This window comes from Citrobacter sp. CK181 (genome assembly GCF_030333595.1).
Taxonomy (GTDB): domain Bacteria; phylum Pseudomonadota; class Gammaproteobacteria; order Enterobacterales; family Enterobacteriaceae; genus Citrobacter_B; species Citrobacter_B koseri.
Genome location: NZ_JAOWFN010000011.1, coordinates 115,344 through 1,038,089, shown reverse-complemented (window position 1 = coordinate 1,038,089; position 922,746 = coordinate 115,344). Strand labels below are relative to the sequence as shown.

The 922,746-nt window shown below is 53.3% G+C and carries 828 protein-coding genes, 12 tRNA genes, 12 pseudogenes, 4 riboswitches and 2 other annotated features (2 of these 858 running past the window's edge); of the genes and pseudogenes, 383 read left to right on the top strand and 469 right to left on the bottom strand.

Features of this window, described 5'->3' with window-relative positions; translation table 11 throughout:
• The 3 genes in view from fdnI (OGW17_RS08965) to fdnG (OGW17_RS08955) are tightly spaced (at most 13 nt apart) and all read right to left on the bottom strand, a layout consistent with a single transcriptional unit that may run on beyond the window.
• A protein-coding gene (fdnI, locus tag OGW17_RS08965) for a formate dehydrogenase-N subunit gamma (RefSeq protein ID WP_012132388.1) crosses the window boundary here: on the bottom strand, positions 1-39 show its 5' end (the start). 618 nt of this gene lie to the left of the window's left edge; the window shows 39 of its 657 coding nt (coding positions 1-39); the start codon lies at positions 37-39; its stop codon lies off the left edge, out of view.
• Entirely contained in the window at positions 32-916 is an 885-nt protein-coding gene (fdxH, locus tag OGW17_RS08960; protein ID WP_012132387.1) for a formate dehydrogenase subunit beta, read from the bottom strand. Before fdxH (OGW17_RS08960) ends, fdnI (OGW17_RS08965) begins: the two co-directional genes overlap by 8 nt.
• A gap of 13 nt (positions 917-929) precedes the next feature.
• A complete protein-coding gene (gene fdnG, locus OGW17_RS08955) occupies positions 930-3,977 on the bottom strand; it encodes a formate dehydrogenase-N subunit alpha (RefSeq protein ID WP_077956900.1) in 3,048 nt (1,015 codons plus the stop codon).
• Between the two features lie 234 nt (positions 3,978-4,211).
• Between fdnG (OGW17_RS08955) and yddG the strand changes: the two genes are divergently transcribed.
• The 3 genes from yddG to OGW17_RS08940 all read left to right on the top strand — a co-directional run bounded on the left by yddG (position 4,212) and on the right by OGW17_RS08940 (position 7,283).
• Positions 4,212-5,093, top strand: coding sequence for an aromatic amino acid efflux DMT transporter YddG (gene yddG, locus OGW17_RS08950; protein WP_012132385.1), 882 nt, complete (start codon positions 4,212-4,214; stop codon positions 5,091-5,093).
• Between the two features lie 568 nt (positions 5,094-5,661).
• Positions 5,662-6,762 (top strand): porin OmpC, encoded by a 1,101-nt coding sequence (gene ompC / locus OGW17_RS08945; protein ID WP_047463657.1) that lies wholly within the window; start codon positions 5,662-5,664, stop codon positions 6,760-6,762.
• Between the two features lie 80 nt (positions 6,763-6,842).
• Positions 6,843-7,283, top strand: a complete 441-nt coding sequence (locus tag OGW17_RS08940; RefSeq protein ID WP_024130326.1) for a GFA family protein — start codon at positions 6,843-6,845, stop codon at positions 7,281-7,283.
• Position 7,284: 1 nt separating this feature from the next.
• Here OGW17_RS08940 and OGW17_RS08935 read toward each other — a convergent pair whose 3' ends face one another.
• The gene (locus OGW17_RS08935) at positions 7,285-8,772 is read right to left on the bottom strand and encodes an MFS transporter (RefSeq protein WP_012132380.1); all 1,488 of its coding nucleotides are present in this window, start codon (positions 8,770-8,772) and stop codon (positions 7,285-7,287) included.
• Positions 8,773-8,890: 118 nt separating this feature from the next.
• Between OGW17_RS08935 and OGW17_RS08930 the strand changes: the two genes are divergently transcribed.
• The 6 genes from OGW17_RS08930 (at position 8,891) to narI (OGW17_RS08905) (ending at position 17,857) form a co-directional block, all read left to right on the top strand.
• Complete coding sequence (locus OGW17_RS08930) at positions 8,891-9,469, top strand: TetR family transcriptional regulator (protein ID WP_012132379.1); 579 nt, start codon at positions 8,891-8,893, stop codon at positions 9,467-9,469.
• A 215-nt stretch (positions 9,470-9,684) separates the two neighbouring features.
• Positions 9,685-11,079: a NarK family nitrate/nitrite MFS transporter gene (locus OGW17_RS08925; protein WP_071258331.1), complete on the top strand. Its 1,395-nt coding sequence runs from the start codon at positions 9,685-9,687 to the stop codon at positions 11,077-11,079.
• Positions 11,080-11,203: 124 nt separating this feature from the next.
• Positions 11,204-14,944 carry a nitrate reductase subunit alpha gene (locus OGW17_RS08920; RefSeq protein WP_071258333.1) on the top strand — a complete coding sequence of 1,247 codons (3,741 nt, stop codon included), beginning with the start codon at positions 11,204-11,206 and terminating at the stop codon, positions 14,942-14,944.
• Positions 14,941-16,485 (top strand): nitrate reductase subunit beta, encoded by a 1,545-nt coding sequence (narH, locus tag OGW17_RS08915; protein WP_012132376.1) that lies wholly within the window; start codon positions 14,941-14,943, stop codon positions 16,483-16,485. The genes OGW17_RS08920 and narH (OGW17_RS08915) overlap by 4 nt, the downstream gene beginning before the upstream one ends.
• A complete protein-coding gene (narW, locus tag OGW17_RS08910; protein ID WP_071258334.1) occupies positions 16,485-17,180 on the top strand; it encodes a nitrate reductase molybdenum cofactor assembly chaperone in 696 nt (231 codons plus the stop codon). The genes narH (OGW17_RS08915) and narW overlap by 1 nt, the downstream gene beginning before the upstream one ends.
• Complete coding sequence (narI, locus tag OGW17_RS08905; protein WP_012132374.1) at positions 17,177-17,857, top strand: respiratory nitrate reductase subunit gamma; 681 nt, start codon at positions 17,177-17,179, stop codon at positions 17,855-17,857. Before narW ends, narI (OGW17_RS08905) begins: the two co-directional genes overlap by 4 nt.
• Positions 17,858-17,951: 94 nt before the next feature.
• Here the strand turns inward: narI (OGW17_RS08905) and nhoA are convergent, their stop codons facing one another.
• Positions 17,952-18,797 carry an N-hydroxyarylamine O-acetyltransferase gene (nhoA, locus tag OGW17_RS08900; protein WP_047463652.1) on the bottom strand — a complete coding sequence of 282 codons (846 nt, stop codon included), beginning with the start codon at positions 18,795-18,797 and terminating at the stop codon, positions 17,952-17,954.
• A gap of 234 nt (positions 18,798-19,031) precedes the next feature.
• Here nhoA and OGW17_RS08895 point away from each other — a divergent pair, with 234 nt between their 5' ends.
• Both OGW17_RS08895 and OGW17_RS08890 read left to right on the top strand, forming a co-directional pair.
• Entirely contained in the window at positions 19,032-19,601 is a 570-nt protein-coding gene (locus tag OGW17_RS08895) for a flavin reductase family protein (RefSeq protein WP_024130325.1), read from the top strand.
• 107 nt (positions 19,602-19,708) lie between these two features.
• Positions 19,709-20,758: a GGDEF domain-containing protein gene (locus OGW17_RS08890; RefSeq protein ID WP_071259022.1), complete on the top strand. Its 1,050-nt coding sequence runs from the start codon at positions 19,709-19,711 to the stop codon at positions 20,756-20,758.
• A gap of 5 nt (positions 20,759-20,763) precedes the next feature.
• Here OGW17_RS08890 and pptA read toward each other — a convergent pair whose 3' ends face one another.
• Together pptA and OGW17_RS08880 are read right to left on the bottom strand one after the other, a co-directional pair.
• Positions 20,764-20,991 (bottom strand): tautomerase PptA, encoded by a 228-nt coding sequence (gene pptA / locus OGW17_RS08885; RefSeq protein WP_049009881.1) that lies wholly within the window; start codon positions 20,989-20,991, stop codon positions 20,764-20,766.
• Between the two features lie 108 nt (positions 20,992-21,099).
• Complete coding sequence (locus OGW17_RS08880) at positions 21,100-21,717, bottom strand: glutathione S-transferase family protein (RefSeq protein ID WP_071258335.1); 618 nt, start codon at positions 21,715-21,717, stop codon at positions 21,100-21,102.
• A gap of 296 nt (positions 21,718-22,013) precedes the next feature.
• On the opposite strand from OGW17_RS08880, the gene ansP reads away from it, so the two are divergent.
• On the top strand, positions 22,014-23,513 hold the full coding sequence (gene ansP, locus OGW17_RS08875) for an L-asparagine permease (RefSeq protein ID WP_024130324.1): 1,500 nt from the start codon (positions 22,014-22,016) through the stop codon (positions 23,511-23,513).
• A 106-nt stretch (positions 23,514-23,619) separates the two neighbouring features.
• On the opposite strand, the gene yncE is transcribed toward ansP, so the two are convergent.
• A complete protein-coding gene (yncE, locus tag OGW17_RS08870; protein ID WP_071258337.1) occupies positions 23,620-24,681 on the bottom strand; it encodes a 7-bladed beta-propeller protein YncE in 1,062 nt (353 codons plus the stop codon).
• Between the two features lie 265 nt (positions 24,682-24,946).
• Here yncE and pqqU point away from each other — a divergent pair, with 265 nt between their 5' ends.
• Entirely contained in the window at positions 24,947-27,070 is a 2,124-nt protein-coding gene (pqqU, locus tag OGW17_RS08865; RefSeq protein ID WP_071258339.1) for a TonB-dependent receptor PqqU, read from the top strand.
• A 76-nt stretch (positions 27,071-27,146) separates the two neighbouring features.
• On the opposite strand, the gene curA is transcribed toward pqqU, so the two are convergent.
• Together curA and OGW17_RS08855 are read right to left on the bottom strand one after the other, a co-directional pair.
• The gene (curA, locus tag OGW17_RS08860; RefSeq protein WP_049008493.1) at positions 27,147-28,184 is read right to left on the bottom strand and encodes an NADPH-dependent curcumin/dihydrocurcumin reductase; all 1,038 of its coding nucleotides are present in this window, start codon (positions 28,182-28,184) and stop codon (positions 27,147-27,149) included.
• A gap of 48 nt (positions 28,185-28,232) precedes the next feature.
• On the bottom strand, positions 28,233-28,808 hold the full coding sequence (locus OGW17_RS08855) for a helix-turn-helix domain-containing protein (RefSeq protein ID WP_012132365.1): 576 nt from the start codon (positions 28,806-28,808) through the stop codon (positions 28,233-28,235).
• 37 nt (positions 28,809-28,845) lie between these two features.
• Here OGW17_RS08855 and OGW17_RS08850 point away from each other — a divergent pair, with 37 nt between their 5' ends.
• Both OGW17_RS08850 and OGW17_RS08845 read left to right on the top strand, forming a co-directional pair.
• Positions 28,846-29,364, top strand: coding sequence for a GNAT family N-acetyltransferase (locus OGW17_RS08850; protein WP_071258341.1), 519 nt, complete (start codon positions 28,846-28,848; stop codon positions 29,362-29,364).
• On the top strand, positions 29,361-29,810 hold the full coding sequence (locus OGW17_RS08845) for a DMT family transporter (protein WP_071258342.1): 450 nt from the start codon (positions 29,361-29,363) through the stop codon (positions 29,808-29,810). Before OGW17_RS08850 ends, OGW17_RS08845 begins: the two co-directional genes overlap by 4 nt.
• Positions 29,811-29,893: 83 nt before the next feature.
• On the opposite strand, the gene OGW17_RS08840 is transcribed toward OGW17_RS08845, so the two are convergent.
• Both OGW17_RS08840 and OGW17_RS08835 read right to left on the bottom strand, forming a co-directional pair.
• Entirely contained in the window at positions 29,894-30,127 is a 234-nt protein-coding gene (locus tag OGW17_RS08840; RefSeq protein WP_012132361.1) for a YdcY family protein, read from the bottom strand.
• Positions 30,128-30,144: 17 nt separating this feature from the next.
• Positions 30,145-31,743: an ABC transporter substrate-binding protein gene (locus OGW17_RS08835; RefSeq protein WP_024130321.1), complete on the bottom strand. Its 1,599-nt coding sequence runs from the start codon at positions 31,741-31,743 to the stop codon at positions 30,145-30,147.
• Between the two features lie 282 nt (positions 31,744-32,025).
• Here OGW17_RS08835 and OGW17_RS08830 point away from each other — a divergent pair, with 282 nt between their 5' ends.
• From OGW17_RS08830 to OGW17_RS08820, 3 genes are read left to right on the top strand one after another with little or no spacing between them, the layout of a single operon-like run.
• Positions 32,026-33,357: an SrfA family protein gene (locus OGW17_RS08830; RefSeq protein WP_071258343.1), complete on the top strand. Its 1,332-nt coding sequence runs from the start codon at positions 32,026-32,028 to the stop codon at positions 33,355-33,357.
• 4 nt (positions 33,358-33,361) lie between these two features.
• A complete protein-coding gene (locus OGW17_RS08825; RefSeq protein ID WP_071258344.1) occupies positions 33,362-36,343 on the top strand; it encodes a virulence factor SrfB in 2,982 nt (993 codons plus the stop codon).
• A complete protein-coding gene (locus OGW17_RS08820) occupies positions 36,340-38,502 on the top strand; it encodes a virulence factor SrfC family protein (protein WP_071258345.1) in 2,163 nt (720 codons plus the stop codon). Before OGW17_RS08825 ends, OGW17_RS08820 begins: the two co-directional genes overlap by 4 nt.
• 65 nt (positions 38,503-38,567) lie before the next feature.
• Here OGW17_RS08820 and OGW17_RS08815 read toward each other — a convergent pair whose 3' ends face one another.
• The gene (locus tag OGW17_RS08815; RefSeq protein WP_047464087.1) at positions 38,568-38,741 is read right to left on the bottom strand and encodes a GhoT/OrtT family toxin; all 174 of its coding nucleotides are present in this window, start codon (positions 38,739-38,741) and stop codon (positions 38,568-38,570) included.
• Between the two features lie 191 nt (positions 38,742-38,932).
• Here OGW17_RS08815 and yncL point away from each other — a divergent pair, with 191 nt between their 5' ends.
• Positions 38,933-39,028: a stress response membrane protein YncL gene (gene yncL / locus OGW17_RS08810; RefSeq protein ID WP_071818853.1), complete on the top strand. Its 96-nt coding sequence runs from the start codon at positions 38,933-38,935 to the stop codon at positions 39,026-39,028.
• A gap of 98 nt (positions 39,029-39,126) precedes the next feature.
• Here the strand turns inward: yncL and patD are convergent, their stop codons facing one another.
• The 6 genes from patD to OGW17_RS08780 form a co-directional block, all read right to left on the bottom strand.
• Positions 39,127-40,551, bottom strand: a complete 1,425-nt coding sequence (gene patD, locus OGW17_RS08805) for an aminobutyraldehyde dehydrogenase (protein ID WP_060816081.1) — start codon at positions 40,549-40,551, stop codon at positions 39,127-39,129.
• 319 nt (positions 40,552-40,870) lie between these two features.
• The gene (locus OGW17_RS08800; protein WP_047463638.1) at positions 40,871-42,280 is read right to left on the bottom strand and encodes an aminotransferase-like domain-containing protein; all 1,410 of its coding nucleotides are present in this window, start codon (positions 42,278-42,280) and stop codon (positions 40,871-40,873) included.
• A 50-nt stretch (positions 42,281-42,330) separates the two neighbouring features.
• Positions 42,331-42,747, bottom strand: coding sequence for a type II toxin-antitoxin system HicB family antitoxin (locus OGW17_RS08795; protein WP_125337124.1), 417 nt, complete (start codon positions 42,745-42,747; stop codon positions 42,331-42,333).
• A gap of 46 nt (positions 42,748-42,793) precedes the next feature.
• Positions 42,794-42,970, bottom strand: coding sequence for a type II toxin-antitoxin system HicA family toxin (locus tag OGW17_RS08790; protein ID WP_071818852.1), 177 nt, complete (start codon positions 42,968-42,970; stop codon positions 42,794-42,796).
• A gap of 221 nt (positions 42,971-43,191) precedes the next feature.
• Positions 43,192-45,153 carry a peptidase U32 family protein gene (locus tag OGW17_RS08785; protein WP_114647633.1) on the bottom strand — a complete coding sequence of 654 codons (1,962 nt, stop codon included), beginning with the start codon at positions 45,151-45,153 and terminating at the stop codon, positions 43,192-43,194.
• Positions 45,154-45,231: 78 nt separating this feature from the next.
• Positions 45,232-45,768 carry a helix-turn-helix domain-containing protein gene (locus OGW17_RS08780; protein ID WP_071258347.1) on the bottom strand — a complete coding sequence of 179 codons (537 nt, stop codon included), beginning with the start codon at positions 45,766-45,768 and terminating at the stop codon, positions 45,232-45,234.
• A gap of 92 nt (positions 45,769-45,860) precedes the next feature.
• On the opposite strand from OGW17_RS08780, the gene OGW17_RS08775 reads away from it, so the two are divergent.
• On the top strand, positions 45,861-47,027 hold the full coding sequence (locus OGW17_RS08775; protein ID WP_071258348.1) for a benzoate/H(+) symporter BenE family transporter: 1,167 nt from the start codon (positions 45,861-45,863) through the stop codon (positions 47,025-47,027).
• Here OGW17_RS08775 and OGW17_RS08770 read toward each other — a convergent pair.
• A complete protein-coding gene (locus tag OGW17_RS08770) occupies positions 47,004-47,879 on the bottom strand; it encodes an AraC family transcriptional regulator (RefSeq protein WP_012132344.1) in 876 nt (291 codons plus the stop codon). The genes OGW17_RS08775 and OGW17_RS08770 overlap by 24 nt on opposite strands.
• Before the next feature lie 193 nt (positions 47,880-48,072).
• On the opposite strand from OGW17_RS08770, the gene OGW17_RS08765 reads away from it, so the two are divergent.
• Positions 48,073-48,981, top strand: coding sequence for a DMT family transporter (locus OGW17_RS08765; protein WP_012132343.1), 909 nt, complete (start codon positions 48,073-48,075; stop codon positions 48,979-48,981).
• Between the two features lie 32 nt (positions 48,982-49,013).
• Here the strand turns inward: OGW17_RS08765 and OGW17_RS08760 are convergent, their stop codons facing one another.
• The 3 genes and pseudogenes from OGW17_RS08760 to tehA all read right to left on the bottom strand — a co-directional run bounded on the left by OGW17_RS08760 (position 49,014) and on the right by tehA (position 51,363).
• Positions 49,014-49,682 (bottom strand): DUF3313 domain-containing protein, encoded by a 669-nt coding sequence (locus tag OGW17_RS08760; protein WP_047463635.1) that lies wholly within the window; start codon positions 49,680-49,682, stop codon positions 49,014-49,016.
• A 151-nt stretch (positions 49,683-49,833) separates the two neighbouring features.
• Complete coding sequence (gene tehB / locus OGW17_RS08755) at positions 49,834-50,430, bottom strand: tellurite resistance methyltransferase TehB (RefSeq protein WP_012132341.1); 597 nt, start codon at positions 50,428-50,430, stop codon at positions 49,834-49,836.
• Positions 50,430-51,363: pseudogene (tehA, locus tag OGW17_RS08750) on the bottom strand (dicarboxylate transporter/tellurite-resistance protein TehA). Before tehA ends, tehB begins: the two are co-directional and overlap by 1 nt.
• Positions 51,364-51,475: 112 nt before the next feature.
• Here tehA and ydcK point away from each other — a divergent pair.
• Positions 51,476-52,456 carry a YdcK family protein gene (ydcK, locus tag OGW17_RS08745; protein ID WP_071258349.1) on the top strand — a complete coding sequence of 327 codons (981 nt, stop codon included), beginning with the start codon at positions 51,476-51,478 and terminating at the stop codon, positions 52,454-52,456.
• Here the strand turns inward: ydcK and rimL are convergent.
• From rimL to OGW17_RS08715, 6 genes are all read right to left on the bottom strand, one after another.
• On the bottom strand, positions 52,448-52,993 hold the full coding sequence (gene rimL, locus OGW17_RS08740; RefSeq protein WP_012132338.1) for a 50S ribosomal protein L7/L12-serine acetyltransferase: 546 nt from the start codon (positions 52,991-52,993) through the stop codon (positions 52,448-52,450). The genes ydcK and rimL overlap by 9 nt on opposite strands.
• A gap of 141 nt (positions 52,994-53,134) precedes the next feature.
• A complete protein-coding gene (locus OGW17_RS08735; RefSeq protein ID WP_012132337.1) occupies positions 53,135-53,359 on the bottom strand; it encodes an HP1242/YdcH family protein in 225 nt (74 codons plus the stop codon).
• A gap of 178 nt (positions 53,360-53,537) precedes the next feature.
• Complete coding sequence (locus OGW17_RS08730; RefSeq protein WP_286452164.1) at positions 53,538-55,193, bottom strand: glucan biosynthesis protein D; 1,656 nt, start codon at positions 55,191-55,193, stop codon at positions 53,538-53,540.
• Between the two features lie 243 nt (positions 55,194-55,436).
• On the bottom strand, positions 55,437-56,945 hold the full coding sequence (locus OGW17_RS08725) for a carboxylesterase/lipase family protein (protein WP_071258350.1): 1,509 nt from the start codon (positions 56,943-56,945) through the stop codon (positions 55,437-55,439).
• Between the two features lie 41 nt (positions 56,946-56,986).
• The gene (gene hglS, locus OGW17_RS08720) at positions 56,987-58,330 is read right to left on the bottom strand and encodes a 2-oxoadipate dioxygenase/decarboxylase HglS (RefSeq protein ID WP_071258351.1); all 1,344 of its coding nucleotides are present in this window, start codon (positions 58,328-58,330) and stop codon (positions 56,987-56,989) included.
• 81 nt (positions 58,331-58,411) lie between these two features.
• A complete protein-coding gene (locus tag OGW17_RS08715; RefSeq protein WP_071258352.1) occupies positions 58,412-59,314 on the bottom strand; it encodes a DHHA2 domain-containing protein in 903 nt (300 codons plus the stop codon).
• Positions 59,315-59,389: 75 nt separating this feature from the next.
• A riboswitch (Fluoride riboswitch) is annotated at positions 59,390-59,462 on the bottom strand.
• Positions 59,463-59,692: 230 nt separating this feature from the next.
• Here OGW17_RS08715 and OGW17_RS08710 point away from each other — a divergent pair.
• A complete protein-coding gene (locus OGW17_RS08710; RefSeq protein ID WP_012132331.1) occupies positions 59,693-60,616 on the top strand; it encodes a LysR substrate-binding domain-containing protein in 924 nt (307 codons plus the stop codon).
• A gap of 62 nt (positions 60,617-60,678) precedes the next feature.
• Here the strand turns inward: OGW17_RS08710 and OGW17_RS08705 are convergent, their stop codons facing one another.
• The 4 genes from OGW17_RS08705 to cybB form a co-directional block, all read right to left on the bottom strand.
• Positions 60,679-62,367, bottom strand: a complete 1,689-nt coding sequence (locus OGW17_RS08705) for a methyl-accepting chemotaxis protein (protein ID WP_071258353.1) — start codon at positions 62,365-62,367, stop codon at positions 60,679-60,681.
• A 169-nt stretch (positions 62,368-62,536) separates the two neighbouring features.
• Complete coding sequence (locus OGW17_RS08700) at positions 62,537-63,655, bottom strand: S-(hydroxymethyl)glutathione dehydrogenase/class III alcohol dehydrogenase (RefSeq protein WP_012132329.1); 1,119 nt, start codon at positions 63,653-63,655, stop codon at positions 62,537-62,539.
• Between the two features lie 32 nt (positions 63,656-63,687).
• Positions 63,688-63,963, bottom strand: coding sequence for a metal/formaldehyde-sensitive transcriptional repressor (locus OGW17_RS08695; protein WP_012132328.1), 276 nt, complete (start codon positions 63,961-63,963; stop codon positions 63,688-63,690).
• 203 nt (positions 63,964-64,166) lie between these two features.
• Positions 64,167-64,697 (bottom strand): cytochrome b561, encoded by a 531-nt coding sequence (cybB, locus tag OGW17_RS08690; protein WP_012132327.1) that lies wholly within the window; start codon positions 64,695-64,697, stop codon positions 64,167-64,169.
• Between the two features lie 190 nt (positions 64,698-64,887).
• Between cybB and gap the strand changes: the two genes are divergently transcribed.
• Positions 64,888-65,889: a type I glyceraldehyde-3-phosphate dehydrogenase gene (gene gap / locus OGW17_RS08685; RefSeq protein WP_047463617.1), complete on the top strand. Its 1,002-nt coding sequence runs from the start codon at positions 64,888-64,890 to the stop codon at positions 65,887-65,889.
• A 132-nt stretch (positions 65,890-66,021) separates the two neighbouring features.
• On the top strand, positions 66,022-66,948 hold the full coding sequence (locus tag OGW17_RS08680; protein WP_071258354.1) for an alpha/beta hydrolase: 927 nt from the start codon (positions 66,022-66,024) through the stop codon (positions 66,946-66,948).
• 39 nt (positions 66,949-66,987) lie between these two features.
• On the opposite strand, the gene aldA is transcribed toward OGW17_RS08680, so the two are convergent.
• Entirely contained in the window at positions 66,988-68,427 is a 1,440-nt protein-coding gene (gene aldA, locus OGW17_RS08675) for an aldehyde dehydrogenase (RefSeq protein ID WP_047463614.1), read from the bottom strand.
• 204 nt (positions 68,428-68,631) lie between these two features.
• On the bottom strand, positions 68,632-69,432 hold the full coding sequence (locus tag OGW17_RS08670; protein WP_071258355.1) for a YdcF family protein: 801 nt from the start codon (positions 69,430-69,432) through the stop codon (positions 68,632-68,634).
• 270 nt (positions 69,433-69,702) lie between these two features.
• Here OGW17_RS08670 and OGW17_RS08665 point away from each other — a divergent pair, with 270 nt between their 5' ends.
• The 3 genes from OGW17_RS08665 to OGW17_RS08655 are packed head-to-tail and all read left to right on the top strand — an operon-like array spanning position 69,703 to position 73,852.
• Positions 69,703-71,355: an MFS transporter gene (locus tag OGW17_RS08665; protein WP_049011895.1), complete on the top strand. Its 1,653-nt coding sequence runs from the start codon at positions 69,703-69,705 to the stop codon at positions 71,353-71,355.
• Between the two features lie 41 nt (positions 71,356-71,396).
• Positions 71,397-72,479: an HlyD family secretion protein gene (locus OGW17_RS08660; protein WP_047463610.1), complete on the top strand. Its 1,083-nt coding sequence runs from the start codon at positions 71,397-71,399 to the stop codon at positions 72,477-72,479.
• Positions 72,476-73,852 carry an efflux transporter outer membrane subunit gene (locus OGW17_RS08655; protein WP_071258356.1) on the top strand — a complete coding sequence of 459 codons (1,377 nt, stop codon included), beginning with the start codon at positions 72,476-72,478 and terminating at the stop codon, positions 73,850-73,852. The genes OGW17_RS08660 and OGW17_RS08655 overlap by 4 nt, the downstream gene beginning before the upstream one ends.
• A 2-nt stretch (positions 73,853-73,854) precedes the next feature.
• Here OGW17_RS08655 and OGW17_RS08650 read toward each other — a convergent pair whose 3' ends face one another.
• Complete coding sequence (locus OGW17_RS08650) at positions 73,855-74,490, bottom strand: LysE family translocator (RefSeq protein WP_071259026.1); 636 nt, start codon at positions 74,488-74,490, stop codon at positions 73,855-73,857.
• 128 nt (positions 74,491-74,618) lie between these two features.
• Between OGW17_RS08650 and OGW17_RS08645 the strand changes: the two genes are divergently transcribed.
• Positions 74,619-75,509, top strand: coding sequence for a LysR family transcriptional regulator (locus OGW17_RS08645; RefSeq protein WP_071258357.1), 891 nt, complete (start codon positions 74,619-74,621; stop codon positions 75,507-75,509).
• An 8-nt stretch (positions 75,510-75,517) separates the two neighbouring features.
• On the opposite strand, the gene hrpA is transcribed toward OGW17_RS08645, so the two are convergent.
• Entirely contained in the window at positions 75,518-79,420 is a 3,903-nt protein-coding gene (gene hrpA / locus OGW17_RS08640; protein WP_047463604.1) for an ATP-dependent RNA helicase HrpA, read from the bottom strand.
• A gap of 201 nt (positions 79,421-79,621) precedes the next feature.
• On the opposite strand from hrpA, the gene azoR reads away from it, so the two are divergent.
• On the top strand, positions 79,622-80,227 hold the full coding sequence (azoR, locus tag OGW17_RS08635; protein ID WP_012132314.1) for an FMN-dependent NADH-azoreductase: 606 nt from the start codon (positions 79,622-79,624) through the stop codon (positions 80,225-80,227).
• A gap of 72 nt (positions 80,228-80,299) precedes the next feature.
• On the opposite strand, the gene OGW17_RS08630 is transcribed toward azoR, so the two are convergent.
• From OGW17_RS08630 to OGW17_RS08595, 8 genes are all read right to left on the bottom strand, one after another.
• Entirely contained in the window at positions 80,300-81,169 is an 870-nt protein-coding gene (locus OGW17_RS08630; protein ID WP_047463600.1) for an aldo/keto reductase family oxidoreductase, read from the bottom strand.
• A gap of 106 nt (positions 81,170-81,275) precedes the next feature.
• The gene (locus tag OGW17_RS08625) at positions 81,276-81,599 is read right to left on the bottom strand and encodes a YdbL family probable chaperone protein (RefSeq protein ID WP_071258358.1); all 324 of its coding nucleotides are present in this window, start codon (positions 81,597-81,599) and stop codon (positions 81,276-81,278) included.
• A 7-nt stretch (positions 81,600-81,606) separates the two neighbouring features.
• Positions 81,607-81,789, bottom strand: a complete 183-nt coding sequence (locus tag OGW17_RS08620) for a YnbE family lipoprotein (RefSeq protein WP_012132311.1) — start codon at positions 81,787-81,789, stop codon at positions 81,607-81,609.
• A complete protein-coding gene (locus OGW17_RS08615; RefSeq protein WP_071258359.1) occupies positions 81,786-84,425 on the bottom strand; it encodes a YdbH family protein in 2,640 nt (879 codons plus the stop codon). Before OGW17_RS08615 ends, OGW17_RS08620 begins: the two co-directional genes overlap by 4 nt.
• A 344-nt stretch (positions 84,426-84,769) precedes the next feature.
• Entirely contained in the window at positions 84,770-85,213 is a 444-nt protein-coding gene (locus OGW17_RS08610; RefSeq protein WP_049011902.1) for a DUF417 family protein, read from the bottom strand.
• Between the two features lie 47 nt (positions 85,214-85,260).
• A complete protein-coding gene (locus OGW17_RS08605; protein ID WP_071258360.1) occupies positions 85,261-85,722 on the bottom strand; it encodes a helix-turn-helix transcriptional regulator in 462 nt (153 codons plus the stop codon).
• Positions 85,723-85,770: 48 nt separating this feature from the next.
• On the bottom strand, positions 85,771-86,793 hold the full coding sequence (locus OGW17_RS08600; protein WP_114647400.1) for a YadA-like family protein: 1,023 nt from the start codon (positions 86,791-86,793) through the stop codon (positions 85,771-85,773).
• 34 nt (positions 86,794-86,827) lie between these two features.
• Positions 86,828-87,463: a hypothetical protein gene (locus tag OGW17_RS08595; protein WP_123907487.1), complete on the bottom strand. Its 636-nt coding sequence runs from the start codon at positions 87,461-87,463 to the stop codon at positions 86,828-86,830.
• A gap of 788 nt (positions 87,464-88,251) precedes the next feature.
• On the opposite strand from OGW17_RS08595, the gene ldhA reads away from it, so the two are divergent.
• Together ldhA and hslJ are read left to right on the top strand one after the other, a co-directional pair.
• The gene (gene ldhA, locus OGW17_RS08590) at positions 88,252-89,241 is read left to right on the top strand and encodes a D-lactate dehydrogenase (protein WP_071258362.1); all 990 of its coding nucleotides are present in this window, start codon (positions 88,252-88,254) and stop codon (positions 89,239-89,241) included.
• Positions 89,242-89,354: 113 nt separating this feature from the next.
• The gene (gene hslJ, locus OGW17_RS08585) at positions 89,355-89,777 is read left to right on the top strand and encodes a heat shock protein HslJ (RefSeq protein ID WP_012132303.1); all 423 of its coding nucleotides are present in this window, start codon (positions 89,355-89,357) and stop codon (positions 89,775-89,777) included.
• Here hslJ and OGW17_RS08580 read toward each other — a convergent pair.
• Positions 89,774-90,040, bottom strand: a complete 267-nt coding sequence (locus OGW17_RS08580) for a putative hemolysin (RefSeq protein ID WP_012132302.1) — start codon at positions 90,038-90,040, stop codon at positions 89,774-89,776. The genes hslJ and OGW17_RS08580 overlap by 4 nt on opposite strands.
• Positions 90,041-90,315: 275 nt before the next feature.
• Between OGW17_RS08580 and nifJ the strand changes: the two genes are divergently transcribed.
• From nifJ to ttcA, 5 genes are all read left to right on the top strand, one after another.
• On the top strand, positions 90,316-93,840 hold the full coding sequence (gene nifJ / locus OGW17_RS08575; protein ID WP_071258363.1) for a pyruvate:ferredoxin (flavodoxin) oxidoreductase: 3,525 nt from the start codon (positions 90,316-90,318) through the stop codon (positions 93,838-93,840).
• Positions 93,841-94,204: 364 nt separating this feature from the next.
• Entirely contained in the window at positions 94,205-95,329 is a 1,125-nt protein-coding gene (gene ompC / locus OGW17_RS08570; protein ID WP_071258364.1) for a porin OmpC, read from the top strand.
• A 140-nt stretch (positions 95,330-95,469) separates the two neighbouring features.
• Positions 95,470-95,688: a KTSC domain-containing protein gene (locus tag OGW17_RS08565; RefSeq protein ID WP_012132297.1), complete on the top strand. Its 219-nt coding sequence runs from the start codon at positions 95,470-95,472 to the stop codon at positions 95,686-95,688.
• A gap of 75 nt (positions 95,689-95,763) precedes the next feature.
• The gene (gene uspF, locus OGW17_RS08560; protein WP_012132296.1) at positions 95,764-96,198 is read left to right on the top strand and encodes a universal stress protein UspF; all 435 of its coding nucleotides are present in this window, start codon (positions 95,764-95,766) and stop codon (positions 96,196-96,198) included.
• Between the two features lie 218 nt (positions 96,199-96,416).
• Positions 96,417-97,352 carry a tRNA 2-thiocytidine(32) synthetase TtcA gene (gene ttcA / locus OGW17_RS08555; RefSeq protein WP_071258365.1) on the top strand — a complete coding sequence of 312 codons (936 nt, stop codon included), beginning with the start codon at positions 96,417-96,419 and terminating at the stop codon, positions 97,350-97,352.
• 81 nt (positions 97,353-97,433) lie between these two features.
• Here the strand turns inward: ttcA and dbpA are convergent, their stop codons facing one another.
• The 3 genes from dbpA to zntB form a co-directional block, all read right to left on the bottom strand.
• Complete coding sequence (dbpA, locus tag OGW17_RS08550) at positions 97,434-98,807, bottom strand: ATP-dependent RNA helicase DbpA (protein ID WP_071258366.1); 1,374 nt, start codon at positions 98,805-98,807, stop codon at positions 97,434-97,436.
• A 29-nt stretch (positions 98,808-98,836) separates the two neighbouring features.
• Positions 98,837-99,019: a proline-rich small protein YnaL gene (gene ynaL, locus OGW17_RS08545; protein ID WP_072025335.1), complete on the bottom strand. Its 183-nt coding sequence runs from the start codon at positions 99,017-99,019 to the stop codon at positions 98,837-98,839.
• A gap of 275 nt (positions 99,020-99,294) precedes the next feature.
• Complete coding sequence (gene zntB / locus OGW17_RS08540; RefSeq protein ID WP_049011948.1) at positions 99,295-100,278, bottom strand: zinc transporter ZntB; 984 nt, start codon at positions 100,276-100,278, stop codon at positions 99,295-99,297.
• 537 nt (positions 100,279-100,815) lie between these two features.
• Between zntB and OGW17_RS08535 the strand changes: the two genes are divergently transcribed.
• Entirely contained in the window at positions 100,816-102,048 is a 1,233-nt protein-coding gene (locus OGW17_RS08535; protein ID WP_012132290.1) for a sensor domain-containing diguanylate cyclase, read from the top strand.
• Between the two features lie 40 nt (positions 102,049-102,088).
• Here OGW17_RS08535 and smrA read toward each other — a convergent pair whose 3' ends face one another.
• On the bottom strand, positions 102,089-102,652 hold the full coding sequence (smrA, locus tag OGW17_RS08530) for a DNA endonuclease SmrA (protein WP_012132289.1): 564 nt from the start codon (positions 102,650-102,652) through the stop codon (positions 102,089-102,091).
• Between the two features lie 521 nt (positions 102,653-103,173).
• Here smrA and ogt point away from each other — a divergent pair.
• The 5 genes from ogt (at position 103,174) to uspE (ending at position 107,278) form a co-directional block, all read left to right on the top strand.
• Positions 103,174-103,689, top strand: coding sequence for a methylated-DNA--[protein]-cysteine S-methyltransferase (gene ogt, locus OGW17_RS08525; RefSeq protein ID WP_012132287.1), 516 nt, complete (start codon positions 103,174-103,176; stop codon positions 103,687-103,689).
• A 194-nt stretch (positions 103,690-103,883) separates the two neighbouring features.
• Positions 103,884-104,636, top strand: a complete 753-nt coding sequence (gene fnr / locus OGW17_RS08520; protein ID WP_003020397.1) for a fumarate/nitrate reduction transcriptional regulator Fnr — start codon at positions 103,884-103,886, stop codon at positions 104,634-104,636.
• A 325-nt stretch (positions 104,637-104,961) separates the two neighbouring features.
• Positions 104,962-105,666 carry a class I SAM-dependent methyltransferase gene (locus OGW17_RS08515; protein WP_225622033.1) on the top strand — a complete coding sequence of 235 codons (705 nt, stop codon included), beginning with the start codon at positions 104,962-104,964 and terminating at the stop codon, positions 105,664-105,666.
• A gap of 198 nt (positions 105,667-105,864) precedes the next feature.
• Complete coding sequence (gene ydfZ / locus OGW17_RS08510; protein ID WP_024130312.1) at positions 105,865-106,068, top strand: putative selenium delivery protein YdfZ; 204 nt, start codon at positions 105,865-105,867, stop codon at positions 106,066-106,068.
• 259 nt (positions 106,069-106,327) lie between these two features.
• On the top strand, positions 106,328-107,278 hold the full coding sequence (uspE, locus tag OGW17_RS08505) for a universal stress protein UspE (protein ID WP_012132283.1): 951 nt from the start codon (positions 106,328-106,330) through the stop codon (positions 107,276-107,278).
• Between the two features lie 56 nt (positions 107,279-107,334).
• Here the strand turns inward: uspE and OGW17_RS08500 are convergent, their stop codons facing one another.
• Positions 107,335-107,595: a DUF2534 family protein gene (locus OGW17_RS08500; protein WP_012132282.1), complete on the bottom strand. Its 261-nt coding sequence runs from the start codon at positions 107,593-107,595 to the stop codon at positions 107,335-107,337.
• A gap of 236 nt (positions 107,596-107,831) precedes the next feature.
• Between OGW17_RS08500 and OGW17_RS08495 the strand changes: the two genes are divergently transcribed.
• Positions 107,832-108,863, top strand: a complete 1,032-nt coding sequence (locus OGW17_RS08495) for a mechanosensitive ion channel family protein (protein WP_012132281.1) — start codon at positions 107,832-107,834, stop codon at positions 108,861-108,863.
• Positions 108,864-108,905: 42 nt separating this feature from the next.
• Here the strand turns inward: OGW17_RS08495 and OGW17_RS08490 are convergent, their stop codons facing one another.
• Positions 108,906-110,525, bottom strand: coding sequence for a peptide ABC transporter substrate-binding protein (locus OGW17_RS08490; protein WP_012132280.1), 1,620 nt, complete (start codon positions 110,523-110,525; stop codon positions 108,906-108,908).
• A 228-nt stretch (positions 110,526-110,753) separates the two neighbouring features.
• Here OGW17_RS08490 and mpaA point away from each other — a divergent pair, with 228 nt between their 5' ends.
• On the top strand, positions 110,754-111,482 hold the full coding sequence (gene mpaA, locus OGW17_RS08485) for a murein tripeptide amidase MpaA (protein WP_012132279.1): 729 nt from the start codon (positions 110,754-110,756) through the stop codon (positions 111,480-111,482).
• Here mpaA and ycjG read toward each other — a convergent pair.
• The gene (gene ycjG / locus OGW17_RS08480) at positions 111,457-112,422 is read right to left on the bottom strand and encodes an L-Ala-D/L-Glu epimerase (protein WP_012132278.1); all 966 of its coding nucleotides are present in this window, start codon (positions 112,420-112,422) and stop codon (positions 111,457-111,459) included. The genes mpaA and ycjG overlap by 26 nt on opposite strands.
• A 135-nt stretch (positions 112,423-112,557) precedes the next feature.
• On the opposite strand from ycjG, the gene tpx reads away from it, so the two are divergent.
• Positions 112,558-113,064: a thiol peroxidase gene (gene tpx / locus OGW17_RS08475; protein ID WP_012132276.1), complete on the top strand. Its 507-nt coding sequence runs from the start codon at positions 112,558-112,560 to the stop codon at positions 113,062-113,064.
• Between the two features lie 51 nt (positions 113,065-113,115).
• On the opposite strand, the gene OGW17_RS08470 is transcribed toward tpx, so the two are convergent.
• The 7 genes from OGW17_RS08470 to OGW17_RS08440 all read right to left on the bottom strand — a co-directional run bounded on the left by OGW17_RS08470 (position 113,116) and on the right by OGW17_RS08440 (position 122,208).
• Positions 113,116-113,991: an AraC family transcriptional regulator gene (locus OGW17_RS08470; RefSeq protein WP_012132275.1), complete on the bottom strand. Its 876-nt coding sequence runs from the start codon at positions 113,989-113,991 to the stop codon at positions 113,116-113,118.
• A gap of 98 nt (positions 113,992-114,089) precedes the next feature.
• A complete protein-coding gene (locus OGW17_RS08465) occupies positions 114,090-114,806 on the bottom strand; it encodes an oligogalacturonate-specific porin KdgM family protein (protein WP_225622030.1) in 717 nt (238 codons plus the stop codon).
• Positions 114,807-114,874: 68 nt separating this feature from the next.
• Positions 114,875-116,602 (bottom strand): hypothetical protein, encoded by a 1,728-nt coding sequence (locus tag OGW17_RS08460; protein ID WP_071258369.1) that lies wholly within the window; start codon positions 116,600-116,602, stop codon positions 114,875-114,877.
• Positions 116,595-117,854, bottom strand: coding sequence for an oligosaccharide MFS transporter (locus OGW17_RS08455; protein ID WP_071258370.1), 1,260 nt, complete (start codon positions 117,852-117,854; stop codon positions 116,595-116,597). Before OGW17_RS08455 ends, OGW17_RS08460 begins: the two co-directional genes overlap by 8 nt.
• Before the next feature lie 208 nt (positions 117,855-118,062).
• A complete protein-coding gene (tyrR, locus tag OGW17_RS08450; RefSeq protein WP_071258372.1) occupies positions 118,063-119,604 on the bottom strand; it encodes a transcriptional regulator TyrR in 1,542 nt (513 codons plus the stop codon).
• A 148-nt stretch (positions 119,605-119,752) separates the two neighbouring features.
• Complete coding sequence (locus tag OGW17_RS08445; protein ID WP_071258373.1) at positions 119,753-120,814, bottom strand: YcjF family protein; 1,062 nt, start codon at positions 120,812-120,814, stop codon at positions 119,753-119,755.
• Positions 120,811-122,208, bottom strand: a complete 1,398-nt coding sequence (locus OGW17_RS08440; protein WP_058669435.1) for a YcjX family GTP-binding protein — start codon at positions 122,206-122,208, stop codon at positions 120,811-120,813. The genes OGW17_RS08445 and OGW17_RS08440 overlap by 4 nt, the downstream gene beginning before the upstream one ends.
• Positions 122,209-122,363: 155 nt before the next feature.
• Between OGW17_RS08440 and OGW17_RS08435 the strand changes: the two genes are divergently transcribed.
• Positions 122,364-123,374: a LacI family DNA-binding transcriptional regulator gene (locus OGW17_RS08435; protein WP_071258375.1), complete on the top strand. Its 1,011-nt coding sequence runs from the start codon at positions 122,364-122,366 to the stop codon at positions 123,372-123,374.
• Positions 123,375-123,405: 31 nt separating this feature from the next.
• Here OGW17_RS08435 and OGW17_RS08430 read toward each other — a convergent pair whose 3' ends face one another.
• The 15 genes from OGW17_RS08430 to pspA all read right to left on the bottom strand — a co-directional run bounded on the left by OGW17_RS08430 (position 123,406) and on the right by pspA (position 137,816).
• On the bottom strand, positions 123,406-124,311 hold the full coding sequence (locus OGW17_RS08430; protein WP_071258376.1) for an OmpG family monomeric porin: 906 nt from the start codon (positions 124,309-124,311) through the stop codon (positions 123,406-123,408).
• 71 nt (positions 124,312-124,382) lie between these two features.
• The gene (locus OGW17_RS08425; protein WP_071258377.1) at positions 124,383-125,465 is read right to left on the bottom strand and encodes an ABC transporter ATP-binding protein; all 1,083 of its coding nucleotides are present in this window, start codon (positions 125,463-125,465) and stop codon (positions 124,383-124,385) included.
• Between the two features lie 10 nt (positions 125,466-125,475).
• Complete coding sequence (pgmB, locus tag OGW17_RS08420; protein ID WP_071258378.1) at positions 125,476-126,138, bottom strand: beta-phosphoglucomutase; 663 nt, start codon at positions 126,136-126,138, stop codon at positions 125,476-125,478.
• Entirely contained in the window at positions 126,135-128,405 is a 2,271-nt protein-coding gene (locus tag OGW17_RS08415; RefSeq protein WP_139267359.1) for a glycoside hydrolase family 65 protein, read from the bottom strand. Before OGW17_RS08415 ends, pgmB begins: the two co-directional genes overlap by 4 nt.
• Entirely contained in the window at positions 128,402-129,457 is a 1,056-nt protein-coding gene (ycjS, locus tag OGW17_RS08410; protein ID WP_071258379.1) for a D-glucoside 3-dehydrogenase, read from the bottom strand. Before ycjS ends, OGW17_RS08415 begins: the two co-directional genes overlap by 4 nt.
• Positions 129,458-129,467: 10 nt before the next feature.
• Positions 129,468-130,256, bottom strand: coding sequence for a 3-dehydro-D-guloside 4-epimerase (ycjR, locus tag OGW17_RS08405; RefSeq protein WP_071258381.1), 789 nt, complete (start codon positions 130,254-130,256; stop codon positions 129,468-129,470).
• 19 nt (positions 130,257-130,275) lie between these two features.
• Complete coding sequence (gene ycjQ / locus OGW17_RS08400; RefSeq protein WP_071258382.1) at positions 130,276-131,328, bottom strand: D-guloside 3-dehydrogenase; 1,053 nt, start codon at positions 131,326-131,328, stop codon at positions 130,276-130,278.
• A gap of 28 nt (positions 131,329-131,356) precedes the next feature.
• Entirely contained in the window at positions 131,357-132,199 is an 843-nt protein-coding gene (locus OGW17_RS08395) for a carbohydrate ABC transporter permease (protein WP_071258384.1), read from the bottom strand.
• Entirely contained in the window at positions 132,186-133,067 is an 882-nt protein-coding gene (locus OGW17_RS08390) for a carbohydrate ABC transporter permease (protein WP_071258385.1), read from the bottom strand. Before OGW17_RS08390 ends, OGW17_RS08395 begins: the two co-directional genes overlap by 14 nt.
• Positions 133,068-133,088: 21 nt before the next feature.
• Positions 133,089-134,381: an ABC transporter substrate-binding protein gene (locus OGW17_RS08385; protein ID WP_071258387.1), complete on the bottom strand. Its 1,293-nt coding sequence runs from the start codon at positions 134,379-134,381 to the stop codon at positions 133,089-133,091.
• 13 nt (positions 134,382-134,394) lie between these two features.
• The gene (locus OGW17_RS08380; protein WP_081353183.1) at positions 134,395-136,104 is read right to left on the bottom strand and encodes a sugar phosphorylase; all 1,710 of its coding nucleotides are present in this window, start codon (positions 136,102-136,104) and stop codon (positions 134,395-134,397) included.
• A 164-nt stretch (positions 136,105-136,268) separates the two neighbouring features.
• Positions 136,269-136,499, bottom strand: coding sequence for a phage shock protein PspD (gene pspD, locus OGW17_RS08375; protein ID WP_071258391.1), 231 nt, complete (start codon positions 136,497-136,499; stop codon positions 136,269-136,271).
• A gap of 10 nt (positions 136,500-136,509) precedes the next feature.
• Positions 136,510-136,869 (bottom strand): envelope stress response membrane protein PspC, encoded by a 360-nt coding sequence (pspC, locus tag OGW17_RS08370; RefSeq protein ID WP_012132267.1) that lies wholly within the window; start codon positions 136,867-136,869, stop codon positions 136,510-136,512.
• Entirely contained in the window at positions 136,869-137,093 is a 225-nt protein-coding gene (gene pspB, locus OGW17_RS08365) for an envelope stress response membrane protein PspB (protein ID WP_012132266.1), read from the bottom strand. The genes pspC and pspB overlap by 1 nt, the downstream gene beginning before the upstream one ends.
• 54 nt (positions 137,094-137,147) lie before the next feature.
• The gene (gene pspA, locus OGW17_RS08360; RefSeq protein WP_071258393.1) at positions 137,148-137,816 is read right to left on the bottom strand and encodes a phage shock protein PspA; all 669 of its coding nucleotides are present in this window, start codon (positions 137,814-137,816) and stop codon (positions 137,148-137,150) included.
• 172 nt (positions 137,817-137,988) lie between these two features.
• Here pspA and pspF point away from each other — a divergent pair, with 172 nt between their 5' ends.
• Both pspF and OGW17_RS08350 read left to right on the top strand, forming a co-directional pair.
• Complete coding sequence (gene pspF, locus OGW17_RS08355) at positions 137,989-138,963, top strand: phage shock protein operon transcriptional activator (protein WP_012132264.1); 975 nt, start codon at positions 137,989-137,991, stop codon at positions 138,961-138,963.
• A 178-nt stretch (positions 138,964-139,141) separates the two neighbouring features.
• Entirely contained in the window at positions 139,142-139,642 is a 501-nt protein-coding gene (locus OGW17_RS08350) for a DUF3828 domain-containing protein (protein WP_081353184.1), read from the top strand.
• A 447-nt stretch (positions 139,643-140,089) separates the two neighbouring features.
• On the opposite strand, the gene OGW17_RS08345 is transcribed toward OGW17_RS08350, so the two are convergent.
• Positions 140,090-140,323 (bottom strand): hypothetical protein, encoded by a 234-nt coding sequence (locus tag OGW17_RS08345; RefSeq protein WP_369701094.1) that lies wholly within the window; start codon positions 140,321-140,323, stop codon positions 140,090-140,092.
• Between the two features lie 85 nt (positions 140,324-140,408).
• Complete coding sequence (locus tag OGW17_RS08340; RefSeq protein ID WP_081353206.1) at positions 140,409-140,636, bottom strand: DNA polymerase V; 228 nt, start codon at positions 140,634-140,636, stop codon at positions 140,409-140,411.
• A 118-nt stretch (positions 140,637-140,754) separates the two neighbouring features.
• Between OGW17_RS08340 and OGW17_RS08335 the strand changes: the two genes are divergently transcribed.
• The 9 genes and pseudogenes from OGW17_RS08335 to OGW17_RS08295 all read left to right on the top strand — a co-directional run bounded on the left by OGW17_RS08335 (position 140,755) and on the right by OGW17_RS08295 (position 148,837).
• Positions 140,755-141,237, top strand: a complete 483-nt coding sequence (locus OGW17_RS08335; protein WP_071258395.1) for an Hcp family type VI secretion system effector — start codon at positions 140,755-140,757, stop codon at positions 141,235-141,237.
• The gene (locus OGW17_RS08330; RefSeq protein ID WP_071258396.1) at positions 141,234-141,716 is read left to right on the top strand and encodes a DUF2778 domain-containing protein; all 483 of its coding nucleotides are present in this window, start codon (positions 141,234-141,236) and stop codon (positions 141,714-141,716) included. The genes OGW17_RS08335 and OGW17_RS08330 overlap by 4 nt, the downstream gene beginning before the upstream one ends.
• A gap of 466 nt (positions 141,717-142,182) precedes the next feature.
• Positions 142,183-142,563: pseudogene (locus tag OGW17_RS08325) on the top strand (tyrosine-type recombinase/integrase); the annotation flags it as partial.
• 72 nt (positions 142,564-142,635) lie between these two features.
• Positions 142,636-144,279: an ABC transporter substrate-binding protein SapA gene (gene sapA / locus OGW17_RS08320; protein ID WP_012132260.1), complete on the top strand. Its 1,644-nt coding sequence runs from the start codon at positions 142,636-142,638 to the stop codon at positions 144,277-144,279.
• Positions 144,276-145,241 (top strand): peptide ABC transporter permease SapB, encoded by a 966-nt coding sequence (gene sapB, locus OGW17_RS08315; RefSeq protein ID WP_047463560.1) that lies wholly within the window; start codon positions 144,276-144,278, stop codon positions 145,239-145,241. Before sapA ends, sapB begins: the two co-directional genes overlap by 4 nt.
• A complete protein-coding gene (sapC, locus tag OGW17_RS08310; protein WP_012132258.1) occupies positions 145,228-146,118 on the top strand; it encodes a peptide ABC transporter permease SapC in 891 nt (296 codons plus the stop codon). The genes sapB and sapC overlap by 14 nt, the downstream gene beginning before the upstream one ends.
• A complete protein-coding gene (gene sapD / locus OGW17_RS08305) occupies positions 146,118-147,110 on the top strand; it encodes a peptide ABC transporter ATP-binding protein SapD (protein ID WP_012132257.1) in 993 nt (330 codons plus the stop codon). Before sapC ends, sapD begins: the two co-directional genes overlap by 1 nt.
• Before the next feature lies 1 nt (position 147,111).
• Entirely contained in the window at positions 147,112-147,918 is an 807-nt protein-coding gene (gene sapF / locus OGW17_RS08300) for a peptide ABC transporter ATP-binding protein SapF (protein ID WP_012132256.1), read from the top strand.
• A gap of 85 nt (positions 147,919-148,003) precedes the next feature.
• Positions 148,004-148,837, top strand: coding sequence for an SdiA-regulated domain-containing protein (locus tag OGW17_RS08295; protein ID WP_071258399.1), 834 nt, complete (start codon positions 148,004-148,006; stop codon positions 148,835-148,837).
• A gap of 109 nt (positions 148,838-148,946) precedes the next feature.
• On the opposite strand, the gene OGW17_RS08290 is transcribed toward OGW17_RS08295, so the two are convergent.
• Positions 148,947-149,022, bottom strand: a tRNA-Thr gene (locus tag OGW17_RS08290).
• A 477-nt stretch (positions 149,023-149,499) separates the two neighbouring features.
• Between OGW17_RS08290 and fabI the strand changes: the two genes are divergently transcribed.
• The 7 genes from fabI (at position 149,500) to osmB (ending at position 157,657) form a co-directional block, all read left to right on the top strand.
• On the top strand, positions 149,500-150,288 hold the full coding sequence (gene fabI / locus OGW17_RS08285) for an enoyl-ACP reductase FabI (protein WP_024130306.1): 789 nt from the start codon (positions 149,500-149,502) through the stop codon (positions 150,286-150,288).
• A gap of 243 nt (positions 150,289-150,531) precedes the next feature.
• The gene (locus tag OGW17_RS08280) at positions 150,532-151,689 is read left to right on the top strand and encodes a carboxymuconolactone decarboxylase family protein (RefSeq protein WP_071258401.1); all 1,158 of its coding nucleotides are present in this window, start codon (positions 150,532-150,534) and stop codon (positions 151,687-151,689) included.
• A gap of 88 nt (positions 151,690-151,777) precedes the next feature.
• Positions 151,778-153,712: an exoribonuclease II gene (locus OGW17_RS08275; RefSeq protein WP_071258404.1), complete on the top strand. Its 1,935-nt coding sequence runs from the start codon at positions 151,778-151,780 to the stop codon at positions 153,710-153,712.
• 248 nt (positions 153,713-153,960) lie between these two features.
• Positions 153,961-155,952 carry a cyclic di-GMP phosphodiesterase gene (gene pdeR / locus OGW17_RS08270; RefSeq protein ID WP_047463555.1) on the top strand — a complete coding sequence of 664 codons (1,992 nt, stop codon included), beginning with the start codon at positions 153,961-153,963 and terminating at the stop codon, positions 155,950-155,952.
• 183 nt (positions 155,953-156,135) lie between these two features.
• The gene (locus tag OGW17_RS08265; protein WP_024130304.1) at positions 156,136-156,318 is read left to right on the top strand and encodes a YciZ family protein; all 183 of its coding nucleotides are present in this window, start codon (positions 156,136-156,138) and stop codon (positions 156,316-156,318) included.
• A gap of 88 nt (positions 156,319-156,406) precedes the next feature.
• The gene (gene yciT / locus OGW17_RS08260) at positions 156,407-157,159 is read left to right on the top strand and encodes a DNA-binding transcriptional regulator YciT (RefSeq protein ID WP_024130303.1); all 753 of its coding nucleotides are present in this window, start codon (positions 156,407-156,409) and stop codon (positions 157,157-157,159) included.
• A 279-nt stretch (positions 157,160-157,438) separates the two neighbouring features.
• Positions 157,439-157,657, top strand: coding sequence for an osmotically-inducible lipoprotein OsmB (gene osmB, locus OGW17_RS08255; RefSeq protein ID WP_012132246.1), 219 nt, complete (start codon positions 157,439-157,441; stop codon positions 157,655-157,657).
• Between the two features lie 112 nt (positions 157,658-157,769).
• On the opposite strand, the gene yciH is transcribed toward osmB, so the two are convergent.
• The 5 genes from yciH to pgpB form a co-directional block, all read right to left on the bottom strand.
• Positions 157,770-158,096: a stress response translation initiation inhibitor YciH gene (yciH, locus tag OGW17_RS08250; RefSeq protein ID WP_012132245.1), complete on the bottom strand. Its 327-nt coding sequence runs from the start codon at positions 158,094-158,096 to the stop codon at positions 157,770-157,772.
• Positions 158,096-158,833, bottom strand: coding sequence for an orotidine-5'-phosphate decarboxylase (pyrF, locus tag OGW17_RS08245; RefSeq protein ID WP_080975466.1), 738 nt, complete (start codon positions 158,831-158,833; stop codon positions 158,096-158,098). Before pyrF ends, yciH begins: the two co-directional genes overlap by 1 nt.
• Before the next feature lie 189 nt (positions 158,834-159,022).
• Complete coding sequence (gene lapB, locus OGW17_RS08240; protein WP_012132243.1) at positions 159,023-160,192, bottom strand: lipopolysaccharide assembly protein LapB; 1,170 nt, start codon at positions 160,190-160,192, stop codon at positions 159,023-159,025.
• Positions 160,193-160,198: 6 nt separating this feature from the next.
• Complete coding sequence (gene lapA / locus OGW17_RS08235) at positions 160,199-160,507, bottom strand: lipopolysaccharide assembly protein LapA (RefSeq protein WP_047463550.1); 309 nt, start codon at positions 160,505-160,507, stop codon at positions 160,199-160,201.
• Positions 160,508-160,657: 150 nt separating this feature from the next.
• Positions 160,658-161,422, bottom strand: a complete 765-nt coding sequence (pgpB, locus tag OGW17_RS08230; protein ID WP_049011910.1) for a phosphatidylglycerophosphatase B — start codon at positions 161,420-161,422, stop codon at positions 160,658-160,660.
• 187 nt (positions 161,423-161,609) lie between these two features.
• Between pgpB and ribA the strand changes: the two genes are divergently transcribed.
• Positions 161,610-162,200: a GTP cyclohydrolase II gene (ribA, locus tag OGW17_RS08225; protein WP_012132238.1), complete on the top strand. Its 591-nt coding sequence runs from the start codon at positions 161,610-161,612 to the stop codon at positions 162,198-162,200.
• Between the two features lie 54 nt (positions 162,201-162,254).
• Here ribA and acnA read toward each other — a convergent pair whose 3' ends face one another.
• The 6 genes from acnA to topA form a co-directional block, all read right to left on the bottom strand.
• Positions 162,255-164,930, bottom strand: coding sequence for an aconitate hydratase AcnA (gene acnA, locus OGW17_RS08220; protein WP_047463548.1), 2,676 nt, complete (start codon positions 164,928-164,930; stop codon positions 162,255-162,257).
• A 185-nt stretch (positions 164,931-165,115) separates the two neighbouring features.
• Positions 165,116-165,211: a small membrane protein YmiC gene (gene ymiC / locus OGW17_RS08215; RefSeq protein ID WP_223849120.1), complete on the bottom strand. Its 96-nt coding sequence runs from the start codon at positions 165,209-165,211 to the stop codon at positions 165,116-165,118.
• A 131-nt stretch (positions 165,212-165,342) separates the two neighbouring features.
• The gene (locus OGW17_RS08210; protein WP_096753854.1) at positions 165,343-165,513 is read right to left on the bottom strand and encodes a YciX family protein; all 171 of its coding nucleotides are present in this window, start codon (positions 165,511-165,513) and stop codon (positions 165,343-165,345) included.
• A gap of 3 nt (positions 165,514-165,516) precedes the next feature.
• On the bottom strand, positions 165,517-165,678 hold the full coding sequence (locus tag OGW17_RS08205) for a YmiA family putative membrane protein (protein ID WP_012132233.1): 162 nt from the start codon (positions 165,676-165,678) through the stop codon (positions 165,517-165,519).
• Positions 165,679-165,981: 303 nt separating this feature from the next.
• Positions 165,982-166,956, bottom strand: a complete 975-nt coding sequence (cysB, locus tag OGW17_RS08200) for an HTH-type transcriptional regulator CysB (RefSeq protein ID WP_012132231.1) — start codon at positions 166,954-166,956, stop codon at positions 165,982-165,984.
• A gap of 211 nt (positions 166,957-167,167) precedes the next feature.
• Positions 167,168-169,765 carry a type I DNA topoisomerase gene (topA, locus tag OGW17_RS08195; protein ID WP_071258408.1) on the bottom strand — a complete coding sequence of 866 codons (2,598 nt, stop codon included), beginning with the start codon at positions 169,763-169,765 and terminating at the stop codon, positions 167,168-167,170.
• Between the two features lie 400 nt (positions 169,766-170,165).
• Here topA and OGW17_RS08190 point away from each other — a divergent pair, with 400 nt between their 5' ends.
• Positions 170,166-170,417, top strand: a complete 252-nt coding sequence (locus OGW17_RS08190; protein WP_071258410.1) for a YciN family protein — start codon at positions 170,166-170,168, stop codon at positions 170,415-170,417.
• A gap of 176 nt (positions 170,418-170,593) precedes the next feature.
• Here the strand turns inward: OGW17_RS08190 and sohB are convergent, their stop codons facing one another.
• Entirely contained in the window at positions 170,594-171,640 is a 1,047-nt protein-coding gene (gene sohB / locus OGW17_RS08185) for a protease SohB (protein WP_024130302.1), read from the bottom strand.
• 237 nt (positions 171,641-171,877) lie between these two features.
• On the opposite strand from sohB, the gene OGW17_RS08180 reads away from it, so the two are divergent.
• Together OGW17_RS08180 and cobO are read left to right on the top strand one after the other, a co-directional pair.
• The gene (locus OGW17_RS08180) at positions 171,878-172,639 is read left to right on the top strand and encodes a YciK family oxidoreductase (RefSeq protein ID WP_058669226.1); all 762 of its coding nucleotides are present in this window, start codon (positions 171,878-171,880) and stop codon (positions 172,637-172,639) included.
• Complete coding sequence (gene cobO / locus OGW17_RS08175; RefSeq protein WP_058669227.1) at positions 172,636-173,226, top strand: cob(I)yrinic acid a,c-diamide adenosyltransferase; 591 nt, start codon at positions 172,636-172,638, stop codon at positions 173,224-173,226. Before OGW17_RS08180 ends, cobO begins: the two co-directional genes overlap by 4 nt.
• Positions 173,227-173,317: 91 nt before the next feature.
• Here the strand turns inward: cobO and rluB are convergent, their stop codons facing one another.
• The 3 genes and pseudogenes from rluB to rnm form a co-directional block, all read right to left on the bottom strand.
• Positions 173,318-174,193, bottom strand: a complete 876-nt coding sequence (rluB, locus tag OGW17_RS08170; protein WP_012132223.1) for a 23S rRNA pseudouridine(2605) synthase RluB — start codon at positions 174,191-174,193, stop codon at positions 173,318-173,320.
• A gap of 100 nt (positions 174,194-174,293) precedes the next feature.
• Positions 174,294-174,914 carry an L-threonylcarbamoyladenylate synthase gene (locus OGW17_RS08165; protein ID WP_012132222.1) on the bottom strand — a complete coding sequence of 207 codons (621 nt, stop codon included), beginning with the start codon at positions 174,912-174,914 and terminating at the stop codon, positions 174,294-174,296.
• Positions 174,911-175,791, bottom strand: a pseudogene (gene rnm, locus OGW17_RS08160) (RNase RNM). Before rnm ends, OGW17_RS08165 begins: the two are co-directional and overlap by 4 nt.
• Positions 175,792-175,926: 135 nt before the next feature.
• Here rnm and trpL point away from each other — a divergent pair.
• From trpL to trpA, 6 genes are all read left to right on the top strand, one after another.
• Complete coding sequence (gene trpL / locus OGW17_RS08155) at positions 175,927-175,971, top strand: trp operon leader peptide (protein WP_012905981.1); 45 nt, start codon at positions 175,927-175,929, stop codon at positions 175,969-175,971.
• Positions 175,948-176,042 (top strand) — a sequence feature (Trp leader region). Its footprint overlaps the gene before it by 24 nt.
• A 23-nt stretch (positions 176,043-176,065) precedes the next feature.
• Entirely contained in the window at positions 176,066-177,628 is a 1,563-nt protein-coding gene (locus OGW17_RS08150; protein WP_071258413.1) for an anthranilate synthase component 1, read from the top strand.
• Positions 177,628-179,223 carry a bifunctional anthranilate synthase glutamate amidotransferase component TrpG/anthranilate phosphoribosyltransferase TrpD gene (gene trpD / locus OGW17_RS08145; protein ID WP_012132219.1) on the top strand — a complete coding sequence of 532 codons (1,596 nt, stop codon included), beginning with the start codon at positions 177,628-177,630 and terminating at the stop codon, positions 179,221-179,223. Before OGW17_RS08150 ends, trpD begins: the two co-directional genes overlap by 1 nt.
• Before the next feature lie 3 nt (positions 179,224-179,226).
• Positions 179,227-180,585 (top strand): bifunctional indole-3-glycerol-phosphate synthase TrpC/phosphoribosylanthranilate isomerase TrpF, encoded by a 1,359-nt coding sequence (gene trpCF, locus OGW17_RS08140; protein WP_071259036.1) that lies wholly within the window; start codon positions 179,227-179,229, stop codon positions 180,583-180,585.
• A 10-nt stretch (positions 180,586-180,595) separates the two neighbouring features.
• Positions 180,596-181,789 (top strand): tryptophan synthase subunit beta, encoded by a 1,194-nt coding sequence (gene trpB, locus OGW17_RS08135; protein WP_012132217.1) that lies wholly within the window; start codon positions 180,596-180,598, stop codon positions 181,787-181,789.
• Positions 181,789-182,595 carry a tryptophan synthase subunit alpha gene (gene trpA, locus OGW17_RS08130; protein ID WP_049009727.1) on the top strand — a complete coding sequence of 269 codons (807 nt, stop codon included), beginning with the start codon at positions 181,789-181,791 and terminating at the stop codon, positions 182,593-182,595. Before trpB ends, trpA begins: the two co-directional genes overlap by 1 nt.
• 51 nt (positions 182,596-182,646) lie before the next feature.
• On the opposite strand, the gene OGW17_RS08125 is transcribed toward trpA, so the two are convergent.
• The 3 genes from OGW17_RS08125 to ompW all read right to left on the bottom strand — a co-directional run bounded on the left by OGW17_RS08125 (position 182,647) and on the right by ompW (position 185,230).
• Positions 182,647-184,116: a GGDEF domain-containing protein gene (locus OGW17_RS08125; protein WP_071258417.1), complete on the bottom strand. Its 1,470-nt coding sequence runs from the start codon at positions 184,114-184,116 to the stop codon at positions 182,647-182,649.
• 74 nt (positions 184,117-184,190) lie between these two features.
• A complete protein-coding gene (locus OGW17_RS08120; protein ID WP_071258420.1) occupies positions 184,191-184,466 on the bottom strand; it encodes a hypothetical protein in 276 nt (91 codons plus the stop codon).
• A 125-nt stretch (positions 184,467-184,591) separates the two neighbouring features.
• A complete protein-coding gene (gene ompW / locus OGW17_RS08115; RefSeq protein WP_047463524.1) occupies positions 184,592-185,230 on the bottom strand; it encodes an outer membrane protein OmpW in 639 nt (212 codons plus the stop codon).
• Positions 185,231-185,480: 250 nt separating this feature from the next.
• Here ompW and OGW17_RS08110 point away from each other — a divergent pair.
• The 4 genes and pseudogenes from OGW17_RS08110 to yciA all read left to right on the top strand — a co-directional run.
• A pseudogene (locus OGW17_RS08110) lies at positions 185,481-185,570 on the top strand (YkgJ family cysteine cluster protein); the annotation flags it as partial.
• Positions 185,571-185,595: 25 nt separating this feature from the next.
• Entirely contained in the window at positions 185,596-186,339 is a 744-nt protein-coding gene (locus OGW17_RS08105; RefSeq protein ID WP_071258422.1) for a YciC family protein, read from the top strand.
• Between the two features lie 55 nt (positions 186,340-186,394).
• A complete protein-coding gene (locus OGW17_RS08100; protein ID WP_012132211.1) occupies positions 186,395-186,934 on the top strand; it encodes a septation protein A in 540 nt (179 codons plus the stop codon).
• Positions 186,935-187,064: 130 nt separating this feature from the next.
• Complete coding sequence (yciA, locus tag OGW17_RS08095) at positions 187,065-187,466, top strand: acyl-CoA thioester hydrolase YciA (protein ID WP_012132210.1); 402 nt, start codon at positions 187,065-187,067, stop codon at positions 187,464-187,466.
• Positions 187,467-187,523: 57 nt separating this feature from the next.
• On the opposite strand, the gene tonB is transcribed toward yciA, so the two are convergent.
• Positions 187,524-188,234 carry a TonB system transport protein TonB gene (tonB, locus tag OGW17_RS08090; protein ID WP_071259038.1) on the bottom strand — a complete coding sequence of 237 codons (711 nt, stop codon included), beginning with the start codon at positions 188,232-188,234 and terminating at the stop codon, positions 187,524-187,526.
• 224 nt (positions 188,235-188,458) lie between these two features.
• Here tonB and OGW17_RS08085 point away from each other — a divergent pair, with 224 nt between their 5' ends.
• Entirely contained in the window at positions 188,459-188,755 is a 297-nt protein-coding gene (locus OGW17_RS08085; protein ID WP_012132208.1) for a YciI family protein, read from the top strand.
• Between the two features lie 50 nt (positions 188,756-188,805).
• Here the strand turns inward: OGW17_RS08085 and OGW17_RS08080 are convergent, their stop codons facing one another.
• Positions 188,806-188,979 carry a YciY family protein gene (locus tag OGW17_RS08080; protein WP_012132207.1) on the bottom strand — a complete coding sequence of 58 codons (174 nt, stop codon included), beginning with the start codon at positions 188,977-188,979 and terminating at the stop codon, positions 188,806-188,808.
• 142 nt (positions 188,980-189,121) lie between these two features.
• On the opposite strand from OGW17_RS08080, the gene cls reads away from it, so the two are divergent.
• Entirely contained in the window at positions 189,122-190,582 is a 1,461-nt protein-coding gene (cls, locus tag OGW17_RS08075) for a cardiolipin synthase (protein WP_012132206.1), read from the top strand.
• A gap of 34 nt (positions 190,583-190,616) precedes the next feature.
• On the top strand, positions 190,617-190,946 hold the full coding sequence (locus tag OGW17_RS08070; RefSeq protein ID WP_012132205.1) for an HI1450 family dsDNA-mimic protein: 330 nt from the start codon (positions 190,617-190,619) through the stop codon (positions 190,944-190,946).
• A 63-nt stretch (positions 190,947-191,009) separates the two neighbouring features.
• Here OGW17_RS08070 and oppF read toward each other — a convergent pair whose 3' ends face one another.
• From oppF to OGW17_RS08040, 6 genes are all read right to left on the bottom strand, one after another.
• Positions 191,010-192,014 (bottom strand): murein tripeptide/oligopeptide ABC transporter ATP-binding protein OppF, encoded by a 1,005-nt coding sequence (gene oppF / locus OGW17_RS08065; protein ID WP_012132204.1) that lies wholly within the window; start codon positions 192,012-192,014, stop codon positions 191,010-191,012.
• Positions 192,011-193,024, bottom strand: a complete 1,014-nt coding sequence (gene oppD / locus OGW17_RS08060; protein ID WP_012132203.1) for a murein tripeptide/oligopeptide ABC transporter ATP-binding protein OppD — start codon at positions 193,022-193,024, stop codon at positions 192,011-192,013. The genes oppF and oppD overlap by 4 nt, the downstream gene beginning before the upstream one ends.
• 11 nt (positions 193,025-193,035) lie before the next feature.
• Positions 193,036-193,944: an oligopeptide ABC transporter permease OppC gene (gene oppC, locus OGW17_RS08055; RefSeq protein ID WP_049009147.1), complete on the bottom strand. Its 909-nt coding sequence runs from the start codon at positions 193,942-193,944 to the stop codon at positions 193,036-193,038.
• Positions 193,945-193,958: 14 nt separating this feature from the next.
• Positions 193,959-194,879, bottom strand: coding sequence for an oligopeptide ABC transporter permease OppB (gene oppB / locus OGW17_RS08050; protein WP_012132201.1), 921 nt, complete (start codon positions 194,877-194,879; stop codon positions 193,959-193,961).
• 123 nt (positions 194,880-195,002) lie between these two features.
• Positions 195,003-196,634, bottom strand: a complete 1,632-nt coding sequence (gene oppA, locus OGW17_RS08045; protein ID WP_012132200.1) for an oligopeptide ABC transporter substrate-binding protein OppA — start codon at positions 196,632-196,634, stop codon at positions 195,003-195,005.
• Positions 196,635-197,405: 771 nt separating this feature from the next.
• Positions 197,406-198,053 (bottom strand): YchE family NAAT transporter, encoded by a 648-nt coding sequence (locus OGW17_RS08040; RefSeq protein WP_024130298.1) that lies wholly within the window; start codon positions 198,051-198,053, stop codon positions 197,406-197,408.
• Between the two features lie 477 nt (positions 198,054-198,530).
• Between OGW17_RS08040 and adhE the strand changes: the two genes are divergently transcribed.
• Positions 198,531-201,206, top strand: a complete 2,676-nt coding sequence (adhE, locus tag OGW17_RS08035; RefSeq protein ID WP_047463440.1) for a bifunctional acetaldehyde-CoA/alcohol dehydrogenase — start codon at positions 198,531-198,533, stop codon at positions 201,204-201,206.
• Between the two features lie 164 nt (positions 201,207-201,370).
• Here adhE and tdk read toward each other — a convergent pair whose 3' ends face one another.
• Entirely contained in the window at positions 201,371-201,988 is a 618-nt protein-coding gene (tdk, locus tag OGW17_RS08030) for a thymidine kinase (RefSeq protein ID WP_058669235.1), read from the bottom strand.
• Positions 201,989-202,529: 541 nt separating this feature from the next.
• Here tdk and hns point away from each other — a divergent pair.
• Positions 202,530-202,943: a histone-like nucleoid-structuring protein H-NS gene (hns, locus tag OGW17_RS08025; protein ID WP_012132196.1), complete on the top strand. Its 414-nt coding sequence runs from the start codon at positions 202,530-202,532 to the stop codon at positions 202,941-202,943.
• 128 nt (positions 202,944-203,071) lie between these two features.
• Here the strand turns inward: hns and galU are convergent, their stop codons facing one another.
• The 3 genes from galU to rssA all read right to left on the bottom strand — a co-directional run bounded on the left by galU (position 203,072) and on the right by rssA (position 206,191).
• Positions 203,072-203,980, bottom strand: a complete 909-nt coding sequence (gene galU, locus OGW17_RS08020; RefSeq protein ID WP_012132194.1) for a UTP--glucose-1-phosphate uridylyltransferase GalU — start codon at positions 203,978-203,980, stop codon at positions 203,072-203,074.
• A 201-nt stretch (positions 203,981-204,181) separates the two neighbouring features.
• Entirely contained in the window at positions 204,182-205,195 is a 1,014-nt protein-coding gene (gene rssB / locus OGW17_RS08015) for a two-component system response regulator RssB (RefSeq protein ID WP_012132193.1), read from the bottom strand.
• A 90-nt stretch (positions 205,196-205,285) separates the two neighbouring features.
• Entirely contained in the window at positions 205,286-206,191 is a 906-nt protein-coding gene (gene rssA, locus OGW17_RS08010) for a patatin-like phospholipase RssA (protein WP_012132192.1), read from the bottom strand.
• A gap of 111 nt (positions 206,192-206,302) precedes the next feature.
• On the opposite strand from rssA, the gene OGW17_RS08005 reads away from it, so the two are divergent.
• The 4 genes from OGW17_RS08005 to OGW17_RS07990 all read left to right on the top strand — a co-directional run bounded on the left by OGW17_RS08005 (position 206,303) and on the right by OGW17_RS07990 (position 208,017).
• Positions 206,303-206,758 (top strand): YchJ family protein, encoded by a 456-nt coding sequence (locus OGW17_RS08005; protein WP_047464045.1) that lies wholly within the window; start codon positions 206,303-206,305, stop codon positions 206,756-206,758.
• 52 nt (positions 206,759-206,810) lie between these two features.
• The gene (purU, locus tag OGW17_RS08000; protein WP_012132190.1) at positions 206,811-207,653 is read left to right on the top strand and encodes a formyltetrahydrofolate deformylase; all 843 of its coding nucleotides are present in this window, start codon (positions 206,811-206,813) and stop codon (positions 207,651-207,653) included.
• Between the two features lie 158 nt (positions 207,654-207,811).
• A tRNA-Tyr gene (locus tag OGW17_RS07995) sits at positions 207,812-207,896 on the top strand.
• Positions 207,897-207,932: 36 nt separating this feature from the next.
• A tRNA-Tyr gene (locus OGW17_RS07990) sits at positions 207,933-208,017 on the top strand.
• A 412-nt stretch (positions 208,018-208,429) separates the two neighbouring features.
• Here the strand turns inward: OGW17_RS07990 and narI (OGW17_RS07985) are convergent.
• The 5 genes from narI (OGW17_RS07985) to OGW17_RS07965 form a co-directional block, all read right to left on the bottom strand.
• Positions 208,430-209,107, bottom strand: coding sequence for a respiratory nitrate reductase subunit gamma (gene narI, locus OGW17_RS07985; protein ID WP_012132187.1), 678 nt, complete (start codon positions 209,105-209,107; stop codon positions 208,430-208,432).
• Positions 209,107-209,817, bottom strand: coding sequence for a nitrate reductase molybdenum cofactor assembly chaperone (gene narJ / locus OGW17_RS07980; RefSeq protein ID WP_012132186.1), 711 nt, complete (start codon positions 209,815-209,817; stop codon positions 209,107-209,109). The genes narI (OGW17_RS07985) and narJ overlap by 1 nt, the downstream gene beginning before the upstream one ends.
• Positions 209,814-211,349 carry a nitrate reductase subunit beta gene (gene narH / locus OGW17_RS07975; RefSeq protein ID WP_012132185.1) on the bottom strand — a complete coding sequence of 512 codons (1,536 nt, stop codon included), beginning with the start codon at positions 211,347-211,349 and terminating at the stop codon, positions 209,814-209,816. The genes narJ and narH (OGW17_RS07975) overlap by 4 nt, the downstream gene beginning before the upstream one ends.
• A complete protein-coding gene (locus tag OGW17_RS07970) occupies positions 211,346-215,089 on the bottom strand; it encodes a nitrate reductase subunit alpha (protein WP_012132184.1) in 3,744 nt (1,247 codons plus the stop codon). Before OGW17_RS07970 ends, narH (OGW17_RS07975) begins: the two co-directional genes overlap by 4 nt.
• Positions 215,090-215,482: 393 nt before the next feature.
• The gene (locus OGW17_RS07965; protein ID WP_024130296.1) at positions 215,483-216,874 is read right to left on the bottom strand and encodes a NarK family nitrate/nitrite MFS transporter; all 1,392 of its coding nucleotides are present in this window, start codon (positions 216,872-216,874) and stop codon (positions 215,483-215,485) included.
• Between the two features lie 359 nt (positions 216,875-217,233).
• On the opposite strand from OGW17_RS07965, the gene narX reads away from it, so the two are divergent.
• Positions 217,234-219,030 (top strand): nitrate/nitrite two-component system sensor histidine kinase NarX, encoded by a 1,797-nt coding sequence (gene narX, locus OGW17_RS07960; RefSeq protein ID WP_049010662.1) that lies wholly within the window; start codon positions 217,234-217,236, stop codon positions 219,028-219,030.
• Positions 219,023-219,673 carry a two-component system response regulator NarL gene (gene narL / locus OGW17_RS07955; protein WP_012132179.1) on the top strand — a complete coding sequence of 217 codons (651 nt, stop codon included), beginning with the start codon at positions 219,023-219,025 and terminating at the stop codon, positions 219,671-219,673. Before narX ends, narL begins: the two co-directional genes overlap by 8 nt.
• On the opposite strand, the gene OGW17_RS07950 is transcribed toward narL, so the two are convergent.
• The 7 genes from OGW17_RS07950 to nasR all read right to left on the bottom strand — a co-directional run bounded on the left by OGW17_RS07950 (position 219,674) and on the right by nasR (position 232,238).
• A complete protein-coding gene (locus tag OGW17_RS07950; protein ID WP_071258425.1) occupies positions 219,674-221,080 on the bottom strand; it encodes a YchO/YchP family invasin in 1,407 nt (468 codons plus the stop codon).
• Positions 221,081-221,174: 94 nt separating this feature from the next.
• Positions 221,175-223,787, bottom strand: coding sequence for a nitrate reductase (locus OGW17_RS07945; protein WP_286452162.1), 2,613 nt, complete (start codon positions 223,785-223,787; stop codon positions 221,175-221,177).
• Positions 223,784-227,851, bottom strand: coding sequence for a nitrite reductase large subunit NirB (nirB, locus tag OGW17_RS07940; protein ID WP_081353187.1), 4,068 nt, complete (start codon positions 227,849-227,851; stop codon positions 223,784-223,786). Before nirB ends, OGW17_RS07945 begins: the two co-directional genes overlap by 4 nt.
• 9 nt (positions 227,852-227,860) lie before the next feature.
• Entirely contained in the window at positions 227,861-228,649 is a 789-nt protein-coding gene (locus tag OGW17_RS07935; RefSeq protein ID WP_012132175.1) for an ABC transporter ATP-binding protein, read from the bottom strand.
• Between the two features lie 10 nt (positions 228,650-228,659).
• On the bottom strand, positions 228,660-229,541 hold the full coding sequence (gene ntrB, locus OGW17_RS07930; protein WP_071258431.1) for a nitrate ABC transporter permease: 882 nt from the start codon (positions 229,539-229,541) through the stop codon (positions 228,660-228,662).
• A 1-nt stretch (position 229,542) separates the two neighbouring features.
• The gene (locus OGW17_RS07925) at positions 229,543-230,802 is read right to left on the bottom strand and encodes a CmpA/NrtA family ABC transporter substrate-binding protein (protein WP_071258433.1); all 1,260 of its coding nucleotides are present in this window, start codon (positions 230,800-230,802) and stop codon (positions 229,543-229,545) included.
• 239 nt (positions 230,803-231,041) lie between these two features.
• Positions 231,042-232,238: a nitrate regulatory protein NasR gene (gene nasR, locus OGW17_RS07920; protein ID WP_081353188.1), complete on the bottom strand. Its 1,197-nt coding sequence runs from the start codon at positions 232,236-232,238 to the stop codon at positions 231,042-231,044.
• Between the two features lie 74 nt (positions 232,239-232,312).
• On the opposite strand from nasR, the gene OGW17_RS07915 reads away from it, so the two are divergent.
• The 3 genes from OGW17_RS07915 to OGW17_RS07905 all read left to right on the top strand — a co-directional run bounded on the left by OGW17_RS07915 (position 232,313) and on the right by OGW17_RS07905 (position 235,067).
• Entirely contained in the window at positions 232,313-232,666 is a 354-nt protein-coding gene (locus OGW17_RS07915) for a DsrE/DsrF/TusD sulfur relay family protein (protein ID WP_049010651.1), read from the top strand.
• Positions 232,667-232,826: 160 nt separating this feature from the next.
• Positions 232,827-234,611 (top strand): methyl-accepting chemotaxis protein, encoded by a 1,785-nt coding sequence (locus OGW17_RS07910; protein ID WP_071258436.1) that lies wholly within the window; start codon positions 232,827-232,829, stop codon positions 234,609-234,611.
• 210 nt (positions 234,612-234,821) lie between these two features.
• Positions 234,822-235,067 carry a DUF1883 domain-containing protein gene (locus OGW17_RS07905; protein WP_012132167.1) on the top strand — a complete coding sequence of 82 codons (246 nt, stop codon included), beginning with the start codon at positions 234,822-234,824 and terminating at the stop codon, positions 235,065-235,067.
• Positions 235,068-235,097: 30 nt separating this feature from the next.
• Here OGW17_RS07905 and OGW17_RS07900 read toward each other — a convergent pair whose 3' ends face one another.
• Together OGW17_RS07900 and chaB are read right to left on the bottom strand one after the other, a co-directional pair.
• Positions 235,098-235,793: a gamma-glutamylcyclotransferase gene (locus OGW17_RS07900; RefSeq protein WP_058669238.1), complete on the bottom strand. Its 696-nt coding sequence runs from the start codon at positions 235,791-235,793 to the stop codon at positions 235,098-235,100.
• A 168-nt stretch (positions 235,794-235,961) separates the two neighbouring features.
• Positions 235,962-236,192 carry a putative cation transport regulator ChaB gene (gene chaB, locus OGW17_RS07895; protein WP_012132165.1) on the bottom strand — a complete coding sequence of 77 codons (231 nt, stop codon included), beginning with the start codon at positions 236,190-236,192 and terminating at the stop codon, positions 235,962-235,964.
• Between the two features lie 271 nt (positions 236,193-236,463).
• Here chaB and chaA point away from each other — a divergent pair, with 271 nt between their 5' ends.
• Positions 236,464-237,564 carry a sodium-potassium/proton antiporter ChaA gene (gene chaA / locus OGW17_RS07890; protein WP_012132163.1) on the top strand — a complete coding sequence of 367 codons (1,101 nt, stop codon included), beginning with the start codon at positions 236,464-236,466 and terminating at the stop codon, positions 237,562-237,564.
• Between the two features lie 105 nt (positions 237,565-237,669).
• On the opposite strand, the gene kdsA is transcribed toward chaA, so the two are convergent.
• From kdsA to hemA, 6 genes are read right to left on the bottom strand one after another with little or no spacing between them, the layout of a single operon-like run.
• Entirely contained in the window at positions 237,670-238,524 is an 855-nt protein-coding gene (kdsA, locus tag OGW17_RS07885; RefSeq protein WP_012132162.1) for a 3-deoxy-8-phosphooctulonate synthase, read from the bottom strand.
• Positions 238,525-238,559: 35 nt separating this feature from the next.
• Positions 238,560-239,369, bottom strand: a complete 810-nt coding sequence (sirB1, locus tag OGW17_RS07880; RefSeq protein ID WP_012132161.1) for an invasion regulator SirB1 — start codon at positions 239,367-239,369, stop codon at positions 238,560-238,562.
• Positions 239,370-239,372: 3 nt separating this feature from the next.
• Positions 239,373-239,765 carry an invasion regulator SirB2 gene (gene sirB2 / locus OGW17_RS07875; protein WP_071258439.1) on the bottom strand — a complete coding sequence of 131 codons (393 nt, stop codon included), beginning with the start codon at positions 239,763-239,765 and terminating at the stop codon, positions 239,373-239,375.
• A complete protein-coding gene (gene prmC, locus OGW17_RS07870) occupies positions 239,762-240,595 on the bottom strand; it encodes a peptide chain release factor N(5)-glutamine methyltransferase (protein WP_071258441.1) in 834 nt (277 codons plus the stop codon). Before prmC ends, sirB2 begins: the two co-directional genes overlap by 4 nt.
• Positions 240,595-241,677 carry a peptide chain release factor 1 gene (gene prfA, locus OGW17_RS07865; protein ID WP_012132158.1) on the bottom strand — a complete coding sequence of 361 codons (1,083 nt, stop codon included), beginning with the start codon at positions 241,675-241,677 and terminating at the stop codon, positions 240,595-240,597. Before prfA ends, prmC begins: the two co-directional genes overlap by 1 nt.
• 40 nt (positions 241,678-241,717) lie before the next feature.
• Positions 241,718-242,974, bottom strand: a complete 1,257-nt coding sequence (gene hemA / locus OGW17_RS07860) for a glutamyl-tRNA reductase (RefSeq protein ID WP_047463424.1) — start codon at positions 242,972-242,974, stop codon at positions 241,718-241,720.
• A gap of 262 nt (positions 242,975-243,236) precedes the next feature.
• Between hemA and lolB the strand changes: the two genes are divergently transcribed.
• The 12 genes from lolB (at position 243,237) to OGW17_RS07800 (ending at position 254,949) form a co-directional block, all read left to right on the top strand.
• Positions 243,237-243,860 carry a lipoprotein insertase outer membrane protein LolB gene (lolB, locus tag OGW17_RS07855; protein ID WP_058669240.1) on the top strand — a complete coding sequence of 208 codons (624 nt, stop codon included), beginning with the start codon at positions 243,237-243,239 and terminating at the stop codon, positions 243,858-243,860.
• Complete coding sequence (gene ispE, locus OGW17_RS07850; RefSeq protein WP_071258442.1) at positions 243,857-244,708, top strand: 4-(cytidine 5'-diphospho)-2-C-methyl-D-erythritol kinase; 852 nt, start codon at positions 243,857-243,859, stop codon at positions 244,706-244,708. The genes lolB and ispE overlap by 4 nt, the downstream gene beginning before the upstream one ends.
• A gap of 150 nt (positions 244,709-244,858) precedes the next feature.
• Positions 244,859-245,806, top strand: a complete 948-nt coding sequence (prs, locus tag OGW17_RS07845) for a ribose-phosphate diphosphokinase (protein ID WP_001518537.1) — start codon at positions 244,859-244,861, stop codon at positions 245,804-245,806.
• Between the two features lie 124 nt (positions 245,807-245,930).
• Entirely contained in the window at positions 245,931-247,610 is a 1,680-nt protein-coding gene (dauA, locus tag OGW17_RS07840) for a C4-dicarboxylic acid transporter DauA (protein ID WP_081353189.1), read from the top strand.
• 113 nt (positions 247,611-247,723) lie between these two features.
• Positions 247,724-248,284, top strand: a complete 561-nt coding sequence (locus tag OGW17_RS07835) for a GNAT family N-acetyltransferase (RefSeq protein ID WP_071258448.1) — start codon at positions 247,724-247,726, stop codon at positions 248,282-248,284.
• Between the two features lie 200 nt (positions 248,285-248,484).
• Positions 248,485-248,710: riboswitch (cobalamin riboswitch) on the top strand.
• Positions 248,711-248,909: 199 nt separating this feature from the next.
• Positions 248,910-249,959 carry an ABC transporter substrate-binding protein gene (locus OGW17_RS07830; RefSeq protein ID WP_024130290.1) on the top strand — a complete coding sequence of 350 codons (1,050 nt, stop codon included), beginning with the start codon at positions 248,910-248,912 and terminating at the stop codon, positions 249,957-249,959.
• Between the two features lie 66 nt (positions 249,960-250,025).
• Complete coding sequence (locus OGW17_RS07825; RefSeq protein WP_024130289.1) at positions 250,026-251,090, top strand: FecCD family ABC transporter permease; 1,065 nt, start codon at positions 250,026-250,028, stop codon at positions 251,088-251,090.
• Positions 251,087-251,908 carry an ABC transporter ATP-binding protein gene (locus tag OGW17_RS07820; RefSeq protein ID WP_071258450.1) on the top strand — a complete coding sequence of 274 codons (822 nt, stop codon included), beginning with the start codon at positions 251,087-251,089 and terminating at the stop codon, positions 251,906-251,908. The genes OGW17_RS07825 and OGW17_RS07820 overlap by 4 nt, the downstream gene beginning before the upstream one ends.
• 18 nt (positions 251,909-251,926) lie before the next feature.
• Positions 251,927-252,367, top strand: a complete 441-nt coding sequence (locus OGW17_RS07815) for a pseudoazurin (protein WP_049010130.1) — start codon at positions 251,927-251,929, stop codon at positions 252,365-252,367.
• Positions 252,368-252,399: 32 nt separating this feature from the next.
• Positions 252,400-252,951: a ubiquinol-cytochrome c reductase iron-sulfur subunit gene (petA, locus tag OGW17_RS07810; protein WP_071258452.1), complete on the top strand. Its 552-nt coding sequence runs from the start codon at positions 252,400-252,402 to the stop codon at positions 252,949-252,951.
• A 1-nt stretch (position 252,952) separates the two neighbouring features.
• Positions 252,953-254,125 carry a cytochrome b gene (locus OGW17_RS07805; protein ID WP_071258455.1) on the top strand — a complete coding sequence of 391 codons (1,173 nt, stop codon included), beginning with the start codon at positions 252,953-252,955 and terminating at the stop codon, positions 254,123-254,125.
• A gap of 5 nt (positions 254,126-254,130) precedes the next feature.
• Positions 254,131-254,949: a cytochrome c1 gene (locus OGW17_RS07800; RefSeq protein ID WP_071258458.1), complete on the top strand. Its 819-nt coding sequence runs from the start codon at positions 254,131-254,133 to the stop codon at positions 254,947-254,949.
• A gap of 51 nt (positions 254,950-255,000) precedes the next feature.
• On the opposite strand, the gene ychH is transcribed toward OGW17_RS07800, so the two are convergent.
• Positions 255,001-255,279 (bottom strand): stress-induced protein YchH, encoded by a 279-nt coding sequence (gene ychH / locus OGW17_RS07795; RefSeq protein ID WP_012132144.1) that lies wholly within the window; start codon positions 255,277-255,279, stop codon positions 255,001-255,003.
• A 275-nt stretch (positions 255,280-255,554) separates the two neighbouring features.
• Between ychH and pth the strand changes: the two genes are divergently transcribed.
• Together pth and ychF are read left to right on the top strand one after the other, a co-directional pair.
• On the top strand, positions 255,555-256,139 hold the full coding sequence (gene pth / locus OGW17_RS07790) for an aminoacyl-tRNA hydrolase (protein WP_071258463.1): 585 nt from the start codon (positions 255,555-255,557) through the stop codon (positions 256,137-256,139).
• Positions 256,140-256,255: 116 nt separating this feature from the next.
• The gene (ychF, locus tag OGW17_RS07785; protein ID WP_012132142.1) at positions 256,256-257,347 is read left to right on the top strand and encodes a redox-regulated ATPase YchF; all 1,092 of its coding nucleotides are present in this window, start codon (positions 256,256-256,258) and stop codon (positions 257,345-257,347) included.
• A gap of 260 nt (positions 257,348-257,607) precedes the next feature.
• Here the strand turns inward: ychF and OGW17_RS07780 are convergent, their stop codons facing one another.
• On the bottom strand, positions 257,608-258,588 hold the full coding sequence (locus tag OGW17_RS07780) for a Shedu immune nuclease family protein (protein ID WP_071258465.1): 981 nt from the start codon (positions 258,586-258,588) through the stop codon (positions 257,608-257,610).
• 357 nt (positions 258,589-258,945) lie between these two features.
• Between OGW17_RS07780 and OGW17_RS07775 the strand changes: the two genes are divergently transcribed.
• Positions 258,946-259,863: a hypothetical protein gene (locus tag OGW17_RS07775; RefSeq protein WP_071258468.1), complete on the top strand. Its 918-nt coding sequence runs from the start codon at positions 258,946-258,948 to the stop codon at positions 259,861-259,863.
• Between the two features lie 298 nt (positions 259,864-260,161).
• Here OGW17_RS07775 and ybtS read toward each other — a convergent pair whose 3' ends face one another.
• Genes ybtS through ybtP form a run of 4 tightly spaced genes read right to left on the bottom strand, consistent with a single transcriptional unit; the run spans position 260,162 to position 266,280 of the window.
• Complete coding sequence (gene ybtS / locus OGW17_RS07770) at positions 260,162-261,478, bottom strand: yersiniabactin biosynthesis salicylate synthase Irp9/YbtS (protein ID WP_071258471.1); 1,317 nt, start codon at positions 261,476-261,478, stop codon at positions 260,162-260,164.
• Between the two features lie 27 nt (positions 261,479-261,505).
• The gene (gene ybtX / locus OGW17_RS07765) at positions 261,506-262,786 is read right to left on the bottom strand and encodes a yersiniabactin-associated zinc MFS transporter YbtX (RefSeq protein ID WP_071258473.1); all 1,281 of its coding nucleotides are present in this window, start codon (positions 262,784-262,786) and stop codon (positions 261,506-261,508) included.
• Positions 262,779-264,581, bottom strand: coding sequence for a yersiniabactin ABC transporter ATP-binding/permease protein YbtQ (ybtQ, locus tag OGW17_RS07760; protein ID WP_071258476.1), 1,803 nt, complete (start codon positions 264,579-264,581; stop codon positions 262,779-262,781). The genes ybtX and ybtQ overlap by 8 nt, the downstream gene beginning before the upstream one ends.
• Positions 264,568-266,280 (bottom strand): yersiniabactin ABC transporter ATP-binding/permease protein YbtP, encoded by a 1,713-nt coding sequence (gene ybtP, locus OGW17_RS07755; protein WP_071258479.1) that lies wholly within the window; start codon positions 266,278-266,280, stop codon positions 264,568-264,570. The genes ybtQ and ybtP overlap by 14 nt, the downstream gene beginning before the upstream one ends.
• 256 nt (positions 266,281-266,536) lie before the next feature.
• Between ybtP and ybtA the strand changes: the two are divergent.
• From ybtA to OGW17_RS07710, 9 genes and pseudogenes are all read left to right on the top strand, one after another.
• Positions 266,537-267,482, top strand: a pseudogene (gene ybtA / locus OGW17_RS07750) (yersiniabactin transcriptional regulator YbtA).
• A 190-nt stretch (positions 267,483-267,672) separates the two neighbouring features.
• Positions 267,673-273,780 (top strand): yersiniabactin non-ribosomal peptide synthetase HMWP2, encoded by a 6,108-nt coding sequence (gene irp2, locus OGW17_RS07745; protein WP_114647393.1) that lies wholly within the window; start codon positions 267,673-267,675, stop codon positions 273,778-273,780.
• Between the two features lie 87 nt (positions 273,781-273,867).
• Positions 273,868-283,367, top strand: a pseudogene (gene irp1 / locus OGW17_RS07740) (yersiniabactin polyketide synthase HMWP1).
• Positions 283,364-284,464, top strand: coding sequence for a yersiniabactin biosynthesis oxidoreductase YbtU (gene ybtU / locus OGW17_RS07735; protein ID WP_071258486.1), 1,101 nt, complete (start codon positions 283,364-283,366; stop codon positions 284,462-284,464). The pseudogene irp1 and the gene ybtU overlap by 4 nt, the downstream one beginning before the upstream one ends.
• Positions 284,461-285,264, top strand: a complete 804-nt coding sequence (ybtT, locus tag OGW17_RS07730) for a yersiniabactin biosynthesis thioesterase YbtT (RefSeq protein WP_071258489.1) — start codon at positions 284,461-284,463, stop codon at positions 285,262-285,264. Before ybtU ends, ybtT begins: the two co-directional genes overlap by 4 nt.
• Positions 285,265-285,267: 3 nt before the next feature.
• The gene (ybtE, locus tag OGW17_RS07725; protein WP_071258492.1) at positions 285,268-286,845 is read left to right on the top strand and encodes a yersiniabactin biosynthesis salycil-AMP ligase YbtE; all 1,578 of its coding nucleotides are present in this window, start codon (positions 285,268-285,270) and stop codon (positions 286,843-286,845) included.
• A gap of 130 nt (positions 286,846-286,975) precedes the next feature.
• Entirely contained in the window at positions 286,976-288,997 is a 2,022-nt protein-coding gene (gene fyuA / locus OGW17_RS07720; RefSeq protein ID WP_071258495.1) for a siderophore yersiniabactin receptor FyuA, read from the top strand.
• Between the two features lie 398 nt (positions 288,998-289,395).
• On the top strand, positions 289,396-290,511 hold the full coding sequence (locus OGW17_RS07715; protein WP_049008982.1) for a zinc-binding dehydrogenase: 1,116 nt from the start codon (positions 289,396-289,398) through the stop codon (positions 290,509-290,511).
• A gap of 65 nt (positions 290,512-290,576) precedes the next feature.
• Positions 290,577-291,590 carry a zinc-dependent alcohol dehydrogenase family protein gene (locus OGW17_RS07710; RefSeq protein WP_071258497.1) on the top strand — a complete coding sequence of 338 codons (1,014 nt, stop codon included), beginning with the start codon at positions 290,577-290,579 and terminating at the stop codon, positions 291,588-291,590.
• Positions 291,591-291,714: 124 nt separating this feature from the next.
• Here OGW17_RS07710 and OGW17_RS07705 read toward each other — a convergent pair whose 3' ends face one another.
• The 4 genes from OGW17_RS07705 to OGW17_RS07690 form a co-directional block, all read right to left on the bottom strand.
• Complete coding sequence (locus OGW17_RS07705; protein WP_071258501.1) at positions 291,715-293,091, bottom strand: aldehyde dehydrogenase family protein; 1,377 nt, start codon at positions 293,089-293,091, stop codon at positions 291,715-291,717.
• Between the two features lie 137 nt (positions 293,092-293,228).
• A complete protein-coding gene (locus OGW17_RS07700; protein ID WP_071258503.1) occupies positions 293,229-293,639 on the bottom strand; it encodes a GFA family protein in 411 nt (136 codons plus the stop codon).
• Between the two features lie 98 nt (positions 293,640-293,737).
• Positions 293,738-294,772 carry a LacI family DNA-binding transcriptional regulator gene (locus OGW17_RS07695; RefSeq protein ID WP_200025654.1) on the bottom strand — a complete coding sequence of 345 codons (1,035 nt, stop codon included), beginning with the start codon at positions 294,770-294,772 and terminating at the stop codon, positions 293,738-293,740.
• A 231-nt stretch (positions 294,773-295,003) separates the two neighbouring features.
• Positions 295,004-295,795, bottom strand: a complete 792-nt coding sequence (locus OGW17_RS07690; RefSeq protein WP_012132129.1) for a PhzF family phenazine biosynthesis protein — start codon at positions 295,793-295,795, stop codon at positions 295,004-295,006.
• Positions 295,796-296,044: 249 nt separating this feature from the next.
• On the opposite strand from OGW17_RS07690, the gene OGW17_RS07685 reads away from it, so the two are divergent.
• On the top strand, positions 296,045-296,998 hold the full coding sequence (locus OGW17_RS07685) for an NAD-dependent epimerase/dehydratase family protein (RefSeq protein ID WP_071258505.1): 954 nt from the start codon (positions 296,045-296,047) through the stop codon (positions 296,996-296,998).
• Between the two features lie 56 nt (positions 296,999-297,054).
• Entirely contained in the window at positions 297,055-298,032 is a 978-nt protein-coding gene (locus tag OGW17_RS07680) for an NAD(P)H-quinone oxidoreductase (RefSeq protein ID WP_071258508.1), read from the top strand.
• 40 nt (positions 298,033-298,072) lie between these two features.
• Here the strand turns inward: OGW17_RS07680 and OGW17_RS07675 are convergent, their stop codons facing one another.
• Positions 298,073-299,152 (bottom strand): saccharopine dehydrogenase family protein, encoded by a 1,080-nt coding sequence (locus OGW17_RS07675; protein WP_071258511.1) that lies wholly within the window; start codon positions 299,150-299,152, stop codon positions 298,073-298,075.
• A 325-nt stretch (positions 299,153-299,477) separates the two neighbouring features.
• Between OGW17_RS07675 and OGW17_RS07670 the strand changes: the two genes are divergently transcribed.
• A complete protein-coding gene (locus OGW17_RS07670) occupies positions 299,478-300,395 on the top strand; it encodes a bestrophin family protein (RefSeq protein ID WP_024130281.1) in 918 nt (305 codons plus the stop codon).
• Positions 300,396-300,407: 12 nt separating this feature from the next.
• Here OGW17_RS07670 and moaA read toward each other — a convergent pair whose 3' ends face one another.
• The 4 genes from moaA to OGW17_RS07650 form a co-directional block, all read right to left on the bottom strand.
• Entirely contained in the window at positions 300,408-301,394 is a 987-nt protein-coding gene (gene moaA, locus OGW17_RS07665) for a GTP 3',8-cyclase MoaA (RefSeq protein ID WP_071258514.1), read from the bottom strand.
• Positions 301,395-301,467: 73 nt separating this feature from the next.
• Entirely contained in the window at positions 301,468-301,641 is a 174-nt protein-coding gene (locus OGW17_RS07660; RefSeq protein ID WP_072271878.1) for a DUF2474 domain-containing protein, read from the bottom strand.
• Positions 301,641-302,651, bottom strand: a complete 1,011-nt coding sequence (gene cydB / locus OGW17_RS07655; RefSeq protein ID WP_047463333.1) for a cytochrome d ubiquinol oxidase subunit II — start codon at positions 302,649-302,651, stop codon at positions 301,641-301,643. Before cydB ends, OGW17_RS07660 begins: the two co-directional genes overlap by 1 nt.
• 1 nt (position 302,652) lies before the next feature.
• A complete protein-coding gene (locus OGW17_RS07650) occupies positions 302,653-304,059 on the bottom strand; it encodes a cytochrome ubiquinol oxidase subunit I (RefSeq protein WP_047463330.1) in 1,407 nt (468 codons plus the stop codon).
• Between the two features lie 561 nt (positions 304,060-304,620).
• Between OGW17_RS07650 and OGW17_RS07645 the strand changes: the two genes are divergently transcribed.
• Together OGW17_RS07645 and OGW17_RS07640 are read left to right on the top strand one after the other, a co-directional pair.
• Positions 304,621-306,909 carry an FdhF/YdeP family oxidoreductase gene (locus OGW17_RS07645; RefSeq protein WP_012132117.1) on the top strand — a complete coding sequence of 763 codons (2,289 nt, stop codon included), beginning with the start codon at positions 304,621-304,623 and terminating at the stop codon, positions 306,907-306,909.
• Positions 306,910-307,110: 201 nt separating this feature from the next.
• The gene (locus OGW17_RS07640; protein ID WP_024130280.1) at positions 307,111-308,013 is read left to right on the top strand and encodes a LysR family transcriptional regulator; all 903 of its coding nucleotides are present in this window, start codon (positions 307,111-307,113) and stop codon (positions 308,011-308,013) included.
• A 31-nt stretch (positions 308,014-308,044) separates the two neighbouring features.
• Here OGW17_RS07640 and OGW17_RS07635 read toward each other — a convergent pair whose 3' ends face one another.
• Genes OGW17_RS07635 through OGW17_RS07610 form a run of 6 tightly spaced genes read right to left on the bottom strand, consistent with a single transcriptional unit; the run spans position 308,045 to position 313,987 of the window.
• Positions 308,045-308,698, bottom strand: a complete 654-nt coding sequence (locus OGW17_RS07635) for a helix-turn-helix transcriptional regulator (RefSeq protein WP_071258517.1) — start codon at positions 308,696-308,698, stop codon at positions 308,045-308,047.
• A 23-nt stretch (positions 308,699-308,721) separates the two neighbouring features.
• Complete coding sequence (locus OGW17_RS07630; protein WP_071258520.1) at positions 308,722-309,240, bottom strand: fimbrial protein; 519 nt, start codon at positions 309,238-309,240, stop codon at positions 308,722-308,724.
• A gap of 14 nt (positions 309,241-309,254) precedes the next feature.
• A complete protein-coding gene (locus OGW17_RS07625; protein ID WP_071258523.1) occupies positions 309,255-310,187 on the bottom strand; it encodes a fimbrial protein in 933 nt (310 codons plus the stop codon).
• A 29-nt stretch (positions 310,188-310,216) separates the two neighbouring features.
• Positions 310,217-312,703: a fimbria/pilus outer membrane usher protein gene (locus OGW17_RS07620; protein WP_071258526.1), complete on the bottom strand. Its 2,487-nt coding sequence runs from the start codon at positions 312,701-312,703 to the stop codon at positions 310,217-310,219.
• Positions 312,704-312,728: 25 nt separating this feature from the next.
• Positions 312,729-313,406, bottom strand: a complete 678-nt coding sequence (locus tag OGW17_RS07615; protein ID WP_071258529.1) for a fimbrial biogenesis chaperone — start codon at positions 313,404-313,406, stop codon at positions 312,729-312,731.
• Positions 313,407-313,456: 50 nt separating this feature from the next.
• Positions 313,457-313,987 (bottom strand): fimbrial protein, encoded by a 531-nt coding sequence (locus tag OGW17_RS07610; RefSeq protein ID WP_024130278.1) that lies wholly within the window; start codon positions 313,985-313,987, stop codon positions 313,457-313,459.
• Positions 313,988-314,364: 377 nt separating this feature from the next.
• On the opposite strand from OGW17_RS07610, the gene OGW17_RS07605 reads away from it, so the two are divergent.
• The 12 genes from OGW17_RS07605 (at position 314,365) to OGW17_RS07550 (ending at position 327,682) form a co-directional block, all read left to right on the top strand.
• Positions 314,365-315,027, top strand: coding sequence for a winged helix-turn-helix transcriptional regulator (locus OGW17_RS07605; protein WP_024130277.1), 663 nt, complete (start codon positions 314,365-314,367; stop codon positions 315,025-315,027).
• A 72-nt stretch (positions 315,028-315,099) separates the two neighbouring features.
• On the top strand, positions 315,100-315,732 hold the full coding sequence (locus OGW17_RS07600) for a winged helix-turn-helix transcriptional regulator (RefSeq protein WP_071258535.1): 633 nt from the start codon (positions 315,100-315,102) through the stop codon (positions 315,730-315,732).
• Between the two features lie 242 nt (positions 315,733-315,974).
• The gene (gene dhaK / locus OGW17_RS07595) at positions 315,975-317,045 is read left to right on the top strand and encodes a dihydroxyacetone kinase subunit DhaK (RefSeq protein ID WP_071258537.1); all 1,071 of its coding nucleotides are present in this window, start codon (positions 315,975-315,977) and stop codon (positions 317,043-317,045) included.
• Positions 317,046-317,056: 11 nt separating this feature from the next.
• A complete protein-coding gene (dhaL, locus tag OGW17_RS07590; protein WP_012132103.1) occupies positions 317,057-317,689 on the top strand; it encodes a dihydroxyacetone kinase subunit DhaL in 633 nt (210 codons plus the stop codon).
• Between the two features lie 10 nt (positions 317,690-317,699).
• On the top strand, positions 317,700-319,133 hold the full coding sequence (gene dhaM / locus OGW17_RS07585; RefSeq protein WP_071258540.1) for a dihydroxyacetone kinase phosphoryl donor subunit DhaM: 1,434 nt from the start codon (positions 317,700-317,702) through the stop codon (positions 319,131-319,133).
• 199 nt (positions 319,134-319,332) lie between these two features.
• Positions 319,333-321,045: an alpha,alpha-trehalase gene (locus tag OGW17_RS07580; protein WP_071258542.1), complete on the top strand. Its 1,713-nt coding sequence runs from the start codon at positions 319,333-319,335 to the stop codon at positions 321,043-321,045.
• A 203-nt stretch (positions 321,046-321,248) separates the two neighbouring features.
• Positions 321,249-322,271 carry an ABC transporter substrate-binding protein gene (locus OGW17_RS07575; protein ID WP_071258544.1) on the top strand — a complete coding sequence of 341 codons (1,023 nt, stop codon included), beginning with the start codon at positions 321,249-321,251 and terminating at the stop codon, positions 322,269-322,271.
• A 26-nt stretch (positions 322,272-322,297) separates the two neighbouring features.
• Positions 322,298-323,257, top strand: a complete 960-nt coding sequence (locus OGW17_RS07570; protein ID WP_370906253.1) for a FecCD family ABC transporter permease — start codon at positions 322,298-322,300, stop codon at positions 323,255-323,257.
• Positions 323,254-324,012 (top strand): ABC transporter ATP-binding protein, encoded by a 759-nt coding sequence (locus OGW17_RS07565; protein WP_071258548.1) that lies wholly within the window; start codon positions 323,254-323,256, stop codon positions 324,010-324,012. The genes OGW17_RS07570 and OGW17_RS07565 overlap by 4 nt, the downstream gene beginning before the upstream one ends.
• A gap of 9 nt (positions 324,013-324,021) precedes the next feature.
• On the top strand, positions 324,022-324,834 hold the full coding sequence (locus OGW17_RS07560) for a class I SAM-dependent methyltransferase (protein WP_012132097.1): 813 nt from the start codon (positions 324,022-324,024) through the stop codon (positions 324,832-324,834).
• Positions 324,831-325,688: a ModD protein gene (gene modD, locus OGW17_RS07555; protein WP_071258553.1), complete on the top strand. Its 858-nt coding sequence runs from the start codon at positions 324,831-324,833 to the stop codon at positions 325,686-325,688. The genes OGW17_RS07560 and modD overlap by 4 nt, the downstream gene beginning before the upstream one ends.
• 23 nt (positions 325,689-325,711) lie before the next feature.
• Positions 325,712-327,682, top strand: a complete 1,971-nt coding sequence (locus OGW17_RS07550) for a TonB-dependent receptor plug domain-containing protein (RefSeq protein ID WP_286452158.1) — start codon at positions 325,712-325,714, stop codon at positions 327,680-327,682.
• 55 nt (positions 327,683-327,737) lie between these two features.
• Here the strand turns inward: OGW17_RS07550 and OGW17_RS07545 are convergent, their stop codons facing one another.
• Positions 327,738-329,852 (bottom strand): TonB-dependent siderophore receptor, encoded by a 2,115-nt coding sequence (locus OGW17_RS07545; protein WP_012132094.1) that lies wholly within the window; start codon positions 329,850-329,852, stop codon positions 327,738-327,740.
• 276 nt (positions 329,853-330,128) lie between these two features.
• Positions 330,129-330,383, bottom strand: coding sequence for a GlsB/YeaQ/YmgE family stress response membrane protein (locus OGW17_RS07540; RefSeq protein ID WP_012132092.1), 255 nt, complete (start codon positions 330,381-330,383; stop codon positions 330,129-330,131).
• Positions 330,384-330,586: 203 nt separating this feature from the next.
• Between OGW17_RS07540 and ycgR the strand changes: the two genes are divergently transcribed.
• The gene (ycgR, locus tag OGW17_RS07535; RefSeq protein ID WP_047463290.1) at positions 330,587-331,321 is read left to right on the top strand and encodes a flagellar brake protein YcgR; all 735 of its coding nucleotides are present in this window, start codon (positions 330,587-330,589) and stop codon (positions 331,319-331,321) included.
• A gap of 12 nt (positions 331,322-331,333) precedes the next feature.
• Here the strand turns inward: ycgR and emtA are convergent, their stop codons facing one another.
• Positions 331,334-331,945: a membrane-bound lytic murein transglycosylase EmtA gene (gene emtA / locus OGW17_RS07530; protein WP_012132090.1), complete on the bottom strand. Its 612-nt coding sequence runs from the start codon at positions 331,943-331,945 to the stop codon at positions 331,334-331,336.
• 100 nt (positions 331,946-332,045) lie between these two features.
• Here emtA and ldcA point away from each other — a divergent pair, with 100 nt between their 5' ends.
• Both ldcA and OGW17_RS07520 read left to right on the top strand, forming a co-directional pair.
• The gene (ldcA, locus tag OGW17_RS07525) at positions 332,046-332,960 is read left to right on the top strand and encodes a muramoyltetrapeptide carboxypeptidase (RefSeq protein ID WP_071258556.1); all 915 of its coding nucleotides are present in this window, start codon (positions 332,046-332,048) and stop codon (positions 332,958-332,960) included.
• Positions 332,961-333,056: 96 nt separating this feature from the next.
• Positions 333,057-334,790 carry a potassium/proton antiporter gene (locus OGW17_RS07520; RefSeq protein WP_047463283.1) on the top strand — a complete coding sequence of 578 codons (1,734 nt, stop codon included), beginning with the start codon at positions 333,057-333,059 and terminating at the stop codon, positions 334,788-334,790.
• 106 nt (positions 334,791-334,896) lie between these two features.
• On the opposite strand, the gene dadX is transcribed toward OGW17_RS07520, so the two are convergent.
• Entirely contained in the window at positions 334,897-335,967 is a 1,071-nt protein-coding gene (gene dadX / locus OGW17_RS07515; RefSeq protein ID WP_071258557.1) for a catabolic alanine racemase DadX, read from the bottom strand.
• A 12-nt stretch (positions 335,968-335,979) separates the two neighbouring features.
• Positions 335,980-337,278, bottom strand: a complete 1,299-nt coding sequence (locus OGW17_RS07510; RefSeq protein ID WP_012132085.1) for a D-amino acid dehydrogenase — start codon at positions 337,276-337,278, stop codon at positions 335,980-335,982.
• Positions 337,279-337,600: 322 nt separating this feature from the next.
• Between OGW17_RS07510 and OGW17_RS07505 the strand changes: the two genes are divergently transcribed.
• On the top strand, positions 337,601-339,133 hold the full coding sequence (locus tag OGW17_RS07505) for a SpoVR family protein (protein WP_286452156.1): 1,533 nt from the start codon (positions 337,601-337,603) through the stop codon (positions 339,131-339,133).
• A gap of 147 nt (positions 339,134-339,280) precedes the next feature.
• Here the strand turns inward: OGW17_RS07505 and fadR are convergent, their stop codons facing one another.
• Positions 339,281-340,000, bottom strand: coding sequence for a fatty acid metabolism transcriptional regulator FadR (fadR, locus tag OGW17_RS07500; RefSeq protein WP_071258559.1), 720 nt, complete (start codon positions 339,998-340,000; stop codon positions 339,281-339,283).
• Positions 340,001-340,222: 222 nt separating this feature from the next.
• Between fadR and nhaB the strand changes: the two genes are divergently transcribed.
• The 3 genes from nhaB (at position 340,223) to OGW17_RS07485 (ending at position 342,890) form a co-directional block, all read left to right on the top strand.
• Positions 340,223-341,767, top strand: coding sequence for a Na(+)/H(+) antiporter NhaB (nhaB, locus tag OGW17_RS07495; RefSeq protein WP_047463270.1), 1,545 nt, complete (start codon positions 340,223-340,225; stop codon positions 341,765-341,767).
• A gap of 141 nt (positions 341,768-341,908) precedes the next feature.
• Positions 341,909-342,439: a disulfide bond formation protein DsbB gene (dsbB, locus tag OGW17_RS07490; protein WP_024130271.1), complete on the top strand. Its 531-nt coding sequence runs from the start codon at positions 341,909-341,911 to the stop codon at positions 342,437-342,439.
• Positions 342,440-342,548: 109 nt separating this feature from the next.
• The gene (locus OGW17_RS07485) at positions 342,549-342,890 is read left to right on the top strand and encodes a TehB family protein (protein WP_071258561.1); all 342 of its coding nucleotides are present in this window, start codon (positions 342,549-342,551) and stop codon (positions 342,888-342,890) included.
• A 26-nt stretch (positions 342,891-342,916) separates the two neighbouring features.
• Here OGW17_RS07485 and ycgN read toward each other — a convergent pair whose 3' ends face one another.
• The 3 genes from ycgN to OGW17_RS07470 all read right to left on the bottom strand — a co-directional run bounded on the left by ycgN (position 342,917) and on the right by OGW17_RS07470 (position 344,479).
• Positions 342,917-343,363: a cysteine cluster protein YcgN gene (gene ycgN / locus OGW17_RS07480; protein WP_047464034.1), complete on the bottom strand. Its 447-nt coding sequence runs from the start codon at positions 343,361-343,363 to the stop codon at positions 342,917-342,919.
• Between the two features lie 92 nt (positions 343,364-343,455).
• Positions 343,456-344,115, bottom strand: a complete 660-nt coding sequence (locus OGW17_RS07475; RefSeq protein ID WP_049008376.1) for a fumarylacetoacetate hydrolase family protein — start codon at positions 344,113-344,115, stop codon at positions 343,456-343,458.
• A gap of 70 nt (positions 344,116-344,185) precedes the next feature.
• Positions 344,186-344,479, bottom strand: coding sequence for a YcgL domain-containing protein (locus OGW17_RS07470; RefSeq protein ID WP_024130270.1), 294 nt, complete (start codon positions 344,477-344,479; stop codon positions 344,186-344,188).
• Positions 344,480-344,604: 125 nt separating this feature from the next.
• Here OGW17_RS07470 and minC point away from each other — a divergent pair, with 125 nt between their 5' ends.
• From minC to minE, 3 genes are read left to right on the top strand one after another with little or no spacing between them, the layout of a single operon-like run.
• Positions 344,605-345,312, top strand: a complete 708-nt coding sequence (minC, locus tag OGW17_RS07465) for a septum site-determining protein MinC (protein WP_060816061.1) — start codon at positions 344,605-344,607, stop codon at positions 345,310-345,312.
• Between the two features lie 23 nt (positions 345,313-345,335).
• Positions 345,336-346,148, top strand: a complete 813-nt coding sequence (gene minD, locus OGW17_RS07460) for a septum site-determining protein MinD (protein WP_047463261.1) — start codon at positions 345,336-345,338, stop codon at positions 346,146-346,148.
• 3 nt (positions 346,149-346,151) lie between these two features.
• Positions 346,152-346,418: a cell division topological specificity factor MinE gene (minE, locus tag OGW17_RS07455; RefSeq protein WP_003859937.1), complete on the top strand. Its 267-nt coding sequence runs from the start codon at positions 346,152-346,154 to the stop codon at positions 346,416-346,418.
• An 88-nt stretch (positions 346,419-346,506) separates the two neighbouring features.
• On the opposite strand, the gene OGW17_RS07450 is transcribed toward minE, so the two are convergent.
• Positions 346,507-347,424: a LysR substrate-binding domain-containing protein gene (locus OGW17_RS07450; RefSeq protein ID WP_071258563.1), complete on the bottom strand. Its 918-nt coding sequence runs from the start codon at positions 347,422-347,424 to the stop codon at positions 346,507-346,509.
• A 103-nt stretch (positions 347,425-347,527) separates the two neighbouring features.
• Here OGW17_RS07450 and OGW17_RS07445 point away from each other — a divergent pair, with 103 nt between their 5' ends.
• Complete coding sequence (locus OGW17_RS07445; RefSeq protein ID WP_012132071.1) at positions 347,528-348,610, top strand: tartrate dehydrogenase; 1,083 nt, start codon at positions 347,528-347,530, stop codon at positions 348,608-348,610.
• A 34-nt stretch (positions 348,611-348,644) separates the two neighbouring features.
• Here OGW17_RS07445 and rnd read toward each other — a convergent pair whose 3' ends face one another.
• The 5 genes from rnd to yoaA form a co-directional block, all read right to left on the bottom strand.
• Positions 348,645-349,772 carry a ribonuclease D gene (rnd, locus tag OGW17_RS07440; RefSeq protein ID WP_077956910.1) on the bottom strand — a complete coding sequence of 376 codons (1,128 nt, stop codon included), beginning with the start codon at positions 349,770-349,772 and terminating at the stop codon, positions 348,645-348,647.
• Between the two features lie 69 nt (positions 349,773-349,841).
• Positions 349,842-351,527 carry a long-chain-fatty-acid--CoA ligase FadD gene (gene fadD / locus OGW17_RS07435; protein ID WP_080750364.1) on the bottom strand — a complete coding sequence of 562 codons (1,686 nt, stop codon included), beginning with the start codon at positions 351,525-351,527 and terminating at the stop codon, positions 349,842-349,844.
• Between the two features lie 204 nt (positions 351,528-351,731).
• Positions 351,732-352,313 carry a Slp family lipoprotein gene (locus tag OGW17_RS07430; RefSeq protein WP_047463245.1) on the bottom strand — a complete coding sequence of 194 codons (582 nt, stop codon included), beginning with the start codon at positions 352,311-352,313 and terminating at the stop codon, positions 351,732-351,734.
• A gap of 99 nt (positions 352,314-352,412) precedes the next feature.
• Positions 352,413-353,108, bottom strand: coding sequence for a tRNA (adenosine(37)-N6)-threonylcarbamoyltransferase complex dimerization subunit type 1 TsaB (gene tsaB, locus OGW17_RS07425; RefSeq protein ID WP_047463242.1), 696 nt, complete (start codon positions 353,106-353,108; stop codon positions 352,413-352,415).
• A gap of 57 nt (positions 353,109-353,165) precedes the next feature.
• Positions 353,166-355,076: a DNA repair helicase YoaA gene (gene yoaA / locus OGW17_RS07420; protein WP_071258564.1), complete on the bottom strand. Its 1,911-nt coding sequence runs from the start codon at positions 355,074-355,076 to the stop codon at positions 353,166-353,168.
• Between the two features lie 129 nt (positions 355,077-355,205).
• Between yoaA and OGW17_RS07415 the strand changes: the two genes are divergently transcribed.
• Positions 355,206-355,550, top strand: a complete 345-nt coding sequence (locus tag OGW17_RS07415; RefSeq protein WP_012132064.1) for a RidA family protein — start codon at positions 355,206-355,208, stop codon at positions 355,548-355,550.
• Positions 355,551-355,557: 7 nt separating this feature from the next.
• Here OGW17_RS07415 and OGW17_RS07410 read toward each other — a convergent pair whose 3' ends face one another.
• Positions 355,558-355,737: a YoaH family protein gene (locus OGW17_RS07410; protein ID WP_012132063.1), complete on the bottom strand. Its 180-nt coding sequence runs from the start codon at positions 355,735-355,737 to the stop codon at positions 355,558-355,560.
• Between the two features lie 72 nt (positions 355,738-355,809).
• Here OGW17_RS07410 and pabB point away from each other — a divergent pair, with 72 nt between their 5' ends.
• From pabB to pdeD, 4 genes are all read left to right on the top strand, one after another.
• Positions 355,810-357,171: an aminodeoxychorismate synthase component 1 gene (gene pabB / locus OGW17_RS07405; protein WP_071258567.1), complete on the top strand. Its 1,362-nt coding sequence runs from the start codon at positions 355,810-355,812 to the stop codon at positions 357,169-357,171.
• Between the two features lie 3 nt (positions 357,172-357,174).
• Positions 357,175-357,753: a CoA pyrophosphatase gene (locus OGW17_RS07400; protein WP_047463238.1), complete on the top strand. Its 579-nt coding sequence runs from the start codon at positions 357,175-357,177 to the stop codon at positions 357,751-357,753.
• Positions 357,754-357,937: 184 nt separating this feature from the next.
• A complete protein-coding gene (gene sdaA / locus OGW17_RS07395) occupies positions 357,938-359,302 on the top strand; it encodes an L-serine ammonia-lyase (RefSeq protein WP_024130267.1) in 1,365 nt (454 codons plus the stop codon).
• Between the two features lie 139 nt (positions 359,303-359,441).
• Positions 359,442-361,040 carry a cyclic di-3',5'-guanosine monophosphate phosphodiesterase PdeD gene (gene pdeD, locus OGW17_RS07390; protein ID WP_071258569.1) on the top strand — a complete coding sequence of 533 codons (1,599 nt, stop codon included), beginning with the start codon at positions 359,442-359,444 and terminating at the stop codon, positions 361,038-361,040.
• Between the two features lie 26 nt (positions 361,041-361,066).
• On the opposite strand, the gene yoaE is transcribed toward pdeD, so the two are convergent.
• Positions 361,067-362,626: a CNNM family cation transport protein YoaE gene (yoaE, locus tag OGW17_RS07385; protein WP_047463233.1), complete on the bottom strand. Its 1,560-nt coding sequence runs from the start codon at positions 362,624-362,626 to the stop codon at positions 361,067-361,069.
• A complete protein-coding gene (locus tag OGW17_RS21645) occupies positions 362,614-362,754 on the bottom strand; it encodes a protein YoaL (RefSeq protein ID WP_371320444.1) in 141 nt (46 codons plus the stop codon). Before OGW17_RS21645 ends, yoaE begins: the two co-directional genes overlap by 13 nt.
• Positions 362,755-363,069: 315 nt before the next feature.
• On the opposite strand from OGW17_RS21645, the gene manX reads away from it, so the two are divergent.
• The 5 genes from manX to mntP all read left to right on the top strand — a co-directional run bounded on the left by manX (position 363,070) and on the right by mntP (position 367,260).
• Complete coding sequence (manX, locus tag OGW17_RS07380) at positions 363,070-364,035, top strand: PTS mannose transporter subunit IIAB (RefSeq protein ID WP_047463231.1); 966 nt, start codon at positions 363,070-363,072, stop codon at positions 364,033-364,035.
• A 58-nt stretch (positions 364,036-364,093) separates the two neighbouring features.
• The gene (gene manY / locus OGW17_RS07375) at positions 364,094-364,894 is read left to right on the top strand and encodes a PTS mannose transporter subunit IIC (protein WP_012132054.1); all 801 of its coding nucleotides are present in this window, start codon (positions 364,094-364,096) and stop codon (positions 364,892-364,894) included.
• Between the two features lie 12 nt (positions 364,895-364,906).
• Positions 364,907-365,758 carry a PTS mannose transporter subunit IID gene (gene manZ / locus OGW17_RS07370; RefSeq protein ID WP_012132053.1) on the top strand — a complete coding sequence of 284 codons (852 nt, stop codon included), beginning with the start codon at positions 364,907-364,909 and terminating at the stop codon, positions 365,756-365,758.
• 55 nt (positions 365,759-365,813) lie between these two features.
• Positions 365,814-366,272 carry a DUF986 family protein gene (locus tag OGW17_RS07365; RefSeq protein ID WP_012132052.1) on the top strand — a complete coding sequence of 153 codons (459 nt, stop codon included), beginning with the start codon at positions 365,814-365,816 and terminating at the stop codon, positions 366,270-366,272.
• A 421-nt stretch (positions 366,273-366,693) separates the two neighbouring features.
• On the top strand, positions 366,694-367,260 hold the full coding sequence (mntP, locus tag OGW17_RS07360; protein WP_012132050.1) for a manganese efflux pump MntP: 567 nt from the start codon (positions 366,694-366,696) through the stop codon (positions 367,258-367,260).
• Here the strand turns inward: mntP and rlmA are convergent.
• From rlmA to mgrB, 6 genes are all read right to left on the bottom strand, one after another.
• Positions 367,257-368,066, bottom strand: coding sequence for a 23S rRNA (guanine(745)-N(1))-methyltransferase (gene rlmA / locus OGW17_RS07355; protein WP_071258572.1), 810 nt, complete (start codon positions 368,064-368,066; stop codon positions 367,257-367,259). The two genes, mntP and rlmA, sit on opposite strands and share 4 nt — an antisense overlap.
• Before the next feature lie 63 nt (positions 368,067-368,129).
• Positions 368,130-369,875, bottom strand: a complete 1,746-nt coding sequence (gene ftsI2, locus OGW17_RS07350) for a peptidoglycan DD-transpeptidase FtsI2/PBP3(PARA) (RefSeq protein ID WP_071258574.1) — start codon at positions 369,873-369,875, stop codon at positions 368,130-368,132.
• A gap of 219 nt (positions 369,876-370,094) precedes the next feature.
• Complete coding sequence (gene cspE / locus OGW17_RS07345) at positions 370,095-370,304, bottom strand: transcription antiterminator/RNA stability regulator CspE (RefSeq protein WP_001062678.1); 210 nt, start codon at positions 370,302-370,304, stop codon at positions 370,095-370,097.
• Positions 370,305-370,316: 12 nt separating this feature from the next.
• Positions 370,317-370,460, bottom strand: a complete 144-nt coding sequence (locus OGW17_RS07340; RefSeq protein ID WP_001537930.1) for a DUF2627 domain-containing protein — start codon at positions 370,458-370,460, stop codon at positions 370,317-370,319.
• 663 nt (positions 370,461-371,123) lie between these two features.
• The gene (locus tag OGW17_RS07335; protein WP_012132046.1) at positions 371,124-371,411 is read right to left on the bottom strand and encodes a YebO family protein; all 288 of its coding nucleotides are present in this window, start codon (positions 371,409-371,411) and stop codon (positions 371,124-371,126) included.
• A 74-nt stretch (positions 371,412-371,485) separates the two neighbouring features.
• Positions 371,486-371,629, bottom strand: coding sequence for a PhoP/PhoQ regulatory lipoprotein MgrB (mgrB, locus tag OGW17_RS07330; protein WP_024130265.1), 144 nt, complete (start codon positions 371,627-371,629; stop codon positions 371,486-371,488).
• 158 nt (positions 371,630-371,787) lie between these two features.
• Here mgrB and OGW17_RS07325 point away from each other — a divergent pair, with 158 nt between their 5' ends.
• Entirely contained in the window at positions 371,788-372,027 is a 240-nt protein-coding gene (locus tag OGW17_RS07325; RefSeq protein ID WP_024130264.1) for a YobH family protein, read from the top strand.
• Positions 372,028-372,197: 170 nt separating this feature from the next.
• On the opposite strand, the gene kdgR is transcribed toward OGW17_RS07325, so the two are convergent.
• Positions 372,198-372,989 carry a DNA-binding transcriptional regulator KdgR gene (kdgR, locus tag OGW17_RS07320; RefSeq protein WP_012132042.1) on the bottom strand — a complete coding sequence of 264 codons (792 nt, stop codon included), beginning with the start codon at positions 372,987-372,989 and terminating at the stop codon, positions 372,198-372,200.
• Positions 372,990-373,166: 177 nt separating this feature from the next.
• Between kdgR and OGW17_RS07315 the strand changes: the two genes are divergently transcribed.
• A complete protein-coding gene (locus OGW17_RS07315; RefSeq protein ID WP_047463223.1) occupies positions 373,167-374,540 on the top strand; it encodes an MFS transporter in 1,374 nt (457 codons plus the stop codon).
• A gap of 51 nt (positions 374,541-374,591) precedes the next feature.
• Here the strand turns inward: OGW17_RS07315 and htpX are convergent, their stop codons facing one another.
• The 4 genes from htpX to msrC form a co-directional block, all read right to left on the bottom strand.
• Complete coding sequence (gene htpX, locus OGW17_RS07310; RefSeq protein WP_012132039.1) at positions 374,592-375,473, bottom strand: protease HtpX; 882 nt, start codon at positions 375,471-375,473, stop codon at positions 374,592-374,594.
• Positions 375,474-375,664: 191 nt separating this feature from the next.
• Complete coding sequence (gene prc / locus OGW17_RS07305; protein ID WP_012132038.1) at positions 375,665-377,713, bottom strand: carboxy terminal-processing peptidase; 2,049 nt, start codon at positions 377,711-377,713, stop codon at positions 375,665-375,667.
• Positions 377,714-377,732: 19 nt separating this feature from the next.
• Positions 377,733-378,419 carry an RNA chaperone ProQ gene (gene proQ, locus OGW17_RS07300; protein WP_012132037.1) on the bottom strand — a complete coding sequence of 229 codons (687 nt, stop codon included), beginning with the start codon at positions 378,417-378,419 and terminating at the stop codon, positions 377,733-377,735.
• Positions 378,420-378,516: 97 nt separating this feature from the next.
• The gene (msrC, locus tag OGW17_RS07295; RefSeq protein WP_012132036.1) at positions 378,517-379,014 is read right to left on the bottom strand and encodes a free L-methionine (R)-S-oxide reductase MsrC; all 498 of its coding nucleotides are present in this window, start codon (positions 379,012-379,014) and stop codon (positions 378,517-378,519) included.
• 129 nt (positions 379,015-379,143) lie between these two features.
• Between msrC and yebS the strand changes: the two genes are divergently transcribed.
• The 5 genes from yebS (at position 379,144) to OGW17_RS07270 (ending at position 385,192) form a co-directional block, all read left to right on the top strand.
• A complete protein-coding gene (gene yebS, locus OGW17_RS07290; protein WP_071258576.1) occupies positions 379,144-380,427 on the top strand; it encodes a membrane integrity lipid transport subunit YebS in 1,284 nt (427 codons plus the stop codon).
• On the top strand, positions 380,396-383,029 hold the full coding sequence (locus tag OGW17_RS07285; RefSeq protein ID WP_071258578.1) for a PqiB family protein: 2,634 nt from the start codon (positions 380,396-380,398) through the stop codon (positions 383,027-383,029). The genes yebS and OGW17_RS07285 overlap by 32 nt, the downstream gene beginning before the upstream one ends.
• A 76-nt stretch (positions 383,030-383,105) precedes the next feature.
• Entirely contained in the window at positions 383,106-384,545 is a 1,440-nt protein-coding gene (gene rsmF, locus OGW17_RS07280; protein ID WP_071258580.1) for a 16S rRNA (cytosine(1407)-C(5))-methyltransferase RsmF, read from the top strand.
• Between the two features lie 116 nt (positions 384,546-384,661).
• On the top strand, positions 384,662-384,898 hold the full coding sequence (locus tag OGW17_RS07275) for a YebV family protein (protein WP_024130262.1): 237 nt from the start codon (positions 384,662-384,664) through the stop codon (positions 384,896-384,898).
• Positions 384,899-385,000: 102 nt separating this feature from the next.
• Positions 385,001-385,192, top strand: a complete 192-nt coding sequence (locus OGW17_RS07270) for a YdfD/YebW family protein (protein ID WP_012132031.1) — start codon at positions 385,001-385,003, stop codon at positions 385,190-385,192.
• On the opposite strand, the gene pphA is transcribed toward OGW17_RS07270, so the two are convergent.
• Entirely contained in the window at positions 385,193-385,855 is a 663-nt protein-coding gene (gene pphA, locus OGW17_RS07265; RefSeq protein WP_071258581.1) for a protein-serine/threonine phosphatase, read from the bottom strand.
• 247 nt (positions 385,856-386,102) lie between these two features.
• On the opposite strand from pphA, the gene OGW17_RS07260 reads away from it, so the two are divergent.
• Both OGW17_RS07260 and OGW17_RS07255 read left to right on the top strand, forming a co-directional pair.
• The gene (locus OGW17_RS07260; protein WP_071259049.1) at positions 386,103-388,190 is read left to right on the top strand and encodes a TonB-dependent receptor; all 2,088 of its coding nucleotides are present in this window, start codon (positions 386,103-386,105) and stop codon (positions 388,188-388,190) included.
• 369 nt (positions 388,191-388,559) lie between these two features.
• Positions 388,560-388,751, top strand: a complete 192-nt coding sequence (locus OGW17_RS07255) for a YlcI/YnfO family protein (protein WP_012132027.1) — start codon at positions 388,560-388,562, stop codon at positions 388,749-388,751.
• Between the two features lie 666 nt (positions 388,752-389,417).
• Here the strand turns inward: OGW17_RS07255 and OGW17_RS07250 are convergent.
• The 3 genes from OGW17_RS07250 to yobA are packed head-to-tail and all read right to left on the bottom strand — an operon-like array spanning position 389,418 to position 391,022.
• Entirely contained in the window at positions 389,418-389,756 is a 339-nt protein-coding gene (locus tag OGW17_RS07250; protein ID WP_012132024.1) for a YebY family protein, read from the bottom strand.
• 16 nt (positions 389,757-389,772) lie between these two features.
• Positions 389,773-390,648: a copper homeostasis membrane protein CopD gene (gene copD, locus OGW17_RS07245; RefSeq protein WP_081353198.1), complete on the bottom strand. Its 876-nt coding sequence runs from the start codon at positions 390,646-390,648 to the stop codon at positions 389,773-389,775.
• On the bottom strand, positions 390,648-391,022 hold the full coding sequence (gene yobA, locus OGW17_RS07240; RefSeq protein WP_012132022.1) for a CopC domain-containing protein YobA: 375 nt from the start codon (positions 391,020-391,022) through the stop codon (positions 390,648-390,650). Before yobA ends, copD begins: the two co-directional genes overlap by 1 nt.
• A gap of 140 nt (positions 391,023-391,162) precedes the next feature.
• Between yobA and OGW17_RS07235 the strand changes: the two genes are divergently transcribed.
• The 3 genes from OGW17_RS07235 to exoX all read left to right on the top strand — a co-directional run bounded on the left by OGW17_RS07235 (position 391,163) and on the right by exoX (position 392,841).
• Positions 391,163-391,393 (top strand): DNA polymerase III subunit theta, encoded by a 231-nt coding sequence (locus OGW17_RS07235; protein ID WP_024130259.1) that lies wholly within the window; start codon positions 391,163-391,165, stop codon positions 391,391-391,393.
• Between the two features lie 105 nt (positions 391,394-391,498).
• The gene (locus OGW17_RS07230; RefSeq protein WP_024130258.1) at positions 391,499-392,155 is read left to right on the top strand and encodes a carbon-nitrogen hydrolase family protein; all 657 of its coding nucleotides are present in this window, start codon (positions 391,499-391,501) and stop codon (positions 392,153-392,155) included.
• 23 nt (positions 392,156-392,178) lie between these two features.
• Positions 392,179-392,841, top strand: a complete 663-nt coding sequence (gene exoX, locus OGW17_RS07225) for an exodeoxyribonuclease X (protein ID WP_012132019.1) — start codon at positions 392,179-392,181, stop codon at positions 392,839-392,841.
• On the opposite strand, the gene ptrB is transcribed toward exoX, so the two are convergent.
• The 4 genes from ptrB to yebG form a co-directional block, all read right to left on the bottom strand.
• Positions 392,816-394,894 (bottom strand): oligopeptidase B, encoded by a 2,079-nt coding sequence (ptrB, locus tag OGW17_RS07220; RefSeq protein WP_071258709.1) that lies wholly within the window; start codon positions 394,892-394,894, stop codon positions 392,816-392,818. The two genes, exoX and ptrB, sit on opposite strands and share 26 nt — an antisense overlap.
• Before the next feature lie 86 nt (positions 394,895-394,980).
• The gene (locus OGW17_RS07215; RefSeq protein WP_071258711.1) at positions 394,981-395,640 is read right to left on the bottom strand and encodes a tellurite resistance TerB family protein; all 660 of its coding nucleotides are present in this window, start codon (positions 395,638-395,640) and stop codon (positions 394,981-394,983) included.
• A 93-nt stretch (positions 395,641-395,733) separates the two neighbouring features.
• Entirely contained in the window at positions 395,734-396,090 is a 357-nt protein-coding gene (gene yebF, locus OGW17_RS07210) for a protein YebF (RefSeq protein ID WP_047463192.1), read from the bottom strand.
• Positions 396,091-396,211: 121 nt separating this feature from the next.
• On the bottom strand, positions 396,212-396,502 hold the full coding sequence (gene yebG / locus OGW17_RS07205) for a DNA damage-inducible protein YebG (RefSeq protein WP_012132015.1): 291 nt from the start codon (positions 396,500-396,502) through the stop codon (positions 396,212-396,214).
• Positions 396,503-396,634: 132 nt separating this feature from the next.
• On the opposite strand from yebG, the gene purT reads away from it, so the two are divergent.
• On the top strand, positions 396,635-397,813 hold the full coding sequence (purT, locus tag OGW17_RS07200; protein WP_071258714.1) for a formate-dependent phosphoribosylglycinamide formyltransferase: 1,179 nt from the start codon (positions 396,635-396,637) through the stop codon (positions 397,811-397,813).
• A gap of 88 nt (positions 397,814-397,901) precedes the next feature.
• On the opposite strand, the gene kdgA is transcribed toward purT, so the two are convergent.
• The 3 genes from kdgA to zwf all read right to left on the bottom strand — a co-directional run bounded on the left by kdgA (position 397,902) and on the right by zwf (position 402,101).
• Positions 397,902-398,543, bottom strand: a complete 642-nt coding sequence (kdgA, locus tag OGW17_RS07195; RefSeq protein ID WP_012132013.1) for a bifunctional 4-hydroxy-2-oxoglutarate aldolase/2-dehydro-3-deoxy-phosphogluconate aldolase — start codon at positions 398,541-398,543, stop codon at positions 397,902-397,904.
• 37 nt (positions 398,544-398,580) lie between these two features.
• Positions 398,581-400,392: a phosphogluconate dehydratase gene (gene edd, locus OGW17_RS07190; RefSeq protein WP_049008840.1), complete on the bottom strand. Its 1,812-nt coding sequence runs from the start codon at positions 400,390-400,392 to the stop codon at positions 398,581-398,583.
• A gap of 233 nt (positions 400,393-400,625) precedes the next feature.
• Positions 400,626-402,101 carry a glucose-6-phosphate dehydrogenase gene (gene zwf, locus OGW17_RS07185; protein WP_012132010.1) on the bottom strand — a complete coding sequence of 492 codons (1,476 nt, stop codon included), beginning with the start codon at positions 402,099-402,101 and terminating at the stop codon, positions 400,626-400,628.
• Between the two features lie 357 nt (positions 402,102-402,458).
• Here zwf and hexR point away from each other — a divergent pair, with 357 nt between their 5' ends.
• Both hexR and pyk read left to right on the top strand, forming a co-directional pair.
• The gene (gene hexR, locus OGW17_RS07180) at positions 402,459-403,328 is read left to right on the top strand and encodes a DNA-binding transcriptional regulator HexR (RefSeq protein WP_012132008.1); all 870 of its coding nucleotides are present in this window, start codon (positions 402,459-402,461) and stop codon (positions 403,326-403,328) included.
• A 123-nt stretch (positions 403,329-403,451) separates the two neighbouring features.
• Positions 403,452-404,894 carry a pyruvate kinase gene (gene pyk, locus OGW17_RS07175; protein ID WP_012132007.1) on the top strand — a complete coding sequence of 481 codons (1,443 nt, stop codon included), beginning with the start codon at positions 403,452-403,454 and terminating at the stop codon, positions 404,892-404,894.
• Positions 404,895-404,978: 84 nt separating this feature from the next.
• On the opposite strand, the gene lpxM is transcribed toward pyk, so the two are convergent.
• From lpxM to znuA, 3 genes are all read right to left on the bottom strand, one after another.
• Positions 404,979-405,950 carry a lauroyl-Kdo(2)-lipid IV(A) myristoyltransferase gene (gene lpxM / locus OGW17_RS07170; protein ID WP_071259066.1) on the bottom strand — a complete coding sequence of 324 codons (972 nt, stop codon included), beginning with the start codon at positions 405,948-405,950 and terminating at the stop codon, positions 404,979-404,981.
• A gap of 119 nt (positions 405,951-406,069) precedes the next feature.
• Positions 406,070-407,389: a murein DD-endopeptidase MepM gene (gene mepM / locus OGW17_RS07165; RefSeq protein WP_049008838.1), complete on the bottom strand. Its 1,320-nt coding sequence runs from the start codon at positions 407,387-407,389 to the stop codon at positions 406,070-406,072.
• 15 nt (positions 407,390-407,404) lie between these two features.
• A complete protein-coding gene (gene znuA, locus OGW17_RS07160) occupies positions 407,405-408,349 on the bottom strand; it encodes a zinc ABC transporter substrate-binding protein ZnuA (RefSeq protein ID WP_047463184.1) in 945 nt (314 codons plus the stop codon).
• 78 nt (positions 408,350-408,427) lie between these two features.
• Here znuA and znuC point away from each other — a divergent pair, with 78 nt between their 5' ends.
• Positions 408,428-409,183: a zinc ABC transporter ATP-binding protein ZnuC gene (gene znuC, locus OGW17_RS07155; RefSeq protein ID WP_012132002.1), complete on the top strand. Its 756-nt coding sequence runs from the start codon at positions 408,428-408,430 to the stop codon at positions 409,181-409,183.
• Positions 409,180-409,965, top strand: coding sequence for a zinc ABC transporter permease subunit ZnuB (gene znuB, locus OGW17_RS07150; protein WP_012132001.1), 786 nt, complete (start codon positions 409,180-409,182; stop codon positions 409,963-409,965). Before znuC ends, znuB begins: the two co-directional genes overlap by 4 nt.
• Positions 409,966-410,058: 93 nt before the next feature.
• Here the strand turns inward: znuB and ruvB are convergent, their stop codons facing one another.
• The 6 genes from ruvB to aspS all read right to left on the bottom strand — a co-directional run bounded on the left by ruvB (position 410,059) and on the right by aspS (position 415,315).
• A complete protein-coding gene (ruvB, locus tag OGW17_RS07145; RefSeq protein WP_012131998.1) occupies positions 410,059-411,069 on the bottom strand; it encodes a Holliday junction branch migration DNA helicase RuvB in 1,011 nt (336 codons plus the stop codon).
• Positions 411,070-411,077: 8 nt separating this feature from the next.
• Entirely contained in the window at positions 411,078-411,689 is a 612-nt protein-coding gene (ruvA, locus tag OGW17_RS07140; protein ID WP_012131997.1) for a Holliday junction branch migration protein RuvA, read from the bottom strand.
• An 80-nt stretch (positions 411,690-411,769) separates the two neighbouring features.
• The gene (gene ruvC, locus OGW17_RS07135) at positions 411,770-412,291 is read right to left on the bottom strand and encodes a crossover junction endodeoxyribonuclease RuvC (protein WP_012131995.1); all 522 of its coding nucleotides are present in this window, start codon (positions 412,289-412,291) and stop codon (positions 411,770-411,772) included.
• Between the two features lie 37 nt (positions 412,292-412,328).
• Complete coding sequence (locus OGW17_RS07130; protein ID WP_012131994.1) at positions 412,329-413,069, bottom strand: YebC/PmpR family DNA-binding transcriptional regulator; 741 nt, start codon at positions 413,067-413,069, stop codon at positions 412,329-412,331.
• Positions 413,070-413,097: 28 nt separating this feature from the next.
• The gene (gene nudB, locus OGW17_RS07125; RefSeq protein WP_012131993.1) at positions 413,098-413,541 is read right to left on the bottom strand and encodes a dihydroneopterin triphosphate diphosphatase; all 444 of its coding nucleotides are present in this window, start codon (positions 413,539-413,541) and stop codon (positions 413,098-413,100) included.
• A gap of 1 nt (position 413,542) precedes the next feature.
• Entirely contained in the window at positions 413,543-415,315 is a 1,773-nt protein-coding gene (aspS, locus tag OGW17_RS07120; RefSeq protein WP_012131992.1) for an aspartate--tRNA ligase, read from the bottom strand.
• A gap of 265 nt (positions 415,316-415,580) precedes the next feature.
• Here aspS and OGW17_RS07115 point away from each other — a divergent pair, with 265 nt between their 5' ends.
• From OGW17_RS07115 to cmoB, 5 genes are read left to right on the top strand one after another with little or no spacing between them, the layout of a single operon-like run.
• Entirely contained in the window at positions 415,581-416,147 is a 567-nt protein-coding gene (locus OGW17_RS07115) for a hydrolase (RefSeq protein WP_071258717.1), read from the top strand.
• Positions 416,144-416,962, top strand: a complete 819-nt coding sequence (locus tag OGW17_RS07110) for a DUF72 domain-containing protein (RefSeq protein WP_071258720.1) — start codon at positions 416,144-416,146, stop codon at positions 416,960-416,962. The genes OGW17_RS07115 and OGW17_RS07110 overlap by 4 nt, the downstream gene beginning before the upstream one ends.
• 51 nt (positions 416,963-417,013) lie before the next feature.
• Positions 417,014-417,409: an MAPEG family protein gene (locus tag OGW17_RS07105; protein WP_012131989.1), complete on the top strand. Its 396-nt coding sequence runs from the start codon at positions 417,014-417,016 to the stop codon at positions 417,407-417,409.
• Positions 417,410-417,449: 40 nt separating this feature from the next.
• Positions 417,450-418,193: a carboxy-S-adenosyl-L-methionine synthase CmoA gene (cmoA, locus tag OGW17_RS07100; protein WP_049010371.1), complete on the top strand. Its 744-nt coding sequence runs from the start codon at positions 417,450-417,452 to the stop codon at positions 418,191-418,193.
• Entirely contained in the window at positions 418,190-419,158 is a 969-nt protein-coding gene (gene cmoB / locus OGW17_RS07095) for a tRNA 5-methoxyuridine(34)/uridine 5-oxyacetic acid(34) synthase CmoB (protein WP_071258723.1), read from the top strand. Before cmoA ends, cmoB begins: the two co-directional genes overlap by 4 nt.
• A gap of 223 nt (positions 419,159-419,381) precedes the next feature.
• Here cmoB and cutC read toward each other — a convergent pair whose 3' ends face one another.
• Positions 419,382-420,128, bottom strand: a complete 747-nt coding sequence (gene cutC, locus OGW17_RS07090; RefSeq protein ID WP_012131985.1) for a copper homeostasis protein CutC — start codon at positions 420,126-420,128, stop codon at positions 419,382-419,384.
• Positions 420,129-420,161: 33 nt separating this feature from the next.
• The gene (locus OGW17_RS07085) at positions 420,162-420,731 is read right to left on the bottom strand and encodes a VOC family protein (RefSeq protein ID WP_071258724.1); all 570 of its coding nucleotides are present in this window, start codon (positions 420,729-420,731) and stop codon (positions 420,162-420,164) included.
• Between the two features lie 238 nt (positions 420,732-420,969).
• On the opposite strand from OGW17_RS07085, the gene argS reads away from it, so the two are divergent.
• Both argS and mrdA2 read left to right on the top strand, forming a co-directional pair.
• The gene (gene argS / locus OGW17_RS07080; protein ID WP_047463162.1) at positions 420,970-422,703 is read left to right on the top strand and encodes an arginine--tRNA ligase; all 1,734 of its coding nucleotides are present in this window, start codon (positions 420,970-420,972) and stop codon (positions 422,701-422,703) included.
• 285 nt (positions 422,704-422,988) lie between these two features.
• Positions 422,989-424,830, top strand: a complete 1,842-nt coding sequence (gene mrdA2, locus OGW17_RS07075) for a peptidoglycan DD-transpeptidase MrdA2 (RefSeq protein ID WP_071258726.1) — start codon at positions 422,989-422,991, stop codon at positions 424,828-424,830.
• A gap of 145 nt (positions 424,831-424,975) precedes the next feature.
• On the opposite strand, the gene bglB is transcribed toward mrdA2, so the two are convergent.
• From bglB to flhB, 5 genes are all read right to left on the bottom strand, one after another.
• On the bottom strand, positions 424,976-426,115 hold the full coding sequence (bglB, locus tag OGW17_RS07070) for a beta-galactosidase BglB (protein ID WP_047463157.1): 1,140 nt from the start codon (positions 426,113-426,115) through the stop codon (positions 424,976-424,978).
• 4 nt (positions 426,116-426,119) lie between these two features.
• On the bottom strand, positions 426,120-427,703 hold the full coding sequence (locus tag OGW17_RS07065) for an MFS transporter (RefSeq protein ID WP_071258727.1): 1,584 nt from the start codon (positions 427,701-427,703) through the stop codon (positions 426,120-426,122).
• Between the two features lie 261 nt (positions 427,704-427,964).
• Positions 427,965-428,357: a flagellar protein FlhE gene (gene flhE, locus OGW17_RS07060; RefSeq protein ID WP_071258730.1), complete on the bottom strand. Its 393-nt coding sequence runs from the start codon at positions 428,355-428,357 to the stop codon at positions 427,965-427,967.
• Positions 428,357-430,435, bottom strand: coding sequence for a flagellar biosynthesis protein FlhA (gene flhA / locus OGW17_RS07055; protein ID WP_071258732.1), 2,079 nt, complete (start codon positions 430,433-430,435; stop codon positions 428,357-428,359). The genes flhE and flhA overlap by 1 nt, the downstream gene beginning before the upstream one ends.
• Entirely contained in the window at positions 430,428-431,579 is a 1,152-nt protein-coding gene (flhB, locus tag OGW17_RS07050; RefSeq protein ID WP_012131975.1) for a flagellar biosynthesis protein FlhB, read from the bottom strand. Before flhB ends, flhA begins: the two co-directional genes overlap by 8 nt.
• A 509-nt stretch (positions 431,580-432,088) precedes the next feature.
• Here flhB and OGW17_RS07045 point away from each other — a divergent pair.
• The 4 genes from OGW17_RS07045 to OGW17_RS07030 all read left to right on the top strand — a co-directional run bounded on the left by OGW17_RS07045 (position 432,089) and on the right by OGW17_RS07030 (position 437,205).
• Entirely contained in the window at positions 432,089-432,664 is a 576-nt protein-coding gene (locus OGW17_RS07045) for a fimbrial protein (RefSeq protein ID WP_071258735.1), read from the top strand.
• A 149-nt stretch (positions 432,665-432,813) separates the two neighbouring features.
• On the top strand, positions 432,814-433,506 hold the full coding sequence (locus OGW17_RS07040; protein ID WP_047463149.1) for a fimbrial biogenesis chaperone: 693 nt from the start codon (positions 432,814-432,816) through the stop codon (positions 433,504-433,506).
• A gap of 8 nt (positions 433,507-433,514) precedes the next feature.
• Positions 433,515-436,058: a fimbria/pilus outer membrane usher protein gene (locus tag OGW17_RS07035; protein WP_071258737.1), complete on the top strand. Its 2,544-nt coding sequence runs from the start codon at positions 433,515-433,517 to the stop codon at positions 436,056-436,058.
• A complete protein-coding gene (locus tag OGW17_RS07030; protein WP_071258739.1) occupies positions 436,048-437,205 on the top strand; it encodes a fimbrial protein in 1,158 nt (385 codons plus the stop codon). The genes OGW17_RS07035 and OGW17_RS07030 overlap by 11 nt, the downstream gene beginning before the upstream one ends.
• A gap of 44 nt (positions 437,206-437,249) precedes the next feature.
• On the opposite strand, the gene cheZ is transcribed toward OGW17_RS07030, so the two are convergent.
• From cheZ to tar, 6 genes are read right to left on the bottom strand one after another with little or no spacing between them, the layout of a single operon-like run.
• On the bottom strand, positions 437,250-437,894 hold the full coding sequence (gene cheZ / locus OGW17_RS07025) for a protein phosphatase CheZ (RefSeq protein WP_012131968.1): 645 nt from the start codon (positions 437,892-437,894) through the stop codon (positions 437,250-437,252).
• Between the two features lie 10 nt (positions 437,895-437,904).
• A complete protein-coding gene (gene cheY, locus OGW17_RS07020) occupies positions 437,905-438,294 on the bottom strand; it encodes a chemotaxis response regulator CheY (RefSeq protein ID WP_012131967.1) in 390 nt (129 codons plus the stop codon).
• Positions 438,295-438,310: 16 nt separating this feature from the next.
• The gene (gene cheB, locus OGW17_RS07015; protein WP_012131966.1) at positions 438,311-439,360 is read right to left on the bottom strand and encodes a protein-glutamate methylesterase/protein glutamine deamidase; all 1,050 of its coding nucleotides are present in this window, start codon (positions 439,358-439,360) and stop codon (positions 438,311-438,313) included.
• Entirely contained in the window at positions 439,357-440,223 is an 867-nt protein-coding gene (gene cheR / locus OGW17_RS07010) for a protein-glutamate O-methyltransferase CheR (RefSeq protein ID WP_047463139.1), read from the bottom strand. Before cheR ends, cheB begins: the two co-directional genes overlap by 4 nt.
• Before the next feature lie 19 nt (positions 440,224-440,242).
• On the bottom strand, positions 440,243-441,844 hold the full coding sequence (tap, locus tag OGW17_RS07005; RefSeq protein WP_060815994.1) for a methyl-accepting chemotaxis protein IV: 1,602 nt from the start codon (positions 441,842-441,844) through the stop codon (positions 440,243-440,245).
• Positions 441,845-441,886: 42 nt separating this feature from the next.
• A complete protein-coding gene (gene tar, locus OGW17_RS07000) occupies positions 441,887-443,545 on the bottom strand; it encodes a methyl-accepting chemotaxis protein II (protein WP_071258741.1) in 1,659 nt (552 codons plus the stop codon).
• A gap of 404 nt (positions 443,546-443,949) precedes the next feature.
• Between tar and OGW17_RS06995 the strand changes: the two genes are divergently transcribed.
• Positions 443,950-445,218: a dicarboxylate/amino acid:cation symporter gene (locus OGW17_RS06995; RefSeq protein ID WP_047463133.1), complete on the top strand. Its 1,269-nt coding sequence runs from the start codon at positions 443,950-443,952 to the stop codon at positions 445,216-445,218.
• A 105-nt stretch (positions 445,219-445,323) separates the two neighbouring features.
• Here the strand turns inward: OGW17_RS06995 and cheW are convergent, their stop codons facing one another.
• From cheW to flhD, 6 genes are all read right to left on the bottom strand, one after another.
• On the bottom strand, positions 445,324-445,827 hold the full coding sequence (gene cheW / locus OGW17_RS06990; protein ID WP_024130249.1) for a chemotaxis protein CheW: 504 nt from the start codon (positions 445,825-445,827) through the stop codon (positions 445,324-445,326).
• Between the two features lie 21 nt (positions 445,828-445,848).
• A complete protein-coding gene (cheA, locus tag OGW17_RS06985; protein WP_047463131.1) occupies positions 445,849-447,882 on the bottom strand; it encodes a chemotaxis protein CheA in 2,034 nt (677 codons plus the stop codon).
• A 4-nt stretch (positions 447,883-447,886) separates the two neighbouring features.
• On the bottom strand, positions 447,887-448,813 hold the full coding sequence (gene motB / locus OGW17_RS06980) for a flagellar motor protein MotB (protein ID WP_012131957.1): 927 nt from the start codon (positions 448,811-448,813) through the stop codon (positions 447,887-447,889).
• Positions 448,810-449,700 carry a flagellar motor stator protein MotA gene (gene motA / locus OGW17_RS06975; protein WP_024130247.1) on the bottom strand — a complete coding sequence of 297 codons (891 nt, stop codon included), beginning with the start codon at positions 449,698-449,700 and terminating at the stop codon, positions 448,810-448,812. The genes motB and motA overlap by 4 nt, the downstream gene beginning before the upstream one ends.
• Before the next feature lie 129 nt (positions 449,701-449,829).
• Positions 449,830-450,408 (bottom strand): flagellar transcriptional regulator FlhC, encoded by a 579-nt coding sequence (flhC, locus tag OGW17_RS06970; protein WP_024130246.1) that lies wholly within the window; start codon positions 450,406-450,408, stop codon positions 449,830-449,832.
• 2 nt (positions 450,409-450,410) lie between these two features.
• Complete coding sequence (flhD, locus tag OGW17_RS06965; RefSeq protein ID WP_024130245.1) at positions 450,411-450,761, bottom strand: flagellar transcriptional regulator FlhD; 351 nt, start codon at positions 450,759-450,761, stop codon at positions 450,411-450,413.
• A 793-nt stretch (positions 450,762-451,554) separates the two neighbouring features.
• On the opposite strand from flhD, the gene uspC reads away from it, so the two are divergent.
• Positions 451,555-451,983: a universal stress protein UspC gene (uspC, locus tag OGW17_RS06960; RefSeq protein ID WP_012131952.1), complete on the top strand. Its 429-nt coding sequence runs from the start codon at positions 451,555-451,557 to the stop codon at positions 451,981-451,983.
• A gap of 6 nt (positions 451,984-451,989) precedes the next feature.
• On the opposite strand, the gene otsA is transcribed toward uspC, so the two are convergent.
• From otsA to OGW17_RS06930, 6 genes are all read right to left on the bottom strand, one after another.
• Positions 451,990-453,411, bottom strand: coding sequence for an alpha,alpha-trehalose-phosphate synthase (otsA, locus tag OGW17_RS06955; protein WP_024130244.1), 1,422 nt, complete (start codon positions 453,409-453,411; stop codon positions 451,990-451,992).
• On the bottom strand, positions 453,386-454,189 hold the full coding sequence (gene otsB, locus OGW17_RS06950; protein WP_047464023.1) for a trehalose-phosphatase: 804 nt from the start codon (positions 454,187-454,189) through the stop codon (positions 453,386-453,388). Before otsB ends, otsA begins: the two co-directional genes overlap by 26 nt.
• A 165-nt stretch (positions 454,190-454,354) precedes the next feature.
• On the bottom strand, positions 454,355-455,341 hold the full coding sequence (araH, locus tag OGW17_RS06945) for an arabinose ABC transporter permease AraH (protein WP_024130242.1): 987 nt from the start codon (positions 455,339-455,341) through the stop codon (positions 454,355-454,357).
• Positions 455,342-455,356: 15 nt separating this feature from the next.
• A complete protein-coding gene (araG, locus tag OGW17_RS06940; RefSeq protein WP_071258743.1) occupies positions 455,357-456,871 on the bottom strand; it encodes an arabinose ABC transporter ATP-binding protein AraG in 1,515 nt (504 codons plus the stop codon).
• A 114-nt stretch (positions 456,872-456,985) separates the two neighbouring features.
• Positions 456,986-457,975: an arabinose ABC transporter substrate-binding protein AraF gene (araF, locus tag OGW17_RS06935; protein WP_012131947.1), complete on the bottom strand. Its 990-nt coding sequence runs from the start codon at positions 457,973-457,975 to the stop codon at positions 456,986-456,988.
• A gap of 318 nt (positions 457,976-458,293) precedes the next feature.
• On the bottom strand, positions 458,294-458,851 hold the full coding sequence (locus OGW17_RS06930; RefSeq protein ID WP_012131946.1) for a DJ-1/PfpI family protein: 558 nt from the start codon (positions 458,849-458,851) through the stop codon (positions 458,294-458,296).
• A 486-nt stretch (positions 458,852-459,337) separates the two neighbouring features.
• On the opposite strand from OGW17_RS06930, the gene OGW17_RS06925 reads away from it, so the two are divergent.
• A complete protein-coding gene (locus tag OGW17_RS06925) occupies positions 459,338-459,841 on the top strand; it encodes a non-heme ferritin-like protein (protein ID WP_012131943.1) in 504 nt (167 codons plus the stop codon).
• Positions 459,842-459,903: 62 nt separating this feature from the next.
• Here OGW17_RS06925 and yecJ read toward each other — a convergent pair whose 3' ends face one another.
• Both yecJ and OGW17_RS06915 read right to left on the bottom strand, forming a co-directional pair.
• Positions 459,904-460,155 (bottom strand): DUF2766 family protein YecJ, encoded by a 252-nt coding sequence (gene yecJ / locus OGW17_RS06920; protein ID WP_012131942.1) that lies wholly within the window; start codon positions 460,153-460,155, stop codon positions 459,904-459,906.
• Positions 460,156-460,266: 111 nt separating this feature from the next.
• On the bottom strand, positions 460,267-460,905 hold the full coding sequence (locus tag OGW17_RS06915; protein WP_049010098.1) for an RpiB/LacA/LacB family sugar-phosphate isomerase: 639 nt from the start codon (positions 460,903-460,905) through the stop codon (positions 460,267-460,269).
• A 259-nt stretch (positions 460,906-461,164) separates the two neighbouring features.
• Here OGW17_RS06915 and OGW17_RS06910 point away from each other — a divergent pair, with 259 nt between their 5' ends.
• Positions 461,165-461,500, top strand: a complete 336-nt coding sequence (locus OGW17_RS06910) for a YecR-like family lipoprotein (protein WP_047464021.1) — start codon at positions 461,165-461,167, stop codon at positions 461,498-461,500.
• Between the two features lie 194 nt (positions 461,501-461,694).
• Complete coding sequence (gene ftnA, locus OGW17_RS06905; RefSeq protein ID WP_012131939.1) at positions 461,695-462,192, top strand: non-heme ferritin; 498 nt, start codon at positions 461,695-461,697, stop codon at positions 462,190-462,192.
• A gap of 33 nt (positions 462,193-462,225) precedes the next feature.
• On the opposite strand, the gene OGW17_RS06900 is transcribed toward ftnA, so the two are convergent.
• Positions 462,226-462,465 carry a YecH family metal-binding protein gene (locus OGW17_RS06900; protein ID WP_286452152.1) on the bottom strand — a complete coding sequence of 80 codons (240 nt, stop codon included), beginning with the start codon at positions 462,463-462,465 and terminating at the stop codon, positions 462,226-462,228.
• Positions 462,466-462,693: 228 nt separating this feature from the next.
• On the opposite strand from OGW17_RS06900, the gene tyrP reads away from it, so the two are divergent.
• Complete coding sequence (gene tyrP / locus OGW17_RS06895; RefSeq protein WP_024130240.1) at positions 462,694-463,905, top strand: tyrosine transporter TyrP; 1,212 nt, start codon at positions 462,694-462,696, stop codon at positions 463,903-463,905.
• 31 nt (positions 463,906-463,936) lie between these two features.
• Here tyrP and OGW17_RS06890 read toward each other — a convergent pair whose 3' ends face one another.
• The 7 genes from OGW17_RS06890 to uvrY form a co-directional block, all read right to left on the bottom strand.
• Positions 463,937-464,602 (bottom strand): YecA/YgfB family protein, encoded by a 666-nt coding sequence (locus tag OGW17_RS06890; RefSeq protein ID WP_049009361.1) that lies wholly within the window; start codon positions 464,600-464,602, stop codon positions 463,937-463,939.
• Between the two features lie 184 nt (positions 464,603-464,786).
• Positions 464,787-464,873 (bottom strand) — tRNA-Leu (locus OGW17_RS06885).
• 12 nt (positions 464,874-464,885) lie between these two features.
• Positions 464,886-464,959: transfer RNA gene (locus OGW17_RS06880), tRNA-Cys, on the bottom strand.
• A gap of 52 nt (positions 464,960-465,011) precedes the next feature.
• Positions 465,012-465,087: transfer RNA gene (locus tag OGW17_RS06875), tRNA-Gly, on the bottom strand.
• Between the two features lie 151 nt (positions 465,088-465,238).
• A complete protein-coding gene (gene pgsA / locus OGW17_RS06870) occupies positions 465,239-465,787 on the bottom strand; it encodes a CDP-diacylglycerol--glycerol-3-phosphate 3-phosphatidyltransferase (RefSeq protein WP_012131934.1) in 549 nt (182 codons plus the stop codon).
• 56 nt (positions 465,788-465,843) lie between these two features.
• On the bottom strand, positions 465,844-467,676 hold the full coding sequence (gene uvrC / locus OGW17_RS06865; RefSeq protein WP_049011661.1) for an excinuclease ABC subunit UvrC: 1,833 nt from the start codon (positions 467,674-467,676) through the stop codon (positions 465,844-465,846).
• Complete coding sequence (gene uvrY / locus OGW17_RS06860) at positions 467,676-468,329, bottom strand: UvrY/SirA/GacA family response regulator transcription factor (RefSeq protein ID WP_012131932.1); 654 nt, start codon at positions 468,327-468,329, stop codon at positions 467,676-467,678. The genes uvrC and uvrY overlap by 1 nt, the downstream gene beginning before the upstream one ends.
• A 396-nt stretch (positions 468,330-468,725) precedes the next feature.
• Between uvrY and OGW17_RS21640 the strand changes: the two genes are divergently transcribed.
• Both OGW17_RS21640 and OGW17_RS06850 read left to right on the top strand, forming a co-directional pair.
• Entirely contained in the window at positions 468,726-468,773 is a 48-nt protein-coding gene (locus OGW17_RS21640) for a hypothetical protein (protein WP_418222342.1), read from the top strand.
• A 19-nt stretch (positions 468,774-468,792) separates the two neighbouring features.
• Positions 468,793-469,017: a DUF2594 family protein gene (locus tag OGW17_RS06850; RefSeq protein WP_012131931.1), complete on the top strand. Its 225-nt coding sequence runs from the start codon at positions 468,793-468,795 to the stop codon at positions 469,015-469,017.
• A 66-nt stretch (positions 469,018-469,083) separates the two neighbouring features.
• On the opposite strand, the gene sdiA is transcribed toward OGW17_RS06850, so the two are convergent.
• The 15 genes and pseudogenes from sdiA to OGW17_RS06780 form a co-directional block, all read right to left on the bottom strand.
• On the bottom strand, positions 469,084-469,806 hold the full coding sequence (gene sdiA, locus OGW17_RS06845) for a quorum-sensing transcriptional regulator SdiA (protein WP_012131930.1): 723 nt from the start codon (positions 469,804-469,806) through the stop codon (positions 469,084-469,086).
• A 233-nt stretch (positions 469,807-470,039) separates the two neighbouring features.
• On the bottom strand, positions 470,040-470,792 hold the full coding sequence (gene tcyN / locus OGW17_RS06840) for an L-cystine ABC transporter ATP-binding protein TcyN (RefSeq protein WP_047463102.1): 753 nt from the start codon (positions 470,790-470,792) through the stop codon (positions 470,040-470,042).
• Positions 470,789-471,457: a cystine ABC transporter permease gene (gene tcyL / locus OGW17_RS06835; RefSeq protein ID WP_012131928.1), complete on the bottom strand. Its 669-nt coding sequence runs from the start codon at positions 471,455-471,457 to the stop codon at positions 470,789-470,791. The genes tcyN and tcyL overlap by 4 nt, the downstream gene beginning before the upstream one ends.
• A 21-nt stretch (positions 471,458-471,478) precedes the next feature.
• Positions 471,479-472,465, bottom strand: a complete 987-nt coding sequence (gene dcyD / locus OGW17_RS06830) for a D-cysteine desulfhydrase (protein ID WP_024130239.1) — start codon at positions 472,463-472,465, stop codon at positions 471,479-471,481.
• A gap of 107 nt (positions 472,466-472,572) precedes the next feature.
• Positions 472,573-473,373 (bottom strand): cystine ABC transporter substrate-binding protein, encoded by an 801-nt coding sequence (gene tcyJ, locus OGW17_RS06825; RefSeq protein ID WP_071258756.1) that lies wholly within the window; start codon positions 473,371-473,373, stop codon positions 472,573-472,575.
• 87 nt (positions 473,374-473,460) lie between these two features.
• Complete coding sequence (gene fliZ / locus OGW17_RS06820; protein WP_012131925.1) at positions 473,461-474,012, bottom strand: flagella biosynthesis regulatory protein FliZ; 552 nt, start codon at positions 474,010-474,012, stop codon at positions 473,461-473,463.
• Positions 474,013-474,072: 60 nt separating this feature from the next.
• Positions 474,073-474,792 carry an RNA polymerase sigma factor FliA gene (gene fliA / locus OGW17_RS06815; protein WP_024130237.1) on the bottom strand — a complete coding sequence of 240 codons (720 nt, stop codon included), beginning with the start codon at positions 474,790-474,792 and terminating at the stop codon, positions 474,073-474,075.
• 146 nt (positions 474,793-474,938) lie between these two features.
• A complete protein-coding gene (locus OGW17_RS06810; RefSeq protein WP_052194516.1) occupies positions 474,939-476,111 on the bottom strand; it encodes a DegT/DnrJ/EryC1/StrS family aminotransferase in 1,173 nt (390 codons plus the stop codon).
• 44 nt (positions 476,112-476,155) lie between these two features.
• Complete coding sequence (locus OGW17_RS06805) at positions 476,156-476,845, bottom strand: WbqC family protein (protein ID WP_071258758.1); 690 nt, start codon at positions 476,843-476,845, stop codon at positions 476,156-476,158.
• Positions 476,842-477,909 carry an FkbM family methyltransferase gene (locus tag OGW17_RS06800; RefSeq protein ID WP_081353199.1) on the bottom strand — a complete coding sequence of 356 codons (1,068 nt, stop codon included), beginning with the start codon at positions 477,907-477,909 and terminating at the stop codon, positions 476,842-476,844. Before OGW17_RS06800 ends, OGW17_RS06805 begins: the two co-directional genes overlap by 4 nt.
• Positions 477,910-477,920: 11 nt before the next feature.
• Complete coding sequence (locus OGW17_RS06795) at positions 477,921-479,201, bottom strand: ATP-grasp domain-containing protein (protein WP_047463093.1); 1,281 nt, start codon at positions 479,199-479,201, stop codon at positions 477,921-477,923.
• The gene (locus OGW17_RS06790; protein ID WP_139267363.1) at positions 479,188-480,198 is read right to left on the bottom strand and encodes a hypothetical protein; all 1,011 of its coding nucleotides are present in this window, start codon (positions 480,196-480,198) and stop codon (positions 479,188-479,190) included. Before OGW17_RS06790 ends, OGW17_RS06795 begins: the two co-directional genes overlap by 14 nt.
• Positions 480,199-480,264: 66 nt before the next feature.
• Complete coding sequence (locus OGW17_RS06785; RefSeq protein WP_139267364.1) at positions 480,265-483,087, bottom strand: O-linked N-acetylglucosamine transferase family protein; 2,823 nt, start codon at positions 483,085-483,087, stop codon at positions 480,265-480,267.
• Between the two features lie 129 nt (positions 483,088-483,216).
• A pseudogene (locus OGW17_RS21595) lies at positions 483,217-483,507 on the bottom strand (class I SAM-dependent methyltransferase); the annotation flags it as partial.
• 291 nt (positions 483,508-483,798) lie between these two features.
• Positions 483,799-484,671: a flagellin N-terminal helical domain-containing protein gene (locus OGW17_RS06780; protein ID WP_071258764.1), complete on the bottom strand. Its 873-nt coding sequence runs from the start codon at positions 484,669-484,671 to the stop codon at positions 483,799-483,801.
• Between the two features lie 337 nt (positions 484,672-485,008).
• Between OGW17_RS06780 and fliD the strand changes: the two genes are divergently transcribed.
• The 4 genes from fliD (at position 485,009) to amyA (ending at position 488,773) form a co-directional block, all read left to right on the top strand.
• On the top strand, positions 485,009-486,436 hold the full coding sequence (gene fliD / locus OGW17_RS06775) for a flagellar filament capping protein FliD (protein ID WP_012131916.1): 1,428 nt from the start codon (positions 485,009-485,011) through the stop codon (positions 486,434-486,436).
• Between the two features lie 9 nt (positions 486,437-486,445).
• Complete coding sequence (gene fliS, locus OGW17_RS06770; protein ID WP_012131915.1) at positions 486,446-486,856, top strand: flagellar export chaperone FliS; 411 nt, start codon at positions 486,446-486,448, stop codon at positions 486,854-486,856.
• Positions 486,856-487,218 carry a flagella biosynthesis regulatory protein FliT gene (gene fliT, locus OGW17_RS06765; RefSeq protein ID WP_012131914.1) on the top strand — a complete coding sequence of 121 codons (363 nt, stop codon included), beginning with the start codon at positions 486,856-486,858 and terminating at the stop codon, positions 487,216-487,218. The genes fliS and fliT overlap by 1 nt, the downstream gene beginning before the upstream one ends.
• Before the next feature lie 67 nt (positions 487,219-487,285).
• A complete protein-coding gene (gene amyA, locus OGW17_RS06760; protein ID WP_071258768.1) occupies positions 487,286-488,773 on the top strand; it encodes an alpha-amylase in 1,488 nt (495 codons plus the stop codon).
• Positions 488,774-488,854: 81 nt separating this feature from the next.
• On the opposite strand, the gene yedD is transcribed toward amyA, so the two are convergent.
• The gene (gene yedD / locus OGW17_RS06755) at positions 488,855-489,268 is read right to left on the bottom strand and encodes a lipoprotein YedD (RefSeq protein ID WP_047463076.1); all 414 of its coding nucleotides are present in this window, start codon (positions 489,266-489,268) and stop codon (positions 488,855-488,857) included.
• Between the two features lie 186 nt (positions 489,269-489,454).
• Here yedD and yedE point away from each other — a divergent pair, with 186 nt between their 5' ends.
• Entirely contained in the window at positions 489,455-490,660 is a 1,206-nt protein-coding gene (yedE, locus tag OGW17_RS06750) for a selenium metabolism membrane protein YedE/FdhT (RefSeq protein ID WP_047462916.1), read from the top strand.
• On the top strand, positions 490,657-490,890 hold the full coding sequence (gene yedF / locus OGW17_RS06745; RefSeq protein ID WP_000790504.1) for a sulfurtransferase-like selenium metabolism protein YedF: 234 nt from the start codon (positions 490,657-490,659) through the stop codon (positions 490,888-490,890). The genes yedE and yedF overlap by 4 nt, the downstream gene beginning before the upstream one ends.
• Before the next feature lie 63 nt (positions 490,891-490,953).
• On the opposite strand, the gene fliE is transcribed toward yedF, so the two are convergent.
• Positions 490,954-491,268: a flagellar hook-basal body complex protein FliE gene (fliE, locus tag OGW17_RS06740; RefSeq protein WP_012131910.1), complete on the bottom strand. Its 315-nt coding sequence runs from the start codon at positions 491,266-491,268 to the stop codon at positions 490,954-490,956.
• Positions 491,269-491,484: 216 nt separating this feature from the next.
• Between fliE and fliF the strand changes: the two genes are divergently transcribed.
• From fliF to rcsA, 14 genes are all read left to right on the top strand, one after another.
• Positions 491,485-493,161, top strand: coding sequence for a flagellar basal-body MS-ring/collar protein FliF (gene fliF, locus OGW17_RS06735; RefSeq protein ID WP_058669296.1), 1,677 nt, complete (start codon positions 491,485-491,487; stop codon positions 493,159-493,161).
• Positions 493,151-494,149, top strand: coding sequence for a flagellar motor switch protein FliG (fliG, locus tag OGW17_RS06730; protein ID WP_012131907.1), 999 nt, complete (start codon positions 493,151-493,153; stop codon positions 494,147-494,149). Before fliF ends, fliG begins: the two co-directional genes overlap by 11 nt.
• Positions 494,142-494,846 (top strand): flagellar assembly protein FliH, encoded by a 705-nt coding sequence (fliH, locus tag OGW17_RS06725; RefSeq protein WP_071258771.1) that lies wholly within the window; start codon positions 494,142-494,144, stop codon positions 494,844-494,846. The genes fliG and fliH overlap by 8 nt, the downstream gene beginning before the upstream one ends.
• Complete coding sequence (gene fliI, locus OGW17_RS06720; RefSeq protein WP_012131905.1) at positions 494,846-496,216, top strand: flagellar protein export ATPase FliI; 1,371 nt, start codon at positions 494,846-494,848, stop codon at positions 496,214-496,216. Before fliH ends, fliI begins: the two co-directional genes overlap by 1 nt.
• A gap of 21 nt (positions 496,217-496,237) precedes the next feature.
• Complete coding sequence (gene fliJ, locus OGW17_RS06715; RefSeq protein WP_012131904.1) at positions 496,238-496,681, top strand: flagellar export protein FliJ; 444 nt, start codon at positions 496,238-496,240, stop codon at positions 496,679-496,681.
• Positions 496,678-497,892, top strand: coding sequence for a flagellar hook length control protein FliK (gene fliK / locus OGW17_RS06710; RefSeq protein ID WP_114647341.1), 1,215 nt, complete (start codon positions 496,678-496,680; stop codon positions 497,890-497,892). The genes fliJ and fliK overlap by 4 nt, the downstream gene beginning before the upstream one ends.
• A 104-nt stretch (positions 497,893-497,996) precedes the next feature.
• Positions 497,997-498,464 carry a flagellar basal body-associated protein FliL gene (fliL, locus tag OGW17_RS06705; RefSeq protein ID WP_012131902.1) on the top strand — a complete coding sequence of 156 codons (468 nt, stop codon included), beginning with the start codon at positions 497,997-497,999 and terminating at the stop codon, positions 498,462-498,464.
• A 4-nt stretch (positions 498,465-498,468) separates the two neighbouring features.
• On the top strand, positions 498,469-499,473 hold the full coding sequence (gene fliM, locus OGW17_RS06700) for a flagellar motor switch protein FliM (RefSeq protein WP_012131901.1): 1,005 nt from the start codon (positions 498,469-498,471) through the stop codon (positions 499,471-499,473).
• Positions 499,470-499,883 (top strand): flagellar motor switch protein FliN, encoded by a 414-nt coding sequence (fliN, locus tag OGW17_RS06695; RefSeq protein WP_012131900.1) that lies wholly within the window; start codon positions 499,470-499,472, stop codon positions 499,881-499,883. The genes fliM and fliN overlap by 4 nt, the downstream gene beginning before the upstream one ends.
• Before the next feature lie 2 nt (positions 499,884-499,885).
• Positions 499,886-500,260, top strand: coding sequence for a flagellar biosynthetic protein FliO (gene fliO / locus OGW17_RS06690; RefSeq protein WP_071258777.1), 375 nt, complete (start codon positions 499,886-499,888; stop codon positions 500,258-500,260).
• Entirely contained in the window at positions 500,260-500,997 is a 738-nt protein-coding gene (fliP, locus tag OGW17_RS06685) for a flagellar type III secretion system pore protein FliP (protein WP_012131898.1), read from the top strand. The genes fliO and fliP overlap by 1 nt, the downstream gene beginning before the upstream one ends.
• A gap of 9 nt (positions 500,998-501,006) precedes the next feature.
• Entirely contained in the window at positions 501,007-501,276 is a 270-nt protein-coding gene (fliQ, locus tag OGW17_RS06680) for a flagellar biosynthesis protein FliQ (protein WP_012131897.1), read from the top strand.
• A 6-nt stretch (positions 501,277-501,282) separates the two neighbouring features.
• Positions 501,283-502,077: a flagellar biosynthetic protein FliR gene (gene fliR, locus OGW17_RS06675; RefSeq protein WP_012131896.1), complete on the top strand. Its 795-nt coding sequence runs from the start codon at positions 501,283-501,285 to the stop codon at positions 502,075-502,077.
• A 280-nt stretch (positions 502,078-502,357) separates the two neighbouring features.
• Positions 502,358-502,981, top strand: a complete 624-nt coding sequence (gene rcsA / locus OGW17_RS06670; protein WP_047462896.1) for a transcriptional regulator RcsA — start codon at positions 502,358-502,360, stop codon at positions 502,979-502,981.
• A 55-nt stretch (positions 502,982-503,036) separates the two neighbouring features.
• On the opposite strand, the gene dsrB is transcribed toward rcsA, so the two are convergent.
• The gene (gene dsrB / locus OGW17_RS06665) at positions 503,037-503,225 is read right to left on the bottom strand and encodes a protein DsrB (protein WP_012131894.1); all 189 of its coding nucleotides are present in this window, start codon (positions 503,223-503,225) and stop codon (positions 503,037-503,039) included.
• Between the two features lie 130 nt (positions 503,226-503,355).
• On the opposite strand from dsrB, the gene yodD reads away from it, so the two are divergent.
• On the top strand, positions 503,356-503,583 hold the full coding sequence (gene yodD, locus OGW17_RS06660) for a YodD family peroxide/acid resistance protein (protein WP_024130232.1): 228 nt from the start codon (positions 503,356-503,358) through the stop codon (positions 503,581-503,583).
• A 170-nt stretch (positions 503,584-503,753) separates the two neighbouring features.
• Here yodD and dgcQ read toward each other — a convergent pair whose 3' ends face one another.
• The 3 genes from dgcQ to OGW17_RS06645 form a co-directional block, all read right to left on the bottom strand.
• Entirely contained in the window at positions 503,754-505,469 is a 1,716-nt protein-coding gene (gene dgcQ / locus OGW17_RS06655; protein WP_071258780.1) for a cellulose biosynthesis regulator diguanylate cyclase DgcQ, read from the bottom strand.
• A gap of 98 nt (positions 505,470-505,567) precedes the next feature.
• Positions 505,568-505,750, bottom strand: a complete 183-nt coding sequence (locus tag OGW17_RS06650; RefSeq protein WP_286452146.1) for a YodC family protein — start codon at positions 505,748-505,750, stop codon at positions 505,568-505,570.
• A gap of 78 nt (positions 505,751-505,828) precedes the next feature.
• Complete coding sequence (locus tag OGW17_RS06645; protein WP_071259069.1) at positions 505,829-506,740, bottom strand: DUF808 domain-containing protein; 912 nt, start codon at positions 506,738-506,740, stop codon at positions 505,829-505,831.
• Positions 506,741-506,917: 177 nt separating this feature from the next.
• Between OGW17_RS06645 and yedA the strand changes: the two genes are divergently transcribed.
• Complete coding sequence (yedA, locus tag OGW17_RS06640) at positions 506,918-507,838, top strand: drug/metabolite exporter YedA (protein WP_071258783.1); 921 nt, start codon at positions 506,918-506,920, stop codon at positions 507,836-507,838.
• Here yedA and OGW17_RS06635 read toward each other — a convergent pair.
• The 3 genes from OGW17_RS06635 to OGW17_RS06625 all read right to left on the bottom strand — a co-directional run bounded on the left by OGW17_RS06635 (position 507,827) and on the right by OGW17_RS06625 (position 510,479).
• Positions 507,827-508,297: a very short patch repair endonuclease gene (locus OGW17_RS06635; protein WP_071258786.1), complete on the bottom strand. Its 471-nt coding sequence runs from the start codon at positions 508,295-508,297 to the stop codon at positions 507,827-507,829. The genes yedA and OGW17_RS06635 overlap by 12 nt on opposite strands.
• On the bottom strand, positions 508,278-509,711 hold the full coding sequence (locus OGW17_RS06630; protein WP_071258789.1) for a DNA cytosine methyltransferase: 1,434 nt from the start codon (positions 509,709-509,711) through the stop codon (positions 508,278-508,280). Before OGW17_RS06630 ends, OGW17_RS06635 begins: the two co-directional genes overlap by 20 nt.
• Positions 509,712-509,783: 72 nt before the next feature.
• Positions 509,784-510,479: a phosphohydrolase gene (locus OGW17_RS06625; protein ID WP_071258791.1), complete on the bottom strand. Its 696-nt coding sequence runs from the start codon at positions 510,477-510,479 to the stop codon at positions 509,784-509,786.
• A 408-nt stretch (positions 510,480-510,887) separates the two neighbouring features.
• Here OGW17_RS06625 and ompC (OGW17_RS06620) point away from each other — a divergent pair, with 408 nt between their 5' ends.
• The gene (gene ompC / locus OGW17_RS06620; protein ID WP_071258794.1) at positions 510,888-512,069 is read left to right on the top strand and encodes a porin OmpC; all 1,182 of its coding nucleotides are present in this window, start codon (positions 510,888-510,890) and stop codon (positions 512,067-512,069) included.
• Between the two features lie 64 nt (positions 512,070-512,133).
• On the opposite strand, the gene OGW17_RS06615 is transcribed toward ompC (OGW17_RS06620), so the two are convergent.
• Both OGW17_RS06615 and OGW17_RS06610 read right to left on the bottom strand, forming a co-directional pair.
• Entirely contained in the window at positions 512,134-513,030 is an 897-nt protein-coding gene (locus tag OGW17_RS06615; protein ID WP_071258796.1) for a siderophore-interacting protein, read from the bottom strand.
• A 15-nt stretch (positions 513,031-513,045) separates the two neighbouring features.
• Positions 513,046-514,257, bottom strand: coding sequence for an MFS transporter (locus tag OGW17_RS06610; RefSeq protein ID WP_049011638.1), 1,212 nt, complete (start codon positions 514,255-514,257; stop codon positions 513,046-513,048).
• Positions 514,258-514,389: 132 nt separating this feature from the next.
• Here OGW17_RS06610 and iucA point away from each other — a divergent pair, with 132 nt between their 5' ends.
• From iucA to mrkJ, 8 genes are all read left to right on the top strand, one after another.
• Positions 514,390-516,114 (top strand): aerobactin synthase IucA, encoded by a 1,725-nt coding sequence (gene iucA, locus OGW17_RS06605; protein ID WP_047462875.1) that lies wholly within the window; start codon positions 514,390-514,392, stop codon positions 516,112-516,114.
• Positions 516,115-517,062, top strand: coding sequence for a N(6)-hydroxylysine O-acetyltransferase IucB (iucB, locus tag OGW17_RS06600; protein ID WP_071258798.1), 948 nt, complete (start codon positions 516,115-516,117; stop codon positions 517,060-517,062).
• On the top strand, positions 517,062-518,795 hold the full coding sequence (gene iucC / locus OGW17_RS06595) for an NIS family aerobactin synthetase IucC (RefSeq protein ID WP_071258801.1): 1,734 nt from the start codon (positions 517,062-517,064) through the stop codon (positions 518,793-518,795). The genes iucB and iucC overlap by 1 nt, the downstream gene beginning before the upstream one ends.
• A 3-nt stretch (positions 518,796-518,798) precedes the next feature.
• Positions 518,799-520,133: an NADPH-dependent L-lysine N(6)-monooxygenase gene (gene iucD / locus OGW17_RS06590; protein ID WP_071258804.1), complete on the top strand. Its 1,335-nt coding sequence runs from the start codon at positions 518,799-518,801 to the stop codon at positions 520,131-520,133.
• 25 nt (positions 520,134-520,158) lie between these two features.
• On the top strand, positions 520,159-522,360 hold the full coding sequence (iutA, locus tag OGW17_RS06585; RefSeq protein WP_012131873.1) for a ferric aerobactin receptor IutA: 2,202 nt from the start codon (positions 520,159-520,161) through the stop codon (positions 522,358-522,360).
• 176 nt (positions 522,361-522,536) lie between these two features.
• A complete protein-coding gene (locus OGW17_RS06580; RefSeq protein WP_071258807.1) occupies positions 522,537-523,250 on the top strand; it encodes a flagellar brake protein in 714 nt (237 codons plus the stop codon).
• A gap of 15 nt (positions 523,251-523,265) precedes the next feature.
• Complete coding sequence (locus OGW17_RS06575; protein WP_024130227.1) at positions 523,266-523,850, top strand: helix-turn-helix domain-containing protein; 585 nt, start codon at positions 523,266-523,268, stop codon at positions 523,848-523,850.
• A 142-nt stretch (positions 523,851-523,992) separates the two neighbouring features.
• A complete protein-coding gene (mrkJ, locus tag OGW17_RS06570; protein WP_058669307.1) occupies positions 523,993-524,709 on the top strand; it encodes a cyclic-di-GMP phosphodiesterase MrkJ in 717 nt (238 codons plus the stop codon).
• 59 nt (positions 524,710-524,768) lie between these two features.
• Here mrkJ and OGW17_RS06565 read toward each other — a convergent pair whose 3' ends face one another.
• From OGW17_RS06565 to OGW17_RS06540, 6 genes are all read right to left on the bottom strand, one after another.
• Positions 524,769-525,419, bottom strand: coding sequence for a fimbrial protein (locus tag OGW17_RS06565; protein ID WP_071258810.1), 651 nt, complete (start codon positions 525,417-525,419; stop codon positions 524,769-524,771).
• Positions 525,420-525,433: 14 nt separating this feature from the next.
• Entirely contained in the window at positions 525,434-526,429 is a 996-nt protein-coding gene (locus tag OGW17_RS06560) for a fimbrial protein (protein WP_286452145.1), read from the bottom strand.
• Positions 526,420-528,906, bottom strand: a complete 2,487-nt coding sequence (locus OGW17_RS06555; protein WP_071258813.1) for a fimbria/pilus outer membrane usher protein — start codon at positions 528,904-528,906, stop codon at positions 526,420-526,422. Before OGW17_RS06555 ends, OGW17_RS06560 begins: the two co-directional genes overlap by 10 nt.
• A gap of 11 nt (positions 528,907-528,917) precedes the next feature.
• Positions 528,918-529,619: a fimbrial biogenesis chaperone gene (locus tag OGW17_RS06550; RefSeq protein WP_012131866.1), complete on the bottom strand. Its 702-nt coding sequence runs from the start codon at positions 529,617-529,619 to the stop codon at positions 528,918-528,920.
• 95 nt (positions 529,620-529,714) lie between these two features.
• A complete protein-coding gene (locus OGW17_RS06545; RefSeq protein ID WP_071258816.1) occupies positions 529,715-530,323 on the bottom strand; it encodes a fimbrial protein in 609 nt (202 codons plus the stop codon).
• A 609-nt stretch (positions 530,324-530,932) separates the two neighbouring features.
• Positions 530,933-531,022: transfer RNA gene (locus tag OGW17_RS06540), tRNA-Ser, on the bottom strand.
• Between the two features lie 93 nt (positions 531,023-531,115).
• On the opposite strand from OGW17_RS06540, the gene mtfA reads away from it, so the two are divergent.
• A complete protein-coding gene (mtfA, locus tag OGW17_RS06535) occupies positions 531,116-531,913 on the top strand; it encodes a DgsA anti-repressor MtfA (RefSeq protein ID WP_012131863.1) in 798 nt (265 codons plus the stop codon).
• A gap of 100 nt (positions 531,914-532,013) precedes the next feature.
• Positions 532,014-532,089 (top strand) — tRNA-Asn (locus OGW17_RS06530).
• A 37-nt stretch (positions 532,090-532,126) separates the two neighbouring features.
• Here the strand turns inward: OGW17_RS06530 and cbl are convergent.
• Both cbl and nac read right to left on the bottom strand, forming a co-directional pair.
• Positions 532,127-533,077 (bottom strand): HTH-type transcriptional regulator Cbl, encoded by a 951-nt coding sequence (gene cbl / locus OGW17_RS06525; protein ID WP_024130225.1) that lies wholly within the window; start codon positions 533,075-533,077, stop codon positions 532,127-532,129.
• Positions 533,078-533,178: 101 nt separating this feature from the next.
• A complete protein-coding gene (gene nac, locus OGW17_RS06520) occupies positions 533,179-534,096 on the bottom strand; it encodes a nitrogen assimilation transcriptional regulator NAC (protein ID WP_047462844.1) in 918 nt (305 codons plus the stop codon).
• Positions 534,097-534,423: 327 nt separating this feature from the next.
• On the opposite strand from nac, the gene OGW17_RS06515 reads away from it, so the two are divergent.
• A tRNA-Asn gene (locus OGW17_RS06515) sits at positions 534,424-534,499 on the top strand.
• A gap of 98 nt (positions 534,500-534,597) precedes the next feature.
• On the opposite strand, the gene OGW17_RS06510 is transcribed toward OGW17_RS06515, so the two are convergent.
• From OGW17_RS06510 to OGW17_RS06500, 3 genes are read right to left on the bottom strand one after another with little or no spacing between them, the layout of a single operon-like run.
• Entirely contained in the window at positions 534,598-535,608 is a 1,011-nt protein-coding gene (locus tag OGW17_RS06510) for a FecCD family ABC transporter permease (RefSeq protein ID WP_071258819.1), read from the bottom strand.
• Positions 535,605-536,561, bottom strand: a complete 957-nt coding sequence (locus OGW17_RS06505; protein WP_024130219.1) for an ABC transporter substrate-binding protein — start codon at positions 536,559-536,561, stop codon at positions 535,605-535,607. Before OGW17_RS06505 ends, OGW17_RS06510 begins: the two co-directional genes overlap by 4 nt.
• Before the next feature lie 19 nt (positions 536,562-536,580).
• Complete coding sequence (locus tag OGW17_RS06500) at positions 536,581-537,414, bottom strand: ABC transporter ATP-binding protein (protein WP_225622020.1); 834 nt, start codon at positions 537,412-537,414, stop codon at positions 536,581-536,583.
• Between the two features lie 229 nt (positions 537,415-537,643).
• Here OGW17_RS06500 and shiA point away from each other — a divergent pair, with 229 nt between their 5' ends.
• The 3 genes from shiA (at position 537,644) to OGW17_RS06485 (ending at position 542,326) form a co-directional block, all read left to right on the top strand.
• On the top strand, positions 537,644-538,960 hold the full coding sequence (gene shiA, locus OGW17_RS06495; RefSeq protein ID WP_012131820.1) for a shikimate transporter: 1,317 nt from the start codon (positions 537,644-537,646) through the stop codon (positions 538,958-538,960).
• A 117-nt stretch (positions 538,961-539,077) separates the two neighbouring features.
• Positions 539,078-540,532: an AMP nucleosidase gene (locus tag OGW17_RS06490; RefSeq protein WP_071258825.1), complete on the top strand. Its 1,455-nt coding sequence runs from the start codon at positions 539,078-539,080 to the stop codon at positions 540,530-540,532.
• A gap of 15 nt (positions 540,533-540,547) precedes the next feature.
• On the top strand, positions 540,548-542,326 hold the full coding sequence (locus OGW17_RS06485) for an aminopeptidase P family protein (protein WP_071258828.1): 1,779 nt from the start codon (positions 540,548-540,550) through the stop codon (positions 542,324-542,326).
• 212 nt (positions 542,327-542,538) lie between these two features.
• On the opposite strand, the gene OGW17_RS06480 is transcribed toward OGW17_RS06485, so the two are convergent.
• The 7 genes from OGW17_RS06480 to OGW17_RS06450 form a co-directional block, all read right to left on the bottom strand.
• Entirely contained in the window at positions 542,539-542,937 is a 399-nt protein-coding gene (locus OGW17_RS06480) for a P-loop nucleotide/nucleoside kinase family protein (protein ID WP_306685497.1), read from the bottom strand.
• 569 nt (positions 542,938-543,506) lie between these two features.
• Positions 543,507-544,157 (bottom strand): formate dehydrogenase-N subunit gamma, encoded by a 651-nt coding sequence (gene fdnI, locus OGW17_RS06475; protein WP_058669333.1) that lies wholly within the window; start codon positions 544,155-544,157, stop codon positions 543,507-543,509.
• Positions 544,150-545,031 carry a formate dehydrogenase subunit beta gene (gene fdxH / locus OGW17_RS06470; RefSeq protein ID WP_047462820.1) on the bottom strand — a complete coding sequence of 294 codons (882 nt, stop codon included), beginning with the start codon at positions 545,029-545,031 and terminating at the stop codon, positions 544,150-544,152. The genes fdnI (OGW17_RS06475) and fdxH (OGW17_RS06470) overlap by 8 nt, the downstream gene beginning before the upstream one ends.
• 11 nt (positions 545,032-545,042) lie before the next feature.
• Complete coding sequence (gene fdnG / locus OGW17_RS06465; RefSeq protein WP_072025323.1) at positions 545,043-548,093, bottom strand: formate dehydrogenase-N subunit alpha; 3,051 nt, start codon at positions 548,091-548,093, stop codon at positions 545,043-545,045.
• A gap of 455 nt (positions 548,094-548,548) precedes the next feature.
• Complete coding sequence (locus OGW17_RS06460) at positions 548,549-549,244, bottom strand: alpha/beta fold hydrolase (protein ID WP_071258831.1); 696 nt, start codon at positions 549,242-549,244, stop codon at positions 548,549-548,551.
• A 41-nt stretch (positions 549,245-549,285) separates the two neighbouring features.
• Positions 549,286-549,594 carry an AzlD family protein gene (locus tag OGW17_RS06455; RefSeq protein ID WP_047462811.1) on the bottom strand — a complete coding sequence of 103 codons (309 nt, stop codon included), beginning with the start codon at positions 549,592-549,594 and terminating at the stop codon, positions 549,286-549,288.
• On the bottom strand, positions 549,591-550,298 hold the full coding sequence (locus OGW17_RS06450; RefSeq protein ID WP_047462808.1) for an AzlC family ABC transporter permease: 708 nt from the start codon (positions 550,296-550,298) through the stop codon (positions 549,591-549,593). Before OGW17_RS06450 ends, OGW17_RS06455 begins: the two co-directional genes overlap by 4 nt.
• A gap of 144 nt (positions 550,299-550,442) precedes the next feature.
• Here OGW17_RS06450 and OGW17_RS06445 point away from each other — a divergent pair, with 144 nt between their 5' ends.
• Positions 550,443-551,294, top strand: coding sequence for a LysR family transcriptional regulator (locus tag OGW17_RS06445; RefSeq protein WP_225622019.1), 852 nt, complete (start codon positions 550,443-550,445; stop codon positions 551,292-551,294).
• A gap of 155 nt (positions 551,295-551,449) precedes the next feature.
• On the opposite strand, the gene OGW17_RS06440 is transcribed toward OGW17_RS06445, so the two are convergent.
• Both OGW17_RS06440 and OGW17_RS06435 read right to left on the bottom strand, forming a co-directional pair.
• Positions 551,450-552,229, bottom strand: a complete 780-nt coding sequence (locus tag OGW17_RS06440; protein WP_058669334.1) for an SDR family oxidoreductase — start codon at positions 552,227-552,229, stop codon at positions 551,450-551,452.
• Positions 552,229-552,555 carry a nuclear transport factor 2 family protein gene (locus OGW17_RS06435; protein ID WP_047462801.1) on the bottom strand — a complete coding sequence of 109 codons (327 nt, stop codon included), beginning with the start codon at positions 552,553-552,555 and terminating at the stop codon, positions 552,229-552,231. Before OGW17_RS06435 ends, OGW17_RS06440 begins: the two co-directional genes overlap by 1 nt.
• A 90-nt stretch (positions 552,556-552,645) precedes the next feature.
• Between OGW17_RS06435 and OGW17_RS06430 the strand changes: the two genes are divergently transcribed.
• From OGW17_RS06430 to OGW17_RS06420, 3 genes are all read left to right on the top strand, one after another.
• On the top strand, positions 552,646-552,972 hold the full coding sequence (locus OGW17_RS06430; protein WP_012131813.1) for a winged helix-turn-helix transcriptional regulator: 327 nt from the start codon (positions 552,646-552,648) through the stop codon (positions 552,970-552,972).
• A 327-nt stretch (positions 552,973-553,299) separates the two neighbouring features.
• Positions 553,300-553,773: a cold-shock protein gene (locus OGW17_RS06425; RefSeq protein ID WP_012131811.1), complete on the top strand. Its 474-nt coding sequence runs from the start codon at positions 553,300-553,302 to the stop codon at positions 553,771-553,773.
• A 127-nt stretch (positions 553,774-553,900) separates the two neighbouring features.
• Positions 553,901-554,440 carry a DUF2058 domain-containing protein gene (locus OGW17_RS06420; protein WP_012131810.1) on the top strand — a complete coding sequence of 180 codons (540 nt, stop codon included), beginning with the start codon at positions 553,901-553,903 and terminating at the stop codon, positions 554,438-554,440.
• A 101-nt stretch (positions 554,441-554,541) separates the two neighbouring features.
• On the opposite strand, the gene OGW17_RS06415 is transcribed toward OGW17_RS06420, so the two are convergent.
• From OGW17_RS06415 to OGW17_RS21590, 3 genes are all read right to left on the bottom strand, one after another.
• A tRNA-Asn gene (locus OGW17_RS06415) sits at positions 554,542-554,617 on the bottom strand.
• An 87-nt stretch (positions 554,618-554,704) separates the two neighbouring features.
• Positions 554,705-556,204 carry an EmmdR/YeeO family multidrug/toxin efflux MATE transporter gene (locus OGW17_RS06410; RefSeq protein WP_060816098.1) on the bottom strand — a complete coding sequence of 500 codons (1,500 nt, stop codon included), beginning with the start codon at positions 556,202-556,204 and terminating at the stop codon, positions 554,705-554,707.
• A gap of 1 nt (position 556,205) precedes the next feature.
• Positions 556,206-556,358, bottom strand: coding sequence for a DUF5951 family protein (locus OGW17_RS21590; protein ID WP_153258860.1), 153 nt, complete (start codon positions 556,356-556,358; stop codon positions 556,206-556,208).
• 6 nt (positions 556,359-556,364) lie between these two features.
• Between OGW17_RS21590 and OGW17_RS06405 the strand changes: the two genes are divergently transcribed.
• Positions 556,365-556,440, top strand: a tRNA-Asn gene (locus OGW17_RS06405).
• Between the two features lie 161 nt (positions 556,441-556,601).
• Positions 556,602-557,870 carry a tyrosine-type recombinase/integrase gene (locus OGW17_RS06400; RefSeq protein WP_112217369.1) on the top strand — a complete coding sequence of 423 codons (1,269 nt, stop codon included), beginning with the start codon at positions 556,602-556,604 and terminating at the stop codon, positions 557,868-557,870.
• A gap of 149 nt (positions 557,871-558,019) precedes the next feature.
• On the opposite strand, the gene OGW17_RS06395 is transcribed toward OGW17_RS06400, so the two are convergent.
• Together OGW17_RS06395 and OGW17_RS06390 are read right to left on the bottom strand one after the other, a co-directional pair.
• A complete protein-coding gene (locus OGW17_RS06395) occupies positions 558,020-558,742 on the bottom strand; it encodes a sulfite exporter TauE/SafE family protein (RefSeq protein ID WP_097734725.1) in 723 nt (240 codons plus the stop codon).
• An 11-nt stretch (positions 558,743-558,753) separates the two neighbouring features.
• On the bottom strand, positions 558,754-559,650 hold the full coding sequence (locus OGW17_RS06390; RefSeq protein WP_057630161.1) for an oxidoreductase: 897 nt from the start codon (positions 559,648-559,650) through the stop codon (positions 558,754-558,756).
• 76 nt (positions 559,651-559,726) lie between these two features.
• Between OGW17_RS06390 and OGW17_RS06385 the strand changes: the two genes are divergently transcribed.
• From OGW17_RS06385 to OGW17_RS06375, 3 genes are all read left to right on the top strand, one after another.
• Complete coding sequence (locus OGW17_RS06385) at positions 559,727-560,611, top strand: MurR/RpiR family transcriptional regulator (RefSeq protein WP_049133234.1); 885 nt, start codon at positions 559,727-559,729, stop codon at positions 560,609-560,611.
• The gene (locus OGW17_RS06380) at positions 560,611-561,468 is read left to right on the top strand and encodes a DMT family transporter (RefSeq protein WP_286452144.1); all 858 of its coding nucleotides are present in this window, start codon (positions 560,611-560,613) and stop codon (positions 561,466-561,468) included. The genes OGW17_RS06385 and OGW17_RS06380 overlap by 1 nt, the downstream gene beginning before the upstream one ends.
• 464 nt (positions 561,469-561,932) lie before the next feature.
• Positions 561,933-564,707, top strand: a complete 2,775-nt coding sequence (locus tag OGW17_RS06375) for an ATP-binding protein (protein WP_112217367.1) — start codon at positions 561,933-561,935, stop codon at positions 564,705-564,707.
• Here OGW17_RS06375 and OGW17_RS06370 read toward each other — a convergent pair.
• On the bottom strand, positions 564,684-565,871 hold the full coding sequence (locus tag OGW17_RS06370; RefSeq protein ID WP_112217366.1) for an MFS transporter: 1,188 nt from the start codon (positions 565,869-565,871) through the stop codon (positions 564,684-564,686). The two genes, OGW17_RS06375 and OGW17_RS06370, sit on opposite strands and share 24 nt — an antisense overlap.
• 172 nt (positions 565,872-566,043) lie before the next feature.
• On the opposite strand from OGW17_RS06370, the gene OGW17_RS06365 reads away from it, so the two are divergent.
• Both OGW17_RS06365 and OGW17_RS06360 read left to right on the top strand, forming a co-directional pair.
• A complete protein-coding gene (locus tag OGW17_RS06365; RefSeq protein ID WP_057630164.1) occupies positions 566,044-566,850 on the top strand; it encodes an SDR family NAD(P)-dependent oxidoreductase in 807 nt (268 codons plus the stop codon).
• A 233-nt stretch (positions 566,851-567,083) separates the two neighbouring features.
• Positions 567,084-568,002: pseudogene (locus tag OGW17_RS06360) on the top strand (hypothetical protein).
• A gap of 531 nt (positions 568,003-568,533) precedes the next feature.
• Here the strand turns inward: OGW17_RS06360 and OGW17_RS06355 are convergent.
• The 4 genes from OGW17_RS06355 to OGW17_RS06340 all read right to left on the bottom strand — a co-directional run bounded on the left by OGW17_RS06355 (position 568,534) and on the right by OGW17_RS06340 (position 572,146).
• Positions 568,534-568,932 (bottom strand): helix-turn-helix domain-containing protein, encoded by a 399-nt coding sequence (locus tag OGW17_RS06355; protein ID WP_112216915.1) that lies wholly within the window; start codon positions 568,930-568,932, stop codon positions 568,534-568,536.
• Positions 568,933-569,044: 112 nt separating this feature from the next.
• Positions 569,045-569,908 (bottom strand): efflux RND transporter periplasmic adaptor subunit, encoded by an 864-nt coding sequence (locus tag OGW17_RS06350; RefSeq protein WP_061553925.1) that lies wholly within the window; start codon positions 569,906-569,908, stop codon positions 569,045-569,047.
• Positions 569,905-570,120 (bottom strand): DUF1656 domain-containing protein, encoded by a 216-nt coding sequence (locus OGW17_RS06345; protein ID WP_048822680.1) that lies wholly within the window; start codon positions 570,118-570,120, stop codon positions 569,905-569,907. Before OGW17_RS06345 ends, OGW17_RS06350 begins: the two co-directional genes overlap by 4 nt.
• Positions 570,110-572,146 (bottom strand): FUSC family protein, encoded by a 2,037-nt coding sequence (locus OGW17_RS06340; RefSeq protein ID WP_097734730.1) that lies wholly within the window; start codon positions 572,144-572,146, stop codon positions 570,110-570,112. The genes OGW17_RS06345 and OGW17_RS06340 overlap by 11 nt, the downstream gene beginning before the upstream one ends.
• Positions 572,147-572,222: 76 nt before the next feature.
• On the opposite strand from OGW17_RS06340, the gene OGW17_RS06335 reads away from it, so the two are divergent.
• The 19 genes from OGW17_RS06335 (at position 572,223) to mobC (ending at position 588,958) form a co-directional block, all read left to right on the top strand.
• A complete protein-coding gene (locus OGW17_RS06335) occupies positions 572,223-573,029 on the top strand; it encodes an AraC family transcriptional regulator (protein WP_048211281.1) in 807 nt (268 codons plus the stop codon).
• 599 nt (positions 573,030-573,628) lie between these two features.
• Positions 573,629-573,814: an AlpA family transcriptional regulator gene (locus OGW17_RS06330; RefSeq protein WP_032936812.1), complete on the top strand. Its 186-nt coding sequence runs from the start codon at positions 573,629-573,631 to the stop codon at positions 573,812-573,814.
• 61 nt (positions 573,815-573,875) lie between these two features.
• Positions 573,876-574,463, top strand: coding sequence for a DUF2857 domain-containing protein (locus OGW17_RS06325; protein WP_112216916.1), 588 nt, complete (start codon positions 573,876-573,878; stop codon positions 574,461-574,463).
• Complete coding sequence (locus OGW17_RS06320) at positions 574,453-574,662, top strand: TraR/DksA family transcriptional regulator (RefSeq protein ID WP_112216917.1); 210 nt, start codon at positions 574,453-574,455, stop codon at positions 574,660-574,662. Before OGW17_RS06325 ends, OGW17_RS06320 begins: the two co-directional genes overlap by 11 nt.
• Positions 574,663-575,056: 394 nt before the next feature.
• Positions 575,057-575,278 carry a hypothetical protein gene (locus OGW17_RS06315; protein WP_061553920.1) on the top strand — a complete coding sequence of 74 codons (222 nt, stop codon included), beginning with the start codon at positions 575,057-575,059 and terminating at the stop codon, positions 575,276-575,278.
• 72 nt (positions 575,279-575,350) lie between these two features.
• Positions 575,351-575,989 (top strand): lytic transglycosylase domain-containing protein, encoded by a 639-nt coding sequence (locus OGW17_RS06310; protein ID WP_061553919.1) that lies wholly within the window; start codon positions 575,351-575,353, stop codon positions 575,987-575,989.
• Positions 575,986-576,264 carry a TrbC/VirB2 family protein gene (locus tag OGW17_RS06305; protein WP_112216919.1) on the top strand — a complete coding sequence of 93 codons (279 nt, stop codon included), beginning with the start codon at positions 575,986-575,988 and terminating at the stop codon, positions 576,262-576,264. Before OGW17_RS06310 ends, OGW17_RS06305 begins: the two co-directional genes overlap by 4 nt.
• 11 nt (positions 576,265-576,275) lie before the next feature.
• Complete coding sequence (locus OGW17_RS06300; RefSeq protein WP_112216920.1) at positions 576,276-579,023, top strand: VirB4 family type IV secretion/conjugal transfer ATPase; 2,748 nt, start codon at positions 576,276-576,278, stop codon at positions 579,021-579,023.
• Between the two features lie 22 nt (positions 579,024-579,045).
• Positions 579,046-579,774, top strand: coding sequence for a TrbJ/VirB5 family protein (locus OGW17_RS06295; protein ID WP_112216921.1), 729 nt, complete (start codon positions 579,046-579,048; stop codon positions 579,772-579,774).
• Between the two features lie 11 nt (positions 579,775-579,785).
• Positions 579,786-580,061: an EexN family lipoprotein gene (locus OGW17_RS06290; protein WP_061553916.1), complete on the top strand. Its 276-nt coding sequence runs from the start codon at positions 579,786-579,788 to the stop codon at positions 580,059-580,061.
• Positions 580,062-580,132: 71 nt separating this feature from the next.
• A complete protein-coding gene (locus OGW17_RS06285; protein WP_112216922.1) occupies positions 580,133-581,164 on the top strand; it encodes a TrbL/VirB6 family protein in 1,032 nt (343 codons plus the stop codon).
• Positions 581,165-581,253: 89 nt separating this feature from the next.
• The gene (locus OGW17_RS06280) at positions 581,254-581,394 is read left to right on the top strand and encodes a hypothetical protein (RefSeq protein WP_164913536.1); all 141 of its coding nucleotides are present in this window, start codon (positions 581,254-581,256) and stop codon (positions 581,392-581,394) included.
• Complete coding sequence (locus tag OGW17_RS06275; RefSeq protein WP_061553913.1) at positions 581,387-582,070, top strand: VirB8 family type IV secretion system protein; 684 nt, start codon at positions 581,387-581,389, stop codon at positions 582,068-582,070. The genes OGW17_RS06280 and OGW17_RS06275 overlap by 8 nt, the downstream gene beginning before the upstream one ends.
• Positions 582,070-582,957, top strand: coding sequence for a P-type conjugative transfer protein VirB9 (virB9, locus tag OGW17_RS06270; protein WP_286452167.1), 888 nt, complete (start codon positions 582,070-582,072; stop codon positions 582,955-582,957). The genes OGW17_RS06275 and virB9 overlap by 1 nt, the downstream gene beginning before the upstream one ends.
• A complete protein-coding gene (virB10, locus tag OGW17_RS06265; protein WP_112216924.1) occupies positions 582,954-584,270 on the top strand; it encodes a VirB10/TraB/TrbI family type IV secretion system protein in 1,317 nt (438 codons plus the stop codon). The genes virB9 and virB10 overlap by 4 nt, the downstream gene beginning before the upstream one ends.
• The gene (gene virB11 / locus OGW17_RS06260) at positions 584,260-585,279 is read left to right on the top strand and encodes a P-type DNA transfer ATPase VirB11 (protein ID WP_112216925.1); all 1,020 of its coding nucleotides are present in this window, start codon (positions 584,260-584,262) and stop codon (positions 585,277-585,279) included. The genes virB10 and virB11 overlap by 11 nt, the downstream gene beginning before the upstream one ends.
• Before the next feature lie 60 nt (positions 585,280-585,339).
• Complete coding sequence (locus OGW17_RS06255) at positions 585,340-585,642, top strand: TrbM/KikA/MpfK family conjugal transfer protein (RefSeq protein ID WP_080895592.1); 303 nt, start codon at positions 585,340-585,342, stop codon at positions 585,640-585,642.
• A 700-nt stretch (positions 585,643-586,342) separates the two neighbouring features.
• Positions 586,343-588,202: a type IV secretory system conjugative DNA transfer family protein gene (locus OGW17_RS06250; protein WP_048284482.1), complete on the top strand. Its 1,860-nt coding sequence runs from the start codon at positions 586,343-586,345 to the stop codon at positions 588,200-588,202.
• Between the two features lie 9 nt (positions 588,203-588,211).
• On the top strand, positions 588,212-588,958 hold the full coding sequence (mobC, locus tag OGW17_RS06245) for a MobC family replication-relaxation protein (RefSeq protein ID WP_048284481.1): 747 nt from the start codon (positions 588,212-588,214) through the stop codon (positions 588,956-588,958).
• Between the two features lie 194 nt (positions 588,959-589,152).
• Here mobC and OGW17_RS06240 read toward each other — a convergent pair whose 3' ends face one another.
• The gene (locus OGW17_RS06240; RefSeq protein WP_048284480.1) at positions 589,153-590,100 is read right to left on the bottom strand and encodes an ArdC family protein; all 948 of its coding nucleotides are present in this window, start codon (positions 590,098-590,100) and stop codon (positions 589,153-589,155) included.
• A 950-nt stretch (positions 590,101-591,050) separates the two neighbouring features.
• Between OGW17_RS06240 and OGW17_RS06235 the strand changes: the two genes are divergently transcribed.
• From OGW17_RS06235 to OGW17_RS06210, 6 genes are all read left to right on the top strand, one after another.
• Positions 591,051-592,097, top strand: a complete 1,047-nt coding sequence (locus OGW17_RS06235) for a thymidylate synthase (protein WP_196522960.1) — start codon at positions 591,051-591,053, stop codon at positions 592,095-592,097.
• Positions 592,094-592,651, top strand: coding sequence for a P-loop NTPase family protein (locus OGW17_RS06230; RefSeq protein WP_048284479.1), 558 nt, complete (start codon positions 592,094-592,096; stop codon positions 592,649-592,651). Before OGW17_RS06235 ends, OGW17_RS06230 begins: the two co-directional genes overlap by 4 nt.
• Positions 592,641-593,672 (top strand): nucleotide kinase domain-containing protein, encoded by a 1,032-nt coding sequence (locus tag OGW17_RS06225; protein WP_063945090.1) that lies wholly within the window; start codon positions 592,641-592,643, stop codon positions 593,670-593,672. The genes OGW17_RS06230 and OGW17_RS06225 overlap by 11 nt, the downstream gene beginning before the upstream one ends.
• Before the next feature lie 21 nt (positions 593,673-593,693).
• Positions 593,694-594,185 carry a TIR domain-containing protein gene (locus tag OGW17_RS06220; RefSeq protein WP_002911710.1) on the top strand — a complete coding sequence of 164 codons (492 nt, stop codon included), beginning with the start codon at positions 593,694-593,696 and terminating at the stop codon, positions 594,183-594,185.
• The gene (locus OGW17_RS06215; protein ID WP_023143489.1) at positions 594,179-594,841 is read left to right on the top strand and encodes an Nmad2 family putative nucleotide modification protein; all 663 of its coding nucleotides are present in this window, start codon (positions 594,179-594,181) and stop codon (positions 594,839-594,841) included. Before OGW17_RS06220 ends, OGW17_RS06215 begins: the two co-directional genes overlap by 7 nt.
• Positions 594,842-595,183: 342 nt before the next feature.
• Positions 595,184-596,971 carry an ATP-binding protein gene (locus OGW17_RS06210; protein ID WP_080895598.1) on the top strand — a complete coding sequence of 596 codons (1,788 nt, stop codon included), beginning with the start codon at positions 595,184-595,186 and terminating at the stop codon, positions 596,969-596,971.
• Between the two features lie 244 nt (positions 596,972-597,215).
• Here OGW17_RS06210 and OGW17_RS06205 read toward each other — a convergent pair whose 3' ends face one another.
• From OGW17_RS06205 to OGW17_RS06185, 5 genes are read right to left on the bottom strand one after another with little or no spacing between them, the layout of a single operon-like run.
• Entirely contained in the window at positions 597,216-598,034 is an 819-nt protein-coding gene (locus tag OGW17_RS06205; protein ID WP_023143487.1) for a hypothetical protein, read from the bottom strand.
• Positions 598,031-599,224, bottom strand: coding sequence for a toll/interleukin-1 receptor domain-containing protein (locus OGW17_RS06200; RefSeq protein ID WP_088402940.1), 1,194 nt, complete (start codon positions 599,222-599,224; stop codon positions 598,031-598,033). The genes OGW17_RS06205 and OGW17_RS06200 overlap by 4 nt, the downstream gene beginning before the upstream one ends.
• A gap of 1 nt (position 599,225) precedes the next feature.
• Positions 599,226-599,738, bottom strand: a complete 513-nt coding sequence (locus OGW17_RS06195; protein WP_148841991.1) for a TIR domain-containing protein — start codon at positions 599,736-599,738, stop codon at positions 599,226-599,228.
• A 41-nt stretch (positions 599,739-599,779) separates the two neighbouring features.
• Positions 599,780-600,391: a TIR domain-containing protein gene (locus tag OGW17_RS06190; protein ID WP_063945093.1), complete on the bottom strand. Its 612-nt coding sequence runs from the start codon at positions 600,389-600,391 to the stop codon at positions 599,780-599,782.
• A complete protein-coding gene (locus tag OGW17_RS06185; protein ID WP_048284209.1) occupies positions 600,391-601,119 on the bottom strand; it encodes a hypothetical protein in 729 nt (242 codons plus the stop codon). The genes OGW17_RS06190 and OGW17_RS06185 overlap by 1 nt, the downstream gene beginning before the upstream one ends.
• A gap of 704 nt (positions 601,120-601,823) precedes the next feature.
• Between OGW17_RS06185 and OGW17_RS06180 the strand changes: the two genes are divergently transcribed.
• Genes OGW17_RS06180 through OGW17_RS06165 form a run of 4 tightly spaced genes read left to right on the top strand, consistent with a single transcriptional unit; the run spans position 601,824 to position 606,613 of the window.
• On the top strand, positions 601,824-603,911 hold the full coding sequence (locus OGW17_RS06180) for a TonB-dependent siderophore receptor (RefSeq protein ID WP_071258834.1): 2,088 nt from the start codon (positions 601,824-601,826) through the stop codon (positions 603,909-603,911).
• A complete protein-coding gene (locus tag OGW17_RS06175; RefSeq protein WP_071258837.1) occupies positions 603,911-604,924 on the top strand; it encodes an ABC transporter substrate-binding protein in 1,014 nt (337 codons plus the stop codon). The genes OGW17_RS06180 and OGW17_RS06175 overlap by 1 nt, the downstream gene beginning before the upstream one ends.
• Positions 604,854-605,603, top strand: a complete 750-nt coding sequence (locus OGW17_RS06170; protein WP_071258840.1) for a class I SAM-dependent methyltransferase — start codon at positions 604,854-604,856, stop codon at positions 605,601-605,603. Before OGW17_RS06175 ends, OGW17_RS06170 begins: the two co-directional genes overlap by 71 nt.
• A gap of 32 nt (positions 605,604-605,635) precedes the next feature.
• Positions 605,636-606,613: a FecCD family ABC transporter permease gene (locus OGW17_RS06165; protein WP_172958466.1), complete on the top strand. Its 978-nt coding sequence runs from the start codon at positions 605,636-605,638 to the stop codon at positions 606,611-606,613.
• An 87-nt stretch (positions 606,614-606,700) separates the two neighbouring features.
• Here OGW17_RS06165 and OGW17_RS06160 read toward each other — a convergent pair whose 3' ends face one another.
• Positions 606,701-607,264: a flavin reductase family protein gene (locus tag OGW17_RS06160; RefSeq protein ID WP_071258844.1), complete on the bottom strand. Its 564-nt coding sequence runs from the start codon at positions 607,262-607,264 to the stop codon at positions 606,701-606,703.
• Between the two features lie 243 nt (positions 607,265-607,507).
• Between OGW17_RS06160 and OGW17_RS06155 the strand changes: the two genes are divergently transcribed.
• The 4 genes from OGW17_RS06155 (at position 607,508) to OGW17_RS06140 (ending at position 610,231) form a co-directional block, all read left to right on the top strand.
• Complete coding sequence (locus tag OGW17_RS06155) at positions 607,508-608,632, top strand: YbdK family carboxylate-amine ligase (protein WP_071258848.1); 1,125 nt, start codon at positions 607,508-607,510, stop codon at positions 608,630-608,632.
• A gap of 337 nt (positions 608,633-608,969) precedes the next feature.
• A complete protein-coding gene (locus OGW17_RS06150; protein WP_024130212.1) occupies positions 608,970-609,338 on the top strand; it encodes an NlpC/P60 family protein in 369 nt (122 codons plus the stop codon).
• A complete protein-coding gene (locus OGW17_RS06145) occupies positions 609,338-609,841 on the top strand; it encodes a YqhG/Tai3 family protein (protein ID WP_071258850.1) in 504 nt (167 codons plus the stop codon). The genes OGW17_RS06150 and OGW17_RS06145 overlap by 1 nt, the downstream gene beginning before the upstream one ends.
• Before the next feature lie 117 nt (positions 609,842-609,958).
• On the top strand, positions 609,959-610,231 hold the full coding sequence (locus tag OGW17_RS06140; RefSeq protein ID WP_047462780.1) for a hypothetical protein: 273 nt from the start codon (positions 609,959-609,961) through the stop codon (positions 610,229-610,231).
• An 87-nt stretch (positions 610,232-610,318) separates the two neighbouring features.
• Here OGW17_RS06140 and dctP read toward each other — a convergent pair whose 3' ends face one another.
• Both dctP and OGW17_RS06130 read right to left on the bottom strand, forming a co-directional pair.
• Positions 610,319-611,374: a TRAP transporter substrate-binding protein DctP gene (dctP, locus tag OGW17_RS06135; RefSeq protein WP_181821202.1), complete on the bottom strand. Its 1,056-nt coding sequence runs from the start codon at positions 611,372-611,374 to the stop codon at positions 610,319-610,321.
• Between the two features lie 48 nt (positions 611,375-611,422).
• Complete coding sequence (locus OGW17_RS06130) at positions 611,423-612,013, bottom strand: nuclear transport factor 2 family protein (RefSeq protein ID WP_012131798.1); 591 nt, start codon at positions 612,011-612,013, stop codon at positions 611,423-611,425.
• A 110-nt stretch (positions 612,014-612,123) separates the two neighbouring features.
• Here OGW17_RS06130 and OGW17_RS06125 point away from each other — a divergent pair, with 110 nt between their 5' ends.
• Positions 612,124-613,026 (top strand): LysR substrate-binding domain-containing protein, encoded by a 903-nt coding sequence (locus OGW17_RS06125; RefSeq protein ID WP_071258852.1) that lies wholly within the window; start codon positions 612,124-612,126, stop codon positions 613,024-613,026.
• Here the strand turns inward: OGW17_RS06125 and ldtA are convergent.
• The 23 genes from ldtA to pduF form a co-directional block, all read right to left on the bottom strand.
• A complete protein-coding gene (gene ldtA, locus OGW17_RS06120; RefSeq protein WP_071259071.1) occupies positions 613,001-613,930 on the bottom strand; it encodes a L,D-transpeptidase in 930 nt (309 codons plus the stop codon). The genes OGW17_RS06125 and ldtA overlap by 26 nt on opposite strands.
• 112 nt (positions 613,931-614,042) lie before the next feature.
• A complete protein-coding gene (cobT, locus tag OGW17_RS06115; RefSeq protein WP_071258854.1) occupies positions 614,043-615,101 on the bottom strand; it encodes a nicotinate-nucleotide--dimethylbenzimidazole phosphoribosyltransferase in 1,059 nt (352 codons plus the stop codon).
• A 25-nt stretch (positions 615,102-615,126) separates the two neighbouring features.
• The gene (gene cobS / locus OGW17_RS06110; protein WP_058669344.1) at positions 615,127-615,870 is read right to left on the bottom strand and encodes an adenosylcobinamide-GDP ribazoletransferase; all 744 of its coding nucleotides are present in this window, start codon (positions 615,868-615,870) and stop codon (positions 615,127-615,129) included.
• A complete protein-coding gene (gene cobU / locus OGW17_RS06105) occupies positions 615,867-616,412 on the bottom strand; it encodes a bifunctional adenosylcobinamide kinase/adenosylcobinamide-phosphate guanylyltransferase (RefSeq protein WP_071258857.1) in 546 nt (181 codons plus the stop codon). The genes cobS and cobU overlap by 4 nt, the downstream gene beginning before the upstream one ends.
• On the bottom strand, positions 616,409-617,929 hold the full coding sequence (locus tag OGW17_RS06100; RefSeq protein WP_071258860.1) for a cobyric acid synthase: 1,521 nt from the start codon (positions 617,927-617,929) through the stop codon (positions 616,409-616,411). Before OGW17_RS06100 ends, cobU begins: the two co-directional genes overlap by 4 nt.
• Complete coding sequence (locus tag OGW17_RS06095; protein ID WP_012131791.1) at positions 617,926-618,741, bottom strand: energy-coupling factor ABC transporter ATP-binding protein; 816 nt, start codon at positions 618,739-618,741, stop codon at positions 617,926-617,928. Before OGW17_RS06095 ends, OGW17_RS06100 begins: the two co-directional genes overlap by 4 nt.
• 8 nt (positions 618,742-618,749) lie before the next feature.
• A complete protein-coding gene (locus OGW17_RS06090; protein ID WP_071258863.1) occupies positions 618,750-619,427 on the bottom strand; it encodes an energy-coupling factor ABC transporter transmembrane protein in 678 nt (225 codons plus the stop codon).
• Complete coding sequence (locus OGW17_RS06085; protein ID WP_012131789.1) at positions 619,414-619,695, bottom strand: energy-coupling factor ABC transporter substrate-binding protein; 282 nt, start codon at positions 619,693-619,695, stop codon at positions 619,414-619,416. Before OGW17_RS06085 ends, OGW17_RS06090 begins: the two co-directional genes overlap by 14 nt.
• A gap of 1 nt (position 619,696) precedes the next feature.
• Entirely contained in the window at positions 619,697-620,434 is a 738-nt protein-coding gene (cbiM, locus tag OGW17_RS06080) for a cobalt ECF transporter S component CbiM (protein ID WP_012131788.1), read from the bottom strand.
• Positions 620,431-621,144 carry a cobalt-factor II C(20)-methyltransferase gene (locus tag OGW17_RS06075; RefSeq protein ID WP_012131787.1) on the bottom strand — a complete coding sequence of 238 codons (714 nt, stop codon included), beginning with the start codon at positions 621,142-621,144 and terminating at the stop codon, positions 620,431-620,433. Before OGW17_RS06075 ends, cbiM begins: the two co-directional genes overlap by 4 nt.
• Complete coding sequence (gene cbiK / locus OGW17_RS06070; protein WP_012131786.1) at positions 621,141-621,935, bottom strand: sirohydrochlorin cobaltochelatase; 795 nt, start codon at positions 621,933-621,935, stop codon at positions 621,141-621,143. The genes OGW17_RS06075 and cbiK overlap by 4 nt, the downstream gene beginning before the upstream one ends.
• 10 nt (positions 621,936-621,945) lie before the next feature.
• Positions 621,946-622,731: a cobalt-precorrin-6A reductase gene (locus OGW17_RS06065; RefSeq protein WP_012131785.1), complete on the bottom strand. Its 786-nt coding sequence runs from the start codon at positions 622,729-622,731 to the stop codon at positions 621,946-621,948.
• Positions 622,728-623,453 (bottom strand): precorrin-3B C(17)-methyltransferase, encoded by a 726-nt coding sequence (locus tag OGW17_RS06060; RefSeq protein WP_012131784.1) that lies wholly within the window; start codon positions 623,451-623,453, stop codon positions 622,728-622,730. The genes OGW17_RS06065 and OGW17_RS06060 overlap by 4 nt, the downstream gene beginning before the upstream one ends.
• On the bottom strand, positions 623,453-624,508 hold the full coding sequence (gene cbiG, locus OGW17_RS06055; protein WP_049011682.1) for a cobalt-precorrin 5A hydrolase: 1,056 nt from the start codon (positions 624,506-624,508) through the stop codon (positions 623,453-623,455). The genes OGW17_RS06060 and cbiG overlap by 1 nt, the downstream gene beginning before the upstream one ends.
• Positions 624,489-625,262 (bottom strand): cobalt-precorrin-4 methyltransferase, encoded by a 774-nt coding sequence (locus tag OGW17_RS06050; RefSeq protein ID WP_012131782.1) that lies wholly within the window; start codon positions 625,260-625,262, stop codon positions 624,489-624,491. The genes cbiG and OGW17_RS06050 overlap by 20 nt, the downstream gene beginning before the upstream one ends.
• The gene (locus OGW17_RS06045) at positions 625,255-625,824 is read right to left on the bottom strand and encodes a decarboxylating cobalt-precorrin-6B (C(15))-methyltransferase (protein WP_047462740.1); all 570 of its coding nucleotides are present in this window, start codon (positions 625,822-625,824) and stop codon (positions 625,255-625,257) included. The genes OGW17_RS06050 and OGW17_RS06045 overlap by 8 nt, the downstream gene beginning before the upstream one ends.
• Positions 625,814-626,419 (bottom strand): cobalt-precorrin-7 (C(5))-methyltransferase, encoded by a 606-nt coding sequence (locus OGW17_RS06040; protein ID WP_047462737.1) that lies wholly within the window; start codon positions 626,417-626,419, stop codon positions 625,814-625,816. The genes OGW17_RS06045 and OGW17_RS06040 overlap by 11 nt, the downstream gene beginning before the upstream one ends.
• Positions 626,413-627,552, bottom strand: coding sequence for a cobalt-precorrin-5B (C(1))-methyltransferase CbiD (gene cbiD, locus OGW17_RS06035; protein WP_012131779.1), 1,140 nt, complete (start codon positions 627,550-627,552; stop codon positions 626,413-626,415). Before cbiD ends, OGW17_RS06040 begins: the two co-directional genes overlap by 7 nt.
• Positions 627,549-628,181, bottom strand: a complete 633-nt coding sequence (locus tag OGW17_RS06030) for a cobalt-precorrin-8 methylmutase (RefSeq protein WP_012131778.1) — start codon at positions 628,179-628,181, stop codon at positions 627,549-627,551. Before OGW17_RS06030 ends, cbiD begins: the two co-directional genes overlap by 4 nt.
• Before the next feature lie 12 nt (positions 628,182-628,193).
• Positions 628,194-629,153, bottom strand: a complete 960-nt coding sequence (gene cbiB, locus OGW17_RS06025) for an adenosylcobinamide-phosphate synthase CbiB (protein ID WP_071258865.1) — start codon at positions 629,151-629,153, stop codon at positions 628,194-628,196.
• Positions 629,150-630,529, bottom strand: coding sequence for a cobyrinic acid a,c-diamide synthase CobB (locus OGW17_RS06020; RefSeq protein ID WP_071258867.1), 1,380 nt, complete (start codon positions 630,527-630,529; stop codon positions 629,150-629,152). The genes cbiB and OGW17_RS06020 overlap by 4 nt, the downstream gene beginning before the upstream one ends.
• A gap of 99 nt (positions 630,530-630,628) precedes the next feature.
• A riboswitch (cobalamin riboswitch) is annotated at positions 630,629-630,802 on the bottom strand.
• Between the two features lie 298 nt (positions 630,803-631,100).
• A complete protein-coding gene (pocR, locus tag OGW17_RS06015) occupies positions 631,101-632,012 on the bottom strand; it encodes a transcriptional regulator PocR (protein ID WP_012131773.1) in 912 nt (303 codons plus the stop codon).
• A gap of 205 nt (positions 632,013-632,217) precedes the next feature.
• Positions 632,218-633,027, bottom strand: coding sequence for a propanediol diffusion facilitator PduF (pduF, locus tag OGW17_RS06010; RefSeq protein WP_012131772.1), 810 nt, complete (start codon positions 633,025-633,027; stop codon positions 632,218-632,220).
• A gap of 523 nt (positions 633,028-633,550) precedes the next feature.
• Between pduF and pduA the strand changes: the two genes are divergently transcribed.
• The 21 genes from pduA to OGW17_RS05905 all read left to right on the top strand — a co-directional run bounded on the left by pduA (position 633,551) and on the right by OGW17_RS05905 (position 650,325).
• Positions 633,551-633,835, top strand: coding sequence for a propanediol utilization microcompartment protein PduA (pduA, locus tag OGW17_RS06005; RefSeq protein WP_001183618.1), 285 nt, complete (start codon positions 633,551-633,553; stop codon positions 633,833-633,835).
• Complete coding sequence (gene pduB / locus OGW17_RS06000) at positions 633,832-634,644, top strand: propanediol utilization microcompartment protein PduB (protein WP_012131771.1); 813 nt, start codon at positions 633,832-633,834, stop codon at positions 634,642-634,644. Before pduA ends, pduB begins: the two co-directional genes overlap by 4 nt.
• Positions 634,645-634,662: 18 nt before the next feature.
• Positions 634,663-636,327, top strand: coding sequence for a propanediol dehydratase large subunit PduC (gene pduC, locus OGW17_RS05995; RefSeq protein ID WP_047462720.1), 1,665 nt, complete (start codon positions 634,663-634,665; stop codon positions 636,325-636,327).
• A 10-nt stretch (positions 636,328-636,337) separates the two neighbouring features.
• Positions 636,338-637,012, top strand: coding sequence for a propanediol dehydratase medium subunit PduD (gene pduD, locus OGW17_RS05990; protein WP_047462718.1), 675 nt, complete (start codon positions 636,338-636,340; stop codon positions 637,010-637,012).
• A 14-nt stretch (positions 637,013-637,026) separates the two neighbouring features.
• Positions 637,027-637,545 (top strand): propanediol dehydratase small subunit PduE, encoded by a 519-nt coding sequence (gene pduE / locus OGW17_RS05985; protein ID WP_012131768.1) that lies wholly within the window; start codon positions 637,027-637,029, stop codon positions 637,543-637,545.
• Positions 637,546-637,560: 15 nt separating this feature from the next.
• On the top strand, positions 637,561-639,393 hold the full coding sequence (locus OGW17_RS05980; RefSeq protein ID WP_071258869.1) for a diol dehydratase reactivase subunit alpha: 1,833 nt from the start codon (positions 637,561-637,563) through the stop codon (positions 639,391-639,393).
• Positions 639,383-639,733: a glycerol dehydratase reactivase beta/small subunit family protein gene (locus OGW17_RS05975; RefSeq protein WP_058669354.1), complete on the top strand. Its 351-nt coding sequence runs from the start codon at positions 639,383-639,385 to the stop codon at positions 639,731-639,733. Before OGW17_RS05980 ends, OGW17_RS05975 begins: the two co-directional genes overlap by 11 nt.
• Positions 639,734-639,752: 19 nt before the next feature.
• Positions 639,753-640,028 (top strand): propanediol utilization microcompartment protein PduJ, encoded by a 276-nt coding sequence (pduJ, locus tag OGW17_RS05970; protein WP_004853788.1) that lies wholly within the window; start codon positions 639,753-639,755, stop codon positions 640,026-640,028.
• 24 nt (positions 640,029-640,052) lie between these two features.
• Positions 640,053-640,517, top strand: coding sequence for a BMC domain-containing protein (locus OGW17_RS05965; protein WP_047462701.1), 465 nt, complete (start codon positions 640,053-640,055; stop codon positions 640,515-640,517).
• Positions 640,518-640,528: 11 nt separating this feature from the next.
• The gene (locus OGW17_RS05960; protein ID WP_012131764.1) at positions 640,529-641,161 is read left to right on the top strand and encodes a phosphate propanoyltransferase; all 633 of its coding nucleotides are present in this window, start codon (positions 640,529-640,531) and stop codon (positions 641,159-641,161) included.
• On the top strand, positions 641,158-641,649 hold the full coding sequence (gene pduM, locus OGW17_RS05955) for a microcompartment protein PduM (RefSeq protein ID WP_012131763.1): 492 nt from the start codon (positions 641,158-641,160) through the stop codon (positions 641,647-641,649). The genes OGW17_RS05960 and pduM overlap by 4 nt, the downstream gene beginning before the upstream one ends.
• Positions 641,650-641,652: 3 nt before the next feature.
• On the top strand, positions 641,653-641,928 hold the full coding sequence (locus tag OGW17_RS05950) for a EutN/CcmL family microcompartment protein (RefSeq protein WP_071258870.1): 276 nt from the start codon (positions 641,653-641,655) through the stop codon (positions 641,926-641,928).
• 10 nt (positions 641,929-641,938) lie between these two features.
• On the top strand, positions 641,939-642,946 hold the full coding sequence (gene pduO, locus OGW17_RS05945) for a two-domain cob(I)yrinic acid a,c-diamide adenosyltransferase PduO (protein ID WP_071258872.1): 1,008 nt from the start codon (positions 641,939-641,941) through the stop codon (positions 642,944-642,946).
• Complete coding sequence (pduP, locus tag OGW17_RS05940; RefSeq protein WP_012131760.1) at positions 642,943-644,328, top strand: CoA-acylating propionaldehyde dehydrogenase PduP; 1,386 nt, start codon at positions 642,943-642,945, stop codon at positions 644,326-644,328. The genes pduO and pduP overlap by 4 nt, the downstream gene beginning before the upstream one ends.
• Positions 644,329-644,338: 10 nt before the next feature.
• Positions 644,339-645,451, top strand: coding sequence for a 1-propanol dehydrogenase PduQ (locus OGW17_RS05935; protein ID WP_012131759.1), 1,113 nt, complete (start codon positions 644,339-644,341; stop codon positions 645,449-645,451).
• Positions 645,448-646,803, top strand: a complete 1,356-nt coding sequence (locus OGW17_RS05930; RefSeq protein WP_071258874.1) for a 4Fe-4S dicluster domain-containing protein — start codon at positions 645,448-645,450, stop codon at positions 646,801-646,803. The genes OGW17_RS05935 and OGW17_RS05930 overlap by 4 nt, the downstream gene beginning before the upstream one ends.
• A gap of 2 nt (positions 646,804-646,805) precedes the next feature.
• Complete coding sequence (gene pduT / locus OGW17_RS05925) at positions 646,806-647,360, top strand: propanediol utilization microcompartment protein PduT (RefSeq protein WP_012131757.1); 555 nt, start codon at positions 646,806-646,808, stop codon at positions 647,358-647,360.
• Entirely contained in the window at positions 647,360-647,710 is a 351-nt protein-coding gene (pduU, locus tag OGW17_RS05920; protein ID WP_024130207.1) for a propanediol utilization microcompartment protein PduU, read from the top strand. The genes pduT and pduU overlap by 1 nt, the downstream gene beginning before the upstream one ends.
• A gap of 4 nt (positions 647,711-647,714) precedes the next feature.
• Positions 647,715-648,167, top strand: a complete 453-nt coding sequence (gene pduV / locus OGW17_RS05915) for a EutP/PduV family microcompartment system protein (protein ID WP_012131755.1) — start codon at positions 647,715-647,717, stop codon at positions 648,165-648,167.
• Positions 648,152-649,366, top strand: coding sequence for an acetate/propionate family kinase (locus OGW17_RS05910; RefSeq protein WP_071258876.1), 1,215 nt, complete (start codon positions 648,152-648,154; stop codon positions 649,364-649,366). The genes pduV and OGW17_RS05910 overlap by 16 nt, the downstream gene beginning before the upstream one ends.
• 92 nt (positions 649,367-649,458) lie before the next feature.
• Positions 649,459-650,325, top strand: a complete 867-nt coding sequence (locus OGW17_RS05905; RefSeq protein WP_071258878.1) for a GHMP family kinase ATP-binding protein — start codon at positions 649,459-649,461, stop codon at positions 650,323-650,325.
• A gap of 33 nt (positions 650,326-650,358) precedes the next feature.
• Here the strand turns inward: OGW17_RS05905 and OGW17_RS05900 are convergent, their stop codons facing one another.
• From OGW17_RS05900 to dacD, 4 genes are all read right to left on the bottom strand, one after another.
• Positions 650,359-650,694, bottom strand: a complete 336-nt coding sequence (locus tag OGW17_RS05900; RefSeq protein ID WP_024130204.1) for a DUF496 family protein — start codon at positions 650,692-650,694, stop codon at positions 650,359-650,361.
• A 172-nt stretch (positions 650,695-650,866) separates the two neighbouring features.
• Positions 650,867-651,925: an FUSC family protein gene (locus OGW17_RS05895; protein WP_012131751.1), complete on the bottom strand. Its 1,059-nt coding sequence runs from the start codon at positions 651,923-651,925 to the stop codon at positions 650,867-650,869.
• 143 nt (positions 651,926-652,068) lie between these two features.
• On the bottom strand, positions 652,069-652,536 hold the full coding sequence (gene sbmC, locus OGW17_RS05890) for a DNA gyrase inhibitor SbmC (protein ID WP_071258880.1): 468 nt from the start codon (positions 652,534-652,536) through the stop codon (positions 652,069-652,071).
• A 248-nt stretch (positions 652,537-652,784) separates the two neighbouring features.
• Positions 652,785-653,957, bottom strand: coding sequence for a serine-type D-Ala-D-Ala carboxypeptidase DacD (dacD, locus tag OGW17_RS05885; RefSeq protein WP_081353208.1), 1,173 nt, complete (start codon positions 653,955-653,957; stop codon positions 652,785-652,787).
• Positions 653,958-654,181: 224 nt separating this feature from the next.
• Here dacD and sbcB point away from each other — a divergent pair, with 224 nt between their 5' ends.
• Entirely contained in the window at positions 654,182-655,606 is a 1,425-nt protein-coding gene (gene sbcB, locus OGW17_RS05880) for an exodeoxyribonuclease I (protein ID WP_071258884.1), read from the top strand.
• A gap of 263 nt (positions 655,607-655,869) precedes the next feature.
• Here the strand turns inward: sbcB and OGW17_RS05875 are convergent, their stop codons facing one another.
• From OGW17_RS05875 to OGW17_RS05860, 4 genes and pseudogenes are all read right to left on the bottom strand, one after another.
• Complete coding sequence (locus tag OGW17_RS05875) at positions 655,870-657,231, bottom strand: APC family permease (RefSeq protein ID WP_024130202.1); 1,362 nt, start codon at positions 657,229-657,231, stop codon at positions 655,870-655,872.
• A complete protein-coding gene (gene yoeI, locus OGW17_RS05870) occupies positions 657,221-657,283 on the bottom strand; it encodes a membrane protein YoeI (RefSeq protein ID WP_099433339.1) in 63 nt (20 codons plus the stop codon). The genes OGW17_RS05875 and yoeI overlap by 11 nt, the downstream gene beginning before the upstream one ends.
• 161 nt (positions 657,284-657,444) lie before the next feature.
• Positions 657,445-658,429, bottom strand: a pseudogene (locus OGW17_RS05865) (LysR family transcriptional regulator).
• 41 nt (positions 658,430-658,470) lie between these two features.
• Entirely contained in the window at positions 658,471-659,295 is an 825-nt protein-coding gene (locus OGW17_RS05860) for an SDR family oxidoreductase (RefSeq protein ID WP_049009132.1), read from the bottom strand.
• Positions 659,296-659,470: 175 nt separating this feature from the next.
• Here OGW17_RS05860 and hisL point away from each other — a divergent pair, with 175 nt between their 5' ends.
• The 9 genes from hisL (at position 659,471) to hisIE (ending at position 666,706) form a co-directional block, all read left to right on the top strand.
• Positions 659,471-659,521 carry a his operon leader peptide gene (gene hisL / locus OGW17_RS05855; RefSeq protein WP_001364200.1) on the top strand — a complete coding sequence of 17 codons (51 nt, stop codon included), beginning with the start codon at positions 659,471-659,473 and terminating at the stop codon, positions 659,519-659,521.
• Positions 659,497-659,621 (top strand) — a sequence feature (His leader region). (Overlaps the previous gene by 25 nt.)
• Before the next feature lie 45 nt (positions 659,622-659,666).
• Entirely contained in the window at positions 659,667-660,566 is a 900-nt protein-coding gene (hisG, locus tag OGW17_RS05850; protein ID WP_024130200.1) for an ATP phosphoribosyltransferase, read from the top strand.
• A 5-nt stretch (positions 660,567-660,571) separates the two neighbouring features.
• Positions 660,572-661,876 carry a histidinol dehydrogenase gene (gene hisD / locus OGW17_RS05845; protein ID WP_071258890.1) on the top strand — a complete coding sequence of 435 codons (1,305 nt, stop codon included), beginning with the start codon at positions 660,572-660,574 and terminating at the stop codon, positions 661,874-661,876.
• The gene (hisC, locus tag OGW17_RS05840; protein WP_071258892.1) at positions 661,873-662,952 is read left to right on the top strand and encodes a histidinol-phosphate transaminase; all 1,080 of its coding nucleotides are present in this window, start codon (positions 661,873-661,875) and stop codon (positions 662,950-662,952) included. The genes hisD and hisC overlap by 4 nt, the downstream gene beginning before the upstream one ends.
• Positions 662,949-664,016, top strand: a complete 1,068-nt coding sequence (gene hisB / locus OGW17_RS05835) for a bifunctional histidinol-phosphatase/imidazoleglycerol-phosphate dehydratase HisB (RefSeq protein WP_047462654.1) — start codon at positions 662,949-662,951, stop codon at positions 664,014-664,016. The genes hisC and hisB overlap by 4 nt, the downstream gene beginning before the upstream one ends.
• On the top strand, positions 664,016-664,606 hold the full coding sequence (gene hisH / locus OGW17_RS05830; RefSeq protein ID WP_071258894.1) for an imidazole glycerol phosphate synthase subunit HisH: 591 nt from the start codon (positions 664,016-664,018) through the stop codon (positions 664,604-664,606). The genes hisB and hisH overlap by 1 nt, the downstream gene beginning before the upstream one ends.
• Complete coding sequence (gene hisA, locus OGW17_RS05825) at positions 664,606-665,343, top strand: 1-(5-phosphoribosyl)-5-[(5-phosphoribosylamino)methylideneamino]imidazole-4-carboxamide isomerase (protein WP_012131736.1); 738 nt, start codon at positions 664,606-664,608, stop codon at positions 665,341-665,343. Before hisH ends, hisA begins: the two co-directional genes overlap by 1 nt.
• On the top strand, positions 665,325-666,101 hold the full coding sequence (gene hisF, locus OGW17_RS05820; protein ID WP_012131735.1) for an imidazole glycerol phosphate synthase subunit HisF: 777 nt from the start codon (positions 665,325-665,327) through the stop codon (positions 666,099-666,101). The genes hisA and hisF overlap by 19 nt, the downstream gene beginning before the upstream one ends.
• A complete protein-coding gene (gene hisIE, locus OGW17_RS05815; RefSeq protein WP_047462646.1) occupies positions 666,095-666,706 on the top strand; it encodes a bifunctional phosphoribosyl-AMP cyclohydrolase/phosphoribosyl-ATP diphosphatase HisIE in 612 nt (203 codons plus the stop codon). The genes hisF and hisIE overlap by 7 nt, the downstream gene beginning before the upstream one ends.
• A 79-nt stretch (positions 666,707-666,785) precedes the next feature.
• On the opposite strand, the gene wzzB is transcribed toward hisIE, so the two are convergent.
• From wzzB to OGW17_RS05650, 33 genes and pseudogenes are all read right to left on the bottom strand, one after another.
• Positions 666,786-667,769 carry an LPS O-antigen chain length determinant protein WzzB gene (wzzB, locus tag OGW17_RS05810; protein ID WP_047462644.1) on the bottom strand — a complete coding sequence of 328 codons (984 nt, stop codon included), beginning with the start codon at positions 667,767-667,769 and terminating at the stop codon, positions 666,786-666,788.
• A 146-nt stretch (positions 667,770-667,915) separates the two neighbouring features.
• Entirely contained in the window at positions 667,916-669,082 is a 1,167-nt protein-coding gene (gene ugd, locus OGW17_RS05805) for a UDP-glucose 6-dehydrogenase (RefSeq protein ID WP_049009125.1), read from the bottom strand.
• A gap of 236 nt (positions 669,083-669,318) precedes the next feature.
• Positions 669,319-670,725 (bottom strand): NADP-dependent phosphogluconate dehydrogenase, encoded by a 1,407-nt coding sequence (gene gnd / locus OGW17_RS05800; protein WP_012131731.1) that lies wholly within the window; start codon positions 670,723-670,725, stop codon positions 669,319-669,321.
• 149 nt (positions 670,726-670,874) lie between these two features.
• Entirely contained in the window at positions 670,875-672,311 is a 1,437-nt protein-coding gene (locus OGW17_RS05795; RefSeq protein WP_012131730.1) for an undecaprenyl-phosphate galactose phosphotransferase, read from the bottom strand.
• Between the two features lie 14 nt (positions 672,312-672,325).
• Positions 672,326-673,471, bottom strand: coding sequence for a UDP-galactopyranose mutase (glf, locus tag OGW17_RS05790; RefSeq protein WP_071258896.1), 1,146 nt, complete (start codon positions 673,469-673,471; stop codon positions 672,326-672,328).
• Positions 673,468-674,217, bottom strand: coding sequence for a DUF4422 domain-containing protein (locus tag OGW17_RS05785; RefSeq protein ID WP_239663464.1), 750 nt, complete (start codon positions 674,215-674,217; stop codon positions 673,468-673,470). The genes glf and OGW17_RS05785 overlap by 4 nt, the downstream gene beginning before the upstream one ends.
• Before the next feature lie 162 nt (positions 674,218-674,379).
• Entirely contained in the window at positions 674,380-675,438 is a 1,059-nt protein-coding gene (locus OGW17_RS05780; RefSeq protein WP_049009119.1) for an NAD-dependent epimerase/dehydratase family protein, read from the bottom strand.
• The gene (locus tag OGW17_RS05775; protein ID WP_065422780.1) at positions 675,435-676,160 is read right to left on the bottom strand and encodes an IspD/TarI family cytidylyltransferase; all 726 of its coding nucleotides are present in this window, start codon (positions 676,158-676,160) and stop codon (positions 675,435-675,437) included. Before OGW17_RS05775 ends, OGW17_RS05780 begins: the two co-directional genes overlap by 4 nt.
• Before the next feature lie 8 nt (positions 676,161-676,168).
• The gene (locus tag OGW17_RS05770; protein ID WP_071258898.1) at positions 676,169-677,620 is read right to left on the bottom strand and encodes a flippase; all 1,452 of its coding nucleotides are present in this window, start codon (positions 677,618-677,620) and stop codon (positions 676,169-676,171) included.
• A 4-nt stretch (positions 677,621-677,624) separates the two neighbouring features.
• Complete coding sequence (locus tag OGW17_RS05765; protein ID WP_139267365.1) at positions 677,625-678,455, bottom strand: hypothetical protein; 831 nt, start codon at positions 678,453-678,455, stop codon at positions 677,625-677,627.
• Between the two features lie 335 nt (positions 678,456-678,790).
• Positions 678,791-679,846, bottom strand: coding sequence for a glycosyltransferase family 2 protein (locus OGW17_RS05760; protein ID WP_071258899.1), 1,056 nt, complete (start codon positions 679,844-679,846; stop codon positions 678,791-678,793).
• A complete protein-coding gene (locus OGW17_RS05755) occupies positions 679,847-680,905 on the bottom strand; it encodes a CDP-glycerol glycerophosphotransferase family protein (protein ID WP_225622031.1) in 1,059 nt (352 codons plus the stop codon).
• Between the two features lie 566 nt (positions 680,906-681,471).
• Positions 681,472-682,365, bottom strand: a complete 894-nt coding sequence (galF, locus tag OGW17_RS05750) for a UTP--glucose-1-phosphate uridylyltransferase GalF (RefSeq protein WP_012131721.1) — start codon at positions 682,363-682,365, stop codon at positions 681,472-681,474.
• A 165-nt stretch (positions 682,366-682,530) separates the two neighbouring features.
• Positions 682,531-683,934: a colanic acid biosynthesis protein WcaM gene (wcaM, locus tag OGW17_RS05745; RefSeq protein ID WP_071258903.1), complete on the bottom strand. Its 1,404-nt coding sequence runs from the start codon at positions 683,932-683,934 to the stop codon at positions 682,531-682,533.
• Between the two features lie 11 nt (positions 683,935-683,945).
• Positions 683,946-685,166: a colanic acid biosynthesis glycosyltransferase WcaL gene (gene wcaL / locus OGW17_RS05740; protein ID WP_047462621.1), complete on the bottom strand. Its 1,221-nt coding sequence runs from the start codon at positions 685,164-685,166 to the stop codon at positions 683,946-683,948.
• Positions 685,163-686,443: a colanic acid biosynthesis pyruvyl transferase WcaK gene (gene wcaK, locus OGW17_RS05735; protein WP_012131717.1), complete on the bottom strand. Its 1,281-nt coding sequence runs from the start codon at positions 686,441-686,443 to the stop codon at positions 685,163-685,165. Before wcaK ends, wcaL begins: the two co-directional genes overlap by 4 nt.
• A gap of 109 nt (positions 686,444-686,552) precedes the next feature.
• Positions 686,553-688,031 (bottom strand): colanic acid undecaprenyl disphosphate flippase WzxC, encoded by a 1,479-nt coding sequence (gene wzxC / locus OGW17_RS05730; protein ID WP_047462615.1) that lies wholly within the window; start codon positions 688,029-688,031, stop codon positions 686,553-686,555.
• A gap of 9 nt (positions 688,032-688,040) precedes the next feature.
• Positions 688,041-689,435 carry an undecaprenyl-phosphate glucose phosphotransferase gene (gene wcaJ / locus OGW17_RS05725; RefSeq protein ID WP_047462612.1) on the bottom strand — a complete coding sequence of 465 codons (1,395 nt, stop codon included), beginning with the start codon at positions 689,433-689,435 and terminating at the stop codon, positions 688,041-688,043.
• 54 nt (positions 689,436-689,489) lie between these two features.
• On the bottom strand, positions 689,490-690,860 hold the full coding sequence (gene cpsG, locus OGW17_RS05720; RefSeq protein ID WP_071258905.1) for a colanic acid biosynthesis phosphomannomutase CpsG: 1,371 nt from the start codon (positions 690,858-690,860) through the stop codon (positions 689,490-689,492).
• Positions 690,861-691,008: 148 nt separating this feature from the next.
• Complete coding sequence (gene cpsB / locus OGW17_RS05715; RefSeq protein ID WP_012131712.1) at positions 691,009-692,445, bottom strand: mannose-1-phosphate guanyltransferase; 1,437 nt, start codon at positions 692,443-692,445, stop codon at positions 691,009-691,011.
• Between the two features lie 3 nt (positions 692,446-692,448).
• Positions 692,449-693,672 (bottom strand): colanic acid biosynthesis fucosyltransferase WcaI, encoded by a 1,224-nt coding sequence (wcaI, locus tag OGW17_RS05710; protein WP_071259074.1) that lies wholly within the window; start codon positions 693,670-693,672, stop codon positions 692,449-692,451.
• 86 nt (positions 693,673-693,758) lie between these two features.
• Positions 693,759-694,232, bottom strand: a pseudogene (locus OGW17_RS05705) (GDP-mannose mannosyl hydrolase); the annotation flags it as partial.
• Between the two features lie 2 nt (positions 694,233-694,234).
• Entirely contained in the window at positions 694,235-695,200 is a 966-nt protein-coding gene (gene fcl / locus OGW17_RS05700; RefSeq protein WP_071258909.1) for a GDP-L-fucose synthase, read from the bottom strand.
• A gap of 2 nt (positions 695,201-695,202) precedes the next feature.
• Complete coding sequence (gmd, locus tag OGW17_RS05695; protein ID WP_012131708.1) at positions 695,203-696,324, bottom strand: GDP-mannose 4,6-dehydratase; 1,122 nt, start codon at positions 696,322-696,324, stop codon at positions 695,203-695,205.
• A gap of 23 nt (positions 696,325-696,347) precedes the next feature.
• The gene (wcaF, locus tag OGW17_RS05690) at positions 696,348-696,902 is read right to left on the bottom strand and encodes a colanic acid biosynthesis acetyltransferase WcaF (RefSeq protein ID WP_047462599.1); all 555 of its coding nucleotides are present in this window, start codon (positions 696,900-696,902) and stop codon (positions 696,348-696,350) included.
• A 15-nt stretch (positions 696,903-696,917) separates the two neighbouring features.
• Positions 696,918-697,664, bottom strand: coding sequence for a colanic acid biosynthesis glycosyltransferase WcaE (gene wcaE / locus OGW17_RS05685; RefSeq protein WP_071258911.1), 747 nt, complete (start codon positions 697,662-697,664; stop codon positions 696,918-696,920).
• 12 nt (positions 697,665-697,676) lie between these two features.
• The gene (gene wcaD / locus OGW17_RS05680; protein ID WP_012131705.1) at positions 697,677-698,897 is read right to left on the bottom strand and encodes a colanic acid polymerase WcaD; all 1,221 of its coding nucleotides are present in this window, start codon (positions 698,895-698,897) and stop codon (positions 697,677-697,679) included.
• Positions 698,872-700,089: a colanic acid biosynthesis glycosyltransferase WcaC gene (gene wcaC, locus OGW17_RS05675; RefSeq protein WP_047462595.1), complete on the bottom strand. Its 1,218-nt coding sequence runs from the start codon at positions 700,087-700,089 to the stop codon at positions 698,872-698,874. The genes wcaD and wcaC overlap by 26 nt, the downstream gene beginning before the upstream one ends.
• A complete protein-coding gene (wcaB, locus tag OGW17_RS05670; RefSeq protein ID WP_049011279.1) occupies positions 700,086-700,574 on the bottom strand; it encodes a colanic acid biosynthesis acetyltransferase WcaB in 489 nt (162 codons plus the stop codon). The genes wcaC and wcaB overlap by 4 nt, the downstream gene beginning before the upstream one ends.
• A 2-nt stretch (positions 700,575-700,576) precedes the next feature.
• The gene (gene wcaA / locus OGW17_RS05665; RefSeq protein ID WP_024130193.1) at positions 700,577-701,419 is read right to left on the bottom strand and encodes a colanic acid biosynthesis glycosyltransferase WcaA; all 843 of its coding nucleotides are present in this window, start codon (positions 701,417-701,419) and stop codon (positions 700,577-700,579) included.
• A gap of 114 nt (positions 701,420-701,533) precedes the next feature.
• Positions 701,534-703,696 carry a tyrosine-protein kinase Wzc gene (gene wzc, locus OGW17_RS05660; protein ID WP_071258913.1) on the bottom strand — a complete coding sequence of 721 codons (2,163 nt, stop codon included), beginning with the start codon at positions 703,694-703,696 and terminating at the stop codon, positions 701,534-701,536.
• Between the two features lie 2 nt (positions 703,697-703,698).
• Entirely contained in the window at positions 703,699-704,142 is a 444-nt protein-coding gene (wzb, locus tag OGW17_RS05655; RefSeq protein WP_012131700.1) for a low molecular weight protein-tyrosine-phosphatase Wzb, read from the bottom strand.
• 5 nt (positions 704,143-704,147) lie between these two features.
• A complete protein-coding gene (locus tag OGW17_RS05650; RefSeq protein ID WP_012131699.1) occupies positions 704,148-705,287 on the bottom strand; it encodes a polysaccharide export protein in 1,140 nt (379 codons plus the stop codon).
• A 691-nt stretch (positions 705,288-705,978) separates the two neighbouring features.
• Between OGW17_RS05650 and OGW17_RS05645 the strand changes: the two genes are divergently transcribed.
• Positions 705,979-707,562: a TerC family protein gene (locus tag OGW17_RS05645; RefSeq protein ID WP_058669389.1), complete on the top strand. Its 1,584-nt coding sequence runs from the start codon at positions 705,979-705,981 to the stop codon at positions 707,560-707,562.
• 171 nt (positions 707,563-707,733) lie between these two features.
• On the opposite strand, the gene asmA is transcribed toward OGW17_RS05645, so the two are convergent.
• From asmA to udk, 3 genes are all read right to left on the bottom strand, one after another.
• Positions 707,734-709,587 carry an outer membrane assembly protein AsmA gene (asmA, locus tag OGW17_RS05640; protein ID WP_114647336.1) on the bottom strand — a complete coding sequence of 618 codons (1,854 nt, stop codon included), beginning with the start codon at positions 709,585-709,587 and terminating at the stop codon, positions 707,734-707,736.
• 21 nt (positions 709,588-709,608) lie between these two features.
• Positions 709,609-710,190 (bottom strand): dCTP deaminase, encoded by a 582-nt coding sequence (gene dcd / locus OGW17_RS05635; RefSeq protein WP_012131692.1) that lies wholly within the window; start codon positions 710,188-710,190, stop codon positions 709,609-709,611.
• Between the two features lie 91 nt (positions 710,191-710,281).
• Positions 710,282-710,923, bottom strand: a complete 642-nt coding sequence (gene udk / locus OGW17_RS05630) for a uridine kinase (protein ID WP_024130192.1) — start codon at positions 710,921-710,923, stop codon at positions 710,282-710,284.
• A gap of 327 nt (positions 710,924-711,250) precedes the next feature.
• On the opposite strand from udk, the gene OGW17_RS05625 reads away from it, so the two are divergent.
• Positions 711,251-714,580 carry a diguanylate cyclase gene (locus tag OGW17_RS05625; protein ID WP_071258918.1) on the top strand — a complete coding sequence of 1,110 codons (3,330 nt, stop codon included), beginning with the start codon at positions 711,251-711,253 and terminating at the stop codon, positions 714,578-714,580.
• Here OGW17_RS05625 and alkA read toward each other — a convergent pair.
• Positions 714,548-715,417: a DNA-3-methyladenine glycosylase 2 gene (gene alkA / locus OGW17_RS05620; RefSeq protein ID WP_114647335.1), complete on the bottom strand. Its 870-nt coding sequence runs from the start codon at positions 715,415-715,417 to the stop codon at positions 714,548-714,550. The two genes, OGW17_RS05625 and alkA, sit on opposite strands and share 33 nt — an antisense overlap.
• A 135-nt stretch (positions 715,418-715,552) precedes the next feature.
• Between alkA and yegD the strand changes: the two genes are divergently transcribed.
• The gene (yegD, locus tag OGW17_RS05615) at positions 715,553-716,905 is read left to right on the top strand and encodes a molecular chaperone (protein ID WP_071258923.1); all 1,353 of its coding nucleotides are present in this window, start codon (positions 715,553-715,555) and stop codon (positions 716,903-716,905) included.
• A 99-nt stretch (positions 716,906-717,004) separates the two neighbouring features.
• Here the strand turns inward: yegD and OGW17_RS05610 are convergent, their stop codons facing one another.
• Entirely contained in the window at positions 717,005-717,064 is a 60-nt protein-coding gene (locus OGW17_RS05610) for a type I toxin-antitoxin system Ibs family toxin (protein WP_114647626.1), read from the bottom strand.
• A 280-nt stretch (positions 717,065-717,344) separates the two neighbouring features.
• Here OGW17_RS05610 and OGW17_RS05605 point away from each other — a divergent pair, with 280 nt between their 5' ends.
• The 10 genes from OGW17_RS05605 to yegS all read left to right on the top strand — a co-directional run bounded on the left by OGW17_RS05605 (position 717,345) and on the right by yegS (position 732,082).
• A complete protein-coding gene (locus tag OGW17_RS05605; protein WP_071258926.1) occupies positions 717,345-718,592 on the top strand; it encodes an MdtA/MuxA family multidrug efflux RND transporter periplasmic adaptor subunit in 1,248 nt (415 codons plus the stop codon).
• Positions 718,592-721,714 carry a multidrug efflux RND transporter permease subunit MdtB gene (gene mdtB / locus OGW17_RS05600; protein WP_071258928.1) on the top strand — a complete coding sequence of 1,041 codons (3,123 nt, stop codon included), beginning with the start codon at positions 718,592-718,594 and terminating at the stop codon, positions 721,712-721,714. Before OGW17_RS05605 ends, mdtB begins: the two co-directional genes overlap by 1 nt.
• Positions 721,715-724,801: a multidrug efflux RND transporter permease subunit MdtC gene (gene mdtC, locus OGW17_RS05595; protein WP_286452143.1), complete on the top strand. Its 3,087-nt coding sequence runs from the start codon at positions 721,715-721,717 to the stop codon at positions 724,799-724,801. It abuts the gene before it with no gap.
• Entirely contained in the window at positions 724,798-726,213 is a 1,416-nt protein-coding gene (locus OGW17_RS05590; RefSeq protein WP_012131681.1) for an MFS transporter, read from the top strand. Before mdtC ends, OGW17_RS05590 begins: the two co-directional genes overlap by 4 nt.
• Positions 726,210-727,613: an envelope stress sensor histidine kinase BaeS gene (gene baeS, locus OGW17_RS05585; protein WP_047462573.1), complete on the top strand. Its 1,404-nt coding sequence runs from the start codon at positions 726,210-726,212 to the stop codon at positions 727,611-727,613. The genes OGW17_RS05590 and baeS overlap by 4 nt, the downstream gene beginning before the upstream one ends.
• Positions 727,610-728,332, top strand: a complete 723-nt coding sequence (gene baeR, locus OGW17_RS05580; RefSeq protein WP_012131679.1) for an envelope stress response regulator BaeR — start codon at positions 727,610-727,612, stop codon at positions 728,330-728,332. The genes baeS and baeR overlap by 4 nt, the downstream gene beginning before the upstream one ends.
• 209 nt (positions 728,333-728,541) lie before the next feature.
• The gene (trhP, locus tag OGW17_RS05575) at positions 728,542-729,903 is read left to right on the top strand and encodes a prephenate-dependent tRNA uridine(34) hydroxylase TrhP (RefSeq protein WP_012131678.1); all 1,362 of its coding nucleotides are present in this window, start codon (positions 728,542-728,544) and stop codon (positions 729,901-729,903) included.
• A 399-nt stretch (positions 729,904-730,302) separates the two neighbouring features.
• A complete protein-coding gene (locus OGW17_RS05570) occupies positions 730,303-730,566 on the top strand; it encodes a type II toxin-antitoxin system RelE family toxin (protein WP_012131677.1) in 264 nt (87 codons plus the stop codon).
• Positions 730,567-730,661: 95 nt separating this feature from the next.
• A complete protein-coding gene (locus OGW17_RS05565; RefSeq protein ID WP_012131676.1) occupies positions 730,662-731,036 on the top strand; it encodes a helix-turn-helix domain-containing protein in 375 nt (124 codons plus the stop codon).
• 146 nt (positions 731,037-731,182) lie between these two features.
• A complete protein-coding gene (yegS, locus tag OGW17_RS05560) occupies positions 731,183-732,082 on the top strand; it encodes a lipid kinase YegS (protein ID WP_012131675.1) in 900 nt (299 codons plus the stop codon).
• Between the two features lie 78 nt (positions 732,083-732,160).
• Here yegS and OGW17_RS05555 read toward each other — a convergent pair whose 3' ends face one another.
• The 4 genes from OGW17_RS05555 to dalD all read right to left on the bottom strand — a co-directional run bounded on the left by OGW17_RS05555 (position 732,161) and on the right by dalD (position 737,057).
• Positions 732,161-732,823, bottom strand: coding sequence for an HAD family hydrolase (locus tag OGW17_RS05555; RefSeq protein WP_048902422.1), 663 nt, complete (start codon positions 732,821-732,823; stop codon positions 732,161-732,163).
• Between the two features lie 48 nt (positions 732,824-732,871).
• Positions 732,872-734,149, bottom strand: a complete 1,278-nt coding sequence (locus OGW17_RS05550; RefSeq protein WP_012131672.1) for an RbtT/DalT/CsbX family MFS transporter — start codon at positions 734,147-734,149, stop codon at positions 732,872-732,874.
• 67 nt (positions 734,150-734,216) lie between these two features.
• Positions 734,217-735,680: a xylulokinase gene (gene xylB / locus OGW17_RS05545; RefSeq protein WP_071258934.1), complete on the bottom strand. Its 1,464-nt coding sequence runs from the start codon at positions 735,678-735,680 to the stop codon at positions 734,217-734,219.
• A 9-nt stretch (positions 735,681-735,689) separates the two neighbouring features.
• Entirely contained in the window at positions 735,690-737,057 is a 1,368-nt protein-coding gene (dalD, locus tag OGW17_RS05540) for a D-arabinitol 4-dehydrogenase (protein ID WP_047462567.1), read from the bottom strand.
• A gap of 209 nt (positions 737,058-737,266) precedes the next feature.
• Between dalD and OGW17_RS05535 the strand changes: the two genes are divergently transcribed.
• Positions 737,267-738,208 (top strand): sugar-binding transcriptional regulator, encoded by a 942-nt coding sequence (locus tag OGW17_RS05535; RefSeq protein ID WP_012131669.1) that lies wholly within the window; start codon positions 737,267-737,269, stop codon positions 738,206-738,208.
• Here the strand turns inward: OGW17_RS05535 and OGW17_RS05530 are convergent.
• Positions 738,205-739,236: a LacI family DNA-binding transcriptional regulator gene (locus tag OGW17_RS05530; protein WP_071258936.1), complete on the bottom strand. Its 1,032-nt coding sequence runs from the start codon at positions 739,234-739,236 to the stop codon at positions 738,205-738,207. The two genes, OGW17_RS05535 and OGW17_RS05530, sit on opposite strands and share 4 nt — an antisense overlap.
• 164 nt (positions 739,237-739,400) lie before the next feature.
• On the opposite strand from OGW17_RS05530, the gene OGW17_RS05525 reads away from it, so the two are divergent.
• A complete protein-coding gene (locus OGW17_RS05525) occupies positions 739,401-740,150 on the top strand; it encodes an SDR family oxidoreductase (RefSeq protein ID WP_024130189.1) in 750 nt (249 codons plus the stop codon).
• 11 nt (positions 740,151-740,161) lie between these two features.
• Positions 740,162-741,769: an FGGY family pentulose kinase gene (locus OGW17_RS05520; RefSeq protein ID WP_071258938.1), complete on the top strand. Its 1,608-nt coding sequence runs from the start codon at positions 740,162-740,164 to the stop codon at positions 741,767-741,769.
• Positions 741,770-741,830: 61 nt separating this feature from the next.
• Here OGW17_RS05520 and fbaB read toward each other — a convergent pair whose 3' ends face one another.
• On the bottom strand, positions 741,831-742,883 hold the full coding sequence (gene fbaB, locus OGW17_RS05515; RefSeq protein WP_012131665.1) for a class I fructose-bisphosphate aldolase: 1,053 nt from the start codon (positions 742,881-742,883) through the stop codon (positions 741,831-741,833).
• Positions 742,884-743,135: 252 nt separating this feature from the next.
• Here fbaB and OGW17_RS05510 point away from each other — a divergent pair, with 252 nt between their 5' ends.
• The 3 genes from OGW17_RS05510 to OGW17_RS05500 are packed head-to-tail and all read left to right on the top strand — an operon-like array spanning position 743,136 to position 746,376.
• Entirely contained in the window at positions 743,136-744,413 is a 1,278-nt protein-coding gene (locus tag OGW17_RS05510) for a nucleoside permease (RefSeq protein ID WP_047462559.1), read from the top strand.
• Positions 744,410-745,414 carry an ADP-ribosylglycohydrolase family protein gene (locus tag OGW17_RS05505; RefSeq protein ID WP_071258940.1) on the top strand — a complete coding sequence of 335 codons (1,005 nt, stop codon included), beginning with the start codon at positions 744,410-744,412 and terminating at the stop codon, positions 745,412-745,414. The genes OGW17_RS05510 and OGW17_RS05505 overlap by 4 nt, the downstream gene beginning before the upstream one ends.
• A complete protein-coding gene (locus OGW17_RS05500) occupies positions 745,411-746,376 on the top strand; it encodes a PfkB family carbohydrate kinase (protein ID WP_071258943.1) in 966 nt (321 codons plus the stop codon). The genes OGW17_RS05505 and OGW17_RS05500 overlap by 4 nt, the downstream gene beginning before the upstream one ends.
• On the opposite strand, the gene OGW17_RS05495 is transcribed toward OGW17_RS05500, so the two are convergent.
• The 3 genes from OGW17_RS05495 to thiM are packed head-to-tail and all read right to left on the bottom strand — an operon-like array spanning position 746,350 to position 748,726.
• Positions 746,350-747,096, bottom strand: a complete 747-nt coding sequence (locus OGW17_RS05495; RefSeq protein ID WP_071258946.1) for a GntR family transcriptional regulator — start codon at positions 747,094-747,096, stop codon at positions 746,350-746,352. The two genes, OGW17_RS05500 and OGW17_RS05495, sit on opposite strands and share 27 nt — an antisense overlap.
• A gap of 44 nt (positions 747,097-747,140) precedes the next feature.
• Entirely contained in the window at positions 747,141-747,941 is an 801-nt protein-coding gene (gene thiD, locus OGW17_RS05490; RefSeq protein ID WP_047462552.1) for a bifunctional hydroxymethylpyrimidine kinase/phosphomethylpyrimidine kinase, read from the bottom strand.
• On the bottom strand, positions 747,938-748,726 hold the full coding sequence (thiM, locus tag OGW17_RS05485; protein WP_071258948.1) for a hydroxyethylthiazole kinase: 789 nt from the start codon (positions 748,724-748,726) through the stop codon (positions 747,938-747,940). Before thiM ends, thiD begins: the two co-directional genes overlap by 4 nt.
• 31 nt (positions 748,727-748,757) lie before the next feature.
• Positions 748,758-748,855, bottom strand: a riboswitch (TPP riboswitch).
• Between the two features lie 281 nt (positions 748,856-749,136).
• Here thiM and rcnB point away from each other — a divergent pair.
• Entirely contained in the window at positions 749,137-749,457 is a 321-nt protein-coding gene (rcnB, locus tag OGW17_RS05480) for a Ni(II)/Co(II) efflux transporter accessory subunit RcnB (RefSeq protein ID WP_024130186.1), read from the top strand.
• 73 nt (positions 749,458-749,530) lie between these two features.
• Here rcnB and OGW17_RS05475 read toward each other — a convergent pair whose 3' ends face one another.
• The 6 genes from OGW17_RS05475 to apbC form a co-directional block, all read right to left on the bottom strand.
• Positions 749,531-750,511 (bottom strand): fimbrial protein, encoded by a 981-nt coding sequence (locus OGW17_RS05475; RefSeq protein WP_012131656.1) that lies wholly within the window; start codon positions 750,509-750,511, stop codon positions 749,531-749,533.
• A 12-nt stretch (positions 750,512-750,523) separates the two neighbouring features.
• Positions 750,524-753,010, bottom strand: coding sequence for a fimbrial biogenesis outer membrane usher protein (locus OGW17_RS05470; RefSeq protein WP_071258949.1), 2,487 nt, complete (start codon positions 753,008-753,010; stop codon positions 750,524-750,526).
• A 14-nt stretch (positions 753,011-753,024) separates the two neighbouring features.
• Positions 753,025-753,705, bottom strand: coding sequence for a fimbrial assembly chaperone (locus tag OGW17_RS05465; protein ID WP_012131654.1), 681 nt, complete (start codon positions 753,703-753,705; stop codon positions 753,025-753,027).
• Between the two features lie 64 nt (positions 753,706-753,769).
• On the bottom strand, positions 753,770-754,303 hold the full coding sequence (yehD, locus tag OGW17_RS05460) for a fimbrial protein YehD (protein WP_049011723.1): 534 nt from the start codon (positions 754,301-754,303) through the stop codon (positions 753,770-753,772).
• 278 nt (positions 754,304-754,581) lie between these two features.
• The gene (locus tag OGW17_RS05455) at positions 754,582-754,863 is read right to left on the bottom strand and encodes a DUF2574 family protein (RefSeq protein ID WP_049011722.1); all 282 of its coding nucleotides are present in this window, start codon (positions 754,861-754,863) and stop codon (positions 754,582-754,584) included.
• A 274-nt stretch (positions 754,864-755,137) separates the two neighbouring features.
• Positions 755,138-756,247 carry an iron-sulfur cluster carrier protein ApbC gene (apbC, locus tag OGW17_RS05450; protein WP_012131650.1) on the bottom strand — a complete coding sequence of 370 codons (1,110 nt, stop codon included), beginning with the start codon at positions 756,245-756,247 and terminating at the stop codon, positions 755,138-755,140.
• A 165-nt stretch (positions 756,248-756,412) separates the two neighbouring features.
• Between apbC and metG the strand changes: the two genes are divergently transcribed.
• Positions 756,413-758,446 carry a methionine--tRNA ligase gene (metG, locus tag OGW17_RS05445; RefSeq protein ID WP_071258951.1) on the top strand — a complete coding sequence of 678 codons (2,034 nt, stop codon included), beginning with the start codon at positions 756,413-756,415 and terminating at the stop codon, positions 758,444-758,446.
• A gap of 141 nt (positions 758,447-758,587) precedes the next feature.
• Here the strand turns inward: metG and OGW17_RS05440 are convergent, their stop codons facing one another.
• Genes OGW17_RS05440 through OGW17_RS05430 form a run of 3 tightly spaced genes read right to left on the bottom strand, consistent with a single transcriptional unit; the run spans position 758,588 to position 761,506 of the window.
• On the bottom strand, positions 758,588-759,058 hold the full coding sequence (locus tag OGW17_RS05440) for a YehS family protein (protein WP_012131648.1): 471 nt from the start codon (positions 759,056-759,058) through the stop codon (positions 758,588-758,590).
• Between the two features lie 46 nt (positions 759,059-759,104).
• The gene (gene btsR / locus OGW17_RS05435; protein ID WP_012131647.1) at positions 759,105-759,824 is read right to left on the bottom strand and encodes a two-component system response regulator BtsR; all 720 of its coding nucleotides are present in this window, start codon (positions 759,822-759,824) and stop codon (positions 759,105-759,107) included.
• Entirely contained in the window at positions 759,821-761,506 is a 1,686-nt protein-coding gene (locus tag OGW17_RS05430; RefSeq protein ID WP_012131646.1) for a sensor histidine kinase, read from the bottom strand. Before OGW17_RS05430 ends, btsR begins: the two co-directional genes overlap by 4 nt.
• A gap of 222 nt (positions 761,507-761,728) precedes the next feature.
• Between OGW17_RS05430 and mlrA the strand changes: the two genes are divergently transcribed.
• Together mlrA and OGW17_RS05420 are read left to right on the top strand one after the other, a co-directional pair.
• Entirely contained in the window at positions 761,729-762,460 is a 732-nt protein-coding gene (gene mlrA / locus OGW17_RS05425) for an HTH-type transcriptional regulator MlrA (protein WP_012131645.1), read from the top strand.
• A 109-nt stretch (positions 762,461-762,569) separates the two neighbouring features.
• The gene (locus tag OGW17_RS05420) at positions 762,570-762,677 is read left to right on the top strand and encodes a protein YohO (RefSeq protein ID WP_047462533.1); all 108 of its coding nucleotides are present in this window, start codon (positions 762,570-762,572) and stop codon (positions 762,675-762,677) included.
• Here OGW17_RS05420 and OGW17_RS05415 read toward each other — a convergent pair.
• From OGW17_RS05415 to bglX, 5 genes are all read right to left on the bottom strand, one after another.
• A complete protein-coding gene (locus tag OGW17_RS05415) occupies positions 762,658-763,389 on the bottom strand; it encodes an ABC transporter permease (protein ID WP_071258954.1) in 732 nt (243 codons plus the stop codon). The genes OGW17_RS05420 and OGW17_RS05415 overlap by 20 nt on opposite strands.
• Positions 763,373-764,320: an ABC transporter ATP-binding protein gene (locus tag OGW17_RS05410; protein ID WP_024130184.1), complete on the bottom strand. Its 948-nt coding sequence runs from the start codon at positions 764,318-764,320 to the stop codon at positions 763,373-763,375. Before OGW17_RS05410 ends, OGW17_RS05415 begins: the two co-directional genes overlap by 17 nt.
• Positions 764,313-765,470 (bottom strand): ABC transporter permease, encoded by a 1,158-nt coding sequence (locus tag OGW17_RS05405; protein WP_048902379.1) that lies wholly within the window; start codon positions 765,468-765,470, stop codon positions 764,313-764,315. Before OGW17_RS05405 ends, OGW17_RS05410 begins: the two co-directional genes overlap by 8 nt.
• A gap of 24 nt (positions 765,471-765,494) precedes the next feature.
• A complete protein-coding gene (osmF, locus tag OGW17_RS05400; RefSeq protein ID WP_071258956.1) occupies positions 765,495-766,412 on the bottom strand; it encodes a glycine betaine ABC transporter substrate-binding protein OsmF in 918 nt (305 codons plus the stop codon).
• Between the two features lie 201 nt (positions 766,413-766,613).
• A complete protein-coding gene (gene bglX / locus OGW17_RS05395; protein WP_071258958.1) occupies positions 766,614-768,911 on the bottom strand; it encodes a beta-glucosidase BglX in 2,298 nt (765 codons plus the stop codon).
• Positions 768,912-769,162: 251 nt separating this feature from the next.
• Here bglX and dld point away from each other — a divergent pair, with 251 nt between their 5' ends.
• On the top strand, positions 769,163-770,893 hold the full coding sequence (gene dld / locus OGW17_RS05390) for a D-lactate dehydrogenase (protein WP_071258961.1): 1,731 nt from the start codon (positions 769,163-769,165) through the stop codon (positions 770,891-770,893).
• A 111-nt stretch (positions 770,894-771,004) separates the two neighbouring features.
• On the opposite strand, the gene pbpG is transcribed toward dld, so the two are convergent.
• Both pbpG and OGW17_RS05380 read right to left on the bottom strand, forming a co-directional pair.
• Positions 771,005-771,940, bottom strand: coding sequence for a D-alanyl-D-alanine endopeptidase (pbpG, locus tag OGW17_RS05385; protein WP_012131638.1), 936 nt, complete (start codon positions 771,938-771,940; stop codon positions 771,005-771,007).
• Between the two features lie 230 nt (positions 771,941-772,170).
• Complete coding sequence (locus tag OGW17_RS05380; RefSeq protein ID WP_012131637.1) at positions 772,171-772,758, bottom strand: Yip1 family protein; 588 nt, start codon at positions 772,756-772,758, stop codon at positions 772,171-772,173.
• Positions 772,759-772,921: 163 nt separating this feature from the next.
• Here OGW17_RS05380 and OGW17_RS05375 point away from each other — a divergent pair, with 163 nt between their 5' ends.
• Complete coding sequence (locus OGW17_RS05375; RefSeq protein ID WP_049011492.1) at positions 772,922-773,491, top strand: DedA family protein; 570 nt, start codon at positions 772,922-772,924, stop codon at positions 773,489-773,491.
• A gap of 48 nt (positions 773,492-773,539) precedes the next feature.
• Here OGW17_RS05375 and mdtQ read toward each other — a convergent pair whose 3' ends face one another.
• The 7 genes from mdtQ to mhbT all read right to left on the bottom strand — a co-directional run bounded on the left by mdtQ (position 773,540) and on the right by mhbT (position 781,262).
• On the bottom strand, positions 773,540-774,976 hold the full coding sequence (mdtQ, locus tag OGW17_RS05370; protein WP_071258964.1) for a multidrug resistance outer membrane protein MdtQ: 1,437 nt from the start codon (positions 774,974-774,976) through the stop codon (positions 773,540-773,542).
• Positions 774,977-775,271: 295 nt separating this feature from the next.
• On the bottom strand, positions 775,272-776,210 hold the full coding sequence (dusC, locus tag OGW17_RS05365) for a tRNA dihydrouridine(16) synthase DusC (protein WP_071258967.1): 939 nt from the start codon (positions 776,208-776,210) through the stop codon (positions 775,272-775,274).
• 66 nt (positions 776,211-776,276) lie between these two features.
• Positions 776,277-777,470: a 3-hydroxybenzoate 6-monooxygenase gene (locus OGW17_RS05360; RefSeq protein WP_071258970.1), complete on the bottom strand. Its 1,194-nt coding sequence runs from the start codon at positions 777,468-777,470 to the stop codon at positions 776,277-776,279.
• Between the two features lie 14 nt (positions 777,471-777,484).
• Positions 777,485-778,129: a maleylacetoacetate isomerase gene (maiA, locus tag OGW17_RS05355; RefSeq protein WP_071258973.1), complete on the bottom strand. Its 645-nt coding sequence runs from the start codon at positions 778,127-778,129 to the stop codon at positions 777,485-777,487.
• An 8-nt stretch (positions 778,130-778,137) separates the two neighbouring features.
• On the bottom strand, positions 778,138-778,839 hold the full coding sequence (locus OGW17_RS05350; protein ID WP_071258975.1) for a fumarylacetoacetate hydrolase family protein: 702 nt from the start codon (positions 778,837-778,839) through the stop codon (positions 778,138-778,140).
• A 15-nt stretch (positions 778,840-778,854) separates the two neighbouring features.
• Entirely contained in the window at positions 778,855-779,892 is a 1,038-nt protein-coding gene (gtdA, locus tag OGW17_RS05345) for a gentisate 1,2-dioxygenase (RefSeq protein WP_071258977.1), read from the bottom strand.
• Positions 779,893-779,903: 11 nt separating this feature from the next.
• A complete protein-coding gene (gene mhbT / locus OGW17_RS05340; protein WP_047462511.1) occupies positions 779,904-781,262 on the bottom strand; it encodes a 3-hydroxybenzoate transporter MhbT in 1,359 nt (452 codons plus the stop codon).
• A 126-nt stretch (positions 781,263-781,388) separates the two neighbouring features.
• On the opposite strand from mhbT, the gene OGW17_RS05335 reads away from it, so the two are divergent.
• The 6 genes from OGW17_RS05335 (at position 781,389) to OGW17_RS05310 (ending at position 785,659) form a co-directional block, all read left to right on the top strand.
• Positions 781,389-782,297: a LysR substrate-binding domain-containing protein gene (locus OGW17_RS05335; RefSeq protein ID WP_024130178.1), complete on the top strand. Its 909-nt coding sequence runs from the start codon at positions 781,389-781,391 to the stop codon at positions 782,295-782,297.
• 129 nt (positions 782,298-782,426) lie between these two features.
• Positions 782,427-782,825 carry a CidA/LrgA family protein gene (locus OGW17_RS05330; RefSeq protein ID WP_012131626.1) on the top strand — a complete coding sequence of 133 codons (399 nt, stop codon included), beginning with the start codon at positions 782,427-782,429 and terminating at the stop codon, positions 782,823-782,825.
• Positions 782,822-783,517: a CidB/LrgB family autolysis modulator gene (locus tag OGW17_RS05325; protein ID WP_071258980.1), complete on the top strand. Its 696-nt coding sequence runs from the start codon at positions 782,822-782,824 to the stop codon at positions 783,515-783,517. Before OGW17_RS05330 ends, OGW17_RS05325 begins: the two co-directional genes overlap by 4 nt.
• A 129-nt stretch (positions 783,518-783,646) precedes the next feature.
• Positions 783,647-784,531, top strand: coding sequence for a cytidine deaminase (gene cdd, locus OGW17_RS05320; protein WP_071258982.1), 885 nt, complete (start codon positions 783,647-783,649; stop codon positions 784,529-784,531).
• A gap of 166 nt (positions 784,532-784,697) precedes the next feature.
• Positions 784,698-785,417: an outer membrane permeability protein SanA gene (gene sanA / locus OGW17_RS05315; protein WP_012131623.1), complete on the top strand. Its 720-nt coding sequence runs from the start codon at positions 784,698-784,700 to the stop codon at positions 785,415-785,417.
• Positions 785,418-785,419: 2 nt separating this feature from the next.
• Positions 785,420-785,659, top strand: a complete 240-nt coding sequence (locus tag OGW17_RS05310) for a DUF2542 family protein (RefSeq protein ID WP_071258985.1) — start codon at positions 785,420-785,422, stop codon at positions 785,657-785,659.
• Between the two features lie 59 nt (positions 785,660-785,718).
• On the opposite strand, the gene mglC is transcribed toward OGW17_RS05310, so the two are convergent.
• The 6 genes from mglC to folE all read right to left on the bottom strand — a co-directional run bounded on the left by mglC (position 785,719) and on the right by folE (position 792,655).
• A complete protein-coding gene (gene mglC / locus OGW17_RS05305) occupies positions 785,719-786,729 on the bottom strand; it encodes a galactose/methyl galactoside ABC transporter permease MglC (protein ID WP_012131621.1) in 1,011 nt (336 codons plus the stop codon).
• Between the two features lie 15 nt (positions 786,730-786,744).
• A complete protein-coding gene (gene mglA / locus OGW17_RS05300) occupies positions 786,745-788,265 on the bottom strand; it encodes a galactose/methyl galactoside ABC transporter ATP-binding protein MglA (RefSeq protein WP_047462502.1) in 1,521 nt (506 codons plus the stop codon).
• Positions 788,266-788,343: 78 nt separating this feature from the next.
• Entirely contained in the window at positions 788,344-789,342 is a 999-nt protein-coding gene (mglB, locus tag OGW17_RS05295) for a galactose/glucose ABC transporter substrate-binding protein MglB (protein ID WP_012131619.1), read from the bottom strand.
• 279 nt (positions 789,343-789,621) lie between these two features.
• Entirely contained in the window at positions 789,622-790,662 is a 1,041-nt protein-coding gene (gene galS, locus OGW17_RS05290) for an HTH-type transcriptional regulator GalS (protein WP_012131618.1), read from the bottom strand.
• A gap of 152 nt (positions 790,663-790,814) precedes the next feature.
• Positions 790,815-791,972 carry a DUF418 domain-containing protein YeiB gene (yeiB, locus tag OGW17_RS05285; RefSeq protein WP_047462500.1) on the bottom strand — a complete coding sequence of 386 codons (1,158 nt, stop codon included), beginning with the start codon at positions 791,970-791,972 and terminating at the stop codon, positions 790,815-790,817.
• A 14-nt stretch (positions 791,973-791,986) separates the two neighbouring features.
• On the bottom strand, positions 791,987-792,655 hold the full coding sequence (gene folE / locus OGW17_RS05280) for a GTP cyclohydrolase I FolE (protein WP_012131616.1): 669 nt from the start codon (positions 792,653-792,655) through the stop codon (positions 791,987-791,989).
• 337 nt (positions 792,656-792,992) lie between these two features.
• Between folE and fghA the strand changes: the two genes are divergently transcribed.
• Complete coding sequence (gene fghA / locus OGW17_RS05275; protein WP_047462493.1) at positions 792,993-793,829, top strand: S-formylglutathione hydrolase; 837 nt, start codon at positions 792,993-792,995, stop codon at positions 793,827-793,829.
• On the opposite strand, the gene OGW17_RS05270 is transcribed toward fghA, so the two are convergent.
• The gene (locus tag OGW17_RS05270; protein ID WP_024130176.1) at positions 793,830-794,207 is read right to left on the bottom strand and encodes a helix-turn-helix transcriptional regulator; all 378 of its coding nucleotides are present in this window, start codon (positions 794,205-794,207) and stop codon (positions 793,830-793,832) included. It abuts the gene before it with no gap.
• Between the two features lie 4 nt (positions 794,208-794,211).
• The gene (locus tag OGW17_RS05265) at positions 794,212-795,579 is read right to left on the bottom strand and encodes an L-serine ammonia-lyase (RefSeq protein ID WP_072025320.1); all 1,368 of its coding nucleotides are present in this window, start codon (positions 795,577-795,579) and stop codon (positions 794,212-794,214) included.
• A 216-nt stretch (positions 795,580-795,795) separates the two neighbouring features.
• On the opposite strand from OGW17_RS05265, the gene serB reads away from it, so the two are divergent.
• The 3 genes from serB to OGW17_RS05250 all read left to right on the top strand — a co-directional run bounded on the left by serB (position 795,796) and on the right by OGW17_RS05250 (position 800,336).
• On the top strand, positions 795,796-796,683 hold the full coding sequence (gene serB, locus OGW17_RS05260) for a phosphoserine phosphatase SerB (RefSeq protein WP_071258987.1): 888 nt from the start codon (positions 795,796-795,798) through the stop codon (positions 796,681-796,683).
• Between the two features lie 32 nt (positions 796,684-796,715).
• Positions 796,716-798,038, top strand: a complete 1,323-nt coding sequence (locus OGW17_RS05255; RefSeq protein WP_012131609.1) for an MFS transporter — start codon at positions 796,716-796,718, stop codon at positions 798,036-798,038.
• 312 nt (positions 798,039-798,350) lie between these two features.
• Positions 798,351-800,336, top strand: coding sequence for a ligand-gated channel protein (locus OGW17_RS05250; RefSeq protein ID WP_024130173.1), 1,986 nt, complete (start codon positions 798,351-798,353; stop codon positions 800,334-800,336).
• Between the two features lie 124 nt (positions 800,337-800,460).
• Here OGW17_RS05250 and lysP read toward each other — a convergent pair whose 3' ends face one another.
• Both lysP and yieE read right to left on the bottom strand, forming a co-directional pair.
• Positions 800,461-801,930 carry a lysine-specific permease gene (gene lysP, locus OGW17_RS05245; RefSeq protein ID WP_012131607.1) on the bottom strand — a complete coding sequence of 490 codons (1,470 nt, stop codon included), beginning with the start codon at positions 801,928-801,930 and terminating at the stop codon, positions 800,461-800,463.
• Positions 801,931-802,264: 334 nt separating this feature from the next.
• Positions 802,265-803,128 (bottom strand): DNA-binding transcriptional regulator YeiE, encoded by an 864-nt coding sequence (gene yieE, locus OGW17_RS05240; protein ID WP_012131605.1) that lies wholly within the window; start codon positions 803,126-803,128, stop codon positions 802,265-802,267.
• A 119-nt stretch (positions 803,129-803,247) separates the two neighbouring features.
• Between yieE and OGW17_RS05235 the strand changes: the two genes are divergently transcribed.
• The 3 genes from OGW17_RS05235 to OGW17_RS05225 all read left to right on the top strand — a co-directional run bounded on the left by OGW17_RS05235 (position 803,248) and on the right by OGW17_RS05225 (position 806,367).
• Positions 803,248-804,297 carry a YeiH family protein gene (locus OGW17_RS05235; protein ID WP_071258990.1) on the top strand — a complete coding sequence of 350 codons (1,050 nt, stop codon included), beginning with the start codon at positions 803,248-803,250 and terminating at the stop codon, positions 804,295-804,297.
• Positions 804,298-804,412: 115 nt separating this feature from the next.
• Positions 804,413-805,270, top strand: a complete 858-nt coding sequence (gene nfo / locus OGW17_RS05230; RefSeq protein ID WP_071258993.1) for a deoxyribonuclease IV — start codon at positions 804,413-804,415, stop codon at positions 805,268-805,270.
• Between the two features lie 2 nt (positions 805,271-805,272).
• Positions 805,273-806,367 (top strand): sugar kinase, encoded by a 1,095-nt coding sequence (locus OGW17_RS05225; protein WP_047463977.1) that lies wholly within the window; start codon positions 805,273-805,275, stop codon positions 806,365-806,367.
• Between the two features lie 92 nt (positions 806,368-806,459).
• Here OGW17_RS05225 and OGW17_RS05220 read toward each other — a convergent pair whose 3' ends face one another.
• From OGW17_RS05220 to fruB, 6 genes are all read right to left on the bottom strand, one after another.
• Positions 806,460-807,710: a NupC/NupG family nucleoside CNT transporter gene (locus tag OGW17_RS05220; protein WP_047462480.1), complete on the bottom strand. Its 1,251-nt coding sequence runs from the start codon at positions 807,708-807,710 to the stop codon at positions 806,460-806,462.
• Between the two features lie 85 nt (positions 807,711-807,795).
• Positions 807,796-808,731 carry a pseudouridine-5'-phosphate glycosidase gene (locus OGW17_RS05215; protein WP_012131595.1) on the bottom strand — a complete coding sequence of 312 codons (936 nt, stop codon included), beginning with the start codon at positions 808,729-808,731 and terminating at the stop codon, positions 807,796-807,798.
• Positions 808,719-809,660, bottom strand: coding sequence for a pseudouridine kinase (locus OGW17_RS05210; RefSeq protein WP_012131594.1), 942 nt, complete (start codon positions 809,658-809,660; stop codon positions 808,719-808,721). The genes OGW17_RS05215 and OGW17_RS05210 overlap by 13 nt, the downstream gene beginning before the upstream one ends.
• Positions 809,661-810,017: 357 nt before the next feature.
• Entirely contained in the window at positions 810,018-811,709 is a 1,692-nt protein-coding gene (gene fruA, locus OGW17_RS05205) for a PTS fructose transporter subunit IIBC (protein ID WP_012131593.1), read from the bottom strand.
• A gap of 16 nt (positions 811,710-811,725) precedes the next feature.
• Positions 811,726-812,664, bottom strand: a complete 939-nt coding sequence (gene fruK / locus OGW17_RS05200; RefSeq protein WP_012131592.1) for a 1-phosphofructokinase — start codon at positions 812,662-812,664, stop codon at positions 811,726-811,728.
• Positions 812,664-813,794, bottom strand: coding sequence for a fused PTS fructose transporter subunit IIA/HPr protein (gene fruB, locus OGW17_RS05195; protein WP_024130171.1), 1,131 nt, complete (start codon positions 813,792-813,794; stop codon positions 812,664-812,666). The genes fruK and fruB overlap by 1 nt, the downstream gene beginning before the upstream one ends.
• A gap of 369 nt (positions 813,795-814,163) precedes the next feature.
• Here fruB and setB point away from each other — a divergent pair, with 369 nt between their 5' ends.
• Positions 814,164-815,345 (top strand): sugar efflux transporter SetB, encoded by a 1,182-nt coding sequence (setB, locus tag OGW17_RS05190; RefSeq protein WP_047462472.1) that lies wholly within the window; start codon positions 814,164-814,166, stop codon positions 815,343-815,345.
• Here setB and OGW17_RS05185 read toward each other — a convergent pair.
• Positions 815,342-815,595 (bottom strand): annotated as a pseudogene (locus OGW17_RS05185) (YkgJ family cysteine cluster protein). The gene setB and the pseudogene OGW17_RS05185 sit on opposite strands and share 4 nt — an antisense overlap.
• Before the next feature lie 152 nt (positions 815,596-815,747).
• On the opposite strand from OGW17_RS05185, the gene yeiP reads away from it, so the two are divergent.
• A complete protein-coding gene (gene yeiP, locus OGW17_RS05180; protein ID WP_012131588.1) occupies positions 815,748-816,320 on the top strand; it encodes an elongation factor P-like protein YeiP in 573 nt (190 codons plus the stop codon).
• 67 nt (positions 816,321-816,387) lie between these two features.
• Here yeiP and uxuA read toward each other — a convergent pair whose 3' ends face one another.
• Positions 816,388-817,578 carry a mannonate dehydratase gene (uxuA, locus tag OGW17_RS05175; protein WP_012131587.1) on the bottom strand — a complete coding sequence of 397 codons (1,191 nt, stop codon included), beginning with the start codon at positions 817,576-817,578 and terminating at the stop codon, positions 816,388-816,390.
• Positions 817,579-817,782: 204 nt separating this feature from the next.
• Here uxuA and OGW17_RS05170 point away from each other — a divergent pair, with 204 nt between their 5' ends.
• From OGW17_RS05170 to yejF, 9 genes are all read left to right on the top strand, one after another.
• Positions 817,783-819,249, top strand: coding sequence for a mannitol dehydrogenase family protein (locus OGW17_RS05170; RefSeq protein WP_071258995.1), 1,467 nt, complete (start codon positions 817,783-817,785; stop codon positions 819,247-819,249).
• A gap of 119 nt (positions 819,250-819,368) precedes the next feature.
• Positions 819,369-820,355 carry a CobW family GTP-binding protein gene (locus OGW17_RS05165; protein WP_049009461.1) on the top strand — a complete coding sequence of 329 codons (987 nt, stop codon included), beginning with the start codon at positions 819,369-819,371 and terminating at the stop codon, positions 820,353-820,355.
• A 28-nt stretch (positions 820,356-820,383) separates the two neighbouring features.
• Positions 820,384-821,103, top strand: a complete 720-nt coding sequence (locus OGW17_RS05160; protein ID WP_047462461.1) for a phosphatase PAP2 family protein — start codon at positions 820,384-820,386, stop codon at positions 821,101-821,103.
• Between the two features lie 413 nt (positions 821,104-821,516).
• Positions 821,517-822,086: a bifunctional murein DD-endopeptidase/murein LD-carboxypeptidase gene (mepS, locus tag OGW17_RS05155; RefSeq protein WP_012131581.1), complete on the top strand. Its 570-nt coding sequence runs from the start codon at positions 821,517-821,519 to the stop codon at positions 822,084-822,086.
• 188 nt (positions 822,087-822,274) lie between these two features.
• The gene (locus OGW17_RS05150) at positions 822,275-823,831 is read left to right on the top strand and encodes a cyclic di-GMP phosphodiesterase (RefSeq protein WP_012131580.1); all 1,557 of its coding nucleotides are present in this window, start codon (positions 822,275-822,277) and stop codon (positions 823,829-823,831) included.
• A 109-nt stretch (positions 823,832-823,940) separates the two neighbouring features.
• The gene (locus OGW17_RS05145) at positions 823,941-825,755 is read left to right on the top strand and encodes an extracellular solute-binding protein (RefSeq protein ID WP_071258998.1); all 1,815 of its coding nucleotides are present in this window, start codon (positions 823,941-823,943) and stop codon (positions 825,753-825,755) included.
• Complete coding sequence (locus OGW17_RS05140) at positions 825,756-826,850, top strand: microcin C ABC transporter permease YejB (protein WP_071259001.1); 1,095 nt, start codon at positions 825,756-825,758, stop codon at positions 826,848-826,850. It abuts the gene before it with no gap.
• Positions 826,850-827,875: an ABC transporter permease gene (locus OGW17_RS05135; protein ID WP_071259003.1), complete on the top strand. Its 1,026-nt coding sequence runs from the start codon at positions 826,850-826,852 to the stop codon at positions 827,873-827,875. Before OGW17_RS05140 ends, OGW17_RS05135 begins: the two co-directional genes overlap by 1 nt.
• Before the next feature lies 1 nt (position 827,876).
• A complete protein-coding gene (yejF, locus tag OGW17_RS05130; RefSeq protein ID WP_071259005.1) occupies positions 827,877-829,466 on the top strand; it encodes a microcin C ABC transporter ATP-binding protein YejF in 1,590 nt (529 codons plus the stop codon).
• 3 nt (positions 829,467-829,469) lie between these two features.
• On the opposite strand, the gene OGW17_RS05125 is transcribed toward yejF, so the two are convergent.
• The 3 genes from OGW17_RS05125 to rsuA all read right to left on the bottom strand — a co-directional run bounded on the left by OGW17_RS05125 (position 829,470) and on the right by rsuA (position 832,088).
• On the bottom strand, positions 829,470-829,814 hold the full coding sequence (locus OGW17_RS05125) for a YejG family protein (RefSeq protein WP_024130169.1): 345 nt from the start codon (positions 829,812-829,814) through the stop codon (positions 829,470-829,472).
• A gap of 335 nt (positions 829,815-830,149) precedes the next feature.
• The gene (locus tag OGW17_RS05120) at positions 830,150-831,340 is read right to left on the bottom strand and encodes a Bcr/CflA family multidrug efflux MFS transporter (RefSeq protein WP_024130168.1); all 1,191 of its coding nucleotides are present in this window, start codon (positions 831,338-831,340) and stop codon (positions 830,150-830,152) included.
• A 49-nt stretch (positions 831,341-831,389) separates the two neighbouring features.
• On the bottom strand, positions 831,390-832,088 hold the full coding sequence (gene rsuA, locus OGW17_RS05115; protein WP_286452142.1) for a 16S rRNA pseudouridine(516) synthase RsuA: 699 nt from the start codon (positions 832,086-832,088) through the stop codon (positions 831,390-831,392).
• Positions 832,089-832,238: 150 nt separating this feature from the next.
• On the opposite strand from rsuA, the gene radD reads away from it, so the two are divergent.
• Both radD and rplY read left to right on the top strand, forming a co-directional pair.
• Positions 832,239-833,999, top strand: coding sequence for a DNA repair helicase RadD (gene radD / locus OGW17_RS05110; protein ID WP_071259007.1), 1,761 nt, complete (start codon positions 832,239-832,241; stop codon positions 833,997-833,999).
• Positions 834,000-834,123: 124 nt separating this feature from the next.
• Complete coding sequence (rplY, locus tag OGW17_RS05105; RefSeq protein WP_012131568.1) at positions 834,124-834,408, top strand: 50S ribosomal protein L25; 285 nt, start codon at positions 834,124-834,126, stop codon at positions 834,406-834,408.
• Between the two features lie 130 nt (positions 834,409-834,538).
• Here rplY and yejK read toward each other — a convergent pair whose 3' ends face one another.
• Positions 834,539-835,546, bottom strand: a complete 1,008-nt coding sequence (yejK, locus tag OGW17_RS05100) for a nucleoid-associated protein YejK (protein ID WP_012131566.1) — start codon at positions 835,544-835,546, stop codon at positions 834,539-834,541.
• Positions 835,547-835,680: 134 nt separating this feature from the next.
• Between yejK and OGW17_RS05095 the strand changes: the two genes are divergently transcribed.
• The 7 genes and pseudogenes from OGW17_RS05095 to narP all read left to right on the top strand — a co-directional run bounded on the left by OGW17_RS05095 (position 835,681) and on the right by narP (position 842,576).
• Positions 835,681-835,908 carry a YejL family protein gene (locus OGW17_RS05095; RefSeq protein WP_012131565.1) on the top strand — a complete coding sequence of 76 codons (228 nt, stop codon included), beginning with the start codon at positions 835,681-835,683 and terminating at the stop codon, positions 835,906-835,908.
• Positions 835,909-835,927: 19 nt separating this feature from the next.
• A complete protein-coding gene (gene yejM, locus OGW17_RS05090) occupies positions 835,928-837,688 on the top strand; it encodes an LPS biosynthesis-modulating metalloenzyme YejM (protein ID WP_071259009.1) in 1,761 nt (586 codons plus the stop codon).
• 73 nt (positions 837,689-837,761) lie between these two features.
• Positions 837,762-837,838 (top strand) — tRNA-Pro (locus tag OGW17_RS05085).
• 249 nt (positions 837,839-838,087) lie between these two features.
• Positions 838,088-838,730, top strand: a pseudogene (locus OGW17_RS05080) (site-specific integrase); the annotation flags it as partial.
• Positions 838,731-838,787: 57 nt separating this feature from the next.
• Positions 838,788-840,521, top strand: a complete 1,734-nt coding sequence (locus OGW17_RS05075) for an AAA family ATPase (protein WP_114647334.1) — start codon at positions 838,788-838,790, stop codon at positions 840,519-840,521.
• A gap of 79 nt (positions 840,522-840,600) precedes the next feature.
• On the top strand, positions 840,601-841,482 hold the full coding sequence (locus OGW17_RS05070; RefSeq protein WP_114647333.1) for a DNA adenine methylase: 882 nt from the start codon (positions 840,601-840,603) through the stop codon (positions 841,480-841,482).
• A 446-nt stretch (positions 841,483-841,928) separates the two neighbouring features.
• Complete coding sequence (gene narP / locus OGW17_RS05065) at positions 841,929-842,576, top strand: nitrate/nitrite response regulator protein NarP (protein WP_012131563.1); 648 nt, start codon at positions 841,929-841,931, stop codon at positions 842,574-842,576.
• 78 nt (positions 842,577-842,654) lie between these two features.
• Here the strand turns inward: narP and OGW17_RS05060 are convergent, their stop codons facing one another.
• The 15 genes from OGW17_RS05060 to napF all read right to left on the bottom strand — a co-directional run bounded on the left by OGW17_RS05060 (position 842,655) and on the right by napF (position 854,891).
• Positions 842,655-843,704, bottom strand: coding sequence for a cytochrome c-type biogenesis protein CcmH (locus OGW17_RS05060; RefSeq protein WP_047462441.1), 1,050 nt, complete (start codon positions 843,702-843,704; stop codon positions 842,655-842,657).
• Positions 843,701-844,258 carry a thiol:disulfide interchange protein DsbE gene (dsbE, locus tag OGW17_RS05055; protein WP_012131561.1) on the bottom strand — a complete coding sequence of 186 codons (558 nt, stop codon included), beginning with the start codon at positions 844,256-844,258 and terminating at the stop codon, positions 843,701-843,703. Before dsbE ends, OGW17_RS05060 begins: the two co-directional genes overlap by 4 nt.
• Complete coding sequence (locus tag OGW17_RS05050) at positions 844,255-846,198, bottom strand: heme lyase CcmF/NrfE family subunit (RefSeq protein ID WP_071260268.1); 1,944 nt, start codon at positions 846,196-846,198, stop codon at positions 844,255-844,257. The genes dsbE and OGW17_RS05050 overlap by 4 nt, the downstream gene beginning before the upstream one ends.
• The gene (ccmE, locus tag OGW17_RS05045; protein WP_012131559.1) at positions 846,195-846,674 is read right to left on the bottom strand and encodes a cytochrome c maturation protein CcmE; all 480 of its coding nucleotides are present in this window, start codon (positions 846,672-846,674) and stop codon (positions 846,195-846,197) included. The genes OGW17_RS05050 and ccmE overlap by 4 nt, the downstream gene beginning before the upstream one ends.
• On the bottom strand, positions 846,671-846,883 hold the full coding sequence (ccmD, locus tag OGW17_RS05040) for a heme exporter protein CcmD (RefSeq protein ID WP_012131557.1): 213 nt from the start codon (positions 846,881-846,883) through the stop codon (positions 846,671-846,673). The genes ccmE and ccmD overlap by 4 nt, the downstream gene beginning before the upstream one ends.
• A complete protein-coding gene (locus tag OGW17_RS05035) occupies positions 846,880-847,617 on the bottom strand; it encodes a heme ABC transporter permease (protein ID WP_012131556.1) in 738 nt (245 codons plus the stop codon). Before OGW17_RS05035 ends, ccmD begins: the two co-directional genes overlap by 4 nt.
• 144 nt (positions 847,618-847,761) lie before the next feature.
• Positions 847,762-848,421, bottom strand: a complete 660-nt coding sequence (ccmB, locus tag OGW17_RS05030) for a heme exporter protein CcmB (protein WP_012131555.1) — start codon at positions 848,419-848,421, stop codon at positions 847,762-847,764.
• Positions 848,418-849,044: a cytochrome c biogenesis heme-transporting ATPase CcmA gene (gene ccmA / locus OGW17_RS05025; protein ID WP_101724221.1), complete on the bottom strand. Its 627-nt coding sequence runs from the start codon at positions 849,042-849,044 to the stop codon at positions 848,418-848,420. The genes ccmB and ccmA overlap by 4 nt, the downstream gene beginning before the upstream one ends.
• A 6-nt stretch (positions 849,045-849,050) precedes the next feature.
• The gene (gene napC / locus OGW17_RS05020) at positions 849,051-849,653 is read right to left on the bottom strand and encodes a cytochrome c-type protein NapC (protein ID WP_012131552.1); all 603 of its coding nucleotides are present in this window, start codon (positions 849,651-849,653) and stop codon (positions 849,051-849,053) included.
• Between the two features lie 9 nt (positions 849,654-849,662).
• Positions 849,663-850,112 (bottom strand): nitrate reductase cytochrome c-type subunit, encoded by a 450-nt coding sequence (gene napB, locus OGW17_RS05015; protein WP_047462429.1) that lies wholly within the window; start codon positions 850,110-850,112, stop codon positions 849,663-849,665.
• Positions 850,109-850,972, bottom strand: coding sequence for a quinol dehydrogenase ferredoxin subunit NapH (gene napH, locus OGW17_RS05010; RefSeq protein ID WP_047462425.1), 864 nt, complete (start codon positions 850,970-850,972; stop codon positions 850,109-850,111). The genes napB and napH overlap by 4 nt, the downstream gene beginning before the upstream one ends.
• Positions 850,959-851,654: a ferredoxin-type protein NapG gene (gene napG, locus OGW17_RS05005; RefSeq protein ID WP_058667724.1), complete on the bottom strand. Its 696-nt coding sequence runs from the start codon at positions 851,652-851,654 to the stop codon at positions 850,959-850,961. Before napG ends, napH begins: the two co-directional genes overlap by 14 nt.
• 6 nt (positions 851,655-851,660) lie before the next feature.
• Positions 851,661-854,147 (bottom strand): nitrate reductase catalytic subunit NapA, encoded by a 2,487-nt coding sequence (gene napA, locus OGW17_RS05000; RefSeq protein WP_012131548.1) that lies wholly within the window; start codon positions 854,145-854,147, stop codon positions 851,661-851,663.
• Entirely contained in the window at positions 854,144-854,410 is a 267-nt protein-coding gene (gene napD, locus OGW17_RS04995; protein ID WP_012131547.1) for a chaperone NapD, read from the bottom strand. The genes napA and napD overlap by 4 nt, the downstream gene beginning before the upstream one ends.
• Entirely contained in the window at positions 854,397-854,891 is a 495-nt protein-coding gene (napF, locus tag OGW17_RS04990; RefSeq protein ID WP_024130164.1) for a ferredoxin-type protein NapF, read from the bottom strand. Before napF ends, napD begins: the two co-directional genes overlap by 14 nt.
• A 77-nt stretch (positions 854,892-854,968) precedes the next feature.
• Here napF and yojO point away from each other — a divergent pair, with 77 nt between their 5' ends.
• Together yojO and eco are read left to right on the top strand one after the other, a co-directional pair.
• The gene (gene yojO, locus OGW17_RS21635) at positions 854,969-855,136 is read left to right on the top strand and encodes a protein YojO (protein WP_487490358.1); all 168 of its coding nucleotides are present in this window, start codon (positions 854,969-854,971) and stop codon (positions 855,134-855,136) included.
• 165 nt (positions 855,137-855,301) lie between these two features.
• Complete coding sequence (gene eco, locus OGW17_RS04985; protein ID WP_024130163.1) at positions 855,302-855,799, top strand: serine protease inhibitor ecotin; 498 nt, start codon at positions 855,302-855,304, stop codon at positions 855,797-855,799.
• 101 nt (positions 855,800-855,900) lie between these two features.
• Here the strand turns inward: eco and mqo are convergent, their stop codons facing one another.
• The 7 genes from mqo to OGW17_RS04950 form a co-directional block, all read right to left on the bottom strand.
• On the bottom strand, positions 855,901-857,562 hold the full coding sequence (mqo, locus tag OGW17_RS04980) for a malate dehydrogenase (quinone) (RefSeq protein ID WP_071260265.1): 1,662 nt from the start codon (positions 857,560-857,562) through the stop codon (positions 855,901-855,903).
• Positions 857,563-857,805: 243 nt separating this feature from the next.
• On the bottom strand, positions 857,806-859,242 hold the full coding sequence (gene mgtE / locus OGW17_RS04975; RefSeq protein ID WP_047462415.1) for a magnesium transporter: 1,437 nt from the start codon (positions 859,240-859,242) through the stop codon (positions 857,806-857,808).
• Between the two features lie 179 nt (positions 859,243-859,421).
• The gene (locus OGW17_RS04970; protein WP_071260262.1) at positions 859,422-861,065 is read right to left on the bottom strand and encodes a multidrug ABC transporter permease/ATP-binding protein; all 1,644 of its coding nucleotides are present in this window, start codon (positions 861,063-861,065) and stop codon (positions 859,422-859,424) included.
• Between the two features lie 75 nt (positions 861,066-861,140).
• Positions 861,141-861,791, bottom strand: coding sequence for a DNA oxidative demethylase AlkB (alkB, locus tag OGW17_RS04965; protein WP_071260259.1), 651 nt, complete (start codon positions 861,789-861,791; stop codon positions 861,141-861,143).
• Positions 861,791-862,855, bottom strand: a complete 1,065-nt coding sequence (gene ada, locus OGW17_RS04960) for a bifunctional DNA-binding transcriptional regulator/O6-methylguanine-DNA methyltransferase Ada (RefSeq protein ID WP_024130161.1) — start codon at positions 862,853-862,855, stop codon at positions 861,791-861,793. Before ada ends, alkB begins: the two co-directional genes overlap by 1 nt.
• Before the next feature lie 79 nt (positions 862,856-862,934).
• Entirely contained in the window at positions 862,935-863,990 is a 1,056-nt protein-coding gene (gene apbE, locus OGW17_RS04955; RefSeq protein WP_071260256.1) for an FAD:protein FMN transferase ApbE, read from the bottom strand.
• Between the two features lie 115 nt (positions 863,991-864,105).
• The gene (locus OGW17_RS04950) at positions 864,106-865,233 is read right to left on the bottom strand and encodes a porin OmpC (RefSeq protein ID WP_012131537.1); all 1,128 of its coding nucleotides are present in this window, start codon (positions 865,231-865,233) and stop codon (positions 864,106-864,108) included.
• A gap of 740 nt (positions 865,234-865,973) precedes the next feature.
• Here OGW17_RS04950 and rcsD point away from each other — a divergent pair.
• Together rcsD and rcsB are read left to right on the top strand one after the other, a co-directional pair.
• Complete coding sequence (gene rcsD / locus OGW17_RS04945; protein ID WP_071260253.1) at positions 865,974-868,643, top strand: phosphotransferase RcsD; 2,670 nt, start codon at positions 865,974-865,976, stop codon at positions 868,641-868,643.
• Between the two features lie 16 nt (positions 868,644-868,659).
• Positions 868,660-869,310: a response regulator transcription factor RcsB gene (gene rcsB, locus OGW17_RS04940; RefSeq protein ID WP_001061917.1), complete on the top strand. Its 651-nt coding sequence runs from the start codon at positions 868,660-868,662 to the stop codon at positions 869,308-869,310.
• Between the two features lie 93 nt (positions 869,311-869,403).
• Here the strand turns inward: rcsB and rcsC are convergent, their stop codons facing one another.
• A complete protein-coding gene (gene rcsC / locus OGW17_RS04935) occupies positions 869,404-872,250 on the bottom strand; it encodes a two-component system sensor histidine kinase RcsC (protein ID WP_047462396.1) in 2,847 nt (948 codons plus the stop codon).
• Positions 872,251-872,418: 168 nt separating this feature from the next.
• Between rcsC and atoS the strand changes: the two genes are divergently transcribed.
• From atoS to OGW17_RS04905, 6 genes are all read left to right on the top strand, one after another.
• A complete protein-coding gene (gene atoS / locus OGW17_RS04930) occupies positions 872,419-874,245 on the top strand; it encodes a two-component system sensor histidine kinase AtoS (RefSeq protein WP_071260250.1) in 1,827 nt (608 codons plus the stop codon).
• Complete coding sequence (gene atoC / locus OGW17_RS04925) at positions 874,242-875,627, top strand: acetoacetate metabolism transcriptional regulator AtoC (protein WP_012131530.1); 1,386 nt, start codon at positions 874,242-874,244, stop codon at positions 875,625-875,627. The genes atoS and atoC overlap by 4 nt, the downstream gene beginning before the upstream one ends.
• 197 nt (positions 875,628-875,824) lie before the next feature.
• The gene (gene atoD / locus OGW17_RS04920; protein WP_024130160.1) at positions 875,825-876,487 is read left to right on the top strand and encodes an acetate CoA-transferase subunit alpha; all 663 of its coding nucleotides are present in this window, start codon (positions 875,825-875,827) and stop codon (positions 876,485-876,487) included.
• On the top strand, positions 876,487-877,137 hold the full coding sequence (locus OGW17_RS04915) for a 3-oxoacid CoA-transferase subunit B (RefSeq protein ID WP_012131528.1): 651 nt from the start codon (positions 876,487-876,489) through the stop codon (positions 877,135-877,137). Before atoD ends, OGW17_RS04915 begins: the two co-directional genes overlap by 1 nt.
• Entirely contained in the window at positions 877,134-878,456 is a 1,323-nt protein-coding gene (locus OGW17_RS04910; protein WP_012131527.1) for a TIGR00366 family protein, read from the top strand. The genes OGW17_RS04915 and OGW17_RS04910 overlap by 4 nt, the downstream gene beginning before the upstream one ends.
• A gap of 30 nt (positions 878,457-878,486) precedes the next feature.
• On the top strand, positions 878,487-879,671 hold the full coding sequence (locus OGW17_RS04905; protein ID WP_012131525.1) for an acetyl-CoA C-acetyltransferase: 1,185 nt from the start codon (positions 878,487-878,489) through the stop codon (positions 879,669-879,671).
• Between the two features lie 108 nt (positions 879,672-879,779).
• Here OGW17_RS04905 and gyrA read toward each other — a convergent pair whose 3' ends face one another.
• The gene (gene gyrA, locus OGW17_RS04900; RefSeq protein ID WP_071260247.1) at positions 879,780-882,416 is read right to left on the bottom strand and encodes a DNA topoisomerase (ATP-hydrolyzing) subunit A; all 2,637 of its coding nucleotides are present in this window, start codon (positions 882,414-882,416) and stop codon (positions 879,780-879,782) included.
• 159 nt (positions 882,417-882,575) lie between these two features.
• On the opposite strand from gyrA, the gene ubiG reads away from it, so the two are divergent.
• From ubiG to yfaE, 4 genes are all read left to right on the top strand, one after another.
• Positions 882,576-883,304, top strand: coding sequence for a bifunctional 2-polyprenyl-6-hydroxyphenol methylase/3-demethylubiquinol 3-O-methyltransferase UbiG (gene ubiG, locus OGW17_RS04895; RefSeq protein WP_286452141.1), 729 nt, complete (start codon positions 882,576-882,578; stop codon positions 883,302-883,304).
• A 440-nt stretch (positions 883,305-883,744) separates the two neighbouring features.
• Positions 883,745-886,030, top strand: a complete 2,286-nt coding sequence (gene nrdA, locus OGW17_RS04890) for a class 1a ribonucleoside-diphosphate reductase subunit alpha (RefSeq protein ID WP_058667741.1) — start codon at positions 883,745-883,747, stop codon at positions 886,028-886,030.
• A gap of 102 nt (positions 886,031-886,132) precedes the next feature.
• Positions 886,133-887,263, top strand: a complete 1,131-nt coding sequence (gene nrdB, locus OGW17_RS04885) for a class Ia ribonucleoside-diphosphate reductase subunit beta (protein WP_012131521.1) — start codon at positions 886,133-886,135, stop codon at positions 887,261-887,263.
• Positions 887,263-887,517 carry a class I ribonucleotide reductase maintenance protein YfaE gene (gene yfaE, locus OGW17_RS04880; protein ID WP_071260244.1) on the top strand — a complete coding sequence of 85 codons (255 nt, stop codon included), beginning with the start codon at positions 887,263-887,265 and terminating at the stop codon, positions 887,515-887,517. Before nrdB ends, yfaE begins: the two co-directional genes overlap by 1 nt.
• A gap of 71 nt (positions 887,518-887,588) precedes the next feature.
• Here the strand turns inward: yfaE and glpQ are convergent, their stop codons facing one another.
• Both glpQ and glpT read right to left on the bottom strand, forming a co-directional pair.
• Positions 887,589-888,659, bottom strand: a complete 1,071-nt coding sequence (gene glpQ, locus OGW17_RS04875; protein ID WP_012131519.1) for a glycerophosphodiester phosphodiesterase — start codon at positions 888,657-888,659, stop codon at positions 887,589-887,591.
• Positions 888,660-888,663: 4 nt separating this feature from the next.
• Complete coding sequence (gene glpT, locus OGW17_RS04870) at positions 888,664-890,022, bottom strand: glycerol-3-phosphate transporter (RefSeq protein WP_047462375.1); 1,359 nt, start codon at positions 890,020-890,022, stop codon at positions 888,664-888,666.
• Positions 890,023-890,295: 273 nt separating this feature from the next.
• Between glpT and glpA the strand changes: the two genes are divergently transcribed.
• Genes glpA through glpC form a run of 3 tightly spaced genes read left to right on the top strand, consistent with a single transcriptional unit; the run spans position 890,296 to position 894,360 of the window.
• Complete coding sequence (glpA, locus tag OGW17_RS04865; RefSeq protein ID WP_071260241.1) at positions 890,296-891,924, top strand: anaerobic glycerol-3-phosphate dehydrogenase subunit A; 1,629 nt, start codon at positions 890,296-890,298, stop codon at positions 891,922-891,924.
• On the top strand, positions 891,914-893,173 hold the full coding sequence (glpB, locus tag OGW17_RS04860; protein ID WP_071260238.1) for a glycerol-3-phosphate dehydrogenase subunit GlpB: 1,260 nt from the start codon (positions 891,914-891,916) through the stop codon (positions 893,171-893,173). Before glpA ends, glpB begins: the two co-directional genes overlap by 11 nt.
• The gene (gene glpC / locus OGW17_RS04855; protein WP_058667751.1) at positions 893,170-894,360 is read left to right on the top strand and encodes an anaerobic glycerol-3-phosphate dehydrogenase subunit GlpC; all 1,191 of its coding nucleotides are present in this window, start codon (positions 893,170-893,172) and stop codon (positions 894,358-894,360) included. The genes glpB and glpC overlap by 4 nt, the downstream gene beginning before the upstream one ends.
• 62 nt (positions 894,361-894,422) lie before the next feature.
• Here the strand turns inward: glpC and OGW17_RS04850 are convergent, their stop codons facing one another.
• Together OGW17_RS04850 and OGW17_RS04845 are read right to left on the bottom strand one after the other, a co-directional pair.
• Complete coding sequence (locus tag OGW17_RS04850; RefSeq protein ID WP_012131514.1) at positions 894,423-895,619, bottom strand: nicotinamide mononucleotide deamidase-related protein YfaY; 1,197 nt, start codon at positions 895,617-895,619, stop codon at positions 894,423-894,425.
• Between the two features lie 136 nt (positions 895,620-895,755).
• Positions 895,756-896,298 carry a YfaZ family protein gene (locus OGW17_RS04845; protein ID WP_012131513.1) on the bottom strand — a complete coding sequence of 181 codons (543 nt, stop codon included), beginning with the start codon at positions 896,296-896,298 and terminating at the stop codon, positions 895,756-895,758.
• 272 nt (positions 896,299-896,570) lie between these two features.
• Here OGW17_RS04845 and OGW17_RS04840 point away from each other — a divergent pair, with 272 nt between their 5' ends.
• Complete coding sequence (locus OGW17_RS04840; RefSeq protein WP_071260236.1) at positions 896,571-898,019, top strand: catalase; 1,449 nt, start codon at positions 896,571-896,573, stop codon at positions 898,017-898,019.
• Between the two features lie 38 nt (positions 898,020-898,057).
• Here the strand turns inward: OGW17_RS04840 and menE are convergent, their stop codons facing one another.
• The 8 genes from menE to OGW17_RS04800 all read right to left on the bottom strand — a co-directional run bounded on the left by menE (position 898,058) and on the right by OGW17_RS04800 (position 906,072).
• On the bottom strand, positions 898,058-899,473 hold the full coding sequence (menE, locus tag OGW17_RS04835; protein WP_071260234.1) for an o-succinylbenzoate--CoA ligase: 1,416 nt from the start codon (positions 899,471-899,473) through the stop codon (positions 898,058-898,060).
• Entirely contained in the window at positions 899,470-900,432 is a 963-nt protein-coding gene (gene menC, locus OGW17_RS04830) for an o-succinylbenzoate synthase (protein ID WP_012131510.1), read from the bottom strand. Before menC ends, menE begins: the two co-directional genes overlap by 4 nt.
• A complete protein-coding gene (gene menB, locus OGW17_RS04825) occupies positions 900,432-901,289 on the bottom strand; it encodes a 1,4-dihydroxy-2-naphthoyl-CoA synthase (protein WP_012131509.1) in 858 nt (285 codons plus the stop codon). The genes menC and menB overlap by 1 nt, the downstream gene beginning before the upstream one ends.
• A 14-nt stretch (positions 901,290-901,303) precedes the next feature.
• Positions 901,304-902,062: a 2-succinyl-6-hydroxy-2,4-cyclohexadiene-1-carboxylate synthase gene (gene menH / locus OGW17_RS04820; RefSeq protein ID WP_047462359.1), complete on the bottom strand. Its 759-nt coding sequence runs from the start codon at positions 902,060-902,062 to the stop codon at positions 901,304-901,306.
• A complete protein-coding gene (gene menD / locus OGW17_RS04815) occupies positions 902,059-903,729 on the bottom strand; it encodes a 2-succinyl-5-enolpyruvyl-6-hydroxy-3-cyclohexene-1-carboxylic-acid synthase (protein WP_071260232.1) in 1,671 nt (556 codons plus the stop codon). The genes menH and menD overlap by 4 nt, the downstream gene beginning before the upstream one ends.
• A 128-nt stretch (positions 903,730-903,857) precedes the next feature.
• Positions 903,858-905,156 carry an isochorismate synthase MenF gene (menF, locus tag OGW17_RS04810; RefSeq protein ID WP_071260229.1) on the bottom strand — a complete coding sequence of 433 codons (1,299 nt, stop codon included), beginning with the start codon at positions 905,154-905,156 and terminating at the stop codon, positions 903,858-903,860.
• Between the two features lie 95 nt (positions 905,157-905,251).
• A complete protein-coding gene (elaB, locus tag OGW17_RS04805) occupies positions 905,252-905,557 on the bottom strand; it encodes a stress response protein ElaB (RefSeq protein WP_012131505.1) in 306 nt (101 codons plus the stop codon).
• A 53-nt stretch (positions 905,558-905,610) separates the two neighbouring features.
• Complete coding sequence (locus tag OGW17_RS04800) at positions 905,611-906,072, bottom strand: GNAT family N-acetyltransferase (RefSeq protein ID WP_047462350.1); 462 nt, start codon at positions 906,070-906,072, stop codon at positions 905,611-905,613.
• A gap of 65 nt (positions 906,073-906,137) precedes the next feature.
• Between OGW17_RS04800 and rbn the strand changes: the two genes are divergently transcribed.
• Entirely contained in the window at positions 906,138-907,055 is a 918-nt protein-coding gene (rbn, locus tag OGW17_RS04795; RefSeq protein ID WP_071260227.1) for a ribonuclease BN, read from the top strand.
• Between the two features lie 64 nt (positions 907,056-907,119).
• Complete coding sequence (locus OGW17_RS04790) at positions 907,120-908,124, top strand: chemotaxis protein (protein WP_012131502.1); 1,005 nt, start codon at positions 907,120-907,122, stop codon at positions 908,122-908,124.
• A 62-nt stretch (positions 908,125-908,186) separates the two neighbouring features.
• On the opposite strand, the gene nuoN is transcribed toward OGW17_RS04790, so the two are convergent.
• The 12 genes from nuoN to nuoB form a co-directional block, all read right to left on the bottom strand.
• Complete coding sequence (nuoN, locus tag OGW17_RS04785; protein WP_012131501.1) at positions 908,187-909,644, bottom strand: NADH-quinone oxidoreductase subunit NuoN; 1,458 nt, start codon at positions 909,642-909,644, stop codon at positions 908,187-908,189.
• 6 nt (positions 909,645-909,650) lie between these two features.
• Positions 909,651-911,180, bottom strand: a complete 1,530-nt coding sequence (nuoM, locus tag OGW17_RS04780; protein WP_012131500.1) for an NADH-quinone oxidoreductase subunit M — start codon at positions 911,178-911,180, stop codon at positions 909,651-909,653.
• A gap of 184 nt (positions 911,181-911,364) precedes the next feature.
• Positions 911,365-913,206 (bottom strand): NADH-quinone oxidoreductase subunit L, encoded by a 1,842-nt coding sequence (gene nuoL / locus OGW17_RS04775; protein WP_012131499.1) that lies wholly within the window; start codon positions 913,204-913,206, stop codon positions 911,365-911,367.
• Complete coding sequence (gene nuoK, locus OGW17_RS04770) at positions 913,203-913,505, bottom strand: NADH-quinone oxidoreductase subunit NuoK (RefSeq protein ID WP_000612644.1); 303 nt, start codon at positions 913,503-913,505, stop codon at positions 913,203-913,205. Before nuoK ends, nuoL begins: the two co-directional genes overlap by 4 nt.
• Complete coding sequence (nuoJ, locus tag OGW17_RS04765) at positions 913,502-914,056, bottom strand: NADH-quinone oxidoreductase subunit J (protein WP_012131498.1); 555 nt, start codon at positions 914,054-914,056, stop codon at positions 913,502-913,504. Before nuoJ ends, nuoK begins: the two co-directional genes overlap by 4 nt.
• An 11-nt stretch (positions 914,057-914,067) precedes the next feature.
• Positions 914,068-914,610 carry an NADH-quinone oxidoreductase subunit NuoI gene (gene nuoI / locus OGW17_RS04760; protein WP_012131497.1) on the bottom strand — a complete coding sequence of 181 codons (543 nt, stop codon included), beginning with the start codon at positions 914,608-914,610 and terminating at the stop codon, positions 914,068-914,070.
• A gap of 14 nt (positions 914,611-914,624) precedes the next feature.
• Positions 914,625-915,602 (bottom strand): NADH-quinone oxidoreductase subunit NuoH, encoded by a 978-nt coding sequence (nuoH, locus tag OGW17_RS04755; RefSeq protein WP_012131496.1) that lies wholly within the window; start codon positions 915,600-915,602, stop codon positions 914,625-914,627.
• Positions 915,599-918,325 carry an NADH-quinone oxidoreductase subunit NuoG gene (gene nuoG, locus OGW17_RS04750; protein ID WP_047463972.1) on the bottom strand — a complete coding sequence of 909 codons (2,727 nt, stop codon included), beginning with the start codon at positions 918,323-918,325 and terminating at the stop codon, positions 915,599-915,601. Before nuoG ends, nuoH begins: the two co-directional genes overlap by 4 nt.
• An 81-nt stretch (positions 918,326-918,406) precedes the next feature.
• Positions 918,407-919,744, bottom strand: coding sequence for an NADH-quinone oxidoreductase subunit NuoF (gene nuoF / locus OGW17_RS04745; RefSeq protein ID WP_012131494.1), 1,338 nt, complete (start codon positions 919,742-919,744; stop codon positions 918,407-918,409).
• Complete coding sequence (gene nuoE / locus OGW17_RS04740; RefSeq protein ID WP_012131493.1) at positions 919,741-920,241, bottom strand: NADH-quinone oxidoreductase subunit NuoE; 501 nt, start codon at positions 920,239-920,241, stop codon at positions 919,741-919,743. The genes nuoF and nuoE overlap by 4 nt, the downstream gene beginning before the upstream one ends.
• Positions 920,242-920,243: 2 nt before the next feature.
• On the bottom strand, positions 920,244-922,046 hold the full coding sequence (nuoC, locus tag OGW17_RS04735; RefSeq protein WP_012131492.1) for an NADH-quinone oxidoreductase subunit C/D: 1,803 nt from the start codon (positions 922,044-922,046) through the stop codon (positions 920,244-920,246).
• Positions 922,047-922,131: 85 nt separating this feature from the next.
• Positions 922,132-922,746, bottom strand: the 3' portion of a protein-coding gene (gene nuoB / locus OGW17_RS04730) for an NADH-quinone oxidoreductase subunit NuoB (RefSeq protein ID WP_012131491.1). It continues 60 nt past the right edge of the window; the window shows 615 of its 675 coding nt (coding positions 61-675); its start codon lies off the right edge, out of view; the stop codon is at positions 922,132-922,134.

The window sequence follows — 922,746 nt, the reverse complement described above, 5'->3', positions numbered from 1 at the left end:
GATAAATTTCGTGCGCACAATCATTTTCGACTTACTCATGATGGTCCTCCTCTTCATCGTCCACTTCCTTGTTCGGGCCAATACCAATGTAGTGATAGATAAGCCCGGCGAAGGTGGCGATAAACCCGGCGGCAGCCAGAGGTTTCAGCGCCCCTTTCCACAAGTTGATAGAGGTATCGATCTGTGGATCTTTCGGTAAGCCGTGATACAGCTCCGGCTGGTTCGCGTGATGCAGAACGTACATGACGTGCGTACCGCCCACACCTTGTGGGTTGTAAACACCGGCATGTTCGAAACCGCGCGCTTTGAGTTTCTCCACGCGCTGCTCCCCCATCTCCAGCATCTCTTTCTTGGTGCCGAAATGGATTGCCCCGGTTGGGCAAGTTTTCACGCAAGCCGGTTCCTGACCGATACTGACGCGATCCACACACAGCGTACATTTATAGACGCGGTTGTCCTCTTTATTGAGGCGCGGAACATTAAATGGACACCCGGCGATGCAGTAGCCGCAGCCAATACAATGTTCGGACTGGAAATCAACAATCCCGTTAGCGTACTGGATGATCGCGCCGGCAGACGGGCATGCCTTCAGGCAGCCCGGATCTTCACAGTGCATACAGCCGTCTTTACGAATCAGCCATTCCAGCTTGCCGTTCTGTTCGGTTTCGCTAAAACGCATCACCGTCCAGGATTTCGCGCTAAGATCGGCCGGGTTGTCATACACCCCGACGCAATGACCCACCTCGTCACGAATGTCATTCCACTCGGAACAAGCCACCTGGCAGGCTTTACAGCCTACGCAGGAGGAGACGTCGATCAGTTTTGCGACTTCCGCTTTATAATCACGCGCCTGGGGAGGCGGCGTGATCGGGTTTGTTGCAGACCGTTTGATGATGTCCTGCGTTTCCAAAGACATATGTTCGCCTCCCTTACGCCTTCTCGATGTTAACTAAAAACGCTTTATATTCCGGCGTTTGCGAGTTGGAATCACCGACATTTGGCGTCAGGGTGTTCGCGATATAGCCTTTCCGCGCAACCCCTTCAAAGCCCCAGTGCAGCGGAATACCCACGGTTTCAACCTGCTGACCATTGACGTTCAGCGTTTGCAGACGTCGGGTCACCACGGCAACCGCCCGGATGAATCCACGTTTGCTGCTGACTTTCACTGCGTCGCCGTTGGCAATCCCTTTCGAGGCCGCCAGGTTTTCGCTGATTTCCACAAACTGCTCTGGCTGAGCAATCGCATTCAGCAATGCGTGCTTGGTCCAGGTGTGGAAATGTTCGGTCAGACGATAGGTTGTACCGACATACGGGAACTGATCTTTCTTGCCCATACGCCGCGCATCTTCTTCGTACAGACGAACGACCGGGCTGGAGATCACGTTCGGGTGCAGCGGGTTGGTACCCAGCGGCGTTTCCATCGGCTCGTAGTGTTCCGGGAACGGCCCTTCCGCCAGCTTATCGATGGCGAACAGACGTCCCAGCCCTTCCGGCTGCATGATAAACGGCCCGGTTGCGCTACCCGGTGCGGCGGTGTTGAAGTCCGGGATATCGTTCCCCGTCCACTTCGACCCGTTCCACTGAATCAGCATCCGTTTCGGGTCCCACGGTTTACCCTGCGGATCTGCCGAGGCGCGGTTATACAGTACGCGGCGGTTCAGCGGCCATGCCCATGCCCAACCCAACGTATTGCCGAGACCTGACGGGTCGGCGTTGTCACGGTTAGCCATCTGGTTGCCCTGCTCGGTCCAGCTGCCGGTATAAATCCAGCAGGAGGACGACGTCGTTCCGTCATCGCGTAACTGGGCAAAACTGCTCAGCAACTGGCCTTTCTTCGCCAGCAGGACGCCGTTGGCGTCATAGAGATCTTCCAGCGCGTAGCCGTTGTTCTCTTTCGCAATCTCTTCAGACTCAGGATGATCCGGCTGTTTGTAGTCCCAGCTCATCTTCAGCAGCGGTTCAACGCCTTTACCCCCTTCGCTGCGATACATCTCGCGCAGACGGTGGTAAATACCGGCCAGAATTTGGCCGTCGTTGCGGGCTTCGCCCGGCGCATCCTGACCTTTCCAGTGCCACTGCAACCAGCGGCCAGAGTTGGCGATAGAGCCATCTTCTTCGGCAAAACAGGTTGACGGCAGACGGAATACTTCAGTCTGGATCGACGCCGGATCGACGTCGTTAGACTCGCCGTGGTTCTGCCAGAACGTGGAGGTTTCCGTCACCAGCGGGTCAATGACCACCATGTACTTCAGCTTGCTCAGCGACTGCACCACTTTGTTTTTGTCCGGGAAGGACGCAACCGGGTTAAAGCCCTGACAGATGTAGCCGGTCACTTTACCGCTATCCATCATGTTGAAGTATTTAATGACGTCGTAGGCCTGATCCCACTTCGGCAGCCATTCAAAGCCCCAGTCATTCTCTTTCTGCGCCGCATCGCCGTAGAACGATTTCATCAGACTGACGAAGAACTTCGGATAGTTGCCCCAGTAGTTCACCTGGTCAGCCAGCGTGGCTTTCGGCGTGTTTGCGCTCAGATAGGTTTGCAGATCCGCCTGCTTCTCAGACGGCAGAGTCAGATAACCGCTCAGGCTGGTGGAAAGCAGACCTAAATCCGTTAACCCCTGGATGTTAGAGTGGCCGCGTAAGGCGTTGACGCCACCGCCTGCCATCCCCATGTTGCCGAGCAGCAACTGGATCATCGCCATCGTACGGATGTTCTGCGCGCCAACGGTATGTTGCGTCCAGCCCAGCGCGTACAGGAAGGTAGTAGTACGATCGGCGGCGCTGGTGGAGGCCAGCACCTCACACACTTTCAGGAAATCGGCTTTTGGCGTACCGCAGATGTTTTCGACAACATCTGGCGTATAGCGGGAAACGTGTTGTTTCAGCAGATTCCATACGCAGCGCGGATGGCTCAGCGTCTCATCACGTTTTGCATAGCCGTTTTCGTCGAACTGATAGTTCCAGGATGACTTGTCATACTGGCGTTTTTTGGCGTCATAGCCGCTAAACAGACCATCATCGAAAGCAAAATCGTCCCGCACCAGCAGGCTGGCGTTGGTGTAATGCTTAACGTATTCGGCATTGATTTTATTGTTTTCAATCAGATACAGCAGTACGCCGGACAGGAAGGTAATGTCCGTACCGGAACGAATAGGCGCGTAAATATCCGCGACCGAGGCTGTACGTGTAAAACGTGGATCGACGACAATCAGCGTGGCGTCGTTGTTGTTTTTCGCTTCTATCGCCCAGCGGAATCCCACCGGATGTGCTTCAGCGGCGTTACCGCCCATCACCATAACGACGTTGGCGTTTTTGATATCAACCCAGTGGTTGGTCATCGCACCGCGACCAAATGTTGGAGCAAGACTTGCTACCGTTGGTCCGTGTCAGACGCGTGCCTGGTTGTCTACTGCCAGCATGCCGAGGGAACGCGCGAATTTCTGCGTCAACATGCCTGTTTCGTTACTGGCGGCGGAGGCGCAAAGCATCCCCGTGGAAAGCCAGCGGTTTACCGTTACGCCCTGTTCGTTCTTTTCAATAAAGTTGGCGTCACGGTCGGCTTTCATCAGCTTTGCGATGCGGGTGAACGCGTCATCCCAGCTAATGCGTTGCCATTTATCTGAACCGGGCGCGCGATACTCCGGGTAACGCAAGCGGTTTTCACTGTGTACATAGTCCAGCAAACCTGCGCCCTTCGGACACAATGCGCCACGGCTGACCGGATGATCCGGGTCCCCTTCGATGTGATAAATTGCTTCTTTTGCGTTTTTTGCTCCATCGCCCAGGCTATACATTAATAGCCCGCAACCTACGGAACAGTATGTGCAGGTGTTTCGGATCTCTTTAGCGCGTAACAGCTTATAATTTCGCGCTTGAGCCAGTGCCATTTTGGGTGCAAAACCCAGAGCAGCGACTGTTGTTCCCGCCATACCGCCCGCGCAGATTTTAAAAAATTGTCTGCGGCTGACGTCCATTGCTTTCCTCTTTTTTCCAGGGATGTAACTTCGCGAGGAAACTAACAGCAATATCCATAACTTTTTTGCGTCAAATCAATAACGAATCGGTTCCGCTACTAAATAGTTCTTTTTGTCGAGTTTATATACCACCAAAGGAGTATCAGAAAGACAATGAATTAGCGCGGGAAGGTGTAAAAGTGCTATAAATTTCAGCGATATTTTTTTGACCAGGAATGGGGATAAACGGAGAGAATGACGACACAAAAAGCAACGTTAATTGGACTTATTGCCATCGTACTCTGGAGCACGATGGTCGGGCTTATTCGTGGGGTAAGTGAAGGACTTGGGCCTGTTGGCGGCGCCGCCGCTATTTATTCGCTAAGCGGATTATTGCTCATCTTTACCGTTGGGTTCCCCAATATTCGTCGTTTTCCTGTTCGTTATTTAATCGCTGGCAGCGTACTGTTTGTCAGTTATGAAATATGTCTGGCGCTCTCGCTGGGATATGCAGCAACGCGTCACCAGGCGATTGAAGTCGGCATGGTCAACTATTTATGGCCCAGCCTGACGATTCTTTTTGCTATTTTGTTCAATGGACAAAAAACAACCTGGCTGGTTGTTCCTGGATTAATTGTCGCGTTAACCGGCGTCTGTTGGGTTTTAGGAGGTGAACATGGACTCCATGCTGATGAAATTATCAGCAATATTGCAACCAGCCCATTAAGCTATTTTCTCGCTTTTCTCGGCGCATTTATCTGGGCAACCTACTGTACCGTCACTAACAAATATGCCAGAGGGTTTAATGGCATTACGATATTTGTCCTCCTCACTGCTGCAAGTTTATGGGTACATTATTTTCTGACGCCGCAGCCGGAGATGATTTTTAGCACGCCTGTCGTTATCAAACTGTTTTCTGCTGCCCTGACGTTAGGATTTGCTTATGCAGCATGGAACGTGGGTATTTTGCATGGCAACGTCACGATTATGGCTGTGGGGTCCTATTTTACCCCGGTGCTGTCATCTGCGCTGGCCGCTGTCCTGTTAAGCGCGCCGCTGTCATTTTCATTCTGGCAAGGTGCGGTTATGGTGTGTGCGGGTTCCCTGCTTTGTTGGTTAGCGACGCGTCGCGCCTGAAGTCAGTGGTTGGGGCGGATTATCTTTCGAGTTCTGTGGCTGCCCCGACTCTCTTCCTGCTGTATTAATTTCGGTTAAATGAATATTGCGATCGGCGTTATTTCTTCGAAAATTCTTATTTGCTTTTTTTCTGGCTTCTTGCCATATAGTTATTTAAATGAAAATTTGTTGTTGCTGATGAATGGCGAACGGAGTGTATAATACTTCATCACTTGTTTTGTTTTTGTTAAAATTATGATATTCAATTGATAAAATAAAGCATTTTATGTTCATTTGTAACTGTATTTTCGTATATAGTCAGCAAGCGTGACTAGAGACAATAAAACCATCACCCGCAAAACAATTCCTTTTGAAAATATATTATCTCAGGATATACCCATCTAAAATTAATACCATGAGATCTATTATGTAGATCTGGATCACACAACTTCAAATAATTTGTAATCTTATGAAACTTATTATTGAATTAGTACCACGACGTCTATTAAAAATAGTCTGCCATTGACAAGCGGCCTCGTTTAGAAATGGTTTAGGAAACACGCTAAGAAAATTATAAGGATTAATTAAAATGAAACTTAAATTAGTTGCAGTGGCAGTGACTACCCTGTTGGCAGCAGGTGCGGTAAACGCAGCTGAGGTATATAACAAAGACGGCAACAAACTGGACCTGTACGGTAAAGTAACCGCTCTTCATTATTTCTCTGACGACAAGGGTGATGATGGCGATAAAACTTATGCGCGTCTGGGCTTCAAAGGCGAAACTCAGATCAATGACCAACTGACCGGTTTCGGCCAGTGGGAATATGAATTCAAAGGCAACAACGACGAGTCCAACGGCACCAAAGGCAACAAAACGCGTCTGGCGTTCGCTGGTCTGAAATTTGATCAGTTCGGTTCTCTGGACTACGGCCGTAACTACGGCGTCGTTTACGACATCGGCGCATGGACTGACGTTCTGCCTGAGTTCGGTGGCGATACCTGGACCCAGAGCGATGTGTTCATGACTGGCCGTACTACCGGCGTTGCAACCTACCGTAACACCGACTTCTTCGGTCTGGTTGAAGGTCTGAACTTCGCTGCTCAGTATCAGGGTAAAAACGAACGTAGTAACAGCGATAAAATCTACGGCGCTGACATCACTAAAGCGAATGGCGACGGTTTCGGTATCTCCTCTACCTATGAGTTCGACGGTTTCGGCGTGGGTGCATCTTATGCAAAATCTGACCGTACTGACGCGCAGGTGAATTCTGCTGCGAACGAACTGAACGCAGGCGGTAAAAACGCAGAGGTTTGGGCTGCTGGTCTGAAATACGATGCGAACAACATCTACCTGGCGACCACCTACTCTGAAACCCGCAATATGACTGCTTACGGCAGCGATCACATTGCGAACAAAGCGCAGAACTTCGAAGCTGTTGCTCAGTACCAGTTCGACTTCGGTCTGCGTCCGTCCATCGCTTACCTGAAATCCAAAGGTAAAGACATCGGTAGCTGGGGCGACCAGGATCTGGTTGAGTACATCGATGTGGGCGCGACCTACTACTTCAACAAAAACATGTCTACCTACGTTGATTACAAAATCAACCTGGTTGACGACAGCCGCTTCACCGAAGCAGCTGGCGTTAGCACTGACAACATCGTTGCTGTTGGTCTGACCTACCAGTTCTAATCTTTCTTGATTTGAACATAAGCCAGCCCATGATGGGCTGGCTTTTCTCCAGATGTTGATCCGGTCATAAGGAGTATGCCGTGCAAACGTTCACAGGACGTTGCCTCTGTGGGCAGAGTCATTTTACCGTTGACGTTGAAATGCTCGATGTTTATGCCTGTCACTGCACGCTGTGTCAAAAATGGTCTGGTGGTATTGCGATGTACCTGGAAGCCTGCGGTCGTCCGCTTATGGCTCCCCATTCACCAGAGCCCTCTCACTTCTCTTCTTCTTTGCGTGGCGAACGCTACTTCTGTTCAGGTTGTGGGTGTCCGCTGTGGTTCCGGCTGACGGAAAGCGACCGCTATTTTATGCCCTGGACGCTGTTGGAATTAACCGAAGATGAACGGCGTCGTCTGATCCTGGCAGCCGAAATCTATACCGAAACGCAACCTGCGTTCTGGCGGTTGACGGGGCAATACGCTCGCCTGAGCGGTAAAGAGATCGAAGCGATGGATTACCCCTGTCAATTAGCACATTAGGTTAGCCGCGTTTTACTTTTGCCAGACTAAACCACATCCCTACCGCTAACAGAATTAACATGCTTCCGGCACTGCTCAGCGCCACGCTGTGCGACCAGGTAAACGCCTGTCTGGCGGCGTCCAGTATCGCCTCACCGAGTGAAGGCGAGAGCGTATCCGCCAGCTGCACCGCTTCTCCCATTGACGACGATGCGCGTTCGATTTCCTCTGCGTTCAGGCCGGAAGGAAGCAGGATAGATGCGGAAAAGCTGCGGCTTAACAACAAGCCAAAGATTGCAATGCCAAGCCCGGCGCCCAGTTCATAGGCCATGGTTTCTATCGCCCCGGCCGCCGCCGCTTTTTCTGCGGGCGCAGCGGCCATAATGGCGGCGGTAGAGGCGAGCAACGCGCTGGCGGCGCTAAAACCCAGCAGCGCCATCAGGCACCAGGCCTGCCATTGCTGCGTGCTGAAATCCGTCATTGCCAGGCCATAAAAGCTCAGCGCGCTTAGCGCCATGCCGCCAGTCGCCACTGTTCGCAATCCCAGTCGTGAAACCAGCATCCCGGCAAGGGGGCCGCTGAATCCACTTGCGAGCATCACCGGCAGCATAAACAGCCCTGCTTCATACGGCGTTAAGCCATGAACAAACTGAAGCTCCTGCGCCATCAGTAACTCGAAGCCGACCAGCGTGATCATCGCCGTCATCGCCATCACAACGCCGCTCAGAATGATGCGATGCGTAAACAGACGCATATCGATCATCGGGCGCGCTGCCGCGAGCTGCGTGCGGATAAACATGCCCAACAACAGCGCGCCGATCATCAGCGTCAGGGCGATAACGCCGCTGGCCAGTTGCCCTTTCAGCGCGGTTTTCGCGCTGTATACCAGCAGCAGGATGGCGATAATCAGCATGACCGCATGGCTAAAGTTCAATGGCTGATCGCGGCGACCGGACTGGCGAGGCACAAAGCGCGCCGTTAACGCCATCACCACCAGAACAATGGGCACATTGATCAGGAAGACCGATCCCCAGTAAAAGTGCTCCAGTAACATACCGCCGACCAGCGGGCCGAACGCGGCGCCGCCCGACCCTACGGCCGCCCAGACGCCAAGCGCCATATTACGGTGACGGGCCTCAGAAAACGTAGCGCGGATACCGGCCAGCGTCGCCGGAACAATCATCGCCGCGCCGATAGCCAGAATCGCACGGGTAGCGATCAGCCAACTGGCGCTGTGGGCGAACGCTGCCGCCAGCGACGCAAGACCGAATAAGCCTCCCCCCAGCAACAGCAGGCGTTTAAAGCCGATTCGATCGCCCAGCGCGCCCATCGGCAATACCATCCCTGCCATCACCAGAGAATAAATATCAATGATCCACAACAGCTCGTTGCCACTGGCGCCCAACGTCATGCTCAGCGTGGGTGCGGCAACGTGCAGCACCGTTGCATCAATCGCAACAGGGATGTAGACCAGTACAATAATCATTAACGTTAACCACTGACGAAACATAAAACGTCCTTTGAAAGCAAAAACTGAACACGTGTTCAACTCTCGCGATCCTACGGAAAGTTGAACGCATGTCCAGCTTTTTGTTACACTGCGCCAACTGCGAAAATGGGAGAAAGCCATGAGTTATCTGAATCGGGATGAGCGCCGTGAAGTGATCCTGCAAGCGGCAATGCGCGTCGCGCTGGAAGAGGGATTGAGCGGCATGACGGTAAGGCGAATCGCGCAGGAAGCCGGCGTCGCGACCGGGCAACTCCACCACCATTTCAGCAGTTCGGGCGAGCTTAAATCTCAGGTATTCGTTCGTCTGATTCGCACCTTGCTGGATGCCAGCCTGGTGCCCGAGCACTGCACCTGGCGCATGCGGCTGCACGCCATGCTGGGGAGTGACGATGGTGGATTAGAGCCCTACATTAAACTCTGGCGGGAAGCGCAGATCCTGGCGGATAACGACCCGGAAATTAAAAGCGCCTACCTGCTGACCATGCAAATGTGGCATGAAGAAACGACCGCCATCATTGAAGGCGGTCAGGAGGCAGGAGAATTTTCATTGGCCTCAGCCGCCGCTGATGTCGCCTGGCGATTAATCGCATTAGCCTGCGGGCTGGACGGCATGTACGCCCTCGGTATGTCTGAAATGACCGATCCTGCCTACCAGCAGCATCTGGACCGCATGATTACACTGGAGTTATTTCGCTGATGTTATACGCCAGTTAACAATGCATCTTTTGTGTTTACATTTGGTAACACTTAAGCAACTTATTAACCGCCCTTCACTCCTCGTGGTCTCGCTTTTTTATCTATCCTTTCAATCAATATTCTTAAAAGTCTTCAATAAATTCTAAAAAGGGCCCGCGCGCCCTTCCTGGACTTATTTCTTTTTTTTCATGAACGACGTGTGCGTGTGAGGGCAATATGGCGCTACAAAATGAGAAAAATAATCGTTATCTTTTGAGTGACTGGAGGCCAGAACAACCCGCTTTCTGGGAAAACAAAGGTAAACACATTGCCCGAAGAAATCTTTGGATATCAGTGGCTTGTTTATTGCTCGCATTCTGCGTCTGGATGTTATTTAGCGCCGTCGCCGTTAATTTGAATAAAATTGGTTTTAATTTCACCACTGACCAGCTCTTTTTATTAACCGCTTTACCTTCGCTGTCCGGGGCTATATTACGCGTGCCCTACTCCTTTATGGTACCTATATTTGGCGGGCGTCGCTGGACGATTTTTAGCACAATTATTCTGATTATTCCCTGTATCTGGCTCGGTTTTGCGGTGCAAAATACATCCACCCCTTTTGGAGTATTTATTATCATTGCACTGCTGTGCGGTTTTGCTGGCGCTAACTTTGCCTCCAGTATGGGCAACATCAGCTTTTTCTTCCCGAAAGCAAAGCAAGGTAGCGCCCTCGGCGTGAACGGCGGTTTAGGCAACCTTGGCGTCAGCGTGATGCAACTTGTCGCCCCGCTGGTGATTTTCCTGCCCATGTTCACTTTTCTGGGCGTACAGGGCGTGCCGCAGCCCGATGGCTCGCTGCTTTCGCTGACGAACGCCGCGTGGATCTGGGTGCCGTTATTGCTTATCGCGACCCTCGCAGCCTGGACCGGGATGAATGATATCGCCAGCTCGAAAGCCTCTGTCGCTTCTCAACTGCCGGTGCTGAAACGCTTTCACCTTTGGCTGCTCAGCCTGCTCTATCTCGCCACCTTCGGTTCTTTTATCGGTTTCTCCGCAGGATTCGCCATGCTGGCGAAAACCCAGTTTCCCGACGTCAATATTCTGCAACTGGCCTTCTTTGGCCCGTTTATCGGCGCGCTTGCGCGTTCTGCGGGCGGCGTTATTTCTGACAAGTTCGGCGGCGTTCGCGTCACGCTGATTAACTTCGTTTTCATGGCGCTGTTTACCGCCCTGCTGTTTCTGACATTACCGGGCTCCGGCTCAGGAAGTTTTATCGCCTTCTATCTGGTGTTTATGGGGCTTTTCCTGACCGCGGGCCTGGGAAGCGGCTCGACCTTCCAGATGATTGCGGTCATTTTCCGCCAGATCACGATCTACAGGGTGAAACTGCGCGGCGGCTCAGATGCGCAGGCCCAGCGTGAAGCCGTGACCGATACGGCCGCCGCCCTCGGTTTTATCTCTGCGATTGGCGCAGTCGGCGGTTTCTTTATCCCTAAAGCTTTTGGTTCTTCTCTGGCGTTGACCGGCTCGCCGGTTGGCGCAATGAAAATCTTTCTGGTGTTTTACATCGTTTGCGTACTGGTGACCTGGCTGGTTTATGGTCGCCGTAAACCGGCAGCAACAAAAAAATAAAACATATTCATCACAGGTTCGGACGTAGGCCGGATAAGACGCCGGGCGTCGCCATCAGGCAATCGCGCAGCGCCTTATCCGGCCTACAAGACCGCCTGACACATTATGGAGCAGGAGAAATGTCATGAGTAAACTGTTGGATCGCTTTCGCTATTTTAAGCAAAAAGGCGACACTTTTGCGGACGGTCACGGTCAGGTGATGCACACCAACCGGGACTGGGAGGACAGTTATCGTCAGCGCTGGCAGTTCGATAAAATCGTGCGCTCCACGCATGGCGTGAACTGCACCGGCTCCTGTAGCTGGAAAATCTACGTTAAAAATGGTCTGGTGACCTGGGAAACGCAGCAGACGGACTACCCCCGAACCCGCCCGGATCTGCCTAATCATGAACCGCGCGGCTGCCCACGCGGCGCCAGCTATTCCTGGTATCTCTATAGCGCTAACCGCCTGAAGTATCCGCTGGTGCGTAAACGCCTGATTGAACTGTGGCGTGACGCCCTTTCCCGCCAGCCTGATCCGGTATTGGCGTGGGAGTCGATCATGAACGATCCGCAAAAGTGCCAAAGCTACAAGCAGGTACGCGGACGCGGTGGGTTTATTCGTTCTAACTGGAAAGAACTTAATCAACTGATCGCGGCGGCCAACGTCTGGACCGTCAAAAATTATGGCCCTGACCGTGTCGCCGGGTTCTCGCCGATTCCGGCGATGTCGATGGTCTCCTACGCCGCCGGAACCCGCTATCTTTCATTGCTCGGCGGAACCTGCCTGAGTTTCTATGACTGGTACTGCGATCTGCCGCCCGCATCGCCGATGACGTGGGGCGAGCAAACCGATGTCCCGGAATCCGCAGACTGGTACAACTCCAGCTATATCATCGCCTGGGGCTCTAACGTGCCGCAAACGCGCACGCCGGACGCGCACTTCTTCACAGAAGTGCGTTACAAAGGCACCAAGACAATTGCCATTACGCCGGACTACTCAGAAGTCGCCAAGCTGTGCGACCAGTGGCTGGCGCCGAAGCAAGGTACTGACAGCGCGCTGGCGATGGCAATGGGCCACGTCATCCTCAAAGAGTTTCATCTCGATAACCCCAGCGACTATTTCCTGAATTACTGTCGCCGCTATACCGACATGCCGATGCTGGTCATGCTTGAAGCGCGCGAAGACGGCAGCTATGTGCCGGGTCGCATGATGCGGGCGTCCGATCTGGTCGACGGGCTGGGTGAAACCAATAACCCGGAATGGAAAACCGTCGCTTATAACCGCGCGGGTGAACTGGTGGTGCCGAACGGCTCTATCGGCTTTCGCTGGGGCGAGAAAGGCAAGTGGAATCTTGAGCCGCTGGCGGCAGGCAACGAAACGGAACTGACCCTCTCCTTGCTGGGCCAGCATGATGATGTCGCTGGCGTGGCGTTCCCTTACTTTGGCGGTAATGAGAATCCGCATTTTCGCAGCGTGAAGCAAGAACCGGTTCTGGTGCGCCAGTTGCCGGTGAAGCGTCTTACCCTGGCCGATGGCAGCCTCTGCCCGGTCGTCAGCGTCTACGACCTGGTACTGGCGAATTATGGCCTGGATCGTGGTCTGGATGACGATCACAGCGCCAAAGATTACGCGGAAATTAAGGCCTACACTCCCGCCTGGGGCGAACAGATTACCGGCGTACCGCGTCGTCACATCGAAACGATCGCCAGGGAATTTGCCGATACCGCGCATAAAACGCATGGCCGTTCCATGATCATCCTCGGTGCCGGTGTGAACCACTGGTATCACATGGATATGAACTATCGCGGGATGATTAACATCCTCGTATTCTGCGGCTGCGTGGGGCAAAGCGGCGGCGGCTGGGCGCACTACGTGGGGCAGGAAAAGTTACGCCCACAAACCGGCTGGCTGCCGCTGGCGTTTGCGCTGGACTGGAACCGCCCGCCGCGTCAGATGAACAGCACGTCGTTTTTCTATAATCACGCCAGCCAGTGGCGTTATGAAAAACTGACCGCGCAGGAACTGCTGTCGCCGCTGGCTGATTCCTCACGCTTTACCGGCCATTTAATTGATTTCAACGTGCGAGCTGAACGTATGGGCTGGCTGCCCTCCGCGCCTCAGCTCAACCTCAACCCGCTCACGCTGAAAAGCAAAGCGGAACAGGCCGGATTATCCCCTGCTGATTACACCGTACAGGCGCTGAAGTCGGGAGATATTCGTTTTGCCTGCGAGCAGCCGGACAGCGGTAAAAACCACCCGCGCAACCTCTTCGTCTGGCGCTCGAATTTGCTGGGTTCATCCGGCAAGGGGCATGAATACATGCTCAAATACCTGCTGGGCACTGAAAGCGGCATTCAGGGAGAGGCGCTGGGGTCCAGTGACGGCGTCAAACCGGAAGATGTGGAGTGGCAAACGGCCGCCATTGAAGGCAAGCTCGACCTGCTGGTGACGCTGGATTTCCGCATGTCCAGCACCTGCCTGTTCTCGGATATTGTGCTGCCGACCGCCACCTGGTATGAAAAAGACGACATGAATACCTCGGATATGCATCCGTTTATTCATCCGCTGTCTGCTGCCGTTGACCCGGCGTGGGAATCGAAAAGCGACTGGGAAATCTACAAAGGGATCGCCAAAGTGTTCTCCGACGTCTGCGTGGGGCATCTTAGCAAAGAAACCGATGTGGTGCTGCAACCGCTACAGCATGACTCCCCGGCAGAGCTGGCGCAGCCGTTTGATATTCTCGACTGGCGCAAAGGCGAATGCGATCTGATCCCCGGTAAAACCGCGCCGAACATCGCGGTGGTGGAACGCGACTATCCGGCGACGTATGAGCGGTTCACCTCCCTCGGCCCGTTGATGGATACGCTGGGCAACGGCGGGAAAGGCATTTCCTGGAATACGGAAAACGAAGTCGATTTCCTCGGTAAACTCAATTACACCAAACGCGAAGGCCCGGCGAAAGGTCGCCCGCTGATTGACACCGCGCTGGACGCCTCTGAGGTCATCCTTGCGCTGGCGCCGGAAACCAACGGTCAGGTGGCAGTCAAAGCCTGGGAGGCGCTGGGCGCGATTACCGGGCGCGATCATACTCATCTGGCGCTGAACAAAGAAGACGAGAAAATCCGCTTCCGGGATATTCAGGCCCAGCCGCGCAAAATTATCTCCAGCCCGACCTGGTCCGGTCTTGAAAGCGAGCATGTCTCTTACAATGCCGGGTACACCAACGTTCATGAGCTGATCCCGTGGCGCACGCTGTCCGGTCGTCAGCAGCTCTATCAGGATCACGCCTGGATGCGCGCCTTCGGGGAAAGTCTGGTGGCCTACCGTCCGCCGATTGACACCCGTAGCGTCAGCGAAATGCGCGAAATCCCGCCGAACGGTTTCCCGGAAAAAGCGCTGAACTTCCTCACGCCGCACCAGAAATGGGGCATTCACTCCACCTATAGCGAAAACCTGCTCATGCTGACGCTGTCGCGCGGCGGGCCGATTGTCTGGATCAGTGAAACTGATGCCCGTGAGCTGGGCATTGAGGATAACGACTGGATCGAGGCCTTCAACGCCAACGGCGCCCTCACCGCGCGTGCGGTGGTCAGCCAGCGCGTGCCGCCGGGTATGACCATGATGTACCACGCTCAGGAACGCATCATGAATATCCCGGGTTCTGAAGTCACAGGGATGCGCGGCGGGATTCACAACTCCGTTACGCGCGTCTGCCCGAAACCGACCCATATGATCGGCGGCTATGCGCAACTGGCCTACAGCTTTAACTACTACGGTACGGTCGGATCGAACCGCGACGAGTTCATCATGATTAGAAAAATGAAAAATATTAACTGGCTGGATGATGAAGGTCGGGATCAGGTACAGGAGGCGAAAAAATGAAAATACGCTCACAGGTAGGCATGGTTCTCAACCTTGATAAGTGCATCGGCTGCCACACCTGCTCCGTCACCTGTAAAAACGTCTGGACCGGGCGTGAAGGTATGGAGTACGCGTGGTTTAACAACGTTGAGACAAAACCCGGTATCGGCTATCCGAAAAACTGGGAAGATCAGGAGGAGTGGCAAGGCGGCTGGGTTCGCGATGTCAACGGCAAGATAAGACCGCGCCTGGGCGGCAAGATGGGCGTTATCACCAAAATCTTCGCCAACCCGGTGATCCCGCAAATCGATGATTACTACGAACCGTTTACCTACGATTATCAGCATCTGCACAGCGCGCCGGAGAGCAAAAACCAGCCCACCGCCCGCCCGCGTTCGCTGATTGACGGCAAAAGGATGGACAAAATTGTCTGGGGGCCAAACTGGGAAGAATTGCTCGGCGGCGAATTTTCAAAACGTGCCCGCGATCGTAACTTCGAGAAGATGCAAAAGGAGATGTACGGCCAGTTCGAAAACACCTTCATGATGTATCTGCCGCGTCTGTGCGAGCACTGCCTGAACCCGAGCTGTGTGGCGACCTGCCCGAGCGGCGCGATTTATAAGCGTGAAGAAGATGGCATTGTGCTGATCGACCAGGACAAATGTCGCGGCTGGCGTCTGTGCATCAGCGGTTGTCCGTACAAAAAAATCTACTTCAACTGGAAAAGCGGCAAATCAGAAAAATGTATTTTCTGTTATCCGCGTATCGAATCCGGTCAGCCGACCGTCTGCTCGGAAACCTGTGTTGGCCGTATTCGCTATCTCGGCGTGTTGTTGTATGACGCGGACCGCATTGAAGAAGCGGCCAGCACCGAACACGAAACCGATCTCTATGAGCGCCAGTGCGACGTGTTCCTTGACCCGAACGATCCGGCGGTGATTGAAGAAGCGCTAAAACAGGGTATTCCGCAAAACGTGATTGAGGCCGCTCAGCGTTCCCCGGTCTACAAAATGGCGATGGACTGGAAGCTGGCGCTGCCGTTACACCCGGAATACCGCACCCTGCCGATGGTCTGGTACGTGCCGCCGCTGTCGCCAATTCAGTCTTATGCCGATGCTGGCGGCCTGCCGCAAACCGAAGGTGTGCTTCCGGCGATCGAAAGCCTGCGTATTCCGGTGCAGTACCTTGCCAATATGCTGAGCGCAGGCGATACCGGCCCGGTGCTGCGCGCCCTGAAACGGATGATGGCGATGCGCCACTATATGCGTTCGCAGACGGTGGAAGGCGTTACGGACACCCGCGCTATTGAGGAAGTCGGCTTAAGTGTGGAACAGGTGGAAGAGATGTATCGCTACCTGGCGATCGCCAACTACGAAGACCGTTTCGTGATCCCAACCAGCCACCGTGAAATGGCGCGTGACGCCTTTCCTGAGCGTAACGGCTGCGGCTTCACCTTCGGCGATGGCTGCCACGGTTCCGACACCAAATTTAACCTGTTTAACAGCAGCCGCATTGACGCCATCAACATCACCGAAGTACGCGATAAGGCGGAGGGCGAATAATGCAGATCCTCAAGATTATTGGCTTGCTGATGGAGTACCCGGATGAGCTGTTGTGGGAGTGCCGTGACGACGCCATTACGCTTATTCGCCATGACGCGCCAATGCTCACCGACTTCACCACTGAGCTGTTAAACGCCCCGCTGCTGGATAAGCAGGCGCAGTGGTGCGAGATCTTTGATCGTGGGCGCGCGACGTCGCTGTTGCTGTTTGAACACGTTCATGCGGAATCGCGCGATCGGGGCCAGGCGATGGTCGATCTGCTGGCCCAGTATGAAAAGGTGGGACTGCAACTCGACTGCCGCGAGTTACCCGACCATCTGCCGCTCTATCTGGAGTATTTGAGCGTGCTGCCGGAAGCAGAAGCGCGGGAGGGATTGCAGAACATCGCGCCGATCCTCGCGCTGCTGGGCGGGCGTTTAAAACAACGGGAAACGCCGTGGTATCAGCTGTTTGACGCCCTGCTGTCGCTGGCGGGTAGCCCACTTTCCAGTGACAGTGTCACACAGCAGATCGGCGGCGAGGCGCGTGACGATACCCGTCAGGCGCTGGATGCCGTCTGGGAAGAGGAACAGGTGAAGTTTATCGAAGATAACGCCACCGCCTGTGACAGTTCTCCGTTACAACACTATCAACGACGCTTTAGCCAGGACGTGGCGCCACAGTATGTCGACGTCAGCGCGGGAGGCCCGAAATGATACAGTACCTGAACGTCTTTTTTTACGACATCTACCCCTACCTCTGCGGCACGGTGTTTATTCTCGGCAGTTGGTTGCGCTATGACTACGGACAGTACACCTGGCGCGCCTCGTCCAGCCAGATGCTGGACAAACGCGGCATGGTGCTATGGTCAAACCTGTTCCATATCGGCATCCTGGGGATCTTCTTCGGCCATCTGTTCGGTATGCTAACGCCCCACTGGATGTACGCCTGGTTCCTGCCCATTGCGGTGAAACAGCAAATGGCGATGATTCTTGGCGGGGTCTGTGGTGTGCTGACGCTGGTCGGCGGCGCAGGTCTGCTGATTCGGCGTCTGTTTAATCAGCGCGTGCGCGCCAGCTCATCCACGGCGGATATTTTGATCCTCTGTATCCTGCTGATCCAGTGCATCCTCGGGCTGACGACAATACCGTTCTCCGCGCAACACCCGGACGGAAGCGAGATGCTGAAACTGGTCGGTTGGGCGCAGGCGGTTGTGACGTTCCAGGGCGGCGCTTCGGCGCATCTGGACGGCGTGGCGCCAATTTTCCGCGCGCATCTGGTGTTGGGAATGACCATCTTCCTGATTTTCCCGTTCACGCGTCTGGTGCATGTCTGGAGCGCGCCGTTTGAGTATTTCACTCGCCGCTACCAGATTGTCCGCTCACGTCGCTGACCTGACCCCATGCCCGGTGGCGCGACGCTTACCGGGCCTACAAAATACTCCCTGTAGGCCGGATCAGGCGTAAGCCGCCATCCGGCGCAAAACGTTATTTCCCTGCCTCCGGGTGGGTATCAAACGCCGCCATGACGGCCGCTAATTCCGCCTCGGTAAACCCGTGCTTCGCATCATCGACTCCCAGCCCAAACTGCTCCTGCAATAGCGCGTAAAGCGACGCCACATCCGGCACATTACGCTGTTCTATCGCATGGCCTTCCTGATAATGGGTGAAATGGAAATTGGTCAACGTCAGCTTACCGCCATCCGGTAAATGGCGGCACATCAGCAGGTGATGGCGAAAATGCGACTGCGGCCAGTGCGCTGACCAGAAGTTGCCCATCACGTAATCGCTCTGCTGCTGAACCCCCAGATCGAAGCAATACATCGACTGCCAGTGATCGTGATGGCGGAACTGCAAAATCCAGTTATTCCCCTCTTGTCGCAAACGGTATTTGCCATGCGGCGTCTGTTGTTCACATTCTGCCTGCAAACGGATGGGCGCGGTCAATGTCTGCCCGCCAAATCCGACGTCTGCAATCCACGGCTCGCCTTGCAGTTCGACCAGTAACAGCCGGTGCGTACGTGGCGGCAAGCTGGTCGGGTTTGTTAGTACGACACGCCCCAGCAGGCTGCGCACGGTAAAGCCTGTCTCCCGTAAAGCACGTTCAAACAGCCCATTTTGTTCGAAGCAATAGCCGCCGCGACGGGCGGTCAGCAATTTTTCTTCCAGCGACAAATCGTCGAGCTGAATTTCGCGCGGCAGTAAGACATCCAGATTTTCAAACGGAATGGTGCTGTTATGCTGCAAATGCAGCGCTCGTAAAGTGTCAAGATTAGCTTCGGCAGCGCCCGACCAATTTATGCGGGCAAAATAGGCGGTCAAAAAAGACGTCATAAGGCATTCCTGTCTGTAGGGGTTCACGCAAAAAAGCTGATTCTACGCTGATGGCGGCAATCTGTTACCCTGCCGCCTGACGTAATATGTCACGGATGCGGTTCTCAACCTGGAGTATGATTGATTTTTGGCGGTATTACGTACAATAACGTGCGTTGCACATGTATCTTTTAGCCACTATTTTCAATAGTGTCGTTACGATAAGACGATAATCCCCCTGAACGAGGCATACCTATGAGTCGTTTTCGTCCTGTAGAGCTACATCATGCCAGCCGTCTGTTAAATCACGGCCCGACGGTTCTGATCACCAGCCGGGACGATCGCACGGAGCGGCGGAATGTTATGGCGGCGGCGTGGTCTATGCCCGTCGAGTTTGAGCCTCCCCGTCTTGCCATTGTGCTGGATAAAACCACCTGGTCGCGCGAGCTTATAGAACGCAGCGGTATGTTTGGCATCGTGATTCCCGGCGTAGCGGCAACGAACTGGACGTATGCGGTAGGCAGCGTCTCTGGCCGCGAAGAAGATAAATTCAACTGCTATGGCATCCCGGTGATAAAAGGCCCGGTGCTCGGTTTACCCATGATCGAAGAGAAATGCCTTGCCTGGATGGAATGCCGACTGCTGCCCGCAACGTCGGCACAGGAAAAATATGACACGCTTTTTGGCGAAGTGGTTTCGGCGGCGGCGGATGAACGTGTTTTTATTGAAGGCCGCTGGCAGTTTGATGACGATAAACTGAATACCCTGCATCATTTAGGTGCGGGAACCTTCGTTACCTCGGGCAAAAAAATTACCGCGGGCTGAAGGCGAAATGCCCCCCGGCGTCCCCGTTTATCATCCACTTTTCAGATAACGCTATGGCTCAGGATAACAGAAAAGCGAAACATACCATCTGGACCACTCGCGAGGATATGGTGAGACGAGGAATGGCTCTCAGCCTGCCGTGGTTTGCTTTTGTGAATATCAGTTTTGCGCTGATGATCTTTTTTCGTGACGCGTTATTCCACGATACCCACGCGCGCTATCTGGCAGAGATGCGTATTGTCCGCACTATTGATGACGCCGTTATCGGCATTATGCTGGTCTGTGCCCTGCTGTTGATTACCTCCCGGCGGCAATCCTGGCTGACGCAGGGATTATTAATCACCCTTAGCCTGTTCTGGTCCTGGTGCAGTTATTATTTCATCAGCCACTGGCAATTAACGTTCGCCTATCCTCTCTGTGCGGTGTTATTACTCAGCGCCGTGATCGCACTTTATTTTCATACGCCGAGCGTACTCGCTTTTCTGCTCCCGCTATGGCTGACCGTCCCCGTCGCCAGCGTTGTTTTGAATCAGAAAGTGAATATTCATTTCGCGGTGATCTGGGGCATTTTCTCGCTTATTTTGCTGGGCGGCCGTTTTATGCTGATTCGCTGGTTTGATGAAGCCTGGCGACAAAATCAACACAACAACCTGCTTATTTCGCGCCTGGATAACCTTGCGCATCGCGACCCGCTCACCGGTACGGCAAACCGGCGCGCAATGGAAAAACTGCTGCATAGCGCAACGGCACAGCAAAATGCGTTTGCGCTGATCATGCTCGATGTCGATTTTTTTAAACGCTATAACGACGCCTACGGGCACCCGGCCGGTGATGCCTGCCTGAGTCAGGTCGCGGATATACTCGCTCAGTCGGTGCGCAGCCCGGAAGATGTGGTCGCCCGCTATGGCGGCGAAGAGTTCGCTGTTATTTTGTTTGACGCGACGTTGCAAGATGCAGAGCGCGTGGCGGCGAGAATACAAAAAGCGCTGGAAGCGGCGGCGATCCCCCACCCGGCGTCAACGGTAAGTGACACTGTCACGGTAAGTCAGGGTATCGCCTGCTCAGAGAAAGGAAAAACCGCTGAACAGACGATCGCGGATGCCGATGCCGCGCTGTACCGGGCCAAAGAGGCCGGACGGAATCGTTGGGCGCGCTGACAGCGTTACATGCTGTAGCCAGGTTTTTTAATCAGCGAGTCCATCTGCGGGGCTATTTCCGCGTCCCAGACGGTTTTCCAGGCATCCGGCTGAACCTGACTGAGCGCAATGCTTACCGAACTGTCTTTACTTTGCAGATGGCGAATAATGACGTCGGTAATCTCCGCAGCCAGGGCGGCCTTCTCTTCGTCATTCAGTTCGCGAGGAAAACACTTAATATCAATGTGCGGCATAGCAGGTTCCTGTTCTTTTATTGTCTGAGTGAATATCACGTTATCACAGGAACGGTGAACGGTGTGTCCGTTAATGCGGGCCAACGGCCATCATCGGCGCCGCCCGTGCTAAATGATGTCGTTATTTTTCAGCACCGTCTGGAGCGGTGGATGCTGGCAGACCGCATCGGCAATCGCGCTAATGTTCGGGGCGTTGTCCTGAAACCAGTCATGGCCCGGCCCCCAGGTGCGCATCACGCACAGATAACAGTCCAGTAGCGTTAGCTGCCTGCCAAAGGCGTAGGGTTCCGCTATCAGCCGACCGTTGAGCCACATATACAGCGCCTTACGGTATTCAAGGCAGCTTTTCTTCAACTGCTCCGGGGCATTTTGCACCCAGCGTTCAGGGTAATCAGCATACGTGAATGTGGGATAAACGTTCGCTACCAGCCAGATTAACAAACGCTGAAACTGCTGACGCTCGGCGTGTCCGACCGGCGGCGCGAGATCGGGACGGCGATCGAGGATCATCAGCGCAATGGCGGCGCTCTCCGTCATGATTTCTCCGTTTTCCAGCGCCAGCGTTGGAATCTGGCACAGCGGGTTGAGCTTCTGGAGCAGATCCCGCTGCGGCCCCTCGGCATCAAACCCCTTCACATCGATAAATTGATACGGAATCTCCGCCAGAGTCAGCATGACTTCGCTAATTGCCGAGCCCCAGCCGGGTACGCCATAAACTTTGATCATGCGGCCTCCACAACGTGTAAAACGCTAAGTGTAGTTGATTCACCGTGCTACTGGCTGAATCGTGACCACAGCGCGGCTGAGCTGACCACACGTAAAAGCACGACGTCTTAACGCTGCGTTTCCGGGTATGTTTTGCGTCGTTTAACAATTGCAGGTAGGATGCTCCGCCGATGGTTTTATCCCTACCACAGAATGATGGGAAAAACCGTTTCAGCGTTAGCCAGGCAATCGTTTGGTTAGCAAAAGGTGCGGCACAAAAAGTATCTCTTCTGTCCGACAGGTCAACAGGTAACACAATGAAAACACACAATACAAACGCGCTTGAACAACATGCCGCGAAACGACGCTGGTTGAACGCCCATGAAGAGGGTTATCACAAGGCGATGGGCAACCGACAGGTACAAATGATTGCCATTGGCGGCGCAATTGGCACCGGATTGTTTTTAGGGGCTGGCGCACGACTGCAAATGGCTGGCCCTGCCCTGGCGCTGGTTTATCTGGTATGCGGTATTTTCTCATTCTTTATTCTTCGCGCGCTCGGCGAGCTGGTTTTGCATCGCCCTTCCAGCGGCAGCTTCGTCTCCTACGCCCGTGAATTTTTAGGCGAGAAAGCGGCATACGTCGCAGGCTGGATGTACTTCATCAACTGGGCGATGACCGGGATCGTCGATATCACCGCAGTGGCGCTGTATATGCACTACTGGGGCGCATTCGGTGACGTTCCGCAATGGGTGTTTGCCCTGGGCGCGCTGGCGATCGTGGGCACAATGAACATGATTGGCGTGAAGTGGTTCGCCGAGATGGAGTTCTGGTTCGCGCTGGTAAAAGTGCTGGCGATTGTCCTGTTTCTGGTTGTCGGCACAATCTTTTTAGGAAGCGGCAAACCGCTGGATGGCAACACAACAGGCTTCCATCTGATCACCGATAACGGCGGGTTCTTCCCGCATGGCCTGTTGCCTGCTCTGGTGCTGGTTCAGGGCGTTGTCTTCGCCTTCGCGTCGATTGAGCTTGTTGGTACGGCGGCCGGAGAGTGCAAAGATCCGCAAACGATGGTGCCAAAAGCGATCAACAGCGTGATCTGGCGTATTGGCCTGTTCTATGTTGGTTCCGTTGTCCTGCTGGTGTTGCTGCTGCCGTGGAACGCGTATCAGGCCGGTCAGAGCCCCTTCGTGACCTTCTTCTCAAAACTGGGCGTGCCTTACATCGGCAGCATTATGAACATTGTGGTGTTGACGGCGGCCCTCTCCAGTCTGAATTCAGGCCTGTACTGCACCGGCCGTATTTTACGTTCGATGTCGATGGGCGGTTCCGCGCCGAAATTTATGGCGAAAATGAGCCGTCAGCAGGTGCCGTACGCCGGTATTCTGGCGACGCTGGGCGTGTATGTCATCGGGGTGTTGCTCAACTATCTGGTGCCTTCTCAGGTTTTCGAAATTGTCCTTAACTTCGCATCGCTGGGTATTATCGCCTCCTGGGGCTTCATCGTGGTGTGCCAGATGCGTTTGCGTAAGGCGATTAAAGAAGGCAAAGCGGCAGACGTCAGCTTTAAGTTACCGGGCGCGCCGTTTACTTCCTGGCTCACCCTGCTGTTCCTGCTGAGCGTTCTGGTGCTGATGGCGTTTGATTACCCTAACGGCACCTATACCATCGCTTCACTTCCGCTGATTGCCATTCTGCTGGTCGCTGGCTGGTTTGGCGTGCGCAACCGCGTGGCAGAAATTCACCGCACCGCGCCGGTTGTGCCGCAGGAAGAGAGTAAGCAGGACATGGTATTACGAGAAGAGACGGCGAGTTAACACTGGCAGCCCGGTGGCGTGACGTTTATCGGGATGTTGTTACGCGGTAAAAAGGAGGGGCTTGCCCCTCCTTTTTTTACTTAATGCTTACAGCGTTATTTAACCGTTACAGCGCGATGCGGATAACATCATCTGGCTGAGTGGCTTCCTGCTCACGGGTTGATTTCTGCTTCACGCTCACGAACAGCGTTTGCCCGTCCGCAGACAGCGCCAGGCTATTCGGGAATGTCGGCGTGTCGTAAGTTTTCACGACCTTATAGCTTTTCGCGTCAATCACGCTCACTTTACCGGCCTGGCGGTGCGTTACATAGGCTTCGTTGCGGGTCGGGTTGAACAGCACGGCCAGTGATTCCGGCGCGGCTACTTTTGCCAGCACATTGCCATTACGGGTATCCACCACCAGAACTTCAGCCGCTTTGGAGTCGGTGATAAAAGCGCGATGGCCCGCGGTGTCGAGGCTCAGGTTGATAAAGAAGTGCTCTTTCCCGTCATCCAGCAATGTCTTGCGGCTCAGGATCTTGTTGTCCGCAGTATCGATGGTGATGAACTCGCCGTTTGCGTTAGTGGTGTAAAGACGCTTCGCTTGACTGTCAATGGCCAGACCCGTGCTCATTTTACCGGTATTCTGGATGGTCGTTTTCAGGGCGATTTTTTCACCGTCAACCACCCAAATCACGCTCTCTTTACCAATGCCGCTGATATATACGGTGTTGGTCGCATCATCGCTGACCAGTTCGCGTGGTTGCAGCGGACGGACATCTTCGGAACGCTTGCGCTCATCCAGCACCAGACGCCCTTTTACATCACCTGTTTTGGCATCGATTGCCGTCAGCGCGCTGTTTACGGTGTTACCAAACCACAGCGTTTGCGTCGCGTTGTTGATGGTCGCGCCAAACGGTTTGAGATCGTTATGGATGGCCTGCGTCACCTCAAGGGTAACCGGGTCGAGGCGATAAACTACCCCACCTTTGTCCGTTTTGCGGCTTTGCGAAGTAGCCAGCCACAGCGCATTTTCCTGCTGGCTATAGGCCATTTCATAAGCGCCCTTGCCGACGGCTTTACGCAGCATTTCTTCTGCCGCCTGCGTGCTAAATGAAGACGCGACCAGCAGTGAACCTAACAGTAAAGAACCACGCAGGCGCGGCGAAAACAGATGACGTAAATGCATGACGACTCCCTTTGATAAACACGTTTGTAGCTGCTTCACATGGCTTCGGCGAGTGAATCCGTGTCCCACTCGCTGTACGTAGATGCGAATAGTAATCATTATTTAGTGCAAAGTGGAGCGTTTCTTTGCAGGCAGTCTACAATTTCTTTAATTTTTTCATGTTCCATTAACGCATCGTGCTATTAAATTTTTCATATATTTACAAAGTAATTAAAGTATTCATTAAATTTCATTTGGCACGTTTACTCGTGATTGGTTTTTTTTCATGAAGATCATTACCGCTCGTCAGGCCGCATTTCCCGCCCTTCTATTCCCTTTCGTTTTCTCGCCGGTGAGCCTGGCGGCCACGGCTGAAGATGAACAAACGATGATTGTTAGCGCGACGCCGCAAACGGTGTCTGAACTGGACACGCCCGCCGCCGTCACCGTGGTTGAAGGGGAAGATATGCGACTGGCGACGCCGCGTATTAATCTGTCTGAATCCTTAAACGGCGTGCCCGGTTTGCAGGTACAAAACCGTCAGAACTATGCGCAGGATTTACAGTTGTCAATTCGCGGCTTTGGCTCCCGTTCTGCATACGGCATTCGCGGTATTCGTCTGTATGTTGACGGCATCCCGGCCACCATGCCGGACGGACAAGGGCAGACGTCCAATATCGATCTGAGCAGCGTCCAGAATGTGGAAGTGCTGCGCGGCCCCTTCTCCGCGCTGTACGGCAACTCTTCCGGCGGCGTGATGAACGTGACGACGGAAACCGGACGCCAGCCGCCGACGATTGAAGCCAGCAGCTATTACGGCAGTTTCGGGAGCTGGCGCTATGGCATGAAAGCCACGGGGGCGATGGGTGACGGAACGCAGGCGGGGGACGTGGATTACACCGTCTCCACGACCCGATTCACCACCCACGGTTTTCGCGATCGCAGCAGCGCGCAAAAGAATCTGGCTAACGCAAAACTGGGGGTGCGTCTGGACGATGCCAGTAAGTTAAGCCTGATTTTCAATAGCGTAGACATTCACGCGAACGACCCCGGCGGCCTGACCGAATCCGAATGGAAAGCCAACCCGCAGCAGTCGCCGCGTGCCGAACAGTTCAACACGCGAAAAACCATCAAGCAGACTCAGGCAGGCCTGCGCTATGAGCGGCAGCTCAGCGAACACGACGATCTGAGCGTGATGATGTATGCCGGTGAACGTGAAACCACACAATACCAGTCCATACCGATGGCGCCGCAGCGGGATAACCCCGCGCATGCAGGTGGCGTAATCGTGCTTCAGCGTCATTATCAGGGTATCGACACCCGCTGGACGCACCGGGGCGAGCTGGGCGTACCTGTGACGTTCACCACCGGCCTGAACTATGAAAATATGAGCGAAAATCGCAAGGGTTACGAGAACTACCGCCTGAATAACGGCGTGCCGCAGTTTGGCGTGAAAGGCGATTTGCGTCGTAATGAGCGCAACCTGATGTGGAACGCCGATCCCTACCTGCAAACGCAGTGGCAACTGACCGAAAAACTTTCGCTTGATGCCGGCGTGCGGTACAGCTCAGTCTGGTTTGACTCTAACGATCATTACGTTACGCCTGGAAACAGAAATGACAGCGGCGAGGCCAGCTACCATCAATGGCTCCCTGCCGGGGCGCTCAAGTATGCGTTCACCGATGCGTGGAACGTTTATCTGGCCGCAGGGCGCGGTTTTGAAACGCCGACCATCAATGAACTCTCCTATCGCCCGGACGGACAAAGCGGCCTGAACTTCGGCCTGAAACCCGCCACCAATGACACGGTGGAAATTGGCAGTAAAACGCGTATTGGCGATGGTTTACTGACGGCGGCGCTCTTCCAGACGGATACGGATGATGAAATTGTCGTCGCCACCAGCGGCGGCGGGCGCACCACATATAAAAACGCCGGTAAAACCCGCCGCCAGGGTGCGGAATTATCGTGGGATCAGCGTTTCGCCGGTAACTGGCGGGTAAACGCCTCCTGGACCTGGCTGGATGCGACCTACCGCAGCAACGTCTGCAAAAGTGGCGATTGCAACGGTAACCGCATGCCGGGCATTGCGCGTAATATGGGGTTCGCCTCGCTGGGATATGTACCGGATGAAGGCTGGTATGCCGGCACCGATGCCCGCTATATGGGGGACATTATGGCAGACGATCACAACACGGCAAAAGCGCCCTCGTATACCGTGGTTGGTCTGAACACCGGGTATAAGTTTAACTACAGCAACTTAACGGTCGATGTGTTTGGCCGGGTCGATAACCTGTTTGATAAAGAGTATGTCGGTTCGGTGATCGTCAACGAATCAAACGGACGCTATTACGAACCGGCGCCGGGGAGAAACTACGGCGTTGGCGTCAATCTGGCATGGCGTTTTGAGTAAGCACCAGAGCTAAAAAAGCTAAAAAAAATAGCGGGGAATCGCCCCGCTATTTTTTAATGTCATGCAGCGTCAATTCTCAGGCATCATCCGCCAGGCGAATCACGACCTTGCCGAAGTTCTTCCCGGTCAGCAGACCGATAAACGCCCCCGGCGCTTTTTCCAGTCCGTCGGTGATCTGTTCGCGGTAGTGGATCTTCCCTTCTTTGACCCAGCGCCCCATCTCCTGCTGAAACTCATGAATCCGGTGCCCGTAGTCCTGACCAATAATAAACCCTTGCAGGCGGATGCGTTTTTTTAACAGCGTCGCCATTAATAGTGGCAGCCGGTCAGGTCCATCGGGGAGTTTTGTGGCGTTATACCCGCTCACCAGACCACACAACGGGATACGTGCCGAAGTATTCAACAGCGGCAGAACCGCATCAAACACTTTGCCGCCGACATTTTCATAATACACATCAATTCCCTGCGGGCAGGCTTTCGCCAGTTGTTCCGCAAAATCCGCCGCGTGGTGATCGAGGCATATGTCAAAACCGAGAATCTCGGTCGCGTAGCGGCATTTTTCTGCGCCGCCTGCGACACCCACCACATGACAGCCCTTCAGTTTGCCTATTTGCCCGACGGTTGCGCCGACCGGCCCGGTGGCGGCCGCAACGACCAGCGTTTCCCCTGCTTTGGGCTGGCCGATATCCAGCAGTCCCATATAGGCGGTAAAGCCCGGCATCCCCAGCACGCCCAGCGCCCATGACGGATGCTCAGGGTTGTCACCGAGTTTCACCAGCCCTTTCCCGTCGGAAATATCATAATCTTGCCAGCCGCTGTAACTTAATACCCATTCTCCCGGACGGTAATCAGGGTGACTGGACTCCACGACCCGGCTGACCGTTCCGCCAACCATCACGCCGTCGATCTCCACCGGCGGTGAGTAGGACGGTTCGTCGCTCATTCTTCCGCGCATGTAGGGATCGAGGGACAGGAAAATTGTACGTAACAGCACTTGCCCTTCACCGGGCGTCGCCACGTCGTCCTCTTCCATGCGGAAGTTGCTCTCAACCGGCGCGCCATGCGGACGCGAAGCCAGAACCCAACGACGATTACGGTATGCTTGTTGGCCCATGATGTTCTCCTCTGCTTGTGGCATGAACCCCTCAATAGTAGCCGAACATTAATTACCCGCGTGGTTTAAGCGCACAACCAGGTAAACGCATGTTTCCTGCGTCTCATTGATAAAACGGCAGTCGTTTGGCGGCCCCAGCTCCAGGCAGTCGCCCGCTTTCATCTCATGGCGAACCCCGCCTTCGACAAAGACCAGTTCTCCCTGCTGTAGCCAGATAAGTTGTCTTGCCAGCGCGTAGGATGCCGCAGGCATCGGTACGTCACTCCCTGCCGGAAGCGAGATTTGTACGAGATCGATGGGCAGGTCGCTGCGCGGTGAGACGTGGCGGCGCAGGTAGTGCGTCTGCGGGTCGTGCCAGACGGGTTGATCGGCAAAACGCAGCAGCTTGCCCTCCTGCATTTCTGCACGCGCGATCAGCGTTGACATGCTGATGCCAAACGCCCCGGAAAGCCGCCCCAGCAGCGTGGCCGTCGGGCTGCTCTCTCCGCGTTCGATTTTGTGGATCATGGCGCGCGATACGCCTGCCCGCTCGGCAAGCTCCGTCAGCGACCAGCCCCGCGATTCACGCTCAATGCGAATTCTTGCACTGATCCGTTGATTTATGCTGTCTTCGATAGTATTCATATCGTAATACTATAGTGAACAACAACTGAGGTTCAACATGTCTATTCGATTTGCTGGCAAAGAAGACTGCGCCGCCATCGCCGAAATCTACAATCACGCGGTATTGCACACGGCGGCAATCTGGAACGATCAAACGGTCGATGTGGATAACCGCATCGCATGGTTTGATGCGCGTCAGCTATCAGGCTATCCGGTTCTGGTCAGTGAAGAGAATGGCGTCGTCACCGGGTACGCCTCCTTTGGCGACTGGCGTAACTTTGACGGTTTCCGCCATACGGTTGAACATTCCGTATATGTCCACCCGGATCATCAGGGGAAAGGCCTCGGACGGGCGCTTCTCAGCCGTCTGATCGAGGAAGCGCGCGCATGCGGCAAGCATGTGATGGTCGCCGGAATCGAGTCGCAAAACCAGGCATCGCTGCATCTGCACGAAACGCTGGGGTTCAGCATTACCGCCCAAATGCCGCAGGTTGGCACCAAATTCGGCCGCTGGCTGGATCTGACGTTTATGCAGCTTCAGCTTGACGATCGCCGCGACCCGGATGCGCGCGGATGAACCAGACGCTGACCCTCGCCTTTCTGATTGCCGCCGGTATTGGGCTGGTTGTGCAAAACACGCTTATGGTGCGCATTACACAGAACTCATCAACGATTCTCATCGCCATGCTGCTGAATTCGCTGGTCGGGATTGTCCTGTTTGTCAGCATTTTGTGGTTTAAACAAGGCACGGCGGGGTTTAGCGAGCTGGCTTCCAGCGTGCGCTGGTGGACGTTGATTCCCGGCTTGCTCGGATCGTTTTTTGTTTTCGCCAGTATTAGCGGGTATCAGTACGTTGGCGCAGCGACGACTATCGCGGTTCTGGTTGCCAGCCAGCTTATTGGCGGCCTGGTATTGGACATTTTGAGAAGTCATGGCGTGCCGTTACGTGCGCTGGCAGGCCCGGTTTGCGGCGCGGTGTTGTTGGTGATCGGCGCGTGGCTGGTCGCCAGACGCCAGTTCTAACTGCCGCTTCGCCGGATGGCGGCGTCGCGGCGTAAACGCTTTATCCCGGCCTGTACATCCCTCACAGGCCGTGCTTATCAACGTCAGAGAATGCTACCGCCTTTGGTAAGCTGTTCGCGACGCGCTTCCATATCTTCCTTGTACTGACGACCGTGATGCGCAATCGCCGTCCGTAGCCGCTGTTGCTGGGTGTAACGATCTTCCCGGCTCAGTTCGGCATCATCGCTCAGCGCGATCAGCAGTTCGTTCATATGGGTAATGACGCTCTCTTCGATAGCGGCATCTACGCGCGCAGTGACCTCTTCCAGGTGCGACATAAACTCTCCTTAAACCATCAATTCAATTTAGCTTTTGAAAAATCACTGCCCATCAGGCTTACGCTGTATCCGGTTACGTTGCTGCGTGTGGCGTAGAACGTTTTGCCATTTGCTAGCGCGATCCACGGCGCTTGCTGATAGAAAATATCCTGCGCCTGCTGGTAGAGCTGCGCACGTTCTTCCGGCTTGCTCACCCGTTTCGCTTTCTGGACGAGATCATCATACCCTTTATCGCACCAGCGCGCGGCATTTGAGCCGGTTTTTATGCTATTGCAGCCCAGCAGCACATCGGCAAAGTTATCTGGATCGCCATTGTCAGACATCCAGCCGAACAGCGCGGTATCGTGCTCGCCTTTACGCATCCCGGACAGATACTCTCCCCATTCGTAAGAGACGATTTTCGCCGTCACGCCGACTTTTGCCCAGTCGCTCTGGATCATTTCCGCAATGCGCCGGGAATTGGGGTTATAAGGGCGTTGCACCGGCATCGACCAGAGCGTTGCCTCAAACCCCTTCTCCAGCCCCGCCTGCTTCAGCAAATCTTTGGCTTTTTGCGGATCGTAGTCGTAATCCTTCAGGTTGTTATTAAAGCCCATCATATTTGGCGGGATGGGCGATTTCGCCACCGTACCGGAACCGAGGAACACCGCGTTGATAATGGCTTTTTTATCAGTGGCGTAATTTAACGCCTGGCGCACCAGTACGTTATCAAACGGTTTTTTCTCGGTATTAAAGGCCAGATAGCCGACGTTCAGCGCATCGACCGAATGCAGCGTTAACGCATTATTCTTTTTAATCTCGTCAAACTGTACGGGGGATGGCGCCGGAATAATCTGGCACTCGTTGGTTTGCAGTTTTGCCAGGCGCGTCTGGGCGTTAGGCGTAATCGAGAAAATAAGATGTCTGGTCGGCACTTCGCCATCCCAGTAGTTCGGGTTTGCCAGGTAGCGAATCTGTGAATCCTGCTTGTAGTGTTGCAGTACGTAAGGGCCAGTGCCGACAGGCCAGTTATCGACGTTTTCCGGTGTGCCTTTTTTCAGCATCGCATCGGCATACTCTGCGGAGAGAATGGAGGCGAAATCCATTCCCCAGTCAGCGAGGAATGCCGCATTGGGTTCGTTCAGCACAAACTGGACGTGATAATCGTCGACCTTTTTCACCTCTTTAATCAACTTATCGAGGCCGACATCATTGAAGTATTCGTAGCTGCCCTGCGACACATTATGGTACGGATGATCCGCATCCTTCTGGCGCAGCACCGAGAAAATAACGTCATCGGCATTAAAATCGCGCGTCGGTTTAAAGAATTTATTGCTGTTGAATTTCACGCCCTGACGCAGCGTAAACGTGTATGTTTTCCCGTCCGGGGAAATCGTCCAGTCGGTCGCCAGCGACGGCACCGGCGTATTTTTTACCGGATCGAAATTGATCAGTCGGTTGTACAGCACCTGCGAACTGGCCACGAATGACGGGCCGGAACTGGCGATTTGCGGGTTAAACGATTCGGGTGAGGCTTCAGAACAGTAGATGATGGTATCGGTATTGGCCGCAAATGCCGCCCCTGCCGGTAAAAGTGCGCTGAGCGCCAGCGCGAGCAACGTTTTCCCTGTAGACATCGTTATAAGCCTTTTCATTTGATTATAAAGAGAGTCATATGAGCATAGCTTACAAAAGCTGACAAATAACGAATCACTCTCAGGTTATTCCGTTCTGGTATTTTTCGCTAATGAATGCGTCCTGCGGCGTGAAATAATTTCCCTTAAGTCTTTTTGAAAACGTCAAGATTTTTCCCCCGGCGCTATGCCATGAAAATTAGCCCCTTTTTGCCTCTCTTCCGCCGTTTGCTTGTCTTTGTAATCCGTAAAGTAGATGCGTGAAGAAGTCTAAGGGACAACAACGTGGCAAAAACTCTCTTACGTAGCGGCAATCTGGACGACTATCAGGCCGTGGGCGGCGGCGGTCAGGCCGTATTTGATTCCGCATTGCAAATTCGTGAAACGCTTCGTCTGCGTAAACAGCAGGCAATGGTGGATTGTCTGGCGATCCCGCAAATTAATGACAGCGGCGATCGCGTCGACTGGTATTCCCCGGTCGAGGGAAAAGCCATCGCATGGAAGGTCGCGGAGGAAGAAGCTCGATTTCGGGCGCTGCGCTACCTGAGCAGCACGCTGGAAAACGCGGCGGCGCTGAGCCGCAAAAGTCTGCAATCCGGGAAAACTTCGTTGCAGCTGTTCGGTTCCCTGCTGGAAAAAGCGGTTCAGTTCCCTGGGGAAAACCACGTTTTTCTGGTTGATGGCAAACCGGTCATCACCTTCTGGGGGTTTGTGAATCTTAATGAAAACACCCGTGAGGACGTACTTGACTGCCTGCGCGCCATTGATGTTCCGCCCGTCCTGCCGCCTGCCGCTGAACCCGAGCAGGAGGTGGAAGATGAGCCGTTGCCAGAGGTGACGTTTGCCCGTTCCGATGAGCCCTTACTGACGCCGGTGATGATTGAACGCCCCCAGGAACCCGAACCTGAACCGGTCGCCCCTGTTGTTGTCAGCGAACCGCAGGCGCCTTCGCCATCTCCGACCGCTCCCGTGAAGCCCTCTTCACGTCTGCCGCTATGGAGCCTGCCGGTTGCCGCCGTGATTGTCGCTGCCGTTGCGGCGCCGCTGTTGTGGAAACCGTCTGCCCCCGTCGCCGAAGCCACGACGGTCAGTACGCCGGTTGTCGCCGCGAAAGTAGACAGTAAACCGTTGCCGAAGATGATTGCCCAACTGCCGCTGCATCAGGCGGAAGTGGTTCCGCCGGTGAAAAAAGCGAAGCCCGCAGATGAACCGGTAGTGATCGCCGCCATCCCCAAAGATGCGCTGGTGATGGATGCCGGTCAGATGAAAGCGGGAGTCACGCGCTTTTTGAATGGAAACTGGCGCGTACTGATTGACGTTAAAGATCCGGTCAGCGGAAAAGCGCCTTCTCTGCGTTACCAGATCCAGAACAACAAAGGCACCGCCCGGGTGGTACACGGCGACAACATCGTCTGCCGGGCGGACATTTTCTCCGGCCTGCATCAGACCGGAGAGCTGATGATCAAGAGCCGTGGTCACGCACGTTGCACCGATGGTTCGCGCTACCCGATGCCGGAAATCACCTGTAAAGCCAGCACGAATGACGTTGCGGCTTGCTCAGCGCGTTATGACGCCCATGCGGAAGTCCCGTTGACGATCAAAAAGATAGGTACCTGATTTTATGTTGGTGAATCTGTGTGATTACAAACAGAGCGTAACGCTCATCGCAAACAGCGGCGTACAATTCCTCGACTTCGGCCTGACGCCGCAGGAGTCTGCCCATCTTGGTCGTTTCGTGCGTAAAACGGCGAACGGCCCCCTGCTCCGGCTCGACTTTGATCTGACCAACGGGCGCTATACGGTACCGGGGCGCACGGGGGGGCAACCTGAAGTGGTCAAACCGGAAAGCACCCAGATGTTGCACTATTCGCTGGATGTGCTGGATGGCGTCTGGTTGCCGCTCCCTTTCCTGCGCTTTAACCCTCCCCGTACGTTTGTGGAAGGCCCCGACAACTGGGCGCGCGTACAGGTGCGTAAGCTGCCTGAACCCGACAGCGCGGGCCATACGCACCGCATTACCGTGGCGCTGGACAGCCAGTTGAGCGAGAACGCGCCGGCGGCGCTGGCGCCTAACGAAAACGACCTGCTCAATGGCACGCGGTTCGCGCTGGCCTGGCGCGATGATGAAATTGCCGATTTTCTTGACCAGACGTGGATTGACGGCTGGCTGCGCGAATCCTTCCTTCACCACGTCACCCAGGAGGAGAACCGCTCCGAGCAGGAGATTCAGCAGGCTCTGCGTAACTTTGAGTACCAGGCGCACTGGTTGAATCTGATGACGTTACTGGGGGAACAGCTTTCCGTACCAGAAGTGAAGCTGGTCACCCACACGCTCAGCACGCCTGCGATTCCGGTGGATCTGATTCTGGACGTCGGCAATACCCATACCTGCGGCGTATTGATTGAAGATCACGGCGACGCCAATGACGGTTTGCGCCAGACGGCGGAATTACAGGTACGCTCCTTAAGTGAGCCGCAATGTCTTAACGATCCGCTGTTCACCAGCCGACTGGAGTTCTCCGAAGCGCGTTTCGGCAAACAGCATTTTTCGGTTGAAAGCGGCCGCGACGACGCCTTTATCTGGCCATCGATTGTGCGCGTGGGCGACGAAGCCCGCAAACTGGCTATGCAGCGTCTGGGAACGGAAGGCAGCAGCGGGATCTCCAGCCCGCGTCGTTATTTGTGGGACGAAACCCCGGTTTTACAGGACTGGCGCTTCAGCCAGATGAACAGCAAAACGCAGCGAGAACCGCTCGCCACCGCCTTCCCGCTGATGAATCTGATGAATGACGACGGACAACCGTTATTCAGCCTGCCGCCTGATGACCGGTTGCCGGTCTTTTCGCCGCAGTACAGCCGCAGTACGCTGATGACGCACATGCTGTGCGAAATTCTGTCGCAGGCGCTGGGGCAAATGAACAGCGTGGCGACGCGGTTACGCCTCGGTTTTCCGGCGTCGCCGCGTCAGTTGCGCACGCTGATTCTGACCCTGCCATCGGCAATGCCGAAACAGGAACGCGAAATTTTCCGCCAGCGTATGTTCGAAGCCATCGCACTGGTATGGAAAGCGATGGGCTGGCATCCGCAGGATGAGGATTTTTCCTCCCGTAAACAGCAGGAAAAGAGCGTTGTTCCGGTGCCGGACATTCAGATGGAATGGGACGAAGCCAGCTGCGGACAGCTGGTATGGCTGTATAACGAAGCGATTTCCCATTACGCCGGGCGCACGGAGACGTTCTTCAACGCCCTGGCTCGCCCGGACCGTTTACCGGAACCGGGCGAAACCAAAGGTCGGGCGCTACGCGTGGCGTCTATCGACATTGGCGGCGGCACGACGGATATGGCGGTCGTCCACTACCAGCTTGATGACGGCGTCGGCGCGAACGTCAAGATCACCCCGCACTTACTGTTCCGTGAAGGGTTTAAAGTCGCGGGCGATGACATGCTGCTGGACGTCATCCAGAAATGCATATTGCCTGCGCTGCAAACCCGCTTGCAGCAGGCCGGCGTGACGGACGCCGCCGCCCTGCTGGCAACGCTGTTTGGAGATTCAGGCCGCATTGATACGCAGGCGATTTTGCGTCAACAAACGGCGCTACAGCTGTTTATGCCGCTGGGGCACGCCGTACTGGCCGCCTGGGAACAGAGCGACGTTAACGATCCGCTGGCGGGTCTACACGCGACCTTTGGCGAACTGCTGACTCAACGCCCTACGCGCAACGTGATGAATTACATCCAGCAGGCGATCGACCATGCGCTGCCTTCAGGCTCACCGGCGTTCGATCTGCTGAGCGTGCCGTTGCAGGTGCAGTTCAGTCACTTACAGGAGGCATTACTGGCCGGTCAGTTTACCCTGACCTCGCCGCTGCATGCCGTTTGCGAAGCGATTTCTCATTACCGCTGCGACATTCTGCTGGTGACGGGCAGACCAACCTGCCTGCCCGGCGTGCAGGCGCTGATCCGCCATTTACAGCCGGTTCCCGTTAACCGCATCGTCTGGATGGACAAGTATCGCGTCCATGAATGGTATCCCTTCAGCCAACAGGGGCGGATTGGCAACCCGAAATCAACCGCCGCCGTGGGGGCGATGCTGTGCAGCCTGGCGCTGGATTTACGGCTGCCGCGCTTTAACTTTAAAGCCGCCGATATCGGCGCCTATTCCACCGTACGCTATCTCGGCGTTCTGGATAACACGGTCAATACCTTGCGCGATGAAAACGTCTGGTATCAGGAGATCGACCTCGATAAACCCGGCGCGAAGCTGGATACCCGTCTGCACTTCCCGCTTCGCGGCAATGTGACGCTCGGTTTCCGCCAACTGGCGAACAGCCGCTGGCCCGCGACCCCACTCTATACCCTGAGCATTAACTCAGCAGAGCTGGCGAAAACCATCGCCGGCGATGGCGTTCTCAATGTCCGGCTGCAACTGCGCGGCGGGAACAAAGAGACGGGGCCGGAATCGTTTGTGCTGAGTGACGCCTGGCTACAGGATGGAACGCCCGTCGCCGCGAATGCCCTGACCTTAAAACTGAATACCCTGGCCGACCGTCGTCATAGCGGCAGCCACTACTGGATCGACAGCGGGAGCGTGTACCTGAAATGAGCAAGACGTTAAACACCACACAGGCCGCCATTGCGTGGGTTAACCATACACGTCAGCACGCAGTACGCCTGGATGATGAAGCAGACGCCCTGCTGGCGCAGCTCACACTCGCCGCCGCCGGTGAATCGGCGCTGAACGCCGCGCAACAGGCAAGAGGCAGCATCGGTCTGTATGGCCATTCACAATCCTCAAAAGCGCATCTGCTTGGCGCGCTGTGCGGTAACGGTGAGGGAAAACTGAACATCGCCACACCGGATCGCTGCTTTGACTATTTTACCCATATCAACCCAGGACATGCGCCAGCCAATATGGCGATCCGTTTTACGCAGGATGAAAGCGCGGCGGTTGATAGCGAATGGCCGCTACGTCTGCGGCTCATCAGTGAAGCTGAACTGGTACAACTGTTTATCGCCTGGGCCAGCGCCTCGCCCGATAACCGGCAGGTCGAAAAATCCATTATTGAGACACGGTTAGAAAAGTGGCAGGCGCTGCGTCAGCGTCAGCCGGTTCAGGGCGTGACCGCAGAGGACGTCGCCGCCATTGCCCGTTTCTGGCGCGCCTGCGTTCCTGTCGGGCAACAGCAAATCGACGATGCGCTCTGGCATCAGTTCGTCTCCCTGCTGCCCTCAGTGGATCTGACGACCCGCGCCAGCGCCTGGGCATTACTCTGGGGCGAACAGCCTGAGTTAACGCAACAGTGGCTAACGCTGGCGCGTACGCTGCAACAGACCGGCCATGCGCAAGAGTTAGCGGCGCCGTTGAGTCTGCTGGTCGATCATTTTGGCCTTCCGGCAGAAAGTTTTCTGACCCAGGGCGCGTTATCCGGCAACGACGCGCAGAGCGACGTCGTTGTACATCCTGTCGAGCACCATCAGTTACTCAATGCGGTGAGCCTCTCTCTGGATTCACTGGCTTTGCTGACGCGTGAACTGGTGCTTAGCGTTGAAAACACGGCGCTGGATAATGTCGATCTGCTGGATATTCCGCTGGCGCCGGATGCGCACCCGCATCCACTCTGGCGGGCAAAACTCCGCTGGATGCTGGAACATTATCGCCAACATTTGCAGCCCGATGTGCTGGTCATTTGCAATGCCACCTCCGCCCGGTCGCAGACGCCCGCTGCCGCCCGCACGCTGCTGGGCTGGGTGAACGATACACAACCGCTGCGCGACGCCGCGCTACCGGGCGTGGTCTGGGCCATTACGCCGCAGGATGCGCGTTTCACAACGCAGCAGAATCTTGATGAAGCCGTGCAGCAGTTAATGGGGAAACCCGGCCTTCACTGGGGCACCCTTCAGGCGCTGGATAAACACAGCTTGCAGCGTCTGGTGGAATGGCTGTCACAGGCGACGTCGCCGTTACAGCGCCAGGCGCGGCTGGCCTCCCTGTGTGAGCAGCATCAACAACGGCTTCATGACCTGCTGTTGAGCCATATCACCCCGGAAGACAGCGGCAGTAAGGCGACGGAATCCGTTATTCGCCAGCTTCAGGGGCAGGCCGCCCGGCATGGCGAGTTGCTCGACGGGCTTCTGCCGCCGATACACCATTTTGAGTCGCTTTTGCGTATCCAGCAGCCGCGCGAGGAGCAGGTCAGCGGCCTGTTTAATGAAGCGATCGATCTGTTTGCGGATGAGCCAGACGCTCCCCGCCCGGCAGAAAACAAAGAAACAGGGTATCTGGCCCACAAAATGTGGATTAACCATGTGCGCCAGTGGAGCCGAAATGAGAGCAACGCCCGTCGTTTAGGTCTGGAGTCGCATACGCTCAGGCTGGTCGTGGATATTCTGATTACCGCCAGCTATCGGCTTAATGTGCCTCAGCAGTTACAGCAGATTATGCAGCGTGAAGAGGTTTGCGGCGCGCAGCTGCATGCCGGGATCGGTAACTTTATCGCCTGGCTTGGCTACGAAAATGTGGCAGAGGACGCCAGACCCGCCAGCCGGTTCCAGAAAGGATCGGCGATCTTCAGCGCGCCTCGCCTGCAACCGATGGCCCGGCTCACCCAACTGGATGAACAGCCGGTACATGCCGCCAGTCGCTATGTGTATGACTGGCTGGTCGCGCTCTATACCCGGGCAAATGAAAATAAGGGGTATCAGCATCCGCAGGATGTGTCCGACGCCGACAAAAAACGGCTGATGGCGCTGCTCAATGCCTGATGGCGCTATGCAACATCGTAAGCCGGATAAGGCGCTCGCGCCGCCATCCGGCCATCTTCATCTCATCAAAACAACGAAAATAACAATGCGACGGGCAGACTCATCGGCCAGGTTGCGCCAACGAGAACGGCGCTCAGAAAGCGGATACGTTTTTTATCGTGGGAAAGAAACCAGGTAATCAGGCAGGCAATCGCCGCCATCACTGCGTAAAAAACCAACATTTTTTGGTAGAGCGACATTTCGGGCATCCGAACCAGAGGGGAAAAACGCGCGCAATATGCTCTTTTTTTTGACGTACATCAAGTTTTATCCGTACTATTCAGCAAAACGCTGAAATAGCGGCACCATTCACCATGTTCATATTTTGTCTTATTGCGGATTGCCTGAACCCGTACTATACACAAAGGGGTCATAACGAAAGGTGGCAAAAATGAATGTTTCCAGTAAAACCGTGGTGCTGATAAATGTCTTTGCTGCTATTGGACTTTTTGGCCTTATCTCATTGAGATTCGGCTGGTTTGCCTGATGTACTGAGTGCTTGCTGCGCATACTGGCAGAGAGCGTTCCTTCTCTCTGCCATCGATTTACGATCTTCCCATGCCGCGCCGGAACGGTAAATTATCCTTAATGTTTAACCATTATGTGGCGGATAACCGTATAGTCTTCCAGCCCATAAAGTGACATATCCTTGCCGTAGCCCGAGCGTTTTTGCCCACCGTGCGGCATCTCGCTCACCAGCATGAAATGCGTATTAACCCAGGTGCAGCCATATTGCAATCGCGCGCTCAGGCGATGCGCCCGCCCTACATCTTTCGTCCAGACGGATGATGCCAGCCCGTACTGAGTATCATTTGCCCACGCCAGCACCTGCTCTTCATCATCAAACACTGTCATGCTGACAACCGGGCCGAACACTTCTCGCTGCACGATGGCGTCCTCCTGTTTTGCGCCGGCCAGCAGCGTTGGCGCAAAATAGTATCCTGCGCCGTCCAGTTTCTGGCCGCCGGTCACCACGTTGATATGTCCGAGCGCTTTCGCCTCTTCCACCGCTTTTGTCACTCGCTCAAGGTGCGCCTGCGAGCTGAGCGGCCCAAGCTCAGTCGATTCGTCGTTTGGCGAGCCGGTTTTCAGGCTGGCGACCGCCGCGCCGAGTTTCTCAACCAGCGCGTCATAGATCCCTTTTTGCGCATAGATACGACAGGCCGCCGTACAATCCTGCCCGGCATTGTAGAAACCGAACGTTCGCACACCTTCGACAACGGCATCCAGATCGGCATCATCAAAGACAATCACCGGAGCCTTACCGCCTAATTCCATGTGCGTGCGCTTAATGGAGGGCGCGGTATGTTGAATAATGTGCTCGCCCGTCGCAATCGAGCCGGTCAGGGAGACCATCCGTACTTTTTCATGCCCGGTGAGCGGATCGCCGACCGTCTTGCCCCGCCCGAACAGCACGTTAAGCACGCCTGGCGGGAAAATATCCTTCGCAAACTCCGCCAGCTTCAATGCCGTCAGCGGCGTGATTTCAGACGGTTTTATCACCACACAGTTACCCGCCGCCAGCGCTGGCGCTAGTTTCCAGGCCGCCATCATCAGCGGATAGTTCCACGGCGCGATCGAGGCGACGACCCCAACCGGATCGCGGCGGATCATCGAGGTATGCCCTTCCAGATACTCCCCCGCCGCCAGGCCGTTCAGACAGCGTGCGGCGCCGGCAAAGAAGCGAAATACATCGACAATCGCCGGGATCTCATCATTGAGCGCGCAATGCAGCGGCTTCCCGCAGTTTTGCGACTCCAGTTCGGCGAATGTCTGCGCATTTTCCTCAATCACGTCCGCCAGCGCTAGCAGCAGCTCCGCTCTGGTTTTTGGCGTGGTTTGCCCCCATTCCGCGAATGCCCGGTCTGCGGCGCGAACGGCGGCATCTACCTGTGCGGGCGACGCCTCTGCAATCTCCAGAATCACCTCGCCCGTCGCCGGGTTGTAGACGGGCTGTTTTTCACCTTCACCGCTGACCAGCTCGCCGTTAATCAGTAATTGATGTGGCATACATCTTACTCCTGTCGCAAAATATTGAGCGGCAGCCTTGCCGTAAATATATGTCCTTTCCTAAAAATAGTCGGCGCGTCTGCCGCGCACCTGTTGGGATAAGGAAATTTAATCAGGTTGTGAGCTGACACGCATTACGCCGCTCCACGCGGCGCGCATGTTCCATCTTTCGGAGTATAGACAAGGAGTTAGGCTGAGGATGGAAAAGACGGGGGGTATTGATATTTCCTATGGCGAGTCAGCGATAAATAACGTTCTGCCCTGATAATCGATACGCTTTCTCTATTTTGGCTAAAACCAAAAGATGGCAACGCGTATTTTATTTCAGCATATCGCGAATAAGTTTTCCCAGTTGAGATACCGCCTGCTCCTCTCTTTCTCCCCACCCCCATGCGGTATTAAACCGGAAAAAATGCGACCAGGTATCAGAGGTCGAAAACATTTTACCGGGGGCGATACTGATCTGATGCGCCAGAGCCTGCGCACTGAGTTCCCCGGCATCAAGAGATTCAGGCAGTTCCAGCCAGAGAAAATAGCCGCTGTCATTGTGGTGAATCTTCACCTCAGCGGGCAGATGGCGCAGCAGCGTTTGCCAGGCCTGCTGTTTTCGCTCCGCCAACTGGCGGCGCAGACGACGCAAATGCGCGTCATAGCGGCGTGTCGAAAGGTAATCGACCAGAGCAAGCTGCATCGGTGAACTGGTGGATAGCGTACTCATCAGCTGTAGCCGCTGAATTTGTCTGGCGTACTTTCCCGCTGCAACCCAACCAATACGAAAACCGGGAACCAGACATTTCGAGAATGACGAGCAATGCAATATTTTGTCGCGGCGATCCCAGGCTTTGGCAGGCAGCGGTTTGTCGCGGCCAAAATAGAGCTCGCTGTACACGTCATCCTCAATCAGCACGACGTTGTACTGATCCAGTAACGCGACCAGCCGCGCTTTTTTCTCCGGGCTAAGGGTGAAGCCGAGCGGGTTTTGGCTATTGGTCATCAGCCAGCACGCCTTCACCGGATACTCCTGTAATGCCTGTTCCAGCGCCGCTAAATCGATCCCCTCTTTTACATCCGTGGCGACAGAAAGCGCTTTCAGGCGGAGTCGCTCCAGCGCCTGTAACGCGCCATAAAAGCAGGGATTCTCCACAATAACCCAGTCGCCCGGTTCGGTAACCGCCTGAAGGCTGAGGTTCAGGGCTTCCAGCGCCCCGGCGGTAATGACGATTTCATCAGGAGAGACGGTAATTCCCTGCTGCGCATAGCGTCGGGCGATGGCATGGCGCAGCTCGCTGTTCCCCGGCGGCAGGTTCTCAATCACGCTCATGGCCGTGGCGGTTTTACTGACCTGCGCCAGGGAACGGTTAAGCTGCTGCAACGGAAACAGACGTGGGTCTGGAAAGGCAGAGGCGAACGGCATCACCGACGCATCCCGGCTGGCCTGCAACATTTCGAAAATATAAGTATTAATATCAACGGCTTCATCGCGCATTACCTGCACGGGCGGCATCGCAGGCTGACGCACCGGGCGCGCCGCCACGTAATAACCCGACTGCGGACGCGCAATAATGCGCCCCTGGCTTTCCAGCAACTGATACGCATGTCCTACGGTCATAAAACTCATGCCGCTGCTGACCACCTGCTCACGCAAGGAGGGTAATCGATCGCCAGGCTGCCACACGCCGGAGGCGATTTGATCGCAAATTTGTTCCGCCAGTCGCTGATATTTCTTCATCGTTTTTTTATTTCACACAATATGTAAGCCTGCTGGAACAACCGGAAAAGCTAAAGCATAGTCAGCGATAACTCTTTACCCAATGCTCTGGCCGCAATCTGTACAGCATCGATTTTCGTTGCGTGTTTCAAGTCGAATAGTCGGGTAATTTCCTGCTTGGGTCTGCCAATGCGCCTCGCCAGCTCCTGCTGCGTGATTTTTGATTCAAGGAACGCATTCAACAAAAGGACTTTAGACGCAATGCTTAGAGGAATCTCCACATAATCATCAGCTTCATCAACCATTGAAGGTAAAGGAATTGGCTGGTTATCTTCAAAATAAAATTCAAAGGCGGTGACTAATGCGCCCTGCGCGGCTTCGAGAGACTCATGGCGGGTGTCACCTTGTGTTAACGCCTCTGGAATGTCCGGGAACGACACAACATAACCCCCTTCTTCTGCGGGAATGAGATTGACGGGATAACGCATAGTTTCTGGTAACGCTCTCATGTGATCAACCTTATATATCTGATGATTAATTCAAACCAAGCTGCTTTAGTATTGCTTTACGCAGGGTGTCTTTAATTTCATCACCAGGATGTCTGGGCATGACGCTTCGTTTGTCGTGATATCTCAACTTCAAATGATTCGTTCCATTTGTTACATCGACTCCCTGAGATTCAAGCCAGCGTCTGAACTCGCTCTGCTTCACCGCGCCTCCCTGCCATGTATTATAACCATAAGGTAAACATTTTTGTTTACCTTTTCTCTTTTTTTGAATGTTATACACCCCGAAATGGCTTTTGGCTGATTAACACTCAAAAACCGGAAAGCCGGTTCCAGTTTTGCGGGAAGGTTAACTATGGTGAGAGGGGTTTTAAGGTACATCAGGCGTGGCCGGGTGACGCTCAGCGTTCCCGGCCAGCCGCTGACTTAGTTTTTACGTTTTGGCAGCGTTTTCATCAGATCTTCCGGGCTTACGGAGGCGACAACGCTGCCGGGCAACGGCATTTTCAGAATATGATTTTTGATCTTGCCGATAACGTGCATTTCGCACGGACGGCAATCAAACTTCAGCGTCAATACTTCGTCGCCGTGTACCAGTTGCATCGGCGTTGCTTTCCAGCTTTTGATATTCCCTTTCGCCTGTTTCGGGCACAGGTTAAAGGCAAAGCGCAAACAATGTTTGGTGATCATCACCGGCACATCGCCCTTCTCCTGGTGCGCCTCATACGCCGCGTCGATCAACTGGACGCCGTAGCGATGATAAAACGCGCGCGCTTTGTGATTGTAGACGTTAGCCAGGAAGCTCAAATGCGTTTCCGGGTAGACCGGGGCTGGTTGCGCCACCGGCTTACGGCTGCCGCGTTGATAGTTCGCCAGACGCGCCGCATCCAGCATTTCTGCCGCTTCGCGACGGAACTGGTTGAGTAAACTGTTCGGCACGAACAGTGCGCCGGGGAGATTCACCTCGACATTACGCGCGTAGTACATCGTCTGTCCCAGCTTCGCCACGCCTTCTTTCAGGTTGTTCAACGCTTTTTCGGCGTTGTTCGCCTCGTCAAACTGACCCTCCAGCGTATGGGTGACGCTCACGCCCTCTTCGCTGGTCAGCGTCAGAATTAGCTGTTCCTGCCAGCCGCCTAACGCGATATCCACCGCCACCCGGCGTTCGCTGGAGGTTTTGGTTAACGCCTGCTGCCAGTTGTGGTCGAGATTACGGTTCAGCGGATGGTGCGGGCGCACTTTATGCAGGTCGGGCGGCATTTCATTCGGCCAGACGCGATAACGGTTCTGCCCCGTCTTTTCCACCGTATTGGCGCGAAATCCCACCACTTCACGTTTGATCAGCACATTCAGGCCATCGCCGTTGGATAACGGTTCCGTCACCTCAACGTCCAGGTGATCTTTTGCCACTTTGACGACTTCGCCTACCGGCAAACCGATAAATTTTGGCGAATCGAACGCGCCGATATCCCCTTTACGGGCGTTAACAAAATAGTCGGTACTGCCGCGATGGAAGGTTTTATCCGTAGAAGGAATAAAAAAGTGCTCAGTACGACCGGCGGAAGCCCGCGCCAGGTCGCCACGCTCCTCGATAATCGCATCCAGCATCTGGCGATAGTGCGCCGTGATGTTCTTCACATAGCTCATGTCTTTGTAGCGTCCTTCAATTTTGAAGGAACGCACGCCGGCATCGATCAACGCGCCCAGATTGGCCGTCTGGTCATTATCTTTCATCGACAACAGGTGTTTTTCGTACGAGACCACCCGCCCCTGATCGTCTTTTAAGGTGTACGGCAGGCGACAGGCCTGGGAACAGTCGCCACGGTTAGCGCTGCGACCGGTCTGCGCATGAGAGATATAGCACTGCCCGGAATAAGCCACGCACAGCGCGCCGTGGATGAAAAACTCAATGGTGGCGTCGGTGGCCTGATGAATCGCCTGGATCTGGCTCAGACTCAGTTCGCGCGCCAGCACAATCTGGGTGAAACCGACGTCGGCAAGGAATTTCGCCTTCTCAACGCTGCGGATATCACACTGCGTACTGGCATGCAGTTCAATGGGAGGAATGTCCAGTTCCAGGATGCCCATATCCTGCACAATCAGCGCATCGACGCCGGTCTGGTACAGATCGGTAATCAGCCGTTGCGCGGGCTCAAGCTCATCATCATGCAGAATGGTGTTTAACGTCACAAAGATCTTCGCGCCATAGCGATGCGCAAAAGGCACCAGTTCCGCGATATCTTTCAGGCTGTTACTGGCATTATGCCGCGCGCCGAAGCCCGGCCCGCCGATGTAAACAGCATCGGCGCCATGTAAGATCGCTTCACGAGCAATGGCGGTATCGCGTGCCGGACTTAACAGTTCAAGGTGATGAGGTTGCTGGCGCATACGGTTAATATCATCCAATAACAGCAAAATGGCGGCTATTGTAGTCAGAAGCGCGACGTTTCGGAATACTTTTCCCGTCTAACTATGTGGGTAATGGATCAAGGAGTGAAAGTGAACCGTCTGGTCACTGCTATTGCGATACGCATGGGTGGCATCGCCCGTAAAACGCACGCCTTCGCCGGATTTGAGCGTGCGCCATTCCCCGGCAATACACATATCCAGCGTTCCCTGAATCACCACCACATGTTCGATGACGCCTGCCTCATGCGGCGTCGATTCGCTAAGCGCGCCCGGGGCCATCAATATTGAAAAATGGTCAAAACAGAGCTGCGGGTCCCACGGAAACAGCGGCGTGATCACCATTGCCTGCTGCTGCGGGTCGAAGGTCGGGAGATCCTCCGCTTCCGGCGGGGAGATAAACGTTGAAAACGGGACATTCAATCCGGTGGCAATCTTCCATAATGTCGATACCGTCGGGCTGGATTCGTTGCGCTCTATCTGGCCGAGCATTGCTTTTGAAACCCCTGTCGCTTCCGCCAGACGCGACAGACTCCATTCTCGCTGTTGGCGTAGCGCCTTCAGCGTCGTCGCCAGATAATGGGTCAGGTTGTCCATTTTTCTCCTCCGGTAAAGCCGCAGTCTATCACTTGTGCGCTATAGCGCACAATGCTACAGTTTGTGACCGTTATAACGTACAAGGGGCAATCATGCGGTCATTTTCACTTCCTCTGCCAACCGTGTTGTCTGGTTTTGTTGCGGTCCTGGTCGGCTATGCAAGCTCAGCGGCAATCATCTGGCAAGCCGCGATTGCCGCCGGCGCATCAACCGGACAAATTGCCGGATGGATGACGGCGCTTGGCATCGCGATGGGCGTCAGTACGCTGGCGTTAACCCTATGGTATCGTGCTCCGGTGCTGACGGCATGGTCAACGCCCGGCGCCGCGTTACTGGTTACCGGCTTGCAGGGTCTCACGCTTGCGGAGGCCATCGGCGTATTTATTGTCGCGAATGCGTTAATCGTTCTGTGCGGCGTAACCGGGTTGTTTGCCCGCTTAATGCAGGTGATTCCGCATTCTCTTGCCGCCGCGATGCTGGCCGGTATTTTATTGCGTTTTGGTTTGCAGGCGTTCGGTCATCTGGATGGCGAGCTGTTTCTGTGCGGCAGTATGCTGCTGGCGTGGTTAGCGCTGAAAGTGCTGGCGCCGCGCTATGCGGTTATCGCCGCAATGGTTGTCGGTATTCTGGTTACGGGCATGAAAGGTGACATTGTCACGCATGGCATAACCCTCTCCCCGGTGCTACCGGCGTTTATCGCGCCCCATTTTTCGCTTGCTCATAGCCTCGGCGTCGCCATTCCACTGTTTCTGGTGACAATGGCGTCACAAAACGCGCCCGGTATCGCCACGATGAAAGCCTCCGGTTACTCCCTTCCGGTTTCGCCGCTGATCGTATTTACAGGGCTGCTGGCGCTGGTTTTATCTCCCTTTGGCGTCTACTCCATATGCATTGCCGCTATTACCGCCGCCATTTGCCAGAGTCCCGAAGCGCACCCGGACGCCAGGCGTCGCTGGCTGGCTGCGGCTGTCGCAGGCGGATTCTATCTGCTGGCGGGATTGTTCGGCGGTTCCGTTACCGCTCTGATGGCCGCCCTGCCCGTAAGCTGGATTCAGATGCTGGCCGGGCTGGCGCTGCTGGGAACAATCAGCGGTAGTCTGTACCAGGCATTGCTTAATGAAACGGAGCGTGATGCCGCTATCGTGACCTTTCTCGTCACTGCAAGCGGGTTGACGCTGCTGGGCATTGGCTCTGCGTTTTGGGGACTGGTAGTCGGAGGCGTCTGCTACGGGGTGCTATCGTTTGCTCGCCGCGCGTAACTGCGACGGCGTCTTACCGGTCACCTGCTTAAAGCGATTGCTGAAATGGCTCGCCGAACTGAATCCGCAGGCCATCGCGATCTCTGACAGCGAACGGGTTGAATGACAGACCCATTGCTGCGCCAGCGCCATACGCCGCTGCATCACGTACTGGTGTGGCGCCATGTTCATCGACTGGCGAAACATTCTGGCGAAATGAAATTCGCTCAATGCCGCCTCGCGCGCCAGGTCGCTTAGCGTCAGCGGCTCAGCAAGATGCGCTTCAATGTACGCCAGCACATTGCGCAGCGTGGCGGGCGCCAATCCGCCAGTAACCGTCGGGAGACGCCACTGCACGTTACTGTAATGCTGCACCAGATGCGTCAACAGCAGTGACGAGGCGGCGCTGAGCGTCATATGATTCGCCGGTTGCTGCCAGTCATTTCCCAGCAGGAACTGGCGATAAACCGCCGTTATTCCCGGATCGTTACCAAAGGTGCGCTCATCCAGGGTAAAGCTGTACGGGCTTTTATCCCAGACCTTTTCCCCAACATCCCGCAGATGGGCATCTGTACAGTAGAGATGGACAAACGACAGGTCGTCGCGAATATCCCAGACGGACTCACTCTCTTTTGGCATCAGACAGAAGCGATCCGGCCCCCCGCCATTCTTCCAGCCGCCCGGCGTTTTGTGGTAGCTCTCGTAGCCGTCAGCGACATACAGGCTGAGAGTATGGTGATCGCAATATTGCGTAATGTTGTCACGTTTATTTGACCATGCCGCCAGCTGGACACCCGAATGCAACGCAACCGAGTCATGCAGCACGGCATTATGTTTGCGTAAATTTTCAAAGGCATCATAAGACTGAGACATACCATCACATCACAAAGCAGTAATAAGTAGAATCTCAGTCTATAACAGCCACGATCCGTTTCCAGCCCTCACCGCTCAGACAGCGGCAAAAAAGCGCAAGATTTTGCAAGTCATCCGCAAACCGGTGCAAGCGCGCGCATTTTTTACATGTCACATTCCTTCTTCGGATAATAAAGATAAAGAAGAGAGTGTTATGAACGCATTATTATACTGTCTGGTGGTTGTCATTTGGGGAACCACCTGGATTGCGATTTATTTGCAACAAGGCCCGGTATCGGCGCCCGTGTCCATTTTCTGGCGGTTTGCCGTCGCCAGCGCGTTAATGATGCTCATCCTGCTGGCGAGCGGGAAATTACGTAAATTATCCGGGCGCGACCATCTGTTTTGCCTGTTACAGGGCGGATGCGTCTTCTGCTTTAATTTCTGGTGTTTTTATAGCGCCGCCGCCTGGATCAACACGGGGCTGGAGTCCGTCATTTTCTCAATGGCCGTGCTGTTCAATGCGGTTAACAGCTTTGTGTTCTTCGGACATAAACCGCCGCTACGCTTTTATTACGCTGCCGGTCTGGGATTAACAGGCATTATCACGTTGTTCTGGCAGGATCTGGCCAACAGCGGCTGGAACCACTCGTTGTTACTGGGGATTGGTTTGAGCGCGCTGGGAACGTTTGGCTTCTCTTTGGGCAATATGATCAGCATGCGCCATCAGAGAAAAGGTCTGGAAGTCATGACCACCAACAGCTGGGCGATGCTGTACGGCACGCTGCTGATCGCCGCCATTGCCTGTATACGCGGCGATAACTTCACGCCGCAATGGACGTTGAGCTACCTCGGCGCCCTGCTGTATCTGGCAATATTCGGTTCCGTTATCGCGTTTGGCGCGTATTTTACTCTGGTGGGACGCATCGGCCCTGGCAACGCGGCCTACAGTACGCTGCTGTTTCCTCTGGTGGCGCTGACAATATCCACACTCTATGAAGGTTACGTCTGGCAAATGAATGCCGTTGTTGGATTAGTGCTGATTCTGGTTGGCAATCTGGTGATGTTCACGCGTCCAGAGGCGTTAATGAGTAAGTTAATTTACCGTCGCCGGGCGGCATAAAAAAACGCGCCATCCAAAGATGGCGCGTGAACTTATTTTTTACCGACATCAAACATGGTGGCATCAGTCGCCATGTCATCAATCACTTCTTTCAACGTTTCAAACGCCATCGGCGTATTTTCGTTGCTCAGGTCTTTACCCTCGCCCTGACGAACCACTTTCACCACCGGTTTATTGGTGGCGGCATCAATCAGCTCGCCTTCAAAGTAAAGATGCGTATCCATTGTGCGATGGCCTGTCGCCATCTGCGTACCCGCAACCACCAGGGCGACCGGCACCACTTCATAGAATTGCAACCCCTCTTTGCTGGTATCAACGCCGGTTATCGCGCCGCGGAAAATCAGGCTACGCGGCCCAGGGGTCGTCACCAGAGGTTTACGTTTCTCAATGGCCGTTTTCAGTTGGGTATCGGTATAGCTTCGTAATTTATCCAGAACCTGCTGCCCGACCTGCGTCGTGGGTTTTGGCACCGGATAGTAGGTTATCGGGTTCCAGACGATGCTGTCATATTTAGACTCATCAAAGCTGGAGTCAACCCAACGGAGCACCGGTTTTCCCGTTGCGGAGGTTGTTTCTTTCAGCCCTGAATAATCTTTTAAGAACCCAGAATATTTATCCGGCTGAGTGATTTTTGACGCACAGCCAGATAAAGCCAATAAGCCAGAAAGCACTGCAACTTTAAATAAAGTATGAGTACGCATGGAAACTATCCCTTTTGTTTTTGCAGATATGCAATTGGAATAGTAGCAAAAGGAAACTAATCTGGATGGACTATAAATGGTATCGCCAGCACAAATTCAACACGGCGAGTTGCAGGCCGTATCAGGCCTGCAACGCTATCGTAAAATTGCGTTATGCGCTTTTACGCGCCAGCAGCGTCGCAAAACGCAGTTTGATGCGGTTGCCGTTGGCGTCCGTGCGGTGAAGTTCACCCACATCCTCGTTGTATTTCAGCAATTCCCAGCCTTCGTAGTAACGGCGCAGTTCCCCTTCTTTAAACGCAAACGGGAAACCCACGGTGCAGGGGAAATCTTCCGTATCCATTGCCGCCACAATCAGGTTATGCCCGCCCGGTTTGGTGCAGCGCTGCATATTGGCAATCAGCCCCGGAATGGTTTTCGCTTCCAGGAACATCATCACGACCGTTGAGAGAATAAAATCGTAGTCGCCTTCGAAGCTTAACGCGTTAAGGTCAACTACCTTTGCTTGCAGGTTTTCCAGCCCTTCCGCCGCTTTGATGCGCTCAACGTTGGCGATGCTCATCGGATTCTTATCCCAGGCGGTAACGTCATAGCCGTTCGCTGCCAGATAGAGGCTATTACGGCCATTTCCGCAGCCCAGATCCAACGTTTTACCCGGCGCGACCACCTTTGCCGCCTCAACGACGTCGGAGTGCGTGCGGGTTAAATCGTATTTTTCAGTAAAGTAATTTTCGTCACGAAGGGTCATTAGTTATCCTCAGATTTCAGTAATGCGGCGCGTTCTGTGCGCACGAGAAGTTTCCCCTGCATCAGCAGCGCAAACGTGCGTACGAGCAATAACGCTATGATAAAATTGGTAAAAATAAACAACGGAATCGCCAGCGTATGAAAAAATCCCGACGCGCTGGCGTGCCCTAAATGCAGCCCTGTCGTCGCCAGCGCTGAAACGCCGAACGAGAAGCTCCAGAAAGAGGCATTACAGCATTTTTGCCAGCGTATCGCCTTCTCCGCCGTTGACGCTCAGCCAGGCGCTACAGGCCACTAACGCCGGAGCCAACTGAATGCCCAGCGATGTGCGCAGTACCGCCGGTAATTCACCGGAACTGCGCAAACGTTGCAAAATAACGGGTTCCAGACTCAGCCACGAGAATACGCCAGCTCCTAAAAAGACCAGCCCGGCGTCGTTGTAACCCAACGCGCCGCAGGCCATCGCGCTAATAAAATTGTTCGCTACCGTCGGCAGATACAGCCCCGGCGTTGTCGCCTCTTCAGGATGCGAACCGCGCCAGAGTCCCGCCGTTTGCCATGCGGCATAAGCCAGTTGCACCACGACGCCAATGCTGAACAATCCCACGGCTAACCCACGACACCAGGGGACAAAACCAATCGCCACCAGCATCGTGGTCGCAGGAAAAAGGCTGACAAAACTGCTCTTTACCGGATGCCGTACCTCCGCCAGTACGCTCTGTGGAAAACGCAGCAGACGGTTAAGAAAGGCAAGCGTCAGCAAGCTCCAGATGATCATTGCCAGGATCACCAGGCCATCGCCAATCCAGTGACTGACGGGCCAGATATGGCTGGCATAGCGCCACGCGAAGCCCATGCCAATGGTGCCCAGTACCATCCCAAAATAGCCAGCCGGAAGATTGAGCACCCGGTCGCTCTGCTTGTTCTTACTCATTTTGTTTAATTTATAAAGTATATTTTAAATGCATTTTATGGAATTTCGCCCTGTTTAGCCAGTGCTGAAAAATTTGCTACGGTTATCTTAAGCGAGCAAAGGGAAATTCCCCATGAGCAAATATCACCTGAGTGAAGAATCGCGTGCCTTTAGTTATCAGGATAACGGCCACAAGAAAAGCGTCCTGCTACGCCAGATCATTGCCCTTACCGACTTTAACGACGTCAAAGCCGGAACCGCTGGCGGCTGGGTAGACGACGAAAGCGTGCTGGCGCAAGAAGGACACTGCTGGATTTACGACGAGAATGCCCTCGCATTCGCCGGGGCGATGATTTCTGGCAACGCCCGCATCACCCAGGCCTGCATCATCAGAGATCGCGTGCAAATCGGTGATAACGTCTGGATTGATCTGGCCGAGGTCAGTCACGGCGCCCGGATAAGCAACAACGTCACCGTGCAGAATTCGGTCGTTCGCGGTGAATGTCATCTGTCTGGCGACGCTCGTATTCTGCACCATTCGGAGATTATCGCCGCAAAAGGCCTAACCCAGGAAAGCGACCTGACGCTGCAAATCTACGATCGCGCCACCGTCAGCAGCTCGCGCATTGTCCATCAGGCGCAAATCTACGGCGATGCGATAGTCACCCAGGCGTTTATTGAACACCGCGCGGAAGTGTTTGATTTCGCGATCGTTGAAGGAAATGAAGAGAATAACGTCTGGCTTTGCGACTGTGCCAAAGTGTACGGTCACGCCCGCGTTATTGCGGGAACGGAGGAAGATGCCATCCCTACGCTGCGTTACAGTGCTCAGGTGGCGGAGCACGCGACGGTTGAAGGTAACTGCGTATTGAAACATCACGTTCTGGTCGGTGGTCATGCCGAACTACGCGGCGGCCCTGTCCTGCTTGACGATCATATCCTGATCGAAGGCCATGCCCGCATTCTGGGGGACGTGCTGATTGAGCATCATGTGGAAATCACCGATCGGGCGACGATCGAAACCTTTGATGGCGACAGCATCCATCTGCGTGGCCCAAAAGTGATTAACGGTGAACAGCATATTACACGAACACCGTTGGCAGGGTTACTCTGAGGCGTTCTCGATAATGCGGGCGTACAGGTTAACGTCGTGATACTCCCCGTTGAGAAACTCCGCTTGTTTCAGGCATCCTTCCAGTTCAAAACCATTGCGGCGCGCCACCTGGTTGCTCGCCTGGTTCGCAACACGACATTTAATCACAAAGCGTCGAAGCTCGCCGCGCCCGGCATAATGGCCGATAAACGCCTGAAGCGCGCGCGACATAATACCCTGCCGCTGGTGAGATTCATCCAGCCAGTAACCGATATAGGCGGTTTTATTCAACGGCTCTATCAGATTAAACGAGATGACGCCCACCACCTCCTCTTCCTGAAAGATAAGGAACATTTTGGCGTAGCCGCGCTGGTGCAACATCATATTACCCTGCACATTTTTGCGCGTATCGTCTTCGCTGGCGACAAACTGCGGCCAGTTTAGCGATGCCTGTAGCCAGTCTTTGTTTTTAAGCACCAGTTGATGTAACGGCGTAACATGGCACTCTTCCACCGCTCGCAGTTCCAGTGTTTCGCTGATCGTGATGACTTCAGCCATTTCTCCATCCTTTACGGTGACAACAGCAGGATTTATTAGCTTATCACAGACTTGCCCGTATACCTGAAAACAGGAAGGGCTTCCTTGTCTGTCAGGAAGCCCTTTTAAGCAGGACAAAGACTGCGCAGTGCCTACAACGAATCAGCTCTCATTCAAACTTTCTTTCTGCAATATTCTGAGCAGATCCTCCTTCAGATGGAGTTTCTCTTTTTTCAGACGAACAATATCCAAACTGTATCCCCTGCCGTCAGAACCTTCCAGCCGGGCAATCTCATGATCAAGGGTGTTGTGTTTTTCGAACAAGGAAAGAAAGCGAGGATTCTCGGTTTTCAGTCGTGAAATCAGATCTCTGTATTCTGGAAACATACGCACTCCCTGTTAGTGGCTGTAAAACGTGTACTGAAGTACACACCGTCAGCTTACGCATTTGACATAAGGAATAATGCGAACGGGATCGAGTTTAAATAATGAGCAGAAAATGCGCCGGGAATCGTCGGGAGAAAAGAGCCGCCAGCAGTGTAGCGGCTCGGGGCAGCAGAGCGGATTAACGCATCACGCGGTCATCAACGTAGCGACGCTTATCCGGCGCCGGCGGGAAATACTGATACAGCCAGGTTTCGCTAATGGCGTCCCCCTGGCAGCGCAGGAACATACGCATAACCACCGGGTCGGTCGAATCTGACGTCGGATACCAGTCAAACTGGATGCGATAACCATCGAACGGTTCGACGTAGAGGATCTCAATCTGTTTCGCTTCGCCGTTAGACAGCGTAATGACAGGCTCGATCCCCTTCGGCGCAGCGGCTTTCAGGTCGCCGCCGACAAAATCAATGGCAAAGCGGCGCGCCCATTTTTCCGGGTAGTGTTCACCCGGCGCCCACCCTTCGGGGAAACCGCCCATACCGGTACGGGTCGCCATCACGCGCGCCAACGGCGAGCGAACCGGCGGTTGCGCGCTCCAGTAAAGACGGTATTTGAATGCCAGATCATCGCCCGCTTTGATCGCTTTTTCCGGCTGCCAGAAGCACACCACGTTATCGAGCGTTTCACCGGTCGTCGGGATTTCCATCAGGCCGATAGACCCTTTCCCCCATTTGTTACGCGGCTCCACCCACAGGCTTGGGCGTTTGTTATACCAGCCCATGATGTCCTGATAGTGGGAAAAGTCACGGTCAAGTTGCAGCAGGCCGAACCCTTTCGGGTTATTGTCGAGATAGGCGTTGAACTGCAATTTCTGCGGGTTATTCAGCGGACGGCAGATCCATTCGCCATTGCCCAGCCACATGGCCAGGCGGTCAGAGTCGTGAATTTGCGGATGAATAGTGTCGCACATCCGGCGTTCATTGTTGCCGCAGCTGAACATGCTGGTCATTGGCGCGATACCCAACTGCTTGATGTCTTTACGCGCATAAATGTGGTTTTCCACATCCATGATCACCTGACTCTCTTCGCAGTGGATCACAAATTTATAGGCGCCAGTGACGCTTGGGCTGTCCAGCAGCGCGTACACGGTAAACGTGGTGTCGCCCGGTTTCGCCGTCTCAAACCAGAATGCGGTGAAGTCCGGGAACTCTTCTTTGCTGTCGGTATAGGTGTCTATCGCCAGGCCTCGCGCGGACAGCCCGTACTGATAAGTGTCATCCACCGCGCGGAAGTAGCTTGCCCCCAGGAAGGAGACGATGTCGCGACGCGCCAGTTCAGGCGCTTTAAAGGCGCGAAAGCCCGCGAAGCCAAGGTCGGTTTGCCCTTCCAGTTGACGGGTATCGACACCGGCATCGTTGTATTTGAACAGTTCCGGGCGGAAATGAATTTCGCGCGCTTGATGCGTGCTGGCATCAAGCGAGAACATACGCACGCGACGACGAAAGCCCATTCCTACGTGGAAAAATTGCACATCCAGCTTGCGGCCTTCGATGTTGTTCCACAGAGAGTGCGCCGCATCGTACTGAATGCTGTTGTAGGCCTGCGGCGTCAGATTCGCCAGCGTATTAGGTAACGCCCGGGGTTCGCCGCCCCACGGCTTTTGCGCTAAATCGTTCGCCATTGATTGCAGAACGGAAAAGTCAAAACGGACGGTTTGACCATCTGCAATATCAGACTCTGCCGCGAAAGCGGCGCGGGAAAAGAGTGAAGCAATACCGCTCGTACCGCACACGGCGGCCATTGCCATTGAACCTTTAATAAATCGTCTACGATCCATACCTGAAAGTGAGTCCTTCTGGTCGTGTGAATGGTCCCGCGCTGGTCTCTATCAGCGGCAAGAAGTACAACGTTTCTGACCGCTCACTCTAGACAAAATTCATTAATAATCCAATTGTTGGCTGTCGATAATCTGTACAAAAGCCAAAATATTTTATGTCGATAAGAACAGACTGAATACCGTGTAAATACAGATGGCGCGCTTTCAGGTTATGAAAAGCGCAACCTGCCGAACATCTCGCCATTATTCCAGACTGACGTGATGTTTCATCACCCGTTTGAACAGCGCCATCCGCGCACCCATAAAGCGGTTCTCTACTTTAAAACCGGCAAATTTATTCAGTCCGATGCGTAACAAGCGATCCCGCCCCTGAACGCTGGCGGGCCAGCGCACCGGACCATGTAGAACATCGCAGGTCCGGCTGGCGTGACGGGCGAAATTAACCCAGTAATCGGCGATATGCCGGGCAAACGCCAGATCGTTGTCATTCACGTAATTGCGTGCGGGTTCCGCCAGCGTCAGCGTATCAAAGACATACGGCACTTCATTTCCGTGCCAGGCGCCGTTGGCGTAGGTTGTGTGTTCAGTTTCCGCGACATAGTCAAACCAGTATCGCCAGCACGGTTCACCCACCCGCTGCTGCGCCTGCATCACCACATAGCCCAACGTGGTGAACGCCATATCGCGGCAGACCTGACGCCCCAGTTCTTCATCGCCTTTCACGCCGGGATAGAACAGCCTGATCAGCCCTAACCCCAGTCGGCGTTCGCGCCGCAATTTCGCGATCTGCCCGGCGAGATCAACGCCAAACACTGCCATCACGCTCGCTTCGTCGCTGTTGGAGCCAACCAGAACCGGCATTGGGTGCTGCTTTCCGGCAAAGAAGGTCTCCATCATCGGCTGTGGCAATACCGCATCGCCGGAAATCGGCGTCGGCGCGATTTTCAACGGTGCGCCCAGCGGCCAGAATGCCTCCGCCGGTAGCGCCCGCAATTGTTCAGCAGTAGCGTTCGGCAAATTAAAATGCGCCGCCAGTTCGATGCCCTTTTGCAGCGCGACCTCGCGCGGCGTATCCGGTAACGTATAACCACTCTGAATAATAGCTTTATGGAACAGGCCCTTTGCCCGTGGGGACGCCATCAGCGACAGAACGCTACGCGCGCCAGCGGACTCGCCGAACAGCGTCACATTCTGCGCATCGCCGCCGAAAGCGGCAATATTGTCCTGCACCCAGCGTAGCGCCGCGATCTGATCGAGCAAGGCGAAGTTATGCACGCATTCGCCGTCCTCGCCATCAAGGGCCGGATGAGCAAAAAATCCCAGGTGACCAAGACGATAATTGAGCGTGACTACCACGACATCGCGCTTCGCCAGCGCACAACCGTCGTAAGGCGGTAATCCTCCCGCGCCGATGGTGTAGCCGCCGCCATGCAGCCAGACCATCACCGGCAACGGCTGCGGGCGCATCGCGGGCGCCCAGATGTTCAGATACAGGCAATCCTCGGAAAAACGCCCTGGATCGCCCCCACCAAGCTCGCGACAATATTCAATATCCTGCCAGCTGGCGCATGAAAATGTATTCGCAGGGCGTTCGCCCTGCCAGGGTGCGGCAGGCTGTGGCGCCCGCCAGCGGAGCTGACCCGTAGGCGGTGCGGCATACGGTATACCGCGCCAGATGTGGATATCGTTTTGCACGACACCCATGACATTTCCCTGTTGCGTTTCGACAAGCGGGATGGAGGGATTCAACATGACGCATTCCTTTTCCTTCACATCCCGACAGCATACCGCGATCAGAGCAGTCCGCAACGCCGTTTACTGCGTTCTTCCGCCGCCTGATAAAGCGCAAACTCATCATATACCGGGCACCCCAACGCCTGCTCAAAGGCGTCGCGGCTGGCATTGCCGTGGCTGCGCGCCTGGGTTTCGTTACCCAGGTTAGACTGGAATATTCCGGCCGCGCTTACTGGCAGAAAATCTTCATAGGTAATGGGTTGTGCCACCACCCAACCGCGTTCAATCAGCGGCTGTGGGTCGTCGCCCGGATGAATAGACTGGCGGTGCGATTCACCAGCAGGCGTTAACCGGTAGCGAAACCAGGCGAGCCCCTGCTGGCGCAGTAAAAATTCGCTGTCCGGGAAAGCGTTAAAGACCGCCTGCAAATGCAGCTGATGCGTAAGATTATCTTTGCCCGTCCCCGCCTTATGCAGTAACGCATCGTACAACCGCCGTCCTTCAGGCGTCAGCGCCACGCCGCGCTGTTCAATCTCACCAAAACGTGCCGTATGGCTGCCCTCCGTTTCACCGGCAAACAGCACCGACTCTTCCAGCGCCTTGAAACTGGTCTGGCGTAACAGAATCGGCACCTCACGGCGCGGCGGCCCTTCAATCAGGATCTTGGGTTCGATACCGCATTCCGGCATCATCAACTGCACTTTGTCGATATCCAGCGTGCGCGGCGTCAGGTGGTTAATGTGGCACCCGGGAAAACACACCACGTCAGCAATCAGACGGTGTTCATTATGTAATGCCTGGTACGTTTCCCTGTCCACCGTGGCGTGCCGGTGCCAGCGGAAAGTCTCCAGCGCCTCCTGCACAAACTCCCGCGCCTGCGCCCCGGTAAAATTGCCCTGCGCATCAAAGACGTCCAGAAGTTCGCGACAGCGCGGCGTAAAGATATCGCGCTTCGCCAGAATATCCGCCGCGCGTTGGCGCAGCGTCGCGTTCTCAATTAACTCCAGCCGTAATAGCGAGGTGAAGACGCGAAACGGGTTGCGGGAAAGCGACGCATCGTCAATGGGGCGAAAGGCGGTGGAATGAACGGGAACGCCCGCCTGAGAAAGGTCGTAATAACTGACGGGATACATCCCCATAATCGCAAACATTCGGCGCAAGGTGGAAAGCTCCTGCGCCGTACCCACCCGAATCGCACCATGCCGTTCAACGTTCAGCCGCGCCAGCTCATCCGCGTTGGCCAGCTTTTCATGCAGCGTGGGATTATTTTCCAGTACCGTCAGATTCACATCAGCGACAAGTTCCAGCAATGTACCGTACTGTGGAACTTCCTGCTGGTACATTGCTGACATTGCCTGCGAAAAGTGTTCCCGAATCTCATCAGCCGCGATGGTGTTCGCCATAATGTCATGCCTCCAGTGAATATTACCTGGAGTGTAGAAAACGCCGTTCACTCTGGTGGGAAGAATTTACAAAGTGTGATCTCACCTGTGCGGATTCAGGTGATGTTCCAGCCAGGGGAGCATCTGTTTCTTACGGCTCAGCATCCCTTCCACCTCGCAGGGGTGCGGGACATCCGGCTGGGCATCTCCGGCAAACCAGAGGCGGGAATAACCGAGATTGATATCCGTGAGCATCAGAACAACCAGCGCCGCATCTGCCCCGGCGGCATAGCGCGCCATTTCCTCACGCAGGTCGTCCATCATCGCATCAACCTGTTCCAGCGCATACAGCTCAAGCTGCGCCACGCAAACCCGCTGCCCGTGGACAGTAAAGGTTTTCATGTCCTTCTGAAGAAGCTGGCTGGCGCTCATCCCTTCCACGCTGGTTTTCGCGTACAGAAGATCGCGGCTAAAGCGTTCAAGAGACAAACCGGCGAGCTGGCTGAGCGATTCCACCGCAAGGCGGTCATCCGGGGTCGTTGTCGGCGAACGAAGCGTGACGGTGTCACTCAGGACGGCGCCCAGTAATAACGTCGCTTCTGCGGGTGAAAGCTGTTTTCGAATGGCATCCGTCATCAGTTGCCACAGTAATGTCGCGCTACTGCCAACAGGTTTTACCCACACTTCCGGCGGCAGTCGGGTGATCAACCCGCCTAAGCGGTGATGGTCAATAATGCCAACAACGTTACTCTGCGCTAAAGAATCCGGCCCCTGGGCTGGTTCGGTAAAATCAACCAGCCAGACGTCCCGATCGGTGAGCGGAACGCTTAATCGTTCAGGAATGGGCAACCCCGCTTGCGCAAAAATAAACTGCGTCTCACGGTTGGCTTCCCCCGTGCGGAACGCCACTGCCTCCTGCCCGCGCAACGTCAGCCAGCGCGCCGTCATCATGGCCGTACAGATAGCATCGCTATCAGGATTGAGGTGACCAATTACATATATCATTGTTGTTTCCTGTTGGAAAAAGCATGAGGAACCGGAAGAGTATTGACCAGCCCGACACGCTCCTGGTGATAAAGAGTCATATCAGGCGTCATCAGCCTACTGAAACGAGGCGGTTGGAATAAGGTGGAACGCCATCACCCTGCACAGGATTGTGAACCCGCTTGATGTCTCTTTCAAGTATGAACTCACGTTATGACCTGTCGCTTTCTGCGCCACGCATTGTCATTATTCTCACATCACTGTGAATCGTACAAAACATAAGCAAAACAAACTTCTTGTAAAAGAAATGAGTTAGATGTTAATAATATTTTGCTATCAGGTTATCAAAAACCAATAACTTTACTTGTCACCGGCACCGCTCTGTTTTTAACATCGCTTATGGAAAAAAATAGCTTGTTTAGTCAGCGCATCCGTTTGCGCCATCTTCATACTTTTGTAGCTGTCGCCCAACAAGGAACACTGGGGCGCGCGGCTGAAACCCTTAACCTGAGTCAACCTGCACTCTCTAAAACGCTTAACGAGCTGGAGCAACTGACCGGAACCCGCCTTTTTGAGCGCGGTCGCCTCGGCGCGCAGTTAACGTTGCCCGGCGAACAGTTCCTCACCCATGCGGTAAAAGTGCTTGATGCGCTTAATACCGCGGGCCAGGCGTTGAATCGCAAAGAAAGCCTCAATAATGATGTGGTGCGCATTGGCGCATTGCCCACCGCCGCGTTGGGTATCCTTCCGGCCGTTATTGGTCAGTTCCATAAGCAGCAAAAAGAGACGACGTTACAGGTCGCCACCATGAATAACCCGATGCTGCTCGCTGGCTTAAAAACGGGGGAAATCGACCTCGGTATTGGCCGGATGTCCGACCCGGAATTGATGAGCGGTCTGAATTACGAGCTGCTGTTTCTGGAGTCGCTGAAGCTGGTTGTGCGCCCTAATCACCCGCTGTTACAGGAAACCGTCACCTTAAGCCGTGTGATGGAATGGCCGGTGGTCGTATCGCCCAAAGGCACCGCTCCCCGGCAGAATGCGGAAGGTCTGCTACAAAGTCAGGGCTGCAAAATGCCCGTTGGCTGCATCGAAACGCTGTCGGCCTCGCTGTCTCGCCAGCTTACCGTTGATTATGACTACGTCTGGTTTGTCCCTTCAGGCGCGGTGAAAGAAGATCTGCGCCAGGCTACGCTGGTATCACTGCCGATTCCCACCCTGGGCGCTGGCGAACCGATTGGCATCCTCACCCGCGTGGACACGCCGCTTTCTCCCGGCGCGCAGGCGCTGATCGCCGCTATCCGTAAATCCATGCCGCACTGAATGCGCCCTCAAATAAATGCCGGATAAGACGCGTTAGCGTCGTTACCCGGCAATATTAAGGCTTAAAACGTTTCCCAGTTATCACCACTGGTTGTTACCGGCTGCGGTGATGAACTGGCGACGACGTTCACAGACGGCGCGCGTTTAATCGCACTTCCCCCCTGCAAACGAAACGCCCCGACCGCTTCGGTTAAGCGAGCAGCCTGTTCTTCCAGAGATGCGGCGGCGGCAGAGGCCTCTTCGACCAGCGAGGCGTTTTGCTGCGTGACCTTATCCATCTCGGAAATCGCCTGGCTCACCTGCACAATCCCACGGCTCTGCTCATCAGAGGCTGCGGCGATCTCCAGCATAATGTCCGTTACGCGTCGCACGGCATCGACAATATCATTCATGGTGTTGCCTGCTGCGACGACTTCCCCGGAGCCCTGGTCAATCAGTCTGACCGATTCGCTGATCAGCCCTTCAATTTCCTTCGCCGCCTGCGCACTGCGGCTTGCCAGCGTGCGCACTTCACTGGCGACTACGGCGAAGCCACGCCCTTGTTCACCCGCTCGCGCCGCTTCGACCGCCGCGTTAAGCGCCAGGATATTGGTCTGGAAAGCGATGCTGTTGATGACGGCGGTGATCTCGGAAATTTTCTTCGAGCTATTGGAGATATTGCCCATTGTTTTCACGACGCCAGACACCATCTGACCGCCGTGACTGGCTTTGCCGGAGGCGTCTTCCGCCAGTTTGCTGGCATGGTGCGCGTTGTCCGCATTTTGTTTCACCGTGGCCGTGAGCTCTTCCATGCTGGCTGCGGTCTGTTCAATTGCTGCGGCCTGCTCTTCCGTACGCGATGACAAATCGGTATTGCCGGCGGAAATCTCACTGGTGCCGCGATAAATCTCTTCCGCCCCCTGACGTACCGTTCCCACCGTTTGCCCCAGAGAGGACTGCATCTTCTGGAGATGGCGGCTTAAGCGACCGATTTCGCTGCGTCCGGTTGGGTCATCCGGCATGGTGAGATCGCCTGCGGCAATCTGTTCAATACGCTGTGCAGCACGTTGCAGAGGGTTGATTACCGTCCGGCGGAGCGCAATAAACGTCAGTAGCGTAAGCACCAGCGCCAGCGCGAACGCCCCAATCATGAACATCAATCCCAGTTGGCTGCGCTGATGCGCCTGGTCGCTAAGCTGATTCGCGCGCGCCGTGCGTAGCTCAATCGCCTTGAGCAATACGGTGTTATACGCGGTATCGAGCGGTCTGGCCTGTTCATTTTCATGGTTGATAATCGCCTCGAACATGCCGTTTCTGGCGTATTTCAACATAGGTTGCAGGCCATCGATATAGGCTTTGAAACGGGTATTCAGCTCCGCATCCAGCGCTTCGTCCGCCGGTGTTTTTACCGCCCGCGCCATAAAGACGTTAAAGCCTTCCTGTGACTGCTTAATCCGCTTCTCCGCCTCAGCGATATTGGCTTTCATGTCGTCCATTTCAGCAATGCGGCTCGCCGCGCCTGCATGGATCATATTGATACGCGCGGTACGCAGATGGTTAGAACTGTTGGATAAGCCCATCCGCACCTGAATTTCGTCCGTCACATCCCGCTGGTCACGATCTGCCTGTAGCAGAAAGTACCCCGCCAGCCCGGAACTAAGTGCGAACAGAAGAAGGATGCCACCGAGAATGGAGGAAAACAGCGGAACCAGCCGAATATGATGCAGAAAACCCAGCTTATGCGGTGCTTGCATCGTTGATGTGTTGTCCATGACCGTCGACTCTCTTGTAGGTTATTGCGTATAAAACACGCCCGTTAGATAGTCATCGGCATTCCAGGAAGTTTGCTTACGGTGAAAATCGGAATGTTTGTCACATTTTCACAACATTTATTCCTGAAAATTCAGGAAAGTGCCAGCGGCAGACCCGCTGGCATGTGAATCAGTTATCACCGAAATGGATAACGGTGCGAATGGACTTGCCCTGATGCATTAAATCAAAGGCATCGTTGATTTGATCAAGCGGCAAGCGATGGGTAATGAACGGGTCCAGACGAATTTTCCCCGCCATCGCCTCTTCCACCATGCCTGGCAGTTGACTGCGTCCTTTCACACCGCCAAAAGCGGAACCGCGCCAGACGCGCCCGGTAACAAGCTGGAACGGACGGGTTTTAATTTCCTGGCCTGCGCCAGCCACGCCGATGATGATGCTCTCACCCCAGCCTTTGTGGCAGCATTCCAGCGCTGCGCGCATCACATTGACGTTACCGATACATTCAAAACTGAAATCGACGCCGCCATCGGTCAGCTCAACAATCACATCCTGGATGGGTTTGTCATAGTCATTCGGATTAATGAAATCGGTCGCGCCCATTTCTTCCGCCAGTTTGAATTTCTCCGGGTTGGTGTCAACCGCCAGAATACGCCCGGCTTTCGCCTGCACCGCTCCCTGAATCACCGCCAGGCCGATACCGCCCAGGCCAAAGACCGCAACGCTATCCCCTTCTTTTACTTTTGCCGTGTTGTGTACCGCGCCAATCCCTGTGGTGACGCCGCACCCCAGCAGACAGACTTTATCCAGCGGCGCCTGCGGATTGACCTTCGCCAGGGAAATTTCAGCACAAACGGTATATTCACTGAATGTGCTGGTGCCCATGTAGTGATAGACAGGTTCGCCGTTGTAAGAAAAACGGGTGGTGCCATCCGGCATCAGCCCTTTACCCTGCGTGGCGCGCACCGCCTGACACAGGTTGGTTTTGCCGGATTTACAGAACTTACACTCGCCGCATTCTGCGGTGTACAGCGGAATAACATGATCGCCAGGCTTCAGACTGGTGACGCCTTCGCCAACGTCAACCACCACGCCACCGCCTTCGTGACCCAGCACCGCCGGGAACACGCCTTCCGGGTCGTCGCCGGAGAGCGTAAACGCATCCGTATGGCAAACGCCGGTATGGGTAATTTTGACCAGCACTTCGCCTTTTTGCGGCGGCGCGACGTCAATTTCAACAATCTTTAACGGCTGGCCGGGGCCAAATGCAACTGCTGCACGTGATTTCATTTGTCTCTTCCCATTATTGTGAGGTGATCTGTTTATTTTAGATAAGCGCGCAGAAGGTGGCCGATTTCAGCCATGCGCACGGCGCGTTGATCCGGCGTGGTGTCGCCGCTGACCAGTTCATCTTTCAGGTGAATCTCAACCATCTCTCCCATCAGCCCGTTAGATGCGCCGCGAACGGCGGCAATCTGTTGCAGGATCGCCAGGCAAGGTTCTCCTGACTCCAGCGCCCGTTCCAGCGCGTCAACCTGCCCGCGGATACGGCGAACCCGAGTGAGAATACGTTTTTTATCTTCAGGTGAATGCGGCATACGCCCTCCATACTATAGGGGGGTATACTATCAGATTTGTTATATGACTGTAAAACCAACAGTAGCATCTCGCTATTTGTATGACAAATAGCTATACTGCCCGCTTCCGATGTAGACCCGTTTCCTTCACCTGCGTCACGGGTCTGGTTACACGCAGGTGTTTTCTAAAAGAAACCCCGCATTACGCGGGGTGGTGAGAAGAGTCAGGAACGTTTGCGCGGCATCATGCGCAACAGCGTATTGTCTTTCCAGACGTAGTGATGCATCAGCGCCGCGGCGGCATGCAAACCAATGACAAAATACCCCAGTTTCGCCAGCGTAATATGCCAGGTTTTCAGCATATCCACCACCTCAAAATTAGCGTCTGACGCATGCGGCATCACCAGGCCGAACGCAACCCAGGGATTGCCCCGGTTATACATCATCACCAGGCCAATAATCGGCAAGACAATAAACAGCAGATAGATCACCAGATGCCCAAGATGCGCCATTCCGGTCACCATCGGCTTTGGTTTTGGCACAATGGGCGGCGCCGGGTATTTCAGTCTGACCAGCAGGCGCGTCACCATCAACACCAGGATGGTCATCCCGCACGAGACATGAACCATATTGATCCACGGACGATAGCTACGGGGCGCAAATCCCCTCAACTCCATCGCACAGTAGGTCACAATAACCAGTAAAAAGACCAGCCAGTGGATGCCAATTTGCAGGCTTGTGTACTTATTGCTCATAACACGTCCTGAGTAAAAAAATAAAGCGTCAACATAGCGAGCTTTTGTTAAAAATTCATTAACTTTTGTTCACCCAATTTCAACCAGTTACGCTTAGCCGCAAAATCTGTTATTGCCCTGGACGCCTGACTGGACTATGCCTGGTAGGGAAAAAATGTGTCGTATCGTTGCATCCTGACAGGAGAAAACCATGAGTAAAATTGGCATTAACGGCTTTGGTCGTATCGGTCGTCTGGTGTTACGTCGTCTGCTGGAAGTGAAAAGCGACATTGATGTCGTCGCCATCAATGACCTGACCTCCCCTAAAATCCTCGCGTATCTGTTGAAATATGACTCAAACTACGGCGTATTCCCCTGGAGTGTGGATTTCACCGAAGACGCGCTGATTGTGGACGGCAAGAAAATTGCGGTTTACGCAGAAAAAGAGGCTAAAAATATTCCGTGGAAAACCACCGGCGCCGGGATCATTGTCGAGTGCACCGGCTTCTATACCTCAGCCGAGAAGTCCAAAGCGCACCTCGACGCTGGCGCTAAAAAAGTGCTGATTTCCGCCCCGGCTGGCGATATGAAAACCATTGTCTTCAACGTGAATGACGACACGCTGGATGCCAGCGACCAGATTGTTTCTGTCGCATCCTGCACCACTAACTGCCTGGCGCCGATGGCGAAAGCGCTGAATGACAACTTTGGCATTCAGGTTGGCACCATGACCACAATTCACGCCTACACCGGAACCCAGTCGCTGGTTGACGGGCCGCGCGGGAAGGATCTGCGCGCTTCGCGGGCGGCGGCGGAAAACATCATCCCCCACACCACCGGCGCGGCGAAGGCCATTGGTCTGGTGATTCCTGAACTGAGCGGAAAACTTAAAGGCCATGCTCAGCGCGTTCCAGTGAAAACCGGCTCTGTAACCGAACTGGTCTCGATTCTGGAGAAAAAAGTCACTGCGGAAGAGATCAACGCGGCGCTGAAGAAAGCGACAACCCATAATCCGTCGTTTGGCTATACCGATGAAGAGATCGTCTCTTCCGATATTATCGGCTCACATTTCGGTTCGGTGTTCGATGCCACACAAACTGAAATCAGCACAGTGGGCGATCTGCAACTGGTGAAAACCGTCGCCTGGTACGATAACGAGTACGGTTTTGTGACCCAACTTATTCGCACGTTGGATAAATTCGCCAAACTCTGACCTTCTGGCGGAGGCATTGTTCCTCCGCCGTTTTCACCATTTATCTGGTCATTCAAGACGATGTGAATCCCTTCCGATTTTCAATGGATTAACTGTGTTATAGATAACGTTTATCACTGAGTGAGCACAGTCATGGACGTATTCAGCCGCGAAACCTTAGAAGAAATGATGGCGCAAGCCGTCTCCCGCTCAGCCACATTTACCCTCTGGCCTGATGGCGAAGCCCCCGGAGCGAAAAACAGCGATGCTGTTTTTACGCCAGAACCGCGGCATACCGGTACATCCATCTTCGATCGCGCCGTCACGGGCGTCCGATCTCCTGAAATCACCGTTTACGCGCCAGATAAACCCAACGGCGTGGGGCTTCTCGTGACGCCAGGCGGTTCCTACCGGCGCGTCGTGCTGGATAAAGAAGGCAGCGCGCTGGCGCCCTTTTTTAATGCGCGTGGTTATACCCTGTTCGTGATGACCTACCGGATGCCCGGAGATGACCATGATGAGGGGGCAAACGCGCCGCTGGCGGATGTGCAGCGCGCGATGCGCTATCTTCGCGCCAATGCGCAAGCGTGGAAGATCGACCCGGAACGCATCGGGGTGCTGGGTTTTTCTGCCGGTGCGCATGTCGCCGCCAGTCTGGGGACGCGTTTTGCTGAACCCGTCTATTCCCCTATAGATAGCCTGGATGAAATCAACGCCCGCCCTGCTTTTATGGCGCTGGTCTATCCGGTCATCACCATGCGTGACGACATTCATCATCCCGGCTCACGCCTTGAGCTGATGGGTGCGGAACCTGACGATGAACAGATTCGCCACTACTCGCTTGAGGAACGCGTGGATGCCGCTACGCCGCCCACATTTCTGCTGCATGCCATCGACGATCCGGCGGTAAAGGTGGAAAACAGCCTGGTATTTTTTAACGCGCTGCGCCGTTCTGGCGTAGCGGTGGAAATGCATTTGTTTGAGCGAGGAAAACACGGGTTTGGCATTCGTGATACGCAGGGATTGCCGGTCGCGGTCTGGCCGGAACTGATGATGAACTGGATTGCGACCAAAGTGTGACCGCCATTAACAGGCCGGGGAAAACCCCGGCCTGCTACATCAGGACTGCAAATAGACCACCTGCGTTTGCAGATACTCGTTCAGACCGTGTTTGCCATCCGCCCCGCCAATACCTGACTTGCGCCAGCCAGCATGGAATCCCTGCATCGCCTCAAAGTTTTCGCGATTGATGTAGGTCTCGCCGAATTTCAGCCCGCCGATCGCCTTCATCGCAACATTCAGGTTTTGCGTATATACAGACGATGTCAGACCGTAATCGCTGTCGTTCGCCATCTCCAGCGCCTCTTCCAGCGTATCAAACGCCACAACCGGCAGCACGGGGCCAAATGTCTCCTCATGCATGATGGTCATCTCCTGGCGAACGTCCAGCAGTAGCGTCGGTGGATAATAATAACCTTTGCCCTCCACGGCCTTGCCGCCCAACGCCACGCGAGCGCCCTCCTGTACGGCGCGCGCCACTTTCTGCTCTACCCGCTCCAGCGCGGCAGCGTTAATCAGCGGCCCCATTGCGATGTCATCACGCTGTGCCGGATCGCCAAACTGAACCGCTTTCATCGCCTCGCCCAGACGATTCACAAAGCGATCGTAAATCCCTTTTTGCACATAAACGCGCTCAGCACAGTTACAGACCTGCCCGGTGTTGATCACTCTGGAATCCACAATCGCTTTCACGGCCAGCTCAAGATCCGCATCGTCCATCACGATTGCCGGGGCTTTCCCGCCCAGTTCCAGGCAAACTTTAGTGATGTTTTTCGCTGCCGCCGCCATAATTTTCTCGCCGGCGACCACGCTGCCGGTCATGCTCACCATCGCGACTTTCGGGTTCCCCGCCAGCTCCTGCCCAACCGTTTCACCGCGTCCCAGCACCAGGTTGAATACGCCTTTCGGTAAGCCGATGTCATGCACGATCTGCGCGAAAGCAATGGCATTGTTTGGCGTAAATTCGCTGGGTTTAATGACGATGGTATTCCCGGTCAACAACGCCGGAGCGAGCTTCCGGGCAATCAAAAAGAACGGAAAGTTCCACGGCAGAATCCCGGTGGTGACGCCCAGCGCGCGTTTAAAGACCAGAATATTTTCTCCGGGGCGGTCGCTTTGCAGGATCTCGCCTTCATAACGGCGCGCCCACTCGGCCATATATTCGATGTAGTCGGCGGTGAACGCGACTTCCACCTGCGCCAGCTGCTGGATTTTTCCGCCTTCCGCGACAATCAGCGCGCTGATCTCTTCTGCCCGCTCACGAATCCCTGCCGCGATCTTTCTCAGCCATCCCGCGCGTTCAATCGCAGGCAGCGCCTCCCATTCCGGCTGAGCGCGCGCAGCGGCGTCAATGGCCTGACGCGCCTCTTGCGCGCCGCCATCAGGAATACGGGAGAGCAGTTCTTCGGTGGCAGGATTCACCACATCAATCCATGCGTCTCCCTGCCAGCTAACAAATTGACCATTGATATACATCGGGTGTTGTACGGGTGCGGACATGCGCTGCTCCTGTAATTGAATTGTTCCTAACAAGTAAAATCATTGTTAAGTAATAACAATCACATGTTCTCAGGGTCGTCTGCGGTGCTGGTTTTGTGATGTGCGTCATAAAAGCAGCCAGGAAGGTTCTGTCAGAGGGGCGATATCGGGGAGTGAGTTTGCCCGTTTGAGCGTAAATTTCCGCAAACGGGCAAGAAAGTAACATTAACGCAACGAACGACTGTTCATGGTCTCAATCAGGTCAGCGTCATTTTGCAGCGTCTGCCACGCCGCCTCAACGTCAGCGGGAATATCAACGTGCACAATAAAGTCGCGGCCACGCGGCCCGTAGCCGGTTTCATCATCCCGTAAGCGCGGAAGCTCTCCCGCAATCAGGGAGAGATAGCGATCCACGGACCACAACCCCTTCTGTTCTCCGGCAAAATCCACGCCGTCATCGTGCTGGCACAGCGTCGGGACAATACCCGGATAGCTCAACCAGCGGGGCGAATCGGGATCGTCGCAGGTGACGCGGCGGAACGTCGCCATCGTCCGGCGTTGCATTGTCGGGTCCTGTACGATAATGGCGGTGTTAATGGGCGCCGATACCTGACTAATCAGGGCGCAGCTAAACTGCGCGTTCTCACCGCAGTTTGTTGACTTGTCTTCTGGCCAAATTTTCTCCGTCGGGATCTGCCAGAACTGATGAGCGATATCCGCGAGGATTTTGGCTTCCGTACGCCCGGTGGTGCGTATGGTGTTGTAGCGCGGGTGCCCGGCGATGGCGGCATAGAGAAACGTGGTGGAATGGCCGATGCCGCCGCTGATCAACAGCGGGATCTGCTGCGCTTTCGCTATGTTACAGGCGGCGTCTATCGCCGGGATGACGGCATTCCCCGCCAGCACAACGCAGTCAGCCTGATACGGCGCGTCACCAGAGAAGTCATTTTGGGCCAGCCAATGCCCTAGTGTGTTCGCTGCTTCCAGCGTTGCACTGGATAATGCCGGAAACGGTCTCATTCTCATGGTTCTTCCTCCTGTGTTCCTTGCAGAGTACCGGAGTGGCTTCTGGTGAGTACCAGATCACTCCGAAAGACGATCCGCTGATTATCCTGTGGTGCGAGGGTGAGATAAAGCGTTGATGTCAAACAACGTTCAATGAGCGAAAATCCCGGCTTAACGGCAATGAATATTTGATTTACCGGGCGTTTTCATATTCACTTGAATTATGGTTTACGTCAGACGTAGAATCATTAGCCCGCTAACCATTAAAATAATACAAAGGTATACGACGTTATGCGCCTGCCCCAACGCGATCCTTATGCTCCTCGCGAGTGGCAGCCTCACGAAAAGCCCGCGCTGTTAGGCTCACCTTCGACTCCCATTCACAGCACGCCGAAACGCATCGCCTACGGCGTGGTCGGCCTGCTGGTGTGTCTGACCGGCGCACTCGGGAACGCGGTCGTGACCGCGAATCTGCAAAATTTACAGGGCACCTTTGCCGCCTGGTCGACAGAGATCGCCTGGCTGCCTGCCGTCTATGTCATGACCAATGTCTCAATTAACCTGCTGCTGGTGAAATTTCGCCAGCAGTTTGGTCTGCGGGCATTTACCGAAGGTTTTCTGGTGCTGTATGTGCTGGTCACCTTCTTTCACCTCTTCGTCAACGATCTGAGTTCCGCGCTAATGGTACGCGCGGCGCACGGTATGGTCGCCGCCGCGCTCAGTTCGCTGGGTATTTATTATCAGATACAGGCCTGGCCTGCGAAACACCGTCTGAAAGCGTTAACGATCGGTATTACCGGGTCGTCGCTGGCCATTCCCCTCGCCCGGTTGTTCTCTACCGAACTGCTGCAACTGGATGAGTGGCGCGGCCTGTACTTCTTTGAGCTGGGACTGGCGCTGGTTTCGCTGGGCTGCGTCATCGCCTTAAAACTGCCTCCCGGCGACAGACGTAAGGTTTTTGAAAAGAAAGACTTTATTACTTTTATTCTGCTCGCGCCCGGCATGGCGCTGGTCTGTGCCGTGCTGTCGCTGGGGCGACTGGACTGGTGGTTCGAAGCGCCCTGGATTGGCTGGTCTCTGGCGCTGGCGACGGTACTCATCATCAGCGCAATTGTGTTCGAGCATAACCGCAGCAATCCGCTGTTGAATACGCGCTGGCTCTCCAGCGGCAGTATTCTCCGCCTGGGGCTGATTATGCTGCTGATCCGCATTGTGCTGGCGGAGCAAAACACCGGCGTAATTGGCTGGCTGCAATACGCTGGCTTACAGAATGAGCAAATGACGCATCTGGCCTGGTCAATTTTCGCTGGCATTGTGTGCGGCATCATCACCAGTTGCCTGACGATTAAACCGACACGGCTGGCCTGGCCCGTGATTACGTCGCTGGCATTGATGATCGTCGCCTCGCTGCTCGACAGCCACTCCACAAACCTGACGCGCCCCGACCAGTTAATGGTCAGCCAATTCTTACTCGGCTTTGGCAGCGCGTTCTTCCTTGCCCCGGCAATGCTGGCGGGTATCGGCGGCGTCATCGCCGATCCGCGCAATCTGGTCAGTTTTTCCGTCTTATTTGGGATGAGTCAGAACATCGGCGGTCTGCTGGGCTCCGCCATTCTCGGCACGTTCCAGACCTGGCGTGAAAAATATCACTCCAGCCTGCTGGCCGATCAGCTCACCACGCTAAATCCGCTGGTGAATGAGCGTCTACAGATGTACAGCCAGATGTACAAAAGCCTGATTGGCGACAGCGCATTGCTGAACACCCAGGCGATCGCCCAGCTACAAACCGTTACGTCGCTTGAGGCAAATATCCTCGCCTATAACGATACTTATTTACTGACGGCCAGCATTGCCGCCGCTACGCTAATCTGGATTTTATGGCGCTTGCTGCGACTGCGTATTACCGCCCGGATGGCGCTGAAAAAAGCCACCGGAACCAAGTAACAAATGAAAATTATGTTTATCGCTTTACCTCAGGAGCCGCTATGAGTCAGCAGGATGCCGCCAAAGAGCAGGCAAATACCCGAAACAATCTCCGTGTGGTGTCAATTTTTGCCGCTGCCGCCATTGGCCTCGTCGGGGTTCTGGTGATCCTCTACGCCTGGCAATTACCGCCGTTTACCCGCCATACGCAATTTACGGATAACGCCTATGTGCGTGGACAAACCACCTTTATTAGCCCGCAGGTGAATGGATATATCACGCAGGTGAATGTGCAGGACTTTGTGCAGGTGAAAAAAGGCGAACTGCTGATGCAGATCGACGACCGTATTTATCGCCAGCGTGTCCATCAGGCCGAAGCACAGCTGGCCATGAAAATCGCCGCGTTAAATAACAACCTGCAACAGCGTAAAAGCGCCGAAGCCGTGATTGCGCGCAATGAAGCGGTACTGAAGAACGCCAAAGCGCAAAGTCTGAAAACCCAGGCAGATTTGAAACGCGTGAAAGATCTCACCGCCGACGGTTCACTGTCGATTCGTGAACGCGATGCGGCGCTGGCCAGCGCGGCGCAAGGCAGCGCGGATATCGACCAGGCGAAAGCCACGCTGGAGATGTCACGACAGGATTTACAAACGGTGATCGTCAACCGGGGAGCGCTGGAAGCCGACGTTGAAAATGCCCGCGCAGCGTTAGAGCTGGCGCAGATCGATCTGCAAAATACCCGCATTGTCGCGCCGCGCGATGGCCAGCTTGGGCAGATTGCCGTCCGCCTCGGCGCGTATGTCACCGCCGGAACGCACCTCACCACGCTGGTGCCGCCGCAGCACTGGGTTATCGCCAATATTAAAGAGACGCAACTGGCGGAGCTGCGCGTGGGTCAGCCGGTACGGTTTACCGTCGATGCGCTGAATGATCGGGCTTATGAAGGCCGGGTGGAGAGCATTTCTCCGGCAACCGGCGTGGAGTTCAGCGCCATTACGCCGGATAACGCGACCGGCAACTTTGTCAAAATCGCCCAGCGCATTCCGGTTCGGGTGGAGGTGCTGGGTAAACCGGAGGAGATTGCGCGATTGCGTCCGGGCATGTCGGTGCAGGTACATATCGATACCCGGGAGGCGAAACAATGACGCGCCGTCCCGTTGCCGCTTTGCTGTTCGCCCTGCTGCTCAGTGGCTGTCAGTCGGTTGATGTGGCACCCGCAAAACCGTCTTTGCAAATCCCCGCCGCCTGGCGAACCGCCACCGGCCCCGCCAGCGCAACAGAACAGGTATGGTGGAGAAATTTTCACGACAGTCATCTGAATCGTTATGTCGATCAGGCGCTGCAAAATAACAGTGACGTGCTGATTGCCCGCGAACGGGTAAATGAATACCAGGCCAGGGTCTATGCCGCCGAAGGCAGCCTGTTCCCCTCGCTGGATGCGGGCGTTAGCGGAGCGCGGGCGCGAACGCAGTCTGCGGCAACCGGACTTCCGATCTACAGTACGTTGTATAAGGGCAGCCTGACGGCAAGCTACGATGTCGATATCTGGGGCGTTAATCGCAGCACCGCCAGTGCGGCGCAGGCCTCGCTGGCGGCGCAAAAAGCGGCGGCGGCCGCCGCCGATCTGACCGTTGCCTCGTCCGTTGCGTCCGGTTATGTCACGCTGCTGGCGCTGGATGAGCAGCTCAACGTGACAAAATCGACGCTGAAATCGCGTGAAGAAGCCTGGAATCTGGCAAAACGGCAATATGAAACAGGCTACAGCTCGCGCCTGGAATTGATGCAGTCGGATTCTGAGCTTCGCTCGACGCGCGCGCAAATTCCCCTGCTTGAGCACCAGATCGCACAACAGGAAAACGCGCTGAGTCTTCTGCTGGGCAGCAACCCGACGCGGCTGGCCCGTAGCGACCGTTTTGATGCGCTGACGCCCTTAACGTTGCCGTCACAGTTGCCCTCTTCGTTGCTCAACCGCCGTCCTGATGTTGTGCAGGCCGAGAGACAGCTTATTGCGACCGATGCGACGCTTGCCGCCTCTCGCGCCAGCCTGCTGCCGTCGATCAACCTGACGGCGACCGGATCGGTGCAGGATCGTGCTCTCCCCGGTCTGCTTGACGACCCGCTCCGCTTATGGAGTATCGGCGGCAGCATTCTCGCCCCTCTGCTTAACCGTCAGGCATTGAATGCGCAGGTCGATATTTCCCAGTCCCAGCGTAATCAGGCGCTGTACAGTTATGAAAAAACCGTGCGTAACGCTTTCAGAGAGGTAAACGATAGCCTCGACGCCATCACCCGCTATCAGGAACAGCTCAGTGAATTACAGGCGCAGCAGGATGTGGCGCAGGAAACATTGCGCATCGCCCAGAATCGCTATCGCAATGGCTATTCGTCTTATCTGGATGTACTGGACGCCCAGCGCACGCTGTTCTCAGTGCAAACCAATGTGGTGCAGGTGAAAAACAATCTGCTGCTGGCACAGATTGATCTCTACAAAGCGCTGGGCGGCGGCTGGTCAGTCTGACGTCATCCGTACGGCAAGTGGTGAATGATTTCGCGGACGTTATAGACCATGCCAGACAGCGATACCACCAGTAAAAACAGCGATGACGCCAGCCCAATACGCCTGCTGTGATGCGGTGACAACCATTTATTGATGAGCAGGATGTACAGCGATAAAACAGCAAAATCAAAAATGATCCACACCACCGTCAGCGTCATAATGCTGGCGGCGAAGTTCTGCGTCACCGCAATAAACTGAGGGAAGAAAGCGACAAAGAAAAGGATGTCTTTCGGATTTGAAATGCCGGTAATAAATCCCCGGATCACCCCGCCGTCGCCCGCAGCGACCGTGTTTTCTTGCGCATTTGCCTGCGGATTCCCCGCCCGCAGGCTGATTAACGCGCCGTAGCCGATATACAACGACCCTGCGATCCCCAGCAAAGACAGAAACAAACCGGAGATCGACACCACCCCGGCCAGCATCAGCGCCGCCAGGATAATCAGCACCAGAGAGGCGCTGTTCGTTCCGATCACCGTCGCAAAGGCTTTACGCGCACCGTGCCGGGCCGCCGTTCCGGTTACCAGCGCAACCACCGGGCCGGGCGTGACCAGCAACAGTAAAACCGATAAACTATACGCACTCAGCAATGTCAGATTAATCAACGCCTTTTCTCCTTCATAACGCACACAGGCCCGGAAACTCCCGGCATTATTCAGCGAGCGATGACATTTGAAAAACGAATAAAACTGCTATTTAATGTGAGTAAAACTCACAATAGCGTATCGCCATGACTCTGCCGCCACTGTATGCCCTGCGCGCTTTTGAAGCCGCCGCCCGCCTCGGATCATTCAGCAAAGCCGCTGACGCGCTGAACGTCACTCCGGGCGCGATCAGCAGACACATCCGTACCCTGGAGACAAGATTTGACTGCCCGCTGTTTCACCGCAACGGCCCGCAGGTTGAGGTAACGGAAGCGGGACGCGCGCTGGCGGAGCAGCTGGCCGCAGGCTTTCGGACGCTGGAAAACGCCTGCTCCGCGTTTCGCAACCAGCAGCACGGTCTGCGCTTAAAGGCGCCCTCAACCCTGACAATGGGCTGGTTGCTGGACGTGCTGAACAGCGTACATCAGCACGTGGAGCTTTCCAGCGTCTGGATGGACACCGATACGGTGAATTTCAATCGCGAACCCTTTCACTGCGCCATCCTGTTAGGCAACGGTCATTTTGGTTCCGGCACGCAAAGCAGGCTGCTTTTTAAAGAGTGGCTGATCCCAATATGCGCCCCTGCGCTGCTTGAACAGGTACGAGAAAACATTGCCGACTGCGAGCTTATTCACCCTTCGCCAGACCGGCGCGACTGGACGCGATGGCTGGCACGCAGCGGTAAATTTAACGGGCTGAATACCCGCCGGGGAAAAGTGTTCGACACGCTGGAACAGGGAAATCAGGCGGCGATAAGAGGGCATGGCGTCTCCGTGGGCGATCTGCTGCTCAGTCTGGAGGCGGTAAAAAGCGGTCTGCTCGCCCTTCCGTTCAATGAAGCGGTGGCAACCGGAGAAGGCTACTATCTGGTCTGGCCGCAAGATACGGCATTCGAAAAAGACATTGCGCGGCTTTATGACAGGCTAAAGCGCGCCGCCCCGCAGGAGATACCCGAAGGTATCTCCTGCCTGAGCTGAGCATGGAGCTACAGGCTGATTTGCTCCATCGCCTGTAAAATGCGTTTATCGGAGATCGGGTACGGCGTGCCGAGCTGTTGTGCAAAGTAGCTGACGCGCAGCTCCTCAATCATCCAGCGGATTTCTTTGACGTCGTCGTCATCACGGCGGGCTGGCGGCAGCTTGTTAATCCACTGCTGCCAGGCCTGCTGCACGCTTTCGATTTTCAGCATCTGCGCCCTGTCACGGTGCGGATCGACCGCCAGTTTCTCCAGCCGTTTTTCAATCGCCTGCAAATAGCGCAGCGTATCGCCGAGGCGCTTAAAGCCGTTGCCAGTGACAAAACCGCGATACACCAGCCCGCCCATTTGCGCTTTGATATCAGACAGCCCCAGCGCCATCGTCATATCCACGCGTCCTTTCAGACGTTTGTTGATCGTGAACACGGCGGTCAGGATCTGCTCGACCTGCTTCGCGATATCGACAACGGTGTCGTTCAGCTCAGCGCGCACCTTCTCATGCAGCGCGGCAAAAGCCTCTTCCGTCCATACCGGGCCGCCATTGGCGTCGATCAGCTTGTCCACGCCGCAGGAGATGCAGTCGTCAATCAACTCCAGCACTTTGCCATACGGGTTAAAGTACAGACCGAGCTTGGCTTTGTTCGGCAGTTTTTCGTGCAGATACTTAATCGGCGACGGAATATTCAGCAGCAGCAAGCGGCGTAAACCGCACCACATTGCCTGTTGCTGCTCCAGCGGATTGTCGAACAGCCTGATGGCGACGCTATCACGCTCATCGACCAGCGCAGGCCACGCCTTCACTTTGTAATTGCCGCGTTTCTGCTCATAGCTTTCCGGCAGCTGACCGAAACTCCAGATGTGCAGCCCACTCTGCTCGATGCCGTCATCAGCCACCGCCGAGAGCGTCTCCTGGACTTTCCCTTTCAGCGCCTCTTTCAGCCCCTGCAAAGCGCGCCCTTCCTGCAACTTCTTGTTTTTGTCATCCACCACGCGGAAGGTGATCTTCAGATGATCGGGCACCTGATCCCAGTGCCAGTCTTCGCGATCTACCGTCACGCCGGTCATCCGCCGCAATTCACGCTCCAGCGCATCCAGCAACGGTAGCTCCAGCGGCGTTACGCGACCTAAAAACGCTTCGGCATAGTTCGGCGCCGGAACAAAGTTCCGTCGTACCGGTTTCGGCAGCGATTTAATCAGCGCAATCACCAGCTCACGGCGCAGACCTGGAATTTGCCATTCAAACCCGGACTCTTCCACCTGGTTTAACAACGGAAGCGGGATATGGACGGTGACGCCGTCAGCGTCGGCGCCCGGTTCAAACTGATAGCTCAGCCGCAGCTTAAGATTTCCCTGGTGCCAGAAGTTCGGGTAATCCAGCTTGCTGATTTTTTCCGCGCCCTCTTTGATGAGCATACTCTTTTCAAAGTTGAGCAGATCCGGCGTTTCACGGCTGACTTTTTTCCACCAGTTGTCGAAGTGGCGCGCGGAGATCACGTCATGACTGATGCGCTGGTCGTAGAACTCAAACAGCGTCTCATCATCGACCAGAATGTCGCGACGGCGCGATTTGTGCTCCAGCTCTTCCACTTCCGCACGCAGCTTCAGGTTGTCGCGGAAGAAGGCGTGGCGCGTCTGCCAGTCGCCCTCTACCAGCGCATGACGAATAAACAACTCGCGACACAGCGCCGGATCGATCTGGCTGTAATTCACCTTCCGCGCGGCCACTATCGGCAGACCGTACACGGTCACTTTCTCCGTCGCCATCACCGCGCCCTGCGCCCGTTCCCAGTGCGGTTCGCTGTAAGAACGCTTAATCAGATGCTGGGCAACCGGTTCCACCCACTCGGGATCGATGCGCGCCGCAATGCGCCCCCACAGGCGGCTGGTTTCCACCAGTTCTGCGACCATCGCCCACTTCGGCGGCTTCTTGAACAAACCGGAACCTGGGAAGATGGAGAAACGGGCGTTGCGCGCGCCGGTATACTCCTGCTTGTCGGCATCTTTCATCCCGATATGCGACAGCAGCCCGGTCAGCAGCGCGATATGCACTTCACGGTATTGCGCCGGTTCGCTGTTTACCGGAATACCCAGCTCTTTCACCACCTGGCGCAATTGGGTGTAGATATCCTGCCATTCGCGCACGCGCAGATAGTTCAGGTAATCAGTGCGACACAAGCGGCGGAACTGGTTCGACGACAGCGCTTTCTGCTGCTCGCCGAGGTAATTCCACAGATTCACAAAGGCGAGGAAGTCAGACTCTTTATCGTGGAAACGACGGTGCTTCTCATCGGACGCCTGCTGTTTATCCATCGGGCGCTCACGCGGGTCCTGAATAGACAGCGCGGAGGTGATGATCATCGCCTCACGCACGCAGCCGTGTTTCTGCGCTTCCAGCACCATCCGCGCCAGACGCGGGTCTACCGGCAGCTGCGACAACTGGCGTCCTGAAGGCGTCAGTTTATAAGCCGTTTGCTGCTCATCGGTCGTAATCGCCCCAAGCTCTTCCAGCAGACGCACGCCGTCCTGAATGTTGCGTTTATCCGGCGCTTCAACAAACGGGAATGCGGCGATATCGCCCAGCCCCAGCGCCGTCATTTGCAAAATAACCGAAGCCAGGTTGGTACGCAGAATCTCCGGGTCGGTAAATTCCGGGCGCGACAGGAAGTCATCTTCCGAATACAGACGGATGCAGATCCCTTCCGACACACGTCCACAGCGGCCTTTACGCTGGTTAGCGGAAGCCTGTGAAACCGGTTCAATCGGCAGCCGCTGCACTTTGGTACGGTAGCTGTAGCGACTGATGCGCGCAGTGCCGGGATCGATAACGTACTTAATGCCCGGTACGGTCAGCGAGGTTTCCGCCACGTTAGTCGCCAGCACGATGCGACGTCCGCTGTGCGACTGGAACACGCGGTTCTGCTCGCTGTTAGAGAGGCGTGCATACAGCGGCAATACTTCGGTATGGCGCAAATTGAGTTTATTGAGCGCATCGGCGGTATCACGGATTTCGCGTTCGCCGCTCATAAAGATCAGGATATCGCCGGGACTTTCACGCCCCAGTTCATCCACCGCGTCAAAAATCGCCTGAAGCTGATCGCGCTCGGTATCGTCCGCTTCTTCGACAATCGGACGATAGCGCACTTCAACCGGGTACGTTCTGCCGGAAACTTCAATGATCGGCGCATTGTTAAAATGACGCGAGAAGCGCTCCGGGTCGATGGTCGCGGAGGTGATGATGATTTTCAGATCCGGGCGACGCGGCAACAGCTCTTTCAGGTAGCCAAGCAGAAAATCGATATTCAGGCTGCGCTCGTGCGCTTCATCAATGATGATGGTGTCGTACTGCATCAGCAGCCTGTCCTGCTGGATTTCCGCCAGCAGGATACCGTCCGTCATCAGCTTAACCATCGTGTTGTCGCTGACGTGATCGCTGAAACGGACTTTATAACCGATGCAGCCGCCCGGTTCCGTTTGCAACTCTTCGGCAATACGGTTGGCAACGGTACGCGCCGCCAGACGACGCGGCTGCGTATGGCCGATCAGCCCTTTAATACCGCGCCCCAGCTCCATACAAATTTTCGGCAGCTGCGTGGTTTTACCCGAGCCGGTCTCCCCCGCCACAATCACCACCTGGTGGTCGCGAACGGCCTCCAGGATGGCCTGTTTTTTCTGGCTGACAGGCAGATTTTCTGGATACGTTATTTCCGGTCTGGCGGCTTCGCGCAGCACAATTTTACCTGCTGCCTGTTCAATCTCTTTCGCCATCTCCAGGAGAATGGCCTGTTGTGCATCAGGTTTTTTAACCTTCTTCACGCCATGCAGGCGGCGGGCAAAGCGCTGCCTGTCACGCAGCATCAGCGTATCCAGCTGTTGCTGAAGTGCGGCGAAGGTGATTTTCTGTTGTTCTGTCATAGCATTAGAGGGCAGTGCTCTGCCGGGTAAAATCTCTTTTTAATGATTGGTATAGAGTACCACATCGGCGCTTTTCGTGTGTTGTTCAATAATTTCGAACATAGGATTCGATATATTGCGCTATCTCTGCGACAGGATTGTGAATAGAGTGTCAACAAGCAACGGGGCTCACCCCATTCAAACACATAAAAGGAAACACCCATGAGCAAAGTATTAGTTCTTAAATCCAGTATTCTGGCAGGGTACTCTCAGTCTGGTCAGTTGTCTGATTATTTTGTTGAACAGTGGCGCGAAAAGCATCCTGCGGATGCGATCACCGTGCGCGACCTGGCCGCGAATCCTGTTCCGGTACTGGATGGCGAACTGGTGGGTGCCCTGCGCCCGAGCGACGCTCCGCTGACTCCGCGTCAACAGGACGCGCTGGCGTTGTCCGACGAGCTGATCGCGGAACTGCAAGCGCACGATGTGATCGTCATTGCGGCGCCGATGTACAACTTCAACATCCCGACTCAGTTGAAAAACTATTTTGACCTGGTTGCCCGCGCGGGCGTCACCTTCCGTTACACTGAGAAAGGGCCGGAAGGTCTGGTGACCGGTAAACGTGCGGTGATTCTCTCCAGCCGTGGCGGTATCCACAAAGATACGCCGACAGACCTGATCGCGCCGTACCTGAAAGTCTTCCTGGGCTTTATTGGTATCACCGACGTGAACTTCGTGTTTGCTGAAGGGATTGCTTACGGCCCGGAAGTCGCGGCCAAAGCGCAGTCTGATGCCAAAGCGGCGATTGACAGCGTTGTTGCTGCATAAGATTTTTCATCGCTAATTTGCCTCATCCGGCCTGCAAGGGGTGTCATCCTCCCGCAGGCCGGATAACCTCCATCAGGCATTCATGCCATTCAGCACCGCAAGAACCTCATCCGAAAGTTGCAAATCCCCTGCCGCCATATTTTCACGCAAATGCGTCACTGACGACGTTCCCGGAATTAACAGGATATTGGCTGAACGTTGCAGCAACCATGCCAGCGCTACCTGCATTGGCGTCGCATTCAGGCTGGCGGCAACGTCGGAGAGCGTTGATGACTGCAACGGCGTAAACCCGCCCAGCGGGAAGAACGGCACATAAGCGATACCCTCGCCCGCCAGCGCGTCAATAAGTGCGTCATCCTGGCGATGGGCAATGTTGTACTCATTTTGCACACAAACAATTTCGGCAATCTTCCTCGCCTCAGCCACCTGGTTCGCGGTGACATTGCTCAGACCGATATGCTTCACCAGCCCCTGCTGCTGAAGTTCAGCCAGCACGCTAAAACTCTCTTCGATAGATCCTTCATGCGGGCCATGACCGTCGCCGAACATAACGCGCAGGTTGACCACATCCAGCACATCAAGTCCGAGATTACGCAGATTATCGTGAACCGCCTGCTTCAGTTCCGCAGGCGAGAAAGCGGGCAACCACGACGCATCTTCCCCGCGACGGGCGCCAATTTTGGTAACGATCGCCAGATCGTCAGGATACGGATGCAGCGCTTCTCGAATGATTTGGTTCGTAACATGCGGGCCGTAAAAATCGCTGGTATCAATGTGATTCACACCCAGCGAAATCGCCTCCCGAAGCACCGTCAGCGCGACGTGACGATCTCTCGGCGGGCCAAATACACCAGGTCCTGCCAGTTGCATGGCCCCATACCCCAGCCGTTTTACCTGCCGGGAACCGAGAGAAAACGTCGCTGAATTACCGTGACTTGCCATAACTGCCCCTCTTGCTGAATATCGCTTCGGAGCAGACAGTATAGAAACTTACCCTGCAAATTATCGCGCTTTATCATACAAAACAGAAAATACGCACTGTTGCCAGTTACTTTTTCAGCCACTTACCGTTAATGCCCTGCACATACTCACCCGGCTTTGCCCAGTCGACCAGCTTTTGTCCGGCCATTTTCGCCACCTCATCCACCGGAATCTGATGGCTTTTCGCCAGCTGTTGATAACTGGCGCGACGCTCTTTATTAATCTCGCTGACGAGCGAGCGCGTTTCTGGATCGGTTGCCAGCGCCACCAGATAACCATTAAGCGTTTCCCCCACTCGCCCTTGCGTTCTTGCTTCACTCAGGGTCAACGCGATGGCGTTGCAGCTCAATAAACTCAGGATAAGAACGGTCGCTCTAAGCTGTTTTTTCATCATGACCTCAGAACAAATCACTGCGTGACTTCAATAAACTTTCCACGTCCTTATCAACCTTGATATGAATTTCATGCTCAATTTTGACGTTCATATTGATGGTGATCGGTTCCTTCGGCGCTGCAACTTCAATACGCGGCGTACAGCCAGCCAGTAAGAAGAGCGCCAGCATGGCAATCATCGTTTTCATTGTTGTTCCTCACATTCCTTGCCTTCCGGGCAACGGGTTTCCGGCAACGCGGTGTTTTGTTCAAGCCATGCCTGTAAGTTGTCGCCAAAACGCAAACTGCGCCAGAGCGTAAAGACATTTTCTTCATGGGTATAGTTCAGGTTAACCGTGCCGACTTTACCGTCCACATGGCTTTTACCCGTGACCGTCGCCTGCATGGTCAGCACGCCCAGATTGTCCAGATTAATCTTCGTCCACGAACGGGCAATCTCCATATAGCGTAACCAGTTGATTGCCGCGCCCGCCGCCATATTGTCTTTGACGACCGCATCGGCGGTATCTTTATCGATACGCAGCGTCATCGGGCCTGGATTGGTTAACCAGCCGTCTTTAATGATCCATTTTTCATTGCTCAGCCACAGCGGAAGCGCGCCGCTAACCGGGCCGGACATCGCAAATTGTTTGGGATTCACCGCGCTGATCAGTTCGCTGGAAGAGACATTTTGCACCCGCAGCAGTGCCGGATCGTGCTGCGGCATACGTAGCTGTTTCATGATGATTTTGCCGCCCAGCACATCCACGCTCACGTCACTCAGCAATAAAGGATTCTCTTCGCTCCACGGATAGCTTCCCTGGAGATCGGCCGTGATATTTTTCGCGGTGACCTGGTTTACCACCTCTGCGATGCGTAATGACACCGGCCCGCGCGTCCCCAGTTGCCAGGCGCCCTGACTGAAACGGAACGGCAACACAAAATCGACGCCGTTGATTTGGTTGTCCGGCATCCAGGCGCTACCGCCTTTCAGTACGCCGTGTCCACCCGCTTCAAACCCCTGCTCCTCTGCGGCGGAAAAAGCCACCTGCGCGTACAGTTCGCCTGCGCGCAAATTCATTTTCCAGTCAGGAGGCAGCAAGGGCTGGAAGACCGTAACCGACTGTTTTGGCCACCAGGCCTGCCCGCGTAAACGAATGCCGTCCCAGCGCCCATTTACCCGTACTGGCCCAATCGCCCCGGCGTGCAGGTCGCCTTTGAACTGGAATACCGTTGGGTCCGTTCCTTCAACGCTGAATTTGAGCGTTGACGGCGGTAAGACACTGCCGCCGGTGAACACGGTATTGCCCGCATCCAGCGATAACGCGCCGCTGAAGGTCGGGTTCCCGGCATCACGAACCCACACGATCGGTTTATCCAGCACCAGGCGCGGAGACGCCACCGTCATCGTGCCGTATTGCAGTTGATCGAACCCGGTGGACAGGTCGGTAAGCGTGATGGTGTTATCGTGCCATTCTCCTTTCCCGGCGACATCCCAACCGGCGTTCATCGGGGTGAAGCTGCCCTCGCCCCAGTAACGCCACTGCCAGCGCCCCGCATCGGGAAGAAAATCATTCGCCAGCCCATCAAGATGCAGGACAAAGTCGCCCATCTTATTTTCGTGCGCGCGTAAAATTGCCTGTAATCGGCCATCAACTCCGCGTTGGGTAACTTTTACGCCAGCCAGCGGCCAGCGAATTTCGTCAATATCCAGAGAGTCGATCACCCGGCCACGAGAACGCAACAGCGCGCCGGGTTCAAAGGTCAGTTGTGGATCGGCCAGACTGCCGGTGAGCTGTGTCGGCAGTACCGCATAAAAAATCAGATCGCCCTGTTTCGCTTCACCGGTTAAACGCAAGGGCATGTCGCTGTTATCCATACTCAGCTTGCCTGGCCCAATCGTCAGCACCGCATTGCCTTTACCCGCATCGCCTTGCGTCAGAACATTCAACCGACCACTTATCACCGCATTTTCAAGACCTGCCTGCCAGTTATCAATGTTGATCCCCAGACGTCCGCTCAGCGGAAAGCCCTGATACGGCCAGTTCCAGCGTCCATCGCTGATGGCAAGTTGCTGGCGAGTAACCTGCCAGGGGAGATCGAGCAGCGGCTCCGGGTTACCGCGCGCCATGACGATCAGCTGTCCGGCGTTGTCCCGCCACTCCAGTTCCGCATCCACCAGCGACGGTTCCTGCGGCAGGCTCAGCGTTGCGACGGCGTGTCCGTTCACCGGCAGCCCGTCCGGCACCAGAGGCAGCGTAAATTCTCCTTCCAGTTTTACAGGGGGCTGATTTTCGAAGGCGCTCACCTCCAGTTGGCTGACGGTGAAGTTTTGCCCGTGCAGCCGCCCCTGAAAGTTGACCTTCTCGCCCTGATAACGAATCTGTTGGAGGGCTGGCGTCAGCGAAAGCGACAATTTCCCCTGCCATTCCTGCCAGGGAGAAAGAATAAGCCTGTCGATATTAACCCAGGTATCAGGCAGCATAGACTGCCATTCTGCGAGCGTGCGCGGCGCTGCGGGCGATGGTTCAGATTCAGGGAGTTTTGCCAGACAGGCGGAGTCCAGTTCAAGCGTACCGATATTCAGCTGCCAGCGGCTGGGATGGGTGAGTTCCGCGCCGCTCATGCGTGCTAACGGGCAGTCCTTCACCAGATAACGCAGCTCCGGGATATGCAGGCCGTGGCGCGTAAGTTTCGGGCTTTCATCCAGCGCGATACGCGTACCAACCGGTAACCAGATGCCCGCCAGCGTAGGAAGCCACAGGCCAAGCGTCATGAGCAGCGTTAACGGTATAAGGATCAATAATAAAAGTAGCGCGAGAACGGCTTTGTATTTACCCTTCATGGGTAGTTAATATCCTGATTTAGCAAAAATTAAGCCGGTAAGGCTCGTATTGTGGCATGTTTGGGCGCTCAGTTGAAGGCATCGCCCTCACTAAGGATAGATGTTCTGCCGCGACCCAACAATTTTGAGGCCGTCTTAGAAATGATAAAGTTGATGATATAACAGAGCGTTAGTATCCGATCCTTCTGCCATCTCACCATGATGGCGCACATCCGCAGTCAGGCAAACATTTTGTACTGAATTAACTCAGTCTCCTGATTTATTACGGAAAACAGAGGCGCAGAGGACTGACCATTTGCAGATCCTCTGCCAGGGTTCACATTCCTGCCATTCTGTAGCAGCGTTTATACCCGGTATGTTCCATTCCTGAATGCCAGATACCGGGTAAGGTCATATTTCAGCAAAACTGCGCCAGCGCCAATCAAGAGAACATCCTTGATAATGAAGCTGTCAATTTTCCCCAGTTGTGGCAGCAGGCTCAGAGTCGTTACTCCTGTAGTGATAACAATGAGATCGCCTAGTATGCCAACACCAGGTCGGGCGAAGCCAATGATCAACGCAAGAAATGTAATGGTTTCCATAACGCCAAGGAAATAACTTCCCCCGTGGACACCAAAAATCAAATACAGAATATTGAGCCATGTTGATGAAATCAGAGGCTCCAGGGCCATAACTTCAAAATCAAACCATTTATAAGTACCAAACAACATAAATACACCGATAACACTCAGGCGAAGAATGACGATATCGTAATCTGAGCGAATAAATCGATTAATGAAATTCTTCATTCATATTCTCCGGGAAGATAATAATGAGATGCCAGCCAGATTTTATCTCAGATGAGAAATATCAGTTCAAAAAAAGCATTCTGATCAATGCCGTTACTTTTAAATGGCAGGTGCATTCCATTTTTTAAACCGATTTTTTTCTTGATATTGTAAATATGTGAATATACTGTTTTCTTACTTCGACCTCTCACCCTGGCGATTTGCTCTACACTAAAGTGTTTATAGTATAAAAGGAAAGCGATAATTCTTTCATTATGTGTTAATGATTTACCTTGGTCATTCAAACAAGATCCATGCTTCATATTGCAAGGCTCTGACTTGCAGGCAAGGTAAAAATCATACCCGTAGAAAAGTATGCTCATGAGTCCGGCGAACTCATTATCACAGATAATAAAATACGTTTCTCTTTCGCTGTTAAAATGTTCAACGCCAAGTGCCTCACACGAGTTGAATAATACTTCAGCGCCTTGCTGAAAATAAAAATCATGCGTCGCGATGATAATTTTCATTATTGCTCCATGAGCAGGGAGTAAAATACCCCCTGCTGTAAGCTTTAATCAGAACTCCAGACTAATACCCGTGTTCCATGAAACGGAATCTCCACCGGCCGCAACTGCCATTTTACCTGCAACATTGTCTGTAAAGCGGTAGCCGATCCCAACGGCTACTGCCTGCTTATCTGAATATCCTCCCAATGCCGCAGTAGCATTAAATTTACCCACGTTATAAGGCTGGAATAAACCTGCAAGCGCCGCATTCTGAGCTGCACTTTCACGAATTTCTTTGCGGTTGTTAGATATCTGTTTTTGCAGACCATTCATTCTGTCTGTCGCCATTTTTTGCCAGGATTCATGAAGATCTAAACGGCGACTATTCTTACTGACCGCAGACTGGTTAGCATTGATTTTTCCAGATAAATATTTGCTGGTCTGAGAAAACTCGCCACGAACAGTTTCCGTATTGCTGTCTATACGCGCGTAAGCATCCTTTTTGACACTGCCGATTTCGCCGCGCAGGGAATCACCCTGCTGCTTAAGCTCGCCACGCACGGCTTTTGCATTACTGTCGGCCCGTGCGTAGGCATCCCTTTTGGCGCTGCCGATTTCACCACGCAGGGAATCGCCCTGCTGCTTAAGCTCGCCACGCACGGCTTTTGCATTACTGTCGGCCCGTGCGTAGGCATCCCTTTTGGCGCTGCCGATTTCACCGCGCAGAACATCCTTTTGTTCATCCAGTTCTTTATTAACCTTCCCAACGCTTACGGTCACGTCCTGTTTCACCGTATTTATTGCGTCCCGCTGTGAAGCCAGCGAGCGATTTTGAGCATTAATTTGTTCATTAATATAATTTTTCGTCGTATTTGCAGCATCATTTACACGCCCATTTACATATCTAACCACCTCGTTTCGATAATTCTCCCCTTTTTGAGAAAGAGATCGGGCTAATTCGATCAGTTCATTATTTAGTTCTCCCCTGGTAATTGTTTTGTTGGGATCGATCTGCTCTTCTGCCCAACTGATATTGCTTAGAGCACCAAACAAAACCACACCTAACATAGAGGCCATAACATTCTTATGCATGTAAACACCCTTAAATTAAAATTAGGAACAATTTTTATCTATTGCAGAAATAAACAGACTCAACCAGAGAACAACAATCTGGAATTCGCCATCTTTTGCGTAGGAAGTTTTCAATCAACCAGACTTGCCTGATTCCAACTTTTAAATTAATTGCTATCATCTCTCGACTGAAGCCAGAAAGTATTAGTGCAAGAACACTTTTAGACAGCTTCGATAACCTCCCGGAAGAAAGTCGCGCATGTGTTATTTCATTAAGTAAAGGTACTGTATCCGTAAGATATGCTGTATCCTGAACAGATTCTTTCCTTAGTAAAACAGGAGGAAGAAAATAAATTACACGCTGTATTGTTTTATCGTGGTGTTTTACACCGCTTCTCCCTTCAATAGTGAAGTAGTTAAAAAACTCAGCAATGGTCTCATCCACAGGCAAAAAATAGCCATGCTTAAATATCAATGCTGCGCACGGGTAACATTCCCGAACATGCAGCCAGAAACTCAAAAATAAAGACGGCCGCCCATATATTACGACAGTAGCTGAAGGATACCTGTGAAGCTGCTCCAGTAGACTACATGTAGAGCAGGCATTTTCAGTTATTGAAATTGGTTTATTCAATAAGGTTATCTTGCTTACTGTTCCAGGCTTATTCATCGACAGATTCATCGCGTACATTTTTATTCCATTAAAAAGTCGCTACGATACTGCGCGCAGTCATAATAACACCTCCAACTTAACTTAGCCGGATAAGACAGGATTTAACATGCTGTGTTGTTAATAGTATGTATTAAGTTACGGCAATATCACCCCTCCACTCTTGTTTGTATTAAACGTGTTAATAAAAATCACGAGGATTCAAGTTAAAATAACAAAACTAATTTCTTGGTTAAATTATGCTTATTTGGAATCCTTTGACAATCCCTTGATAAACGGGATAACAGGAGCATATCAACGCCTGTTTAAATAAGTGCAAAAAATAAAAGGGAAATTACTGCTGGTCACACCAGACAGGACAATTGGTGAAATTTACAGAAATGTGATAAATATCACAGCAAATGAAAAAGTTCATGAAATTCATCATGGAATGGAGCGATGGGCGGAGCAATTATCAATTTTTGTCAATCAATTGAAGCGATAGGTGATTTCGTATGAAAGTGAGGGTTTGCAGGTTATGTCTGTCGGTTGTTCGACGTTACGAACGTCTGTCAGACTGATTCGCTACAGAAAGAATACGTCAGTCTGTGGAAGCGTAACTGACCCACTGATAAGGCGTGGGTTCAGAATGACCGAAAGGGAAATATGTGTTAAAGAAAGTTGTTTAATTTTAGTATGATAGGTGCCTTAAGAAGAGATGTTCTAAAATTATTCATTATGTCATGGTCACGCCTATCAATTATTTTTTAAATTTTGTAAGATAATTTTAATTGATTCAATGTTATTCCACCATCGCTGGAGAAAGTCTTATGAAACTCGCAGTTTACAGTACAAAGCAGTACGACAAGAAGTACCTGCAACATGTTAACGAGTCCTTTGGTTTTGAACTTGAATTTTTTGACTTTCTGCTGACTGAAAAAACGGCAAAAACCGCCAACGGTTGCGAGGCGGTATGCATCTTCGTTAACGACGACGGCAGCCGCCCGGTTCTGGAAGAGCTGAAAAAGCACGGCGTAAAATACATTGCGCTGCGTTGCGCTGGCTTCAATAACGTCGATCTGGACGCCGCAAAAGAGCTGGGTCTGCAAGTCGTGCGCGTCCCGGCCTATTCTCCTGAAGCCGTCGCCGAACATGCGATTGGTATGATGATGACGCTGAACCGTCGCATTCATCGCGCTTATCAACGTACCCGTGATGCAAACTTTTCACTGGAAGGTCTGACCGGTTTTACCATGCACGGTAAAACGGCTGGCGTGATCGGGACGGGCAAGATCGGCGTCGCCGCACTGCGTATTCTGAAAGGTTTTGGTATGCGACTGCTGGCGTTTGATCCTTACCCAAGCGCCGCCGCGCTGGAGCTTGGCGTGGAGTATGTCGATCTGCCGACGCTGTTTGCGGAATCTGATGTCATTTCTCTGCATTGCCCGCTGACAGCTGAAAACTACCATTTGCTTAATCATGCCGCGTTCGATCAGATGAAAAACGGGGTGATGGTGATCAACACCAGTCGTGGGGCGTTGATTGATTCGCAGGCGGCAATTGAAGCGCTGAAAAACCAGAAGATTGGCTCACTGGGGATGGATGTCTATGAAAACGAACGCGATCTGTTCTTTGAGGACAAGTCCAACGATGTGATTCAGGATGACGTATTCCGTCGTCTGTCTGCCTGCCATAACGTGCTATTCACCGGGCACCAGGCTTTCCTGACCGCGGAAGCGTTGACCAGCATCTCGGAAACCACTCTGCAAAATCTGGAACAGCTCTCAAAAGGTGAAACCTGCCCGAACGTCCTGTTCTGACCCTTCTGCTCCCCTGCGTTCAGGGGAGCACTTTCAGATAATCCCCGATGATATACCAGGCTATATCATTACAATTATGAATGATTTCCCGTCAGCAAATGTAGAGAGTTTTAATGAAGAAGATCGTCGCACTGGTTGCACTCAGCATGCTTATGGCAGGCTGCGTCAGCAATGGAAAAGTCTCCGTTAACCGTGATCAGCTACAGCATCACCGTTTTGTTCTGGAGAGTGTAAACGGGAAACCAGTCGCTGCGGGAAAGAACGCCCCGGAGTTAAGCTTCGGTGAAAAAATGACGGTTTCCGGCCGCATGTGCAACCGCTTCAGTGGCCAGGGCAAGCTGTCTGATGGCGAGCTGAAAGTCAAAGACATGGCGATGACGCGTATGATGTGCGCCGACCCGCAGTTAAATGAACTGGATCACACCATTAGCGCGATGCTCAAACAAGGCGCGCAGGTCGACTTAACGGCTAACCAGTTGACGCTGGCGACCGCAGAACAAACGCTGATGTTCCGACTGGCTGATTTAGTGCATTAATAGCTGCCGCAGCTCCCAGCGGCGAGCGACTGTTCACTACAGCGTTTGCCGTTGGGTAATGCGCACATGCCGATCGCCGATCCGTCAAGCTGACGGGCAACAGAGAGCGACCCGCCAATCATGGCGCAGTTGGCTTCCCCGGAACTGGACATTGCCGCCTTTAACCCCGGCGCAACATGCGCTGCCGTCGCCTGCTGAACAGGCTCATTACTACAGGCCGACAATAATAACGCGGCACACCCCACTAAAAACGCTGCGCGCATCTCTCTCCCCTCTGAACGTTAGCCAAAACGACACCGCCATAAATAATAGGCAGGCTACCCTGCGTCGTCGAGAGGCAAACTGCCCATTTATGCGGTTCATTGACATTTTTTAGCAATTTTTTTGCCCTCTCTTTGATCAAATCATTCATTCCCTCTATTCCAGGGACACAAAAGCGAAAATGGTAGAGATCGGGGTTTGCTAAAATAGAGAGATAACTATCAGGGCCCGCCGATGTTTCGCGAGTCCCTCTTTTTGTGCAATGTAAGGGTGTCATATGATCACTATTGACGGTAATGGCGCGGTTGCTTCGGTCGCATTCCGTACCAGCGAAGTTATCGCCATCTACCCAATTACGCCCAGTTCGACAATGGCTGAGCAGGCGGATGCCTGGGCCGGAAACGGGCTTAAGAACGTCTGGGGCGATACCCCTCGCGTCGTAGAAATGCAGTCGGAAGGCGGCGCCATCGCCACCGTTCACGGGGCATTACAGACCGGCGCGCTCTCGACCTCATTTACCTCATCTCAGGGCCTGCTGCTGATGATCCCAACGTTGTACAAACTGGCGGGACAGCTCACGCCGTTTGTACTTCACGTCGCCGCACGCACCATTGCTACTCATGCCTTGTCTATTTTTGGCGATCACTCTGATGTGATGGCGGTTCGCCAGACCGGCTGCGCCATACTGAGCGCCGGTAGCGTTCAGGAAGCGCAGGATTTCGCGCTCATTTCGCAGATTGCCACGCTGAAAAGCCGCGTGCCATTTATTCATTTCTTTGATGGTTTCCGTACCTCGCATGAAATCAATAAAATTGTGCCGCTGGCAGATGACACCATTCTGAAACTGATGCCGCAGGCTGAAATTGACGCGCACCGCTCCCGCGCGCTCAATCCTGAACATCCGGTGATTCGCGGCACGTCTGCCAACCCGGATACCTACTTCCAGTCCCGTGAAGCCACGAACCCGTGGTACAACGCGGTTTATGACCACGTTGAACAGGCAATGAATGATTTCGCCGGGGCCACCGGTCGCCAGTACAAGCCGTTTGAATACTATGGCTATCCGCAGGCGGAACGCGTCATTATTCTGATGGGTTCCGCAATCGGCACCTGTGAGGAAGTGGTGGACGAGCTGCTGGCGCGCGGCGAAAAAGTGGGCGTACTGAAAGTCCGTCTGTTCCGTCCGTTCTCAGCAAAACATTTATTACAGGCGCTGCCGGAAACCGTACGTACCGTCGCCGTACTGGATCGCACCAAAGAGCCTGGCGCACAGGCCGAACCGCTGTATCTGGATGTGATGACCGCGCTGGCGGAGGCATTCAACAGCGGCGAGAGAGAAACCTTACCGCGGGTGATCGGCGGGCGCTATGGTCTCTCCTCAAAAGAGTTTGGCCCCGATTGCGTGCTGGCTGTTTTCAACGAACTGGCGAGCGCCAGACCCAAATCCCGCTTCACGGTTGGCATCTATGATGATGTCACTAATCTGTCTCTGCCCCTGCCGGAAAACACCCTGCCCGGTACAGCGAAGCTGGAAGCGCTATTTTACGGTCTGGGCAGCGACGGCAGCGTTTCTGCAACCAAAAACAACATCAAGATTATTGGTAACTCCACGCCGTGGTATGCACAGGGTTACTTCGTCTATGACTCGAAGAAAGCTGGCGGGCTGACGGTCTCTCACCTGCGCGTCAGCGAGCAGCCGATTCGTTCCGCTTACCTGGTGGCGCAGGCTGATTTTGTCGGCTGCCACCAGTTGCAGTTTATTGATAAGTATCAGATGGTGGAACGTCTGAAACCAGGCGGTATTTTCCTGCTCAATACGCCGTACAACGCAGATGAAGTCTGGGCACGTCTGCCGCAGGAAGTTCAGGCGGTGCTGAACCAGAAAAAAGCGCGGTTCTTTGTGATTAACGCGGCTAAAATCGCCCGCGAATGCGGGCTGGCGGCACGTATTAATACCGTGATGCAGATGGCCTTCTTCCACCTGACGCAGATTCTGCCTGGCGATAGCGCGCTGGCGGAATTACAGGGGGCGATAGCGAAAAGCTACAGCAGTAAAGGCCAGGAGCTGGTTGAGCGTAACTGGCAGGCGCTGGCGCTGGCGCGCGAATCGGTAACAGAAGTTCCGTTGCAGGCGGTGGACCCGCACAGCGCAAATCGTCCTCCGGTGGTGTCTGACGCAGCGCCCGATTTCGTTAAAACGGTTACAGCCGCCATGCTCGCCGGGCTTGGTGACGCCCTGCCCGTTTCAGCGTTGCCGCCAGACGGCACCTGGCCGATGGGGACGACCCGTTGGGAAAAACGCAACATCGCCGAAGAGATCCCTATCTGGAAAGAAGAGCTGTGTACCCAGTGTAACCACTGTGTCGCCGCCTGCCCGCATTCGGCGATCCGCGCTAAAGTGGTTTCGCCGGAAGCAATGGAGAACGCCCCGGCCAGTCTGCACTCGCTGGATGTGAAATCACGCGATATGCGTGGTCAGAAATACGTGTTGCAGGTAGCGCCGGAAGACTGCACGGGTTGTAACCTGTGTGTTGAAGTTTGCCCGGCGAAAGACCGCCAGAACCCTGAAATCAAGGCCATCAATATGATGTCCCGCCTTGAACATGTCGAAGAAGAAAAAGTGAATTATGACTTCTTCCTCAATCTGCCGGAAATCGACAAGAGCAAGCTGGAGCGTATTGATATTCGCACCTCTCAGCTGATCACGCCGCTGTTCGAATACTCCGGCGCCTGCTCCGGTTGTGGTGAAACGCCGTATATCAAGCTGCTGACTCAGCTGTATGGCGACCGCATGTTAATTGCCAACGCGACCGGCTGTTCTTCTATTTATGGCGGTAACCTGCCTTCAACGCCTTACACCACCGATGCCAACGGTCGCGGCCCCGCATGGGCGAACTCGCTGTTTGAAGATAACGCCGAATTCGGTCTGGGCTTCCGCCTGACGGTTGATCAACATCGCGTGCGCGTCATGCGCCTGCTGGAACAGTTCGCCGATCGCATCCCAACGGATTTAAACGACGCATTGCACGCCGACGCGACGCCGGAAGTTCGTCGTGAACAGGTCGCCGCATTACGCCAGCATCTGAAAGATGTCGACGGCGCGCATGAACTGTTAACCGATGCCGATGCGCTGATTGAGAAATCAATCTGGCTGATTGGCGGTGACGGCTGGGCCTACGATATTGGCTTTGGCGGTCTGGATCATGTGCTGAGCCTGACCGAGAACGTCAATATTCTGGTTCTGGACACGCAGTGTTATTCCAATACCGGCGGGCAGGCGTCGAAGGCGACGCCGCTTGGCGCGGTCACGAAGTTTGGCGAACACGGCAAGCGCAAAGCGCGTAAGGATCTGGGTGTAAGCATGATGATGTACGGTCATGTGTATGTCGCGCAGATCTCGCTGGGCGCGCAGTTAAACCAGACGGTGAAAGCAATCCAGGAAGCGGAAGCGTATCCGGGGCCATCGCTGATCATTGCGTACAGTCCATGTGAAGAACACGGCTACGACCTGGCGCTGAGCCACGATCAGATGCGTCAGTTAACGGCTACCGGCTTCTGGCCACTGTACCGCTTTGACCCGCGTCGCGCCGATGAGGGTAAACTGCCGCTGGCGCTAGATTCCCGTCCACCGTCAGACGCGCTGGCAGAGACGCTGCTCAACGAGCAACGCTTCCGCCGCCTGAATGCACAGCAGCCAGACGTTGCTGAACAGCTCTGGAAGGATGCGACGGCGGATCTGCAAAAACGCTATGACTTCCTTGCTCAACTGGCAGGCAAAGCGGAAAAGAGCGGTGCTGAATAATACGGCTGTTTGAGTATTCGTCAGAACGAAAAAAAGCCCGAACCAAGGTTCGGGCTTGTCAATTCATTCGCTGGAAGATCAGTACTTATCGCAATGGCCCAACGAAAAAAGCAAAATGTGACAATAAAGGCATATAACCCGCGCAGAATATCGCAACAAAATTAAATTGTATAATTTTTATTTTATATGTTTTATTAAAAAACATTCATGTCAATTATCATCATTTCTGTAGAATTATTTAATTAAGATTTTACTTAAGACGTAACAATTCATATTTATCTCTTTACGGAACTTCTCCTTTAGCATGATTTCACTTCCCTTATGGGGAGTCACAGGTAAATAAAAAAACTAAAGGGTTATTTCAATGAAAAGAAAAGTACTGGCTCTCGTAATCCCTGCCCTGTTAGCAGCAGGCGCGGCCCACGCCGCTGAAGTTTATAATAAAGACGGCAATAAATTAGATCTCTATGGCAAAGTAGACGGTCTGCATTATTTCTCTGATGACGCAAATTCTGACGGCGATCAAACATACATGCGTATGGGTTTCAAAGGTGAAACTCAGGTTAACGATATGATCACGGGTTACGGCCAGTGGGAATATCAGGTTCAGGCTAACGGTACCGAAGGTGATAAAGGTGACTCCTGGACTCGTCTGGCATTCGCAGGTATTAAAGTCGGTGACTATGGTTCATTCGACTACGGCCGTAACTACGGCGTACTGTACGACGTGGAAGGCTGGACCGATATGCTGCCAGAATTCGGCGGCGACTCTTATACCAAAGCAGACAACTTCATGACCGGTCGTGCTAACGGCGTAGCAACCTACCGTAATACCGACTTCTTCGGTCTGGTGGATGGTCTGAGCTTTGCGCTGCAATATCAGGGGGCGAATGAAAACCAGGTTACCAACGAGCAGGAAGGTACGGGCAACGGCGGTGACCGTAACGTGAAAAACTCCAACGGCGACGGCTTCGGTATCTCTTCAACTTACGATCTGGGTATGGGCGTCAGCTTCGGTGCGGCATATACCACTTCCGACCGAACGAATCAGCAAGCAAATCACTCCACTGCTGGCGGTGATAAAGCAGATGCGTGGACTGCTGGCCTGAAATATGACGCTAACAACATCTATCTGGCGACCATGTATTCTGAAACCCGTAATATGACTCCTTACGGTGGCTCAAACGGCAGTGATAACACCATTGCCAACAAAACCCAGAACTTTGAAGTTACAGCGCAGTACCAGTTCGACTTCGGTCTGCGTCCTGCCGTATCTTTCCTGATGTCTAAAGGTAAGGATCTGGCCGGCGGTGAAGATAAAGACCTGGTTAAATATGCTGACGTAGGCGCGACCTACTACTTCAACAAAAACTTCTCCACTTATGTTGATTACAAAATCAACCTGCTGGATGAAGATGACAGCTTCTACACTCGCAACGATATGTCTACCGACGACGTCGTTGCTCTGGGTATGGTTTACCAGTTCTAAGTCCGTCAGCCCGCTGGCAACAGCGGGCTTTTCTCATAACAACAGTGTTTTATCTATACTAAAACAATATATTTGTTGCGCTAAAACTCTCCATTGATAGATGATATATTGCATAAAATCTGCTGTAGAGGACGCCGGCAATGAACCATCATCCCGTTAAATCATCCCGTATTGCATCCGTCGGCTATGACGAAACCTCCAGCACGCTGGAAATTCGTTTTCATCGAACCGGTACTCTGCAATATCTCGGCGTCCCGTCGCGTATTTTTCGTGATTTTCTTGTCGTAGTTTCTAAAGGCCGCTTTTATGACGGCGTGATCAAAGGGAAATTTCCAGAGCAGAAACCAAACTCACGCTAAAATGTGACTCCTGTCATTGTACATAAAGTGCCATTAAGGGTTAAACTTTAATCGGATACTTAAACAGGAGGTTTTATGAGCAGAACGATTCTTGTGCCCATCGATATTTCAGATTCAGAATTAACTCAACGCGTTATCACCCATGTTGAAGCCGAGGCAAAAATAGATGACGCAGAGGTCCATTTCCTGACCGTTATTCCGTCACTGCCCTATTACGCCTCTTTAGGCCTGGCCTACTCAGCAGAGTTACCGGCTATGGACGATCTGAAAGCCGAAGCAAAATCTCAACTGGAAGAGATTATCAAGAAGTTCAGTATTCCTGCCGACAGAGTACAGATTCATATCGCGGAAGGTTCTCCGAAAGATAAAATTCTGGAAATGGCTAAAAAATTACCGGCAGACATGGTGATTATTGCTTCTCACCGCCCGGACATCACCACGTATCTGCTGGGCTCCAACGCCGCAGCGGTCGTACGCCATGCCGAATGTTCCGTCCTGGTGGTTCGCTAAACGCATCAGCCCGCACGCCGTTGCGGGCTTTTCATATCCACTTTTCAACCCTGCACGCTTACCTGCAACCTGAGGTATAACGGGTATAAATGTGCTGACATTCTTCTCGCCAATCCGTACCATACACGCCACAGTTTTTATATCAGATTTCTTTTGCCGGTCTTTCCGGCGTGATGCATACTTTTCTGATGCCACACAATGAATTGAGCCTCTATTAAATGTCGCAAAATCAATATATTAGCAAGAAAGAACAGTACAACCTGAACAAATTACAAAAACGTCTGCGTCGTAACGTGGGCGAAGCGATTGCTGACTTCAATATGATCGAAGAAGGCGATCGCATCATGGTGTGCCTTTCCGGCGGGAAAGACAGCTATACCATGCTGGAAATTCTGCGTAATTTGCAGCAAAGCGCGCCCGTCAACTTTTCACTGGTCGCCGTTAACCTTGACCAGAAGCAACCGGGTTTTCCCGAACACATTCTGCCGGAATATCTTGAGAACCTGGGCGTAGAGTATAAGATCGTTGAAGAAAACACCTATGGGATCGTTAAAGAGAAAATTCCTGAAGGCAAAACGACCTGCTCTCTGTGCTCCCGACTGCGCCGCGGTATTCTCTACCGCACCGCAACAGAACTGGGTGCAACCAAAATTGCGTTAGGCCACCACCGCGACGATATCCTGCAAACGTTATTCCTGAACATGTTCTACGGCGGGAAAATGAAAGGGATGCCGCCGAAGCTGATGAGCGATGACGGCAAACACATCGTTATCCGCCCGCTGGCCTACTGCCGCGAGAAAGATATTGAGCGTTTTTCAGAAGCCAAAGCGTTCCCGATCATTCCGTGCAACCTGTGCGGGTCGCAGCCAAACCTGCAACGCCAGGTCATCGCCGACATGCTGCGCGACTGGGATAAACGTTATCCAGGGCGTATTGAAACCATGTTCAGCGCGATGCAGAACGTGGTGCCTTCTCATCTGAGCGACATTAATCTTTTTGATTTCAAAGGCATTAATCATGATTCCGACGTAGTAGACGGTGGTGATTTAGCCTTTGACCGCGAAGAGATCCCTCTGCAACCCGCAGGCTGGCAGCCAGAGGAAGACGATAATCAGCTGGATGAACTGCGTCTGAACGTCGTGGAAGTGAAGTAATTTCTGACTCAGCCGGATGGCGACGTAAACGTCTTATCCGGCCTACGATGCGCATAAGCACCTGTAGGCCGGAGCGGGCATTTATTTCAATAAACGAACCCGACAGTTCTTCCCTTTTATCTTTCCGTTCTGCAATTGCTTCCAGGCTTTCTGCGCCACAGGCTGACGAACCGCCACATAGACATGGGCCGGATGTACGGTAATTTTGCCAATATCAGCGCTATCCAGACCAATATCTCCCGTTAATGCTCCCAGCACGTCGCCCGGGCGCATTTTTGCCTTTTTACCGCCATCAATACACAGCGTCACCATTTCAGCTTCCAGCGGTGCAACCGGAACGTTGCCCGGCGGCGTCAGCCAGTTCAGTTTAAGCTGCAACATTTCAGACAGGATATTGGCGCGCTGCGCCTCTTCCGGCGCGCAAAAACTGATCGCCAGACCGCTGTTGCCTGCACGGGCGGTACGACCAATACGGTGTACGTGAACTTCCGGGTCCCACGCCAGCTCGAAGTTTACGACCAGCTCCAGCGACTTGATATCCAGCCCACGCGCGGCGACGTCCGTCGCTACCAGTACGCGTGCGCTACCGTTAGCAAAACGAACCAGCGTCTGGTCACGATCGCGCTGCTCAAGGTCGCCATGCAGCGATAATGCGCTCTGCCCGACAGAATTGAGCGCATCACAAACTGACTGACAATCTTTTTTGGTATTACAGAAAACAACGCATGACGCAGGCTGATGCTGGCTCAGCAGCTTTTGCAGCAGCGGGATTTTCCCCTGCGAAGATGTTTCAAAAAACTGCTGCTCGATAGATGGCAGCGCATCCACCGAATCAATTTCAATCGTCAGTGGATTTTGCTGAACCCGACCGCTGATCGCCGCGATGGCCTCAGGCCAGGTGGCGGAAAACAGCAGAGTCTGACGGCGTGACGGCGCAAAGCGAATCACCTCGTCAATAGCGTCGCTAAAGCCCATATCCAGCATCCTGTCGGCTTCATCCATCACCAGCGTTTGCAGGGCATCCAGAGAAACGGTGCCTTTTTGCAGATGGTCAAGCAGGCGACCCGGCGTCGCGACAATAATGTGCGGCGCATGCTGGAGAGAGTCTCGCTGCGCGCCGAAAGGTTGCCCGCCGCACAACGTCAGGATTTTGGTATTAGGCAGAAAACGCGCCAGACGACGCAGCTCCCCTGCCACCTGATCGGCCAGTTCGCGCGTAGGACAAAGCACCAGCGACTGGGTCTGGAACAGACTGGCATCAATATGCTGTAAAAGCCCGAGACCAAATGCAGCCGTTTTTCCGCTGCCGGTTTTTGCCTGCACGCGCACATCTTTTCCGGCCAGGATCGCCGGTAACGCAGCGGCCTGGACAGGCGTCATCTCAAGATAACCCAACTCGTTAAGATTCTCGAGTTGGGCGGCAGGCAGGACATTCAGAGTAGAAAAAGCGGTCACAATTTAATCTCGCGGTAAAAGACACACAGTCAGCAGGCGCGTATCCTCGCAGATCTCCGCTCTTGATGCGACAATTTAATCGGTTCTTCATCCGGCGGCGGATCTGGCATAGGTTGTGGGCGCGGGATAGGATCGGGAATCGGCACCGGATCGGTTGGTACGGAATCCGACTGGCGTGTTTGCATTTGCAATAACGTGAACAGGCTGGTCATATTACCCTCCGGTCATACAGATTGACTCTTTTAGGGTAGACGCTGATATCCCGCAGGCAAAAAAAAGCCGACTAATCTAAGTCGGCGTCGTACGAATCAATTGTGCTATGCAGTAATTCAAAAAAGGAAGTAAGACAATATGGAGCGCAACGCCCATCGCTTGACGTTGCATTCACCTGCGAGAGAGATATTGCCCCGAATGGGTAGATTGTTTATTGACTTCGCTCAAATTATGCGGCGTTTTTCTGCTCAAAGGACGATGAAAAGCGTTGTTGTTACAACCATTTACTACGATGCAACCATAAGGTAACACCACCAATCAGGACAACTAACAGAATACAGAACATAGAAAATCCAAAATGCCATGCGCCGCCCGGAATTCCCCCGAGATTCACGCCGAACAATCCGGTTAAAAATGTGCTGGGCAGAAAGACCATCGCCATCAGCGACATCGTATAGGTTCTGCGCGCTAAGGACTCCTGCATGACTTGCGCGATTTCATCGGCCATCACGCCCGTGCGCGCAATACACGCGTCGATCTCATCCAGCCCCCTTCCCAGACGATCCGCGATATCCTGCATTCGACGACGCTGATCATCATTCATCCAGGCCAGACGCTCGCTTGCCAGTCGCGCATAAACATCACGCTGAGGCGCCATGTATCGACGCATCACAATCAGTTGCTTACGCAGTAACGCCAGGAATCCACGCGGCGGGATCTGCTGATCGAGCAGATTGTCTTCCAGGTCGATAATTTTATCGTGTAATTGCTCGATAAATTCGCTGGCGTGATCCGTCAGGGCGTCACACACGTCGACCAGCCAGCCGCCGCAATCGGACGGGCCAGTCCCTTCCTGCAAGTCGCTAACCACCTCATCAAGCGCCAGAACTTTTCGCTGTCGCGTTGAGACGATAAAACGTTCATCCATATATACACGCATCGCCACTAGCTGATCAGGGCGTTCATCGGTACTGCCGTTGATGCAGCGTAAGGTGATCAGCGTGCCATCCCCCATCCGACTGACGCGTGGGCGAGAACTCTCGCCAGCCAGCGCATCGCGTACAGAATTCGGTAACAAAGGCGTCGACGCCAGCCACTGCGCGCTGTCAGGGTGGGTGTAATTGAGATGCAACCAGCAGGGATGCTGGCTGTCGATAATATCGTCATTTTCAAGCGGTTTAATGCCGCCGCGACCATCCAGTAGCCAGGCAAAAACGGCATCCGGCACATTGACTTCCGATCCCTTGATGGCTTCCACAACGCCTCCACATTCATTCAACGCTTTTTCGTTAGTCTAGCCTTCGGCGTATGTTAAGCAATACCTCATTATCCCATTGCGCTGAAATGATTCAGAAAAGTACGATATGGCAGGAAAGGCGCCGGCATCACCGGCGCAAATGTGTTGTACGAGACAATATGGGGTGTTCAACGGATGATAATTTACTTAATCGAAATTTATGAATTTTAGTCTGTAGATCGATAACCTTGCGTTGCATCATCAGCTTTAATATGTCGTACGGGAAAGGGTTAACCTCTTTCAGAATGATTAGCCTGAGTAATGTTTATATAAGTCGCCATCAACCTTTCTTCCTTTTTACTCGTTCACACTTATATCGACCATTGAAAAAAAACTTATCATTCGTGGATTTGTCCTGGTTCCCTGCTAGATTTATCTGCACGTCTATTGTTGTCTCCCGATTTGTGAAAAAACGCTCCATATCACTGTAAGCTGTTAATAAAAAAGCCATTCACCAATAAACCGGCAACACAGCATGTGAAGATAACGGGATTATCGATGATTGCTCACGAACTCAATGCTCTGGATTTATTAAGTTTTCCTGTCTGGATTGTTTTACCACACACAGAAGAGTTAGTTTTCGCTAATACCGCCGCACGCGAACTGACACAGGAACAGACTTTCAGCCGTCTCAGAAAGGGGATATTTTCAACTTATGCGCAAAATGAACTGCGCATGTACGTTGCTGATTTACACCACCATCACGATATTGTTGAAATTCTGACGGTCTGTCGTGATGGTAAAGAAATCGCCTTAACCTGCCGCCTCTCGGTTAAAACCCTGTCGACGCAGGGAGACGTTATTATTTTTGAAGGCATAGAGACACCTACGGCGCAAGGTCTCAAGGCCAGTCGTTCGGCAAACTATCAGCGTAAAAAACAAGGGTTTTACGCCCGTTTTTTCCTGACGAACTCCGCGCCGATGCTGTTGATAGACCCTTCGCGGGACGGTCTGATCGTCGATGCCAATCTGGCCGCACTCAATTTCTATGGCTACAGCCATGAAGCGATGTGCCAGAAGCATACATGGGAAATCAACGTATTAGGTCGCCAGATCTTACCCGTTATGCATGAGATTGCCCGTCTGCCCGGCGGTCATAAGCCCTTAAACTTCGTCCATAAACTCTCTGACGGCACCACCCGGCACGTACAAACCTATGCGGGCCCCCTTGAGATATACGGCGATAAGCTCATGTTATGCATCATTCATGACATTACCGAGCAAAAACGGCTGGAGCAGGAGCTGGAACGCGCTGCCCTGCATGATGCGCTGACTGGCTTACTGAACCGCAGGCAATTTTATCTTCTTACTGAGCAAAACCATACGCCCCATCTGTCGATGACAATGGATTACAGCCTGCTGCTAATCGATACCGATCGCTTCAAAAGCATTAACGATTTGTACGGTCATTTGAAAGGCGATGAAGTGCTGTGCGCTCTGGCGCGAACGCTGGAAGCCCGCGCACGTAAAGGCGACCTGGTCTTTCGCTGGGGCGGTGAAGAATTTGTCTTGCTGCTGCCGCGAACCTCGCTGGAAGTTGCACTTAATCTTGCAGAATCAATACGCGCCGCCGTGGCGAAAGTCTGTATTCCTGGCCTGCCCCGTTTTACCGTCAGCATCGGCGTCGCACGGCACGAATCGAATGAAAGTATTGATGAATTATTTAAGCGGGTGGACGATGCCCTGTACAAAGCCAAAAACGACGGCAGAAATCGGGTGCTGGCGGCGTAATAAACGTCACAGGCTGCCCGTAAGTAGCCTGTGAACACCCTTAACGGCTGCGTTTCGCGTGACGCTCCCAGTTTTCCTGCTTTGCCTGCGCCGTTTTACGCAACGCAACATAACACGCTCCGCTGCCGCCATGATGAGGCAGCGCCGTACAGTAAGCCTGAACGTCGTCAAATTCCGTCAGCCAACGCGCCACATAACTGCGCACAATATTGGCATGCGCGTTATCTTCCCGCCCTTTGCCATGAATGATCAGCACGTTGCGTAAACCATCCTGACGCGCCTGGCAGATGAAGCTAAACAGCATCTTGCGACATTCCTCAACCGGCTGACGAAGCAAATTGAGACTCGCCTGCTGGCTGTATTTTCCCGAACGCAGTTTGTCGAGCACGCCCTGCTGCAACCCTTCCCGGCGAAATTCCAGCGGTTCGCCCAAAGGAAGAATATCCAGAAACCCGGTGGTAAGAAAATTATCGAGCTGGAGCGTATCGATACGCTGCGGCGCCCGTGAATTGCGTGTGGGCTGCCAGTGTACATCAGCGCAACGTTTCAACGGTTGGACATCCTCCATGGCGTCAAGAAACAGCGTTTTGTCGTCAAGGTTCATGATTCCTCCTCCAGCGCGTTAAGACAGGCACTATCATAACCGCGCGCTATTATACCGACAACGGTTTACAGTTATTTCCAATAAACGACACTGGCTCAATTATCTGGCTATGCGCATCTCACTATTTCATCCCCGGTAAAGCCACGTTTTATCCTGCGTTAACCGACAATTTCAGCGGGGCTTTTGTAAAATCAATTATGCCCTGAAAGTGGAATATCTCTTTTATAGCCGTTATAACTTTATTACCCGCTGAGGGAAAACCAGGCCGGGAAAAGGTTAAGGAAGCACTGCTGTGTAGATTTTAGGGGCTGGCGGATGTCGACAGTCCCTGTTTTTTATTCTCCTGCCGTGCTTCATTTTTTCAGCATCTTTATTTGTTCGCTTTTTCAACAAACAATGACGCTAAACGTATTATGCCCGCTTATCTTTTTAGGGGTATGGTTGCGGATATTGGTCGCATGGTATCTTGTTGAACTGCTGATAAGTCCGGGAATTATCCCGCCTGCAATGAGAGATAACGGATGCTGAGATTACTTGAAGACAATATAGCGACCCCGCTGGGGCCGTTATGGGTGATTTGCGATGAGCAATTCCGCCTGCGCGCCGTCGAATGGGAGCAACACAGCGACCGTATGGAACAGCTACTGGACATACATTATCGTTCAGAGGGATACGAGCGCATCGCCGCCAAAAATCCGGGTGGCCTGAGCGATAAGCTCACCGCGTATTTTGAGGGAAATCTCAGCATCATTGATACGCTGGAGACCGCCACTGGGGGAACGCCTTTTCAGCGGGAAGTGTGGCAGGCGCTGCGCACCATCCCCTGCGGTCAGGTTATGCATTATGGTCAACTTGCCGAAAAATTAGGCCGTCCGGGAGCCGCTCGCGCCGTAGGCGCCGCTAACGGATCTAACCCGGTCAGTATCGTTGTACCCTGCCATCGCGTAATCGGGCGCAACGGGACAATGACGGGATATGCTGGCGGCGTGCAAAGAAAAGAGTGGTTATTACGCCATGAAGGGTATCTGCTGCTGTAGAAACCAGGCATTTTGTGCCTTACCCGTCACACTTTGATGCAAAGTAACCACTTATAAAGCATGGATTTTCAAAGGGATATAAATATTTCTCCTGCTTATGCCTGAATTATCCTCTATTGGGGGTAGCTCAGGCTTACGTGCTCACCAAAAAGATGTTAAAATTGACAAATATCAATTACGGCTTGAGCAGACCTATGATCCCGGAAAAGCGAATTATACGGCGCATTCAGTCTGGCGGTTGTGCTATCCATTGCCAGGATTGCAGTATCAGCCAGCTTTGCATCCCGTTCACACTTAACGAACATGAGCTTGATCAGCTTGATAATATCATCGAGCGTAAAAAGCCTATTCAGAAAGGGCAAACGCTGTTTAAAGCAGGTGATGAACTGAAATCGCTCTATGCTATCCGCTCCGGTACGATTAAAAGCTACACCATTACCGAGCAGGGCGACGAGCAAATCACTGGTTTTCATTTAGCAGGCGACCTGGTCGGCTTTGACGCGATTGGCAGCGGGCACCACCCGAGCTTTGCCCAGGCGCTGGAAACCTCAATGGTATGTGAAATCCCGTTTGAGACTCTGGACGATCTCTCCGGTAAGATGCCTAACCTACGTCAACAGATGATGCGTCTGATGAGCGGCGAGATCAAAGGCGATCAGGATATGATCCTGTTGCTGTCGAAGAAAAATGCGGAAGAACGTCTGGCTGCCTTTATCTACAATCTGTCCCGTCGTTTTGCCCAGCGCGGTTTCTCTCCGCGTGAATTCCGCCTGACGATGACCCGTGGCGATATCGGTAACTACCTTGGCTTAACGGTCGAAACGATCAGCCGTCTGCTGGGTCGTTTCCAGAAAAGCGGCATGCTGGCGGTGAAAGGTAAATACATCACCATCGAAAACAGCGATGCGCTCGCAGTGCTTGCTGGTCATACTCGCAACGTTGCTTAATCTTTCCGCAAGTAAGTCAGTTATCCTTCTGTTAAATCATTAAATTTTCCTGATTTATTGGTTTGACAGAAGGAATCACACCACGTCAATAAGCTAAAGAAATCTCAAATACGTAGCCATTACTCCAGTTGGACACCACTGGCATGGTTTACGCCCCGCCTGGCCGTTTTCGGATTAACCACATTGATTCATCATGCCGGAAAAGTACAATCCGCAGCGGCTGGCAACCGTTCTATATTCGCACTATCGAACGATCGCCAGCTGGCCGCAGTTGCGTTCTTGCATACGACGCAACTGCGGCAACTCTAACCCCTTGTCATTTATAATGATTATTGATTTAATTCCCCCCGAAAACTATAAACAGGTGGAATTAATGAATAGAAACACAGATAACGGATCTAAAGTTTACACCCCCCTCACACTAAAACTTTATGACTGGTGGGTCTTAAGGGTATCAAATCGGCTTGCATGGGGGTGCCCCACTAAGGAATACCTTCTTCCACACTTCCTCCGACATTTAGGGAAAAAACATCTGGATATTGGTGTAGGAACCGGATATTACCTCACTCACGCTCCTGAAAGCCGTTTAATATCGCTAATGGATTTGAACGAAGCAAGCTTGAGCACAGCATCAACAAGGGCTGGAGAAACGAAAATTCAGAGCAAAATTACCCATGATGTTTTCGAGCCTTACCCAAAAACCTTGCATAATCAATTTGACTCCATCTCCATGTTTTACCTTCTTCACTGCCTGCCTGGAGATATGTCTGCAAAAGGATGTGTAATACAGAATGCCGCGCAGGCTTTAACCGACAATGGCACTCTTTACGGCGCTACCATTCTTGGTGATGGCGTTAAGCACAATATTTTCGGTCAAAAACTGATGCGCATTTACAACCGGAAAGGCATTTTCTCAAATACCGGAGATTCAGAGGCGGGCTTAACGCAAATACTGTCCGAGTACTTCGAGGATGTTAAAACTACGGTTAAAGGTACTGTAGTTATGTTTTCAGCTTCAGGAAAAAAATAACAGTCAGCCGCACCAGGGTCCTGCATCGTGCGTAAACCCCGTCGTCAGCGGTTTAGTGAGTATAGAAAAAGTGTGACCTTGATCAAAAACAAAAAAAGATTATGGCAAAGGTGTATTTATATTACGTTCGCTTCTGGACTGCGGCCCGGATTGTTAAGCGGATTTTTTGATACCCAGATATTAAGAGGAGAAATAACCATGATCACTTATGATCGTAACCATAATCCTATTACTAATGGCAGTCGGGTTATGATTAATGGGACGGGCAGAACGGGTAAAATCGTTGCCATACATTCTAACGGGTTAACTCCAGCCCAGTTACGCCGCAACAAAACCGTCGAAGTGGAAGGCTGTGAAGGCCAGTTCGAACCCGTTGAACTGATCCGTCTTGGTTCCCACTAACGATAAGAATGCCGCTATGGCGGCATTCATGAATCAAACAGATTTAATTACAGACTCTACTAAGCCGCTATTTACCCCAGGTATGCCCCGGAAGTCTGATTTTACTGATAGAAATTGTTTACATTCAATACACTGCCCTATAGAACAGCAAATTTTCCTGATTTATTGATCTGGCAGAAGGTTCCCCCCTGTTTCATTCAACATATATGGGTTACTCTTTTAATTACAAACTGCGGTGACAGTTGTAAGGAGACCCTGTATGGCTATGTATCAAAATATGCTGGTGGTCATCGACCCAAACCAGGACGATCAACCCGCATTACGACGCGCTGTTTATTTGCATCAACGGATTGGTGGCAAAATTAAAGCCTTTTTGCCGATCTATGATTTTTCCTATGAAATGACCACCCTGCTCTCGCCTGATGAGCGTACCGCGATGCGTCAGGGCGTCATCAGCCAGCGAACAGCCTGGATACGCGAACAAGCGAAATACTACATCGAAGCAGGTGTTCCCGTTGAGATAAAAGTGGTCTGGCACAACCGTCCCTTTGAAGCCATTATCCAGGAAGTGATCAGCGACGATCACGATCTGGTGCTCAAAATGGCGCACCAGCATGACCGCCTGGAAGCGGTAATCTTTACGCCGACTGACTGGCATTTGTTGCGTAAATGCCCAAGCCCGGTATGGATGGTCAAGGACCAACCGTGGCCTGAAGGCGGTAAAGCGCTGGTGGCCGTGAACCTGGCGAGCGAAGAACCTTATCACAATGCGCTGAATGAAAAGCTGGTCAAAGAAACGCTGCAACTTGCAGAACAGGTGAACCATACCGAAGTCCATCTGGTTGGCGCCTACCCCGTGACGCCCATCAATATCGCAATCGAACTGCCTGAATTTGATCCGAGCGTTTACAACGACGCGATTCGCGGTCAGCATTTGCTGGCGATGAAGGCGCTACGTCAGAAATTCAGCATTGATGAGAAAGTGACGCATGTTGAAAAAGGGTTGCCTGAAGAGGTTATCCCGGATTTAGCCGAGCATCTACAGGCGGGTATCGTTGTACTGGGTACGGTTGGTCGTACCGGGATATCTGCGGCCTTCCTGGGCAATACGGCGGAACAGGTTATCGACCATTTGCGCTGCGATCTGCTCGTCATTAAACCCGATCAGTATCAGACACCGGTCGAACTGGACGACGAAGAAGACGATTAAGCCTATTTTCGTGCCGGGTAGCGCTTATGCCTACCCGGCGAAGCCGCTCACTCACGTTACTGTTTGTCCTCACCACCGAGGAAATAGATCCCCAGCGGAATGGCCAGCAGAATAGTGAAAACCAGACTGTAGACGCAAATCATTGATGACTGGATGAAATACATCGAGGTTGTCCACTCGGACAACGGAATATCATACTGTTCGATCACGCCGCCGATAGTCGCCCGCGTAACCACTGATGCCGCAATAATAAACACCGCCAGCAGGCCCAACAGAAATTTCTTCCCCTTTGCTGTCTTCAGCTTTGTCATGATCATGGTATCGTCCTTTTGCAGATGAAAGCCCTGTTACTTGCGCGTAACAATACCATGACAATCCCCCGTTGTCTGCCACACAAGTCGTGACATAATATTCACATCGCGCGTCCCTGTCTGAAAATGCGCTACGTCTTATTCTTTTTGATCAATGACCAGCGCATTCGAAGCGGATAAAATATCTGCACCTCAGAATCTTTTAGCGTTATATCAACCATACGGGGTAGTGACAGACCAAAATGATTGCAGAATTTTTTTTCAAAAACGCGTTTAATCTGGCAATAATTTTTGGCAGTGGCGCCGCCTTACTTCTGATGAGTATTGTGTTTCGTCGTGGCGAGAAAAGAAGAAAAGGATTTATATTTCATGCCGTGCAGTTCTTCGTTTATGCCCTTATCATCGGCACGCTGGGCAGTATCGCCAATAATGTTATTGAAAACTACGATCTGAAATTCATCTCTCCAAATGCCGTCGATTTTATCTGCACATCTCTGATTGCGCTGATTCTGACAATAAAACTGTTTTTACTCATCAACCGCTTTGAAAAATCACAGATCGGTAAAGGCAGAGACGTCACCAGTGCGAAGATCCTGTCTCGCATTATAAAGATCACTATTATTATCGCCATCGTTTTACTCTATGGCGAACACTTCGGCATGAGTCTGTCCGGGTTGCTGACTTTTGGCGGCATTGGCGGCATCGCTGTTGGGATGGCGGGCAAGGACATTCTGAGCAACTTTTTCTCGGGGATTATGCTCTATTTTGATCGCCCCTTTAGCATTGGCGACTGGGTTCGTTCCCCGGACAGAAATATTGAAGGTACCGTGACTGAAATCGGCTGGCGAATGACCAAAATTAACACCTTCGACCACCGCCCTTTATATGTGCCGAATTCTATTTTCTCCGCCATTAGCGTGGAGAATCCCGGCAGGATGACCAACCGACGTATTAAAACGGTGATCGGGTTACGGTATCAGGATGCCAGTAAAACAGGCGTTATTGTTGATGCGGTCAGAACGATGCTGCAAAACCACCCTGATATCGATCAGCACCAGACACTGCTGGTCTATTTCAATGAATTCGGCGAATCATCGCTGAATATCATGGTCTATTGCTTTAGCAAAACCACCGAATGGGAAGCCTGGCTTGCGGTTCAGCAGGATGTTTACCTGAAGATTATCGACATTGTTCAGGCGAACGGCGCAGATTTTGCGTTCCCAAGCCAGACGCTTTATCTGGATAACGCCGCGTCACCGCAATCCGCAAATTAAAAAAGACGCGGTATTCCGCGTCTTTTCGCTCACTGCCGCATATTATTTGTCGTGCTTCACAATATACATTGTCCGGCTATACGCCACGTCTTCCGGGTTATTAATGGGATAACCTTTCAGCCACGGTTTGATCAAACGTCCGTTGGTATACTGGTAAATCGGCGCAATCGGCGCCTGTTCCATCAGGATTTTCTCTGCCGCATTATAGTCCGCATTGCGCGCCTTCGCCGTATTTTCTACTGTCGCCTGCGTCATGATTTTATCGTAGGCCGGGTTATTGAAGCGCGAGATATTGCCCGTATGGGTCGAGGTTAACAATGACAGGAAAGTAGACGGTTCATTGTAGTCCCCCACCCAGGAGGCGCGGATAACATCAAAATTACCGGTGTTGCGGCTGTCGATATAGGTTTTCCATTCCTGGTTTTGCAGCTTCACCTCTACGCCCAGATTCTTTTTCCACATCGAGGCGACCGCAATCGCGATTTTCTGATGATTTTCAGACGTGTTATATAACAGCGTCAATTTGAGCGGTTTCTGCGGGCCATAGCCAGCCGCAAGCAATAACGTTTTCGCCTGAGCATTGAGTTCTTCCTGGCTCATTTGTTCAAATGGCGAAGGATCGGGAGTAAAGCCTGCCGTCACGTCCGGGGTGAAACGCCAGGCCGGTTTCTCCCCGGTTCCTAACACTTTTTCCGCCATGATGCGGCGATCAATCGTCATGCTCAGCGCCAGACGAACGCGGGAATCCGCCGTCGGGCCTTTTTGGGTGTTAAACGCATAATAATAGGTGCCCAACTGCGGCGGTGTGTAAACCTGCCCCGGTATATCCTTCAGCAACTTCTGATACAGATTTTTCGGGAAAGATTCGGTGATATCGATATCGCCAGCCAGATAACGTTTAGTCGCTGACGACTCCTGATTAATCGGCAGGAAAGTCACTTTTTGCAGCACCGTCTTCGCATTGTCCCAGTAGTGGGTATTGGGCACCACCACCAGTTTTTCGTTGACCACGCGATCATTCAACACATAGGCGCCATTGCCGATCAGGTTTCCGGGCTTCGTCCAGTCTTTACCGCTTTCTACATTGGCTTTCTGTACCGGGTAAAAAGCAAAGTTGGCAGTCAGGTTAACAAACCACGGCAGCGGTTTATCCAGCTGTATTTTTAGCGTGCGGGCGTCCACGGCGCTAACCCCAAGCGTATCCGGCGACGCTTTACCATCAATAATCGCCTGGGCGTTATTAATGCCAGCAAGGGCGGCAAACCAGGCAAACGGTGACAGGGTTTTCGGATCAACCAGACGTTGCCAGCTGTAGACAAAATCCTGCGCGGTCACCGGAGTGCCATCCGACCACTTTGCGTTATTGCGCAGGGTAAACGTCCAGATCCGGTTATCATTGGTCTTCCAGCGCGTAGCGACGCCAGGAATGATTTCCCCTTTCTCGTTCTGATTCACCAGACCTTCAAACAAATCGCGAATGACCTGAATCTCCGGCAACCCAACCGCTTTTGCCGGATCTAACGACGCCGGTTCATCTTTAATATGGCGGACCAGTTCTTGCTTCTCTGCCAGTACCGTTCCGCCGGGAACATCCGCAGCGTGTGTCAGGGAGACGCTGCTAATCAACAGCGCACAACAGGTAACTGAAACAGAGTGCTTCATAAGATGCCCTTAAATGATGAAGTTAGATGACTGCGTAATTATTTGTTTCGCATGAAGGAAATGCAAACGTCTTCCTACAGAAAGTTGATATTAACCCGATATACGCATCCGCTTCCAGGAAGCCAGATGGAGGATATTGCATAGCGCGCGCAACGCGTGAAAACGATTTGATTATCTGGGCAATTTGCACAACACTGCGAGTAATAACAACAGCATTCAGAGACACTTATGACCGTTACCCGTCCTCGTGCCGAGCGCGGCGCATTTCCGCCAGGAACCGAACATTATGGGCGTTCATTGCTGGGAGCGCCGTTGATCTGGTTTCCGGCTCCGGCGGCCGATCGCGAAAGCGGCCTGATTCTGGCCGGAACGCACGGCGATGAGAACGCGTCGGTGGTGACGCTCTCGTGTGCGCTGCGTACGCTGAATCCTTCACTCCGCCGTCATCATGTGGTGCTGGCGGTGAACCCGGACGGTTGCCAGCTTGGTCTGCGCGCCAATGCCAATGGCGTCGATTTGAACCGTAATTTTCCGGCGGCGAACTGGAAAGCGGGTGAGACGGTTTATCGCTGGAACAGCAGCGCCGAGGAGCGCGATGTGGTGCTGCTTACCGGCGAACATCCGGGATCTGAACCCGAAACCCAGGCGCTGTGTCAACTGATACACCGGGTGCATCCTGCCTGGGTGGTCTCCTTTCACGATCCTCTTGCCTGTATTGAAGATCCCAGACATAGCGAGTTAGGCGAATGGCTGGCCCGGGCATTTGAGCTGCCGCTGGTCTCCAGCGTAGGTTACGAAACGCCCGGTTCGTTTGGAAGCTGGTGCGCCGACCTCAATCTGCACTGTATTACCGCAGAGTTCCCGCCGATCTCATCCGATGAGGCCAGCGAAAAGTATCTGATGGCGATGTCTACTCTGCTGCGCTGGCACCCTAAAGATGAAGTTGCCCGGTCGTAAACCGTAAAGCGGGCTCGACATCCACCGCCAGCCAGGTGGGGCCATCGAGGTCAGCAAAACGCACCTGTGGGGCCAGCGGCAACGCTGCGCTAATGGCCCTGGAGGTACACAGCATGCATCCCAGCATCAGCCCAAAACCCTGTTCTCTGGCTTCGGCGGCCAGCGCCAGCGCTTCCGTCAGACCACCGGTTTTATCCAGTTTGATATTGACCATATCGTAGCGCCCCTGTAACGCCTTCAGGCTACTGCGGGTATGGCAACTTTCATCCGCGCAAATAGGGAGCGGATGAACAAAATTTTCCAGCGCGGCGTCATCCTGCGCAGGTAACGGTTGTTCCAGCATCGCGACGCCTAAATCCGCCAGCAGCTGGCATCGCGCCGCCAGCCCCTCTGTACGCCAGGACTCGTTTGCATCCACAATTAGCGTCGCATCAGGCACGACTGAGCGAATCGCGACCATTCGTTCGCTGATCAGGCGATCGTCCAGCTTAATTTTGAGCAGTTTCGCCCCTTTTTCCCACAGTGCCGCCGCGCTGGCCGCCATCTGTTCAGGCGTACCGATCACGACAGTCTGTGCTGTTGTCAGCGTAGCGGGCAATTCAACGGCCACAAACTCCGCCAGCGTTTGCTGCTGCTGGCGAGCGCTCAGATCCCACAGCGCGCAATCGACCGCATTTCTGGCCGCACCGGCGGGCAGCAATTTTTGTAGTGCTTCGCGGGTCAGCCCCTGTTCCAGTTGCGGCGCGATACTCATGATCTGCGCCAGCACCGAGGCATCGCTTTCGCCATAACGTGGATAAGGCGTACATTCCCCTACGCCTTTTACGCCCTCTTCCTCCAGTTCCACGACCACAACATGCGCTTCGGTACGACTTCCCCGGGCAATCACAAAGGGCGTGTGCAGCGGCCAGGCCTCCTCATACACCTTAACAGATCTCATTGGTTCTCCTTTTCTCGCCGTTTTTCTCGTTGCAGATGCGTGGCGGTGGATTAAACACAAATAGCGTTTGCCGTGTTAACTGCTGATGGCATAAACTAGCCACGACGTTAACTATATGTAAACAGGAAGATAACCATGTCACAAACCGTTCATTTCCAGGGCAATCCAGTCGCCGTCGCCAACACCATTCCTCAAGCTGGTAGCAAAGCACAGGCTTTTACCCTCGTGGCAAAAGATCTGTCTGACGTCACACTGGCTCAGTTTGCAGGCAAGCGCAAGGTGCTGAATATTTTCCCAAGTATTGATACCGGCGTTTGTGCGGCATCGGTACGTAAGTTTAACCAACTGGCGACAGAAATCGACAACACCGTCGTACTGTGCGTTTCTGCGGATCTGCCGTTCGCCCAGTCTCGTTTCTGCGGCGCGGAAGGTCTGAGCAACGTCATTACCCTTTCCACTCTGCGTAATCCTGACTTCCTGAAAGACTACGGCGTTGAAATCACTGAAGGCCCGCTGAAAGGTCTGGCGGCGCGTGCCGTGGTGGTCATTGATGAAAACGACAACGTCATTTTCAGCCAGCTGGTGAACGAAATCACCAACGAACCTGACTATGCTGCTGCGCTGGACGTGCTGAAAGCGTAATGATTCATTCTTGTCCAGCTCAATTATGAGCTGGACAAGTTACCGTTGTCATTATCTCCTTAAACTGTAGGATCTGCGGTACTGAAGCGGTGTTTTTCCCATCAATCGTCTGAAGCTGGTTATGAACCAGGCATATTCTGCAAATCCCGATTCTAAACCCACCTCTCTGACCGTAAGAGAAGTATGCACCAGCAATTCGCATGCATGGCGAATCCTTCGCATAACCACATATTCCTGAATGGTTCCTCCGGTCTCCTTGCGAAAACGCCTGGAAGCATGCCCTTCCGAACAACCAGATACCGTAGCCAATATCTCCAGTGAACAATTCTCCTTAAAATGATCCTCAATCCAGCGGATAATTGATGCAGAGAATGTATTTATCCCCGAAAGCGAAGCCTGTTGCTGATCATGTTCAGGCAAAAGACCGATAAGTTGCAGAAGTAAAAAAGCACTATCATTAATTGTTAGTACATTTTTTGAACTCAGCTGTTCAAAACGAAAGAATAGCGCTTCAATAAAGTTTTGTATTTCTGAAACATCAAAGATCCTCACCTCTTCACCATAACTGCTAAGTTGGCGAAATTGTATCTGCTGACGCGGAAAATCACGAAAAAATGGCAGCAACATTGCGCTACTGAAATGTAAGGTTGTACGATGATATTGATTGTGTAAATCATGCTCCACATAAATTTTATGAACGCGGCCTGGCGGAAAAACAAATAACCGACCAGGCTTAACGGTGTACTGCTTATGTTCCACAACGGCGATCCCTACACCTTGCGTTACAAACAGAATTTCCGCACATTCATGGAAGTGATAATAATCGGCAGATATAGTTTTCATCCTGTTAAAAGCGATCGCCGACTCACCAATTTCAAGCACTTCCAATAGTGTCGCTAATTTTCCAGAACCGCACTGACTATTCATATAATTCCTGTTTTAAAAATTAAACTTTAGCCATTTCGGTGAAAATTTATCGTATTATTTAAATAAAATCCTTCACTTTTGCAATTTCTTGCTTTTATTTATAAATTAAAGGTAACCCCCACACGAATACGCGAGTCAGGTTTACCCTTCTCGCCTTTATAGTTACTTTGCTCGTCAAGATAATCATATTCGAAATAAGGGCTAAAATATTCATTCCACCGATACTTTATAGTGAATGCATTTTCTGTCGCCCAACGTTTCCCGTTATTATATTCCAGATCTGGATCTTGATGCATATATGCCGTTCCCTGCCACATAAAATTCCAGTCCTGGTTTATTTTATAACCGAGAAACAAATCTATACGGTGCTCATTGTCGTGAATAGTATCACCAGTATTATCGACGACATCATAATTATGATGATCAAGACGATAGCGGATACCACTTGAAAAGCGTTCAGATATTTTGTAATTCAGTCGAATATAAGGACGTAACTGCGTACCACTATTACTCCAATGAATAACACCACCAGGTACCAGAGCGAAACGGTCATTAATATGCCAGGTATAGTTAGTCTCCATCTCATTATAAGAGGAAGTCATATCATCTAATGAAGGTGAACCATTATTGCTATCGGTTTCCATACTGGCCCACCAACCACTGCTCCAGCTATTGCTGACTTTAAATCGGGACTCATAACTGTGGTTTTCTATATTATACCCACCACGCACATCAAACTGAACTGCATGTACAAAAGGCGTAAAAGATAAAAAAATAACCGCACCTGTGAACAGGAATTTTTTTGACATAGACATAAAAAGCACTCCGGCTAATAATCTAATATAGATAATTATCATCCACGATATTATTGTGGTGTTAATTTTTAGCAATAACGTATTTGCCAACTGACAGTCACATTTTTAGCACCAGAAACATTTCTCCTTCCTGTAATCTGTTGTCCTAATGCGCCATAAGGGCTACACAATGCTGTTCTTTCCACACAATAGTCTTCAAATCCATTTAATTCGAGAGATTGAATACCATTACTTTCATAATCTATATGTAAACTATCTGCCGAATGTATCATACGCATTTTTTCTGGAAAGACGGCACATTGTAGTTCGAGATACATCTCGCTATGTTTTAAAAAAGAAAATGTATCCACTCTGGTCAAAGTCGAGGATTCAATAAAATAACGGGTACGACACTGACAAGAGTAATCCTTTTTCGGTTCTGATAGCAGAACCCCATTTTCCATTACTACGTTAAGTGCGGAATAATTAATCTCAATTTCCCAACCATTCTTCGTCTTCTGGTAACCACAGTCACCAAACCACACTAATGGTCGCAGTATACAGCCACGAGAGTCCACTAATCCAGGCACCCAAAGCGGCGCATGTCCCTGAGCTACGCCAGTAATCAGTCCGGTAGAAAAGGGAACCGGGAAATAGGGAGATGTGGCAAAATAATGTTTATCACCGTTAATTAATGGTAAAACAAATAACCGCTTGCCGTCATACCAATGGAATAGACCTCTGGTATATTTGTCATTGCAAAATGGCGTAAATTTAAGCGTTTGTTCTGGTAACATTAAAGGCGTTGCATCAAAGGAGGCATCAGCCCAGGCTCGCTGCACACAAAGATGCTGACAAGACAAACTGATATTTTCACCAACCAGTCTATGCTCAGCCCGATACGCGTCTGTTTGTCTCCCATAAAACCACAGATTCACACTCTGTTCATTTGAGTCATACCAAAAGTTTAAAAAACGTTCGCTACAGGCAAGCGTAAATCTGCTAGCCGCCGCGCATTCTTGTCGATCCAACAAACCAAGTCGCATACTGATAGTCAGAATTTCATTAAATGCACTATCACCATACGCGCCAATTGATCTTCCCCACAGGAACCCGACACCCTCATCATTCAACATTGCCAGTATCAGTGTCGACACTTGTCGCAATGCGTCTTTGAGACAGTCGCATATCTCTAACCCAGTATCAATATGCCGTTGGCAAATTTCCGCAATCAGCAATATGCTATAACGGTCAAAGCGCCCTTTTCCCTCAGTTTCATCCACACATCCATGTTGCGAATGGGTACGATAATGTTCGACAAGTTGCTGGAGGATTTTTTGTGATGCAAATTGCGTCTCCCAACCAAGTAAAAAGCGCAATCGGGCGATGCTAAATGCGACACCATAATAATTAGTTGGAAAAGGTGGGTTTAATTTCCACGATTCCTCATCCACCAGTTCTTGCCAGCGAAGTTTTTCAGTAAGCCTTTGCAATTGCTGATCGCTAAAAATAGTATTCAGCAACCCCAAACAGTGCAGTTTCCACAGCGCCTGCAAGAAGTAATATTTCCCCCAGTTTTCACTGGGTGCTTTAACCAGCTCATGCCATACTCCAGACCACTGGTCAGCGCGTGCCGGGAAACGCTCAATCAGAAAACTCAGGGCCAAAGCAAACTTACCGCTAGCGTAGGGATCATCATCCAGCGTCAGTACAACACCAAAACTTTGCTCTTTGTTAATCGTTCTGTTCACGACACTATCCAGCACGTCGTATAATTTATCAATGATATTTTCTCTAAGCATATTACGCTCAAGCATGCGCATTCTCCGCAATGACTGGTTCTGTTCGTTTGTTATTTTGAAGAAGAAATGCGGATATAATAGTGAAAAACAATACTGTACATCCCATCATAAAATATGTATGTGAAAAACCTAATCGCTCATACAAGTAACCACTCAACGGCGACAAGATAACTGTTCCGATATAGTTAACGCTTTGATAGCCTAATAAATACATTGAACCATTTACTTTTTTATCAAAGTTAATTTCCAGATATTTGAAAATTGAAACCAGCAGGAATGACATTTCTATCCCCCACGACAATTTGATAATTCCAATTGTTATTGCACTTGTAACCAAACCAGAACCAATAAATCTAGCGGCCACAACAAAGCCTGTAATCAGCAAGCCGGTTTTTGGCCCCAGACGGTTGACAATGCCAGGTGCAATCATCATGAACAGAAACTCTACTCCCAGACTGGCAGCACCAAGATAACCAAACATTTGATGCCCGATTTCTTTACTGGCATAAAATGTGATAAAGAAACGTGGATATTGTTGTTCTGCGACAAAAATAATCCACACAACACCACAAACATATAAAACAAACGTCCAGAAATTGCGTGTGCTAAATAATGCTATAATATCGTATATTGTCGCTTTATCTTTAGCAATGATGCGATTTTTTACCTCTTCATTGACTTCGATCTTCATCGTAAAAACAATAATAAGAATTATCAGCGCACCTGCGGAACTTAACCCAAAATTGATCATTGGGTTAATATTAAAAATATAGCCTGTACTTGCGGCAGAGAATACAGAACCAATTGCGCCCCACATGCGGATTTGACCAAACTCAAGATCAAACAAACGGCCGAAGCGATCAAGGTATGATTCTGCGGCTGCACACCCTGCGTAGTATCCCATACTTAAAAATATACCGCCCAACGCAATACCAGCATACAACGCAGACTGCAATAGTGGTTTGTATATATAAAAGAAAAAGGGGAAAACGGTTATCGAAATAAGCGAGATAAAGAATAACAGATCTTTCCTTAACCCTAGCCGATCGATAAGAAACCCATATACAGGTTTGATTAGTACCGCACAAAAGCCGTTTGCGGCAAAAACAATACCAATCGCAACACCATCAAGGCCTATCTTTTCTGATAGCCAAAAAGAATAAGTATCAAGTGTCGCTTTCCATGAGAAGAAGTAGACCAGGATAAAGAGACTGAGCGTAATATAAATTTTACGCCTGTTCTTTTCAGCACTATCACTTTTATTCATACACCCTCCTGTTTTGAGAGGGTTACATTATTCGCAAGATATGTAGCAAAATTGAATTAAGATCACAAAAAAAACATCGCACATGAAATGGTGTTTTAAAAAATAGGAAAAAAGCGTAAAAACTTAAGAATTATGATGCAAATTTATTTATTCTGATATAAAAAAACACCCAACAGCAATAACTGTCGGGTGTTCTTCTATTCATTAATTACTCTTCGCTTTTCTTCTGATTCAAACCGTATTCACGTAACTTATTGGCAATCGCGGTATGTGAGACGCCCAGGCGTTTCGCCAGTTTACGCGTGCTCGGATAATTGCGATAAAGCTGCGTCAACACGGAACGTTCAAAACGACTGGTGATATCATCCAGCGAGCCTTCCATCGCATCTTCACCAACGGCAACGGTCGTGGCGTCGTAATCCGGCAACAAGATATCCTGCGGACGTAGTTCGTACCCTTCAAGCTGCGTCAGCGCCCGGTAGATGGCGTTTTTAAGCTGGCGCACATTGCCCGGCCAGCCATAACGGGTTAATACGGTGCTGAGATCGGCAGAGAGTTTCGGACGCGGCACGCCCTGCTCATCGGCAAAACGCGCCACGAAAAGTTCAGTGAGCGGCATGATATCCTGCGGGCAATCACGCAGCGGCGGCAGATTGAGCGTCAGCACATTCAGACGGTAGTAGAGATCCTCGCGGAACAGCCCTTTTTGCACCAGTTCCACCAGATTCTTCTGCGTGGCGCAGATCACCCGGACATCAACGTGAACCTCATGATCCTCGCCAACGCGACGGAAGGTGCCGTCGTTAAGAAAACGCAGCAATTTGGTCTGCATGCGTGGCGACATCTCACCAATCTCATCCAGCAGCACCGAACCCCCGTTAGCCTGTTCAAAGAAGCCTTTTTTACCTTCCGGCGCATGACCAAACAGTTCGCTTTCAACCGCATCTTCAGGAATGGAGGCGCAGTTCAATGCCAGATACGGTTTTGCCGCACGCGGGCTTGCCAGGTGACAGGCATGGGCGAAGAGATCTTTACCGGTTCCGGTATCGCCGGTAATCAGCAGTGGCGCGCTCAGCGTAGCCAGCTTGCGAGCCTGCTCTACGACATGCTTCATTTTCGCGCTGACGGCGATAATCTGGCTAAACGCGCTCAAATCCTGAGTCGTCAAATTCTGCAACTGACGCCCCATTCGGATGGTAGAACGTAACATAACGACAGCGCCCGTGAGCATGTACTCGTCATTTTCCCCTTGCAAATGAACCGGGGTAATCTCCATCAGGAAGTTCTGCCCATTGATCACCACATGCTCGTTGTGAGAGACCTGTGGGTTGCTCTCCAGCCAACGCTGGAAGTTGAAGCCGTTGATCAACTGCGCGGCAGTGTGATTGCGCATACGCTCCTGATTTTGTGCAAAAAGCTGACAGCTCGCGGGGTTCGCCATCTCTATTTTACTTTTCATATCCAGAGAGAGGACGGGTTCCGGCAACGCTTCGAGCAGTGCGCTCAGCGCCAGATGCTCGCGTTCAGACGGCATCCACGGCACCGTACGGACATCGGTCACGCCGGAAATGCGGCGGATCTCCGCCATCAGGCTGCTGAAGTTGGTGAACTCCAGTTCAGCAAAATTAAGGTAAATTCGCCCGATGGGGTCAATCTCAATACCGCGTAAATCAATGCTACGAAGCACCAGCAAATCGAGTAACTCGCGGGTCAGACCAAGACGGTCTTCACAAAAGACTTCCAGACGCATGGGAACTTTCACCTAAAACAATGAGCTATTAGATAGATGATAAGCCAGTATTCGATTAGCAGGAAGGATTCTGTCAACAATTATTGACAGCATGACGGAAAATTGGGCGCCGGGCCGTAAAGTTATACGGTCAGCGCCCTTCCAGCGATCAGTTTTCGCGCGGGGTTTTGCTTTTCTGCAAGGTCTCTTTGACCTGAACGATAAGCTGGCGACGAAAATCCCCCAGACGCGGCTTATCATCGTCGATCCACGGTAAGGGACGACACAGTTCCATCGCTTTAATGCCCAGACGAGCGGTTAACAGCCCGGCACCAATACCCTGCGCCGCACGGGCAGACAAACGCGCCGCCAGATCCTGCGACATCCAGTCCATCCCGACTTCACGCACCAGCTCGCTGGCGCCCGCAAACGCAATATTGAGCAACACCAGACGAAACAGGCGCAGGCGGCTGTAATACCCCAGTTCAATGCCATACAGCGTCGCAATGCGATTGATCAGCCGCAAATTTCGCCAGGCGATAAATGCCATATCCACCAATGCCAGCGGGCTGACGGCGATCATTAACGTGGATTCGGCGGCCGAACGACTGATTTCACGTCGCGCCTGGGCATCCAGCACCGGTTGCACCAGTTGAGCGTATAAGCTGACCACTTCCCGATCGTTTTGCGTTTCGTGAATCGAAGCATACCAGCGCTGCAACGCCGGGTGAGACTGATCGATACCGGCCTGCTGCGCCAGCTTTTCGCAAAACGCACGGCCCTTTCCCGTACCGTGGCTGTGCAACAGGTCGCGCGCTTCATCCCGTTCATGCGCCCGCTGGCGTAATCGCCATAACCGACGCCATTCTGTCGCGACCGAGCCAACGCCTGCGCCAATGATCAACGCCCCGGCGGCACAACCGCCCAGCGCCCCCCAGTCCTGGGTTTGCCATGCGTTCATAGTCCATTGTACACCCTGGCCCACAACGCTGACGCCAAACAACGCCAGTCCCCCCATCACCATCTTGCGCCACAAACTGCGTTTCGGGCGCAGCGCGGCATCAATGACCGCTTCCGCCTGCCCCTCGTCTTCCAGAGGTTCATCCACCTGCGCGGGGGCAAAGGTCTGCGCCTGCGTCTCGCTGAAGGTCTGTTGCGTTTTAAGCGTCTGGTTTTGCTCCACCTCCAGTGGACCTGCGAAATCGATACGCGGTTTTAACGGTTCGCTCATCGCAATTTGTCTCCTATTAAAAATTCCAGCGCGGCATCCAGACGAATGTGCGGCAATGGTTTATCCACATCCATCACCTGCGGGCGAAACGCTTCAAACTGGAAACCCTGACTGTCCCAGAACGCTTGTCCCGGCAGGCGTGCGGGCACTTCGCCGGGATACACCGTTAACGGTGTTCCGTCGCTTAAACGGTTACCGCGTAAAGCCGGGATCTTTTCACCATTCACATCGATCAATCCACTGGTCGTCGCCTGTACGGACGCCAGTCCCAGACAATCCATGCTGATGCCTTCAAACGCCGCGTTTTGCCAGGCATCCTGAATCAGTTGCTGGAGCAAAGAGACCATATTGGCATGTTGATCGACAGTCACATGGTCTGCCTTGGTCGCCGCAAACAGCAGTTTATCAATCACCGGGGAAAAGAGTCGGCGAAATAGCGTTCGCTGACCATAGTGGAAACTCTGCATCAATTGCGTCAGCGCCAGACGCATATCGTTGAACGCCTGCGGCCCGCTGTTCAACGGTTGCAGGCAATCCACCAGTACAATCTGGCGATCAAACCGCAGGAAATGGTTTTTATAGAACCCTTTCACCACTTTTTCACAGTAGTAATTAAAGCGTTCACGCAACATTCCGGCGTTGGTGTGTTTATCCGCCTGCGCCAGTATCGATTCGCCATGCGCATCCACATCCGGCCACGGGAAAAACTGCAACGCAGGTGCGCCCGCCATATCGCCCGGCAGCACAAAGCGGCCAGGCTGAATAAAGTGCAGCCCCTGCTGTTTACATTGGTGCAGATACGCCGTCCAGGCCGCGGCGATCTCCGCCAGGCGATTTTCATCAGCAGGCGCCAGCGGGTCCAGCCCCTGGCATAGCTGACGCCATTTGGCCGACCATTCGCCCCGCTGCCCTTGCAGTAAGCCGGTCATTTGCCGGGACCAGCTCAGGTAATCCTGCGCCAGCATCGGCAAGTCGAGCAGCCATTCGCCGGGATAATCGACAATCTCCAGGTATAACGTTGAGGTGTCTTTAAAATGGCGCAGCAAAGAATCATTGGATTTGTAGCGTAACGCGAGACGGATTTCGCTCACGCCGCGCGTTGGCGTCGGCCAGGCAGGCGGCTGGCCATAAAGCTGGGCCAGCCCTTCATCGTAGGTAAAACGTGGAATACCAAAATCACGTTGTGGAACGCGTTTCACGCCCAGCAAACGCTCCTCACGCACCGCGCTTAGCAGCGGCAGTCGCGATCCGGCATGGATGTTGAGCAGTTGGTTAACCATCGCAGTAATAAACGCGGTTTTCCCACTGCGGCTAAGTCCGGTAACGGCCAGACGTAAATGCCTGTCTACACCGCGATTAACCAGCGAGTTAAGTTCGTTTTTGAGTCGCTTCATCGCCATCCTGTTGTGCCTGAAGACCAGAAAAAAATTATAACCTATGCGTATTGATGTGGGGGCAGGCTGTTGATAATCAACCGCCTTGTGTTGTCATCCGCCAGTTAACTCCATAAGATGTGCGTCATTAACTCTCGAACGGAGTTCCCCCGACTATGTCCCCTACTATTTATGATATCGCGCGCGTCGCCGGAGTATCAAAATCCACGGTATCGCGCGTGCTGAATAAACAAACCAATATCTCCCCGGAAGCACGGGAGAAAGTATTACGCGCCATTGATGAACTGCAATACCAACCGAATAAACTGGCGCGCGCCCTGACCTCTTCCGGGTTTGACGCCATTATGGTTATTTCTACTCGTTCAGCAAAAACAACGGCCGGTAATCCTTTTTTCTCTGAAGTTCTGCATGCGATTACGGCAAAGGCCGAAGAGGAAGGTTTTGATGTCATATTACAGACCTCCCGCAGTACGGAAGATGACTTGCAAAAATGCGAAAGCAAAATTAAGCAGAAAATGATCAAAGGCATTATTATGCTGAGTTCCCCGGCGGATGAGTTCTTCTTTGCGCGTCTGAATAAGTATGATGTTCCTGTTGTCGTCATTGGCAAAGTGGAAGGCGAATACGCTCATGTTTACTCTGTCGATACGGATAATTTCCAGGACAGTATTCAACTCACAAATGCATTAATTGACAGTGGTCATCAGCATATTGCCTGTCTGCATGCGCCACTTGATTTCCATGTTTCCATCGACCGTGTTAATGGTTATAAAGCCAGTCTGGAAGTCCATAAAATCCAGTGCCGTGATGAATGGATCGTTGATGGTGGATACACGCATGAAAGCGCGCTACTGGCCGCCAGAAAACTGTTAAGCCAGACCCCATTGCCAAATGCCGTTTTCGCAACAGACAGCTTAAAGTTAATGAGTTTATACCGGGTGGCGGCAGAGAAAAATATCGCGATTCCACAACAACTCGCCGTTGTCGGTTACAGTAATGAACTGCTCTCGTTTATGCTGACTCCCGCCCCAGGCGGCATTGACGTTCCCACGCAGGAATTAGGCGAGCAAAGTTGTAATCTGTTATTTAACCTGATTGCCGGCAAGAAAGGCCTGCAAAATATTATCGTAAAAACGCAAATATCATTAGCCGGCTCCCTCGCTTAAAAACTGGGGCATGAATATGCCCCAGTACATTTTAGAACGCGTAGTTGATGCCGATCCCCGCATAATGGAATTTGTCACTCTCACCTTCGTCGTGATCTTCCCACTCAAAGGCATATTCCAGCGACATTGATAACCCATTCTGGAAATCATACGCATAAAGCAAACCGAGACGGTTAAAGTCGTGACCTTCACGCTCAGGATCATCCTGCCAGTCCCAGTTGGACCAGCGATCCAGACCGATACGGGTATAAGGCGTGAGGGTGGTATTGCCTAATGCTATCGGTAAATAGGCACGGATTTCCTGTGTGGAGAATTCACCGTTATCACGGTTTTCGGCAAGATTGAAGCCACGTTCCAGGTAATAATTCACCGTCAGACCAACCGTTTCATTAAAAGTGTAATTCAGGCCGGTTTCACTTTCGACACGACTGTCTGAGTAGCCGGTGATACTCAGGTCATTGACGAATTGATACATCGCCAGCCAGCCGCTGAAACGTAAATCGTCGGTCAGTTTCACATCCCAGTCCGGCTGTACTTTCCAGCGTTGCATATTGGCGGTGTCTTTACCCGCTTCATTTACGTAATGGTAGCCATAGTTACGAAAACCGCCGGTTAAACCGAAATTAACATCATCGCTTTCGAGGAATTGATAACGAACTTCCAGTTCCGGGCGATCAAACCATGTACCGCGTTTACCGGCACTATAATCGAAAGGTCCTTCCTGATAATACGCCAGTGAAATTTTCCACGGACCGGTTGCCGCATTAAAATAGATGGACGGTTCACCCAGCCCATCCATATCTTCACCATAGCCTTCGACGTTTTCTATTTCATACATAGCACCGATATTAAAATGCCAGTCATTGTTTTCAGCGGCCTGCGCGCAAGCCATTCCTGCGCATATGACCAGCGCAGTAGAGTACAGTAAGGTTTTCATTTTTATTCCTTGTTAAAATACTGACAAAAAATGCACCTGCTACCGGGGGATAATTCCCCCGGAGTAATTATTTATTGAATAGCCAGTTCGGTTTCAGCATCAAAGAAATGGCATTTCGCCATATCAAAATGTATGGTGATATTTTCTCCCGCAGAATAATCGTTAATCGCCCCGGCACGGACGACCAACTCGTGCCCCCCAACGGTGGTATAAAGCATAAATTCCGCACCGGTTAATTCAGCCACGCTAATACGCGCCGTTATGCTATTACCATCCTGTTTTTCAGGATGGATATCCTCCGGGCGAATCCCCATTACCACCGCTTTATGCTCGTGGCCTTGTTTTATTAACGCGTTCAGCTTGTCATCCGGGATTGTTAATTTCAGCGTTTCGGTAACGAATTTATCGCCATCAATTGCACCACGAATAAAGTTCATTGCAGGAGAACCAATAAATCCTGCGACAAACATATTGGCCGGATGGTTATATACCATCTTAGGCGCACCGACCTGCTGAACAATGCCATCTTTCATAATGACGATTCGCGTTGCCATCGTCATGGCTTCAGTCTGATCGTGCGTAACGTAAATCATGGTGGTATTCAGCTTCTGGTGCAGCTTACTGATCTCTGCGCGCATCTGGACACGTAATTTTGCATCCAGGTTAGACAACGGTTCATCCATCAGGAACACACCCGCTTCACGAACGATGGCGCGCCCAAGCGCAACACGCTGACGCTGTCCGCCGGAAAGCGCGCCCGGTTTGCGTTTCAGGTAATCCCGCAATCCAAGAATTTGCGCCGCCCAGTTCACGCGTTCATCAATAATGCCCGGGTCCATCTTTTGCATTTTCAGCCCAAACGCCATGTTGTCGTAAACGGTCATGTGCGGATATAAGGCGTAATTCTGAAAGACCATGGCAATATTGCGCGCTTTTGCCGGTACATCATTCATCCGCTTACCGTCGATCAATAATTCACCGGCGCTGATCTCTTCCAGCCCCGCAATCATGCGTAGCGTGGTGGATTTGCCGCAGCCCGACGGACCGACAAAAACGATGAACTCTTTATCCTCAATCTCCAGGTTAAAGTCTTTAACCACATGCACCTGGTTATCGTATATTTTTTGGATATGTTGCAACGAAAGCTGTGCCATATTGATTCCTTTACTTTGCGTTTAGCCAGAAAGCCGATAAGCACGGCCACGTCAGAAATTCCGTTGAAGGAAGATGTAACTCCGCGCCGGTTAACCCCGGACCGATACCGACAGAATGCATACCGCAGGCATTGATGGCATCAATACCCGCCTGTGCATCTTCAATACCGATGCACGCATCAGGCCTCACCCCAAGACCGTTGCAGGCGGCAAGAAAAATCTCAGGATCCGGTTTCGAGCGGGATATGTGCGCTGCGTCTGCACAAAAATCAAAAAAGTCAGCAATCTCCAGCGCCTGTAAGATTGCAGGGGCATTGAGAGAGACGGATGCCAGCCCTACCGGAATCTGTAATTCATGCAGCGAGGTCAATAACGCCCGAATACCGGGCAGGACAGAGTCGGTCGTTAACTGGCGCAGAGCGTGAACGTACAGAGCATTTTTACGCGCAGCTAGCTGCAAACATTCAGCATCGGTAAACACCCCTTCTTTACCGCCATGCTGCAAAATGCGACACAACGATTCATTACGGCTAATGCCTTTCAAACGTTCATTGAACGCCTCATCAATCACGATCCCCGTCTCATCGGCTATCTGTTTCCACGCCAGAAAATGCAGGTGCGCGGTATCAGTAATCACGCCGTCTAAATCAAAAATGATGGCCTGAGGTTTCATTTCCCCTCCCTGGTAGCGGTCCCATTAACAGGTAAAATAACGTTACTGCATTTGAATGACCGCTCACCGTCGACAGTAACCTTGCGGTTGCAAATCCACACATCGACGGGGCCGATACTGGTGATGCTGATGTTATCTGCATCCATGGTGATAAACAGTTCTCTGCCCTGCCACTGCAACGGAAAAGCGAGGCGTTTCCACTGCGCCGGGAGCACCGGATGCAGATGCAGTTCGCCATGACGCACACTTAACCCTGCAAATCCTTGTATCGCGCCCAGCCAGATAGCCCCTGTCGCTGCGGCATGAATACCGTCATCGCAACTGTGCGGATCGTCGCCAAGATCGATTTGCCCCCCATCGCGCCAGAACTGATACCCCATTGCTGGATCTTTACAGCGCGCAGCCACGATACCGTGGATCGCTTTACTCAGAGAGGAGTCATGAATCGTGCGCGCCTCATAAAAGCGCAGGTTCGCCAGGCATGTCTGCGGCGTAAACAGCTCCGGCAGCATATACATCAGCATTACCACGTCCGCCTGCTTGAGAATTTGCATCTCATTAACTTCAGCGCGTGAATAATCAAGCAGGATCGTCTGCTTGCCCGCATTGGCTTTATATTTCGCTAAATCGATAACCGGTTTGCTGAGAAACGCATCATCCTGCGGCAAAATGCCATCCTGCTGAATGTCAGGCCGCCAAAGTTTCTGCAAAAAGTATTCCGCACGATAAATAAACGTGTCGTCAGCACAACCCTGCGCACGCGCAAAACGCAGCGCCTGCTCCACGTTGTACCAGGCCATGTAGTTGGTGAAGGCATTGTTATTAACGTGCTCGGTGTACTCATCCGGGCCAATAACGTCATGAATCTCCAGACGTCCGTTCACGTCAACCGCACGACTTATCCAGAATTTGGCGGTTTCCAGCAGCAGCGCCATACCTTCACGCGCCATAAAACTCATGTCGCCTGTGGCTTGCCAGTAGCCGATAACAGCCCAGGCAATATCGGCGACAAGATGGTGTTCCGCTAATGCCGACGCCACTTTTTGCCGCAGGCCAGTACGGATGTTGATCGCCGCAAACTCCGGCGTCTCTTCCTCACCGCTACGCGCGCTTTCCCATGGAAACAACGCGCCTTGCCAGCCGTTACGTCTCGCTTTCTCACGCGCACCGGGCAGATTATGCCAACGGTAACGTAACAGGCCTCTGGCAGTGTCTGGCTCGGTAAACAGATGAAACGGCAGCAGGAAAACCTCGGTATCCCAGAATACGTGGCCCTTGTAACCTTCTCCGGTTAATCCTTTTGCCGCGATGCTGCTGCGCTCATCATGAACCGGCGTCATGATGCGTAAGTGATAGAGCGCGAAATCCAACGCGCGCTGATCGCCAGGCGCCACGCTGCTGACCTGAACACGGCGACGCTGCCACCAGCGATGCCAGTTAGCGGCGTTTTCTGCTCTTAGCGCGTCGTACCCCTGCTCAGCACAGGCTTCCAGTTGACGAAGGGCCTGACTCCCCCTGGTTTCAGGCGAGGTATTCCGTTCAGATGTCCACTCAATCCAGACCAATTTCTCCAGCGTGATACGCTGGCCCGCTTTTACACACAAACTGTTGTGCTGTATCAGGCGGCGATCTTTTGCCGTAAAGCAACGTTGCACATCGCCTTTCACGCGACAGAAAGCGGAAATGGAAATATCGTTGCGGCCATCCTGAGTCGTATAGACCCCCTGCAAAAGGTGCTGTCCGAACACTCTGACCTGTGTTTCGTCCAGATGCTGACGGCCATGGTTAGTTATCGTCGCGTCAATGCCGGTCGAGAGAGAAAGCGTGGCGTCGGCGTCCAACGGCGTAATAGTCATTTCCATCGCAAACAGCGGTAACTTTTCTGCGGATGCAAAACGGCGGCTTTCGATCGCAAAGCGCATGCCGCCAGGCGAGCGCCATATCAGCGAACGGCGCAACTCTCCGGTGGCAAAATCCACATCGCGCCGCCAGCTTTCAATTGTGCCGCTCAGCAGGGAGAAAATATCGCCATTCAGCGTTATCTCTACGCCAACCACATCGGGGAGATTGACCAGTTCATTAATCTCTCCCTTGCCAGCCTGATGATAGAGACCCGCCAGAAACATGCCGCGAGTCTGTACTGTATACGCTTCTTCGTGGCTTGCGCGGATCCCCATATAACCATTACCTGACGCCATAAGTGAGGCATATTTATTCAGGCTGTGCAGGCAAAAAAACGGGTCTGTTAACATTACAGGCTTCATCATAATTCCACGCAGGTTCCTGTTTCAGCAGAGTGATACAACGCAGCCACAAGTTGTTGAATGACAAAACCTTGTTCTGCATCGGCGATCGTCACCGGCTCCCCTTTCACATGATTGACAAAAGCATCCATACTCCGAAAATGGCGGTGATCATCCGCAACGTCACGCTGAAACAGGACCGCCAGCTCCCCCTCCTGGTCAGTGTAAACCTGTGCCGGGAAAAGCGTTGCTCCGGCCTTATCACCGCAAAAATTCACGTTCATGACCGACTGCTCTGGAATGTTGAGCGCAAAGGAGGTTTCCAGCCGCAAGATGCCGCCATTGTGAAATTCGATTGTGCCGAACAGCGCATCTTCAACGGTGTACGTTGCCGGGTCCCATTCACCAAACTGCCCGCTGTTTTTGCAGGTGCCGATTTTTTGAAAGCTGTGCGCGCAAACCCGTTTAACCGCCGGGAACCCTAAGACATACATTGCCGCATCCAGCATATGCACGCCGATATCGATCAACGGCCCCCCGCCCTGCAAGGCTTTGCTGGTGAATACACCCCAGCCGGGCACTCCGCAGCGGCGCAAGGCTCTGGCATTGGTGACATAGATTTCACCCAGCACGCCAGCCACAACCTGTTCACGCAACAATTGCGTGTCCAGCGCAAAGCGATGATGAAAATCGTAGGCCAACACCTTTCCCATTCGTCGCGCGGTTTTGCACATCTCCAGCGCCTGTTCTGGCGTCATGGCGGGAGGCTTCTCGCACATCACATGACAACCGGCTTCCAGGGCCAGCATGGTGTGTTCGTAATGAAAACGATTTGGCGAACAGACGCTGACGATATCCGGCTGAGCGTCGCGCAGCATCTTCTCTGGGTCATCCCAGACCTGTGCATTACCGTATTTATCTGCCAACGCTTGCGCCTGGGACAGGCGGCTGTCACAGACAGCCACCAGTTCCAGATCCTCGCGGGTACAGTAGTACGAAGCATGAACTTTATCCGCCACCTGCCCGGCGCCAATGATGGCGACACGCAACGGCGCGCTTGTCATTGCACTTTTCACGGGAACCCTCTTAGCAGGTACGCAACCAGGCCAATGACTGACGGTAGGCTTCCGGCAGATTATCTGCGCGTACCCGCCCTTCATACACCACATACCCCTGATAATTGTCCTGCCGCAACTGATCAAACAGCGCGCCGAAATTCAGGGTGCCGGTTCCCGGCTGATAGCGGTGGTTGTCGGCAATATGCACATGGCCGAGCAGATCCCGGTTGTCATGCAGCGCCTTCGCCATATCGTCTTCTTCGATGTTCATGTGATAAAAATCACCGATAATCTCTACATGTTTGAGATCGTTTTCGACGATATAGCGACGAGCGTCGGCAAGCGTATTGATCATGTGATCCTGGTAGCGGTTAAGCGGTTCCAGGTACACCACCGTTCCAGTGCGCTCAGCCACGTTGTCAAGGAAACGCAGCGAGTCGCTCACCGCTTTGCGATCGCCTTCCAGACTGCGCGGCGAGGCCATTGGCGGCAAACGGAAGGTAAACATTCCCCACGCGGCCGGCACGATAATGCCTTTGCCGCCCACTTCCGCCAGCGCTTCAAGAATGCGTTCAATTTGTTTCAGGCCATTCAGACGGCGCTCTTCAATAAAATCGCCAATCCAGCCGTCATAACCACCGCAGGCTGTGGTAACAGGCAGACCCGTTTCTTTAATCGCCGCTTTGACGTCATCAAGGTTATTGACCAGCAATTTGCCGTCGATCTCAAATCCGTCAAACCCCATCTCTTTGATATAGCGAAATTTATCCAGAATATTTTCTGGAAAGAAAGCCTGATTCTGAGTTCCAATTTTCATAGTATTCATTCCCTTAGAATTAAAACGTCACGCCCATTTTGATGCTCTTTTCCGGGTGCTTGTCGACAAACTCCATATAGCTTTCCGGGCTGTTGGCAAACGTTACGATGGGGTCGATAATCTCTTCGCAATCGAGATAACCATTCATCAGCAATTCCCAGCAGGTTTCTTCAATACGCTTACGGTTCCAGCGCGGGTAATCAGGGTTCGGCTCACTACAGGCACGAGCGAAAACGATTTTGGCGTTATTGAAGTGCGCTTCACGCCCGAGATTGAATCCCGCCGCAAACGGTTTAGCGAAAGCCACATAGGAGATAGTGCCGCCGTAGGCCAGCCCGCGCAGCGCCGACTGTAACGCGTCAGCATAACCACAGGTTTCGATGATCACATCAGCGCCCTGTTTCCCGGTCAGTTTTTTAATTTCCATACCGACATCCGTGCCGACCGGGTTCAGGCAATAATCCGCGCCATGACGACGCGCAATATCGCAGCGGTGAGCGATCGGGTCTACGCCGATAACCACTGACGCTCCCGCTTTTTTCGCCAGTTGCACCGCAATCTGACCAATCGCGCCCAGCCCGACAATCACGACAAAGTCACCCACGCGCACATTCGCGTCACGCACGCCGCTCATCGCGAATTGTGCCGGGTCATAGCAGACTGCGTTTTTCCAGGAACACCCTTCCGGCATTTTGCGCAGCTTATAGTTATTAACGGCGTTGATGATGACCGTCTCAGAAAGCGGACCATAACCACATACGCGATCGCCCACGGCATAGTCCGTCACGTCACTGCCGCATTCGATAATGTCGCCCACCACCATGTTACCGAGCTGGAACTTACCGAATTCGATACCGCGCGGCGCGCCTTCCGGGCGCGGCATAAACATCTGCCATTGCGCATCAAAATCTTCATCAATGAACGGGCTGGCAGCGCGGAAATCAACCACCTCAGTACCATGCTTCGGCGCGCCAAACAGAACGCGGATTTTCACTTCGTTGGCTAAAATCGCGCGATCTTCATACTCCACAAGCGCCGCAACGCGCGGTTCGGTGGCAACTAACTTTTTCATTTACAACTCCTTAATTAAACTGGCCGCCTTAGCCCTTCACGCCACCAGCGGTCAAACCACTCTTAATAAAACGTTCGGAAAGCGCATACATAATGACGACAGGTAATGCCGTTACCAGCGACGCCGCCATCATGCGTCCCCAGATATAATCCGGCGTGCTAAACAGCGTATTCAGCCCTACCGGAAGGGTGAAATTGCTGGCGCTGGAGAGGAAAATCGACGCAAACAGATAGTCATTCCAGGCCACCATAAAGCAGTAGACAAACACCGAGACCAGGCCAGACATCGCCAGCGGAACGGTAATGCGAAAAATAATTTGCAGACGGTTCAAGCCATCCATCATGGCGGCCTCTTCAATCTCATCCGGGATGGTGTCGAAGTAGCTTTTCAGCATGAACACCGCAGTCGGCAGCGTCTGAGTGACCATCGTGATAATGAGCGCCATTTCGGTGTCATAAATGCCTAACGCAGTGATGATTTTGAACAACGGCACCACCAGCAAAATGCCGGAGAACATGTACACGGTGTAAAAGCTGGCATTAATGGTCATGCGACCTTTAAAGCGCAGACGTGACAGCGCGTACGCGCCAAGCGTGCCCAAAAATACGGCCACAACGGATGACACTACCGACACCACCATGCTGTTGCGGAAATAATCGACAAACGGGAAAATCAGCGGATTAAAAATGTCGATATAGTGTTCCAGCGTCCAGTGCTGCGGGAAAAGGGTCGGATGCAGTGAAATCGCCTCTTTCGCGCTTTTAAACGAGGTCATCAGCATCACAAAGAAAGGAAACAGCGTGATGAGAAGAAAGACGATCAGGCCACAGTAAAAGCCGACACGCTCAAGTTTGCGTTTATTTGTTGCCATTGAGATTCACCCGTTTTCTGGTCAGCAAGATGACGGCAAAAATAATGATGAAGAGCACCACGGAAATGGCGGCTGCTTTACCTAAGTCATTAAATGCAAATGCTGTTTTGTAGAGATACACCCCGAGAATATCGACCTTCGTCGTCAACAGATAAACATCGGCGAACATGTAGAACATCCAGATGGTGCGTAAGGTCACGACCGTCGCCAGCACCGGCATGATGGCGGGCAGCGTTACGATGCGAAATCGCTGCCAGGCATTCGCGCCATCCATTTCGGCTGCTTCATACAGCGATTTATCGATAGTCTGTAAGATCGCCAGGAATGAAATGAACGCATACGGGAAGTAACGCCAGATCGCAAACAACACCACCAGCGCGAAACTACTGCCCGGATTGTCGAACCACAGCGGCGCATGATCGTAGAGATGCAGCAGATCCACGCCGAGGTAGTTCACAATGCCGTAGCCGTTGTTGAACATGTACTTCCAGGCGAACACCAGCGAGATGGACGGCGTCACATAAGAGAGGATCACCAGCGAACGTGCCGTTTTACGCAGGCGAAACTCCCGGTTAAAGAACATCGCGACGCCCAGCCCCAGTGCGGTACTACCGGCCACAACCAGCGCGGTATACCAGATCGTCATCCACAGCGCGTGCCAGAACCCAGGATCGGAGAGAATGTTAATGTAGTTGCTAAACCCCACGAACGTTGAGGCAATTCGCGGATTAAGCGGCAAACGCAAAAAACTGATTTCGATATTCGATATCATCGGCCATGCCACCAGACCGCCCAGCAGTAATAAACTGGGCGTCAGCAGCAACATCGCGAATGGCATATCGGAACGACCGGAAAAAAGCCTGGTCATAACTGCTTTCCTCTTTCCGCATTAGCGCTGTTCAACAAGGGTATCCAGCTTTTTCTGGCTTTCCTTAAGGGCCGAAGACAGGCTGGCGTTACCCACCGTCACGTTATGCACCAGCGAACTCACCACGCCAGAGCCCGTCACGTCGCCCATACGGGTAAAGTTCTTGTCGCCCACCGCGCCAAACACCTGGATATTAGGCAGTTTTGCAATCAACTGATAAGGCAGATCGCCAAGCGCGTTGATCACATCGTTTTCCTTCCACACGGGCGTGTTCACCACGGCTTTGTTGACCGGCAGTGCCGCTCCCGGAGACATCATCACCCAGTCCGCAATGTTGTCCGCCTGCTCCATAAAGGTGACAAATTTCTCGGCCGCCTCCGTCTCTTCCGCTTTCTGTCCGCTGGTGATGGTCAGCGAAGTCAACATGCCATAGACGGCAGAGGTTTTTTCCGTCGGAACGACAAACCCCACGTTCTGCGGTTCGCCTTCTTTAATGACGGCCGGGAGGATATAGGTGGAATAAATCGCCATTGGTGCAGTCCCGTTCATGAAAGCGTCTTTCACTTCCATGATGTCGTTAGAACCCGGCATCGTATTTGCCGCCAGCGCACGATAATATTCCAGCGCCTGCGCCATCTCTGGCGTATCAAGGGTTATTTTTCCTTGTGCATCAAAGACGTTGGCCTGATTTGACAACGCAAACTGCGAGAAAGACTGTTCAGTCAGCACGCTCTCCGCCGTCGGTAGCGCAATACCGTATTTCTTACTGGCGGGATCGTTGAGTTTTTGCGCGACGGTCAGCAATTGCTGCCAGTTTTTTGGCTCTTCCAGCCCGGCTTTCGCCAGAACATCTTTGCGATACCAGATACCGCCAATCCAGGCACTTACCGGAACGCCGGTCCACGCCGCGCTATCTTCAGTACGCACAATGCGCAGCACACCGTCATAAAACGCGCTTTCACCCACGTTCTGAATAACATCCGCAACAGCATCACGGTCGATCAGTTGCTCTTTATCCATCACTTTGGCGTAATCATGGCTGGTCTCAATAACCTCCGGCAGCGAGCCGCTGCGCGCCAGCGTGATCACTTTGGTGTTATAGGCATCTTCCTCAACAGGAACCTGTTTCACGGTGATTCCAGGATTTTCTTTTTCAAAACGCGTAATCAGTTTTGTAATAACGGCCTGACGCTCCTGTTCCACCGACGAATGCATAAATTCAATGGAGACATGAGATTGTTTGTCATCTTTGCACCCTGAAATCAGGGCGCAGGAAACCAGTGCTGATAACAGCACAACGTTAGATTTAAGCATTAGATGTTCCTTATTATTTTTTAATCCACATAACCTGCCATGGGTGCAGCATTAATGTTTCCCCGGTGATATAAGTTTCACTAATTAAGTCATAACCACCCGAGCAACAAATATTCATAGTTTGAATTTGATCGCTCACATTAAACAATGCAGTAATGGCTTCGCCATCTTTTGTTGTACGCGTCACTCGCATAACTTCTGATGTGAGACTCTCTATTTCAAAAGCGCTGTTCGGATGAAAGGCATTATTATGACGACGTATAATAATAAGCTTTGATAATGTCTGAAAGACGTTATGTCTTAGCGTGTCGTCATCGTTTAAAGCCGCTTCAATTGTTGCCAGATCATATTTTTTACGATTAATAGCGCGGTTATACCCCAGTTGTTCCACACCATCATAGTCATTACGAGAGCCCAGAATACTTTGAATATATACCGCAGGTACGCCAGGGAAACTCAATAATATGGCATGCGCTAAAATAAACCGGGCGAGTCTCTCATCATCACTACTGTCGCGCTTGCTGAGCGCATCCATATAAGTAACATTGATTTCGTAAGGGCTTCGACTCCCGTCCGGGTTGTTTTTCCAGTTGACTAACGCCCCTTCCTGTTGCAACGCTTCAACTAATTGCAGTATTTCCTCTTCCGGCAAAATACCGCGTAATGGATTCAGGCCTATTCCGTCATGGGAAGCCAAAAAGTTAAACCAGGTCGTTTTCGAGGATGGCAGCGACAGCGTTTTCGCCCAGTCGCACAACGCACGCGTATCCTGGCGTTGCACGGCATGCAATACCAGCGGCGGAAGAGAAAACTGGTAGACCATGTGCGCTTCATCATAGCCATTACCCAGATAGGAAATGTTATCCTGATGCGGAACGTTGGTCTCAGTAATGATGACGGTCCCCGGTGCCACCTCATCAGCAATAGCCCGGAACAGCTTGATTAACTGGTGCGTTTTTTCCAGGTGAATACACGTTGTACCCGGTGCTTTCCACATAAACCCGACGGCGTCCAGACGAATATAGTCCGCCCCTTGTTCGAGGTAGGTCAGTAAAACATCAACCATCGCCAGCAGCACGTCAGGGCAAGCATAATTCAGGTCAATCTGATCATCACTGAATGTCGTCCATAAATAACGGACGGTGCCATCGTGCAATGTAAAAGGCGTCAGTAACGGTAATGCGCGCGGACGCGTCACTGCACTCAGGTCTGTCGAAGGGTCCATTTCAATAAAGAAATGCTCATAGCCCGGCTTTTGCTGTAAATAGTTTTTAAACCATTCACTTTTGGCAGACATATGATTGCAGACAAAATCAAACATTAATTGACTTGTTTGATTCAGTTCACCGATATCTTTCCACTCCCCTGTTTCCTGCGCCACCTGGTGATAATCAATGACCGAAAATCCATCATCAGATGACCATGGATAAAAAGGTAACAGATGGACATGAGAAAAACTCGCGCTTAGCCGTTTACGGAAGAACTGATTAAATGCGGGAAGCGGTTTTGACGTCTCACAGTGAAATTGGTCGGCATAGGTAATAAGCACAACATCACTTTCATCCCAATGCAACTTACGCTGTTTTTTAATTAATGAACGTGATTTTTCAATACGCCTTTCCAGTACGTCGTAGTGGCGTTGCGAAAATGTTTCCCCATAGACTTCAAGCAGGTATTTCTGGATTTTTTGGCTCACTTTTGTTTTCCGTGGTAGCGGTCCCATGAAAGAAGAGACTACTCCGTGAAAAATAAGCTTTCAATCAGGCGAGCGGGTTTAGAGGGGGGGTAAAAAAGAATTTTGGCAGCCCAAAAATCGTATTTGTGAGCTGCCGCAAATTACCGAGGAATATGTAATCGAAGTGTTACTCTGCGTACACAGAATCGTAGTCAGGGATGATTTCCGGTATAACGCCGGGATAATTTAGCCGCTGCCCGGCTCAGTAAAGGCTCAAGCGCCAACGCCAGCAACATCTTCAGCGGGCGCCGGGCCACGGATTTCACCGCCCACCCCGCTACGCCTGCGGGACCGTAGCGTAACGCGGTCAGGAGAACCAGCTTCCCTGCAAGTTTAAAGCCCGGCTTCACCTTTTGCCCGGCGCGTTGCCAGCGAGTATTCATCTCTGTCCTCTTACAATTGACGGAAGCGGCTGCGTAACGTGAAGGTATCAGAGGTCACATAGCGCTCCATTTCGCGTAAACGTTTTTCGCCTGCGGCCAGTTCACGATCCACCGCATCTAACAGTTCACCGCTGGAAGGCTGTTGCTCGCCCGTTGCCATGCTGTCCGGCATCGGGTCCAGTACAAAAGAGAGAATGATATAAGCCACCAGGGTGAAAAATGCCAGACCAAAGAAGATCGACAACACCACCAGGATACGCACCAGTTTCACCGGTACATCAAGGTACTGCGCGATACCGGCACACACCCCTCGCACCATCCCCTGCTGCGGCATGCGCCATAATTTCTTGTTCAGGTTAATTCCTCCCATTAGCGATCCCTCCAGTTCGGATGTTCGGCGTCAAGAATGGCTTCCAGCGCCTGAATACGCTCGCGCATGCGTTGCGCTTCGTCGGTTAGCTGCATTAAACGTTGCTGTTCGCTTTGCGACAGTTCGCCCCGACCGGAACGGTTGCTGTAATGCAGCCATAACCAAATCGGTAACACGAACAGCACGAAAATGGTTAACGGTATGGCCAGAAATAACGCGCTCATGAGTGCTCCTTACAGGTGATGAGCGGCGGCGCGTTCGGGCGCCGCCAGGTATTATTATTGGTTATCTTGCTTCATTTTGGCTTTCAACTGCGCCAGTTGTTCGCTGATTTCATCATCTGCTTTCAGATCGGCAAACTGCTGATCCAGGGTTCTCTGCTTGCCAAAGCTTTGGCTTTCCGCTTCCGCCTCCATCTGATCGATACGGCGTTCAAACGATTCAAAACGCGCCATAGCCTCATCCAGTTTGCCGCTGTCCAGTTGACGGCGGACATCACGGGAAGAGCTTGCCGCCTGGTGGCGCAACGTCAATGCCTGCTGACGGGCACGAGTTTCACTGAGTTTATTTTCCAGCTCACCAATCTCTTTTTTCATCCGCACCAGCGTGTCGTCAACCAGTACCGCTTCCTGATCGAGCGTGGCGATCAAATCCGTCAGTTTTTGTTTCTCAATCAGCGCGGCGCGCGCCAGATCCTCTTTGTCTTTACGCAGCGCCAGCTCGGCTTTCTCCTGCCACTCCGCCTGCTGCGCGGCGGCCTGCTCAATGCGACGGGATAACTGTTTCTTTTCTGCCAGCGCGCGCGCGGAATTAGAACGGACTTCCACCAGCGTATCTTCCATTTCCTGAATCATCAGGCGCACCAGCTTTTGCGGATCTTCCGCTTTTTCCAGCAGCGCATTAATGTTGGCGTTCACGATGTCGGCAAAACGAGAAAAAATACCCATAATTCAATCCTCACACGGTATGTTCTGATATCGGGCTATGCCCTGCTACAGGGTTAATACAATCTGCGTGCCAACTTTTTAATCTATTGATTATTAAAACAATGTACGATTTTACCTCACGAGAGAAATAGGCTAAAGTGGTGAATAACACTAACAAGTGGTGAATCTCATCATGGCAGAATACAAAGATAACCTTCTCGGCGAAGCCAACAGCTTTCTTGAAGTGCTGGAGCAGGTTTCCCATCTGGCGCCGCTGGATAAACCCGTGCTTATCATTGGCGAACGCGGAACAGGGAAAGAGCTGATCGCCAACCGGCTGCATTTTCTCTCAACGCGCTGGCAAGGGCCGTTCATCTCCCTTAACTGCGCCGCGCTCAATGAAAACCTGCTCGACTCCGAGTTATTTGGTCATGAGGCAGGCGCATTTACCGGCGCGCAAAAACGTCATCCCGGGCGCTTTGAACGCGCCGATGGCGGTACGCTCTTTTTGGATGAGCTGGCGACCGCTCCCATGCTGGTTCAGGAAAAACTGCTGCGGGTGATCGAATACGGCGAGCTGGAGCGCGTCGGCGGCAGCCAGCCGTTGCAGGTTAATGTGCGTCTGGTCTGCGCGACAAATGCCGATTTGCCGCAAATGGTGAGCGAAGGGACATTTCGCGCCGATCTGCTGGACCGGCTCGCTTTCGACGTCGTGCAGCTTCCCCCTTTACGCCAGCGTCAAAGCGACATCATGTTAATGGCCGAACACTTTGCCATTCAGATGTGCCGTGAGATTCATCTGCCCCTCTTCCCGGGTTTTACCGCGCGGGCGAGAGAAACCCTGCTTCAGTACCGCTGGCCGGGAAATATTCGTGAACTGAAAAACGTGGTTGAGCGTTCGGTTTATCGGCATGGCAGCAGCGATTATCCGTTAGATGAAATTATCATCGACCCATTTAAGCGTGACATTCCCGAACCGACGCCGCCGGAAACGCCCGTTTCTGCGCCATCATTGCCGCTGGATTTACGCGAATTTCAGCAACAGCAGGAGAAAGACTTTCTGCAAATCAGCCTGCAACAGGCGAAATTTAATCAAAAACGGGCAGCAGAATTGCTGGGTCTGACCTACCACCAGTTGCGCGCATTGCTCAAAAAACATCAGATTTAGCGCTCATGCCCGGGACAGTTGTTATCATTCTGTGGGGGTAATATGTTAAGTGAATTAATGAGGTTTTCTTTATAATTAATTTCGATATTGGTTAATAACATAATAAAAATAATTACAAAGGTGATTGAATTTCCAGCGTAATGTTATACCCAACGATTTTGCATACAAGGGAAATGCCATGAATTGGGATAAACACGCAACCGTAGAATACGCACGCAGACACGCTATGATGGGTGCGAGCCTGGCTGGCTTGTTAATCAGCTCTTCTGCTTTTGCGGCGTTGTCTCCCGGCGGACCCGAAGCTACAGCTTTAACATTTAATCGCTGGTACATATCCCAGTTAATACAGGAGAAAAATCCACTGGCTGATTATGAGGGACTCCAACCCTACGTTACAGCAAACACCATTGCTGCGTTAAAGACCTCAAATACAGCAGACCCAGGCTCCGAAGATGTACCCGATTCTGATATGTTCATCAAAGCCCAGGATTTTGACGATGACTGGCAGCAAATAGAGATCGTCTCATCAGACTTAGATCCCGTATGTACACAGGTCTATGTCTCTTTCGGCGCTGAACAGAAACACACAGTAATAGACTGCATGGTGAAAGAAAACGGTACCTGGAAAGTACAATCTGTCGCAGGCCAGAAAATATTGCGAAACGTAAGCCTGAAGTAATCATGTATCAAAGCCCGTAACTTAACTGAACGGGCATTTCCTTTGGTGTTTATTCAACCAGTATGACGATTCCTTCATCGCAATTGTGTACATTTACGCCAGTTGTCCGCAGTCATTTTTACCTGGCGGGCCGAAGTGCGATACACTTTGCTGATCGAATCTAAAAACCTTAAAAATTATTTGCGCATTTTAAATCTCTCTTGCGAATCAATAATTTATAAAATAAACAATTAGTTAGAACAATCACCATTAAGACAATGTGAGTCATTACTGGTCATTTTACTGCCCCAAAACCTGTCCCCAAGCAATTTTCGCCCCCAAATTTGCCCCCAAAAATCCCACTTTGCGTAGCTCCTTCCAGTTTCGAAACACCCAGTTTTACCGGCTCCTGATCTTGCTTCATGATGTTCGTGTTTAAAATCATAAAGTTTCGGTGCGCACCGCTTTTTAGACAGGGATATCATCTTCAGTTGCACGGTTAATGAAAAACGTTACACGTCCCAACACCTCAACTTCAGCCAGAGCAGTACCTTCGATCGCTTCGCCATCGTCTGTGATAAGCACCTCCCCCATAAGCTTTGCAAACTGAGTGTTTCCATCGAATAGGATCAGCAGCACGTCACCTGGTGTCTTTCTGGTTGCAGGCTCAATGACAGCAAACCCGACGTCAGTTTCAAGCACTCTGCTTTCCGCCCCTATATTGCATAGAACTGCAGGTGAGAGCGCGCACTCAACGTAATCGGTAGCTGGTGAAGGGAAACCCATCTCATAGCCCTCCGTTCGGATTGAAAAGCTGGAAAGTACGATCTTTGCCTTCGTGGTCAGTAACATCCTTGAACGTCGTCACATACGTTTCTATCCAGGTGTTGGCCTGTCCCAGAGACCAGTTCCAGTTCACTTTTCCCAGCTCGCTCAAGAATGCCTGAGTAGTGACAGTTCTGCGTCCATTCGGTTCAATGCGGATAATTGAAAAAATCAATATTGCAAACCTCATCAATAACCAACTGAAATATATAGATTTTGCATAACACATTTTGCCTAATAATCTTAATAATTAGGGGATTATTAACGTTTCTAGCATATGAACCGTTAATAAAAAAAGGAGTTTTGAAATGGCAATCCCGGCATATCTTTGGCTGAAAGATGATGGCGGCGCAGATATCAAAAGCGCTGTTGATGTACAAGATCGCGAAGGAAGTATTGAGGTTTTGGGGTTCGGTCATGGACTACATCTGCCGACCGATAATATGACAGGGAAGATCACCGGCACACGCGTACATAGCGCTCTTGTATTTGAAAAGGAGTTCGACAGCTCAAGCCCATATCTGTACAAAGCAGTGGCAAAGGGTCAGACATTGAAAAGTGCGAAGTTCAAATGGTACCGCATTAATGACGCCGGGCAGGAGGTGGAATACATCAACATGCTGCTAGAGAACGTCAAAGTCGTCTCGATTTGCCCGATGATGCACGACGTGAAGACCCCTGCCACCGAGAAGCATAACCATCTCGAAAGCGTTGCGCTACGATACGAGAAAATCACCTGGAAGCACTGCGACGGCAACATCATCTTTTCTGATGAATGGAAAGACAGATGATCCGCTGCACGTTTCATCTCAATAGCGGACAGCTGTCGACGCTGAGCTGCCCTGGCGTGGGATTCTTTCCGGCTTACTCTGGAAACGCGGGTGAGAACAGAAACAATCCGGGCAAAACCGGCGTTCCGGAGAAGGGGCCGCTTCCACCCGGCAAATACTATATTGTCGCCAGACCGGGTAGCGGCGCGGTGCATTTCATCAAAAACGTGGCATATTCGGTAGCGTCTGGCTCGAATTATTTCAACTGGTTCGCGTTATATCGTGAAGACTCGAATATTGATGATTATACGTTCGTCGAGGAAGTAAAGAGAGGGAATTTCAGACTGCATCCCGCGGGATACAAAGGAGTAAGCAACGGCTGTATAACGTTCGTCAGCACTACTCATTACAACATATTGAGAGAAGCCATTTTAAGACAGCCGACATTTAGAATAAACGGGACGCACCTCGTCGCGTTCGGCACGGTGCAGGTGTACTGATGAATACTTTGAAATTTACAGTGTTATGGCATATTTATTTATTATCGTATGCTTGCATTTTTATTGCATTTTTTGCGGTAGTACCAGAGCAACAATTGTTCACATGGCTGTCAAATAAATATGGGTTTATTGATATTGAGAAGTGGGATATTTACTATTCATTATTCACTCTATTGACTACAGCCTTGCTGAATAGTTTATTCATTATCATAACCTTTCGACTTGTTAGAAAAAACAGTCGAGCGAATAACAACTATTAATACACATAGGGGAGGATTCCCTCCCCCTGTTCATCTTTAAGTTTTTGCCGCATTAATTATTACGTCAATGCCAGCCAGTTCAGCCCCGTTTTTACCTGAGCCGAAATTCGTCACAGTATTGTACTGGCTATACGACGGTAGAGCAGCATCTTTATCCGCAGCGGCTTTTCTGACTGCAGCTGTTGCAGCGTACTCTGCTGCTTTGGCTTACCGGGCATATGGAAAAGACAGATATCGTTTTCAATCATAGAGAGCATGGACACACTGAACAACAAAGCCTCAGATTCGTGTTTGTTCCAGGAAAACAGTCAAAGGATGGGAGCACTTATTTTTCGCGGGGTTCCATCGCAAGCAGTTGGAAACGATCCGGCATCAGGAGGTGCCCACCCTATCAGTCGCGCCATACTTACGCCTGCTGGCTATTGTCCACCGGGGCTAACCCTTCGTTTATTGCGAGTCAGATGGGCCATGAAAATGCTAAGATGGTTTATGAGGTATATTCGAAGTGGATAGCTGGTATGAACGCTGATCAGGTTGCAATGTTAAACGCCCGATTACCATCACTACTGCCCCCATTATGCCCCTAAACACAAACGGCAATGGCAAATGTCATTAAATATTAGTAAGATAGCATCTTTATACATAATCCCTTAAAAATTATGCGCCTGGTTTTATCGTCTCTGATCGTGATGGCTGGACTCCTGAGTGGTCAGGCTGCGGCTGCGCCTGAACCGACTACGCATGCTGATATTCGCGACAGCGGCTTTGTCTATTGTGTCAGTGGGCAGGTCAACACCTTCAATCCACAAAAAGCGAGCAGTGGCCTGATCGTTGATACGCTTGCCGCCCAGCTGTATGACAGACTGCTGGATGTGGACCCTTATACTTATCGTCTGGTGCCGGAACTGGCAGAAAGCTGGGAAGTGCTGGACAACGGCGCGACCTACCGTTTCCACCTGCGTCGCAACGTCTCTTTCCAGAAGACCGCCTGGTTCACCCCTACCCGCAAGCTGAACGCGGATGACGTGGTGTTTACCTTCGAGCGCATTTTTGATCGCAAACATCCCTGGCATAACGTTAACGGCGGCAGCTTTCCCTATTTCGACAGTTTACAGTTTGCCGATAACGTACAGAGCGTGCGTAAGCTGGACAACAATATTGTCGAATTTCGCCTGACCCAACCAGACGCCTCCTTCTTATGGCATCTGGCGACGCACTATGCGTCGGTCATGTCAGCGGAATATGCGGCGCAGCTGACAAAGCAGGATCACCCGGAACTGATTGACCGCCAGCCGGTCGGCACCGGCCCGTTCCAGCTCTCGGAATATCGCGCCGGACAATATATTCGTCTGCAACGTCATGAGGGATTCTGGCGTGGTAAACCGCTGATGCCGCAGGTGGTGGTTGACTTAGGCTCCGGCGGCACAGGCCGTTTATCGAAATTGCTCACCGGCGAATGCGATGTGCTGGCCTGGCCCGCTGCCAGTCAGCTCACGATTCTGCGCGACGATCCGCGCCTGCGTTTGACGCTGCGCCCCGGTATGAACATCGCCTACCTGGCCTTTAATACCGATAAGCCGCCGCTGAATAATCCCGCCGTACGCCATGCGCTGGCGTTGTCGATCAACAACCAGCGGTTGATGCAGTCGATCTACTACGGTACAGCGGAAACCGCCGCCTCTATTTTGCCGCGCGCCTCGTGGGCCTATGACAACGAGGCTAAAATTACAGAATACAATCCGGCTAAATCCCGCGAGCAGTTGAAAGCGCTGGGGCTGGAAAACTTAACGCTACAGCTGTGGGTGCCGACCAGTTCCCAGGCCTGGAACCCCAGCCCGCTGAAAACCGCCGAGCTGATCCAGGCGGATATGGCGCAGGTCGGCGTAAAAGTGGTGATTGTTCCGGTAGAAGGTCGTTTCCAGGAGGCACGGTTGATGGACATGAACCATGATCTGACGTTGTCCGGTTGGGCAACCGACAGTAACGATCCAGATAGTTTCTTCAGGCCGTTGCTGAGCTGCGCCGCCATTAACTCACAAACCAACTTTGCACACTGGTGCCATCCTGAGTTTGACGGCATTCTGCGAAAAGCGCTCTCGTCCCAGCAGCTTGCGGCGCGTATTGACGCGTATGATGAAGCGCAAAATATTCTGGCAAAAGAGCTGCCGATACTGCCGCTCGCCTCCTCGCTGCGTTTACAGGCTTATCGCTATGATATTAAAGGGCTGGTTTTAAGTCCCTTTGGTAACGCCTCGTTTGCAGGTGTTTCGCGGGAAAAAGAAGATGAGGTGAAAAAACCATGATTATTTTCACCCTGCGTCGGTTTCTGCTGCTGTTGGTCACACTGTTCTTTCTGACCTTTATCGGCTTTAGCCTGAGTTATTTCACGCCCCATGCGCCATTACAGGGCGCATCGTTGTGGAACGCCTGGGTTTTCTGGTTTAACAGCCTGATCCACTGGGATTTTGGCGTTTCCAGCATTAACGGCCAGCTGATCTCCGAACAGCTCAAAGAGGTTTTTCCCGCCACGATGGAGCTGTGCATTCTCGCTTTCGGCTTTGCCCTGATGGTCGGAATCCCGGTGGGGATGCTGGCAGGCGTAACGCGGAATAAATGGCCAGACCGTTTCATCAGCGCCCTCGCCTTAGTGGGATTTTCGATTCCGGTCTTCTGGCTGGCGCTGCTGTTGACGCTGTTTTTCTCGCTCACGCTCGGCTGGCTGCCGGTATCAGGTCGTTTTGATCTGCTTTACGAAGTGAAGCCGGTCACCGGTTTCGCCATTATTGATGCCTGGATTTCCGACTCGCCCTGGCGCGATGAGATGGTGATGAGCGCAGTGCGCCATATGGTATTGCCGGTGCTGACGCTGGCCGTCGCCCCCACCACGGAAGTGATTCGTCTGATGCGCATCAGCACTATTGAAGTGTATGACCAGAATTACGTGAAGGCAGCGGCGACGCGCGGTCTGTCACGGCTGACGATTCTGCGTCGGCATGTGCTGCACAACGCGCTGCCGCCGGTGATCCCGCGTCTCGGCTTGCAGTTTTCCACCATGCTGACGCTGGCGATGATCACCGAGATGGTCTTTAGCTGGCCGGGGCTGGGACGCTGGTTGATCAACGCTATCCGCCAGCAGGACTACGCCGCTATTTCCGCAGGCGTAATGGTGGTTGGTTCGCTAGTGATTATCGTCAACGTGATCTCTGATATTTTGGGTGCTATGGCTAACCCTCTGAAACATAAGGAATGGTATGCCTTACGATAGTGTGTACAGCGAAAAGCGCCCACCGGGAACGCTGCGCACTGCCTGGCGCAAATTTTATGGCGACGCTTCTGCGATGGTCGGTCTTTACGGCTGCGCAGGTCTGGTGGTGCTGTGTATTTTTGGCAGCTGGTTTGCTCCCTACGGCATCGATCAGCAGTTCCTCGGCTACCAGTTGTTGCCGCCGTCCTGGTCGCGCTATGGCGAAGTCTCGTTTTTTCTGGGCACGGACGATCTGGGGCGTGACGTTTTAAGTCGCCTGCTGAGCGGCGCGGCGCCCACCGTCGGCGGCGCGTTTATCGTCACGCTGGCGGCAACGCTGTGCGGCCTGATTCTGGGCGTTGTCGCCGGGGCTACGCACGGCTTACGCTCCGCCGTACTCAACCATATTCTGGACACCCTGCTCTCTATTCCGTCGTTGCTGTTGGCGATTATCGTTGTTGCCTTTGCCGGGCCGCATCTGAGTCACGCAATGTTTGCCGTCTGGCTCGCACTGCTGCCGCGTATGGTGCGCTCGGTCTACAGCATGGTGCATGACGAGCTGGAAAAAGAGTATGTGATCGCCGCACGCCTCGATGGCGCCACCACGCTCAATATTCTCTGGTTTGCCATTCTGCCCAATATTACCGCCGGTCTGATTACCGAAATCACCCGCGCGTTGTCGATGGCGATCCTCGATATCGCCGCGCTCGGTTTTCTCGACCTCGGCGCGCAACTCCCCTCTCCTGAATGGGGCGCCATGCTCGGCGACGCGCTGGAGCTGATATATGTCGCGCCGTGGACGGTGATGTTACCTGGCGCGGCAATTATGATCAGCGTTCTGCTGGTGAACCTGCTCGGCGACGGCATCCGGCGCGCGATTATCGCGGGGGTGGAATAATGCCGTTACTGGATATCCGCAACCTGACCATTGAATTTAAAACCGGCGAAGACTGGGTTAAAGCCGTAGATCGGGTCAGCATGACGTTAAATGAAGGGGAAATTCGTGGACTGGTCGGCGAATCCGGCTCCGGGAAAAGCCTGATTGCGAAAGCCATTTGCGGTGTGGCGAAAGACAACTGGCGCGTCACCGCCGACCGTATGCGCTTTGACGATATCGACCTGCTGCGTCTTTCCGCGCGCGAGCGCCGCAAACTGGTCGGCCATAACGTGTCGATGATCTTTCAGGAACCGCAGTCGTGCCTTGATCCTTCGGAGCGCATTGGCCGTCAACTGATGCAGAATATTCCCGCCTGGACCTATAAAGGTCGCTGGTGGCAGCGTATTGGCTGGCGAAAACGCCGTGCCATTGAACTGTTGCACCGGGTCGGCATTAAAGATCACAAAGACGCGATGCGCAGTTTTCCGTATGAGCTGACGGATGGCGAATGTCAGAAAGTCATGATCGCCATTGCGCTCGCCAATCAGCCGCGCTTGCTGATTGCCGACGAACCGACCAACGCGATGGAACCCACCACCCAGGCGCAGATTTTCCGCCTGCTGACGCGCCTGAACCAGAACAGCAATACCACTATTTTGCTGATCAGTCATGACCTGCAAATGCTCAGCCAGTGGGCAGACAAAATTAACGTTCTGTATTGCGGGCAGACGGTTGAAACTGCGCCCAGTAAGGATCTGGTGGCTACGCCTCACCACCCTTATACTCAGGCGCTCATCCGCGCGATACCGGATTTTGGCAGCGCCATGCCGCATAAAAGCCGCCTGAATACCATGCCAGGGGCAATCCCGCTGCTGGAACAATTACCGATAGGTTGTCGTCTGGGGCCGCGTTGCCCGTATGCTCAACGAGAATGCATTGAAACCCCGCGTCTGACCGGGGCGAAGAATCATCTCTACGCCTGTCATTTTCCGCTGAATATGGAGAAAGAGTGACATGGTGGAAACCCTGCTCGAAGTGCGTAACCTGAGTAAAACCTTCCGCTACCGTACAGGATGGTTCCGGCGTCAGACCGTCGAGGCGGTAAAGCCGCTCAGCTTCACCTTACGCGAACGCCAGACGCTCGCCATTATTGGTGAGAATGGCTCCGGCAAATCCACGCTGGCGAAAATGCTGGCAGGAATGATCGCGCCGACCAGCGGCGAACTGCTGATTGACGATCATCCGCTGAAATACGGCGACTACTCGTTTCGCAGCCAGCGCATCCGCATGATTTTTCAGGACCCGTCAACGTCACTCAATCCGCGACAGCGCATCTCGCAGATTCTGGATTTCCCGCTGCGGTTGAACACCGATCTGGAACCGGAGCAGCGACGTAAGCAGATTATTGAAACCATGCGGATGGTCGGCCTTCTCCCTGACCACGTCAGCTATTATCCGCACATGCTGGCGCCAGGGCAGAAACAGCGTCTGGGATTAGCCCGCGCCCTGATTTTACGCCCGAAGGTGATCATCGCCGACGAAGCGCTGGCTTCGCTCGATATGTCGATGCGCTCGCAGCTCATCAACCTGATGCTGGAACTCCAGGAAAAACAGGGGATTTCGTATATCTACGTCACTCAGCATCTGGGGATGATGAAACACATCAGCGATCAGGTGCTGGTCATGCACCAGGGCGAAGTGGTCGAACGCGGCAGCACTGCTGATGTTCTCGCCTCTCCGTTACATGAACTCACCCGCCGTTTGATCGCAGGACACTTCGGCGAAGCCCTCACCGCCGACGCCTGGCGAAAAGATCGCTAGCCTGAAGGAGCGTTATGATGTTGTTGTCTGAATCAATTAGCGGCCATTTGGTCATCCACCACGCGCCTCGAATGCAGGAGCGCCCATGAGAAAATATTCCTGGCTGATCCTGTGTCTGGCGCTGGCTGTGCTACTGGCGTCCGCTTTCGCATTCACTCGCGCTGACAACCAGACTGAACCGGCATTCGGCTACACTCTGGACTTCAAAAAATCGTTGTCCGGGATCGACAATTTATCCTCCCTGAGCTACGTGCCTGAAGAAGATGTTTTTGTCGCCACCCTCAACAGACCCGCCACCATCCTCAAACTGTCTAAAAATGGAGAAATACTCGCCAGAAAAAGCATCGCAGATCGGATTAAAGATGCTGAATCAATCGAATACGCGGGTAACGGGACATACTTACTGGTCGATGAAGCAGACTCCGCGATGTATGTTTACCAGCTCAGCCAGGATCTGGACATCAGGTCAGTGAGAAAAATAGAAACAGACCTGTTTGAGAACGCGCGCAACCGGGGAATCGAAGGCATTGCCTGGATGGCCGGACGAAATGAACTCTATTTCGCCAAAGAACGTAAACCGGTCATGCTGTACCGAACCCAAAGCGACGGCGGCCTTACTCATTTTTCTGAGATCGTCCCACTGGATGATCTGATTAAAAATCTGGACGTAGACGATATCTCCGCCCTTCACATCCACGGTGAACATCTGCTGATCTTATCTGATGAGTCACGCAGCCTGACAGAGATAGACCTGAACGGCAATGTGCTGCGCCGGATGTCATTAACGCAAGGCGAAAATGGTCTTGAGGAACATATCCCGCAACCTGAAGGCGTGTCGATGGATAAGGCCGGCAACATTTATATTATGAGTGAGCCGAACCTGTTTTATCGATTTGAAAAGGTCTCGACTGGCAGGTAAACCGTAAGTTCAGACTCTTCTTTCCCGTTGAAACGCGGTTTTGACGGGAGAGAAGAAATGGCGATACGCGGGCTTCTGTGAAGTCAGAAAACACTGGAAACGTTTGAGATGGTGCCGACTACCGGAATCGAACTGGTGACCTACTGATTACAAGTCAGTTGCTCTACCTACTGAGCTAAGTCGGCCTGGGCCGCCATCGAGGCCTCGAACCCCGTTCCCTACAACACCCACAACAAATGTCGTTCGCTCTTCCAGATGAGCTAATGGCGGTTTGACGGTTCTTGTGAGTTATCACGCACTTACGCGTCATAACGAACCGGCTGCGGATAATACATAAGTAGAATTAGTCATGCAACCATTATGATTCGTCCAAATGTATTTATCCCTTATATTCGCAGCGCGTCACCCGCTCGTGCTGGTTGGATGAGGCGAACCTGATAGCGGGTGATATACTGGACGGATGCAGGAAAATATCGAAAGTAAACAGGCTCGCCCTGCGCCGCCCCGGAGCTAAGTCACGGGAAATGACGGAAAAATATCGTGACACAAAGGGCTGTGAGTGGGATATAATTTCGAGCTAATTTCGAATAACTTTGAAATGTTGCTTTTAATTTATTGATATTAAAAGCAAAAAATAAGTAATGACTATAAGGATTAAAGCTATGGGTTTTCTTTCCGGTAAGCGCATTCTGGTAACGGGTGTTGCCAGCAAATTGTCCATCGCCTACGGTATCGCTCAGGCGATGCGCCGCGAAGGAGCTGAACTGGCGTTCACCTACCAGAACGACAAACTGAAAGGCCGCGTGGAAGAGTTTGCCGCTCAACTGGATTCCAGCATCGTGTTGCAGTGTGATGTGGCTGAAGATGCCAGCATCGACGCTATGTTTGCCGAGCTGGGTAAAGTCTGGCCGAAATTCGACGGTTTCGTTCACTCTATCGGCTTCGCGCCTGGCGATCAGCTGGATGGCGACTATGTGAATGCCGTTACCCGTGAAGGCTTTAAAATCGCGCACGACATCAGCTCTTACAGCTTTGTGGCGATGGCAAAAGCTTGCCGTACCATGCTGAATCCGGGTTCCGCCCTGCTGACCCTGTCTTATCTGGGTGCTGAGCGCGCAATCCCGAACTACAACGTCATGGGTCTGGCAAAAGCGTCTCTGGAAGCAAACGTGCGTTACATGGCTAACGCGATGGGCCCGGAAGGCGTTCGTGTTAACGCAATCTCCGCAGGTCCGATCCGTACTCTGGCCGCGTCCGGCATCAAAGATTTCCGTAAAATGCTGTCGCATTGCGAAGCGGTTACGCCGATTCGCCGCACCGTTACCATTGAAGATGTGGGCAACTCTGCCGCCTTCCTGTGCTCCGATCTGTCTGCCGGTATCTCCGGTGAAGTCGTTCACGTCGACGGCGGTTTCAGCATCGCAGCCATGAACGAACTGGAACTGAAATAATCGTTTCACTTCCCGCAATGGGCGGCGCAGCGTCGCCCATTATTCCCTTCTCTGATGACGCCTTTCACCCCCTTCCATTCTTCGCGCGCTGTCGCATCGCGGTATATATCATTCTGATATTTATTATCACCTAACAATCTTTTATCCCCTCTCTTGCTTACGCCAGGATAATGCAGCGAAAACGATCCGGCGTGATTCGACGACGACGTGTCCGGGTCGCCACTTTTAGACCAAGGAACGCCCATGGAACAACGCCGAATTGAAGGCAAAAGCCACTGGTATCATGAAACCCAGTCCAGCACTTATCCGCAAGAGGTTCTCCCGCTGGTGCCGGAAGCCGCGAACGTCGAGGACAGTTTTCTGCTGGATTTAGCGATCGCCGAAGACGTGCTTTTACCCTTTCAGTCCTGGTTGCACCCTGCCCGTCAACTTGCTCAACGCCTCTTTCCCGAGCGCGTCACACAGAATCGTCTCCACACGTTCAGCGCCTATGAACGGATGAGTACCGCATTGACCGTTGCCCAGGTCTATGGCGTACAGCGGCTCTGTAACCATTACGCCGCGCGACTGACCCCGCTTCCCGGCCCGGACTCCTCCCGGGAGAGTAACCACCGACTGGCGCAAATCACGCAATACGCGCGTCAACTGGCCAGTTCCCCTGCGGTCATTAATGCCCGCGACCGCCAGCATCTTGACGATGTGGGTCTGACGACCTGCGACATCATTCTGATAAACCAGATTATTGGTTTTGTGGGTTTTCAGGCGCGCGTCGTGGCGATATTTCAGGCTTATCATGGACACCCCGTTCGCTGGGTGCCGGGTCTGGATATACAGCAATTCGCCGATGCGCCGCTTTTCCAGGAAAAGGACGCGCAATGGCACCCGGCTCAGGAAGGCGTGGAAATACGTTACGCCAGCGCCGAACAGCTGGAGTGCCTGTCCCACCATCAGCCGGTTGCAGAACTGCTGACGCTCGCGCCAGTCCTGGTTCACGAACCCGCCCTGCTTTCTTTACTTGGCACACTGCTCACCAGCGCCCTGCGTACGGATGCGCCACCGGCGTCGCTCCCACTCGCCACGCTGCTCACGTCGCGCATCAATGGCAGCGTCGCCTGTTTTAATGAACAGTCACGCCACGCGAGCGAATGGGCAGAGACCATTTCGGTGTTCCGCCGGGGTGAACGGGAGATACAGCACTGGGAAAGCCAACATCCGGTTGAGCGTCCTGTCACGCAAGCGATACAATGGCTGACCAGGGCGCCCGATCGTTTTAGCGCTGCGCAATTCACGCCGTTACTCGAACAAGGGGCGTCACTGGAACAGGCCGTCAATTTGCTGGGCTGGTGCGGATTGTGCGGTTGGTTGAACCGTTTAAAAATCGCGTTGGGCGAAACACATTAACCGCGCCTTTACTGAAAGAGCGCTTGCTGCGCCAGGCAGAATCGCGTAAAACTGTCAGCCGCTCTTTTGGCCACGAAAATAGACAATTATGTTTCAGGACAACCCGCTGCTAGCGCAGCTTAAACAGCAACTACATTCCCAGACGCCGCGTGCTGAAGGGGTGGTAAAAGCCACGGAAAAAGGCTTTGGCTTCCTGGAAGTCGATGCACAAAAAAGTTATTTCATCCCGCCGCCGCAGATGAAAAAAGTCATGCATGGCGACCGTATTGTCGCGGTGATCCATACGGAAAAAGAACGCGAGTCCGCCGAGCCAGAAGAACTGATCGAGCCGTTCCTGACCCGCTTCGTGGGCAAAATCCAGGGTAAAAACGATCGTCTGTCCATCGTACCGGATCATCCGTTGCTGAAAGACGCTATCCCATGCCGTGCCGCCCGTGGCGTGGAACACGAATTTAAAGAGGGTGACTGGGCCGTTGCTGAAATGCGCCGTCATCCGCTGAAAGGCGACCGCTCTTTCTACGCCGAGTTAACCCAGTTCATCACCTTCGCCGACGACCACTTCGTACCGTGGTGGGTCACGCTGGCTCGCCATAATCTCGAAAAAGAAGCGCCGAACGGCGCGGCGACAGAAATGCTTGATGAAGGTCTGGTACGCCAGGATCTGACCGCGCTGGATTTTGTCACTATCGACAGCGCCAGCACCGAAGACATGGATGACGCCCTTTATGCGCAAGAGTTGGGCGAAGGTAAGCTGCAACTGACGGTTGCGATTGCTGACCCGACCGCGTGGATTGCGGAAGGCAGCAAGCTGGATAACATCGCAAAAATCCGGGCGTTTACCAACTATCTGCCGGGCTTCAACATCCCGATGTTGCCGCGCGAACTGTCTGACGACCTCTGTTCCCTGCGCGCGCAGGAAGTTCGCCCGGCACTGGCCTGCCGCATGACCATTGCCGCCGACGGCACTATTGAAGATGACATCACCTTCTTTGCGGCCACGATCGAATCGAAAGCCAAACTGGCCTACGACAATGTCTCCGACTGGCTGGAAAATACCGGCAGCTGGCAGCCTGAGAGTGACGCTATCGCCCAACAGATCCGCCTGCTCCAGCGCATTTGCCTGAGCCGTGGCGAATGGCGTCACAACCATGCGCTGGTGTTCAAAGATCGCCCGGACTATCGCTTTATTCTTGGAGAGAAAGGCGAAGTGCTGGATATCGTCGCGGAACCTCGCCGCATTGCGAACCGCATAGTGGAAGAGTCCATGATCGCGGCGAACATTTGCGCCGCCCGCGTGCTGCGCGACAAACTGGGCTTTGGTATTTACAACGTTCATATGGGCTTTGACCCGGCCAACGCCGACGCGCTGGCAGCGTTGTTGAAAACGCATGGCCTGCACGTTGACGCAGGAGACGTATTAACCCTGGAAGGCTTCTGCAAACTGCGCCGCGAGCTGGATGCCCAACCGTCCGGTTTCCTGGACAGCCGTATTCGTCGCTTCCAGTCATTCGCAGAGATCAGCACCGAACCGGGCCCTCACTTCGGACTGGGTCTGGAAGCGTATGCGACCTGGACCTCTCCGATTCGTAAATACGGCGACATGATTAACCACCGCCTGCTGAAGGCCGTCATCAAAGGCGAAACCATCGCGCGTCCGCAGGAAGAGACAACGCAGCAGATGGCTGAACGCCGCCGCCTGAACCGTATGGCGGAACGTGACGTCGGAGACTGGTTATATGCGCGTTTCCTGAATGATAAAGCCGGTACAGAAACACGCTTTGCGGCGGAAATCGTTGATATCAGCCGCGGCGGGATGCGCGTTCGCCTGGTCGATAATGGCGCAATGGCCTTTATCCCGGCGCCGTTCCTGCATGCCGTACGTGACGAGCTGGTTTGCAGCCAGGAAAGCGGCACCGTGCAGATCAAAGGTGAAACGGTATACAAAGTGACGGATGTGATCGATGTAACGATCGCGGAAGTTCGCATGGAAACCCGTAGCATTATCGCCCGGCCTGTCGCCTGACGTTTTTGATGTAGCGGCCTTTCTTTAACCGGAAAGGCCGTTTTTTTTCTGCCCGCCCCACCCACCGCACGCTACACTTCACTCATCCGTTCAGAATTATTTTTATCCGCTCGCTATGCTTTTTTCTGAATCTGGATTACATATAAATACATAAGTAAAACAATATGTTCAGCCATAATTACCTCGTACGAATCATGGCTAACCTTTCTCCTGAGGCTGTATGCGCTTTAAACGGGATGGTAAGCATCATGAAAGACGTTCTGGAGCCTGTTTCATTGTTTAGCGATTTGGGAACCCATAGCCCTTACTGGCGTTTATCGGATGACTGCGACACCCTGCGTTTATCCGCGACTGAGGCTGCCGACGCTGACCAGACCGTTGCGTTATCTTCCGAGCAGGCTGACCGCATCCGGGAGATGACCGTCATCACGTCAAGCCTGTTACTCACCCTTCCCGGTGAACATAATGCCGTTCCCGTGCAACTTGTCGGACGAAAAATCAACAAGCGCGAATGGGCAGGAAACGTATCGGTCTGGCATGATGCGCCCTCAGATACGCAGGAGGCCGTTCTGGGACTCTCCTTTGCCGAGCAGGTGGTATCAGAGGCCAACTCAGCGATCGTGATCCTTGACAGCCGCGGGAATATCCAGCGTTTTAACCGTCTTTGCGAAGAATACACCGGGTTAAAAGAACATGACGTCATTGGGCAAAGCGTCTTCAAATTATTTATGAGCCGGCGCGAAGCCGCGGCCTCCAGGCGCAACATCAGCGGTTTTTTCCGCAACGGCAACTCTTATGAGATCGAACGCTGGGTAAAGACCCGCAAAGGCCAGCGCCTGTTTCTGTTTCGGAATAAATTTGTCCATAGCGGCAGCGGTAAGAACGAAATCTTTTTAATCTGTTCAGGTACCGACATTACCGAGGAGCGGCGTACGCAGGAGCGTTTACGCGTACTGGCGAATACGGACACAATCACCGGGCTGCCTAACCGGAATGCCATTCATGAGCTGATTAACGATGCCATTGAAAACGCGGGCGACAATCAGGTCGGTATCGTCTATCTGGACCTGGACAACTTCAAAAGGGTGAACGATGCCTACGGGCATATGTTTGGAGACCAGCTGTTACAGGCCGTCTCGCTGGCGATCCTGAGTTGCCTTGAGGAGAATCAACTGCTGGCCCGCCTCGGCGGCGATGAGTTTATCGTTCTCGCCACGCAGACTTCGCAAGGGTCGCTGGAGGCTATGGCATCGCGAATTCTCACACGCTTACGTCAACCCTTTCGCATTGGCCTTATCGAGGTGTATACCGGCTGTTCTATCGGTATCGCCCTTGCGCCACAGCACGGGCATGACAGTGAAAGCGTGATTCGTAATGCGGATACCGCAATGTACACCGCGAAAGAAGGCGGACGTGGACAGTTTTGCGTTTTCTCTCCCGAGATGAACCAGCGCGTCTTTGAGTATCTTTGGCTGGATACCAATCTGCGCAAAGCGCTGGAAAACGATCAGCTCCTGATCCACTACCAGCCGAAGATGACCTGGCGCGGCGAAGTCCGCAGCCTCGAAGCGCTGGTGCGCTGGCAATCACCGGAACGTGGGTTAATTCCCCCGCTGGAGTTTATCTCCTACGCCGAAGAGTCTGGGCTGATTGTCCCGCTGGGGCGATGGGTGATGATGGATGTTGTACGGCAGGTCGCCAAATGGCGCAGCAAAGGCATCAACCTGCGCGTCGCGGTGAATGTATCCGCCCGCCAGCTCGCGGATCAAACTATTTTTACCGACCTGAAGCAGGTGCTTCATGAACTGAACTTCGAATATTGCCCGATTGATGTCGAACTGACAGAAAGCTGTTTGATTGAAAACGAAGAACTGGCGCTGACCGTCATCCAGCAATTCAGCCAGCTTGGCGCGCAGATACATCTGGACGATTTTGGCACCGGCTACTCGTCGCTTTCTCAGCTTGCCCGCTTCCCCATTGATGCGGTCAAGCTGGATCAGACGTTTGTCAGAGACATTCATAAGCGGTCGGTTTCGCAATCGTTAGTACGCGCGATCGTCGCCGTAGCGCAGGCGTTAAATCTACAGGTGATTGCGGAAGGCGTCGAAAGCGCAAAAGAAGATGCGTTTTTAACCAAGAATGGCGTCAACGAGCGCCAGGGGTTCCTGTTTGCCAAACCCATGCCCGCCGCCGCTTTTGAACGCTGGTATAAACGTTATCTGAATAAAAAGATGCGCTGAGATGGGCAAAAAACAGGCGTTCGGGACAGGGTAAGAGACCTCTGGTAACAAACTTATCTGCATGTAATAACAGAATATATAATATTACCCAATGGTTTTGGCGAATCCTGTTTTTCCCCTTCTCTTTTGGCATTATTTTCTGCATCATGAAATTCATACATTTTTGACGTAAGGATGATAACCATGTCTGATATCGACGCCCAACGTGTTGCCGAACGCATTGATACCGTGCTGGATATCCTTGTTGCTGGCGATTACCACTCTGCCATCCACAACCTTGAAATTCTTAAAGCGGAGTTGTTAAGTCAGGTGAAAGAAGATACCGACGCCTCCTCGACGAAACCCCGGGCTCCGTGGGAGATCTAAGTGACGCGAGCTTTTCGTGGCACCTGACTCAGGAAACGCAGCATCCCTTATACTCCCCGGTACTGATACCGTTATAAAAATTAAAATTATGAATTCCCGACAACAATCAATTTTGCAAATGGTCATTGATAAAGGCCAGATGAGCGTGGCTGAGCTGGCGAAAATCACTGGCGTCTCTGAAGTCACGATCCGACAGGATCTTAACACCCTGGAAAAACAGAGCTATCTGCGCCGTGCGCATGGTTTTGCCGTCTCGCTGGACAGCGATGATGTCGAAACGCGCATGATGACCAATTACACGCTCAAACGCGAACTGGCTGAATTTGCCGCGTCACTGGTCAGCCCCGGCGAATCGGTGTTTATTGAAAACGGCAGCAGCAATGCCCTGCTGGCCAGAACGTTAGCGGAACAAAAGGATGTCACCATTATTACGGTGAGTAGCTATATCGCTCACTTGCTCAAAGAGACGCCGTGCGAAGTGATCCTCCTTGGCGGAATCTACCAGAAAAAAAGTGAAAGTATGGTCGGGCCATTGACCCGCCAGTTTATCCAGCAGGTTCACTTCAGTAAGGCCTTCATCGGTATTGATGGCTGGCAGCCGGATACCGGTTTTACCGGACGGGACATGATGCGATCGGATGTGGTTAATGCCGTACTGGAAAAAGGCTCTGAAGCCATTGTTCTGACGGACAGCTCTAAATTCGGCGCAGTACATCCTTATACGCTGGGGCCGTTAACACGTTTTAGCCGCGTGATCACCGATTCCAGAATAAGTGCGGACCATCAAATGCAACTGGAACGCACCGGGCTGACGGTGAACATCATCGAACCTCGTGCCTGAGCGCATTGCAGATGATTTGCCGGATGGCAAATCATCTCTCCCCTCTGAGATTTTTCCGACAATCTAATTAAGACTATTTACCTGTTATTAACAGGGTAAAGTCGTAAAATTTATATTAGCGATATAACAGGAAGTGACTATCACCTGCGTGATTTTAAGCTGTTACCCCTGCGCAACAAGGTTTTGCGGACAGTCTCTTTAATGGCTTTAATGAACATCATTTTAGCTATAATTAAAGAGAACTTACTTCCGTGAATCAATTATTCAGGAGAAAGTATTATGTTTATGACGAGCAAAAAAATGACCGCCGCTGTTCTGGCAATTACCCTGGCGATGTCTCTGAGCGCTTGCTCTAATTGGTCTAAACGTGACCGTAACACTGCGATCGGTGCAGGGGCTGGGGCGTTGGGCGGTGCCATTTTAACTGACGGTAGCACGCTGGGTACGCTTGGCGGGGCTGCGGTAGGTGGTGTTATCGGCCATCAGGTAGGTAAATAATCTACGGTCGACCGGCTCGAAATAATAATACGGTAATTCTTTACAGGTCTTTACTCTAAATATACACAGTGAAATTTAAAGCCACGATAAATAACTATCGTGGCTTTTTTCATTAGCCGCCAGCCAGTTTAACTTTCATTCCTTTGGCTTCCAGTAATGATTTAATCAGATCGCGCTTATCGCCCTGAATTTCAATTATTCCCTCTTTAACCGCCCCACCGCAGCCGCATTTTTTCTTCAGTTCTGCGGCCAGTTTGGTCAGTTCAGCATCATCCATATCAATGCCGGTAACGAGGCACACCCCCTTACCTTTCCGCCCGCTGGTCTGGCGCTGAATACGGACGATACCATCACCCTTTGGGCGTTCAACTGCCGCTTTCGGTTCGTCAATCCGGCCCGTTTCCGTGGAATAGACCAGACGGCTGTCAGAATTGTTCATCAGGCTCCCCGTTTCAGTGATGCATTAATGGACTTCAGGGTTTGCGCAGGGTCAGCAGACTGCGTAACCGGTCGTCCTATAACCATATAGTCCACGCCCGCCGCCAGCGCCTGTTCCGGCGTCATGATACGGCGCTGATCGCCAGCGTCAGATCCCTGAGGACGAATACCCGGCGTTACCAGCTTAAACTCTGTGCCAAATTCCTGCTTAAAGCGCACCGCTTCCTGCGCCGAGCAGACCACGCCATCCAGCCCGCAATTTTGCGTCAGGCGCGCCAGACGTTCCGCATGCTCAGCCGGTGACAACGTCACGCCAAGATCCGCCAGATCGCTGGCCTCCATGCTGGTCAGTACCGTCACCGCAATCAGCAATGGCGCATCCTTACCCAGCGGCAGTAAGGCTTCGCGCGCTGCGGTCATCATTCGCACCCCACCCGACGCATGGACGTTAACCATCCATACGCCCAGATCTGCCGCCGCCGCAACGGCATGTGCCGTGGTATTTGGAATATCATGAAATTTCAGGTCAAGAAAGATATCGAAGCCGCGCTGCTGCAAATCACGAACTAACTGCGGGCCGAACAGCGTGAACATCTCTTTGCCGACTTTCAGGCGGCAATCACGCGGGTCGATTCTGTCGACGAAAGCCAGCGCGTTATCACGATTATTGTAATCCAGAGCAACAACGACAGGAGAATCGGTAACAGCGCGGGAAGAAGATGAAGCAGTAAACGTCATGACCAGACCTTCTTGATGATGGGCACCGGGTGCGGCGCGAAATGGGTAAACGGCGTGCATTCTACCTGCGCAAGGGCAAAATGAACAGGCGCGATTATACCCCTGCGAGGCGATATTGCCCGGATGCCAGTGTGAGGGACAGGTAAAAACTAACAGGATGTTGTAACTAAAGCACAGGTTTTTTTTAAACTACTGCCCGTCAAGACCGCGAATAGGTTTAATCGTCGACCACGCCCGGCAGGAAGGACAATGCCAGTACATGGTATAGGCGGTAAACCCGCACTTCTGGCAGCGATAACGCGGCTTGCTGCGCACCTGCTCACCGACCATATCACGCAGCACCATCAGGCTCTCTTTCGCGCGCCCTTCTTCTGCCTCATTGAGGTGATAATCCATCAGCTTATGAAACACCCGCATGGTCGGATGGCGCTGTAACTGGCGAGTGATATAGACCTGCGCAGTGTCGTGCCCTTCCCGCGCTTCCAGAATATCGGCAAGCATCAACTCAGCGGCGGCGCCGGTGTTTTCTTCCACGGCCCGACGTAAGAACTCCGCCCATTCATCATTTTTACCAAGCTGCTGATAGCACGTCTGCAACATCTCCAGCGTTTCACTGACCAGCTCTTTATCCTGGGAGATAACCCGCTGTAAGCTCTCCACCGCTTTGGCGTATTCCCCCTTTGCCATAAACACACGGCCCATCATGATAGAAACACGGGCGCTGTTTTTGTCTGCGGCGGCGCCTTTTTTCAGCAACGTCATGGCGCGATCCATATCATCGCAGCCCATCTGTTGCAGCGCCAGTTCACAATAGAAATGTGCGATCTCAATGCGCTGTTTGTCTTTGCCGAGCTTCACCAGCCGCTCAGCCACATCAATCGCTTTCTGCCAGTCGCTGGTCGCCTGATAAATTTGCAACAGCTGTTGCAACGCCCCTACGCGGAAATCCGTTTCATCCGTGAGCTGGTTGAACATATCTTCCGCCCGGTCATACAACCCGGCCGCCATGTAATCACGCCCCAGTTGCTGCACAGCCAGCAGACGCTGCTCATAAGTCAGCGACGCGCTTTCCATTAAGGTCTGGTGGATGCGGATGGCGCGGTCTACTTCACCGCGAGAGCGAAACAGGTTTCCAAGAGTGAGATGAGCCTCAACGGTGCCGGTATCCTCTTTCAGCATGTCGAGGAACAGATCCACCGCTTTATCCTGTTGGTTACTCAGGAGGAAGTTAACCCCCGCCACATAGTCGCGAGAAAGACGGTTAGCTTCGTCCTGTTTTGTTTGTTGCGCACTTCTGCGACCCATATACCAGCCATAGGCTGCCGCTACAGGCAAAAGCAGAAACAACAACTCCAGCATAAATGATTATTCCTTCACAACCGACGAATCGGCAGATACCGCAACGTCGGTCGCAGGCGAAAGCTGGTTTTCCAGTCGTTTGATTTTACGTTCGGCACGCACCAGGGAGACGCGAACACGCAGCCAGAACAGGCCGCAAATTAGCCAACCAATAGCAAAGCCTGCGGCAAATAAAACGGCAAGCAACGTAGAAATACGGTACTCCCCTTGAGCCAGCAGGTAATTAAACGTTACCTGTTGATCGTTCTGCGCACCCAATGTCACCGAAATAACAAAAATCGCCAACACCAGTAAGAAAATGAGTAAATATTTCACATTACTTCCCGTTATGTGGTTTGAGCGAATAAATCGTGTTCAACTTACCGCATTCAGCCCTTTAAATTACCATTTTCGCGACGCGCGCGAAACGGAAAAGCGTTCTGTCCACTCATGATTTAAGGGCAAATTACGGAAAATCAACCACCGTCAACGTTCTTGCTCCCGCTGCGCTATCTCGCGAGCCTCTTCAACGGGTGGCGTAAGCGGTCCGCAAATGCGCTGAGCAAGCCAGGTCGCCAGCGTCACCAGAAGCCAGGATATCAACGTCGCGACAACTAAATCGCGCGGCCAATGCATACCCAACAACAGGCGGCTGCCCATAACACTTGTTGCCCAGACTAACAAAATCGCAATCGTAAGGGTACGCCTGCGCGGCCATAATAGTCCTACCGCCAACAACGCCCAGCTTGCGGCAAACAGGGTATGCCCGGAAGGAAACGCGAATCCGGTCTCTTTTTGCCAGTGTTGACGCAGAAAAGCCGGAATATCCTGCTGCCCGGACAGTTGTTCTTTGACTAAGTGCCCACGTTCTTTACGTTTTAAAGTGTAGAACTCATCAACGGGAATATGGTGCGTTTTTTCCAGCCAAATAACAAAAGGTCGGGGTTCCTGCACCCGCTCCTTCACCAGCGATTTTACCCCCTGCCCCAGCAGGATCGCACCGGCCAGAATAGCAAAAAGCATCATTGCGGCTTTCAGGCGAAATCTCAGGCACCAAAGAAACCAGGCGCACAGAAGCACATGCGTAATAATTCCCCACGGCTGCGTCACCGTTTCTGTCACCCAGTATAAGGATTTTAACCACCAGACCGAGTGTCCGGGTTGCCAGCTCCAGCCTGAAATCCATACGCTAACCGGCATCACAAGCAACAGAGCAGCGCCTACGGTTGTGCGCTTCGCAATCGAAAGCATGACCTCTCCTTTCGTCGATAAGTGCCACAATCATAACTGAAAACCTGGCGTGCCGGAAAATTGACAAATTTGTGCCATTCCAAAAGCGATCGCACGGCAGCGATTAGGTGAAGTCCGCCGCCTTATGGCAAAATAGAAACATACAGAAGCCAATTGGCGATGACACCAGCATTATCTGGAGAAATACATGCAGCTTAAACGAGTGGCAGAAGCCAAACTGCCAACCCCATGGGGCGATTTCCTGATGGTGGGATTTGAAGAACTGGCAACCGGACACGACCACGTCGCGCTGGTTTATGGCGATATCTCTGGTCAAACCCCTGTCCTGGCTCGCGTCCATTCAGAATGTCTGACCGGCGACGCATTGTTTAGTCTGCGCTGCGATTGTGGTTTTCAGTTAGAGGCGGCGCTGACGCATATCGCGGAAGAAGGTCGCGGTATTCTGCTCTACCACCGTCAGGAAGGACGTAATATTGGCCTGCTCAATAAGATTCGCGCCTACGCGTTGCAGGATCAGGGTTACGATACCGTGGAAGCCAACCATCAGCTGGGTTTTGCCGCCGATGAGCGTGATTTCACCCTGTGTGCCGATATGTTTAAACTGCTGGGCGTCGATGAAGTCCGTCTGCTGACCAATAACCCGAAGAAAGTCGAAATTCTGACGGAAGCAGGTATCAATATTGTTGAGCGCGTACCGCTGATTGTTGGCCGTAACCCAAATAACGAACACTATCTGGATACCAAAGCCGCTAAGATGGGGCATTTATTGGGTAAATAAATTTTTGCTATTAAAGGCCTGATGAGCACCGCGCCATCAGGCCTTTTTTATGTCTTAATGCAACATATTACGAATCACATAATGCAGAATGCCGTCATTCTGGTAGTAGGTTAATTCAGTTGCGGTATCAATACGGCACCGGCACGAAATCACCTCTGTGCTGCCATCCACTTTGGTTAACGTCACCGGAATGGCGGCGCCAGGCTTCAGGTTTTGCAAACTGGCAATATCAATTGTCTCCTCACCGGTTAACCCGAGCGTTTTACGCGTAACGCCCTGCGGGAATTCCAGCGGTAGAATCCCCATACCAATCAGGTTTGAACGGTGAATACGTTCAAACGACTCGGCAATCACGACGCGAATACCCAGCAAACGCGGGCCTTTGGCCGCCCAGTCACGGCTGGAACCGGAACCGTACTCTTTACCAGCAATCACCGCCAGCGGCGTTTTCTCCTGCTGATACAGCATCGCTGCATCATAGATGGAGATCACCTCCGTCCCCGGCAAATGTCGGGTCATTCCCCCTTCAACGCCGGGAACCATTTCGTTGCGGATACGAATATTCGCGAACGTACCGCGCATCATCACTTCATGGTTTCCACGGCGCGAACCGTAGGAGTTGAAGTCCCGACGCTCAACGCCATGATTCTGCAAATAGCGCCCTGCCGGGCTGTCCGCCTTTATGCTGCCCGCCGGAGAGATATGGTCAGTGGTGACGGAATCACCCAGCATGGCCAGAATACGGGCACCATGAATATCCTCCACCGGATCGGGTTGAACCTGCATTTCGTCAAAGAACGGCGACAAGCGGATATAGGTGGAGTCATCCTGCCAGCCATAGGTGTCTGAGCGATCAACATTGATCGCTTTCCATTCCGGCGTCCCTTCAAAAACCTCGGCATACTCTTTGTGGAACATTTCTGACGACACCAGCTCAACGGCGCGGGCGATCTCCTGCGCGGAAGGCCAGATATCCTTCAGATAAACCGGGTCGCCTTTGCGATCGTGGCCCAGCGGCTCTTTCGCCAGGTTAATATTCATATTGCCCGCCAGCGCATAGGCGACAACCAGCGGCGGTGACGCCAGCCAGTTGGTTTTCACCAGCGGATGGATTCGGCCTTCAAAGTTACGGTTGCCGGAAAGTACCGCGCCTACCGTCAAGTCGCCCTTTTTGATTGCCGTTTCGATAGGCTCCGGCAGTGGGCCGGAGTTACCAATACAGGTGGTGCACCCATACCCCACCAGATTAAAGCCAAGTTCATCAAGATAAGGCGTGAGTTTCGCCTGCGCCAGGTAATCCGAGACCACTTTCGATCCCGGCGCCAGCGAAGCTTTCACCCACGGCTGCCGTTTCAGCCCCAGCGTTACCGCTTTTTTCGCCAGCAACCCGGCGGCCATCAGCACGCTGGGATTTGAAGTATTGGTACAGGAGGTGATAGCCGCAATCACGACAGCGCCGTCCGGGAGCTGGTATTGATGGCCGTTCATAACATAATCGATTGGCTGCCGGTCTTTTTGCGCGGTGTTCAGTTCCAGCTCCGTGCTCGCGGCGAAGGCTTTCGGCACATCCGCCAGCGCAACCCGATCCTGCGGGCGCTTCGGCCCGGCAAGGCTCGCCTCGACATCCCCCATATCCAGTTCCAGCGAACTGGTGAAAACAGGTTCATCGCCAGGGTTTCGCCACATCCCCTGCGCTTTGGCATAGGTTTCGACCAGCTCAACCTGCTCCTCGCTACGGCCGCTTAAACGCATATATTCGAGGGTGATGCCGTCAATCGGGAAGAAGCCGCAGGTCGCGCCATATTCCGGCGACATGTTTGCTATCGTCGCGCGATCGGCCAGTGGCAAGGAGTCCAGACCGTCGCCGTAGAATTCAACGAATTTACCAACGACGCCGTGTTTACGCAGCATCTGGGTCACGGTCAGCACCAGGTCGGTCGCGGTGATACCTTCACGCAGCTTACCGGTCAACTTGAAGCCAACAACATCGGGAATGAGCATTGAGACCGGCTGGCCCAGCATCGCGGCTTCCGCTTCAATCCCCCCGACGCCCCATCCCAGCACGCCAAGGCCGTTGATCATCGTGGTGTGGGAGTCGGTACCGACCAGCGTGTCCGGGTATGCGACCCACTCTCCCGCCTGCAATTCGCTCCAGACGGCCTTACCAAGGTATTCCAGGTTCACCTGGTGGCAGATCCCGGTTCCTGGCGGCACCACGCTGAAGCGACTAAAAGCCTGTTGCCCCCATTTCAGGAACACATAGCGCTCGTGGTTGCGTTCCATTTCCAGACGCACGTTCTCTTCAAAAGCGTCATCATCGCCAAAGCGATCGACCGTTACCGAGTGGTCAATAACAAGGTCTACCGGGGATAGTGGATTCACTTTCGCAGTATCCCCGCCGAGGCGTTTGACCGCTTCGCGCATGGCGGCCAGATCCACCACCGCCGGGACACCGGTAAAATCCTGCATTAATACACGGGCGGGTCGATAGGCAATTTCGCGGTCGGCATGGGCTTTTTTCAGCCACCCGGCTAACGCCTGAATATCTTCTTCGGTAACAGAGTCACCGTCCTGCCAGCGCAGCAGGTTTTCAAGCAGAACTTTTAGCGACTTGGGCAAGCGGGTAATATCGCCCAGTTTTTTGGCAGCCAGGGGCAGACTGTAGTAATGATAGGTTTTGTCTTTGGCCTGCAACGTGTCCTTACTGGCTTCTCGTAGGGTTGACGACATAGCTCCTCCTTAATAACAGGGTTGGATACCCTGACTCTCCTCAGGGTTAGTATTAAAGATAACACAAACAGAATGTAACGTTTTGATAACAACCCAAATTGATAAAAGAGGAGAAACCTTACGGACGGGAATCGGCATGCGCAGGCCCGATGACGTTGCGCCATCGGGCATTTACCGGCATACGATCAGAAAGAGACAATCCAGATAAGTTGAGCCCAGAACAAGAGCGATACTGAGAACGCCCCAATCCATGACCAATATTTAAGATTCACAGTTTGCATAGGCTACACCGACATTTGTTTAATACTTTATGCTGAGATTTACTCAGCGCTTATTGCTGTGGTGTATAAGGAAATACAGTACGGGATGTTAATGACCTGTACTGGAAATGATGATTAAAAAAAATCGCCAATTATTGTTTCTGTTGCTCATCTTCAGCGAATGAATCAATAAATGCCTGTTGCTGTTGTGTGAGTTTCCAGGATTCTGGAATATTCGTCACACATTCGCTCCGCGCTTCCTTCACGCTATCACGAGGCTGACGTGCTGGCGTTGAGGGTTGCTGATGTTCCTGCGAAACCATGACTTACCCCCACACTTGCCAGATAACCAGCGCAATCACAACCCAGAACAGCGCAGAGCCGAGGAATACCGCCAGCCATGCTTTGCGTTTAAGCTCGGGGTCCCTGCGGGGTTCCTGGTTTCCAGAAGGCATTGCTAACCTCATACAATCGGCATCACTTATCATTTCAGCACCAAACAATCGGTACAATTAATCATCAGATGAGACAAATCCTAAAGAAACTTTAGTCAAAAATCCAGTGAATTTACGAATCGTTTCCCATGAATAAATCAATCTTTTGACCGGAAATAAATATTTGAAAGGCGGAATTTGCGAGGCGGGTAATTCGAAACTACTTTACTGGCGCTTTTCCATGAATACGATGCAGGTAATATGATCGCAGAAAAAGCGAAAACCATAATCCATAAATTTAGTGGTTATTCAGGTATCTCCTCGTGTCTGGAGATACCTGAAAACTCACGCGCGTGATTACTTTTCCGGTAATTTAATATCGTTAAACATGGCTTCAATTTCTTCGTTAGAACGCAAGGCCACGGCGGTATCCACAACATCGCGCGTCAGATGCGGCGCAAAGCGTTGAATAAAGTCGTACATATAGCTGCGTAAAAACGTGCTGCGGCGAAAACCAATTTTCGTGGTGCTATGGCTGAAAATATCATGCGCATCGACACGCACCAGGTCCGGGTCGGAAATTGGATCGACGGCCATGCTGGCAATCACCCCAACCCCCAGGCCAAGCCGGACGTATGTTTTTATCACGTCCGCATCGGTTGCCGTAAAGACAATACGCGGCGTCAGCCCGGCGCGATTAAACGCGGTATCCAGCTCGGAGCGCCCGGTAAAGCCAAAGGTGTAGGTCACCAGCGGATACTGTGCCAGTTCCTCAATCGTCACCGATGATTTAGCGGCCAGCGGGTGCTCTGGCGTGACGACGATAGAGCGATTCCAGTGGTAGCATGGCAGCATCACCAGATCGTCATACAGGTGCAGCGCTTCAGTGGCGATAGCGAAGTCGGCATTCCCTTTCGAAACCGCTTCCGCGATTTGCGTGGGCGACCCCTGATGCATATGCAATGAAACGCGAGGATAGCGCTCAATAAAGCCCTTGATCACATTTGGCAGCGCATAGCGCGCCTGAGTGTGCGTGGTGGCAATATACAGAGAACCTTTATCCGGCCAGGTGTGTTCGCCCGCCACGGACTTGATGGCATCGACTTTGGACAACACTTCGCGCGCAATGCGAATAATTTCCTGCCCCGCTGGCGTCACCTGCGTCAGGTGTTTACCGCTACGCGCAAAAATCTGGATGCCAAGCTCATCTTCCAGCATACGAACTTGCTTACTGATACCCGGCTGGGAGGTGTAAAGCCCTTCGGCGGTGGAAGAGACATTAAGGTTGTGATTAACCACCTCAACAATGTAGCGAAGCTGCTGTAATTTCATGTTAAACCATCCAGATTAGCGCCGTCATGTCATCGTTTGATAAGCAGCACGTCACGCGCTGCTAATACGATTTAATAATAAAAAAGCCGTTAACTATAACCACTATATCATTTATATCAGAGCTGTATAGATGCGAAGAAAAAATAATAAGCCCGGAATAAAAAAGGGCCGCTTGCGCGACCCTCTTAAGTGAAATTCAGCCAGGTGACTGTTATTTCTTACCTTCTACCCACTTGCCATCAACGAAGAATGCGGACCATCCCGTCGCTTTCCCGTCTTTTTCAGCGGCAACATACTGCTGTTTCGTCTTACGGCTAAAACGCACCAGCGTCTTATTGCCTTCCGGGTCCTGCTGCGGCGCATCGGCCAGATAACGCAGTTTTTCCGGCAGACGGTCGCGGAAGCGGTACAACTCTTCCACTAACGGCGCACGCGTTTCACGCGATTTCGGGAAGGTATTCGCCGCGAGGAAGATCCCTGCGGCGCCGTCACGCAGCACGAAATACGCGTCCGATTTCTCGCACGGCAGTTCCGGCAACGGCACCGGATCTTCTTTCGGCGGCGCGACTTCACCGTTACGCAGAATCTTACGGGTATTTTTACATTCGTCGTTAGTACAGGCCATGTACTTACCAAAACGCCCCATTTTCAGGTGCATTTCAGAGCCACATTTTTCGCACTCAACGATCGGGCCGTCATAACCTTTAATGCGGAACTCGCCCTCTTCGATTTCGTAACCGTCGCAGGTCGGGTTATTACCGCAGACATGCAGCTTGCGTTTCGGATCGATCAGGTAGCTGTCCATTGCGGTGCCGCACTTCTGGCAACGACGTTTTGCACGCAAGGCGTTGGTTTCCGCATCATCGCCTTCCAGTACGTTCAGCACTTCATTTTCCGGCACCAGGTTGATGGTGGTTTTGCAGCGCTCTTTCGGCGGTAGCGCATAGCCGGAACATCCCAGGAACACGCCGGTGCTGGCGGTGCGAATCCCCATCTTGCGCCCGCATGTCGGGCAGTCAATGCTGGTCAGCACCATCTGGTTAGGACGCATGCCGCCCTCTTCAGGATCTTTCTCCGCTTTATCAAGCTGCTGAGTAAAATCGCTGAAGAAGTTATCCAGCACGTTTTTCCACTCGGCTTCGTGGCTGGCCACCTTGTCGAGGCTGTCTTCCATCTGGGCGGTGAAATCGTAGTTCATCAGCTCGCGGAAGTTTTCTTCCAGTCTATCGGTGACAATCTCACCCATTTTTTCAGCATAGAAGCGACGGTTTTCCACGCGGACATAACCGCGATCCTGAATGGTCGAGATGATCGACGCATAGGTGGATGGACGACCAATACCGCGTTTTTCCAGCTCTTTAACCAGCGATGCTTCACTGAAGCGCGCCGGTGGTTTGGTGAAGTGCTGCGCCGGGGTCAGTTCAACCAGCGTCAACACATCGCCTTTATTCACCGCAGGCAACGTCCGGTCTTCATCGCCTTTACGCAGCGCAGGCATGACTTTCGTCCAGCCGTCAAAACGCAGAATGCGGCCACGCGCTTTCAGGCGGAAATCACCCGCACCGACCGTCAGCGTGGTGGAATCGTACTGGGCTGGCGTCATCTGACAGGCGACAAACTGACGCCAGATCAGCTGATACAGTTTCTGCGCGTCCGCTTCCATATCCTTCAGCGCTTCGGCCATCACCGCGACATCAGAAGGACGGATCGCTTCGTGCGCTTCCTGTGAATTTTCTTTGCTGGCGTACTGGTTCGGGCTCTCCGGCAGGTATTTCTTGCCGAAGCTATCGCTGATATAACCGCGAACCATGTTTACCGCATCCTGGCTCAGGTTGGTGGAGTCAGTACGCATGTAGGTGATGTAGCCTGCTTCGTACAAGCGCTGCGCCATCATCATGGTTTTTTTCACGCCAAAGCCCAGACGCGTGCTCGCCGCCTGTTGCAGCGTCGATGTGATAAACGGCGCGCCAGGCTTGCTGCTGGTCGGTTTATCTTCACGCTCCAGTACGCTGTAACGCGCTTTTTCCAGCAGGCTGACCGCCGCCAGCGTTTGCTCGCGGTTAACCGGACGGAACGGTTTATCATTCTGGTGCGTAACGTCGAGCGGCAAGGCATCGCCAGAAGGCGTTGTCGTGCTGGCGTTCACTTCCCAGAACTCTTCCGGTACGAACGCTTTGATGTCACGTTCGCGTTCAACAACCAGACGCACGGCAACGGACTGTACGCGGCCTGCCGACAGGCCTCGCGCAATTTTTTTCCACAGCAATGGCGACACCATATAGCCCACAACGCGGTCCATAAAGCGGCGCGCCTGCTGCGCGTTAACACGGTCGATATTCAGTTCGCCTGGCTTATCAAACGCCTGGCGAATCGCGTTTTTGGTTATTTCGTTAAACACCACGCGGCTATAGCGCGTGTCATCACCCCCGATCACTTCCCGCAGGTGCCAGGCAATGGCTTCCCCTTCGCGGTCAAGGTCGGTTGCGAGATAGATGTGGTCGGCTTTTTCAGCCAATTGTTTCAGTTCAGAGACGACCTTCTCTTTACCGGGCAGCACTTCATACTGCGCATCCCAGTTATGCCAAGGGTCAACCCCCATTCGGTTGACGAGAGCGCCACGTTCATCCTTTTTGGGCTTTTTAGCCGTTTTGGTGGAGGTAGAGTCGGCGCTCTTTTTAGCTGCTGAGCCACTGGTCGGCAAATCACGGATATGACCGACGCTGGACTTAACCACGTAATCATTACCCAGATACTTGTTGATCGTTTTGGCTTTTGCCGGGGACTCAACGATGACAAGAGCTTTACCCATATTCACCTTTACCTAAATTGATTCTTCCTGGAATGCGTCGCACGTTGATTCACCTTCCACTGGCGACGAGACACCGATATGGTCTCTGTGTCGGCGGATATCAACCCCTTGTACTGACTCGGTGCGCGAAACGTGATCCTCAGGTGACTGAGTTAACAGGCTTTTTAGCACACAAGCGCTATAGCACGACGGAATTTTGGTCGAATGTCAAGCAAATCTGTTGCCAGATTGACGAAAGCGTCACACTGTACCTGATAAAATTCGTTACGCAACTTTATTAGCATGCAAAAACAAATCTCGCCAGTAACAGCACCTTTACAAGACCTTCGTGTTTATCAGGGAATATTTGCCCATAAGCAGCGCCCGGCGTAGACTAATGTCCTTGTTTAAGGAGTAAATAATGCATAAAGACACCCAACCTATCGATCGTGAAACACTGCTGATTGAAGCCAACAAAATCATTCGTGAGCATGAGGACACGCTGGCGGGGATTGTCGCCACCGGTGTGGCGCAGCGAAACGGCGTGCTGGTCTTCAGCGGCGATTACTTTTTAGACGAGCAAGGTTTACCGACGCCAAAAAGCACCGCCGTGTTTAATATGTTTAAACATCTGGCACATGTGCTTTCTGAGAAGTATCACCTGATCGATTAACGCAGGAAAGGTTTTGCCGGATGGCGGCTGCGCCTTATCCGGCCTACAAAACAATCCGCAAGCCCGGTAAGCGTTAGCGCCACCGGGCTGTTTGCCGGATGGCGGCTGCGCCTTATCCGGCCTACAAAACAGTCCGCAAGCCCGGTAAGCGTTAGCGCCACCGGGCAATGACAATTTTACATCAGCGGTTTTTGTCCGCGCTGCCACCAGCGTAGCAACAAACGATCGGCGCTTTCTGCGGCGCTGCCCGTAAACCGATCCATCAATTTCTTGCGCTGCATAAAGCGAACGTTGAACACCTCATAACCGTCCATCAAGCGGAGAATGACGTCATCACTGGTGTTGATTTCGTCCACCAGACCTTTCTCCAGCGCCTGTTGGCCATACCAGTGCTCGCCTGTGGCCACCTGTTCGATATCCAGCACAGGGCGCATCTGCTGCACAAAATGCTTAAACAGGTGATGGGTTTCATTCAGATCTTCACGGAATTTCTGGCGCCCTTCCTCCGTGTTTTCGCCAAGCAGCGTCAGCGTGCGCTTATACTGGCCCGCCGTGTGCAGCTCAATATCGATATCCTTCCCTTTCAAAAAGCGATTAAAGTTAGGGATTTGCGCCACAACGCCAATAGAGCCAACAATCGCAAACGGCGCCGAAACAATTTTGTCGGCCACACAGGCCATCATGTAACCGCCGCTGGCGGCGACTTTGTCCACCGTTACCGTCAACGGGATCTGCTTATCGCGCAGACGCTGCAATTGCGAAGCCGCCAGGCCATAGCCATGCACAACGCCGCCGGGGCTTTCCAGACGCACGACCACCTGATCCTGCGGTTTAAACGCCGCTAACACCGCCGTCACCTCCTCACGCAGCGCGCTGACTTCGTGGGCATCCATACTGCCTTTAAAATCCAGCACCCAGGCACGAGGTTTCCCCGTCGCGGCATTTTCCCCCTGCTTTGCTTTCGCTTTCGCCGCTTTTGCCTCCAGCTTCAGCTTCTTTTTCTGCGCTTTATGCCAGAGTTTTTGTTGATGACCGTCCATCAGCGCCGTCGCCAGATCGTCCTTCATCTCTTTATATTGCTCGCTGAGATTCGTTACCCGCAGTTCCCCACGCTGGCGTTTACGCTGGGCAGCATTCACGATCAGCATCACAATGACGGCGATTGCCACCACGACAGTGACGATTTTTGCCAAAAACAACCCATATTCAGACAACAATTCCACGAGTCCCACCTTGGTTAAACAACGCTATTTTGGCTCAGTGTACAACAGGCGTGTTAGCCCGTCTCGTTTGATCCTGCGTTGCGGTTACTGGGTGAAAAGTATGACAAAGTGTTCATTTTTCGGCGTTATCGCCGTTGACTGATTGAAATGACGCGGGCTTTCAGGCATAAAGCCGAAAAGTTAAAGAGAAGATAAGACAACTGGCAGGGTGACCCAACGCGTCGCCGAGGAGTAGCCGTGCATTACCAACCTAAACAAGATCTACTGCAAAATCGCATTATTCTGATCACTGGCGCCAGTGATGGCATTGGTCGCGAAGCCGCGCTCACCTACGCGCGCTACGGCGCAAACGTTATTTTGCTGGGTCGAAATGAAGAAAAACTGCGTCAGGTCGCACAGACTGTCGCCGAAGATACAGGCGCATTGCCACAGTGGTTTACGCTGGATCTACTGACCTGCACCGCTGAAGAGTGCCACCAGTTAGGCCAGCGGATTGCGGCGCACTATCCACGACTGGATGGCGTTCTGCATAACGCCGGGTTACTGGGCGATATCTGCCCAATGAGCGAACAAAATCCGCACGTCTGGCAGGATGTTATGCAGGTTAACGTCAATGCGACATTCATGCTGACTCAGGCGCTGCTTCCTTTATTACTTAAATCCGACGCCGGTTCGCTGGTCTTTACCTCATCAAGCGTCGGTCGTCAGGGACGCGCCAACTGGGGCGCTTACGCCACCTCTAAATTCGCCACCGAAGGCATGATGCAGGTACTGGCGGACGAATACCAGAACCACCCCTTACGTGTAAATTGCATCAACCCAGGCGGCACGCGCACAAGTATGCGCGCCAGCGCCTTCCCTACGGAAGATCCGCAGAAGTTAAAAACGCCCGCCGATATCATGCCCCTCTATTTGTGGCTGATGGGCGACGACAGCCGCCGTAAAACCGGTATGACTTTTGATGCCCAGCCGGGCCGTAAACCAGGAATCGCCCAATGACTGAAGAACGCTATCAACAACGCCAACAGCGTGTGAAAGACCGGGTCGACGCCCGCGTTGCGGCGGCGCAGGACGAACGCGGCATCATCATCGTGTTTACCGGCAACGGTAAAGGCAAAACCACGGCGGCATTCGGCACCGCAACGCGTGCCGTCGGCCACGGTAAAAAAGTGGGCGTAGTGCAGTTCATTAAAGGCACATGGCCTAACGGCGAGCGCAATCTGCTGGAGTCCCACGGCGTGGAGTTTCAGGTGATGGCGACCGGGTTCACCTGGGAAACGCAAAATCGCGAAACCGACACCGCAGCCTGTATGGCTGTCTGGGAACATGGCAAACGTATGCTGGCGGACCCAACGTTGGATATGGTCGTGCTGGATGAACTGACCTACATGGTGGCGTATGACTATCTGCCGCTTGAAGAGGTCATCAATGCCTTAAATGCCCGTCCGCAGAATCAGACGGTGATTATTACCGGTCGCGGTTGTCATCGCGATATTCTGGAACTGGCCGACACGGTCAGCGAGCTGCGTCCGGTCAAACATGCTTTTGAAGCGGGCGTGAAGGCCCAGATGGGAATTGATTATTAGGAAACGGTGCCGGATGACGGCGTAAACGCTTTATCCGGCCTACAGGCAAAACGTAGGCCCGGTAAGCGTAAGCGCCACCGGGCATTCAGCATCAACCGTTGTTGTTACGACCGCCTGAACGACGACCGCCGCCAACCTGGCTGTGACGCTTCACCGCACGGCGAATCTGGTTCGCCTTCATACGACGTCGGTCTTTCTCCACGGCCACTTTGGAGGTGGTTTCCGGCGCCAGCTGCACCAGTTCACGCAGATAGTTGGTCTGCGCCAGGTCCAGTTCGGTCCAGCCACCGCGCGGCAGCCCTTTCGGCAATGGAATATCGCCATAGCGCACGCGGATCAGTCGGCTAACCTGCACGCCAACCGCTTCCCACAGACGACGTACCTCACGGTTACGCCCTTCGGTCAGCGTGACGTTGTACCACTGGTTAATGCCCTCACCACCGCTGAATTTGATGGTCTTAAACGCCGCCGGGCCATCTTCCAGTTGAACGCCACGACTCAGGTCACGCAGCTTGGCGTCATCAACCTGACCAAATACGCGCACGGCGTATTCACGCTCAACTTCACGACTCGGGTGCATCAGACGGTTCGCCAGTTCGCCATCCGTCGTGAACAACAGCAAACCGCAGGTATTCACATCCAGACGACCTACGGCAATCCAGCGCGCGCCGCGCAGTTTCGGTAAGCGATCAAAAACGGTAGGACGACCTTCCGGGTCGTTACGGGTGCACAGCTCACCTTCTGGTTTGTAATAGGCCAGAACGCGACAAATTTGTTCCGCAGACTCTTTCACCGAGATCAGATGACCGTCGATACGGATTTTCAGACCCGGCGTGATTTCAACGCGATCGCCAAGCGTGGCGATTTTGCCGTCAACGCTTACACGGCCTGCTTCAATAATGGATTCAATTTCACGGCGAGAACCGTGGCCAGCGCGAGCCAGCACTTTTTGTAACTTTTCGCTCATAGAGCTTCCTTCAGGTGTCGCCTTCACAGGCGTCGAACAGGAGAATCAACGGCGCTTTACAGCGCCATTTTAAGGCCGCGTAGTATACAGAGTTGCGCCCTTATAAGAAAGGTTTAACGTCACCAACGCCTTCGCGCAAGACAACCGGGGAATCATCGGTTAAATCAATCACCGTGGTCGGTTGCTGGCCGAGGTAACCGCCGTGAATGATCAAATCGACCTGTTTTTCCAGGCGGTCTTTGATCTCTTCCGGGTCAGACTCGGTAAATTCGCTGCCGGGCAGCATCAGCGAGGTGGAGAGCATCGGTTCGCCCAGCGCTTCCAGCAGTGCCAGCGCGATCGGGTTCGACGGCACGCGCAGACCGATTGTTTTCCGTTTTTCCTGTAACAGGCGGCGCGGCACGTCTTTCGTTCCCTTCAGGATAAAAGTGTAGTTGCCCGGCGTATTGTTTTTAATTAAGCGAAAAGCAACGTTATCGACAAACGAATAGGTCGATAACTCAGACAGATCCCGACACATCAGCGTGAAGTTATGCCCGTCCGGCAGGTGGCGAATGCGACAGATGCGCTCCATCGCCCCTTTATCTTCGATTTTACAACCCAGCGCATAGCCGGAATCGGTTGGATAAACAATCACCCCGCCTTTACGCACAATTTCAACCGCCTGATTGATCAGCCGTTGTTGCGGGTTTTCAGGATGAATATAAAAAAACTGGCTCATACTTCCCTCACTGTGGTGTTTGTGGCTCTTCCCACAGCTGCCATACGCCTTCGACGCCTGCTGGCAGCCAGAGCTTGCGACCCAGTTCAATCCACGGGCACGGCTGATGAAAATCAGAGCCTTGTGATGCCCATAAATGGTGCTGGCGCGCATAGGTCGCCAGTTGGGTTCGCTCATTGGGCGACTGCTGGCATTGCGCCACTTCCATCGCATCACCGCGATGCAGCGCAAAATACGCAATCAACCTTTTCAGCCACTTAGCGCTAAGGTCGTAGCGGCCCGGATGGGCCAATACTGCCTTACCGCCAGAATGATGAATCACATCAATAGCTTGTTCTATTGTACACCACTGTGGCGGAACGTATCCGGTTTTCCCACGCGCAAGGTATTTTTTAAAAACATCGGCAATGCTCCCGGCTTTGCCGCACTCCACCAGAAAACGGGCGAAATGCCCGCGCGTCACGGCCCCACCGTCGGCAAGCCGCAAAGCGCCTTCCCACGCCCCTGGAATATGCGCTTTCTCCAGACGCTCGGCAATCAGACGCGCACGCTGCTGACGACGTTCGGTTTGCTCCGCCAGGAACGCGCACATCGCCGGATGCGCAATGTCGATATTCAGACCCACAATATGGATCTCATGATTTTCCCAGACAGTTGAAATTTCCACGCCAGGAATCAGGTTCAGGGCAAGCCCGGAACGTGAAATTTCTTCTCTTGCCGCCGGAATAGCGGCTGTGGTGTCATGATCGGTGATCGCCAGTGTGCCGACTCGCATCTCTACCGCACGATGTACTAACGCTTCTGGCGTTAACCGACCATCGGACGCCGTTGTATGACTGTGCAGGTCGTAAATCACTGCGTAATTCGTGTCGCTCAAGGCGGCTCCCGTCTTAATAAATGTTCTTTCACAAACATCATAACGGTTCCGGCAAATATACTGAAATCAGGTGTTGACTTTATTTCATCGAACTAGTTAACTAGTACGCAAGTTCACATGAAGAAGGTATCTGAGATGAAAGCAACATTCGTACTGCACGGTTGGTGGCGCACTTCCTGATTTCGGGCAGTGTATGACGTCTGCAATAAGCAACCAGATACCCGGCCCGCCAGATGAGCGGGCTTTTTTTTGAACAGAATGAATGAGAATAACGATGCAAATACAAAAACCAACACTCGAATTGCTTTCCTGCAATGCCGCCTACCGTGAGAACCCGACGGCGTTGTTCCATCAGGTTTGTGGCGACCGCCCGGCAACGCTGTTGCTGGAATCTGCTGATATCGACAGTAAAAATGATCTGAAAAGCCTGCTGTTGGTCGATAGCGCGCTGCGCATTACCGCTTTGGGTGACACTGTCACTATCGAAGCGTTAACGGATAACGGTGCATCCCTGCTCCCGCTGCTGGATGCCGCGCTGCCCGCAGGCGTTGAAAATACAGCGCTGCCCGGCAACCGGAAGCTGCGCTTTCCCGCAGTAAGTCCGCTGTTAGATGAGGATGCGCGTCTGTGTTCGCTGTCGGTATTTGACGCATTCCGTCTGTTGCAGAACCTGGTGAATGTGCCTGCTGAAGAGCGCGAAGCCATGTTTTTCGGCGGTTTGTTTGCCTATGACCTGGTGGCGGGATTTGAAGCGTTACCGCAACTGGAAGCCGGTAATCGCTGCCCGGATTACTGCTTCTATCTGGCGGAAACGCTGATGGTGATTGACCATCAGAAGAAAAGCACCCGTATTCAGGCAAGCCTCTTTACCGATAATGAAGCGGAAAAACAGCGTCTGACGGCGCGCCTCGCGCAGCTGACGCAGCAATTAACCGAACCCGCGCCGCCGTTGCCCGTTACGCCAGTGCCGCAAATGCGCTGCGAATGCAGCCAGAGCGACGAAGAGTTTGGCGCCGTTGTGCGTACCATGCAGAAAGCGATTCGCGCAGGAGAGATTTTCCAGGTGGTGCCTTCCCGCCGCTTCTCATTACCCTGCCCGTCACCGCTGGCGGCCTATTACGTACTGAAAAAGAGCAACCCAAGTCCATACATGTTCTTTATGCAGGATAACGATTTCACCCTGTTTGGCGCCTCCCCGGAAAGCTCGCTGAAGTACGACGCGACCAGTCGCCAGATTGAAATCTACCCCATCGCCGGCACACGCCCGCGCGGTCGCCGTGCCGACGGCTCGCTGGATCGCGATCTCGACAGCCGCATTGAGCTGGAGATGCGCACCGACCATAAAGAGCTGTCTGAACACCTGATGCTGGTCGATCTGGCGCGTAATGATCTGGCGCGCATTTGTACTCCCGGCAGCCGCTACGTTGCCGACCTGACGAAAGTCGATCGTTATTCGTTCGTTATGCACCTGGTGTCCCGCGTGGTGGGTGAATTACGCAGCGATCTGGATGTGCTGCATGCTTACCGCGCCTGTATGAATATGGGCACGCTGAGCGGCGCGCCAAAAGTTCGCGCCATGCAGCTTATCGCCGGTGCCGAAGGACGTCGTCGCGGCAGTTATGGCGGTGCGGTGGGCTATTTCACCGCGCATGGCGATCTCGATACCTGCATTGTGATTCGCTCTGCTCTGGTGGAAGACGGCATCGCCACCGTGCAGGCCGGTGCCGGAATCGTGCTGGATTCTGTTCCGCAGTCTGAAGCCGACGAAACCCGTAATAAAGCGCGCGCGGTTCTGCGTGCTATTGCCACCGCGCACCATGCACAGGAGATTTTCTAATGGCTGACATTCTGCTGCTCGATAACATCGACTCTTTTACTTACAACCTGGCAGATCAGCTACGGGCCAACGGCCACAATGTGGTGATTTACCGTAACCATATCCCGGCGCAGACCTTAATCGACCGTCTTGCGACGATGAAAAACCCGGTGCTGATGCTTTCTCCTGGACCAGGCGTCCCCAGCGAAGCCGGTTGTATGCCGGAGTTGTTGACCCGTCTGCGCGGCAAGTTGCCCATTATCGGCATCTGCCTCGGACACCAGGCGATTGTTGAAGCCTACGGTGGTTACGTCGGTCAGGCGGGCGAGATTCTCCACGGCAAAGCGTCGAGCATTGAACATGACGGACAGGCGATGTTTGCCGGCCTTGTGAACCCGCTGCCGGTCGCTCGTTATCACTCTCTGGTGGGCAGCAACGTGCCTGCGGGGCTGACGATTAACGCCCATTTTAACGGCATGGTGATGGCGGTACGTCACGACACGGATCGCGTCTGCGGTTTTCAGTTCCACCCGGAGTCCATTCTTACTACGCAAGGTGCGCTGTTGCTGGAACAAACGCTGGCCTGGGCGCAACAAAAACTGGAGCCGACCAATACGCTGCAACCGATTCTGGAAAAATTGTACCAGGCGCAAACCATGACCCAGCAGGAAAGCCACCAGCTTTTCTCTGCCGTGGTCCGTGGCGAACTGAAGCCAGAACAACTGGCGGCGGCGCTGGTCAGTATGAAAGTGCGTGGCGAACATCCGAACGAAATCGCTGGCGCCGCTACCGCGCTGCTGGAAAATGCCGCGCCGTTCCCGCGCCCGGACTATCTGTTTGCCGATATTGTCGGCACCGGCGGTGATGGCAGCAACAGCATCAATATCTCCACCGCCAGCGCCTTTGTGGCGGCGGCCTGCGGGCTGAAGGTGGCCAAACATGGCAACCGCAGCGTCTCCAGTAAATCCGGTTCGTCCGATCTGCTGGCGGCATTCGGTATCAATCTGGATATGAACGCCGATAAATCGCGTCAGGCGCTGGACGACCTGGGCGTCTGCTTCCTGTTCGCACCGAAATACCATACCGGTTTCCGTCATGCGATGCCGGTTCGCCAGCAGCTTAAAACCCGCACCTTGTTCAATGTGCTGGGGCCGCTGATCAACCCGGCTCACCCGCCGCTGGCGCTGATTGGCGTCTACAGCCCGGAGCTGGTGCTGCCCATTGCCGAAACCCTGCGGGTACTGGGTTATCAGCGTGCGGCGGTGGTTCACAGCGGCGGTATGGATGAAGTGTCGTTGCATGCGCCAACCATTGTGGCTGAACTGCACGATGGCGAAATCAAGAGCTACCAGCTCACGGCGGAAGACTTCGGCCTCACCCCGTATCACCAGGAACAGCTGGCAGGCGGCACGCCGGAAGAAAACCGTGACATTCTCACCCGCTTGTTACAAGGTAAAGGTGAAGCCGCTCACGAGGCCGCTGTCGCTGCGAATGTCGCCATGTTAATGCGCCTGCATGGTAAGGAAGATTTAAAGGCCAATGCGCAAACTGTGATTGATGTACTGCGCAGTGGCGCAGCTTATGACCGGGTTACCGCACTGGCGGCAAGAGGGTAAATGATGCAAACCGTTTTAGCGAAAATCGTCGCGGATAAGGCGATCTGGGTAGAAGCCCGTAAACAACAACAACCGTTAGCCAGTTTCCAGAATGAGGTTCAGCCAAGTGCCCGCCATTTCTATGATGCGCTGCAAGGCACGCGTACCGCATTTATTCTGGAGTGTAAAAAAGCGTCCCCCTCCAAAGGGGTGATTCGTGATGACTTCGACCCCGCGCAGATTGCCGGTGTTTATAAACATTACGCGTCGGCGATTTCCGTTCTGACCGATGAGAAATATTTCCAGGGGAGTTTTGACTTTCTCACTGTTGTCAGCCGTATCGCGCCGCAGCCGATTCTGTGTAAGGACTTCATCATCGATCCTTACCAAATCTATCTGGCGCGTTACTACCAGGCCGATGCCTGTCTGCTGATGCTCTCCGTACTGGATGACGAGCAATATCGCCAGCTTTCCGCCGTCGCCCACAGTCTGAAAATGGGCGTGCTGACGGAAGTCAGTAACGAAGAAGAACTGGAGCGCGCCATCGCACTGGGTGCGAAAGTCGTCGGCATTAATAACCGCGACCTGCGCGATCTGTCGATTGACCTTAACCGTACCCGTCAGCTTGCGCCAAAACTGGGGCACGGCGTGACCGTGATCAGCGAGTCCGGGATTAATACCTATGCACAGGTGCGCGAGCTAAGCCACTTCGCTAACGGTTTCCTGATCGGTTCTGCATTGATGTCCCATGCCGATCTGCACGCCGCCGTGCGTCGCGTGTTGCTTGGCGAGAACAAAGTCTGCGGCCTGACGCGCGCTCAGGATGCAAAAGCCGCTTACGAAGCAGGCGCCATTTATGGCGGACTGATTTTTGTTCCCTCGTCGCCTCGCGTCGTAAATCTCGACCAGGCGCGCGAGGTGATAGCCGCAGCCCCCCTGCAATATGTCGGCGTATTCCGCAATACCGCTATCACCGAGGTATGTGAAAAAGCGACCACCTTGTCGCTCAAGGCCGTGCAACTGCATGGCAGTGAAGACCAGGCTTATGTCGATGCTCTGCGCGCCGCATTACCGGAACAGGTACAAATCTGGAAAGCGCTTAGCGTGGGCGACGCACTGCCAGCTCGTGATTACCAGCACGTTGATAAGTACGTTCTCGATAACGGTCAGGGCGGCAGCGGCCAACGTTTTGACTGGTCGTTATTGAACGGTGAAACGCTGGACAACGTATTGCTGGCGGGCGGATTAGGCGCAGACAACTGCGTGGAAGCGGCAAAAACCGGCTGTGCCGGTCTCGATTTTAATTCTGGTGTAGAGTCACAGCCGGGCATCAAAGATGCACACCTTCTGGCCTCGGTCTTTCAGACACTGCGCGCATATTAAGGAAGAAAACATGACAACATTACTCAATCCCTACTTTGGTGAATTTGGCGGCATGTATGTCCCGCAGATTCTGATGCCTGCCCTGCGCCAGCTGGAAGAAGCGTTCGTCAGTGCGCAGAAAGATCCGCAGTTTCAGGCCCAGTTTGCCGATCTGCTGAAGAACTATGCAGGCCGTCCAACCGCGCTGACCAAATGCCAGAATATCACCGCCGGCACCAAAACCACGCTGTATCTGAAGCGTGAAGATTTACTGCACGGTGGCGCGCACAAAACAAACCAGGTACTGGGGCAGGCGCTGCTGGCGAAACGCATGGGTAAAACAGAGATTATCGCCGAAACGGGCGCAGGTCAGCATGGCGTGGCTTCCGCGCTCGCCAGCGCCCTGCTCGGTCTGAAATGCCGTATCTATATGGGCGCAAAAGACGTCGAGCGTCAGTCGCCAAACGTCTTTCGTATGCGACTGATGGGCGCGGAAGTGATCCCTGTACACAGCGGCTCCGCCACCCTGAAAGACGCCTGCAACGAAGCGCTTCGCGACTGGTCCGGCAGCTATGAATCCGCGCACTATATGCTCGGAACTGCGGCAGGCCCGCACCCGTTCCCGACCATCGTCCGTGAATTTCAGCGCATGATCGGGGAAGAGACGAAAGCGCAAATCCTCGAAAAAGAAGGTCGTCTACCGGATGCCGTGATTGCCTGCGTGGGCGGCGGCTCCAACGCAATCGGCATGTTTGCGGACTTCATCAACGAAACCAGCGTGGGTTTGATTGGCGTCGAACCTGGCGGCCACGGGATTGAAACAGGCGAGCACGGCGCGCCGCTGAAGCATGGCCGCGTGGGCATCTATTTCGGTATGAAAGCGCCGATGATGCAAACCGAAGAAGGGCAAATTGAAGAGTCCTACTCCATTTCCGCCGGGCTGGATTTCCCGTCCGTTGGGCCGCAGCACGCGTATCTGAACAGTATTGGTCGCGCCGATTACGTGTCGATCACCGATGACGAAGCGCTGGAAGCCTTTAAAACGCTCTGTCTGCATGAAGGGATTATTCCGGCGCTGGAGTCGTCCCACGCCCTGGCTCACGCCCTGAAAATGATGCGTGAAAATCCAGAAAAAGAACAATTGCTGGTCGTTAACCTTTCCGGTCGCGGCGACAAAGACATTTTCACCGTACACGATATTCTGAAAGCGCGAGGGGAAATCTGATGGAACGCTATGAAAACCTGTTTGCTCAGCTGAAGGATCGCAAGGAAGGCGCATTTGTCCCCTTCGTGACCCTGGGCGATCCTTCCGTTGAACAGTCACTGAACATTATTGATACGCTGATTGAAGCTGGCGCCGATGCCCTTGAACTCGGCATTCCGTTCTCCGATCCGCTGGCAGACGGGCCGACCATCCAGGAAGCCACGCTGCGCGCGTTTGCCGCAGGCGTAACGCCTACGCAATGCTTTGAGATGCTGGCGCTGATTCGTCAGAAACACCCGACGATTCCGATTGGTCTGCTGATGTACGCCAACCTGGTGTTCAGCAAAGGGATCGACGAATTTTACGCGCAGTGCGAGAAAGTCGGTGTGGATTCCGTACTGGTGGCGGATGTGCCTGTTGAGGAGTCTGCGCCCTTCCGTCAGGCGGCATTACGCTACAACGTGGCGCCGATTTTCATCTGCCCACCCAATGCCGATGACGATCTGTTGCGCCAGATAGCCTCTTATGGCCGCGGCTATACCTATCTGCTTTCGCGGGCAGGCGTGACGGGCGCAGAAAACCGCGCCGCATTACCACTGCATCATCTGGTGGAAAAACTGAAAGAGTATAACGCCGCGCCCCCGTTGCAGGGCTTTGGCATCTCTTCCCCGGAACAGGTTACAGGTGCCATTGAAGCCGGCGCCGCCGGGGCGATTTCCGGGTCAGCAATCGTTAAGCTCATTGAGAAAAACGTCGCAAACCCCGGGCAGATGCTGACCGAGCTGAAAGCGTTTGTCACGGCAATGAAAGCCGCGACCCGCGCATAATATTGCTCAGGCAACAGGCCCGATAATGCCATGATTATCGGGCCAATCCCGTCATTCTCTCATCTGCTTCATTCTGTACATTTCGTTATCCGCATCCTGAATAGCCGTATCCAGATCGCGGGTTACTTCTGCGACGCCCCATGACACCGACAGCGGTACAACATGACCATCAACCATAAATGCATAATCATTTATCTGGCCGGTTATCCGCTCCGCGATGGCTATCGCGTCACCGATCTGCGCGCGGTAAAGCAAAATAACGAACTCATCGCCGCCGGTACGAATCACCAGGTCATGACTGGTGCGGGTGTTAGAGAGCATTCTGTTGGCAATGATTTGCAACGCCCGGTCTCCCGCCACATGCCCCCAGGTGTCGTTGATGGCTTTAAACTTATTACAATCCAGCAGCACCACGCAGCTGCGCGTTAAGTCCCTGCGCTTCACAATATCAAGGATCTTGCGGTTAAAGCAGCCCGTCAGCGAGTCGATATACACCTTCAGATCGCTCGCGTTCAGCCAGAATTTTAAGCCGAGGAAGATCAGGATAAAGAAGAATGGCGCCAGCAGAATCGCAATCCCGGCCTGCGTGTCGTATCTGACGAACCGATGCAGAGAGAGCGAGGAATGGAACGCATATTTTGCAGACATTGCGCGGATGGACTCCCCGGCGACAGGCTGGCAATCACCGCTCAGGCAGAGACTTTCCTGCGTGGGCGTATGCACCAGAGCCACATTAAGGCCGGGTGGAATATGATGTTCAAAGGCCTCCGTCAGCGCCTCCTGTAGCTCAGGTTTAGAATGGTCATACACCAGATACGCAACGATATGATCGGAGATCTCTTTTCCAGAAAGATCGTAAATATAACTGACTACGCTGTACGCTTTTTCATTCGTGATTTTGTCCGTATAAAAGTCCGTTGAACTGAGCGACTTGGATTTGACATTCTTTTGCAGCAGACGCGTATAAAAGCCCACGGGCGGTAAGAAAAAGTCGGTGATATCGCCCGCCATTTTAGAGTCGCTAAAATAGAAGGGTTTTGCATCTGCTGGCGTGAACCAATAAAAATAGCTGGCATCTTTGGCGATAATGTAGCGATGCGCGGCATAATCCCCCGGATTAAGGGTGTTCATCCGATCCCGAATAAACTCCGCCGCCGCAAACATACATAAAGCGTTAATATTGGGCTGACGGGAAACAATAGTGCCCGTTGCGGAATGGATCCGCGCCCGGTCGGCATTGATTCCCCATGAATCCGAATCCCTGGGGGAAAACCTTGAGAGGTTGCCGCACTGCCCGGCATTTTTGATCTGGTGGTAGCGAACCCCTGTCGCATCGGCGATGAGTTCGTTATCGTTGAAAATATCCATCATCCGCGTTTGCAGACGACTCATCCCTTCATTCACAACGGCCTGTCGTTGTTCGTAAATAATAAAGAGATACAGTGAAGTAAAAAGTAAAGTGATAAGCGCTGACATCAACAACGCCTGGCTATTTCTTAGGCTGTCCTGAACAATCTTCACTGAGGCACCTTAAGCCTGAATCGCGGGGCCGAATACGTTAGTAGATTTTGCTGATACAGTACAGTTTTCAGTGATTAATCATCTCCTTCAATCGGGTATCCCGCCCTGCGAATAGCCTCACGGCAGTCACTGACGCCAGCGGCGTACCCGGCTTCAATCTCACAAACCGGACTCGAACTGCAATAAGGTAAACGGACGGGCGTAGCAATATTCTCTTCCAGCGAATCAATCTTATGCATTGCATCCAGCAGCATACGCAGCGCCTGTAAAGTGAACTCAGCCTCTTCATCTCTGACTATCGATTCCAGGGTCGCGATTTTTTGTTGCAGAAGGGCTTGAGTTACTATCATCGTCAATGCTCTCAAAACAGGCTTGTTTCAAAGATAGCATCTCAGGGAGAGGTATGATGTTGAAATCAGCAGAATATAAAAAGCGGGCTGTAAGACAGCCCGCTTTTTAGATGGGTCATATAAACTCAGAAACGATAACCGGCAGAGAACATAAATACCCACGGGTCGAGGCGGACGCTGTCATGCTGCTGGGCACCACCGAGTTTATAGCTTGCGGTAGTATCGATATCCATATACCAGACCGACATGTTAATTAACCAGTCTCGGTTAATCAGGTAATCCATACCCACCTGCCCGGCCATTCCCCAGGAATCCTTCAGACTCAGATCGGACAATCCTGTCTCTTTACCATTGTTGTTGAAACCTTCGTCAAAGAAGGTGGTGTAGTTTACACCTGCGCCAATATAAGGACGCAGTTTGCTACTGGCGTCGCCAAAGTACCACTGCGCCATTAATGTCGGCGGCAGGTGACGCACGGTAGCGATATCACCGGTATCCCCTGTCCCAATTTTATGGCGGAACGGCGTCGCCGCCAGCAGTTCAATACCAATGTTGTCGGTTGCCATATAAGTAAAAGTCAAACCGAGTTGCGTATTGTTACTGACGTCAAAACCGTTCAGATGCCCCAGCGTTCCGCCTGCCCCTTCCGTCGGTCTCACGGTCGCCGAGCCCGCACGGATAAAAAACTCACCGCTCTCATGCGCAAGCGCACTACCAGAGAGAAGAGTACTTACTGCCAGGGCTGCCACTGTTAACTTTTTCATATCCGCTCCATCGTTATGGTTATAAATGCGTCACGAATATACCTACAATGGAGTAATAAGTGATCCAATACAGATCACATTAGGCCCTGTAATTTAACCTTTATTGATCCAGATTAATTTAGAACTTGCATCTAAAATCCTGGTTAAAGCCGTTTGAATCAAATTTTCCGAATTTTAGTGATAAATGGCCTTTTTCAACCAGGCGGATGGATTGTAAAAGAGAGGACGGCTGGCGCTTTCGCAGCCCAAATTACCCGCGCTTTACAAAGATATGCTTTTCCATACACCCCGTGATGCTGCCACTGTAGAGTTATCCAGGGTACAATTGCCCGCAAATTAACACCTGCAAAACTCAAGGAGAGTGCATGTCTATCACGGCGAAGTCCGTTTACCGTGACACGGGGAACTTTTTCCGTAATCAATTTGTAACCATCTTGCTGGTTTCGTTGCTGTGCGCATTTATTACGGTGGTTTTAGGTCATGCCTTTTCCCCCAGCGATGCCCAAATCGCGCAACTCAGTGAAGGGGAGCATCTGACCGGTAGCGTTGGCCTGTTCGATCTGGTGCAGAACATGACGCCGGAACAGCAGCAAATATTATTACGGGCTTCAGCGGCATCAACATTTTCAGGACTCATTGGCAATGCGATCCTGGCAGGGGGCGTTTTGCTGATGATCCAGCTGATTTCCGCCGGTCATCGGGTCAGCGCATTACGTGCTATCGGTGCCAGCGCGCCGGTTTTACCTAAATTGTTTGTCCTGATTTTTCTGACTACCCTGTTAGTGCAAATCGGTATTATGCTGATTGTCGTACCGGGGATTTTGATGGCGATTCTGCTGGCGCTTGCGCCGGTGATGCTGGTTCAGGACAAGATGGGCGTATTTGCCGCCATGCGCAACAGTATGCGTCTGGCGTGGTCTAATATGCGACTGGTCGCTCCGGCGGTGATCGGCTGGTTACTGGCGAAAACGCTCTTGCTGCTGTTTGCCCCCAGCTTTGCAGCGCTGACGCCGAATGTTGGCGCAGTGTTGGCGAATACGCTGAGCAATTTGATTTCCGCCATATTGCTCATCTATTTGTTCCGCCTGTATATGTTGATTCGCCAATAACCCTGAACGTGTTAAGGGCCGGTTTGCCCAAAACTTTTGATTACGGAATCGAAGAATGAAGCAGTTTCTTGATTTTTTACCGCTGGTTGTCTTTTTTGCTTTTTATAAGCTGTACGACATCTATGCGGCGACCTCCGCCCTGATTGTCGCGACAGCCATTGTGTTGATCTACAGTTGGGTTCGCTATCGCAAGGTCGAAAAGATGGCGTTGATCACTTTCGTTCTGGTTGCCGTGTTCGGCGGCCTGACCATTTTCTTCCACAACGATGAGTTTATTAAGTGGAAGGTGACGGTGATTTACGGCCTGTTTGCCGGTGCGCTGCTGATAAGCCAGTGGGTCATGAAAAAGCCGCTGATTCAACGCATGTTAGGGAAAGAACTGACGTTGCCGCAGCCGGTCTGGTCTAAGCTGAACCTGGCATGGGCCGTATTTTTCATCCTCTGCGGGCTCGCCAATATCTACATCGCGTTTTGGCTGCCGCAAAACATCTGGGTCAACTTCAAAGTGTTCGGTTTAACCGCGCTGACGCTGATTTTTACCCTTCTGAGCGGGGTCTACATTTACCGCCATCTGCCGCAGGAAGATAAATCCTGAGTTCTGTTTGCCAGACCGTCTGGTCTGGCATCCCCTTCACGCCAGCCTGACGCGCGTTTCCCCTCTGTTCTCCCTGCGCAAATCATAGTAGCATTCGCGCCTGAAATCTTTCTTCACAGTCGGTTCTACAATGACAACAACAAATAACGCTCCTCAGGGCGAACTGGTTTTACGCACGCTGGCCATGCCCGCCGATACCAATGCTAACGGCGATATTTTTGGCGGCTGGCTCATGTCACAAATGGATATTGGCGGCGCGATTCAGGCTAAAGAAATTGCTCATGGTCGCGTAGTGACCGTGCGCGTTGAGGGAATGAGTTTTCTGCGCCCTGTCGCCGTAGGCGACGTCGTATGCTGTTATGCCCGCTGCGTTAAACGCGGCACAACGTCTGTCAGCATTAATATTGAAGTGTGGGTGAAAAAGGTGGCGTCAGAGCCAATCGGCCAGCGTTATAAAGCAACCGAGGCGCTGTTCATCTATGTGGCGGTAGACAGTGACGGTAAACCTCGCCCGCTGCCGGTTCAGGCATGAATTACCGGATAAGGCGGTGCGCCGCCTTATCCGCTCTACGATTTAAGGGGATCGCGATTACTCGATCTGCGTGGTGCCGTTCAGACGGAAGATGATATTAACCACTAAGCCCGACCCCGGTTTCCCTGCTTCATAGCGCCATCTGCGCATCGCGTTTTTCACTTCACGCTCAAACATGTTCGCCGGCTGAGCGGAAAGCACCTGAACATTCTCCACTCGCCCGTCTGAAGTGACGTCGAATTTCACTTTCACGCGGCCTTCAATACGCAACGCTTGCGCTCGTGCCGGATACTGCGGCTGGTTGCGGCTCAACGCGCGAGGCCCCGCAGGAACACTGACGGCCGGTTTGCTGGTTGCCGCTGCGGTATTCGTTGTCGGACGCGACGGCGCCGTATTTTCAAACGGTGCGGCCGGGCGCGGTTCAGCAGGCTTAACATCACGTTTAGGCTGCTCCTGAACCTTTTTCACCGGTTTAGGTTTTGGCTTCGGCTTAGGTTTCGGCTTCTCAATCACCACCGGCGCCTCTTTTGGCGGCTCAGGAACAGGTTCCGGCTCAGGTTCGACGACGGGTTCCGGCGGCGGCTGAACCGCCTGTGGTGGCTCAAGATCGGCAGGCGCGACCATTGTGATTGAGATCGGCTGCGCGGGCGCAGGCAGTTCAATAACCTGATGTACCGAGGTATACAGCAGACCCGCCACTACAGCACCATGAATGCCAACGGAAAGTAACGTCGGCCAGGGAAAGCGACGAGGTAAATCAAGGGTCATTGAAGTCATAATCGTTTCAGTTAAAAAACCAGGCCTCGATTTTAAATGCAAATAGCAATCATATTCAATAAGACATCACGGTAAGCCGCATTTAAAACGCAATATTACCGCAAAAAGTCCCTGTGTTATGCACGGTCTTAACAAAGTCGTTATCTTTGCGTTGCAGTTGAAAGACCTTTCCAATAACGTAATTAACGACTTTTACCGATTAAGGAGCTCTACCCGTGCTGTATGTCATTTACGCTCAGGATATCGCCGATTCTCTTGAAAAACGTCTTTCCGTCCGCCCTGCCCATCTGGCGCGCCTGCAACTGCTCCATGATGAGGGCCGACTGTTGACCGCAGGCCCTATGCCAGCCGTCGACAGCAACGATCCCGGTGCAGCCGGGTTTACCGGCTCAACCGTGATTGCACAATTCGAATCGCTGGAAGAAGCGCAGTCCTGGGCAGACGCAGACCCGTATGTGGCTGCGGGCGTGTATGCGCAAGTCTCTGTAAAACCGTATAAAAAAGTCTTTTAAATCAGGCGGGGTTTGCATTCATGGGCACCGAATACGGTGCCCTGGTTGTATCAGATGCTGTGAATCGCAAACAATAACGTGTTACGTTGATGATTGAGAATGCATTTTCTGATTGAGTGGATACGCATATTACGACGCGATTGTCCTTCAAGCCAACGCGCTTTACGGCGGCTAGCCTGACGTTGCATGCGCCAGCGTCCCACTTCCGTTCTACTACGCTTCATGTTAACTACTCTTACAGTGCCAGAGCAGGCATTATACCCTCTCGTCAGGAGCAGACCAGCGCTTTTCCGGTGTTTTTATTTGCCAGATGAAGCCTGATGCGTAAACTCTTAACAATACGCTTTCAAAAGGATTTTTAAATTTATGACAACCTTCTACACAGTGGTGAGTTGGCTGGTCATTCTGGGGTACTGGATACTTATTGCCGGTGTGACGTTACGTATTTTAATGAAACGACGCGCCGTTCCCTCCGCGATGGCCTGGCTCTTAATCATCTATATTCTGCCGCTGGTAGGGATTATTGCTTATTTATCATTCGGCGAGCTGCATTTAGGGAAACGCCGCGCCGAACGCGCCAGAGCGATGTGGCCGTCCACCGCGAAGTGGTTGAACGACCTCAAAGCCTGTAAACACATTTTCGCCGAAGAAAACAGCAGCGTCGCTTCGTCGCTGTTTAAGCTGTGTGAGCGACGCCAGGGAATCGCTGGCGTTAAAGGCAATCAGCTGCAACTGCTGACCGACTCTGACGATGTGATGCAGGCGCTTATCCGCGACATTCAACTGGCGCGCCATAACATTGAGATGGTGTTCTACATCTGGCAGCCCGGCGGCATGGCGGATCAGGTTGCAGAGTCGCTGATGGCGGCGGCGCGACGCGGCATTCATTGCCGTCTGATGCTGGACTCCGCCGGGAGCGTGGCCTTTTTCCGCAGCCCGTGGGCGGCCATGATGCGTAACGCCGGAATTGAAGTGGTTGAGGCGCTGAAGGTCAATCTGATGCGTGTCTTTCTGCGCCGTATGGATTTGCGCCAGCACCGCAAGATGGTGATGATTGATAACTACATCGCCTATACCGGCAGCATGAATATGGTCGATCCGCGTTTCTTCAAACAGGACGCCGGCGTGGGACAATGGGTTGATCTGATGGCAAGAATGGAAGGCCCGGTAGCGACCGCGATGGGGATTGTCTACTCCTGCGACTGGGAAATCGAAACGGGTAAACGCATCCTGCCGCCGCCTCCAGACGTCAATATCATGCCGTTTGAGCAGGCCAGCGGACACACCATTCATACTATCGCCTCAGGGCCCGGCTTCCCGGAAGATCTGATTCACCAGGCGCTGCTGACGGCAGCCTATTCCGCTCGTGAATATCTGATCATGACAACGCCCTATTTCGTCCCCAGCGACGATTTACTGCACGCGATCTGCACGGCGGCGCAGCGCGGCGTGGATGTCAGCATCATCCTGCCGCGTAAAAATGACTCCATGCTGGTCGGCTGGGCCAGCCGCGCCTTTTTCACTGAACTGCTGGCCGCCGGAGTCAAAATCTATCAGTTTGAAGGTGGATTGTTGCACACCAAGAGCGTGCTGGTGGATGGCGAGCTGAGTCTGGTTGGCACCGTGAACCTGGATATGCGCAGCCTGTGGTTAAATTTTGAAATCACGCTGGTGATTGACGACGCCGGATTCGGCGGAGATCTGGCTGCGGTTCAGGATGATTATATTTCACGTTCTCGCCTGCTTGATGCCCGCCTGTGGGTAAAACGGCCATTATGGCAGCGGATTACTGAGCGACTGTTTTACTTCTTCAGTCCGTTGCTGTAAAACGTGCCCAAGAGACGGTAAACGGGTAGTCATTATGGAAATGGATCTGAACAATCGCCTGACTGAAGACGAAACGCTTGAGCAGGCTTATGATATTTTTCTCGAACTGGCGGCGGATAATCTCGATCCGGCAGATATTATTCTGTTCAATTTACAGTTCGAAGAGCGCGGCGGCGCGGAGTTATTCGATCCGTCAGAAGACTGGCAGGAACACGTTGATTTTGACCTCAACCCTGACTTTTTTGCCGAAGTCGTGATTGGCCTGGCGGATAGCGAAGACGGCGAAATTAACGATATTTTTGCCCGCGTGCTGTTATGCCGCGAAAAAGATCACAAACTTTGCCATATCCTTTGGCGTGAATAAGAAAGACGTCGAGCGATCGGGCTGATGCCAAAAAAAGGGCTGACATCATGTCAGCCCTTAAATTTATAGCGGGTCCACCTTCAGGCAGGAAACCGCATGCCTGAAACTGCCCTCCAGCACCGGTCGGGTTTTCGCACACTCCGGCCCGGCAATCGGGCAACGCGTGCGGAAAACACACCCCGACGGCGGATTGATGGGTGACGGTAATTCCCCTTCCAGCAACTGAATCGTCTTGTTCTTTTCCAGATCCGGGTCGGGAATCGGCACGGCGGACATCAGCGCTTTGGTATAAGGGTGCAGCGGATTATGATACACCTCATCGTAGGTTCCCAATTCCACCGCATGACCCAGGTACATCACCAGCACACGATCGGAAATATGCTTCACCACCGCCAGATCGTGAGCGATGAAGATCAGCGATAACCCCATTTCACGCTGTAGCTGTTGCAGCAGATTCACCACCTGCGCCTGAATCGACACGTCCAGCGCCGAAACCGGCTCATCGCAAATAATCAGCTTTGGCTCCAGGATCAGAGCACGCGCGATACCAATACGCTGGCACTGGCCGCCGGAAAACTCATGCGGGTAACGGTTAATCAGATTCGGCAGCAGCCCCACCTTCATCATCATCGCTTTCACCCGATCGCGCACTTCCTGGCGCGGCAATTTTGGATGATAGGTGCGTAATGGTTCAGCGATGATTTCTCCAATGGTCATGCGTGGGTTCAATGACGCCAGCGGGTCCTGGAAAATCATCTGAATATCGCTGCGTACGTCCCGCCATTCATCAGGTTTCATCCCCAGCAGATCTTTCCCTAACCACGCCACGCGGCCATCGGTCGCTTTCACCAGACCAATAATCGCCCGCGCAAAGGTCGATTTACCGCAGCCGGATTCCCCAACCACCCCCAGCGTTTCACCTTCATACAATCGCAGCGTAACGCCATCGACCGCTTTCAGGGTTTTCGCCGGCTGCCAGAACCACTGTTTGCCATCTTTGATATCGAAATGCACTTTAAGATCGGCAATTTCGAGGAGCACTTTTCTCTCCTGGGTCACAGCATTCATACCAGCTCCTCCACCGGTTTAAAGCAGGCGCGCAAACGCCCCGGACTGAACTCCTCCAGGGGTGGAGTTGAACTGCAAATCTCCATCGCATACGGGCAACGCGGCTGGAATGGACACCCTTTAGGCAAGCGCAGCAAGTTCGGCGGGTTGCCCGGAATGGTCAGCATCGTTTCCCCTTCGGCATCCAGACGCGGAACCGCATTGAGCAAACCGATGGAATACGGATGAACAGGCTGGTAAAAGACGTCGCGCGCCTTGCCGTATTCCATCGTACGCCCGGCGTACATCACCAGCACCTTATCGCAAATACCGGCCACGACGCCAAGGTCGTGCGTAATCATGATAATCGCCGTGTTAAATTCGCGTTTCAGTTCATTAAGCAACGTCATGATCTGCGCCTGAACGGTCACGTCCAGCGCGGTTGTCGGTTCATCCGCAATCAGTAATTTCGGCCGACACAGCAGCGCCATCGCAATCATCACACGCTGGCGCATCCCGCCGGAAAACTCATGCGGATACATCTTCATCCGTTTCCGCGCTTCCGGCATTTTCACCGCGTCCAGCATTCTGACAGACTCTTCAAACGCTTCGGCCTTGCTCATACCTTTATGCAGCATCAGCACTTCCATTAACTGCTCGCCAACCCGCATATACGGGTTAAGAGAGGTCATTGGGTCCTGAAAAATCATTGAGATTTGTTCAGCGCGTAGCCTGTTGAGTTCACGCTCCGGCAGGTTGAGAATTTCGCGGCCGTTAAACGTCGCAGAACCACCAATGCGGCCATTCGCCGCCAGCAGCCCCATCAACGCAAACGCCGTTTGCGATTTGCCTGAACCTGACTCGCCGACAATGCCTAAGGTCTCCCCGGCACGCAGCGTAAAGTTCAGGTCGTTTACGGCCGTCACATCGCCGTCGGGTGTACTAAACGTCACGCGAAGATCTTTCACGTCCAGCAGTGCGTTAGCCCGTTGTTGCGCGAGTGGCGCGGTTGAGGTTTCAATTACGCTCATGGCTGCACTCCTTAACGATCTTTCGGGTCGAGGGCGTCACGCAGGCCATCGCCGATAAAGTTAAAACAGAATAAGGTCACAACGAGAAAACACGCCGGGAACAGCAGCAACCAGGGTGAGACCTCCATAGAGTTCGCACCATCGCTCAACAATGCGCCCCAACTGCTCAGCGGCTCCTGCGTCCCTAAACCCAGAAAGCTGAGGAAGGATTCAAACAGGATCATGCTCGGCACCAGCAGCGATGCATAAACCACCACCACGCCCAGCACGTTCGGCACAATATGACGCACAACAATGCTGACCGTTGAGACCCCGCCAACCTGCGCCGCTTCGATAAACTCTTTGCGCTTCAGGCTTAACGTCTGCCCGCGAACGATACGCGCCATATCCAGCCAGGAGACCATCCCGATCGCCACAAAAATCAGCAGGATGTTTTGGCCGAAGAAGGTCACCAGCAAAATGACGAAGAACATAAACGGAAAGGAGTTGAGGATTTCCAGCAGACGCATCATTACGGAGTCAATTTTGCCGCCAAGATAGCCGGACAGCGACCCGTACAGCGTACCGACAACCACCGCCACCAACGCGGCAGCAATGCCGACCATCAGCGAGATTCGCCCGCCTATCGCCACACGAACCAGCAGATCGCGACCGGAGGAGTCCGTACCAAAATAGTGGCCCGACTCCATATCCGGCGCGCTGGACATCATGCCCCAGTCGGTATCGAAATAGGTGAACTGCGACAGCATCGGCGCCAGTGTGACAAACAGCGCGATAATGACCAGAACGATAAGGCTGGCCACCGCCGCGCGGTTATGCATAAAACGACGGCGAGCATCCTGCCACAGGCTGCGCCCTTCAACCTCCAGCTTCTCACTGAAATTCTCCAGCGTCTCGCTGTTTTTCTTACTTAACATCATAGCGAGCTCCAGTATCAGTAACGAATTTTCGGGTCGATAACGGCGTACAGCACATCGACAATCGCATTAAACAGAATGGTGAGCGTACCGACGAGAATGGTCAGACTCAGCACCAGCGAATAGTCGCGGTTCAGCGCCCCGTTCACGAAAAGTTGCCCGATACCCGGCAAACCATAAATCGTCTCGATAACCATTGAACCCGTAATGATACCGACAAAGGCCGGGCCCATATAAGACAGTACGGGTAACAACGCCGGTTTTAAGGCATGACGGAAGATAATCCGGCGCATCGGCAAACCTTTTGCGCGCGCGGTACGGATAAAATTGGAGTGCAACACTTCAATCATGGAGCCACGGGTAATACGGGCGATACTGGCGATATAGGCGAGCGACAGCGCGACCATCGGCAGAATCATAAATTTCAGCGCCCCGCCATTCCAGCCGCCGCCGGGCAGCCATTTTAAGGTGATGGCAAATATCATGACTAATAAGGGGGCGACCACGAAACTGGGAATCACGACCCCGGTCATTGCCACCCCCATCACCGTATAATCCCAGCGCGTATTTTGTTTCAGCGCCGCAATCACGCCCGCGCTCACGCCAATAATAACGGCAAGGAAAAAGGCGGCTGCGCCCAGCTTCGCCGAAACCGGGAAACTCGATGCCACCAGATCGTTGACCGTATAGTCCTTATATTTAAACGAAGGCCCAAAATCGCCATGCGCCAGTTGTTTCAGATAGCTGAAGTACTGCGTCATGATGGGATCATTAAGATGGTATTTCGCTTCGATATTCGCCAGCACTTCCGGCGGTAATGCGCGCTCTCCGGTGAAAGGGCTTCCCGGTGCGAGACGCATCATAAAGAACGAAATCGTAATAAGTATAAAAAGCGTCGGAATCGCTTCCAGACAGCGACGTAAAATAAATTTTAACATTGCCCGTACCTTCTGGCGTGTGCCTTTACATCTCGTCATTCAGACGCACTGAAAGAGAGATGTTTATAGTGCGATGAAAATAAGACACTGTGGGGCAAAACACATTTGCCCCACGCTTTGCCATTAATGCTTGATAATATACAAGTTCTTAACGTAGATATTATCCATCGGGTCTTTACCGGTATAGCCGCCTACCCACGGTTTCACCAGACGCGCGTTCACATAGTAATAGAGCGGCACAATCGCAGAATCTTTATCAAGCTGCTGTTCCGCTTTGGCATACAACTCGGTGCGTTGCGCTTCGTCGGTCACTTTCAGCGTGTCGGCAATCAGCTTGTCAAACTCCGGGCTCTTATAGTGAGCGGTGTTGTTTGAGCTGTCGGACAACATGGTGTTCAGGAAGGACGTCGGTTCATTGTAGTCTGCACACCAGCCCGCACGCGCGACATCAAACGTCCCCTGATGACGGGTATCAAGGAAGGTTTTCCACTCCTGGTTTTCCAGCTTCACGTTGGCGCCCAGGTTTTTCTTCCAGATTGATGCGACCGCGATCGCCAGTTTTTTATGCAGATCGGAGGTGTTGTACAGCAGGTCAAACGTTAACGGCTTATCGGCGGTATAACCGGCTTCCGCCAGCAGTTTTTTCGCTTCTTCGTTACGTTTTTCCTGTGACCATGTGAACCACTCAGGCTCAACCAGTTTCGCGCCATCGGTATACGGAGGGGTGTAGCTGTAGGCTGGCAAATCGCCCTGGTTCTTCACTTTATTAACGATAATGTCGCGATCCATCGCCAGTTTCAGCGCGGTGCGAACGCGCACGTCGTTAAACGGCGCTTTCTGGTTATTAATTTCGTAATAGTAAGTGCACAGATACGGGTCAACGCGCACTTCATTTGGGATCTCTTTTTTCAGCTTCTGGAATAACTCAATCGGCATGTTGTTATAGGTCATGTCGATTTCACCGCTGCGATAGCGGTTCACATCCGTCACTTCAGAAGAGATTGGCAGATAAGTCACCTGGTTGATAACCGTTTTATCGTTATCCCAGTACTGGGTATTACGTTCCAGAACAATCCGCTCGTTGACGACCCAGTTTTTGAGTTTATACGCGCCGTTGGTCACGATATTCGCAGGTTGGGTCCATTTCTCGCCAAATTTTTCCACAGCCGCTTTAGGAACCGGAGAAACGGACGGGTGAACCAACAGTTTGTAGAAATAAGGCACCGGTTCGCTCAGCGTCACTTCGAACGTATTATCGTCGATGGCTTTTACGCCGAGATCGGTCGCCGGTTTTTTGCCCGCAATAATGTCATCGATATTCGCGATGTGCCCGTATTGCAAATAGCTGGCATACGGTGATGCGGTATTCGGATTCGCCAGGCGCTGCCAGCTATATACAAAATCGTGCGCGGTAACAGGCGTGCCGTCTGACCATTTTGCGTTTTTACGCAGATGGAATGTCCAGACTTTAAAATCTTTATTTTCCCACTTTTCAGCGACGCCCGGTGACGGGTGGCCTTCAACGTCGCTGATCAGTAAACCTTCAAACAGGTCGCGGCTGACGTTTGACTCCGGGACACCCTCAATTTTATGTGGGTCGAGAGACTGAACTTCAGAACCATTATTGCGAACCAGCGTCTGCTTGTCAGACAGCTGAACACCCGCCGGGACATCTGCGGCCATTGCGACATTCCCGCCGATTAGCGCAGTTAAAATCCCCGCCGCCAGCAAACTTTTTTTTGTGATGTTGGACATTGTGTTTGTACTCCACTCATTATAATTACTGGTTTTCTTAACCAGCCTGTTTAATCCCGTTAGGGTCCTGTACAGCACGGGAGATTTTGCTGCTGCCAGGTCGTTTACTGCTTTGCTATCACCGACTTTATTTATTCTGACGATTCGTACGATCGCCTTACGTCGATTCCGTATCCGCCTCCCCTGTCAGAGACGGACATTTATTCTGTCTGGTGCAAGAAGCTTATTGAAAATAATTCTCATCACCGCAAAATCTTCTGCAAAATATCTGGCCGGAAAGTACCAAATGCGTTTCTTAACCGCCAATACATTTTACAGATTTGTTAACTAATTCTCTTTTACGGAAAAATTTTTGACCAGAAAGACATCTCCAAAAGAGACGTTTAGGAAAAATTATTTGCCCAGTCAATATGTTAACTACTCACCCACAGTCTGACCTCGTTCTGTTGCTGCTGCCAGGCCAAAATGCACATAAATTTAACAATTGGTTATTATTTAGCACATTCATCTGAGAGAGCGTTGAAATAACTAATAACATTTCGATAATCCTTCATCAAGCCCCAGAGTATGATGTTAAGAAAATAACAGGCGACATAACGGCAGGTGTGAGTGTTATTAGAATAATTTATAATAGAATCAATAACAAAGAGGCATAAACATTATCAGTATCTTTTATTATTTCAACGCTGAATTTCAACTTTAGTGAGAAGATTTACTGATAATGGAAAAGAAACGGAGCCTGAAGCGGCTCCGTTTTATCGGTCAGGATCGTTAATTCAGTAAACCGGGGAAAATCGCTTTAATCCCCGTAACAATGAATTCAATGCCCAATGCCATCAGCAACAAGCCCATAATACGCGTAATGACGTTGATGCCCGTTTGCCCCAATAAACGCACCAGCCAGGGCGCCATGCGGAACACCCCCCAACAACAAAACGCAAACAGAGCGATGGCCACAGAGAAGCCGATTAAATGCATGATTGTGTGGTAACGCGTTCCCCACACAATCGTCGAACTAATGGCCCCTGGCCCTGCCATTAATGGTAAGGCCAGCGGAACCACGCCAATACTTTCGCGAATGGCGGTCTCTGATTTTTCCTGTTTGTTTTGCTTATCTTCACCCAGCTTCCCGCTGATCATCGACATCGCGATCGTCACTACCAGAATCCCACCGGCAATTCTGAACGAATCGATCGAAATGCCGAAGAGTTGCAAAATGCCATCTCCGAGAAAGAGCGAAATCCACAAAATGATGGCTACCGACAGGTTTGCCGTGAGATTTGTTTTGTTGCGCGCCGCTGCCGTCTGGTAGCTGGTCATGCTGATAAAGACGGGGATAATCCCCACCGGGTTTACCAGCGCAAATAACCCTATGAAAAACTTGGAATAAACAGGAAAATCAAAAAGCGTTTGGGTCACGGTTAGCTCCGAAACGTTAGCCGGATAAATGATGTCGATAAAAATGGTGAAAAACGCGCTGAAGATACGCCTTTTGTCAGCATATTTCACCTCCTGACTGCTTGAAATTACGACTATTTCTCGGTGTTATAAATATGTGTAGATTATGCTAACTTCACCTCTATTCATCACCACTATTTATTAACACTTGGCGGAAATGGCTCAAATGGGCTGCTGAAAGGTGTCAGCTTTGCTTAAATTTGATCTGGATCACGCAATTACTACTCAGAAGTGAGTAACCTTGCTTACGCCACCTGGAGGTAACGCGTTAGAGTTAGATAACGCTATCGCTTAAGCTCTTTTAGTAAATCAGAGCGAAATGGACGTTAAGTAACCGTTTGATTTTCAGACTGTTATACAAACTTTCGTCAATCTGTCTATACTCTCGTATCGAGCAGATGATTTACTAAAAAAGTTTAACATTATCAGGAGAGCATTATGGCTGTTACTAATGTCGCTGAACTTAACGCACTCGTAGAGCGTGTGAAAAAAGCCCAGCGTGAATATGCCAGTTTCACTCAAGAACAGGTTGACAAAATCTTCCGCGCCGCCGCTCTGGCTGCCGCAGATGCTCGAATTCCCCTCGCTAAGATGGCCGTTGCCGAATCCGGCATGGGTATCATCGAAGATAAAGTGATTAAAAACCACTTCGCCTCCGAATACATCTATAACGCCTATAAAGATGAAAAAACCTGTGGTGTGCTGTCTGAAGACGACACCTTCGGGACTATCACCATTGCTGAACCGATTGGTATCATCTGCGGTATCGTACCGACCACTAACCCGACGTCTACTGCGATCTTTAAATCTCTGATTAGCCTGAAGACGCGTAACGCAATCATCTTCTCTCCGCATCCGCGCGCCAAAGATGCAACGAACAAAGCGGCTGACATCGTTTTGCAGGCGGCTATCGCTGCGGGCGCGCCGAAAGACCTGATTGGCTGGATCGATCAACCTTCCGTTGAACTGTCTAACGCGCTGATGCACCACCCTGATATCAACCTGATCCTGGCGACAGGCGGTCCGGGCATGGTTAAAGCTGCATACAGCTCTGGTAAACCGGCTATCGGCGTTGGTGCAGGTAACACGCCGGTTGTTATCGACGAAACAGCAGATATCAAACGTGCGGTGGCTTCCGTACTGATGTCCAAAACTTTCGATAACGGCGTAATCTGTGCATCTGAACAGTCCGTTGTTGTTGTTGACTCCGTTTATGACGCAGTTCGCGAACGTTTCGCCAGCCACGGCGGATACCTGCTGCAAGGCAAAGAGCTGAAAGCCGTTCAGGACGTTATCCTGAAAAATGGCGCGCTGAACGCGGCTATCGTTGGTCAACCGGCATATAAAATTGCTGAACTGGCAGGCTTCACCGTACCAGAAACCACTAAGATTCTGATCGGCGAAGTAACGGCTGTTGATGATAGCGAACCGTTCGCTCACGAAAAACTGTCTCCGACGCTGGCAATGTATCGCGCTAAAGACTTCGAAGACGCTGTTGATAAAGCAGAAAAACTGGTTGCAATGGGCGGTATCGGTCATACCTCCTGCCTGTACACCGACCAGGACAACCAGCCAGAACGCGTTGCTTACTTCGGTCAGATGATGAAAACCGCGCGTATCCTGATTAACACCCCGGCTTCTCAGGGTGGTATCGGCGACCTGTATAACTTCAAACTCGCACCTTCCCTGACTCTGGGTTGTGGTTCCTGGGGTGGTAACTCCATCTCTGAAAACGTTGGTCCGAAACACCTGATCAACAAGAAAACCGTTGCTAAGCGAGCTGAAAACATGTTGTGGCACAAACTTCCGAAATCTATCTACTTCCGCCGTGGCTCTCTGCCAATCGCGCTGGATGAAGTGATTACTGATGGCCACAAACGTGCGCTCATCGTGACCGACCGTTTCCTGTTCAACAATGGCTATGCTGACCAGATCACCTCCGTGCTGAAAGCGGCTGGCGTTGAAACTGAAGTCTTCTTTGAAGTTGAAGCTGACCCGACGCTGACTATCGTTCGTAAAGGCGCAGAGCTGGCGAACTCCTTCAAACCAGACGTGATTATCGCGCTGGGCGGCGGCTCCCCGATGGATGCGGCGAAAATCATGTGGGTCATGTACGAACATCCTGAAACTCACTTCGAAGAACTGGCGCTGCGCTTTATGGACATCCGTAAGCGTATCTACAAGTTCCCGAAAATGGGCGTGAAAGCGAAAATGGTCGCAATCACTACCACTTCCGGTACCGGTTCTGAAGTAACGCCGTTTGCTGTTGTGACCGACGATGCGACCGGTCAGAAATATCCGCTGGCAGACTATGCGCTGACGCCGGATATGGCGATTGTCGATGCGAACCTGGTTATGGACATGCCGAAGTCTCTGTGTGCATTCGGTGGTCTGGATGCGGTCACTCACGCTCTGGAAGCCTACGTTTCCGTACTGGCATCTGAGTTCTCTGACGGTCAGGCTTTGCAAGCACTGAAACTGCTGAAAGAAAACCTGCCAGCGTCCTACCACGAAGGGTCTAAAAACCCGGTAGCGCGTGAACGCGTTCACAGTGCAGCGACTATCGCCGGTATCGCGTTTGCGAACGCCTTCCTGGGTGTGTGCCACTCTATGGCGCATAAACTGGGTTCTCAGTTCCACATTCCGCACGGTCTGGCAAACGCCCTGCTGATTTGTAACGTTATCCGTTACAACGCGAACGACAACCCGACCAAGCAGACTGCGTTCAGCCAGTATGACCGTCCGCAGGCTCGCCGTCGCTATGCAGAAATCGCCGACCATCTGGGTCTGAGCGCACCGGGCGACCGTACTGCCGCTAAGATCGAGAAACTGCTGGCATGGCTGGAAAGCGTGAAAGCGGAACTAGGTATTCCTAAGTCTATCCGTGAAGCTGGCGTGCAGGAAGCTGACTTCCTGGCTCATGTAGACAAGCTGTCTGAAGATGCATTCGATGACCAGTGCACCGGCGCTAACCCGCGTTACCCGCTGATCTCCGAGCTGAAACAGATTCTGCTGGATACCTACTACGGCCGTGAATTCACTGAAGGTGAAGTTGCTGCGAAGAAAGAAGCTGCCGCACCGAAAGCTGACAAGAAAGCGAAGAAATCTGCTTAATTCGTTAGCCCAGGCGACATTCTGAAAAAGCCCCCGTCTTCGGGGGCTTTTTTTTGCCTGATGGCGGCGCAAGCGCCTTATCAGGCCTACAGGTTCTGCGTAATGTTGTAGGGGTCGCCGGATGGCGGCACAAGTGCCTTATCCGGCCTACAGAACGCGTGCAATCACGCGTGGCGGTGTTTCTCCTGAATCGACGTCAGGGAGCCTTCGGCAAGGGCTTCTTTGTAATGCTTGCGGCATACGGAGACATAACGCTCGTTCCCACCAATCACAACCTGCTCCCCTTCATTATAAGGTCTGCCAGCCTGATCAAGACGCAATACCATGCTTGCCTTACGGCCACAAAAACAGATTGTCTTTAATTCGACGAGTTTATCTGACCACGCGAGTAAGTATTGGCTGCCGCCAAATAACTCGCCACGAAAATCAGTACGCAACCCGTAACACAACACCGGAATATCCAGTTGGTCAACAACCTCAGATAATTCGTACACCTGCTGGCGAGTCAAAAACTGACACTCATCAACCAGAACGCAATGTATTGTCTGTTGCGCATTCTCGGCGCGAATCTCTTCAAACAACGATGAATTTTGGTTAAACAATTTTGCTGGCGAGGAGAGACCGATACGCGAACTGACTTTACCGGCGCCGAAGCGGTCATCAATTTCCGCTGTATATACAACGGTACGCATCCCGCGTTCCTGATAATTGTATGAAGATTGCAGCAATGCAGTCGACTTACCCGCATTCATTGCCGAATAGTAGAAATATAGCTGTGCCATTGGCAGCAGGCCCTCACCTGGCTGAAATAAAGATTGGGCGGGATTGTATCATAATTTACCGGCATGTCGGGGGCGCCTCGTCACGCCTCCAGTATAAAGAATTGAGCAAACATCGTTCGGTTATACACATTCCTTCACAAATTGTGCCTAAGATATTCATCAATGCTGCTTATCATCTCATCGCATAACCGGGCGCTCATACTTATTGTTACGCTTCCTCATAAATGTGGCAACGTATTAGGACTTTCCCGTAAGGGAAACTAATACAAAAGGTTGAAATTACTGCAATGACAGCCTATTCCACCCTGATAAAATGTGACTAAAATCCTGGAATTTTAACGTTATGCCAGGAGTAACCTCGTTGCCAATAAGCTCTTTTTTGTGCGGTTCTTCAAGAAAAATTTAAGATGGGATAATTAATATCTGTACTTAATAAAGAGCAATTTTGAATTCCTTACATTCCAGGCTATTGCACATCTGAATTTATCGCTCTATTATTAGCTCAACAAACCACCCCCAATATAAGTTTGAGATTACTACAATGAGCGAAGCACTTAAAATTCTGAACAACATCCGTACTCTTCGTGCACAGGCAAGAGAATGTACCCTGGAAACGCTTGAAGAAATGCTGGAAAAATTAGAAGTTGTTGTTAACGAGCGTCGCGAAGAAGAAAGCGCCGCAGCAGCTGAAGTTGAAGAGCGTACCCGTAAACTGCAACAATATCGTGAAATGCTGATTGCCGACGGTATTGATCCGAACGAACTGCTGAATAGCATGGCTGCCGTTAAATCTGGCACTAAAGCTAAACGCGCTGCTCGTCCGGCTAAATATAGCTACGTTGATGAAAACGGTGAAACGAAAACCTGGACTGGCCAGGGTCGTACACCGGCAGTGATCAAAAAAGCGATGGAAGAACAAGGTAAACAACTGGACGATTTCCTGATCAAGGGATAATTCGGAATATGTTTGCTTAAAATCCCGCCAGTGGCGGGATTTTTTTTGCCCTTCCCCCATACCTCGTCTGTTCAGGGCAAAAAAAAACGGCGCTGTTAAACAGCGCCGCGCCTTTCAGATTATACCGCTTACTTCTTAATACCCAGCTCGTCTTCAAGCCATGCTTTAAATTCAGCGCCCAGAGAATTATGACGGATGCCATATTCAACGAACGCCTGCATGTAACCTAATTTATTACCGCAGTCGTGGCTTTTGCCCTTCATATGGTAGGCTTCGACCGTTTCTTTTTCGATCAGCATATCAATCGCGTCGGTCAGCTGAATTTCGTCGCCCGCTCCCGGAGGGGTTTTCGCCAGCAGAGGCCAGATGTCCGCGCTCAGGACATAACGGCCAACTACCGCGAGATTAGACGGCGCGACATCCGCTTTCGGCTTCTCTACAACGCCAACCATCGGCACGCTTTCGCCCGGTGCCAGCGCCGCGCCTTTGCAATCAACAACGCCGTACGCGGTAACATCTTCAACAGGCTCAACCATAATCTGGCTACAGCCGGTTTCGTCAAAACGACGAATCATTTCAGCAAGGTTATCCTGAGACAGATCGGATTCGTATTCATCCAGAATAACGTCCGGCAGAATCACCGCGACGGGCTCATTACCAACAACAGGATGCGCGCACAATACGGCATGACCCAGGCCTTTCGCCAGCCCCTGACGCACCTGCATAATCGTTACGTGCGGAGGGCAAATAGATTGCACCTCTTCCAGCAGCTGACGCTTAACACGTTTTTCCAGCATAGCTTCCAGCTCGAAGCTGGTATCGAAATGGTTTTCGATCGAGTTTTTGGAAGAGTGCGTCACCAGCACAATTTCAGTGATGCCCGCAGCAATACATTCATTCACGACATACTGAATTAATGGCTTATCAACCAGCGGCAGCATCTCTTTCGGGATCGCTTTCGTCGCCGGTAACATCCTGGTTCCTAATCCCGCGACCGGGATAACGGCTTTTTTGACTTTCGAATTTAGGGCAGCCATTTAAAAATCTCCTGGACTGTTCATGTATTGAACGTGTTCATCAATCTGTATCGCATCCGAGTATATCAGCACTGGTACAAGCCTCAGTTCCGAAAAGGACGCGTGTTAGTATAATTAAGACAAATACGTATAATCTGGCGCTGATAGTAGCACCCACAGAGAAAGGCGGGTAAATCAATTTCACTTTGCCTTTTCATTTGCTCATTCCGCAGACAACATAAGACGCAAACGCCCGCCCGCGCCCCAAATTTGGCACTGCCATGACTCGCAGCGTTGGCTTAATTGGTTCAGGTAGGTATTGCCCAATGTGCCCAGCGGAACGCCATTACTGATCTGTACCTGGTGAGAACCGGTATTTAACGTCGCATTCAGGCCTGCTGAAACCAGTATCAAATTTTTAAGACCGCTGTGGTAATAACCCACTAATAGCGGAAACTGTCCCGGCAAATTCGCCTGCCGAAGCAGATGATTGACCTGTTTCAATAACGCCCCCAGTTCCGGCAAACGCTGATTCTGATGAGCGAGCTGTTCCTGCAATAAGCCATTAAATAGCGCCCGCAGTAATAACGCGGCCAGTACGCCATTATCCCCTGCCCGCGTCACGTCGAGGCAATAAAAAGCGAGATCGTTATCAGACAGCGGCGCAATATCCAGCACCAGGCCGGGTTTGTCTGCCGCAACAAGTTGGCGGTAATTGATTCGGCAATGCGAGATAACCTGCTGAACCGGAGGTTGCAACTCCTGCAACAGCTTTGCTGCCGCCACCGGGTTATCAACCATCGCATCCCAGTCCCGAAACAGGCGTTCTTCTTCTTCAACCCGAGAGTTAAACATATTGGGATAGAGGCAGGCGAAGACGGTTTCCCGCAGACGATTGAGATCTTTCACTGGCTTTAGCAGGACGTCCTCAACGCCCAGTCGCAGCGCTTTGGCGATATCTGCCATATTTTCTGTCGCCGAGATAACCAGAATGGGGGTCTGATCGCCCCGATTACGTAAATGCTCTACCAGTTTGAGACCGTTCATCCTTGGCATCGCAAGATCGCAGATCATCAGATCAGGCGTAAAACTTCCCAGTAACTCCAGGGCGTCAAGACCATCGCCCGCCAGTGCCGTTGTCGCTCCCAAAGAGGAAAACCACGAATCCAGAAGCGAGCGAAATACAGGCTCGTCCTCCACAATAAGAATCTGTTTTCCGACCAATGGCTGCGTCATGTTTTCTCCCCTGACTGGCTTTAGTAAATAGTGGCATGCTATTGCCGCTCGCGCCTGTCAGAATTTGCTTAAGTGTGTATAAAAGGTGCGTTAAACGTCGGTACGCACCAAAGGCAAAAGTTCGTCCATCTTTTTCTCTACCGCCAGTTGTCCCGCAGCAATAGCGGCACTGGCACGGTGGAAGTCCAACGTGGATATTTGCGGACAGAACGGTTGAATCAGAATATCCGGCGGGTCGCCTGCCATTCGGTTGCGTTTAAGGCGGTTTTCCAGCACCTGAATGGACGTTGTCATAATCTCCATCGCCGTTGGCGCGGTGACCGCACGGCGTGAAGTCATGCTGCTGAGGCGCTCTTTCAAACGCGCATGCCAGGAGAGCGAATCATCACTCTCGTCGTTATCATTGCTGACATTCAAAGACAGAAGATCTTGCTGCATGAGGTGCGCATCGTGCTGAAGATCGACCGCAATAACAATATCGGCGCCCATCGCACGCGTCAGAGAGACAGGAACAGGGTTAACGACGGCGCCATCCACCAGCCAGTAGCCGTTATGCGCCACCGGAGACATCAGGCCAGGCATACTGCAAGACGCGCGAACCGCAAGGTGCAGGTCGCCTTCGGTAAACCACAATTCTCGCCCTGTACTCAGGTTGGTCGCCACCGTACCAAAACGTCGGGTGCATTGTTCAAAATCCAGTACCGGCATAACGTTCCGGTACTGATTGAAGACGCGCTCGCCGCGCAGCAACCCTCCTCTGCGCCAGGAGAGATCCATCAGGCGCAGGACATCCCAGTAACTGAATGAGCACACCCACTGTTCAAGCGCGGGCAGTTTATTGCAGGCGTATGCGGCGCCAACCAGCGAACCAATTGAACATCCCGCCACGATATCGATATCAATGCCCATGTGTTTCAGGGCTTTGATGACACCAATATGCGACCATCCTCTTGCGGCGCCGGAACCTAGCGCCAGCCCTATTTTAATTTTTCTCATCGTACGTAAAAACTTCCCCTGGCTTCCAGACGTAGCAACATCGTCACCACTCGGTTAACATAGCGCTACCCTGGCGTTTGTACGCCGTTTTTTTTATCCAGGGAGATGATTGTGTCTCAGCTTTGTCCCTGCGGTAGCGCTGTCGAGTATAGCCTATGTTGCGGCCCTATTGTGTCCGGTGAGCGAGTTGCACCCGATCCGTCACATCTCATGCGTTCTCGCTACTGCGCTTTTGTGATGAAAGACGCAAATTACCTGATTAGAACCTGGCACCCCGCCTGTGGTGCAACCGCCTTTCGGGACGATATTGTCGCGGGGTTCGCCCATACTGAGTGGCTTGGGTTGACCATTTTTGAAGAGAGCGGGTCAGACGCGGAAAACACAGGGTATGTCAGTTTTGTGGCCCGTTTTATCGAACAGGGAATACCCGGCGCGATTATTGAACGTTCGCGTTTCTTAAAAGAAAACGGTCAGTGGTACTATATTGACGGTACGCGCCCCCAGTTTGGTCGAAACGATCCCTGCCCCTGCGGGTCCGGCAAAAAATTTAAAAAGTGCTGCGGCTAAAACGCCTGACAGTGCTGATACAGCAAACACATTAAACAGGATTTACCCGGTAATGCATTCACTACAACGAAAAGTTCTGCGCACTATCTGCCCCGATCAGAAGGGCCTCATCGCGCGTATTACAAATATCTGCTACAAGCACGAACTCAATATCGTGCAAAACAACGAATTTGTTGACCACCGGACCGGGCGCTTCTTTATGCGCACAGAGCTGGAAGGCATTTTTAATGATGTCACGCTGCTTGCCGATCTCGACAGCGCATTACCGGAAGGTTCGGTACGCGAGTTAAATCCTGCCGGGCGTCGCCGCATCGTCATTCTGGTCACCAAAGAAGCGCATTGTCTGGGCGACCTGTTAATGAAAGCCAACTATGGCGGGCTCGACGTTGAGATTGCCGCCGTAATCGGCAACCACGAAACCCTGCGACCTCTGGTTGAACGTTTTGATATTCCTTTCGAGCTGGTCAGCCACGAAGGGTTAACGCGCGACGAGCACGATAAACAGATGGCGGACGCCATTGATGCGCACCAGCCTGATTATGTCGTGCTGGCTAAGTATATGCGCGTCCTGACGCCGGAATTCGTTTCCCGCTTCCCGAATAAGATTATCAATATTCACCATTCGTTCCTGCCGGCTTTTATTGGCGCACGTCCTTACCATCAGGCTTATGAGCGTGGCGTGAAAATTATCGGCGCTACCGCGCACTACGTTAACGATAATCTGGACGAAGGCCCGATCATTATGCAAGACGTAATTCATGTCGATCACACCTATACGGCTGAGGATATGATGCGTGCAGGGCGTGATGTTGAAAAGAATGTGTTAAGCCGCGCATTGTATAAGGTGCTGGCCCAGCGTGTGTTTGTTTACGGGAATCGCACCATCATTCTGTAATCGTCAACGATATGAATTGATTAGCTTTACTCCGTTACGGATGAAAAGTACGCAAACAGTTCATTTTAAGCAAAGGAATGCTTTACAGCGGCGTGTCATTTGATATGATGCGCCCCGCTTCCCAACAGGAAGCAGGCCAGTACAAAGCATTACCCCGTGGTGGGGTTCCCGAGCGGCCAAAGGGAGCAGACTGTAAATCTGCCGTCATCGACTTCGAAGGTTCGAATCCTTCCCCCACCACCATCTCTTCGCAAGACCTCTACAATTTGAATTACCCTTGGTGGGGTTCCCGAGTGGCCAAAGGGAGCAGACTGTAAATCTGCCGTCATCGACTTCGAAGGTTCGAATCCTTCCCCCACCACCATTATTTATCTGTTGCACCCCAGCCAAATTAAATTCCTGTGCTCCATATTTTGCCCGGTGGCACTCCGTTTACCGGGCCTACATGATTACATAACCACATCTTATGTCCGATCGTAGGCCGGATAAGGCGCAGCCGCCATCCGGCAGACAGGCATAAAAAAACCTGCCGAAGCAGGGTTTAGCTACGCGCCGATTCATCCTTCCCCCACCACCATTACTTATCTGTTGCACACCAGCCAAATTAAATTCCTGTGCTCTATGTTTTGCCCGGTGGCACTCCGTTTACCGGGCCTACATGATCACATAACCACATGTTATGTCCGATCGTAGGCCGGATAAGGCGCAGCCGCCATCCGGCAGACAGGCATAAAAAAACCCTGCCGAAGCAGGGTTTAGCCGCACGCAAAGCCGTATCAGCGACGGGCGCGCACGACCTGGTATTTACGCGTCAGGTACTCGACCGGCGCGCTCCAGATGTGAACCAGGCGCGAGAACGGGAACAGCAGGAACAACGTCATCCCCAGCACCAGGTGCAGGCGGAAAATGAACGCTACGCCCTCTAAATGCTCAGACGCGCCGCCGTGGAACGTCACCACAGATTGCGCCCATCCCACCAGTTTCATCATTTCGCTACCGTCCATGTGTTGCGCAGAGAACGGAATAGTCAGCAGTCCCAGCGCGCACTGAATCACCAGCAGAGAAAGGATCAAAATATCCGCTCCCGTGGTCGTTGCACGCACGCGTGGGCTGAACAGACGGCGTTTGAGCAGCAGTACGCCACCAACCAGCGTCATCACGCCACAGGCGCCGCCTGCAATCATCGCCATTTTCTGCTTCACTTCAATCGGCAGGAACGCTTCGTACATCCAGTGCGGCGTCAGCATTCCCAGGAAGTGACCCGCGAAGATCCCCAGAATACCGAAGTGGAACAGGTTCGAAGCCAGGTTCATCCCTTTGCGATCCAGCATCTGGCTGGAAGCCGCACGCCAGGTGTACTGACCGTAGTCATAGCGCAGCCAGCTGCCAATCAGGAACACTGACCCGGCAATGTACGGGTAGATATCAAAGAAGAACATATTCAGGAAGTGCATTATTGCTGTCCTCCGGTGGTGATATTCAAATATTGCGGAGCGACAGCCCCGGCAAAACGACGCTGGTGAGCGGAAATCTCCGACTCGCCGCAACCCTGCTCAGCAAAGAATTTCACCTGTTCTTCTTCCCAGACGGCATCCAGTGCTTGCGGGGTATCGTCACGGACTTCATCCGCAATTTTCTCTGCCACTTTGTCGCTGTCGATAACGGTATTAGCCAGCTTCAGCAGCAGATCGAACAGCACCGCATAGCGACTTTCCCGCTGTTGCAGACGTGCGCCCAGCAACGCCAGAATCGGCGCGATGTCCTGCAAGCCGCCAAGCGCGTCGTTTTTCGGCAACTGCGCCAGATACTCCAGATACAGCGGCAGATGGTCAGGCAACTCACGACTGTCGAGTTGCAGGCCGTGCTGCTCGTACTGCGCCATCAAATCGACCATTGCCTGGCCGCGATCGCGGGATTCACCATGAACATGCTCAAACAGCAACAGCGACGTGGCGCGACCGCGATCAAACAGTTCGCTGTAGCTTGCCTGTACATCCAGCATCTCCTGCGCAGTGAGATCGCGCAGGAAAACCGCCAGACTCTGAGCATCTTCTTTATCCAGGTTTTCGGATGACGCGAGTGCATCGAAAAGTTCCTGTTGATGCTGCCATAAGGCAGCATCCGGGTACTCGAGCAGACGCGAAACAATGACGAGTTCAATCATTGGTGCGGCTCCGTTTTGCTGCTCACATCGATGGCATCAATGCGGCGGCTGTTGAACAGGTTGAATTTGGTATCTGAACCGTGGCAACCATCGCCGAACGTAAAGCCGCAACCGCTTTTCTCCGGGAACGCCTCACGCGCCAGCTCACGATGGCTGCTCGGGATAACGAAACGGTCTTCATAGTTCGCAATTGCCAGGTAACGGTACATTTCCTGCGCCTGCGCTTCGCTCAGCCCCACTTCTTCCAGCGCGCGGGTATCCAGTTTACCGTCAACGGTTTCCGCACGTTTGTAGTGACGCATCGCCAGCATACGTTTCAGCGCCAGCAGTACCGGCTGGGTATCGCCTGCGGTCAGCAGGTTCGCCAGGTACTGAACCGGGATACGCAGGCTTTCCACGTCCGGCAGGATGCCGTTGCTGCCCAGTTCACCTGCGTCCGCCGCAGACTGAATCGGTGACAGCGGCGGCACGTACCAGACCATCGGCAGCGTACGGTATTCCGGGTGCAGCGGCAGCGCCAGCTTCCAGTCCATCGCCATTTTGTAAACCGGGGACTGCTGCGCCGCATCGATAACGCTCTGCGGAACGCCGTCTTTCAGCGCTTGTTCAATGACCGCCGGATCGTTCGGATCGAGGAACACATCCAGTTGGCGCTGATACAGATCTTTCTCGTTCTCCGTGCTGGCTGCGCTTTCAATCGCATCGGCGTCATACAGCAGCACGCCAAGGTAACGGATACGACCCACGCAGGTTTCGGAACATACGGTCGGTTGACCCGCTTCAATACGCGGATAGCAGAAAATACACTTCTCGGACTTCCCGCTCTTCCAGTTGAAGTAGATCTTCTTGTACGGACAACCGGTGATGCACATACGCCAGCCGCGGCATTTGTCCTGATCAATCAGGACGATGCCGTCCTCTTCACGCTTGTAGATGGCGCCGCTCGGGCAGGTCGCCACGCACGCCGGGTTGAGGCAGTGCTCGCACAGACGCGGCAGATACATCATGAAGGTGTTTTCGAACTGGCCGTACATCGCCTTCTGCATGTTTTCGAAGTTCTGGTCTTTGGCGCGTTTTTCAAATTCGCCGCCCAGAATTTCTTCCCAGTTCGGACCGCTGGTGATTTTGTTCATCCGCTGACCGGTGATCAGCGAGCGCGGGCGCGCAATCGGCTGATGCTTGCTTTCCGGCGCGGTATGCAGGTTCTGGTAGTCGTAATCAAACGGCTCGTAGTAATCATCAATGCCCGGCAGATGCGGGTTAGCAAAGATTTTACCCAGCAGCATCGCGCGGTTGCCCATGCGAGGTTGCAGTTTGCCGTTAATTTTACGGACCCAGCCGCCTTTCCATTTTTCCTGATTTTCCCAGTCGTTCGGGAAACCGACGCCTGGCTTACTTTCCACGTTATTGAACCAGGCGTATTCCATACCTTCACGGCTGGTCCAGACGTTTTTACAGGTCACTGAACAGGTGTGGCAGCCGATGCATTTATCGAGATTCAGCACCATGCCGACTTGTGAACGAATTTTCATTTTACGCTCTCCTGTACCTGGTCATTGCCTTCGCCATCCAACCAGTTAATGTTCTTCATCTTACGCACCACAACAAACTCATCGCGGTTTGAACCGACCGTACCGTAGTAGTTAAAGCCGTAGGCCAGCTGCGCATAGCCGCCGATCATGTGGGTCGGCTTCGGCGTGATACGGGTTACAGAGTTGTGAATACCGCCGCGCTGCTGGGTAATTTCTGAACCCGGCAGGTTAACGATACGTTCCTGCGCGTGGTACATCATGGTCATCCCGGCCGGAACACGCTGGCTTACCACCGCGCGTGCCGTCAGCGCACCGTTGCTGTTAAAGACCTCGATCCAGTCGTTATCTTCAATACCCAGATCTTTGGCATCGGTTTCGCTCATCCAGACAATCGGCCCACCGCGCGACAGCGTCAGCATCAGCAGGTTGTCGCTGTAGGTGGAGTGGATACCCCACTTCTGGTGCGGCGTCAGGAAGTTGAGCGCTTTTTCCGGGTTGCCGTTAGATTTCTCACCCATCACCGCTTTCACTGAACGCGTGTCGATTGGCGGACGGTAAACCAGCAGGCTTTCGCCAAAGTCACGCATCCACTGATGATCCTGATACAGGGACTGGCGGCCAGACAGCGTACGCCACGGAATCAACTCGTGAACGTTGGTATAACCGGCGTTGTAAGAGACGTGTTCATCTTCCAGGCCAGACCAGGTCGGGCTGGAGATAATCTTACGCGGCTGCGCCTGAATATCGCGGAAGCGAATTTTCTCTTCTTCTTTATTGGTCGCCAGATGCGTATGGTCGCGACCGGTGAACTCACTCAGCGCCGCCCACGCTTTCACCGCTACGTGGCCGTTAGTTTCCGGCGCCAGCGTGAGGATCATCTCGGCGGCATCAATCGCGGTATTCAGCATCGGCTGGCCTTTTGCCGGGCCTTCAGCTTTGGTGTAATTGAGCTTGCGCAGCAAATCCATTTCGCTCTGAGTGTTCCAGGCGATGCCTTTGCCACCGTTGCCGATTTTCTCCATCAGCGGGCCGATAGAGGTAAAGCGCTCATACGTCGCCGGGTAGTCGCGTTCCACCGGAATGATGTGCGGCGCGGTTTTACCTGGGATCAGGTCGCATTCGCCTTTTTTCCAGTCTTTCACGTCCAGCGGCTGCGCCAGTTCGGCAGCGGAGTCGTGCTGAATAGGCAGCGTCACCACATCGGTTTCTTTGCCAAGGTGTCCCACGCAGACTTCAGAGAATTTCTTCGCGATGCCTTTATAGATTTCCCAGTCGCTTTTCGATTCCCAGGCCGGGTCAACGGCGGCAGACAACGGGTGAATAAACGGATGCATATCCGAGGTATTCATGTCGTCTTTTTCATACCAGGTGGCGGTCGGCAGCACGATGTCGGAGTACAGGCAGGTGCTCGACAGACGGAAGTCCAGCGTCACCACCAGGTCCAGTTTGCCGTCAAGACCGTTATCCTGCCATTCCACTTCTTCCGGCTTCACGCCGCCCTGCATACCCAGATCTTTGCCCTGAATACCGTTTTCCGTACCCAGCAGGTACTTCAGCATGTACTCATGCCCTTTACCGGATGAACCCAGCAGGTTCGAGCGCCAGATAAACAGGTTACGCGGGTGGTTTTTCCCGTTTTCCGGCTGCTCCGCCGCAAAACGAATCGAGCCTTCTTTCAGCGATTTCACGGTGTAATCCACCGCCGTCATCCCGGCTTTTTCCGCTTCACGCGCGATGTACAGCGGGTTGGTGCCCAACTGCGGCGCAGACGGCAGCCAGCCCATGCGTTCAGCACGCACGTTGAAGTCGATCAGATGACCGCTGTAGCGGGATTTATCCGCCATCGGCGACAGCAGTTCCTGCGCGGTAACCGTCTCGTAGCGCCACTGGCTGGAGTGGTTATAGAAATAGGAGGTGCTGTTCATGTGACGCGCCGGACGCTGCCAGTCAAGAGCAAACGCCAGCGGCTGCCAGCCGGTCTGCGGACGCAGTTTTTCCTGGCCGACATAGTGCGCCCAGCCGCCGCCGCTCTGACCGATACAGCCGCAGAACACCAGCATGTTGATAAGCCCACGATAGTTCATATCGAGGTGATACCAGTGGTTCAGGCCAGCGCCGACGATGATCATTGAACGACCATGCGTCTTATCGGCGTTATCCGCAAATTCACGAGCGATACGAGTGATTTGCGCACGCGGTACGCCGGTTATCTGCTCTGCCCACGCCGGAGTATAGGCTTTAATGTCGTCGTAGCTGGTTGCGCAGTTTTCGTCGTTCAGACCGCGTTCCAGGCCATAGTTCGCCATCGTCAGATCGTAAACGGTAGTCACCAGCGCGGTGGTTCCGTCCGCCAGTTGCAGGCGTTTCACCGGCAGCTTGTGCAACAGAACGTTTTGCAACTCGACTTTGTTGAAGTGTTCAGTGCCTTCACCGCCAAAGTACGGGAAGCCCACTTCTGCGATATCGTCCTGGCTACCCAGCAGGCTGAGTTGCAGTTCGGTTTCCTCGCCTGACGTACCGTCACGCTGTTCGAGGTTCCATTTGCCTTTCTCGCCCCAGCGGAAGCCAATAGAACCGTTCGGCGCAACCATATCGCCTCGGGTGTTGATGGCAACGGTTTTCCATTCCGGGTTGTTTTCCTGACCCAGCGCGTCAATAAGATCGGCGGCGCGCAGCATACGGCCAGCGGCATAGTAACCATCGCGTTCTTCAAGCATCACCAACATCGGCATGTCGGTATAGCGACGGACGTAATCGGTGAAATACTGGCTCGGGTTATCAAGGTGGAATTCACGCAGCATGACGTGGCCCATCGCCAGCGCCATTGCGGCGTCAGTCCCCTGCTTCGGCGCCAGCCACAGGTCGCACAGCTTGGCGATTTCAGCGTAGTCAGGCGTAACGGCAACTGTTTTGGTGCCTTTGTAACGCACTTCAGTAAAGAAGTGGGCATCCGGGGTACGGGTCTGCGGAACGTTAGAGCCCCAGGCGATGATGTAGCTGGAGTTGTACCAGTCAGCGGATTCCGGTACGTCCGTCTGCTCGCCCCAGGTCTGCGGAGACGCAGGCGGCAGGTCGCAGTACCAGTCGTAGAAGCTCAGGCAAGTCCCGCCGATCAGAGACAGGTAACGAGCACCGGATGCGTAAGAGACCATCGACATTGCCGGAATCGGCGAGAAGCCCGCCACGCGATCGGGACCGTAATTTTTAATGGTATAAACGTTGGATGCCGCAATCAGTTCGTTCACTTCCTGCCAGGAAGAACGAACGAAGCCACCACGACCACGCGCTTGTTTGAAGCTTTTTGCTTTATCGGCGTCTTCGATGATGGAAGCCCAGGCTTCTACCGGATCGCTGTGCAGTTTTTTCGCATCACGCCACATTTTCATCAGGCGCTTACGCATCAGCGGATATTTCAGGCGGTTTGCGCTGTAGAGATACCAGGAGTAGCTCGCACCGCGCGGGCAGCCGCGAGGTTCATGGTTCGGCATATCCGGGCGGGTGCGCGGGTAGTCTGTCTGCTGGGTTTCCCAGGTGACCAGACCGTTTTTCACATAAATTTTCCAGCTGCAAGAGCCGGTACAGTTTACCCCGTGGGTTGAACGCACGACTTTGTCATGCTGCCAACGTTGGCGGTATCCATCCTCCCAGTCCCGGTTTGTTTCGAGAAGCTGGCCGTGCCCATCGGCAAAGGTTTCGCCCTTCTGTTTGAAGTAGCGAAACCGGTCCAGGAATTTACTCATCGGGTTTCTCCTGTTTGGAGCCTGACGGCTCTCTGATAAATCGACATTGCTGGATTGGCTGTGAAGGTAACGCTCTGAAAGGGCGTCAGAATTGATAACGATCAAGGCAGACGGGGATGAAAATCGAGGGTGTTTTTTGACATACCCCTTAAGGAGGATGATTTTTATTCATTCAACATACTGATTAATATGAATATTTTTAAATTCATCCATTATGTAAATGTTAAATTCTTTATAAGTGGGTATTAAGGGGTATGCCCCCTGCAAGGCATAAATGAACGCCGTTCTGACAAACCGGCGCTGTTTATTTATAAATAAGTATGTTGTAACTAAAAACAGGCAAAAAAAAGCGCGGTCTAACGCCGCGCAATGGATAATCAAACAATTACTTTTTTATTTTTTAGAATGACGTCCGTATACCGCCCAGGTGATGACTACGCAGGCAATATAGAAAATCAGGAACACTTTCATCGCATCGACCGGTGAGCCGGTTAATGCCAGAGATGTCCCGAATGCTTTCGGAATAAAGAAACCGCCGATTGCGCCAATCGCAGAGATAAAGCCCAATGCGGCTGCGGTATCGGTCGCGGCTTCACGCAGCGCTTTCTCTTCAGAACCCCCTTCCGCTTTAACCCTGTCCATCGTCAGCTTGCGGAAAATAACGGAGATCATCTGGAAAGTAGACCCACTGCCCAGCCCGGCAGTCAGGAACAGCGCCAGGAAGACAACGAAGAAGGCGATAAAGCTGCCGCCCTGGCCGTTAGAAGGCAAGGTCAGGAACAGTAAGGCGCTGAAAATCGCCATCAGCACAAAGTTAACCAGCGTCACCCGCGTTCCGCCCAGACGGTCGGAAATTGCCCCGCCCGCAGAACGGGCCAGCGCGCCGATTAACGGGCCGAAGAAGGCATAATGCAGGATCTGTACTTCCGGGAACTGCGTTTTGGACAGCATCGCAAACCCGGCGGAGAAGCCGATGAATGAACCGAACGTCGCCAGATACAGCAGGCTCATCATCCACAGGTGCCCACGTTTAAGTACCGGCAACTGATCTTTCAGCGAAGCCTTCGAGGTCGCCAGCTCATTCATACCGAACCAGGCGGCCAGGGTGAAAATGGCCAGGAACGGCACCCAAATCCAGGCGGCGTTCGCCAGATACAGCTGCGAACCGTCCGGCTGTTCCACACCGTGACTGCCAAATACGGCAAAGACAGACAACGAGACCACCAGCGGCGCGACCAGTTGCATAACGCTCACGCCCATGTTGCCTAAACCGCCGTTCAGACCCAGCGCGCCGCCCTGTTTCTGTTTTGGAAAGAAGAAGCTGATGTTAGCCATGCTGGAGGCAAAGTTCGCGCCGGCAAAACCGCACAGCAGAGAAATCAGAATAAAGGTGCTAAACGGCGTGGAGGTGTCCTGCACGGCAAAACCTAACCATACGCAAGGAATGACCAGAATCCCGGTGCTGAACGCCGTCCAGCGGCGGCCGCCAAACAGAGGAACCATAAAGGAGTACGGCACACGCAGTAATGCGCCAGAAACAGACGGCAAGGCGGTCAGCATGAACAGCTGATCGGTGGTGAAGTTAAAACCGACCTTCGGTAAATTCACCGCGACGGCGCTGAATAACATCCATACACAAAACGCCAGCAGCAAACAGGGGACGGAAATCCACAGGTTGCGGCTGGCAACACGATGACCACGCTGTTCCCAGAAAGCGGGATCTTCCGGCCGCCATTCTGTGATTACAGCTCCAGATGCCCTTTCGGGGGCAGATGAGTGACTCATAGACACCTCTGTTACTCGATTCGATGTCTGCCACATTAGGGTTTACAGCCGGGGGTAAGTTGATATAAATCAAAGGAAAAGCCGTCATTATTCGCGGCTAAAAATTATCATGCCCCTTAGTGAGTAGGCTTTGTCGACAAAAAAGATGTGGTTTTTCACGGTGCTGTATAACCCTACCCCCCGGCTTCGCGATCCCCTCCCACCACCAGCAATTAAGAGGTAACTCGTTATAGGTATGGGTATACTCCAGGGTATGGCTGAGAATAACGTCACTGTCGAAACGCCCCTCGGTGAGCATCCCGGCAGAATCGTCATTCATTAAGGTTTCCTGAGCAGGAAGCCTGAAGGAAGAAGTCTACATGTTTAAACGTTGTCTCTCTCCACTCACGCTGGTCAACCAACTGGCGCTTATTGTTCTCCTGTCCACCGCTATCGGTGTGGCGGGCATGGCTATCTCTGGCTGGCTGGTTCAGGGCGTACAAGGCAGCGCCCATGCGATCAACAAGGCCGGTTCGCTGCGTATGCAGAGCTATCGTCTGCTGGCAGCAGTGCCGCTGAGCGCCCACGACCAAAAACTGCTGGATGAGATGAAACAGACGGCGTTCAGCCCTGAACTGACCCGCGCTGCGGAACGCGACGGGCAACAAGAGCAGCTTCGCGCACTACAGGACTACTGGCATACGGAACTGGCGCCAGGGCTGCAACGCGCGCAGGACAGAAACGCCGTTGCCGGCGATGTTATGCGTTTTGTCACCGGTCTGGATCGGTTAGTCACCGCCTTTGATCACACGACCGAGCTGCGCATTGAGCGCGTGGTGATGGTGCATCGATTAATGGCCATCTTTATGGCGCTGCTGTTCGTCTTTACGATCATCTGGCTACGGGCGCGCCTGCTGCAACCGTGGAAACAACTGCTTTCGATGGCGCGAGCCGTCAGCCAGCGCGACTTCACCCAGCGGGCGCATATCAGCGGGCGCAATGAGATGGCGATGTTAGGCTCAGCGCTCAACAACATGTCGGAAGAGCTGGCCGAAAGTTACGCCGTACTGGAACAACGCGTGCAGGAAAAGACGGCCGGGCTGGAGCATAAAAACCAGATCCTCTCATTCCTGTGGCAGGCCAACCGCCGCCTGCATTCCCAGGTGCCGCTGTGCGAGCGCCTCTCCCCGGTGCTGAACGGCCTGCAAAACCTGACGCTGCTGCACGATATTGAACTGCGGGTTTATGACCTGGAAGATGAAGATAATCATCAGGAGTTCACCTGCCAGTCCGACAGCAGTTGTGATGACAAAGGGTGCCACCTCTGCCCGCGCGGCGCGCTGCCCGCGATCAACGGCGGCACCACGCTGAAATGGCGACTTACCGATGCCCATACGCAATACGGCATTCTGCTGGCGACGCTGCCGCACGGGCGCCATCTGAGTCACGATCAGCAGCAGATGATTGATACGCTGGTCGAGCAATTGACCGCTACGCTGGCGCTGGACAGAAATCAGGAACGCCAGCAACAGTTGATTGTGATGGAAGAGCGTGCCACCATTGCCCGCGAACTTCATGATTCTATTGCACAATCGCTCTCCTGCATGAAGATGCAGGTCAGCTGTCTGCAAATGCAGGGCGCGACGTTGCCGGAAAGCAGCCGCGAGTTGCTCAGCCAGATCCGCAACGAACTGAATACCTCCTGGGTACAGCTACGTGAACTGTTGACCACCTTCCGGTTACAGTTGACCGAACCCGGCCTGCGGCCTGCGCTGGAGGCGAGCTGTCAGGAATATAGCGCCCGATTTGGTTTTACGGTGAAGCTGGATTATCAGCTCCCGCCGCGACGGGTGCCGTCGCATCAGGCTATCCACCTGTTGCAAATTGCCCGCGAAGCGTTAAGTAACGCCCTCAAGCATTCCCATGCCGATGAGGTGGCCGTCGCCGTGGTGCAAAATGGCAATCAGGTCAAACTGACAGTAAAAGACAACGGCTGCGGCGTACCAGAAAACGCCGAGCGCAGTAACCATTATGGCATGATTATTATGCGTGACCGCGCGCAGAGCCTGCGTGGCGATTGTCGTGTACGCCGTCGTGAGACGGGCGGTACGGAAGTTGCTGTCACCTTTATTCCCGAAACAAACTTCACAGAAGTCCAAGGAGATACCCATGAGTAATCAGGAACCGGCTACCATCCTGCTGATCGACGATCATCCGATGTTACGGACCGGTGTTAAACAGCTTGTCAGCATGGCGCCCGATATTAGCGTGATCGGCGAAGCCAGTAATGGCGAGCAGGGTATTGAGCTGGCAGAGTCTCTTGATCCCGATCTGATCCTGCTGGATCTGAACATGCCGGGCATGAACGGTCTGGAAACCCTGGATAAGCTGCGTGAGAAATCACTGTCAGGCCGTATCGTGGTATTCAGCGTGTCCAATCATGAAGAAGACGTGGTGACGGCGCTGAAGCGCGGCGCAGACGGCTATCTGTTAAAAGATATGGAGCCGGAAGATCTGCTGAAAGCCTTACAGCAAGCGGCCGCTGGCGAAATGGTGCTGAGCGAAGCGTTAACGCCGGTTCTGGCCGCCAGCCTGCGGGCAAACCGCGCGACCTCTGACCGCGACGTGACCCAACTGACGCCGCGCGAACGCGATATCCTGAAGCTGATCGCCCAGGGACTGCCGAATAAAATGATCGCCCGCCGCCTAGATATCACCGAGAGTACGGTCAAAGTGCATGTGAAACATATGCTGAAGAAGATGAAGCTGAAGTCACGCGTCGAAGCGGCGGTATGGGTGCATCAGGAACGCATCTTCTGATTACTCCTCCGGGAGCAGCTTCCAGCGCGGATCGTTATCGGGCATCGCCATAAACGGTTCAGTCAGTGATAGCGTGATCTCATTGGAGGAGACACGCTGGCCCTGCTCATCTTCAACAACGACCGACAGCCGCCAGCGATTTGTCGCCCCTTCGCTGCTGTCCCAGGCCGGCATGATAATGGTCCAGCCCTCTGCGCTGTCCGCCTTCGCTCCTGCCGTCAGACTCAGCGCCTGCGTATCGCCCTGCCACGTCACATGACGAACGCCATGCCGACTGCGAATCTGCACCTTCAGCGGCACCGTCTCGCCAGACTGGAGATCCCACGGCGGCGTCGCCAGAAAAACAGTGAGCGTTTTACGCTGACGGTACTCCATCGTCGGGAGATTATTGCGCTGCGGGTTGTCATAGCGACTGCCGCGCAACGACTGACTCTCCGCCACCTCGCTGGCCGACAGCTGTTTGTTCAACGGCACGCCAAAACGGTAGTTCAGGTTCAACCCCAGATTATTCTGGCTCACCCCGCTCTCGCCCTGTTTATGTTGCGCCGTTACCGTCACCAGCGGCACCGGCGTGTAATTAAGCCCTAGTTTTACCGCTACCGGATTATGGTATCCCGTGCCTGAGTCAAACAGATCCACCCGTTCGCCGAAATACTGTTCCACGCTGACGCTGGTGTTGAGGTGTTGGTAAAACGGCATGCGCATCTGCGCGGTAACATCGTAGCCGCGCGCCATACGCTGCTCTAAGGCGGTGGTCTGTTCATGCCAGGAAGCGAAAGGCTGGTAGTAATTGGCGGATAATCGCAGGTATTCGCCCCACGCTTCCGCGCCAAATCCCGCCCGTTGCAGATTTTCATCCAGCAGGTTGTCATAAAAAGTGTTGTACCCTAACAGCCAGCCGTCGCGCGCCCAGCGTTGGCCGATGCCGACATTACTGACCAGGCCATCGTCCTGCTGAGTCAGCCCGAGTTGACTCCAGGTCAGATACCGCGTGTTGTCCTGCCAGGGAATAAACCAGCCCCCACGACTGCCGGTAAAGCTCCCTTCGTTATCAATCCTGAGATCGACACTCGCATTCCCCCAGGGCGAAAGCCAGGACTCCAGTTGATGATTCACCTGTTCACTCACGGCGTCCCGCACCTGGCCAAACGCAAACTGACGCGCCTGCTCGCCGGTATCCAGCCCATTGTCGGTCATGCTCGCTTCGCCAAAGGCTTTCACCATCTCAGCAAACTGTTTTTCACCTTCGTGTGACTCAGGCGTCATGCCCAAATCAGGTAAACCATCCTGGTTGTTATCGAAGGGATTTTCCGCCTGTTGAATAAACGAGGATTGCGCGCTGGCAGTACCGCCTGCCAGCAGCAAGAGTATGCAAAGGGAAAGAGGGCGATAAACAATACGGCTCAAATTGTCAGCTGCTTTTACATTAAACGAATGAAATCTCACACTTAACTAAAACCATAACGTTTCCATCCGCGTTTTGCAGCCCTTTATCGCATTTTCAGGAGAATCCCAGGCTTCCGGCGGATGCCGTTTGCGCCAGCAGCGCTTTCAGCTCCGGTACGCATGAGCCGCAGTTGGTGCCGCAGCGTAATGTTTTGCCCAGCGCCTGAACGGAGTCGCACCCTTGTGCGATAGCCTGCTGAATAGCACACTCCCCCACGCTAAAGCAGCTACAGATAATGCGTCCCTGGTCGGGCATCCCGCCGCCCGGTTTGCCACTCAACAGGCCATGCCGTTCAGGGGCGTTTTCCGGCGGATGGCGGAACGCGGCAATCACCGCCGCATCGTCTGTTTCGGGTTTTATCGCATCTGACCAGAACCCCAGCATTAATTGTCCCGCCTGCCAGGCCAGAATATTCAGCCCCTGCGACGTCTGCGCGGTCTGCAATTGCCAGCGCTGTTCGCGGCACATCGCCAACAACCAGTCGCGATCGTCACGATCGCTTGCGAGAGTGAAACGCGCCACGCCTTCCGCCGCTTTACGCCACCAGTGAACAAAAGGAGGAAAGGTTATCTCTTCGCGGATGAACAGCTCCCCCTGCCAGCGCGGCTGCCACGGCGTGATGCGCACCGCCGTTTGTTTACTCTCCGGCTGCCCTGATTGAGGATCGCAGACGGGCGCGACCAGCGCATTCACCCTTCCCTGCCGGGCAAAGCGATTACTCCAGTGCATCGGCGTAAACGCCGTCCCTTCCCGCAAGCCGGCCTGAATCACCACTCTGGCGACCATTACCCCGCGTGAGGAGCTGATACGGCCAAATGCGCCATCCACCAGGTGAAAACGGGCGGCATCAGACGGTGAAACCTCAACAATCGGTTCGCTAATGTGCTGCATAAGCCGAACCACCGTTCCGGTTCGGGTCATGGTGTGCCACTGATCGCGCAGGCGACCGCTGTTTAAAATAAGCGGATAGAGCGCGTCACAGCGCGTTCTCATGCCCTCCGGTTCAACGGGCACCAGCCGCAGACGCTTATTGCGATGCCAGCCGCGAGCCAGGTCCAGCGCTCCGTGGTGACGGCTGACCGGCCAGCGGACAGGCGCCATTTCATCCCACGCCGCGCGGCTCAGATCCGCCAGCGCGCCAATATCAAACGCGCGGGCGCCGTCATTCTCAAACCCCGACAGCGCAGCGTGTTCCCGAAAGACATCCCACGCATCCTGCCAGGCGAATGCCTCGCCAAAGCCGAGTTGTTTTGCCATCTGCGCGACAATCCACCAGTCTGCTCTGGCCTCGCCGGGGGCGGTTAAAAATGCGCGCTGACGCGAGATGCGCCGTTCAGAGTTGGTGACGGTGCCGTTTTTCTCCCCCCAGGCCAGCGCCGGAAACCGGATATGCGCCAGTCGACTGGTATCGGTATCGGCCACCACCTCCGAGACAATGACCAACGGGCAGGCAGACAGCGCCTGACAGACGGCATGAGTGTCCGGCAGCGATACCGCCGGATTCGTGCCCATGATCCACACCGCCTTCACCTCGCCGCGTGCGATAGCGTCGAACAGATCCACCGCCATCAACCCCGGCGTCTGCGCCAGCCGCTCCGTGCCCCAGAAACGGGCAACCCGCGACAGATCCTGCGGCTCAAAATTCATGTGCGCCGCCAGCTGTGTCGCCAGCCCGCCGACTTCACGCCCTCCCATCGCATTTGGCTGTCCGGTCAGCGAAAAGGGCCCACAGCCTTCCCGCCCGTATTTACCGCTGGCAAGGTGTACGTTAATGATCGCGTTACATTTATCACTGCCGCTGGCGGACTGGTTAATCCCCATCGTGTAAAGGGTGATTGCGCGCGGCGCGATCAGAAAACCATCATAAAACCGGCGGATTTCCGCGGGTTCCAGACCACAAAATTGCGCGACTCGCTCAACAGGCCAGCGGCTGGCGCGGGCAAACGCCGCCTGCGCATCATCAAAATCGACGTCATGTTCGCCGCTTGTCGCGATGGCGTGCAGCAGCCCGACAAACAGCCCGCCATCGCTGCCGGGCGTCAGGGCAAGGTGCATATCCGCAATATCACAGGTGGCGGTGCGCCGGGGATCAATCACCACCACTTTCATGGACGGGTTCTCTTTTCGCACCTGCACCAGGCGCTGATAGAGCACCGGATGCGTCCACGCCGCGTTCGAGCCGACCAGAATCACCAGATCGCTGCGCTCTATATCTTCGTAGCTGCATGGCACCACATCCGCGCCAAACGCGCGTTTGTAGCCCGTAACGGCTGACGACATGCACAGGCGCGAATTGGTATCGATATTGGCCGCACCGATGAATCCCTTCATCAGCTTATTCGCCGCATAGTAGTCTTCCGTCAGCAGTTGTCCCGAGGCGTAGAAAGCCACCGACGTTGGGCCATATTGCGCGATGATGCTGCGCAGGCGCTCGCCCGCCGTGTTCAGCGCCTGCTGCCAGCTTACCGTTTCACCGTTAACCTGCGGGTGTAATAACCGTCCGGTCAGTCCGGTGGTTTCCCCCAGCGCGGCGCCTTTCACACACAGTCGCCCAAAATTGGCCGGGTGATCGGGATCGCCCTGAACCGTGACGCCCTGTTCGCTGACGCGGGCGATCACCCCACAGCCGACGCCGCAGTAAGGGCACGTTGTCCGGGTTTCATTCATGACGCCTCCGCACGTAGCAGTAGCGCCTGATTCCCTACCCATACCTTGCCCGCTTCGACTTTCACCGGCCAGGCGCGCACAACGGGCTCACCGCTGTCATACTGCCGACCATCGCGCAGGCGAATACGCTGTTTGTAGAGCGGTGAAATGACAACGGGCTCACCGCCGGCATCCCCCAGAATTCCCCGGGAAAGCACGTTTGCGTCGCTGCCGGGTTCATGGTTATCAAGGGCGTAAATCGTCTGACCAAAGCGAAACAGCGCAATTTGCAGGTTGCCCAGACGGGCGCCAATGCCCGCCTGTTCGGGGATCTCCTCCAGTTGACAAACCTCCTGCCAGGGTTTTTTCGGCAGGATGGTTCTCGCTGGCGCCGCCGGTTTCGCCAGCTGCGGTTGCCCACGTAGCATCTGGCGCGCTACGGCTTCATCCGGTTCGTCGCCGTTCACGCTGGCGCGGAACAGCGCCAGACGCTGCGGATCATTCAGCGTGGTTTGCCATTCACACTGGTATGTTTCCACGATTCGCGCCATCTCCTGTTCAAGCTCGTCGCCGATACCCAGGCTGTCGTGTATAACCACCTCGCGCAGATAGTCGATGCCCCCTTCAAGATTATCCATCCAGGTGCTGGTGCGTTGCAGGCGATCGGCGGTACGGATATAGAACATCAGGAAGCGATCCACGAATTTAATCAGCGTGGCGTCATCCAGATCGCTGGCGAACAGATCCGCATGACGCGGCTTCATACCGCCGTTTCCGCAGACATACAGGTTCCAGCCCTTATCGGTGGCGATCACGCCAACGTCTTTCCCCTGCGCTTCGGCACACTCGCGGGTACAGCCGGAGACCGCCATTTTGATTTTGTGCGGGGCGCGCAGTCCCTTGTAGCGGTTCTCCAGCGTGACGGCCAGACCGGTTGAATCCTGAACGCCATAGCGACACCAGGTTGATCCGACGCAGGATTTCACCGTGCGCAACGACTTCCCGTAGGCGTGCCCGGTTTCAAAACCGGCGGCAACCAGATCGCGCCAGATATCCGGCAGTTGTTCGAGGCGCGCGCCAAACAAGTCGATACGCTGCCCGCCGGTAATTTTGCTGTAGAGCTGATAACGTTTGGCGATTTCGCCTATGGCAATCAGCCCATCCGGCGTCACCTCGCCTGCCGCCATGCGCGGTACAACGGAATACGAACCGTCTTTCTGGATATTGGCAAAATAACGATCGTTGGTGTCCTGCAACGGCAGATGCGCAGGTTTTAGCAGATACTCATTCCAGCAGGAGGCCAGCACCGAGCCCACCAGCGGTTTGCAAATCTCACAACCATGCCCGCGACCATAGCGGCTAATCAGTTGCTCAAAGGTGTGGATGCGGTTCACCCGCACCAGGTGGTAAATCTCCTGCCGCGAGTACGCAAAGTGTTCGCAGATATCCTTTTTAACCTCCACGCCCTGTGCCGCCAGCTGGAACTCCATCACCTGTTTCACCAGCGCGCTGCACCCACCGCAGCCGGTTGCCGCTTTGGTGCACTGCTTGATTGCGCCCATCTCCGTTGCGCCCGCGCTGACCGCCTGGCAAATGTCCGCCTTGCTGACGTTATGACAAGAGCATATTTGCGCGCTGTCCGGTAATGCCGCAACGCCCAACGCTTTCGGCGCGCTGCCCGCCAAAGCAGGTAAAATCAGCGATTCCGGCTGTCCGGGCAGCGCCATACCGTTAAGCATCATTTGCAATAACGTGGCGTAATCCGCCGCATCACCCACCAGCACGCCGCCCAGCAGCGTCTTGCCGTCCGCGCTGACCACAATTTTTTTGTAGATTTGCTCCGGGCCATGCGTCCACTGATAGCTTTGCGCGCCTGGCGTGCGCCCCTGCGCATCGCCGAACGAGGCCACATCCACCCCCAGTAATTTGAGTTTGGTGCTCATATCCGCCCCGCTGAACGCCGCATCTTCACCGGCCAACTGCGCTGCCGCCACGCGCGCCATCTGGTAGCCCGGCGCAACCAGCCCGAACACCCTGCCGTCCCAGAGCGCACATTCACCGATGGCAAAAACATCCGCGTCAGAGGTCAGACAGTGGTTATCAATACACACCCCGCCGCGTTCTCCGATACGAAGTCCGGCGCCGCGCGCCAGCGCATCCTGCGGGCGAATACCGGCAGAAAACACCACCATATCCGTCTCCAGACGCTCACTATCCGTAAACACCAACTGTAACCCTTGCGGGGTAGAGACAATTTCCGCAGTGGATTTCGAGGTATGCACGCTCACGCCCAGCGCCTCGATTTTTTCGCGCAGCATCGCCGCGCCAGCGTTATCAAGCTGAACCGCCATTAACGATGGCGCGAACTCGACAACATGCGTCTCCAGCCCTAATTGCCGCAAGGCGTTCGCCGCCTCCAGCCCCAACAGCCCGCCGCCAATCACCACCCCACGGCGAGAGTGTTTTGCCTTCGCGGCAATCGCATCCAGATCGTCCAGCGTGCGATAGACGAAACACGCCGCCGAATCACCGCCTTTCACCGGCGGAACAAAGGGATATGATCCGGTTGCCAGCACCAGTTTATCCCAGTGCGTTTCATGTCCGCTGGCGGTGCGAATAACGCGGGCATCCCGATCGATCGCCGTGACGCATTGCGACAACCGCAGCTCAATACCGTGGCGGGCAAAAAAATCGCCTTCCACCAGCGAGAGCGATTCTGCGCTGCGCCCGGCGAAATACTCCGACAGATGAACGCGGTCATAGGCGGCATAACGCTCTTCGCCAAAGACCACAATCTGATAGTCAAGATGCAGATTGCGGCTAACGCATTGCTCAAGAAAATGGTGGCCAACCATACCGTGTCCAACAACAGCCAACGTGGGTTTTGTCATAGTCACCTGTCCTGCAGCCGCAGGCTGCGTATCAAATCTGTCGAATAACCAGTCAGGATTCGCCGACGCAGCCTGCGCCAGCAAATCAGTCAACGGCGCGGCGCTGCGGCAATCGCCCATCAGCAGCACCCCCTGTAACCGTCCATTGCGGATCAGCAGACGACGGTAATGGCCGCTCAGCGGGTCAAATGTGCGCAGCAGGTCATCACCTGCCGTAGCGTTTACCTCCCCGGCGCTGAACAGATCGATGCCCGTCACCTTCAAACGCGTACCGCTGTCCTGCCAGTGAAAATCAGCGCCGGGGATTCCCGCCAGGCGGGCCGCCAGCACCTCCGCGTGCGCCAGACAGGGCGCGACCAGCCCCCAGGTCTGGCCGTCGATTTCACAGCACTCGCCTATCGCGCTGATCCCTGCCACCGCCGTGCGCAGTTGCCCGTCCACCACAATTCCACGCTGACAGGACACCCCGCTTGCCAGCGCCAGCGCCGTATTGGGTTTTACGCCAGTGGCAATCACCACGCGCGTTGCAGACAGCACGCAACCGTTCGTCAACGTGACGTCATCAGGCGTAATCCTGTCGATACCGGACGACAGCACGCAGTCAATCCCGCGTGCGGCAAGGTGTTCCGCCAGCAGTTCCCCGGCCTGCTCATCAAGCTGTTGCTCCATGAACCGATTGCCGCGATGAATTAACGTGACATTGTCACCTTTTAGTCGCAGTGCGGCAGCCGCCTCGACACCAAGCACACCGCCGCCCAGCACGGCAACCGGCCCGCAGCCATGCAGGATGCTGTCCACATCGTTAATCGTGCGAAAAGCATGCACATGGGGTAAATCAGCGCCGGGGATCGGCGGAATAAACGGAACCGAGCCGGTGGCAAACACCAGCGCATCCCACGCCAGCGTTCGACCGGTGGTGGTGGCGGTACGCGCTATCGCGTCAACGGCGATGACGGCTTCCCCCGTCAGCACCGTGACGCCGTGGCGCTGATACCACTCAGGCGGATGCAGCAGCGTCTGCGCAAAGCGCTTTTCGCCGCCCAGTACGGGCGAAAGCTGAATGCGGTTATACGCATGCTGCGGTTCTTCCCCCACAACGGTTATCGTGAAGGCCTGCGGCGCCTGCGCCAACAGCGCCTCCACCAGACGGGTGGCGGCCATCCCATTGCCGATAATGACCAGTCGCTGCGTCATACCGCCTCCCTACGCCGCCTTCGGCTGCTTTTCGTAGAGGAAGTGAAGAATCTGCTGGCGCAGCTGGTGGTATCGGCTGTCGTCAGCCAGCTGCACGCGATTACGCGGGCGAGGAAGCGTGACGGGCAAAATGTCGCCTACCGTCGCCGCCGGGCCGTTGGTCATCATCAGCACGCGATCGGAGAGCAGCACCGCTTCATCCACATCGTGGGTAATCAGCACAATGGTGGTATTGAGCGACTGCTGGATTTGCATCACCGTGTCCTGCAAATGCGCGCGCGTCAGGGCGTCCAGCGCGCCAAACGGTTCATCCATCAGCAGCACTTTGGGTTTCATCGCCAGCGCCCGGGCGATGCCGACGCGCTGCTTCATCCCCCCGGACACTTCTCCCGGATGCTTGTGCATGGCGTGCCCCATTTGCACCCGTTCAAGATTGTGTTCAATCCATTCCCGACGCTCTGTTTTCCCCATCGTGCGGCGAAAGACCCGATCAACCGCCAGCGCAACGTTATCGAAGCAGGTCAGCCACGGCAGCAGCGAGTGATTCTGAAAGACCACCGCCCTTTCCGGCCCCGGCCCGGCGATTTCCCGGTTGTCGCAAATAAGCCCCCCGTCGGTAGGGAGCGTAATTCCGGCAATCAGATTCAACAGCGTCGATTTCCCGCAGCCGGAATGCCCAATAAGGCTGACGGTTTCACCTTCATGAATGTCGAAAGAGACGTTTTGCAACGCCAGAAATTCGCCGCTGGCGGTAGAAAAACGCTGACTGACGGCCTGTACCTGAATTAACGGTTTCATGGTGTTCCCCTTATTTTTCCTGCCAGCTAAAACGACGCGCCACCAGCATTAAACCCTGCTCCAGCAGCAGGCCAACCACGCCGATGATGACGATAGCGATGAGAATGTTTTCCACATTGAGGTTGTTCCACTCGTTCCAGATCCAAAAGCCAATGCCAAGGCCGCCGGTGAGCATTTCCGCCGCCACAATCACCAGCCAGGCGATGCCGATAGACAGGCGCACGCCGGTCAGCACCGCAGGCAGAACCGCCGGAAAGAGAATACGGCGCATCACCGTCCATTCCGGGAGTTGCAGGACCCGGGCAACGTTAAGGTAATCCTGTGGGATGCGGCGCACGCCTTCGGCGGTGTTGATCACCATCGGCCAGATAGAGCAGATAAAAATAGTCCAGCTTGATGCCGGTTCCGCTTTCTGAAACAGCAGCAAGCCAATTGGCAACCAGGCCAGCGGGCTGACCGGTCGCAGCAGCGCGATCAGCGGGGTAAACATGCGTGAGAAAAAGGTGAACCGGCCGATCAGGAAGCCAAGCGGAATCCCCACCAGCGCCGCCAGCCCAAAACCAATCGCCACACGCTGTAGCGACGCCAGCACATTCCAGCCAATCCCCATATCATTAGGCCCACCGTTATAAAACGGGTCGGCAAACAGCGTCAGCGCGGAATCAAGGGTGCTGAGCGGCGTCGGGAAGCCTTTGCTGTTAATGGCCGCCAGTTGCCAGCCCACCACCAGCAGCGCCAGCCCCAGCAATGCGGGAACGGTTCGCTGCGCCAGCGTTCGCATCAGATGCGACAGCGGCGGATTACGCCTGCGCACCGTAACGGGCGGCAGCGTAATCACTTCACCGGCGGCGGGTTCAGGAATGCGTCTTTGCGCGTTTTGTACTATTTTCATGTCAGGCCCCTTGATGATGGAGAGTGAAACTGTTGGCGTAACGTTCGGGGTCCCGCCCGGTCCATACGGAACCATCCATGAGGGTGCTGGTGCGTAACAGCTGAGAAGGCGGCGTGATGCCGCCTACCGCTGCGGCGGCGTCCCGCCAGATGTCCGTGCGGTTAATCCGGGCGGCGATGGCGTTATAATCCGGCGCGTCCTTGAGCAGCCCCCAGCGACGAAACTGCGTCAGGAACCACATCCCGTCGGAATGCCACGGAAAACTCACTTCCGCATCGTGATAAAAACGAATGGCGTGCGCGTCCTGCCAGCGATGCCCTGCGCCGTTGTCGTACTCGCCCAACATACGTCCTGTCAGGTACTGCTCTTTGGTGTTAAGCCAGGCGCGACGGGCCAATATTTGTGCGGTTTCGCGTCGGTTTTCCACTGAGGCGTCGATCCAGCGCGCCGCCTCCAGTACCGCGCTGACCAGCGCTCTGGCGGTGTTTGGATGCTGTTCGACCCAGTCACGGCGCGTTCCCAGGATTTTTTCCGGGTGATCGGGCCAGATGGCCTGCGAGGTCGTGGCGGTAAAACCAATGCGATCATTAATCGCGCGGGCATTCCACGGCTCACCGACGCAAAAGCCCACCATGTTGCCAATACGCATGTTCATCACCATTTGCGGCGGCGGCACGACGACCATTCGGACATCAGAGAACGGGTTAATCCCCGCGCTGGCCAGCCAGTAATAGAGCCACATCGCATGCGTTCCTGTCGGAAAGGTATGCGCAAAGGTGTAAGTGCCGGGCGCTTGTCCGGCGATCATGTTTTTCAATCCGCCAGCGTCGGTAATGCCTTTCTCCTGGAGCGCCGTCGACAGCGTGATTGCCTGCCCGTTCTGATTTAGCGTCATCAGGTTCGCCATCGGCTGCGGCTTACTGGCGATACCAAGCTCAAGACCATAGAGCAGGCCATACAGCACATGCGCCGCGTCCAGTTCGCCGGAAACGAGTTTGTCGCGCACCGCCGCCCAACTGGCCTCTTTGGTCGGCACGAGGGTAATGCCGTATTTCTTATCAAACCCTTTCAACGCGGCGATGATCAGCGGAGCGCAGTCGGTGAGCGGAATAAAGCCGACTCTGACAATTTCAAGTTCGGGTTTGTCCGACCCTGCCGCCCACACGGACTGCATCAAACCGGGCACCAGCAGCGCCCCGCCCATCGCGGCCCCTGCCTGCAATAATCGACGTCGCGTCAATGAAACAGACCTGTCACCCATACATGCTCCCCATTGCAAAAAAAAGCGCCCGGCAATGCCGAAGCATTGCAGGACGCCTTTATCCCAAACGCGCGCAAACCGTCGTTGGTTTGCCGCTAAACTGTTTTCAGAACTCTTTTACCATTTCAGTCCTGCAATTCAGATGCCAACATCAACATGCCCCTATTCCGCCGCTTTTCAGGCGGTACGCGAACGCGCTTGCACCCGAATCTGGCACACGATGCCCAGCCATTGTGCAGCTACCCTTTGGTTGTCACCTGCCAGAGCGATTTCACCGTGAGCAGCGCACGCGCGATGTCCACCATCCGCTGGTTCTTATCCATCGCCATTTTGCGCAGCGACTGCCAGGCCTGCTCTTCAGACAGATTCTGGTGATGCATCAGCACATATTTGGCCTTATCAATAACCTTTCGCTCCTCCAGCGCATCCTGTAGTGACGCCAGTTGCCCGCTAAGCTGCTCCAGCTCCCGCGCCTGTTGCCGCACAACCAGCAGCAACTGCTTATCCCGGCGCAATGAGAACGTATCGTCGGTGGCATCATCCAGCCAGCTGGCGAGCGGCAACGTTGTCTCATCCTGCGCCAGACGGCGCTCCACCGCAGACATTAACTCGGCGATCAGCATCTCCTCGATGCTGCGCAGTTGCTCCAGCCGTTGCGTCTGGAGCGTGAACCAGCGTAAAGCGCTTTCGCCCTTATCGGGCGCAGGCTGGCGCGTACAGGCCAGGCGGCGCCACTGTTCGATAGCGGCTTCCGCTTCGCACTGCTGGCGAAATGCGTGAACCACCGCCGGAGACGCCAGCGATATAAAGGTGTCAAAGCAGAGCTGCTGTCCGTCAATGCGATCCACCAGTTCCTGTCGCATCTCGTGGCTGAACGCCCCTTGCGTGAACCCTATCGCCCCCAGCGCCCGCTCTTGCCCCACCAGCTCCTTACCCTGCATAAAGCTGTACAGCGCGACCATCCCTCCGGCGATGTGGGGATGGTCGATGTTGTCGTTAAGCTGCGGCACAATGCTTAGCAGGTGGCGCAGCGTGCGGCTGTACTGATCCATCGCCTGTGGCGCATCGCTATGCCGTCCACTGACCGCTTCGCGCAGCTGCGGCAACTGCTCCAGACACCAGACAGCCCCGGCGATGCGATGACAGAGCGCGCTGTTCGCCATCGGCCTCATCTCCTGCAACAGGGACTGCAACCGGGCGTGTTCTTCGTCCACCAGCGCGCGGCTGGCGCGTATCTCCGGCCCATAAAGTTGCCCTGCGGAACACAACCAGATGTTGGATGCGCCGCGTTCGCACTGTAGCATATGCACCAGATGGCTAATCCGGGACACCAGCTTCCCTGACTGCGCCAGTTGGCGAAGCTGCGTATTCTCAAGCTGGCGCGCATAATGAAACCATTGGGTGGCGCCGGGGCGGCTTTCCATATTCGTCATCATCGTTGCTCTCCCGGGTAACAGGTCTACCCGTAACTACAAGCAATATCCATGCCCCCCTGACAACAGGAGTCAAAATGCAAAAGATAGTGATCGTCGCAAACGGTGCGGCATACGGTAGCGAAGCGTTATTTAACAGCCTGCGTCTGGCCATTGCGCTACGTGAACAGGCCGGCGACCTCGACCTGCGTTTATTTTTAATGTCGGATGCCGTCACCGCAGGATTACGCGGACAGAAGCCTGCGGAAGGTTACAATATCCAGCAAATGCTGGAGATCCTGACCGCGCAGAACGTCCCGGTGAAACTGTGTAAAACCTGTACCGACGGGCGGGGAATCACCACATTGCCGCTCATTGACGGCGTGGAAGTCGGTACGCTGGTCGAACTGGCCCAGTGGACGCTGGCGGCGGATAAAGTTCTGACCTTCTGATCCCTGGCGCGGGAATTGCCCCTGGTTTCCGCGCACCTTCATTAGCGCTTAACGCGCGTTTAGCCCTGCTGATACTATTTTCTTATGGACGCGGTTGCAGCCTCAAGATTCGCCGCCCGGTAGCCGATAGGATTTCCAATACCACACTGAAGGAAATACTATGTTCAGCTCAATTCGCGCCCGTATTATTGCGGCGACAACGGGATGTCTGGTTGTCGCCCTCCTCCTTAACACGCTGATTAACCTTCAGGTAACGCGTCTCGATAACCAACAAGCGCAGCAGGATACGCTCACCAGTACCAGCGCCAGCCACAGTCTGGCGATTGCCGACTGGGTTAGCAGCAAAATGAATATGATTTCCTCGTTGCAGCAGGCGGCGCTAACCGACGATCCGGTGCCGGTATTTCGTCAAATGGCGCTGGGCGGCGGCTTTACGAATATCTATGTCGGGTATGCCAGCAAAACAGCAAAATTTTCCGATCCGGCAGGCATACCGCCAGATTTCGATCCGACGTCACGTCCCTGGTATCAACAGGTTGTCAGCGCTGACGCCGCCGTCGTTACGGCCCCCTATGTTGATGCCGGAACCGGTAAGCTGGTGGTAACGTTCGCCGTTCCGGTGAAAGAGAACGGCGAACTGAAAGCGGTAGTCGCCGGTGATGTCGCGATGGACGCCGTCGTGGCGAATGTACACGGTATTCGACCGACGCCCGCCAGCAGCGGTATGTTGCTCGACCAAAACGGAACGCTCATCGCCGCCAACGATCCGGCGCTGACGATGAAACCTTTCGCGCAGGTCGTCAGCGGCGTGGATTTCAATCAGGTAAAAAGCGGACACCCTGTTCAGGCGCTGATCGGCGAGAGCAGTAAAACGCTGCTGGCGACGCCGGTGCAAGGAACCCACTGGTGGCTGGTCGTGGCGTTAGACGAAAAAGAGGCGACCTCCGGCATGCTGGCACTGCTGAAGGCGTCCACCCTGTCTCTGCTGCTGTTGGTTCTCGCGGGCGGCGCAGTGATGCACCTTCTGGTGGCTCGCCTGATGAAGCGTCTGTCCACGATCCGCGACGCGATGCATGCCATTGCCAACGGGACGAACGATTTGTCTCAGCGTTTGCCGGACAGCGGCACGGACGAAGTCGCGCAAATCGCCAGGGCGTTTAACGGTTTTAGCGATAAGCTGTCCGTGGTGATGGTACAGCTACGCGATGCCAGCGCCTCGGTGAAAATGGCCGCGCAGGAGATTGCCGCCGGTAACCGCGACCTTTCAGGCCGTACCGAGCAGGCCGCCTCCAGCCTGCGTGAAACCGCCAGCGCCGTTGAGCAAATCACCGCATCGGTCGCCCAGTCCACGGAATCTGCCGCCGAAGCCAACGATCAGGCGCAAAAAGCCTCACAGGCCGCCACGCGCGGCGGCGACGTGGTCTCGCAGGCAATCACGACAATGCAATCTATTGAAGGGGCATCGGCGAAAATCGGCGATATCACCAGCGTGATCGACGGCATTGCGTTCCAGACCAATATTCTGGCGCTGAATGCTTCGGTCGAAGCCGCCCGGGCGGGAGAGCAAGGCCGCGGGTTTGCCGTTGTCGCGGGTGAAGTGCGCAACCTTGCCAGCCGCAGCGCGCAGGCGGCAAAAGAGATTAAATCGTTGATCGACTCCACAACCACCAGCGTCGCGACAGGTTCACGTTATGTTCATCTGGCCGGAGAAAGTATGCAGGAGATCCTGTCCAGCATCGGCCATGTCTCCGGCATCATGCATGAAATCAGCATCGCCACCAGTGAGCAGATGAAAGGCATTCAGGAAATAAATCACTCCGTGAACCACCTTGATCGCATGGTGCAACAGAACGCTGAACTGGTGGTGCAGTCTGCCGCCGCCGCAGGCGCCTTGCAGAGCCAGGCAGGCGAGCTGGCTGAAACTGCCGGGCATTTCCGAATTTAATCTTATAAGGGCGTGTTTTTGTCGAAAGTTACCACGCCCTTTCAATGATTTTCAGGCATTTTGTCATTTTTGTTTAATGGTTATGCCATTTTTTGATCAAAATCAGCATCCGTGAGCTCACCCTTTGGTGTTATGCAATGAGTGAAATGTGAACAACATCACGCAGCACTTCCGCAAGGGAGTACGTTGTTTTCAAGAACGGGGTGAAAAATGGCATTAGTGAAAGCAAGTTTGAAATTGTTTGGTGGGGATACGGTGATAGTGCGTTGTTCTGAACGCTGCCACATCCATTTAATGAGTGAGAAAAAACACGTCAAAGACACGCAGACCGATATTTTAAGCGTGCAGAACCGTGATAATGCCTGGCTGACCGTACCGTACACCGGTGTCTGGAACGTGCTGATCGACAGCCACAGCCAGTCACTGGAACACTCCATCAGTTATATCGCAGCCTGATGTTTTTGCCCCTGGATTCAGGGGCAACGCTCAGGCAAATCCGGGGTTGAACCCCCTTTCCGGCTGATTCTCGCCTAACAAGCCTCTGACTTTCGCCACCAGATCGTTCAGGCAATCGTCCCGCATCCCCAGTCTGGCAAGCTCCTGTTCCAGCGAGAACAGATATTGCGCGTTGGTGCCCAACGGCCCACTGGCGGCAGCGATCAGCGGCGCGATAATCTGAGCGCGAGTATCCGACTCATACAGCGGGTGCCGCGGGTCCATAATAAACACCAGCGCATTGACCGTCCGGCCATCATCCAGCGCCAGCTGGCACCAGGTGGGAAGATAACAGCCAGTAATCATTTCCCGCTTCCACAGCAGCGTCAGCTCCTGCTCCAGCGCGTTCTCCGGCAGTTTATAAGCCACGCCAGTCGTTCGCCCGCCCTCTTTCAGCGCCAGCATCCGTCCGGGCTGGCACACCGTTCCACGCCCTGCCGTCAGACGCAGACAAAACGCCCGGTGCCAGCCGACCAGCGTACCGGTACAGGACTCGTCAAATTCTAACGCCGGATTCCACATCAACGATCCATAACCGAAGATCCACACCGGTCCATCATCGGGCCTGCAAGCAAGCGTCGCCGCCAGTGAAGCGGCCCGTTGTTCTGCTGACCAAAGTAGTGATTCTTCAATAGCGCCAAACGCCGTTTTACAATCGGCATTCAGTAAAAAATCACGCGTTAACACCTTACACCTCCGCCACTGCAAACTTCCCTGCAACACTTTTTTGACGCCTTCCGGGCATTTTAACTGCTCATTTTGAAACCACTAACAGGACAATATGCAATTCAACCGCCGCTTGCAAGGCAACAGACGCTCAACGCGCATCATTTGCCTGGTCTGGCACGAAGACGATCAGCGCTTTTTATGCCACTTATCATCGTCCCCTTTTTGGTAATCATTTTTGACGGCAGCCCAGGCAACCTTATGCGCGGTCTCCTCCCGGCTGGCGTCGTCACGTCTGTCCGCTTTATCTTTATATTGTTCCCAGGCGCTATTAAACGCCTCTTTATAGATATCCTGCGCGTGCGCAGGCAGCACATTCTGAACGCTTTCCGGCAAATCGCTTTTCGTTTTATAAGGCATTGCTGACTCCTCTTTTTGCTGTAAACCTTTAGTGTGGTCAACAATGTTTTGTCTCGCCAGTCGGGTGCTATTTTACTTTTTATTTGTCACTAACCCACTGTTATTCATATGCTCTCTAAACAAGACGTACTTTTTCATTCACTCTGCGGGGAAAAATAGCCCATGCCGTAAAATTACGTAAAAACACAATGATGAAGCCGCGATTTCTGTTATTTTTTACAATCTTTAATACATTTATAATTAAAAACACCTGCGGAGATGGAGAATCATAATGACACACGCACATGAGGCGGTGAAAACCCGCCACAAGGAGACCTCGCTTATTTTCCCGGTTCTGGCACTGGTGGTGCTGTTCTTATGGGGAAGCAGTCAGTCACTACCAGTGGTCATCGGTATTAATATACTTGCCCTTATTGGTATTTTAAGCAGCGCTTTCAGCGTTGTCCGCCATGCGGATGTATTAGCGCACCGACTCGGCGAACCCTACGGTTCCCTTATCTTAAGTCTTTCTGTCGTTATTCTGGAAGTGAGTTTAATTTCCGCATTGATGGCCACCGGCGACGCCGCGCCAACGCTGATGCGCGATACGCTCTATTCAATCATCATGATTGTAACTGGCGGACTGGTCGGTTTTTCTCTGCTGCTTGGCGGTCGTAAATTCGCCACACAATATATGAACCTGTTTGGCATTAAACAGTATTTAATTGCCCTGTTTCCGCTGGCGATTATCGTACTGGTCTTCCCTATGGCGCTGCCAGGGGCTAATTTTACTACGGCTCAGGCGCTGTTAGTGGCGCTTATTTCCGCCGCGATGTACGGCGTTTTCCTGCTGATTCAGACGAAAACGCACCAGAGTTTATTCGTTTACGAGCATGAAGATGAAAGTGATGACGATGACCCGCACCACGGCAAACCGTCCGCGCACAGCAACATCTGGCACGCTGTATGGCTGATCGTACATCTGATTGCCGTTATCGCCGTGACGAAAATGAACGCCAATCCGCTGGAGACGCTGTTAACCGAACTGAATGCGCCAGTGGCATTTACCGGTTTCCTCGTGGCCTTGCTGATCCTCTCCCCTGAAGGGCTGGGCGCGCTGAAAGCGGTGTTGAATAACCAGGTACAGCGAGCCATGAACCTGTTCTTTGGTTCGGTACTGGCAACCATCTCCCTGACCGTACCGGTGGTGACGCTGATTGCATGGGCTACCGGAAATGACCTGCTCTTCGGTTTGGGCGCCCCGGAGATGGTGGTAATGGTGGCCTCACTGGTGCTGTGCCACATTTCCTTCTCGACCGGGCGAACCAATGTGTTGAACGGCGCGGCGCATCTGGCTCTGTTTATCGCTTACCTGATGACCATTTTTGCCTGACGGACAAAAAAGCCCGGTAGCGTTTACGCTTTCCGGGCTTACGAAACCGCGTTTATTGTAGGCCGGATACGGCGTCAGACGCCCTCCGGCACACATCATTCCCGCTTAGTGTTCGGTATCCAGCTCGCCGAAGCTTTTCACCAGATCGTCAATCGCTTTAATTTGCTTCAGGAACGGTTCCAGCTTCGCTAACGGCAGCGCGGACGGACCGTCACATTTCGCATGCTCCGGGTCCGGGTGCGCTTCAATGAACAGACCGGCCAGGCCTACCGCCATACCGGCGCGCGCCAGTTCGGTAACCTGCGCGCGACGACCGCCAGACGCGGCGCCAAACGGGTCGCGGCACTGCAACGCATGGGTGACGTCGAAAATAACAGGCGAGTTACCGGAAACTTTCTTCATCACGCTAAAGCCCAGCATATCAACAACCAGGTTGTCGTAGCCGAAGTTCGCACCGCGATCGCACAGGATCACTTTATCGTTGCCGCCTTCGTGGAATTTGTCCACGATATTGCCCATCTGACCAGGGCTGACGAACTGCGGTTTTTTCACGTTAATGACCGCGCCGGTTTTTGCCATCGCTTCCACCAGGTCGGTCTGGCGAGCGAGGAACGCCGGAAGCTGAATGACATCCACCACGTCGGCGACAGGCTGCGCCTGACTGGCTTCATGAACGTCGGTGATCACTTTCACGCCAAACGTTTGTTTCAGTTCCTGGAAAATCTTCATCCCTTCTTCCAGACCCGGGCCACGGTAAGAGTGAATAGAGGAACGGTTGGCTTTATCAAAAGAGGCTTTGAACACATAAGGAATACCCAGCTTCTGGGTCACGGTTACGTAGTGTTCACAGATACGCATCGCCAGATCGCGTGATTCCAGCACGTTCATACCGCCAAACAGCACAAACGGCAGGTCATTTGCCACGTTGATGTCGCCAATGCTAACCACTTTTTGTTTCATAGGATCGCCTTAACCATGGGTAAAATGTCGATTAATTAATGCAAAACAATTTGCTTGTGCGCAATGGTATTAATCTGCGCACGAATCATTTCGCTGATCGGGTCTTCTGGACACTGTTCAACAAAATAACTTAAATCCGTCAACGCAACATGTTCACACTCCAGTTGCGCATAAATCAGCCCCCGGTCGCGGATCTCGTAAGGGTCTTCCGGGTTAAATTGCAGTAACGCTTCGCTGGCGCGCAACGCCAGTTCCATTTGCCGCTCTTCCATCAAGGAAGATTTCAGCGTATCCAGCAATTTGCGAATGACCTCAGCGTTATCCGCCTCATCCAGATCTTCGTTAAACAGCTCAGCGACCGGGCTAATATTGCCCTTCAGCCAGACTTCCAGCGTATGCTCATCGAGCGTTTCGCCGTTAAATGGGTTGATCAGCCACATTTCCCCCTCCAGCGATTCAATACGCAGAATCAACTGGGTCGGGAAAATGACCGGCACCAATGGGAGACCCAGCCGGTGAGCCAGCCACAATAAGATTGCGCCTAACGATACCGCGCTCCCCTGGCGGTTTTTCAGAACCTGATCGAGCCACAATGCATCAGAAAGACGGTAGACGCCGTGGGTATCTCTGAACCCCCACTCGCCATAAAAAAGTGCCAGCAATTTTTCCAGTTGCTCATCCTGAGACAGGAGCTGGCTAATTTCTTCATGGGCCAGACTGGCCAGACGTTCCAGTTCGTCATAGACCGCTTGCGTCGGAAAATCCAGGCGGATCGATTCCGATGCCAGGATCATCCCATCGCACAGTGGCGCTTTATTAAATTCGAAATCAGCTAACGACCTCATGACTTACCCCAGTAACGGTATTTTTGTGGTGGCGAGTTTAATGATGATGTACAGCACCACCAGCGCCAGCGGGAAGGCGATAACGCGCGCCTGCTGACTGCGCGCCTGACGATAATCAAGCGCAATAAAACCCAAAACGATGTAGATGATAACGCCAAACAACTTCTCAGTCAGCCATGTCCCCTGTACGGTGAATGGCAGGATGTGCGTTTTTATGATCAACCCCGCTCCGCTAAGCAGCAAAACGGTGTCAATAATCGGCGGGACAACCCGCGTCCAGCGTGCGGATGCCAGCGCATGGCGGGTATAGCGCCACCAGAAACGCAGCACGAACAGGCTAACGGAAAGCGTAACGCTGGTCAGATGGACGCCCAGCAGCAGCGTAAATGTATTCATGGCGCGATCCGCCCAAGCGTGATTCGTTCGTTGTCGCCATAATCACGGCAGGTCTCAACCTGAACGTACCCCGCCTGCGTCAACGCGGTTCTGACCGCCGCCCCTTGCTGCCAGCCGTGCTCCAGCAACAGATACCCCCCCGGCGCCAGCGCATGGCGCGCCTGCGCGATAATGTGCGTGATATCCGCCATGCCGCTATCGTCTGCGACCAGCGCCGACAGCGGTTCAAAACGCACATCGCCCTGCGCGAGATGGGGATCATGCGCATCAATATACGGAGGGTTGCTGACGATCATGTCAAATTGCTGCCCCGGCAACGCCGCGAACCAGTCGCTTTGCAATATGCGAACATTGTGAATCGCCAGATGTTGCGCATTACGGCCAGCCAGCGCCACGGCGTCTGGCATACGGTCTACCGCCGTGACTTCGCAGTCCGGTCGCTCTGTCGCCAGCGCCAGCGCAATCGCGCCGGTTCCGGTGCCGAGGTCGAGAATCCGACACGGCGAATCAGGCAGACGCGCCAGCGCCTGCTCGACCAGACATTCGGTGTCCGGGCGCGGGATCAGCGTGGCGGGCGAGACAAACAGCGGCAGTGACCAGAACTCGCGCATGCCAGTCAGGTGTGCAACCGGTTCGCCGCGCTGACGACGCGCCAGCAACTGCGCCAGTTGCTCACGCTGCGTGTCGGTCAGCGTCGTTTCGCCAAATGCCAGAATAAAGGTGCGCGCCTTACCGGTAACGTGACCCAGCAAAATCTCGGCATCACGTCGGGGGCTTTCACTCTCCTGTAAGCGGCTTATCGCCTCGCGCAACCAGTGCTGGTAATCCATTATTCCTGCTCGGACAACGCCGCCAGTTGGTCGGCCTGATGTTCCTGAACAATCGGCTCAATGAGCATGTCCAGTTTCCCCTCCATCGCCTCATCCAGACGGTAGAGGGTCAGGTTAATACGATGATCCGTCACGCGACCCTGCGGGAAGTTATAGGTACGGTTGCGATCGCTGCGGTCACCGCTGCCTAACAGGTTACGCCGGGTTGAGGCTTCAGCCTGCTGACGCTTCGCCGTTTCTGCGGCGTGGATGCGCGCGCCCAGCACCGACAGCGCCTTCGCTTTGTTTTTATGCTGTGAACGTTCGTCCTGGCACTCCACCACGATACCGGTCGGCAAGTGCGTAATACGAATTGCGGAGTCGGTGGTGTTAACGTGCTGACCGCCCGCGCCCGAAGAGCGGAAGGTGTCGATACGTAAATCAGCCGGGTTAATATCCGGCAGTTCGGCCTCCGGCAGTTCCGGCATAACGGCGACGGTACAGGCGGACGTGTGGATACGCCCCTGCGATTCGGTCGCCGGGACGCGCTGAACGCGATGGCCGCCGGACTCAAACTTGAGTCGCCCGTAAACGCCATCGCCGCTGATTTTGGCGATGATCTCTTTATAGCCGCCATGCTCGCCTTCACTGGCGCTCATGATCTCTACCCGCCAGCGACGCGCTTCCGCGTAACGGCTATACATGCGGAACAGATCGCCTGCGAACAGCGCGGCTTCATCGCCGCCCGTTCCGGCGCGCACTTCGAGGAAAGCGTTACGTTCGTCATCGGGATCTTTTGGCAGCAGCAGAACCTGCAACTGTTGCTCCAGTTGTTCACCTTTTTCTTTGGCTTCGCGCAGTTCATCCTGCGCCATCTCGCGCATTTCAGGATCGTCGAGCATCATCTGTGCCGTTTCGATATCATCCTGAACCTGTTGCCAGTCCGTAAAACAGCGAGAAACATCGCTTAATTGCGCATACTCACGCGACAGCGCGCGAAAGCGTTCCTGGTCTGCGATGGTTCCCGCATCACCCAACAGCGCCTGAACTTCTTCATGGCGTTCGTGCAGGGCTTCCAGTTTGGCAACGATAGAAGGCTTCATAGGCGTAAATGCACCCTGTAAAAAATAGATTGGTGTGCTGCTACTCCAGCCCGAGGCTGTCGCGCAGAATATTCAGGCGTTCGTCATCCCCGTCACGGGCAGCCTGTTGAAGAGATTTAGTTGGCGCATGGATCAGGCGGTTGGTCAGTTTCCATGCCAGATCCTGCAAAATGGCTTGCGCGTCGCCGCCCTGTTCAAGGGCTGCCAACGCTTTAACTGTCAGTTCATCGCGTATGTGCTCTGATTGACTACGGTATTCGCGGATGGTCTCGCTGGCGCTTTGCGAGCGCAGCCAGGCCATAAATTCGCTGGCTTCCTGCGCGACAATCGTTTCGGCTTCCACTGCCGCCGCTTTACGCTGCGCCAGGTTATGCGAAATGATGCTTTGCAGGTCATCAACGCTGTACAGATAGGCATTCGCCAGTTTCCCGACTTCCGGCTCCACGTCGCGCGGCACGGCAATGTCCACCAACAGCATCGGCTGGTTACGGCGGCTTTTTAATGCGCGCTCCACCATCCCTTTGCCGATAATCGGCAGCGGACTTGCGGTTGAGCTGATAATAATATCGGCTTCCCGCAGACGTTCGTCGATGTCGCTCAACGAAATAACCTCGGCTCCCACTTCATCTGCCAGCACTTGCGCGCGTTCGCGGGTGCGGTTGGCGATGATCATTTTCTGTACTTTATGTTCACGCAGATGGCGCGCGACCAGTTCAATGGTTTCACCCGCCCCGACCAGCAACACCGTCACCGTGGAGAGGGATTCGAAAATTTGACGCGCCAGCGTACAGGCGGCAAAAGCAACGGACACGGCGCTGGCGCCGATGTCTGTTTCGGTGCGTACGCGTTTGGCGACGGAAAACGATTTCTGGAACATGCGTTCCAGCGCGCTGGCATGCAGATGGCCTTTTTGCGAATCCGCAAACGCTTTTTTCACCTGACCGAGAATTTGCGGTTCGCCCAGCACCAGCGAGTCCAGCCCGCTGGCGACGCGCATCAGGTGGCTGACGGCGTCGTTGTCCTGGTGCCAGTAGAGGCTATTGCGCAGGTCGTCTTCATTGAGATTATGGTAATCACATAACCAACGAATCAGCGCCTCTTGCAGGTTATCCTGTTCTTCAACGCTGAGATACAGCTCCGTACGGTTGCACGTCGACAACACCACGCCGCCCTGCACCATCGGCTGCGCAAGCAGGCTGTCCAACGCCTGATCGAGCGTATCTGGCGAAAACGTTACGCGTTCTCGCAGCGATACAGGTGCCGTTTTATGGTTAATACCGAGCGCTAAAAGGGTCATGTGTGCGGGAATAGTACCAGCGTTGATAAGGTTAGACTGGGTGCATCATACAGGATGCTCGTGGTCAATAAAAGAGACAGCCTCCTTTTGGAGTAATAGCTTACTGTTTAAATTAAGATAACGTGAACGTAGACGATGTACCCGGTCAGCGCTAGCATTAAGGGTTATAACTGCAACCAACCGACGGGTTCAGTTTGTCGGCCTGATAAGCATAGCGCCATCAGGCAATTATCGCACCGTATTACAAGGATTCGTCATCACTATGACCCTGCCTGATTTTCGCCTGATCCGCCTGCTCCCGCTGGCTAGCCTGGTCCTCACCGCCTGTACGATCAATGCGCCGAAAGGTCCTGGCAAAAGTCCCGACTCCCCTCAGTGGCGTCAGCATCAGCAGGATGTGCGCAAGTTGAATCAGTATCAGACGCGTGGCGCGTTTGCTTATATCTCCGACGATCAGAAAGTGTATGCCCGCTTCTTCTGGCAGCAAACCGGTCAGGATCGCTACCGTCTGCTGTTGACCAATCCGCTGGGCAGCACCGAACTGGAGCTGAACGCCCAGCCGGGCAATGTGCAACTGGTCGACAACAAAGGGCAGCGTTACACCGCTGACGACGCCGAAGAGATGATCGGCAAGCTGACCGGAATGCCCATTCCGCTTAACAGCTTACGCCAGTGGATTCTCGGTCTGCCGGGCGACGCCACCGATTACACCCTCGACGACCAGTACCGCCTGAGCGAAGTGAACTACCGCCAGGACGGTAAAAACTGGAAAGTGGTATACAGCGGATACGACAGTAAAACGCAGCCCGCCATGCCGGCAAATATGGAACTCTCTGACGGCAGTCAGCGCATCAAACTGAAGATGGATAACTGGATTGTAAAATGATGACCCACTGGCCATCTCCGGCAAAACTGAATCTGTTTTTATACATCACCGGACAGCGTGCGGACGGTTATCACACATTGCAAACGCTGTTCCAGTTTCTTGATTACGGCGACACGATCGGCATTACGCCGCGCGGCGACGGCGAAATTCATCTTTTGACGCCTGTCGAGGGCGTCGAAAATGACGACAATCTGATCGTCCGCGCGGCGCGGTTGCTGATGAAGACAGCGTCTGCCCACGGGCGTTTGCCCGCAGGCAGCGGCGCGGATATCAGCATCGAGAAACGTTTGCCCATGGGCGGCGGTCTGGGTGGAGGCTCGTCCAATGCGGCGACCGTTCTGGTGGCGCTGAATCATCTCTGGCACTGCGGATTATCGGTCGATGAACTGGCGGAAACAGGCTTAACGCTGGGCGCGGACGTCCCGGTGTTTGTCCGTGGACATGCGGCCTTCGCCGAGGGCGTGGGTGAAATCCTGACGCCGGTAGACCCGCCGGAGAAGTGGTATCTGGTTGCCCACCCAGGGGTAAGCATCCCCACGCCGGTTATTTTCAAGGACCCCGAATTACCGCGCAACACGCCAAAAAGGTCAATAGAAACGTTATTAAAATGTGAATTCGGCAATGATTGCGAGGTTATCGCAAGAAAACGTTTTCGCGAGGTTGATGCGGCGCTTTCCTGGCTGTTAGAATACGCGCCGTCGCGCCTGACTGGTACAGGGGCCTGTGTCTTTGCTGAATTCGATACAGAATCCGCTGCTCGTCAGGTGCTTAAGCAAGCCCCGGAATGGCTCAATGCGTTTGTGGCGAAGGGTGTCAACCTCTCTCCATTGCAAAAAGCCATGCTTTAAGCCGGGCAAGCTGAGTTTCGGTGACAACGTCACCCTGTTCCAGACGTTGCATCGCGCTCTTTAATACACCGCCTGGATAGGATATTGCCTGGCCCGCACAGTTTTCGGCAGATTCTATCCACCAATGGACGCATGCCTGAGGTTCTTCTCGTGCCTGATATGAAGCTTTTTGCTGGTAACGCCACCCCGGAACTAGCACAACGTATTGCCAACCGCCTGTACACTTCTCTCGGCGACGCCGCTGTAGGTCGCTTTAGCGACGGCGAAGTCAGCGTACAAATTAACGAAAATGTACGCGGTGGTGATATTTTCATCATCCAGTCCACTTGTGCCCCTACTAACGACAACCTGATGGAATTGGTTGTTATGGTCGATGCGCTGCGCCGTGCTTCCGCAGGCCGTATCACCGCCGTTATCCCTTACTTTGGCTATGCGCGTCAGGACCGTCGTGTACGTTCCGCTCGTGTACCGATTACCGCAAAAGTCGTCGCTGACTTCCTGTCCAGCGTTGGCGTTGACCGCGTTCTCACCGTTGACCTGCATGCTGAACAGATCCAGGGCTTCTTTGACGTTCCGGTTGATAACGTATTCGGTAGCCCAATTCTGTTAGAAGATATGCTGCAACTGAACCTGGATAACCCGATTGTGGTTTCTCCAGATATCGGTGGCGTTGTGCGTGCCCGCGCTATCGCTAAGCTGCTGAACGATACCGATATGGCGATCATCGACAAACGTCGTCCGCGCGCTAACGTTTCTCAGGTGATGCACATCATCGGTGACGTTGCCGGTCGTGACTGCGTACTGGTTGATGATATGATCGATACCGGTGGTACGCTGTGCAAAGCAGCAGAAGCACTGAAAGAACGTGGTGCCAAACGCGTATTCGCCTACGCGACTCACCCGATTTTCTCAGGCAATGCGGCAAACAACCTGCGCAATTCTGTGATTGATGAAGTCGTTGTCTGTGACACCATTCCACTGACCGATGAAATTAAAGCACTGCCGAACGTGCGCACGTTGACACTGTCGGGTATGCTGGCCGAAGCGATTCGTCGTATCAGCAACGAAGAATCCATTTCAGCTATGTTCGAACACTAATCGAACCCGGCTAAAAAACCCGCTGCGGCGGGTTTTTTTGTCTGTAACTCTTATTTGTATGACCAATGCCTCCTTCACCTGCCATTTAGTTGACAGATGATGCGCTCATGGATGAAACATTATTGTGAACAGAATATTTTCCTCACATGTGATGCCTTTCCGCGCCCTCATCGACGCTTGCTGGAAAGAAAAATATACCACCTCACGGTTCACCCGTGATGTGATTGCCGGGGTAACCGTCGGGATCATCGCTATCCCGCTGGCGATGGCGCTGGCAATTGGCAGTGGTGTTGCACCGCAGTACGGTCTTTATACGTCCGCTGTGGCGGGAATTGTTATTGCCTTAACCGGCGGGTCGCGCTTCAGCGTCTCCGGCCCGACCGCCGCATTTGTCGTTATTCTCTACCCGGTATCGCAACAATTCGGGCTGGCAGGTCTGCTGGTCGCCACCCTCATGTCCGGGGTGTTCCTGATCCTCTTCGGCCTCGCGCGTTTTGGCCGCCTGATCGAATACATTCCCGTATCGGTCACGTTAGGTTTTACATCAGGGATCGGCATCACCATCGGGACAATGCAGATTAAAGATTTTCTCGGTCTGCAAATGGCCCATGTGCCGGAGCATTACCTACAAAAAGTCGGGGCGCTGGTTATGGCGTTGCCGACCATTAATCCGGGCGATGCCGCTATTGGCGTGGTGACGCTCGGTATGCTGATTTTCTGGCCGCGTCTGGGGATTCGTCTGCCGGGCCATCTTCCGGCGCTGCTGGCGGGCTGCGCCGTTATGGCCGTGGTTAATCTGCTGGGTGGTCATGTGGCGACGATTGGTTCACAGTTCCACTATGTGCTGGCCGATGGTTCGCAGGGCAACGGCATTCCTCAGTTGTTGCCGCAGCTGGTATTGCCGTGGAATCTCCCGGATTCAGATTTCACGCTAAGCTGGGATTCATTGCGGGCGTTATTGCCAGCCGCTTTCTCGATGGCGATGCTGGGGGCGATTGAATCCCTGCTGTGCGCGGTCGTGCTCGACGGCATGACGGGCACCAAACACAAAGCAAACAGCGAACTGATCGGCCAGGGGCTGGGGAATATCGTAGCGCCGTTCTTTGGCGGGATCACCGCGACGGCAGCGATCGCCCGTTCTGCGGCAAACGTGCGCGCAGGCGCGACCTCGCCCATTTCCGCCGTTATCCACGCAATTCTGGTCATCCTCGCCCTCCTCGCGCTGGCTCCCCTGTTGTCATGGCTGCCGCTTTCCGCCATGGCCGCGCTGCTGCTGATGGTTGCGTGGAACATGAGTGAAGCCCATAAGGTGGTCGATTTACTGCGACATGCGCCCAAAGACGACATCATCGTGATGATGATGTGTATGTCGCTGACGGTGCTCTTCGATATGGTGATTGCGATCAGCGTCGGGATTGTCCTGGCTTCCCTGCTGTTTATGCGCCGTATTGCCCGTATGACGCGCCTCGCGGCGGTAAACATCACGGTTCCCGATGATGTGCTGGTATTACGCGTTATCGGGCCGCTCTTTTTCGCCGCCGCGGAAGGGTTATTTACCGACCTCGAATCACGCATTGAGGGTAAACGCATTGTGGTGCTGAAGTGGGACGCCGTTCCGGTACTGGATGCCGGTGGTCTGGACGCCTTCCAGCGCTTTGTGAAGCGTTTGCCGGAAGGTTGTGAACTGCGCGTCAGTAACGTGGAATTCCAGCCGCTGCGTACCATGGCCCGCGCCGGTATCAAACCCATTCCGGGTCGTCTGGCATTCTTCCCGAACAAAGATGCCGCGCTGGCGGATATCTAATCCCGACTGCCGGTCTGTATCTCAACAGACCGGCAAGTTTTCTTATTGAAAACTGGTTTTCTGCGTCTGGCTTGTTATTATCGTTTTCCTGATATTTGTTAGCGATAACCGATATGAAACCAACCTCTCCGTTTGTTTTTCGTGAAATAACGCGGGACGATATTCCTGCCGTACAGTCCTTTATTATTCGGCATCTTAATCTTTATTTTAATGCCGGCAGAGCATTACCCACTGCGAGTGACGACGTATTCGACCTCCGGGGAAATTATCTTGAGCGGGAAAGAAACCAATTGTTCGGCGTCTGGAATGAACAACAGCAGATAATTGGAACGCTGGCGATATGTCAGTACGATGACAGAATAGAGATGTTGCACGGTCGTTATAATTTACCGGAGACAGCTGAGATTTGTCGCTGCTATGTCGATCAGCATTATCGCAGGCAAGGTATTGGCAGCCAACTGGTCTCGCTGGCTGAACAATTTTGCGAGCAGCAACACTATAAAATATTATATTTGCACACCCATCATTTTTTACCCGGCGGGTATCAATTCTGGCGGCGAAATCTGTTTAACGTCTTCATGGATGTGGGCGACGAGTGGCAGATCGTGCATATGGAAAAACCGTGTAAATATATTGTTACCAGCGACAATATTGATAACATTCACTGTTTATAATAACGCCTTCTTTCTCATCGCGATTAATTGATCAACGTCAATCAATTCTCATTTGCCTTTCCGTTATTACTTGCGGTTGCAATAATCACCACTCCAACAAAAACACAACTATTTGAATTTAAATTAATTAATATAAAAATCGCCATAAAGTATGATGTTTTTGCTCTTTTTTCATACGGTTGACGAGGTTATTGATTGCCGATACAGTCGCCAGTGACAGTATTCATAACACAGCCGTTGTTTTGAAAGGAATATGGTGCGGATTATTTTAATCTCATTCCATAGCTGCCCCCGCAACTGTAGGCGGATACCGAATATCTGCGTGTGGTTATTGTAACCACCGGTCACTGTAAAGATTTGCTTTATGGGAAGACCGATATTCTGATTACCGCGAGCCAGGAGACCTGCTGTCAGGGTTGTACACATTGAGTGGACGGGATGGTCCATGGGATGATTTATTTGGCATAAATACCATTATGAATTGATGAGCCTATTCCTGCTGAGATTTTGCATTCTCATAATTTCATCATTCAATGTCATCTATCGTCATGTACCTGTCCCGATATATGGAACCAAATAAACCATGACCAGACGTTCAGATTCTGGCATGTACAGGACGATAACAATGTACGCAGACTTTACTTTACCTCATAAAAAATACCTTCTGGCTGTGGCTGGCGCAGCGTTATTATTCACATCAGGATTGACTCATGCAGCAAAAACAGTCTATCCGTTGACGATTAAAAACTGCGGCCGTGATATTACCTTCAATAAAGCCCCGGAACGCGTTGCCACGGTCGGGCAAAACAGCACTGAAATTCTTTATTCCCTGGGACTGGCCGAGCGCGTTGTCGGCACATCGCTGTGGTTCGGCCCCGTCCCGGATGCTTACAAAGCGGCAAATGAAAAAGTGGCCGTGATTGCGCAGAACATCCCCAGCTTTGAAGGCATTATTGCCAAAAAACCGGATTTGGTCGCCAGTCAGTTTGAATGGCAAATTGGGCCTGCCGGAACCGTCGCCTCTTACGAGCAGTTTAGCGAGTTGAACGTGCCGGTATATACCGCGCCTGCGGACTGCGCTAAAGACAACGAAGACGGTGGCGACGGTGTACGTAAAGGCATGTTTGATATTGCTATGGTTTATCAGGAAGTCTCCGATCTGGCGAAAATTTTTGACGTGCAGGACAAAGGCGATGAATTGATCGCCAGTCTGAAGGCCCGTGAAGCTGCCGCCAAAGACAAAATTGCCGGAATGGATAAAAACGTCTCCGCCGTATTCTGGTTTTCCAGCGCCGATCTGCAACTGGACCCCTATGTGGCCGGGAAATTTGGCCCTGCCGCATGGATCGCCCAGACGCTGGGGGTGAAAAATGTGATTGATTCTGCTGAAGAGTGGCCAACCGTTGGCTGGGAAACCATCGCGAAAGCCAGCCCGTCCGTCATTGTTCTCGGTGAAATGAGCCGTCGTCGTTTCCCGGCAGATGACTGGCAGGTCAAACTGGAATATCTCAAGTCCGACCCCGTGACTAAACTCATCCCCGCCGTGAAGGAGAACCATCTGCCAGTGGTGGATGTGCAAACAATGAACGCCGGCATCAGAACGATAGATGGCGTCGAAAAACTCGCAGATGCGTTGGTTGAATACGGTCTGGCGCATCCGAAAACGGCTCAATAATCTTTATGTCGCGCTATGTCTTACCGGGCATAGCGCGCCTCTGGTATTCAGGATTGCAGGTAGATGATGAGCGAAACTCGCAGGACGCGTCGCGCTGTCGGCCAGTTAACGATAAGAATCGGGGGACACGCCCTTTGGGTCAGCGTGTTAATGTGCTGCGTTCTACTGGCGGGGATCTCCATTGGCGAGACGTTTATCCCCTGGCAGCATGTCATCCATACGCTTTCTAACCAGTTCTTTGATACGCGCTATGCCGTTGATGCGCTGGATGCGGGCATTATCTGGAACTATCGCCTGACGCGGGCGTTGGTTTCTGCCTGTTGTGGCGCATGTCTGGCGGTTTCCGGCGTCGTATTGCAGTCATTGCTACGAAACGCGCTGGCAGAGCCTTATCTACTGGGGATCTCTGCCGGCGCCTCGACCGGCGCTGTTCTGATCGCCTTAACAGGGCTTGGCGCTGGGATCGTCAGCATGTCGCTTGGGGCTTTTATTGGGGCGTTAACGGCTTTTCTTTTCGTGGCGTTACTGGCGATCGCCGCCGGGGGGAGACAGGGAAGCGCCACCACGCAAATCATCCTGGCCGGGATCGCCAGTTCACAGTTATTTAATGCCCTCACCTCGCTAATCATCACTCGCTCAGCGAATGCGGAACAGGCCCGTGGGATTATGTTCTGGCTGCTGGGCAATCTGAGCGGCGTTCGCTGGCCAGATGTCGTTTTGGCCGTCCCTACCGCGCTGGTCGGTGTGGCGTTATGTTTTTGTTACGCCCGTCATCTGGATGCGTTTTCGTTTGGCGCAGAGTCCGCAGCGTCACTTGGCATCCCGGTAAAACGCACGCGCGGAGTCCTGATTGCCGCCGTTACCGGGATGACGGCAATTATGGTCTCCATTGTCGGGGCGATTGGTTTTGTTGGCCTGGTGATCCCTCATGCCGCCCGCCTGCTGGTGGGTAATCAACACCATCGATTGCTGCCGGTCAGCGCCATGATCGGCGCCATTTTTCTCATTATCGCCGACGTAATCTCCAGGACATTACTTCCCGGGCAGGTGTTACCCATCGGGGTGATTACGGCGCTTGTAGGCGCACCTGCGTTTTCCATCATTTTGATCAGAGGAAACCAGACAAAATGACGGTAAATTCTGCTCTCACCGCTCCACGCTATCCTTCTGCAACAGTCCGAAGCCTGGTGCAGGCGCAGCAACTGCACTGGGAAGTAAAAGGCAAAGCCATCGTCAGCGACGTCTCTTTTCACGTCGCGCCCGGTGAGTTTGTCGGCATTATCGGCCCCAATGGCTCAGGCAAAACATCACTGATCTCATTGCTTGCCGGTTTACTGAAACCCTCATCAGGCAGCGTAACGCTGGAGAATAAAAATATCCGCCATTACTCGCGCCGCCATTTAGCGCAAAAAGTGGCGCTGGTGGAACAACAAGCGGAAACCAGTGAACGTCTCACCGCATTGCAGGCTGTCTCTCTGGGGCGCACCCCGTGGTTGAGTCTGCTCTCGCCCTGGTCTAAAAAAGATGACGATATTGTCCAGACCATGCTGGAGAAGGTAGATCTACAGCGCGTACAAAATCGCTGCTGGAATACCTTTTCTGGCGGGGAAAAACAGCGTCTGCATATCGCCCGGGCCCTGGCGCAGCAACCGAAAGTGCTGCTGATGGATGAACCCACGAACCATCTCGACATTCAACATCAGATAGGTCTGCTTAATCTGGTGAAACGCCAGAAGCTTACCGTCATTGCGGCTCTGCACGACCTGAACCATGCCGCCATGTTCTGCGACCGCATTCTCGTAATGAAAGCGGGTCAACTGGCGATGCAGGGCAGCCCTGCAACCATTTTTACGCCTGAAAACCTCAGCCAGTGGTTTGGCATTAATGCCATCGTTGAGCAGGCGCCGGATGGATTGAGCTGCTTCATCCGCTACCAACGACCGGAATAAACACCTAAGGGAGAACCCATGAAATTGATTAAGCAAAGCCTGAGCATGTTATGTCTGTTAGCGCTGACCACCACGGCTTTCGCTCAGACCCACGAAGTGCTGATGAAAAACAGAGGCGCGGGCGGCCCGATGGTATATGAACCTGATTATCTGGCGATTCAGCCAGGCGACACCGTGAAGTTTATTCGCAAGCATAAGAGCCATAACGCTGCGTCAATCGCAGAGCTTTCGCCAGCAGGCTACCCCGGATTTATCGGCAAGATTGATGAGGAAATTGAGGTCAAGTACGACAAACCTGGATTTTACGGTATTAAATGCACCCCGCATTACGCGCAAGGGATGGTGATGCTCATTAAAGTGGGTGATGCAACCCTGCCTGACAGCTATCGAACCTTTAAGGCGCCGGGGATCGCGGATAAGCGTTTCCAGGACATTTATACACGCATTGAGAAACAGTAATCCAGATACGCGAAAATGGTGAGGGGCGCACGGTGGCGGATAAAAAACAGAGCAATGAAGACGTTCAGGTACAGCGGCGAGAATGCCTGTGTAAACTCACAAAATTTGTCGGGGCTGCGGGTGTCACCGCCGCCGTCTGGCCGCTCATCACCGCACTGGGGCCGGATGATAAAACCGTAGCGGAAAACGAACCTGTCGATGTCTCTCTCGCCGGGGTTGCCGTCGGCCAGACGGTGAAAAGAGTCTGGCAGGGAAAGCTTATCCTTATTCATCACCGTACCCCGGAGGAAATTCGCTCAGCGCAGCAGGCGGATGTCCATCGTTTTATCGATCCGCAGGCTGACGGCGAACGTATCAAGACAGAGTATCCGCAGTGGCTGGTCATTCAAGGTTACTGCCCCCACGCAGGCTGTGTGCCCAATGCCAAACCCGGTGGGCAAGGCTGGGTATGCCCTTGTCATGGCTCGGAGTTTGACACTTCAGGGCGCGTCACGCGGGGGCCCGCTACGGCGAACCTCGCAATCCCCGATTACGCGTTTCATCCTGATGGCCTGACTGTGCGTATTGGCGCGAAGGAAGTCTGAAATGGCGGCAGAACATCTATCCGTACCCCGACGAGAACGAGTGTGGCGTATTCCCTTCCCTCGTACGGTCGCAGGCGTCTGGGTTTTTGCCGTCGGGATCATTCTGCTGGTGATGCTCGGAGTACAAATCCTTTCTGGTCTCGTTCTGGCGATGTTTTATGTACCCACGGAAGGGCTGGCTTTTGATTCAATCATTCATATTATGCGATCCGTGAGACACGGCGAACTGGTGCGCAACGCGCATTCTATTGGCGCATCGCTATTTTTCTTCGCCTGTTACCTGCACATCTTCCGCGCCATGTATTACAACGTGTACCGAAAGCCTTATCTCAAAATGTGGATGATAAGCGTGACGTTATACGTGTTACTGATGATCACCGCATTTCTGGGATATAGCCTGATTTGGGGGCAAAAAAGCTACTGGGCCGCCACCGTTATTACCGGATTCACTCGTGCGATCCCGTGGGTGGGAGATACGTTGTATTCGTTTTTAGTCGGCGGGTATGCTCCAGGAACACCCACATTAGGCCGGTTTTATGTGCTTCATTTTATTATCCCCTTCGTCATTGTCGGGGGAACGATATGGCATATCCGCACCGTGCAGTCCGCATTTGCGCAGGCAATGAAAAAGACATTTACGCAGAGCGAGTCCCGGAAACTGTTTTTCGATTATAAAATCACCGACAGTGATGCCATCAAGCTCACTCTTTTCATGATGCTGTTCGCCTGGTTTTTATTCTTTGCCCCGCACTATCTCAGCAGCGCCGATAATTTTATCCCGGCAGATCCCACCGTAACGCCCGCTGTCGTGGCGCCTGAGTGGTATTTTTTGCCGTTCTTTTCCATTTTGCGCTGCTTCCCAAACGAACTTCTCGGGATAGTCGCCATGTGTGCTTCAGTGCTGATTTTTTATTTTCTCCCCTGGCTCGACACTTCACGCGCCCGCTTTCGCAATTACAGCAAGCTCGTTAAATGTGGTTTTTGGCTCTGGGTTGCTAATGCATTCTTTTTAGGATGGCTGGGTTCAAAAGCGCTGGTCGGCCCCGACCTGCCTGACGGTTTCAGTAATGAAGAGGGCTGGATACGCTCGGCATCGCAACTTTCAACGCTGGTTTACTTCGGATGGTTTGTCATCGTACTGCCCTGCCGACGTTTTCTGGAAAAGCAGGATTAACCGCCATGAAGGGATTAGTAAGATATAGCGTTTTATGGCTGTGCATTCTGGGCGCCAGCGCTGTCTGTGCGCAAGAGACGCCACCTCGCCAGGCGTGGAGTTTTAGCGGCATAACGGGCCACTATGATAAAGAACAACTGCGGCGCGGTTTACAGGTCTACGAAGAGAAATGCCGCGCCTGCCACGGGATGGTTCATCTTAATTTTCGCACCCTGACAAAGCCAGGTGGGCCCGAACTCTCGCTCACAGAGGCAAAGCGTCTTGCCAGCGGCTACGTCTTTCCCGACATTCAGGATGATGGTCAAACCGGCGAGCGGGAAGGCAATCTCAATGATACGTTTGTCTCACCCTACCTTAACGATCAGGAAGCAAGATATCTCAATAATGGCGCCCTTCCCGTCGATTTAACCTATATCGTTCGCGCCAGAACGTACGACCGGGGGTTCCCGCAATTTCTGTTCGATGCCTTCTTGCCCTATACCGATCAGGGGGCGGATTACGTCTATGCCTTGTTGACCGGTTATCTGCCTGACGACCCAGAAATGAAGGCAAACCGATACGCTCCCGGCGGCATAATTAACATGCCGAAGCCGTTGTCTGATGGGGAGATCACCTGGTCAGAAAAGGACGATATACCAGAAACCGAAGAGCAGTACGCGCGGGACGTTACGGCTTTTCTGGCATGGGCTGCCGATCCGGTGCTTGAACAGCGAAAACATCAGGGCCATTACGTAATGAGTTATCTGGTCATTATGCTGGCATTGCTGCTGATTTTGCGCCGATTAAAGAGACGCTCGTCAGAAAAAACGAGTGAGAATGGTTAAGACAATAACCAGTCAGTCCAACGCTGACTGGTCTTAAACCGACGCGATACCTTAGCTGTGACGGCGATTGTCGTTACGGCGGCAACGTTTGTCGTAGTGGCGAACCCACCAGTAACGATCGCTCACCTGTTCATGCCCACCTACGCGGGCGCCTGCCAGCCAGAGAATGGCACCGACAAAGATGCTCAGCACCGCACCATGTGCAAAAAATTGTGGCAGGTTAAACTGCGGTAACTGGTTTAAAATAGAATAACCAACACCAACCACCATGACCACTAACCCCAACCCCATGAGCACGTTACCGAGTAACGAAGCGTTTTTGCGTTTCATATGTCACCTCCGGAACTTTTGGGTTGTTTCAGGGAATACCCCTAATCCTTATGTGTAAAGTATAGACAACACTGTGCTTTATGAGTGCGTGGGCGATCACAATTACAACCTGTTATTCAACAAAACTTTACAAATAACCCTCTGAACAGCTTGACTTTCCAATAGTTCAAACAGGCAATTATTCAGCTTCCGGCGCAATCCACGCTGTTTTTTGTCAAGCGCGGCCGCAGACAGTAAACTACGCGCCAGTTATAGACACACTCAGGACAAAAAACGTGACGATTAAATTGATTGTCGGCCTGGCGAACCCCGGCGCAGAATACGCGGCGACACGCCACAATGCGGGCGCATGGTACGTCGATTTACTGGCAGAGCGACTACGCGCGCCTCTGCGTGAAGAGCCGAAATTCTTCGGTTACACCTCCAGAGTGCCCCTCGAAGGGGAAGATGTTCGCCTGCTGGTACCGACCACGTTTATGAATCTGAGCGGTAAAGCCGTCGGCGCGATGGCCAGTTTTTACCGCATCATGCCCGATGAGATTCTGGTTGCCCACGACGAACTGGATCTCCCCCCTGGCGTCGCGAAATTTAAGTTAGGCGGCGGACACGGTGGTCATAATGGCCTGAAAGACATCATCAACAAACTGGGTAATAACCCTAACTTTCATCGCTTACGTGTCGGAATTGGTCATCCGGGCGATAAAAATAAAGTTGTCGGTTTTGTTCTGGGTAAACCGCCGGTGTCGGAACAAAAGTTAATTGACGACGCCATTGACGAAGCGGCGCGTTGTACTGAAGTCTGGTTCAAAGAAGGGTTAACCAAAGCGACGAACCGATTACATGCCTTTAAAGCACAATAAGCAGTGATGTGCGGCATTTTTGCCGCGCGCTGTGTATAATAGGCAAAGTTGTTTACTTTTCTACAATCTGTTTTCTGCAACAGGTTGATTATCAAGATATTAAGGTGATTTAAATCATGGGATTCAAATGCGGTATCGTTGGTTTGCCCAACGTCGGGAAATCCACCCTGTTCAACGCCCTGACTAAAGCCGGTATTGAAGCGGCAAACTTCCCGTTCTGCACCATCGAGCCAAATACCGGTGTAGTGCCGATGCCCGATCCGCGTCTGGACAAACTGGCTGAGATTGTCAAGCCGCAGCGCATTCTCCCTACCACTATGGAGTTCGTCGACATTGCCGGTCTGGTAAAAGGCGCGTCGAAAGGCGAAGGCCTGGGTAACCAGTTCCTGACAAACATCCGTGAAACCGAAGCGATTGGTCACGTAGTACGCTGCTTTGAAAACGACAACATCATCCACGTTGCGGGGAAAGTAAACCCGGCGGAAGATATTGACGTTATCAACACCGAGCTGGCGCTGTCCGACCTTGATACCTGTGAACGCGCCATTCACCGCGTGCAGAAGAAAGCCAAAGGCGGCGATAAAGACGCGAAAGCTGAGCTGGCCGCGCTGGAAAAATGCCTGCCGCACCTGGAAAACGCCGGCATGCTGCGCTCACTGGATCTGACAGACGAAGATAAAGCGGCGATCCGCTATCTGAGCTTCCTGACGCTGAAGCCGACCATGTATATCGCTAACGTCAACGAAGATGGCTTCGAAAATAACCCGTACCTGGATCAGGTTCGCGCCATTGCCGATGCAGAAGGCTCTGTCGTGGTTCCGGTTTGTGCCGCTATCGAGGCCGACATCGCAGAACTCGACGATGCTGACCGTGACGAGTTTATGGCTGAGCTGGGTATTGAAGAACCGGGTCTCAACCGCGTAATTCGTGCGGGCTACAAGCTGCTGAATCTGCAAACTTATTTTACCGCTGGCGTGAAAGAAGTACGCGCGTGGACGATTCCTGTCGGCGCAACCGCACCGCAGGCTGCGGGTAAAATTCACACTGATTTTGAGAAAGGCTTTATTCGTGCGCAGACCATCGCTTTCGACGACTTCATCACGTACAAAGGTGAACAAGGCGCGAAAGAAGCCGGTAAGATGCGTGCGGAAGGCAAAGACTACATCGTTAAAGACGGCGATGTGATGAACTTCTTGTTCAACGTCTAATTGTTGTCTTATGAGGTTTCAATAAACCTCGTAAAGGCCACAAAAAGCCATAAAATCCACGCAATTGCGTGGATTTTTTATTTATAGCGTATCCGTTGATATCATGGAAGTGCGGTCGGAACTGAGTATAGCGGTGGTTATAATCTGAATAGCCACCCATTTTGTAGACGCCTTAAGTGGTTGTAGTTATAAATTATCCTTTGTATGAGGCTTCTTGTCCGCAATGACAGGCGGAAGTCGGCTAAAAACGATATTACATGTTATTTAATCATATCCAGAATGTCTTGAGCTTTTTGAAATAGCTCGTCATAAGTGACAATCTCAACGTTTGTCATACTATTTCTGAATAGCTCAAATGATTTGTATTGACTATTATTTTTAAGCTCTGACTCAAGTGTGCCAATAACAATTAAGCATTTAGGATTGAATGCCGAAAATGAATCACCTCCGTTACCTTCACTTAGCTTGAAATATTCCTTCATTAATTGGTCTTTATAATTTAACACCTGAACAAACGCCCCAGATAGTTCTTCGCTAATTGAATAGGCATTAGTTCTATATCTTTTCCCCAGTAGTATCGTCTTTGGGGTCTTTATTTCGACCAATACTATATTTCCAGTCAGCCTGCTTGCGTAGATAAAATCGACAAGATTACCACCCGAATTGTTTATCGATTTTCCACCAACATAGCATTTACTGCCTAACTGAAACATACTTTGTGGAAATATCTGTGATAATACAGCAGGACATTTTTGTAGAAGCGTTTGCCAGAATTCCTCGGATGCATTTTCACGATTTACTTTCCAGACACCTATTGCTTCCTCTAAAGAGATTTCGACCTGCTCATCCAGCTTGACCTCTGCTACACACTTAGAGGCAGACACTATTTCTGATATTTTATTTAAATGTTCTTTCCTGGCCTTTCTTAGCCACTCAGCCGAATATATTTCCGGCTGCCTGTCAATAATCGCATGATGATTCGGGCACAACAGAAGATAGTTTTCTGTTTGAAGTAGTTGGTCTGCATTTGTAGAAGGGTTGTATCTTGGCCCGTGAGAGTGAATGGCTTCAATCGAAGCTATTTCCCCAATAAATGATGAGTCCTGAAGCATGAGGTTTTGATCACAACCTGGAAACGAGCATCGATAGCCGCTCAATATAGCTACCTGCCGCTTCACGCTAGCGGAGAGATAACGTCTTACCTTTCTCTCAAAGGTTACTTTTTCCGCCTCAAATTCCATTAGCACAACCTCAACTTTCGCAGTGTATTTTATTTATCCTGACGCGCATCTTGCAGATGCGTACAGCATATTCGAGTATCTTTACCTGCATCATACGATTTTGTCAGTAGATTTCCACTCACCGTTTTTGAGTGAAGATTCTCCGCAATGAGCGACAACATCTGGTCGCCAGCTGCGCTCAGCCGCTGTCGACTCATCATTGCCCTTTGCACTAAACATAAATCTGCCCGAAATGGGTGTTCATGAACGGAAGCTTTACTCATCATTGACCAATAGGAAAAAGTTGATCAACCAAGTAACACAGGTAAGATATATCTAATCCGAATCATTAAGAAGCACTATGCAAGTGAGGGTCCTATGGGGATTCCAGGAAATTATTACCTTAAGGGTTATATAGATGACTCCAGGCCAGGCCACATCGAGACGCTCTTTCAGGCAACATTCTCTGGCACAGAAGAAGTCGTTGCATCCTGCCCTCTTTTACCCGAAGAAGTTTTTCTCTTGGTCGAACGGCTTTACTGGACCTCGATTGATGGCGACACGATTTATAAAAACGATGACAGCGGTACTAAATTAATTCTAAAATATCCTTTTTCACGATTTTGGGATGTTATTACAAATAACTTTGCTATAGCACAATATTCTGAACATTACGGGCTTTCTTTTCAGCTAAATTTGAGAGAGAAACTCAATCTCGATAACCTGCAATTCCCTCATTTCATCCGCATCACACTGCCGGGAAACTCGATTGGTGACGAATTTAACAAAATAAAAACACGCCCTCATCATGCTGGTATTGATCATTTCGAATGCCGCTCAGATATAATTTCTCATGCTACATATGTAGAAGGAATGTTGTACAAAATAATAATTAATAGTGGACTGTCAGTAACCGGGTCCATTGATGAAATGACATTTAATGAGAAAATAGTATTTTGCAGAAAGAACAAGCTACTTAAAATGAAACTTATTAATATAGTCTGGCTTTTGAAAAATTTAAGAAATGAGGCAGCCCATCAATTTTCCTTTGAAATTGATGATTCTTCAGAAAGTCATCTGGAAATAAAACCCGTCAGCGAAAAACTGTTAGTCGGGATAAAAGAGTTTGTTAAAACCTGCGAGAAGCGATATGGTTTGACAGCAGCTAAGATACATCGCTTTGATAATAGCTTTCGAATGCTTGCGGGAGAGCTAAATGAAGCAGCTAACCTTACCCAGGTCATTACTCTGGGAAAGCAGTTCCCGGTCGAACTATCTAGTTATTTTTACGGATAATGGAAACTACAAATTATCAACGCTAACAGAGAATTCAGAACCGAGTATGAGTCAATCTAAGATATCCGGCCATCCCCGTTGATAATGGTTAGCGAACTCCCTTCAATGTTGGCATGGTTAAATATTCGCTCAAGGGAATTGTGGTTTTTAGGGATCTGAGCTTTTGACCCATAACGTATCTTCGTGAAAGAGACACCTTTCACGAATAACAAAAATCCACGCAAAAGCGTGGATTTTTTTCATAACGCTGCACTTCACATTAATAACCAGCCGCTGACTAACGGGCAATCTCACCCGACTACCCCTGCTCTGCCGCTATTAAATAGGGCGCAATGCTCGCTAATTTCTCCCGGGTTTCTGTCAGTTCGCGTTCCGGCGTAGATTGCGCGATGATTCCCGCCCCCGCCTGTATCCAGCAGCGCTGGCTGTCCTGAAATACGGAACGCAGAACTAGCGCCGCATCAAAGCGCGTATCGTCCAGCAGCAGGATTGCGCCGGAATAAAGCTCTCGCGGCGTCTTCTCAATTTGCATAATCGCGTTCAGAGCAGCATTTTTAGGGATACCTGAGGCGGTAATCGACGGAAACAGCACGGTAAACGCATCCCAGGCATCCTTGTTTTCCGCAAGCTGACCGCTCACGCCAGACCCCAGATGCTGAACGCTGCCGCGCTGGCGAACCGACATTAAATCTTCAACCACCACGCTGCCCGGCTGGCAAACGGCCTCCAGTTCAGCAATAGCTTCTTTGACCGAAAGGATATGCTCAAGCACCTCTTTACTGTCGTGCAGCAGTTCTGCCTCTTTCGCCTTATTATGCTCCGGGTTTCCCATGCGATCGCGGGTGCCCGCAAGCGGTTCAGTGACCACTTTATTGCCCGTCACTGACATCACCAGTTCCGGGCTAAAGCCCAGCGCTTCGCGTCCTTCCTGACGGAACATAAACGACCGCACAGGTGTATTTGCCTGCCGCCCGTATAACAGCGTGGCGGGCATATCAATCCGCGATGGCAGGGGAATGGCGCGCGAGACAATCACTTTGACATACTCGCCACGGCGGATCTCCGCAACGGCGCGCGCAACCTGTTGTTTATACGCCTCGCCATTGAGGGCGGTATCCACCGCCAGTGGTGCGTTCTGCGTCGTTGTACTGGCCTCTTTTACCCACTCGCACAAACGTCGGCACCCGTCGGCGGAGTCCGCATAAACGGTGACATTTCCCTTTTCAAAAATAAGTTCTTCACGGGGAACGGTTAACGTCAGCAGCGGCCACTCCCCGGCGTTAAAGGCAATCCCCCGCGCATGCGCCGCAAAGTTGAACCCAACCTGTCCATAAACCCGACGTCCTTTCACCTGAGGATGTGCCATAAAACGACGCGCGCAGTCGGCAATGGAATCCACCGCCCATTTTTGCTCCCCGGCATCATCAATAAATGTCGCCTGCGTTCCATCGGCATTAATGTGCAACCGTGCCTGGCACCCTTTGCCTAAATACCAACAGGGTTGACGCTCATAGACATAACACTCTTCTTCTGCGAACTGGCGTAAAACGCCAGAAATCGTCGGCAGCCATTGTTCCTCTGGTAACGCCAGGTGTAAAAATTCACTGATTTTCATCCCTTACCTCTCTGTGTTATTCCCGGATCAATCAATTGCGCTTGTCATCAGTTCTCTTGCCGAATGCAGCCGGATATAAGCAACCCACGCCGCCAGCAACGTGAATGCCCCGGCAAACAGGAAGCAGGCCGCATAGCCAAAATGTTGAGCAACAACGCCGCCGATAACGCCTGCCAGAATGGCGATTGCCGCGTCAGTACATTGAAAGAGGGTGAAGTCGACACCGGCCTGCAAAGGCGATGAAAGCGACATCAGCGTGGCGTAAAGACAGACCAGCGCGCAGGCCAGCGAAATGGACTGGACAATGACCAGACACTGGAGAATCGGCAGCAGCAGATGACCCGGCGCCATCATGAGCGTCATCACCACCGCCAGCAGCGCGATCCCCTGGACGCCATAAGCCGTCAACAGCGCTCTGCCGGGTGAGGTGTATTTCATCAGCAATCCGCCGGCCAGCGTTCCTGCTATGCCCGCTGCAATATTGCCGCCGCTGAACAGCGCGCCCAACGCGGACATGCTTAACCCATGATCCAACAACAGCGGCGCCAGAAGAGGCAGCACAAACCGCATGCCTGAATTCAGCATCAATACCAGCAGTAAGCCCAGGCGCGCCTGTTTCCTCCGTAGCGCATAACCTAACGCCGGAACATGCGGGATAGTCGCTGTTCGCGTCGGCTCCGTAATGCGCCACAGCGGGAGTGACAGCGCCATAATCAGCACCGCCATCATCAGCATGGCGACAGGCCAGCCGGATGCTGCCGACAGCATCAGGAACACCCCGCCACCGCACATCATTCCCAGATAGCTGCCGCCAACCTGCACGCTGTTTCCCCAGCCGTAACCCGCGCGGGTCAGTTGATCGACGCAAAAGCCGTCGCTGGCGATATCAATGGTGGAGGCGACCGTGCCTGCCACCATAAACAGAACAAATAACGCGACGATTTGCGTATCGGGAAATCCCCCTTCTCGCCCAAACGAGCCAATCGCTGCGGCAATCATCAGGATCGCCGCTAGCGCGACCTGACCACGCAGGATTAACATGCGGGAACGGCGTTCCTGGCTACCGGGCGGAAGCCGCCAGCGTTCGATCCACGGCGCCCAAATAAACTTCAGCGCCCAGGGCAGCATGAATAGGGTTGTCGCACCGGCAAGCGCCAGCGAACCGCCAGCAGCGCGCACCAGCGCGGGTAAGGACTGCATAGACAGCGCCGATACCAGGCTCTGCGTCACATAGACGCCGGCAATAGCAAAAATCACCCGCCCGGTCGTCAACGTCAGCGGTTTCACATTCGACTGAACATCACTCATGCACCCACTCTCCAGACGCGGAAACCCCGTCGTCGCGCCACACGCGCGCGGCCATTTGCGCCTGCCACAGCGCCTGATAACGTCCATGATGAGAGAGCAATTGCGCATGAGTACCCTGCTCAACCACCTGTCCCTCTTCCATCACCAGGATGTTTCCGGCCCCGGCGATGGTGGATAAACGGTGGGCGATGATAATCACCGTCCGGTTGTGGACCAGGTTATCGATCGCTTTTTGCACCGCCAGCTCGCTTTCAATATCCAGCGCGGCGGTCGGTTCATCGAGAATGACGACCGGCGCGTTTTTCAATAACGCTCTGGCAATGGAAATCCGCTGGCGCTCGCCGCCCGATAGCTGGCCGCCCATCTCCCCCATTGGCGTCAGCCAGCCTTGCGGAAGACGGGAAATAAACTCAAGGCACTGCGCCGCGCGGGCTGCCTCTTCCACCTCCTGTCGCGTCGCCTGTGGGCGCGCGATACGGATATTCGCCAGCAGCGTGTCATCAAACAGCCAGACATCCTGGAAAACAACAGAAATCAGGCTATTGAGCTGTTCCGGCGTCAGGCGGCGAATATCGACGCCGCCAATAGAAATCTGCCCTTGCTGCGGATCGGCATAGCGCATTAGCAGTTTAGTGACCGTGGTTTTGCCTGCGCCGGAGGCGCCCACCAGCGCGCTCATACTGGCCGCCGGGAACGTCAAAGAAACATGATTAAGCGCGTGGCCGTCGCCTTCTTCGTAGCAATAGCTGACGTTGTCAAAGCGGATATCGTAACGTTCCGGCATCTCGCTTTGCTCTGCGACGGGAAGCGGTGCTATCGCCATAAACTGCTCAATCCGTTGCAGGGCGCTGGCGATCAGTTCCACAACCGAGGTGTAGCTGATAAACATCGCCATCGGTTCTGCGAAGCGCATAATCATCGCGACGGCGGCAATCAGAAAGGCGAGGTTCAGAGTGCCCGTCACCACCCAGACGATCCCGGATAACACCACCACCTGTAGGCCCAACTCCACGACGCTGGCGATCAGCATCGTCGCGCCAGCGCCCTGACGGTGAGTGCGGGTCTGTAAGTTTTCCAGCGCATTGAAATGCGCCAGCAGCGCCCGGCTTTTATCGGCATCGCTGCCGCAGGTGCGCAATACCATCATCCCCTGAGCAAATTCAACGATATCGCCGCTCAGCCGCTGGTGCGCTTCCCCCAACGTCTGCATTTGTCGCCGCATCGCCGAGCGGCGCCAGTAATAAAACGGCACCAGCAGAGGGAAGATCAGCAACATCACCAGCCCCAGCCGCCAGTCTATCCACAATGTCGCCAGCGACGCCGTCAGCGGCGTGACAATGGTGAGCAGCAAAATATTGGCTATCGCAATAACATAATTGAGGTTTTCATCCACGCTGCCCAGCAGCAAGGCGTTCATTTCACCCGCCCTGCCGCGCTGGAGCTTCTCCAGCGGCACGCGGCGTAACTGCTCGCCAAGTCGCAGGCGCAACTCATGGGTGGCCTGCGCCAGATGACCACGGTATTCAAAGCCCAGGCCATACCAGCGTAGCACCAGCGTCACAATTGCGGCGACGCTGAAGGCCATAGCCCAGTTAAGAAGTTGCGGCGCGTCTCCCCGTAACAGCGCATCAATGATCGGATAAAGACAGGCAAAGGCGATCCCCTGCATGAATGCCGCCAGCAACAGCGCCAGCATACTGCGTCGCAGCATCCTGGCCTGACTGCCAACGCTGGAGATAAGCTGGCGCCAGATGACGCGCCAGGCCAGGTTATCCGCAGGATTATTGTCTTTCATTTTCCACCACCTCTTCCTGTGTTCCACCCGGCACCCAATGCTGCGCCTGCTGATAGTGTTGCCAGAGCCGTTGATACAGGCCGCCCTGCGCCAACAGTTGCGTATGGTTCCCCATTTCCCTGAGCTGTCCGTCGGAAAACAGCAATATCACATCGGCCTGAGTCACCATTGAAAGACGATGCGCGACCATGATGACCGTCCGGCCGCGCATGGCCGCCGCGAGCGCCTTGATAAGCGCCGCTTCGTTTTCCGGGTCAGCAAACGCCGTCGCCTCATCGAGCACCAGGATGGGGCGATCCTGCAAAAGCGCCCGGGCGATAGTGATGCGCTGCCGCTGGCCGCCGGAGAGAAATACCCCGCGTTCCCCGACTCGCGTGTTGTAACCTTCTGGCAGCGCGCTAATAAAATCATGGGCCTGCGCCACTCTGGCCGCCGCTATTACCGCCTCCAGCGGCGTATCCGGCGCGCCCAGACGAATGTTATTGGCTATCGTGTCGGCAAAAAGGAAGTTGTCCTGAAACACAAACGAAAGTTGCTTCATCAGGGTGTCCGTCTGCATATCGCGCAGATCCACGCCGCCAATACGGATATGGCCTTTGTCCGGGTCGGCGTAACGCAGCAGCAAGCGCGCTACGGTGCTTTTTCCGGCGCCGCTTGGCCCGACCAGCGCCACAATTTGCCCGGCAGGCACATGAAAGCTCACCTCCTGCAACGCGGCGCCAGTACGCGCTTGCGGATAATGAAAGCTCACCTGCTCAAAGGTAATGCTCGCCTCTTTCGGCTGCTGGTCAGACAGCGGCAGCGATAACTCCGGCATCGCGAGAACCTGATAAATACGCTGAATGCTTAAACGCGTTTGCGCGACCAGGTTATTGAGCATCATCATTGGCATTACGGCTTCGGCCATTCCGCTGCCCAGCAGTAAAACGGCCACCCACGCGATAAAATCGAGACTGCCATAGTGCAACAGGCCGTATCCCGACCAGATCAGAACAAACAGGGTCGGGAGAGGATTCAGAATCGAGAAGGAAAAACGCGCTGAAAAACCGGCTTTGCGATACCAGGTTTTGAGCACATCGACCCACTCTTCAAGGGCGCGTTGATAGCGCAAAAAACTGGTGCTGCCGCTATCAAACGTTCTCACCACGGGCATGGCCTGCACGAACTCAATAACCGCCGCGCTAACCTGCTCGCGCGCCTTATGATAACGCTGAGCCATATCTTCCGAACGCTGGCGGGCGAGCACGAGAACAACCGATCCAAACGCCAGTACCCCCAGCGTCGCGATTGCCAGCCGCCAGTCCAGCCAGAACAAGATAACGATTGTCGCCAGCGGCATAATGATCGCGCGGGCATAGAGCGGCGTGCTGTCGGCCACAAAAATATGTAACGACTTCACGTCATCCAGCATCACTTTCGCCACTGACCCGCTGCCCATTTGCTGTAACACGCCAGGCGGAAGCTGCAATGCTTTACGGGCTAACCTGCTGCGCAGAATGTTCTCCAGATGAAAAGCCGCGTAATGAGAGGTGTTGAACGCCTGCAAGCGCAGAACAAAAGTTAAGATCACGCAGCCGATCACGCCGCCCAGCGGCCAGGCCGGAATAGCGTCAGGCGTCGCGCGAATGTCGCGCAGGCTCCACGCCAGAAAAAGGAGCGCCCCCAGGCTGGTTAATGCCGCCAGCCCCGCCAGCGCCATAGCTAAAATAACCTTCCTGCGAACCGGTGTAATCACCTGCCAGAGAGGAAATCGGGACAGCGATTCAGTATTGGATGATTGAGATGACATGGGAGTAACTGAATTTCCTGATGAATTTTTACGGACGCCAAAAACGACAATTCAGGGTGGCGTTCTGAGAATTAATGTGAATAATAACCATTATCAATAACTCATCTACCCCATTCGGTTCTATTTATACCCGCATTGGTCTAAGCCACAGGGAGATAACCAGGTCATGACGGAGTCACCGCAAACGCAATCTGAAATCTCTATTCACCAGTTGGTGGTCGGGAAACCTGCAAACGATGGCAATATTCCTGCTCAGTGTGAACTGCTGCGCTGTTCGTTGCAGGAAGGTATGGATATTTTGCTCTGGAGGGGCCATTTTGCGCGGCCTGAGACGTTGCAGCTACACGACGATCTGGGCAGGATTAACTTCTCGTGCATCCTGGAAGGCACATCGCGCTTTGCGATTCAGGGACTCCGGCGCCCTTGCGCGCAATCGCCATTACATTACCCATACGCCAGACTGCCGTGGCAGCGCCTCCTATTGTGGCCGATTCGAGAGCATTACCCTCTCCTTCAGCCCTGAAACCCTCGCGCTGTGGGTGCCAGATATTAGCGCGGTCATTAAGAATAAGATCGACTCCCACTGCTGTTGCCAGCAGCAGCGTTGTAATGCTGAAACCCACTTAACGGCTCAGGCCTTGCGTCACGCGCTGATGCGCATGCACGGCGGCTTCAGCCATGAACAAAAGCCGTCGACGCTATGGTTGCAGGGGCAAAGTCTGGTCATGCTCAGTCTGGTGCTGGATGAACATCGCGAAGACGCCAGTTGCCTCTCCTGCCACTTCAACCCGATGGAACGTCAGAAACTGCTGCGGGCGAAGGATCTGCTGCTGGCTGATCTGACGCAAGCGCCGGGCGTCGCGGAGCTGGCCAGAGAGTCCGGTCTGAGCGTTCTCAAAATTAAGCGAGGCTTCCGCGTTCTGTTCAACAACAGCGTCTATGGCCTGTTTCAGGCTGAACGAATGCAGGAAGCCAGAAGACGCCTGGCCAACGGCAATACTTCCGTCATGACGGTGGCGGCCGATCTGGGCTATGCCAACGCCAGCCATTTCTCTGCCGCCTTCCAGAAACAGTTTGGCGTAACCCCTTCGACCTTTAAACGCGTGATGTAACCGGGGTCGCGCCCCCCTAAATTCCTCCCTGACAGAGGCCCGGATACCCCATCCGGGCCTCTGTTCTTTCCGCCTGTTACCAACCCGAAACGGGCATAAATAAACCCGTTTCGGGTAGCACTCAATTGTTAATAATTACTATTCTCATATGAGCAATGCTTTTCGGTAAGACGTGCCATCAGGAGGAAGAATGATTTCTGGCGCACCATCTCAGGATTCGCTGTTACCGGACAACCGCCACGCGGCTGATTACCAACAATTACGCGAGCGGCTTATACAGGAACTGAATTTAACGCCGCAGCAGTTACATGACGAAAGCAACCTGATCCAGGCCGGCCTGGATTCAATAAGATTGATGAGATGGTTACACTGGTTTCGTAAAAATGGCTACCGCCTTACCCTTCGCGAGCTGTATGCCGCCCCCACGCTGGCGGCATGGAACCAGTTAATGCTCAGCCGGTCGCCGGAGAACGCGGAAGAAGAAACGCCGCCCGACGAATCATCCTGGCCGAACATGACCGAAAGTACCCCCTTCCCATTGACGCCGGTACAGCACGCCTACCTGACGGGCCGCATGCCGGGGCAGACGCTTGGCGGCGTGGGTTGCCACCTGTATCAGGAGTTTGAAGGCCATTGTCTGACGGCGTCACAACTGGAGCAGGCCATCACGACCTTGCTGCAACGCCACCCAATGCTGCATATCGCCTTTCGCCCCGACGGGCAGCAGGTCTGGCTACCGCAACCTTACTGGAACGGCGTCACCGTTCATGATTTACGCCATAACGACGCTGAAAGCCGCCAGGCCTATCTGGACGCACTGCGCCAGCGCCTGAGCCACCGTCTTTTACGCGTGGAGATCGGCGAAACGTTTGATTTTCAGCTGACGCTCTTGCCGGACAATCGCCACCGCCTCCATGTCAATATTGACCTGCTGATTATGGATGCCTCCAGCTTTACGCTTTTCTTCGATGAGCTTAACGCCCTGCTGGCCGGAGAATCGCTGTCGGCTATCGACACCCGCTATGATTTCCGCTCGTATTTGCTGCACCAGCAGAAGATCAATCAACCACTGAGAGACGACGCGCGCGCTTACTGGCTGGCGAAAGCATCGACGCTTCCCCCCGCGCCCGTCTTGCCGCTGGCCTGCGAACCCGCCACGCTGCGTGAAGTCCGTAATACCCGGCGCCGCATGATTGTCCCGGCAACACGCTGGCACGCCTTTAGCAACCGGGCCGGCGAGTATGGCGTGACGCCGACAATGGCGCTGGCGACCTGTTTTTCTGCCGTGCTGGCTCGCTGGGGCGGCCTGACGCGTCTGCTGCTTAACATCACCTTATTCGACCGCCAGCCGCTGCACCCGGCGGTTGGCGCAATGCTTGCCGACTTCACCAATATTCTTCTGCTGGATACCGCCTGCGATGGCGATACCGTCAGCAACCTGGCACGTAAAAACCAGCTCACGTTTACGGAGGACTGGGAGCATCGCCACTGGTCCGGCGTCGAGCTACTCCGTGAACTCAAACGCCAGCAGCGCTACCCCCACGGCGCCCCGGTGGTATTTACCAGCAATCTGGGCCATTCCCTCTACAGCAGCCGCGCAGAATCGCCGTTGGGCGAGCCGGAATGGGGCATCTCGCAAACGCCGCAGGTCTGGATAGATCATCTGGCGTTCGAGCATCACGGCGAGGTCTGGCTGCAATGGGACAGCAACGACGCGCTGTTCCCTCCGGCGTTAGTCGAAACATTGTTCGACGCCTACTGCCAGTTGATTAACCAACTCTGCGATGACGAAAGCGCCTGGCAAAAGCCGTTCGCAGATATGATGCCCGCCAGCCAGCGCGCGATACGCGAACGGGTCAACGCCACCGGCGCCCCCATTCCCGAAGGTTTGCTGCATGAAGGCATTTTCCGTATCGCTCTGCAACAGCCGCAGGCGCTGGCGGTAACGGACATGCGTTATCAGTGGAATTATCATGAGCTGACAGACTATGCCCGCCGTTGCGCAGGCAGGTTAATCGAGTGCGGGGTTCAGCCCGGCGATAATGTGGCTATCACGATGTCGAAAGGCGCAGGACAACTTGTTGCAGTTCTGGCCGTCCTGCTGACCGGGGCGGTTTACGTTCCGGTTTCGCTGGACCAGCCTGCCGCACGGCGCGAGAAAATCTACGCTGACGCCAGCGTCCGGCTGGTGCTCATTTGCCAGCACGACGCCAGTGCCTGGTCAGACGATATTCCCGTCCTTGCCTGGCAGCAGGCCATTGAGGCGGAGCCAATCGCCAACCCGGTGGTACGCGACCCCACGCAGCCGGCCTACATTATCTACACCTCCGGCTCTACCGGCACGCCGAAAGGGGTAGTCATTTCTCACCGGGGAGCGCTCAACACCTGTTGCGATATCAATACCCGCTATCAGGTTGGCCCGCATGACAGGGTGCTGGCCCTCTCCGCCCTGCATTTTGATTTATCGGTTTACGACATTTTTGGCGTACTGCGTGCGGGCGGCGCGCTGGTGATGGTGATGGAAAATCAACGGCGCGATCCTCACGCATGGTGTGAGCTGATCCAGCGCCATCAGGTCACGCTCTGGAACAGCGTCCCGGCGCTGTTCGATATGCTGCTGACCTGGTGTGAAGGTTTCGCCGACGCCACGCCGGAAAACCTGCGCGCAGTGATGCTTTCCGGCGACTGGATCGGGCTTGACCTCCCCGCCCGTTATCGGGCCTTCCGTCCACAAGGACAATTTATCGCGATGGGCGGCGCCACCGAGGCGTCTATCTGGTCTAACGCCTGCGAAATTCACGACGTCCCCGCCCACTGGCGCTCCATCCCTTACGGTTTTCCGCTAACCAACCAACGCTACCGGGTGGTGGATGAACAGGGCCGGGACTGCCCTGACTGGGTGCCGGGTGAATTATGGATTGGCGGCATTGGGGTCGCGGAAGGCTATTTCAACGATCCCCTGCGTAGCGAGCAGCAATTTTTGACGCTCCCGGACGAGCGCTGGTATCGCACCGGCGATCTCGGCTGCTACTGGCCAGATGGCACAATCGAGTTCCTCGGTCGTCGCGACAAGCAGGTCAAAGTCGGAGGATATCGCATCGAGCTGGGCGAAATCGAAAGCGCGCTCAGCCAGTTGGCGGGGGTGAAACAAGCAACCGTTCTGGCGATCGGCGAAAAAGAAAAAACGCTGGCGGCATACGTGGTTCCTCAGGGCGAGGCTTTTTGCGTTACCGATCATCGGGACCCGGCACTGCCGCAGGTGTGGCACACGCTTGCGGGAACGTTGCCCTGTTGCGCCATCTCGCCAGAGATCTCCGCAGAACAGGTAGCCGATTTCCTTCAGCATCGCCTGTTAAAACTGAAGCCGGGTCACACCGCTGGCGCCGATCCTCTCCCCCTGATGAACTCACTCGCTATCCAGCCGCGCTGGCAGGCCGTGGTGGAACGCTGGTTAGCATTTCTGGTGACGCAACGGCGACTGAAGCCCGCTGCTGAAGGTTATCAGGTCTGCGCTGGTGAAGAACGCGAGGATGAACACCCGCACTTCAGCGGACATGACTTAACCTTATCGCAAATTCTTCGCGGCGCCCGTAACGAACTGTCGTTACTGAACGACGCGCAGTGGTCGCCGGAAAGCCTGGCCTTCAACCATCCGGCCAGCGCCCCGTATATTCAGGAACTGGCGACAATTTGCCAACAGCTTGCACAGCGCTTACAGCGCCCGGTACGCCTGCTTGAGGTGGGAACCCGCACTGGCCGCGCCGCAGAATCGCTGTTAGCACAGCTCAACGCCGGACAGATTGAGTATGTCGGGCTTGAGCAGAGCCAGGAGATGCTGCTGAGCGCCCGGCAGAGGCTCGCCCTCTGGCCTGGCGCCCGTCTGTCCCCCTGGAATGCAGACACGCTGGCGGCGCACGCTCACTCGGCGGACATTATCTGGCTTAATAACGCCCTGCATCGTCTGCTGCCGGAAGATCCCGGGCTCCTTGCGACATTACAACAGCTTGCCGTTCCCGGCGCGCTGCTCTACGTGATGGAGTTTCGCCAGTTAACGCCGTCCGCCTTGCTCAGCACGCTTCTGTTAACCGATGGGCAGCCGGAGGCCTTGCTGCATAACAGTGCCGACTGGGCGGCATTATTTAGCGCAGCCGCCTTCAACTGTCAGCATGGCGATGAGGTCGCGGGGTTACAACGCTTCCTCGTACAATGCCCTGACAGGCAGGTGCGCCGCGATCCCCGTCAACTTCAGGCCGCCCTCGCCGGGCGCCTGCCGGGGTGGATGGTGCCGCAACGGATCGTCTTCCTCGACGCCTTACCGCTGACGGCTAACGGGAAGATTGACTATCAGGCGCTGAAGCGTCGTCATACCCCTGAAGCGGAAAACCCGGCCGAAGCGGATTTACCGCAGGGCGACATTGAAAAACAGGTTGCCGCCCTCTGGCAGCAACTCTTATCGACTGGCAATGTCACCAGAGAAACCGACTTCTTCCAGCAAGGCGGCGATAGCCTGCTGGCGACCCGTCTGACCGGGCAACTTCATCAGGCAGGTTATGAAGCGCAATTAAGCGACCTGTTTAATCATCCCCGGCTGGCGGATTTTGCCGCCACGCTGCGGAAAACCGACGTCCCGGTTGAACAACCATTCGTCCACTCCCCTGAAGATCGCTACCAGCCCTTTGCGCTTACCGACGTGCAGCAGGCTTACCTGGTGGGGCGTCAGCCAGGCTTTGCCCTGGGCGGCGTCGGCTCACATTTCTTTGTTGAATTTGAAATTACCGATCTGGATCTCACCCGGCTGGAGACGGTCTGGAACCGATTAATCGCCCGCCACGATATGCTGCGCGCCATCGTGCGTGATGGACAGCAACAGGTGCTCGAACAGACGCCCCCCTGGGTGATACCCGCACACACCCTCCATACGCCTGAAGAGGCATTGCGGGTACGCGAAAAACTGGCGCATCAGGTACTCAACCCCGAAGTGTGGCCGGTATTCGATCTCCAGGTCGGATACGTGGACGGGATGCCCGCCCGCCTGTGGCTGTGTCTGGATAACCTGTTGCTTGACGGTCTGAGCATGCAGATCCTGCTGGCGGAGCTGGAGCACGGATACCGCTACCCGCAACAGTTGCTTCCGCCGCTGCCCGTCACTTTCAGGGATTATCTGCAACAACCCTCGCTACAGTCGCCCAATCCAGATTCTCTGGCATGGTGGCAGGCGCAGCTTGATGATATTCCTCCGGCGCCTGCGTTGCCGTTGCGCTGCTTGCCTCAGGAGGTTGAAACACCGCGCTTCGCCCGCCTGAACGGCGCGCTGGACAGCACGCGCTGGCATCGGCTGAAAAAACGGGCGGCTGACGCCCATCTCACCCCGTCGGCCGTGCTGTTGTCGGTGTGGTCAACGGTTCTCTCTGCATGGAGTGCGCAGCCTGAGTTCACGCTTAACCTTACGCTTTTCGACAGGCGACCGCTGCACCCGCAAATCAACCAGATTCTGGGCGATTTCACCTCGCTGATGTTGCTGAGCTGGCATCCCGGCGAAAGCTGGCTGCACAGCGCACAGTCACTACAGCAGCGGCTGAGCCAGAACCTCAACCACCGCGATGTGTCAGCTATCCGCGTGATGCGTCAACTGGCGCAACGGCAAAACGTGCCTGCCGTTCCGATGCCCGTCGTCTTTACCAGCGCGCTGGGCTTTGAGCAGGATAACTTCCTCGCCCGGCGTAATCTGCTCAAACCGGTCTGGGGCATCTCCCAGACGCCGCAGGTCTGGCTCGATCACCAGGTTTATGAATCCGAAGGCGAACTGCGCTTTAACTGGGATTTTGTCGCCGCGCTGTTTCCTGCCGGGCAGGTGGAGCGCCAGTTTGAACAGTATTGCGCATTGCTAAACCGAATGGCCGAGGATGAAAGCGGCTGGCAACTGCCGCTCGCCGCGCTGGTGCCTCCCGTTAAACACGCAGGGCAATGCGCAGAGCGCTCACCGCGCGTATGCCCTGAGCACTCTCAGCCACACATTGCAGCGGACGAGAGCACCGTCAGCCTGATTTGCGACGCCTTCCGCGAGGTGGTTGGCGAGTCTGTCACACCCGCAGAAAACTTCTTTGAGGCGGGCGCAACGTCGCTGAATCTGGTGCAACTGCACGTTTTGTTACAACGTCACGAATTTTCCACCCTGACGTTGCTTGACCTCTTCACCCACCCTTCTCCTGCCGCCCTGGCCGATTATCTGGCCGGCGTCGCCACGGTGGAGAGAACAAAACGTCCTCGCCCTGTTCGCCGTCGTCAGCGGCGGATATAGCGCGAAGCAAACTGATTTTCCCCGGAACGCCATCGCGAACGCATGGCGTTCCATTGACTTTGTGAATCTTAGGAAACGGGACCGATTATGGATAACTTGCGCTTCTCTTCTGCGCCGACAGCAGATTCCATTGATGCATCGATCGCTCAACACTACCCGGGCTGCGAACCTGTCGCGGTTATCGGCTACGCCTGCCATTTTCCTGAATCGCCGGATGGCGAAACGTTCTGGCAAAACCTGCTGGAAGGTCGTGAATGCAGCCGACGCTTTACGCGCGAAGAGCTTCTGGCCGTCGGTCTGGATGCCGCCATCATTGACGATCCTCATTATGTCAATATCGGTACGGTGTTAGACAACGCCGACTGCTTCGACGCCACCCTGTTTGGCTATTCGCGACAGGAAGCGGAGTCGATGGACCCGCAGCAGCGCCTGTTTTTGCAGGCGGTCTGGCATGCGCTGGAACATGCCGGTTATGCCCCCGGCGCCGTCCCCCATAAGACCGGCGTTTTCGCCTCTTCCCGGATGAGTACCTACCCCGGTCGCGAAGCATTGAACGTGACAGAAGTCGCGCAGGTAAAAGGTCTGCAATCTCTGATGGGCAATGATAAAGACTATATTGCCACCCGCGCCGCGTACAAACTCAACCTGCACGGCCCGGCGTTATCGGTGCAGACCGCCTGCTCCAGCTCGCTGGTTGCCGTGCATCTGGCCTGTGAAAGCCTGCGCGCAGGCGAATCCGATATGGCGGTTGCCGGCGGCGTGGCGCTCTCTTTCCCTCAGCAGGCGGGCTACCGCTACCAGCCCGGAATGATTTTCTCTCCTGACGGTCACTGTCGTCCCTTTGACGCCTCGGCTGAGGGCACCTGGGCCGGTAACGGTCTCGGCTGCGTGGTACTGCGTCGCCTGAGAGACGCGCTGCTATCAGGCGATCCGATTATCTCGGTGATCCTCTCCAGCGCGGTCAACAACGACGGCAACAGAAAGGTCGGCTATACCGCCCCTTCCGTCGCAGGGCAACAGGCAGTCATCGAAGAGGCGTTAATGCTGGCGGCCATCGACGACAGGCAGGTAGGTTACATTGAAACCCACGGCACCGGCACACCGCTGGGCGACGCGATTGAAATTGAAGCGTTACGCAACGTCTATGCGCCTCGCCCGCAGGATCAGCGCTGTGCACTCGGTTCCGTGAAAAGTAATATGGGGCATCTGGATACCGCAGCGGGCATTGCCGGACTGCTGAAAACCGTTCTGGCAGTCAGCCGCGGGCAAATTCCACCCTTACTGAATTTTCACACCCCCAACCCGGCGCTGAAACTTGAAGAGAGTCCCTTTACCATACCGGTGTCGGCGCAGGCGTGGCAGGACGAAATGCGCTATGCGGGCGTCTCCTCCTTTGGTATTGGCGGCACCAACTGCCATATGATCGTCGCCTCGCTGCCCGACGCGCTCAACGCGCGCCTCCCCAATACGGATGGCGGCAGAAAAAGTACCGCGCTGCTGCTCAGCGCCGCCAGCGACAGCGCGTTGCGGCGGCTGGCGACGGATTATGCCGGGGCGCTGAGGGAGAATGCGGATGCCAGCTCTCTGGCCTTCACAGCCCTGCACGCGCGCCGTCTCGATCTTCCCTTCCGCCTGGCGGCGCCATTAAACCGTGAAACCGCCGCTGCGCTCAGCGCCTGGGCCGGTGAGAAATCGGGGGCGCTGGTTTACAGCGGCCACGGCGCCAGCGGCAAGCAGGTGTGGCTGTTTACCGGCCAGGGCTCGCACTGGCGCACTATGGGTCAAACGATGTACCAGCACTCAACGGCGTTTGCCGACACGCTGGATCGCTGTTTTTCCGCCTGTAGCGAAATGCTCACGCCGTCACTGCGCGAAGCGATGTTTAACCCCGACTCGGCGCAGCTGGACAATATGGCCTGGGCGCAACCGGCGATTGTCGCGTTTGAAATCGCGATGGCGGCGCACTGGCGCACTGGCGCGCTGAAGGACTGAAGCCAGACTTCGCCATTGGGCATTCCGTCGGTGAATTTGCCGCTGCCGTTGTCTGCGGACACTATACGATTGAACAGGTCATGCCACTGGTTTGTCGGCGCGGCGCGCTAATGCAGCAGTGCGCAAGCGGCGCGATGGTGGCGGTATTTGCAGACGAAGACACGCTGATGCCGCTGGCTCGCCAGTTTGAGCTGGATCTCGCCGCCAACAACGGTACGCAACATACGGTATTTTCCGGGCCGGAAGCCCGTCTCGCGGTATTTTGCGCCACGCTCTCGCAGCATGACATTAACTATCGTCGCCTGAGCGTAACCGGTGCGGCGCACTCCGCTTTACTGGAGCCGATACTCGATCGGTTCCAGGACGCCTGCGCGGGACTGCACGCGGAGCCGGGGCAAATACCGATTATTTCCACGCTCACCGCCGACGTCATTGATGAGTCAACGCTCAACCAGGCGGATTACTGGCGCCGACACATGCGCCAGCCGGTGCGTTTTATCCAGAGTATTCAGGTGGCGCATCAGCTCGGCGCCCGCGTTTTTCTGGAGATGGGGCCCGATGCCCAGTTGGTTGCTTGCGGGCAGCGCGAATACCGCGATAACGCATACTGGATAGCCAGCGCCCGGCGTAACAAAGAGGCGAGCGATGTCCTCAATCAGGCCCTGCTCCAGCTTTACGCTGCCGGCGTCGCCCTACCGTGGGCCGACCTGCTGGCGGGCGATGGACAACGTATCGCTGCGCCATGTTATCCGTTTGATACTGAGCGTTACTGGAAAGAGCGCGTCTCCCCGGCCTGCGAGCCTGCCGACGCAGCGCTGTCTGCCGGGCTGGAGGTGGCGAGTCGCGCCGCGACAGCGCTCGATCTCCCTCGCCTGGAAGCGCTTAAACAGTGCGCCACGCGACTGCACGCCATCTACGTCGATCAACTGGTACAACGCTGTACCGGCGATGCCATTGAGAACGGCGTGGACGCCATGACCATCATGCGCCGTGGACGTCTGCTGCCCCGCTACCAGCAGCTACTCCAGCGCCTGCTGAATAACTGCGTGGTCGACGGCGATTACCGCTGCACCGACGGGCGATACGTCCGCGCCCGCCCCATTGAACATCAACAGCGGGAATCACTGCTGACGGAACTTGCCGGTTATTGTGAAGGTTTTCAGGCTATTCCCGACACCATCGCCCGTGCCGGCGATCGGTTATATGACATGATGAGCGGCGCGGAAGAACCGGTGGCGATTATCTTCCCGCAAAGCGCCTCCGACGGCGTGGAAGTGCTGTATCAGGAATTCAGCTTTGGCCGCTATTTCAACCAAATCGCCGCCGGGGTATTACGCGGCATTGTCCAGACGCGTCAGCCCCGCCAGCCGTTGCGTATTCTTGAAGTTGGCGGCGGAACCGGCGGCACCACCGCGTGGCTGCTGCCGGAACTTAACGGCGTTCCGGCACTGGAGTACCATTTCACCGATATCTCGGCGCTGTTCACCCGCCGCGCCCAGCAGAAATTCGCCGACTATGATTTTGTGAAGTATAGCGAGCTGGATCTCGAAAAAGAGGCGCAGTCTCAGGGTTTCCAGGCACAGTCTTACGATCTCATTGTGGCGGCGAACGTGATTCACGCCACCCGCCATATTGGCCGCACGCTCGATAATCTGCGCCCCCTGCTCAAGCCGGGCGGGCGCCTGCTGATGCGCGAAATCACCCAGCCAATGCGTCTGTTTGACTTCGTTTTCGGCCCGCTGGTTCTTCCACTACAGGATCTCGACGCCCGCGAAGGCGAGTTATTCCTCACCACCGCTCAGTGGCAGCAACAGTGCCACCACGCTGGATTCAGCAAAGTGGCGTGGCTACCGCAGGATGGCAGCCCGACCGCCGGGATGAGCGAACATATCATTCTCGCCACGCTGCCCGGTCAGGCGGTTAGCGCCGTAACATTCACCGCGCCATCAGAACCCGTGTTGGGGCAGGCGCTGACGGATAACGGTGATTATCTCGCCGACTGGTCTGATTGCGCAGGTCAGCCCGAACGGTTTAACGCCCGCTGGCAGGAGGCCTGGCGTCTGCTCTCACAGCGTCATGGCGACGCTCTCCCTGTGGAACCGCCCCTCGTCATCGCCCCGGAGTGGCTGGGGGAGGTTCGCTTAAGCTGGCAAAACGAAGCCTTTTCCCGCGGTCAGATGCACGTTGAAGCCCGTCATCCTGATGGCGAGTGGCTGCCGCTATCGCCCGCCGCGCCTCTTCCTGCGCCGCAGACGCATTATCAATGGCGCTGGACGCCCCTCAACGTCGCCAGCATTGACCATCCGCTTACCTTTAGCTTCAGCGCCGGTACGCTTGCGCGCAGCGACGAGCTGGCGCAATACGGCATCATTCACGATCCGCACGCCTCTTCGCGACTGATGATTGTTGAGGAGAGCGAGGATACGCTGGCCTTAGCGGAGAAAGTGATGGCTGCGCTCACCGCCAGCGCAACCGGATTGATTGTGGTCACCCGCCGCGCGTGGCGAGTCGAGGAAAATGAGGCACTCTCTGCGTCCCATCACGCGCTATGGGCCTTGCTTCGCGTCGCGGCCAACGAACAGCCGGAACGGTTGATTGCCGCCATCGATCTCGCCGAAAACACCCCGTGGGAAACGCTGCATCAAGGGTTGAGCGCAGTCTCACTATCACAGCGCTGGCTCGCAGCGCGGGGTAACACCCTCTGGCTCCCTTCACTGGCGCCCAATACGGGATGCGCCGCCGAATTACCGGCAAACGTGTTTACCGGCGATAACCGCTGGCATCTGGTGACCGGAGCGTTTGGCGGATTAGGCCGCCTTGCCGTGAACTGGCTCAGAGAAAAAGGGGCGCGACGCATCGCCCTGCTGGCGCCGCGCGTGGATGAGTCATGGCTACGCGACGTGGAGGGCGGGCAGACGCGCGTCTGCCGTTGTGATGTGGGCGATGCCGGGCAACTGGCCACGGTTCTTGACGATCTGGCGGCCAACGGCGGCATTGCCGGAGCGATTCATGCCGCTGGCGTATTGGCTGACGCGCCCTTGCAGGAGCTTGATGACCACCAGCTGGCTGCTGTTTTCGCGGTAAAAGCGCAGGCGGCAAGCCAGCTGTTGCAAACCCTGCGCAACCACGACGGACGCTATCTTATTCTCTACTCTTCCGCTGCCGCCACCCTCGGCGCGCCGGGTCAGAGCGCCCATGCGCTGGCCTGCGGCTATCTGGACGGGCTGGCCCAGCAGTTTTCCACCCTTGATGCGCCGAAAACGCTCTCTGTCGCCTGGGGCGCATGGGGAGAAAGCGGTCGGGCGGCCACGCCGGAAATGCTGGCGACGCTCGCCAGCCGTGGTATGGGCGCGTTAAGCGATGCCGAAGGCTGCTGGCACCTGGAACAGGCGGTGATGCGCGGCGCCCCGTGGCGACTGGCGATGCGCGTTTTTACCGACAAAATGCCCCCGTTACAACAGGCTCTGTTTAACATCAGCGCCACAGAAAAAGCCGCAACGCCTGTCATTCCTCCTGCTGATGACAACGCCTTTAACGGCAGCCTGAGCGATGAAACAGCGGTGATGGCATGGCTGAAAAAGCGGATTGCGGTTCAGCTAAGGCTGAGCGATCCGGCGTCACTGCGCCCAAACCAGGATCTGTTGCAACTCGGCATGGACTCGCTGCTCTTCCTTGAACTCAGTAGCGATATTCAGCACTACCTGGGCGTACGCATCAATGCGGAACGGGCGTGGCAGGATCTGTCTCCTCATGGACTCACGCAGCTTATCTGTTCTAAGCCAGAGACGACGCCTGCCGCTTCGCAGCCGGAAGTGTTGCAGCACGACGCCGACGAGCGTTATGCGCCCTTCCCTTTGACGCCCATTCAGCACGCCTACTGGCTGGGGCGAACCCACCTCATTGGCTATGGCGGCGTCGCCTGTCACGTCCTGTTTGAGTGGGATAAACGCCACGATGAGTTCGATCTCGCCATACTGGAGAACGCATGGAACCAGCTTATCGCACGCCACGATATGTTGCGCATGGTGGTTGATGCCGACGGGCAGCAGCGAGTCCTGGCGACAACGCCGGAGTATCACATCCAGCGTGACGATCTGCGCGCGCTTTCCCCGGAAGAACAGCGTATAGCGTTGGAAAAACGGCGGCATGAACTGAGCTATCGCGTTTTGCCTGCCGACCAGTGGCCTCTCTTTGAGCTGGTGGTCAGCGAAATCGACGATTGCCATTACCGCCTGCACATGAACCTCGACCTTTTGCAGTTCGATGTGCAGAGTTTTAAAGTCATGATGGACGATCTGGCGCAGGTATGGCGCGGCGAAACGCTGGCGCCGCTCGCTATTACCTTCCGTGATTATGTGATGGCTGAACAGGCGCGCCGACAGACATCGGCATGGCACGATGCCTGGGATTACTGGCAGGAAAAACTGCCGCAGTTGCCCTTAGCGCCAGAGCTGCCGGTGGTTGAGACACCCCCGGAAACGCCACACTTCACCACCTTCAAATCGACGATCGGCAAGACGGAATGGCAGACCGTGAAACAGCGCTGGCAGCAGCAAGGCGTCACACCGTCTGCCGCGCTGCTCACGCTGTTTGCCGCCACCCTTGAGCGCTGGAGCCGCACCACGGCATTTACGCTGAACCTGACGTTCTTCAATCGCCAGCCGATCCATCCGCAAATCAACCAGTTGATTGGTGATTTTACCTCCGTCACGCTGGTTGATTTTAACTTCTCAACGCCGGTGACGTTGCAAGAGCAGATGCAACAGACCCAACAGCGCCTCTGGCAAAACATGGCGCACAGTGAAATGAACGGTGTTGAGGTGATCCGTGAGCTGGGCCGCCTGCGCGGGTCACAACGTCAACCGCTGATGCCGGTGGTGTTTACCAGTATGCTGGGGATGACGCTGGAAGGCATGACTATCGATCAGGCGATGAGCCATCTGTTCGGCGAACCCTGCTATGTGTTCACGCAAACGCCGCAGGTCTGGCTGGATCATCAGGTCATGGAGAGCGACGGCGAGTTGATGTTTAGCTGGTACTGCATGGACAACGTGCTGGAACCCGGCGCTGCCGAGACGATGTTTAATGACTATTGCGCCATCCTGCAAGCCGTCATCGCCGCCCCTGAAAGCCTGAAGACTCTCGCCAGCGGCATCGCCGGGCACATTCCCCGCCGACGCTGGCCGCTGAACGCGCAGGCGGACTACGACCTGCGGGATATTGAGCAGGCGACGCTCGAATACCCCGGCATCCGGCAGGCCAGAGCGGAAATGACCGAACAGGGCGCGTTGACGCTGGATATCGTAATGGCCGACGATCCGTCGCCATCAGCGGCGACGCCTGATGAGCACGAACTTACCCAACTGGCGCTGCCGTTGCCTGAGCAGGCGCAGCTTGATGAGCTGGAGGCGACCTGGCGCTGGCTGGAGGCGCGTGCGCTACAGGGGATCGCGGCTACGCTAAATCGTCACGGCCTGTTTACCACGCCGGAGATCGCCCATCGCTTTAGCGCAATAGTACAGGCGCTGTCCGCGCAAGCGTCTCACCAGCGTCTGCTGCGCCAGTGGCTACAGTGTCTGACGGAAAGAGCGTGGTTAATCCGCGAGGGTGAAAGCTGGCGCTGCCGCGTTCCGCTCAGCGAGATTCCTGAGCCTCAGGAAGCGTGCCCGCAAAGCCAATGGAGCCAGGCGCTGGCGCAGTATCTGGAAACCTGCATCGCCCGGCACGACGCCCTCTTCTCCGGGCAGTGTTCTCCGCTGGAATTGCTGTTCAACGAGCAGCATCGCGTGACTGACGCGCTGTATCGCGACAACCCCGCCAGCGCCTGTCTGAATCGCTATACCGCGCAGATTGCCGCCTTGTGCGGCGCAGAACGGATTCTGGAGGTTGGCGCCGGAACCGCAGCCACTACCGCGCCGGTGCTGAAGGCCACGCGGAATACGCGGCAGTCGTACCACTTCACGGACGTCTCCGCACAGTTCCTCAATGACGCCAGAGCCCGTTTCCATGATGAATCGCGGGTGTCTTATGCCTTGTTCGACATCAACCAGCCGCTGGATTTCACCGCCCACCCGGAGGCGGGTTACGACCTGATCGTTGCCGTCAATGTGCTCCACGACGCCAGCCATGTCGTCCAGACGTTGCGCAGATTAAAACTGTTGCTGAAAGCCGGCGGACGTTTGCTGATCGTTGAAGCGACGGAGCGAAACAGCGTATTCCAGCTGGCGAGCGTGGGATTTATTGAGGGATTAAGCGGATACCGCGATTTCCGCCGCCGGGATGAGAAACCGATGCTCACCCGCTCCGCATGGCAGGAGGTTCTCGTTCAGGCCGGGTTTGCAAACGAGCTGGCGTGGCCCGCGCAGGAATCGTCGCCGCTGCGCCAGCATCTGCTGGTGGCGCGTTCGCCTGGCGTAAATCGCCCGGATAAAGAAGCCGTGAGCCGCTATTTACAGCAGCGCTTTGGCACCGGTCTGCCCGTTTTACAGATCCGGCAAAGAGAAGCGTTATTTACGCCGCTGCATGCCCCGTCTGATGCGTTGATTGAGCCAGCCAACCCCACGCCAGTTGCCGGGGGGAATCCGGCGCTGGAAAAACAGGTGGCTGAACTCTGGCAATCGCTGCTGTCTCGCCCCGTGGCAAGGCATCACGACTTTTTCGAACTGGGCGGCGACAGCCTGATGGCGACAAGGATGGTCGCGCAGCTAAACCGGAGAGGGATTGCCAGGGCTAACCTTCAGGATCTGTTCAGCCATTCGACGCTGAGCGACTTCTGCGCCCATCTACAGGCGGCGACGTCAGGAGAGGACAACCCGATACCCCTTTGCCAGGGCGACGGCGACGAAACCCTGTTCGTCTTCCACGCTTCGGACGGCGATATCAGCGCCTGGCTGCCGCTCGCCAGCGCGCTGAACAGGCGCGTTTTCGGCCTGCAAGCAAAATCGCCGCAGCGCTTCACCACGCTTGACCAGATGATCGATGAGTATGTCGGGTGCATCCGTCGCCAGCAGCCTCACGGCCCTTATGTACTGGCGGGTTGGTCGTATGGCGCGTTTCTCGCGGCGGGCGCCGCACAGCGCCTGTACGCCAAAGGCGAGCAGGTTCGGATGGTGTTAATCGATCCCGTGTGCCGACAGGATTTCTGTTGCGAAAACCGGGCGGCCCTGCTGCGCCTGTTAGCCGAAGGACAAACGCCTCTGGCGCTGCCCGAACATTTCGACCAGCAGACGCCCGACAGCCAGCTTGCCGACTTTATCGGCCTCGCTAAAACGGCCAGTATGGTGTCGCAAAACCTGACGCTGCAAGCGGCAGAAACGTGGCTCGACAACATCGCGCATCTGCTGCGTTTACTGACTGAGCATACGCCGGGCGAAAGCGTTCCGGTCCCCTGTCTCATGGTGTATGCCGCCGGGAGACCCGCGCGCTGGACGCCAGCAGAAACCGAGTGGCAGGGCTGGATAAACAACGCCGACGACACTGTGATTGAAGCCAGCCACTGGCAAATCATGATGGAAGCCCCCCACGTTCAGGCTTGTGCGCAACACATTACGCGCTGGCTTTGCGCAACCTCAACGCAACCGGAGAACACGTTATGATGCCGTCCGCCTCCCCAAAACAACGCGTACTGATTGTGGGCGCCAAATTTGGCGAAATGTACCTGAATGCCTTTATGCAGCCCCCGGAGGGGCTGGAACTGGTTGGCCTGCTGGCACAGGGAAGCGCCCGCTCAAGAGAGCTGGCCCATGCGTTTGGCATTCCGCTGTATACCTCGCCGGAACAGATAACCAGGATGCCGGATATCGCCTGTATTGTCGTGCGTTCGACCGTCGCCGGAGGAACCGGTACGCAGCTTGCCAGACACTTTCTGGCGCGCGGCGTACACGTCATTCAGGAGCATCCCCTCCACCCGGATGACATCAGTTCCTTACAAACGCTGGCGCAGGAACAGGGCTGCTGCTATTGGGTAAACACGTTTTATCCGCATACGCGCGCGGGACGCGCATGGCTTCGCGATGCGCAGCAGCTGCGTCGCTGCCTGGCTAAGACGCCGCCGGTGGTTCACGCCACCACCAGCCGACAGTTGCTCTACTCCACGCTGGATTTGTTGTTGCTGGCTCTGGGCGTTGATGCCGCCGCCGTGGAGTGCGACGTGGTTGGCAGCTTTAGCGATTTTCACTGTCTGAGACTCTTCTGGCCGGAGGGAGAAGCCTGTCTGCTGCTTCAGCGCTATCTCGATCCTGACGATCCAGATATGCATAGTCTTATCATGCACCGCCTGCTGCTGGGCTGGCCGGAAGGTCATCTTTCGCTGGAGGCGAGCTACGGCCCCGTCATCTGGTCATCCAGCCTGTTTGTCGCAGACCATCAGGAGAACGTCCACAGTCTCTACCGCAGACCGGAGATCCTGCGCGATCCGCCGGGTCTGACGCGCAGCGTGGCGCCCCTGAGCTGGCGTGACTGCTGCGAAACCGTCGGGCCGGAGGGCGTCAGCTGGTTGCTACACCAGTTGCGCAGCCATCTGGCGGGCGAACATCCACCAGCGGCCTGTCAAAGCGTACATCAGATCGCGTTATCACGTTTATGGCAGCTGATTTTACGTAAGACCGGCAATGCGGAGATCAGACGCCTGACGCCGCCACACCACGACCGGTTAGCCGGTTTCTACAACGATGATGATAAGGAGGCGCTGTGACGCAATCTGCAATGTGCATCCCGCTATGGCCCGCCCGGAACGGCAATACTGCACATCTGGTCATGTGCCCTTTCGCTGGCGGCAGCAGTAGCGCGTTTCGCCACTGGCAAGCTGAGCAACTGGCTGATTGCGCGCTTTCTCTGGTGACCTGGCCGGGGCGCGATCGCCTTCGCCATCTGGAACCGCTCAGAAGCATTACACAACTGGCGGCACTGCTGGCGAACGAACTGGAAGCGTCCGTATCGCCTGACACGCCGCTTTTACTCGTCGGGCACAGCATGGGAGCGCAGGTGGCGTTTGAAACCTGCCGACTTCTGGAGCAACGGAGGCATGCGCCGCAAGGACTGATTATTTCCGGGTGCCATGCCCCGCATCTGCATTCTGAACGCCAGCTCAGCCATCGCGATGATGCCGACTTTATCGCTGAACTGATAGACATTGGCGGATGTTCTCCTGAACTGCGAGAAAACCAGGAATTAATGTCGCTGTTTCTTCCTCTTCTGCGCGCTGATTTTTACGCCACCGAGAGCTATCACTACGACTCGCCCGACGTCTGTCCGCCGCTGCGCACGCCTGCGCTGTTATTGTGCGGCAGCCACGATCGCGAAGCCTCCTGGCAGCAGGTCGATGCCTGGCGTCAGTGGCTGAGCCACGTTACAGGCCCGGTGGTGATTGACGGCGATCATTTCTATCCCATTCAACAAGCCCGGTCCTTTTTTACGCAGATTGTCCGCCATTTTCCCCACGCATTTTCTGCAATGACCGCGTTGCAAAAACAGCCCAGTACTTCAGAAAGGTGACGCATGAATTCTTCCTTTGAATCTCTGATTGAACAGTATCCCTTACCCATTGCCGAACAGTTGCGCCACTGGGCGGCCCGTTATGCCTCGCGAATTGCCGTCGTTGATGCAAAGGGGTCGTTAACCTACAGCGCGCTTGATGCACGGGTCGACGAACTTGCCGCTGGTCTGTCATCACTGGGTTTGCGTTCGGGGGAACATGTGATTGTGCAGCTTCCCAACGACAACACGTTTGTTACCCTGCTGTTCGCCTTGTTAAGACTGGGCGTTATCCCCGTGCTGGCGATGCCCTCCCAACGGGCGCTGGATATCGACGCGCTGATTGAGCTGGCGCAACCCGTCGCTTACGTTATTCACGGGGAAAACCACGCAGAGCTGGCCCGACAGATGGCGCACAAACACGCCTGCTTGCGTCATGTCCTGGTCGCAGGAGAGACCGTGAGCGACGATTTTACGCCGCTCTTCTCCCTTCACGGTGAGCGACAGGCGTGGCCGCAGCCTGATGTCTCCGCCACCGCGTTGCTGCTGCTCTCAGGCGGCACAACCGGCACGCCCAAACTCATCCCGCGCCGACATGCCGACTATAGCTATAACTTCAGCGCTTCTGCTGAACTGTGCGGCATCAGCCAACAGAGCGTGTATCTCGCCGTCCTCCCGGTGGCGCATAACTTTCCGCTGGCCTGCCCCGGCATTCTGGGAACGCTTGCCTGCGGCGGAAAAGTGGTGCTGACCGACAGCGCCAGCTGTGATGAGGTGATGCCTTTAATCGCGCAGGAAGGCGTGACTCACGTCGCCCTGGTTCCGGCGCTGGCGCAATTATGGGTGCAGGCCAGGGAGTGGGAAGACAGCGACCTTTCGTCGCTGCGCGTCATTCAGGCAGGCGGCGCCCGGCTCGACCCGACGCTTGCTGAGCAGGTTATCGCCACCTTTGACTGTACCCTGCAACAGGTCTTCGGTATGGCGGAAGGCCTGCTCTGTTTTACCCGGCTGGACGATCCGCATACCACCATTCTCCACAGCCAGGGGCGCCCGTTATCCCCTCTGGATGAAATCCGCATCGTTGATCAAGACGAGAACGACGTCGCGCCAGGCGAAACCGGGCAATTGTTAACGCGCGGCCCTTATACCATTTCGGGCTATTACCGCGCCCCTGCCCACAACGCGCAGGCCTTTACTGCACAAGGGTTTTACCGCACAGGCGACAATGTCAGGCTGGATGAGGCGGGGAACCTGCACGTTGAGGGGCGCATAAAAGAGCAGATCAACCGCGCCGGAGAAAAAATAGCCGCGGCTGAAGTGGAATCGGCACTGCTGCGTTTAGCGGAAGTGCAAGATTGCGCGGTGGTCGCCGCGCCGGACACGCTGCTTGGCGAGCGGATTTGCGCGTTTATCATCGCGCAGCAGGTGCCAACTGGCTATCAACAGTTGCGTCAACAACTGACCCGTATGGGACTCAGCGCGTGGAAAATTCCTGACCAAATCGAGTATCTGGACCACTGGCCGCTCACCGCCGTCGGCAAGATAGACAAAAAACGCCTGACGGCTCTCGCCGTCGACCGTTATCGCCATTCAGCCCAATAAGCGCAAACCGACCCGAAACAGGTTGAAATAAAACCGTTTCGGGTAGCACCACTATTAGAAATAGTTATCATTTTCAATTCACCATTGTCGGTATTTTTGGCGTTTCGCCGTCTTACAGGGACTCACAACAATGAAAATGACACGGCTTTATCCTCTGGCCTTGGGGGGATTATTGCTCCCCGCCATTGCTAATGCCCAGACTTCACAGCAAGACGAAAGCACGCTGGTGGTTACCGCCAGTAAACAATCTTCCCGCTCGGCATCAGCCAACAACGTCTCGTCTACTGTTGTCAGCGCGCCGGAATTAAGCGACGCCGGCGTCACCGCCAGCGACAAACTCCCCAGAGTGTTGCCCGGGCTCAATATTGAAAATAGCGGCAACATGCTTTTTTCGACGATCTCGCTACGCGGCGTCTCTTCGGCGCAGGACTTCTATAACCCCGCCGTCACCCTGTATGTCGATGGCGTCCCTCAGCTTTCCACCAACACCATCCAGGCGCTTACCGATGTGCAAAGCGTGGAGTTGCTGCGAGGCCCACAGGGAACGTTATATGGCAAAAGCGCTCAGGGCGGGATCATCAACATCGTCACCCAGCAGCCGGACAGCACGCCGCGCGGCTATATTGAAGGCGGTGTCAGCAGCCGCGACAGTTATCGAAGTAAGTTCAACCTGAGCGGCCCCATTCAGGATGGCCTGCTGTACGGCAGCGTCACCCTGTTACGTCAGGTTGATGACGGCGACATGATTAACCCCGCGACGGGAAGCGATGATTTAGGCGGCACCCGCGCCAGCATAGGGAATGTGAAACTGCGTCTGGCGCCGGACGACCAGCCCTGGGAAATGGGCTTTGCCGCCTCACGCGAATGTACCCGCGCCACCCAGGACGCCTATGTGGGATGGAATGATATTAAGGGCCGTAAGCTCTCACTTAGCGATGGTTCACCAGACCCGTACATGCGGCGCTGCACTGACAGCCAGACCCTGAGTGGGAAATACACCACCGATGACTGGGTTTTCAACCTGATCAGCGCCTGGCAGCAGCAGCATTATTCGCGCACCTTCCCTTCCGGTTCGTTAATCGTCAATATGCCTCAGCGCTGGAATCAGGATGTGCAGGAGCTGCGCGCCGCAACCCTGGGCGATGCGCGTACCGTTGATATGGTGTTTGGGCTGTACCGGCAGAACACCCGCGAGAAGTTAAATTCAGCCTACGACATGCCGACAATGCCTTATTTAAGCAGTACCGGCTATACCACCGCTGAAACGCTGGCCGCATACAGTGACCTGACCTGGCATTTAACCGATCGTTTTGATATCGGCGGCGGCGTGCGCTTCTCGCATGATAAATCCAGTACACAATATCACGGCAGCATGCTCGGCAACCCGTTTGGCGACCAGGGTAAGAGCAATGACGATCAGGTGCTCGGACAGCTATCCGCAGGCTATATGCTGACCGACGACTGGAGAGTGTATACCCGTGTAGCCCAGGGATATAAACCTTCCGGGTACAACATCGTGCCTACTGCGGGTCTTGATGCCAAACCGTTCGTCGCCGAGAAATCCATCAACTATGAACTTGGCACCCGCTACGAAACCGCTGACGTCACGCTGCAAGCCGCGACGTTTTATACCCACACCAAAGACATGCAGCTCTACTCTGGCCCGGTCGGGATGCAGACATTAAGCAATGCGGGTAAAGCCGACGCCACCGGCGTTGAGCTTGAAGCGAAATGGCGGTTTGCGCCAGGCTGGTCATGGGATATCAATGGCAACGTGATCCGTTCCGAATTCACCAATGACAGTGAGTTGTATCACGGCAACCGGGTGCCGTTCGTACCACGTTATGGCGCGGGAAGCAGCGTGAACGGCGTGATTGATACGCGCTATGGCGCACTGATGCCCCGACTGGCGGTTAATCTGGTCGGACCGCATTATTTCGATGGCGACAACCAGTTGCGGCAAGGCACCTATGCCACCCTGGACAGCAGCCTGGGCTGGCAGGCGACTGAACGGATGAACATTTCCGTCTATGTCGATAACCTGTTCGACCGTCGTTACCGTACCTATGGCTACATGAACGGCAGCAGCGCCGTCGCGCAGGTCAATATGGGTCGCACCGTCGGTATCAATACGCGAATTGATTTCTTCTGATCCTTTAAATAAACAGGGATGCCGTGACGGCATCCCTGACGCGCTTATCCCGCCCAGGTTATCAATTGCCACATCCCCCCTGCCTCTTTGTCTATGATGTACGTTTAAGAGGATGCTATGGGTGTACAGAAATCTTCGCCTGAAAAGGTAGTATTGGAAGGTGTTATCCCTGGAACATCCCGTCTATCGCCCCCTCATTTGCGATGCAAATAACAATTGATCTTTACCCATTCAAGCTAAACCTGATTACTCAGTAAAACCAGGCAATGTCTTTTCCTTGTTTCGAAAACGATTTCCTTAAATGTGCGCTTATGGTGACTAAAAACTACACTTGTACTTAAATTTAAGTGTACACTCTTTACGAAAACGTTTTCGATAAATAACAGCAGGAGATGAGTATGAGCTGGAGTGGACGTGCAATACGCTCGACGATTGATAAAAGCGGTGAACTTGTGCTGTCTCTGGAGCAGGTCGAACTGACCGAACCGGGCGACGATGAGGTGATCGTCAGGATCGAGGCGACCCCGGTTAACCCCAGCGACAGCGGCATGCTGTTAGGCCCGGCGGATCTATCTGATATTCGGGAATTCGACAGCCGTGTCACGATGACTGTCCCATCAGAACGTCTGGCGGCTATCGCTGGCCGCCTGGGACAACCCATGCCTGTTGGAAACGAAGGCGCGGGTACCGTCGTGGCCGCAGGGAAAAATGCACAAGCCTTTATCGGTAAACGTGTCGGGATGTCCGGTGGTGGTATGTACGCCGATTACCGCAGGACAGATATGCACAATCTGATTGTGCTGCCCGAGGGCGTGGAAGCAGCCGATGGCGCCTCTATTTTTATTAATCCACTCACCGCACTCGGTTTTGTGGAGACGGCACTTCGGGAAGGCCATAAAGCGCTTGTTCATACCGCAGCGGCATCGAATCTTGGTCAGATGCTACAGCGCATCTGTCTGGCCGATGGTATTCCGTTAATCAATATCGTGCGCTCCACTGAGCAGGAAAAGATCCTGCGCGAACTGGGTGCGACTTATGTGCTCAACAGCAAAGAGCCTGATTTTGCTGCCCGGTTGACCGATGCGATTGAAGAGACCGGCGCGACCGTTGCTTTTGATGCCATCGGCGGCGGCAAACTGGGTATTGAAATTATAAATGCTATGGAGCGCGCTGCCGCCCGCAAAACCGCAGCCTATAGCCGCTACGGTTCCACTCTCTTTAAGCAGCTGTATATCTATGGCGGGCTGGACAGTGCCCCGACAGTCCTCGATCGTGGCGGGCTCGGCTATGCCTGGAGCATATCGGGATGGCTGCTGTTTAACTATCTCAACACGGTTTCCCCGGCGGTTCTTCAGCGACTGCGCCAGCGGATCGTCGATGAACTGACGACCACCTTCGCCAGCCACTACACGCGGACCATCGGCCTGGCCGATCTGCTTGATCCTGATGTCTTACGCGCGCTTGAACGCAAAGCGACGGGCGAAAAATTCCTGATTGATCCGCGAGTGGGCTGAATGCCCACCTGCGAAGAACCCACTTTAACCAGAATAAGCCTTCTCATGAGGCATGGAGAATCCGCATGACAAATTTAGTGAAAATTATCCGGTTCCACGAAAAAGGAAGCGCAGATGTTTTACGTATCGATGAGCTCACTCTACCGGAACCAGGTCCGGGTGAAGTTCGCCTGCGGGTAAAAGCCATTGGGCTGAACCGCGCCGAGGTGATGTTCCGCGAAGGGCAATATTTCCTGGAACCTACTCTACCATCAAACATTGGTTATGAAGCCTCTGGGATTGTCGAGGCGGTTGGCTCGGGCGTGGATACCGGGCTTATCGGGAAAATCCGCTCCACAGTTCCCGCTTTCCCACTTAATCAATACGGCGTGTATGGCGAAGTCGCTATCGTGCCCGCCGAGGCGCTCGCCGCGTATCCTGAGCGCTTATCATTCGAGGAAGGAACAAGTATCTGGATGCAGTACATCACAACCTACGGGGCGCTGGTGCATAACGGCCATGTCACCAAGGGCGATTACGTCGTGCTGACAGCAGCAACCAGCTCCATTGGGATCGCGGCAATTCAGATTGTTAAAGCAGAAGGTGGGATTGTCATCGCGACCACGCGCGGCGCCGACAAACGGGATGAACTGCTTGCTGCCGGGGCGGATCACGTTATCGTGACTAGCGAAGAAGACGTTGCAACCCGAATTATGGAAATCACCCAAGGCGCTGGCGCGCGGATCATTTTTGATAGCGTAGCTGGTTCCGGTCTGGCCGAACTGGCGCGCGCGACGGCCAAAGATGGCCTGATCATGATTTACGGTAACCTTGCGCCGGAACCGACACCGTTCCCGATTTATGAATCCTGGGGTCAGGGAGCGCAGGGTAAACCATTCAAAATGATGGGCTATACCATGTTCTCAATTACCGGCGACCCGGTCGCGCTCAAAAACGCGGAACGCTACATTTTCGAGAAGCTGGAGAGCGGGCAGCTGAAACCGCGCATCGACCGCACCTTCCCGCTTTCCGAAATCGCCAATGCACACCGCTATATGGAAAAAGGTCAGCAAATCGGGAAAATTGTTGTCGTGATTTGAGGTTGAGCCTTCGTAAAAGGAGGTTGCGAATCAGCTTATCTGCACTTCGCTGATTTGGGCGCGCTGATTCCCAAATTATTTCCATAGACAAATAAAGCCACCTGTATCTCAGGTGGCTTTATTATTATTCGATTTCCGTTACCCGGATTAATTTTCGGTTCAGGAATTCCCCCATCCCGATTTCCGATAACTCGCGCCCGAAGCCGGAGTTTTTCACACCGCCAAACGGCAGGCCCGGAGAGTCAGCAAAACAGGAGTTGATGTAAACCATCCCGGAGTCAATATGCGACGCAATGCGCTGCGCGTTTTTCGTATCAGCATCAAAGACGTAACCGCCCAGGCCGTAAGGCGTCGCGTTTGCCAGACGAATCGCCTCTTCTTCGCTGTCGACAACATAAAAAGAGAGTACCGGTCCAAAGGCTTCCTGAGTATAGAGTGGGTTAGCCTCAGTAATATCCGTAATAATGGTCGGTTCAAGATAGAAACCCGGACGGTCGACTCTGTTGCCACCAAAAACAATGTTTGCCCCTGCCGCTTTCGCCTCTTCAATCTGTTTCAGCAACCCCTGCAACGCACGTTCGCTTACCAGCGGGCCGAGCAGCGTCGACGCATCCTCAGGATCGCCAACGTTGATTGCCGCAAACTTCTCTTTGAGCGCCTCCAGCATGCGTTCGCCACGCTCACGGCCAATCACAATGACGCGCTTAATATTGACGCAACCCTGCCCCGAGTTCCAGGTACGCCCCATCACAACCTGCTCTACAGCATGATCCAGCGGCGCGCCAGGCATAATAATCGCCGGATCGCTACCGCCCAGCTCAAGAATGACCTTCTTCAGATTTCTCCCGGCACGTTCGCCAACGGACGTTCCCGCCCGCTCGCTGCCCGTCAGCGCGACCCCGCGCACCCGGAAGTCGTCAATCAGGCTGGCAATCTGATCGATACTGCAAAACAGGTTGGTGTACGCCCCTTCCGGCGCGCCCGCTTCCTCAAACAACCGTGCGAACGCCAGTGCACACTGCGGGACGTTTTCCGCGTGTTTGAGCATAACGACATTACCGGCGATGAGCTGCGGCGCCGCCACGCGCACCAGCTGGTAATAAGGGAAGTTCCAGGGTTCGATCGCCAGGATAACCCCGATAGATTCGGAGAGTAACGTCGCACCTGGCTCGCCTGGAATAGCCTGTGCCGCGAGCAGACGCTCACCGTTGGTGGCATAGTAGTCGAGAATATCCGCGACTAAATCAATTTCCATATAGCCAAAGCGCGTCACTTTCCCCATTTCAAGCGTCGGGTAGGTCACATACTCATCGCGTTTCTCACGCAGGATTTTTGCCGCCTTGCCGACAATCGCAGCACGCTCAGCCACAGACCGTAAACGCCAGTCGTCGCGATAAAGCGTGTCGGCTTTTTCCAGAGCGGAAAAGACCTCAGCATCGGTCTGCAACGGGAAAGTTTTGAGTAATTCACCTGTTGCCGGGTTAATACTTTGAAAGCTCATAAAAGGCTCCTGATGATAAATGCATAAGAGAAAATATAGGGGAACGGCGAGCCTGGGCAAACCGCATCATTTTCCCCTGTTCGTTTTATATTTAACGAAAACGTTTTCGTAAAGAATTAAAAATAAAGTCATCGTGTTCAGGCAACAGGGGCCTGAACGAACCGTACACAACCCGCGATCGGCGCGTGCCATTTAACAGCATACCGGGTATAAATTTCGGCCTGCGGGGAAAACTCTCCAGGGTTATCGAGCGTGCCGGCCTTAATCAGTAACATGCCGGGCATATTTGTCGCTTCGGTTACCACTGGCGAGCCGCATTCCCGGCAGAAGTGGCGGTGTGACGGCAGTCCGCTGTCGCCTGTATCGGTAAAGCATGCCGTTACTCCCTGCTGTTCATAATCACTTTTTTCCACCAGAAGGTTAACCGAGAATGCACTTCCGCTCGCTTTCTGACAATGGGTACAATGACAAACCACCACCGAGCGGGGCGGTGTTTTCATTCTGTAGCGGACGGCACCACACAGGCATCCTCCTTCCACCAACGTCATGTTCTTTCTCCTTTGTTAATTTTATCGAAAACGTTTTCGATAATTAAGTAGACAATACCCTGACCGCGTGTGGCCGTCAAGGCAGGGAAATTGGCAGGTTATGCTTTCTGGAAAAATTCACTACCGTGTGAGGAGCGCAGGATCAGCTCGGGCGACCACACCTCCTGTAGTGTTTCGACCGGTTTACCGTTCATGTGCGCCAGAAGCAGCTGGACCATTCGCTGGCCCGCTTCCTGGGTTGGCGCGGAAAAGGTGGTTAACGGCGGATTCAGGTAAGGTCCGAGCGGGTGGTTGTCGCAGCCAATAATTGCCACATCGGTACCGGGGCGCTTTCCGGTTTCCACAATGGCCTGCATCGCGCCGCTGGCAATCAAATCGTGGCCGCACATGATCGCCGTTGGCGGATTTTTCATCGCCAGCAGCTTTCTGGCACCCGCTAATCCGCCTGTATCGGACAGCTCCCCGTCAACAATCAGAGCAGGATCAAAAGACAGATTTGCGGCATCCAGCGCCGCCATGTAGCCTGCCCGCAAGTGGTGGCTGAGCATGAGGTAGTCTGGAGTATTGAGAAGCCCGATGCGGCGGTGCCCCAGGCCGATAAAGCGCGCGGTGCCGTTGCGCCCGGCAACAGTGCGGTCAATATCAACGAACGGGAAAGGATTGCCCGTTTCACTTCGTCCGAGAGTGGCAAATGGCACGCTGCGATCCTGCAAAAACTGGATTCTGGCATCCTCTTTACGCGTTCTGCCAAACATCACCGCATCAACACGCTGTTGTTCAACCAGGCGTCTGAAGCTGTCTATCTCCGATTCAATGCTTCTTCCGGTGACAATAACCAACTGATAAGGCGTTTTTTCCAGTTCCTGGTCGATTCCGGCCATTAGATCGAGAAAAAAAGGTTGTGCAAAGTGGGCCTGAGGATACGAAAGCACAAACCCGATGGTTTCCGACGTTCCGCTGCGCAAACGCCGCCCCGCCGGATCGGGCGAGAAGCCCAGTTCAGACGCGGCGGCAAGCACGCGTTGCTTCGTGGCTTTACTCACATCCTCCCGGCCATTCAGCGCCTTGGATACCGTAGAGACGGACAACCCGAGGTGCTGTGCCAGTTTTACGATATTGATCCTTTGCTTCATCCCATGCCACCAGAATTGATTGATTTATCGAAAACGATTTCGATTAAATATAACAGATTGGCTTTTTTAAAACTATCAGGATGCCCTGTCCCCACATCATTAGTGCCGTGCGGACATTAGCAATGTCCCCTCCTGGCACAACGCAGTCAGTCTAAAGCGCCGTCAGGTCTGCCATAATCGTACAGCAGACCTTATACCTGAAAGCCCATTCCGAACCGCATTCTGGACGTTCTAGCGCAACAGTACCTTACCCAGCAGATAAGTTGTTGCCTGTCCGCCGATGTGGACTCGATCCCCCACTCGCTGGCAGCGTAAATCCCCGCCACGTTCGGCGCCCTGGTGCGCCAGCATTTGTGTTTTTTTCAGTTTTTCAGCCCAGTACGGAATTAGCATGCTATGTGCTGAACCTGTAACAGGGTCTTCCGCCACGGCTTCTCCCGGGCAAAAGAAACGGCTGACAAAATCGTATTTCTCTTCGCCGGGTGCGGTTATGCAAACCATTTTCCCCAGAGGGAGCATGGCATTAATGTTCGGGCGTAGCGCTTCTACCTGCCGTTGATTATCCAGCACGACCATGTAATCACGCGCCACGCGCACTTCTTTGTATTCTGTGATGCCCAACGTTTCCAGCAATAAGGATGGCGGCACGACGGGCTCGGTTTCCCAGGCAGGAAAATCAAGCGTCAACCACTCGCCGCTGCGTGCTACTGTCAATGGGCCAACAAACCGGGTATCAAAATGGATAGTCGCGCCCGGGTAATCAAGATGTTCAAAGATGACGTGCGCGGCAGCAAGTGTGGCATGCCCACACAGATTTATTTCCCCCTGAGTGGTAAACCAGCGCAACTCAAAGCCGTTTTCATTTGGGACAAAAAAAGCCGTTTCTGACTGGTTATGCTGTTTAGACATTTTCAATAATGTCTCATCGGGCAACCACTCGGTGAGCGGACACACGGCTGCGGCATTGCCGCCAAAAGTAGCCGTGCTAAAGGCATCAACCATGTAAAAATCAATTTGTTGCATAGCGCAAACCTCGAATCATTCTTTGAGCCCCCCCACTCTACCATGCCTCGACAACGCGCAATCTCGTATTTTTCATCGTTTGATGTTCGGCTTCGGCGCCATTCCGTTGCTGGCGCTGTATCCCAATACCAGACGACATTTAAACAATGTCGCAACACCCCATTGACCTTCAAGTGAACTTTAAACTTATACTTTGAAAAAGGCCAATGGGCCGGGACACCCGTCTGAAATTGTCGAAGAGGAAGTGAGATGCAAACGATTCTGGGGGCAAGCGGACAGATTGCCCGGGAACTTGCTCGCGAGTTAACGCATTCTTACAGTGCTGAACTGAGGCTTGTAAGCCGTAATCCACAGAAGGTAAATGACAGCGATAGCCTTATGCCCGCTGATTTACTGGATGCCCGTCAGACACTGGAAGCGGTTAAAGGAAGCCGCATTGTCTATTTTGCGGCGGGTCTGCCGCCGGATGCCGACCTCTGGGAACAGCAGTTTCCGGTAATGCTGCAAAACGCGCTGAACGCGTGTCGGACAGTGGGGGCAAGTTTTGTTTATTTTGACAATACTTATATGTACCCACAGGACAGCAGATTGCAGACCGAGGAAACGCTGTTCCTGCCGTCAGGGCGCAAAGGGCGGGTTCGGGCCCTGATGGCAAACAAAGTGCTGGAGGAGATGCGCCGGGGCGACATCCCTGTGCTTATCGGGCGCGCGCCCGAGTTTTATGGGCCGGGGAAAACCCAGAGTTTTACCAATGCCTTAATTTTAGACAGACTTAAAGCAGGGAAAAAGCCACGCGTGCCATTACGTGACGACACGTTACGTACGCTCATATGGACTCCCGATGCCAGTCGGGCTTTAGCGCGCCTTGGCAACACCCCTGATGCCTTCGGTCAGACGTGGCACCTGCCCTGTTGCGATGAACGGCTCACCTATGCGCAGTTTGTTTCTCTGGCCTGTAACGTGTTCGGGAAAGAAACGTCATGGTCTGTCCTGAGCAAATTCGCCTTGTTCGCCGCCGGTATCTTTTCCAAAGGCCCACGGGAACTCCGGGAGCTCCTGCCCCGCTATCAACATGATAACCTGTTTGATTCATCAAAATTTAAGCGGCGATTCCCGGACTTTCAGATAACAACGTACCGTCAGGGACTGGAAACCCTTTACCGTGAATGGAAAGCGCCACTCACCGTAAAGAAAGACAAATAAACAACCACGCAGGTAGTATCGCTAATCAACCCCTGACATTAAACAGGTAGAATCAGATGAAACTCATTGAGATAACAGAAGCTGGCGGCCCTGAAGTTCTGAAGGTAAGCCAGGGAAAAATGCCGGAATGTGGCGAGAACGATGTCCTGATCTCAGTTAAAGCGGCCGGCGTAAATCGCCCGGATATTATGCAGAGAGAGGGAAAATATCCCATGCCAGAGGGTGTTACGCCGGTTCCCGGGCTGGAAGTCGCGGGTATCGTACACGCAATCGGGAAAAACGTTGCTCACTTTTCAGTTGGCGATCGCGTCTGTGCGCTCACCAATGGCGGGGGATATGCAGAATTTTGCGCCGTTCCGGCAGGTCAGGTATTGCCTGTCCCACAAAATTTAAGTTTTACAGAAGCAGCAGCGCTCCCGGAAACATTCTTTACGGTATGGGCCAATCTTTTTTCGTTAGGAAAAGTGAAAAAAGAGGATGTTGTTTTGATCCACGGTGGCGCAAGCGGCATAGGGACGACCGCGCTGACGTTGTGTAATGCCATGAATATTAAAGCGTTCAGCACCGTCGGAAGTGACGATAAAATTCCGTTCCTGCAACAATATGGGGAAATCATTAACTACAGAACCCATGATTTTGAAGAAGAAATCCTCAGTAGAACCGACGGAAAAGGCGTTGATGTTATTCTTGATATTGTCGGCGCCGCTTATTTTAACAAGAACCTTCGCCTTCTTAAAAAGGACGGTCGGCTCGTACTGATTGGATTTATGGGGGGCAGGATGGTTAAGGAATTCGATATCCAGGAACTGATCCTTAAAAGAGCGGTGGTAACCGGTTCAACGATGAGGAGCCGGGACGCCGCTGAAAAGGAAGAAATCGCCCAACAGCTCATACAAAAAGTATGGCCTTTAATCGAAGCCGGAAAGTGTAAACCCGTCATTCACCAGACAGTTAAATTTGAGGATGTCCGTCAGGCACATACGTTACTGGATGCCGGAACTCATATCGGTAAAGTTATCCTTACCCTTGAATAAGCGCAAAGGGCGGGAGCATCCCCTGTCCCGCCCTGAGCAATTATACAATCCTCAGCGGGCCAGCCCCTGGTAACCGGGTTATCAGATTTGCGCCCATTAACGTTGCCGGCGTGTAGGCCCCTCCTGCAATCCGGTTCATCATCAGGTGCTCAACCACCGCTAACGCCCCCATAATGGTCAGGGTATAACCATTCGGTGTACGGATACGGGCAGTTTTTTTGTCGCCACGGGCGTTGATGGCCTCTCCCCACACAAAAGAGGGCGTCTGTTCACGTTTCATTTCTCCGGGACCTTTCACCGTTCGGGATATATAAGCCTTGAGGAGCTTCTGCACCCATGCCAGTCGCAGCAATGGTCTGATGTAGTTTGCTCTCCGGGCCTGGGAAATCATGCGCGTCGAACCCGGCACAAAGACCTGAATGTCTGGAATACCTGTCGTGTAATACGCCGTGGACACGTCCCCCCAGGGGATTGTCATCGCGTCCTTCTCGCCATCGCCGAAGTCAATACGGCGAACTTCATAAGCAAGCGGCACGGTAATGATCTTCCCTCCTCGCCGAATTTTTCCGCCCTGCGCCAGCCCCTCGATCGCCGTTTTCGCCGTACCCGGAGAAAAAACAGAGCGTGAATCGAATCCCAGGTTAAGGCGGATCGCATCCGGCAGGGCCTCCTTCAGGGCGGCCGCCACGCAGTCCGTAGGAATAACGTCAAACCCGACGCCGGGGCACAATACAACACCGGCATCCCGGGCACGGGTATTCAGCAGTTGTGCCGCTTCGAACACGCCTATCTCCCCTGTAATATCAAGATAATGGGTTCGGGTTTGCAGGCAGGCCTCCATCAAAGGCGCCGCAGTAGCGGAGAACGGCCCCGCACAATTTAATACCAGAGCACACCCTTCGAGCTGTCTGAGCAGTTCAGCCGGGTTATCAAGGGCGAAGGCGTGAGCCTCAAGCCCGAGATTGCAAGCCAGAGAGTCTATCGTTTCTTGCCTACGCCCCGCCAGAACTGGCCTGAATCCTCGCCGTACGGCCTCACGGGCAATCATTTCTCCGGTATAACCGTTCGCGCCATAGATCATCCAGCGCGGAAATTCTGGATGGGAATGTTGCTCATTCATTGCATTGACCCCTTTAATAAATAAATTGCCCGGCTTACGTCACAGCATAACCTTAAAGTTAACTTCAAGGTCAATATACCCGTCATACTTCACGTTGCATGTACATTGGTTGCGCCGTAACGGTGACAGTTCAAATCTGAGCCAGGAGGTATAACGTAATGATTAAATTCACCAGCGAATGATAAAGCCAATACCATTACTTTTATTCCGCCTTATTTTTATTCGTCATTGATTGTCAGACGGCAAAATAACGATTAAAATAGTTTCTATCGCATTCACCCTTCGTTGAATCCTTCTCATTACATCTTCAGAGAAATCGTCAGTCATGATTATCAGACCAGAGCAACATTGGTTTTTTCGATTATTTGATTGGCATGGCTCGGTATTGTCAAAAATAACATTTCGGTTATTTTTAAACCTTGTCATGTCAGCTATCGCAATTATCATTTATCAATGGTATGAGCAACTGGGCATCCACTTAACCGTTGCCCCTTTTAGCCTGCTGGGGATCGCAATCGCTATCTTTCTTGGCTTTCGCAACAGCGCCAGCTACAGCCGTTTCGTTGAGGCACGGGGACTGTGGGGAACCTTACTGATTGCCGAGCGTTCCATCATCCGTCAGTTAAAAAATTTGTTGCCGAATGACGTTGAGCTACATAAAAGAATTTCAGGTTATCTGATTGCCCTTTGCTGGAGCCTGAAACATGAATTACGTAAAACCGACGCCGGATATGATATGTACCGAATTCTGCCCCGACATATTCTTACCCAGGTCATGTTCAGCCCGATGAAAACCAACCGGATATTATTATTGATCGGCGATGAAATGGCAGCATTGCGTGAACAAGGCAAGCTGAGCGATATTACATTTGGCCTCATCGATAATAAAATAGATGAAATCGCCCACGTTATTGGCGGCTGTGAACGAATTGCAAATACTCCGGTGCCGTTTGCTTATACATTAATACTCCAGCGAACCGTTTATCTTTTTTGTACCCTTCTTCCTTTTGCGCTGGTTGGCGACCTGCATTACATGACGCCATTCGTGTCCGTTTTTATTTCCTATACCTTTTTATCCTGGGATTCCCTGGCGGAAGAACTTGAAGATCCCTTTGGCACATCGGCTAACGATTTACCGCTTAACGCGATTTGCAACACCATTGAGCGCAATCTGAAAGAGATGACCGGGCAACAGCCCCTGCCGGAGCCGCATCAGCCCGATCGCTACTTCAATCTGACCTGAGTCCATTGCCCGCTATCCACCAATGTACGACAGGTTTTGCGTAATGCCGGTGTTCCCCTGATGTAAAAAATGCGTCTGTTTTTTATGCGTCAGCGCATCGGCAATACGCATCTTAAGGGCATCCTGCTGCGTATCGTCTTGCAGCACGTCTCGTAAATCGACCCCGCCATCACCAAAAAGACATAAATGCAGTTTGCCGATGGAAGAGACGCGCAGCCGGTTGCAACTGGCGCAGAACGTTTTTTCATAGGGCATGATCAGGCCGATTTCGCCTGCAAATTCCGGGTGGCAAAAGACCTGTGCCGGGCCATCACTGCGCTGGCGAATCTGGCGCACCCAGCCGCGTCGCAGCAGTTCATCACGCAGCACCACGCCCGAAATATGATGGCGTTGAAACAGCTCGCTGCCCTCACCCGTTTCCATCAGTTCGATAAAGCGCAACTGAATGCGGCGAGGCTTAATCCAGGCCAGAAACGTGTCCAGTTGATGATAATTCACATCGCGCATCAGAACCGTATTCACTTTGACCTTTTCAAAACCGGCGGCAAACGCCGCATCAATACCGTTCATCACTTCCTGAAATTTATCCTGCCCGGTGATGGCATAAAACTGGCGAGCGTCCAGACTGTCCACGCTGACGTTGATGGCGGTTAATCCGGCCTCACGCCAGCGTGCGACATCACGCGCCAGGCGATAGCCATTGGTCGTTATCGCAATCTGGCGAATCGCCGCATTTTCACGCACCGCCGCGATAATATCGATAAAGTCGCGGCGCAAGGAGGGTTCCCCGCCGGTAAGACGGACTTTTTCCGTACCCAGCGCGGAGAACGCGCGGGTGACGCGGCGAACTTCATCCACCGACAAGAATGACTTGTTACTCACGCCGCCGGGTTTGTACCCGTCCGGCAGACAGTAGGTACAACGAAAATTGCACACATCGGTAACGGACAGACGTAAATAGGTGAATTTACGCTGCCATGAGTCCATAAGCGGTTGCATAGATAACCTCGGGAGACAACGAACAGGCAGGCCACATCACGCTGATGTGGCCTGAGAAAGGAAGTAAGACGTGTTAGTGGGTTTTCATCCCCGCCGCCAGCATCAGCAGCTTAAACCCGGATGCGACGACGGCCAGCGCCATAACGCTTGCCGCCCAGATGATGACCATCCAGCCCACCCTTTTCCACCAGGCGCGTGGGGCGGTATCCGCAGGTTTAGCGTGCTCTGTGTCTGATAGTGAAGCCATTAATGATACCCCTCATCAGGATTAATTTTTCCGCGAAAGACGTAGTAACTCCAGCAGGTGTACATCAGAATCACCGGGATAATCAGTAGCCCGCCCACCAACATAAAGCCCTGGCTTTGCGGCGGTGACGCGGCCTGCCAGATAGAGATCGACGGCGGAATGATATTGGGCCAGATGCTGATGCCCAGCCCGCTGAATCCCAGGAAAATCAGTCCAAGGGTCAGCATAAACGGCCCATAGCTCGCTTTGCGGTTATAGGCGGAACGCACAATTCCCCAGCAGCAAACCAGCACTAACAGCGGGACAGGCGCAAACCAGATGATCTCTGGCAGGCTGAACCAGCGTTGAGCAATCGCCGGATGCGTCAACGGCGTCCACAGGCTGATAATGACGATGATCGCCAGCAGCAGCAGCGTCAGGATAATCGCCTTCTCCGACATGCTTCGGTGCAGCGGGCCTTCCGTTTTCATGATAAGCCAGGTGCAGCCCAGTAACGCATAGGCCACCACCAGCCCCACGCCGCAGAACAGCGGGAAAGGCGCCAGCCAGTCCATCGTCGAGCCGCTGAACGCCCGTCCGGTTACCTGCAAGCCGTTAACCAGCGTTCCCACGGCGACGCCCTGGCTGAAGGTTGCCAGCACAGAACCGCCGATAAAGGCTTTATCCCAAAGCGGACGGTGTTCCGGCGTCGCTTTAAAGCGAAATTCAAACGCCACACCCCGGAAAATCAGCCCCAGCAGCATGGCGGTTAGCGGCACGCTGAGCGCATCGACAATCACCGCATAAGCCAACGGAAACGCGCCATATAACGCCGCGCCGCCCAGCACCATCCAGGTTTCATTACCATCCCAGACGGGGGCCACGGTATTCATCATCATGTCGCGCTCTTTCTCGTTCTTATTGAACGGAAAAAGAATGCCGATCCCCAGATCAAAGCCGTCCATCACGATGTACATCAACGTTGCGAAAACAATGATGACGAACCAGATTATTGACAGGTCGATGCCCATTTTATTCTCCCCTGCGTGTGTTCATGGGTTCGCTCACCGCCGATAACGGACGCGCTGGCGTACCCCCCTGAGCGATATCATGCGCATGTTCGCGCACTGGCCCCTTTTTGATCAGCCGCACCAGGTAGAGGTAGCCCACCCCAAAGACGGACGAATAGACGAGGATGAACGCCAGCAGGCTGACGGACATGTGCATGTCGCCGTGTGCGGAAACAGCATCACGCGTGCGCTGCAAACCGTAGACCACCCACGGCTGGCGGCCAATCTCGGTGGTAAACCAGCCCGCCAGAATAGCGATTAACCCCGATGGCCCCATGCAGAATACGAACCACAGGAAAGGACGACACTGATACAACCGGCCACGCCAGCGCAGCCACGCGCTCGCCACGCCGGTCAGGATCATCAGCATCCCCAGCCCCGCCATTATCCTGAACGACCAGAAAATGATGGTTGAGTTCGGGCGATCCTCTTTCGGGAACGACTTCAGCGCGGGCACTTGTTTGTCGAGGCTGTGCGTCAGAATCAGGCTTCCCAGATAAGGGATTTCAAGGCTGTACTTCGTTTTTTCCGCGTCCATATCCGGTACGCCAAACAGAACCAACGGCGTGGCTTCGCCTGGCGGGTTTTCCCAGTGCCCTTCAATCGCCGCAATTTTCGCCGGCTGATGTTCCAGCGTATTGAGACCGTGCGCATCGCCAATCACCGCCTGAACCGGTGCGACAAACAGCGCCATCCACAACGCCATCGAAAACATCTTTCTGATCGCGGGCGTGTCGTTTCCTTTCAGCAAATGCCAGGCCGCCGACGCGCCGACGAAGAACGCGCTCGCCAGAAACGCCGCCGTGGACATATGCAATAAACGGTACGGGAACGACGGGTTAAAGACGATGGCCATCCAGTCCACCGGCACGACAACGCCATTCTCAATCGCGTAACCCTGCGGCGTTTGCATCCAGCTATTGGAAGAGAGGATCCAGAACGTTGAAAACAAGGTTCCCAGCGCAACCATACAGGTCGCGAAGAAATGCAGCCCCGGCCCGACGCGCTTCCAGCCGAACAGCATCACGCCCAGAAAGCCCGCCTCAAGGAAGAATGCCGTCAGAACTTCATACGTCAGCAACGGACCGGTGATACTTCCGGCAAATTGTGAAAAGCCGCTCCAGTTAGTCCCGAACTGGTAAGCCATGACCAGGCCTGAGACCACCCCCATCCCAAAATTGACGGCAAAGATCTTTGACCAAAAATGATAAAGGTCGCGATACGTTTCATTTTTGGTTTTGAGCCATAGCCCTTCAAGGACGGCGAGAAAACTTGCCAGGCCAATTGTTATTGCGGGAAAAAGAATGTGAAAAGATACGGTAAAGGCAAATTGTATCCTCGCAAGGTGAAAAGCATCTATTCCAAACATAATTCCCCCCACGGAGTCGACATTGACTGATTTATTTTGTACAACGCTTTCATTTCCAGCCTTTTTCTTTGATTAATAGCGATTTTCTGAATATTTCAGAGCAGGTGAATCTAATAATTTTCGGCGTGTTTAATTAGTCTCAAACAATTATTCAAAAAGTTCAAATAGGTTAAATTTAATAAGTGATAGATAACATTTATTATGATAATGATAAAATCCTGTTATAATTTCTTTAAATCGACAGCATAGACGCCGCATAATCCGGGCAAACCCCGCGAATTAACTGGGTTCCACCATCTGTTATATAAAATTTTATATAACGAATAATAAAAGATGTTGCTGTTATCTCCCGTGTAGAGACAACTGTTTGTATTTATTAACCATCACCATTACCCATTTTTTAAATAAGGTTAATGGCTTTTCAAATGGATATTTGTCCGGCTGGCTTTTATTTATATAACGCGCAGCCGCTAAACGTAATTGTTAAATACACTGGAATAACCCTACCTGTTATGTAGCTATTTCAGGATGCCAATGTGACCAGAATAGTCAGGAGTTCATATGAATAAGAAAAGACGTTCAGTTCCCGGAGTCAGACACTATGACGGTCCTGCTGGCGGCTGGGGCGCGTTAAAAGCAACGGCCATTGCCGTCCGAACACAAATGGACGCGCTTGAAGCCCCCGTTACCCTGTTGCGCACAAACCAGCCAGACGGCTTTGACTGCCCGGGATGCGCATGGCCGGATAAAGAACATAAATCAACGTTTCAGTTTTGCGAAAACGGTGCGAAGGCCGTCACGTGGGAAGCGACAAGCAAGCGCGTCACACCAGCGTTTCTGGCCAAAAATACCGTCAGCGCGCTGCTGAAGAAAACAGATTTCGAACTTGAAGGGTATGGTCGCCTGACTCATCCGCTGGCCTATCACAAAGAAAGCGACACATTTCGCCCTGTCGAATGGGAACAGGCCTTTGCCCGCATCGGCGAAGTGCTTCGCGGCCTCTCCCCTGAACAGGTGGAATTTTACACGTCCGGTCGCGCCTCCAACGAAGCGGCATATCTGTTCCAGCTTTTTGCGCGCGAATACGGCAGCAACAATTTTCCCGACTGTTCCAATATGTGCCACGAAGCCACCAGCGTAGGCCTGCCGCGCTCAATTGGCATCGGTAAAGGAACCGTATCGCTGGATGATTTTGAAAAGACGGAACTGGTGATCGCCATCGGCCATAACCCAGGGACAAACCATCCCCGTATGATGGGGACGCTGCACGAGCTTGCGCGCCGCGACGTGCCGATTATCGTCTTTAACCCGCTGCGAGAAAGAGCGCTGGAACGCTTTGCCGACCCGCAGAGCATCATCGAAATGGCGACCTACAGTTCAACCGACATCGCCTCAACCTATTTCCAGGTCAGAGCTGGCGGCGATGCCGCCGCGCTGAAAGGCATTGCCAAACATGTGTTGCAGCTGGAAGCCGAGCGTGGCGATGTTCTGGATCGCGAGTTTATCGCCGCCCATACGCTGGGCTTTGACGATTTTGCCGCAGATATTGCCGCAACCTCCTGGGAATCCATTGAGCGCGAATCAGGTTTAAACCGTGAGCAACTGGAAAAAGTCGCGGAAGCCTACGCCAGGTCCAACGCCACCATCATCACCTACGGCATGGGCATTACCCAGCATAACAAAGGGACGGCGAACGTGCGTCTGATTGCCGACCTGCTGTTAATGCGCGGCAATATTGGCAAACCCGGCGCAGGTATTTGCCCGCTTCGCGGACACTCCAACGTTCAGGGGAACCGCACCGTCGGCATTACCGAGAAACCGGCGCCAGAATTCCTCGAACGGTTGAGCGACGTTTTCGGGTTTGTTCCCCCGTCGAAACACGGACACGACGCCGTACAGGCGACGCAGGCCATGATCGACGGGCGCGCCAGGGCGCTGATCTGCCTGGGCGGTAACTTTGCCGTGGCAATGCCCGATCACGAACAGGGGTTCCCGGCAATGCACGGGCTGGACTTGAGCGTCCACATCGGCACCAAATTGAACCGAACGCATCTGCTGGTCGGGAAAGAGACGTTCATCTTCCCCTGCCTCGGACGCACCGAACTGGATATTCAGCGCACCGGCAGACAATCCATCACGGTAGAAGATTCTATGTCGATGGTGCATGCCTCCTCCGGCAAACTGAAACCGGCGTCGCCGTTATTGCGTTCGGAACCAGCCATTATTGCCGGAATGGCGAAAGCCACGCTGACAAACAGCAAAATCGGCTGGATGGAGCTGGTTGCTGATTACGATCTCATCCGCGAACTGATTGAACAAACCATTCCCGGTTTCGACAATTACAACGATCGTATCCGGGTGCCTGGCGGTTTCCGTATGCCGCTGCCGCCGACCGAACGCGTCTGGCCGACATCGACGGGCAAAGCCATGTTCTCCGTATTCCACGGCGTTAACGAGAACGTGACCGGCGAAGGTGAAAATACGCTGCGTCTGATTACCCTGCGAAGTCACGATCAGTACAACACCACCATTTACGCGATGGACGATCGTTATCGCGGCGTATTTGGCCGTCGTGACATTATCTTTATGAACGAAGGCGATATGGAGCAGTTAGGGCTTGAACATGGCGATCGCGTCGATATCCGAACGGCCCTGCCTGACAGCGATCTCTGCCTGGAAGATATCACCGTCGTGGCCTACAGCATTGCGGCAGGTTCTGTCGGCGCCTATTATCCTGAGGCCAATGTTCTGGTTCCGCTCAATTATATTGATAAAGAGAGCGGTACGCCTTCTTATAAATCCGTACCGGTAAATATCACCTTGCGTTCAAAAGAAATTCGCGCGCTGTAAAATTCGCCCCTTATTCATGGCGTTCTGCTGAATAAGGGGATTTATTTTTCAGCCACTGACGCGCAGAAACGGTATTGTTACGCCGCAATTCGGTTACAAAATTTATACATTCATGCAATAATGTGAACCCATGTCGTAGCGCAAACGGCTGCCGGAGCCTCTTCTTTGCCCCCAACAGACCGTCTGCCGAAGAGATGAATGATGGACATAAAACAACTCAAATATTTAATCGCGCTGGATCAGACCCGTCACTTTGGTAAGGCCGCATCGCAGTGTAATATCACGCAACCCACCCTCTCCATGCGCATTCGCAATCTGGAGGAGGAACTTGGTCTGGTGCTTATCGTTCGCGGGCAACGCTTTGAAGGCTTTACCCCGGAAGGCGAACGTATTCTGGCATGGGCAAAATCCCTGCTGGCCGCGCACGATGGCTTACAGGCCGAGGCCGCGCTCTGCAAAGGACAGGTTGTCGGCGTGCTCCGTCTGGGTATGGTGCCGCTCGCCAGCGTCGATCCTATGCTGTTTATTCGCGAATTAACCCCCAAATACCCGGAACTGCAATTTAGTCTCTATTCCATGACCTCGGAGCAAATTGCCGAAGGCGTAAACAGCAACCAGCTGGAGCTGGGAATATGTTATCTGAATAACATTGATGTCAGTCCGTTTGATGTTATCCCGTTAGCGAAAACCCGGATGGGTCTGCTGCACGACACGCGCCATTTTAAAATAGAAAATGAGAGCCTCTCCTGGAACGATCTCATTAATTTCCCGCTGGGTTTTCTGACCAAAGGTATGCATTACAGAGAGCACATGGATATGAGTTTTAAATCAGCCGGAATCTCGCCTAAGCATATTTTCGAAAGCGATTCGACATTCCAGATTATTCAGGCCGTGCAGCGTGGCATATGTTGCGCCATTATGCCGCTCAATAATGGGCTGGAGAATTTAAACAGTAATTTCCATATTACGCCGGTCGTCAATTCCAACATTGAAGCCCCTGTCGGCCTGATCATGCGTAAGCAAGCGCCGGTTTCTTCGCTCGCGCTGCGCTGCTTTACGGACGCGCGCGACATCTACGCCGCCCACAACCCACAGCATTCGTAATACCCGCAATCCGCGCCTTTGCGTGGATTGCTTACACAAGCCATCCATCGTCATCATTGCAGGATTCGCACATGCCGTTTCTGTGCCGGTTTTTTTCCTTTACCGCATTTAAAAACAGTAATAACTCACGATCGGTTCTTAAGCGGAATTTCGTCATTAACGCGTTTCGATGCGCCAGCACCGTTTTCTGACCGATCGCCATTTTGTAAGCAATCTGCTTTGACGTCATCCCCGCATAAAGAAAGGCAGCGAGCTGGTTTTGTTGCCCGGTAAGCGTCTTATGCGGGCAATGTCCGCAGTGGTGTACGGCATGGGGCGTTTTTGCCTGCTGTAAAGAAAACCAATGCTGCTTAATCACTTTACTGATCTTACTGACGCTTGCATTGAGCGGAATAAACACGATGTTTTCTATACAGGAGGGAATTTCTCCTCGCGCGGGAATATGTTTTTTATCCACCAGGCCAATCATCAGGCGTGGCGCACGAAATCGCATTTCAGCATGACAAATATACTGTTCACCGGGGTGCAGCATCAGAATTAAGATATCGGCACAGGCGGCGTTTGCGTGGTCATAGTCGTTAAAGGTGAGCGTGGTCCGATTCAGGTTCGGTGGAAATATTTCGCACAGTAACGCGCGCAATCCGTATTGATAAAAACGATCCTGACATCTGATGACAATATTCATGTATACGCGGCTCCGGGTAATAATTACTGATAGCTCAATGAAACCGTCACAACCGAATCAATGGTTCCCGGTGAGACCTGCCCTTGTTCACTGTAGAGCCGGGCGCGTAAATTCCAGGTGTAACGCTGTGCGACAATTTCACTGGTCAGAACCTGACCGTCGCCCAGCGGTCGGCCGTCCGCCGCCTGCAACTGTATCGCGACAGGGGTAGCGGTTCCCAGATTGCGATACATATCATCGCGATGCATGTCATCAGCGTTGCCGTTAAACTGAATCATCACGCCGGTTGTGCCTTCCGGGCAATGTTCAATGCTGAAATCAAAACTGACCCACGGCGTCGTTGACCCTGCGGTATACATTGATGAGGCCGATACCGGACTCCCCGCCGTTAAATCAACGGTTTTAGTGATGCTGTCGCTGCTCACCTGACACGGCGCGGCTTTCACATTCCCTTTGATATTTAATGCGATCGGATCGCCCTGACCCCATACCTGACCAGTAAGCAGCATCAGGGTCAGCAGCCAGCGTTTTCTTCCAGGCATACTTTTTCCTTGGATTATTGGTAGGTAATATTCAACGTGGCGGTGGCATTCGCGCTGCCCGGCTTCACCTGGCTTTTGGTCTGGTAATAACGCGCCACCAGCGGAAATGTCTCCTGCCCGCCTGCGGATTTTTTCAATACGATGCGGTTATTCAGTTGCAGCGGCACATCGTTATAAACTATCTGGACTCCCACGCCGCCTGCCGTTTCGGGGCTACCCTGCCCGGTCAGCGCCAGAACGCTGGTGTCAGCCGGCGCGTCAGGGTTTTGCGTTCCCGCCAGTTCAACATTGATATTCGCCCCCGGATCGCAGTTCAGCCCCAGATTTTGCGTATCGCTGTGCGACAGCACGGCTCCGGGCTGGCCGGTGAACTCGGCGGCATTAATATCACCGAGCTGAAAATTAAGAATCTGGCTGGAAAACGAACATGCGAGCGCCGTCACCTGGGTATCGGCGCCCATTGAAATCTGCATAAAAGAATGATCCGGCGTACCAAACCATCCCTGTGCAACCACTCCCGGCGTCAAATATCCCGATTGGATCGTTGCTGTTTTAATCAGCATCACGTCATAGTTACCGAGGTTATAGATATAGCTGGCGCCATTTGACGGCAGCACAAAATCCCCTGCGGGAATGGATAGCCTGATTCCCACCCCCTTCAGATTGGTGTTGTAAACATGATTTATCGGCGAAGGCGTCGCTGACAGGTAATTGATCGCATAAGCACCGTTGCAATAGACGGCACCGCCAGGCGCCGTGACCAACAATTTGGCATACCCGGAGACCCTGGCGCGGGCGATTTCTGCCCCTACCGGCGCATCTCGCTGCACGACAACATTCCCCATTGAGACGGTATTAAATAATGTCGTATTCACGGTACAGTCATCGGCAACGCTGAACCCTGAAAAAAGCATCAGTAAACTGAATAAGAGATAAGTTCGTTTCATTGTCAGATTCTCACGCGAGGTCAGCCCACTTAGCGGCAAAGAGAGCCGGTCACGCTAACGCCGCTGTAGTTCTCGGCTGCGGTTAATGAATAATTTGCCGTGCAGCGCTGCTCGCCGTCACGTCCCCAGACCACATTCAGCGTCCCTTCCGGCGGCATGCCGCTTAAATAAACCTGCCCCTCGTCACCGACAATAAATTGTTGTTCTTGCGCGCCTTTTAATGTCACCATCGCCCCAAACGGCACCGTCGAACCGTGGGGCCTGGTCAACGTCAACAGCACGCGCAGCCCAACATTAGCGACATAGTCCGCCCTCACGACCGCGCCACGGGTTGGCACAACGGTTTTGTTGGTGAGCGCCAGTTCAACATCGTCCGCAACGGATGCCGTATCCAGGCCGATATCATTTTTGCGATACGGTGAAACATTGGCGGAAACGGTGTAGCCACGAAAATCAGTTCGTACGCCGCTCTGGTTTTTAATCCCGACCCCCGATGCGCCAGGCGCGCCAATCAGCACGTTGGTTTCCCCCAGAGGCTGAGAGAACGTTACGCCATCGGCATATGCCAGCACGCCCCCCGCGAGAGCGTAATTCACGCGCTGCGAGTGGCGATCGTAACGATAACCCCCGCTAACATCGGCGTAAGTACCCTTATAATCCGCGCTCAGACTACCGGTATACCCCACGTCATCCGTGCCGTAACCTTGCTGAATATTCCAGTTCAGCGCGTTGCCAGCCAGCGCCGTTCCACTCAGCCCTGTGCTATGAGTCGCGCCCTTCCCGCTGCTGGCATTCATGCCATAACTAGCCCAGGTATTGCTCATAAAGCGATCCAACGGAATGCTGACATTCAGCGCCAGCTGTTGGTCTTTATCATAACGATCGCCGCTGCCGTTTTTACTCAGCGTCCAGGCGACGCTATAGCTCACGCCGTTCCAGGCATTGTGATACCCCACGCTCCACGATTGCATCGGTTTTCCGGTATGCCAGTAGTCCTCCTGTACCGCGCTTAACGCCAACGATCCGCCGCCTGCGCCCAGGGACTGGTTGACGTTGGCTTCCATACGGTTACGTCGTTTCGTTATCTGCCCGGAACTACCGCCATACGTATCGAAAGCGTCCTGCATACCGTAGTAACCGCGCGTTGAATATCGGTAACCCGCAATCGAAAAGTTTGTTCCTGTCGCGATGCTATTTTTGCTATAGCGCACACGCCAGGATTGCCCCTGAGTCTTGCTGCCATCAGCGGGTTGCGCCCATGACTGGATTACGTCAGCAGAAAGCGCGCCAATCGTTCCCAGATTTTTACCGACGCCGGACGCTATCGCCCGATAGTTACGGGAAGTCTGGACGCCGCCATAAAGCGTGAAACCGCCCGGCAAACCATAAATCGCGGTTCCCTGGCCGAAATCGGTTTGTTCCACACGACTGTCGCTGGAGCGATAGCGCCCGCCGGTTAACGCATATTTGAACCGGCCTTCACGCTGTAACACCGGTAATGATGCGAACGGGACGGTGAAGTGCTGCTCACTGCCATCCGCCTCTTTAACCGTGACCTCCAGATCGCCGGCGCCTCCCGTGGGGAACATGTCGGTAATGTCAAACGCGCCAGGGGCCACGTAACTTTGGTAGATTTGGTAGCCATTTTGCCGGATGACGATCTGCGCATTGGTGCGGGCAATACCGCGCACCACGGGCGCATACCCCTTCAGCGAATCGGGCAGCATGTCGTCATCTGACGCAAGCTGGCCGCCACGAAACGGTATACTGTCAAAAACATCCGCAGGAGAGGCGCTGTCTCCCAGCACCAGTTGCGCTTTCAGCGGGACGATATTGCGCTGGACATAGGTATAAATCGAATCCCAGTCCTCATCGCCCTGGCCGCCGCGCCGCCAGGTGGTGTAATTGCGCAAACGCCACGGGCCGATATTTATTCCGGGGCGCAAATTAGCGTACTGACTATTACTGTTATCACCGCTCAGACTGTAGTTAAGCATCGCGGCGGTAATGCCCTCATCCCAGAGTTCCGGCGCGACATCCCCCCGCGCCCTGGCAGATAACGCCGCCTGCGGAATACTTAACAACAGCTTTTGCGTCGAAAACTGGAACTCACTTGAAGCCTGTGGAATAGCGGACAAATCGGCGCAATCCCCTTTGCCCTGCACACCCGGATACTGCGCGATGTTAACGCCATAGCGTTGCAACATTTCCCCCGACAGGCAGGGCTCAAGCGCATCCTCACCAGAAGGCGTTGGTGTTTTATTGAATGCGATATCCTGCGTGTCCAGAAACTGCCCGTTGAGGATAATATCGACATGGTAAGTGCCCTGTGCCTGCCCCCCCATTTCAAAACCAGAAAGATCGATATTCTCGCTACCGGATGATATATGCTCCAGTAGCGCCGGATTAAAGTAATCCCGACCCAGAACCTCATTCAGCACGCTGAATATTCCCAGGGAGATAAACAATACAAGCCTGGCCGGATACGGATTAATTATATATTTGGCTATCATCATTAACGTAATTCCGACCCGTCGCTACTTAAACAGAACCGCTGTACTCCTCGCTGATTCCACCGTAATCATTAATAATCCTGAATTTCACGCTTCCGCCATTTCCGCCCGAAGGCAGTGCAAAACGGGCGGTACTCCCCGGCGCCACAAACGTTACATTGTCAACTTTCTTACCGGATACGGTAATTTCATTGAAATTAACGTAATAAGGCGTGGGGTTATTTACCTGAATAAACGCCCCGCTCCGGCTCCAGCTTAACTTTCCGAGCTGCGCTTCAGGCGTTGACTTGCTCAGCAACGCAGGCCGATAAATCAGTTTTATTCGTGTTTTAACCGCAATCTGTAACGTATTATCTTTACGTTGGGCCGACGGTATCGATTTAATATTCAGCCAAAACAGGGACTCTTTATCCTCAGGCAGATTTCCTGCCCGAATAATACGCATTACGTTTTGCTGCCCGTTATCAAGCCGGTAAAGCGGCGGTGTAATAATAAAAGGAGCTTTGCCCTTACCGTCATTTTGCGTTTCGATCCACGACTGAATTAAATACGGAATATTATCGGGATTACTGACGCTTAATGACGCTTCTTTTTTACCGCCATCGTAAATAACCCGTGTTCCGCCAATGGAAACGCCAGCATTCACACTGGAAACGCCGGTAACAAACAGCGCCAACGCGGTGGCGCAAACACGTAATACTTTCATGGTAAACCTCTGAGAGGGCCGGTTATCGGCCCCCCAACAACATATGCTCGTCAGTTATAGTTAACGGTGAAGTTTGCTACGGCGTTCACGACGCCCGGCACAACAGGCACGCTGGTAGCGACATAGGCGGCGTAGAAATCCAGTTGGTTGTCAACCATATCTAACAGTGAATAGGAATAGCCATTGATCTGATTAAGGCCTAAAGGCGCTCTGTCTGCCGTCATCAGTCGAATGGCCACCCCACTTGCCGAACCAGGATCGGCGGAAAGCGCCAACAGATCGGTATTACCCGAATGATTAACGCCATCAAATTTCACCCGCGCGGACGTGACGGAAGAGGGGCAGTTAATCAGACGCAAGGTAAATTTGGTCGTTGACGCTTCATCCCCTGCGTTGGTAAACGCTGTTTTATAGACACTTCCCATATCAACGGTCATCGTATTATTGGCGCCAATATCTACGGTACAGGCGGTATCAAGAACCTGACCCACAAATTTGACCGTGCCGTCATACGCTATCGCATGTGATATTGACAAAATGGCCGCAGCGGAAAGCGCCATCGCTATCATATTTTTTTTCATCATCGCTATCCTTAACACCTGTTTATTTATCGCGTTACGACATAATGTCCATACATTTTCTGCTCTGGAAATGGGCTGCCGGGAAACGCTTATTTTTGGCTATCATCGTAAAGACAAGGAGATAAATAACATGCGATTTCCCCTTCATCATTCCGGGCCGCATCACGTTAGCGGTTTGAATCCTGAATCAAGGCGCGATGTCAATTAAGTTCTCCTTAATTTAAATTTTCATATAAATGCACATATTTGCTCAAGTGATTTTTTGGTGTAATTTTACACCTTGTTCTGGATTCACTTATTTTTAGTCTGTCACCATAATTATTAGCTCAAGCAAGACGTTACGCTATTACAGAGACTATTATATGGGAGGACGGATCATGCCTGAAACCAAAATAGCTATTGAATCAAGTATGTATAAGGCTCTGCCTCTGAAGCCAATTGAACATGTAGAAAAACTGATTGCGCACCTGAAGCCACACGCAAACACACGAGAAACAAAATGCAGACAAATTATTAACAACGAAAATAATAGACCACATCAATGTTATTTATTGCTGAAGGGAACCATCGGGGTTTTCAGAGCTCGGGACGGCTTCATGCTTAACTCAGAAGTCGCCCCCTTTATTTTTGGCCTCAGCAATCAACTGGTTGATGCTGAATATTTGCTGATGCGCAGTGAGGAGTGCTCTGAGATCGCCTTTATTCCGCTGGAGAAAGTTAACGACGTTATAGCAAATGAGAATCTTTGGGAAAGTCTGGCGAAGGTGCTTATCTACACCGCCGGTCGGGTGTACGACCACTGTACGCGCATTTCAGCGCCGACATCCTATGATATTATTCGCGCTCAGCTGTATGAATTAATGCGTGAGTCTAATGAATTCAGACAAAATATAACTGCCGCAAATTATATTCAGTCAAGAACATTCCTGTCGCGCAGCAGCGTGATGAAGATACTGGCCGATTTAAAAAAAGGCGGCTACATCGTGACCGATCGCGGTGTTCTGAAGCAAATTCAGCAGAATATTCCCCTGAAATACTAGCTATGTTCAACACGCATTAACGCAGAGCCACTAAAATAGAATGACAACGACAGTGACCGGATAACACCTACCATGCCCCTGGATTCTTCCTTTAATCAACTGAAGCAGCCTTCGCCCTACGCAATTGCGCTGCTCAACGCACTCACGTCAGAACAGGATTTCAAACGGTATCCTCGCGGAAGTCGCTTTGTCTTCGTCCAGGGGGGCGAGCACCAGTGCCTGTTTTTCCGCACGGGCGTCGTAAGCATTGAGAACATCGAAAATAGTCTGTTGCTGGGGATAGCTTCTGCCCCGGTCTCCCTGGGGTTCACCAGCGCCCTGTCGGATAAACTGCTGATTCGCACGCTCGAAGAGTGCGAAGCGGCGACAATTCCCCTCGATGACGTGATGGAAACCATTGAGCGCAAGCACCTGTGGGAGATCATGGCAAAGCATATGATCATCGTCACCAATAAATTGTTTATCCAGAATGAAATGGCGACAGCGCCGACCGCTTACGACCTGTTGTGCTACCAGTTGCAGGCGCTAAGCCAGGAGCCGGAAAGCATCCGTTCTCAGATGGCGGCCTACCAGTATATTCTTGAACGTACCCGCCTTTCGCGCAGCAGCGTGATGAAGATGCTGTCAGCGCTGAAAAAAGGCGGCTATATCGAACTGGAACAGGGCAAATTAATCGCAATTAATCACCTCCCTTCTCGTTTCTAACCCCCCGTTTTTTACGCTTAAAGCGGCGGCATTCGTTGGTCGGGATCGCAATTCTGACGATTACCTCGCCTTTACGTTCCATAATGAAACGTGATTAAGCATAAATGTTCCGTTGATGAAACATGTTATGGCCGAATTTTCTTTTCCGCTCACTGTTGCACAATAAGGTTATCGGCAGTGAGTGGTAGCCGTGTCATGGTACACAACCGATACCCCTACAGCAGAAGATGCGGAGCAAAATAATGAAAAAGCTGATTAACCGTGTAGAAGAGGTGCTGAACGAACAACTCGCTGGTCTGGCAAAAGCGTACCCGACGCTGACGCTGCATCAGGACCCGGTCTACGTTACCCGGTCAGATGCGCCAGTGACAGGAAAAGTGGCGCTGCTTTCCGGTGGCGGCAGCGGGCATGAACCCATGCACTGCGGCTATATTGGGCCAGGCATGCTCTCCGGCGCCTGCCCGGGCGAAATTTTTACCTCGCCGACGCCAGACAAAATGTTTGAGTGCGCCATGCACATTGACGGCGGCGAAGGCGTCTTACTGATCATTAAGAATTACACCGGCGACATCCTGAATTTTGAAACCGCCACGGAGCTGCTGCACGACAGCGGCGTAAAAGTCACCACCGTTGTGGTAGATGATGATGTGGCGGTCAAAGACAGCCTTTATACCGCCGGTCGTCGCGGCGTCGCCAATACGGTATTAATTGAAAAACTGGTGGGCGCGGCCGCAGAACGCGGTGACACGCTGGAAGCCTGCGCGGAGCTTGGCCGTAAGCTGAATAATCAGGGGCATTCAATCGGCATCGCGCTCAATGCCTGTACCGTGCCTGCGGCGGGCAAACCGTCCTTCACATTGCAGGATAACGAAATGGAGTTTGGCGTGGGAATTCACGGCGAACCCGGCATTGACCGTCGCCCCTTCTCTTCTCTCGATCAAACTGTCGATGAAATGTTTGACACGCTGCTGGAAAACGGCGCATACAGCCGCACGCTGCGTCACTGGGATCATCATCAGGGAAGCTGGCAAGAAGATAAGCAGAGCAAACAGCCGTTGCAGCGTGGAGATCGCGTCATTGCGCTGGTCAACAACCTCGGCGCCACGCCGCTGTCTGAACTGTTCGGCATCTATAACCGGCTTGAAAGCCGCTGTCAGGAAACCGGCATTACCATTGAACGCAACCTGATCGGCTCTTACTGCACCTCTCTGGATATGACTGGCTTTTCCATCACCCTGTTAAAAGTGGATGATGAAACGCTCGCGCTCTGGGATGCGCCGGTTCACACGCCTGCGCTCAACTGGGGCAAATAAGGAGATTATGTATGTCACTCAACAGAACACACATTGTTAACTGGCTCTATCGCTGCGGTGAGATTTTCACCAAAGAGAGTGATTATCTGACGGGTCTGGACAGAGAGATTGGCGACGCCGACCACGGGCTGAATATGCATCGCGGCTTCAGTAAAGTCGTCGAAAAATTACCCGCGATTGCGGATAAAGACATCGGCTTCATTCTGAAGAACACGGGGATGGTGCTGCTCTCCAGCGTCGGCGGCGCCAGCGGCCCGCTGTTCGGCACGTTCTTCATTCGCGCCGCCCAGGTGACACAGGCGCACCAGAGCCTGACGCTCGACGAGCTGTACCAGATGATGCGGGAAGGCGCGGAAGGCGTGACCAGCCGAGGTAAAGCGGAGCCTGGCGATAAAACCATGTGTGACGTCTGGGGGCCAGTTGTGGAGTCGCTGCGCCAGTCATGCGAACAGCACCTGTCGGTACAGGCGGCGCTGGATGCCGCCAGCGCCCAGGCCGAAGCGGCGGCGCAGAGCACCATCACCATGCAGGCCCGCAAAGGGCGCGCCAGCTATCTTGGCGAGCGCAGCATCGGCCATCAGGACCCGGGCGCAACCTCCGTGATGTTCATGATGCAAATGCTGGCGGCAGCGGCAAAAGAGTAAGGATAACGCGATGGTAAACCTGGTCATTGTTTCGCACAGCGCCCTGTTGGGTGAAGGCGTCGGGCAGTTAGCCCGGCAGATGTTAATCGGCGATGGTTGTAAACTCGCGATTGCAGCCGGTATCGACGACCCACAAAATCCGATTGGCACCGATCCGCTCAAGGTGATGGAAGCCATCGAATCCGTGGCTGATGCGGACCATATCCTGGTCATGATGGATATGGGCAGCGCATTATTGAGCGCCGAAACCGCCCTGGATTTGCTCGACCCGGCGATTGCGGCGAAAGTCCGCTTATGCGCGGCGCCGCTGGTAGAAGGCACGCTGGCGGCGACGGTCAGCGCGGCAATGGGCGCCGGTATTGATAAAGTCATCAATGACGCCATGAGCGCGCTGGATGCCAAGCGTGAACAACTGGGTTTACCGTCACCCACTCAAACCGGGGGCGTCGCCACAAAACCAGCATTTCAGGATAACGACGCCCACTCCATTTCTGTTGTGGTGAAAAATCCAAACGGGCTGCATGTTCGTCCGGCATCGCGCCTGGTCTCCACGTTGTCGGGGTTTCGGGCCGACATGCTACTGGAGAAAAATGGCAAATGCGTGACGCCGGACAGCCTGAATCAGATAGCGTTATTACAGGTGCGCTGCAACGATACTCTGCGCCTGATCGCCAAAGGAGAACAGGCCGACGAGGCGCTGGCGGCGTTCAAACAGCTGGCGGCGGAAAACTTTGGCGAGTCCGTGGAGGAGACGCCTGCCAGCAGCACGGAGCGTCAGCTCCCCGCGCAGGTCTCCGGCGTGGTGTTCTGCTATTCCCCCGCTGCACCGGACGTCGCAAATCCGACGACCGTCAATTTGCCGGAAGAGCAGCAGCGCCTGCAAACGGCGATTCGTCAGACGCTGGACGATCTCAACGCGCTGACCACGCTGGCGGAAGAGAAATACTCCGCCGACCTGGCGGCGATTTTTTCCGGGCATCACACGCTGCTGGATGACCCCGAGCTGTACGAGATGGCATGTGAAGTGATGCGTGATAAACCGTGTCGGGCGGAAACGGCGTGGCGCAGCGTGCTGGACGATCTCCGCGATCAGTACCGACAGCTCGACGACGCCTATTTGCAGGCCCGCTATATCGATATCGACGATATTCTCCATCGGACGCTGAGGCACCTGAGCGGAATAAACGCGCGCTTGCCGGTATTCACGCGCCCGACTATCGTGGCGGCGGAAAATATCTTCCCGTCCACCGTGTTGCAGTTCGACCCACAGACGGTTAAAGGGATCTGCCTGAGCGCAGGCAGCAATGAATCACATTCGGCAATCATCGCCCGTGAAATGGGGATCGGCTGGCTTTGTCAGCAAGGGGAAGCGGTATATGCCCTGAGCACCGGCGAGTCGATTACGCTGGATCTCGCGGCACAGCGCATTCTCTTTTCTGACTGACCTCTCTCCCATCGCGCGTCCTCTTCTGAGGGCGCGCTGTCGCATCACCGCGCTCATCCCCACGCTTCAACCGGCGATAACGGGAAATGTTTACCAGTTCCCAAAATAGCGGTTCGATCACGCGCACATGACAATCCTGGACTAAGGTTTTGTCATGGTTCATGCCGCTGACTGCGGCACGCCGTTAAGGAGAATATTGATGATAACACCTGCGCTTCGCCATTCCGGCACGCTCTCTTTCGCCATAAAACTGACCGTTGCAAGCACCCTGCTGACATTCGCGTCGCTCTCGGCGCATGCTGAGGAACAGCCGGCCAGTCCTCCGCAGCCCCCGGATATTCTGCTGGGGCCGCTGTTTAATGACGTGCAGAGCGCCAAACTGTTCCCCGATCAGAAAACGTTCGCCGATGCCGTGCCTAACAGCGATCCGCTGATGATCCTCGCGGATTACCGGATGCAACGAAACCAGTCAGGCTTCGATTTGCGTCACTTTGTTGATGTGAACTTTACGCTGCCCAAAGATGGGGAAAAATACGTTCCGCCGGAAGGACAGTCGCTGCGTGAACATATTGACGGTCTGTGGCCCGTGTTGACCCGCACAACGGAGAGCGCCGGAAAATGGGATTCGTTATTGCCGCTGCCGGAACCGTACGTGGTGCCTGGCGGACGTTTCCGGGAAGTCTATTATTGGGATAGCTATTTCACCATGCTGGGACTTGCCGAAAGCGATCACTGGGATAAGGTCGCCGATATGGTGGCGAATTTCGGCTATGAACTGGACTCCTGGGGGCATATCCCCAACGGCAACCGTACCTATTATCTGAGCCGCTCGCAGCCGCCTTTCTTCGCATTTATGGTGGAATTGCTGGCGCAGCATGAGGGCGACGACGCCCTGAAAAAATACCTGCCGCAGTTGCAAAAAGAGTATGCCTACTGGATGGAGGGCGTGGAGAATCTCCAGCCCGGCGAGCAGAATAAGCGCGTGGTGAAACTGGATGACGGCACCGTCCTGAACCGCTACTGGGATGACCGGGACACGCCGCGACCGGAATCGTGGATGGAAGATATCACCACCGCGAAAAGCAACCCGAACCGCCCGGCAACCGAGATTTATCGCGACCTGCGATCTGCCGCCGCATCGGGCTGGGATTTCAGCTCGCGCTGGATGGACGACCCGAATCAGCTAAGCACCATTCGCACCACCAGCATCGTCCCTGTCGATCTCAACGCCCTGCTGTATAAACTGGAGAAAATGCTGGCGCGCGCCAGCAAAGCGGCAGGCGATGACGCCAACGCGAACCAGTATGAAGCGCTCGCCAGCGCCCGTCAGAAAGGCATTGAAACGCACCTGTGGAACAATCAGGAAGGCTGGTATGCCGACTACGATCTGAAGAGCAAAAAGGTGCGTAACCAACTGACGGCGGCCACGCTGTTCCCGCTGTATGTCAACGCGGCGGCGAAAGATCGCGCCAGCAAAGTGGCTGCCGCGACCCAGGCGCACCTGTTGCAGCCTGGTGGACTGTCCACCACCTCGGTGAAAAGCGGGCAGCAATGGGACGCCCCCAATGGCTGGGCGCCGTTACAGTGGGTGGCGACCGAAGGGTTGCAAAATTACGGGCAGGACAACGTCGCGATGGATGTCACCTGGCGCTTCCTCACTAACGTTCAGCATACCTACGACCGCGAACAAAAACTGGTTGAGAAATATGACGTCAGCAGTACGGGAACCGGCGGCGGCGGTGGAGAATACCCTCTTCAGGATGGTTTCGGCTGGACCAACGGCGTGACGTTAAAAATGCTCGACCTGATCTGTCCAAAAGAGAAACCGTGCGACAGCGTACCGGCAACTCGCCCCGCAGCGCCAGGCGCTTCCCAGCCTGCGCCGCAAAAACAGGTTGAAACCACGCCGTAATGTAACCCGACCATCATGCTGACAAAAATCCGCGCGCCGTCGCGGATTTTTCTTCCTGGCAATGCCGCGCGTTCAGCTCTGCCCCTCCTAGCTCTTAAGGGTTACTCCCCCTTTTCATCGGTGAGAATTTGATACTGAACAAGTTTTTTAACGTTATATATGTAAACATATAGCGATTTTTTAACCATTTCAGGATGAAAACAATGCCGCTCACAAGACGGAGATTCGCTCAGGCAATGGCCTCTGCGCTGCTGTTTCGCCACCTCCCTGGCATTGCGCAGACACCGCTGACGTTTGCTATTGGCCGCCCGCCGGAAGGCAATATTATTCGCCGCGTGGTGAGCGCCGGTGCGCCCGCCGATGTGTTACTGCTGGCCGTCGCGCCGGAAAAGCTGGTGGGTTTCTCCTCTTTTGATTTCTCGCGCCAGGCGGCGATTCCCTTCCCCGAGTCCATTCAGACGTTGCCCAAACTGGGCAGGCTGGCGGGGCGCGCCAGCACGTTGTCTCTGGAAGGACTGCTGGCCCTGCATCCCGATCTGGTAGTGGATTGCGGCAACGCCGATGAAACCTGGCTCTCGCAGGCGCGCCAGGTCAGCGCTCAGACCCGGATTCCGTGGTTGCTGATTAACGGTGAACTGCGGCAAACGCCGGAACAACTGCAAGCCGCAGGACAAGCGCTGGGAATGGAGGCGCGTACTGCCGCTCAGGCGGCGCTGGCTCAGCGCTTCATTGCGCAAGCGCTCGCGTTTTCCCGCACGCCTGCTGCCGGTATTCGTTTTTATGCGGCGCGGGGCGCCCGAGGTCTGGAGACGGGATTACAGGGATCGCTGCATACGGAAGCGGCAGAGTTACTGGGATTACACAACGTAGCGCGAATCCCCGGACGAAGCGGACTGGCCCAGGTATCTATGGAAAACTTACTCACCTGGCAGCCCGACATCATTCTGGTACAGGATGCCGCCACAGCGCACTACCTGCGTCATGACCCCGTCTGGCAAGGCGTTAAGGCGGTTGCGGACAAGCGCATTCTTTTCCTGAGCGGCCTGCCATTTGGCTGGCTGGATGCGCCGCCGGGCATTAACCGTTTACTCGGGCTGCGCCGGTTGCATGCCTGGCTGGACCCGAACGTTAATCAACATTTTAAAGACGATATGGTGCGTTATGCGCGCCTGTTCTGGCATACGTCGCTGACTGACGAACAGTATCAACAGTGGGCGATCATCTGATGAGAACGACCACCCTTTCTGTCCTGATGCTGGGGATTGCCCTTCTCTGTATTGCCTTTGCCAGTGTATCGGGCGCTTATCACCTCGATGCCCGGCAGGTGCTGGCGATGATCTTCAGCCATGACACGGTGCCGACACAGGATCAAATCGTGTTCTGGCAGATCCGCCTCCCCCGCATTCTCGCCGCGCTGCTGCTGGGCGCTGCGCTGGCGGGCGCGGGCACGACGTATCAGGGGATGTTTCGCAATCCGCTGGTCTCCCCGGATATTCTCGGCGTTGCCGCCGGAGCGGGTTTAGGCGCATGTACGGCGATTTTACTGGGCCTGCCGATTTTGTTTATCCAGCTCTACGCGTTCGGCGGCGGTCTGCTGGTGGTTGCTGGCGTCTGGCTGATTACCCGCCGGGTGACGCGTCACGACCCCGTATTAACCCTTGTGCTGGTGGGTATCGCGCTCGGTACGCTGTGCGGAGCGGGAATTTCCCTGATAAAAACGCTGGCCGATCCCTATACCCAGTTGCCTTCCATCACCTTCTGGTTACTCGGCGGGCTCTCTACCATCACGCTGCATGATCTTTGCTTCTCGGCACCGCTGATTCTGTTCGGCGCCATCCCTTTGCTGCTACTGCGCTGGCGTATGAATTTACTGACGCTTTCAGATGATGAAGCCCGTTCCCTGGGCATCAACGTTACCCGCCTTCGGCTCGCGCTGATTGTCTGCGCGACGCTCATCACCGCCAGCACGGTGGCGATTGCCGGGATTATCGGCTGGATAGGCTTAGTCGTGCCGCATATCGGCAGGTTGCTCACCGGCAATAACCACCAGCAGTTGCTTCCTGTCTCAATGGGCGCTGGCGCCATTTTACTGCTGCTGACCGACACGCTCGCGCGCGCAATCAGCAGTACGGAGATTCCACTCGGTATCCTCACCGCATTTATCGGCGCCCCTTTCTTTTTGCTGCTTCTGCTGCGCGGAGGACGCCAATGACACGACTGACAGTTCGCCACGCCAACCTGGGATACGCCCGACGCCCGGTTTTGCGCGACGTCTCTTTTACCGTACCGGCGGGAGAAATTTGCTGTTTACTCGGCGCAAACGGCAGCGGCAAGACCACGCTGATGCGCACCATTCTTGGCGTTCTCCCCTTGATCAGCGGCGACATCCTGCTTGATGGCGTGGCGGTGCAGCGTTTTTCAGACCGGGAGCGCGCCAGCGCCATTGCCTGGGTGCCACAGGCGCACGACGGCGCATTCGCCTTCACCGCTCTGGATATGGTGATGATGGGGCTGACGCCGAAAATGGCGGCATTCGCCGTTCCCGGCGCCAGGGAGCGAGAAATTGCCCACCAGCAGCTCGCTGCGCTTGAAATCGTCCATCTGGCGCACCGACGCTGGAACACCCTGAGCGGCGGAGAGCGTCAACTGGTGCTGATCGCCCGCGCCCTGGCGCAACGCCCTCGCCTGCTACTGCTGGATGAACCCGCCTCCAGCCTCGACTTTGGCCACCAGATCCGCCTGCTCGACACGCTGGTGACACTGAAAAAAACGGGGATGGCGCTACTGATGTCAACCCATCATCCGCTCCATGCCAGGGCGATAGCCGACAGCGTCGTGCGCGTGGAGTCCGACGGTCAGGTATCGCAAGGCGCGCCAGAGCGCCAGCTCGCTGCCGACAATCTGGCCGCGCTTTATCGGGTCTCGCCCACACAAATCCACCGCCATCTTTTTGGCGATCAGCAATAAGGGACAGCCATGCTCATTGATGACATTGATTTTGCAGACCTCTACCGCCAGCAGCTATTGCAGGCGAAACGAACGGAAAAAACGCCCGACCATTGGGATAAACGGGCAGAGAAAATGGCAGAAAACTGCGCGTCGCCGACGGACACCTACCTGCAACAGCTGATGGAAAAAATGGATTTGCAGGGCGTGAACTCGCTGTTTGATATGGGCTGCGGCCCGGGCACCGTCTCGCTGGCGTTGGCGGGCAAAATACCGCATATCTGCGGCGTGGATTACAGCCCCGGAATGCTGCGCGTTGCCGCCCGTCGTGCGACAGAGCAACGGGCAACCCATGTTCACTGGGTGCAACGCGCCTGGGAAGAGGACTGGAGCGATCTTCCGCGCTGCGATATCGCCGTGGCCTCCCGCTCAACGCTCGTTGCGGATATGCGCCAGGCGATGACAAAACTCAACAACCAGGCGCGGCTGCGCGTCTATACCACGCACCTGGTCAGTTCCTCTTTTGTTTCCCCCACTATCCAGCGCGCGTTGGGTCGCGAGGTTATCGAGCTGCCTAACTATATTTATGCTCTCAATGTCCTGTACCAGATGGGGATCTGCGCCCATGTCGATTTTATCCGTGGGCAGAACTGCCAGCAGGACAACAGCACCTGGGAACGCTTTGCTGAGAACGTTCGCTGGAGCATGGGCGACATCAGCGATGAAGAGCGTGAGCGTCTGTACCGCTGGTATCAACAGCAGGATGCCAGCGCCCTTGCCCCGGCCAGCCGGGACTGGGCGCTGATCTGGTGGGACAGCATTCCACAAAAGGCGCTGAAATGATCTACTTCTCACACGCACAAACGGACGCATTGCTGCTGGAGGATATTCAGGGAGGCGACCTGACCACGCGCGCTCTGGGCATCGGCAATCTGCCAGGCCGCATGACCTTCCGCCATCGCCAGGGCGGCTGCGTGAGCGGCATTGCCGTGGCCAGACAAATGTTGCAGTCGCTGGGGCTGACCGTCCTGGAGCAGATGAACGACGGCGAGCGCGCCGCAGCCGGTCAACAATTGATCAGCGTCAGCGGGAATGCGGCGGCGCTGCACCAGGGCTGGAAGGCCGTACAAAACGTACTGGAGTGGAGTTGCGGCGTTTCACACTATCTCGACAGCATGCTTCACATCCTGCATAGCCGTTACCCCGACGGGCAAATAGCCTGCACGCGTAAAGCCATTCCCGGCACCCGGCTGTTAGCCGCACAGGCGGTGCTCGCCGCAGGCGGAATCATTCACCGCGCCGGGTGCGCGGAAACCGTGCTGCTGTTTGCAAATCACCGCCGCTTTCTCGCCCCCGGTAACAACTGGGCCGGGGCCATTTCGCAGTTGCGCCGTCATGCCCCGGAAAAAAAGATCGTCGTCGAAGCAGACACCCCAGAGGAAGCCCTTGAAGCGCTCCGCGCTGGCCCCGACGTTTTGCAACTCGACAAATTTACCCCACATCAGGCGGCGGAGGTGGCCCGGACGGCGCCTTCACTGGCTCCCCATTGCACGCTGGCGCTGACTGGCGGCATCAACCTCGCCACTCTGGCGAGTTATCTCGACTGTGGTATCAGGCTCTTTATTACATCCGCACCGTACTACGCACCACCGATGGATATCAACGTCATCCTGAACCCGGACGAAAGTGACATATAACATTGATAAATGGAATAAAAACAATGAAATTCACTCAGAGTTGTCTTTACACGGCATTATCGGTAGCTTTTGCGCATAATGCGTTTGCTGGGCAAGAAAGCGACACCATGACCGTCTGGTCGAGCCCCGCCTCTGCGGCGACCACCACGGTGCTTGGTCAACAAACCATGCAGGATCTGGATAAGCAGAATGTGGCGCAGGCATTAAGCGTCATCCCTGGCGTGGCGTTGCAAAAATCAGGCAACCGCAACGAACAGCAGGTCAAAGTTCGCGGTTATGACAGCCGCCAGGTTCCGATCTTTTTCGACGGCGTGCCGGTTTACATCCCTTACGACGGCAACCTCGACTTAGGGCGCTTCCTCACCTCGGACATTGCCTCCGTTGAGGTGTCCAAAGGCTACTCATCGCTGTTGCAAGGCCCTAACCAGATGGGCGGCGCGATCAACATCACCACCAAAAAACCGACAAAACCTCTCGAAGGGAGCATCGGTTATCGCCAGGGATGGAGCCGGAGCAAAGATAACGCCCACGATATGCACGCCTCGTTTGGCGCCAGTAATGAGCTGGGTTATCTGCAAGTCAGCGGTAGCCAGTTGAAGCAGGATTTCCTGGGTCTGCCGCACGGGGTGGACAACGCCATTGCAGGCAGCAACGGGAAGATGATCAACTCGTCGGCAGATGATAAACGGGGCATTGTTAAGTTGGGCTTCACGCCGCGCGAAAATGACGAGTACACCCTGACCTATATCAACCAGGACGGTGAAAAAGACAACCCGCCATACGCAGGCACCAGCAGCCAGAAGTCGCGCTACTGGCAGTGGCCGCAATACGATAAAGAGAGTTATTACTATCAGGGCACCACGCATCTGGGCGATCGCTTCACGCTGAAAAGCCGGCTTTATCGCGACACCTTTGAAAACACGCTGATGATGTACAACTCCCTTGCCGACCTGAAAAACAAGAAAGGCAGCTATAGCCACTATTCCGATTACAGCGATGGCGCAGGGTTACAACTCGCTGCCGAAATGCGTGAAAACGATCTGCTCTCATTCGCCGTTAACTGGAAAGATGACGTCCACCGTGAAAAAGGCGCGCCGCATGCGGCATACGATCGCTATGAAGATCGCACCTGGTCGTTAGCCAGCGAATACCAGTGGGCCGCCGCCGATAATGTGGATGTCGTGGCCGGTATTAGCTATGACTGGCGTGACAGTCTGGAAGGGATGAAACACGAAAAAGACGGCAGCGTAACCCACTACGACGACAACAACCAGTCGGCGTTTAACTGGCAGGTCATGACCAAATACCACTTCGCAAACGAGGACACGCTGGCGCTCTCTTACTCTGACCGGACGCGTTTCCCGACGCTCAAAGAACGGTATACCACGTCGAAACCGGCGTATAACCAGGTGGCTATCGTCAACCCGCAGTTAAAACCCGAACGCGCCCGCAGCGTGGATCTGACCTGGAACGGTTCGCTGACCCGCGACTGGGGATTCGAGGTCAGCGTGTACTATAACCGCGTGACCGACGCAATCCTGTCGCACAACATTGATGCCGATACGATCCAGAACCGCAATAGCGGCCGGGTGGATTACACCGGTCTGGATGCCGGAATCAAAGGCAATGTGTCTGAAATGCTGGATGTCGGGCTGAGCTACGGGCTGATCCACGCGGACGTCAAGCGTGATGAAATCGGTGAAATCACCGATTTGCCAACGCAGACGCTCACCGCATGGATGACGCTCAAACCGTGGGAACCGCTGAGTGTTACGCTGTCAGAAGAGGCGCGTTCCTCCAGCTACAGCAATTCAGACGGTTCACAGAAAGCGGGCGGATTTGCCATTACCCATATCCGCGCGGATTATGCGGTGGGCTACGGTTTTAGCGTCAATGCGTCCGTGAACAACCTGTTCGATACGAAGTATGCCTACAGCGAAGGGTTTATCGAGGAAGGCCGTAATTTCTGGGCCGGGGTGGAATATAAGTTCTGATTGTTCCACCGAATGAAAACGAACCCGGCCTGCGCAATTGCAGGCCGGGTTGCTATCAGAAGCTGTAGCTGGCGCCAACCTGAACGGTGCGGTCGCGACCAATCCAGCAGTTGTTGTCGTCGTAACAGCTAAACGTCTCTTTGTTGGTAATATTCTGCGCGCTGGCCTTCAGCGTCACCCCGCTCAACGATGGGATCGCCTCTCCCAGACGGTAAGAGACGGCCATATCATACTGCGTCGTGCCGCCGAGTTTGCCTTTGTCGTTAGCTGGCGAGATCTCCATCGGCCCGGTATAACGGACGCCCGCGCCAACGTTCAGCCCGCGCAGCGGCGTATTATCAAAGGTGTAATCGCCCCACAGGTTAAACGCGTTTTCCGGCACCTGAGTCGGACGTTTGCCTTCATACGTTTCATCTTCCGTGTTGATCGCATGGGTATAGGCATAGTTGGCGATCAGCGTGACGTTATCCGCCGGACGGCTGACAATCGACAGTTCGGCCCCTTTTGACTCAATCTCGCCGGTCTGACGGTAATCCCAGGTCGGTGTGGCGGAAAGCACATTTTTCTGGCGGATATTAAACACCGATGCGGTAAAGGTGGTCGCGTATTCCGCCAGCAGGTATTTCACCCCGCCCTCAACCTGCTTGCTGGTGGTCGGCTTCACCTCTTTCGAGGTCAGTGTCCCTTGCGGCGAGATCGGCTTAAAGCCTTCGGAATAGCTGATAAATGGAGAGATCCCATTTTCAAACGCGTATAACGCACCGAAACGTTTGGTGACGCGATCCTGTGAAATCCAGGTTTTATCGCCGTTTTGCAGATAGTCGGTCGTGGCGGAACGATAGTCATCGTAACGCACGCTCGCCAGCAGGTTCAGGCCGCCAAACGCAATCTGATCCTGAAGATAATAACCATTCTGCTGATAAGAGAGACGGTTATTCTGCGCAGTACTCAGCCCTAAATCGTCGGTATGAATCTGACGATAGTTCGGGTGGCGCATGTCGATCCCCGGCGTGCTGCTGGCATAGCGGTAGAAGTAATGGCTGTCGAGCTTCTGGTAATCGAAGCCTGCCAGCAGATGGTGCTGCCAGTCGCCTGACACTACCGTTTTCGTAACCTGGTTGTCGATATTAAAACTTTTCAGGTCTTCATCGGTCGTGTAGGCAAACCGGTTCAACTCCCAGACCGGATTCCCCGTATTTCCGGTGGAGTAGACGCTACGCTGGTGGGTATCCACATCAAAGTAGCGCGCTTTCTGATTGAAGCCCCAGCCGCTGTCAAACTGGTGTTCAAAGCTGTAACCCAGCATCCATTGACGCTGCTTAAAGCCGCTCCACTCATCTCCGGCAAAATCACGACGCCCCGCATACTCTGAGCGCAGATAAGAAATGGGCAGCGGGTTGGAAGGCGACAGCGACGGTGTATTCTGCGCCAGCGCATCAATCGTCAGACGCGTTTTGTTGTCCGGTTGCCAGGTAACGGACGGGGCAACCAGATAGTTTTCATAGCGGGAGGTATGCGGTTGATCATCCCCTTCCGTCGCTTTGCCGAGTAAACGGTAGTTCCAGTCGCTGTCGCTGATTTGCCCGGTTGAATCCAGATAACCCTCTTTCAGATTACGGGTGCCGGTGTTGAAGCCCACTTCCGTTTTCTGTTCCGCCTGCGGTTTTTTACTCTGGATGTTTACCAGTCCACCCGGCGAGCCATTGCCGTACAGCACCGAGGCCGGGCCTTTCAGAATATCCACGCTTTCAATCAGCAGCGGATCAATACGCGCTTTGGTATTCCCGGTCACGTTGTACGGCAGTTGCAGGCCGTTGTAATACTCCTGATCCACCGTAAAACCGCGAATCTTATATTCACTCATATAGGAGGTATTACCGCGAACTTCCGTTGACACGCCCGGCGCGTAGCGCAGAATTTCATTCACCGAGTTGGCGTGGCGTTGCTCAATCTCCTGCCTGTCGATGGTGTTGATCACCTGCGGCGTTTTGCTTTCCGGCACGGCGGATTTGGTGGCGCTGTTGGTCCAGGCCGGAAGAAGGCTCTCCTGCCCGGCGGCGGTGACCACAATGGTCGACTCTTTTGCCTCTTCAGCATAAGACGGGACAGTCAGGGCTAAGGTGATACATCCAGAGAGCGCGCGTAATGTGAAACGATGAGTTGTTTTCATGAGCAAATTATTATATGTGAAATGGAATGACAATTATTCTCATTTTTATTCACAAATCAAGCCAGCTTTCGCCGTTAATCCGGCCAGGCGTTGCTCAGGAATACAGATTGTTCTGACGTCTGTTGAATCCCCGTAAACGTGCCGGGAAGACGCCTCCCCTGACACGTTCACGACTGATAATGCGCCAGAGCGATAATGGGCATCAAGTGAACGGAAAACACGCCAGGGTAGCATGTCGCCGATTTACGCCCTCATCCCCACATCCGCTCTGTTCATTTAATTGCGCCGCAGAAGGCGAAAAACACCGAGCACAACAATCGCCCCGACGACGGCCACCAGGAAACTGTGAAGATTGAACCCGCTGATGCTGCCGCCGATACCAAACATGGTTGCCAGCCAGCCGCCGACAACCGCACCAACGATACCGAGAATACAGGTCAGTATAAAACCACCGCCATCGCGACCCGGCATAATCAGCTTAGCGATAACACCTGCAATCAGACCAAAAATAATCCAGGCAATAATTCCCATATTCAGGCCCTCTTTCCAGTGAAAGCATGCGCAAGACGTTCTTGCGCCAGTCCCTTAAGTATAGGCAAATCAACCGGCCATGCTTTTCATCCTGCGACGTTATGCGCTGGCGTTGATAAAAATTTCACCCATTTGTCTTAAGTTCCGTCATGCCATGCCGATAACCAAACGATAATCTGTCAGGCATCCAGGAGTCATTACGCGTGAGTCACTACAGTGAGCAGTTCCTGAAGCAAAACCCGTTGGCGGTATTAGGCGTACTCAAAGATTTAAACAAGAGCCAGGTGCCGCTACGCATCTCCTGGGCCGGGGGGCAGTTCATCAGTAAGATTCTGGACGTTAACGCGGAAAAACTGGTGATGGATTTCGGCAGCCAGGACTATGAAAACATCGCCGTTCAGCGCGCCAGACAGATAACCATTACCGCAGAAACGCAGGGCGCGAAAGTGGAGTTCACGCTGGATCAGCTCACCCGTGGCGAATACCAGCAGCTTCCGGCATTTATTACCGCGCTGCCGCCCGAGCTGTGGTTCGTTCAGCGCCGGGAGTATTTCCGTATTTCCGCGCCTTTACATCCCCCCTATTACTGCCAGGCGAAAATGCCGGACGACAACACGCTACGTTTTCGCTTGTTCGATCTCTCGCTGGGCGGCATGGGCGCATTGCTGGAAGCGACAAAACCCGCCGGATTAACCGAAGGCATGCGCTTTTCGCAAATTGAGCTGAACATGGGGCAATGGGGCGTTTTCCACTTTGACGCCCAGCTTATTTCCATCAGCGAACGCAGAGTGATTGACGGGAAAAATGAGACGATTACCACTCCCCGCCTGAGCTTTCGTTTTCTCAACGTCAGCCCGGCGGTGGAGCGGGAATTACAGCGGATTATTTTCTCTCTTGAACGGGAAGCGCGGGAAAAATCCAATAAGGTGCGTGAATAACCCCCGTGCGGGTTACATCGCATCCAGCGCTTGCTGGAGTTTCCAGATATAACGCGGCGCCTGTGGCGCAGGATGATTTTTGGCAACGTGCTCGAAAAACTCATCCGCGCTCAGATCGTTGATTTTCTCAATCGCTTTTTTGCGATCGGAAGAGAACGTGCGCAGCAGCGCGCCCGCGCCATTGGCATAAGAGACCACCAGCGCGTACTGCATCACCTGCGGATCGTTAATACCGGCCAGCGACCCGTGTTCCAGAATACTCAGGTACGCCGTCCCCATCGAAATATTCCGCTCCGGGTTTTTCAGTTCGCTGGTCGACGGTTCGCCGCTCCAGCCCATATGACGATAAACATCACGCCCGGACGTCGAGGCCTTCAGTTGCATTAACCCAACCGCCCCGGATTTACTGACCACCGTCGGATTACCGCCCGATTCAATCGCGATGATCGCGGTAATCAGACGCGGGCTGACGCCCCAGGCTTCCCCGGCTTTTTCACTTATCGGCATCCACTGCATTGCCCGTTTAACCGGGACTTCGGCGTTCCAGGGCGGATTCTTGTAATCCTGCTTTGAACTACAGCCCGCCAGCAATACAACCAAAAAAGCAAACCATCTCAATTTCACGTCATCTATCCTTATAGCCGGAATTCGCCGCTGCGAGTGACAACGACATGCTCAATCGGCATGATATACATTTGGTTTTAGATGTCAGCAAGGAATTGCCATGTCCCTGTTTCACTTAATCGCCCCATCGGGTTACTGCATCAATCAGCAAGCGGCTTTACGCGGCGTACAACGGCTTATCGAATCCGGCCACCAGGTGGATAACGCCGCCGTCATTGGCCGCCGTGACCAGCGTTTTGCCGGTTCAGACGCCGAGCGTCTGGCGGATGTTAACGGCCTCGCCCGCCTGACGACGCCCGATACCATTGTGATGCCGGTTCGCGGCGGTTACGGCGCCAGTCGTCTGCTGGAGAGCATTGACTGGCAGGCGCTCATCACACGGCAACAGGCGAACCCGCTGCTGATCTGCGGCCACAGCGATTTTACGGTGATTCAGTCCGCTCTGCTGGCGCTGGGCAAGGTGATAACGTTTAGCGGCCCCATGCTGGCGGCGAATTTCGGCGCGGAGGAGATGAACACCTTCACCGAGCGCCATTTCTGGCGGGCCTTGTGCAACGCGCAGTTCACGGTGGAGTGGCAAGGTAACGGCCCGACATGTGAGACGGGAGGCACGCTGTGGGGCGGCAATCTGGCCATGCTGGTCTCCCTTATCGGCACCCCGTGGATGCCCGCCATTGAAAATGGCGTACTGGTGCTGGAGGATATTAACGAGCATCCTTTCCGCGTTGAGCGAATGCTTCTGCAACTGTATCACGCGGGGATTCTGGCCCGGCAGAACGCGCTGATATTGGGCAGTTTCAGCGGTAGCGCGCCGAATGATTACGATGCCGGTTACGATCTTGACGCGGTTTACGCGTTTCTGCGTTCCCGTCTCTCCATCCCCGTCGTGACCGGTCTGGATTTTGGTCATGAGCAACGCACCGTTACGCTGCCGCTCGGCGCTCACGCGGTGCTAAAGAATGGCGAAAATGGCAGCCAACTCACACTCTCCGGCCATCCTGTCCTCAAATCATAAAAAAAGCCGTCGCCTGGGCTAAGTAAAACGCTGTTTCTGTCGTTATTATGTTAGGGTTTATTATTAGAAACAGCGTAATTCAGGAGTAACATAACGTTGGATGCCGCAGCCATTATTAGTCTTTTCATTTTGGGTTCAGTCCTCGTAACCTGTAGTATCTTATTAAGTTCATTCTCATCTCGTCTTGGCATCCCTATTCTGGTTATCTTTCTCGCGATTGGCATGCTCGCGGGTGTTGATGGCGTTGGCGGTATCCCGTTTGATAATTATCCTTTCGCGTACATGGTGAGTAACCTCGCGCTGGCAATTATTCTGCTGGATGGCGGGATGCGTACCCAGGCCAGCTCCTTTCGCGTCGCCCTGGGCCCGGCGCTCTCGCTCGCGACGGTAGGGGTACTGATTACCTCCGGTCTCACCGGCATGATGGCCGCCTGGCTCTTTCATTTGAATCTCATCGAAGGGTTGCTGATTGGCGCCATTGTCGGTTCAACGGATGCGGCTGCCGTTTTTTCTCTGCTGGGCGGTAAAGGGCTTAACGAACGCGTCGGTTCGACGCTGGAAATCGAATCCGGGAGTAACGACCCGATGGCGGTTTTCCTGACCATCACGCTGATAGAGATGATTCAGAAACATGAGACCGGCCTGAGCTGGCTTTTCGTGCTCGATATCATCCAGCAGTTTGGACTGGGGATCATGCTGGGGTTAGGCGGCGGATATCTGCTTCAGCAAATGATTAACCGGATTGCCTTGCCCACCGGGTTATATCCGCTGCTGGCGCTGAGCGGGGGAATTCTCGTTTTCGCCGTAACCACCGCGCTGGAAGGCAGCGGCATTCTGGCCGTTTACCTGTGTGGATTCCTGCTGGGCAACCGCCCTATCCGCAACCGGTTTGGCATCCTGCAAAACTTTGACGGCCTGGCCTGGCTGGCGCAAATCGCCATGTTCCTCGTACTCGGACTGCTCGTTACGCCATCCGATCTGCTGCCTATCGCCGTTCCGGCGCTGGTGCTGTCGGTCTGGATGATTCTGGTGGCTCGCCCACTCTCCGTTTTCGCGGGCCTGCTGCCGTTTCGGGGCTTTAATCTGCGTGAGCGGATCTTCATCAGTTGGGTGGGGCTGCGTGGCGCCGTACCCATTATCCTGGCGGTTTTCCCGATGATGGCCGGGCTGGAGAATGCCCGACTGTTTTTTAATGTCGCATTCTTTGTGGTGCTGATATCGCTGCTGTTCCAGGGAACGTCCCTGACCTGGGCGGCCAAAAAAGCCAAAGTGGTGGTGCCTCCCGTCGGCTGGCCGGTTTCGCGTATCGGGCTGGATATTCACCCGGAAAACCCCTGGGAGCAGTTTGTCTACCAGTTGAGTGAAGATAAGTGGTGCGTCGGCGCCGCGCTGCGCGATCTGCACATGCCGCAGGAGACCCGCATCGCCGCCCTGTTTCGCGACAACGTGCTGTTCCATCCGACCGGAAGCACCCGTTTACGCGAAGGCGACGTTCTGTGCGTTATTGGACGTGAGCGCGACCTTCCGGCGCTGGGCAAACTGTTCAGCCAGTCGCCGCCGGTCGCGCTGGATCAGCGCTTTTTCGGCGATTTTATTCTCGAAGCCAATGCGAAGTTTGCTGACGTCGCCCTGATTTACGGTCTGGATGAAGGAACGGAATATCGCGATAAACAGCAGACGCTGGGGGAAATCGTACAGCAGTTGCTGGGTGCCGCGCCGGTTGTGGGCGACCAGGTGGAGTTTGCCGGCATGATCTGGACGGTCGCAGAGAAAGAAGACAACGCCGTGCGTAAGGTCGGGGTTCGCGTCGCGGGGGATGAAATGGAATAATGGAAACGCTGCCGGATGGCGGCGTTGACACGCCTTATCCGGCCTACACTCTGTCTTCTGTAGGCCGGATAAGTACTGGCGCCATCCTACGGCACCACAAAAAAAGTTACGCCGTCACAACCGGAACACGCGGCGCCAGCGCGCACATCAGTTCATACCCCACCGTTCCCGCCGCAGAGGCGACATCATCAATCTTGATCTCTTTCCCCCACAGTTCCACAGACGTACCGATACCCGCCTGCGGGCACGGCGTCAGGTCCACCGCCAGCATATCCATCGACACGGTGCCAACCGTTCCGGTACACACACCGTCCACCAGCACTGGCGTGCCGTTTGGCGCATGACGGGGATAACCATCCGCGTAGCCCGCCGCCACAATCCCGATGCGCTGCTCCTGGGTCGCGGTATAGCGTCCGCCATACCCGACCCGATCGCCCGCTTTCAGCGTCTGTACGCCAATAATCTGGCTGCTCAGGGTCATAACCGGTTTCAGCCCGGTATTGGCGATATCCCGCCACTGCCCTGACGGCGATGCGCCATACAGAATAATTCCGGGGCGCACCCAGTCAAAATGGGCTTCAGGATGCCACAGCGTAGCCGCTGAATTCGACAGCGAGCGACGGCATTCAAGCCCTTCCGTCGCATGGGCGATTTTCGTCATCGCCTGGTCGATCCCTTCCGGGTGCTCAGCATCGGCAAAGTGCGACATTAACGTCATTTCGCCCACATTCGGCAGCGCCCGCAGTTGCTGCCAGACGGTCTGTACCCGCTCGGGTAAAAAACCCAGCCGGTTCATGCCGCTATTCACTTTGAGATAAACATCCAGCGGCGCGTTCAGGCGCGCGTTTTGCAACACTTTGAGCTGCCAGTTGCTGTGTATGCAGGTCGTCAGACGGTATGTGTCATATATGGCCAGCTCGTCGGCATGGAAGAACCCTTCCAGCATTAAGATCGGCCCTTTCCATCCCCGCTCTCGCAGCGTAATCGCCTCTTCGAGATTGAGCATGGCAAAGCCGTCGGTCGCCCCCAACGCCGTCCAGATACGCTCGATACCATGTCCGTAGGCATTGGCTTTCACCACCGACCAGACGCGAGCGTCCGGGGCGGCCTGGCGCACAATGCCAAGATTTTGTTTCATCGCCTGCAGGTCAAGGCTGGCCAGTATAGGGCGGGTCATCTCGCTTCCTTATTAGTTATGCGCGCCATGAAGATGCCGGGGTCGTGACGGCGTAAAGCCAGGGCTGTACCGCGCGACGCTCAGGTCGTCATAAGGAATAGCAGGTGTACGACCTGAAAGAATATCGCTCAGTAATTGCCCTGAACCGCAGGCCATTGTCCAGCCCAGCGTCCCATGCCCGGTATTCAGCCACAGGTTTTTGAAGCGCGTCCGTCCGATCACCGGCGTACCATCCGGGGTCATTGGCCGCAGCCCGGTCCAGAACGTGGCTTGTTCCACATGCCCTCCGCGCGGGAAGAGATCGCGTACGACCATCTCCAGCGTTTCACGACGCGGTTGTAATAATTCAGTGTTAAAGCCGACAATTTCCGCCATTCCCCCCACGCGAATACGCTTATCAAAACGGGTAATGGCAATTTTGTAGGTTTCATCAAGGATAGTCGAAACTGGCGCGCCATCGTCCTGTGCGACCGGAATCGTCAGCGAATAACCTTTAAGCGGATAGACCGGAATATCGACGATCCCTTTGAGCATCGCCGTCGAGTAAGAGCCAAACGCCATCACGTAAGCATCGGCTTTGATGATGTCATCCCCGCACTTCACGCCGTAAATTTGTTCACCTTCGTACAGCAGTTTTTCCACCGGCGTGTTGAAGCGAAACGTCACGCCCGCCTGTTCCGCCATCTGCGCCAGGCGCTGAGTGAACAGCTGGCAATCTCCGGTTTCATCATTGGGCAAACGCAGGCCGCCGGTCAGTTTGTGCGCCACTTCCGCCAGCGCAGGTTCAACCTCCGCCAGACGGCTGGATTCCAGTAGCTGATACGGTACGCCAGCATCTTCCAGAACGGCGATATCGCGGGTGGCGTTCTCATACTGTTGCGCGGTACGGAATAACTGCAATGTTCCGCCCTGACGCCCTTCATACTGAATGCCGGTTGAGGCACGCAGCGCTTTCAGGCAATCACGGCTGTACTCCGCCAGACGCACCATGCGCCCTTTGTTCTCCATGTAATGGCGGGTGTCGCAGTTACGCAACATTTGCCACATCCACTTCAACTGAAACTGCGTCCCGTCCAGGCGAACAGCCAGCGGCGCATGGCGCTGGAACATCCACTTGATGGCCTTCAGCGGCACACCCGGCGCCGCCCACGGCGCGGCATAGCCCGGAGAAATTTGTCCGGCGTTCGCCGCGCTGGTTTCCAGCGCCGGGCCAGGTTCACGATCGATGACGGTGACGTCATGCCCAGCCTGACACAGATACCAGGCGCTGGTTACGCCAACGACGCCACTTCCCAGTATGACAACTCGCATAGCCACTCCGTTAACAGTAAAAGAACAATCTTCTAATTACATCTTGATAACTCAGTTGAAAATATTATTCAACATATGGCTTTTTTATGGTGACGTACCTCACATCTGCCTCTGTTGTCAGGGATCTCTCTGCTTTGGCATCTCCTGCTGCGCGTCATTTTTATCCAGCATAAAATATCGCAGCCATGCCAGTTTCTGGCGTGCCGGCGCTGCGAAATCGCAAAGAAAAATTTTCTTCATCAGCACGTTTTTTAACACGGTGTTCTATGCTTGAAATGAGGTGCTCCAGACAGAGAGTGCCGCCAACAATGAGGGTGCGCGAATGGCTACGATTGATTCCATGAACAAGGACAGCACACGTTTGAGCGATGGACCCGACTGGACGTTTGATCTGCTGGATGTCTATCTGGCGGAGATTGACCGCGTCGCGAAACTCTACAAACTGGATACCTATCCGCACCAAATCGATGTGATCACCTCTGAGCAGATGATGGATGCCTATTCCAGCGTCGGGATGCCGATCAACTATCCTCACTGGTCGTTTGGCAAAAAATTCATTGAAACCGAGCGCCTGTATAAGCATGGTCAGCAAGGGCTGGCCTATGAAATCGTCATTAACTCCAACCCGTGTATCGCTTATCTGATGGAAGAGAACACCATTACTATGCAGGCGCTGGTGATGGCGCACGCGTGCTATGGGCATAACTCTTTCTTCAAGAATAACTACCTGTTCCGCAGCTGGACTGATGCCAGTTCGATTGTCGATTACCTGATCTTTGCCCGTAATTACATTACCGAATGCGAAGAACGCTATGGCGTGGACGAAGTTGAAAAGCTGCTGGATTCCTGCCATGCGCTGATGAACTATGGCGTCGATCGCTACAAACGCCCGCAAAAAATTTCGTTGCAGGAGGAGAAAGCCCGGCAGAAAAGTCGCGAAGAGTATCTGCAAAGCCAGGTGAATATGCTGTGGCGTACTCTGCCGAAGAAAGAGGAAGAGAAAGCCGTCGCCGAAACGCGGCGTTACCCGTCTGAACCGCAGGAAAACCTGCTCTACTTTATGGAAAAGAACGCGCCGTTGCTGGAGTCATGGCAGCGCGAGATCCTGCGCATCGTGCGCAAGGTCAGCCAGTATTTCTATCCGCAAAAACAGACGCAGGTGATGAACGAAGGCTGGGCGACGTTCTGGCACTACACCATCCTGAATCATCTTTACGATGAAGGTAAAGTGACCGAGCGCTTTATGCTGGAGTTTTTACACAGCCACACCAATGTGGTGTTCCAGCCGCCGTACAACAGCCCGTGGTATAGCGGAATTAACCCTTATGCGCTTGGCTTCGCGATGTTCCAGGACATCAAACGCATTTGCCAGTCGCCAACGGAAGAAGATAAATACTGGTTCCCGGATATCGCCGGTTCAGACTGGCTGGAAACCCTGCATTTCGCGATGCGTGATTTTAAAGACGAGAGCTTTATCAGCCAGTTCCTGTCACCGAAAGTGATGCGTGATTTCCGTTTCTTTACCGTGCTGGACGACGACCGGCACAACTATCTGGAAATTTCAGCCATTCACAATGAGGAAGGTTATCGCGAGATCCGCAATCGGCTTTCGTCGCAGTACAACCTGAGCAATCTGGAGCCGAATATTCAGATCTGGAATGTGGATTTACGCGGCGATCGCTCTTTGACGCTACGCTATATTCCTCACAACCGCGCACCGCTGGACAAGGGACGTAAAGAGGTGCTGAAACATGTGCATCGCCTGTGGGGGTTTGATGTCATGCTGGAGCAGCAGAATGAGGATGGCAGCGTTGAGCTGCTGGAGCGGTGCCCGCCGAGAATGAACAGCCTGTAGTTTAATTGCCGGATGGCGGTGTAAACACCTTATCCGGCCTACAAACAGCACATCACCGTAGGCCGGATAAGCGAAGCGCCATCCGGCACAAACAAACAGCACATCACCGTAGGCCGGATAAGCGGAGCGCCATCCGGCGTATAACGATTAGCGGCCCTGAATGGCCAAATCGCCTGGCAAATTCTTCTGCATACGATGCCAAATCTCACCGCTGTCATGACCGTAACGGCGTACCGTTTCGTACACCTGGTCATGCGCGCCCTGTTCGCAAAGCGATGACAGCTTATGGTAGAAACCGAGCGCCAGGCTCCGGGCTTCCGGGTTGGCAAAATAGTGACGGCCAATGCGGGTATACAGCCCTTTCATCCCGTTCAGGATCAGACCGTAAATCGGATTACCGGAGGCAAACGCCAGACCGCGGAAAATGTTGTAATCCAGCTCCGCGAACGCATCGGCGTGGTCGGCCACTTCATTCGCCGTCGCCAGCACTTCCTGCGCCTTATCAGGATGCTGACGAAACGCGGTGCGGATAAAAATCGTGGAGATATTGGTTCGCACCGACAGCAGATTATCAATCAGTTGCGGCACGCTTTCATGATCAAGACGCGCGAGCGTTTCAAGAATATTCAGCCCGGACGTTTCCCAGAAATTGTTCACCTTTGTCGGTTTGCCGTGTTGAATCGTCAACCAGCCGTCTCGCGCCAGGCGCTGCAATACTTCGCGTAACGTGGTGCGCGTCACTCCGATAAGTTCGGAGAGTTCACGTTCGGCAGGCAAAATAGTGCCAGGTGGGAAGCGGTTATTCCAGATACTTTCAATGATGTACTCTTCCGCGAAACCCGCCGGGCTCTGCGCCTTAATGACCATAGTGAGATTTCCATTACACAGCAAAACATAGTTACACTCATCATACCAGACGGGTTTCATGGCTGATAGCGGACAGGATGAAGAAAAAGGGGATCAAGGCTTCATTTTCTGGATAACGCCGCGCCATCACGTTAAGGACTTGCCTGCTTTTACCCTGGCCGCTAAGCTTTGCGCCTAAACATAAAAACATGATTCTCACATTTACAGGTAAGGGAAACTGCCATGGAGCTCTCCTGGGGTCGCGCATTCTGGCGCAACTTTCTGGGCCAGTCGCCTGACTGGTATAAACTTGCATTAATCGCTTTTTTAATTGCTAATCCACTGATTTTCTTCATCAATCCGTTTGTAGCGGGCTGGCTGCTGGTCGCTGAATTTATTTTCACGCTGGCGATGGCGCTGAAGTGCTATCCCCTGCTGCCAGGCGGATTACTGGCGATTGAAGCGGTCATCATTGGGATGACCAGCGCAGCGCATGTGCGCGAAGAGGTTGCCGCCAACCTCGAAGTGCTGCTGCTGCTGATGTTCATGGTCGCAGGCATCTACTTTATGAAGCAGTTGCTGCTGTTCATTTTTACCCGCCTGCTGCTTAGCATTCGTTCCAAGATGCTGCTGTCGCTCGCATTTTGTATGGCTGCCGCCTTCCTGTCCGCTTTCCTTGATGCCCTGACCGTTGTCGCGGTGGTCATCAGCGTCGCGGTCGGCTTTTATGGCATTTATCATCGCATCGCCTCTGCGCGCGGCGAAGAGAACGATCTCCAGGATGACGATCACCTCGACCAGAACAGTAAAGCGGTGCTGGAGCAGTTTCGCGGTTTCTTGCGCAGCCTGATGATGCATGCGGGCGTAGGCACCGCGCTGGGCGGCGTCATGACGATGGTTGGCGAACCGCAGAACCTGATTATCGCCAAAGCGGCGGGCTGGCATTTCGGCGATTTCTTCCTGCGCATGTCGCCGGTGACGGTTCCGGTGCTAATTTGCGGGCTGTTCACCTGCGTGCTGGTCGAGAAACTGCGCTGGTTTGGCTATGGTGAAACGCTGCCGGAGAAAGTGCGTCATATTTTGCAGGAGTTCGACGATCAAAGCCGTCAACGTCGTACACGCCAGGACAAACTCAATCTGTTTGTGCAGGCGATTATCGGCGTCTGGCTGGTGACGGCGCTGGCGCTGCATCTGGCGGAAGTGGGCTTGATTGGCCTGTCGGTCATTATTCTGGCCACGTCACTCACCGGCGTCACCGATGAACACGCGATTGGCAAAGCATTTACTGAGTCCTTGCCGTTTACCGCGCTGTTGACGGTTTTCTTCTCCATCGTGGCGGTCATTATCGATCAGCATCTTTTCGCCCCGATCATCCAGTTCGTTTTACAGGCTTCCGAACATGCGCAGTTAACGCTGTTCTACCTCTTCAATGGCCTGCTGTCGTCCATTTCCGATAACGTGTTCGTCGGGACGATTTACATCAATGAGGCCAAAGCGGCTATGGAAAGCGGCGCAATCAGCATGAAACAGTACGAACTGCTGGCGGTAGCGATCAACACCGGCACCAATTTGCCGTCCGTGGCGACGCCAAACGGCCAGGCGGCATTTTTGTTCCTGCTCACCTCTGCGCTGGCGCCGCTGATTCGTCTCTCTTATGGCCGTATGGTCTGGATGGCGTTGCCATACACGCTGGTGCTCACCCTCGTTGGTTTACTCTGCGTCGAGTTTACCCTCACCCCCATCACGGAGTGGATGACGCAATCTGGCTGGTTAGCTACATTCTCATAACATCAAACCGGGCAAATCACTGCCCGGTTTGACTTTTTGCATGATAATTATCCGATTATACTTTATTTCATTTCCCACTACTGGCGCATAAATTGAATTGGTTTACACTGCGGTGTCTACGCATGTTGCAGGGAAATAATTATGTTGCGATTTTTAAACCAGTGCTCACGGGGTCGGGGCGCGTGGTTACTGATGGCGTTAACTGCCTTTGCGCTCGAAATGGTAGCGCTGTGGTTCCAGCACGTCATGCTGCTCAAACCTTGCGTGCTATGTATTTACGAACGTAGCGCGTTATTCGGTGTGATGGGCGCGGGTCTGGTTGGCGCTGTCGCCCCTAAAACGCCGCTGCGTTATGTGGCGATAGCGATCTGGATTTACAGCGCCTGGCGCGGGTTGCAGTTGGCTTATGAACACACGATGATCCAGCTTCATCCTTCGCCGTTCATGACCTGTGATTTTGCTGCGCGCTTCCCGACGTGGCTGCCGCTGGATAAATGGCTGCCGCAGGTCTTCCTGGCTTCCGGCGACTGCGCCGAGCGTCAGTGGTCGTTTTTAACCCTGGAGATGCCGCAGTGGCTGTTGGGGATTTTTGCGGCATATCTGGCGATCGCGATCCTGGTGTTGATTGCTCAACCGTTTAAGCCGAAAAGACGCGATCTCTTTAGTCGATAACAGAACGCTCCTTCGGGAGCGTTTTTTTTCGCCTGACGGCGTTGCTTCCGGGCATCTATAAGATGTATATTAAATACATCTTATAGATGCCCCCACAAGGAGACGCTTTATGTCCCATTTACACATCCCGGCAAACTGGAAAATTAAACGTTCCACTCCCTTCTTCACCAAAGAGAATGTGCCAGCCGCACTGCTCTCCCACCATAACACCGCTGCGGGTGTCTTTGGGCAACTCTGCGTGATGGAAGGCACAGTCACTTACTACGGTTTCGCTAACGAAGACGCCAAAGAACCTGAACTCAAAGTGGTCATTAACGCCGGTCAGTTTGCGACCAGCCCGCCGCAATACTGGCACCGCATCGAATTAAGCGACGATGCGCAATTCAATATCAATTTCTGGGTTGAAGACGACAACCACGGCGATGAAATGTATCAGGCGAAAAAAGCGTAATTAACGCTTGCTGAACAATGGGCGGTTCAGTCCGCCCATGAAGGTTTGTTTAAGATGTGATCCTGCCAGTCCCGCACTTCAGATTCTTTCACCGCAATATGGCGCACAGAAATACGCTCGCCGTGCATCGCCGCTTTCGACCCGGTCAACAACGGATGCCAGCCCGGCAGCCCCTTTCCTTCCGCTAACAAGCGATAGGCGCAGGTCATCGGCAACCATTCAAAGGTAGGCAGATTATCGCGGGTGAGTTTAATGCAGTCTGGCTCGTACTCGAACCGACGTTCATAGTTACGACACTGGCAGGTTTTGATATTCAACTGGCGACACGCCACGTTGGTGAAATAGATTTCGTCGGTGTCTTCATCCATCAGTTTGTGCAGGCAACACTGGCCGCATCCATCACACAACGACTCCCACTCGGCATCGGTCATGTCATCCAGGGTTTTACTTTGCCAGAAAGGTATGTCGCTCATCAGGGTATCCGCCATTGCTGTAAAGCTGCACCTTATAACCAGTCTGGCACGCTGATGCAAGTTTTGCCGCCCGAAAAGGCGGCAAGCAGAGATTACAGGACGCGCGTCGTCAGCGTTTGACCGTTAAAACTGACTTCCAGCTCGTCGCCGCTTTGCAACGGACCGACGCCTTCCGGTGTGCCGGTCAGGATCACGTCTCCCGCTTTGAGCGTGAAGAAACGGCTCATGTAGGCGACGAGCGGCACGATGTGGTGGATCATCTCCGCCGTCGAGCCTTGCTGACGAATTTCGCCGTTCACTTTCAACCCGAGCGCGGTATTTTGCGGATCGCCATGAAACTCCGAAACCGGAATAAAACCTGACAGCGGGCAGGAATTATCAAACCCTTTTGCTTTTTCCCAGGGCTGACCGGCTTTTTTCATTTTGCCCTGAATATCCCGCAGCGTCAGATCGAGCGCCACGCCATAACCGGCAATCGCCTTGCGGACATGGTCTTCCGTCGCCTGGCGCAGAGTCGAGCCAATCAATATCGCCAGTTCGACTTCATGGTGAACGGCGCCCATGTCCGTCGGAATCGCCAGCGGCTGGCGCAGATCGCACAGCGCCGTTTCCGGTTTAATAAAAAGAACGGGTTCATCCGGCGTTGCGCTACCCATCTCCTTAATATGCTTTGCGTAGTTACTGCCTACACAAACCACTTTACTTACCGGGTAATCAAGCAGAGCACCTTGCCAGTTGTGATGTTGATACATTATTTTCCCCTAACGTAATCGTGGATTTCAGGAACTGCATCGGCAGGGCATTCGCGTTGCCGGATACAGTTTAACTTTTAGCGTCTGGTTTATTTTCGCCCGGCGCAGAAAGATGTTGTTTGAGTAAATCTTCCGGCGGTGGCGGCAGTTGTAAATAATACCCCTGGTCGGTTAACGCTTGTTTTACTTTCTCCAGGTCGGCATTCACTAATTTCTTACGCCCATCCAACGGCAGAATCATTGCCAGCGTTGGCTGCCCGAATCCCTTCATCAGATCTTCAGGAACCCGTGAGAAATCGTCTTTTTTTTCGACGTATAAATAGGTCTGGTCGCGTTTGCTACTTCGATAGATCACACAAAACATACTTTTACTCTGAATTAACGGGATGGTGACTTGCCTCAATATAATACTGACTATAACATGCCTTCTAGTCTTCGGAATATCGCCCCGCATTGGGGATGATAAATAGCAAATTGAGTAAGGCCAGGATGTCAAACACGCCAATCGAGCTTAAAGGCAGTAGCTTCACCTTATCAGTGGTTCATTTGCACGAAGCTGAACCCAAGGTTATTCGTCAGGCGTTGGAAGACAAAATCGCTCAGGCACCTGCTTTTTTAAAACATGCTCCCGTGGTCATTAACGTCAGCGGCCTTGAAAGTCCAGTAAACTGGCCTGCGCTGCAAGAGGTGGTGACGTCTACCGGTCTGCGTATTATCGGCGTTAGCGGCTGCAAAGACGCGTCGCTAAAAGCGGAAATTGACGAGATGGGTCTTCCTTTACTGACTGAAGGTAAAGAGAAAGTCGCTCGTTCCGCCCCGGTCGAAGCCCCGGCACCGAGCGCGCCGCCGCAAAATGTTACCCCCATCACAAAAACGCGATTAATTGACGTACCGGTTCGTTCCGGTCAGCGCATTTATGCTCCACAATGTGATCTAATTGTTACAAGTCACGTCAGCGCTGGCGCAGAGTTAATCGCAGACGGTAATATCCACGTTTATGGCATGATGCGGGGTCGCGCGCTGGCAGGCGCCAGCGGCGATCGGGAAGCGCAAATTTTTTGTACCCATCTGACGGCAGAACTGGTGTCTATCGCAGGTGTTTATTGGCTGAGTGATAAAATCCCGGCAGAATTTTATGGCAAAGCGGCGCGTCTGCGGTTAGCAGATAACGCTTTGGCAGTTCAACCGTTGAATTGATCCCTTTTTAACAAGGAATTTCTATGGCACGCATTATTGTAGTTACTTCGGGTAAAGGGGGCGTTGGCAAGACCACCTCCAGCGCGGCCATCGCTACTGGTTTGGCCCAGAAGGGAAAGAAAACTGTCGTTATCGATTTCGATATCGGTCTGCGTAACCTCGACCTGATCATGGGATGTGAGCGTCGTGTCGTTTACGATTTCGTGAACGTGATTCAGGGCGATGCGACGCTAAACCAGGCGTTAATCAAAGATAAGCGCACTGAGAATCTCTTTATTCTTCCGGCATCGCAAACCCGCGATAAAGACGCGCTGACCCGTGAGGGCGTAGCAAAAGTTCTCGATGACCTGAAGACAATGGATTTCGACTTTATCGTCTGCGACTCTCCGGCGGGCATTGAAACCGGCGCGCTGATGGCGCTCTATTTTGCCGATGAAGCGATTATCACCACGAACCCGGAAGTCTCCTCAGTACGTGACTCTGACCGTATTCTGGGCATTCTGGCGTCAAAATCCCGTCGTGCTGAAAACGGCGAAGACCCGATTAAAGAGCATCTGCTGCTGACGCGTTACAACCCAGGCCGCGTTAACAGAGGCGATATGCTCAGTATGGAAGACGTGCTGGAAATCCTGCGCATCAAACTCGTGGGGGTTATCCCGGAAGATCAGTCAGTCCTGCGCGCATCCAACCAGGGAGAGCCGGTTATTCTCGACATCACTGCTGATGCGGGTAAAGCCTATGCAGATACCGTAGAACGTCTGTTGGGAGAAGAACGTCCTTTCCGCTTCATTGAAGAAGAGAAGAAAGGTTTCCTCAAACGCCTGTTCGGAGGATAAGTTATGGCATTACTGGATTTTTTTCTCTCGCGGAAAAAGAGTACAGCCAACATCGCTAAAGAGCGACTGCAAATCATTGTTGCGGAGCGCCGTCGCAGCGACGCCGAGCCGCATTATTTACCGCAGTTGAGAAAAGATATTCTCGAAGTCATCTGCAAGTATGTGCAAATTGATCCAGAAATGGTCACCGTACAGCTTGAGCAAAAAGACGGCGATATTTCAATTCTCGAGCTTAACGTGACATTACCGGAAGCCGAAGAGTCCAGATAATCTCTTTTCGGATAACGCAACGCGATAAAAAGGCAGAGTATTCTGCCTTTTATTTGCTGCTGTGCCATAAACAATAACGCGGCGGTGCTTATTCCAGGCTGAACTTCGGGTAACGCTCCTGAAAATAGCGGCGCAGAAATTCAACCGTAATGCGAATTTTTGCCGACGAGGAAAGACGGGAAGCGGAGACCGCCCAGATATTAGCAGGTTGATAATATTCCGGCAGAACCTGCACCAGGTGGCCGCTGGCAATGTTATCGCAGACATCCCACCACGACCGCAACGCAATGCCCTGCCCGTCCAGACACCATTGATGCACAATCTCACCGTGGTTGGAGGACAGTGACCCTGTCACTTTAATCGAATATTCCCGTTCTTTTGTGCGTAACTGCCAGATTCCAAAGGGATGGTCACGCTCTTTAATCACCAGACACGGAAAGGCTGCCAGATCGCTGAGCTGCTTCGGCGTGCCGTGCTGCGCCAGAAACGCCGGTGATGCGCATAAAATGCGGTAATTGGTTCCAAGCTTATGCGCGATTAAATTAGAGGCAATCTCATCACCAATACGAATATCAAGATCGACCCCTTCATTCACCAGATCTACCAGCCGGTCCTCAACGTCAAACCGCAACTCCAGCTGTGGATACTGCTTCGCCAGTACCGACAGCGCGGGCGCAACAATCCGCCGACCGAAGCCAAAACTGCTGATAATACGCAGCATACCTTGTGGGACTTGCCGCACGTCAGACAGCTCATCCATCATCTGATCCACATCCTGCAAAATGCGCTGCGCCCATTCGTAAATACGCTCGCCCTCTTCCGTGATCGTCACCCGCCGGGTCGTTCGGTGGAGCAGCACCACGTTCAGCGTCTGCTCCAGCAACGCCACCCGTTTGCTGATAAACGCCGGCGAAACGCCCAGTTCCTCCGCAACCGCGCTAAAACCCGCACGCCGGGCAACCCGCATAAAGACGCGTAAATCATTCAGGAGAGGCAGATTATTCATGATTTGTGTTTTATGTTTCACCAGTTGGAAGGATTAACTCTCAATCAGTCAATTATAGGATAAGGGGTAAGTCAATTTTGACTGCTGATAAGTGAGAGCTGGTATGAAGAAAACCTGTCGTATTGCCGCTATTCCCGGAGACGGTATTGGTAAAGAAGTCCTGCCTGAAGGTATTCGCGTATTGCAGACCGCCGCTGAACGCTGGGATCTCTCGCTCAGCTTTGAGCCGATTGAGTGGGCCAGCTGCGAATATTATGCACATCACGGTACGATGATGCCTGACGACTGGCATGCGCAGCTAAAATCGTTTGATGCGATCTATTTCGGCGCCGTCGGCTGGCCGGATACCGTCCCGGACCATGTTTCATTGTGGGGATCGCTGCTGAAATTCCGCCGCGAATTTGACCAGTACGTTAACCTGCGTCCGGTACGTCTGTTTCCCGGCGTTCCCTGCCCGCTGGCCGGAAAAAAAGCGGGAGATATTGATTTCTACGTCGTGCGCGAGAACACCGAAGGGGAATACTCCTCGCTGGGCGGGCGCGTCAATGCCGGAACCGAGCACGAAGTGGTGATTCAGGAGTCGGTATTTACCCGGCGCGGAGTGGATCGCATTCTGCGCTACGCCTTTGAGCTGGCGCAAAGCCGACCGCGCAAAACGCTGACGTCCGCCACCAAATCCAACGGCCTGGCCATCAGTATGCCTTTCTGGGATGAACGCGTTGAAGCCATGGCGCAGCACTACCCGGAGATTCGTTGGGATAAGCAGCATATCGACATTCTGTGCGCCCGCTTTGTCATGCAGCCGGAGCGCTTTGACGTGGTTGTCGCCTCAAATCTGTTTGGCGATATTCTGTCCGATCTTGGCCCGGCCTGTACCGGCACCATCGGCATTGCGCCTTCCGCAAACCTGAACCCGGAACGCACATTCCCGTCGCTGTTTGAACCGGTACACGGCTCTGCGCCGGATATATACGGCAAGAATATCGCCAACCCTGTTGCCACCATCTGGGCGGGCGCCATGATGCTGGATTTCCTCGGCAATGGCGATACGCGCTACCGGGAGGCACATGACGGTATTCTCGCGGCCATTGAACAGGTTATCGCTAACGGCCCGAAAACACCGGATCTGAAAGGCGCCGCCTCCACCCGGCAGATGGCGGAGGCTATCTGTCAGGCGCTGCGCTAATGACGGAGCGGCCGGATAGCGGCCATCATCCGTATTACAGCGGATATTCCTGCAACAGATTCCGCAGTTTTTCCGCCATCAGTTCCGCACGCCAGCCGGAGATGAGTTCCGGCTGCGTGGCCTGCGGTTTTAACTTCCAGTGCCAGTTAAGCAACTGGTTGATTTGCCGACGCGACGCCAGCAATTCCGCACTGACGTTGTGCGTCGCGCTAACGTCTGCCACCAGCGCTTTGATGGCTTTAAACGCCTTGCGATAGCCAGGCATATCCATCAGGTTCAGCAAGGGTTCCGGCAGCGTCTCTTCCGGCAGCGCCTGCGCCTTCTCCACTAACGCGATCAGCGTCTTACCGTGAAAACGAATTTCGCTGCCAGAAAGCCCCAGGCTGTCCAGTTCGCCCAGGCTCCCCGGCATATAGCGCGCCACCGCCCACAGGTGCTCTTCGCGCACCACAAAGTTGACCGCCAGATCGCGCTCACGCGCCTTGCGCAGCCGCCAGTCAGCCAGCAGTTGCAGGCAGGCCAGTTGACGGGTACGCAACTGCCACGCATTGGTGATGTCACGCCAGGCCTCTTCCGGCGCCAGAATTTCCTGACGACGCTGCTGCATCAGACGGCACTCATCCAGCGCCGCAGGCAGCCAGCCGGATGCTTCGGTTTCGACCATCAGTTTTTTGGTGATCGGTAACAAATACCAGACGTCCGCTGCCGCATACTCGCACTGACGTTCGGTTAACGGTCTTGCCAGCCAGTCGGTACGGGACTCGCTTTTATCCAGCGCGACGCCCGTAAACTCCTCCACCATCGCGGCAAAACCCCAGGACAAGGGGCGGCCGCAAAATGCGGCAAGGATCTGCGTGTCGATCAGTGGTTGCGGCAGCTCTCCGAAGGTGTTGAGAAAAACCTCCAGATCTTCGCTGCCCGCATGCAAAAATTTGGTTATCGCGGTATCACGCAACACGGCGCGCAGAGGCGACCAGTCGGTAATGCCGTGAGGATCAATCAGGGCGACATGCTCGCCATCAAACAGCTGGATAAGCCCAAGTTGCGGGTAATAGGTGCGCGTACGGACAAACTCCGTATCAAGAGCAATCGCCGGAAATGCCCGAACCGCTTCACATAACGTCGCCAGCGCGTCGTCCGTAGTGATCATTTGGTAATTCAAATCATATTCTCTTTAGTTTGCGCCAAAAAAAACGCCGGCTTAACCGGCGTCTGGCGACTTGCTTAAAGCTCAGGCTTTATTGTCTACTTTGCCACGCGCTTCGTCACGTAATTCTCGTCGTAAAATTTTTCCGACGTTCGATTTAGGCAGTTCGTCGCGAAACTCCACCAGCTTCGGCACTTTATACCCCGTCAACTGGCGACGGCAGAAGGTAATCAATGCCTCGTCGGTCAACGCCGGGTCTTTCTTCACGACAAAGATTTTCACGCTTTCACCGCTGCTGCCCGAAGGTACGCCGACTGCCGCCACTTCCTGAACGCCAGGATGCTGCATCACCACGTCTTCAATTTCATTAGGATAGACGTTAAAGCCGGAAACCAGAATCATATCTTTTTTGCGATCGACGATGCGCAGGAACCCTTCGTCATCAATCACCGCGATATCCCCCGTGTAAAGCCAGCCGTCTTTGACGATTTCATCCGTCGCGTCCGGGCGCTGCCAGTATCCCAGCATCACCTGCGGCCCCTTCACGCACAGCTCGCCAGGCTCGCCTGTCGGCACCTCATTGCCCTCGTCATCCACCAGTTTTACATCGGTAGAGGGAACGGGCAGCCCGATACTGCCGCTGTGATAATCGATATCATGCGGGTTCACGCTGACCAACGGCGCGCACTCGGTCAGACCGTAGCCTTCAAGCAAATATTGTCCGGTCAGTTTCACCCAACGTTCTGCAACCGCATGCTGTACCGGCATACCGCCGCCAGCAGAAAGGTGCAGCGTAGAGAAGTCCAGTTGCTGGAATTCTTTGTTGTTCAGCAAGGCGTTAAACAGGGTGTTAACGCCGGTCATCGCGGTAAACGGATATTTCGCCAGCTCTTTCACCATGCCTGGAATGTCGCGCGGGTTAGTGATGAGCAGGTTTTGCCCGCCCAATTCAATAAACAGCAGGCAGTTCATGGTCAACGCGAAAATGTGATACAGCGGCAGCGCCGTCACCACCAGCTCTTTCCCCTCATGCAGCAACGGCCCGTAGGTGCCTTTTACCTGCTCCAGGTTTGCCAGCATGTTGCGGTGCGTCAGCATCGCGCCTTTCGCTACGCCGGTTGTACCGCCCGTGTATTGCAGGAACGCCAGATCTTCGGTGACCAGCTCAGGCTTCACGTACTGCATCCGATAACCTGCGTGTAGCGCGCGGCGAAAAGAGATCGCGTCCGGCAGGTGATATTTCGGCACCAGACGCTTAATGTATTTCACGACAAAGTTAACCAGCGTACCTTTCGCGGTAGAAAGCTGGTCGCCCATGCGCGTCAGAATTACGTGCTGTACGGACGTTTTATCGACCACTTTTTCCAGCGTGTGGGCAAAGTTAGAGACGATCACGATAGCCGCCGCCCCGCTGTCATTGAGCTGATGCTCAAGCTCACGCGGCGTATACAGCGGGTTGACATTCACGACGATCATCCCGGCGCGCAAAATACCAAACAGCGCGACCGGGTATTGCAGCAGATTCGGCATCATTAGCGCGACGCGGTCGCCTTTTTTGAGGCCCAGTCCTTCCTGCAAATAGGCCGCGAATGCCCGGCTGCGCTCTTCCAGTTTGCGGAAGGTCATCACCTCCCCCATATTGACGAACGCAGGCTGGTCGGCGTAACGCACGACGGCATGTTCAAATAATTCAACCAGGGATTGATAACGGTCAGGATTGATCTCCGCCGGGACATCAGCGGGATATCGGTTAAGCCAAACCTTCTTCAAAGCATCACCTCTAAAATGAGTGTTCGTCGTCATCGCAACCCCAGTTAATAAACAAGTCGTTAACATAATATTAACTCAGCGTACCAGTTTATTAATCACTCAACGAAAAGGTTGCGAAGCGCGTCACTATTTATTTTTCTTATGTCCGTATTAATGCAGAAACAGCGGACCAGCCGCTGTCTCTTTTATTGATAAAACAAGGGGTTATTCAGTTACGATCGTTTGAACCTGTGCGGGGCCTGGGTTATACCATCCCCAACCGCCATAGCCGTACGGCCAGCCTCGTCCACCGTAGAACCAGGGATCGATCGGCTGCGGCGGCATGACGATCTGCTGAGTAAGGTGCCAGCGTTTATAGCCCGTTGCCTGCATCAGCATAAACTTATACGGCGTACTGCCGACCTTACCGTCCACCGTGCCGGTAATCGGCCCGACGACCGTCACCAGTTGCCCACGGAAGTCTACCGGGTCAAGGAAGCCGTTCACGTCGGCATAAATCCGCCCTCGCGAAGCCTCACCGAGGATCGGACGCGCGCCGTTATCAAGCGGCACGCTGGCGATTTCCAGCCGCGTTTTTCCCTGCTGGTTTTGCACATCCACTACTTTACCGCCAAAACGCGCTTCCTGGCCGACGTACAGCTGCGGCGCATTCATAACCCGCACCAGATCCTGCTGCGGCGTGGGACTGGAACCTTTGATGGCATCCGGGACGGTAACGCAGCCACTCAGCGTTAACGCGACCACTCCCGCCAGAATTCCTTTCATTACCTGTTGTTGAACCGCCATAGTGCGACTCCTTTTTTCTCAGCACATATTCTCGTCATACTTCAAACTACCTGTGTGTAACAGCTACGTTCAAATTATTCAGGGTGATAATACTGAGATTCATTCTTTGCCCGGAAGTTTCTTCCACGCGACGTTGTTACGTAAATAAACCGGTTCGGCCTGTTCAACCGCGACGGTTTTCCCCGCTGCCAGCATCTGACTGGCGAGAGGCAGCATATCCTCCGCCGCCGGAAGCAAAACGTCGCCATCGCGCAAAGCCAGACCGCTGTCTTTACCCAGATCAGGCCATGCAGGCCAGCCTGTGCCAACAGTAGCCCACTCCCCGGAAAGCTGCTTCAACCGTTCGCTAACCAGCCCGGGATTTAACACAGCCTCGGTCTCTTCCCCGTGCCAGACGCCATTTTCATCACGCTGGTATTCCGCCCAGTAGACTTCGCCCATACGTGCGTCAATCGCCGCCAGCACGCGCGTCGCGCCGCTTTTACGCCAGGCGCCCTGCGCCATTGTCGCCAGCGTTGAAACGCCAGTCATCGGCAGGTTCGCGCCCAGCGCCAGCCCCTGCGCAATGCCAATGCCAATGCGCACGCCGGTAAAACTGCCGGGGCCGCGACCAAACGCCAGCGCGTCGATATCGGTAAGCGTAATGCTGTTGGCGGCCAGGATATCCTGCACCATCGGCAAAATACGTTGGGTATGTTCTCGTGGGCAAAGCTCAAAATGAGCGTTGATATTACCGTCATTCCACAGGGCAACGGAACACGCTTCTGTGGCGGTATCGATAGCCAGAATTCGCATGGGTCTTCGTGCTTAAATCAATAAAATGGCGCGCATCTTACCATACTCCGTAACAAATTACTCGGCCGTTGGTATGGCGAGAAATCTGACGGCGCGGGCGATGTCCCGGGTGCGCGGCGTGGGCGGCAGGCTCGCCAGGAAGGTGGCGCCATACGGTCGCATCACCAGCCGGTTATCACAAATCACCAACACCCCACGATCGTCAGAATCGCGAATCAGACGCCCCACCCCCTGTTTCAGCGTGATGACCGCGTCGGGTAGCTGCACTTCATCAAACGGATCGCCGCCGCGCAGACGACAATCCTCCATCCGCGCTTTCAGCAAGGGATCGTCAGGAGAGGTAAAAGGTAATTTATCGATAATCACCAGCGACAGCGTATCGCCGCGCACATCCACCCCTTCCCAGAAGCTGCTGGTTGCGACCAGTAGCGCATTACCGGCGCTGACGAACTGTTGCAGCAGTTGACCTTTGCTGGTTTCGCCCTGCAACAGGACGGGCAGCGTCATGGTGGCGCGGAACTGTTCCGCCAGATCGCGCATCATGGCATGCGACGTACACAGCATAAAGCAGCGGCCATTGTTGGCTTCGATGATCGGTCTTAACATTGCCGCCAGCTGTCGGGCAGAGCCCGGCTGGTTGGTCTGCGGCAGGTTACGCGGCACGCACAACAGCGCCTGGCGGGTATAGTCGAACGGACTGGGCAACAGCATCGATTCGGCCTGTTCAATGCCCAGCCGCGACGTAAAATGATGGAGATCGTCGTTCACCGACAACGTGGCAGAGGTAAAAATCCAGCTGCCGGGTTTCTGCGCCATCACCTCTTTGAATTTATCCGCGACCGTAAGCGGAGTGAGCGCCAGCGTGAAATGGCGTGACGTGCATTCGTACCAGTAGCTGTACCCTGGCTGGTTGATCTCTTTTAAGCGCTTCAGGCGCGCACGATACAAGGTCGCACGCTCGAAAGCGGCATCCAGCAATGCGGAACGCCCCAGAGACAGTTTTGCCACGTCGTAGCAAAGCTCAAGCGTATCGTCGAGCAGCAATAGCGCGCGCTGTACCCGTGGGTCGGCCAGCAGCTCACGTAAATTTCCGCGATAGCCCGGCTCGCCCAGTTGCAGGCGAAAATCCTGCGCGCTCTGCGCCAGTCGGTCGGCGCATTTCTGCAACTGCTGGGTGTCTTTCAATTCCGTGCGGTAGGCGATGGTAAAATCTTTCGCCAGGTCGAGGAGCTGTCGGCTGGAGAGCGACTGGCCGAAATACTGGCTGGCGATATCAGGAAGCTGGTGGGCCTCATCGAAGATCATCACCTCCGCCTCCGGGATCAGTTCGCCAAACCCACTCTCTTTGACCACCATATCCGCGAGGAAAAGATGGTGGTTGACGATAACCACATCAGCGTCCATCGCCTTTTTACGCGCTTTAACCACAAAACAGTCTTTATACAGCGGGCAGTCGCTGCCCAGACAGTTGTCATTGGTGCTGGTGACCAGCGGCCACGCCTGCGAGTCTTCCGCTACGCTGACGCAGGTACTGATGTCGCCGTCTTCGGTCTGATTCGACCACGACCGCAGCAAAATCACATCGCTTAAAATTTGTACCGGCAAATCGCCGCCCGCCAGCGCTTGCTGTTCGAGACGTTCCAGACAAAGATAGTTAGAGCGCCCTTTCAACAGCGCCAGTTTACCGGTGAATTTGAGGGCGTTTGAGACGGTGGGAAGATCGCGACTGTAGAGCTGATCCTGCAACGCTTTCGATCCCGTCGAGATGATCACTTTTTTTCCGGCGCGTAACGCCGGCGCGAGGTAGGCATAGGTTTTGCCTGTTCCCGTCCCGGCTTCGACAACAAGCGGTTGTGATTTTTCAATAGCATGCGTGACGGCAACGGCCATCTGCCGCTGTGGTTCGCGCGGTTTAAATCCCGGTATCGCTTTAGCCAACTGACCGTCTGCTGCAAAATCGTCCGTCACACTACCCCCTGTTGATTTGAACAGGGATTATGTCAGGACGCCGTCGCTTACGCCAGTTGAAGAGGTGACGGCAACGCAACATTATGGCAGTCTTGCCGCGTCGAACGGAAAGTTAACGAGGAATGATTTATGACTATCATACGTATTGATGCCGAAGATCGTTGGTCTGATGTAGTAATCCATAACAACACGCTTTATTACACCGGTGTGCCGGAAAACCTCGACGCCGATGCGTTTGAACAGACCGCCAACACGCTGGCGCAAATTGATGCGGCGCTGGAAAAACAGGGCACCCGTAAGTCACGTATTCTTGATGCCACTATTTTCCTGGCCGATAAAAGCGATTTTGCCGCCATGAATAAAGCCTGGGACGCGTGGGTCGTTGCCGGTCACGCGCCAGTACGTTGCACGGTGCAGGCCGGGCTGATGAACCCGAAATACAGAGTTGAGATCAAGATTATCGCCGCAGTGTAATGCGACGTTATTCGTCCTCATCCTCAAAACGCGCCACGATCCGCTCGCCGGTATGGGTGGCGCGCAGTTCATCCGCCACCTGCGCGATTGCCTGTCCGCTGCTCATTCCTTGCGACATCAGTTCCTGAATGCGCTCTACCGCTTTTTGTTGCTGCTCGTGGCTGAGTGAAGGTAAACCTGCAAACATTGTTAACTCCTGCTAAATTGTCTGCGCTAATTATTTCATGCTACCCGGCACATAGCCAGTAGACCAGGACCGATGAAGACATTATCACCCGCTGTTATTATTTTACCGTGGCGCCCGGACGCCGCCGAGTACTATTTTGCCCCGCTGAGCCATCAGCCCTGGGCCATGCTGCTGCATTCCGGCCATGCTGAACATCCGCATAATCGTTTTGATATTCTGGTGGCCGACCCTGTGGCAACGCTGTCGACACACGGCGAAGAGACCCGCGTGCGCGATAAGCATGGCACGACCACGACCGCCGACGATCCCATGACCGTGTTGCAGGCGGCGCTGGCGTCTGCGGGCATCCAGCCGCCATATGACCCCAATCTGCCGTTTCAGGGCGGCGCGCTGGGGCTGTTAGGTTACGACCTTGGCCGCCGTTTTGAATCCCTGCCCACGCTCGCACAGCGCGATATCACCCTGCCGGATATGGCGATCGGCATTTACGACTGGGCCTTAATCGTCGATCATCGCAGACAGACCGTCTCTCTGCTGAGCCATACCGATGTTCACGCTCGCCTTGAGTGGCTGGCACGCCAGCAGGCACCGGTGCGAAAGCCCTTCGCGTTGACCTCCGCATGGCAATCAAACATGACCCGCGCGCAGTACGGTGAAAAATTCCGCCAGGTGCAGGACTGGCTGCACAGCGGCGACTGTTATCAGGTTAACCTCGCCCAGCGTTTTCAGGCTGACTATCAGGGAGATGAATGGCTGGCCTTCGTGCGGCTTAATCACGCTAACCGCGCCCCGTTCAGCGCGTTTTTGCGCCTGGAGGACGGTGCGATTCTGAGCCTTTCTCCCGAGCGTTTTATTCAGTCCGAAGAGGGTCACATTCAGACTCGCCCAATCAAAGGCACCCTTCCCCGTCTGGACGACCCGCAGGCGGATCGCCAGCAGGCGCTAACGCTCGCGATGTCGGCAAAAGACCGCGCAGAAAACCTGATGATTGTCGATTTGATGCGTAACGACGTCGGCCGCGTTGCCGTTCCGGGGTCGGTCAAGGTTCCCGAGCTGTTTGTGGTTGAACCCTTCCCGGCGGTACATCATCTTGTCAGTACCATTACCGCCCGTTTGCCCGATAATTTACATGCCACCGATCTGCTGCGCGCCGCTTTTCCTGGCGGTTCGATTACCGGCGCGCCAAAAGTCCGGGCGATGGAGATCATTGACGCGCTGGAGCCGCACAGACGCAACGCCTGGTGCGGCAGCATCGGCTACCTGAGTTTTTGCGGCAACATGGACACCAGCATCACGATCCGCACGCTTACCGCTGTAGACGGGCATCTCTATTGCTCTGCGGGCGGCGGCATCGTAGCGGACAGCCAGGAGGACGCGGAATATCAGGAGACGTTTGATAAAGTGAATCGAATTTTGCAGCAACTGGAGAACTGAGTCGTGGAAAACAGCAGCCTGACCCTTGATGATTTTTTATCACGCTTTCAACTTTTGCGCCCGCAGGTGAATGGTGAGACGTTAAACCATCGTCAGGCTGCCGTGCTGATCCCGGTGGTTCGCCGCGCCCGGCCGGGTCTATTGCTGACTCAGCGTTCAGCACGCCTGCGCAAACACGCCGGTCAGGTCGCGTTCCCCGGCGGCGCCGTTGACAGCAGCGATGCGTCGCTGATTGCCGCTGCGCTGCGTGAAGCGCAAGAAGAGGTGGCAATCCCGCCGGAATCCGTCGAAGTGATTGGCGTGCTGCCGCCCGTAGACAGCGTCACGGGTTTTCAGGTTACGCCGGTGGTCGGCATTATTCCCCCGAATCTGCATTATCACGCCAGCGAAGATGAGGTGGCCTCTGTCTTTGAGATGCCGCTTTCAGAAGCTCTGCGTCTGGGGCGTTATCATCCGCTGGATATTTACCGACGCGGCGATTCACATCGCGTGTGGCTTTCGTGGTATGAGCATTATTTCGTCTGGGGAATGACCGCCGGAATAATTCGTGAGCTGGCGCTGCAAATTGGCGTGAGACCCTGACTATACTTATCTTTACACGCGCAGAACACAACTTGAGATTCCCGTCCCAACATTAGTAAATACGTGGTTATCCATTAGTTTAATTCATGTGAATAGTTAAGCCGATCGCCGCGTTCCCTCTTACACTATGCGCAGTTATTACATCGTAACCGGGAAGCCCGGTCACCCTGTCAGGAGTATTATCGTGATTAGTCTATTCGACATGTTTAAGGTGGGGATTGGTCCCTCATCCTCCCATACTGTAGGGCCTATGAAGGCGGGTAAACAGTTCGTCGATGACCTGGTCGAAAAAGGATTACTGGATAGCGTTACCCGTGTCGCCGTCGACGTGTATGGTTCACTGTCGCTCACGGGTAAAGGTCACCACACCGATATCGCCATTATTATGGGTCTGGCGGGTAACGAACCTGCCACCGTGGATATTGACAGCATCCCTGGTTTTATTCGCGACGTTGAAGCGCGCGGTCGCCTGTTACTGGCGCAGGGCCAGCACGAAGTGGATTTTCCCCAGGATAACGGGATGCGTTTTCACAATGGCAACCTGCCATTGCATGAAAATGGAATGCAGATCCACGCGTACAATGGCGAAACCGTCATTTATAGCAAAACGTATTATTCCATCGGCGGCGGCTTTATTGTCGATGAAGAGCATTTTGGTCAGGACGCCGCCAATGAGGTCAGCGTCCCTTATCCGTTTAAATCGGCGACCGAAATGCTGGAATATTGCAACAGCACCGGTCTGTCGCTCTCCGGGATGGTGATGCAGAACGAACTGGCGCTGCACAGCAAAAAGGAAATCGAAGAGTATTTCGCCAACGTCTGGCAGACCATGCAGGCGTGTATCGATCGCGGGATGAATACCGAAGGGGTTCTGCCGGGGCCGCTGCGCGTTCCACGTCGTGCTTCCGCACTGCGTCGCATGCTGGTTTCCAGCGACAAACTGTCCAGCGATCCGATGAACGTCATTGACTGGGTCAACATGTTTGCGCTGGCGGTGAACGAAGAAAACGCCGCGGGCGGGCGTGTCGTTACGGCGCCGACCAACGGCGCTTGCGGGATCGTGCCTGCGGTGCTGGCTTACTATGACCACTTCATTGAACCCGTCAGCCCGGATATCTACACCCGTTACTTCCTGGCCGCTGGCGCTATCGGCGCGCTGTACAAAATGAACGCCTCGATTTCCGGCGCCGAAGTCGGCTGCCAGGGAGAAGTCGGCGTCGCCTGCTCAATGGCGGCGGCAGGACTGGCAGAGCTGCTTGGGGCCAGCCCGGAGCAGGTGTGCGTCGCCGCTGAAATCGGCATGGAGCACAACCTGGGGCTGACCTGTGACCCGGTTGCCGGTCAGGTTCAGGTGCCGTGTATCGAGCGTAACGCGATTGCTTCGGTAAAAGCGATCAACGCAGCGCGTATGGCAATGCGCCGTACCAGCGCCCCGCGCGTCTCGCTGGATAAAGTCATTGAGACCATGTACGAAACCGGCAAGGACATGAACGCGAAGTACCGCGAAACATCACGCGGCGGACTGGCGATTAAAGTCCAGTGTGATTAACAAAACATAGCCTGCCACTTCGCCCATCTCCCACTGATGGGCGAATTTTTCTCATCAATCTCGTCTGCGGTAAATTTCCCCACTACACTTGCTGTGTTGCAATTGGCTTTTGTGACCAACGGCTTATCAGGCGGCCCGCATGCAAACAGCACAACGGATCATTAAAAATTATCGCCGCAATCGTTTCATCGTCTGCACGGTCTGTGCGCTGATCACGCTTATCCTCACATTGAGTATCCGATTTATTTCGGAGCGAAATATAAATCAGCACCGCACCGAAACGTTCGCCGCTCACGCCGTAGAGACGCTGGATGAAGTGCTCCGCCCTCTACAGGCCGGGCGCGATCTCCTGCTGCCCCTGGTAGGACAACCCTGCCCGACCGCGCATTTTCCCCTGCGTAAACAGGTCGCCAGACTGCAAACCGTGCGTTCCATTGGTCTGGTTCAGAACGGTATTCTCTACTGCTCCAGTATCTTTGGCTCACGCGACGTGCCGATTCACCAGCTACAACCCGATCTGCCCGCGCCGAACAACCTGTTGCTGCTGTCTACCGATCAGTCCCTGCTCAAAGACAGCCCGATTCTGATTCAGTGGTATCCGTCATCGCCTGATGGCAAAAACGGGCTCTTTGAGATCGTCAATATTGATCTTCTGGCGATGATGCTGCTTGAACCGCAACAGCCGCAGATCGCCAGCGCAAGCCTGACGGTCGGCAACCGCCACTTGCTCTATGGTCAGGGGGTGGTGGAGGCGCTACCCGCCCTGAACGGTGAAAAACGTTATCAGCGCGCATCCCAGCACTTCCCCTTCACCATCAGCGTGACGGGGCCCGGCGCTGGCGAGCTGGCGCTACGCCACCTGCCGACGCAGCTGCCGCTGGCGGTGATGCTGAGTTTACTGGTGGGATACCTTGCCTGGCTGGCAACGGCCAGCAGAATGAGTTTTTCATGGGAGATCAATCTCGCCCTTGCCGCCCGTGAATTTGAACTGTTTTGCCAGCCGCTGTTAAATGCCCGTACGCAGCAATGCGTGGGGGTTGAGATCCTGCTGCGCTGGAATAACCCGCGACAGGGATGGATTTCTCCCGATGTTTTTATCCCTATCGCTGAAGAACACAACCTGATCGCCCCCCTTACCCGCTATGTCATTGCGGAAACCATTCGGCAGCGGCATTTCTTCCCGATGAACAGCCAGTTCCATATCGGCATCAACGTTGCGGCCAGCCATTTTCGTCATGGCATGCTATTAAAAGATCTCAATCATTACTGGTTCAGCGCCCATCCTGTTCAGCAACTTGTGCTTGAGCTGACGGAACGGGACGCCTTACTGGACGTCGATTATCGGCTGATGCGTGAACTCCACCGTAAAGGGGTGAAGCTCGCCATTGATGACTTTGGCACCGGCAACAGCTCGCTGTCATGGCTGGAGAAATTGCGCCCGGACGTGCTGAAGATCGACAAATCATTTACCGCGGCGATCGGTACTGATGCGGTGAACTCCACGGTGACCGATATCATCATCGCGCTGGGGCAAAGGCTGAATATTGAACTGGTGGCGGAAGGCGTTGAAACGCGAGAGCAGGCGCAATATTTGCGGGGACACGGCGTTCAGGCGTTGCAGGGATTTCTGTTCGCAAGGCCTATGCCGCTTCACGATTTTCCTCAGTGGCTGGCGGGTAGCGCACCGCCGCCCGCCCGGCATAACGGACACATGACGCCCGTTATGCCGTTTCGTTAGATCCCGGTTTTACCGGGGAACGGCGCTTATTCGTCTTCGTGGTGAGCAGGTTGTTCTTTAACAATACGAACCAAATCAACACGGTAGTCGTTCGCTTCGACAATCGTGATATGAAGCGGCGCAACGTCGATAACATCGCCCACCTGCGGGATATGACCGTTTACGGCGATAACCAATCCAGCGACGGTGGCGATGTCTTCCTCGTCGTTCACCAGGTTATCGACATCCAGCGCCTGTTGCAGGGCATGCAGATCCGTCCCCCCCTTCACCAGCCAGCCGCCCGCTTCGGTAATGATCTCAGGCGTTTCGTCGGCATCCGGGAACTCACCGGCAATCGCTTCCAGCACGTCCAGCGGCGTAACCAGCCCCTGCACGACGCCAAACTCGTTGGTGACGATAACGAAGCTGCCGCGAGCGCGACGCAGGACGCCCAGCAGATTAATCGGGTCCAGCGTTTCCGGGACGACAATCGCTGGTGATTCCGAAGCAATCGCGGCCACATCCACGCCCTCTTCCAGCGCCACCAGCAGTTCTTTCGCGCGAACAATACCGATGATCTCATCCAGTTCGCCGCGACACACCGGGAACAGGCTGTGCGGAGAAGAGAGTAACTGTTCGCGGATTTCATCCACGCTCAGGTCAGCATCCACCCAGCTGATTTCACCGCGAGGCGTCATGATGCCGCGCAGCGAACGGGACGCCAGGGTCAGCACGCCGTTGATCATATAACGCTCTTCTTCAGCAAACGCGCCTTCAGGTACAGGCACCGTCGCCGGGCTGTCAGACTCGTGCTGCGCGCTCGCCTGACGTTTACCGCCCATCAGTCGCAGGATGGCGTCTGCGGTGCGTGCACGCAGCGGTAACGTTGACTGATGGCGAATAAAGTTACGACGCGCAATCTGGTTGAACAATTCGATGACGATTGAGAAACCGATAGCAGCGTACAGATACCCTTTCGGAATATGGAAGCCAAAACCTTCCGCCACCAGGCTCAGACCGATCATCAACAGGAAGCTCAGACAGAGCACTACAACCGTCGGATGCTGGTTGACGAAACGGGTAAGCGGCTTAGACGCCAGCAGCATCACCGCCATCGCAATCACCACGGCAGCCATCATCACCGGCAGATGGTTAACCATACCCACGGCGGTAATTACCGCGTCAAGGGAGAAGACGGCATCAAGGATAACGATCTGCGTTACCACGACCCAGAAACTCGCATAGCCTTTGCCGTGCCCCGAGTCATGCTCGCGGTTTTCCAGGCGCTCATGCAGCTCCGTCGTGGCCTTAAACAGGAGAAAGAGACCCCCGATGAGCATGATCAGATCGCGCCCTGAGAAGGTGAGATCCCAGACGGTAAAGAGTGGTTTCGTTAAGGTCACCATCCACGAAATGATGGACAGCAGGACCAGGCGCATCACCAGCGCCAGCGACAAACCGATAAGACGCGCCTTATCACGCTGCTTCGGCGGCAGCTTGTCAGCCAGAATCGCGATAAAGACCAGGTTATCAATACCCAGAACAATTTCGAGGATAACAAGCGTGAGCAAACCCGCCCAGATTGAGGGGTCCATTAAGAATTCCATGACAAGCTCCTGCTTAAGGAATAGCGAACAGGCGAGAAAGCAATATGCGAATTAAGGTTGCGGCCAAAAGAGCCAGACAGACAGGCCTGATACGGCCTCAAAGTGAAATGACGTCGGTGACGATCCATACGGCGGGCTACTGCCCTATACTCCTTACTAATTAAACGGAAGCTAAACATAACAGAGACAATGTCTTTTTGGCAAAGATTTACCTTCCTTTGCAATGAGATGTTACAGGGATATTTTACACTACGAAATTTCTCTGATGTGAAAGCTAAATTGCGGATCTTCATCACATAAAATATTTTTTTCGCTATCTAAAATAATTCCCGGAAATAACTGTTTTTTCATTATAACCCTTATCTGAATCGATTCGAGTGCGGACGGCGATTCAAAATACATCTGTCACGTTGATGTGTTAACGATAATAAAGGAGGTAGCAAGTGACCATTGCTATTGTTATAGGCACACATGGTTGGGCTGCAGAGCAGTTACTTAAAACAGCAGAAATGCTGTTAGGCGAGCAGGAAAACGTCGGCTGGATCGATTTCGTTCCAGGCGAAAATGCCGAAACGCTGATTGAAAAGTACAACGCTCAGTTGGCAAAACTCGATACCAGCAAAGGCGTGCTGTTTCTCGTTGATACATGGGGAGGCAGTCCATTTAATGCTGCCAGCCGTATTGTCGTCGACAAAGAGCACTATGAAGTCATTGCTGGCGTCAATATTCCGATGCTGGTGGAAACGTTCATGGCCCGCGATGACAATCCGAGCTTTGACGAATTAGTCGCTCTGGCGGTAGAAACCGGTCGTGAAGGCGTGAAAGCGCTGAAAGCGAAACCGGTTGAAAAAGCCGCTCCGGCGCCGGTTGCTGCGCCAAAAGCGGCGGCGCCCGCTAAACCAATGGGACCCAACGATTACATGGTAATCGGTCTCGCCCGTATCGATGACCGTTTGATTCACGGCCAGGTCGCCACCCGCTGGACCAAAGAGACCAACGTCACCCGCATCATCGTCGTGAGTGATGAAGTAGCGGCGGACACCGTACGTAAAACGCTGTTAACACAGGTGGCACCTCCGGGCGTAACGGCGCATGTGGTAGACGTTGCCAAGATGATTCGTGTCTACAACAACCCGAAATACGCAGGCGAACGTGTGATGCTGCTGTTCACCAACCCTACCGATGTGGAACGTATCGTTGAAGGCGGCGTGAAAGTGACTTCCGTAAACATTGGCGGTATGGCTTTCCGTCAGGGTAAAACGCAGGTTAATAACGCCGTTTCCGTCGACGAGACCGATATCGACGCCTTTAAAAAGCTCAACGAACGCGGTATCGAGCTTGAGGTTCGTAAAGTTTCCACCGATCAGAAACTGAAAATGATGGATTTGATTGCCAAAGTGGCGAAATAACCACCCGGCATTTAATTAGCATTCACACTTAAGTCTGTATAGCAATAGGAGAAGTACAATGGAGATTACCACTCTTCAGATTGTGCTGGTGTTCATCGTCGCATGTATCGCGGGTATGGAGTCGGTACTTGATGAATTTCAGTTCCACCGTCCATTGGTGGCCTGTACGCTAATCGGTGCCGTTCTTGGGGACATGAAAACCGGTATTATCATCGGTGGTACCCTGGAAATGATCGCGCTTGGCTGGATGAACATCGGTGCTGCCGTTGCGCCTGATGCCGCGCTGGCTTCCATTATTTCAACCGTGCTGGTTATCGCCGGTCATCAAGGCATTGGCGCAGGTATCGCGCTGGCGATTCCACTGGCGGCCGCAGGTCAGGTGCTGACCATCATCGTACGTACCATCACCGTGGCATTCCAGCACGCGGCGGATAAAGCGGCCGATAGCGGCAACCTGACGGCGCTGTCCTGGATCCACGTATCCTCCCTGTTCCTACAGGCAATGCGTATCGCGATTCCGGCGGTTATCGTGGCGATTTCTGTCGGCACCAGTGAAGTTCAGGGCATGCTGAATGCGATCCCGGAAGTCGTGACCAGTGGTCTGAACATCGCCGGCGGCATGATCGTGGTTGTCGGTTACGCAATGGTCATCAACATGATGCGCGCGGGCTATCTGATGCCGTTCTTCTACCTCGGCTTCGTCACTGCGGCATTCACTAACTTCAACCTGGTTGCTCTGGGCGTAATTGGCGCGGTAATGGCCATCCTCTACATCCAACTGAGCCCGAAATATAACCGCGTAGCCGGTGCGCCAGCTCAGGCTGCTGGTAACAACGATCTCGATAACGAACTGGACTAACAGGTGAACGAAATGGTTGATATGACTAAAACTACCACTGAGAAAAAACTCACTCCGAGTGATATTCGTGGCGTGTTCATCCGTTCTAACCTGTTCCAGGGGTCATGGAACTTCGAACGTATGCAGGCGCTGGGCTTCTGCTTCTCCATGGTGCCGGCGATCAAACGCCTGTACCCGGAAAACAACGACGCGCGTAAACAGGCGATCAGACGTCACCTGGAGTTCTTCAACACCCATCCTTACGTTGCCGCTCCGGTACTGGGCGTTACGCTGGCGATGGAAGAACAGCGCGCCAACGGCGCGGAGATCGACGATGGTGCCATCAACGGTATCAAAGTCGGTCTGATGGGGCCGCTGGCAGGCGTGGGCGACCCGATCTTCTGGGGTACTGTTCGTCCGGTATTCGCCGCGCTGGGCGCGGGTATCGCGATGAGCGGCAGCCTGCTGGGGCCGTTGCTGTTCTTTATTCTGTTTAACCTGGTGCGTCTGGCGACCCGTTACTACGGCGTGGCTTACGGCTACCGTAAAGGCGTCGATATCGTTAAGGATATGGGCGGCGGCTTCCTGCAAAAACTGACTGAGGGGGCGTCAATCCTCGGCCTGTTTGTCATGGGAGCGCTGGTTAACAAGTGGACGCACGTCAATATTCCGCTGGTGGTATCACGCATCACTGACCAGACGGGTAAAGAAAACGTCACCACCGTGCAGACCATTCTCGATCAGTTGATGCCGGGTCTGGTTCCGCTGCTGCTGACCTTCGCCTGTATGTGGCTGTTGCGTAAGAAAGTAAACCCGCTGTGGATCATCGTTGGCTTCTTCGTCATCGGTATCGCCGGTTACGCTTGCGGCCTGCTGGGTCTGTAATTCTGTTGTACACTACCGGGGCCCTTTGGCCCCGGTTTTTTTATCTGGAGGATTAATGACTGTCACGGACCTGGTGCTGGTTCTTTTTATTGTCGCGTTACTGGCTTACGCCATTTACGATCAGTTCATCATGCCCCGCCGTAACGGCCCCACTCTGCTTGCAGTGCCTCTGCTGCGTCGTGGTCGTGTTGATAGCGTTATCTTCGTCGGCCTGGTCGCCATTCTTATCTACAACAACGTTACCAGTCACGGCGCGCAAATTACCACATGGTTATTATGTGCACTGGCGCTGATGGGGTTTTATATTTTTTGGGTTCGCGCCCCCAGGATCATCTTCAAACAGAAAGGTTTTTTCTTCGCCAATGTCTGGATAGAATATAACCGTATTAAAGAGATGAATTTATCGGAAGATGGCGTACTGGTGATGCAATTAGAACAACGGCGCCTGCTTATTCGCGTACGAAATATCGACGATCTGGAAAGAATATATAAGCTTCTTGTTTCATCTCAATGAGTTACAGATATAGCCTGAACTATGTTTTAAGTATATTCGCGATCAAAAAAACATAGCTAAGGCTATATTCATCCCGCCTGATTTGTTATTTATTTTAACGTTTTATTGATAATTAAATCTAAATGAAAATCGTTTTCAATTAGAAGTCAAATAATATTTCTCCATTGTTGTTTTATATTCTCAAAATATGTTAATGTTGCGCCGTCATTTGGGGAGTAGCCGATTTCCAGACTCAGGAAATGTACGTGTCAACATACTCGTTGAAAAACGTGGCGCGTACGGACTGATATCACTCTATTTTCAGTCAGGCGAGACCATATGCACATCAACTGCTATGCATAGCTTATGAACGCCATGTTCAGGTATGCATGTTCGCTGGGGGCAGTGATGTGTTTTATGGAACCCCGGTCAGGACGCTGTTATGAATATCACCGCAACTGTTCTTCTCGCTTTCGGCATGTCAATGGATGCTTTCGCGGCATCGATTGGTAAAGGCGCCACGCTACACAAACCTAAATTCTCCGAAGCCCTGCGCACCGGCCTTATTTTCGGCGCGGTTGAAACGCTCACCCCGCTGATCGGCTGGGGGCTGGGTATGCTGGCCAGTAAATTCGTACTGGAATGGAATCACTGGGTTGCGTTCATCCTGCTGGTGTTTCTGGGGATTCGTATGATTATCGAAGGCGTTCGTGGCGGTAATGACGAAGATGACGAGCCGTTACGCCGCCACAGTTTTTGGCTGCTGGTCACTACCGCTATCGCCACCAGCCTGGATGCAATGGCCGTTGGCGTCGGTCTGGCGTTCTTGCAGGTGAACATTATTGCGACCGCGCTGGCTATCGGCTGTGCCACGTTAATCATGTCCACGCTGGGCATCATGGTGGGGCGCTTTATCGGCCCGCTGCTCGGCAAACGGGCGGAAATTCTTGGCGGGGCTGTACTTATCGGTATCGGCGCCCAGATCCTCTGGACACACTTCCACGGTTAACACTCACGTTGCCAGATGTGAAGGCTGAAATCCGTCTGGCAATCAAACTGCTGGCAAGCCGCCAGCCGCTCCCATACGTCAGGTTTTGCACGCCAGGCGAAAGGCGTCATCTGGAGCAACGCAACGGCCTCATTACCGCGCAACCGCATCTCATACCCTAACGCCATGCTTTGCTGCAACGTAAACCCTTCAAGCTGCTCAGTATGCGGGGCATGTAAGCGCACTTCATCATATATCAGCCCTTTTAGCGCCATCAGATGGCGCGGCCCCGGCGTAGCGGTGATTACCCAACCACCCGGTTTTACCACTCGCGCTAACTCTTCAGCCTTACAGGGGGCATAAATCCTGACAATCGCATCCATAGAGGCGTCGGCGAAAGGCAGACGATGGCTTGACGCCACACAAAACGTCACCTGCGGATAACGTTTCGCCGCCGCTTTAATGGCGACTTTCGCGACATCCAGACCAAATGTGGTGCCTGACGCCAGCGTTTCGGCGAAGGCATGTGTGTAATACCCTTCACCGCAGCCGATATCCAGAATCGACGTTGCATTTTCGTCCAGCCGTTCAGCAAGTATCCTGACGATGGTATCGCGCAACGGCTGATAATGCCCGGCATCAAGGAATGCCCGACGCGCCTGCATCATTTCGGCGCTGTCGCCCGGGTCCCGTGACCGTTTATGCTGCACGGGCAACAGGTTGACGTATCCCTCTTTCGCCACATCAAACTGATGCCGTTGTGGGCAGATAAAACTGTTTTTCACCTGCGCAAGTGGCTGATGACAAAGGGGACAAGAAAACGACATGACAACTCCGGCCGGTAATTTTAGGGCGCAAGTGTAACGCGAATTGCGCCCCGGGAAAATAACTTACAGCGAGGGGGACGACAGGCGGTTGCCGTGCATCACTAACAGGTGGTCGGAGTCGGCGGGCATACCGTCCGGTTTAACGTTTTCCAGGCGCAGAACATCGCCCATAATCTGGCTGAACACCGGCGCCGACACCGCGCCGCCATAGTAAGATCCGTTTTGCGGATTGTTAATCACAACCACCAGCGCAAACTGCGGATCGCTGGCCGGAGCCACGCCCGCCGTATAGGCCACGTATTTATCGACATACTTACCGTCATCGCCGATTTTCTTCGCCGTACCGGTTTTTACCGCCACGCGATAATCTCTGACTGCGGCTTTGGTTCCTCCCCCGCCGGGGAGCGCGACGCTCTCCATCATATGCTCAACCTGATGCACCAGTTCGGCGGGCATCACACGCGTCCCCACAACGGGCGGATCAATACGCGTAATGGAAAGCGGCCGGTAGATACCAAAACTGCCGATGGTGGCATATACGTGCGCCAGCTGGAGCGGCGTCACCATCAGACCATACCCGAAGGCAAACGTCGCCCGATCCAGATCGCTCCAGTAACGACGCTGCGGCAGTAAGCCGCTGCTCTCCCCGGTGAGTCCCAGTCCCGTAGACTGCCCAAAGCCAAAGCCTTTATACGTATCCAGCAGTCGTTGAACCGGCATAGCGAGCGAGAGACGCGACACGCCGGTATCACTCGATTTTTGCAGGATTCCGGTCAAACTCAGCTCCGGGTAATACCCCACGTCACGAATCCGGTGGCCGTCAAGATTGAACGGATGCGTATCAATCACGCTGTCGGGCTGGACAATGCCCTGCTGAAGCGCCGTCATGATCACCAGCGGCTTGACCGTGGAACCCGGTTCAAAGGTATCGCTGATGGCACGGTTGCGAAAATCATCCAGCACGGCGCCTTCCCGGTTATTCGGATTAAAGTCCGGGAAGCTTGCCATCGACAGAATTTCCCCCGTCGCGATGTTGACCAGTACCGCCGCGCCAGACTCCGCTTTGTTCCAGGTGACGGCGTTATCCAGCGCATCCTCCGTCACAGTCTGTAGACGCTCATCAATACTGAGCTGAAGCTCATGCGCCGGCACAGGATTTGTTTCGGTTATGTTCTCGATGACATGACCAAATTTATCTTTGCGAACAAGGCGGGAGCCGGGTTTCCCCGTCAGTTGGGTATTAAAACTTTTCTCAACCCCCTCAATCCCCTGCCCGTCAATGTTGGTAAAGCCAATCAGGTTGGCTGCCACATGCCCTGCCGGATAAAAACGCCGGGACTCTTCACGCAGGTTAATGCCAGGAAGATTGAGCTTATCGATCCATTCGGCCTGCTGCGGCGAAATCTGGCGCGCCAGATAGATAAACCGCCCGGCAGGATTGCTGTTTACCCGCTCAACCAGCGTAGCCAGTGAAAGATGCAGCGTCTGCGCCAGCGCCTGCCAGCGTTGGTTATACCCCACGCCGCCTTTACTGACGATCGTCTTCGGGTCGGCCCAGACCGCATTGACCGGCACGCTAACGGCTAACGGACGCCCTTCTCTGTCGGTAATCATGCCGCGTGGCGACGCCGTGGTGACCTCACGTAACGAACGCCTGTCCTCTTGTTTAACCAGATTTGTGGGCGTGATGATCTGTAACCACGCCACGCGTCCCAGCAATAACCCCATGCTCAGCAAAATCGCCACGCACAGCAGAGCAAAACGGATAGGAGCAAAATTACGTACGGTGCCGTCGCTTTTCTTTTTCACCTGGTCTCCAGCAAGGTCGTTTTTCAGGTGATTGATTTAACGGGAATTGACGAGGGAAAGCGGGAAAAACAATGCTACGAACATCGCGGCTTTGCAACAAAGCGCTAACAGGAGTGTATTCAGAAATATTTTGAAGGAACCTGAATTAAAAAGCCCCGCACTGGCGAGGCTTTATATCTGAGGTTGATGCGCCTTGGCGCTTCAAATCAGTGGTGTCGATCAGATAGCTGTTACGTTAACAGCAGCCGGACCTTTCTGGCCGTCCTGAATTTCGAACTCAACGTTCTGGCCTTCAGCCAGGGTTTTGAAGCCGTTACCCTGGATAGCGGAGAAGTGTACGAACACATCTTTGCTGCCATCAGCCGGAGTAATGAAGCCAAAACCTTTAGACTCGTTGAACCACTTAACTTGACCTTTAATCTTTGCCATTTGCAAAATTCCTTAGAGTGTTTTCTTCGCCCGCAGGCATAACATAGATAAAACTGAGACATTACTGCTTGAGGCACTAATATAAGGTTCGGCAGAGAAGCGGTATTCAACGTCAACGTGTTTACTCAGGACTTCTTTACTGAAAATGCCACACATAAACAGAACTGTACCTCGTTTAACCCAAAACGTGTTATCACATACAACGTTAATTATGGCAAGCCATTTTTAAACGTGTCTCGATCAGTCGCACAAATCCAGAGAGATATCAAAGATCAACTGCACAGTTATGCGGCACAGTTCCCGACGATATATTCTCGCTTCTCCAGGCGCCTTTCGACAGGCTTACGCCCGTACAGCGGCTTTTCTACCATAGCTCAATAACTTCGGTTGTTCCAGGTCATGCGTTGATCTTATCGATACGGTAAACAGATATCACTTTTTATGCTTTGTAATGCATAAATTGTCACAACGCAAAAAAACCAATATTGTTTAAAAATGCGAAGTATTCGACCATTTTTCATCCGTTTCACTGATAGCCAATACGTGCTTTGGTTGTGCACCAAAATAATGAAAGAATGATGACAATGCACAAAAAAAGTGAGAGAAACGTTTCGCTATTAATAAAAACGATCGCTATCACAAAAGCGACATAATCACATTATTAGCGTATGGATAAATATATTTAAGGAGAGATTAAGTTAAAGCATTAAATGATCAATGAAATAACAGACCTGGTATACACAGGGTTACATTAATGAAAACAGGATGGGCCTGCCTGAAGGAATGGCTGGCAGACGCGCATCCTGTCTCTGCTTGTCGTTACCGTTCAGCGACCAGACGGATGATATCGTCATCCTCTTCCTGAGGTTTCGCTTCAGACTCGGCCTCAGCGACTTTTTCAGGCTCGTTAGCTTCGCACAGACGGCGTAGCAAGGCATTTTGCCGCTTTTGCTGATCCAGCAGCGCTTCAAGCAGCTCAATCTGCTCATTTGTTCTTGAACTTGCCCGGTTCACAAAAAACCACAGGACCAGCCCGACAATCAGAACCACCACCGATACAATCAAAGACGTAAAAGTCAGTACGCCAGAATTCAGAACTTCGTTCATGTTACCACCTCAATGTAGACGCCGTATTTTACCACTGCTACACGGGAAGGTAATCAACTGTTGTAAAAATGCTATCACCAGGGGATAAATTTATTGATGGCACAAATTCCGTTGAAAAATTGTACATCCTGATCGCACATTATGTTGAACACCTGCGCCCACAGCAGCAGACATACCAACGCAACAATAATCAGGATTACCCACCGAAACTTTTTCACTCCGCTCTCCGCATCCACATCTTATGCCATCAAATTACCACGCGTTATCTAAACCGGAACTAACTGGAGCGACATTATATACTTTTAGGAATGATACACTTGTTTCAGTGGGCGTTCAGGCTACCCTTAATCTAACCAAAAAAAGAAAAGAGGTAGTAATGCGTTTGATCATTCGCGCGATTGTTTTGATTGCTCTGGTATGGATTGGTTTATTGCTCAGTGGCTATGGGGTTCTGATTGGCAGCAAGGAGAACGCCGCCGGTCTGGGTCTGCAATGTCAATATCTGACCGCTCGCGGCACCAGTACAGCGCAATATGTCCATACTGACAGCGGCATCATTGGTCTGTCAGACTGTCCTGTATTCAGAAAAAGCGCCGTGGTGGTCGATAACGGCTAATCTGGCATCACATCCATTCATCTGCATAAATATCAGGCATAACGTGGTTATGCCTTTTTAATGCGTTTTTTAGCGGGAGAAACCACTCTCCCGCCCCTTTTCAGGGCAATAAAAAAGCCAGCAGGTATCTTCTACCGGCTGGCTTCTGAACGGCTCAGGGCGCACTCACCTCAGAATGGATAGTCGTTGTAACCCATCTGCTCAGAGATTTTACGCGCAGCCGTGTGCAGCATAGCGACATACTCATGCAGACGTTCTTCGGAGAAACGCAGCGTCGGGAACGAAATGCTCAGACCGGCGATCACCACGCCAAAACGGTCGAACACCGGCACGCCAATGCAGCGCAGACCTTCTTCCTGCTCTTCGTTATCTTCGCCGTACCCCTGCTCGCGCACCTGATCCAGCATCGGCAGTAACGCCTCGGTGCTGGTAATCGTGCGCGCGGTGCTACGCTTGTACTCCACGCCATCCAGTATCTGTTTGACTTCATCACGGTCGCGCCATGCCAGCAGCACTTTACCAATTGCGGTGCTGTACAGCGGGTTACGGCGGCCAATGCGGGAATACATGCGCAAATTGTACATGGAGTCGATTTTATGAATGTAGACAATGCTGTCTTCATCCAGCGCACCGAGGTGAATTGTCTCTTTGGTCAGACGGGAAATTTCACGCATCTGAATATCAGCGCTACGGATCAGATCAACGTTTTGCAGCGCACGGGCGCCCAGCTCAAACAATTTCAGGGTCAGCGAATATTTTTCAGATTCACCTTCCTGCGCGACATAACCCAGCGTTTTCATCGTTTGTAAAAAGCGATAAACGGTGCTTTTTGACATCATGACACGTTGCGACAGCTCGGTGATCCCTATTTCGCGCTCTTCACCCAGCGCTTGCAGAATGCCAAAAACCTTCAGCACAGAAGAAACAGAATCAGGTTGTTTATCCAGATCTGCGATAGCCATTTATCACCTCATTGCGAGTGTTTTATAAAAATCAGAACCGGTTTTTATTATAATTTCACGTCATGGCGGTCGCAATCCATCTTTGCTTACTTAGTTACAAATCTGCGACATAACCCCGCGATATCAATGCTAAAATCATTACTCTGATCATAATCCCCCGAAAGACATTGACTCTCTATGGACAAAATCCAGGCCGATGGCCTGCCATTACCCCAGCGTTACGGCGCCATTTTAACCATCATTATTGGTATCTCGATGGCCGTGCTGGATGGCGCAATCGCGAATGTCGCGCTCCCTACCATTGCAACCGATCTCCAGGCGTCCGCCGCCCGATCGATCTGGGTTGTTAACGCCTACCAAATCGCGATCGTGGTTTCTCTCTTATCGCTCTCATTTCTGGGAGACATGTTCGGCTATCGACGCATCTATAAATACGGCCTGGTCATTTTCCTGTTTTCGTCACTGTTCTGCGCGCTGTCGGACTCCCTGGAAATGCTGACGCTTGCGCGCGTCGCGCAGGGGTTTGGCGGCGCCGCGCTGATGAGCGTGAACACGGCGCTGATCCGACTTATCTATCCGCAACGCCACCTTGGGCGCGGAATGGGCATCAACTCCTTCATCGTCGCGGTGTCATCGGCTGCGGGGCCGACCATTGCGGCAGCAATCCTGTCGATAGCGTCATGGAAATGGCTGTTCCTGATTAACGTTCCGTTAGGCATTATCGCATTGCTGTTGGCTATGCGTTTCTTACCCCCAAACAGCGCTCGTAGCGCCAAACCGCGCTTCGACTTGCCCAGCGCAGTGATGAACGCCTTAACCTTCGGCTTGCTGATCACCGCTCTCAGCGGATTCGCACAGGGGCAACCTTTAACGCTGATTGGCGCAGAACTGGCGGTTATGCTTGTCGTCGGTTTCTTCTTCATTCGCCGCCAGCTCTCACTCCCGGTGCCTTTGTTACCGATTGACTTACTGCGTATTCCGCTCTTTTCTCTGTCGATCTGCACCAGTATTTGCTCTTTCTGCGCGCAGATGCTGGCGATGGTTTCCCTTCCCTTCTATCTGCAAACGGTACTGGGGCGTAGCGAAGTCGAGACCGGGTTATTGCTGACGCCCTGGCCGCTGGCGACAATGGTGATGGCGCCGCTGGCGGGCTACTTAATTGAACGGGTTCATGCCGGGCTGCTGGGCGCGTCAGGACTGATAATTATGGCCACAGGACTTTTTGCGCTGATGCTGCTGCCAGCCTCGCCGTCAGATATCAGTATCATCTGGCCGATGATCCTTTGCGGAGCCGGTTTTGGCTTATTCCAGTCGCCCAATAACCACACGATTATCACCTCTGCGCCACGCGATCGCAGCGGAGGGGCCAGCGGGATGCTGGGCACGGCGCGTCTTCTGGGCCAGAGTACCGGCGCGGCGCTGGTTGCGCTCATGTTGAATCAGTTTGCGGACAACGGTACGCATATTTCCCTGATGACGGCGGGCATCCTGGCGACCGTAGCCGCCATTATCAGCGGTTTGCGCATCACTCAACCCCGCTCCGTGGCGTAAAAAAAAAGCGCATCATCTGATGCGCTTTTTTAGAATGCCAGGCATACCGCCTTACTTCAGGTACTCGCCGCTACGCAGCGCTTCAATACGCTTATCCAGCGGCGGGTGAGTCATGAACAACTCGCTCAGTGACTTCGACTTGCCGTTGATGCAGAACGCCATCATGCTGTTGGCTTCCTGCGGCTCATAGCTGGTTTTCAGGCGCTGCAACGCGGCAATCATCTTTTCACGGCCGACAAGCTTCGCAGAACCGGCGTCCGCATGGAATTCACGGTGACGTGAGAACCACATGGTGATAATGCTTGCCAGTATTCCGAACACCAGTTCAAGAACCATCGCCACCGCGAAATAGATCATTGGGTTGCCGTTGCTGCTTTCACCCTCATCACGGTTTCCACCAAGGAAGCCCGCGGCGATCTGCGCGATAATACGCGAGATGAAGATCACAAAGGTGTTCACAACCCCCTGAATCAGCGTCATGGTGACCATATCGCCGTTAGCGATGTGGCTGATCTCATGCGCGATAACGGCTTCGGCTTCATCCGGGCTCATGTTTTGCAGCAAGCCGGTGCTCACCGCAACCAGCGACGCATCACGGCGCGCGCCGGTCGCAAACGCGTTGATATCCGGCGCATGATAGATAGCCACCTGCGGCATAGCGATTCCGGCCTGACGCGCCTGCGTCGCCACCGTGTTCATCAGCCAGCGTTCTCTTTCATTACGCGGTTGCTCAATGACTTCCCCACCCACGGACTTTAACGCCATCCATTTGGACATCAGCAGCGAAATGAAGGAACCACCAAAACCAAACAGCAGCGCCATAATCAGCAAGCCTTGTACGCTGCTTGACTGTATCCCTGTCAGGCTCAGCACCAGCCCGAAAACGACCATCACGGCCAGGTTCGTCAGCAGGAAGAGCGCGATTCGCATCATAATTTTCTTTTAACCTCAACTTAACAAAACGCACTATGCGATACCCACATCGTATGGGTCTTGTGGCTATTTTCAAGCATCTGCGGGCGGTAAGTCACCAGAAAGACACAACTTTACATTTTGTTGCATAAGACTGACGGCTTAATGCGCTTGTTAAAAAAACAGGCACAATTTCTTGTGCCTGCTTGACGCTATTTGCTGGTTGCGGGTTGCTCCGCGGGCTTCTCTTTCTCAAGATGCGCCAGATCCAGCGCTATCCGTACCGTTTCATCCAGATACGGATCCGGCTCTTTATAATCCTTCGGCAGATCGTCCAGTTTCTTCAGAAGCGGCTTGCCTTCACGTTTAAACCGATCGTTGATACGCGCCAGACGCAGGGCATCGTCTTCGTTATTCTCTTTTTCGCGCTGGGCGAAATTGAGAGAAGCGATATTACGCTTATCTTTCATCGCGTTAAAACGGGCAATGTCCTTCAGGATGTACTGGAACTCAGGATCGTTCGCGATGCGCGCGTTATGCTCTTTCAGCAGTTCCGGGCCAAACGGCGTTAAATCATCTGACTTCACGTACGTTGCCGCATCAATGCTGTCCCACGGCAAGGCGTTGTCTTCAAACTTCTCGCCGGTTTCCGTCTCTTCATTCCCCGTCGGCATGACGATATCCGGCGTGACGCCTTTACGCTGCGTGCTGCCGCCGTTAACACGGTAGAATTTCTGAATGGTGTACTGCACGGAGCCCAGCGCAGGCCATTCAGGACGCAGCATCTGATCATAAATACGGTTCAGAGAGCGGTACTGCTGTACGGTGCCTTTACCGAAAGTCGGTTCACCGACAATCAATGCGCGCCCGTAATCCTGCATCGCCGCGGCAAAAATCTCCGACGCGGATGCGCTGAAGCGATCGACCAGTACCACCAGCGGGCCTTTGTAATACACCACGCCATCGGTATCGGCGTCTTCACGCACTTTACCGTTGTTGTCACGAACCTGAACAACCGGGCCAGACGGGATAAACAGACCGGACAGCGAAACCGCTTCGGTCAGCGCGCCGCCGCCGTTGGTGCGCAGATCGATAACAATGCTGCTCACGTTCTGTTTTTCCAGTTTCTGTAGCTGGACTTTGACGTCATCCGTCAGCCCCACATAGAACCCCGGAATATCCAGCACGCCGACTTTCTCTTTACCGACCGTTTTCACCGTCATTTTAACGGCGCGGTCTTCAAGACGAATGCGTTCGCGCGTCAGCGTAATGGTTCGTGTTTTCGTGCCCTTACCGGCAGGCAGAATTTCAAGACGAACTTTGCTGCCTTTCGGCCCTTTGATCAGCGCCACCACGTCATCAAGACGCCAGCCGATCACATCAACCATTCCTTTCCCCGTCTGGCCTACGCCTACAATGCGATCGCCTACGCTTATCGCCTTGCTTTTTGCCGCCGGGCCGCCGGCAACCATCGAGTTGATGACCGTGTAGTCATCGTCCATTTGCAGAACCGCGCCGATACCTTCCAGAGACAGGCTCATTTCAGTATTGAACTGTTCGGTATTTCGCGGAGAAAGGTAGTTGGTATGCGGGTCGATTTCGCGCGCAAATGCGGTCATCGCCAGTGAGAACACGTCTTCACTGTTGGTTTGCGCCAGACGGCGAATCGCAGATTTGTAACGACGCGTCAGCGTTTCGCGAATTTCTTTATCGTTCTTGCCCGTCAGCTTCAGGCTAAGTTCGTCGAATTTCACCTTGCCATCCCACAACGCGTTCAGCTCAGCCTCATTCTTCGGCCAGGGCGCTTTGCTGCGGTCAAGGTTAAACGTGTCGTTACCGGTGAAATCCATCGGGCGTTCCAGCACGCTTAACGCGTACTGATAACGTTCGAAACGGCGTTTTTGCGCCAGGTTATAGAGGTCATAGAAGACATCCAGTTTTCCTGTACGCAGCTCATCGCCGAGGACAGTTTTGCTTTTCGCAAACTGCTCCACATCACTCGCCAGCAGCACATTGTGGCTGTAGTCGAGCAGATTAAGATAGCGATCGAAAATCTTTGCCGAAAACGCCTGATCCAGGTTGAACTGACGATAGTGGGAACGTGTAAAGCGCGAAGTCACGCGCTCACTCACGGTCGCATGCTGCGTTTCTTCCTTCAGAACGGGAATTTGATCGGCGCGCGTAATGTCATCGACGGCGAAGGACTGGCCTGCTATTGCAAGCAAGCCAGCTAACGCGGTAAGCCTAAAAAAAGTGTTCATGCCAGGCCTGGCCTCCGTTTCAGAACACCAGGTGTTCTGCGCGTACAATCAAAGACATACCCGAATTCAGCTGCACACGGACGCCATCTTTGGTGACTTCTAATACGGTGGCATCCATCGCATTGTTGCCTGCTTTCACCTTCAGTGACTGCCCTACCGTCAGCGCTGAAATATCAGACACCGGGGTATGCTGTTCTTCGCGTGGTGCGCGTGGTGCTTTAGCCGCCGGTTTTTCAGCGCGAGGAGTACGCGGAGTCGTCTCTTTACGACGTGGCGCAGGACGCGGTTTACGCTCACGGCGCGGAGCGTCTTCTTTTTCGCCTGCCGCAGCGGCAGCTTCGCGTTTTTTCGCCTGCTGTTCCGCACGTTGCGCCTGGACGCGTGCTTTCGCTTCTTCAAGCTGCTTACGCGCATGTTCAACGTGCTGCTCATCCAGCTCACCGCAAGGGTTGCCGTCGAGATCGACACGCGTTGCGCCCGGCTTAACGCCGTACAGGTAACGCCAGCTTGAAGTATAAAGACGTAAAGCGGAACGAAGTTGTGTCTTGCTGAGGTTCATTTCGCCCTCAACACGCTCTACCAGATCCTGAAAAATGCCAATTTTCAGCGGGCGCGCTTCGCCTTCCGCACTAAAACACTGTGGAAAACGTTCGGCCAGAAACGCGATAACTTCTTTACTGCTATTCAACTTAGGTTGATTTTCCATGAAATTTCCTGATTACAACGGACGTAGCCAACAAGCCGCAGGCATGAACAGGCGTCATTATAATGACGCCATCAGTAATTGCTACGTTATCCGTTGATTATCCTGCAACGGTCGCAAAGAATTTTTTGTAATCCGTCGTTGCAAGCACGGTTTCAAGCCGCGCGACAAGCTCACGCAGGCCTTGCTCATCCTCTTCGGTAAAGCGGCCAAATACCGTGCTATCAATGTCCAGCACGCCGATTATCTGATTGTCTACCGTCAGAGGCAGCACAATTTCAGCATTGCTGGCGCTATCGCAGGCGATGTGTCCATCAAACGCATGAACGTCCTCAATGCGCTGCACCTGGTTCTGCGCGACCGCCGTACCACAGACGCCGCGTCCAACCGGGATCCGCACACAGGCGAGTTTCCCCTGGAACGGCCCCAGCACCAGCGTGTCGTTTTCCAGCAGATAGAACCCCGCCCAGTTGACGCCCGAAAGGCGCTCAAACAGCAGCGCGCTGGTATTTGCCAGGGTAGCGAGAAAACTGGTTTCACCTGCCATTACTGCCTGAAAGTCGCGGTTAAGATCCGCGTATAGCTCTGTTTTGCTCATTATATAGTCACTTAGTTGTCTTACTCTAAAACTACAGCCTATTAAAATAAGCATTAAATGCGTTAATGCTCAAGATCATTCCCGTCATGAGTTAAGATTACATTAATCTAACACTTTGATTCACGATACATGGCCCTGAACACCCCGCGACTCACGCCAACAAAGAGAATAACGGTCTGGTCTATCAGTGAAGCGTTGCCCCGCGCCCATTATCAGCGCTGTCCCCAATGCGACATGCTGTTTAGCCTGCCGAAAATGCAATCGCACCAGAGCGCATATTGCCCGCGTTGCCAGGCCAAAATTCGCGATGGACGCGACTGGTCGCTGACGCGTCTGGCGGCGCTGGCCGTTACGATGCTGCTGCTGATGCCCTTTGCCTGGGGCGAACCGCTATTGCGTATCTGGCTGTTAGGGGTGCGTATCGACGCCAACGTGATGCAGGGCATCTGGCAGATGACCAGGCAAGGCGATCCGCTTACGGCCGCCATGGTGCTCTTTTGCGTGGCGGGCGCGCCGTTAATTCTGGTCACCGCCATCGCTTATCTATGGTTCGGTAATATTCTCGGCATGAATCTGCGTCCGGTATTGCTGATGCTGGAGAGGCTCAAAGAGTGGGTGATGCTCGACATTTATCTGGTCGGCATTGGGGTCGCCTCGATCAAAGTGCAGGATTACGCCTTCCTGCAACCCGGCCTGGGGCTTTACGCCTTTGTGGCGCTGGTGATCCTCAGTATTCTGACGCTGTCGCATCTCAATGTGGAGCAACTCTGGGAGCGCTTTTACCCACAACGCCCCGCCCGACGCCCGGACGAAAAACTTCGCGTCTGTCTCGGATGCCACTTCACCGGTTATCCTGACTCACAGGGACGTTGCCCCCGTTGCCATATCCCGCTGCGCCTGCGCAGAAATCAGAGCATACAGAAATGCTGGGCGGCGCTGCTGGCCTCTGTCGTCCTGCTGCTGCCCGCAAACCTGATGCCGATATCCATTATTTATGTGAATGGCGGGCGTCAGGAGGACACCATTTTATCGGGCATTATGTCGCTGGCGAACAGCAATATCGCCGTGGCGGCCGTGGTCTTTATCGCCAGTATTCTGGTGCCATTTACCAAAGTTATTGTGATGTTTACACTGCTGCTCAGCATCCATTTCAAATGTGAGCAAGGGCTGCGTACGCGCATCCTGCTGCTGCGGATGGTGACCTGGATCGGCCGTTGGTCCATGCTGGATCTCTTTGTTATTTCGTTAACGATGTCGCTGATTAATCGCGATCAGATACTCGCTTTTACTATGGGACCGGCTGCGTTTTATTTCGGCGCAGCGGTAATATTGACTATTCTTGCAGTGGAATGGCTGGATAGCCGCTTACTTTGGGATGCACATGAGTCAGGAAACGCCTGCTTCGCCGACTGAAGCGCAGATAAAAACAAAACGTCGTATTTCCCCTTTCTGGCTGCTGCCGTTTATCGCATTGATGATCGCAGGCTGGCTGATTTGGGGAAGTTATGAAGATCGCGGCAACACCGTGACGATCGACTTTATGTCGGCGGATGGCATTGTTCCGGGGCGGACGCCTGTGCGCTACCAGGGCGTTGAAGTGGGTACGGTGCAGGACATCAGCCTGAGTAAAGACCTGCGCAAGATAGAAGTGCGCGTCAGTATTAAGTCAAACATGAAAGATGCCTTGCGCGAGGAGACCCAGTTCTGGCTGGTGACGCCAAAAGCGTCGCTGGCGGGCGTTTCGGGTCTGGATGCGCTGGTCGGCGGGAACTATATCGGCATGATGCCCGGCAAAGGAGCCGAGAAAGATCACTTTGTCGCGCTTGATACCCAGCCGAAATACCGTCTGGACAACGGCGACCTGATGATCCATCTTCACGCGCCTGACCTCGGCTCTCTTAACAGCGGGTCGCTGGTCTATTTCCGCAAAATTCCGGTGGGTCGGGTATATGACTATGCCATCAATCCCAACAAACAGGGCGTCACCATTGACGTACTGATTGAGCGTCGCTTCACCAGCCTGGTGAAAAAAGGCAGCCGTTTCTGGAATGTCTCCGGCGTCAATGCGGATGTCAGCCTTAGCGGCGCGAAGGTGAAGCTGGAGAGTCTGGCGGCGCTGGTAAATGGCGCAATCGCGTTTGACTCGCCCGACGATTCGCAACCTGCAACCGCAGATGACGCATTTGGCCTCTACGAAGATTTAGCCCATAGCCAGCGCGGCGTCATCGTCAAACTTGAACTTCCCAGCGGCGACGGCCTGAAAGCCGACTCCACGCCGCTGATGTATCAGGGGCTTGAAGTGGGCGAGCTCACCAAATTAACGCTCAACCCCGGCGGGAAAGTCACGGGCGAAATGACGGTTGACCCCAGCGTGGTAACACTCCTGCGTGATAAGACGCGTATTGAGCTGCGCAGTCCAAAGCTGTCGCTGAGCGATGCCAGTATCAGTTCGCTTTTGACCGGCAAAACGTTTGAACTGGTGCCAGGCGAAGGCGAACCGCGCAGTGAATTCGTCGTGGTGCCTGGCGAAGAAGCCCTGCTCCATGAACCAAATGCGCTGACGTTAACCCTGACCGCCCCGGAAAGCTACGGTATCGACGCCGGTCAACCGCTGGTTCTGCATGGCGTGCAGGTGGGCCAGGTCATTGAACGTAAGTTATCCAGTAAAGGCGTTGCGTTCACGGTGGCTATCGATCCGCAACATCGCGCCCTGATTCAGGGTGACAGCAAATTTGTGGTCAACAGTCGCGTGGATATCAAAGTCGGTCTCGACGGCGTGGAGTTTCTCGGCGCCAGCGCCAGCGAGTGGGTGAGCGGCGGCATTCGTATTTTGCCCGGCACAAAAGGCGAAATGAAATCCACCTACCCGCTGTACGCCAATCTGGAAAAGGCCGTGGAAAACAGCCTCAGCGACCTCCCCACGACCACGGTGAGCCTCACTGCTGAAACGCTCCCGGATGTACAAACGGGGTCAGTGGTGCTGTACCGTAAGTTTGAGGTAGGTGAAGTGATCACCGTGCGCCCACGCGCTAACGCCTTTGATATCGATCTGCATATCAAACCGGAATACCGCAACCTGTTAACCAGCAACAGCGTATTCTGGGCGGAAGGCGGGGCGAAGGTACAGCTTAACGGCAGCGGCCTGACCGTGCAGGCCTCTCCCCTGTCGCGTGCGCTGAAAGGCGCTATCAGTTTCGATAACCTGAGCGGCGCAAGCGCCAGCCAGCGTAAAGGCGACAAACGAATACTCTACGCCTCGGAAACCGCCGCCCGCGCGGTGGGTGGGCAAATCACCCTGCACGCCTTTGACGCCGGTAAACTCGCGGCGGGTATGCCGATTCGTTATCTCGGCATCGACATCGGCCAGATCCAGACGCTGGAGCTGATTACCGCGCGCAATGAGGTTCAGGCGAAAGCGGTGCTCTACCCGGAGTATGTCCAGACCTTTGCCCGAAGCGGTACGCGTTTCTCGGTGATCACGCCGCAAATCTCCGCCGCGGGCGTGGAGCATCTCGATACGATTTTGCAGCCCTACATTAACGTGGAGCCCGGACGCGGCAATCCGCGTCGTGATTTCGAATTGCAGGAAGCAACCATTTCCGACTCGCGCTATCTCGATGGTCTGAGCATCGTCGTGGAAGCTCCTGAGGCAGGTTCGCTGAACATCGGCACGCCAGTGCTGTTCAGAGGTATCGAAGTGGGCACGGTAACGGGCATGACGCTGGGTTCGCTGTCTGATCGCGTGATGATTGCCATGCGCATCAGCCAGCGTTATCAGCATCTGGTGCGTAATAACTCCGTCTTCTGGCTGGCCTCCGGCTACAGTCTGGACTTTGGCCTGACCGGCGGCGTAGTGAAAACCGGCACCTTCAATCAATTCATTCGCGGCGGCATCGCGTTTGCAACCCCGCCAGGGACGCCGCTGGCGCCGAAGGCGCAGGCGGGTAAACACTTCCTGCTGCTGGAAAGCGAACCGAAAGAGTGGCGCGAATGGGGCACCGCCCTGCCACGTTAACTCCCCCGCTCCGGCGTGCTCGCGCCGGAGCATTTATGCTACACTGCGCGCCTGTTTTATTGCCGGTGGTACCCAAGTGGCTCAACACGCTGTTTATTTCCCTGATGCCTTTCTGACGCAAATGCGCAAAGCAATGCCTTCGACACTCTCTTTTGACGATTTCCTCGCCGCCTGCCAGCGCCCGTTACGTCGCAGCATTCGCGTGAATACGCTAAAAATTTCTGTGACCGACTTTCTTGCCCTGACGGCGCCCTATGGCTGGTCGCTGACGTCTGTTCCCTGGTGCGAGGAAGGTTTCTGGATCGAACGCGATGATGAAGAATCGTTGCCGCTGGGCAGCACCGCCGAACATCTGAGCGGCCTGTTTTATATTCAGGAAGCCAGCTCAATGTTGCCGGTCGCCGCGCTGTTTGCTGAAGGGAATACGCCGGAACGCATTATGGATGTTGCTGCCGCACCGGGTTCGAAAACCACCCAGATTGCCGCGCGGATGAATAATCAGGGCGCCATTCTGGCGAATGAATTCTCCGCCAGCCGGGTCAAAGTGCTGCACGCCAACATCAGCCGCTGTGGGATCAGTAATGTTGCCCTGACCCATTTTGATGGCCGCGTCTTCGGCGCCGCGCTCCCGGAGACATTCGACGCTATCTTGCTGGACGCGCCCTGTTCAGGTGAAGGCGTGGTGCGCAAAGATCCCGACGCGCTTAAAAACTGGTCTGTCGAAAGCAACCTGGATATTGCCGCCACACAGCGGGAACTAATCGACAGCGCATTTCACGCGCTGCGCCCTGGCGGTACGCTGGTCTACTCCACCTGCACGCTAAATCGCGAGGAGAATGAGTCCGTCTGCTTGTGGCTGAAAGAGACCTACCCGGAAGCGGTTGAATTTTTGCCTTTAGGCGATCTGTTCCCGGGGGCGGAGCGCGCGCTGACGGCAGAGGGCTTCTTACACGTTTTCCCGCAGATTTACGACTGCGAAGGTTTCTTTGTCGCCCGTTTGCGTAAAACCGCAGCCATTCCCCCGCTTCCCGCGCCTGGCTATAAGGTCGGCAAGTTTCCGTTCGCGCCGATGAAGGGGCGTGAAGCGACGCAAATCACTCAGGCGGCTAACGCTTGTGGACTTCAGTGGGGAGAAAACCTGCACCTCTGGCAGCGAGATAAAGAGGTGTGGTTATTCCCGGCAGAGATTGAAGCGCTGATCGGAAAAGTCCGCTTTTCCCGCCTGGGCATAAAACTGGCGGAAAGCCATAATAAAGGTTATCGCTGGCAGCATGAAGCGGTGATCGCCCTCGCCGATCCACATCATGCCAACGCATTCGAGCTGTCTCATCAGGAGGCGGAAGAGTGGTATCGGGGGCGGGATGTCTACCCGCAAACTGCGCCGTCTGCCGATGATGTGCTGGTCACGTTCCAGCATCAGCCCATTGGTCTGGCGAAACGGATTGGTTCCCGGTTGAAGAACAGTTACCCACGCGAACTGGTTCGCGATGGCAAACTCTTTACCGGCAACGACTGAAAGCGGTCAAAAATAGCGCACTTTTTTACTGGCGCTTTTGCTGAAGTTGGCTACGCTGAAATTTGGGCGATCAAACTGGTCGTACCACAATCAGCGAACTAACGGAGAGCACGATGATGAAAACCAGTGTGCGCATTGGCGCTTTTGAAATCGACGATGCCGAGTTACATGGCGAATCGCCGGGGGACCGAACGTTAAGCATTCCCTGTAAATCCGACCCAGATTTATGTATGCAACTGGATGCCTGGGATGATGAAACCAGCATTCCCGCCATTTTAAACGGAGAGCACTCTGTTCTATTCCGCACCCGTTACGATCGTAAGTCCGATGCCTGGGTCATGCGTCTTGCCTGACTCAAAAAGAACCCGTCGCCAGACGGGTTATTTATTTCGCCCTTTCCCCCTTGCGACAACCTCTCCTACACTATCGATACGGCAGGACAATTTGAGGATGGAATGTTCGCACTGGTACTTTTTGTTTGCTACCTGGACGGCGGCTGTGAGGACATTGTGGTGGATATCTACAATACTGAGCAGCAGTGCCTGTATTCGATGGACGACCAGCGGATTCGTCACGGCGGCTGTTTTCCGGTCGAAGACTTTATTGACGGCTTCTGGCTACCCGCTCGCCAGTACAGTGATTTTTAATTACTGAAGTTGAACCAACGTTAGTTCCCCGCCAAATACCGCGCCGGTATCAATATAGTGCAAATTATCGATATCAACGCGATGACGCAGCGGCGTATGACCAAACCAGAAGTGATCGGCCCCGGCAATGCCGTTTCCATGACCCGCATGCCGCTCGCTCAACCGGGAACGACGCCATAGCACCTGGTGTAAATCCACCTCTTTTTGCCAGGCATAGACCTGATGCGGATAATCAGCATGCGCCACAACATGCATGCCGTTCTGGCAGTGCAATTCCAGAATCCAGGGTAAACGCTGACAGTCGTCGAGCGCTTTTCTTGCCAGGCGCTGCTGGTTTGCCGACAATGCGGCATACCAGTCGCCGCCGTTCATAAACCATAACGACAACTGCGAAGCGGCCAGCGCGTCTAACGCCATCTGCTCGTGATTCCCTCTGACGGCGACCACCCACCGTTTGTGCAGAAGTTCCAGACACCGCAAGCTGTCAGGCCCACGGTCGATCACATCCCCCACCGACACCAGCAGATCCTGCCACGGATCAAACCGACACTGTCGTAGTTTCTCCATCAACTGCGAAAAACAGCCGTGGAGGTCGCCGACAATCCAGACATGCCGCCACTGACTCCCCTCAATTTTCTGATAGACGTTTTCCGGCTGTTTCATTGGTTCACCATCAGTAAAAATGAACCTGACATACTTAACCATAGCAGGAAATCTTCAGTCGCAGGCCGCCTCTCCAGAGACCATTAATCATTTTTATAGCAATAATTTAACCTGCAATAATTCTTGTTGATTTCAATAAAATCATATAAATGCCAATTTATGTAAAAGTGTAATGATAATTATTTTTATTATCATTTTCATGCATTATCTTATTGACTTTGCTTTTTTTAACAAAGGAAGTTCGATAATGCGTATTAAACCTCTCGCTTCACTTGTCTTATCTTGTCTGGGCGCCACAAGTTTTAATGTTTTTGCAGAAGATGTCATGGTCGTCACCGCATCGGGATACGAGAAAAAGATCACCAATGCGGCAGCCAGTGTTTCTGTTATTTCACAACAAGAATTACAGACCAATAAATATAATGATCTTGGCGATGCTCTCAGGGCCGTTGAGGGAGTGGACGTTGAAAGCAGTACCGGAAAAACAGGGGGGCTTGAAATAAGTATTCGTGGGATGCCTGCCAGTTATACCCTTATTCTTATTGACGGTATTCGTCAGAATGGAACATCGGATGTAACACCGAATGGCTTTTCTGCAATGAATACCAGTTTTATGCCTCCACTTTCAGCCATTGAACGTATAGAGGTTATACGCGGGCCCATGTCTACACTTTATGGGTCAGACGCCATTGGCGGCGTGGTGAATATTATTACCAAAAAAAGCACCGATAAGTGGAGCACGGCCATTAATACGGGAGTGAACCTACAGGAAAGTAATAAATGGGGAAACAGCACAACCGCAAATTTCTGGTCAAGCGGTCCCCTGGTGCCTGGCTCGCTGGATATGCAGGTTCGTGGAAGCACAACCCAGCGACAAGGCTCCAGCATTACATCACTGAGCGACACCGCAGAAACACGCGTTCCTTATCCCACTGAGTCGCAAAACTACAACATCGGCGCGAGATTTGACTGGAAAGCCAGCGCAAACAATACGCTATGGATGGATCTCGACACATCCCGACAGCGTTATGATAACAGCGACGGTCAGCTTGGTAGCCTCACGGGCGGATATGATAAAACGCTCCGCTATGAGCGCAATAAAGTGACGTTAGGACATGACACCGCCTTAACGTTTGGTACATGGAAATCGTCTCTTAACTGGAATGAGACAGAAAATAAAGGACGGCAGCTGGTTTCCTCCGCTCTGACGCCCGATCAAGCCTGGAGAGCGGGTGACGATCGTGAACTGAAAAATACCAATGTTATTCTCAACTCGGTGCTTCTCACGCCGCTGGGAGAATCACATTTACTGACGGTGGGTGGCGAATACTGGGACGCACGAATGAAAGATGGCGTCGTTCTGGCAAGTTCAGGTGAAAAGTTCCATCAAAAAAGCTGGGCGACTTACCTTGAAGATGAGTGGCATATCCTGGATTCTCTGGCGTTTACCGTAGGGAGTCGCTATGAACATAACGACGTATTCGGCGGTCATTTCAGTCCTCGTGGCTATCTGGTCTGGGATATGACAGATGAATGGACGCTCAAAGGGGGAATCACAACCGGTTATAAAGCGCCTTCTCTTAGCCAGTTACATAACGGCATCAGCGGCGTTTCTGGTCAGGGAACAATCAATACCGTCGGTAATCCAGATTTAAAACCTGAAGAAAGCACCAGTTATGAAACCGGACTTTATTACGATAATAGCAATGGGTTCAATGCCAATATAACCGGATTCTACACTGAATATCGCAATAAAATTGTTTCTTATTCGATTGATGACAATACCAGTAGCTATACCAATAGCGGAAAAGCGCGTACCGATGGTGTCGAATTTGCAACATCGTTCCCGCTCTGGTTGGATAATTTGAGTCTGTCGCTCAACTATACCTATACTCAGAGCAAACAGAAAGATGGAGATAATAAAGGCGCACCACTCAGCTATACACCAAAACATATGGCAAATGCCCGCGTTAACTGGCAGGCGACAGATGATTTAAATGCCTGGCTAAGCGCCCGCTATCGCGGTAAAGCGCCCCGCTTTACTCAGACCTATGACAATCTCAGTGCGGTACAGCAGAAAGTGTATGATGACAAAGGCGCAAATCTAAAAGCATGGACAGTGCTGGATATGGGGTTATCTTATAAACTGACTAAAGATTTAACCCTGAATACCGCCGTCAATAACGTACTGGATAAAGACTTTAGTGACGTCAAATTATATCAATCTGGCCGTTCCAGCACTTATGCCGGTGATTATTTCCAGACAGCGCAGTCAACGACCGGATACGTTATTCCAGGTCGCAACTACTGGATGTCTTTAAACTATCAGTTCTAATAATACAGCAAGCGTCCATACACTCCGTATGCGGCGCTTGCTTATCTTTTTGTGAGTATAAACAGCCAAAAAACACACGAATATTAATTAATAAATATCTACCCTCACAATATGAATTACCCAATAAAATCAATCTGATTATCGTTATCGCACATCTTGAAAAGATTCAAGACATTAAAAAATAGAGAATAGTCACTGAACAACCCCACTCTTCAATGTGGTATCGCTAAGGCATTCTTTGTTGCGACGCAATTCACAACCAGGAAACCTCGCCGTCATCACCGTTGATTTCATTGATGTAAATCAATTCCCTTCATGCGTAGTTACGCGAAAGTAACAGTGATGTGAATTAGTTGCGAGAAGCACCTTATGTCGATAAAAAACTTTACAGGCAAAACAGTGATAAAAAACATCCGTTTTTCATACAGTTTGCTGAAACAAATAGAGCAAGTGATGGCGAAGGAAAAAACCAGCAATTTTTCTGCATGGGTAAAAGAAGCATGTCGTGAAAAAGCCCTGAATTCCAGTACGCCCAAAGACGTAAATAGAAACAAAAATTAACTCTTTATAGCTACGACCAAAATGAAAAGATGCTTATTTATTAGTAAATACACCTTTATCCTGATATCTATTGGGAATGTTATCTATTTCATTTTGAATTATCACGCATTAGACGCGGTGTTGATCATACTGTTTTATGTCGCTCTGATTTTTACCCCCGTCATCCTTATCCTGCGCGCCTTCTGTGCACAGCATGAGTAACTCATCGAGCATGATTCATAAACGTTCATCCATGTAAACCTGGCTTCACACGGCACTCTGACGCACAAAAATTAACATACCAATCAAAAAACCCTGGACGCACTCGGTACAGAGTATGTTATGGTTTGGACAGGATATGGAAAATTCGAGTAACTTTCGTGTGGTTTCGGGTTAGTATCTGAAAACACACTTCAAAACAAACAGATAAAAAGAGACCGAATACGATTCCTGTATTCGGTCCAGGGAAATGGCTCTTGGGAGAGAGCCGTGCGCTAAAAGTTGGCATTAATGCAGGCTAAGTCGCCTTGCCCTTTAAGAATAGATGACGACGCCAGGTTTTCCAGTCCACGACGAAAGTGGCCGGTAAAAAACGACCGTTGTCAGCCGCAGCAACGAAAAAACCGCAAGTTCCTCTGCATGAGGCTTGCGGTTTTTTATTGGAAATCAGAAAGATACTTCTGGTAATTAGCAGAGCTTTTCCGCGCGTTCAATAAACGGCGCCAGGCTCATTTTTTCACCCGGTTTTGCCGGATCGTCAATCTGAATGACGGTGATAGCCTGCGCGTTGGTTTTGCCGCTTGCAACTTGCTGCTCTGCAACATCGTTCAGCGGGTATTGCACCAGCGTGCTCGGGTTGATGACATACAGGGCATGGCCCGGTCGGCAGGTCAGCATCACCTCTTCGCGGTTAAACGCCCACTTGTCTTTACCCACTTCAAAGCGGCTCACGGTGATAACCTGAGGCGCCGCCAGCGCAGCACCTGAACTTGCCAACAACAGCAGAGAGAGAATCATTTTTTTCATAAGTTTTGCCAGTCCATCAGAAGGGTTCCAGGGTTGCGAACAGGCTGACAATCGCCAGCACAACGGCTCCAATTCCCCATTCAATCTGAGTCATCCAGATAAACCAGAGATTCGCGCGGCGATTTTCCTGCCGCATACGTGGTACGAGAACATACCGGTTCGTTAGCGCAATTGCCACCATTAGCAGGACAAGGACACATTTTAACAAAAGAAACTGCCCGTACGCGGTATGCCAGGGGGCGGAAAACCCCGTAATAAAAAGCACATTTGCGATGCCGGTACACAATACGCCCGCGACAAACAGATGACCATAGCGGGAGAAACGCATCATTGTTTCGATGGCCTGTTGTCGCCAGCGACCTTGCGCCATGCGCATACAGTAGATAACCGGCAGCAGGCCACCAAACCAGGCCGCAGCGCACACCAGATGAGTCGCATGGTTAATCTGCTGTACCGCGCCCACCACGCCATCATTCAGCGTGGCGTGGCCAACGCCTGCCAGCAACATAAACTGGGCAATCATCAGGATGAGCAGCAGACGCGGTAAATTTCTCGGTATAACCAGCGTCATGACCAACGTGACAAGCGCGAGAATAATCTGCCACAGCCATACGCCGCCAAATTGAGTCTGTAAAACCGCGCCCCATATCGAAACCGAGATTACGTCCTGCCAGCCCGCCCCCATTAGTCCACCCTGGATCGCCAGCATCAGCGTCGCGCTGACAAAGCTCCATACGGCAGCGTGCTGTTGCAGGCGCAGAAAGCGGCGCGTCATCAGGCGACGAACAGAAACCGGCGCCAGCCACGCGCCATATAACGCGCAGCCAAACACCAGCATCATGGCGCTAAAATGGATAAAGCGAAGCGCTACCCAGGTAAACGTCAGCATGATTACTTCACGCTAAAGGTGTATTGCCCTTTTGTCTTATGACCGTCAACCGACACCACATGCCAGTTAACCGTATAGGTTCCGGGATTAAGCGTCTGATCCAGAGGAATAATGAGCTGTTTCGCATCCTGCTCATTGCGCTTCGCAGGCCGCGTTTTGATGCTTTCCTGCTTTGGCCCGGTCAGCGTCGCCCCGCTGAAGCCAGGCTCGATGCCTTCGGAGAAATTCAGCGTCAATGCCTGCGGCGCGGCAGTCACCTCAGCGTCAGCCGCCGGGTATTGATGCGTCAGATGCGCATGTGCCCAGGCCGCAGGCGCCGCCAGCGTTGAGGCGAGGAAAAGGAGAGCATAGCGCAAAGAAGGTGCAGTAGAAGCCATATCAATTATTCCTTTTTGTTATGTCTGATTTACAGAGAATAACCTTCTATAATGGTCGAGTCGAGAATCATCATTTCCGGCTTGCCATTGAGGCGCACTCTTAGTAACTTTTGCGCGCCATTGATGATAAGGAGAAGCGTATGCAAACGAACCTGGCTCAACTTGAACAAGCTGACATGGATAAGATCAACGTTGACCTGGCCGCAGCCGGTGTGGCGTTTAAAGAGCGTTACAATATGCCCGTCGTGGCAGAAGTCGTTGAGCGTGAACAGCCAGAACACCTGCGCGAATGGTTTCGTGAACGTCTGATTGCCCACCGTCTGGCGTCGGTTTCCCTGTCACGCTTACCTTACGAACCGAAAGTTAAATAAACTTATATAGCGTTACACTTCCTTACACATGAGTTGCTACAGTATAAGTACATTCTTAAACTAAGATTTAAGGATGATTGTAGACACTATGAAAAGGAAATCATTATGTCACACTGGAAAATCGCGGCGGCGCAGTATGAACCACCTCGCGCCACGCTGGCAGAACATGTCGCGCACCATCTGCAATTTGTTGAGATTGCTGCCAGCCAGCAATGCGAACTCCTGGTATTCCCTTCCCTGTCGTTAACCGGATGCAACGATACGGCGCAGGCGCTCCCTGTCCCGCCCGATGAGTCCTTATTACAGCCGCTTGCTTATGCGGCATCCGCGTACCGCATGACGATTATCGCCGGGCTGCCGGTTGAGCATAACGGCCAGTTAGTCAGAGGCATTGCCATTTTCGCCCCCTGGGTGACATCGCCGCTGATCTTTCATCAAAGCCACGGCGCCTGCGTGGCCCGCCACCGGAAAACGATAAGCGTGATGGATGAGCAGCCGGAAGGCATTGATATCGATCCCGCCTTTTCGTTATTCACCACCAGCCAGTGCGTCAGCGAACATGATTTATTTACCTCCACCTCCCGGCTGCAACGGTTTTCGCATCGCTTTGCCATTGCCGTGTTGATGGCAAACGCCGGAGGCAGCAGCGCGCTATGGGATGAAAGCGGCCAGCTCATTGTCCGCGCGGACAGCGGTTCTCTGTTGTTAACAGGTCAGCATACGACACGGGGTTGGCAAGGCGATATCATTCCATTACGCTAGGTGTTTTCGGTCGGGAGCACCCCATGTTGCGAGTTATAGATACGGAAACCTGCGGACTACAGGGCGGGATTGTTGAGATTGCCTCTGTCGATGTGGTGGCGGGGAGAATTGTCAATCCAATGAGCCATCTGGTTCGTCCTGACCGCCCCATCAGCCCGCAGGCGATGGCGATTCACCGTATCAGTGAATCGATGGTTGCCGATAAACCCTGGATCGAAGATATCATTCCGCTCTATCACGGAAGCGAATGGTATGTCGCGCATAACGCCAGTTTCGACCGGCGTGTGCTGCCAGAGATGCCGGGAGAGTGGATTTGTACCATGAAGCTGTCCCGCCGGTTATGGCCGGGGATCAAATACAGCAACATGGCGCTCTACAAATCCCGTAAGCTAAGCGTGCAAACACCGCCCGGCCTTCATCATCACCGCGCATTGTATGACTGCTATATCACGGCGGCATTGCTGATCGATATTATGAACACGTCAGGCTGGACGGCGGAACAAATGGTCGACATTACCGGACGCCCGGCTCTGTTAACGACATTTACGTTTGGCAAATATCGCGGCAAAGCCGTTTCTGAAGTCGCCGAGCGCGATCCGGGCTATCTGCGCTGGTTATTTAATAACCTTGACAACATGAGCCCGGAGCTGCGTTTAACGCTTAAACACTATCTGAGCGACGCCTGAGCGCCTGCCCTGGCAACGTGCCCTGAGCGAGGCCAATCAGAAAAGCGAATTCCAGCGCCACTCCCTCATACGCTTTAAAACGCCCGGACTTCCCGCCATGCCCGGAATCCATATCCGTACACAGCAACAGCAGGTGGTCATCCGTTTTCAGTTCGCGCAGTTTAGCGACCCATTTGGCGGGTTCCCAGTATTGCACCTGCGAATCATGTAACCCGGTGGTAACCAGAAGATGCGGATAGTCCTGCGCGGTAACGTTGTCGTACGGACTGTAGCTTTTCATATACGCGTAGTATTCCGCATCCTGCGGATTTCCCCACTCTTCGAACTCTCCCGTGGTTAAAGGGATAGATTCATCAAGCATTGTCGTCAGGACGTCAACAAACGGCACCTGCGCGATGACGCCATGAAAAAGTTCAGGACGTTCGTTAATCGCGACGCCCATCAACATGCCGCCCGCGCTGCCGCCCATGCCATAGCAAAATGAAGGCGAGCCGTAGCCCAGTTTCAGCAACGCGTCGCAGGCATCAAGATAGTCATTAAACGTATTTTTCTTTTTCAGAAACTTACCGTCTTCATACCACTGATGACCTAACTCACCGCCGCCGCGAACATGCACGATGGCGTAAACAAATCCGCGATCCAGCAAACTTAACCGACTGCTGCTGAAATCGGCATCCATGCTGGCGCCATAGGAACCGTAGCCGTAGACAAGCAGCGGATTTTGCCCCTTACGGAAGTGTTTTCGATGGTAAACCAGCGAAACCGGAACCTCTACGCCATCCCGGGCGACAATCCACAGGTGCTCGCTCTGATAATTCGCAGCGTCAAATCCCGGCACATCCGTTTGTTTGAGCACGCGCCGCTCGCCGGTATCCATGTCCAGCTCAAACAAGGTGTCCGGCGTCGTCATCGATGAATAACCATAACGTAAGCGGGACGTTTCCGGTTCAGGGTTATAGGCAAGCCAGGTGACGTAGGCCGGATCGTCGAACGCAATCCCCGTTACTTCACGCGTTTTACGGTTAATCTGCCGCAGGCTGGTCAAACCACGCTGGCGTTCTTCCACCACCAGCCAGTCGGTAAAAAGGGTAAACCCTTCCAGCATGATGCTCTCGCGCGGCGCAATCAGCTCTTCCCAGGCATTTTCATCACGTACCCGGCTACGATACAGACCAAAGTTTTTTCCGTGGCGATTGGAACGCAGATAAAACTTATGCTGGTAATGATCGAGACTGTATTCATGATCTTTACGCCGTGGTAAAAACGAGAAGGGTTCCGCATCGGCCAGTTCAGCATCCAGCAACAGCACTTCACTGGTGGTCGCACTGGCGAGATGGATCACCACATAATGCTGAGAGGTGGTTTTGTGCAAACTGACGTAAAAAGCGTCGTCCTTTTCTTCATAGACCAGTTGATCCTGCGTGGCCGGCGTGCCCACGGTATGACGCCATACCTGGTAAGGCAGCAACGTGGTGCCGTGTTTACGCACGTAGTAAAGCGTCAGCGAATCATTCGCCCAGACAAACTCTGGCGCCACGTTATCCAGCAGTTCCGGGTACCAGTTACCGCTTTCAAGATTACGAAAACGCAGCCCATACTGACGACGGGAAAGATAATCTTCCGCCAGCGCCATGATGGTGTTGTCCGGCGTAATGGCCATTCCACCGAGGGTATAAAACTCGCTGTGGGCCGCTCGCTGATTCGCATCCAGCAATAAATCCCACGCATCCGACTCTTCACTTCGCGCCGGCTGGCGTTGGTAAATAGCATATTCACACCCTGGCTCATAAATCTGCCGGTAGCGATAACCATTTTTAACGTAAGGTGCGGAAACATCTCTGGGCGGAATGCGATCGATAATCTCTTTCAGCACGCGATCCTGTAACGCCTGCTGTGACGCCATGACCTGATGTCCATAGGCGTTTTCCTGATGCAGATAGTCAAGGACATCAGGCTGCGAGCGGGAGTCGTCTCGCAGCCAATAATAGTTATCGACACGGGTGTCGCCATGCAGCGTCATGGTGTGCGGAATACGGGTGGCTTTTGGTAGCATGTCTTTGTTCTTTTGTCTTTAAACACCCTATAAGGGTGGCAAAAGTCACGCACGATGCAAGCGAAACATGCTACGCAGGGGTTACGTTAGCCTGGCTGAGCCTGCTTTTGCTGTTGCAGATCCTGCTCGATGCCGTCCCGCACATCCTGAGGAATTTTCAGCGCATCGCCCAACGCATTCAGATAACTGCGCTCCATAAAATGGTCGATATCAATGGCGGCACAGCTCAGGAAGTAGATTTCCAGCGCCTCTTCCTCATTACGGATGCCTTGCGCCAGACGCTGCGGCTCGAGCGGCTGTTCAATCGCCCGTTCGATAAGCACACGTCCCTGCTCCTCCACCCCGGCTTCACGCAACTGGCGTTCGATGGCTGCACGCTCCTGGCTATCGATATGCCCGTCGCTTTTCGCCGCAAACACCAGGGCGAGGATCAACCGCTCGGTTCGTTGGTCCAGCGGCGAACTCTGCGCGCCGAATTGCGGCTCATCCTGATGCGCAGCACGTACCCTCTCTTTGTATTTGTTCCATAAGACGGTGCCTGCCACCGCGCCGCCGCCAACCAACAGGGCGCTGGTGCCATATTTAGTCAGTAACTTACGGGAAGATTTATTGGCGACCAGTAAACCGGCCAGACCGCCTAACGCGCCGGGAACCAGCAGTTTACTCAGCCCTTGTTCGCCTGAAGAAGATGCAGAGGCTCCGTTTTGCCCGAGAAGAGATTGTAATTGGTTTAGCCAGTTAGCCATTTTACCCCTCAAATACAAACGATGAATCGTCAAAGCGTACTTGAGGGGATGTCAGGAAGTGTCTAATTCAGCAAAAGATGCGCAAATTTGCCATTAGCGGGGCTGGTATTCCGCGGTTCCGGCTTTGCAATCAACCTTTACCAGATAATGAAGATCGGCACTTTTCCCGCGAACAGTCAGAGGAACCGTCCAGTTACCCTCTTTGCCGGTAATATCCTGAGTGTTGACCCACACTACCGGATTCGCCTGTCCGACCTTTTTTTGGTCATCAGCCCAACGTACGATACGGTTTTGCTGATAATCGCGCTTCACGCTGGCAGCGATCCCATCAGCGTTCAGCCCTTCACAGGTCGGGAATTTCACCGATTTGCTGGCCGTATCGGCAGCGAAGACCGATACGCTGGCGGACAACAACAGCAGGCTCAACAGCGCTCCTCTTTTTTTATTCATACTTTTTCTCCTTATATCTCCTTCGTCTTTCAGGCTGCATGTTTGCAACGCGAAATCCACGGGCATAGCACAATGATTCAGGAAAAAGCATGGTACAAAACGTCAGGAGCGCAAGTCAGACTCAGGCCGCTTGCGTGTCATCCTCCGTCGTCGCATCGCTTTTAACCACCTGCGGCGACGGCAATTTGCCGGTTTTCAGGATCGTGCTCAATACGTCTTTTTGTTCAGCCAGCCACAGAGAAAGCGCTTCGCGCTGTTCGTCTTCCATCGCTACCGGAGACTGCTCAAGCCATGTGTCGAGCAGGTCTGCCGTATCAAGCATTTTGTCATACGCATCGGCGTCCTTTTTGCTGGTAAACGACATTTTTTCCTCACCTTCCCGAATGACCACGTATTTAACTTCAACCGCCATTTTTGCAGCCTCTCAATTACCTGTAATTATGTACAGTATATTACTTTTCAGTAATGAAATCAACCTGGCAATAAAGACAGACGCAAACGTTTTCGTATATACTGCGCCCAGTTAAATCAGGGGATATATTTTATGACGTTATTAGGCACCGCGCTGCGTCCGGCGGCTACGCGCGTAATGTTATTGGGTTCAGGCGAACTGGGAAAAGAAGTGGCGATCGAATGCCAACGCCTGGGTGTGGAAGTTATCGCTGTGGATCGTTACCCGGATGCGCCTGCGATGCACGTCGCCCACCGCTCACACGTCATCAATATGCTGGATGGCGAAGCGCTGCGCCGCGTGGTTGAACGCGAAAAGCCGCATTTCATTGTGCCGGAAATTGAAGCTATCGCGACGGACATGCTGGTAGAACTGGAGCAGGAAGGACTGAATGTGGTGCCTTGCGCCCGGGCGACGCAACTGACGATGAACCGTGAAGGCATCCGTCGTCTGGCGGCAGAAGAGCTGGCGTTGCCGACCTCTTCTTTCCGTTTTGCCGACAGCGAAGAACGCTTTCGCGAGGCGGTGGCGGAGATCGGTTTTCCCTGCATCGTGAAGCCGGTGATGAGTTCTTCCGGTAAAGGACAGAGTTTCATCCGCAGCGCCGACCAACTGTCGCAGGCATGGGAATATGCCCAACAGGGCGGCCGCGCTGGCGCAGGGCGCGTAATTGTCGAAGGCGTGGTTAAATTCGATTTTGAAATCACTCTGCTGACCGTCAGCGCCATAGATGGCGTCCATTTTTGCGCCCCTGTCGGCCATCGTCAGGAAGACGGCGATTATCGTGAATCCTGGCAACCGCAGCAGATGAGCGATCTGGCGCTGGCGCGCGCGCAGGAGATCGCCCGCAAGGTTGTTCTGGCGTTAGGCGGCTATGGGTTATTTGGCGTCGAGCTTTTTGTCTGCGGCGATGAGGTGGTCTTTAGCGAAGTCTCCCCGCGACCGCATGATACCGGCATGGTGACGTTGATTTCGCAAGATCTGTCAGAGTTTGCCCTGCACGTTCGCGCTTTCCTCGGCCTGCCCGTGGGCGAAATTCGTCAGTATGGCCCTGCCGCGTCCGCCGTTATTTTACCGACGCTCACCAGCCAGAATGTAACGTTTGATAATGTACAAGCGGCCGTCGGAGCGGGTTTACAGGTGCGGTTCTTCGGCAAGCCGGACATCGACGGAACCCGCCGGTTAGGCGTCGCGCTGGCGACAGCGGAACGCGTCGAAGAGGCCGTTGAGCGTGCAAAATACGCGGCGGCACAGGTGAAAGTCGCGGGGTAAAAAAAGGCCGGATGGCGCTGCGCTTATCCGGCCTACAACCCTATAAAACGTAGGCCCGGTAAGCGTCGGCGCCACCGGGCATTTGAGCTTACTGTTTCGCGCCTTCTACCGCTTCGCGAGCCAGTTTCGTGATGCGATCGTAGTCCCCCGCTTCCAGCGCGTCAGCCGGAACCAGCCAGGAACCCCCGATACACAGAACGCTTTTCAGCGCCAGGTAGTCACGGTAGTTCGCCGGAGAGATACCGCCAGTCGGGCAGAAGCGTACCTGAGAGAACGGACCTGCGATCGCCTGCAACGCTTTGGTGCCGCCGTTAGCTTCCGCCGGGAAGAATTTGAACTCTTTCAGTCCATAGTCCATACCTAGCATCAGTTCGGAAACAGTGCTGATACCTGGAATCAGCGGAATGGTGCCTTCAGTCGCCGCTTTCAGCAGAGGCTCCGTCAGGCCCGGGCTGATAGCAAACTGCGCGCCCGCTTCCGTCACTTCCGCCAGCTGTTGCGCGTTCAGAACCGTACCCGCACCGATGATCGCTTCCGGCACTTCTTTCGCGATAGCGCGGATGGCATCCATCGCACACGCGGTACGTAAAGTCACTTCCAGAACGCGCACACCGCCTGCAACCAGCGCTTTTGCCATCGGCACCGCGTGTTCCAGTTTGTTCACCACGATCACCGGTACAACCGGGCCTGTGGTCAGGATTGCTTCTGCACTTGTTTTCCAGTTTTTCATCAGAGTTTTCTCTCGCCTGAGTACAAAATTTGTCGTCTTAAAACGTCATACAGGTTGCGCCCTGCTCGGCGCCGGACAGTTTTTCACGCAACGCGCTGAACATCTCACGGCCTGTACCGATGCGCGATGCGCTCAGGTCAGGAATGTGAGGCTGGCGAGCGGCAAGTTCCGCATCATCAACCAGCAGCGTCAGTTCGCCTGTCTGTCCATTCACACGAATAATGTCGCCATCGCGTACTTTCGCCAGTAGCCCGCCATCATAGGCTTCCGGGGTTACATGGATTGCTGAAGGCACTTTACCTGAAGCACCGGAAAGCCGTCCATCGGTAACTAACGCAATTTTGAAACAACGGTCCAATAATACACCAAGTGGCGGCATGAGTTTATGTAATTCTGGCATTCCGTTCGCTTTTGGTCCCTGATGGCGCACAACCACCACGCAATCGCGGTCAAGCAGACCCGCTTCAAAAGCCGGTAAAACATCATGCTGACTTTCAAAAACAACCGCTGGCGCTTCAATAATTTGATTTTCAACCGGCACCGCAGACGTTTTCATGACCGCGCGGCCAAGGTTGCCGCTCAGCACTTTCGTTCCGCCGTGGTGGGAGAACGGCTTATCAAAGGTGGCAATCACATTGCTGTCCAGGGATTTCGCCACCCCTTCGCGCCAGTCCAGTTCGCCGTTGTTCAGCCACGGTTCGAAGGTATAGCGAGACAGACCAAAACCCGCCACGGTATTCACATCTTCATGCAGCAGTCCCGCATTCAGCAGTTCACGCATCAGTGCTGGTACGCCGCCTGCCGCCTGGAAGTGGTTAATATCTGCCGGGCCATTCGGATACAGACGCGCCATCAACGGTACGATTTCCGACAGATCGGAGAAATCATCCCAGTTAATCAGGATACCTGCCGCCCGCGCCATCGCGACGAGGTGCATGGTGTGGTTGGTTGAACCGCCGGTTGCCAGCAGCGCCACAATGCCGTTCACGACCACTTTTTCATCAATCATCTTACCGATCGGCATCCATTCGTTGCCGTTACCGGTCAGGCGCGTCACCTGGCGCGCGGCGGCAGCGGTCAGCGCTTCACGCAACGGCGCGTCCGGGTGAACAAAGGATGAGCCGGGCAACTGCATCCCCATGAACTCCACCACCATCTGGTTGGTGTTGGCGGTGCCGTAGAACGTACAGGTGCCTGGCGCGTGGTAAGAGGCCGCCTCAGATTCCAGCAGCGCCATGCGATCGACCTTCCCTTCCGCATATAACTGGCGGATACGCACTTTTTCTTTATTAGGCAGACCGCTTGCCATCGGGCCGGAAGGCACGAAAACAGACGGCAGGTGGCCAAATGACAGCGCCGCCATCGCCAGACCGGGGACGATTTTGTCACACACGCCAAGGAACAGCGCGCCATCAAACATATTATGAGACAGCCCCACCGCCGCCGACATTGCGATCACTTCGCGGCTCAGCAGAGAAAGCTCCATACCGTCCTGCCCCTGCGTCACGCCATCACACATCGCAGGAACGCCGCCGGCGACCTGGCCTACCGCATTCGCAGAATGCAGCGCTTTGCGGATGATCTCGGGATAGTGCTCATACGGCTGATGAGCGGAAAGCATGTCGTTGTAAGAGGTGATGATCCCGATATTGTTACGCAACATGCTCTTCAGTGACGCTTTGTCGTCAGGCTGGCAGGCGGCAAAGCCGTGCGCCAGGTTACCGCATGCCAGCTGCGAGCGATGAACAGTGGATGTTCTCGCTTGTTCAATACGGGCGAGGTAGGCAGAACGTGTCTCACGCGAGCGTTCGACAATGCGTTTTGTTACGCGTAACAAATCTGGATTCATAAAGGCTCCTGAAATTTATTTGTCTATGCTGCCGATTAACAAAGAGTTTCAGTAAGGTTAAATATTACTGAATCGCTTGTTATATGGCGCACTGGGGCAAAATCACTTCCGGCAGTGTAATAAAAAAAGCCCCGCGGGTGAATCCACGCGAGGCTTAAAAGTGCAAAAATTGTTCTACAATCTGTGTTAGATCATGTTACCGGTAAAATAACACCTATGGGCTAGATGGAATTTTACTCAAACTCATTCCAGGAACGGCCATCACGGGTGATCATCGCCACCGAAGCGACCGGCCCCCAGGTCCCTGCCTGATACGGTTTTGGCGCATCATTATCCATTTCCCAGGCTTCAGTGATGGAGTCCACCCACTTCCAGGCTTCTTCAACTTCATCACGACGCACGAACAGCGCCTGAATACCGCGCATGGTTTCCAGCAACAGACGCTCGTAAGCATCCGCCAGATGCGTTTGATTGAAGGTTTCGGAGTAGCTCAAATCCAGCTTGGTGATCTGCAAATTGTGCTTGTGGTCCAGACCCGGCACTTTGTTAAGCACCTGGATGTCCACACCTTCATCAGGTTGCAGACGGATGGTCAGCTTGTTCTGCGGCAGATCCTGCCAGGATTCTTTGAACAGGTTCAGCTCAGGCGTCTTGAAGTAGACAACAACCTCAGAGCATTTGGTCGGCAGACGTTTACCGGTGCGCAGGTAGAACGGTACGCCCGCCCAGCGCCAGTTGTCGATGTCCACGCGAATCGCCACAAAGGTCTCTGTGTTGCTGCTCTTGTTCGCTCCCTCTTCTTCGAGGTAGCCCGGCACTTTTTTGCCCTGAGCAAAACCGGTGGTGTATTGCCCGCGAACCGTTTTCTCGCGCACGTTCGAGCGATCGATACGGCGCAGCGACTTCAGCACTTTCACTTTCTCATCGCGAATGCTGTCGGCCGTCAGATCGGACGGCGGCGACATCGCAATCATGCACAGAATTTGCAGCAGGTGGTTCTGGATCATGTCGCGCATCTGGCCCGCCTGGTCGAAGTAGCCCCAGCGACCTTCAATGCCCACCTCTTCCGCTACGGTAATTTCCACATGATCAATCGTGCGGTTGTCCCAGTTATTCACGAACAGCGAGTTGGCAAAACGCAGCGCCAGCAGGTTAAGAACGGTCTCTTTACCCAGATAGTGGTCGATACGATAAACCTGGCACTCTTCAAAGTACTCGCCTACCTGATCGTTGATTTCACGCGAGGTCGCCAGCGAGGTACCCAGCGGTTTTTCCATTACCACGCGAGCCGGTTTAGCGTTCAGCTTCGCTTCACCCAGACCTTTACAGATGGCGCCAAAGGTGCTCGGCGGCATCGCAAAATAGTTAATGGTGGTGCGCGATTTTTGATCCAGCATGGCTCCCAGTCGACCGAACGCCTCAGTGTCGTTAACGTCCAGATTGCAAAAATCCAGACGGCCGCTCAGGGTATCCCACAAGCCTTCATCAATCTTTTCTTTCATGAAGGTTTCGAGCGCTTCGCGAACCACTTTGGTATAGGCATCTTTGTCCCAGTCCGCGCGACCCACCCCGATAATACGGGTATCCGGGTTAATCTGACCGGCTTTCTCCAGTTGATACAGGGAAGGCAGCAATTTTCGGCGCGCCAGGTCGCCTTTCGCGCCGAAAATGACCAGGTCACATGCCTGGGCTGTTTGCGTTACCGCCATGTCATTCTCCTCAGTTAAATATCCCGGTGCTTTTGCCAGGGTATAGTTGTAATTTTATTACAATGCACTGTACTGCTTTTACGTGAATCCCGAAACTGTAAACGCTTATCCACCCGTGCGATTCGGGCGATCTTCGGTTTTCCCGCGGTAAATAGCCGTAAAACAGATAAAAAAATTGTCGTTTTCGTACATGTAACAGACAGCTAAAATCAGACACCGATCATGTAATGAAAAAAAACAACAACTATTCTATCCATTTTGCCCCCTTCCCGGATGCTCAGGGGTAATATCTAACAAAATCGCATCTCGATTTCTCACATCATTGAAATCGTTATTAACTGTGAGCTTTTCTACATCATGAATATGCTAGAAAAAATCCAGTCTCAACTGGAACATTTGAGCAAGTCAGAACGTAAAGTAGCCGATGTTATCGTTGCCTCCCCCGACCGCGCGATTCATTCAAGTATTGCTACGCTGGCCCAGGAAGCGAACGTCAGTGAGCCTACCGTGAACCGTTTTTGCCGCAGCATGGATACGCGCGGCTTCCCTGATTTTAAACTGCATCTGGCACAAAGTCTGGCGAATGGTACCCCTTATGTTAATCGCAATGTGGATGAAGATGACAGCGTTGAGTCCTATACGGGGAAAATCTTCGAGTCTGCGATGGCCAGTCTGGACCACGTTCGCCAGTCGCTGGATAAATCTGCGATAAACCGTGCCGTCGATTTGCTCACCCAGGCGAAGAAAATCGCCTTTTTTGGCCTGGGTTCCTCTGCGGCCGTGGCGCACGACGCCATGAACAAGTTTTTTCGCTTCAACGTGCCGGTGATCTACTCCGACGACATTGTCCTGCAACGTATGAGTTGTATGAATTGTAGCGATGATGACGTGGTCGTGCTCATTTCCCACACCGGCCGAACCAAAAGTCTGGTGGAACTGGCGCAGCTGGCGCGCGAAAACGATGCGATGGTGATTGCGCTAACCTCTGCCGGAACGCCGCTGGCACGAGAAGCAACGCTGGCAATTACCCTTGATGTGCCGGAAGATACTGACATTTATATGCCCATGATCTCTCGACTTGCTCAACTGACCGTGATAGATGTGCTGGCAACAGGATTTACTTTGCGTCGTGGGGCAAAATTCAGAGATAACTTGAAGCGTGTCAAGGAAGCGCTCAAGGAATCGCGTTTTGATAAAGAATTACTCATCAAGAGTAATGACAGCTAAAAGCAATAACAATGTTCTATCCTTTTCGTCATTCGGATACGTTCATTTTTAACCGTTAAGGTCTCAGAACGACCGGATCAATGTTCACGCAACACCAAGTTGTTTCAGTCAACGGAGTATTACATGTCCAGAAGGCTTCGCAGAACCAAAATCGTTACCACGTTAGGCCCGGCAACTGACCGCGATAACAACCTTGAAAAGATTATCGCTGCTGGCGCGAACGTCGTACGTATGAACTTCTCTCACGGCACGCCGGAAGATCACAAAGTGCGCGCGGATAAAGTTCGTGAGATTGCCGCCAAACTGGGGCGTCATGTGGCGATTCTGGGTGACCTCCAGGGGCCAAAAATTCGTGTATCCACCTTTAAAGAAGGCAAAGTTTTCCTCAATATCGGCGATAAATTCCTTCTTGATGCCAACCTGGGCAAAGGCGAAGGCGACAAAGATAAAGTCGGTATTGATTATAAAGGCCTGCCTGCTGACGTCGTGCCTGGCGACATCCTGCTGCTTGATGATGGTCGCGTACAGCTAAAAGTGCTGGAAGTTCAGGGCATGAAAGTCTTCACCGAAGTGACCGTCGGCGGCCCGCTCTCTAACAATAAAGGGATCAACAAGCTGGGCGGCGGTCTCTCCGCCGAAGCGCTGACCGAGAAAGATAAAGCGGATATCGTTACCGCAGCGCAGATTGGCGTGGATTATCTGGCTGTCTCCTTCCCGCGCTGCGGCGAAGATCTGAATTATGCACGTCGCCTGGCGCGCGATGCAGGTTGCGACGCCAAAATCGTCGCGAAAGTAGAACGCGCGGAAGCCGTCTGCGACCAGAACGCAATGGACGACATTATTCTTGCATCAGACGTGGTGATGGTTGCGCGTGGCGACCTCGGCGTTGAGATTGGCGATCCTGAACTGGTCGGGATTCAAAAAGCGCTGATTCGCCGCGCTCGTCAGTTGAATCGTGCGGTGATTACCGCCACGCAGATGATGGAATCGATGATCACCAACCCAATGCCGACCCGCGCGGAAGTGATGGACGTGGCGAACGCCGTGCTGGACGGCACCGACGCCGTCATGCTGTCGGCGGAAACGGCGGCAGGACAATACCCGGCAGAAACCGTTGCGGCGATGGCGCGCGTTTGCCTGGGCGCAGAAAAGATCCCGAGCATCAATGTCTCTAAACACCGTCTGGATGTCCAGTTCGACAACGTTGAAGAAGCGATCGCAATGTCCGCCATGTATGCGGCAAACCACCTGAAAGGGGTAACGGCGATTATCTCCATGACCGAATCCGGTCGTACGGCGCTGATGACTTCGCGTATCAGTTCCGGCCTGCCGATTTTCGCCATGTCCCGCCATGAACGCACGCTGAACCTGACTTCTCTTTACCGTGGCGTTACGCCGGTTCACTTTGACAGCGCGGCAGACGGCGTTGTCGCGGCAAGCGAAGCGGTTAACCTGCTGCGCGATAAAGGCTATCTGGTTTCGGGCGATCTGGTTATCGTGACCCAGGGCGACGTGATGAGCACCATCGGCTCCACCAATACCACGCGTATCCTGACCGTCGAGTAATCGTTGGTGATAAGCCTGATGGCGCTTCGCTTATCAGGCTTACAGGCCGGGTAACAAAAAAGCCTCTCTGACGAGAGGCTTTTTTTATTTGATGGGATACCACTCTTTGCGCTTATACGGCTGAATTTCACCCGGTTTGCGGGTTTTGAGCAGTTTCAGAATCCAGGTATATTGCTCAGGATGCGGTCTGACAAAAATCTCCACCTCTTCATTCATCCGTCTGGCGATAGTGTGGTCATCCGCAGTCAGAAGATCGTCCATCGGCGGTCGCACCAGGATGGTCAGACGGTGCGTTTTACCATCATAAACCGGGAAAAGCGGCACCACGCGAGCACGACACACCTTCATTAACCGGCCAATGGCTGGCAGCGTCGCTTTGTAGGTTGCGAAGAAATCAACGAACTCACTGTGTTCCGGGCCATGATCCTGATCCGGCAGATAGTATCCCCAGTAGCCCTGACGGACAGACTGGATAAACGGCTTGATGCCATCATTGCGCGCATGCAGACGACCACCAAAACGACGACGGACCGTGTTCCAGACATAGTCAAATACCGGGTTGCCCTGGTTATGGAACATCGCCGCCATTTTCTGCCCCTGGGACGCCATCAGCATCGCGGGAATATCCACGCCCCACCCGTGCGGCACCAGAAAGATCACCTTTTCATTATTCCGCCGCAGCTCATCAATGATCTCCAGCCCCTGCCAGTCGACGCGCTTTTGCAGTTTTTCAGGCCCACGAATCGCCAGTTCGGCCATCATGGTCATCGCCTGTGGCGCGGTCGCAAACATTCCGTCGACAATAGCTTCACGCTCTGCTTCGCTGTACTCAGGAAAACACAGAGATAAGTTGATCAGCGCGCGACGCCGGGCGCTTTTCCCCAAACGTCCGGCAAAACGTCCCAGCTTCGCCAGTAAAGGATCGCGAAACGACGCGGGCGTTAATGCAATACCCGCCATTGCGGCTACGCCCAGCCAGGCACCCCAATAGCGTGGATGACGAAAAGATTTCTCAAACTCAGGGATGTACTCAATGTTATTTTTTTTCGTTTCCATGCTTTTCCAGTGTTTGATGCCACGAAAAGTAAATCTGTTGATAGTGTAGCGGCGCGCTGTGCGCCACACAAAATAAAAAAGCCGGTACGCATCGCGTACCGGCTCCATAAGCATATTTATTAATCGAAGCGCAACTGCGGCAGGACTTCTTTGACCTGCGCCAGATAAGCACGGCGGTCAGAACCTGTCAGCCCTTCGGTACGCGGCAGTTTTGCCGTCAGCGGGTTAACAGCCTGCTGGTTAATCCAGACTTCATAGTGCAGATGCGGCCCGGTAGAACGCCCGGTATTGCCTGACAGCGCGATACGATCGCCACGTTTCACTTTTTGCCCAGGTTTCACCAGCAGCTTACGCAGGTGCATATAACGCGTGGTGTAAGTACGGCCGTGACGGATAGCGACATAATAACCTGCCGCGCCGCTGCGTTTCGCTACCACGACCTCACCGTCACCGACCGACAGCACGGGCGTACCTTGCGGCATCGCAAAATCGACGCCTTTATGCGGCGCAACGCGACCGGTCACCGGGTTCAGACGACGCGGATTAAAGTTTGACGAAATGCGGAACTGCTTCGCCGTCGGGAAGCGCAGGAATCCTTTCGCAAGCCCTGTGCCGTTTCGGTCATAGAACTTACCGTCTTCCGCGCGAATCGCGTAATAATCTTTTCCATCTGAACGCAGACGCACGCCCAGAAGCTGGCTCTGTTCACGCTTGCCATCCAGCATTTCACGCGACATCAACACAGAGAACTCATCGCCTTTTTTCAGCTTACGGAAGTCCATCTGCCACTGCATCGCTTTAATGACGGCGCTGACTTCTGCGCTGGTCAAACCGGCGTCTTTCGCACTGGCGACAAAGCTCCCGCCAACCGCGCCTTTCATCAGGCTATTGACCCAGTCGCCCTGCTGCATTTCGCTGCTCATTTTGAAACCCGTTCCGCTACGATCGTAGGTACGCGTTTCGCGGCGTGAAACTTCCCAGGTCAGGCGTTGCAAATCGCCGTCCGGCGTCAACGTCCAGGAGATCTGCTGGCCGATTTTCAGATTACGGAGTTCCTTATCCGCAGCGGCCAGTCGGCTGATATCGCCCATATCAATGCCATACTGATTCAAAATGCTGCTCAGCGTATCGCCGGTGGAGACAACATATTCATGCACACCCACTTCGCCAGACGTTTTGTCGTCCAGCTCATCCTGTGGGATCGCTTCATCTTCCTGCGCCGCCTGATCAATCGGTTCGCTGGCTTCAGGCAGCAGCGAACGAATTTCACTCTTTTCCAGTTCGATGGTTTTGACGATGGGCGCAGAGTCAGGGTGGTAAACGTAAGGCCGCCATACCGCGACGGCCAGTGTCAGAACAGTAAGCGACCCCAGCATAACGCGGTGGGGTCGGGGCAGATTATTAAATGCCAGGGCGACAGAGCGGGCTATCTGTTGCACGTATTCACTTCCTCATTAATCTCCTTTCAGGCAGCTAGCATACTGGTTGGCTAATTGATTCAGAAACGCTGAATAGCTTGTTTTACCCAGTTTAATGTTCGTTCCGAGGGGATCCAACGTTCCCATTCGAACGGATGTCCCTCTCGCAACGGCTTCAACGACCGCTGGCCTGAACTGTGGCTCAGCAAAAACGCAGGTTGCTTTTTGCTCAACCAACTGTGTTCTTATTTCATGTAAACGCTGCGCACCAGGTTGAATCTCAGGGTTCACGGTAAAGTGACCAAGCGGAGTTAGCCCATAATGTTTTTCGTAGTAGCCGTAGGCGTCATGAAAAACGAAGTACCCTTTCCCCTTGAGCGGTGCGAGCTCGTTACCTACCTGCTTATCGGTTGCAGCTAATTGTGCCTCAAAATCCTTCAGGTTGGCGTCAAGTTTGGCTCGACTTTGCGGCATAAGTTCCACTAATTTTTCATGGATTGCAACCGCTGAAGCCCGCGCTATCTCTGGGGAAAGCCAAAGATGCATGTTGTAATCACCATGATGGTGATGTGCGTCACCTTTTTCACCGTGCGCATGCCCGTGATCGTGATCGTCATCGTCGTCGTCAGCGCCTTTCATGAGTAGCGGTTTCACGTCGGCGAGCTGCGCAATCGTTACCTGTTTTCCGTCAGGAATGTTCTTTACTGACTTTTCCATGAACGCTTCCATCTCAGGGCCGATCCAGACAACTAAGTCCGCGCCCTGTAAGCGTTTTACGTCAGACGGACGCAGTGAATAATCATGCTCAGACGCCCCATCCGGCAATAAAACCTGGGTGTCCGTGACGCCATCGGCAATGGCGGAAGCGATGAAACCTAAGGGCTTGAGAGAGGCGACAACGGCGGCATTTGCGGCTTGTGTTGCACCACCCCATAGCGCAGCGGATAATGCTGCGAAAAGAAGCGTATTTTTATGTAACATAATGCGACTAATCATCGTAATGAATGTGAGAAATGTGATATTATAACATTCTATGACTTCTGCAAGCCTAAAATTGACATGACGACTTTGGTTTCACTGGAAAATGTTTCGGTCTCTTTCGGTCAACGCCGCGTCCTTTCTGACGTGTCGCTTGAACTCAGACCAGGAAAAATTTTGACGCTTCTCGGCCCAAACGGCGCCGGGAAGTCTACGCTGGTACGCGTAGTATTAGGGCTGGTAGCGCCTGATGAAGGGTTGATCAAGCGCAACGGGCAGCTGCGTATTGGCTACGTCCCGCAAAAACTGTATCTCGACACCACGCTGCCGCTGACGGTAAGCCGCTTTTTACGCTTACGCCCCGGTACGCAAAAAACCGACATTCTTCCGGCCCTGAAACGCGTTCAGGCCGGACACCTCATTGACGCCCCCATGCAAAAGCTGTCCGGCGGTGAAACCCAGCGCGTTTTGTTAGCCCGCGCGCTGCTGAATCAACCACAGCTGCTGGTGCTGGATGAGCCGACTCAGGGCGTGGATGTCAATGGTCAGGTCGCCCTGTACGATCTCATTGACCAGCTGCGGCGCGAGCTGGATTGCGCGGTGCTGATGGTCTCGCACGACCTGCACCTGGTGATGGCGAAAACGGATGAAGTGCTGTGTCTGAATCACCATATCTGTTGCTCCGGCACCCCTGAAATCGTTTCCATGCATCCTGAATTCATCTCTATGTTCGGGCCACGCGGCGCAGAACAGTTGGGGATTTACCGTCATCATCATAATCATCGCCACGATTTACAAGGTCGTATCGTACTGCGCCGGGGAAATGGTCACTCATGATTGAACTGTTATTACCTGGCTGGTTAGCCGGGATCATGCTGGCCTGCGCCGCTGGCCCGCTGGGCTCGTTCGTGGTCTGGCGTCGAATGTCCTATTTTGGCGATACGCTGGCGCACGCCTCGCTGCTGGGGGTCGCTTTTGGGTTGCTGCTGGACATCAACCCGTTCTATGCGGTGATTGCCGTTACGCTGATGCTGGCAGCCGGTCTGGTGTGGCTGGAGAAACGCCCTCACCTCGCTATCGACACGCTTCTCGGCATTATGGCGCACAGTGCCCTGTCGTTAGGTCTTGTGGTCGTCAGCCTGATGTCCAACATTCGCGTGGACTTGATGGCTTATCTGTTTGGCGACCTGCTGGCCGTGACGCCGGAAGACCTGATTTTCATCGCCATCGGCGTGGTTATCGTGCTGGCGATCCTCTTCTGGCAGTGGCGTAATCTGCTGTCGATGACCATTAGCCCGGATCTGGCTTTTGTCGATGGCGTGAAGTTACAGCGCGTTAAGCTCCTGCTGATGCTGGTCACCGCATTGACTATCGGCGTGGCGATGAAGTTCGTTGGCGCGTTGATCATCACCTCATTGCTGATTATTCCTGCCGCCACGGCGCGTCGCTTTGCCCGCACCCCGGAGCAGATGGCGGGTGTCGCAGTAGGAATGGGTATGATAGCGGTTACAGGCGGTCTGACATTTTCTGCGTTTTACGACACACCGGCAGGCCCGTCAGTGGTGCTGTGTGCCGCGCTGCTGTTTATCTTCAGCATGATGAAAAAGCAGGCGAGCTAAGCGTGTGTTTCCCGGTGGCGCTCCGCTTACCGGGCCCACGTTCACAGGCAGGCCGGATAAGGCGCAGCCGCCATCCGGCCTAACTCACATAAGTTAAGGCATTTCCGGCGGCGTTATTCCAAAATGATTCCACGCCCGCACCGTCGCCATTCGCCCGCGCGGGGTTCGTTGCAAAAAGCCCTGCTGAATCAAATACGGTTCCAGTACGTCCTCAATCGTTTCACGCTCTTCACCAATGGCTGCGGCCAGGTTATCGAGACCGACGGGGCCGCCAAAGAATTTATCAATTACGGCCAGCAGCAGCTTGCGGTCCATATAGTCAAACCCTTCCGCATCGACATTCAGCATATCCAGCGCCTGAGCGGCGATATCCGCAGAGATGGCGCCGTTATGTTTCACTTCGGCAAAATCACGTACGCGACGCAACAGGCGGTTGGCGATACGCGGCGTACCGCGAGCGCGGCGGGCAACCTCCAGCGCACCTTCATCGCTCATTTCCAGCCCCATAAACCGCGCGCTGCGCCCGACGATGTGTTGCAGGTCAGGCACCTGATAAAACTCCAGCCGCTGAACAATACCGAAACGGTCACGCAGCGGCGACGTCAATGACCCGGCTCGCGTGGTGGCGCCAATCAGCGTAAAAGGCGGCAGATCGATTTTTATCGAACGCGCAGCAGGCCCTTCGCCAATCATGATGTCCAGCTGATAATCTTCCATCGCCGGATACAACACCTCTTCCACCACCGGTGATAAACGGTGGATCTCATCGATAAACAGCACATCATGAGGTTCAAGGTTGGTCAGCATCGCCGCCAGATCGCCCGCCTTTTCCAGCACCGGGCCAGACGTGGTGCGCAGGTTCACGCCCATTTCATTGGCGACAATGTTAGCCAGCGTCGTTTTCCCCAGCCCCGGCGGGCCAAAGATCAGCAGGTGATCGAGCGCGTCGCCGCGCAGCTTTGCCGCCTGGATAAAGATCTCCATTTGCGAACGCACCTGAGGCTGACCAATGTACTCTTCCAGCAACTTCGGGCGAATGGCGCGATCGGCAACCTCTTCCACCTGGGTTCCACCTGCTGAAATCAGGCGATCTGCTTCTATCATCCTTTACCTCATAACGCGGCGCGGAGTGCTTCGCGAATCAATGTTTCACTGCTGGCGTCAGGGCGGGCAATTTTGCTCACCATGCGGCTGGCTTCCTGTGGTTTATAGCCCAGCGCCACCAGCGCAGCAACCGCTTCTTGCTCCGCATCATCCGTTGCCGGACTTGCCGGAGAGGTCAGCACCAGGTCGGCGGCCGGCGTAAAGAGGTCACCGTGCAGGCCTTTGAAGCGATCTTTCATTTCAACGATCAGGCGTTCTGCGGTTTTTTTACCAATACCCGGCAGTTTCACCAACGCGGCGGGCTCCTCGCGCTCAACGGCATTCACAAACTGCTGAGCAGACATCCCGGAGAGGATCGCCAGCGCGAGTTTCGGCCCGACGCCGTTCGTTTTGATCAGTTCTTTAAACAGGGTTCGCTCCTGTTTATTGTTAAACCCGTACAGCAATTGCGCATCTTCACGCACCACAAAATGGGTGAATACGGTCGCTTCTTTTCCAGATTCCGGGAGCTCATAAAAACAGGTCATCGGCATATGGACTTCATAGCCTACGCCGCCCACCTCAAGTAATACCAGCGGGGGTTGTTTTTCCAGAATAATGCCTCTGAGTCTGCCTATCACATTGCGCTCCTGCGTTGGGGCCGAAAAAGTAAAGTGGTATCATAAAAAAAGGCTGGATAGATATCCAGCCTCATTTGTCATTATCGTAGCCGCCCACGCGCCAGATTGAGCCGCGAGTCACTCATTTGCATCGCGTTCTGGCTAACGTGGCAGTGGGTGATGGCGATAGCCAGCGCATCCGCCGCATCCGCCTGGGGATTTGCCGGGAGTTTCAGCAACGTGCGCACCATGTGCTGTACCTGGCTTTTCTCGGCGCTGCCGATCCCGACAACGGTTTGCTTCACCTGACGGGCGGCATACTCAAACACCGGAAGATCCTGGTTTACCGCCGCGACAATCGCCACGCCGCGCGCCTGACCCAGCTTAAGCGCGGAGTCCGCGTTCTTCGCCATAAACACCTGTTCAATCGCGAAATAGTCCGGCTGGAACTGGGTGATGATTTCCGTCACGCCCGCATAAATCAGCTTCAGACGAGACGGTAAATCATCCACTTTCGTGCGGATACATCCGCTGCCCAGGTAAGTCAGTTGCCTGCCCACCTGACGAATCACGCCATAACCCGTGACGCGTGAACCCGGGTCGATACCGAGAATAATAGACATCACGCGCCTCCGATTAGAACGGAATTAAACCACGTCATTATAACGTAGCCGCAACCTCATCAGAGATCTCACCGTTATGGTAAACTTCCTGCACGTCGTCGCAGTCTTCCAGCATATCGATCAGACGCATCAGTTTCGGCGCGGTTTCCGCATCCATATCCGCTTTGGTGGACGGGATCATGGACACTTCAGCGTTGTCCGCTTTCAGACCCGCAGCTTCCAGCGCGTCGCGCACTTTGCCCATCTCTTCCCATGCGGTGTAGACGTCAATCGCACCGTCATCAAAGGTCACAACGTCTTCCGCACCGGCTTCCAGCGCAGCTTCCATGATGGTGTCTTCGTCACCCTGTTCGAAGGAGATCACCCCTTTTTTGCTGAACAGGTAAGCCACTGAACCGTCAGTACCCAGGTTGCCGCCGCATTTGCTGAAAGCGTGACGCACTTCCGCAACGGTACGGTTACGGTTGTCAGACAGGCACTCAACCATCACAGCCGTGCCGCCAGGACCGTAACCTTCATAGATGATGGTTTCCATGTTCGCATCATCATCGCCGCCGACGCCGCGCGCAATCGCACGATTCAGCGTATCGCGGGTCATGTTGTTCGACAGCGCTTTATCGACTGCCGCACGCAGACGCGGGTTAGCGTCCGGGTCGCCGCCGCCCAGTTTGGCCGCCGTCACCAGCTCACGAATGATTTTGGTGAAAATTTTACCGCGTTTAGCATCCTGCGCTGCTTTACGGTGTCTGGTGTTGGCCCATTTACTATGACCTGCCATAAATAATATCTCCAAAAAGCGCGCCTTCTCAGGCGACGTTAATTACAAACTCTTCAATCGCCTGCCGGTTACTCCACGACTTGGTTAACTGCGCGGCTTCGTCCGCATTAACCCAACGATAGGTCAGATGTTCGGTGAACACGATCTCTCGTTCAGAGGGAAGAGCCAGGCAAAACCAGGATTCAGTATTACGCTCAATTCCCGGCGCGTAGCGATGACGTAAATGTGAAAAAATCTCAAATTCCACCGTGCGCTGACAGTCAATTAAGGTCAGTTGCTCTGCTGCAACATCTATTGTGACCTCTTCCTTTACTTCGCGCATAGCGGCTTGCGACGCGGTTTCGCCCTCTTCCAGACTGCCGGTAACCGACTGCCAGAAATCAGGATCGTCGCGTCGCTGTAACATCAGCACTCTCCCGGTGTCCTTTGCATAAATCACGACTAACACCGAGACAGGCTGTTTGTATGCCATATCAGTTATTCTCGGCCTTCTTAACGACATCAATACCCAGCTCAGCCAGCGCTGCCGGGTTCGCGAAACTTGGCGCTTCGGTCATCAAACAGGCAGCGGCAGTCGTTTTCGGGAAGGCGATAACGTCACGGATATTGTCGGTGCCGGTCAGCAGCATAGTCAGACGGTCCAGACCAAACGCCAGACCCGCATGCGGCGGCGTACCGTATTTCAGCGCATCCAGCAGGAAGCCGAATTTCTCGCGCTGTTCCTGTTCATTAATGCCCAGAATACCAAACACGGTCTGCTGCATGTCGCCACTGTGGATACGCACGGAACCACCACCAACTTCATAACCGTTGATCACCATATCGTAGGCGTTAGCAACCGCGTTTTCCGGCGCGGCTTTCAGCTCGGCGGCGGTCAGGTCTTTCGGTGAGGTGAACGGATGGTGCATCGCCGTCAGGCCGCCTTCGCCGTCATCTTCAAACATCGGGAAGTCGATAACCCACAGCGGCGCCCATTTGGCTTCGTCGGTCAGGTTCAGATCTTTACCCACTTTCAGACGCAGCGCGCCCAGCGCATCGGCAACCACTTTCTTGTTGTCGGCGCCGAAGAAAATCATATCGCCGTCTTGCGCAGCGGTACGATCCAGAATCGCTTCCACGATTTCCGCGTTAAGGAACTTCGCCACCGGGCTGTTGATGCCTTCCAGACCTTTCGCACGTTCGGTGACTTTAATATAAGCCAGCCCTTTCGCGCCGTAGATCTTAATGAAATTGCCGTAGTCGTCGATCTGCTTACGGCTTAAGCTTGCGCCACCCGGCACGCGCAGGGCCGCTACGCGACCTTTCGGATCGTTAGCCGGGCCGGCAAAGACGGCGAACTCTACAGATTTCAGCAGGTCGGCAACGTCCACCAGCTCCATCGGGTTACGCAGGTCCGGTTTATCGGAACCGTAACGGCGTTCGGCTTCGGCGAAGGTCATGATCGGGAAGTCGCCCAGATCCACGCCTTTCACTTCCTGCCACAGATGGCGTACCAGCGCTTCCATCACTTCACGCACCTGCGGCGCAGTCATAAAGGAGGTCTCGACGTCGATCTGGGTAAATTCAGGCTGACGGTCAGCACGTAAATCTTCATCACGGAAGCATTTTACGATCTGATAGTAGCGGTCAAAACCGGACATCATCAGCAGCTGTTTGAACAACTGCGGAGACTGCGGCAGCGCGTAGAATTTACCTTTATGGACGCGCGAAGGCACCAGGTAGTCACGCGCGCCTTCCGGCGTCGCTTTGGTCAACATCGGGGTTTCGATGTCGAGGAAGCCGTGGTCGTCCATAAAACGACGCACCAGGCTGGTGATTTTGGCACGGGTTTTCAGGCGTTGAGCCATTTCCGGGCGACGCAGATCCAGATAACGGTATTTCAGACGCGCTTCTTCGGTATTGACGTGATTAGAGTCAAGCGGTAGAGAATCTGCACGGTTGATGATCGTCAAATCGGACGCCAGCACTTCGATTTCGCCCGTCGCCATGTCGGCGTTGACGTTTTTCTCGTCACGCGCACGCACGGTGCCGGTCACCTGGATACAGAACTCATTACGCAGTTCAGAAGCCAGCTTTAACGCATCCGCACGATCCGGATCAAAGAAGACCTGTACGATACCTTCGCGGTCGCGCATATCGATAAAGATCAGGCTACCAAGATCACGACGACGGTTGACCCAACCACACAGAGTCACCTGCTGCCCCACGTGGGACAGACGTAGCTGTCCGCAATATTCTGTACGCATGAGATATCCCTTAACTTAGCCGCTGGCGGATTGTTGCCTGCTTTACAGGCGACGTTGTCGCAGCTTTAGCTGAATGTCACAACTGAATGAAAAAAGGCGGCTATTATACTGGAAATTCTGCCGCACGATAAGTCCGATACTGACTGTACGCGTGTTTGCTACGCGGTTATTGCGTATTCTCACAAAAATTAACAATATTTGTCGTCACTTTCCTTCGGGAACGCGCTTAAGGTGTAGCGGAATCATCTATTTTACAGGAGTCATCATGCTGGAACTGAACGCCGCAACCACTGCCCTGGTCGTTATTGATTTACAGGAAGGGATCTTACCTTTCGCTGGCGGCCCCCATGCGGCAAGCGATGTTGTCGCCCGCGCAGCGAAACTGGCCGCAAAATGTCGGGCAAACGGCTCGCCGGTGGTGATGGTTCGCGTCGGCTGGTCCGACGATTATGCCGACGCGTTAAAGCAACCCGTCGATGCCCGGGCGCCAGCCAACGCGCTGCCGGAAAACTGGTGGCGTTACCCGGCGGCGCTCGGTAAAAGCGACAGTGACCTGGAAGTCACCAAGCGTCAATGGGGCGCGTTCTATGGCACCGATCTTGAGTTACAATTACGCCGCCGGGGAGTCGACACCATCGTGCTGTGCGGCATCTCCACCAATATCGGCGTAGAATCCACCGCGCGTAACGCCTGGGAGCTGGGTTTTGGTCTGGTGATCGCCGAAGATGCCTGTAGCGCCGCCAGCACGGAACAGCATCAAAGCAGCATGACACATATTTTTCCGCGTATCGCCAGAGTGCGCAGCGTGGAGGAGATCCTTAACGCGTTATGATCTACATCGGATTACCGCAATGGTCGCATCCTAAATGGGTGCGTCTGGGTATCACCAGTCTTGAAGAATATGCCCGCCACTTTAACTGTGTGGAGGGCAACACCACCCTGTATGCGCTGCCGAAAGCAGAAATTGTCGAACGCTGGCATGCGCAAACAACGGACGATTTTCGCTTCTGCTTTAAGTTCCCCGCAACGATTTCGCATCAGGCCGCGCTGCGTAACTGCGACGATCTTGTGCAGGAATTTTTTACCCGCATGTCGCCGCTGGAGGCAAGAATTGGTCAGTACTGGCTGCAACTCCCCGCGACGTTTTCACCGCGCGACCTCCCTGCGCTCTGGCGCTTTCTTGACGCGTTGCCAAAGGCATTCACCTATGGCGTCGAAGTGCGCCATCCCGTGTTTTTCGCCAAAGGAGAGGAAGAACAACAGCTCAATCGAGGCCTGGTTGAACGCGGGGTGAATCGGGTGATCCTCGACAGCCGCCCGGTGCACGCCGCGCATCCTCATAACCAGGCCATTCGCGAAGCGCAACGCAAAAAACCTAAAGTGCCGGTCCATGCCATCGTGACCGCAAAGCATCCGTTGATCAGGTTCATCGGCAGCGACAATATGGTGCAAAATCAGACATTTTTTGCCGACTGGCTGGCGAAACTCCCGCTGTGGGAAACGACCTCTACGCCGTATCTGTTTCTACACACGCCAGATATCGCGCAGGCTCCCGAGTTAGTGAATACATTATGGGGAGATTTACGCGCGGCCTTGCCCGGCATTGGAACCGCACCGTCTATTCCACAGCAATCTTCTCTTTTCTGAAATTGCCACCTATCATAGACAGTGCCATCAGGCATTTTAAAGGGAGTTTGTATGGTAAGCGCGCTATATACCGTATTAGGTGCGTTGTTGTTGATGAAGTTCTCTTTTGATGTTGTCCGACTAAGGATGCTGTATCGCGTTGCCTACGGTGACGGCGGTTTTAGCGAACTGCAAAGCGCCATCCGCATTCACGGTAATGCGGTGGAATATATTCCTATCGCTGTCGCGCTGCTGCTGTTTATGGAAATGAACGGCGCCGAAACATGGATGGTGCATATCTGCGGGATTATTTTAATCGCTGGTCGGCTGATGCATTATTACGGTTTCCACCACCGTCTGTTTCGCTGGCGGCGTTCCGGGATGAGTGCGACCTGGTGCGCCTTGTTGCTGATGGTGCTGGCGAATCTTTGGTATATGCCCTGGGAGTTGGTTTTCTCCTTGCATTAGCGCACAATACGCCACTTTATTTTTCCCGGATTTTTACGTTATGTCTCACCGCGACACGCTTTTTTCTGCGCCTATCGCCAGTCTGGGCGACTGGACCTTTGATGAACGGGTAGCTGAAGTCTTCCCGGATATGATCCAGCGCTCTGTTCCCGGCTACTCCAATATCATCTCCATGATTGGCATGCTGGCCGAACGCTTCGTACAACCCAATACGCAGGTCTACGATTTAGGCTGTTCACTGGGCGCTGCGACGCTCTCGGTGCGTCGTAATATTCATCATGCCAACTGTAAAATCATCGCCGTCGACAACTCCCCGGCGATGATTGAACGCTGCCGCCGTCATATCGACGCTTACAAAGCCCCGACCCCGGTTGAGATTGTGGAAGGCGATATTCGCGACATCAGCATCGAGAACGCCTCAATGGTGGTGCTGAATTTTACCCTGCAATTCCTTGAGCCGCTTGAGCGCCAGGCCTTGCTGGATAAGATTTATCAGGGTCTGAATCCGGGCGGCGCGCTGGTGCTGTCGGAAAAGTTCAGCTTTGAAGACACAACGGTTGGCGAATTGCTGTTCAATATGCACCATGACTTTAAACGCGCCAACGGCTACAGCGAACTGGAGATCAGCCAGAAGCGCAGTATGCTGGAAAACGTCATGCTGACCGACTCGGTTGAAACCCACAAAGCGCGTCTGCATCAGGCCGGTTTCGAGCATAGCGAACTGTGGTTCCAGTGCTTCAACTTTGGTTCGCTGGTGGCGCTGAAGTCCGGGGTGCCCGCATGATCGAGTTCGGTAACTTTTATCAGCTGATTGCCAAAAGCCCGCTTTCTCACTGGCTGGAAACCCTGCCTGCGCAAATCGCGACCTGGCAGCGCGATCAGCATGGTCTGTTTAAGCAGTGGTCGAACGCGGTGGAGTTCCTGCCGGAATTAACGCCGTACCGTCTGGATTTATTGCACAGCGTCACTGCCGAAAGCGAAACGCCGTTGAGCGAAGGCCAGCTTAAGCGTATCGACACCCTGCTGCGAAACCTGATGCCGTGGCGTAAAGGCCCGTTCTCTCTGTATGGCGTCAATATTGATACCGAATGGCGTTCCGACTGGAAATGGGATCGCGTTTTGCCGCACCTGTCCGATCTGACCGGCCGCACCATTCTGGATGTCGGCTGCGGCAGCGGATATCACATGTGGCGCATGATTGGCGCGGGCGCGCATCTTGCCGTGGGAATCGACCCGACGCAGTTGTTCCTGTGTCAGTTTGAAGCGGTACGAAAATTGTTGGGCAACGACCAGCGCGCGCATCTGTTGCCGCTGGGCATCGAGCAGCTTCCGGCGCTGAATGCGTTTGATACCGTCTTTTCAATGGGCGTGCTTTACCACCGTCGTTCTCCGCTGGAACATCTCTGGCAGTTGAAAGATCAACTGGTGAAAGACGGCGAACTGGTGCTGGAAACCCTGGTGGTGGAAGGCGATGAAAACACCGTGCTGGTGCCAGGTGACCGCTATGCACAGATGCGCAACGTCTACTTTATCCCTTCCGCGCTGGCGCTAAAAAACTGGCTGGAGAAATGTGGTTTTGTCGATGTGCGGATTGCCGATGTCTGCGTGACCTCCACCGAGGAGCAGCGTCGCACCGGGTGGATGGTCACCGAGTCGCTGGCTGATTTCCTCGATCCGAATGACCACAGTAAAACCGTCGAAGGTTACCCTGCCCCACTGCGCGCGGTGCTGATTGCGCGCAAGCCGTAGTCTTTTTGCCAGAAAGCATATTTTCTCCAAAATAGTTCAAGTTGCAGCAAGGCGGCAACGCAGTAAGTCCCCGGGAGCGTAGATAACTACGTGACCGGGGCGAGCGAGGCAGCCAACGCCGCTGCGGCTTGAAATATGAAGGAGAAAAAAAGGCCCCTGTTGAAATGGCAGGGGCCTGGTACGAGCAAGCATCATATTGGGCGACATGATGCAACGGTAAAAATCAATTGGCCTGATGGCGCACAATGACTCCTTTCATTTCAGCAACCGCCGCCCCGTCTACCGCATAGCGCGAATACTCGTCCGCTTGTGCGTCAGTTGACATGGACAATCCATGATTGCGATAACGCATTGGTGAGGCTTGCCACGCTCCAGCGGAGCTGTGCACTTCCTGCACCCCGGCATCAAGGAAACGTTGCAGATTCTCTGAACGTACCCCTGCTCCGGCCATAATGATTGGAGCATCGCCCTGCGCAATAAGTTCCATAATTATTGGCAAACCGTGCACCGCATCTGATTTTTGCCCTGAAGTGAGCACTCTGGCGACACCCAAATCCGCGAGATTCTTCAGTGCATTGAATGGATTAGCGCACATATCAAACGCGCGATGAAAAGTGACGGCCAGCGGCCCGGCGGCGGCCATTATTTTCTCCATTCGCGCGAGATCCACATTGCCATCGACATCCAGCACGCCAGTAACCAGACCGGGAAATCCCAGTTCTCTGACAGTACGCACATCCTCAAGCATTGCGGCAAATTCACCATCGGTATAACAGAAGTCGCCGCCGCGAGGACGAATAATGGGATGCACCGCAATCGCAACATGCTGGCGAACCGTGCGCAGCACACCCAACGACGGCGTCAGTCCCCCCTCTTTCGGCGCCGCGCACAATTCAATGCGATCCGCGCCATTTTGCTGCGCGGTGAGCGCACATTCCATGCTGTAACAACAGATCTCCAGTAACGCCATGTTCACTCCTTTTTAGCGTTTTCGCGCGTCACGTCAGTCGGCTGACTGTTCGCTTGCCACAATGGCCTCAATTGACCAGGGATGAAATTTAATGGTCACCTTGCCGTCGGTCACGGCCAGCGTCGGGTTCGGCAGACGCTCGCGCGCCCCTTTCGGCGAACTGGTTTTCACGACAATGCCCGGCTGGCTCAGCCCCTCGTCGGACAACAGCGCCAGCGCCCGCGCGTTCAGGCTCTCCGGCTCACCCGGGAGGACAATTTCGATATGCTCCCAGCCTTCATGCGGGTAGCGTTTTTCACCCGGCCACGGCAATTCAACAATCGAAAACCGCCAGTGTTCGACGCAAACAGGCTCATGTAATTTGAACAGGCAGATCGGCCTGCCGTTGATGATATTTTCCGACAGCAGCGCGCCGCACTGTTCAAATCCGCGACGCCAGCGCTCAGCGGTCGCATTCTGGTGGCAGCGCAAAGAAATGTGATCGGCTTCAAGCGGTGCGAAATCCAGACCGAGGCGAGTGGAAAGTTCTCTGAACGCCAGAGTGAATCGCGGTAAATCTGCGGAAATATCATGCAGTTCGTCAATAGTCTGCCAGTTCGCCATAATCAAAACTCTTATCGGTGTACAAAGTCGCTAATTTACTCTGTTGTGCATCGCCAACCAACCGCTGATTTCTTTGAATATAAAATGAATGCTTATGCATAATTTTATTGCGCATATTTCCAGCGATACGGCGCGCGCGCAATGCTGACGCCAACGGGCATTTGCAGTATACTCCCGCCCTAAATTCTTAAACTGGCGCGGACTCAGTTAATCCGCGTCTTACACGTAAGGTATTCCGGTGAATATTCAGGCTCTTCTCTCAGAAAAAGTTAGTCAGGCCATGATTGTTGCAGGCGCGCCTGCAAATTGCGAACCGCAGGTTCGTCAGTCAGCAAAAGTACAGTTCGGCGACTATCAGGCCAACGGCATGATGGCAGTTGCTAAAAAACTGGGTATGGCGCCGCGACAACTTGCAGAGCAGGTGCTGACTCATCTGGATCTCAACGGCATCGCCAGCAAGGTTGAAATCGCAGGTCCTGGCTTTATCAATATTTTCCTCGACCCGGCATTTCTTGCTGAACATGTTCAACAGGCGCTGGCTTCTGAGCGTCTGGGCGTGGCTAAGCCTGCGAAACAGACTGTGGTTATCGACTACTCCGCGCCTAACGTCGCGAAAGAGATGCATGTCGGCCACCTGCGCTCCACCATCATCGGCGATGCCGCCGTGCGCACGCTGGAGTTCCTCGGCCATCACGTAATCCGCGCTAACCACGTCGGCGACTGGGGAACACAGTTCGGTATGCTTATCGCCTGGCTGGAAAAACAGCAGCAGGAAAACGCAGGTGAAATGGCGCTGGCCGACCTCGAAGGTTTCTACCGTGATGCGAAAAAACATTACGATGAAGACGAAGCGTTCGCCGAGCGCGCGCGTAACTACGTGGTGAAACTACAGGGCGGCGACCCGTACTTCCTCGACATGTGGCGCAAGCTGGTCGACATCACCATGACGCAGAACCAGATCACCTACAATCGCCTGAACGTTACGTTAACCCGTGACGATGTGATGGGTGAAAGCCTGTATAACCCGATGCTGCCTGGCATCGTCGCCGACCTGAAAGCTCAGGGTCTGGCGGTTGAAAGCGAAGGCGCAACCGTTGTTTTCCTTGATGAATATAAAAACAAGGAAGGCGAACCGATGGGCGTGATCATTCAGAAGAAAGATGGCGGCTATCTCTACACCACCACCGACATCGCCTGCGCGAAATACCGCTATGAAACGCTGCATGCGGATCGCGTGCTGTACTACATCGATTCCCGCCAGCATCAGCACCTGATGCAGGCATGGACCATCGTACGCAAAGCCGGTTACGTGCCGGATTCCGTGCCGCTGGAACACCATATGTTCGGCATGATGCTCGGTAAAGACGGCAAGCCGTTCAAAACCCGCGCGGGCGGTACGGTGAAGCTGGCCGATCTGCTGGATGAAGCGCTGGAACGCGCACGCCGTCTGGTGGCTGAGAAGAACCCGGATATGCCTGCCGACGAGCTGGAAAAACTGGCCAACGCGGTTGGTATTGGCGCGGTGAAATATGCGGATCTCTCCAAAAACCGCACTACTGACTACATCTTCGACTGGGACAACATGCTGGCGTTCGAAGGCAACACCGCGCCATATATGCAGTATGCCTATACCCGCGTGCTGTCCGTGTTCCGTAAAGCGGAGATTGACGAGAGCGCCCTGTCCAGCGCGCCGGTCGTTATCCGTGAAGATCGCGAAGCCCAGTTGGCTGCCCGCCTGTTGCAGTTTGAAGAAACGCTGACTGTGGTCGCGCGTGAAGGTACGCCGCATGTGATGTGCGCCTACCTGTATGATGTTGCCGGTTTGTTCTCTGGCTTCTACGAGCACTGCCCGATCCTCAGCGCGGAAAACGAAGAGGTTCGTAACAGCCGTCTGAAACTGGCGCAACTGACCGCGAAAACGCTGAAACTGGGTCTGGATACACTGGGTATTGAGACCGTAGAACGGATGTAATCACATCGAGTGATGTGAAAACCCGCGCTATGTCGCGGGTTTTTTATTTTCCCGAATGACCGCCCTCGTAGGCCTGATAAGCGAAGCGCCATCAGGCGGTAAGGCGCACCTTGCCGGATGGCGGCGTAAACGCCTTATCCAGCCTACGAGAAACGGCTACGTTAACTGTAATTTGTAACGACTCACAAAGAATGACACATTTCCGTAGAGAGATGGAACATCTTTTGTCTGTCATGCCGGTGACGCCTCCGTATTATTAGGCGGCGAATTTATCGGGTGTGGACAATGACGTTTAAAGATTTTGCTGCGGAAGAAAAACTCTTTCTGAGACGCGTGATAGTGGCCTTTGGCCTGGTGGTTGTCTGCTTTGGCGTCCTGATTGTCAATCTCTACGATTTACAAATCCGTCAGCATCAGTATTACACGACCCGCTCAAACGAAAATGACATCAAAATGCTGCCCGTCGCCCCGACGCGCGGCATCATCTACGATCGCAACGGTATTCCGCTGGTGCGCAATATCACCTGGTATGATATTTCCGTCACCCCATACAAAATTGCCGACATGGACGCGCTGTTACGTCAGCTTACCCCTCTCGTGGATCTCACGCCTGATGATATTGCGGCCTTTCACCATGCGTTGAAATCAGGCAGCCGCTATCGCCCGGTGGTATTGAAAAACGCGCTGTCGGACGTCGAAATTGCCCGCTTTTCCGTTAACCAGTTCCATTTCAACGGCGTGACGATCAACAGTTATGAAGACCGTCAGTACCCCTACGGCGCGGAGCTGGCGCATGTGCTCGGTTACGTGTCGAAGATTAACGACAGCGACCTGAAAGCGCTGGATGAAAAAGGTCTGGCTGAGAACTATGCCGCCGATCACAACATCGGTAAGCAGGGCATTGAACGCTATTACGAAAATGATCTGCACGGCAAAACGGGCTACCGGGAGGTCGAAGTAGATAACCACGGACGCATCGTGCGCCTGTTAAAAAATGTCCCGCCCATTGCCGGCAAAGACATCCACCTGACGCTGGATTTACATCTACAGGAATATATAGAAAGCCTGCTTGCCGGTCAGCGCGCGGCAGTGCTGGTCGAAGATCCCCACGACGGTTCAGTGCTGGCGATGGTCTCCACGCCCAGCTATGACCCAAACCCGTTTGTGAAGGGCATCAGCCATCAGGATTACGACAGGTTACTGCATGATAAAGATCTGCCGTTGATTAACCGCGTCACCCAGGGGCTGTACCCGCCCGCCTCCACGGTGAAACCTTATATCGCGATGTCTGCGCTGTTAAACGGCGTTATCACGCCGCAAACCACCTTCTTCGGCGCGCCGACCTGGACGCTCCCCGGCACGCAACGCCATTACCGCGACTGGAAAAAAACCGGCCACGGTATGCTGGATGTCACCAAAGCGATTGAAGAATCCGCCGACACCTTTTTCTATCAGGTCGCCTGGATGATGGGGATCGATCGCATTAACACCATGCTCGGTCAATTTGGTTACGGTAAGCCCACCGGTATCGATCTGGATGAAGAATATAACGGCCTGCTGCCCAGCCGCGAGTGGAAAGAGAGAGTACATAAAAAAGCCTGGTATCAGGGGGATACGATTTCAGTCGGTATCGGCCAGGGGTACTGGATTGCCACGCCGATCCAGATGGTGAAAGCGATGGTAGCGCTGATCAACAACGGGAAAGTGATCGCCCCTCACCTGCTTCAGAGTGAAGTGTCCGGCAAGACCGTCATGCCCTGGCAGGCGCCTCAGACGGAAACGCAGATTGCCGATGCCGCCTCGCCTTATTGGGGGCTGGTGCGACAGGCGATGTTTGGTATGGCGAATGCGCCGAACGGCACCGGTTATAAATTCTTCCACACCGCGCCCTACGGTATTGCGGCCAAAAGCGGCACTTCGCAAGTGTTCAGTCTGAAAGAAAACCAGACCTATAATGCGAAAATGATCCCCATCCGTCTGCGCGACCATGTGTTTTACACCGCTTTCGCGCCGTATAAAAATCCGAAGGTCGCGGTGGCGTTGATTCTGGAAAACGGCGGCAGCGACGGCGTGACCGCCGCGCCGGTGATGCGGCAAATCATGGATCACCTTTTTGCGCCGCCATAACAGCACATGCCGGATGGCGGCGTAAACGCCTTATCCGGCCTACGGTGAATATACAACATGCCGGATGGCGGCGTAACGCCTTATCCGGCCTACAAACTGCGTCGAACCGTAGGCCCGATAAGCGCAGCGCCATCGGGCGTCCCTCTCAAAAATACTTACGCAAATACTCCGTCAGACACAGTATCGCCATCGCCTGCCCGTACGGCATCGATGTCAGTGGAATGTCGCGATAGAAATCCAGATCGTGCCCCATTCCCGTACCAAAGGACGTTTGCAGCAGCTCACCTTCCGGCGAAATGTGTTTCACGATACCGCGAATCGCGCTTTCAGCCGTCTGCGCATATTCCGCCCCAACATAGCGTTTACGCACCGCTTTCAGAATGCCGTAGGCGAAACCCGCCGTTGCCGAGGCCTCCAGATAGGAATCAGGATCGTCCAGCAGGGTATGCCATAGCCCACTCTCATCCTGACAATTTGCCAGCGCGGCGATCTGCGCATTCAGAACCTGAATCAGATAGCGGCGAACCGCGTTCTTCTCCGGCAAATCGACCAGTTCCAGGAAATCTGGAATCACGATGGTAAGCCAACTGTTACCCCGCGCCCAGCGAGCCCTGGCAAAGTTATGATGTCCATCATAGCTCCAGCCGTGGAACCACAGACCGGTCTCTTTATCCATCAGATTCTGTACGTGCAGCAGGAACTGATAAATCGCCTCTTCCACATACTCCGGGCGGTTGAGCAGTTTGCCAATCTTCGCCAGCGGCATCACCGTCATCATCAGCGTGTCATCCCACATCTGCTGATGGTTTTCTTCCGCCAGCGTCATGTGCTGCATACCGCCATGATCGGTGCGCGGCATCTCATTCATCGCCCACTCCGCCCAGGACTCAAGCCAGGGCAGATACGCCGGGTTACGCGTCTCTTCATAGCGATACGCCAGCGTCAAAAACGGCGCCATCGTGTTAACGTTTTTGGTGGTCGCGCCTTCGGCGAAACGCTCGGCAAACCAGTTATCGATAATGTCGCGCATTTTCTCATCACCGGTCTGTTGATAATACTGATGCATACCGTACAGACCGACGCCATGCGTCCACTCCCATCCTGCCCAGCCTTTGGTATCAATCACCCGACCATCGTCCAGGCGCAGCAGAAATTGTCCGCTCTCATCCCTGATATTGACCAGATTGTTCGTCACCGTCTGAATCAAGGCTTGCAGCGCTTCCCGGGAGATAAATCGCTCCGGCTGACGTAATAATGGGCTGTGTTTGACGGGCCAAACTTTCATATCCTTAACCTCTGTTCAATGTCGAATTCAGCGCAGCGCCCTGTTGAAGCGAAGGCGCCGCAGGTTTATTACGGTTCAGATAACCAATATTGTTGTTACCCCACAGTGATTCATACGGCATACCGGAGAGCATCTCGACGGTCGCACGCGCCTGCGGCGTGATGGCTTCCGGCATCACCCGGCCCGACTCACGCATTTTGGCGGTCTCTTCACGCAGGGTGCCGTGCGTTTGCAAATTCAGTTTGAAACGCAAAGAAACCAGGAAACCAAAGGCCAGCACGGACAGCGTGCCGCAGCTCAGAATCAGCAGAATGGTATGACTGACCGCTTCAGGCTGTATGCTCTGCCCTGATACAAAACCAGACATCTGCATCACAATCCCGACCAGCATGACGGCCCCGGCCTGAGAGGCTTTACGGGTCAGCGTCATGATGCCCGCGAAGATCCCTTCCCGCCGTTGACCGGTAATCACCTCATCAACATCGGCAATATAGGTGTAGGTATTCCACGGCACATAGTTGATCCCGCCGCGACCAAGCCCCGCCAGCGCTGAGATCAGCAGCAGCAGCGAATAAACATCGCTTAAGCCCGCATAATAAAGAACGGCATAAGAGAGAGAACTCAGACCAAAGAGCACCACGACCATCCGGTATGACGGCGCAGGCCCGAAGCGAATGCACAGCGGGATCATGGCAATCACCGCAATGAACTGGAAGATAGCCATCGTACCGAGCAGATTCGACGCCAGTGAGGCTTCCTGCATCAGGACAAAAACAACATACCAGGTAAAGACGGCGTTAAAGACGTCCTGTGCGATATATCCCCCAAGATACATCCCCAGATGCTGGCGGAAAATCTTGATGCGCAGCGTCGAGCTCAGCTCAACAAACAAACGGCTCATACTCTGGCTGAACGTCAGGCTTTTCTTCTCTTCTTCCGCACGCAGCGCTGCCTCCGTCCACTCTTCGCGCGGGCGCTCCCAGGTAAAGAACCACACAAAAGTCAGCATCAGCGCGCACAGCACCGAGAACACCAGGCTGGCATAGAAAAAAGAAACGGGGTTGTCTTTACCAAAGGCAGTCAGCAGGATACCCGGCAGGAACGAGGCCAGAATCGCAGACATCTGCGCCATTGAGATACGCGCCCCGGAGAACCGGGTCTTCTGTTTGAAGTCATCGGTCATTTCCGGCACCAGCGTCTCGTAAGGGACAAGAATCATGGTGTAGACAATGTCGAACAGCAGATAAGTCAGCAGGTAGTACCAGAATCCCATATCGCCAACCCACATGAGCGAGTAGCTAAAGACGCATGGAATACCAAGCAGAATAAAGAATTTACGACGGCCAAAGCATCTGCCGAACCAGGTCGAACCGAAGTTATCGGTCAGAAAGCCCATCAGCGGGCTGACGACCGCATCCAGAACCCTCGCGGCAGCGAAAATGAATGTCGCCTCAATCGGCGTAAGGCCACAGAAGGTCGTGTAGAAATAGAGTAACCATGCGGCGGTTAATGCAGTGGTTCCTGCGCCCAGAAAATCGCCCGAACCATAGGCTAAATAATTCGCCAATCCAATTTTACGTGTTTTCATGCCGTTAACCCTGCAAATTGTTGGGAGCCCCCCGGCATATTGGCTTCGCCAAAGGGAGTTTTTACACGGCCACAGTAAAAGCTAACAGGAAGTGAAACCTTTTCATTTTTGCCACGCCATCAGACGAGATGGCAAAAATACAAAGAGTCTGGCAACGCGCGTCACCGATTTATAAAACAGCGTTTCTATTGAATCAAAAGATGGGGTCAAAATTGTGAGACAGCCAGCACGTTGTCTGCTGGCTGCTGTTGGCGCGGGGAGTTAATGATAGTTTACAATCACCTGATTACGCTGCACTTTTAATGCGGGAATCAGTCGCCCGCCGCCCGGCACCTCCCACACGAAGCGCAACGGTTCAGCGGCAGGCACATTCGCGAACCCGTGGGTGGTTCCGCTCTGTCCGTCCAGCTCCACGCAACGGGACTGTGAACACAAACGCACCCGAAGCCCCGCCGGCGTCGGGCCATTCAGTTCATAGCGCCAGGCGACCAGCGTCATTAAACCGGACACCGGCTGGCCTGACGACAATGGAGCAGACGACGCCGACACCCCACGATGGTTCAGGGTAATGCCGATACTGCTGGCCTGCCATGCCCCTTCTCCGGCGGCCTGTACCGCCAGCGGAAATAACAATAAACCGAGTAACTTACGCATTATTTCCCTCCAATTGTCGCCGTCATACGGATGTTGCGATTATCAGAAAGCTCCATGTTCGACAACACCACCAGCTGCGGCAAACTCCGGCGTAAAAAGCGCGACAGCAGCGGGCGTAGCGCGTGGTTCACCAGCAGAACCGGCGGCGCGCCCAGCATTTCCTGACGGGACAGCGCCTCCTGAGTTTGCGCCAGCAAGCGATCGGCCAGCCCCGGTTCAAGGCCGCCACCGCCCTGTAACGCCTGCAACAGCAGGCGCTCCAGCGGAGTATCCAGCCCAATCACCTGCACTTCGTCATTGCCCGGGAACCACTGCTGCGTAATCGCCCTGCCCAGCGCCACACGCACCACGGCGGTTAATTCATGCGGATCGCTTTGCAGCGGCGCATGTTCCGCCAGCGTTTCCAGAATCGTGCGCATATCACGGATCGGCACTTTTTCATCCAGCAGGTTCTGCAACACTTTATGCAGGGTCGTGAGCGTTACAACGCCAGGCACCAAATCTTCCGTCAGCTTTGGCATCTCTTGTGATACGCGATCCAGCAGTTGCTGCGCTTCCTGGCGACCAAACAACTCTGCGGCAAACTGACCAATCAAGTGGTTAAGATGCGTCGCCACGACGGTACTGGCTTCCACCACGGTGAAGCCCTGAATCTGCGCCTGCTCTTTCAGCGCGCTTTCGATCCAGATGGCGTCCAGGCCAAAAGCGGGATCGACAGTCTGTTCGCCCGGCAGCGTTCCCGCCGCCGTGCCAGGGTTAATCGCCAGCCAGCGCCCCGGATAGGCGTCGCCGCTGCCAATTTCTACCCCTTTCATCAGAATGCGATAGCGCGCTGGCTGTAAGTCCATATTGTCGCGAATGTGTACCACCGGCGGCAGGAAGCCCATATCCTGGGCAAACTTTTTACGAATACTGCGGATTCGCCCGAGCAGTTCGCCGTCCTGCTGGAAATCCACCATCGGGATCAGGCGGTAGCCCACCTCCATGCCCAGCGAATCTTCAAGCTGTACATCGTTCCAGGTGGCTTCAACCACCGAATTATTTTCCGGCATCTTGACGGCCTGCGGCTCTGCCGGTGGTTTTTGTTCACGCCCGCGCAGCCACCAGGCAAGACCCAATAGCGCCGCCGTAAACATCAGGAACACCAGGTTTGGCATCCCCGGCACCAGACCAAGCAGGCCGAGAACCGATGCGCTGAGCAGCATCACGCTCGGGTTGCTGAACAGCTGCCCCACCATCTGTTCGCCCACATCCTGGTCGGTGCTTACGCGGGTGACGATAACGCCCGCCGCCGTAGAGATCACCAGCGCCGGAATTTGCGCCACCAGGCCGTCGCCGATCGTCAGCAGGGTGTAACTTTCCGCCGCGTGCCCCATGTCCATCCCGTGTTGCAGAACCCCCACCAGCAGGCCGCCCACGATGTTAATGACCATGATTAAGATACCGGCGATGGCATCCCCGCGCACAAACTTACTCGCACCGTCCATTGACCCGTAGAAATCCGCTTCCTGCGTCACTTCAGCACGACGTTTTTTCGCTTCATCTTCGCCAATCAGACCAGCGTTCAGGTCGGCGTCGATCGCCATCTGTTTACCGGGCATCCCGTCCAGCACGAAACGCGCGCCCACTTCCGCGATACGCCCGGCGCCCTTGGTGATAACCATAAAGTTGATGATGACGAGAATGACGAACACCACGATACCGATCGCAAAGTTGCCGCCGACCAGGAAGTGACCAAACGCCTCGACCACTTTCCCTGCCGCCGCTGCGCCGGTATGCCCATCCATCAGGATGATACGGGTTGACGCCACGTTCAGCGCCAGGCGCAACAGCGTGGTGAAAAGCAATATTGTCGGGAATGCGGCAAATTCCAGCGTGCGCTGGGTGAACATCGCCACCAACAGCACCATGATCGACAGCGCGATATTAAAGGTGAACAGCAGGTCGAGGATGAAGGCGGGCAGCGGCAGCACCATCATCGACAAAATCAGCAGGATGAGGATCGGCCCGGCAAGAATTTGCCATTGCGTGGATTTCAGGTTGCTGGGCAGGCGCAGCATCGCGACCAGATTAGCCATCAGTATTCTTCTCGTTCATAAAATCCAGTGCTTCAGGCACAGGAAGATTTTCAGGTTGTGGAGGACGTTGTCCACCGGCAAGACGCCAGCGTTTGAGCTGCCATACCCATGCCAGCACTTCTGCCACTGCGGCATAGAGCTGGCCGGGGATTTGCTGACCAATTTCAGCATGCCGATACAAGGCGCGCGCCAGCGGGGGCGCTTCTAAGGTCGGCACCCGATGTTCCGCGCCAATTTCGCGAATGCGCAGCGCCACCAGTCCCGCGCCTTTGGCGACCACTTTTGGCGCACTCATTTTGTTTTCGTCGTACTGCAACGCAACCGAGTAGTGCGTCGGGTTAGTCACGATGACATCCGCTTTAGGCACATCTTCCATCATGCGACGCTGCGCAGCCGCACGCTGCATCTGGCGAATTTTCCCTTTGATGTGCGGATCGCCTTCACTCTCTTTAAATTCATCGCGAATATCTTTACGCGACATCCGCAGTTTCTTCAGGTGGCTGAAGATCTGGAAGACGACGTCAAACGCCACCATCGGAATCACGCCCAGTACAACCAGAAGCGCGCACAGCCCGACTAAATCAAGCGCGTTGCCCATCGCCGTAACCGGAGATTCCGCCATCAGGCGCATCATCTCCGGCCAGTGATGCCAGAGATAAAATCCCGCCACGCTTCCCACCAGCGTCGATTTCAGGATTGCTTTCAGCAGTTCCGCGCCGGTCTGGGCGGAGAACATGCGTTTAATCCCCGATAGCGGATTCAGTTTTGAAAATTTGGGTTGCAGTGATTTACCGCTGAAAATCAGGCCGCCGAGCATGACCGGCGAGATCAGCGCGACCAGCACAACGCCGGTGATGAGCGGCAGCAACGCAATCATCGCCTCTTTAATCAGCAAAATAATCTGCCCGAGGATCAAATTGGGGTCGTTCACCATGCTGTGATCGAAACGCAGCCCAGCCGACAACATCCCCGCCAGGCGACGCGCCAGCGATTCACCGCCGATCCAGATAATGCAAACGCCCACCAGCAAAATCAGCAGTGAGGTCAACTCCTTCGATCGGGGGACTTGCCCTTCCTCCCGCGCTTTTTCAAGTCGGTGGGGTGTGGGGGCTTCTGTTTTGTCGTCGTCGCTCTCTTCTGCCACTGCATACGCCTGCTGCCATTACGTTGCATCGATCATGCCAGAACACGCCGCAGTCAATAGGCGGAATAGCCCCCATAACGCCCTCTTTTTGTCTTGTTTGTCAGCAAGCGGATTTTCTCTGCCGGTCAGGCGTCTTATTTTCGGAATAAGGGAAGTGGGTTCACATTTCATTGACATAAAATACAATGAGCATTTATATAAACCTGTATTACGGAGGTTAATTTCGCCTTCTGACATCAAGATTAAAAAGCCTTTAAAATATATTACCTGGTTTTCATTTCTTCAATTTATCTTTTCACCAGAGAAAAAATACTTTATTACAATATTTATGCACAGAAAGCAGGCGATACTGACGGTATAATAGCCTTCATTGATTCACAGAATATATTTTAAATTCACACATATAGATATAATTTAATATTGACCCCGTTTTCTATTTGCAATAAATTCACCCCATCTGAAACTGAACAATTTCATATCATGGATATCACCATTAAGGAACTATAGCTATGAACGCAAGAGGACATATTATATCAGGCGCGCTACTGGCACTGGCATCAACGGGACCCTTCGCCGCCGAAATGAATGCCGGTACGATTCACTTTACAGGACAAATTATTGAACCCAGTTGTGAGATTCAGGGCGATGATGGAACGAACAGCACCGTGCCATTAGGTACTTACCCCACCTCGCTTTTTTCCACTCCAGGAACTGAATCAACGCTTGCCCCCTTTTCCATTGTATTAGTGGATTGCCCACTTAAAAGCGATGGTCTGCCCGCCGTTCAGTTAACGTTTAACGGGACAACCGCCCTGACAGGTTCTTCGACATTACTGGATGTCAGTAAAATCACTACCGCCGGAGATACGGCGGCAACAGGGGTCGGTATTGCCGTTAGCCCGGAAAATAAAGACACGCAACTCATTACAATGGATGGTGGAGAAGGACAGGTGTTTATCGAATTACCCACTCTGACGGGCGACTCTGTTCAGGCGAATTTCAATGCCCGTTATAAATCATTCGCGCAAACCGTCACTGCGGGCCCGGCCGATGCGGACATGACCGTAAATATACTTTATCGTTAATAACCTGACTTTACTCATTGATAAAATCCATAGCATCTTCTGGCATTAACAGATTTATTTCAGGAAGGCGAATCTGATAATAGTCCGAAAATGGACCCGGACTATTATCTCCCCCGCTTTTATATGTCCACTTAATATAAGTTAAGGTTATGCGTACTGTATCTCAGGTTTTATTATGCCTCCCTGTAATATTAACATCATTTAGCCATGCCGCTGGAATTCAGGTTGGCCGCACGCGCATTATTTATGACGCAGGGAAAAAAGAGGTCGCCCTTCCGCTGGTCAATAAAGAGAAGGAACTGCCGTGGCTGATCCAGTCATGGTCCGATACCGGCGACGGTAAAACGCGTGGGCCTTTTATTGTCACGCCGCCACTGTTCCGTCTTGACCCGCAGAAAGAACAAAGCCTGCGTATTGCCTGGAATGGAACTGCGCTTCCCACAGACCGGGAATCCCTGTTCTACATGAATGTGCGCACAATTCCCGGTACGGCCAAAGAAGACGATGATAAAAACGTGTTGCGTCTGATTTACAAAACGCGTCTGAAATTGTTCTGGCGTCCGAAGGGCTTGCAAGGTACGCCCACCGAGACCTGCAAGAACCTGCATTTTGTTCGTCGCGGCGAAATGTTAACGGTGGTCAATGAAGGCGCGTTTCACAGCATCTTTGACAGTCTGCTGCTCGGCAACACCAGACTTGAGAAAGCCGATATGGTCACTCCCAGGTCCAGCGTGCAAATCCCGGTGCCGAAAAGCGCCTCGGGAAACACCGTTAGCTGGCGTTGTATTACGGATTACGGCAACGCCTCTGACAAATATACCGTCACTCTGGCTCAGGATTAAACCACCTTATGGCTTTTGGCCCACCTCTTTTACGTCAGCGACTCACCCCGCTGGTGCGTTGCCTTGGCGGTATGTTGCTGGTCTCTTCCTGTGTCGCGAACGCGCGCGAGTATCGCTTTTCGCCTTCTGCGCTGGAGGGGAATATGCTGACGCAGCAGGATATCGATCTTTCCTTATTTTCTAAATCCAGTGCGCAATTGCCCGGCGTCTACGCTTCCCGGGTCATGATTAACGATGTGCGCCTGGATGATGCGGATATCACCTACCTCGGCACGCCTGGCGGCGAACTGACGCCGCAGCTCACGCCGGATATGCTAAGAAAATGGGGCGTGGCGGTCGATAAATATCCTGAATTAGCCGCACTCAATGCGGCGAAGCCACTGCCTGAACCGTTGAGCGCGTATATCCCACAGGCGCTGGCAACGCTCGATTTCTCCGTTATGGCGCTGCGCCTTAGCATCCCGCAGGCCGCCATTGCCGGCACGGGTAAAGGCTATATTGATCCGTCACGCTGGGATGACGGCGTCCCCGTCGCCTTTGTCGACTACGCCTTTTCCGGTTCACAAAACCAGGACGACACGCAAAACAACACCACTAACCAGTACCTGAATATGCGCAGCGGCACCAATATCGGCGGCTGGCGGCTGCGCAATTACGCCACCTGGAGCGACACTGACGGCAGCCATCACTGGGAAACCATCAACACCTATTTGCAGCACGATATTGACGCCCTGAAAGCGCAGTTTACCGGGGGAGAAAGCAACACCCGGGGCGACGTTTTTGACAGTCTGCAATACCGTGGCGTCAATATCGCCTCTGATGAAGAGATGCTGCCTTACAGCCAGCGCGGTTACGCGCCGGTGATTCGCGGCATCGCCAACTCCAACGCCGAAGTGTCGGTACGTCAGAACGGTTATCTCATCTATCAGCAAAACGTCGCGCCCGGCGCATTTGAAATTAACGACCTTTATTCCACGACCAACAGCGGCGATCTGGAAGTCACGGTAAAAGAGGCCGATGGCACAGAGCGCCACTTTACCCAGCCTTATTCCAGCGTCGCCGTGATGCAGCGTCCTGGGCATATGAAATATGAAGTTACTGCGGGTCGCTATCGCGCAGACAGCGGGAGCGAACAAAATGAACCGGACTTCGTGCAGGGCAGCCTCATTTATGGCCTGAACAATAGCGTCACGCTGTTCGGCGGCGTGACCGCCGCGCAGGATTATCAGGCGATGAACAGCGGAGCTGGCCTCTCCCTTGGCATCGTCGGGTCGCTTTCCGCCGATGTGACGCTGGCGAAAACCCGGCTTGATGATGACACTCAGCACACCGGCCAGTCTTATCGCCTGCTCTACTCCGGGAAAATTGATACCACGGAGACAAACTTTACGCTGGCCAGCTACCGCTACTCTACCCGTGGTTATTACAGTTTCGCCGACGCGAATCAAAAGTACGACGATCATGAAGATGATCTGCTGTTTCGCTTTAACAAACGCAACCGGATTCAGGCCAGCATAAGCCAGAACGTGTCCGGCGCCAGCCTTTACCTGAACGGTTATCAGCAGGATTACTGGGGCACCGCCTACAAAGAGCGCAGTATTTCGGCGGGCCTGAATACCACGATTAAAAATATCAGCGTCCACCTTGCTTATACCTACAGCAAAAGCAACGGCGAAGAGAGCGACCAGATGATCGCCTTCGGCTTCAGCGTGCCGTTAAGTCAGTGGCTACCGGGAGCCTGGAGCAGCTACAACATCAGCAATAACAAGCATGGCTACACCCAGCAAAATATCGGGTTAAACGGTACGCTGCTGGACGATGAACGCCTGAATTACGCCTTCCAGCAGAGCCATTCCAACCATGACGGCGCAGACACCAGCAGCGTATACGGTAGCTATCGCTCACAATATGCCAACCTCAATGCGGGTTACTACACCTCCTCTGACGATACGCAGCGCTTGAGTTACGGCGTCAGCGGCGCGATTGTCGCCCATCCACACGGTGTCACGCTGGCTCAGCCTTTAGGCAGTCAGTTTGCTATCGTCAACGCCAACGGCGCATCGGGCGTACGCTTCCAAAACCAGCGCGGCATTCAGACTGACTGGCAGGGCAACGCCATCATCCCGTCATTAAGCCCCTATCAGGAAAACCGGATTCGCGTCGACACCAGCAGCCTGCCGGAGGACGTTGATACCAGTGAAACCGCCGTGACGGTGATTCCTTCGCGCAATGCCGCCGTTTCCGCCGCTTTTGATGCGCATGTCGGTTATCGCACGCTCATAAAATTAACCCGCCCGAATGGCATGACGGTGCCTTTTGGCGCGATGGCGACGGTCGACGCCCTCGCCATCAGCGGCATCGTGGATGATACGGGCACGCTCTACCTGGCCGGGATCGCCGACGACGTTCAGTTAAGCGTCAAATGGGGAAATTCACAGGATCAACAATGCACAGCCCACATCACGCTGAATAGCGAACACCACGCGGTCAGCCCGACCGGCATCCATTACCTCAGCGCGACTTGTCAGCAGGAACCGCAAAATGTTAAGTAAAATGGGAAAATACGCACGTCTTTCATTGTCCGCAGCAGGTCTTTGCCTGATGGCGTCCGCAACAGCCCAGGCCGCGACCATTCTGCGTGACTGCTTTACCGCGCCACAGTATTACAGCGTCACGTTCAGCAACGAAATCAACGCAAACGACAACACGGCCAACAATATTGTTAAATTTGATGAGCATATTGTCGGGAACGGCGTTGAAATGGCGGCAAACTGCACATGCCCTGGCAATCTGTTTGAATCAACGGCAATAATGGAATTGACGCTGGCCGGAAGCCCGCTTAATGCCGGTATCGCCGGGTACGGTTATCTGACTGAAAACATAGATATTGATGTTGCAGGTTATAGCGATGCCGTTAATTCTCTGGACGGTACCGGCCTGATTCAGATCAGCATTAACCAGTATCCGACGCCGGTGTCGTCGATGGGGAAAGTGATCGAGTCAATGAAACCCACCGAAGGTTCCGCCAGCGTCTGTAGCGACAGCACCCATCCTGGCGCGCCCGCCCCCGCGAAGCGAACGTTCAGATGGAATGTTATCGCCGCCACGTTTTATATCAAAAAGCCCATTCTCGGTATCGAAGTCATTCCCCCAACGATACTCGTGCAAAACTACGCCTGTCTCTATTTTGACTCAGGAAGCTGCGACGCTGGCAGCGCACAGCACGTATCAAATATCTGGCTGAGTGGCTCACTCTCTGCCCCGCTGAGCTGTACGATTAATGCCGGAAGCACCATTGAGGTTGATCTGGGGAAAATTGTGAGTAAACAGTTTGTCACCAGGGGTCAGCCTCCCGAAGGCTACGCCCTGAAAAACGTTGATATCTCTTACCACTGCGACGGCAACGCCGTGGGAAATACCGACAGAATCAAGCTAACGCTCAGCGCCGACCAGGGGGTTGTAGACAGCAGCGATCCCCTGATAGCCAAAATGCTCGGCAGAGACGACCTGGGAGTGAGAATCTTTAGTGAGGACAACCAAAATGTTGCGCTGGACGGCACCTTTGAATTTCCGGTGACGATGGATGAGCAAGGTAACGGCGCGGTACACATCAAAGCCGCACCGGTGAGCACGACCAGCGCAACGCCAGCGCCCGGCGAATTTGAGGGCAATGTGACGGTAAAAATGGATCTGCGCTAAACGTTCCTCAGGTTGTCTGCACAACCTGAGGATACCTTACCGCATCAGAACCCGAGGCTATCCAGCAGGTCATCCACCTGATCCTGGCTGGCGACAACGCCGGCTTTGGTGGTGTCGACCTGTGGGCCATTGAGCAGGCTTTCATTCTCGCGTTTCGGACGTGAATTTTGCTCAGGGATGTTTTCCAGCAATACCATCAGCAGCTGACGCTCAATCTCCTGGATCACATCCATCATGCGCTTGATAACCTGACCGGTGAGATCCTGGAAATCCTGCGCCATCATGATGTCCAGCAGTTGCGCATTGGTGAAGCTGGTATGCCCCGGCACATCACCGAGGAATTTACGCGTATCCGTAACCAGTTCGCGGGCGTCGGCGAGTTCAATCGGGTTTTCGAACCACTCATCCCAGCGTTTGGTCAGCGCTTTGGCGCCCTTCTCCATTTCATCCTGGTGTGGCTGAGAGGCTTCAACGCTGTTCAGCGCACGTTCCGCCGCCTGCGCCGTCATCTGTACAACATAGTCCAGACGATCGCGCGCGTCAGGAATCGCTTCCGCCGCTTCTGCTATCGCCTGATCCAGCCCCAGTTCACGCAGGCTGTCACGCAGCATTCGGGTCAGACTGCCGATGCGCGCAATGATGTCCCCTGCTGAATGCTCATCAACAGGTTTAATTTGTGGTTGCATCATACTCAGACCCTCACATGCCCAGTTTCTCAAAGATTTTGTTGAGTTTCTCTTCCAGCGTCGCCGCAGTGAACGGTTTCACCACATAGCCGCTGGCGCCCGCCTGCGCAGCCGCGATAATGTTCTCTTTCTTCGCTTCTGCGGTCACCATCAGCACCGGCAATGACGCCATTGCGCCATCAGCGCGAATCGTTTTCAGCAGTTCCAGACCGTCCATGTTGGGCATGTTCCAGTCAGAAATTACGAAGTCAAAGCCGCTTGCCTGCAATTTGTTCAGTGCGTCAACGCCATCTTCGGCCTCTTCGACGTTATTGAAACCCAGCTCTTTTAGCAGGTTGCGCACGATGCGACGCATGGTGGAAAAGTCATCCACAACCAGAAATCTGAGCTCTTTGTCCGCCATAAAAAAATACTCCTCGTTAAATACGTATTGCCTGTCCGGCACTGATTTTCGCCAGCATCTGCTGGCTTACCTGGCTAAGATCGACCACTTCGCTCACGCCACCCATATTGATGGCCTCGCGCGGCATGCCGAACACCACACAACTTGCTTCGTTTTGCGCGATAGTCCAGGCGCCAGCCTGGTGCATCGCTAACATTCCGGCCGCGCCATCGTTGCCCATGCCGGTAAGGATGACCCCTACCGCATTGCGCCCCGCATGTTTCGCGACCGAATGAAACAGCACATCCACTGACGGGCGATGGCGGTTAACCGGCGGCCCGTCATGAATTTTGATTTGATAGTTCGCCCCGCTGCGCGTCAGCTCCATATGCTTGTCGCCGGGGGCGATGTAGGCATGGCCTGGCAGCACGCGTTCGCCGTCTTCCGCCTCTTTCACGCTAATCTGGCAGAGCTTATTTAACCGCTCGGCAAACGAACGGGTAAAACCGGGCGGCATATGCTGGGTGATGATCACCGCCGGACTGGAAAGCGGCAGCGGTTGCAGCACATGACGTATGGCTTCGGTTCCCCCCGTCGAGGCGCCAATCGCGATCAGTTTTTCAGAACTGAGCAGCGGCCCCGCTTTTAGCGTCACAGGCGCAGCCATCGGCTTATGCGCCGCCAGGCGAGCGCGTGACGCGGTGCGGACTTTCTCTGCGATCATCTCGCTGTACGCCAGCATCCCCTCGCGAATGCCCAACTGAGGCTTGGTGACAAAATCAATCGCCCCCAGTTCCAGCGCGCGCAGTGTCACCTCTGAACCTTTCCCGGTCAGAGAGGAGACCATAACCACCGGCATCGGACGCAGGCGCATCAGTTTCTCAAGAAAATCGAGACCGTCCATGCGCGGCATTTCCACATCCAGCGTCAGCACATCGGGGTTATATTTTTTGATTAAATCCCTGGCAACCAGCGGATCGGGCGCCGTCGCCACCATTTCCATATCGCTATGGCTGTTAATAATTTCGGTCATGATTTGGCGCATCAGCGCTGAATCGTCAACCGACAACACCCTGATTTTACTCATGCTTTGTCCTTACTTAGCGCATACACCGTCTGTCCGCGCAGGCTAAAGTCGCGCACGAGGTTGCTAAAGTTTTCTGAGTGACCCGCAAACAGCAGTCCGTCAGGCTTAAGGAGTGGAACAAAACGACGCAGAATGTCCTGCTGCGTTGTTTTATCAAAATAGATCATGACGTTACGGCAAAATATCGCGTCGAATGGCCCGGGAACGTTGTACTGTTTATCCAGCAGGTTGAGGGTGGAAAACTCAACGTAATTAGCCAGTTCCTGTCGCACGCGCACCAGCCCTTCATGCGGGCCTGTACCGCGCATGAAATAACGCTGCAACTGTTGTGGCGACAGCGTTTTCAACTCGTCCTGACGGTAAATCCCGCTTCTCGCCTTTTCCAGCACTTCGGTGTCGATATCGCTGGCGAAAACTTTCCAGCGCCCCGGCGCCATCCCTAAGGCATCCGCCAGCGTAATGGCGATGCTGTAGGGTTCCTCTCCGGTAGAGGCCGCCGCGCTCCACACACGGTATTCCCCGTTGCGGCGACGCGCGTGATCCGCCAGTACCGGGAAGTGATGCGCTTCACGGAAGAAGGCCGTCAGGTTAGTGGTCAATGAGTTAATAAAAGCCTGCCACTCAGCGCTGTTCTGGTTGGCTTCCAGCATGCTGAGATAACGGCCGAAATCATCCAGCCCCAGCGTTCTCAGGCGACGGACCAGGCGGTTGTAAACCATATCCCGCTTGTGGTCCGCCAGCACGATTCCCGCGCGCTGGTAGATTAATTGACATATCCGACGAAAATGCGCGTCAGACAGCGCGAGGCGCTGTGTCATCTGTAACAATAATGACGTTTGCCCGGTGGGCAGCGATGATGTCATAGCGCCTTCTCAATCACATTCAGGATACAACGGGTACCGCTTGCGGCGGCGCCGACTCTTGTTGTGTTACGACTTGCTCTTCAAGCTTAAATACCGCGACACGGGCAGAGAGATGGTCTGCCTGGTTCGCTAACTGATCGGTGGCGGCGGCGGCTTCTTCGACAAGCGCGGCGTTTTGTTGCGTCACCTGATCCATCTGGCTGACGGCTTGCGCCACCTGCTCAATTCCTCTGCGCTGTTCATCGGAGGCCGAGGCGATTTCGCCCATGATGTCGTTCACCTGGGTTACCGAGCTGACGATCTCCGTCATGGTATTCGCGGCGGTGTCCACCAGTTGCGATCCCTGATGCACACGGTTTACGGACTCCTCAATCAACCCTTTAATCTCTTTGGCCGCCTGCGCGCTGCGGCTCGCCAGGTTACGCACTTCGCCTGCGACAACGGCAAAACCGCGCCCCTGCTCACCGGCCCGCGCCGCTTCGACCGCCGCATTCAGCGCCAGAATATTGGTCTGAAACGCAATGCTGTCGATAACCCCGATGATGTCGCCAATTTTCTGCGAACTGGCGGCAATATCCTGCATTGTGCTGGCCATACGCGAAGCCTGGTCGCCGCCTTTTTTCGCGGTATCCGCCGCGCTTTTCGCCAGACCGGAGGCCTGACGGGCGTTATCGGCGTTCTGCCCGACCGTTGCCGTTAGCTGCTCCATACTGGCTGCGGTTTGCGCCAGCGACGCCGCCTGCTGTTCGGTACGCGACGACAGATCGTTATTGCCCATCGCGATTTCCGAAATGCCGGTATGCATCGCTAAACTGCCCTGCCGCACGTCGCTGACCGTTTCGCGCAGCGCCTGCTGCATGGCCTTCAGGCTGGCGAAAATAGCGGAAATCTCGTTGCGCCCATACACGGCGATCGGCCGCGCCAGGTTTCCGTCCGCAATGCTGTCAAAATGGCTGCCGATAATCGCCAACGGCTGAACAATCATTTTGCGTGACCAGAACAGCGCCCCGGTGGTTAACAACGCGGCGACGATCACCATCGTGATAAAAATGATCGCCGAGCGGTGATAATTGTCTTTTCCCTGTTCGCTGGCCGTCTCCAGAACATGGTTGATATTCTGCTGCCAGGTAGTGACGTTGGCGTCAAAGGCGTCCTGCGATGCCTGTACCGGCGCGGTCAGAAAATCCGACAGCTGGTTGCTTTCAAGCCAGGTGGCCTGATGCTCCAGATCGCTATACCACTGCGTATAACTTTTTTCCGTGGCGGCCTGTAACGCTTTCCCCTCTTCCGTACTCGCCTCTGTCGCCATAAAACCTTTAAACACAACGCCGGACTGCGCCAGGCTTTCCCGGGCGGTGGTCATCAGCTGTTTGATATCCTCGGGTGGATAGCTCAGCGCGGTTAACGTTCCGGCTTTATTCAGCGCGGTACTGGCCTGTAATAAAACGGCGCGTGTTTGCGCCAATGCTGCGCGTTGCTGATTACTCTGCTCGACCTGGTTCAGACTCTGAAAACCATCGCGAAATGCCCAAAATGACAAGCCATTACTGCCAATCTGCAAAACACCGCAGAGGATCAAGATTAAAAACAGCGTGGTCGAGATTCGAATACGATTAAACATCAACGCTCCCATTAGGCGGCAAAGGCCACGATTAAAAGACGATCAAAATGTTTCCCAGTGAGTATCTTGTTCAGTTGCAAGCTGGCGCGGTTGCGCTGTACTCGGCGCCGCTGCGGTTGTATTCAGGTCTGTTTTTACGGTTAATGGACGAGATGCCAGACGAAACGCGGATACCGCCATCGTTAAACGGCTGGCCTGCTCTTCAAGCGCGGCCGCTGCGGCCGCCGACTCCTGCACCAGCGAGGCGTTCTGCTGCGTGACGCGATCCATCTCAGAGACGGCCAGCGCCACCTGATCGATTCCGCGGCTTTGCTCATCGGAAGCCGACGCGATTTCACCCATGATGTCCGTCACGCGGGTCACGGCGTTGACAATGTCTCTCATCGTTTCACCGGCGCTTTCCACCAGCACGGAGCCGGTATCCACCCGCGAAACGGAATCTTCAATGAGCGCTTTGATCTCTTTCGCCGCCTGTGCGCTGCGGCTTGCCAGGTTACGCACTTCCCCTGCCACCACCGCAAACCCGCGCCCTTGCTCCCCGGCGCGCGCGGCTTCAACCGCAGCGTTCAGCGCCAGAATATTGGTCTGGAATGCAATGCCGTCGATAACGCTGATGATGTCGGCGATCTTCTTCGAGCTGTCGGCAATTTCATGCATGGTGTTGACCACGCCATCCACCACTTTCCCGCCGTGTTGCGCGGTGTCGGAGGCGCTTTGCGCCAGGTGCGACGCCTGACGGGCGTTGTCGGCGTTCTGTTTCACCGTCGCGGTGAGCTGTTCCATGCTGGCAGCCGTCTCTTCCAGCGCCGATGCCTGCTGCTCGGTACGGGAGGAGAGATCGGTGTTGCCCGTAGCGATTTCGCTAGTGCCGGAATAGATGGCGTCAGACCCTTCACGTACCTGAGTCACCGTCTCAATCAGCGAACGCTGCATATGATCAACGGTTCCCGCCAGTTCACCGATCTCATTGCGCCCGGAGACGGTCAGCGTATTGGTCAGGTTGCCGCTGGCGATGTCACGAATATGGGCAATCACTCGCGCCAGCGGATTCAGCAAGGTATGACGAATGCCGTACCACACCACAACCAGAATCAGCACCAGGACAACGGCCAGAATACCCAATTGCCACTGGGCAAAATGGTAGTCACGCGCGCTCTCATCAAACGCCTTGCTGTACAGTTTTTCGCTCACGCCAGCGTATTTGCCCAGCGCTTCGCCAAGTGCGTTCTGCATCCCCTGGGTTGGCTGCGCGAAGTAGGCATCCATGTTGCCGTTTTCGAGGAACTGAACCAGTTCCGCCAGCGCCGCATGGTATTGCTGGTATTTTTCATCCACATTGCCGCTGGCTTCCGCCATCTCCGGCAGCGGATTGATATTTTTGAAGTTGGCATAATGCGTTGCCGCCTGCTCCAGCGTGCTTTTGGCGTTTTTTAGCAGGTCGTTTTTCGCGCTGCTCTGCTGATTAGAGGCATCCATCATCATGCGGGCCGAAGAACGGCTCAGGTTAATACGCGTTTGCAGCATGAGATCCCATGTCGAGGTCAGTTCGCTCTGCTGCTGGCGTAAATCATTTGAAATAACAAAACTCTGCTGGTTCTGCTGTAATGACGAAAACAACAGACCACCGGAAACAAGCTGTAGCAGTGCGAAAACCCCCAGCACCATCATCAGCATTGTGACAACGCGGATACGGTTAAACATAAGGCACCTTCCTGAAAACGAGTTATCAACGTTATCGGCACCAGAGAAGAGAACTTTACATTTGCGAAAAGGAAATAGAAGCAGGAAGCGCCGATCGGCGGATCGCGGCTGGCGGTTTTGGGGCGGCAACCAGACATTGACAGAAAAACATCATTATTATCATTATATTAACATTCATCACCTTCCTGGACAGTTTGCATTTTGCCGACAAAAACGATGCTTATGTGACTCCGATCACATAAGCACAGCCGTCAGAACACAACAAAATGAATAAATAATAAAAAATAGTTGTATCCCCCTGCGCTTTAATTCAATTTATATGATGAATATTTCAGTGCGACTCAATAAATAAAACAAAAGCGTTACTGACAACAACATGTTAAATCCAGCCAGAGGGCTTTTCAGTGGCAAGTGCAAACAAACTCACGTTATTTATCGTGATCTTCATGCTGGCAGGCATCCTGTCAGGCGCGGTGATTCACTCTTACGCGTCACAGGAGGCGATCGCCGCCTGGTCCGATAACATCACGCTCCTCACCGATATTTTCTTACGGCTCATTAAAATGGTGATTGCCCCGCTGGTCTTCAGCACGCTGACCGTGGGCATCATGCGTCTGGGCGAAACCGCCACTATCGGCCGCGTTGGCGGTAAAGCGATGGTCTGGTTTATCAGTTCTTCCGTGTTGTCCATTCTGGTGGGGCTGTTTATCGTGACGATTGAGCATCCGGGCAGCGGTCTGAATCTGGCAATTCCGGCAGAATCGGTCGACACCGGGCTTGCGGTGGGCGGTATGAGCTTAAAAGGATTCCTGTCGCACACCATTCCGACCAGCATTGCCGGGGCGATGGCCAATAATGAAATTTTGCAGATCGTCGTGTTTTCCATGTTCTTCGGTATTGGCGGCGCGTCGCTTGGCGAGAAATTCAACGCGCCGCTGGTCGCCGCCCTGGATGTGGTTTCACATATTATGCTGAAGGTAACCGGCTACGTGATGTACGTTGCGCCGCTGGCCATTTTTGCCGCGATCTCCTCGGTGATCGCCACCCAGGGGCTGGGGATTCTGCTTAACTACGCGTCGTTTATCGGCGGCTACTATGTGGCGATTCTGCTGACCTGCCTGGTGCTGTTGGCCGTGGGCTATATGGTGCTGAAAAAAGAGGTGTTCCGTTTAGTCAGCATGTTGAAAGATCCGGTGCTGGTCGCCTTTACTACCAGCAGCTCTGAAGCCGCTTACCCGAAAACGCTGGAACAACTGACGAAGTTTGGCTGCTCACGCAACATCGTGTCGTTTGTGCTGCCTATTGGTTACTCTTTTAACCTCGTCGGCTCAATGGTGTACTGCTCTTTCGCGTCGATGTTTATCGCGCAGGCTTATAATATTCATCTCTCTTTTGCGGAAATTACGGTGCTGATGCTGACGCTGATGCTGGCGTCAAAAGGAATTGCAGGCGTGCCGCGTTCTGCGCTGGTGGTGCTGGCCGCCACGATTCCGAGCTTCAATATTCCGGTGGCGGGCATTTTGTTGCTGATGGGGATTGACCATTTTCTTGATATGGGACGTTCCGCCATTAACGTGTTAGGAAACGGGATTGCCACCGCGATGCTGGCGCAGAATGAAGGTTTGCTGGAAGAGGACGCGGAAGAACGCGTTCCGCAGCAGTTAGTGGGGTAATGTATTTGCCGGATGGCGCTCGCTTATCCGGCCTACACATGACTCATCGCCGTATGTAGGCCGGATAAGGTGTTTACACCGCCATCCGGCACAGGCAGTCAACGGTTATGCAACGTGGGAAGCGGCGATATCAAGCAGCGCCATCTCATCGCTGTTCAGCAGTTTCTCAATGTTCACCAGGATCAACATACGTTCGCCAAGCGCGCCCAGACCGGTCAGATATTCCGTAGACAGGGTAACGGCAAACTCCGGCGCCGGGCGAATTTGCTCCGCCGTCAGCGACAGCACGTCAGACACGCCGTCCACCACAATCCCTACCACGCGTTGTCCCAGATTCAACACGATGACCACCGTGTTATCGTTATACTCAACGTCGCCCTGGCAGAACTTCACGCGCAGATCGACAATCGGCACAATCACGCCGCGCAGGTTCGTCACCCCTTTAATAAAAGAAGGCGTGTTGGCGATGCGCGTGACCTGATCGTAGCCACGGATCTCCTGCACTTTCAGGATGTCGATACCGTACTCTTCATCTCCCAGTGTAAATACCAGGAATTCCTGACCTGACGGCTCGCCGGCCAGTTTGGTTACATTACTCATACCGGTCATATAATTACCTTTCTCACTCAATCAGGCGGCTGTGATCGCCATACGTTGTTCACGGTTTAAACCCTGCAATGCGGAGACATCAACGATCAGCGCCACGCTGCCGTCGCCCAGAATCGTCGCCGCAGAAATGCCAGGCACCTTGCGATAGTTGCTTTCCAGGTTTTTCACTACCACCTGGTGCTGTCCAATAAGCTGATCAACCAGCAGTGCGTAACGGCGACCGCCGCTTTGCAGGATCACCACAATGCCCTGCGTGGCTTCAGTTTTGGCACCAACGACATCAAAGACCTTCCACAGTTCCACCAGCGGCAGATACTCGCCGCGCACTTCCAGTACGCGCTCGCCTCCGGCCAGCGGGTGCAGATCGTCTTCACGCGGTTGCAGCGATTCCATTACCGCATTCAGCGGCAGAATGAACACTTCGCCCGCCACGCGGACGGACATCCCGTCCAGAATAGCCAGCGTCAGCGGCAGCAGAATGCGAATGGTGGTGCCCGTCCCCTGCTTCGACTGGATTTCAACGTGGCCGCCCATCTCCTGGATGTTACGTTTCACCACGTCCATGCCCACGCCGCGACCGGAAACATCCGTCACCTGCTCGGCGGTGGAGAAGCCCGGTGCAAAAATCAACATGCCCACTTCTTCATCGGTCATGTTTTCGTTGACCGCCATCCCCTGAGAGACAGCTTTCGCCAGAATGCGCTCGCGGTTCAGCCCCGCACCGTCATCGGTCACTTCAATGCAGATATTGCCGCCCTGGTGTTCAGCGGAGAGGATCAGATTACCGATCGCATTCTTCCCGGCTTCAAGGCGTGTTTCCGGCATCTCGATACCGTGATCGAGGCTATTGCGCACCAGGTGGGTTAATGGGTCGATAATGCGTTCAATCAGACTTTTATCCAGTTCCGTCGAGCTGCCGACGAGGGTCAGTTCAACCTGTTTGCCCAGTTTCCCCGCCAGGTCGCGCACCAGACGCGGGAAGCGGCTGAAGACGTACTCCATCGGCATCATACGAATCGACATCACCGACTCTTGCAGATCGCGGGCGTTACGTTGTAACTGACCCATGCTGGTGATGAGATCGCCATGATTAACCGGGTCCAGTTCATTAGAACGCTGGGCCAGCATTGACTGAGTAATCACCAGTTCGCCGACCAGGTTGATCAACTGGTCTACTTTCTCAACCGCCACGCGAATACTGGTTGACTCTCGCTCACGGGCCGGCTTTTCACGCTCGGCGCGCCCGGACTGCGGTTCGCTGGCGGCGGCTTTGGCAACAGGTACCACTGCGGTCGGTTGCGGCGTAGTTGCCACGGCAACAGGCTCTTCGACCTGCGCGACCGGGGCTGAGGAGACCGTCTCAAAGGCTATCTGATCGGCTTCAATCACAAAGCAGAGCACCGCAATGATGTCATCTTCCGCAATCGTGCCGTCGAGGGTCGCGGACAGCGAATCCTCGCCTTTCACCACATCCGTTAAGGTGGCCAGGTTGCCCAACTCTTCTTCAAGCAGATCGACTTCATTGGCTTTCAGGCGCGAAAGAACCACGCGCAGTTTGCTCTCTTCCGCGCTGTTTTCCTGTGCGACTGCCTCTTCCTGTATCGCCGTACCGTCGACGACGCTCAGTTTGGCAGCGTTAACCACCGCCGGAGCGGTTTCCCCTTTCGCCTCGAGCGCTAACTGACGTAACGCGTTGCAGATATATTCGAAGCTTGCGGCATCCGGCTCTTCCGAGCTTTTATAGGCGTCGAGCTGTTCCTGCATAATATCTTTCGTTTCCAAAAACAGGTTGATAATGTCGGTATTGAGCTGCATCTCACCGCGCCGGGCTTCATCCAGCAGGTTTTCCATCAAGTGGGTTGTTTCCTGCAAAACGGTAAAGCCGAAAGTACCTGCGCCGCCTTTAATGGAGTGCGCCGCACGAAAAATGGCATTCAGTTGCTCAGAGTCCGGGGCTTCAGGCGCCAAATCAAGCAGGTGCTGCTCCATGTCAGCCAACAGCTCGTCAGCTTCATCAAAAAATGTCTGATAAAAATCGCTAATATCCATGCTCACGCTATCACCTCGGATTGGCTGGTGGCGATGTGGGAACGCTTACCGGCGGGAGTGCCGCTGGCTGTTGTAAGACACTTACCGGCTCATTCTGGCTTTCAGCGTTTTCATGCAAAATGGCCTCTTCTGCCTGCTTGTTCAACACCAGCAGACTTATACGGCGGTTGATGGCGTCATCAGGACCGCGATCGCTCAGACGCATCGTGGCGGCCATGCCTACCACCCGTAATACTTTTCCATCATCCAGACCGCCAACCACCAGTTCGCGACGCGAAGCATTGGCGCGGTCGGCCGACAATTCCCAGTTGCTGTATCCCCGTTCGCCGCTGGCGTACGGGAAATCATCCGTATGACCGGAAAGGCTGATGCGGTTAGGAATACCGTTCAACACCGGCGCAATACCACGCAGAATGTCACGCATGTAAGGTTCAACCTCCGCGCTGCCCGTCTTAAACATCGGGCGATTCTGGCTGTCGATAATCTGAATGCGCAGCCCTTCCTGAACCAGGTCAATCTTCAGGTGCGGCCGCAATGCGCGCAGTTTGGGATCGGACTCAATCAGCTGATCCAGGTCGCCGCGCAATTTGCTCAGACGGCTCTGCTCCATACGCTTTTTCAGTTCATCAATATTGGGTTGCTTGTTCACTTCACCCTGCTGCTGGGTGTAGTCCTCGCCGCCGCCGGGGATCGGACTTTCACTGTTCGCGATGCGATGTCCGCCCGTTATCGCTGTTGCCAGTGGCGTACGGAAATATTCGGCAATTTGAATCAATTCTTTAGGACTGGAGATAGAAATCAGCCACATGACGAGGAAAAAAGCCATCATCGCCGTCATAAAGTCGGCATAAGCAATTTTCCAGGAGCCATGCGCCCCGCCGTGACCCTTATGTTTCCGCCGTTTTACGACGATAATTGGATGGGGCTGATTCTTCATGCTTCCTCGGTCGTCGTCTGCTGCTGGTTCGGGTTTCTCACTGCGCGTACGTGCTCTTCCAGTTCAATGAACGAAGGACGTTCGCTGGAATACAATGTTTTACGACCAAATTCGACGGCGATCGGCGGCGCATAACCGTTCAGGTTAGAAAGCAGTGTGATTTTTACGCACTGCATCATTTTGGTGGTTTCAGCGCTCTTTTGACGCAGCACGCTGGCGAGTGGCGAGATAAACCCATAGGCCAATAAAATCCCGAGGAATGTCCCCACCATCGCATGGGCGATCAGCGCCCCCAGTTCAGCCGCCGGACGATCGGCGGAAGCCAGCGCATGGACAACCCCCATGACCGCCGCAACGATACCAAATGCCGGTAATGAATCGCCCATCAGCGCCAGGCTGTTGGCAGGAACTTCCGCCTCGCTTTCGTGGGTTTCAATTTCCTCATCCATCAGCGCCTCAATTTCAAAGGTATTCATGTTGCCGCTGATGATCAGGCGCAGATAATCGACGATAAAATCAAGCATGACCGCGTCGGCCAGAATACGCGGATAGCTGGCAAAAATTTCACTCTCTTTCGGGTTTTCAATGTCACGTTCCAGCGAGAACATCCCCTGCTGACGCGATTTGGCCATCAGGCGATAGAGCAACGCCAGCAAATCCATGTACATCGCTTTTGTGTATTTCGAACGACGAAACAGTAACGGGAGCGCCTTTAACGTCCCTTTGATCGCTTTGCCGTTGTTACCGACAATGAATGCCCCGATCCCCGCACCACCGATGATGACGAATTCAGCCGGTTGATAGAGTGCTCCAAGGTGTCCGCCGGTCATCATGTAACCACCGAAAACTGTACCGAGAACTACCAGGTAACCTAATAAGATAAGCACGACATCATCCTTCCGCTGTTGACTAAAACAGGATGTACAGTCGGGCGAATAACACGTCGGCAAGGCAAAAAAAAAGCAGCGGTAATTAATCACTTACCGCTGCTGGAGTGTTTGTCCACACCGTATCGGTTAAACAGCCTGTTCGATCTGTTCATCCAGCAGTTGTGGAATAATATCGGCAGCATTTTGGGAAAGTTTACGTCTTTTTACTGCGCGGGACGGCGGCTGGCACAAACTACAGGCAAAACTCCCCGCAGGCTGATGCGCATGGGTAATAAAATTCCCGCCACAGCAATTACAGGTCGATAATTCAAGCAGCCCGCTTTCCACGAAACGCACCAGCGTCCATGCGCGTGTTAACGCCAACAATGGCCCGTCTTCCGCCTGCGGGCACTGTTCCAGATACAGACGGTACGCTTTAATGACCGCATCCACGCCGCTGCACAGACCGGTTTTGAGTAAGAACTGCCAGGCGTTGCAAAACATGGAGGCATGAATATTTTGCTCCCATGTCATAAACCAGTCCGTTGAAAAAGGAAGCATACCTTTTGGCGGAGGACTGCCGCGTAACTCTTTGTATAATTTGATGAGGCGACCACGACTTAACTGCGTTTCGCTTTCCAGCATTTGCAAACGGGCGCCCAAAGAGATCAATTCCATCGCTAACTGGATATCGCGAGCTTCCTGAACAATGCTTTTTTCACTCATCATCAAGCCCTTTTCTTACGCGCCGCATCATCGGCCTGATTCACATCGTGTAACAGGCGTGTTGAAAGCATGATACCGGTATGAATTTGCTGAAGATCGTCAACGCGAGAATCCTGGGTCAGCTGGGTAACTGTCTGGTGGTTGTCAAAACGGAAATGACATACCAACTGGTTTGTTTCGGCCAGTTTAACCATTTGTGGAAGAGTCAGAGTACCCAACGTGTTCGCCATCTCTTCACTGATACCAAGGCGGAACATCGCGGATGCTTTGTCCTGAACGATCAGACGCTGTGCAAGGAGTAAATATGACAGATTGATGTCATAAATGTGTTTCAGCAACTCGGATGTATGCATTGTTCCCATCCAGAATAACCAACTTTATTTTTATGCGGTGTAACCGCACCCCGTGATGTCGCCGGGAATCCCCGGTAAAAAAAGCAAAAAGGTCAAATGCATAGCCACGCCCAGGCACCGATGCATACAGTAAAACCCCCCTTAATGGGGTGTCAGGTTTTTACACGTTTACATGATTTATTACAAAATGCCTAAGATTTTTCCTAATTCGACGCAACTCTACTCGTCAGCACGAACACATACAACGGAGCCGGGCTGCGAATTTGAGAAATATGTGATCCAGATCACATAAATCATCCAAATACTTAACATAAATCCATCAGTTGAACTTTTATTTTGATTATTTTTTAGCCTTTCGTTCAGTTTTTCTATTCCAGATACACGAATATGTGCGTAAATAATCACTCATGCGTTATGTTTAGCACCGTTAAAATAACATCTGAAAATATCCCCCTTCCTGAATATTCCTGTCGGGGACGTAAAATAATTTAATCGTTTCTAAACAACCACTTAAATATTAAGCAGGGTTAACCAATAGACGGTATCTATGATGCATAACAAGTTAATTTTTGTTACATCGTAATTAACATTTTGTTTTCATAATTGGTCGATTTAAGTTAAAGCGCGTAATAACGTTTACAATGTGCGTTATGCCACTATTCCATTTATAAGAATAATTAATGAATTATTATGATAACCTTCACACTATCGTCACAGGAAAACATTGCAGAATTCGACTAAACAGAGTAAAGCTGAAGAAGAAACCTCATATTCTTGCAATAAGGAGCGAGTTATGAGCTATACGCATATTCTTGTCGCCGTCGCCGTTACCCCCGAAAGTCAGCAGCTGTTAGCGAAAGCTGTCTCCATTGCTCGTCCCGTCAATGCCCGCATTAGCCTGATTACCCTCGCCTCTGATCCCGAGCTGTATAATCAATTCGCCGCCCCCATGCTGGAAGATTTGCGGGAGGTGATGCATGAAGAGACGCAGGATTTTCTCGACAAACTGAGTGCGAAGGCAGACTACCCGATTGAACAAACATTCATTACTTACGGGGAGTTAAGCGCGCATATTCTGGATGTGTGTCGTAAGCAGCAGGTGGATTTGGTCATTTGCGGGAATCATAATCACAGCTTCTTTTCGCGAGCGTCCTGCTCAGCGAAAAGTGTCGTTAGCGCCAGTGAAGTTGATGTATTGCTGGTCCCGCTTGCCGGTGATTAGCGGGCGTCAGGCAAGCTTTGGGAAGGTGGCGACCTTATTGCGATGCAGCGTTTCAGCGCTACGTGGCGCGACATCCTTTAGGTCGCGAATAAACCGTTGCTGCCAGTGATTAATATCATTTTTAATAATCGTCTCAAGCATTTCCGCGTGGCGTGAAATGCGTTCGGCAAGCGGCATGGTCAACGCGCGGTGGAGCGCCACGGCCACATCGTCCCGATCATAAGGGTTAACAATGAGCGCGGACGTCAACTCATTTGCCGCACCGGCAAACTGCGACAAAACGAGAACGCCGGGATTTGCCGGGTCCTGCGCGGCGACAAACTCTTTCGCGACCAGATTCATGCCATCCCGCAGCGGGGTCACTAACCCGACATCCGAGTAGCGGAACACCTTCATCAGCAACTTGCGATCAAAGTGCTGGTTAAGATAGTAGAGCGGCGTCCAGCCAAGCTGTCCATATTTACCGTTGATACGCCCTGCTTCCGTCTCCAGTTGGTGACGGATATCCTGATAAGCCTGCACTTCACCGCGCGAGGTCGGCGCTATCTGCGTGTAGCGAATTTTCCCGTGGTGCTGGGGGTATTTCTCCAGCAGCGCTTCATACGCCTGGAAACGCTCCGGTAATCCTTTGGAGTAATCCAGACGCTCAACGGAAAAAATGTTTTGCACATTTTTCAGCTCCGCTTTTAGCTGCGCCAGTTTCGGCGGTAACGGCCCGGAAGCCTGTTGTGCGATCTCGTCAGGTTCAATGCCAATAGGATAGACCTCAGTGCGGAAGGATTTCCCCCATGCCGAATGGCTCTTACTGCCGCGCGTGGTTACTCTGGTCTGGCTTGACAGACTGTCCAGAAACGCCAGGCGGTCGTTTTCCGTCTGGAATCCCAGTAAGTCAAAATCACACAGTTGTTCCAGTAGCGTATCGTGCGGCGGCAAGGCATTGAAAATTTCCGGCGTCGGGAAAGGGATATGCAAGAAAAAGCCGATGCGATTATTCACGCCCCGCTTGCGCAATTCACTGGCAAACGGCAATAAATGATAGTCATGAACCCAGATAATATCGTCATCTTTCAGTAAGGGCAGCAGCTTATCCGCCAGCAGCGCATTCACCCGTGAATACCCTTCCCACGCGGGGCGCTGGAACTGCACCAGATCGAGTCGATAATGGAAGGCAGGCCATAAGACCGCATTCGAAAACTGGCAATAATATTCCTCGTAGTCCTGCTCGCTCAGATTAAAAGACGCCCAGGTCATATTGCCTCGTGTGACCTTTTTTAACGGCTTATCCTCGTTGCCCGTCTCGCCACTCCAGCCGAACCACAATCCGCCCGCCGCTTTCAACGCGCCCAGTACGCCAACTGCCAGGCCACCCGCGCCGCCTTTATTATCCGGGGGAGCAATTCGATTAGATACTACGACTAAACGACCCATAGCCATCTCTCCTGTCATTCATTAATTTTTTTTCTTGTTGTGGATTGTTAATTTCTTCCAGCCAGCGCCAGACCTCAGGAACGCCTGCCAGACGTCCTGTTGCCCGGGTCGCCCCGGCACCCACTTTGACTGAAATCCCTCCCAAATTATTGACGACGTCAAAGCCCGCCTCATCCGTCAAGTCATCGCCCACAAAGACAGGGATACGCCCTGCAAATGGCGCTTCTTGCATAAACGCGGCAATGGCCTCCCCTTTGTTCGCGCCTTTCGGTTTAATTTCCACCACGCATTTACCCGGCTGAAGCGCAAGCTGCGGCCATTTCTGCGTAATGTGCTGCGCCAGCGCCAGCAACGTCGCCTCATGCTGCGGCGCCTGCCGGTAATGCAGCGCAAAGGCCATGCCCTTCGCTTCCAGTTCCGCCCCTGGAAGATTTCCCAGCGCGGCGTGCAGCCGCGCGCTGACATCGCGTGCTATCGCCTGCGGAAGGCGCACGATATGGGTATTACCATTGATGTCACGGCGTTCCGCCCCATGCACCCCGGCGAGGGGAAAGCAAAAGGGGGCTGAGAGCGCATCAAGCTCAGCCATTGAGCGCCCTGAAATCAATGCCAGCGCCCCTGCGTTATGCGTCGAGAGGCGGTGTAACAGCTGGAGAATATTGTGCGGCACCACCACCTGATCCGGGTGTGGTTTAATCTCCGCCAGCGTCCCATCAAGATCGAAAAAATAAGCATAGTTTGCGGACAGTTCGGGGGATACGGTTAACGGTTCTGCCACCCTGTTCTCCTCCTTAATCATCGTTTTTGAGGCGCACGGATCGGCCCCATTAGCCATGTAAGTATAGACAGTGTGACGCTGCTCGCCATTTAGAAAGACAATAGCCAGCCGGGGTAGCGGCTGGCTATCGGGAGGAGCTAAACTGAATAGTTACGGTTTATTTCATTAAACGGTGCGCTTCGCCTTTTGTTTGTAACGGTCGAAGATTACCGCTGCCAGCAGGATTAAGCCGCGCACGACGTACTGTGCAAAGGGGGAAATGTTCAGCAGGTTCATGGCGTTTTCCACCGTCCCCAGGATCAACACCCCCGCGACCACATATGAGATTTTTCCGATGCCGCCCTTGAGGGAGACACCGCCTAATACGCAGGCTGAAATCACAATCAGTTCATAACCAATGGAGGTCATTGGCTGGCCGCTGGTCATGCGCGACGCCAGGATAATCCCCGCCGCCGCCGACACCAGCCCGGAGAGAACGAAGATAATGATCTTCGTGCGTACTACCGGCACCCCGGCCAGACGCGCCGCTTCTTCATTCCCGCCAATCGCCAGCGTATTGCGGCCAAACGTGGTTTTATTCAGCAATAAACCAAAGATAACCAGGCACCCTACCGTTAACCAGATCGGCGCAGGCAGCCCAAACCAGTTGGCATACCCGAGGGTGAAGAAGCGCTCATCTTCAATCCCTACCGCTTTACCGTCAGAGATGATATAGGCCAGACCACGGACAATCTGCATCGTGGCGAGCGTGGTAATCAGGGCGTTGATCTTTAAACGCGCGATAACAAAACCGTTCACCAGTCCACAGAGTATGCCCAGCAGCAGCCCGGCCGCCACGCCAATCCACAGGCTTTCGGTCATATTGATGACCACGGCGGTGGTGACGCCGGCACAGGCAATCACCGAGGCGACGGAGAGGTCAAAATCGCCGGACGCCAGACAAAACAGCATCCCGCACGCCACCATACCCGACATCGAAATCGCCAGCCCCAGCCCCTTCATGTTGATGAATGTGGCAAAGTTAGGCACAAAGATCGCACACGCCAGGAACAGGACGGCGAACACCACCAGCATGCCGTATTGATCCCAGATACGCCCGAAGCTAAACGGCGACTTAGGTGCGCCAGAACCGGATGTAGTTACAGAAGACATCTTACTCTCCTTTACTCAGGCGACAGCCTGGCTGACTTTAGGCATAGCAAGGCTCAGGGCCTGCCGTTCATCCGCCTGTTCATGAAGTAATTCACCGGCGATCTCACCTTCACGCATCACCACAATACGGTCGGCAACACCAAGAACTTCCGGCAGATCGCTGGAGGCAAACAGCACGGCCACACCGCGCGCCGCCAGCGCGTAAATAACGTTGTAGATCTCGTGTTTTGCGCCGACATCGATACCGCGCGTCGGCTCATCAAGCAAAATGACCTTCATCTCTTCCGATAACCAGCGTCCCAGAATCGCCTTCTGTTGATTCCCCCCGGAGAGATTCATAATGAGTTGCTCAGCACCTGGCGTTTTTATATTGAGGGAGCGAATATGGTGTTCGGCATTGCTCTCTTCCCAACCGTTATTGATCAGGCACCCGCCCAGCACATGCTTACGCCGGGCGCTGATGTTGATATTGTCGCGAACCGAATGCACAGGAATGATCCCCTCCGCTTTGCGATCTTCCGGGCACAGCATCATGCCTGCCGCAATCGCGTGCGCCGGTTTGCGGATATCAATGGGCTGCTCATCAATGAACACCTGTCCTTCGGTGATGCGCGTTCCGCCGAACAGCCCTTTCATTAATTCACTGCGCCCGGCGCCAACCAGACCAAACAGGCCGACAATTTCGCCGCTGCGTACGGATAAGCTGACAGGCGCGCGAACGCCCGGCGCTTTCACCTCTTGCAGCCGCAGCCGCTCTGCGCCACAGGCGCGAGGCTGCCAGCCGTAGATATCGCCGAGATCGCGCCCAACCATCGCCTGAACCAGCGCGTCATGGTTAACCTGCTGCATATCGGTAAACGTTTTAACGTAGCGGCCATCTTTAAACACGGTAATGGCATCGCTCAGTGCAAAGATCTCTTCCATACGGTGCGACACATACAGAATGACGCGCCCTTCTTTGCGCAGTTCGCGAATTACCCGGAACAGGTTCTCGATCTCCCTGGCGGAGAGCGAGCTGGTCGGTTCATCGAAAGCGATAATTTTGGCGTTACGCGCTAACGCTTTCGCAATCTCCACCATTTGCCACTGGCCAATCGAGAGGTATTTCAGCGGGGTATCCGGGGAGATATCCATCCCCAGATGTTGTAACTGAAGGCCGGCTTCGTAGTTGAGCAGCGTCCGGTTAACAATCCCCCCCTTATGCGGGAGCTGGCCGAGATAGATATTCTCCGCAACGGTCATTTCCGGCACGAGGTGCAGTTCCTGGTAAATAATGGCGACACCGGCATTCAGTGCAGCCGTGGTGTCGGCAAAGGTCATCTCTTGCCCACGGATCGCCAGCGATCCCGTGGTTGGCGCATAGTTGCCGCTGAGAATTTTTAAGAGTGTGGACTTCCCGGCGCCATTTTCGCCCATCAGCGCATGCACCTGACCGGCATAACAGTCAAAACTGATATCCGTCAGCGCCTTAACGCCAGGGAACGTTTTCCCGATGCCGCGAAATGAGAGATATGGGGTGGGCTGTTGCATAACGTCTCCGTGAGTCAGGATTTTGCCGGATGACGGCGTTGCCTTATCCGGCCTACTGAATACGCAATTCGCAGGCCGGATAAGCCGTTTTCGCGTCGCCATCCGGCATTTGTGTTACTTGCCGCCTAAACCTTTTTTCGCCAGTTCTTCTTTGAAGTTGTCACGGGTGATCAGCACCACGTCGGTCACTTCAGTGAATTTTGGCGGTTCCGCATCTTTGGTTACCCAGTTGTAGAGCATTTCACTGGATTTATAGCCGTGTACGTCCGGGCTGGGCAGCAACGAGCCGTAGAATCCTGTCGCCTGCGCTTTTGACAGTTCGCTGATCGCATCCACACCGTTAATGCCGATGCCGATAACGTCCGCCGCCTTAAAGCCCTGACCTTCGGTGGCGCGCACGCCGCCCAGCACGGTGTTGTCATTCATGCCGACAATCAGCCAGTGTTTCACTTCAGGGTGTTGAACCAGCATAGAGTTAGCGGCATCGAATGCGCCGGGAATATCATTGGATTTCGTTGGAACCTGATAGATCTGTTTTTCCGGGAAGCCCGCAGCTTTCAGCGCTTCCATCGAGCCGGACGTGCGGCGACGCGCGGTATCCAGTTCATTAGCGGTAATCGCCATCACCGCCGTTTCCTTCACATCCCAGCCGCGGTTTTGCATCTCCTTATACAGCTCCTGCCCCTGGCGCTCGCCAATTTTCGTGGCCGCCATCATCACCAGCGGTACGGTGTCCATTGGCTTACCTTTCGCGTTGACGAACTGATCATCCACAGCGATTACCTTCATGTCATACCCACGCGCTTTTGCAACGATCGCTGAACCCAGTTTCGGGTCCGGGGTACAAATAACGAAGCCTTTTGCCCCACTCGCCGCCAGGCTGTCGATGGCGTTCAGGGTTTTCTCACCGTCCGGCACCGCAATTTTAATGACCTCAAAACCCAGATCTTTCCCGGCTTTATCGGCAAATTTCCATTCTGTCTGGAACCAGGGTTCCTCCGGTTGTTTCACCAGAAAACCGAGCTTCATGGTTTCCGCGATAGCGGATTGTGACATAACGGCAGCCAGACCGATGGCTGCCAGCGCTTTAGTAAATTTGTGCATGGTTAACTCCAGCTTTAGCGTTCTTTTATGTAGGGTAAAATCGAACGATTTTTTGTAATTTAGCCGTAAAACAAGGTATTACCTTAAAAGCCAAGGATTGATACCCGTGCTGGTGTTAGTTGTAGCGGGAAATTGATTCTCCATAGGAGAGCGGCATCACACCGCAGAATTACAGTAATTGCGTACATAAATTCAGCGGAAAATGACATAAAAAAAGAAGGTTTTGTCAGACAAATAAAAAAGGGGTAGCAGATTAGTCCATAACATCAGCCAGCAAATCCTTGTCCCCGAATGCAGGCGCATCCGGGGAAATATGCTTTACCAGGCATAGTAAATATGATCGGCATGATCGCGAACAGAAGCGTCATCCCCTGACAGACGAGCAGCCAGCATCAGCGCAAAATCAAAAATATGCCCTAACCCTTTGCCGCTCAAGAGATTGCCATCTTCCACGACCGGCGCATCAACATATTCACCGTCAGTCACATTTTCCCATAGGTCGCCAGAGCAAACGTAACGGCGCCCTTTCAGCAGACCATTGCCCCCCAGCACCCGCGCTGCGGCGGAGCAGACCGGACAGATCAATTTACCCGCAGCGTCATGGCGGGAAACGAAGTCGATCACCTGCGCGCTGGCGGCCAGATTAGCGCTCCCCTGCGGGCCGCCGGGCAAGACGATGGCGTCATACAACGTGTCCAGACGCCCGGCGAGGGTGTTGTCCGCAACCATTGGAATATCGTGATAACTCACTACCGCGCGAGATTCCGCGCAGGCCAGCGTTTCAACATCAATATTCAGGCGACGCAGAATATCAATAGTGACCACGGCTTCTGCTTCTTCGAATCCTGGCGCCAGCAGGACAGCGACCTTTTTCATTTACGACTCCTCGCTTTACTCGTGTTAATCACACCGAAATGACAAATTGTTCATTCGGTTATATTTAAAAAATGGGCAAAAATGATCTGACGCAAAAAACGTTGTCGATAATTTTGGCCAGAACTGTTTCGCCCGCTAATTATTCGATCCTAACACGCCGGTGTATTTTCTTTTGTGATATGAAACATCATTTCAAAAATAAATATCAAATTAAAATCACGTAAAATCAATCATATATATCAACACTCGTTATATTCTTACATTCGCCGTCAGCGATATACCTTCAGCAAACTGTAAAAAAATATAAACATTGGGATTTAAGGATTTTCTTATAGCCGTACTGGCGCTATGCTTATTTTCGATCGGCAACGGAATCAGCTTTTTGATCACATAAAGGACCGGCAGAACGGATTTATTCTGCTAACAGTATTCATTGCGCATACATGAGTAACGCGCATCACCCTTTCTGGAAATAAGGATATTGATATGGCGACAGCTGGAATGGTTCATAAGCTCAACACCCAAATGAACCTTGAGTTTTACGCATCTAACCTCTACCTCCACCTGAGCGACTGGTGTTTTGACCACAGTCTGACCGGTACGGCGACTTTTCTTCGTACCCAGGCGCAGGGAAACGTGACCCAGATGATGCGCATGTTCAATTTTATGAAGAACGCAGGCGCCAACCCCATCGTGAGAGCCATTGATGTTCCCGGCGAAGAGTTAACCTGTCTTGAAGAGTTATTTCAAAAAACGCTGGATGAGTATCAGCAACGCGCCAGCACGCTCTCACGCTTAACCGACGAAGCCAAAGCAATGAATGACGCGCCAACGCTCAACTTTCTCCACGACCTGGAAAAAGATCAGCAGCAGGATGGCGTTCTGTTACAGACGATTCTCGATGAAGTTCGCAGCGCAAAACGCGCGGGATTGTGTATGGTGCAAACGGACAAACACTTACTCAACGTCGTCAACTATCAACACCACTAACCGCCATATTGCCACGACGTTACGCCTCCCGTACCGGGAGGCTGTTACGCAGTCGCTTTACTTTAGTGCGCTTCGTCCTGCGGCGTGAATTTCAGCTCAATCAACGCAATCGCCTTTTGAATGGCCCGCATAGTAACCGGGTCCGCAGCGGCAGGGTGGCTGGTAAAATCGATGTTTTTCAACTGGCTGGACATCTTCTCCCGAACTTCAACCGGGGCAATAACGTCAATAACATCCAGAATCTGTTTGATAACTAACTGGCAGGCAACAACGTCAGAGACCAGTTCCTGATCGGCGTTCAGTGGTTGGGACATAGTAAGCTCCTTATAGAAAGGCCGCCATAGTACCCATTCAGGAGAAGAAACGGTAGCAAAGCAAACGCGGTAAGCCGGATAAACGCCGCGTTATCCGGCTGGCATGACACATTAACCGAGAATGTCGCGAACGAACGCTTCGATCTCTTTATCCTGGCAATTGTCAAAGAAACACTGCTGGAAACGTGGGCCGGAGACCGCCGTTTTCACCAGTTCAGGATCGATGGCGCGCAGCGTATCCAGATAGTTTTCTTTCACCACCGCCGCTTTCACCTGGTTCAGAATGCCCGCGTTACGTACCTGCGGTTCTTTACGTTCTGGTGGATACCCTTCCCCGTTACGGCCGGTGAATGCTTTTTCAAAGATGAAACGCACATTCAACTCCGCACCCCAGCCAAAGCCTTTTGCGAATGGCAGAGAAAGCGCATTACCGTTGTTAATCTGCGCAAACAGGAACGCATCCGCCGGGTCGATGCAGTAGCCGCACACCACGCCCGGATGAATATTCAGCGACATCAGCGCGCCCTGCCCGGTGCCGCAACCCGTCACAACAAAATCCACCGCTTTGGCGTTAAGCAGAATGCTGGCCATAATACCAAGGTGGATATAAGTCAGATGATGGTCGTTTTCATCGCTCATTCCGACGTTGAAAACAGGGAATCCCTTTTCATCCGCTACCGCTTTAAGCTCGCGATGAATGATGGCATTTTTACCTGCCTGGCTGTTTTCCATCATCAGTGCAATTTTCATTCTGTCTTCTCCTGAATGCGTCGCGGGAAATCCCGCCGTGAGTCGTTGACGTATACGTCACATTACTATCTCGCAAACATACTTTCAAATTTAGTGAAAAATGGTTTTAAAAAATTAAGATGTGCTCACACTTTTCCCGTATCGCACAAAGAGCCGGTGTCGTTGGGATTAATCATGGGCAATTCTTAAGCTATTCAGGCCATTGAATGTCTACTGTTCAAGATAGGATGTGCTGTCACCGGATTCTCAGAGCGATATTATGAAAACCTTTATCCTTGGCCTCTCACTCATAGCCCTGACGGGATGTACCCTCACCAAGCAAGCGCAGGTCAGTGAAACCAACCCGACAAGCGGGATTGTCCGCCTCAGTTATAACCAGGCGATGATGCAAACGGCGCGCGCGGATGACTATGTTGCGCACGGTACGGCGACACGCGAATGTCAGCAGATGGGATACGCCAACGCCATCGCATTCGGTCAGCCAGTGTCAACCTGTAGCGTTTATGCCGGTTCGCTGTGCATGAACACCAGAATCACGCTGTCTTATCAGTGTCAGGGCGTAGCCATCCAGCCAATATCCGCTGGCGGGTATTAATATCTTTAGCCAGCATGACGCTGCTGGCTTTAATTATTCTCATTGTATATTTTTATATTTAATAGCGTTAATGCGTTTTATTCCCATTCGCATTTTTAATAATTAAATTTATTATTTTACCTTTTGCAAATAATTAAATAACAAATTATAGTGACGCCACATCAACGTATAATGATTCTTTGTGGAGCGGAACCATGCTGAAAACAGAAATGATCGACAAACTGAATGAGCAAATGAACCTTGAATTATATTCTTCTCTGCTCTACCAACAGATGAGCGCATGGTGCAGCTACCATAGCTTTGAAGGGGCGGCAGCGTTCCTGCGTCGTCACGCGCAGGAAGAGATGACGCATATGCAGCGCCTGTTCGATTATCTGACCGATACCGGTAGCTTACCGTGCATCAATACGATCTCTTCGCCTGCTGCCGAATATGCTTCACTGGATGAACTGTTCCGCGCCACCTACGAACACGAACAATTAATTACGCAGAAAATTAATGAACTGGCGCATGCCGCGATGACCAACCAGGATTATCCGACATTCAACTTCCTGCAATGGTATGTCGCTGAACAGCATGAAGAAGAGAAGTTATTTAAATCTATTATTGATAAATTAACGCTGGCAGGGAAAAGCGGTGAAGGTCTGTACTTCATCGATAAAGAACTGTCTACGCTTGATACCCAAAACTAAAATTAAACGGTGAGTCCCCCTCACCGTTTAGGCTCAATGACGGCAGATCTTGCTTTCGTGCGTAGAGAAGCGGTCATCCTTCGCAATAAACTTACCCTTCGCCGCCAGAAACGCCACCAGCTCCGCCGCCGTCATATCAGCAGCCGAACAGGTATGAAAACGCGCCTGTTCACCAAAACGCGCCGTAATCGCCGCTTCCAGGCTGGCATTCGAATACTGCTCGCCTGACTCAATCATCATATTCAGCACTTCGTGGCCGTGAATAGAATCCATACATCCTCCTCAATAAAGCCTGTAGCCTACCGGGAGCCGGTGAATACCGCTTTGCGCTAACGCAGGTTTACATGCACAGCCGATGCAATCGTGGTGGCGCATGCCTTCATGCCAATTTTCGTAAACAATGGTATACACATGTTGTAACGGTCATTTGACGAAAATAATGTTATGCCTTACCCTGCGCCGCAGATATAACCGTTGATTATCTCTGGGACAGAGGAAAGCGTGAAAAATAGAACTCTGGGTAGTGTTTTTATCGTGGCGGGCACCACTATCGGCGCCGGTATGCTGGCGATGCCGTTGGCCGCCGCTGGCGTTGGTTTCAGCGTCACACTGGCGTTATTGATTGGGTTATGGGCATTGATGTGCTACACCGCGCTGTTGCTCCTGGAAGTATATCAACACGTTCCGGCAGATACCGGGTTAGGAACGTTGGCAAAACGCTACCTCGGACGTTATGGGCAATGGATCACCGGCTTTAGCATGATGTTTCTGATGTATGCGCTCACAGCGGCCTATATCAGCGGGGCTGGCGAACTGCTGGCCTCAAGCATCAGCGACTGGACGGGTGCCGATATGTCTCCGGCGATGGGCGTTTTGCTGTTCACCGTGGTTGCCGGTGGCGTCGTGTGCGTCGGAACCTCGCTGGTCGATCTGTTCAACCGCTTTCTCTTCAGCGCCAAAATTATTTTCCTGATCGCCATGCTGGCGCTGCTGATGCCGCATATTCATAAAGTGAATCTGCTTACGCTGCCGCTGCAACAGGGTCTGGCGTTATCAGCAATTCCGGTCATTTTTACGTCGTTCGGTTTTCACGGCAGCGTACCCAGCATCGTCAGCTATATGAACGGTAATATTCGCAAACTGCGATGGGTGTTTATCACCGGTAGCGCAATCCCGCTGGTGGCATACATTTTCTGGCAGCTTGCCACGCTCGGCAGTATCAACTCCTCTACCTTTATGGGCTTGCTGGCCGATCATGCCGGGTTAAATGGCCTGTTGCAGGCCTTGCGTGAGGTGGTTGCCTCGCCGCACGTTGAACTGGCGGTGCATCTGTTTGCCGACCTGGCGCTGGCGACATCGTTTTTGGGTGTGGCGCTGGGATTGTTTGATTATCTGGCAGACCTGTTCCAGCGACGTAACACCGTTGCCGGGCGTCTGCAAACCGGCGCGATTACCTTCCTGCCGCCACTGGCGTTCGCACTCTTTTACCCACGCGGCTTTGTGATGGCGCTGGGGTACGCTGGCGTCGCGCTGGCGGTGCTGGCGTTGCTGATCCCTTCCCTGCTCGCGTGGCAAAGCAGGAAGCATAATCCGCAGGCAACGTATCGCGTCGCGGGCGGCGTTCCGGCATTAGCCCTCGTCTTTACCTGTGGGATAGTGGTGATCGGCGTACAGTTCTGTATCGCCGCCGGGCTACTGCCTGAAGTGGGATAAAACAAAAGGGGCCTAAGCCCCTTTTTTGTGTTTAGTGCAGACAGCACTGTTTATATTTTTTACCGCTGCCGCAGGGGCAAGGATCGTTGCGCCCTACCTTTACTTCCGCTCTTACCGGCACCTGCACCGGCGTTTCCTGCGGGTGCGCCATCCAGTACGCGTGTAAATCCAGGGCCGCCAGACGAATCGCGTTAACGCTCTCCTCAAACGCTTCTGGTGACATTTTTTCAACCACGGCGAAGTTCTCTTCCGTACCGTGCAGCGCAATGGCTTTCAGCGCGGGTTGTAGCGTATCCGGTAAGGTGGACCAGTCAGAGAGCGCGACCCCGCGCATATAGCCAAAGCACCACTCTTCCACGATGGTCAGCTCATGACCTTCGACTTCACGCAGACCGAACAGCGGTTCAAACTGTTCCGGGAACTCATTAAGCCTGTCTGCCGTATCCGCCATATGCTGAAACGCCAGTTCCATAAAACGCGTCATCTCCTTTTCAGAGGACCAGCGCGGAACATACTGCGCCCCACCCCATACCGCGACCAGCCATTGCTCTGGCTCAATCTCATAAGGCGAACTGAGTACAGCCGTCAGTAAACCATCCAACTCTGACACATCCAGAATCGCGTGATCGGTATTGTACTTTGTCAGTACATCATCCAGCCATTCCAGCTCGCTTTCGTTTAACGGTCCTGTTTTCATAACGCTTTTCCTCAGTGAAATACTCTCGCCCGCGATTATCTTACATGGCTGGCGAAGTAAGGGATACTTATTGGGGAAGGAATGGCAGACAAGATCATCAGCGAACAGATGACAGACACAAAAAAACCACCCGGAGGTGGTTTTACGACACTGCTTATTGCTTTGATTATTCTTGTCTTTCCCATGGTACCCGGAGTGGGACTTGAACCCACACAGCGCGAACGCCGAGGGATTTTAAATCCCTTGTGTCTACCGATTCCACCATCCGGGCTCGGGAAGAAAGTGGAGGCGCGTTCCGGAGTCGAACCGGACTAGACGGATTTGCAATCCGCTACATAACCGCTTTGCTAACGCGCCATATTCTTCAGGCTTTTCAGCCAGACACCCGCTATTGCCGATGTCTTTAAACTGGAGCGGGAAACGAGACTCGAACTCGCGACCCCGACCTTGGCAAGGTCGTGCTCTACCAACTGAGCTATTCCCGCATCATCAAGTAACTTTGTTAATCACTTGATTTTGTTATCGTCTGGCAACCTGCGCCGCCGTTCGATGCGTTGCATTCTACTTACCTGACGCAACGAGTCAACGATATTTTTCGCCACCCACGATCGTTTGCTGAAATTTGCGGCGAAACGATCACTGATCAAGCAAATCCCCGCGTGCAGCGCTCAAATACTGGAACATAGACCACAGCGTCAGCACGGCAGCAACGAAGAAAAGCGCGATCCCGGCATATTCCACCCAAATGTTTGGACGCCACAGCAGCCACGCCAGCGCCGCCATTTGCGAGGTGGTTTTCACTTTGCCGATCCAGGAGACCGCCACGCTGCTGCGTTTGCCCAGCTCGGCCATCCATTCACGCAGCGCGGAAATAATAATTTCACGCGCAATCATGGTCGCGGCAGGCAGCGTCACCCACCAGCTGTGATAATGCTCCGTCACCAGCACCATGGCGATCGCCACCAGCACCTTATCCGCCACCGGATCAAGGAACGCGCCAAAACGCGTACTCTGGTTCCAGCGACGCGCCAGAAAACCGTCGAACCAGTCGGTCACGGCGGCGATACAGAAGATTAGCGCGGTAACGAAGGGAGCCCATGTAAATGGCAGATAAAACACCAATACAAAGAATGGGATCAGAATGACGCGAAACAGCGTGAGCAACGTAGGGATATTAAATTGCATAGTGACGGGTAACTATCTGTTGTCAGAGAAATTACCCCTATGTTGCTACAGAGACCTCAATGTTTCAACGAGTAGAAGATCTTTTCTGCCAGACCTTGCGAAATACCCGGCACTTTTGCAATTTCCTCAACACTCGCGTTACGTAGTCCTTGCAAACCGCCCATATATTTCAACAGCATTTGTCGACGTTTTGGCCCGACGCCTTCGATAGTTTCCAGCGTGCTGGTGTTTTTCACCTTCGCCCGTTTTTTGCGGTGCCCGCTGATGGCGTGATCGTGCGATTCATCGCGGATATGCTGAATAACGTGCAGCGCAGGCGAATCCGGCGGCAGGCTAAAGCCCTCCCCTTCGGGTTCAAAGAACAACGTCTCCAGACCGGCTTTACGATCGGCGCCTTTAGCAACGCCCAACAATAAAGGATGATTTTTATCCCACGGCACATCCAGTTCAGCAAAAACGGTCTTCGCCTGACCAAGCTGGCCTTTACCGCCATCAATCAGAATAACGTCAGGAATCTTACTTTCTTCAATCGCCTTGCCATAGCGTCGGCGCAGAACCTGATTCATCGCCGCATAATCATCGCCCGGCGTAATTCCGGTAATGTTGTAGCGACGATACTCCGCACGTAGCGGCCCGTTAGCGTCAAAAACCACGCAGGAGGCCACCGTCTGTTCTCCCATCGTGTGGCTGATGTCAAAACACTCCATCCGCTTCACCGCAGGCAGCTTCAGCACGCTTGCCAGCGCGGTCAGACGCTGTGTGATCGTCGATTGCTGCGACAGTTTGCTGATCAGCGCCGTCGCGGCATTGGTTCGCGCCAGCTTCAGGTAACGAGCGCGATCGCCGCGCGGTTTGGTCTGCACATTAATGCGCCGCCCGGCCAGTTCGGACAAGGAGTCCGCCAGCAGCGTTTTATCGCTCAGGTTGAAATCCAGCAGGATCTCTCCTGGCAGCGTGCGCATCTGGCTGCCTTGCAGATAGAACTGGCCGACGAACGTTTCCACCACTTCACCCAGTTCCGTCCCGTTCGGCACTTTCGGGAAATAGCTACGGCTGCCCAGCACCTTGCCCTGGCGGATAAAAAGCACATGCACGCAGGCCATACCCGCATCGAACGCCACGCCGATAACGTCCAGATCGTCGCCGGTATTGGAGACAAACTGTTTCTCAGTAACGCGGCGCACAGCCTGAATTTGGTCGCGTATGCGCGCGGCCTCTTCAAATTCCAGATTCTGGCTGGCTTTTTCCATTCGGGCGATCAATTGGGTCAGAACCTGATCGTCTTTCCCGGATAAAAACAGCCGAACGTACTCCACCTGCTGCGCATACTCATCTTCACTCACCAGTCCTTCTACGCACGGCCCGAGGCAGCGGCCAATCTGATATTGCAGACAAGGACGCGAGCGGTTGCGGTAGACGCTGTTTTCGCACTGACGAATGGGAAAGACTTTTTGCAGCAGGGCCAGGGTTTCACGCACGGCATACCCGTTCGGGAACGGGCCAAAGTATTCACCTTTGGCATGTTTCGCCCCGCGATGCATTGCCAGGCGTGGATGGGTGTCACCGCTGAGAAAGATGAAAGGATAGGATTTATCATCGCGCAATAACACGTTATAGCGCGGTTGATACAATTTGATGTAGTTGTGTTCGAGCAATAGCGCTTCGGTCTCGGTATGCGTCACCGTGACATCAATTTGCTGAATTTGCGCAACCAATGCTTCGGTTTTTCGCGAAGCAAGGTTGCTGCGGAAATAGCTGGAAAGCCGTTTTTTCAGGTCTTTCGCTTTACCGACATAAATAACCGTACCACCGGCATCATACATACGATAAACGCCGGGTTGGCTGGTCACGGTTTTTAAAAATGCTTTCGCATCAAACAGAACACTCACTAGCTTGTTAACGTCTCCGCATTACACAGGCCGTGGCGAATTGCCAGGTGAGTCAACTCAACATCACCATGAATGTTTAGTTTACTGAACATTCTGTAGCGATAGCTGTTCACCGTTTTAGGACTGAGATTCAGTTGTTCCGAGATCTCATTAACCTTCTGGCCCCTGGTGATCATCAGCATAATCTGCAACTCGCGTTCAGACAAACTGGCAAAAGGCGTTTCTGTTTTCTCAGGCTCAATCTGGCTCAGCGCCATCTGTTGAGCGATATCTGAAGCAATATAACGCTGCCCGGAAAAAACCGAACGAATCGCGCTGACCACTTCCTGAGGCGCAGCGCCTTTACTCAGATACCCTGCGGCTCCGGCCTGCATGACTTTCGCCGGTAACGGGTTTTCCGTATGGATCGTCAGCATGATCACTTTAATATCAGCGCTTGAGCGGGCAATTTTGCGCGTCGCCTCAAGACCGCCGATTCCGGGCATGTTCATGTCCATCAGCACAACGTCGACGGCGTTCGCGCGGCACCACTTTACGGCGTCCTCGCCACAACAGGCTTCACCGACAACCTTTATGCCCTTTATATCTTCCAGAATGCGTCGTATCCCTGCGCGCACCAGTTCGTGGTCATCAACAAGAAGAACGTTGATCAAAGGAATATCTCCAGAATAGGGATAACGCTACTGATAGTTAATCGACCCTATATTAGCGGGTTTTATCTCAACTTTGAAACGTAAAAAACGTGGGGCATTCGATTTTGCTCTCGTTTTTGGAAATTAGATTGTACGCTTCGTGGAAACTCCCACAGCTAACGGCCTTTTTTTACCCTCTATTTCTGCATAATAGTTTCAGAATAGTGACAAAAAATTCACTCACTTCCGTCGAAATGCTAAATAGGCAAGCAAGTTTGTAACAATAATTAACGCGTGAAATACGCGAGGTAAACAAAAAAATGAGGAAAATATATGCCTCGCAAGGCATTGTTTATTTTAATGACGCTGGTTTGATTTGCGATCAAAAAACAACCACTGCTATTTTTGGCGCAGCTTATGGTATACTCCGCCGCCTTAACATTTGCCATCGCACTTTTTCACTGAAACATAACGAGGAAAATAAATGAGTACGCCTGATTTTTCCACTGCCGAGAATAATCAAGAACTGGCCAATGAAGTCACCTGCCTGAAAGCCATGTTGACCCTGATGCTACAGGCAATGGGGCAAGCCGACGCAGGGCGCGTGATTCTTAAGATGGAAAAACAGATCGCGCAGATTGAAGATGAAACGCAGGCCGCGGTATTTTCCAGCACTGTTAAGCAAATTAAACAAGCTTACCGCCAGTAACAGGAAACCGGCTGAGAGGGAAACTTTCAGCCGGTTTTGCGTCTGGCACGCAGAACATTCGTTTTTTCAGATAAGGCCCGTCGCGGCCGCATAGCAGGCAATCTGCGTTTTATTCGGCGCGTTAAACTTTTTCTGCATGTTTTTCTGATGAAAGTTAACGGTGTTCTCTGAGATGGACAGAATCATCGCGATCTCTGATGACGTCTTTCCTTCCGCCGTCCACTTCAGGATCTCTTTCTCTCGCTTACTGAAGCGCATTTCTGGCGTCATCACCATTTCATCCTCCAGCCGCGTCAGCGCCGACAGGCTCTCACGCACCAGCAGTTGCAACCGGAGTTCAATTTCATCATGTGCAAACGGCGCATGGCGGGCGCTCGCCCGGGAGACAGAGAGGAAGCCCAGCGCCCGATTCGGCAGCATCAGGCATTGCGTCGCCCCCCGGCGTAGACCATGAGCGCGCGCCGCGTCCCATAGCGACTGCGCTTCGCTAAATAAGGCATCATTCCATGCCAGATGCCCCTGGCGGAAATTTTCCGGCTTTAATACCGGATCAATAGAGAAATAGTTTTCAGACTGATAATGCGCCACCCACGCTTGCGGGTACGTGGTGTGAACGGAGATTTTTGGCCGCGTAAACGGGACGGGATGGCGAACACACAGCGCATAATAATCATATTCAAGCTGCTGTGTCTGATGTTGTAATTCAGTGTAGACATCTTCTGCCGTCGCCATTTCCTGAAAGCGTACCAGCATACTCCGTCGCCAGGTGAAGAAATCATTTTCCTGCATACTAAACGGTAACACCCCTGAGATTGATAATCATTATAATGTTTAAAACAAGCTAACACATAAATGAAGTTTATATGTAGAAAATATCGGTCAGATGGCGAATTACTTGAGGTGTGTTTCACCCGGCGGGAGAACACAAAGGGATTACGGCTATAATCAGGCGGGTATTATTGATATTTATTTAAATACACTCGCCCAAAACGGGATTATTTCAGGCGAGTGCGCGAAAACACTTATTGCATCAGGAACTTCTCAAGAAACTGACGCGTGCGTGGTTGCTGAGGATTGGCAAATAACGGTTTGGCCGCGCCCTGCTCCACAATGCGCCCCTGATCCATAAATATCACCCGGTCAGCCACGTCGCGCGCAAAGCTCATTTCATGCGTCACGATAACCATCGTGCGCTTTTCCTGCGCCAGCTGGCGTATCGTACTGAGCACCTCCCCCACCAGCTCAGGGTCGAGCGCGGAAGTCGGTTCATCAAACAAAATCACCTCCGGGCGCATCGCCAGCGCGCGGGCAATCGCCACACGCTGCTGCTGCCCACCGGACAGGCGACGCGGATAGCTGGTCTCTTTCCCGGCCAGTCCTACCTTCGCCAGCAGTTCCCGCGCTAATGCCGTTGCTTCGGCTTTGGGCTCGCCTTTCACAATCACCGGCCCTTCAATGATGTTCTCCAGTACGGTACGGTGCGGAAACAGATTAAAGTTCTGGAATACGAACCCCACATGCTGACGCAACTGCCGAATTAGCCCTTTTTGCTTGCTTAACGAGCTTGCGGTATCAATGGTAATGTCGCCCACTTTGATGGTGCCCGCCTCAGGCTGCTCCAGCAAATTAATGCTGCGCAGCAGCGTTGTTTTACCGGAACCGCTGGGGCCGATAATCGCCACCACCTCACCAGGTTTCACCTCCAGGTCGATGCCGTGCAACACCGTCTGACCGTGGAACTTTTTCACCAGGTTTTTAACTTCAATCGCACTCATTTTGGATCTCTCTCCTGGCGGTTAAGCTGCTCTTCAAAATAGTTTTGCAGCGCGGAAAGTACCGTCGCCATCACCCAGTAGATCAGCGATGCCGCCAGATACATGGTGAAGACTTCCAGCGTACGCGAGGTAATCAGTTGCGCCTGACGGAACAGTTCCGGCACCTGAATCGTCGCGGCCAGGGAGGTATCTTTCACCAGGCTGATGAAACTGTTGCTCAGCGGCGGCAACGCCACGCGGGCGGCCTGCGGCAAAATCGCGCGACGCAGCGTTTGCCACGGCGTCATACCGATACTTGCCGCGGCTTCCCACTGACCTTTGTCGATAGAAGAGATCGCCGCACGCAGCGTTTCCGAAGTGTAGGCTGCGGTATTCAGCGACAGGCCAATCATCGCCGCCGGGATCGGGTCCAGCTCAATGCCAAACTGCGGCAGGCCGTAGTAGATCATAAAAAGCTGGGCAATCAACGGCGTACCGCGAAAAATGGAGATATAAAAACGCGCCAGCCAGCGGACAGGCAGCAGGGGCGACATGCGCATCAGCGCGAGAATGAAGCCCAGCAGCAGGCCGAAAAACATCCCGCCAATACTCAGCTGTAGCGTAAACACCGCACCTTTAAGCAGATACGGCAGCGAGTCAATCACCAGTTGGATACTTTCTTGCATGAGTGTTTTTCTACCCGGAAGTTACACGTGAGGATGGTAGGCAAACAGCGCTGGCGCCCCACCGGTATGAATAAAGAGAATCGGGCCTTCATCTTTGAAGCGCTTCTGGCTGATGCCATCGATCAGGCCCGCCATCGCTTTCCCCGTATAGACCGGGTCAAGCAGAATGCCTTCCAGGCGCGCCAGCAGCTTCACGGCCTCCATCCCCTCTTCATTCGGCGTTCCGTATCCCGGCGCGAAATAGTCGTCCCACAGCAGGATGTCCGCCGAGGCGGTCAGTTCCAGCTCTTTAGCAATCGCTTGTTGCAGCGTAACCACTTTGGGCTTCTGATCGATAACCTTGCGCGACACGGTCACGCCGATCAACTCAACATCTGGCATCAGTTGTTCCAGACCTACCGCCAGCCCGGCGTGCGTACCGGCGCTTCCCGACGCCACCACCACGGAGGACAGCTGTACCGCACCCTCGCACTGTTGGGCGATTTCCAGCGCGCTTTCCACGTATCCCATTGCGCCTAATGGGCTGGAGCCGCCGACCGGAATCACATACGGCCTGAACCCCTGCGCCTCAATACGGGTCGCCAGTTCCTGTAACTGGGCGTCAGGATCGGTCAGCGCGTCGCACATCTCAATTTGCGTGTTAAAAAGATCCAGCAGCAGACGATTGCCGTTGGTCAGGTAGTTTTCCGCCGTCGTACCGATAGGATTTTCCAGTAACGCAACGCAGTGTAATCCCAGTTTTGCCGCTACCGCCGCCGTCTGGCGAACGTGGTTCGACTGGATGGCGCCCGCCGTAATCAGCGTATCCGCGCCTTCACGCAGCGCATCGGCAGCCAGAAATTCAAGCTTGCGCAGTTTATTCCCGCCCATCGCCATCGGCGTTACGTCATCGCGTTTAATGAAAATGTCGCGACCCAGATAATCAGATAAACGCGGCAGGTATTCGAGTGGCGTTGGCGCGCCAATAAATTCCAGGCGTGGGAACCGCGTTAAATTATGCAGTGGCATAAAGCCTCCGGTATTCATTGTTGTGATGTTCTTTTTATTATGCACGTTCAAACGGATGAAATAAAAAAGGCGCCGTATTAAAGCGCCTTTTTTTGCAATTATGACGATTATTTAGTCACATCTGCGCCAAACCATTTCTCAGACAGCGCTTTCAGCGTGCCGTCTTTCTGCATATCGGCAATGGCGCCATCTACCGCTTTCAGCAGATCTTCATTGCCTTTACGCAGCGCCACACCGGCTTCCTGACGGGAGAACGCTTCGCCGGTAACGGCCAGCGTGTCTTTGGTTTTCTTCACCAGATCCAATGCGGCCAGGCGATCCACCAGAATAGCGTCAATACGGCCTACGCGCAGATCCTGGTATTTCGTCGGATCGTCATCATAGGTGCGAATGTCTACACCCTGTACGTTCTGGCGCAACCACTCTTCGTAGTTTGTTCCCAGACCAACGCCGACTTTCTTACCTTTCAGGTCAGCCGCCGTTTTGATGCTGCCTTCATTGCCTTTTTTCACCAGCGCCTGAATACCAGAAATGGTATAAGGTGTTGAGAAGTCGTATTTTTTCTTACGTTCGTCGGAGATGGTGACCTGGTTGATAACCACATCAATACGTTTGGAATCCAGCGACGCCAGCATACCGTCCCATTTGGTCGGTTTCAGCGAGGCTTTTACGCCGAGGTGTTTCGCCAGTTCTTCTGCGAACTCCACTTCAAACCCGGTCAGTTTGCCGTCATCACCCTGGAAACTGAACGGCGGGTAAGTCCCTTCCAGGCCTACCAGCAGCGTGCCGCGCTCTTTTACTTTGTTTAACAGACCTTCATCTGCATAACTCTTCACGCTCATCCCGGCGACAAGTGCAACTGCCATCACACCCATCAGAGCCTGACGTCCCAGAAGTGCTAATTTCATAGTTACCCCGAATGTTGTCATTAATGACCGTAGTGTAGAGGGTTTGCTGCTAATCACAAACACGACTCCGCTACATGTTATTCATTTTTAATATATATCAGAAGTAGCCATCCGGGATGATTTCTGCATCTGTCCGGCATGCGTATGCGTTTTATACTGTTCGTACTTACGCAGCGCGATCCGATAGTTATTGGTGCTGGTTTCGGGTAACCACGGGGCCAGGTTTTCATCAAGAAAACCTTCCTGTAGCAGGTCGTGAGAGATGTTCTGTTCGGTGAGATGGTTGCCCAAGCGACGCAGGCGCACGACATATTCACGCACGGTGCCGTGGCTCATTTCGGTTTGCTCAAACAAGAATTGTTTAAAACCGATGATGTCAAAGAAGTCACTCTGCTCTTTGCAGTGCAGATCGCCGCAGAAACGGCACAGCGCCGACCACTCCTTCTGCTCCTCCTGCCATTGTGCGTCGTCCATCAGCGTATCCAGGCGGGAAATCGCGATTTTATTGACAATCTGCCCCCGGCGAACCAACGTGATCCTGTCGAGCAATTTATGGCAATGAGCGCAATGCGTCTGGCTGTGTTTAAAGTCTTTGAGGTAGCGGCTTAGTGGCCGTCTTTTAGATTGCTGCACCGTCATGAGAACTCCTGGTAGTCAATACGTTGTGCGGCACTATTAAGGGGCGACGACGATCGCCCTTTATAACTTACCCAGCTTGGTGCGTAGACGTTTGATGGCCTGGCTGTGCAACTGGCTTACCCGTGACTCGCCGACTTCCAGCACCGCGCCAATCTCCTTCAGATTGAGCTCTTCCTGGTAATACAGCGTCAACACCAGCTGTTCGCGTTCTGGCAACGATTCAATCGCATCCATCACACGCTGGCGTAAATTGCTCTCAAGGAGCTGTTGTAACGGGTTTTCCTGCTGGTGTTCTTCCGTCACCAGCTCAATGCTATCGCCATGCTCTTCCCGCCACTCGTCATAAGAGAAGAGTTGGCTGTTATTGGTATCAAGCAACATCTGACGATACTCTTCCACAGGAATCGCCAGCCGCTCCGCCACCTCAGTTTCCGTCGCGTTGCGCCCTAATTCCTGCTCCAGTTGCCCCATCGCCTGCGCCACTTCGCGAGCATTGCGCCGGACGCTACGCGGCACCCAGTCACGGCTGCGTAGTTCATCCAGCATCGCTCCACGAATACGCTGCACTGCGTAAGTGGTAAATGCCGTTCCTTGCAGAGCGTCATATCGGTCAACTGCATTCAATAACCCGATACCGCCCGCTTGTAGCAGATCGTCCAGTTCCACGCTCGCCGGCAAACGCACCTGCAGGCGCAATGCTTCGTGACGCACCAGCGGTACATAACGCTGCCACAGCGAGTGTTTATCCATTACACCTTCAGCGGTATACAGTGAATTCACGATAAACAGCCCTGCGTTAGTTGAGTTATCGGCATGATTATCCGATTCTGCAGGGGTTTTAATCGGGTGAATAGTGGGTGAAATGAGGGGTTATTTGGGGGTTACCGTTATTTATAACCCCCAATTCCCCTCAGGGGATCTAAAAATCAGGCAACGCGCTCGGCAAAAATCTCATCAGTTTTCAACGCTGATGAGTCACTACTCACATTTTCGCTCACTCCTTTTAACAATGAAGCAATTTCTACCTGTACCTCTTTCTCAAGGCCAGGATAGAGAGGCAAACAAAGGACTTCATCTGCACGTAATTGCGCAATTTTAAGTTTATCTTGTCTGGCGCTCTCCAGAGCACGATACATTGGGAAGCTACTAATTAATGGGTAGAAATAACGGCGGGGCATAATATTGTGGGACTTTAATAAATCATAGACCCCATCTCGCGAAACAGGAAACGCATCCGAAACCATAATTGGGCAATAAGCATGATTCCATGCAATATTATCCGGCGGGATCAGCAGTGAGATACCAGGAATATCGGCCAGGAGTGTTTTATAGTTATCAAACAGCGCCGCGCGCTCAGCTAATGCTTTATCGATATGGCGAAGTTGCAATAAACCAAACGCTGACTGAACTTCATTCATTTTGCCATTTATGCCAGGCGCCACAACGGTGGTTTCCCCGGCAAAACCAAAGTTTTTCAAATAATCAATGCGTTGTTTCGTTTTTTTATCATGGCAGATAATCGCTCCGCCTTCTATCGTATTGAATACTTTCGTGGCATGGAAACTCAAGACAGATAAGTCGCCTTCGCGCAAAATGGTTGTCCCTTCCCGCTTAACACCAAAAGCGTGCGCTGCATCGTAAATCACTTTCAGACCATAAATATCAGCAATCTGCTGAATATGCGCTGTGTCACAGGGGATGCCATAACAATGGACAGGCAAAATAGCGGTAGTTTGCGGTGTGATTGCCTCTTCAATTTTCCGTGGGTCCATATTACAGGTGACAGGGTCAATATCGACAAAAACCGGTTTTAAGCCATTCCACAGTAGCGAATGCGACGTTGCCACAAAGGAATACGGCGTGGTAATCACTTCACCTGTGATGCGTAACGCCTGAAATGCAGTTAGCAACGCCAGCGTACCGTTTGCAAACAGACACAAATGTTCAACGCCGAGATATTCCGCCAGCGCCTCTTCAAGTTGCTGGTGAAATGGACCTGCATTGGTTAATTGTTTGTTTTGCCATATTTCTTCCAGATAAGGAATAAACTCATCAAGAGGTGGCAATAAAGGACTGGTAACAAAAATGTTCTTATCCATAATTTCTCCGCCCGCACCGATAAACGAAAGCGCATCGCACCGCATTAAATTAACTGATACTGCCCCAATAACACTTTCACCTCAGAGGGGGAGCAGTTCATTAGCACATCAATAATTGACAATCCGGCATGGAATTTACCCCCACCCTGAGGGTAATGAACATCATCCATTTTAATAAATGACAGTTTCATCCCCTGAGCGACAAATTCATCAGAATGATAAAGATGCTGCCCACCAGGACTATTGATATAATGGTCTCCACCGAGAGTTCGGCAAATGTTCATCACCCTCCCGCTTGCAGTTTTATCACATGAATAATTCAAATCACTAGCCATGTGAAGTGACACTTCAATGCCAAGCCAGGCAAATATTTCTTTAAACGCATACTGGCAAAGCGTGGGAATCTGGCGCTGCTCGGCGGTCAACACCTTCTCAACAATACTAAAAACTGGTTCAAAATATGGCCTTTTATGATAAGCCTGATGAACTGTTTTCAGCACCTTAGCAACATTAACGTCAAAGCTTAACGTATTTATTTTTTTGAAAGATGAAGCGCCCGGCACAGCAACGGTAAAGCGCTGAGGAGAGTTCCCCATCAAAATGGTATTACGATTAATGTAGCCCTGACGGATATAATTTACGTCATCATAAATTACAAACTGATCGACCGCATTAATCAGTTGAAAATATCCCAGGTAAGGGAATAGATAGGGCTGCATAATGCCGATTTTCATTGTGCACCTTTTCTGGGGACAAAATAGTAAACGGTTTCCAGTAGCCCTTCCGTATAGTGACGCAGGTAGATGTCGTAGTCCTCACGATAACCCAATACCTGCTCAGGCAAGGTTCTGAAATCATCAGGTTTGTGATAGCAACAGACGGCAAGCAGTGGATGCTGTTGACGAATAATCCGTTTTGCTCCCTCCAGAGCCTGTGACTCAAAACCTTCGATATCCATTTTGATGAACGTCACTCGCCCTTTTAACACATCGTCAAGGGCCACCATTTCAACATCGATCCCCCCGTCTTCGCTCGCATGCGAAGTCGACCCCGAGGAAGAAAAACTCAGCTTCTGCTGGCTGTGCGAGACGCCACAGGGATAAACATAAACATTTTCCCTGCCCTGCATCGCCTGTTGAATACTCTGCGCCTGGCGCGGTTCTGGTTCAAAGATACATACTGTGTTATAGCTGGGAAATCGACGCATAAACTCAACGGAAGTGGCGCCGTCAAAACTACCGCAATCAATAAAATGTTCGGCATATTCGCCAATAAAGGGCAGATCGAAGTACTGATCGTTCAGGCAAATATTATACTGCGCAAGAAACTGTAGCTTGTTGGTAAGCCTGAAGTTGATGATATCGTCAAAAGTGCGCTTTGAAATATCATCCGCAAGGAGCGCACGGATACGCTCATAGGCTTCACGGTTCTCGGCGTAGTCGCGCACAAATTCGGGTTGATGATACCAGGTCGGCTTGCTTAACAGGTGGCTGAAATAGCGATAAAAGCTGAAGTAATCGATCTGTTTATGTCCCGCTGCCGACAGCGTTCGCCATGCCGATACCGGGCGACCATCCATAATCGAAGAAACAATCAACGCGTCCGAAGGAACCTGACTTAGAGAGATAATCGGAAACCCGTCAATCTGAGTTTGCGTTGTTTTATTATCAATGATGCCCTCAACGTTAAATACCTTAGCCATTTCAATGCCATAACTCGTCAGCCCAAAGATATAACGAGGTGAGGCTTTCTCGATAAACGCATGGCAAAAATCGGCAGTTTGCTCGTCAGTCAACATAACAGGCTCTCTTAGCGCAAATAAAACTCAACGGCATCAACATCCAGAACGAGCACATCTTTCAGCGTTCGGACATCCATCCGCTCAGGAAAATAGTTATCAATAAACAAACTGTTTGGCTGTATATATTCTGACTTTCGCTCTCCAGAAGTCAGATGGATGACCTCATCGAAAAGGTTCAACGCAACCCCTGCGCACATAAGTGTTTCTTCAGGTTTCTGCGCATGGCGAGTGATCAGCGTAATGGCTTTTCCCTGCGCCCGACTCTGGTATAAAAACGCCATGACGGCAGGTACCGCAAAACCATCGATAATGAGGGTGTCGTCAAGATCGACATAGATTCGCTGATAGTTGAGTTCACTTCGCGTTCGGGACACAATGGCCCGATCAACGATACCGACACTCATTTCCGGGAGAGCGACAACATCGCGTCCCATAAAGTCATGGATAGCCATAAGCGGTAAATTCACCCCTCTGGCACGCTGAAAAACCATTGCGCCAGCAATCCTGCAGGCCACCTCCAGCAGTTTCCATTTCCCTGTTCTGTCGCGTTTTAGCTGTACAAACCAAGGGCCACGAAGCGCCAGTCGCGCATTTATCGTTTCGACAATGTCGGTTATTTCATCGTCAAGAACGACCTCTCGTGAACGCATGCTGATACCCGCCCGAACACGTTCACGGGTACGAGGCCCAGCCCAAATCAAACGGCGGTTTCGGTCAGTGAAACAGTCGACGGTGATCTCCTCTCCCGGCAGATATTCCACCACGATCGCCTGCGCGACGGATTCAATCGCCTGTTCCAGAGACAGGCGGTTATTTACTCGCTGTACACCATTTCCCCCCTGTCCACAGTCTGGTTTTACGATCGCCGGCCAGTCGTCAATTGTTGCAAGATCGCAGTATCGATGAGGGACCCAGTGGCAATCGTCAAATAGGGCATAGGTAGCGCTTTTATAACGTAGCGTCTCCGTTACCTGACGATCGCCATTAACCAAAAAGTAGTGCTGCCGGGGTTCATTAAGTTGTGCAAGTTTTAACGCGACAGAATCATGCGTAGCGAAAACGACATCAATCTGCTTCTCTTTCACCAGTCGCAGAAATTGCGCGTCGAAGTCGTCAGCATGAATATTGGGCATATCACCGGCATAATCGGGAAAACGAAACTCCCCGTGATCGCTTACGCTCGATGCCCCCAGCAGCAGACCAATATGGACGGAATAGCGCAGCGCGCTATAAATCTCACCCGCATTCTCTGCACCGCAAGGGAAAATAAGGACATTAATTTTTTTCATCAGAACCTTCCCCGGTATATGAGAGATACGCAATCACAAAATCTGCAAGAGATTGCATTTCATCCAGCCCATAACGATGGTCCACAGGCAACGGTAGGATGTGTCTGATGTAACGGTATTCAATCGAATCGACACTCACTCTTTGCAAGGCATCAAGCCAGTAAACAGGAATAAAAATTCGGCGCTGACGAAGCGCTTCGCGCAGATTTTCATTTTCAGTCAGTAGTGGGTAGCAAAGCGGGCCGCATTCTGGCCTGGCAGGTAAATTTAGCGCATTGATACAGGCAAGACGCTGATACAGGTACTGGTAATTTTCAAGGCGTCGCTGCTCACAGGCTTGATAATCGATCCCGGCTAATAAACGATGAGTCAGCATAGACATGCCTTCCCCCGGTAGTTCCTCCAGCGTTTGCTCTGCCTGTCGGTAGGCGGTGTAGCCAGCCTCTGCGCCCTGCGCCAGGCGAATAAAAAGATGCTCAGTGCGCTGAAGAGAAGCTGATTCCTCTGTCGGAGGGATATCCACCTGTATTGCACCAGCCAGCATCCCGCCATCGGGAACGCCGAAAAATTTCCTGGGTGAGTAGATCGTTGCCAGACCGGGTTGCGGCGCGGAGAAAAAGGACTGAGAGTGATCCCAGACGATCTGCTGTGGATTAAACCGTTCCATGAGCGACTGAGCCAGGTTATCGACGAGGCCAAAATAGTTAACCGCAAGCACCCAGTCACCGTTTTCTGGCTGAAGATCGTCCGCAGGAGCAAACGCGGCGTCCAGAGAATAAAAACGTACGGGAATGCCTAACGTTTCGGCAGGCGATAGCATTGCATTGCAGATCCAGCGCGGCATCCAGAGTGCTGAAGGTTGCCCTTTTTTCAATAGAGCATAAAAGGCCGCACGCGCAGAACTGAAACACTGTGCATCAGAATACAACGTCTGGCTTATTAACGCCGTTTCGAGGGGGAAATATCCACCTATAGCATCAGTCAATGTGTTATTCACTCTCTTCCCCCACCAGCCCTACATAACCTCTTCGCCGTAAATGCCTCACTCACACCAGTTCGCCCATTATGTATCGCTATTAATCACCACTGGCGCAGGCGGCAACCCCTGACAATAACGCTGCCAGATAATCTCCAGCGCCCGCTCGAAATAAATGGCTTCTCGCACCTGAGATACACTCTTCTCTTTCAGGCGAGAGCGCAGCGACTGGCGCAACTCAGCCAACGCATGGGTTTGTTCAGACAACAAAACCGCCTTAGCGATGTACTGTTCTTTGTCAACGGCCACAAAATCCTGCAGCCCACAAAAATTCAGCCCGGCGCTGCACTGCCTGGAAGCGATGGTGTCCCCGGCAATAGTTAATGTAGGAACACCCATCCAGATCGCATGCCAGGTCGTCGTTCCCCCGGTATAAGGAAAGGTATCCAGCAAAACATCAATGTCGTTATGTAATGCCAGATACTCATGCAGCGACATCTTTTGCCTGAATAGCAACCGTTCCTCATTAATGCCCTGCTCCTTAAACAACATTCTGAAATGGTTAACCATATTGCTGTCAGACATATAGCCGATAAGCAAACGCGCATCAGGTATGCTGTGCAAGATCTTGCTCCAGACGCGAACAACCTCATCATTGATTTTTTTCGGGCGGTTAAAGCTGGCAAAAGTGATAAAGCCATTTTTCAGCGCAGGCAATGGGCCAACATCAGGGCTCTCTTTATTCGGATGGAACTGCTGAACCGCTGGAAGATAAATTAATTTTTCAACAAAGGCAGGATCCAGAACGCCCGGTTCCGCAAAACGACTATCAATAAGGTAATAATCTACCGTCGCCATCCCCGTGGTTCCGGGATAACCGATCCAGGAAAGTTGGACAGGTGCTGGTTTTAACGCAAAAGCCGGCAAACGGTTATAACCAGTGTGCCCGGAGAGATCGACAAGGATATCAATTCCATCCCTTTTAACCTGCTCAGCAAATTCGAGGTGGCTTAGATGTGTGACTTTTGACCATACGCAGGCACTTTCCATCAGTCGCTCGGTCACCTCATCCTGTAGTGGGGAGTTCTGGTAACCGTATATTTCAAAGCGATCGCGATCCAGAGAATACCAGACCGGCGCGAGGAAATTCGTCACCGGGTGGCGGCCAAAATCTCCAGAAACAAATCCGATACGTAAGCGAGATTTCTCTTCGCGCGTATGAGTAATAGTAAACGGCTGTTTACTCGCCCAACGCTCAGCGGCCTGGCCAAACTGCTTATGTTCTTCCAGCAGCTCCTGCGCTGTAAGCTCTGTGCTGTGCGTCAGCCCAAACAGCAAGCTGGTGAAGGCATTAAAATTACCCGGATCCAGCTCGACTACGCGGCGTAAATAAGGGATCGCCTCGCTCATTTTTGACTGATCACCAAGGATCGTTCCCAGATTCTCAATAATGCCCGCAGAACGCGGTTCTATCTCTATTGCTTTACGCAAACACATTTCCGCCAGCGTATATTCCATCATTTCACGGTAAAGAGAACTGAGAAGATCCCATGCCGCAGCATACCCAGGTTCGGCGCGCAAGATCGCCCGTGCCAGACGCCCTGCTTGCCAACGCCAGTTTTTACGATAAAAAATAGCGGAGAGCTCATAAAAAATACGCCAGCTACTCGACTGCAACGAGAGCAACGACATACTGGCTTTCAGCCCGGCGTCATAATCGGAAGTACGCAAATAGAAATTCGCCAGAAGATAGTGCACATGGACATTATCTGGTCTCTGTGCAACCAACCGTTCAATGCTCGCACGCGCCTGCTGGAATCTGCCTTCCTGCATTAACTTTTCTAGCTGTCGATGAAAAGCCTCTTCCACCGGGGCCAGAGCCGGCATGGATGTCTTTTTCTTGCCCGGCGTTGCCCTGGCGGAAGGTAAAAATCCGCCGTTGGCCTCCGTACCGGAATAAAGAATCAGCGAGAAAACAAGGGGCCAGGTTTCTTCAGCCGGAAAATGGCCGATAAGCTGCTGCAAAAAAGCCCGCCAGGCTTTGGGAGCAGCCGCCACCATCCCCTTCTTAACCAGACTAAACAAGATTTGCGCATTCTGCGCCGTTACCACCGGCGTCGGAGCAGACATCGCCGACAATTCTTCGTCATTCAGTTCTACAGTTTCATGCCAGCGGTTAATGGCATATTTACCTCTTGTCGCCGCCACCCACTGTGCCGGCGCAGCCTGGCAGGTATCGTAAACGCTCTTATCCAGAGAGAAATGTAAGTCAGGCAACCCTTTCAAAAAAAGAGCCGACAGTGACTGGCTGATATCCTCCCGCCATGCTTTATCCTCTAAGTCGGGCTGACGAACGTTATAAACGAGCTGTTCGAAAGTGAGGCTTGCGGGCCAGCCGTCGCCGAGAACATCAAGGAGAGCCAGCGTAGCGATATCATCCGTAGAGACAGGCGTTTCGCTATTTGCGGTTAACGTGTTGAGAATCCTTCCTTGCAGAGACTGACGGCGAAAACTTCCTGCCCAACGCAGATCTTTCAGTTTCGTCAGGTCCGGCAACACAGACACCGTTTGCGCATTGTCGCTATGGGTCAACAGGCTAAAACGCGTGCCGCGATTCACTGCGAAATCAAGATACTGTTGGATCAGAATTTTGTTATTGAGTGGACTGAGCACATTGTGTAGATGTTGGATCTTTTCATCATAATGCGCCGCAAGCTCTGTCCATGGTAGTAAGTCGCCGACATAAGCCAGGCCAAAAGTCTCGATCACACCCGCAAATTCAAGCAAGTAACGGTACTCGTTTGGTGTTTGCAGAAGGCTATGGCTAATCAGCAAATCTGATAATGTATCGCTACTTTTTAAAAATGCAGCCTCCCCGGTGACGCCGTTTAGCTTTAACCAGCTTAACATTGCCCGGGAACTGGCGATTTGCGTTTCGATATCATTCGCCAGACTGCTATGAATTTGTACCGCGTCGCGAATAATCTCGTTTATTTTTGCACCAGGATGGCATTCCCATTCAATGGCAATACAACCCTGAGGGCTTAAATGCTGTTGGCAAAACGCAAGGAGTTGGTCGCGAATATCATTACTCAACCAACTAAAGCTGCCATGAATAATAATATAATCATATTCACCGATATCCTGGCTGAGTAAGTCATCAAGAGAAAGTGAAAAAAGTGCCAGGTTATCCGGCGCACTGCCCAGTAGAGCCTGTTGCGAAGAAAGAGAGTTTTCGCTCTCAAGCTCCACGCCGACAAAGCGCGAGTTGGGATACATCAGCGCCTGCGAATACAGTGTATAACCTTCCCCTGCGCCCAGTTCAAGCACTCTGGCGGTATCAAGGACAGGCGTTGTCACGCCATACAAATGGTTAACAGCCCTGATATGGCCCGGGGTGGAATAGCAAATGCTGTAGCTCTTATCTGACTCTGTAGGCAATCCCAAAATTAATGCTCCCGCCGGTAATCTCTTTACAGTAATGACCAGATTTACAGTACAGGAGTGGGATATTTTTAATGGCGTAAGAAGAGACTTAATTTTTGCTTTATTCGTGGTATCTGCGCGGGAATAAAAAAACCAGTCCGAAGACTGGTTTTATAAAGAGGCTGGTCCGTGCGATTAACGCAGCAGGGACAGAACAGTCTGCGGAACCTGGTTTGCCTGAGACAGTACAGAAGTACCAGCCTGCTGCAGGATCTGCGCGCGGCTCATATTGGAAACTTCAGTTGCGTAGTCAGCATCCTGAATACGAGACTGTGCAGCAGACAGGTTGGTTACGGTGTTGTTCAGGTTAGAGATGGTGGATTCGAAACGGTTCTGAATCGCACCCAGGTCAGAACGCTGAGTATCAACAGCTTTCAGTGCAGTATCGATAGAGGACAGCACGTCAGTAGCCAGAACGTCGAAACCTTTGGTGGTAACGCTACGCGTTTCACCTGAAGCCAGACCCGTAGTAACACCAGAAGTACCGGTTGAATCAAATTTGTTCCAACCGCTGTTGCCATTAATGGTGATGTCGATTTTCTGGGTGTCGTTAGCGCCAACCTGGATAGAGATAGTTGTAGCAGAGCTAGTACCTGCCAGGATTTTGATGCCGTTGAACTGGCTCTGGCTGGCAACACGGTTGATTTCGTCCAGACGCTGGTTAACTTCAGACTGAATGGAGTCGATGTCAGAACCAGAGTTGGTGCCGTTCTGAGCCTGAACAGCCAGCTCACGGATACGCTGCAGGTTGTTGTTGATTTCGTTCAGAGAACCTTCAGCAGTCTGAGCAATGGAGATACCGTCGTTAGCGTTACGCGCAGCCTGAGTCAGGCCTTTGATGTTAGAAGTGAAACGGTTAGAAATCGCCTGACCAGCAGCATCGTCTTTAGCGCTGTTGATGCGCAGACCAGAGGACAGACGCTCGATAGCCGTGCCCAGAGCAGACTGAGATTTGTTCAGGTTGTTCTGAGTGGTCAGTGACATCAGGTTAGTATTGATAACTGCCATAATTTAATTCCTTCAAAAATGGGTTCTAAGTTCGGTGCCGAACACTCACGGCGTCTCTCACCGTCAACAAGGGTATCGGCGCAACTTCACAGTACTTTAGAAATAAACGACAAAAACTTTTAACTAATTATTTTTAAAGGTAATTAAATGCAGTTTTCTCATTTTTTAGAATCAAGAACACGATTGTTTTGTATAAAAATAAAACAAAAACAATCCCTCTATATGCCCTTCTCACCCCGCCCTTTTCTGCCGATTATTTTTTTACGGTCAATGTAAACTTTCACCAAAAGTTGCCGATACAGAGAGCTGTACACCCAAGACTTTAAGGAAAAAAGACATGCCTACTATTAGTAACCTGGGGGTTGGCTCTAATCTGGATCTGACGACGCTCTACAACCAATTGGAAGCTGCTGAAAAAACAAAATTAACATCAATTACAACTCAGCAGACAAACTATAACGCCCAGTTGAGCGCGTACGGTAAGTTACAAAGCGCATTAACCAATCTGCAGACTGCCACTGCGGCATTGGGTAAAACAACAACCTGGAACTCGACAACCGTTAGCAGCACTAACACGGCATTCACTGCCACAACAACCAGTGAAGCTACTGCCGGAAGCTACACAGTCAACGTGAGTCAGGTTGCCAAAGCACAGGTATTGATGTCCGGCAAGATTGACAGCAACACAACAAAACTGGGCGAAACAACGACGAACGGTACGCGCACAATTACGATTACGCAGCCGGGAACCAAAGATCCTTTAGAAATTACATTGTCGGATTCCGACACCAGCCTGAACGGTATTGCGAAAGCCATTAATAATTCCAATGGTAACGTCTCCGCCACGGTAATGAAGGCTTCTGACGGCGACTATCGTCTGATGCTGACATCAAAAACGACGGGTACGGACTCAGACATGACCGTAACGGTAACCGGTGACGACACGCTCCAGCAGGTTATCGGTCACGATGCTTCAACAAATGCGCTAACCGAGCAGACCGCATCGCAGAACGCAAAACTGACAGTGAACGGCGTCGAACTTGAACGTTCAAGTAATATCATTTCTGATGCGTTGCCAGGCGTCACGTTGACGTTGAAGAATAAAAGCACCGCCGATGAAACGCTGGAATTAACCCGTGCAACAGAAGAGAACAGCAAAGCAATAAATGACTGGGTAACAGCCTATAATGCGCTACAGTCAACCATCGCCAGCGTGACGAAGTACGTCAAAGTTGAGCAGGGCAAAGACCAGTCAGCAACTAACGGTGCGTTAATGGGCGACACCAACGTGCGTTCCATTCAATCGCAATTACGCAGTCTGCTGACGGATGTACAAGGCGGCGCTTACGCCATTATATCTCAACTGGGTATTACTCAGGATCCGGTGACCGGCGCCGACGGTTCGACAGGTAACCTGAAAATAGACAGCACTAAGCTGACGAAAGCATTAACTGATAACCCACAGGCGGTTCAGGAATACTTTATCGGCGATGGCAAAACGACAGGTTTTGCTACAGAAATGAACAATATGTTGACCAAAATGCTGGATACCTCCGTCGATCAATCTGGGGTTATTAAAAACGCGCAGGATGGCATCAACAAAACGCTCAAGACATTAGAACAGCGCTATGACGCGATGGAAGCCTCCATAGAAGCAACCATGGCGCGCTACAAAGCGCAATTCACCTCACTGGATAAGTTGATCAGTCAGATGAACAATACTGCAAACTACCTGACACAGCAGTTTAGCTCATCCAGCAGTTAAGGAACTGATATGTATAGTAAAAGTGGTGTTCTTTCCTACCAAAAAGTCGGGGTGGAAAGTGCGGTAATGAGTGCCGACCCACACCAACTGATTGTTATGCTTTTTGACGGAGCACTAAGCGCTCTCGTCAGGGCACGACTATTCCTGGAGCAGGGAGAACTGTTATCGAAAGGTGAAGCGCTGTCAAAAGCGATCAATATTATTGATAACGGCCTCAAGGCGGGACTCAACATGGACGTTGAAGGAGACCTTTCCCGCAATCTGGCATCACTTTACGATTACATGATACGTCGTTTGTTACTGGCCAACTTACATAACGACGTCGAAGCTATCATTGAAGTAGAGGGATTGCTAACCAATATCGCTGATGCCTGGAAACAGATTGGCTCACCGGTTTCACCCGTTCAGGATACCCTTTGATGACTAACTTCATCCCGTCACTTACCGACTGGCATGCCCTGCATGCCCTTAGTATCACAATGTTGGATCTCGCTCATTCAGGGAAATGGGATGAACTGATTGAGCAGGAGATGAATTATGTGCAGCTGGTAGAAGGTATTGCACGTAACCCCATCTCTCCCGGCAATACATTTCTGATAAACCAGGCAAAAGAGATCCTGAATGCCGTACTCCGTAACGAGGCTGAGTTAAAAACGCTGTTGCAGCACCGTATGGAAGAGCTACGTCAGCTTATAGACCAGACCGGAAAACAGCAGTCCGTCTCCACGACATACGGGAACCTGGCGGGAAATATTCTGTTCCCCAGTAACCTGAATCAATAATTTTTCCCAATCTGCAATTCTCATCCATACTCCAGAAGTTGGCCTGACGACTTCTGGAGCACGGAAGATGAAAAACCCCACGCTATTGCAGTACTTCCACTGGTATTACCCTGACGGCGGCAAGCTCTGGCCAGAACTGGCTGAGCGCGCTGGCGGCCTCAATGATATCGGCATTAATATGGTCTGGTTACCGCCCGCCTATAAAGGCGCGTCCGGCGGGTATTCCGTAGGTTATGACTCGTATGACCTGTTTGATCTGGGTGAGTTTGATCAGAAAGGATCTGTCGCCACGAAATATGGCGACAAAGCGCAGCTGCTGGCCGCCATTGGGGCACTAAAGCAAAATGACATTGCGGTTTTACTCGACGTGGTCGTCAACCACAAAATGGGCGCGGATGAAAAAGAGGCCATTCGCGTACAGCGGGTCAATGAAGATGATCGCACGCAAATCGATGACGAGATCATCGAATGTGAAGGCTGGACGCGTTACACCTTCCCTGCCCGCGCCGGTCAATATTCGCAGTTTATCTGGGATTTCAAATGCTTCAGCGGTATTGATCACATCGAAAACCCGGACGAAGACGGCATCTTTAAGATCGTCAACGACTACACTGGCGACGGCTGGAACGACCAGGTCGATGATGAGATGGGTAATTTCGACTATCTGATGGGCGAAAACATCGACTTTCGCAACCATGCGGTCACCGAGGAGATCAAATACTGGGCGCGTTGGGTAATGGCGCAAACCCATTGCGACGGCTTCCGCCTGGATGCGGTCAAACACATTCCGGCCTGGTTTTATAAAGAGTGGATAGAACACGTCCAGGAGGTTGCGCCAAAGCCGCTGTTCATTGTGGCGGAGTACTGGTCTCATGAAGTGGACAAGCTACAAGCCTATATCGATCAGGTGGATGGAAAAACCATGCTGTTCGACGCGCCGCTACAGATGAACTTCCACGAAGCCTCTCGTCGGGGGCGTGATTACGATATGAGCCAGATTTTCACCGACACGCTGGTGGAAGCCGATCCTTTCCATGCCGTAACGCTCGTGGCAAATCACGATACCCAACCGTTACAGGCGCTTGAAGCGCCCGTTGAAGCCTGGTTTAAGCCGCTGGCCTATGCGTTGATCCTATTGCGGGAGAACGGCGTACCGTCAGTGTTTTACCCTGATCTCTACGGCGCACATTACGAAGATACGGGTGGCGACGGCGAAACCTACACCATTGATATGCCCGTTATCGAACAGCTCGATCAACTGATTCTCGCGCGCCAGCGTTTTGCCCACGGTATCCAGACGCTCTTTTTCGACCACCCCAACTGCGTTGCCTTTAGCCGTAGCGGTACAGACGACGATCCTGGCTGCGTGGTCGTACTTTCCAACGGCGATGACGGCGAGAAGACCATTACGCTAGGTGAAAATTACGCCAACAAGACCTGGCGTGATTTTTTAGGCAATCGGGAAGAGCGCGTAACCACCGATGAACAGGGTGAGGCCACGTTTACCTGCAACGGTGGCTGCGTCAGCGTATGGGTCATTGAAGATGCACTGTAAGTACAGGAGAGAACACCGGCCGGGTAAGCGTTAGCGCCACCCGGCAACAATATAATTACCGCCAGCGTTTACCGAAAATGTTTACGGTAACTGACTCGCGAGCGGATGTTTCGATAAATAATCGGCGCATTCGGTCGTGGGTCGATCCACGCGTTGCAGCGTCATACCATCATATTCCAGCGTGTTCCCTTCACGCTCAATCTCATAGAGTTCGCGCTTCACCGTAACGTTGGTTAAATCACCGGAAAGCAGCGTCAGTTTACCCGGCAGGGCAATCACCCGCTGCCACTGACGGCAATCCAGGGTATCACCCTCTTTGGTCACCACCAGACTGGCTATCGCCTCGGGGCTCACCAGTTTGCGCTGAGGACCTTTTGACTGCCAGTATCCTTCCAGACCGGCTGGCGCTGGCGTCTTCACCACATCGTTATAGTTCTGTACCTCTGCACACCCGGTAAGGACCAGAAATGCGCCAACGATCGCTATTTTTTTCATCATTCATCCTGCATGCGAAGAAAACAGGATTGTGGCATTAAAGCCCTGATGTCGCCAGCCTTTCAGGGCCAACAAGTAATATTGATCCAGTCGATATTACTTCTTATTAGTAGTAGGCAAAAAATCTGATCGGTGTACTATCCGCTCTTCTTTTATTTTCCTTCTGAGTTCAGAGGCTAAGAAAGCATGTCATGGCAACAATTCAAACAAGCCTGGTTAGTTAAATTCTGGGCGCCTGTCCCTGCGGTCATCGCAGCAGGTATTCTCTCCACTTATTATTTCGGTATCACCGGTACGTTCTGGGCTGTTACGGGCGAATTCACCCGCTGGGGTGGACAAATCCTCCAGCTGTTTGGCGTTCATGCTGAAGAGTGGGGTTACTACAAGCTGATCCATCTGGAAGGCTCCCCTCTTACCCGCATCGACGGGATGATGATCCTCGGCATGTTCGGCGGCTGTTTTGCGGCGGCACTGTGGGCCAACAACGTTAAATTACGTATGCCGCGCAGCCGTATCCGCATTATGCAGGCGATTATCGGCGGGATGATTGCCGGTTTTGGCGCGCGCATGGCGATGGGTTGCAATCTGGCGGCCTTCTTCACCGGTATTCCGCAGTTTTCTCTTCATGCCTGGTTCTTTGCGCTGGCAACCGCCATCGGCTCCTGGTTCGGCGCGCGCTTCACGCTACTGCCCATATTCCGTATCCCGGTCAAAATGCAGAAAGTCTCCGCTGCCTCGCCGCTGACGCAGAAGCCGGATCAGGCGCGCCGCCGTTTTCGTCTGGGGATGCTGGTCTTTATCGGCATGATCGGCTGGGCGCTGCTGACGGCGATGAACCAGCCAAAACTGGGGCTGGCCATGCTGTTCGGCGTGGGCTTTGGTCTGCTGATTGAACGTGCGCAAATTTGTTTCACCTCGGCCTTCCGTGACTTGTGGATCACCGGTCGCACCCATATGGCGAAAGCCATCATCTTCGGGATGGCGGTGAGCGCTATCGGAATTTTCAGCTACGTGCAGTTAGGCGTGGAAGCGAAGATTATGTGGGCTGGCCCGAACGCCGTTATCGGCGGTCTGCTGTTTGGTTTTGGCATCGTGCTGGCGGGCGGGTGTGAAACCGGCTGGATGTACCGCGCCGTGGAAGGTCAGGTGCACTACTGGTGGGTGGGCCTCGGCAACGTTATCGGCTCCACTATTCTGGCATATTACTGGGATGATTTTGCCCCGGCGCTGGCAACCCGTTGGGACAAAGTGAATCTGCTCGACACCTTCGGCCCGCTGGGCGGCCTGCTGGTCACTTATCTGCTGTTGTTTGCCGCGCTGATGCTGATAATCGGCTGGGAAAAACGTTTCTTCCGTCGCACCGGGTTAACCCCTGCTAAGGAATCCGCATGAAAAATATCGTTCCTGATTACCGTCTTGATATGGTTGGTGAGCCCTGCCCTTACCCGGCCGTCGCCACGCTGGAAGCGATGCCGCAGTTAAAAAAGGGAGAAATTCTGGAAGTGGTGAGCGACTGCCCGCAATCCATCAATAATATTCCGCTGGATGCGCGCAATCACGGCTATACGGTGCTGGATATTCAGCAGGATGGCCCAACGATTCGCTATCTGATTCAGAAGTAATCATTTGCCGGATGACGGCGCAAGCGCCTTATCCGGCCTGTATGATGCATTCAGCAGGTCTGGCTACACCTGCATCGACATCACTTCCTGGTACGCCGACATCAGTTTGTTGCGTACCTGAATACCCATCTGCATTGAGACAGACGCTTTTTGCATATCGGTCATCACATCATTAAGCGCAATGCCTGGCTCACCCAGAGTAAATTTTTCTGCCTGTACGCGCGCGGTGGTTTGCGTATCACTGATGCGATTCAGTGCCGCATGCAGTTGACCGGCAAAACTTACGGTTGGTTGCGGCAGCGCGTCTTGCGCCCGTGCGGACATCGCCGTTGCCTGTAGCTGGCTGATGACCCCTTCAATCCCCTGTATTGCTGACATGCTAATCCCCTGGATGATTTTTTACACAGCAGAGATTACCAGTTTGTCAATAAGATAAAGGCGCTAAATAGCGATAAAAAACCTCGGTTTTTGGCGCATAGAAAAATTCGAAACCGCAAATAATGAGACCGTCAATTTTTCGAGTTTGCTGACCCGGGAGTGAGTCTTGTTCCACTTTGCAAAAAACGCCGTCCACGATCAGTCACGAGGTGCGAGATGAGTGCGACTGCATCGACTGCAACCCAACCTAAACCTCTCGAGTGGCTTAATCGCCTGCGCGCGAATCCCAGAATTCCTCTGATTGTGGCGGGATCAGCCGCCGTTGCCATCATCGTTGCTATGGTTTTGTGGGCGAAAGCGCCAGATTATCGCACGCTGTTCAGCAACCTTTCCGATCAGGATGGCGGGGCCATTGTCACGCAGCTGACCCAGATGAACATCCCTTACCGCTTCACCGAAGGAAGCGGTGCGATTGAAGTGCCTGCCGATAAAGTGCATGAGCTTCGCTTGCGCCTGGCGCAACAGGGATTGCCAAAAGGCGGCGCTGTCGGCTTCGAGCTGTTAGACCAGGAAAAATTCGGCATCAGCCAGTTCAGCGAGCAGGTCAATTATCAGCGCGCGCTGGAAGGCGAACTGGCCCGCACTATCGAAACCCTGGGGCCGGTAAAACGCGCCCGTGTCCACCTGGCGATGCCGAAACCTTCTCTGTTCGTGCGCGAGCAGAAATCCCCTTCCGCTTCCGTGACGGTCAATCTTGAACCAGGCCGCGCGCTGGATGAAGGGCAAATCAGCGCGGTGGTGCATCTGGTATCCAGCGCCGTTGCAGGTCTGCCGCCAGGTAACGTCACGCTGGTCGATCAGGGCGGTCATCTGTTGACTCAGTCCAATACCAGCAGCCGCGATCTGAACGACGCGCAGTTGAAATACGCCAGCGATGTGGAAGGACGCATTCAGCGCCGTATCGAATCGATTCTTTCGCCAATCGTCGGCAACGGCAACGTCCATGCTCAGGTTACTGCGCAGCTGGATTTTGCCAACAAAGAGCAAACGGAAGAGCAATACCGTCCGAACGGCGACGCATCGCAGGCCGTGCTGCGCTCACGCCAGCTTAATGAAAGCGAGCAAATCGGCTCCGGCTATCCGGGCGGCGTACCGGGTGCGCTGTCGAATCAGCCTGCGCCGGCGAATGCTGCGCCGATCAGCACACCGCCTGCTAATCAGCAAAACGCGCAGAACACGCAGACGACCAACAATGCGAACAGCAATGTGCCGCGCAATACGCAGCGCAACGAAACCAGTAACTACGAAGTGGATCGCACCATTCGCCACACCAAACTGAACGTGGGCGATGTGCAGCGACTCTCCGTGGCGGTCGTGGTGAACTACCGCGCCCTGCCGGACGGCAAACCGCTGCCGTTAACCACGGAACAGATGAAGCAGATCGAAGATCTGACCCGCGAAGCAATGGGCTTCTCCGACAAACGCGGCGATACCCTTAACGTGGTGAACTCACCGTTTACCGCAACGGACGACCTGGGCGGCGAGCTGCCATTCTGGAAACAGCAAGCCTTTATTGAGCAGTTGATCTCCGCAGGTCGCTGGCTCCTGGTTCTGCTGGTTGCCTGGATTCTGTGGCGCAAAGCGGTTCGACCGCAGCTTGCTCGCCGCGCTGAAGAGACGAAAGCCGCGCAGGAACAGGCGCAGGTTCGTCAGGAAACCGAAGAAGCGGTAGAAGTTCGCCTCAGCAAAGACGAACAGACCCAGCAGCGCCGGGCGAACCAGCGTCTGGGTGCAGAAGTGATGAGCCAGCGTATTCGCGAAATGTCAGATAACGATCCGCGCGTCGTGGCGCTGGTCATTCGCCAGTGGATGAATAACGATCATGAGCAATAAACTTACCGGCACCGATAAAAGCGTCATCCTGCTGATGACCATTGGCGAAGACCGTGCGGCAGAGGTGTTTAAGCACCTCTCCACGCGCGAAGTGCAAACCCTGAGTTCGGCAATGGCGAACGTGCGCCAGATTTCCAACAAACAGCTGACCGATGTGCTGGCGGAATTTGAGCAAGAAGCCGAACAGTTTGCCGCACTCAACATCAACGCCAACGAATACCTGCGTTCCGTGCTGGTTAAAGCGCTGGGTGAAGAGCGTGCCGCCAGTCTGCTGGAAGATATCCTCGAAACGCGGGATACCGCCAGCGGCATTGAAACGCTCAACTTTATGGAGCCGCAAAGCGCCGCCGACCTTATCCGCGACGAACACCCGCAGATTATCGCCACCATCCTGGTGCATCTCAAACGCGGCCAGGCCGCCGATATTCTGGCGCTGTTCGACGAACGTCTGCGCCACGATGTCATGCTGCGTATCGCGACCTTCGGCGGCGTACAGCCAGCCGCACTGGCGGAACTGACCGAAGTGTTGAATGGTCTGCTCGACGGTCAGAACCTCAAGCGCAGCAAAATGGGCGGCGTGAGAACCGCGGCAGAAATCATCAACCTGATGAAAACCCAGCAGGAAGAGGCGGTTATCAGCGCCGTACGCGAATTCGACGGCGAGCTGGCGCAGAAAATTATCGACGAAATGTTCCTGTTCGAAAATCTGGTGGAAGTCGACGATCGCAGCATCCAGCGTCTGTTGCAGGAAGTGGATTCCGAGTCGTTGCTGATCGCCCTGAAAGGCGCCGAGCCGCCGCTACGCGAGAAATTCCTGCGCAACATGTCGCAGCGTGCTGCCGATATTCTGCGCGACGACCTCGCCAACCGTGGCCCGGTACGTCTGTCTCAGGTGGAGAACGAACAGAAAGCCATTCTGCTTATTGTGCGTCGTCTGGCGGAAACCGGCGAAATGGTAATCGGCAGCGGCGAGGATACCTATGTCTAACGAATTGCCGTGGCAGATCTGGACACCGGACGATCTCGTCCCTCCCCTGGCCGAGTTTGTGCCAATGGAGCACCGCGACGAACCGATAGCCATCGATGACGAACCGGAGCTGAGTGCCGAACAGCAGCTTGAGCAGCAACTGGCGCAGCTGAAAATGCAGGCGCACGAGCAAGGGTATAACGCGGGCCTCGCCGAAGGCCGCCAGAAAGGCCACGAACAGGGCTATCAGGAAGGATTAGCGCAAGGGCTGGAGCAAGGCCAGACGCAGGCGCGCGCTCAACAGGCGCCGCTGAATGCCCGAATGCAGCAACTGGTCAGCGAGTTTCAGAATACGCTGGACGCGCTGGACAGCGTGATTGCCTCGCGCCTGATGCAAATGGCGCTGGAAGCCGCTCGCCAGGTGATCGGCCAGACGCCAGCGGTGGACAACTCCGCACTCATTAAACAGATCCAGCAATTGTTGCAACAGGAACCGCTGTTCAGCGGGAAACCGCAATTACGCGTTCACCCGGATGATTTACAGCGCGTCGAAGAGATGCTCGGGGCCACGCTCAGCCTGCACGGCTGGCGTTTGCGCGGCGATCCCACGCTGCATCATGGCGGCTGTAAAGTGTCCGCCGATGAAGGCGATCTGGACGCCAGCGTCGCCACGCGTTGGCAAGAACTCTGCCGCCTGGCGGCTCCCGGAGTCGTCTGATGACTACGCGCCTGACCCGCTGGCTGAATACGCTGGATAACTTCGAAGCCAAAATGGCGCAGCTCCCGGCGGTACGTCGCTACGGGCGGCTGACCCGCGCCACCGGTCTGGTGCTGGAAGCCACCGGCTTGCAGCTGCCGCTCGGCGCGACCTGCGTCATTGAGCGGCAGGACGGGACGGAAACACGCGAAGTGGAAAGCGAAGTCGTCGGCTTTAATGGCCAGCGTCTGTTTTTAATGCCGCTGGAAGAGGTCGAAGGCATTCTTCCCGGCGCACGCGTTTACGCAAAAAATATTGCCGGGGAAGGTCTGCAAAGCGGAAAACAGCTGCCGCTCGGCCCTGCCCTGCTGGGGCGCGTGCTGGACGGCGGCGGCAAGCCGCTGGATGGTCTTCCCGCGCCAGACACCACGGAAACCGGCGCGTTAATCACTCAGCCATTCAACCCCTTGCAGCGAACGCCCATTGAGCATGTGCTGGATACCGGCGTCCGCCCCATCAACGCGCTGCTTACCGTCGGACGCGGACAGCGTATGGGGCTGTTTGCCGGTTCCGGCGTAGGTAAAAGCGTTCTGCTCGGCATGATGGCACGCTATACCCGCGCGGACGTTATCGTCGTCGGGCTGATTGGCGAACGTGGCCGCGAAGTTAAAGATTTTATCGAAAACATTCTGGGCGCTGACGGGCGCGCGCGTTCGGTGGTGATTGCCGCGCCTGCGGATGTCTCGCCACTGCTGCGAATGCAGGGAGCGGCCTATGCCACGCGTATTGCCGAGGATTTCCGCGATCGCGGGCAGCACGTACTGCTGATCATGGACTCCCTGACCCGCTACGCGATGGCGCAGCGTGAGATTGCGCTGGCGATCGGCGAACCGCCTGCAACCAAAGGGTATCCGCCTTCGGTCTTCGCAAAATTACCTGCGCTGGTGGAACGTGCGGGGAACGGCATTCACGGCGGCGGCTCCATCACCGCGTTTTACACGGTATTGACCGAAGGCGACGATCAGCAGGACCCGATCGCCGACTCGGCGCGTGCGATCCTGGATGGACACATTGTGTTATCCCGCCGTCTGGCCGAAGCCGGTCACTACCCGGCCATTGATATTGAAGCGTCGATCAGCCGTGCGATGACGTCGCTGATCACCGAGCAACACTATGCACGCGTACGGAATTTCAAACAGTTGCTGTCCAGTTTCCAGCGTAACCGCGATTTGGTGAGCGTCGGCGCGTATGCCAAAGGCAGCGATCCCATGCTGGATAAAGCCATCGCGCTGTGGCCGCAACTGGAGGCGTTTTTGCAACAAGGTATTTTCGAACGAGCCGACTGGGAAGATTCTCTCCAGGCGCTGGAACTGATTTTCCCGACGGTGTGATGAAGCAGGAGGGCATAGGTCATGGCACAACATGGTGCGCTGGCAACATTAAAAGATCTGGCCGAGAAAGAAGTGGATGATGCCGCTCTCTTATTAGGGGAAATGCGACGCGGATTCCAGCAGGCGGAAGAACAACTGAAAATGCTGATCGATTATCAGCATGAGTATCGCAACAATCTCAATGCCGATATGGGCCAGGGGATTGCCAGCAACCGCTGGATTAACTATCAGCAATTTATTCAGACGCTGGAGAAGGCCATTGAGCAGCATCGCCAGCAGCTGACGCAGTGGACACAAAAAGTGGACGTGGCGCTGAACAGCTGGCGTGAAAAGAAACAACGGCTTCAGGCCTGGCAGACCTTACAGGACAGACAAAGTGCGGCAGCGTTATTGGCTGAAAACCGCCTGGACCAGAAAAAAATGGATGAATTTGCTCAGCGTGCTGCAATGAGGAAAACCGAATGATCACCTTGCCCCAACTGATCACGACCGACACAGACGTAACGACAGGCCTTCAGGCCGGTAAAACAGCCGATTCAGCCCAGGATTTTCTGGCGCTGTTAGCCGGTGCTTTGGGCGCAGGCGACGCGCAGGGTAAAGATGCCCCGCTTTCGCTTGCCGATCTCCAGGCGGCAGGCGGCAAACTGCAAAAAGGATTGCTGCAAAAAAATGCCGATACGCCGCAGACGACAGCGCTGGCCGATCTTCTGGCGCGCCAGGATCTGCTGACGGATGACGCCACAGCAGACCTGACCGAGGCACAGCAGTTGCTGTCCACGCTGACGCCTTCGCTGAAAAGCAACGCCCTGAACGCGTTAAGTAAGACTGCCCGGCAGGACGACAACGCACCGGCGCTGAGCGATGAAGACCTCGCGAATCTGAGCGCGCTCTTCGCCATGTTACCGGGCCAGCCGGCGCTGACGCCAACCACGCGAACCGCGTCGGCTGAAGGCGCACTCTCCGCCCCGGCATCGCTGCGTGGCGATACGCGCGCCGCTACGCAGGATGCGGTCGCCGGGCTGACGACGGGCGAGCTGAAAAAAGGGAAAGTGGATGCCGCGCCTGACGTCACCGCAAACTCAGCAAGCAACCAGCCGGTAACGCCGCTGGTCGCCGCCGCTGCCGCTAAAGCCGACATGGAAAGCACGCCTTCTCCGGTCACGACCATTGGCGCCATGACCACGCCTGGCGGTATGACGACGCAGACGCAACCCGCGCCTGTCGCAGCCGCCCCGGTGCTCAGCGCGCCGCTGGGCAGCCATGAGTGGCAGCAGTCATTAAGCCAGCATGTGACGCTGTTTACCCGCCAGGGGCAGCAGAGCGCGGAACTGCGTCTGCACCCGGAGGAACTGGGGCAGATTCAAATCTCCCTCAAAATGGATGATAACCAGGCGCAACTGCAAATGGTGTCAGCGCATAGCCACGTTCGCGCCGCGCTGGAAGCCGCGTTACCCGTACTGCGTACCCAACTGGCGGAAAACGGCATCCAGCTGGGACAAAGCAGTATCAGCAGTGAAAGTTTCGCCGGACAGCAGCAGTCGTCATCCCAGCAGCAGCACGCTTCCCGCGCGCAGGGACAAGAGGCTTTTGCCGCCGAAGATGACATCGCACTGACGACGCCGGGCTCGCTCCAGGCTGCCGCTCGCGGCGATGGCGCGGTGGATATCTTCGCCTAACGCCAGAGGTAGCATGATTATCCGCGTCTTTTCCACGCTTTGCCGTGGACAGGACACGGGATAATCAGCCAATAAGCTGTACCGAAACAGGAAGCCCGTATCTGATGACTGACTCCGCGATTAACAGAAAGAGCAAACGCTCAATTTGGATCCCTTTGCTGGTGTTGATTACTCTTGCCGCCTGCGCAACCGCTGGCTATAGCTACTGGCGGATGCAGGAGCACCCGACCGCCAGCGCTACCGCGGCCCCGCCACCGCCGCCAGCGCCCGTATTTTTCGCGCTGGATACGTTTACCGTCAATCTGGGCGATGCCGATCGCGTGCTGTATATCGGGATTACGCTGCGCCTGAAGGACGAAGTGACGCGCGCGCGTCTGAGCGAATATCTGCCAGAAGTGCGCAGCCGTCTGTTGCTGCTGTTTTCGCGTCAGGATGCCACTGCGCTTTCGACGGAAGCCGGGAAGCAGACGCTGATCGCGGCAATCAAAGAAACGCTCTCTACTCCGCTCGTTGCTGGACAACCGAAACAGGAAGTCACCGACGTTCTTTATACAGCTTTCATTCTGCGGTAAAGACATGGGCGATAGTATTCTTTCTCAGGCTGAAATCGATGCGCTGCTCAACGGCGACAGCGAGGCCAAAGACGAACCCACCCCTGGCGGCGTGGGCGACAATGATATTCGTCCTTATGATCCCAATACACAGCGTCGCGTGGTGCGCGAGCGCCTACAGGCGCTGGAGATCATTAACGAACGTTTCGCGCGTCAATTCCGTATGGGGCTGTTTAACCTGCTGCGTCGCAGCCCGGATATTACCGTGGGCGCGATCCGCATTCAGCCATATCACGAATTTGCGCGTAATTTACCCGTACCGACCAACCTGAACCTGATCCATCTGAAGCCGCTGCGCGGTACGGGTCTGGTGGTGTTCTCGCCGAGTCTGGTGTTTATCGCCGTGGATAACCTGTTTGGCGGCGACGGGCGTTTTCCGACCAAAGTGGAAGGTCGTGAGTTTACGCATACCGAACAGCGCGTTATCAACCGCATGCTGAAGCTGGCGCTTGAAAGCTACAGCGACGCGTGGAAAGCGATCAACCCGCTGGAAGTGGAGTACGTTCGCTCTGAGATGCAGGTGAAATTCACCAATATCACCACCTCTCCGAACGACATTGTGGTGAACACACCGTTCCACGTCGAAATTGGCAACCTGACAGGCGAGTTCAACATCTGCCTGCCTTTCAGCATGATTGAGCCGCTGCGGGAGCTGTTGGTGAACCCGCCGCTGGAAAACTCGCGTCATGAAGATCAGAACTGGCGCGACAATCTGGTGCGTCAGGTTCAGCATTCAGAGCTGGAGCTGGTGGCGAACTTTGCGGACATCCCGCTGCGCCTTTCCCAGATATTAAAGCTGAAACCCGGCGACGTGCTGCCGATTGAAAAACCCGACCGCATTATTGCTCATGTGGACGGCGTACCTGTACTGACCAGCCAGTATGGCACCGTGAACGGTCAGTATGCGTTGCGCGTAGAGCATTTGATCAACCCGATTTTGAATTCGCTGAATGAGGAACAGCCCAAATGAGTGACATGAATAATCCGTCCGATGAGAATACCGGCGCATTGGACGATCTGTGGGCTGACGCGTTAAACGAGCAAAAAACAACGACCAGCAAAAGCGCGGCCGATGCCGTCTTCCAGCAGTTGGGCGGCGGCGACGTCAGTGGAAACCTACAGGATATCGATTTAATCATGGATATTCCGGTCAAGCTGACCGTGGAGCTGGGTCGCACGCGCATGACCATCAAAGAGCTGCTGCGCCTGACGCAGGGTTCGGTGGTCGCACTGGACGGACTGGCAGGCGAGCCGTTGGATATTCTGATTAACGGCTACCTGATTGCCCAGGGTGAAGTCGTGGTGGTCGCCGATAAATACGGCGTGCGCATCACGGATATCATCACGCCGTCTGAACGTATGCGTCGTCTGAGCCGTTAAGCATGAAAACCCAGGCTACCGTTTCACAGCCCTCTGCCGTATCAGGCTCGCCGTTAGTTCAGGTGAGCGGCGCGCTGTTTGGGATCATCGTGTTGATTCTGGTCGCAGCCTGGGTCATTAAACGCCTGGGGTTTGCGCCCAAAGGCGCCGGTACGCGAGGGTTGAAAGTGTCAGCCAGCACCTCGCTGGGCCAGCGTGAGCGCGTGGTCATTGTCGATGTTGAAGACGCTCGGCTGGTACTGGGCGTCACGGCCACGCAAGTCAATGTGTTGCATACCCTCCCCCCTGCGCCTGTCGTTGCAGAAGAAAAACCGGCCGCCCCTGCGGATTTCCAGGCCATGATGAAGAGTTTGTTGAAGCGTTCCGGGAGATCCTGATGCGCCGTTTGTTATCCCTCACGCTGATGGCTTTGTGGTTTATCAGCCCTGCCGCGTTCGCACAATTACCCGGACTGGTCAGCCAACCGCTACCCGGCGGCGGGCAAAGCTGGTCCCTGCCGGTACAGACGCTGGTCTTTATTACGTCACTGACGTTCCTGCCCGCCATTTTGCTGATGATGACCAGCTTTACCCGCATCATTATCGTCTTCGGCTTGCTGCGAAACGCGCTGGGAACGCCCTCTGCGCCGCCAAACCAGGTGCTTCTCGGACTGGCGCTGTTCTTGACGTTTTTTATTATGTCGCCGGTTATCGACAAAATTTACGTGGATGCCTGGCAGCCTTTCAGCGAAGAAAAGATTTCCATGCAGGAAGCGCTGGAAAAAGGCGCTCAGCCGCTACGGGAGTTTATGCTGCGGCAAACCCGTGAGGCTGACCTGGGCCTGTTCGCGCGTCTGGCAAACAGCGGTCCGCTACAGGGGCCGGAAGCCGTGCCGATGCGAATTTTGCTCCCGGCCTACGTCACCAGCGAGTTAAAAACCGCTTTTCAGATCGGTTTTACGATTTTCATCCCCTTCCTGATTATCGATCTGGTTATCGCCAGCGTGTTGATGGCGCTCGGGATGATGATGGTGCCGCCGGCCACCATTGCGCTGCCGTTTAAGCTTATGCTTTTTGTCCTGGTCGACGGCTGGCAGTTGCTCGTTGGCTCTCTTGCCCAAAGTTTTTACAGTTAGAGGCGCGAAATGACACCCGAATCGGTCATGATGATAGGCACGGAGGCAATGAAGGTCGCGCTTGCGCTTGCCGCGCCTCTGCTGCTGGTTGCGCTGTTTACCGGCCTTATCATCAGTATTTTACAGGCCGCCACCCAGATCAACGAAATGACGCTGTCATTTATCCCGAAAATTGTGGCGGTATTTACGGCGATTATTGTGGCGGGCCCCTGGATGCTTAACCTGCTGCTGGATTACGTGCGTACGCTGTTCAGTAACTTGCCGTATATCATCGGATAAGACGCGATGTTGCAGGTCACAAGCGATCAATGGTTATACTGGCTTAACCTCTACTTCTGGCCGCTGTTACGTGTACTGGCGCTGATCTCTACCGCGCCGATCCTCAGTGAACGCACGGTTCCCAAACGGGTAAAGCTGGGGCTGGGGTTTATGATCACTCTCATTATCGCCCCTTCACTCCCGGCGAATAATGTGCCTGTTTTTTCCACCGAAGCCTTATGGCTCGCCATGCAGCAAATCATGATCGGCATTGCGCTAGGGTTTACCATGCAGTTTGCCTTTGCTGCGGTGCGTACGGCGGGGGAATTCATCGGTCTGCAAATGGGTCTCTCTTTCGCCACGTTTGTTGATCCGGGCAGCCGCCTCAATATGCCGGTACTCGCCAGAATCCTCGACATGCTCGCCATGCTGCTGTTTCTTACGTTTAACGGTCATCTGTGGCTGATCTCGCTGCTGGTAGACACCTTCCATACGCTGCCTATCGGCGGTGACCCGGTCAACAGCAATGCGTTTCTGGCGCTCGCCCGGGCAGGCGGACTGATCTTCCTCAACGGACTCATGTTAGCCTTGCCGGTCATTACGTTACTGCTCACACTCAACCTGTCGCTCGGGCTATTAAACCGTATGGCTCCGCAGTTATCCGTATTTGTTATTGGCTTCCCGCTAACCTTATCCGTCGGCATTTTGTTAATAACCGCGCTCATGCCATTAATTGCCCCTTTCTGTGAACACTTATTCGGTGAAATTTTCAATTTGCTTGCTGATATCGTTAGCGAAATGCCGACAACCAATAACCCATAATTTTTATCCTGTCTTACTAAGGATTTTCCTAAATTTAAAATCTAAAAACATCTACCAGGATATATCTGCTGCGCTTTATTTGTTTTTACCTTACTCACATAACATAACATTTACTTTACTTTGAGAAGATTCCTGGCAAATTATACGTAACTTTACGGGATAGTAAGTTCGCCTGAAAACAGCGAAAGCGTCATCTTAGGTCACTATTATTGTTCCGTTGGGTTGTGATGAGATATTCAGGTAAGGGGAATTATCGTTACGCATTGAGTGAGGGTATGCCATGTCAACGATTATTATGGATTTATGCAGTTACACCCGGCTAGGTTTGACCGGGTATCTGGTAAGCAGAGGGGTGAAAAAAAGGGAAATCAACGACATTGAGACCGTTGACGAACTCGCCATCGCTTGTGACTCACAGCAGCCTTCTGTGGTGTTTATTAATGAGGACTGTTTCATCCATGATCCATCTAACAGTCAGCAAATAAAGCAGATCATTAATCAGCATCCCAACACGTTATTTATTGTTTTTATGGCAATTGCTAATGTGCATTTTGATGAATACTTATTAGTAAGAAAAAACTTATTGATTAGTTCAAAATCAATTAAGCCCGATTCTCTGGATGATATTCTTGGCGATATTCTGAAAAAAGAGACGGATATTGTAGGAGTAGTAAATTTACCTACGTTATCTTTAAGCCGTACTGAATCCAGTATGTTGCGAATGTGGATGGATGGACAGGGAACAATACAGATTTCAGATCAAATGAATATCAAGGCAAAGACGGTGTCATCCCACAAAGGGAATATTAAACGGAAGATAAAAACGCATAATAAACAGGTTATCTATCATGTCGTGCGGCTGACGGATAACGTGACAAACGGAATTTTTGTTAACATGCGATGAGGCCCCCTGACTGGTGGATATTCCACCAGTCAGGGTAAAAGCGACGAAAATCACATTACTCTGTTTTTTCCACAAAGATCCCATCCTGATGGCCTGACTCATTGAAGAACCAGATACCGAGCGGGTAGTCTTCCAGCGAAACCAGGTACATCGTACCTTCACTAAACTCTTCAACCGCCAATACCACGCCTGGCCGACGAGGGCCGCCGTCTGTTTTGACTGTTACCCGATCATTCACCTTCATCAATTATCCTCCTGTGGCTTTGTGCCAGTGTAGAACAAATTCCTTTTTCTGGCAGCGTCTGCCGCGCGTGATTGCTGGTTTTCTCAACGGTCTATACTTACAGATGCCACGGTTAAATGAGGTACTGAAGATGAAAACCGCGAAAGAGTACAGCGAAACGGCCAAGCGCGAAGTCAGCGTTGATGTTGACGCCCTGCTCGCGGCGATCAATGAAATCAGCGAGAGCGAAATTCATCGCAGCGCTGATGATCCTGAGAAAGTCAGTGTGGATGGCCGCGATTATCATACATGGCATGAATTAGCGGATGCGTTTGAACTCGATATTCATGATTTTAGCGTCACGGAAATCAATCGCTGATCTGGGGTGAAAAAAATCCCGGCTCGCAGAGCCGGGATCAAACTTGCTTATGCAAGAAGCACTTGAAAATTCGTTACACCAGAAAATCTGATGTGCGTTTTACCTTATCTGCAATTTTTTTGTATGACAAGCAAATATTTCTCGCAGAAATGATTAATACAGCTAATGGTTCAGCGTGTATCAGGCGACGGCGCGGGATGGTCGTCACGGACACAAACCTGATTGCGCCCGGCCTGTTTTGCCAGATACAACCGGCGATCCGCCAGCGACTGCAACTGTTCAAAATCGTAGTCTCCGTTCTCCTGCGCCCCGCTTACGCCCAGCGATGCACTAATGCGCAGAGTCGTGCCTTTTGCGATCAGGATTTCTTTGTCGTTCACGCGCTGGCGTATCCGCTCTGCGATCTGTGCTGCCTGCACCAGCGTCGTCCCCGGTAAGACAATACAGAACTCTTCGCCGCCTACGCGCCCGGCAAGGTCATGCGAACGTATTGTGCCGCTAATAAGCCCGGCGGCATGGGAGAGCACCCGGTCTCCCGCCTGATGGCCGAAACGGTCATTGACGCTCTTAAAGTGATCCAAATCGATCTGAATAACGGAAAACGGCTGTCGCTGCGCGTGGCAGCGCTGTATCAGTACGCGCGCCCTCTCAAACAATGCGCCACGGTTATACAGCCGCGTCAAAGGATCGTGCCAGGCCTGCCATTGCAGGGAACTTTGCAGCACAAACATATTGCTGACCATCTTGCGGATAACAACCCATGAGATGAGCAACATCATCGTGAAAAGCGCCCACAGGAGACCAAGCGCAATACTGATACTGCCAAAAGCCCCCTGCACGCCTTCTCTCAGGGTATGAACACGCAAAAGCACGCCATCGAAATGATCCAGCCTTTCCCAACTGATATAGCGGCTGCCCATACGGATACCGCCATGCGTATCATGTTCGATGTCATTCGCGAGCAACGCCAGTTCAAGGTCATCAAAGGTATTAACCTGACGCTTTTCCGGCGTTGAGGTCGCCAGTAGCCTGAGCTGATAGTCGTAGAGCTGGTACTCCCCTTCGGAATCTTTTTCGACCGCATCCTCCAGGAAACGCTTCATGGATGACACCGGAATATCCATTGCCAGCACGCCATACCAGTGTCTTTCGTTATCCAGCGACAGGCTCACGGTGACTTTTTGTTGCACTTCGCCGCCCGGCACCGGCGAGCTAAACCAGCGCACGCCGCGCGCTGAATTTTGTCGTTGGGATTGCCCGCTGAACCAGGGTTGGATCACATACTGGTAATAGCGGGACATAATATCGCCGCCATTGGTTGTGGGTTCAGTTGAGACATAAAAGCCTGAACGCGAAACATACATTGTCCGCTGCGCCAGCATGGTAGAAGAATGCGCCAGCCGTAACAAATACCCCAGTTCCAGCGCGGCGCTTAACTCGTTTGCCAGCGCATCGTTATCCCGCGTGAGAAGCGTTGTACGGTTAACAAACGCGTCAGAGACGCCGTTAAGCGGTAACGTTCGCCGTCTGTCGAGCTCCAGTTGCCAGAAACTTTTGCCGCGCAGTTGCGCAAATTGCGCCACCGCATCGTGCAGGTCGGCAAAATCGAGCGGCGTGACCAGCGCTTCGTACATACCGTTGCGCAGAAACAAGAGTTTATCCACGCTGAATTGCAGCTGTCTGTCCAGCACATTAGCAACGTTTTCCAGATGGTTACGTTGACTGGCCCGGTATGCCGACTCCAGCACGACCACTTCACGCCAGGTCAGCAATGTTGAACAAATCATCACAACCAGAAAACAGATATTTACGACATGGCCTGGCCCAAAGCGTCGTGCTAACGTTCTCAGCCAGCTCCAGTTTCCTGGCGTTGTTTCATGCGGCACCTGACGGCTCCCTACTTTTATTCCTGGACTATGTGTCGCGACTCAACGGCTATTTTCTGGGGTAACAAAACGCCCGGCATTAACCGGGCGTTCCTTTATCAGACATCTTCCCGCAACCGCCTGCCATCACCGGGCATAAGTTCATTCTCGTGGAATGCTTCCCGTTTGACGCCAAAACCGTCATACCAACGGCACTCCACCATGCCGCTGGAATAACCGGTTACGGTCATGCGTGGACCACCTTCTTTTGCGATAACTTCCTCACTGACAAAAAAGACCATACCTGCCTCCTGTATCCAGTGAAACTTTTTCACCTTAGACGACGATGGGCTTTTTTGCATAATCCGGCGAGGCATAAATTAGTGCGAACCACCGCGAACGTTGGCAACAGTTTTTACCAGCCCTACCACCACGCTGCCGATGATGAAACCGAGCACCAGATTAATCAACATGGGAAGCGTGAGCGCAATAAGACCATTCTGCTGCTGAGCAAAATGTTCGATCGCGTGGTGTAATGGCGCGATGCCGTGCACCACGATCCCGCCCCCCACCAGGAACATCGCGAGTGTGCCGACAATGGACAGCGCCTTCATAAGCCAGGGCGCCGTAACCAGTAGCCCTTTGCCCACCGCCTGAGCCAGTACGCTGCGTTTTTCCGCCAGCCAGTACCCCATATCGTCCAGTTTTACGATGAGTCCCACCAGACCATAAACGCCAATCGTCACCACCAGCGCGATACCGGACAACACCAGAACCTGATTGAGCAACGGCGCATCCGCGACAATTCCCAGCGTAATCGCGACGATCTCCGCAGAAAGGATAAAGTCGGTGCGCACAGCCCCTTTCACTTTCTCCTTCTCAAACGTGAGAGGATCTTGTGCGGCGATCGCGGCCAGACGCTGCTGACGCGCCTCCGGGCTCTCTTTGTGCTTTCGGGCCTCAAGCGTGTGTAAAACTTTCTCTACGCCTTCAAAACAGAGAAAAGCGCCTCCAATCATCAACAACGGTGTAATCGCCCACGGGATAAAAGCGCTGATCAGCAGCGCCAGAGGCACCAGGATGACCTTGTTGATCAACGACCCTTTCGCCACGCTCCAGACGACCGGCAGTTCGCGGTTCGCCCGCACGCCCGTCACTTGCTGCGCGTTTAGCGACAGGTCATCACCCAATACGCCTGCCGTTTTTTTCGCGGCCAGTTTTCCCATCATCGAGATATCATCCAACAGCGTGGCGATATCATCGAGCAACGTCAGCAAACTACTTCCTGCCAAAATAAATCCCTCAATATTTTTCTTTTGAAGAGGTAAGTATGAAGTAAAAAACGTAATGCCGAAACGGGTAGCAATCGTCAACAAAAATTTAACAAAAGAGTGCAATTATAACGCTCGCCAGCGCGATAGTTTTGACGTTTACTATGTTGCACCTTTTTATTTCCGCCGTGAGGGATTATGCGTTTCAGGCAGTTACTACCACTTTTTAGCGCGCTCTTCGCGCTGTATATCATTTGGGGTTCCACGTACTTCGTTATTCGTATTGGCGTTGAGAGTTGGCCGCCGCTGATGATGGCGGGCGTCCGTTTTCTGTCTGCGGGGATTTTGTTAACAACATTCTTACTTCTTCGCGGGCATAAACTGCCCCCTTTGCGTCAATTACTCAATGCCGCGCTGATTGGCATTCTGCTGCTGGCGGTGGGGAACGGTCTGGTTACCGTAGCGGAACATCAGGATGTACCGTCCGGCATCGCCGCCGTGGTGGTCGCGACGGTCCCACTCTTCACGCTGTGCTTCAGCCATTTCTTTGGCATTAAAACGCGAAAACTGGAGTGGACAGGCATCGCCATCGGCCTGGCGGGGATCATCATGCTCAATAGCGGCGGAAATTTGAGCGGCAACCCCTGGGGCGCGCTGTTGATCCTGATTGGCTCGATGAGCTGGGCATTCGGCTCCGTGTTCGGCGCCCGCATCGCGTTGCCGACAGGCATGATGGCCGGAGCGATTGAAATGCTGGCTGCCGGTGTTGTGCTAATGTTCGCTTCCTTTATCGCCGGGGAAAAGCTGACGACGATGCCGACGCTCTCCGGCTTCATGGCGGTAGGTTATCTGGCGCTATTCGGTTCCATTATCGCCATTAACGCCTATATGTATTTGATCCGTAATGTCAGCCCGGCGCTGGCGACCAGTTACGCTTACGTCAACCCGGTAGTGGCGGTGTTACTGGGAACAGGTCTGGGGGGAGAAAGCCTTTCTTCCGTCGAGTGGCTGGCATTAGGGGTAATTGTTTTCGCTGTCGTCCTGGTGACGCTCGGGAAATATTTGTTTCCCGCCAGACCCACGACCGCAGTGAGCGAATCGGAGAAATCACTCCAGTAAATGAATACCCTGCGTGTCGATCTGCGCGGTGGGGCCACCGCCGCAGATCCACTCCTCAAGCCGTTCCGCCAGTGCGGCGTCGCTGAGTTTCAACCGGCCACGCAAAGCACACTCCCAGACAATCAGCACACGCCAGCCAAGCTCGCGAAGCCTCAGCATGTCTCGCCGATCGCGCTCCACATTTTTACCGATTTTGTTTAGCCAGAACTCGGTACGCGTGGCGGGAACTTTGAACAGGTAGCAGTCATGATGATGCCAGAAACAGCCGTGCGTGAAGATAACGCAGCGATACTCATCCACGACAAAATCCGGGCGTCCGGGCAACGTGGCGTCCTGCACATGAAACGCCATCCCCTGCTCCTGCAACAGACCGGCAAGGCGTTTTTCTATCGCCGTATCGCGCGTGGCTATCGCCCGCATATTCTTGCTGCGCGTCGCCTTATCGTGTACGTCCGCCATGCTGGCTCTCTTTCTGGCGCAATGTAACGGCCTGTTTAATTCTCGACTCCAGCAGTTTTGCTACTGCGGCAAATGCCGGAACCACGACGGAGTTACCAAACTGACGGTAGGCCTGGGTGTCTGAAACGGGAATGCGGAACTGATATCCCTGCGGCGATTCAAATCCCATTAACCGCGCGCACTCTCTGGGCGTTAACCGGCGTGGACGGTGCTGCTGATTCACCGGATCGTCGAAATTCGCCTCTCCTGCGGCCATATCCCAGCCACGGTCAATCAGTATCTCCGCGCCATCTTTATAGTAACGCGCCGACAATGTGCGCGTTACGCTGCCGGGATTCGCAGGATAGACCATCCCATAGCCAAAACCGTTACCCCGGGCCTGATGCTTTTTCGCGTAGCGGTACAAATACTTCCACAATACCGGCGTCAGCACATATTTCGCTTCAACCGCCGGTTCAAGCAGTTCCGCCAGCGTGATGCGCTGCTGCGGATAGCGTGTGGCAATATCCCGCAGCGTAAAATCGGTTTTCAGATTAAGATCGCGGCGGAACCCCACCAGCACAATCCTCTCCCGATGCTGGGGTAAAAAATGGCGGCCATCAATAATTTTCGGGTCGTCCGGCCCATTATCCGCAGCATCAGCGACGTCATACCCCAGTTCGTCAAGCGTTTGCATAATGATGCGAAACGTTTTTCCCTGGTCGTGGCTTTTCAGGTTTTTGACGTTTTCGAGCACAAAAATCGCCGGGCGTCGGGCGTCAATAACCCGCACGACATCGAAAAAGAGCGTCCCCTGCGTATCGCAGGCGAAACCATGCGCCCGCCCCATCGCGTTTTTCTTTGATACCCCTGCCAGAGAGAATGGCTGGCAGGGAAAACCAGCCAGTAGAACATCGTGCTCCGGTATGTGCTGGCGAATATGCTCCGCCGCTTCGCTATCGCTCACGCCGTCGCGGTGGCTCAGCGTAATATCGCGAATATCTTCATTGAAATGATGCCGTTGCGGATCGCAGTAATAATTGGCTTTATAGGTGCGTACCGCGTGTTTATTCCATTCGCTGGTAAACACGCACTGCCCGCCTATCGCTTCAAAGCCACGGCGAATTCCGCCGATCCCGGCGAAGAGATCGACAAAACGAAAGGCATAATGCGGATGGTGTGCCGGAGGCGTTGGCAACAATGTCCTGAGGTGCGTATATTCGCTCTCGCTCAGACGATGCCACGCCGTTGCGTTCGCCACGACGCGTTTAAAAATAGCCGGGCTCCAGTGGTTCTCCCCAACGCCATTCAGATGCGCCACCAGCGTTTTCACATCATAGATTTCCAGCAGTTTGCCCAGCAACGCCTGTACGGCAGCCCCGGCATTGTCCGTCATCAGATCCTGGAAACCTGTTACTGAAAGATTTTCCTGCATACATTTAACCGGCGAAATTGATATTCGACAGGTTAACACAAAATGAACGCGTTTACGTTTTGGGTATGGTCACTACTTATCGCGGCTAAAAGCCTGAATTACCGTCTGATCCAACGTGTCGTACTCCCCTCTTAGCTCCGCGCTTAGCTTCGCCATCCAGGTCACCAGGAAGTCGGCATTATGCTCTGCCAGCAGCTTTCCCCGCACGGTTTGCATGGTTTGCGGCAAGGTCAGAAGTTTTGTCTGAAAATGGTCGAGGGCGAATTGCTTATCGTTAAGCGGGCGACGTTGCGCGAAGGGATCTTCAGCATCAAATAGCGAAACGCCCAGCCCGCCGGAAACGGCAAACACGCGCGCCAGACCGATTGCGCCCAGTGCTTCAAGCCGGTCGGCATCCTGCACAATCTTCGCCTCGCTGGTCATTGGCGCAATGTGGGCGCTAAAACTGTGCGCCTCAATCGCATGACTGACTGCCGCTAATTTCGCTTCAGGATACGCAGGGAAATCGTTCATTAATATGCGACGTGCCGCGTCAGCGGCCAGCACGGATGAACGATGGCGATCGGGATGATTTTTCGGCAGGCTGACGATATCGTGGAAATAACACGCGGTCAGCACAACAAGCCAGTCAACATCCTCATCCGTCGACAGCTTTTGTGCCGTTCCCCAGACGCGACGAAAATGAAAAATGTCATGGGCGCTATCCTGCTCGTGGTGATTTTTGCCCAACCACGCTTCGAACTGCGATTGCCAGTAGTGTAAATCCACGCTGCCTCCTCTGAATCAGAAAGCAACATTAGCAATATTCCGCCTTGTCTTCACGCTCAATGATTACGGGAGGAGGTATCAGACAGGTTGACGAAGGCAATAAATGGAATAAAAAGAAAATCCGAACGACGTTAAAATAGCGTTAATTACGATAAAGCATTCACAAAATAAATTCCAAAAACGTAAATCATAATTTATTAAAAGAAGAACATAACACAGTTAAATATAAAGCAATAAATACATATTAAATTATTTATAATCGCACCCAAAGAAACAATTAGAAATATTTTAAATACATTTGTTACATGTAATATTTAAAAAAGAATGAACTTCCTAGAATAGTATTCAACAGTGATCTTCAGGATTCGATCACTTATTCATATCAATTATTATTATAGGGAATACATAATGAAAAGAAAAGTTCTGGCGATGCTTGTCCCTGCTCTATTAATTGCAGGCGCTGCAAATGCGGCTGAAGTGTATAATAAAGACGGCAATAAACTGGACCTGTACGGTAAAGTTGATGGCCTGCGTTATTTCTCTGACGATGCAGGCAGCGACGGCGACATGTCCTATGCCCGTCTGGGTTTTAAAGGCGAAACGCAAATTGCCGAGCAGTTAACCGGTTACGGTCAGTGGGAATACAACATTCAGGCCAACGGTACTGAAGGTGATAAAGGTGACGCCTGGACTCGTCTCGGCTTCGCTGGTTTAGGTTTTGGTCAAAACGGTACTTTCGATTACGGTCGTAACTACGGCGTGGTTTACGACGTAGAAGCCTGGACCGATATGCTGCCAGAATTCGGCGGCGATACTTACACTCAGACTGACGTTTATATGTTAGGCCGTACTAACGGCGTAGCAACCTACCGTAATAACGGCTTCTTTGGTCTGGTTGATGGTCTGAACTTTGCGCTCCAGTATCAGGGTAATAATGAAGGCACCGGTTTTGGTCAGGAAGGTTCCGGCAACAGTACTAATCGCAAGCTGGCTAAAGAAAACGGCGACGGCTTCGGTATGTCCACCTCCTACGACTTCGACTTCGGTTTAAGCCTGGGTGCGGCATACGCCAATTCCGATCGTACCGATGCTCAGGTTGCTCGTGGTTACGGTGACGGCATGAACCAGCGTAATAACTATGCTGGTGGCGATAAAGCTGAAGCCTGGACCGTTGGTGCAAAATACGACGCCTACAATGTTTATCTCGCCGCCATGTACGCTGAAACCCGTAATATGACTTACTATGGCAATGGCGACAGCGAACTTAATGGCGGTATCGCCAACAAAACGCAGAACTTTGAAGTTGTTGCACAGTATCAGTTTGACTTCGGTCTGCGCCCGTCTATTGCCTACCTGCAATCTAAAGGCAAAGACTTAGGTGGTCAGGAAGTAAGACACGGCAACTGGCGTTACACCGATAAAGATCTGGTGAAATATGTTGATGTGGGTATGACCTATTACTTCAACAAAAATATGTCCACCTATGTTGATTATAAAATCAACCTGCTGGATGAAGACGATAGCTTCTACGCAGACAACGGTATCGCAACCGATGATATCGTAGCCGTCGGTCTGGTTTACCAGTTCTAATATTCATTAGATACTGCACTAAGCCCGCATAATGGAATAATTTCATGATGCGGGCTTTTTATTATCACGCGCGCCCTTTAGACCAATATGCCATAAAGTTAATCGCTTTGTGCTCGACGCCACGCTCGCCAATTAAATGGCGGCGCAGCAGTTTGACGACGGTGGACTCTGCGGCCACCCACCCATAAAACGCCGTGCTGCTGGTCGTGGCCTTATCCCAGAGAAGCTCCCCTTCGGCTTCTTCTTTCACCGTATCCACCGTATCGGGATGGCGACTTTCGGGTACTCTGGCATGCGTTTTTACGGCCTGAATCAGGCATTCACCGTGCTTCGCCGCTGCGGGGTTACGCGGCAACCAAAAAATGTCGGCGAACTTAAACTCGCTTAAATTCGCGCAGTCGCCCTGTTCAGGAACTTCAAAGAACGCCTGAACCTGTGGCGGATTGGTCTGTCTCGCCAGCATCTCAAGGATACCGCGCGCGGCGGGGAGCGCCGTCTCATCAGCAATGATTAACGCATTCCGCAGTCCCTGGGGAGGCGTCCATTCATAGCCGCCGCTGTCTTCAGCATACGCCGCGTCAGGCGCCACCATCTGAATGGCGTCGCCGGGTCTGGCGTTAATCGCCCATGCCGAAGCCGGTCCCTCTGTACCATGATTGATAAATTCCACGGTGACCTCCTGGCGAGCAGGATCGACATGTCGCAGCGTATAGGTGCGGATAACCGGGCGCTTCTCTTTTGGCATCCCCAGTACAAGCTGATACCAGTGCCCTTCGGCAGGCAACGACGGCGGCGTACCGTCTTCAGACGGAAACAACATCTTAATGCGCTGATCCGGCGAGTCGCATTTCATCTGCGCCACCTCCTGCCCACTGAAAACCAGGCTCAGCAGCGAAGGGGAAACCTCCGTCTTACGCGCCAGTTGAACGTTGAACAGGCGGTAGCCCTGAACTCCAGCCATAACTTTTCCTTACGCTTAAATCGCGGAATGACGTGAACGGTAGCGGCTGCGCCAGATAAAGCCAGACACCACGGTAAATAACACAGCGACGAAAAAAGCCGCCACAATCAGCGCCGCTGCGGCGCCGGTTTTCGACACCAGCGGCACCAGCAATGCGCAAAGCCCATAGCCAAGCGTGTGGCTGGTCGCGATCCAGCCCGCGCCCGCGCCGTCTGTCAGCTTATCATTCAGTAAAAGCTGATAAGCGGGTGTTGCCAGAGCAGCCCCAAACGACAGCACCGCACAGCCGAGGTAAAACAACCATAGCTGTTCGGCGAGCATTATCGCCAGGCCACAAATCATCAGCGCTCCGGCACTCAAAAGCAGCGCCATCGGCGTCAGGCGCTGCGGGCGGAGCACCCCGAACTGTGCGATAAGCGCAGCAACTGCGGCCAGCCCCAACAACCACGCCACCTGGTGGCTAATGGCGGCGGTATCCGTGGCGAACTGGCGAGTAAGGGCGGGCGAAAGACCAAGCTGCATCATGCTCACCGCCGCAGCTAATAACAGCGCGCAAAGCAGATAAGGCAGGCAATCCAGCCTCAGGCTGGCGCTCTTACGCTCCGCTGCGGGCTGCGGTGGCGTGCCAGGCAACCGCAGCAGCATCACCAGCGCCAGCAATGGCGTTGCCATCAGCAGCCCCATCGGCGCCAGAGGGTGAATTACCAGCATCGCCGCCGCGCACAACGGCCCGAATAGTCTGCCGCAGCTCAAGCCGGAGCTAATGGTTGCCAGAGCGACCATGCGATTCCCTTCCCCCGCTCTCTGCAATGCCCAGACCTGACAGGCTGGCACCATCGCCGACACGGTAAGTCCGTAGGCGATCCGCGCGATGATTAATATTCCCAGCCCCACCGCTGTTGTTACGGCGCCGGTCGCCATCAGCATGCTTCCCAGCCCAAGCAGAGTAAAGCTTGCGCCGTATCCCCCCAGTGCCCACAGCACCACAGGCTTACTGCCCACACGAGCAATTTGCTTTCCCCACCACGGGGAAGACGGCAGGAACAGCATTGAGCCAAGCATCAGCAAAGCCGCCCAAATCGACAGGCTCAGGTTTGTCTGAATCACCAGTACAGGGATCGCGACCAGCAGGCCGTTTTGCCCGACACCGAGTAACCCCGCACTGAACGCAAGCGGCCAGCAGGACAATGGTTTTTGCGGCGTTTCCGCGCTCTCAAGAGACGTCACGATGTTGCAATTCCATGTATTAATTGTGTTTATTTGTAAAATTAATTTTACCGATTCTAACAATTGTTATTGATAATGAGAAACCTTATCGGCAAAATTCGCATTATCATAACGAGTGGGATCTGTTTGATTATGACTTTGCCAACTAAAACGTCAGCCCTGGATGTGGCTGCGCAGTGCTTCCTGAATTCCCTGGTTCGTGAAACCAAAGACTGGCGGCTGACGGAATACCAGCCAACCGAATTGATCATCCCGCTGGGCGAACAGCAGGCGCTCCATTTCAGAGTGGCTTATTTCTCCCCCACCCAGCATCACCGCTTTGAATTTCCGGCGCGTCTGGTCACGGCCTCCGGCAGTCACCCCGTCGATTTCGCCACCCTCTCCCGGCTTATTGTTGATAAGCTCCAGCACCAACTCTTGCTGCCCGCGACCAGTTGCGAAACCTTCCACCAGCGCGTGATGGAAAGCCACGCCCATACGCAGCAGGCGATTGATGCCCGCCATGACTGGGCAGCCCTGCGTGAAAAAGCGTTGAACTTTGGCGAGGCGGAGCAGGCTCTGCTGGTCGGGCACGCCTTCCACCCGGCGCCTAAGTCTCATGAACCGTTTAACCAGCAGGAGGCCGAACGCTACCTGCCGGACTTCGCGCCCCACTTCCCGCTGCGGTGGTTTGCGGTGGACAAAACGCAGATCGCCGGTGAAAGCCTGCATCTCAACCTGCAACAGCGGTTGACGCGATTTGCCGCAGAGAATGCGCCGCAGTTACTCAATGAATTAAGCGACAATCAATGGCTATTCCCGCTGCACCCGTGGCAGGGGGAGTATCTGTTGCAGCAGGAGTGGTGCCAGGAGCTTGTCGCTAAAGGGCTGATTAAAGATTTAGGCGAAGCCGGCGCGCCGTGGCTACCGACCACCTCTTCCCGCTCGCTCTACTGCGCCACCAGCCGCGACATGATCAAATTCTCCCTGAGCGTGCGCCTGACCAACTCCGTCCGTACCCTGTCAGTGAAAGAAGTGAAGCGTGGAATGCGCCTGGCACGCCTGGCGCAAACCGACGACTGGCAGACGCTACAGGCTCGCTTCCCGACTTTCCGGGTGATGCAGGAAGACGGCTGGGCCGGGCTGCGCGATCTCCACGGCAACATCATGCAGGAAAGCCTGTTTGCCCTGCGTGAAAACCTGCTGGTGGATCAGCCGCAAAGCCAGACTAACGTACTGGTCTCCCTGACTCAGGCCGCGCCGGATGGCGGTGATTCGCTGCTGGTTGCGGCGGTAAAACGCCTGAGCGATCGCCTCGGCATCACTGCGCAACAGGCCGCCCACGCATGGGTCGATGCTTACTGTCAGCAGGTGCTGAAGCCGCTGTTTACGGCTGAAGCGGATTACGGCCTGGTGCTGCTGGCGCATCAGCAAAATATTCTGGTTCAGATGCTTGGGGATCTGCCGGTCGGGCTTATCTACCGTGACTGCCAGGGCAGCGCGTTTATGCCTCACGCGGCAGGCTGGCTCGACACCATTGGCGAAGCGCAGGCGGAAAACGTCTTCACCCGTGAGCAGTTACTGCGCTACTTCCCTTATTACCTGCTGGTTAACTCCACTTTTGCCGTGACCGCCGCGCTGGGCGCCGCCGGGCTGGACAGTGAAGCGAATCTGATGGCTCGCGTACGAACGTTGCTGGCTGAAGTGCGTGATCAGGTGACTCATAAAACCTGTCTCAACTACGTGCTGGAAAATCCGTACTGGAACGTAAAAGGTAACTTTTTCTGTTATCTGAACGACCACAACGAGAACACCATCGTCGATCCCTCGGTGATCTACTTCGATTTCGCCAACCCGCTGCTGGCTCAGGAGGGCTAAATGTCTAAGGCAAATATCGTTCACAGCGGATATGGACTGCGCTGTGAAAAACTCGACAAGCCTCTGAATCTTAGCTGGGGGCTGGACAATAGCGCGGTGCTGCGCTGGCCGGGGCCGCTGCCGACAGGGTGGCTGCGCGACGCGCTGGATCAGATATTTATCGCCGCACCGCAACTTTCAGCGGTGGTTCTCCCCTGGGCCGAATGGCGTGAGGAGCCACAGGCGCTGACGCTTTTCGGGCAGGTAAAAAGCGACATCATCCATCGCGCCGCCTTCTGGCAGTTACCGCTATGGCTGAGTTCTCCGGCAAACCGGGCCTCCGGCGAAATGGTTTTTGATGCAGAGCGTGAGATTTATTTCCCGCAGCGCCCGCCCCGTCCGCAGGGCGAGGTTTATCGCCGTTACGATCCACGCGTTCGCAAGACGCTGAGTTTCCGCGTTGCCGATCCCGTTCTTGATGCAGAACGTTTCACCCGCTGGATGAACGATCCGCGCGTTGAGTATTTCTGGGAGCAAAGCGGCTCGCTGGAGGTACAGACCGCCTATCTGGAGCGCCAGCTCACCGGTAAACATGCGTTCCCGCTGATCGGCTGCTTCGACGATCGGCCGTTTAGCTATTTCGAAATCTACTGGGCGGCGGAAGACCGCATTGGCCGCCACTATTCATGGCAACCCTTTGACCGTGGCCTGCATCTGCTGGTTGGTGAACAGCAATGGCGCGGAGCCCACTACGTGCAAAGCTGGCTGCGCGGGCTGACGCATTACCTGCTGCTGGATGAGTCCCGCACGCAGCGCACCGTACTTGAGCCACGCGCCGATAACCAGCGCCTGTTCCGCCACCTTGAGCCTGCGGGATACCGGACAATTAAAGAGTTCGACTTCCCACACAAGCGCTCGCGCATGGTGATGGCGGATCGCCATCACTTCTTCACGGAGGTCGGTCTGTAATGAATCACAAGGATTGGGATTTTGTTAACCGCCAGCTGGTGGCAAAAATGCTGGCCGAGCTGGAGTATGAGCAGGTTTTCCACGCGGAATCTCAGGGCGATGGCCGCTACTGCATTAACCTGCCGGGTGCGCAATGGCGCTTCAGCGCTGAACGCGGCATCTGGGGCTGGCTGTGGATTGATGCTCAAACGCTGCGCTGTGCGGACGAGCCCGTTCTGGCGCAAACGCTACTGATGCAGCTAAAGCCGGTGCTGTCGATGAGCGATGCCACCGTTGCTGAGCATATGCAGGATTTGTATGCCACGCTGCTGGGCGACCTGCAACTGCTGAAGGCTCGTCGCGGGCTGAGCGCCAGTGACCTGATTGATCTTGATGCCGACCGCCTGCAATGCCTGCTAAGCGGCCATCCTAAATTCGCTTTTAATAAAGGACGTCGGGGCTGGGGCAAAGAGGCGCTGGAGCGATATGCGCCAGAGTACGCCAACACCTTCAGACTGCACTGGCTGGCGGTAAAACGTGAGCATATGGTCTGGCGCTGCGACAGCGAGCTGGATATTCAGCAGTTGTTGACGGCCGCGATGGACCCGCAGGAGTTTGCCCGCTTCAATCAGGTCTGGCAGGAAAACGGGCTGGATAACGACTGGCTGCCACTGCCGGTACATCCGTGGCAGTGGCAGCAAAAAATCGCCCTCGACTTCATCGCCGATCTTGCCGAAGGCAGGATGGTTTCGCTCGGCGAGTTTGGCGACTTGTGGCTCGCGCAGCAGTCGCTGCGCACCCTGACCAACGCCAGTCGCCAGGGCGGGCTGGATATCAAGCTGCCGCTAACCATCTACAACACCTCCTGCTATCGGGGGATTCCGGGCAAATACATCGCTGCCGGGCCGCTGGCCTCACGCTGGCTGCAACAGGTTTTTGCGACCGACGCCACGCTTAAGCAAAGCGGCGCGGTGATCCTCGGTGAACCGGCGGCGGGCTATGTGTCCCATGAAGGCTATGCCGCGCTTGCCCAGGCACCCTACCGCTACCAGGAGATGCTCGGCGTTATCTGGCGTGAGAATCCGTGTCGCTGGCTGAAGCCGGACGAAAGTCCGATTCTGATGGCGACACTGATGGAGTGCGATGAAAACAATCAGCCGCTGATAGGCGCATATATCGACCGCTCCGGGCTGGACGCTGAAACCTGGCTTACGCAGCTGTTCCGGGTGGTAGTGGTTCCGCTGTATCACCTGCTTTGCCGCTACGGCGTTGCGCTTATCGCCCACGGACAAAATATAACGCTTGCCATGAAAGAGGGCGTACCGCAGCGCGTGCTGTTGAAAGATTTCCAGGGCGATATGCGGCTGGTGAAAGATGCGTTCCCGGAGATGGACTCCCTGCCTCAGGAGGTGCGTGACGTCACCGCTCGCCTGAGCGCCGACTACTTAATTCATGATTTGCAGACCGGCCACTTCGTGACGGTTCTGCGCTTTGTTTCGCCGCTGATGGCTCGCCTTGGCGTACCGGAGAGGCGTTTTTATCAACTGCTGGCAGCAGTGTTGAGTGATTACATGCAGGAACATCCACAAATGTCAGCGCGCTTTGCGCTTTTCTCACTCTTCAAGCCACAAATTATTCGCGTAGTGCTGAACCCGGTAAAACTGACCTGGCCCGACCAGGATGGCGGCAGCCGCATGTTGCCGAATTACCTTGAGGATCTGCAAAACCCGCTGTGGCTGGCAACCAGGGACTGAATCATGACAAACACTGTAGATTTTATTGGCGTAGGCATCGGCCCGTTCAACCTGAGCATCGCGGCGCTGTCTCATCAGGCCGAAGGATTAAGCAGCCGCTTCTTTGACGGCCGCCCGCATTTTGCCTGGCATCCCGGCATGCTGGTGCCGGACTGCCATATGCAGACCATGTTCCTGAAAGATCTGGTTAGCGCTGTGGCTCCCACAAGCCCGTACAGCTTTGTTAACTATCTGGTGAAGCGCAAAAAATTCTACCGCTTCCTGACCACCGAACTGCGTACCGTGTCCCGCGATGAGTTTTCCGACTACCTGCGCTGGGCCGCCGAAGGGATGAACAATCTGCATTTCAATCATACCGTTGAGAGTATTGATTTCGACGAGAGACGCCAGCGGTTTGTGGTGCAGACCAGCCAGGGCGAAAGCGTTGCCCGCAATATCTGCCTTGGCATTGGCAAGCAACCGCACCTGCCGCCTTGCGTAAAAACGGCGACGCAAACCTGCTTCCACGCCAGTGAAATGAGCCTGCGCCAGCCAGACCTCGGCGGCAAGCGAGTCACCGTGGTTGGCGGCGGGCAAAGCGGCGCCGACCTGTTCCTCAATGCGCTGCGCGGAGAATGGGGCGACGTTGCAGAGATCAGTTGGGTCTCGCGCCGCAATAACTTTAACGCGCTGGATGAGGCGGCGTTCGCCAACGAATACTTCACGCCTGAGTACGTTTCAGGCTTCGTCGGTCTGAATGAAAGCGCGCGCCAGAAGATGCTCGACGAGCAGAAAATGACCTCCGACGGCATCACGGCCGACTCGCTACTGACCATTTATCGCGAGTTGTATCACCGCTTCGAGGTACTGAGGCAACCGCGTAACGCCCGTCTGCTGCCAAGCCGCTCGGTCACCGGGCTGGAAAGTCGCGGCCAGAGCTGGCAACTGCTGCTGGAGCATCATCTGGATAACGGCTATGACACTCTGGAAAGCGACGTGGTGATTTTCGCCACCGGCTACCGTCCCGCGCTGCCGCAGATACTTTCACCGCTGATGTCGCGAATCGCCATGCGCGATGAGTGCAATTTCAAAGTACGCGACGACTTCACCCTGGAGTGGAACGGCCCGAAAGAGAACAACATCTTCGCGGTCAACGCCAGTATGCAAACCCACGGCATCGCCGAACCACAGCTCAGCCTGATGGCCTGGCGCTCCGCCCGTATTCTTAATCGCGCGCTGGGGCGTGATTTATTCGATCTCAGTATGCCGCCCGCCCTGGTTCAATGGCGCAGCGGCAGCCGGGAAAAACCGCAGCCGGAGGCTGCTTCTTTAACTCGCTACACAGCATCTTTGGGCTGATTTTTTCCGCCCGTGTGAAGGAATAATGATGATAAGCAAAAAGTATACGCTTTGGGCTCTCAACCCACTGCTTCTCGCCATGATGGCGCCAGCAGTCGCTCAACAAACCGATGATGAAACGCTCGTGGTGTCTGCCAACCGCAGCAATCGCACCGTAGCGGAGATGGCGCAAACCACCTGGGTTATCGAAAACGCCGAACTGGAACAGCAGATTCAGGGCGGCAAAGAGCTGAAAGACGCTCTGGCTCAGCTGATCCCTGGCCTTGACGTCAGCAGCCAGAGCCGCACCAACTACGGTATGAACGTGCGTGGCCGCCCGCTGGTCGTGCTGGTTGACGGCGTGCGTCTCAACTCTTCACGCACCGACAGCCGACAGCTGGACTCTATCGATCCTTTCAATATCGACCATATTGAAGTGATCTCCGGCGCGACGGCCCTGTACGGCGGCGGCAGTACCGGTGGTCTGATCAACATCGTGACCAAAAAAGGCCAGCCGGAAACCCAGATGGAGTTTGAGGCTGGCACCAAAAGCGGCTTTAACAGCAGTAAAGATCACGATGAGCGCATTGCCAGCGCCATCTCCGGCGGCAATGACCATATCTCCGGGCGTGTTTCAGTGGCGTACCAGAAGTTTGGCGGCTGGTTTGACGGTAACGGCGATGCCACCCTGCTCGATAACACCCAGACCGGCCTACAGTATTCCGATCGCCTGGACATCATGGGCACCGGTACGCTGAACATTGATGAAACCCAGCAGCTTCAGCTGATCACGCAGTACTATAAAAGCCAGGGCGACGACGATTACGGGCTGAATCTTGGGAAAGATTTCTCCGCCATTAGCGGGGCCAGCACGCCATACGTCAGTAAGGGGCTGAATTCCGACCGTATTCCCGGCACCGAGCGTCATCTGATTAGCCTACAGTACTCCAACAGCGATTTCTTTGGTCAGGAGCTGGTCGGCCAGGTTTACTACCGCGATGAGTCGCTGCTGTTCTACCCGTTCCCGACCGTAAATGCGAACAAACAGGCGACGGCTTTCTCCTCGTCACAGCAGGACACCGACCAGTACGGCATGAAACTGACCCTGAACAGCAAACCGCTGGACGGCTGGCAAATCACCTACGGGCTGGATGCCGACCACGAGCGCTTTACCTCCAACCAGATGTTCTTCGATCTGGCCCAGGCAAGCGCTTCCGGGGGGCTGAACAACCAGAAGATTTACACCACCGGGCGCTATCCGTCGTATGACATCACCAACCTGGCGGCCTTCCTGCAATCAAGCTATGACATCAATGATATCTTTACCCTCAGCGGCGGCGTACGCTATCAGTACACTGAGAACAAGATTGATGATTTCATCGGCTACGCGCAACAACAGCAGATTGCCGCCGGGAAGGCGACATCCGCCGACGCCATTCCAGGCGGCTCGGTCGATTACGACAACTTCCTGTTCAACGCCGGTCTGCTGATGCACATCACCGAACGCCAGCAGGCATGGCTCAACTTCTCCCAGGGCGTGGAGCTGCCGGACCCGGGTAAATACTACGGTCGCGGCACCTATGGCGCAGCGGTGAACGGTCACCTTCCTCTGACCAACAGCGTGAACGTCGGCGACAGCAAGCTGGAAGGCGTGAAGGTCGATTCTTATGAGCTGGGCTGGCGCTTTACCGGCGACAACCTGCGCACCCAAATCGCGGCCTACTACTCGATTTCCGATAAGAGCGTGGTGGCGAATAAAGATCTGACCATCAGCGTAGTGGACGACAAACGCCGCATTTACGGCGTGGAAGGCGCGGTGGACTACCTGATTCCAGATACCGACTGGAGTACCGGTGCGAACTTCAACGTGCTGAAAACCGAATCGAAAGTGAACGGTAGCTGGCAGAAATATGACGTGAAGGTGGCAAGCCCATCGAAAGCGACAGCCTACATTGGCTGGGCGCCGGACCCGTGGAGCCTGCGCGTACAGAGCACCACTTCCTTCGATGTGAGCGATGCAGAAGGCTACAGCATTGATGGCTATACCACCGTCGATTTGCTCGGCAGCTATCAGCTTCCGGTGGGTAAACTCAGCTTCAGCGTTGAGAACCTCTTCGACCGTGACTACACCACCGTCTGGGGGCAGCGCGCGCCGCTGTACTACAGCCCAGGTTACGGCCCCGCTTCCCTGTATGACTACAAAGGACGCGGCCGCACCTTTGGTCTGAACTACTCAGTTCTGTTCTAAACCGCCCTCCTTGCCCGGCACATGCCGGGCAAATTCACCGAATGTCAATACGCAATCAATAGCATTGAACTATTTTTGAAAATTCAACAATAGGCCGCATCCTTTTATTTTTAATAAACAGGCGATCGCAACATGGGATAATAATCTGAAAGGACATTGTATTTTAGAGAGATGGTATGTCAGAAGGAGTTTCGAAAAAATCCAGATATGAAATTATTGCTATCCTGAGAGAAGAATTCAGGGTTAAGTCTAAACTGGATTTTAGTTTTAACGATCTGAGCTGGCAATCAGATTTACGAAAAGTTGACAGTTCATCTTTTTATATCGATCTCCCTCCCTCTTTTCAGCCTTCGTTATCTGAAAACGACGATGTCTGTTTTCAGATCCACAGTAAACTTGGCAGGATTGAGTTTGCCACCGCACAGATAAATACTGAGCACAATAGCCCGGATAACGTTTTCCGCTTTGCCATTCCTGAGAGCATAAACATACTGCAACGGCGATCGTCCCCCCGACTTAAGACAAGAGAGAGTTATCAATTCTGTTGTTCTGGTCGTTATAAAAATGGCGTTACTTTTAAACATACGTTAAATGATGTCTCTGACGGCGGGTGTTCTTTCATATCCACCCAATCTCAACTTAAATTTATGCGTAAAGATAATGTGTTAGAAAATGTTGAGATGAGCTTTGGTGAATATGGCAGCGTAATGACTAACTTAAAAATCATCAGCGTAACAGAACTCCATAGCGAAAAATCGTATGAAGAAGCAGATTCCCGCATCTCTTGTATGTTTCAGCATAAAAGTGACGATTATAAACATTACATAGAGAATGTTATCGTCAAGTTAATTATTGACAATAAAATTAAAAATAAGATTTTTTTAGTTTAACGGACTGGGAAAACATTGAGTAATTTATTATTTTACACTGATGATAATCTCATTGGGCAATCAATCCTGCATTACATGGTGGACAATGAGATAAATATTACCACTCTGGGCTATCAGGAGATCGCCGGGAGAACCTGTGCCCCTCAGTCGGGTACGATTATTATCAATGTCATTCATAAGGATATCTCTGCGGCCAGAACGGTCGCCTTACTCAATAGATTACGAATGTATCTCACGCACTGCACGCTGCTCGTTCTGATTGTAAAAAGCGACCTCGCCAGCTTATGCCGTGAACTTCTCGATCTTGAAAATGTATTGATTCTGACGGAAAACGCGTCTTGCTCCGATCTCTCGGCCATCTTCAAACATCCTTTAACGGCCCGCGAATATCAGCGCTTATACACCCGGCGAAAACTCACTACCAGGGAGCAGCAGGTGCTGGCGCTAATGATTGCCAACCATAACAATAAACAAATAGCAGAGCTTCTCAATATTGACTATAAAACAGCCCACACTCACAGAGCGAGTATTATGAGAAAGTTAGGCATGAATAACTCGCAAGTGATGAACAAAAGAATCGTCAATATGTTTCGATGCTAAACATATTAAATGTGCAGATGACCAATCAAAAACCGATAATTAATTGTTAACCAGCCCCCTGTCAATCATTTTCACCGACAAAAATATCACTTATATTAATACCACCTCCTCCCACCGTTGACCTGATTTCTGACGAGATATAATGGACGCACTTATGTTTTTCAATCATAATTTGTCACGTAGCGATATATCCGTTCGATATGTCTTCCAAAAAATGTTTTCACCTCTCGGGGCGCTTGTCGCCGTTGAGTGCCTGAGCCGCTTTGACCATATCCCTGTTTCTCCAGAAGAGTTATTTCGTTATGCCAATGCGGACTTACGGGAAAGTATCTTTATGGAACAACTGGCGTTAATAGAAAAACATAAAGCGTGGTTTATAAAAAACAATGTTTCTGCCACGATTAACGTTGACGACCATATACTTAGCGTCCTGCTACGGCCAGAAGTGAAAGCGAAAGTCAAAGCACTGGGCTGCGTTCACTTTGAAATCACGGAAAACTCTAACGAACTGTTGAATAACTCTCTCGCCGCCTGGTGTGATTCCCACAGCACCCCACTCTGGCTCGATGACTTTGGCGCTGGCTACGCGGGAATTAACGCGATTCGCGGCTATCATTTTGATTATGTCAAAATCGACAGAAACTTCTTCTGGCATTTAATGCAAAAAGAGTCTGGTCGGCCATTGATGGATGCGCTGGTCACTTTCCTTTCCCGTAACCAACATAATGTGATTATTGAAGGCGTCGAAAGCGAAGCGCATAAGAAATGGTTGCAGGGTATGGAGTGGTTTGCCATTCAGGGGCATTACTGGAAAGAAGTCAGTATTGAACAACTGGTCAAAGAAGAGATTACTGTTTAAAAAAGAGAAAAAAATGCCGGAAGACTCCGGCATCAAAACCAACCTTCACACGCAAGAAATCAGTTATACACTAACTCCCAGGTTGCCCAACTGGTCAACGGGCCACTGGTCGCTTTCTCCGGCGCTGGCGTAACGTAACCGATGTAATAAGTAAACACACCGCCGCTTACCGCTTTTTCCACCAAAGGCACCCGGTTTTGCTGCGGGTCAGCCGGAACAATTTTATTGCTTTTATCCAGCGTATTATTGTCGTTGGTCGACAGCGCCAGAAAAATATGGCTGGCCCCATCCGCTCGTGTATTCGCCAGATAACCGGCATTTTCGTTGCCGACGGTATTGACCGTGAATCCATCAATCCAGCGCACACTTACCGTGCTGATCTCATCGTTATTCGCAGCGCCACCATCATGACGTAACTGACAGTTCGACAATTCCAGGGTGAAGGATTGCGGTTTCATAAATGCGCCCGCGCCACGGGCATGTACTTCCGCCAGGCTTACCGGAGCCAGCCAGACGCTACCGCTGCCCGCATTGTTGCCCCCGTTGAGCGCCACGCTACAGGAGATATCCGTTACTCGCCCTGCGAAGTCCACCCGTCCGCGATCGTAATTGGTTTCAAATCCCCACGCTGAAGAGGCGACAAGCATTCCGCTCATCAGGGTCAACTGAGTGAGTCGTCTGATATTTTTATACTGTGCTGAATCACGCATACCCACCTCCCGAATTAATCGTACGTCAGGTTAAAGATCATGTGCGACTCCACCTCACCGGTACTTGTGGTCGATGCGTATTGATAGAAGCGTGCACGATAAGGCAATGTAATGTAACGGGTTTCCTGGGTCTGCAAGGTGCCGATATTATATTTCTTGCTAAATTCCAGCGGGGTGCCATCTTTCAGTACCTGGACGCCAATCCCTTTCGCCGCAGCGTTTCCGCTTTTTTCGTTGATGAGCACGCCCTGAGCGGCAGTGGTGCTTGTCGCCAGGTTGCCGGAAAATGTCGTATGGATATTGGCGAAACCGGATTCACTTACGCCGCCGCTGCACTGCAACTGGATATTAAAATCTTTGCCTCCCGCCGTGGTGCCAACGCCATTCAGATCGCTGCGCTTAATCGTACCGATATCAACGTTCATATTCTTACCGCTTAACACGGTACAGGAGGGCGAGACGACGGTGATGGCATTGGCGCTGAGGAACGTTTCAAGGATCGGGTTACTGCCGTTTTCCCAGTCATAAGAGGTATATTTCCCCGCCGCCAGGGTGCCACTGCCGGTCACGTTCGCAGTTTTAATCACTTCCAGCGTAAAGCGGGAGCCTTCCAGTGAATAATTGGTCTGCCTGTTGACATAGGAGGAGTAGACATCCGGGTAGACAATATTGACCGTTGCGCCACCGCGACTAAAACGCAAGCCGATGCCGTCTACGTTTGTCGAATAAATTTTATTCCCCAGGTCGGTGGCTCCGGGCACGACAATTTTCGCCGCAAAACGGTTAGTACCGGCTGAACAGCTATAGTTTGCTCCACCCGACGCCGACATTGTCCAGTCACGGGACACAATCACTGAGCCCACCGGCAGATCCGGCGGAACAACCACTCGCCCGATGGCCATGTCTAATGTCACCGTCGGCTGTGAAAGGCGCGAGCAGAAAGCCCATGCCGACGTTGTCCCCAGCGCCATTAATCCAATAAAAAGCGTCAGTCTTTTACTCAGCGACATAGCGTTTCCTTTGTTTTTGCCTGACTCAGATCCACCGTACATTGCCCGCCATTCCACTTAACCGTGGCCTTTGACGCGCTGGCGTCGCTGATAAACATCATGCTGCCCTGCCCCACAACACCGATCTCTTTTCCGCTCGGGTCAAAAATCGTGGCGGCAAACGGCAACGGCAGGCCATTCGCCTGGCGCGCCTGCACCGTGATGTTGTTTTGCACTGTGGTATTGAAGGCAACTTTGACTACGCTCCCCTCCCACGGCACAACCTGCGCCACGGTACGATCGAAAGCGATATCGTCATTACTGCCTTTCGGGTCAATTTCCACGGCGTTAATCCGGTAAGGCCGCAGATACGGCAGAATGGCGTAGCCGTTGCTGTCAATGCGGGTCCCCGGCGAACCTGGCAACATGGCGCCTGCGGCATCTTTCGCTTCGATCAGCGCCATCGTGGTGCCGCTTTCCGGCGAGAACACCACGCCATGCTGATGGGCAATCAGCGTCCCGCTGGCGCCAACGCCGCTCTGACGATACCCTTCGCCCTGGCTATAACTGCCGTTCAGCGTAGTCCACGGGGTACGATAGCTGCCGTTCAGCGCCACATCGTGCTGGCCTCCAGTCGCGGTGGTGGTCGATACGCCGTAGTTGAGGTTGTTTTCACTGCCCAGCGAGCCGTTGACGCCAATCTGCGAACTGGCGAAGTGCGAGTTGTTGAACGAGGTATTTGACGTCAGATTCGCGGTGCGATTCTCGCCGAACCACAGCGGGTAGCTAAAGTTGAGCGAAACGCGATCGTCGCGACGATGACCGGAGCTGTCCGGCGTATAGACGCGCTGAGCGCTGACCGACCATGAGAGGCGACCGAACATATTGTTATAGCTGAGCTGATACTGCTTCTCCGTGCCTGAACGGTTCCAGTAATCCGAAACCCGACCGCTTAAGTAGAAACCGCCCCAGCCGTCCGGCAGGTTCTGGTTTACGGTAAAGGTCATGCTGTTTTTCTGTCGCCACACGGTGTAGTTGCTGTTGTGGTTCTTTTCCTGATCGACGGCGTACAGCGCGTCGTTCAGGTTGTAGTAGCCTTTGGTGGAGTAACGATACGCCGCCAGGACAATACTGGTCTGCGTTTCGGTGAACATACGGTTAAAGGTGGCGCGGTAGCTCTGACCATGCTCGTCAAGGGTATCGCTCTTCAACCGCGAATGGGTGACATCGAATGACAAGGCGCCGACGCCGGTGTTCATCCCGGTCCCCAGCAGGAATGCCTGATAGTCATCAAAACCGGTCACGCCAGCATAGCCGGTGAACAGGTTATTTAAGCCCTGTTGCCAGGTCGCCTGGTAGAGCATCGGTTTATTGCGCAGCGAACTATCATCAACCTTACCGGCAGAGAGCGCATAGCGGGTCATCCCCGGACGCAGTAATTGCGCTACCGAGGCATAAGGCACGCTGAACACCTGTACCGAGCCATCGGCTTCTTTTACTGAAACCTCAAGGTCGCTGCCATAGCCGGAGGGGTAAACATCCTGTAACGTAAACGGTCCCGGCGGCACGGTGGTCTGATAGATAATATTGTTGCCCTGACGTACCGTCACCAGCGCGTTACTTTGCGCCACGCCGCGAATTTCCGGGGCGTAGGAACGCATACCGTCCGGGAACATATTGTCATCGGTCGCCAGATTTACCCCTCGCAGGCCGATGGTGTCGAAAAACTCACCGTTGGTAAAAATCTGCCCACCGCTGACAATCGAGTTAATTTGCGGAATCGGACGTTGCAGGTAGGTCTGGTTGCTGTTCCAGTGCGCCTTCCCCTGCTGTTGTTGCCAGTTCAGGTTACCAATGTGTTTGAGCAGCCAGCCGTCCCAGGAAAGACCCGCGTTAACGCCAAGATAGGCGCTGCTGTTATCTGACCCGTTGGCCGATGACGTGTGGCTGTTCCAGGCGTTCGCCATCCAGCCTAAATTCAGCGCCGCAACGCCTTTATCCCAGAACTCCGGGCTGACAAAATTCTTAAAGCGCTGATCTTCGTAGATTTGCGGTACGGAAATATCCAGCCTCAGAGAGGACTGGATCAGGTTGTCGCTGACATTTTCTTCGTTACGCCACTCTTGCAGTCGTCCGCAATAGCCCTCTTTCGCGCTAAGCTGTGGGTTAAATTTTTCTGGCGAGATACCGTATTGCATCAGCATCGCTTTGGTGTAGCAGACGCCCATTTTGCCGTCTTTTCCACGGGTGATATTCAGGTCGTAGCGGCCTTTCCACTCACCATTGGTATACACATCAAGTGAGTAAACGCCCTCAGAGATAGCGCTCGTGGAAAAGCGCGACAGATCGACCTTTTCGCGACTGCCAACAATAAAGCCATCGTTAAACTGATAAACCGTTCCTGGGTTTTCCTGGCCGCTTGAAAATGGCGGAAAGCAGTACAGTGCAATCGCAATTGCCGTACTTAATCTTTCCGGGCGGATTGACCTCTGCTTCATGATCGTTTCCCTTATTTAACGGCAACTTTCACTGCGACATCTGCGCCATAGTCATTAATGTTGTTAACAGTCAGGGTCTCGCCTTTGTTCACTGTCGAGGAAAGCGCGATAGTCTGACTGGACTGTGGGGCAAACATCACCGTTTTGCTGTTCAGCGCTTTGCCGCCGTCACGAGAGATACGGCTTACGGTGATATAAAAAGGCGTGGGATTGTTGACGGACAGGCTGCTGCCGTTGGCGGAAAGCACCAACTTTTCCGCCGCCGCATCACGGTTGCCTAATCCATTCGGACGATAGATAAACTTAAAGCGAGAACGAATCGCCAGTTGCAGAATATTCTGCCCTTCATTTTTCTGGTTAGCCTCTACCGGCGGAATTTCCAGAAGGTTCAGCCACCACAATGTCTCTTTATCTTTAGCGAGCCCTGCATTGCTGCCGAGCTTAATACGCAGAGTCTGACCGCTTTTAGCGTCAACGCGGGAAATAGGTGGTGTAATAATAAATGGCGTAGTAATCGTATCCGGCGTTGCATCGGCATTACCGTTATCCAGCCAGGCTTGTGCCAGTGCCGGACGATCTGCGGTATTAGAGAGCTGCACCGTTATTTCTTTTTCATTTCCTGGATAAATAAAGCGGGTGCCATTAACAATAATGTTATTAGCATTAGCCGCAAAACTAAAAATGAAACAGAAAAAAAGGGCAATAAGCTTCATGCTGACCTCTGAATAAAAAATAAGCGGCAGCAGCGGCCGCTTTATTATTGTTTTATACCGCCCCGGCGCGAGGCGGTTTTATCTCTCAGCCGATATTACTGGTAGGTAATTTCGTAAGTCGCATAGCTATTGACCACACCGGTTGTCACGCTGTCAGGCGTACTGGTGGCATAACCAACATAGTAAGTGAAACGCGCGCCATCCTGAACGGCAGTCGCGTCGCCAGTCGCTTTCGGTTGAGCGGTATCACCAGGGATGATTTTATTGGTCAGCGCGGTGGCATTATCGGTAGACAGAACCAGCTGGATATCCTTCGCGCCAGCCGCTTCCGTATTGGCCAGGTAGCCCTGTTGTTTGCCGGAAGCGCCCGCCAGCAGGTTGCCGCCGGTCCAGTTCACACCCAGTTTGCTCACTTCATCTTGTTTCGTACCATCAGCCGCCTGGCAGTTAGAAACATCGATGGTGAAAGATTTTGGTTTCAGATAGGTATCCGCAGCCGCAGCTTTAACTTCCGTTAACGTTACCGGAGACAGATAAACATTAGCATCGCTGCCCTGGCCGTTTACGGAAACAGTACAAGATACGTCGGTAACTTTACCGAAGAAATTAACCTGACCGCCGCCGACATTAGTATCAGCAGCATTTGCCGCAGCCATGCCAAAAAATGCAGTCGCGATTGCAGCAGAGAGAAGAACCTTTTTCATTGCCATTTCCTTGTCAGAGTGAATTAAGTATCAATGAGCAAACAGTGAGTTCACACAAAAATCAGAAGCGATATGCGATTCTTACTTGTGCGACTGTTAATAGAAACTTCGACTGACCGGAAGCTGCTATATTTAAGGTATCAAAAACGAACTCGATAAAAACTCGTTGATGCTGTCGGCGTCAAAGAATGCTATTTCGGAGTCAAATATACATTTTTTCATATCTTGATTGAGGCCGTTTAACAGGATTACACCTATTAATCCTCACCTGAAAAATAGAAAAATCCACTCAATGGCATATTGCTATCTTAAAACTTCTACAATTTCTCTCTGTACTGCCTGTCAGTGCTTCACCAATATTGCCAAATAAGATCACCGGTTAAATTCGCGGCGAACCCGGCAAAGAGAAGCCGTAATTCTCCGGTCATAAAACGGAAAGCCAGAGGTTTGTTGCCGATCGCAAAGCGTAAGTGTTCCCCGACGCTGAATCGTCCTGTTCTGGAAAAATCGGAGGAGGATGATGGCGAGAAGCATACCCGGTGAATATACCAACACTATACCAAGTGTGACGGGGGTCGTTGAAAGGGAGTGAACTAAGTGCTTGAATAGTGGCGGAGAGAGGGGGATTTGAACCCCCGGTAGAGTTGCCCCTACTCCGGTTTTCGAGACCGGTCCGTTCAGCCGCTCCGGCATCTCTCCGTTCTGGTGGTTGCCATGATGCCAGGTAATTTGGCATTTTAACAGACCCTGTTCCTGCAATTTTGTTCAAGTGACGAGTTTGCGAGCAAAACGATGATTAAGTGGCCCTGGAAAGTACACGAAACAGACCAGAATGCGGCCTTGCCGTGGGATGACGCCCTGGCAATTCCCCTTCTGGTCAACCTGACCGCGCAAGAGCAAGCCAGATTAATTGCGCTGGCCGAGCGTTTTTTACAGCAAAAAAGGTTGGTCGCTCTTCAGGGATTTGAACTGGATGCGTTGAAAAGCGCGCGTATTGCGCTGCTTTTTTGTCTCCCGGTGCTGGAGCTGGGCATCGAATGGCTCGATGGCTTCCATGAAGTGCTAATCTACCCTGTGCCTTTTGTTGTGGATGATGAATGGGAAGATGATATTGGTCTGGTGCATAACCAGCGCGTTGTCCAGTCCGGGCAAAGCTGGCAGCAAGGCCCAATAATTCTGAACTGGCTTGATATCCAGGACTCCTTCGATGCGTCCGGCTTCAATCTGATTATCCATGAAGTGGCGCATAAACTTGATATGCGCAATGGCGACCGGGCCAGCGGCATCCCGTTGATTCCTCTGCGCGAAGTGGCCAGTTGGGAGCACGATCTCCACGCGGCCATGAACAATATTCAGGATGAAATTGATCTTGTGGGCGAAACCGCATCCAGCATTGATGCTTACGCAGCAACCGACCCTGCTGAATGCTTTGCGGTTCTGTCAGAATACTTCTTCAGCGCCCCGGAACTGTTCGCCCCGCGTTTCCCGGCATTGTGGCAACGTTTTTGTCAGTTTTATCGCCAGGACCCCTTACTGCGACTGCGTGATAACCCAGAAGAGGACAATATACCGACATCACACGTCCATTAAATCGCGGTTTTGAAGATTAATTAACCAATTGAAATGACGTGCGAATTTTACTGTTGACACGTTACAGAGCGGTCAGTATTATTCGCCTCGTTCACACGATTCCTCTGTAGTTCAGTCGGTAGAACGGCGGACTGTTAATCCGTATGTCACTGGTTCGAGTCCAGTCAGAGGAGCCAAATTTAAAGAAGCCCGCTTTTTAGCGGGCTTCTTGCTTTATATCTGATAATCAATGACCGCCTCATCCGACTCCATCACCTGCCGCTTAATATCTTCGACAGACAGCCCCGCATTACACAACTCAATAAACCGCCAGACGTAGTTGCGCTGTAACTGTCCGCGCTTCAGCCCCAGCCAGACGGTATTGGCATCAAATAAATGTCGGGTATCAAGACGCGTCAGCGCCCCCTCTTCCTGCTCGCCGCTGGATTGCTCGGCGACCAATCCAATCCCCAGCCCCAGAGCAACGTACGTTTTGATCACATCAGAATCCTGAGCGCTCAGGACAATATCCGGCAACAACCCTTTGCGGGAGAAGGCTTCATCAATACGGGAGCGCCCTGTAATGCCCTGGCGATAAGTGATTAGCGGCCAGTGCGCGATCGCTTCCAGCGTCAGTGGCGAGGTCTGCACCAGGGGATGATCGCGAGGTACTAATAAACTGTGGTGCCAGCGAAACCAGGGAAAGGCCACCAGCAACGGATCATTACTCAGACGCTCACTGGCAATGCCGATATCCGCGCCACCGTTTTGCAACAGCCCCTCTATCTCCTGCGGCGTGCCCTGAATAAGCTCCAGTCGGACTTCCGGGAAAATCTCGCGAAAGGCTTTGATCACTTCCGGCAAGCTATATCGCGCCTGGGTGTGCGTCGTGGCAATGGTCAGTACGCCAGATGTATCATTGGTGAACAGGTCGGCCAGTCTGCGAACATTGCTGGCCTCATTCAGAATGCGCTCGGCGATGACCAGCAGCGCCTTACCCGGTTCTGTCATCCCGAGCAGGCGCTTGCCGCGCCGGATAAAAATTTCAATACCGAGCTCATCTTCAAGCTCGCGAATATGCCGACTCACTCCCGACTGAGAGGTATAAAGCATATTGGCGACTTCAGTCAGGTTGTAATCCTGACGGGCCGCCTCGCGGATGATTTTAAGTTGCTGGAAATTCACGCTTCGCTCCGAAGACATCAGACATGACGCTATTGTTAAAGTCTGAAGCCCGGCATAACAAATAATAAAAACCTGCATCTTATACCGCGATGGAATAACGCTTAGCTCACCAGCAGAAGCTCACGGTTTTCCAGCATAGGGCGGCTCACCAGCGACATCAGGATCTCTTTCACTGCCTGTGCCTGCGGCGTCAGACTCCCCCTCGCCGACATATTCAGCGACAGCGGTAAACTCATCGACGGCGTGGTGATACGCGCCATCCAGCCATTTGCCGCGCCGCTTAACGATCGGGCTGCCGACTCCGGTAACACCGTCACCCCCATCCCACTGGCGATAGCCGCTGTTAATGTCGCGATGGATTCGATTTCACCAATCACTTTTGCGGTCAATCGGCGTAAGGAAAAGGCTTCATCCACACGCGAACGAACGGCGCTATAGTCGCGAGGAAGGAAAAGGTTCATCTCCGCAACCGCCGTTAAATCCACGCTCGGCCCAGGGCAATCCCGGGTTCCCACCAGAAAAAGATCTTCTTTCAGCAGCGGCTGGCTGGTAATACCGGCCACCGGAGAACGCTCGTAAAGAACCGCCATATCAAGTTGGCCGCTGAGTAATTTATCATTCAGCACCACCCCGCTGTTTTCATGCAGGTAGACCAACACCTCTGGCAATTCCGCCCGCACGGCCTGTAGCAGCGGCATCGTCACCGACGAGGCAGCCGTTCCCGGCGCCAAACCAATAGACACCTGCCCCCTCAGCGTTTGCCCGACGTTATTAACCGCCAGCTGTGCCTGTTCACACTGACGCAAAATCGTTCGCGCATGGGTATACAGGATTTTTCCTGCTTCAGTCGGCGTCACGCCGCGCTTTGTCCGAATCAACAATTGCTGATCCAGTTCCCCTTCCAGCGTAGCGACCTGCTGGCTGAGTGCGGGTTGCGCAATGTGTAATACTTCCGCGGCCTGCGTCAGGCTACCGATGTCGACGATTTTCACAAAGTATTTCAGTCGTCTGAAGTTCATTTTGCCTCCTGTCAGGAATACCAGTCATGATACTGGCTGTCATGTTATGAAGGATTGTGCAAAAGGCTTGCCAGTTTCTGGCCGACGCTGATTTTTATGCTAACCTGCTGTCAAATAAGAGAATGTGATTACAAGACAACGTTTTTAACGTTAACAACAGTTTCCGATCTGCCCCATAAGAGGTACGTTTGCACCAGAATGGCGCAAAATAGCGGCCGAATGAAAGATCATCGCTTTGTTGATTTTGTCAGCAAACGAACGCGCAATCGCATTTCACCCTTTGACAATGATCGTGGGCGTCGTTAATATGCGCCCCGTTCACACGATTCCTCTGTAGTTCAGTCGGTAGAACGGCGGACTGTTAATCCGTATGTCACTGGTTCGAGTCCAGTCAGAGGAGCCAAATTTAGAAAAGCCCGCTTTTTAGCGGGCTTTTTGCTTTTCTGTACTCCGAACAACCACAATCAGGTATACGTTCCAGCCGCTTACCGTTTCTGGCCGTCATATTGACGACGTTCTGGCGAGCAATACAATAATAAACAAACCGCCAATACCCGCCGTAATAATGCCGACAGGCAGTTCCTGCGAAGTCAGCAACGTTCGGCTGACAATATCGCCGCCGCACAACAGCACAGCCCCCCAGACACCACAAAGAGGCAGTAAAAGCAGATGTTTAACGCCAGAAAAGTACCGACACAGATGTGGCACCATCAGCCCAACAAAGCCGATCACTCCTGTCAGTGCCACTAAGAAAGAGGTCGCCAGCGCGCAGCACAGGAAAATTTCCATCCGCAGGCGGCTGACGTTAATCCCCAGCGATAACGCCGTCTGCTCACCAGCCAGCATGCCATCCAGCGCACGCCATCGCAGCAGAATAAAAGCGCTCAGTAATATCAGGCTCAGTAAGGCGAAAGGCAGATTGCCCCAACTGGCTAATCCCAGGCCGCCCAGTGACCAGAACAGCACGGAACTGGCGGCACGTTGATCGCCAGAAAAAATGAAATAGCTGGTTAACGCGCCAAACAGAAAGGAGATAGCAAGCCCACTGATAATTAACTGCTCAGCCCCGCGTTGCTTTTTGAAGTGGAACAGTAACATCACCGCCATAGCGGAGCAGATCCCACCAACAAATGCCGATACGGGGAGCGTCAGCGTGCCAAGCTGATTGCCGAATCGGGTAATGACCAGCACCGCGCCCGCCGATGCGCCCGATGACAGCCCAAATAAAAATGGATCGGCAAGATCATTACGTGTGGTGGTCTGCAACAACGCGCCCACTATCGCCAGCCCTGCCCCTGTAAGTACAGAGAGGAGCGTCCTCGGCACGCGTAAGTCAATCACAATTCTGCTGACCATATCCGATACCGGCACATCTGCAATCCCCATCGCTCCCAGCACCTGCAACAGCGATAACGAAACAGCGCCTTTGGCAATACTGAGTAACATTAATCCTGCCAGTACCACCACCGCGCTCCACATCGCCCAGTGGTAACGGTACGAAGTAAAACTCATTGTGCAGCCGTCTGATACATGGCCCGAGCCAGTTTTTCTACTGCTTTGACATTCGCAGGGCCTGGCGTCAGTTCAGCATATTGCAGCTTCAGATAACGTTGGTGTTTCACCGCTGGCGTGAGTTTCATCAACGGGTGATTTTCCAGGAAGTGACGAAGCTCATCAGCCCCACTTCCCGTTTGATAATCCAGCAGAATGATAAAGTCCGGCTCAGTGGCAGCCACACTTTCCCAGGAAGTTGTGCCCCAACTGATATCCAGCGCCTCCATCGCATTTTTACCACCAGCCGCTTCAATAATGGCGTCAGGCATCGCGTATTTCCCGCTGGTAAAAGGTTTATCCTCTCCCGAATCATAAACAAACACGCTTAATGGTCGGGTTCCTTTCGGCGGTTTGGGCAGCGCCTCCAGCGTCTTTTTCCAGCGATTAACCAGCGCCCGAGCGTCATCTTGCTTACCAAAAATCTTCCCCAGCGTCAGTACGTCATTATAAAGTAGATCCATACTGGCTTTACGCTTATGCGCGGCAGTAAAGACGCAACTTTCGCTCAGAACAAAAGTCTTGATGCCATATTTATTGAGTGAAGAAGGCGTCACTTCACCCCCTACTTTCATGCCATAATTCCAGCCTGCGAAAAAGAAATCTGGATTAACCGCCAGCAATGTTTCCAGAGAGGGATATTTTGGTGCCAGTTCAGGGATCGACCCCATTGCTTTTTTAAATTCCGGCGTCATTTTGTACCACCCGCTGATACCGGTCAGACCGACGATACGATCCTGTAAATTCAGAGCGAACGCCATTTCAGACATATTAAGGTCATTAATAATCGCTCGCTTTGGCGGTTCCGTGAACGTCACGGGTGTTCCACAACTCTCTATGGTGACAGGAAAATCCGCAGCCTCTACTGCCGATACCGACAAAATAGCAACCATGCCTGCAAGCAATTTTTTCATCACAATCCTCAGATATTTATTATGCATAGCCAGGAACTTCAAAAATACGTAACGCTTTCCCCGTATCAGGGTGTGGTACGGTAAAGCAGGTCAACCCAAAAACGGGATAAAGGTTTTCAGACACCAGCACACGCTCCGGTGTGTCGCAGAGCACCATTCTTCCCTGCGACAGAAGAAGAACGCGGTCAGCAAAAGATTCAATCAGCGACAGATCGTGCAATACCGCCACCACCGTTATCCCCTTGTTTTTCACCAACGAAAGCAGTTCCACCCGACCGGAGGGATCCAGATGGTTGGTTGGCTCATCAAGCAGCACCAGGCTCGGCATCTGAGCTAACACCCGCGCCAGCGCCGCCCGCTGCCTTTCTCCGCCAGAAAGCGCAGACAGCGACCGCTTTCGCAACGCCAGTAATCCCGTCTCTTTAATGGCCTTCGTCACGATGGCATCATGCCTGTCGCGTAGTGCATCCCGGGCGTGCGGGATACGCCCCAGCGCCACATAATCCTCAAGAGCCAGCCTCAGATCGGGCGTATCATTTTGCGCCAGAACGGCGATCTGCTTTGCCCGCTGCTGCCGCGACAGCGCCGAAACAGACCGGCCCAGTAGTTGAATATCGCCCTTCTGAAGGGGGAGTTCCTGACTTATTGCCCTCAGTAAAGACGTTTTACCGCTGCCGTTAGGCCCAATAACAGCCAGGCATTTCCCTTCCTCAACCTCAAAGCGAATTGCACAAAGCAGTTCTCCGCCTCCGGGTCGCTGTAGCGACGCAATATTGACGCTTAGAGCACTCGCCGGGTTATCACTGGATGCGACGAATTGCACAATACTTAACCTCTTCCATGATCGAACCATTAATTGGATATGTTATATCATAACAATTAACGTTAACAACCCTGAGATACAAGGCGATTTCAACCGGGGCTCCGTACTATTTTTCATCTTGTCTGCGCGTGACGGATAAAATCATTTTCTCTTTCCGTCTGTCGCGGTAGTCTCATAAAGGCCGTTAATATGTCGGCAGCAATATGAGTAATCATTTCTCCATACTAATAACTAAAAAAACAGCACAGACAGGATAACTATGGATTCCACCCTCACCTCCACGCGTCCCCAGGATGAGACGCCTTCGCTTAATCGCGCGCGCCGCGCCGCATTAGGAAGCTTCGCTGGCGCAGTCGTCGACTGGTACGATTTTCTGCTCTATGGCATCACCGCTGCCCTGGTGTTTAATCGTGAATTCTTCCCGCAAATCAGCCCGGCGATGGGCACACTCGCGGCGTTTGCCACCTTCGGCGTTGGCTTTCTGTTTCGCCCGCTGGGGGGTGTGATCTTCGGCCACTTCGGCGATCGTCTGGGCCGCAAGCGTATGCTGATGCTGACCGTATGGATGATGGGTATCGCTACCGCACTGATTGGCATCCTCCCTTCTTTCGCCACTATAGGCTGGTGGGCGCCGGTACTACTGGTGATATTACGGGCTGTCCAGGGTTTTGCCGTCGGTGGCGAATGGGGTGGCGCGGCATTGCTGTCGGTTGAAAGCGCGCCGGAGAACAAAAAAGCGTTTTACAGCAGCGGCGTTCAGGTGGGTTATGGCGTAGGGCTGCTGCTCTCGACCGGTCTGGTCTCGCTGATCAGCACGCTGACGACCGATGAACAGTTTCTGAGTTGGGGCTGGCGCATCCCATTCTTGTTTAGCATTATTCTGGTGCTTGGCGCCTTATGGGTGCGCAATGGCATGGAAGAGTCCGCCGAATTTGAACAGCAAAAACAGGAAACACCACCGGCGAAAAAACGCTTGCCGGTCATGGAGGCGTTGAGCCGTCACCCTGGCGCATTTCTGAAAATCATCGGCCTGCGCCTGTGCGAGCTGCTGACGATGTATATCGTCACCGCGTTCGCCCTGAACTACTCCACCCAAAATCTGGGGCTTCCGCGTGAGCTTTTTCTGAATATCGGTCTGCTGGTGGGGGGACTAAGCTGCCTGACGATCCCCTGCTTTGCCTGGCTTGCGGACCGCTTCGGTCGTCGGCGTGTCTATATTACAGGTGCCTTAATCGGTACGCTCAGCGCATTCCCGTTTTTTATGGCGCTTGAAGCCCAGTCAATCTTCTGGATTGTGTTCTTCTCCATCATGCTGGCCAATATTGCTCATGATATGGTGGTCTGCGTACAGCAGCCGATGTTTACCGGCATGTTCGGTGCAGGTTATCGCTACAGCGGTGCCGGAGTCGGTTACCAGGTCGCCAGCGTCGTGGGCGGCGGGTTCACTCCCTTTATCGCCGCCGCACTGGTCACCTTCTCCGATGGGAACTGGCACAGCGTTGCCATTTACCTGCTGGCAGGCTGCCTGATCTCTGCCGTTACGGCGCTGTTGATGAAAAATAAACCACACGTCTAATCCCTGTACGGGGGCCGTCTGGCCTCCGTCTGTTCTTACGCAACGTCTGACTTTTGTTTCACATTCCTGTGACATACTATCGGGAGAGCAGTACACCTGTGGAACAAGGAGACAGACATGAATAATAAGGGTGCCGGCCTGACCCCGTCTCAGGCGCTGGATAAACTGGACGAACTCTACGAGCAAGCGGTTCAGGCTCTGCGTAACGCAATTGGTAAGTATGTTGAAAACGGGGAGCTTCCAGACATTACAGCCCGAAATAATGGCCTTTTTGTTTACCCATCGCTTTCCGTCTCCTGGAGCGGCAATGCGACGAATCCCCCCAAGACCCGCGCCTATGGCCGCTTTACCCATGCTGGCTGCTACACCACAACCATCACCCGTCCTGCGCTGTTTCGCCCTTACCTTGAAGAGCAATTAACGCTGCTGTATCAGGATTATGACGCGCATATTGCGGTTGAACCGTCCCATCATGAAATTCCGTATCCTTATGTCATTGACGGTTCCGAGCTGTCGCTTGACCGCTCCATGAGCGCCGGATTGACGCGCTTTTTCCCCACCACTGAACTGGCGCAGATTGGCGACGAGACCGCAGACGGTTTGTTCCACCCCGGTGAGTTTTATCCGCTCTCTCACTTCGACGCGCGCCGTGTCGATTTCTCGCTGGCGCGACTGCGTCACTACACGGGGACGCCAGTTGAACATTTTCAGCCCTTTGTTCTGTTTACCAACTACACCCGCTATGTAGACGAATTTGTGCGCTGGGGATGCAGCCAGATTCTGGACCCGGACAGTCCCTATATCGCACTTTCCTGTGCTGGCGGGATCTGGATCACCGCAGAAACCGAGGCTCCCGAAGAAGCCATCTCCGATCTGGCGTGGAAAAAACACCAGATGCCAGCCTGGCACCTGATTACGGCTGACGGCCAGGGGATTACGCTGGTGAATATTGGCGTCGGGCCGTCAAACGCCAAGACTATTTGCGATCATCTGGCGGTACTGCGCCCGGACGTCTGGCTGATGATTGGTCACTGCGGCGGCCTGCGTGAAAGCCAGGCGATTGGCGACTATGTGCTGGCGCACGCCTACTTACGTGACGATCATGTGCTCGATGCCGTACTGCCGCCCGATATTCCCATCCCCAGCATCGCAGAAGTTCAGCGCGCACTGTATGACGCCACAAAAATGGTGAGCGGTATGCCTGGCGAAGAGGTTAAGCAGCGGCTGCGTACCGGTACGGTCGTCACCACCGATGATCGTAACTGGGAGTTACGCTACTCCGCCTCCGCATTGCGTTTCAACCTGAGCCGCGCCGTCGCCATTGATATGGAAAGCGCCACAATTGCCGCCCAGGGCTATCGCTTCCGTGTACCTTACGGCACGCTATTGTGCGTTTCCGACAAACCGTTGCACGGTGAGATTAAACTTCCCGGCCAGGCTAACCGTTTTTATGAAGGTGCGATTTCGGAGCACCTGCAAATCGGCATTCGCGCCATTGATCTGTTACGCGCAGAAGGCGATCGCCTGCACTCACGTAAACTGCGCACATTCAACGAACCGCCGTTCCGTTAAGGCATGAAGGTGTCTATGAGCAACCCAACTCCCCTTTCCGCCCTGCGTAATCTCCTGATTGCACAGGGGCTGGATGGCATGATCGTTCCTCGCGCCGATGCTCATCAAAGCGAGGACTGCACGCCACACGATAATAAACTGGCCTGGTTAACGGGCTTTAGCGGTTCTGCCGGACTGGCGTTAGTGCTTCGCGACCGCGCATTGCTGTTTGTGGATGGCCGCTACCAGGTTCAGGCCCGCGCCGAAGTCGATCGTAATGATTTTGAAATTCATCACCTGCATAACGAGCCGCTTGCGGAGTATTTGCAGGAACAGGTTGCCTCCGGCGCACGTATTGCCTTCGAACCTCTGCTGATGGTCAACAGCCAGTTTGAGACACTCTCAGCCACCCACTGCGAACTGGTGGCGTTAGACAGCGATCCGTTCGACGTTGTATGGCAAAACCGCCCCGCCGCCCCCTGCGGCATCATCCGGGAAATGCCCGTTGAAATCAGCGGTGAACGCAGCACGCAGAAACGCGCGCGCATTCTCGACGAACTGGCAAAACAGCAGGCGGATTACCTGCCGATCACCCTGCCGGATAATATCGCCTGGATGCTGAACGTGCGCGGCAGCGACCTCAACATGGTGCCTGTTCCTTTCTCGTTTGCGTTATTGCACCGCACGGGCGAACTGGAATGGTTTGTTGATGAAAAGAAAACTCAGCAGTTACCTGCAAGTTTGCTCAGCACGCTGACCATTTCCCCGCCGGGTGAGTTCCTTGCACGCTGTCAGCAACGCGCGGCCGGAAAGCGTTTCCTGGTTGATAAAGATTTCGCCCCGGTCGCCCTGCGCTTCGCTATTGAGCAGCATGGCGGTGACGTCATCTGGTCAGCAGATCCGATTACGCTGATGAAAGCGCACAAGAACGAAACCGAGCTGGCAGGATACCGCGAATGCCATGAGCAGGACGGCGCCGCCTGGGTTAATTTCCTCGCCTGGCTGGCGCACGAAGTGCCGCTGCGTGAAGCCGCAGGCAATCCAATAACGGAGCTGGAAGCCCAGGAAAAACAGCGGGCTTATCGCCAGCAACAACCGGGATTTCTTGAGCAGAGCTTTAACACCATTTCTGCATCGGCAGGCAATGCCGCCATGTGCCACTATCATTCAAGCGAGAAAACAAACGCGCCAGTCACAACCCAGGAGATGTACCTGAACGATTCGGGCGGTCAATATCAGAATGGTACGACAGACACGACCCGTACCCTCGCATTTGGGCCGCAGGAGCCGCAGCGTCGGTTACACTACACCGCTGTGTTGAAGGGCTTTTTGTCGCTGATTACCCTGCAATTCCCCAGCGGAACTCAGGGACACCAGCTTGACGCCTTTACCCGCCGGGCGCTTTGGGATCTTGGTCTGGATTACGATCACGGTGCGGGACACGGCGTAGGCCATCAGCTATTGATTCATGAGCAGCCACACCGTATCGCCAAAAAAGTGAACCCCTGGCCGCTGGTGGCGGGCAACATCATTACGATAGAGCCGGGCTATTACCTCGCCGGACAATACGGTATCCGCATTGAAAATCAGGTCGAAATTATCGAAAGCCGTCCTGGTTTCTGCAAATTCTCCACACTGACGCAGGTGCCGATCGACTTAAGTCTCGTGGAATTGCATCTGCTTAGCGAGGCAGAAAAACTGTGGATTGATGAGTACCATCAGCAGGTAAGAGAAACATTATCCCCTCGCGTAGAAAGCAACGCCCGCCCGTGGCTGTTCGCCGCTACCGCTCCCATACGGGTGCGCGCAAATTAACCCTGTATGCTGAAAACCAAAAGCCCGCTAAAAGTGGGCTTTTTGGGTAGAGGGTCGGGTTTGTGCCAGGAGCGGACATTGCTAAGTTCCCGCTGGAGTATTTCTCAAGACCGAGTCATGGGAAAGAACATCGATGATCCTCGAAACACATTCATCACTGGATAATCTGCTCGAGTCTAGAATGAGGTGTTCTCTGTTCCATGGTTCATAAGTCAAATCAGTGACATCTTTCCAGGCAGGGTTAACCCCTCTACTTCAGACACTCTGGTTTCTACTCGTTTACGATGTTCTATCTTATCGGAGCATATAATCTCAATTTCTAAAAAGCCGGTTCTTGCAGATAAAGCGATTTCTCGATAGGCATCACGGATTAACGCCAGTAGGTTGACTGAGTCAGTGATTACTGTTGCTCCTAATAGCAGATTCTCCCTGGCGAGTGAGTAAGCAACAAAATAACCGGCAGGGCCCATTTCACGGTCACCTTCTTCGGCTTTGAGTATGGCTTGCTCAATCGTGTCAATTCGCAAGTAAAATGCGCTTAACTGCTTTGCCAAAGCCTGAGCGATCGTGCTCTTCCCGCTGCCAGGCAAGCCACTGAAGATGATTAGCATAACGTGTCCTTTAAATGATGAAACCCTGCAGTATTAAAACACAGCAGGCCTTAGATTGTGGGGTTTCGCATCGCAGCGATATGACAAGTGAAGAGTATTACTGCTCATGTTAATACCAGGCGCATCCGCTCCTCGCTCTTAGCTGACATGATTGATCGGGAAAATCTTCCGCACATATCTCCCGACTGTAACTATAAAGCACAGGTTTAAGCTCAGAAAATTTTGGTTTATTAAGTATGGATAAATGCGTAACTTGTTGATTTATACTAAGTGTAATATTGCGGATACACCAGCACGGAAAGTTAACGTGTTGACAATAAATTCGGTATCGAAAACCGTGTTAGGTACAACTCTACCGAGGTTCAAATTCCTATCTCTCCGCTATTATTCAAGAAGTTACCCTTCCTGTTGATAGTGACACATACCGTTGAGAAAAAATGGGAAAAACCAGTGAGAAAAAATAGCGCCAGAGTAATGACTGACGCTACAGTGTTAATCACATTTTTATGTTCAGGGTTGAGCTTATTTTTACCTTTCTGTCGTATACGAGAACCTGAGATTCATGGATGTTATTTGGTCTTTTCTTGTACTTCTTTTTCAGCAGCTTCAACATCACGATACCAGCGAGGATGATGTTTCTTAGCCCACCGTCGACTGACTTTTCCTTCGATCATGCCGGTGATGGAGCCTTTCACCCAGAACGCCATATACATATGAATCAAAATAGCGTGGATCAGCACGATAGCCGCAGTTGCGTGAATCAATAAACTCCAGCGAACGACGACGATTGGAAAATAATGGGTAAAGTAAGGTCGCCAGATAATGACACCCGTCACCAGTAGTACAAAGATCAGGCTCATGATGCTCCAGAACATCATTTTCTGTCCGGCATTATATTTCCCGACATCCGCGACTTTATGTTCATTTCCTTTCAGTACCTCGACAATACCTTTAATCCATGGAATATCTTGTTTATCAGGGATATTGTGATGGACAAAACGGACGAACATAAACATCAGTACGACGAAGATCAGCACGCCAAAGAAGGGATGCAATATCCTTCCCATCTGCGGTGTACCAAAGGTTTCGGTCAACCATTGCAGAGTAGGGAAGAACAGAGCGATACCAGAAAGCGCTACCAGAAAGAAACTGATTACTACTGTCCAGTGACAGGCACGATCAATGAACTTCGTTCTCAGGATCATTTTGCTTTTACTCATGAGCGTTTTCCTCATCATCTGTCTCTTTGTTGGGCCCAATCCCTACATAGTGGTAAATCAGCCCAGCAAAGGTAGCGATAAATCCAGCAGCGGAAAGCGGTTTGAGGATCCCTTTCCATAGATTCACCGGGGTAGCAATATGCGGATCGTTCGGTAAGTTATGGTAAAGTTCCGGCTGATCGGCATGGTGCAAGACATACATCACATGAGTACCGCCCACACCTTGCGGGTTGTACACACCCGCGTTGGTGTATCCGCGTTTTTTTAGTTGTGTTGCACGGGTTTCCGCTACGTTCAGCATCTCTTTCTTGGTGCCAAACTGGATGGCACCTGTCGGGCAGGTTTTCACACAGGCTGGTTCCTGGCCGACGCTGATCCTGTCCACACAGAGCGTGCATTTATAGACACGATTATCTTCAGGGTTCAGCCGTGGGACATTAAACGGGCAACCGGCAATACAGTAACCACAACCGATACAGTGCTCAGACTGGAAATCGACGATACCGTTGGCGTACTGGATGATTGCTCCTGCAGACGGACATGCTTTAAGACAGCCAGGATCCGCGCAGTGCATGCAGCCATCTTTGCGGATCAACCATTCCAGCTTCTCATTCTGGGTGGTTTCGCTAAAACGCATCACAGTCCAGGATTTGGCACTGAGATCTGTAGGGTTGTCATATACACCGTTGCAATATCCGACGTCATCGCGGATGTCGTTCCATTCGGAGCAGGCTACCTGACAGCCTTTGCAGCCAATACAGGTCGTGACATCAATGAGTTTTGCCACTTCGGCACGAAAATCCCGTGCATGCGGCGGTGGAGTAATATTGTTGGTTGCAGAGCGTTTAATAATATCTTGTGATTGCATAGCCATTAGATCCTCCCTTACGCTCGCTCAATGTTAACCAGGAATGCTTTGTATTCTGGTGTTTGTGAGTTGGCGTCGCCGACGGATGGCGTCAGCGTGTTAGCGAGGAACCCTTTGCGTGTAGCCCCTTCAAATCCCCAGTGGCATGGGATCCCAATTGTATCCACCTGCCTGCCGTCAATTGTCAGCGTTTGCAGGCGTTTGGTTACAACGGCTTTCGCTTTGATAAAACCACGTTTGGACATGACCTTCACTGTGTCGCCTGCCGTAATCCCCTTCTTGCTCGCCAGCGCTTCGCCAATTTCGACGAACTGATCAGGTTGGGCGATGGCGTTCAGAAGAGCATGTTTAGTCCAGTGACGGAATAGCTCGGTAATCGAGTAAGTGGTCGCGACGTATGGGAAAATGTCAGATTTGCCCATATTAGCGATATCTCCAGGGTAGATGCGCGCAACCGGACTGGAAACAACATCCGGATGAAGCGGGTTGGTACCAATAGGTGATTCAATGGGTTCGTAATGTTCCGGGAATGGCCCGTCGTTCATTTTGTCGAGAGAAAACAGACGTGCGACACCTTCCGGATTCATGATAAAGGGCCCAACGTTACTGCCCGGAGCGGCCTGACTGTAGTCCGCCACATCCATTCCGGTCCATTTATTACCGTCCCAGTGTAGAAGGGCCCGTTTGACATCCCATGGCTTGCCGGCAGGGTCAGCTGAGGCGCGGTTGTAGAGAATTCGGCGATTTGCCGGCCAGGACCATGCCCAACCTGGCGTACAGCCCAGACCATACGGATCGCTGTTATCGCGATTGGCCATTTGGTTACCTTGCTCGGTCCAGCTTCCACAGTAGACCCAACAGAAGCTGCTGGTCGAGCCATCATCACGAAGCTGAGCAAAGCTGCTCAATTGTTGACCTTTCTTCGCGATCAATTGCCCTTTATCATCGTAGAGGTCTGCCAGCGCTATTCCGTTGGCTTCGCGGGCAATTTCTTCCGGATGTGGGTCATACGGGTCTTTATAGTTCCAGTTAATGCTCATAAGAGGTTCTGGATTCGCACCGCCTTCCTGTTGGTATAGCTCACGCAGACGCATAAACAGACGGCCGAGAATTTTGCCATCATGCAACGCCTCACCCGGCGGTTCGGCCGCTGCCCAATGCCACTGTAACCATCGTCCAGAGTTAGCAATTGAACCGTTCTCTTCTGCAAAACAGGATGACGGCAGGCGGAACACTTCTGTCTGGATATCTTCCGGTTTAACCTCGTTCATTTCGCCGTGGTGCTGCCAGAAGTTAGATGATTCGGTAACCAGTGGATCGATAACCACCATATACTTCAGCTTCGAAAGTGCGCGGGACGATTTGTTTTTATCGGGAAATGCAGCCAGTGGATTGAAACCCTGAACGATGTAGCCGTTTATTTTGCCTTCCAGCATCAGCTCGGCCTGAGTCATCACGTCATAAAGACGATCCCATTTAGGCAGCCAGTCATAACCCCAGCTATTTTCCGCAGTTGCATGATCACCCCAGAAGCTTTTCATCATGCTGACAAAGAACTTCGGCGTATTCTGCCAGTAGTTCACTTCATTTACGCCCAACGCAGGTGGGGTAATTTGCGAGATATAGGTCTGATAGTCCGGCTGTTTTTCGGAAGGCAGCGGCATATACCCGGGGAGGTTGGTCGACAGCAGGCCAAGGTCAGTATAGCCCTGAATGTTTGAGTGGCCACGCAGGGCGTTTACGCCACCGCCAGCCATACCAATATTGCCCAACAGCAGTTGCAGCATTCCGGCCGCACGAATGATCTGCGCCCCGGCAGAATGGTGTGTCCAGCCCAACGCGTACAGAATAGTCGCGGTGCGGTCAGGTACGCTGGTGCTGGCGAGAATGTCGCAAATACGATTGAAGTCCTCCACCGATGTTCCGCACAGGCGACTCACCATTTCCGGGGTGTAACGATCGACATGAGTTTTGAGTAAATTCCAGACACAGCGGGGATGACTCAGCGTTTCATCACGCAGGGCATTTTCCTGCTCATCAAGCTGATAGAACCAACTCGATTTATCATATTGCCGTTTTTTAGGGTCATAGCCGCTGAATAATCCGTCATTGAACTGATAGTCTTCGCGGATCAGTAGAGCAGCATTGGTGTAATGGAGTACGTATTCGTACTGTACGCGCTTGTGTTTCAGCAGATACCGAATGACACCCAGCAGGAACGCGGTATCCGAACCCGCACGGATCGGTGCATAGAGATCGGCAACAGCGGCGCTACGGTTAAAACGTGGGTCGACCACCACAACGGTGGCGTCATTTTTGGTCTGTGCTTCAACCACCCATTTAAAACCAACCGGGTGAGCTTCAGCCGCGTTGCCGCCCATAATCAGCACCACGTTGGCGTTTTTAATATCCACCCAGTTGTTGGTCATTGCGCCACGACCAAACGTTGGTGCCAGCGCAGAAACGGTTGGACCATGGCACAGACGAGCCTGGCAGTCGATGGCGACCATCCCCAGGCTACGGGTAAATTTGTCGTCGAGGATACCGGTTTCATTGCTGGCTGCCGAAGAACACAGCATGCCTGTGGTCGTCCAGCGATTGACGGTCACACCCTGCGCGTTTTTCTCGATGAAATTAGCATCGCGATCATCCTTCATTAACCGCGCGATACGGTTGATGGCATCATCCCAACTGATACGTTCCCATTTATCAGAACCAGGGGCGCGATATTCGGGATACTGCAGGCGTGTTTCACTGTGAATATAATCCAACACGCCAGCACCTTTCGGACACAAAGAACCGCGGCTGACCGGATGATCAGGATCACCTTCAATGTGGTAGATGCTTTCTTTGACGTTTTTAGCTGTATCGCCAAGACTGTACATCAGCATGCCGCAACCTACTGAGCAATAAGTACAGTTATTACGAGTCTCTTTTGCTTTTAAGAGTTTGTACTGACGTGTTTCCGCATGAACGGAAAAAGATGATAAGAATCCGAGAGATGCAACAGTTGTTCCTGCCATACCACCCGCGCAGATTCGAAAGAACTGCCTCCGGCTGAGCTCCATTTTTTCTCCAGCTTAAACTTAAGACATGAAAAAGTTCAGTTATTGTAAGGTTAAATCGAATGATAAACCATTAACTTTTAGTGGTTATTGACATGATGAAATATTGTTTTTTTGATCTCGAGGGGGATTGCCAGGTAAAGAGTTGAACTGATATCTGATGATGGAGAAGCGCTAGAAGGGTTGGCGCTGGATGGTGTCGAACTATTGGGCATCGTGACATACTTCATCAACCGTAGGAGTAATGATAATTGCCCGGTGATCTGACATCGATTCGCGTCGGGATAATACCCCCGGTTTTACCGCAACAATACCTCGCATAAAAAACCAGCATAACAGGCTGGTTCTTAAGGGGAATTTTGGTCGGCACGAGAAGATTTGAACCTCCGCCTCCTGGCACCCTATAATGGAGCTGAAGGCTGCTATGTGCCAATAGCGGACCTTACCCACTGCAGTATTTACCTGACTGAGATCCATTCAGTAATGGTTAACGCCAACGCCTCAGGCTGTTCGAACGGAATCATATGACCGCAATCCTTGATGGTTCTCAACGATGCATCAGGTATGGCATCGACCAGCTCCTCTGCTTCCTGCATGGAACGGATGGCGTCATCTTCACTGGCAATAACCAGTGTGGGACAACCTATCGTTGCTGAAGGAATACCTTGTCGGGTTAAGGTCGATTGCGTAATGAAGGCTTCAAATCCGAGACAACGTCCCATTTGCTGGATAGTTGAAATCATATCCCGATCTGATGCGTTTAGGGGGTGCAGTGACCGGGCAATAGCATGGCTGCTCAGCCCCTTAAACGTTGCGGGTGACAATGACTGCACGCTTTGCCACTTTGATTCCGCCTCTAATGGCGTATCTTCCCGTAACGAACTGGCAATCAGTACCAGGGACTCCACACGATCCGAAAAATCTGCAGCAAACTGCCGGGCAATGTACCCTCCCAGTGAAAAACCTATCAACGTAAATTTGTCTGGCAGACAGGTACTCATATGCTGCGCGATATCATGGAGGGTTAGTCCTCCGGTTACGGAAGCATGATGAACAATACAGTTTGCTGGCAGGTATGTTTCAAATTCACGCCAGAGCATTTCATTCAGCATATACCCGGGAATTAAAACGATCGTTCGTGGCGTTAGACTCATAGCACTTGCTTAAATGTATCGGAGGATTAGCTCAGAACGGTTTAAAAATATCTGACCAGGGCTGAAACGACAATCCCAAGGGTGATAGCAATTAAAGGTCTTTTAAAAACCAGCATCACGACGGCCGTGGTCAATAATGCCATCTGAGCGCCTTTGTCGCCTGTGAGGGCAACGGGGGCTAAAATCGCCACGAGAACGGAGCCTGACATCCCCTGAATAAAGGCTTTTATTCGGTTATTAAAAGGCACAAAAGACATAATCCAGACACCACCCCATCGGGTAACGAGGGTGACCAACGCCATAACAAAAATAATAATAAGAGGTCCTGTGCCTACCGTCTCAATACTCATTTTTTCTCTCTCATGATAATTCCAGTAATACCTCCGGCGAGGGCTCCAGCGATCACATGACTATTTTCTGGTAACCATTTATACGCTATCAGCGAGGCACTGGCCGCTGCGGCCCAGATAATCCACATCCTCAGGTTTCTTTCCCCTTCGAACACCATAGAAAGGAGAAAACACCCCATGACCATATCAAGACCAGCGCTTTTGGGATCCTGGATAACGCTCCCGAAATACAGTCCTGCCAGGGTTCCTGCTCCCCAAAAAAGCCATAACGCAAGACCGCCACCAAAGAGTAATCCCAGCCCCGCGCTTCCCCTGCTGAATGCCTGTATGGACATGGCCCAGTTAGCATCGGAAACGACCATCATGATCCCGTAGCGTTTAGCGGGTGTTAACGCGCGCAACCACGGGTATAAAGTGGCCCCCATTAACAGATGCCTGGCATTAATGGCAAAAACGGTGGCGATAAGGGTTAATACAGGAACCTGATCGGTCCAAAGCTCTAAGGTGGCGAATTGAGCATAACCGGCAAAAACCAGCAAACTCATCATTGTCGCCGACGTCGGGTCCACTCCTTTCTGCGATGCGGCCAGGCCAAAGGCTGCACCAAAAATAGCGACAAACAGTGAAACCGGGATAAGCTGCCGAAAACCATCCCATATCAGCGAATGATTAAGTTGAGACAAATCGGGCTGGTGATGCGTCATCCGGGACCTCATGAACTTCATAACAGTGAAAGCAAACAGGGGCCACTATGACAGTGTTGTGGAATCGATAAAAACGCATAATAATTGATGTTAATATTTGATTACCGAATGCAAGGCTCAAAGGTGCATTATCAAGACCTCCAGATGGACTGGCTTAAATGTTTTGTCGCGGTAGTGGATGCGGGATCGCTTTCGGCTGCGGCACCTGAAGTCCATCGCTCACAATCTGCGGTCAGCATGCAACTTAAAAAGCTGGAATCTGCATTAGGGTGTCAGCTATTACTTCGCGGTCCTCGTCAACATCAACTCACGTCTGAAGGTCAAAAACTGCTGGGATATGCCCGAAGGATACTCGACCTTCATGCTGAAACGCAGGCCGCATTTCACGGTAAGGAGTTAACAGGGCGTATTCGTCTGGGGGTCCCTGATGACTATGCAGCAAAATACCTTACCCCTGCGCTGAAGAGATTTGCCCCTAACTTTGGGTCAGTCGAGATCGAACTGAGCTGTGAGCAATCAACGTCTTTAATTCCCCGCGTTGAGGTCGGCGATCTCGATTTGGCACTGGTTTCCCGGGAACATCCCAACCAGGGCGCGTTACTGTTTTATGAACCGATGGTGTGGGTGGGTTCTCCACAGTTTGAGGTCTGGCGGCGCGATCCATTACCCATTGCGGTTTATGAAAGTACAAGCCTTGCTAAACGTAGTGCTATCAACGCATTAGCACTGCAGGGGCGGAGATATAAGGTGGTGTATAACAGCTCCAGCCTGTCAGGGCAGATTACCGCAGTGGAAAGTGGACTGGCTGTTGCGGTGCTGACCCAGTGCAGCGTGCCGCCTCATCTGCAAATTCTTGGCAGTGAACATCTTTTGGGGCCTCTTGAACCCATGGAAGTCTCATTGTTCAGAAGCCGTACTTCCCAGGGTTCTCCTGCAGTGGATAGTTTGTACGATTTGCTCCTCAGGACATTACGGGTCAGAAAAGTTGAAAGTTGAGACGATTTTTAGGTGCCTCAACGTCCGCTCATCGCTCATAGCAGACTGTTCACTTACGTCAGACTGTTTTGCGTCAAAACGGACGCTACGATTAACCATTTTCTGCCTCTGGCGATCTTAATCGGCTCATAATTCGAGCCGATTAAGATACATGATTACACCGTCGGGATGGTGCCGCCATCTATCACATATTCGGTGCCGGTGATGGTGGCAGCATGAGATGACGCGAGGAAAGCAATGAGCTTCGCCACCTCAATGGGCTTTGACGGACGACCAAGAGGAATACCCCCGAGTGCATTCATGATGATTTGCTTACCGCCTTCGTAATCCGTTCCCGCCTGCTTCGCCAGTCGCTCTGCCATCGCTACCGAAGCTTCGGTTTCGATCCAGCCGGGCGCAACACGAACCACACGGACCCCCTTCGGGGATACCTCTTTCGACAGGCTCTTGCTGTACGCCGACAGCGCAGCTTTTGCCGCCGCATAACCGGTGGTCGATTCCGGTAACGGCAGTTCACGCTGGATAGAGGTGACGTGAATGATAACCCCGCTGCCCTGCGCCAGCATCCCTGGCAGCAGCGCACGATCTAAGCGTACCGCTGGCAGCAGATTAAGGTTGAGTTCCTGCTGCCACTCCGTTTCGCCCAGTGCTGCAAAACCACCTCCAGGTGAGGTAGAACCGCCCGCAACATGGATGATGGCGTCGACACCGCCCAGATGCTTCTGAACGGCTTCAGCTACTGAAGCACACCCGTTGACCGTGGTCAGGTCCGCCGCCACGAAGGCGTCGGCGATACATTCTGTGGGCGTATGACGCGCGGTGGTTAACACCCTGGCACCCAGTTGCTTTAATAATCCAACGACCGCTTTGCCGACGCCTTTGGTGCCGGCAGTAACCAGTATGCGTTTGTCCTGAAAATCAAGATCTAACGACATCAGATAATCTCCAGTGTGTTGATCTTGCCGCCGACCAGGCCGAAAGCATGCTTAAGCACTATCGGGCTGCCGGGAAAATTACCGACGACGTTTGAGGTGACTGTCACCCGGTGGCCTTCGGTGAGGAACTGAACCGGCTCAACGCTGTAGTCAAACGCGGCCTGTGCGGCACGTTGCCATGCCTCGATCGCTGCGTGTCCCTTATGCGTTTTACCTTCGTCTGTCACGACAGCATCGGCAGTAAAACAGTGCTTAACGTTGGCAATATCTGCTCCGTTGCTGATCGCGAAATAGTCAGAAATAGCGTGCGGTAGGGCTAATGACATGGCGCTTTACTCCCGTTGTTTACAGTACAGGAATTTTCAACATAGACTGTGAAATTGACAAGTACGCACGAAAAAGTGAGCAACTGAATTATGAGTAAGTTATACACTCCAGAATCTGCCGCAAGCGGCGTGGAGCATGTGCTGCGACTGCTGGAAGGTCGCTGGAAATTAATTATTCTTTTTCATCTGTTCGATGGAAAAGTACAGCGCTATTCCGATTTTGAAAAACTGATCCCGGGTATTTCACAGAAGATGCTGGCTCAGCAACTGCGACAACTGGAAGCCGACGGCATCGTATCACGCACGGTGTACCCTCAGGTGCCGCCGAAAGTGGAATATCGCCTGACCGAGTGGGGGCAAGAACTGTGCCCGGCCCTTGATGCAATGCTGAAATGGGCGGAAAAACGCGAGGATTAGTTGTCACCGGGGCCTTTTTGTCGTGAGCGAAAATTACTGATATCTGGTTTTCGCTCGTAGCAGCCCCTGGGGCACAATACACTGTTATTGTGTCCCCAGAGACAATGTTGACGTAGTTCTTGCGACACGTTCCATATGATTGAAGTAAGACTATGGAGAAGTTAAAGTGACAGTGAGTTGATAACCTCCCCTCCCCCAACGGCCCCCTGGTCTGATGGACATTTATCACCCAAACTTAAGCCAAAGACATGGTCTGCGTGGGCATTGTGCTTTACACTGCGCGCTGTAAAAACTGAGTAGATAAACGATTAACCAGGCGGTAAGGCGATGAACGGAACAATCACAACGTGGTTTAAAGATAAAGGTTTTGGATTTATCAAAGATGAAAACGGTGATAACCGCTATTTTCATGTGATTAAGGTTGCCAACCCTGAGCTGATTAAGAAAGACGCGGCGGTGACTTTTGAACCCACCACCAATAACAAAGGCTTGTCCGCTTATGCTGTGAAAGTCATCCCGGAAAGCAAATACATCTATATCGCGGGCGAGCGCCTGAAGCTCACGTCGATCAAGTCTTATCTGGTTTACAGCGAAGAAGTGCCAGCCGATACCCGAATTGATAAAGAAAACGCGGTGCTGTCTGTGGGCGTGCTGATGAGTAGTATCAGACCCAAATCAGCCGCAAAGCCCGGTGAAATGCGCTCGCTGAGAAAACTGGCAATCACCACCTTCCAGGGAACGACGTTAATCTTCTCGGAAGATGAGATAGACATAGAGGCCACGGTGAAACTGCTCAAGTAATTCATCTGAATCCCGTGCCGGAATACTGCGCCATTCATAAACAGAATTCCGGCTCGCGTGCGCCAGGTACAGACGCAAAAATTACGGGTATAATCACATACATTATTCAACGGTTTCAGAAACGAAGATGACAAAACTCACCTTACAAGAGCAGATGCTAAAAGCGGGATTAGTAACCAGTAAAAAAATGGCCAAAGTCCAGAGAACGGCTAAAAAATCACGAGTTCAGGCGCGTGAAGCAAGAGAGGCTGTGGAAGAAAATAAAAAAGCGCAACTTGAGCGTGATAAACAGCTAAGCGAGCAACAAAAACAAGCGGCTTTATCTAAAGAATATAAAGCGCAGGTGAAGCAACTTATTGAAATGAATAGAATCAGCATTTCAAAAGGCGATATTGGTTTTAACTTCACAGATAATAACTTAATTAAAAAAATAGATGTGGATAAGGCGACGCAAGCCCAGTTGATTAATGGCCGCCTCGCCATTGCGCGTTTGGTTGTTGATAACGGTGGGGAATGTGAATACGCGATTATCCCCGCAAGCGTAGCCGATAAAATTGCACAGCGAGATGCTAACAGTATCGTCTTAAATAGTGCGCTTAGTCAGGAAGAGCAGGACGAAGAAGATCCGTATGCTGATTTTAAAGTGCCTGATGATTTGATGTGGTAATCAACGTTTGTCGATCAGCGTCCGGCGTGCCGGGCACTGAAAGAACTGAATGCCGATGACGGAAAGCAAAAAGCCCGCTAAAAAGCGGGCTTTTCTAAATTTGGCTCCTCTGACTGGACTCGAACCAGTGACATACGGATTAACAGTCCGCCGTTCTACCGACTGAACTACAGAGGAATCGTGTGAACGGGGCGCATATTAACGACGCCAACGAGCATTGTCAAAGCCTGAATGCACAAACACGTTCGTTTGCCGAAATATTCTTCATTTCGTTGGAGATTCAGGCTGAACGGGCGATTTTATGCGCTCTTCACGCTCAGGACGCGGGTATTTCCATAGCCAACGACCACTGACCATACGCCAGTAAAACAGTGCGGCGCGCACCGCCCAGTCAAAGAACATCCCCAGCCAGACCCCGACAACGCCCCAGCCAAGCACAATCCCCAGCGTATAACCCGCAACCACACGGCAGCCCCACATCCCCAGCATCGAAACCCACATTGCAAAACGTGCGTCCCGCGCCCCTTTAAACCCTGAAGGCAACACCCAGGACGCAGACCAAATCGGCATAAACGCCGCGTTCAGCCAAATCAGAACCACGACAACATCTTTTACATCCTGATCGTGGGTATAAAACGAGGCCATCAGTCCCGCAAACGGCGCGCTTAACCATGCAATCGCGGTCAGTCCAATGGTAGATAGCCAGAACACATGACGAAGCTGAATCTCTGCCTGGGAAATCTGACCATTCCCCAGTCGTCGGCCAGTGATGATTGTCGATGCAGAACCCAGCGCGTTTCCGGGCAGGTTGATCAGCGCGGCAATTGAAAAAGCGATGAAGTTACCGGCAATAACGCTGGTCCCCATCCCCGCCACGAACATCTGCGTTAACAATTTTCCACCGTTGAACAAAACAGATTCGATACTCGCAGGGATACCAATCCCCATCACTTCCCAGATAATGGTAAAGTTCAGCGGCTTAAAATAGCTCTTCAACGTAATACGCAATGCCGGGTTAAAACCAATCATCAACACCCAGATAATGGCGACGGCTCCGATATAGCGAGAGATGGTCAGCCCGAGTCCTGCCCCGACAAAACCCAACCCCTGCCAGGAAAAAACGCCATAAATCAGGACGCTGCTGATCATGATGTTAAGAATATTCATACCGCCATTGATCAACAGCGGAATTTTGGTATTTCCGGCTCCACGCAATGCGCCGCTGCCAATCAGGGCGATGGCCGCAGCGGGATAGCTGATCACTGTCAGTTCCAGGTATGTCAGCGCCAGAGCCTTCACCTCGGAAGACGCCTCCCCGGCCACGACATCAATAATCTGTTCGCCAAAATAGTGAATAACCGCCGCCAGCACGATGGCAAAAAGCGTCATGATCACCAGTGACTGTCTCGCGGCGGCCCTGGCGCGACGACGATCGCGTTTTCCCAGGCTAAACGCCACAACCACGGTTGTCCCCAGATCGATAGCAGCAAAAAACGCCATAATGACCATGTTGAAGCTATCGGCAAGCCCTACCCCGGCCATCGCCTCTTTACCCAACCAACTGACCAGAAAGGTGCTCAGCACCCCCATTAGCAGTACGCAGGTATTTTCCAGAAAGATAGGCACGGCAAGCGGGGTGATTTCACGCCAGAAAAGAACCTTATAACTCTTACGTTTGGCATACCAGGGCGTACGAGAGACGGCCTGGCGTAAGGCTGCGGAGACGTTCAAAGTGGACCTTAATGAAGAAAGTTGAAACCTCATTTCAAATAATGAGGGAGAATCCAAAAAGCTGCAAAGTTTTTTCCCTGTAAAATGTCTGCAATTGCAACAAACTGTTGAGAGAAGCAGCAATTGAACCGTCACCAGGGAAATGAGGTTTGACAAAAGATTTTTCGCCGCTAAGATAAGCCTCCACAACGATTCCTCTGTAGTTCAGTCGGTAGAACGGCGGACTGTTAATCCGTATGTCACTGGTTCGAGTCCAGTCAGAGGAGCCAAATTCTTGTTTTCATGCCGCTTTGTGAATCCCTATATGATTTAGATTCAATCAGTTAGCGTGAAAAGTCTTCCCGATGCATTTTCAGTTTTCCCTCTGCATCGGGAGAATTTGGTGGTCAGATTTGGGGTCAAGTTGGTTCGATGACGGAGTGACCCCCAAATGTCTCTTAACGACTCAAAAATCCGCAACTTAAAACCATCCGCAAAACCCTTCAAAGTTTCCGATTCTCACGGTCTGTACCTTTTAGTTAATCCAGGCGGTTCACGTCTCTGGTATCTAAAATATCGTATAAACGGCAAAGAATCCCGCATTGCACTGGGTGCCTATCCTGCCGTCTCCCTGTCTGATGCCCGCCAGCAGCGCGAAGGTATCCGTAAGATGCTGGCGCTGAACATCAACCCGGCACAGCAGAGGGCTGCTGAACGCAGAGCCTGCACACCAGAGAAGGTGTTTAAAACAGTGGCGCTGGCATGGCATAAAAACAATAAAAAGTGGTCGCAGAACACCGCTGGCCGTCTACTTGCCAGCATGAACAACCATATCTTTCCTGTAATTGGTCATCTGTCCGTCACGGAGCTTAAACCCCATCATTTCATTGACCTGCTGAAAGGCATTGAGGAAAAGGGCCTGCTGGAAGTCGCGTCCCGCACGCGGCAGCACCTCAGTAACATCATGCGCCATGCGGTCCATCAGGGATTTATCGACACCAACCCGGCAGCAAATCTTGATGGCGTGACGGCTCCCCCCATGAGACACCACTATCCCGCCCTGCCGCTGGAGCGGCTGCCTGAACTGATTGAACACATTGAAGCATATCATCAGGGCCGTGAACTGACCCGGCTTGCTGTCCTGCTGACGCTGCATCTGTTCATTCGCTCCAGTGAGCTGCGCTTTGCACGCTGGTCAGAAATTGATTTCATAAACAGAATTTGGACGATACCCGCCACACGCGAAGCCATTGTGGGTGTGCGTTATTCAGGGCGCGGTGCCAAAATGCGCACTGCTCATATCGTGCCCCTCTCACAGCAGGCTATAGCTATTCTGAAACGGATTAAGGAAATATCCGGGGCTTACGAACTGGTCTTCCCCGGCGACCATAACCCGTACAGGCCGATGTGCGAAAACGCGGTTAATAAAGCACTGCGCCTTATGGGATTCGACACGAAACAGGACATCTGCGGACATGGCTTTCGGGCAATGGCATGCAGTGCCCTGATGGAGTCTGGCTTATGGTCGCAGGATGCAGTGGAACGCCAGATGAGTCACCAGGAGCGCAACACCGTGCGTCTGGCTTACATTCATAAGGCTGAGCATCTGGAAGCCCGCAAGGCGATGATGCAGTGGTGGTCAGATTATATCGATACATGCCGGGTCGCATACGTACCACCTTTTAACACAGGGCGGAATAAAAACAACGAAGCTGCATGAACAATAACAAAAAGCTGTACCAGCATACCCTGGTACGGCTTTATTCATTTCTGATGGCTTGCCAACCCCTCCACCCCGACCCGTCGCTGCCTGTAGAAAGCTGTTACACAATAACAACACGCTTGCGCCGTCAGCCCTGGCGTGCCATTTCATTTGAGAGCAAGGATCATCCCTACTGCCCCAGCGACGAGAACGGCATCAATGAGAAGCTCGAACGTATGCGTCTGGAGTTTCTGGACGAGACGTTTCGCAATCATCGAACCGACGAACAATGCGATGCCGATGGCAAGTCCATATGTGAGGACAGGCTGCGCGAGTGCGCCCGATATACCGAACGTAGCTAGCTTGCCAGCGTAGAGCAGGATTGCGCTTGCCGCCTCTGATCCCAAAAATACGCCTCCACTCATTCCGTACCCGGTAAATACCGGCACGCTGAGCGGCCCGGTGGACAGCACGAATCCTGTCAGAAACCCGACAATCGCCCCGGCAAAACTCATGTGCCAGAGATTCAAGTGGAGGTTCGATCGTCTGATGAGACGGCGCAGCGGGATCATCGCAAGGAAGAAAGCTGCCAGGAATACCTCCACTGTGCCAGGAGAAATCGTAAGTAACGTGTGCGCCCCGAGAACAGCCGCAGGAACTCCCGCCAACGAATAGGCAAACACCGGTCGCCAACGAATCTCATGCCACCAGACAATCACCCGTCCGATGTTGCCGAAAAGGGAGGCGATCGCCATAACAGGCACAGCAATCCGTGGCCCGTACGTGGCGACGAGGACGGGCAGCATGATTAACGACGAGCCAGTGCCGACGACACCGCTGAGTACTCCGGCACCGAGAGCGACGAAGAAGAGAAGTAAGAGTGCAATCATCGGCTTTAGGATCAACCAGGGCCATCGCTCGCAGCCGCAAGAAGCGGCACCAGGATGTCGCTGATCGGCGTTGGAATGCTGTGAACCCGGCCGCGACGCGCAATGACGCCGTTGCGGATATCCCATTCAAGCGGTCGGCCAGCTTCTCGATCCGTGAGGATGGAGGTGCTCATGTCTGCAGGAGCCGCCCGGAACTTATCGAGGATCTCCTGCGGCACTTCGTCTCCGAGTTCAGCGCCCTCTGCACGTGCCACGGCCAGGCATTCCTGCAGATAAGCCAGCGTAAGCCTGGCGATATCAGCACGGCCAAACATGCCTGAGCGGCGGTGCGTGAGTGCCATGAGTCCAGCCACCGCATTCTGCATCAGCTTGCGCCAGGCCAGGGAGCTGAAATTCGCGGCCAGATCTACGGAGCACCACGTGCCTTGCAGCGCTGCGGCCACTACACGGGAAGCTGGTGCGTCTGGCACGCTGAGGCGCGCCTCACCACGCAAGCGTACCGAGCCATCGGACTGCGCTTGCGCAGGGAACCACACGACAGCGGGAACGCTCTGTCCGGGCAGAGAGTACGTAGCGAGCCTGTCCAACTGTTCGACCCCGTTCTGGAGCACGCATACAACCGTCTCCGGGCCAGTCAACGCCCTGAGCCATTCTGCTGCCGCGTCGATTTGTGTGGACTTGACTGCCAGAAAGATAAGATCAACCGTGCGAGTGATTTGTGCCGGATTCGTCTGTACCGGACCGGGTACGGTGATAAAGCGGTCGCCATCTTGCAAGGTCAGGTGATCGCGGGGAGTACGTCCACACAGCAATGGTGTGCGGTCGACTTCGTGTAACGCCGCCGCGACTGTTGTGCCGATGGCACCTGGACCTAAAACAGCAACAACTGTATTGATTTCAGTGTTCATGAATGCGGACTCCTTGCAACAGAATCTAATTACGTGGTGGTTGTGCCCTTCCCAAAGGACATGTAATATATTACATATGAATAAAGAAATTGGTAATAGAATTTCAGAAGGTGAGCAGCGGTTACAGCAATGGCTTGGCAGCATTCACGCCCGAAGCGGCGACCTCGCTGCAAGTGAGGCTAAAGTTGTCGACCTCCTGCTTGTCGATCCTTTATTTGTCGGTACAAGCACGGCAGCACAGGTTGCCACCCGTGCTGGTGTATCACCGCCGACAGTAATACGCGCTGCACGAGCGATCGGGTTCACCGGGTTCACTGAACTTAAGATAGAGATTGCCCGGGCTCGTGGCACTGCCCAATTCTTTGCCCCGCCTGAAGTTCTTACAGCGGATGCGACGCTGGCATCAGTGCTGGAAACATCAATTCGTGCTGGTGTAGACGCACTGACTGCGCTCAGCGGTGCTATCGAAATCTCCGCCCTTGATGAGGCGGTCGATTTAATCCAGAGCGCACGCCAGGTATTTGCATTTGGTGCTGGTCCCTCTGCGACGGTTGCCGCTGATGCGGTCTTTCGTTTGCGGACGGCGGGTGTGATAACCGTCAGTATCCAGGATTATTTATCAGCGATGATTGCTGCTCGTCTACTCGGTCCAGGCGACGTCATCATCGTCGTCAGTTCAACAGGGCGCACATCATCCACACTCTCCATCGCTGATGCAGCATCCTCGGCAGGAGCATCGCTTATTGCAATAACTAACCAGTACGATACCCCACTGGCGACACTCGCCAACGTTTCGCTCGTTGTTGGCGGAATGCCACTCCCGGCACAGATGGCCGCTGCCGGGAGTCGACTGGCCCAGCTCGTCGTTATTGATACGCTGGTCGCTGCTCTCACTCTGCGGGATAAAGAACAAAGTCGCCGGGCTGAACGGGCGGGTATTGATTTGCCCGATATGTCCTGATGCAGTTCAGCACGGTAGCAATGATTCTTACTGCTGCGATAGCCCATGCAGTATGGAATATAGCCTCAAAATACAAGAGGGAAGACACTCTTGTGTTCGTCTGGGCGTACAGCTGTGCCTCAGCATTGCTGTGGGTCCCGTTCAGCCTCATTCTGATAGTTGAGGGACAACAGGAGCTCGACTGGAGACTCGCTGTCGGCGCAGTTATCTCGTCTGCACTTCATATCGCTTATTCTCTAATCTTGCAGGCTGGCTACGAGCGCGCCGAACTGGGTGTTGTTTATCCGATTGCCCGAGGAAGTGGACCAGTTCTGACGATACTGTTTGCAACCCTTCTCATGGGAGAACGGCTTTCACCAGGCGCTTTACTCGGCGCCTTTATCGTTATCGCTGGTATTTTCGTTGTCACCGGCAATCCGTTCAGGAGCGGAAGCCGGCCGCTACAGGGAATGCTTTGGGGGACAGCGACAGGCACCGCCATCGCTGGCTATACACTCTGGGACGGTTATTCGGTAATCTCTCTGCACCTGGATCCAGTGAGCTACTACGCCAGCACACTCCTGCTACAGAGTCTGATTCTTACCCCTGGTGCGATGCGGCGACGAAATCGCATTCCAACTGCTGTACGTGTGGATATCATCCCAATCCTTATCATTGCTGTATGCTCTCCCCTTGCCTACATCCTTGTACTGACAGCCATGCAGAGCATGCCACTGGCACTCGTCGCTCCTCTCAGGGAAACATCCATTATTGTCGGCTCTCTTCTTTCGTACTGGCTGTTTCGTGAAAATCATCTGGCACGCCGGATTGCTGGTGCAGTGGTGGTGGTGACCGGCATCGCAATAATTAGCCTTTGATCGCTTCGTTGGATGCCAATCGTCGTCTCATTGTCAGCGTGGATCGTTCGTCGATATACTCTGTTTATGGTACAGGTATCAAGTCCGCTTCCTCTGTCTGTGGCTGTTAGCGCCATTGAGATAAGACTGTATAAACCGCCATCAGTTCTGGTATTGGCATCCCGTACCACCATTATTTAAATGTTCGGACACACGCTGTTATTTGAAGGTTAATCCCTAGTCGAATGATTATCCATGTGAGTGCTTTTCCAGCCATGCCTGATGGGATATGGCTGGCATAGATAGTTCAGTTTTCATCACCAGTTTGATCGCAAAGCTATGCCACATAGCACTATTGGCTTTATAATCATTAACGGTAAAAGTGGTATTGAATAGTGATACTCCGGTGCAACACATTCAACATGTAGCCTGATTCTGATAACCGCTTTCGTTAGAAATGGCTTACTCCATAGCGAGAGTTCGTGATGCTCAAAACAGAAGATCTCAACACTATGATATCAATTGATGAGATTCACTTTGCTGACTGGCAAATCTGGCCACAGCTAAGGATTCTGTTACATCGGGGTAAGCCAGTAAGAATTTCTGCCAGAGCTTTTGATGTTCTGGTTGTTCTGGTGAGTGCCAGAGGTAAAGCGGTAAATAAAGAATCTTTACTTACGCAAGTGTGGGGAAATGAAATCGTCGAAGAAAATAATCTTCAGGCACAAATTTCAGCTATACGCCGCATACTGGGACATGACCGCCATCTACTGGTTACTGAATTTGGTTGTGGTTATCGCTTTAATATCAACAATTCGCCAACTGAACCGCTCTCTAAATCAAAAATACCTGAGCCCGCTATTACCCCTTTTCTAGCGTCGATTCTGGGGCGTGATAAAGCTGTGCAGGAATTATGCGCCTTATTGGATCAATACCGTCTGGTGACGATTACAGGCTCAGGGGGCGTGGGTAAGACTCGTCTGGCATGGGAAGTCGTCAGTCTTACACACACGCATTTTCCTGATGGAATATGTGTGGCTGAACTGGCTCATATCACCGAAGCATCCAGCTTGCTATCCGTTATTTCACAAGCGCTCCATCTTCCATTAGCTGCCATTCATAATGATGCCGATTTACGGCAACAGCTTGCACGGCGTCGATGTTTACTGCTGATTGATAACTGTGAACATGTAATTAATGAACTTGAACCAGTGATTACGTTGCTCCTGCACCTGGCTCCCCATATCAAACTGTTGTTGACCAGCCAGGTAGCGTTGCAGGTTGCCGGCGAGCAACAATATCTACTACCACCATTACAAGTTCCTGAGAGCGAAGAGGCTGATACCCACGAGTTACTAACTTTTTCCAGTGTCCGCCTCTTTATCGAACGCGGGCAGGCCAATCGACATAATTACCATCCATCAGCCAGCGAACTGTCTTTGATTGGCGAGTTATGCCGTCATCTTGACGGTCTGCCGCTGGCGATTGAACTTGCGGCCTCCCGTCTGCCAGTCATGAGTGTCAAAGAGATCTATAGCCGACTGGAAGACCGTTTCCAGCTATTGAGCAATACGCACAGATCTCTGGAGCCCAGACATCAGAAAATACTGACCGCGCTGGAGTGGACTTATCAGTTGCTCAACACACGTGAACAACGATTATTTTGCTCTCTGGGGATCTATACCGATATGTTCAGTGTGAAATCAGTAAGCGACCTTCTGCTGATTAAAGACAAGCATCGCTGGCAGGTTGTTGACGATCTGCAAAGATTGCTGTCTTTATCCCTGATTCAGGTCAGTACTCAGGTACCAGAGACCCGTTTCCGCCTGCTGGAAACCATGCGCCAGTTCGCATGCGATAAACTCAGGCAACAGGGTGAATATACTGTTCTTGAGGCCCGTTTTGCCGACTATTATAAAGTTCTGGTAAAAGAGGCACAAGATGATTGGTTTATGCTGCCAACAGGACAATGGCGTGAACGTTATAGCCATATACTTAATGATTTGCGGAGTGTATTACAGCAAACGTTGATTGAGGGAGCTGATCCCTCTAAAGGGCTTGAGATCTTACAAGCTATGACCCCTTTTTGGATTGAATATTCACTATACGATGAATGTCAGCGCCATATATATCCTCTGCTTTATGAAAATACTTCGCAGGTAGTATTAACGCTACGCCAGAGAATGAATCTCAGCGCTGTAGCAGGTAAGGCGTCAACCTGGGCAAAAGGCCCTACGCCTGAAACACATTCAGCCTGGAAAACCGCGCTGACAATTGCAGAAAAGCTCGACGACAAAGAAATACGTTTACAGGCACATTACGGATTATGGTTGTATTATCTGCGTACTGGCGAGTTGGATAAAGCGCTTGAGCATGCGCAATCTATGTGCGAGCTAGCACGGTCCATTACCGACGAGGAGGCGATGGCAACCGGGCTGCGTATTCTCGGTGTATCCCTGCATTTTTTGGGCCGTCATGATGTCGGGCGTGATTATCTCCAACAATCTCTTGATTGGTATGAACATGGTGAATTAAGCCACTCTTTCCGTTTTGGTCTTGATCAAGAGAGCGCCGGTCAGGCCTTTCTGTCTCGTTTACTCTGGTTACAGGGTGAGTATAAGGCCGCGAAACAGATGGCATGGCGCGGTGTTAAAAAAGCCGCTCGTTTGCAGCATGTCTGTTCTCTTTGCTGTGCACTGGCTGAAGGCGCTTGTATGACAGCAGCACTGGATCGTAATCCGCGTTGGGTTATAAAGGCCGCAAACTGGCTTATTCATCTGGCAAAAAGGCATGATTTATATTTCTGGAAGACATACGGCGAGCTGTTTCTTGTTTGGGCTAAACAGTTCAGTCATACCGATGTTAGTCAAACCACACTATTTAGCTCGTTGCGGGCGATGGGATTAGACTGGCAATATTCCCCCTTGTTGTCAGAAATTGATACCGGGGTATCACTGAGAGCCACCCGCCAGGATCATGAAAACTGGTGCACGCCTGAGCTGATGCGTCTTTCTGCCACTCAATTACCTCCTCAGAAGCAACGCCTGCTGTTGGAGCAGGCCCTGGACAAAGCGCGCCAGCAACAGGCTTATGGCTGGGCCCTCCGTATTGCTTATTCATTGGCGACATTGCAGGCTGAAGCCGGGGAAAAATGGGCTGCTAAACAATTGATACAGGACGCTTTAAATGATGTTGATGACTCAGACAATGCGACGGATGTAAGAAGTGCTATTGCGTTATGTGCCCGAATAGGGGCCTGAATATTTACGTCTTACGGCTATCAACATCCCCATGATCACGAGTCCGCCCCCTGCTGAAGAAATCAGCGCCCAGCTATGAGTTGTCTCCCATAACCAGGTGGCAGTCAGTGAGCCACATGCTCCGCCAATAAACATAACGCACATAAATAATGTATTAAGACGGTTTCTGGCATCCGGACGCAAAGAATAAATCGTGTGCTGATTAGCTATCAGTACACATTGCTCACCCGCATCCAGTAGTAGAATGCCCACCACCATACCCACAATACTGTTCCATCTCCAAAAAACAGTCCAGGCTAGCAGCATGAGTATCACACCAAAAACAACCATTCGGAATGGTCCCTGACGATCGCTGAAACTTCCCGCCAGAGGCGCACACAGAATACCGATTAACCCCAAAGCAGCCAGGGTGCCGGTTATCCCTGCACCGTAATCGTAGCTATGAGCTAACCAGAAAGGGAGCACGGTCCACAGCACGCTGAAGGAGGCAAACAGCATTGCTTGTGTAAGAGTTGCACCACGCACCTGCGGCTCGCTTTTCCACAGCTGTCCTAATGAACGTAATACCGCCAGATAGTTAAACTTTGGCGTTGGCAACGACTGAGCAGGCAAAATGCGCAAGATGAAAAATATAGCCAGCAATGTCATGATCGCGCCGGACAAAAAGACACCGCGCCAGCCGAAATACTGACCAATAAGGCCTCCGATAGCCCGGCCAGCAAGGATACCTGCCAGGACACCGCTCATCACCGTACCCACGGTTTTACCTCGTGCAGAAGTTCTGGAGAGCGAGGCGGCAAGCGGCACTATCTGTTGGGCTACTGTTGCAGCCATCCCGGTAAGGAAGGAGAAGAACACCAACACTGTCGCCGTTGGCGATAACATCATGCCGATCAGTGCCAGGAAAAGCACCTGCGCTTGACGCAGGATAAGCCGCTGACGTTCAATATAATCGCCCAGTGGGATCAGAAAGAATAAGCCCACCGCATAACCTAACTGGGTGCCCATGGGGATCAAAGAAACAGCCCCCCATTCATTGGGAAAGGATCCGGCAATTAAATTCAGGACAGATTGATTAAAATAAATATTAGCTACAACAATACAGCAAATAATCGCCAGCATAAGAATCCTGGCAGAAGAAAGCTCATGATTGTCCGTTCGCATTGACCACTCCTGGCTCTAAACTCAATATCGTCTGGAGTATAAGCAGACGGAAATCCCAACTCTTTGACCGCTTTTTTCAGACGTCTGAATTCTGATGCACAAGCTCCTGAAAAAGAGATTTGTTACTAATACTGCTCATGTTATTAACTGTGCTTAACTTGAGGAGCAGCAAATGGATTTAAAACTGACTGGAAAAGTGGCTCTGGTAACCGGAGCCCGAACCGGAATTGGTTTCAGCATTTGTGAAGAACTGGCCATGAATGGTGTGCATTTAGTCATGGTGGCCAGACGAGAACCTGAGCTGATTCTGGCTGCGAAAAAAATTTCAGAGAAATACGGTGTTTCGGTGCTGCCTGTTGCCGGGGATGTGACTGATCCCAAACTACCTTCTTTAGTGGTTGAACAAGCGGAAAAGGTTTTTCAGCGTATTGATTTACTGGTTAACAATGCCGGAAGAGCCCATGCGGGCACACTGTTAACCACTTCGGAAGAAGACTGGCAGATAATGACTGAGACCAAATTATCCGCCATGCGACGTTTTTGTAAGGTAATCATCCCCGGGATGCAGAGACGAAACTGGGGGCGTATTGTCAATATCTCATCCATTGGCGGTATCTACCCTAATCCGCAACTTACCGTCTCACACGCACTGAGCGCCGCTATCAACAACCTGACCCGTAGTTTAGCACTTAGCGTGGCTCCGGATGGCATTCTGGTCAATGCGATCGGAGTGGGTGCTGTCGCGACGGATAACTGGGCGCAGAACATGCTACCGAATGTTCGCAATCGTCGTCCTGAACTGGTTGACAGAACAGACGAAGAGGTAATGGCATTACTGGGTAAAGAGAAAACGCCTGTGGGCCGCTTTGGACTTCCTGAAGATATTGCTGCAATTGCTGCGTTCCTACTTTCTGGGAGGAATCAGTTTGTTACTGGACAGACAATTGAAGCATCAGGCGGAGCAGACAGATTTATGTAATGTCTTCCATTCAACTTAAATAATGTTTGAGGATTGAATTAGTTTAACCTGATATTTGTTCTTCTTTTCAATCACTGCGAAATATGAGGCCGGACATGGGGGACTGAAACGCTAAGAGGCCCCCGCGTTAATATAATCCAAATATTATAACGCAATAGATCCCGCACCATGAAATTTATTTCACTGGAAAATTCATGGTTTTTTTTAAAAAATAGAAATAGAGGCAAACCACTATGTCAAAAAAACAAACACTATCAAATACAAACTATAGTTCGCCTGACTGGCTGACTATCCGTGAAGCAGTCGAAGTGATAAATAAAAAAGGACTGAAAATTAAAAAAAAGTGACATTTACAGGCATGCATTACATGGCAGCATTCATCTCTCTATTTACTTTCAGTCGCCAATTACATTACGAAAAATACAGATGTCGGGCTACAAAGTAAGGTTCAGACCATCTGATATGTCATCAATAAATCGTTTATGCCTTCTTGACAAAAAAGCGTTTATTGAAGGACATAATTTTATTGTTAGCACTACTGGCAAATATATCATTCCCACAGAGAGAGTTATTGACACTCTATTGATTGGATATGAATATGTTCTAGTACAAAAATTACTTGCCCAATCTCTTAAAATACCATTACCTGTAACAGGAGCTATTGATTTTAATCATGGCATAACAGTTAGCTTACAAGGAGAACCATTTCAACTATTCGATAAAATGACATGGGAAGAAAGAATAATACAAAAAATTATGCAACTCCCTAAAAACATCTCACCAGATGTACATGAAGAGATATTCTCAAAGAAGATAAATAACTACCTGAGGAAAGAGTATTTCCCGGCTCATATTTTACCTCGGGATGCCTGGTTTGTTATTCGACATGCTGAACTTGATAAAGTCATTGACATCATAACCAATAGCAGAGTGCCCCCATTATCTGCAACGCGAATATCAACACCACTATCTCGTTTTTTCTGGCTGGCCTGTAAAAACAATGAAGTCATCCGTCCATTAATTAGTAAACCGTACAAACTACTATCTATTTTCGAACAATGGGCATCTGACGAAGGCATTACCGACAGACTCAGTGGTGATACGTTAAAAACTGCACTCGTACGCGGTTCCCCCACATCAATGTCGGATTGACGCAAGTGAATTTTACCAAACCCAAATGTCCGTATTAAGGGCTCTAAAATCAGTAATACGGACATAATTAGTTTTTTTGACTCTTTTTTCCTTGTCACCTCAAGGGATATTATATTTCTGCATTACGGGTATAAATACATATCATCAATTACCAAGCATTAGAAATGTAAAAACAAAACAGTACTTAAATGCTCACAACCCCACACATACATAAAAGCCACTCCTTATTCAAGGAGGATTTAGCCGACCTGCATAGGTTCGATCGAATCCAAAATGCGCAAAATAGATTAACCTTAATTTATCCAGCCATTAAATACACACATGGGTTCGTAATTATATTCCAATTAATGCATCCAAAATTTACTCACCAATACATTACACATGCAAAAAAACGAAAACATACATTGCACAGAAAGACTTAGATTCATTTACAATGAAATAAATGAGTGATTTCATTTCGTTCAACAAATCTATAACTGAGGTACTAAGGCCATGATTATTAGATGAACCCGTCCATAACCCAGATAATTACTAAAGATTTAAAAACTCATCCTTATGATACGAGTAATCACCTTGCTCCCTAGAAGACTTACTTTTAATATTTACGGCATTTTTTCTACACCGGTGCGGTGGAACATTATACCTTTTCCGAAATGCCCTGGTTAATGATTGCTGAGAGTCAAAGCCAAATCGCATCGCGATGTTTATCAAAGGTTCATTTGTTGTGATAACAGCCTCTAAAATAAGACATAATTTTTTCTCTCTGATAAAACCCCCCAGGCTCTGCCCTGTTTCAGAAAAAAACAGTCTCTGCAAATGCCATTTTGAATATCCGGACCTGATAGCCACATCATCAATTTTTAGTGGCATCTCTATATTTTTGTTTATCCAGATAATTAAGTCATTTACAAAATCCTTTCTGTTTTTCATAACCGAAACCTTAGAATTACTCTACCAGAAATAAATTTTCATCAGGCATATAGATCAAGAGCTGACAATCCCTAAGTTCTGCATAAATCCTCAATAGAAACCATACTTTTTATTATGGTGTGATGGATATACTCGCAGACAATCCAGCCACCAATTCAACTCCCTCCGGCAATCTGTCAATATGAATCCGAACCGGGATACGCTGCGCGAGCCGCACCCAGCTAAAGGTTGGCTCGACATTAGGCAGGCCAAGCCCCCCGGTCTCGTCATTGTTATCATCTATTCCGCGTCCGATACTCTCAACATGACCCGTGATCACTGGCTTAAATCCCATCAGCGTAATGTGTGCAGTATTTCCCGTGCGGATATGTTGCAACTTAGTCTCTTCAAAATAGCCAACCACCCAAAAACTATTGGCATCAATGATGGAAACTTTAGTTTCTCCCGCTGTGGCATAGTCACCAGGGCGAAGCCGCAAATGTGTGACATAGCCCGTAACCGGAGACCGAACAATAGCATGCGATAAGTTAAGCTCTGCAAGGTCCAGCGCAGCCAGTGCACCGTGGTAATTAGCCGCAGCGACGCTGGCTGCGCTGGCTGTTTGTTGTAAATCCTCGCTGGAAATCACCCCTTTAATCTGAGAGCGTCGCCTCGCCGCATCCTGGCGCATCAGCATTTCATGACGTTTCGCCTCAACATCTGCCTGTGCGCTGTCCACTGCCAACCTCAACCAGTGCGGGTCGATGGAATAGAGCACATCGCCCCGATTAACCCACTGATTATCGCGGACGGACACATTCAGCAACGGTCCGGAGACATTCGGCGCAATCTGTACCACATCCGCACGAACCCGACCATCGCGGGTCCAGGGGGTTTGCGCATAATGTTTCCAGAGAATAAAAGCCAAAAGCGTAGCCACCGCCACAGCGCTGAACGTCAGCACGTAGCGGCCCAGTAGAGAAAGTAACGATTTCATTTAAAAAATCCCAGTTCGGTCAGCCCCTGCAACAGCAGGTAAAAAGTAATAATGAAGACGGAAAAATCGATCATCGGTCTAAAGGGCAAGCGGCGGTAACCCTTGCTGAAAGAGAAAAGATGTACGAGAAATAGTGTACAGGTCAGTGCAACGAGGGCAATTACCAGCAGACCGGGTACAAAAACGCCCTCAATATTGAAATCATTGATCATTAGCAGGCTCCATTTTCTGAACGCTTAATGCGCAGTAAAGATCAACCAGTTGATCAACATAATGCCGCGATAGTTCATCTGTTACGCTCAAGCTGCGCTCAGTCAGACTGGCGATCCGTTGAAGTAAGGTGTCAATATCTGTCGAGTGTGTAAGAAGAGTGAGCACTTCTTTTATTTCTTTGTTCGCATGCGCATCACATCGGCGTAATCGCATAACACACAGCCCTATACGCATGGCGTACAACAAATGATGTGCCCGTTCCGGTGACTGTCCACTGCGCTGCAATCGCGGCAGTATCAACGCTGCCCGATCGATCATAAGGTTGGTCCAGAGGGTTTCGTCTGTATTCAGCTTACCTTCCACGCTGCGGTTAATATCTCGCTGGCATAATTGAAGCAGCCGTTTTATCGCCGAATCAGCCTGCACAGTTTGCAGTAGGCTCATGCCGAGCACTGCAAAACCAGTAGCAGAAAATAGTGCGATAGAGGTATTCACCGCCACGGCAAAATCCCCGCTGTAGTGGGCACCCAGCTCGCACAAAATAGGCAGCGTCAGTGTGATCCCCATAGCCATAAACGTGGTAGGCGGTCTGGCCTGGAGCGATCCGGCCAGCAGATATACCGGAGCTAAAACCGTTACCAGCACGATAAAATCACTGACTTGTGGTAGTAGAACGAAGCTGTAGATCAGGCTTATCACAACGCCCCAGAAGGAGCCGATAATGTACTTAACAATATGCGGGGCAGGCGTATCGAAGCTGCCAAACAATGTGCAACAAACGCCAAGGATAGAAACCGCCGTACCACCATCAGGCCATGCCGAGAAAATCCACACCAGACAGCCGCTCATAATGATGGCGAAAGCGCCCAGTGCGGTGCGGGCAGCAGTAAGAGGATCGCGGTGGAATACATATCCTTTCACGGTATTCTTTTCCGAGTGCGCAGGCGTCTGTTTCGCGTGATGAATGGCATCCGAAAGACGATAGCACTGCTGCACAAGGACAATGGCCTCTAACAGGTAGCGCATAAAACTTACACGCAGCGCTTCTTCAAACGTCAGCTCATACACTGAATAGCGCTGTAGTAATTTTTCACTCCTTTTTTTGAGCGCTTCACCCTCGCTTTTGAATTTTCCTTCATCTTTGCAGGCCAGCCAGACCTCAACATCACCCAGCAGAATTTGCACATCTACAGGTATCGTCGCTATCAGAGCTAAACGGTCGCGTAACTCACAGTTAACAATGACTAATCGCGCAAGCCGATCATGAAGCCTTTTTCTCGCTTGCCGGACCGGTACAGAGTACGCAAAATCATAAGGGATATGATGGCTGATACCCTGCAGGAACTGTAATGCCAGTGCCATATGCAGCGGCCCGGAAACAGCGTCGGGTTTGCCTGCTAAAGTATCTGCGACACGCTGTCGCGCCGAGAGCAGCGTCTGCGACAATTTACTGTTGAACTGGCCCGTTATGCGCGCGGGCAATACATAGCGATGAATAAGTGCCGCGCAGAAGATACCGATCATGATTTCCTGTACCCGAACAATAGCGATGTTAAAAATCGCACCAGGATCGGATACCGCAGGGAAGCCAATCAGACTCGCAGTGTAACCAGCTAGGACAAAACCATAGGCGCGGGGCGTGCGTTCCAGCAAGGATAAATAGAGGCAGAAGGTGATCCACCCCGTCAGTATCACACTGAAAAATAAAGGCATATTCACAAAAGCAGGTACAATTAATACCGTTATGCCCGCTCCGACTACCGTTCCCACCAGACGATACAGACTTCTGCTCAGCGACGCTCCGACGGAGGTTTGGGAAACAATATACACGGTGATAATTGCCCAGGAAGGCCGCTCCAGGCCAATTGACAGTGCAATGTAGTATGCGAGCATCGCTGCGGCAAAACTCTTCGCGGAATAGAGCAGAGCGTTCGCATCATTCAGTAGTGAAGGAGAAGCCATACCGCGAAGACGTTGGCATATCGTGTGTAAAAAATGAAAGTAACTCGCGTTAATTTTTTTCATGCCGGAAATTATTACCGGCTTGCATATCCACTTAAATACTCTATTCTGTCAAAAAATACCTAAATGTTGCCAATCTATGTTACCCCCACTCGCCAATACGCTATTTGATCCGGATGCCACCCCCTGCCCCGCAGTCGCGCGTCATTTGGATTTTGTCGATTACGCAGCCGAAGTGCCTGTGCATACGCACCGCAAAGGGCAATTGATTATTGCCCTCTATGGGGCGGTCATTTGTCGCGCCGAAAATGATATCTGGATCGTGCCGCCTGATTGTGCCGTCTGGATCCCTGGGGGAGTGCCGCACAGCGCCAAAGCTACCTGGAATGCGCATCTCAACTATCTTTTTATCGAGCCTGGAGCTGTCGCGCTGCCGGAGCGATGCTGTACTCTGGCAATTTCCAGTCTGATTAAAGAACTTGTTGCCCGTTTAACCCGCGAGGGCGTCGAATATCCACCGGAAAGCCATCCCGCCAGACTGACCAGAGTAACACTCGATGAATTAGCCACCATGCCTCAGCAGAAACTGAGCCTCCCTGTGTCGTCGCATCCTAAAATCCGCGCCATGGCCGATGCTCTGGTCAGTCAACCTGATGACCGAAGCACATTCAAAGCATGGGCAAAAAGACTGGCGCTTAGCGAGCGTTCTCTCGCGCGTTTAATGCTGCGCGAAACCGGGTTGACGTTCGGACGCTGGCGTCAGCAACTGCAACTGATAATTGCTCTCCGGGAACTGGCTAGCGGCGTTTCGGTTCAGAATGTTGCAGCTAATCTGGGGTATGAATCGGTTAATGCGTTTATCACCATGTTCAAAAAAACCATGGGCAGTACACCCGCACACTATTTTGCCGAACGGAAAACAAGCGCACACTTAACCGATATTTAGCGACATCAGGTTTTCCAAGAAACCAGAGGTGAGTCATAGAGCTGCCATATCCGTCTCCCTGTGCGGGGGATCACACTACAGAATCTTTATCGCATGGAACCTCCAGCCAGGACTATATTGCCTCAGCCGCCTTAACGATAACAAGAATCAAAGGACGGTATTATATCTGTTGGATCGGTCTATACATGATCGGGAAGCACAATCAATTCAGCATTGTGTTAAGTAAGTAGTTGAGCATATATGTTTCGACCACACAGAATACTTCTATGGCGATGCTTCATAGCGCATTACCGCCAGAGTGGTAACGCCCCCCTGACTGAAATTCACAATGAATGTATTTAACAGCATCTTTTTATTGTCCTCATTATCACGCTAAGCCATGACACCATTGCAGCAGCGAAACGCTGAAAACTACACAGCAGCACAACTATCCTTCTCCACATCCTTATACAACTAATAACGTATTATTTATTCACTAAAAAACCGTACTAAGGATCTTCCCATCAGTAATAAGGTGCTATCGGCTTTTCCTAAGCTTACTGCTGTGTTCTTTTATTTTCTCTGGACATGCACCAGTCATTCCACAATAGGAGAATACAATGACATCACATCAGTTATTACGTTTAAAACAGGTCGAAGAAAAAACCGGTTTGAAACGCTCTCAAATTTACTTGTATATGAAAAATGGTTCGTTCCCACGTTCAATAAAAATTGGCCCAGCCAGTGTGGCCTGGCTCGAATCGGAAATTGATGAATGGATCAACCTTAAGTTAGCCGGACGTTAGATCAGTTAAAAATGTCCGTTTATTTGCTCAACTTTTCCATATAGATTGAGGAGATAACAGAATGATTCCATTAATTAATTACACCATCTTAACTGATGCATTGCACGCTCTGAAAGAAGGCAATATTCGTCACTGTGAATCCCTCGGATTTACTTTCGACGAAATGAATGCTCTTAATCAGTTATCACTCGATGAGCTGTTTACGGTCAGCCGGGCGGCAGCTCCCTTTGTTTCGGTCAGTGTCCGCCATGATGTTCTGCATCATTTACTGGCGCAGGCCCGCCAGGAATACCACCATCAACAGGAGATTAACCGTGCTATCCGCCTGGGTGGCTCTATCTCGTTGCTCAACCACTATTTTGGCCTGACATCAAATGAAGTCTGCCTTCGCCGACGGTTGCTGGGTGTAAGCGTGCCGTATGGCCGAACGCCTGAACCGGATGAAGAGACGGATGCGGCTATCTGGCTGCAATGGCAGAAGTGCCGGGTGGAAAACCTTGAATCCCCCAACGCGCTGATAGCCATGATGCTGGTAACTGAAGTCCTACTACCAAGATTCCAGGGGCTGTCACTCACCATGGTATGGAGGCGTATCACGCTTTGTCAAAAGGGAGTTGCCGCTGACAGGAGGACGTCACATGCCGGATGAGATCGACCGCGATCAGGAATTTAATGAACAGCGACTGGATGAGATGATTGAACAGAGTCGTTTCAAACCAGGGCCAGCGCCATCATTATTCCACTGTCGTTTATGTGGTAAACCCATTCCAGAAAAGCGACGGCAAGCACTGCAGGGTGTAACCACCTGTACGGAATGTCAGGAAAAACTTGAACGCCTCAACCGCTGACAGGGTAACAAAGACGTGTGGAGATATTATATCCCTGCACGTCTTTATTATTCCCGGTGAATATTAATACAGCTCTGGCGTGTTTTTCCTTCCCCATTTTTCTCGCTGCATCTTAAATGCTCCGTTTATTTTTCTCTCTTCTTTTTGTTTTGAGTTTCTCATTCATATCCCGCGCCAGATATCCGAATCTGAAAGCGCCATTACCGCATGGTTGCCCTGATGGACGTTAATTCGCCCAGGCCGGGTATTGCTCTTTAACAGAATGGTTCGGGCTGTCACGTAACCAGAATTCAGGGTGCCGCTGAATGTTCTCGCTGACCCGTTAAAACCGGAATGCAGAACAGGGATGTGATTGGTTTATTTCATTTACTGTTTTTTGAACAAAGGAAATTCCATGAGAAAACCCGTTTATCACGTATTTGTCACCCAGGAAAGTCAGCCCGATGCACAGGGTGAAAAAAACACGTACTGGACAAAGGTTGGCGTGGCCTTCGCGCATAACGGCAAGCCCGGTCTGAATATCGTGCTGATACCCGGTATTGCGGTTTCCGGCAGGCTGGTGCTGCTCGAACCGAGAGAAGAAAGTGACATTTCGCAGGATGCCGCTGCCGCTTAATCCATTTTCTCTTCTTCTCCACCGGCGGCGTACTTTTCTATAAGCCGCCTGTCTCTCTGTTACGAGGCCAGCATGCTTTCCACCACTGCCTTTCTGGCACTGGCGGTGCAGTGCGCCGCCAGTATTCCCTCGTCCACATCGCTTGATGTCGCACGGGTCGAATCTGGTTTTCATCCTTACGCCATTGCTGAAATCCTGCCAGACAGCCGGGGCGTGATTTCACATTTCCCCACGAGCCTGCCGGAGGCGATCCGCCTCACCAGACAGCTGGCGACACAGGAGCGACGCTATTCGGTCGGCCTGATGCAAATCACCAGCACCAATTTCCGCCATTACGGCGTCACGGCCAGCGACCTGCTTAACCCTTGCATCAATCTGTCGGTATTTGAGCGCATTCTCGCCGACTGTTACCGGCGCGGTGGCACCCTGAAACGCGCACTCAGTTGTTACTACTCCGGCAACTTTGAAACCGGCCAGCGACCGGAATCCGCCTTTAACCAGACCAGCTACGTGCAGCGCATCGGCTATGCCGTGCCGTCCACGCGGGAAGACCGGCAGAGCGTCCCTGACCGGAACGAGCCGACGCCGGTTCATTATCCCGCCATTGTGCTGCGCGGCGAGCCTGCCGCTGCACCAGTTCTGACTGGTCTGCACTATCCCGACGCCGTCATTCGCGGCGCGGTTCCCGTTATCCCTGATGAGGAGAAATGATCATGCGTAAACGCCGTTACACCGCTGTTGCTTCCGTCCTGCTGTCTGCCCCGGCGCTGGCGGCCGACAGTGGTTTTAACAAGGCCAGTGAGACACTGAGCAATACTTCGACCGGCCTGCTGGGACTGGCCGCCGTCACCATCACGCTGGCGACCATGTGGGTGGGCTACAAGGTGCTGTTCGACGGCAAAAGCCTGCACGACATGCGTAACGTCATCATCGGCGCGATCCTGATTGTCGGCGCATCCGGCTTCGGTGCCTACTGGGCGTCATAAGAGAGGCAACGATGGCTACGCTGAATAAAGCACTTACGCGGCCTGCCGCCATTATGGGTATTCCTCTGGTGCCGTTCGTTCTCGTCAGCGGGGCCATCGTCCTGCTGGCGGTCTATGTCAGCTATTACCTGGCGCTTCTGCTGATCCCGGCCTGGGCGGAAATGAAAAATAAAACCCGAAAGGACATTCATTATTTCAGTCTGCTCTGGCTGGCGTTTAAAACCCGTGGACGAATTTTCACCAATATCCATTTTGGCGCGAATGCCCTTCTGGCGAATCAGTACGATAATATTGATGTCTCGGAGTTTATTCAGAAAATGAAATTAAACGAGCGTATTACGCTGGATAAATATATTCCGTATTCCTCCCATATGCACCCTTACGTCATCAGAAACCGTCACCGTGATTTTGTTGCCACCTGGGAGCTGGGCGGTACCGTCTTTGAATGTGAAGACGAACATCACCTGACCCTGATGGCTACGCACCTGAATAACGTTATTCGTTCGTATGAGGGTCTGCCGGTAACATTCTATATTCACCGGCTCCGTGAAAAATACCATGATGCTTTTGAAGCCTGTTCGGGTATTCCCTTTTCCGATGAGGTAACACGTCGGTATTACGAGTCGGTAAAAGAAAAACCGTTCTGGCGGCACCGGCTGTTTTTCACCGTCTGCTACGCGCCGTTCTCTCAGATTGAGAAGAAAACCATGAAAGCGCAGTCGCACGGTAAAGACCAGGCAGCACTGGATGACGCACTCAAAATCATGCTGGAATACCGTGAAGCACTGGAATCCTCATTATCCCGTTATACGGCAACGCCGCTGGGGATATATGAAGAAAACGGGCGGGTGTATTCCTCGCAACTGGCGTTCTTCCACCGCCTGATCACCGGACAGTGGCAGAAAGTGGCCGTAACGCGCTCGCCGTTTTATGAAACATTAAGCACGCCGGACGTGTTTTTCACCACCGACACCGGTGAATGCCAGACGGTCAGCGGTTCCCGCTTCTTCCGCAGCATGGAGATTAAGGATTATTCCCCGGAAACCCATACCGGTATGCTGGACGCACTGTTGTACGCCGAAAGCGAGTATGTTCTGACGCAGTCCTTTACCTGTATGGCACGGGATGAGGCGCAGAATCATATCCGGCTGGCGGAAAAACGGCTTAACTCCACGGACGACGACGCGACTTCCCAGCGCGAAGAGCTGATTGTCCTGCGCGACCTGCTCCAGTCCGGACATGTGTCGTGCGGTAAATTCCACTTTTCCCTGCTGATCTCCTCAGACAGTGCCGGACAGGTGGTGAAGGACACCAACGTTCTGGCCCAGCCCTTCGCCGATCTGGGTATTATGACGACGCTCTCCACCCTGTCACTGCCCGCCGCATATCTGGCACAACTGCCGGGCGTCTATACGCTGCGTCCCCGACTGGTGGCCGTCAGCAGCCAGAATTTTGCCGATATGGCCTGCCTGCATAACTTCCATCCTCACAAACGCAGCGGTAATCCGTGGGGGGAAGCCATCGCCCTCCTTACATCTCCCGGCGGTGGCGGATATTACCTCAACCTGCATGACAGCCAGGCCGGGCGGGATGACACCGGAGAGAAAACGCCGGGGAATACGGCGATTATCGGGAAAACCGGCTCCGGTAAAACCCTGCTGATGACCGTCATGCAGCAACTGATGCAGAAGTACCGTAACCCGGCGACGTTTGCGCCTTCTGCCACCCTCAAACGGCTGACCACGGTGTATTTCGATAAGGACCGGGCGGCGGAGATGGCGATCCGCCAGGCGGGCGGGCGTTATTTCCGTATCCGTACCGGCGAGCCCACCGGCTTCAACCCGTTTGCGCTGGAGCCAACCCGCCGGAACATCAGTTTTATCAAACGGCTTGTACGGATGCTGTGCCGCCGCAACGGTAAGCCGCTCGATCCGCGCGATGAGGAGCGGATCAGTGCCGCCATTGACACCATCATGCTGGACTATCCGCCGGAGTACCGCCGGTTCGGGATCACCCGGCTACTGGAAGTGCTGCCGGAGCCGCCGACCACAGACGCCCGCACCAACGGGCTGCGTATTCGCCTGAAACAGTGGGCGCAGGGGGGCGAGTTCGGCTGGGTGTTTGATAACGAGGCCGATACATTCACCATCAGCGATGTCGATAACTTTGGTATCGACGGCACCGAATTTCTGGATGATGACGATATTCGCGGCCCCATCACCTTTTACCTGCTGTACCGTGTGACCAGTCTTCTGGACGGTCGCCGCCTGGTGATGTTTATGGATGAGTTCTGGCGCTGGCTGGCCGATGTCGAATTTTCCCGCTTCTCGCTCAATATGCTGAAAGTCATCCGCAAGCTGAACGGTATCTTCGTTCCGGCAACACAGTCACCGGATGAAATCGTCAAACACCCCATCGCCCCGGCGATTATTGAGCAGTGCGGTACCCAGATTTTCCTCGCTAATCCGAAAGCCAGCCATGCGGATTACGTAGAGAAAATGAAAGTGCCGGACAGCGTTTATGACACGGTCAGGAACCTGGATCCGGGCGAGCATTATATGGTCATCCTGAAAACCCCGTTGCGGGCCGGGGAAACCCGCCCGTTTGTGGCGATGGCGAAAATGGATCTGTCCGGGCTGGGTAAATTCACCCGGCTTCTCAGCGGCAGTGAGGACAACCTGAAAATATTCGATGCCATTTATCAGGACGGTATGCGACCTGATGAATGGAAAGATACGTTTCTTGACCGGGCAATCTGAAAGCCAACCGGAGGTAATATCAATGCGTTACCGGGATCACCTTCTGGCATTATTGTTATTTTTCTCAGCACAGGCGTTCAGCGCCGGAATACCGGTTTTCGACGCCGTGCAGAATACCGTATCCATTAACCAGTGGATGCAGAAACTACAGCAATGGGAAGATACGGTTACCCATTATAAAAGTGAACTTGATGCATATAAGAAACAACTGGCTACCGCAACCGGCGTACGGGATATTCAGGGTTTTCTCAGTGATGCCCGAAGCCTGAAAACCGATATTGATAATCTCCGTAAGAGCGGTATTTCACTGGATGATCTGCTGACCACGCAGAACAGTTCATATTCTTCTGAACTGCAAAACCTTTACAGTAAATACAAATCGTTCAGCGTATGCAGCCCGGAACAGGAAGGAATAAAATCTCAGTCTCTGGCCGACAGTTGCAAACAGATGATCCTCAATCAGGCAATGGCGATTGAGAATACCACTGACATTGAAAACAGGATCAACAGCACACTCAGCGATATATCAGACTTATCTGACCGTATATCGAATGCGCAGGACTCGAAAGAGTCTCAGGATCTGGCTAACGCCATCGCGGCGAAAAGCGTACAGTTAAATGCGCTGACGAATCAGTGGGAGATGTCTGTCAGACAGGCTGAACAGCGAACGACATTGCTGGAACAGCAAAGACAGAAAGCCTTTGAACAGCAGCAGCTGACGGCACCTGTTGCTGACCTTAATAATTTATAAGGAGGTTATCCGTGCTCAGATCCTTATTCACCTTATGCACACTCTCAGGCGTTATCGTGCTCTCCGGCTGCAAGGAAACCAAATCCGAAGCCTGGTATAAACAGCATCCTGACGAAACTTATGCGGTTTATACGCAATGCCTGAAGGATGGCGAGGCAAGCGATAACTGCGAATTTGCCCACCGGGCAGCACTTATGTTTGCACAGGAAGGCCAGCCCGGGGTTAAGGAGAAATTTGAGGCGATATTTCAGCAGGAAGCTGAAAAACGAAATGCTGTGACACAGTAATTTTTCCTCCAGCAAAACAGGGAATTCTCCCTGTTTTTTATTTCCTTTCTTTATATATCAGGTGAGGCACCATGTCCGGTGGTATTTTTGTTGGTATGGACAAAAACATCATGGATGGACTGAATGCCGTACTGGAAGGCCAGTCTTCCACTTACGGCACAATGATCAGCGTCATCATTGTCAGCTCTTTTACCTTATTTATACTCTATCGCGGTTATCAGACGCTGGCTGGCAAACTCCGGACCCCGGTTGAAGATGTCGTCTGGGATGTGGGGCGAATGCTGCTTATCACCACCTTTGTGTTAAACCTTGATGGCTGGCTGGATATGGCGGTAGCGGCAATCCAGGGACTCAAAGACGGTATCAGCGGCGATGATAACATCTGGGCGCTGCTCGATACCGTCTGGGAAAAGGCACAGGCGCTGGGGCAAAAGTTATTTAATATGGACACCTCAACTTACGTCAAACTGAATGGCGGCCTTGCCGAGGTGCTGGTATGGGGCGGCGCGATTGTCCTGCTGATGGCCGCCACTTTTGCCAACCTGCTCGCCGAAATCACCATCCTGTTAATGACGACCACCGCGCCGCTCTTTATTTTCTGCCTGCTGTACGGTTTTCTTAAACCGATGTTTGATAACTGGCTGAAAACGATTTTCGCGGCAATACTGACGATCATGTTTTCCGCCTTATCCATCCGTATCGCCATTAATTACCTGAATAAAATACTGGATACCGCAGCAAAAACATCCGCAGAAACCAATATGGTGACGCTGGCGGCGCAGTGCCTGCTGGCCGGGACAGCGGCGGGTGTGGTGGTCTGGTTCTCCGCAAAACTCGCCAGCGCACTCAGCGGAGCCGCCGTACAAGCGGTACTGCAGGGCGCAGCCATGAGTGGCCTGGGCGGACTGGCGAACAAATCCGCCGATCTCGCCGGACCCGGTATAAAAGGCGGTGCCCGGATGGCCGCCAGAGGTGGCATGGCCGCCGCCACGGTGGCTGGCAGGCTCATCAGCGCAGGCGCGGGTAAAACCGTGAACGCCTGGCAGAAACGCGCCTCCGCCATCGAAAGCATGAAACGCCTGAACCGGCAGCGTCACCGTTAATCCTTCCGACCGTTAATTTCCTTTCCCCGTCACGCCGTGGCCTGCGCCACCGGTGCGGCATTCCTGCATCCCTGTAATAAGGAGTTTCCATGAAATTCAGAATCTTCCTTCTGATGCTGTGCGTGCTCACGGGCTGCGCACGGCATCAGGGCGACCTTCCGCCGGTATCCGGCGAACCCGAGCCGGTAAATTCCCCCGCAATCATTCAGGAGCTGACTCACCATGTCTGATATTCAGAACATTGTTAATGTTTCCCGCTCTTTTGAATCCATCCTGCTGGAAAAGGAGGAGCGTTCCCGAAAAACCGCCTGGCGGATGGCTGCTGCCGGGCTGATGCTGGCCGCAATGGCGATTGCGGCCATTATTATTCTGCTGCCGCTGAAAACCACCGACATTGAGTTATGGTCGGTGGATAAACAGACCGGGCGTTATGAATATATGACCCGCGTGAAGGAGCGGGATATTTCTTCTGAAAAGGCACTGGCGCACTCACTGGCAGCACACTATGTCAGACTCCGCGAGGGATACAATTATTTCTTCCTTCAGCGTGATTATGACGACGTACAGTTATTTAACAGCGACAGCGTGAACCGGGACTATCTGGACTGGTTTAACGGCGACCAGGCACCGGACGTAATTTTTAACAAGGCGGAATATGTCGTTTATATCGATATTATTTCCAATGTGCATGCGCCCGCCACCGGGCCGGATAATCTGGCGACCCTGAGAATTAAACGCACGATCCGCCGCATTGCCGATAATTCCGTGAAAACGGATGTCTGGAATATCCGTCTCACTTACCGCTATGTGCCACACCAGCAACTGACCGACAGCCAGCGTGAAGTGAATCCGCTGGGCTTCATCGTCACCAGCTACCAGCGCGATAAAGAGCTGAGGGGGGAATGATGCTGAAACACATTCTGCTCCTCACGGGGTTACTGGCGTCATGCGTGGCATGGAGCGCGGCGACACCACGCGGCAGCACGTATGACAGCCGGATGCAGAACGTCACGTACAACAGCCAGAATGCCACGGTCGTCCGTACCCGCCCCGGCTACGTCACCATGCTGGCGTTTGACGATGGTGAAACCGTTATCGATGCGCAGGCGGGTTTTCCCAGAGGCTGGACCGTGACGAAAAGCGACAACCGGGTGGGCGTCAGCCCGAACCCGATTACCCAGCCGGTCACGGACGCCAGCGGCAACAACATCAGTCAGGTGTTTCTGCCGACAGAGAAAGACTGGAAAACCAACCTGTTCGTGGTGACTTCGAAGCGCGATTACAGCCTGGAACTGAACGTGCTGGACCGCGACTCACCCGCTCAGGCCTTTGTTATCCGCTACCACTATCCTGATGAGCAGCGGAATAAATCCGCTGCCGCCAGCGCCACCCGCCAGCAACGACAGCAGGAAGCACTGGACCGGCAGCGGATAGCGGCAGCATTCCGGCAACCGGCCTCGCTGCGGAACTGGCGTTACAGCAAACGAGTGGCCGCCGGTTCCGCCGCCATCGCCCCGGACTTTACCTGGGATGACGGTCGTTTTGCGTATATCGGTTTTTCCCCCACGAAAACCCTGCCTTCCGTTTTCCGGGTGGTTAATGGTCAGGAGCAGGCGGTCACGCCGCAGACAGTTCAACAGGGCAACTACACCGTGATGGTGGTTCCGGCATCGCCGCAACTGGTACTGCGTTACGGCACCTCGGTGGTGGGCGTGGAAAACGCCGGATCCGGGCGTATCCCGGTAACCCGCAGTGACACCGTTTCACCGTCCGTTACGCTGGAGGCAAAATGACTGACAGACCTTTCCCGGACGAACCGGAAAAAACCACCGCAGAGCGGGAAGCGGAAGCCCGTGAACGCGCCCGTTCGGCAATGGCGACGCAGACGCCGGAGCAAAAAACACCGCCCGGCCAGCCGGAAGTGACCCGTTTCCGTAAGGCGTCCGGTCACCGCACGCTGATCGTCAGCCTGCTGAGTCTGGCGCTGGTGATCGCCCTCGCATCCGGCGGCGATCGTCTTCTCAGCGCCCTGAAAAGGGGCGATGAGAAGGAAGCCGACACCGCACCGCCGCCCTCCACCGGGGCGACGCAGCATGAGCGTAAAAATCTGGGCATGGACAGTAACCCGTTTGGCCTGTTCGGACAGCGCAAACAGCAAGGCACAGACCCGGCCAGTCAGACCGTCACCAGCGCACCCGCCCTGCCAGCAGAACCGCCCGCCCTGAACAAAGCGGCAGCACTGGCAGACGGGCTGAACAGCGGCAGTACAACGGCTGGCGGCAATGCCCGCGCGTCCCGTAGCGAACCGCGCAACCGCGCGGGAATGTCGGAGAGCCCGCCAGTCTCCACGGCGTACACGTCCTGTCGGTCGGTACTGGTCAGAGGGGCGGATGGCCGCCTGCGCTGCCCGGATCCCGCCGCACCGGAAACCGCGCAGGATACGGTTGACAGCGACAATCCGGGCGTCGCCCGTGTCACCGGCGTCAGACGGCTGGGCCTCGATCCTGATCTCTATATCCCGGTGGATCGTTATATTCCCTGTTCGATGATGCGGCGCTTTGTGTCCGATGTCGGCGGCCATATCTCCTGCCTGATTGGGGAGGATGTCTGGAGCGCCAGCAACCATGTGAAGCTGATCCCGGCGGGAACGGTCGCCCGTGGCGTCTACCGCACCGGGGCACTGCAACACGGGCGCAGCCGGATGTTTGTGCTGTGGACGGAGCTGCGCACGCCGGAGCCCGGCAGCCTGCAAATTCCGCTCACCGATACGCAGGCCACCGGCCCGCTCGGCGAGGCGGGGATTGCGGGCTGGATCGACAGCCATTTCTGGGAGCGTTTCGGCAACGCCCTGATGCTGAGTACCGTGCAGGACGTGGCGGCAGCGGCGTCAGAGGCCGCACCGGGGAAAGACCGCAATACCGACTACACCGAAAACACCCGCGCCGCCACGGCGGAAATGGCGAAAACGACGCTGGAAAACAGCATCAGTATCCCGCCCACGATGTACCTGAACCAGGGTGATGTGATCGGCATCATGACCGGCACGGATATTGATTTTTCCTCTGTTTATCAACTGCGACTGAAAAAGAAATGGTATGAACACTGAAAACCTGTCACTGGAGTTTATGAAAAACCGGTTGTTTGGTGATTTCCTCGCGCAGGAGGGCCTGACGGAAATTGCCATTAACCGGCCGGGTGAACTGCATACGAAAATCCGGGGGAAATGGCAAAAACATGACTCCCCGGTCACGCTGCGTCAGTGCCATGCCTTTGCCAGAGCACTGGCTTCCTGGCATGAGGATAATATTGACGACACGTCGCCGATCCTTTCTGCAACATCAGGAGCCGGCGAGCGTATTCAGGTGATTATTCCCCCGGCCAGCGAACGTCATACGGTGTCCGTTACGCTGCGCAAACCATCGTTTGAGCAGAAAACGCATCAGTCATGGATTGATGCGGGATTTTACCAGCGGGTGAGCGGTCAGGAGAAAACGGAAAGTCATGATGAGGCACTGATACGGTTATACCACAGCGGGGACATTCCCCGCTTTATGGAAAAGGCGGTGGAATACGGAAAAACGATTTTTATTGTGGGGGAAACCGGCTCCGGCAAAACCACCTATATGAAAACGCTGCTGCATTATATTCCGCTGCATCTCCGGTTAATAACGATTGAGGATAACCCCGAAATCCGCTTTTATCACCACGGCAATTATGTTCATCTTTTTTACCCTGCGGATGCCGGGGATAACGCCATTGTCACACCTGGCAGACTGATACGCGCCAGCTACCGGATGAACCCTGACCGGATATTACTGGCGGAAATTCGCGGACGGGAAGCATGGGATGCGCTGAAAATTGTCGGTTCCGGGCATGAGGGTTTAATCACCTCCCTGCATGCGGGCAGCCCGGCGGAATGTATTGACGGGATTATTGACCGCTGCTATGAAAACCCCGACTGCCGGAATATTCCTTATGATGTGCTGTTACGTAAGGTGCTTAAAAGCATTGATGTCATCGTCAGTATTGATATACACGGCGATGTTCGCCGGATGCATAATGTTTACTTTAAACCAATTCATTTAAATAGCATGAAAGAGGTATTCAGAAAATAACTCTGGCAAACAACATAACCAAAGATATGTAACCTTTCATTAATCATAACGGTGGCTGAAATGAAGAAAGTCATACTGTCTGTATTATTGTTCTGCGTTATGGCGTCATGTTCAACAACTGTAATGGCTGCTGATACCTGCGAAGTGGTGTTATGTATGTACGGTAAAGCAACCGGAAATGGCGGCGGCAGTGAATGCCATTCGGCTGAACGGGCATTCTTTAATATCGTAAAGAAGAACAGGCATGGTTTTCTGCCTGACCATACGGCTGATGCCAGAAAATCGTTTTTACTTGAATGTGATTCGGCAGCCCCTGCGGCTATCAGTCAGATCATCAGTAAATATGGCCGCGTTCGTGGTTAACACTGGCGAGACGGGCACAGAGCATGACGGTTTTCAGGTTTTTACGGCTTCTGTTTTTCGCGGATTAAGGAGCGAAGAAACAGGGGCCGTAAAAATGAGGCAGCGGACAGAATTATTTTCGCGGGTTAAGGAGCGAAAATAATTCAGGCACCGCGCCTCACCTGCAAACAGCCGCGCCCACGCGGATTTTGCAGGCCGGGGGGAGCCGGATAAATTTCGCCGCCCCGGCGAGCGAAAAGCTGTCGCCCACGACAGCGGTTTATCCGGGGGGCACAGCCCCGCACACCGTCGCCGCTAAGTCTCCGGCCCAAAGCCGGTAGCGTGGCGCGACCACCCTCTTTAAAGGCCAGCTTCCCTTTTATTCCCGCTGCGAGGAACGAGCAAAGGGAAGAAAAAGGCGAAAGCGACCGTCTTAAAGGGGGTGGTCGCGCGTAGCGGGCGACGGTGTGCCGCCGTTGACTCTGGGGGGTTTTGACGCGGCGTTCAGCCACGACATTACCCCCATGCGACAGGCAATAAGGGCGTCCAGCCCGCATATACTGGCGCACGCCGTTTCGTGCAGGGAAACATGCTTTCCTGCATATGGCCGCGCAGCGGCCACCTTCTTTGCCCCATACGCTCGCCCCGCCTTTTCGCCCGACACCGTGGGGCGAATTGATGGGGCGATGAGTTGGGGCGAGTCGCTGACGAAGGAGGCACCATGATGTTAAATAAACTTGCCGCTTCACTGTCGCCGATAGTGAACGGGATGCTGGCACTGCTCGCTTTTATGCAACAGCAACAACTGATGCTGGCGTTATTCGCGGGGCTGACGATGCCGTTTTTTGCATCAATGAAAAGCGATGAACGGCAGAAAGCTCCATTATGGAAAAGGCTGATTATCGCTTTTTCTCTGGTGTGTTTTCTCTCAGGCACAATGGCTCCGATAGTTATCGGATCCTTCCAGTGGCTGTATAAGACCAGACTCACCAGTGATAATACGGTACTGGCCTGGTCAGTACGGATTGCTTTCACTGTAACCGGTATTATTTTTCATATTCTGCTGCGCAGGGTATTAACACCTGAATTAGACAAAATAAAGAAACGTCTTGTTAAAAAGACCACCCTTGAACGGGAATTGCGCACTGATGTCCGCACCGTAAAATCCCTGCTGCCGGAAACTCTGCATTATAACCCGCTGGATTATATCGACCTGAATAAAGGCATTTTTACTGGCATGGGTAATGAAAATGACCCCATGTATCTCCCGTTAAAAGACTGGCAGAGACAACACGCGGATATTATCGGCACCACCGGAGCCGGTAAAGGGGTTGCCGCTGGCATATTGCTTTATCAAAGCATTCTGGCCGGTGAAGGTGTGTTTGTTATGGACCCAAAGAATGATGAATGGGCACCCCACCTTTACCGCAAAGCCTGCGAGGATGCAGGCAAGCCTTTTGCTTTGATTGACCTGCGGAAACAGCAATACCAGTTAAACCTGATTGAAGATATCACGCCAGATGAACTGGAAGAATTGTTTGTTGCCGGTTTCAGCCTGGCGGAAAAAGGACAGGAATCGGACTTCTATCGTATTGATGACCGAAAAGCCGCACGTATGGCCGCGCAATTTGTCAATGATAACCCATCGGCAACTCTCCGTGATGTTTATAACGGTGACTACGTTCAGGGCATTGCCGAAAAAATCAAAGCATTTTTCGGTAAGATTGAAGAGCTGGCATTATTAAATGCCATTAATTCACCGACAGGCTTTTCACTTAAACAAATGTTTGATGAAGGCGGCTGTTGTTATGTTATCGGCTCCATGAGAAACAGCAAAATTATTACAGCCCAGCGCATGTTACTGGTTCGCCTGTACCAGTTAGCAGAAGGGCGCGACCGTGTAACAGACGTACCCCGCCCCATTGCTATTTATCTTTCCGAACTTAAATATCATTTATCCAGGCCAGCACTGGAGGGATTAGGCGCAGCACGGGATAAAGGCGTGCATATTATCATGGACCACCAGTCCATTGCCGATTTAAAAGACTGCCCGGCAGATTTGAAAGGTGACGCCGTTGTCGGTGCGGTCGTTGAAAATGCTAAATTCAAACTGGTTTACCGGGTTATGGACCCGGATACAGCTGACTGGGTAGCGAGAATGTCAGGCACGATTCTGGTGGATGATGAACTCCGTAAAGCGAAAACGGATAATATGCTGACGGAAACCATCGACAGTGAGCGCACAATCCGCCAGGCCGAACGTTTCTTTATTGACAGCAATATGATCCTGAACCTGCCCGATTTTGTCAGCTTTATCTTTACGACAAAAACGCTACCTTCTGCTTCACTGATCTCGCCGATAAAGGTCAGAAAGCGTCAGCTAAAAATCTTTTCAGTTTCCCCTGATATTGCCGCAGCGGCAGCCCCGGTGAAAATCGTGCTGGATTTTGGCGAGGATGATAAACCCGCCATGCCGGATGTGATGACAACGCACCCGGCTCTTTTCTTCGACGAAAGCGAAGTAAAACCGGTAAAGCCGAAACCTGATGATGAAGAACACCTGCCCCCGCTTGATTTTTAAGGAGCGCTTATGCTGATTTCATCCTTTCACGAGCGCCAGACGCGTAACAACGAAAAAATAAAACAACTGCTGAACTTCCTGAAAGAAGAAACCTACAGTGATTTTAAAACGCTGATGCTGTTATTTGGTTTCCGGGATCATAAGTCGCTTTATTCGCTACTGGCAAAAACAGAGCGAATGGGGTTAATACAGAAGCATGTGCTTGAATCACGAACAATGAAAATTTCATTATGGGGGATCACCAGTGACGGGCTGGCGGTGGTGTTAACCCCGGATGATAAAATCTTTCCTGCGCGGTTCGAACCATCAAAAATGACCGGCTGGACGCTGGAGCACCATCTTGATAATCAGGCCGCCAGACTTATTCTGGAGAAGAAAGGCGCTTCGGGATGGATTAACGGCGACCGGGCCACCTTTATCAGCCAGTATCAGGTGAAACATCGCCCGGACGGGTTATTAACCCTGCCTGACGGAAACGTTATTGCCATTGAAACCGAGCGCCGCCTGAAAACCCGATCCCGTTACCAGTTTATTATCGCCAGCCACCTGCTGGCCCGTACACGCAAGCACTGGATTTATGTTTTTTATGTCATGCCTGACCCACAGAAAAAACGGGCACTTGAACTACTGTTTGACAGCATCAAACATGTCATCATCAACCATCAGCACATCCCGCTGGAAGAACGTCACCGCCGGGTGTTTCGCATTTATACCCTTGATGAACTGAAACGCCTGTCACTAGGCAGCTATACGTAAGCTTTTACTCAGGCCATCGAGATGGCCTCACCGGCCTGGCGGCGATACCGCCAGGTCGAAATAATTTTTATTCCACTGCGAGGCGCAGACTGTTCGGTACTCGCTGTGCTGCGTTCCGCCTCAGTCTGCGCCTTGCAGCGTTACCGGTTAAAAACCATGTAACCGCATTCCCTTGAGGTTGCCTGATCCCGGTCTCAGAGTTTATCCATCAGGTAACGATGTGCTTTAGAGGCTGCGCTGGCCGCTTTGAAAATATAACGCTTGTCGTTTTTCAACGCTTTCAGCCAGGAAGCAATGTAGCTTTCATGTTGTACCTCTCCCTCAATGCCAAGATCAGCCATCAGAAAGGCACTTCCCAGCTCCGCGACAAGTTCTTCCTCTGCATAATCCGCACTGCCAAACTTCCCTTTCATTTCACGGCTCAAACGTTTTTTGCCCCCACTCCAGTGGACAAGCTCATGCAGACCGGTAGCATAGAAGTTAGCCGCATCAGCGAATAGATGGCGCTCCGGTAACCAGACTTCATCAGTTGATGGGCTGAAAAAGGCGTTTTGTCCTTTCTCAATGATGTTTGCGCCACTCTTCCTGAACAGGTTTTCAGCCTCGGGCAACGAGTCAAAGGTTGCTTCCGGGCTGACCGTTTCAGTTGTCAGGGGCAGGCCGTCGATTTGCTGAACGTTGAACACGGTGAAAGTTTTCAGCATCGGGATTTGTTCAACTTCTCCCTCGTCGTTTTCCTTCTCCAGCGTGGTGTAGAAAATAGCTGTTGTGCCATGCTCACCCTTGCGAACCTGTCCACCTGCTACCTGTGCCTGTTTGTAGGTCATCCAGCGTGAATCGCTGAAACCCTGCTTAGATGCGCTGCACCACAGCAACATGATGTTCATGCCACTATAAGCCGCACCAGTAGCGTAATTGGAAGGCAAACCAGACATGCCATCTACACGCTGCCACGGGCAGGACCACGGTTTTACTCCGGCTTCCAGCGCTGCAATGATGTTGTCAGTAACAGTCTGGTAAATGTCGGTTCTGGTTTTAGAAAATTTCGTTTTTGAGGAGCCTGACGGGTCCAGCGGGGATACGCTGGTCGCCGCTGCGGTGTTAGGGGCGCTTGTCCGGGTGGTATGCAGGGAAATCGTCATCGTTTTTTCTCCGTCAGTGTGTGATTTTCGTCTTCGTATCGCCTGACGGTTCGCTTTCCCGACATCGTTCTGTCCTGCAAGGGCGCAGCATGCGTGCTATTTACCCTTGCGGGACGGGTTGTGTTGGGAAACGATTAACAGGAAGCCGATAGAGGAACGAAAAGCGCACAGGAAAAAAACTGCCCCTGCATAGCCGGGCGTAGCGCCCCTTACTTCGCAGTGGCGAAAAGTAGATTGGTGGTGTTGAGTCTGGGGCCTGCACTGACAGGGACTTCATGTAGGTGTTAGCATGCTTTCCTGCCGGCCGAGACGATCCTGCTAACCGGGGGCGGTTTGTTCTTGAATAGTCTCGTTCCGGCATCAATTACTGCCTGTTCCGGGCTGTCTCTGTATTGAACGCTGAGTACAGTCAGTAATCTACCACCACTCTAATCCGGCGGGACAGATTTCTTAAGCAACCCACAACGTTGTAACTGGGGCACCCGGGAGTAGCGAGAGGCCACAGCTTGCTACGCAGCGGTGACTATGGTTTTGGAGCATCGTCAGTTGTGCTTCTGGTACATATAAGAGACAGTCTTACTCGCTAGCGACTCGCGCCACCTCCACTTAAGTAATAAGTCTAAAGTTTCGTAATTATCTTATTGCCAGATTGACCAAATCCATAACATGAGTAACATTTGTAAATGTTCATACAAACGCAGTGCCTATGCAACTGAGGGCGGTAGCGTGGGTCGAGCTCTCACTTGCTAAGTGGGAAGCCAATTGGCTATCACGTTCGAGCCTGTTCTTAGAGGCAAGAGATTGAAACGTGCTATCCGGTTAGTCCATATCATAGCTGGACCAAATTCTGGATTAGGCCCAATAAACTATATCAACTAGAAAGATGTTTTTTATAGCATGAGGTTTTGTTTATGCACGTCATTTACGGAGAAACTATTAACGATGTAATAATGAAACTCCTAGAAAAAGTGCTTAATGAAGGAGTTCGTATTTCGACAAGGAATGGGGATGCTATAACTATTTATGATGTTAGTATGATCTTACGAAACCCTAGATCAAGGCATTTAAGTTTAGCGGGTCGAAAAAATAATATATTTTCCACATTTGCTGAAGCTATATGGGTTTTTGCTGGCGACAACAGAATTAAACCATATCTAAATTTTTTTTTACCAAGAGCGCCTAAATACTCAGATGATGGTGTCATTTGGCGAGCAGCTTATGGGGAAAGACTATACGCTCACGGGCAACTTGAAAATGTCGTGCAACAATTCAAAAAAGAAGGAATATTTACAAGAAGAGCAGTCATTAGCTTATACATGCCTGACAGAGATACGAATGAAAGCCTCATAAAAGTATACAACATAGAACATAGTGTCGATATTCCTTGTAATAACTTAATTCATTTCTTTATCACTCCTGACAAAAATTTAAACATTAAAATAGTTCAAAGAAGCGGCGATCTAATATTTGGAGTGAGCAATATAAATCTTTTCGAGTTTAGTTTACTTCAAGAGATAGTACTTTCAATATTACAGAGGGAAGTTGATAGCGAGATTAAACTGGGATACTTACATCAGTCAGTAACAAATCTTCATATATATGATGATAGAGTAGGACAAGCCAATGAAATATACGAAAGAAAAGAAGAACAAATGACAGATTTGATAAACGATGATGAAATATCATTCCCTCCATCGTTACAAAATATAAAATCATTATTCTGTGATATAGTTTCATTCCTTGAAAGAATAATAACAGAAAATGAACATAAAATAGACACAATAGATATGGAAACCGAAAATCTAAAAAAAATATTTATTAAACACTTTGTAGAAACTGAAAGGAATTTACTTTGGGGATATGCAGAAGCAGCTCTATCATATATTTTCCAGGAAAGATTCAACCAACCAATAGTGTTAAAAACTAAGTTAAGCAATGATTTCAATCTAAGCGTAACTTCTAATTATTTTAATAATTCTAATAAGGACCGTCTATGAAAATTGCATTCATGGGCATATCGGGTAGTGGAAAAGACTTTCTTGCCAATTATCTGATATCCAACTATGGATTTATTAGATTATCATTTAGCGATCAACTCAAAAAATTGGCCAATTATATTTATCCTTGGATGGAAAAGGATTACCCCCCTGAAAATAAAATGTTACCACTCAATATAACCTTACCTACCGGCGACTTTATCAGCCATTCACCAAGAGATATATGGCTGAGCTTAGACAGCCTAAGGAAAATTGAAGAAAAAATATTTATTAGAATGCTATCAGAAGAGTTGAAAATTTTAGAAAAAAATGGAGGGATGAATAAAAATATAATAATTACTGACATAAGATCAAATGAAGAATTCGCATGGTGTAAGAACAATCAGTTCACTATAGTACATATAGAACGGGAAAATAACAATTATAAAAAATACGAAATCGACAAGTATGTCACTGAGAATAAAACAAAATCAGAATATCATTTTGACAACAATGTGAACGGAATTGATAGTTTTAAACATTTCTTCGAAAAGGTATTATTAAGTGAACAGTAAAAACGATCAACTTTTTTGTAATGTCAGAGAAATGAAAATTAAAACCGCTAAACCTATCTTGAATGAAGCTGTTATCAGGGAATGGTTTTATCATCAACGAGAGAGGACATCCATATATTACAAGAAAGAGATACTTAACCTTCCGCCATATTGGACAGACGACAAAATATTGAGAAACTATAAATTTGTAAATACTAAAAGAACATGGGACAAAGAAACCAAATGGTTATTGAAAAATATAACAAACAACAATAAATTAACTTATGAAAATAAAATACTCAATTCATTTTTGTTTAGAGTAATAAATAAAAGCGATACATTAAATGAACTTGATGCGCCCTTTGATTTCACAAAAATGACTATTCGCGACATCAATGAAAAGATCAGAGAAAAGACAATAAATATATCATTAAAAAAACCAGGCTACGTATTTTTTAGTGCAGCCTATATTTTAGGAGGTCCGAAGTTTAACTTCGGAAAATACTTAAAAAATATAGAAGGAATACCGGAAAATGATATGGTAATTAGAATGATAAAATTTGTTTATTATAACCAAGATAAAATCGTTAATGGTGTAAAATCATCAGGAAATCAGTTCGAAGTTTTTGAACATTTAAAATCATTCTCAGGGATTGGGGATTTTCTAGCATATCAAATTTTCATAGATCTGACATACATACCCAACTTTCCGTTTACAGAATTGAACTTTGTTATTTCAGGTCCTGGTTGTGAAAGAGGAATTAATTGGATTTTTTCTAATAGAGATGGAATGAATAGCGAAGAGTGTTTATTCTGGTTCACTATAAACCAAAATAATATCGCTGAAAAGTATAGTGAAAATTGGAACATGGATGAAATATTCCATTTCCTGCCTAAAGAAGAAAGAGTTTACACTTTAATGGACATGGAAAATAGTGGTGCATGCGAGATAGATAAAAGATGCCGAACTAAATTTAACAATAAAAGGCCTAAACAAAAATATCATTATCAAAGCAATAATATAGAATTATTTTATAATTAGCAAATTACAAAGGATTTAAAAATGGTTAAAGAAATTAAGAAAAATGTTTTTGTTAGCCATCATCATAAAGACGACGCGAGTGTTGATGGAGTTTCTCGTTTAGCTGCAGCAAAAGGTTATCATTTACGCAATAGTTCTATTAGAATGAAACCTGAAAACCAGCGACGAGTTGAGGAAAAAAAACTTAGTGACCGAACGATTGCACGTTTACTTAGAATGAAAATGAGGTGGGCTAGTCAAGTTATAGTTGTTATCGGGAAAGAGACACATACTAGACCTTGGGTAAACTGGGAAATTCAAGTAGCTCATCAACTTGGAAAACCAATCATAGGTGTATATGAAAATGGGTTAAAAGGCGATGTAAAACTACCAGAGAATCTCGAAAAGTATGCAACCTCTATAGTGGCCTGGAGAAGTGATGCCATTATCAACGCACTAGAAGGTAAAACTTCCTTTGAAAAACCTGATGGTACGGATCGTGATAAAGTTCAAGGTGGAAATGTCGTATGCTAATTGATCCCAACTCACACCTTTATGTATATGCAATAACGAGAGACTTTGGTTTTGCACCTAATCCATTTCATGGAAGTTGTACCTTGGCAACATGCAAACCTGGAATTAGAAAGTCGGCTAAAGTGGGTGATTGGATACTCGGAGTTGGTGGAGCCAATTTAAAATCAGCTAAAAAAAAATGTATCCTATTAATGAAAGTTTCAGAAAAAATTAGTTTCAATGGTTATTGGGAGGATACTAGGTTCTCTCTCAAAAAGCCTGCTAGAAATGGTAGTCATGTACAAATTCTGGGCGATAATATCTACCATCAAAATGAAAACAATGAATGGATACAAGAAGATTCTCATCATAGCAATGCTGATGGTTCATTTAACATGACAAATCTTGAACGAGATACTAGCTCCAATAACGTGTTGATTTCAGATCATTTTTATTATTTCGGTAATAAAGCGATTGAAGTAGACTTAGACTCAATTGAATATCACAGAATTAGAAACTATAAAAAAATCCCTTTAAATTCGACTATACCAGCCATTGATCTTATAAAAAAAATAGAATTTGATTTTCGTAGTGATAAAAACTCAGTTATATCTGACCCATGTAATTTTTCTGATTTCTATAAACGTGTAGATCAGGGAACTGGAGAACTTTACTAATAAATACATTTATTATTTTCTGCATATTGTTTAGAGCAGGTGTGAAATGATTCTGGTAGACTGTCGTAATTTTCCCTTATCTCTCGAACTTGCTAATTTGAAGGAATATCAGGTCTAGAATGAGCAAAACGTTACAATTTTTCCGCGTGTTTCCTAAAGTATCTATTGTCCAATGCGTAGTTATCCGTTTTGTTAAAGAGAAAAATCGTCTTACCCAAGACTTCGATTGAACTAATTTTATAAATTGTTCTTGTTACTTAGAATACAACAAAATCAAATGTTTTTTCGAATACGTAAGTTTTAAAAAAAATAAAATTTTAATTTTTAAAAATGGAGATTTTTATGAAACTTGAAAAACTAATCTTAAAGAACTTTCGTGGCTATCATGGAGAACATAGCATTGACATTAACTCACTAACTGCATTAGTTGGTCGTAATGATGTTGGTAAAACAACTATCTTAGACGCACTTGGTGTCTTCTTTGAACATAAACTATGTAAATATGATGCTACCGATAAATGTGTCGATAGCGTGGAAAATGAAGACGTGTCAATTGGATGTATCTTTTCAGGAGCTGATATACCTATAGTTTTGGATGCCACATCTATAACTAACCTTAAAGAAGAATATTTATTAAATAGTAATGGAAAGCTAGAAATATATAGAGTATTTGCAAAAGGTAAGGGATCTGGCAGCGTTCAAGCTAAATGTATGGCTCCCTCAGCAAAAGGCGCGAAATCTTTACTTGCTAAAAAAAATGATGAACTTAAAGGAATTGCCGAATCTATTGGTGTTGATGGAGCTGATAAAAGGTCCAATGTTAGTTTAAGACAAGAAATTTACAGGAAAATTGGAGATTTAAAGCTTAAAGAAATCTTCGTTAAATTAAATGCTGAGGAGGGCAAGGTTATTTGTGAAAAAATATATGACAAACTCCCTCACTTTGCATTATTCCGCGCAGACAGGCCGAGTACCGATGAAGAATCAGAAGTACAGGATCCTATGAAGTCAGCGGTTCAAACAGCATTGCAGAAGATTGACATTCAACTTGAATCCATTAAAGAAAGCGTAAAAGAACATGCAGTTGAAGTGGCTGAAAACACAATTAAACATTTACATGATATATCTCCTAATCTTGCTGCCGGGTTAATCCCAAAGTTTAAAGTGGAACCTAAGTGGGAAAATATTTTCAAGCTAACATTGGAAGATGATAGAGGAATCGCTATCAATAAACGTGGTAGTGGTGTTAGACGTTTAGTCCTGATTAGTTTTTTTAAAGCGGAAGCAGAAAGATTGCAAAAAGAATTCCCAGATAAAGGAGTTATTTATGCAATTGAAGAACCTGAAACATCTCAACACCCATCTAATCAAAGACTTCTTATTGATGCATTTCAAGAATTAGCAAATGCTGATAAATGCCAAGTATTGATTACCACCCACGTCCCTGCACTTGTGGAAAAGATACCTACAGAATCTCTACGCCATATAACCCGAACACTCGATGATGGTTTAGAGGTTAAAAATGGTAATGATGATGTGCTAAAGAACATAGCGAATGATCTTGGCGTATACCCTGATAGTAGGGCATCTGTTCTTGTATGCGTTGAAGGCCCTAATGATATAAACTTTTTAAAGAATATCGGTAAAATTTATCTCGACCAAGGTGTTCCAAATGTTCCTGATATGATAAATGATCCGCGTATAGTTTTCATTCCAATGGGGGGACATACTCTTAAAGATTGGGTTAATAATAATTACTTAAAAATTCTAAATAAACCTGAGATTCACATCTATGATAGAGATGTTGCCATCCCTCCTCAGTATGAAAAAGAATGTAAGTCAGTAAATGCTAGAAATGATGGTTCCATAGCATTCATGACTGAAAAAAGGGAAATGGAAAATTATTTACATCCTGATGCTATTCAGGCGGTGTTTGGTGTAAAAATAACCATAGATGATACGACAGATGTATCAACAGAGGTATCTGCTTTAACACGTTATAATGAAAGTAAAGCGAAGAAGAAGATAAATAAATTTGCTACAGCAAAAATGAGTTATCAAATGCTCACTGCAAGTGATGCAAAAGGCGAGACATTAACTTGGTTTAATGCTATATATGCGAAATTATAACATTTTGGAGCCGCAAGCACGGCTCTTTCTTCATATTATATATGATTGCTCTGTATATCGTCATCGTCTCACAACGTTTTCCTTGCACTTCGGCTCTGCTGCTACTTATACAAATTAAAAGGCTACTATGTGTACGGGCTTTTGCACAGACCGACATATCAGATTAGGTTTAGCTCAGTACCGCAAGAGTGCCAAAGCAAGTCTAAGCTAATACATATAATGGTAATGGATTTTAAGTATTTTTTCAGCAACGTTTTACCAATCGGAAAAGTCCTCTCAAAATCATGGCGATAGCTTGGTCCACATGCGGAGTCTGTGCTAGCACAGTATTTTCTTCCTCAGTGAGTCCGTTATTAAGATCCTGGAAAGAGAAACCAGAAAATTCTTCCCGACCTCTCCAGTTACGTTTCTGCATTCCGTCAGATGCCACAATATTCAGAGACTCGGTGATATCTTTTGCACATCCACCAAAGCCCCCCATAATGAAAAGGGGTTGTTTAGCGCGAAGTGATAATATAGCCTCTTCTGCTATACCAGGCATTGCCCCCTTATACTTATCTACCTGCCCGCCAAGAATAATACGGGCATGTGTGTCTTGTAACATAGCATGTCGCATTGCTGTCAAACCTTTTTCCCAATCTTCATCAGAAGGAATAGTTGCTATGTAATGGGCTCGTTCTGCCATTGGCAACGACTCGCCATCCCGATTGAATAAAACAAGCCTTGCCATTCCTTTCAGGTCCGCACTGAGCCTTTCCAAGTCACTGGAATCTTTTTGCATATGCACCGGCCATGCCAGATAGTTCAATATACTGGAACGTTCATCCCCCTCATCCGCATCTCTTCTATGGCGTGCTACTAACTCAAATAACAGTTCAGTAAAACCGTTAGCACGTAAATCTCCTCCATAAACAATCCGGGCTCCCAAGGCTAATAAATGACGCGCAATTTCTGTCATCGCGTCATATAAATGCTGTTGACTTAACCCCAATACAGGCATATCTGGGCTATCTGATGTAGATATTGCAATAACATGCTGACTAAGCATTTCACGATAAGTCATGATGTTCCCTCTGCCAGCCATTCGGTAAAACTTCTAAGCCTGATACCGGGTTTAACTTCTTCAAATAAGCGCTCCTCTTCCGAACTTAAGGGTGGGTCGGGATATACAATTGTAGGCTGCCCGATACCGTGGAACTTTAAGCCAGCAAGTGAGATTAACTCCGGCGCACGCGGAACAAACTGCACTGCACTTTGTTCGGTATTAACCAATTGTATACGACAGCGCCACAGAAAATCTTTCAGAACCTCATCAAGCAGTCGTGCAATAATGATATTAATTCGTTCAGCCTGCTGTGGATCCATTCTCACTATGGGGACATTTCCCATATAAGGAAATCCCCTTTCATCCAATTCGCTAATACAGTTGGCAACAACTAAAGGTACACTATTACGTTTAGCTTCTATAATCTCTCGGCGACACCATTCACGCGAAGAATAAGAGTCGGTATGTATAGCAACAACTGCGCTTTGCGCCAGCTGTTTCAATAGCACCTGATGAAACCGAAGCCCGGCAGGGATATCATGGACATCAAAGAATGAACTTAACCCATGTCCACTATGTAATTGCTCACGTATCAAATGAGCAATCCGCTCTCCATCTTTATCATGTTTAGAATGGCTAAGGAATATCTGAACTTTCTTGAGATAATTAAGCAACTCATCTTCATCTTTTTCTGGTTGTTTCAGATGTTCCAGGTAATGGCGCAGCATCCTGCAAAATTCGTATGTAAGCTCACTAATCAATCGTATATGAAGGTTTGCAGTATCGTTGCTCCCATCCTGTATCCATTGGTCCCAGCGTAATGCCTGCTCTTCCAGTCCCAGATTTAATCCTTCTCCATCAATAGCAATGGGGAAAAGATGTGTACCTAGTCCAGCTATTTCCGACTGCGTGGATAGCTCCCGAAGGTAAGTCCCCCATTCAGGATCATTTGCCATACATGATTCTGCAAGTATGAGGACTGCGGTGGTCTCTGATTCTGAAAAATTGATCGGCAGCGGCTTCCCCGTTTTAGGTAGAGGCTCAGAACGAAAAATAACACTTAAACCGGTTCCTCCAGCAACATTCTGATAGAGTTCCCGACGAAAGTGTCCACGCAATATTTCGGCCAGTCCAGCACCACCGGCGAAATCCGGGTGCCAAATGATATAAACAACCAGAAATGGTTTTGCCAAATTCGTCTCAAGCATATTATGCATTCCTTAAGCGGCGTTCACGAGTGTTTCTTATCAGAGTATTACTACGACAATTGGCTTGTTCGATATATTCCCTACACGATGAAATGCTAGCTGTAAAATCAGCCCAACTTACCCACAGCGCATATCCAGAATCAATATTATCACTGAGTCGAGCGGGCACAGTCACTTGTCCATAAGAATTTGATAACAATGTTGGCAACTGGACACCAATAAGTCCATGTTGTTTATCAAGCGTCGATTTAATGTCCCAGTCAATATATTTTCTTCCCCATGATTCATTACCGACCAATACAATGGAACATGAAGTCCCTGCGATATAATAGTCACGAATACGTCGCATGACATAGTCAATATCGTCACTGTCAACTCGACGATCAAGAGAATTATCCGTTACAGCCTCATATTCATCATGAAATTTTCTTGAGAATTCATCATAGTAATATTGGTCACCATCATGGTGGTAGTTTAAAAAAACTTTTCTTTTAATTATTTTGGTATTATACATATCTGTTACCTTAACTTTATCTTGGCGTAAAAATCATCTCATCACCATAGTAAATTAGTTCTTATAGCAGGAACATCAGCGGGATTTTTCTTTGCTGCAGGTTCCATAATATTTCTTTTATCAAATGCCTGGTTAATATAAAATTCACTATTCCCTATAAAATCTGAATACTTAACCAGGGAGCAATAAACATCCATATCATCATAGTGGGGGACGAGTTTTGAAAAACTATGATTTTTTTTAATTAACCAAGGGAGATAATGTTCATAACCCCAATCAATGGTTCTAATTCCAATCCCGCAATTGCAAGAGGTATCACTACACACACCCGAGCTAAACACGCTCGAATATATTTCATCTCGAATTACCCCGATTAATCCAGCAGGATTCTCCCCCCATAAAGATGCTTGAATTTCTGAGTTAACAAAAGGTCTGCTGGCAGTTTCTGTACCTATGAGTACTACTGTTACGGTAGAGTCACCAAGATAGTCCTCCCGAATTTTCCGCATAATGTAATCTTCACTGACATTAGTGCTGATATCCCCGTCACTGACGGACTTGTCAATAAATGACGCACCAGCAAATGCTTCAATGATTCCGTTCTTCAAATCCTGTTCGTTTGCATGATGATAACTCAGAAAAGTTTTATGCATTACTCATCCCACTTAGCAATATCGATGTTAAATACAACACTAACTTCCTCACAGAAGAATTTATTAATGCATTCAAAATCAGCCATCAACTGGCTGAAATGATAATAATGAGTCTGGATTACTCCAATCGGTGTTAAATGATAAATCAAAGAAACATTTTCACCGTTAGAATCTTTATCCCTCGTCAATACAATATCGTTTGTTGAGATGTACTTATGCCAACGCCTGTAATTATTCTGATGTTTGGTAAGCAGTTGATTCAGTTTTTTTAGCATTTTATTAGATATACCATACAACTCCATATCTCTTTTCCGCTTAACATCCAGTACTCTTATTTCAACACGAATAAAGTTATAGATATCATATAAAGAGTTAAAAACCTCTTCAAATGAATCAAAATGTGGATCAATTTTGAACACACTTCTTTTAGTATCAAGGAAATTGCGAACAGATCTTTTATATAGCAAGTCAGAACTATCAAATAAAACATTTAACCCACCGAAAGTTAATTTTTCTAACTTTAATGAGTATTTTTTCTCTAAAATACCGAAAAACAAAAATATAGTAATCAATGATAATATTAGAATTGAAAGGAGCGCTTTTACAAAATCAAAATTTGATATGATATTTTTGATAAACCACCATTGTGAGGCCGGTAAAAAAGAGAAGTACCCCATCAAAATAATTACCATCAAAATAATTCCGAATAGTAACAATCCCCTAACCATAAGCGAATCCTTATGAAACAATTTCAATCAAGTTGCATTTTTATCAACAGACATTGAAAATTTTATTCATAATTATCAATGAATTATAACCCAATAACGCAACTATTTGTTTATGCTCAGTGACCACTATACCCTGATTCGGATTTCTCCGAAATCCTTAAGGATACTAGTTTCACTTCTCTCAGCCAGACTAAAAATTTAGATATATCTGGTGAACTGCATTGGGGTTTTCTCTAGACAAAGCAGTGGATATCTTCATCAACCAGCTGTCTGTTGCGATCGTAGCAGATCACTAAAACATAATGCTCAGGCAGAGTACCGATTGTATCCTCATCCACCCCAATGGGCATTGCTTCTTCTTACAAGCGCATACATTTCTTAGAGGGGGTCATAATGGTGGTCTTGACAGAAAGAGTATTCAGGTTTAGCTTATTTATTAGCCAGTTACTGGCAAAGGCGATCCCAGTCAGAGGAGCCAGATTTTAGTCTCGAGATATCTCAGTGAGTCTTGAGGCGTTTTAAAAGCAGTAGTTAAATTGAACCGGTTGTCCTGATAAGGATTGCCGGTTTTTTTGACGCCTGTCGTTTTTGGACACCCCCACAGACCTCTCCAGCCCCCTTCCCACTTGTTCTCATTTGTCTACTTTTTTTCTTTATGAGATGTGTTATGTTATAACATATCCATTATAATGTAATGCCAACCTATGAAACTTAAGCCTTCTTTGATAGCTCTCGCAGTAGCAGTAAATACTTCGCCTCTGGCCTATGCAGCAGATGAAACCATCGTCGTCACCGGCAGTGACGTCCCCGACTATTCTGCCGAATCCGACTCGGCACGTCTTTCATCCGGTTCAGCCTCACGTCTCGGTCTGACCGATAAGCAAACGCCACGCCATACTGAAACCATCAGCGCCAGAACCATTACGGCTAAGGGCAAACGCACGCTCACCGAAGTCGTTGAGACCGCCCCGGGCATGTCCGGCACCAGCTCACCTACGCTCTCAAACAGCGTTTCACTGCGCGGCTTCTCCGGCGTTTCCTGGCTGCTAAACGGCGTGGCTGTACCCGGTAGCACCATTCAAATCGCCGACCCGGTTCATTATGAAAACGTGGACATCCTGTATGGCACAGGCTCCGTTTTAAATGGTCTGAGTTCTGCCGGTGGCAGCGTCAACCTGATATCACGTAAAGCAACCTTTGGTCGACAGCCAGTAGAAGCTGACTATAGCTGGTCAAGCTATAACAGCCATCGCGCCCACATCGGCGCGGGCGGTACGCTTGTTGAGGGTATAGCTGCTGGCCGCGTGGATGTAAGCGCATCAAATACCGGCACTCAGGTTGATAAAGATCGCAGTCGCCCGAAGCGCATCAGCGCACAGCTCCTGCTGACGCCGACCGATAACACACAGGTCACTTTTGACATCGATCGTAGCTTAACGGATATGCGCAATCCCTATTTCGGGACGCCTGTCATCAACGGCAACGTTGATCGCGACTTGCGCCATGTAAACTACAACAACATTCAGGATGCGCATATCCGCAGCCAGGCAACCTCATTCCAGTCAACCCAGTCCTGGTATGCAACGCCTGATGTAACCTTTGATAACCAGTTCTATTATTACAAAGGATTCCGCGAATGGCAGAACGTTGAACGCTATTACCCGTCAAACAAAGCGGGCTATGTTACCCGTGATTCTTATGGCGATCTTGCTCATGATGACAAGCTGACGGGCAACCGTACTATGGTCACCTGGGATCACCCGATTGCATCATTCGCCAACCGCGTGACTGCGGGTGTCGATTTTTCAAAACGCGAATTCCAGTACTATTCTAACGGCTTCCCGGGCGGCGAAGATGTTCTGTTGACCAACCCCGCCTCCAATGACTTTCGCACCGGTGCGGGTGGCAAGATGCGCTCACCTGTTCGTCACATCACTCAGAACCAGTATGCCTTGCTGCTGGAAGACAATCTGAATATCACTGATGCTGTCGCCCTGTTAAGCCAGTTGCGCTATACCAACCTGGACATGCACTGGAATTACCAGCAGGACAATAAAACCATCAATCATAGCTATAGCTTTATGAGCGTTGGTATTGGGCCGAGCTGGGCCATTAACGAAAACTGGACGGTATATGCCAACTATTCCACAGGTAAAGAGCCCGGCAGCGATATCTTCTTTATCAGCCCTGAACAAACGTCCCTGCCACTTACAGAAGTTCAGCAATATGAAGCCGGTGTAAAAGGGACATTCGACCACGGTGAAATGAAGCTGGCCGTTTACGATCTCCAGAAAAAAAATCTTTATCAGCAATCGGCTGTCCAGGCCGGTGTATGGAATGCGGTTGGCAAGCAGACTTCGCGCGGCATTGAGTTCAGCGGATTGATTAAACCGCTGGATAGCGTCACGCTGGCGGGTAATGTGGCTTATACCCATGCGCGCTTTGACAATTTCAAACAAGGTACGCAGGACCTTTCCGGCAATCAGCCGCGCTATATCCCGGAGTGGACGGTTAACCTTTCTGGCCGTTATATGCCGATTAGCAAACTGGGGCTGGGCGCGCAGGTCCACTATGTTGGCAGTAGCTATAACGATGATGCCAACAAAAACAAAATGGGCGATTACACGACTGTCGACCTGAACGCCGATTATGAAGTGATTAAGGACGTTACCGTAGGCACCCGCGTGCGTAACCTGACGGATCGCTTCTACACCTGGCAGCGTACTTATACAGGGCAGGAAATGATTGCGCCAGGTCGAACTTACGAAGCCTATGTCAACATGCGCTTCTGATGAAACGCCTGGCCTCCCTCGCGTTGCTGGCAACCTTCGCCAGCTTTGCGCATCCCGTTACGTTGCAGAATTGCGGAAGATCCTGGACGTTTGAGCACGTACCACAGCGGACAATCGTCTATATGCCGACCGCAATGGAAAACATGCTCGCATTACATCTGGGAGATTCCGTGATCAGTGCTGTCGGTTATCGGCCAGATGAAGATACCGCGCCCTCCCCCTGGTATAAACCGCTAAAAGCACGTCTCGACAGTTCGCCCTGGTCGGGAGAGGCCTTGCTGAGTTCCCGACCAGATTTTATCTATTCCGGCAGCTATTACTGGTTTAACAGCCCGGAGACCGCCGGTCGTGAAAGGATGGCTGAATGGGGAATTGGAAGCTGGCTCATTGAAGGGATGTGCAATGGCCTGCAAAGTGGCCCTCCTGCGCCTGTAACCTTCGACAGCATCTACGACGAGTTGCGTAATATTGCGCGCATATATGGCGTGGAGCCGCGCGCAGAAGCGCTTATCAATGAACTGAAGCAACAGGTCGCTGCTGACAGCCGCATAAAACTGCCACGCAGAACGCTTATGTGGTGGTATTCCGGTACGGCAACACCTTATGTGGCGGGCGGTTATGGCGCTTCTGAGCTGTTAACCAAAACCATCGGCAGTAAAAACATTTTTGATAACAGTGCTGAACTGTGGCCCGCCATGAGCTGGGAGGTCATTGCCGAACGGGACCCTGACTACCTGATCCTGGGCGATCTGCAAAGGGGGGGAGATGGCGACAGCGCCCGAAGCAAAATCGATTTTCTTGAACGTAATCCCCTCACCGCAGGCATGAAGGCGGTTAAAGCAAAACGTTACATCATTTTACCTGGCTATGACATGGACGCATCTGCGCGTTCAGTTCTGGCCCTTCACCGACTAGTCACACAAATACACGCTAAGGAACAACATGACCTTTCCAGCCCGCGAATTACTGAAAAACTGGGACGAACAACAAAGCGCCTACATCGCTCACCGTGAAGAACGCTATAACGCCGCGCTGGATGTTCTGGCAATGCTATATGGCGAAGAATTCCATGTGGTGGATCTGGCCTGTGGTCCAGGCTCATTCAGCATGCGTCTTCTGAATCGCTTTCCGGCGATAAGAGTAACGGCTATTGACCTCGACCCGCTTCTGCTTACGCTGGCCAAAGAAGCCTTATCTGAATACAGTGACCGTATTCAGTTCTTCAGCGGCGATATTGCAACAGCGGATTGCTTTGCCGCTATTACCGACAAACCGCAGGCCGTTGTTTCCAGCACGGCCATCCACTGGCTGCTGCCGGAACAGCAGGTCGCGCTTTATCGCAACATCTTTAACCTGCTGGATGAACATGGCTTATTCATGAACGCCGATCATCAGCGATTTGATAGTTGCAATCCATGCCAGAAACGGATTGCCCAGCTTCATGACGAAGATACGCAGAAAAAAGCCTGGACAGCGGGAGTGCAGGACTGGGATAGCTGGTTTGCATCGGCCACCCGTCATCATGAGCTGGCTGATTTGATGGACGCGCGCACCGCTATCTTTAAAGACCGCCCGACACCGCTGCCCACCACGGTCGAATTCCAGCTCGCCGCCCTGCGCCAGGCGGGTTTTAGCGAAACGGGTACTCTCTGGCAATTCCTGGATGATTATGTGATCGCTGGCTGGAAATAATCATGCTGCGTTCTCCTGCTTTTCGCCTTTCCATGCTGTTTCCGGCCCTGATGCTGGCGTTTTGCATTGCCATTATGTATGGCCCGGTGACTTTTTCCATGAAGGACGTGGCAAATGCCATACTGGCAGGCTACTGGCATAGCGATACAGCGGGAACGCTTCATCAGCGGATCGTATGGTCTCTGCGTATGCCGCGCACCCTGCTTGCTGCACTGGCGGGCGCCGCATTAGCGCTGGCCGGAACGGTGCTCCAGTCGTTGACACGCAATCCTCTTGCCGACCCCTGGGTGTTGGGGATCTCATCCGGCGCAGGGTTTGGCGCGGTACTGGTCATTGCGCTTGGTCTCAGTGCGGGCTGGGCCGCTGTACCTGCCGGAGCGTTCTGCGGCGCGATGCTGGCTTTCGCACTGGTGCTTTTCATGGCGCGGAAATCGCTATCCGGCCAGTCCAGCCGTTTTATCCTGACCGGCGTCGCCGTGACACAGCTTCTCTCCGCCGCCACATCATTAACCACGCTCTGGAAAACGGATGCAGACACCACGCGAGGGGTGATGTTCTGGCTGCTGGGAAGCTTTGCACAGGCATCCTGGCTTCAGGTACTGCTTTGCGCACTGGTGCTGTTGCCGATATTTCTGCTCTGCTGGTGGCGGGCAATAGAGCTGGATGTGCTCACGTTCGGCAATGTGACGGCGGCGTCGCTTGGTGTGGACGTTGGCGCAATCAGGCTCGCCCTGTATTGTTTATTGACCTTATTGACTGCGGTCATTGTGGCATGTTGCGGAGCAATAGGTTTTATTGGGCTGACCGTGCCTCATATCGCCCGTATATTCATTGGTCATCGCCATCGTTCTCTGCTGCCGGCATCCATGCTGTGCGGCGCGACTTTTACCGTTCTGGCTGATACGCTTGCCCGAACGCTGTTTGCGCCCCGTGAATTACCCGTCGGCATCCTGACGGCGATGCTCGGGGTTCCGGTATTTCTGTTCCTGATTTCACGGACTTCCCGATAAAATACTGACGAAGGCGATCCCTGGCAGAAAGCCCGCTTTTTAGCGGGCTTTCTGCCATTTATCCGTGACGAGCGCCACCGCAAACGCTCAGATAAGCATTTCCGGCCTGAACAGCGCGCTCAGATTCATTGTCTTGCCCGACACAATAAACTCCCCCTTCCCTGTATAGTGAATCGTCTCAGGGTGTTCCGGTGATGTGGCCACATGCGCCTTCACGACCTCGAAAATGAAAAAATTGTAGCGTTCCACCAGCACATCATCATACAAACAGCACTCAAAATTCGCATAACATTGCTGGATCAGCGGGGCATCAACCTCATCGGCTTCCTGTGCCGTAAGATTAAATTCGGCAAACTTATCGATGTCAGCGCCAGACGTGTTGCCGATTCGCACGACCGTCTCGGCCAAATCCGTCAGCGGAACGTTGATCACGCATTCCCGGCTATGACGGATCATCTCAAAACTGTGGTTGCCGCCCGAAATCATCAGCCCGACCAGCGAGGGAGAAAATTCCAGAACGGTATGCCAGCCCAGCGTCATGATATTGGTCTTTCCGTTCCATTTGGATGACACCAACACAACCGGGCCCGGTTCTAAATACCGGCGAACCTGACTGACCGGATAATCAACTTTAGTGATAGCTAAGCTCATAAGATGACTCCTGTTAAAGTGTTCCACAAAAACAGGCCACACTGCTGCGGCAATACCTGAGCAGTCCTCGCACTACAGCATACTCTCTCTCGTCATATCGCAAAAAATTAACCATACTAATAAAATGGTTTTATGACCGTAATCAGGGTTCCGCGATTCACCTCTGGCAGGCATGACCGTCTGACCTACACTTTTAACAATAGAATTTCAGGCCAACCACAACAACTCAGTGCAGAGGACATTATGGTATCTCTACCTTTTACCCGCTCACTGCGGTTTACGACGGGCACCGAGCTGGAACTCCAGTTAATCGACAGAAACGATACCAGGCTGGTGGATAAAGCGGATATCGTGCTGGCCGATATGGCGCACACTCAGCAAATAAAGCATGAGCTAACCAAGTCAATGATTGAACTGAACAGCTCAGTACACTCTTCGGTGTTTAAACTGCATGAAGAATTATCTTTATTAGCCTGTAACGTCAGGGAAGTCGCCAGAAAACACGGCTGCGATGTTACCGGCGGCGGCCGCCATTTAGATGGCGACTGGCGAGAACAGGTGATTAGCGATTTACAACGTCATCAAAATCTGGCCGTACGCTATGGCTACATCACCAAAATGGCCTGCGTATTTGGGCAGCATATTCATATTGGCGTTCAGGATGGCGATGACGCCATTTATCTGTGTCATGCGCTTATTCCCTACCTGCCCCATTTAGTTGCACTCAGCGCCTCTTCGCCGTGGCTGGATGGCGTGGATACCTCTTTTTCAAGTTCCCGCTTTACCGGGCAGAACGCCTTTCTGAACAGTGAACTGATTGAAAACATCTATAACTGGGACGAGTTCGTCGTATTTTATAACGAGATGATCGATGTCGGGATCATTAAAAGTATCAAAGATATTTACTGGTACGTCAGGCCACAGCCTGCTCTGGGCACAATTGAAATCAGAATATGCGATATGCCGCTGACAATATTTCATGCCGCAATGCTCACAGGCTATAGCAAAATACTGGCTCAGTATCTGTTAGCCAACCGGACGAATATCGTCAAAAAACATCATGCTATTGAAAAATACAATATCTTTAACGCCCGGCGCGATGGCTTACAGGCCAGCTACGTCAACACGTTAACCAGGCAGCGTCAGTCGCTGGCGAGTCAGATATTGCAGACCGTAGAGAACCTGTCATTACGCACCCACAGTGATGAGGACAAGTACGTTCTGCAATATATTGCCCGGTATGTCAAAAAGGGCATCAATGATTCAGACAGAATACGCAGTATGATTAAACGCGCGGTGGACTTGAATACCGTCATGGAACGTATGCGAAAAATGCTGTTATCAGCGCCAAAGAATTATAAAAAATGATGCACGTCAGGGCCGAAAATGGTTATTCGGCCCTTTTATCAGGCAACTGTAGTAATACGTTCCCGATCGTTACGTTTTGCCTTCTCGCTTAAGGGGTCGGAGACATCATCTCGTCCAGAATGCTACTGACCTGTTTCCCGCTCATATTCCGATACCCGCATTCTTTTATTTTCGGAATTCGTTTAGGCAATCCCTTCGCTATTGATTCCGCCTGCTCTCAGCGTCAAGCGCACTTGCCTCGCTTATCACGTTACGCTTTCTGTGGCACTAAATGATTAACCCTCCTAACTAATTGGGTATCTATTAGCAATTTCTCTAACTGAAATGGATGATAATCATGGGATGGGACACAAGAAGCGCCGGAAACTGGGCAAAACATCACGCCGAACCGGGGCCAACGAATAACTGTGCATCGTATGTGCGCAAGGCCATAAAGGCAGGGGGCGTGACCGTAACAAACACGCAAAACGCCAAAGATTACGGCCCAATGCTGGAGTCTGCGGGGTTTAGAAAAATATCTTCAACGCAATCCCCCAGAGCTGGCGACGTGGTAGTGATTCAGCCTTACGCGGGAGGACACGCCGCCGGTCACATGGCTATTTACGACGGCCAGGATTGGTATTCAGACTTTAAACAGCGGGATTTTTGGGGCGGTCCTGGATACCGTTCGTCAAAGCCAGCGCATCAAATGTACAGGAAGGATTGATGAAAGCCCTTTATGTTGTTCTCATGATATTTGCAATTACCGCGTGCAGCTCAGGACGCGATAACGCAGAACGGCGTGTTTCAGATTTCTACACTTACTATCTAAACGTGTTTGCAAATAGTGAAGAGAAAATAAAGCCTGCGCCTGAAAAGATGGATGAATATATTTCGAAGGATACGCTAGCCCAACTAAATACTATCTCTCATATTTATGAGCAGGAGATTATCGACACCGATTACTATACATATGCGCAAGATTATTCAGCAGATTGGATCCCCTTATTGAAAGTTGGAAAAGCTAAAAACTGTTTTGGTGGTGAATACGTCGATGTTTGGTTGGGTCGACAAAACAATCAGACGTATCAAATTGGAGTCTACCTAAAAAGAGAGGGCGGCAAGTGGAAAATATACAGAGTGAAGAATGTTACCGCCGGTTATGAGCATTACATATTTGACGCGCACGCCATTGAGAAAGCGAAGCAACATGCTGCAACCACCAATTAAATAGGGAGATTATGACGGCCGCTAAATTAATCCCAATTCGCGGCCGACCTTAACAGTCATTATGCTTTTCTTTCGCCCTCCGGTGGATTCAACAACGTCAGCGCTACGGAATGTTTTATGATTCAGCCGTCGTTTAAGGATATAAGAGCCCACTCCCGCCAGCGTCAGTCGCTGGCGAGTCAGATATTGCAGACCGTAGAGAACCTGTCATTACGCACCCACAGTGATGAGGATAAGTACGTTCTGCAATATATTGCCCGGTATGTCAAAAAGGGCATCAATGATTCAGACAGAATACGCAGTATGATTAAACGCGCGGTGGACTTGAATACCGTCATGGAACGTATGCGAAAAATGCTGCTATCAACACCAAAGAATTATAAAAAATGATGCACGCCAGGGCCGAAAATGGCTATTCGGCCCTTTTATCAGGCAATTGTCGCAATACGCTCCCGACCGTTACGTTTGCCTTCTCGCTTAAGGGGCCGGAGACATCATCTCGTCCAGAATGCTACTGACCTGTTTCATCACCCTTCCCGCCTCGGTAAGCCCGTTCTTTTCCTGTTCCTTCACCCACTCAGACTGAATCTCCTGGTATCGGGTGGCGGCTTTCCATTGCGCAACGTCTTCAGAGTGCAGGACCCTGACCGTCGCACCGCTTTTTTCCAGATCGGCGACTTGTGTGGTGAAACTTTTATCCATTACGGAACCCAGGGATTGATAAGCAACGTCAGCGGCCCGTTGAATCGCCGCCCGATCGTCGCGGGAAAGGTTATCCCAGGTATTTTTATTCATCACCAGCAGGTAAACATGCCCAAGCCAGAGATCCCGCGAAACCAGCACATCAGGCGCGAATCGCTGAGCATTTAACGCATAGCCGCTATCCACATTCAACATTAATCCGTCGAGACTTCCGCTTTGTAAGGCCTTGTAGGTTTCATCTCCCCAGGGCATGGTCACAGCTTTAGCGCCGACATTTTTCAGAAACCCCTGGTGCCAGAAACTGGCGGAGCGCCACGTTCCCCCCTTAAGTCCTTCAGGATTACTCAGCGCGGTAGTGCTAAAAAAAGCCAGCGGATAGCCGGTCGCAATGAAAACATTCACCACATTTTCTTTCTTGAGTTCTGCCGAAAAATCCGGGATATCCGCATAAACGCGGCGAAAGAAAGCAACCTGCTTTTCCCCGGCAGGGCCGACGGGGAAGCTTTTAAAGATTTGCTGCAATGGTAATGCCTTAGCCGCATATTCAGGTACAACAACGGCCATATCCGCTTTGTCCCCCTTTCCCGCCAGAGCCAGAGCCGTATAACCATCACTTAGCTCACCTCCCCAGTGCGCCTCTACCTTCAGGCGACCACGCGACTCTTTTTCGATTGCGGGGAAAAATACGTCATTGATAAAACGAGTGCGCATTCCACCCAGCGGTTCATGGTCGCTGTAGATTAGGGTTTGCGCAGCCGAAGCTGCACCGGGAAACATTAGCATCGCAAACAGAACGGCGATGCATTTTCGTCCTGGTATAGTGGTGAGCATTTCTCTTATCCTTTTGAGAATCATGATGATCGCAGTCGCTGATGAAGCTTAAACAACGGGTTCAGACAGCCAGCGCTGCCCTTCGGTTTTCATCTGCTGTTCGAGCGCACTACCGCGCGTTGCGAATACACGCGTGACCGGAAATCCGCTTTTTTCCAGCAGGTATGCCAGCGCGGCGTATTCTCGCGGGTATTTTGCTACCGCGCTTTGATCAATATCGACCACGCCCAGCGGGAAGGTAAAACTCCCCATGTCATAAATGCTCTGGCGTCTGAAGAGCTTCCACACGCCATCGCGTTTTTCTGCCATATCGTAAAAGCGATTATGGGTCACCATCCCCAGATTCAGCTTCACATTCTCGCCGATGATCATGGCATTGGTTTCTACAATGGCGCGGTTGACGCTGCTATTGAAGGTCACTACCGGCGTGCCAATCAAATGCTTGGTGCGGATATCAGAGGCGCCCATACGCATTGAGCCGTCAACAAAATCGCTCGCCAGCCCTTCAAACCAGGTTATCTCAATGGTGCCATCCGGGTGAAACAGCCCGCGAAGTTGCTCCCATTCGCCCAGATCGCGATGCATCCAGCCAGTGAGAAGATCGGTAATTTGCTGACGATCCGCCAGGTGATTGTGCATAATTTTTACTCCAGCCAGTTAAGTGGATTCAGTTTCCTCGCCATTAACGTTAAAATCCAATAGATAAATCTTACAGATTATTCAGTTTAGATGAATGATGAGGCCATCGTATGGATCTGCGCCACTTACGCTATTTTCTTGCCGTTGCACAAGAAGGACACTTTGGCCGCGCCGCCGAAAAACTCAATATTGTTCCTCCCGCGCTGAGCATGCAGATCAAGGCGCTGGAAGAAGAGTTAGGCGGCCCGCTGTTTATTCGTACCAGCCGGAAAGTTGAGTTAACCGAAGCGGGAAAATTGTTGCAGACCGAAGCGCAACGCACGCTTGAGCAGGCGGAACATGCCCGTCTGACAGTACAACGGTCGATGCGCGGAGAAACGGGTCTTGTGCGCGTTGGCTTTGCTGGCAACGCGGTGTTCAGCGGCAAATTGACAGAAGATCTGCGCGCCTTTCGCCAGGCCTATCCCGATGCGGAACTGGTTGTGTGCGAAATCGCACCGTTGCTACAAGCGGATGCCATTTTGAGCGGCCAGCTCGACATTGGTTACACACCCGATCACCATAACGTACGCCAGCCAGAATTAGCGGCTGAAAAAATAGGCCTCTGGGGCCGGATGGTCGCCATCGCCGACGATCATCCGCTGGCTTGTGAAACCCATTTGACGGTAGATATGCTGGCTGAAGAGCCCCTCATTTTCTACGACACCCACCGTGCGGATGAGCCGCTTTATATGATGCTCACAGAGATTATGGGTCATGTTCCGCACGTCGCCCATTGCACCTCCAGCACGCTCAGCGTACTGGCTCTGGCCGCCGCCGGGCAAGGGCTGGCGCTGGTGCCTGAACCGCTGATGCACATCGCCATTCCCGGCCTGGTCTATCGCCCTCTCGACGCGCCGGAATTATCGGCCAATCTGATGCTGCTCAGCAGAAAGAACGACAATAACGGCGCGGTAAAGGCTTTTCTGGAGATTGCGCGGAGAAACGTCAGAACCCCGTCAGACCCGCGCTGATATTTGTCGGCATCCCGGAGCGGCGCTCCAGCGCCTCGTTGACGCGATGAATGTCAACGCCGTCGCCCTTCATAAAAGTACGCATCACCGGCGTGATCGGCAGCGGTACTTTTTTGTCAGATTCAAATTCAGTGCGATTACGCGATAACGGCTCATGCACTTCAATCCAGCGACTGCCGTCCGCTTCGACGGTGGTTTTCACCGGTTGATCGATAATCTGCACGCGAGTGCCCACCGGTACATTGTCAAACAGGTATTTGATGTCATCGTTACGCAACCGGATGCACCCCTGGCTCACGCGCAGCCCAATACCGAAGTTCGCATTTGTGCCATGAATGGCATACAGCTTACCGATATAAATTGCATACAGCCCCATCGGGTTATCCGGCCCGGCGGGGACAAACGCGGGCAGACTTTCGCCTCGTTTAGCATATTCACGTCGGGTATTCGCCGTCGGCGTCCAGCTCGGCGCCTCCTGCTTACGCTCTACCGCAGTCACCCAGTTACGTGGGGTTTCTCGCCCCGCCTCGCCAATGCCAATCGGCAGGACATCAACGGTATCGCCCCCTTTCGGATAGTAGTAAAGACGCATTTCCGCCACGTTAACCACAATGCCTTCACGCACGGTATCCGGCAAAATAAGCTGCTGCGGCACCACCAGCGTCGAACCGGACTTCGGCAAAAAGACGTCCACATCGGGATTCGCTTCGAGCATATTGCTCAGCCCTTGTCCGTACTGCGCCGCAAACGCTTCCAGCGGTTGAGTATTATTGTCCGGGACGGTTATCGTCAGCGGGTTACCGACCAGAAGACTCCCTTCTGGCGGTAGTGGATAACTTACCGCCAGCGCGCTCTGGCTTGCGAACAGCAGAATAAAAGAACAAAACAGTTTCACACGAGGCATCATTTCCCTTTCCTCAAATCGCAGCAGATGTCGGTTAATTATAGCTTTTTTATCGCCTTTCCGACGTTAACAGCGAATGAGCGCCACCGAAGGGAAACGATACGGCTTATCTTTATTTACCATTCGGCAGGACAATATTACTTGCCGCCAGTTGCCCCATGTTGCGGTACATCGCGCAGGCGGCTTCAACGATGGGCATTGCCAGCGCTGCGCCGCTGCCTTCGCCAAGACGCATTCCCATATGCAGATACGGCTCCAGCTCCAGGTGCTCCAGCGCAATCCGCGCGCCCTTCTCTGCTGAGAAATGCGACGGAATCAGATACGGTTTAATTTCCGGCGCAATCTGACACGCCGCCAGCGCCGCAGAATAGGAGAGAAAACCATCCAGCACAACCGGCAATCCACATGATGCGGCGCCCAGCATCACGCCCGCCATACCGACCAGGTCAAAACCGCCCACCTTCGCCAGCACCTCAACGCCATCACGCGGATCGGGCCGGTTCACCGCAATAGCGCGGCGCACAACCTCAACTTTATTGCCAATTCTGGAGAGCGGAAGATTCGCGCCAATCCCCACCACATCTTCGGCATCGCTACCGGTCAGTACACTCACAATCGCCGCCGCAGGGGTGGTATTCGCCATTCCCAGTTCGCCAACGCCAAACAGCGTTACGCCGCTTTGCGCCAGTTCGCGGGTGTAGCGCATCACTTCCAGCAGCAGTTCTTCGGCCTGAACGCGGCTCATCGCCGGGCCTGTCGCGATATTCCCGCACCCACGCGCCACGCGCATATTCACCACGCCGGGGATCGGGTCGGCATCAATCCCGACGTCAATCACATGGACTTTTGCCCCGGCCTGAGCAGCCAGTACGCAAACACCGGTTGTTCCCTGCGTCATGTTGGCCGCCTGAATGGCGGTGACAACTTTCGGCGAGACCGCAACCCCTTCATCCCACACGCCATGATCGGCACACATCACCAGCATCGCCTTCTTACCGACATGCGGAGTGCCGTTGAGACCGGGCATCCCCGCTAACTGTACAGCCAGCGCCTCCAGGCGCCCGAGGCTGCCCGGCGGTTTGAGCAAGCCGTCGATGTGCTGCCGGGCGTGCGCCATTGCGTCGCTGTCCGGTTTGGGAATGTCACGGAGTAAAGAGGTTAACGTCTGCATAAGGGTTCTCATCGTGTTGGCTGGCTCACAGCAGAGCCAGCAGGAAGATCAACTCGCCAAGTTCAATCGCCGCACCCAGCGTATCGCCGGTTTGCCCACCCAACGTGCGTTTTAATAATTGCCCAAGAATAAAAATTGCCGCCAGAGTGACCACCAGCGCAGCGACCCCGCGCATCCCCGGCATGAGTATCGCCGCGAGAATAGCGGTTAATCCCAGCGTAACGCAGGTTTGTCGCCCGGTAACTTTGCCGATAAACACGTTGCCCAGCCCTTCTTCACGGGCATAGCGATGACGATACATCAGCAATACGGCGACACCGCGCCCCGCCGCGCAGGCCATCGCCAGCGCCGCCAGCATCGGCGTGCCTCTCAGCGCCAGTTCGCTAATCACCAGCACTTTCGCCAGCAGGACAAAAATCAACGCCAGCCCGCCGTGGGTGCCCAGGCGGCTGTCACGCATAATTTCCAGCATCCGCTCCCGGCGGCGGGCGGAAAAAATACCGTCACAGGTATCCGCCAGACCGTCGAGGTGAAAACCGCCGGTCAGCAGCGCCAGCGTCAAAACGCAAAACAGGGCCGCCAGTGGAATGCCGCACCAGGACTGAAGCGCCACAAACACCAGGCCGCCAATCGCGCCCAGCAGCATGCCGATTAGCGGGAATGTCACAATACCGCGGGAATACTCCTCAAAATCCAGCCCCTGAGACCAACGGGTCGGAACAGGCAAACGCGAAATAAAAGCGAGCATCGCCCAGAACAACTTACTCATTTAATTTTGACTCCAATACCCGATACCACTAGCCAGACCTCATCCGCCGCCGCAGCCAGACGCTGATTGACGCGCCCGGCGATGTCGCGAAAATGTCGCGCCAGACGATTTTCCGGGACAATGCCCATGCCCACCTCATTGGTCACCAGAACCACCTGAGCCGGACAGTGCTGACAGGCGTCGATCAACGCGCAAATTTCGTCTTCAATCGCCTGCTCCATCGCCGCGTAATCCCAGTTGTCCGGGTTCGTATCGCCGCCCATCGCGAACAATAAATTGGTCACCATGGTCGTGATACACTCCAGCAGAATGGCCTCTTCGGGGGCGTTATCTGGCGTAATCAGCGCATCAAGATGCCGCCAGCATTCCGCTGTCCGCCAGTGCGGCGGTCTGCCATCCCGATGGTGCTGAATCCGCGCCGCCATCTCCTCGTCAAAAATCTGCGACGTGGCGATGTACAGCACCTGCGGCGAATCCGCGATTAACGCCTCCGCATGGCGGCTTTTCCCGCTGCGCGCGCCGCCGGTCACCAGAATCATCATACGGGCTCCTGGTGCTGTTGCATGATGGTATAAATTTTCTCAATATCGATGTGTTGTCGCATCGCATCCGCCAGCAGATCAAACTGCTGCGATTTATATTGCGCGTAATGGAAGGCGTGATCCAGCGGCGTCAGCCCCTTACGCACGCGCAGGCCATTGACCAGCGCCCGCGTGAACGCATCGCTGTCGAACAAGCCATGAAGATAGGTGCCAAAGACCAGTCCGTCGTCCGTTACCGCGCCGTCAGCGATAGCGTTTTCGCCTTTGCGTAACGTCATGGCTGGCTGGCATTGTGCATTCAGTGTCGTCTCGCCCATATGAATTTCATACCCGCGCACCGCCAGGCCAGACGCCGCCGCCAGCCATCCCGGCAGCGCAGAGGCCATCTGCCCTTCAACCTGCGTGGTGGTTTTATCCTGCGCGAAATGCGTGACGGTATTAAGCAGCCCAAGACCGGGGAGTGTGCCCAGCCCGGACTCCACCTCATCAATAATGGTGTCGCCCAGCATCTGATAGCCGCCACAGATGCCTGCCACCGGTACGCCCTGACGATGCGCCTGCAACACGCCATGCGCCATTGCGCTTTCACGCAGCCAGACCAGATCGCCAAGCGTATTTTTGCTGCCTGGTAGAATTATCAGGTCCGCGCCCGCCAGTTCCTCAGGGTGGCGCACATAGCGCACGCGAACATCCGGCTGCGCCGCCAGCGCGTTGAAATCGGTGAAATTCGAGATGTGCGGCACCTGAACAACGGCAATGTCGATATCACGCCTATCGGTACGCAGGTATTTGCCTTTTTGCAGCGCCACGCCATCCTCATCTTCAAGATCGACCTCCAGCCAGGGCATCACGCCCAGAACCGGCACGCCGGTCAGCGCTTCAATTTGTTCAATGCCGGAGTAGAGCAGCGTCACGTCGCCGCGAAACTTATTGATGATCACCCCTTTCACTCTGGCGCGTTCACTATCATGCAGCAGCGCCAGCGTACCGTAGATAGAGGCAAAAACGCCGCCGCGATCGATATCCGCCACCAGAATGACCGGGCATTGCGCCATTTCCGCCATCCCCATATTGACGATGTCGCGGTCACGCAGGTTTATTTCCGCCGGGCTACCGGCGCCCTCCAGCACCAGAACGTCATATTCTTGCGCCAGGCTATTGTAAACCGTGAGGATCTGCTCACGCAGACGCGGCTTATATTCATGGTAGCTAACCGCGTCCATATCGGTGGCGACTTTGCCCATCAACACCACCTGCGCTTTCCGATCGCTGGTCGGTTTTAGCAGGACCGGATTCATCCGCACATCCGGCGCAATCCCCGCCGCTTCCGCCTGGAAAATCTGCGCGCGTCCCATCTCTTTGCCGTCCGGCGTGATGCCGGAATTCAGCGCCATATTCTGTGACTTAAACGGCGCCGTGCGCAGGCCATCCTGATAAAAGATGCGGCACAGCCCCGCCACCAGCACGCTTTTACCTACATCTGATGCCGTTCCCTGCAACATTACTGCCTGCGTCATGACGCCTCCTTCAGCGCGTTTTCTCGCATACGCCCAAAAAATTCTTCTTCCGTTTTACACAGCGGCAACCCCAGTTGCGCATGCAGTTTGACCAGCCACGGTTGCGTCAGCCCGGCTTGTTCGATCAGTTCAGTGCGTGCAAACACCTCCCCCGGCTCACCGTATGCCAGTACCTCGCCACGGCGCAGCACGTAAACGGCATCGCTGACTTCATAAATGAGATCAATATCATGGCTGGAAATAACCACATGATTCCCCTGCGCCACAATCCGCTTGATGATCGCGATCATCTGCGTGCGCCCGGCAGGATCAAGCCCGGCAGTGGGTTCATCCAGCAGCAGGTAGCGGGCCTGCAACACCATCGCGCCCGCAATCGCCACGCGTTTTTTTTGCCCGTGGCTTAAACACTGGATCGGCTGATGACGGAAATGCTGCGCATCAACCAGGGTCAACGCATCGTCCACGCGGCGGGCTATCTCATCCTCAGCCACGCCTAGATTTCGCAGACTAAAAGCGATATCGCTGTCGATATCGGTATAAAAAATTTGTTGATCGGGGTCCTGAAAAACGGTTGCCACCTGTTGGCGCAGTGCCAGCAGCCCGCGCTTACTGTAATCCAGCGCTTTTCCCTGCCACAAAACCTCGCCTTTTTGCGGGCGCAGTAAACCGCTCAGGTTCATAAATAGCGTCGATTTTCCGCAGCCGTTCGCGCCCACCAGCCCGGTAACCGCATGGGGGGAGAAATCCAGCGTTAGCCCCTTGAGCACCTGCTCATCCTGATAGCGAAACCAGAGACCGGAGGTGGCAAGCATACGAATCCTTACAGGTGAAAATCACCCTGATACAGTTTGATATCAAGCACGGTGGTCATTTGCTGATAGCGGATAAGCACACGCGTAAACAGCAAACCCACCAGCATTGCCAGAGAACGATAGCCTTTCGGCAAACTACGATAGCCAAAACGCAGCGTTTGCGCGCGATGAATGGCCAGCGCTTCGTCTAACAGGATAAAAATAAAGCGCCATGTCAGCAGGATCTGCTCGGTCAGCAGCCGTGGCACATGCGCGCGCTTAAGCAAAATAATCAGTTGCGGAAACGGCAGATTCAACACCAGCCAGAACGTCGCCGCCAGCGCGCTTAGGCTGCGCCAGAAGGTTTCATTGGCGGTATTCAACCCTGACGAAGTCACCCCCAGCCAGTAATCGCCAACCGGAACGCTTGCCAGTAACGAGTGGGGATCGCGGCTCACGCTGAATAAGATCGTCACCACGCCCACGCTTAAAAAACCAAACGGTATCGCCATCCAGCGACACCAGCGCCAGAACGAAATCCGCAGCAGCCAGCAGCTCAGCCCGGCGATGAGCGCCAGTTCAATACCCTGCCCCAAAGGAGGCAGGGTAAAGGCCAGAATCATCATCATCAACCAGAGCAAAAACTTACGCACCGGCGTAACATGAAGCCAGCGGCTCTGGTAGCTGAGTCGATCAAGCCCGGTCATCACGGCGCTGTCTGCCTTTGCTGTAACCGAGAATATAGAAAATCACCGCCGCGCCAAGCGAACCTTGCAGCGTAAACAGCAGGCTTTCAATTTCACCGCTGGCCGGTTCATACAATGGCTGGAACCACGGTTCATAGTGCGGCGCCACCACCTGGATCTGGCTTTCCGCTTCGCCGTCAGAGCCACCGAACTCACCGCCATGATCGATAAAAAACGGCAGGATCACCAGGGCAATCACCATAGCTAACAATATCAGCGTCTTTTTCATCTTAATGTCCTTGTGCGGTAATCAACCGGCGTTTGGTCAACTGGTCGTAAATCATGACGGTCAGCAGCCCCTCCGCGATCGCAATGGGGATCTGCGTCAGGCAGAAAATCCCCATAAATTTAATCACTGAACCCATTGCCCCAGCCTGCGGGTCCGGGAATGCCACCCCAAGCTGCACCGACGTCACGAAGTACGTCACCAGATCCGCCAGCATGGCGCAAAGAAAGACGCCAACATCGCGGCGCAGCCCGGCGCGGCAGGCCATTTGCCATACCAGATACCCGACAACGGGGCCGATAACCGCCATCGACATCCCGTTCGCACCCAGCGTGGTCAGGCCGCCATGCGCCAGCAGCAGCGCCTGAAACAGCAGCACAATCGCCCCGAGGATCGCCACAACGCCTGGGCCAAATAAAATCACCGCAAGCCCTACCCCTGTCGGGTGCGAGCAACTGCCTGTAACAGAAGGAATTTTCAGCGCCGACAGCACGAAGATAAACGCCCCGCACAATGCCAGCAGCACCTTCTGGTTGTTATCTTCCTGCACGATACGGCGCAGGCGCACCAGTCCGTACCACAGGCACGGTAAAAACAGCACCCACCAGGCCAACGCCCACATCGGCGGCAGAAATCCCTCCATGATATGCATGGCGAACGCCTGCTCCGGGACAACCATCAGCAATAACGCCGCAGCTAACCCGCTGAAAGACAGCTGTTTTAGCTGTTGTTCAAGTTTCATTCTGCATACTCCCACTGTTTGTTGACCAGAATGGTCGAAAAATAGGGCAGCGGCTGCTCGTCGCTGACCTCATTCAGGTGACGCCAGCACTGCTCACCGGGCAGCGTGGCTTCTGCCATCATCAGGGCGCACTCCAGCAAACCTTCCTGTTGCAGCAATGCTTTAATGCGCGCGAAGCGACCGTAGACCTTCATCAGCACCAGACTGTCATGCTGTCTTAACGCCTGCTGAATTGTCTCTTCCGCCGCGGTGCAGGAGATCACCGCCAGCGATTGTTGTTCCATCGCCAGCGGCGTTTTCGCGCGGGCGGCAATGGCGGCAAACGAGGTGACGCCAGGAACGATTTCCAGCCATGCCGGGTTGCCGATCCGCTGGAGTAAAAAGACCCAGGTGCTGAACAGCATGGCATCGCCGAGGGTGATGAACCCCACCTGTTTACCCGCCTCCACTTCCTGAACCAGCGCTGCGGCTACCTCATTCCAGACGGCTTCTTTTTCCGCGCTGTCGGCGCTCATCGGAAAGTGGCAGCAGCGGACTTCCGTCTGCTCCCCCAGATACTCACGCACAATAGAGAGCGCCAGACTGTCGCCGCCTTTGCGCCCTGCCGGAGCGTAGAGGATATCGAGCGAGCCAAGTATTCGCGCCGCGCGCACGGTGATCAGATCGGCTGCGCCCGGCCCGGTGCTTAACGCATACAGTTTTCCACTCATGCCGCTTCCTCCATGGCCGTATTCAGCGCCTGTTGCAGATGCGCCACGAACATGGCGCGTACCGCCGGATTCTCCCCCAGACCGCTCAGCCACGGCGTCGCCGGGATGCCTGCGGCGTTGAACTGCGTTTTCCAGGAGTCCTCTTCATCGGAAGCCATATCGTTGATGGCATGATCGCCGGCGACAAGCATCAGCGGCATCAGATGCACCGCCGTTACGCCTTCCTGACGTAAGCTCCCGATGAGAATATCCACCTCCGGGTAACTCTCAACCGCTCCCACACGCGCCGGAAAACGCTGCGCCGTCATCATATGGTCCAGACACGCATAGGCCGCAAACGCGTGGTGGCTGGCGCCGTGCCCCATAAACACCACTTTCTCCGTCGCGCCAAGCGTCGGCATCTGCTGCTGTAAAGCCTGCATCAGCTGCGCGTAATCGGCATGGCTGCTCAACAGCGGCACGCCGAGCGTAAGACGGGTAAATAACGGGCGCAGAGTCTGAACTTCACGCACAATTTTTTCGTATTCGTCGCCGTTAATAATGTGCAGGGACTGAATCGCCACATCCTGATACCCCTGTTCAGCAAGCTTCTGCAATGCCTGAAGCGGCGTATCGATTTCAATGCCGTCACGCTGTTTGAGCTTGCGGATAATCATCCCGGAGGTGAACGCGCGAAACAGATCGCGATCCGGGCAGCTGGCTGCCAGATCGCGTTCGCAGGCCACAATGTTCTTCTCACAGGTGTCGTGATAGCTGGTGCCAAAACTCACCACCAGAAGCGCTTTTTTCATCTCTTACTCCTTAAGCAGCGGCCAGCCAGCGCGCCAAACGCTGCGCAAATGCGGCCTGACTTTCCAGTAACTCATCACCCGTTACAAGCGTTGCCGGGCGGGTAATCACGATGCAGGGGATACCGGCATCCAGACAGGGTTGAACTTTTTCCTGATAACCGCCCTCCGCCCCCGATGCTTTTGTCACCACGACATCGGCCTGGCACTGACGATAAAACGCCGCGTTAAATTCAGCGCTGAACGGCCCGCACAGGGCAAAAATCTCACCAACGCCAAATCCCAGGTCGGCACATTGCTGAATGACCTCAGGAACAGGTAAGACGCGGGCCAGCAGTTTTTTGTGCGGCAACCCGGCTCGCCAGGTCGCCAGATCTTTACTTCCGGTCGTTAACAGAACGCGTTCGCCAAAGCGCTGCGCCACATCGCAGGCCTCAGCAATCGTGTGGACATGGTGCAACAGCGGGTGCGTAAGCTCGCTGAGCTGTTCCGGGCGCTGGTAGCGGCTCAGCAACACCCCCGCGCGTTCACAGGCGTGCATAATGTTGCGGCTGACGACCTCGGCATACGGGTGCGACGCATCAATGACCCAACGCGTGCGGTGCGCTTTCAGCCAGGCCACCATCTCCTCTGGCTCCAGGCGCCCGCAGCGGATCTGACCTTTAATGTCGCCAGCCAGCTGCTTTCCTGTCGGCGTGGCAACCGACAGGGTGTATGCCACCTTTGCCGCATCCAGTTGCTGACACAGCATCCGGGCATCGCTGGTGCCGCCCATAACCAGCACGTCGCCGTAACTCACAGTACGTAACCTCGCGGCGTGATCATCAGACCATCCTGTACGTAAGTGGCTTTGTTGCCGACAATCACCAGGCTGGTCATATCGACAGGCTCAAAATCCATATCGCCGAGCGTGGTCAGCCATTTTTCCTGCTTTTTACGCCCGGCCGACTTCACCACGCCAACCGGCGTTTGCGCGTTTTTGCTGGCGGACAGCAGTTCAAAAGCACGCGCCAGATGACCTTCACGGCCACGGCTGCGCGGGTTATAGAAACAGATCACGAAGTCTGCTTCTCCGGCGGCGATAATCCGTTTTTCGATGACCGGCCACGGCGTCAGGAGATCGCTCAGGCTGATATGACAGAAATCGTGCATCAACGGCGCGCCCAGCAGGGAGGCCGCCGCGATACTGGCGGTCATGCCGGGGATCAGCCGCACTTCAACATCCAGCTTCTGTTTGCTGACCAGTTCCAGCACCAGCCCCGCCATGCCATAAATCCCCGCATCGCCGCTGCTGATCAGCGCCACATTGTGTCCGGCCTGCGCCAGTTCAATCGCCGCCTGACAGCGTTCGATCTCTTTGCACATTCCGGTTTTGATCACCTGCTTGTCGCCGGTAAAGGCTTTTACCAGATGGGTGTACGTTTTATAGCCAACGACAATTTCCGCCGCCTGTAAGGCTTCTACGGCTTCCATCGTCATCATTGCCTGCGAGCCAGGGCCAATTCCAATTACGCTTAACATCAGTGTGAAACTCCCAAAGTAATAGTGACGCCCTGTTCGCGCAGGGTTTCGCCAGACAGTTTTCCGTGACTTAACAGCCAGGCCGCCGGGCCGGATACGCTGCCCACACCGACGGTTTGCCGCACAAATCTGGAGGCCGGGAAGCGATGTTCATGCTCACGCAACGCGTCAGCGGTAAAGGTTTCAAAGGGAACGCGACAGCAGGAGGCAAGCTGGATTAATCCTTGCTCATCTTTTTTGAGCGAGACGCTGCCAATCGCTTTCAACGCCAGCGGATCAAATTTCTGCGCCTCCAGCTGTCGCGCCAGCAGCGCTGCCAGCAGCGGGAACGGCGTATCGCGGCGACAGCCGATTCCGGCGACCACCCGCTGCGGCACCAGTTTCCAGTGCCGAACGGGTATTTCTGGCAATTCATTGCGCAAAGTGATGCAAACCAGCGCATCAAGCTCGGGAAGTTGATGCAGGTCGGTCACGGTGATGAACCCGCGTCGATCGCAGTGACTGACATCGTCTGCCAGTTCCTCATCCCACCACAGCCCGACGCGCTGGTGGCTGACCAGCATCTGGTTGACGATTTTTACCGCCGAGCGGAAGTCGGTCATCCGGGCATTGAGCTGAAATGCCAGCGTATCAAGCGCCGCCATATCGTTAACGTCAGTCGCCGTCGTGATAACCGGATCGGCGCCGAGCATGCCCGCCAGATAGCGGGTCAGCGCATTGGCGCCCCCCGCATGACCAGAGAGCAGGCTGATCACATGCTGGCCCCGTTCATCGATCACCACCACCGCCGGGTCGCTGAATTTGTCGTTTACCAGCGGTGCCAGCACGCGTACCGCGATGCCGGTCGCACCGATAAAAATCAGCGCCGAATAGTTAGCAAACGCATCGCGGGCCGATTGTGCAAATCCGCCTTCGAAGGGCATAAACCCGTCTTCCAGCAGTTTCTCACTGGTAAAGCAGGTTAACGGCAGCATCGCCGCCAGCCGCTTCGCAAGCTGTACGCCGCCGGGCGTCAGACAAAACAGGGCTATAGATTCAGGCTTTACGGTATTCATGGCTAAAGTCCGCCGCATAGAGTTTTGAGTAGTGATACTCATCCCCCAGGAAATTCCCGACCAGAATGAGCGCCGTTTTACGGATACCCGCCTCACGTACTTTGTCACCGATATCCGCCAGCGTGCCGCGCACGGTCTGGCTTTCCGGCCAGGTCGCTTTGTAGATAACCGCCACTGGCGTGGTGGTCGGATAGCCACCTTCAATCAGCCGCTCGGCAACCCGGTGAATACGCTGCACGGAGAGATAAATCGCCATTGACGTCTGGTGGCTGGCGAAGGACTCCAGCTGTTCACGTTCCGGCACCGGAGTACGCCCTTCCAGGCGGGTAATGATGAGGCTTTGCGAAACTTCCGGGACGGTATACTCCACCCCCAGCTCCGCAGCAGCGCCGAGAAACGCGCTGACGCCCGGCACCACCTGCCAGTCGATGCCGCGCCGGGTAAGTTCTTCGCCCTGCTCACGCACGGAGCCGTACAGCGACACATCGCCCGTTTGCAGGCGTACGACCGTTTTTCCGGCCTTCACGCCCGCTTCCATCAGATCCAGAATTTGCTCCAGATGCAGTTCGGCGCTGTCGTGGCACTCAGCGCCTGGCGGGCAATAGTCCAGCAGTTCAGTATTAATCAGCGATCCGGCATAAATAACGACCTGCGCCTGTTGCAACAGGCGATAACCTTTGAGCGTGATCAGTTCACGATCGCCCGGACCTGCGCCGACAAACCATACACAGCGGGGATCAAATGTCTCAGACATGGTTCTCTTCCTTCTGACAGGCGATAACAAAAACAGGATTATTCGGTTTGAAATAGTGGCCATTGCCGAGGGGAGTGAGTGACGACACCTGCACTTGCAGGCAATCCACCTCATGGATGCCAATCTGTGTCAGATATTCCAGCGCAGTATTCAGGTTTTCCTGAAGGATAAAGGTCATCACCAGACGGCCGCCGGGATGCAATTGCCGCATAGCCCAGTCAATCAGCGTCGTCAGATGGCCGCCGCTCCCGCCCATAAACACCGCATCCGCTTTTTCAGTCATCGTCATCGGCGCTTCACCCGGCAGAATGTCGATATTGCCGCAGGCAAAATGCTGGCGGTTTTCATCCAGCAACCGCAGGGCTGCCGGGTTACGTTCAATCGCCGTAACGTGCAGCGAAGGGTGCTGTAACGCCGCCTCTATCGACACACTCCCGGTCCCGGCGCCTACGTCAATCAGATGGCTGGCACGGTGCAAATCAAGTTTTGACAGCGCGAGCGCGCGAACCGCTTCTTTGGTCATCGGCACGTTCTCGCCACGTAGAAAAAGCTCATCTTTCATCAAGGATCACCACTGCGTTCATGTCATAGTCGGCATTGACTTCACTGACGCGCAGCCAGTGAATCCGCTCGTTTTCCATTGCCAGGTTTTCGCCTATCACCATCCAGCGATGCCCCTTGTCGCGCGCCATTAACTGCGTCGCAATTTCTCGCGGCCCGCAGCGGGCATCCGTCACCATCGCGACCTTGCGATGACGCGCCAGCTCATCAAAACAGACGCTGCGACCGTGGCTGCTGGTCAGCCACATATCGTTCATATCGATACCCGATTGCGCGCACAGATATTGCACTGCGCTGATACCGGGAATAATGCGCACCCGCTCAATGCCAAAATGGGCCACCATGCGCGTCCCGATGCCGTAAAACAGCGGATCGCCGGACGCCAGCACCACGATGCGTTTGTCCTGCTGCCCGGCAATCCAGTTGAGCAATTCCGCAATATTGGCGCCCAGAACAAACTGTTCGCCGGTGAACGCAGGAAACTGCAATAAATGACGCTTTCCCCCCACCAGCACATCGGCATCCGCCACGGCCTCGCGTGCCGCTGGCGTCATCAAATGCAGCCCTGCCGGCCCCATGCCCACTACCGTTAGCATTGCATTTCCTCCACAATCTCTTCGATCGGACGATTGCTACCGAGGATCTGGTTATCAAAAGAGAACATGATGGCGTCGCAGGTAGGTGGCGTTTTCGTGAAGCGCAGCATCTGCATCACGCGCATACAGATGCGTTGCGCAAGATGGTTGTAAATATGTTGAAAACCGTATGCTTCAATGTGCTCCATTGCCGCTTCGGTGGTGTCGCAGTCGCTGACCCGAGTCAGTAACTCAAGCGGCGCGCCAAGCAGCGCCAGATGCGCCACCAGGGTTTCCATGCGGGCATCTGCGATGTGGCTGTGAGTGTGGAAAATTCCCGCGGCTATTTTAATCAACTTACCGGGATGGCCGATCAACACGATATGGCGGTATCCCAGACGTACCGCTTCTTCAATCATGTAACCGACAAAATTGCTCATGGTGACGACAACCTGCGTGTCGATACCCATCTGTTCGCGCACAAAGCGCTCGCCGTGGTTTCCCGGCACCAGCACAACGCGTTCCAGACCGGCGGCGCGTTTGATTTCCAGCTCCAGCGACAGCGAGCGTTTCCAGCTCTCCTCCGACATCGGAGTGACAATGCCGGTGGTTCCAATGATCGAAATACCGCCCAGAATACCGAGGCGCGCGTTATAGGTTTTCTGCGCCCGTTCTTCCCCCTCCGGGGCAAAAATTTCAATATCCGCTCCCCGCGCCGGGCCTATCGCTTCGCGTACTACAGACTCAATGGTATGGCGCGGAGTACGATTAATCGCCGCGCTGCCCACCGGCAGTCCAATTCCCTTACGCGTCACGGTTCCCACGCCTTCTCCGCCCTGCAACGTAATCTCGCCGCTATCGTTCAGCGTTACGCGGGCAAAAATCAGCATTCCGTGCGTGGCATCGACATCATCGCCGCCGTCCTTACGGATCGCGGCAATCGCCTGCCGCCCTTCAATGTGCGGCGACTCGACGTTCAGGCACAATGTCACCCCGGACGGCGTAACGATGGAGACCTGATGAATCAGATGCTGGCGTAACACCATCAACGCAGCGACTTTTGCCGCAGCGGTCGCGCACGATCCGGTGGTATACCCTTTTCGCAACGCTTTGCCGTTGTGCCAGACAGGCGCGTCGAAGGATTGATCGCTCATCGCGCCCCCTGCAAGTAATAGAGCATGGCGTTTACGATCGCGGCGGCGACGTTGCTTCCTCCTTTGCGCCCCAGCGCTGCGATAGCTGGCAACGCGCTTTTCGTCAGCGCATCTTTAGACTCCGCCGCCCCGACAAACCCGACCGGTACGCCTACCACGCCGCTCACGGCAACGTCATGCTCAAGCAACCGGAACAGCGCCGTCGGCGCATTGCCGAACACAAACACCTTTTCACTCTCTTCCGTCACGGCGATATCCACCGCCGCCATTGATCGGGTAATTCCCTGCGCTTTTGCTTCCGCCACGACTCGCGGATCGCTGATATAGCAACGGCATTCACCGCCAAACGTCGCCAGCAATGTTTTATTGATGCCGGAAAGCGCCATTGTGGTATCGGTATAGATAATGGATGGGCGACTCAGCGCCGCGCAGAGTCGCTCCAGCGCGTCATCGGAAAACCAGAGAATATCCAGCCAGTCAAAGTCGGCGGTGGTGTGAATCACCCGCTTGATGATCGCTTCGTGAAGCGGGCTGGCAAACTGATACTCCGGGCGTGTCTCGCGAATGATCTCGCCAATGATGTCGAAACTTTTGGCCTCAATCGCCTGGGGCTGCTGAATATATTGCATCGTCTGTTATCCTCAGGCTGCGCCAACCAGCAGGCACCGTACGGCGATAAACAGCGCCAGTGCCAGGGTCGAGGCTACCCACATCAATCGAATCGTTCGGGAAATGTCATCTACTGAAATGCCGCGCTGCGCGTCGCCTATCCAGGGTTTTTCAACACGCTCGCCAAAGTAGTCATTCGGGCCGCCAAGACGAATACCCAGCGCACCGGCAACAGAGGCTTCTGACCACGCGCAGTTAGGACTGCTGTGGTTGTAGCGATCCCGCCAGCCGATATGCAGGGCGCGATAGCCGTCGTAACGACACAACGCCGCGGCAATGCTCAGCAGCAGCCAGCTCAGACGCGCCGGGATAACGTTCGCAATATCATCCAGACGGGCGCTGACCATACCAATGGCGCGATATTTTTCGTGTTTATAGCCAACCATTGAATCGAGGGTATTTACGGCTTTGTACGCCATTGCCAGCGGCGCGCCGCCCAAAAAGAGGAAAAAAAGCGGGGCGATGATGCCGTCTACGGTGTTCTCGGCGACCGTTTCCACCACGGCACGATTAACCTGTTCAGGCTGTAACTGTGAGGTATCCCGTCCGACAATCCATGACAGCTTCTCGCGGCTTTCAGCTAAATCGCCCGCCCGCAGCGGGCGTTCAACATCGCGGGCAGCATTCGCAAGACAGCGGCCAGCCAGCACGGTAAAAATCATCCAGATCTCTACCAGCCAGCCAAACCAGGGATGGATCGCGCTCGCCAGCGCCAGCACGCCCCAGGAAACCGCCCACGTCACGCCGACCACCACCAGCCACATCACCGCTCCGCCAATGCGCAGCGATCTGTCGCTATGGCAGTAACGCCGTACAACACGTTGAGTTGCTGAAATTAAATTGCCAATCCAGCGTACCGGATGCGGCCAGTTCTGCGGATCGCCAATAACGAAATCCAGAAGCCAGGCGATACACCACGCAAGCACGGTCATAGCGCCTCCCTTCCTGCCGCCAGCCAGTGGTTCAGCATTGCAGGGCGTTGTGCGAAATGAACGTGAAGGTAGCTTGCAAAGGTATTTCCCACCTGCCAGCCGCCAGACCATTCCTGCAATGTCTTACCATCGCGGACTTTACGGCACGCCATCACCGCCGGGTTTTCCGGGAGAAAATCAGAATAGTGGAACTCATGTCCACGCAGCACTTCGCCTGCCGCCGCCAGCAGCGTTTGCTCTCTGGCCTGCGCTTCGCAGTAGCCAAAGCGGGTCAACCGTTTCCCCATTTTGCTGTGCCCCGGAATCACATCCACCATCCGATGAATCTCTCCACTGGCGTCCTCCAGGGTACTGCCGAGGTACATCAGCCCGCCGCACTCTGCGTAAATCGCCACGCCGCGCTGATGGGCGGCGCGCATTTGCGCCAGCATTGGGGTGTTCGCCGCCAGCGCGGTAGCGTGTAGCTCGGGGTATCCGCCTCCCAGCCAGATCATCTGGCATTCCGGCAGCGTGCTGTCATGCAGTGGACTGAAACGCGTCATCGTTACGCCAGTACGTTCCAGCAGTTTGATGTTATCGGGATAGTAAAAGTTAAACGCTTCGTCATCCGCGATGGCAACGGTAAGTCCTTTTCCCGCCTGCGGGTCGGGTAACGCCGGCCACTCGCCAGCAGGCAGCGCGGTTAGCTGACTCAGGGAAAGAAGCGCATCAATGTCCAGCGTTCGTTCAAGCGTATCGGCAAAATCCTGCCACGGCTGTTGATTAACGACGGACTCACGCGCGGTAATCAGCCCCAGATGACGCTCCGGCAACGCCACGCCTTCCACTCCGGGAACATAGCCAAGCACCGGTAGCGAACAATAGCGTTCAATCGCCGTTTTCAGGAGTTGGTAGTGAGTTTCGCTATTAACGCGATTAACAATCACGCCAGCGATATTGAGGTCAGGATCAAAGTGCTGAAATCCCATTACCGTCGCGGCAATGGAGGTAGAAACGGCTTTACCGTCCACCAGCAAAATCACGGGGCAGCCCAGCTGTTTCGCCATCGCCGCCGTACTACAGTAGTTCGGGTCGGTGCCATAGCCGTCATAGAGTCCCATCACGCCTTCGATCACCGCGACGTCCGCCTGCTGCATGTGTTCACAAAACAGCGCGTTAAGCACGGGCTCCGGGAGCATAAAGCTGTCGAGGTTACGGGACGCACTGCCGCATACTGCCGTATGCCAGCCGGTATCGAGATAATCAGGGCCGACTTTGCATGGCTGAACACGCATTCCACGTCTTTTCAGCAGACTCAGCAGACCAAGCGTGACGGTGGTTTTACCACAGCCGCTTCCGGTTCCTGCGAGAATAAATGCGTGAAGCTTTGCCGCCATACCCTGATCCTGTTCAGGGTGGTAGAGGTATTGTTTAGCTACGTATTACCCCAGTCTTTCGACTGTACGCTACTGAGCAACCCACTTCCCACCGAAGTTGTTGGTAAATACCGACAGGCAGGTCTTCTGGCTTAGCGTCCTCCTCGCCCGTCCTTCCCAATCTTGCGATCAGTGGTCTTACGGGGTCGTCAGCATCACAGCAGCGGGGGCTGCGGGGGATTCTCACCCCCTTCCCTGACACAAATGTGCCAAACCTGTCGGTTGATGTTATGAGCATCACTTTCTCGCTCATAACGACAATTAAATTTTAATTACCTGTTACGCGCCATTATGCCAACGCAATGGTGTAATGACGCCTGTTTTGAATGAAACACTGCGCAAAAGAATAATGAAACCTATTCATAATGACACTGTATCTCATCACAAAAATAAAAACTGGCTCAGTTTATCCTTCAGATAACATTATTTTGTTGCGCTATGACAATTTATTGCTCTGCTATAGTTTTTTTCATTTTATAATGACTGACATACAATACGATATCAAAAATCGGCAATAGCAAAATATTGCTATTTATGCGGACTCGGCGGACGAATTATCATTTATTTGCTGACGGAAAGCCTGTGGCGTGATCTGATAGGTCTGACGGAACACTTTGCAAAAATAACTGGTTTGAGAAAAGCCTAAATTACGTGCAATGCTGGCGATACTCCAGTCACTGTGACAAAGCAGCTCTCTGGCGCTGGCCATGCGCTGTTGGTTTACCCAGGCATTAAAACCGATTCCCTGATATTTCTTGAATAACTTACTAAAGTAGTACGGGCTGAGGTAGACGTGAGAAGCGACATCCTCAAGGCGAAGATCGTCCGATAAATGCGCGTCAATGTAGCGTAACGCTTTCTTCATTTTGCTGTCGTGGGGATTGGGCCCACGTTGCGAACGAGCAGGTTCCGCTTGCGGCGGATTGTCTTTGATAACAACAAAATTAAGTTGTTTTTTAAGGCAATTTTCCACAATCAGCTTCAGCAGATCCGCAGAGGCTATCACCCGCGCGTAGTCCATTTCGGGGACGTTTCGGAACTCATTCAACAGTTCAGGATCGGCCTGCCAGCGATCATCGACATTAAGAATATCAACCAGTCCGACATCATCGCTTAAACGTACCTGACCACATAACACAAACCCCACCAGATGACCGGCAATCACCAAAGGAATGGAGAAATCGGTTAGCCCGGCATGGCAACGATAAATACAGGGCTGATCTGATTTTGACGCTTCCAGCCCCCCGCAGCGATCGCTCATACGGCAACGAATACTGTGTTGAGGATGTTGACGCATTAGCTGACAAAAAGGCGTGAAATTGAATAACTCAGAAATTTCATCACCGTGAATATTGACAACCACGACCGCCAGACTGGTGGCTTGTGCAAAATCCTGTGCGATTTTATTAATGAGTTCTGAGTTCAGGGCACTCGCAGAAATCATGATAAAACCCCTCAGTTAATTTATTGTTGCAAATAGAACATTTATTTCACATTTACCTTTCATCATCACCATACTGTATTAGTGATAAAAAAGTATAAGGGACAATAACAAAAGTCTCCCATCCGTGGGAGACGTTTTGACCAGTTCGTGAAACCAGATCACGAAATGATTTTACGTGTTTCAAAAATACATACGTCCCGTCGTGTTAACGTCCATTTTCCTCCAGCTTACAGGTATTGCACGGTAAATTTTTACCAATCAGGTAACGATAAACCGCAGCTCCGGCGCAAGCTCCGACAATCGGCGCAATAATCGGCACAATAAAATAAGGAATATCGCGCCCCCCGGTCATGGCAATGTCTCCCCAACCGGCAAACCACGCGAATAATTTTGGACCAAAATCACGCGCCGGATTCATCGCAAACCCCGTAAGCGGCCCGGTAGACGCCCCGATAACGGCAACCAAAATACCGATAAGCAAAGGCGCCAGCGGCCCTTTAGGAACCCCATTGCCATCATCGGTCAGCGCCATGATCATCCCCATCAGAATCGAGGTAATGACCACTTCGACCAGCGCCGCCTGCCATACGCTCAGCGCGGCTGCCGGGTAGGTACTGAAAATACTGGCAAGTTGCAGACTCTCCACGCTGCCGCGCACCATATGGTTCGCCGCTTCAAACTCGGTAAATAAGCTACCGTAGAGCAGATAGGCCAACAGCGCGCCGCCGAACGCTCCGGCAACCTGAGCGATAGAATAAGGCAAGACCTTTCGCCCTGGGAAACAGGCAAACAACCACAGCGCAATGGTAATCGCCGGGTTCAGGTGCGCGCCCGATATCCCGGCCGTGAGATAAACGGCAAGCGAGATCCCAAGCCCCCAAATGATGCAGATCTCCCATAGCCCCAGACTCGCACCCGCAACTTTTAATGCACTCAGGCAACCGATACCAAAGAACAAAAACAGCCCGGTGCCCAAAAACTCGGCAATACATTGTGCTTTTAGTGAATCGTTCATTGTGACACCTTCTAAGCAGAGTTCGTGTCTTTACCAGCACAACGCCGTACTGGCAGTAGAGTACAACGAGCATCACTATAAAAAGCGGCACCTGTAAATTGTTGGCAATCTGCCGTTAACCTGCCCCGAAAAATCGTGTTGCTATAGCAAAATATTGCTCTCTGTTTATTCTCCAGGGCAATAATGGAGCGTACTCTAACGAATAAAATGCCAGATTAGGAATAATAAAAAATTGCGATCACCAGATATTCGTTTTCAAACAAATATCACAATTCCATTTTTCGCGTAGCAAAACTTATTTATTTTGTCATCCTGCAAAATGTAAAAATGGAATAGCGAAAACGAAATAATCATATCAAAAACAGCACATTAAACCTTTAAATTCAGTGAGTTATAAAAAATCACAGCAATTTAGTGCTATTGAGAACCCATTATTTTTTCATTCTCTTTTTAAAGTCAGCCATTCTTTTTCCTCGCTTCTTTTTATAGTCATCAACATCGGGACAACCCAGGCGAGGTCTTTATGCAACAAGAAGCATTAGGAATGGTAGAAACCAAAGGCTTAACCGCAGCCATAGAGGCCGCAGACGCAATGGTGAAGTCAGCCAATGTGATGTTAGTCGGCTACGAAAAAATTGGCTCCGGGCTGGTAACGGTCATCGTTCGCGGTGACGTTGGCGCAGTAAAAGCGGCAACCGATGCGGGCGCCGCTGCCGCACGCAACGTGGGAGAAGTGAAAGCCGTACACGTTATTCCACGCCCTCATACCGATGTAGAAAAAATCTTACCGAAGGGAATTAGCCAATGAGCAGCAATGAACTGGTGGAACAGATCATGGCGCAGGTGATTGCCCGTGTGGCAACGCCAGAACAAACGGCCATTCCTGAAGAAACCCACCCAATACGAGAGACGGCTATGGCAGAGAAAAGTTGCAGTTTAACGGAATTTGTCGGCACCGCGATTGGCGACACCGTCGGTCTGGTGATCGCAAATGTGGACAGTGCCTTACTGGAAGCGATGAAGCTGGAAAAGCGCTACCGCTCCATCGGAATCCTTGGCGCGCGAACTGGCGCAGGCCCGCACATTATGGCCGCCGATGAAGCAGTAAAAGCGACCAATACCGAAGTGGTCAGCATTGAGCTTCCCCGCGATACCAAAGGCGGCGCAGGCCACGGCTCGCTGATTATTTTAGGCGGCAACGATGTTTCGGACGTGAAGCGCGGCATTGAAGTTGCGCTGAAAGAACTCGACCGGACGTTCGGCGACGTATACGCCAATGAAGCCGGGCATATCGAGCTGCAATACACCGCCCGCGCCAGCTATGCGCTTGAAAAAGCCTTTGGCGCGCCAATTGGCCGCGCCTGCGGCGTGATTGTCGGCGCCCCCGCCTCCGTTGGCGTGCTGATGGCGGATACCGCGCTGAAATCCGCCAATGTTGAGGTCGTGGCTTACAGCTCTCCGGCACACGGCACCAGCTTCAGTAACGAAGCCATTCTGGTGATTTCCGGGGATTCCGGCGCGGTGCGTCAGGCGGTTATTTCAGCCCGTGAAATCGGCAAAACCGTTCTGTCCACTCTCGGCGCGACGCCGAAAAACGATCGTCCGTCCTATATCTGATATCCGTGAGGCTGATTCATGAGATCGAAAAGATTTGAAGCACTGGCGAAACGCCCTGTGAATCAGGACGGCTTCGTTAAGGAATGGATCGAAGAAGGCTTCATTGCGATGGAAAGCCCGAACGACCCCAAACCGTCGATTAAAATCGTTAACGGCGCGGTCACCGAGCTGGACGGCAAAGCCGCCAGCGAATTTGACCTGATCGACCACTTTATCGCCCGTTACGGTATTAACCTGGCGCGCGCGGAAGAAGTGATGGCGATGGACTCGGTCAAACTCGCCAATATGCTGTGCGATCCAAACGTCAAACGCAGCGACATCGTTCCGCTCACCACGGCGATGACGCCAGCAAAAATCGTTGAAGTCGTCTCACACATGAACGTGGTAGAGATGATGATGGCGATGCAAAAAATGCGCGCCCGCCGTACGCCTTCTCAGCAGGCGCATGTCACCAACGTGAAAGACAACCCGGTTCAGATTGCTGCCGATGCCGCAGAAGGCGCGTGGCGTGGGTTTGATGAGCAAGAGACAACGGTTGCGGTCGCGCGCTACGCCCCGTTCAATGCTATCGCTCTGCTGGTGGGCTCCCAGGTCGGTCGTCCGGGCGTATTAACGCAGTGTTCACTGGAAGAAGCCACCGAACTGAAGCTCGGTATGCTGGGCCACACCTGCTACGCCGAAACCATTTCCGTCTATGGTACTGAACCGGTCTTTACCGATGGCGACGATACCCCCTGGTCAAAAGGCTTCCTCGCCTCTTCCTATGCCTCTCGCGGCCTGAAAATGCGCTTTACCTCGGGGTCGGGTTCCGAAGTACAGATGGGCTATGCTGAAGGCAAATCAATGCTCTATCTGGAAGCCCGCTGTATCTATATCACCAAAGCCGCAGGCGTTCAGGGTCTACAGAACGGTTCTGTCAGCTGCATCGGCGTTCCTTCCGCCGTACCGTCAGGCATTCGCGCCGTACTGGCGGAAAACCTGATCTGCTCCGCGCTGGATCTGGAATGCGCCTCCAGTAACGACCAGACCTTCACCCACTCCGATATGCGTCGTACCGCGCGTCTGCTGATGCAGTTCCTGCCGGGTACTGACTTCATCTCTTCGGGTTATTCCGCCGTACCGAACTACGACAACATGTTTGCCGGTTCAAACGAAGATGCGGAGGACTTCGACGACTACAACGTTATCCAGCGTGACCTGAAAGTGGACGGTGGTCTGCGTCCGGTTCGCGAAGAAGACGTTATCGCCATCCGTAATAAAGCCGCGCGCGCGCTGCAAGCCGTGTTTGCCGGAATGGGGCTGCCGCCGATTACCGATGAAGAGGTTGAAGCCGCAACCTACGCTCACGGCTCGAAAGATATGCCTGAACGTAACATCGTCGAAGACATCAAGTTCGCGCAAGAGATCATCAACAAAAACCGTAACGGTCTGGAAGTGGTGAAAGCCCTTGCAAAAGGTGGTTTCACCGACGTCGCGCAAGACATGCTCAACATCCAGAAAGCCAAGTTAACCGGAGACTATCTGCATACCTCCGCCATTATCGTCGGCGACGGGCAGGTGCTCTCTGCGGTGAATGACGTCAACGATTATGCCGGTCCGGCAACAGGTTATCGCCTGCAAGGCGAACGCTGGGAAGAGATTAAAAACATCCCTGGCGCACTCGATCCCAACGAACTTGGCTAAGGGGTGAAAAATGGAAATTAATGAAAAGCTGCTGCGCCAGATAATCGAAGACGTGCTGTCCGAAATGCAAACCAGCGATAAGCCCGTCTCCTTTCGCGCACCGACAGCATCAACTTCGCCGCAAACCACAGCGCCGCAAGGCGACGGTTTTCTGACGGAAATTGGCGAGGCCAGACAAGGTACGCAGCAGGATGAAGTGATCATTGCCGTGGGCCCGGCATTTGGCCTGTCGCAGACCGTGAATATCGTCGGCTTGCCGCACAAAAATATCCTGCGTGAAGTGATCGCCGGTATTGAAGAAGAAGGCATTAAAGCCCGCGTGATCCGCTGCTTTAAATCCTCTGACGTGGCGTTCGTCGCCGTTGAAGGCAACCGCCTCAGCGGCTCCGGCATTTCAATCGGCATTCAGTCAAAAGGCACTACCGTTATCCATCAGCAAGGGCTACCGCCGCTCTCCAATCTGGAGTTATTCCCTCAGGCGCCGCTGCTGACGCTGGAAACGTATCGTCAGATTGGCAAGAACGCCGCGCGCTATGCGAAGCGTGAGTCACCACAACCGGTTCCGACCTTAAATGACCAAATGGCGCGCCCGAAGTACCAGGCGAAATCCGCCATTCTGCACATTAAAGAGACGAAGTATGTCGTGACGGGCAAAAACCCGCAGGAACTGCGCGTGGCGCTTTAACAAAGGATACCTCCATGAATACCGACGCAATTGAATCGATGGTTCGGGACGTGTTGAGCCGCATGAACAGCTTGCAGGGCAACGCACCTGCTCCGGCCGCAGCAAGCGCATCAACGCATACCGCAAAAGTGACGGATTATCCGCTGGCGAATAAACATCCAGAATGGGTAAAAACCGCCACCAATAAAACGCTGGATGAATTCACGCTGGAAAACGTCCTCAGCGACAAAGTGACCGCACAGGATATGCGTATCACGCCGGATACGCTGCGCATTCAGGCGGCTATCGCCAGAGATGCCGGACGTGACCGCCTGGCGATGAACTTTGAGCGCGCAGCGGAACTGACCGCCGTACCGGACGATCGAATCCTTGAAATTTACAACGCCCTGCGTCCATACCGTTCGACGAAAGAAGAGCTGATGGCTATCGCAGACGATCTGGAAAATCGCTATCAGGCGAAGATTTGCGCAGCTTTCGTGCGTGAAGCGGCAACGTTATACGTCGAGCGTAAAAAACTCAAAGGTGACGATTAATTTTAGGGAAATACGATGCGATACATAGCTGGCATTGATATTGGCAACTCATCAACAGAAGTCGCGCTGGCGCAGCTGGATGAGGCTGGCGCGCTGACCATTACCGGCAGCGCGCTGGCGGAAACCACCGGAATTAAAGGCACATTACGAAATGTGTTTGGTATTCAGGAGGCGCTTACGCTTGCGGCAAAAAACGCAGGCATCAATGTCAGCGATATTTCGCTTATCCGCATCAACGAAGCCACACCGGTCATTGGCGATGTCGCGATGGAAACCATCACGGAAACCATCATTACCGAGTCCACAATGATCGGCCATAACCCTAAAACCCCAGGCGGGGTCGGTCTGGGTGTGGGAGTGACCATTACGCCGCAAGAGTTATTAACCCGCCCGGCGGATACGCCTTATATCCTGGTCGTGTCATCGGTGTTCGATTTCGCCGATGTCGCCACCATGATTAACGCCTCCGTACGCGCCGGATATCAACTCACCGGCGTCATTTTGCAGCAAGATGACGGCGTCCTGGTCAGCAACCGCCTGGAACAGCCTTTACCGATCGTCGATGAAGTGCTCTATATCGACCGGATTCCGCTGGGCATGCTGGCCGCAATTGAGGTTGCCGTACCAGGGAAAGTGATTGAAACGCTCTCTAACCCTTACGGTATTGCCACGGTTTTCGGCCTTAATGCCGAAGAAACCAAAAATATCGTCCCTATGGCGCGCGCGCTGATTGGCAATCGCTCCGCCGTCGTCGTGAAAACGCCATCAGGGGATGTCAAAGCACGCGCCATTCCCGCCGGGAATCTGGAACTGCTTTCTCAGGGACGCACGCTCCGTGTAGATGTTGCCGCCGGTGCTGAAGCCATCATGAAAGCGGTGGGCGAATGCCGCAAGCTGGACAACGTGACCGGCGAAGCAGGCACCAATATTGGCGGCATGCTGGAACATGTACGCCAGACCATGGCGGAACTGACCAATAAGCCCAGCAACGAGATCTTCATTCAGGATTTGCTGGCTGTCGATACTTCCGTTCCGGTGAGCGTTACCGGCGGGCTGGCAGGCGAATTTTCTCTGGAGCAGGCCGTAGGCATCGCCTCAATGGTGAAATCCGACCGTCTGCAAATGGCGATGATCGCCCGTGAAATCAAACAAAAGCTGAGTGTTGACGTTCAGGTTGGCGGTGCTGAGGCTGAAGCGGCGATTTTAGGCGCGTTGACGACTCCCGGCACCACGCGTCCGCTGGCGATTCTCGATTTGGGCGCAGGTTCGACAGATGCCTCCATCATCAATCCCAAAGGGGAGATCATTGCCACCCACCTCGCAGGGGCTGGCGATATGGTCACGATGATTATTGCCCGTGAACTGGGTCTGGATGACCGCTATCTGGCAGAAGAGATTAAAAAATATCCGCTCGCGAAGGTGGAAAGCCTTTTTCATCTGCGTCACGAAGATGGCAGCGTCCAGTTTTTCCCCACCCCGCTGCCGCCAGCCGTATTTGCCCGCGTATGTGTGGTGAAGCCTGATGAACTGGTTCCATTACCCGGCGATTTAGCGCTGGAAAAAGTACGCGCCATTCGCCGCAGCGCCAAAGAGCGGGTTTTCGTCACTAACGCGCTGCGCGCGCTGCGCCAGGTCAGCCCGACCGGCAACATTCGTGACATTCCTTTTGTCGTGCTGGTTGGCGGATCGTCTCTGGATTTCGAGATCCCGCAACTCGTCACCGATGCGCTGGCGCACTATCGCCTGGTGGCCGGTCGCGGCAACATTCGCGGCACAGAAGGCCCGAGAAATGCGGTCGCGACCGGGCTGATTCTCTCCTGGCATAAGGAGTTCGCGCATGGACAGTAACGCCAGTACCCCGGCTATCGTTATTTCGACCATCGATGACGGTATCACGGTCTGGAAAGAGGTGCTTCTCGGTATTGAAGAAGAAGGTATCCCCTTTGTTATCCAGACGCAGACTGACGGTGACGTGACCCATTGCGCCTGGCAGGCGGCTCGTCGGTCTCCGCTACTCGTCGGCATAGCCTGCGACAAAGAAAAGCTGGTTGTGCATTACAAGAATTTACCCGCATCAGCGCCGCTTTTTACGCTGATGTATCACCAGGACAGCCATGCCCGGCGAAGTGCTGGTAACAACGCGGCAAGGTTAGTCAAAGGGATCCCCTTTCGGGATCTGAATACCTAAGCAACAGGAGAATCGCAGTATGAACAACGCACTGGGACTGGTTGAAACAAAAGGGTTAGTCGGCGCTATCGAAGCCGCTGACGCCATGGTGAAGTCCGCCAACGTGCAACTGGTGGGCTATGAAAAAATCGGCTCCGGCCTGGTCACCGTTATGGTTCGCGGTGATGTTGGCGCGGTTAAAGCGGCAGTCGATGCGGGAAGCGCCGCAGCAAGCGCCGTGGGCGAGGTGAAATCTTGCCACGTTATTCCACGTCCGCACAGCGACGTTGAGGCCATTTTACCCAAGTCAGCCTAAACGGCCGCAACCAAGGAGCACAGCGTGAAGCAATCACTGGGATTACTTGAAGTTAGTGGTCTGGCATTAGCCATCAGTTGCGCGGATGTCATGGCGAAAGCCGCTTCCATCACGCTGGTGGGGCTTGAGAGAACCAACGGTTCTGGCTGGACGGTGATCAAAATCACCGGTGATGTGGCCTCCGTGCAGTCCGCCATCATCACCGGTGCCAGTTTTGCCGATCAGCAGCAGGGGCTGATCGCCCACAAAGTTATCGCCAGGCCTGGGGAGGGGATTCTTTCCCGCGCGACGGTTATTCCGCCCGCGCCCATGCCAGCCCCGGAACCTGAAACAGAACCTGAATCTGAACCTGACGTCGTGGTTGTAGAAGAGTCAGTACCGGAAGCAGAACCCGAAGCCGGAATGGTCAGTTGCAATCTCTGTCTTGACCCTGCCTGTAAGCGGCAAAAAGGCGAGCCCCGGTCACTCTGCCTGCATTCAGGTAAGTGAGGTAAAGCGTAATGGATAAACAGCTTCTGGAAACAACCGTCAGCAAAGTGCTGGATGAAATGCGTGAGCGCCCTATTCCTCTGGGTGTTTCCAACCGTCATATCCATCTTAGCGCTGAAGACTATGCCCGGCTTTTCCCTGGTCAGCCAATCAGCGAGAAAAAAGCGCTGCTCCAGCCTGGGCAATATGCGGCCGACCAGACCGTCACGCTTATTGGCCCTAAAGGTCAGCTAAAGAATGTGCGCCTGCTCGGCCCCCTTCGCCGTACCAGCCAGGTTGAGATTTCCCGCACCGATGCCAGAACATTGGGCATCGCTGCGCCGCTGCGCATGTCGGGAGACCTTAAAGGAACGCCAGGCATTCGTCTTGTCAGCCCCTTCGCCGAGCTGGATCTCGCCTCCGGCGTGATTGTCGCCCAACGCCACATTCATATGTCGCCGCTTGATGCGTTGATATTTCGCGTTGCGCATGGCGACAAAGTTTCTGTCGCTATTGAAGGCAATGCGCGCAGGCTGATTTTCGACAACGTCGCGATTCGCGTCTCTGCGGATATGCGTCTTGAAATGCACATCGACACAGATGAAGCCAATGCCGCAGGCGCCGACAGCCCGGACGCGTTTGCCACTCTGGTTACACCGCGATGAACGGCGAGATGTTGCAGCGCATTATTGAGGAGGTCATCTCCCGCTTGCAGCGTCGGGCGGAAAGCACGGCCACGCTCAGTATTTCGCAACTGCGGGAGGCCGATTCCCGCGCGCTGTTTTGTCAGTATGCGGCGCTGCATATTGTGCAGGCGGATCTGCCTTCGCTGACGTATATCGCAGAGCAGGATGCTGACGACCCTGTAGCGAAGAAAATCCATGACGCACTGGCATCAGGTATTCGTCTACAGATATCCCTGCACCATCGCCTGTTGCCGTCGCTGCCGGTGAAAAAGCTGGCGCGTCTGCCCATCAGGCTGGTCGATGAACGAGGGCAAACAATCTGCCTGCATCCGACCACTCTTTTGAGTTACGCCGACGTCGCTCTACTCGCGGGGCAATTACTGGTGCTGCGTCGTCGCTGTGTCGTCACCGCTCTGGCCCGTGAAGCCGCCAGCGCGCGGAATATTCAACTTATTAAGCAGGAGTGAACCATGCATCTGGCACGAGTCACAGGCGCGGTGGTATCCACGCAAAAATCGCCCTCTCTGGTTGGGAAAAAACTTTTGCTGGTACGTCGGGTAAGTGTCGATGGAGAGCTTCCCGACCCGCCCATTACCGGAGATGAGGTTGCCGTCGATTCCGTCGGCGCTGGCGTGGGTGAACTGGTTTTACTCAGCAGCGGCTCCAGCGCCAGACATGTTTTTTCCAGCCCGAACGAGGCCATCGATCTGGCCATTGTCGGCATCGTAGACACGCTTTCTCATTAAGGAGCGGATGATGGCGATTTATACCCGAACAGGAGATTCCGGCACTACGGCCTTATTTACCGGCCAACGGGTCAGTAAAACGCATCCACGCGTCGAAACCTACGGCACGCTGGATGAACTCAATGCAGCGCTGAGTTTATGCGTTTGCGCCACAACCTGCGCGCAACACCGCACGTTGCTCGAATCTATTCAGATGCAGATATTCTGGTTTAGCGCCGAACTCGCCAGCGAAAGCGAGCAGCCGTCGCCGGAGCAGCGCTATATCAGCGCGGAAGATATTGCCGCGCTTGAAGCGGCTATTGATACCGCGATGGGACGCGTTACGCCTTTACACAGTTTCATTTTACCTGGCCGTTGCGAAGCCGCGAGTCGCCTGCACTTTGCCCGCACGCTTGCCCGCCGGGCTGAAAGACGTCTGGTCGAGCTGTCGGCAACCGCCAGCGTCAGGCACGTCCTGATGCGCTACATCAACCGCTTATCTGATTGCTTGTATGCGCTGGCGCGCGCCGAAGATCATGACGCTCATCAGAACAACATCATTCGGGAGGTCACTGAGCGCTACCTGGCCTCAAACCCGGCCTCTGTCGTCAAGGAACGCTCTATGACCCTCTCTTTTCACGAGCTTCATCAGTTAACTCGTTCAGCGGTGGCGCGGGCGGAGGCGCTTCAGGTTCCTGTGGTCGTCAGCATTGTGGATGCCAACGGCACCGAAACCGTGACCTGGCGTATGCCGGACGCTCTGCTGGTGAGCAGTGAACTGGCACCGAAAAAAGCCTGGACCGCCGTCGCCATGAAAACAGCCACCCACGAACTGGCTTGCGCCGTTCAGCCGGGCGCTTCGCTCTACGGTCTGGAAAGCCATATGCAGGGGAAAGTCGTCACTTTTGGCGGCGGATTCGCGTTATGGCGTGATGGTCTGCTCATTGGGGGTCTTGGCATCAGCGGCGGGAGCGTTGAACAGGACATGGATATTGCACAAGCCGCCATTGCGGCAATTAACGTGAGAACACATCAATGAATACTTCTGAACTGGAAACCCTCATCCGTAATATTTTAAGCGAACAGTTGGCGCCTGCGCAGGCCGAAACGCAAGGACACGGTATTTTTCAGTCCGTCGGCGAAGCGATAGACGCGGCGCATCAGGCTTTCTTACGTTATCAGCAGTGTCCGCTCAAAACGCGCAGCGCCATTATCAGCGCCCTGCGCCAGGAGCTTACGCCGCATCTTGCCACGCTGGCGGCGGAGAGCGCAGCGGAAACGGGGATGGGAAACAAAGAAGATAAATTTCTTAAAAACAAAGCCGCGCTGGATAACACGCCAGGCATTGAGGATTTGACAACCACGGCCCTCACCGGCGATGGCGGCATGGTGCTGTTTGAATATTCACCGTTCGGCGTCATTGGTTCCGTCGCGCCCAGCACCAACCCTACCGAAACCATTATTAACAACAGCATCAGTATGCTGGCTGCGGGCAACAGCGTTTATTTCAGCCCGCATCCTGGCGCGAAAAACGTCTCACTCAAATTGATCGGCATGATCGAAGATATCGCTTTCCGCTGCTGCGGCATCCGTAATCTGGTCGTCACTGTCGCAGAACCGACTTTTGAGGCAACCCAGCAAATGATGGCGCATCCCAATATTGCGGTGCTGGCTATTACTGGCGGCCCCGGCATTGTTGCGATGGGAATGAAAAGCGGTAAAAAGGTCATTGGCGCCGGGGCGGGCAATCCGCCCTGTATCGTTGATGAGACCGCCGATATCGTCAAAGCGGCCGAAGATATCATCAACGGCGCAGCGTTCGATTACAACCTGCCCTGCATCGCAGAAAAAAGTCTGATTGTCGTGGAGAGCGTCGCTGAGCGCCTGGTTCAGCAAATGCAGGCTTTCGGCGCATTGCTGTTAAACGCTGCGGATATCGATAAATTACGCGCCGTCTGCCTCCCGGAAGGTCACGCGAATAAAAAACTGGTCGGGAAAAGCCCGGCCGCCATGCTGGAAGCCGCCGGTATTGCCGTTCCCGCAAAACCGCCGCGTTTGCTTATCGGTATCGTCAGTGCCGACGATCCGTGGGTAACCAGCGAACAGTTGATGCCAATGCTACCCGTCGTGAAGGTCGATAATTTCGACAGCGCGCTGGCACTGGCGCTGAAAGTTGAAGAAGGCCTGCACCATACCGCCATTATGCACTCGCAGAATGTCTCTCGCCTGAATCTGGCGGCGCGCACCTTACAGACCTCTATTTTTGTGAAAAACGGCCCTTCCTATGCCGGTATCGGCGTTGGCGGCGAAGGGTTTACCACCTTTACCATCGCCACCCCGACCGGCGAAGGGACAACCTCGGCACGCACATTTGCCCGTTCCCGTCGCTGCGTACTGACCAACGGCTTTTCAATTCGCTAATGAGGTCGTTATGAATACGTTTTCACTACCAACCCGATTGTACAGTGGCAGAGGAAGTCTGGATGTGCTGACGCGTTTTACAAACCGGCATATCTGGATTATCTGTGATGGATTTCTGGCGCAATCACCGCTGATCAATACGCTGCGCGACGCCCTTCCAACGGATAATCGCATCAGCATATTCAGCGACATCACCCCGGACCCTACCATCGGTACGGTAGTGCAAGGTATTGCGCAAATGCATGCCCTGCGACCGGATGTGGTCATCGGCTTTGGCGGAGGATCGGCGCTCGACGCGGCAAAAGCCATCGTCTGGTTCAGCCGTCAGTTCGGCATCGAAATTGAAACCTGTGTTGCAATTCCCACCACCAGCGGCACCGGTTCCGAAGTCACCAGCGCATGCGTCATTAGCGATCCAGAAAAGGGCATTAAATATCCGTTATTTAATAAAGCGTTGTATCCAGATATGGCTATTCTCGACCCGACGCTGGTTGTCACCGTTCCGGCAAATATTACCGCCAACACGGGGATGGACGTCCTGACGCATGCGCTTGAAGCATATGTGTCTCCGCACGCCAGCGACTTCACTGACGCGCTGGCGGAAAAAGCCGCGCAAATCGTCTTTCAGTATCTGCCCGTTGCGGTCAGGAAAGGGGATTGTCTGGCTACCCGTGGGAAGATGCACAACGCCTCAACGCTGGCGGGAATGGCGTTTAGTCAGGCTGGACTGGGGCTGAACCATGCTATTGCCCATCAGTTAGGCGGCCAGTTTCATCTACCGCACGGGCTTGCCAATGCGCTGCTGCTGACATCGGTCATCCGCTTTAACGCCCACGATCCCCGGGCGGCAAAACGATACGCAAGACTCGCGAAAGCCTGTCAACTCTGCCCCGCCAGCGCAAACGAGACGTCATGCCTCAATGCGCTGATTCATCAGATTGAGCAGCTCAAAACGCAGTGTGCAATTCCTTCATTCGCCCAGGCGCTTAAAGAGGGACGACAGGCGTATTCACAACGAATCCCTGTCATGGTTCAGGCGGCGCTGGCTGATGTGACGTTAAGAACCAACCCGCGTACCGCCGATGCCAGCGCGATCCGGGAACTTCTTGAGGCGTTGTCATGAATACCGTCAGCGCCATTGAACAGGATAGCTATGATGCGCAAACCATACGCGATCGAGTACGTGCTGCGGGCGTGGTTGGCGCCGGGGGGGCGGGTTTTCCCGCCCACGTCAAACTACAGGCGCAGGTTGAGATCTTTTTGGTTAATTCTGCTGAATGTGAACCGATGCTCAAGGTTGATCAGCAATTAATGGCGCAGCAGCCCGCGCGCCTGATTCGCGGCGTGCAGTACGCCATGAAGGCAACCGGCGCACGCGAGGGGATTATTGCGTTAAAAGAAAAATACCGCGATGCGATTGAGGCATTAACCCCCCTGCTACCTTCCAGTATCAGGCTGCATATTTTACCGGATGTCTACCCGGCCGGGGACGAAGTGCTGACCATCTGGATGGCGACAGGCCGACGCGTTCCGCCTGCGGCGTTACCGGTGAGCGTCGGCGTGGTGGTCAATAATGTTCAGACCGTACTGAATATCGCCCGTGCGGTAGAACAACAGTATCCCGTAACGCGCCGCACTCTTACCGTTAACGGCGCGGTTGCGAGGCCGCTGACCGTCACCGTTCCTGTCGGTATGTCTTTACGCGACGTTTTAGCACTTGCAGGCGGCGCCACCGTTGATGACCCCGGATTGATTAACGGCGGCCCCATGATGGGAAGCCTGGTGACATCGCTGGATTCACCGGTGACAAAGACCACCGGCGGCCTGCTGGTGTTACCAAAAAACCATCCCTTGATTCAGCGGCGAATGCAGGATGAACGCACCGTTTTGTCTGTTGCAAAAACCGTTTGCGAGCAATGCCGGTTATGTACTGATTTATGCCCCAGGCATTTGATCGGCCATGAGTTATCTCCCCATTTGCTGGTACGCGCGGTGAACTATCAACAGGCCGCGACACCGCAACTCCTGCTTAGCGCGCTGACGTGTTCAGAATGCAATGTTTGCGAAAGCGTGGCATGCCCGGTGGGGATCTCCCCCATGCGCATTAACCGCATGCTGAAACGTGAGCTACGGGCGCAAAACCTTCGTTACGAAGGCCCGCTGAATCCTGCCGATGAAATGGCGAAATATCGGCTGGTGCCGGTTAAGCGATTGATTACCAAACTGGGGCTCAGCGACTGGTATCACGACGCACCGTTAACGGACGTCGCCCCTTCAACAGACAAAACGACGCTGCTCTTGCGTCAGCATATTGGCGCCAGCGCCGTTCCCTGCGTGCAAAAAGGTGAACGCGTTGTCCGTGGGCAGTGTGTCGCCGATATGCCATCTGGCGCGTTAGGCGCTCCCGTTCACGCCAGTATTGACGGCATTGTCAGCGACATTACTGAACACGCCATCACGGTTGTAAGAGGTTAACCATGTCTCAGGCTATAGGTATTTTAGAACTCACCAGCATCGCTAAAGGAATGGAAGCAGGCGATGCCATGCTGAAAAGCGCCAGCGTCAATTTACTGGTCAGTAAAACAATCTGTCCGGGTAAATTTTTACTGATGCTGGGCGGCGATGTCGGTGCGGTACAGCAGGCCATCGAAACGGGCACATCGCTGGCCGCAGACATGCTCGTGGATAGTCTGGTGCTACCTAATATTCATGCCAGCGTGCTGCCTGCGGTCAGCGGGTTGAACAGCGTTGATCAACGTCAGGCCGTAGGGATCGTGGAAACCTGGAGCGTAGCAGCCTGTATCAGTGCCGCCGATCGCGCCGTTAAAGCCTCCAACGTGACGCTGGTGCGTGTCCATATGGCGTTCGGTATTGGCGGAAAATGTTACATGGTGGTGGCAGGCGATGTCTCCGATGTCAACAACGCCGTTACGGTAGCCAGTGAAAGCGCAGGCGAAAAAGGACTGCTGGTTTACCGCGCCGTGATCCCCCGTCCGCATGAAGCCATGTGGCGACAGATCGTGGAGGGATAATGGAAAAGCAACCGACAACGGAACGCATGATTCAGGAGTATGTTCCCGGGAAACAGGTAACGCTGGCGCATCTGATTGCTAACCCAGGCAAAGATCTCTTTAAAAAACTGGGTCTGCCGGATGCGGTGTCCGCTATTGGGATCCTGACCATTACGCCCAGCGAAGCCTCGATTATTGCCTGCGATATCGCCACCAAATCCGGCGCGGTCGAGATTGGTTTTCTTGACCGTTTCACCGGGGCCGTCGTGCTGACTGGCGATGTCTCAGCCGTCGAGTATGCGTTAAATCAGGTGACCAGAACATTGGGAGAAATGATGTGTTTTACCGCCTGCCCAATTACCCGGACATAACGCCATGAAACGCATTATGTTAATCGGCCCCAGCCAGTGCGGGAAAACCTCTCTTACACAGAGTCTGAACGGCGAAGCGCTTCATTACCAGAAAACACAGGCTATTGTCTGGTCGCCCGGTACGATCGATACGCCGGGCGAATATCTGGAGAACCGCTGTCTGTATAGCGCGCTGCTGGCAAGCGCCTGTGAAGCCGACATTATCGCGCTGGTTCTTAATGCCGATGCGCCGTGGTCGCCCTTCTCCCCCGGTTTTACCGGCCCAATGAACAGACCCGTTATCGGGATCGTCACCAAATCTGATTTGGCGGATTCGTCACGTATCTCATGCGTGGAGAACTGGCTGATTCAAGCCGGCGCGCAGAAAATTTTTGTCACCAGCGCGCTGATGAAATCCGGGATTGATGAAATGTTTGTTTTTCTGAGTGCTAAGGAACCCTTATGTCTCACAAAATAATGGCGATTAACGCCGGTAGCTCGTCGCTAAAATTCCAGTTGCTGGCAATGCCGCAGGGCGAAATGATCTGCCAGGGATTAATCGAACGTATCGGAATGGCGAACGCCAGAGTCACAATGAAAACATCCGCGCAAAAATGGCAAGAAACGGCCCCCATCGCCGATCACCGCGAAGCCGTTACCCTGCTGCTGGATAAGCTCCTCAGTCATCACATCATTAATACCTTACAGGATATTGACGGCGTGGGTCATCGCGTGGCGCACGGCGGAGAGTTCTTTAAGGATTCAGCGCGCGTGACCGATGAAACGCTCGCTCAAATTGAGCGTCTTGCCGAACTGGCCCCGTTGCATAACCCGGTTAACGCGCTCGGTATTCATATTTTTCGCCAGCTGTTACCCTCAACGCCTTCTGTGGCCGTATTCGATACCGCCTTTCATCAGACGCTGGACGAGTCGGCCTATATTTACCCCCTGCCCTGGCGTTATTACGCCGAGCTGGGTATTCGCCGCTATGGTTTTCACGGTACCAGCCATAAATATGTCAGCACGGCATTAGCTGAAAGACTGGGCGTCCCGCTCAGCGCCTTACGCGTTATTTGCTGCCATCTGGGTAATGGCAGCAGCATTTGCGCTATCAAAGGGGGGCAATCCGTCAATACATCAATGGGATTTACGCCGCAATCAGGCGTGATGATGGGAACCCGTAGCGGAGACATCGATCCCTCCATTCTGCCCTGGATTGCAGAACGTGAAGGGAAAACGCCCCAGCAGCTTAATTATTTATTAAACAATGAGTCGGGGCTGCTGGGCATTTCCGGCGTTTCGCATGATTACCGCGACGTTGAGCAGGCCGCCGATGGCGGAAATCGCCGGGCGGCGCTTGCGCTTACGCTATTTGCTGAGCGCATTCGCGCGACAATCGGCAGTTATATCATGCAAATGGGCGGTCTGGATGCGCTCATTTTTACCGGTGGAATCGGCGAAAACTCCGCCCGTGCCAGAGCGGCAGTCTGCCATAATCTGCATTTCCTGGGGCTGAGTATTGATGAGGAAAAAAACCTGCGCAACGCTACGTTTATTCAGGCAGAAAACGCAGTGGTGAAAGTGGCGGTCATTAATACCAATGAAGAGCTTATGATCGCGCAAGATGTGATGCGGATTGCGTTAAGTGACAAGGTCACATTTGGCGTTTCCGTCTGATTTTGCCCGACTGCAACTTGCGGAAAATCATGGTAATAGCGCAATCGCCGTGACACTATGCGCCGAGGATTGCTGACCAGAAAGGTGAAAACGTGGCTGTTGCGCAATGCCCCGCGTCATGCGGAGAACTTATCCAGGGCTGGATTCTGGGCAGTGAGAAACTGGTCTCCTGCCCTATCGAATGGTACAGCACCGTGGAAGTAAGCTCGGGCGCTCCCCTTGCGGATGAGCGTCCCCTTTCACGCGCAATGGTCAATCGGCTACTGGAATACTGGCGCTACCCTGCGCAGTGGAGCCAGGAGATTCGGATCGCAGTGCATTCCACCATTCCCGTCGCCAAAGGGATGGCCAGCAGTACCGCAGATATCGCGGCAACGGCGGTCGCAACCGCACACCATCTGGGGCATACGCTGGATGAACCCACGCTTGCACATCTGTGTGTTTCGCTTGAACCCACCGACAGCACCATTTTCCGTCAACTGACGCTTTTCGATCACAATGATGCTTCTACGCAAATGGCTTGTGAAGCGCAGCCACAGCTTGATCTTTTAGTCCTCGAAAGCCCAATAACGTTGCGCACGGCGGATTATCACCGCATCCCCCGACTGGAACGTCTGCATGCGGGGGCGGCGATGTTGCAGCAGGCATGGGAGAGAGTGCAGGAAGCCTGCATAACGCAAAACCCTCGTCGGATGGGGGAAGCCGCCACGCTCAGCGCTATCGCCAGCCAACAACTGTTACCAAAACCAGGCTTTGATGCCCTGCTGGCGCTGGTGGAAGCATGTGATTTATACGGTCTGAATGTGGCGCACAGCGGGAGCGTTGTCGGGCTGATGCTGGACAGGCAGCGCCATGACGTTGACCATATTAAGTGGGAACTCGCACAACGAAAACTGACGGAACACTGGCCCGATCAGCATTTGCTGAAGATGGTCGCTGGCGGGGTTGAATTGCAGTGAGGAACACGCGGCGTTCCCCACTGCCACAGGCTGTTACTCTGCTTTTGCGTCGCCGTTTTTCATTTCGCCCATCGCTTTCAGCTTTTTAGAAATGTCGCGGCGTTCTTTAGAGATTTCTGCGTTTTTGATGATGTAATCATCAACGCGGTCCTCATAGTCGCTCTTCATGCTGGCGATGATGCCCTGGATCGCTTCAACGCTCATACCTGGCTTGATGTAATCGCTCAGGTTGTCCAGCAGCAGAACACGCTTCTGGTTGTCACGGATCTTTTTCTCGACGTCCTGGATTTCACGTTGCAGTTTGTTCTTACGGCGGAACAGACGAACAAATTCCAGTACGTCCTGGAAAGAAGGCTTGTTGGTTTCCATTTTTACACCCCTGATAATGTGAGATTCGGATTCGTTTAAGCAACCGCTATACGTTAGGGTAAACATTACTTTTAGCCGTTGCAGATGACAATGGTTTTATCCTTTTTCAGTATCATACCCTTAATCGGTGCTGAATCGAAGCAGCAGCCGAATCACGAGCGTCATCTGCTTTTTATTTGCGCAATGCCCGGCAGATCAAATGGGAGAGCAGCTCCAGTTGCCGCGCCGTCTCCATACTTAGCCAAACATAGCCATGAATAGGCGTTTCAGCCACGGTATTGCCATGATGCTCGTTTATCAACTGGCGCAGCTCCGCGACAATCTCATTGAGTTTTTCCGTGTTTGCCAGTACCGGTTGCGGGTTGCCTTCGAACAGCGCATGGGCGATGGTGAGTAACGTTTGCTGCGTCATTTGCTGCGTTTCGCGCAGCGTGTGCGCATTCAGCATCACAAAATGGCTGGCACGAGATGCCCAGTGCGCATTAATTTGCAGCTCAAGCATACAGACCAGATTGCGGTTCACGGTTTGAATCGCTTCGAATATCGACTTTTGAATGCGGGTTTCTTTACTGGCTGGCGTAATCAGCCCACGCATTTTGACGACGTCGCTCAGCAGTTTCTGTAAATGCTTCTCCAGCCGGGGACGCTCTAACAAATTTGGCGACAACGCGGCCTGATAGACCCGATTGTACGCCGTCACACAATGCGCCATCTGAATACGCCAGTGTAAAAACGCGCGTTGTGGCCAGATGCCGGTAAACAGCATCGCCAGCAGCGAACCTAAAATAACATCCCCGCCGCGCCACAATGCCGTGTTCATGTCGCCTGCCGGCGCGCCTACCACCACGGCGAGCGTGATGCCGATCAACAGAGCCTGATACGGCTTTTTCCCTAACGCCAGCCAACCGCACAAGAACATTGCCGCAGCGCACCAGATCAACATCAGCGGGAGGGAAAAAAGCTCCAGACGTAACGCTACAAGACCTAATACCGATCCCAGAATCGTGCCGCCGATGCGCTCAAACGCACGGGGAACCACGTTCCCCCAAAAGGAGATCGGCCCCATAATGACGACCAGTGTGATCAGCGGCCAGGTGCCTTCCGGGATGTTGAACAGTCGAACCAGCAGGAAAGTGAGAATAAACGCCAGCGCAATGCGAATGCCGTGTACAACACGATAATGGCGATATAAACGAATTTCAAAGGGACTCAGCGATTTATCAGCCCGCACTCACGCACTCCGTCTGGAAATGACCAAAAAACGAATTGTACCCGCTTTTGCAGCGAAAATATCACTATAGCGGACAGGACTCGCACGTAAACTGCCCCGTCACGACGCCTATCCGCCGGGTACTGCGTACAATTTACACAGGGCTATTTCGACTGTACGGGTACATACATTTCAATGTCCCAGTACCCGTCTTCCGTTCCATTGTTAAGATAGACCTCAAAACACGGTTTAGCCGCTATCTGGTAGTGATTGTCCTGTAACAGGCTATTGAAAAACTGATACCAGGGCGTCGCGAAATCATGATTCTCAACGCGCGCCACCGCTGTCGCATACTGCCCGCCGGCGATCTCCGTCAGGATGACGCCTTCGCTATTTTTCGGAATAGTGAAATTATCCGGGACAGACACCACCGTATCGCAGCGGAGTTTTTCCGCCGGAACCTCATCTGGATTATCGTAGTAAACCGCGATCCATTCGAGCGGAACAACCTGATTCCCATCAACCCACATCATGAGTTGTTCAAAACCTTGCTTCACCGTTTTTTCCCACGGGCCGACCATGTGAAAACCGGCGATATTACGCTTCTCTGTCTGCCTGATTTCGTAGTCCATACTGCCTCCGATAGTTTCACTGAGACTGATAGCACACCGTCGACCTGATGGCGCTGCGCGTATCAGGTCGACGGTATTCCATAATGCATTGAAGTCAGCGCCGGATAAGGAAGCGATGTCCCCTCCGGCAAATCTTATACTGTATATAAACACAGCATAAGATTTTGCATATAAAGGTCACAAGGAAATCATGATGAGTATGTGAGCAGACTCGCACTCTTACCAGTCTGCCGTGTCAGAAAAGGGGGTTACGCCTTATGGTGGAAGTAATCGCTCAGTCGGGAAAAAACGCCGCCTTTGCCAACAGACTCCAGCGTCACCAGAGGCCAGTGCGCCACCAGTTTATCCCGATCGTATAGCTCAATTTCACCGACCCGCTGATGTGCGGCAATAGGTGCTTCAAGTTCTTTTTTATCAAGGGTATACCGGGCCTTAATATGCGGAATTTCGGTTTTCGGCAGCGCCATCCAGAAATCCTGCTCGGTGCCCAGAGCAATATTTTCTTTATCGCCGTACCAGATACGTTCCGTGCCAACCTGTTTGCCACTGCGTAAAATTTGTACCGTATCGAAATTTTGCTGCCCCCATTGCAACAACTTACGAGCCTGATCTTCGCGCCCTTTCGCACTTTCCGCACCCATCACAACGGCGATAAGACGACGCTGCCCGTCCACGGCGGAGGCAATCAGGTTAAAACCCGCGCCGGAGGTATGGCCGGTTTTCAACCCGTCGATATTCATGGTTTTATCCCACAGCAGTCCGTTACGATTCTGCTGGGTAATACCGTTCCATGTCAGGCTCTTTTCACTGTACATATGATAAAACTCAGGCTCACCGTGAATAATGGCGCGGGACAATACCGCCAGATCATAGGCTGAGCTGTGCTGGCCTGGCGCATCCAGTCCGTGTACCGTTTCAAAATGGGTATCCTGCAACTTCAGGGTTTCAACGTAGTGATTCATCATGGCGACGAACTGCGGTTGCCCTCCGGCGATGTAATCCGCCAGCGCAACGCAGGCATCGTTTCCAGAGTCAACAATCAGCCCCCGACTGAGATCCCGAACCGAAACGCGCTCCCCTTGTTTCAGAAACATTAATGAAGATCCCACAAACACCGGATTGTCTTTGGCCCAGGCATCACGTCCAACGGTTACGATATCGTCCGGGCTAATACGATGGCTGTCGATAGCGCGATCGACAACATAGCCGGTCATCAGCTTGGTCAGGCTAGCCGGGTTACGCCGCTGATGTTCATTACCTGCGGTCAGAATTTGACCCGTGGTGTAATCCATAAGTACCCATGACCCTGCCTGAATGGCCGGAGGCTGGGGAGAAAAATCTGGCACATCGGCAGCCAGAGCGGAAGAAAGATTCATCGCGAGAAGTGAAGCGGCAATAAACAAACGGCGTTTCAACACTATTTCCTCAGGAAAGTCATAATTTGCCGTTCTTTTTACGGAAGTTCTGATAAACAAACAGGGATAAATTGCAAGAAAATGTGACATAACGCACGTTTTTCTATGCAGTGCCGGGCAGCGTAACCTTAACGCTCCCAATAACGACTCAGAAGCTGATAACACCGCCAGGATTTGATACCCTGCTGCGCAGAACCGCGCAAACGCACAGTAACGGATAGAACTGAACAATGAATGACGGCAAGCAGCACCCTACCTTCCTGTTCCATGACTACGAAACCTTCGGGACTCACCCGGCGCTGGACAGACCCGCACAGTTTGCCGCCATCCGCACGGATAGCGACTTTAATATTATTGGCGAACCTGAAGTCTTTTACTGCAAGCCCGCCGATGATTACCTGCCTCAGCCAGGCGCTGTGCTCATCACCGGGATTACGCCGCAGGAAGCGCGCGACAAAGGAGAGAACGAAGCTGACTTTGCCAGACGTATTCATTCACTGTTCACCGTGCCAAAGACCTGTGTCGTCGGCTACAACAATGTCCGTTTTGATGATGAAGTCACGCGTAACATTTTGTATCGCAACTTCTACGATCCCTATGCCTGGAGCTGGCAGCACGACAACTCGCGCTGGGATTTGCTGGATGTGATGCGCGCCTGCTATGCCCTGCGCCCGGAAGGCATAAACTGGCCGGAAAATGACGACGGATTGCCCAGCTTCCGCCTTGAGCACTTGACCAAAGCCAACGGGATCGAACATGCCAACGCGCACGATGCAATGGCAGACGTGTACGCCACCATCGCTATGGCGCAACTGGTGAAGTCGCGCCAGCCGCGTCTGTTTGACTACCTTTACACGCATCGCAACAAACATAAACTGGCGGCGTTGATCGATGTGCCGCAAATGAAACCGCTAGTGCATATCTCCGGTATGTTTGGCGCCTGGCGCGGCAACACCAGTTGGGTTGCGCCGCTGGCCTGGCATCCAGAAAACCGCAACGCGGTCATTATGGTGGATCTGGCGGGCGATATGTCGCCATTACTGGAGCTGGACAGCGATACCCTGCGCGAGCGGTTATATACCGCTAAAGCCGATCTCGGCGATAACACCTCAGTTCCGGTAAAACTGGTACACATCAATAAATGCCCGGTGCTGGCTCAGGCTAATACACTCCGCCCGGAGGATGCCGATCGCCTGGGGATTAACCGTCAGCACTGTCTCGATAACCTGAAAGTGCTGCGCGATAATCCGCAGGTACGCGATAAGGTTGTGGCAATCTTCGCTGAGGCCGAGCCGTTTACGCCGTCTGAAAACGTCGATGCGCAGCTATACAATGGCTTTTTCAGCGACGCCGATCGTGCCGCCATGAAAATCGTGCTGGAAACCGAACCGCGCAATTTGCCCGCGCTGGATATTACGTTTGTCGATGAGCGGATTGAAAAACTGCTGTTCAACTATCGCGCCCGTAACTTCCCTGGGACGCTGGATGAAACCGAACAACAACGCTGGCTGGAGCATCGTCGTCAGGTGTTTACGCCAGAGTTTTTGCAACGGTATGCGGAAGAGTTACAGATGCTGTATCAGCAATATGCTGACGACAAAGAGAAACTGGCATTGCTGAAATCACTCTGGCAGTACGCAGAAGAGATTGTCTGAGGAGCCACGCGTCGCTTTTGCCGGATGGCGGCGTAAACGCCTTATCCGGCCTACAAACAGTGAGGAGTGTAGGCCTGATAAGCGAAGCGTAAACGCCTTATCCGGCCTGCATACAGTGAGGAGTGTAGGCCTGATAAGCGAAGCGCCATCAGGCGTTGGCGTTGTGCCGAAGAACGGCCGATGACCTTATCCGGCCTACAGATTTTTGCATAAAAAAACCGGAGAACATGTCTCCGGTTTTTTACCTGTGAAAGGTCATTTCATTACTGTGCGATATCTTCGTACTGCGGTACCGGATTGCGGAAGCTTTTGGTCACGCAAGCCAGATACACCAGGCCAATACCCGCCCAGATCAGACCCAGAGTCATTGAGCTTTCTTCCAGGTTGATCCACAGTGCGCCAACAGTCAGCGCGCCGCACACCGGCAGAACCAGATAGTTGAAGTGGTCTTTCAGCGTCTTGTTGCGCTTCTCACGGATCCAGAACTGGGAAATCACGGAGAGGTTCACGAAGGTAAACGCCACCAGCGCACCGAAGTTGATCAGCGCCGTCGCCGTAACCAGATCGAAATTAATCGCCAGCAGTGCGATCGCGCCAACCAGCAGCACGTTCCACGCCGGAGTACGCCATTTCGGATGAACGTAGCCGAAGAAACGCGTCGGGAACACGCCGTCACGACCCATGACGTACATCAGACGGGAAACGCCCGCGTGTGCCGCCATACCGGATGCCAGTACGGTCACGCTGGAGAAAATCAGCACGCCCCACTGGAAGGTTTTACCCGCAACGTACAGCATGATTTCAGGCTGTGATGCATCCGGGTCTTTAAAGCGCGAAATATCCGGGAAGTACAGTTGCAGGAAGTAAGACGCCGCGATAAAGATCAGGCCGCCAATCAGCGCCGTCAGGAAAATCGCGCGCGGAATAACGCGCTCCGCATCTTTGGTCTCTTCAGACAGAGAAGAGATTCCGTCAAAGCCGAGGAACGAGAAGCACAGGATTGTCGCACCGGTAATCATCGGCACAACGTGCGCGCCTTCAGACCAGAATGGACGGGAACTTACCAGCGTACCCGCACCTTCGCCGTGAGACACGCCGTAGATAATCAGGCCGACGATCACCGCTACAATCCCCATTTGCAGAATAACAATCAGGGTGTTGAAGTTAGCGACGGTCTTGATGCTGCGCAGGTTAGAGATGGTCATAAAGGCCACCAGCGCCACCACAAAGATCCACGACGGCACTGTCGGCACCAGCGCTTCAAAATAAATTTTCGCCAGCAGAATGTTGATCATCGGCATGAACAGGTAGTCCAGCAGCGATGACCAGCCCACCATAAAGCCTACGGTCGGGCTGATGGATTTCTGGGCGTAAGTGTACGCGGAGCCAGCGGACGGGAAACGACGCACCAGTTTACCGTAGCTCAACGCAGTAAAAAGAATCGCGATCAGCGCAAAGGCATATGCCGTCGCAACGTGACCGTCAGTGAGGCCTGAGACGATACCAAATGTATCGAACAGCGTCATCGGCTGCATATAGGCAAGACCCATCATTACAACCGGAATCAACGTAAGCGTCTTACGTAATTCCACGCGAGAGGTGTTTGGAGTAACGTTATGCGACATGGTCATTCCCCTTTACGGCGAATGCCGTCGCGTAAGCAAAAAATTGCCCCATTTTCTGGATTCCTCAGCGACAACAACTGTCGGTTTTTAGTAAGTATCTATCCGGTACGAAGCCCGGCCTCTTTTATTGAATGATTGGTTTGATGCAAAAAAATAACCGACGCGTATTAAAACGTCGGTTAATGTCATTTTTTGCAAGCGGCGCATTGTGCACTAAATTAAGGCGAAATGACAAGAGAATGAGAGCCCCGTCAAAAAATATTTTTTATTAACTGTTTGATTTCCCAGCATCCCCCATTGTATAGACGCCAGCAATAGCACTATTTGCTAAAATTTTATCTCGCCACCACGCGCTGGCCAGTCCGGCCGTCTGTTCGTTCCAGCCCATCCACACCGGCTCCGACGCGATCTGCGCCGCCACGTTCTTCTCAATAAGCGCACCGCTGTCCAGAAAGCGTTGCGCCAGATAGCGCGGTAAATACCCACATCCCAGGCCGCTGATTTGCAGTTCCAGTTTGGTTTTAAAATCAAAAACCGTTATGGCTTCCTGATCATCAAGCAATTGCGCGCTTGCCGAACATGCCGGATGCGTCTCATCGCCGACCACAATCGCGCGGAACCGTTTTATTGTGCGCCGACTCAACGGCTCTTCTTCCTGCACCAGTGGATGATGCGGGGCAATCGCAAAAACCTGCTCAAGCTCTCCCAGACGCGCAAAACCGAAACCACTGGCGTAGGGTGGATCGTGCATTGCGCCAACGATGATATCCGCCCGCCCCTGCGTCAGCGCCTCCCAGGAACCGCCCAGCACGCCGTTTATGAATTTCAGGCGCGTTACGCTGTGATGTTGGTAGAAGGATTCAATGAGGGGAGTAAGGAGAGAAAAAGGAAACGTATCGTCCACGCCGATGACCAGTTCGTTCTCCCAGCCTTCGTGAAGTTTGATGGCCTGCTTTTCCAGTTCGCGCACGGTATGCAGAACTTCCCGGCCTTTTTCCAGCAGCATCTGACCGGTGCGGGTAAACTTAGCCCGATGCCCGCTGCGATCCAACAGTTGGATATTCAGATCGCTTTCCAGTTTATGGACGGTATAGCTGAGCGCTGACGGCGTCTTAAACAATTTTGCCGACGCCGCCGCAAAGCTCCCCTCTTTCTCTAACGCATCGAGAATCATCAGAACGTCCAGCAGTGGTTTCATACTCGCCCCCTTGCGGTGTATGGCGGTAGTCTGCTGGCGCGTCACTCCATCGGCATCACCAGCGGGTCGGGATACTGGTATTCAAACCCGAGTTCATTACAAATCCGGCTGCCATCAATAATCTTGCCTTTATCGTTACTCTGGCTTTCCAGAAAATGCGGCGGTTCCATACCCAGCAAACGCGCCATCTGCGGATAAAACACATTACGCGCCGGATGCGAAGGCGCACATATATTATAGATGTGTCCCCCTTTAGGTGCCTGTAACAGCAGAGTAATAGCGGCAATCACATCTTCCAGGTGGACCAGATTCACACCTTGCTGACCGTCAGGCGCGGTTTTACCGGCAAAGAAACGCCCCGGATGTCGTCCTGGCCCTACCAGCCCGGACAGACGCAGAATATCGACGGAGGTGCCGGGCAGATTGTGCAGCCAGTCTTCGAGTTCCTTCAGGATGCGCCCACTCGCCGTGACGGGATTACGCGGCGTAGTCTCTTTCACAATGCCGTGCACATCGCCGTACACTGACGTGGAACTGGTAAAAATGATACGCGGAACGTGATACGCCAGCGCGCTATCGACCACCTCCTGTATTGCCTGGCGGTAAAAATCTTCCCCTGGCCCGCTACGGCGAGCGGGCAGCGTAATGACCAGAGCATCCACATCCATCAGCGCATCAAGATCGTCCGTTTCGCAAACCAGCTCAGGTTCCAGGCGCAGCGGATAGCTCTCAATGCCGCTCATGCGGGCCGCTTCCACGCCATCCTGCGTGGTTTTCGTGCCAGTAACCTGCCAGCCTCTTGCCGTCAGCGACATCGCCAGCGGCATTCCTAACCATCCTAAACCGACAATTGCGACCTTTTTCATGCGTTCTCTCCTGACTTTAACGCCATCTTATCTAAGGCTACGCCAGCCCGCCGGGACTGACAATTCATACCTTCAATATGAAATGAATTAATGATGAAAAAAAGCCCTTGCTTTCCGGCGCTAAAGTGGTTTAGGTTAAAAGGCATCAAATGAATAAGCATTCATCGAGAATTTTATGACACGCGTTCAATTTAAACACCACCATCATCACCATCATCCTGACTAGTCTTTCAGGCGATGTGTGCTGGAAGACATTCAGATCTTCCAGTGGTGCATGAACGCATGAGAAAGCCCCCGGAAGATCATTCTTCCGGGGGCTTTTTTTTGTGCGCGATTCAGACCGGTTCAGACAGGATAAAGAGGAAAAAAGAATGTTAGATAACACCCGTTTACGCATAGCTATTCAGAAATCAGGCCGTTTAAGCGATGATTCACGCGAATTACTGGCCCGCTGCGGTATTAAAATCAACCTGCACACCCAGCGTCTGATTGCGATGGCGGAGAATATGCCGATTGATATTCTGCGCGTGCGTGATGACGATATTCCCGGCCTGGTCATGGATGGCGTTGTCGATCTGGGGATCATCGGGGAAAACGTTCTGGAAGAAGAACTGTTGAGCCGCCGCGCGCAAGGCGAAGACCCGCGCTACTACACCCTGCGCCGTCTCGACTTCGGCGGCTGCCGCCTCTCGCTGGCCACCGCCGTCGATGAAGCCTGGGACGGCCCGGCTTCCCTTGACGGCAAGCGTATCGCTACCTCTTACCCGCACCTGCTTAAGCGTTATCTGGATCAGAAAGGCGTGTCGTTTAAATCCTGTCTGTTAAACGGTTCTGTTGAAGTCGCTCCGCGTGCGGGTCTGGCCGATGCCATCTGCGATCTGGTGTCTACCGGAGCGACGCTGGAAGCCAACGGTCTGCGTGAAGTCGAGGTGATTTACCGTTCTAAAGCCTGCCTGATCCAGCGTGACGGCGAAATGGCCGAAGCCAAACAACAGCTTATTGACAAACTGCTGACCCGTATTCAGGGCGTTATTCAGGCGCGTGAATCCAAATACATCATGATGCATGCGCCAAGCGAGCGTCTGGAAGAAGTCATCGCGTTACTGCCGGGCGCAGAGCGTCCAACCATTCTGCCGCTGGCAGGCGATCAGCAGCGCGTCGCCATGCACATGGTCAGCAGCGAAACCCTGTTCTGGGAAACGATGGAAAAACTGAAAGCGCTCGGCGCCAGCTCTATTCTGGTGCTGCCAATTGAAAAGATGATGGAGTGACGGCCATGAGCTTTAATACAATCATCGACTGGAATAGCTGCAATACTGAACAGCAGCGTGAATTGCTGATGCGTCCGGCTATTTCCGCCTCCGACAGCATTACCCGTACCGTCGCAGAGATCCTGGATAATGTGAAATCACGCGGTGATGATGCCCTGCGTGAATACAGCGCGAAGTTTGATAAAACGAACGTCGCAGCGCTGAAAGTGTCCGCCGAAGAGATTGCCGCGGCCAGCGCGCGTCTGAGCGACGATCTCAAACAGGCGATGGCGGTAGCGGTAAAAAACATCGAAACCTTCCACAATGCGCAAAAACTACCGGCAGTAGATGTTGAAACCCAGCCCGGCGTTCGCTGTCAGCAGGTGACGCGCCCTGTCGCATCTGTCGGCCTGTATATCCCGGGCGGCTCTGCCCCGCTCTTCTCCACCGTATTAATGCTCGCCACGCCCGCGCGTATTGCCGGATGCAAAAAAGTGGTGCTGTGCTCACCACCGCCTATCACGGATGAAATCCTTTACGCTGCGCAGCTGTGCGGCGTGCAGGAAATCTTCAACGTCGGCGGTGCCCAGGCCATTGCCGCTCTGGCGTTCGGCAGCGAATCCGTGCCAAAAGTGGACAAAATTTTTGGCCCCGGCAACGCGTTTGTCACCGAGGCGAAACGCCAGGTCAGCCAGCGTCTCGACGGCGCGGCAATTGATATGCCTGCCGGCCCTTCTGAAGTGCTGGTGATCGCCGACAGCGGCGCCACGCCAGATTTCGTGGCGTCTGACCTGCTCTCTCAGGCGGAACACGGCCCGGATTCTCAGGTCATCCTGCTGACCCCGGATGCCGGTATTGCGCAGAACGTCGCGGAGGCCGTCGAACGCCAGTTAGCGGAGTTACCGCGTGCGGAAACGGCGCGTCAGGCATTAAGCGCCAGCCGTCTGATCGTGACGAAAGATTTAGCCCAGTGCGTCGCCATCTCGAACCAGTATGGGCCGGAACACCTGATCATTCAGACTCGCAAGGCGCGCGATCTGGTGGAGGATATTACCAGCGCGGGTTCCGTTTTTCTCGGTGACTGGTCACCGGAATCCGCAGGCGACTACGCTTCCGGCACCAATCATGTGCTACCGACCTATGGTTATACCGCCACCTGCTCCAGCCTCGGTCTGGCGGATTTCCAGAAACGCATGACCGTTCAGGAATTGTCGCAGGCAGGTTTCTCCGCACTGGCATCCACCATTGAAACGCTGGCTGCGGCAGAACGGCTGACCGCCCACAAAAATGCTGTCACCCTGCGCGTTAACGCCCTTAAGGAGCAAGCATGAGCACTGAAAATACCCGCAGCGTCACCGACTTAGCCCGGGAAAACGTTCGCAACCTGACGCCGTACCAGTCCGCTCGCCGTCTGGGCGGTAATGGCGATGTCTGGCTGAATGCCAATGAGTTCCCGACGGCGGTGGAGTTTCAGCTGACTCAGCAAACGCTCAACCGCTACCCGGAATGCCAGCCAAAAGCGGTTATTGAAAATTATGCGCAGTACGCCGGAGTGAACCCCGGGCAGGTGCTGGTCAGCCGTGGCGCAGACGAAGGTATTGAACTGCTGATTCGCGCATTCTGCGAACCGGGGAAAGATGCGATTCTCTATTGTCCGCCAACGTACGGCATGTACAGCGTCAGCGCGGAAACTATTGGCGTTGAATGCCGGACGGTTCCGACGCTGGAAAACTGGCAGCTGGATCTGCGGGGCATCGCCGATAAACTCGACGGCGTTAAAGTGGTGTTTGTATGCAGCCCCAACAACCCGACCGGGCAGCTTATCAATCCACAGGATTTACGTACTCTGCTGGAAATGACGCGCGGCAACGCCATTGTGGTGGCGGATGAAGCCTATATTGAATTCTGCCCACAGGCGACGCTGGCTGGCTGGCTCTCTGAATACCCGCATCTGGTGGTGCTGCGCACGCTCTCCAAAGCCTTTGCGCTCGCCGGTCTGCGCTGCGGATTTACGCTGGCGAATGAAGAGGTCATCAGCCTGCTGCTGAAAGTCATCGCCCCCTACCCGCTCTCTACGCCGGTCGCCAATATTGCCGCTCAGGCGTTGACGCCGCAAGGCGTCAACGCGATGCGCGAACGTGTGGCGCAGATTCTGCTGGAACGTCAGTATCTGGTTAATGCGCTGAAAGAGATTGCCTGCGTAGAACAGGTGTTCGATTCAGAAACCAACTACATTCTGGCACGTTTTACCGCGTCAAGTAGCGTGTTTAAATCTCTGTGGGATCAGGGCATTATCTTACGTGATCAGAATAAACAACCTTCTTTAAGCGGCTGTCTGCGTATCACTGTTGGAACCCGCGAAGAAAGCCAGCGCGTCATTGACGCCTTACGTGCGGAGCAAGTATGAGCCAGAAGTATCTTTTTATTGACCGTGATGGAACCCTGATTGCCGAACCACCGAGTGATTTTCAGGTGGATCGTTTTGACAAACTCGCCTTTGAACCGGACGTGGTGCCGGTTCTGCTGAAGCTGCAAAAAGCCGGCTTTAAGCTGGTGATGATCACCAACCAGGACGGGCTGGGAACGCAGAGCTTCCCGCAGGCAGACTTCGACGGCCCGCACGACCTGATGATGCAGGTTTTCACCTCCCAGGGCGTACTGTTTGATGAAGTGCTGATCTGCCCGCACCTGCCAGCAGATGAGTGCGACTGCCGTAAGCCGAAGGTAAAGCTGGTTGAACGTTATCTGGCTGAACAGGCGATGGATAGCGCCAACAGCTACGTGATTGGCGATCGCGCTACCGACATCCAGTTGGCCGAAAACATGGGTATTAACGGGTTACGTTATAACCGTGAAACCCTGAACTGGACGATGATTGGTGAGCAGCTGACAAAACGCGACCGCTATGCCCACGTTGAGCGCAATACCAAAGAAACGCAAATTGACGTCAAGGTGTGGCTGGATCGCGAAGGCGGCAGCAAGATCAATACCGGCGTGGGCTTTTTTGACCATATGCTCGATCAGATCGCCACGCATGGCGGTTTCCGTATGGAGATCGCGGTCAAGGGCGACCTCTATATTGACGATCACCATACGGTAGAAGATACCGGTCTGGCGCTGGGTGAGGCGCTAAAACTGGCGTTGGGCGATAAGCGCGGCATCAACCGCTTTGGTTTTGTGCTGCCGATGGACGAATGCCTGGCGCGTTGCGCACTGGATATCTCCGGGCGCCCGCACCTGGAATATAAAGCCGAGTTTACCTATCAGCGCGTGGGCGATCTGAGCACCGAGATGGTTGAACACTTCTTCCGCTCGCTCTCCTACACCATGGGCGTGACGCTGCACCTGAAGACCAAAGGTAAAAACGATCACCACCGTGTAGAAAGCCTGTTTAAAGCGTTTGGCCGCACGTTGCGCCAGGCCATTCGGGTAGAAGGCGACACGCTGCCTTCTTCTAAAGGAGTGCTGTGATGAACGTCGTCATCCTTGATACCGGCTGCGCCAACCTGAACTCGGTGAAATCCGCCGTGGCGCGCCACGGTTATGATCCGCAGGTCAGCCGCGACCCGGAGGTCGTCTTAAAAGCTGACAAACTCTTCCTGCCCGGCGTGGGAACCGCCCAGGCGGCGATGGATCAGTTGCGCGAGCGTGAGCTTGTCGAATTGATTAAGGCTTGTACTCAGCCCGTTCTGGGAATTTGTTTAGGCATGCAGATCCTCGGGCGCCACAGTGAAGAGACTAACGGCGTCGACCTTCTGGGCATTATTGACCAGGACGTCCCGAAGATGACCGATTTTGGCCTGCCGCTTCCGCATATGGGCTGGAACCGCGTTTACCCGCAGGCGGGTAATCGTCTTTTCCAGGGCATTGAAGATGGCGCCTGGTTCTACTTTGTTCACAGCTACGCTATGCCCGTCAATCCGTGGACCATTGCTCAATGCAACTACGGCGAACCCTTCACTGCGGCAGTGCAAAAAGACAATTTCTTCGGCGTGCAGTTCCACCCGGAACGCTCCGGCGCCGCTGGCGCGCAGTTGCTGAAAAACTTCCTGGAGATGTGATGATTATTCCGGCATTAGATTTGATCGATGGCACCGTAGTGCGTCTCCATCAGGGCGACTACGCCCGGCAGCGTGATTACGGTAACGATCCCCTTCCCCGCCTGCGGGATTATGCCGCCCAGGGCGCCGAAGTGCTGCATCTGGTCGATTTGACCGGGGCGAAAGATCCGGCCAGACGGCAGATCCCGCTGATTAAAACGCTGGTCGCGGGTGTGAACGTGCCCGTGCAGGTTGGCGGCGGCGTGCGTACTGAGGACGATGTTGCGGCGCTGCTGGACGCAGGCGTTGCCCGCGTGGTGGTCGGCTCCACGGCGGTCAAATCTCCCGAGGTGGTCAAAGGCTGGTTTGAGCGCTTTGGCGCTGACGCGCTGGTGCTGGCGCTGGATGTGCGTATTGATGATCGGGGCAACAAACAGGTTGCCGTCAGCGGCTGGCAGGAAAACTCCGGCGTTTCGCTGGAAGAGCTGGTCGAGACTTATCTGCCGGTTGGCCTGAAGCATGTACTGTGCACCGATATCTCCCGTGACGGCACGCTGGCGGGTTCCAACGTCTCGCTGTATGACGAAGTGTGCGCGAAATATCCGCAGGTCGCCTTTCAGTCTTCCGGCGGAATTGGCGGGATTGAGGACGTGGCCGCTCTGCGCGGCACGGGCGTTCGCGGCGTGATTGTCGGCCGCGCCCTACTGGAAGGTAAATTCACCGTTAAGGAGGCCATCCAATGCTGGCAAAACGTATAATCCCTTGCCTGGACGTACGCGATGGTCAGGTGGTAAAAGGCGTACAGTTCCGCAATCATGAAATCATCGGCGATATCGTCCCGCTGGCAAAACGCTATGCCGATGAAGGCGCAGACGAGCTGGTGTTCTATGATATTACCGCTTCCAGTGACGGGCGCGTGGTTGATAAGAGTTGGGTGTCGCGCGTCGCGGAAGTGATCGACATTCCATTCTGTGTCGCGGGTGGCATCAGGTCTATTGATGACGCCGCTAAAATCCTCTCTTTCGGCGCTGATAAAATTTCCATCAACTCCCCTGCGCTGGCCGACCCAACGCTGATCACCCGTCTTGCTGACCGCTTTGGTGTACAGTGCATCGTCGTGGGCATTGATACCTGGTTTGATGCCGAAACCGGCAAGTATCACGTCAACCAGTATACCGGCGATGAAAGCCGTACCCGCGTGACGCAGTGGGAAACTCTCGACTGGGTGCAGGAAGTGCAAAAACGCGGGGCCGGTGAAATCGTGCTTAACATGATGAATCAGGACGGCGTGCGTAACGGTTACGATCTGGAGCAACTGAAAAAAGTCCGTGACGTCTGTCATGTACCGCTGATTGCCTCCGGCGGCGCGGGCACGATGGAGCACTTCCTTGAAGCCTTCCGCGATACCGATGTCGACGGGGCGCTTGCTGCCTCCGTCTTCCACAAACAGATTATTAATATTGGTGAATTAAAAGCGTACCTGGAAGCACAGGGCGTGGAGATCAGGATATGTTAACAGAGCAACAGCGCCGCGAGCTCGACTGGGAAAAAACCGACGGATTAATGCCGGTTGTCGTGCAACATGCGGTATCCGGTGAAGTGTTAATGCTGGGTTACATGACCCCTGAAGCGCTGGATAAAACAATCGAAAGCGGCAACGTCACTTTCTTCTCACGAACCAAGCAGCGTTTGTGGACCAAAGGCGAAACATCCGGCCACTTCCTGAAGGTAGTCCGCATTGCGCCGGATTGTGATAACGACACACTGCTGGTGCTGGCCAATCCAATTGGACCAACCTGCCACAAAGGCACCAGCAGCTGCTTTGGGGATGCCAGCCATCAGTGGTTATTCCTGTATCAACTTGAGCAACTGTTAGCCGAGCGTAAAACTGCCGATCCGGCAAGCTCTTACACGGCGAAACTTTACGCCAGCGGCACCAAGCGTATCGCGCAGAAAGTGGGTGAAGAAGGTGTCGAGACCGCGCTGGCCGCAACGGTACATGACCGTTTTGAGCTGACCAATGAAGCCTCCGACCTGATGTACCACCTGCTGGTGCTGCTACAGGACCAGGACCTTGATTTAACGACCGTCATTGAGAATTTACGTAAGCGTCATCAATAGCTTCTGATGCGAAAAAACCGGGCAATGCCCGGTTTTTTGTAGGTCGGATAAGCGTAGAGCCATCCAGGATAACAATAAATTACTGCGCTTTCTCTCTGTAGTCGCGCAGAGCATTACGCCCCAGCACCACACCTGCACCAATCATCCCGCCCAGTAGCACCGCCAGGACCAGCACAATTGCCTTTTTCGGACTGTCACGACGAACCGGCAGCGTCGGCTTCATGACGTAACGGTAGGCGTGAATGGATGCGGTTTCGATTTTCAGATTTCCGATATCCAGCAAATTTTGCTTGGTCTGATAGTAGGCCCCAGAGAAAACCAGCGGACGCGTGGATTCATGTTCAATCATTGATTTCAGCGCATCACTACCAAGAAGGAACATACTGTCCTGGGTGACATCCTGAGTTTGCTGAATTTGTGGCTTTATCACATTCGCCTGCTCCGCATAACGCAATGCTTCCTGAATTTGCTTGATACGCAAATCTTTTTGCTCCTGCGCGACCACTTCCTGCGTTTTTAACGAGTCCTCAAGCGTAGTTGTCTGCAACTTGATGTTATCTTTCAGATCCGCGTCCAGTTCTTTCGCAACGCTCTCATCTACCTGCTGGATATACTCTGCCAGCTGGCGCTGCGCCCCTTCCGCAGACTCTCCAACGTAAGAAACAGCCAACGGCAATGATTGACCCTTAACAGAAGGAGTAATAGTTAATTCTTCAGGTTCTTCCTGATTATCCAGAGCTGCTGACAATGCGGAAAAGGCGGAGCTAAAGCGACCGATAAAGCCAGTCTGAATATCCGCAACTTTCGGAGCGTTATCGCCATACAAAACGCTCATCGCATTATTATAAGTGGCAATCTGCCCCACATCCGGCTGGGTGATAATGGCGGTAGAGGTCCATTTCTCTTTCGCTACCAGGATGTAACCAACAGCCAATAGAATTGCGACAATGACACACACAAAGATTGTCATTTTTCCGCGCCACAATTGCATCACTAAATCAATCAAATCAATCTGTTCCGGGTCATTACTGCGCCCGGTAGCATTGTTATTGTTCACTGTCATCAGTACCCTAACTAAGAAAATGCTTAAGCTGGAGACAGTGTAGTCATAAACATCGTTAATGCTATAGGATTATTGATAAAATTTACGGATTATTTCAAATACTTTGATAGCCAATCAGGGGCTATTGTAGCCCCAATAACAGAAGGTTAATCACTGCCAAAGAGATCGCGTGTATAAACTTTGTCCTGAACATCCAGCAGTTCAGACGCCATGCGATTGGAGATAATCACGTCGGACTGCTGTTTAAACGTATTCAAATCACGTTCAAGGCGGGAATTAAAGAACGACGTTTCCTTCATAACCGGTTCGTAAATAATAACTTCCACACCTTTAGCTTTGATACGCTTCATAATCCCCTGAATTGAAGACGCGCGGAAATTATCAGAACCACTCTTCATAATCAGACGATAGATGCCCACCACTTTGGGTTTTCTGGACAAGATGGCATCTGCAATAAAATCTTTACGCGTCCGGTTCGCATCCACGATCGCGGAGATAATATTGTTTGGCACTGACTGATAATTCGCCAGAAGTTGCTTCGTATCTTTCGGCAGACAATAACCGCCATAACCAAATGAAGGATTGTTGTAATGATTGCCAATACGAGGATCCAGACACACACCTTCAATAATTTGTCGGGTATTCAGTCCTAAACTTTCCGCATAGCTATCAAGCTCATTAAAGTAAGCAACACGCATCGCAAGGTAAGTATTAGCAAAAAGCTTAATCGCCTCTGCTTCCGTCGAATCGGTAAACAGGGTTGGTATGTCCTGTTTTATGGCGCCTTCCTGTAGCAAAGCAGCGAATCGCTCCGCACGCTCAGAGCGTTCACCAATCACAATCCGCGAAGGATGCAAATTATCATAAAGCGCTTTACCTTCGCGCAGGAACTCGGGGGAGAAAATGATATTCTGCGTATTAAATTTTTTACTCATCGTTGCGGTGAAGCCAACCGGCACCGTTGACTTAATCACCATCACTGCCGATGGGTTAATCTCTGTCACATCCTGAATAACCGATTCTACACTTGATGTGTTGAAATAATTTGTTTTTGGATCATAGTCGGTTGGTGTTGCAATAATGACATAATCAGCATTTTGGTAGGCGGATACCTTGTCTAAGGTTGCTTCAAAATTAATATTCCCGGACGCTAAAAATTGCTGTATTTCTTTATCAACAATCGGAGATATCCGATCATTTAGCATTTCTACACGTTTGGGAATAATGTCTAACGCGGTAACCTGGTGATGCTGTGCGATAAGCAAACCGTTTGACAGACCAACGTACCCGGTTCCAGAAATGGTGATTTTCATTTCACGCTCTCAGAATTAACTTAATTATGCATCATGATGTTTATACATCCTGATAAGATATAAAAGTTTTAACGCCTGAATGAATATTGTGTCAATGAAGGCTAAAACAATTCAGATTTTCTTTATCAGGTTAAACATTAATTATTAAGTTAATATTAAGAAGTAAAAATAAATCAATCAGATTAGGGACAAAAAAAAGCCCGGTGAATCACCGGGCTTTTGATGCGAATCAGGAATTATTCCAGCCATTCAGTATGGAAAACGCCGTCTTTATCAGTACGCTTATACGTATGCGCCCCAAAGTAGTCACGCTGCGCCTGGATCAGGTTCGCAGGAAGAACGGCTGCGCGATAGCTGTCGTAGTAGGCAACAGCGGCAGAGAACGTCGGAACCGGGATACCATTCTGCACGGCATACGCAACCACATCACGCAGCGCTTGCTGATAATCGTCCGCGATTTTCTTGAAGTACGGTGCCAGCAGCAGGTTAGCGATACCCGCATTTTCTGCATATGCGTCGGTGATTTTCTGCAAGAACTGTGCACGAATAATGCAGCCGGCACGGAAGATCTTCGCAATTTCGCCGTAGTTCAGATCCCAGTTATATTCGTCAGAAGCGGCACGCAGCTGGGAGAACCCTTGTGCGTAAGAGACGATCTTACCGAGGTAGAGCGCGCGACGGACTTTCTCGATAAATTCCGCTTTGTCACCCGCAAGCTGCGCTTTAGGTCCCGACAACACTTTAGACGCTGCGACACGCTGCTCTTTCAGAGAAGAGATATAACGTGCAAAAACGGATTCCGTGATCAGCGACAGCGGCTCGCCCAGATCCAGAGAACTCTGGCTGGTCCATTTGCCGGTGCCTTTGTTTGCCGCTTCATCCAGAATCACATCAACCAGATATTTACCCTCTTCATCCTTTTTGGTGAAGATGTCTTTGGTGATATCGATCAGGTAGCTGTTCAGCTCGCCTTTGTTCCACTCAGTGAAAGTCTCTGCCAGCTCTTCGTTAGACAGATTCAGGCCACCTTTCAGCAAAGAATAGGCTTCTGCGATTAGCTGCATGTCACCGTATTCGATACCGTTGTGAACCATTTTCACATAGTGACCGGCACCATCGGCACCAATATAGGTCACGCAGGGTTCGCCATCTTCTGCAACTGCGGCAATTTTAGTCAGAATCGGCGCAACCAGTTCGTAGGCTTCTTTCTGACCGCCAGGCATGATAGATGGGCCTTTCAGCGCCCCTTCTTCACCACCGGAAACGCCAGTACCAATGAAGTTAAAGCCTTCAGCAGAAAGTTCGCGATTACGACGGATAGTGTCCTGGAAGAACGTGTTACCACCATCAATGATGATGTCGCCTTTATCCAGATACGGCTTCAGGGAATCGATAGCAGCATCAGTGCCCGCCCCTGCCTTCACCATTAACAGGATACGACGAGGCGTTTCAAGGGATTCAACAAACTCTTTTACCGTGTAGTAAGGCACTAGTTTTTTGCCTGGGTTCTCGGCAATCACTTCTTCGGTCTTTTCACGGGAGCGGTTGAAAACGGAGACGGTATAACCACGGCTCTCGATGTTGAGCGCCAGGTTGCGCCCCATCACTGCCATACCGACGACGCCGATCTGTTGCTTGGACATTACATACTCCTGTCAGGTGTGGATACCCCGCCGTAAAATGGCGGCGAGTAAAGTGAAGAACATGTTAACTCAGGTTAGAGGCCAGAAGGTAGCAATAGATGTCCTCTTCAGAATGAACTTAATGCACATAAAATGCAGTTTCTGCTACATCAATATGCACCATCTCTATGGAGGACTACCTTCACAGTTTTGAAAAGAATAGCGATGTCATTCCACAGCGACCAGTTCTTGACATACCAGGAGTCAAAGTAGACTCGGGTATCGTAATCCACATCGTTACGTCCACTTACCTGCCACAACCCTGTCATTCCCGGTTTCGCCATTAGATAGTAATCAACATTCTCATCATAGCGTGGTAACTCTTCAGAGATAATCGGACGCGGGCCAACCAGACTCATTTGACCTTTCAGCACATTAAATAACTGAGGCAATTCATCAAGACTGGTTTTACGAATAAATCGACCGACAGGAGTGATTCGCGGATCGTTTTTCAACTTAAAGTCACGCTCCCATTCTTCCCGTGCGGCAGGATCGGAATCAAGGAGCTTTTGTAAAACCTCCTGCGAATTCATCACCATTGAGCGAAACTTATAGCAAGGGAAAAGCTTACCGTGACGCCCTACTCGCATATGACCGTAGATTGCCGGACCACCATCACGGGTAACTTTGTACCAAAGATAAATGAGCAGTGGCGAAGAAATTAAGATAATCAGTGATGAACAGACAATATCGAAAGTCCGTTTAAGGAAACGAGATGTCCGTTTTGCCAGATTATTATGAATACGCAGCAACATGACTTCATGACTAAAGATGAAAGACATATCGGTATTATAAAGTGGTAACCCGCGCAGGGACGGAATAACCGTGACAGAACGGCAGTCCTTCTTCGATAGTTCGCGCAACCAGTTAATGGTCTTATCGCTGTTTTCCATTTCAAAAGCTACAATGAAATGAATATCGCCTGTTTTCTTCATTTCCCAAAGAATATTGGGGTCCTGAAGAACCGGCAGTCCCTGTAGCGTTGCCTCTGTACACTCTTCGTCATAAAATGCGACAACATCAAAGCCAAGCATTTCCTCACTTTGCAGTGCATAATAAGCTTCCACTGCATTACTTCCGCTACCCATAATGACAGTCTTTTTCTTCCAAATCCCAAGACGATTAAGAAGTTGTTTGGTCATTGCTCGGAAAAGCGGCAGCAGAATTAATGCAAACGTCCAACAAAAGACCCATACATACCGAGAAAATTGCCATTTAGAAAAAGCGACCAGCGCCAGATCAAAAACAGCAAAGATCACAATAGTGCGGATAATCTCCTTCAATTCAAACCAAAAGGGTTTGCGATAGGAATAATGTCGCAACCGAACCCAGAACCATCCCACACATATCAAGCTCAGGATGACATGAGAAATTATACGCATCTCCAGTTGAGCATCGGGGATAAAACGATAAAGATCGTTAAAAATCCAGTATACACAACCAATAGAGAGGGCCAGTGATAAGTTAAAAAATATAAAATCCGATGCTGCGAGAAAAACCTTGCATAGCAATGGATTATATTTATTCAAAAAATTATCCGTATCCATGACAACACCTGACGTTAGCGAGGATTTATATTAAATACAGGCATTGGCTCCTGACTCTTTTGACATTCAAGGAATTTATTTGCAACATCAATAGCTTCACGAATAGTGACATCCATATCCAGATAGCGGTAGGTACCAAGACGCCCGACAAAAGTGGTATTGCTTAATTCCATCGCTTTATCCAGGTAGCGATTGAGCAGTTCTTTTTCCTTAACCATACGGATCGGATAATACGGAATATCATCTTCGGTGCAGAAGCGACTAAATTCACGATAACATGTTGTTTTTTCGTGTGACTCCCAGGGTGAGAAATGCTTATGCTCAGTGATTCGGGTATAAGGTACATTTTCTTCGCAGTAGTTGATAACAGCCGTTCCCTGGTAGTCACCTTCTGCTGAGAATTTTTCGAAATCCAGCGTGCGATAACCCAGACGCCCCTCACTAAAGTTAAAGTAACCATCCAGCGCGCCTGACCAAAATACATGCTGGTAGGCCCCACTCTCGGCAGCTGAAAACTCAGTATCTGTTCTTATTTCAATCAGTTCGTGATCAAGAATTTTTCCAACCATATCGGTATAGCCATCTCTGGGCATCCCCTGATACTGGTGGTTAAAATAATTGTCATTATAGTTAAAACGAAGCGGCAAGCGTTTCAAAATACTGGCTGGTAACTCCGTCGGCTCACAACCCCATTGTTTACGCGTATAGCCTTTAAAGAATGCTTCATACAGTTCCCGACCAATCATGCTGATGGCCTGTTCTTCAAAGTTTTTCGGTTCGACAATAGATTTGTCAGCTTTAGATTCGATGAAAGCACGGGCTTCATCCGGACGCATTGTTTTATTGAAAAACTGATTAATCGTATGCAGGTTTACTGGTAGTAAGTAAACATTGCCTTTGTAAATGGCCTTCACACGGTTGATGTAAGGCATAAACTCTGAATACTGATTAACGAAATCCCAAACTTCTTTATCATCTGTATGAAAAATATGGGGACCATAAACGTGCAACATGACGTTGGTCTGCGGATCACGTTCTGAATGACAGTTACCAGCAATATGAGAACGTTTGTCAAAAACAACAGACTCAATCCCTTCCTCTGCTAATAATCTCGCAATAACCGCACCAGAAATACCTGCGCCCACTATAGCAACTTTCATTTTTTACCCCAGAAATGTCGTTTTAATAATCCAATGCCTTTCAGTAAAATATTTTCGCCATCAATATTCACTACTGGCATATATTTAATGCGCAAGCTTTCGCGGTGATGATGAAGCCAGACATTGAAAAGACGTTCTGCCATAAAACCAAAAACACGCTTTTGGTAAGCATCGTAATTTTGGTAATCAATTTTTTTCTCAAGCGCAAAAAGTACCGGGAAAAGCCATTCAAAGTATTCATCGATCAATGACTTTTTACAAACAAACATATTATACAAACTAATTTTTGTCCCACCCATAATAGAGTTAAAATCAGATAAATATTCCGGGTGCTGTAACGCAATCTCATCACGAAGCTGAGTGTAGTCAGACTCATGGTGTGCATGAATGTAATGGCTTTTAATCGATGTGATGTAATAATTTCTCGGTCTGGCAATCAAGATATCAGCTTCTTTCAGCAACGCCATCATCTCTTCTGGTGATGCGATGCGCTTTCCCTTAACCATCAAATCACTTTTAGAAGATGCGAAATAGCGGCGGTAGTGCGCCAAGCCCACAACGTCTTCCTGAGAATTCTTCCAGATCCAGTAGGCAGCAGTGAGTTCACAGAACGATGGATTCAGATGCGTAATATTTTCCTTTGTACAGTCATCCACAAAATGATTGCATATTTTTTCAATACCATTACCCACTTTTATAGGCAAAAATCCATCATTGTCAGGGAAAGCATACGTCTTGTGACTCACAATATAAACCTTCATACAATCAATAGCCTTAAAACTTAGAATTAGCACAAATTGAAATAATATCGGAATCCCGCTAAGGGAATAAAGGATTTCAAATCAAATAAAGTATGACATCAATAAAACTAGTTAAGGAAAACCAGAACAAATATCTCTATTAACATACTACTTATCTATAGATATTTCCCAACTGCTGATCATTCTTTTGAACATGTGTTCAAGATCCGTTGAAGGTTCCCAGCCTAATGCTCGTAGTTTATCTGAGTTAAGTCTCAATTTTACAGTTGGCGCATATCCATAATTGTTCAAATCTTGAGGTATCTGGATATCAACTTTAATTCTATTATCTGCTATTTTTTCGGCAACAAGTTTAGCCATGTTAATAATGCTGCTATGGTCACAAGCAACATTATAACTTTGCCCTTTCTTACCGTTAGTCAAAAGCAATAAAATCGCATATATAGCATCGGCTGTATAACAATAGTTCCCTTCTGACTCACCTGTTGTATGCAAAATGATATCTGAGTTATTCATCGCACTCTTGGCAAATTGTGCAAATACTCGATTATCTGAGAAAGGAACCCCAGCACCAAATGTTTGGGCAAGGCGTGCACTGCAAACATTAATATTGTACTGAGTTGCATAAGCGTTACATAAAGTTTCACAAGCACGTTTACTTTCAGGGTAGCAACTTCTCGGCTTGCTTAAATCAATATAGCCTAGCTTATCCTCCGTCGCATTTTCATAACCTTCTGTCACCTGGCCATAATATTCCATCGAAGAAATGTAGACCATCTTACAATTAGGATTTACCTTGACATAATTTAAAATATTTTTAGTACTATCGAATGCAGTTAGTAGAACCCCAGTTGGATTTTCTACCATTTCTTTAGAGGCAGTAATACTAGCGGCATGTACAATAAAATCAATCTTCTTTAATATATTAATTGGTTCAAGCAAGTCTATTGTAATAAACTCCAAGCAGGAATCAGATATAAAATCTAAAAAAGTTTCTCTCGCCTTATTAAGATTTCTTACACTTGCAAGAACTTTTATATTTGTTCCTAACGTTTTATTTGCATATAGTATACTTTTGACAAGCAAGGACCCTACCAGACCAGTAGCACCTGTAATAAACACAGTAGAATTAGAAAAACTGCCACCCTTAAATATTTTATTTGCGATAAAATCCAAATCTTTTTGTAATATTGTATCTTTAATCATTTCTCATCCCCTCGTTTAAAACCATACAACTGCTCATCTTCTTCTAAAGAGAACATGGCTTTAGCCAAATAAAAATCTTCTTGTGTTGTAATTTTAATATTTTCTGAACCACATTCAACAATATGAAAGTCTGACTCAGGATAATAGTGTTTCACGATGGCACAAGAATCAACAAAAGAGTAATCATTATCCGCTATTGCTTTATGATGTGCAGATTTCAACAAATTAACATCAAAAGCTTGCGGCGCTCTGGCCATATATGATACTTCGCGCTTCAAGACTCCATTAATTTTATGATCTTCAACGGAAACCAAAGTTTCTTTAGCTTTTACGCAAGTAATAGCTATTTTATGTTGTAAAGCTACTGCTATATTTTCCTCTATGAGTTTATTTGTAATGAATGGACGAACGCCATCATGGATTAATACAATACCTTCACTCAACTCTTTTAAACCATTAAATATTGATTGCTGACCAGTCTCACCGCCCGGTACAACTTTGCGTACTTTTGTAATACGATATTGTTCGAGAAGATTATTTAAATAATCCTCCCATCCTTTAACAATTACAACAATTATATTATCTATAGCAGCACAGTTTTCAAAAACCTCTAAAGTATGAATTATAACAGGCTTGCCATAAATCTTTAAAAACTGTTTTGGCAAGTTTCTGGAATTCATTCGGGATCCAGTTCCGCCAGCAAAAATCACCACATGATTCATATTTCCCTCTAACTCTTAACTAACTTGTTTTTAATTTGATTTAATATTGAAAATATGAAAGATTCTTTCATAATTATCAACATTAAAAAATATAAGAAAAAAAACGTACTCGCACTTATAAGGAAAATAACTACTTCATTGAAGTTTATATTATTATTAAGATATATAGAAGCAACACTAGCCAAACTTAAGCTTACTAATAATTTTATATAGCTAATCTTACTAAAAAGTATTCGTGAAAACTTTCTTAGCACATAAATCTGAATTAGAAGGATGCAGAGTTCTGCTATTGCCACAGAGATAGCTGTTCCAACAGCACCTAAATGAGGCATGAGCATAATATTCAGTATCATATTAATAATTGCGGCAAATATAACAGAATAGCAAAGATATTTTTCTTGTTTTAATGGAATTAGCATTTGAATTCCTGTTAAATTAGATACTCCAACAATAAAAATTATAACAGAAAGAATTTTCAGTGGCAGTATAGAACCTTCATAAGCAGGACCGGCAAGGATTAATACGGCAGGTTTTGCAAAGATAATACAGAAAAATACAAGAGGGAGCGACATTATAAAAATAAATTTCATCGATTTTTCTATTACATCATTAAATTTATCTTGCATATTATTTTCAACATAATAGCTTAAACGTGGTAGTAATACAGCACCAAGTGCTGTAATAATACTTACCATAACGTCTTTTATACGGTAAGCAGCATTATAGTAACCAACCTCAGTATTCCCCTGCACAAAACCTAGCATAGCAACACTAACATACACATAAAAAGCAACTGCAATTGTAATTATGAAGAATGTTGCCATAGGTTGAATATGTTTTCTTATATTATAACCTGAATATCTCTTTATATATATTACTTTCTTTAAATTATATAAATTTACTATCCCAGAACCTACAGTCGCAAAAATAATTATAAAGGCATAAGTACTATAGTCTTCTTGTGATTTAATACATAAGAAAATCAGGAAAAATGCTATTAATTTAAAAACTAACGAACGGATTGTGATGTAATAATATTGTTCAACTCCCTTATATAGCCATTCAAATCCAATGATAGTGAATAGAATATTTAATCCAGAAATGAAGAATAATTTCTTTTCTACCCTTAACTCAGGTACTACATAAACAATTAAAAAATAGAGAGCATAAACAATTACCATTAAAAATATGTTTATAGTAATAATTTCATGCACTGTTTTTGAAAGCTTATCTTTATTATCTCTGACTTGAGCACACGCACGTATGCCATAATTAGCAACACCAAATGCAGCTAAAATAGAAAAATAGGATACTATTGAATATGCAAACGCTACTTTACCTGTTCCTTCTGGATTCAAAACTCGTGAAACATAGGGAAAAGTAATCAGCGGAAACAAAAAATTTGAAACCGTAAGAAGCATATTCATTGCAAAATTAAATTTAACCGTTCTTATTTTCATAATTCTACTTAAACACATTTTCCTTATACTTTGCCAAACCATAATAGCCCAAGCATAGTAAAAAAGGATTAAACTCTGGAGACATTAATTGAGGATCAGTGATCGAATGAGCGAATAGAAATATTAGTACAATACCAAAATATTTCTCTCCTCTACTTACAATATCTTTTCCAATTTTAGTATATGCGATCATTACCAGAAAATATATAATCAGTCCATACACTAAAAGTAATTGAACATATGCTGAATCAATATAGAAAAACTTGTTAGTTTTGCTAGCATCTAATATTGAAACAAACTCAACTAAATTGCCAAATAAACTCACATCATATAGTTCAAAACCCCAATGGCCTAAAGCGAGTCGTCCACTAAAAATATCATTTAATTTAGCTAACCAGCTGATAGAAGGATCATAAGTATATTGAAAGTAAATTGCGATAAAACCAAATACAATGAATGAATACTTTGTGAAAAAGCCAAAAATGCGCCCTAGAATAAATGTATTATAACTTACACTCAAGTATTTCAAAAAAATAATAACGATGCAAAATAACGTTACAAGGGCAAATACAGCCCTCGTATCAGTGAGTTCATAAAGAAAATAATTAATAATCAATATAATTATTATCTCACCTAAAAGTACTTTTCCTTTTCTTAAAAAAAACCAACACAATACTAAATGAAAATAAAAATTTGGTAAAAATGTGGGGAAACGATAACCTAATGAATACCTGTAATTACCATCTTCTCTAAAAAGATCAAGATGTGTTTCAGGATAAAGATTTAAAGCATAAGTAAAAAGAACAAATAGCATCCCCAAAAGTGTTGCAAACATAAATGTTTTAATTATCATACTAAATGGTATATGTCTACATAATAGAATAAAAAATAATATCAAAACCCCTTTTCTGAAGTAGATATATCCAACAAAAAATACGATCACTAAAGCGATGTCAATTAATGCACTTTTATTCACTCTATAACTAAACAAAAAGTAAGTAAAAAGCGAAAGAATTATTGCGCCATTAAAATATTTTATAAGTGTATCTACATCGAATAATGTAAAATATTGACTACCGCAGATATGAATAAAAAATACCCATAATAAGTATATAAAGCAAAAAAAATATGAATTTTGCGCAGCCCGATTAAACTTCATCTTATATTCTATTAAGGCTTCATTTTTACAAATATAACAGGTAATTTATTTTTTGTTAATTTTAATATATACCCCACACTAACAAGAATCCATGCTTTATTATAACTAAAAATAGGTTTTAATACTTTCAGTTTTCCAGAAAGGAAATCAATATTTTCAAAAAACCACTTATACTTACTTTCTAACTCGATTTTTTTCACCCATTCAATTTGTTCTGAAAGGGTCAAGCCAGATTTTGGGCTACTATTTCTTTCAACTGCTGATAATAAATATCTAAAAAAACGATTAACTAATAAAGTTTTACTTTTTCCAGTTAACTGTGTTCTACTTTCAATTAATGCCTTCAACATAAAAACTGAATTTTGATGAATATCAAAATAATCAGGAACATATTTCGATGTTAAAGTATTTCCATCTCTTCTTTTTTTATAAAAATAATACGGAGAATTCAGAATATAAAAACTATTTATTTTTTCAAAAACTCGAATATTTAGTTCAAAATCCTCTTTCAAAGCCATTGTTTTACATAGGATTTTATTCCTCAAAAGAAAGTCAGTATTATAAAATTTATTATTCATATAGCCGAATAACATTGTTTCTTCTAAATCAAGAAGGGCGTCAATATAATTATCGGTTACAAATCCTGAGTATTTGCTAAGAATATTTTTTGAATACTCTGATACTCCCTCATTCTCATAATCCTCTCTCATCCCAGAGATAATCACCGGTGGACTGTCTGAATCGATCGCTTCAGAAATATCAACCAGCCAATTTAAATCAAACATATCATCAGGATCTGGAAATCCTACATATTTACCAGTCGCATGGCTCAACCCTACATTACGACTTTCAGACAACCCTAAATTTACTGGATTCTGAATAATTCGCATACGTTGATCATTTATAAGCAGGGATAATTTATTTTTTGTGTCGTCAGTCGAACAGTCCTCAACAAATATTACCTCTATATTCTCGAATGGTTGAGTGACAAGCCAATTGTATATACCATCTAAATATTGAGATACATTATAACAACAGAATACAAGAGTTAACTTTGTAGCAGACATCTAATTAATCCCTAATTTACTTAAAAGCTGAGAAGTTGAATCTATATTTTCATAAGAATTGAACTGTTTATGCATTTTATATATTTTTTCACAATAAACTATGGGAACAAAACGTTTAATAGCATCATCTAATTCTTCAGATGTTTGGCACACATCAAAACCCCATGTTCGAATAGGAGTATAAAAACCTCTCATATCTTCATAGTATTTCAGGTCTGGTGTATATAAAAAGCATGGTTTTTCCAATAGCGAGAAATCCCAAATGGACGAGCTATAATCAGAAATCAGCATATCGGAAATTAAAAGTAATTCTTGCATATCAGGATAGTTTCTCACATCGATATAATTGCAATCCAAGCTACTTTTTAATTCTTGATAATGATGACTCCGTAATAGCAAAGTTGTTTTTTTATTAAACACTCGCTCAATGGTATTCATTATTTTATTAAAGTCAGGAAACTCATATATGCTACCATCATCACGCCATGTAGGTGCATAAAGGATAAGAAAATTGCCTTCTCCAACCCCCTCTATATTTTTTCTTTTAAGATTAATAAAATTTCCGTTATTTTTATTTCTAATCAAAAACTCGTTTCTTGGCATTCCTGTTTTTAATATTCTATTCTTATATACAGAGTCCATAATGAAATACTTTGTAAAATATTCAGAACTAGAAATAAAATCAGTTATCATATCATCATGTTGTATATCCAGTAACTTTTGAAAGCAGTTTTTATCCTGATTCAATGATCTTCTTTTATATGCACCGCCACCATGCCATGTTTGAACAAATCGTTGTGATTTTCTAATGAAGAAAAAACGATTAAAGCCAGTATTGCTAATACAAAACTGGCTTGTTACTACGGCATAAAAATAACGAAGTGAAAGATATTTAACTTTTTTAAATTTCGGATCTAATAAATGCTTTTCAGGTTCCTGAAAAACCCATATCAGCTCATAATCTTTATAATTATCCTTAATATAATCTGATATGTATTTGGGATTACATGAGTATTGTAACCCAGAATAGCTCATGAATATTATCTTTTTGCTATTCATGGGAAACAAATAAAAAGGAATCAATAATATTTTAAGTATATAAGTAACAACTAATTTAATTATATCTTTTATCATTTTTAATTTTTCTCAAGTATCTTTCAACAACCAATCGTGGCAGTGGTAAAATTAGACATGTTAGCCAACAGACAGACATGTATTAAAGTAATTAGTAAAAGCATTACTATTCACACTATATAATAGTATGGTTTATCTCCGAGTTTCGTATAAAGAGTTCGAATCAATTGTTAAAGGATAGATCGAATAAGACACGCTACCGCCCCTGGCTTAACAGCTACCAGCACTCTGAACAATTACCAAATTGTACAGCCACCTCGCTAACTCCATGCAACGCTTTAAAGCTGGATACTAATTGTCTTACCAAATGATGACAGAAACAAGGAAAAAAACACAAAAAATGGCTGAAGTTGACGGGGGTAACTTACTGTTATTTCTATACTTTAAAATAAAAAAGGCAGTAAAATAGCTGACTTAAGCACTCTTGCTTATTCAGAATATTTACTGCCATTGGTATTATATCGCCTAATACCTTAAGCGATCGGCTTAGCTTACTCGTTAAGCAACGCCTCAATCCCCTTCCGAAACTTCGCTCCTTCCTTCAGGTTGCGCAGCCCGTACTTCACAAACGCTTGCATATAGCCCATTTTCTTACCGCAGTCGTAGCTATCGCCTGTCATCAGCATGGCGTCAACAGACTGTTTTTTCGCCAGTTCTGCAATTGCATCCGTCAGTTGGATGCGGCCCCAGGCGCCGGGTTCTGTTCTTTCCAGTTCTGCCCAGATATCTGCCGATAACACATAGCGACCTACCGCCATCAGATCTGAGTCCAGCGTCTGCGGTTGATCCGGCTTTTCAATAAACTCAACAATACGGCTGACTTTCCCCTCATTATCCAGAGGTTCTTTGGTCTGGATAACGGAATACTCTGAAAGGTCGCCTTTCATGCGTTTTGCCAGCACCTGGCTGCGCCCCGTTTCGTTGAAACGCGCTACCATTGCCGCAAGATTATAGCGAAGCGGATCGGCCGTCGCGTCATCAATGATGATATCAGGCAGCACCACCACAAAGGGGTTGTCGCCAATCACAGGACGTGCGCATAAAATGGAATGCCCCAGACCCAACGGTTGAGCCTGACGAACGTTCATAATCGTCACGCCTGGTGGGCAAATGGACTGCACTTCCGCCAGCAACTGACGTTTCACGCGTTGCTCCAGAAGTGACTCTAATTCGTAGGAGGTGTCGAAGTGGTTCTCTACCGCATTTTTGGAAGCGTGAGTGACCAGAACGATTTCTTTGATCCCAGCAGCAACAATTTCGTCAACAATGTACTGTACCATCGGTTTGTCAACAATCGGCAGCATCTCTTTGGGGATTGCCTTGGTGGCAGGCAACATGTGCATACCCAGACCAGCTACCGGAATAACTGCTTTCAAATTAATCATTATTTCATCCACCTATAAAATGGTTGCTGAATTATAGCTCTTTAGCATGTTTTAGCCAGCATGAATTACATTATGGCGTTGGATGTGATGGTACGCCGCTTATCCGCAGATTGCAGTAGCCATAATCTTAAGTATGAGTAACTTTCGCCAGGAATGGTCGCAAAACTACCTCCCCCGCTCCGGCAACCTGAAATTGACCGCTTCCACATTCACCACCTTGTGGTTAATCCTGTCGATATCGACCGAGCTCTGCCCCTTCTCATTGACTGCATGAACATTCGCCAGCGACAGCAAGGTGTCCTGTTTCGCCATAAACTTGCCGCGTATATCTTTACGTAGATCAAAGTGCATCTTCAGCGCGGGCCCTGTCGCAGACTCCTGCATTACCTTGATATTACGCAGGAAAAGATGCTGAGGCTGGTTGTGTAGTTCAAGCGTAGCGCGCTTCATCTCCAGATTGGTGATCGCCACAAAGGAGGTCGCATTCCCTGAAGAGATCTGAATGCCGCGCAGTTTATAGTCCAGGCGAGTGTTATCAAGATGAATATCATTTAATTTGAAGTTTTGCGGAATGGATAAATATTTGCCTTTGACGACGCCATAGCCAATAAGCATCCCCGCACAATTCACCATATCGATATTATCAATCACGAAATTATCACACCCATAAATTGCTACCGTCGCATTATCAATGCCCGCTTTCTTACTGAAATCAGGCGTGATATTCCGCGCTTTTACATTACGAATGATAAAGTGTTTTCCGTTCTCCACATGAACCAGTTGTCGGCAATCCGATCCGGTAATATTGGCCACGACAAAGTTCTTTACGGTTTGTTCTTCCGGGTAGGCATTATCGTAGGTGCTGCCCGCTAGCCCGATGCCAATCCCCCAATTGATTTTCCCGTTGGTGCAGTCGATGCGTTCTATAACATGGTCAGAGATCAGAATGTTACGATCGTTAATCGCCACGTTCCATTCGATGGCATCCCCTTGCAGATCGCTGAATCGGCTGTTGGTGATGCGCGCGCCGTCCACCTGGTTGTGGAATCCCTGGCGCAGAATGGCGTAATTTGCATGGCTGACCGTAATATCATCAATGGTGAGATTACGCATCACTCGCGGCTTTTTGCCGCCAATGTAGATCTGGGTAACGGGGCCGAACCCGCTCATGGCAATCCCCCTGATGGTGCAATCTGAACCGCGCACATCCAGGGTGATGTTGTGCAGGCTGCCGCCCTGCTCCCCTGTTACCTGGCAGCCATCCTGCAACACAAACCGACCGCGACCATTGCCGCTTAAGCGCCCACGCACATGCAGCGTTTTTCCTGCCGGGATAAAGATGCCGGTATTGACGTTCTCGCAGACCAGCCCCGCAGGAACAACAACCGTCTGCGCTTCGCTAAACGCCTGTTTAAACGAGGCTATCCAGTCTCGGGGGTTATAATCCTGAATATTGACGGTTTGCCGGGGTTCAAGCGCGCGGGCAAAGGGGGAATGGAGGACAGGAAGTGCGGCAAGCGCAGAGCCTGCCGTCAGGAAGGTGCGACGGGAGAGTTTATTCTCTGGCATACAACCTCGGTTTACATCGTTTGCAGCAGGCTGGCTAACTGTTGATTAATCACCTGCTGATTAAAATCAGCCTCAACTTTTTCACGGGCGCGTTGTACCACAGGCCGTAACGACTCGGTGTCAATGCGACTGAATGCCGCCAGTTGCTCCGCCAACGCCTCAGCATCATTTTCAGGCACCAGCCAGCCCGACTTACCGGCATCCACCAGTTCAGGAATTCCGCTGTGAACGGTTGAAACCACCGGCAGCCCGACTGCCATCGCTTCCATCAGCGCCACCGGAATACCTTCCATATCGCCATCCGTACCGGTGATAGAGGGCAGCAGAAACACATCCGCGTCATCCAGCATTTTTTTCACTTCATGGCTGGGTTTAAAGCCGGGCATTTCAATCACATCATCAAGCTGGTACTGCTCAATCAATGTGCGCAGGCGTCTCTCCCACGGCCCCATGCCCAGGATGCGATAACGGAACGCCACCCCCTGCGCTTTGAGCTGTCGGCAGGCCTCAATCGCTACGTGCAGTCCTTTCTTCTCGGTTAATCGCGCCACGGAGATAATCTCCAGCGGCGTACCCGGCGCTTTTACCGGACGGTGAGTAAAGCGCGTCATATCGACGCCCATCCGCGAGACCGCAATTTTCTCGGGCGGGCACCCCATTGTTTTAAGGCGTCCCGCCCATAATTCACTGATGGGCAGCATGAGATCGCCACGCTGGAACAAACGCTGATATTCAGGCGTGTAGTGATTGAGTACATCGCGGTGCGATACATCAATACCGTGAAAAACGGTGGAGATTTTGCCTTTGATCACGCCAAGTTCCCGCAACTTCGCCGCCGTTACGCCCGCCGGGCCAAAATGGGCGATAAAAACATCCGCCTGGAACATTTTTGGCGTCAGCCCGCAGATTGCGGACAGAATCAGGTTGCGCGCTTCATCACCGTAACGTGAAACATTCAACGCCTTCCAGGTCGATGCGCGCGTACCGCCACGCAAAGACGCAATGGCGCGATAGCGCAGCTTCGCCAGCTTGCCTTCCGGCTCATCCAGCAGCCAGTGCGTTTTTTCACCCAGGCGGTAGGTGTCATACGCCGCATGCGTGTTTTCAAGGTCGCCTTTATGCAACGCGACAATTTCCACCTCAAACCCCATATCGATAAACGCGGTGATCTGGTTCAGCACGAAGGTCTCTGACGACAGTGGGAACTTCAGTAAAAAGAAGCTGACCTTCATTTCCCCTCCCCGATACGGGTTAACACTGACTGCACCATGCGAAAGCCCTGTTCACGCTCGCGGTTTACGGCGTCCGCCAGTCGCGCGTTGAGCGCGGGCAACTGCCCCAGCGTATCGGCCACCATCGCTTCCAGGCTGCCGTCCAGCAAATGACGAATGTCGATCGCCATTTCAGGCAATCCCAGCTGTTGCATAATTCCGGCAGATTTGTGCTCATAATTAATGGCAATCGCAGGGGTCGCGAAATTCATGGAAATAATGGCGGAATGCAGGCGCGTGCCCACGGTCAGTTCACAGGCGCCGAGGATTTTCCCCATTTCAAGATCGTTGAGTTCGTCCATTACCACATGGTAACGATCCGGGTCGCTGACGTGCTGGCGCAGGTTTAACGCCACCATGCGATCGTCTTTGTTATAGCTGTCGATACCGGTACAGGTTGACAGCGCAATCACCTGATAGCCTTCCTCAAGGATACGGTTCACCACGCCAGCAAACGCCTTCTCGTAAGCCTGTTGGGTGGTTCCCAGACGCTTATCGAATGGCGCCAGTTCACGCAGCGTAATCGCAACCGTCTTTTGCTTTCCGGCAAGGGCTAACCAGTGCTGAACGGCATAACCCGGTTCAAAATCGTCATTGTGATGATCAACCAGCCAGGCGGTATCGACCCCCGCTTCAACTTTCGTCGTGGTGATATCGCTACGCTTCATCAGCTCCAGACTGACTGATTCACGCAGAATCAACGCATCACAATGACCAAAGACGTAATTCGCCAGCGTGTTGAACTGCTCGTCCTGGAAGGGGCCGACGCTGTGACCAATCATATACAGCGGCTTCTTCGCCATAAAAGTACACAACGCATGTTCAAACTGCGGTACACCGTACAGATCGACGAAAAACGAGCCCCCGACCTGGATAATGGCATCATAACCGGATAACAGACGCACGAAGTCGGTAAACCCTTGCGCAATGGCAATATTGCGCAGCTTGCCAGTATCGGTGACACGGGAGAGCAGTACCTGATGCTGATAGCGGCGACGCAGCACTTTTTTCACGCGCCCCATCACGCCCGCCGCGTTATTGTGCTGCTTCATCTGCGAATAGAGCGGATCGCCCATCACCGGGCGATTCAATAACCAGGATGAGCTCACCGGATAGCGACTCATCACATCCACTTCTGCGTCAGGCTCAAGACGGTTAATGGCATCCAGCAGGCCGCGCAAAATTGCGCTGTCGCCACGGTTGCCGCAGGTGTGGTTGCCCAGGATCAGTAATTTCATATTTGCCCCTTAAAATCGTTGCCGGATGGCGGCTGTCGCCTTATCCGGCCTACAGCAAAATCAATTCATAGGCCGGATACGACGCGTAAACGTCGCCATCCGGCAAAAGTTATCCTGCGCGAAGCAGTGTTTTCATTTTTTCGCTACGGCAAAACTGGCGCTTCATCTCCACCACCAGCGGATGGCGCGAAAGCACAATCATCACGGCGAAGGCCAGCGCGCCCGCCACGATTTGCGTTGCCAGCAGTACGCTCAGCGGCAGATGTCCATTCAGCGCAATCCCCAACCCATAGCTCACCGCCAGGGTAGGTAAAGAGAGATAAAACGGTAGCCACAGGCTAAGGATGTACTGGCGGTAACTCGACCCCAGCACCGGTTTAATCATGACGAAATAGCTCAGAACGGTATTGATGATCTGCACCAGCAGGAAGCCCAGCGTCACGCCTGTCGCCCCCGCCAGATGGCCGCCAACGATAATTGCCGGAATGAACAGAAAGGTTTTGAACACATTGAATTTGAAGCTGATATCGACGCGCGCTTTCGCCATCAGCAACGAACCAATCGGGTTGCCGACAGAGCGCAACAGCCCCACCACGCACAGCAGTTGCAGCACCGGAATGATGCTGTTCCACTTCTCGCCAAAAACCAGCGGCACAAAATTATTCGATACCACCATCAGACCGAGCAACGCGGGAAAATTAATAATCCCCACGACCGACAGCAGCTTGTAGAAGTTGACGCGCAGCTTCTCCGTATCATCCTGAATTTTGGCGAACGCCGGGAACAATACGCGGGTAATAATCGGGTTAAGCTTCATTGGCGGAACTACCGCCACGTTATAAGCAAGGTTGTATCCCCCGGCGACACTCGCGCCGAGAATACGCGCCAGCACCAGCGTCGACAGGTTAGTATTGACGTAATTGATGATGCTGTCCGCCGTCAGCCATGCGCCAAAGCGCAGGTTCGACGAAACAGACGCCAGCGAAAAATGCAGGCCGGGGCGGTAGATCTTCCGGCCAAAATAGCCGAACAGCAGCGTACGGACGGCGCTGTTGACCAGATAGCCGAGGATCGCCGTCATTGCCAACGGCCAGAAATGGGCGCTGACCACGGTAAAGGTGAACCCCGCCAGCACCGAGCTGGTCTCGATCATGCCTATTTTGTTAAATTCCAGCTCCTTTTGCATCAACGCGCGAAACTGCTGCCCGTGAGGGATCACCACAAACGCCAGCGACAGGGTTTTAATCAGCGGCGCCAGATCGGGGTTATGCAGCACGTTGCCGATCGCGTCGCTAAGCAAAAACACCACAACGCACACCGCCAGCCCTAAGCCAACGTTCAGCCAGTACAGGGTGGTGAGTTCGAGGTGGCTTATCGTTTTACGCTGGATAATGGAGTTGGCAATACCGAAGTCCGACAGCGTATCGGCGAGGGCGATAATCACCAGCGACACGGTCAGCAGACCAAACTGGTGATTATCAATAATCCGCGCCAGCACGGTCATCTGAATCAGTCCCAGCCCGATGATGATAACCGTAGCGATCGCCGACCACTTCGCCCCACTGATGGTTTTTTCTCGTAAGCTCATGATCGTTCCTCAGTACGCCGCTTTATTCACAAAGCCTTTGAACACCGTCAGAAAAACAATCTTGATGTCAAACCACACGCTCCACTCACGGATGTACTCCAGATCAAACTCCACGCGCTTTTCCATTTTCTCCAGTGTGTCGGTCTCGCCGCGCCAGCCGTTGATCTGCGCCCACCCCGTAATGCCGGGTTTGACTTTATGGCGCAGCATGTAGCCTTCGATAAGCTGGCGATACTGCTCGTTATGCGCCACCGCGTGCGGGCGCGGCCCGACGATAGACATGCCGCCGGTCAGAACGTTGATAAACTGCGGCAGTTCATCAAGCGAGGTACGGCGCAGAAAATTCCCCACGCGGGTTACACGCGGGTCGTTTTGCGTCGCCTGCGTCACCACTTTGTCGTTTTCCATCACCTTCATGGAGCGGAATTTCCACACTTTGATCGGCTTACCGTCCATGCCATAACGGGTCTGGCGGAAGATAATCGGCCCTGGCGAACTGAATTTGACCGCCAGCGCAATGCAGCACAGCACCGGAGAGATCAGCAGCAGAATCAGCGACGCCAGCACGATATCTTCCGCGCGTTTCAGCAGACGATTGATCCCTGACAGCGGCGTGTCATACAGCGGCACGACCGGCACGCCGCTTACCTCTTCAATGCGCGAGTGCAGAATATTAAAGGTAAAAACATCCGGGATGAGGATGACCGAGCAGGTAGTGTCCGCCAGAGCGCGCACCAGTTTTTTTACCTGCGCCCCGTCACTCATCGACATGGCGATATAGACGTTATGAATGCGTGAGGCTTTGGCATCCTCAACCAGTTGTTGCAGATTTCCGGCCCAGTCAGAAGAGACGCCGCCCGGTTTCGGATCGTAGTAAACGCCGACCACTTCAAAACCCAACCACGGCTCCTTGCGGAAGCTGTCCAGCAGCGACTGACCGGCAGGAAGATCCCCCGCCACCGCCACCCGGCGCGTGTTGTACCCACGGTTACGCAGCCATCCGGCTCCGTAGCGAATGAACGAGCGGCAGACCACCAGACCCACGCTGGAGAGCGCATACCACGCCAGCCAGACGGTAAGACGGTTATCGAAGTCGTTATTGAAGGCAATCAGGCCCGCGCTGAAGACCAGACTCAGCGTCCAGTTTTGCAGCAGTAGCGCCAGTTCCGTCGAAATCTTCACGCCGCGCCAGGAACGGTAAAAATCAGTTATGCCGCCCAGCATCTGAAAAACCACCAGCGTGATCAGCGCCACCAACAGATGCATATACAGGAAAGGCAATCCGCTCAGCTTGCAGACAACCCATAACCCGCCAAACATGATGGTGATATCCGAAAAGCGTTGCACCATAGAGATTAACGATGCATTGGTTTTGGCTCGCTCGCGCTTTTTTAGATTTGTCATCGTTGTTCCTGTTATTAGCCCCTTACCCGTCGCCGGGTAAGGGAAGAACCGACATTACTGATTCAGCAACGTCAGCAGGGTTCGCGTTCGCGCTTCCATCAGCGGAATGTCGCCGCGTGATTCCACGTTCAGCCGCACCACCGGTTCAGTATTGGAAGAACGCAGGTTGAAGCGCCAGTCGGCAAACGACATGCTGATGCCGTCAGTTCTGTCCACCGTCAGCGCTTCACGCGCAAAGTGTGCTTCCACCCGGCTGATGGCGGCCGCAGGCTCTGCCAGTTTGCTGTTGATTTCACCGCTGGCCGGGAACGCCGCCATCCGGTCACGCACCAGTTCCCCCAGCGACTGCCCTTTCAGACATACCAGCTCCGCCACCAGCAGCCACGGGATCATCCCGCTGTCGCAGTACGCAAAATCCCGGAAGTAGTGATGGGCGCTCATTTCGCCGCCGTAGATAGCATCTTCATGGCGCATACGTTCTTTAATGAAGGCATGACCGGTTTTCGACATCACCGGCGTGCCGCCCGCCGCCGTCACCACATCAACAGTGTTCCAGGACAGACGCGGGTCGTGGATGATCTTCGCCCCCGGGTGTTTCTCCAGAAATGCCTCCGCCAGCAGGCCGACAATGTAGTAGCCCTCAATGAACTGCCCTTTCTCATCAAACAGGAAGCAGCGGTCGAAATCCCCGTCGAAGGCAATGCCCATATCTGCGCCGTGTTCAATAACGGCGTTGCAGGTGTCATCGCGACACTCCGGCAGCAGCGGATTAGGGATGCCGTTCGGGAAGTTGCCGTCCGGCGTGTTGTGGATTTTGATGAAGTCAACCGGCACGCCCTGCGCCTTAAAGCGGGCTTCAATGGCATCCACCACCGGGCCTGCCGCGCCGTTGCCGGAGTTGATGACCAGCTTCAATGGCGTGAGATTGTTGACGTTGATGTAGCCGAACAGGTGGTCGATGTAGGCGTCACGCAGATTGATCTGCTTATAGCTGCCGCGTCTGGCTTCGTTGACCGGTGGAAAATCATTGGATTCCGCCAGACGCTGCACGTCGCGCAGGCCGGTGTCGCCGCTGATGGGGCGCGCGCCCTCGCGCACCAGTTTCATACCGTTGTAGTCCATCGGGTTATGGCTGGCGGTCACTTCAATACCGCCATCAACGCCCAGATGGAAGGTCGCAAAATAGATCTCTTCCGTGCCGGAAAGGCCGATATCCAGTACGTCAACGCCCGCATCCTGCAACCCTTTCGCCAGCGCCAGTTTCAGCGACTCGCTTGTCAGGCGCACATCGCCGCCCAGCACAATGGTTTTCGGTTGCAGGAACTCGCCGTAAGCGCGGCCAATACGCCACGCGATATCCTCATTCAACTCTTCGCCCAGCCTGCCGCGAATATCGTAGGCTTTAAAACAGGTTAATTTCGTCATGTTTTTACCCTTCTTCAGGCAACAGTTGGCCCTGACTCTCGTAAGAGCCTTTTTCAATTTTTGTTTTATTGCCCGGTGACGCTACGCTTACCGGGCCTACGGACCTGTAGGCCGGATAAGCAACGCGCCATCCGGCAACTTACCAGGCTTACACCCGCCCGTAGCGATCGGCGAAGCGCACCACGTCGTCCTCTTCAAGGTACGAACCGGAGCGGACTTCAATCAGGTCGAGCGGAATTTTTCCCGGATTCTCCAGGCAGTGGGTCGCCCCCAGAGGTATGTAGACAGACTCGTTTTCACCGAGCAGTTTGATTTCGCCGTTGATGGTGACTTTTGCCGTCCCTGCAACCACCACCCAGTGCTCCGCCCGATGGTGATGCATCTGCACGGAGAGCCCCTCGCCGGGTTTAACGGTAATACGTTTCACCTGATAACGGTCGCCGGCGTCGATAGAGTCGTATTTGCCCCACGGCCGGTAGACTTCACGGTGGATATGGTGCTCATGACGCCCGTCAGCTTTAATCTGCTCCACCACTTTTTTCACATCCTGCACCGCATTGCGATCGGCAATCAGCACCGCATCTTTGGTCTGTACAACCACCAGGTCTTTCACCCCGACGGTCGTCACCAGGCCCGACTCCGCATAAACGTAGCTGTTTTCCGTTTTATGGCTAATGACGTCGCCGTGATGCACGTTTCCCTCGGCGGTGTGCGCGCTGATTTCCCACAGTGAAGACCAGGAACCCACGTCGCTCCAGCCGGCATCCATCGGCATAACCACCGCATCCGCCGTGCGCTCCATCACCGCGTAGTCCACCGACTCTTCCGGGCAGGCGAGGAACGCCTCTTCATCCACGCGGATAAAGTCGAGGTCGGGGTCAACGATGCTCATCGCGTTTTCGCAGGCGTCCAGAATATCGGGACGGTATTTTTTCAGTTCTTCCAGATAACGCCCGGCGCGGAACAGGAACATCCCGCTGTTCCAGTAGTAGTCGCCGCTCGCCACGTAGGCCTGCGCGGTTTCAAGATTGGGTTTTTCGACAAACTGCGCGACGTCAAAAGCAACCGCGTCTTGCTCGCCGGGAGAGACATCGCCGCGACGAATATAGCCGTAGCCGGTTTCCGGCAGATCCGGCACGATGCCGAACGTGACCAGCTTACCCGCTTCGGCATACGGAATGGCGTTACGCACCGCGTCACGAAACGCCCCTTCATCAGCAATGACGTGATCGGCCGCCAGTACCAGCATCAGCGGATCGCCTTCCGGGCTGTGGCGTTTCGCCGCCAACGCCGCCAGCGCAATCGCTGGCGCGGTATTGCGCCCGGCAGGTTCGAGAATAATGTTCTCCGTCAGTTTGTTTAGCTGGCGCAACTGTTCGGCGACAATAAAGCGGTGCTGCTCATTGCAGATCACCACCGGGCTTTCGCACTCCACGCCGTTCAGACGACAAATGGTCGTTTGCAGCATGGTGAGATCGCCCTTCAGGCAGAGAAACTGTTTTGGATAAAGTACACGAGAAAGCGGCCATAAACGGCTACCCGAGCCACCCGCCATCACGACCGGATAAAGTTTACGTTGACCCATGATTTATCCCCGAATATCTGTAATAAATTGACGTAACACGTTCTCTTTATCGAGCGTGCGTTCGGCATATTCGCATGCCACCGTGTTGTTCTCAGGCATGGCAAGCGCCTGGGTAATCCCCGTCACCAGCGCGTCGACCGACTCCGGTTCCACGCAAACGGCAATGCCGGGATAGTCGCGACAAAGCTGGCCGAGTTCGGTTTCCGGTTCAGCGGTAATCACCGCGTTGCCGCCCACCGCCAGAATATTGGTCAGTTTCGACGGCAAAACGGCATCCGCCGCGCCGCGCTTTTGCACCACCAGATGGCAATCGCCCATCTTCAGCAGCGCAGGTAAGGCTTCATAAGGCTGAAGCGGATAAAATTTGACGTTATCCAGGCCGCGCTCACGGGCCATTTTTTCCAGCCGCGCTTTGCCGCCGCCCTGCCCGACAATGACAAACAACCAGGGGCGATCGGTAAGACGCTCAGCGGCGTCGATCACGTTCTCAAGCCCTTGTTTTTCACCGATATTGCCGGAGTACAGAATGATTTTTTTATCACCCGGCAACCCTAACGTCTGGCGTAAGCGGGCCGCATCGCTAGCGGTCACGTCGCGAAAACGCGCCACTTCCGACCAGTTAGGGAAGAAAATCACCTTGTCTGCCGCGACCCCTTTCTCCTGCGCTTTATTCATCATTGAGCGGGAGATGGTGGAGACGTTATCGACGTTGTGCAGACCGCTGCGCTCGAACGCGGCGGCCAGTCGGGCAACCTTACCGCTCTTGCCTTGCCCGGCCAGCCCCAGACCGAGCATCGCATCCACCTCGTAGTCCTGAATATGCAGCAACGTGCGCGCGCCGGAGAGTTTCGCCAGCAAACGCATACCTGGCGTGCAAAACAGCGTCGGCACCACGCCGATAATCCGATCCGGCTTCCAGCGTCGCTGCGCCATCAGCGGGAAGAAACTGCTCAGGGCGAAACTGCCCAGGTGCAGCAAGCGTTTCAGCGTCGATGGCTGCGTCGGAACATATAACGGGCAGCGCCAGACGGTGGCCGCCCCCTCTTCCCGGCGATAACGCCAGGAGGAATACTGCTCGCCCACTTTCCACTGCGGGTAGTAAGGCGGCGCGGTGATCACCCGAACCTCATGCCCTTCACGCGCCATCCACTCCACCATCTCGCCGGTGTATTTACCGATGCCGGTTAGCTCCGGCGAGTAGTTGATGCCATACACAAGGATTCTCATACGCTTCATCCTTCAACCTGACTCTGCGTTGGCTGCATCTGCTCACCCCTGCCGCCTTGATTCAGGCTGAATGATTTCGTGTAACATCCAGGCACCCCGGACTGACGATCCGCGAGGAAGTACGCCCGACTGTTGTCGTGAACGCTGGCGCTTGCCAGAAGCCGCTCAGGCGTCTGCCAGCGATAATCTTCATGTTGTTCATCAGGCAGATGCAGATCCGCCTGATTCACCTTCAGGCGAAAACCAAGCACAACGTAATGAGTGGTAAAGTCTTCGCCGGAGAAGTTATCGTCATAGAAGTGCTGCCAGACGCCATAAAACGCGCCTGCGGACAGCGGTAAACGCAGCCCCAGTTCCGCCTGAGTGAGACGCTCAAACGCTTTTTCCAGCGTCTCATCCTTCTGCACGCGCCCGCCCGGTACGAACCAGTAACCCTGCGCAGGGCGATTGGTGCGCTTGCCCAGCAGGAATTCGCCGTGCTCATTCTCCACGATCAAATCAATGGAGATCAGCGGCGTAGAGCGCACGACGGTAGCGAAATCTTCCTGACGTAAAAACATGTTTACCCCCGGAACCGGTGCTGGTTCTCAAGGAACCACTGGTAAGTGCTGGCAAGCCCGGCCTCCAGCGACACCTCGTGATACCAGCCAAGCTGATGCAGGCGCGTTACGTCGAGCAGTTTGCGCGGCGCGCCGTCCGGTTTCGTGGCGTCAAACACCACCCGCCCTTTGTAGCCCACGACCTGAGCGATCGTTTGCGCCAGCTCCCGAATGGTGCAATCCACACCAGTACCGACGTTGATGTGCGAGAGCATCGGCTGCGTGTTCTCCTGCCACACTTCGCGATCCAGCTCCATCACATGGATGCTGGCGGCAGCCATATCATCCACATGCAGGAACTCGCGCATCGGTGTCCCGCTGCCCCATACCACTACATCCGGCGCGTTCTGTTCGGTCGCTTCATGGAAGCGACGCAGCAGCGCGGGAATGACGTGCGAATTATTCGGGTGGAAGTTGTCATGCGGCCCGTACAGGTTGGTCGGCATGACCGAGCGGTAATCGCGGTCAAACTGGCGATTCCAGGACTCGCACAGTTTGATCCCGGCAATTTTGGCGATGGCATACGGCTCGTTGGTTGGTTCAAGCGACCCTTGCAGCAGTTCGCTTTCCGCCATCGGCTGTTTTGCCAGTTTGGGGTAGATACAGGAGGAACCGAGGAACAACAGCTTGTTCACGTTGTGCAGATGCGCGGCGTGAATGATGTTGCTCTCAATCATCATGTTCTCGTAGATGAAATCGGCCGGGTACGTATTGTTGGCGACAATACCACCCACCTTCGCCGCTGCCAGATAAACCTGGTCAATGCGTTCTTCAGCGAAGAATGCCTGTACCGCCCGGCTGTCCAGCAAATTCAGCTCGTCGCGAGTGCGAAGCACCAGTTCCACATCCTCGCGCTGCGCCAGCTGTCTTACGATGGCGGAACCCACCATCCCGCGATGGCCCGCCACAAAAATACGTTGTTTCATCATCCTCAGGACTCCAGCGCGATGGCAACCTCGTAGCCATGAGATTTCAGCAAGGAATGTTTCTTCGCCGCTTCCAGGTCTTTCGCAACCATTTCAGACACCATCTCCTGGAGTGTGATCTCCGGTTTCCAGCCCAGCTTCTCGTGCGCTTTTGACGGGTCGCCCAGCAGGGTTTCCACTTCCGCAGGACGGAAGTAGCGCGGGTCAACGGCGATAATCACATCACCCGGCTTCACGCCCGGCGCGTCATGACCGGTGACAGAAACGACAATCCCTTTCTCTTCCACGCCTTCCCCTTCAAAGCGCAGTTTGATCCCCAGCTGTGCCGCCGCCATTTCGACGAACTGACGCACGGAGTACTGCACGCCGGTCGCGATCACGAAATCTTCCGGCGTCTCTTGTTGCAGCATCATCCACTGCATCTTGACGTAGTCTTTGGCATGGCCCCAGTCACGCAGGGAATCCATGTTGCCGAGGAACAAGCAGGACTCCAGCCCCTGAGCGATATTGGCAATCGCGCGGGTGATTTTGCGGGTCACGAAGGTTTCGCCACGACGCGGAGATTCATGGTTGAACAGAATGCCGTTACAGGCGTAGATGCCGTAGGATTCGCGGTAGTTAACGGTGATCCAGTAGGCGTACAGTTTGGCGACGGCATACGGAGAGCGCGGATAGAACGGCGTGGTCTCTTTTTGTGGAATTTCCTGCACCAGACCGTACAGCTCAGAGGTGGAAGCCTGATAGAAACGGGTTTTCTTTTCCAGGCCCAGGAAGCGGATTGCCTCCAGCAGACGCAGCGTACCCAGCGCATCTACGTCGGCGGTGTATTCCGGGGACTCAAACGAAACCGCAACGTGGCTCATTGCCCCCAGGTTGTAGACTTCATCCGGCTGCACTTCCTGCAAAATGCGGGTCAGGTTGGATGAATCGGTCAGATCACCGTAGTGCAGGTGGAATTTCGGGTTGCTGGCATGCGGGTCCTGATAGATATGATCCACGCGTTCGGTATTGAACGAAGACGCGCGACGCTTGATACCATGAACCTCGTAACCTTTCTCCAGCAGAAGTTCCGCCAGGTAAGAACCATCCTGCCCGGTTACGCCAGTAATGAGAGCGACTTTTGACATTTTATTTTCCTCAAATAGTCCCGTTAGGGAGTAACTTTCTCAACGCGCTCGCGCGTTACCACTGCGGGATTGCCACGGCAGATTGTGTTTGCCGGTAGCGATTTAAAAACACTGCTTCGCGCACCAACGACGGTGCCGTCGCCTATCGTTACGCCGGGAGCGACAAAGACATCCGTCGCCAGCCAGCATTTCTCGCCAATCACAATTGGCGTGGCGTTAATATCAAAATGGGCGCTGGCATAATCATGGCTGCCGGTACATAAATAGCTTTTCTGCGAAATAACAGAGTGTGCGCCAATCGTAATGTCACCCAGCGTATATAAAACGGCGTCATCGCCGACCCAAGCGTAATCACCTAACGTCAATTTCCACGGATACGTAATTTTTACAGAAGGTCGGATGACTGCGTTTTTTCCTATTTTTGCGCCAAACATCCGTAATAAAAATGCGCGCCAGCGATACATCACCTGCGGCGACCAGCTAAATAACGTCGCCTGCACCGCCCACCATAATTGCACTTTTATTGCATTGCCGCCCCGGAACCCTTTCGGCACCGAGAAGCCGCTTAAATCCTGCATCATTTTTCCTTATATTCAGGCTTTGTTATATAAGGCTTTTGCTTTGCCTGTCGTTTTCAGACGTAGTAAATAAGATAATTCCGCCCAGAATCCGGGGACGCGTAATATTTTACGCTGCACGTTTTTTGCATCCCGGCATAATTCCAGATTGTTTGAGGTTGACACGCCGCCCATAGAAAATTCAGACACCAACCCTTTGATTCGACGGAAAGGATAGCCTGATTTATAAAGACTGGCTGCCAGCGCGTAATCAGATGACACCTTATATTGCAGATCGTATGGATGTTTTTTCAGCCCTGCGGTCGGGAAGAAAATAGCCTGATGGCTGGCGGGTAAGCTGTGGTAGATATACCAGCCATGTTTGGCGCTTCGTCGGGTTTTATTTCCTTCACCAAAATCCAGCAACGCGTCGCCAATGTACATCGCGTCATCATTTTTTCGCCCCAGTTGACGGACAAAATCGGTGACATCTTCATGAAACACATCGCCGGAATTGAGGAAAAGAGTATAGCGCCCTTGCGCCATCGCAATGCCTTTGTTCATCGCGTCGTAAATGCCGCGATCCTTTTCACTTACGAAGCGTAAGTGAAACTCACCGTTGAGTTTTTCCAGAAACTGGGCGGTGCCGTCATCCGAACCGCCGTCCACGACAATCCATTCAAAGGTCAGGCTGGGATCGCGCGCCAGGTTGCGCAGCGAGCGCCAGGTGTTTACCACGCCGTCGTAATTACGAAAGGCGACAGTAACGACGCTAAGTAACATAAAACCACCTCGTCATGAATTCGTAATATTTAGCGCTTTGCGCAAAATAAAAGGACAAACGATTAAAAATGCATATTCCGGGCTAAATATCGAACCGGTAAAAAACAACGATACCGGCGTAAAGAGATAAAGCTGCACCCGAAAATTCTGATTATCGCCAAACGCATTCAGCGTCATTTTTAAGATTTTCCACATGTACCATGCGGTCAATAACACCGCGAACCATGAGAAATAAATAATCAGCAGATACAGGCCATTGTCTATTGTTTTCCCGACATCCGCACCGTTAAAAATTCCGAATGATGCGACATATTCATAAAGTGAGCCAAATCTGACTACGCCATCAATATGGGTCAACGAATAACCGACCATCACTAATGGCCCAACGATACGATAATACGATGACGAACCTTCCGTTCCTAAATCTCCAAGACGTTCAGCGATATAAGGAAACGCAAAAACCACACCGACTAAAAATACGCCCAACGAAATAATCGCCAGTGGCAATTTTTTCCTTATCGCATCCTTATTCAGATACTGAAATGCCCACTCCAGTAAGTAAAACAGGATAAAGGTCATTACCCCTGAAAATGATCCTGATAATATTATCCCTGCCAGAATCATAGCATCGGTCTTAGGGGTTTTGATACCAAACTGTTTGATGCTGAGCCAAATTGAGATTAACGCCAGAGCAAAAAACGCCGGTTCAAAATAGAGCGCAGTGGTTCGCTTACCGCCAAATTTAATAAAATTCAGCACATAGCTATTACTGTAAATAAGATATTTCGAAATTCCTTCCATTAAACTGCTGCCGCCGGTGAGAATGATCTGCGCCATCTCAACTGCCGCCAGCGCCACCACAAATGCCACCACCATATAGAAAAAACGTAATATCTTGCGGTAGTTATGCGGGGAAACGGTTTTAAAACGAATACTCCACACCATGCCGATAATGATGACGATGTAAACAAACAGCATCGTCGAGGTGACATATTTGCTGGCATCCAGCGACTGACCGAACAGGTAGTTAAACGCCGTCAGCCCTGCCCCCACACCCAGCGCAATCATCAATTTTTTAATGCTGATGCGCTCAATGAACAACAACAGCAAAACGGGTAAAAAGGTGACGATGGTGATGGGGAAGCTTTCGCCCAGTTGGGCAATTTTGACGTTGACCAGCAGGTAGATCAGCGGCAGCAGCAGGTAACTACAGATTCTGATAGAACGAGACATACTCCTCCAGCATCTGTTGTCCGCTGTATGCGGTGCGGCTACGCTCGCAAAAGGCCTCCAGCGAGGCGCCAAATACGGCCTGGGCAATGTCTGATTTGCTCATCTGCACCAGGTTCAGCACCTCGTCTTCACTGAACGTTCGCCCGCCCGATTTTGCCAGCACCTCCTGCGCCGCGTCGCTGTGCGTGGCGATCACCGGCACGCCGATAGATAACGCTTCACACAAAATCAGCGGGTAATTATCGACCCGGGAGCTGAACACCAGCGCATCCATCTGGTTAAGGGCGCTCATCAGCTTGCGTTTATCGGTTTCAAAGCCGTGATTCACCACGTTCTCACCGTCGAAGGGGGAAAACTTACCGAAGGTGTGCAGCTCAATGTTGTTGCCTGCCGCCATCATGTCGCGCACCAGCTGCTGGTTTGTTTTGCCGTCATAGCGCAGATCGTGCGCCACCACGGCAATTTTCGGTTTGCCCTGGCGCTCGCTCACCGGCGACAGTTCGGACAGAATCGCTTCGGTCGCCACATCAATGCCATTATTGATAATGCGACAACGCCCTGCCCCGTACAGGCTGTTAAACGCCTCCGCCACATGCTGGCTGGGCGAGATAAACTGACAGCCCAGCGAGAGCATCTGCTGAAACAGCTGCCGCTTGCCCACCACCAGCTGGTGCGCTCTGTCCACTTTTACCGGCGGATAATTGGTCAGCGTCGGGCATTTCTGACAGCCGCTTTTCCAGCCTTCACAGCCGTCGGTAAAGGCACAGCGTCCGGTCACGCTCCAGTGATCGTGCAGCGTCCAGACCAGCCTCACGTCCGGCTTATGGTTTTTCACCTTCTCGCAGAAAGCGACAACCTCTGCCAGATTCAGCCAGTAGCTGTGCAGCACATGAAAATGCAGCACCAGCGGGCCGGGTGTCCGGGTCACTTTGCGGTACAGGTTATCGAGATTGCCAAAGAGGTCGCGGTTAAACAGACGAAACAGCGCGATATTGGCGACCGATGTCAGACGCGGCGTCTGTTTAATCACATGCGGGTAGTTGCTGTGGCTGACGCTTTTCTTCCCGCCTTTGCCGTAGCCATAGACAAAGTGCGAGGTCAGGCCTTTTTGTAGCGCGCGCAGGTGCAGGTCTAATGCCACGCCCGCCGCGCCGCCTTCCGCCAGTCGAACATTAAATTGCAGAATATTCATTTAATTACCTTCACTCGCGCCTTCTCTCCCACTACCAGCGCGTTATCGGGAACCGTGTCGAGCACCACGCTGCCCGCCCCGATAGTCACGTTATTGCCGATGGTGATATCCCCCAGCAAAATGACGTTAGCGCCCAGCTCAACGCCGTTACCAATGACCGGGCACGCCAGGCTGTCGCCGCCCCGGTTGCCGATGGTGACGCCATGACGCACGGTGAAGTCGTCGCCCGCGACGACATGCTTATTGATCACGACGGCATAACCGTGATGGATGGTGAAGCGTCGGCCGATGGTTGCGGCAGCCTGAATTTCGTAACCAAACAGGCATTCGGTCATCAGGCGGTACAGCACCAGCACCGGCGCGGCCCACAGGTTATTCAGCACATTTTTTTTGCGCCAGACGGAACAAAAATGGGCAACGCGGTAGGCCAGCACCATGCAGCACGGGCGCAGACTCCAGCTGTTTGCGCGTAGATCCTCCAGCATCCTTAACGCCCCCGCAGTCCGTCAGCCAGGCGTTTGCCGTTACGCACAGAAAACAGCGTCAGCAACGTGCGCCAGGTCATTCGCTTATTGCGGATCTGGTACAGCGTAAACAGCTGATACTTTTTGCTGGCGCGGTCGAATTTGTCTTTATGTTTGCGGTAGAAATGGAAGTAGCCGGAGAACTTTTTCGGCGAGGAGGTGATCTGCATTTCACCGTGATTGATGTGCAGAATCTGCGTCGCCTCTTCCACTTTCCACGGTTCGCCGTACTCAACCACCATACGCAGGAAAATATCGTAGTCCTGCGCGGCTTTCAGTTCAGTATCAAACAGGCACTCTTTAAAACGCCAGGCCCAGGTAAAGACCTGATTGCCAATGATATTGCGTTTATAAAAAAGACGGCGTGAGTACGGCGATTTCGGGTACAGCGGCAGACTGGCCGGCTGCGAGTAAACCTCGCCTTCGCAGACATAGTCATTGGCGTATAAAAACGCGTGCGTTACCAGCTGATGCTTATGTTCAAGGAACACGCTCAGACGGTTCGGCGTCCATTCATCATCATCATCGATCCCGGTGATGTACTGCCCTTTCGCCTGCATAATGGCCTGATTACGCACCGCGCAGGCGCCGGAATTGATCGCATTGTGGGTGTAGCGCACGCGCGGGTCGTTTAACCCTTCAACAAACTGCTGCAACTGCTCATACGATGAGGAGCAGTCATCCACAATGATCATTTCCCAGTGGGTATAGTCCTGGCGCAGCACCGATTTAATCGCGCGAATCGCCAGTTGCTGCCGATTCCAGGTTGGCATGTAGATCGAAATCAGTGGGTTGTCTATTGTCATTCTCATTCCCCGGATAGTGTCGGATGGCGGTGTAAACACCTTATCCGGCCTACAGTCACCAGCAATCTTGTCGGCTCTGTAGGCCTGATAAGCGCAGCGTCATCAGGCGACTTATTATTTTGAATCCGACTTGTATTCGTACTCGTAGTAACCGTAATCCTGATAACCGGTCGCCCGTCGGAAGATGGAGTTGAGGATTACGCCTTTTACCGGAATGCCGTTCTGCTCAAAGCGGCTCAGGCTGGTTTCCACCTCTTTTAATGTGTTAACGGCGTAACGCGCCACCATCAGCGTGGTGCCGACATGCCGTCCGACGATCGCCGCATCGGTCACCGCCAGAATCGGCGGCGTATCGATTAAGACCAGGTCATAGCGCGCGCTGGCCCAGGCAATCAGTTCGCCAAAGCGCTCGCTCATCAGCAGTTCCGACGGGTTAGGCGGCACCTGTCCTCGCGGCACCAGATCGAAATGCGGGATGGAAGTGGGTTTAGCGCAGGAGGCGATATCTCCTTTGCCCACCAGAATGTCGGACAGACCATTCACGTTGTTGGTGCCCAGCAGCTCGTGGGTATAGCCTTTACGCATATCGCAGTCGATCAGCAGCACGCGTTTGTTGGTCTGGCTGATGACCGCCGCCAGGTTGGCGCAGACAAAGGTTTTGCCGATAGACGGGCTGACCCCGGTCAACATCAGCACATTGTTTTGCGCCTGCATCATGGCGAAATGCAGGCTGGTACGCAGGCTACGCACCGCTTCAATCGCCAGATCGGTTGGGTTCCCCACCGCCAGCAACTGGCTCTGTTTGTAGCGCTTAACGCCCTTAATCGTTTTGACGTTATCGCGCGCTTTCTGCCACTCCGACAGCGGAATGCTGGCATAGACGCTGATGCCGTGTTCTTCGAGCACCTGCGGACTTTCAATCCCACGGTTAAACAGCGAACGCAGCAGCACGCCGACGATAGAGAGCATCAGGCCAAGAATAATGCTGCCAAGAATAATCAGCGCTTTTTTCGGCTTCAGCACGCCCGGCTGGGCAATCGCCGGGTCAACAATACGCACATCCCCGACGGTACTGGCCTCGGTGATCTTCAGCTCCTGCTGCTTGTTCAGCAGTTGCATATAAACCTGCTGACCGGATTCGACGTCGCGCGTTAGACGCACAATTTCCTGCTGCGTTTTCGGCATTGCCGTCACCCGCCCGTTCAGTTTGGCTTTTTCGTCTTCCAGCGCTTTACGTTTTTCCAGCAGCGTACGGTAAGCCGGATGCGCTTTAGTAAACAGCTTGGAGATTTCCGCCTCTTTGAAGGTCAGTTCGTTAAGCTGGGCGTCGATATTCACCATCGAATCCAGCACCGCCTTGGCCTCCAGCGGTAAGTCCACGGAGTCTTTATCCTGACGGAAGGCGTTGAGTTTGTTTTCCGCGACGTCCAGGCGACTGCGCACTTCCGGCAACTGTTTCGCCAGGAACGCCAGACTTTTCGCCGCTTCCGCAGACTTCCGCTCAACGTTCTGTTCGAGATAGTTGCGGGTGATGCTGTTGAGAATATCGCGGATCTGATCCTTGTCTTCACCGGTAAAGGCCAGGCTCAATACGCCGGTATCTTTGCCGTTTTCCGTCACGGTCAGGTTGTTTTGCAGATTGTTGATCATCCCAAGCGTGGAGAATTTAGTGACGGTAAATTCACTGTCCGGGCGGGCATGGATAGCGCTCACCATCATCGTCACGCCATCTTTACTCAGCAGTTGCCCGGCCTGACCGCGCGCGCTAAAGCCGCCGTCGCTGGTCAGTTCGTAGGTTTTGTCACTCAGCACGTTAAGCGTGAAAACCTGCTCGCCCATCTCTTTTGGACGGGTGAACGTTGTCACTTTCACCGTCTCATTCTGCCGCCCCATCAGGCGCTCCCAGCCTGCGCCAAACAGCGGGAAGGTGTTTTTGGTGACGGAGATATCCAGGTCGAGATCGTCAACGGTTTTCCCCAGAACCAGACGCGACTGAATCAGCTGAATTTCCGCTTCTGATGCCGGCGGTTTATTGGCCAGCGCAGAGCCAATATCCTGCACCAGCGAGTTACCGGTATTTTGCTCGATTTGTACCAGCGCGTCGGCGCTGTAAATCGGCGTGGCGAATAGCGTGTAAATCACCGCGCACAGCGCAAATACCGCCGTAATGCCAAGCACCCACCAGCGCGCTTCAATGACGGTTCCCACCAGGCGACCGATATCGATTTCATCACTGCCCGTTACCGGAGCGGCAAGCTGTTTTACTTTTTCTGTCATTGTTATACCTGCTCTGCGTTCAATGCCTGCGCCCATTGGCGAGCAGACCTTTCAAGTAATGTGTACACCGCTTCAAACGCCTCGCGACTTTTGCGATACGGGTCGGGTATTTCACGCTCGCTGTCCCAGTGGCCGAACAACATCACTTTCCCGCGCATCTCTGGCGCCATCTCGCACAGTCTGGCGATATGGCGTTTTTCCATCGCCAGAATCAGGTCATAATCCCGGCACATACGCCCGGAGATCTGGCGGGCGCAATGACCTTCAAGAGAGAGGTTATGCGCCGCCGCCACGCTGACCGCCGACCGGTCGGCGCCCCTTCCCACCAGCGCGCCCAGCCCGGCGGACTCCACCGTTAACGACGGGTGATAACTTTTCAGCAAGCGCTCTGCCGTTGGGGAACGGCAAATGTTCCCCACGCAAACAACTAAGATTTTGTTAAACATGACGTTTACCAGTTATGAATGTCGCTGGCCGTATCCGTCATATAACGGACACCGCTGATGGTCGGCAGCAACTGATTGATCAGACGGTTCCAGCGCGCAACCGGTGCGGTCGTGACGTACACCACATCGTAAGGTTGCAGTCGGAACTCCGTCGCCATCACCAGAGAGGTGGCATCAGACATATCAAGCTGATAAATATTGGCGATCTTGCCATTGCGTCCGCCCTCGCCTTTCAGCGGTCGAATCACGAAGATGCCGCTGGCATTGGAGGTGGTCAGGTCGATACCTTCCGCCGTACCCAATGCTTCGGTGAGCGTCATACCGCTGAAGTCCATTTTGAGGGTGCTCTGTTTCTTCACTTCACCCATCACGAAGACTTTCAGATCGTCATTACGCGGTACAAACAGGATGTCTCCAGGGTAGAGCAACCGGTTCTGGCTGAGATCGCCGTTTTGCATCAGCGCCTGCAAAGAAATTCGCTGCTCCTGGCCATTGTGCGTCAGCACGACGTTGCGCCAGTCGGCGTTTTCGGTCAGGCCGCCGGCGGCGTTGATGGCATCAAGAACGGTGAGCGGCACGTTGGTGATCGCCTGCTGGCCGGATTTATTCACCTGCCCGGAGACATACGCCTTCTGCGAGCGGAAAGCGGCGATATTAACGTCCACCTGCGGGTCAGCAATGTACTTCGCTAAGCGCCCGGTAATATCACTGCGAATTTCACCCAGCGTTTTGCCCACCACAGTCACTTTGCCGATGTAGGGATAAAACATGGTGCCATCGGGTTGAACCCAGTTGCCGGTATCACTGGAGCTGCGGTACTGCCCGGCGGGCGTGGTCAGTTCCGGGTGATCCCAGACCGTCACATTCAAAACATCGCCTGGGCCGACGCGGTACTGGTAGCTTGAGATCTCCTGGTCCAGTGACATATTGGGCTGCGCCACATTTGGACGTGGTCGTAATTGCTCCACCAGACGCGGCGTCAACGGATAGACATTCACCATACGGTCGAGATCAAAGTCAGCGTCTTGCTGTTTGATCACGTCTTTACCCATCGTAGACATATTGCTGCCCGGAAGTACTGTGCAACCACTTATCAAGGTTACCGACACCAATAATGGCATCAATTTCATTTTGGATTTCATCATTGATTATTTATCACTTTGGCAGAGTAATTATCCCGTGCAATTTAAATAGCGACTTCGCCTGTACACATTTACATTGCAGTTAATTGAAAAGAAATTTAACTAGCATCAGTCCTAAAAAATTTGGATTCATCCGTAGGCTATTGACAGAATAATTCAGACTTGTCACCAGGTTATCAGACACGCTACCGCCCTTGGCTTTTTAGCTACCAATACACTGATTAATTTAGGTTTTTATAATCCTCTTTATTTCCTCTTCTTCGCGACAGAGAAACATCACAGGAAATAAGAAAGTTACTCAGTAATGGCCTGCTTGACGGCGACAGGATATTTTTGTTGCCCACCATTAATGCTGCAAGAATTGTTGCAGTTAACGTAATAGCAGGCAAGGTAACAAGCCTGTACTTCACCCTTTTTAAGATTAATATTAAGCGTGGCGAAATTATAATTTTAGGATTTTATTGATGTTGACAAATTCTATATTTAACGCCCAACCTGCGATATTTCCGAAATATATCCACATTCAAAAAACCGTACCATATGGAAACTTTATGGTTATTTTTCCGCCACGTTTTCAGCATAAAAGCCTGATATAAAAGAAAGAGAAATGACGTTATGTCATTGCATTTTGCGCCAGCTTTATCCATGATCGAATTGTGACAACTGTCATATAACGAAAGGTATTATTCTCACTATGGAATGGATTGCCGATCCATCAATCTGGGCCGGACTCGTCACGCTTATCGTCATCGAGTTAGTCCTCGGCATTGATAACCTGGTCTTTATTGCCATCCTCGCTGAAAAACTGCCGCCTGCGCAGCGCGATCGTGCACGCATTACCGGGCTGCTGTTAGCGATGATCATGCGCCTGCTGTTGCTGGCGTCTATCTCGTGGCTGGTCACGCTGACGAAGCCTCTCTTCAGCATACGCGACCTGAGCTTCAGCGCCCGGGATCTGATTATGCTGTTTGGCGGTTTCTTCCTGCTCTTTAAAGCCACGATGGAGCTCAACGAGCGGCTGGAGGGGAAAGACAGCGATAACCCCACCCAACGCAAAGGGGCGAAATTCTGGGGCGTGGTGGCGCAAATTGTAGTGCTGGACGCCATCTTCTCCCTCGACTCGGTCATTACCGCCGTGGGGATGGTCGAACACCTTGCGGTGATGATGGCGGCGGTGATTATCGCCATCAGCCTGATGCTGCTGGCCAGTAAATCCCTGACCCGGTTTGTGAACAGCCACCCAACCATCGTGATCCTCTGCCTCAGCTTCCTGCTGATGATCGGCTTCAGCCTGGTGGCGGAAGGGTTTGGCTTCCATATTCCGAAAGGTTATCTGTACGCCGCGATCGGCTTCTCGGTGATGATTGAAGCGCTGAACCAACTGGCGATCTTCAACCGTCGTCGCTTCTTATCCGCCAACCATACGTTGCGCCAGCGCACCACCGAAGCGGTGATGCGTTTGCTCAGCGGGAAAAAGGAGGATGCCGAGCTGGATGCTGATACCTCCGCTATGCTGGCGGATCATGACGACAGCCAGATTTTCAACCCGCAAGAGCGGCAGATGATTGAGCGGGTGCTGAACCTCAACCAGCGCACCGTCAGCAGTATCATGACCTCGCGCCATGATATTGAGCACATCGATCTCGACGCGCCTGAAGAGGAAATTCGCGCCCTGCTGGAAAAAAACCAGCATACGCGTCTGGTAGTGACCGGAGAGGACGAACAGGAAGAGTTGCTTGGCGTGGTGCATGTCATCGACCTGCTACAGCAATCGCTGCGCGGCGATCCGCTCGATCTGCGGGCGTTGATCCGTCAACCACTGGTGTTTCCTGAAACGCTGCCGCTGCTTCCGGCGCTGGAGCAGTTCCGTAACGCCCGTACGCATTTTGCTTTTGTCGTGGATGAGTTTGGTTCCGTTGAAGGGATCGTAACCCTGAGCGACGTCATGGAAACCATCGCCGGTAATCTGCCGAACGAAGTGGAAGAGATCGACGCCCGTCACGATATTCAGAAAAACCCGGATGGCTCCTGGACCGCCAACGGCCATATGCCGTTGGAAGATCTGGTGCAGTACGTTCCGCTGCCGCTGGATGAGAAACGCGAGTACCACACCATCGCGGGGTTGTTGATGGAATACCTGCAACGCGTGCCGAAAACCGGAGAAGAGGTTCAGGTGGGAGATTACCTGTTGAAAACCTTGCAGGTTGAGAGTCACCGCGTACAGAAAGTGCAGATTATTCCGTTACGTAGCGATGACGAGTTAGATTACGAGGTGTAAGGCAGAACGGCATGCCGGGTGGCGGCTGACGCCTTACCCGGCCTACGGTTGTGTCGTTGTAGGCCTGATAAGCGCAGCGCCATCAGGCGTAGGGTGTTGCCGGATGGCGGCGTAAACGCCTTACCCGGCCTACACATGCTGTCTGTTTTCACAGCCGGCATTCAGATTCGCTTACAGCTTATCCAGCAGCTTCTTCACGTCTTTACCGTTGCGGGTCTCTTTATTACGATCCGCCCAGTCGCTCAGACGACGTTTTGCTTCATCCTGCAAATGCTTACGCAGAATCTGGTCAACCTGGAGATTGTAATTCAGCGCCTGCCACTTACCGTATACGCGCAGCGGAACCGGCGTCTCTTTCAGGAAATCAATCAGCTTGCTTTCACCTGTCCAGCCGCCCAGCACGCGCACGTTAAACTGCGTGTCGCAGGTCTGCTCAACAAGATTCAACGCGCCATTACCGGAAACCGCCAGTATTGCAGACTGCCCTTCCATGCTGCCCAGCGTGAGCTTACCGTTATCCAGCGCCAGGTCGGTGACAAAGCGATCCAGACGGGTCGCATTATCAAAATTCTGCTGCGATTGCTGCACATCACCACCGCTACGCGTTACCGCCTGCTGCACCAGTTGCTGGAAGTTCATCCCTTCCATACGCGTGTCGCGCATTTCAACATGCGCCTGCCCTTGCCAGCTGTGACGAAACGCCTGGGCGTCAATATCCGCGCCTGAAAAATCGCCCGCCAGCGACATTTTGCCGGTCAGCGCGATGGGATAGTCAAACGCGTTCAGAATCGTGCCAATTTCCACATCTTCAAGGCGCGGCTGGAACACGGCGCGCGGATTTGCCGCTCTCGCGTCCAGCGTACCGGGCAGAGAAATCTCACCGCCGTCGAGTTTCCCCTGCAACTCGACGATATTCAGCAAACCGGCCTGATTCGTCATTTTCGCCGACACGTCGGTAAACGCCATGCCACGCCACTGCGCGTTATCCGCCCGCAGAGAGAGGGCCGCAGAAAACCCTTTTAGCCCCTGATAAGCGGGTTCATCAACGCGGGACGCGATAACCGGCCGCGGCCGCGTCGACTGCTGCCCCGTTTGCGCCACGTTTTTGGATGTGCTTGCCACGTCATTTCGCGGAAGAAGGTTATCCAGATTCAGCTTGCCAAATTGCAGATCGATCGCCCATTCCGGCTCATCGCTCAGCGTCACCTGAGCCTGTCCGGTCAGGGTGCTGTCGTTGGCGGTTAAACTGAGCTGACTGAAAGAGAGCCTTTTTTGCCCTTCCTGCCACTGCGCCTGTAATTGCCCCTGGCCCTGAATACCCTGTTTCGGTAAATCGGCTCCCTGCAACTGCCAGTTGAGCTGCTCGATACCGGCCGTTAAGTTGTGCGGATAGTCAGACGCATCGACCGTTCCGTTGAAGGAGAGCGAGAGATCGCGCTGATCGCGGTTCACCCGCCCGGAAAAATCAAACGTCCCGCGATGCTGTTCATCCTGCTCCATTTGCAGGCGAATATCGCGAACCGTAATTTGCTCGTCGTCTTCATGCTGGAACACCAGCACGCTGTCAGCAACGCGTAAGCTGCTGATATCAAAAGACCAGCCACGGTCTTCCGGGACATCCGGCAGCGTATTGTCTTTTGGCGCAACAGGCGCGTCTTCCCGGCGCGCCGCTTCCGTCTGCGGCGTCAACTGGATGACCGCGCCTTTGAGCATCACCTGTTCAACCTTCAACTGATGACTAAGAAGCGGCCACAGCGCAACGTCCAGGCGCATATTGTCGGCCCGAACCAGGGGTTCGCTGGCGCCTTCCGCCGTCAACGCCATCCGCCCAGAGAGGATGCTGAGTTGAGGCCATACGTGCCAGCGCAGAGGGCCATCCAGTTGCAGTTGATATCCGCTACGCGCAGCGACCTGCTGCACCATATACGCGCGGAAATCATTCGGATTCACCAGCATCACCAACGCCGAGAAACCGGCCACCAGCACGACCAGGAGAATCATCAGCGTCGTCAGAAATCGTCTCATGCTATCCTCAGTGGAGCAGACTCAGTCTTTGTCAATCCGGCTGGCAACAGCGCCTTGCTGATCGCGGTATTTCGCATCCTGGCGACGGTTATAAGGGCGTGCGGCAGGGCCGGAGAGCGGCTCAAAGCTCAGGGCGCCAATCAGCATTCCCGGACGCAGGGCCAGCGGTAATTTCCCGGAGTTGTAGAACTCCAGAACGATGCAACCGGACCAGCCGGGATCGATACGGTGCGCGGTAACGTGCACCATCAGCCCAAGACGCGCCAGCGAGGAACGGCCATCCAGCCACCCCACGAGATCCGGCGGCAGCGTGACGGACTCAAAGGTCACGGCCAGCGCCAGCTCGCCCGGATGAAGATAAAACGCGTCGCCTTCATCCAGCACGATTTCATCGCTCATCACGCGATCCAGCGCAGCGCTGACCTCATCCTTCGGGCCGCTTAAATCAATAAACGCAGCCGTGTGGCCACGAAATGTACGAAATTTATTGCCAAGGCGCACATCCACCGTCGCGCCATTAATACGCTCAACAGGAGGACGCGGGTTGATCGACAAGCGGCCTTCATCCAGCCAGGCTTCAATATCTCGGTCACACAAACGCATGGCACTTTCTCCTTTCGTGCATCAGGCCCTTAACGTTCAACACGTCAAGGGCGAACCAGGTTATCACTGAACGGTACACAATTCGCTGGGCTTATTCAAAGAACTGACTGATTTTCGCCTTCAGAATATCAATCGCAATGCGGTTCTTACCGCCGCGCGGTACGATAATATCGGCGTATTGCTTGGAAGGTTCAATAAATTGCAGGAACATCGGGCGTACGGTTTTCTGGTACTGCGCCATCACCGAATCCATTGAACGCCCACGCTCGTTGACGTCGCGCTTAATACGGCGCATCAGGCAGATATCCAGCGGGGTATCGACAAAAATAGAGAAGTTCATCTCTTCACGCAAACGCGCGTCCGTCAGCAGCAAAATCCCTTCGAGAATAATGACTTTTTTGGGCTCGACGCGAACGGTTTCCTGCATGCGGGTATGTTCAACATAGCTGTATACGGGCAATTCAATCGCCGAACCGCGCTTGAGCGCTTGCAGATGCTGGAACAGCAAACTGTGATCCATCGCATTAGGATGGTCGTAGTTGGTTTTTACACGCTCTTCCATCGACAGATGGCTTTGATCTTTGTAATAGCTGTCTTCGGGAATAACGCCGATATGTTCATCACCCACTTGTTCACGCAATTCGCGATAAAGGGTACTGGCAATAAGACTCTTGCCGGAAGCCGATGCGCCAGCAATACCGATAATGACGCACTGATGAGACTGAACAGTCATAAATTTAGCGACCTGATTAACCTGGATGTTAGGGAGGGCGACGCCGAAGCGCCAAACGCGGCAATTATAGGGATTTCAGCGGCACGATACCAGTCGAGATAACAGAACGCTAAATTGCCGTCCATCTCTCCCTGTCGCAAATTAAAATGATTATTTTTAAAGCAGCTGCCGGATTTATTCGTTTATGCCGGAATTAATCCCCCGGAGATGTCAAATTATGAGCCGCTGACGTATAAATCGTAAATTGTTTGTACTAGCATGATCCTGAATGAAAACTGACGCGTCCTGGCCCTCCGCGACGGCAAGGGCTATTCGGATAACGTGGTAATGAGTAAACAAACCCAACATGTTTTAGTTACCTTGCCTCACCCTCTACTGCGTCTCGTCAGTTTAGGTCTGCTCACCTTTATCTTTACACTCTTCTCGCTGGAACTGTCGCGTTTCGATACGCCGCTGGCGCCGCTGTGGTTCCCGACGTCAATCATGATGGTCGGTTTTTATCGCCACGCAGGGCGGATGTGGCCGGGGATCGCACTGGTCTGTTCCCTCGGCAGCATAAGCGCGTCACTCGTTTTTTCTCCTGCCGGTTCGCTGAATTTTGGCTGGATGGCGATCAATATTATTGAAGCGGTGGTCGGCGCAATCCTGTTACGTAAGCTACTGCCCTGGTATAACCCCTTACAAAATCTGAATGACTGGCTCCGCCTGGCGACGGGCAGCGCGGTGATTCCACCGCTACTGGGAGGCGCGCTGCTCTGGCTGCTGATGCCCGAAGGGACGCCAGTAAAAACATTTTTGATTTGGATTCTGTCCGAGTCTATCGGCGCGCTGGCGCTGGTGCCATTAGGCTTGCTGTTTAAACCGCGCTACCTGCTTCGCCATCGCGATCCCCGTTTACTGCTTGAAACGCTGCTTACGCTGACGATAACGCTGGGGCTAAGCTGGCTCTCTATGCTGTACGTCCCGTGGCCTTTCACCTGCATTATTGTTCTGCTGATGTGGAGCGCGATACGTCTGCCGCGTATGGAAGCGTTTCTGATCTTCCTCGCCACCGTCATGATGACGTCGCTGATGCTGGCATCCGACCCGGCGCTGCTGTCAACGCCCAAAACATACGCCATGATGAACGTTCCCTGGCTGCCGCTTTTAATGATCCTGCTGCCCGTCAACATCATGACAATGGTGATGTATGCGTTTCGGGCGGAACAAAAAAATATCACGGAAAGCGAATTACGCTTTCGTAACGCGATGGAATATTCCGCGATCGGCATGGCGTTAGTGGGCACCGAAGGCCAATGGCTACAGGCCAACAAGGCATTGTGTCAGTTTCTTGGTTACAGCCAGGATGAACTGCGCGCCCTCACCTTTCAACAGCTCACCTGGCCTGAGGATCTGCATAACGACCTTGAACAGCTGAATATGCTGGTGCGCGGCGATATCAACAGCTATTCCATGGAGAAACGCTATTACACCCGCGACGGCGATGTGGTCTGGGCATTACTGGCCGTTTCACTGGTTCGCCATAGCGACAACACCCCGCTCTATTTCATTGCGCAAATTGAAGATATCAACGACCTGAAACATACCGAACGGGTAAACAAGCGCTTGATGGAGCGGATTACGCTGGCGAACGAAGCGGGCGGTATCGGCATCTGGGAATGGGAACTGCGGCCTGACGTGATCAGTTGGGATAAGCGCATGTTTGAGCTGTATGAGGTTCCGCCGCATATCAAACCCACCTGGCAACTCTGGCACGACTGCCTGTTGCCGGAAGACCGCGCGCCGACGGAAAAGATCATCCGCGAGTCTCTGGCGGCACGTCTCCCCTTTAAGCTCGAATTCAGGATTGGCGTAAAAGATGGCATCCGGCATATCCGCGCCCTGGCGAACCGGGTGCTGGATAAAGACGGCGACGTGGAACGCCTGCTTGGCATCAACATGGACATGACCGAAGTCAAACAGCTTAACGAGGCGCTGTATCAGGAAAAAGAGCGCCTGCACATTACGCTGGACTCCATCGGGGAAGCGGTTGTCTGTATTGACGTCGATATGAACGTAACCTTTATGAATCCTGTCGCCGAAAAGATGAGCGGCTGGCAGCAGGAACATGCGATCGGCATCCCGCTGCTGACGGTATTGCGCATCACTTTTGGCGATAACGGCCCGCTGATGGAAAATATCTATAGCGCGGATATGTCGCGTTCCGCCATTGAGCAGGATGTGGTGCTTCACTGTCGCAACGGCGGTCGCTACGACATTCATTACAGCATTACGCCGCTCAGTACGCTGGACGGCGGGAATATCGGCTCCGTACTGGTCATTCAGGACGTCACGGAATCGCGGAAAATGCTGCGCCAGCTCAGCTACAGCGCCTCTCATGACGCCCTCACCCACCTGGCTAACCGGGTCAGTTTTGAAAGCCATCTGAAAGAAATCCTGCTTACGGTACGCGATACGCGCCAGCATCATGCGCTGGTCTTTATTGATCTTGACCGCTTTAAAGCCGTTAACGACAGCGCCGGGCATGCCGCAGGCGATGCGCTGCTTCGCGAACTGGCCGCCTTAATGCTCAGTATGCTGCGTTCCAGCGATATGCTGGCCCGCCTGGGCGGGGACGAATTTGGCCTCCTGCTGCCGGATTGCAATATCGACAGCGCGCGCTTTATTTCTACGCGGATCGTCAACGCGATTAATGAATACCGCTTTACGTGGGAAGACCGTGAACACCCCATTGGCGCCAGCGCCGGGATCACGATAATCAATAACGCCAATCGCCTGGCGGCAAACGTGATGTCCCAGGCGGATATCGCCTGCTATGCCTCTAAAAACAACGGTCGGGGATGTGTCACCGTGTACGAAGCGCAGCAGGAACAGGCGCACAGCGAGCGGGAAGTTACGTCTCAGGATGAACAATGGCGCATAATCAAAGATAACCCTCTATTGATGATCGCCCGCGGGGTCGCGTCGCCGCGCATCCCTGAAACGTGCGGTTTTTGGCTGATCTCGCTGCGGCTGTGGGCCAGCGACGGCGAAATCATGGAGGAGCAGGCATTCCGCGCAGGGCTAACCGATCCCGAACTCAGCCACGCTCTCGATCGTCGCGTGTTTCAGACATTTTTCCAGCACGCGGCATCCACCGTCGCCAGTAAGGGGGTGAGCATCGCCCTGCCGCTTTCCGCCGCCGGACTCAGCCGCGCAACATTCATTGATGAGCTGCTCGAACAACTGGAGCGCAGCCCACTTCCGCCGCGCTTATTGCATCTGGTTATCCCGGCACATGTCCTGATGCAAGAGTCCGATAAGGCCATACCCGCGATACAGATACTGCGTCAGGCGGGCTGTCGCATTGTTCTCAGCCAGGTCAACCGTGACCTGGCGCTTTTCGATTGCTTAAGCGCCCACATGGCTGACTACCTGTTGCTTGATAGCGAACTCTGCGCCAGCCTTCACGGCAATTTAATGGATGAAATGCTGGTATCGATTATTCAGAGCCATGCGCAGCGGCTGGGCGTCAGAACCATTGCCGGCCCGGTACAAATGCCGCTGATCATGGATGCGCTTTCCGGTATTGGCATCGATCTGATTTACGGCGACGTCATTGCCGATGCCCAGCCGCTGGATCTGTTACTGAACACCAGTTATTTCGCCATCAACTGACGGCTGCCAGCCATCCGTATACCAGATATGCAGCAACGCGTAGGAGCGCCAGGGTTTCCAGCGCTCCGCATAACGGCGGATTTGCGCGGGCGTCATTCCCGAAAACCGCTGTTTAATCAGATAATCATCCGGCAAAAAGATATCTTTCGCCTGCCAGCCGCGCAGCGCGAAGTAGTTGGCCGTCCAGCGCCCAATCCCAGGAAAGGTTTGCAGGTTTTTCACCCCCAGCGCAATATCCGGCGGCGCGACCGTCTCTAACGTTCCATCCAGCGTCGCACGCGCCAGATGGATCAGCGCTTCCGCGCGTTTAAGCGGCATCCCCAATGCTTTAAGCGCGAATGGGTCCGCCGCCGCCAGCGTTTGCGGCGTGGGGAAACAGACATACTCCGGCGCGTCGGCAAGCACATCGCCATAACGACGGGCGACTTTCGCCGTCAGCTTTGCCGCCATCGCCACGCTGACCAGTTGCCCGAGTATCGCCCTTACGCCCTGTTCGAAGGCATCCACCGAGCCGGGCAGACGCAATCCCGGTCGCGCAGCCCCCAGACTGCCGAGCGCGTCGGCAATCTGATCGGGGTTACAGCGCAGATCGAACAGGCGTTCAATTTTTGCCAGACATTCTTCGGCGACGGGCAACAAGCCCGCGCTCAGGGTTACGCGCAGCGTATGCGTCTGGTGCTCCGGTACAACGGCGATCAGTCCCCGATGTTCTCCCGTCGCCAGACTGCGAACGTAACGCGCGGGTTCAACCGTTTCGACGCCGCTCACCGCACGCGCGGCGAGAAAACCCAACATCCAGGACCAGTCATAAGGCGGCTGCCAGCTTAGGATATACATTGCAACTCCTGTTTTTATTCTCCTTCAGCATAAACGCTATTCAAACGCCGCGCCTTGCTTTCATATTCCAGTTGTCGGGATTACAACATTTCGTTAAAGTCACGCCCCTTCTTCACTGGCATGGGGATTATTAAGGTGTTTATTGGTTTTGACTACGGCACGGCAAACTGTTCCGTTGCCGTCATGCGCGACGGGCAACCGCATCTGCTAAAAATGGAAAATAACAGCACGCTGTTGCCCTCAATGCTTTGCGCCCCGACGCGTGAAGCCGTCAGCGAGTGGCTGTACCGCCATCACGCGGTTCCGGCGACGGATGACGAAACGCAGGCGCTGTTGCGGCGCGCAATGCGCTACAACCGTGAAGAAGATATTGAGGTCGGCGCAGGCAGCGTGCAGTTCGGGCTGGCTTCGCTAAGCCACTACATTGACGACCCGGAAGAGGTTTACTTCGTTAAATCGCCAAAATCCTTCCTCGGCGCTAACGGCCTAAAACCGCAGCAGGTTGCGCTGTTTGAGGATCTGGTTTGCGCGATGATGTTGCACATCCGTCATATGGCGCAAACGCAGTTGCCGGAAAGCATCACGCAGGCGGTGATCGGTCGACCAATTAACTTTCAGGGGCTGGGTGGCGATGAGGCCAACCGCCAAGCGCAAGGCATTCTGGAGCGCGCGGCAAAACGCGCCGGTTTTCAGGATGTCGTCTTCCAGTTTGAACCGGTTGCGGCGGGTCTGGATTATGAAGCCACGTTGCAGGAAGAGAAGCGCGTACTGGTGGTGGATATTGGCGGCGGGACGACCGACTGTTCATTGCTGCTGATGGGGCCGCAGTGGCATCAGCGCGCTGACCGCGCCTCCAGCCTGCTCGGGCACAGCGGCTGTCGCGTGGGCGGTAACGACCTGGACATCGCGCTGGCGTTTAAACACCTGATGCCGTTGCTGGGCATGGGCGGCGAAACCGAAAAAGGCATCGCATTGCCGGTTCTGCCGTGGTGGAACGCTGTCGCGATCAATGATGTTCCCGCACAGAGCGATTTCTACAGCAGCGCCAACGGTCGCCTGCTCAACGAGCTGGTTCGGGACGCCCGCGATGCGGATAAAGTCGCGCTGCTGCTTAAAGTCTGGCGTCAGCGCCTCAGCTATCGTCTGGTACGCAGCGCGGAGGAGAGCAAAATCGCCCTGTCCGGGCAGCCCGATATCCTCACCACGCTGCCGTTTATCAGCGATGAGCTAGCGACGTCTGTCAGTCAGCAGGGGCTGGAAGCAGCGCTGAGCCAGCCGCTGGCGCGTATACTGGAGCAGGTACAACTGGCGCTGGACAATGCGCAGGAAAAACCGGATGTCATCTATCTGACCGGCGGCAGCGCACGCTCACCGCTGATCAAAAGTGCGCTGGCGGAGCAGTTGCCGGGCATTCCGATTGCTGGCGGCGATGACTTCGGTTCCGTCACCGCCGGTCTTGCGCGCTGGGCGGACGTCGTATTTCGTTAACCGCCTCGCAAGCTGAGCGGCTTGCAGATTGACATTATTTTTGCTGTGGCTTATTTTCAGGAGTGAGGGTTAGGGAGGGTTTCCCCTCCCCCTGGTGTCTTAGTCAGTCTGAAAGCTACTCACTAAGAGTATCACCAGTATGATGACGCACTTCATCATAACCCTTTCCTTATTTTAGCCCCTTCCTCGGGAGGGGCTTTCCCGTTCCAGCGTCCTGCTGAAAGCTGTGGCTTACCTCCTTTTTTTGCCGTGCCGCCACTCTAACGCAAGAGTAAATATCCGTGCTTTTCATGGGTGATTGTTGCGTAACGCCTCGCAAAGGCCGACGTCATTCAGACGAATCCAGACAGTGTTTCATAATTCCTCCATTTTTCTCCCGTTATGGATGACTAAACTAGTATCATTCCGCGAAACGTTTCAGGATGAGAAACTTATAACGATGAAAGGCAGTAAAAAATCCCGCTGGGTGATAGCAATCGTGGTCGTTGTGGCGGCCATTGCCGTGTACGGGTTCTGGCATAGTCGCAGCGAAACCCAGGGGAATGCGCCGGGCGCTAACGAACATGCGCAACGTCAGGCTGGCGCAGGACGTCGCGGCATGCGTTCCGGCCCGCTGGCGCCGGTTCAGGCGGCGACCGCAACGGAACAAGCCGTACCACGCTATCTGACCGGGCTGGGCACGATCGCTGCCGCCAATACCGTCACGGTACGCAGCCGCGTGGATGGTCAACTGATGGCGCTGCACTTCCAGGAAGGACAACAGGTCAAAGCGGGCGATCTGCTGGCGGAAATCGATCCCAGCCAGTTTAAAGTCGCCTTAGCGCAAGCGCAGGGGCAGCTCGCGAAAGACAAAGCCACACTGGCGAATGCCCGTCGCGATTTAGCGCGCTATCAACAGCTGGTGAAAACCAATCTTGTCTCCCGCCAGGAGCTGGACGCGCAACAGGCGCTGGTCAGCGAAACAGAAGGCACCATTAAGGCCGATGAAGCCAGCGTCGCCAGCGCGCAGTTGCAGCTTGACTGGAGCCGCATCACCGCACCGGTAGAGGGTCGCGTGGGGTTAAAACAGGTGGATGTCGGTAATCAAATCTCCAGCGGCGATACCACAGGCATTGTCGTTATCACCCAGACGCACCCAATCGATCTGATTTTTACCTTGCCGGAAAGCGATATCGCCACCGTCGTACAGGCGCAAAAAACGGGCAAAACATTGACCGTTGAAGCCTGGGATCGCACTAACTCACAGAAATTAAGCGACGGCGTACTGCTCAGCCTGGACAACCAAATCGACGCCACGACCGGCACCATCAAAATCAAAGCCCGTTTTAACAACCAGGATGACGCGCTGTTCCCTAACCAGTTTGTTAACGCCCGCATGCTGGTCGATACGCAGCAAAACGCGGTGGTGATACCGACAGCGGCCGTACAAATGGGTAACGAAGGCCACTTTGTCTGGGTGCTAAATGATGAGAACAAAGTCAGCAAGCATCTGGTTAAACCGGGTATTCAGGACAGTCAGAACGTGGTAATCAGCGCCGGGCTGTCGGCAGGCGATCGCGTCGTGACGGACGGGATCGATCGTCTGACGGACGGGGCGAAAGTCGAAGTGGTGGAAGCGCAAGCGCCTGCGGCGAAAGAAGATAAAGCCACGAATCGGGAATACGGTAAGAAAGGAGTACGCTCCTGATGCAGGTGTTACCTCCGAGCAGCACAGGCGGCCCGTCGCGCCTGTTTATTATGCGCCCTGTCGCGACCACGCTGCTGATGGTGGCGATTTTACTCGCCGGGATTATCGGTTACCGCTTCCTGCCCGTCGCCGCATTGCCGGAGGTGGACTACCCCACCATTCAGGTGGTAACGCTCTACCCCGGCGCCAGCCCGGATGTGATGACCTCCGCTGTCACCGCGCCGCTTGAACGCCAGTTCGGGCAAATGTCCGGCCTGAAACAGATGTCGTCGCAAAGTTCCGGCGGCGCATCGGTTGTAACGTTGCAGTTCCAGCTGACTCTGCCGCTGGATGTCGCCGAGCAGGAAGTACAGGCCGCCATTAACGCGGCCACAAACCTGCTGCCTAGCGATCTGCCTAACCCGCCGGTATACAGCAAAGTTAACCCGGCAGATCCACCGATCATGACGCTGGCCGTCACCTCAACCGCCATGCCCATGACGCAGGTGGAAGATATGGTGGAAACCCGGGTGGCGCAGAAAATTTCCCAGGTTTCCGGCGTAGGGCTGGTCACGCTGTCCGGCGGCCAACGCCCGGCCGTGCGTGTGAAGCTGAATGCGCAGGCGATAGCCGCGCTGGGGCTTACCAGCGAAACGGTTCGCGCCGCCATCACCAGCGCCAACGTCAACTCGGCGAAAGGGAGCCTTGATGGCCCAACTCGCGCGGTCACGCTCTCTGCTAACGATCAGATGCAGTCTGTCGATGAGTATCGCCAGTTAATCATCGCCTGGCAGAACGGCGCGCCGGTACGTCTGGGCGATGTGGCAACGGTCGAACAAGGCGCGGAAAACAGCTGGCTCGGCGCGTGGGCCAATAAAGAACAGGCCATTGTGATGAATGTGCAGCGCCAGCCCGGCGCCAACATTATCTCCACGGCGGACAGCATTCGTCAGATGCTGCCGCAGCTTACGGAAAGCCTGCCGAAATCGGTCAATGTCACCGTGCTGTCGGATCGCACCACCAACATTCGCGCTTCCGTTACCGACACCCAGTTCGAACTGATGCTGGCGATTGCGCTGGTGGTGATGATCATCTACCTGTTCCTGCGTAATGTCCCCGCCACAATCATTCCGGGCGTCGCCGTGCCGTTATCGCTGATCGGCACTTTTGCGGTAATGGTCTTTCTCGATTTCTCGATCAATAACCTGACGCTAATGGCGCTGACCATCGCCACCGGCTTCGTCGTGGACGACGCGATTGTGGTGATTGAGAACATTTCGCGTTACATCGAGAAAGGGGAAAAACCGCTGGCGGCGGCGCTTAAAGGCGCTGGCGAAATCGGCTTTACCATTATTTCATTAACCTTCTCGCTGATTGCGGTACTGATCCCGCTGTTATTCATGGGCGATATCGTCGGGCGTTTGTTCCGTGAATTTGCGGTCACGCTGGCGGTAGCGATCCTGATCTCCGCCGTCGTGTCGCTGACCCTGACGCCCATGATGTGCGCCCGGATGCTCAGCCAGGCGTCGCTGCGCAAGCAAAACCGCTTCTCCCGCACGGCGGAAAAAATGTTTGATCGCGTCATTGAGAAATACGGTCAGTGGCTGGCAAAAGTGCTCAACCATCCGTGGCTGACGCTGAGCGTGGCGCTCGGCACCCTGCTTCTCAGCATCATGCTGTGGGTCTTTATCCCGAAAGGGTTCTTCCCGGTGCAGGATAACGGCATTATTCAGGGCACATTGCAGGCTCCGCAATCCAGCTCGTTCGCCAGCATGGCCCAGCGCCAGCGCCAGGTGTCTGATGTGATTTTAAAAGACCCGGCGGTAGAAAGCCTGACCGCCTTTGTCGGCGTTGATGGCACTAATCCGGCGCTGAACAGCGCGCGTCTGCAAATTAACCTTAAACCGCTGAATGAACGTGACGATCGGGTGCAGAAAGTCATCGCCCGCCTGCAACACGCCGTGGCGAAAGTGCCCGGTGTCGATCTCTACCTCCAGCCAACGCAGGATCTCACCATTGATACTCAGGTGAGCCGCACGCAGTACCAGTTTACGCTACAGGCCACCTCACTGGATGCGCTCAGCACCTGGGTGCCGCAGCTGATGGAAAAACTCCAGCAGCTTCCGCAGCTTTCTGACGTCAGCAGCGACTGGCAGGACAAAGGTCTGGTGGCGTATGTAAACGTTGACCGCGACAGCGCCAGCCGTCTTGGCATCAGCATGGCGGATGTCGATAACGCCCTGTATAACGCCTTTGGCCAGCGCCTGATTTCGACCATCTACACCCAGGCGAATCAATATCGCGTCGTGCTGGAACATAACACCGACACCACGCCAGGGCTGGCGGCAATGGACACCATCCGTCTGACCAGCAGCGACGGCGGGATTGTGCCGCTTAGCGCCATCGCCAAAATCGAGCAGCGTTTCGCGCCGCTTTCCATTAATCACCTGGATCAGTTCCCGGTAACGACCTTCTCGTTTAACGTGCCGGATAATTATTCGCTCGGCGATGCGGTACAGGCCATTCTGGACACGGAGAAAACGGTCAACCTGCCAGTCGATATCACCACCCAGTTCCAGGGCAGCACGCTGGCCTTCCAGGCCGCGCTCGGCAGCACCGTCTGGCTGATCGTGGCGGCAGTGGTGGCGATGTATATCGTGCTTGGCGTGCTGTACGAAAGCTTTATCCACCCAATCACGATCCTCTCCACCCTGCCGACGGCGGGCGTCGGGGCGCTGCTGGCGCTCATGATTGCCGGTAGTGAACTGGACGTGATTGCCATCATCGGGATCATTTTGTTGATCGGTATTGTGAAGAAGAACGCCATCATGATGATCGACTTTGCCCTGGCCGCCGAGCGCGAGCAGGGAATGGCGCCGCGTGATGCGATTTTCCAGGCTTGTCTGCTGCGTTTTCGCCCGATTCTGATGACCACGCTGGCGGCACTGTTAGGCGCGCTGCCATTGATGTTAAGTACCGGCACAGGCGCGGAATTACGCCGCCCGTTAGGGATTGGCATGGTAGGCGGCCTGCTGGTCAGCCAGGTCTTAACCCTGTTCACCACGCCCGTCATCTATCTGCTGTTTGACCGCCTGTCGCTGTATGTGAAAAGCCGCTTCCCCCGCCAGGAAGAGGAGGCGTAAATGAAATTTTTCGCCCTTTTCATTTACCGCCCGGTGGCGACCATTTTAATCTCCATCGCCATTACGCTCTGCGGCGTGCTGGGTTTCCGGTTATTGCCGGTCGCCCCGCTGCCACAGGTGGATTTTCCGGTCATTATGGTGAGCGCATCGCTTCCGGGCGCTTCGCCGGAAACCATGGCGTCGTCGGTCGCCACGCCGCTGGAGCGTTCGCTCGGACGCATCGCGGGGGTCAGTGAAATGACCTCCAGCAGCTCGCTGGGCAGCACGCGAATTATCCTTCAGTTTAACTTTGACCGTGATATCAACGGCGCGGCGCGTGACGTGCAGGCGGCAATTAATGCCGCACAAAGTCTGCTGCCCAGCGGGATGCCCAGCCGCCCGACCTACCGTAAAGCCAACCCGTCCGACGCGCCGATTATGATTCTGACGCTCACATCGGACACCTGGTCGCAGGGAGAGCTGTATGACTTCGCCTCAACGCAGCTGGCGCAGACAATCGCGCAAATTGACGGCGTCGGCGATGTGGATGTCGGCGGCAGTTCGCTGCCCGCCGTGCGCGTGGGGCTTAACCCGCAGGCGTTGTTTAATCAGGGCGTATCGCTGGATGACGTGCGCAGCGCCATCAGCAATGCCAACGTGCGTAAGCCACAGGGCGCGATCGACGACAAGACTCATCGCTGGCAGGTTCAGACAAATGATGAACTGAAAACGGCGACGGAATACCAGCCGTTGATTATCCACTACAACAACGGCGCCGCCGTGCGTCTGGGCGATGTCGCCACAGTAACTGACTCGGTGCAGGATGTGCGTAACGCCGGGATGACCAACGCCAAACCGGCGATTTTGCTGATGATTCGCAAGCTGCCGGAAGCCAATATCATCCAGACGGTAGACAGCATTCGCGAGAAGCTCCCGGAATTACAAACGCTGATTCCCGCCTCAATTGACCTGCAAATCGCTCAGGATCGTTCCCCGACGATTCGCGCCTCGCTGGAGGAAGTGGAGCAGACGCTGGTTATTTCCGTCGCGCTGGTCATTCTGGTGGTCTTTTTATTTCTGCGCTCCGGGCGCGCAACGTTGATTCCTGCCGTTGCGGTTCCCGTGTCGCTGATTGGCACCTTCGCCGCAATGTACCTGTGCGGTTTTAGCCTGAACAACCTGTCGCTGATGGCGCTGACTATCGCCACCGGGTTTGTCGTCGATGACGCCATTGTGGTGCTGGAAAATATCTCCCGCCATCTTGAAGCCGGCATGAAGCCCTTGCAGGCGGCGCTTCAGGGAACGCGTGAAGTTGGCTTTACGGTGCTCTCCATGAGCCTCTCCCTGGTGGCGGTATTCCTGCCGCTCTTGCTGATGGGGGGATTGCCCGGAAGATTATTACGCGAGTTTGCCGTCACCCTTTCGGTGGCGATCGGCATCTCGCTGCTCGTCTCGCTCACGCTAACCCCCATGATGTGCGGCTGGATGCTGAAGTCCAGCAAGCCTCGCGAGCAGACGCGAAGCCGCGGCTTTGGCCGTCTGCTGACTGGCCTGAAACAGGGGTACGGCACATCGTTGAAATGGGTGCTAAACCATACGCGGCTGGTGGGCGTCGTCTTGTTGGGCACCATTGCGCTGAATATCTGGCTCTATATTTCCATCCCCAAAACCTTCTTCCCCGAACAGGATACGGGCGTACTGATGGGCGGCATTCAGGCTGACCAGAGTATTTCGTTTCAGGCGATGCGCGGCAAACTTCAGGACTTTATGAAGATCATTCGCGACGATCCGGCGGTCGACAACGTGACCGGGTTCACCGGCGGTTCGCGGGTCAACAGCGGGATGATGTTTATTACGCTGAAATCACGCGGCGAACGCCATGAAACGGCGCAGCAGGTTATCGACCGGCTGCGGGTCGCGCTGGCAAAAGAGCCGGGCGCAAACCTGTTTCTGATGGCGGTGCAGGATATCCGCGTCGGCGGGCGGCAGGCTAACGCCAGCTACCAGTACGCTCTGCTGTCTGATGATTTAAGCGCGCTGCGGGAATGGGAGCCGAAAATCCGTAAAGCGCTGGCGGCGCTCCCCCAACTGGCGGACGTTAACTCCGATCAGCAAGATAACGGCGCGGAGATGAACCTGATTTACGACCGCGAAACCATGTCCCGGCTGGGGATCGACGTGCAGGCCGCCAACAGTCTGCTGAATAATGCCTTCGGTCAACGGCAAATTTCCACCATCTATCAGCCGATGAACCAGTACAAGGTTGTGATGGAGGTCGACCCACGCTATACCCAGGACATCAGCGCGCTGGAGAAGATGTTCGTCATTAGCAGCGACGGGAAGGCGATTCCGCTCTCTTATTTTGCAAAATGGCAGCCCGCCAATGCGCCGCTGTCAGTGAATCACCAGGGGTTGTCCGCCGCCTCGACTATCGCGTTTAACCTGCCTACGGGCACGTCGCTGTCCGAAGCGACGGAAGCCATCAACCGGGCGATGACACAGCTTGGCGTACCGTCAACGGTGCGCGGCAGTTTCGCAGGAACGGCACAGGTTTTCCAGGAGACGATGAATTCGCAGGTGATTCTGATCCTGGCGGCGATCGCGACGGTCTATATTGTGTTGGGGATATTGTATGAAAGTTATGTTCATCCGCTGACCATCCTCTCTACCCTCCCCTCCGCAGGCGTGGGGGCGCTACTGGCGCTGGAGCTGTTCAATGCCCCGTTCAGCCTAATCGCGCTCATCGGGATCATGCTATTAATTGGCATTGTGAAGAAAAACGCCATCATGATGGTCGATTTTGCGCTTGAGGCGCAGAGAAACGGCAACCTGACGCCGGAACAGGCGATTTTCCAGGCCTGCCTGCTGCGTTTTCGCCCAATCATGATGACCACGCTGGCGGCGCTGTTTGGCGCGCTGCCGCTGGTTATCTCCGGGGGCGATGGTTCAGAGTTACGTCAACCATTAGGGATTACGATCGTGGGTGGACTGGTGATGAGCCAGCTGCTGACGCTTTATACCACCCCGGTGGTCTATCTCTTTTTCGACCGTCTGCTGCTGCGTTTTTCACGTAATAATAGCCAACCGGAACCCATAACAGAGCCATGACAGAACTTCCTGACAGCACACGCTGGCAACTCTGGATTGTGGCATTCGGCTTTTTTATGCAATCGCTGGATACCACAATCGTCAACACCGCGCTTCCCTCTATGGCGCTCAGTCTGGGGGAAAGCCCGCTGCATATGCACATGGTCGTGGTTTCCTATGTACTGACCGTGGCGGTAATGCTGCCTGCCAGCGGCTGGCTGGCGGATAAAGTCGGCGTGCGTAATATCTTCTTTACCGCCATTGTGCTGTTTACGTTGGGATCGCTATTTTGCGCCTGGTCCAGCACGCTGAATGAACTGGTGCTGGCGCGCGTTTTACAGGGCGTGGGCGGCGCCATGATGGTGCCGGTCGGCAGACTGACGGTCATGAAGATCGTTCCGCGCGAACAATATATGGCGGCAATGACCTTCGTCACGCTGCCTGGTCAGGTCGGGCCGCTGCTCGGCCCGGCGCTGGGCGGCATTCTGGTCGAGTACGCCTCCTGGCACTGGATTTTCCTGATTAACATTCCGGTCGGCATTGTCGGGGCGATTGCGACGCTCATGCTGATGCCGAACTACACCATGCAAACCCGGCGTTTCGATCTTTCAGGGTTCCTCCTGCTGGCCGTCGGCATGGCGGTACTGACGATGGCGCTGGACGGCAGCAAAGGCACGGGGCTCTCGCCTCTCTCACTGGGCGCACTGGTGTTGTGCGGCATCCTGGCGATTGCGCTCTACCTGAAACACGCCAAAAACAATCCGCGCGCGCTGTTTAGTCTGGCGCTGTTTCGCACCCACACCTTCTCGCTGGGCCTGTCTGGTAGCTTCGCCGGGCGCGTCGGGAGCGGCATGCTGCCCTTCATGACGCCGGTCTTTTTGCAGATTGGTCTGGGGTTCTCGCCGTTTCATGCCGGGTTGATGATGATCCCGATGGTACTCGGCAGCATGGGAATGAAACGTATCGTCGTACAGGTGGTAAACCGCTTTGGCTATCGTCGCGTACTGGTCGCCACCACCCTCGGCCTGTCGCTGGTCAGCCTGCTGTTTATGAGCGTCGCGATGCTTGGCTGGTATTACGCCCTGCCCTTTGTGCTGTTCCTGCAAGGCATGGTCAACTCCACCCGTTTTTCATCCATGAACACCTTAACGCTCAAAGATCTGCCCGATGAACTCGCCAGCAGCGGCAACAGCTTGCTGTCCATGATCATGCAACTGTCGATGAGTATTGGCGTGACCATCGCCGGGCTGCTGCTGGGCATGTTTGGTCAACAACATATCGCGGCCGACAGCGGCGCGAGCCACACGGTGTTTATGTATACCTGGCTGTGCATGGCCCTGATTATCGCGCTGCCCGCACTCATCTTCGCCCGGGTGCCGAACGACACGCACAAAAACGCCGTCATTTCACGACGCAAAAGGAGCACGCAATGAAGTTCTGGCGGCCCGGTATTACCGGCAAATTGTTTCTGGCGATTTTCGCCACCTGCATTGTCTTGCTGATCAGCATGCACTGGGCCGTACGCATCAGCTTTGAGCGTGGGTTTATCGACTACATCAAACATGGCAACGAACAGCGGTTGCAGATGCTCGGCGACGCGCTGGGCGAGCAGTACTCGCTGCACGGCAACTGGCGTTTTTTACGCAATAACGATCGCTTCGTTTTCCAGATCCTGCGCTCTTTTGAGCATGACAACGACGATAACAAACCCGGCCCCGGGATGCCGCCGCATGGCTGGCGAACCCAATTTTGGGTCGTCGATCAACACGCCAATGTGCTGGTCGGCCCGCGAGCGCCAGTCCCGCGAGACGGCACCCGCCGGGCTATTCACGTAAACGGTGTGGAAGTTGGCGCGGTGATTGCTTCTCCCGTTGAGCGACTGACGCGCAATACCGATATTAATTTTGATAAGCAACAGCGCCGTACCAGTTGGCTGATCGTGGCGTTGTCGACTCTGCTGGCGGCGCTGGCGACGTTTCCGCTGGCGCGCGGGTTGCTGGCGCCCGTTAAGCGGCTGGTGGAAGGCACGCACAAACTGGCCGCAGGCGACTTCACGACGCGCGTAACGCCGACCAGCGCGGATGAACTGGGTAAACTGGCGCAGGATTTTAACCAGCTCGCCAGCACGCTGGAAAAAAATCAGCAAATGCGCCGCGATTTTATGGCGGATATCTCCCACGAACTGCGCACGCCGCTGGCGGTATTGCGCGGTGAGCTGGAGGCTATCCAGGACGGAGTCCGCCAGTTTACGCCCGAATCGGTGGCCTCGCTCCAGGCTGAAGTCGGCACGCTCACCAAGCTGGTTGACGATCTGCATCAGCTTTCTATGTCCGATGAAGGCGCGCTGGCGTACCAGAAAACATCGGTGGACCTGATTCCCCTGCTGGAGGTGGCGGGCGGCGCGTTTCGCGAGCGCTTCGCCAGCCGTGGGCTGACGTTACACTTTTCCCTTCCTGACAGCGTGATGGTATTCGGCGATCCGGATCGTCTGATGCAGTTATTCAATAATCTGCTGGAAAATAGTCTGCGCTACACCGACAGCGGCGGCAGCCTGCACATTTCCGCCGAGCAGCGCGACAACATGCTGCTGTTAACGTTCGCCGATTCCGCGCCCGGCGTTCGCGATGAGCAGTTACAAAAACTGTTTGAACGTTTCTACCGCACAGAAGGCTCCCGCAACCGCGCCAGCGGCGGGTCCGGTCTGGGACTGGCGATTTGCGACAATATCGTACAAGCGCATAATGGTCGTATCCGGGCGTCCCATTCGCCTTTTGGCGGGCTTAGCATTACAGTAGAGTTACCGCTGGAACGCGATTTACAGAGAGATGTATGACTGAGTTACCCATTGATGAAAACACGCCGCGTATTTTAATCGTGGAAGATGAACCCAAGCTGGGACAACTGCTGATCGACTATCTGCGCGCCGCAAGCTATGCCCCCACGCTAATCAGTCATGGCGATCAGGTATTGCAGTATGTGCATCAAACGCCGCCAGACCTGATCCTGCTGGACTTAATGCTGCCAGGTACGGACGGCCTGACGCTGTGCCGGGAAATTCGCCGTTTTTCTGACGTGCCCATCGTGATGGTCACGGCAAAGATTGAAGAGATCGACCGCCTGCTTGGGCTGGAGATTGGCGCCGATGATTACATCTGCAAACCTTACAGCCCCCGTGAGGTGGTCGCCCGCGTGAAAACGATTTTGCGCCGCTGCAAGCCGCAGCGTGAGCTGCAACAGCTGGACGCGCAAAGCCCGCTGATTGTTGATGAAGGCCGTTTTCAGGCATCCTGGCGCGGCAAGATGCTCGACCTGACCCCCGCAGAGTTTCGCCTGTTGAAAACGCTGTCTCACGAGCCGGGGAAAGTCTTCTCCCGCGAGCAGCTGCTTAATCATCTCTACGATGATTATCGCGTGGTGACGGACCGCACCATTGACAGCCACATCAAAAACCTGCGCCGCAAGCTGGAATCGCTGGACGCCGAACAGTCGTTCATCCGTGCGGTATACGGCGTCGGGTATCGCTGGGAAGCGGATACCTGCCGGATTGCATAAGTCACGCCTGCAATAGCCGGATGACGCTCCGCTGATCCGACCGACAAATAAGAGCGTTGTCGGCCAGAAAAGGCGCTACGCCGCCATCCGGCGTTTTTCTTTACCTGCCTCCCCCACAGCGCTACAATGCCCGCCCTTAACGTAGGGGCACTCCCCTAACCGCCTCATTCAGTGAAGCGGATCTGACCTGTCATCAGAACGAGAAAATTATGTTTAAACCGGAACTCCTTTCCCCGGCGGGAACGCTGAAAAATATGCGTTACGCTTTCGCTTATGGCGCAGATGCCGTGTATGCGGGCCAGCCGCGTTACTCCCTGCGCGTGCGCAACAACGAATTTAACCACGAGAATTTGCAGCTCGGCATTAACGAAGCCCACGCGCTTGGCAAAAAATTCTATGTGGTCGTGAACATTGCGCCGCATAACGCGAAACTGAAAACCTTTATTCGCGATCTTAAACCGGTTGTGGAAATGGGGCCGGATGCGCTGATCATGTCCGATCCCGGGCTTATCATGCTGGTACGTGAAAACTTCCCGGAAATGCCAATTCACCTTTCGGTGCAGGCCAACGCCGTAAACTGGGCAACGGTGAAGTTCTGGAACCAGATGGGGCTGACCCGCGTTATTCTTTCCCGCGAACTGTCGCTGGAAGAGATTGAAGAGATTCGTCAACAGGTGCCGGAAATGGAGATCGAAATCTTCGTACACGGCGCGCTGTGCATGGCCTACTCCGGTCGTTGCCTGCTCTCTGGCTACATCAACAAACGCGATCCGAACCAGGGAACCTGCACCAACGCCTGCCGTTGGGAATATAACGTGCAGGAAGGGAAAGAAGACGTCGTGGGCAACATCGTCCATAAATACGAACCGATTCCGGTACAGAACGTCGAGCCGACGCTGGGTATCGGCGCACCGACCGACAAAGTGTTTATGATCGAAGAAGCTCAGCGTCCGGGCGAATACATGACCGCGTTCGAAGATGAACACGGCACCTACATCATGAACTCGAAAGATCTGCGCGCCATTGCTCACGTTGAACGCCTGACCAAAATGGGCGTGCACTCACTGAAAATCGAAGGCCGTACCAAATCCTTCTACTACTGTGCGCGTACCGCTCAGGTTTATCGCAAAGCGATCGACGATGCCGCTGCGGGCAAGCCGTTTGATCCGCAACTGCTGGAAACGCTGGAAGGCCTGGCGCATCGCGGTTACACCGAAGGCTTTCTGCGCCGCCACACGCATGATGACTACCAGAATTACGAGTACGGTTACTCTGTTTCTGAACGTCAGCAGTTCGTGGGTGAGTTCACCGGCGAGCGTAAAGGCGCCCTTGCCGCCGTTGCCGTGAAGAACAAATTCTCCATCGGCGACAGCCTGGAGCTGATGACGCCGCAGGGGAACGTCAACTTCACTCTGGAACATATGGAAAACGCCAAAGGTGAAGCAATGCCGGTGGCGCCTGGCGATGGCTACACCGTCTGGATGCCGGTGCCGCAGGATATGGATCTGAATTATGCGTTGTTAATGCGTAATTTTTCCGGCGAATCCACGCGGAACCCACACGCTAAGTAGTTAATCCACGTTATTTTTTCATTATGGGAAGATTCTTAGAAATCGATCACATACCGCCTCGTTCATTACGGGTATTATCCGAGGCGCTGAAAAACATAACCCATAAATGCTAGCTGTACCAGGAACCACCTCCTTAGCCTGCGTAATCTCCCTTACGCAGGCTTATTTTTTATCTCATCGTTGCACACTGGAAAAGAGCCATTCCCTCCAGTACCCACATCTTAGTTGTTCCATTCCCGTTTCACATCCATGTGTTTTTGGCACACACGCCTTGTTCACTCAGCGCCCTTCCCCTATAAAAATAGAGGTATAATTTGACAATATAGGGTTAAAACCCTATATTTAAGACCTGCCATGTAGGGTGTGCTCTTTAACAATTTGTTTTACAGGGGATGTTTTATGACCCAGATACTCTGGACGGGTAGAGCCGTTAAGGATCTGCGAAAGCTACCTGCTGATGATCAAAAAGCTGTACGTGAGAAAGTAAACGCCATGCAGTTATACCCAGACATTAGCTCTCTGGATATCAAAAAACTCACGGATCAAGACGGGCAGTACAGATTAAGGGTGAAAAGCTATCGAGTTCTCTTCGTATTTGTAAACGGAGAGCCGCTGATCGTTGAAATTCAGCGCATATTACGCCGTAGCTCATCAACCTACTGACAGACGGCGGGGAAACCCGCCCGTTTCCCTCTGTAAACAATTTGTTAATTAACCGACAACAACTATTAGCATGTAAATGTAAAAAAGGTAATCTTATGGCCGCTATCCAATTTATTACAGACAGTCGAGGCCGCAGAGTCTCTGCTGTTGTGCCAATTGACCTCTTCGAAAAGTTAGTTAGCGACAGAGATCTTGATGAACTGTATGACACTGTACAAGACGAATCAGGCGCATCTGATAATGTTCGTTACCCCAACGAAGTGATCAGCATACTTTCTGAGCGAAATTGCACCATGCAAGCGGCATGGCGCATTTACAGAGGGATGACGCAAAAACAGGTTGCGGAAGCCCTGGGCATCAAACAGGCGACTGTCTCAGAGTTTGAGAAGTCAGAACGCCCACGTAAAGATAACATCGAAAGATTAGCAAAACTGTATAACTGCGCTCCCGAGCAACTCATCCTCGAATAGCCCAAAAAGCCCCGGTTTCCGGGGCTTTTTGGGCTGAGTCTTTATCCTTTCCTTTACGCTCCTGATTCATTTTCAGCCTGTTCTGACCTTTCCGCGCCTTTTCTGCTATACACTTTCAACAGGTTAACGACAGAGGCAAACAAAGGATGGCTACGTTTCCCGCCAGCTTACTGATTTTAAATGGCAAAGGCGCTGATAATCAGCCCCTGCGCGACGCGATAGGGCTACTTCGCGATGAGGGCGTGGAGATTCACGTCCGGGTCACCTGGGAAAAAGGCGATGCCCAGCGTTATGTTGATGAAGCCAGACAGCTTGGCGTTGAGACAGTCATTGCGGGCGGCGGCGACGGCACTATCAATGAGGTTTCCGCCGCGCTGATTCAGTGTCAGGGCGGCAACGTTCCCGCGCTTGGCATTTTGCCTCTGGGCACGGCCAATGACTTCGCCACCAGCGCTGGCATCCCGGAAGCGCTGGATAAAGCCTTAAAACTGGCGATTGCCGGTAACGCGGTTGCGATCGATATCGCTCAGGTCAACGATAAAACCTGCTTTATCAATATGGCGACAGGGGGATTCGGGACGCGCATCACCACCGAAACGCCGGAAAAACTCAAGGCCGCGCTGGGCGGCGTCTCTTACTTTATTCATGGGCTGATGCGCATGGACACCCTCAAGCCCGATCGCTGTGAGATTCGCGGCGAGAATTTTCACTGGCAGGGCGATGCGCTGGTGATTGGCATTGGTAATGGTCGTCAGGCCGGTGGCGGACAACAGCTCTGCCCTGGCGCACTCATTAATGACGGGCTGCTGCAACTGCGGATCTTCACCGGGGAGGAGCTGCTTCCGGCGCTGTTTTCCACATTGACGCAGCCGGAAGAGAACCCCAACATTGTCGATGGCGCATCCGCCTGGTTTGATATTCAGGCTCCGCATGAAATCACCTTTAACCTCGATGGCGAGCCGCTCAGTGGTCAGGAATTTCATATTGAAATACTTCCCAACGCGCTGCGTTGCCGTTTGCCGCCAGACTGCCCGTTACTGCGCTAACGAAAAAAGAAAGTAAGCGCAGAGAGGGATAATCAGACCGGCGACATCCCGGAACCTCTGCGCTCACAAACGGGTCATTTACCCTGCGGCCCTAACCGGCGGGGCCAGCGTCTCCAAGAGTTGCGGCATTGACGTGTAGCGCCCGATGGCCTCGCTAAAGCAGGGGTGCTGGCAGCCGTCAGACACCACAATGGTATCAATTCCGGCGGCCTGCGCGGCGCGAAAACCGCTCAGGCTGTCTTCAATCACCAGACACTCTGCGGCGGGCAGGCCCAGCTTTTTCAGCGCGGAGAGATACACCGCCGGGTGCGGTTTGCCGTAGCGTTCATCGTCAGCGCTGCAAATGACGTCAAAATGCCCCCGGAGATTAAGTTTAGAGAGAACAGCCTCAATAACCTGATGGGATGATGACGTAGCCAGCGCAATCCGATACCCCCTGTGGCGAAAATGATGCAATACCGCGTAGACGCCGTCCATCGCTTCGCCTTCCGTTGCAATAAGTCCGGTAATGCGTTTGCGAATGGCCGACTCCAGCACCCCGGGGTCTGTCTGCAACGGGCAGTATTCGCACCAGACGCGGGCAATCTCATCCAGTCGCTTCCCTTTGGTTAACGTTTCACACTCCTCGTCATTAACCGTCACTCCCCAGCCTGCCAGCGCGTCTTTTTGCGCCTGACGCCACAGCCCTTCGGAGTCAATGATGACGCCATCCATGTCGAAAATTACCGCTTTACTCTTCATCATTTGCCGCCTTAAAAAGACCCGGCAGCGCAGCCGGGCCCGACATCATTAAGAAATACCGACCGTTTCGCCTTCACATGCCTCCTGACGCGTGAATCCGGGTTGTTCAACACGAATGAACGGACACAGAATAAACGCCACAATATAGAGCAACGTATACGCAATCACGACGCCAATGGTGCTGAAGTGCGGTAACAACACCACGGCGATCGCCGGGGCGAGGAAGTTGGAAAGCCCAGCCGACAGGTTGTAGACCGAAATCGCGGCCCCTTTGTGTTTTGGCTCAAGCGCAGGAAAGACGGCGGCCATCGGCACAAACGCGGCAACGAAGATCCCCAGCGCGATTGCCGGAACCAGCGCCATCGCGAAGTTATGGCCAAAGTGCTGCGGAATGTAATAAAACGCGAGGCTGGAGAGCGCCATCCCGATGCAGCCAAACCAGCGGACAACCTTCATCCAGCCCATTTTCTCTGCCAGTACGCCCCAAAAGACGTTGGAGAAGATGGTTGTGAAGAAGAACGCCGCCCATACCTGTAGCCATTCAGAGGTGGTGAAGCCCAGTTCATCCACAAACATCATCGGCATGACCACCGCAAAACCGAACAGCGATAACGTATTGATAATACGCACGATGCTGGACAACATAATGCTACGGTTGGTGTAAAGCAGCGTGACCGCACGCCCCAGTTCGCTGAACTTTTCACGGGTGGTGAGGTTTTGCATATGGCGCGGCGTTTCAATTTTACGCAGCGAAACCAGCGCGATAACACCGCCGGTCAGGCAGAACGCCAGCGCCAGCCACAGGGTGCCCATTTCGCCAATATGCGGAATGGTAAAACTCGGGATATAACTGCCGAAAACGCCGATCCCAATAGAGTAGACCGCCCAGAACCAGCCCAGCGCGGCGCTGGTGCTGTCGCTACGGACGTTATGCACAATGGCGACGATAAACGCATAAAGGAACAGCGGATACGCCAGACCGCGAATACCGTAAAACAGCAGAATTAAGGCGTAGTTGGACTGACCCAGCCCAAAAACGAGGAACAATACGTGGAATACGCACCACAGCACAAAGCCGATCATCATGGTTTTTTGCGGCGTGATGATCTCCGCCACTACGCCGGATACCCAGGCCGACAGCGCCGCCGCCAGGCCATATAGCGTAAAGGCGAAGGAGGCTTCCGCCGGGGTAAAGCCCAGCGCTTTGATGTAGTGCGACAAAAATGCCAGCTCGAAACCATCACCAGTCATGAATACGGCGATGGCGATATACCCCCAGACCAGACTTAAGGGTAATCCCAGCCATTGTTTGTTAGTTAACGACATATTGACCTCGTTTTAGGGTGCAGGGAGCCACTCCGGTACATTCACCGGAGGGCTTTTGTTATAGAAATTATTGATTTCGATAGTTCAGGTCGTTTCGGTACAGTGCGTTAAACTGCTGATAACGCTGCATCAGCGCCGTGTGACGAACCGGATCGCCATACCAGGTTTTGTAGACTTCCGGTTTTTCGCAAACGGACGCCAACGGTTTACCTGCCGCAAGGCACGCCAGTCGCGCCGCGCCCAGCGCGCCGCCGGTTTCTCCGCCTTTGTGCGTCACCACGGGCATATCCAGAATATCTGCCAGCAGTTGCGCCCAGAACGGACTTCGGGCGCCGCCGCCCACCAGCGAACATTGTTCGATATTTGTACCGCTCTCCTGCAAAACACGGAGCCCGTCAGCAATGCCGAAACTGACGCCTTCCAGAACCGCATACCCCATCAGCGCGCGCTGGCTGGAGTGCGTCAGCCCCCAGAACATGCCCCGGGCGTCAGGATCGTTATGCGGCGTGCGTTCGCCGGAAAGGTACGGCAGGAACATCGGCGCGCTGGCTTTTTCTGCATCGCTTAACTGCGCGATTTCTTCCAGCAGTTCCGTTTCCGTTGTCCCCACCAGGCGGCAGAACCATTGCAGACAGCTGGCGGCGCTGAGCATTACGCTCATCTGGTGCCACAAATTCGGCAGGACGTGGCAAAAAGCATGTACTGCGGATTGCGGCGCGGGACGGTACGCGTCCGTCACCACAAACAGCACGCCGGACGTCCCCAGTGAAATAAACGCATCGCCGGGCGATACCGCGCCAACGCCAATAGCGCTGACCGCGTTGTCTCCGCCGCCCCCGGCGACCACCACCGAAGGGTTTAACCCCCAGCGTTGCGCGACGACGGGATCGAGCGTGGCAGAAATATCGCAGCCTTCCACCAGCACCGGCATATTGGCCCGCGTCAGCCCGCATTTCTCCAACAGCGCATCCGACCAGTCGCGCTTCTCGACGTCAAGCCACAGCGTCCCTGCCGAATCGGACATGTCGGAGACTTTTTTACCCGTCATTTTGAAACGCAGATAATCCTTCGGCAGCAGCACCGTTTCGATGCGGGCAAAATTCTGCGGTTCATGGCGACGCACCCACAGCAATTTCGGCGCGGTAAACCCCGGCATCGCCAGGTTACCGGCAACCTGATGCAGCTCTGGGGCAATTTCTTCCAGCTCCGCACACTCCTGGGCGCTACGGGTGTCATTCCACAAAATCGCCGGGCGGATCGTATTCCCGGCGGCATCAAGCAGTACCGCGCCATGCATCTGACCGGAAAGACCGATCGCCTTAATCGCCTGCCAGTGATGACCACATTTCTCCCGCAGGGTGGACATCAGATACTCCGTCGCGTCCCACCAGGCTTCCGGTGATTGCTCTGACCAGTGTTGATGGGGCCGCTGAATCGTCAGCGGCGCGCTATGGGTGGCGACAATGTCATTATTTTCATCAATGACCAGCGCCTTCACTTCAGATGTGCCGAGATCGATACCCAGATACATAGCCACCTCTCAGTTAATCAGCGTGTGAACAGCGGCGATTTTCTCGCGCAGCAGCGCGGCGAAATCATCACGTTCCGTCAGGTCGCCAAACAGCGCTTTATCACTGGCATACGCCGCGATCGGATCGGCGGATTCAAACATGGCATGTACCGCTGGCGCATCCAGAATGCCGTCCTGGTATTCATAAGGCAGCGTGCCCTTGTGCCACTGCTCCATGAAGACGTAAAACAGTGCGGGCAGCATAGCGGTAGCGTTCGGCCGCGCACCGCGCTGATAGCACTCGCGCAGCGTCGGCGCAATCATCGCCGGGATTTTCGAGAATCCGTCGGCGGCAACGCGCTGGTTGGTATCCTGAATATGCGGGTTGGTAAAACGCTTAAGCACCACATCACGATAGGTCGGGAGATCGATGCCGTTATCTCCCAGGCAAGGGATCACGTCTTCCGTCACGTAGCGGTCGGCAATCTGGTAGATAAAGTCCGTCAGGGTACTTTCATGAATATACTGCTGGCCGATTAACGTACCCGCCCACGCAATGCAGCTATGTGATGAGTTGAGGATGCGGATTTTTGCCTCTTCATACGGGATAACAGACGTCACCAGCTCCACACCGACATTTTCCAGCGCAGGACGCACATCGCGGAAACGATCTTCAACCACCCACTGGATAAAGGTTTCGCCCATTACCGGCGCTTTATCATCAATGCCCGTCTGCGCTTTGATACGCGCCGGAAGATCGGCTGCCGGACGCGGCGTGATGCGGTCCACCATCGTATTCGGGCAGGTCGCATTGGCGCTAAGCCAGTCAATCACCGCCTGTTTGCCGGTCAGTTGTAAAAACTCAACCAGACCATCGTGGAACCGTTCACCGTTGTGACGCACGTTGTCGCAGTTGAGCAGCGTCAGCGGCCCTGCGTTATTGGCCATACGCGCTTCCAGAATGCGGGTAATGACGCCGTAAATCGTTTTACAGCCGCCGTTGAGATCGCTCGCCAGATCGGGGTTATTCACTTCCAGCTTGTGGCTGGTGTTCAGGTAGTAGCCCCCTTCCGTCACGGTAAAGGCAATCACTTTGGTCTGCGCTCTGGCGCCTTCGGCAATCAGCGGCTGCAAATCCGCCTGCCACGGCAGCAGTTTCTGAATCGACGTGATCTCTTCGTACTCACGTTCGCCCTCCGGGCTGACCGTTTCCAGCACATAACGACCGTTTTGCGCCGCCAGCGCCTGCACAACGTGCTCGGCGTCATTGCGAATATTACCGGCGGCAATGTGCCAGCGCGTATCGCCGGAAGCGATCAGACGATGCAGATACCACGCCTGATGGGCGCGGTGAAAAGAACCTAAGCCAATATGAAGCCATGTGTATTGATCGTTCATTGTTCTGCTCTCCAGTGAGGTTATGCCTGCACTCTAGTCGATCATTTGTATTAAATAAGAGCCGTAGATCACAAAAGAGCAATTGCTCTATAAAATTACAAATGACCACAAAAGAGCAAAGAGCTTGCCTCAATCCTGAGCACCCGCCAGAATGACCTTATCGGTTGAGGGAAATTAACGCCCCAACGCCACTCTTAAGGTAGGGAAACGTGAGCAAAGAAGATGACATCAGGCTGGATCAGAAAGTCCGGGCCGCATGGATGTACTACATTGCGGGTTTAAACCAAAGTGAGATAGCCAGCCAGCTTGGGACGTCAAGACCGGTGGTACAACGCCTTATCGCTGCGGCGAAGGAGGAAGGCATTGTTTCGATTGGTCTGCACCATCCTGTCGCGAACTGCCTTGATTACGCGCAGCTTTTGCAGGAAAAGTATCAGTTAATTAACTGCAATATTGTTCCCGCCTACAGCAGCGAAAGCACCCTCGACAGCGTAACCTTTGGCTGTTATCAACTGATGGCCCGCTACTTACAGGGCGACAAACCGACGGTAGTCGGCATTGGTTCCGGGTTGACGCTGAAAAAAACCATCAAACGCATTGATTTCGACAGTCGCAATACGCGCTGCGTGGCGTTGATCAGCGCCATGAACGAACACGGACAATGTAACTATTACGATGACGTCCCGCTATTGCTGGCGCGTAAAATTCAGGGCAAATATTACCAGTGGCCCGCGCCACGCTATGCGCAATCCTGTGATGAATACGAGATGTGGTGCACCAGCCGTCTGTTTCGCAACGTCTCTGCCGTCGCCGAAGCGTCGGAGGTCATTTTTGTCGGCATCGGCGCGCTGGGGAAACAGAGCCCTATCTTCAAAGACGGTTTTATCAATGAGGCGCAACTGGACGAACTGACCGCGCGCGGCGGCGTAGGAGAAATACTTGGCCGCTTTATTGACGCAGACGGCAACGTAGTGGATAGCCTCATCAACCGCTACATCACCAGCTACGATATACGCCAGAGCCAGTGTCCGCGTATTGCGGCGGCCTGCGGTGAAGATAAGCGCCCTGCTATCCTCGCCGCACTGAAAGGCGGCTGGATCAACGGTCTGGTCACCGATGAACATACCGCGCGCTGGTTGCTGACGCGCTAACGCGCCATGTTCTGGCTGGCGATCAATTCCGGCGGGATCTCAATACGACGTATTGTGGTGTCGCCGGAATCCACAATCTCAAACACTTTGTCCAGCATGGCTGGCACATCCTGGCGCACCATATCGATATCGTGCCCCAGCAGAGAGACAAACGGGTCCCAGTCAAAACAGCCCATTGGCGGCTGATGGCTTCCCGTCTGCCCGTTCTGCGCCAGCCAGCGCACCACCCCTTCGAGCGAAATTGTCGAATTAACAAACAGCCCCGGCAGCGGAATATCAGGCGACGGGTAGACCGATTTCAGTAGCCCTTCCACCCTTGCGGAAGAATACCCCGTAACCAGTTGCTGCGTTTCCGGCACCGTCAATCCATGCGCTTTATGCGCGTCGAGGAAGCCGCGCAAGCGTTCGGCGGTGTTATTGTCGGTGATTCGCCCCCCCACAAACGTCAGCGGAGCCAAAACGCCATACCGCTTTTGGCTGCTGGCGAGAATGCTTTCCGTCAGCGCTTTAGCCCCCGCATAGTTATCCGAAATAATCGACGGCGCCAGCGTTCCGGGCAGATCGAGGTTCAGCGTGGGCACACCCGCCTGATGACACATCTGCGCGATCTTATCCGGGTGCGTCGCCCCGGTGGCGATAACCCAGTCCACCTGCCAGGAGAGCATCGCCCTCGCCGCTTCAACCTCCAGCTCCGGTTGACGCCGCGTACAGGTAATGATGGGCAGCAGCCCCCTGTCACGCGCCATCTCTTCAAACTTTTCAGCAATGGAGCCAAAGTAGCGGTTGTCGTATTTCGGGACAATCATCCCGATGACATTCGATTTCTTACTGCGAAGCAGGCTGGCCTGTCGGTTCACCGCATATCCCTGCTCTTCAGCAATCCGGGTCACCTTCTCCGCCAGCTTTGCGCTAATGCGTCGCTTCTTCCAGTTGCCATTCAAAATTGCGCTCACCGCGCTGGCGGAAACCCCGGTTAACTCAGCCAGGTCGTAGATGGTTGTTTTCTTCGTTTTCTCAACGCGCGTCACAAAATCGCCTCTTCATTTTGAATGTCTCTTGCTGAGGAAATAAACAAGTGCTAGATCAGCTTCATCGATTGAGCAATATGCTTCACACGCCAGTCAGAACGCCCCCGTTCTTCGCGCAGAAGCAAATACACCTTAAAAATCACCTATGCATAAAGGATTATAAAATGAATCACTCTGTCCCCTCCATGAATACTTCCCTCAACGGCAAGGTTGCAGCCATTACCGGCGCAGCCTCCGGTATCGGCCTTGAATGTGCGAAAACCCTGCTTGCCGCAGGAGCAAAAGTGGTCCTGATCGACCGAGAAGGCGAGAAGCTGAAGAAAATCGTCGCGGAACTGGGCGATAACGCGTTTGCGCTGCAAATCGACTTGTTCAATACCGGGCAGGTCGACAACCTGCTAGCAGGCATTATCGAGCTGGCCGGTGGGCTGGATATTTTCCATGCTAACGCAGGCGCTTACATTGGCGGGCCGGTCGCCGAGGGCGATCCTGACGTCTGGGATCGCGTACTGAACCTCAACATCAATGCCGCATTTCGCTGCGTCCGCGCCGTATTGCCGCATATGATTGCGCAAAAATCCGGCGATATCATTTTCACCAGTTCTATCGCTGGCGTTGTACCGGTCATCTGGGAACCTATTTACACGGCCTCCAAATTTGCCGTTCAGGCCTTTGTCCATACAACCCGCCGTCAGGTGTCCGAACATGGCGTACGCGTCGGAGCCGTGCTGCCGGGGCCGGTAGTGACCGCGCTGCTGGACGACTGGCCGCAGGCGAAAATGGAAGAAGCGCTGGCAAATGGCAGCCTGATGCAGCCGATCGAAGTCGCAGAATCGGTACTGTTTATGGTCACTCGTTCGAAAAACGTCACTGTTCGCGATCTGGTTATCCTCCCCAACAGCGTTGATCTGTGAGGAAAAGCGCCATGAACAGCTTACAGAAAACCGTTATCGGCGTGGATGTTGGTTCAGGCAGCGTCCGCGCAGGTATCTTCGACCTGAGCGGCACGTTGCTCTCTCATGTCACGCAAAAAATCACGACCACTCATCGGAGCGGCAGTCGCGTGGAGCAGTCCAGCCAGGAGATCTGGCAGGCCGTTTGTCACTGCATCCGGGAAGCGCTCAGGCAGTCCGGCGCGGCGCCGGAAAGCGTGGCGGGGATCGGTTTCGACGCCACCTGCTCGCTGGTGGTTCTGGATAAAAACGGCGCGCCGCTCCCCGTGAGCGCCGAAGGCGATGCGGCGCAAAACATCATCGTCTGGATGGACCATCGCGCGACTGAACAGGCTGAACGCATTAACGCCAGCCAACATCCGGTGCTGAACTATGTCGGCGGGAAAATCTCACCGGAAATGGAAACGCCTAAGATTTTATGGCTGAAGGAAAATCGCCGCGAGGTGTACGAAAACGCATGGCAATTTTTCGACCTTGCAGACTTCCTGACCTGGCGCGCCACCGGCGACCTTGCCCGCTCCATCTGTACAGTCACCTGCAAATGGACCTGGCTTGCTCATGAAAACCGCTGGGACCCGGACTATTTCCGCACGATCGGGCTGGCAGAACTGGCTGATGACGAGTTTGCCCGCATCGGGCAGCGCATCGTGCCGCCGGGTACGCCCTGTGGCGACGGCTTAACCGCGCAGGCGGCGCAGGAGATGGGCCTGCCTGCGGGCACACCGGTCGCCGTGGGTCTGATTGACGCCCATGCGGGCGGCATCGGGACTGTCGGCGTTGAAGGCGGCGCCCTCAATAATATGGCATATGTGTTTGGCACCTCATCCTGCACCATGACTTCGACGAACGATCCCGTTTTCGTTCCCGGCGTCTGGGGGCCGTATTACAGCGCGATGGTGCCAGGGCTCTGGCTTGTTGAGGGAGGGCAAAGCGCCGCGGGCGCGGCTATCGATCAGCTATTGGCGTTTCATCCCGCCGCCGAAGACGCGCGGAAACTGGCGCAGGAGGCAGGATTACCGCTGCCGGTTTATCTTGCCGATCGGGTGTCAGAAAAAGCGCCGCAGGCGTCGGACGCCGTCACGCTGGTGGCGGGTATTCATGTTGTACCGGAGTTTTTAGGCAACCGCGCGCCGTTTGCCGACCCGCACGCACGCGCCGTTATTTGCGGATTGGGTATGGAACGCGACCTGGACAATTTACTGGCGTTGTATGTGGCGGGACTGTGCGGTATCGGTTACGGTTTACGGCAAATTATTGATGCGCAGAATGCCTGCGGCGTACGGAATAAAAATATCGTGATTAGCGGCGGCGCGGGTCAGCACCCTCTGGTGCGGCAACTATTAGCCGATACCTGCGGACTTCCGGTATTAACCACCCAGTGCAGCGAGCCCGTTCTATTAGGTTCCGCAATCCTTGGCGCCGTCGCCGGAAATATTTCCCCCTCGGTTGCCGAGGCCATGACGCAGTTTACGCATGTGGATACCTGTTATTACCCACAGACAGCGTATCAGCCATTGCATCATCGTCGTTACGAGGCCTATAAGCAGTTGCAACACATGGCGAAAATGCTCAGAGAGTGATTTTTGCGCCGTCCTGATAACCAATACCCCTCCCCGAAAACCTGGGGAGGGGTACATGACATCAGGCAATCGTCACTTTATTGTCCAGGTAGACGTCCTGCACGGCGTTAATCAGTTTCACGCCATCCGCCATTGTTTTCTTGAAGGCTTTACGCCCCAGAATCAGGCCCATGCCGCCCGCGCGTTTGTTGATAACCGCAGTACGCACAGCGTCGCTGAGATCGGTCTCACCGCCCGCCGCGCCGCCGGAGTTAATCAGCCCCGCGCGCCCCATATAGCAGTTGGCTAACTGGTAACGCACCAGATCGATAGGGTTATCGCTGGTCAGCTTGCTGTAAACACGATCGTCGGTGTAACCGAAATTCACCGCCTTATAGCCGCCGTTATTTTCCGCCATTTTTTGTTTGACGATATCTGCGCCAATCGTCGCCGCCAGGTGGTTAGCCTGCCCGGTCAGGTCGGCGGAAACGTGGTAATCCACGCCGTCTTTTTTAAATGCAGAGTTACGCAAGTATGCCCACAGGACGGTCACCATCCCCAGCTCATGCGCACGTTCAAAAGCGGCGGAAATCTCTTCAATCTGACGACGCGACTGCTCAGAACCGAAGTAAATGGTCGCGCCAACGGCCACGGCGCCCAGATTGAACGCTTGCTCAACGCTGGCATAGAGCGTTTGATCGTACTCCGTTGGATAGCTCAACGTCTCGTTGTGGTTCAGTTTGACGAGGAACGGAATGCGGTGCGCATAACGGCGTGAAACCGATGCCAGTACTCCATACGTCGAGGCCACGCAGTTACAGCCTGCTTCAATAGCCAGTTCGACGATATTCTTTGGATCAAAATAAAGCGGGTTTGCGGCAAACGACGCCCCGGCAGAATGTTCAACGCCCTGATCGACGGGCAGAATGGAGAGGTAGCCCGTTCCGGCCAGACGTCCGGTATTATACAACGTCTGCATGTTACGCAGTACGGCAGGCGGACGATTGTTATCAACCATCACGCGGTCTACGTAGTCATGTCCGGGTAAATAAAGTTGGTCAGAAGGAATGGTCATACAACGATGCTGTAAAAGGCTGTCGGCGTCTTTGCCAAGCAACTGCGCAATATCAGTCATAGCTATGCTCCCGTAAGTTCCGATTGAGTACCGGAATGTGGATTGTCCTGACCCGCGTTTTGCGGGCAGCAATAAGCCTGGTACCGACCGGCCATTTTTTCCATCTATAGCGCATTTTTCAGCGCTATCTGCTGGCACGTTTCAGGTACGAAAAAGTGTTACAGCAGTCAAATTTACGCCCCAAAGGTATTTAAAAGGTATTATTAAGTGGTACTGTCATCACGTACCTTACCTGTCATGAAGGATTTAACGATGAAAACTACAGTGAAACTGTCGTTCATGATGTTCGTGGAGTGGTTTATCTGGGGCGCCTGGTTCGTCCCCCTCTGGCTTTGGCTGAACAAAAGCGGTTTTAGCGCCGGAGAAATCGGCTGGTCTTACGCATGTACCGCGATTGCCGCCATTCTCTCGCCGATTCTCGTCGGCTCACTGACTGACCGCTTTTTCTCCGCACAAAAAGTGCTGGCGGTGCTGATGTTCGCAGGCGCAGTCCTGATGTATTTCGCCGCGCAGCAAACGACATTCGCCGGGTTCTTCCCGCTGCTGCTGGCCTACTCCTTAACCTATATGCCCACTATTGCGCTGACGAACAGCATCGCCTTCGCCAACGTGCCGGACGTCGAGCGCGATTTCCCACGCATTCGCGTGATGGGCACCATTGGCTGGATCGCATCCGGGCTGGCGTGCGGCTTCTTACCGCAAATGCTGGGCTATAACGATATCTCGCCAACCAATATTCCGCTGTTGATCACCGCAGGCAGTTCCGTCCTGCTGGGCGCTTTTGCGTTCTTCCTGCCGGATACGCCGCCAAAAAGCACCGGCAAGCTGGACATTAAAGTTATGCTGGGGCTGGATGCGCTGATCCTGCTGCGCGATAAAAACTTCCTGGTCTTTTTCTTCTGCTCGTTCCTGTTTGCGATGCCGCTGGCGTTCTACTACATCTTCGCGAATGGCTATCTGACGGAAGTCGGCATGAAAAACGCCACCGGCTGGATGACGCTGGGCCAGTTCTCCGAAATCTTCTTTATGCTGGCGTTACCCTTCTTCACGAAGCGCTTTGGCATTAAAAAGGTCTTACTGCTTGGTCTTATCACTGCGGCAATCCGCTACGGCTTTTTTGTTTACGGCGGCGCGGAAGAATATTTCACCTATGCCCTGCTGTTTCTTGGCATTTTGCTGCACGGCGTCAGTTACGACTTCTACTATGTTACGGCCTATATCTATGTCGATAAAAAAGCGCCTGTGCATATGCGTACTGCCGCTCAGGGGTTGATCACCCTCTGCTGTCAGGGGTTTGGCAGCCTGCTGGGCTACCGTCTCGGCGGCGTGATGATGGAAAAAATGTTTGCCTATAAAGAGCCGGTAAACGGCCTCACCTTCAACTGGGCGGGCATGTGGACATTCGGGGCGGTGATGATCGCCGTGATTGCCGTGTTGTTTATGATTTTCTTTCGCGAATCCGACAAAGAGATCACTGCGATTAAAGTGGACGATCGCGATATTGCGCTGACACAAGGGGAAGTTAAATGAAAGCTGAACGTATTCTCGGTGCCCTTTATGGGCAGGCGTTAGGGGATGCGATGGGAATGCCGTCGGAGCTATGGCCCAGAACGCGCGTAAAAGCGCATTTTGGCTGGATTGATCGCTTTCTGCCCGGCCCTGCGGAAAATAACGCGGCCTGCTATTTTAACCGCGCTGAATTTACTGACGATACGTCGATGGCGCTGTGTCTGGCGGATGCGCTGCTGGAGCGCGACGGGCAGATCGACCCGGACCTGATTGGCCGTAACATTCTGGACTGGGCGCTGCGCTTTGACGCCTTTAATAAGAACGTTCTTGGCCCAACGTCGAAAATTGCGCTGAACGCCATTCGTGACGGCAAGCCCGTTGCTGAACTGGAAAACAACGGCGTGACCAACGGGGCGGCCATGCGCGTTTCCCCACTGGGGTGCTTGCTTCCGCCACGCGATCTGGATGCGTTTATTGATGATGTAGCCCTGGCCTCCAGCCCGACGCATAAGTCAGACCTGGCTGTTGCTGGTGCGGTCGTTGTGGCATGGGCTATCTCACGCGCGATTGAAGGTGATTGCTGGTCTGATATTGTCGATTCGCTACCGGCTATCGCCCACTATGCGCAGCAAAAACGCATCACGACCTTTAGCGCCTCGCTCTCGGCTCGCCTGGAGATCGCACTGAAGATCGTCCGTGACGCGAACGGCATTGAATCCGCCAGCGAGCAGCTTTACCAGGTGGTTGGCACGGGCACCAGCACCATTGAATCGGTGCCCTGCGCCATCGCAATGGTCGAGCTGGCCAATACCGACCCTAACCGCTGCGCCATTCTGTGCGCCAATCTCGGCGGCGACACCGACACCATTGGGGCGATGGCAACGGCGATTTGTGGCGCGCTGCACGGCGTGGAGGCCATCGAGCCAGCGCTGAAAGACGAGCTGGACGCGGTAAACCAACTGGACTTCATGCGCTATGCCACCGCGCTGGCGCGCTATCGCCAGCAGCGGGAGGCGGTATGAACACAACGCGCCTGCGGGCGTTGCTGCCCGATTTAACCCGCCGCCAGCCGGTGACGGTCGTGGGCGCTGCGGTCATTGATGTGATTGCCGATGCTTACGCGCTGCCCTGGCGTGGCTGCGATATTGAGCTTAAACAGCAAGGCGTCAACGTCGGCGGCTGCGCGCTCAATATCGCCGTCGCTTTAAAGCGTCTGGGGATTGAGGCCAGTAATGCCCTGCCCCTCGGTCAGGGCGTATGGTCAGACATTATTCGTCATCGCATGGCGAAAGAGGGGTTACACAGCCTGATCGACAACGCAGAGGGAGACAACGGCTGGTGTCTGGCGCTGGTAGAACCGGATGGCGAACGCACGTTTATGTCGTTCAGCGGCGTTGAGAACCAATGGAATGCCGACTGGCTGGCGCAGTTGACAATTCCGCCCGACAGTTGGATCTACTTTTCCGGTTATCAACTCGCCTCGCCATGCGGCGAACTGCTGGTGAGCTGGCTGGAAGGGTTAGAGCGCGTGACGCCGTTTATCGACTTCGGGCCGCGAATCGGCGACATTCCCGACCCGCTAATGGCGCGGATTATGGCCTGCCATCCGCTGGTATCGCTGAACCGTCAGGAGGCAGACATTGCTGCCGAACGGTTTGGCTTTAGTCATGAACCTAACGCGTTTGGCGCCGCCTGGCTTGCGGCGTTTGCCTCACCGGTTATTGTCCGCCACGATAAAGACGGAGCATGGTATTTCAGCCAGCAATCATCCGGCTGCGTGCCGGCATTTGCCACAACGGTCGTCGATACCATTGGCGCGGGAGACAGCCACGCGGGAGGCATGCTGGCCGGGCTGGCATCCGGCTGGGCGCTTGCAGACGCGGTGCTGCTGGGGAACGCGGTCGCCTCCTGGGTGGTAGGCCATCGTGGCGGCGATTGCGCGCCAACGCGCGAGGCGCTACTCCTCGCACACAAAAACGTATAGATCGCTGCGACAGTAGCTGATGCTGTATTCAATGGGCCGCTGTTGCTGGTCAAGCGCCACCTGCTTGATCACCAGCACCGGCACTTTGCTGTCCATCTGAATATGTGACTGAAATTCCGCATCCGGCATGCGCGCGCTGACGCGAGAGCGTGTACGTTGCGGAAAGATATGCTGGCTGCGGAAATAGTCATACAGCGAGATCCCGATGGCGTCCGCATCATCAATCAGGTGCGCAGGCACCCAAGACTCCTCAATGGACACCGCATCCTCATCCACATAACGGATACGTTTGAGCAAGAACACATCGCTGCCTGCGGCGATCGCCAGCTGCTGCGCCACCTCATCCGGGCATTTCACTACCCGCTTGTTGACCCACAGGGTATCCGGCTTTTTACCGCGCAATACCACCTGCTGCGAAAAGCCGCGCGCCTCTTTCAGGGAATATTCGAAGATGTTGTTAATCTGCGTTCCATAGCCACGGGCGCGGGTTACGACGCCTTCTTCTTCCAGCGCCTGCATTGCCTTGCGCACCGTAATACGCGAAACGCCGGTCAACTGGCTGAGATCGCGCTCGCCGGGCAAAATGTTGCCATGCTCAAGAATCCCGCTGCGAACGGCATTTTTGACCGTCTCGGCAAACTTCCTGTACAGCGGCGTGTTATCCACCGCGGCAATTCGTTCATTCAGTTGCGCGATAAGCCGGGTATGCGCTTGTTCCATTTATCTTTTTCCAGGCCGACAAGTCTGGGATCAGTATACTACCATTACCACCACGCGTGGAAATGATGTACCGGGCCAATCCCCTCGCCTACCTCCAGCGTATCCGCCTGGGCTAACGCCGCCGAAAGCCATGTTTTTGCTTCCTGTACCGTATCGGCCCAGTTGCTATGGCGCGGGCGCAGCGCCGCCAACGCCGCCGACAGCGTACACCCGGTGCCGTGGGTATTTTTGGTCATCACCCGTGGGGCGGTAAAACGCTGCTCCCCTTCACGGGTAAAGAGCCAGTCCGGGCTTTGCGCATCATCCAGATGACCACCTTTCATCAGCACGGCGCCACAGCCCAGCGCCAGTAGCGCACGCCCTTGTTCCAGCATTTCCTGTTCCGTGCGGGCGTGCGGCGCATCCAGCAATGCCGCGGCCTCCGGCAGATTCGGCGTGATAATCGACACCTGCGGCAATAGCCGGCTACGCAACGTCTCCACCGCTGACGGAGAAAGCAGCGGATCGCCGCTTTTCGCCAGCATCACCGTATCCAGCACCACGTTTTGCACCTGGTGACGCTGCAAACGCTCTGCAACAGCTTCAACAATATCCGTTTCCGCCAGCATGCCGATTTTGGTGGTGTCGATACGCACATCGCTGAAGACAGAATCCAGCTGCGCTGCGACAAAATCGGGCTCAATGCGGTACACCGACTGCACGCCTCGGGTATTTTGCGCCACCAGCGCCGTAATGACGGAGCAACCATACGCGCCCAGCGCCGAAAAGGTCTTCAAATCGGCCTGAATCCCGGCGCCGCCGCTTGGGTCAGTGCCTGCAATGGTTAACGCGTTAATCCGTTTCATACCTGCTCCTCCGCATTAAGGTGATACAGCGCATCAAGAAAAGCCGGAATAAAGCTCCCGGGCCCCTGACTGCGTTCGGCAGCAGACTGCCCGGCCTGTTTCATCCAGCTACAGGCTGACGCCACATTGTCCAGCGTATTTCCCGGCAACGCGCAACTGGCCGCCACAACCGCAGATAAGGCGCATCCCGTCCCGACAACGCGCGTCATCAGCACATCGCCGCCGGTAACGCTGACGGTACGCTGCCCGTCGGTGACATAATCCACCTCCCCCGTTACCGCAACGACGGCCCCCGTCTGACGCGCCAGCGCCTGAGCGGCCGGTAACGCCGATACCGCCGTATCGGTGGTATCCACTCCACGCCCGCCCGCCGCTAATCCAGCCAGGGCGAGGATCTCCGAGGCATTGCCGCGTATTGCCCTGGGCTTAAGAGACAGCAGTTCCAGACAGAAACGGCGGCGATAATCGAGCGCGCCAACCGCCACGGGATCAAGCGTCCAGGGGGTTTTCGCTATATGGGCCTGCTCTGTCGCAGCGTGCATGGCCTCCGCGCGCGACCGGGTCAGCGTGCCGACGTTAATCAGTAACGCACTGGCGATAGCAGCAAACTGGCGCGCCTCTTCGGGCTCAATCACCATCGCCGGTGAGGCGCCTGATGCCAGTAATGTATTGGCGGTAAAGTTCTGTACGACGTCGTTCGTCATACAGTGGGTCAGCGGAGAAAGGATACGAAATTGTTGTAAGGTATGAGCCGCAAGCGTGCGGCTGTGCAGGTCAGGCTGCATGGTTCAGCTCCTGCCCGCGTGAAGAAGGGACACGAGCTGTGTCAGACTTCCCTACGCTGGCATTATCCAGATCAGGTAATACGGGTATGTCTCAGCCCTTCGTGAAAAGGGGCACCCCGAGTCGTTGAAACCGAAGCATTTATTATGCATGTTTCGCCAACAGGATACTGGGTGCGTCAGGGGATGTAAATCAGCGAAATGCCGATATCGCAGGCTCCAGCTCAGGTCAGATAGTTCCCAAAACCGTCATTCGTGATGTGAACTGCCTACGGCATGTGTTGCTTGCGCGCGCTTTCGTTTACACTTTTTACGAAATTATTGGCGTGATAACAAAATAGTTCTTGTCAGACTTGCTACACAGTGAGAATGATACACGACTGATTTTTATGACCCGAATACGTGGAGAGTTTATGGGTATGAAGAATAAATTTTTAATGGGCGCACTGCTGCTGGCAACCAGCGCAGTCTGGGCCGCACCCGCCGCAACGGGGATTGATCAGTACGAATTGAGCAGCTTTGTTGCCGACTTTACCCATTTCAAACCTGGCGATACCGTTCCTGAGCTGTACCGCACCGACGAGTACAATATTAAGCAATGGAAGCAACGCAATCTGCCAGCGCCCGACGCAGGAACCCACTGGACCTATATGGGCGGCGCTTATGTACTGATTAACGACACCGACGGCAAAATTATCAAAGCCTACGACGGCGAGATTTTTTATCATCGGTAAATGCTTTACTGTAAAAACAACAGACAAAACACGTCCTTTCATTCAGAAAAGGACGCGTTTTCAGAGAAATGACTTAATCATATGAAACAGCAAATATTACTTTGCTTTGCAAATTTCCAGGACGTAATGGTTCGTTGCTGACTCTGACATATTTTGCGGTAATCGGGATAGTATACTTATCCTCAATACTGGTCATTTTTACCATTGTTCTTAATATATCACCCTGCATTAAAGGCGTAGTACCTGAGCCACTGTATATCTGAAACCCCACACCTTTTGCACCCTCCGTCAGCGTATTTTTAAGTATCGTGCCGTTTTCATTCCAGTCACCATGAGAAACGTTGAAACTCACTGGATTAGTCGTAACATTATATACGCTATCACAGTTTAAAATCAGATTCGTGGTTCCTGTTTTCGTATTATTTCCAGTTATTATCTCATTTAATGTTGTTTCTGGCATCGCAATAACATATTGATTCTGTGAAAAATGGCAGGTCGTAGGTTTATGTTTTACTGTAAAAATAATGTTTTGTGAATAAGAAACATTACTGTTTAGCTTTCCCGTTATCCAACAAAGAATCCATGAGAAAAGATTATTATTACAGGTATTATCAGTAAGAATGCTGATAGCAGGACGGTTTAAGTTAATGCTATTACCTGAAACGGTTAAATCCGCAGTTCCAGACTTTATATAGTTCGCTTCAAGCGTAAACGACTTCGTATTGATCACATTATCTGTTGTAGTCTCCTGGTTACCAATCGTAATGGGAAACCCATTTCCAGTCAGCTTTAATTGCATAAAAATGGATTTCTGCGACCCAGTCCCTTTAAACTCAACGATATAATTTTGTAAAGGCGTCGCATAATACATCTTGTCGCTTGACGCATTACAGGTAAACGTATCATGTAAATTAGTTTTGACAGGAATCACCGCAGCACCTGATGTCATATCTATTTCAATAGATTGTTGTGCGGTTGTGTTATTCCCTAGTGAACATTTAGCCTGTGATAAGACAGGGAATAACAGTAATAATATTAACCAATACTTATTCATAGCAAGTCCTTTTCATCGGCAAATATAGGTCTTGTTCTCATCAATTACGCCATCAAAAGTAATAATGCAAAACAATCCTTGCTGTTTGTTTGTCGCGACTTTCAAAGAGGCAGGAACATTATCTGTACGGATAAAAAGGCGGCTTCCTTGCCCAACTAAGCCAACATTTTTCCCGGAATGATCTTCTACTTCATAACCGAAGGTTAATGGAGAACCATCTGGACGTCGCGCCAGAAAATACCAGAGCTTGCGCCTGTCGGTTTCAAACTCAGCTAACACAACCGCACCACGATAAGGCACAATCCCCTTACGATTACCGCGTAGTTCGACATCACTGTAGGTATGGGAAAGATCCAACGTTAAAAAGTTTTCACGATATGGCGTCAGACTGTCATATATGGCATACCCATTCTTGTCCGTGGTCAGATAACGGTGACCTTGCACTGCTGCCCCTTCTAACCCAGGCGCTTTAATAATGGCAAGTGTATCTGAGAGGCGGTTGGTTAAATGTATGCCATCAGACCAGGCGACAATTCCCCCCTGGATATTCCCACCAGCCTGCCGGTATTTATTAGACTGGCTATAGCTGGCGCCTACCGTCGCAACCGGCGCTCGCCACGTCAGGTTTCCACCTGCGCTTGTTTCATTATTTTGCCGCTGATGCGCAAGATTCGCGCCATAGCTAAATTGATCTCGACCACCCGCAATGCCGCTTAGGCTGGTATTATTCGACTGATAGCCTTCGTTATCAAACGTCGTTGAGTTTGAAACAAAGAGATCGCGTTTCGTTGCCGTGACGCCATCGCCCCAGGAGAATGGGATGGAAATATAAATATTAAGACGCTTATCCTCCCGATTATCCTCATCATAACTCTGACTCGCAGACAAAGTATAACTAATACGCCGCCAGTCATTAGAATAACTCAACTGATAATCCTTTCCGCTGCCATTGCGTCCCCAATAATCACGCCATAATCCACTCAGTGCCAGGTTCCCCCATCCCTCTGGTAACCCCTGGTTTATATTGACAGAAAAACTATTCTTACGACCAAAATCATTTCGGTAATAATCAGTGATGTCATACACATCATTGTTATCCCGATGATAGCTGTTTTTATTATTCGCCCAGACATGATCATTAAATGAACGGTAATCACGTGAAGAATAACGATAGGCTGCTAACGCAAACTGCGTACCTGTTTGTGAAACATATTTATTCCACGCTATCTGATAACTTTGACCATTAAAAACATCACCATTATCCTGTTTACTATGAGACTGAGTGGCATCCACAGAAACAGCACCAATATGTGTATTCCACCCTGTGCCTAATGTAAAGGCCTGGTAATGGTCAGACAGCATAGTGCCACCATATAATGTCAGTAGATTATTTAATCCATACTGATAATTGGCTTGCAAAAAATCCGTCTGCTTTGTCGCGCCTTCTATATGGCTACGCCCTGCCGCAATATCGTATTTTGATACGCCAGACTGTAGCATATTAGGTACAGATGAATAAGGCACAAGATAATGGGAAACTGAACCATCAGCTTCTTTTACACTGACATCCAAATCAGCACCACCTCCAGCAAGCTGTAGATCGGCAATCGCAAATGGGCCAGGCGGAACCTCTTTTTGATAGACAATAAAGCCATTCTGTTCAATGGTTACTAAAGCATGACTTTGTGCAATACCACGAACAATGGGTGTAAAGTTTTGTTTCGAATTGGGCAGCATTTGCATATCGCGCCAGATACGTATCCCGGTGAAACGTACAGAGTCAAACAGATCGGTTCCGGTATACATATCTCCGGCACGTAGCGTTCCTAATATTTCAGGGATGCCACGTTCCATATACAATGTATTATTTTTCCATTCTCCGCTGTCATCATTACTTTTCGTGAAGTTTGCATTCGAATGTAACTGCCAGCCAAACAGATTTAGCCCACTGTTCAGACTTACGTAGCTGCTTTCATCATTACCGCCACTTTTATAATTACTGTAATACTGGTTGGCATAATAAGACATGTATAGAGCATTAATGCCCCGATCCCAGGTTTCAGGTAACATATAACCCGGCTCGTATTCATTCACGTAGGCATGAGGCACCGTCAAATTTAGAGCAAACTGACTGATATCATAGCTAATATCCCCCCCCTGAACTGCGGCTCGTAGCGATACACAATCAACTTTCTTATCCACTTGAAGACCATCGGACTTAATACCAATCTGATGCAACTGAGCTATAGACAAGCAAGTATCATCAGGATCATCCTGGATATTTAATTCGTAACGGCCACGCCACTGATTGTTAAGATAAACATCCATATCATAAAGACCCGGCATCGGTTTATCTCCGTCGATCTGATAACGGGAAACCTTTTCACCTTTTAATCCGCCAAACATAAAGTGTGTGTCAAATGTTTCGGTTTCTCCCCATACCGGGGATATCACCAGCACAGAAAGGATCGCTAACGTAATGGAGTTTATCTTTAACATAACCAATCCTTGGGCTATCTATCCGTTTTTACTTTCTCACTCAAATAATTACCATGATCATCAATAAGTGTGACAGTATAATGATTAACGCCAACAGAAGTGCTTACTAATTTATCTGACCAGGGTGCAAGCACATAAGTTTCTTTATTAATTTTAGTTTTTCCAACAATTTCAGGGATGGTAATCCAGTTTGCTGAATTATTTTTGATGTTTATGCCGTTGTATGATTTACTAATCCGCAGACGAGAAAAGCTATTTTTATCTACAGAAGAAATTCCTTGTGGGCGGTAGATAAACTTCACACGGTTTTGCATCGCAAATTTGATTACATTTTTCCCTTCCGTTTCTGCTGAATTTGGCGGGATATCCAACACATTGAGAAAGAACAGACTTTCACGATCACCCGGCAATCTATTCTCAAGTAATTTAATCTTCAGTTGTTGGCCAGAACCCGCAATCACTCGGGCGACTGGCGGTGACAGAACAAATGGCACCTGAATTTTTTCAGGCGGCAAACTGGTGTCGCCGTCATCAATCCATGACTGCACCAACGCGCTGCGCGTACCTTCATTCATTAACTGTACAGTAATTTCTTTTTTCTGGGCTGGATAAATAATCCGTGTGCCGTAAATATAAATGCCTGCCCATGCAGGCATTACAGCACCAGCCAACAATAATGCCATTATCTTTCTCATGGTTAACTCACCTTATTATCAGAGAAATCGGCGGCGACAAAACGCCGCCGACTAAAAGGGTGTGTTAATCAGTTACTACCGTCAGCGTCAAAGAGGAGCTCACCTCACCCGCAGTTACATTATTTTGTCCAGCCAGATTAGCATAACGCGCTGAGAAGCTAAGCTCATATTTCCCATCATCACTTTTTTCCAGAGAAATACCATTATCTGCATTAACCTTATTCCCGTCATAATAGACAGAGAAACCAGCGCCATTGTTTGATGCAGTATTCCGTGTAACAGAGGTATGTGAACTATCAAACTGTGAACGGGAGAAGGTAATACGAGGTGCATTATCACCCGTACACTCAACTTTCAACGGCGTGATAGTGGAGTTAGAATATCCATCATAAACGCCGCCAGCATTCAGTATATTTAAACGGTCCACCCCCACCTGGTTCATATCAATCTTTGCAGTTGCATCACCAACAAATTTACATGTTGTGCCAACAACTTTACCCGTAATAATCAGTTCGCCATAATCTGCATCCGCCGCAAAAACCCCGGCACTCATAAAAATAGCAGACAATACGGAGGCAGCAATAATTGAACGTTTCATAGCATCTTCCTTAATAAATGAATTTCTATTTGTTAAGAGGGATTAACTCTTGAAACTAAATTCGCACACACAAAACGTTATCGCAATGTAAACGTGTTGTTTTGTTGATTTAAAACAATTTACAGAATGCAATATAATCACAACAAATAAGTTGTACTAATTATCATTTTTAGAATTTATTAATAATCGTAATTTATCATTAAATATATTCAAAATATAAATAGAAAAGCCCACATCATTCATGAAAATGATGTGGGCTTTCTCGTATTCACGTTATTTTAGTCGTAGCGGTTTAGGACTATCTGGCGAGCGGTGCTTCCTGGCAGGGTGATAACTTCCGTTACAACGCCTCTGACCGGCATTGAGGCCGTTTCTCCTGCGTTTGTCAGATAGGTGTTATTACCGCAACGCTGTTGCAACTGAGTATCCACAACGTCAGCATGACAGGTGGGGGTCGTGACGCTTCCGCTAATCGTGAGCGTCGCGGTATCAGAGGCAAAAACAGGAGAACTCATTCCATAAGCCAGAACTATAATTCCCATCAGCAAAGGATTCTTCATGTTTAGCGTTAATCCTGTCGTAAAAGAGAGCACAGCACAGTTTATCTTCATGGGAAATTATGCTCGCCGGTTCATTGTAAGACCAATCGAGATAATAAATTAATAAGATAGCTATGATCAATTCAAATGATGTATTTGGTGATTTTTTAAGAAAAGCGCCCAATTAATGAAGGGAAAATAAATAATAGCGTGATGATTATTTCATTAATACATTCACCGCATCAATATATTTATGATGCGGTGAATAGCCGTCATCCTGACGGTTCAGGCGAAATTAAACCGCGCGGAAAGCTATTTCTCCGGGAATAACCTCACCCTGCCAGTACAGTTGCGCCGCAACGCGCCCTGCCAGCTCGCGGTATATCGCGGTAAACTCACTGTCGGGACGGCTGATTACCGTCGGCGTTCCGCGATCGAGATCTTCACGCAGGCTGATATGCAACGGCATCTGCCCCAGCAGTTGAGTACGGTACTGCTCGGCCAGTTTCTGTGCGCCGCCGGTGCCAAAAATTGGCTCATGGTGACCGCAGTTGCTACAGATATGCATACTCATGTTTTCAACAATCCCAAGCACCGGTACTTCGACCTTCTCGAACATCACTATGCCTTTTTTGGCGTCAATAAGCGCGATGTCCTGCGGCGTGGTAACGACAACCGCGCCTGTAACCGGAATGTTCTGCGCCAGCGTCAATTGAATGTCACCGGTTCCCGGCGGCATATCCAGTACCAGGTAATCCAGATCCGGCCACAACGTTTCCTGCAACATCTGCATCAACGCTTTACTGGCCATCGGGCCGCGCCATACCATCGCATTGTCATCCGTCACCAGATAACCGATGGAGTTGGTCGCCAGACCGTGAGACATAATCGGCGCCATATGGGTGCCGTCCGGCGAAGTTGGGCGCTGATTCTCAGCCCCCAGCATGGTCGGGATAGACGGGCCGTAGATATCGGCATCCAGAATACCGACTTTCGCCCCTTCCGCCGCTAGCGCTAACGCCAGGTTAACAGCGGTAGACGATTTTCCCACGCCGCCTTTACCGGAACTGACGGCGATAATGTTCTTCACGCCGTTAATGCCAGGCTGATTTTTAACGCGCTTCAGCGTCGCGATGTTATGCGACAGCTTCCAGTCAATGGCTTTCGCGCCCGTAATCCGCAGTAAATCGGCGCTGCATTGCTCTTTTAACACCTCAAACGCGCTGTGCCAGACAAACGGCATGACCAGCTCAACGTGCAGCGTGTCATCCAGCCAGGCGACATGGTGCAACGCTTTCAACGTCGTCAGGTTATGCTTCAGGGTTGGGTGCTGAAAATTCGCCAGCGTCCCGGCAACCATTGCGCGCAGGGTCTCTGGTGATTTAGCCTGGGATTGTGCGTTCATCCCGACTCCTTTTTATCGTTATGAAAAGTACAATTGTAACTTTCTAGTTTACTCCTGCGGTAATAATTATTCATTTATGGTTTAATCCCCTTATTTCTTGGCGTAGTTATTCCCTTTCAGGTAACATCAGAACCCCCTTTTACTAGAGAAGAAGTAATACCTACTATGACTCAAGTCGCGAAGAAAATTCTGGTAACGTGCGCGCTGCCGTACGCCAACGGCTCCATCCACCTCGGCCATATGCTGGAGCACATCCAGGCTGATGTCTGGGTCCGTTACCAGCGAATGCGCGGCCACCAGGTCAACTTCATCTGCGCGGACGACGCACACGGCACCCCTATCATGCTGAAAGCACAGCAGTTGGGTATTACGCCAGAGCAGATGATTGGTGAAATGAGTCAGGAGCATCAGACTGATTTCGCAGGCTTTAACATCAGCTATGACAACTACCACTCAACGCACAGCGAAGAGAACCGCGAGCTGTCCGAGCTGATTTACACCCGCCTGAAAGAGAACGGTTTCATTAAGAACCGCACCATCTCTCAGCTCTACGATCCAGAAAAAGGCATGTTCCTGCCGGATCGTTTTGTAAAAGGCACCTGCCCGAAATGTAAGTCTCCAGACCAGTACGGCGATAACTGCGAAGTGTGCGGCGCGACCTATAGCCCGACCGAGCTTATCGAGCCGAAATCCGTGGTTTCCGGCGCTACGCCGGTGATGCGCGACTCTGAGCACTTCTTCTTTGACCTGCCCTCTTTCAGCGAAATGTTGCAGGCGTGGACCCGCAGCGGCGCGTTGCAGGAGCAGGTGGCGAACAAAATGCAGGAGTGGTTTGAATCCGGCCTGCAACAGTGGGATATCTCCCGTGACGCGCCATACTTCGGTTTTGAAATCCCGAATGCGCCGGGCAAATTTTTCTACGTCTGGCTGGATGCGCCGATCGGCTACATGGGTTCATTCAAGAATCTGTGCAACAAGCGCGGCGATCTGACCAGCTTTGACGACTACTGGAAGAAAGATTCTGACGCCGAGCTATACCATTTCATCGGTAAAGATATCGTCTACTTCCACAGCCTGTTCTGGCCGGCCATGCTGGAAGGCAGCGGTTTCCGCAAACCGACCAACCTGTTCGTTCACGGCTATGTAACGGTGAACGGCGCGAAGATGTCTAAATCGCGCGGCACCTTTATTAAGGCCAGCACCTGGCTGAACCATTTTGACGCCGACAGCCTGCGCTATTACTACACGGCGAAGCTCTCTTCCCGCATCGATGACATCGACCTGAATCTGGAAGACTTCGTGCAGCGCGTCAACGCGGATATCGTCAACAAAGTCGTCAACCTGGCTTCCCGTAACGCGGGCTTTATCAACAAGCGTTTCGATGGCGTACTGGCTGCTGAACTGGCCGATCCCGCGCTGTACAAAACCTTCACCGACGCAGCAGCGGTCATCGGCGAAGCGTGGGAAAGCCGCGAATTCGGTAAAGCGATCCGTGAAATTATGGCGCTGGCGGACATGGCTAACCGCTATGTTGATGAACAAGCGCCGTGGGTTGTCGCGAAACAGGAAGGCCGCGATACCGACCTGCAAGCGATCTGCTCGATGGGCATCAACCTGTTCCGCGTGCTGATGACGTACCTGAAGCCGGTTCTGCCAACGCTGAGCGAACGTGTGGAAGCGTTCCTGAACACCGAGCTGAGCTGGGATGCAATCGCACAACCGCTGCTGGGCCACAAGGTTAACGCCTTCAAAGCGCTGTATAACCGCATCGACATGAAACAGGTCGATGCGCTGGTTGAAGCCTCGAAAGAAGAGGTGAAAGCGGCGGCGGCGCCAGTTACCGGCCCGCTGGCAGACGACCCGATTCAGGAAACCATTACCTTTGACGATTTCGCTAAGGTCGATCTGCGCGTGGCGCTGATTGAAAACGCTGAGTTCGTTGAGGGTTCTGACAAACTGCTGCGTCTGACGCTGGATCTGGGCGGCGAAAAGCGCAACGTCTTCTCCGGCATCCGTTCCGCGTACCCTGACCCGCAGGCGCTGATTGGTCGCCATACGGTGATGGTCGCCAACCTGGCCCCGCGTAAAATGCGCTTCGGCATCTCTGAAGGGATGGTGATGGCCGCCGGTCCTGGCGGGAAAGATATCTTCCTGTTAAGCCCGGATGACGGTGCGAAACCAGGCCAGCAGGTAAAATAAACAAAAAAGCCGGAGACATTCTCCGGCTTTTTTATTCCAGTACGCCAGCGAACCACGCCGTAGGTCTGGTAAGCGAAGCACCATCAGGCGCAAACGCCGGATGACGGTGCAAACACCTTATCCGGCCTACCGCTTATCTTATTACGCTTTCTTCTCGTGCTGACGCGCCGCCAGCCCGCGCAGGAAATAACGCAAGAACTGATCGCCGCACTCACGGAAGTTTTTATGCTCCGGGGCGCGCATCATCGCCGTGATTTCCGGCATCGAGACGCGGAATTTTTGCTCCGTCAGAATCGCAAGGATATCGTCGGTTTTCAGCGAGAACGCGATACGCAGCTTTTTCAGCACAATATTATTGTTAACGCGGCGCTCCGGCTCCAGCGCTGGCGCGGACTCATCTTTACCACGCTTTTCGTAAATCAGCCCATTCAGGAAAGCAGAGAGGATGATATCCGGGCAACGTTGAAAGCCCTCTTCCTCTTCTTTACGCAACCAGACAGCAATCTGTTCCGCAGTGGCTTCGGCATTACCCAGCGCCAGAATGCGCACCAGATCGTTATTGTTTGCTTTCAGGATGTAGCGCACGCTACGCAGAATATCGTTACTCAGCATGGGGCCTTCGGGTGTTAATGAGGCAAAAAATCATTTTAGCAGTCTTTTACAGCCCAATCGCCTCTTTTAAACTTTTCAGGTAGCGACGGCTGACAGGAACCGTTAAACCGTTGCGCAAAATCAGCTCGGCCTGACCATTATCCTCCAGACGAATTTCCTGCAACTGCGCCATATTCACCAGATACTGACGATGGCAGCGCAATAACGGTGTGCGGCTCTCCAGCGTTCGCAGCGTCAATTCGGTAAACCCTTCCTTCCCCTCGCTGCTGGTTACGTACACGCCGCTCATCCGGCTGCTGACAAACGCCACGTCATCCATTTGCAACAGATAAATACGGCTGTGTCCGGTACAGGGAATGAATTTCAACGCTTGTTGATTTTCCGGCAACACCGAAACGTCCTGCATGTTTCGTTCCTGTCGCAGACGCGCCAACGTTTTCTCCAGCCGCTTCTCTTCAATGGGCTTAAGCAGATAGTCAAAAGCGTGCTCTTCAAACGCTTTAATGGCGTATTCGTCAAAAGCGGTCAGAAAAACAATGTACGGCCGATGTTCTGGATCGAGCATCCCGACCATTTCCAGCCCGCTGATGCGCGGCATCTGGATGTCGAGAAACAGCACGTCCGGGTGCAGCTTATGCACCGCGCCAATCGCCTCTACCGCATTCGAGCACTCACCCACAATCTCAATATCACTTTGTTCCTGTAACAGAATCCGCAGATTTTCCCGCGCTAACGGCTCATCATCCACAATCAGCACTTTAATCATGCGTTTTCCTCCAGGGGAAGTCGTAAGGTTATCCGGGTAAAGAGATCGGGTTCGCAGGCCACGTTGATGCCGTAATCATCGCCAAAGCGTTCGCGCAGCCGTTTATCCACCAGGTTCATCCCCAGGCCGCTGGCATTGGTCGTGGGCTGGTACAACCCGGCGTTATCCTCAATGTCCAGCATCAGGTGCTGCCCGTCCTGTCTGGCCGTAATGGAGACTTCACCGGTGCCGAGCAGTTGCGACGTGCCGTGCTTAATGGCGTTTTCCACAATCGGTTGCAGAGTGAACGCGGGCAGTTGCTGGTGCGAAAGTTCCTCCGGCACGTTTAAATTCACCTGCAACCGCGCCTGGAAGCGCGCCTTCTCAATTTGCAAATAGGCATTCACATGCTCAATTTCATCGGCAAGGGTCACAATCTCCGAGGGGCGCTTTAAGTTCTTGCGAAAGAAGGTCGAGAGATACTGCACCAGTTGGCTGGCCTGTTCGCTGTCGCGGCGTACCACCGCTTTAATGGTGTTAAGCGCGTTAAACAGAAAATGAGGATTCACCTGCGCATGCAAAAGTTTAATTTCCGACTGTGTGAGCAGCGCTTTCTGGCGTTCATACTGCCCGGCCAGAATCTGCGCCGACAGCAGTTGCGCAATCCCCTCGCCCAGCGTTCGGTTGATGGAGCTAAAGAGCCGGTTTTTGGCTTCATACAGTTTGATGGTGCCCATCACGCGTTGGTTTTCGCCGCGCAGCGGAATCACCAGCGTTGAGCCTAATTTGCACTGCGGATGCAACGAGCAGCGGTAAGGCACTTCGTTACCATCGGCATACACCACCTCACCGGTCTCAATCGCTTTCAGCGTGTAGCTTGATGAAATAGGTTTCCCCGGCAGGTGGTGATCGTCGCCAATGCCGGTAAACGCCAGCAGTTTATCGCGATCGGTGATCGCCACTGCGCCGATATCCAGTTCCTGATACAACACCTGGGCCACCTTCATGCTGTTCACTTCGTTAAAGCCCTGACGAAGGATACCCTCCGTGGAGGCCGCCACTTTCAGCGCGGTGGCGGAAAACGCCGAGGTGTATTTTTCAAACATCGCGCGTTTGTCGAGCAAAATGCGCATAAACAGCGCCGCCCCGACGGTGTTAGTCACCATCATGGGCGCGGCAATACTGCTTACCAGATGCAACGCATCTTCAAAAGGTCGGGCGATCAACAAAATGATCAGCATTTGCACCAGTTCAGCGACGAAGGTAATCGCCCCGGCCGTTAACGGGCTGAAAACTTTATCGGTGCGCCCGCGACGGATCAGCACGCTATGCACCAGGCCGCCTAACAACCCTTCAACAATGGTGGAGATCATGCAGCTCAGCGCCGTCATCCCGCCCATCGAATAACGGTGTAAACCGCCGGTGAGTCCAACCAGGCCGCCGACCACAGGCCCGCCCAGCAAGCCGCCCATCACGGCGCCAATCGCACGGGTATTGGCAATGGAATCTTCGATGTGCAACCCAAACCAGGTGCCCATAATGCAGAAAATAGAGAAGACGATATAACAGAGAAATTTATGCGGCAGGCGAACGGTAACCTGCATTAACGGGATGAATAAACGTGTTTTACTCATTAACCACGCAATGACCAGAAACACGCACATCTGCTGAAGCAGCAGCAACACCAGATTAAACTCGTACATACCCGCAAACCACACATCTCTTAAAAACGCGTAACATACATTGGCTGCGCTTATCTTTCTTTGAACTGTTGCAAAAAAACATGAATTCGTGAGAACGATCACTCAAAAGCGCACGTCAGGCCACAATCTCACCCGCGCACTGATTAAAAAACAGACAAAACTACCTGGTTCGTAAAAGAGCGTCTAAAGTAAAACTGGGACCTCGCGAGCAAGGGTGAAACGATGGCGCTTTACACAATAGGTGAAGTGGCTTTGCTTTGTGATATCAACCCTGTCACGTTACGTGCGTGGCAGAGGCGTTACGGATTATTAAAGCCCCAGCGAACAGACGGGGGGCACCGCCTGTTTAATGACGCCGATATCGACAGGATTCGGGAGATTAAACGCTGGATTGATAACGGCGTGCAGGTCAGTAAGGTCAAAGTGCTGCTCAGCAACGATAACATCGATGTACAAAACGGCTGGCGCGAACAGCAGGAGACGCTGCTGCACTATTTGCAAAGCAACAATCTGCATAGCCTCAGGCTATGGATTAAAGAACGTGGGCAGGATTACCCCGCCCAGACGCTCACCACGCACCTGTTTACTCCTCTGCGACGACGCTTACAGTGCCAGCAACCCACTCTCCAGGCGCTGCTCGGCATCCTTGACGGCATCTTGATCAATTACATTGCGATTTGTCTTGCCTCCGCGCGCAAAAAACAGGGGAAAGACGCGCTGGTGGTCGGCTGGAATATTCACGATACCACCCGGCTGTGGCTGGAAGGCTGGGTCGCCAGCCAGCAAGGATGGCGCGTCGATGTGCTGGCTCACTCGCTGAACCAGCTTCGCCCGGAGCTGTTTGACGGCAGGACGCTGCTTATCTGGTGCGGCGAGACGCAGACGCCCGCGCAGCAGCAGCAACTCAATGCCTGGCGCGCGCAGGGGCACGATATTTACCCGCTGGGCCTGTAGCCTTACCGGATGGCAGCACCAATGCGTGATCAGACATTCCGCGCATTTAATGATTCATTAACAAACGTGCTTTACGGTACAATCCTTTTGTTAACATAAGGAGTGCACAATGCGCGCAGCTAAAATCGGTGTGATTACCCTCTTCCTGCTGATGGCTATCGGCGGTATCGGCGGCGTGATGCTCGCTGGCTATACGTTTATTTTACGTGCCGGTTAAGGCGCAGCACCAGACGCTCGAACAGGCGATCGACAATGATCGCCGCCAGCGCGACCAGTAAAGCCCCCTGAATCACATAGGCGGTGTTAAAGCCGCTCAGCCCGATGATAATTGGCGTGCCGAGCGTGCTGGCACCCACCGTCGAGGCGATCGTCGCAGTCCCAATATTGATGATCACCGAGGTGCGAATCCCCGTCAGAATCACCGGCGCGGCCAGCGGCAGTTCGACTTTCCACAGCTGCTGTCCCCGGCTCATTCCCATCCCGCGCGCCACGCTCATGACGCTGGCGGGAATCGCCCCCAGCCCGGCGAGCGTGGCCTGCAATATCGGTAAAACCCCGTAGAGGATCAGCGCGATAATGGCTGGCTCCTGACCAAACCCCATCACCGGAACAGCTATCGCCAGCACCGCGACCGGCGGAAAGGTCTGCCCGACGGCGGCGATGGTTTCCACCAGCGGGCGAAACTCTGCCCCCCATGAGCGGGTGACCGCAATCCCCGCCCCGACGCCAACCGCCACAGCAATCAGGCTTGATACGCCCACCAGCCAGAAATGGGCCAGCGCCAGTGCCATAAAGCTTTCTTGCTGGTAAACCGGTCGTGGCAGCTGCGGAAACAGCGCGCCAAACACCGCCTGGCTGTACGGCAGCCCCGCAAGCAGCGCCAGAAAAGCGACAATAAGCCAGAGCAGCGGATCAGACAGTCGTTTCACCGGGCAGCGCCTCCGAAAGCAGATCGCGAAAATGGAGCGTCCCGCAGGGAGTGCCCTGCTGATCCACCACCGGCAATACGTCGCACCCTCGCGCCACAAAGACAGACAGCGCATCGCGCAGCGTCATCTCTTCCGCCAGCGCGTCACCACCCACTTGCTCATGACGACGCACATAATCCCCCACGCTGCGCAGCGACAGCAGCCGCACGCCCAGTTCGCTGCGCCCAAAAAACGCCTGCACAAAATCATTCGCCGGCGCGGTCAGCATTTCCAGCGGCGTGCCCTGCTGTACCACTTCGCCGCCATCCATCAGCACCAGATGCTCCGCCAGACGCAGCGCCTCGTCGATATCGTGCGTCACCAGCACGATGGTGCGGCCAAGCAGCCGGTGAATACGGGTCATCTCCTGCTGAAGCGCCCCGCGCGTTACCGGGTCCAGCGCGCCAAACGGCTCATCCATCAGCAATACCTGCGGATCGGCAGCCAGCGCGCGGGCCACCCCAACGCGCTGCTGTTGCCCGCCAGAGAGCTGGTGCGGATAACGGTGACGCAAATTCACGTCCAGCCCCAGCAGCGCCATCAGTTCTTCCGTGCGGTCATCAATACGCGAGCGCGACCACTTTTGCAGTTGCGGTACGGTGGCAATGTTTTGCGCCACCGTCCAGTGCGGGAAAAGGCCGATCGACTGGATGGCGTACCCCATGCGACGACGCAGTTCCAGCACCGGCAAGCTGCGGATCTCTTCCCCGGCAAAACGGATCACCCCGCTGTCATGCTCCACCAGGCGGTTAATCATCTTCAGCGTGGTGGATTTTCCCGACCCCGATGTGCCAATCAGCACTGAAAAGCTGCCTTCGCGAAAATGCAGATTGAGGTCGTTGACGGCCTTCTGCGCACCGAAGGTTTTGCTGACATGGCTAAATTCAATCATCATTCGTTACCTTCAGGAGTGCGATCCATAAATCAAACAGCGCGTCGATCAGCACGGCCAGCGCAATGACCGGGATCACCCCCAGCAGAACCAGATCAACGGCGCTGCTGAGCAGTCCCTGAAAGACCAGGGCGCCAAACCCTCCCGCCCCAATCAGGGCGGCGATGACCGCCATCCCCACCGTTTGCACCATAACCACGCGCAGGCTGCGTAAAAAAACCGGCAACGCCAGCGGCAGTTGTACATGGATAAAGCGTTGAGAAGCGCTCATCCCCATCGCCCGCGCGCTTTCCAGCACGTCTCGCGGCACCTGGTTAAGCCCGGCAACCACGCCGCGCACCAGCGGCAGTAACGCATAGAGCACCAGCGCAATCAGGGCGGGCGTTAACCCGGTTCCCGCCACGCCAAGCGTTCCCAGCCAGGGCCACGCCTTCACCAGCCCGGCAAGCGGGGCAATCAGCAGGCCAAACAGCGCAACGGAAGGGATGGTCTGGATAACATTCAGAACGGCAAAGACCGGCCCCTGCCGCGCCGTTGCAAACGAGCACCAGATGCCCAGCGGTACGCCAATCAGCAACGCGGGCAACACGGTTCCCGCCAGCAGCGTCAGGTGCTGAACCAGCGCATTATCAAAAATATCCTGCCGGTTAGCGTACTCTTTGAGTAAAGAGAGATCGTTGAATGCGCCGGTGAGCAGCAGCGCCAGCGGTAAGAGCGCAATTTGCGCATGCAGAAGCCAGCGCCAGAGCGGTTGGGTGGTGATACGGCGAATGGCATCGCTACAGGCCAGCAGGGTGAGCCCAAGACCCAGCCACAGGCCACTCCCCAGGCTGGTGCGCGCCAGCGGGCTGCCGGCCTGCGCCAGATGCGTTGCCGCTTTCCCCACGCTCCAGAGCATGGCGATCACCAGCGCCTGCGCCAGCACAAGCGTCAGCACGCTGCCCTTTTTCCCAGGGACAAAGCACAACACCAGCAATGCGCACCCGGCGCCCGCCAGCAGAGAAACCGAACCCGGCCAGATATCCCAGATCTGACGCCCCTCTCCTGACACCAGGCGATTGGGGGCGTAGTTAACGAAAGGCAGCGCGGCGGCAACCCCCGTCAGGATCACCAACAGCAGCAACACACGGTTAAGACTGACTTTTGACACCTTACTGACCTGATACAAAATGTGTTACTTCACCCAGCCTTTTTGCTTCAGGTAATCTGCCGCGACTTTTTTCGCATCCAGCCCTTCAACGGCGATACTGGCATTCAACTGTTGCAGCGTTTTTTCATCCAGGCTGGCAAAGACCGGCTGCAACCATTCCGCCATCTGCGGATATTCTTTTAGCACCGACTCACGAACCACCGGAGCAGGCGCATAGATAGGCTGAACGCCTTGCGGATCGCTCAGTGTTTGCAGCCCCAGCGCCGCAACCGGGCCGTCGGTGCCATAGGCCATTGCCGCGTTTACGCCGGACGTTTGCTGGGCGGCCGCTTTAATGGTCACCGCCGTATCGCCGCCAGCCAGCGACAACAACTGGTTCTGATTCAATTTAAAATCGTAGGCTTTTTCAAAGGCAGGCAGCGCATCGGCGCGTTCAATAAACTCGGCGGAGGCGGCCAGCTTGAACGTTCCGCCCTCTTTCAGATAGCGTCCGAGATCCGCAAGCGAAACCAGTTTATTCTTTTCCGCAACATCCTGGCGCACCGCAATCGTCCAGGTATTGTTTGCAGGCGCTGGCGTTAACCAGACCAGCTTGTTCTGCTCAGCATCCAGTTTTTTGACTTTTTCAAACCCCGCCAGTGCGTTTTTCCATGCCGGATCGTTTTCGTCTTTAAAGAAGAATGCGCCGTTTCCGGTATATTCCGGGTAAATATCCAGCTCGCCGGAGGTAATCGCGCCGCGTACTACCGGGGTTGTACCCAGTTGCACTTTATTCACCGTTTTAACGCCGTGGCTTTCCAGCACCTGTAAAATCAGGTTGCCAAGCAAGGCGCCTTCCGTATCGATTTTTGATCCGACCGTTACGGGTGATGCGGCCTGCAACGGCAGACTGACCGCCGCTAACAGCAGCAGCGCCCCCGCCCCTGTTTTTGAAATTGTCATGCTGCTTTCCTCATTCTTTTACATCCCTTTTCAGAGACTTGAGGAAAAAGCATAGTTGAAAAATAGCAGAGCGACAAAAGGCAGGAGCAATTCACAGGCCGGATAAGCGCAAGCGCCATCCGGCAATCAGGCGCACCGGTGCCGGATAGCGACGCTAACGCGTCTTATCCGGCCTACGGAGCTGACAGGCATGGCGCGTGGCTACAGCAGTTCAAACTCGCCCTGCTTCACACGGGCGGAATCGACGCCAATAAAGACGTTAAACTTGCCGGGCTCCGCGTCATACTTCATACGCTGGTTCCAGAATTTCAGCGCCTCAATATCAATCGGGAAGCTAACGGTCTGCGTTTCTCCCGGCTTCAGCGTTACCTTCTCAAAGCCTTTCAGCTGTTTTACCGGACGACTCATCGATGCCGTGACATCCTGCAAATACATCTGGATTACCGTCGCCCCCTCGCGCTTGCCGGTATTCGTCACCCGCACGCTGGCCGTTACCGTGCCATCGCGCTTCATGGTGGGCGCAGAGAGCGTCACATCGGAAACGGTAAACGTGGTGTAGCTCAGACCATAACCAAACGGATACAGTGGGCCATTCGCCTCGTCAAAGTAGCGGGAGGTGTACTTGTTCGGCTTGTCGGCGTTATACGGACGACCGGTGTTGAGATGGCTGTAGTAAACCGGGATCTGCCCGACAGAGCGCGGGAAGGACATCGGCAGTTTACCCGACGGGTTATAGTCGCCGAACAGAACGTCAGCAATGGCGTTACCGCCTTCCGTACCGGCAAACCAGGTTTCCAGAATGGCGTCAGCCTGCTGATCTTCTTTCACCAGCGCCAGCGGACGACCGTTCATCAGCACCAGCACCAACGGTTTACCCGTCGCCTTCAACGCCGCGATCAGATCGCGCTGGCTTTGCGGGATCTGAATATCGGTGCGACTGGAAGCCTCATGCGCCATACCCTGCGCTTCCCCGACAACGGCCACAACCACATCGGACTGTTTCGCGGCATTAACGGCCTCGTCAATCATCGCTTCTGGCGAACGAGGGTCTACTTTCACCGCCTCCTCATACTGATTGAGGAAATCAACAATGCCTTTGTCATTAGTGACATTCGCCCCTTTGGCGTATATCACTTTGCCTTTGTCGCCCAGCGCGTTTTTAATCCCCGTCAGCACCGTAACGGACTGGCTGGCGACGCCAGCGGCAGACCAGCTTCCCATCACATCACGCTGACTGTCAGCCAGCGGCCCCACCACCGCAATGGTGCCGGATTTATTCAACGGCAGCGTTTCCAGACGGTTCTTCAGCAGCACCAGACTTTCGCGCGCAACGTCGCGCGCGTCTTTGCGATGCAGACGGCTCTCAGCGTTCGTGTCCTGCGGATCGGACTCTTTTGCGCCCAGGTGGCTGTACGGATCGTTAAACAACCCCATGTCATATTTCACGTTCAGCACATGGCGCGCGGCATCGTCCAGTTCCGCCATCGTTACTTTGCCTGATTTGACCAGCCCCGGCAGGTATTTGCTGTAATACTCATCGCTCATACTCATGTTGATGCCGGACTTGAGCGCCACGCGCACCGCGTCTTCCGGGTCGGATGCCGTGCCGTGTTTAATCAGCTCTTTGATCGCGCCGTGATCGGAAACGGTGATGCCTTTAAAGCCCCACTCGTCGCGCAGCACCTCTTTCAACAGCCACGAATCTGACGTCGCAGGCGTGCCGTTCAGTGAGTTGAGCGCCACCATCACCGCGCCGCTGCCCGCGTCCAGCCCGGCTTTATACGGCGGCATATAGTCGTTGAACAGGCGCTGCGGGCTCATATCGACGGTGTTGTATTCCTTCCCGCCCTCAACCGCGCCATAGGCGGCGAAATGTTTCACGCTGGTCATCACCGAATAGCGATCCGCCGGGCTTTTGCCCTGCATCGCCTCGACCATCGTTTTGCCCATGATCGCCGTCAGATACGTATCTTCACCAAAGCCTTCCGACGCGCGTCCCCAGCGCGGATCGCGGGACACATCCACCATTGGCGCCCAGGTCATGTTCAGGCCATCGTCAGCCGCCTCATACGCCGAGACGCGGCCCACGATTTTTACCGCCTCCAGATTAAACGAGGAGGCCAGGCCAAGGCTGATAGGGAAAACGGTACGCTGCCCGTGCAGCACGTCATAGGCGAAAAAGAGAGGGATTTTCAGGCGGCTCAGTTCCATCACCTGATCCTGCATTTTTCGGATATCCTGGCGGGTGACGGTGTTAAAAATCGCCCCGACCTGCCCGTTTTTGATCATCTCCCGGATGGCTTCTTTCGGGTTGTCGGGGCCAACGCTTATCAAACGCAGCTGACCGATTTTCTCATCAACGGTCATTTTCGTGAGCAATTCAGTGACAAACGCATCCCGAGCTTCAGGCGTCAGCGGATGGTTGCCAGACAACGCTTCCGCCAGCGCTGGCTGCAACGCAAGGCTTACCGCAACACCTACAGAACATAGCCATTTCATCTTGATTCTCTCTTTTTCTTTAGCCCGACGTGGCAGCAAAAATATAACAAAAACCGCAGTTTGCCATAAGCCTAATCGGGAGAGGAGAAGAAAGCTAAGGTTATTCTCTGATTTTTTTAACGTCCCCTGCGCAGGGAGGAGGATCAGGAATACGCTAAGCCTGCACCGAGACAAGTTGCATGAGAAAGCGTATTGTCATACAAAGCGCTATGCTTAGTTCCGATAGTTTGTCCCACCACAAGGAGTGGAGAATGTCTTCCATTACAACGACAGATAATAAAGCCTTTCTTAATGAGCTCACCCGTCTGGTGGGTCATTCGCACCTGCTCACCGATCCTGCAAAAACCGCCCGCTACCGCAAGGGGTTCCGTTCCGGTCAGGGCGAAGCGCTGGCCGTGGTCTTCCCCGGCTCGCTGCTGGAATTGTGGCGCGTACTGAACGCCTGCGTAAACGCCGATAAAATCATTCTGATGCAGGCCGCCAATACCGGCCTAACTGAAGGTTCCACGCCGAACGGCAACGATTACGATCGCGAAATTGTCATCATCAGCACGCTACGCCTCGACAAGCTGCACGTCCTCAGTAAAGGCGAACAGGTGCTGGCATACCCAGGCACCACGCTGTACTCACTGGAAAAAGCGCTTAAACCTTTTGGTCGCGAACCGCACTCGGTTATCGGTTCCTCCTGTATCGGCGCGTCAGTTATTGGCGGCATCTGCAATAACTCCGGCGGGTCGCTGGTACAACGTGGCCCGGCGTATACCGAAATGTCGCTGTTCGCGCGCATTGATGAACAGGGCAAATTACAGCTGGTGAACCACCTGGGCATCGAACTGGGCCAGACCCCGGAACAGATCCTCAGCACACTCGATGATGAACGCATCAAAGATGAAGATGTGCGCCACGATGGCCGCCACGCCCACGATTACGATTACGTGACTCGCGTCAGGGACATTGAGGCCGATACCCCTGCCCGCTATAACGCTGACCCGGATCGCCTGTTCGAATCCTCCGGCTGCGCGGGTAAGCTGGCGGTGTTCGCCGTGCGGCTGGACACTTTCGAGGCGGAAAAAAACCAGCAGGTCTTTTACATCGGCACCAATCAGCCCGACGTGCTGACCGAGATTCGTCGTCATATCCTGGCGAAATTCGACAACCTGCCGGTTGCCGGTGAATATATGCACCGCGATATTTACGACATCGCGGAGAAATATGGCAAAGATACGTTCCTGATGATCGACAAGCTCGGCACCGACAAAATGCCGTTCTTCTTTACGCTCAAAGGCCGTACCGACGCGATGCTGGAAAAGGTAAAAATCTTCCGCCCGCATTTCACCGACCGCGCGATGCAGAAGTTCGGCCATTTATTCCCTAATCATCTGCCGCCGCGCATGAAAAGCTGGCGCGACAAATATGAACATCATCTGCTGTTAAAAATGGCGGGAGACGGAGTGGCGGAAGCGCAAAGCTGGCTGACCGAGTTTTTCAAAACCGCCGAGGGCGATTTCTTTGCCTGTACCCCGGAGGAAGGCAGCAAAGCGTTCCTGCACCGTTTTGCCGCGGCAGGCGCGGCAATCCGTTATCAGGCGGTGCATGCCGATGAGGTGGAGGATATTCTCGCACTGGATATCGCCTTACGGCGTAACGACACCGAATGGTATGAGCATCTGCCGCCGGAAATTGACAACCAGCTGGTGCATAAACTCTATTACGGTCATTTCATGTGCTATGTCTTCCATCAGGATTACATCGTGAAGAAAGGCGTCGATGCCCATGCGCTGAAAGAGCAAATGCTGGAACTGCTGCGCCAGCGCGGCGCGCAATATCCGGCAGAGCATAACGTTGGTCATTTGTACAAAGCGCCGGAGACGCTGGCGCGTTTTTATCGTGAAAATGACCCCACCAACAGCATGAATCCGGGTATTGGTAAAACAAGTAAGCTGAAATTCTGGAAAGAAGCGGCGTCCGACGAGACGCATTGATTTCTCGTATTTACAGCGATGGAGCTGTTTTAAATATCGTGCCGGATGGCGGCGCAAGCGCCTTATCCGGCCTACAAACTGTAGGCCGGATTCAGGCACATATCAACAAACTCAATCGTTTTGCGCGGTCTGCTCGCCTGCTGCGGCCATCTGCGCGGCTTTCTGCTTTTTGTAACTCAACGCGGCGGCCGGAACGGGCATCGCTTTGCCGGTTTCAATCCAGGTGCGTAAACGGCTGGCATCGGCAAAATGGGTATATTTGCCAAAGGCATCCATCACCACTAACGCCACCGGTTTGTTGTTAATCATCGTGCGCATCACCAGGCAATGACCCGCAGCGTTGGTAAACCCGGTCTTTGTCAACTGAATATTCCAGTTATCGCGGTACACCAGGTGATTCGTATTGCGAAACGGCAAGGTGTACGCCGGGTTTGCAAAGGTCGCCATATCCTCACGCGTGGTGCTTAACTGACCAATCAGCGGATACTGCTTGCTGGCAATCAGCAGTTTCGTCAGGTCACGGGCGGTCGATACGTTATGAATCGACAGTCCCGTCGGCTCCACAAAACGGGTGTGGGTCATGCCCAACGCTTTGGCTTTAGCATTCATCGCTTTAATAAAAGCGTTATAGCCACCCGGATAATGATGCGCCAGGCTTGCCGCCGCCCGGTTTTCCGAAGACATCAGCGCCAGCAGCAACATATTTTTACGGCTGATTTCACTGTTCAGACGCACGCGTGAGTAAACGCCTTTCATTTCCGGCGTCTGGCTGATATCGACTTTCAGTTTTTCATCCAGCGGCAGTCGCGCATCAAGCACCACCATCGCCGTCATTAATTTGGTGATCGACGCAATCGGACGCACAAGATCCGGGTGGTTCGAATAGATCACTTTGTTGGTGTTCAGATCAACAATCATCGCGCTTCCAGAAGCAATTTCCGGTTGAGACGCTACGGCGGCAGCCGCGGTTTTCGCCACAGCGTGTGGCGCAAAAGGGACAGCCAGCATCAGGGCAAGGCTAAATAATGAAACTCGGAATTTCAGCATGATGAGATTTCTGATAATGATTCACGCACGTAGAACGTACACCGCCTGAGCCAGGATTTTACTCAAGCTAGCTCCGGCATCATAGCGACCCGACAGCGTTGTCGCCATAAGAGAATCGTCACGAAATGCTGCATGCTGGCTTTTACACCCGTCTCTTCCCTGTTTCGGGCCGCAGGCGCGCTGCGGTTGTCCATTTATCGCCCTCCTGCGACCCGAATTCTTTTCATATTTCAGAATAACCGGTATCCATATCCCCACAGGATCACCGTCATCGCCAGCAGCACTTCCAGTACCAGCACGCCGATAGCCAGCGTCGAACTGGAAAAGCTCAGACCTTCCTCTTTACTGATGTTCAGGAATGTCGGGATGCCGAGATACAGCAGATAACCGGTATAAAACAGTGCGACAGTACCGACTAACGCACAGAGCCACACCAGCGGATAAAGCGCCACCAGACCACTTAAAAACAGCGGCGTTGCGACATACCCGGCAAAGACCATACAGTGTCCCAGGGAAGGCCGTTGCGGGTAGTTGCGCGCCATCCACCAGATGACCCGCCCCATCACGGCAACCCCGGCCAGCATCATGCCGTAAAACAGAACCGCGAACGCCAGCCCCGTAAACAGAGACAAGCGCAGCACATTGCCATCACCAAAATTCCAGCCAATTTGCGTGGTGCCGATAAAGGCGCAAATCACCGGGATCGCCGCCATCAGCAGCACATGGTGGGTATAGTGATGCGACACCGTTTCGTTTTCGCTTTTGATCACGCGCATTTCACGATCGGGATGGGAAAATAGCCCCCAGACATGGTTCATACCGCCCCCCTGCTTGTCAGCTCTGGATCTCAACACTTCAAGTATAATTCAGCTTTCGATTATTTTATGTACAGCGCATAAAAACCGATGCGCTAACGTCGCGCCTTTTCCGGCCATAAACATTGATAGGGTGTATGCTAAAGGCGGGAGGTCGTTTTCACGTATGGATATCAACAGTCTTATCACGCATTACGGTTACGCCGCGCTGATTATTGGCAGTATGGCGGAAGGCGAGACCATCACCCTGTTAGGCGGCGTGGCAGCCCATCAGGGATTGCTTAAATTCCCTCTGGTGGTGCTCTCTGTCGCACTCGGCGGCATGATTGGCGATCAGGTGCTCTATTTGTTGGGTCGTCGCTATGGCGGCAAAATTTTGCGGCGCTTTTCCCGACACCGCGCCAAAATTCATCTGGCGCAGAAAATGATCCAGCGTCGCCCGTACCTGTTTGTGATCGGTTCCCGATTTATGTACGGCTTTCGCATTATTGGGCCGCTATTGATTGGCGCCAGCCACCTGCCGCCTAAAATCTTTCTGCCGCTGAATATTCTGGGGGCGATGATCTGGGCTTTGCTGTTTACCACCCTGGGCTATATTGGCGGCGAGGTGATCGCGCCGTGGCTGCACAGTTTCGACCAGCATATAAAGCATGTGATTTGGCTGGCGCTGGTGGTTGGGCTGGTTTTTGGCGCTCGCTGGTGGTTAAAACGGCGCAATAAGCCTGATGCGCCTTAGCGCTTCAGGCTTATTTGGCCGGCATTAAAGCGCCATCCGGCACGACGCTCAAAGATGATAACCGCCGCCCAGTGCGCTGGTGAGCTGGATGGACGCATCCAGCCATTGCCCTTGCAAAATCAGGCCGTTGCAATGTTCCCGCAGCGCCGGGATCTTCGCCTGGCTGACGCGGGAGCCCGCAATAATTCCGGCATTAAACCGCGCCTGTGCCAGACCAACCACCCGCTGCGCGTCATGCTCAATCTGCCGTTGGTGCTGATTTTTTTCAGCCATCGTTTCAACCTGACTGGCGGCGTGCGCCACATCATTCACCGCATCCACCACCGCTTTGTTGTAATTCGCGACAGAGAGATTACTTTGCGCTTTCGCGATATCAAGACTGGCGTTCAGCCTGCCGCTGTCAAAGATCGGCAGCGTCAGCCCGGCGGTGACGCCCATCTGCTGTGCGGAATGGCGAAACAGATCGCTCAGGTGCAGGGCGTCCTGTTGCAGAAACGCCATCAGGTTGATATCGGGATAAAACGCTGCTTTTGCGGCGCCAACGCTGCCTAAAGAGGACTCAATGTACCAGTGCGCCGCCTGTAAATCGGGTCGGCGAGCCAGAAGTTCATAGCTCAACTGAGCGGGCAACTGGCTTTCAGTCACTGGCAGAGCAACCGTATGCAGGGTCAGCGAGGCCGATTGCGCATTGGTCAGCGCACTCAGACGCGCCTCAATAATCTTCATTTTACCGGCCACATCATTTAGCTGCTGCTGCGTTTTACTGGCATCAATATCGGTTTCCACCCCTTCGACCGAGGAGGTAATACCGTTTTGATACAGCTGGCGATCAACCGTAATGACGTTTTGCTGTTCATGTTCGATTTGCGTCAGCACCGCTTTAAGCGCCGCCTGCGTCTGCCATTCCCAGTATAAACGCGCGACGCCGCTTGCCAGCAGTTGCCGGGTTTGCGCCTGTTCCGCTTCACGCGCTTTCACTACGCCGATTCTCGCGCTGACTTCAGCCCGATTCTTGCCCCAGAGATCCAGATCCCAACCGGCGGTTAAGCCGAACGTCCCGTTGGTGTACCACGGCCCGGTGGTTCCCGCCGCCGGATCGGTGATGGCAAACGGCCCCATCAACCCTTCCGCAGACATTTTCTGGCGCTCAACATCCGCAGAGAAATCCAGCCCGGGGCCATCCTGCGCTTCAACCGCCTTCGCCTGCGCCTCGGCGAGTTGTATACGCTGTTCAGCCACCTGCATATCAGGAGAATGCTGTAATGCGTTGTCAATTAAGGCATCAAGCTGGGGATCGTGGTACGCCTTCCACCACTGGCTGTCCGGCCAACCGTTTTTTATTGCCGTCGGTAATGGTGAATCAACCTGTGAAGCAGGCGTTTGTCGCGTCAGCGACTGGCGGGTATCGTGCATCGGCGCGCAACCCGCCAGCAGCGTAAAAAGAGACAGGCACACCGTTGTGGCCAGGAGAGAATCGCGGTTCATGGAGACGTTCTGGTAAGAAAAGGTGCGCAGAGATTACGTGGTGTTGCGTCCTGTTTTTTAGTTACGCGTGGCAATACATCTTTGGAAAAGGAAAAATATAATTAGAAAATTATAATCGAAACAAATAATTATAATTAAAGTATTTCATGAAATGATATTTACCCTTTGCGTAGTTCCCTGTCGAACCGCTGACCGCTGACCGCTGCCGGATGGCGACGTACCGTCTTATCCGGCCTACACAGTCTGTAGGCCTGATAAGCGAAGCGCCATCAGGCACGCGGCCAGATAAGGCGATTTAAATATCAATGGACTGAATGGCGCGAGCAATATCGGGGGAATTATTAAGCGCTCGGATTTCCTGAAATAGCGCGGTGGCTTCCGTATATTCCTTACGCAAATACCCCAGCCACTGCTTAATACGCGCGACATGATACAGCCCGGTATCCCCCTGCTTTTCCAGCCGGGTGTATTTTTGTAGCAGTAAAACCACTTCCGGCCAGGGCATACGCGGTTCGTTATATTTCACCACGCGGCTGAGATTCGGGATGTTTAACGCTCCACGTCCCATCATCACCGCGTCGCAGCCGCTGACCGCCATACACTCTTGCGCGCTCTGCCAGTCCCAGATTTCACCATTTGCGATAACCGGAATAGTGAGTCGCTGGCGGATCTCGCCAATCGCCTGCCAGTCAATATGTTCGGCTTTATAACCCTGCTCTTTGGTGCGCCCATGCACGACAAGCTCTGTCGCCCCTGCCTGCTGGACGGCATCGGCAATTTCAAATTTTCTTTCGCCGCTGTCCCAGCCCAGACGCACCTTCACCGTGACCGGTAAATGCGCAGGCACGGCTTCGCGCATCGCTTTTGCCCCCTGATAGATAAGCTCAGGATCTTTGAGCAACATCGCCCCGCCTCCGCTGCCGTTCACCATTTTCGATGGACAGCCGCAGTTTAAATCCACGCCGTATGAGCCCAGCTCCACCGCGCGGGCGGCGTTTTCCGCCAGCCACTGCGGGTATTGCCCCAGCAGTTGAATACGCACGACGGTGCCGGACGCCGTGCGGCTGGCATTGTGCAGTTCCGGGCAGATGCGATGAAACACTTTTACCGGCAGAAGCTGATCCACCACGCGTAAAAACTCCGTGATGCACAGATCGTAATCATTAACCTCGGTCAGTAGCTCGCGCACCAGAGAGTCGAGCACGCCTTCCATCGGCGCCAGTAAAACACGCATAGCATTTCGTTACCTGCAAAAAAAGAGGCGCTATGGTAGCGCCTCTGTGGTGCGGTTTAAAGTCTCTCAGCGCGGCTCAAGGCAGTTATCTTCCTTCCAGCCATACAGCCACTCAATGCCGCGATAAAACTCCTGCTGGGATTTGCCTTTCCACAGCAGATTACGCACCTGTCGCTCCACGCCTGCGGCATGGTAGACGCGCCCCATCTCGCGGGTTGACCAGACAATTCGCGCCGTGCGGGGAATACGCACCGACTCATACAACGCAAAGGCCTGCTGCGCATCGCCATGACAACGCTCCAGCGCTTTACCCAGCGTAACGGCATCTTCCAGCGCCATGCAGGCGCCCTGCGCCATATATTGCGCAACCGGGTGCGCGGCGTCGCCCACCAGCGTGATGCGGTCGATCCCCCATTTCTCTACCGGTTCCCGGTCAGCGGTCGCCCAGCGGCGCCAGGAGGTGGGTTTGTCGAGCATTTGACGCGGACGCGGGTGAATCCCGGCAAAATAAGAGAGCACCTCTTCTTTGCTTCCGTCTTTCACGCCCCACTCCTCCTGCTGACGGCTATGGAACGTCACCACCAGATTGTACTGTTTCCCGCCGCGCAACGGATAATGCACCAGATGGCAATGCGGCCCGGCCCACAGTACCGGCGCGTTGATGCGCAAATCTTCCGGCATGTCGTCGCACTCCACCACGGCCCGGTACACCACATGCCCGGTCACGCGCGGCGTATCGCCAAGCAGACTCTGGCGCACGACCGATTTCACGCCATCGCAGCCCAGCAGAATATCTGCCGTCCAGCTATTCCCTTGCTCGTCAAACACCGTTACATCGTCCGGCGTCTGGCGGATATCGACAATATTCGTCGAGGTCCGGTACTCCACGCCCGGATGGGTCAGCGCCGCTTCCCAGACGGTGGCATGAATATCCACCCGGTGAATCACGGCATACGGGCCGCCAAAATGGTCGCGAAAGGCCTGGCCGGTTTCAATGCGCACGACCTCTTCGGCATTCACGGCGTCCATCATCGTAATATGATCGGTAAAGACCGCGCGCTGGCGAGCCACTTCGCCAACGCCGAGGCTGTCCAGCGCGGAAAACGCATTCGGCCCGAGCTGAATCCCCGCCCCAATCTCACCAATTTCATGAGCCTTTTCCAGCAGCATCACTTTAATGCCCTGGCGCGCCAGCGACAGCGCGGTCGCTGCGCCGCCAATACCGCCACCCACGATAATTGCGCTTGTCACTTTAGCCATTGTCGTTCTCCTTATCAGGCTGAAATTTTGTCTTGTTGATTTTCGGGGGCGGCGGCGATAAAGGCCGGAAGCCGGGTGCAGGCGTCATAAACCGCCTTGCAGCGCGGATAACCGCTCAGGTCGCATCCCATTCGCAGCGCATTGGCCCATTGTGGAATCAGGCAGCAATCCGCCAGCGTGGGCGTATCCCCCACGCAAAACTGCCCGGACTGCCCCTGGCGCAACAGCTGTTCCACCGCGCTAAGCCCTTGTTGCACCCAGTGGGCGTACCAGCGTTTCTTGTCTTCTTCGCCGATCTTCAGCTCGTCAGTCAGGTAGCGCAATACGCGCAGGTTGTTCACCGGGTGAATATCACAGGCAATGGCATAGACAATTTCCAGCGCCTGGCTGCGCGCCGGATCGACCTGCGGCAGCAACGGCGTCTGCGGGAAGTGGCGATCCAGCCAGTCGATGATTGCCAGCGATTGCCCGAGAGATTCACCGTCATCAGTCACCAGCGTCGGCACCAGCCCGATCGGGTTCATCCGTCGGTAGCTCAGCGCATTCTGCTGGCCGATACGAATGTTGACGCCCACCGTCTCATAATCGATGCCTTTTAATGCCAGCGCGATGCGCACGCGATAAGACGCCGAGCTATTAAAAAAACTGTACAGCTTCATCATTCACCTCAGACAATCTTCACGGCGATCGGCGTTAACCCTTCCACATTGCCGGTAATCACATCCCCTTTCACCACTGCCCCAACCCCTTCCGGCGTACCGGTGAAAATCAGGTCGCCCGGTTGCAGTTCAAAAAAGCCGGACAGGTAGCTGATGGTTTCATTGACGGACCAGATCAGATGGCGAATATCGCTGCGCTGATGATCTTCCCCGTTTACCTGTAACCAAATCGGCGCGTTGTTGACGTCTGCCACATCGGTCGCTTTATGCAGCGGCGCAATCGGCGCGGACGAATCAAACGCTTTGCCGATTTCCCACGGGCGCCCCATCTGGCGCATTTCCATCTGGCGGTCGCGGCGGGTCATATCCAGCCCGGTGGCATAGCCCCAGACATACTCATGCGCCTGCTCAAGCGGAATATCACTGCCCTGTTTGCCTATCGCCACCACCAGTTCAATTTCATAGTGATAGTTATCGGTCTGCGACGGATAGGCCAGCGCCAGCGTTTCGCCAGCCGCAACCGGTACGACCGCATCGGCCGGTTTGCAGAAGAAGAACGGCGGCTCACGATCGGGATCGAACCCCATCTCACGGGCATGGGCGGCGTAGTTACGGCCAACGCAGTAGACGCGGCGAACCGGGAATTGCTCATCGCTGCCAACAACCGGCACCGCGACTGGCGCCTGAGGTTCGAATACATATTTGCTCATCTTTTCTCTCCCAATTTAATCACGCGCTTCGCGGAACAAGCCGAGGGCTTCCTGAACCGGTTTGTCCGAAAAACTGAATAAAACGGTATCTTCCGTGGTCTGGAACGACACCCCGTGCCATGTCGGCACTACAAAGATATCTTTCGCCGTGAAGTGGAACGTCTCATTGCCAATGGTGACCTGCCCGGAACCTTCCACAACGTGATAAATGGTGCTGTCGGTCGTGCGCGCCACGCGCGACGCAAACCCTTTCGGCAACAGTTGCAAAAACGCGCCCATCGAAGGCATCGGATAGCCCCCGGTGACCGGGTTGACGTAGCGCATCTTGTAGCCATCCCACTCGTCAGGTTCCCCCATCCGGGTCAGGTCATGCAGCGCTTCACGGCTACGGTCGTAGCGGTAGTTGAAAATCGGCGAGGAATTGCCGACCTGGTGGCGTAGCGGCAGCATGTTGGCGGCGTAGCGCGGCAGGTAATCGCCTTCTTTGCGCGTCACCGGCTGCTGTTCTTCCGGGTAATCTTCCGCAAACCCGCAGCCCAGCGTATTCACCAGCGGCAGATCCAGACCGTCCAGCCATACCACCGGCTCGTCGCCAGGGTTGCCGTGATCGTGCCAGCGCCACTGCGGCGTCAGAATAAAGTCGCCCGGGTGCATCTGCGTCCGCTCGCCGTCAACGGCGGTGAACGCGCCTTGCCCTTCCACAATAAAACGCAGCGCTGACTGGTTGTGGCGATGACTCGGCGCCACCTCGCCCGGTAAAATCAATTGCAGCCCTGCGTACAGCGTCGCGGTAATTGACGACTGTCCGCGCAGCGCCGGGTTTTCCAGCACCAGTACCCGGCGGACAGCCTCTTTCGCGCCAATCAGGTTGCCGCTTTCCAGCAACAGCGGGCGGATCTCCTGATAGTTCCAGTACGCAGGCGCACAATTGGCGTTCGGCGTTTGCGGCACCAGGTGGTGCAGCGACTCCCAGAGCGGCGTCAGGTTTTGCCCGGAAATGTGCTGATAAAACTGCTGACGGTTGTGTTTAACATCCTGATTCACTTCAGACATGGAGGTTCTCCTTATTCGTTCACGACGCCTGCCCGGGGCAGCACGTCAGGTTCAGAGGCAGAGTGGCGGACAACCGCCGTCAACATGGCGAGCATCGCCGCGCTAATGGCTGCCGGGATCGCGATGACGAAAAACAGCGTATCGAAAGAGAAATTCATCGCCATCATCATGCCGCCGGAGAGCGAACCGACAATGGCGCCGCAGCGCCCGACGGCATTGGACCAGCTCACGCCGGTTGCACGGCTTTGAGTCGGGTACAGCGTCGCAGTTAAGGCATTCAACCCCACCTGCGATCCGCTGATGCCAATGCCCGTACCAAAAATCGCCAGCGCCATCAGCCACAGTCCGTTTTCACTCAGGCCAATCATCACGATGCAGACCGCGCCCAGCGCGTAGCTCACGGCCAGCACCCGGAACGGATTGTGTTTGTCCATCAGTACGCCGAGTAACAGCGCGCCGAGCGTACCGCCGACCTGGAATGCGGCAGTGACCCAGGAGGCATGCTGCAAATCGATTCCCCGGTGATTCAGGAGCGTCGGCATCCAGCTGGAGAGCAGGTAGATAATGAGCAGGCTCATGAAGAACACGACCCATAACATCAGGGTAATGGGAAGCTGACGCCCAACAAAAAGCTGGCGGATACTGCCTTTTGAAATGGCGGCGGCTTCATGAAGATAGAAATGCGTATTGTCGTAGCGTTCGCCGGTGATGGCGCTAACCGTTCTGGCAATCGCCGCCTGCGGGCGCTGACGACGCACCTGCCAGCGTGGCGACTCGGGCAGAACAAACAGCAAGGCGAAGAACAGCATTAAGGGCAATACACCGCCGAGCACCAGAATGCCGTGCCAGCCAATCAGCGGCACCAGTTGCGCGCTGACGATGCCGCCCATCGCCGAACCGAGGGTAAACCCGCAGAACATCAGCGTCACCAGCGCCCCGCGACGGCGGGCGGGAAGGTATTCCGACGTCATCGTGATGGTATTCGGCATCGCGCCGCCCAGCCCTAGCCCGGTTAAAAAGCGCAGTACCACCAGCGTTTGCAAATCCGGCGAGAAGGCGGAAAGCAGGCTCAAGGCGCCAAACAGCGCCACGCACAGTTCAATCACCCGTTTACGGCCAAAACGGTCTGACAGCGGGCCGCACAATAGCGCCCCTGCCGTCAGCCCCAGCAGACCCGCGCCGAACAGCGGGGCCAGATCGCTGGCGCTCAATTGCCAGTGCGTACGGATATCCGGCGCAATAAAGCCAATTGCGGCCGTATCAAAACCGTCGAGCATTACCACCAGAAAGCAGCAGATGATAACGCGCCACTGCATTTTGCCGACGGGGGCGGCGTCAATCAGTGCTTGTAGATCACGTCGTTGAGTCATAGTGAATGCCTCGGTGCAGGTAAGGTAGATGTCATTTTTGTTTTTTGTATGTTGCAAGTTTGTAATCATGGCGATGAAATGTACAATGGCATTTCGGGCAGAGGCATAACCTGGGGGTTATATCAAATGGCGAATTGGGCGCAAAAATTGAAGCTGCACCACCTGCAAATGCTGGTCGCGCTGGGGGAACAAGGGAATCTGACCCACGTTGCGCGAATGATGAACATCACCCAGCCCGCGCTGTCGAAGTGGCTGTCACAGCTTGAAGATGAGATCGGAATCACGCTTTTTGAACGCCACAGCAAGGGGTTACGCCCTTCAGAAGGGGGCAAGCTGTTGCTCCAGCATGCGCAGCGGCTCATCAACGATATGGAACGTTCGCAGTATGAGATCGCGCGCTTTAAGCAAGGTGGGCTGGTGGGAAGCCTGAAAATCGGCTGTTCACCGGTCGCGACAGATTGCGTGTCGCAGGCGATCCTCTGCCTGCTCAATGAGATGCCGACGCTGCACCTGAATATTGAAGAGAAAGTCATGACCCCGCTTTTACACGATCTGCTCGCCGGGTCGCTGGACGTGGTGGTAGGCCGCGTAGGCGGTCGGGCGCTCCAGCTGCCGTTAAATTATCAGGTGCTCTACACCGAACCGGTCTGCTTTGTCGCCCGCCCCCATCATCCTCTGGCCTCACACGCCACGCTTTCCTGGAACGACCTCGCCCACTGGCGCTGGATTGTCTGGCCGACCGGTACGCCAATTCGCATCAGCATTGATAACGCCCTGGTGGACAACGGCGTGATGCTGCCGGAAAACACCATCGAATCCGCCTCGATGAACGTCAGCACCAATTTGCTGCAAAGCAGCGATATGATCTCTATTCTTTCTCTACGCCTGGCGCAACGCTATGCCAGCCAGGGCCAGTTAGCTATCTTAAACCTGCCGAAAATAGAACAGAAAGGAAGCGTGGGCATGTTCTGGCGCAAGAACGAGACCCCTTCTCTCGCGTTGAGTCGTTTTCTGCATTTTCTGGCGCAGGTTTAGCGCGGGCAACGGGGCGTTGCCCGATGTTCCCGTTGTCTATTTCCACTATGCTCAGAATTCATGATGTGATCGGTAGCACGTTTTAAAGTTTAATTGTATGATGAATCTGTTTCATCAAGGGCTTTTACCATGAGTAAATCACTGAATATCATCTGGCAGTATTTACGCGCATTTGTACTGATATATGCCTGTTTGTATGCGGGTATTTTCATTGCATCGCTGCTTCCTATTACGATTCCCGGCAGCATCATCGGCATGTTGATTCTGTTTGTTTTACTGGCGCTACAAATTCTGCCAGCGAAGTGGGTAAACCCGGGATGCTATGTCCTGATCCGTTACATGGCGCTGCTGTTTGTGCCGATTGGCGTCGGCGTCATGCAGTACTTCGATTTGCTGCGCGCGCAGTTTGGCCCGGTGGTGGTCTCCTGTGCGATCAGTACGCTGGTTGTTTTCCTGGTCGTGAGCTGGAGTTCGCATATCGTACACGGTGAACGAAAAGTGTTAGGGCAGAAAGGATCGAAAAAATGATGTCGTATATCTGGTGGTCGTTACCCCTGACGCTGGCGGTCTTTTTCGCCGCCCGCAAACTGGCTGCGCGCTTTAAGATGCCGTTGCTTAACCCGTTGCTGGTTGCCATGGTGGTCATCATCCCGTTTCTGATACTGACCGGCATTCCTTACGATCACTATTTCAAAGGCAGCGAGGTGCTCAACGACCTGCTGCAACCCGCCGTCGTGGCGCTGGCGTACCCTTTATATGAACAACTGCACCAGATCCGCGCCCGCTGGAAATCCATCATCACGATCTGCTTCGTCGGCAGCGTGGTCGCCATGGTGACCGGAACCACTGTCGCCTTACTGATGGGCGCCACGCCGGAAATCGCCGCATCGGTATTACCGAAATCGGTCACAACCCCAATCGCAATGGCGGTGGGCGGCAGCATCGGCGGCATTCCCGCCATTAGCGCCGTCTGCGTTATTTTCGTCGGAATACTGGGCGCCGTATTTGGTCATACCTTGCTCAACCTCATGCGTATCCGTACCAAAGCCGCACGCGGTCTGGCAATGGGAACCGCCTCGCACGCCCTGGGCACTGCGCGCTGCGCCGAGCTGGATTACCAGGAAGGGGCGTTCAGTTCGCTGGCGCTGGTGATCTGCGGGATCATCACCTCGCTGCTGGCGCCGTTTCTCTTCCCGATTATTCTGGCGGTAGCGGGTTAAAATTTGCGATGTGTCGCGCATTTTTAATTTAAGTTTCACAAGTTGCAATCACAATGAGATTTGGATCACATATAAAGCCGTAACAGCTCCGTAAACTACGATTCCATTACATTGTTATGAGGCAACGCCATGCATCCACGTTTTCAAACTGCTTTTGGCCAACTTGCGGATAATCTGCAATCAGCGCTGGCGCCGATTCTGGCAGATGAGCATTTTCCCGCCATGCTGACTGCGGAGCAGGTCTCGACGCTTAAGCGTGAATCGGGGCTGGACGAAGACGCGCTGGCTTTCGCGCTCCTGCCGCTGGCTGCCGCCTGCGCACGCACCGACCTTTCCCACTTCAACGTTGGCGCTATCGCGCGCGGCATCAGTGGAACCTGGTATTTCGGTGGGAATATGGAGTTCCTGGGCGCGACGATGCAGCAAACCGTTCATGCCGAGCAAAGCGCGATCGGCCATGCCTGGCTGCGCGGTGAAAAAGGGCTCGCCGCCATCACGGTTAACTACACCCCTTGCGGTCATTGCCGTCAGTTTATGAACGAACTGAACAGCGGCCTGGATCTGCGTATCCACCTGCCGGGGCGCGTACCGCATACCTTACGCGACTATCTGCCTGACGCTTTCGGCCCGAAAGACCTGGAGATCAAAACGCTGCTGATGGACGAGCAGAATCACGGTTTCGCGCTGGAGGGCGACGCGCTGACTCAGGCAGCGATTACCGCCGCCAATAAATGTCATATGCCTTACAGCCACTCCCCAAGCGGCGTGGCGCTGGAATGCAAAGACGGGCGTATTTTCACCGGCAGCTATGCCGAGAACGCCGCCTTTAACCCTACGCTGCCGCCTTTGCAGGGCGCACTGAATCTGCTGAACCTGAACGGGTATGACTATCCAGATATTCAGCGCGCAATTCTGGCGGAGAAAGCCGACGCGCCGTTAATCCAGTGGGACGCCACCGCCGCCACGCTGAAAGCATTAGGCTGCAATAATATCGACCGCGTACTGCTGGGTTAAGCCCTGGAACACGCAATGTGCGTAGGCCCGATAAGCACAGCGCCATCGGGCAACATGCAAATGGCAAGAATGTCTAAAATCCCCCCAATCAGACTGCTGTTTCTTGCGCTTCGACAGCGGGTACAGTAGCCTGATTGAAATTTCATCCCTTTATCGAGTTCTCTGCATGTTAAAGCGCGTGTTTTACAGCCTGTTAGTCCTGATCGGCTTGCTGCTGTTGACTGTGCTTGGTCTCGACAGATGGATGAGCTGGAAAACCGCGCCCTATATTTACGACGAATTACAGGATCTCCCCTACCGCCAGGTGGGAGTGGTATTAGGCACCGCAAAATACTATCGCACCGGCGTCATTAATCAGTATTACCGCTACCGCATTCAGGGCGCGTTAAACGCCTACAACAGCGGCAAGGTCAATTATCTGCTGCTCAGCGGCGATAACGCGCTGCAAAGCTATAACGAACCGATGACGATGCGTAAGGATCTGATCGCCGGGGGCGTTGATCCTGCCGACATCGTGCTCGATTATGCCGGTTTTCGCACGCTGGACTCCATTGTGCGCACGCGCAAAGTGTTTGATACCAACGACTTCATCATCATTACCCAGCGTTTCCACTGTGAACGCGCGCTGTTTATTGCGCTGCATATGGGAATTCAGGCTCAGTGCTATGCGGTGCCGTCGCCAAAAGATATGTTAACGGTACGCGTACGTGAATTTGGCGCCCGATTCGGCGCGCTGGCGGACCTCTATATTTTCAAACGGGAACCTCGCTTCTTAGGCCCGTTAGTTCCCATTCCAACAATGCATCAGGTGCCGGATGACGCCCAGGGCTACCCGGCAGTAACGCCTGAGCAATTGCTGGAACTGCAAAAGAAACAAGGAAAATAAGCGTGGAAGGGAAAACGATCTTTGTGGTCATCGCCGTCCTGATGGTGATGCTGTTTAGCTTACGGGAAGCCTACAAAGGCTGGCGCTCTGGCGCCGTGGATAAAATCGTCAGGAACGCCCGCGAACCCGTATACGCCTACCGTGCAGAAACCCCTCTCCTTTACTGGAGCTACATCGGGTTATATCTGTGCATGTCGGTTTGTACGCTCGCCGCAGGCATTTATTTTATGTTCTTTAGATAACGCGCAGAAACAAAAAAGCCCGAAACAGTTGCCTGCTTCGGGCTTTTTCATGCCGGTAATTACTTCTTACGGGCGTATTTCAGCGAGTCCAGCGCCACCGCGAAGATAATGATGCCGCCTTTAATGATGTACTGCCAGTAAGGGTTCACGCCGATATAGGTCAGACCGTAGTTGATGACGGTAAAGATAATCACACCGGTCACAACGCCGAATACCGTCCCGACGCCGCCGCTAAACGACACGCCGCCGACCACGCAGGCGGCAATCGCATCCAGCTCATACATAAAGCCGAGGTTGTTGGTCGCAGAACCGATACGCCCCGCTTCCAGCAAACCGCCGAATGCGTAGAACACACCGGACAACGCATAGATCATCAGCAGGTTCAGCCCCACGTTAACGCCGGACACTTTTGCCGCTTCCGGGTTGCCGCCGATAGCGAAAATGTTCTTACCGAAACGGGTTTTATTCCACAGGATCCAGACGAACGCCACCGCAATCAGCGCATAGAAGGTAATGTAGGAGAGCCGGAAACTGCCCAGCGCAATAAAGCCCTGCGCAAACGTCGAGAACCCGCTATCAAACCCCGAAATCGGCGACGCCCCGACGAAGTCGTAATACAGGGAGTTGATGCCATAAACGATAATCATCGTGCCCAGGGTCGTGATGAACGGCGTCACATTAAGGTACGCAATGATAATGCCGTTAAGCAGACCAATGACGGCCCCAATTGCGCAGACAATCAGGATCACCAGCGGAATCGGCATGGTGGCCATTTCCGGGAAGACCTTATTGGCGTTTTCCACGGACTGCAACAGCGTTGCGGCGACCACGGCCGCCAGGCCAACCTGACGTCCCGCAGACAGGTCAGTCCCCTGGGTGACAATCAACCCTGCCACACCCAGCGCGATGATAATACGCACGGAGGACTGCGTCAGAATGTTACTTAAGTTCAGCAGACTTAAAAATGTAGGGTCCTGGAAAATAATAATGGCCAGCAAGACTAAAAGAACAACGTAAATTCCGCCTTCTTTCAGATAAGTAAGAAAACTTTTCTTATTTAACGCACTCATGAGGAGCCCCTGATCTTAAAGGTGCAAAGACGCAAGACGCAGAATTTCGTTTTGCGTTGTTGTTTTTGTGTCAACAATCCCGGCAACAAGGCCATTGCTCATTACCAGAATACGATCTGTAATCCCTAACAATTCCGGCATTTCGGAAGAAATGATAATAATCCCCTTCTCTTTTTTCGCCAGTTCCGCAATCAGTTGATAGATTTCAAATTTTGCGCCGACATCAATACCGCGCGTTGGCTCATCCAGCATTAATATTTCTGGCTGCGTTAACAGCCACCGGCCAATAATGACCTTCTGCTGGTTGCCCCCCGAAAGAGAGCCAATTTGCGTGCGATGACCTGGCGTTTTCACGCGCATTGAGTCAATAACCCACTGGGTATCGCTCTTCATGCGGGAATTATCCAGTAAACCGACTTTATTTCTGTAATTGCGGATGTTGGAAATTAAAGAGTTAAAACCAATATCCAGATACGCGTAGATCCCGGTTGAACGACGTTCTTCCGTTACCAGCGCGAAACCGTGATTAATGGCTTCGTTCGCGTTGTGGTTATTAATCTTTTTGCCGTGCAGCGTAATCGTACCCGATGATTTTTCCCGGATACCAAAAAGCGTTTCAACAATATCGGTACGCTTTGCCCCTACCAGACCCGCAATCCCGAGAATTTCCCCTTTATGCAGATCAAAAGAGACATCGCGGATCGACGGCTGGCGCAGAGACGTCAGGTTACGCACTTCCAGAATGACCTCTCCCGGCTTGTTTTGCTTGTCCGGGAAACGCTGGTTCAGGGAACGGCCCACCATCATGGCGATGATCTTGTCCATATCCAGCCCTTCCAGCGGCTGCGTCGCAATCCACTGGCCGTCGCGCAAGACGGTGACTTCATCGCACAGCTGGAAAATCTCTTCCATTTTATGCGAGATATACACAATACCGCAGCCGCGCTCTTTCAGTTTGCGAATAATAGTGAACAGATGGTTAACCTCTTTCTCCGTTAATGAAGAGGTCGGCTCATCCATGATCACAATTTTGGCATTGTAGGAAAACGCCTTCGCAATTTCGATCATCTGCATTTGTGAAACGGATAATGTCCCGACACGCGCACGCGGATCGATATCAATATCCAGTTCATCAAATATCGCTTTGGTATCCCGGTACATTTTATCCTGATCGACAAACATACCTTTGGTTGGGTAACGCCCTAACCACATGTTATCCATAACGGAGCGCTGTAACACCAGGTTTAGCTCCTGGTGAACCATCGAAATACCATTCTCCAGAGCTTCTTTGGCAGAATGAAAATCGATCTCTTTCCCCTGAAATAAAATGCTACCGGAATCTTTTTGATAGATCCCAAAAAGGCATTTTAATAATGTTGATTTTCCTGCGCCATTCTCCCCCATTAAGGCGTGAATCGAGTGCGGGCGGACTTTTAAATTAACATTGTCAAGTGCCTTTACGCCGGGAAAAGACTTGTTGATGCCGCTCATTTCCAACAAGTATTCGCCTGACGACGGAGTAGTAGTGCTGACCATAATTATACCTTGTTGGCCTCGCAGAGTGCGTTAATAAAGGGCGCAATGTTATTGCGCCCAAAGAAAACGATATACGAATTACTTGTTGGTAAACTCAGCCAGATTGTCTTTATCAACACCTACGTACGGAACGCGAACAATTTTGTTCTCGATTTTCCAGTCGGTGCCGTCAGCCGCGCCTTTACCATCGGCCAGGTTTTTCGCCAGATCAAAGGTGGCTTTCGCCTGGTTGTTAGCATCGTTCAGCACGGTACCTGCCAGCGCGCCGGATTTCACCAGTGCCAGCGCTTCAGGTAACGCATCCACGCCGAATACCGGAACGCTGGTTTTATTGTGCGCTTTCAGCGCTTCTACCGCGCCCATCGCCATTGCGTCGTTATTCGCGATAACCACTTCAATTTTGTTGGCGTTCGGGCCGGACAGCCATGCGTCCATCTTGTCTTTCGCCATTGCGGTATCCCACATCGCGGTATCCATTTGCAGCTGCTCAGTTTTGATGCCTTTGTCGTTCAGCTCTTTGATAACATAGGTGGTACGCGCTTCAGCATCCGGGTGGCCCGGCTCGCCTTTCAGCAGTACGAACTGGATTTGGCCATCTTTGTTCAGATCCCAACCCTGGTTAGCCTGCCAGTGTTTAGCGATCAGATCGCCCTGGATGATACCGGATTCTTTGGAGTCAGTGCCGACGTAATAGGCTTTGTCATAGCTATCCAGCGCTTTGCGGGAAGGTTCTTTGTTGAAGAACACAATCGGGACATTCTGACCACGCGCTTTCTCAATTACCGTACCTGCCGCAGCCGGGTCAACCAGGTTGATCGCCAGCGCTTTTACCCCTTTTGCCAACAGCACGTCGATCTGGTCGTTTTGCTTGGACTGATCGTTCTGCGAGTCATTCATCAGCAACTGCACATCAGGCGCCGCCTGGGCGTCTCTTTCGATAGCCTTACGCACGACGGACATAAAGTTATCGTCATATTTATAAATCGTCACACCAATGCGAGTATCAGCAGCGTGCGCAGCCGCGCCAAATAACATGCTTGCCATCACAGCAGACAGAGTTAACGCCTTCTTATTCATGGTATCTCCGGTTTTATTATGCAGGGTAGTACTTGAGAAAAATGCTCGGCAGGGCAGAACGTTAATGAAGTGTTACTGAACGCCGAAGCTCACTGTTAAAAAATCTTTCTTCCGTGCCCGGTAACGCTCCAAAAATATGCTTTAATTGCTGTTTAATGCCCTGACGATGCGTTAAAAGTGATTATTCACCGTTACATAGTATTTACAGTGCTTCAAACGGTGCCATCATAGCTATCGTATTGTTAAGATACTGTGAATTTACTCACATATTGAAAGCGGTTACATCCCCTGACGTTGCTGGTTAGTGATCGGGGCCGCATTCTGTCTTAGCGCAACCGAATGACGACGCACCAGCGTTGGCATAAAACAGTGCGTCGCCGTTGAATCCAGCGTGCCGGCCGCGCCCTGCAACGCCAGTTCCGTTGCCATTTTCGCCATAGAAGCAATGGGATAACGCACCGTGGTCAGCTGCGGGTCGGTGTAACGGGCAATAGGAATATCATCAAAACCGATGATGGAAAGATGTAACGGGATGGCAATGCCATTGTCTTTTAACGCCGTGAGCGCGCCAGCGGCCATGCTGTCGTTATAGGCGAATACGGCGGTCAGTTGCAGGTTTCGCCCCAGCAGTTCCACCATCGCCGCTTCACCGCCCTGCATGTCCGGGGAACCCGTGCCAATCCAGCTTTCTGGCGGCGTAATCCCCTGCTCCTGCAACGCGCTCAACCACCCTTCTTTACGCATCGTGTCATCTTCAATGCGGTGGCTGGAAGCCAGATAACCAATCCGTTGATGACCATTATTGAGCAGCATGCGGGTCGCCATTTTTGCGCCGCTGATATTGTCCAGGCACACGCAACGGTGGGCATAACCCGGCACAATACGATTGATCAGCACCATGCCTGGGATCTGGTCCATAAACGCTCCCAGCTCCTGGTCACTTAACGCTTTCGAGTGAACAATCAATGCGTTACAGCGCTGGCGAATCAGAACCTCGATGGCATGACGCTCTTTTTCAGCCTCATGATAACTGTTGCCGATCAGCACATATTTGTTGTGTTGTTGGGCAACCACATCCACCGCTTTGACCAGTGCGCCAAAAAACGCATCTGACACGTCCATCACCACCACGCCGATGGTGTCGCTTATCTGCGTCGCCAGCGCTTGCGCATTAGCATTAGGGCGGTAACCCAGCAGCGTGACCGCCTTCATTACCGCTTCGCGCGTATCGGGACTGACCAGCGCACTGTTATTCAGCACGCGAGAAACGGTCGCTACGGAAACGCCAGCCTGACGTGCCACATCACGAATGGTTACCATATTCACTACCCTGTTTGAGATTGCCGTTGCTCACAGACACCCTGTGTTTAGCAGGTGGGTATTTTGTCAGCGCTTCGTTCAGGACTACGTGAGTAAGGTCACAGGGCTGGAAACGGTTACATGCGTTTTGTTAATGAATGTGATCCAGATCGTTATCTGGATGTTCCCGATAATGACGTCCCGGAAGCACGGAGGGTTAATTGCCGCCAGAGCCATTCCACCGGCCCTTGCCGATAGAAACGCAGCCAAATCCAGGAGAAAAGCAGGTTCGCCAGCCAGACAGGAATGACGAATATCAGCAGCGTCAGTCGGTCAAATTTCATAAATAAACCGAACTGGTAGAACAGCGTGGTGCAGATCAGCGTCTGCAACAGATAGTTGCTCAACGCCATCCGCCCTACGCAGGCAATAGCAATGACCAGTTTAAAACGGCTGAGCTGCGGCCAGAATCCCAGCATCAACGCGGTGTAGCCTATAGTCTGAAACGGCGCGCTCAATTCACGCGGCGCCTGTAGCAGAAAAGCGCACCAGCGATACGCCCAGTCCAGCCGCCACTGTACAATAATGGCCGGAAGGTTAATCAGCACGCCGACGACGACAAGCAATACGCCCGTACGCCGGTAGTGTTGCAGACTGTACTGGCCCTTCAGCCAGCCGCTGCGCATCAGCGCCGCGCCCAGCAGCATCATTCCCGCCAGTTGCCAGCCATACTGCGCCCCCAGCGCCAGCAGACTGTTCGACAGCAGATCGACCCGGTTGCTGACCGCCTCCATGCCGCCGTTAATCTTCCAGTATTTTTCATACAACAGGGCAGAGGCATCCGGCGTCCAGGCGCGGCTGGTTTCACTCGCCGAGATGGACCCTAACAGCAGCAACACGCCGATCCCCGCCAGATAGAGCAAAATACCGGTATTAAATAAACTTTTTACCGACGGCGCGTCGCGTACCAGCCGCCAGCAAATCAGGCCGACAAGGCCATACGCCAGCAGAATGTCGCCATCCCAGAACAGCAAACCGTGGATAAAGCCCAACAGGACGAGCAGCGTCAGACGCGACTGAATCCAGCGTTTGCCGCGCGGCAGCAGCATTTGCAGACCCGCGCCGAATAACAGCGCAAAAAGCGTAAGGAATTTTACCTGCGCGAACAGGTCGAGGATCGCCCACGTCCATGCGTCAGACGCGGTGATCTTGCCATACCAGGCGGGATTAAGGTAAGCCGCCTTTGGCAAGCCAAAGGCGCTGATATTAAGAAGCAGGATACCGAGGATGGCGACGCCACGAATAAAATCCAGCGTGACATTACGCTCCATACTCCCTGCCCTGATCAGTTGTGGTGACGCACGGCGCGCAGGAACTCCTGGCGCGTGTTCTGGCTGGATTTAAACAATCCGCCGAGGGAAGTCGTGGTGGTGGCGCTGGTCGCATCGCGAATGCCGCGCGCTTTCACGCAGTAATGCACAGCGTCGATTGAGACTGCGACGTTATTGGTGCCAAGCAGCGTTTGCAGCGCGGTCAGAATCTGTTGGGTCAGACGCTCCTGAACCTGCGGGCGCTGCGCAAAGAACTGCACAATACGGTTAATCTTCGACAGGCCAATCACCGAATCTTTCGGGATATAGGCCACCGTCGCTTTCCCGTCGATCGTGACGAAATGGTGTTCGCAGGTGCTGGTAAGCGTGATATCGCGCACCGTCACCATTTCATCCACTTTCATCTTGTTTTCAATCACGGTGATCTTCGGGAAATTGGCGTAATCAAGGCCGGAGAAAATCTCATCGACATACATTTTAGCGATGCGATGCGGCGTTTCCATCAGACTGTCATCGCTCAAGTCGAGATTCAGCAACTGCATAATCTCGGTCATATGCCCCGAAATAAGACGTTTGCGCGTTTCGTTATCCATCTCATGCACGGGCGGGCGCAGCGGCGTTTCCAGACCACGCGCAACCAGCGCTTCATGAACCAGGGCCGCTTCTTTACTGAGTGATGACATTTATTCTTCTCCTGCAGGTGTGGCGCCTCTGCCCTGCGTGGGGCAAAGTTTTTAGGCTGTTGGCAGCCCGTTTATTGTGCGTGAGGCGGCGCACATAATCCAGTATTCACAACGATAATTATTGAAATCGCCGCTGCCTTTCATGTCCCGGATTCCCCACGGCGGTTCCGCGCGCTAAATCTGACGGGCCATGACGCCAGGTGTTAATGTAAAGTTGTGTAGATGATGAAGCATGTTAGATAAATGCGGAAGTGAAAGTTACTCACAGCGCAATGAATAATCTGTATTATGGAGAAATTGCACGACTCATTCAGGTTCAACACAAAAGGAGCCACGCATGGATATGCTCGAAGAGCACCGTTGTTTTGAAGGCTGGCAGCAACGCTGGCGACACGACTCCACCACGCTGAATTGCGCCATGACATTCAGCATCTTTCTCCCGCCGCCCCGCAGTACAACGCCGCCTCCGGTGCTGTACTGGCTGTCAGGGTTAACCTGTAATGATGAGAACTTCACCACCAAAGCCGGTGCGCAACGTATTGCCGCCGAACTGGGCATTGTGCTGGTGATGCCGGACACCAGTCCGCGCGGCGAACAGGTTGCCGATGACGAAGGTTATGATTTAGGTAAAGGCGCGGGATTCTATCTCAACGCGACGCAGCAGCCCTGGGCCGCGCATTTCCGCATGTACGACTACCTGCGCGATGAACTCCCGGCGCTGATCCAGTCGCAGTTTAACGTGGGTGAACGTTGCGCGATCAGCGGACATTCAATGGGCGGACACGGCGCATTGATCATGGCGCTGAAGAATCCGGGGAAATACACCAGCGTTTCCGCCTTTGCGCCCATCGTGAATCCGTGCCGCGTACCGTGGGGAGAAAAAGCGTTTACGGCCTATCTGGGGGAAGAGAGATCGGCCTGGGTTGAGTGGGACAGTTGCGCGCTGATGCTCGCCAGCCAGCCGGAACACGCCATTCCAACGCTGATTGATCAAGGCGATAACGATCAGTTCCTCGCCGATCAGCTACAACCGGCGGTACTGGCCGAAGCCGCGCGCCAGAAGGACTGGCCGATGACGTTACGTATTCAACCGGGCTACGACCACAGTTATTACTTTATCGCCTCGTTTATTGAGGATCATCTGCGCTTCCATGCACAGCATCTGCTGAGCTGATCACCAGTACACGGCTTTTTCCAGCGCCGCAATATCGTTATTGTCATCGGCTTGCGGCGCAGACGATTTCCGGTTTAAATCAGCAACCTGCTGGCGAATCTGAAGTCGCCCGGCACTCTCGCTCTCGCTAAAGTTGCGCATTTCTGATTCAAACAAAATCGCATCCAGATTGTGCAGTTTATCAAGCGCGCGCAGGAGAGAAATCAGCGTATCGAGGTTCAGGCCAGCGCCTTTCTCAATACGCTTGATCGTCGCGATGCCTACCTGCGCGCGATCGGCAAGCTGCTGTTGCGTCATAGACAGGGAAATCCGCGTTTCCTTGATACGCGCGCAGAGCGACCAGACGATCTCGTCATTATTCATTGTTTGGTATTTCAATGTACTAGCACCTTTTTCTTGGCTGAATTTTTCCGAGGCATCCGTGGTAAGTCTCGCGATATTTTGCGCTCATGTCTTTGCCGGTTTCATACATGGCGGCAATAATTTCATCCAGAGAAATACAGGGCTCGCTGATGCGGCTCATCGCCATCGTCGCCGCATTAATGGCTTTTACGGCAGAGATGGCGTTTCTTTCTATACAGGGAATTTGCACCTGCCCGCCAACCGGATCGCAGGTCAACCCCAGATGGTGCTCCATCGCAATTTCCGCAGCGCTTAATACCTGCCCGACGGATGCGCCCATCAGCTCCGCCAGCCCTGCCGCCGCCATCGAACATGCGACGCCGATTTCCCCCTGGCATCCCACTTCCGATCCTAAAATCGACGCATTCTGTTTAAACAACAGCGCGACGGCACCTGCCGTAAGAAAAAAACGGGTGATGGCGCCCGCGTCCAGCGGACAAACAAACTTATCGTACCAGCTTAGTACCGCCGGAATAATGCCGCTTGCGCCATTCGTCGGCGCCGTGACAATCTGCCCGCCTGCCGCATTCTCTTCACTCACGGCAATAGCAAACACGTTAACCCAGTTCAGGGTCGTCAGAAAATCCGCTGCCGAAGGCTTCATACACAACGATTTATGCAATGCGCAGGCCCGACGCGGGATCTGATAAGGGCCGGGAAGCAACCCTTCGGTATGCAGGCCACGGTGAACGGCCTGCTTCATAACCTCCCAGACCTGCGTTAAATAGCGCTGTAATGAGGGCTGAGAATGGCTGTTCAGCTCATTTTTCATCATCAGCGCCGCAACGGAAAGCCCGTTGCGTTGGCACAGCGTCTGCAACTGCGCGGCATTGCGAAAGGCAAAGGGAGAGGCGCGTGTCTGATCTGTCGCCACGGGCGCAGACTCACCGTATTTTCGTACCTGCCCGGCGCCGGTCGAAAACCACGTCTCCTCGTATAACGTAAAGTAATCATCTTTGGCGCGAAAGGTCATCGCATAAGGATGTCCAGGATGCGCATGGTGATTTGCAATAATTTTCACCGCCACTGTCACCGTACTGTTCGCCGGGGCTGGCACGTCAAGCATACCGTCATTTTCCGCACGCCTGATGGCGGTCAGTTGCATACGTAAATCCACCTTCTCCGGCTGATTTCCCAGCAACCCCAGATAAAGCGCGGCATCAACATTGTGACATTTACGGCTTAACGATAATGCGCCAAACAATTCAATTTCAATATTCCTGAGTAACGGCAGCGTATCCTGCCGTTTTAGCTGCGAAATGAAATTGCAAGCCGCACGCATTGGCCCCACGGTTCTTGAACTGGATGGACCTATCACAATTTTGAATATATCAACGCAACTTTCCATTTTTATATATGTATTCCTAAAAAAAGCGCAGGGTGGGATGGCGATAATATACCGTAATCAACATATTAAAAATGATACTTTTCATGTTTATTCATTATCAGGTATTAAAAACAATACCATTTTATCTTTTCTTTAACATTCATATCTGTGATAGCACGACGCACAAGAAACAAACGCCGCCCATTATAATAAAGTGCAATGTAAAGGAGCAACATGATGGCAATAACTTACTTCGTCACATCAACAAACACAGAGCAACTTCAGGCGTGGTTATATAATGATCTTCTTCGTTCTCACGCAATGCAATGTCATTATTTATTAGAGCGTCGGCATCTGGCATTAATCAATAAGGATTATTTAAAACTTACGCTACCCGATGAAATGCTGACGCAGGCTATTTATCAGAAATTACGCGCTGCATCACTGCAATTGCAGTTTGATTTTTTTGTCAAACCTCAGAGCATCCCCACAAAGGGACTGATTGCATTTGATATGGACTCAACGTTTGTTGAAGAGGAAGGCGTGGATGAAATCGCTCACACGCTTGGCATCTCTGCGCAAATCGCGGAGATGACCCAACAGGCGATGGAAGGGAAAGTAGATTTCGACACCAGTTTTACCCGCCGTATTCGCATGTTAAAAGGCACGCACTGTGATGTCCTCAATGCCGTTTGCGATCGAATGACAATTTCCCCCGGCCTTGCCGCTATGTTGCCGGTACTGAAAAACAAAGGGTTTAAAACGGCCATTATTTCCGGTGGTCTGGATATTTTTACCCAACGACTGAAAGAAAAGTATCAGCTCGACTACGCATTTTCCAACACGGTTGAAATAAAAGATAACGTCCTGACGGACAATATTACCTTCCCGATCATGAATGCCGGGAAAAAGCGGCAAACGCTCTCTGCGCTGGCAACACAACTCAACCTCGCTGTACACAACATTATTGCCTGCGGCGACGGCGCAAACGATCTGCCGATGCTAACGTACGCGGGAACCGGTATCGCGTGGCGGGCAAAACCCGTTGTCAGAGAAACAATCCATCACCAGATTAATTTTCATGGATTCGAATCACTTCTGTTTTTTATTGAAGATGAATTATAACCACATTTCCGTCGCCGGAAGGGAAACTCACGATGAACATAAAAGCATTTATTTTCAGTCAGGCCGATCGGCCTGTTATGAACGCGAAAAAAGAGATTGATCATACTTATAAAAAATTTCGCACAGAGATCATCACCTCGGTATTTATCTCTTATGCCGTATTCTATCTGACCCGTAAAAACTTTTCTGCTGCGATGCCAGCCATGCTGGCGGATACGTCGCTAACCGCAGAAGATTTCGCCATCATGTCCTCCATTTTTTACATTCTTTATGGTTCCATGAAGTTTGTTGGCGGCATGCTGGTTGATAAAATTAACCCTAAAGCCATGACCGGCCCGGTGCTGATTGGCGTCGGCATCGTCAATATTCTCTTTGGCTTTTCCGATAGCGTCGCGGCGTTCTACGTATTGTACAGCCTCAATGCGATTCTCCAGGGCACCAGCTTCCCGCCAATGGCGAAAATTATGGCCTCCTGGTTCTCAAAAAACGAACGCGGGCGCTGGTGGGCAATCGTCGAAGCAGCGCATAACATTGGCGGCAGCCTTGCCCCGCTGCTCACCAGCTTCGCCATTGCCTTTAGCGGCAGCTGGAAAATGGGCTTCTATGTCCCTGGAGTCATTTCCCTTCTGATGGGGGTCGTCGCGCTGTTTACGATTCAGGATCGTCCCGGCACCCTCGGGCTACCCAATGTCGGCGAATGGCGTAACGACCCTACCGAGCTTGCACAGGTAAAAGCCAGCCCGGTCAATCTGAGCTTCTGGCAGGTGTTCGTTAAATACATTCTGACCAACCCACTGGTATGGATCATCATCGTGGGAGATATGTCCGTGTATATTGCGCGCACTATTCTCAATGACTGGCCGCAAATCTATTACTCGCAGGTACACGGCTGGAGCCTGATTAAAGCAAACTCCATTATCTCGTGGTTCGAAGCTGGCGGGCTGGCAGGGGGACTGCTGGCCGGATATTTGTCAGACTTTATGTTTAAAAGCAACCGCTGGATGACGGGGTTAATTTTCGCCTTAATGCTCTGCGTATGCATCGTGCTTATCCCACTGGTGCAGGATACCTCTTACACCATCACCGCCGTACTTTTCACCATCATGGGATTTGCACTGTACGGGCCGCATATGCTTTTTGCCGTCGGCTGCCTGGACGTTACTCACAAAGATGCTGCGGGTTCTATTACCGGTTTCCGGGGATTATTCAGTTATGTTGGCGCGGCAATGGCCGGCGTACCGGTCATTCTGGTGAAAAATAGCTGGGAATGGTCTGGCGTCTATATTTACGCCTTCATCGCTATTTTATTAACCACGCTCTCCCTGGCGCTACTTTCTCGTCTCCATCGTCTGTAAAAAACGATAATCTATTGCCATAACGTAACAACGGAGGGTATCTGCCCTCCTTTTCATCCTTCATTTCTCCATTTTTTCTTCAAAATTCCCTCACATTTACGATCCGCCATCTTATTGATTTGAAATCCCTTTCCGTGAAAAACAAATAAACACAAATGATTTCAATTATCATTTGTGTTTACAAATATTCATTCTTTTGTACAATTCGTCCCGCTTATTCACCGCAAAGAGTACTTAAAAGACAAATACATACCGTTGTCATGGCCTTTTTTTCATGGCTCGCAGTTTTACTCATTTAATGGAATGACAAAAATGACCATACCTCACGTTAAGGCTATCGCTGCCGCAGTATGCGCAGCGTGTCTCCCATCGCTCGTCTATGCTGCCGATCAGGACACCGTCGTTGTAACCGCCACGGGATTTGAGCAGAAAATCCAGAACGCCCCCGCGTCTATCTCCGTTATCACCAAACAGCAGATCGAAGACAAAGCCTATCGCGATGTCACCGATGCGCTGAAAGATGTGCCCGGAGTCGTCGTTACCGGCGGCGGCAGCAGTAGCGATATCAGCATCCGCGGGATGGCTTCGCAATACACGCTGTTCCTGGTCAACGGTAAGCGCATCAGCACGCGCGGCACGCGTCCGAACAGCGATAACTCCGGGATCGAGCAAGGCTGGCTGCCGCCGCTGGAATCGATCGAGCGTATTGAAGTTATTCGCGGGCCAATGTCATCGCTTTACGGTTCAGATGCGATGGGCGGCGTCATTAACGTGATCACCAAAAAAGTGTCCAACACGAAAGGCTGGACCGGCTCCCTGCATGGCGACGCCACCTTCCAGGAAGACAGGGACTCCGGTGATTTGTACCAGACCAACGCTTATGCGTCCGGCCCGCTGATTGACGGATTGCTGGGGGCGAAAGTGACCGGGCTGCTCTCTCGCCGTGCGGAAGACAAAATCGTCAATGGCTACAATGAGCAGCGCCTGCGCAACGGGGCTTTAACGCTTAACTTTACGCCGGATGATAAAAACGATTTTGACTTCGACATCGCGCGTGAATTGCAGGATCGCGACAGTACTCCAGGCAAGTCAATGGCAGAAGAAAGCTGCCGCAACGGTAGCTGTAAGCCAAACAGCAAAAGCGAAAACCGCTATGAGCACACCACTTATTCCTTAACCCACAGCGGTTATTACGACGACTTCAACACCACCAGCTACATTCAGCAGGAAGAGACCAACAACCCTGGTCGCCAGATGAAGTCTTACAACACCATCTTTAATAACCAGAACCAGATCTTCCTCGGCGCGCATACCCTGACATTAGGTGGACAGTATCGTTACGAGAAACTGAGCGATAACGGCAACCAGTTAAAAGCCTACGAAGACGTGAACAAGCTGACCCGCTGGAGCTGGGCGCTGTTTGCTGAAGATGAGTGGGCGATGACCGACAGCTTTACGCTGACCGGCGGTATCCGTATGGATAAAGATGAAAACTATGGCGACAACTGGACGCCACGTGGCTATGGCGTATGGCATCTTACCGATCAGTGGACCTTAAAAGGCGGCGTCTCTGCGGGCTACCGCGCACCGGATCTGCGCCAGTCCTCCCCGACCTGGGGACAGATTACCGGCGGCGGTCGTCTGAACGGTATTATTGTCGGTAACGCAGACCTGAAACCAGAAAAGAGCCTGAGCGAAGAGTTGGGTCTGCTGTGGGATAACGGAGATAACCTTAACGCTGGCGTGACGCTGTTCAATACCGACTTCAAAGATAAGATAACTGAAGTGCGCCGCTGCAACAGCAGTTCAGATCCGGCCTGTACTATTGGTGGTGAGAAATACGACTTTGTCAGCGATCGCGTCAACGTTGATAAAGCCAACATGCGCGGCGTGGAGTCCACCTTTGGCTGGAAGATCACCCGCGATCTCAACTGGACGGCGAACTACACCTATACCGAATCTGAGCAGAAAAGCGGCCAGTTCTCTGGCAAGCCGTTGAATAAAATGCCGAAGCATATGTTCAACACCACGCTGGACTGGCAGGCAACGCAGGATGTTGGCTTCTGGAGCCGTCTGAACTTCCGCGGCAAGACCTCCGAATACCTGAGCCGTACTTCAATGGCCCAGGGAACGCCGTCTTATACGCAGGTTGATGTTGGTGTGCGTTATTACGCGTACAAAAATCTGCTGTTAACTGCGGGCGTGTATAACGTTCTGGACAAACAGATCGATTACGAGACTTACGATACCATTCTCGACGGTCGTCGTTACACGGTTGGCCTGACTTATAACTTCTAAGTTCAGTACAACAAAAAGCCCCGGCATGATGAATGTCGGGGCTTTTTTATTTTACCTGCCGGATGTCCGGCCTACAAATGTTGCTCCTGTAGGCCTGATAAGCGCAGCGCCATCAGGCATCAGGTTATTTCTTCACACGCTCCGGGAAGTGCATTTCACTGTAGCGAACAAAGTGCGTTCCCTTTGTCAGCTTGTAGCCAAACCAGATAGCCAGGAACAGCGGAATCCCGATATAGGTTGCCGCTACGCCGCCCCAGTCAATGGTGTCTTTCAGGAAGGCTTCATAGTTCTGACCCAGCGTGATGGTCAGACACAGCACAAACGCAAAGATCGGCCCCAGCGGGAAGAATCCAGAACGGTACGGCAGATCTTTCACATCGTTACCCTGCAACACATAGCCACGGCGGAAACGATAATGGCTGATGGCAATCCCCAGCCAGGCGATAAAGCCCGTCATCCCGGAGGTATTCAGCAGCCACAGGTATACCGTCTGGTTGCCAAACATCGACGTCAGGAAGCAAAGCCCCGCGATTACCGTCGTCGCATACAGCGCGTTACGCGGAACGCCGCCGCGTGACAGCTGCGCGAAAATACGCGGCGCTTTACCGTCACAGGCCAGGGTATAGAGCATACGGGTAGACGCGTACATCCCGGAGTTACCCGCAGACAGCACCGCCGTCAGGATAACCGCGTTCATTACCGCCGCAGCGGAAAGCAGACCCGCATGCTGGAACACCAGAGTGAACGGGCTGACGCTGATGTCTTTCACATCGTTACGCAGCAGGCTCGGGTCGGTATACGGGATAATCAGGCTGATAATCAGGATCGCGAACACATAGAACAGCAGGATACGCCAGAATACCTGACGCACCGCGCGCGGAATGTTTTTCTCTGGATCTTCAGACTCACCCGCCGCGATACCAATCAGTTCCGTCCCCTGGAAGGAGAAGCCGACGATCATCGCTACGCCAATCATCGCCGCAAAACCCCCGGCAAACGGCGCATCGCCGGTCGTCCAGTTGCTCCAGCCCACTGGCTGCGCCCCTTTGAAGATGCCGACGATCATCATGACGCCCACGATGATAAAGATAATGACGGTCGCCACTTTGATCAGCGAGAACCAGTATTCTGCTTCGCCAAAGCCTCTGACCGAGATGTAGTTCAGCAGGAAGATCACGCCGAGGAACAGCGCACTCCAGATCCAACCCGGCGTATCCGGGAACCACCAGTTCATCACCAGCTGTGCGGCCACGAGGTCTACGGCGATGGTCACCGCCCAGTTGTACCAGTAGTTCCAGCCGAGCGCGAAGCCAAAGCCTTCTTCAACATAGTTCTGACCGTAAGTCGCAAATGAACCGGATACCGGCATATACGCCGCCAGTTCGCCGAGACTGGTCATCAGGAAGTAGACCATCAGACCGATCAGGATATAAGAAAACAGCGCGCCGCCTGGACCCGCCGCAGAAATGGTTGCACCAGATGCAACGAAAAGACCCGTACCGATGGAACCGCCAATGGCGATCATTGTCAGGTGACGCGCCTTTAATTCGCGACGTAACGCGGGCGCTTCTGTGGTTTTAGTTTCGGAAACCATGTGAAAATGCTATCCATCCAAAAAATGAGGCGCGATTGTAGCAGACGAAACGCCATCCTTCCGGCACAAATGCGCAGTTATAAGAGACCTTCATGACTGGCCGCGGATTATAAGTAAAGTGTAGATCGGATAGACGTTAAGACATTCGCCTGATGGCGCTACGCTTATCAGGCCTACAGGATCGACATTTGTAGGCCGAATAAGGCATTTACGCCGCCATCCGGCAAAAACGTTGAATTTGTAGGCCGGATAAGGCGTTTACGCCGCCATCCGGCAAAAGCGTTGAGTTTGTAGGCCGGATAAGGCGTTTACGCCGCCATCCGGCAAAGGACGCTTATTCGCAGTAGCGCAGAAAACGCTGTAAGGCATTGGAAAGGTGTTTCTGGCGATGGTGGATTCGCCACAAGGTTCGCACCAGGCGCGGCAAAGGCACCGCGATTTCACTCAACGTTCCCGCCTGAAGCTGTTCCTCAATAACCCGCCGCGACAGGCAGCTGATGCCCAGACCATGACGCACGGCGTGTTTGATCGCTTCGGAGTTACCCAACTCCATCGCCATTTCGAATTTTGGCAAGTGCGAAAGCAACAGGTAGTCAACAATCTCACGCGTACCGGAACCGCGCTCGCGCAGTATCCAGGGCGCGGCGGCAAGTTGTTCAAGCGTTACCGGCCCTTGCGCCAACGGCGAGGACGGTGCGGCAAACACCACCAGCTCATCGTCCAGCCACGGCTCAGAAATAATCTCGGTATTGTGGCACGGGCCTTCAATCAGGCCGATGTCTACCCGAAAATCGAGCACCGCCGTAATGACATCCTGGCTGTTGCCCACGCTAAGTTCCAGCGGCAGATCGGGAAAGTCTTTCCTGTAACGGGCAATTACCGCAGGCAGGATGTAATTACCGATGGTGCTACTGGCATAAACGCGGATTGCGCCGTTGTCTTCCCGAAACAGTTGCTCAATTTCGACAGCCTGCTCCAGCAGCGCCAGCGCGCGCGGGTACAGCAAGCGCCCGTGTTCATTGACTACCAGCCGTTTCCCGACGCGGTCAAATAGCTGTACGCCAAGCTGACCTTCCAGATCGGTCAATGCCGCGCTTACGGCCGACTGCGACAGCGATAGCATGACAGATGCCTGGGTCGTCGAGCCGCTTTTTAGCACCTCAGTAAAAACTTCTAGTTGTCGTAGCGTGATATGCATTGTTGTTTTCCACTGGCAGGCCGTCGCTTACCACTTATAAAGATTAATTATAAATATATAATCAATTTTATTTTTAAACCAGTTCGCCATAACATTTTACCCATATAGAGGAGAAGGTTATGACAGAACTCACCTTACAGAATCACCATCGTACAGTGTGGCATTTTATACCGGGGCTTGCCCTGAGCGCAGTTATCACAGGGGCCGCCCTGTGGGGTGGATCTATTCCAGCCGTCGCGGGAGCCGGGTTCAGCGCCCTCACCTTAGCCATCTTACTGGGAATGGTCATCGGCAATACGGTGTATCCGCAAATCTGGAAAAGCTGTGACGGCGGCGTGCTGTTCGCTAAACAACATCTATTACGCCTGGGGATCATTCTCTACGGGTTTCGCCTCACCTTCTCACAGATTGCAGACGTGGGCGTCAGCGGGATTGTGATTGATGTACTGACGCTCTCCAGCACTTTTTTACTCGCCTGTTTCCTCGGGCAGAAAGTGTTTGGTCTGGACAAGCACACCAGTTGGCTGATTGGCGCCGGAAGCAGCATTTGCGGAGCGGCGGCAGTGCTGGCAACGGAGCCCGTCGTTAAAGCGGAGGCCAGTAAAGTTACGGTGGCCGTCGCGACGGTGGTGATTTTCGGTACGCTGGCAATCTTCCTCTACCCGGCAATGTATCCGCTACTGGCGCACTGGTTCAGCCCGGAAACCTACGGCATCTATATTGGTTCGACCATGCATGAAGTAGCCCAGGTCGTTGCCGCCGGACACGCCATTAACCCGGACGCGGAAAACGCCGCGGTGATTGCCAAAATGCTGCGCGTAATGATGCTGGCGCCGTTTCTGATTCTGCTGGCCGCCCGTGTGAAACAACTTTCTCCGGCGACGGGCGCGGAGAAAAGCAAAATCACCATCCCGTGGTTTGCGGTGCTGTTCATCGTAGTGGCAATCGTTAACTCGTTCCATCTGCTGTCGCAGGCGGTGGTAAACATGTTGATTACGCTGGATACGGTTCTACTGGCGATGGCAATGGCCGCGCTGGGTCTTACAACGCACGTCAGCGCGCTGAAAAAAGCCGGGGCGAAACCGTTACTGATGGCGCTGGTGCTGTTTGTCTGGCTGATTGTTGGCGGCGGCGTGATTAACGTACTGATTCACCATCTTATCGCATAAAGCACTACATTTTGCCCCTGTTAACCCGCTATCATTGGAGAGTATTTTTTTCGAATACACGACATTATTCAAACCTGAAGAATAATGTGTATAGCGGGTTTAACAGGAGTCTTCCATGAAATATATCGGAGCGCATGTCAGCGCCGCTGGCGGGTTAGCCAACGCTGCAATTCGCGCCGCAGAAATTGACGCAACCGCATTTGCGCTGTTCACGAAAAATCAGCGTCAATGGCGCGCCGCGCCGCTCACTGCCCAAATCATTGATGACTTTAAGGCCGCCTGCGAGAAATACCACTATTCGCCTGCGCAGATCCTTCCCCACGACAGCTATCTGATCAACCTCGGGCACCCTGTCAGCGAAGCGCTGGAAAAATCGCGCGATGCGTTTATTGATGAAATGCAGCGTTGTGAGCAACTGGGGCTATCGCTGCTCAATTTCCACCCGGGTAGCCATTTACAGCAAATCCCGGAAGAGGAATGTCTGGCGCGAATTGCAGAGTCGATCAACATTGCCCTTGAGAAAACCCAAGGGGTCACGGCAGTCATTGAAAACACTGCGGGTCAGGGGAGCAATCTGGGATTCAGGTTTGAGCATCTCGCCGCCATCATCGACGGCGTGGACGATAAGTCCCGCGTGGGCGTCTGTATTGATACCTGTCACGCGTTCGCGGCCGGTTACGATCTGCGTACCACCGGCGAATGTGAAAAAACATTCGCCGACTTTGAGCGTGTTGTGGGCTTTACATACCTGCGCGGCATGCACCTGAACGACGCGAAAAGCGCCTTTGGCAGCCGCGTTGACCGTCACCACAGTTTGGGCGAAGGCAACATTGGTCATGATGCATTTCGCTGGATTATGCAGGACGATCGTTTTGACGGTATTCCGCTGATTCTGGAAACCATCAACCCGGATATCTGGGCAGAAGAGATTGCCTGGCTGAAAGCGCAGCAAACGGCAAAGGTGGTTGCGTAATGATGAACGACAGGGAAAAGCAGATCCTCAAGATCCTGCGCCGCAATCCGCTCATTCAGCAAAATGAAATCGCTGATATTTTGCAGATCAGTCGCTCACGCGTGGCGGCCCATATTATGGATCTGATGCGCAAAGGGATGATCAAAGGCAAAGGCTATATCCTCACCGAGCAGGAGTATTGCGTGGTGGTCGGGGCGATCAATATGGATATTCGCGGCGTGGCGGATATCCATTATCCGCAGGCGGCTTCCAACCCTGGCAGCATTCACTGTTCTGCTGGCGGCGTGGGGCGCAATATTGCGCATAATCTGGCGCTACTGGGTCGCGATGTGCATTTGCTCTCTGCGGTCGGTAGCGACTTTTATGGTGAAACGCTGCTGGAGCAGACTCGTCAGGCTGGTGTGAACATCTCCAGCTGTATCCGTCTGCATGGGCATAACACTTCAACCTATCTGTCCATCGCCAACCAGCAGGAAGAGACAGTGCTGGCGATTAACGACACCCACATTCTGCAACAGCTGACGCCGCAGTTGCTGAATAGCTCGCGGGATCTGATCCGTCACGCTGGCGTGGTGCTGGCGGACTGCAACCTGACGCCAGAAGCCATCGAATGGGTCTTTACCATTGCGGATGAAATCCCGGTCTTTATTGATACCGTTTCAGAGTTCAAAGCGGAAAAAATCAGGACCTGGTATTCACGCATTCATACGTTAAAACCCACGCAAAAAGAGCTGGAGATTCTGTGGGGAAAAGCGGTGCGTTCCGATGCCGACCGTGTACAGGCCGTCAATGACCTGCATCAGCAAGGCGTACAGCGAATCTTCGTTTGCCTGGAAGATGAAGCGGTCTTTTGTAGCGAGAAAAACGGCGAGCAGTTTTTACTCACCCCGCCGCCTCACACCCGCGTGGACAGCTTCGGCGCGGATGATGGCTTCATGGCCGGGTTGCTCTACAGCTTTCTGGAGGGAAGTGATTTTCGCGATAGCGCGAATTTCGCGATGGCCTGCGCGGCGTTATCGCGCGCCAGCATCAGTATTAACAACCCCACCCTCTCCGCCGATAACGCGCTTTATCTGCTGAAAACAACCCTGGCATAATGCCTGATGGCGCTACGCCTATCAGGCCTACGGGTGCGTTACTGTAGGCCGGATAAGGCGAAGCCGCCATCCGGCAAAATCGTCTACTACAACTACGCCAGCCCGATAAAGAACCCCGCGATAGTAGCACTCATCAGGTTAGAGAGCGTTGCCGCCGCCAGCGCCCGTAAACCTAGCTGAGCGATTTCTGGCGCACGCTGCGGCGCAATCGCAGAAAACGCGCCCACCACCACGCCAATCGAACCAAAGTTGGCAAAGCCACACAACGCGAAAGAGATGATCGCTATCGTCTTCACATCCAGCGTACCGGCAGCTTGCAGATACGGTGAGAAATTGAGATAAGCGACAAACTCGTTAATCGCCAGTTTTTGCCCAATCAGGCTACCGGCAAGCGTCGCATCGCTCCAGTCCACGCCCATAATCCAGGCCAGCGGCGCTAAAACCCAGCCGAAGATCCCTTCAAGGGTGGCGTGACCAAAGCCGAACCAGCCGCCAACGCCGCCGATGATGCCGTTAATCAGCGCGATAATCGCCACAAACGCCATCACCACCGTCGCCACACCGGCGGCGATTTTCAGCCCGGTCATCGCGCCGCTGGCCGCCGCTTCGATGATGCTTTTTGGCGGCGTTTCGGTAAATGACAGGTTTTCAAACGTCACCTTCGATTCTTCCGTTGCCGGGCTCAGCATACGGGCAAACAGAATGCCGCCAGGGATCGCCATTAAGGACGCCGCCAGCAGATAATCAATCGGCACCCCCATTCCGGCATAGCCAATCATCATCGAACCGGCGATTGAGGCCATGCCGCTACAAATGGCGGTAAACAGTTCATTACGATTTAGACGGTCGATAAACGGTTTTACGATCGCCGGGATCTCGTTTTGCCCGAGGAAAATGGTAGTGACCGCAACAAACGACTCGATCTTGCTGATGTTCAGCGCTTTCTGGAAAATACCACCGAGAATACGGATCAGCAGTCCCATCACGCCAATGTAGTAAAGCAAGCTGATCAGCGCAGTCACAAAGATGATGGCCGGCAACACGCGAAAGGCAAAGATAAACCCGGCGCCGTCAAACAGCACATCCATTTTTGGCCCTACTAATGAGCCAAAGATAAATGCGCTACCCGCGTCGCTGTAGGACATCACCTTGTGGACACCGAGCGCGGCCTGCTCCACCAGCCATTTCCCCGGCGGGAAATAAAGCATGATCCCACCGATGGCGATTTGCAGCACCAGCGCCGCGCCAACGGTACGCAGGCTGATACGTTTTTTATTCACTGACAGCAGAAATGCGATTGCCAGTAGTACCACCATACCCACAACACTTCTCATTATATCCATAATGATTTTCCCTTCATGCCAGGAAACCCGGCGTGAAAGCCAGGTTTGATATCGCGGGCGACCGCTCTCTGCCCGTGCGTTTTTATCAGGCGAGGCGTTGATATTCCTTCGCTATTTCACAGGCCAGTACAGCGTTGTTGAACACCAGTTGGATATTGGATTTCAGGCTATCGCCGCCGGTCAGTTCCGCCACGCGCGCCAGCAAGAATGGCGTGCTTTCTTTCCCCACGACGCCCTGCTCTTCCGCTTCTTTCACGGCCTGATCGATCGCCGCGTTGATTTTCTCTTCCGCCATCGCAAACTGTTCCGGGATCGGGTTTGCCACAACCAGACCACCGTTCAGGCCGGTTTGCCATTTCACCGCCATTGCGCGGGCGATGTCTTGCGCGCTGTCCAGGCGAATACTGACGTCAAACGGACTGGTACGGCAGAAAAATGCCGGTAATGCCTGGGTCTGATAGCCAATTAACGGCACGCCAAAAGTCTCTAAATATTCGGTGGTTAATCCCAGGTCGAGAATTGATTTCGCCCCCGCACAAACTACCGTGACATTGGTATGCGCCAGCTCCTGCAAGTCAGCAGAAATATCAAACGTATGTTCTGCGCCACGATGTACGCCACCGATACCGCCAGTTGCAAATACTTTAATTCCGGCCAGTGCGGCAATAATCATGGTGGATGCGACCGTCGTTGCGCCATTTTTTCCAGCGGCAACCACAAACGGTAAGTCACGACGACTGACTTTTGTAACGTTATGTCCTTCACGACCTAATAATTCAATTTCTTCTTTATTCAGGCCCACTTTCATTACACCGCCAATAATGGCAATGGTTGCGGGCACGGCGCCATGCTTACGAATGGTTTCTTCAACTTCAATTGCCGTTTGCGCATTTTGCGGAAAAGGCATGCCGTGGGAAATAATGGTTGATTCCAGCGCAACAATGGGTTTCTTACTCTTTAATGCGTCCTGTACTTCTGGCGAAATTTGTAATAATTCAGAGGAAAGAGTTAATTCAGACATTCTGTGTTCTCCACTAACGATGTAACATTCGCGACAGATAAATCAGGGTTATTGGTATATTCACAGGCAAGCGCCATTGATGAACAACCCTGTGCAAATCGAACCGAATCTATAAAGGGTAAGCCGTCCATCCAGCAGGCGGCGAGTCCCGCCATCATGGCGTCGCCAGCGCCGGTCACATTGACGACATTGGTTTTAATGGGGAGCGACCAGCCGTTTTCGCCGTTGATATCGCTGTAATAAACGCCGTCGCCACCCATACTGAGCACCAGACGGTTCAGGCCATGTTCATGAAACCATGCCGCAACGCTCCCGACATCTTCCCGCCCGGAGAGGGGAATGCCGCTGAGGGTTTCAGCTTCAAGCCGGTTGGGTTTCAGCGTGTGAATTTTGCCAAGTCGCTCGCGAATTTTGACACACTTCCAGGCAGAAACCGGATCAACAAACACCGGCACATCGCCTGCATTTTCCAGCACCCAGTTCAGTGCCTCTTCGCTGATATTACAATCGGCGACAATCACTTTTGCCCCACGAATAAAATCAGCATGCTGTGATAAAAATTCAGCCGAAATAAAGTCGGTAATGCTCATGTCATTTATGGCGACCAGCATTTCTCCGGTATTGTCGAGCAAGGATAAGTAACTTGACGTATTTTCTCCCGGCACAATCAGACATTTATCAACGTGCACACCGGATTGATTCGTTTGCGCCATTAATGACTGCCCATAGAAATCACTCCCGACGGCCGTCAGTAGCCATGAGTTTTTTCCCAGCAGCGCCAGATTATGCGCAATATTGCGCCCCACGCCGCCGGGGGTAAATTTTATTTTTCCCGGATTGGAGTCCGCATAATTTAAAGAAGCATGCGAATACCCGGCAACATCCATATTGGCTGAGCCAATCGTCACTATGTATTCCGTTTCACGCATAGAACGTCCTCTGGCATTAAGCTGCCATAACAATGAGTTCGTTAAGAATAACCACCGCCACAATCTAGATTATTAGAGCACATGTTCATATTAAAACATGTGTTCATGATATGCGTGTTTTTGATAAAGTAAATCCATCCGCAAGCCCTAAAGTGAATAGATATGAACAGAGTCACAATTTTTTATAGATACAGTTTGCAAGGGAGGAAAAAGTTGCGAGCCAGGACACAAAATGGGGGGATAAAAAAGGCAGAAAAATGCCGGATGGCGACGCTAATGCGTTTTATCCGGCCTACAGGATCGGTATCCGTAGGCCGGATAAGGCGCTCACGCCGCCATCCGGCACAAGGTTTTACATTATGCCGCTTTCGCGATAACTTCAGCTTCCGGGCGTTTCAGGAACGCATAGGCCAGACCGGCAACCAGCGTACCCGCAACAATCGCCAGCAGATAGCCCAGCACCGGTGTAATCGCGCCAGGAATCAGCAGCACAAACAGACCGCCGTGCGGCGCCATCAGTTTCGCGCCAACCCACATTGAGATTGCGCCTGTCAGCGCGCCGCCGACGATACAGCATGGCAGGACACGCATCGGGTCGCGCGCCGCAAACGGGATCGCGCCTTCGGTAATGAAGCACAGCCCCAGCACCAGCGCGGCTTTACCCCCTTCCTGCTGCGCCTTGTCGAACTTACGACGCGCAACCAGAGTTGCCAGCCCAAGAGCCAGCGGAGGAACCATGCCTGCCGCCATAATCGCCGCCATCGGCGCATAAGTCTGGGTACTCAGCAGACCAACACCGAACGCATACGCCGCTTTGTTAACCGGGCCGCCCATATCAGTACACATCATACCGCCGAGGATCGCGCCCAGCAGTACCGCATTCGCCGTCCCCATCGTTTGCAGCCAGTGAGTCAGCCCTTCCAGAATGCCGGCAACCGGTTTACCGATAAGGTAAATCATCGCCAGACCGACAATCAGACTGGAAATCAGTGGAATGATCAGGATCGGTTTCAGCGCTTCCATACTCTGCGGAAGTTTCAGTTTAGTGCTGATAAGTTTCGCGACATAACCGGCCAGGAAGCCCGCGATAATACCGCCGATAAAGCCAGATCCGGTGCTCACCGCCAGCATACCGCCGATAAGACCCGGCGTCAGGCCTGGACGATCCGCAATGGAAAACGCGATATATCCCGCCAGCACTGGCACCATTAACGCGAAGGCGGAACCGCCGCCAATCTGCATCAGCGCCGCAGCCAGCGTACCTTCTTCTTTAAACGCCTCAATACCAAACGCAAAGGAGAGCGCGATACACAACCCACCCGCAACCACCATTGGCAGCATGTAGGAAACGCCCGTCAGCAGATGGCGATATGCGCCAGCGCTCTCTTTTTTCCCTTCTGTCGCGGCGGCCTGCGCTTTGCCCGTAGGCGCATACGGCGTCGCTTCCGCTACGGCTTTGTCCAGTTCCTGCGCGGTTTTCTTCAGCGCCAGGCCGGTTGACGTGCGGTACATCGGTTTTCCGGCAAACTTCGCCAGATCCACTTCGATATCAGCCGCCACGATCACCAGATCCGCTTCCGCAACCTCTTCCGGCGTGATGGCATTGCCTGCGCCCACGGAGCCACGGGTTTCGACCTTTACCCACCAGCCACGTTTTTTCGCTTCGGTTTCAATCGCTTCAGCCGCCATAAAGGTATGCGCGACGCCTGTCGGACACGCCGTCACCGCCACGACGCGTTTCGGGCCGCTGGCCGCTGCCGGGGCGGCAACCGCTGTCGGCGCGCTGTATGGCGTCGCGTGTCCTTTCGCTTCATTGAGGAACAGTTCCGGGTGCGCCACGGCACGGGCAATATCGCCCAGCCAGACTTTTTTACCGTTCAGCGCGCTGTCGTTCGGCACAGCGTCAGCCAACACAATGGCTAACTCTGCGTCATTCGGATTGTCGATAATTTCCAGATTTGCTTTATGTGCCGCCGCGCCGAGCAGGGTCTTCGCCATGTAAGCGCGAGCCTGGCCGAGATTGGCGTCAATAATCAGCAGCGTTTTCATTATGCCTCTCCTGCTGTCAGTTAAACGGTTTTAAGTCGACGCGCGCCATCATTGCGGCCAACTGAGGACGATCGGTAATGCCCACATTGCTCTGGCTTACCGCAAGCGCGGCAACGGCTGTCGCCAGACGCAACGTATGTTCACTGGATTCACGCATCAGCAGGCCGTAAATCAGACCGCCAACCATAGAATCCCCTGCACCTACGGTACTTACCACATCAACGGACGGTGGCTTCGCGATCCATTCGCCGGATGCGTTCACCCACAGCGCCCCTTCCGCACCGAGAGAGATCACCACATGCGCAATACCTTGCTCACGCAGGGCGTGCGCCGCGTCGATCACATCTTTCATTTCCGGCAGCTTACGGCCTGCCCAGATTTCTAATTCACGACGGTTCGGTTTCACCAGCCACGGCGCCGCTTTCAGACCCGCCACCAACGCTTCACGACTACTATCAAAGATAATGCATGGGCACTGGCTACGCAGACGCGTCATCCAGTCGGTAAACGCTTCCGGGCTGACGCCTGTCGGCAAGCTGCCGCTGACGCAGACCATATCGAACTGACCCAGCCAGCTCAGCGAATCGTTCACAAAACGTTCCCAGTCAGCCGGAGTCACGTCAAAACCGGAGAAGTTAAAGTCGGTCACTTCACCGTCTTTTTCCGTCAGCTTAACGTTGATGCGGGTACGCCCCTGCACCACCTGAAAACGGTTGGCAATGCCCAGCTCGCTGAACAACTGCTGGAAACCGTCCTGGTTATCTTTACCCAGGAAACCGCCAACCGTGACATCAATACCTAAATCTTTCAGAACCCTGGCAACGTTGATGCCTTTACCCGCCGCATGCAGACCCGTGGTTTTCACCAGGTTCACTTCGCCGCGTTCAATCTCCGGGCAGAAACCGACCAGGTCGTATGCCGGATTAAGGGTGATAGTAGCAACACGTCTGCTCATTACGCGCCCTCCCCAAGACCAGCGGCAATGGCGTCGCCAATCGCTTTCAGCGCCTGTTCAGCATCTTCGCCCTGCGCCGTAAAGCGCAGGCGATGGCCTTTCTTCACGCCCAACGCCACCACTTTCATCAAACTGCGTCCATTTGCCGGTTTTCCGGTTCCATCAAGGTTTGCCACGGTAATTTCGCTATTAAATTGTTTAATGGTATTCACCAGCATGGTGCCCGGACGGGCGTGTAAGCCATGCTCATTGCGCACGACAAATTCGGCGCTCAGCACGTCGTCAGTCAATGCTTCATCACTGGTCAGCAGCGCCAGCACGGTGGCGGCATCCGCTTTCAGCAAACGGTCAGCTTTATTGTTCAGCAGCAGATCGCCAAGGCGCTTCAGCACGGCGACGGGCTGATCGTCATTCATCGCGACGGTCACCAGCAGCGCAGCCGCTTCGCCCTCTACGTCAAACGCCGTAGCCGCACGGCTCACAGCGATAGCGCTGCGCAGGTTGCCGTCCGCGCTGTCGTTCAGCCAGATGCCCTGGCCGAGATTCATCGGCTGTTCATTGATGGTTCTGGCGACAAACGCAGCATCCACAGCGCCTGCTTCTTTCAGGCGCGCGGCGTTCAGCGCCTGTAGCGTCACCAGATCGCTGGCCACCACATCCAGCGTCAGGGTGTCGTTATCCAGCTTCAGCTGTTCGCTCTGCTTTTCACCCATCAGCAACGCGCGCAGTTCTTCTGCCGTCGTGGCGGATTTCAGCTGTTCAGCCACAGAGTCATCGCTTAATACGTGCGTCAGCTGACGCAGCAACCCGAGATGCTCATCGGAGCTGGCGGCAATACCAATCGCCACATAGGCCACCTGCCCTTCGCCCCAGGTTACGCCCTGCGGAAACTGGAACACCTGCACGCCGGTTTTCAGCACCTGATCGCGCGTGTCGGTCGTTCCGTGCGGAATGGCGATACCGTTGCCAAGGAAAGTGGATGTCTGTTGCTCACGCGCCAGCATGCCGTCGACGTAGCCGTCTGCGACGTTGCCCGCCTGCACTAACGCAGCGGCAACCTGACGAATGGCCTCTTCTTTGTTTCCGGCCTGTTCGCCCGGATGAATGTCCTGAACCGATAACTGGAACATAGTTCTCCTCTCCTGCTGAACTTGAAACGATTCAGCTAACATGAGAAAAAAGGCGCTAATCTGACTTGTAGCCAAAAACAAAATAGCGCTGAAACGTTTCAAGAAGTCTTGCGCTTTCTGCTTCAGCACGCAAGTAAAGTCGTAAAATTGATGACAGAATTTAGAGATAAAGCACACTTTTCATTCAGGAAGGTAATAAATGCTGAAGTGAATTGCCCGTAAAACGATCTGTTTCAGCACCGTCAGCATCTTCCCTTCATAGACTGAAATGCTATTTTGATTTTTTGTGGCGATTTTGATTTGGGCACCTGTTTATTTCCTGACGAGCAGCGTAAACTCCGCGTCTCTTCACACCACTGATACAGAAACATGCATAACACCCCCGTTGCCGCCACACCAAAAACGTTTGACTTGACGTCTTCGGCATTCCTGCTCGTCGCGTTTCTGACGGGTATCGCCGGTGCGTTACAGACGCCGACGCTCAGTCTTTTTCTGACGGATGAGGTACACGCTCGTCCGGGGATGGTTGGCTTCTTTTTTACCGGCAGCGCCGTTATCGGCATTCTGGTGAGCCAGTTTCTGGCCGGGCGCTCCGACAAAAAAGGCGATCGCAAAAGCCTGATCGTTTTTTGCTGTGTGCTGGGCATGTTGGCCTGCGTACTGTTTGCCTGGAACCGCAACTATTTTATTTTGCTGTTCGTCGGCGTTTTCCTGAGTAGTTTTGGTTCGACCGCGAACCCGCAAATGTTCGCCCTTGCCCGCGAACATGCCGATCGCACCGGTCGCGAAGCCGTGATGTTCAGCTCGATATTGCGCGCCCAGGTTTCGCTGGCGTGGGTGATCGGGCCGCCGCTGGCCTATGCGCTGGCGATGGGGTTCAGCTTTACCGTGATGTACCTGAGCGCGGCGGCGGCGTTTGTCGTCTGTGGCGTAATGGTCTGGCTGTTTTTACCGTCAATGCGTAAAGATGCGCCGCTTGCTGCCGGAACCCTTGAAGCGCCGCGCCGTAATCGCCGCGATACGCTGCTGCTTTTTGTTATCTGCACATTAATGTGGGGAACCAACAGCCTCTATATCATTAATATGCCGCTGTTTATCATTAACGAACTGCATCTGCCGGAAAAACTTGCCGGCGTCATGATGGGGACTGCCGCCGGGCTGGAAATTCCCACCATGTTGATTGCAGGTTATTTTGCTAAACGGCTGGGAAAACGCCTGCTGATGCGGATCGCCATCGTGGCGGGGTTTTGTTTTTACGCGGGTATGCTGCTGGCGCACTCGCCTGTCGTTCTGCTCGGCTTGCAGTTGCTGAACGCAATTTACATCGGCATTCTCGGCGGCATCGGGATGCTCTATTTTCAGGATCTGATGCCCGGCCAGGCGGGTTCAGCAACCACGCTGTATACCAATACCATCCGCGTAGGCTGGATTATCGCCGGATCGCTGGCGGGGATTGCGGCGGAAATCTGGAATTACCACGCCGTATTCTGGTTTGCGCTGGTGATGGCCCTCGCGACGATGGTTTGTCTGGCACGCATTAAAGACGTTTAAGGCGCCGTGAGCGTTTCCAGTTCAATGAGGTAGACATTGCCTGCGCCCTTGTCTGACCGCACATATCGGCGCTGGGTTGCAGACCTGCGCAGACCTTTGGACGCAGCGGCGAACCGAAGATCTTACAGCGTTGATGTTCATCAAGCTGGACGCACGGCGTGTTTGCGGGTTTGCCGTCAGGCATACCCGGAATGGGGCTGGAGATTGAAGGCGCGGTGCAACATGCTCCGCAATCCGGGCGGCATTCCATACAGTATTCTCTATTCGTAAGCCACCGGACTGAAAGTGGGCGAACAGTATACACAAAATCATCCGGGATATGTGAATTCCACTTGCCTGAATCGCCCGGCGCGAGTAGTTTGACGCGATATTTTAGACATTCTCTACAACAGGATTTTTTCGATGCCAAGAGCGAACGAAATTAAAAAAGGTATGGTACTGAACTACAACGGCAAGCTGCTGATTGTAAAAGATATTGATATTCAGTCACCGACCGCCCGCGGTGCCGCGACGCTGTACAAAATGCGTTTTTCCGACGTCCGTACGGGTCTGAAAGTCGAAGAGCGTTTCAAAGGCGACGACATCGTTGATACCGTCACCCTGAGCCGCCGTGGCGTCGATTTCTCTTATATCGACGGCAACGAATATGTGTTCATGGATAAAGAAGACTATACCCCGTATACCTTCACCAAAGATCAGATTGAAGAAGAGCTGCTGTTTATTCCTGAAGGCGGAATGCCGGATATGCAGGTGCTGACCTGGGACGGTCAGTTGCTGGCGCTCGAACTGCCGCAGACGGTTGATCTGGAAATCGTGGAAACCGCACCGGGCATTAAAGGCGCGTCAGCCAGTGCCCGCAACAAACCCGCAACGCTGAGCACCGGTCTGGTGATTCAGGTGCCGGAATACCTGAGCGCCGGTGAAAAAATCCGTATTCACATTGAAGAACGTCGCTACATGGGCCGCGCGGACTAAGCGCCCGTTGCCGACGCACCAACAAAAAAGGACAGCCAGGGCTGTCCTTTTTTATGACCAACAGGTGTTACAGCAAATCGCGGAACTGGGTCTTTTTCAGCGCCAGTTCAACGCCACGAATTTCCGCCAGCCCTTTCAGACGACCAATAGCGGAGTAGCCGGGGTTGGTTTTCTTATGCAGATCGTCAAGCATCTGATGACCGTGATCCGGGCGCATTGGGATCGGACGCAGATCGCCTGCCAGCTTACGACGCTGTTCTTCCGTAAGGATTGCGGTAATTACCGCGACCATATCGACATCCCCTTGCAAATGCGCGCCTTCGTGGAAGGTTTTCGGGTTATCTTCACGGCAGGTTGAGCGTAAATGGGTAAAGTGAATGCGGTCGCCAAACGTCTCGATCATTTTCACCAGGTCGTTATCCGCGCGTACGCCGTACGAACCGGTACACATGGTGAACCCGTTGTTAATGCTGTCTACGGTTTCTTTCAGCCACTGCATATCTTCAATGGTAGAAACGATGCGCGGCAGGCCGAGGATGGGGCGCGGCGGATCGTCAGGATGCACCGCCAGGCGCACGCCGACTTCTTCTGCCACCGGCACAATCGCACGCAGGAATACCGCCATATTTTCGCGTAAATCCTCTTTGCTGATACCGTTATATTCCGCCAGACGCGCACGGAACTGATCCAGCGTATAACCCTCTTCAGCGCCAGGCAGCCCGGCGATAATATTCCGGGTCAGTTTTTCGATATCCGCAGCGCTCATGGCGTTGAAGTAGTCCAGCGCCTGGCGCTGCTCTTCTTCGCTGTAGTCCGCTTGCGCGCCGTCACGCTTCAGGATGTGCAGTTCGAAAGCCGCAAAGGCAATCTGATCGAAACGCAGCGCTCTGGAACCATCGGGCAACGGATATTCAAGGTCGGTACGCGTCCAGTCGAGAATCGGCATAAAGTTGTAGCACACGGTATCAATACCGCAGGCGGCCAGATTACGGATGCTTTGCTGATAATTTGCAATCCAGGTCTGGTACTGCCCGGAGCGTGTTTTAATCTCTTCATGCACCGGAATACTTTCGACAACAGACCAGGTCAGCCCTTTCTCAGCCAGAATGGCCTGGCGCTTTTTAATCTCTTCAACCGGCCACACATCACCGTTCGGAATGTGGTGCAATGCCGTCACAACCCCCGTTGCGCCAGCCTGACGCACATCATCAAGCGATACCGGATCGTTAGGCCCGTACCAACGCCAGGTTTGTTCCATTGCTTCACCTCACAAGTTGTTATACCAAATTAGTTTACCTGAGTGATGACTACCATACAGGTATCGCGTAAATGGTCAACGCAGGGCGCATGATTGATTGATCCAGCTCACAATCCCCGGATAAATGCGGCATACCAATTCAATTTGGTGTCATATAACTTTACACTGCTATTGTTAATTAATGGTTAATCAGGTGTGTTCTTAATGAAGACTATTGCCTCTGCCCCACTCCCGGAAGGCGTACTGACGCCCCGCTACGATCGACAACAACTACAAACCCGGATTGTGCACTTCGGTTTTGGCGCGTTTCACCGCGCCCATCAGGCATTATTGACCGACAGAGTGCTGAATGCGCAAGGCGGAGACTGGGGGATCTGCGAGATCAGCCTGTTCAGCGGCGATCGCCTGATGAGCCAGCTTCGCGAGCAGAATCACTTGTACACCGTGCTGGAAAAAGGCGCGAACGGCAATCAGGCGATTATCGTCGGCGCGGTCAAGGAGTGTCTGAACGCAAAGCTGGATTCGCTTGCCGCTATTATCGAAAAGTTCTGCGAGCCGCAGGTGGCGATAGTGTCACTCACTATCACCGAAAAAGGATATTGCATCGATCCGGCAACCGGTTCGCTCGACGTGTCAAACCCGCGCATTATTCACGATATGCAACACCCCACGGAGCCGCACTCGGCGCCGGGGATTCTTGTGGAGGCCCTGCATCGTCGGCGTGAGCGCGGGTTGTCGCCTTTCACGGTTCTCTCCTGCGATAACATCCCGGATAACGGCCATGTGGTTAAAAACGCCGTTCTGGGCATGGCGGAAAAACGCGCGGCGGAGCTGGCGGCGTGGATTCATCAGCACGTCAGCTTCCCGGGAACGATGGTAGACAGAATCGTGCCTGCCGCCACAGAGGAGTCGCTGGACGAAATTACCCGTGAGCTGGGCGTCGCCGATCCCTGCGCCATCAGTTGCGAACCGTTTATACAATGGGTCATTGAAGATAACTTTGTGGCAGGCCGCCCGCAGTGGGAAGTCGCTGGCGTGCAGATGGTTGATGACGTGCTGCCCTGGGAGCAAATGAAACTACGCATGCTCAACGGCAGCCATTCGTTCCTTGCGTATCTCGGCTATCTGGCCGGGTTCCAGCACATCAGCGATTGTATGCAGGACAGCGCGTTTCACGAGGCCGCTTACCGCCTGATGATGAATGAACAGGCGCCGACATTGCGCATCACCAACGTCGATTTATCCCGCTATGCCGCCAGCCTGATTGAACGCTTCGCCAATCCGGCGCTGAAGCACCGGACCTGGCAAATCGCGATGGACGGCAGCCAGAAATTACCGCAGCGGATGCTGGAAGGCATTCGCGAACATCTGGCGCGTGGGAGTGACTGGCCGCTGCTGGCGCTGGGCGTCGCAGGCTGGATGCGCTACGTCAGCGGCGTGGACGACGCTGGTGCAACGATTGATATTCGGGACCCGCTCAGTGAAAAAATTCGCCTGCTTGTTGAAAGCAGCAGTGACGCGGAGCGGGTTAGCGCGCTGCTGTCGTTGCAGGAGGTTTTCGGCACAGATCTCGTGAAAAATCCCCTGTTTGTACAAGCCATTGAGCAAGCCTGGCGGCGCATTGCGCAACATGGCGCGCATCAGACGGTCATTGATACGTTAAAAAATTAACAATTTCTGTCTTTCCAGCGGACGAAAAAATTCTTCGTCCGCTCTGCCCTTCTCTTTTTCGTTTTTTTTCGCCAGGATTAGCACGAGCCGTTACGGCATATCATTATTCTGGAGCAGACGTGACCAAAACCAACCTCATTACCGGCTTTCTCGGCAGTGGAAAAACAACCTCTATCCTTCATCTGTTAGCCAACAAAGATCCTGCGGAAAAATGGGCCGTGCTGGTCAACGAATTTGGCGAAGTGGGCATTGACGGCGCGCTGCTTGCGGACAGCGGCGCATTGCTGAAAGAGATCCCCGGTGGTTGCATGTGTTGCGTGAACGGATTACCAATGCAGGTGGGGCTAAATACCCTGCTGCGCCAGGGCAAGCCGGATCGCTTGCTGATCGAACCGACAGGACTTGGCCATCCGAAGCAGATCCTCGATTTGTTAACCGCGCCGGTTTACGAGCCGTGGATCGACCTGCGCGCTACGCTGTGCATCCTTGATCCGCGTTTACTGCTGGATGAAAAGAGCGTCGCCAACGAAAACTTCCGCGACCAGCTGGCTGCCGCCGATGTCATCGTCGCGAATAAAACCGATCGCGCTACGCCGGAAAGCGAAAGCGCCCTGCAAACCTGGTGGCAACAGTACGGCGACAATCGTCAACTGGTTCATGCCGACCACGGGCAAATCAACGGACAGCTGCTGGATTTACCGCGCCAGAATCTGGCGGAACTGCCCGCCAGCGCCGCCCACGCGCACCAGCATGCCGAAAGAAAAGGGCTCGCCGCGCTTAGCCTGCCGGCGCAACAGCGCTGGCGTCGCAGCCTGAACAGCGGCCAGGGGCATCAGGCCTGCGGCTGGATTTTTGATGCGGATACCGTGTTCGACACCATCGGCCTGCTCGAATGGGCGCGCCTCGCGCCGGTTGGACGAGTGAAAGGCGTTATGCGCATTAAGGAGGGGCTGGTGCGTATTAATCGTCAGGGTGACGATCTTCATATTGAGACCCAAAACGTCGCGCCGCCGGACAGCCGCATCGAACTCATCTCAGACCGCGAAACAGACTGGAACACATTACAGACCGCATTGTTGAAGCTTCGTTTAGCCGAGGACGCGTAAGGTTGCCTCCGTTTTACTGAATGGCGAGATGATAATGAAAACCCGGTATCCCCTCATACTGCTGATTAACGCTGCGGGTCTGGCGTTGTTTTTGTCGTGGTATATTCCAGTCAATCACGGATTCTGGTCTCCTCTCGACGCAAACATTTTCCACTTCTTTAACCAGAAGCTGGTTGAAAGCCGCGCATTTCTCTGGCTGGTGGCGATCACCAATAACCGGGCGTTTGATGGTTGCGCGCTGCTGGCGATGGGCTGCCTGATGCTGAGCTTCTGGTTAAAAGAGACCCCGGCGGGCCGTCGGCGTATCATCATCATCGGCCTGGTGATGCTTTTATCTGCGGTTGTGGTGAATCAGTTAGGTCAGGCGTTTATTCCGGTCAAACGCGCCAGCCCTACGCTGACGCTTGAAAATATTCACCGCGTCAGCGATCTCCTGCATATTCCAACCAAAGATGCGTCAAAAGACAGTTTCCCTGGCGATCACGGAATGATGCTGCTTATTTTTTCCGCATTTATGCTGCGTTATTTCGGAAAAGTCGCAGGTTTCATCGCCCTTATTATATTTGTGGTTTTTGCCTTTCCGCGCGTAATGATCGGCGCCCACTGGTTCACGGATATTGCGGTCGGTTCGCTGACAACGGTGCTGATTGGATTGCCCTGGCTGTTAATGACGTCGTTCAGCGATCGCGTGATACGGTTTTTCGATAATTATCTGCCCGGTAAAAACAAACAAAATTTAAACAAATAAATCACATCAATTAACATCGCCATCAGAGAGCGTTCTCACTCCTGATGGCGATCGTCGATTATTTCCCGCCCCGCCGTCATCTTCCTGTCATCTTCTTCCCGTTGAAAATGAACGCATTGCCTGTTATTCGCCTCATTTGCGTTTAATTTAGCCAATGCCACTAATTCACTTTCAGTATCATAATTTCTTATAAAAAATCCCGCCAAACCGCTCGCAATGGCAGCAACGATCGGGTAATCTTGAACTCGTTTTGCCTCGCTGGATAATTATTCTCTTTGCGAATAAATTTGTGCGTTCCGCCACAGATTTGACCTTAAAGAATTGTCTCATTGTGCGCAGGTAATTAGTCTCGTCACGTTTGGCATTTTTATAACGATATTTGTCGTTAAGGACTTCAAGGGAAAACAAACAACATGGTCAGGTCTCAACCGATTTTGAGATATATCCTGCGGGGAATTCCCGCGATTGCAGTGGCGGTTCTGCTTTCTGCATGTAGCACTACAAATACCGCAAAGAACGTGCATTCTGAGACGCATGCTGTGGGCAATGGAGATAACTCTTCACTGCAAGCCTCTCAGGATGAATTTGAAAATATGGTGCGTAACCTCGATGTTAAATCGCGGATTATGGATCAGTATGCTGACTGGAAAGGCGTGCGTTACCGCCTTGGCGGCAGCACCAAAAAAGGTGTCGATTGTTCCAGCTTTGTACAGCGTACATTCCGTGAACAATTTGGTTTAGAACTGCCTCGCTCAACCTATGAGCAGCAGGAAATGGGCAAATCCGTTTCGCGCAATAACCTGCGCACGGGCGATCTGGTTCTGTTCCGCGCCGGTTCGACGGGCCGTCATGTAGGCATCTACATCGGCAACAACCAGTTTGTTCATGCGTCTACCAGTAGCGGCGTTATTATTTCCAGCATGAACGAGCCTTACTGGAAAAAACGTTACAACGAAGGGCGCCGGGTTCTGAGCCGCAGTTAATTTTTCGTCTGACCGCTATCCCTTGGCAATCCTGACGAGACACATAAAAAGCACTGCTTCGGCGGTGCTTTTTTTGCGTTCTATCGCATCCCTGTAGAAAAGTATGACGATTCAGTTTAATCCAGGTTATAGTCTTTTAAATCAAGCATTTTAATCGCATTCGGTTACCTCAGGTAGAACCAGTAACTATGTTCACACGCGCCTCCTCGTCCTCGCGAAAAATCCTGCTCACCTGCATTCTCACAGGGGTCATCGTCGCGTTACTTATCAGTAGCCTGCAATTTTTAATGTCATGGCATAAACGTGAAGTCAAGTACGACACGCTGATATCCGACGTACAACATTATCTGGTGAGCTACTTCGCCGACCTTAAAGCCACGACGGATGTGTTACAGCCCCTGACGCTTAATGACTGCCAGCAAGTATCTTCCGAGCTGACCTCCCGCGCCGCTTTTAGCCTGAATGTGCGCGCCTTTTTGCTCGTCAAAGACAAAATCGCCTTCTGCTCGTCGGCGACCGGGCCGATGGACACGCCGCTTACCGACCTGGTATCCAATATCGACATCCGCAAAGAGATTGATATGGCGATACTTCCCGGCACGCCGATGATGCCGGATAAACCGGCGATGGCGATTTGGTATCGCAACCCGTTATTAAAAGAGAGCGGCGTATTTACCTCGCTGAATATCAACCTGACGCCCTACCTTATTTACACCGCCCGACAGGAAGATTTTGATGGCATCGCATTAATTATTGGCGATACCGTGCTCTCGACGTTTTCTTCGCATTTAATGACCGTGAAAGAGCTGTCGGGCACGCCTTCGCGCCAGGCAACAATAAAAGGGCTGCCGCTGAAGATACAGTTATACGCCGACAGCTGGACCTATAACGACGTGGGCTATGCCCTGCTGCTGGGCAGTATGAGTGGTATCATCGCCGCCCTGCTCTGCTACTACATCAGCTCTATCCGCCTGAAGCCGGGGCGAGAGATCCTGGTGGCTATCAAGCGCGAACAATTTTATGTGGTCTATCAACCGGTCGTTGATACCCAAACGCTCAGGGTCACGGGTCTGGAAGTGCTGTTACGCTGGCGTCACCCTACGGCAGGCGAAATCCCGCCTGACGCGTTTATTCATTACGCAGAAGCCCAGCAGCTTATTGTGCCGCTCACCCAGCATCTGTTTAAACTCGTGGCGCGCGACGCCCCCGCGTTGCAGAAGGTACTGCCTGTCGGGGCAAAGTTTGGCATCAATATCGCGCCTGACCACCTGCACAGCAACAGCTTTAAAGAGGACATCCGTCTCCTGGCGGAATCCTTACCGCCGCATCATTTTCAGATCGTACTGGAAATTACCGAACGCGATATGCTCAATCAACATGAAGCGGCTAAATTATTTGAGTGGCTGCACTGCGCTGGATTCGAAATCGCAATTGATGATTTTGGCACCGGCCATAGCGCCCTCATCTATCTGGAACGCTTTACGCTGGACTACCTGAAAATCGACCGGGGCTTTATTAATGCGATTGGTACGGAAACCGTGACCTCTCCTGTGCTGGACGCGGTGTTGATGCTCTCTAAGCGCCTGCATATGCTGACCGTCGCGGAAGGGGTGGAAACCCCGGAGCAGGCCCGATGGCTACGCGATCATGGCGTCAACTTCCTCCAGGGGTACTGGATTAGCCGCCCTTTAGCGCTTGAGGACTTCGTTCACTGGATGAATACCCGGCCCGCGCCGAAATGGTGACGGCACTCTTCTGCCCGAATGGATTCACAACAGAGGCTGCGTCACTTATTATTCAGGATTGACGCTTGCCTGACGGTGGCAGGTGATAAGAAAAGGAAACCATTTTCCGATGATTGCTCGCGTAATGCTTCTGTTTGTCGCCCTGGTCAGCTTTGGCGTACAGGCTCAGGCCATCAAAGAAAGTTACGCCTTTTCCGTGCTTGGCGAACCCAAATACGCCTTCAATTTTAATCATTTCGATTATGTCAATCCGGCGGCGCCAAAAGGGGGGCGGATAACGCTTTCCGCGACCGGGACATTCGATAATTTCAACCGCTATTCCATGCGCGGTAATCCTGGCGCACGTACCGAGCAGCTTTACGACACGCTTTTTACCACCTCTGACGACGAACCCGGCAGCTACTACCCGCTCATTGCCGACAACGCGCGATATGCGGAGGATTACTCCTGGGTGGAAGTGACCATCAACCCACGCGCCCGTTTTCATGATGGTTCGCCCATCACTGCCCGCGACGTCGCCTTCACCTTCCATAAATTTATGACTGAGGGCGTGCCGCAATTTCGTCTGGTGTACAAAGGCACGACCGTCAAAGCCATCGCTCCGCTTACCGTCCGCATTGAATTAGCCAAACCCGGTAAAGAGGATATGCTCAGCCTGTTTTCTTTACCGGTCATGCCGGAAAAATTCTGGAAGGATCATAAGCTCAGCGACCCGCTCTCTAAGCCTCCTCTTGCCAGCGGCCCGTACCGCATAACCCAGTGGAAAATGGGCCAGTACATTGTCTATTCCCGGGTAAAAAACTATTGGGCTGCTAATCTGCCGGTAAACCGGGGGCGCTGGAACTTTGATACCATCCGCTACGACTACTACCTTGATGACAACGTCGCGTTTGAAGCCTTTAAGGCCGGGGCGTTTGATCTGCGTCTGGAGAATGACGCGAAAAACTGGGCGACGCGCTACACCGGTAAAAACTTTGATAACCATTACATCGTTAAAGACGAACAGAAAAATGAATCCGCACAGGATACGCGCTGGCTGGCCTTTAATATTCAGCGTCCGGTATTTAACGATCGTCGCGTGCGTGAAGCGATAACCCTGGCATTTGATTTCGAATGGATGAACAAGGCATTGTTTTATAATGCCTGGAGCCGGGCAAATAGCTATTTCCAGAATACCGAGTATGCCGCCAGAAACTACCCCAGTGCAGACGAACTGGTCTTACTCGCGCCCATGAAAAAGGATCTGCCGCCGGAGGTCTTTACCCGGATTTATCAGCCGCCAGTCTCAAACGGCGATGGCTACGATCGGGAAAACCTGCTGAAGGCCGATAAATTACTCACAGAGGCGGGATGGGTACTGAAAGGCCAGCGACGCGTTAACAGCGCGACCGGCAAAACGCTGAGCTTTGAACTGCTGCTTCCGGCAGGCGGCAACAGCCAGTGGGTTCTTCCCTTCCAGCATAATTTGCAGCGTCTTGGCATCACGATGAACATCCGCCAGGTTGATAACTCGCAAATCACCAACCGTATGCGCAGTCGCGACTACGACATGATGCCGCGGCTGTGGCGCGCCATGCCGTGGCCCAGCTCCGATCTACAAATATCCTGGGCGTCTGAATACATTGACTCCAGCTATAACGCGCCAGGCGTGCAAAGCCCGGTCATTGATAAACTGATTACCCAAATCATTGCCGCCCAGGGCGATAAAACGAAGCTGATTCCCCTCGGGCGGGCGCTGGATCGGGTATTGACCTGGAATTACTACATGCTGCCAATGTGGTATATGGCGGAAGACAGGCTCGCCTGGTGGGATAAATTTTCCCATCCGGCCATTCGGCCGATCTACACCATTGGACTGGATACCTGGTGGTATGACGTCAACAAAGCGGCAAAACTTCCCGCCGCCAGACGACAGGGAGAATAAATGGGCGCCTACCTGATTCGACGTCTGTTACTGGTGATCCCGACGCTGTGGGCCATCATTACAATCAACTTTTTTATTGTCCAGATCGCACCGGGCGGCCCGGTTGACCAGGCGATCGCGGCCATTGAATTCGGCCAGTCTGGCGCCCTGCCCGGCGCCGGTAGCGAAGGCGTTCGCGCCAGCCACGCCCAGACCGGCGTAGGGAATATTAGCGACAGCCACTATCGCGGCGGACGTGGGTTAGATCCCGAGGTGATCGCGGAGATCACGCATCGCTACGGCTTTGATAAGCCTGTTCATGAGCGCTACTTTAAAATGCTCTGGGACTATGTTCGTTTCGATTTCGGCGACAGCCTGTTTCGCAGCGCATCCGTACTGACGTTAATCAAAGACAGTCTGCCCGTGTCCATTACGCTCGGATTGTGGAGTACGCTCATCATTTATCTGGTGTCGATCCCGCTGGGCATCCGCAAAGCGGTATATAACGGCAGCCGTTTCGATATCTGGAGCAGCGCTTTTATCATCGTTGGCTACGCTATCCCCGCCTTCCTGTTCGCCATCTTATTGATCGTTTTCTTTGCTGGCGGTAGCTATTACGACCTCTTCCCGCTGCGCGGCCTGGTATCCGCCAATTTTGATTCCCTGCCCTGGTATCAGAAAATTACCGACTACCTCTGGCATATCACGTTACCGGTACTGGCGACGGTGATCGGCGGGTTCGCCGCGCTGACCATGTTGACCAAAAACTCTTTTCTGGATGAAGTCCGCAAACAGTACGTTATCACCGCGCGCGCAAAAGGGGTGAGCGAAAAAAACATTCTGTGGAAGCACGTTTTCCGCAACGCCATGCTGCTGGTGATCGCCGGTTTTCCGGCCACCTTTATCAGCATGTTTTTCACCGGTTCGCTGCTCATTGAAGTGATGTTTTCCTTAAACGGGCTGGGGTTGCTGGGCTACGAAGCGACCGTGTCACGCGACTACCCGGTAATGTTTGGCACGTTATACATTTTCACCCTGATCGGCTTGCTGCTGAATATCCTGAGCGATATCAGCTATACGCTGGTTGATCCACGCATTGATTTTGAGGGACGCTGATGCCGCGATTAAGCCCTGCAAACCAGGCCCGCTGGGCGCGTTTTCGTCATAATCGCCGGGGCTACTGGTCACTGTGGATTTTCCTGGTGCTGTTTGGCCTGAGTCTGTGCGCCGAACTGGTCGCCAACGATAAACCGCTGCTGGTGCGCTATGAGGGAAGCTGGTACTTTCCGCTGGTCAAAAACTACAGCGAAAGCAATTTCGGCGGGCCGTTCGCAACGCAGGCGGATTATCAGGACCCCTGGCTGCAAAAGCAGCTTGAAAACCACGGATGGGTGCTGTGGGCGCCCGTGCGTTTTGGCGCCACCAGCATCAACTTTGCCACTGATAAACCCTTCCCCTCTCCGCCGTCCACACAAAACTGGCTGGGAACCGATGCGAATGGCGGCGACGTGCTGGCGCGCATCCTCTACGGCACGCGAATCTCTATCCTGTTTGGTTTGATGCTTACCCTCTGTTCCAGCGTAATGGGCGTGCTGGCAGGCGCGTTGCAGGGGTATTACGGCGGAAAAATCGACCTGTGGGGGCAACGGTTCATCGAAGTGTGGTCAGGAATGCCGACGCTGTTTCTGATTATTCTGCTCTCAAGCGTGGTGCAACCCAATTTCTGGTGGCTGCTGGCCATTACCGTCCTGTTTGGCTGGATGAGCCTGGTCGGGGTGGTTCGCGCGGAATTCCTGCGCACGCGCAATTTCGACTACATCCGCGCCGCGCAGGCGCTGGGCGTCAGCGATCGCAGCATTATCCTGCGTCACATGCTGCCCAACGCGATGGTCGCCACGCTGACCTTTTTACCGTTCATTTTGTGCAGTTCGATTACCACATTGACGTCGCTGGATTTTCTCGGATTTGGCCTGCCGCTCGGCTCCCCTTCCCTCGGCGAATTACTCCTGCAAGGTAAAAATAATTTGCAGGCGCCGTGGCTTGGGATCACCGCGTTCCTGTCCGTCGCGGTGTTATTGTCGCTGCTGATTTTTATTGGCGAAGCAGTACGCGACGCGTTTGATCCCAACAAGGCGGTATAAGATGACGCATCCTCTGTTAACTATTGAGAATTTATCGGTAGGTTTTCGCCATCAGGAGAACGTGCGCACGGTTGTTAACGACATCTCTCTACAGGTTGACGCAGGCGAAACGCTGGCGCTGGTGGGCGAATCCGGCTCCGGTAAAAGCGTCACCGCGCTGTCGATTCTGCGGTTGCTGCCCTCTCCACCTGCGGTGTATCTCGCGGGCGATATCCGTTTTCATGGCGAGTCATTGCTCCACGCCAGCGAGCAGACGCTGCGTGGCGTGCGGGGCAATAAAATCGCCATGATTTTTCAGGAACCGATGGTATCGCTAAACCCGTTGCATACGCTGGAAAAACAGCTCTACGAAGTGCTGTCCCTGCACCGGGGAATGCGCCGTGAGGCCGCCAGGGCCGAAATCCTGAGCTGCCTGGATCGCGTAGGGATTCGTCAGGCCGCGAAACGGCTGAGCGATTATCCCCATCAGCTCTCAGGCGGTGAACGCCAGCGCGTGATGATCGCAATGGCGTTGCTCACGCATCCTGAACTGTTAATCGCCGATGAACCCACGACCGCTCTGGATGTCTCCGTACAGGCGCAAATCCTGCAACTGCTGCGTGAACTGCAACGCGAACTGAATATGGGTATGCTGTTTATCACCCATAATCTCAGCATTGTGAAAAAACTGGCGGACACCGTGGCGGTGATGCAAAACGGACGATGCGTGGAGCAAAACCGTGCGGTGCCGTTGCTTAGCGCGCCTGAGCACCCCTATACGCAAAAGTTGCTGAACAGCGAACCCACCGGCTCCCCGGTTCCATTGCCCGGTGAGTCGTCGCCGCTGCTGGAAGTGAGCCAGCTTCGCGTCGCATTCCCGATTCGAAAAGGGGTTCTGAAACGCGTGGTGGATCATAACGTCGTGGTTAACGGGGTGAGTTTCGCGCTTCGACCCGGTGAAACGCTGGGGCTGGTCGGTGAATCCGGGTCAGGGAAAAGCACCACCGGCCTGGCCTTACTGCGGTTGATTCGTTCGCAGGGCAGCATCACTTTTGACGGCCAGCCGTTGCAAAATTTAACCCGCCGTCAGTTGCTGCCGGTTCGTCACCGTATTCAGGTGGTATTTCAGGACCCGAACTCATCGCTGAACCCCCGCCTCAACGTACTGCAAATTATTGAAGAAGGCTTACGCGTTCATCAACCGGCCCTTTCTGCCGGGCAGCGCGAAGAACAGGTTATCGCCGTCATGAAGGAAGTGGGTCTGGATGCTGAGACGCGCCATCGTTACCCGGCGGAATTTTCCGGCGGCCAGCGCCAGCGTATCGCTATCGCCAGGGCGCTAATACTGAAACCATCGCTGATTATTCTGGATGAACCGACATCATCGCTGGACAGAACGGTTCAGGCACAAATTCTGGCGCTGTTGAAATCTTTACAACAAAAGCATCGCCTGGCTTACATTTTCATCAGCCACGATCTGCATGTTGTGCGCGCATTATGTCATCAGGTCATTGTACTGCGACAAGGAGAAGTGGTGGAACAGGGGCAATGTGAGCGTGTCTTTACCGCTCCGCAACAGGAGTATACGCGTCAGTTGCTCGCGCTAAGCTGACGCTCAAAAAGGATTGTTGTTCGAAAAGGGTTCCGCTATCGCTACGCCGAAATTTTTCAGGCGGCAGGTCGCGGCAAATTCGTCCTGACGATTAACAAACAGGCACGGCTCGCCTTCGCACTCCAGAACGGAGCAAGGCACTTCGATGTCGCTAAGCGCCTGGCTAAGTGTATGCATCACCGGCCATGCGCTGTCACCATCGGGGCTCAGGAGTTTGAGCGCCACCAGACTGTTTTCTGTGTTCTGCCCGTTTTGCGGAATCGGTTCAACTTTTGAACCTGCAAAACCCGTTGACCACCGATAGTTCTGCGGTAAACGATGAATGATTGAGAGTTGTAATGTAGTCACTTTCTTTCCCCGGAAGCACATTCACTTCACAATTTATTTACATCCATATTAACACATCATTGACAACCCGTCCTTAAACAGATCGAAAACGCTTACATCCCTGGTCTGAGCGGCCTGTACAGCCCGCTATTAAAATATTTTTTGCCAGTGCCGGACGTATTTGCGGGCTATATGTACCCGTTTCTGCGATCTAACTCAACCTTTTTAACTACAATGATGTGACTTTTTACATAAATTGATTTTACATAAAATAAACATAAATGGAAAAAATGATGGATTTGACGTTGATGTACGTCAACAAAGGAAGCCTTCCGGCTTCCATGTTGTGTATTAGATCACCGTTTTTTCGGACGGCTGGCGTAGAGATAGAAGAGAATGGAGCAGGTTGCGCAGAAAGCAATCGACCAAATCATCGGCCAGGCGGAGGTAAAGGTTGCCAGCGACAGCAACGCCCCGACAATCGCGCCAATGCCAAACCGGAACGTACCGGCCAGCGACGAGGCGGTGCCCGCCATATGCGGAAATTCATCCAGAATAACGGCCATCGCGTTTGAAGAGACCATAGAAACGCATCCGACAAACGCCGCGACGCCAACCACCAGCGCCCAAAAGCCCACGCCAAACAGCGCGCTGAATACCATCCAGGCCGCCATCACAAACTGAATCCATAACCCGGTACGGAACATATTCAACGCCCCAACCCGGCGCACGAAGCGGCTGTTGATAATGGTCATCACAAACAAGAACACAATGTTCAGCGCAAAGTAATAGCCAAAATGCTGCGGCGACACATGGTTAATCTCGATATACACAAACGGGCCGGCGCTGAGGAACGAGAACATTCCTGCAAAGCTAAATCCGCTGGCCAGCATATAGCTTAGTACGCGTTTGTGTCGGAACAGCGAGGCAAAGTTCCCTATCGTGGTACGAATATGGAACGGCTGACGGCGTTCAACGGGAAGCGTCTCGTTAATCAACAAGAAGATCATCACCGATGCCAGAATCGCCGCCACCGCCAGAATCCAGAAGATGTAATGCCAGCTCAACCACACCAGAACCCACCCACCAATAATCGGCGCCATCAGCGGCGCGATTGTCGTCACCAGCATGACGAATGACATCATGCGGGAGAACTCTTCTTTCGGGTAGATATCGCGCATCAGGGCATTGATCACCACGCTCGCCGCAGCGGCGGCAAGACCGTGGAAGAAACGCATGATGATCAACTGGTCGATAGTCTGCGCCAGCGCACATGCCACCGCCGCCGCCGCAAACACCAGCGTCCCGCCGAGGATAACCGGCTTGCGCCCGAGACTGTCCGCCATCGGGCCGTAAATAAGCTGCCCCACGGCGAACCCCAGAATATAGGTACTGAGGGTCATCTGCGCGCTGCCCGCCGGTACGCCAAACTGAGCAGAAATCACCGGCAGCGCCGGAAGATACATATCAATCGACAGCGGCATCAGCATGGCTAACAGGCCAAGGATAAAAACAATGGCAAAGGATGAGTGCTGCCGGGTGGTCACAAATGAACTCCTGAATTTAGCGGGACGTAAAGCGCCTGGCTCACCGGGTCTATAAACCGACGCTGGCGATTTCTTCTTCGGTCAACGGGCGATACTCGCCAGGTTCGAGGTCGTCATCCAGCACAATTGCGCCGATGCGTTCGCGGTACAGTTCGACAACATGGTTCCCCACGGCGGCGAACATCCGCTTCACCTGGTGGTAGCGCCCTTCGCTAATGGTCAGACGCACCTGCGTCGGGGTGATCACCTCCAGCACGGCCGGTTTGGTGAGATCTTTCTCATTATGCAGTTGCACGCCTTTGGCAAACTGTTCGGCGGTATCCGCAGCTACCGGCGATTCCAGCGTGACCAGATAGGTTTTCTCGCAATGATGGCGCGGAGAGGTGATCCGGTGCGACCACTGGCCATCATCCGTCATCAACACCAGCCCCGTGGTGTCGATATCCAGCCGCCCGGCGGCATGCAGCTTGTACGCGACAGGTTCATCAAGGAAATAGAGTACCGTGGGATGATCCGGGTCGTCCGTTGAACAGACATAGCCCTGAGGCTTATTAAGCATAAAGTAGCGCGGGCCATTTTGCTGAACCAGCGTGTTGCCATCGTACTCGACATTATGTTCTGGCAGGAGTTTAAACGCCGCGTTTCGGATGATTTCGCCATCGACGGTAACACGGTTACTACGAATCTCACGCCCGGCAATAGCACGGCTGACGCCGAGTTGCTGAGCGATAAATTTATCAAGTCGCATGAGTTTGATTTTGCCTGTAATAATACGGAAATCGGGCATAACGCCCGAAAAATGAAGCCGTTGTCCATCCAGTATAACGGGCTCTAACCATCGCTCAAGGGAAATGATTCATGGCATACTATTCCCTGTACCGTTCATCGTAGTGAGACCATGATTTTTACACTTCGCCCTTACCAGCAAGAAGCCGTGGATGCCACGCTCAACCATTTTCGCCGCCACCGCACGCCTGCCGTGATTGTCCTGCCAACCGGCGCAGGCAAAAGTCTGGTGATTGCCGAGCTGGCGCGAGTGGCGCGTGGGCGCGTGCTGGTGCTGGCGCATGTAAAAGAGCTGGTCGCGCAAAACCATGCCAAATATTGCGCGCTGGGGCTGGAGGCCGACATTTTCGCCGCCGGTCTGAAGCGTAAAGAGAGCCACGGCAAGGTGGTGTTTGGCAGCGTGCAGTCGGTCGCCCGTAACCTTGACGCCTTCCAGGGCGAGTTTTCGCTGTTGATTGTCGATGAATGTCACCGCATCGGCGACGATGAAGAGAGTCAGTATCAGCAAATCCTGGCGCACCTGAGTAAAGTGAACCCCCACTTACGTCTGCTCGGCCTGACGGCCACTCCTTTCCGGTTAGGCAAAGGCTGGATTTATCATTTTCATTACCACGGCATGGTGCGCGGCGACGAAAAAGCGCTCTTTCGCGACTGCATTTATGAGTTACCGCTGCGCTATATGATTAAACATGGTTATCTGACGCCGCCGGAGCGTCTGGATATGCCCGTGGTGCAGTATGATTTTAGCCGCTTGCAGGCACAGAGTAACGGCCTGTTCAGCGAAGCTGACCTCAATCGCGAGCTGAAAAAGCAGCAGCGCGTGACCCCGCACATCATCAGCCAGATTGTTGAATTTGCCCAAACCCGCAAAGGGGTGATGATTTTCGCCGCCACCGTCGAACATGCCAAAGAGATTGTGGGTTTGCTGCCCGCCGATGATGCGGCGCTGATTACCGGGGACACGCCGGGCGCAGAGCGCGACGTGATGATTAACGATTTCAAAGCCCAGCGCTTTCGTTACCTGGTGAACGTCGCCGTGCTGACGACCGGGTTTGACGCGCCGCATGTCGATCTTATCGCTATCCTGCGCCCGACAGAGTCAGTCAGTCTTTACCAACAAATCGTGGGGCGCGGTCTGCGGCTTGCGCCTGGAAAAACCGACTGTCTGATCCTCGACTATGCCGGAAACCCGCACGATCTGTATGCGCCGGAAGTGGGCACGCCAAAAGGCAAAAGTGACAACGTTCCCGTGCAGGTGTTCTGCCCTGCCTGCGGGTTCGCCAATACTTTCTGGGGGAAAACCACCGCTGACGGCACGCTGATTGAGCATTTCGGCCGCCGCTGCCAGGGCTGGTTTGAAGATGATGACGGGCATCGCGAACAATGCGATTTTCGCTTCCGCTTTAAAAACTGCCCGCAGTGTAACGCGGAAAACGATATCGCCGCCCGGCGCTGCCGGGAGTGCGACACGATTCTGGTTGACCCGGACGATATGCTGAAAGCGGCGCTAAAACTCAAAGATGCGCTGGTATTGCGCTGTAGCGGGATGGCGTTACAACACGGGCATGATGAGAAAGGCGAATGGCTGAAAATCACCTACTACGATGAGGACGGCGCCGATGTGAGTGAGCGCTTCCGATTGCAGACGCCCGCTCAACGCACCGCCTTTGAACAGTTGTTTATTCGCCCGCATACCCGCACGCCGGGTATTCCGTTACGCTGGATTACTGCGGCGGATATCCTGGCGCAACAGGCGCTGCTTCGCCACCCTGATTTTGTCGTCGCCCGCATGAAAGGTCAGTACTGGCAGGTGCGCGAAAAAGTCTTCGATTATGAAGGCCGCTTCCGGCGGGCACATGAATTGCGCGGTTAATCGTACTTTTGATTGATGTGATAGCCATTTGAGTATAGAATCTCGCCCGCTTTTGCATACGCAAAGCAGATCACTTACCTGTTGCTGGGTCGCCTGTAACAGGAATTATTTAAGAGAGATTTAAATGTTTACTATCAACGCAGAAGTACGTAAAGAGCAGGGTAAGGGTGCGAGCCGCCGCCTGCGCGCCGCTAACAAGTTCCCGGCAATCATCTACGGTGGCGCTGAAGCCCCGATTGCTATCGAACTGGACCACGACCAGGTTATGAACATGCAAGCTAAAGCTGAGTTCTACAGCGAAGTTCTGACCATCGTTGTTGACGGTAAAGAAGTAAAAGTTAAAGCTCAGGCTGTACAGCGTCACGCGTTCAAGCCAAAGCTGACTCACATCGACTTCGTTCGCGCGTAATCGCCAACAAGTTGAAGAAAAACCCCGCCACGGCGGGGTTTTTTTATGGTGCGCGACAAGGCGATGAACCGTAAGCCGAATAAGGTGCCTGCACCGCTATCCGGCGTTACAACACATAACGTCAAAACCGTTAATTACCGCCGGACGTCCGACGCTGGAGCTGATCGCGCAGGTTTGGCGGCGTTCCCTTGATCGTCAGCGTATCGGTCGCCGGGTCCCAGAAAATCCGCTCACCTAACAGCATGGCGTCGAAGTTGATGGTTAACCCACCGCCGCTCCCGGCATATTTCGTCAGCTGACGCAGCGTGCTGCGGTCCGCCGGGAAACTCTCTTCCAGCTCATAGCCTTTGTCAGCGGTAAATTCTCTGAAGCTGACTTCGCTGACGCCGGATAACTCTTTCGACAGCGATTCAAGCTCAATCTCTTCACCAGACTGCAATTGCTCATTGCAGTAGCTGTACACCTGCTGACGGACATTCTGACGTTCAGCTTTGTCCAGCTGCGCTTCTGCGGTGAAATCGTCCACCGCCTGCAACAGCCCCCGGTTTTGCGCTTTCGCGTTCAGCCCTTCGCTGGCGCCCAGGAAATCCATAAAGAAATCGGCCACTTTGCGCCCTACCCGGCCTTTCAGGAAGGTCAGATAACGGGTGGATTCCGGGTTCGTTTCCCATTCGGTCAAATCGATACGCGCCACAATATCCGCATGGTTAATATCCAGATAGTGCGTCGGGTTGATATCCAGGTTCTCATTCACGCGCATGCTGCTTAAGTTGTTCAGCACCGCCACCAGCAGATACTCCACCGCCAGATAACGGTAATGGCAGAACAGGACAATACCGCCGTCCGCAAACGGGTATTTCGCCAGTTCATCGCGTAAACGGCCGGTCGCCGCACGGCTAAAGGCAAGAAAATCCTCCTCGCCCTGACGCTGCAACCGCAGCGTTTGCGCCAGTTCACTCTCTTCGCTGAACAGGCCGTACGCTTTGTTCTTGGCGCTATAGACCCGGTGCAGTTCAGCCACCATATCGACAACGGTGGTTGTCGGCTCCAGTAATGAATCGCGCAAGACCAGCTCAAGATTTTGCTCATCACGTTTGATAAGCTGGTGCAGGGCAATCTGGTTGATATCCAGACTCATGATAAACTCTCCTTTATGACCGGGCGGTATTCAATCACCTGACGGGCGGTGACGCAACAGGAGATAAAAAAGCAGAAAAAAAACTGTTGCTACGGTAATATGTTGCCCTTTCATGAACAAACTGATTGCGATTTATGCCACAACACTCCCGCTATAGTGACGAACACGTTGAACAATTACTGAGTGACCTGCTCAACGTACTGGAAAAACATAAGGCACCGACCGACCTTTCCCTGATGGTGCTGGGAAACATGGTCACCAACCTTATCAACACCAGCATCGCACCGGCTCAACGCCAGGCGATTGCGAACTCTTTTGCCCGCGCATTACAGTCTTCAATTAACGACGACAAAGCGCATTAAGGGAAACGAACGGCTATTTATGGTAACTCATCGTCAGCGCTACCGTGAAAAAGTCTCCCAGATGGTTAGCTGGGGGCACTGGTTTGCACTGTTCAACATTCTGCTGGCCATGGTGCTCGGTAGCCGTTACCTGTTTGTCGCAGACTGGCCGACAACGCTTGCAGGGCGTATTTACTCGTACCTGAGCATTGTCGGGCACTTCAGCTTTCTGGTGTTCGCCGCCTATCTGCTGATCCTGTTTCCTCTGACATTTATTGTCATGTCCCAGCGGCTGATGCGTTTTTTGTCAGCCATCCTGGCAACGGCGGGTATGACGCTGTTGCTGATCGACAGCGAAGTTTTTACCCGCTTCCACCTGCACCTGAATCCCATTGTCTGGGAACTGGTCATTAACCCCGATCAGAACGAGATGGCGCGCGACTGGCAGCTGATGTTTATTAGCGTGCCGGTCATCCTGTTAATCGAAATGCTGTTTGCGACCTGGAGCTGGCAAAAGCTGCGCAGCCTGACGCGACGTCGCCATTTCGCCAAACCGCTTGCCGCGTTCTTTTTCGTCTCATTTATCGCTTCGCATGTGGTGTATATCTGGGCAGACGCCAACTTCTATCGCCCGATCACCATGCAGCGCGCGAATTTACCGCTGTCATACCCGATGACGGCGCGCCGTTTTCTGGAAAAACACGGTCTGCTGGATGCGCAGGAGTATCAGCGCCGTCTGGTGGAACAAGGCAACCCGGAAGCCGTTTCCGTTCAGTATCCGCTGAGCGATTTGCAGTATCGCGACATGGGCACCGGCCAGAACGTACTGTTAATTACGGTCGACGCGCTGAATTACTCCCGCTATGAAAAACAGATGCCCGCGTTGGCCGCATTCGCCGAACAGAATACGTCGTTCACGCGCCACATGAGTTCAGGCAACACGTCTGACAATGGAATATTTGGTCTGTTCTATGGCGTATCGCCCAGCTATATGGACGGTATTCTGTCAACCAGAACGCCTGCCGCGCTGATCTCGGCGCTGAACCAGCAAGGCTATCAGTTAGGGCTATTCTCTTCTGACGGCTTCACCAGCCCGCTCTACCGCCAGGCGCTGCTGTCAGACTTCTCCATGCCAACCGTGCAAACGCAGTCCGACGAGCAGACGGCGAGCCAGTGGATTAACTGGTTAGGACGTTACGCCCAGGAAGATAACCGCTGGTTCTCATGGGTTTCCTTCAACGGCACAAACGTTGACGACAGCAACCAGAAAGACTTTGCGAAACGGTATACCCGCGCCGCAGAGAACGTGGATGCCCAGATTAACCGGGTGCTCAGCGCACTGCGTGACGCAGGGAAACTCAACAACACCGTGGTGATCATTACGGGCGGTCGCGGCGTACCGTTAGCGCAGGAAGAGAGCCATTTCGCCTGGTCTCGCGGCCATCTGCAAGTGCCGTTGATCATTCACTGGCCGGGCACGCCAGCACAGCGAATCAACACTCTGACCGACCATACGGATTTGATGACGACGCTGATGCAGCGACTGCTGCACGTCAGTACGCCAGCCAATGAGTACTCGCAGGGACAGGATCTGTTCAACGCCACGCGCCGCCATTACTGGGTGACCGCAGCGGACGGCAGTACGCTGGCGATTACCACGCCGGAAATGACGCTGGTACTGAACAATAACGGCACCTATCAGACGTACGATCTACACGGCGAGAAGATCAAAGACCAGAAGCCGCAGCTGAGCCTGTTGTTGCAGGTACTGACCGACGAGAAACGATTCATTGCTAACTGATTAATTATAAATCAGTTAGCAAGACATCCCCTTGCATTCGTGGTGGAAAGCGGTAGTATTGGCATCCACAAGTCGGCACGTAGCGCAGCCTGGTAGCGCACCGTCATGGGGTGTCGGGGGTCGGAGGTTCAAATCCTCTCGTGCCGACCAAAATCCCTTAGAAAAACCAACCTCTTACGGTTGGTTTTTTTATGCCTGTTTTTTGCGCGGGGAAGCTTCGGGGTAAAACTGGGGTAAAAGCGCCGTCAAAAAAACCATTTCACAGATCCTCTTAACATCGTCATCAACACCTTGCTACTGTTTATTTATACAGCTTAAGTTTTGCTGTGTATCCAACCAGTAAAAGGGGGATTTTATGTTTGTGGAACTCGTTTACGACAAACGCAATGTAGAGGGGCTAACCCTGTATCACTGGTAACAGCCTCACGGTACCAAAGTGATAAATCAGAGGCAGAAAGTAGTTATGTGGTTGATCCGCTCTCACCAGCAGAAGTAGACGCTTTGCTCTCCGCTGCTGGCAATAAGCAGTGGGAGAATCTTTTCAGGTTCGCGATACAAACCGGGCTGCGTAGTTCTGAGCTGTGTGCTCTTCGTTGGCGTGATATCGACTTCGTAGGGAAGACAGCCCACGTTCAGAACGCCAGCGTAGTTGGCGTCATCAAAGGAACAAAAACAAAAGCCGGTACGCGGAAAGTAGAGCTGACTGAAGAGGCATTGGCAGCTCTAGCCAGCCAGAAACTGTTCACTTTTATGAAGTGATGAAACGATATTCGAAGATCCAAAAAGTAACAAATCATGGGCCAGTGGTGACGCAATTAGAAAAAAAGCATGGGTTCCGACATTGCGAAAGGCAGGTATTCGATACAGAAACCCATATCAGACTAGGCATACATTCGCCACAAGCCATATCAGTCGGGGAACAAACTTGTTCTGGCTTGCGACTCAAATGGGACATAAATGACCAGAGATGCTTTTCCGTCACTACGGCTCATATCTGAAGGAATATGATGGACAAACAAGCCTGAAGAAGATAAAAATATAATCCATGTCTGAATTATTGGCCGCAATTTGTGGCCATTTCATGGAACAAGGTACAAACATGGCAAATCCAATAACCAAACTAAAAAAAATAAATGTTGTAAAATTTCGCGGACTAAAAAATATAAATATAGAATTTGGTTCGCGCCTAACTGTTATTTGTGGTAAAAACGGCACTTCTAAATCAACAATTCTTGGTATTATCGCCCAAATTTTTAGTTTTACAAAAGATCTGTCTAAGAACCCCGAGGTTGATTTAACACAATATAAGACATTAACTAATGGCACCTTCAAGTCAGCTTTCAGTGAACATTTTAGACTTTCAGAACAATTTGATACTGCCGGTTCAATGGAAGTCAGGATTAGTGTTTATGATGGCGCATCTAACAAACATCTTGAAAAGCTAACATTGGGTCTATACAGCTCCAGTGACAGGGATAAATCAAGGCCAATAGTCAGGGGTAATGACTCCATACCGGGGAAAAACCAAAGTAGAAACGTCACCCATCCAGTTATTTTTCTAAGCTTAGCCAGACTTCTCCCTATTACTCTCCGGACTGATTACTCAACAAGAGATGTTCAGTATATCAATGAAAACTCAGATGATATAAAAATAATGAGTAATCAACTCTTACTTAAGAATAATGGGTGTTCAGTAACAGCCACGAAAGGGACGATCGATTCAATGGTCGTACATGGCGATAATTATGACCACCAATCAGTTTCTGTTGGTGAGGATAATGTAGGGCAATTAATTCAAGCAATATTTTCATTTAAAAGGCTAAAAGAACTTTATGCCGATTATCATGGAGGTATTTTATTAATTGATGAAGCGGACGCAGGTCTTTTCCCTGCTGCTCAGTTAGAATTAATTAACATCCTAGCTAAAGCAGCTAAAAAATATGACTTGCAAATAATCATGACTTCTCACTCACCATTAATAATTGAAGATATTTTCAATCGTTCCAAACAAGATGCCAACGGATTTAAAACAATATACCTAACAGATACTTATGGTGATATTAAAACAAAAGATAATCTATCATGGGCTGATATCAATGCTGATTTGCATGTTGAAACTGTAAAAATAAATGATGAGATTAGCCTTCCAAAAGCCAACGTATATTTTGAAGATAAAGAAGGTTTCGATTTTTTCAAACAATTGATAATTGATAGAAGAATAAACAGAATATTGAACCCATTAGGAAATATAAATATTAGCTGTACTGCTATCCTAGATTTAATGGCTAGAAAAATCCCTGAGTTTACTATTAAAAGCCTAGTGGTCTTAGACGGTGATGTCGCTCTCGATAACAGTGATAATGCAAAAAAAGCAAAAAAAGAGAGAAGCTTATGCTTGCTTCCAAGCATTCTTCCCCCAGATCAAATGATTTTTGAATTCTTATATAACTTACCTCCAGATGATACATATTGGAACAATAAAAATAGATTTACAAAAGCAGTATTTATGAAAATAACAAAAGACATAATTACAACGCTAAAAATAGGTAACCATCCTATTGATTTACAAAATTCTATAGAGAATTATAAAAAATCAAACAAAAACCATGGCGGAGTGGTTAGAAAACTATTTAAAGATTTTGCCCATACACCTGAGTTCCTAGCACAAGTAAAGGGGCGTGTTAAAGATAATCCCTATCGATATTGGGTCGAGAAACACCCCGTGGAATCCGATAGTTTCAAGCATGAATTAATCAAAAATCTTAAAATTATTATGACAAATGGACATGGCGTTGACTCTGCTACTATCACTTCGTATCTGTCTGGCAACTGATTGATTGAAAAGGGCTTTATGTGATGGCCATAAAGCCCTTTTTTTGATATACTTTAGACCTGACATTTAGAGGTATCATATGCGTTTTAACACCCCACTTCGTTATCCTGGCGGCAAAGGCAAGCTTTCAAATTTCATGCTTCGGATTATTGAAGATAATAAGCTTTCGCCTATACATTATGCAGAGCCATATGCTGGAGGGGCTGGTTTAGCGCTGAAGCTTTTACATTTAAATGTAGCTGAAAAAATCATTCTTAATGATATTAATATCTCTGTTTATGCTTTTTGGCACAGTGTATTAAATAATGCAGATCATCTATGTGCTTTAATTGAAGAAACTGAAGTCACAATAGATGAGTGGTTCAAACAGAAAGAAATAATTAATAATCCAAAAGACCATGATATGCTAACAATTGGTTTTTCTACCTTTTTTCTTAATAGAACAAACCGTTCTGGAATATTAAAAGGCGGTGTGATTGGTGGTAAAAATCAAGAAGGGCAATGGAAACTTGATGCTCGCTATAACAAGAGTGATTTAATTTCTCGTATTCAGAAAATATCAAAAAACCGTGAAAGAATAGATTTGTATAACATGGATGCAATTGATTTCATAAAAAAGATAGTTGTTCAATTACCTAAGAAATCATTAACATATTTAGACCCGCCATATTACATAAAAGGTAAGGGATTATATATCAATCATTATGAACATAGTGACCATGTTAATGTTGCAAAAGTAGTGCAGAATGATATTAAAACACCATGGATTGTTTCTTACGATAACACTCCAGAGATCCAAGGTATGTATAAGGCATCATCATTAGTGTATGGAATAAACTACAGTGCTCAAGATCGATATAAGGGCTCAGAAGTGATGTTCTTCAGTAAACGATTGAAGGTCTTTAAAACCGATGATCCAACTAAGGTAAAAGCACCTACCATTAAAAATGCTATGAGCTAGACGATTCCCCCCGGATAGAGAAAGCGCCGTAAAAGAGCCGCAGTAAAGTCACTTTTTAATAAATCATTTATAATCAATAAGATAATAAATTTCGGATGCTGGTTCAACTCCCGCCAGCCAATCATGATTGGACAGTGCCAGGACAGCACTAACAAAAACAAGAAGTTAGTAGTCTCAGCAGGACACCGACCAAACGGTGTCGGGGGTCGGAGGTTCAAATCCTCTCGTGCCGACCAAAATCCCTTAGAAAAACCAACCTCTTACGGTTGGTTTTTTTATGTCTGCCGTTCCCTTCCAGTACTGTGCTAACACCGCATAATCAAAAGGTTTTACTACTTACCCATGCCCAAAATAGGGTAAAATTTATTCTCTCATCAACGCGATGAATCTGGACGATTTTCGCGCTAAAAACAATAATGATACGAGTATGTACTCAGGAGAATAGTATGCCTGAAGCAACGCCTTTTCAGGTGCTTATTGTGGACGATCATCCACTTATGCGACGAGGTATTCGTCAATTACTGGAACTGGATACCGCATTTAATGTCGTTGCCGAAGCTGGCGATGGGGCGAGTGCTATCGATCTGGCAAGCCGTCTCGATCTTGATCTGATCCTGCTTGACCTGAATATGAAAGGCCTGAGCGGGCTTGATACGTTGAATGCGCTGCGTCGGGATGGCGTCACCGCACAGATCATTATCCTGACGGTTTCCGACTCTGCCAGTGACGTGTACGCGCTGATTGATGCCGGAGCGGACGGCTATTTACTGAAAGACAGCGACCCGGAAGTGCTGCTGGAAGCGATTCGTGCTGGCGCCAACGGCGGCAAGGTATTCAGCGATCGCGTCAGCGAATACCTGCGCGAACGGGAACTGTTTGGCGCAGAGGAAGATCCCTTTAGCGTGCTCACTGAACGCGAACTGGACGTGCTGCACGAACTGGCTCAGGGACTGTCGAACAAACAGATTGCCTCCGTGCTGAATATTTCTGAGCAGACGGTTAAGGTGCATATTCGTAATTTACTGCGAAAGCTGAACGTGCGCTCGCGCGTCGCGGCGACCATTCTCTTTTTACAAACACGCGGAATGCAGTAACAAGATATGCCCGATGGCGCTGCGCTTATCGGGTCTACAAGTCGCGTGGCAAGTACCATCCGGCCTTGCCACACTCATTTATTCCGCCTGCGGCGAAAGCTGCGCTAATGCCTGCTTAATACTGCGTTCAATCACTGCCCGGCGGGAATCATTGGCGGGCAGCAATTTCAGCATCATCTCCCAGGCTGCGACCGCCTCGCCGAAACGCTGCTGCTCGAAGGCATTAAACGCATACATACTCAACGTCCGAATGTTGGCATGATCGCTTCTCACCAGCTGGCGCAACAGCTCCCCTCCCCGACGATTATCATCAGGATCGGAAGAACGGGTCAGCGCTTCCGCATACCCTAATGCGGCATCGCTATTTTTGGGGTCCAGTCTGTACGCATTGGCATACGCTTCCGTTGCCGTGCTGGCATTCCCCAGCACCATGCCGATACGCCCAAGCATAATCCAGCCTTCCACATTGCCAGCATCGCTTTGCAGTCGGGTACGCAAACCAAGCGCCAGGCGTGTCATCTCTTCTTCATTCAGCGGCTGCGCGTCAGGGTCCAGCGCGCGCTCCAGCAGCGCTGGCGTCTGCGCCGTAGCCTGTTGCCAGATTTTTACCTGCTGATAGTTACCGGTCTGGTAGTAACTTACCGCCCCGACAATCAGCGCGATCACAACCCCGGGAGCAAACAGCCATAATCCGGCCTGGCGTCCCTTCGGCGTCACCTCATCAGAAAAGGTTTCCTGTTTAACACGTACGCGCCGCCGCGAACGGGCGAAGATAATCCAGCCGCCAGCGCCAATAGCGGCGATCGGCAAGATCCACAACAGCACGGTAAGCGGTGTCAGCGGCGGATCGTAGGTGACGAAGTTACCGTAGCGCGCCACCATGTAATCAACGATCTCCTGCTTGCTTTTACCTTCCTGCATCAGTTCATAAACCTTCTGACGCAGGTCGGTGGCAATCATCGAGTTAGAGTCCGCGATGCTGTTGTTCTGGCATTTCGGGCAGCGCAGTTGCTCGGTGAGCTGGCGGAACTGCTGCTCCTGCGCTTCATCTTTGAACTGCATAACATCAATGGCAGCCAGCGACGAGCCGGAGATCACCAGCATCAGCACGCCCAGTAAGAATCTCATTGCGCGGCCTCCTTGCTGTACTGCTCCCAGAGCGGTTTTATTTCACTTTCCCATACCCTGGCGTTCAGATCGCCTGCATGGCGATAACGAATGATCCCTTTACCGTCGATCAGAAAGGTTTCCGGCGCGCCGTAAACGCCCAGATCCAGCCCAAGCATACCGTCGCCATCAAACAGGCTTAGCGCATAAGGATTCCCTAACTCTTTCAGCCAGGTAATCGCTTTCTGGCGATCGTCTTTATAATTCAGGCCAACCACGCGAATTCCCTGCGCAGACAGCTGATTCAGATACTGATGTTCAGCGCGGCAGGTCGGGCACCAGGTCGCCCACACGTTGAGCAGCACCGGTTTCCCCTGCGTTAGCACGTCTGCCTGATAATGCTGACCAGGATTTTCCAGCGATTCGAGACGGAAGGTCGGCACCGGTTTGCCAATCAGCGCCGATTCCAGATTCGTCGGATCGTCCCCTTCCGCATTACGCGCCAACTGCCACAGCAACGCCGCCGCAATAACCAGAAAAATGACGAAAGGTATTAACAGTACGTTGCGCTTCATACAGCCTCCGGCGCGGTTTTTTGCGGGCATGAACGCTGGCGATAGCGCGGATCAAACAGGCAGAACAACCCGCCAAGCGCCATCAACAGCCCTCCCGCCCAGATCCAGCGAATAAACGGTTTGTAATACAGGCGCACCGCCCATGCGCCATTGTCCAGCTCTTCGCCGAGAGCGGCATACAGATCGCGGGTGATCCCGCCATCGATCGCCGCTTCCGTCATCATTGAGCTGGTGCTGTTATAAAAACGTTTTTCCGCATGCAGCGTCGCTTCTGCTTTACCTTCCCGCGTCACGCCAATAATCGCCACCCCGCCGCGATAGTTCGGGCCGGTAATCTCCTTCACTTCACGGAAGGTGAATTGATAGTTGTGGATGCTGACGCTGTCTCCCGCTTTCATGCGGACATCACGTTCCACGCTGTAGTTTTGGCTAAACGCGATGCCGACAATCGTCACCGCCAGCCCAACGTGCCCGGCGACCATTCCCCAGTAGCTGAGCGTCATTTTCGTACCGCGCGAAACGCGCTGCGCGACTTCCGCTACCGCCAGCACAAATACCCAGCACGCCATCGCCAGCCCGACCACCGTCATGGCGACAATCTTGTCTTCAAACAGCCACGGCAGCAGCATCGACAGCACTAACGTGCTCACCAGCGCGATAACCAACAACCGCTGCAATTTGCGCGGTCTGTCACGTCCCCAGCGAACCAGCGGCCCGATGCCCAGCAGCAGCGCGAACGGCGCCATCAGCCAGGTGAACATGGTATTAAAGAACGGTTCGCCGATTGAAATACTGCCCAGACCGAGCTGTTTATGCACCAGCGGCAGCAATGTTCCCAGCAACACCACCAGCATGGCGGCGATAAGCAGGACGTTATTGGCTAACAGCAGTGACTCACGCGACCAGAGCGCGTTATTCACCCGCGAGCGAACCTTGTGTCCGCGCGTCGCGAACAGCAGCAGCGAACCGCCGATCACCAGTACCATAAAGGCGAGAATAAACATCCCGCGCGATGGATCGGAGGCAAAAGCATGCACCGACACCAGCACGCCAGAACGCACCAGGAAAGTACCGAGCAGGCAGAGTGAGAAGGCGCATATTGAAAGCAGGAGCGTCCAGGCTTTGAAGCTGGCGCGCTGTTCAGTCACCGCCAGGGAGTGCATCAACGCGGTGCCCACCAGCCACGGCATAAATGAGGCGTTTTCCACCGGGTCCCAGAACCACCAGCCGCCCCAGCCCAGCTCGTAATAGGCCCAGGCAGAGCCAAGCACGATACCCAGCGTTAAGAATACCCATGCGGCCAGCGTCCAGGGACGGGAAAAGCGGGCAAAAGTGCTGTCCAGACGCCCACTCATCAGCGCGGCGATCGCGAACGCAAACGCCACCGAGAAACCGACATAGCCCATATAGAGCAGCGGCGGGTGGAAGATCAGCCCCGGGTCCTGCAACAGCGGGTTCAGGTCGCGCCCTTCAATCGGAAAGTTGGGCAACGTACGGGAAAACGGGTTGGAGGTGAACAGAATAAACAACAGAAAACCGACGCTGACCATCCCCATCACCGCCAGTACGCGGGCGACGATATCCAGCGGCATCCGCTGACTGAACACGGCCACAGCAAACGTCCAGCCGCTCATCAGCAATACCCATAGCAGAAGCGACCCTTCGTGCGCTCCCCAGGTCGCGGCGACGCGATACCAGACCGGCAGTTGCGTGTTGGAGTTGCTGGCGACATAGTTAACGGTAAAATCATTCACCACGAAGGCATTGATCAGCACCAGAAACGCGCCCATCACCAGGATAAACAGCAGCCAGGAGAATGGCCTCGCCGAGGCCATCATGCGCACATCGCCGCGCCCCACGCCCCACAGCGGATAAACGGACAGCAACAGCGCCACGCCGAGTGCGAGACACAGCAGCGCGTTGCCAATTTCAGGCATCATGATGCTTTATCCTTATAAACGCTTTCCGGGCGACGATGGTTTTCCTGCATCGCTTTTTCAACTTCAGGCGGGGTATAGTTTTCATCATGTTTGGCGAGCACCTCTTTCGCCTGCACATGGTTTTTCTCGCCTAGCTCCCCCTGCACCACCACGCCCTGCCCTTCGCGGAACAGATCCGGCAGAATGCCTTCGTACGTCACATCCACCACGCCTTCGGCGTCGTAGATGCTGAAATTCACTTTCAGCGAATCCGGGTCGCGCTTCACGCTTCCGGGCATGACCATGCCGCCGACGCGCAGGCGTTGCCCCACTTCAGGCAGTTGGTGCGTTTCGCGTTTACCGTAGAGAATTTCGCCTGGCGTATAGAACAGGTCGATATTGGAACGCAGCGCATAAAGTACCAGCGTGATAGTCAGAGCCAAACCGGCCAGCACCGCGCAGGCTATCCACAAACGATTTTTACGACGGATATTCATGCGGCCTCCCGCTGCGCCTGCGCCGCACGCATCCGCGCTTCACGCGCTCTCTGCTGCGCCACGCCGCGCAAAATCACGCGGTGCTGCATGGCGGTATGCACCACCAGCGCCGCCAGCGGGATCACCGTCATCACAACCGCCAGCCAGACATAAAAGGCGTAACCGCCCATAGCAAAGAAATCACTCCAGGATGCAAATGCGCTGGTCATTGGCGGCCTCTTTTTAAAATCAGTTCACTCACCCACGGGCGACGTTTTTCCATTAACAAAATCAGGTTACGCATCCGCATCAGCGCCAGCGTGATAAACAGCAGCAGATAACCGATAATCGCCAGGCGCAACGGCGCGCGCATCGCCGGGTCAATGCTCTGCTGCATACGAGTTGATCCCTGATGTAGCGTATTCCACCACTCCACCGAGTAGTGGATGATCGGCAGATTAACGACGCCAATCAGCACCAGAATGCCCGCCGCGCGCCCCGCCAGGCGGCGATCGTCAAAGGCGTGCCACAACGCTATCGCCCCGACGTACAGGAACAGCAGTACCAGTTCAGAGGTCAATCGCGCGTCCCATACCCACCAGGTTCCCCACATCGGTTTTCCCCAGGCGGAACCGGTAACCAGCGCGATAAAGGTAAACACCGCGCCAACAGGCGCCATCGCCGCCACCGCCAGGTTAGCCATTTTCATTTGCCAGACCAGACCGATGAATGCGGCAACCGCCATCGAGGCGTAAATCCCCATCGACCAGATCGCCGCCGGGACATGCAGGTAGATGATGCGGTAGCTTTGCCCCTGCTGATAATCCGCAGGCGCGAAGCCAAACCCCCAGACCCAGCCCGCCGCCAGCACCACCACGCTGGCTATCGCCAGCCACGGGATGAACCAGCCACAGATCTGATAAAGCCGTGGGGGAATCGCCAGTTGATGAAGTGTTTTCCACATAGTTCAGTCACCAGATTCAATCAAAACGAATGAAACTTCAGTTATGCCGGATGACGGCAAAGACGCCTTATCAGACCTACAGACTTTCCTGATAAGCGTAACGTCATCCGGCATCCTACAGTTTGTCGCCAGTCAAAGACCGCGCTACTGCATGCTGATACGTAACGCTGCCGCCGTAGCAAAAGGACTTAACGTTGCGCTGCCCGCCAGCAACGCGCCCAAAATCGCCATATATCCCTCAACGGGCAAATGCATGGAGGCCGCATCCATCGCCGCAGTGGCGAAAATCAGTAACGGAATGGTCAGCGGCAGCACCAGCACGCTCAGCAATACGCCGCCGCGTTTCAGGCCCACCGTTAACCCCACGCCCGGCGCGCCAAGAAAACTCAGGGTCGGCGTGCCAAGCAGCAGAGTCAGCGCCATGATTTGCCAGCCGTACATATCCATTCCCAGCAATAACGCCACCAGCGGAGAGAGGATCAGCAGCGGCAGGCCGGTCACCACCCAGTGCGCCATCACTTTCGCCAGCACCACCGCCGGTAACGGCAGCGGCAGGAGCATCAGTTGCTCCAGACTGCCGTCCTGTAAGTCATCGCGAAACAGACGCTCCAGCGCCAGCAGCGAGGAGAGCAACGCCGCCACCCAGATAATGCCGGGAACAATGCGCGCCAGCAGCTGCGGCTCCGGGCCAATGCTCAGCGGGAAAAGCGTGATAACAATCAGAAAGAACCACAGCGGGTTAGCGATTTCCGCGCTATGACGAAACGCCACGCGCAGCTCAAGACGAAAGATTTGCCACATCATTGCGCTACCCTCTCGCCGGTCAGCGCGATGCGCCGTATTTTGTCAGTCGCGACATTCAGCGGCTGGTGCGTGGTGAGGATGACGATCCCGCCCTGCTGTGTATGTTCAGCCATGCGCTGCGTCAGACGCTCAACGCCATTGACATCAATGGCGGTAAACGGCTCGTCGAGGATCCAGAGCGTCGCGCGGGTTAGCCACAGACGCGCCAGCGCCACACGCCGTTGCTGTCCAGCGGAAAGCTGGTTGACGGGGATGTCTTCGTATCCGGCCAGCCCCGCCTGCGCCAGCGCGGCCAGACACTGCGCCGTATCGCCGTCATGGTGGAAAAAGCGCAGGTTCTCCAACGCCGAAAGCCGGGTTTTAATCCCCGGCTGATGTCCAATCCACAACAGATTTTGATGGTAGCTGTCGCGCACGCGGTGCAACGCCTGCTCTTGCCAGCACACTTCCCCTGCGTCGGGGCGCGCCAGCCCGGTGAGCAACCGCAAAAGGGTGGTTTTCCCCGCGCCGTTGCCCCCGGTAATTTGTACCCATTCCCCTGCGTTCACGCGAAACGACAGCCCACTGAACAGTATTCTGTCATCCCGCTCGCAGAGCAGTTCTCTGGCTTCAAGCATACCCACTCATTATTAAAAGCCCGGTTTCACTTCGCGCATATCCGGGAGTTTATGCGCAATCCCTTTGTGGCAGTCGATACAGGTTTGCCCCTCTTTCACTGCCTGGTCGTGCATTTTGGCGGCAACGCCTTTCTGAGCGGTGAGATCCATAAATTCGAAGTTGTGGCAGTTACGGCACTCCCGCGAATTGGTGTCTTTCATCCGTCGCCACTCGCTCTGCGCCATTGTCAGGCGGTGATCTTCAAACTTCTGCGGAGTATCGATAATGCCGAACACCTTCCCGTACAGCTCTTTACTGGCCTTGATCTTACGGATCATTTTCGGGCCCCACTCGTGCGGAACGTGACAATCAGGACAGGTGGCGCGAACGCCGCTGCGGTTGTTGTAATGCACGGTTTCCATGTATTCCTGATAGACGGTGTTGCGCATTTCGTGGCAGCTGATACAGAACTCTTCGGTGTTGGCCTTTTCCATCCCGGTGTTGAAACCGCCCCAGAAAATAATGCCGCCGACAAAACCGATTAACAGCAACGTGCCGATCGCCAGGCGGCTGGGGCGACGCCACCATTGCCAGACCCGCTTAATCACGCCAGGTTTACGGTTAGAATTTTCCATAATGACCTCTTATTTCCCGTAACCTTTCGACGGGGTAAAGGTATTACCCACGATCGGCGCAGCATCCGCCTGCGGCACATGGCACTGCAAACAGAAGTAACGACGCGGCGCGACTTCGCCTAAAACTTTGCCGTCGCTGTCCATAAAGTGCGTTGGGCTAATACGCGGCGCGCCGGTCGTACGGTAGCTTTCCACACCATGACATTGCAGGCAGCGGTTGGTATTGGTCGTTACCTGATAACCTTCAACGCTATGCGGGATCATCGGCGGCTGATTAACATAGTTCAGCGGCATACGTTCCTGCTCTTTCGGCATGCGAATCGCCCCTTCCTGCGTCCCCGAAACTTCCGGCGACTGGCTCAGATCCACTCCGTTTGCTGCCCAAACCGCACCACTCACCGCCAGGGCAAGCAGGGCCGTCCATTGACACAGCGCTTTCTTCAGGTCATGGCTTTTCATGATTTCGCTCCCGAACTCCATCGTGTTGTTATTGTAAATACGTCCTCAGAACAGACATCCACGCAGCGACCGCACGTCATGCAATCGCGGCTGGTGACCTGCACCGGGCTTTGCTCATCCAGCACCGGCGCACGCAGGACGTGCGGTTCCGGGCAAACATGAAAACAATCCATACAGCGGTTACATTTCTCGCGATCTTTCGCCGCCACCGTTAGCGCGCCTTTACTTCCCAGCACGCCATACAACGCGCCCAAAGGGCAGATATGTCCGCACCAGCCGTGTTCAACGACCAGTAAATCAAATAAAAACAGAGCGATAATCAGCAGTGCGCCGCTACCGAATCCCATCACCAGGCTACGCCCCAGCAGGGAAACCGGGTTTATCCATTCCCACAGTAGCGTTCCGGTTAGCGCCGATCCCACCAGCACGACAACCAGAAGGACGTACCGTATATGACGCGGAATCGTTGCGGACTGATTCAGGTCAAACCTTCTGCGTAGCCAGTTCGCAAAATCGGTAATTGGGTTCAGCGGACAGACCCAACTGCAAAATAATCGCTTTCCTGCCAGGGCATACAGCACCGTAATAATGGCGGCGCCGGTCAGCGCAACGGCGGCAGGTAAATGCCCGCTGGCAAGGCTTTGCAACGTTATCAGCGGGTCGGTTAAAGGAATGGTATCCAGCAACAAGCTACTGCTGTAGTTACCGTGCAGAATCCAGACGCCCGCCCACGGGCCACTGAGAAACATTCCCAGCACCAGAAACTGACTTATCCGCCGCAAAACCAGCCAGCGATGGCTGCGCCACCAGCCTTTTTTCGCTCGCGCTTCGCGCCCGGCATCGCGTTTACGATTTGCCATCTTTCCCCTCCAGCCAGCCGAAGCGGTAGTGGTGCCCCAACTCCCCTTTCGCCAGCGACAGCGGCAACACTTTTATCGCCGGTTGTTCCAGCACACAGACTTTTTCGCATTTACCGCAGCCGGTGCAGGCGTCGCTGTGAACGGTGGGAAGAAAGCGCGCATGTTTGCCGGTACGCATATTGCGATCCAGCTCCAGCGTGATCGCCTCATCGATTTTTGGGCACTCGCGATAACAAACGTCGCAGCGCAGTCCCTGGAAGTTAAGGCAGTTCTCCTGGTCCAGCAGTACCGCCAGCCCCATGCGCGCATCGTCAATGGATTCGATCTCTCGATCCAACGCCCCACTGGGGCAAACTTTGGCGCATGGAATGTCTTCACACATTTCGCAGGGAATATCGCGGGCGACAAAGTAAGGCGTACCGGCAGACAAACCCGAAGCCAGCGTCGCCAGCTTCAGGGTGTCATACGGACATGCCTGAACGCACTGCCCGCAGCGCACGCAGGCGCTGGCGAACGCGTCTTCACCCAATGCCCCCGGCGGGCGCAACCGCACGCCCGTTGCGCGAGCGGTTTGCTGCTGTAACCCCAGCGCCACGCCAACGGCAGCCAGCCCGCCTGCCGTGCGAACCATATCGCGCAAAAAGCGGCGGCGGCCATTTTGGGGTTTCGCTGACCGGGACATGGTGTGTTACACCTTCGCCAGTTTGACGGCGCACTTCTTGAAATCCGTCTCTTTAGAGAGCGGGTCCGTCGCATCCAGCGTCAGGTTGTTCACCAGCTGTGCGGCGTCGAAGAACGGCATGTACACCAGTCCCTGCGGCGGACGGTTACGCCCGCGCGTTTCGACAACCGAAATCACTTCCCCACGGCGGGAGATGACTTTGACCTTATCGCCACGGCGCAGGTCGCGCGTTTTCGCGTCCAGCGGGTGAATAAAGAGCACCGCTTCCGGGAAGGCGCGATGCAGCTCAGGCACGCGGCGCGTCATGCTGCCGGTGTGCCAGTGCTCCAGTACGCGACCGGTAGAGAGCCACAGGTCATACTCTTTATCCGGCGCTTCCGCGGCGGGTTCAAACGGCAGGGCGAAAATCACCGCTTTGCCGTCCGGCTTACCGTAAAACTTGTAGCCTTCTCCCGCTTTGACATACGGGTCATGGCCTTCGCTGTAACGCCACTGGGTCTCTTTACCGTCAACCACCGGCCAGCGCAGACCGCGCGCTTTGTGATAATCATCGAACGGCGCGAGATCGTGGCCGTGTCCGCGACCAAACCAGGCGTACTCTTCAAACAGTCCTTTTTGCAGGTAGAAACCCAGCTCACGGGATTCATCGTTCAGCTGGTCTTCCGCCAGATCGGTCAGCGGGAATTTGCTGACCGCAGGCGTGGCAAACAGAACGTCGTAGAGGGTTTTGCCGCGCAGTTCTGGTTTTTGCGCCAGCAGATCTTCCGGCCAGACCTCTTCCGTTTTGAAACGACGAGCGAACTGCACCAGCTGCCACAGGTCTGATTTCGCTTCACCCGGCGCTTTAATTTGTTGACGCCAGAACTGGGTACGACGCTCAGCGTTACCGTAGGCCCCTTCTTTCTCCACCCACATCGCCGTTGGCAGAATCAGGTCAGCGGCCAGCGCGCTGACGGTCGGGTACGGATCGGAGACGATGACGAAGTTACGCGGATCGCGCCAGCCCGGCATACGCTCTTCATTGATGTTCGGCCCGGCCTGCATGTTGTTGTTGCACATCACCCAGTAGACGTTCAGCTTGCCGTCTTTCAGCGCACGATCCTGCGCTACGGCGTGCAGACCGATTTTCGCCGGGATGGTGCCCGTTGGGATCTGCCAGTGTTTTTCGCAGATATCACGGTGTTTTTCATTAGTGACCACCATGTCCGCAGGCAGACGGTGGGAGAATGTCCCAACTTCACGCGCCGTACCACAGGCGGAAGGCTGACCGGTCAGGGAGAACGGACCACAGCCTGGCTGGGAGATCTTGCCGGTCAACAGGTGCAGGTTATACACCAGGTTGTTGGCCCATACGCCACGCGTATGCTGGTTAAAGCCCATCGTCCAGTAGGAGATCACTTTTTTCTTCGGATCGGCATACAGCTGCGCCAGCTGCTCCAGCTGATCTTTCGGCACGCCGGTCATTTCTGCGGTTTTCTCCAGCGTGTACTCCGCGACAAACGCTTTGTACTCGTCGAAGCTCATCGGCTCAGAAGCGTCGGAGCCCGGATTCTTCGCCGCTTTTTCCAGCGGATGCGTTGGACGCAGGCCATAACCGATGTCGGTCGTCCCTTTACGCAGGTTGACATATTTGCTGAAGAAATCCTGATTTATCGCATTGTTTTGAATGATGTAATTGGCGATATAGTTGAGGATCACCAGATCGCTTTGCGGCGTAAAGACAATGCCGTTATCCGCCAGCTCAAAGCTACGATGCTGGAAGGTTGAGAGAACCGCGACATTAACGTTCGGATCGGACAGACGGCGGTTGGTGATGCGCGACCACAGGATCGGGTGCATCTCCGCCATGTTAGAGCCCCATAGCACAAAGGCGTCGGCTTGTTCGATATCGTCGTAACACCCCATCGGCTCATCCATACCGAAGGTACGCATGAAGCCCACCACCGCCGACGCCATGCAGTGGCGCGCGTTCGGGTCGATATTGTTGGAACGGAAACCGGCTTTGAACAGCTTCGCGGCGGCATAACCTTCCCAGACCGTCCACTGCCCGGAACCAAACATACCAATCGCTTCCGGCCCTTTTTCTTTCAGGGAGGCCTTAAATTTCTCTTCCATCACATCGAAGGCCTGATCCCAACTGATTGGGGTAAATTCGCCTTCTTTGTTGTACTGGCCGTCTTTCATGCGCAGCATCGGCTGCGTTAAGCGGTCTTTGCCATACATGATCTTGGGCAGGAAATAGCCCTTAATGCAGTTAAGGCCACGGTTGACCGGCGCATCAGGATCGCCCTGACAGGCCACAATACGGCCCTGCTGAGTACCGACCAGCACGCCGCAACCCGTTCCGCAAAAACGGCACGGGGCTTTGTCCCATTTGATGGCTTCCTGCTGACCAACCACTGCGCGGGCGACGCCCGGCACGCTTAGCCCGGCAGCCGCCGCAGCGGCCGCAACGGCGTTAGCTTTCATAAAGCTACGACGACTGAGTTTCATGGTGTTTCCTCACCTTGCTCATCCTGCTGGTGATAAACCAGCGACACCGCCAGCACGCCCGCAACGTTGCGTACCGACTCAATTGTTTGCATCAGCGTTCCGCTGTGTTCTGCTTCCACCACCACGATCAACTGACCGCTGTCGACATCGCTCAGCGCGACTTCACAGCCCGGAAACTGGTGCAATTGCGTGCTGATGTCGGTGATGTGCTGACTTTTGGCCTGGACGACCAGGCTACAGACCTGCCAGTTACTGTGCTGCATGGTTGTACTCCGCATTGATCGCTGATGTCGGGCAAATGGCGACACACGCCCCGCATCCGCTGCATGCCTGATTGTCGAGTTGCGGCTGATAAATGCCTGACAGCGTGGGGCGAAACGTTATCGCCAGTGGTTCGCAGCTATCCTGGCAGCGATGACACTCAACGGACTGATACGCCAGACAATTCTGCCCAATCGTAAAGTTCAGATCCCAGGCCCTGGTGTGGCGCGGAAGGAAGAGTGATTCAGGACAGGCTTGCGCGCAGGCATAACAAAAGCTGCATTCACCCTGCTTAAAATTAACGCCCGGATAGCCGCCCTGCCCCCGCTGTAAAATGTCGGTTTCACATGCCTGAATGCAGGCGTCGCAACGGATGCAGTGCGTCAGGAAGTGTGATTCGTCCCCAGACCAGGGCGGACGGAGCCCGCTGTTGGCTTTGCGCCAACTGCCTGTCAGTATTCCTCGACGGGATAGATCAACCATGACATCGCCCTTCCATCACGACGCTCACACCGGAAGGTGAACGACTAAATAAACCGCACTACCACTAAGTCATTATTATGATCGGTAAGATATTTCAGGATGTGTTAGAGGTGCATACCCCGATTGGGGTAAATGCTGTCGCCGGATCAAAAGAGTGTGGGGTTAGCGTATCTGAATGTGCTTTTGTTCACATTTCAAAGGGTTATATCAATAAGTATATAACGAAAGGCTTAATTGGAGAATAATCCTATTTAACGCGTAAGAAATGGAATATATCGCTATCAAACAAGTAAACATTCAATTAACCATCTTAAAATATAAGTAAATTTAGATTAATAGCCAATATGAATGTGTTAACCTGCCGGGAATCGTTCAGAAGACAGAAGAAAGGAAACGCGGTGAACTCGAAAATGAAGACAATTGTACCTGCTGTACTGTTAGCGGCTTTCGCCAGTACCTCCGCATGGGCGGCGACCAGCGATGCCAATACGCAACCTCTGGAAAAAATCGCGCCGTATCCGAAAGCGGAAAAAGGGATGAAGCGCCAGGTTATCCAGCTTACTCCCCAGGAAGATGAGTCTACCCTGAAAGTGGAACTGCTGATCGGCCAGACGCTGGAAGTGGATTGCAACCATCACCGTCTTGGCGGCGAACTGGCGAGCAAAACGCTGGAAGGCTGGGGTTACGACTACTACGTTTTTGATAAAGTAACCTCCCCGGTTTCTACCATGATGGCCTGCCCGGATGGCAAGAAAGAGCAGAAGTTTGTGACGGCCTATCTGGGCGATGCCGGAATGGTGCGTTATAACAGCAAGCTGCCGATCGTGGTGTACACCCCGGCTAACGTGGAGGTGAAATACCGTATCTGGAAAGCGGAAGATAAAGTACAGGACGCAGTGACGCGTTAAGGAACGTTTTGCCGGATGGCGGCGTACCGCCTATCTGGCCTACATATTGCTCGTTGTAGGCCGGATAAGTGCAGCGCCATCCGGCATGCCGCAATACGTTTTTACAGCGCGATATCCGCGACAGCTTTATGCGCTGGCTGCGCTTGAGCCTGCGGCTTAAGCTGCGGTTTTGGCGCTTCGTCCACCACCTGCGGCTTGTCATATTTCAGCCCCAGAACGTCGCTGGTGTATTGCAGCTCTTGTTCCGTGGCCTCAATATTGCCGTTCAGCTTAGTCCCGTAAGACGGAACAATCGTTTTCAGCTTCGCCTGCCATTCCGGGCTGGCCACTTTCTCTTTAAACACTTTTTCCATCAGATGCAGCATGATCGGCGCAGCAGTGGATGCCCCCGGAGACGCGCCCAGCAGCGCGGCAATCGTACCGTCTTTGTCGCTGACCACTTCAGTGCCCAGACGCAGTACGCCGCCCTTGTCTTCATCACGCTTGATGATCTGCACGCGCTGGCCCGCCTGCCACAAACGCCAGTCTTCTTTCTTCGCCTGCGGATAGTACTCTTTCAGCGCTTCAAAGCGTTCATCATCGCTCAGCATCACCTGGCTAATCAGGTATTTCACCAGATCGAAGTTATCCATCCCTACGTTGACCATCGGCATAAAGTTAGAGGTCGTGGTCGAACTCAGCAGATCCCACAGCGAACCGTTTTTCAGGAACTTCGTAGAGAACGTCGCGAACGGCCCAAACAGCACGACGCGTTTGCCATCCAGAATACGGGTATCGATGTGCGGTACGGACATCGGCGGCGCGCCGACCGACGCCTGGCCGTATACCTTCGCCAGGTGGTTGTTAACCACATCCGGGTTCTCTGAAACCAGGAACTGGCCGCCAACCGGGAATCCCGCGTAATCTTTCGCTTCAGGAATACCCGTCTCCTGCAACAGCTTCAGCGCCGCGCCGCCCGCGCCGATAAAGACAAATTTCGCCTTAATCGCATGTTCTGCTTCACCGTTTTTCAGATCGGCGACGGTCACGGTCCAGGAGTTATCCGCGTTACGTTTAAATCCACGGACTTCGGTATTCAGTTGCAGCGCAAAGTTCGGTTTTTTCTGCAACGATGCCACCAGCTGACGCGTGATTTCCCCGTAGTTCACGTCAGTACCAATTTCAGTGCGGGTCGCGGCAACCTTCTGTTTCGGATCGCGACCTTCCATGACCAGCGGCGCCCACTCTTTAATTTGCGCATGATCTTCGGAGTAACGCATACCGCGGAACAGCGTGCTCTGCTGCAACGCGGTATAGCGGGCGCGCAGGAAATTGACGTTATCATCGCCCCAGACAAAGCTCATGTGCGGAACGGTATTGATAAACGAGTGTGGTTCGTGCAGAACGCCGCTCTGTACCTGATGCGCCCAGAACTGGCGGGAAACCTGGAAGGCTTCGTTAATGTCGACTGCCTTTTCGATGCTGACGGAACCGTCGGCTTTTTTCGGCGTGTAGTTCAGTTCCATCAGCGCGGAGTGGCCTGTTCCGGCGTTGTTCCAGCCGTTAGAACTCTCCTGTGCAACCCCATCCAGTCGCTCAACCATGGTCATTGACCACTCCGGTTCCAGCTCCTGCAAATAGGTTCCCAACGTGGCGCTCATGATGCCGCCGCCAATCAACAGTACATCCGTTTCCTGCTCTTCGGTCGCTTTCGCTTTTGCCGCCATCGAGACAGCATTCAGCCCCACAGCCATGGTGAAGAGCATGGCAGTCACTTTTTTCATAATGTTAATGCCTTACTTTTAGTATCGTTTTTTTGCTTTTTGCAGGTGAAAATCGAGCGGCATCAACGTTAACACTTCAGGTAAAAGATTTAAATATTGTTTATAAATTATATTAAGATTTTAAAAACGTTAGTAATACGTTGAATATTTATAAGGTTATTGACAATTAACGAGACAACAGCATTCCCGCATCGCTAATCGCCATGCTTTTGCTGCTACGGATGATGAGACGTAATCAGGCGGTTAAAGCAGAAATACCGTCGCCAGCCCCAGAAAAATAAAGAAACCGCCGGTATCGGTAATGGCGGTAATCATCACGCTTGAGCCGACCGCCGGGTCGCGCCCGAGCTTTACCATCGTCATCGGGATGATCACGCCCATAAGCGCCGCCACCAGTAAATTCAGCACCATCGCCAGCGTCATAACGCCGCCAAGGGCGATATCGTCGTAGAGCCACCAGGTCACGCCGCCCATGATGCCGCCCCAGACAAGGCCGTTGACCAGCGCCACCCCCATTTCACGCAAAATGAGAAAGGTCAGGTTGCCGGGCTGAATATTTTGCAGCGCCAGCGCGCGAACAATCATGGTAATGGTTTGATTCCCGGTATTGCCGCCAATCCCGGCGACAATCGGCATGAGAGAAGCCAGCGCCACCAGTTGCGAGATCGTGTGTTCAAAGCCGTCGATCACCCGGGAAGCGATAAACGCCGTGCACAGGTTTATCGCCAGCCATGCCCAACGGGTTTTTACCGCTTTGGCGACGGGCGCAAAAACATCTTCTTCGGCGCTCAGCCCCCCCATGCGACGCAGATCGGTGTCAGTTTCTTCGTAGACCACATCAACGATCTCATCGATGGTCAGGCGCCCCATCAGTTTGCCGGAAGGATCGATCACGGCGGCGCTGACCAGGTTGTCACGTTCAAAGGTGCGCGCCGCATTCTCAGAGATATCTTCCGGGGCAAAGGTCAGCGGATCGTCATCCATCACGTCGCTGACTTTACGCTGCACGTCACTGAGCAGAATACGCGTCAGAGACAGCTCGCCGACCAGTATTTTATTCCGGTTCGTTACAAAGAGTTTGTCGGTGTTTTCCGGCATTTTTCCCAGACGGCGTAAATAGCGCTGCACCACCTCCAGCGTCACGTCCGGGCGCACGGTGATGACCTCGAACTCCATGATCGCCCCGACGCGATTCTTCTCGTAGTGCATAACCTGACGGACGCGGGCGCGCTCCTCCGGCGGCAGCGTCGCCAGCAGTCGCCCGGTGAGGTTACGCGGCAGGTGCTGAACGAGATAAATCTGTTCGTCAATGTCGAGGTATTGCAGCGCGTCCAACAGCGCGCGGTCGGTCATTTCATCAATCAGGTCATCCCAGACGTTTTCGGACGCTTCCAGCAGCACTTTGCCGCGTTTTTCATTCTCGACCAGCCGCCATAAGGCATGACGTTCTTCGGAAGGCAGCGCTTCAAGGGTATCCGCCAGGTCCGGCGGCGGCAGGTGAGCCACCAGCGCCCCTACCTCAGCAATATCGTCGGCCAGCGTACCGACATCATATTGCTCAGCCAGGGTGAGCTTGCCTGACAGGGCGGAAATAATCGCTTTATCGGTGGTGAGCAGCCAGATAAGACGCGCACGCTCTTCATCGCGCAGTCTGGCGCTGTTTTTGGTCATTGCGGACATTAATTATAAATCCATGAAATGAGATGCCATTAAGCATGGCGTGAGGTTATATAAATAACAATAAACGGCACCGCGAATGGACAAAAAATCAGCATCATGCAGGGAATGGCAGGCCCGATAAGCGTCGCGCCATCGGGCAACCAGGCCGGATGCGGCTACGCCTTATCCGGCCTACAGGATCAGGCGGTACGCGCAACCGCATCGCGGGAGGCGGCGTCGCGTTCATCACCGACCAGCTCACTCAACTGCCCGTTACGCATCTCCAGCAGGCGATCGGCGTGAATAAAGTAATGATCGTCATGACTGATCGCAAAGATGGTTTTGCCCATCTCCTGCATCAGCGGCAGCAGCACCTGATAAAATTCACGGCGGAAATGCGGGTCCTGATCGGCGGCCCATTCATCCAGCAGAATGATGTCACGCTCCTCCGCCAGCGCCAGCAGCAACGCCACGCGCTTTTTCTGCCCTTTCGACAGCTTCAGGTTCAGAATCCGGCCATCGCGTAGCTCCAGCTTGTGCGCCATTTTCAGTTGCTCAAGCCACTTTTCCACCAGTTCCGCTTTGGCCGGTTTGCCTTCCGGCCCCAGCAGTTGATCAAACAGCCAGACATCGGTAAACACAGCGGAAAAGAGTTTCCGGTAGTCCTCAGGACGCTCTGCGGAAAGCGTTTTGCCATCCAGTAAAATTTCGCCTGACTGAGGCTGGTACAGCCCCGTCAGCAGCATCGCCAGCGTCGATTTCCCGCTGCCATTGCCGCCAATCAGAAACAGCAGTTCCCCGCGCTGGATGGTCAGGTTGATCGGCCCTACTGAAAACGCATTATCCTGATAATGGAAAACGACATTGCGTAACTCCAGCGTTTTCCAGTCAGGAAAGGCGTCAGGACGAGGAAATTCCGCTTTAAACGGCGCCAGTGAAAATTTATTCAGCTTGTTGAAAGCCACCTGCGCGGTGAGCAGCGTCGGCAACGCGCCAACCGCAGAGAGCAGCGGCGTGCGCAGGAACAGCAGCGTCAGCGAATAGGTCGCCGCCACGTTGGTATCCGCCCAGCCCAGGCTGTTCGCCATCCAGAACACCAGACCAATCGCGCCCAGCATCATAATGTTTGACCAGTTAACGGCGCTCAGGTGGAACGTATCGGCGCGAATAATATGGTGGCGATACTCTTTCGCATCCGGGATATACGAATGGTTAAAGATATGTTCCGCGCGCTCACGGTTCAGGGTCAGCTCTTTGCGCCCTTCCAGCACCGTCTGAAAATCCTGATACAGCTTATCTTCCGTTTCGCGCAGCGTCGCCATGTGCCTATACACGCGCGCCACCAGCACAAACCCGCCCCAGATGGTGATTGCCATCCAGATTGCCGTCACCAGCAGCATTTTGGTGGATAACATCGCCAGATACGCAGCGGAACCCACCGTCAGGATGATCCCCTGTACCAGCTCCGGCAGGCGTACGAACGCGATCGTGATGTTGCGGATATCACTGGTTAACCCTGCCAGCAGCGAGGCGCTGCCCAGTTGTTCGATGCGCTCAACCTGCGTGTCCAGAATACGTTTGATAAATTCGCTGCGCAGGCGATAGACAAAATGGTGCCCTAACGCGGTTAAGGCCAGCTGGGAGCCCAGCGTCACCGCCATCAGTAAAAGCAGCAGCGCGAGAAATTCCGGCAGCACCATCAGCGTGGTATCCACCGTTTCGATGAGGCGCTGATTGATAAAGGCAATCAGACCAATCCCCAGCGCAGCGCTGGCGAGGCTGAGCGCCATCACGCTGATAAATGGCCAGCGATACTGCCGCCAGACAAGAAGAAGTAGTTCCATTCATACAACCCGGGCAAGGAATAACAGCCCGCAGTTTAAACATCTCAACGCCGACAGCAATAATAATTCTTATTTTTATTCTTTTTTACCCGCCTGGCGAAACGTCAGGTTGTAACGACAGTCCGCCGTCAGCGGATGAAAGCCCGCTTTAAGCGGTTGTATGCCGTGGTAAAACAGTCGCGATTCACCGCCCCAGACCACCACATCGCCGTGCTCCAGCAAAAGGCGTTTTAACGGATCGTTACGACGTAGGCCGCCAAACTGAAAAATGGCCGGAAGGCCCAAAGAAACCGACACAATCGGCGCGCGCAGATCCGGTTCGTCTTTATCCTGATGCAACGACAACTTTGAGCCGGGCGCATAGCGATTGATAAGACAGGCATCCGGCTGAAAATCAGCATAGCCCGACGCGATCGCCGCGCGATGGCACAGGCTGGTAAAGACCTCAGGCAGCAGCGGCCAACGCCGCCCGGTTAACGGATCGACGGGAGAATAGAGATATCCATGTTGATCCGTCGTCCAGCCGAGCTGACCGCAATTTGTCATCGCCACCGACATGGTATAGCCGCCGGGCGTTACCATCTGGCGAAATGGCGACTGCGCGGCGACCGCCGCGATGGCCTCAATCAGCGATGGCGCCTCGCGAAAGGCGAAACGGCGCAAGATAACCGCGCCGGACGCCAGCGGCTCTTGCCAGGGTTCAGCATCCGCAAATAAGTCCAGCATCATTTATCCTCATGTCGCGCCTCTCGTTGCAGAAGCTGCGCCTTGCGCGCCACGCCCCAACGATAACCCGATAGCGCGCCGTCGCCGCGCACCACCCGATGGCACGGGATCACAATCGCCAGTTTATTTGCCCCGCAGGCGCTGGCAACGGCACGAACCGCCTTCGGCTTGCCAATTGCGCTGGCGATCTGCTGATAGCTGACGGTTTCCCCACAGGGAATCGTGCGCAGCGCCTGCCAGACCTGCTGCTGGAACGCGGTGCCCTGAATATCTAACGGCAGTGACAGCGGCATATCGCGTGCATTAATACTGGCGATAACCTGGCGCACGCGCTGCTGGAAAGGGCGATCAGCGGGTTCATCCTGCGCGGCGGGAAACAGTTCATGCAGGCTGGCAATAAGCCCGGCATCATCATCGCCCAGCAAAATCGCGCAGATTCCCCGCTCGCTCTCCGCAACCAGGCAGCGTCCCAGCGCACAATCCGCGAGGGCATAGCGAACGGGGAGATTATCGCCGCCCTTACGAAACTGCTTCGCCGTCATGCCGAGCGTCTCATCCGCTTTGCGATAGTAACTGCCGCTGTCGGGAAAACCGGCGTTCAGGATCGCCTGCGTTACCGTCTCTCCTTTCGTCAGCGCATCGCGCAGACGGCGGGCGCGCCAGGATTGCTGCCAGGCCTTTGGCGTCATTCCCGTCGTGGCTTTGAACAACCGGTGCAGATGAAATGGGCTCATTGCCACCTGCTGCGCCAGGGCGTCCAGCGTGATGGGGGCATCCTGTTCCAGTAAACGGCAGGCGTGCGTGATTTTATCCAGCTGATGCTGTCGGGCGTTGTCTTTGTCTGGCTGGCAGCGTTTGCAGGGGCGGAATCCTGCGGCCAGCGCCTGCTCCGCACTGGCAAAGAAACGAACGTTTTGCCGCAACGCGTGTTTTGCCCGACAGGACGGTCGGCAAAAGATGCCGGTGGTCTGTACCGCAAAAACAAACTGACCATCGGCGTCAGGATCGCGATCCAGCACCGACTGCCAGCGTGCATCGTCGTTTATGCGTGAGAGATTTTTCATCATGGACTCCTTCATTAAGCATAGTGCTTAGTCTCAGTGTGTCCGTAAGTCAGCGCACGAAAACCCGAAATCTTGCTTTTTAATTTTTATCACTCACGAGGAAGCTTTTGAACTGCGGCGACATCCAGGTTTTAAACCCCTCGCCCTCTTTCATGATCATGTACACCGCCAGCCCTTCCCGGCGCACCACCTCTTTGGCCTTTTCCGTGCCGAGCACCATCAACCCGGTATCCCAGCCGTCCGCTTCCAGCGCCGTCGGGGCGATAACCGTCACGGAGACCAGATTGTGTTCTATGGGACGCCCGGTCTGCGGATCAATAACGTGAGACAGGCGCTTCCCGTCCAGTTCGTAATAGTTACGGTAGCTGCCGGAGGTACTGATGCCATGCCCGTTAATATCGACAATCGCCTGTACCGCGTTTTCTTGATCGGTCGGTTTTTGGATCGCCACACGCCAGGGCTGCCCCTGCGCATTCATGCCGCGACTGTTCAGGGCGCCGCCGACGGAGACCAGATAGCGGGCAATGCCTTCCTGTTCCATCAAGCGCGCCAGATGATCGGCCGCATACCCTTCCCCCACGGTTGAGAGATCGACGAACAGATCCGGCAGATCTTTTTGCAGATATTGCTGTCGCGCCTGATTGATGACCCGCAGATGTTGCAGCCCGGTCTTTGCTTTTGCGCTGTCAATCTGCGGCTGTGTGGGAACATGTAGCGGCTGTTGCTCCGGGCCGAACCCCCACAGATTCACCAGCGGCCCCACGGTGATATCCATCGCGCCGTCGGTTTTCGCGCCAATGCGCAGCGCCGAGGTAATGATATCGGCCATTGCTTCGCTAACCGGCCAGGGAGAAAGACTTTGCGAATGGTTGAAGCGCATCAGCGCCGAGTCATTTTTGTACGTGGACAACAGCTGATCGTCGGCATCAAGCTGCGTCTGAATTCTGTTACGTAATTCCTCAGCACGGCTGGCGTCCACATCCACCACGCTGACCCGCCAGAAGGTGCCCATCGTTTTCCCTTCCAGTACGGTTGCAGCAGGTGACGCTGTATCAGCCGGTTTTGGGGCATCATCGCACCCCACAAAAAAGATCGTCGTGGCCAGCAGCGCTGCCCGACAAAAGGTCATTTCCATACGTGATTATCCTCATGCGAACGCGCGCAAGAGTACACCAAAAATCGCTATTTGTACGCCGTAAAAAACGCATTAAAAAAGGGCCCGCAGGCCCTTTAGTTGACATTGTCCGCAATCAGAACTGGTAAACCAGGCCCAGAGCAACAATGTCGTCAGTGCTGATACCCGCGTTACGGGTAAAGGTGTTGTCATCCAGCAGGTTGATTTTGTAATCAACGTAGGTAGACATGTTTTTGTTGAAGTAGTAGGTCGCGCCAACATCAACGTATTTCAGGATATCCTGATCGCCGTAGTTGGTGGTGCCGTTGGAGATGTCCTTACCTTTAGATTGCAGGTAAGCCACGGACGGACGCAGACCGAAGTCGAATTGGTACTGTGCAACCACTTCGAAGTTTTGTGCTTTATCAGCGAAGCCATAAGAGTCGCTACGGCTGTTCTGGGAAGAACCAAAGCGGGTTGCGTTGTAAGTCTGAGAGTACTGCGCTGCCAGGTAAACGTTGTTAGCGTCGTATTTCAGACCACCGGTATAAACGGTCGCACGATCGCCGCTACCGTATACGCCAGCCGAATTCTGGTCAGCAGTACGTTTGGAAGAGGTGATTGCACCACCAACGCTGAAGCCTTCGCCGATATCATAGGTCAGAGATCCGCCGAAGCCGTCGCCGTTCTGTTTCAGCAGGCTACGACCATCCGCAACGTCGTTTTCACCGCTGGCGCTGCCGTTTTTACCCTGATACTGCAACGCAAAATTCAGACCTTCAACCAGACCGAAGAAGTCAGTATTACGGTAGGTTGCCAGGCCGTTAGCACGCTGCTGCATGAAGTTATCAGCACCGTAGGTGTCGCCGCCGAATTCCGGCAGAACGTCGGTCCAGGCCGTTACATCGTAGATTACGCCGTAGTTACGACCGTAGTCGAAGGAACCTGCATCGCCAAATTTCACACCAGCAAACGCCACACGGGTCCAGGAGTTGTTAGTGGTTTCAGCGTCGTTGCCCTGAATCTGATATTCCCACTGACCGTAGCCGGTGATCTGATCGTTAACCTGGGTTTCGCCTTTGAAGCCGAGACGCATATAGGTCTGATCGCCGTCGTTGCCATCGTCATCAGAGAAATAGTGCAGACCGTCGACTTTACCGAACAGGTCCAATTTGTTGCCGTCTTTGTTATAAACTTCAGCCGCATTTGCTGCGCCTGCTACCAGCAGAGCCGGTACCAGGAGGGACAGTACTTTAACTTTCATGTTATTAACCCTCTGTTATATGCCTTTATTTGCTTTTTTATTGCCACTGCATACTGATTAACCCTCTTAACCAGTCGGCAATTTCATTCTCCGCAAAAATGCAGAATAATCCAACACGGATATGATACTAAAATCTTTAAAATGTTTCATTTATCGCCATAGGTGTTTCAAATTATTAATGGCATGGAACTTTTTTAAAAGCAAAAAATGGGACAAATAAGCACGAATAATCAAAACATATTTATTTTTCATTATAATTCAATGCATTGCATTCATGAAAATCATAGCACTGAATGATAAAACAAAATCTTCACTCGCAACTAAAATAGTCAGCGCTATCATCATTAACTTTATTTATTACCGTCATTCATTTCTGAATGTCTGTTTACCCCTATTTCAACCGGATGCCTCGCATTCGGTTTTTTTTTACCCTTCTTTACACAAATTTTATCTTCTTGTGCTACCGGATTTAAATAATCACAACGGTTTACTACCCTCCTCGTGATAATCACCAGTCATGCCAACAAATAATTTCTTGTTATTTAGTGCTAAATTTTATTTCATTGTGTTTATATTTATACATCTGCGCCAACGCTGTACACGTTTTGCTTAGGGAAACGCCTTCGCGGCGCGGGCGGAAAAATGCAGCGTGTCTGATGAGCGAGAGTATGGAAATTCACACAGTACCCTTTATACTGCCCTTTCCTCTTTAGCGTTGTTTTAACAGGTCATAAACACGAATGAGTCAGTCTGATACAACGGTTTCTACCCGATTCTCCCTTCTGCCGGGAAGCATTACCCGTTTCTTCTTATTACTGATCATTGTGTTACTTGTAACGATGGGCGTGATGGTGCAAAGCGCGGTCAACGCCTGGCTGAAAGACAAGAGCTATCAGATTGTCGATATCACCCATGCTATTCATAAGCGCGTAGACACCTGGCGCTACGTGACCTGGCAAATCTATGACAACATTGCCGCAACGGCTAGCCCATCCACGAGCGAGGGCTTGCAGGAAACGCGTCTGAAACAAGACGTCTACTACCTTGAAAAACCGCGCCGTAAGACCGAAGCGCTTATTTTTGGCTCGCATGACAGCTCAACGCTGGAAATGACCCAGCGGATTTCCACCTATCTTGATACGCTGTGGGGCGCGGAGAACGTGCCCTGGTCGATGTATTATCTGAACGGGCAGGACAACAGCCTGATTCTCATCTCCACCCTGCCGCTCAAGGATCTCTCCTCCGGCTTTAAAGAGTCTGCGATTGGCAATATTGTCGATTCCCGTCGGGCGGAGATGCTGCAACAGGCGAATGCGCTGGATGAACGCGAAAGCTTCTCTTCGTTACGTCGTCTGGCGTGGCAAAACGGCCATTACTTTACGCTGCGCACCACTTTTAATCAGCCGGGGCATCTGGCAACGGTTGTGGCGTTCGATTTGCCGATCAACGACCTGATCCCGCCGGGAATGCCGCTGGACAGCTTCCGTCTGGAACCCGACTCCTCAACCACGACGGTACGTAATACGGAGAAAGAGTCTCCAGACAGCGTCAGCATCAGCTTCAACAGCGCCAAAATTGAGATTTCTTCCGCACTGAACTCAACCGATATGCGGCTGGTCTGGCAGGTTCCTTTCGGCACGCTATTGCTTGATACGCTGCAAAATATCCTGCTGCCGTTACTGTTGAATATCGGCTTGCTTGCGCTGGCGCTGTTTGGCTACACCACCTTCCGCCACCAGCCTGGCCGTTCAACGGAAGTGGCGACAAGCAATACCGCAAATAATGAACTGCGTATTCTGCGCGCGATTAATGAAGAGATCGTCTCCCTGCTGCCGCTGGGGCTGCTGGTGCATGACCAGGAGGCCAATCGCACCGTCATCAGCAATAAAATCGCCGACCATTTGCTGCCGCATTTAAATCTGCAAAACATCACCAGCATGGCGGAGCAGCATCAGGGCATCATTCAGGCGACGATCAATAACGAGCTGTATGAAATTCGCCTGTTCCGCAGCCAGGTCGCCCCTCGCACGCAGATCTTTATTATTCGCGATCAGGACCGGGAAGTGCTGGTGAACAAAAAGCTCAGGCAGGCGCAGCGTCTGTATGAGAAAAACCAGCAGGGCCGCGCCGCGTTTATGCAAAATATTGGCAATGCCCTGAAAGAACCCGTGCGGATACTGGCGATCAACGCCGCTGCCGCAGACACGCCGGAAAGCCAGAAGCTGGCGAACCAGGCGGATGTTCTGGTGCGTATGATAGATGAAATTCAGTTGGCGAATATTCTGGAGAATGATACCTGGAAAAGCGAGCCGACGCTGTTCTCCATTCAGGATCTGATTGACGAAGTGGTGCCGGACGTTCTGCCTGCGATTAAGCGTAAGGGTCTGCAACTGCTGATCAAAAACCACCTTAGCGCCAACGATGAACGCCGTGGCGACCGTGACGCCCTGCGCCGCATTCTGCTGTTGCTGATCCAGTACGCGGTCACGACCACGCAGATTGGGAAAATCACGCTGGAAGTCGATCAGGATGAGTCGGCTGAAGAACGCCTGACCTTCCGCATTCTGGATACCGGTGAAGGCGTGACGCTCAATGAGATCGACAATCTCCATTTCCCGTATATCAATGAAACGCAAAGCGACCGCTACGGGAAAGCGAATCCGTTAACCTTCTGGTTGTGCGATCAGCTGGCGCGTAAGCTCGGCGGGCATCTGAATATTAAAGCACGCGATGCGCTGGGGACGCGCTATACCGTACATGTTAAAATGACTCCGCATGACCAACATGTAAATGATGAAGAGCGCTTGCTGGATGACGTTTGCGTGATGGTTGACGTCACCTCTAATGATGTGCGCAATATTGTGTTGCGTCAGCTGGAAAACTGGGGAGCCACCTGCATCACGCCGGATGATCGGCAAATAAGTCAAGAATATGATCTCTTTTTAACTGATAATCCGTCTAATCTTACTGCCTCCGGCTTGCTTTTAAGCGATGATGAGTCAGGCGTGCGGAAAATGGGTCCTGGCCAACTGCGCGTCAACTTTAATATGAGCAACGCTATGCAGGAAGCTGTACTACAACTGATAGAAGAGCAACTGGCGCAGGAAGAGATTCCAGAGTCGCCCCTCGGCGGAGATGAAAACGCCGAACTTCATGCCAGCGGTTATTACGCGCTCTTTGTAGACACAGTACCGGATGATGTTAAGAGGTTGTATACTGAGGCAGCGACCAGTGACTTCGCTGCGCTGGCGCAGACAGCCCACCGCCTGAAAGGCGTGTTTGCTATGCTTAATCTGGTACCCGGCAAGCAGTTATGTGAAACGCTGGAACATCTTATTCGTGAGAAAGATGCTCCAGGTATAGAAAAATACATCAGCGACATTGACAGCTACGTCAAGAGCTTGCTGTAGCAAGGTAGCCCAATACATGAACAATATGAACGTAATTATTGCCGATGACCATCCGATTGTACTGTTCGGTATTCGCAAATCACTTGAACAAATCGAGTGGGTGAATGTTGTCGGCGAGTTTGAAGATTCCACAGCACTGATCAACAACCTGCCTAAATTAGATGCGCATGTGTTGATTACCGACCTCTCCATGCCGGGAGATAAATACGGTGACGGGATTACCCTCATCAAATACATTAAACGTCATTTCCCGAGCCTGTCGATCATCGTTCTGACGATGAACAACAACCCGGCAATTCTGAGCGCGGTGCTGGATCTCGACATTGAGGGGATTGTGCTGAAACAAGGCGCGCCGACTGACTTGCCTAAAGCGCTGGCCGCGCTGCAAAAGGGCAAGAAGTTTACCCCGGAAAGCGTCTCCCGCCTGCTGGAGAAAATCAGCGCGGGCGGTTATGGCGACAAACGTCTGTCTCCGAAAGAGAGTGAAGTCCTGCGTCTGTTCGCAGAAGGTTTCCTGGTGACGGAAATCGCCAAGAAACTGAACCGCAGCATTAAGACCATCAGTAGCCAGAAAAAATCGGCGATGATGAAGCTGGGCGTCGAAAACGATATCGCGCTGCTGAATTACCTCTCTTCCGTCACGCTGAGCCCGGCGGACAAAGACTGATCAAACGTCAGGTGCCTGATGGCGTTGCGCTTATCAGGCCGACGTTGATGATTGCAGTAGGCCGGAGAAGGCGAAACCGCCATCCGGCCTTTTTTATGCCCGCGTCTTTCTCACTCGCTCCGCATACACCGCCAGCGTCTGCTTAAGCACATCTAACGTCACCGGCTTGGACAGGCAGCTATCCATACCAGACTCCAGACAACGCTGTTTCTCTTCCGCCAGCGCGTTAGCCGTGACGCCGACCACCGGCAACGTCAACCCCAGCTGGCGAATGCGCTGCGTCAGACGGTAGCCGTCCATATTCGGCATGTTGACGTCGCTCAGCACGATATCAATATGGTTTTTACTCAGCACGTTCAACGCATCGACGCCGTCATTTGCGGTCTTGCATTGATACCCCAGCGATCCCAACTGATCGGCCAGCAAACGACGGTTGATCGGATGATCGTCCACCACGAGGATCATCATGTCGTCATTCGTCGCGTCGGTTTTATCCGGCGCAGGCAGCGCCGTTGCAAGCGCGTCGTTATCAAGCTCAATACTGTAAATCCGCGCCAGCAGCGCAGGCAATTCATGCGGCGACGCCACGCTGTGTACCCACTCGCCCGGCGCTCTTTCCTGCGGAATACCAATATGGCGGCGGCTGAAAACAACCGCCGCACGCCCCTGCCATGCCAGCTCCAGCACATCGTCCGTAATCAGAATATCCTCCGGCGCCGGTTTTTGCCCTTCGTAACGAAGCACATCGACACCGCTTCGCGCCAGGCTGGACTCAATAAAATGACACAGCGACGCGTTGCGTACCGCCAGCCAGCAACGCGTTTGAGCCAGCCCTTCGACGCCTTTTTTCTGCGGGTACTGCGCGCCATAAAGTGGAATGCGTAACGTAAACTGGCTGCCCATCCCGGGCTCTGAATCGACGGAGATATCCCCATCCATCATGCTGATCAGTTTTTCACAAATCGCCAGCCCCAGGCCGGTTCCCTGGAAATTACGCTGCACGCCGGTTCCCACCTGGAAGAAAGGATCGAACAAACGCACAACCTCTTTCGCCGGAATCCCCACGCCGGTATCGCGTACCTGAATACTGAGATAATCGCCATCACACTGCACATGCAGCACAATACAACCGGTATCGGTAAATTTGATGGCGTTACTCAGCAGGTTAGAAATCACCTGTTGCAGACGCATCGGGTCGCCGTTCAGCGCAACCGGTACATCCGGTTCAATAAAGCAGTACAGGCCAAGCTGTTTTCTCACCACCAGCGGTAAATAGTTGGCCGTAATATGGTTCATCACCTCACGCGGCGAGAACTCACGCGGTTCAATCTTCAACTGCTCGGATTCGATTTTTGAGAAGTCGAGAATATCGCTGATGATTTTCAGCAGCAGGCTGGAGGAGTTGTTCATCGCCGTAACCAGCCTGTCGACCCCCTTCGGCAGCGCTTTGGTTTGCAGCAGATCGAGGTTACCGATAATCCCGTACAGCGGCGTGCGCAGTTCGTGGCTCACGGTCGCAAGGAACATTGATTTGGACTGGCTCGCCTGCTCCGCCGCCTGCGCCATCTCCTGCAACGACTCTTCCATTTTGACGCGCGCGCTCACATCCACCAGCACGCAAATCGCCACGTTTTCATTGCGATAGCGCGAATGGACAAAGCTGATTTGCAGATTGGTATTGTTGCTGGTCAACACATCGACGAAGTTAACCTGCTGACCACAGATAATTTGCGTCAGCCTTTGCCGGTCCTCATGGGTGAGCATATTGAGGTAGGTATGCGCCAGTTCATTACTGAGAATATTGACCCCGTCAATGGTACGCAGGATGCAAATCCCCACCGGCGCGGAAGCGACGATTTTCCGGTTAAACTGCTCATGCTCTTCCAGCCGCTGAGCATCGCTTTCCGCCGGAATAAAGATACGCCGTTCATACATGCGCGCCAGCGTGAACAAGGCGGCGCCCACCAGCACATTCAGCAGAATGGCATTCAGAATCAGCATTCGAATATGCTCCAGCACCAGATCGACCGGTACGGAGTAGACAATGCTGAGCGACGATGGCGGCAGGCTTTTCTTCAGAACCAGCTCACGGAACCCTGGCGTGTAGCCAAACCAGGAGCGCTCCTGCATCCAGCGTGGTTCCGGCCTGATGTTGCTTTCCGGCCCGGTCAGCGAAATCAGCGGATGACCATTTTCATCGAGGATCGTCACCCCCATAGGCAAACTTCCCGGCGTGAAAAAGTTCTCCATCCGAATGGACTGCTCGACGCCCAGCAGCGCCTGCAAGCGGTTGGCCAGATAAACCGGCGTCAGGGCATAAAAATAGCCGATGCCGGGGCGCGGCCCCTGGCTAATCCAGAAAAGGTTATTCCCGCTCTCTTCCTGCGGGGCATTGCGGTACTTAACAATGCGCTCATGCAGCGTTTTCAGCGCATTATCACGTTCGACCGGCATATCGCGCAGGCCGAAATTCGCCATACAGAGATTGTCGCTGCCAATCAGGAAAACACGATTCAGATCGTAGGCCGCAGAAAAATTGTCGCGCCAGTAGCGCATAAACCAGGCCAGCGACTCCAGCGACCCGCGCCAGGCATTCCCCATCGCCGCACAGTCGGAGTCGGCAAACAGCGGCTCAAAATTGGGCACCACGGTTTTATCGTCGCGCGCCCGGCTGGACATCACGCCGTTTTCCGCCGTTAAGCGATTCTCGGCAATGTATTTGAGTTCTTTCATTACGTCAGACGTGCGCTGAATATAGCGCTGCGCCTGGTCGGAACTGAGATTGAATTCCTGACGGATTTCAGACTCTCTCTGATGCAGCGCATTGACGATGTAAAACACCGAAGCAAAAGCGATCAGCAGCCAGATCAGTAACGCCAACGCTCTGAACAGGTAGCGCGAAACTTTCAGGGTTGTACGAAAGGAAGCAAGGTATTTCAAAGGGGCGAAGCTCCGCCTCAGGCGATAAATAGAGTGTGGTTAAGGTAGCGGTAAATGCCCGGCGTCGCAATGCCCTCTCTTTGCGGGAATATGATATACCGCTGAGAAACCTGCGCCTCAACCCCCGATAATCGGCGTTTGCCTGATAAAGACCACACGGATGTCAGCATGCGCTACCTGAGACGGCTTTACCCGCGACGCTTACGCAATCAAATGATACTGATGGCTATCCTGATGGTCATCGTGCCGACGCTCTCTATTGGTTATATCGTAGAAACCGAAGGCCGATCAGCGGTCTTATCTGAAAAAGAGAAAAAATTATCGGCTGTCGTGCATCTGCTCGATGAAGCGCTGGGCGACAGCTTCAACCAGCATGAAAATCTGCCGCGCGATGAGCGTATCCGCGCGCTGAATGCGCAGTTATCACCGGTCACTGAGCGTATCACCCGCGCGTTCCCGGGAATTGGCGCGGGCTATTACAATAAGGCGCTGGACGCCATTATCACCTACGCCCCTTCGGCACTGTATCAAAACAACGTCGGGGTCACTATCGCTCCCGACCATCCTGGCCGGGAGGTCATGAGTACCAACGCCCCGGTGGTATTTTCAGGCCGGCAGGTGCGCGGCGATATCCTCAACTCAATGATTCCGATAGCGCGGCATGGCGAGGTCATTGGTTATATCTGGGCGAATGAGTTGACCGAAGATATTCGCCGACAGGCCTGGAAAATGGATGTTCGTATTATTGCCGTTCTGGCGGCGGGGCTTATCAGCAGCCTGTTACTGATCATTCTCTTCTCACGCCGCCTGAGCGCCAATATCGATATCATCACTGAAGGCTTGCCTACTCTTGCGCAGAAAACACCGGCCCAGTTACCCGATCTCCCCGGTGAACTGGGGCAAATCAGCCGCAGCGTCAACGCTCTGGCGCAGACACTGCGGGAAACCAAGACGCTGAACGATCTGATTATTGAGAACGCCGCCGATGGGGTTATCGCAATCGACAGACAAGGTAATGTCACCACGATGAATCCTGCCGCAGAGACCATCACGGGTTATACGCTGCATGAACTGGCCGGGCGCCCCTACTCAACGCTGTTCTCCGATCCTTATTTCTCCAGCCCTGTGCTTGACACTCTGGAGAACGGCACTGAACATCTGGCTCAGGAAGTCAGCTTCCCCGCGCGTGACCGGACAATTGAACTCAGCGTCACCACCAGTCGCATTCATAACGCTGACGGTGAGTTGATTGGCGCGCTGGTGATGTTTTCCGATTTAACCGCCCGTAAAGAGGCGCAGCGCCGTCTGGCGCAAACGGAGAGACTCGCCACGCTGGGTGAACTGATGGCAGGCGTGGCGCATGAAGTGCGCAACCCGCTCACCGCCATCCGGGGTTATGTGCAGATTATTCGCCAGCAAATCAATCTACCTGTACATCAGGAATATCTGTCCGTCGTACTGAAAGAAATTGATTCTATTAATAAAGTCATCCAGCAACTGCTGGACTTCTCCCGACCGCGACAAAGTCAGTGGCAGCAGGTATCCATTAATACGCTGATCGAGGAGGCGTTGATCCTGGTGCAGACTTCCGGGGTGCAGGCGCGAATCAACTTCAATACGGAATTCAACGCCGCATTGCCCACGATCGTCGCCGATCGCGAACTGCTCAAACAGGTGCTCCTGAACATGCTTATCAACGCGGTGCAGGCGATAGGCGCGCGCGGCGAAATTCGTATCCGAACCTGGCGCTACACGACCACGCATCTGGCGATCGCCATTGAAGATAATGGCTGCGGTATTGACGTCGCTTTGCAGAAAAAAATCTTTGATCCGTTCTTCACCACCAAAGCGTCAGGAACCGGCCTCGGGCTGGCGTTAAGTCAGCGCATCATCAATGCGCATCAGGGCGACATATACGTTACCAGTATGCCCGGATGCGGCGCGACCTTTACCCTTATTTTACCGATTAACCCGCAGGAAACCTCGTCAGAATGAAAACTCGCTACCGTATTCTCATCGTTGATGACGAAGATAATGTTCGCCGTATGCTCGCCACCGCGTTTTCGCTGCAAGGGCATGAAACCCAGTGCGCCAGTAACGGTCAGACAGCACTGCAACATTTTGCCGACGCGCCGCCCGACGTGGTGCTGATGGACATCCGCATGCCGGAGATGAACGGCATTGAAGCGCTGAAAGTGATGCGCGCACAGCATCCACGGGTCCCCATTATTCTGATGACAGCCTACGCTGAAGTGGAAACCGCCGTAGAAGCACTGCGCAGCGGCGCATTTGATTATGTGATTAAACCGTTCGACCTCGATGAACTGAACTTATTGATTCAGCGGGCCTTGCAGCTCCAGGCCATGAAACAGGAGATCCGCAGCCTGCATCAGGCGCTGAGCACCAGCTGGCAATGGGGACATATCCTGACCAACAGTCCGGGGATGATGGATATCTGCAAAGATACCGCGAAAATCGCGCTTTCCCAGGCCAACGTGCTCATTAGCGGCGAAAGCGGCACTGGAAAAGAGTTGATCGCCCGCGCCATTCACTATAACTCACGCCGGGCAAACGGCCCCTTCATCAAGATTAACTGTGCGGCGCTGCCGGAATCACTGCTGGAAAGCGAACTGTTCGGCCACGAAAAAGGGGCGTTTACCGGCGCACAAACGCGACGCCAGGGACTGTTTGAGCGCGCTCATCAGGGAACGCTGCTGCTGGACGAAATAGGCGAAATGCCGCTGGTGTTACAGGCTAAGCTGCTGCGAATCCTCCAGGAGAGGGAGTTTGAACGCATTGGCGGGCATCAAACCATTCAGGTTGATATCCGCATTGTCGCCGCCACCAACCGGAATTTGCAGGAAATGGTGAAAGAAGGCACCTTCCGTGAAGATCTGTTTTATCGGCTAAATGTGATTCATCTGACGCTTCCTCCTTTGCGTGAGCGGCGGGAAGATATCCCCCTGTTGGCCAACCACTTTTTGCAGAAATTCAGCTCAGAAAACCAGCGGGATATTATTGAAATTGACCCTTCCGCTATGTCACTTCTCACCGCCTGGCCGTGGCCCGGTAATATCCGCGAATTATCCAATGTGATTGAGCGCGCGGTGGTGATGAACACCGGGGCGGTGATTTTTGCCGAAGACCTCCCTACCCAGTTCCGCCAGTCGGTGAGTCACGCCAGCGGAATAAAGCCAGCCCAACCCGGTGAACGGAACCTGAAAGAAGAGATTAAACGCGAAGAACGCCGAATCATTATGGAAGTTCTGGAGCAGCAGGAGGGAAACCGCACGCGCACCGCGTTAATGCTGGGCATCAGCCGACGCGCGTTGATGTACAAATTGCAGGAGTACGGCATCGATCCGGCAGGCCTCTGATACCAGAAGTTGCTATGCAGAATTTTGCACAGTGCGCAAAATTCTGCATAGCACCTCACGCCCTCTCATCCCCCTTCCGTGAAAATTAATTTTTATATTCATCAGGTTAAGCCTTCTCTTTTCGGTTTATCAATCCTGGCATCCCGCTTGCTATTTCCTTTGCGTACCCAAAATGGAGTATGCAAAAGGGAAACATAATGAAAACAAAACTGATTACCTTACAGAACGCCTCAGGCTTCTTTCGTGACGGCATGACCATCATGGTTGGCGGTTTTATGGGGGTAGGCACCCCGCCCCGCCTTGTTGAAGCCTTACTTGAATCCGGTGTCAGGGACCTGACGCTGATCGCCAACGATACCGCATTTGTCGATACCGGCATCGGCCCGCTTATCGTAAATGGCCGGGTGCGCAAGGTCATCGCCTCCCATATCGGCACCAACCCGGAAACGGGTCGGCGAATGATTGCCAAAGAGATGGAGGTTCAACTGGTTCCGCAAGGCACCCTGATTGAACAAATCCGCTGCGGCGGCGCCGGGCTGGGCGGTTTTCTGACCCCGACTGGCGTCGGCACCGTGGTTGAAGAGGGAAAGCAAACGCTTCAGCTCGATGGCAGAACCTGGCTGCTGGAGCGTCCACTACGTGCAGATCTGGCGCTTATTCGCGCTCACTGCGCCGACCCGCTTGGCAACCTGACCTACCAGCTCAGTGCCCGTAATTTTAACCCCCTCATTGCTCTCGCCGCAGACATCACCCTGGTTGAGCCTGACGAAATGGTTGAAACAGGCGATCTACTGCCTGACCAGATTGTCACCCCTGGCGCCGTTATCGACCACATCGTTATTCCACAGGAGAGCAAATAATGGATGCTAAACAACGTATTGCGCGCCGCGTGGCGCAAGAGCTGCATGATGGCGACGTGGTTAACCTGGGAATTGGTTTGCCGACGATGGTTGCAAACTACCTGCCGGATGACATTCACATCACCCTGCAATCTGAGAACGGCTTTCTGGGACTGGGGCCGGTCACGACGGCCCACCCGGATCTGGTGAACGCTGGCGGTCAACCCTGCGGCATTTTGCCCGGCGCGGCAATGTTCGACAGCGCCATGTCGTTCGCATTGATTCGCGGGGGCCATGTTGACGCCTGCGTACTCGGCGGGCTACAGGTGGATGAGCAGGCAAACCTCGCCAACTGGGTGGTTCCCGGCAAAATGGTCCCCGGCATGGGGGGCGCAATGGATCTGGTCACCGGCGCGCGCAAAGTGATCATTGCAATGGAACATTGCGCGAAAGACGGCTCGGCGAAAATTCTGCGCCAGTGCACCATGCCGCTCACCGCCCAGCACGCGGTGCATATGCTGGTTACCGAACTGGCTGTATTTCGCTTTATCGACGGCAAGATGTGGCTGACAGAAATCGCTGAAGGGTGTGATTTGGAAACCCTGCGGGCAAAAACTGAAGCGCACTTTGAGGTTGCGGCCGATCTGGTCATTCAGAGAGGTGACGCATGATTGGGCGTATTTCACGCTTTATGACGCGGGTCGTCAGCCGCTGGCTTCCTGATCCGCTGATCTTCGCAATGCTGTTAACCCTGCTGACGTTCGGGATCGCTCTCTGGCTGACGCCGCAAACGCCGGTCAGTATGGTGAGGTTCTGGGGCGACGGCTTCTGGAACCTGCTGGCTTTCGGTATGCAAATGGCGCTGATTATCGTGACGGGCCACGCCCTGGCCAGTTCCGGCCCGGTTAAAAGCCTGCTGCGTACCGCCGCTTCAGCCGCTAAGACGCCCGCCCAGGGCGTCATGCTGGTGACCTTCTTTGGCTCGGTCGCCTGCGTGATCAACTGGGGCTTTGGTCTGGTGGTCGGCGCAATGTTTGCCCGTGAAGTGGCCCGTCGCGTGCCGGGTTCCGATTATCCGCTGCTTATCGCCTGCGCCTATATCGGTTTTCTCACCTGGGGCGGCGGCTTCTCTGGCTCTATGCCCCTGCTGGCCGCAACGCCGGGCAACCCGGTAGAACACGTCGCGGGGTTGATTCCGGTTAGCGATACCCTGTTCACCGGGTTCAATATTTTCATCACGCTCGGCCTCATCGTGGTGATGCCGTTTATTACCCGAATGATGACGCCAAAACCCTCCGACGTGGTCAGCATCGATCCGAAGTTGCTGCTGGAAGAGGCTGATTTTCAGAAGAAACTGCCGGCTGACGCACCACCGTCGGAAAAACTGGAAGAGAGCCGCATTCTCGCGCTGATCATTGGCGCATTAGGGATTGCCTATCTGGGGCTCTACTTCGCCGAGAAGGGATTCAACATCACCATCAATACCGTCAATCTGATGTTTATGATCGCCGGTCTGCTGCTGCACAAAACGCCAATGGCCTACATGCGCGCCATCAGCGCCGCAGCGCGCAGTACCGCCGGTATTCTGGTGCAGTTCCCCTTCTACGCCGGGATCCAACTGATGATGGAACACTCCGGCCTCGGTGGCCTTATCACTGAATTCTTCATCAACGTCGCCAACAAAGACACCTTCCCGGTGATGACCTTTTTCAGCTCTGCGCTGATTAACTTTGCCGTGCCATCAGGCGGCGGCCACTGGGTTATCCAGGGACCATTCGTCATGCCTGCGGCTCAGGCGCTGGGGGCAGACCTCGGCAAGTCAGTCATGGCAATCGCCTACGGTGAGCAGTGGATGAATATGGCGCAGCCATTCTGGGCGCTGCCCGCCCTGGCAATCGCCGGACTCGGGGTACGCGACATCATGGGCTACTGCATCACCGCCCTGCTCTTCTCCGGGATCATTTTTGTCATCGGTTTGACCTTTTTCTGACGGCAACCACGCACTTTTAAGGAACAGAAGATGAAAAACTGTGTCATCGTCAGCGCGGCGCGTACCGCAATCGGCAGTTTTAACGGCGCACTGGCAACCACCAGCGCCATCGACCTTGGCGCCACCGTGATTAAAGCGGCGCTTGAACGCGCGCAGCTCGACCCGCAACGGGTGGATGAAGTGATTATGGGCAATGTGCTACAGGCTGGTCTTGGGCAAAACCCGGCGCGTCAGGCACTGCTCAAAAGCGGCCTCGCAGAGACGGTCTGCGGCTTTACCGTTAACAAAGTATGCGGCTCCGGCCTCAAAAGCGTGGCGCTTGCCGCGCAGGCGATTCAGGCCGGACAGGCACAGGCAATTGTCGCAGGCGGTATGGAAAATATGAGCCAGGCGCCGTATCTGCTGGATGCCAAAGCCCGCTGGGGCTATCGCCTTGGCGACGGACAGCTCTCCGATGTGATCCTGCGCGACGGTCTGATCTGCGCCACTCACGGCTACCATATGGGGATCACGGCAGAAAACGTCGCCCGGGAATACGGCATCAGCCGGGAGATGCAGGATGAGCTGGCGCTGCTCTCACAGCGCAAAGCCGTTGCCGCTATTGATTCCGGCGCATTCCAGGCCGAAATTGTGCCGGTTAGCGTCACATCCCGTAAGAAAACCGTGGTGTTTGAGCGCGACGAGTTTCCGAAAGCCGATTCAACGGCGGAAGGTCTTGCAGCATTACGCCCGGCCTTCGACAAGGCGGGTACGGTAACGGCAGGAAACGCCTCTGGGATCAATGACGGCGCGGCAGCGCTGGTAGTGATGGAAGAATCCGCAGCGCTGGCGGCGGGCCTGACCCCACTGGCTCGTATCAAAGCCTACGCCAGCGGCGGCGTCGCCCCGGCGTTAATGGGGATGGGGCCGGTTCCCGCCACGCAGAAGGCGCTGCAACTGAGCGGTTTAACGCTTTCGGATATCGATCTGATCGAAGCCAACGAGGCGTTTGCCGCACAGTTCCTTGCCGTGGGTAAGACGCTCGGTTTTGATCCGCAGAAGGTGAACGTCAACGGTGGGGCTATCGCCCTGGGACACCCCATCGGCGCCAGCGGCGCGCGTATTCTGGTGACGCTGCTGCACGCCCTCTCTGCGCACGATAAAACGCTCGGGCTGGCCACGCTCTGCATCGGCGGCGGTCAGGGTATTGCGATGATAGTGGAAAGGATGAATTAAGGACTTGCGCCTTTGCCGGGTGGCGGCCTGATAAGGCGTTTACGCCGCCATCCGGCAAAAAAAAGGAGGCGCAATGGCCTCCTTTCACACACAATTCACAACGCCGAATTACTCGTCAGCGTCATCCGCTGCGTCGTCATCGATTTCCGCTTCCGGGGCGATATCCTCGTCCCCTTCCGCTACGCTGCCGTCGATGGAGTCGAGTTCCTCATCATCCACCGGCTCAGCAACACGTTGCAGACCCACCACGTTTTCATCTTCCGCCGTGCGGATGAGGATTACGCCCTGGGTGTTACGGCCAACGACGCTGATTTCCGATACGCGGGTACGAACCAGCGTACCGGCATCGGTGATCATCATGATCTGGTCGGCATCATCCACCTGTACCGCGCCAACAACGGAACCGTTGCGCTCGGTGACTTTAATGGAGATAACGCCCTGCGTGCCACGAGACTTGGTTGGGTATTCGCCTTCCGCCGTACGTTTACCGTAACCATTCTGCGTCACGGTCAGGATAGCACCTTCACCACGCGGAATAATCAGGGAAACGACGCTGTCTTCGCCCGCCAGTTTGATGCCACGTACGCCGGTCGCGGTACGACCCATCGCACGAACGGCATCTTCTTTGAAGCGCACCACTTTACCGGCAGCGGAGAACAGCATGACTTCGTCGGAACCGGAGGTCAGATCCACGCCGATCAGCTCGTCGCCTTCGTTCAGGTTCACCGCGATGATACCGGCGGAACGCGGACGGCTGAACTCGGTCAGCGCCGTTTTCTTCACCGTACCGCTGGCGGTTGCCATAAAGACGTTAACGCCCTCTTCGTACTCGCGTACCGGCAGAATGGCGGTGATACGTTCATCGGCTTCCAGCGGCAGCAGGTTGACGATCGGACGGCCACGCGCGCCACGGCTCGCTTCCGGCAGCTGATAGACCTTCATCCAGTACAGACGGCCACGGCTGGAGAAGCAGAGAATCGTGTCGTGGGTGTTAGCCACCAGCAGACGGTCGATAAAGTCTTCTTCTTTTATACGCGCGGCAGATTTACCTTTCCCGCCACGACGTTGCGCTTCGTAATCGGTCAGCGGCTGATATTTGACGTAACCCTGGTGAGACAGCGTTACAACCACATCTTCCTGGCTGATCAGATCTTCGATATTAATATCGGCGCTGTTAGCGGTGATTTCAGTGCGACGCTCATCGCCAAACTGATCGCGGATCAGTTCCATCTCTTCGCGAATCACTTCCATCAGACGATCGGCGCTGCCCAGAATGTGCAGCAGTTCTGCGATCTGTTCCAGCAGCTCTTTGTACTCGTCGAGCAGTTTTTCATGCTCCAGGCCGGTCAGTTTCTGCAAGCGCAGATCCAGAATCGCCTGTGCCTGTTGTTCAGTAAGGTAATACTGACCATCACGCACGCCAAACTCCGGCTCCAGCCACTCAGGACGGGCAGCATCATCACCGGCGCGTTCCAGCATAGACGCCACGTTACCCAGATCCCATGAACGGGAGATTAACGCCGCTTTTGCCTCTGCCGGCGTTGGCGCACGGCGGATCATCTCGATGATCGGATCGATGTTCGCCAGCGCAATCGCCAGTGCTTCAAGGATATGCGCGCGATCGCGGGCTTTACGCAGTTCGAAAATAGTACGGCGTGTCACCACTTCGCGACGGTGACGCACGAACGCGGAAATGATCTCTTTCAGGTTCATGATCTTCGGCTGGCCGTGGTGCAGCGCAACCATGTTGATACCGAAAGAAACCTGCAACTGGGTCTGGGAATAAAGGTTGTTAAGCACCACTTCCCCGACGGCATCGCGTTTCACTTCAATCACGATGCGCATCCCGTCTTTATCAGACTCGTCGCGCAGCGCGCTGATGCCTTCAACGCGTTTGTCTTTCACCAGTTCAGCGATTTTCTCGATCAGGCGCGCTTTGTTCACCTGGTACGGAATTTCATGAACGATGATGGTTTCGCGGCCGGTTTTCGCGTCAGCTTCCACTTCCGCGCGAGCGCGAATGTACACTTTTCCGCGACCGGTACGATAGGCTTCTTCAATACCGCGACGACCGTTGATGATCGCGGCGGTCGGGAAGTCCGGGCCAGGAATGTATTCCATCAGCCCTTCAATGCTGATGTCTTCATCATCGATATACGCCAGGCAACCGTTGATCACTTCCTTCAGGTTGTGCGGCGGGATGTTGGTGGCCATACCTACCGCGATACCGGACGAGCCGTTTACCAGCAGGTTAGGAATTTTGGTCGGCATGACGTCAGGAATTTTTTCCGTGCCGTCATAGTTGTCAACGAAATCCACCGTCTCTTTTTCGAGATCGGCCATCAGTTCATGGGCAATCTTCGCCAGACGGATTTCCGTATAACGCATTGCCGCGGCAGAGTCGCCGTCGATAGAACCAAAGTTGCCCTGACCATCCACCAGCATGTAACGCAGCGAGAAAGGCTGCGCCATACGGACGATAGTGTCGTACACCGCGGAATCACCATGAGGATGGTATTTACCGATTACGTCACCAACAACACGGGCAGATTTTTTATAGGCTTTATTCCAGTCATTGCCCAATACGTTCATGGCGTATAGTACGCGACGGTGTACCGGCTTCAGGCCATCTCGGACATCCGGCAGCGCACGGCCAACAATGACCGACATCGCATAATCCAGATAAGAGCTCTTCAACTCTTCCTCAATGTTGACCGGTGTAATTTCTCTCGCAAGGTCGCTCATCTAACCGCTATCCCTCTACTGTATCCCGGATTCAAAGGTCGCAAATTATAACACAATCGCAATGAGACAGGTAAATGGAATGGTCTTCTACGGAGGCTTTATTCATCCCGTCGTGCTGATATACTCAGGCGACTTGCCAAATAAGGAGTAAAAGCGCCAATGAATGCCGAAAAACCCCCGGTGACGCATAACGTTGATCACGAAGAAATCGCCAAATTTGAAGCTGTCGCGTCACGCTGGTGGGATCTTGAGGGTGAATTTAAGCCTCTGCACCGCATTAACCCGCTGCGCCTGGGCTACATTGCCGAGCGTTCCGGCGGCCTGTTCGGCAAAAAGGTGCTCGACGTTGGCTGCGGCGGCGGCATTCTGGCTGAGAGCATGGCGCGTGAAGGTGCGACGGTAACGGGCCTGGATATGGGCTTTGAGCCTTTGCAGGTCGCGAAACTGCACGCGCTGGAAAGCGGTATTCAGGTTGATTACGTGCAGGAGACGGTTGAAGAGCACGCGGCGAAACATGCGCACCAGTACAACGTCGTGACCTGTATGGAGATGCTAGAGCACGTACCGGACCCGCAATCGGTCGTCAGGGCCTGTGCGCAATTAGTTAAACCGGGCGGTGAAGTCTTTTTCTCGACCCTTAATCGCAACGGCAAGTCGTGGCTGATGGCGGTGGTAGGAGCAGAGTATATTTTACGCATGGTGCCGAAAGGCACGCACGATGTGAAAAAATTTATTAAGCCTGCGGAGTTGCTGAACTGGGTCGATCAGACCGTGTTGAAAGAGCGTCACATGACCGGGCTGCACTACAATCCGATTACCAACACCTTCAAGCTCGGGCCGGGCGTTGATGTTAACTATATGGTTCACACTACCGCACAAGTTGACTAACTGCGTCTGTAGGCCGGATAAGGCGTTTACGCCGCCATCCGGCAATTTTGCCCGGGGCGCTACGCTTGCCGGGCCTACGCATCGCCTACCAATCCTGAGTAGGATCGCCAAGGCAATTTTTGCGCCAGATCATAGGAACTTTTCCTGCCTTAGATGAAGAAATCAGCACTCGATCAAATTTTCATTTTTTTTTATGAATTATTGACATGCCCTCCAGGCCTTATAAGACGCGCACTTAGCGATTATCACCCTTTTGCAACCTCAATTTAACCTCAAAATCAACTCTTGTACTGAAAAGAATCCCTACTAGAATACTCACCATATAGCGTTTCATTTATCAGTTACCCCCTATATATAGTATTTATCCACAGACTTAGTCACAACGTGGCATTGTGGATAAACGGGGGATATTTTTTCTTTCACGGACAGGTAAAACCCACATGAATCAGAGTCTGCTGGTGACAAAGCGTGATGGTCGTACTGAACGCATCAATCTCGACAAAATCCATCGAGTTCTGGATTGGGCGGCAGAAGGACTGAATAACGTATCCATCTCCCAGGTTGAACTGCGTTCTCATATCCAGTTCTACGACGGCATCAAGACGTCCGATATCCATGAGACCATCATTAAGGCCGCTGCCGACCTGATCTCCCGCGATGCGCCGGATTATCAGTACCTGGCCGCGCGCCTGGCGATTTTCCACCTGCGTAAAAAGGCTTACGGCGAGTTCGAACCGCCAGCGCTTTACGATCATGTAGTGAAAATGGTTGAGCTGGGTAAATACGACAATCATCTGCTGGAAGACTACACGGAAGAAGAGTTCAAGCAGATGGATTCGTTCATCGTACACGACCGTGATATGACCTTCTCCTACGCTGCCGTTAAGCAGCTGGAAGGTAAATATCTGGTACAGAACCGTGTAACCGGCGAGATTTATGAAAGCGCGCAGTTCCTTTATATTCTGGTTGCCGCTTGCCTGTTCTCTAACTATCCGCGTGAAACCCGTCTCGACTACGTGAAACGTTTCTACGATGCGGTTTCTACATTCAAAATTTCTCTGCCGACGCCAATCATGTCCGGCGTGCGCACCCCGACTCGTCAGTTCAGCTCCTGCGTGCTGATCGAGTGCGGCGACAGCCTGGACTCCATTAACGCCACCTCCAGCGCGATCGTGAAATATGTTTCTCAGCGTGCCGGTATCGGCATCAACGCCGGTCGTATTCGCGCGCTGGGCAGCCCGATTCGCGGCGGCGAAGCGTTCCACACCGGCTGTATTCCGTTCTACAAACACTTCCAGACGGCGGTGAAATCCTGCTCTCAGGGCGGCGTGCGCGGCGGTGCGGCGACGCTGTTCTACCCGATGTGGCATCTGGAAGTGGAAAGCCTGCTGGTACTGAAGAACAACCGCGGCGTGGAAGGCAACCGCGTGCGTCACATGGACTACGGCGTACAGATCAACAAGCTGATGTACACCCGCCTGCTGAAAGGTGAAGACATCACCCTGTTCAGCCCGTCCGACGTTCCGGGTCTGTACGACGCTTTCTTCGCCGATCAGGACGAGTTCGAGCGTCTGTACACCAAATACGAAAAAGACGACAGCATTCGTAAGCAGCGCGTGAAAGCCGTGGATCTGTTCTCGCTGATGATGCAGGAACGCGCATCAACTGGCCGTATCTACATTCAGAACGTGGATCACTGCAACACCCACAGCCCGTTTGATGCGCAGGTTGCGCCGGTACGCCAGTCCAACCTGTGCCTGGAAATCGCCCTGCCGACCAAACCGCTGATGGACGTTAACGACGAAAACGGTGAAATCGCGCTGTGTACGCTTTCCGCCTTCAACCTGGGCGCAATTAACAGCCTGGAAGAACTGGAAGAGCTGGCGGTGCTGGCGGTACGCGCGCTGGATGCGCTGCTGGATTACCAGGATTACCCTATTCCGGCGGCTAAACGCGGCGCAATGGGTCGCCGTACGCTGGGTATCGGCGTGATTAACTACGCTTACTATCTGGCGAAACACGGCGTGCGTTACTCTGACGGCAGCGCGAACAACCTGACGCACAAAACGTTTGAAGCCATTCAGTACTATCTGCTGAAGGCCTCTAACGAGCTGGCGAAAGAGCAAGGCGCATGCCCGTGGTTTAATGAAACCACTTATGCTCAGGGCATTCTGCCGATCGACACCTACAAAAAAGATCTGGATGCGATCGCCAACGAAGCGCTGCACTACAACTGGGAAGCGCTTCGTGAGTCCATCAAAACGCACGGTCTGCGTAACTCCACGCTTTCCGCCCTGATGCCGTCTGAGACCTCTTCGCAGATCTCCAACGCCACTAACGGTATTGAACCGCCGCGCGGCCATGTCAGCATCAAAGCGTCGAAAGATGGCGTACTGCGCCAGGTGGTGCCGGATTACGAAGGGCTGAAAGACCGCTATGAGCTGCTGTGGGAAATGCCGAGCAACGACGGCTACCTGCAACTGGTCGGTATCATGCAGAAATTCATCGACCAGGCGATTTCAGCCAACACCAACTACGATCCGACGCGCTTCCCGTCTGGTAAAGTACCGATGCAGCAATTGCTGAAAGATCTGCTCACCGCCTATAAATTTGGCGTGAAAACCCTGTACTATCACAACACCCGTGACGGTGCGGAAGATGCGCAGGACGATCTGGTGCCGTCTATTCAGGACGATGGCTGCGAAAGCGGCGCATGTAAGATCTAAGTTATTTTTGCCGGGTAGCGCTACGCTTACCCGGCCTACGGTTTTGTAGGCCCGGCAAACGAAGTGCCGCCGGGCGATACAATCTCAACAGGACTCACTTCAATGGCATACACCACTTTTTCACAGACGAAAAACGACCAACTCAAAGAGCCGATGTTCTTTGGCCAGCCGGTCAACGTGGCACGCTACGACCAGCAAAAATATGACATCTTCGAAAAACTGATCGAAAAACAGCTCTCCTTCTTCTGGCGCCCGGAAGAAGTTGACGTTTCACGCGATCGTATCGATTTCCAGTCATTGCCGGAACACGAAAAACATATTTTCATCAGCAACCTGAAGTACCAGACGCTGCTGGACTCCATTCAGGGACGTAGCCCGAACGTGGCATTACTGCCGCTGATCTCCATCCCGGAGCTGGAAACCTGGGTAGAAACCTGGGCGTTTTCTGAGACGATCCACTCGCGCTCGTATACCCATATCATCCGCAACATCGTTAACGATCCGGCGGTGGTATTTGACGACATCGTCACCAACGAACAAATTCAGAAGCGCGCGGAAGGCATTTCTCACTACTACGATGAGCTGATTGAAATGACCAGCTACTGGCATCTGCTGGGGGAAGGTACGCACAACGTGAACGGCAAAACCGTCACCGTGAACCTGCGTGCGCTGAAAAAACAGCTCTACCTGTGCCTGATGAGCGTTAACGCGCTGGAAGCGATTCGTTTCTACGTCAGCTTCGCCTGCTCCTTCGCTTTCGCGGAACGTAAGCTGATGGAAGGTAACGCCAAAATCATCCGCCTGATTGCCCGCGACGAAGCGCTGCACCTGACCGGCACGCAGCATATGCTGAACCTGCTGCGTAGCGGCATAGACGATCCAGAAATGGCGGAAATTGCCGAAGAGAGCAAGCAGGCGTGCTATGACCTGTTTGTACAGGCCGCACAGCAAGAAAAAGAGTGGGCGGATTACCTGTTCCGCGACGGTTCCATGATCGGCCTGAACAAAGATATTCTGTGCCAGTACGTCGAGTACATCACCAATATCCGTATGCAGGCGGTCGGCCTGGAGCTGCCGTTCCAGACGCGCTCCAACCCGATCCCGTGGATCAACACCTGGCTGGTTTCCGATAACGTCCAGGTGGCGCCGCAGGAAGTGGAAGTCAGTTCTTACCTGGTCGGCCAGATTGACTCGGAAGTTGATACCGACGATCTGAGTAACTTCCAGCTCTGATGGGACGCGTGACGCTACGTCTTTCCGGCACCGAAGTGCTGTGTCAGGAAGAACACCCTTCTCTGCTGGTGGCGCTTGAGGCGCATCAGGTTGAAGTGGAGTATCAGTGTCGTGCGGGCTATTGCGGCTCCTGCCGCTGCCGTCTGGTCGCAGGCCAGGTTGACTGGCTGACCGAACCGCTGGCTTTTATCAGCGAAGGGGAAATTTTGCCCTGCTGTTGCAGGGCAAAAGGCGATATTGAGATCGAGATGTAGCCTTGTCGGGTGGTGCTACGCTTACCCGACCAGTTCACAGGCCGGGTAAGGCGAAGCCGCCACCCGGCTTTTTAGTGCTTATCCTTCAAAAACACCACCGCTTTATCCGGGAAATCGGTGAACAATCCATCCACACCCGCCTTGTTATACAGGATGTCATAAAGCTGATTAACATCCGTGGCGTAGTCAGGAAGCTGATCGGCGCGTACGGTGTAAGGGTGTACCACCATCTTGTTCTGCTGCGCCTCTTTCACCATGCCGGTCAGCGTGATATGCCCGACCTTCGATTTTTCATCAATCAGCATATGGTAGTCCGGGCCGATCCCGTCAGCATAGCTGGCGATTTCTTTCATCGCGCCAGGCTTGAACATCCAGTCGTAGTTATAGTTAACCCAACTGCCGTCCGGCTGTTTTTGCTGAGTTTCATTCCAGTCGGTATACGCAATCAACTGCACCAGATTGAGATCCATCCCCCTCTTCGGTTCCAGCTCATTCTTAATGCGCTTCAGCTCCGCGGCATCGAAACACTGCAAATAAACGTTATCTTTTTTACCGGTATAACCATACTTTTTCAGCACATCCAGCGTCTTAGCCGCAATATCCTTCCCTTCCTGATGATGGAACCACGGCGCTTTGATTTCTGGATAAATACCGATATTTTTTCCGGTCGAATGATTCAGCCCCTGAACAAACTCAATCTCTTCCTCAAAGGTATGCACGCGGAAATCTGATTTTCCCATCGGGAAACGGCCAGGGTAAGTCTGTACTTTCTTGCCGTTCTCAATATCAAAACCTTCGGTGAACTTCAGGGATTTAATTTCGTCCAGTGTGAAATCAATGGCGTAGTAACGCCCGTCCTTGCGGGCGCGATTCGGAAAACGTTCGGCAACGTCGGTAACCCGGTCAAGGTAGTGGTCATGCAGGACGACCAGATGGTCGTCCTTCGTCATCACCAAATCCTGCTCCAGATAATCGGCGCCCTGCGCATACGCCATCGCTTTCGCTGGCAGTGTGTGCTCCGGCAGATAGCCGCTGGCGCCACGGTGCGCAATCACGATTTTATCCGCAGCGATTGCCGCGCTGCTCACGACCATACCCGCCAGCATCAATGCCACGCTGAGATTTTTCAGTGTCGTCTTCATTCACTTAAGCTCCGTTGCGTTTCAACATCAGCTCTTCATGGTGGCGTTTTTCACCAATCATCACGATAATCAGCAGGATAACCGCCAGAACGCTGCCGCCGATCATCACCATGAAGCCGCCGTCCCAGCCGAAGAAGTCAACGGTATAGCCAACAATGGCGCTCGCCGCGACGGAACCTCCGAGATAACCAAACAGGCCGGTGAAGCCCGCCGCCGTACCTGCCGCTTTTTTCGGCGCCAGTTCCAGCGCGTGCAGACCAATCAGCATGACCGGGCCATAAATCAGGAAGCCGATAACGATCATACAGGCCATATCCACGGTCGGATTTCCCGGAGGGTTCAGCCAGTAAACAACTGTGGCAATGGTCACCAGCGTCATAAAGAACACGCCCGTTGCGCCACGGTTGCCACGGAACACTTTATCCGACATCCAGCCGCACAGCAGCGTACCCGGGATACCGGCATATTCGTACAAGAAATACGCCCAGGACGATTTATCCAGCGCAAAGTGTTTCACTTCTCTCAGGTAGGTCGGCGACCAGTCGAGGATGCCGTAACGCAGCAGGTAAACGAACACGTTAGCAATCGCGATGTACCACAACAGTTTGTTCGGCAGCACGTACTGCATAAAGATCTGTTTTGCAGTCAGCTCTTCTTCCGCTTTTTCGTTGTAATCATCCGGGTAGTCGTTTTTGTACTCTTCAATCGGCGGCAGACCGCAGGACTGCGGCGTATCGCGCATCAGCGCGAAAGCGAAAATCGCCACCAGGATCGCACCGAACGCCGGCATGTAGAGCGCGGCTTTCCAGTCATTAAACCAGGCCATCCCCAGCAGGAACAGCAGCGGAGGAATACCGCCGCCAACGTTATGCGCGCAGTTCCAGACGGAGACGATACCGCCACGTTCTTTCTGTGACCACCAGTGCACCATTGTACGACCGCACGGCGGCCACCCCATTCCCTGGAACCAGCCGCAAAGGAACAGCAGCACGAACATCACGGCAATGCTGGACGTGGCCCACGGCACAAAGCCCATAAACAACATCACGGCCGCCGCCAGAATCAACCCTGCGGGCAGGAAAACGCGCGGATTCGAGCGGTCGGAGACCGACCCCATGATAAATTTCGAAAAACCATAGGCGATGGAGATCCCGGACAGCGCAAAACCCAGATCGCCGCGCGAGAATCCCTGCTCTACCAGGTAAGGCATCGCCAGCGCAAAGTTCTTACGCACCAGATAGTAAGCGGCATAACCAAAGAAAATCCCCAGGAAAATCTGCCAGCGCAGCCGACGATATGTCGGATCAATCTCCGCTGCTGGCAAGCGCGTTTTATGTTGCGCAGGTTTAAAAATACTTAACATATGTAGCCTCCGTGGCCGTGTCTTATTAGAGGTAAACACCGCAGTTCGTTTAACTAACCAACCTCGCTGCTCCCAGTGTGGGCGCGATGTTAAGTAAAGATACCTGTCGTTAATGTGAATTACAGCACAGATTGTTACAGATTTATGACAAATGTTCAGAAAAGCGCACGAAATCACGTTTCATTTTCGAATCATGAGCGATTATGCGCGAAATCAAACAAACCATGCTTTTTATGTGGCTAAATGATAAAAAACGAACTGTGAGGGATAACCATGAAAACTCGCGACTCGCAAACAAGTGACGTGATTATCATTGGTGGGGGAGCCACAGGCGCAGGGATCGCCCGGGACTGTGCGCTACGCGGATTGCGCGTTATCTTAGTTGAGCGCCACGATATCGCGACCGGCGCAACCGGCCGTAACCACGGCCTGCTGCATAGCGGCGCCCGCTATGCCGTTACCGACGCGGAGTCTGCCCGCGAATGCATCAGCGAAAACCAGATTCTGAAACGGATCGCCCGCCACTGCATTGAGCCAACGGACGGTCTGTTCATTACCTTGCCGGAAGACGAATTATCCTTCCAGGCCACCTTTATTCGCGCCTGCGAAGAGGCGGGTATTCGCGCCGAAGCGATTGATCCGCAACAGGCGCGGCTGATCGAACCAGCCGTCAATCCGCAGCTGATTGGCGCGGTGAAAGTGCCTGACGGCACTGTCGATCCCTTCCGGCTGACCGCCGCGAATATGCTGGATGCCAGAGAACATGGCGCAATCATTTTAACGGCGCATGAAGTCACCGGACTTATTCGCGAAGGCGCGACCATTTGCGGCGTGAACGTGCGTAACCATCTCACAGGGGAAAGCCAATCGCTGCATGCGCCAGTCGTGGTGAATGCCGCAGGCATCTGGGGTCAGCGCATTGCGGAATACGCCGATCTGAGCATCCGCATGTTCCCGGCAAAAGGGTCGCTGCTGATTATGGATCATCGCATTAACCAGCATGTGATTAACCGCTGCCGCAAGCCGTCCGACGCCGATATTCTGGTGCCCGGCGATACCATCTCGCTCATCGGCACTACGTCGACCCACATTGATTACAACGAGATCGACAGCAACCGCGTCACTGCGGAAGAGGTTGATATTCTGCTGCGTGAAGGGGAAAAACTGGCGCCGGTGATGGCGAAAACGCGCATTTTGCGCGCCTACTCGGGCGTGCGTCCGCTGGTCGCCAGCGATGACGATCCGAGCGGTCGTAATGTCAGCCGCGGCATTGTGCTGTTTGACCATGCTGCACGCGACGGGCTGGACGGGTTTATCACCATTACGGGCGGTAAGCTGATGACCTACCGCCTGATGGCGGAATGGGCAACCGACGCGGTATGCCGAAAACTGGGCAACACTCGCCCCTGCGTCACCGCGCAAACCGCCCTTCCCGGCTCGCAGGAACCCACGGAAAACACGCTTAAACGCGTGATTTCGCTGCCCGCCCCGCTACGCGGTTCCGCCGTCTATCGTCACGGCGATCGTACTCCGGCCTGGCTCAGCGAAGGTCGCCAGCACCGCAGCCTGGTCTGTGAATGCGAAGCGGTCACCGCAGGCGAAGTGCAGTACGCCGTCGAAAATTTAACCGTCAACAGCCTGCTGGATCTGCGCCGCCGTACCCGCGTAGGCATGGGCACATGTCAGGGAGAACTGTGCGCCTGCCGCGCCGCCGGGCTGCTGCAACGTTTTAATGTCACTACCGCCGCTCAGTCCATCACTCAGCTTTCTGCGTTCCTTAATGAACGCTGGAAAGGCGTACAGCCTGTCGCCTGGGGAGACGCGCTGCGCGAAAGCGAGTTCACGCGCTGGGTTTATCAGGGATTGTGCGGTCTGGAGAAGGAGCACCAGGATGAAATTTGATACGGTCATTATGGGTGGCGGTCTCGCCGGATTACTGTGTGGCCTGGAACTGCAAAAACACGGTTTGCGCTGTGCGATCGTCACTCGCGGCCAAAGCGCGCTGCACTTCTCCTCCGGCTCGCTGGATCTACTCAGCACCCTGCCGGACGGTCAGCCCGTCACAAATATCACTGAAGGTCTGAATGCGTTACGCGAACAAGCGCCGACGCACCCTTACACCACAATTGGCGCGTCAACCGTTCTGGAACTGGCGCAGCAGGCGCAAGCGTTGCTGGAAGCGTCTGGCGCGCATTTACAGGGCGATGTACAACAGTCGCACCAGCGCGTCACGCCGTTGGGAACACTGCGCGCCACCTGGTTAAGCTCGCCGGAAGTGCCCGTCTGGCCGCTGGCCGCACAACGCATTTGCGTCGTCGGCATCAGCGGTTTACTGGACTTTCAGGCGCACCTCGCGGCGGCGTCGCTGCGTCAGCACCATCTCACGGTAGAGACGGCAGAGATCGACCTGCCTGAACTGGACGTATTACGCGATAACCCGACGGAGTTTCGTGCGGTGAATATTGCGCGTTTGCTCGATAACGAAGAAAAATGGCCGTTGCTCCACGACGCGCTCTTACCGATAGCAAAAACCTGCGACATGATCATCATGCCCGCCTGTTTCGGCCTGGCGGATGACAGCCTCTGGCGCTGGCTCAATGAACGCCTGCCCTGCTCACTGAATTTGCTGCCGACGCTGCCGCCTTCCGTGCCGGGCATTCGCCTGCATAATCGCTTGCAGCGCCAGTTTGTTCGTCAGGGCGGGATCTGGATGCCGGGCGACGAGGTGAAAAAAGTGACCTGCCGTAACGGCGTCGTGAGCGAAGTCTGGACCCGCAACCATGCCGACATTCCTCTACGCCCGCGCTTTGCGGTACTCGCCAGCGGCAGCTTCTTCAGCAGCGGCCTGGTCGCCGAACGCGACGGCATTCGCGAACCCATTATGGGACTGGACGTTCAGCAAACGGCCACCCGCGCCGAATGGTATCAGCGTGATTTCTTTGATGCGCAACCCTGGCAGCAGTTTGGCGTCACGACCGATGATGCGCTGCGCCCCTCACTGGCGGGGCAGACCGTAGAAAATCTGTTTGCCATCGGCTCGGTGCTCGGCGGATTCGATCCGATAGCCCAGGGATGCGGAGGCGGCGTATGCGCAGTCAGCGCCTTACACGCCGCACGTCACATTGCAGAACGTGCAGGAGGTCAGCAATGAGCGATACGAGTTTCGAGAGTTGTATCAAATGCACGGTGTGCACCACCGCCTGCCCGGTCAGCCGGGTGAATCCTGGCTACCCAGGCCCCAAACAGGCAGGGCCGGACGGCGAGCGCCTGCGCCTGAAAGACGGCGCGCTGTACGACGATGCGCTGAAATACTGCATTAACTGCAAACGCTGCGAAGTGGCCTGCCCGTCAGACGTTAAAATTGGCGATATCATCCAGCGTGCGCGCGCCAGATATGACACTTCGCGCCCGTCGCTGCGCAACTTTATCTTAAGCCACACCGATTTAATGGGCAGCGTCTCTACGCCGTTCGCCCCGGTCGTCAATACCGCGACGTCGCTGAAACCGGTTCGTCAGTTGCTCGATTATGCGTTGAAGATCGACCATCGCCGTACGCTGCCGAAATACTCCTTCGGCACCTTCCGCCGCTGGTATCGCAGCGTTGCGGCACAGCAGGCGCAGTACAAAGATCAGGTCGCCTTCTTCCACGGCTGCTTCGTCAATTACAACCATCCGCAGCTCGGTAAGGATTTAATTAACGTCCTGAACGCAATGGGCACCGGCGTGCAGTTGTTAAGTAAAGAGAAGTGTTGCGGCGTGCCGCTGATCGCCAACGGTTTTACCGATAAAGCGCGCAAGCAGGCGGTGAGCAATGTGGCGTCGCTCAGAGAAGCGATTGGCGTAAAAGGCATTCCGGTTATCGCAACCTCATCAACCTGCACCTTTGCCCTGCGTGATGAATACCCGGAAGTGCTGGACGTGGATAACAGCGGACTGCGTGAGCATATCGAACTCGCGACCCGCTGGCTGTGGCGTAAGATCGATGCAGGCCAGACGCTGCCGCTGAAAAAATTACCGCTGAAGGTGGTTTACCATACGCCGTGTCATATGGAGAAGATGGGCTGGACGCTCTATACGCTGGAGTTGCTGCGCCAGATCCCGGGTCTGGAACTGACCGTGCTGGACTCCCAGTGCTGTGGGATTGCCGGAACCTACGGTTTTAAAAAGGAAAACTACCCCACCTCGCAATCCATCGGCGCCCCGCTGTTCCGCCAGATTGAAGAGAGCGGCGCGGATATTGTGGTGACCGACTGTGAAACCTGTAAGTGGCAAATTGAGATGTCGACAAGCAAACGCTGCGAACATCCGATTACCCTGCTTGCCCAGGCATTAGGTTAAGCGCGTTAACGTCTTATCGGGCCTGCAAACACGGCAGGCCCGATAAGCACAGCGCCATCAGGCTACAGGGTTAACGACTCCACCACCTCAATCCAGCCATGTTCACTGGCAATATCCTGACCGTTTAACCACCGACGCACCATATTCAGCGCCATCATGGCGCAAACTTCCTGCCGCACCGCCAGACTGTAGCGGCTGGCGCTGAAATGCACGCGCAGGGCAAATGTCCCATCCGGCGTCGCCAGCGCGAAATTAAGGTGATCGTTTTCCAGCCCGGATACCGCCAGCGCCAGTCCGGCGTAGTGGTTGCTCCGTCGCTCTGTCGTCCAGTGCGCGGTCTGAGCCAGCGTCTCTTCCTGGGAAGGCACCACTTCGCTGGCAAGAATCGGCGCATTCGCACGGGAAAGCTGCAAAGCCAGCAGCCCGCTGGTGAACTGTTCGCTGAGCGTCAGGCTGAGCTGGCGCGTCTGCAAACAACGGGCGATTTGCGCAGGCAGTCCTTCCGTCCCTTCAAAAATCAGGTTCTGCCCTGCCACCCGCTTCACCTCCGGCCATAGCGCCAGCATCGCGTCCCGCTGCGCATCCGGGCCGGTGAGTTTCAGTTCAATAATCGGCATTGAAGAGCGATATCCCATCGTCACGCCCGCCGGTAGCGGCAGCGAATCGAGGCTCTGCGCCAGATCGCTTTCCGAACGTCCAAACGTGGTGAGTCGCAGACAAACCGGTGGTTCAGGAAGCGCAAAACGCGCACGCAGACGCGGCATAATTTCATGCTCGACCATCACCTTAAATTCAGACGGGACGCCAGGGGTAAAGAACATCAGGCAGCGATTTAGCTTCACCGCAAACCCACAGGCGGTGCCAACCGGGTTATTAATAAACTCGGCGCTGGCGGGCAGTTCTGCCTGCTTGCGGTTACTCGGCGCCATAACCCGTCCGCGCTCATGGAAAAAACGCTCCATCTCAGCCAGCCACGCGTCATGAAGCACCAGACCTTCACCTTTCGCCGTGGCGGCGGCCAGCGCGCTTAAATCATCGCTGGTCGGCCCCAGGCCGCCATTCACAATCAGCACGTCAGCATGTTCGCTACGTTCGCGTAAAATGGCGACCAGCGCATCCAGATTATCTCCCACCGTATTTCGGCGTGATAACGGCAACCCCTGATTAAAGAAAAAATCGGCCAGCCAGGCGGCATTCGTGTCGACGATTTGCCCGTGCAACACTTCATCCCCGGTGGATAACATCTCCACGTTTAACATCGTGTTCTCCTGCTTCTATGATGAAAACACTATAACGCAAAGCCCGCTGGGGCGGAGTAAGAAACTCAGAGGAAACAAACCGGGAAAGAAAGCGATAGCATACAGGAAACGGCGCGACGGATGCCGCGCCCGAAAATCAGAAGCTGGCGTTAACGCCGACGTACGGGCCATCGGCAATCGCGTTGTCACGGTTGCCGTCTTTACCCGCCAGGTTCAGATAGCGATAGCCCGCTTCAATGCTCAGCGGACGCATAATGGTAAAGCGCGCTCCGGCATTGGCTTCTTCATAGCTGTCGATGCCGCTGGACAGTGAATCTGGAGAGTAGTAATACTCGCCAAACAGACGGAAGCTGTCGCCGATTTTCCACTGTAACCCGCCGCCTACCGCCGCCGCATAGCCTTCATCGCCGTCGTTCGGATTGGTATAAACGCCTTTCCCGCCGACCGTTGCCAGCAGCGGTCCAAGCGGAATATTCAGGCCGAGCCCCACGCCGGCAGCGTCGCCGTCGTCGTCGTTATGCATCCAGTTGCCGCTTAACGCCAGCCCGGTGGATTCAGTACCGAAACCTACGCCAACGTTGGTGTAATCTTTACCCGCCTGGCCGCTAATGCTCATCGCATTCGCCGATGCAGAAGCGAACAACAGTCCGGCAACGCCTAATAAAATGCTTTTTTTCATTTTTACCCTTTCCAGCAAAGAAATAAACAAAAGACCCCAAAACCGCAGGATTGTACTGCCAGGCGCAACAGAATCAATGAGCTAAAAAAGCGATCTAATAACATATTGTAACTAAACACTACCTTTCAGGTTTATTAAACGTTACAAGAAGAGGCGGTTAGCGCAGCAGTCATTGCCCGAGATCAATATTTCATTCACAAATATTTTCTACATTAGTTTCCGAAATTAAACGGAAATTAAACATTTTTTCTAACGATCGTCGGGAGATAAAGATGAGCAAAAAAGGACTCACCACCGCAGCAGGCGTGCCTGTCGCCCATAATAACAACGTTGCAACCGCAGGCCCGCGCGGCCCCATGCTGCTACAGGACATCTGGTTCCTGGAAAAACTGGCCCACTTCGATCGTGAAGTGATCCCTGAGCGCCGTATGCATGCCAAAGGCTCAGGCGCGTACGGCACCTTCACCGTCACGCACGATATTTCACGTTACACTCACGCAAAAATCTTTTCGGAGCCCGGTAAAAAAACGGATCTGTTCCTGCGTTTTTCCACCGTGGCGGGAGAGCGTGGCGCGGCGGATGCCGAGCGCGATATTCGCGGGTTTGCGATCAAGTTTTACACTGAAGAGGGCAACTGGGATCTGGTGGGTAACAACACGCCCGTTTTCTATCTGCGCGATCCGCTGAAATTCCCGGATCTGAACCATGTCGTGAAGCGCGACCCACGCACCAACCTGCGCAATCCGACCTACAAATGGGACTTTTTCTCTCATCTGCCGGAATCGCTGCACCAGTTGACTATCGACTTTAGCGACCGGGGTTTGCCTTTATCTTACCGTACGATGCACGGTTTCGGTAGCCACACATTCAGCTTTATCAACAGCGACAACGAACGTTTCTGGGTGAAATTCCACCTGAAATCGCAGCAGGGCATCGCCAACCTGATGGATGACGAAGCGAAACGCCTGGTGGCGGACGATCGCGAAAGCTCTCAGCGCGACCTGTACAACGCCATTGAACAGGGCAACTTCCCCCGCTGGAAATTCTACGTGCAGATCATGCCGGAAGCCGAAGCCTCACAGGTGCCGTACAACCCGTTTGATCTGACCAAAGTATGGCCACACGGCGATTACCCGCTGATTGAAGTCGGCGTGCTGGAACTGAACCGCAACCCGGAAAACTATTTCTCCGAAGTGGAACAGGTGGCGATGAATCCGGCGAACGTCGTGCCGGGGATTAGCTTCTCCCCTGACCGTATGTTGCAGGGGCGTCTCTTCTCCTATGGCGATGCGCACCGCTATCGTCTGGGCGTTAACCATCAGCAGATCCCGGTCAACGCCCCGCGCTGCCCGTTCCATAACTACCATCGTGACGGCGCGATGCGGGTGGACGGCAACAGCGGCAACGGCCCAACCTATGAGCCAAACAGCTTTGGCGTCTTCCAGGAACAGCCTGATTTCAGCGAACCGCCGCTCTCTGTCGAAGGCGCTGCCGCGCACTGGGATCATCGGGAAGATACGGACTACTTCAGCCAGCCGCGTAAGCTGTATGAGTTGCTGAGTGATGAAGAACATCAGCGTATGTTCGTGCGCATCGCCGGCGACATGAAAGATGTGCCGGAATTTATTCAGCAGCGTCAGATTGGCTTGTTTAGCGAAGTTCATCCTGACTATGGCGCGGGCGTCGCCGCTGCCCTGCGGGCGTTAAAAGAAGCGAAATAACCGTTTCCACGGGAGCTGCGGCTCCCGTGTTGTTTACATTACGGACGGTTAGCGCGCACCCACTCCTGCAATGCCCGGCGCGAAACTTTGATCCCGCCGTTTTTCAGCGCTGATGGCAACGTCAACCAGCGTACCGGTTGCTGAAAACGCGCCAGCTTGTCTTTCACCCATTCCGCGAGATCGACATCTCCGGCCTGCGCGTCATATTCCACCACCGCCACCGGACGATGGCCGAACTCCCTGTCCTCTACCGGCACCACGAACGCCTGTAGAACATATGGATGCGCCGAGATAACGCGTTCCACCTCTTCCGGCTGAATGCCTTCCCCGCCGCTGAAGAACAGATTATCCAGCCGACCGGCAATCGTCAGCTTACCGTCGTTCAGTTCGCCGCGATCGCGGGTGGCGAACCAGCCTTCGCCGTTCACCAGCGGGATCAGCTTACCGTCGCGCCAGTAGCCTTCCGCCATGCTGGCAGCGCGCAGCCAGACTTCGCCATTCACGATTCGGACTTCCCGCCCCGGTAACGCCGCGCCGACATCGCCCAGGCCGTCGGCCTCTTTCGCGCACACCGTCGAGGCAAATTCCGTCAGGCCATAACCGCACCAGCAGCGAATACCCTGCGCGCGAGCCTGCTCCGTCAGTTCAACCGGGATAGCCGCGCCGCCCAGCAGTACCGCTTTCAACGTTACCGATGCCGGATTCTCCAGCAGCCGCCACAGCTGAGTGGGAACCAGAGACGCATGCGTACACCCTTGCAGCATCGCTTCCAGCGGCTGCTTCTCACGCACGGTCATTCGGGCGCCCGCAAACAACCAGCGCCACATAATGCCCTGGCCGGAAACGTGAAACAGCGGCAGCGATAATAGCCAGTCATCCCCATCGGCAAACGGCATCAGGGACAGCACCCCCTCCGCGCTGGCCAGATGCGCCTGGCAGGTATGCACTGCGGCCTTGGGTAATCCGGTTGAGCCAGAGGTCAGCGTCATTGAACTCAGCCGCGTCGGCTGCCAGTCTGCGGCGTGTTCGCCTGACTCTTGCTGCATTTGCAGCGGTTGTAACGCCGGGAAGGTATTCTCCCCCTCCAGCAGCAAAGCAAACCGGAGCGTTAAGTCCGGCAGCAGCGCGTCGAGCAGCGGTTGCGGAAGCTGCGGGTTAACCGGCAGGACTCTTGCCCCGCATTGCAGTAAAGCCAGCCAGGCCAGCAGCGTTTGCGGGTGATTCCAGGCGCGCAGCATCACGCCGCAGCCTTCAGAGACACCCTGAGCGGCAAAACCGCTCGCCAGCGCGTCAATACGGGTACAGAGTGTGTGCCAGCTTAGTACTTCATCATTAAGGCGTAAGGCGGGCGCATCTCCCCGCACCTGCCGCCAGTGACGCCACGGCCAGTCATTAAAAGATGACGGCTGGAGGCCCGATACGCTTGCGCTATCGGGCATTTCCCGGAGGCTCATAGCAGCCGTTCCAGCGCATCGTCGCTAACACACGGCAAAGCGCTGCCCGGCCAGCGGCGCACCTGCTGGGTTTGCATCAGGCTTAGCGTATCCAGACCCGGAATGGTCTGCGGCGTCAGCCACGCGGCAATACGCGCCAGTTGCGTTAAGCCGAGGCTCGACTCGATGGAAGAGCTGATCACCGCCGTCAGTCCCAGCGTATGCGCGGCCTGTACCTGCTCGCGAACCTTTTCCAGGCTTCCGGTGAGCGTCGGTTTGATGACCACCGCGCTGACGCCCGCTTCCGCCGCAAAGACAAAATCGTCTTCACGCAGACTTTCATCCCAGGCAATCGCAATCCCGGTTTCACGCGCAAAAGCGCGGGAGTCGTCGCGGGTTTTACACGGTTCTTCGAGGAAGGCGATGCGGGCACGGTAGTCCGGGTTGACGTATTTCGCGAACTGCTGCGCTTTCAGCGGCGTCCAGGCGCGATTGGCATCCAGACGCAGATGCAGATCGGGAACCGCCTCCAGCAGCAGGTTGACCACCATTCCGTCGCGTACCGCTTCGTACAGACCGACTTTGATCTTGGCGACTTTCTCGCCAGGCATATCAGCCAGTTGTAGCACCAGATCGTCTGGATCGCCCGTACACAGCGGCGCGGCGCGGTAATCCGCCGCCTCTGGCAACGTCCCCGCCGCCTCCGCCAGCGCGCAGCTAACGCCAAACGCCACGGAGGGCACTTCAGGCAACGTTGACTGGCCTTGCAGCCAGCCGTTAACCCAGTCCAGCAGCGCGGCCTGCGCCTCCTCCAGGGTTTCCTGGCTGAAACCCGGAAGCGGGGAGATCTCCCCCCACCCTTCGCGCTCGCCGTCGCACAGACGGACATACAGCCCGTCGCGAGTTTTTAACCGCCTGTCGCGCAGAACCACCCCCGCGTCCATGGGGATCTGCCAGCGGTACACCTGCGCGCTACGCATTACGGATTCCGTTTGAATTTGCTGAAATCAGGCTGACGTTTCTGGTTGAAAGCGTTACGGCCTTCCTGACCTTCTTCCGTCATGTAGAACAGCATCGTGGCGTTGCCCGCCAGCTCCTGTAGACCCGCCTGACCGTCGCAGTCGGCGTTCAGCGCGGCTTTCAGGCAGCGCAGCGCCATCGGGCTGTTCTGCAACATTTCGCGGCACCAGCGCACGGTCTCTTTTTCGAGGGAGTCCAGCGGTACGACGGTGTTGACCAGCCCCATATCCAGCGCCTGTTTAGCGTCGTACTGACGGCACAGGAACCAGATTTCACGCGCTTTTTTCTGCCCGACGATACGCGCCATATAGGAAGCGCCCCAGCCGCCGTCGAAGGAGCCGACTTTCGGGCCCGTCTGGCCGAAGATAGCGTTTTCCGCCGCGATGGTCAGGTCACACATCATGTGCAGTACGTGACCGCCGCCGATAGAGTACCCTGCGACCATCGCCACGACCGGTTTCGGGCAGGTACGGATCTGGCGCTGGAAATCCAGTACGTTCAGGTGATGCACGCCGGAATCATCCTGGTATCCGCCGTAGTCGCCGCGTACCTTCTGGTCGCCGCCCGCACAGAAGGCTTTCTCGCCTTCGCCGGTCAGAATAATAACGCCCACGTTGTCGTCATACCGGGCATCCGCCAGCGCCTGGATCATCTCTTTGACGGTCAAAGGACGGAATGCGTTGCGCACCTGTGGACGGTTAATGGTGATTTTTGCAATACCATCGGTGGATTTTTCATAACGAATGTCCGTGTAACCTTCGGAGCAGTCGTGCCATTCAACCGGTGCGTAAAGCATTGTTTCATCAGGATAGATCATAGTGTGTCCTTTAGTCAGAGACGCAGAATCTGAGCCAGACTGTCCACCACGCCTGCGGGATTTTCCCGATGCGCGTTGTGTCCGGCGTTACGAATCATATGGCAAGGTACAGACAACTCCGCCGCCAGCGCGCGGAATTTGCTGTCGCGTTCACCACATAAATAATAAAACGGAAATGTGCGCGCATTTAGCCGCGCGCGTAAATCAGGCTGTACGGCAAGCGAGGTTGCCTCCAGCATCGCCGCCAGCGTTTCGCCATTGTTCTGGCTGCGCAGCGCGACTAACGCCTCTCTTTGCGAAGCATCCAGCGAAGCGAAAACCGGCTGCTGATACCAGTCAGTAAACACGTCACGCAGCGGTTCACGGCGAAAGCGCGCCGCCCAACGACCGTCAGACCGTCGGCGCGCGTCACGCTCAGCCTCGCGTTGCAGTCCCGGGTGGCCGCCTTCAACCACCAGCCCGCAAAGACCCGGCAGAGTCTGGCACGCCGCCATCATCGCCACTCTGCCGCCAAGCGAGTAGCCGACCAGCCAGTATTTAAGTATGTTGTAACTAAATAATGTGTTACGCAATAAGTCGCACACATCAGCAAAGCCGCTGACACGAATATCGGCAGAATCGCCGTGACCAGGCAAGTCGATATACAGGCGCGAAAAGTCGGGAAACTGCTCACCGATCTGCTGCCATTCCCGGCAATCACCGGAAAATCCATGCAGAAAAACCAGCCAGGGAGACCCCGGCTGACCACCGTTCGCCTGCGCGCGCAGGATCATAGATGGCTCACCTGCGCCAGCAGCTGTTGCAGGGTTTGCGCCCCGTCGGTATCGTTCACGACCAGCTCAATCACCGTGGTTGTCGGCGTTCGCCAGGCGCCAGCCAGCGCCGCATCCAGCTCATCCCAGCTTTGCGGGCGGTGATATTTGAGGTTAAACATAGCCGCTGCGTGTTCAAAGTGGACGTTTTGCGGCATCAGGTAAAACCGCTCGCGCTCGCTCTGCGGCGTCGGCAACAAAGAGAAAATTTGTCCGCCGTTGTTATTCACCACAATCAGCACAAACGGCGCGGACACCTGGCGCAATAGCGCCAGTGCGTTGAGATCGTAGAGCGCAGACAGATCGCCGACGATAGCCAGCGTCGATTTCGCGCTGGCGCGCTGAACGCCCGCCGCCGTCGAGATCAAACCATCAATACCGCTGGCTCCCCGGTTGCTGTACACCGGGTAGCCCGCCGGTAGCTGCGACAGCGCGTCAATCAGGCGCACCACCAGGCTGTTGCCGACAAACAGTTGCCCTTGTTCCGGCAGATAGTCGCGAATGCGGTGCGCCAGTTGCGCTTCGCCGAACATATCGCGACGCGCGACAACCGCCTGCCACGCCTGCTCTGCCAGGCGCGGGATATCGACGCACCAGGGATGGCGTTTCTCCGCCGGATGCAGCTCCAGCCAGTCGGCGATTTTCGCCACCAGCCTGCGTCCGCGATGATGCGCCGGGTCCAGACGACCTTCGATATTATCAATAATCCAGTACTCTTCCGGCTCGCAGGCGGCCTGCCATTGCAGCAGGCGCTTTCCGGTCAGGCTGCTGCCGAGTTGCACCACAATTTGCGCCTGCTGAAGCTCAGTGACGGCCTTCGCATTGCCCAGCCAGAGATCGGCGCACGGCAGCGGCTGCCCGGTTTGCGACAGCACGTCGCCAATCAGCGGCCAGCCCAGCGTCTGCGCCCAAAGCGCGACTTTCTTGCCCTCTTCCGCGCTCATGCGCCCGGCCACCACTACGCCGCGTTTTTGCCGCCAGAAGAACCAGTCGCGCTGTTTGTCGCTTTCCAGCCGACGCGCTTCGCGCAGCCAGGGTTTGTCATCCTGCCACCAGTCGCCAAGGCTCTGCTGCCAGGCAAGCCCCGTGTCGTCCATATCGCCATACAGCGGTTCCGCAAATGGACAGTTGATGTGTACCGCGCCGGCATGCAGCGTCGCCAGGACGTTATCAAGGGTGGAGACCAGCCAGCGCGCGGAAATATCCTGCGTCGGGCGCGGCAAAGAGAGCGTCTGAGAAGGATGAGAAGCAAACATCCCGGCCTGACGAATCGCCTGATTCGCGCCGCAGTCAATCAGTTCCGGCGGACGGTCCGCAGTCAATAAAATCAGTTTTTCACCGGTAAGCCCCGCTTCAATCAGCGCCGGATAGAGATTTGCCACCGCCGTACCGGAAGTAACAATAACGGCAACGGGCTGCTTACTGACTTTCGCCAGCCCTAACGCCAGATGACCAAGACCACGCTCATCAAAGTGCGTGTGATGAATAAAGGCTGAATTTTCCGCTGCCGCCAGGGTTAAAGGCGTGGAGCGGGAGCCAGGGGCAATGCAAACATGCCTGACGCCGTGGCGAGTGAGTGCTTCCAGAATGACCGCCGCCCAGCGTCGGTTAAATGCGCTTACTGACATGAGATTGTCCGGTATCAATATTGCGACTCAGTATAAGGATCAGAAAAAATGGATTATTGATATGAGTCGGGAATATACACAAAATCATTCAGCAGACCGCCTGAAGGATGAGGTGTATGTGCGACTCATTAGCTTTCCATCTGTAATAACGTGCGTAGCCCGGCTGCTTTGTTGTCGATCTCTTGCCATTCCTGTTCCGGGTCAGACCCGCGCACAATGCCTGCCCCGGCATACAGACGAACAACGTTCGCCGCGACTTTCGCCGAGCGCAGCGTCACGCAAAATTCGCTCTGCTGTAAAGACAGATAACCCGCCGACCCGGCATACCACTCACGTTCAAACGGTTCATGTTGCTGAATAAACGCGCGCGCCCGTTCACGCGGAATCCCCGCGACGGCGGCCGTGGGCTGTAGCTGTAGCAAACAGAGCGTGTCGTCAGCCTGATTGAGCGCCGTCCAGATACAGCGGCGCAGATGCTGTACTTTGCGTAATCTGAGCACCTGCGGCGGCAAAACATCGAGCGAGTGGGTGCAGCTTTGCAGGCGCTGACAAATATCTTCCACCACCAGCATGTTTTCACGCTGGTTTTTATCATCCTTCATCAACCATTCGCCCAGTTGCCAGGCCTGATGGTCGTCGGGATGATTCGCCACCGTGCCGGCCAGCGCCTCGGTGCGCAATGCCGTTTCACGTCGCCGCCAAAGGCGTTCCGGCGACGAGCCAAGAAAGGCGCTTCCGGCGGAGAACGCCATAAAAAAATGGTAGCAGTTAAGGTTTAAACGGCGACTGGATACCATCACGGCGGCGGCATTCACCGGATGGGAAAACTGCAAATCCGTCGCCCGCGCCAGCACCACTTTGTCGAGATCGTCTTCAGCGATAGTCTGCGTGGCAAGCTGAATCAGGCTGGTCCAGCCCGCTTTATCCGGCCAGTGCTGCTCGCCCGTCAGGTGCAGGCGCAGCGCCGGGATCGGCTTTACGCCCCTTAATGAAGAGAGAAACGCGATCGCCCGCCCGGCGTCTTCACGCAGTGAAACCGGGCTGTAGAGATACAGCCGCAGCGTTGCCATAGCGCCAGCGCGTCGCCATTCAAGACGCGGCAGCAGCAAATGCCCCTGCTGCGGTTCAAACGCATTCAGTCCCCAGATACGCAAATCGGATTGTGATTCATGCTGGCGGAGAAAGTGTTGCGCCTGTTCGAGAGAGGGGAACGTTTCAACGGCGCCGAGCACCGCGGCTTCTTCATCGCCGTTACGCTGTTGCCAGTAAAATTGCGGCCAGATGGCCTGACTGGCCAGCCAGCTTAATGCGTCAAACGCATCATTCAGAGGGAAAGGCACATCAACAATACGCATTCCTGGCGCCGCCGGTATCTCCTGCGATAACTGGCGCCGCAGATTTTCCAGCGCAGTAGTGATTGAATGCACGCGGACCTCTCCCTGTTAAAAACCTCACATTATACGGGGTACAGCGGAGAAAAAGCAGTACCCCCGTTTAGGGAGGAAATGCGATCCCGGTTACATTACCGCCGCGCCAGCAGTAGTCCCAGCACCAGGCCGACCGCCGCGCCTGCGCCAATCCCTTGCCAGGGTTTTTCATGCACGTAATCATCCGCTTTATAAACCGCCTGTTTTGCGCGGTAATAGTAGCTGTCAGACGCATGGCTGACGCGATTTTTTACCTCTTCAAGCGCCCGTTCTGCGCGTGCTTTTAACTCAACATATTTTTGATCGGCAGGATCGCCGGAGGAACGCAGCACCTCTTCCAGCGTTTCGCTCAGAAGTTCCAGGTCGTCATCAATACGTGAACCATAAGAATGAAAAGACATTATATTCTCCCTTTCGATTAACGTTCCCACTAACTATAGACAAAACCGGAACATCACACCTGGCTAACCTCGCGCGCCATACCCATGTGCGGGATACCGTCTTCGTCATAAACGTCCGTCACCGGAACAAAACCGAATCGCGCATAGAAGGATTGCAGATGCGCCTGTGCGCCGAGATAAAGCGCCTTCTCCGGCCAGTGTTGCTCGCAGGATGCCAGGGTCTGCGCCATAAGCTGTTGCCCCAGTTTTTCGCCGCGCAGCGCTTCGCTGACGATCACGCGCCCAATCACCACCGGCTCCAGTTCGTCGTCGCTTTTCAGAATCCTCGCATACGCTACCAGCTCATCGTTATGCCAGCCCAGGATATGACGGTTCTCCCCCACCAGGTCATCGCCGTCCACATCCAGATACGGACACTGTTGTTCAACCACAAATACCGCGCAGCGCAATTTCAGTAACGCATAGAGTTGCGGGACGGATAATTCAGAATGATGCAGGTCTTGCCAGTGAATCATGGTGCGCTCCTTTTACGTATTCGCTTTATACTAGCCAGAATATTTTTTAAACGTGTAATGAAATAATGGAATTAATTTTTTTAGGTACTTCTGCCGGCGTTCCTACCCGCACGCGTAATGTCACGGCAATATTACTGAATTTACAGCACCCGACGCAGGCGGGGCTATGGTTATTCGACTGCGGTGAAGGCACCCAGCACCAGATGCTCAACACCGCGTTCAACCCAGGTAAGCTCGATCGCATTTTCATCAGCCATCTGCATGGCGATCACCTTTTCGGTTTGCCCGGTCTGCTGTGCAGCCGTTCGATGGCGGGAAACGCACAGCCGCTGACGATTTACGGCCCCAAAGGCATTCGCGAGTTCACCGAAACCGCATTGCGCCTTAGCGGCTCCTGGACTGATTATCCGCTGGAGATTGTTGAAATTACCGCCGGCGAAATTCTGGACGACGGCCTGCGCAAAGTGACCGCCTTTGCGCTTGAGCATCCACTCGAATGCTATGGCTATCGGATTGAAGAGCATGACAAGCCCGGCGCGCTGGATGCCAGTGCGCTAAAAGCGGCAGGCGTGAAGCCCGGCCCGCTGTTTCAGGATCTGAAAGCGGGTAAAACCGTCACCCTGAACGATGGTCTCGTCATTAACGGCGCCGATTTTCTCGCGCCAGCTACGCCCGGGAAATCGGTGGCGATATTTGGCGACACCGCGCCATGCGCGTCGGCCATCACGCTGGCAAAAGGCGTGGACGTAATGGTACACGAAGCAACGCTGGATACCTCAATGGAAGAAAAAGCCAACAGCCGTGGGCACAGCTCCACCAGGCAGGCCGCGCAGCTGGCGCACGATGCCGACGTGGGCCAGCTCATCATTACTCACGTCAGCTCGCGTTACGACGACAGAGGCTGCCAACGCCTGCTGGCAGAATGTCAGGCGATCTTCCCCGCAACTGCGCTGGCTCACGATTTCGCCGTTTTCACGGTTTAACGCTCCATTTTTCTTCCTCAGTGCCGATAACAGAGAAAAGGCTGGCTTTCATATTGAGGATGCGATGGATAATTTCCAGAAAGATATTGATGACAGGGCTAACTTAACCCTGTCTAACCGCTTTGAACTGCTGTTATTCCGTCTCGGCACATCGCTGCATGAGCAGAAGTCGGAGCTATTTGGCATCAACGTATTCAAACTGCGCGAAATTGTGCCAATGCCCACATTTACGCGCCCTGCCGGAATGAAAGCCCCGCTTTTAGGTATGGTCAACATCCGCGATCAGGTGATCCCGGTCATCGACCTGCCCGCCGTGGCCGGGTGTAAACCGGAGAACGGGCTTAACATCCTGCTGATCACCGAATATGCGCGCAGCGTACAGGCATTTGCGGTGGAGTCCGTCGAGAATATTATGCGTCTGGACTGGCAGCAGGTGCATACCGCCGAGAAAGCGGTTAACGGCCGCTATATCACCAGCATTGCCTGTCTGGATGAAGACAAAGAGACCAATAACCTGGCGCTGGTACTCGACGTAGAGCAAATTCTCTATGATATCGTGCCGTCAAATCACGACTTGCGCGCCACCAATTTGAAAACCAGCAAGTTCAACATCACGCCGGGTGCGGTGGCGATTGTGGCGGAAGATTCTAAAGTTGCCCGCGCCATGCTGGAGAAAGGGCTGAATGCGATGGAGATCCCGCATCAGATGCACGTTACCGGTCAGGATGCCTGGGAGAAAATCCAGCAACTGGCGAAAGAAGCGGAGGCGGAAGGCAAACCAATTAGCGAGAAAATCGCTCTGGTGCTGACCGACCTCGAAATGCCGGAGATGGACGGTTTCACCCTGACGCGTAAGATCAAAACCGACGAGCGCCTGAAGAAAATTCCGGTGGTGATCCACTCTTCCCTTTCCGGCAGCGCCAACGAAGATCATGTGCGTAAAGTCAAAGCGGATGGTTATGTCGCGAAGTTTGAAGTCAACGAACTGTCGTCGGTGATTCAGGAAGTAATGGAACGCGCCGCGCAAAACGTCAGCGGGCCGCTGGTCAGCCGTCAGTTGCTGAGTTAACGTCCTGACGTTCAGGGCATAAAAAAACCCGCCACGGCGGGTTTTTTCGTTTCTGCTTTCGCTTACATCAGCGGCGTAGCTAACTGCACGATGCTAATCAGCGGTTGCGGGTAGATACCCAGCACCAGAACCAGCAGCGCGGAGATCAGAACCACAATACCGCCCGCGCTGTACTGCCAGTTAGACGGCGCATCGCGGTTAAGCTGCTGCGGCGCGCTCAGATAGAGGCTTACCGCAACACGCAGGTAGTAGTAGAGACCAATCGCGGAACCAACCACCACCGCGGCAACCAGCCACCACAGGCTGGCCTGCACACCGACCGCCAGGACGTAGAACTTGCCGATAAAGCCCAGCGTCATCGGGATACCCGCCAGAGAGAGCATCATCACGGTCATCACCGCCGCGAGGATCGGACGATGCCAGAACAGACCACGGTAGGAGAACAGTGAATCGGCATCCGGGCCACGGAACGGGCTGGACATCAGGCTGACCACGCCGAACGCGCCGAGGCTGCTGAACAGATAACCGGCCAGATAGACGCCAACGGCTTCCATCGACATCTCGCCGCTTTGCAGGGCGATCAACGCCACCAGCAGATAACCAAGGTGAGAGATAGAGGAGTAACCGAGCAGACGCTTAATGTTGGTCTGGCTCAGCGCCATCAGGTTACCGAAGATGATGGAGGCGAAGGCAATCACGCCCAGCACGATACGTACCGCTTCGCTGTCGCCAACCGGCGCGTACAGGAACAGACGCATCACCACGCCGAAGATAGCGATTTTGCTCGCTGTCGCCAGGAAGGTGGAAACCGGCGCAGGCGCGCCCTGGTATACGTCTGGCGTCCACAGGTGGAACGGCACCAGCGAGAGTTTAAAGCCGAGACCAACAATCATCAGACCGAAGCCCGCCAGCAGCAGCGGTTCATGCAGCATGCCATCGCCGAGGCTCTTTCCTAGCGCGACAAACGACAGGTTGCCAGACTGCGCGTACACCAGCGCCATACCGAACAGCAGGAAGGAAGACGCTGCGGCAGACAGAATGGTGTATTTGATACTGGCTTCCAGCGAGCGTTTCTGACGGAAGGCGTAACCAATCAGGCCAAACAGCGGCAGAGAGATCAGCTCAATACCGAGGAACAGCGCCGCCAGGTGGTTGGCGTTCGCCAGCAGAATACCGCCCAATGCGGCAATCAGCACCAGCAGGTAGAACTCTTCCTGGTTGTCGTTATAGCCTTCAAGCCACGGATAGGCAAAGGTACAGGTGGCAAGACTCGCCAGCAGAACCAGCCCGGTGTAAAGCATGGCGAAACCGTCAACGCGCATCAGCGGGGTGACGTCCATCGCGCCCGCCTGGCCGACAAACCAGAGCGAAACCAGCGCGGCGTTAAGCCCAATGACCGACAGCGTGGCATTGAGGAAGTGATTGCGTCGCCACGCAATGGAGAGCATCACAACCACCACCGTCAAGCCGACGATCAGCAGCGGTAGCAGCGCAATCAGGTGTTGTGGAGTTATTGTCATGGCGATTTACGGCCTTGTAGTAGTAACGGAATTAACAAACCACTGCTGGATGTTGCTCATCGCAGAATGCGAGGTATCCAGAATCGGCTGCGGATAGAAGCCAAGCAGTACCAGAAGCACGACCAGCAACAGGATGATAAACAGCTCTCGCAGCGACATCCCTGGCATGTCCTGGCTGGCAATCTGGCTCTTCGCTTTACCGAAGTAAGCGCGATGCAGCATCGCCAGCGAGTAAACGGAAGCAAACACCAGACCAAAGGTTGAGATCACGGTAATGACCGGAACCACTTGGTAGCTACCGAACAGAATCATAAATTCGCCAACGAAGTTACCGGTGCCCGGCATACCGAGCGTCGCCACCGCGAAGAACATCGACAGCGCAGGCAACCATTTAATTTTGCTCCACAGACCGCCCATCATACGCATATCACGCGTATGCAGACGTTCGTACAGCTGACCACACAGGATGAACAGACCCGCTGCCGACAGACCGTGCGCAATCATCTGGATTACAGCGCCCTGGTACGCCAGCTGGCTACCGGTGTAGATAGCAATCAGTACGAAGCCCATGTGCGAAACGGAAGTGTACGCAATCAGACGTTTAATGTCGTACTGGGTGAAGGCCATCCACGCGCCGTAGAAGATGCCAATCACACCCAGCCACATCGCAATCGGCGCAAACTCAGCGGAGGCGTTCGGGAACAGCGGCAGCGAGAAGCGCAGCAGACCGTAAGCCGCCGTTTTCAGCAAAATACCGGCGAGGTCAACGGAACCTGCGGTCGGCGCCTGGGAGTGCGCGTCCGGCAGCCAGCCGTGCAGCGGAACCACCGGCATTTTCACCGCAAACGCGATGAAGAAGCCCAGCATCAGCAGGTATTCCACCCCGTGCGACATCGGCGTTTTCAGCAGGTCTTCGTAGTTGAAGGTCCAGACGCCGGTCGCATTGTGGTGTACAAACACCAGCGCCAGGATGGCAATCAGCATCACCAGACCGCTCGCCTGGGTATAGATGAAGAACTTGGTAGCCGCCGTGATACGCGTTTTACCGTCAGAGGCTTTGTGCCCCCACAGCGCGATCAGGAAGTACATCGGCACCAGCATCATTTCCCAGAAGAAGAAGAACAGGAACATATCGATGGCAAGGAACACGCCGATAACGCCGCCCAGAATCCACATCAGGTTCAGGTGGAAGAAGCCCTGATATTTTTCGATTTCATTCCAGGAGCAGAGTACCGCCAGAACGCCCAGCAGACCGGTCAGCACCACCATCAGCAGCGACAAACCGTCGATAGCCAGATGGATAGAGATGCCGAAGCGCGGGATCCACGGCAGAATGAACTCAGACTGCCACTGCGGAATGCCAGCGGCTTGCGTCAGTGAATAGCCGCCCTGCAACCACAGTTGCAGGCCAAGCGCCAGCGTCAGTCCCATGGTGATCAGCGCAATCCAGCGCGGCACCTTCACGCCGAAGCGTTCGGTCTGCCAGCACAGAAAGCCACCGATAAAGGGAATTAATATTAGCCAGGGTAGTAACATGGCGATCTTTATTCCTTGTTAAAGTCCCATCAGGACCTGATTTTCAACGAATTCTCACAACAGAAAATTCACTTCGGATTGCGGCCTTTTTTGCCCGGTGGCGCTAACGCTTACCGGGCCTACAGATTCCCGTAGGTCGGATAAGCGCCAGCGCCATCCGACATCAACCCCACAATCCTCAAATTCAACGCAGTACCATCAACAGCGCCAGCACAACGACCGCACCGATGCTCATGGATGCCACATACCAGCGCAGATATCCGTTCTCGCTGAGCAGCAGGCCTTTACCTGCAAAGCGGGAAAGGATAGCCGGAACGTTCATCAGCGCATTGAGCGGGTCGCGTTTCAGCAGCCAGGCGACGCCGAGGAACGGCTTCACGAACACTTTGTCGTACAGCCAGTCGAAGCCCCAGGCGTTATACCACCAGGTGCCCAGCAGACGGCCCGGCGCACTGTTGGCGACAGAAGTCACCAGAGTACGTTTACCCAGCCACAGCCATGCGGCAATCAGGATGCCGACAATCGCAACCACGCCGGAGGCAATTTCCAGGGTCATCACGCGGCTATGCTCAAGCTCGGTCGTCTGCGGCAGCACACCCTGCAACGGCGGCACAATCAGCGCGCCAACAAAGGTGGACAGTACCATCAGCACAATCAGCGGCAGGTGATGCGTAATCCCCTTCCCTGCATGAGCGTGAATTTGTTCTTTACCGTGGAACACGATGAAAATCATACGGAAGGTGTACAAGGAGGTCATGAACGCACCGACCAGACCTGCAACCATCAGATTGATATGACCATTCGCCATCGCGCCAGCCAGAATCTCATCCTTACTGAAGAAGCCGGCGGTAATCAGCGGCAGAGCCGACAGCGCCGCGCCACCCACCAGGAAGCAGAGATACACCAGCGGAATGGATTTACGCAGACCGCCCATCTTGAAGATGTTCTGTTCGTGGTGACAGGCCAGAATCACCGAGCCGGACGCCAGGAACAGCAGCGCTTTAAAGAAGGCGTGCGTCATCAGGTGGAAAATCGCCGCATCCCACGCCTGGACGCCCAGCGCCAGGAACATGTAGCCAATCTGGCTCATGGTGGAGTAAGCGAGAACACGTTTGATGTCGGTCTGCACCAGCGCGGCGAAACCGGCCAGCACCAGCGTAATCGCCCCAACGATCCCCACCAGATGCAGCACTTCCGGCGTCATCAGGAACAGGCCGTGGGTACGGGCAATCAGGTAAACACCGGCGGTAACCATCGTCGCGGCGTGGATCAGCGCGGAGACAGGCGTCGGGCCCGCCATCGCGTCTGCAAGCCAGGTCTGCAACGGCAGCTGCGCAGATTTACCTACCGCGCCGCCCAGCAGCATCAGCGTCGCCCACATCAGCATGTTGTTGCCGTCGGCGAAGTGCGCTGGCGCCAGTTCCACCATTTCGCGGAAGTTCAGGGTGCCCAGTTCGTTGTACAGAATGAACAGCGCAAACGCGAGGAACACGTCGCCCACACGGGTCACAACAAACGCTTTCATTGCCGCAGCGCCATTCTTCGGATCGGTGTAGTAGAAACCGATCAGCAGATAGGAGCACAGACCCACGCCTTCCCAGCCGAGGTACATCAGCAGCAGGTTATCGGACAGCACCAGAATAACCATGCTGGCGATAAACAGGTTGGTGTAGGCGAAGAAGCGGGAGTATCCCTCTTCACCGCGCATATACCAGGAGGCGAACATGTGGATCAGGAAACCCACGCCGGTCACTACCGAGAGCATGGTCAGCGACAGGCCGTCCAGCACCAGGTTGAAACCGATGTTGAAATCACCCACCGACATCCACGTCCACAGCGGCTGGCTGAACGCCTGCTTGCCGTTAGCGAAGAAGTCAACGCCGACAAACGCCGTCACCAGCGCCGCCAGGCCAATGGAGCCGACACCCACAGTCGCGGAGAGGTTTTCCGACCAGCGACCGCGAGAGAACGCCAGTAATACAAAGCCAATCAATGGCAGAATAATGGTTAAGGCAAGCATGTTCATCCACGCATCTCACTTACTGAATCGATGTTCAGGTTCTGGCGACGGCGATGAAGTTGCAGTAACAGCGCCAGGCCAATACTCGCCTCCGCAGCCGCAAGGCTGATGGCGAGAATGTACATCACCTGACCATCCGTCTGGCCCCAGTAGCTCCCGGCGACCACGAAGGCCAGCGCGGAGGCGTTAATCATGATTTCCAGCCCAATCAGCATAAACAGCAGATTGCGGCGGATAACCAGACCGGTTAAGCCCAGCACGAATAAAATCGCCGCGAGGATCAGTCCATGTTGTAAGGGGATCATGCGTGCTCCTCCGTTTTTCTTTTCGCGCTGTCACCAGGACGGTTGCTCAGCACTTCGCCCACACGCTCTTCGCGACCGACGTGGAAGGCGACAACCAGACCGGCCAGCAGCAGCATAGAGGCCAGTTCGACCGCCAGAACGTAAGGCCCAAACAGCGAGATACCGACCGCTTTGGCGCTAATTGGCGTACCGTCGATACCCTGGTCGTTGACGCCCAGAATGGCGTACACGATCACCACCAGCATGATGGCCGACAAAATCGCCGGGCCAATCCACACCTGCGGTTTCAGCCACTGGCGTTCCTGTTCGATTTCCGAACCGCCGAGGTTGAGCATCATGACCACGAACACGAACAGCACCATGATGGCGCCCGCATAAACGATAATTTCCAGCGCACCGGCAAAGTAAGCGCCCAGCGAGAAAAACACCCCGGAAATCGCCAGCAGCGAAATAATCAGATACAGCAGCGCGTGTACCGGATTGGTATGGGTGATGACTCGCAAGGTTGCGAGAATGGCGATCAGGCCACAGATATAAAAAGCGAACTCCATTGCCCCTCTCCTTACGGTAACAGGCTCTTGACGTCGATAGGCTTGGCTTCGTTCTCTGCTTCGCCCTTATCTTTGCCGTCGATTGCCATACCTGCCATCCGGTAGAAGTTATATTCCGGGTATTTGCCCGGACCGGAGATCAGCAGATCCTCTTTCTCATAAACCAGGTCCTGGCGCTTGTACTCACCCATTTCAAAATCGGGGGTGAGCTGAATGGCCGTCGTCGGACAGGCTTCTTCGCACAGGCCGCAGAAAATGCAGCGTGAGAAGTTGATACGGAAAAACTCAGGATACCAGCGACCATCTTTCATCTCTGCTTTTTGCAGCGAGATACAGCCTACCGGGCAGGCTACCGCACACAGGTTACAGGCAACGCAACGCTCCTCGCCGTCCGGGTCGCGCGTCAGCACGATACGGCCACGGTAACGAGGCGGTAGATAGACCGGCTCTTCCGGGTACATCTGCGTTTCGCGTTTCGCGAACGCATGCAGGCCGATCATCCAGATACTGCGTACCTGGGTGCCGAAGCCTACTAACAATTCTTTTAAGGTCATGGTCTTTGTGCCCCTTATTGCGCCTGCCAGAGAATGACAGCCGCCGTTACCAGCAAGTTGATGAGCGTCAACGGCAGGCAGACTTTCCAGCCGAAGGACATTACCTGGTCATAACGAGGACGCGGTAACGACGCACGAATCAAAATGAACATCATCATAAAGAACGCGGTTTTCAGCGCGAACCAGATGAATGGCGGTAAGAACGGGCCATGCCAGCCACCGAAGAACAGCGTCACCATCAGCGCGGAGATAGTAACGATACCGATGTATTCCCCCACGAAGAACAGACCGAATTTCATACCGGAGTATTCAATGTGATAACCATCGGCCAGTTCCTGCTCGGCTTCCGGCTGGTCAAACGGATGACGGTGACACACCGCCACGCCCGCGATGGCAAAGGTGACAAAACCAAAGAACTGCGGAATAACGTTCCAGATATCAGCCTGGTTGTTGACGATGTCGGTCATATTAAATGAACCGGCCTGCGCCACCACGCCCATCAGGGAAAGCCCGAGGAACACTTCGTAGCTGAGCGTCTGTGCTGATGCACGCATCGCCCCCAGCAGCGAGTATTTGTTGTTGCTCGACCAACCGGCGAACAGCACCGCATACACCGCCAGGCCCGCCATCATCAGGAAGAACAGAATCCCGATGTTCAGGTCAGCGACAACCCAGGTCGGGCTAACCGGAACGATAGCGAATGCCAGCAGCAGCGAGGTAAAAGCGATCATCGGCGCCAGGGTAAAGATGACGCGATCCGAGAATTTCGGGATCCAGTCCTCTTTAAAGAACATTTTGATCATGTCCGCGACCAGCTGGAGCGAACCGCCCCAGCCAACGCGGTTTGGCCCATAACGGTTCTGGAACAGACCCAGCAGACGACGTTCGCCAAAGCTCATGAATGCCCCGCAGGTGACCACCACCAGCAGGATCACCACCGCTTTGAGAATGCTCAGCAGGATCTCGATCAGATCCGGTGTAATCCAACTCATTGTTGCGCCTCCTGCAGATTCTCAAGACGACCGCCCGCCAGAACCGGCGCGATGCCAGGCATACCCATCGGCAATCCGACCTGCCCTGCCGTTAAGCCTTCAGCGATTTCAACCGGCAGCGTTACCGTATTGCCGTCGTAGCTGAAGGAAACGCGCGTTCCCGCATTCACGCCCAACTTCGCGGCATCAGCCGGGTTGAGTTTGATGTACGGTTGCGGCATACGGCTCTGGAAGACCGGAGAGCGCTGCGACATTTCGTCACTGCCAAACAGGTGATAGTACGGCGCGATACGCCACTGACCATCCTGCGCCTGGAAGCTGGCCGGTACGGTAGTGAAGTAATCAAGACCGTTTTCAGATGCTTCAATCAAACGCACGCCCGGATCGCCATGACGCAGTTTGCCGCCCACTTCATCCTGGAACTTGTTCCACGCCTGTGGGGAGTTCCAGCCTGGCGCCCAGGCAAACGGAATCTGCGAACGCGGCGCGCCCGGCTGGTTGTTCCCTTCCATTGAGAAGGCGAACATGGTGTCTTTATCCTGCGGCTGACGCGGCTCGTGAACGCTGATGTTAGCGCGCATCGCGGTACGACCGCTGTAACGGTGCGGCTCACGCGCCAGTTTCTGCCCGCGAATGCGGAAGGTCGCGTCCGGCGCGGCATCTTTAATGCCCGCCAGTTGCGGCATTGCGGCGATCGCGGCGTCAATAACGTGGTCCAGTTGCGTCCAGTCCACCTCGCGGTTCTGCACGGTGCTGTGCAGCGAGTGCAGCCAGCGCCAGCTTTCCAGCATCACGGTGTTGCTGTCGTAATAGGCCGGGTCATAAACCTGGAAGAAACGCTGCGCGCGGCCTTCGTTGTTGATGACCGTACCGTCGCTTTCCGCAAAACTTGCGGCGGAGAGCACCAGATGCGCATTCTCCATAATCGCCGTGCGCTGATGGTCAACCACCATCACCAGCGGCGCTTTTGCCAGCGCGGCATTTACGCGAACGGCGCTTGCATGACGGTGCAGATCGTTTTCCAGCACCACGACAGCGTCGGCACGACCGGTTTCCAGTTCGGTTAACGCGTCATCCAGCGAACCGCCGCCCATCATGCCCAGCCCCATGCTGTTGACCGAGCGAGCAATCATGGTGATGCCGACATCCGAACCACGGCCTTTCAGCGCTTTCGCCACGTTAGCGGCCGCCTGAATCACTTCCGCGCTACCGGCGTTGGTGCCGGAGATAATCAGTGGTTTCTTCGCACCTGCCAGCGCCTGAACGATGACGTCGATTTTGTTCTGCAAATCGCTGCTGATGCCGTCGACCACCGGTGCGCTGTCGTCCAGCGCATGAGCGATGGCAAAGCCTAAACGCGCCTGATCTTCCACCGGCGCACGGTAAGTCCATGCCGCGATGTCGTCCAGACGGGTGTTGTCAACGTTGGTCACAAACAGCGGATGCTTAGCGCGCTGGCCGATGTTGAGGATGGCCGCAATCTGCCAGTCGGCCACTTTCTGGGCCGCCGCCATTTCACGCGCTTTGCCTTTCACCGCCTGGCGAACCGCCAGCGCAACGCGCGCGCCGGTCTGGGTAATATCTTCGCCCAGCACCAGTACCGCATCGTAAGATTCGATGTCACGCAGCGCCGGAGTATGAATGCCGCCTTCGCGCAGCACTTTCAGCGCCAGTTGCAGACGTTCCTGCTCGCCCTGAGCGATACCGGTATAGAAGTTATCCGCACCCACCAGTTCACGCAGCGCGAAGTTGCTCTCAACGCTGGCGCGCGGAGAACCGATGCCGATCACTTTCTTCGACTGACGCAGAATATCCGCCGCGCCCTGCATCGCCTGTTCGGCGTTGAGGGTGATCAGGTCATCGCCACGACGCTGAATCGGCTGACGAGGCCTGTCTTTCAGGTTCACATAGCCATAACCAAAACGACCACGGTCGCAGAGGAAGTAGTGGTTAACGGTCCCGTTGTAACGGTTCTCGATACGACGCAGTTCGCCGTAGCGCTCGCCCGGGCTGGTGTTACAACCGATGGAGCACTGCTGGCAGATGCTTGGCGCAAACTGCATGTCCCACTTACGGTTATAACGCTCGGAGTGCGTTTTGTCGGTGAATACGCCGGTCGGGCAGATTTCTACCAGGTTGCCGGAGAATTCGCTTTCAAGCGTACCGTCTTCAGGACGACCGAAGTAGACGTTGTCATGCGCGCCATATACGCCCAGATCCGCGCCGTCTGCGTAGTCTTTGTAGTAACGCACGCAGCGGTAGCAGGCGATACAGCGGTTCATTTCGTGAGAGATGAACGGCCCCAAATCCTGGTTGCGGTGAGTACGCTTAGTGAAACGGTAACGACGGAAGTTGTGGCCCGTCATCACGGTCATATCCTGAAGGTGGCAGTTACCGCCCTCTTCACAGACCGGACAATCGTGCGGGTGGTTGGTCATTAACCATTCCACCACGCTTTCGCGGAACTGTTTCGCTTCTTCGTCATCAATAGAAATAAAGGTGCCGTCGGTGGCAGGCGTCATACAAGACATCACCAGGCGACCACGCGTATCTTCCGCGTTTTGATATTGCTTCACCGCACACTGGCGGCAAGCACCGACGCTACCCAGCGCCGGGTGCCAGCAAAAGTACGGAATATCAAGGCCGAGGGACAGACATGCCTGTAGCAGGTTGTCTGCGCCGTTGACCTCATATTCTTTGCCGTCTACATGAATCGTAGCCATAGTCAGCATGCTTCCAGTTGGCTTAGTCAGGGACTAAGCGTTAATCGAATGACTTATCGCGATGCAGGGGTAAGCCTGCAATTACCAGCGCTCTTTCAGCAGGTTCGGCTGTATACCACCAATCACATGGGTATTGCTGAACGGCTGCTTGATGCCAGCTTCGAATTCTTCGCGGAAATATTTAATGGCGCTCTGCAACGGTTCGACCGCGCCTGGCGCATGCGCACAGAAGGTTTTACCCGGCCCGAGGAAACGACACAGTTGCTCAAGTGTCTCGATATCCCCAGGCTGGCCTTCGCCGCGTTCCAGCGCACGCAGAATTTTTACACTCCACGGCAGACCGTCGCGGCACGGCGTACACCAGCCGCACGATTCACGCGCAAAAAACTCTTCCAGGTTACGCACCAGCGACACCATGCCAATTTCGTGGTCAACGGCCATCGCCAGCGCCGTACCCAGACGGCTGCCCGCTTTACCGATGCTTTCAAATTCCATCGGCAGGTCGAGGTGCGCTTCGGTCAGGAAGTCGGTTCCCGCGCCGCCTGGCTGCCAGGCTTTGAATTTCAGGCCATCGCGCATGCCACCGGCGTAATCTTCGAGGATCTCACGCGCGGTAGTGCCGAACGGCAGTTCCCACAGTCCCGGATTTTTCACGCGACCGGAGAAGCCCATCAGCTTGGTGCCCGCATCTTTGCTCTTCGAAATGTTCTGATACCACTCCACGCCGTTCGCGAGGATCGCCGGGACGTTACACAGCGTTTCCACGTTGTTGACGCAGGTCGGCTTGCCCCATACGCCGGAGCTTGCCGGGAACGGCGGCTTAGAGCGCGGGTTGGCGCGACGACCTTCGAGGGAGTTAATCAGCGCGGTTTCTTCACCGCAGATGTAACGCCCTGCCCCGGTGTGGACAAACAGTTCGAAGTCGAAACCGGTGCCCATGATGTTTTTGCCGAGCAGACCGGCTTCGGTCGCTTCCGCGATTGCGCGGCGCAGATGCACAGCCGCTTCGATGTATTCGCCACGCAGGAAGATGTAGCCACGGTACGCTTTCAGGGCAAAGGCGGAGATCAACATACCTTCCACCAGCAGGTGCGGCAGTTGCTCCATCAGCAGACGGTCTTTATAGGTGCCCGGCTCCATTTCATCGGCGTTACACAGCAGGTAACGGATGTTCATGGATTCATCTTTCGGCATCAGGCTCCACTTCAGACCGGTGGAAAAGCCCGCGCCGCCGCGCCCTTTCAGGCCAGCGTCTTTCACCTGATTGACGATCTCGTCAGGAGACAGCCCGGTCAGCGCTTTACGCGCGCCTTCGTAGCCGTTTTTACTACGGTATTCGTCCAGCCATACCGGCTGCTTGTCATCGCGCAGACGCCAGGTCAGCGGATGCGTTTCGGGAGTACGGATAACGTTTTTCATTTATACCGCTCCAGTAGTTCGGGAATGGCTTCCGGGGTCAGATGGCTGTGAGTATCCTCATCAATCATCATGTTCGGCCCTTTGTCGCAGTTCCCCAGGCAACAGGTCGGCAGCAGCGTAAAGCGACCGTCAAAGGTCGTCTGCCCCGGCTTGATATTGAGTTTTTTCTCCAGCGCGGCCTGGATCCCCTGATAACCGGTGATATGGCACACCACGCTGTCACAGTAACGGATCACATGGCGACCGACCGGCTGGCGGAAGATCTGGCTGTAGAATGTGGCGACGCCTTCGACATCGCTCGCCGGAATACCCAGCACGTCGGCGATCGCGTAGATCGCGCCATCCGGCACCCAGCCACGCTGCTTCTGTACGATTTTCAGCGCTTCAATGGACGCCGCACGCGGGTCTTCGTAGTGGTGCTTCTCGTGCTCAATGGCTTCACGCTCTGCCGCACTCAGCTCAAAAGCCTCGGTTTGTGGTTGTTGATTCTCGTGCATAATTAGCGGTCCACATCTGACATAACAAAATCGATACTACCTAAATGAACGATCAGGTCAGACACCAGGCTGCCGCGTACCGCCACCGGAATCTGCTGCAAATGCGCATAGCTCGGGGTACGGATACGAGTACGGTAACTCATGGTGCTGCCATCGCTGGTCAGGTAGTAACTGTTAATACCCTTGGTCGCCTCTACCATCTGGAAGGATTCATTCGCAGGCATGACCGGGCCCCACGACACTTGCAGGAAGTGGGTGATCAGGGTTTCGATATGTTGCAGCGTGCGCTCTTTCGGCGGCGGCGTCGTCAGCGGGTGATCCGCTTTGAACGGGCCTTCCGGCATGTTATTGAGGCACTGCTCAAGGATGCGCAAACTCTGACGCAGCTCTTCGACTTTCAGCATCACGCGGGTATAGCAGTCGGACACGCCGCCGCCAACCGGGATTTCAAAGTCAAAGTTTTCGTAGCCAGAGTACGGACGTGATTTACGCACGTCGAAATCAATACCGGTCGCACGCAGCGCGGCGCCTGTACAGCCCCAGTCCAGCGCTTCTTTCTTGCCGTAAGCGGCAACGCCCTGGGAACGCCCTTTCAGGATGGTGTTGCGCAGCGCCGCTTTCTCGTAGGAGTCCAGACGCTTCGGCATCCAGTCCAGGAAATCACGCAGCAGGCGATCCCAGCCGCGCGGCAGGTCGTGCGCGACGCCACCGATACGGAACCAGGCCGGGTGCATACGGAAACCGGTGATTGCTTCCACCACATCGTAAATTTTCTGACGGTCGGTAAAGGCGAAGAAGACCGGGGTCATCGCGCCGACGTCCTGAATAAACGTCGAGATGTACAGCAGGTGGCTGTTAATGCGGAACAGTTCGGAGAGCATAACGCGAATCACGTTTACGCGATCCGGTACGGTGATACCCGCCAGTTTTTCTACCGCCAGTACGTACGGCATTTCGTTGACGCAGCCGCCGAGGTATTCGATACGGTCGGTATACGGAATGTAGCTGTGCCAGGACTGGCGTTCGCCCATTTTCTCAGCGCCACGGTGGTGGTAGCCGATGTCAGGCACGCAGTCGACAATTTCTTCGCCGTCAAGCTGAAGTACGATACGGAATGCGCCGTGTGAGGACGGGTGGTTCGGACCGAGGTTGAGGAACATAAAGTCCTCGTTTTCAGTGCCGCGTTGCATCCCCCAGTCTTCCGGTTTGAAGGTCAGCGCTTCCATCTCCAGATCCTGCTTGGCTTTGGTCAGCTCAAACGGATCGAATTCGGTGGCGCGCGCCGGGTAGTCTTTACGCAGCGGATGCCCTTCCCAGGTCGGCGGCATCAGCAGACGCGTCAGGTGCGGGTGGCCGTCAAACGTGATGCCAAACATCTCCCAGGTTTCACGCTCGTACCAGTTGGCGTTCGGGAAGAGTTTGGTAAACGTCGGCACATGCAGGTCGTTTTCAGACAATGCCACCTTGAGCATGATGTCGCGATTGCGGTCTATTGAGATCAGGTGGTAGAAAACGGAAAAATCCGCAGCGGGTAACCCGTCGCGGTGCGTGCGCAGACGCTCGTCCATGCCGTGTAAGTCAAACAGCATGACGTAAGGTTTCGGCAGTTTCTTTAAGAAATCGCCAACTTCCAGTAATTGTTCACGCTTGACCCAAACAACGGGTACCCCGGTGCGGGTCGCCTGAACGGTAAAGGCATCCGGCCCAAAACGGTTGCGCAGTTCGCCAATGACCGGGTCATCCAGATGATCCCGGGTTTGCCATACAGCGTCTTGCGCGGTTAAGTCGGTCATATTGTTCACCATTGCAAATGGTCCGTGGTAGTCGGCAGTGCCTCGCGTTATTTATGTAGTGATAAGCGAAGTGAAGTCTGCTGCCGACAGGCGCAAATTAAATCTCGTCTGGTGTACGTAGATTCGTTACTGCAATGCGTTCGCCGCGTTTACGTTCGCGCTCTGACTGCATATTGGCGCGATAAACGCCCTGATCGCCAACCACCCAGGAGAGCGGACGACGTTCTTTGCCAATTGATTCCTGCAACAACATCAGCGCCTGCATGTACGCTTCGGGGCGCGGCGGGCAGCCCGGGATATACACATCTACCGGGATAAATTTATCAACGCCCTGCACAACCGAATAAATATCGTACATACCGCCAGAGTTAGCGCATGCCCCCATGGAAATCACCCACTTCGGCTCCAGCATCTGGTCATACAAACGCTGAATAACAGGCGCCATCTTGGTAAAGCATGTTCCCGCTACCACCATCAGGTCGGCCTGACGCGGCGAAGCACGCAGTACTTCCGCGCCGAAGCGCGCCACGTCATGCACGGCGGTAAAAGAGGTCACCATCTCGACATAGCAGCAGGAAAGGCCGAAGTTATACGGCCAAATTGAATTCTTACGACCCCAGTTAACCATGTCATGCAGCGCGTGTTCGAGCTTGCCCATGTACACGCTTTTGTTGATTTCTTGCTCCAGGGGGTCGGTTACGATCTCCTGTTT

Coding starts and splice junctions, on each gene's coding strand:
- fdxH (WP_012132387.1), bottom strand. CDS start 916: ATGTCTTTGGAAACGCAGGACATCATCAAACGGTCTGCAACAAACCCG.
- yddG (WP_012132385.1), top strand. CDS start 4,212: ATGACGACACAAAAAGCAACGTTAATTGGACTTATTGCCATCGTACTC.
- ompC (WP_047463657.1), top strand. CDS start 5,662: ATGAAACTTAAATTAGTTGCAGTGGCAGTGACTACCCTGTTGGCAGCA.
- OGW17_RS08935 (WP_012132380.1), bottom strand. CDS start 8,772: ATGTTTCGTCAGTGGTTAACGTTAATGATTATTGTACTGGTCTACATC.
- OGW17_RS08930 (WP_012132379.1), top strand. CDS start 8,891: ATGAGTTATCTGAATCGGGATGAGCGCCGTGAAGTGATCCTGCAAGCG.
- OGW17_RS08925 (WP_071258331.1), top strand. CDS start 9,685: ATGGCGCTACAAAATGAGAAAAATAATCGTTATCTTTTGAGTGACTGG.
- OGW17_RS08920 (WP_071258333.1), top strand. CDS start 11,204: ATGAGTAAACTGTTGGATCGCTTTCGCTATTTTAAGCAAAAAGGCGAC.
- narH (WP_012132376.1), top strand. CDS start 14,941: ATGAAAATACGCTCACAGGTAGGCATGGTTCTCAACCTTGATAAGTGC.
- narW (WP_071258334.1), top strand. CDS start 16,485: ATGCAGATCCTCAAGATTATTGGCTTGCTGATGGAGTACCCGGATGAG.
- narI (WP_012132374.1), top strand. CDS start 17,177: ATGATACAGTACCTGAACGTCTTTTTTTACGACATCTACCCCTACCTC.
- nhoA (WP_047463652.1), bottom strand. CDS start 18,797: ATGACGTCTTTTTTGACCGCCTATTTTGCCCGCATAAATTGGTCGGGC.
- OGW17_RS08895 (WP_024130325.1), top strand. CDS start 19,032: ATGAGTCGTTTTCGTCCTGTAGAGCTACATCATGCCAGCCGTCTGTTA.
- OGW17_RS08890 (WP_071259022.1), top strand. CDS start 19,709: ATGGTGAGACGAGGAATGGCTCTCAGCCTGCCGTGGTTTGCTTTTGTG.
- pptA (WP_049009881.1), bottom strand. CDS start 20,991: ATGCCGCACATTGATATTAAGTGTTTTCCTCGCGAACTGAATGACGAA.
- OGW17_RS08880 (WP_071258335.1), bottom strand. CDS start 21,717: ATGATCAAAGTTTATGGCGTACCCGGCTGGGGCTCGGCAATTAGCGAA.
- ansP (WP_024130324.1), top strand. CDS start 22,014: ATGAAAACACACAATACAAACGCGCTTGAACAACATGCCGCGAAACGA.
- yncE (WP_071258337.1), bottom strand. CDS start 24,681: ATGCATTTACGTCATCTGTTTTCGCCGCGCCTGCGTGGTTCTTTACTG.
- pqqU (WP_071258339.1), top strand. CDS start 24,947: ATGAAGATCATTACCGCTCGTCAGGCCGCATTTCCCGCCCTTCTATTC.
- curA (WP_049008493.1), bottom strand. CDS start 28,184: ATGGGCCAACAAGCATACCGTAATCGTCGTTGGGTTCTGGCTTCGCGT.
- OGW17_RS08855 (WP_012132365.1), bottom strand. CDS start 28,808: ATGAATACTATCGAAGACAGCATAAATCAACGGATCAGTGCAAGAATT.
- OGW17_RS08850 (WP_071258341.1), top strand. CDS start 28,846: ATGTCTATTCGATTTGCTGGCAAAGAAGACTGCGCCGCCATCGCCGAA.
- OGW17_RS08845 (WP_071258342.1), top strand. CDS start 29,361: ATGAACCAGACGCTGACCCTCGCCTTTCTGATTGCCGCCGGTATTGGG.
- OGW17_RS08840 (WP_012132361.1), bottom strand. CDS start 30,127: ATGTCGCACCTGGAAGAGGTCACTGCGCGCGTAGATGCCGCTATCGAA.
- OGW17_RS08835 (WP_024130321.1), bottom strand. CDS start 31,743: ATGTCTACAGGGAAAACGTTGCTCGCGCTGGCGCTCAGCGCACTTTTA.
- OGW17_RS08825 (WP_071258344.1), top strand. CDS start 33,362: ATGTTGGTGAATCTGTGTGATTACAAACAGAGCGTAACGCTCATCGCA.
- OGW17_RS08820 (WP_071258345.1), top strand. CDS start 36,340: ATGAGCAAGACGTTAAACACCACACAGGCCGCCATTGCGTGGGTTAAC.
- OGW17_RS08815 (WP_047464087.1), bottom strand. CDS start 38,741: ATGTCGCTCTACCAAAAAATGTTGGTTTTTTACGCAGTGATGGCGGCG.
- yncL (WP_071818853.1), top strand. CDS start 38,933: ATGAATGTTTCCAGTAAAACCGTGGTGCTGATAAATGTCTTTGCTGCT.
- patD (WP_060816081.1), bottom strand. CDS start 40,551: ATGCCACATCAATTACTGATTAACGGCGAGCTGGTCAGCGGTGAAGGT.
- OGW17_RS08800 (WP_047463638.1), bottom strand. CDS start 42,280: ATGAAGAAATATCAGCGACTGGCGGAACAAATTTGCGATCAAATCGCC.
- OGW17_RS08795 (WP_125337124.1), bottom strand. CDS start 42,747: ATGCGTTATCCCGTCAATCTCATTCCCGCAGAAGAAGGGGGTTATGTT.
- OGW17_RS08785 (WP_114647633.1), bottom strand. CDS start 45,153: ATGCGCCAGCAACCTCATCACCTTGAACTGTTAAGTCCGGCACGCGAT.
- OGW17_RS08780 (WP_071258347.1), bottom strand. CDS start 45,768: ATGGACAACCTGACCCATTATCTGGCGACGACGCTGAAGGCGCTACGC.
- OGW17_RS08775 (WP_071258348.1), top strand. CDS start 45,861: ATGCGGTCATTTTCACTTCCTCTGCCAACCGTGTTGTCTGGTTTTGTT.
- OGW17_RS08770 (WP_012132344.1), bottom strand. CDS start 47,879: ATGTCTCAGTCTTATGATGCCTTTGAAAATTTACGCAAACATAATGCC.
- OGW17_RS08765 (WP_012132343.1), top strand. CDS start 48,073: ATGAACGCATTATTATACTGTCTGGTGGTTGTCATTTGGGGAACCACC.
- OGW17_RS08760 (WP_047463635.1), bottom strand. CDS start 49,682: ATGCGTACTCATACTTTATTTAAAGTTGCAGTGCTTTCTGGCTTATTG.
- tehB (WP_012132341.1), bottom strand. CDS start 50,430: ATGACCCTTCGTGACGAAAATTACTTTACTGAAAAATACGATTTAACC.
- ydcK (WP_071258349.1), top strand. CDS start 51,476: ATGAGCAAATATCACCTGAGTGAAGAATCGCGTGCCTTTAGTTATCAG.
- rimL (WP_012132338.1), bottom strand. CDS start 52,993: ATGGCTGAAGTCATCACGATCAGCGAAACACTGGAACTGCGAGCGGTG.
- OGW17_RS08735 (WP_012132337.1), bottom strand. CDS start 53,359: ATGTTTCCAGAATACAGAGATCTGATTTCACGACTGAAAACCGAGAAT.
- OGW17_RS08730 (WP_286452164.1), bottom strand. CDS start 55,193: ATGGATCGTAGACGATTTATTAAAGGTTCAATGGCAATGGCCGCCGTG.
- OGW17_RS08725 (WP_071258350.1), bottom strand. CDS start 56,945: ATGTTGAATCCCTCCATCCCGCTTGTCGAAACGCAACAGGGAAATGTC.
- hglS (WP_071258351.1), bottom strand. CDS start 58,330: ATGGCGAACACCATCGCGGCTGATGAGATTCGGGAACACTTTTCGCAG.
- OGW17_RS08715 (WP_071258352.1), bottom strand. CDS start 59,314: ATGATATATGTAATTGGTCACCTCAATCCTGATAGCGATGCTATCTGT.
- OGW17_RS08710 (WP_012132331.1), top strand. CDS start 59,693: ATGGAAAAAAATAGCTTGTTTAGTCAGCGCATCCGTTTGCGCCATCTT.
- OGW17_RS08705 (WP_071258353.1), bottom strand. CDS start 62,367: ATGGACAACACATCAACGATGCAAGCACCGCATAAGCTGGGTTTTCTG.
- OGW17_RS08700 (WP_012132329.1), bottom strand. CDS start 63,655: ATGAAATCACGTGCAGCAGTTGCATTTGGCCCCGGCCAGCCGTTAAAG.
- OGW17_RS08695 (WP_012132328.1), bottom strand. CDS start 63,963: ATGCCGCATTCACCTGAAGATAAAAAACGTATTCTCACTCGGGTTCGC.
- cybB (WP_012132327.1), bottom strand. CDS start 64,697: ATGAGCAATAAGTACACAAGCCTGCAAATTGGCATCCACTGGCTGGTC.
- gap (WP_047463617.1), top strand. CDS start 64,888: ATGAGTAAAATTGGCATTAACGGCTTTGGTCGTATCGGTCGTCTGGTG.
- OGW17_RS08680 (WP_071258354.1), top strand. CDS start 66,022: ATGGACGTATTCAGCCGCGAAACCTTAGAAGAAATGATGGCGCAAGCC.
- aldA (WP_047463614.1), bottom strand. CDS start 68,427: ATGTCCGCACCCGTACAACACCCGATGTATATCAATGGTCAATTTGTT.
- OGW17_RS08670 (WP_071258355.1), bottom strand. CDS start 69,432: ATGAGAATGAGACCGTTTCCGGCATTATCCAGTGCAACGCTGGAAGCA.
- OGW17_RS08665 (WP_049011895.1), top strand. CDS start 69,703: ATGCGCCTGCCCCAACGCGATCCTTATGCTCCTCGCGAGTGGCAGCCT.
- OGW17_RS08660 (WP_047463610.1), top strand. CDS start 71,397: ATGAGTCAGCAGGATGCCGCCAAAGAGCAGGCAAATACCCGAAACAAT.
- OGW17_RS08655 (WP_071258356.1), top strand. CDS start 72,476: ATGACGCGCCGTCCCGTTGCCGCTTTGCTGTTCGCCCTGCTGCTCAGT.
- OGW17_RS08645 (WP_071258357.1), top strand. CDS start 74,619: ATGACTCTGCCGCCACTGTATGCCCTGCGCGCTTTTGAAGCCGCCGCC.
- hrpA (WP_047463604.1), bottom strand. CDS start 79,420: ATGACAGAACAACAGAAAATCACCTTCGCCGCACTTCAGCAACAGCTG.
- azoR (WP_012132314.1), top strand. CDS start 79,622: ATGAGCAAAGTATTAGTTCTTAAATCCAGTATTCTGGCAGGGTACTCT.
- OGW17_RS08630 (WP_047463600.1), bottom strand. CDS start 81,169: ATGGCAAGTCACGGTAATTCAGCGACGTTTTCTCTCGGTTCCCGGCAG.
- OGW17_RS08625 (WP_071258358.1), bottom strand. CDS start 81,599: ATGAAAAAACAGCTTAGAGCGACCGTTCTTATCCTGAGTTTATTGAGC.
- OGW17_RS08620 (WP_012132311.1), bottom strand. CDS start 81,789: ATGAAAACGATGATTGCCATGCTGGCGCTCTTCTTACTGGCTGGCTGT.
- OGW17_RS08615 (WP_071258359.1), bottom strand. CDS start 84,425: ATGAAGGGTAAATACAAAGCCGTTCTCGCGCTACTTTTATTATTGATC.
- OGW17_RS08610 (WP_049011902.1), bottom strand. CDS start 85,213: ATGAAGAATTTCATTAATCGATTTATTCGCTCAGATTACGATATCGTC.
- OGW17_RS08605 (WP_071258360.1), bottom strand. CDS start 85,722: ATGAAAATTATCATCGCGACGCATGATTTTTATTTTCAGCAAGGCGCT.
- OGW17_RS08600 (WP_114647400.1), bottom strand. CDS start 86,793: ATGCATAAGAATGTTATGGCCTCTATGTTAGGTGTGGTTTTGTTTGGT.
- OGW17_RS08595 (WP_123907487.1), bottom strand. CDS start 87,463: ATGTACGCGATGAATCTGTCGATGAATAAGCCTGGAACAGTAAGCAAG.
- ldhA (WP_071258362.1), top strand. CDS start 88,252: ATGAAACTCGCAGTTTACAGTACAAAGCAGTACGACAAGAAGTACCTG.
- hslJ (WP_012132303.1), top strand. CDS start 89,355: ATGAAGAAGATCGTCGCACTGGTTGCACTCAGCATGCTTATGGCAGGC.
- OGW17_RS08580 (WP_012132302.1), bottom strand. CDS start 90,040: ATGCGCGCAGCGTTTTTAGTGGGGTGTGCCGCGTTATTATTGTCGGCC.
- nifJ (WP_071258363.1), top strand. CDS start 90,316: ATGATCACTATTGACGGTAATGGCGCGGTTGCTTCGGTCGCATTCCGT.
- ompC (WP_071258364.1), top strand. CDS start 94,205: ATGAAAAGAAAAGTACTGGCTCTCGTAATCCCTGCCCTGTTAGCAGCA.
- OGW17_RS08565 (WP_012132297.1), top strand. CDS start 95,470: ATGAACCATCATCCCGTTAAATCATCCCGTATTGCATCCGTCGGCTAT.
- uspF (WP_012132296.1), top strand. CDS start 95,764: ATGAGCAGAACGATTCTTGTGCCCATCGATATTTCAGATTCAGAATTA.
- ttcA (WP_071258365.1), top strand. CDS start 96,417: ATGTCGCAAAATCAATATATTAGCAAGAAAGAACAGTACAACCTGAAC.
- ynaL (WP_072025335.1), bottom strand. CDS start 99,019: ATGACCAGCCTGTTCACGTTATTGCAAATGCAAACACGCCAGTCGGAT.
- OGW17_RS08535 (WP_012132290.1), top strand. CDS start 100,816: ATGATTGCTCACGAACTCAATGCTCTGGATTTATTAAGTTTTCCTGTC.
- smrA (WP_012132289.1), bottom strand. CDS start 102,652: ATGAACCTTGACGACAAAACGCTGTTTCTTGACGCCATGGAGGATGTC.
- ogt (WP_012132287.1), top strand. CDS start 103,174: ATGCTGAGATTACTTGAAGACAATATAGCGACCCCGCTGGGGCCGTTA.
- fnr (WP_003020397.1), top strand. CDS start 103,884: ATGATCCCGGAAAAGCGAATTATACGGCGCATTCAGTCTGGCGGTTGT.
- OGW17_RS08515 (WP_225622033.1), top strand. CDS start 104,962: ATGATTATTGATTTAATTCCCCCCGAAAACTATAAACAGGTGGAATTA.
- ydfZ (WP_024130312.1), top strand. CDS start 105,865: ATGATCACTTATGATCGTAACCATAATCCTATTACTAATGGCAGTCGG.
- uspE (WP_012132283.1), top strand. CDS start 106,328: ATGGCTATGTATCAAAATATGCTGGTGGTCATCGACCCAAACCAGGAC.
- OGW17_RS08500 (WP_012132282.1), bottom strand. CDS start 107,595: ATGATCATGACAAAGCTGAAGACAGCAAAGGGGAAGAAATTTCTGTTG.
- OGW17_RS08495 (WP_012132281.1), top strand. CDS start 107,832: ATGATTGCAGAATTTTTTTTCAAAAACGCGTTTAATCTGGCAATAATT.
- OGW17_RS08490 (WP_012132280.1), bottom strand. CDS start 110,525: ATGAAGCACTCTGTTTCAGTTACCTGTTGTGCGCTGTTGATTAGCAGC.
- mpaA (WP_012132279.1), top strand. CDS start 110,754: ATGACCGTTACCCGTCCTCGTGCCGAGCGCGGCGCATTTCCGCCAGGA.
- ycjG (WP_012132278.1), bottom strand. CDS start 112,422: ATGAGATCTGTTAAGGTGTATGAGGAGGCCTGGCCGCTGCACACGCCC.
- tpx (WP_012132276.1), top strand. CDS start 112,558: ATGTCACAAACCGTTCATTTCCAGGGCAATCCAGTCGCCGTCGCCAAC.
- OGW17_RS08470 (WP_012132275.1), bottom strand. CDS start 113,991: ATGAATAGTCAGTGCGGTTCTGGAAAATTAGCGACACTATTGGAAGTG.
- OGW17_RS08465 (WP_225622030.1), bottom strand. CDS start 114,806: ATGTCTATGTCAAAAAAATTCCTGTTCACAGGTGCGGTTATTTTTTTA.
- OGW17_RS08460 (WP_071258369.1), bottom strand. CDS start 116,602: ATGCTTGAGCGTAATATGCTTAGAGAAAATATCATTGATAAATTATAC.
- OGW17_RS08455 (WP_071258370.1), bottom strand. CDS start 117,854: ATGAATAAAAGTGATAGTGCTGAAAAGAACAGGCGTAAAATTTATATT.
- tyrR (WP_071258372.1), bottom strand. CDS start 119,604: ATGCGTCTGGAAGTCTTTTGTGAAGACCGTCTTGGTCTGACCCGCGAG.
- OGW17_RS08445 (WP_071258373.1), bottom strand. CDS start 120,814: ATGAGCGAACCGTTAAAACCGCGTATCGATTTCGCAGGTCCACTGGAG.
- OGW17_RS08440 (WP_058669435.1), bottom strand. CDS start 122,208: ATGAAGCGACTCAAAAACGAACTTAACTCGCTGGTTAATCGCGGTGTA.
- OGW17_RS08435 (WP_071258375.1), top strand. CDS start 122,364: ATGTCCCCTACTATTTATGATATCGCGCGCGTCGCCGGAGTATCAAAA.
- OGW17_RS08430 (WP_071258376.1), bottom strand. CDS start 124,311: ATGAAAACCTTACTGTACTCTACTGCGCTGGTCATATGCGCAGGAATG.
- OGW17_RS08425 (WP_071258377.1), bottom strand. CDS start 125,465: ATGGCACAGCTTTCGTTGCAACATATCCAAAAAATATACGATAACCAG.
- pgmB (WP_071258378.1), bottom strand. CDS start 126,138: ATGAAACCTCAGGCCATCATTTTTGATTTAGACGGCGTGATTACTGAT.
- OGW17_RS08415 (WP_139267359.1), bottom strand. CDS start 128,405: ATGATGAAGCCTGTAATGTTAACAGACCCGTTTTTTTGCCTGCACAGC.
- ycjR (WP_071258381.1), bottom strand. CDS start 130,256: ATGAAAATTGGAACTCAGAATCAGGCTTTCTTTCCAGAAAATATTCTG.
- ycjQ (WP_071258382.1), bottom strand. CDS start 131,328: ATGAAAAAGTTAGTTGCCACCGAACCGCGCGTTGCGGCGCTTGTGGAG.
- OGW17_RS08395 (WP_071258384.1), bottom strand. CDS start 132,199: ATGGCAACAAATAAACGCAAACTTGAGCGTGTCGGCTTTTACTGTGGC.
- OGW17_RS08390 (WP_071258385.1), bottom strand. CDS start 133,067: ATGACCAGGCTTTTTTCCGGTCGTTCCGATATGCCATTCGCGATGTTG.
- OGW17_RS08385 (WP_071258387.1), bottom strand. CDS start 134,381: ATGCTTAAATCTAACGTTGTGCTGTTATCAGCACTGGTTTCCTGCGCC.
- OGW17_RS08380 (WP_081353183.1), bottom strand. CDS start 136,104: ATGGGACCGCTACCACGGAAAACAAAAGTGAGCCAAAAAATCCAGAAA.
- pspD (WP_071258391.1), bottom strand. CDS start 136,499: ATGAATACTCGCTGGCAACGCGCCGGGCAAAAGGTGAAGCCGGGCTTT.
- pspC (WP_012132267.1), bottom strand. CDS start 136,869: ATGGGAGGAATTAACCTGAACAAGAAATTATGGCGCATGCCGCAGCAG.
- pspB (WP_012132266.1), bottom strand. CDS start 137,093: ATGAGCGCGTTATTTCTGGCCATACCGTTAACCATTTTCGTGCTGTTC.
- pspA (WP_071258393.1), bottom strand. CDS start 137,816: ATGGGTATTTTTTCTCGTTTTGCCGACATCGTGAACGCCAACATTAAT.
- pspF (WP_012132264.1), top strand. CDS start 137,989: ATGGCAGAATACAAAGATAACCTTCTCGGCGAAGCCAACAGCTTTCTT.
- OGW17_RS08350 (WP_081353184.1), top strand. CDS start 139,142: ATGAATTGGGATAAACACGCAACCGTAGAATACGCACGCAGACACGCT.
- OGW17_RS08340 (WP_081353206.1), bottom strand. CDS start 140,636: ATGAGGTTTGCAATATTGATTTTTTCAATTATCCGCATTGAACCGAAT.
- OGW17_RS08335 (WP_071258395.1), top strand. CDS start 140,755: ATGGCAATCCCGGCATATCTTTGGCTGAAAGATGATGGCGGCGCAGAT.
- OGW17_RS08330 (WP_071258396.1), top strand. CDS start 141,234: ATGATCCGCTGCACGTTTCATCTCAATAGCGGACAGCTGTCGACGCTG.
- sapA (WP_012132260.1), top strand. CDS start 142,636: ATGCGCCTGGTTTTATCGTCTCTGATCGTGATGGCTGGACTCCTGAGT.
- sapB (WP_047463560.1), top strand. CDS start 144,276: ATGATTATTTTCACCCTGCGTCGGTTTCTGCTGCTGTTGGTCACACTG.
- sapC (WP_012132258.1), top strand. CDS start 145,228: ATGCCTTACGATAGTGTGTACAGCGAAAAGCGCCCACCGGGAACGCTG.
- sapD (WP_012132257.1), top strand. CDS start 146,118: ATGCCGTTACTGGATATCCGCAACCTGACCATTGAATTTAAAACCGGC.
- sapF (WP_012132256.1), top strand. CDS start 147,112: ATGGTGGAAACCCTGCTCGAAGTGCGTAACCTGAGTAAAACCTTCCGC.
- OGW17_RS08295 (WP_071258399.1), top strand. CDS start 148,004: ATGAGAAAATATTCCTGGCTGATCCTGTGTCTGGCGCTGGCTGTGCTA.
- fabI (WP_024130306.1), top strand. CDS start 149,500: ATGGGTTTTCTTTCCGGTAAGCGCATTCTGGTAACGGGTGTTGCCAGC.
- OGW17_RS08280 (WP_071258401.1), top strand. CDS start 150,532: ATGGAACAACGCCGAATTGAAGGCAAAAGCCACTGGTATCATGAAACC.
- OGW17_RS08275 (WP_071258404.1), top strand. CDS start 151,778: ATGTTTCAGGACAACCCGCTGCTAGCGCAGCTTAAACAGCAACTACAT.
- pdeR (WP_047463555.1), top strand. CDS start 153,961: ATGAAAGACGTTCTGGAGCCTGTTTCATTGTTTAGCGATTTGGGAACC.
- OGW17_RS08265 (WP_024130304.1), top strand. CDS start 156,136: ATGTCTGATATCGACGCCCAACGTGTTGCCGAACGCATTGATACCGTG.
- yciT (WP_024130303.1), top strand. CDS start 156,407: ATGAATTCCCGACAACAATCAATTTTGCAAATGGTCATTGATAAAGGC.
- osmB (WP_012132246.1), top strand. CDS start 157,439: ATGTTTATGACGAGCAAAAAAATGACCGCCGCTGTTCTGGCAATTACC.
- yciH (WP_012132245.1), bottom strand. CDS start 158,096: ATGAACAATTCTGACAGCCGTCTGGTCTATTCCACGGAAACGGGCCGG.
- pyrF (WP_080975466.1), bottom strand. CDS start 158,833: ATGACGTTTACTGCTTCATCTTCTTCCCGCGCTGTTACCGATTCTCCT.
- lapB (WP_012132243.1), bottom strand. CDS start 160,192: ATGCTGGAGTTGTTGTTTCTGCTTTTGCCTGTAGCGGCAGCCTATGGC.
- pgpB (WP_049011910.1), bottom strand. CDS start 161,422: ATGCTTTCGATTGCGAAGCGCACAACCGTAGGCGCTGCTCTGTTGCTT.
- ribA (WP_012132238.1), top strand. CDS start 161,610: ATGCAGCTTAAACGAGTGGCAGAAGCCAAACTGCCAACCCCATGGGGC.
- acnA (WP_047463548.1), bottom strand. CDS start 164,930: ATGTCGTCAACCCTACGAGAAGCCAGTAAGGACACGTTGCAGGCCAAA.
- ymiC (WP_223849120.1), bottom strand. CDS start 165,211: ATGCAAACTGTGAATCTTAAATATTGGTCATGGATTGGGGCGTTCTCA.
- OGW17_RS08210 (WP_096753854.1), bottom strand. CDS start 165,513: ATGGTTTCGCAGGAACATCAGCAACCCTCAACGCCAGCACGTCAGCCT.
- OGW17_RS08205 (WP_012132233.1), bottom strand. CDS start 165,678: ATGATAAGTGATGCCGATTGTATGAGGTTAGCAATGCCTTCTGGAAAC.
- cysB (WP_012132231.1), bottom strand. CDS start 166,956: ATGAAATTACAGCAGCTTCGCTACATTGTTGAGGTGGTTAATCACAAC.
- topA (WP_071258408.1), bottom strand. CDS start 169,765: ATGGGTAAAGCTCTTGTCATCGTTGAGTCCCCGGCAAAAGCCAAAACG.
- OGW17_RS08190 (WP_071258410.1), top strand. CDS start 170,166: ATGCATAAAGACACCCAACCTATCGATCGTGAAACACTGCTGATTGAA.
- cobO (WP_058669227.1), top strand. CDS start 172,636: ATGACTGAAGAACGCTATCAACAACGCCAACAGCGTGTGAAAGACCGG.
- rluB (WP_012132223.1), bottom strand. CDS start 174,193: ATGAGCGAAAAGTTACAAAAAGTGCTGGCTCGCGCTGGCCACGGTTCT.
- OGW17_RS08165 (WP_012132222.1), bottom strand. CDS start 174,914: ATGAGCCAGTTTTTTTATATTCATCCTGAAAACCCGCAACAACGGCTG.
- OGW17_RS08150 (WP_071258413.1), top strand. CDS start 176,066: ATGCAAATACAAAAACCAACACTCGAATTGCTTTCCTGCAATGCCGCC.
- trpD (WP_012132219.1), top strand. CDS start 177,628: ATGGCTGACATTCTGCTGCTCGATAACATCGACTCTTTTACTTACAAC.
- trpCF (WP_071259036.1), top strand. CDS start 179,227: ATGCAAACCGTTTTAGCGAAAATCGTCGCGGATAAGGCGATCTGGGTA.
- trpB (WP_012132217.1), top strand. CDS start 180,596: ATGACAACATTACTCAATCCCTACTTTGGTGAATTTGGCGGCATGTAT.
- trpA (WP_049009727.1), top strand. CDS start 181,789: ATGGAACGCTATGAAAACCTGTTTGCTCAGCTGAAGGATCGCAAGGAA.
- OGW17_RS08120 (WP_071258420.1), bottom strand. CDS start 184,466: ATGATAGTAACTCAAGCCCTTCTGCAACAAAAAATCGCGACCCTGGAA.
- ompW (WP_047463524.1), bottom strand. CDS start 185,230: ATGAAAAAGTTAACAGTGGCAGCCCTGGCAGTAAGTACTCTTCTCTCT.
- OGW17_RS08105 (WP_071258422.1), top strand. CDS start 185,596: ATGTCTATCACGGCGAAGTCCGTTTACCGTGACACGGGGAACTTTTTC.
- OGW17_RS08100 (WP_012132211.1), top strand. CDS start 186,395: ATGAAGCAGTTTCTTGATTTTTTACCGCTGGTTGTCTTTTTTGCTTTT.
- yciA (WP_012132210.1), top strand. CDS start 187,065: ATGACAACAACAAATAACGCTCCTCAGGGCGAACTGGTTTTACGCACG.
- tonB (WP_071259038.1), bottom strand. CDS start 188,234: ATGACCCTTGATTTACCTCGTCGCTTTCCCTGGCCGACGTTACTTTCC.
- OGW17_RS08080 (WP_012132207.1), bottom strand. CDS start 188,979: ATGAAGCGTAGTAGAACGGAAGTGGGACGCTGGCGCATGCAACGTCAG.
- cls (WP_012132206.1), top strand. CDS start 189,122: ATGACAACCTTCTACACAGTGGTGAGTTGGCTGGTCATTCTGGGGTAC.
- OGW17_RS08070 (WP_012132205.1), top strand. CDS start 190,617: ATGGAAATGGATCTGAACAATCGCCTGACTGAAGACGAAACGCTTGAG.
- oppF (WP_012132204.1), bottom strand. CDS start 192,014: ATGAATGCTGTGACCCAGGAGAGAAAAGTGCTCCTCGAAATTGCCGAT.
- oppD (WP_012132203.1), bottom strand. CDS start 193,024: ATGAGCGTAATTGAAACCTCAACCGCGCCACTCGCGCAACAACGGGCT.
- oppC (WP_049009147.1), bottom strand. CDS start 193,944: ATGATGTTAAGTAAGAAAAACAGCGAGACGCTGGAGAATTTCAGTGAG.
- oppB (WP_012132201.1), bottom strand. CDS start 194,879: ATGTTAAAATTTATTTTACGTCGCTGTCTGGAAGCGATTCCGACGCTT.
- oppA (WP_012132200.1), bottom strand. CDS start 196,634: ATGTCCAACATCACAAAAAAAAGTTTGCTGGCGGCGGGGATTTTAACT.
- adhE (WP_047463440.1), top strand. CDS start 198,531: ATGGCTGTTACTAATGTCGCTGAACTTAACGCACTCGTAGAGCGTGTG.
- tdk (WP_058669235.1), bottom strand. CDS start 201,988: ATGGCACAGCTATATTTCTACTATTCGGCAATGAATGCGGGTAAGTCG.
- hns (WP_012132196.1), top strand. CDS start 202,530: ATGAGCGAAGCACTTAAAATTCTGAACAACATCCGTACTCTTCGTGCA.
- galU (WP_012132194.1), bottom strand. CDS start 203,980: ATGGCTGCCCTAAATTCGAAAGTCAAAAAAGCCGTTATCCCGGTCGCG.
- rssB (WP_012132193.1), bottom strand. CDS start 205,195: ATGACGCAGCCATTGGTCGGAAAACAGATTCTTATTGTGGAGGACGAG.
- rssA (WP_012132192.1), bottom strand. CDS start 206,191: ATGAGAAAAATTAAAATAGGGCTGGCGCTAGGTTCCGGCGCCGCAAGA.
- purU (WP_012132190.1), top strand. CDS start 206,811: ATGCATTCACTACAACGAAAAGTTCTGCGCACTATCTGCCCCGATCAG.
- narI (WP_012132187.1), bottom strand. CDS start 209,107: ATGCACTTCCTGAATATGTTCTTCTTTGATATCTACCCGTACATTGCC.
- narJ (WP_012132186.1), bottom strand. CDS start 209,817: ATGATTGAACTCGTCATTGTTTCGCGTCTGCTCGAGTACCCGGATGCT.
- narH (WP_012132185.1), bottom strand. CDS start 211,349: ATGAAAATTCGTTCACAAGTCGGCATGGTGCTGAATCTCGATAAATGC.
- OGW17_RS07970 (WP_012132184.1), bottom strand. CDS start 215,089: ATGAGTAAATTCCTGGACCGGTTTCGCTACTTCAAACAGAAGGGCGAA.
- OGW17_RS07965 (WP_024130296.1), bottom strand. CDS start 216,874: ATGAGTCACTCATCTGCCCCCGAAAGGGCATCTGGAGCTGTAATCACA.
- narX (WP_049010662.1), top strand. CDS start 217,234: ATGTTTAAACGTTGTCTCTCTCCACTCACGCTGGTCAACCAACTGGCG.
- narL (WP_012132179.1), top strand. CDS start 219,023: ATGAGTAATCAGGAACCGGCTACCATCCTGCTGATCGACGATCATCCG.
- OGW17_RS07945 (WP_286452162.1), bottom strand. CDS start 223,787: ATGAATGAAACCCGGACAACGTGCCCTTACTGCGGCGTCGGCTGTGGG.
- nirB (WP_081353187.1), bottom strand. CDS start 227,851: ATGACGCAGCGACTGGTCATTATCGGCAATGGGATGGCCGCCACCCGT.
- OGW17_RS07935 (WP_012132175.1), bottom strand. CDS start 228,649: ATGAAACCGTTAATTCAGGTACAGGCCGTCAGTCAGCGTTTTTCTACC.
- ntrB (WP_071258431.1), bottom strand. CDS start 229,541: ATGAAAATAGTACAAAACGCGCAAAGACGCATTCCTGAACCCGCCGCC.
- OGW17_RS07925 (WP_071258433.1), bottom strand. CDS start 230,802: ATGGGTGACAGGTCTGTTTCATTGACGCGACGTCGATTATTGCAGGCA.
- nasR (WP_081353188.1), bottom strand. CDS start 232,238: ATGATGACGAATATGGAAAGCCGCCCCGGCGCCACCCAATGGTTTCAT.
- OGW17_RS07915 (WP_049010651.1), top strand. CDS start 232,313: ATGCAAAAGATAGTGATCGTCGCAAACGGTGCGGCATACGGTAGCGAA.
- OGW17_RS07910 (WP_071258436.1), top strand. CDS start 232,827: ATGTTCAGCTCAATTCGCGCCCGTATTATTGCGGCGACAACGGGATGT.
- OGW17_RS07905 (WP_012132167.1), top strand. CDS start 234,822: ATGGCATTAGTGAAAGCAAGTTTGAAATTGTTTGGTGGGGATACGGTG.
- chaB (WP_012132165.1), bottom strand. CDS start 236,192: ATGCCTTATAAAACGAAAAGCGATTTGCCGGAAAGCGTTCAGAATGTG.
- chaA (WP_012132163.1), top strand. CDS start 236,464: ATGACACACGCACATGAGGCGGTGAAAACCCGCCACAAGGAGACCTCG.
- kdsA (WP_012132162.1), bottom strand. CDS start 238,524: ATGAAACAAAAAGTGGTTAGCATTGGCGACATCAACGTGGCAAATGAC.
- sirB1 (WP_012132161.1), bottom strand. CDS start 239,369: ATGAGGTCGTTAGCTGATTTCGAATTTAATAAAGCGCCACTGTGCGAT.
- sirB2 (WP_071258439.1), bottom strand. CDS start 239,765: ATGAATACATTTACGCTGCTGCTGGGCGTCCATCTGACCAGCGTTACG.
- prmC (WP_071258441.1), bottom strand. CDS start 240,595: ATGGATTACCAGCACTGGTTGCGCGAGGCGATAAGCCGCTTACAGGAG.
- prfA (WP_012132158.1), bottom strand. CDS start 241,677: ATGAAGCCTTCTATCGTTGCCAAACTGGAAGCCCTGCACGAACGCCAT.
- hemA (WP_047463424.1), bottom strand. CDS start 242,974: ATGACCCTTTTAGCGCTCGGTATTAACCATAAAACGGCACCTGTATCG.
- lolB (WP_058669240.1), top strand. CDS start 243,237: ATGACCCTGCCTGATTTTCGCCTGATCCGCCTGCTCCCGCTGGCTAGC.
- ispE (WP_071258442.1), top strand. CDS start 243,857: ATGATGACCCACTGGCCATCTCCGGCAAAACTGAATCTGTTTTTATAC.
- OGW17_RS07835 (WP_071258448.1), top strand. CDS start 247,724: ATGAAACCAACCTCTCCGTTTGTTTTTCGTGAAATAACGCGGGACGAT.
- OGW17_RS07830 (WP_024130290.1), top strand. CDS start 248,910: ATGTACGCAGACTTTACTTTACCTCATAAAAAATACCTTCTGGCTGTG.
- OGW17_RS07825 (WP_024130289.1), top strand. CDS start 250,026: ATGAGCGAAACTCGCAGGACGCGTCGCGCTGTCGGCCAGTTAACGATA.
- OGW17_RS07820 (WP_071258450.1), top strand. CDS start 251,087: ATGACGGTAAATTCTGCTCTCACCGCTCCACGCTATCCTTCTGCAACA.
- OGW17_RS07815 (WP_049010130.1), top strand. CDS start 251,927: ATGAAATTGATTAAGCAAAGCCTGAGCATGTTATGTCTGTTAGCGCTG.
- OGW17_RS07805 (WP_071258455.1), top strand. CDS start 252,953: ATGGCGGCAGAACATCTATCCGTACCCCGACGAGAACGAGTGTGGCGT.
- OGW17_RS07800 (WP_071258458.1), top strand. CDS start 254,131: ATGAAGGGATTAGTAAGATATAGCGTTTTATGGCTGTGCATTCTGGGC.
- ychH (WP_012132144.1), bottom strand. CDS start 255,279: ATGAAACGCAAAAACGCTTCGTTACTCGGTAACGTGCTCATGGGGTTG.
- ychF (WP_012132142.1), top strand. CDS start 256,256: ATGGGATTCAAATGCGGTATCGTTGGTTTGCCCAACGTCGGGAAATCC.
- OGW17_RS07780 (WP_071258465.1), bottom strand. CDS start 258,588: ATGGAATTTGAGGCGGAAAAAGTAACCTTTGAGAGAAAGGTAAGACGT.
- OGW17_RS07775 (WP_071258468.1), top strand. CDS start 258,946: ATGGGGATTCCAGGAAATTATTACCTTAAGGGTTATATAGATGACTCC.
- ybtS (WP_071258471.1), bottom strand. CDS start 261,478: ATGAAAATCAGTGAATTTTTACACCTGGCGTTACCAGAGGAACAATGG.
- ybtX (WP_071258473.1), bottom strand. CDS start 262,786: ATGAGTGATGTTCAGTCGAATGTGAAACCGCTGACGTTGACGACCGGG.
- ybtQ (WP_071258476.1), bottom strand. CDS start 264,581: ATGAAAGACAATAATCCTGCGGATAACCTGGCCTGGCGCGTCATCTGG.
- ybtP (WP_071258479.1), bottom strand. CDS start 266,280: ATGGCGCTGGCGGGGCTGGCGGCATTAACCAGCCTGGGGGCGCTCCTT.
- irp2 (WP_114647393.1), top strand. CDS start 267,673: ATGATTTCTGGCGCACCATCTCAGGATTCGCTGTTACCGGACAACCGC.
- ybtU (WP_071258486.1), top strand. CDS start 283,364: ATGATGCCGTCCGCCTCCCCAAAACAACGCGTACTGATTGTGGGCGCC.
- ybtE (WP_071258492.1), top strand. CDS start 285,268: ATGAATTCTTCCTTTGAATCTCTGATTGAACAGTATCCCTTACCCATT.
- fyuA (WP_071258495.1), top strand. CDS start 286,976: ATGAAAATGACACGGCTTTATCCTCTGGCCTTGGGGGGATTATTGCTC.
- OGW17_RS07715 (WP_049008982.1), top strand. CDS start 289,396: ATGAGCTGGAGTGGACGTGCAATACGCTCGACGATTGATAAAAGCGGT.
- OGW17_RS07710 (WP_071258497.1), top strand. CDS start 290,577: ATGACAAATTTAGTGAAAATTATCCGGTTCCACGAAAAAGGAAGCGCA.
- OGW17_RS07705 (WP_071258501.1), bottom strand. CDS start 293,091: ATGAGCTTTCAAAGTATTAACCCGGCAACAGGTGAATTACTCAAAACT.
- OGW17_RS07700 (WP_071258503.1), bottom strand. CDS start 293,639: ATGACGTTGGTGGAAGGAGGATGCCTGTGTGGTGCCGTCCGCTACAGA.
- OGW17_RS07695 (WP_200025654.1), bottom strand. CDS start 294,772: ATGAAGCAAAGGATCAATATCGTAAAACTGGCACAGCACCTCGGGTTG.
- OGW17_RS07690 (WP_012132129.1), bottom strand. CDS start 295,795: ATGCAACAAATTGATTTTTACATGGTTGATGCCTTTAGCACGGCTACT.
- OGW17_RS07685 (WP_071258505.1), top strand. CDS start 296,045: ATGCAAACGATTCTGGGGGCAAGCGGACAGATTGCCCGGGAACTTGCT.
- OGW17_RS07680 (WP_071258508.1), top strand. CDS start 297,055: ATGAAACTCATTGAGATAACAGAAGCTGGCGGCCCTGAAGTTCTGAAG.
- OGW17_RS07675 (WP_071258511.1), bottom strand. CDS start 299,152: ATGAATGAGCAACATTCCCATCCAGAATTTCCGCGCTGGATGATCTAT.
- OGW17_RS07670 (WP_024130281.1), top strand. CDS start 299,478: ATGATTATCAGACCAGAGCAACATTGGTTTTTTCGATTATTTGATTGG.
- moaA (WP_071258514.1), bottom strand. CDS start 301,394: ATGCAACCGCTTATGGACTCATGGCAGCGTAAATTCACCTATTTACGT.
- OGW17_RS07660 (WP_072271878.1), bottom strand. CDS start 301,641: ATGGCTTCACTATCAGACACAGAGCACGCTAAACCTGCGGATACCGCC.
- cydB (WP_047463333.1), bottom strand. CDS start 302,651: ATGGGCATCGACCTGTCAATAATCTGGTTCGTCATCATTGTTTTCGCA.
- OGW17_RS07650 (WP_047463330.1), bottom strand. CDS start 304,059: ATGTTTGGAATAGATGCTTTTCACCTTGCGAGGATACAATTTGCCTTT.
- OGW17_RS07645 (WP_012132117.1), top strand. CDS start 304,621: ATGAATAAGAAAAGACGTTCAGTTCCCGGAGTCAGACACTATGACGGT.
- OGW17_RS07640 (WP_024130280.1), top strand. CDS start 307,111: ATGGACATAAAACAACTCAAATATTTAATCGCGCTGGATCAGACCCGT.
- OGW17_RS07635 (WP_071258517.1), bottom strand. CDS start 308,698: ATGAATATTGTCATCAGATGTCAGGATCGTTTTTATCAATACGGATTG.
- OGW17_RS07630 (WP_071258520.1), bottom strand. CDS start 309,240: ATGCCTGGAAGAAAACGCTGGCTGCTGACCCTGATGCTGCTTACTGGT.
- OGW17_RS07625 (WP_071258523.1), bottom strand. CDS start 310,187: ATGAAACGAACTTATCTCTTATTCAGTTTACTGATGCTTTTTTCAGGG.
- OGW17_RS07620 (WP_071258526.1), bottom strand. CDS start 312,703: ATGATGATAGCCAAATATATAATTAATCCGTATCCGGCCAGGCTTGTA.
- OGW17_RS07615 (WP_071258529.1), bottom strand. CDS start 313,406: ATGAAAGTATTACGTGTTTGCGCCACCGCGTTGGCGCTGTTTGTTACC.
- OGW17_RS07610 (WP_024130278.1), bottom strand. CDS start 313,987: ATGAAAAAAAATATGATAGCGATGGCGCTTTCCGCTGCGGCCATTTTG.
- OGW17_RS07605 (WP_024130277.1), top strand. CDS start 314,365: ATGCCTGAAACCAAAATAGCTATTGAATCAAGTATGTATAAGGCTCTG.
- OGW17_RS07600 (WP_071258535.1), top strand. CDS start 315,100: ATGCCCCTGGATTCTTCCTTTAATCAACTGAAGCAGCCTTCGCCCTAC.
- dhaK (WP_071258537.1), top strand. CDS start 315,975: ATGAAAAAGCTGATTAACCGTGTAGAAGAGGTGCTGAACGAACAACTC.
- dhaL (WP_012132103.1), top strand. CDS start 317,057: ATGTCACTCAACAGAACACACATTGTTAACTGGCTCTATCGCTGCGGT.
- dhaM (WP_071258540.1), top strand. CDS start 317,700: ATGGTAAACCTGGTCATTGTTTCGCACAGCGCCCTGTTGGGTGAAGGC.
- OGW17_RS07580 (WP_071258542.1), top strand. CDS start 319,333: ATGATAACACCTGCGCTTCGCCATTCCGGCACGCTCTCTTTCGCCATA.
- OGW17_RS07575 (WP_071258544.1), top strand. CDS start 321,249: ATGCCGCTCACAAGACGGAGATTCGCTCAGGCAATGGCCTCTGCGCTG.
- OGW17_RS07570 (WP_370906253.1), top strand. CDS start 322,298: ATGCTGGGGATTGCCCTTCTCTGTATTGCCTTTGCCAGTGTATCGGGC.
- OGW17_RS07565 (WP_071258548.1), top strand. CDS start 323,254: ATGACACGACTGACAGTTCGCCACGCCAACCTGGGATACGCCCGACGC.
- OGW17_RS07560 (WP_012132097.1), top strand. CDS start 324,022: ATGCTCATTGATGACATTGATTTTGCAGACCTCTACCGCCAGCAGCTA.
- modD (WP_071258553.1), top strand. CDS start 324,831: ATGATCTACTTCTCACACGCACAAACGGACGCATTGCTGCTGGAGGAT.
- OGW17_RS07550 (WP_286452158.1), top strand. CDS start 325,712: ATGAAATTCACTCAGAGTTGTCTTTACACGGCATTATCGGTAGCTTTT.
- OGW17_RS07545 (WP_012132094.1), bottom strand. CDS start 329,852: ATGAAAACAACTCATCGTTTCACATTACGCGCGCTCTCTGGATGTATC.
- OGW17_RS07540 (WP_012132092.1), bottom strand. CDS start 330,383: ATGGGAATTATTGCCTGGATTATTTTTGGTCTGATTGCAGGTGTTATC.
- ldcA (WP_071258556.1), top strand. CDS start 332,046: ATGTCCCTGTTTCACTTAATCGCCCCATCGGGTTACTGCATCAATCAG.
- dadX (WP_071258557.1), bottom strand. CDS start 335,967: ATGACCCGCCCTATACTGGCCAGCCTTGACCTGCAGGCGATGAAACAA.
- OGW17_RS07510 (WP_012132085.1), bottom strand. CDS start 337,278: ATGCGAGTTGTCATACTGGGAAGTGGCGTCGTTGGCGTAACCAGCGCC.
- OGW17_RS07505 (WP_286452156.1), top strand. CDS start 337,601: ATGGCTACGATTGATTCCATGAACAAGGACAGCACACGTTTGAGCGAT.
- fadR (WP_071258559.1), bottom strand. CDS start 340,000: ATGGTCATTAAGGCGCAGAGCCCGGCGGGTTTCGCGGAAGAGTACATC.
- nhaB (WP_047463270.1), top strand. CDS start 340,223: ATGGAGCTCTCCTGGGGTCGCGCATTCTGGCGCAACTTTCTGGGCCAG.
- dsbB (WP_024130271.1), top strand. CDS start 341,909: ATGTTGCGATTTTTAAACCAGTGCTCACGGGGTCGGGGCGCGTGGTTA.
- OGW17_RS07485 (WP_071258561.1), top strand. CDS start 342,549: ATGTCCCATTTACACATCCCGGCAAACTGGAAAATTAAACGTTCCACT.
- ycgN (WP_047464034.1), bottom strand. CDS start 343,363: ATGAGCGACATACCTTTCTGGCAAAGTAAAACCCTGGATGACATGACC.
- OGW17_RS07475 (WP_049008376.1), bottom strand. CDS start 344,115: ATGTATCAACATCACAACTGGCAAGGTGCTCTGCTTGATTACCCGGTA.
- OGW17_RS07470 (WP_024130270.1), bottom strand. CDS start 344,479: ATGTTTTGTGTGATCTATCGAAGTAGCAAACGCGACCAGACCTATTTA.
- minC (WP_060816061.1), top strand. CDS start 344,605: ATGTCAAACACGCCAATCGAGCTTAAAGGCAGTAGCTTCACCTTATCA.
- minD (WP_047463261.1), top strand. CDS start 345,336: ATGGCACGCATTATTGTAGTTACTTCGGGTAAAGGGGGCGTTGGCAAG.
- minE (WP_003859937.1), top strand. CDS start 346,152: ATGGCATTACTGGATTTTTTTCTCTCGCGGAAAAAGAGTACAGCCAAC.
- OGW17_RS07450 (WP_071258563.1), bottom strand. CDS start 347,424: ATGAATAATCTGCCTCTCCTGAATGATTTACGCGTCTTTATGCGGGTT.
- OGW17_RS07445 (WP_012132071.1), top strand. CDS start 347,528: ATGAAGAAAACCTGTCGTATTGCCGCTATTCCCGGAGACGGTATTGGT.
- OGW17_RS07430 (WP_047463245.1), bottom strand. CDS start 352,313: ATGGCGGTTCAACAACAGGTAATGAAAGGAATTCTGGCGGGAGTGGTC.
- tsaB (WP_047463242.1), bottom strand. CDS start 353,108: ATGCGAATTCTGGCTATCGATACCGCCACAGAAGCGTGTTCCGTTGCC.
- OGW17_RS07415 (WP_012132064.1), top strand. CDS start 355,206: ATGACTATCATACGTATTGATGCCGAAGATCGTTGGTCTGATGTAGTA.
- OGW17_RS07410 (WP_012132063.1), bottom strand. CDS start 355,737: ATGTTTGCAGGTTTACCTTCACTCAGCCACGAGCAGCAACAAAAAGCG.
- pabB (WP_071258567.1), top strand. CDS start 355,810: ATGAAGACATTATCACCCGCTGTTATTATTTTACCGTGGCGCCCGGAC.
- pdeD (WP_071258569.1), top strand. CDS start 359,442: ATGCAAACAGCACAACGGATCATTAAAAATTATCGCCGCAATCGTTTC.
- yoaE (WP_047463233.1), bottom strand. CDS start 362,626: ATGGAATTCTTAATGGACCCCTCAATCTGGGCGGGTTTGCTCACGCTT.
- OGW17_RS21645 (WP_371320444.1), bottom strand. CDS start 362,754: ATGGATCGTCACCGACGTCATTTCACTTTGAGGCCGTATCAGGCCTGT.
- manY (WP_012132054.1), top strand. CDS start 364,094: ATGGAGATTACCACTCTTCAGATTGTGCTGGTGTTCATCGTCGCATGT.
- manZ (WP_012132053.1), top strand. CDS start 364,907: ATGGTTGATATGACTAAAACTACCACTGAGAAAAAACTCACTCCGAGT.
- OGW17_RS07365 (WP_012132052.1), top strand. CDS start 365,814: ATGACTGTCACGGACCTGGTGCTGGTTCTTTTTATTGTCGCGTTACTG.
- mntP (WP_012132050.1), top strand. CDS start 366,694: ATGAATATCACCGCAACTGTTCTTCTCGCTTTCGGCATGTCAATGGAT.
- rlmA (WP_071258572.1), bottom strand. CDS start 368,066: ATGTCGTTTTCTTGTCCCCTTTGTCATCAGCCACTTGCGCAGGTGAAA.
- cspE (WP_001062678.1), bottom strand. CDS start 370,304: ATGGCAAAGATTAAAGGTCAAGTTAAGTGGTTCAACGAGTCTAAAGGT.
- OGW17_RS07340 (WP_001537930.1), bottom strand. CDS start 370,460: ATGTGTGGCATTTTCAGTAAAGAAGTCCTGAGTAAACACGTTGACGTT.
- OGW17_RS07335 (WP_012132046.1), bottom strand. CDS start 371,411: ATGAACGAAGTTCTGAATTCTGGCGTACTGACTTTTACGTCTTTGATT.
- OGW17_RS07325 (WP_024130264.1), top strand. CDS start 371,788: ATGCGTTTGATCATTCGCGCGATTGTTTTGATTGCTCTGGTATGGATT.
- kdgR (WP_012132042.1), bottom strand. CDS start 372,989: ATGGCTATCGCAGATCTGGATAAACAACCTGATTCTGTTTCTTCTGTG.
- OGW17_RS07315 (WP_047463223.1), top strand. CDS start 373,167: ATGGACAAAATCCAGGCCGATGGCCTGCCATTACCCCAGCGTTACGGC.
- htpX (WP_012132039.1), bottom strand. CDS start 375,473: ATGATGCGAATCGCGCTCTTCCTGCTGACGAACCTGGCCGTGATGGTC.
- prc (WP_012132038.1), bottom strand. CDS start 377,713: ATGAACACTTTTTTTAGGCTTACCGCGTTAGCTGGCTTGCTTGCAATA.
- proQ (WP_012132037.1), bottom strand. CDS start 378,419: ATGGAAAATCAACCTAAGTTGAATAGCAGTAAAGAAGTTATCGCGTTT.
- msrC (WP_012132036.1), bottom strand. CDS start 379,014: ATGAGCAAAACAGAGCTATACGCGGATCTTAACCGCGACTTTCAGGCA.
- yebS (WP_071258576.1), top strand. CDS start 379,144: ATGGCCCTGAACACCCCGCGACTCACGCCAACAAAGAGAATAACGGTC.
- OGW17_RS07285 (WP_071258578.1), top strand. CDS start 380,396: ATGAGTCAGGAAACGCCTGCTTCGCCGACTGAAGCGCAGATAAAAACA.
- OGW17_RS07275 (WP_024130262.1), top strand. CDS start 384,662: ATGAAAACCAGTGTGCGCATTGGCGCTTTTGAAATCGACGATGCCGAG.
- OGW17_RS07270 (WP_012132031.1), top strand. CDS start 385,001: ATGTTCGCACTGGTACTTTTTGTTTGCTACCTGGACGGCGGCTGTGAG.
- pphA (WP_071258581.1), bottom strand. CDS start 385,855: ATGAAACAGCCGGAAAACGTCTATCAGAAAATTGAGGGGAGTCAGTGG.
- OGW17_RS07260 (WP_071259049.1), top strand. CDS start 386,103: ATGCGTATTAAACCTCTCGCTTCACTTGTCTTATCTTGTCTGGGCGCC.
- OGW17_RS07255 (WP_012132027.1), top strand. CDS start 388,560: ATGTCGATAAAAAACTTTACAGGCAAAACAGTGATAAAAAACATCCGT.
- OGW17_RS07250 (WP_012132024.1), bottom strand. CDS start 389,756: ATGAAAAAAATGATTCTCTCTCTGCTGTTGTTGGCAAGTTCAGGTGCT.
- yobA (WP_012132022.1), bottom strand. CDS start 391,022: ATGGCTTCTACTGCACCTTCTTTGCGCTATGCTCTCCTTTTCCTCGCC.
- OGW17_RS07235 (WP_024130259.1), top strand. CDS start 391,163: ATGCAAACGAACCTGGCTCAACTTGAACAAGCTGACATGGATAAGATC.
- OGW17_RS07230 (WP_024130258.1), top strand. CDS start 391,499: ATGTCACACTGGAAAATCGCGGCGGCGCAGTATGAACCACCTCGCGCC.
- exoX (WP_012132019.1), top strand. CDS start 392,179: ATGTTGCGAGTTATAGATACGGAAACCTGCGGACTACAGGGCGGGATT.
- ptrB (WP_071258709.1), bottom strand. CDS start 394,894: ATGCTACCAAAAGCCACCCGTATTCCGCACACCATGACGCTGCATGGC.
- OGW17_RS07215 (WP_071258711.1), bottom strand. CDS start 395,640: ATGGCTAACTGGCTAAACCAATTACAATCTCTTCTCGGGCAAAACGGA.
- yebF (WP_047463192.1), bottom strand. CDS start 396,090: ATGAATAAAAAAAGAGGAGCGCTGTTGAGCCTGCTGTTGTTGTCCGCC.
- yebG (WP_012132015.1), bottom strand. CDS start 396,502: ATGGCGGTTGAAGTTAAATACGTGGTCATTCGGGAAGGTGAGGAAAAA.
- purT (WP_071258714.1), top strand. CDS start 396,635: ATGACGTTATTAGGCACCGCGCTGCGTCCGGCGGCTACGCGCGTAATG.
- kdgA (WP_012132013.1), bottom strand. CDS start 398,543: ATGAAAAACTGGAAAACAAGTGCAGAAGCAATCCTGACCACAGGCCCG.
- edd (WP_049008840.1), bottom strand. CDS start 400,392: ATGAATCCAGATTTGTTACGCGTAACAAAACGCATTGTCGAACGCTCG.
- zwf (WP_012132010.1), bottom strand. CDS start 402,101: ATGGCGGTAACGCAAACAGCCCAGGCATGTGACCTGGTCATTTTCGGC.
- hexR (WP_012132008.1), top strand. CDS start 402,459: ATGAATATGCTAGAAAAAATCCAGTCTCAACTGGAACATTTGAGCAAG.
- pyk (WP_012132007.1), top strand. CDS start 403,452: ATGTCCAGAAGGCTTCGCAGAACCAAAATCGTTACCACGTTAGGCCCG.
- lpxM (WP_071259066.1), bottom strand. CDS start 405,950: ATGGAAACGAAAAAAAATAACATTGAGTACATCCCTGAGTTTGAGAAA.
- znuA (WP_047463184.1), bottom strand. CDS start 408,349: ATGTTACATAAAAATACGCTTCTTTTCGCAGCATTATCCGCTGCGCTA.
- znuC (WP_012132002.1), top strand. CDS start 408,428: ATGACGACTTTGGTTTCACTGGAAAATGTTTCGGTCTCTTTCGGTCAA.
- znuB (WP_012132001.1), top strand. CDS start 409,180: ATGATTGAACTGTTATTACCTGGCTGGTTAGCCGGGATCATGCTGGCC.
- ruvB (WP_012131998.1), bottom strand. CDS start 411,069: ATGATAGAAGCAGATCGCCTGATTTCAGCAGGTGGAACCCAGGTGGAA.
- ruvC (WP_012131995.1), bottom strand. CDS start 412,291: ATGTCTATTATTCTCGGTATCGACCCGGGTTCACGCGTCACGGGTTAT.
- OGW17_RS07130 (WP_012131994.1), bottom strand. CDS start 413,069: ATGGCAGGTCATAGTAAATGGGCCAACACCAGACACCGTAAAGCAGCG.
- nudB (WP_012131993.1), bottom strand. CDS start 413,541: ATGGCATACAAACAGCCTGTCTCGGTGTTAGTCGTGATTTATGCAAAG.
- aspS (WP_012131992.1), bottom strand. CDS start 415,315: ATGCGTACAGAATATTGCGGACAGCTACGTCTGTCCCACGTGGGGCAG.
- OGW17_RS07115 (WP_071258717.1), top strand. CDS start 415,581: ATGCTGGAACTGAACGCCGCAACCACTGCCCTGGTCGTTATTGATTTA.
- OGW17_RS07110 (WP_071258720.1), top strand. CDS start 416,144: ATGATCTACATCGGATTACCGCAATGGTCGCATCCTAAATGGGTGCGT.
- OGW17_RS07105 (WP_012131989.1), top strand. CDS start 417,014: ATGGTAAGCGCGCTATATACCGTATTAGGTGCGTTGTTGTTGATGAAG.
- cmoA (WP_049010371.1), top strand. CDS start 417,450: ATGTCTCACCGCGACACGCTTTTTTCTGCGCCTATCGCCAGTCTGGGC.
- cmoB (WP_071258723.1), top strand. CDS start 418,190: ATGATCGAGTTCGGTAACTTTTATCAGCTGATTGCCAAAAGCCCGCTT.
- cutC (WP_012131985.1), bottom strand. CDS start 420,128: ATGGCGTTACTGGAGATCTGTTGTTACAGCATGGAATGTGCGCTCACC.
- OGW17_RS07085 (WP_071258724.1), bottom strand. CDS start 420,731: ATGGCGAACTGGCAGACTATTGACGAACTGCATGATATTTCCGCAGAT.
- mrdA2 (WP_071258726.1), top strand. CDS start 422,989: ATGACGTTTAAAGATTTTGCTGCGGAAGAAAAACTCTTTCTGAGACGC.
- bglB (WP_047463157.1), bottom strand. CDS start 426,115: ATGAAAGTTTGGCCCGTCAAACACAGCCCATTATTACGTCAGCCGGAG.
- OGW17_RS07065 (WP_071258727.1), bottom strand. CDS start 427,703: ATGAAAACACGTAAAATTGGATTGGCGAATTATTTAGCCTATGGTTCG.
- flhE (WP_071258730.1), bottom strand. CDS start 428,357: ATGCGTAAGTTACTCGGTTTATTGTTATTTCCGCTGGCGGTACAGGCC.
- flhA (WP_071258732.1), bottom strand. CDS start 430,435: ATGGCTAATCTGGTCGCGATGCTGCGCCTGCCCAGCAACCTGAAATCC.
- OGW17_RS07045 (WP_071258735.1), top strand. CDS start 432,089: ATGAACGCAAGAGGACATATTATATCAGGCGCGCTACTGGCACTGGCA.
- OGW17_RS07040 (WP_047463149.1), top strand. CDS start 432,814: ATGCGTACTGTATCTCAGGTTTTATTATGCCTCCCTGTAATATTAACA.
- OGW17_RS07035 (WP_071258737.1), top strand. CDS start 433,515: ATGGCTTTTGGCCCACCTCTTTTACGTCAGCGACTCACCCCGCTGGTG.
- OGW17_RS07030 (WP_071258739.1), top strand. CDS start 436,048: ATGTTAAGTAAAATGGGAAAATACGCACGTCTTTCATTGTCCGCAGCA.
- cheZ (WP_012131968.1), bottom strand. CDS start 437,894: ATGATGCAACCACAAATTAAACCTGTTGATGAGCATTCAGCAGGGGAC.
- cheY (WP_012131967.1), bottom strand. CDS start 438,294: ATGGCGGACAAAGAGCTCAGATTTCTGGTTGTGGATGACTTTTCCACC.
- cheB (WP_012131966.1), bottom strand. CDS start 439,360: ATGAGTAAAATCAGGGTGTTGTCGGTTGACGATTCAGCGCTGATGCGC.
- cheR (WP_047463139.1), bottom strand. CDS start 440,223: ATGACATCATCGCTGCCCACCGGGCAAACGTCATTATTGTTACAGATG.
- tap (WP_060815994.1), bottom strand. CDS start 441,844: ATGTTTAATCGTATTCGAATCTCGACCACGCTGTTTTTAATCTTGATC.
- tar (WP_071258741.1), bottom strand. CDS start 443,545: ATGTTTAACCGTATCCGCGTTGTCACAATGCTGATGATGGTGCTGGGG.
- cheW (WP_024130249.1), bottom strand. CDS start 445,827: ATGACCGGTATGAGTAATGTAACCAAACTGGCCGGCGAGCCGTCAGGT.
- motB (WP_012131957.1), bottom strand. CDS start 448,813: ATGAAGAATCAGCCCCATCCAATTATCGTCGTAAAACGGCGGAAACAT.
- flhC (WP_024130246.1), bottom strand. CDS start 450,408: ATGAGTGAAAAAAGCATTGTTCAGGAAGCTCGCGATATCCAGTTAGCG.
- flhD (WP_024130245.1), bottom strand. CDS start 450,761: ATGCATACATCCGAGTTGCTGAAACACATTTATGACATCAATCTGTCA.
- uspC (WP_012131952.1), top strand. CDS start 451,555: ATGAGCTATACGCATATTCTTGTCGCCGTCGCCGTTACCCCCGAAAGT.
- otsA (WP_024130244.1), bottom strand. CDS start 453,411: ATGGGTCGTTTAGTCGTAGTATCTAATCGAATTGCTCCCCCGGATAAT.
- araH (WP_024130242.1), bottom strand. CDS start 455,341: ATGTCTTCTGTAACTACATCCGGTTCTGGCGCACCTAAGTCGCCGTTT.
- araG (WP_071258743.1), bottom strand. CDS start 456,871: ATGCAACAGCCCACCCCATATCTCTCATTTCGCGGCATCGGGAAAACG.
- araF (WP_012131947.1), bottom strand. CDS start 457,975: ATGCACAAATTTACTAAAGCGCTGGCAGCCATCGGTCTGGCTGCCGTT.
- OGW17_RS06930 (WP_012131946.1), bottom strand. CDS start 458,851: ATGAAAAAGGTCGCTGTCCTGCTGGCGCCAGGATTCGAAGAAGCAGAA.
- OGW17_RS06925 (WP_012131943.1), top strand. CDS start 459,338: ATGGCGACAGCTGGAATGGTTCATAAGCTCAACACCCAAATGAACCTT.
- yecJ (WP_012131942.1), bottom strand. CDS start 460,155: ATGTCCCAACCACTGAACGCCGATCAGGAACTGGTCTCTGACGTTGTT.
- OGW17_RS06915 (WP_049010098.1), bottom strand. CDS start 460,905: ATGAAAATTGCACTGATGATGGAAAACAGCCAGGCAGGTAAAAATGCC.
- OGW17_RS06910 (WP_047464021.1), top strand. CDS start 461,165: ATGAAAACCTTTATCCTTGGCCTCTCACTCATAGCCCTGACGGGATGT.
- ftnA (WP_012131939.1), top strand. CDS start 461,695: ATGCTGAAAACAGAAATGATCGACAAACTGAATGAGCAAATGAACCTT.
- OGW17_RS06900 (WP_286452152.1), bottom strand. CDS start 462,465: ATGGATTCTATTCACGGCCACGAAGTGCTGAATATGATGATTGAGTCA.
- OGW17_RS06890 (WP_049009361.1), bottom strand. CDS start 464,602: ATGAAAACAGGACCGTTAAACGAAAGCGAGCTGGAATGGCTGGATGAT.
- pgsA (WP_012131934.1), bottom strand. CDS start 465,787: ATGCAATTTAATATCCCTACGTTGCTCACGCTGTTTCGCGTCATTCTG.
- OGW17_RS06850 (WP_012131931.1), top strand. CDS start 468,793: ATGAGTACGCCTGATTTTTCCACTGCCGAGAATAATCAAGAACTGGCC.
- sdiA (WP_012131930.1), bottom strand. CDS start 469,806: ATGCAGGAAAATGATTTCTTCACCTGGCGACGGAGTATGCTGGTACGC.
- tcyN (WP_047463102.1), bottom strand. CDS start 470,792: ATGAGTGCGATTGAAGTTAAAAACCTGGTGAAAAAGTTCCACGGTCAG.
- tcyL (WP_012131928.1), bottom strand. CDS start 471,457: ATGCAAGAAAGTATCCAACTGGTGATTGACTCGCTGCCGTATCTGCTT.
- dcyD (WP_024130239.1), bottom strand. CDS start 472,465: ATGCCACTGCATAATTTAACGCGGTTCCCACGCCTGGAATTTATTGGC.
- tcyJ (WP_071258756.1), bottom strand. CDS start 473,373: ATGAAATTAGCACTTCTGGGACGTCAGGCTCTGATGGGTGTGATGGCA.
- fliZ (WP_012131925.1), bottom strand. CDS start 474,012: ATGACGGTGCAGCAATCTAAAAGACGGCCACTAAGCCGCTACCTCAAA.
- OGW17_RS06810 (WP_052194516.1), bottom strand. CDS start 476,111: ATGGATAAGAACATTTTTGTTACCAGTCCTTTATTGCCACCTCTTGAT.
- OGW17_RS06805 (WP_071258758.1), bottom strand. CDS start 476,845: ATGAAAATCGGCATTATGCAGCCCTATCTATTCCCTTACCTGGGATAT.
- OGW17_RS06800 (WP_081353199.1), bottom strand. CDS start 477,909: ATGTTGACTGACGAGCAAACTGCCGATTTTTGCCATGCGTTTATCGAG.
- OGW17_RS06795 (WP_047463093.1), bottom strand. CDS start 479,201: ATGAAAAAAATTAATGTCCTTATTTTCCCTTGCGGTGCAGAGAATGCG.
- OGW17_RS06785 (WP_139267364.1), bottom strand. CDS start 483,087: ATGTTAAGCTGGTTAAAGCTAAACGGCGTCACCGGGGAGGCTGCATTT.
- OGW17_RS06780 (WP_071258764.1), bottom strand. CDS start 484,671: ATGGCAGTTATCAATACTAACCTGATGTCACTGACCACTCAGAACAAC.
- fliD (WP_012131916.1), top strand. CDS start 485,009: ATGCCTACTATTAGTAACCTGGGGGTTGGCTCTAATCTGGATCTGACG.
- fliS (WP_012131915.1), top strand. CDS start 486,446: ATGTATAGTAAAAGTGGTGTTCTTTCCTACCAAAAAGTCGGGGTGGAA.
- fliT (WP_012131914.1), top strand. CDS start 486,856: ATGACTAACTTCATCCCGTCACTTACCGACTGGCATGCCCTGCATGCC.
- amyA (WP_071258768.1), top strand. CDS start 487,286: ATGAAAAACCCCACGCTATTGCAGTACTTCCACTGGTATTACCCTGAC.
- yedD (WP_047463076.1), bottom strand. CDS start 489,268: ATGAAAAAAATAGCGATCGTTGGCGCATTTCTGGTCCTTACCGGGTGT.
- yedE (WP_047462916.1), top strand. CDS start 489,455: ATGTCATGGCAACAATTCAAACAAGCCTGGTTAGTTAAATTCTGGGCG.
- yedF (WP_000790504.1), top strand. CDS start 490,657: ATGAAAAATATCGTTCCTGATTACCGTCTTGATATGGTTGGTGAGCCC.
- fliE (WP_012131910.1), bottom strand. CDS start 491,268: ATGTCAGCAATACAGGGGATTGAAGGGGTCATCAGCCAGCTACAGGCA.
- fliF (WP_058669296.1), top strand. CDS start 491,485: ATGAGTGCGACTGCATCGACTGCAACCCAACCTAAACCTCTCGAGTGG.
- fliG (WP_012131907.1), top strand. CDS start 493,151: ATGAGCAATAAACTTACCGGCACCGATAAAAGCGTCATCCTGCTGATG.
- fliH (WP_071258771.1), top strand. CDS start 494,142: ATGTCTAACGAATTGCCGTGGCAGATCTGGACACCGGACGATCTCGTC.
- fliI (WP_012131905.1), top strand. CDS start 494,846: ATGACTACGCGCCTGACCCGCTGGCTGAATACGCTGGATAACTTCGAA.
- fliJ (WP_012131904.1), top strand. CDS start 496,238: ATGGCACAACATGGTGCGCTGGCAACATTAAAAGATCTGGCCGAGAAA.
- fliK (WP_114647341.1), top strand. CDS start 496,678: ATGATCACCTTGCCCCAACTGATCACGACCGACACAGACGTAACGACA.
- fliL (WP_012131902.1), top strand. CDS start 497,997: ATGACTGACTCCGCGATTAACAGAAAGAGCAAACGCTCAATTTGGATC.
- fliM (WP_012131901.1), top strand. CDS start 498,469: ATGGGCGATAGTATTCTTTCTCAGGCTGAAATCGATGCGCTGCTCAAC.
- fliN (WP_012131900.1), top strand. CDS start 499,470: ATGAGTGACATGAATAATCCGTCCGATGAGAATACCGGCGCATTGGAC.
- fliO (WP_071258777.1), top strand. CDS start 499,886: ATGAAAACCCAGGCTACCGTTTCACAGCCCTCTGCCGTATCAGGCTCG.
- fliP (WP_012131898.1), top strand. CDS start 500,260: ATGCGCCGTTTGTTATCCCTCACGCTGATGGCTTTGTGGTTTATCAGC.
- fliQ (WP_012131897.1), top strand. CDS start 501,007: ATGACACCCGAATCGGTCATGATGATAGGCACGGAGGCAATGAAGGTC.
- fliR (WP_012131896.1), top strand. CDS start 501,283: ATGTTGCAGGTCACAAGCGATCAATGGTTATACTGGCTTAACCTCTAC.
- rcsA (WP_047462896.1), top strand. CDS start 502,358: ATGTCAACGATTATTATGGATTTATGCAGTTACACCCGGCTAGGTTTG.
- dsrB (WP_012131894.1), bottom strand. CDS start 503,225: ATGAAGGTGAATGATCGGGTAACAGTCAAAACAGACGGCGGCCCTCGT.
- yodD (WP_024130232.1), top strand. CDS start 503,356: ATGAAAACCGCGAAAGAGTACAGCGAAACGGCCAAGCGCGAAGTCAGC.
- OGW17_RS06650 (WP_286452146.1), bottom strand. CDS start 505,750: ATGGTCTTTTTTGTCAGTGAGGAAGTTATCGCAAAAGAAGGTGGTCCA.
- yedA (WP_071258783.1), top strand. CDS start 506,918: ATGCGTTTCAGGCAGTTACTACCACTTTTTAGCGCGCTCTTCGCGCTG.
- OGW17_RS06635 (WP_071258786.1), bottom strand. CDS start 508,297: ATGGCGGACGTACACGATAAGGCGACGCGCAGCAAGAATATGCGGGCG.
- OGW17_RS06630 (WP_071258789.1), bottom strand. CDS start 509,711: ATGCAGGAAAATCTTTCAGTAACAGGTTTCCAGGATCTGATGACGGAC.
- ompC (WP_071258794.1), top strand. CDS start 510,888: ATGAAAAGAAAAGTTCTGGCGATGCTTGTCCCTGCTCTATTAATTGCA.
- OGW17_RS06615 (WP_071258796.1), bottom strand. CDS start 513,030: ATGGCTGGAGTTCAGGGCTACCGCCTGTTCAACGTTCAACTGGCGCGT.
- iucA (WP_047462875.1), top strand. CDS start 514,390: ATGACTTTGCCAACTAAAACGTCAGCCCTGGATGTGGCTGCGCAGTGC.
- iucB (WP_071258798.1), top strand. CDS start 516,115: ATGTCTAAGGCAAATATCGTTCACAGCGGATATGGACTGCGCTGTGAA.
- iucC (WP_071258801.1), top strand. CDS start 517,062: ATGAATCACAAGGATTGGGATTTTGTTAACCGCCAGCTGGTGGCAAAA.
- iucD (WP_071258804.1), top strand. CDS start 518,799: ATGACAAACACTGTAGATTTTATTGGCGTAGGCATCGGCCCGTTCAAC.
- iutA (WP_012131873.1), top strand. CDS start 520,159: ATGATGATAAGCAAAAAGTATACGCTTTGGGCTCTCAACCCACTGCTT.
- OGW17_RS06580 (WP_071258807.1), top strand. CDS start 522,537: ATGTCAGAAGGAGTTTCGAAAAAATCCAGATATGAAATTATTGCTATC.
- mrkJ (WP_058669307.1), top strand. CDS start 523,993: ATGGACGCACTTATGTTTTTCAATCATAATTTGTCACGTAGCGATATA.
- OGW17_RS06565 (WP_071258810.1), bottom strand. CDS start 525,419: ATGCGTGATTCAGCACAGTATAAAAATATCAGACGACTCACTCAGTTG.
- OGW17_RS06560 (WP_286452145.1), bottom strand. CDS start 526,429: ATGTCGCTGAGTAAAAGACTGACGCTTTTTATTGGATTAATGGCGCTG.
- OGW17_RS06555 (WP_071258813.1), bottom strand. CDS start 528,906: ATGAAGCAGAGGTCAATCCGCCCGGAAAGATTAAGTACGGCAATTGCG.
- OGW17_RS06550 (WP_012131866.1), bottom strand. CDS start 529,619: ATGAAGCTTATTGCCCTTTTTTTCTGTTTCATTTTTAGTTTTGCGGCT.
- OGW17_RS06545 (WP_071258816.1), bottom strand. CDS start 530,323: ATGAAAAAGGTTCTTCTCTCTGCTGCAATCGCGACTGCATTTTTTGGC.
- mtfA (WP_012131863.1), top strand. CDS start 531,116: ATGATTAAGTGGCCCTGGAAAGTACACGAAACAGACCAGAATGCGGCC.
- nac (WP_047462844.1), bottom strand. CDS start 534,096: ATGAACTTCAGACGACTGAAATACTTTGTGAAAATCGTCGACATCGGT.
- OGW17_RS06510 (WP_071258819.1), bottom strand. CDS start 535,608: ATGAGTTTTACTTCGTACCGTTACCACTGGGCGATGTGGAGCGCGGTG.
- OGW17_RS06505 (WP_024130219.1), bottom strand. CDS start 536,561: ATGAAAAAATTGCTTGCAGGCATGGTTGCTATTTTGTCGGTATCGGCA.
- OGW17_RS06500 (WP_225622020.1), bottom strand. CDS start 537,414: ATGGTTCGATCATGGAAGAGGTTAAGTATTGTGCAATTCGTCGCATCC.
- shiA (WP_012131820.1), top strand. CDS start 537,644: ATGGATTCCACCCTCACCTCCACGCGTCCCCAGGATGAGACGCCTTCG.
- OGW17_RS06490 (WP_071258825.1), top strand. CDS start 539,078: ATGAATAATAAGGGTGCCGGCCTGACCCCGTCTCAGGCGCTGGATAAA.
- OGW17_RS06485 (WP_071258828.1), top strand. CDS start 540,548: ATGAGCAACCCAACTCCCCTTTCCGCCCTGCGTAATCTCCTGATTGCA.
- OGW17_RS06480 (WP_306685497.1), bottom strand. CDS start 542,937: ATGCTAATCATCTTCAGTGGCTTGCCTGGCAGCGGGAAGAGCACGATC.
- fdnI (WP_058669333.1), bottom strand. CDS start 544,157: ATGAGTAAAAGCAAAATGATCCTGAGAACGAAGTTCATTGATCGTGCC.
- fdxH (WP_047462820.1), bottom strand. CDS start 545,031: ATGGCTATGCAATCACAAGATATTATTAAACGCTCTGCAACCAACAAT.
- fdnG (WP_072025323.1), bottom strand. CDS start 548,093: ATGGAGCTCAGCCGGAGGCAGTTCTTTCGAATCTGCGCGGGTGGTATG.
- OGW17_RS06460 (WP_071258831.1), bottom strand. CDS start 549,244: ATGAGTCTAACGCCACGAACGATCGTTTTAATTCCCGGGTATATGCTG.
- OGW17_RS06455 (WP_047462811.1), bottom strand. CDS start 549,594: ATGAGTATTGAGACGGTAGGCACAGGACCTCTTATTATTATTTTTGTT.
- OGW17_RS06450 (WP_047462808.1), bottom strand. CDS start 550,298: ATGACGCATCACCAGCCCGATTTGTCTCAACTTAATCATTCGCTGATA.
- OGW17_RS06445 (WP_225622019.1), top strand. CDS start 550,443: ATGGACTGGCTTAAATGTTTTGTCGCGGTAGTGGATGCGGGATCGCTT.
- OGW17_RS06440 (WP_058669334.1), bottom strand. CDS start 552,229: ATGTCGTTAGATCTTGATTTTCAGGACAAACGCATACTGGTTACTGCC.
- OGW17_RS06435 (WP_047462801.1), bottom strand. CDS start 552,555: ATGTCATTAGCCCTACCGCACGCTATTTCTGACTATTTCGCGATCAGC.
- OGW17_RS06430 (WP_012131813.1), top strand. CDS start 552,646: ATGAGTAAGTTATACACTCCAGAATCTGCCGCAAGCGGCGTGGAGCAT.
- OGW17_RS06425 (WP_012131811.1), top strand. CDS start 553,300: ATGAACGGAACAATCACAACGTGGTTTAAAGATAAAGGTTTTGGATTT.
- OGW17_RS06420 (WP_012131810.1), top strand. CDS start 553,901: ATGACAAAACTCACCTTACAAGAGCAGATGCTAAAAGCGGGATTAGTA.
- OGW17_RS06410 (WP_060816098.1), bottom strand. CDS start 556,204: ATGAGGTTTCAACTTTCTTCATTAAGGTCCACTTTGAACGTCTCCGCA.
- OGW17_RS06400 (WP_112217369.1), top strand. CDS start 556,602: ATGTCTCTTAACGACTCAAAAATCCGCAACTTAAAACCATCCGCAAAA.
- OGW17_RS06395 (WP_097734725.1), bottom strand. CDS start 558,742: ATGATTGCACTCTTACTTCTCTTCTTCGTCGCTCTCGGTGCCGGAGTA.
- OGW17_RS06390 (WP_057630161.1), bottom strand. CDS start 559,650: ATGAACACTGAAATCAATACAGTTGTTGCTGTTTTAGGTCCAGGTGCC.
- OGW17_RS06385 (WP_049133234.1), top strand. CDS start 559,727: ATGAATAAAGAAATTGGTAATAGAATTTCAGAAGGTGAGCAGCGGTTA.
- OGW17_RS06380 (WP_286452144.1), top strand. CDS start 560,611: ATGCAGTTCAGCACGGTAGCAATGATTCTTACTGCTGCGATAGCCCAT.
- OGW17_RS06375 (WP_112217367.1), top strand. CDS start 561,933: ATGCTCAAAACAGAAGATCTCAACACTATGATATCAATTGATGAGATT.
- OGW17_RS06370 (WP_112217366.1), bottom strand. CDS start 565,871: ATGCGAACGGACAATCATGAGCTTTCTTCTGCCAGGATTCTTATGCTG.
- OGW17_RS06365 (WP_057630164.1), top strand. CDS start 566,044: ATGGATTTAAAACTGACTGGAAAAGTGGCTCTGGTAACCGGAGCCCGA.
- OGW17_RS06355 (WP_112216915.1), bottom strand. CDS start 568,932: ATGAAAAACAGAAAGGATTTTGTAAATGACTTAATTATCTGGATAAAC.
- OGW17_RS06350 (WP_061553925.1), bottom strand. CDS start 569,908: ATGAAATCGTTACTTTCTCTACTGGGCCGCTACGTGCTGACGTTCAGC.
- OGW17_RS06345 (WP_048822680.1), bottom strand. CDS start 570,120: ATGATCAATGATTTCAATATTGAGGGCGTTTTTGTACCCGGTCTGCTG.
- OGW17_RS06340 (WP_097734730.1), bottom strand. CDS start 572,146: ATGAAAAAAATTAACGCGAGTTACTTTCATTTTTTACACACGATATGC.
- OGW17_RS06335 (WP_048211281.1), top strand. CDS start 572,223: ATGTTACCCCCACTCGCCAATACGCTATTTGATCCGGATGCCACCCCC.
- OGW17_RS06330 (WP_032936812.1), top strand. CDS start 573,629: ATGACATCACATCAGTTATTACGTTTAAAACAGGTCGAAGAAAAAACC.
- OGW17_RS06325 (WP_112216916.1), top strand. CDS start 573,876: ATGATTCCATTAATTAATTACACCATCTTAACTGATGCATTGCACGCT.
- OGW17_RS06320 (WP_112216917.1), top strand. CDS start 574,453: ATGCCGGATGAGATCGACCGCGATCAGGAATTTAATGAACAGCGACTG.
- OGW17_RS06315 (WP_061553920.1), top strand. CDS start 575,057: ATGAGAAAACCCGTTTATCACGTATTTGTCACCCAGGAAAGTCAGCCC.
- OGW17_RS06310 (WP_061553919.1), top strand. CDS start 575,351: ATGCTTTCCACCACTGCCTTTCTGGCACTGGCGGTGCAGTGCGCCGCC.
- OGW17_RS06305 (WP_112216919.1), top strand. CDS start 575,986: ATGATCATGCGTAAACGCCGTTACACCGCTGTTGCTTCCGTCCTGCTG.
- OGW17_RS06300 (WP_112216920.1), top strand. CDS start 576,276: ATGGCTACGCTGAATAAAGCACTTACGCGGCCTGCCGCCATTATGGGT.
- OGW17_RS06295 (WP_112216921.1), top strand. CDS start 579,046: ATGCGTTACCGGGATCACCTTCTGGCATTATTGTTATTTTTCTCAGCA.
- OGW17_RS06285 (WP_112216922.1), top strand. CDS start 580,133: ATGTCCGGTGGTATTTTTGTTGGTATGGACAAAAACATCATGGATGGA.
- OGW17_RS06280 (WP_164913536.1), top strand. CDS start 581,254: ATGAAATTCAGAATCTTCCTTCTGATGCTGTGCGTGCTCACGGGCTGC.
- OGW17_RS06275 (WP_061553913.1), top strand. CDS start 581,387: ATGTCTGATATTCAGAACATTGTTAATGTTTCCCGCTCTTTTGAATCC.
- virB9 (WP_286452167.1), top strand. CDS start 582,070: ATGCTGAAACACATTCTGCTCCTCACGGGGTTACTGGCGTCATGCGTG.
- virB10 (WP_112216924.1), top strand. CDS start 582,954: ATGACTGACAGACCTTTCCCGGACGAACCGGAAAAAACCACCGCAGAG.
- virB11 (WP_112216925.1), top strand. CDS start 584,260: ATGAACACTGAAAACCTGTCACTGGAGTTTATGAAAAACCGGTTGTTT.
- OGW17_RS06255 (WP_080895592.1), top strand. CDS start 585,340: ATGAAGAAAGTCATACTGTCTGTATTATTGTTCTGCGTTATGGCGTCA.
- OGW17_RS06250 (WP_048284482.1), top strand. CDS start 586,343: ATGATGTTAAATAAACTTGCCGCTTCACTGTCGCCGATAGTGAACGGG.
- mobC (WP_048284481.1), top strand. CDS start 588,212: ATGCTGATTTCATCCTTTCACGAGCGCCAGACGCGTAACAACGAAAAA.
- OGW17_RS06240 (WP_048284480.1), bottom strand. CDS start 590,100: ATGACGATTTCCCTGCATACCACCCGGACAAGCGCCCCTAACACCGCA.
- OGW17_RS06235 (WP_196522960.1), top strand. CDS start 591,051: ATGAAACTCCTAGAAAAAGTGCTTAATGAAGGAGTTCGTATTTCGACA.
- OGW17_RS06230 (WP_048284479.1), top strand. CDS start 592,094: ATGAAAATTGCATTCATGGGCATATCGGGTAGTGGAAAAGACTTTCTT.
- OGW17_RS06220 (WP_002911710.1), top strand. CDS start 593,694: ATGGTTAAAGAAATTAAGAAAAATGTTTTTGTTAGCCATCATCATAAA.
- OGW17_RS06215 (WP_023143489.1), top strand. CDS start 594,179: ATGCTAATTGATCCCAACTCACACCTTTATGTATATGCAATAACGAGA.
- OGW17_RS06210 (WP_080895598.1), top strand. CDS start 595,184: ATGAAACTTGAAAAACTAATCTTAAAGAACTTTCGTGGCTATCATGGA.
- OGW17_RS06205 (WP_023143487.1), bottom strand. CDS start 598,034: ATGACTTATCGTGAAATGCTTAGTCAGCATGTTATTGCAATATCTACA.
- OGW17_RS06200 (WP_088402940.1), bottom strand. CDS start 599,224: ATGCTTGAGACGAATTTGGCAAAACCATTTCTGGTTGTTTATATCATT.
- OGW17_RS06195 (WP_148841991.1), bottom strand. CDS start 599,738: ATGTATAATACCAAAATAATTAAAAGAAAAGTTTTTTTAAACTACCAC.
- OGW17_RS06190 (WP_063945093.1), bottom strand. CDS start 600,391: ATGCATAAAACTTTTCTGAGTTATCATCATGCAAACGAACAGGATTTG.
- OGW17_RS06185 (WP_048284209.1), bottom strand. CDS start 601,119: ATGGTTAGGGGATTGTTACTATTCGGAATTATTTTGATGGTAATTATT.
- OGW17_RS06180 (WP_071258834.1), top strand. CDS start 601,824: ATGAAACTTAAGCCTTCTTTGATAGCTCTCGCAGTAGCAGTAAATACT.
- OGW17_RS06175 (WP_071258837.1), top strand. CDS start 603,911: ATGAAACGCCTGGCCTCCCTCGCGTTGCTGGCAACCTTCGCCAGCTTT.
- OGW17_RS06170 (WP_071258840.1), top strand. CDS start 604,854: ATGACCTTTCCAGCCCGCGAATTACTGAAAAACTGGGACGAACAACAA.
- OGW17_RS06165 (WP_172958466.1), top strand. CDS start 605,636: ATGCTGTTTCCGGCCCTGATGCTGGCGTTTTGCATTGCCATTATGTAT.
- OGW17_RS06160 (WP_071258844.1), bottom strand. CDS start 607,264: ATGAGCTTAGCTATCACTAAAGTTGATTATCCGGTCAGTCAGGTTCGC.
- OGW17_RS06155 (WP_071258848.1), top strand. CDS start 607,508: ATGGTATCTCTACCTTTTACCCGCTCACTGCGGTTTACGACGGGCACC.
- OGW17_RS06150 (WP_024130212.1), top strand. CDS start 608,970: ATGGGATGGGACACAAGAAGCGCCGGAAACTGGGCAAAACATCACGCC.
- OGW17_RS06145 (WP_071258850.1), top strand. CDS start 609,338: ATGAAAGCCCTTTATGTTGTTCTCATGATATTTGCAATTACCGCGTGC.
- OGW17_RS06140 (WP_047462780.1), top strand. CDS start 609,959: ATGATTCAGCCGTCGTTTAAGGATATAAGAGCCCACTCCCGCCAGCGT.
- dctP (WP_181821202.1), bottom strand. CDS start 611,374: ATGCTCACCACTATACCAGGACGAAAATGCATCGCCGTTCTGTTTGCG.
- OGW17_RS06130 (WP_012131798.1), bottom strand. CDS start 612,013: ATGCACAATCACCTGGCGGATCGTCAGCAAATTACCGATCTTCTCACT.
- OGW17_RS06125 (WP_071258852.1), top strand. CDS start 612,124: ATGGATCTGCGCCACTTACGCTATTTTCTTGCCGTTGCACAAGAAGGA.
- ldtA (WP_071259071.1), bottom strand. CDS start 613,930: ATGCCTCGTGTGAAACTGTTTTGTTCTTTTATTCTGCTGTTCGCAAGC.
- cobT (WP_071258854.1), bottom strand. CDS start 615,101: ATGCAGACGTTAACCTCTTTACTCCGTGACATTCCCAAACCGGACAGC.
- cobS (WP_058669344.1), bottom strand. CDS start 615,870: ATGAGTAAGTTGTTCTGGGCGATGCTCGCTTTTATTTCGCGTTTGCCT.
- cobU (WP_071258857.1), bottom strand. CDS start 616,412: ATGATGATTCTGGTGACCGGCGGCGCGCGCAGCGGGAAAAGCCGCCAT.
- OGW17_RS06100 (WP_071258860.1), bottom strand. CDS start 617,929: ATGACGCAGGCAGTAATGTTGCAGGGAACGGCATCAGATGTAGGTAAA.
- OGW17_RS06095 (WP_012131791.1), bottom strand. CDS start 618,741: ATGCTTGCCACCTCCGGTCTCTGGTTTCGCTATCAGGATGAGCAGGTG.
- OGW17_RS06090 (WP_071258863.1), bottom strand. CDS start 619,427: ATGACCGGGCTTGATCGACTCAGCTACCAGAGCCGCTGGCTTCATGTT.
- OGW17_RS06085 (WP_012131789.1), bottom strand. CDS start 619,695: ATGAAAAAGACGCTGATATTGTTAGCTATGGTGATTGCCCTGGTGATC.
- cbiM (WP_012131788.1), bottom strand. CDS start 620,434: ATGAAACTTGAACAACAGCTAAAACAGCTGTCTTTCAGCGGGTTAGCT.
- OGW17_RS06075 (WP_012131787.1), bottom strand. CDS start 621,144: ATGAGTGGAAAACTGTATGCGTTAAGCACCGGGCCGGGCGCAGCCGAT.
- cbiK (WP_012131786.1), bottom strand. CDS start 621,935: ATGAAAAAAGCGCTTCTGGTGGTGAGTTTTGGCACCAGCTATCACGAC.
- OGW17_RS06060 (WP_012131784.1), bottom strand. CDS start 623,453: ATGTTAAGCGTAATTGGAATTGGCCCTGGCTCGCAGGCAATGATGACG.
- cbiG (WP_049011682.1), bottom strand. CDS start 624,508: ATGAATACCGTAAAGCCTGAATCTATAGCCCTGTTTTGTCTGACGCCC.
- OGW17_RS06050 (WP_012131782.1), bottom strand. CDS start 625,262: ATGTCTGAGACATTTGATCCCCGCTGTGTATGGTTTGTCGGCGCAGGT.
- OGW17_RS06045 (WP_047462740.1), bottom strand. CDS start 625,824: ATGAAAGATGAGCTTTTTCTACGTGGCGAGAACGTGCCGATGACCAAA.
- OGW17_RS06040 (WP_047462737.1), bottom strand. CDS start 626,419: ATGCTAACGGTAGTGGGCATGGGGCCGGCAGGGCTGCATTTGATGACG.
- cbiD (WP_012131779.1), bottom strand. CDS start 627,552: ATGAGCGATCAATCCTTCGACGCGCCTGTCTGGCACAACGGCAAAGCG.
- OGW17_RS06030 (WP_012131778.1), bottom strand. CDS start 628,181: ATGCAATATATTCAGCAGCCCCAGGCGATTGAGGCCAAAAGTTTCGAC.
- cbiB (WP_071258865.1), bottom strand. CDS start 629,153: ATGACCGTGCTTGCGTGGTGTATCGCCTGGCTTCTGGATTTCGTTATT.
- OGW17_RS06020 (WP_071258867.1), bottom strand. CDS start 630,529: ATGGCGGCAAAGCTTCACGCATTTATTCTCGCAGGAACCGGAAGCGGC.
- pocR (WP_012131773.1), bottom strand. CDS start 632,012: ATGATTTCTGCGAGTGCCCTGAACTCAGAACTCATTAATAAAATCGCA.
- pduF (WP_012131772.1), bottom strand. CDS start 633,027: ATGAACGATTCACTAAAAGCACAATGTATTGCCGAGTTTTTGGGCACC.
- pduA (WP_001183618.1), top strand. CDS start 633,551: ATGCAACAAGAAGCATTAGGAATGGTAGAAACCAAAGGCTTAACCGCA.
- pduB (WP_012131771.1), top strand. CDS start 633,832: ATGAGCAGCAATGAACTGGTGGAACAGATCATGGCGCAGGTGATTGCC.
- pduC (WP_047462720.1), top strand. CDS start 634,663: ATGAGATCGAAAAGATTTGAAGCACTGGCGAAACGCCCTGTGAATCAG.
- pduD (WP_047462718.1), top strand. CDS start 636,338: ATGGAAATTAATGAAAAGCTGCTGCGCCAGATAATCGAAGACGTGCTG.
- pduE (WP_012131768.1), top strand. CDS start 637,027: ATGAATACCGACGCAATTGAATCGATGGTTCGGGACGTGTTGAGCCGC.
- OGW17_RS05980 (WP_071258869.1), top strand. CDS start 637,561: ATGCGATACATAGCTGGCATTGATATTGGCAACTCATCAACAGAAGTC.
- OGW17_RS05975 (WP_058669354.1), top strand. CDS start 639,383: ATGGACAGTAACGCCAGTACCCCGGCTATCGTTATTTCGACCATCGAT.
- pduJ (WP_004853788.1), top strand. CDS start 639,753: ATGAACAACGCACTGGGACTGGTTGAAACAAAAGGGTTAGTCGGCGCT.
- OGW17_RS05960 (WP_012131764.1), top strand. CDS start 640,529: ATGGATAAACAGCTTCTGGAAACAACCGTCAGCAAAGTGCTGGATGAA.
- pduM (WP_012131763.1), top strand. CDS start 641,158: ATGAACGGCGAGATGTTGCAGCGCATTATTGAGGAGGTCATCTCCCGC.
- OGW17_RS05950 (WP_071258870.1), top strand. CDS start 641,653: ATGCATCTGGCACGAGTCACAGGCGCGGTGGTATCCACGCAAAAATCG.
- pduO (WP_071258872.1), top strand. CDS start 641,939: ATGGCGATTTATACCCGAACAGGAGATTCCGGCACTACGGCCTTATTT.
- pduP (WP_012131760.1), top strand. CDS start 642,943: ATGAATACTTCTGAACTGGAAACCCTCATCCGTAATATTTTAAGCGAA.
- OGW17_RS05935 (WP_012131759.1), top strand. CDS start 644,339: ATGAATACGTTTTCACTACCAACCCGATTGTACAGTGGCAGAGGAAGT.
- OGW17_RS05930 (WP_071258874.1), top strand. CDS start 645,448: ATGAATACCGTCAGCGCCATTGAACAGGATAGCTATGATGCGCAAACC.
- pduT (WP_012131757.1), top strand. CDS start 646,806: ATGTCTCAGGCTATAGGTATTTTAGAACTCACCAGCATCGCTAAAGGA.
- pduU (WP_024130207.1), top strand. CDS start 647,360: ATGGAAAAGCAACCGACAACGGAACGCATGATTCAGGAGTATGTTCCC.
- pduV (WP_012131755.1), top strand. CDS start 647,715: ATGAAACGCATTATGTTAATCGGCCCCAGCCAGTGCGGGAAAACCTCT.
- OGW17_RS05910 (WP_071258876.1), top strand. CDS start 648,152: ATGTCTCACAAAATAATGGCGATTAACGCCGGTAGCTCGTCGCTAAAA.
- OGW17_RS05900 (WP_024130204.1), bottom strand. CDS start 650,694: ATGGAAACCAACAAGCCTTCTTTCCAGGACGTACTGGAATTTGTTCGT.
- sbmC (WP_071258880.1), bottom strand. CDS start 652,536: ATGGACTACGAAATCAGGCAGACAGAGAAGCGTAATATCGCCGGTTTT.
- sbcB (WP_071258884.1), top strand. CDS start 654,182: ATGAATGACGGCAAGCAGCACCCTACCTTCCTGTTCCATGACTACGAA.
- OGW17_RS05875 (WP_024130202.1), bottom strand. CDS start 657,231: ATGTCGCATAACGTTACTCCAAACACCTCTCGCGTGGAATTACGTAAG.
- OGW17_RS05860 (WP_049009132.1), bottom strand. CDS start 659,295: ATGAAAAAGGTCGCAATTGTCGGTTTAGGATGGTTAGGAATGCCGCTG.
- hisG (WP_024130200.1), top strand. CDS start 659,667: ATGTTAGATAACACCCGTTTACGCATAGCTATTCAGAAATCAGGCCGT.
- hisD (WP_071258890.1), top strand. CDS start 660,572: ATGAGCTTTAATACAATCATCGACTGGAATAGCTGCAATACTGAACAG.
- hisC (WP_071258892.1), top strand. CDS start 661,873: ATGAGCACTGAAAATACCCGCAGCGTCACCGACTTAGCCCGGGAAAAC.
- hisB (WP_047462654.1), top strand. CDS start 662,949: ATGAGCCAGAAGTATCTTTTTATTGACCGTGATGGAACCCTGATTGCC.
- hisH (WP_071258894.1), top strand. CDS start 664,016: ATGAACGTCGTCATCCTTGATACCGGCTGCGCCAACCTGAACTCGGTG.
- hisA (WP_012131736.1), top strand. CDS start 664,606: ATGATTATTCCGGCATTAGATTTGATCGATGGCACCGTAGTGCGTCTC.
- hisF (WP_012131735.1), top strand. CDS start 665,325: ATGCTGGCAAAACGTATAATCCCTTGCCTGGACGTACGCGATGGTCAG.
- hisIE (WP_047462646.1), top strand. CDS start 666,095: ATGTTAACAGAGCAACAGCGCCGCGAGCTCGACTGGGAAAAAACCGAC.
- wzzB (WP_047462644.1), bottom strand. CDS start 667,769: ATGACAGTGAACAATAACAATGCTACCGGGCGCAGTAATGACCCGGAA.
- ugd (WP_049009125.1), bottom strand. CDS start 669,082: ATGAAAATCACCATTTCTGGAACCGGGTACGTTGGTCTGTCAAACGGT.
- gnd (WP_012131731.1), bottom strand. CDS start 670,725: ATGTCCAAGCAACAGATCGGCGTCGTCGGTATGGCAGTGATGGGGCGC.
- OGW17_RS05795 (WP_012131730.1), bottom strand. CDS start 672,311: ATGGATACGGATAATTTTTTGAATAAATATAATCCATTGCTATGCAAG.
- glf (WP_071258896.1), bottom strand. CDS start 673,471: ATGAAAGTTGCTATAGTGGGCGCAGGTATTTCTGGTGCGGTTATTGCG.
- OGW17_RS05780 (WP_049009119.1), bottom strand. CDS start 675,438: ATGATTAAAGATACAATATTACAAAAAGATTTGGATTTTATCGCAAAT.
- OGW17_RS05775 (WP_065422780.1), bottom strand. CDS start 676,160: ATGAATCATGTGGTGATTTTTGCTGGCGGAACTGGATCCCGAATGAAT.
- OGW17_RS05770 (WP_071258898.1), bottom strand. CDS start 677,620: ATGAAAATAAGAACGGTTAAATTTAATTTTGCAATGAATATGCTTCTT.
- OGW17_RS05765 (WP_139267365.1), bottom strand. CDS start 678,455: ATGTTTGCAACACTTTTGGGGATGCTATTTGTTCTTTTTACTTATGCT.
- OGW17_RS05760 (WP_071258899.1), bottom strand. CDS start 679,846: ATGTCTGCTACAAAGTTAACTCTTGTATTCTGTTGTTATAATGTATCT.
- OGW17_RS05755 (WP_225622031.1), bottom strand. CDS start 680,905: ATGAATAGCAAAAAGATAATATTCATGAGCTATTCTGGGTTACAATAC.
- galF (WP_012131721.1), bottom strand. CDS start 682,365: ATGATTAATTTGAAAGCAGTTATTCCGGTAGCTGGTCTGGGTATGCAC.
- wcaM (WP_071258903.1), bottom strand. CDS start 683,934: ATGCCAGAGAATAAACTCTCCCGTCGCACCTTCCTGACGGCAGGCTCT.
- wcaL (WP_047462621.1), bottom strand. CDS start 685,166: ATGAAGGTCAGCTTCTTTTTACTGAAGTTCCCACTGTCGTCAGAGACC.
- wcaK (WP_012131717.1), bottom strand. CDS start 686,443: ATGAAATTACTGATCCTGGGCAACCACACCTGCGGCAACCGTGGCGAC.
- wzxC (WP_047462615.1), bottom strand. CDS start 688,031: ATGAGCTTACGAGAAAAAACCATCAGTGGGGCGAAGTGGTCGGCGATC.
- wcaJ (WP_047462612.1), bottom strand. CDS start 689,435: ATGACAAATCTAAAAAAGCGCGAGCGAGCCAAAACCAATGCATCGTTA.
- cpsG (WP_071258905.1), bottom strand. CDS start 690,860: ATGACGAAATTAACCTGTTTTAAAGCCTACGATATTCGCGGCAGGCTG.
- cpsB (WP_012131712.1), bottom strand. CDS start 692,445: ATGGGTCAACGTAAACTTTATCCGGTCGTGATGGCGGGTGGCTCGGGT.
- wcaI (WP_071259074.1), bottom strand. CDS start 693,672: ATGAGAATCCTTGTGTATGGCATCAACTACTCGCCGGAGCTAACCGGC.
- fcl (WP_071258909.1), bottom strand. CDS start 695,200: ATGATGAAACAACGTATTTTTGTGGCGGGCCATCGCGGGATGGTGGGT.
- gmd (WP_012131708.1), bottom strand. CDS start 696,324: ATGTCAAAAGTCGCTCTCATTACTGGCGTAACCGGGCAGGATGGTTCT.
- wcaF (WP_047462599.1), bottom strand. CDS start 696,902: ATGCAGGATTTAAGCGGCTTCTCGGTGCCGAAAGGGTTCCGGGGCGGC.
- wcaE (WP_071258911.1), bottom strand. CDS start 697,664: ATGTTACTTAGCGTCGTTACTGTCGCCTTTCGTAATTACGACGGCGTG.
- wcaD (WP_012131705.1), bottom strand. CDS start 698,897: ATGTCTCGTTCTATCAGAATCTGTAGTTACCTGCTGCTGCCGCTGATC.
- wcaC (WP_047462595.1), bottom strand. CDS start 700,089: ATGAATATTCTGCAATTTAATGTTCGACTGGCGGAAGGCGGCGCGGCG.
- wcaB (WP_049011279.1), bottom strand. CDS start 700,574: ATGCTGGAGGATCTACGCGCAAACAGCTGGAGTCTGCGCCCGTGCTGC.
- wcaA (WP_024130193.1), bottom strand. CDS start 701,419: ATGACAATAGACAACCCACTGATTTCGATCTACATGCCAACCTGGAAT.
- wzc (WP_071258913.1), bottom strand. CDS start 703,696: ATGACAGAAAAAGTAAAACAGCTTGCCGCTCCGGTAACGGGCAGTGAT.
- wzb (WP_012131700.1), bottom strand. CDS start 704,142: ATGTTTAACAAAATCTTAGTTGTTTGCGTGGGGAACATTTGCCGTTCC.
- OGW17_RS05650 (WP_012131699.1), bottom strand. CDS start 705,287: ATGATGAAATCCAAAATGAAATTGATGCCATTATTGGTGTCGGTAACC.
- OGW17_RS05645 (WP_058669389.1), top strand. CDS start 705,979: ATGGAATGGATTGCCGATCCATCAATCTGGGCCGGACTCGTCACGCTT.
- asmA (WP_114647336.1), bottom strand. CDS start 709,587: ATGAGACGATTTCTGACGACGCTGATGATTCTCCTGGTCGTGCTGGTG.
- dcd (WP_012131692.1), bottom strand. CDS start 710,190: ATGCGTTTGTGTGACCGAGATATTGAAGCCTGGCTGGATGAAGGCCGC.
- udk (WP_024130192.1), bottom strand. CDS start 710,923: ATGACTGTTCAGTCTCATCAGTGCGTCATTATCGGTATTGCTGGCGCA.
- OGW17_RS05625 (WP_071258918.1), top strand. CDS start 711,251: ATGAGTAAACAAACCCAACATGTTTTAGTTACCTTGCCTCACCCTCTA.
- alkA (WP_114647335.1), bottom strand. CDS start 715,417: ATGTATATCCTAAGCTGGCAGCCGCCTTATGACTGGTCCTGGATGTTG.
- OGW17_RS05605 (WP_071258926.1), top strand. CDS start 717,345: ATGAAAGGCAGTAAAAAATCCCGCTGGGTGATAGCAATCGTGGTCGTT.
- mdtB (WP_071258928.1), top strand. CDS start 718,592: ATGCAGGTGTTACCTCCGAGCAGCACAGGCGGCCCGTCGCGCCTGTTT.
- mdtC (WP_286452143.1), top strand. CDS start 721,715: ATGAAATTTTTCGCCCTTTTCATTTACCGCCCGGTGGCGACCATTTTA.
- OGW17_RS05590 (WP_012131681.1), top strand. CDS start 724,798: ATGACAGAACTTCCTGACAGCACACGCTGGCAACTCTGGATTGTGGCA.
- baeS (WP_047462573.1), top strand. CDS start 726,210: ATGAAGTTCTGGCGGCCCGGTATTACCGGCAAATTGTTTCTGGCGATT.
- baeR (WP_012131679.1), top strand. CDS start 727,610: ATGACTGAGTTACCCATTGATGAAAACACGCCGCGTATTTTAATCGTG.
- trhP (WP_012131678.1), top strand. CDS start 728,542: ATGTTTAAACCGGAACTCCTTTCCCCGGCGGGAACGCTGAAAAATATG.
- OGW17_RS05570 (WP_012131677.1), top strand. CDS start 730,303: ATGACCCAGATACTCTGGACGGGTAGAGCCGTTAAGGATCTGCGAAAG.
- OGW17_RS05565 (WP_012131676.1), top strand. CDS start 730,662: ATGGCCGCTATCCAATTTATTACAGACAGTCGAGGCCGCAGAGTCTCT.
- yegS (WP_012131675.1), top strand. CDS start 731,183: ATGGCTACGTTTCCCGCCAGCTTACTGATTTTAAATGGCAAAGGCGCT.
- OGW17_RS05555 (WP_048902422.1), bottom strand. CDS start 732,823: ATGAAGAGTAAAGCGGTAATTTTCGACATGGATGGCGTCATCATTGAC.
- OGW17_RS05550 (WP_012131672.1), bottom strand. CDS start 734,149: ATGTCGTTAACTAACAAACAATGGCTGGGATTACCCTTAAGTCTGGTC.
- xylB (WP_071258934.1), bottom strand. CDS start 735,680: ATGTATCTGGGTATCGATCTCGGCACATCTGAAGTGAAGGCGCTGGTC.
- dalD (WP_047462567.1), bottom strand. CDS start 737,057: ATGAACGATCAATACACATGGCTTCATATTGGCTTAGGTTCTTTTCAC.
- OGW17_RS05525 (WP_024130189.1), top strand. CDS start 739,401: ATGAATCACTCTGTCCCCTCCATGAATACTTCCCTCAACGGCAAGGTT.
- OGW17_RS05520 (WP_071258938.1), top strand. CDS start 740,162: ATGAACAGCTTACAGAAAACCGTTATCGGCGTGGATGTTGGTTCAGGC.
- fbaB (WP_012131665.1), bottom strand. CDS start 742,883: ATGACTGATATTGCGCAGTTGCTTGGCAAAGACGCCGACAGCCTTTTA.
- OGW17_RS05510 (WP_047462559.1), top strand. CDS start 743,136: ATGAAAACTACAGTGAAACTGTCGTTCATGATGTTCGTGGAGTGGTTT.
- OGW17_RS05505 (WP_071258940.1), top strand. CDS start 744,410: ATGAAAGCTGAACGTATTCTCGGTGCCCTTTATGGGCAGGCGTTAGGG.
- OGW17_RS05500 (WP_071258943.1), top strand. CDS start 745,411: ATGAACACAACGCGCCTGCGGGCGTTGCTGCCCGATTTAACCCGCCGC.
- OGW17_RS05495 (WP_071258946.1), bottom strand. CDS start 747,096: ATGGAACAAGCGCATACCCGGCTTATCGCGCAACTGAATGAACGAATT.
- thiD (WP_047462552.1), bottom strand. CDS start 747,941: ATGAAACGGATTAACGCGTTAACCATTGCAGGCACTGACCCAAGCGGC.
- thiM (WP_071258948.1), bottom strand. CDS start 748,726: ATGCAGCCTGACCTGCACAGCCGCACGCTTGCGGCTCATACCTTACAA.
- rcnB (WP_024130186.1), top strand. CDS start 749,137: ATGGGTATGAAGAATAAATTTTTAATGGGCGCACTGCTGCTGGCAACC.
- OGW17_RS05475 (WP_012131656.1), bottom strand. CDS start 750,511: ATGAATAAGTATTGGTTAATATTATTACTGTTATTCCCTGTCTTATCA.
- OGW17_RS05470 (WP_071258949.1), bottom strand. CDS start 753,010: ATGTTAAAGATAAACTCCATTACGTTAGCGATCCTTTCTGTGCTGGTG.
- OGW17_RS05465 (WP_012131654.1), bottom strand. CDS start 753,705: ATGAGAAAGATAATGGCATTATTGTTGGCTGGTGCTGTAATGCCTGCA.
- yehD (WP_049011723.1), bottom strand. CDS start 754,303: ATGAAACGTTCAATTATTGCTGCCTCCGTATTGTCTGCTATTTTTATG.
- OGW17_RS05455 (WP_049011722.1), bottom strand. CDS start 754,863: ATGAAGAATCCTTTGCTGATGGGAATTATAGTTCTGGCTTATGGAATG.
- apbC (WP_012131650.1), bottom strand. CDS start 756,247: ATGAACGCACAATCCCAGGCTAAATCACCAGAGACCCTGCGCGCAATG.
- metG (WP_071258951.1), top strand. CDS start 756,413: ATGACTCAAGTCGCGAAGAAAATTCTGGTAACGTGCGCGCTGCCGTAC.
- OGW17_RS05440 (WP_012131648.1), bottom strand. CDS start 759,058: ATGCTGAGTAACGATATTCTGCGTAGCGTGCGCTACATCCTGAAAGCA.
- btsR (WP_012131647.1), bottom strand. CDS start 759,824: ATGATTAAAGTGCTGATTGTGGATGATGAGCCGTTAGCGCGGGAAAAT.
- OGW17_RS05430 (WP_012131646.1), bottom strand. CDS start 761,506: ATGTACGAGTTTAATCTGGTGTTGCTGCTGCTTCAGCAGATGTGCGTG.
- mlrA (WP_012131645.1), top strand. CDS start 761,729: ATGGCGCTTTACACAATAGGTGAAGTGGCTTTGCTTTGTGATATCAAC.
- OGW17_RS05420 (WP_047462533.1), top strand. CDS start 762,570: ATGCGCGCAGCTAAAATCGGTGTGATTACCCTCTTCCTGCTGATGGCT.
- OGW17_RS05410 (WP_024130184.1), bottom strand. CDS start 764,320: ATGATTGAATTTAGCCATGTCAGCAAAACCTTCGGTGCGCAGAAGGCC.
- osmF (WP_071258956.1), bottom strand. CDS start 766,412: ATGACAATTTCAAAAACAGGGGCGGGGGCGCTGCTGCTGTTAGCGGCG.
- bglX (WP_071258958.1), bottom strand. CDS start 768,911: ATGAAATGGCTATGTTCTGTAGGTGTTGCGGTAAGCCTTGCGTTGCAG.
- dld (WP_071258961.1), top strand. CDS start 769,163: ATGTCTTCCATTACAACGACAGATAATAAAGCCTTTCTTAATGAGCTC.
- pbpG (WP_012131638.1), bottom strand. CDS start 771,940: ATGCTGAAATTCCGAGTTTCATTATTTAGCCTTGCCCTGATGCTGGCT.
- OGW17_RS05380 (WP_012131637.1), bottom strand. CDS start 772,758: ATGAACCATGTCTGGGGGCTATTTTCCCATCCCGATCGTGAAATGCGC.
- OGW17_RS05375 (WP_049011492.1), top strand. CDS start 772,922: ATGGATATCAACAGTCTTATCACGCATTACGGTTACGCCGCGCTGATT.
- mdtQ (WP_071258964.1), bottom strand. CDS start 774,976: ATGAACCGCGATTCTCTCCTGGCCACAACGGTGTGCCTGTCTCTTTTT.
- dusC (WP_071258967.1), bottom strand. CDS start 776,210: ATGCGTGTTTTACTGGCGCCGATGGAAGGCGTGCTCGACTCTCTGGTG.
- OGW17_RS05360 (WP_071258970.1), bottom strand. CDS start 777,470: ATGGCTAAAGTGACAAGCGCAATTATCGTGGGTGGCGGTATTGGCGGC.
- maiA (WP_071258973.1), bottom strand. CDS start 778,129: ATGAAGCTGTACAGTTTTTTTAATAGCTCGGCGTCTTATCGCGTGCGC.
- OGW17_RS05350 (WP_071258975.1), bottom strand. CDS start 778,839: ATGAGCAAATATGTATTCGAACCTCAGGCGCCAGTCGCGGTGCCGGTT.
- gtdA (WP_071258977.1), bottom strand. CDS start 779,892: ATGTCTGAAGTGAATCAGGATGTTAAACACAACCGTCAGCAGTTTTAT.
- mhbT (WP_047462511.1), bottom strand. CDS start 781,262: ATGACTCAACGACGTGATCTACAAGCACTGATTGACGCCGCCCCCGTC.
- OGW17_RS05335 (WP_024130178.1), top strand. CDS start 781,389: ATGGCGAATTGGGCGCAAAAATTGAAGCTGCACCACCTGCAAATGCTG.
- OGW17_RS05330 (WP_012131626.1), top strand. CDS start 782,427: ATGAGTAAATCACTGAATATCATCTGGCAGTATTTACGCGCATTTGTA.
- OGW17_RS05325 (WP_071258980.1), top strand. CDS start 782,822: ATGATGTCGTATATCTGGTGGTCGTTACCCCTGACGCTGGCGGTCTTT.
- cdd (WP_071258982.1), top strand. CDS start 783,647: ATGCATCCACGTTTTCAAACTGCTTTTGGCCAACTTGCGGATAATCTG.
- sanA (WP_012131623.1), top strand. CDS start 784,698: ATGTTAAAGCGCGTGTTTTACAGCCTGTTAGTCCTGATCGGCTTGCTG.
- mglC (WP_012131621.1), bottom strand. CDS start 786,729: ATGAGTGCGTTAAATAAGAAAAGTTTTCTTACTTATCTGAAAGAAGGC.
- mglA (WP_047462502.1), bottom strand. CDS start 788,265: ATGGTCAGCACTACTACTCCGTCGTCAGGCGAATACTTGTTGGAAATG.
- mglB (WP_012131619.1), bottom strand. CDS start 789,342: ATGAATAAGAAGGCGTTAACTCTGTCTGCTGTGATGGCAAGCATGTTA.
- galS (WP_012131618.1), bottom strand. CDS start 790,662: ATGGTAACCATTCGTGATGTGGCACGTCAGGCTGGCGTTTCCGTAGCG.
- yeiB (WP_047462500.1), bottom strand. CDS start 791,972: ATGGAGCGTAATGTCACGCTGGATTTTATTCGTGGCGTCGCCATCCTC.
- folE (WP_012131616.1), bottom strand. CDS start 792,655: ATGTCATCACTCAGTAAAGAAGCGGCCCTGGTTCATGAAGCGCTGGTT.
- fghA (WP_047462493.1), top strand. CDS start 792,993: ATGGATATGCTCGAAGAGCACCGTTGTTTTGAAGGCTGGCAGCAACGC.
- OGW17_RS05265 (WP_072025320.1), bottom strand. CDS start 795,579: ATGGAAAGTTGCGTTGATATATTCAAAATTGTGATAGGTCCATCCAGT.
- serB (WP_071258987.1), top strand. CDS start 795,796: ATGGCAATAACTTACTTCGTCACATCAACAAACACAGAGCAACTTCAG.
- OGW17_RS05255 (WP_012131609.1), top strand. CDS start 796,716: ATGAACATAAAAGCATTTATTTTCAGTCAGGCCGATCGGCCTGTTATG.
- OGW17_RS05250 (WP_024130173.1), top strand. CDS start 798,351: ATGACCATACCTCACGTTAAGGCTATCGCTGCCGCAGTATGCGCAGCG.
- lysP (WP_012131607.1), bottom strand. CDS start 801,930: ATGGTTTCCGAAACTAAAACCACAGAAGCGCCCGCGTTACGTCGCGAA.
- yieE (WP_012131605.1), bottom strand. CDS start 803,128: ATGCATATCACGCTACGACAACTAGAAGTTTTTACTGAGGTGCTAAAA.
- OGW17_RS05235 (WP_071258990.1), top strand. CDS start 803,248: ATGACAGAACTCACCTTACAGAATCACCATCGTACAGTGTGGCATTTT.
- nfo (WP_071258993.1), top strand. CDS start 804,413: ATGAAATATATCGGAGCGCATGTCAGCGCCGCTGGCGGGTTAGCCAAC.
- OGW17_RS05225 (WP_047463977.1), top strand. CDS start 805,273: ATGAACGACAGGGAAAAGCAGATCCTCAAGATCCTGCGCCGCAATCCG.
- OGW17_RS05220 (WP_047462480.1), bottom strand. CDS start 807,710: ATGGATATAATGAGAAGTGTTGTGGGTATGGTGGTACTACTGGCAATC.
- OGW17_RS05215 (WP_012131595.1), bottom strand. CDS start 808,731: ATGTCTGAATTAACTCTTTCCTCTGAATTATTACAAATTTCGCCAGAA.
- OGW17_RS05210 (WP_012131594.1), bottom strand. CDS start 809,660: ATGCGTGAAACGGAATACATAGTGACGATTGGCTCAGCCAATATGGAT.
- fruA (WP_012131593.1), bottom strand. CDS start 811,709: ATGAAAACGCTGCTGATTATTGACGCCAATCTCGGCCAGGCTCGCGCT.
- fruK (WP_012131592.1), bottom strand. CDS start 812,664: ATGAGCAGACGTGTTGCTACTATCACCCTTAATCCGGCATACGACCTG.
- fruB (WP_024130171.1), bottom strand. CDS start 813,794: ATGTTCCAGTTATCGGTTCAGGACATTCATCCGGGCGAACAGGCCGGA.
- setB (WP_047462472.1), top strand. CDS start 814,164: ATGCATAACACCCCCGTTGCCGCCACACCAAAAACGTTTGACTTGACG.
- yeiP (WP_012131588.1), top strand. CDS start 815,748: ATGCCAAGAGCGAACGAAATTAAAAAAGGTATGGTACTGAACTACAAC.
- uxuA (WP_012131587.1), bottom strand. CDS start 817,578: ATGGAACAAACCTGGCGTTGGTACGGGCCTAACGATCCGGTATCGCTT.
- OGW17_RS05170 (WP_071258995.1), top strand. CDS start 817,783: ATGAAGACTATTGCCTCTGCCCCACTCCCGGAAGGCGTACTGACGCCC.
- OGW17_RS05160 (WP_047462461.1), top strand. CDS start 820,384: ATGATAATGAAAACCCGGTATCCCCTCATACTGCTGATTAACGCTGCG.
- mepS (WP_012131581.1), top strand. CDS start 821,517: ATGGTCAGGTCTCAACCGATTTTGAGATATATCCTGCGGGGAATTCCC.
- OGW17_RS05150 (WP_012131580.1), top strand. CDS start 822,275: ATGTTCACACGCGCCTCCTCGTCCTCGCGAAAAATCCTGCTCACCTGC.
- OGW17_RS05145 (WP_071258998.1), top strand. CDS start 823,941: ATGATTGCTCGCGTAATGCTTCTGTTTGTCGCCCTGGTCAGCTTTGGC.
- OGW17_RS05140 (WP_071259001.1), top strand. CDS start 825,756: ATGGGCGCCTACCTGATTCGACGTCTGTTACTGGTGATCCCGACGCTG.
- OGW17_RS05135 (WP_071259003.1), top strand. CDS start 826,850: ATGCCGCGATTAAGCCCTGCAAACCAGGCCCGCTGGGCGCGTTTTCGT.
- yejF (WP_071259005.1), top strand. CDS start 827,877: ATGACGCATCCTCTGTTAACTATTGAGAATTTATCGGTAGGTTTTCGC.
- rsuA (WP_286452142.1), bottom strand. CDS start 832,088: ATGCGACTTGATAAATTTATCGCTCAGCAACTCGGCGTCAGCCGTGCT.
- radD (WP_071259007.1), top strand. CDS start 832,239: ATGATTTTTACACTTCGCCCTTACCAGCAAGAAGCCGTGGATGCCACG.
- rplY (WP_012131568.1), top strand. CDS start 834,124: ATGTTTACTATCAACGCAGAAGTACGTAAAGAGCAGGGTAAGGGTGCG.
- yejK (WP_012131566.1), bottom strand. CDS start 835,546: ATGAGTCTGGATATCAACCAGATTGCCCTGCACCAGCTTATCAAACGT.
- OGW17_RS05095 (WP_012131565.1), top strand. CDS start 835,681: ATGCCACAACACTCCCGCTATAGTGACGAACACGTTGAACAATTACTG.
- yejM (WP_071259009.1), top strand. CDS start 835,928: ATGGTAACTCATCGTCAGCGCTACCGTGAAAAAGTCTCCCAGATGGTT.
- OGW17_RS05075 (WP_114647334.1), top strand. CDS start 838,788: ATGGCAAATCCAATAACCAAACTAAAAAAAATAAATGTTGTAAAATTT.
- OGW17_RS05070 (WP_114647333.1), top strand. CDS start 840,601: ATGCGTTTTAACACCCCACTTCGTTATCCTGGCGGCAAAGGCAAGCTT.
- narP (WP_012131563.1), top strand. CDS start 841,929: ATGCCTGAAGCAACGCCTTTTCAGGTGCTTATTGTGGACGATCATCCA.
- OGW17_RS05060 (WP_047462441.1), bottom strand. CDS start 843,704: ATGAGATTCTTACTGGGCGTGCTGATGCTGGTGATCTCCGGCTCGTCG.
- dsbE (WP_012131561.1), bottom strand. CDS start 844,258: ATGAAGCGCAACGTACTGTTAATACCTTTCGTCATTTTTCTGGTTATT.
- OGW17_RS05050 (WP_071260268.1), bottom strand. CDS start 846,198: ATGATGCCTGAAATTGGCAACGCGCTGCTGTGTCTCGCACTCGGCGTG.
- ccmE (WP_012131559.1), bottom strand. CDS start 846,674: ATGAATATCCGTCGTAAAAATCGTTTGTGGATAGCCTGCGCGGTGCTG.
- ccmD (WP_012131557.1), bottom strand. CDS start 846,883: ATGACCAGCGCATTTGCATCCTGGAGTGATTTCTTTGCTATGGGCGGT.
- OGW17_RS05035 (WP_012131556.1), bottom strand. CDS start 847,617: ATGTGGAAAACACTTCATCAACTGGCGATTCCCCCACGGCTTTATCAG.
- ccmB (WP_012131555.1), bottom strand. CDS start 848,421: ATGATGTGGCAAATCTTTCGTCTTGAGCTGCGCGTGGCGTTTCGTCAT.
- napC (WP_012131552.1), bottom strand. CDS start 849,653: ATGGAAAATTCTAACCGTAAACCTGGCGTGATTAAGCGGGTCTGGCAA.
- napB (WP_047462429.1), bottom strand. CDS start 850,112: ATGAAAAGCCATGACCTGAAGAAAGCGCTGTGTCAATGGACGGCCCTG.
- napH (WP_047462425.1), bottom strand. CDS start 850,972: ATGGCAAATCGTAAACGCGATGCCGGGCGCGAAGCGCGAGCGAAAAAA.
- napG (WP_058667724.1), bottom strand. CDS start 851,654: ATGTCCCGGTCAGCGAAACCCCAAAATGGCCGCCGCCGCTTTTTGCGC.
- napA (WP_012131548.1), bottom strand. CDS start 854,147: ATGAAACTCAGTCGTCGTAGCTTTATGAAAGCTAACGCCGTTGCGGCC.
- napD (WP_012131547.1), bottom strand. CDS start 854,410: ATGCAGCACAGTAACTGGCAGGTCTGTAGCCTGGTCGTCCAGGCCAAA.
- napF (WP_024130164.1), bottom strand. CDS start 854,891: ATGGTTGATCTATCCCGTCGAGGAATACTGACAGGCAGTTGGCGCAAA.
- yojO (WP_487490358.1), top strand. CDS start 854,969: ATGATCGGTAAGATATTTCAGGATGTGTTAGAGGTGCATACCCCGATT.
- eco (WP_024130163.1), top strand. CDS start 855,302: ATGAAGACAATTGTACCTGCTGTACTGTTAGCGGCTTTCGCCAGTACC.
- mqo (WP_071260265.1), bottom strand. CDS start 857,562: ATGAAAAAAGTGACTGCCATGCTCTTCACCATGGCTGTGGGGCTGAAT.
- mgtE (WP_047462415.1), bottom strand. CDS start 859,242: ATGTCCGCAATGACCAAAAACAGCGCCAGACTGCGCGATGAAGAGCGT.
- OGW17_RS04970 (WP_071260262.1), bottom strand. CDS start 861,065: ATGGAACTACTTCTTCTTGTCTGGCGGCAGTATCGCTGGCCATTTATC.
- alkB (WP_071260259.1), bottom strand. CDS start 861,791: ATGCTGGACTTATTTGCGGATGCTGAACCCTGGCAAGAGCCGCTGGCG.
- ada (WP_024130161.1), bottom strand. CDS start 862,855: ATGAAAAATCTCTCACGCATAAACGACGATGCACGCTGGCAGTCGGTG.
- apbE (WP_071260256.1), bottom strand. CDS start 863,990: ATGGAAATGACCTTTTGTCGGGCAGCGCTGCTGGCCACGACGATCTTT.
- OGW17_RS04950 (WP_012131537.1), bottom strand. CDS start 865,233: ATGAAAGTTAAAGTACTGTCCCTCCTGGTACCGGCTCTGCTGGTAGCA.
- rcsD (WP_071260253.1), top strand. CDS start 865,974: ATGAGTCAGTCTGATACAACGGTTTCTACCCGATTCTCCCTTCTGCCG.
- rcsB (WP_001061917.1), top strand. CDS start 868,660: ATGAACAATATGAACGTAATTATTGCCGATGACCATCCGATTGTACTG.
- atoS (WP_071260250.1), top strand. CDS start 872,419: ATGCGCTACCTGAGACGGCTTTACCCGCGACGCTTACGCAATCAAATG.
- atoC (WP_012131530.1), top strand. CDS start 874,242: ATGAAAACTCGCTACCGTATTCTCATCGTTGATGACGAAGATAATGTT.
- atoD (WP_024130160.1), top strand. CDS start 875,825: ATGAAAACAAAACTGATTACCTTACAGAACGCCTCAGGCTTCTTTCGT.
- OGW17_RS04915 (WP_012131528.1), top strand. CDS start 876,487: ATGGATGCTAAACAACGTATTGCGCGCCGCGTGGCGCAAGAGCTGCAT.
- OGW17_RS04910 (WP_012131527.1), top strand. CDS start 877,134: ATGATTGGGCGTATTTCACGCTTTATGACGCGGGTCGTCAGCCGCTGG.
- OGW17_RS04905 (WP_012131525.1), top strand. CDS start 878,487: ATGAAAAACTGTGTCATCGTCAGCGCGGCGCGTACCGCAATCGGCAGT.
- gyrA (WP_071260247.1), bottom strand. CDS start 882,416: ATGAGCGACCTTGCGAGAGAAATTACACCGGTCAACATTGAGGAAGAG.
- ubiG (WP_286452141.1), top strand. CDS start 882,576: ATGAATGCCGAAAAACCCCCGGTGACGCATAACGTTGATCACGAAGAA.
- nrdA (WP_058667741.1), top strand. CDS start 883,745: ATGAATCAGAGTCTGCTGGTGACAAAGCGTGATGGTCGTACTGAACGC.
- nrdB (WP_012131521.1), top strand. CDS start 886,133: ATGGCATACACCACTTTTTCACAGACGAAAAACGACCAACTCAAAGAG.
- yfaE (WP_071260244.1), top strand. CDS start 887,263: ATGGGACGCGTGACGCTACGTCTTTCCGGCACCGAAGTGCTGTGTCAG.
- glpQ (WP_012131519.1), bottom strand. CDS start 888,659: ATGAAGACGACACTGAAAAATCTCAGCGTGGCATTGATGCTGGCGGGT.
- glpT (WP_047462375.1), bottom strand. CDS start 890,022: ATGTTAAGTATTTTTAAACCTGCGCAACATAAAACGCGCTTGCCAGCA.
- glpA (WP_071260241.1), top strand. CDS start 890,296: ATGAAAACTCGCGACTCGCAAACAAGTGACGTGATTATCATTGGTGGG.
- glpB (WP_071260238.1), top strand. CDS start 891,914: ATGAAATTTGATACGGTCATTATGGGTGGCGGTCTCGCCGGATTACTG.
- glpC (WP_058667751.1), top strand. CDS start 893,170: ATGAGCGATACGAGTTTCGAGAGTTGTATCAAATGCACGGTGTGCACC.
- OGW17_RS04850 (WP_012131514.1), bottom strand. CDS start 895,619: ATGTTAAACGTGGAGATGTTATCCACCGGGGATGAAGTGTTGCACGGG.
- OGW17_RS04845 (WP_012131513.1), bottom strand. CDS start 896,298: ATGAAAAAAAGCATTTTATTAGGCGTTGCCGGACTGTTGTTCGCTTCT.
- OGW17_RS04840 (WP_071260236.1), top strand. CDS start 896,571: ATGAGCAAAAAAGGACTCACCACCGCAGCAGGCGTGCCTGTCGCCCAT.
- menE (WP_071260234.1), bottom strand. CDS start 899,473: ATGAGCCTCCGGGAAATGCCCGATAGCGCAAGCGTATCGGGCCTCCAG.
- menC (WP_012131510.1), bottom strand. CDS start 900,432: ATGCGTAGCGCGCAGGTGTACCGCTGGCAGATCCCCATGGACGCGGGG.
- menB (WP_012131509.1), bottom strand. CDS start 901,289: ATGATCTATCCTGATGAAACAATGCTTTACGCACCGGTTGAATGGCAC.
- menH (WP_047462359.1), bottom strand. CDS start 902,062: ATGATCCTGCGCGCGCAGGCGAACGGTGGTCAGCCGGGGTCTCCCTGG.
- menD (WP_071260232.1), bottom strand. CDS start 903,729: ATGTCAGTAAGCGCATTTAACCGACGCTGGGCGGCGGTCATTCTGGAA.
- elaB (WP_012131505.1), bottom strand. CDS start 905,557: ATGTCTTTTCATTCTTATGGTTCACGTATTGATGACGACCTGGAACTT.
- OGW17_RS04800 (WP_047462350.1), bottom strand. CDS start 906,072: ATGATTCACTGGCAAGACCTGCATCATTCTGAATTATCCGTCCCGCAA.
- rbn (WP_071260227.1), top strand. CDS start 906,138: ATGGAATTAATTTTTTTAGGTACTTCTGCCGGCGTTCCTACCCGCACG.
- OGW17_RS04790 (WP_012131502.1), top strand. CDS start 907,120: ATGGATAATTTCCAGAAAGATATTGATGACAGGGCTAACTTAACCCTG.
- nuoN (WP_012131501.1), bottom strand. CDS start 909,644: ATGACAATAACTCCACAACACCTGATTGCGCTGCTACCGCTGCTGATC.
- nuoM (WP_012131500.1), bottom strand. CDS start 911,180: ATGTTACTACCCTGGCTAATATTAATTCCCTTTATCGGTGGCTTTCTG.
- nuoL (WP_012131499.1), bottom strand. CDS start 913,206: ATGAACATGCTTGCCTTAACCATTATTCTGCCATTGATTGGCTTTGTA.
- nuoK (WP_000612644.1), bottom strand. CDS start 913,505: ATGATCCCCTTACAACATGGACTGATCCTCGCGGCGATTTTATTCGTG.
- nuoJ (WP_012131498.1), bottom strand. CDS start 914,056: ATGGAGTTCGCTTTTTATATCTGTGGCCTGATCGCCATTCTCGCAACC.
- nuoI (WP_012131497.1), bottom strand. CDS start 914,610: ATGACCTTAAAAGAATTGTTAGTAGGCTTCGGCACCCAGGTACGCAGT.
- nuoH (WP_012131496.1), bottom strand. CDS start 915,602: ATGAGTTGGATTACACCGGATCTGATCGAGATCCTGCTGAGCATTCTC.
- nuoG (WP_047463972.1), bottom strand. CDS start 918,325: ATGGCTACGATTCATGTAGACGGCAAAGAATATGAGGTCAACGGCGCA.
- nuoF (WP_012131494.1), bottom strand. CDS start 919,744: ATGAAAAACGTTATCCGTACTCCCGAAACGCATCCGCTGACCTGGCGT.
- nuoE (WP_012131493.1), bottom strand. CDS start 920,241: ATGCACGAGAATCAACAACCACAAACCGAGGCTTTTGAGCTGAGTGCG.
- nuoC (WP_012131492.1), bottom strand. CDS start 922,046: ATGGTGAACAATATGACCGACTTAACCGCGCAAGACGCTGTATGGCAA.